This window comes from Streptomyces sp. NBC_00620 (assembly GCF_026341825.1).
GTDB lineage: Bacteria > Actinomycetota > Actinomycetes > Streptomycetales > Streptomycetaceae > Streptomyces.
On sequence record NZ_JAPENY010000002.1, the window covers coordinates 1 to 915,039 of the forward strand.

At 70.1% G+C, this 915,039-nt stretch carries 808 protein-coding genes, 1 tRNA gene, 3 rRNA genes, 14 pseudogenes and 3 riboswitches (1 of these 829 only partly in view); of the genes and pseudogenes, 469 read left to right on the forward strand and 357 right to left on the reverse strand.

Annotated features, from left to right (window positions below):
• Positions 1 to 63: 63 nt before the first annotated feature.
• Positions 64 to 831 (reverse strand): transposase, encoded by a 768-nt coding sequence (locus OG246_RS19175; RefSeq protein WP_266464490.1) that lies wholly within the window; start codon positions 829 to 831, stop codon positions 64 to 66.
• A gap of 51 nt (positions 832 to 882) precedes the next feature.
• Complete coding sequence (locus OG246_RS19180) at positions 883 to 1,236, reverse strand: hypothetical protein (protein WP_266464493.1); 354 nt, start codon at positions 1,234 to 1,236, stop codon at positions 883 to 885.
• Positions 1,237 to 1,357: 121 nt separating this feature from the next.
• On the opposite strand from OG246_RS19180, the gene OG246_RS19185 reads away from it, so the two are divergent.
• Positions 1,358 to 2,365: a transposase gene (locus tag OG246_RS19185; protein WP_266464496.1), complete on the forward strand. Its 1,008-nt coding sequence runs from the start codon at positions 1,358 to 1,360 to the stop codon at positions 2,363 to 2,365.
• Positions 2,366 to 2,419: 54 nt separating this feature from the next.
• Here the strand turns inward: OG246_RS19185 and OG246_RS19190 are convergent, their stop codons facing one another.
• The 6 genes from OG246_RS19190 to OG246_RS19215 form a co-directional block, all read right to left on the reverse strand.
• Positions 2,420 to 3,232: an aminoglycoside phosphotransferase gene (locus tag OG246_RS19190; RefSeq protein WP_266464499.1), complete on the reverse strand. Its 813-nt coding sequence runs from the start codon at positions 3,230 to 3,232 to the stop codon at positions 2,420 to 2,422.
• A gap of 78 nt (positions 3,233 to 3,310) precedes the next feature.
• Positions 3,311 to 3,511, reverse strand: coding sequence for a hypothetical protein (locus OG246_RS19195; RefSeq protein ID WP_266464502.1), 201 nt, complete (start codon positions 3,509 to 3,511; stop codon positions 3,311 to 3,313).
• Between the two features lie 3 nt (positions 3,512 to 3,514).
• Positions 3,515 to 4,660, reverse strand: coding sequence for a radical SAM protein (locus OG246_RS19200; protein ID WP_266464505.1), 1,146 nt, complete (start codon positions 4,658 to 4,660; stop codon positions 3,515 to 3,517).
• Between the two features lie 15 nt (positions 4,661 to 4,675).
• Positions 4,676 to 5,122 carry a hypothetical protein gene (locus OG246_RS19205; RefSeq protein WP_266464508.1) on the reverse strand — a complete coding sequence of 149 codons (447 nt, stop codon included), beginning with the start codon at positions 5,120 to 5,122 and terminating at the stop codon, positions 4,676 to 4,678.
• Between the two features lie 312 nt (positions 5,123 to 5,434).
• Positions 5,435 to 5,626 (reverse strand): DUF397 domain-containing protein, encoded by a 192-nt coding sequence (locus OG246_RS19210; RefSeq protein ID WP_266470739.1) that lies wholly within the window; start codon positions 5,624 to 5,626, stop codon positions 5,435 to 5,437.
• 13 nt (positions 5,627 to 5,639) lie between these two features.
• A complete protein-coding gene (locus OG246_RS19215; protein ID WP_266464511.1) occupies positions 5,640 to 6,491 on the reverse strand; it encodes a Scr1 family TA system antitoxin-like transcriptional regulator in 852 nt (283 codons plus the stop codon).
• Between the two features lie 247 nt (positions 6,492 to 6,738).
• Here OG246_RS19215 and OG246_RS19220 point away from each other — a divergent pair, with 247 nt between their 5' ends.
• The 3 genes and pseudogenes from OG246_RS19220 (at position 6,739) to OG246_RS19230 (ending at position 9,170) form a co-directional block, all read left to right on the forward strand.
• A complete protein-coding gene (locus OG246_RS19220) occupies positions 6,739 to 7,194 on the forward strand; it encodes an ATP-binding protein (protein ID WP_266470741.1) in 456 nt (151 codons plus the stop codon).
• Complete coding sequence (locus OG246_RS19225; RefSeq protein WP_266464514.1) at positions 7,181 to 7,375, forward strand: hypothetical protein; 195 nt, start codon at positions 7,181 to 7,183, stop codon at positions 7,373 to 7,375. Before OG246_RS19220 ends, OG246_RS19225 begins: the two co-directional genes overlap by 14 nt.
• A 677-nt stretch (positions 7,376 to 8,052) precedes the next feature.
• Positions 8,053 to 9,170 (forward strand): annotated as a pseudogene (locus OG246_RS19230) (IS630 family transposase).
• A gap of 60 nt (positions 9,171 to 9,230) precedes the next feature.
• Here OG246_RS19230 and OG246_RS19235 read toward each other — a convergent pair.
• From OG246_RS19235 to OG246_RS19260, 6 genes and pseudogenes are all read right to left on the reverse strand, one after another.
• Complete coding sequence (locus OG246_RS19235; RefSeq protein WP_266464517.1) at positions 9,231 to 9,863, reverse strand: DUF6368 family protein; 633 nt, start codon at positions 9,861 to 9,863, stop codon at positions 9,231 to 9,233.
• 353 nt (positions 9,864 to 10,216) lie between these two features.
• Positions 10,217 to 10,426, reverse strand: a complete 210-nt coding sequence (locus OG246_RS42805; RefSeq protein ID WP_323178322.1) for a hypothetical protein — start codon at positions 10,424 to 10,426, stop codon at positions 10,217 to 10,219.
• Entirely contained in the window at positions 10,423 to 10,629 is a 207-nt protein-coding gene (locus OG246_RS19245; RefSeq protein ID WP_266464520.1) for a hypothetical protein, read from the reverse strand. Before OG246_RS19245 ends, OG246_RS42805 begins: the two co-directional genes overlap by 4 nt.
• Before the next feature lie 149 nt (positions 10,630 to 10,778).
• Positions 10,779 to 10,994 (reverse strand): annotated as a pseudogene (locus OG246_RS19250) (phage minor capsid protein); the annotation flags it as partial.
• 120 nt (positions 10,995 to 11,114) lie between these two features.
• Positions 11,115 to 11,600, reverse strand: coding sequence for a phage minor capsid protein (locus tag OG246_RS19255; RefSeq protein WP_266464523.1), 486 nt, complete (start codon positions 11,598 to 11,600; stop codon positions 11,115 to 11,117).
• Positions 11,601 to 12,247: 647 nt separating this feature from the next.
• Positions 12,248 to 13,150 carry a replication-relaxation family protein gene (locus tag OG246_RS19260; protein WP_266464526.1) on the reverse strand — a complete coding sequence of 301 codons (903 nt, stop codon included), beginning with the start codon at positions 13,148 to 13,150 and terminating at the stop codon, positions 12,248 to 12,250.
• Between the two features lie 537 nt (positions 13,151 to 13,687).
• Between OG246_RS19260 and OG246_RS19265 the strand changes: the two genes are divergently transcribed.
• Complete coding sequence (locus tag OG246_RS19265) at positions 13,688 to 14,134, forward strand: DUF2397 family protein (RefSeq protein ID WP_266464529.1); 447 nt, start codon at positions 13,688 to 13,690, stop codon at positions 14,132 to 14,134.
• A 46-nt stretch (positions 14,135 to 14,180) separates the two neighbouring features.
• A complete protein-coding gene (locus OG246_RS19270) occupies positions 14,181 to 14,417 on the forward strand; it encodes a DUF2397 family protein (RefSeq protein ID WP_266470743.1) in 237 nt (78 codons plus the stop codon).
• 368 nt (positions 14,418 to 14,785) lie between these two features.
• Here OG246_RS19270 and OG246_RS19275 read toward each other — a convergent pair whose 3' ends face one another.
• From OG246_RS19275 to OG246_RS19285, 3 genes and pseudogenes are all read right to left on the reverse strand, one after another.
• Positions 14,786 to 16,678, reverse strand: a complete 1,893-nt coding sequence (locus tag OG246_RS19275) for a DUF2075 domain-containing protein (protein WP_266464532.1) — start codon at positions 16,676 to 16,678, stop codon at positions 14,786 to 14,788.
• Between the two features lie 290 nt (positions 16,679 to 16,968).
• A pseudogene (locus tag OG246_RS19280) lies at positions 16,969 to 17,553 on the reverse strand (HD family hydrolase).
• Positions 17,554 to 17,704: 151 nt separating this feature from the next.
• Positions 17,705 to 19,150, reverse strand: coding sequence for a DUF234 domain-containing protein (locus OG246_RS19285; RefSeq protein ID WP_266464535.1), 1,446 nt, complete (start codon positions 19,148 to 19,150; stop codon positions 17,705 to 17,707).
• Positions 19,151 to 19,757: 607 nt separating this feature from the next.
• Between OG246_RS19285 and OG246_RS19290 the strand changes: the two are divergent.
• The 9 genes and pseudogenes from OG246_RS19290 to OG246_RS19330 all read left to right on the forward strand — a co-directional run.
• Positions 19,758 to 21,683 (forward strand): annotated as a pseudogene (locus OG246_RS19290) (hypothetical protein); the annotation flags it as partial.
• Between the two features lie 344 nt (positions 21,684 to 22,027).
• Positions 22,028 to 23,602 carry a GT4 family glycosyltransferase PelF gene (pelF, locus tag OG246_RS19295; RefSeq protein WP_266464538.1) on the forward strand — a complete coding sequence of 525 codons (1,575 nt, stop codon included), beginning with the start codon at positions 22,028 to 22,030 and terminating at the stop codon, positions 23,600 to 23,602.
• Positions 23,599 to 24,156: a hypothetical protein gene (locus OG246_RS19300; protein ID WP_266464546.1), complete on the forward strand. Its 558-nt coding sequence runs from the start codon at positions 23,599 to 23,601 to the stop codon at positions 24,154 to 24,156. Before pelF (OG246_RS19295) ends, OG246_RS19300 begins: the two co-directional genes overlap by 4 nt.
• A complete protein-coding gene (locus OG246_RS19305) occupies positions 24,153 to 25,598 on the forward strand; it encodes a hypothetical protein (RefSeq protein WP_266464549.1) in 1,446 nt (481 codons plus the stop codon). The genes OG246_RS19300 and OG246_RS19305 overlap by 4 nt, the downstream gene beginning before the upstream one ends.
• A gap of 64 nt (positions 25,599 to 25,662) precedes the next feature.
• On the forward strand, positions 25,663 to 26,676 hold the full coding sequence (locus OG246_RS19310; RefSeq protein ID WP_266464551.1) for an SDR family NAD(P)-dependent oxidoreductase: 1,014 nt from the start codon (positions 25,663 to 25,665) through the stop codon (positions 26,674 to 26,676).
• A 108-nt stretch (positions 26,677 to 26,784) separates the two neighbouring features.
• Positions 26,785 to 27,498, forward strand: a complete 714-nt coding sequence (locus OG246_RS19315; RefSeq protein ID WP_266464555.1) for a sugar phosphate nucleotidyltransferase — start codon at positions 26,785 to 26,787, stop codon at positions 27,496 to 27,498.
• Between the two features lie 9 nt (positions 27,499 to 27,507).
• On the forward strand, positions 27,508 to 28,422 hold the full coding sequence (locus OG246_RS19320) for an NAD(P)-dependent oxidoreductase (protein ID WP_266464562.1): 915 nt from the start codon (positions 27,508 to 27,510) through the stop codon (positions 28,420 to 28,422).
• The gene (locus OG246_RS19325; protein WP_266464565.1) at positions 28,419 to 29,114 is read left to right on the forward strand and encodes a spherulation-specific family 4 protein; all 696 of its coding nucleotides are present in this window, start codon (positions 28,419 to 28,421) and stop codon (positions 29,112 to 29,114) included. Before OG246_RS19320 ends, OG246_RS19325 begins: the two co-directional genes overlap by 4 nt.
• Before the next feature lie 41 nt (positions 29,115 to 29,155).
• Positions 29,156 to 29,908 carry an endo alpha-1,4 polygalactosaminidase gene (locus OG246_RS19330; protein WP_266464568.1) on the forward strand — a complete coding sequence of 251 codons (753 nt, stop codon included), beginning with the start codon at positions 29,156 to 29,158 and terminating at the stop codon, positions 29,906 to 29,908.
• A 41-nt stretch (positions 29,909 to 29,949) separates the two neighbouring features.
• Here the strand turns inward: OG246_RS19330 and OG246_RS19335 are convergent, their stop codons facing one another.
• The 6 genes from OG246_RS19335 to OG246_RS19360 all read right to left on the reverse strand — a co-directional run bounded on the left by OG246_RS19335 (position 29,950) and on the right by OG246_RS19360 (position 36,968).
• Complete coding sequence (locus OG246_RS19335; protein ID WP_266464570.1) at positions 29,950 to 31,443, reverse strand: MFS transporter; 1,494 nt, start codon at positions 31,441 to 31,443, stop codon at positions 29,950 to 29,952.
• A gap of 174 nt (positions 31,444 to 31,617) precedes the next feature.
• Positions 31,618 to 32,049 (reverse strand): heme-binding protein, encoded by a 432-nt coding sequence (locus OG246_RS19340; protein WP_266464573.1) that lies wholly within the window; start codon positions 32,047 to 32,049, stop codon positions 31,618 to 31,620.
• The gene (locus OG246_RS19345) at positions 32,046 to 33,632 is read right to left on the reverse strand and encodes a DHA2 family efflux MFS transporter permease subunit (protein WP_266464578.1); all 1,587 of its coding nucleotides are present in this window, start codon (positions 33,630 to 33,632) and stop codon (positions 32,046 to 32,048) included. The genes OG246_RS19340 and OG246_RS19345 overlap by 4 nt, the downstream gene beginning before the upstream one ends.
• Positions 33,629 to 34,213, reverse strand: a complete 585-nt coding sequence (locus OG246_RS19350; RefSeq protein WP_266464581.1) for an NADPH-dependent FMN reductase — start codon at positions 34,211 to 34,213, stop codon at positions 33,629 to 33,631. Before OG246_RS19350 ends, OG246_RS19345 begins: the two co-directional genes overlap by 4 nt.
• A 129-nt stretch (positions 34,214 to 34,342) precedes the next feature.
• Entirely contained in the window at positions 34,343 to 35,290 is a 948-nt protein-coding gene (locus tag OG246_RS19355; RefSeq protein WP_266464584.1) for a fumarylacetoacetate hydrolase family protein, read from the reverse strand.
• Between the two features lie 826 nt (positions 35,291 to 36,116).
• Positions 36,117 to 36,968 (reverse strand): hypothetical protein, encoded by an 852-nt coding sequence (locus OG246_RS19360; protein WP_266464589.1) that lies wholly within the window; start codon positions 36,966 to 36,968, stop codon positions 36,117 to 36,119.
• A 264-nt stretch (positions 36,969 to 37,232) separates the two neighbouring features.
• Between OG246_RS19360 and OG246_RS19365 the strand changes: the two genes are divergently transcribed.
• The 3 genes from OG246_RS19365 (at position 37,233) to OG246_RS19375 (ending at position 40,672) form a co-directional block, all read left to right on the forward strand.
• Positions 37,233 to 37,991 (forward strand): SDR family NAD(P)-dependent oxidoreductase, encoded by a 759-nt coding sequence (locus OG246_RS19365; RefSeq protein WP_266464592.1) that lies wholly within the window; start codon positions 37,233 to 37,235, stop codon positions 37,989 to 37,991.
• A gap of 156 nt (positions 37,992 to 38,147) precedes the next feature.
• Entirely contained in the window at positions 38,148 to 38,978 is an 831-nt protein-coding gene (locus OG246_RS19370; RefSeq protein WP_266464597.1) for a FadR/GntR family transcriptional regulator, read from the forward strand.
• On the forward strand, positions 38,975 to 40,672 hold the full coding sequence (locus OG246_RS19375; protein WP_266464601.1) for a thiamine pyrophosphate-dependent enzyme: 1,698 nt from the start codon (positions 38,975 to 38,977) through the stop codon (positions 40,670 to 40,672). The genes OG246_RS19370 and OG246_RS19375 overlap by 4 nt, the downstream gene beginning before the upstream one ends.
• 13 nt (positions 40,673 to 40,685) lie before the next feature.
• Here the strand turns inward: OG246_RS19375 and OG246_RS19380 are convergent, their stop codons facing one another.
• Positions 40,686 to 41,033, reverse strand: a complete 348-nt coding sequence (locus OG246_RS19380; protein ID WP_266464605.1) for a MazG-like family protein — start codon at positions 41,031 to 41,033, stop codon at positions 40,686 to 40,688.
• A 74-nt stretch (positions 41,034 to 41,107) separates the two neighbouring features.
• The gene (locus OG246_RS19385; RefSeq protein WP_266464608.1) at positions 41,108 to 41,680 is read right to left on the reverse strand and encodes a DoxX family protein; all 573 of its coding nucleotides are present in this window, start codon (positions 41,678 to 41,680) and stop codon (positions 41,108 to 41,110) included.
• A gap of 151 nt (positions 41,681 to 41,831) precedes the next feature.
• On the opposite strand from OG246_RS19385, the gene OG246_RS19390 reads away from it, so the two are divergent.
• Both OG246_RS19390 and OG246_RS19395 read left to right on the forward strand, forming a co-directional pair.
• Positions 41,832 to 42,158 carry a nuclear transport factor 2 family protein gene (locus OG246_RS19390; protein WP_266464612.1) on the forward strand — a complete coding sequence of 109 codons (327 nt, stop codon included), beginning with the start codon at positions 41,832 to 41,834 and terminating at the stop codon, positions 42,156 to 42,158.
• A gap of 61 nt (positions 42,159 to 42,219) precedes the next feature.
• Positions 42,220 to 43,224: an aldo/keto reductase gene (locus tag OG246_RS19395; protein ID WP_266464615.1), complete on the forward strand. Its 1,005-nt coding sequence runs from the start codon at positions 42,220 to 42,222 to the stop codon at positions 43,222 to 43,224.
• Positions 43,225 to 43,248: 24 nt separating this feature from the next.
• Here the strand turns inward: OG246_RS19395 and OG246_RS19400 are convergent, their stop codons facing one another.
• Both OG246_RS19400 and OG246_RS19405 read right to left on the reverse strand, forming a co-directional pair.
• The gene (locus OG246_RS19400) at positions 43,249 to 43,971 is read right to left on the reverse strand and encodes an ABC transporter ATP-binding protein (protein ID WP_266464618.1); all 723 of its coding nucleotides are present in this window, start codon (positions 43,969 to 43,971) and stop codon (positions 43,249 to 43,251) included.
• A 108-nt stretch (positions 43,972 to 44,079) separates the two neighbouring features.
• Positions 44,080 to 45,534, reverse strand: coding sequence for an ABC transporter permease (locus OG246_RS19405; protein ID WP_266464622.1), 1,455 nt, complete (start codon positions 45,532 to 45,534; stop codon positions 44,080 to 44,082).
• Between the two features lie 420 nt (positions 45,535 to 45,954).
• Here OG246_RS19405 and OG246_RS19410 point away from each other — a divergent pair, with 420 nt between their 5' ends.
• On the forward strand, positions 45,955 to 47,103 hold the full coding sequence (locus OG246_RS19410) for a D-alanyl-D-alanine carboxypeptidase family protein (protein ID WP_266464626.1): 1,149 nt from the start codon (positions 45,955 to 45,957) through the stop codon (positions 47,101 to 47,103).
• Positions 47,104 to 47,394: 291 nt separating this feature from the next.
• On the opposite strand, the gene OG246_RS19415 is transcribed toward OG246_RS19410, so the two are convergent.
• Positions 47,395 to 48,153, reverse strand: a complete 759-nt coding sequence (locus OG246_RS19415) for an SDR family oxidoreductase (RefSeq protein WP_266464630.1) — start codon at positions 48,151 to 48,153, stop codon at positions 47,395 to 47,397.
• Positions 48,154 to 48,298: 145 nt separating this feature from the next.
• Here OG246_RS19415 and OG246_RS19420 point away from each other — a divergent pair, with 145 nt between their 5' ends.
• On the forward strand, positions 48,299 to 49,945 hold the full coding sequence (locus OG246_RS19420; RefSeq protein ID WP_266464633.1) for an alkaline phosphatase: 1,647 nt from the start codon (positions 48,299 to 48,301) through the stop codon (positions 49,943 to 49,945).
• A 19-nt stretch (positions 49,946 to 49,964) separates the two neighbouring features.
• On the opposite strand, the gene OG246_RS19425 is transcribed toward OG246_RS19420, so the two are convergent.
• On the reverse strand, positions 49,965 to 50,966 hold the full coding sequence (locus tag OG246_RS19425; protein WP_266464636.1) for a Gfo/Idh/MocA family protein: 1,002 nt from the start codon (positions 50,964 to 50,966) through the stop codon (positions 49,965 to 49,967).
• A 92-nt stretch (positions 50,967 to 51,058) separates the two neighbouring features.
• Here OG246_RS19425 and OG246_RS19430 point away from each other — a divergent pair, with 92 nt between their 5' ends.
• The 3 genes from OG246_RS19430 to OG246_RS19440 all read left to right on the forward strand — a co-directional run bounded on the left by OG246_RS19430 (position 51,059) and on the right by OG246_RS19440 (position 54,707).
• The gene (locus OG246_RS19430) at positions 51,059 to 52,387 is read left to right on the forward strand and encodes a multidrug effflux MFS transporter (RefSeq protein WP_266464638.1); all 1,329 of its coding nucleotides are present in this window, start codon (positions 51,059 to 51,061) and stop codon (positions 52,385 to 52,387) included.
• Positions 52,333 to 53,514 carry a serine hydrolase gene (locus OG246_RS19435; RefSeq protein ID WP_266464640.1) on the forward strand — a complete coding sequence of 394 codons (1,182 nt, stop codon included), beginning with the start codon at positions 52,333 to 52,335 and terminating at the stop codon, positions 53,512 to 53,514. Before OG246_RS19430 ends, OG246_RS19435 begins: the two co-directional genes overlap by 55 nt.
• 206 nt (positions 53,515 to 53,720) lie before the next feature.
• A complete protein-coding gene (locus tag OG246_RS19440; protein WP_266464644.1) occupies positions 53,721 to 54,707 on the forward strand; it encodes a small ribosomal subunit Rsm22 family protein in 987 nt (328 codons plus the stop codon).
• Here OG246_RS19440 and OG246_RS19445 read toward each other — a convergent pair.
• Positions 54,704 to 54,946: a DUF6243 family protein gene (locus OG246_RS19445; RefSeq protein ID WP_266464649.1), complete on the reverse strand. Its 243-nt coding sequence runs from the start codon at positions 54,944 to 54,946 to the stop codon at positions 54,704 to 54,706. The genes OG246_RS19440 and OG246_RS19445 overlap by 4 nt on opposite strands.
• A gap of 102 nt (positions 54,947 to 55,048) precedes the next feature.
• Here OG246_RS19445 and OG246_RS19450 point away from each other — a divergent pair, with 102 nt between their 5' ends.
• Together OG246_RS19450 and OG246_RS19455 are read left to right on the forward strand one after the other, a co-directional pair.
• Positions 55,049 to 55,720 carry a TetR/AcrR family transcriptional regulator gene (locus OG246_RS19450; protein ID WP_266464652.1) on the forward strand — a complete coding sequence of 224 codons (672 nt, stop codon included), beginning with the start codon at positions 55,049 to 55,051 and terminating at the stop codon, positions 55,718 to 55,720.
• A gap of 171 nt (positions 55,721 to 55,891) precedes the next feature.
• On the forward strand, positions 55,892 to 56,620 hold the full coding sequence (locus OG246_RS19455; protein WP_266464656.1) for a bifunctional DNA primase/polymerase: 729 nt from the start codon (positions 55,892 to 55,894) through the stop codon (positions 56,618 to 56,620).
• Positions 56,621 to 56,634: 14 nt separating this feature from the next.
• Here the strand turns inward: OG246_RS19455 and OG246_RS19460 are convergent, their stop codons facing one another.
• The 5 genes from OG246_RS19460 to OG246_RS19480 all read right to left on the reverse strand — a co-directional run bounded on the left by OG246_RS19460 (position 56,635) and on the right by OG246_RS19480 (position 62,175).
• Positions 56,635 to 57,573, reverse strand: coding sequence for a hypothetical protein (locus OG246_RS19460; protein ID WP_323178323.1), 939 nt, complete (start codon positions 57,571 to 57,573; stop codon positions 56,635 to 56,637).
• Between the two features lie 31 nt (positions 57,574 to 57,604).
• Positions 57,605 to 58,495 (reverse strand): iron uptake transporter permease EfeU, encoded by an 891-nt coding sequence (gene efeU, locus OG246_RS19465; protein WP_266464662.1) that lies wholly within the window; start codon positions 58,493 to 58,495, stop codon positions 57,605 to 57,607.
• A gap of 2 nt (positions 58,496 to 58,497) precedes the next feature.
• Positions 58,498 to 59,757, reverse strand: a complete 1,260-nt coding sequence (gene efeB, locus OG246_RS19470; RefSeq protein ID WP_266464665.1) for an iron uptake transporter deferrochelatase/peroxidase subunit — start codon at positions 59,755 to 59,757, stop codon at positions 58,498 to 58,500.
• A 13-nt stretch (positions 59,758 to 59,770) separates the two neighbouring features.
• Positions 59,771 to 60,925 carry an iron uptake system protein EfeO gene (efeO, locus tag OG246_RS19475; protein WP_266464670.1) on the reverse strand — a complete coding sequence of 385 codons (1,155 nt, stop codon included), beginning with the start codon at positions 60,923 to 60,925 and terminating at the stop codon, positions 59,771 to 59,773.
• Positions 60,926 to 61,143: 218 nt separating this feature from the next.
• Positions 61,144 to 62,175 (reverse strand): hemin ABC transporter substrate-binding protein, encoded by a 1,032-nt coding sequence (locus OG246_RS19480; RefSeq protein WP_266464674.1) that lies wholly within the window; start codon positions 62,173 to 62,175, stop codon positions 61,144 to 61,146.
• Positions 62,176 to 62,350: 175 nt separating this feature from the next.
• On the opposite strand from OG246_RS19480, the gene OG246_RS19485 reads away from it, so the two are divergent.
• The 3 genes from OG246_RS19485 (at position 62,351) to OG246_RS19495 (ending at position 66,092) form a co-directional block, all read left to right on the forward strand.
• Entirely contained in the window at positions 62,351 to 63,778 is a 1,428-nt protein-coding gene (locus OG246_RS19485) for an HtaA domain-containing protein (RefSeq protein ID WP_266464676.1), read from the forward strand.
• Positions 63,779 to 63,833: 55 nt separating this feature from the next.
• A complete protein-coding gene (locus OG246_RS19490) occupies positions 63,834 to 65,333 on the forward strand; it encodes an HtaA domain-containing protein (RefSeq protein WP_266464678.1) in 1,500 nt (499 codons plus the stop codon).
• A gap of 111 nt (positions 65,334 to 65,444) precedes the next feature.
• Entirely contained in the window at positions 65,445 to 66,092 is a 648-nt protein-coding gene (locus OG246_RS19495; RefSeq protein WP_266464687.1) for a PhzF family phenazine biosynthesis protein, read from the forward strand.
• Positions 66,093 to 66,206: 114 nt separating this feature from the next.
• Here OG246_RS19495 and OG246_RS19500 read toward each other — a convergent pair whose 3' ends face one another.
• Together OG246_RS19500 and map are read right to left on the reverse strand one after the other, a co-directional pair.
• Complete coding sequence (locus OG246_RS19500) at positions 66,207 to 66,866, reverse strand: heme oxygenase (biliverdin-producing) (RefSeq protein ID WP_266464690.1); 660 nt, start codon at positions 66,864 to 66,866, stop codon at positions 66,207 to 66,209.
• Positions 66,867 to 67,070: 204 nt separating this feature from the next.
• On the reverse strand, positions 67,071 to 67,928 hold the full coding sequence (gene map, locus OG246_RS19505; protein WP_266464693.1) for a type I methionyl aminopeptidase: 858 nt from the start codon (positions 67,926 to 67,928) through the stop codon (positions 67,071 to 67,073).
• 58 nt (positions 67,929 to 67,986) lie between these two features.
• On the opposite strand from map, the gene OG246_RS19510 reads away from it, so the two are divergent.
• Entirely contained in the window at positions 67,987 to 68,223 is a 237-nt protein-coding gene (locus OG246_RS19510; RefSeq protein WP_266464697.1) for a hypothetical protein, read from the forward strand.
• Between the two features lie 206 nt (positions 68,224 to 68,429).
• Here OG246_RS19510 and OG246_RS19515 read toward each other — a convergent pair whose 3' ends face one another.
• Positions 68,430 to 69,032 (reverse strand): hypothetical protein, encoded by a 603-nt coding sequence (locus OG246_RS19515; RefSeq protein WP_266464706.1) that lies wholly within the window; start codon positions 69,030 to 69,032, stop codon positions 68,430 to 68,432.
• 100 nt (positions 69,033 to 69,132) lie between these two features.
• Here OG246_RS19515 and OG246_RS19520 point away from each other — a divergent pair, with 100 nt between their 5' ends.
• From OG246_RS19520 to OG246_RS19530, 3 genes are read left to right on the forward strand one after another with little or no spacing between them, the layout of a single operon-like run.
• Positions 69,133 to 70,221, forward strand: coding sequence for an exo-alpha-sialidase (locus OG246_RS19520; RefSeq protein WP_266464711.1), 1,089 nt, complete (start codon positions 69,133 to 69,135; stop codon positions 70,219 to 70,221).
• A gap of 37 nt (positions 70,222 to 70,258) precedes the next feature.
• Complete coding sequence (gene npdG / locus OG246_RS19525) at positions 70,259 to 70,987, forward strand: NADPH-dependent F420 reductase (RefSeq protein WP_266464714.1); 729 nt, start codon at positions 70,259 to 70,261, stop codon at positions 70,985 to 70,987.
• Positions 70,988 to 71,042: 55 nt separating this feature from the next.
• On the forward strand, positions 71,043 to 71,231 hold the full coding sequence (locus tag OG246_RS19530) for a hypothetical protein (RefSeq protein WP_266464717.1): 189 nt from the start codon (positions 71,043 to 71,045) through the stop codon (positions 71,229 to 71,231).
• Between the two features lie 49 nt (positions 71,232 to 71,280).
• On the opposite strand, the gene OG246_RS19535 is transcribed toward OG246_RS19530, so the two are convergent.
• Positions 71,281 to 72,081, reverse strand: coding sequence for a site-2 protease family protein (locus tag OG246_RS19535; RefSeq protein WP_266464721.1), 801 nt, complete (start codon positions 72,079 to 72,081; stop codon positions 71,281 to 71,283).
• Positions 72,082 to 72,301: 220 nt separating this feature from the next.
• On the opposite strand from OG246_RS19535, the gene OG246_RS19540 reads away from it, so the two are divergent.
• The gene (locus tag OG246_RS19540) at positions 72,302 to 75,556 is read left to right on the forward strand and encodes a BTAD domain-containing putative transcriptional regulator (protein WP_266464724.1); all 3,255 of its coding nucleotides are present in this window, start codon (positions 72,302 to 72,304) and stop codon (positions 75,554 to 75,556) included.
• Between the two features lie 58 nt (positions 75,557 to 75,614).
• On the opposite strand, the gene OG246_RS19545 is transcribed toward OG246_RS19540, so the two are convergent.
• From OG246_RS19545 to OG246_RS19555, 3 genes are all read right to left on the reverse strand, one after another.
• Positions 75,615 to 76,439, reverse strand: coding sequence for an ABC transporter permease (locus OG246_RS19545; protein ID WP_266464727.1), 825 nt, complete (start codon positions 76,437 to 76,439; stop codon positions 75,615 to 75,617).
• Positions 76,436 to 77,461, reverse strand: a complete 1,026-nt coding sequence (locus tag OG246_RS19550; RefSeq protein ID WP_266464729.1) for an ATP-binding cassette domain-containing protein — start codon at positions 77,459 to 77,461, stop codon at positions 76,436 to 76,438. Before OG246_RS19550 ends, OG246_RS19545 begins: the two co-directional genes overlap by 4 nt.
• Before the next feature lie 90 nt (positions 77,462 to 77,551).
• Positions 77,552 to 78,478 (reverse strand): sulfurtransferase, encoded by a 927-nt coding sequence (locus OG246_RS19555; RefSeq protein ID WP_266464731.1) that lies wholly within the window; start codon positions 78,476 to 78,478, stop codon positions 77,552 to 77,554.
• A 457-nt stretch (positions 78,479 to 78,935) separates the two neighbouring features.
• On the opposite strand from OG246_RS19555, the gene OG246_RS19560 reads away from it, so the two are divergent.
• The 5 genes from OG246_RS19560 (at position 78,936) to OG246_RS19580 (ending at position 83,669) form a co-directional block, all read left to right on the forward strand.
• Positions 78,936 to 79,871 carry an ABC transporter substrate-binding protein gene (locus tag OG246_RS19560; protein ID WP_266464735.1) on the forward strand — a complete coding sequence of 312 codons (936 nt, stop codon included), beginning with the start codon at positions 78,936 to 78,938 and terminating at the stop codon, positions 79,869 to 79,871.
• Between the two features lie 129 nt (positions 79,872 to 80,000).
• The gene (locus OG246_RS19565; protein ID WP_266464739.1) at positions 80,001 to 81,038 is read left to right on the forward strand and encodes an ABC transporter substrate-binding protein; all 1,038 of its coding nucleotides are present in this window, start codon (positions 80,001 to 80,003) and stop codon (positions 81,036 to 81,038) included.
• Positions 81,035 to 81,808, forward strand: coding sequence for an ABC transporter permease (locus OG246_RS19570; RefSeq protein ID WP_266464742.1), 774 nt, complete (start codon positions 81,035 to 81,037; stop codon positions 81,806 to 81,808). The genes OG246_RS19565 and OG246_RS19570 overlap by 4 nt, the downstream gene beginning before the upstream one ends.
• A complete protein-coding gene (locus OG246_RS19575; RefSeq protein ID WP_266464747.1) occupies positions 81,805 to 82,599 on the forward strand; it encodes an ABC transporter ATP-binding protein in 795 nt (264 codons plus the stop codon). The genes OG246_RS19570 and OG246_RS19575 overlap by 4 nt, the downstream gene beginning before the upstream one ends.
• A complete protein-coding gene (locus OG246_RS19580) occupies positions 82,596 to 83,669 on the forward strand; it encodes a phosphotransferase enzyme family protein (protein ID WP_266464750.1) in 1,074 nt (357 codons plus the stop codon). Before OG246_RS19575 ends, OG246_RS19580 begins: the two co-directional genes overlap by 4 nt.
• A gap of 90 nt (positions 83,670 to 83,759) precedes the next feature.
• Here OG246_RS19580 and panB read toward each other — a convergent pair whose 3' ends face one another.
• Positions 83,760 to 84,647 (reverse strand): 3-methyl-2-oxobutanoate hydroxymethyltransferase, encoded by an 888-nt coding sequence (panB, locus tag OG246_RS19585; RefSeq protein WP_266464754.1) that lies wholly within the window; start codon positions 84,645 to 84,647, stop codon positions 83,760 to 83,762.
• Between the two features lie 207 nt (positions 84,648 to 84,854).
• Here panB and OG246_RS19590 point away from each other — a divergent pair, with 207 nt between their 5' ends.
• From OG246_RS19590 to OG246_RS19605, 4 genes are all read left to right on the forward strand, one after another.
• Positions 84,855 to 86,447, forward strand: coding sequence for an MFS transporter (locus OG246_RS19590; protein WP_266464758.1), 1,593 nt, complete (start codon positions 84,855 to 84,857; stop codon positions 86,445 to 86,447).
• Between the two features lie 57 nt (positions 86,448 to 86,504).
• The gene (locus OG246_RS19595; RefSeq protein ID WP_266464762.1) at positions 86,505 to 87,125 is read left to right on the forward strand and encodes a TetR/AcrR family transcriptional regulator; all 621 of its coding nucleotides are present in this window, start codon (positions 86,505 to 86,507) and stop codon (positions 87,123 to 87,125) included.
• A 250-nt stretch (positions 87,126 to 87,375) separates the two neighbouring features.
• Complete coding sequence (locus tag OG246_RS19600) at positions 87,376 to 88,413, forward strand: endonuclease/exonuclease/phosphatase family protein (RefSeq protein WP_266464764.1); 1,038 nt, start codon at positions 87,376 to 87,378, stop codon at positions 88,411 to 88,413.
• 145 nt (positions 88,414 to 88,558) lie between these two features.
• Positions 88,559 to 89,779 (forward strand): MFS transporter, encoded by a 1,221-nt coding sequence (locus OG246_RS19605; RefSeq protein ID WP_266464766.1) that lies wholly within the window; start codon positions 88,559 to 88,561, stop codon positions 89,777 to 89,779.
• Positions 89,780 to 90,033: 254 nt separating this feature from the next.
• Here the strand turns inward: OG246_RS19605 and OG246_RS19610 are convergent, their stop codons facing one another.
• The 4 genes from OG246_RS19610 to OG246_RS19625 all read right to left on the reverse strand — a co-directional run bounded on the left by OG246_RS19610 (position 90,034) and on the right by OG246_RS19625 (position 95,938).
• Positions 90,034 to 92,070, reverse strand: a complete 2,037-nt coding sequence (locus OG246_RS19610; RefSeq protein ID WP_266464768.1) for an NAD(+) synthase — start codon at positions 92,068 to 92,070, stop codon at positions 90,034 to 90,036.
• A gap of 134 nt (positions 92,071 to 92,204) precedes the next feature.
• Positions 92,205 to 94,145: a protease pro-enzyme activation domain-containing protein gene (locus tag OG246_RS19615; protein ID WP_266464770.1), complete on the reverse strand. Its 1,941-nt coding sequence runs from the start codon at positions 94,143 to 94,145 to the stop codon at positions 92,205 to 92,207.
• Positions 94,146 to 94,634: 489 nt separating this feature from the next.
• Positions 94,635 to 95,258, reverse strand: a complete 624-nt coding sequence (locus OG246_RS19620; RefSeq protein ID WP_266470745.1) for a DUF305 domain-containing protein — start codon at positions 95,256 to 95,258, stop codon at positions 94,635 to 94,637.
• A 14-nt stretch (positions 95,259 to 95,272) separates the two neighbouring features.
• Positions 95,273 to 95,938, reverse strand: a complete 666-nt coding sequence (locus tag OG246_RS19625; protein ID WP_266464773.1) for a DUF3105 domain-containing protein — start codon at positions 95,936 to 95,938, stop codon at positions 95,273 to 95,275.
• Between the two features lie 312 nt (positions 95,939 to 96,250).
• Here OG246_RS19625 and OG246_RS19630 point away from each other — a divergent pair, with 312 nt between their 5' ends.
• On the forward strand, positions 96,251 to 97,612 hold the full coding sequence (locus tag OG246_RS19630; RefSeq protein WP_266464777.1) for a glutamine synthetase family protein: 1,362 nt from the start codon (positions 96,251 to 96,253) through the stop codon (positions 97,610 to 97,612).
• A 75-nt stretch (positions 97,613 to 97,687) separates the two neighbouring features.
• On the opposite strand, the pseudogene OG246_RS19635 reads toward OG246_RS19630, so the two are convergent.
• Positions 97,688 to 98,105 (reverse strand): annotated as a pseudogene (locus OG246_RS19635) (tyrosine-type recombinase/integrase); the annotation flags it as partial.
• Between the two features lie 3 nt (positions 98,106 to 98,108).
• On the opposite strand from OG246_RS19635, the pseudogene OG246_RS19640 reads away from it, so the two are divergent.
• Positions 98,109 to 98,900: pseudogene (locus OG246_RS19640) on the forward strand (class I SAM-dependent methyltransferase).
• 128 nt (positions 98,901 to 99,028) lie between these two features.
• Here OG246_RS19640 and OG246_RS19645 read toward each other — a convergent pair.
• Positions 99,029 to 102,913 carry an NACHT domain-containing NTPase gene (locus OG246_RS19645; protein WP_266464781.1) on the reverse strand — a complete coding sequence of 1,295 codons (3,885 nt, stop codon included), beginning with the start codon at positions 102,911 to 102,913 and terminating at the stop codon, positions 99,029 to 99,031.
• 861 nt (positions 102,914 to 103,774) lie between these two features.
• Here OG246_RS19645 and OG246_RS19650 point away from each other — a divergent pair.
• Together OG246_RS19650 and OG246_RS19655 are read left to right on the forward strand one after the other, a co-directional pair.
• The gene (locus OG246_RS19650; protein ID WP_266464784.1) at positions 103,775 to 105,250 is read left to right on the forward strand and encodes a DUF4157 domain-containing protein; all 1,476 of its coding nucleotides are present in this window, start codon (positions 103,775 to 103,777) and stop codon (positions 105,248 to 105,250) included.
• A gap of 126 nt (positions 105,251 to 105,376) precedes the next feature.
• Positions 105,377 to 105,498 (forward strand): annotated as a pseudogene (locus OG246_RS19655) (IS5/IS1182 family transposase); the annotation flags it as partial.
• On the opposite strand, the gene OG246_RS19660 reads toward OG246_RS19655, so the two are convergent.
• The 5 genes from OG246_RS19660 to OG246_RS19680 all read right to left on the reverse strand — a co-directional run bounded on the left by OG246_RS19660 (position 105,489) and on the right by OG246_RS19680 (position 108,243).
• On the reverse strand, positions 105,489 to 105,923 hold the full coding sequence (locus OG246_RS19660) for a type II toxin-antitoxin system VapC family toxin (RefSeq protein ID WP_266464788.1): 435 nt from the start codon (positions 105,921 to 105,923) through the stop codon (positions 105,489 to 105,491). The pseudogene OG246_RS19655 and the gene OG246_RS19660 overlap by 10 nt on opposite strands.
• On the reverse strand, positions 105,924 to 106,175 hold the full coding sequence (locus OG246_RS19665) for a CopG family transcriptional regulator (protein WP_266464791.1): 252 nt from the start codon (positions 106,173 to 106,175) through the stop codon (positions 105,924 to 105,926). It lies immediately after the preceding gene.
• A 107-nt stretch (positions 106,176 to 106,282) separates the two neighbouring features.
• On the reverse strand, positions 106,283 to 107,113 hold the full coding sequence (locus OG246_RS19670) for an aminoglycoside N(3)-acetyltransferase (RefSeq protein ID WP_266464794.1): 831 nt from the start codon (positions 107,111 to 107,113) through the stop codon (positions 106,283 to 106,285).
• Positions 107,114 to 107,193: 80 nt separating this feature from the next.
• On the reverse strand, positions 107,194 to 107,634 hold the full coding sequence (locus OG246_RS19675; protein ID WP_266464797.1) for a VOC family protein: 441 nt from the start codon (positions 107,632 to 107,634) through the stop codon (positions 107,194 to 107,196).
• 81 nt (positions 107,635 to 107,715) lie between these two features.
• Positions 107,716 to 108,243 (reverse strand): pyridoxamine 5'-phosphate oxidase family protein, encoded by a 528-nt coding sequence (locus tag OG246_RS19680; protein ID WP_266464800.1) that lies wholly within the window; start codon positions 108,241 to 108,243, stop codon positions 107,716 to 107,718.
• A 158-nt stretch (positions 108,244 to 108,401) separates the two neighbouring features.
• On the opposite strand from OG246_RS19680, the gene OG246_RS19685 reads away from it, so the two are divergent.
• Positions 108,402 to 111,404, forward strand: a complete 3,003-nt coding sequence (locus OG246_RS19685) for a bifunctional [glutamine synthetase] adenylyltransferase/[glutamine synthetase]-adenylyl-L-tyrosine phosphorylase (RefSeq protein WP_266464803.1) — start codon at positions 108,402 to 108,404, stop codon at positions 111,402 to 111,404.
• 182 nt (positions 111,405 to 111,586) lie between these two features.
• On the opposite strand, the gene OG246_RS19690 is transcribed toward OG246_RS19685, so the two are convergent.
• The gene (locus tag OG246_RS19690) at positions 111,587 to 112,525 is read right to left on the reverse strand and encodes a DMT family transporter (RefSeq protein ID WP_266464805.1); all 939 of its coding nucleotides are present in this window, start codon (positions 112,523 to 112,525) and stop codon (positions 111,587 to 111,589) included.
• 71 nt (positions 112,526 to 112,596) lie between these two features.
• Between OG246_RS19690 and OG246_RS19695 the strand changes: the two genes are divergently transcribed.
• Complete coding sequence (locus OG246_RS19695) at positions 112,597 to 113,493, forward strand: LysR family transcriptional regulator (protein ID WP_266464808.1); 897 nt, start codon at positions 112,597 to 112,599, stop codon at positions 113,491 to 113,493.
• Positions 113,494 to 113,497: 4 nt separating this feature from the next.
• On the opposite strand, the gene OG246_RS19700 is transcribed toward OG246_RS19695, so the two are convergent.
• Both OG246_RS19700 and OG246_RS19705 read right to left on the reverse strand, forming a co-directional pair.
• Positions 113,498 to 114,358: a phosphatase PAP2 family protein gene (locus OG246_RS19700; RefSeq protein WP_266464811.1), complete on the reverse strand. Its 861-nt coding sequence runs from the start codon at positions 114,356 to 114,358 to the stop codon at positions 113,498 to 113,500.
• Between the two features lie 110 nt (positions 114,359 to 114,468).
• Complete coding sequence (locus tag OG246_RS19705) at positions 114,469 to 115,503, reverse strand: LacI family DNA-binding transcriptional regulator (RefSeq protein ID WP_266464813.1); 1,035 nt, start codon at positions 115,501 to 115,503, stop codon at positions 114,469 to 114,471.
• A gap of 467 nt (positions 115,504 to 115,970) precedes the next feature.
• Here OG246_RS19705 and OG246_RS19710 point away from each other — a divergent pair, with 467 nt between their 5' ends.
• The 4 genes from OG246_RS19710 (at position 115,971) to OG246_RS19725 (ending at position 121,131) form a co-directional block, all read left to right on the forward strand.
• A complete protein-coding gene (locus tag OG246_RS19710; RefSeq protein WP_266464816.1) occupies positions 115,971 to 117,242 on the forward strand; it encodes an extracellular solute-binding protein in 1,272 nt (423 codons plus the stop codon).
• 99 nt (positions 117,243 to 117,341) lie between these two features.
• A complete protein-coding gene (locus tag OG246_RS19715) occupies positions 117,342 to 118,346 on the forward strand; it encodes a carbohydrate ABC transporter permease (RefSeq protein WP_266464819.1) in 1,005 nt (334 codons plus the stop codon).
• A 13-nt stretch (positions 118,347 to 118,359) separates the two neighbouring features.
• The gene (locus tag OG246_RS19720) at positions 118,360 to 119,271 is read left to right on the forward strand and encodes a sugar ABC transporter permease (RefSeq protein ID WP_266464822.1); all 912 of its coding nucleotides are present in this window, start codon (positions 118,360 to 118,362) and stop codon (positions 119,269 to 119,271) included.
• A gap of 177 nt (positions 119,272 to 119,448) precedes the next feature.
• On the forward strand, positions 119,449 to 121,131 hold the full coding sequence (locus OG246_RS19725) for a glycoside hydrolase family 13 protein (RefSeq protein ID WP_266464825.1): 1,683 nt from the start codon (positions 119,449 to 119,451) through the stop codon (positions 121,129 to 121,131).
• A 57-nt stretch (positions 121,132 to 121,188) separates the two neighbouring features.
• On the opposite strand, the gene OG246_RS19730 is transcribed toward OG246_RS19725, so the two are convergent.
• Positions 121,189 to 123,234, reverse strand: coding sequence for a carbohydrate-binding module family 20 domain-containing protein (locus tag OG246_RS19730; protein WP_266464828.1), 2,046 nt, complete (start codon positions 123,232 to 123,234; stop codon positions 121,189 to 121,191).
• A 192-nt stretch (positions 123,235 to 123,426) separates the two neighbouring features.
• On the opposite strand from OG246_RS19730, the gene OG246_RS19735 reads away from it, so the two are divergent.
• The 4 genes from OG246_RS19735 to OG246_RS19750 all read left to right on the forward strand — a co-directional run bounded on the left by OG246_RS19735 (position 123,427) and on the right by OG246_RS19750 (position 132,546).
• Positions 123,427 to 124,809: an alpha-amylase family protein gene (locus OG246_RS19735; protein ID WP_266464831.1), complete on the forward strand. Its 1,383-nt coding sequence runs from the start codon at positions 123,427 to 123,429 to the stop codon at positions 124,807 to 124,809.
• Positions 124,810 to 125,046: 237 nt separating this feature from the next.
• Positions 125,047 to 130,458 (forward strand): pullulanase-type alpha-1,6-glucosidase, encoded by a 5,412-nt coding sequence (gene pulA, locus OG246_RS19740; RefSeq protein ID WP_266464833.1) that lies wholly within the window; start codon positions 125,047 to 125,049, stop codon positions 130,456 to 130,458.
• A 71-nt stretch (positions 130,459 to 130,529) separates the two neighbouring features.
• The gene (locus OG246_RS19745; protein ID WP_266464835.1) at positions 130,530 to 132,149 is read left to right on the forward strand and encodes a fused response regulator/phosphatase; all 1,620 of its coding nucleotides are present in this window, start codon (positions 130,530 to 130,532) and stop codon (positions 132,147 to 132,149) included.
• 28 nt (positions 132,150 to 132,177) lie between these two features.
• On the forward strand, positions 132,178 to 132,546 hold the full coding sequence (locus OG246_RS19750; protein WP_266464837.1) for a 5-carboxymethyl-2-hydroxymuconate Delta-isomerase: 369 nt from the start codon (positions 132,178 to 132,180) through the stop codon (positions 132,544 to 132,546).
• A gap of 6 nt (positions 132,547 to 132,552) precedes the next feature.
• Here the strand turns inward: OG246_RS19750 and OG246_RS19755 are convergent, their stop codons facing one another.
• The 5 genes and pseudogenes from OG246_RS19755 to OG246_RS19775 form a co-directional block, all read right to left on the reverse strand.
• Positions 132,553 to 133,254 carry a TetR/AcrR family transcriptional regulator gene (locus OG246_RS19755; RefSeq protein WP_266464840.1) on the reverse strand — a complete coding sequence of 234 codons (702 nt, stop codon included), beginning with the start codon at positions 133,252 to 133,254 and terminating at the stop codon, positions 132,553 to 132,555.
• Positions 133,255 to 133,356: 102 nt separating this feature from the next.
• A pseudogene (locus OG246_RS19760) lies at positions 133,357 to 134,013 on the reverse strand (ferredoxin reductase); the annotation flags it as partial.
• On the reverse strand, positions 134,013 to 134,918 hold the full coding sequence (locus OG246_RS19765) for a metal-dependent hydrolase (protein WP_266464843.1): 906 nt from the start codon (positions 134,916 to 134,918) through the stop codon (positions 134,013 to 134,015). The gene OG246_RS19765 and the pseudogene OG246_RS19760, both read right to left, overlap by 1 nt.
• 88 nt (positions 134,919 to 135,006) lie before the next feature.
• Positions 135,007 to 136,938: a hypothetical protein gene (locus tag OG246_RS19770; protein WP_266464846.1), complete on the reverse strand. Its 1,932-nt coding sequence runs from the start codon at positions 136,936 to 136,938 to the stop codon at positions 135,007 to 135,009.
• Positions 136,939 to 136,982: 44 nt separating this feature from the next.
• Complete coding sequence (locus OG246_RS19775; protein ID WP_266464849.1) at positions 136,983 to 137,480, reverse strand: tetratricopeptide repeat protein; 498 nt, start codon at positions 137,478 to 137,480, stop codon at positions 136,983 to 136,985.
• A 141-nt stretch (positions 137,481 to 137,621) separates the two neighbouring features.
• On the opposite strand from OG246_RS19775, the gene OG246_RS19780 reads away from it, so the two are divergent.
• Positions 137,622 to 138,059, forward strand: coding sequence for a hypothetical protein (locus OG246_RS19780; protein ID WP_266464852.1), 438 nt, complete (start codon positions 137,622 to 137,624; stop codon positions 138,057 to 138,059).
• 75 nt (positions 138,060 to 138,134) lie between these two features.
• Here OG246_RS19780 and OG246_RS19785 read toward each other — a convergent pair whose 3' ends face one another.
• The 8 genes from OG246_RS19785 to OG246_RS19820 all read right to left on the reverse strand — a co-directional run bounded on the left by OG246_RS19785 (position 138,135) and on the right by OG246_RS19820 (position 146,774).
• Positions 138,135 to 139,703 (reverse strand): DUF1996 domain-containing protein, encoded by a 1,569-nt coding sequence (locus OG246_RS19785; RefSeq protein ID WP_266464855.1) that lies wholly within the window; start codon positions 139,701 to 139,703, stop codon positions 138,135 to 138,137.
• A 257-nt stretch (positions 139,704 to 139,960) separates the two neighbouring features.
• Positions 139,961 to 140,617 (reverse strand): response regulator transcription factor, encoded by a 657-nt coding sequence (locus tag OG246_RS19790; protein ID WP_266464858.1) that lies wholly within the window; start codon positions 140,615 to 140,617, stop codon positions 139,961 to 139,963.
• Positions 140,602 to 141,873 (reverse strand): sensor domain-containing protein, encoded by a 1,272-nt coding sequence (locus OG246_RS19795; protein ID WP_266464861.1) that lies wholly within the window; start codon positions 141,871 to 141,873, stop codon positions 140,602 to 140,604. The genes OG246_RS19790 and OG246_RS19795 overlap by 16 nt, the downstream gene beginning before the upstream one ends.
• 283 nt (positions 141,874 to 142,156) lie before the next feature.
• Entirely contained in the window at positions 142,157 to 143,152 is a 996-nt protein-coding gene (locus OG246_RS19800) for an NAD-dependent epimerase/dehydratase family protein (protein WP_266464864.1), read from the reverse strand.
• A gap of 91 nt (positions 143,153 to 143,243) precedes the next feature.
• Positions 143,244 to 143,831, reverse strand: coding sequence for a winged helix-turn-helix domain-containing protein (locus OG246_RS19805; protein WP_266464867.1), 588 nt, complete (start codon positions 143,829 to 143,831; stop codon positions 143,244 to 143,246).
• Between the two features lie 398 nt (positions 143,832 to 144,229).
• Positions 144,230 to 145,258: a glutamine synthetase gene (glnII, locus tag OG246_RS19810; protein WP_266464870.1), complete on the reverse strand. Its 1,029-nt coding sequence runs from the start codon at positions 145,256 to 145,258 to the stop codon at positions 144,230 to 144,232.
• A 366-nt stretch (positions 145,259 to 145,624) separates the two neighbouring features.
• A complete protein-coding gene (locus OG246_RS19815; protein WP_266464872.1) occupies positions 145,625 to 146,290 on the reverse strand; it encodes a hypothetical protein in 666 nt (221 codons plus the stop codon).
• A 124-nt stretch (positions 146,291 to 146,414) separates the two neighbouring features.
• Complete coding sequence (locus OG246_RS19820; RefSeq protein ID WP_266464875.1) at positions 146,415 to 146,774, reverse strand: arsenate reductase family protein; 360 nt, start codon at positions 146,772 to 146,774, stop codon at positions 146,415 to 146,417.
• A gap of 163 nt (positions 146,775 to 146,937) precedes the next feature.
• On the opposite strand from OG246_RS19820, the gene OG246_RS19825 reads away from it, so the two are divergent.
• On the forward strand, positions 146,938 to 147,246 hold the full coding sequence (locus OG246_RS19825) for a hypothetical protein (protein WP_266464884.1): 309 nt from the start codon (positions 146,938 to 146,940) through the stop codon (positions 147,244 to 147,246).
• A gap of 206 nt (positions 147,247 to 147,452) precedes the next feature.
• On the opposite strand, the gene OG246_RS19830 is transcribed toward OG246_RS19825, so the two are convergent.
• Complete coding sequence (locus OG246_RS19830; RefSeq protein ID WP_266464886.1) at positions 147,453 to 148,649, reverse strand: winged helix DNA-binding domain-containing protein; 1,197 nt, start codon at positions 148,647 to 148,649, stop codon at positions 147,453 to 147,455.
• Between the two features lie 165 nt (positions 148,650 to 148,814).
• Here OG246_RS19830 and OG246_RS19835 point away from each other — a divergent pair, with 165 nt between their 5' ends.
• The 3 genes from OG246_RS19835 to OG246_RS19845 all read left to right on the forward strand — a co-directional run bounded on the left by OG246_RS19835 (position 148,815) and on the right by OG246_RS19845 (position 151,271).
• Positions 148,815 to 149,321, forward strand: coding sequence for a hypothetical protein (locus OG246_RS19835; RefSeq protein WP_266464888.1), 507 nt, complete (start codon positions 148,815 to 148,817; stop codon positions 149,319 to 149,321).
• A gap of 5 nt (positions 149,322 to 149,326) precedes the next feature.
• A complete protein-coding gene (locus OG246_RS19840; RefSeq protein ID WP_266464889.1) occupies positions 149,327 to 150,685 on the forward strand; it encodes a DUF2252 domain-containing protein in 1,359 nt (452 codons plus the stop codon).
• A gap of 274 nt (positions 150,686 to 150,959) precedes the next feature.
• A complete protein-coding gene (locus OG246_RS19845) occupies positions 150,960 to 151,271 on the forward strand; it encodes a hypothetical protein (protein WP_266464892.1) in 312 nt (103 codons plus the stop codon).
• 14 nt (positions 151,272 to 151,285) lie between these two features.
• Here the strand turns inward: OG246_RS19845 and OG246_RS19850 are convergent, their stop codons facing one another.
• The 4 genes from OG246_RS19850 to glnA form a co-directional block, all read right to left on the reverse strand.
• The gene (locus OG246_RS19850) at positions 151,286 to 151,870 is read right to left on the reverse strand and encodes a hypothetical protein (RefSeq protein WP_266464895.1); all 585 of its coding nucleotides are present in this window, start codon (positions 151,868 to 151,870) and stop codon (positions 151,286 to 151,288) included.
• 2 nt (positions 151,871 to 151,872) lie between these two features.
• Positions 151,873 to 152,793, reverse strand: a complete 921-nt coding sequence (htpX, locus tag OG246_RS19855; RefSeq protein ID WP_266470747.1) for a zinc metalloprotease HtpX — start codon at positions 152,791 to 152,793, stop codon at positions 151,873 to 151,875.
• Between the two features lie 149 nt (positions 152,794 to 152,942).
• Positions 152,943 to 153,431: a hypothetical protein gene (locus tag OG246_RS19860; RefSeq protein ID WP_266464898.1), complete on the reverse strand. Its 489-nt coding sequence runs from the start codon at positions 153,429 to 153,431 to the stop codon at positions 152,943 to 152,945.
• Between the two features lie 135 nt (positions 153,432 to 153,566).
• Positions 153,567 to 154,976 carry a type I glutamate--ammonia ligase gene (gene glnA / locus OG246_RS19865; RefSeq protein WP_266464901.1) on the reverse strand — a complete coding sequence of 470 codons (1,410 nt, stop codon included), beginning with the start codon at positions 154,974 to 154,976 and terminating at the stop codon, positions 153,567 to 153,569.
• A 199-nt stretch (positions 154,977 to 155,175) separates the two neighbouring features.
• On the opposite strand from glnA, the gene OG246_RS19870 reads away from it, so the two are divergent.
• The 3 genes from OG246_RS19870 to OG246_RS19880 all read left to right on the forward strand — a co-directional run bounded on the left by OG246_RS19870 (position 155,176) and on the right by OG246_RS19880 (position 157,787).
• Positions 155,176 to 155,643 carry an RDD family protein gene (locus OG246_RS19870; protein WP_266464904.1) on the forward strand — a complete coding sequence of 156 codons (468 nt, stop codon included), beginning with the start codon at positions 155,176 to 155,178 and terminating at the stop codon, positions 155,641 to 155,643.
• Between the two features lie 139 nt (positions 155,644 to 155,782).
• Positions 155,783 to 156,970, forward strand: coding sequence for an acyl-CoA dehydrogenase family protein (locus OG246_RS19875; protein ID WP_266464907.1), 1,188 nt, complete (start codon positions 155,783 to 155,785; stop codon positions 156,968 to 156,970).
• 283 nt (positions 156,971 to 157,253) lie between these two features.
• Positions 157,254 to 157,787 carry a flavin reductase family protein gene (locus OG246_RS19880; protein WP_266464910.1) on the forward strand — a complete coding sequence of 178 codons (534 nt, stop codon included), beginning with the start codon at positions 157,254 to 157,256 and terminating at the stop codon, positions 157,785 to 157,787.
• Positions 157,788 to 157,904: 117 nt separating this feature from the next.
• Here OG246_RS19880 and OG246_RS19885 read toward each other — a convergent pair whose 3' ends face one another.
• The 4 genes from OG246_RS19885 to lipB all read right to left on the reverse strand — a co-directional run bounded on the left by OG246_RS19885 (position 157,905) and on the right by lipB (position 161,099).
• On the reverse strand, positions 157,905 to 158,606 hold the full coding sequence (locus OG246_RS19885; RefSeq protein WP_266464914.1) for a DUF4191 domain-containing protein: 702 nt from the start codon (positions 158,604 to 158,606) through the stop codon (positions 157,905 to 157,907).
• An 87-nt stretch (positions 158,607 to 158,693) separates the two neighbouring features.
• The gene (locus OG246_RS19890; protein ID WP_266464918.1) at positions 158,694 to 158,891 is read right to left on the reverse strand and encodes a hypothetical protein; all 198 of its coding nucleotides are present in this window, start codon (positions 158,889 to 158,891) and stop codon (positions 158,694 to 158,696) included.
• 337 nt (positions 158,892 to 159,228) lie between these two features.
• Entirely contained in the window at positions 159,229 to 160,194 is a 966-nt protein-coding gene (gene lipA, locus OG246_RS19895) for a lipoyl synthase (RefSeq protein WP_266464921.1), read from the reverse strand.
• 107 nt (positions 160,195 to 160,301) lie between these two features.
• Positions 160,302 to 161,099 carry a lipoyl(octanoyl) transferase LipB gene (gene lipB, locus OG246_RS19900; protein WP_266464924.1) on the reverse strand — a complete coding sequence of 266 codons (798 nt, stop codon included), beginning with the start codon at positions 161,097 to 161,099 and terminating at the stop codon, positions 160,302 to 160,304.
• A 286-nt stretch (positions 161,100 to 161,385) separates the two neighbouring features.
• Between lipB and OG246_RS19905 the strand changes: the two genes are divergently transcribed.
• Positions 161,386 to 162,825 (forward strand): regulator, encoded by a 1,440-nt coding sequence (locus OG246_RS19905; RefSeq protein ID WP_266464927.1) that lies wholly within the window; start codon positions 161,386 to 161,388, stop codon positions 162,823 to 162,825.
• 3 nt (positions 162,826 to 162,828) lie between these two features.
• Here OG246_RS19905 and OG246_RS19910 read toward each other — a convergent pair whose 3' ends face one another.
• The gene (locus OG246_RS19910) at positions 162,829 to 164,199 is read right to left on the reverse strand and encodes an NAD(P)/FAD-dependent oxidoreductase (RefSeq protein WP_266464930.1); all 1,371 of its coding nucleotides are present in this window, start codon (positions 164,197 to 164,199) and stop codon (positions 162,829 to 162,831) included.
• Between the two features lie 264 nt (positions 164,200 to 164,463).
• Complete coding sequence (locus tag OG246_RS19915; RefSeq protein ID WP_266464933.1) at positions 164,464 to 165,186, reverse strand: peptidoglycan recognition protein; 723 nt, start codon at positions 165,184 to 165,186, stop codon at positions 164,464 to 164,466.
• A 379-nt stretch (positions 165,187 to 165,565) separates the two neighbouring features.
• Between OG246_RS19915 and OG246_RS19920 the strand changes: the two genes are divergently transcribed.
• Both OG246_RS19920 and OG246_RS19925 read left to right on the forward strand, forming a co-directional pair.
• Positions 165,566 to 166,750: a MarP family serine protease gene (locus OG246_RS19920; protein ID WP_266464936.1), complete on the forward strand. Its 1,185-nt coding sequence runs from the start codon at positions 165,566 to 165,568 to the stop codon at positions 166,748 to 166,750.
• A 97-nt stretch (positions 166,751 to 166,847) separates the two neighbouring features.
• Complete coding sequence (locus tag OG246_RS19925) at positions 166,848 to 167,522, forward strand: TetR/AcrR family transcriptional regulator (protein ID WP_266464939.1); 675 nt, start codon at positions 166,848 to 166,850, stop codon at positions 167,520 to 167,522.
• A gap of 20 nt (positions 167,523 to 167,542) precedes the next feature.
• On the opposite strand, the gene OG246_RS19930 is transcribed toward OG246_RS19925, so the two are convergent.
• A complete protein-coding gene (locus OG246_RS19930; RefSeq protein WP_266464942.1) occupies positions 167,543 to 168,031 on the reverse strand; it encodes a GNAT family N-acetyltransferase in 489 nt (162 codons plus the stop codon).
• Positions 168,032 to 168,097: 66 nt separating this feature from the next.
• On the opposite strand from OG246_RS19930, the gene OG246_RS19935 reads away from it, so the two are divergent.
• Positions 168,098 to 169,015: a TIGR01777 family oxidoreductase gene (locus OG246_RS19935; RefSeq protein WP_266464944.1), complete on the forward strand. Its 918-nt coding sequence runs from the start codon at positions 168,098 to 168,100 to the stop codon at positions 169,013 to 169,015.
• Between the two features lie 198 nt (positions 169,016 to 169,213).
• On the opposite strand, the gene OG246_RS19940 is transcribed toward OG246_RS19935, so the two are convergent.
• The gene (locus OG246_RS19940) at positions 169,214 to 169,354 is read right to left on the reverse strand and encodes a hypothetical protein (protein ID WP_266464947.1); all 141 of its coding nucleotides are present in this window, start codon (positions 169,352 to 169,354) and stop codon (positions 169,214 to 169,216) included.
• 124 nt (positions 169,355 to 169,478) lie between these two features.
• Here OG246_RS19940 and OG246_RS19945 point away from each other — a divergent pair, with 124 nt between their 5' ends.
• On the forward strand, positions 169,479 to 169,712 hold the full coding sequence (locus OG246_RS19945; RefSeq protein WP_266464949.1) for a hypothetical protein: 234 nt from the start codon (positions 169,479 to 169,481) through the stop codon (positions 169,710 to 169,712).
• 18 nt (positions 169,713 to 169,730) lie between these two features.
• Here the strand turns inward: OG246_RS19945 and OG246_RS19950 are convergent, their stop codons facing one another.
• From OG246_RS19950 to OG246_RS19965, 4 genes are all read right to left on the reverse strand, one after another.
• Positions 169,731 to 170,249, reverse strand: a complete 519-nt coding sequence (locus OG246_RS19950; RefSeq protein WP_266470749.1) for a DUF4240 domain-containing protein — start codon at positions 170,247 to 170,249, stop codon at positions 169,731 to 169,733.
• Between the two features lie 255 nt (positions 170,250 to 170,504).
• Positions 170,505 to 171,476: a YafY family protein gene (locus OG246_RS19955; RefSeq protein ID WP_266464952.1), complete on the reverse strand. Its 972-nt coding sequence runs from the start codon at positions 171,474 to 171,476 to the stop codon at positions 170,505 to 170,507.
• A gap of 78 nt (positions 171,477 to 171,554) precedes the next feature.
• Positions 171,555 to 174,257, reverse strand: coding sequence for a pyruvate dehydrogenase (acetyl-transferring), homodimeric type (gene aceE, locus OG246_RS19960; protein ID WP_266464957.1), 2,703 nt, complete (start codon positions 174,255 to 174,257; stop codon positions 171,555 to 171,557).
• 294 nt (positions 174,258 to 174,551) lie between these two features.
• Complete coding sequence (locus OG246_RS19965) at positions 174,552 to 175,175, reverse strand: GntR family transcriptional regulator (protein WP_266464960.1); 624 nt, start codon at positions 175,173 to 175,175, stop codon at positions 174,552 to 174,554.
• Between the two features lie 280 nt (positions 175,176 to 175,455).
• On the opposite strand from OG246_RS19965, the gene OG246_RS19970 reads away from it, so the two are divergent.
• Positions 175,456 to 176,121, forward strand: a complete 666-nt coding sequence (locus tag OG246_RS19970; protein ID WP_266464964.1) for a hypothetical protein — start codon at positions 175,456 to 175,458, stop codon at positions 176,119 to 176,121.
• A 56-nt stretch (positions 176,122 to 176,177) separates the two neighbouring features.
• Here the strand turns inward: OG246_RS19970 and sucB are convergent, their stop codons facing one another.
• The 3 genes from sucB to OG246_RS19985 all read right to left on the reverse strand — a co-directional run bounded on the left by sucB (position 176,178) and on the right by OG246_RS19985 (position 181,287).
• Positions 176,178 to 177,983, reverse strand: a complete 1,806-nt coding sequence (sucB, locus tag OG246_RS19975) for a 2-oxoglutarate dehydrogenase, E2 component, dihydrolipoamide succinyltransferase (RefSeq protein WP_266464967.1) — start codon at positions 177,981 to 177,983, stop codon at positions 176,178 to 176,180.
• Between the two features lie 108 nt (positions 177,984 to 178,091).
• A complete protein-coding gene (gene lpdA, locus OG246_RS19980; RefSeq protein ID WP_266464970.1) occupies positions 178,092 to 179,480 on the reverse strand; it encodes a dihydrolipoyl dehydrogenase in 1,389 nt (462 codons plus the stop codon).
• A gap of 286 nt (positions 179,481 to 179,766) precedes the next feature.
• Positions 179,767 to 181,287 carry a leucyl aminopeptidase gene (locus tag OG246_RS19985; protein WP_266464973.1) on the reverse strand — a complete coding sequence of 507 codons (1,521 nt, stop codon included), beginning with the start codon at positions 181,285 to 181,287 and terminating at the stop codon, positions 179,767 to 179,769.
• 380 nt (positions 181,288 to 181,667) lie between these two features.
• On the opposite strand from OG246_RS19985, the gene OG246_RS19990 reads away from it, so the two are divergent.
• From OG246_RS19990 to OG246_RS20005, 4 genes are all read left to right on the forward strand, one after another.
• On the forward strand, positions 181,668 to 183,689 hold the full coding sequence (locus OG246_RS19990; RefSeq protein ID WP_266464977.1) for a hypothetical protein: 2,022 nt from the start codon (positions 181,668 to 181,670) through the stop codon (positions 183,687 to 183,689).
• 119 nt (positions 183,690 to 183,808) lie between these two features.
• Entirely contained in the window at positions 183,809 to 185,329 is a 1,521-nt protein-coding gene (gene pelF / locus OG246_RS19995) for a GT4 family glycosyltransferase PelF (RefSeq protein WP_266464980.1), read from the forward strand.
• The gene (locus tag OG246_RS20000) at positions 185,326 to 187,302 is read left to right on the forward strand and encodes a hypothetical protein (protein ID WP_266464983.1); all 1,977 of its coding nucleotides are present in this window, start codon (positions 185,326 to 185,328) and stop codon (positions 187,300 to 187,302) included. The genes pelF (OG246_RS19995) and OG246_RS20000 overlap by 4 nt, the downstream gene beginning before the upstream one ends.
• Positions 187,299 to 187,967 carry a spherulation-specific family 4 protein gene (locus OG246_RS20005; RefSeq protein ID WP_266464986.1) on the forward strand — a complete coding sequence of 223 codons (669 nt, stop codon included), beginning with the start codon at positions 187,299 to 187,301 and terminating at the stop codon, positions 187,965 to 187,967. Before OG246_RS20000 ends, OG246_RS20005 begins: the two co-directional genes overlap by 4 nt.
• Before the next feature lie 38 nt (positions 187,968 to 188,005).
• On the opposite strand, the gene OG246_RS20010 is transcribed toward OG246_RS20005, so the two are convergent.
• A complete protein-coding gene (locus OG246_RS20010) occupies positions 188,006 to 188,788 on the reverse strand; it encodes an adenosylcobinamide-GDP ribazoletransferase (protein ID WP_266464989.1) in 783 nt (260 codons plus the stop codon).
• 71 nt (positions 188,789 to 188,859) lie between these two features.
• Here OG246_RS20010 and OG246_RS20015 point away from each other — a divergent pair, with 71 nt between their 5' ends.
• On the forward strand, positions 188,860 to 189,627 hold the full coding sequence (locus tag OG246_RS20015; protein WP_266464991.1) for a hypothetical protein: 768 nt from the start codon (positions 188,860 to 188,862) through the stop codon (positions 189,625 to 189,627).
• Here the strand turns inward: OG246_RS20015 and OG246_RS20020 are convergent.
• The 3 genes from OG246_RS20020 to cobT all read right to left on the reverse strand — a co-directional run bounded on the left by OG246_RS20020 (position 189,564) and on the right by cobT (position 193,347).
• Entirely contained in the window at positions 189,564 to 190,265 is a 702-nt protein-coding gene (locus OG246_RS20020; protein WP_266464993.1) for a hypothetical protein, read from the reverse strand. The two genes, OG246_RS20015 and OG246_RS20020, sit on opposite strands and share 64 nt — an antisense overlap.
• A 52-nt stretch (positions 190,266 to 190,317) precedes the next feature.
• Positions 190,318 to 192,075 (reverse strand): phosphatidylglycerol lysyltransferase domain-containing protein, encoded by a 1,758-nt coding sequence (locus OG246_RS20025; protein WP_266464995.1) that lies wholly within the window; start codon positions 192,073 to 192,075, stop codon positions 190,318 to 190,320.
• Between the two features lie 135 nt (positions 192,076 to 192,210).
• Positions 192,211 to 193,347: a nicotinate-nucleotide--dimethylbenzimidazole phosphoribosyltransferase gene (gene cobT, locus OG246_RS20030; protein WP_266464998.1), complete on the reverse strand. Its 1,137-nt coding sequence runs from the start codon at positions 193,345 to 193,347 to the stop codon at positions 192,211 to 192,213.
• 154 nt (positions 193,348 to 193,501) lie between these two features.
• Between cobT and OG246_RS20035 the strand changes: the two genes are divergently transcribed.
• A complete protein-coding gene (locus OG246_RS20035; protein ID WP_266465001.1) occupies positions 193,502 to 194,575 on the forward strand; it encodes a class I SAM-dependent methyltransferase in 1,074 nt (357 codons plus the stop codon).
• A gap of 136 nt (positions 194,576 to 194,711) precedes the next feature.
• On the opposite strand, the gene OG246_RS20040 is transcribed toward OG246_RS20035, so the two are convergent.
• Entirely contained in the window at positions 194,712 to 195,914 is a 1,203-nt protein-coding gene (locus tag OG246_RS20040) for a bifunctional adenosylcobinamide kinase/adenosylcobinamide-phosphate guanylyltransferase (RefSeq protein ID WP_266465004.1), read from the reverse strand.
• Positions 195,915 to 196,027: 113 nt separating this feature from the next.
• Here OG246_RS20040 and OG246_RS20045 point away from each other — a divergent pair, with 113 nt between their 5' ends.
• On the forward strand, positions 196,028 to 196,243 hold the full coding sequence (locus OG246_RS20045) for a hypothetical protein (RefSeq protein WP_266465007.1): 216 nt from the start codon (positions 196,028 to 196,030) through the stop codon (positions 196,241 to 196,243).
• Between the two features lie 152 nt (positions 196,244 to 196,395).
• Here OG246_RS20045 and OG246_RS20050 read toward each other — a convergent pair whose 3' ends face one another.
• The 3 genes from OG246_RS20050 to OG246_RS20060 form a co-directional block, all read right to left on the reverse strand.
• Positions 196,396 to 197,466: a S1C family serine protease gene (locus OG246_RS20050; protein WP_266465010.1), complete on the reverse strand. Its 1,071-nt coding sequence runs from the start codon at positions 197,464 to 197,466 to the stop codon at positions 196,396 to 196,398.
• 59 nt (positions 197,467 to 197,525) lie between these two features.
• Positions 197,526 to 198,227 carry a bifunctional 2-polyprenyl-6-hydroxyphenol methylase/3-demethylubiquinol 3-O-methyltransferase UbiG gene (locus tag OG246_RS20055; protein WP_266470751.1) on the reverse strand — a complete coding sequence of 234 codons (702 nt, stop codon included), beginning with the start codon at positions 198,225 to 198,227 and terminating at the stop codon, positions 197,526 to 197,528.
• A gap of 83 nt (positions 198,228 to 198,310) precedes the next feature.
• The gene (locus OG246_RS20060; protein WP_266465012.1) at positions 198,311 to 198,937 is read right to left on the reverse strand and encodes a DUF3043 domain-containing protein; all 627 of its coding nucleotides are present in this window, start codon (positions 198,935 to 198,937) and stop codon (positions 198,311 to 198,313) included.
• 309 nt (positions 198,938 to 199,246) lie between these two features.
• Between OG246_RS20060 and OG246_RS20065 the strand changes: the two genes are divergently transcribed.
• The 8 genes and pseudogenes from OG246_RS20065 (at position 199,247) to OG246_RS20100 (ending at position 207,923) form a co-directional block, all read left to right on the forward strand.
• Positions 199,247 to 200,041 carry a PspA/IM30 family protein gene (locus OG246_RS20065; protein ID WP_266465015.1) on the forward strand — a complete coding sequence of 265 codons (795 nt, stop codon included), beginning with the start codon at positions 199,247 to 199,249 and terminating at the stop codon, positions 200,039 to 200,041.
• 21 nt (positions 200,042 to 200,062) lie between these two features.
• Positions 200,063 to 200,341, forward strand: coding sequence for a hypothetical protein (locus tag OG246_RS20070; protein WP_266465018.1), 279 nt, complete (start codon positions 200,063 to 200,065; stop codon positions 200,339 to 200,341).
• Between the two features lie 178 nt (positions 200,342 to 200,519).
• Positions 200,520 to 201,749: a sensor histidine kinase gene (locus OG246_RS20075; RefSeq protein WP_266465021.1), complete on the forward strand. Its 1,230-nt coding sequence runs from the start codon at positions 200,520 to 200,522 to the stop codon at positions 201,747 to 201,749.
• Positions 201,746 to 202,429 carry a response regulator transcription factor gene (locus OG246_RS20080; RefSeq protein WP_266465025.1) on the forward strand — a complete coding sequence of 228 codons (684 nt, stop codon included), beginning with the start codon at positions 201,746 to 201,748 and terminating at the stop codon, positions 202,427 to 202,429. Before OG246_RS20075 ends, OG246_RS20080 begins: the two co-directional genes overlap by 4 nt.
• Before the next feature lie 514 nt (positions 202,430 to 202,943).
• A pseudogene (locus tag OG246_RS20085) lies at positions 202,944 to 203,540 on the forward strand (efflux RND transporter permease subunit); the annotation flags it as partial.
• Between the two features lie 192 nt (positions 203,541 to 203,732).
• Positions 203,733 to 205,637, forward strand: coding sequence for an efflux RND transporter permease subunit (locus OG246_RS20090; protein WP_266465028.1), 1,905 nt, complete (start codon positions 203,733 to 203,735; stop codon positions 205,635 to 205,637).
• 228 nt (positions 205,638 to 205,865) lie between these two features.
• Positions 205,866 to 206,981 carry a glycoside hydrolase family 19 protein gene (locus OG246_RS20095; protein WP_266465030.1) on the forward strand — a complete coding sequence of 372 codons (1,116 nt, stop codon included), beginning with the start codon at positions 205,866 to 205,868 and terminating at the stop codon, positions 206,979 to 206,981.
• Between the two features lie 120 nt (positions 206,982 to 207,101).
• On the forward strand, positions 207,102 to 207,923 hold the full coding sequence (locus OG246_RS20100; protein ID WP_266465033.1) for an NPP1 family protein: 822 nt from the start codon (positions 207,102 to 207,104) through the stop codon (positions 207,921 to 207,923).
• Between the two features lie 94 nt (positions 207,924 to 208,017).
• Here OG246_RS20100 and nadA read toward each other — a convergent pair whose 3' ends face one another.
• Positions 208,018 to 209,211 (reverse strand): quinolinate synthase NadA, encoded by a 1,194-nt coding sequence (gene nadA, locus OG246_RS20105; protein ID WP_266465036.1) that lies wholly within the window; start codon positions 209,209 to 209,211, stop codon positions 208,018 to 208,020.
• 331 nt (positions 209,212 to 209,542) lie between these two features.
• Between nadA and OG246_RS20110 the strand changes: the two genes are divergently transcribed.
• Positions 209,543 to 209,899, forward strand: a complete 357-nt coding sequence (locus OG246_RS20110) for an iron-sulfur cluster assembly accessory protein (protein WP_266465040.1) — start codon at positions 209,543 to 209,545, stop codon at positions 209,897 to 209,899.
• A gap of 211 nt (positions 209,900 to 210,110) precedes the next feature.
• Here the strand turns inward: OG246_RS20110 and OG246_RS20115 are convergent, their stop codons facing one another.
• Together OG246_RS20115 and OG246_RS20120 are read right to left on the reverse strand one after the other, a co-directional pair.
• Positions 210,111 to 211,661 carry a hypothetical protein gene (locus OG246_RS20115; protein ID WP_266465043.1) on the reverse strand — a complete coding sequence of 517 codons (1,551 nt, stop codon included), beginning with the start codon at positions 211,659 to 211,661 and terminating at the stop codon, positions 210,111 to 210,113.
• Between the two features lie 179 nt (positions 211,662 to 211,840).
• Positions 211,841 to 212,050, reverse strand: coding sequence for a hypothetical protein (locus OG246_RS20120; RefSeq protein WP_266465046.1), 210 nt, complete (start codon positions 212,048 to 212,050; stop codon positions 211,841 to 211,843).
• A 146-nt stretch (positions 212,051 to 212,196) separates the two neighbouring features.
• Here OG246_RS20120 and OG246_RS20125 point away from each other — a divergent pair, with 146 nt between their 5' ends.
• Entirely contained in the window at positions 212,197 to 213,171 is a 975-nt protein-coding gene (locus OG246_RS20125) for a carbohydrate kinase family protein (RefSeq protein WP_266465050.1), read from the forward strand.
• Here the strand turns inward: OG246_RS20125 and OG246_RS20130 are convergent, their stop codons facing one another.
• Complete coding sequence (locus OG246_RS20130; RefSeq protein WP_266465053.1) at positions 213,172 to 214,554, reverse strand: cysteine desulfurase/sulfurtransferase TusA family protein; 1,383 nt, start codon at positions 214,552 to 214,554, stop codon at positions 213,172 to 213,174.
• A 340-nt stretch (positions 214,555 to 214,894) separates the two neighbouring features.
• Between OG246_RS20130 and coxB the strand changes: the two genes are divergently transcribed.
• From coxB to OG246_RS20150, 4 genes are all read left to right on the forward strand, one after another.
• Positions 214,895 to 215,854 carry a cytochrome c oxidase subunit II gene (coxB, locus tag OG246_RS20135; RefSeq protein WP_266465056.1) on the forward strand — a complete coding sequence of 320 codons (960 nt, stop codon included), beginning with the start codon at positions 214,895 to 214,897 and terminating at the stop codon, positions 215,852 to 215,854.
• Positions 215,851 to 217,590 (forward strand): cytochrome c oxidase subunit I, encoded by a 1,740-nt coding sequence (gene ctaD / locus OG246_RS20140; protein ID WP_266465059.1) that lies wholly within the window; start codon positions 215,851 to 215,853, stop codon positions 217,588 to 217,590. Before coxB ends, ctaD (OG246_RS20140) begins: the two co-directional genes overlap by 4 nt.
• A complete protein-coding gene (locus tag OG246_RS20145) occupies positions 217,587 to 217,985 on the forward strand; it encodes a cytochrome c oxidase subunit 4 (RefSeq protein ID WP_266465063.1) in 399 nt (132 codons plus the stop codon). Before ctaD (OG246_RS20140) ends, OG246_RS20145 begins: the two co-directional genes overlap by 4 nt.
• Before the next feature lie 129 nt (positions 217,986 to 218,114).
• Complete coding sequence (locus OG246_RS20150; protein ID WP_266465066.1) at positions 218,115 to 219,377, forward strand: Ig-like domain-containing protein; 1,263 nt, start codon at positions 218,115 to 218,117, stop codon at positions 219,375 to 219,377.
• Between the two features lie 23 nt (positions 219,378 to 219,400).
• Here OG246_RS20150 and OG246_RS20155 read toward each other — a convergent pair whose 3' ends face one another.
• The gene (locus OG246_RS20155; protein ID WP_266465069.1) at positions 219,401 to 219,802 is read right to left on the reverse strand and encodes a hypothetical protein; all 402 of its coding nucleotides are present in this window, start codon (positions 219,800 to 219,802) and stop codon (positions 219,401 to 219,403) included.
• A 187-nt stretch (positions 219,803 to 219,989) separates the two neighbouring features.
• Between OG246_RS20155 and OG246_RS20160 the strand changes: the two genes are divergently transcribed.
• The 7 genes from OG246_RS20160 (at position 219,990) to OG246_RS20190 (ending at position 229,426) form a co-directional block, all read left to right on the forward strand.
• Complete coding sequence (locus OG246_RS20160) at positions 219,990 to 220,610, forward strand: heme-copper oxidase subunit III (protein ID WP_266465072.1); 621 nt, start codon at positions 219,990 to 219,992, stop codon at positions 220,608 to 220,610.
• Positions 220,611 to 220,675: 65 nt separating this feature from the next.
• On the forward strand, positions 220,676 to 221,482 hold the full coding sequence (locus OG246_RS20165; protein WP_266465075.1) for a c-type cytochrome: 807 nt from the start codon (positions 220,676 to 220,678) through the stop codon (positions 221,480 to 221,482).
• On the forward strand, positions 221,482 to 222,549 hold the full coding sequence (locus OG246_RS20170; protein ID WP_266465078.1) for a ubiquinol-cytochrome c reductase iron-sulfur subunit: 1,068 nt from the start codon (positions 221,482 to 221,484) through the stop codon (positions 222,547 to 222,549). Before OG246_RS20165 ends, OG246_RS20170 begins: the two co-directional genes overlap by 1 nt.
• Positions 222,546 to 224,192 carry a cytochrome bc complex cytochrome b subunit gene (locus OG246_RS20175; RefSeq protein WP_266465081.1) on the forward strand — a complete coding sequence of 549 codons (1,647 nt, stop codon included), beginning with the start codon at positions 222,546 to 222,548 and terminating at the stop codon, positions 224,190 to 224,192. Before OG246_RS20170 ends, OG246_RS20175 begins: the two co-directional genes overlap by 4 nt.
• A gap of 154 nt (positions 224,193 to 224,346) precedes the next feature.
• On the forward strand, positions 224,347 to 225,411 hold the full coding sequence (gene trpD, locus OG246_RS20180) for an anthranilate phosphoribosyltransferase (protein ID WP_266465082.1): 1,065 nt from the start codon (positions 224,347 to 224,349) through the stop codon (positions 225,409 to 225,411).
• A gap of 137 nt (positions 225,412 to 225,548) precedes the next feature.
• Positions 225,549 to 225,665: riboswitch (SAM riboswitch) on the forward strand.
• 187 nt (positions 225,666 to 225,852) lie between these two features.
• Complete coding sequence (locus OG246_RS20185; RefSeq protein ID WP_266465085.1) at positions 225,853 to 227,214, forward strand: aminotransferase class V-fold PLP-dependent enzyme; 1,362 nt, start codon at positions 225,853 to 225,855, stop codon at positions 227,212 to 227,214.
• A 70-nt stretch (positions 227,215 to 227,284) separates the two neighbouring features.
• Positions 227,285 to 229,426 carry a PQQ-binding-like beta-propeller repeat protein gene (locus tag OG246_RS20190; RefSeq protein ID WP_266465088.1) on the forward strand — a complete coding sequence of 714 codons (2,142 nt, stop codon included), beginning with the start codon at positions 227,285 to 227,287 and terminating at the stop codon, positions 229,424 to 229,426.
• Between the two features lie 13 nt (positions 229,427 to 229,439).
• Here OG246_RS20190 and OG246_RS20195 read toward each other — a convergent pair whose 3' ends face one another.
• Complete coding sequence (locus tag OG246_RS20195; RefSeq protein WP_266465093.1) at positions 229,440 to 229,721, reverse strand: Lrp/AsnC family transcriptional regulator; 282 nt, start codon at positions 229,719 to 229,721, stop codon at positions 229,440 to 229,442.
• Positions 229,718 to 230,449, reverse strand: a complete 732-nt coding sequence (locus OG246_RS20200; RefSeq protein WP_266470754.1) for a rhomboid family intramembrane serine protease — start codon at positions 230,447 to 230,449, stop codon at positions 229,718 to 229,720. Before OG246_RS20200 ends, OG246_RS20195 begins: the two co-directional genes overlap by 4 nt.
• 154 nt (positions 230,450 to 230,603) lie before the next feature.
• Here OG246_RS20200 and OG246_RS20205 point away from each other — a divergent pair, with 154 nt between their 5' ends.
• The 5 genes from OG246_RS20205 to OG246_RS20225 all read left to right on the forward strand — a co-directional run bounded on the left by OG246_RS20205 (position 230,604) and on the right by OG246_RS20225 (position 236,068).
• Positions 230,604 to 230,843, forward strand: coding sequence for a hypothetical protein (locus OG246_RS20205; RefSeq protein WP_266465096.1), 240 nt, complete (start codon positions 230,604 to 230,606; stop codon positions 230,841 to 230,843).
• 32 nt (positions 230,844 to 230,875) lie between these two features.
• Positions 230,876 to 232,225, forward strand: coding sequence for an NYN domain-containing protein (locus tag OG246_RS20210; RefSeq protein WP_266465098.1), 1,350 nt, complete (start codon positions 230,876 to 230,878; stop codon positions 232,223 to 232,225).
• A 344-nt stretch (positions 232,226 to 232,569) separates the two neighbouring features.
• Positions 232,570 to 233,601, forward strand: a complete 1,032-nt coding sequence (locus OG246_RS20215; protein WP_266465100.1) for a C40 family peptidase — start codon at positions 232,570 to 232,572, stop codon at positions 233,599 to 233,601.
• A gap of 216 nt (positions 233,602 to 233,817) precedes the next feature.
• A complete protein-coding gene (locus OG246_RS20220; protein WP_266465103.1) occupies positions 233,818 to 234,840 on the forward strand; it encodes an NlpC/P60 family protein in 1,023 nt (340 codons plus the stop codon).
• A gap of 31 nt (positions 234,841 to 234,871) precedes the next feature.
• Positions 234,872 to 236,068, forward strand: coding sequence for a hypothetical protein (locus OG246_RS20225; protein WP_266465106.1), 1,197 nt, complete (start codon positions 234,872 to 234,874; stop codon positions 236,066 to 236,068).
• A 21-nt stretch (positions 236,069 to 236,089) separates the two neighbouring features.
• On the opposite strand, the gene OG246_RS20230 is transcribed toward OG246_RS20225, so the two are convergent.
• Entirely contained in the window at positions 236,090 to 236,614 is a 525-nt protein-coding gene (locus OG246_RS20230; RefSeq protein WP_266465109.1) for a PadR family transcriptional regulator, read from the reverse strand.
• 126 nt (positions 236,615 to 236,740) lie between these two features.
• Between OG246_RS20230 and OG246_RS20235 the strand changes: the two genes are divergently transcribed.
• Positions 236,741 to 238,051 carry an MATE family efflux transporter gene (locus OG246_RS20235; RefSeq protein ID WP_266465111.1) on the forward strand — a complete coding sequence of 437 codons (1,311 nt, stop codon included), beginning with the start codon at positions 236,741 to 236,743 and terminating at the stop codon, positions 238,049 to 238,051.
• Here the strand turns inward: OG246_RS20235 and OG246_RS20240 are convergent.
• Positions 238,012 to 239,244, reverse strand: coding sequence for a glycosyltransferase 87 family protein (locus OG246_RS20240; protein WP_266465114.1), 1,233 nt, complete (start codon positions 239,242 to 239,244; stop codon positions 238,012 to 238,014). The two genes, OG246_RS20235 and OG246_RS20240, sit on opposite strands and share 40 nt — an antisense overlap.
• Before the next feature lie 154 nt (positions 239,245 to 239,398).
• Between OG246_RS20240 and OG246_RS20245 the strand changes: the two genes are divergently transcribed.
• The gene (locus OG246_RS20245; protein ID WP_266465117.1) at positions 239,399 to 240,541 is read left to right on the forward strand and encodes a glycosyltransferase family 4 protein; all 1,143 of its coding nucleotides are present in this window, start codon (positions 239,399 to 239,401) and stop codon (positions 240,539 to 240,541) included.
• A 198-nt stretch (positions 240,542 to 240,739) separates the two neighbouring features.
• Here OG246_RS20245 and OG246_RS20250 read toward each other — a convergent pair whose 3' ends face one another.
• Positions 240,740 to 242,536, reverse strand: a complete 1,797-nt coding sequence (locus OG246_RS20250) for a long-chain fatty acid--CoA ligase (protein ID WP_266465120.1) — start codon at positions 242,534 to 242,536, stop codon at positions 240,740 to 240,742.
• 339 nt (positions 242,537 to 242,875) lie between these two features.
• Here OG246_RS20250 and OG246_RS20255 point away from each other — a divergent pair, with 339 nt between their 5' ends.
• From OG246_RS20255 to OG246_RS20275, 5 genes are all read left to right on the forward strand, one after another.
• Positions 242,876 to 243,631, forward strand: coding sequence for a metallophosphoesterase (locus tag OG246_RS20255; protein ID WP_266470757.1), 756 nt, complete (start codon positions 242,876 to 242,878; stop codon positions 243,629 to 243,631).
• 123 nt (positions 243,632 to 243,754) lie between these two features.
• Entirely contained in the window at positions 243,755 to 244,198 is a 444-nt protein-coding gene (locus tag OG246_RS20260; RefSeq protein WP_266465125.1) for an SRPBCC family protein, read from the forward strand.
• Between the two features lie 225 nt (positions 244,199 to 244,423).
• Entirely contained in the window at positions 244,424 to 245,596 is a 1,173-nt protein-coding gene (locus tag OG246_RS20265) for an ArsA family ATPase (RefSeq protein ID WP_266465128.1), read from the forward strand.
• 58 nt (positions 245,597 to 245,654) lie between these two features.
• Entirely contained in the window at positions 245,655 to 246,128 is a 474-nt protein-coding gene (locus OG246_RS20270) for a DUF5304 domain-containing protein (protein WP_266465131.1), read from the forward strand.
• Positions 246,129 to 246,182: 54 nt separating this feature from the next.
• The gene (locus OG246_RS20275; RefSeq protein ID WP_266465135.1) at positions 246,183 to 247,136 is read left to right on the forward strand and encodes an ROK family glucokinase; all 954 of its coding nucleotides are present in this window, start codon (positions 246,183 to 246,185) and stop codon (positions 247,134 to 247,136) included.
• A 65-nt stretch (positions 247,137 to 247,201) separates the two neighbouring features.
• On the opposite strand, the gene OG246_RS20280 is transcribed toward OG246_RS20275, so the two are convergent.
• The 3 genes from OG246_RS20280 to OG246_RS20290 all read right to left on the reverse strand — a co-directional run bounded on the left by OG246_RS20280 (position 247,202) and on the right by OG246_RS20290 (position 249,469).
• Positions 247,202 to 247,972, reverse strand: coding sequence for an endonuclease/exonuclease/phosphatase family protein (locus tag OG246_RS20280; protein ID WP_266465138.1), 771 nt, complete (start codon positions 247,970 to 247,972; stop codon positions 247,202 to 247,204).
• A 74-nt stretch (positions 247,973 to 248,046) separates the two neighbouring features.
• Positions 248,047 to 248,667 carry a hypothetical protein gene (locus OG246_RS20285; RefSeq protein WP_266465141.1) on the reverse strand — a complete coding sequence of 207 codons (621 nt, stop codon included), beginning with the start codon at positions 248,665 to 248,667 and terminating at the stop codon, positions 248,047 to 248,049.
• Positions 248,660 to 249,469 carry a carboxylesterase gene (locus tag OG246_RS20290; protein ID WP_266465148.1) on the reverse strand — a complete coding sequence of 270 codons (810 nt, stop codon included), beginning with the start codon at positions 249,467 to 249,469 and terminating at the stop codon, positions 248,660 to 248,662. The genes OG246_RS20285 and OG246_RS20290 overlap by 8 nt, the downstream gene beginning before the upstream one ends.
• 175 nt (positions 249,470 to 249,644) lie before the next feature.
• On the opposite strand from OG246_RS20290, the gene OG246_RS20295 reads away from it, so the two are divergent.
• The 5 genes from OG246_RS20295 (at position 249,645) to OG246_RS20315 (ending at position 254,694) form a co-directional block, all read left to right on the forward strand.
• Positions 249,645 to 250,439 (forward strand): 1-acyl-sn-glycerol-3-phosphate acyltransferase, encoded by a 795-nt coding sequence (locus OG246_RS20295; protein WP_266465153.1) that lies wholly within the window; start codon positions 249,645 to 249,647, stop codon positions 250,437 to 250,439.
• Between the two features lie 31 nt (positions 250,440 to 250,470).
• Entirely contained in the window at positions 250,471 to 251,733 is a 1,263-nt protein-coding gene (locus OG246_RS20300) for a MacS family sensor histidine kinase (RefSeq protein WP_266465156.1), read from the forward strand.
• Complete coding sequence (locus OG246_RS20305; RefSeq protein WP_266465159.1) at positions 251,730 to 252,410, forward strand: response regulator transcription factor; 681 nt, start codon at positions 251,730 to 251,732, stop codon at positions 252,408 to 252,410. The genes OG246_RS20300 and OG246_RS20305 overlap by 4 nt, the downstream gene beginning before the upstream one ends.
• 143 nt (positions 252,411 to 252,553) lie before the next feature.
• Positions 252,554 to 253,582, forward strand: a complete 1,029-nt coding sequence (locus OG246_RS20310; RefSeq protein ID WP_266465162.1) for a 6-phosphofructokinase — start codon at positions 252,554 to 252,556, stop codon at positions 253,580 to 253,582.
• Positions 253,583 to 253,698: 116 nt separating this feature from the next.
• A complete protein-coding gene (locus OG246_RS20315; protein ID WP_266465166.1) occupies positions 253,699 to 254,694 on the forward strand; it encodes a 2-hydroxyacid dehydrogenase in 996 nt (331 codons plus the stop codon).
• On the opposite strand, the gene OG246_RS20320 is transcribed toward OG246_RS20315, so the two are convergent.
• The 3 genes from OG246_RS20320 to OG246_RS20325 all read right to left on the reverse strand — a co-directional run bounded on the left by OG246_RS20320 (position 254,646) and on the right by OG246_RS20325 (position 256,986).
• On the reverse strand, positions 254,646 to 256,526 hold the full coding sequence (locus OG246_RS20320) for an anthranilate synthase family protein (RefSeq protein WP_266465169.1): 1,881 nt from the start codon (positions 256,524 to 256,526) through the stop codon (positions 254,646 to 254,648). The genes OG246_RS20315 and OG246_RS20320 overlap by 49 nt on opposite strands.
• A 110-nt stretch (positions 256,527 to 256,636) precedes the next feature.
• Complete coding sequence (locus OG246_RS42905; RefSeq protein WP_073723848.1) at positions 256,637 to 256,693, reverse strand: trp operon leader peptide; 57 nt, start codon at positions 256,691 to 256,693, stop codon at positions 256,637 to 256,639.
• Between the two features lie 146 nt (positions 256,694 to 256,839).
• Positions 256,840 to 256,986 carry a hypothetical protein gene (locus OG246_RS20325; RefSeq protein WP_266465173.1) on the reverse strand — a complete coding sequence of 49 codons (147 nt, stop codon included), beginning with the start codon at positions 256,984 to 256,986 and terminating at the stop codon, positions 256,840 to 256,842.
• Positions 256,987 to 257,016: 30 nt separating this feature from the next.
• Between OG246_RS20325 and OG246_RS20330 the strand changes: the two genes are divergently transcribed.
• The 3 genes from OG246_RS20330 (at position 257,017) to OG246_RS20340 (ending at position 259,977) form a co-directional block, all read left to right on the forward strand.
• Positions 257,017 to 258,030, forward strand: a complete 1,014-nt coding sequence (locus OG246_RS20330) for a glycoside hydrolase domain-containing protein (RefSeq protein WP_266465177.1) — start codon at positions 257,017 to 257,019, stop codon at positions 258,028 to 258,030.
• Between the two features lie 135 nt (positions 258,031 to 258,165).
• Entirely contained in the window at positions 258,166 to 259,521 is a 1,356-nt protein-coding gene (locus tag OG246_RS20335) for a class II 3-deoxy-7-phosphoheptulonate synthase (protein ID WP_266465179.1), read from the forward strand.
• Between the two features lie 162 nt (positions 259,522 to 259,683).
• Positions 259,684 to 259,977 (forward strand): bacterioferritin-associated ferredoxin, encoded by a 294-nt coding sequence (locus OG246_RS20340; RefSeq protein ID WP_266465182.1) that lies wholly within the window; start codon positions 259,684 to 259,686, stop codon positions 259,975 to 259,977.
• A gap of 8 nt (positions 259,978 to 259,985) precedes the next feature.
• Here the strand turns inward: OG246_RS20340 and bfr are convergent, their stop codons facing one another.
• Positions 259,986 to 260,465 carry a bacterioferritin gene (gene bfr, locus OG246_RS20345; RefSeq protein ID WP_266465185.1) on the reverse strand — a complete coding sequence of 160 codons (480 nt, stop codon included), beginning with the start codon at positions 260,463 to 260,465 and terminating at the stop codon, positions 259,986 to 259,988.
• Between the two features lie 156 nt (positions 260,466 to 260,621).
• On the opposite strand from bfr, the gene OG246_RS20350 reads away from it, so the two are divergent.
• Entirely contained in the window at positions 260,622 to 261,254 is a 633-nt protein-coding gene (locus tag OG246_RS20350; protein WP_266465188.1) for a sulfite oxidase-like oxidoreductase, read from the forward strand.
• Positions 261,255 to 261,285: 31 nt separating this feature from the next.
• On the opposite strand, the gene OG246_RS20355 is transcribed toward OG246_RS20350, so the two are convergent.
• The 6 genes and pseudogenes from OG246_RS20355 to thiO all read right to left on the reverse strand — a co-directional run.
• A complete protein-coding gene (locus tag OG246_RS20355; protein WP_266465191.1) occupies positions 261,286 to 261,777 on the reverse strand; it encodes a DUF4396 domain-containing protein in 492 nt (163 codons plus the stop codon).
• A 69-nt stretch (positions 261,778 to 261,846) separates the two neighbouring features.
• On the reverse strand, positions 261,847 to 262,713 hold the full coding sequence (locus OG246_RS20360) for a deoxyribonuclease IV (RefSeq protein ID WP_266465194.1): 867 nt from the start codon (positions 262,711 to 262,713) through the stop codon (positions 261,847 to 261,849).
• Between the two features lie 78 nt (positions 262,714 to 262,791).
• On the reverse strand, positions 262,792 to 264,747 hold the full coding sequence (gene pknB, locus OG246_RS20365) for a Stk1 family PASTA domain-containing Ser/Thr kinase (RefSeq protein WP_266465197.1): 1,956 nt from the start codon (positions 264,745 to 264,747) through the stop codon (positions 262,792 to 262,794).
• 216 nt (positions 264,748 to 264,963) lie between these two features.
• Positions 264,964 to 265,758 (reverse strand): thiazole synthase, encoded by a 795-nt coding sequence (locus tag OG246_RS20370; RefSeq protein ID WP_266465198.1) that lies wholly within the window; start codon positions 265,756 to 265,758, stop codon positions 264,964 to 264,966.
• A gap of 3 nt (positions 265,759 to 265,761) precedes the next feature.
• Positions 265,762 to 265,974 (reverse strand): sulfur carrier protein ThiS, encoded by a 213-nt coding sequence (gene thiS / locus OG246_RS20375; protein WP_266465199.1) that lies wholly within the window; start codon positions 265,972 to 265,974, stop codon positions 265,762 to 265,764.
• Positions 265,971 to 267,119: pseudogene (thiO, locus tag OG246_RS20380) on the reverse strand (glycine oxidase ThiO); the annotation flags it as partial. The pseudogene thiO and the gene thiS, both read right to left, overlap by 4 nt.
• A gap of 72 nt (positions 267,120 to 267,191) precedes the next feature.
• A riboswitch (TPP riboswitch) is annotated at positions 267,192 to 267,305 on the reverse strand.
• Positions 267,306 to 267,357: 52 nt separating this feature from the next.
• On the opposite strand from thiO, the gene OG246_RS20385 reads away from it, so the two are divergent.
• The 6 genes from OG246_RS20385 (at position 267,358) to OG246_RS20410 (ending at position 272,388) form a co-directional block, all read left to right on the forward strand.
• Positions 267,358 to 267,762: a hypothetical protein gene (locus tag OG246_RS20385; protein ID WP_266465200.1), complete on the forward strand. Its 405-nt coding sequence runs from the start codon at positions 267,358 to 267,360 to the stop codon at positions 267,760 to 267,762.
• A 45-nt stretch (positions 267,763 to 267,807) separates the two neighbouring features.
• Complete coding sequence (locus OG246_RS20390; RefSeq protein WP_266465203.1) at positions 267,808 to 269,034, forward strand: NAD(P)/FAD-dependent oxidoreductase; 1,227 nt, start codon at positions 267,808 to 267,810, stop codon at positions 269,032 to 269,034.
• 122 nt (positions 269,035 to 269,156) lie between these two features.
• Positions 269,157 to 269,522, forward strand: coding sequence for an Rv2175c family DNA-binding protein (locus tag OG246_RS20395; protein ID WP_266465206.1), 366 nt, complete (start codon positions 269,157 to 269,159; stop codon positions 269,520 to 269,522).
• A gap of 91 nt (positions 269,523 to 269,613) precedes the next feature.
• Positions 269,614 to 270,285, forward strand: coding sequence for a thiamine phosphate synthase (gene thiE, locus OG246_RS20400; protein ID WP_266465208.1), 672 nt, complete (start codon positions 269,614 to 269,616; stop codon positions 270,283 to 270,285).
• Between the two features lie 142 nt (positions 270,286 to 270,427).
• Complete coding sequence (gene metF, locus OG246_RS20405) at positions 270,428 to 271,351, forward strand: methylenetetrahydrofolate reductase [NAD(P)H] (RefSeq protein WP_266465211.1); 924 nt, start codon at positions 270,428 to 270,430, stop codon at positions 271,349 to 271,351.
• A 56-nt stretch (positions 271,352 to 271,407) separates the two neighbouring features.
• A complete protein-coding gene (locus OG246_RS20410) occupies positions 271,408 to 272,388 on the forward strand; it encodes a hypothetical protein (RefSeq protein WP_266465214.1) in 981 nt (326 codons plus the stop codon).
• Positions 272,389 to 272,442: 54 nt separating this feature from the next.
• Here the strand turns inward: OG246_RS20410 and OG246_RS20415 are convergent, their stop codons facing one another.
• From OG246_RS20415 to OG246_RS20435, 5 genes are all read right to left on the reverse strand, one after another.
• Positions 272,443 to 273,951 carry an NAD(P)/FAD-dependent oxidoreductase gene (locus tag OG246_RS20415; RefSeq protein WP_266465217.1) on the reverse strand — a complete coding sequence of 503 codons (1,509 nt, stop codon included), beginning with the start codon at positions 273,949 to 273,951 and terminating at the stop codon, positions 272,443 to 272,445.
• 56 nt (positions 273,952 to 274,007) lie between these two features.
• Positions 274,008 to 274,622: a DUF4126 domain-containing protein gene (locus OG246_RS20420; protein WP_266465220.1), complete on the reverse strand. Its 615-nt coding sequence runs from the start codon at positions 274,620 to 274,622 to the stop codon at positions 274,008 to 274,010.
• 387 nt (positions 274,623 to 275,009) lie between these two features.
• Positions 275,010 to 275,639 (reverse strand): TetR/AcrR family transcriptional regulator, encoded by a 630-nt coding sequence (locus OG246_RS20425; protein ID WP_266465223.1) that lies wholly within the window; start codon positions 275,637 to 275,639, stop codon positions 275,010 to 275,012.
• 35 nt (positions 275,640 to 275,674) lie between these two features.
• Positions 275,675 to 277,759 carry a YhgE/Pip domain-containing protein gene (locus tag OG246_RS20430; RefSeq protein ID WP_266465225.1) on the reverse strand — a complete coding sequence of 695 codons (2,085 nt, stop codon included), beginning with the start codon at positions 277,757 to 277,759 and terminating at the stop codon, positions 275,675 to 275,677.
• Complete coding sequence (locus OG246_RS20435) at positions 277,731 to 278,537, reverse strand: ATP-binding cassette domain-containing protein (protein ID WP_266465227.1); 807 nt, start codon at positions 278,535 to 278,537, stop codon at positions 277,731 to 277,733. Before OG246_RS20435 ends, OG246_RS20430 begins: the two co-directional genes overlap by 29 nt.
• 192 nt (positions 278,538 to 278,729) lie before the next feature.
• Between OG246_RS20435 and OG246_RS20440 the strand changes: the two genes are divergently transcribed.
• From OG246_RS20440 to OG246_RS20450, 3 genes are all read left to right on the forward strand, one after another.
• Positions 278,730 to 279,269, forward strand: a complete 540-nt coding sequence (locus OG246_RS20440; RefSeq protein WP_266465229.1) for an SAV_6107 family HEPN domain-containing protein — start codon at positions 278,730 to 278,732, stop codon at positions 279,267 to 279,269.
• Between the two features lie 211 nt (positions 279,270 to 279,480).
• Positions 279,481 to 280,251, forward strand: coding sequence for a methyltransferase (locus OG246_RS20445; protein WP_266465231.1), 771 nt, complete (start codon positions 279,481 to 279,483; stop codon positions 280,249 to 280,251).
• 275 nt (positions 280,252 to 280,526) lie between these two features.
• Positions 280,527 to 280,925: a DUF3040 domain-containing protein gene (locus tag OG246_RS20450; protein ID WP_266465234.1), complete on the forward strand. Its 399-nt coding sequence runs from the start codon at positions 280,527 to 280,529 to the stop codon at positions 280,923 to 280,925.
• 328 nt (positions 280,926 to 281,253) lie between these two features.
• On the opposite strand, the gene OG246_RS20455 is transcribed toward OG246_RS20450, so the two are convergent.
• The 4 genes from OG246_RS20455 to OG246_RS20470 all read right to left on the reverse strand — a co-directional run bounded on the left by OG246_RS20455 (position 281,254) and on the right by OG246_RS20470 (position 286,858).
• The gene (locus OG246_RS20455; protein WP_266465237.1) at positions 281,254 to 283,650 is read right to left on the reverse strand and encodes a DUF3488 and transglutaminase-like domain-containing protein; all 2,397 of its coding nucleotides are present in this window, start codon (positions 283,648 to 283,650) and stop codon (positions 281,254 to 281,256) included.
• A complete protein-coding gene (locus OG246_RS20460) occupies positions 283,647 to 285,011 on the reverse strand; it encodes a DUF58 domain-containing protein (RefSeq protein WP_266465240.1) in 1,365 nt (454 codons plus the stop codon). Before OG246_RS20460 ends, OG246_RS20455 begins: the two co-directional genes overlap by 4 nt.
• Positions 285,008 to 286,048 (reverse strand): MoxR family ATPase, encoded by a 1,041-nt coding sequence (locus OG246_RS20465; RefSeq protein ID WP_266465243.1) that lies wholly within the window; start codon positions 286,046 to 286,048, stop codon positions 285,008 to 285,010. The genes OG246_RS20460 and OG246_RS20465 overlap by 4 nt, the downstream gene beginning before the upstream one ends.
• A gap of 261 nt (positions 286,049 to 286,309) precedes the next feature.
• On the reverse strand, positions 286,310 to 286,858 hold the full coding sequence (locus tag OG246_RS20470) for a carbonic anhydrase (RefSeq protein ID WP_266465246.1): 549 nt from the start codon (positions 286,856 to 286,858) through the stop codon (positions 286,310 to 286,312).
• Between the two features lie 449 nt (positions 286,859 to 287,307).
• Here OG246_RS20470 and rsmH point away from each other — a divergent pair, with 449 nt between their 5' ends.
• From rsmH to OG246_RS20550, 16 genes are all read left to right on the forward strand, one after another.
• Positions 287,308 to 288,264, forward strand: a complete 957-nt coding sequence (gene rsmH / locus OG246_RS20475; RefSeq protein ID WP_266465248.1) for a 16S rRNA (cytosine(1402)-N(4))-methyltransferase RsmH — start codon at positions 287,308 to 287,310, stop codon at positions 288,262 to 288,264.
• Positions 288,265 to 288,540: 276 nt separating this feature from the next.
• Positions 288,541 to 289,080, forward strand: coding sequence for a hypothetical protein (locus OG246_RS20480; RefSeq protein WP_266465250.1), 540 nt, complete (start codon positions 288,541 to 288,543; stop codon positions 289,078 to 289,080).
• Between the two features lie 5 nt (positions 289,081 to 289,085).
• Complete coding sequence (locus tag OG246_RS20485; RefSeq protein ID WP_323178324.1) at positions 289,086 to 291,038, forward strand: penicillin-binding protein 2; 1,953 nt, start codon at positions 289,086 to 289,088, stop codon at positions 291,036 to 291,038.
• A gap of 188 nt (positions 291,039 to 291,226) precedes the next feature.
• On the forward strand, positions 291,227 to 292,750 hold the full coding sequence (locus OG246_RS20490) for a UDP-N-acetylmuramoyl-L-alanyl-D-glutamate--2,6-diaminopimelate ligase (RefSeq protein WP_266470760.1): 1,524 nt from the start codon (positions 291,227 to 291,229) through the stop codon (positions 292,748 to 292,750).
• Between the two features lie 4 nt (positions 292,751 to 292,754).
• Entirely contained in the window at positions 292,755 to 294,161 is a 1,407-nt protein-coding gene (murF, locus tag OG246_RS20495; RefSeq protein WP_266465254.1) for a UDP-N-acetylmuramoyl-tripeptide--D-alanyl-D-alanine ligase, read from the forward strand.
• Positions 294,158 to 295,231 (forward strand): phospho-N-acetylmuramoyl-pentapeptide-transferase, encoded by a 1,074-nt coding sequence (gene mraY / locus OG246_RS20500; protein ID WP_266465257.1) that lies wholly within the window; start codon positions 294,158 to 294,160, stop codon positions 295,229 to 295,231. Before murF ends, mraY begins: the two co-directional genes overlap by 4 nt.
• Entirely contained in the window at positions 295,213 to 296,640 is a 1,428-nt protein-coding gene (gene murD, locus OG246_RS20505; protein ID WP_266465260.1) for a UDP-N-acetylmuramoyl-L-alanine--D-glutamate ligase, read from the forward strand. Before mraY ends, murD begins: the two co-directional genes overlap by 19 nt.
• A 146-nt stretch (positions 296,641 to 296,786) precedes the next feature.
• Positions 296,787 to 298,151: a putative lipid II flippase FtsW gene (gene ftsW, locus OG246_RS20510; protein ID WP_266465263.1), complete on the forward strand. Its 1,365-nt coding sequence runs from the start codon at positions 296,787 to 296,789 to the stop codon at positions 298,149 to 298,151.
• Between the two features lie 6 nt (positions 298,152 to 298,157).
• On the forward strand, positions 298,158 to 299,249 hold the full coding sequence (gene murG, locus OG246_RS20515) for an undecaprenyldiphospho-muramoylpentapeptide beta-N-acetylglucosaminyltransferase (protein ID WP_266465266.1): 1,092 nt from the start codon (positions 298,158 to 298,160) through the stop codon (positions 299,247 to 299,249).
• A gap of 25 nt (positions 299,250 to 299,274) precedes the next feature.
• Positions 299,275 to 300,060 (forward strand): cell division protein FtsQ/DivIB, encoded by a 786-nt coding sequence (locus tag OG246_RS20520; protein ID WP_266465268.1) that lies wholly within the window; start codon positions 299,275 to 299,277, stop codon positions 300,058 to 300,060.
• Positions 300,061 to 300,335: 275 nt separating this feature from the next.
• Positions 300,336 to 301,526, forward strand: a complete 1,191-nt coding sequence (gene ftsZ, locus OG246_RS20525) for a cell division protein FtsZ (protein WP_266465270.1) — start codon at positions 300,336 to 300,338, stop codon at positions 301,524 to 301,526.
• Positions 301,523 to 302,263: a peptidoglycan editing factor PgeF gene (pgeF, locus tag OG246_RS20530; RefSeq protein WP_266465272.1), complete on the forward strand. Its 741-nt coding sequence runs from the start codon at positions 301,523 to 301,525 to the stop codon at positions 302,261 to 302,263. Before ftsZ ends, pgeF begins: the two co-directional genes overlap by 4 nt.
• Entirely contained in the window at positions 302,263 to 302,988 is a 726-nt protein-coding gene (locus OG246_RS20535; RefSeq protein WP_266465275.1) for a YggS family pyridoxal phosphate-dependent enzyme, read from the forward strand. Before pgeF ends, OG246_RS20535 begins: the two co-directional genes overlap by 1 nt.
• Positions 302,989 to 303,117: 129 nt before the next feature.
• Positions 303,118 to 303,759: a cell division protein SepF gene (locus OG246_RS20540; protein ID WP_266465278.1), complete on the forward strand. Its 642-nt coding sequence runs from the start codon at positions 303,118 to 303,120 to the stop codon at positions 303,757 to 303,759.
• 62 nt (positions 303,760 to 303,821) lie between these two features.
• A complete protein-coding gene (locus tag OG246_RS20545) occupies positions 303,822 to 304,106 on the forward strand; it encodes a YggT family protein (RefSeq protein ID WP_028803186.1) in 285 nt (94 codons plus the stop codon).
• Between the two features lie 46 nt (positions 304,107 to 304,152).
• On the forward strand, positions 304,153 to 305,343 hold the full coding sequence (locus OG246_RS20550) for a DivIVA domain-containing protein (protein WP_266465281.1): 1,191 nt from the start codon (positions 304,153 to 304,155) through the stop codon (positions 305,341 to 305,343).
• Between the two features lie 519 nt (positions 305,344 to 305,862).
• On the opposite strand, the gene ileS is transcribed toward OG246_RS20550, so the two are convergent.
• On the reverse strand, positions 305,863 to 309,006 hold the full coding sequence (gene ileS, locus OG246_RS20555; protein WP_266465283.1) for an isoleucine--tRNA ligase: 3,144 nt from the start codon (positions 309,004 to 309,006) through the stop codon (positions 305,863 to 305,865).
• A gap of 606 nt (positions 309,007 to 309,612) precedes the next feature.
• On the opposite strand from ileS, the gene OG246_RS20560 reads away from it, so the two are divergent.
• The 5 genes from OG246_RS20560 to OG246_RS20580 all read left to right on the forward strand — a co-directional run bounded on the left by OG246_RS20560 (position 309,613) and on the right by OG246_RS20580 (position 314,572).
• Positions 309,613 to 310,617: a TraR/DksA family transcriptional regulator gene (locus OG246_RS20560; protein WP_266465285.1), complete on the forward strand. Its 1,005-nt coding sequence runs from the start codon at positions 309,613 to 309,615 to the stop codon at positions 310,615 to 310,617.
• Positions 310,618 to 310,705: 88 nt separating this feature from the next.
• Positions 310,706 to 311,365: a signal peptidase II gene (lspA, locus tag OG246_RS20565; RefSeq protein ID WP_266465288.1), complete on the forward strand. Its 660-nt coding sequence runs from the start codon at positions 310,706 to 310,708 to the stop codon at positions 311,363 to 311,365.
• Positions 311,366 to 311,477: 112 nt separating this feature from the next.
• On the forward strand, positions 311,478 to 312,422 hold the full coding sequence (locus OG246_RS20570) for an RluA family pseudouridine synthase (RefSeq protein WP_266465290.1): 945 nt from the start codon (positions 311,478 to 311,480) through the stop codon (positions 312,420 to 312,422).
• On the forward strand, positions 312,419 to 312,886 hold the full coding sequence (locus OG246_RS20575) for a GNAT family N-acetyltransferase (protein WP_266465291.1): 468 nt from the start codon (positions 312,419 to 312,421) through the stop codon (positions 312,884 to 312,886). Before OG246_RS20570 ends, OG246_RS20575 begins: the two co-directional genes overlap by 4 nt.
• Positions 312,887 to 312,985: 99 nt before the next feature.
• The gene (locus OG246_RS20580) at positions 312,986 to 314,572 is read left to right on the forward strand and encodes a Na+/H+ antiporter (RefSeq protein WP_266465295.1); all 1,587 of its coding nucleotides are present in this window, start codon (positions 312,986 to 312,988) and stop codon (positions 314,570 to 314,572) included.
• Between the two features lie 176 nt (positions 314,573 to 314,748).
• On the opposite strand, the gene OG246_RS20585 is transcribed toward OG246_RS20580, so the two are convergent.
• Positions 314,749 to 315,864 (reverse strand): mechanosensitive ion channel family protein, encoded by a 1,116-nt coding sequence (locus OG246_RS20585; protein ID WP_266465298.1) that lies wholly within the window; start codon positions 315,862 to 315,864, stop codon positions 314,749 to 314,751.
• A gap of 132 nt (positions 315,865 to 315,996) precedes the next feature.
• Here OG246_RS20585 and OG246_RS20590 point away from each other — a divergent pair, with 132 nt between their 5' ends.
• On the forward strand, positions 315,997 to 316,566 hold the full coding sequence (locus tag OG246_RS20590; protein WP_266465301.1) for a dienelactone hydrolase family protein: 570 nt from the start codon (positions 315,997 to 315,999) through the stop codon (positions 316,564 to 316,566).
• A gap of 16 nt (positions 316,567 to 316,582) precedes the next feature.
• Here the strand turns inward: OG246_RS20590 and OG246_RS20595 are convergent, their stop codons facing one another.
• From OG246_RS20595 to OG246_RS20610, 4 genes are all read right to left on the reverse strand, one after another.
• Positions 316,583 to 318,253, reverse strand: coding sequence for an alkaline phosphatase (locus OG246_RS20595; protein WP_266465305.1), 1,671 nt, complete (start codon positions 318,251 to 318,253; stop codon positions 316,583 to 316,585).
• 115 nt (positions 318,254 to 318,368) lie between these two features.
• Positions 318,369 to 319,181: a thioredoxin domain-containing protein gene (locus OG246_RS20600; RefSeq protein WP_266465308.1), complete on the reverse strand. Its 813-nt coding sequence runs from the start codon at positions 319,179 to 319,181 to the stop codon at positions 318,369 to 318,371.
• A 122-nt stretch (positions 319,182 to 319,303) separates the two neighbouring features.
• Entirely contained in the window at positions 319,304 to 319,993 is a 690-nt protein-coding gene (locus OG246_RS20605; protein ID WP_266465312.1) for a hypothetical protein, read from the reverse strand.
• Between the two features lie 67 nt (positions 319,994 to 320,060).
• Positions 320,061 to 321,389, reverse strand: coding sequence for a DUF2252 domain-containing protein (locus tag OG246_RS20610; RefSeq protein ID WP_266465314.1), 1,329 nt, complete (start codon positions 321,387 to 321,389; stop codon positions 320,061 to 320,063).
• 270 nt (positions 321,390 to 321,659) lie between these two features.
• Here OG246_RS20610 and dnaE point away from each other — a divergent pair, with 270 nt between their 5' ends.
• Positions 321,660 to 325,196 carry a DNA polymerase III subunit alpha gene (dnaE, locus tag OG246_RS20615; RefSeq protein ID WP_266465316.1) on the forward strand — a complete coding sequence of 1,179 codons (3,537 nt, stop codon included), beginning with the start codon at positions 321,660 to 321,662 and terminating at the stop codon, positions 325,194 to 325,196.
• A 112-nt stretch (positions 325,197 to 325,308) separates the two neighbouring features.
• Here dnaE and OG246_RS20620 read toward each other — a convergent pair whose 3' ends face one another.
• Positions 325,309 to 325,488 carry a hypothetical protein gene (locus OG246_RS20620; protein ID WP_266465318.1) on the reverse strand — a complete coding sequence of 60 codons (180 nt, stop codon included), beginning with the start codon at positions 325,486 to 325,488 and terminating at the stop codon, positions 325,309 to 325,311.
• Positions 325,489 to 325,712: 224 nt separating this feature from the next.
• Between OG246_RS20620 and OG246_RS20625 the strand changes: the two genes are divergently transcribed.
• The 4 genes from OG246_RS20625 to OG246_RS20640 all read left to right on the forward strand — a co-directional run bounded on the left by OG246_RS20625 (position 325,713) and on the right by OG246_RS20640 (position 329,645).
• A complete protein-coding gene (locus OG246_RS20625) occupies positions 325,713 to 326,930 on the forward strand; it encodes an NYN domain-containing protein (protein WP_266465321.1) in 1,218 nt (405 codons plus the stop codon).
• A gap of 52 nt (positions 326,931 to 326,982) precedes the next feature.
• Positions 326,983 to 328,008, forward strand: coding sequence for an ABC transporter ATP-binding protein (locus OG246_RS20630; RefSeq protein WP_266465323.1), 1,026 nt, complete (start codon positions 326,983 to 326,985; stop codon positions 328,006 to 328,008).
• Between the two features lie 124 nt (positions 328,009 to 328,132).
• Positions 328,133 to 328,954 (forward strand): ABC transporter permease, encoded by an 822-nt coding sequence (locus tag OG246_RS20635; protein ID WP_266465324.1) that lies wholly within the window; start codon positions 328,133 to 328,135, stop codon positions 328,952 to 328,954.
• A 34-nt stretch (positions 328,955 to 328,988) separates the two neighbouring features.
• Positions 328,989 to 329,645, forward strand: coding sequence for an AAA family ATPase (locus tag OG246_RS20640; RefSeq protein ID WP_266465326.1), 657 nt, complete (start codon positions 328,989 to 328,991; stop codon positions 329,643 to 329,645).
• 253 nt (positions 329,646 to 329,898) lie between these two features.
• On the opposite strand, the gene ybaK is transcribed toward OG246_RS20640, so the two are convergent.
• The 4 genes from ybaK to OG246_RS20660 form a co-directional block, all read right to left on the reverse strand.
• Positions 329,899 to 330,399, reverse strand: coding sequence for a Cys-tRNA(Pro) deacylase (gene ybaK / locus OG246_RS20645; RefSeq protein ID WP_266465328.1), 501 nt, complete (start codon positions 330,397 to 330,399; stop codon positions 329,899 to 329,901).
• Positions 330,400 to 330,416: 17 nt separating this feature from the next.
• Positions 330,417 to 331,157, reverse strand: coding sequence for an LON peptidase substrate-binding domain-containing protein (locus tag OG246_RS20650; protein WP_266465330.1), 741 nt, complete (start codon positions 331,155 to 331,157; stop codon positions 330,417 to 330,419).
• Positions 331,158 to 331,168: 11 nt separating this feature from the next.
• Entirely contained in the window at positions 331,169 to 332,188 is a 1,020-nt protein-coding gene (locus OG246_RS20655; protein ID WP_266465333.1) for a hypothetical protein, read from the reverse strand.
• A gap of 184 nt (positions 332,189 to 332,372) precedes the next feature.
• A complete protein-coding gene (locus tag OG246_RS20660) occupies positions 332,373 to 333,953 on the reverse strand; it encodes an oxidoreductase (protein ID WP_266465335.1) in 1,581 nt (526 codons plus the stop codon).
• A gap of 181 nt (positions 333,954 to 334,134) precedes the next feature.
• Here OG246_RS20660 and hisD point away from each other — a divergent pair, with 181 nt between their 5' ends.
• The 10 genes from hisD (at position 334,135) to OG246_RS20710 (ending at position 341,827) form a co-directional block, all read left to right on the forward strand.
• The gene (gene hisD / locus OG246_RS20665; RefSeq protein ID WP_266465338.1) at positions 334,135 to 335,457 is read left to right on the forward strand and encodes a histidinol dehydrogenase; all 1,323 of its coding nucleotides are present in this window, start codon (positions 334,135 to 334,137) and stop codon (positions 335,455 to 335,457) included.
• Positions 335,454 to 336,560, forward strand: a complete 1,107-nt coding sequence (locus tag OG246_RS20670; RefSeq protein ID WP_266465341.1) for a histidinol-phosphate transaminase — start codon at positions 335,454 to 335,456, stop codon at positions 336,558 to 336,560. Before hisD ends, OG246_RS20670 begins: the two co-directional genes overlap by 4 nt.
• Positions 336,557 to 337,150 (forward strand): imidazoleglycerol-phosphate dehydratase HisB, encoded by a 594-nt coding sequence (hisB, locus tag OG246_RS20675; protein WP_266465344.1) that lies wholly within the window; start codon positions 336,557 to 336,559, stop codon positions 337,148 to 337,150. The genes OG246_RS20670 and hisB overlap by 4 nt, the downstream gene beginning before the upstream one ends.
• 4 nt (positions 337,151 to 337,154) lie before the next feature.
• A complete protein-coding gene (locus OG246_RS20680; RefSeq protein ID WP_266465347.1) occupies positions 337,155 to 337,319 on the forward strand; it encodes a hypothetical protein in 165 nt (54 codons plus the stop codon).
• Positions 337,310 to 337,957: an imidazole glycerol phosphate synthase subunit HisH gene (gene hisH / locus OG246_RS20685; RefSeq protein ID WP_266465349.1), complete on the forward strand. Its 648-nt coding sequence runs from the start codon at positions 337,310 to 337,312 to the stop codon at positions 337,955 to 337,957. The genes OG246_RS20680 and hisH overlap by 10 nt, the downstream gene beginning before the upstream one ends.
• Complete coding sequence (gene priA, locus OG246_RS20690; RefSeq protein WP_266465352.1) at positions 337,957 to 338,688, forward strand: bifunctional 1-(5-phosphoribosyl)-5-((5-phosphoribosylamino)methylideneamino)imidazole-4-carboxamide isomerase/phosphoribosylanthranilate isomerase PriA; 732 nt, start codon at positions 337,957 to 337,959, stop codon at positions 338,686 to 338,688. The genes hisH and priA overlap by 1 nt, the downstream gene beginning before the upstream one ends.
• Positions 338,685 to 339,083 (forward strand): RidA family protein, encoded by a 399-nt coding sequence (locus tag OG246_RS20695; RefSeq protein WP_266465355.1) that lies wholly within the window; start codon positions 338,685 to 338,687, stop codon positions 339,081 to 339,083. Before priA ends, OG246_RS20695 begins: the two co-directional genes overlap by 4 nt.
• Positions 339,080 to 339,835, forward strand: a complete 756-nt coding sequence (hisF, locus tag OG246_RS20700) for an imidazole glycerol phosphate synthase subunit HisF (protein WP_266465358.1) — start codon at positions 339,080 to 339,082, stop codon at positions 339,833 to 339,835. Before OG246_RS20695 ends, hisF begins: the two co-directional genes overlap by 4 nt.
• A gap of 128 nt (positions 339,836 to 339,963) precedes the next feature.
• Positions 339,964 to 340,551: a transcriptional regulator gene (locus OG246_RS20705; RefSeq protein WP_266465361.1), complete on the forward strand. Its 588-nt coding sequence runs from the start codon at positions 339,964 to 339,966 to the stop codon at positions 340,549 to 340,551.
• Between the two features lie 13 nt (positions 340,552 to 340,564).
• Positions 340,565 to 341,827: an MFS transporter gene (locus tag OG246_RS20710; protein ID WP_266465364.1), complete on the forward strand. Its 1,263-nt coding sequence runs from the start codon at positions 340,565 to 340,567 to the stop codon at positions 341,825 to 341,827.
• A gap of 58 nt (positions 341,828 to 341,885) precedes the next feature.
• On the opposite strand, the gene OG246_RS20715 is transcribed toward OG246_RS20710, so the two are convergent.
• The gene (locus OG246_RS20715) at positions 341,886 to 342,521 is read right to left on the reverse strand and encodes a TIGR03085 family metal-binding protein (RefSeq protein ID WP_266465367.1); all 636 of its coding nucleotides are present in this window, start codon (positions 342,519 to 342,521) and stop codon (positions 341,886 to 341,888) included.
• A gap of 119 nt (positions 342,522 to 342,640) precedes the next feature.
• Here OG246_RS20715 and hisI point away from each other — a divergent pair, with 119 nt between their 5' ends.
• The 11 genes from hisI (at position 342,641) to lgt (ending at position 351,963) form a co-directional block, all read left to right on the forward strand.
• Positions 342,641 to 343,063, forward strand: coding sequence for a phosphoribosyl-AMP cyclohydrolase (hisI, locus tag OG246_RS20720; protein WP_266465370.1), 423 nt, complete (start codon positions 342,641 to 342,643; stop codon positions 343,061 to 343,063).
• Between the two features lie 11 nt (positions 343,064 to 343,074).
• Positions 343,075 to 344,553 (forward strand): anthranilate synthase component I, encoded by a 1,479-nt coding sequence (locus tag OG246_RS20725; protein WP_266465373.1) that lies wholly within the window; start codon positions 343,075 to 343,077, stop codon positions 344,551 to 344,553.
• Positions 344,554 to 344,605: 52 nt separating this feature from the next.
• Positions 344,606 to 345,259 carry a TIGR02234 family membrane protein gene (locus tag OG246_RS20730; protein ID WP_266465376.1) on the forward strand — a complete coding sequence of 218 codons (654 nt, stop codon included), beginning with the start codon at positions 344,606 to 344,608 and terminating at the stop codon, positions 345,257 to 345,259.
• A gap of 181 nt (positions 345,260 to 345,440) precedes the next feature.
• Positions 345,441 to 345,686 (forward strand): HGxxPAAW family protein, encoded by a 246-nt coding sequence (locus OG246_RS20735; protein ID WP_266465379.1) that lies wholly within the window; start codon positions 345,441 to 345,443, stop codon positions 345,684 to 345,686.
• Positions 345,687 to 345,777: 91 nt separating this feature from the next.
• Positions 345,778 to 346,233 (forward strand): DUF2752 domain-containing protein, encoded by a 456-nt coding sequence (locus OG246_RS20740; RefSeq protein ID WP_266465382.1) that lies wholly within the window; start codon positions 345,778 to 345,780, stop codon positions 346,231 to 346,233.
• Between the two features lie 175 nt (positions 346,234 to 346,408).
• Positions 346,409 to 347,218, forward strand: coding sequence for an indole-3-glycerol phosphate synthase TrpC (trpC, locus tag OG246_RS20745; protein ID WP_266465385.1), 810 nt, complete (start codon positions 346,409 to 346,411; stop codon positions 347,216 to 347,218).
• Between the two features lie 76 nt (positions 347,219 to 347,294).
• A complete protein-coding gene (gene trpM / locus OG246_RS20750) occupies positions 347,295 to 347,477 on the forward strand; it encodes a tryptophan biosynthesis modulator TrpM (RefSeq protein ID WP_266470761.1) in 183 nt (60 codons plus the stop codon).
• A 379-nt stretch (positions 347,478 to 347,856) separates the two neighbouring features.
• Entirely contained in the window at positions 347,857 to 349,143 is a 1,287-nt protein-coding gene (gene trpB / locus OG246_RS20755; RefSeq protein ID WP_266465388.1) for a tryptophan synthase subunit beta, read from the forward strand.
• Positions 349,140 to 349,955: a tryptophan synthase subunit alpha gene (gene trpA / locus OG246_RS20760; RefSeq protein WP_266465391.1), complete on the forward strand. Its 816-nt coding sequence runs from the start codon at positions 349,140 to 349,142 to the stop codon at positions 349,953 to 349,955. The genes trpB and trpA overlap by 4 nt, the downstream gene beginning before the upstream one ends.
• A gap of 102 nt (positions 349,956 to 350,057) precedes the next feature.
• Positions 350,058 to 350,834: a thioredoxin domain-containing protein gene (locus OG246_RS20765; protein WP_266465394.1), complete on the forward strand. Its 777-nt coding sequence runs from the start codon at positions 350,058 to 350,060 to the stop codon at positions 350,832 to 350,834.
• Positions 350,835 to 350,955: 121 nt separating this feature from the next.
• Entirely contained in the window at positions 350,956 to 351,963 is a 1,008-nt protein-coding gene (lgt, locus tag OG246_RS20770; RefSeq protein WP_266465397.1) for a prolipoprotein diacylglyceryl transferase, read from the forward strand.
• 65 nt (positions 351,964 to 352,028) lie between these two features.
• Here lgt and OG246_RS20775 read toward each other — a convergent pair whose 3' ends face one another.
• The 7 genes from OG246_RS20775 to OG246_RS20805 form a co-directional block, all read right to left on the reverse strand.
• Positions 352,029 to 352,868: a CoA ester lyase gene (locus OG246_RS20775; protein ID WP_266465400.1), complete on the reverse strand. Its 840-nt coding sequence runs from the start codon at positions 352,866 to 352,868 to the stop codon at positions 352,029 to 352,031.
• Positions 352,865 to 354,067 carry a CaiB/BaiF CoA-transferase family protein gene (locus tag OG246_RS20780; RefSeq protein WP_266465403.1) on the reverse strand — a complete coding sequence of 401 codons (1,203 nt, stop codon included), beginning with the start codon at positions 354,065 to 354,067 and terminating at the stop codon, positions 352,865 to 352,867. The genes OG246_RS20775 and OG246_RS20780 overlap by 4 nt, the downstream gene beginning before the upstream one ends.
• Entirely contained in the window at positions 354,064 to 355,002 is a 939-nt protein-coding gene (gene rbsK, locus OG246_RS20785) for a ribokinase (protein ID WP_266465406.1), read from the reverse strand. The genes OG246_RS20780 and rbsK overlap by 4 nt, the downstream gene beginning before the upstream one ends.
• Positions 354,999 to 356,489, reverse strand: coding sequence for an ADP-ribosylglycohydrolase family protein (locus OG246_RS20790; RefSeq protein ID WP_266465409.1), 1,491 nt, complete (start codon positions 356,487 to 356,489; stop codon positions 354,999 to 355,001). Before OG246_RS20790 ends, rbsK begins: the two co-directional genes overlap by 4 nt.
• Positions 356,486 to 357,640: an ADP-ribosylglycohydrolase family protein gene (locus OG246_RS20795; protein WP_266465411.1), complete on the reverse strand. Its 1,155-nt coding sequence runs from the start codon at positions 357,638 to 357,640 to the stop codon at positions 356,486 to 356,488. The genes OG246_RS20790 and OG246_RS20795 overlap by 4 nt, the downstream gene beginning before the upstream one ends.
• 7 nt (positions 357,641 to 357,647) lie before the next feature.
• Positions 357,648 to 358,916, reverse strand: a complete 1,269-nt coding sequence (locus OG246_RS20800) for an ADP-ribosylglycohydrolase family protein (RefSeq protein ID WP_266465414.1) — start codon at positions 358,914 to 358,916, stop codon at positions 357,648 to 357,650.
• Positions 358,917 to 359,362: 446 nt separating this feature from the next.
• Complete coding sequence (locus OG246_RS20805) at positions 359,363 to 360,685, reverse strand: ADP-ribosylglycohydrolase family protein (RefSeq protein WP_266465417.1); 1,323 nt, start codon at positions 360,683 to 360,685, stop codon at positions 359,363 to 359,365.
• Between the two features lie 336 nt (positions 360,686 to 361,021).
• Here OG246_RS20805 and OG246_RS20810 point away from each other — a divergent pair, with 336 nt between their 5' ends.
• From OG246_RS20810 to OG246_RS20820, 3 genes are all read left to right on the forward strand, one after another.
• A complete protein-coding gene (locus OG246_RS20810; protein ID WP_266465419.1) occupies positions 361,022 to 361,753 on the forward strand; it encodes a VIT1/CCC1 transporter family protein in 732 nt (243 codons plus the stop codon).
• A gap of 368 nt (positions 361,754 to 362,121) precedes the next feature.
• Complete coding sequence (gltB, locus tag OG246_RS20815; RefSeq protein WP_266465422.1) at positions 362,122 to 366,720, forward strand: glutamate synthase large subunit; 4,599 nt, start codon at positions 362,122 to 362,124, stop codon at positions 366,718 to 366,720.
• Positions 366,713 to 368,173 (forward strand): glutamate synthase subunit beta, encoded by a 1,461-nt coding sequence (locus tag OG246_RS20820; protein ID WP_266465425.1) that lies wholly within the window; start codon positions 366,713 to 366,715, stop codon positions 368,171 to 368,173. The genes gltB and OG246_RS20820 overlap by 8 nt, the downstream gene beginning before the upstream one ends.
• Positions 368,174 to 368,306: 133 nt before the next feature.
• Here the strand turns inward: OG246_RS20820 and OG246_RS20825 are convergent, their stop codons facing one another.
• Both OG246_RS20825 and OG246_RS20830 read right to left on the reverse strand, forming a co-directional pair.
• Positions 368,307 to 369,197 carry a chitosanase gene (locus OG246_RS20825; RefSeq protein WP_266465434.1) on the reverse strand — a complete coding sequence of 297 codons (891 nt, stop codon included), beginning with the start codon at positions 369,195 to 369,197 and terminating at the stop codon, positions 368,307 to 368,309.
• Between the two features lie 22 nt (positions 369,198 to 369,219).
• Positions 369,220 to 370,140, reverse strand: a complete 921-nt coding sequence (locus OG246_RS20830) for a rhomboid family intramembrane serine protease (RefSeq protein ID WP_266465437.1) — start codon at positions 370,138 to 370,140, stop codon at positions 369,220 to 369,222.
• Positions 370,141 to 370,318: 178 nt separating this feature from the next.
• Between OG246_RS20830 and OG246_RS20835 the strand changes: the two genes are divergently transcribed.
• The 3 genes from OG246_RS20835 to OG246_RS20845 are packed head-to-tail and all read left to right on the forward strand — an operon-like array spanning position 370,319 to position 373,315.
• A complete protein-coding gene (locus OG246_RS20835) occupies positions 370,319 to 371,038 on the forward strand; it encodes a VWA domain-containing protein (protein ID WP_266465440.1) in 720 nt (239 codons plus the stop codon).
• Entirely contained in the window at positions 371,035 to 371,625 is a 591-nt protein-coding gene (locus OG246_RS20840) for a HutD family protein (protein ID WP_266465448.1), read from the forward strand. The genes OG246_RS20835 and OG246_RS20840 overlap by 4 nt, the downstream gene beginning before the upstream one ends.
• Positions 371,626 to 371,671: 46 nt before the next feature.
• On the forward strand, positions 371,672 to 373,315 hold the full coding sequence (locus OG246_RS20845; RefSeq protein ID WP_266465451.1) for a cytochrome bc complex cytochrome b subunit: 1,644 nt from the start codon (positions 371,672 to 371,674) through the stop codon (positions 373,313 to 373,315).
• On the opposite strand, the gene OG246_RS20850 is transcribed toward OG246_RS20845, so the two are convergent.
• Entirely contained in the window at positions 373,290 to 374,336 is a 1,047-nt protein-coding gene (locus OG246_RS20850; RefSeq protein WP_266465453.1) for an acyl-CoA dehydrogenase family protein, read from the reverse strand. The genes OG246_RS20845 and OG246_RS20850 overlap by 26 nt on opposite strands.
• Complete coding sequence (locus OG246_RS20855) at positions 374,336 to 375,481, reverse strand: acyl-CoA dehydrogenase family protein (RefSeq protein WP_266465456.1); 1,146 nt, start codon at positions 375,479 to 375,481, stop codon at positions 374,336 to 374,338. Before OG246_RS20855 ends, OG246_RS20850 begins: the two co-directional genes overlap by 1 nt.
• 72 nt (positions 375,482 to 375,553) lie before the next feature.
• Here OG246_RS20855 and OG246_RS20860 point away from each other — a divergent pair, with 72 nt between their 5' ends.
• Genes OG246_RS20860 through OG246_RS20870 form a run of 3 tightly spaced genes read left to right on the forward strand, consistent with a single transcriptional unit; the run spans position 375,554 to position 378,216 of the window.
• Positions 375,554 to 376,345, forward strand: coding sequence for an SDR family oxidoreductase (locus OG246_RS20860; RefSeq protein ID WP_266465459.1), 792 nt, complete (start codon positions 375,554 to 375,556; stop codon positions 376,343 to 376,345).
• 54 nt (positions 376,346 to 376,399) lie between these two features.
• Positions 376,400 to 377,011 (forward strand): TetR/AcrR family transcriptional regulator, encoded by a 612-nt coding sequence (locus OG246_RS20865; protein ID WP_266465462.1) that lies wholly within the window; start codon positions 376,400 to 376,402, stop codon positions 377,009 to 377,011.
• A gap of 47 nt (positions 377,012 to 377,058) precedes the next feature.
• Positions 377,059 to 378,216 carry an acetyl-CoA C-acetyltransferase gene (locus OG246_RS20870; RefSeq protein WP_266465465.1) on the forward strand — a complete coding sequence of 386 codons (1,158 nt, stop codon included), beginning with the start codon at positions 377,059 to 377,061 and terminating at the stop codon, positions 378,214 to 378,216.
• On the opposite strand, the gene OG246_RS20875 is transcribed toward OG246_RS20870, so the two are convergent.
• The 4 genes from OG246_RS20875 to OG246_RS20890 are packed head-to-tail and all read right to left on the reverse strand — an operon-like array spanning position 378,200 to position 381,682.
• Entirely contained in the window at positions 378,200 to 379,258 is a 1,059-nt protein-coding gene (locus OG246_RS20875) for a nitronate monooxygenase family protein (RefSeq protein ID WP_266465468.1), read from the reverse strand. The two genes, OG246_RS20870 and OG246_RS20875, sit on opposite strands and share 17 nt — an antisense overlap.
• Positions 379,258 to 380,058, reverse strand: coding sequence for a CoA-transferase subunit beta (locus tag OG246_RS20880; protein WP_266465471.1), 801 nt, complete (start codon positions 380,056 to 380,058; stop codon positions 379,258 to 379,260). Before OG246_RS20880 ends, OG246_RS20875 begins: the two co-directional genes overlap by 1 nt.
• A complete protein-coding gene (locus OG246_RS20885; RefSeq protein WP_266465473.1) occupies positions 380,055 to 380,921 on the reverse strand; it encodes a CoA transferase subunit A in 867 nt (288 codons plus the stop codon). The genes OG246_RS20880 and OG246_RS20885 overlap by 4 nt, the downstream gene beginning before the upstream one ends.
• On the reverse strand, positions 380,918 to 381,682 hold the full coding sequence (locus tag OG246_RS20890; RefSeq protein ID WP_266465474.1) for an enoyl-CoA hydratase family protein: 765 nt from the start codon (positions 381,680 to 381,682) through the stop codon (positions 380,918 to 380,920). Before OG246_RS20890 ends, OG246_RS20885 begins: the two co-directional genes overlap by 4 nt.
• Positions 381,683 to 381,784: 102 nt before the next feature.
• Here OG246_RS20890 and OG246_RS20895 point away from each other — a divergent pair, with 102 nt between their 5' ends.
• Positions 381,785 to 382,525, forward strand: coding sequence for an SDR family oxidoreductase (locus OG246_RS20895; RefSeq protein ID WP_266470762.1), 741 nt, complete (start codon positions 381,785 to 381,787; stop codon positions 382,523 to 382,525).
• Between the two features lie 11 nt (positions 382,526 to 382,536).
• The gene (locus OG246_RS20900; protein ID WP_266465477.1) at positions 382,537 to 383,457 is read left to right on the forward strand and encodes an SDR family oxidoreductase; all 921 of its coding nucleotides are present in this window, start codon (positions 382,537 to 382,539) and stop codon (positions 383,455 to 383,457) included.
• Between the two features lie 232 nt (positions 383,458 to 383,689).
• Here OG246_RS20900 and OG246_RS20905 read toward each other — a convergent pair whose 3' ends face one another.
• Positions 383,690 to 384,415 (reverse strand): ankyrin repeat domain-containing protein, encoded by a 726-nt coding sequence (locus OG246_RS20905; protein WP_266465480.1) that lies wholly within the window; start codon positions 384,413 to 384,415, stop codon positions 383,690 to 383,692.
• Positions 384,416 to 384,493: 78 nt separating this feature from the next.
• On the reverse strand, positions 384,494 to 385,390 hold the full coding sequence (locus tag OG246_RS20910) for a hypothetical protein (protein WP_266465483.1): 897 nt from the start codon (positions 385,388 to 385,390) through the stop codon (positions 384,494 to 384,496).
• 275 nt (positions 385,391 to 385,665) lie between these two features.
• Here OG246_RS20910 and OG246_RS20915 point away from each other — a divergent pair, with 275 nt between their 5' ends.
• Entirely contained in the window at positions 385,666 to 386,448 is a 783-nt protein-coding gene (locus OG246_RS20915) for a trypsin-like serine protease (RefSeq protein WP_266470765.1), read from the forward strand.
• Between the two features lie 69 nt (positions 386,449 to 386,517).
• Here OG246_RS20915 and OG246_RS20920 read toward each other — a convergent pair whose 3' ends face one another.
• On the reverse strand, positions 386,518 to 388,278 hold the full coding sequence (locus OG246_RS20920; protein WP_266465486.1) for a beta-galactosidase family protein: 1,761 nt from the start codon (positions 388,276 to 388,278) through the stop codon (positions 386,518 to 386,520).
• Between the two features lie 96 nt (positions 388,279 to 388,374).
• On the opposite strand from OG246_RS20920, the gene OG246_RS20925 reads away from it, so the two are divergent.
• From OG246_RS20925 to OG246_RS20955, 7 genes are all read left to right on the forward strand, one after another.
• Positions 388,375 to 389,259, forward strand: coding sequence for an AraC family transcriptional regulator (locus tag OG246_RS20925; protein ID WP_266465488.1), 885 nt, complete (start codon positions 388,375 to 388,377; stop codon positions 389,257 to 389,259).
• A 54-nt stretch (positions 389,260 to 389,313) separates the two neighbouring features.
• Positions 389,314 to 389,682: a chorismate mutase gene (locus OG246_RS20930; protein ID WP_266465491.1), complete on the forward strand. Its 369-nt coding sequence runs from the start codon at positions 389,314 to 389,316 to the stop codon at positions 389,680 to 389,682.
• A 139-nt stretch (positions 389,683 to 389,821) separates the two neighbouring features.
• Positions 389,822 to 390,352, forward strand: coding sequence for a two-component system response regulator (locus tag OG246_RS20935; RefSeq protein WP_266465494.1), 531 nt, complete (start codon positions 389,822 to 389,824; stop codon positions 390,350 to 390,352).
• Positions 390,353 to 390,425: 73 nt separating this feature from the next.
• A complete protein-coding gene (pepN, locus tag OG246_RS20940) occupies positions 390,426 to 392,918 on the forward strand; it encodes an aminopeptidase N (protein WP_266470768.1) in 2,493 nt (830 codons plus the stop codon).
• A 103-nt stretch (positions 392,919 to 393,021) separates the two neighbouring features.
• Complete coding sequence (locus OG246_RS20945) at positions 393,022 to 393,855, forward strand: NAD(P)H-binding protein (protein WP_266465497.1); 834 nt, start codon at positions 393,022 to 393,024, stop codon at positions 393,853 to 393,855.
• Between the two features lie 196 nt (positions 393,856 to 394,051).
• On the forward strand, positions 394,052 to 395,419 hold the full coding sequence (locus tag OG246_RS20950; RefSeq protein ID WP_266465500.1) for an aminotransferase class V-fold PLP-dependent enzyme: 1,368 nt from the start codon (positions 394,052 to 394,054) through the stop codon (positions 395,417 to 395,419).
• Entirely contained in the window at positions 395,416 to 396,834 is a 1,419-nt protein-coding gene (locus tag OG246_RS20955) for a lysine N(6)-hydroxylase/L-ornithine N(5)-oxygenase family protein (protein WP_266465503.1), read from the forward strand. Before OG246_RS20950 ends, OG246_RS20955 begins: the two co-directional genes overlap by 4 nt.
• A gap of 690 nt (positions 396,835 to 397,524) precedes the next feature.
• Here the strand turns inward: OG246_RS20955 and OG246_RS20960 are convergent.
• Positions 397,525 to 399,330 carry a bifunctional UDP-sugar hydrolase/5'-nucleotidase gene (locus OG246_RS20960; protein WP_266465505.1) on the reverse strand — a complete coding sequence of 602 codons (1,806 nt, stop codon included), beginning with the start codon at positions 399,328 to 399,330 and terminating at the stop codon, positions 397,525 to 397,527.
• Positions 399,331 to 399,467: 137 nt separating this feature from the next.
• On the opposite strand from OG246_RS20960, the gene OG246_RS20965 reads away from it, so the two are divergent.
• Together OG246_RS20965 and pyk are read left to right on the forward strand one after the other, a co-directional pair.
• On the forward strand, positions 399,468 to 400,184 hold the full coding sequence (locus tag OG246_RS20965) for an SIMPL domain-containing protein (RefSeq protein WP_266465508.1): 717 nt from the start codon (positions 399,468 to 399,470) through the stop codon (positions 400,182 to 400,184).
• A gap of 208 nt (positions 400,185 to 400,392) precedes the next feature.
• Positions 400,393 to 401,829: a pyruvate kinase gene (gene pyk / locus OG246_RS20970; RefSeq protein ID WP_266465511.1), complete on the forward strand. Its 1,437-nt coding sequence runs from the start codon at positions 400,393 to 400,395 to the stop codon at positions 401,827 to 401,829.
• 86 nt (positions 401,830 to 401,915) lie between these two features.
• On the opposite strand, the gene OG246_RS20975 is transcribed toward pyk, so the two are convergent.
• Positions 401,916 to 401,998 (reverse strand) — tRNA-Leu (locus OG246_RS20975).
• A 99-nt stretch (positions 401,999 to 402,097) separates the two neighbouring features.
• On the opposite strand from OG246_RS20975, the gene OG246_RS20980 reads away from it, so the two are divergent.
• Entirely contained in the window at positions 402,098 to 402,754 is a 657-nt protein-coding gene (locus OG246_RS20980; RefSeq protein WP_266465514.1) for an ANTAR domain-containing response regulator, read from the forward strand.
• Between the two features lie 73 nt (positions 402,755 to 402,827).
• On the opposite strand, the gene OG246_RS20985 is transcribed toward OG246_RS20980, so the two are convergent.
• From OG246_RS20985 to OG246_RS21015, 7 genes are all read right to left on the reverse strand, one after another.
• Positions 402,828 to 403,544 carry an ABC transporter ATP-binding protein gene (locus tag OG246_RS20985; protein WP_266465516.1) on the reverse strand — a complete coding sequence of 239 codons (717 nt, stop codon included), beginning with the start codon at positions 403,542 to 403,544 and terminating at the stop codon, positions 402,828 to 402,830.
• Positions 403,541 to 404,452 carry an ABC transporter ATP-binding protein gene (locus tag OG246_RS20990; RefSeq protein ID WP_266465519.1) on the reverse strand — a complete coding sequence of 304 codons (912 nt, stop codon included), beginning with the start codon at positions 404,450 to 404,452 and terminating at the stop codon, positions 403,541 to 403,543. The genes OG246_RS20985 and OG246_RS20990 overlap by 4 nt, the downstream gene beginning before the upstream one ends.
• Before the next feature lie 5 nt (positions 404,453 to 404,457).
• Entirely contained in the window at positions 404,458 to 406,284 is a 1,827-nt protein-coding gene (locus OG246_RS20995; RefSeq protein ID WP_266465522.1) for a branched-chain amino acid ABC transporter permease, read from the reverse strand.
• A 5-nt stretch (positions 406,285 to 406,289) separates the two neighbouring features.
• Positions 406,290 to 407,222 carry a branched-chain amino acid ABC transporter permease gene (locus tag OG246_RS21000; RefSeq protein WP_266465525.1) on the reverse strand — a complete coding sequence of 311 codons (933 nt, stop codon included), beginning with the start codon at positions 407,220 to 407,222 and terminating at the stop codon, positions 406,290 to 406,292.
• Positions 407,223 to 407,341: 119 nt separating this feature from the next.
• On the reverse strand, positions 407,342 to 408,574 hold the full coding sequence (locus OG246_RS21005; protein ID WP_266465527.1) for a branched-chain amino acid ABC transporter substrate-binding protein: 1,233 nt from the start codon (positions 408,572 to 408,574) through the stop codon (positions 407,342 to 407,344).
• A 281-nt stretch (positions 408,575 to 408,855) separates the two neighbouring features.
• Positions 408,856 to 409,488 carry a Tat pathway signal sequence domain protein gene (locus tag OG246_RS21010; protein WP_266465530.1) on the reverse strand — a complete coding sequence of 211 codons (633 nt, stop codon included), beginning with the start codon at positions 409,486 to 409,488 and terminating at the stop codon, positions 408,856 to 408,858.
• Positions 409,485 to 409,919: a hypothetical protein gene (locus OG246_RS21015; RefSeq protein WP_266465532.1), complete on the reverse strand. Its 435-nt coding sequence runs from the start codon at positions 409,917 to 409,919 to the stop codon at positions 409,485 to 409,487. The genes OG246_RS21010 and OG246_RS21015 overlap by 4 nt, the downstream gene beginning before the upstream one ends.
• A 64-nt stretch (positions 409,920 to 409,983) precedes the next feature.
• On the opposite strand from OG246_RS21015, the gene OG246_RS21020 reads away from it, so the two are divergent.
• On the forward strand, positions 409,984 to 410,685 hold the full coding sequence (locus OG246_RS21020) for a ceramidase domain-containing protein (RefSeq protein ID WP_266465535.1): 702 nt from the start codon (positions 409,984 to 409,986) through the stop codon (positions 410,683 to 410,685).
• Between the two features lie 64 nt (positions 410,686 to 410,749).
• On the opposite strand, the gene OG246_RS21025 is transcribed toward OG246_RS21020, so the two are convergent.
• Positions 410,750 to 411,211 (reverse strand): PaaI family thioesterase, encoded by a 462-nt coding sequence (locus OG246_RS21025; protein WP_266465539.1) that lies wholly within the window; start codon positions 411,209 to 411,211, stop codon positions 410,750 to 410,752.
• A gap of 78 nt (positions 411,212 to 411,289) precedes the next feature.
• A complete protein-coding gene (locus tag OG246_RS21030) occupies positions 411,290 to 413,569 on the reverse strand; it encodes an FdhF/YdeP family oxidoreductase (protein ID WP_266465542.1) in 2,280 nt (759 codons plus the stop codon).
• Positions 413,570 to 413,714: 145 nt separating this feature from the next.
• Between OG246_RS21030 and polA the strand changes: the two genes are divergently transcribed.
• Entirely contained in the window at positions 413,715 to 416,441 is a 2,727-nt protein-coding gene (gene polA / locus OG246_RS21035) for a DNA polymerase I (protein ID WP_266465545.1), read from the forward strand.
• 322 nt (positions 416,442 to 416,763) lie between these two features.
• Positions 416,764 to 417,744 (forward strand): serine hydrolase, encoded by a 981-nt coding sequence (locus tag OG246_RS21040; protein WP_266465548.1) that lies wholly within the window; start codon positions 416,764 to 416,766, stop codon positions 417,742 to 417,744.
• Here the strand turns inward: OG246_RS21040 and OG246_RS21045 are convergent.
• Positions 417,665 to 418,519 (reverse strand): DUF4184 family protein, encoded by an 855-nt coding sequence (locus OG246_RS21045; protein ID WP_266465551.1) that lies wholly within the window; start codon positions 418,517 to 418,519, stop codon positions 417,665 to 417,667. The two genes, OG246_RS21040 and OG246_RS21045, sit on opposite strands and share 80 nt — an antisense overlap.
• Positions 418,520 to 418,858: 339 nt before the next feature.
• Here OG246_RS21045 and OG246_RS21050 point away from each other — a divergent pair, with 339 nt between their 5' ends.
• From OG246_RS21050 to OG246_RS21060, 3 genes are all read left to right on the forward strand, one after another.
• Positions 418,859 to 420,589: a lytic transglycosylase domain-containing protein gene (locus OG246_RS21050; protein WP_266465554.1), complete on the forward strand. Its 1,731-nt coding sequence runs from the start codon at positions 418,859 to 418,861 to the stop codon at positions 420,587 to 420,589.
• 163 nt (positions 420,590 to 420,752) lie between these two features.
• Positions 420,753 to 420,887 carry an SPW_0924 family protein gene (locus OG246_RS21055; protein WP_266465556.1) on the forward strand — a complete coding sequence of 45 codons (135 nt, stop codon included), beginning with the start codon at positions 420,753 to 420,755 and terminating at the stop codon, positions 420,885 to 420,887.
• Positions 420,888 to 420,907: 20 nt separating this feature from the next.
• Positions 420,908 to 421,900, forward strand: coding sequence for a DUF3068 domain-containing protein (locus OG246_RS21060; protein WP_266465558.1), 993 nt, complete (start codon positions 420,908 to 420,910; stop codon positions 421,898 to 421,900).
• On the opposite strand, the gene hrpB is transcribed toward OG246_RS21060, so the two are convergent.
• Both hrpB and OG246_RS21070 read right to left on the reverse strand, forming a co-directional pair.
• Positions 421,890 to 424,406, reverse strand: a complete 2,517-nt coding sequence (gene hrpB / locus OG246_RS21065; RefSeq protein ID WP_266465561.1) for an ATP-dependent helicase HrpB — start codon at positions 424,404 to 424,406, stop codon at positions 421,890 to 421,892. The two genes, OG246_RS21060 and hrpB, sit on opposite strands and share 11 nt — an antisense overlap.
• 4 nt (positions 424,407 to 424,410) lie before the next feature.
• Entirely contained in the window at positions 424,411 to 425,253 is an 843-nt protein-coding gene (locus tag OG246_RS21070; RefSeq protein WP_266465564.1) for a class I SAM-dependent methyltransferase, read from the reverse strand.
• Positions 425,254 to 425,620: 367 nt separating this feature from the next.
• Here OG246_RS21070 and rpsA point away from each other — a divergent pair, with 367 nt between their 5' ends.
• The 6 genes from rpsA to OG246_RS21100 all read left to right on the forward strand — a co-directional run bounded on the left by rpsA (position 425,621) and on the right by OG246_RS21100 (position 431,677).
• Positions 425,621 to 427,123, forward strand: coding sequence for a 30S ribosomal protein S1 (gene rpsA, locus OG246_RS21075; protein ID WP_266465567.1), 1,503 nt, complete (start codon positions 425,621 to 425,623; stop codon positions 427,121 to 427,123).
• A gap of 211 nt (positions 427,124 to 427,334) precedes the next feature.
• The gene (locus OG246_RS21080; protein WP_266465570.1) at positions 427,335 to 428,942 is read left to right on the forward strand and encodes an FAD-dependent oxidoreductase; all 1,608 of its coding nucleotides are present in this window, start codon (positions 427,335 to 427,337) and stop codon (positions 428,940 to 428,942) included.
• A gap of 165 nt (positions 428,943 to 429,107) precedes the next feature.
• The gene (locus tag OG246_RS21085; RefSeq protein ID WP_266465574.1) at positions 429,108 to 430,046 is read left to right on the forward strand and encodes a PAC2 family protein; all 939 of its coding nucleotides are present in this window, start codon (positions 429,108 to 429,110) and stop codon (positions 430,044 to 430,046) included.
• Positions 430,047 to 430,104: 58 nt separating this feature from the next.
• Positions 430,105 to 430,710 (forward strand): dephospho-CoA kinase, encoded by a 606-nt coding sequence (coaE, locus tag OG246_RS21090; RefSeq protein ID WP_266465576.1) that lies wholly within the window; start codon positions 430,105 to 430,107, stop codon positions 430,708 to 430,710.
• An 11-nt stretch (positions 430,711 to 430,721) separates the two neighbouring features.
• A complete protein-coding gene (locus tag OG246_RS21095) occupies positions 430,722 to 431,105 on the forward strand; it encodes a DUF3592 domain-containing protein (protein WP_266465578.1) in 384 nt (127 codons plus the stop codon).
• A gap of 191 nt (positions 431,106 to 431,296) precedes the next feature.
• Positions 431,297 to 431,677 (forward strand): tetratricopeptide repeat protein, encoded by a 381-nt coding sequence (locus tag OG246_RS21100; protein ID WP_266465581.1) that lies wholly within the window; start codon positions 431,297 to 431,299, stop codon positions 431,675 to 431,677.
• A gap of 33 nt (positions 431,678 to 431,710) precedes the next feature.
• Here OG246_RS21100 and OG246_RS21105 read toward each other — a convergent pair whose 3' ends face one another.
• Positions 431,711 to 431,977: a DUF6343 family protein gene (locus tag OG246_RS21105; RefSeq protein ID WP_266465583.1), complete on the reverse strand. Its 267-nt coding sequence runs from the start codon at positions 431,975 to 431,977 to the stop codon at positions 431,711 to 431,713.
• A gap of 86 nt (positions 431,978 to 432,063) precedes the next feature.
• On the opposite strand from OG246_RS21105, the gene OG246_RS21110 reads away from it, so the two are divergent.
• The 3 genes from OG246_RS21110 to OG246_RS21120 all read left to right on the forward strand — a co-directional run bounded on the left by OG246_RS21110 (position 432,064) and on the right by OG246_RS21120 (position 434,507).
• Positions 432,064 to 433,062 (forward strand): acyltransferase domain-containing protein, encoded by a 999-nt coding sequence (locus OG246_RS21110; RefSeq protein WP_266465584.1) that lies wholly within the window; start codon positions 432,064 to 432,066, stop codon positions 433,060 to 433,062.
• A gap of 74 nt (positions 433,063 to 433,136) precedes the next feature.
• Positions 433,137 to 433,814 (forward strand): bifunctional 2-polyprenyl-6-hydroxyphenol methylase/3-demethylubiquinol 3-O-methyltransferase UbiG, encoded by a 678-nt coding sequence (locus OG246_RS21115; RefSeq protein ID WP_266465586.1) that lies wholly within the window; start codon positions 433,137 to 433,139, stop codon positions 433,812 to 433,814.
• A 237-nt stretch (positions 433,815 to 434,051) separates the two neighbouring features.
• Entirely contained in the window at positions 434,052 to 434,507 is a 456-nt protein-coding gene (locus OG246_RS21120; protein WP_266465588.1) for a DoxX family protein, read from the forward strand.
• A gap of 142 nt (positions 434,508 to 434,649) precedes the next feature.
• On the opposite strand, the gene OG246_RS21125 is transcribed toward OG246_RS21120, so the two are convergent.
• A complete protein-coding gene (locus OG246_RS21125; protein ID WP_266465591.1) occupies positions 434,650 to 435,183 on the reverse strand; it encodes an RNA-binding S4 domain-containing protein in 534 nt (177 codons plus the stop codon).
• A 173-nt stretch (positions 435,184 to 435,356) separates the two neighbouring features.
• Here OG246_RS21125 and OG246_RS21130 point away from each other — a divergent pair, with 173 nt between their 5' ends.
• The 3 genes from OG246_RS21130 to OG246_RS21140 all read left to right on the forward strand — a co-directional run bounded on the left by OG246_RS21130 (position 435,357) and on the right by OG246_RS21140 (position 439,039).
• Positions 435,357 to 436,709 carry a M20/M25/M40 family metallo-hydrolase gene (locus tag OG246_RS21130; protein WP_266465594.1) on the forward strand — a complete coding sequence of 451 codons (1,353 nt, stop codon included), beginning with the start codon at positions 435,357 to 435,359 and terminating at the stop codon, positions 436,707 to 436,709.
• Complete coding sequence (locus OG246_RS21135) at positions 436,706 to 438,223, forward strand: YfcC family protein (protein WP_266465597.1); 1,518 nt, start codon at positions 436,706 to 436,708, stop codon at positions 438,221 to 438,223. Before OG246_RS21130 ends, OG246_RS21135 begins: the two co-directional genes overlap by 4 nt.
• 69 nt (positions 438,224 to 438,292) lie before the next feature.
• Positions 438,293 to 439,039 carry a uracil-DNA glycosylase gene (locus OG246_RS21140; protein WP_266465600.1) on the forward strand — a complete coding sequence of 249 codons (747 nt, stop codon included), beginning with the start codon at positions 438,293 to 438,295 and terminating at the stop codon, positions 439,037 to 439,039.
• 27 nt (positions 439,040 to 439,066) lie between these two features.
• On the opposite strand, the gene OG246_RS21145 is transcribed toward OG246_RS21140, so the two are convergent.
• Positions 439,067 to 439,714, reverse strand: a complete 648-nt coding sequence (locus OG246_RS21145) for a GntR family transcriptional regulator (protein WP_266465603.1) — start codon at positions 439,712 to 439,714, stop codon at positions 439,067 to 439,069.
• A gap of 173 nt (positions 439,715 to 439,887) precedes the next feature.
• Here OG246_RS21145 and OG246_RS21150 point away from each other — a divergent pair, with 173 nt between their 5' ends.
• The 3 genes from OG246_RS21150 (at position 439,888) to OG246_RS21160 (ending at position 443,160) form a co-directional block, all read left to right on the forward strand.
• Positions 439,888 to 441,351 (forward strand): NCS1 family nucleobase:cation symporter-1, encoded by a 1,464-nt coding sequence (locus OG246_RS21150; protein ID WP_266465606.1) that lies wholly within the window; start codon positions 439,888 to 439,890, stop codon positions 441,349 to 441,351.
• A 2-nt stretch (positions 441,352 to 441,353) separates the two neighbouring features.
• Positions 441,354 to 442,115 carry an aspartate/glutamate racemase family protein gene (locus OG246_RS21155; protein WP_266470770.1) on the forward strand — a complete coding sequence of 254 codons (762 nt, stop codon included), beginning with the start codon at positions 441,354 to 441,356 and terminating at the stop codon, positions 442,113 to 442,115.
• Positions 442,116 to 442,215: 100 nt separating this feature from the next.
• On the forward strand, positions 442,216 to 443,160 hold the full coding sequence (locus OG246_RS21160; protein WP_266465609.1) for a glycoside hydrolase family 6 protein: 945 nt from the start codon (positions 442,216 to 442,218) through the stop codon (positions 443,158 to 443,160).
• Here the strand turns inward: OG246_RS21160 and OG246_RS21165 are convergent.
• Together OG246_RS21165 and OG246_RS21170 are read right to left on the reverse strand one after the other, a co-directional pair.
• Positions 443,157 to 443,570 (reverse strand): RidA family protein, encoded by a 414-nt coding sequence (locus OG246_RS21165; RefSeq protein ID WP_266465612.1) that lies wholly within the window; start codon positions 443,568 to 443,570, stop codon positions 443,157 to 443,159. The genes OG246_RS21160 and OG246_RS21165 overlap by 4 nt on opposite strands.
• Positions 443,571 to 443,827: 257 nt before the next feature.
• Complete coding sequence (locus OG246_RS21170) at positions 443,828 to 444,970, reverse strand: asparaginase (RefSeq protein ID WP_266465615.1); 1,143 nt, start codon at positions 444,968 to 444,970, stop codon at positions 443,828 to 443,830.
• Between the two features lie 251 nt (positions 444,971 to 445,221).
• Between OG246_RS21170 and OG246_RS21175 the strand changes: the two genes are divergently transcribed.
• From OG246_RS21175 to OG246_RS21205, 7 genes are all read left to right on the forward strand, one after another.
• Positions 445,222 to 446,343, forward strand: a complete 1,122-nt coding sequence (locus OG246_RS21175; protein WP_266465617.1) for a peptidoglycan recognition family protein — start codon at positions 445,222 to 445,224, stop codon at positions 446,341 to 446,343.
• Positions 446,344 to 446,419: 76 nt separating this feature from the next.
• Complete coding sequence (locus OG246_RS21180; protein WP_266465619.1) at positions 446,420 to 447,151, forward strand: hypothetical protein; 732 nt, start codon at positions 446,420 to 446,422, stop codon at positions 447,149 to 447,151.
• Positions 447,152 to 447,715: 564 nt separating this feature from the next.
• Entirely contained in the window at positions 447,716 to 449,587 is a 1,872-nt protein-coding gene (locus OG246_RS21185) for an FUSC family protein (RefSeq protein ID WP_266465622.1), read from the forward strand.
• 86 nt (positions 449,588 to 449,673) lie between these two features.
• Positions 449,674 to 451,083, forward strand: a complete 1,410-nt coding sequence (locus OG246_RS21190; RefSeq protein WP_266465625.1) for an amidohydrolase — start codon at positions 449,674 to 449,676, stop codon at positions 451,081 to 451,083.
• Between the two features lie 43 nt (positions 451,084 to 451,126).
• Complete coding sequence (locus tag OG246_RS21195; RefSeq protein WP_266465628.1) at positions 451,127 to 452,311, forward strand: cytochrome P450; 1,185 nt, start codon at positions 451,127 to 451,129, stop codon at positions 452,309 to 452,311.
• Positions 452,312 to 452,444: 133 nt separating this feature from the next.
• Positions 452,445 to 453,131: a DUF899 domain-containing protein gene (locus OG246_RS21200; protein ID WP_266465631.1), complete on the forward strand. Its 687-nt coding sequence runs from the start codon at positions 452,445 to 452,447 to the stop codon at positions 453,129 to 453,131.
• Between the two features lie 168 nt (positions 453,132 to 453,299).
• On the forward strand, positions 453,300 to 453,473 hold the full coding sequence (locus OG246_RS21205) for a hypothetical protein (RefSeq protein ID WP_266465633.1): 174 nt from the start codon (positions 453,300 to 453,302) through the stop codon (positions 453,471 to 453,473).
• A 94-nt stretch (positions 453,474 to 453,567) separates the two neighbouring features.
• Here the strand turns inward: OG246_RS21205 and OG246_RS21210 are convergent, their stop codons facing one another.
• The 3 genes from OG246_RS21210 to OG246_RS21220 form a co-directional block, all read right to left on the reverse strand.
• On the reverse strand, positions 453,568 to 455,430 hold the full coding sequence (locus tag OG246_RS21210; protein ID WP_266470773.1) for an ABC transporter ATP-binding protein: 1,863 nt from the start codon (positions 455,428 to 455,430) through the stop codon (positions 453,568 to 453,570).
• A 252-nt stretch (positions 455,431 to 455,682) separates the two neighbouring features.
• A complete protein-coding gene (locus OG246_RS21215; protein ID WP_266470775.1) occupies positions 455,683 to 456,057 on the reverse strand; it encodes a hypothetical protein in 375 nt (124 codons plus the stop codon).
• A gap of 68 nt (positions 456,058 to 456,125) precedes the next feature.
• On the reverse strand, positions 456,126 to 456,797 hold the full coding sequence (locus tag OG246_RS21220) for an ATP-binding protein (protein ID WP_266465636.1): 672 nt from the start codon (positions 456,795 to 456,797) through the stop codon (positions 456,126 to 456,128).
• Between the two features lie 201 nt (positions 456,798 to 456,998).
• Between OG246_RS21220 and OG246_RS21225 the strand changes: the two genes are divergently transcribed.
• The 3 genes and pseudogenes from OG246_RS21225 to OG246_RS21235 form a co-directional block, all read left to right on the forward strand.
• Positions 456,999 to 457,859 carry a helix-turn-helix transcriptional regulator gene (locus tag OG246_RS21225; protein ID WP_266465640.1) on the forward strand — a complete coding sequence of 287 codons (861 nt, stop codon included), beginning with the start codon at positions 456,999 to 457,001 and terminating at the stop codon, positions 457,857 to 457,859.
• Complete coding sequence (locus OG246_RS21230; protein ID WP_266465642.1) at positions 457,860 to 458,123, forward strand: DUF397 domain-containing protein; 264 nt, start codon at positions 457,860 to 457,862, stop codon at positions 458,121 to 458,123.
• 93 nt (positions 458,124 to 458,216) lie between these two features.
• Positions 458,217 to 458,300: pseudogene (locus OG246_RS21235) on the forward strand (SAM-dependent methyltransferase); the annotation flags it as partial.
• A gap of 39 nt (positions 458,301 to 458,339) precedes the next feature.
• Here OG246_RS21235 and OG246_RS21240 read toward each other — a convergent pair.
• The 4 genes from OG246_RS21240 to OG246_RS21255 all read right to left on the reverse strand — a co-directional run bounded on the left by OG246_RS21240 (position 458,340) and on the right by OG246_RS21255 (position 464,190).
• Positions 458,340 to 459,044 (reverse strand): sulfur transferase domain-containing protein, encoded by a 705-nt coding sequence (locus OG246_RS21240; RefSeq protein ID WP_266465645.1) that lies wholly within the window; start codon positions 459,042 to 459,044, stop codon positions 458,340 to 458,342.
• A 106-nt stretch (positions 459,045 to 459,150) separates the two neighbouring features.
• Positions 459,151 to 460,110: a hypothetical protein gene (locus tag OG246_RS21245; protein WP_266465648.1), complete on the reverse strand. Its 960-nt coding sequence runs from the start codon at positions 460,108 to 460,110 to the stop codon at positions 459,151 to 459,153.
• Positions 460,107 to 462,536, reverse strand: coding sequence for a PEP/pyruvate-binding domain-containing protein (locus OG246_RS21250; protein ID WP_266465651.1), 2,430 nt, complete (start codon positions 462,534 to 462,536; stop codon positions 460,107 to 460,109). The genes OG246_RS21245 and OG246_RS21250 overlap by 4 nt, the downstream gene beginning before the upstream one ends.
• A gap of 244 nt (positions 462,537 to 462,780) precedes the next feature.
• Positions 462,781 to 464,190, reverse strand: coding sequence for a PLP-dependent aminotransferase family protein (locus tag OG246_RS21255; RefSeq protein WP_266465655.1), 1,410 nt, complete (start codon positions 464,188 to 464,190; stop codon positions 462,781 to 462,783).
• Positions 464,191 to 464,237: 47 nt separating this feature from the next.
• Between OG246_RS21255 and OG246_RS21260 the strand changes: the two genes are divergently transcribed.
• Positions 464,238 to 464,744, forward strand: coding sequence for a carboxymuconolactone decarboxylase family protein (locus tag OG246_RS21260; protein ID WP_266465658.1), 507 nt, complete (start codon positions 464,238 to 464,240; stop codon positions 464,742 to 464,744).
• A 9-nt stretch (positions 464,745 to 464,753) separates the two neighbouring features.
• On the opposite strand, the gene OG246_RS21265 is transcribed toward OG246_RS21260, so the two are convergent.
• From OG246_RS21265 to OG246_RS21275, 3 genes are all read right to left on the reverse strand, one after another.
• A complete protein-coding gene (locus tag OG246_RS21265; RefSeq protein ID WP_266465661.1) occupies positions 464,754 to 466,244 on the reverse strand; it encodes a glutamate synthase subunit beta in 1,491 nt (496 codons plus the stop codon).
• Between the two features lie 146 nt (positions 466,245 to 466,390).
• Positions 466,391 to 466,870: a DUF1772 domain-containing protein gene (locus tag OG246_RS21270; protein ID WP_266465664.1), complete on the reverse strand. Its 480-nt coding sequence runs from the start codon at positions 466,868 to 466,870 to the stop codon at positions 466,391 to 466,393.
• Between the two features lie 345 nt (positions 466,871 to 467,215).
• Entirely contained in the window at positions 467,216 to 467,908 is a 693-nt protein-coding gene (locus tag OG246_RS21275; RefSeq protein ID WP_266465666.1) for a DUF2293 domain-containing protein, read from the reverse strand.
• A gap of 180 nt (positions 467,909 to 468,088) precedes the next feature.
• Between OG246_RS21275 and OG246_RS21280 the strand changes: the two genes are divergently transcribed.
• The 3 genes from OG246_RS21280 to OG246_RS21290 all read left to right on the forward strand — a co-directional run bounded on the left by OG246_RS21280 (position 468,089) and on the right by OG246_RS21290 (position 469,748).
• A complete protein-coding gene (locus tag OG246_RS21280) occupies positions 468,089 to 468,730 on the forward strand; it encodes a uridine kinase (protein WP_266465669.1) in 642 nt (213 codons plus the stop codon).
• A gap of 59 nt (positions 468,731 to 468,789) precedes the next feature.
• Positions 468,790 to 469,185 (forward strand): PPOX class F420-dependent oxidoreductase, encoded by a 396-nt coding sequence (locus tag OG246_RS21285; protein WP_266465672.1) that lies wholly within the window; start codon positions 468,790 to 468,792, stop codon positions 469,183 to 469,185.
• A gap of 134 nt (positions 469,186 to 469,319) precedes the next feature.
• Complete coding sequence (locus OG246_RS21290) at positions 469,320 to 469,748, forward strand: CBS domain-containing protein (RefSeq protein ID WP_266465673.1); 429 nt, start codon at positions 469,320 to 469,322, stop codon at positions 469,746 to 469,748.
• 138 nt (positions 469,749 to 469,886) lie between these two features.
• Here OG246_RS21290 and corA read toward each other — a convergent pair whose 3' ends face one another.
• Positions 469,887 to 471,014, reverse strand: coding sequence for a magnesium/cobalt transporter CorA (gene corA / locus OG246_RS21295; protein ID WP_266465675.1), 1,128 nt, complete (start codon positions 471,012 to 471,014; stop codon positions 469,887 to 469,889).
• Positions 471,015 to 471,216: 202 nt separating this feature from the next.
• Here corA and OG246_RS21300 point away from each other — a divergent pair, with 202 nt between their 5' ends.
• Positions 471,217 to 472,011, forward strand: a complete 795-nt coding sequence (locus OG246_RS21300) for a methyltransferase domain-containing protein (RefSeq protein ID WP_266465677.1) — start codon at positions 471,217 to 471,219, stop codon at positions 472,009 to 472,011.
• A 28-nt stretch (positions 472,012 to 472,039) separates the two neighbouring features.
• Here the strand turns inward: OG246_RS21300 and OG246_RS21305 are convergent, their stop codons facing one another.
• Positions 472,040 to 472,978, reverse strand: coding sequence for a carbohydrate kinase family protein (locus tag OG246_RS21305; RefSeq protein ID WP_266465681.1), 939 nt, complete (start codon positions 472,976 to 472,978; stop codon positions 472,040 to 472,042).
• Positions 472,975 to 473,883, reverse strand: coding sequence for a pseudouridine-5'-phosphate glycosidase (locus tag OG246_RS21310; RefSeq protein ID WP_266465684.1), 909 nt, complete (start codon positions 473,881 to 473,883; stop codon positions 472,975 to 472,977). Before OG246_RS21310 ends, OG246_RS21305 begins: the two co-directional genes overlap by 4 nt.
• A 102-nt stretch (positions 473,884 to 473,985) precedes the next feature.
• Between OG246_RS21310 and OG246_RS21315 the strand changes: the two genes are divergently transcribed.
• Positions 473,986 to 474,414, forward strand: coding sequence for a VOC family protein (locus tag OG246_RS21315; protein WP_266465690.1), 429 nt, complete (start codon positions 473,986 to 473,988; stop codon positions 474,412 to 474,414).
• A gap of 45 nt (positions 474,415 to 474,459) precedes the next feature.
• Here the strand turns inward: OG246_RS21315 and fdhA are convergent, their stop codons facing one another.
• The gene (gene fdhA / locus OG246_RS21320; RefSeq protein WP_266465694.1) at positions 474,460 to 475,686 is read right to left on the reverse strand and encodes a formaldehyde dehydrogenase, glutathione-independent; all 1,227 of its coding nucleotides are present in this window, start codon (positions 475,684 to 475,686) and stop codon (positions 474,460 to 474,462) included.
• Between the two features lie 147 nt (positions 475,687 to 475,833).
• On the opposite strand from fdhA, the gene OG246_RS21325 reads away from it, so the two are divergent.
• Positions 475,834 to 476,196 carry a cupin domain-containing protein gene (locus OG246_RS21325; RefSeq protein ID WP_266465697.1) on the forward strand — a complete coding sequence of 121 codons (363 nt, stop codon included), beginning with the start codon at positions 475,834 to 475,836 and terminating at the stop codon, positions 476,194 to 476,196.
• A 54-nt stretch (positions 476,197 to 476,250) separates the two neighbouring features.
• On the opposite strand, the gene OG246_RS21330 is transcribed toward OG246_RS21325, so the two are convergent.
• Positions 476,251 to 476,805, reverse strand: a complete 555-nt coding sequence (locus OG246_RS21330) for a methylated-DNA--[protein]-cysteine S-methyltransferase (protein ID WP_266465701.1) — start codon at positions 476,803 to 476,805, stop codon at positions 476,251 to 476,253.
• Between the two features lie 339 nt (positions 476,806 to 477,144).
• Between OG246_RS21330 and OG246_RS21335 the strand changes: the two genes are divergently transcribed.
• The 7 genes from OG246_RS21335 to OG246_RS21365 all read left to right on the forward strand — a co-directional run bounded on the left by OG246_RS21335 (position 477,145) and on the right by OG246_RS21365 (position 485,907).
• Positions 477,145 to 478,011 (forward strand): MHYT domain-containing protein, encoded by an 867-nt coding sequence (locus OG246_RS21335; RefSeq protein ID WP_266465703.1) that lies wholly within the window; start codon positions 477,145 to 477,147, stop codon positions 478,009 to 478,011.
• A gap of 40 nt (positions 478,012 to 478,051) precedes the next feature.
• Positions 478,052 to 480,181 (forward strand): excinuclease ABC subunit UvrB, encoded by a 2,130-nt coding sequence (gene uvrB / locus OG246_RS21340; RefSeq protein ID WP_266465706.1) that lies wholly within the window; start codon positions 478,052 to 478,054, stop codon positions 480,179 to 480,181.
• Positions 480,182 to 480,340: 159 nt separating this feature from the next.
• Positions 480,341 to 480,955 carry a TerD family protein gene (locus OG246_RS21345; RefSeq protein ID WP_266465709.1) on the forward strand — a complete coding sequence of 205 codons (615 nt, stop codon included), beginning with the start codon at positions 480,341 to 480,343 and terminating at the stop codon, positions 480,953 to 480,955.
• Between the two features lie 45 nt (positions 480,956 to 481,000).
• Positions 481,001 to 483,028 carry a TerD family protein gene (locus OG246_RS21350; RefSeq protein WP_266465711.1) on the forward strand — a complete coding sequence of 676 codons (2,028 nt, stop codon included), beginning with the start codon at positions 481,001 to 481,003 and terminating at the stop codon, positions 483,026 to 483,028.
• A gap of 285 nt (positions 483,029 to 483,313) precedes the next feature.
• Positions 483,314 to 484,303: a TerC family protein gene (locus tag OG246_RS21355; protein WP_266465714.1), complete on the forward strand. Its 990-nt coding sequence runs from the start codon at positions 483,314 to 483,316 to the stop codon at positions 484,301 to 484,303.
• A gap of 128 nt (positions 484,304 to 484,431) precedes the next feature.
• Positions 484,432 to 484,734: a hypothetical protein gene (locus OG246_RS21360; protein ID WP_266465717.1), complete on the forward strand. Its 303-nt coding sequence runs from the start codon at positions 484,432 to 484,434 to the stop codon at positions 484,732 to 484,734.
• 72 nt (positions 484,735 to 484,806) lie between these two features.
• Positions 484,807 to 485,907: a calcium:proton antiporter gene (locus OG246_RS21365; RefSeq protein WP_266465719.1), complete on the forward strand. Its 1,101-nt coding sequence runs from the start codon at positions 484,807 to 484,809 to the stop codon at positions 485,905 to 485,907.
• Between the two features lie 37 nt (positions 485,908 to 485,944).
• Here OG246_RS21365 and OG246_RS21370 read toward each other — a convergent pair whose 3' ends face one another.
• Positions 485,945 to 487,213, reverse strand: a complete 1,269-nt coding sequence (locus tag OG246_RS21370) for an MFS transporter (protein ID WP_266465721.1) — start codon at positions 487,211 to 487,213, stop codon at positions 485,945 to 485,947.
• 93 nt (positions 487,214 to 487,306) lie between these two features.
• Positions 487,307 to 488,353 carry a S66 peptidase family protein gene (locus OG246_RS21375; RefSeq protein WP_266465729.1) on the reverse strand — a complete coding sequence of 349 codons (1,047 nt, stop codon included), beginning with the start codon at positions 488,351 to 488,353 and terminating at the stop codon, positions 487,307 to 487,309.
• 102 nt (positions 488,354 to 488,455) lie between these two features.
• On the opposite strand from OG246_RS21375, the gene aroQ reads away from it, so the two are divergent.
• Both aroQ and OG246_RS21385 read left to right on the forward strand, forming a co-directional pair.
• On the forward strand, positions 488,456 to 488,929 hold the full coding sequence (gene aroQ, locus OG246_RS21380) for a type II 3-dehydroquinate dehydratase (RefSeq protein ID WP_266465732.1): 474 nt from the start codon (positions 488,456 to 488,458) through the stop codon (positions 488,927 to 488,929).
• A gap of 191 nt (positions 488,930 to 489,120) precedes the next feature.
• The gene (locus OG246_RS21385; RefSeq protein WP_266465734.1) at positions 489,121 to 490,878 is read left to right on the forward strand and encodes an ankyrin repeat domain-containing protein; all 1,758 of its coding nucleotides are present in this window, start codon (positions 489,121 to 489,123) and stop codon (positions 490,876 to 490,878) included.
• A 67-nt stretch (positions 490,879 to 490,945) separates the two neighbouring features.
• Here the strand turns inward: OG246_RS21385 and OG246_RS21390 are convergent, their stop codons facing one another.
• From OG246_RS21390 to OG246_RS21410, 5 genes are all read right to left on the reverse strand, one after another.
• A complete protein-coding gene (locus OG246_RS21390; RefSeq protein ID WP_266465737.1) occupies positions 490,946 to 491,698 on the reverse strand; it encodes an amino acid ABC transporter ATP-binding protein in 753 nt (250 codons plus the stop codon).
• Entirely contained in the window at positions 491,695 to 492,597 is a 903-nt protein-coding gene (locus OG246_RS21395) for an amino acid ABC transporter permease (protein WP_266465739.1), read from the reverse strand. Before OG246_RS21395 ends, OG246_RS21390 begins: the two co-directional genes overlap by 4 nt.
• Positions 492,594 to 493,472 (reverse strand): ABC transporter substrate-binding protein, encoded by an 879-nt coding sequence (locus OG246_RS21400; RefSeq protein WP_266465742.1) that lies wholly within the window; start codon positions 493,470 to 493,472, stop codon positions 492,594 to 492,596. Before OG246_RS21400 ends, OG246_RS21395 begins: the two co-directional genes overlap by 4 nt.
• 416 nt (positions 493,473 to 493,888) lie before the next feature.
• A complete protein-coding gene (locus tag OG246_RS21405; protein WP_266465745.1) occupies positions 493,889 to 494,545 on the reverse strand; it encodes an MBL fold metallo-hydrolase in 657 nt (218 codons plus the stop codon).
• Between the two features lie 9 nt (positions 494,546 to 494,554).
• Positions 494,555 to 495,241 (reverse strand): maleylpyruvate isomerase family mycothiol-dependent enzyme, encoded by a 687-nt coding sequence (locus tag OG246_RS21410; RefSeq protein ID WP_266465748.1) that lies wholly within the window; start codon positions 495,239 to 495,241, stop codon positions 494,555 to 494,557.
• Between the two features lie 223 nt (positions 495,242 to 495,464).
• Here OG246_RS21410 and uvrA point away from each other — a divergent pair, with 223 nt between their 5' ends.
• A complete protein-coding gene (gene uvrA / locus OG246_RS21415) occupies positions 495,465 to 498,536 on the forward strand; it encodes an excinuclease ABC subunit UvrA (RefSeq protein ID WP_266465751.1) in 3,072 nt (1,023 codons plus the stop codon).
• Between the two features lie 60 nt (positions 498,537 to 498,596).
• Here uvrA and OG246_RS21420 read toward each other — a convergent pair whose 3' ends face one another.
• Positions 498,597 to 499,166: a YceI family protein gene (locus OG246_RS21420; protein WP_266465753.1), complete on the reverse strand. Its 570-nt coding sequence runs from the start codon at positions 499,164 to 499,166 to the stop codon at positions 498,597 to 498,599.
• Positions 499,167 to 499,266: 100 nt separating this feature from the next.
• Between OG246_RS21420 and OG246_RS21425 the strand changes: the two genes are divergently transcribed.
• Entirely contained in the window at positions 499,267 to 500,121 is an 855-nt protein-coding gene (locus OG246_RS21425) for a helix-turn-helix domain-containing protein (RefSeq protein ID WP_266465756.1), read from the forward strand.
• A 10-nt stretch (positions 500,122 to 500,131) separates the two neighbouring features.
• Here OG246_RS21425 and OG246_RS21430 read toward each other — a convergent pair whose 3' ends face one another.
• Together OG246_RS21430 and OG246_RS21435 are read right to left on the reverse strand one after the other, a co-directional pair.
• Positions 500,132 to 501,040 (reverse strand): carbohydrate kinase, encoded by a 909-nt coding sequence (locus tag OG246_RS21430; protein WP_266465759.1) that lies wholly within the window; start codon positions 501,038 to 501,040, stop codon positions 500,132 to 500,134.
• Positions 501,037 to 502,215 carry a LacI family DNA-binding transcriptional regulator gene (locus OG246_RS21435; protein ID WP_266465762.1) on the reverse strand — a complete coding sequence of 393 codons (1,179 nt, stop codon included), beginning with the start codon at positions 502,213 to 502,215 and terminating at the stop codon, positions 501,037 to 501,039. Before OG246_RS21435 ends, OG246_RS21430 begins: the two co-directional genes overlap by 4 nt.
• 289 nt (positions 502,216 to 502,504) lie before the next feature.
• Between OG246_RS21435 and OG246_RS21440 the strand changes: the two genes are divergently transcribed.
• A complete protein-coding gene (locus tag OG246_RS21440; protein ID WP_266465765.1) occupies positions 502,505 to 502,930 on the forward strand; it encodes a Rieske (2Fe-2S) protein in 426 nt (141 codons plus the stop codon).
• A gap of 112 nt (positions 502,931 to 503,042) precedes the next feature.
• Here OG246_RS21440 and OG246_RS21445 read toward each other — a convergent pair whose 3' ends face one another.
• Complete coding sequence (locus OG246_RS21445; protein WP_266465767.1) at positions 503,043 to 503,990, reverse strand: hypothetical protein; 948 nt, start codon at positions 503,988 to 503,990, stop codon at positions 503,043 to 503,045.
• Positions 503,991 to 504,228: 238 nt separating this feature from the next.
• Entirely contained in the window at positions 504,229 to 504,585 is a 357-nt protein-coding gene (locus OG246_RS21450) for a response regulator transcription factor (protein WP_266465770.1), read from the reverse strand.
• 214 nt (positions 504,586 to 504,799) lie between these two features.
• On the opposite strand from OG246_RS21450, the gene OG246_RS21455 reads away from it, so the two are divergent.
• Together OG246_RS21455 and OG246_RS21460 are read left to right on the forward strand one after the other, a co-directional pair.
• Entirely contained in the window at positions 504,800 to 506,131 is a 1,332-nt protein-coding gene (locus tag OG246_RS21455) for a sugar ABC transporter substrate-binding protein (RefSeq protein WP_266465772.1), read from the forward strand.
• Complete coding sequence (locus tag OG246_RS21460; protein ID WP_266465775.1) at positions 506,128 to 508,884, forward strand: nitrate- and nitrite sensing domain-containing protein; 2,757 nt, start codon at positions 506,128 to 506,130, stop codon at positions 508,882 to 508,884. Before OG246_RS21455 ends, OG246_RS21460 begins: the two co-directional genes overlap by 4 nt.
• A 74-nt stretch (positions 508,885 to 508,958) precedes the next feature.
• Here the strand turns inward: OG246_RS21460 and OG246_RS21465 are convergent, their stop codons facing one another.
• Positions 508,959 to 509,120 (reverse strand): hypothetical protein, encoded by a 162-nt coding sequence (locus OG246_RS21465; protein WP_266465777.1) that lies wholly within the window; start codon positions 509,118 to 509,120, stop codon positions 508,959 to 508,961.
• A 210-nt stretch (positions 509,121 to 509,330) separates the two neighbouring features.
• On the opposite strand from OG246_RS21465, the gene OG246_RS21470 reads away from it, so the two are divergent.
• The 13 genes from OG246_RS21470 (at position 509,331) to pgi (ending at position 525,765) form a co-directional block, all read left to right on the forward strand.
• On the forward strand, positions 509,331 to 510,002 hold the full coding sequence (locus OG246_RS21470; RefSeq protein ID WP_266465780.1) for a response regulator transcription factor: 672 nt from the start codon (positions 509,331 to 509,333) through the stop codon (positions 510,000 to 510,002).
• Between the two features lie 78 nt (positions 510,003 to 510,080).
• Positions 510,081 to 512,126 (forward strand): excinuclease ABC subunit UvrC, encoded by a 2,046-nt coding sequence (gene uvrC, locus OG246_RS21475; RefSeq protein WP_266465783.1) that lies wholly within the window; start codon positions 510,081 to 510,083, stop codon positions 512,124 to 512,126.
• Positions 512,123 to 513,154: an RNase adapter RapZ gene (gene rapZ, locus OG246_RS21480; protein ID WP_266465786.1), complete on the forward strand. Its 1,032-nt coding sequence runs from the start codon at positions 512,123 to 512,125 to the stop codon at positions 513,152 to 513,154. The genes uvrC and rapZ overlap by 4 nt, the downstream gene beginning before the upstream one ends.
• Positions 513,151 to 514,197 carry a uridine diphosphate-N-acetylglucosamine-binding protein YvcK gene (gene yvcK, locus OG246_RS21485; protein ID WP_266465788.1) on the forward strand — a complete coding sequence of 349 codons (1,047 nt, stop codon included), beginning with the start codon at positions 513,151 to 513,153 and terminating at the stop codon, positions 514,195 to 514,197. Before rapZ ends, yvcK begins: the two co-directional genes overlap by 4 nt.
• Positions 514,188 to 515,177: a DNA-binding protein WhiA gene (whiA, locus tag OG246_RS21490; protein WP_266465791.1), complete on the forward strand. Its 990-nt coding sequence runs from the start codon at positions 514,188 to 514,190 to the stop codon at positions 515,175 to 515,177. The genes yvcK and whiA overlap by 10 nt, the downstream gene beginning before the upstream one ends.
• A gap of 220 nt (positions 515,178 to 515,397) precedes the next feature.
• Complete coding sequence (locus OG246_RS21495; RefSeq protein WP_266465794.1) at positions 515,398 to 518,352, forward strand: M14 family metallopeptidase; 2,955 nt, start codon at positions 515,398 to 515,400, stop codon at positions 518,350 to 518,352.
• Positions 518,353 to 518,543: 191 nt separating this feature from the next.
• Positions 518,544 to 519,554, forward strand: coding sequence for a type I glyceraldehyde-3-phosphate dehydrogenase (gene gap / locus OG246_RS21500; RefSeq protein ID WP_266465797.1), 1,011 nt, complete (start codon positions 518,544 to 518,546; stop codon positions 519,552 to 519,554).
• A gap of 128 nt (positions 519,555 to 519,682) precedes the next feature.
• On the forward strand, positions 519,683 to 520,894 hold the full coding sequence (gene pgk, locus OG246_RS21505; protein WP_266465799.1) for a phosphoglycerate kinase: 1,212 nt from the start codon (positions 519,683 to 519,685) through the stop codon (positions 520,892 to 520,894).
• Positions 520,895 to 520,899: 5 nt separating this feature from the next.
• On the forward strand, positions 520,900 to 521,676 hold the full coding sequence (gene tpiA, locus OG246_RS21510) for a triose-phosphate isomerase (protein WP_266465802.1): 777 nt from the start codon (positions 520,900 to 520,902) through the stop codon (positions 521,674 to 521,676).
• A 125-nt stretch (positions 521,677 to 521,801) separates the two neighbouring features.
• Positions 521,802 to 522,032 (forward strand): preprotein translocase subunit SecG, encoded by a 231-nt coding sequence (gene secG, locus OG246_RS21515; RefSeq protein WP_266465805.1) that lies wholly within the window; start codon positions 521,802 to 521,804, stop codon positions 522,030 to 522,032.
• A gap of 243 nt (positions 522,033 to 522,275) precedes the next feature.
• Positions 522,276 to 522,611, forward strand: coding sequence for an RNA polymerase-binding protein RbpA (locus OG246_RS21520; protein WP_003957010.1), 336 nt, complete (start codon positions 522,276 to 522,278; stop codon positions 522,609 to 522,611).
• Positions 522,612 to 522,846: 235 nt separating this feature from the next.
• Complete coding sequence (locus OG246_RS21525) at positions 522,847 to 524,040, forward strand: MFS transporter (protein WP_266470777.1); 1,194 nt, start codon at positions 522,847 to 522,849, stop codon at positions 524,038 to 524,040.
• 72 nt (positions 524,041 to 524,112) lie between these two features.
• Positions 524,113 to 525,765, forward strand: coding sequence for a glucose-6-phosphate isomerase (pgi, locus tag OG246_RS21530; protein WP_266465809.1), 1,653 nt, complete (start codon positions 524,113 to 524,115; stop codon positions 525,763 to 525,765).
• A gap of 310 nt (positions 525,766 to 526,075) precedes the next feature.
• Here the strand turns inward: pgi and pgl are convergent, their stop codons facing one another.
• The 5 genes from pgl to tkt are packed head-to-tail and all read right to left on the reverse strand — an operon-like array spanning position 526,076 to position 532,699.
• Positions 526,076 to 526,858 (reverse strand): 6-phosphogluconolactonase, encoded by a 783-nt coding sequence (gene pgl / locus OG246_RS21535; RefSeq protein WP_266465811.1) that lies wholly within the window; start codon positions 526,856 to 526,858, stop codon positions 526,076 to 526,078.
• Positions 526,855 to 527,934: a glucose-6-phosphate dehydrogenase assembly protein OpcA gene (opcA, locus tag OG246_RS21540; RefSeq protein ID WP_266465813.1), complete on the reverse strand. Its 1,080-nt coding sequence runs from the start codon at positions 527,932 to 527,934 to the stop codon at positions 526,855 to 526,857. The genes pgl and opcA overlap by 4 nt, the downstream gene beginning before the upstream one ends.
• Positions 527,931 to 529,454, reverse strand: a complete 1,524-nt coding sequence (gene zwf / locus OG246_RS21545) for a glucose-6-phosphate dehydrogenase (RefSeq protein WP_266465816.1) — start codon at positions 529,452 to 529,454, stop codon at positions 527,931 to 527,933. The genes opcA and zwf overlap by 4 nt, the downstream gene beginning before the upstream one ends.
• 4 nt (positions 529,455 to 529,458) lie before the next feature.
• Positions 529,459 to 530,577 (reverse strand): transaldolase, encoded by a 1,119-nt coding sequence (gene tal, locus OG246_RS21550; RefSeq protein ID WP_266465819.1) that lies wholly within the window; start codon positions 530,575 to 530,577, stop codon positions 529,459 to 529,461.
• Positions 530,578 to 530,611: 34 nt separating this feature from the next.
• Positions 530,612 to 532,699: a transketolase gene (tkt, locus tag OG246_RS21555; RefSeq protein WP_266465822.1), complete on the reverse strand. Its 2,088-nt coding sequence runs from the start codon at positions 532,697 to 532,699 to the stop codon at positions 530,612 to 530,614.
• Positions 532,700 to 533,076: 377 nt separating this feature from the next.
• Between tkt and OG246_RS21560 the strand changes: the two genes are divergently transcribed.
• The 4 genes from OG246_RS21560 to OG246_RS21575 all read left to right on the forward strand — a co-directional run bounded on the left by OG246_RS21560 (position 533,077) and on the right by OG246_RS21575 (position 536,597).
• Complete coding sequence (locus OG246_RS21560; protein WP_266470780.1) at positions 533,077 to 534,030, forward strand: heme o synthase; 954 nt, start codon at positions 533,077 to 533,079, stop codon at positions 534,028 to 534,030.
• Between the two features lie 110 nt (positions 534,031 to 534,140).
• Positions 534,141 to 534,497 (forward strand): hypothetical protein, encoded by a 357-nt coding sequence (locus OG246_RS21565; RefSeq protein WP_266465825.1) that lies wholly within the window; start codon positions 534,141 to 534,143, stop codon positions 534,495 to 534,497.
• Positions 534,498 to 534,700: 203 nt separating this feature from the next.
• Entirely contained in the window at positions 534,701 to 535,807 is a 1,107-nt protein-coding gene (locus tag OG246_RS21570; protein ID WP_266465829.1) for an amidohydrolase family protein, read from the forward strand.
• Between the two features lie 19 nt (positions 535,808 to 535,826).
• On the forward strand, positions 535,827 to 536,597 hold the full coding sequence (locus OG246_RS21575; RefSeq protein ID WP_266465832.1) for a nucleotidyltransferase domain-containing protein: 771 nt from the start codon (positions 535,827 to 535,829) through the stop codon (positions 536,595 to 536,597).
• Here OG246_RS21575 and OG246_RS21580 read toward each other — a convergent pair.
• Together OG246_RS21580 and OG246_RS21585 are read right to left on the reverse strand one after the other, a co-directional pair.
• A complete protein-coding gene (locus tag OG246_RS21580; RefSeq protein WP_266465841.1) occupies positions 536,584 to 537,591 on the reverse strand; it encodes a heme A synthase in 1,008 nt (335 codons plus the stop codon). The genes OG246_RS21575 and OG246_RS21580 overlap by 14 nt on opposite strands.
• Positions 537,592 to 537,687: 96 nt before the next feature.
• A complete protein-coding gene (locus tag OG246_RS21585) occupies positions 537,688 to 540,135 on the reverse strand; it encodes a hypothetical protein (RefSeq protein WP_266465847.1) in 2,448 nt (815 codons plus the stop codon).
• 433 nt (positions 540,136 to 540,568) lie between these two features.
• Here OG246_RS21585 and OG246_RS21590 point away from each other — a divergent pair, with 433 nt between their 5' ends.
• On the forward strand, positions 540,569 to 541,924 hold the full coding sequence (locus tag OG246_RS21590) for a glycosyltransferase family 4 protein (RefSeq protein WP_266465885.1): 1,356 nt from the start codon (positions 540,569 to 540,571) through the stop codon (positions 541,922 to 541,924).
• On the opposite strand, the gene OG246_RS21595 is transcribed toward OG246_RS21590, so the two are convergent.
• From OG246_RS21595 to OG246_RS21610, 4 genes are all read right to left on the reverse strand, one after another.
• Positions 541,840 to 543,942, reverse strand: a complete 2,103-nt coding sequence (locus OG246_RS21595) for a glycogen debranching N-terminal domain-containing protein (protein WP_266465888.1) — start codon at positions 543,940 to 543,942, stop codon at positions 541,840 to 541,842. The two genes, OG246_RS21590 and OG246_RS21595, sit on opposite strands and share 85 nt — an antisense overlap.
• 109 nt (positions 543,943 to 544,051) lie before the next feature.
• Positions 544,052 to 544,768, reverse strand: coding sequence for an ABC transporter permease (locus OG246_RS21600; RefSeq protein ID WP_266470782.1), 717 nt, complete (start codon positions 544,766 to 544,768; stop codon positions 544,052 to 544,054).
• A gap of 56 nt (positions 544,769 to 544,824) precedes the next feature.
• Positions 544,825 to 545,748, reverse strand: a complete 924-nt coding sequence (locus OG246_RS21605; RefSeq protein WP_266465892.1) for an ABC transporter ATP-binding protein — start codon at positions 545,746 to 545,748, stop codon at positions 544,825 to 544,827.
• An 11-nt stretch (positions 545,749 to 545,759) separates the two neighbouring features.
• The gene (locus OG246_RS21610; protein WP_266465895.1) at positions 545,760 to 546,596 is read right to left on the reverse strand and encodes an aminoglycoside N(3)-acetyltransferase; all 837 of its coding nucleotides are present in this window, start codon (positions 546,594 to 546,596) and stop codon (positions 545,760 to 545,762) included.
• A gap of 160 nt (positions 546,597 to 546,756) precedes the next feature.
• On the opposite strand from OG246_RS21610, the gene OG246_RS21615 reads away from it, so the two are divergent.
• From OG246_RS21615 to OG246_RS21650, 8 genes are read left to right on the forward strand one after another with little or no spacing between them, the layout of a single operon-like run.
• A complete protein-coding gene (locus OG246_RS21615) occupies positions 546,757 to 547,479 on the forward strand; it encodes a metalloregulator ArsR/SmtB family transcription factor (protein WP_266465899.1) in 723 nt (240 codons plus the stop codon).
• Positions 547,476 to 548,900, forward strand: a complete 1,425-nt coding sequence (gene sufB, locus OG246_RS21620; RefSeq protein ID WP_266465900.1) for a Fe-S cluster assembly protein SufB — start codon at positions 547,476 to 547,478, stop codon at positions 548,898 to 548,900. Before OG246_RS21615 ends, sufB begins: the two co-directional genes overlap by 4 nt.
• A 58-nt stretch (positions 548,901 to 548,958) precedes the next feature.
• Positions 548,959 to 550,140, forward strand: coding sequence for a Fe-S cluster assembly protein SufD (sufD, locus tag OG246_RS21625; protein ID WP_266465901.1), 1,182 nt, complete (start codon positions 548,959 to 548,961; stop codon positions 550,138 to 550,140).
• Entirely contained in the window at positions 550,140 to 550,460 is a 321-nt protein-coding gene (locus OG246_RS21630) for a bifunctional 3-phenylpropionate/cinnamic acid dioxygenase ferredoxin subunit (protein ID WP_266465910.1), read from the forward strand. The genes sufD and OG246_RS21630 overlap by 1 nt, the downstream gene beginning before the upstream one ends.
• Positions 550,461 to 550,467: 7 nt before the next feature.
• Entirely contained in the window at positions 550,468 to 551,232 is a 765-nt protein-coding gene (gene sufC, locus OG246_RS21635) for a Fe-S cluster assembly ATPase SufC (RefSeq protein WP_266465913.1), read from the forward strand.
• The gene (locus tag OG246_RS21640; protein ID WP_266465916.1) at positions 551,229 to 552,485 is read left to right on the forward strand and encodes a cysteine desulfurase; all 1,257 of its coding nucleotides are present in this window, start codon (positions 551,229 to 551,231) and stop codon (positions 552,483 to 552,485) included. The genes sufC and OG246_RS21640 overlap by 4 nt, the downstream gene beginning before the upstream one ends.
• A 15-nt stretch (positions 552,486 to 552,500) precedes the next feature.
• On the forward strand, positions 552,501 to 552,968 hold the full coding sequence (gene sufU, locus OG246_RS21645) for a Fe-S cluster assembly sulfur transfer protein SufU (RefSeq protein WP_266465919.1): 468 nt from the start codon (positions 552,501 to 552,503) through the stop codon (positions 552,966 to 552,968).
• The gene (locus OG246_RS21650) at positions 552,965 to 553,297 is read left to right on the forward strand and encodes a metal-sulfur cluster assembly factor (protein ID WP_030039960.1); all 333 of its coding nucleotides are present in this window, start codon (positions 552,965 to 552,967) and stop codon (positions 553,295 to 553,297) included. The genes sufU and OG246_RS21650 overlap by 4 nt, the downstream gene beginning before the upstream one ends.
• 98 nt (positions 553,298 to 553,395) lie before the next feature.
• Here the strand turns inward: OG246_RS21650 and OG246_RS21655 are convergent, their stop codons facing one another.
• A complete protein-coding gene (locus OG246_RS21655; protein ID WP_266465928.1) occupies positions 553,396 to 554,370 on the reverse strand; it encodes an AbfB domain-containing protein in 975 nt (324 codons plus the stop codon).
• A gap of 291 nt (positions 554,371 to 554,661) precedes the next feature.
• Between OG246_RS21655 and OG246_RS21660 the strand changes: the two genes are divergently transcribed.
• Complete coding sequence (locus tag OG246_RS21660) at positions 554,662 to 555,693, forward strand: sulfotransferase (RefSeq protein WP_266465931.1); 1,032 nt, start codon at positions 554,662 to 554,664, stop codon at positions 555,691 to 555,693.
• 3 nt (positions 555,694 to 555,696) lie between these two features.
• Here OG246_RS21660 and OG246_RS21665 read toward each other — a convergent pair whose 3' ends face one another.
• The gene (locus tag OG246_RS21665) at positions 555,697 to 557,496 is read right to left on the reverse strand and encodes an endonuclease/exonuclease/phosphatase family protein (protein ID WP_266465934.1); all 1,800 of its coding nucleotides are present in this window, start codon (positions 557,494 to 557,496) and stop codon (positions 555,697 to 555,699) included.
• Positions 557,497 to 557,808: 312 nt separating this feature from the next.
• On the opposite strand from OG246_RS21665, the gene OG246_RS21670 reads away from it, so the two are divergent.
• The 5 genes from OG246_RS21670 (at position 557,809) to dapD (ending at position 561,315) form a co-directional block, all read left to right on the forward strand.
• Positions 557,809 to 558,129, forward strand: a complete 321-nt coding sequence (locus OG246_RS21670) for a multidrug efflux SMR transporter (RefSeq protein WP_266465937.1) — start codon at positions 557,809 to 557,811, stop codon at positions 558,127 to 558,129.
• Positions 558,129 to 558,674: a TetR/AcrR family transcriptional regulator gene (locus OG246_RS21675; RefSeq protein WP_266465940.1), complete on the forward strand. Its 546-nt coding sequence runs from the start codon at positions 558,129 to 558,131 to the stop codon at positions 558,672 to 558,674. Before OG246_RS21670 ends, OG246_RS21675 begins: the two co-directional genes overlap by 1 nt.
• A gap of 70 nt (positions 558,675 to 558,744) precedes the next feature.
• The gene (locus OG246_RS21680; RefSeq protein WP_266470784.1) at positions 558,745 to 559,341 is read left to right on the forward strand and encodes an RNA polymerase sigma factor; all 597 of its coding nucleotides are present in this window, start codon (positions 558,745 to 558,747) and stop codon (positions 559,339 to 559,341) included.
• Between the two features lie 2 nt (positions 559,342 to 559,343).
• Positions 559,344 to 560,246 carry a CU044_5270 family protein gene (locus tag OG246_RS21685; protein ID WP_266465943.1) on the forward strand — a complete coding sequence of 301 codons (903 nt, stop codon included), beginning with the start codon at positions 559,344 to 559,346 and terminating at the stop codon, positions 560,244 to 560,246.
• A gap of 79 nt (positions 560,247 to 560,325) precedes the next feature.
• Positions 560,326 to 561,315, forward strand: a complete 990-nt coding sequence (gene dapD / locus OG246_RS21690) for a 2,3,4,5-tetrahydropyridine-2,6-dicarboxylate N-succinyltransferase (protein WP_266465946.1) — start codon at positions 560,326 to 560,328, stop codon at positions 561,313 to 561,315.
• 5 nt (positions 561,316 to 561,320) lie between these two features.
• Here dapD and OG246_RS21695 read toward each other — a convergent pair whose 3' ends face one another.
• Positions 561,321 to 561,824 (reverse strand): hypothetical protein, encoded by a 504-nt coding sequence (locus OG246_RS21695; RefSeq protein ID WP_266465949.1) that lies wholly within the window; start codon positions 561,822 to 561,824, stop codon positions 561,321 to 561,323.
• 206 nt (positions 561,825 to 562,030) lie between these two features.
• Here OG246_RS21695 and OG246_RS21700 point away from each other — a divergent pair, with 206 nt between their 5' ends.
• From OG246_RS21700 to OG246_RS21710, 3 genes are all read left to right on the forward strand, one after another.
• Positions 562,031 to 562,255: a hypothetical protein gene (locus tag OG246_RS21700; protein WP_266465953.1), complete on the forward strand. Its 225-nt coding sequence runs from the start codon at positions 562,031 to 562,033 to the stop codon at positions 562,253 to 562,255.
• Positions 562,256 to 562,433: 178 nt separating this feature from the next.
• The gene (locus OG246_RS21705; protein WP_266465956.1) at positions 562,434 to 562,997 is read left to right on the forward strand and encodes a SigE family RNA polymerase sigma factor; all 564 of its coding nucleotides are present in this window, start codon (positions 562,434 to 562,436) and stop codon (positions 562,995 to 562,997) included.
• Positions 562,994 to 564,235 carry a WD40 repeat domain-containing protein gene (locus tag OG246_RS21710; protein WP_266465958.1) on the forward strand — a complete coding sequence of 414 codons (1,242 nt, stop codon included), beginning with the start codon at positions 562,994 to 562,996 and terminating at the stop codon, positions 564,233 to 564,235. Before OG246_RS21705 ends, OG246_RS21710 begins: the two co-directional genes overlap by 4 nt.
• Here the strand turns inward: OG246_RS21710 and dapA are convergent, their stop codons facing one another.
• A complete protein-coding gene (gene dapA / locus OG246_RS21715; RefSeq protein ID WP_266465960.1) occupies positions 564,236 to 565,138 on the reverse strand; it encodes a 4-hydroxy-tetrahydrodipicolinate synthase in 903 nt (300 codons plus the stop codon). It lies immediately after the preceding gene.
• A gap of 172 nt (positions 565,139 to 565,310) precedes the next feature.
• On the opposite strand from dapA, the gene OG246_RS21720 reads away from it, so the two are divergent.
• The 4 genes from OG246_RS21720 to OG246_RS21735 all read left to right on the forward strand — a co-directional run bounded on the left by OG246_RS21720 (position 565,311) and on the right by OG246_RS21735 (position 567,652).
• On the forward strand, positions 565,311 to 565,445 hold the full coding sequence (locus OG246_RS21720) for a hypothetical protein (RefSeq protein WP_266465963.1): 135 nt from the start codon (positions 565,311 to 565,313) through the stop codon (positions 565,443 to 565,445).
• Positions 565,442 to 566,122, forward strand: coding sequence for a hypothetical protein (locus OG246_RS21725; protein ID WP_266465965.1), 681 nt, complete (start codon positions 565,442 to 565,444; stop codon positions 566,120 to 566,122). Before OG246_RS21720 ends, OG246_RS21725 begins: the two co-directional genes overlap by 4 nt.
• 139 nt (positions 566,123 to 566,261) lie before the next feature.
• Complete coding sequence (locus OG246_RS21730; protein ID WP_266465967.1) at positions 566,262 to 566,909, forward strand: helix-turn-helix domain-containing protein; 648 nt, start codon at positions 566,262 to 566,264, stop codon at positions 566,907 to 566,909.
• 5 nt (positions 566,910 to 566,914) lie between these two features.
• On the forward strand, positions 566,915 to 567,652 hold the full coding sequence (locus tag OG246_RS21735; protein ID WP_266465971.1) for an SRPBCC domain-containing protein: 738 nt from the start codon (positions 566,915 to 566,917) through the stop codon (positions 567,650 to 567,652).
• 75 nt (positions 567,653 to 567,727) lie between these two features.
• Here the strand turns inward: OG246_RS21735 and OG246_RS21740 are convergent, their stop codons facing one another.
• Positions 567,728 to 569,554, reverse strand: coding sequence for an endonuclease/exonuclease/phosphatase family protein (locus OG246_RS21740; RefSeq protein ID WP_266465973.1), 1,827 nt, complete (start codon positions 569,552 to 569,554; stop codon positions 567,728 to 567,730).
• Positions 569,555 to 569,945: 391 nt separating this feature from the next.
• On the opposite strand from OG246_RS21740, the gene OG246_RS21745 reads away from it, so the two are divergent.
• Positions 569,946 to 571,379 (forward strand): hypothetical protein, encoded by a 1,434-nt coding sequence (locus OG246_RS21745; RefSeq protein ID WP_266465976.1) that lies wholly within the window; start codon positions 569,946 to 569,948, stop codon positions 571,377 to 571,379.
• A gap of 136 nt (positions 571,380 to 571,515) precedes the next feature.
• Here the strand turns inward: OG246_RS21745 and OG246_RS21750 are convergent, their stop codons facing one another.
• From OG246_RS21750 to OG246_RS21760, 3 genes are all read right to left on the reverse strand, one after another.
• Complete coding sequence (locus OG246_RS21750) at positions 571,516 to 571,962, reverse strand: hypothetical protein (protein ID WP_266465979.1); 447 nt, start codon at positions 571,960 to 571,962, stop codon at positions 571,516 to 571,518.
• Between the two features lie 37 nt (positions 571,963 to 571,999).
• Positions 572,000 to 573,091, reverse strand: coding sequence for a hypothetical protein (locus OG246_RS21755; RefSeq protein ID WP_266465982.1), 1,092 nt, complete (start codon positions 573,089 to 573,091; stop codon positions 572,000 to 572,002).
• Positions 573,092 to 573,231: 140 nt separating this feature from the next.
• On the reverse strand, positions 573,232 to 573,471 hold the full coding sequence (locus OG246_RS21760; RefSeq protein ID WP_266465985.1) for a hypothetical protein: 240 nt from the start codon (positions 573,469 to 573,471) through the stop codon (positions 573,232 to 573,234).
• 303 nt (positions 573,472 to 573,774) lie between these two features.
• Here OG246_RS21760 and OG246_RS21765 point away from each other — a divergent pair, with 303 nt between their 5' ends.
• The 5 genes from OG246_RS21765 to OG246_RS21785 all read left to right on the forward strand — a co-directional run bounded on the left by OG246_RS21765 (position 573,775) and on the right by OG246_RS21785 (position 579,723).
• Positions 573,775 to 575,238 (forward strand): alkaline phosphatase PhoX, encoded by a 1,464-nt coding sequence (locus OG246_RS21765; RefSeq protein ID WP_266465988.1) that lies wholly within the window; start codon positions 573,775 to 573,777, stop codon positions 575,236 to 575,238.
• Between the two features lie 493 nt (positions 575,239 to 575,731).
• Entirely contained in the window at positions 575,732 to 577,315 is a 1,584-nt protein-coding gene (locus OG246_RS21770; RefSeq protein ID WP_266465990.1) for a TROVE domain-containing protein, read from the forward strand.
• Between the two features lie 95 nt (positions 577,316 to 577,410).
• The gene (locus OG246_RS21775; RefSeq protein WP_266465993.1) at positions 577,411 to 578,052 is read left to right on the forward strand and encodes a GntR family transcriptional regulator; all 642 of its coding nucleotides are present in this window, start codon (positions 577,411 to 577,413) and stop codon (positions 578,050 to 578,052) included.
• Between the two features lie 14 nt (positions 578,053 to 578,066).
• Positions 578,067 to 579,083, forward strand: coding sequence for a 1-aminocyclopropane-1-carboxylate deaminase (locus OG246_RS21780; protein WP_266465996.1), 1,017 nt, complete (start codon positions 578,067 to 578,069; stop codon positions 579,081 to 579,083).
• 73 nt (positions 579,084 to 579,156) lie between these two features.
• On the forward strand, positions 579,157 to 579,723 hold the full coding sequence (locus tag OG246_RS21785) for a TetR/AcrR family transcriptional regulator (RefSeq protein WP_266465999.1): 567 nt from the start codon (positions 579,157 to 579,159) through the stop codon (positions 579,721 to 579,723).
• Between the two features lie 240 nt (positions 579,724 to 579,963).
• Here OG246_RS21785 and OG246_RS21790 read toward each other — a convergent pair whose 3' ends face one another.
• The 7 genes from OG246_RS21790 to OG246_RS21820 all read right to left on the reverse strand — a co-directional run bounded on the left by OG246_RS21790 (position 579,964) and on the right by OG246_RS21820 (position 587,404).
• The gene (locus OG246_RS21790; protein ID WP_266470786.1) at positions 579,964 to 581,139 is read right to left on the reverse strand and encodes a TerD family protein; all 1,176 of its coding nucleotides are present in this window, start codon (positions 581,137 to 581,139) and stop codon (positions 579,964 to 579,966) included.
• Between the two features lie 107 nt (positions 581,140 to 581,246).
• A complete protein-coding gene (locus OG246_RS21795) occupies positions 581,247 to 582,236 on the reverse strand; it encodes a zinc-dependent alcohol dehydrogenase family protein (protein ID WP_266466002.1) in 990 nt (329 codons plus the stop codon).
• Positions 582,233 to 583,111, reverse strand: coding sequence for a carbohydrate ABC transporter permease (locus OG246_RS21800; protein WP_266466004.1), 879 nt, complete (start codon positions 583,109 to 583,111; stop codon positions 582,233 to 582,235). Before OG246_RS21800 ends, OG246_RS21795 begins: the two co-directional genes overlap by 4 nt.
• Positions 583,111 to 584,049, reverse strand: a complete 939-nt coding sequence (locus OG246_RS21805; protein WP_266466007.1) for a carbohydrate ABC transporter permease — start codon at positions 584,047 to 584,049, stop codon at positions 583,111 to 583,113. The genes OG246_RS21800 and OG246_RS21805 overlap by 1 nt, the downstream gene beginning before the upstream one ends.
• Positions 584,046 to 585,416 (reverse strand): sugar ABC transporter substrate-binding protein, encoded by a 1,371-nt coding sequence (locus OG246_RS21810; RefSeq protein WP_266466010.1) that lies wholly within the window; start codon positions 585,414 to 585,416, stop codon positions 584,046 to 584,048. The genes OG246_RS21805 and OG246_RS21810 overlap by 4 nt, the downstream gene beginning before the upstream one ends.
• Before the next feature lie 115 nt (positions 585,417 to 585,531).
• Positions 585,532 to 586,302, reverse strand: a complete 771-nt coding sequence (locus OG246_RS21815) for a DeoR/GlpR family DNA-binding transcription regulator (RefSeq protein ID WP_266466012.1) — start codon at positions 586,300 to 586,302, stop codon at positions 585,532 to 585,534.
• A 292-nt stretch (positions 586,303 to 586,594) separates the two neighbouring features.
• Positions 586,595 to 587,404: an NAD(P)-dependent oxidoreductase gene (locus OG246_RS21820; protein WP_266466013.1), complete on the reverse strand. Its 810-nt coding sequence runs from the start codon at positions 587,402 to 587,404 to the stop codon at positions 586,595 to 586,597.
• A 303-nt stretch (positions 587,405 to 587,707) separates the two neighbouring features.
• On the opposite strand from OG246_RS21820, the gene OG246_RS21825 reads away from it, so the two are divergent.
• Positions 587,708 to 588,649, forward strand: a complete 942-nt coding sequence (locus OG246_RS21825; RefSeq protein ID WP_266466015.1) for a 5-dehydro-4-deoxyglucarate dehydratase — start codon at positions 587,708 to 587,710, stop codon at positions 588,647 to 588,649.
• Positions 588,646 to 589,812 carry a hypothetical protein gene (locus OG246_RS21830; RefSeq protein WP_266466018.1) on the forward strand — a complete coding sequence of 389 codons (1,167 nt, stop codon included), beginning with the start codon at positions 588,646 to 588,648 and terminating at the stop codon, positions 589,810 to 589,812. The genes OG246_RS21825 and OG246_RS21830 overlap by 4 nt, the downstream gene beginning before the upstream one ends.
• On the opposite strand, the gene OG246_RS21835 is transcribed toward OG246_RS21830, so the two are convergent.
• Both OG246_RS21835 and OG246_RS21840 read right to left on the reverse strand, forming a co-directional pair.
• The gene (locus tag OG246_RS21835) at positions 589,788 to 590,984 is read right to left on the reverse strand and encodes an MFS transporter (protein ID WP_266466021.1); all 1,197 of its coding nucleotides are present in this window, start codon (positions 590,982 to 590,984) and stop codon (positions 589,788 to 589,790) included. The two genes, OG246_RS21830 and OG246_RS21835, sit on opposite strands and share 25 nt — an antisense overlap.
• A 73-nt stretch (positions 590,985 to 591,057) precedes the next feature.
• A complete protein-coding gene (locus OG246_RS21840) occupies positions 591,058 to 592,026 on the reverse strand; it encodes an NAD(P)-dependent alcohol dehydrogenase (protein ID WP_266466024.1) in 969 nt (322 codons plus the stop codon).
• A gap of 182 nt (positions 592,027 to 592,208) precedes the next feature.
• Here OG246_RS21840 and OG246_RS21845 point away from each other — a divergent pair, with 182 nt between their 5' ends.
• The 18 genes and pseudogenes from OG246_RS21845 to OG246_RS21930 all read left to right on the forward strand — a co-directional run bounded on the left by OG246_RS21845 (position 592,209) and on the right by OG246_RS21930 (position 612,381).
• On the forward strand, positions 592,209 to 592,796 hold the full coding sequence (locus OG246_RS21845) for a TIGR03086 family metal-binding protein (RefSeq protein WP_266466027.1): 588 nt from the start codon (positions 592,209 to 592,211) through the stop codon (positions 592,794 to 592,796).
• 85 nt (positions 592,797 to 592,881) lie between these two features.
• The gene (locus OG246_RS21850; RefSeq protein ID WP_266466030.1) at positions 592,882 to 593,634 is read left to right on the forward strand and encodes an MBL fold metallo-hydrolase; all 753 of its coding nucleotides are present in this window, start codon (positions 592,882 to 592,884) and stop codon (positions 593,632 to 593,634) included.
• A 121-nt stretch (positions 593,635 to 593,755) separates the two neighbouring features.
• Positions 593,756 to 594,436, forward strand: coding sequence for a GntR family transcriptional regulator (locus OG246_RS21855; RefSeq protein WP_266466033.1), 681 nt, complete (start codon positions 593,756 to 593,758; stop codon positions 594,434 to 594,436).
• Positions 594,433 to 595,341, forward strand: coding sequence for a dihydrodipicolinate synthase family protein (locus OG246_RS21860; RefSeq protein ID WP_266466036.1), 909 nt, complete (start codon positions 594,433 to 594,435; stop codon positions 595,339 to 595,341). The genes OG246_RS21855 and OG246_RS21860 overlap by 4 nt, the downstream gene beginning before the upstream one ends.
• A complete protein-coding gene (gene araD, locus OG246_RS21865; RefSeq protein WP_266466039.1) occupies positions 595,329 to 597,059 on the forward strand; it encodes an L-arabinonate dehydratase in 1,731 nt (576 codons plus the stop codon). Before OG246_RS21860 ends, araD begins: the two co-directional genes overlap by 13 nt.
• 100 nt (positions 597,060 to 597,159) lie before the next feature.
• Positions 597,160 to 598,098, forward strand: coding sequence for a carbohydrate ABC transporter permease (locus OG246_RS21870; protein WP_266466042.1), 939 nt, complete (start codon positions 597,160 to 597,162; stop codon positions 598,096 to 598,098).
• Complete coding sequence (locus OG246_RS21875; RefSeq protein ID WP_266470789.1) at positions 598,098 to 598,991, forward strand: carbohydrate ABC transporter permease; 894 nt, start codon at positions 598,098 to 598,100, stop codon at positions 598,989 to 598,991. Before OG246_RS21870 ends, OG246_RS21875 begins: the two co-directional genes overlap by 1 nt.
• A complete protein-coding gene (locus OG246_RS21880; RefSeq protein ID WP_266466045.1) occupies positions 598,988 to 600,148 on the forward strand; it encodes a Gfo/Idh/MocA family protein in 1,161 nt (386 codons plus the stop codon). The genes OG246_RS21875 and OG246_RS21880 overlap by 4 nt, the downstream gene beginning before the upstream one ends.
• Positions 600,145 to 601,005 carry a PmoA family protein gene (locus OG246_RS21885; protein ID WP_266466048.1) on the forward strand — a complete coding sequence of 287 codons (861 nt, stop codon included), beginning with the start codon at positions 600,145 to 600,147 and terminating at the stop codon, positions 601,003 to 601,005. The genes OG246_RS21880 and OG246_RS21885 overlap by 4 nt, the downstream gene beginning before the upstream one ends.
• On the forward strand, positions 601,005 to 602,573 hold the full coding sequence (locus tag OG246_RS21890) for a glycoside hydrolase 43 family protein (RefSeq protein ID WP_266466051.1): 1,569 nt from the start codon (positions 601,005 to 601,007) through the stop codon (positions 602,571 to 602,573). Before OG246_RS21885 ends, OG246_RS21890 begins: the two co-directional genes overlap by 1 nt.
• Positions 602,574 to 602,613: 40 nt before the next feature.
• Entirely contained in the window at positions 602,614 to 604,617 is a 2,004-nt protein-coding gene (locus OG246_RS21895; protein ID WP_266466054.1) for a pectinesterase family protein, read from the forward strand.
• 44 nt (positions 604,618 to 604,661) lie between these two features.
• Positions 604,662 to 606,014, forward strand: coding sequence for a sugar ABC transporter substrate-binding protein (locus tag OG246_RS21900; RefSeq protein ID WP_266466056.1), 1,353 nt, complete (start codon positions 604,662 to 604,664; stop codon positions 606,012 to 606,014).
• A 122-nt stretch (positions 606,015 to 606,136) separates the two neighbouring features.
• On the forward strand, positions 606,137 to 606,922 hold the full coding sequence (locus OG246_RS21905; protein WP_266466059.1) for a rhamnogalacturonan acetylesterase: 786 nt from the start codon (positions 606,137 to 606,139) through the stop codon (positions 606,920 to 606,922).
• 31 nt (positions 606,923 to 606,953) lie between these two features.
• Entirely contained in the window at positions 606,954 to 608,264 is a 1,311-nt protein-coding gene (locus tag OG246_RS21910) for a polysaccharide lyase family 1 protein (RefSeq protein ID WP_266466062.1), read from the forward strand.
• A 2-nt stretch (positions 608,265 to 608,266) separates the two neighbouring features.
• Positions 608,267 to 609,382: pseudogene (locus OG246_RS21915) on the forward strand (pectinesterase family protein); the annotation flags it as partial.
• Positions 609,383 to 610,321 (forward strand): annotated as a pseudogene (locus OG246_RS21920) (pectinesterase family protein); the annotation flags it as partial.
• A gap of 51 nt (positions 610,322 to 610,372) precedes the next feature.
• A complete protein-coding gene (locus tag OG246_RS21925) occupies positions 610,373 to 611,485 on the forward strand; it encodes a chondroitinase-B domain-containing protein (RefSeq protein WP_266466065.1) in 1,113 nt (370 codons plus the stop codon).
• Positions 611,486 to 611,586: 101 nt separating this feature from the next.
• Complete coding sequence (locus OG246_RS21930) at positions 611,587 to 612,381, forward strand: HAD family acid phosphatase (RefSeq protein ID WP_266466069.1); 795 nt, start codon at positions 611,587 to 611,589, stop codon at positions 612,379 to 612,381.
• Here the strand turns inward: OG246_RS21930 and OG246_RS21935 are convergent.
• A complete protein-coding gene (locus OG246_RS21935; RefSeq protein WP_266466072.1) occupies positions 612,378 to 614,594 on the reverse strand; it encodes a family 43 glycosylhydrolase in 2,217 nt (738 codons plus the stop codon). The two genes, OG246_RS21930 and OG246_RS21935, sit on opposite strands and share 4 nt — an antisense overlap.
• Positions 614,595 to 614,830: 236 nt before the next feature.
• On the opposite strand from OG246_RS21935, the gene OG246_RS21940 reads away from it, so the two are divergent.
• Positions 614,831 to 615,988, forward strand: coding sequence for a right-handed parallel beta-helix repeat-containing protein (locus OG246_RS21940; RefSeq protein ID WP_266466075.1), 1,158 nt, complete (start codon positions 614,831 to 614,833; stop codon positions 615,986 to 615,988).
• Between the two features lie 150 nt (positions 615,989 to 616,138).
• Here the strand turns inward: OG246_RS21940 and OG246_RS21945 are convergent, their stop codons facing one another.
• From OG246_RS21945 to OG246_RS21955, 3 genes are all read right to left on the reverse strand, one after another.
• A complete protein-coding gene (locus OG246_RS21945) occupies positions 616,139 to 617,821 on the reverse strand; it encodes a rhamnogalacturonan lyase B N-terminal domain-containing protein (RefSeq protein ID WP_266466078.1) in 1,683 nt (560 codons plus the stop codon).
• A 156-nt stretch (positions 617,822 to 617,977) separates the two neighbouring features.
• Positions 617,978 to 618,847, reverse strand: a complete 870-nt coding sequence (locus tag OG246_RS21950) for a hypothetical protein (protein WP_266466080.1) — start codon at positions 618,845 to 618,847, stop codon at positions 617,978 to 617,980.
• On the reverse strand, positions 618,844 to 619,413 hold the full coding sequence (locus OG246_RS21955) for a SigE family RNA polymerase sigma factor (RefSeq protein ID WP_266466083.1): 570 nt from the start codon (positions 619,411 to 619,413) through the stop codon (positions 618,844 to 618,846). Before OG246_RS21955 ends, OG246_RS21950 begins: the two co-directional genes overlap by 4 nt.
• 256 nt (positions 619,414 to 619,669) lie before the next feature.
• Here OG246_RS21955 and OG246_RS21960 point away from each other — a divergent pair, with 256 nt between their 5' ends.
• Positions 619,670 to 621,121: an NCS2 family permease gene (locus tag OG246_RS21960; protein WP_266466086.1), complete on the forward strand. Its 1,452-nt coding sequence runs from the start codon at positions 619,670 to 619,672 to the stop codon at positions 621,119 to 621,121.
• 102 nt (positions 621,122 to 621,223) lie between these two features.
• Here OG246_RS21960 and OG246_RS21965 read toward each other — a convergent pair whose 3' ends face one another.
• Positions 621,224 to 622,672 (reverse strand): penicillin-binding protein 2, encoded by a 1,449-nt coding sequence (locus OG246_RS21965; protein WP_266466088.1) that lies wholly within the window; start codon positions 622,670 to 622,672, stop codon positions 621,224 to 621,226.
• Positions 622,673 to 622,793: 121 nt separating this feature from the next.
• Complete coding sequence (locus OG246_RS21970) at positions 622,794 to 623,567, reverse strand: IclR family transcriptional regulator (protein ID WP_266466091.1); 774 nt, start codon at positions 623,565 to 623,567, stop codon at positions 622,794 to 622,796.
• A gap of 132 nt (positions 623,568 to 623,699) precedes the next feature.
• Here OG246_RS21970 and OG246_RS21975 point away from each other — a divergent pair, with 132 nt between their 5' ends.
• Together OG246_RS21975 and OG246_RS21980 are read left to right on the forward strand one after the other, a co-directional pair.
• Complete coding sequence (locus OG246_RS21975; RefSeq protein ID WP_266466094.1) at positions 623,700 to 625,229, forward strand: aldehyde dehydrogenase (NADP(+)); 1,530 nt, start codon at positions 623,700 to 623,702, stop codon at positions 625,227 to 625,229.
• A 48-nt stretch (positions 625,230 to 625,277) separates the two neighbouring features.
• Complete coding sequence (locus OG246_RS21980) at positions 625,278 to 625,886, forward strand: DUF1349 domain-containing protein (RefSeq protein ID WP_266466097.1); 609 nt, start codon at positions 625,278 to 625,280, stop codon at positions 625,884 to 625,886.
• A 244-nt stretch (positions 625,887 to 626,130) separates the two neighbouring features.
• Here the strand turns inward: OG246_RS21980 and OG246_RS21985 are convergent, their stop codons facing one another.
• Complete coding sequence (locus OG246_RS21985) at positions 626,131 to 627,522, reverse strand: MFS transporter (RefSeq protein ID WP_266466100.1); 1,392 nt, start codon at positions 627,520 to 627,522, stop codon at positions 626,131 to 626,133.
• A gap of 70 nt (positions 627,523 to 627,592) precedes the next feature.
• On the opposite strand from OG246_RS21985, the gene OG246_RS21990 reads away from it, so the two are divergent.
• From OG246_RS21990 to OG246_RS22015, 6 genes are all read left to right on the forward strand, one after another.
• Positions 627,593 to 628,618, forward strand: coding sequence for a GlxA family transcriptional regulator (locus tag OG246_RS21990; RefSeq protein ID WP_266466109.1), 1,026 nt, complete (start codon positions 627,593 to 627,595; stop codon positions 628,616 to 628,618).
• Positions 628,615 to 629,118: a GNAT family N-acetyltransferase gene (locus tag OG246_RS21995; RefSeq protein ID WP_266466111.1), complete on the forward strand. Its 504-nt coding sequence runs from the start codon at positions 628,615 to 628,617 to the stop codon at positions 629,116 to 629,118. The genes OG246_RS21990 and OG246_RS21995 overlap by 4 nt, the downstream gene beginning before the upstream one ends.
• A gap of 75 nt (positions 629,119 to 629,193) precedes the next feature.
• Complete coding sequence (locus tag OG246_RS22000) at positions 629,194 to 629,913, forward strand: DsbA family oxidoreductase (RefSeq protein WP_266466113.1); 720 nt, start codon at positions 629,194 to 629,196, stop codon at positions 629,911 to 629,913.
• A gap of 96 nt (positions 629,914 to 630,009) precedes the next feature.
• Positions 630,010 to 631,059, forward strand: a complete 1,050-nt coding sequence (locus OG246_RS22005) for an aminotransferase class V-fold PLP-dependent enzyme (protein ID WP_266466115.1) — start codon at positions 630,010 to 630,012, stop codon at positions 631,057 to 631,059.
• Between the two features lie 54 nt (positions 631,060 to 631,113).
• The gene (locus OG246_RS22010) at positions 631,114 to 631,710 is read left to right on the forward strand and encodes an RNA polymerase sigma factor (protein WP_266466118.1); all 597 of its coding nucleotides are present in this window, start codon (positions 631,114 to 631,116) and stop codon (positions 631,708 to 631,710) included.
• A gap of 103 nt (positions 631,711 to 631,813) precedes the next feature.
• On the forward strand, positions 631,814 to 632,836 hold the full coding sequence (locus OG246_RS22015) for a maleylpyruvate isomerase family mycothiol-dependent enzyme (protein WP_266466121.1): 1,023 nt from the start codon (positions 631,814 to 631,816) through the stop codon (positions 632,834 to 632,836).
• Between the two features lie 33 nt (positions 632,837 to 632,869).
• On the opposite strand, the gene thpD is transcribed toward OG246_RS22015, so the two are convergent.
• From thpD to OG246_RS22040, 5 genes are all read right to left on the reverse strand, one after another.
• A complete protein-coding gene (gene thpD / locus OG246_RS22020; protein ID WP_266466124.1) occupies positions 632,870 to 633,757 on the reverse strand; it encodes an ectoine hydroxylase in 888 nt (295 codons plus the stop codon).
• A gap of 5 nt (positions 633,758 to 633,762) precedes the next feature.
• Positions 633,763 to 634,167, reverse strand: a complete 405-nt coding sequence (locus tag OG246_RS22025; RefSeq protein ID WP_266466127.1) for an ectoine synthase — start codon at positions 634,165 to 634,167, stop codon at positions 633,763 to 633,765.
• A gap of 52 nt (positions 634,168 to 634,219) precedes the next feature.
• Complete coding sequence (ectB, locus tag OG246_RS22030; protein WP_266466131.1) at positions 634,220 to 635,491, reverse strand: diaminobutyrate--2-oxoglutarate transaminase; 1,272 nt, start codon at positions 635,489 to 635,491, stop codon at positions 634,220 to 634,222.
• Between the two features lie 75 nt (positions 635,492 to 635,566).
• Entirely contained in the window at positions 635,567 to 636,106 is a 540-nt protein-coding gene (gene ectA / locus OG246_RS22035; RefSeq protein WP_266466134.1) for a diaminobutyrate acetyltransferase, read from the reverse strand.
• A 416-nt stretch (positions 636,107 to 636,522) separates the two neighbouring features.
• On the reverse strand, positions 636,523 to 637,623 hold the full coding sequence (locus OG246_RS22040; RefSeq protein WP_266470790.1) for an alanine--glyoxylate aminotransferase family protein: 1,101 nt from the start codon (positions 637,621 to 637,623) through the stop codon (positions 636,523 to 636,525).
• A gap of 193 nt (positions 637,624 to 637,816) precedes the next feature.
• Between OG246_RS22040 and OG246_RS22045 the strand changes: the two genes are divergently transcribed.
• The 5 genes from OG246_RS22045 (at position 637,817) to OG246_RS22065 (ending at position 642,171) form a co-directional block, all read left to right on the forward strand.
• The gene (locus OG246_RS22045) at positions 637,817 to 638,659 is read left to right on the forward strand and encodes an ABC transporter substrate-binding protein (protein ID WP_266466137.1); all 843 of its coding nucleotides are present in this window, start codon (positions 637,817 to 637,819) and stop codon (positions 638,657 to 638,659) included.
• Entirely contained in the window at positions 638,656 to 639,489 is an 834-nt protein-coding gene (locus OG246_RS22050; protein ID WP_266466140.1) for an amino acid ABC transporter permease, read from the forward strand. Before OG246_RS22045 ends, OG246_RS22050 begins: the two co-directional genes overlap by 4 nt.
• Positions 639,486 to 640,286 (forward strand): amino acid ABC transporter ATP-binding protein, encoded by an 801-nt coding sequence (locus OG246_RS22055; protein WP_323178325.1) that lies wholly within the window; start codon positions 639,486 to 639,488, stop codon positions 640,284 to 640,286. The genes OG246_RS22050 and OG246_RS22055 overlap by 4 nt, the downstream gene beginning before the upstream one ends.
• Before the next feature lie 64 nt (positions 640,287 to 640,350).
• Positions 640,351 to 641,442: an amidohydrolase family protein gene (locus OG246_RS22060; RefSeq protein ID WP_266466143.1), complete on the forward strand. Its 1,092-nt coding sequence runs from the start codon at positions 640,351 to 640,353 to the stop codon at positions 641,440 to 641,442.
• Between the two features lie 69 nt (positions 641,443 to 641,511).
• Positions 641,512 to 642,171, forward strand: coding sequence for a hypothetical protein (locus tag OG246_RS22065; protein ID WP_266466146.1), 660 nt, complete (start codon positions 641,512 to 641,514; stop codon positions 642,169 to 642,171).
• Positions 642,172 to 642,250: 79 nt separating this feature from the next.
• Here OG246_RS22065 and OG246_RS22070 read toward each other — a convergent pair whose 3' ends face one another.
• Positions 642,251 to 649,213: a polymorphic toxin-type HINT domain-containing protein gene (locus tag OG246_RS22070; protein ID WP_266466149.1), complete on the reverse strand. Its 6,963-nt coding sequence runs from the start codon at positions 649,211 to 649,213 to the stop codon at positions 642,251 to 642,253.
• Positions 649,214 to 649,595: 382 nt separating this feature from the next.
• Here OG246_RS22070 and OG246_RS22075 point away from each other — a divergent pair, with 382 nt between their 5' ends.
• Complete coding sequence (locus OG246_RS22075) at positions 649,596 to 650,498, forward strand: SCO1860 family LAETG-anchored protein (protein WP_266466152.1); 903 nt, start codon at positions 649,596 to 649,598, stop codon at positions 650,496 to 650,498.
• A 172-nt stretch (positions 650,499 to 650,670) separates the two neighbouring features.
• Here the strand turns inward: OG246_RS22075 and cobC are convergent, their stop codons facing one another.
• The 6 genes from cobC to cobM are packed head-to-tail and all read right to left on the reverse strand — an operon-like array spanning position 650,671 to position 657,162.
• The gene (gene cobC / locus OG246_RS22080) at positions 650,671 to 651,762 is read right to left on the reverse strand and encodes an Rv2231c family pyridoxal phosphate-dependent protein CobC (protein WP_266466155.1); all 1,092 of its coding nucleotides are present in this window, start codon (positions 651,760 to 651,762) and stop codon (positions 650,671 to 650,673) included.
• Positions 651,740 to 652,675 carry a sirohydrochlorin chelatase gene (locus tag OG246_RS22085; RefSeq protein WP_266466158.1) on the reverse strand — a complete coding sequence of 312 codons (936 nt, stop codon included), beginning with the start codon at positions 652,673 to 652,675 and terminating at the stop codon, positions 651,740 to 651,742. Before OG246_RS22085 ends, cobC begins: the two co-directional genes overlap by 23 nt.
• A complete protein-coding gene (locus OG246_RS22090) occupies positions 652,672 to 653,274 on the reverse strand; it encodes a precorrin-8X methylmutase (protein ID WP_266470795.1) in 603 nt (200 codons plus the stop codon). Before OG246_RS22090 ends, OG246_RS22085 begins: the two co-directional genes overlap by 4 nt.
• 14 nt (positions 653,275 to 653,288) lie before the next feature.
• Positions 653,289 to 655,025, reverse strand: coding sequence for a precorrin-3B C(17)-methyltransferase (gene cobJ / locus OG246_RS22095; RefSeq protein WP_266466162.1), 1,737 nt, complete (start codon positions 655,023 to 655,025; stop codon positions 653,289 to 653,291).
• The gene (gene cbiE / locus OG246_RS22100) at positions 655,022 to 656,329 is read right to left on the reverse strand and encodes a precorrin-6y C5,15-methyltransferase (decarboxylating) subunit CbiE (RefSeq protein ID WP_323178326.1); all 1,308 of its coding nucleotides are present in this window, start codon (positions 656,327 to 656,329) and stop codon (positions 655,022 to 655,024) included. Before cbiE ends, cobJ begins: the two co-directional genes overlap by 4 nt.
• Positions 656,326 to 657,162 carry a precorrin-4 C(11)-methyltransferase gene (cobM, locus tag OG246_RS22105; protein WP_266466165.1) on the reverse strand — a complete coding sequence of 279 codons (837 nt, stop codon included), beginning with the start codon at positions 657,160 to 657,162 and terminating at the stop codon, positions 656,326 to 656,328. The genes cbiE and cobM overlap by 4 nt, the downstream gene beginning before the upstream one ends.
• Positions 657,163 to 657,310: 148 nt before the next feature.
• Here cobM and OG246_RS22110 point away from each other — a divergent pair, with 148 nt between their 5' ends.
• The gene (locus tag OG246_RS22110) at positions 657,311 to 658,039 is read left to right on the forward strand and encodes a ZIP family metal transporter (protein WP_266466167.1); all 729 of its coding nucleotides are present in this window, start codon (positions 657,311 to 657,313) and stop codon (positions 658,037 to 658,039) included.
• A 17-nt stretch (positions 658,040 to 658,056) separates the two neighbouring features.
• On the opposite strand, the gene cobI is transcribed toward OG246_RS22110, so the two are convergent.
• The 10 genes from cobI to OG246_RS22160 form a co-directional block, all read right to left on the reverse strand.
• Positions 658,057 to 658,788 carry a precorrin-2 C(20)-methyltransferase gene (gene cobI, locus OG246_RS22115; RefSeq protein WP_266466169.1) on the reverse strand — a complete coding sequence of 244 codons (732 nt, stop codon included), beginning with the start codon at positions 658,786 to 658,788 and terminating at the stop codon, positions 658,057 to 658,059.
• Entirely contained in the window at positions 658,785 to 660,230 is a 1,446-nt protein-coding gene (locus tag OG246_RS22120) for a cobyrinate a,c-diamide synthase (RefSeq protein ID WP_266466173.1), read from the reverse strand. The genes cobI and OG246_RS22120 overlap by 4 nt, the downstream gene beginning before the upstream one ends.
• Positions 660,224 to 660,823, reverse strand: coding sequence for a cob(I)yrinic acid a,c-diamide adenosyltransferase (gene cobO / locus OG246_RS22125; protein ID WP_266466175.1), 600 nt, complete (start codon positions 660,821 to 660,823; stop codon positions 660,224 to 660,226). Before cobO ends, OG246_RS22120 begins: the two co-directional genes overlap by 7 nt.
• The gene (locus OG246_RS22130) at positions 660,823 to 662,823 is read right to left on the reverse strand and encodes a putative cobaltochelatase (protein ID WP_266466179.1); all 2,001 of its coding nucleotides are present in this window, start codon (positions 662,821 to 662,823) and stop codon (positions 660,823 to 660,825) included. The genes cobO and OG246_RS22130 overlap by 1 nt, the downstream gene beginning before the upstream one ends.
• Positions 662,820 to 666,473: a cobaltochelatase subunit CobN gene (gene cobN, locus OG246_RS22135; protein WP_266466184.1), complete on the reverse strand. Its 3,654-nt coding sequence runs from the start codon at positions 666,471 to 666,473 to the stop codon at positions 662,820 to 662,822. Before cobN ends, OG246_RS22130 begins: the two co-directional genes overlap by 4 nt.
• A complete protein-coding gene (locus OG246_RS22140) occupies positions 666,470 to 668,056 on the reverse strand; it encodes a cobyric acid synthase (RefSeq protein WP_266466188.1) in 1,587 nt (528 codons plus the stop codon). Before OG246_RS22140 ends, cobN begins: the two co-directional genes overlap by 4 nt.
• Positions 668,053 to 668,997: a cobalamin biosynthesis protein gene (locus OG246_RS22145; protein WP_266466192.1), complete on the reverse strand. Its 945-nt coding sequence runs from the start codon at positions 668,995 to 668,997 to the stop codon at positions 668,053 to 668,055. Before OG246_RS22145 ends, OG246_RS22140 begins: the two co-directional genes overlap by 4 nt.
• Before the next feature lie 99 nt (positions 668,998 to 669,096).
• Positions 669,097 to 669,239, reverse strand: a riboswitch (cobalamin riboswitch).
• A 128-nt stretch (positions 669,240 to 669,367) separates the two neighbouring features.
• Positions 669,368 to 669,589 (reverse strand): hypothetical protein, encoded by a 222-nt coding sequence (locus OG246_RS22150; RefSeq protein ID WP_266466195.1) that lies wholly within the window; start codon positions 669,587 to 669,589, stop codon positions 669,368 to 669,370.
• Between the two features lie 12 nt (positions 669,590 to 669,601).
• Entirely contained in the window at positions 669,602 to 670,834 is a 1,233-nt protein-coding gene (locus tag OG246_RS22155; RefSeq protein ID WP_266466198.1) for an inorganic phosphate transporter, read from the reverse strand.
• A 201-nt stretch (positions 670,835 to 671,035) separates the two neighbouring features.
• On the reverse strand, positions 671,036 to 671,779 hold the full coding sequence (locus OG246_RS22160; protein ID WP_266466201.1) for a lysozyme: 744 nt from the start codon (positions 671,777 to 671,779) through the stop codon (positions 671,036 to 671,038).
• A gap of 197 nt (positions 671,780 to 671,976) precedes the next feature.
• On the opposite strand from OG246_RS22160, the gene OG246_RS22165 reads away from it, so the two are divergent.
• The 3 genes from OG246_RS22165 (at position 671,977) to OG246_RS22175 (ending at position 675,773) form a co-directional block, all read left to right on the forward strand.
• Entirely contained in the window at positions 671,977 to 672,708 is a 732-nt protein-coding gene (locus OG246_RS22165) for a class II aldolase/adducin family protein (RefSeq protein ID WP_266466205.1), read from the forward strand.
• Positions 672,709 to 673,088: 380 nt separating this feature from the next.
• Positions 673,089 to 674,216, forward strand: coding sequence for a S9 family peptidase (locus OG246_RS22170; protein WP_266466209.1), 1,128 nt, complete (start codon positions 673,089 to 673,091; stop codon positions 674,214 to 674,216).
• 156 nt (positions 674,217 to 674,372) lie between these two features.
• The gene (locus tag OG246_RS22175) at positions 674,373 to 675,773 is read left to right on the forward strand and encodes a hypothetical protein (RefSeq protein ID WP_266466212.1); all 1,401 of its coding nucleotides are present in this window, start codon (positions 674,373 to 674,375) and stop codon (positions 675,771 to 675,773) included.
• 31 nt (positions 675,774 to 675,804) lie between these two features.
• Here the strand turns inward: OG246_RS22175 and OG246_RS22180 are convergent, their stop codons facing one another.
• Positions 675,805 to 676,218 carry a VOC family protein gene (locus tag OG246_RS22180; protein ID WP_266466218.1) on the reverse strand — a complete coding sequence of 138 codons (414 nt, stop codon included), beginning with the start codon at positions 676,216 to 676,218 and terminating at the stop codon, positions 675,805 to 675,807.
• Between the two features lie 94 nt (positions 676,219 to 676,312).
• A complete protein-coding gene (locus tag OG246_RS22185; RefSeq protein WP_266466223.1) occupies positions 676,313 to 677,203 on the reverse strand; it encodes a neutral zinc metallopeptidase in 891 nt (296 codons plus the stop codon).
• A gap of 189 nt (positions 677,204 to 677,392) precedes the next feature.
• Here OG246_RS22185 and OG246_RS22190 point away from each other — a divergent pair, with 189 nt between their 5' ends.
• The 4 genes from OG246_RS22190 to OG246_RS22205 all read left to right on the forward strand — a co-directional run bounded on the left by OG246_RS22190 (position 677,393) and on the right by OG246_RS22205 (position 681,481).
• Positions 677,393 to 678,259 carry a PQQ-binding-like beta-propeller repeat protein gene (locus OG246_RS22190; protein WP_266466233.1) on the forward strand — a complete coding sequence of 289 codons (867 nt, stop codon included), beginning with the start codon at positions 677,393 to 677,395 and terminating at the stop codon, positions 678,257 to 678,259.
• A gap of 92 nt (positions 678,260 to 678,351) precedes the next feature.
• The gene (locus OG246_RS22195) at positions 678,352 to 679,950 is read left to right on the forward strand and encodes an ABC-F family ATP-binding cassette domain-containing protein (RefSeq protein WP_266466235.1); all 1,599 of its coding nucleotides are present in this window, start codon (positions 678,352 to 678,354) and stop codon (positions 679,948 to 679,950) included.
• A 386-nt stretch (positions 679,951 to 680,336) separates the two neighbouring features.
• Positions 680,337 to 680,558 (forward strand): helix-turn-helix domain-containing protein, encoded by a 222-nt coding sequence (locus tag OG246_RS22200; RefSeq protein WP_006123601.1) that lies wholly within the window; start codon positions 680,337 to 680,339, stop codon positions 680,556 to 680,558.
• Positions 680,559 to 680,689: 131 nt separating this feature from the next.
• Positions 680,690 to 681,481 (forward strand): enoyl-CoA hydratase/isomerase family protein, encoded by a 792-nt coding sequence (locus OG246_RS22205; RefSeq protein ID WP_266466239.1) that lies wholly within the window; start codon positions 680,690 to 680,692, stop codon positions 681,479 to 681,481.
• Between the two features lie 68 nt (positions 681,482 to 681,549).
• Here the strand turns inward: OG246_RS22205 and OG246_RS22210 are convergent, their stop codons facing one another.
• Positions 681,550 to 682,278: a nucleopolyhedrovirus P10 family protein gene (locus OG246_RS22210; protein ID WP_266466242.1), complete on the reverse strand. Its 729-nt coding sequence runs from the start codon at positions 682,276 to 682,278 to the stop codon at positions 681,550 to 681,552.
• Positions 682,279 to 682,365: 87 nt separating this feature from the next.
• Here OG246_RS22210 and OG246_RS22215 point away from each other — a divergent pair, with 87 nt between their 5' ends.
• The 5 genes from OG246_RS22215 (at position 682,366) to amaP (ending at position 684,754) form a co-directional block, all read left to right on the forward strand.
• Positions 682,366 to 682,848, forward strand: a complete 483-nt coding sequence (locus OG246_RS22215) for an Asp23/Gls24 family envelope stress response protein (RefSeq protein ID WP_266466245.1) — start codon at positions 682,366 to 682,368, stop codon at positions 682,846 to 682,848.
• A gap of 75 nt (positions 682,849 to 682,923) precedes the next feature.
• On the forward strand, positions 682,924 to 683,109 hold the full coding sequence (locus tag OG246_RS22220; RefSeq protein ID WP_266466246.1) for a hypothetical protein: 186 nt from the start codon (positions 682,924 to 682,926) through the stop codon (positions 683,107 to 683,109).
• Between the two features lie 3 nt (positions 683,110 to 683,112).
• Positions 683,113 to 683,496, forward strand: a complete 384-nt coding sequence (locus OG246_RS22225; RefSeq protein WP_266466248.1) for an Asp23/Gls24 family envelope stress response protein — start codon at positions 683,113 to 683,115, stop codon at positions 683,494 to 683,496.
• Positions 683,493 to 684,170, forward strand: coding sequence for a DUF6286 domain-containing protein (locus OG246_RS22230; protein ID WP_266466251.1), 678 nt, complete (start codon positions 683,493 to 683,495; stop codon positions 684,168 to 684,170). Before OG246_RS22225 ends, OG246_RS22230 begins: the two co-directional genes overlap by 4 nt.
• Before the next feature lie 5 nt (positions 684,171 to 684,175).
• Complete coding sequence (amaP, locus tag OG246_RS22235) at positions 684,176 to 684,754, forward strand: alkaline shock response membrane anchor protein AmaP (RefSeq protein ID WP_266466256.1); 579 nt, start codon at positions 684,176 to 684,178, stop codon at positions 684,752 to 684,754.
• A gap of 165 nt (positions 684,755 to 684,919) precedes the next feature.
• Here the strand turns inward: amaP and OG246_RS22240 are convergent, their stop codons facing one another.
• The 5 genes from OG246_RS22240 to OG246_RS22260 all read right to left on the reverse strand — a co-directional run bounded on the left by OG246_RS22240 (position 684,920) and on the right by OG246_RS22260 (position 689,755).
• Positions 684,920 to 685,675, reverse strand: coding sequence for an SDR family oxidoreductase (locus OG246_RS22240; protein ID WP_266466259.1), 756 nt, complete (start codon positions 685,673 to 685,675; stop codon positions 684,920 to 684,922).
• Between the two features lie 5 nt (positions 685,676 to 685,680).
• A complete protein-coding gene (locus OG246_RS22245) occupies positions 685,681 to 687,465 on the reverse strand; it encodes a glycoside hydrolase family 15 protein (RefSeq protein ID WP_266466263.1) in 1,785 nt (594 codons plus the stop codon).
• 92 nt (positions 687,466 to 687,557) lie between these two features.
• Entirely contained in the window at positions 687,558 to 688,349 is a 792-nt protein-coding gene (locus OG246_RS22250; RefSeq protein ID WP_266466270.1) for an SURF1 family protein, read from the reverse strand.
• A gap of 84 nt (positions 688,350 to 688,433) precedes the next feature.
• Positions 688,434 to 688,667 carry a hypothetical protein gene (locus OG246_RS22255; RefSeq protein ID WP_266466275.1) on the reverse strand — a complete coding sequence of 78 codons (234 nt, stop codon included), beginning with the start codon at positions 688,665 to 688,667 and terminating at the stop codon, positions 688,434 to 688,436.
• A 119-nt stretch (positions 688,668 to 688,786) separates the two neighbouring features.
• Complete coding sequence (locus OG246_RS22260; protein WP_266466278.1) at positions 688,787 to 689,755, reverse strand: DEDDh family exonuclease; 969 nt, start codon at positions 689,753 to 689,755, stop codon at positions 688,787 to 688,789.
• Between the two features lie 260 nt (positions 689,756 to 690,015).
• On the opposite strand from OG246_RS22260, the gene OG246_RS22265 reads away from it, so the two are divergent.
• From OG246_RS22265 to OG246_RS22300, 8 genes are all read left to right on the forward strand, one after another.
• Positions 690,016 to 690,813 (forward strand): acetoacetate decarboxylase family protein, encoded by a 798-nt coding sequence (locus tag OG246_RS22265; protein WP_266466281.1) that lies wholly within the window; start codon positions 690,016 to 690,018, stop codon positions 690,811 to 690,813.
• The gene (locus OG246_RS22270; RefSeq protein ID WP_266466284.1) at positions 690,813 to 691,697 is read left to right on the forward strand and encodes an SDR family NAD(P)-dependent oxidoreductase; all 885 of its coding nucleotides are present in this window, start codon (positions 690,813 to 690,815) and stop codon (positions 691,695 to 691,697) included. The genes OG246_RS22265 and OG246_RS22270 overlap by 1 nt, the downstream gene beginning before the upstream one ends.
• Positions 691,698 to 691,707: 10 nt before the next feature.
• Entirely contained in the window at positions 691,708 to 692,994 is a 1,287-nt protein-coding gene (locus OG246_RS22275) for an amidohydrolase family protein (protein WP_266466288.1), read from the forward strand.
• Positions 692,991 to 694,217, forward strand: a complete 1,227-nt coding sequence (locus tag OG246_RS22280; protein ID WP_266466291.1) for an amidohydrolase family protein — start codon at positions 692,991 to 692,993, stop codon at positions 694,215 to 694,217. The genes OG246_RS22275 and OG246_RS22280 overlap by 4 nt, the downstream gene beginning before the upstream one ends.
• A 46-nt stretch (positions 694,218 to 694,263) precedes the next feature.
• Entirely contained in the window at positions 694,264 to 694,962 is a 699-nt protein-coding gene (locus tag OG246_RS22285; protein ID WP_266466295.1) for a VIT family protein, read from the forward strand.
• 130 nt (positions 694,963 to 695,092) lie between these two features.
• A complete protein-coding gene (locus OG246_RS22290) occupies positions 695,093 to 695,965 on the forward strand; it encodes a sterol desaturase family protein (RefSeq protein WP_266466298.1) in 873 nt (290 codons plus the stop codon).
• Positions 695,962 to 696,633, forward strand: a complete 672-nt coding sequence (locus tag OG246_RS22295; protein ID WP_266466301.1) for a lysoplasmalogenase — start codon at positions 695,962 to 695,964, stop codon at positions 696,631 to 696,633. Before OG246_RS22290 ends, OG246_RS22295 begins: the two co-directional genes overlap by 4 nt.
• Positions 696,634 to 696,673: 40 nt before the next feature.
• The gene (locus OG246_RS22300; protein ID WP_266466304.1) at positions 696,674 to 697,717 is read left to right on the forward strand and encodes a zinc-dependent alcohol dehydrogenase family protein; all 1,044 of its coding nucleotides are present in this window, start codon (positions 696,674 to 696,676) and stop codon (positions 697,715 to 697,717) included.
• Positions 697,718 to 697,768: 51 nt separating this feature from the next.
• Here OG246_RS22300 and OG246_RS22305 read toward each other — a convergent pair whose 3' ends face one another.
• Together OG246_RS22305 and OG246_RS22310 are read right to left on the reverse strand one after the other, a co-directional pair.
• Complete coding sequence (locus tag OG246_RS22305) at positions 697,769 to 698,779, reverse strand: CopD family protein (protein WP_266470798.1); 1,011 nt, start codon at positions 698,777 to 698,779, stop codon at positions 697,769 to 697,771.
• 148 nt (positions 698,780 to 698,927) lie between these two features.
• Positions 698,928 to 700,313: a CoA transferase gene (locus OG246_RS22310; protein ID WP_266466306.1), complete on the reverse strand. Its 1,386-nt coding sequence runs from the start codon at positions 700,311 to 700,313 to the stop codon at positions 698,928 to 698,930.
• A gap of 485 nt (positions 700,314 to 700,798) precedes the next feature.
• Between OG246_RS22310 and OG246_RS22315 the strand changes: the two genes are divergently transcribed.
• Both OG246_RS22315 and OG246_RS22320 read left to right on the forward strand, forming a co-directional pair.
• Positions 700,799 to 701,851, forward strand: coding sequence for a peptidase M10 (locus OG246_RS22315; RefSeq protein ID WP_266466308.1), 1,053 nt, complete (start codon positions 700,799 to 700,801; stop codon positions 701,849 to 701,851).
• Between the two features lie 54 nt (positions 701,852 to 701,905).
• Positions 701,906 to 702,268, forward strand: coding sequence for a DUF6281 family protein (locus OG246_RS22320; RefSeq protein WP_266466311.1), 363 nt, complete (start codon positions 701,906 to 701,908; stop codon positions 702,266 to 702,268).
• Positions 702,269 to 702,346: 78 nt separating this feature from the next.
• Here OG246_RS22320 and OG246_RS22325 read toward each other — a convergent pair whose 3' ends face one another.
• Positions 702,347 to 703,873, reverse strand: coding sequence for a S8 family serine peptidase (locus tag OG246_RS22325; protein ID WP_266466314.1), 1,527 nt, complete (start codon positions 703,871 to 703,873; stop codon positions 702,347 to 702,349).
• Positions 703,874 to 704,251: 378 nt separating this feature from the next.
• On the opposite strand from OG246_RS22325, the gene OG246_RS22330 reads away from it, so the two are divergent.
• From OG246_RS22330 to moaA, 3 genes are all read left to right on the forward strand, one after another.
• Positions 704,252 to 704,608, forward strand: coding sequence for a DUF485 domain-containing protein (locus OG246_RS22330; RefSeq protein WP_266466317.1), 357 nt, complete (start codon positions 704,252 to 704,254; stop codon positions 704,606 to 704,608).
• Positions 704,605 to 706,224, forward strand: a complete 1,620-nt coding sequence (locus tag OG246_RS22335; RefSeq protein ID WP_266466320.1) for a cation acetate symporter — start codon at positions 704,605 to 704,607, stop codon at positions 706,222 to 706,224. Before OG246_RS22330 ends, OG246_RS22335 begins: the two co-directional genes overlap by 4 nt.
• A 148-nt stretch (positions 706,225 to 706,372) precedes the next feature.
• Positions 706,373 to 707,362: a GTP 3',8-cyclase MoaA gene (moaA, locus tag OG246_RS22340; protein ID WP_266466322.1), complete on the forward strand. Its 990-nt coding sequence runs from the start codon at positions 706,373 to 706,375 to the stop codon at positions 707,360 to 707,362.
• Here the strand turns inward: moaA and OG246_RS22345 are convergent.
• Both OG246_RS22345 and OG246_RS22350 read right to left on the reverse strand, forming a co-directional pair.
• Complete coding sequence (locus OG246_RS22345; RefSeq protein WP_266466325.1) at positions 707,359 to 707,601, reverse strand: hypothetical protein; 243 nt, start codon at positions 707,599 to 707,601, stop codon at positions 707,359 to 707,361. The genes moaA and OG246_RS22345 overlap by 4 nt on opposite strands.
• 268 nt (positions 707,602 to 707,869) lie before the next feature.
• The gene (locus tag OG246_RS22350; RefSeq protein ID WP_266470800.1) at positions 707,870 to 708,256 is read right to left on the reverse strand and encodes a DUF3099 domain-containing protein; all 387 of its coding nucleotides are present in this window, start codon (positions 708,254 to 708,256) and stop codon (positions 707,870 to 707,872) included.
• 245 nt (positions 708,257 to 708,501) lie between these two features.
• Here OG246_RS22350 and OG246_RS22355 point away from each other — a divergent pair, with 245 nt between their 5' ends.
• Entirely contained in the window at positions 708,502 to 708,777 is a 276-nt protein-coding gene (locus OG246_RS22355; RefSeq protein WP_266466328.1) for a GlsB/YeaQ/YmgE family stress response membrane protein, read from the forward strand.
• Positions 708,778 to 708,846: 69 nt separating this feature from the next.
• Here the strand turns inward: OG246_RS22355 and tyrS are convergent, their stop codons facing one another.
• The 3 genes from tyrS to OG246_RS22370 are packed head-to-tail and all read right to left on the reverse strand — an operon-like array spanning position 708,847 to position 713,080.
• Positions 708,847 to 710,115 (reverse strand): tyrosine--tRNA ligase, encoded by a 1,269-nt coding sequence (gene tyrS, locus OG246_RS22360; protein ID WP_266466331.1) that lies wholly within the window; start codon positions 710,113 to 710,115, stop codon positions 708,847 to 708,849.
• A gap of 44 nt (positions 710,116 to 710,159) precedes the next feature.
• Positions 710,160 to 711,560 carry a metallopeptidase TldD-related protein gene (locus OG246_RS22365; RefSeq protein WP_266466334.1) on the reverse strand — a complete coding sequence of 467 codons (1,401 nt, stop codon included), beginning with the start codon at positions 711,558 to 711,560 and terminating at the stop codon, positions 710,160 to 710,162.
• Positions 711,557 to 713,080, reverse strand: coding sequence for a TldD/PmbA family protein (locus tag OG246_RS22370; RefSeq protein ID WP_266466339.1), 1,524 nt, complete (start codon positions 713,078 to 713,080; stop codon positions 711,557 to 711,559). The genes OG246_RS22365 and OG246_RS22370 overlap by 4 nt, the downstream gene beginning before the upstream one ends.
• Before the next feature lie 309 nt (positions 713,081 to 713,389).
• Between OG246_RS22370 and fabG the strand changes: the two genes are divergently transcribed.
• The 3 genes from fabG (at position 713,390) to OG246_RS22385 (ending at position 715,406) form a co-directional block, all read left to right on the forward strand.
• Positions 713,390 to 714,109: a 3-oxoacyl-[acyl-carrier-protein] reductase gene (gene fabG / locus OG246_RS22375; RefSeq protein WP_266466342.1), complete on the forward strand. Its 720-nt coding sequence runs from the start codon at positions 713,390 to 713,392 to the stop codon at positions 714,107 to 714,109.
• 5 nt (positions 714,110 to 714,114) lie between these two features.
• The gene (gene fabI / locus OG246_RS22380) at positions 714,115 to 714,882 is read left to right on the forward strand and encodes an enoyl-ACP reductase FabI (protein ID WP_266466345.1); all 768 of its coding nucleotides are present in this window, start codon (positions 714,115 to 714,117) and stop codon (positions 714,880 to 714,882) included.
• A 179-nt stretch (positions 714,883 to 715,061) separates the two neighbouring features.
• Positions 715,062 to 715,406: a hypothetical protein gene (locus OG246_RS22385; protein ID WP_266466350.1), complete on the forward strand. Its 345-nt coding sequence runs from the start codon at positions 715,062 to 715,064 to the stop codon at positions 715,404 to 715,406.
• Here the strand turns inward: OG246_RS22385 and OG246_RS22390 are convergent.
• Entirely contained in the window at positions 715,390 to 716,097 is a 708-nt protein-coding gene (locus tag OG246_RS22390) for a FadR/GntR family transcriptional regulator (protein ID WP_266466352.1), read from the reverse strand. The two genes, OG246_RS22385 and OG246_RS22390, sit on opposite strands and share 17 nt — an antisense overlap.
• Positions 716,098 to 716,173: 76 nt before the next feature.
• Between OG246_RS22390 and OG246_RS22395 the strand changes: the two genes are divergently transcribed.
• The 4 genes from OG246_RS22395 (at position 716,174) to OG246_RS22410 (ending at position 718,852) form a co-directional block, all read left to right on the forward strand.
• A complete protein-coding gene (locus OG246_RS22395) occupies positions 716,174 to 717,532 on the forward strand; it encodes a CynX/NimT family MFS transporter (protein WP_266466355.1) in 1,359 nt (452 codons plus the stop codon).
• A 71-nt stretch (positions 717,533 to 717,603) separates the two neighbouring features.
• Positions 717,604 to 717,720 carry an SGM_5486 family transporter-associated protein gene (locus tag OG246_RS22400; protein WP_266466357.1) on the forward strand — a complete coding sequence of 39 codons (117 nt, stop codon included), beginning with the start codon at positions 717,604 to 717,606 and terminating at the stop codon, positions 717,718 to 717,720.
• Positions 717,721 to 717,925: 205 nt separating this feature from the next.
• Positions 717,926 to 718,141: a hypothetical protein gene (locus OG246_RS22405; protein ID WP_266466360.1), complete on the forward strand. Its 216-nt coding sequence runs from the start codon at positions 717,926 to 717,928 to the stop codon at positions 718,139 to 718,141.
• A gap of 192 nt (positions 718,142 to 718,333) precedes the next feature.
• A complete protein-coding gene (locus OG246_RS22410; RefSeq protein WP_266466362.1) occupies positions 718,334 to 718,852 on the forward strand; it encodes a histidine phosphatase family protein in 519 nt (172 codons plus the stop codon).
• Positions 718,853 to 718,938: 86 nt separating this feature from the next.
• Here OG246_RS22410 and serB read toward each other — a convergent pair whose 3' ends face one another.
• A complete protein-coding gene (gene serB, locus OG246_RS22415) occupies positions 718,939 to 720,150 on the reverse strand; it encodes a phosphoserine phosphatase SerB (protein WP_266466365.1) in 1,212 nt (403 codons plus the stop codon).
• A 160-nt stretch (positions 720,151 to 720,310) separates the two neighbouring features.
• Complete coding sequence (locus OG246_RS22420; RefSeq protein WP_266470802.1) at positions 720,311 to 722,077, reverse strand: streptophobe family protein; 1,767 nt, start codon at positions 722,075 to 722,077, stop codon at positions 720,311 to 720,313.
• Between the two features lie 240 nt (positions 722,078 to 722,317).
• On the opposite strand from OG246_RS22420, the gene OG246_RS22425 reads away from it, so the two are divergent.
• Positions 722,318 to 724,807, forward strand: coding sequence for an FHA domain-containing protein (locus OG246_RS22425; protein WP_266466367.1), 2,490 nt, complete (start codon positions 722,318 to 722,320; stop codon positions 724,805 to 724,807).
• 80 nt (positions 724,808 to 724,887) lie between these two features.
• Here OG246_RS22425 and OG246_RS22430 read toward each other — a convergent pair whose 3' ends face one another.
• The 3 genes from OG246_RS22430 to OG246_RS22440 all read right to left on the reverse strand — a co-directional run bounded on the left by OG246_RS22430 (position 724,888) and on the right by OG246_RS22440 (position 727,750).
• On the reverse strand, positions 724,888 to 725,637 hold the full coding sequence (locus tag OG246_RS22430; protein WP_266466370.1) for a transglycosylase SLT domain-containing protein: 750 nt from the start codon (positions 725,635 to 725,637) through the stop codon (positions 724,888 to 724,890).
• Positions 725,638 to 725,936: 299 nt separating this feature from the next.
• Positions 725,937 to 727,058, reverse strand: coding sequence for an S-adenosylmethionine:tRNA ribosyltransferase-isomerase (locus tag OG246_RS22435; protein WP_266466373.1), 1,122 nt, complete (start codon positions 727,056 to 727,058; stop codon positions 725,937 to 725,939).
• Positions 727,055 to 727,750 carry an SDR family oxidoreductase gene (locus OG246_RS22440; RefSeq protein ID WP_266466375.1) on the reverse strand — a complete coding sequence of 232 codons (696 nt, stop codon included), beginning with the start codon at positions 727,748 to 727,750 and terminating at the stop codon, positions 727,055 to 727,057. Before OG246_RS22440 ends, OG246_RS22435 begins: the two co-directional genes overlap by 4 nt.
• 189 nt (positions 727,751 to 727,939) lie before the next feature.
• Between OG246_RS22440 and OG246_RS22445 the strand changes: the two genes are divergently transcribed.
• From OG246_RS22445 to OG246_RS22460, 4 genes are all read left to right on the forward strand, one after another.
• Positions 727,940 to 729,085 carry a GAF domain-containing sensor histidine kinase gene (locus OG246_RS22445; RefSeq protein WP_266466377.1) on the forward strand — a complete coding sequence of 382 codons (1,146 nt, stop codon included), beginning with the start codon at positions 727,940 to 727,942 and terminating at the stop codon, positions 729,083 to 729,085.
• Positions 729,078 to 729,719 (forward strand): response regulator transcription factor, encoded by a 642-nt coding sequence (locus OG246_RS22450; RefSeq protein WP_266466379.1) that lies wholly within the window; start codon positions 729,078 to 729,080, stop codon positions 729,717 to 729,719. The genes OG246_RS22445 and OG246_RS22450 overlap by 8 nt, the downstream gene beginning before the upstream one ends.
• A gap of 144 nt (positions 729,720 to 729,863) precedes the next feature.
• Positions 729,864 to 730,112, forward strand: coding sequence for a chaplin ChpE (gene chpE, locus OG246_RS22455; protein WP_266466382.1), 249 nt, complete (start codon positions 729,864 to 729,866; stop codon positions 730,110 to 730,112).
• 195 nt (positions 730,113 to 730,307) lie between these two features.
• Complete coding sequence (locus OG246_RS22460; protein ID WP_266466385.1) at positions 730,308 to 730,547, forward strand: chaplin; 240 nt, start codon at positions 730,308 to 730,310, stop codon at positions 730,545 to 730,547.
• Positions 730,548 to 730,757: 210 nt separating this feature from the next.
• Here OG246_RS22460 and OG246_RS22465 read toward each other — a convergent pair whose 3' ends face one another.
• Positions 730,758 to 731,546, reverse strand: coding sequence for a hypothetical protein (locus OG246_RS22465; RefSeq protein WP_266466388.1), 789 nt, complete (start codon positions 731,544 to 731,546; stop codon positions 730,758 to 730,760).
• A gap of 121 nt (positions 731,547 to 731,667) precedes the next feature.
• On the opposite strand from OG246_RS22465, the gene OG246_RS22470 reads away from it, so the two are divergent.
• The 3 genes from OG246_RS22470 to OG246_RS22480 all read left to right on the forward strand — a co-directional run bounded on the left by OG246_RS22470 (position 731,668) and on the right by OG246_RS22480 (position 734,056).
• Complete coding sequence (locus tag OG246_RS22470) at positions 731,668 to 732,459, forward strand: ABC transporter ATP-binding protein (protein WP_266466391.1); 792 nt, start codon at positions 731,668 to 731,670, stop codon at positions 732,457 to 732,459.
• A 93-nt stretch (positions 732,460 to 732,552) separates the two neighbouring features.
• On the forward strand, positions 732,553 to 732,987 hold the full coding sequence (locus tag OG246_RS22475; RefSeq protein WP_266466393.1) for an NfeD family protein: 435 nt from the start codon (positions 732,553 to 732,555) through the stop codon (positions 732,985 to 732,987).
• A 130-nt stretch (positions 732,988 to 733,117) separates the two neighbouring features.
• Positions 733,118 to 734,056, forward strand: coding sequence for an SPFH domain-containing protein (locus tag OG246_RS22480; protein ID WP_266466395.1), 939 nt, complete (start codon positions 733,118 to 733,120; stop codon positions 734,054 to 734,056).
• Between the two features lie 69 nt (positions 734,057 to 734,125).
• Here the strand turns inward: OG246_RS22480 and OG246_RS22485 are convergent, their stop codons facing one another.
• The 3 genes from OG246_RS22485 to OG246_RS22495 form a co-directional block, all read right to left on the reverse strand.
• On the reverse strand, positions 734,126 to 734,632 hold the full coding sequence (locus OG246_RS22485; RefSeq protein ID WP_266466397.1) for an HNH endonuclease: 507 nt from the start codon (positions 734,630 to 734,632) through the stop codon (positions 734,126 to 734,128).
• Between the two features lie 145 nt (positions 734,633 to 734,777).
• The gene (locus OG246_RS22490; RefSeq protein ID WP_266466400.1) at positions 734,778 to 735,317 is read right to left on the reverse strand and encodes a YbhB/YbcL family Raf kinase inhibitor-like protein; all 540 of its coding nucleotides are present in this window, start codon (positions 735,315 to 735,317) and stop codon (positions 734,778 to 734,780) included.
• A gap of 41 nt (positions 735,318 to 735,358) precedes the next feature.
• On the reverse strand, positions 735,359 to 736,144 hold the full coding sequence (locus tag OG246_RS22495; RefSeq protein WP_266466403.1) for a sporulation protein: 786 nt from the start codon (positions 736,142 to 736,144) through the stop codon (positions 735,359 to 735,361).
• A 167-nt stretch (positions 736,145 to 736,311) separates the two neighbouring features.
• Here OG246_RS22495 and OG246_RS22500 point away from each other — a divergent pair, with 167 nt between their 5' ends.
• From OG246_RS22500 to OG246_RS22525, 6 genes are all read left to right on the forward strand, one after another.
• On the forward strand, positions 736,312 to 736,953 hold the full coding sequence (locus tag OG246_RS22500; protein ID WP_266466406.1) for a DNA-3-methyladenine glycosylase: 642 nt from the start codon (positions 736,312 to 736,314) through the stop codon (positions 736,951 to 736,953).
• A 541-nt stretch (positions 736,954 to 737,494) separates the two neighbouring features.
• Positions 737,495 to 739,021 (forward strand): 16S ribosomal RNA (locus OG246_RS22505).
• Between the two features lie 320 nt (positions 739,022 to 739,341).
• A 23S ribosomal RNA gene (locus tag OG246_RS22510) occupies positions 739,342 to 742,465 on the forward strand.
• Between the two features lie 138 nt (positions 742,466 to 742,603).
• Positions 742,604 to 742,720, forward strand: a 5S ribosomal RNA gene (rrf, locus tag OG246_RS22515).
• Together the 16S, 23S and 5S rRNA genes form the textbook arrangement of a ribosomal RNA operon.
• A gap of 97 nt (positions 742,721 to 742,817) precedes the next feature.
• The gene (locus tag OG246_RS42810; RefSeq protein WP_323178347.1) at positions 742,818 to 744,359 is read left to right on the forward strand and encodes a hypothetical protein; all 1,542 of its coding nucleotides are present in this window, start codon (positions 742,818 to 742,820) and stop codon (positions 744,357 to 744,359) included.
• Complete coding sequence (locus OG246_RS22525) at positions 744,251 to 745,126, forward strand: tetratricopeptide repeat protein (RefSeq protein WP_266470804.1); 876 nt, start codon at positions 744,251 to 744,253, stop codon at positions 745,124 to 745,126. The genes OG246_RS42810 and OG246_RS22525 overlap by 109 nt, the downstream gene beginning before the upstream one ends.
• A gap of 65 nt (positions 745,127 to 745,191) precedes the next feature.
• Here OG246_RS22525 and OG246_RS22530 read toward each other — a convergent pair whose 3' ends face one another.
• The gene (locus tag OG246_RS22530) at positions 745,192 to 746,484 is read right to left on the reverse strand and encodes a DUF1015 domain-containing protein (protein ID WP_266466409.1); all 1,293 of its coding nucleotides are present in this window, start codon (positions 746,482 to 746,484) and stop codon (positions 745,192 to 745,194) included.
• 72 nt (positions 746,485 to 746,556) lie between these two features.
• On the opposite strand from OG246_RS22530, the gene OG246_RS22535 reads away from it, so the two are divergent.
• The 4 genes from OG246_RS22535 (at position 746,557) to OG246_RS22550 (ending at position 750,739) form a co-directional block, all read left to right on the forward strand.
• Positions 746,557 to 747,585 carry an HAD hydrolase-like protein gene (locus OG246_RS22535; protein ID WP_266466411.1) on the forward strand — a complete coding sequence of 343 codons (1,029 nt, stop codon included), beginning with the start codon at positions 746,557 to 746,559 and terminating at the stop codon, positions 747,583 to 747,585.
• Between the two features lie 138 nt (positions 747,586 to 747,723).
• Positions 747,724 to 748,767 carry an iron ABC transporter permease gene (locus OG246_RS22540; protein WP_266466414.1) on the forward strand — a complete coding sequence of 348 codons (1,044 nt, stop codon included), beginning with the start codon at positions 747,724 to 747,726 and terminating at the stop codon, positions 748,765 to 748,767.
• The gene (locus OG246_RS22545; RefSeq protein ID WP_266466417.1) at positions 748,764 to 749,846 is read left to right on the forward strand and encodes an iron chelate uptake ABC transporter family permease subunit; all 1,083 of its coding nucleotides are present in this window, start codon (positions 748,764 to 748,766) and stop codon (positions 749,844 to 749,846) included. The genes OG246_RS22540 and OG246_RS22545 overlap by 4 nt, the downstream gene beginning before the upstream one ends.
• The gene (locus tag OG246_RS22550; RefSeq protein ID WP_266466420.1) at positions 749,843 to 750,739 is read left to right on the forward strand and encodes an ABC transporter ATP-binding protein; all 897 of its coding nucleotides are present in this window, start codon (positions 749,843 to 749,845) and stop codon (positions 750,737 to 750,739) included. Before OG246_RS22545 ends, OG246_RS22550 begins: the two co-directional genes overlap by 4 nt.
• Before the next feature lie 12 nt (positions 750,740 to 750,751).
• Here the strand turns inward: OG246_RS22550 and OG246_RS22555 are convergent, their stop codons facing one another.
• Positions 750,752 to 751,099, reverse strand: coding sequence for an SCP2 sterol-binding domain-containing protein (locus OG246_RS22555; protein ID WP_266466423.1), 348 nt, complete (start codon positions 751,097 to 751,099; stop codon positions 750,752 to 750,754).
• Between the two features lie 42 nt (positions 751,100 to 751,141).
• Between OG246_RS22555 and OG246_RS22560 the strand changes: the two genes are divergently transcribed.
• The 6 genes from OG246_RS22560 (at position 751,142) to OG246_RS22585 (ending at position 757,522) form a co-directional block, all read left to right on the forward strand.
• Positions 751,142 to 751,447 (forward strand): hypothetical protein, encoded by a 306-nt coding sequence (locus OG246_RS22560; RefSeq protein ID WP_266466425.1) that lies wholly within the window; start codon positions 751,142 to 751,144, stop codon positions 751,445 to 751,447.
• Positions 751,448 to 751,454: 7 nt separating this feature from the next.
• The gene (locus OG246_RS22565) at positions 751,455 to 752,270 is read left to right on the forward strand and encodes a TlyA family RNA methyltransferase (protein WP_266466428.1); all 816 of its coding nucleotides are present in this window, start codon (positions 751,455 to 751,457) and stop codon (positions 752,268 to 752,270) included.
• Complete coding sequence (locus OG246_RS22570) at positions 752,267 to 753,172, forward strand: NAD kinase (RefSeq protein WP_266466431.1); 906 nt, start codon at positions 752,267 to 752,269, stop codon at positions 753,170 to 753,172. The genes OG246_RS22565 and OG246_RS22570 overlap by 4 nt, the downstream gene beginning before the upstream one ends.
• 167 nt (positions 753,173 to 753,339) lie before the next feature.
• On the forward strand, positions 753,340 to 755,070 hold the full coding sequence (recN, locus tag OG246_RS22575) for a DNA repair protein RecN (protein WP_266466434.1): 1,731 nt from the start codon (positions 753,340 to 753,342) through the stop codon (positions 755,068 to 755,070).
• Between the two features lie 191 nt (positions 755,071 to 755,261).
• Positions 755,262 to 756,020, forward strand: coding sequence for a hypothetical protein (locus tag OG246_RS22580; RefSeq protein ID WP_266466437.1), 759 nt, complete (start codon positions 755,262 to 755,264; stop codon positions 756,018 to 756,020).
• Positions 756,021 to 756,385: 365 nt separating this feature from the next.
• Complete coding sequence (locus OG246_RS22585) at positions 756,386 to 757,522, forward strand: glycosyltransferase family 4 protein (protein WP_266466441.1); 1,137 nt, start codon at positions 756,386 to 756,388, stop codon at positions 757,520 to 757,522.
• A gap of 15 nt (positions 757,523 to 757,537) precedes the next feature.
• Here OG246_RS22585 and OG246_RS22590 read toward each other — a convergent pair whose 3' ends face one another.
• From OG246_RS22590 to OG246_RS22600, 3 genes are all read right to left on the reverse strand, one after another.
• The gene (locus OG246_RS22590) at positions 757,538 to 759,166 is read right to left on the reverse strand and encodes a PucR family transcriptional regulator (protein ID WP_266466444.1); all 1,629 of its coding nucleotides are present in this window, start codon (positions 759,164 to 759,166) and stop codon (positions 757,538 to 757,540) included.
• Between the two features lie 73 nt (positions 759,167 to 759,239).
• Positions 759,240 to 760,625: an FAD-binding oxidoreductase gene (locus OG246_RS22595; RefSeq protein ID WP_266466447.1), complete on the reverse strand. Its 1,386-nt coding sequence runs from the start codon at positions 760,623 to 760,625 to the stop codon at positions 759,240 to 759,242.
• A gap of 120 nt (positions 760,626 to 760,745) precedes the next feature.
• Positions 760,746 to 762,548, reverse strand: a complete 1,803-nt coding sequence (locus tag OG246_RS22600) for a glycoside hydrolase family 15 protein (RefSeq protein WP_266470806.1) — start codon at positions 762,546 to 762,548, stop codon at positions 760,746 to 760,748.
• A 462-nt stretch (positions 762,549 to 763,010) separates the two neighbouring features.
• Here OG246_RS22600 and OG246_RS22605 point away from each other — a divergent pair, with 462 nt between their 5' ends.
• From OG246_RS22605 to OG246_RS22675, 15 genes are all read left to right on the forward strand, one after another.
• Positions 763,011 to 764,678: a CTP synthase gene (locus tag OG246_RS22605; RefSeq protein WP_266466449.1), complete on the forward strand. Its 1,668-nt coding sequence runs from the start codon at positions 763,011 to 763,013 to the stop codon at positions 764,676 to 764,678.
• Positions 764,679 to 764,805: 127 nt separating this feature from the next.
• Positions 764,806 to 765,432 carry an NUDIX hydrolase gene (locus tag OG246_RS22610; RefSeq protein ID WP_266466452.1) on the forward strand — a complete coding sequence of 209 codons (627 nt, stop codon included), beginning with the start codon at positions 764,806 to 764,808 and terminating at the stop codon, positions 765,430 to 765,432.
• 182 nt (positions 765,433 to 765,614) lie between these two features.
• On the forward strand, positions 765,615 to 767,696 hold the full coding sequence (locus OG246_RS22615; protein ID WP_266466454.1) for a tetratricopeptide repeat protein: 2,082 nt from the start codon (positions 765,615 to 765,617) through the stop codon (positions 767,694 to 767,696).
• A gap of 172 nt (positions 767,697 to 767,868) precedes the next feature.
• Positions 767,869 to 768,984, forward strand: coding sequence for an alanine dehydrogenase (gene ald / locus OG246_RS22620; RefSeq protein ID WP_266470808.1), 1,116 nt, complete (start codon positions 767,869 to 767,871; stop codon positions 768,982 to 768,984).
• A gap of 389 nt (positions 768,985 to 769,373) precedes the next feature.
• Complete coding sequence (locus OG246_RS22625) at positions 769,374 to 770,501, forward strand: ParA family protein (protein ID WP_266466456.1); 1,128 nt, start codon at positions 769,374 to 769,376, stop codon at positions 770,499 to 770,501.
• The gene (locus tag OG246_RS22630; RefSeq protein WP_266466459.1) at positions 770,486 to 771,055 is read left to right on the forward strand and encodes a hypothetical protein; all 570 of its coding nucleotides are present in this window, start codon (positions 770,486 to 770,488) and stop codon (positions 771,053 to 771,055) included. The genes OG246_RS22625 and OG246_RS22630 overlap by 16 nt, the downstream gene beginning before the upstream one ends.
• A 19-nt stretch (positions 771,056 to 771,074) precedes the next feature.
• Complete coding sequence (locus OG246_RS22635; protein ID WP_266466462.1) at positions 771,075 to 772,082, forward strand: ScpA family protein; 1,008 nt, start codon at positions 771,075 to 771,077, stop codon at positions 772,080 to 772,082.
• The gene (gene scpB / locus OG246_RS22640; RefSeq protein ID WP_266466465.1) at positions 772,079 to 772,735 is read left to right on the forward strand and encodes an SMC-Scp complex subunit ScpB; all 657 of its coding nucleotides are present in this window, start codon (positions 772,079 to 772,081) and stop codon (positions 772,733 to 772,735) included. Before OG246_RS22635 ends, scpB begins: the two co-directional genes overlap by 4 nt.
• Positions 772,735 to 773,997: a pseudouridine synthase gene (locus OG246_RS22645; protein WP_266466468.1), complete on the forward strand. Its 1,263-nt coding sequence runs from the start codon at positions 772,735 to 772,737 to the stop codon at positions 773,995 to 773,997. Before scpB ends, OG246_RS22645 begins: the two co-directional genes overlap by 1 nt.
• Before the next feature lie 100 nt (positions 773,998 to 774,097).
• Entirely contained in the window at positions 774,098 to 775,057 is a 960-nt protein-coding gene (locus OG246_RS22650) for a sigma-70 family RNA polymerase sigma factor (protein ID WP_266466471.1), read from the forward strand.
• Positions 775,054 to 775,662, forward strand: coding sequence for a TIGR03086 family metal-binding protein (locus tag OG246_RS22655; protein ID WP_266466473.1), 609 nt, complete (start codon positions 775,054 to 775,056; stop codon positions 775,660 to 775,662). Before OG246_RS22650 ends, OG246_RS22655 begins: the two co-directional genes overlap by 4 nt.
• 31 nt (positions 775,663 to 775,693) lie before the next feature.
• Complete coding sequence (locus OG246_RS22660) at positions 775,694 to 777,130, forward strand: MFS transporter (protein ID WP_266466476.1); 1,437 nt, start codon at positions 775,694 to 775,696, stop codon at positions 777,128 to 777,130.
• Between the two features lie 80 nt (positions 777,131 to 777,210).
• On the forward strand, positions 777,211 to 777,969 hold the full coding sequence (locus OG246_RS22665) for an NUDIX domain-containing protein (RefSeq protein ID WP_266466479.1): 759 nt from the start codon (positions 777,211 to 777,213) through the stop codon (positions 777,967 to 777,969).
• Positions 777,966 to 778,988, forward strand: a complete 1,023-nt coding sequence (locus OG246_RS22670; protein ID WP_266466482.1) for an ADP-ribosylglycohydrolase family protein — start codon at positions 777,966 to 777,968, stop codon at positions 778,986 to 778,988. Before OG246_RS22665 ends, OG246_RS22670 begins: the two co-directional genes overlap by 4 nt.
• 3 nt (positions 778,989 to 778,991) lie before the next feature.
• On the forward strand, positions 778,992 to 779,741 hold the full coding sequence (locus OG246_RS22675; RefSeq protein ID WP_266466484.1) for a nucleotidyltransferase domain-containing protein: 750 nt from the start codon (positions 778,992 to 778,994) through the stop codon (positions 779,739 to 779,741).
• Here the strand turns inward: OG246_RS22675 and OG246_RS22680 are convergent.
• The 4 genes from OG246_RS22680 to OG246_RS22695 are packed head-to-tail and all read right to left on the reverse strand — an operon-like array spanning position 779,667 to position 782,157.
• Positions 779,667 to 780,410 (reverse strand): nucleotidyltransferase domain-containing protein, encoded by a 744-nt coding sequence (locus OG246_RS22680; protein WP_266466487.1) that lies wholly within the window; start codon positions 780,408 to 780,410, stop codon positions 779,667 to 779,669. The two genes, OG246_RS22675 and OG246_RS22680, sit on opposite strands and share 75 nt — an antisense overlap.
• A 22-nt stretch (positions 780,411 to 780,432) precedes the next feature.
• On the reverse strand, positions 780,433 to 780,846 hold the full coding sequence (locus tag OG246_RS22685) for a Rieske (2Fe-2S) protein (RefSeq protein WP_266466490.1): 414 nt from the start codon (positions 780,844 to 780,846) through the stop codon (positions 780,433 to 780,435).
• Entirely contained in the window at positions 780,843 to 781,427 is a 585-nt protein-coding gene (locus OG246_RS22690; RefSeq protein ID WP_266466494.1) for a DUF6529 family protein, read from the reverse strand. The genes OG246_RS22685 and OG246_RS22690 overlap by 4 nt, the downstream gene beginning before the upstream one ends.
• A 46-nt stretch (positions 781,428 to 781,473) precedes the next feature.
• Entirely contained in the window at positions 781,474 to 782,157 is a 684-nt protein-coding gene (locus OG246_RS22695; protein ID WP_266470809.1) for a hypothetical protein, read from the reverse strand.
• 189 nt (positions 782,158 to 782,346) lie between these two features.
• On the opposite strand from OG246_RS22695, the gene OG246_RS22700 reads away from it, so the two are divergent.
• The 6 genes from OG246_RS22700 to der all read left to right on the forward strand — a co-directional run bounded on the left by OG246_RS22700 (position 782,347) and on the right by der (position 787,398).
• Positions 782,347 to 782,778: a YidB family protein gene (locus OG246_RS22700; protein ID WP_266466497.1), complete on the forward strand. Its 432-nt coding sequence runs from the start codon at positions 782,347 to 782,349 to the stop codon at positions 782,776 to 782,778.
• 118 nt (positions 782,779 to 782,896) lie between these two features.
• A complete protein-coding gene (aroH, locus tag OG246_RS22705) occupies positions 782,897 to 783,259 on the forward strand; it encodes a chorismate mutase (RefSeq protein ID WP_054234458.1) in 363 nt (120 codons plus the stop codon).
• On the forward strand, positions 783,256 to 784,341 hold the full coding sequence (locus OG246_RS22710) for a prephenate dehydrogenase (RefSeq protein WP_266466504.1): 1,086 nt from the start codon (positions 783,256 to 783,258) through the stop codon (positions 784,339 to 784,341). The genes aroH and OG246_RS22710 overlap by 4 nt, the downstream gene beginning before the upstream one ends.
• 135 nt (positions 784,342 to 784,476) lie before the next feature.
• Positions 784,477 to 785,172, forward strand: a complete 696-nt coding sequence (cmk, locus tag OG246_RS22715; protein ID WP_266466508.1) for a (d)CMP kinase — start codon at positions 784,477 to 784,479, stop codon at positions 785,170 to 785,172.
• Positions 785,169 to 785,846, forward strand: coding sequence for a 1-acyl-sn-glycerol-3-phosphate acyltransferase (locus OG246_RS22720; protein ID WP_266466518.1), 678 nt, complete (start codon positions 785,169 to 785,171; stop codon positions 785,844 to 785,846). Before cmk ends, OG246_RS22720 begins: the two co-directional genes overlap by 4 nt.
• A 76-nt stretch (positions 785,847 to 785,922) precedes the next feature.
• Positions 785,923 to 787,398 (forward strand): ribosome biogenesis GTPase Der, encoded by a 1,476-nt coding sequence (gene der, locus OG246_RS22725; RefSeq protein ID WP_266466523.1) that lies wholly within the window; start codon positions 785,923 to 785,925, stop codon positions 787,396 to 787,398.
• A gap of 58 nt (positions 787,399 to 787,456) precedes the next feature.
• Here der and OG246_RS22730 read toward each other — a convergent pair whose 3' ends face one another.
• Together OG246_RS22730 and OG246_RS22735 are read right to left on the reverse strand one after the other, a co-directional pair.
• Positions 787,457 to 787,831 carry a hypothetical protein gene (locus OG246_RS22730; protein WP_266466527.1) on the reverse strand — a complete coding sequence of 125 codons (375 nt, stop codon included), beginning with the start codon at positions 787,829 to 787,831 and terminating at the stop codon, positions 787,457 to 787,459.
• Between the two features lie 73 nt (positions 787,832 to 787,904).
• A complete protein-coding gene (locus tag OG246_RS22735) occupies positions 787,905 to 788,678 on the reverse strand; it encodes a hypothetical protein (protein WP_266466532.1) in 774 nt (257 codons plus the stop codon).
• 533 nt (positions 788,679 to 789,211) lie between these two features.
• On the opposite strand from OG246_RS22735, the gene OG246_RS22740 reads away from it, so the two are divergent.
• Together OG246_RS22740 and OG246_RS22745 are read left to right on the forward strand one after the other, a co-directional pair.
• A complete protein-coding gene (locus tag OG246_RS22740) occupies positions 789,212 to 789,886 on the forward strand; it encodes a transglycosylase family protein (protein WP_266466535.1) in 675 nt (224 codons plus the stop codon).
• 121 nt (positions 789,887 to 790,007) lie between these two features.
• Complete coding sequence (locus OG246_RS22745; RefSeq protein ID WP_323178327.1) at positions 790,008 to 790,670, forward strand: transglycosylase family protein; 663 nt, start codon at positions 790,008 to 790,010, stop codon at positions 790,668 to 790,670.
• Here OG246_RS22745 and OG246_RS22750 read toward each other — a convergent pair.
• Genes OG246_RS22750 through OG246_RS22760 form a run of 3 tightly spaced genes read right to left on the reverse strand, consistent with a single transcriptional unit; the run spans position 790,567 to position 794,989 of the window.
• Positions 790,567 to 791,292: an ABC transporter ATP-binding protein gene (locus tag OG246_RS22750; RefSeq protein ID WP_266466538.1), complete on the reverse strand. Its 726-nt coding sequence runs from the start codon at positions 791,290 to 791,292 to the stop codon at positions 790,567 to 790,569. The two genes, OG246_RS22745 and OG246_RS22750, sit on opposite strands and share 104 nt — an antisense overlap.
• Positions 791,289 to 794,507, reverse strand: a complete 3,219-nt coding sequence (locus OG246_RS22755) for an ATP-binding cassette domain-containing protein (protein WP_266466542.1) — start codon at positions 794,505 to 794,507, stop codon at positions 791,289 to 791,291. The genes OG246_RS22750 and OG246_RS22755 overlap by 4 nt, the downstream gene beginning before the upstream one ends.
• Positions 794,507 to 794,989: a hypothetical protein gene (locus tag OG246_RS22760; RefSeq protein ID WP_266466545.1), complete on the reverse strand. Its 483-nt coding sequence runs from the start codon at positions 794,987 to 794,989 to the stop codon at positions 794,507 to 794,509. Before OG246_RS22760 ends, OG246_RS22755 begins: the two co-directional genes overlap by 1 nt.
• A gap of 136 nt (positions 794,990 to 795,125) precedes the next feature.
• Here OG246_RS22760 and OG246_RS22765 point away from each other — a divergent pair, with 136 nt between their 5' ends.
• The 3 genes from OG246_RS22765 to OG246_RS22775 all read left to right on the forward strand — a co-directional run bounded on the left by OG246_RS22765 (position 795,126) and on the right by OG246_RS22775 (position 798,258).
• Positions 795,126 to 795,662 carry a hypothetical protein gene (locus tag OG246_RS22765; protein ID WP_266466549.1) on the forward strand — a complete coding sequence of 179 codons (537 nt, stop codon included), beginning with the start codon at positions 795,126 to 795,128 and terminating at the stop codon, positions 795,660 to 795,662.
• Positions 795,637 to 796,923, forward strand: coding sequence for an ABC transporter substrate-binding protein (locus tag OG246_RS22770; protein WP_266466552.1), 1,287 nt, complete (start codon positions 795,637 to 795,639; stop codon positions 796,921 to 796,923). The genes OG246_RS22765 and OG246_RS22770 overlap by 26 nt, the downstream gene beginning before the upstream one ends.
• 288 nt (positions 796,924 to 797,211) lie before the next feature.
• Positions 797,212 to 798,258 (forward strand): YafY family protein, encoded by a 1,047-nt coding sequence (locus OG246_RS22775; RefSeq protein ID WP_266466555.1) that lies wholly within the window; start codon positions 797,212 to 797,214, stop codon positions 798,256 to 798,258.
• On the opposite strand, the pseudogene ctaD (OG246_RS22780) reads toward OG246_RS22775, so the two are convergent.
• A pseudogene (ctaD, locus tag OG246_RS22780) lies at positions 798,182 to 799,828 on the reverse strand (cytochrome c oxidase subunit I); the annotation flags it as partial. The gene OG246_RS22775 and the pseudogene ctaD (OG246_RS22780) sit on opposite strands and share 77 nt — an antisense overlap.
• Before the next feature lie 401 nt (positions 799,829 to 800,229).
• Here ctaD (OG246_RS22780) and OG246_RS22785 point away from each other — a divergent pair.
• On the forward strand, positions 800,230 to 800,445 hold the full coding sequence (locus OG246_RS22785) for an I78 family peptidase inhibitor (RefSeq protein WP_266466558.1): 216 nt from the start codon (positions 800,230 to 800,232) through the stop codon (positions 800,443 to 800,445).
• A 108-nt stretch (positions 800,446 to 800,553) separates the two neighbouring features.
• Here the strand turns inward: OG246_RS22785 and OG246_RS22790 are convergent, their stop codons facing one another.
• Complete coding sequence (locus OG246_RS22790; protein WP_266466562.1) at positions 800,554 to 801,582, reverse strand: phosphatase PAP2 family protein; 1,029 nt, start codon at positions 801,580 to 801,582, stop codon at positions 800,554 to 800,556.
• 239 nt (positions 801,583 to 801,821) lie between these two features.
• Entirely contained in the window at positions 801,822 to 803,027 is a 1,206-nt protein-coding gene (locus OG246_RS22795; RefSeq protein WP_266466566.1) for a glycosyltransferase family 39 protein, read from the reverse strand.
• Between the two features lie 291 nt (positions 803,028 to 803,318).
• Here OG246_RS22795 and OG246_RS22800 point away from each other — a divergent pair, with 291 nt between their 5' ends.
• Both OG246_RS22800 and OG246_RS22805 read left to right on the forward strand, forming a co-directional pair.
• Positions 803,319 to 804,926, forward strand: coding sequence for an MFS transporter (locus OG246_RS22800; protein WP_266466570.1), 1,608 nt, complete (start codon positions 803,319 to 803,321; stop codon positions 804,924 to 804,926).
• Between the two features lie 179 nt (positions 804,927 to 805,105).
• Positions 805,106 to 806,296: an acyl-CoA dehydrogenase family protein gene (locus tag OG246_RS22805; protein ID WP_266466573.1), complete on the forward strand. Its 1,191-nt coding sequence runs from the start codon at positions 805,106 to 805,108 to the stop codon at positions 806,294 to 806,296.
• Between the two features lie 65 nt (positions 806,297 to 806,361).
• Here OG246_RS22805 and OG246_RS22810 read toward each other — a convergent pair whose 3' ends face one another.
• Positions 806,362 to 806,802, reverse strand: coding sequence for a cell division protein SepF (locus OG246_RS22810; RefSeq protein ID WP_266466576.1), 441 nt, complete (start codon positions 806,800 to 806,802; stop codon positions 806,362 to 806,364).
• A 290-nt stretch (positions 806,803 to 807,092) separates the two neighbouring features.
• Between OG246_RS22810 and OG246_RS22815 the strand changes: the two genes are divergently transcribed.
• Positions 807,093 to 808,286 carry a DUF5685 family protein gene (locus OG246_RS22815; protein WP_266466579.1) on the forward strand — a complete coding sequence of 398 codons (1,194 nt, stop codon included), beginning with the start codon at positions 807,093 to 807,095 and terminating at the stop codon, positions 808,284 to 808,286.
• A 62-nt stretch (positions 808,287 to 808,348) separates the two neighbouring features.
• Here the strand turns inward: OG246_RS22815 and OG246_RS22820 are convergent, their stop codons facing one another.
• Positions 808,349 to 809,311, reverse strand: coding sequence for an ABC transporter substrate-binding protein (locus OG246_RS22820; protein ID WP_266466582.1), 963 nt, complete (start codon positions 809,309 to 809,311; stop codon positions 808,349 to 808,351).
• 514 nt (positions 809,312 to 809,825) lie between these two features.
• Between OG246_RS22820 and OG246_RS22825 the strand changes: the two genes are divergently transcribed.
• The 11 genes from OG246_RS22825 to OG246_RS22875 all read left to right on the forward strand — a co-directional run bounded on the left by OG246_RS22825 (position 809,826) and on the right by OG246_RS22875 (position 822,234).
• Positions 809,826 to 810,671: an amino acid ABC transporter permease gene (locus OG246_RS22825; protein ID WP_266466586.1), complete on the forward strand. Its 846-nt coding sequence runs from the start codon at positions 809,826 to 809,828 to the stop codon at positions 810,669 to 810,671.
• Positions 810,668 to 812,485 (forward strand): FAD/NAD(P)-binding domain-containing protein, encoded by a 1,818-nt coding sequence (locus OG246_RS22830; protein ID WP_266466589.1) that lies wholly within the window; start codon positions 810,668 to 810,670, stop codon positions 812,483 to 812,485. Before OG246_RS22825 ends, OG246_RS22830 begins: the two co-directional genes overlap by 4 nt.
• 89 nt (positions 812,486 to 812,574) lie before the next feature.
• Positions 812,575 to 813,456: an amino acid ABC transporter permease gene (locus tag OG246_RS22835; RefSeq protein ID WP_266466592.1), complete on the forward strand. Its 882-nt coding sequence runs from the start codon at positions 812,575 to 812,577 to the stop codon at positions 813,454 to 813,456.
• The gene (locus OG246_RS22840) at positions 813,453 to 814,229 is read left to right on the forward strand and encodes an amino acid ABC transporter ATP-binding protein (protein ID WP_323178328.1); all 777 of its coding nucleotides are present in this window, start codon (positions 813,453 to 813,455) and stop codon (positions 814,227 to 814,229) included. Before OG246_RS22835 ends, OG246_RS22840 begins: the two co-directional genes overlap by 4 nt.
• A gap of 58 nt (positions 814,230 to 814,287) precedes the next feature.
• Positions 814,288 to 815,265 carry an ABC transporter substrate-binding protein gene (locus OG246_RS22845; RefSeq protein ID WP_266466595.1) on the forward strand — a complete coding sequence of 326 codons (978 nt, stop codon included), beginning with the start codon at positions 814,288 to 814,290 and terminating at the stop codon, positions 815,263 to 815,265.
• A gap of 71 nt (positions 815,266 to 815,336) precedes the next feature.
• The gene (locus OG246_RS22850) at positions 815,337 to 816,416 is read left to right on the forward strand and encodes an LLM class flavin-dependent oxidoreductase (protein ID WP_266466599.1); all 1,080 of its coding nucleotides are present in this window, start codon (positions 815,337 to 815,339) and stop codon (positions 816,414 to 816,416) included.
• On the forward strand, positions 816,413 to 817,711 hold the full coding sequence (locus OG246_RS22855; protein WP_266466602.1) for an NtaA/DmoA family FMN-dependent monooxygenase: 1,299 nt from the start codon (positions 816,413 to 816,415) through the stop codon (positions 817,709 to 817,711). Before OG246_RS22850 ends, OG246_RS22855 begins: the two co-directional genes overlap by 4 nt.
• Before the next feature lie 4 nt (positions 817,712 to 817,715).
• On the forward strand, positions 817,716 to 818,498 hold the full coding sequence (locus OG246_RS22860; RefSeq protein ID WP_266466605.1) for a DUF1684 domain-containing protein: 783 nt from the start codon (positions 817,716 to 817,718) through the stop codon (positions 818,496 to 818,498).
• A 440-nt stretch (positions 818,499 to 818,938) separates the two neighbouring features.
• A complete protein-coding gene (locus tag OG246_RS22865; RefSeq protein WP_266466607.1) occupies positions 818,939 to 819,841 on the forward strand; it encodes a S1 family peptidase in 903 nt (300 codons plus the stop codon).
• Between the two features lie 163 nt (positions 819,842 to 820,004).
• The gene (locus tag OG246_RS22870) at positions 820,005 to 820,874 is read left to right on the forward strand and encodes a slipin family protein (protein WP_266466610.1); all 870 of its coding nucleotides are present in this window, start codon (positions 820,005 to 820,007) and stop codon (positions 820,872 to 820,874) included.
• Positions 820,875 to 821,154: 280 nt separating this feature from the next.
• A complete protein-coding gene (locus tag OG246_RS22875; protein ID WP_266466613.1) occupies positions 821,155 to 822,234 on the forward strand; it encodes a S1 family peptidase in 1,080 nt (359 codons plus the stop codon).
• Between the two features lie 145 nt (positions 822,235 to 822,379).
• Here the strand turns inward: OG246_RS22875 and OG246_RS22880 are convergent, their stop codons facing one another.
• Positions 822,380 to 823,363: a hypothetical protein gene (locus OG246_RS22880; RefSeq protein ID WP_266466616.1), complete on the reverse strand. Its 984-nt coding sequence runs from the start codon at positions 823,361 to 823,363 to the stop codon at positions 822,380 to 822,382.
• A gap of 285 nt (positions 823,364 to 823,648) precedes the next feature.
• Here OG246_RS22880 and OG246_RS22885 point away from each other — a divergent pair, with 285 nt between their 5' ends.
• On the forward strand, positions 823,649 to 826,393 hold the full coding sequence (locus OG246_RS22885; RefSeq protein ID WP_266466618.1) for an AAA family ATPase: 2,745 nt from the start codon (positions 823,649 to 823,651) through the stop codon (positions 826,391 to 826,393).
• A 21-nt stretch (positions 826,394 to 826,414) separates the two neighbouring features.
• On the opposite strand, the gene OG246_RS22890 is transcribed toward OG246_RS22885, so the two are convergent.
• From OG246_RS22890 to OG246_RS22905, 4 genes are read right to left on the reverse strand one after another with little or no spacing between them, the layout of a single operon-like run.
• Entirely contained in the window at positions 826,415 to 827,401 is a 987-nt protein-coding gene (locus OG246_RS22890; RefSeq protein WP_266466620.1) for a zinc-dependent alcohol dehydrogenase family protein, read from the reverse strand.
• Between the two features lie 38 nt (positions 827,402 to 827,439).
• On the reverse strand, positions 827,440 to 827,646 hold the full coding sequence (locus OG246_RS22895) for a hypothetical protein (RefSeq protein ID WP_266466623.1): 207 nt from the start codon (positions 827,644 to 827,646) through the stop codon (positions 827,440 to 827,442).
• 11 nt (positions 827,647 to 827,657) lie between these two features.
• Positions 827,658 to 827,948, reverse strand: coding sequence for a YciI family protein (locus OG246_RS22900; RefSeq protein ID WP_266466627.1), 291 nt, complete (start codon positions 827,946 to 827,948; stop codon positions 827,658 to 827,660).
• Positions 827,949 to 828,003: 55 nt separating this feature from the next.
• Complete coding sequence (locus tag OG246_RS22905; protein WP_266466629.1) at positions 828,004 to 828,411, reverse strand: nuclear transport factor 2 family protein; 408 nt, start codon at positions 828,409 to 828,411, stop codon at positions 828,004 to 828,006.
• Positions 828,412 to 828,741: 330 nt separating this feature from the next.
• On the opposite strand from OG246_RS22905, the gene OG246_RS22910 reads away from it, so the two are divergent.
• Both OG246_RS22910 and OG246_RS22915 read left to right on the forward strand, forming a co-directional pair.
• Complete coding sequence (locus OG246_RS22910; protein WP_266466633.1) at positions 828,742 to 829,044, forward strand: tautomerase family protein; 303 nt, start codon at positions 828,742 to 828,744, stop codon at positions 829,042 to 829,044.
• 281 nt (positions 829,045 to 829,325) lie between these two features.
• A complete protein-coding gene (locus OG246_RS22915) occupies positions 829,326 to 830,159 on the forward strand; it encodes an alpha/beta fold hydrolase (protein WP_266466636.1) in 834 nt (277 codons plus the stop codon).
• Between the two features lie 62 nt (positions 830,160 to 830,221).
• Here OG246_RS22915 and OG246_RS22920 read toward each other — a convergent pair whose 3' ends face one another.
• Positions 830,222 to 833,686 carry a DNA polymerase III subunit alpha gene (locus OG246_RS22920; protein WP_266466639.1) on the reverse strand — a complete coding sequence of 1,155 codons (3,465 nt, stop codon included), beginning with the start codon at positions 833,684 to 833,686 and terminating at the stop codon, positions 830,222 to 830,224.
• A 165-nt stretch (positions 833,687 to 833,851) separates the two neighbouring features.
• Here OG246_RS22920 and OG246_RS22925 point away from each other — a divergent pair, with 165 nt between their 5' ends.
• Complete coding sequence (locus OG246_RS22925; protein ID WP_266466642.1) at positions 833,852 to 834,994, forward strand: NADAR family protein; 1,143 nt, start codon at positions 833,852 to 833,854, stop codon at positions 834,992 to 834,994.
• Here the strand turns inward: OG246_RS22925 and OG246_RS22930 are convergent.
• On the reverse strand, positions 834,972 to 835,346 hold the full coding sequence (locus OG246_RS22930) for a cupin domain-containing protein (RefSeq protein WP_266466644.1): 375 nt from the start codon (positions 835,344 to 835,346) through the stop codon (positions 834,972 to 834,974). The two genes, OG246_RS22925 and OG246_RS22930, sit on opposite strands and share 23 nt — an antisense overlap.
• A gap of 101 nt (positions 835,347 to 835,447) precedes the next feature.
• Here OG246_RS22930 and OG246_RS22935 point away from each other — a divergent pair, with 101 nt between their 5' ends.
• Together OG246_RS22935 and OG246_RS22940 are read left to right on the forward strand one after the other, a co-directional pair.
• Positions 835,448 to 835,894, forward strand: coding sequence for a MarR family winged helix-turn-helix transcriptional regulator (locus OG246_RS22935; RefSeq protein ID WP_266466647.1), 447 nt, complete (start codon positions 835,448 to 835,450; stop codon positions 835,892 to 835,894).
• 173 nt (positions 835,895 to 836,067) lie between these two features.
• The gene (locus OG246_RS22940; RefSeq protein ID WP_266466650.1) at positions 836,068 to 836,943 is read left to right on the forward strand and encodes a triacylglycerol lipase; all 876 of its coding nucleotides are present in this window, start codon (positions 836,068 to 836,070) and stop codon (positions 836,941 to 836,943) included.
• A gap of 66 nt (positions 836,944 to 837,009) precedes the next feature.
• Here the strand turns inward: OG246_RS22940 and OG246_RS22945 are convergent, their stop codons facing one another.
• The gene (locus tag OG246_RS22945) at positions 837,010 to 838,041 is read right to left on the reverse strand and encodes a lytic polysaccharide monooxygenase (protein ID WP_323178344.1); all 1,032 of its coding nucleotides are present in this window, start codon (positions 838,039 to 838,041) and stop codon (positions 837,010 to 837,012) included.
• Between the two features lie 223 nt (positions 838,042 to 838,264).
• On the opposite strand from OG246_RS22945, the gene OG246_RS22950 reads away from it, so the two are divergent.
• A complete protein-coding gene (locus tag OG246_RS22950; RefSeq protein WP_266470818.1) occupies positions 838,265 to 838,714 on the forward strand; it encodes a GNAT family N-acetyltransferase in 450 nt (149 codons plus the stop codon).
• 40 nt (positions 838,715 to 838,754) lie between these two features.
• Here OG246_RS22950 and OG246_RS22955 read toward each other — a convergent pair whose 3' ends face one another.
• The gene (locus tag OG246_RS22955) at positions 838,755 to 838,889 is read right to left on the reverse strand and encodes a hypothetical protein (protein ID WP_266466656.1); all 135 of its coding nucleotides are present in this window, start codon (positions 838,887 to 838,889) and stop codon (positions 838,755 to 838,757) included.
• A 137-nt stretch (positions 838,890 to 839,026) separates the two neighbouring features.
• Between OG246_RS22955 and OG246_RS22960 the strand changes: the two genes are divergently transcribed.
• Positions 839,027 to 839,650 carry a bifunctional 2-polyprenyl-6-hydroxyphenol methylase/3-demethylubiquinol 3-O-methyltransferase UbiG gene (locus tag OG246_RS22960; protein ID WP_266466658.1) on the forward strand — a complete coding sequence of 208 codons (624 nt, stop codon included), beginning with the start codon at positions 839,027 to 839,029 and terminating at the stop codon, positions 839,648 to 839,650.
• 17 nt (positions 839,651 to 839,667) lie between these two features.
• Here the strand turns inward: OG246_RS22960 and OG246_RS22965 are convergent, their stop codons facing one another.
• Together OG246_RS22965 and OG246_RS22970 are read right to left on the reverse strand one after the other, a co-directional pair.
• Positions 839,668 to 840,186 (reverse strand): DUF402 domain-containing protein, encoded by a 519-nt coding sequence (locus tag OG246_RS22965; RefSeq protein ID WP_266466660.1) that lies wholly within the window; start codon positions 840,184 to 840,186, stop codon positions 839,668 to 839,670.
• Positions 840,167 to 841,096: a GNAT family N-acetyltransferase gene (locus OG246_RS22970; protein ID WP_266466662.1), complete on the reverse strand. Its 930-nt coding sequence runs from the start codon at positions 841,094 to 841,096 to the stop codon at positions 840,167 to 840,169. Before OG246_RS22970 ends, OG246_RS22965 begins: the two co-directional genes overlap by 20 nt.
• A gap of 71 nt (positions 841,097 to 841,167) precedes the next feature.
• Here OG246_RS22970 and OG246_RS22975 point away from each other — a divergent pair, with 71 nt between their 5' ends.
• Positions 841,168 to 841,536: a GntR family transcriptional regulator gene (locus OG246_RS22975; RefSeq protein WP_266466664.1), complete on the forward strand. Its 369-nt coding sequence runs from the start codon at positions 841,168 to 841,170 to the stop codon at positions 841,534 to 841,536.
• Between the two features lie 199 nt (positions 841,537 to 841,735).
• Here OG246_RS22975 and OG246_RS22980 read toward each other — a convergent pair whose 3' ends face one another.
• Complete coding sequence (locus tag OG246_RS22980; RefSeq protein WP_266466666.1) at positions 841,736 to 842,830, reverse strand: DUF5925 domain-containing protein; 1,095 nt, start codon at positions 842,828 to 842,830, stop codon at positions 841,736 to 841,738.
• A gap of 216 nt (positions 842,831 to 843,046) precedes the next feature.
• Here OG246_RS22980 and OG246_RS22985 point away from each other — a divergent pair, with 216 nt between their 5' ends.
• Complete coding sequence (locus OG246_RS22985; protein WP_266466668.1) at positions 843,047 to 844,462, forward strand: xylan 1,4-beta-xylosidase; 1,416 nt, start codon at positions 843,047 to 843,049, stop codon at positions 844,460 to 844,462.
• 30 nt (positions 844,463 to 844,492) lie between these two features.
• Here the strand turns inward: OG246_RS22985 and OG246_RS22990 are convergent, their stop codons facing one another.
• The 7 genes from OG246_RS22990 to OG246_RS23020 all read right to left on the reverse strand — a co-directional run bounded on the left by OG246_RS22990 (position 844,493) and on the right by OG246_RS23020 (position 854,231).
• Complete coding sequence (locus OG246_RS22990; protein WP_266466670.1) at positions 844,493 to 848,335, reverse strand: lipopolysaccharide biosynthesis protein; 3,843 nt, start codon at positions 848,333 to 848,335, stop codon at positions 844,493 to 844,495.
• Complete coding sequence (locus OG246_RS22995; protein ID WP_266466672.1) at positions 848,328 to 849,125, reverse strand: polysaccharide deacetylase family protein; 798 nt, start codon at positions 849,123 to 849,125, stop codon at positions 848,328 to 848,330. Before OG246_RS22995 ends, OG246_RS22990 begins: the two co-directional genes overlap by 8 nt.
• The gene (locus tag OG246_RS23000) at positions 849,122 to 850,138 is read right to left on the reverse strand and encodes a glycosyltransferase family 2 protein (protein ID WP_266466674.1); all 1,017 of its coding nucleotides are present in this window, start codon (positions 850,136 to 850,138) and stop codon (positions 849,122 to 849,124) included. The genes OG246_RS22995 and OG246_RS23000 overlap by 4 nt, the downstream gene beginning before the upstream one ends.
• Positions 850,135 to 850,953: a glycosyltransferase family 2 protein gene (locus tag OG246_RS23005; protein WP_266466676.1), complete on the reverse strand. Its 819-nt coding sequence runs from the start codon at positions 850,951 to 850,953 to the stop codon at positions 850,135 to 850,137. Before OG246_RS23005 ends, OG246_RS23000 begins: the two co-directional genes overlap by 4 nt.
• Positions 850,954 to 851,325: 372 nt before the next feature.
• Positions 851,326 to 852,420 (reverse strand): GNAT family N-acetyltransferase, encoded by a 1,095-nt coding sequence (locus OG246_RS23010; protein ID WP_266466678.1) that lies wholly within the window; start codon positions 852,418 to 852,420, stop codon positions 851,326 to 851,328.
• A gap of 1 nt (position 852,421) precedes the next feature.
• Positions 852,422 to 852,832, reverse strand: a complete 411-nt coding sequence (locus OG246_RS23015) for a hypothetical protein (protein WP_266466680.1) — start codon at positions 852,830 to 852,832, stop codon at positions 852,422 to 852,424.
• 190 nt (positions 852,833 to 853,022) lie between these two features.
• Positions 853,023 to 854,231 carry a S8 family peptidase gene (locus OG246_RS23020; protein ID WP_266466682.1) on the reverse strand — a complete coding sequence of 403 codons (1,209 nt, stop codon included), beginning with the start codon at positions 854,229 to 854,231 and terminating at the stop codon, positions 853,023 to 853,025.
• Positions 854,232 to 854,541: 310 nt separating this feature from the next.
• Here OG246_RS23020 and OG246_RS23025 point away from each other — a divergent pair, with 310 nt between their 5' ends.
• On the forward strand, positions 854,542 to 855,351 hold the full coding sequence (locus tag OG246_RS23025; protein WP_266466685.1) for an SGNH/GDSL hydrolase family protein: 810 nt from the start codon (positions 854,542 to 854,544) through the stop codon (positions 855,349 to 855,351).
• A 31-nt stretch (positions 855,352 to 855,382) separates the two neighbouring features.
• Here the strand turns inward: OG246_RS23025 and OG246_RS23030 are convergent, their stop codons facing one another.
• The 4 genes from OG246_RS23030 to OG246_RS23045 form a co-directional block, all read right to left on the reverse strand.
• Positions 855,383 to 857,017 carry a serine/threonine-protein kinase gene (locus OG246_RS23030; protein WP_266466688.1) on the reverse strand — a complete coding sequence of 545 codons (1,635 nt, stop codon included), beginning with the start codon at positions 857,015 to 857,017 and terminating at the stop codon, positions 855,383 to 855,385.
• A 57-nt stretch (positions 857,018 to 857,074) separates the two neighbouring features.
• The gene (locus tag OG246_RS23035) at positions 857,075 to 858,826 is read right to left on the reverse strand and encodes a sulfite exporter TauE/SafE family protein (RefSeq protein WP_266466691.1); all 1,752 of its coding nucleotides are present in this window, start codon (positions 858,824 to 858,826) and stop codon (positions 857,075 to 857,077) included.
• Positions 858,823 to 860,532, reverse strand: a complete 1,710-nt coding sequence (locus OG246_RS23040) for a tetratricopeptide repeat protein (protein ID WP_266466694.1) — start codon at positions 860,530 to 860,532, stop codon at positions 858,823 to 858,825. The genes OG246_RS23035 and OG246_RS23040 overlap by 4 nt, the downstream gene beginning before the upstream one ends.
• 174 nt (positions 860,533 to 860,706) lie before the next feature.
• Positions 860,707 to 862,242, reverse strand: coding sequence for a DUF4331 domain-containing protein (locus tag OG246_RS23045; RefSeq protein ID WP_266466697.1), 1,536 nt, complete (start codon positions 862,240 to 862,242; stop codon positions 860,707 to 860,709).
• A 273-nt stretch (positions 862,243 to 862,515) separates the two neighbouring features.
• Here OG246_RS23045 and OG246_RS23050 point away from each other — a divergent pair, with 273 nt between their 5' ends.
• The 3 genes from OG246_RS23050 (at position 862,516) to OG246_RS23060 (ending at position 864,228) form a co-directional block, all read left to right on the forward strand.
• Positions 862,516 to 863,058 carry a sigma-70 family RNA polymerase sigma factor gene (locus tag OG246_RS23050; protein ID WP_266466700.1) on the forward strand — a complete coding sequence of 181 codons (543 nt, stop codon included), beginning with the start codon at positions 862,516 to 862,518 and terminating at the stop codon, positions 863,056 to 863,058.
• Complete coding sequence (locus OG246_RS23055) at positions 863,055 to 863,843, forward strand: anti-sigma factor (protein ID WP_266466702.1); 789 nt, start codon at positions 863,055 to 863,057, stop codon at positions 863,841 to 863,843. The genes OG246_RS23050 and OG246_RS23055 overlap by 4 nt, the downstream gene beginning before the upstream one ends.
• A gap of 115 nt (positions 863,844 to 863,958) precedes the next feature.
• On the forward strand, positions 863,959 to 864,228 hold the full coding sequence (locus OG246_RS23060; protein ID WP_266466705.1) for a hypothetical protein: 270 nt from the start codon (positions 863,959 to 863,961) through the stop codon (positions 864,226 to 864,228).
• Between the two features lie 386 nt (positions 864,229 to 864,614).
• Here the strand turns inward: OG246_RS23060 and OG246_RS23065 are convergent, their stop codons facing one another.
• From OG246_RS23065 to OG246_RS23075, 3 genes are all read right to left on the reverse strand, one after another.
• Positions 864,615 to 865,823 carry a CaiB/BaiF CoA-transferase family protein gene (locus tag OG246_RS23065; protein ID WP_266466708.1) on the reverse strand — a complete coding sequence of 403 codons (1,209 nt, stop codon included), beginning with the start codon at positions 865,821 to 865,823 and terminating at the stop codon, positions 864,615 to 864,617.
• Positions 865,824 to 865,917: 94 nt separating this feature from the next.
• Positions 865,918 to 866,700, reverse strand: coding sequence for an ABC transporter permease (locus tag OG246_RS23070; protein WP_266466710.1), 783 nt, complete (start codon positions 866,698 to 866,700; stop codon positions 865,918 to 865,920).
• A complete protein-coding gene (locus OG246_RS23075; RefSeq protein WP_266466712.1) occupies positions 866,697 to 867,701 on the reverse strand; it encodes an ATP-binding cassette domain-containing protein in 1,005 nt (334 codons plus the stop codon). The genes OG246_RS23070 and OG246_RS23075 overlap by 4 nt, the downstream gene beginning before the upstream one ends.
• Positions 867,702 to 867,765: 64 nt before the next feature.
• Here OG246_RS23075 and OG246_RS23080 point away from each other — a divergent pair, with 64 nt between their 5' ends.
• Complete coding sequence (locus tag OG246_RS23080) at positions 867,766 to 868,488, forward strand: TetR/AcrR family transcriptional regulator (protein ID WP_266466715.1); 723 nt, start codon at positions 867,766 to 867,768, stop codon at positions 868,486 to 868,488.
• 90 nt (positions 868,489 to 868,578) lie between these two features.
• Here OG246_RS23080 and OG246_RS23085 read toward each other — a convergent pair whose 3' ends face one another.
• The 3 genes from OG246_RS23085 to hmgA form a co-directional block, all read right to left on the reverse strand.
• Complete coding sequence (locus OG246_RS23085) at positions 868,579 to 869,766, reverse strand: type ISP restriction/modification enzyme (RefSeq protein ID WP_266466718.1); 1,188 nt, start codon at positions 869,764 to 869,766, stop codon at positions 868,579 to 868,581.
• 24 nt (positions 869,767 to 869,790) lie between these two features.
• Positions 869,791 to 870,540, reverse strand: a complete 750-nt coding sequence (locus OG246_RS23090) for a GntR family transcriptional regulator (protein WP_266466721.1) — start codon at positions 870,538 to 870,540, stop codon at positions 869,791 to 869,793.
• 105 nt (positions 870,541 to 870,645) lie between these two features.
• Positions 870,646 to 871,962 (reverse strand): homogentisate 1,2-dioxygenase, encoded by a 1,317-nt coding sequence (gene hmgA / locus OG246_RS23095; RefSeq protein ID WP_266466724.1) that lies wholly within the window; start codon positions 871,960 to 871,962, stop codon positions 870,646 to 870,648.
• 182 nt (positions 871,963 to 872,144) lie between these two features.
• Here hmgA and OG246_RS23100 point away from each other — a divergent pair, with 182 nt between their 5' ends.
• From OG246_RS23100 to OG246_RS23140, 9 genes are all read left to right on the forward strand, one after another.
• Positions 872,145 to 872,750, forward strand: a complete 606-nt coding sequence (locus OG246_RS23100) for a hypothetical protein (protein ID WP_266466726.1) — start codon at positions 872,145 to 872,147, stop codon at positions 872,748 to 872,750.
• On the forward strand, positions 872,747 to 873,376 hold the full coding sequence (locus tag OG246_RS23105) for a TetR/AcrR family transcriptional regulator (RefSeq protein ID WP_266466727.1): 630 nt from the start codon (positions 872,747 to 872,749) through the stop codon (positions 873,374 to 873,376). The genes OG246_RS23100 and OG246_RS23105 overlap by 4 nt, the downstream gene beginning before the upstream one ends.
• A gap of 166 nt (positions 873,377 to 873,542) precedes the next feature.
• Positions 873,543 to 875,801, forward strand: a complete 2,259-nt coding sequence (locus OG246_RS23110) for a molybdopterin oxidoreductase family protein (protein ID WP_266466729.1) — start codon at positions 873,543 to 873,545, stop codon at positions 875,799 to 875,801.
• A 135-nt stretch (positions 875,802 to 875,936) separates the two neighbouring features.
• Positions 875,937 to 877,373, forward strand: coding sequence for a CitMHS family transporter (locus OG246_RS23115; protein WP_266466731.1), 1,437 nt, complete (start codon positions 875,937 to 875,939; stop codon positions 877,371 to 877,373).
• Between the two features lie 39 nt (positions 877,374 to 877,412).
• Complete coding sequence (locus OG246_RS23120; protein WP_266466736.1) at positions 877,413 to 878,645, forward strand: MFS transporter; 1,233 nt, start codon at positions 877,413 to 877,415, stop codon at positions 878,643 to 878,645.
• Between the two features lie 102 nt (positions 878,646 to 878,747).
• Positions 878,748 to 879,377: a hypothetical protein gene (locus OG246_RS23125; protein WP_266466739.1), complete on the forward strand. Its 630-nt coding sequence runs from the start codon at positions 878,748 to 878,750 to the stop codon at positions 879,375 to 879,377.
• Entirely contained in the window at positions 879,364 to 880,188 is an 825-nt protein-coding gene (locus OG246_RS23130) for a class F sortase (protein ID WP_266466742.1), read from the forward strand. Before OG246_RS23125 ends, OG246_RS23130 begins: the two co-directional genes overlap by 14 nt.
• A gap of 121 nt (positions 880,189 to 880,309) precedes the next feature.
• Positions 880,310 to 881,698, forward strand: coding sequence for an aldehyde dehydrogenase family protein (locus OG246_RS23135; protein WP_266466745.1), 1,389 nt, complete (start codon positions 880,310 to 880,312; stop codon positions 881,696 to 881,698).
• 40 nt (positions 881,699 to 881,738) lie between these two features.
• Entirely contained in the window at positions 881,739 to 882,821 is a 1,083-nt protein-coding gene (locus OG246_RS23140) for a Zn-dependent alcohol dehydrogenase (protein ID WP_266466748.1), read from the forward strand.
• 238 nt (positions 882,822 to 883,059) lie between these two features.
• Here the strand turns inward: OG246_RS23140 and OG246_RS23145 are convergent, their stop codons facing one another.
• From OG246_RS23145 to OG246_RS23155, 3 genes are all read right to left on the reverse strand, one after another.
• Entirely contained in the window at positions 883,060 to 883,986 is a 927-nt protein-coding gene (locus OG246_RS23145; protein WP_266470821.1) for a DMT family transporter, read from the reverse strand.
• Positions 883,987 to 884,069: 83 nt separating this feature from the next.
• On the reverse strand, positions 884,070 to 884,795 hold the full coding sequence (locus OG246_RS23150) for a helix-turn-helix transcriptional regulator (protein ID WP_266466751.1): 726 nt from the start codon (positions 884,793 to 884,795) through the stop codon (positions 884,070 to 884,072).
• 424 nt (positions 884,796 to 885,219) lie between these two features.
• Complete coding sequence (locus OG246_RS23155; RefSeq protein ID WP_266466754.1) at positions 885,220 to 885,861, reverse strand: TetR/AcrR family transcriptional regulator; 642 nt, start codon at positions 885,859 to 885,861, stop codon at positions 885,220 to 885,222.
• A gap of 67 nt (positions 885,862 to 885,928) precedes the next feature.
• Between OG246_RS23155 and OG246_RS23160 the strand changes: the two genes are divergently transcribed.
• The 3 genes from OG246_RS23160 (at position 885,929) to OG246_RS23170 (ending at position 888,200) form a co-directional block, all read left to right on the forward strand.
• Entirely contained in the window at positions 885,929 to 887,080 is a 1,152-nt protein-coding gene (locus tag OG246_RS23160) for an acyl-CoA dehydrogenase family protein (RefSeq protein ID WP_266466757.1), read from the forward strand.
• Between the two features lie 121 nt (positions 887,081 to 887,201).
• Positions 887,202 to 887,489: a YiaA/YiaB family inner membrane protein gene (locus OG246_RS23165; RefSeq protein WP_266466760.1), complete on the forward strand. Its 288-nt coding sequence runs from the start codon at positions 887,202 to 887,204 to the stop codon at positions 887,487 to 887,489.
• Positions 887,490 to 887,573: 84 nt separating this feature from the next.
• Entirely contained in the window at positions 887,574 to 888,200 is a 627-nt protein-coding gene (locus OG246_RS23170) for a TetR/AcrR family transcriptional regulator (protein WP_266466763.1), read from the forward strand.
• 25 nt (positions 888,201 to 888,225) lie between these two features.
• Here the strand turns inward: OG246_RS23170 and OG246_RS23175 are convergent, their stop codons facing one another.
• Positions 888,226 to 888,687: a MaoC family dehydratase gene (locus OG246_RS23175; protein ID WP_266466766.1), complete on the reverse strand. Its 462-nt coding sequence runs from the start codon at positions 888,685 to 888,687 to the stop codon at positions 888,226 to 888,228.
• A gap of 107 nt (positions 888,688 to 888,794) precedes the next feature.
• Between OG246_RS23175 and soxR the strand changes: the two genes are divergently transcribed.
• Complete coding sequence (gene soxR / locus OG246_RS23180; RefSeq protein WP_266466769.1) at positions 888,795 to 889,331, forward strand: redox-sensitive transcriptional activator SoxR; 537 nt, start codon at positions 888,795 to 888,797, stop codon at positions 889,329 to 889,331.
• Positions 889,332 to 889,368: 37 nt separating this feature from the next.
• Here soxR and OG246_RS23185 read toward each other — a convergent pair whose 3' ends face one another.
• From OG246_RS23185 to OG246_RS23195, 3 genes are all read right to left on the reverse strand, one after another.
• Positions 889,369 to 890,436, reverse strand: coding sequence for an RNA ligase (ATP) (locus OG246_RS23185; protein ID WP_266466772.1), 1,068 nt, complete (start codon positions 890,434 to 890,436; stop codon positions 889,369 to 889,371).
• 137 nt (positions 890,437 to 890,573) lie between these two features.
• Entirely contained in the window at positions 890,574 to 891,308 is a 735-nt protein-coding gene (locus tag OG246_RS23190) for a 3-keto-5-aminohexanoate cleavage protein (protein WP_266466775.1), read from the reverse strand.
• A gap of 120 nt (positions 891,309 to 891,428) precedes the next feature.
• Positions 891,429 to 892,034, reverse strand: coding sequence for a hypothetical protein (locus OG246_RS23195; RefSeq protein WP_266466778.1), 606 nt, complete (start codon positions 892,032 to 892,034; stop codon positions 891,429 to 891,431).
• A 331-nt stretch (positions 892,035 to 892,365) separates the two neighbouring features.
• Here OG246_RS23195 and OG246_RS23200 point away from each other — a divergent pair, with 331 nt between their 5' ends.
• Entirely contained in the window at positions 892,366 to 895,161 is a 2,796-nt protein-coding gene (locus OG246_RS23200) for a penicillin acylase family protein (protein ID WP_266466781.1), read from the forward strand.
• A gap of 97 nt (positions 895,162 to 895,258) precedes the next feature.
• Here OG246_RS23200 and OG246_RS23205 read toward each other — a convergent pair whose 3' ends face one another.
• Positions 895,259 to 896,581 (reverse strand): serine-threonine protein kinase, encoded by a 1,323-nt coding sequence (locus OG246_RS23205; protein WP_266466783.1) that lies wholly within the window; start codon positions 896,579 to 896,581, stop codon positions 895,259 to 895,261.
• Positions 896,582 to 896,676: 95 nt separating this feature from the next.
• Entirely contained in the window at positions 896,677 to 897,915 is a 1,239-nt protein-coding gene (locus OG246_RS23210; protein ID WP_266466786.1) for a DUF1343 domain-containing protein, read from the reverse strand.
• Positions 897,916 to 898,120: 205 nt separating this feature from the next.
• On the opposite strand from OG246_RS23210, the gene OG246_RS23215 reads away from it, so the two are divergent.
• From OG246_RS23215 to OG246_RS23225, 3 genes are read left to right on the forward strand one after another with little or no spacing between them, the layout of a single operon-like run.
• Complete coding sequence (locus OG246_RS23215; RefSeq protein WP_266466789.1) at positions 898,121 to 898,885, forward strand: SDR family oxidoreductase; 765 nt, start codon at positions 898,121 to 898,123, stop codon at positions 898,883 to 898,885.
• On the forward strand, positions 898,882 to 900,549 hold the full coding sequence (locus OG246_RS23220) for a class I adenylate-forming enzyme family protein (protein ID WP_266466793.1): 1,668 nt from the start codon (positions 898,882 to 898,884) through the stop codon (positions 900,547 to 900,549). The genes OG246_RS23215 and OG246_RS23220 overlap by 4 nt, the downstream gene beginning before the upstream one ends.
• Before the next feature lie 34 nt (positions 900,550 to 900,583).
• Positions 900,584 to 901,177, forward strand: a complete 594-nt coding sequence (locus OG246_RS23225) for a TetR/AcrR family transcriptional regulator (RefSeq protein ID WP_266466797.1) — start codon at positions 900,584 to 900,586, stop codon at positions 901,175 to 901,177.
• A 12-nt stretch (positions 901,178 to 901,189) separates the two neighbouring features.
• Here the strand turns inward: OG246_RS23225 and OG246_RS23230 are convergent, their stop codons facing one another.
• Together OG246_RS23230 and OG246_RS23235 are read right to left on the reverse strand one after the other, a co-directional pair.
• Complete coding sequence (locus OG246_RS23230; protein WP_266466800.1) at positions 901,190 to 901,924, reverse strand: response regulator transcription factor; 735 nt, start codon at positions 901,922 to 901,924, stop codon at positions 901,190 to 901,192.
• Positions 901,925 to 901,977: 53 nt separating this feature from the next.
• Positions 901,978 to 903,972, reverse strand: coding sequence for a sensor histidine kinase (locus OG246_RS23235; RefSeq protein ID WP_266466803.1), 1,995 nt, complete (start codon positions 903,970 to 903,972; stop codon positions 901,978 to 901,980).
• A 177-nt stretch (positions 903,973 to 904,149) separates the two neighbouring features.
• Between OG246_RS23235 and OG246_RS23240 the strand changes: the two genes are divergently transcribed.
• Entirely contained in the window at positions 904,150 to 904,722 is a 573-nt protein-coding gene (locus OG246_RS23240; RefSeq protein WP_266466808.1) for a hypothetical protein, read from the forward strand.
• A gap of 93 nt (positions 904,723 to 904,815) precedes the next feature.
• Here OG246_RS23240 and OG246_RS23245 read toward each other — a convergent pair whose 3' ends face one another.
• The 5 genes from OG246_RS23245 to OG246_RS23265 form a co-directional block, all read right to left on the reverse strand.
• Entirely contained in the window at positions 904,816 to 906,030 is a 1,215-nt protein-coding gene (locus tag OG246_RS23245) for an acyl-CoA dehydrogenase family protein (RefSeq protein ID WP_266466811.1), read from the reverse strand.
• Between the two features lie 6 nt (positions 906,031 to 906,036).
• Positions 906,037 to 907,059: a phosphotransferase family protein gene (locus OG246_RS23250; protein ID WP_266466815.1), complete on the reverse strand. Its 1,023-nt coding sequence runs from the start codon at positions 907,057 to 907,059 to the stop codon at positions 906,037 to 906,039.
• Between the two features lie 166 nt (positions 907,060 to 907,225).
• Positions 907,226 to 907,522 (reverse strand): hypothetical protein, encoded by a 297-nt coding sequence (locus OG246_RS23255; protein WP_266466818.1) that lies wholly within the window; start codon positions 907,520 to 907,522, stop codon positions 907,226 to 907,228.
• Positions 907,523 to 907,632: 110 nt separating this feature from the next.
• Complete coding sequence (locus tag OG246_RS23260; RefSeq protein ID WP_266466821.1) at positions 907,633 to 907,965, reverse strand: DUF202 domain-containing protein; 333 nt, start codon at positions 907,963 to 907,965, stop codon at positions 907,633 to 907,635.
• Positions 907,962 to 908,354 carry a YidH family protein gene (locus OG246_RS23265; protein ID WP_266466824.1) on the reverse strand — a complete coding sequence of 131 codons (393 nt, stop codon included), beginning with the start codon at positions 908,352 to 908,354 and terminating at the stop codon, positions 907,962 to 907,964. Before OG246_RS23265 ends, OG246_RS23260 begins: the two co-directional genes overlap by 4 nt.
• Positions 908,355 to 908,406: 52 nt before the next feature.
• Here OG246_RS23265 and OG246_RS23270 point away from each other — a divergent pair, with 52 nt between their 5' ends.
• Positions 908,407 to 909,270 carry a hypothetical protein gene (locus OG246_RS23270; RefSeq protein ID WP_266466827.1) on the forward strand — a complete coding sequence of 288 codons (864 nt, stop codon included), beginning with the start codon at positions 908,407 to 908,409 and terminating at the stop codon, positions 909,268 to 909,270.
• Here OG246_RS23270 and OG246_RS23275 read toward each other — a convergent pair.
• Together OG246_RS23275 and OG246_RS23280 are read right to left on the reverse strand one after the other, a co-directional pair.
• Positions 909,252 to 909,767, reverse strand: a complete 516-nt coding sequence (locus OG246_RS23275; RefSeq protein WP_266466829.1) for an NUDIX hydrolase — start codon at positions 909,765 to 909,767, stop codon at positions 909,252 to 909,254. The genes OG246_RS23270 and OG246_RS23275 overlap by 19 nt on opposite strands.
• 42 nt (positions 909,768 to 909,809) lie before the next feature.
• Complete coding sequence (locus OG246_RS23280; RefSeq protein ID WP_266466832.1) at positions 909,810 to 910,703, reverse strand: DMT family transporter; 894 nt, start codon at positions 910,701 to 910,703, stop codon at positions 909,810 to 909,812.
• Between the two features lie 318 nt (positions 910,704 to 911,021).
• Here OG246_RS23280 and OG246_RS23285 point away from each other — a divergent pair, with 318 nt between their 5' ends.
• The 3 genes from OG246_RS23285 to OG246_RS23295 form a co-directional block, all read left to right on the forward strand.
• Entirely contained in the window at positions 911,022 to 912,677 is a 1,656-nt protein-coding gene (locus OG246_RS23285; RefSeq protein WP_266466835.1) for an FAD-binding dehydrogenase, read from the forward strand.
• A 173-nt stretch (positions 912,678 to 912,850) separates the two neighbouring features.
• Positions 912,851 to 913,801: a hypothetical protein gene (locus tag OG246_RS23290; RefSeq protein ID WP_266466838.1), complete on the forward strand. Its 951-nt coding sequence runs from the start codon at positions 912,851 to 912,853 to the stop codon at positions 913,799 to 913,801.
• A 52-nt stretch (positions 913,802 to 913,853) separates the two neighbouring features.
• A protein-coding gene (locus OG246_RS23295) for an APC family permease (RefSeq protein WP_266466841.1) crosses the window boundary here: on the forward strand, positions 913,854 to 915,039 show its 5' portion. The gene runs 389 nt beyond the window's last position; the window shows 1,186 of its 1,575 coding nt (coding positions 1-1,186); its start codon is at positions 913,854 to 913,856; its stop codon lies off the right edge, out of view.

Below are 915,039 nucleotides of genomic sequence, written 5' to 3' on the forward strand. Positions count from 1 at the left end.
CTTGTCCCGCAACTGAGCTTCATGTCGATGCGGACGCGCTCGGTTGGGGTGTTGCCTGCTCGTCTATCCGGCGAGGGCGATGTTGTGCAGGCGGGCGATGCCGAGCATGGCGTGGTGAACGCCGTCGCCCTTGAGCCGGCAGTCGCGGAGGATCTTCCAGGTCTTCATGCGGGCGAAGGCGTGTTCAACGCGGGCGCGTACCTGTTTGTGGGACTTGTTGTGCGCCTGCTTCCAGTCGGGCAGTTGCTCACCCTTGCGACGCCGGTGGGGCATGACCAGGCCGGTTCCCGGGTAGCCGCCGTCGGCGATTGTCATCGTGTTGCCGACGGCTGCTTTGGCACCGGATTCTTCCCATGCCTTGCAGTCGTTGCGGTTGCCGGGAAGCGGCCGGCCGACCACGACGACCAGACGGCTGTCGGCATCGATGACGACTTGGTTGTTGGTGGAGTAGCGGTAGTTCTTGGACTGTTCGGCCACCGTGTGGTCGCGGGTGGGCACCAGGGTGCCGTCCACGATGAGCACGGTGTCCTTGCGGAACCGCTTGCGGGGCTGGAGCGCGAGCAGAGGCCCGAGGTGGTTGATGACGCGGTCAGCCGCGGACTTCGAGACGCCGAACAGCGGGGCGAGCTGGCGCATCGTCAAGTTCGTGCGCCAGTACGCCGCGACCAGTAGTACCCGATTCTCCAGCGACAGACCCCACGGCCGACCTCGCCGTGCAGCGTCAGCACCGGCGCGCCGCAGTGCGGTCACCAACTTGCCCAACTGACGAGGGCTCAGCCCGGTAAACGGCTCTATCCAAGACGGCTCCGACACCGTGATCACAGCAACCACGCCGCGATCATCGCACTGGACTGGCATGCCCAGTCAGCAAGCCACCTTGCTTCAGTGAAACTCGTGGACCACCTGGATGCCGCCGACAATGTGGGCGTTGAAGTCCTCCAGCTCCTCAGCCGGAACCCAGAGCTCGAGGATCGTCTGCCCGCCGGCCTGCTGGACGGGATACCGACTCAAGAACACCGACTCAACCTCGAATCGGGTGACGAAGCCCGCACCGTCGTGCTTCACGTTCCAGTCCCGCGCAATCTTGATCGCGTAGTCCTCATTGAGGACCGGGTAGAAGATCGGCTGCTCGGGGAGCCGAGGGGGCCACGCACGCCAGTTCAGATCGCGGACCAAGTCCAGCTCCATGGGGCCGGTGGGGCGCCACAGGGTCGTCGTTGCTTGCTGGCTGGTCATGTGAATCGCTCTCTAAACCTGGGAAGCCGCTGGTACGGCTGGTTGAGAGACCGGACCCTACCGGCAACGTGAACTCAGCAGCTACCGAGTTTCCGCACCCGACCACCGCCGTGACCTGCAGTTGCGGGACAAGTCTTACGACCTCGTGCATGGTTGGCCGTGGCTCGGCCTCGGGTGGCTCGTTGAACTGGGCATGATGGGGGCTGGGGCGCGCGAATTGATCGTGGCGGAGTATCGGATTACTGGGTTGTCGCCGACGGTGATCGCTGAACTCGTCGCTGAGATAGGGCCGTTGTGGCACGCACAGCATCAGGTACGTCTGACGGCTCGGCCGCGGCGGCGGGCGGTAGGGGCCGGGGCGAAGCACAAGTTCGTCTTCATTGACCGACTGCTGGCCACTCTGGTGAGCCTGCGCCATGGCACCACGCATGACGTGTTGGCCTGCTGGTTCGGCGTGGACCGCTCCACCATCACCCGCGCCGTTAGCGAGGTGCGGCCTCTGCTCGCGCAGCGGGGCTGCACCGTCGCGCCGGACGTCCGGCTGAGTAGTCTCGCCGAGGTCATCGAGTTCCTCGGCGCCGGCGGTCGGACCGGGATCATCGACGGCACGGAGATCCGCGTGCGACGCCCGGCCGCTGGCCGCAAGGACCGGGACAAGTTCGTCTCCGGCAAGACCAAGCAGAACGCCGTGAAGTCCATGGTCCTCACGGACACCGAGGGGCGCGTGTTGTTCTGCAGCCCGGTACGGCCAGGCAGTTGCGCCGACATCACCCAGGCCCGGCAGCTGGGACTGGTTGCGGCCCTGGCCGACAGCCCGTTCATAGAGATCCTCGCGGATGCCGGCTACCAGGGCATGGGTGCGCAGACCGGTGGACGCGTGGTGACACCGCCACATCGCAAGTTCAAGAAGAACGCTCCCGCCTGGTACGAGGAGCGGCACGAACAGCAACGGAAGGCGCACTCTTCACGGCGCATCCACGTCGAGCACGGCATCGCACACCTCAAGAACTGGCGGGCTCTAGCCCGCCACCTTGGCCGCCGTGAACACATGAGTGACATCGTCCAAGCCGTCGCCGGTCTGCTCTCACACCAGCAGACCGCCACCCTCGACCACGGCCTTCGAGCGTGAACACCGACAACGCCACACACCTCGACGCGTCACGGCCAACCGTGCACGAGGTCGTTAGAGAGCTTGGGTGCGCCAGTACGTCACCCAGTCATGGGCGTTGCGGGCCATGTGCTTCTTCCAGTCTGCCGAGTCGTGGCGGGCGATCTCGTCCCATACGCGAGCGTTCGCCTCGGAGAACGCGGCGACCGATGCGTGTGGTGCTGCTGCCCATGACGGGACGTGCTCGCGTGCCCATGCGTCCGCGTCCTTGGCTGTGTGGCCGGCTTCCATGAGTCGCAGGATGAGCACTGCGGGGTCGATCCATGCGGCGCCGCGGGTGGGCCATGCCCAGTCGATGAGGTGCGCTCGGTCGTTGATGAGCAGGTTGTGCGGGGCGAGGTCGGTGTGCAGCAGGGTGTCGCCGGCGAGCTGCTCGATGCCGGCGGGGCCGGCGTACTTGCTCCATCGGTCCTCGGCGATCTTGAGGTCGTTGAGGTTGGGGCACGGGGTGTTCTGGAGTTCGGTCAGTGCCTGGGCGAGCAGCGGTAGGTCGCCTGAGTCGGGGGAGTAGTCGGCGTGTCGTCCGACGAGGTATTCGTATCCGAGCAGGTCCCATCCGGCGGTCTGGACGCGCCAGAGCAGCCGGGGGCAGGACGGCGGTAGATAGGGGTTGACTGCGGCTTCACGCTGCTGTGTGCGGGCCTGTGGGTGGTCGAGGGGGATGCCTTTGACGAACTGGGCGGGGCCGGCGGTGTGGGCCGTGACGGCGATGCCTGAATTTCTACCGCCGGCGACTGTCTCGGCGTGGTGGATGAGGCCGGTCTGTTCCTCCATGGCGCGGCGGGCGTCGAGGGGTAGGTCGTCCCAGTGGATGCGGTCTACGGGCATGTGGGGTTCCTGGGGGTGGACGGACGAGCCGCCCCCGACCCTATGACGGGTGGGGGCGGCTCGGTGGCGCGTGTCGATTTAGTACACCTGGTCGTCGCTTGCCGTGCAGGAGCAATCGGCACCTTCGGTGAACTCGCCGATGTTCGTGGTGATCCGGATCTCGTCGTCAGCGATTGGCCGGGACGTGATCGTGACGGGGAGCGGGCTGGCTGCGGTCGGGCGGGGCATGATCTCGAGTGACACGGGGCTGGTGGTGCGGGGCTCGATGGCGGTTGCCATGGGTCACCTCACTGGTTCGGGGTCGGGATGCTGGCAGTACATGTTTCGTGGTGCCTTCGCCTCCTGGTAGAGCTTGGCCATGGGGCGGCAGGTGGTGCAGCCGCCCGGGTTGCCGTCGGTGTCTTTCTGGCCGAACGTGCAGCCGGCGCAGCCTCCGGTGCGAAGTTGTAGGCCGTCGGCGATGCCGCCGAGGCGTTTGAGTCCCTGGATGCCTTCTTGCATCAAGGCGATGTGGGGGTCGCGGGCGATTTTGCAGATGGACGCGTGGCCGAACGGGTCGGCGTGGAAGAAGGTGTGTCCCGAGTTGCAGCCGGTGAAGATCTTGCGCGGGCGTAGGTACTTGGCGGCCTGCTCGGGGATGGGTGCTGCGTCGCCGGTGATGGTGGGCGACATGTTGGTGAAGACAGAGCACTCGCCGTAGCTCTCGGCGAGGGTCACCATTGCGTCGACCTGGTCGGCGTTGTCGGCTGCGACGATGACGTTCATTCGCATGCGCAGGCCGGCCTCGCGGGCGGCGTCGAGTCCGCGGGTGAAGCGGTCGAACGCTCCTCGGTTGCCGGTGAAGCCGTCGTACGTCTCTGCGGTCGCGCCGTAGATGCTCAGGGACAGGTGATGTGGTGGCCGACTGGTGAGCGTCTCCAGGATCTTCGGCTTGTGGAGCTGTGATCCGTTTGTGGAGATGGTCAGCATGATGCCGAGGTCGTGGGCGTACGCGTACGCCTCGAGGAACTCGCGGTCGATCAGCGGCTCGCCGCCCGTGATCTGAAGCCAGAGCACGCCGGCGTCACGCATGATGTTGAGCAGCCGCACCTTGTCGTCCCAGGGCATGCCCTCGAACCGTTTCAACCCGAGGTAGCAGTGCGGACAGTCGTAATCACAGCCTTTGTTGATCTCGTAGGACGCGCGGGCCATGCCGTATGGGGAGGGGGCGCGTACGAGGACGGTGTCGCGTAGGGGGCGGTGTGCGGGCAGGTCGAGGGCCCATGCCTGATGTGCGGCGTCGGCGAGCCACTGCGGCGCGTCATCGTCGGTACTCGCCGCCTTGCTGAGTTCGAGGTACCGAGTGAGCGGGATCTGCACGCCGGTGTCGTGTCCTGGGCGTAGGACGAGGTACTCGTCGAGGAACGGGCTTGCGATCAGTTGGTGCATACAACCTCCAGCGTCTCAATGCGCGGCGGTGCAGGAACGGGGCGCCGAGTGGACTGGTGCGAGGGGCAGCAGCAGCTCGTCGGGCACGAGGAATCGGTCGAACGGACGGACCGTCCACTCAACCCACGTTCCGTCACTGCTGATCGAGAATCCGCAGGGTTCGCCGCGGTGCAGTGCGCCCATGGCTTGCAGACAACCGCCGGCGTCGGTCCAGTCCAGCGCGCGGTGTTGTTCGAGAGGCGGGAGGGTCTGCGCCAACCGCCGTACCGTGACACGGATCTTGCGGACCGCCTCGGCGGGAGTGTCGACGACGTAGCGCTCGGGACACTTTTTGATGTTGAAGTCTGTTTCGTAGCTGGTGTGCTCACACCAGAATGCGCGTCTCAACTCGACTGCGAGGCGCGGCGCTTGCTGCGGCACTCCCGCCTCACGCTGCTCTACCGAGTTGGATGGGGCGCGCATGTAATGCCCTCCTGCCGCAGTGTCACAGTTGCCCCCTCCCCACCTGAAGGCGTGGTGCAGGGGGGAAGGGGGCAACCCTCGGGCCTCTCCCCAACAAGTGCAGAGACAGGGAGAGTTACCGCCGTTCCGGGCACGGCCTCGCCGAGGAATCAGCCCGGTGTGGCGACACAGTGGGAAGATAGCGCGAGCTACAGATCCGTATCAACTGTTTGACGTCTAATGGGTGAGACGGCATATGCCGATGATTGATACGGCAGAAATAGGCGACCCCCCGCCGAGAAGGGCAGGGGGTCGGTCGCGCGCGTGGGGGAGCTAGAGGAGGTGGTCGAACTCGCTCGCCTTGGCTCCGGCGAGGAACGCCGACAGCTTCGCTCGGGTGGTCCTGATCACTACGTCGGGGTTGTCGCTCTCGCGTACGAGGATCTCGTCGCCCTGCGTCGCGAGCTCCAGGCAGTTGCCCTCGGAGTCCGTCGAGAACGAGGACTTTTGCCACTGAATTTCCACTATTCCCACGCCTTCATACTTGTTGTGCTATTTCATAAATAAAGTCGCGTGACTTCACGGCGTCGAGGGCCCTCTCTTCGGTTCGGTCCAGGACCGCCCGATAGTTGGCGAGGCGCGTCTCTGCGTCGAGGAACGCGGGCCCGTGTGGGGTGTCCGTCTGTACGGTGTCGAGCTGCGGAACCGGTCCGTACGCATAGAGTGTCGAACTTCCGGCGTTCGGGAAACCGCCGACGGCGAACGGGACCACGCGCACGGTCACGTTGTTCCGATCGGACTCCTTCAAGAGGTAGTCGAGCTGCGCGCGGGCGATCTTCCGTCCGCCGAACTCCATCCGCAGTGCTGCCTCATGAATCAAGAACGTGCATGCCGGCGGGGACGGGCGGTCGAGTACGTCTCGGCGCCTCAGTCGGTGCGAGAGTCGTCGACGGAGGTCCGGGTCACTCAGGGGCGGCACTGCTTCCTCGAACACGGCGCGAGCGTAGTCCTCCGTCTGGAGCAGGCCGGGCATGTGCATGATCTGCACGGCGCGTAGTGCGGTGGCGTGGTGCTCAAGCTCGGCGAGGTCAAGTGCGCCGACGGAAAGGTCGCCGCGGTAGTCCTCCCACCAGCCTTTTCCGCGCTCCTCGGCTATGGCGGCGAGCGCCTCGACATATGGAGCGTCGGGGCAACCGTAGTGTCCGGCCCAAGCGCGGACCCGTTCACCACTCACGCCGAAGCGGCCCGACTCGGTGTTGCTGATGCTGGTTCGATCGGTCCCCAACTGGGCCGCGGCATCGACGAGCGTGAGGCCGGCGTGCTCCCGGATCTTTCGCAGTTCAACACCCAATCGGCGCTGACGTGCGGTCGGCGCCTTCCTTGGTGGCATCGGCTCCCCTCCTGTCGGGTCTCAGTGTGACTCGTGCCCTAACGAGGGTCCACCTCGTTCTATGGTTTATCCATTGGGGTACAACTTGTGAGACGCATCCGCTACCGTCTTCAGCAGCACAGCGCAGCACGCCGGTAAAACCGCAGTGCAGCCGTTGACGCGCGCCCGGCGGGGCTGCTGCGTCGTTCTTGAGGCCGAGCCATGGTGGCGGGCAGCGCGCGCTACAACCGCGTTGGGAGACGACGAAATGCCTACAGCTTTAGTACGTCCTGCACCACCGGGAACTATCTCCACAACCAGCTATCGCCTTTCTACGGCGAATGCGGACACCGCCCCCGCCGTACTCCGTGATCTGGTCGGCGCCCTGCTCCGCACGACCGGGCACGAGACGCTCGCAGAATCCGCTCGGCTCTGCACGAGCGAAGTGGTCACGAACGTCTATCGCCACACGTGCGCGCTACTCGTTCACGTCGAGGTGACCGTCGACGCGCAAGGCGTCACGGTGTATGTGCACGATGACCAACCGCGCGATCTACCGATGCCCCCCGAGATGAGCGACGGCGAGGGAGGGCTCGGGCTCTACCTCGTCAACGACTTCGCCGAGAGCTGGGGGACCACCTTCTACGGCGGGTTGATCCCGAAATCAAAGGCCGTATGGTTCCGCCTCGTTGAGGGAGGCAGGGCGACTCATGATCCGGCCTGACACCGTGCACGTGTCCAAGAGGGAGCGTGCCGACACCTCCGCGGATCTGTGGCTGCACTTCGACATGCGTCTGCTCGTTGAGCTTGCGCCCGAGCTGGCGCGCTCCCTCGTCTTCGAACTCGCCGATGAGTTGGGTCTGTTCGTTTCTCCCCGCTCAGTTGTTGCGGAGGTCTCGCCGTGACGTCAGCCGTGCTCGACCGCACTCTGTGGGGAGTCGTTGCCCTGTCTGTCGGCCTGGCGCTGCTCGCACTTCTTGCGATCTATACGTCGATGCCGAGTCCGCACCGCGCGCAGACGCCACCCCCGATCGACCGGGACGGATACACCTACACCTGCTACTGCTACAGCGATCCGGTACGGGTGAAGATCCTTGCGCCTTCCAAGTCGAGGCGTGCCGCCCGGCACGGACGTCACGCCCGCCCCGATCGACCGTCGCAAGACCGCCGCATCCGACCACACCATGTCTCCCTCGCGGGGGCGGATGGCGGAGGGAAAGGGGGGACCGTTCCCGTGACGGTGGCCGCATAGGTACGCCTGCACGGTGACCCCCAACCATGACCCCTGTCGGCCACGGCCGGCGGGGGTCAGTCATGCCCAAGCGAAAAAGCGCGCCCCCGTCCCCCGGCATTGAGGACAGAGTCAAGGGCTCTCTTTTCTCACGGAGTTGGGCGAGTGCGGCGAGGATGAGGCCGGCCAGTCCGGTAAGGGCACCGATGCTGGGGAGCGGCCACCCCCGGCGTTCAAGCTCGTCGAGGCGTGCCGCGAACTCGTCTAGTGCTGTGACCGCATAGGTTCGCCGGGTCGGTGGTTGTGACGGTTGGATGTGCGGTGACATCCGATCCGACCGCTGGAGGCGCGGTGGCCGATCCTGTCCGTGTGCGCAGACTTACCGACCAGGAGGGGCAGAAGCTGCAGCAGGTCGTGCGCCGGGGCAGCACCAGTTCGGTGCGTTACCGGCGGGCGATGATGCTGCTGGCCTCGGCCGGCGGGAACCGGGTGCCGGTGATCGCCCAGCTGGTGCAGGCCGACGAGGACACCGTCCGGGACGTGATCCACCGCTTCAACGAGATCGGCCTGGCCTGCCTGGACCCTCAATGGGCGGGAGGCCGTCCCCGCCAACTCAGCGATGACGACGAGGACTTCGTCGTCACGACGGCCACTACCCGACCGGTCAAACTCGGCCAGCCCTTCACCCGCTGGTCGTTGCGCAAGCTGGTCTCCTACCTGCGCAAAGTGCACGGCCGGTTGATCCGTATCGGCTGCGAGGCATTACGCGGCCTGCTCGCCCGCCGCGGGATCACCTTCCAGCGGACCAAGACGTGGAAGGAGTCCCCCGACCCGAGCGCGACGCCAAGCTCGACCGGATCGAGCACGTCCTGGAACTCTTCCCGGACCGGGTGTTCGCGTTCGACGAGTTCGGTCCGCTGGGCATCCGCCCCACTGGCGGCCACAGCTGGAGCCCCTCCAATCACCCCGAGCGGCACCCGGCCACCTACCACCGCACCCACGGCGTGCGGTACTTCCATGGCTGCTACTCGGTCGGCGACGACACCCTGTGGGGCGTCAACCACCGCAGGAAGGGCGCTGGGAACACACTGGCCGCGCTGAAGTCCAACCGCGCCGCACGGCCCGACGGCGCCCCGATCTACGTGATCCTGGACAACCTGTCCGCCCACAAGGGCACCGACATCCGACGCTGGGCGAAGAAGAACAAGGTCGAGTTGTGCTTCACCCCGACCTACGCCTCGTGGGCGAATCCGATCGAAGCGCACTTCGGACCGCTGCGGCAGTTCACCATCGCCAACTCCCACCACCCCAACCACACCGTTCAGACCCGGACCCTGCACGCCTACCTTCGCTGGCGCACTGCCAATGCCCGCCACCGTGACGTCCTGGTCGCCGAACGCAAGGAACGCGCCCGCATCCGCAGCGAGAAAGGCATCCGCTGGGGCGGCCGACCGGCTCTCGCCGCATGATCAGACAACATGGCGAGCGTTTCAGGTCACAGCACCACCTCCGCCGCGGATCTGTCTGGGCTACTTGACCAGCCGGAAGGCGGGGTGCCCAACCCAGGCCCGCAGGAACTCCGCCGATCCCAGCGCCATCCAGTCGTCGCCCGCGATCCCCAACACCCCCGGAAGGCCAGCGACGACCGACGCCTGTCCATCCAGCAGCTCGACATTGACCACGCCCCCGATGACGTCCATGACAGCGGCGGTCAGCAGGGCCGTGGCCACGTGGTCGATCTCGCGATTGCAGCAGGCGCTGACATTGACGGCATGGGTCGGTCTGAAGCCGAGGATGGCCTCCACCTCGGGCTCGTCCGCGTGCTCAGCCTCGAAGGTGCTCTCGTCGCCGACCCCCGGCCCCATCAAGTAGACCAGGAAGGGCCGACACCAGTCCTCGCGCTGCGGATTGAATCCCACCAGGGCTGCGAGCTCCTCGTCCGCGATGGTGTTGCCGAGGAGTGGAAGCGGGAACGGCTTTCGCCAGTCCTTCTCCCGCCTGTCCTCGACGCCCAGTCGCTCTGCGGGCACGTTGACGTCGAAGAATCCGGGCCGCCTTTCGGCGAAGTGGGAGGAGAGCCCCACCATCAACGCGCGGAACTCCCGCAGCGCAGCCGGGGAGAGCGGCTCCGCCAACTCGATCACCAACGTCGGACCAGACATGCTGGGAGCCTAGTTTGATCGGCTCCGCGACTGCTCAAATTCTTCCCACACCGAGCCCAGCCGGTCCGAGCACCGACGCCGCCACCCCGGCGAACCTATGCGGTCAGAGCACTAGCCGCTCGTCGGTCTGGTCGCTGCGCTGTACGAGCAGGGCGAGCGCACCATCGATGTGGGCGAACTCCACCTCGACCGTTCCGCTCCGTCGAGCAGGTCAGCCACGCAGCGCCCGCCGAACCCTGCGCAACGGTCAACTCGCTGATGACCGTGGCCTCGCGGTTTGCCGGGTTTTCAAGGAACTTCGCCTTCCGACCGGGAGAGTGTCGGGCGGTGAGGTCCTCGTGTACGCGCGCGGCTTATGGGGTGACGCCGGCGACGAGGTCGTGCTCGTCGACGGTGGCCACGCCGGAGCGGTCGAGGGTGCCCTCGGCGATCGAGACCTCTTTGCGGGACTCGGCGAGCAGGTGCTCGGCGCCGAGCAGCAGTCCGCGCACGGCGCCGGCCAGAGCTCGGCCGAGGGCCTGGTCGGCGTTCCATCGGATGCGTGCGCGGGGGCGGCGGCTCATTCGCAACTCACCTCCGTGCAGGCCGGAACCGGGAGGCCCGGGGCGGTGTGGTGGGCGACGGTGATCGCGGTTGTGGTGCGGCTGTCGGGCAGCGTGACGCGCGAGTCGGGCGGACAGACGAGGCCGGGGGCGGTGATGAAGGTCGCCGCGGCGGTGACCTTGCGTCCGTCCGGGGCGCGCACCATGTGCGGGGAGGATTCCACCTGGCAGGGTGTGCTCGTCGCCCGCGCGCGGCCTCGATCGCGTCCTGCGACGGGCGCGGCGCGGCGGAGGGGAGATTGCCGGCGCCGGGCTGCTCGCGCTCGCGCTCGCGCCGGCGGATGAGTTCGGGATGGTCGGACAGGTGGCCGCGCATCCGGCCCTGCCACGCGCGCACGCGTGCATCGGCCGCGTGTTTTGCCTCGGGGGTGGTCGCCGCGGCGGCGCGGTTCTTCCACTTGCGAATGCCGCGCTCGATGGCGCGCTGCTTCTGCGTCGCCTTGTACCCGTCGGGGTCCTCGGACGCGTCCTCGGGAACGCGGGTCAAACCAGGGAGGTAAGCGGCGACGGAGTGCCGGGCAGTTGGGATGCTGAAAGCCTGCTTGGCGTGCTGCGTCGAGTGAGCCGACCACGTGCACGCGCACGGTGCGGCCGTCGTCGAGGGCGTGCTCGACGTCTACCTCGTGCGGTCCGTCGGGGCCGTCGATGCTCAGCACTTTGCCCTCGTACGGTCGACAGATGGGGCACCCGTGCGGCGCGTTCGAGACGGGGCCGAGGCCAGCGGCGCGCAGTCGGTCGGTGTGCCCCCCACCGCGGCTCGACCGACCGAGGTACGGGTCGCCATCTCCGCGTATGAGGTCATCTGCCACACGCGCCCGCTCTTGTCGACGAACGTGCGAAATCCGAGGTCGGAGAACCGTTCCATGGCGCGTTGCCACTGGTCGTTGAAGTGGCGGCTGAGCTTTTCCGGCGAGGTGTAGTGCTCGGTGCCGGCATGGCGAGGCTCGGTGGGCATCATGGACTCGGCCCCGAACAGGCTTCCGGGGCGGACGAAGGACTGCATACGTGTGACGAAATCGGCGAGAGGGCGGTGGTGGTTGGCACTGCAATGCCAGGAGAGCTTGGTGTGCCCGCGGACCTGTCGCGTCAGCAGCATGGCTTCGGTTCGGGTCTCGCCGAGTGCATCTGTGGGCACGTCCGTGCCTGGAGGCCTGCCCGAGCCGCCGAGCCCCTGATCACCACATACCCGGAAGGGACGCCAGACAGTGAGCTCGTTGGTGGCGCCGTGATCGACCGGCCTTCCGTGCGGCTTGTCATCACCTACTGATGTGGGTGGGAACGGCCGAGGCGCGGCCCCACCTATCGAAGCGAGAGACGAGCTTTGGCGGACTGCTTTCCTGGACAGGTCCTCGTGCAATACAACTCGCAAGCCGTCCGTGCGCTGCCTCGGCTCCGCATCGAGGCCGCACGCGCTGCGCACTCAGCGCTCAGACACCTGTATGCGCAATCTGCTGGTGGTCGGGTGCGCACGCATAGCCTCCGGGGCCTACGCAGGCCCCCTTGGTCCGTTGGTCCGTGACCCCACCTGCGCAGCCGTCCACGAGCACTGCGCATCCACTGCGCACTCGATGTGCGCAGTGCTAGTGCGTATCACTGTGACCTGCGGTGGGCGGGTCTTGCGCAGGTGTGGTCGGGTCCATGGTCGGGGTGCTGCGCAGGTGTGGTCGGGCTCATGGTCGGGGTGCTGCGCAGGTGTGGTCGGGCTCATGGTCGGGGTGCTGCGCAGGTGTGGTCGGGCTTATGGTCGGGCCTTGCGCGGACGGCGCGCGCTGCGCAGGGTGTTTACAAGGGCGGCGAATGAGTCCATGGGACTGCGGTGGCGGGGTCTTGGACGGGGTGCCAGACCGGTGCGGAAGGGCCGTTGTTGCGCAGGTCTGTCAGCGATGCCGCGAGGACGGGAACGTAGCGCAGGAAGCTGACCGCCGCCGGGTCCCTTGCAGCTGCACGGAGGGCGCGGATGCGGGTGGTGATGCCGACGGGGCCAGTGCCGTCCAGGACGAACAAGACGCGGGGGAAGAGCGGATAGTGCCGCCGCCACTCTTCCTGCACGGGGTCCTGCGCGATGGCCGGTCGGCGGCGCGCGATGGGTGTCGAGATGTAGCCGTGGAGGCGAGTGTAGGCGCCGATTTTCGCGGCCAGGCGTTCCGGGCCCATGGTGGCCCGGTCGACCTCGACGAAGGCCCGCAGCATCGCCCCGTCGTCGCCATCGGCGGGACCGCGCCGGTAGTACATGAGGGCGTCGGGTATGACGGCCTCGCCGCCGCCAAGGGAGTGGTGGACCTCGAGGATCCAGTCCAGTGGTCGGCACAACTCGCCGCGCCGGCGCGCGTCCTCGAGGAAGGCGAGCGCGGTCTCGGTCACCGTCAACGTGTGTCCGACCTGCAGCCGTGCGGCTGTCGGATCGGACAGCGTCCTCGGTGGTCGTCGTCCGCGCAGCTCCGGCCACTCCGAGGCGATTTGCGCGCCGTACGAAGTCGGGAACCACACGCGCAGCCGTCCGGCCCGGGGCAGGGTGATGCGGTCGATCAGTCCCTCATCCCGTAGCTTGGCCATCCGTCGCCGCGTCTGCTCGACGCGCACCCCCGGCGCGATCACCCGGTGCATCTGCTCGGTGGTGGCCATCCGGTACTGCGTCAGCACCGCCAGCGCCAGGTGATCCCCACCGCCTGCATCCACGTCCGTCATCGTCGGCCTGCCTCTCGTGTTCAGGGAGCGCCGTCATGCTCGGCGCCACGCGTACGGCCACAGCAGCAGCTGACCCCGACCACACCTGCGACCACAAAGACCCGACCACGGTCACGATGCGACAACCCCCCTGATGACCAGGCTGACAACCCCGCCGACAACCCCCGCGACAGCCGTCAGTACCCTGCGCGCCATGGGCGGCATATCCGCAGGTCACCACAGTGATCACGGCGTGGTCGCCAGCCCGACATCCCCCTCTGCACACCCCCGCGCTCGCCCCGAATCAGAAGAAAAGCAGGTGACAGGGGACGGCGGGCGAATGGGCGGGCGCGTGCCGCCGGGGGATCGAGGCGCCGTTTCCCATGTTGCGCGCCGGCGACCGCCGACGCGCTCGCGCGCCGAACCCGGCGCACACCAGCACCACCACGCACCACCGGTGTCCGGGCATCAGGCACGTTCGCCCCGGCCAGCGACGTGTAAATATGCGCGAGCCCGAGCCCCACACGCCTCAGCCGGATTCCCCGAACCTTCTCCGGAGTGTCAGTGCCGGTCCGTGCGCTCGACAGCATGGTGGGGGACGAACTGCGCGAAGAACCACAGGGCGAGCGGTCCGACAAGGGGAGCGGCAGCGAGACCTGGCAACGGCTGAGCGCGTACGCCTACCTCAGCGCACCCGAGCGACTGGAGTACGTCGCGGCGATGCGGGTGTTCTGCGGCACCCTGCTCGCGGACCTCGCCGTACCCGACGTGCTCGCCAAACTGGCACAGCCCGGACACTCGGCGGCAGTGCTCGACGCGGAGACACTCACCGCCCGGCTCGAACAGCTCGTGCGCTGGGGCAATCTGCTGCGCAGCACGCACACGGTCACAGCGACCAGCATCGCCGAGTACCAACGCTCCCGGTCCCGCTACCAACTGTCAAAACTGGGCGAACGAGTGCAGCGCGACGCCGACGAGGTGCTGGCGGGAGCGGACGCCGCGTGAGGTCAGCAGCGAGCTACTCACCCTCGTCGACCGGGGACTCAAAGAGATCGCCGCCCTGGCCGCCGCGCAAGGCGGCGCAGACCCGCAGCAGGCACTGGAAAGGATCAGCACCCTCTTCGCACAGTTCGCCGAATTCGCAGAGTCGATACGGGACTTCTACGCCTACCTCGGCCAGGTGCTCGCCCGCTACGACCTCGACGGAGCCGAGTACCAGGGGTTCAAGGAACTGCTGCTCGACTACTCCGACCTGCATCGGCCGTTGATGCTCCTCGCACCTTCCTGACCAGCCCGGCAGACCTCAGCCGCTAGCCCGCCCGTAGTTCGCGTCGAGAGGTAGCGCCGCAGGGCCCCGGCTCAGGTCGGTGCCCATCACTGCGCCCGGGTGGTCGAGCACGTGACCGGGTCATTGAGACTCCGCCGACCGCGCCCGTCAGCTAGCCGAAGTCCTCCCCAGCACAACACCTCTGGGCACACTTCCATGCACGTGGCACATCGCGTTAGGGCGTAGCACCCTTGTACAGCAGAGGCTCCACGTCTAAGTCCGAGCACCACAGCGGTAGTAGGGGCGTGCCACCGACGACAACAGTGCTCGTCGAGGACGCTTCGGTGGTGCTCGCGAAGCCGCTAGGCCGGGATGAGGAATGCGCAGCCTTACACGAGCGCAGGCACCTCGACCCCGGACGTCGGGTGAATGAGCGACCGCAGCTTCTCGCGAGTCTCCGGATCCGTCGAGTAGACGATCGTGCCGACCATGCCCCGGGTCAGCAGCACTTTGTAGGTGTTCCGGATGAGCCGGTCGATGTCTGCGTCGGACGTCGCCTTCGTGAAGGACGGGTCCTTCGAGGCTGACCGGTCCACGACCCAGCGGTCCGTTCGCCACACCAGGTCGGGGCCGATGATTACGCCGGACCAGTCGTATTCGAAGCCCTGCGCGGTGTAGACGCAGCCGACTTGGCCGAAGCCGGCTGGATCGGTGGCCCATAGGGGCGCGGGCGGCGCCCCGAGCAGGGATCGGTCGCCGTACACGTTCCAGGGGCGGGCCCACTGGCCGATGACGACGTCGGTGGGCAGCGTCGTCATGTCGGGGGTGACCTTGGTGGTCCACTTCCAGCAGTAGCCGGCCGACATTCGGGCGCCGTAGTCCTCTTGGCGGCGCGCGATGAGGAAGTCCTCGAGTTCCTGGGGACTTTCGGCGGTCAGCAGCTCGAACTTGCCGTCCGGCTCCCACTGGCCCGGCGTACCGGCCTCCAGGCCGAGCAGGTCGACGACCCACTTCTCGTACGCGTCACTGCCGCCGCAGCGGAACTGGCTGTCCAACTCCACCACCGTGCATTCCAGGCCCTGTTCGGCGGCGGCCTGCTTGATCTCCTCCTTGGTTCCCATCTCGCCGGGACGTACCACCTGGTGCTGGTCGAGCAGGAACACCGGTACCCGGGCCGCCTCGATCAGCTCCGCCACCTGAGGGCGGCCAGTGCGCAGCGCCGCCTTGGTGTAGCGGTTGGCGGACGTCTTCCGGAGGCGGTGGGCCTCGTCGCAGATCAGTACGTCGAGGTCGTTCGGCTCCGCGTCCATGAAGCTGTTGAAGTACTTGAACAGCTGCTGGACCTCGGGCTTCTTGGCCCCCGCTACCCTGCGCATGGTCTTGGTGAACGACGCCGACCCGGTCGCGTGCAGAGCGGGCACCCCGCGCCGGTACAGCTCGCCCAGCAGCGACATCGCGATCACGCTCTTGCCGGAGCCGGGACCGCCGGTCACCACGACTACCTGCTTGTGGTTCGACCGCTTGGCCTTGCGAACGGCCGACATCACCTTCTCGTAGGCGACCCGTTGCTCCGCGATGAGTACGAACTGCTCGCGGTCGCGGATCTCGGCCGCCGCGACGGCCATCAGCTGCTTGGAGGGCCGGATTTTGCCGTCGATCAGCACGTCTGCCGCCCCCGCCCCGGGCTTCGCGGCGAGCCGCGAGCGCAGGAAGTCCAGGAAGGCGCCGCGCTGTTCGCCGGTGTACATCCGGCCGTGCTGGTCCTCGGTGACGGTGCGCAGCCCGGCGATCCCGAACTCGGTCGCGTTGTGCAGGAACGCCACCCCGGCCAGCGACTTGGGCATCCGCTCCAGCGCCCCGTTGAACGACAGCAGGTACTCGCAGTAGCCACGTACCTGCTCGATGGGGTTGAGGACCGGCTCCGCGTACGCGTCGATCCGGCACAGCAGCGGCTCGTCCTCCTCCGGGTACGCCGCGCTCCACTGCTTGAGTTCCACGACGACGTACGACGGCTCGCCCGTGGTGGGGTGCACACCGGCGAGTACGGCATCCGCGCGCTTGCTGGTGAGGGGCAGGCTGTACTCGACGAGGACTTCGACGTCGTCGAGCCCGGCATCGAGGAGGGCGTTGACGAGCGCGGGGAGGCTGCGTTCCCAGGACCGTATCTCCGCCTGTGCGGGACTCCGGCGGTGCTGGTGACGGAAGTTCTCGGTCAGGTGCAGCGCCAGCGACCCTTCGAGGATGCGGGCGGCCACGGATGCCGCGGACTCACGGAACAGCAAGAAAATGCCCCCAGGCAGCACGAAGAAGACTCGTGCGGGTGGGGGCATGTCCTCCGATGTCCGCGCGCAGGCGGATCAGGAAGCCCGTCGGGCCGCTGAGATGGTTCTCGCCATCCTAGGTGAGTATGTGGATCACGAGGAGGGGATGGGCGGGTTTGGGTTGGCGCGGCTGCGGGCGTCAGTAGCCACCATGGATGCCTCAAAGCCCAAGCTCTGTGCGACGAATCGGCCGTCTGTCTCCGCCACTTCCACTCCATGCCGCTCGACCTCAAATGACATGGCGTCCGACCTCAGCTCTTCGGTTCGCCGAGTGCCGCCCTGAGCCAGTCCAACGACCCCGTCTCCAGCACCGCGTCAGCCAGCGCTTGCCCTGTCTTGGTGACGATCCGAACCCGGCTGTTGTCGATCCACCGCTGAGCATTGGCGTAGCCCTGGGCGCGGTACTCGATGCCCTGGATCATGCACTCCAGCTTGTCGGCGTCCCGTGCGCAGATCGCTTCCGGGGACTCCTTGGCCTCGTACTCGGCGACCAGGTCGCGTACGGCTTCGGCCAGGAGGGCGGGCATGCCGGTGACTTGGTCGGCGGTGATGTCGCGGGGGTCGGGTTCTCCGACGGTGTACTTCTTGCCGAGGTGGTTGACGTCTCCTGTGCGGGATTCCTGGGAGTCGTGCCAGACGGCGAGGAATGCGGCTTGGGCCGGGTCGGCGCCCTTCAGCTTTGCGATGATCGTTGCGATGAGGGCGGTGCGTTAGGAGTGTTCGGCGACCGACTCGGGGTGCTGCACGCCGACCATCCACCATCCGGTGCGGGCGGTGTTCTTCAGCGTCCCCGCTTCGTACAGGAAGTTGGCAACCGCGGTCAGGTCCTCGGACACCGTGGGCTCCTCTCACGCCTCGGCGAGGCGGATCGCGTACCGGATTGCTTTCGCCCGCACAGGTCAGAGGCCATTGTCGCGAACCATGTAGCTGTCCCCGGCGTACAGCCCGACTCGTCTGCCGGCTGGGCACCGAACAGCCGCGGCCAATTCACGCACCGGAGCCCCAAGCCTCGATCAGCCGCTCAGGCTCATACGTAGCCGCCAGCCCATCCACCGTGAACCCAGAGCGGGACACCGCGACCAGTGGGGTGTCCTCGTCGGCGCCGGGTACGGCCAGGGCGTCTCGGGCCAGGGCGGACAGGGCGCGGTGGTCGAAGGGGCCGCGTTCGTGCCACTTGATCGAGCCGACGAAGCCGATTTCGCGCGCCGGTGAGCGGTCCGCCCCCACCAGGTCCACCTCGGGATTGTTCGTACGGGGCCACCAGCCGCCCACCTCCCGGACCTGCGGCCAGGTGTCGTCGGGGAGAAGTCGGGCCAGTGACTCCCTCACGACGGGTTCGATCGCTCGGCCGCGCCATGACGTCCATCCGCGTTCGATCGCCTCGGCGACGATTCGGCTGCGTCCGCGCTCGATCTCCGGGATTCCCTGTTCGAGGAAGGCTAGCCAGAAGCGGAGGTAGGGGTCGGCGACGCGGTAGCGGCGGTCGCGGTCTCCTGGGCGGGTGGAGAGAGGGGTGTCGACGGCGATTAGGCGTTTGTCCGCGAGGGTGCGTAGGGCCGGGTTGAGTGAGCCGGGCGGGAGTGGTCGGTCGGCTGCTCCGGCTTTCGCGGCGATCGTGCCGAAGGTTCGCTCGCCGCTGCCGATCACGGAGAGTACGTGTCTGGCCTGGAGGGCGGTGGGGAACTCGGCGGCCAGCATCCGTTCGCCGGAGACGAGGAGTGGGGAGGTGGGGTCGTCGAGGGCGCGGGAGAGGAAGTCGACGCGGGTCTCGCCTTCCTGCCACTCCTGGCAGACGAGTGGTAGTCCGCCGGTGATCAGATGGGCGTCGAAGGCGTCCGCGGCCGGGAGGCCAGTCATCGCCATGACCTCGGAGGGGGAGAGGGGCGCGAGTACCATCTCGACGCCTCGCTGATGGAACGGGCGGCCGTAGGCGGAGAGTTGCTCCATCATGGCCAGGTCGCTGCCGATGAGGATGAGTAGCACGGGTTTCCGGCTCAGTACCCGGTCCCAGACGGTCTGCAGGGTGCCTTCCAGTACCGGGTCGCCTTCGAGCATCCAGGGCAGCTCGTCGAGTACGACGATGCTGGGGGCGTCGTCCGGGAGCACCGCGGCGAGCTGGCGAAGGGCCGTGTCCCATTCGGCGACGGTTGTGACGCCGGCGAGGAGCTCGGTTTCGGGCAGCGAGGAGTGCCTGACCTCGGCGAGGAAGCGGGCCCGTTCCCGGTGGGCGTCCTCGCCCCGGGTGGCCTGGTGCACGACGTACGGCACCTGGGCGCGCTCGCAGAAGAGGTCTACGAGTCGGGACTTCCCGACCCGGCGTCGGCCGCGGAGCAGCAGGGCCCGGCCGCGCTGGTCGCCCCGGCCGTCGCGTACCCAGGCGAGGTGGCGTTCCAGGGCGGCCAGCTCGGACTTGCGGCCTACGAAGCCTGGCATGGGTCACCCTTCGAGTTTGCTCATATTGAACATACTCAAGTGAACCATAGTATGGATGGATCGAGTAGTTGATTGGTTGCTTCGCGTGACGGGCTCTCGCGGTCACGCCAACGGATCACCGGTCATCGTCCTCGTCGTCAAGCCTTCGAGACGTGGCGTGCATCCGGAGGGTGGACGCGCGCTTCGCGCCGCTCAAGCCCTGGACAGGGAGAGCGCCCCGGCCGGGCTCTCCGTGCGCGGTCGTCCTCCGCCCTCGTGCCCCCAACCTCCCTCCCATTGCTGGGAGTTCCCGGGGAGTCTCATGTGCGGGGTGTGAATGGCGTGCTACGTAAGGTAAACATGCGTGGGATGGCTGAGAAACTTTTTCGAATTGACCACGAAATCTCCTCAAGCCGTCGGAGGATGTGTGACGGCAAGGGTGCGGGCTGACGGGCACGCGCTGCTGGCGGCCATGTTTGGTGTTTGCTTATTCGCTTTGGTGTGGGTGCGCAAGAAGGTTTTTTGCTGTCCTGGTGCGGGGTTTTCGCCATGCGGCAATTTACGTAATAAGCCCAGGGGGGCTCTCGTGTACGGGTTTTCGCGGAAGGCTGCCGTCTGCGCGGCGGCGTTGTTAGTCACGTTTCTGGCGCCTGTGACCGGGGCCAGAGCTGATGAGTTGGAACCGAGAATCGACCTCAGGGTGTTGGTGGTCGATGACGGTGGCGCGGCTACCGAGGCTGTTGCGGCTGAGCTCGAGGGAGCTGGGACGCCGTACACCGAGGTTGATTTGAATGACGCCGGGAGGTCGCAGATCGACGCGGGCTTTCTGAGCGACACCGTCGACGGGCGGCCGAGGGCGAAGTTCCAGGCCGTGGTGCTGCCGAACGACAACCCCTTCGGGGCGGGGTCGGGGGAGATGGCGGCGCTTACGGCGTACGAGCAGACGTATGGGATTCGGCAAGTCGACGCGTACACGTATGCCCAGCCGGCCGTGGGGCTCAACTGGGCGCAGGATCCTGGGTACATGGGGTCGCTGGACGGTACGACGGCGCAGGTGACGGCCGCCGGGTTGGCCGGGCCCTTCGGGTATCTCGACGGTGCGGTTCCGTTCGAGGACAACTCGGCCGAGGTGTCGGAGAGTTACGGGTTCCTGGCGGTGCCGCTCGCCCAGCAGGCGGAGGGGGCGGAGTTCACGACCTTCGTGGAGGCGCCGATTCCCGGTACCGCGGTGAGCGGGTCGCTGATCGGGGAGTACGCGCACGACGGGCGCCGGGAACTCGTGGTGACGTTCGTCTACAACGAGGCTCAGCAGCAGTACCGGCTGCTCGCGCGCGGCATCGTGGAGTGGATGACGCAGGGCGTCCATCTGGGCGCCGACCGCAACTACTTCGCGGTGCACGTCGATGATGTCTTCGGTGCCGATGACCGTTGGGACACCGAGCTGAACTGCACACCCGGAGACGTGGACTGCACCGGGGGTGAGGGGACCGAGGATCCGATCCGGATGACGGTCGCGGACGCCCAGTACGCCAAGCAGTGGTCGCAGGAGCACGGTCTGACGCTCGACTTCTTGTTCAACGGCGCGGGCAGCGAGACCTACAAGGACGAGAACAGTGGCGTGGACGCGCTCACCGATCAACTCGTCGCGGACAAGGACGCTTTCCGGTGGGTGAACCACACCTACGACCACCCGTTCCTGGGCTGCGTGCAGAACGTGACCGTTGTGCCGTGGGTGTGCTCCACCGACTCGGCCGGGAACGTGCAGTGGGTCAGCCAGGCGGAGATCACCGCGCAGATCGCGGACAACGTGAACTGGGCCGCAGGGAAGGGCCTGACCCTCGACAACACCGAGCTCGTCACGGGTGAGCACTCGGGCATGAGGGTGCTTCCGCAGCAGCCCGACGACAACCCGAACCTGGCGCCCGCGCTCGCCGCGACCGGAGTGACCTCGCTGGGCAGCGACAACTCGCGTGACCCGCAGCAGCGGCAGGTCGGCCCGGCGCTGACGGTGCCGCGCTTCCCGATGAACATCTTCTACAACGCGGGCAAGGCTGCGGAGATGGTGGACGAGTACAACTGGATCTACACCAGCGCCGCCGACGGCGGCAGCGGGATCTGCGACGGCTCCACGACGACCACCTGCCTGGACGCCCCGCTGGACACCGCGACGGGATACGCCTCGTACATCGTTCCGACCGAGAGCCGGATCGCGCTCGGCCACGCGCTGTCGAACAACCCGCGCCCGCACTACATCCACCAGTCGAATCTCGCCGAGGAGCGCATCGCCTACCCGGCCCTCGAGAAGGTCCTGAGCGACTACGCGGGCCTCTTCGCCGACAGCACCCCGCTGGTCAACCAGGGGCTGAAGGACACAAGCGTCGAGCTGCAACGTCGGGCTGCGTGGGACGCCGCCGTCGACGGCGGTCAGGTCACCGCCTACCGGATCGGGAACACCGTCACAATCGACGCGCCCAGTGGGGTGCAGGCTCCGGCGACCATGCCCGCCGGGACGGCCGGCTTCGGCAGCCCGTACGCGGGCCTGAGATCCGGATGGGTCGACAGCGGCTCGCTGGAGCCGGCGGCCTTGGCGGCGCCGGCAGAGGTAGGGGCAGTGGCAGCGGCCGGGTAGACGCTCGCCCGGCAACACCGGCCGCCACCGGCAACACCGGCCGCCACCGGCAACACCGGCCGCCACCGGCAACACCGGCCGCCACCGGCAACACCGGCCGCCACCGGCAACACCGGCCGCCACCGGCAACACCGGCCGCCACCGGCAACACCGGCCGCCACCGGCAACACCGGCCGCCACCGGCAACACCGGCCGCCACGCGGCCGGAACCGCGGGCCTTGACCAGGCCCGCGGCATGAACTGACCGTTCCTTGGGGGGAATGAGACGCATGTCCACGCGAGAGCTCCTGCACGCCGTGCCGCCGCCAGGCACGGACGACCAGGCGGTGGTGACACTGCTGACGGAGGGAACGTATCCGCACCAGCACGGCGGGGTGAGTGTGTGGTGCGATCAGTTGGTACGGGGGATGCCCGACGTCGGCTTCAGGGTCGTCGCGATCACCGGGACCGGCCAGGAAGCGTTCGCGTGGGAGCTGCCCCCGAATGTGGGCGGGGTGGTCTCCGTACCCCTGTGGGGACCGGTTCCGGACGGACGCGCGCCGCGGGGGCGGCGGCTGCGCCGTTTCCTCGGCACGTACGAGCGGTTCCTGCTCTCGCTCCTCGAGCCCGGCTCGCCGACTGCCGGGGCGGACTTCGCCGACGGCCTGTACGCCCTCGCCGCGCGGGCCCGCAAGGGGGAACTGTCGGCGGCCATGCGCACCGAGGACGCGCTGCGCACCCTGACTGCCGTGTGGAACCGGCCGCACATAGCCGTGGCCGCGGCCCGGCCGACCCTGCATGACGCGCTCACCGCCACCGAACTCCTTGAGCACGCCCTGCGTCCGCTGTCCGTCGTACCGCCGGAGGGCGGAGTGGCGCACGCCGTCAGCGGGGGTCTTGCGGCACTGCCCGGGCTGATGGCCCATCAACTGCACGGCACACCACTGCTGCTCACCGAGCACGGCGTCTACCTCCGCGAGCGCTACCTCGGCTACCGCACGGGCGGTTACCGCTGGCCGGTGAAGTCACTGCTGCTCGGCTTCTTCCGGCTGCTGGCCCGGGAGACCTACGCCCGCGCCGCCCTCGTCACCCCGGGCAACCGCTACAACCGGCGCTGGGAGGAGCACGGCGGTACGGAGCCCGACCGGATACGCACCGTCTACAACGGGGTCGACCCCGGCGCCTTCCCGCCCGCCGGTCCCGAACCCGAACTGCCCACCCTCACCTGGGCGGGACGTGTCGACCCGATCAAGGACCTGGAGACGCTGATCCGCGCCTTCGCCCTTGTACGCGAGGAGTTGCCGCAGGCGCGGCTGCGGCTGTTCGGCGGTACCCCGCGGGGCGGGGAGGCCTACCGGGAGCGCTGCCAGGCCCTCGCCGAGGAGTTGGGGGCCAGGGACGCCGTGGTCTTCGAGGGCCGGGTGGAGGACATCCGCGACGCGTACGCGGCGGGCAACGTGGTGATGCTGTCCAGCATCAGCGAGGGCTTTCCCTTCACCCTCATCGAGGCCATGTCGTGCGGGCGGGCCACCGTCTCCACCGACGTGGGCGGCGTGCGCGAGGCGGTCGGCGACACCGGCCTCGTCGTACCGCCGCGCGAACCGCGGGAGATGGCGCGGGCGGCGCTTGAGCTGCTGCGTGATCCGTCGCGACGCGCGTCGATGGGCGAGGCTGCTCGGCTGAGGGTGATCGAACAGTTCACGCTCCGGCAGACCATCGACACCTTCCGCGGGATCTACGGCGAGCTCGCCGCGGGGTCTGCCACCGGGCGCGAGCGGTACGCCGAGTCCGGTGCCGCCGATGGACGTGAGCGGCAGCAGGAGCTTGCGGTGCACGGCGTACGGCGGGCGGGTGAGGCGGGGTGATCGCGCGGACGATCTGCTCTTTCCGCGGGATCCACGGCGAGCTCGCGGCCACCACCGCGGCCGGGTCCGACGCCGGATCCTCCACCAGGCCCGCCGCCGGATCACCCGCTGGGTACGCCGGCGACTTCGCCGCTGGGCGTGAGCGGTTCGCCGAGGGGTCGGCTGCCGGGCGCGGGCGGTTCGCCGAAGGGGCGGCCGACGGGCGCGGGCGGTACGTCGAGGGGTCGGTTGCCGGGCGGGAGTGGTCCGCCGAAGGGGCGGTTGACGGGCGCGGGCGGTTCGCCGAGGGATCGGCCGCCGGGCGTGAGCAGTACGTCGAGGGGTCGGTTGCCGGACGCGAGCGGTCCGCCGAAGGGGCGGTTGACGGGCTTGAGCGGTACGTCGAGGGGTCGGCCGACGGGGGCGAGCGGTTCGCCGACGAGTCCGCCGCCGGGCGCGAGCGGCACACCGAGGGATCGGTCGCCGTACGCGAGCACTCCGCCGAAGGACCCCCCGCCAGCCGCGAGCCGAACCACCACCCCCACGCCACACGGCAGGCAGGTGACCCGAAGTGAGCGGCCCCTTGCGCCTCCTGCCGGGCACCGGCGACACCGCACAGGAACACGCAGCCCGCCGCCGGTTCCCAGCGGGATGGCCGGACAACACAACTGACGGTCACGCCGGCCACGCCGGCCCCCACACCCCCGACTCCCTCCCCACCCTCACCCCCCGCCCCCTCCGCCGCCGTCGACCCTCCTGGGCCGAGGACCCTTTCGACGAGCTCGCCGAACGCCTGGCGGACGTGTGCGGTGCGGCCGTACACCCCGACGAGATCGCCGCCGTACTGGAGTCGGACGGGCTGACGCAGGAACAGATCACCGGCCGGTACGGACGGCGGGACCTCTTCGAGGTCGCCGAGGAGTTGTACGAACGGGTACCTCGCCGCTTCCCGGACCCGGAACCCCCGCCCGACCCCTGGCAGGCCAGCCCATGGCGGTGCGTATTGCGCGGGGCGGTCTTCGGACTACCCGGGCTGGCGTACGTACTTGGCGCCGGGCTTCTCGCGAGCGGTACCGGCGCGATCGCCGGGCTGGCCGCCTCCGCGCTGGTCGCCTGGGCGTGGAACCAGGGCCTGGCCCACCGCGCGTATGTGCGGCTCGCGAGTGGTGGCCGCCGTGCCGCCGCGCGCAGCCTGCGCGTCGGAGCACCGGTCGGCGCGCTGGGCGCGATGGCGGCAGGGTTGCTGCTGTCGGGGCCGGGCACGATGGCCGCGTTCGCCGCCGGGCAGGCGCTGTATCTCGCGGCGGGCACGGTGCTGTTGGTGCTGGGCCGTGAACGGGACCTGCTGCTCGCGCTCGCCCCGACGGTCGCCGGAGCGGCCTCACTGCTCCTGTGGGACCCCGGCCCGTTGGCCGTCACCGCCCTGCTCCTCGTCACCGTCGCGGCTGCGGTGCTGCTGGCGGCCCGCGAGATCGTACGGTCGGGGCGCACGGAGAGCACGGCGGGCCCCGGCAACGGGCCACCCGTCACCGCCTCCCTCCCGTACGCGCTGTTCGGCCTGGCGGCGGGGGCGCTGACGTTGATGGCCGCGTCCGCCGACGGGACGGCCGTGGTCGTACTCACCCTGAGCATGGGCGTGGCCGAATGGCTCCTCTACCGCTACCGGAGCCTCGGCCTCGCCGCCCTGCGGCACAGCACCACACCCAGGGGCTTCCAACTCCGCGCCGGGCGGGCGCTGTTGCTGTGCCTCGCCGGATATCTGGCGGTGCTGGCCGCGCCCACCCTGATCCGCGGGGTGTCGCCGGGGCCGCTGCTCGCGCTGGGAGCCGTCCTGTGGACCGCTCTGCTGCTCCAGGCCTTCGGAACGGCCTGGCCGCCCGCCGCGATCTGTCTGGCCGCGGCGCTGGGTGCGGCACTGGGCCCCGCCGCCGTCCGCCCGCTCGTCTGCGGCTGCGCCGCCGCCGCGCTGGTGCTCATCTCGTACGCCCTGCTGGGCCGGGCCACGGCCCACCGCTGAAGCCACTTCCGTTGAAGCCACTTTCGTCACCCGCATCACCCCTGACAACAGAGGAGACAGACCCGTGACCGATTCCCGACCGGGACCCGGACCCGTAGCCGTCACCGGCGCGGAGGGATTCATCGGCTCGCATCTGGTGGAGGCGCTCGTCGCCGCCGGGCACCGGGTGCGCGCGATGGCCCAGTACAACTCCTTCTCCTCCTACGGCTGGTTGGAGACCCTGCCGCGGGACGTGATGGACAGCGTCGAGGTCGTGCTCGGCGATGTACGCGACCCCGGCTCGGTGGACCGGCTGCTGGCCGGCACGGAGGCCGTCTACCACCTGGCGGCGCTGATCGCGATCCCGTACTCCTACCAGGCCCCGCACAGTTACGTGGACACCAACGTCACCGGCACCCTCAACGTCCTGGAAACGGTCCGCCGGCTCGACATCCCGCGCCTGGTGCACACCTCCACGAGTGAGACGTACGGCACGGCCCAGACTGTGCCGATCACCGAGGACCACCCCATCAACACGCAGTCCCCGTACGCCGCTTCGAAGGCGGGCGGCGATCGGCTGGCCGACAGTTACCACGCGAGTTTCGGCACCCAGGTGGTCACCCTGCGGCCGTTCAACACCTTCGGGCCGCGCCAGTCCATGCGGGCGGTCATCCCGACCGTCATCGGGCAGGTCGCGGCGGGGGAGCGGACCATCACCCTCGGCGACCTGCGGCCCACCCGCGACTTCACCTTCGCCAAGGACACCGCGCAGGCCTTCCTCGCGGTGGGCACCGCGCCCGCCGAAGCCGTCGTCGGGCGCACCTTCAACGCCGGTACCGGCGGCGAGATCTCGGTCGGCGACCTGGTCACCCTGATCGGCAAGCTGATGGCCGCCGACCTGGAGGTCCGTGAGGACGCGCAGCGCATCCGCCCGGCCGGATCGGAGGTGATGCGGCTGGTCTGCGACGCCTCGCGACTGCGCGCGGCCACCGCCTGGGAGCCCGCCCACAGTCTCGAAGAGGGGCTGGAGGCGACCATCGCCTTCTTCCGCGATCCGGCCAACCTCGCCCGCTACAAGACGAACGTCTACAACATCTGACGGCGACCTGGCCCCTCGATCCACCGAATCCCTGGCTCCCCGATCCACCGAATACCTGAACCCAGGAATCCTGCGACACCTGACCACAGTCGGAAGGAAACCCCCACGATGCATGCAGTCATCCTGGCCGGAGGCAAAGGCGTGCGGTTGCGGCCCTACACGACCGCCCTGCCCAAGCCGCTCGTCCCCATCGGCGACCAGCACGCGATCCTGGAGATCGTGATGCGGCAGCTCGCCGGAGCCGGCTTCACCACCTGCACCATCGCCATCGGGCACCTCGGCCACATCATCCGGGCCTATGTCGGCAACGGCTCCCAGTGGGGGCTGCGGGTCGGCTACTCCACCGAGGACAGCCCGCTGGGCACCATGGGCCCGCTGCTGACCATGCTCGACCGGCTGCCCGAGCACTTCCTCGTCATGAACGGCGACATCCTCACCGACCTCGACTTCGGCGCCGTACTGCGCAGTCACGAGAAGTCCGACTCGCCACTCACCATCGCCACCTACGCGCGTACGGTCGCCATCGACTTCGGGGTACTCACCACCGAAGCCGGCAAGGTCGTCGGCTTCGCCGAGAAGCCGAGCATGGACTACCGGGTCTCCATGGGCGTCTACGGACTCACCCGCGACACCCTCAACGGCTACACCCCCGGACTGCCGCTCGGCTTCGACGAACTGGTCCTGGACCTGCTCAAGGCCGAAACCCCGCCCGCCGCCTACGAGTTCGACGGGTACTGGCTCGACATAGGCCGCCCGGACGACTACGACCGGGCCAACGCGGAGTTCACCACCCGCCGCCCCGCCCTGCTCAAGGGAGTGTGACCCGGCATCATGCGCATCCTCGTCCTGGGCTCCACCGGGTTCCTGGGCGGCCATGTCGCCGGGCAGCTGCGCACCCTCGCGGGTATGCGGGTGCTCGGCGGCGGCCGCTCGGTGAACCCCGGTCTGCCCGTGAACCTCCCCGTGGATCTCGCCGCCATCTCCGTCGCCGGACTCGTACGGGCCCTGCGGGCCCTCGCCCCGGACGCGGTCGTCAACTGCGCGGGCGCCGTCGGCGGCGACCCCGTACGCATGGCCGAGACCAACGCCCGCGGCCCCGCCGTACTGTGCGAGGCGCTGCGCGAGGCGGCCCCCGGCGCCCGTCTGGTCCACCTGGGATCGGCCGCCGAGTACGGGCCGACGCCCGCCGGGCAGACGCTCACCGAGAGCTCGCCGGTCAGCCCGCAGGGCACGTACGGGGCGACCAAGCTGGCCGGGTCGTACGCGGTCACGGAAGCCGGAGCGACCGGCCTGGACACCGTCGTCCTGCGGGTGTTCAACCCCGTCGGCCCCGGCGCGCCAGCCGCGAGCCTGTCCGGACGGCTCGCCGGGGAACTGCGGAGTGCGGGCCCCGACGGCACGGTCCGCGTCGGCGACCTGTCGGCCTACCGCGACTTCGTCGACGTACGGGATGTGGCGCGGGCCGCCGTACTCGCGGCCACCGCCCCCGGCCCCCTGCCACCCGTCCTCAACATCGGCAGCGGCACGGCCACTTGTGCCCGGGACCTCGCGTCGGAACTGGCGCGGGCCGCCGGATTCCAGGGCCGGATCGAGGAACGCGGCGCCGGGTCGCAGCGCTCGTCGGCCGTGTCCTGGCAGCGGGCTGACGTGACCGCCGCCGCGGACGCCCTCGACTGGCGGCCCGAACTGACGCTGAACGACTCGCTCACCGGCCTGTGGGCCGAGCACACCCGGGTCCCGGCGTGACGGACCCGGCGACGGTCCCCGGCCGGGGCGGACTGCTCGTCCCGCTCTACGTCCACCCGGCCGTGGACCCCGCCGCCTGGCGCGCCCTCATCCGGGCCGGTCCACAGCTCTACGGCGTCGTCCTCAACGTCGCCGACGGCCCCGGCGCCACCCCCGACCCGGCCTTCGTCGAGGCGGTCGCGCAACTGCGGGAAGCAGACGTGCGGGTGCTCGGCTACGTCGACACGGAATACGGCGACCGGTCGGTCCGCGAGGTCGTCGGTGACCTGCGCCGGTACCGCCGCTGGTACGACACCGACGGCGCCTTCCTGGACCGCGCGGCCTCCGGCACCGAGTCGCTGCGCCACTACCGCCGGCTGGTGCGCGCCGCCCGGGTCTGTGGTTCCCGCACCGTTGTCCTCAACCCGGGCGTCCATCCGGCCCCGGGCTACGCCGAGTTCGCCGACCTCCTTGTCACCTTCGAGGGCACCTGGAAGACGTACCGCCACACCGATTTCACGGTGCCCGCCTGGACCGGCACTCATCCGCCCGACCGCTTCTGCCACTTGGTGTACGGCGTTCCGGACGGGCTCTGCGATGTCGCGGCGCGGACCGCCCGGATGCGCGGCGCCGCCGTGCACTGCGCCGTCCCGGGCAGCGGCGCGAACCCGTGGAGCGGGCTGCCGCCGACCTTGGAGAGGGAAGCGTCTTGAGGCACGCCGCACGGCCGGTATCCACAACTGCCCTTGCCCTCATGGCCCTTGTCCTGCTCCTCGCGGGCTGCACCACCAACACCTCTGCCGCTCCCGGCCGTTGGCAGCCGCGCCCCGGCACCGCCTGGCAGTGGCAGCTCAGCGGCCGGGTCGACACCTCCGTACAGGTCCCGGTGTACGACATCGACGGCTACGAGAACAGCGCGGCCGTGGTCGAGCGCCTGCACGCCGACGGACGCAAGGTGATCTGCTACATCAACGCCGGTGCCTGGGAGGACTTCCGCCCGGACCAGAAGGCCTTCCCCGCCGGCGTCCTCGGCAAGGGCAACGGCTGGGACGGGGAACGATGGCTCGACATCCGCCGCCTCGACGTACTGCGCCCCATCATGGCCAAGCGCATGGACATGTGCCGCGAGAAGGGCTTCGACGCCGTCGAGCCCGACCTCCTGGACGGCTACACCAACAAGACCGGCTTTCCCCTCACCGCCGCGGACCAGCTCGCGTACAACCGCATGATCGCGGACCTCGCGCACGACCGGGGCCTGGCCGTCGGGCTGAAGAACGACCTGGAGCAGATCCCGCAGCTGGTCGGGGACTTCGACTTCGCCGTCAACGAGCAGTGCGCGGAGTACCACGAGTGCGTGTCGCTCACACCGTTCGTCAAGGCACGCAAGGCGGTCTTCCACGTGGAGTACGAGGTGTCCACAGGGAAGTTCTGTCCCACCGCCGAACGGCTGGGCCTCGACTCGATGCTGAAGCGGCTCTCACTGGACGCGTGGCGGCGGGCCTGCTGAGCCCGAAGTGACCTCCTGTGACCGCCTCTTGAGGATCACCGTCACCTGGCCATCTCGGCCTCTTCCTCCTCCACCACGCCCGGCGTGCCGGCACGCCCGCCGAGCGTGAAGCCCGGCAGTGCCACGAGGAAGGCGACGGCGGCCAGGGCGGCAGCGCCGATGAGGCCGGTCTGCGCGGCGGCCGCCCAGTCGCCGTGTGTGGCGGCGATCCGGCTGAAGAGCAGGGAGGTCGCCAGCGCCGTCCCGAGCGAGGTGCCGATCTTCATGCCGGTCTGGTAGACCCCGGCCGCGGTGCTGCCCTCCTTGCGCGGTACGCGGTGCAGGGCGAGCGTCTGGTTGGCCGCGATGACACAGCCCGCGCCGCAGCCGGCGACCAGCAGCGGTCCGGCGAGCAACAGCCCCATGGGCGCGCCGGAGCCGGAGGAACCGCCGACCACCAAGGCCGTCGCGGCCAGCCCGACGGCGGTCACGGCGGTGCCGCCGATCACCAGCGGGGCGCCGACGCGGTGCACGATACGGCCGCTGATCACGCCGCAGACCGCCGAACCGACGGTGAAGGCCACGATGGACAGCGCCGCGTGCAGTGCCGTGTAGCCAAGACCCTGCTGGAGGAACTGGGTCAGCACGATGAAGATGCCCGTGAACCCGCCGTACAGCGAAGCCGCGACCAGTGTGCCCACCCAGTAGTGGCGTTCACGGAACAGGTTCAGGTCGACCAGCGGCTGCCGGCCCTGCCGTGCGACAGCGCGCTCGCGCAGGACGAAGACGACAAGGAGCGCGAGGCCCGTCCACGTCAGCCACCACCGGCGGTCGACCCAGTCCCCGCTCTGCAGCAGGGGCAGCATCACGGCCGTGACGGCGAGCCCGAGGACCAGGACACCGACCAGGTCGAGGGTGCGGCGCGCCTCGACACGGTTGCCCTGAGGCAGCAGACGCAGGGCGAGGAAGAGGACGACGACGTCCAGCGGGATGAACGCGAGGAAGACCCAGCGCCAGCCGTCGCCCGTACCGAAGACATGCAGGATGACGCCGCCGAGAAGCGGGCCGATCGCCGTCGACAGGCTCACCGTGGCGCCGTAGTAGCCGAAGGCCCGGCCCCGTTCGCGCGCCGGGTACATCTGGTGGAGCATGCCGACGACCTGGGGCGCGATCAGGCCGGCCGCGACACCCCTGGCCAGCCGTGACGCGTCCAGCCACACGGCGTCCGGTGCGACTCCGCACAGCACCCCGGTGACGATGAACAGCACCATCCCGATGACGAAGATCTTCCGGCGGCCGAACTCGTCCCCGAGCCTGCCCGCCGGGACCAGCATCAGGCCGAAGGTCAGCGTGTACCCGGCGAGCGACCAGGTGACGTCGGCGGGCGTCAGGTGCAGATGCTCCTCCATCGAGGGCAGCGCGACGGTCACGATGCTCACGTCGAGGAGGGTCAGGAAAGCGGCGGCAATGCAGATGAGCAGGGCCTGCGCGCGTCGCCCGGGGGTCGGGTCGGGCGGTGTGGGTATCGCGGTTGTCGCGAGGTCTTCAGGCGTCATTGCCATGGTGCACCTCAGTTTCCCATCGGCTGTCCGTGCGGGCATTTCGATGCCGTGCGGGGCGCGCCGGGCGCCCCACGGGGAATGCGGCTCCTCACTGGAGTACATCCGTGTCCGGTGGTGCTGACCGGGATCCGCCCCGTCCCGAGGGCGGATCCCGGCCGTCCGGCGCGGTCAGCCCGCGTCGGCCACCAGGCCGGCCTGTTCCACTCCGAAGACGGCGACGAGCTCGTCGTTCTCGGGGCGCTCGCCGCTGACGCCCACCGCGCCGAGCAGCTCGCCCTCCTTGTCCCGGACGAGCACACCGCCCCGGGAGGAGGCGATGCGGCCCTCGGAGATCGAGGCCAGGGCGGCGAAGAAGGCGGGGTCACGGGTCGCGTGCCGCGCCCCGGCCGCGCCGCCCGAGCCGGTGCCGAGGCAGCCCCATGCCTTGGCGTGCGCGATCTGCGGTCGCAGGATGCCCGCGCCGTCCTCCCGTTTGACGACCTGGGGGTGGCCCCCCGGGTCGAGCACGGTGATCGTCAGGGGTCGCAGTCCCAGGTCGCGCGCGTGGCTCAGCGCGGCGTCGACGATCTCGGACGCCTGGGTCAGACTCAGACCGGTCATGTCCGTGGCTCCTCTGCATTCTTGCTGTTCTGGGTGTTATGGGATTTCTGGAGTGCGGTCAATGGGTCGGGTGAGGTCAGGGGGTCTCCTCTGCGGCGGAGTTGATGCTTCCGCCGACCGGTGCGGGGGGCGGGGATCGTGCTCGCCGCGTCGGCGTCGCTGACCCGGGTGGCCGCGTACAGGCCCAGCAGGTTGAGCGCGGCGGCGGTGAGGAAGGCGGCGCGGTAACCGGACATGTCCGGGGCGCTTCCGGTGCCGGACCCGCCGCCCGTGGCCGACACGAGGACGGTGGTGGCCACCGCGACTCCGGTGGCGCCGCCGAGCCTGCGGCCGACGTTGAACAGGGTCGAGGCCCGGCCGGAGGATGAGGAGGTGACCGTGGCGAAGGACGCGGACTGGGTGCCCACGAACACCTGGCCGACGGAGAGGCCCATGGCGAAGAGCAGTAGCCGGACCCACCACAGACCGGTGTCCGTGTGCCACAGGCTCATCAGCGCGATGGTCGTACTCGTGCCGGCCGCGCCCAGCATCAGATGCCTGCGGGGGAGCAGCCTGCGGTAGAGCAGCCGGCTCGCGAGCTGCGAGCCGGTGACCACGCCCACGGCCTCGGCGAAGATGGTCAGTCCGGCGGCCAGCGGGGTCATTCCCCGCTCGTCCTGGAGGTAGAGCGTGACCGTGAACAAGGTGCCGAGGAAGGCCACCGACTGCACGGTCATCACCGCGGTACCGGACGCGAACAGACGGTCCGACAGCAGCCGTACGTCCATCATCGGGGACTCCTTGCGGAGTTCGACGACGATCATCGCGGCGACCAGGACGACGCCGAGGGCCACGCAGGCGGCGATCGGGGCCGTGGTCCAGCCCCGCTCGGGCCCCTCCGAGACGCCGTACATCAGCAGACCGAGCCCGGACGCCGCGAGCAGGAACCCGGCCAGGTCGAAGCGCTCCGTGGGCCGGGCGGGCTCGTTGCGCAGGTACAGCACGCCGAACACGACCGCGAAGACGCCGACCGGCACATTGACGTAGAAGATCGCCCGCCAGGAGACCTCGGTGACCAGCAGGCCGCCGACCACCGGGCCGAGGGTGGGCGCGAGGCCGTTGGCGATGCTCAGGATCGCCGAGGCCCGCACCCGTTCCCCGGGGGCGAAGGCGCGCAGCAGCATCGCCATGCCGACCGAGGCGAGCATGCCGCCGCCCGCGCCTTGCAGGACACGGAACGCGACCAGCTCACCGATGCTCGTCGCCATGCCGCACAGCGCCGAGCCGACGGTGAAGACGGCGACGGCGGTCAGCAGGGTGCGCTTGCCGCCGAAGCGGTCGCCGAGCCAGCCGGAGGCGGGGACGAAGACGGCCAGGCTCACCAGGTAGGAGATCGAGACCGTGTCGACGGCGGTGGACGGCACGGAGAAGGCACGGCCGATCGACGGGAGCGCGACGTTGACGATGGTCATGTCCAGCGTGCTCAGGAAGAGCCCGGCCACGTAGACGACGCCGACGGCCACCTTCTGACTGACGACGATCCGGGGGCCGCGCCGCCCGTCCGGACCGTCACCGGCGGGCACCGCGACCGGGTTCCCGCTCACCCGACCGGGTCGCCGAGCCGGGCCGCGGAGAGCGTGACGGTCAGCCGGCGCAGCTCGTCCAGCATGGCCGACGCGTCCGCGTCCAGCCCGGGGGAGGATTCGAAGGTCCCGCCGGCGGTCATGGCCGTCCGGATGGACGGGATGTGCACGGAGTGCGAGAGCGGCACCATCTTCAGCGCGGACACGACCGGGATCAGCGCGGTGACGGCTCTGGCGCCCCCGGAGACACCGCCGTAGGCGACGAACGCGACCGGCTTGCCCGCCCACTCCTTCGCCAGGAAGTCGAGGGCGTTCTTGGTCGCCGCGTTGTAGCTGTGGTTGTACTCGGGGACGACGAACACATAGGCGTCGGCGGCGCGTACGGTCTCGCTCCAGCGCCGGGTGTGGTCGTGGTCGTACTGGCCGCGCTGCGGGGGGCGCGGCTCGTCGAGCAGCGGCAGGCCTACCTCGGCGAGGTCGACGAACTCGATGCCGAAGCCCTCGTGCCGGACCGCCAGGTCGTGGAACCAGGTGCCGACGGCATGGCCGCGGCGGCCCGGGCGGGTGCTGCCGACGATGATCTGCAGGTGTGGTGCGGGCATGACCGACCTCCGGTGGCTCGGTGGGTGAGTGGCTCAGCCGCTTGGTGGTTCAGCCGCTTGGCGGCTCAGTGGTTGAGTGGCTGAGCGGCTCATTGGCTCATCGGCTCAGTGGTTGAGTGGTTGAGTGACTCAGTCGTCGAGGACGACTTTGTTCTCGATGACTCCGAGTCCTTCGACCTCGCCTCGGAGCACGTCGCCCGGCCGTACGAGGCCGTGGCGGAGCGGTGTTCCGGTCGAGAGCACGTCGCCGGGCACCAGGGTGAGTGCGGCGGTGAGCCAGGCCAGTTGCTCGGGAACGGAATGGAACATCTCGGCGGTGCTGCCGTCCTGGCGCAGCTCGCCGTTGATCCAGGAGCGGATGCGCAGGTCGTGCGGGTCGGGGATCTCGTCGGCCGTGACGAACCAGGGCCCGGTGATTCCGTAGCTGTCGAAACCCTGGGCGCGGTCCAGACGGTTGCTGTCCAGCTCGGAGACGTCCCGCGAGCCCGTGTCGCAGAAGCCGACGTAGCCGGCCACGGCCCGCATGGCGTTCTCGGGGGTGAGCCGACGCGAGCGGCGGCCGATGACGACGGCCAACTCCAGCTCCGGGTCGACCTTCTCGGCGATGACCGGACACCGGAGTTCGTCGTGCGGGCCCGCCAGCGAGCCGATGGCCTTCAGGAATCCCCGGAGCGCCGGCTTCGGCCGGTCCTGCGACCCGGGCGGCTCGTCCTCTGGCCGCCGACGCGGGTAGTTGACCTGCACGCACCAGACGGTCTGCGGCCGTCCGGTCGCTGGGCCGAGCCGTCCGGCCTCGTCGGACCAGAGGCAGTCCTCGTGCAGCTCGCCGGTGTCGGCGTGGTCGACGGCCCAGTCGAACACCGCCCGTACGGCGGTGAGTTCGGGGTCCGCCTGGAGGAGCGCGGGCAGGTCACCGGGTACGTCGAGGCGGGAGCGGGCCAGGGCGTCGTCCCGGTGGACGCCCAGGCTCTCCAGCCGTCGTACGAACGCGGCCTGGACGTCGATGAGTTGGTGGGGGATGACTTCGGCGAAGCAGAGGCGGTCGCCGAAGGGGGTCCGCCGGGTGGCGAGTTTCACGGGGGGCTCTCCGTGGGTGCGGGTGCGGTGGGTGGGTTTGGTCTACGGGGATGGGGCTCGCGGGGGTGATCCGTCCGGGGTCGGGGTCGGGGTCGGGGTGACCGGAGGGCCGGGCCGGAGACCGCGGGGACGGGGGTGATCCGGCGGCGGGACTCGGGAAGGGGGTCGGCCCGAGCCCCGCCTGCTCTGGGAGACGCTCGGGCCCGGGGGGCCGTACGCGAGTGGGGTCGGCGGAGTTGTCGGTGAGGAAGCCGCCAGCTCCGGTGGCCGCCCGTCCGGGGAGCTGCCGGTCGGCGAGCCGCCCGCCAAGGCAACTGCCGTTCGGCGAGCCGCTTGGCCCGGGGAACTGCTGGCTGACGAGCCGCTTGGCGCGGGGACCTTCCGGTCGCGAGTCGCTCGGCCTGGGGAGCTGCCGGTCGGCGAGCCCCTGGCCCCAGGGAACTGTCGGCTGACGAGCCGCACGGCGCGGGGAGTGGGGCCGGGGCGGCGTCGGCATCCGGGCGGCTGTGCCCCGCGGGCGGGATCGTGCGGCTCGCCGACCAGCTGGTTCAGGCGTACGGCTGTGATCAGCCCGTATCGGTGTAGGGCCACGGCCACCGGAGTCACCGCGTACGGCCGTCTCCTGACCGTGTCGGCCGGGGACCGAGTGGGGCCGGGACCGAGCGCGGCCGGTGTCGGCGTACGGCCGGTGCTCGGCCGGATCGGCGTGCCGATCCATTTCGGCCCGTGCAGCCCCTTGTTCGCTCGGTCGGCCCCGCGGTCACTGCCCCGACCGGTGCCCGCGCAGGCCCTTCGCGCTCGCCCCGCGTCGGCCCCACGACCCTGCTCAGCCGTCGGCTGCGTCCTTCGCGTTCTCGAACCGGATGCCGCCGTCGGTGAGGGAGGTGACGAACTTGTCGTCGTCGGGCTCGACGGGCTGCTGGATCGGGGGCAGGCCGACGGTGAAGAGGATCAGCTCCTCGGTCGCCGTGAAGCGGACCTTCTCCCCAGGGTCGGCGTCCACCGCACCCAGCTTGGCGACCGAGGTGTCCTCGATGGTGCCCGCGCCGGACAGCATGACTGTCAGGCGGCGGGCGTCCTCGCTCTGCGACACCCATTCGGCGCCGGCGTCGATCTTGAGGAACTCGATCCAGAACTCCCGCTCGGTGTAGGTGCCGACGGGCTTGCGCTTGACGCCCGGCCAGCCTGCCAGCGGCAGCCAGTTGAGGTGGTCCGGGTTGCTGATGACCACGCCGTTGTAGCGCGGCTTGGGGAACCGCTGCTCGCGCACCGCGCGCTGTTCGGCCTGGGCCTCCTTGTTGTCCGGGCCGCGTCCCCGGCCCGCGCCCATGCCCAGTGCGGAGGCGCCGGCGAACTGGAGCACGAGCTGCAGCTGCTTGGGGTCGGTCAGCGGGTCGTCCTGGGGGCCGTAGGTCTGGCCCTCGGGGAAGTAGCCGACCTCGCCCTCGCGCAGGATGCCCTGCTCGCCCAGGTTCATGTCGCCGACCAGCGGCAGCCGGATCTGCTCGAAGGTGTGGCAGTGCCGGGGCATCAGGAAGTCGGCCTCCTGACGGCCCAGGATGTAGCGGTAGTTGTCCATGGGCCTGCTCCGGTCGCCCATGAGCAGGTAGTTGAACGAGACCGTCCCCCTGGGGTGGTCCATCTTGAACGCGTTCTCGTCGAACGGAGCGATCTTCATCGCGGGTCCTCCGTAATCCGATGCGAGCCGTGCGCGGCCGGTGTGTCCGGGGCGGCTTCGCGCCGATGGGCTGATGACTGTGTTCGTGGCCGTGACCGTCCGGGTCCGTCGGCGCATCCGCGGGTCCCACTGCGGCGCGCTTTCCAGGTGACATCCGGTCGTCACTACAACCAAGAAACCTTCTTGGTAGGTTTGTGTCAAGGTAGGTGGTGAGCTTTTCCTCGAATCGCTCGAATCGAGGGAACGAACCCGAAGGAGTGAGCCGTGGCCGAGGTTGATCTCAAGGGGACCGTCACCGTGGTGACCGGGGCTTCGAGCGGGATAGGTGCCGCCGTGGCGCGCGTCCTGGCGGCGCGGGGCTCGGCCGTCGCGCTGGTGGCCCGGCGCGAGGACCGGCTCGCCGCGCTGGCCGCGGAGCTGACGGCGGCGGGAGGGCGGGCGCTGTCGGTGCCGGCCGATGTGACCGACGCGGAACAGGCCCGCGCGGCGGTGGAGTGCGCCGTGGAGGCGTGGGGGCGGCTCGACATCCTCGTCAACAACGCCGGCGTGCCCCAGCGGGGCCCGCTGATGGACTCCTCGCCCGCGGAGTTCGAGCGCGTGGTGGGGGTGAACCTGCTCGGCAGCCTGTACTGCGCGCATGCCGCCCTGCCGCACCTGGTCCACGCGGCCGCCGGTGAGCCCCGTCGGGTCGCCGACCTGGTCAATGTCAGCTCGGTGGCGGGGCGCGTCGTGCACAAGACCACGGGCGTGTACAACGCGAGCAAGTACGGGCTCAACGCGTACACCGAGGCGCTGCGCCAGGAGGTGGCGGGCCGCCGGGTCCGCGTCTCGGTCCTTGAGCCCTCCGCGGTGGAAACCGAGCTGTTCCCGCCGCGGATCCGGCAGGAATTCGCCGGCAGGACAGGCGCCTATGAACGCCTGAGTGTCATGGATGTCGCCGACGCCGTCGAGTACGTCGTGACGCGCCCCGCGCATGCCGCCGTGAGCGAACTGCTCATCCGTCCCAGCGAGTCGGAGCGCTGAAGGAGTCCTGAAGGAGCCTTGCAGACGCCTTGGAGGAATCCTGAAAGCCTTGATTCAACCTACCTAGTAGGTTAGCTTTCTTGTTGGATGGGCCATCGAGGTCCCCGGGCCATGGAGGTTCGGGGGGCGAGGTCCAGGAACCCCCTTGGGAGTGTCATGTCCGTGCCTCATACCCCCGCGAAGCTCTACCGCGGCCGGGTGGCCGACCAGATCGTCGAGGACCTCCGCGAGCAGATCCTCACCGGTGCCCTGCCGGACGGCGCGCGGCTGCCCTCCGAACGGGAGCTGGCCGCGTCGTACGACGTCAGCGCCCCCACCATCCGTGAGGCGATCCGCGTACTGACCGCGATGGGTCTGGTCACCACCCGCAACGGCAGCCGGGCGACGGTCAACGCGCAGGGCGACACCCTGCTCGCCATGTCCATCGCCTCCGTCGTCCAGTTCGAGAAGGTCGGCGCCCGTGAGGTGCTTGGCCTGCTCAGCGTGCTCAACGCGTACGCCGCCGAACTCGCCGCCGAGCACGCCTCCGACGAAGAGATCGCCCGACTGCGGGAGGCGGCCGAGGGCACTGCGGCGGCCGAGGACGTCGAACGCTCCGCCGCAGCGCTCCAGCACTTCTTCGCCACCCTCTCCGACATCTCCCACAACCCGCTCCTGGCGGCACTGTCCCGGTTCATCACCGAGGTCCAGGTCGGGCTGGCGGTCAAGCTGTCCGGCGGCAAGGGCGGGGACTGGGGACAGGTCGCGGGCGCCCTCCAGCCGGAGCGGCTGAGGATCGTGGACGCCGTCGCCGGCCGCGATCCCGCCGTCGCCGCCGCCACGGTCCGCGAATACCACCGGCACGTGGTCGAACGGATCATCTCCGTCCGCAAGGGAGGGGAGGCCGCCGCATCCGAGGCCGGTGTCACCGAGGCCCTGATCGCGTGGCTGCGGGCCAACGTCGGGCTGGGCGGCCAGGTCGCGAACCGAAGGAGCACCTTGTCGTGACACGAGCAGTGGAGACGAGCGCGGAGGCGACCGTGCTCGAGACCAGGGCTGTCGGGACAAGTGCCGTTGGAGTAGCGGCCGTTGGCGCGAGCGCACCCGCAACCCGCACCGTCCGCGACGCCGCCTTCGACGTGCTGCGTCTGCACGGGCTGACCACCCTCTTCGCCAATCCGGGCTCGACGGAGGTGTCCCTGCTCACCGACCTGCCCGCGGACCTGGAGTTCGTACTCGCCCTGCACGAGGGCTCGGTGGTGGGCGCGGCCACCGGCTGGGCGCTGGCGCGCGAGGAGCCGGCGCTGGTGCTGCTGCACACGACGGCGGGCCTCGGCAACGCGGTGGGCGCGCTGGCCACCGCCCGTGTCAACCGGGCACCTCTGGTGGTCCTCGTGGGCCAGCAGGATCGCAGGCACCTCGCCCAGGAGCCGTTCCTCGCCGGGCAGTTGCACGGCCTGGCCGGGGACTACCCGGTCCGGGTGGAGTCGCCGGTACGCGCCCAGGACGTGCCCGGCGCCATCGGCCGGGCCGTGCACGCCGCCCGCGAGGGGAGGGGGCCCGCGCTGGTCCTCGTACCCATGAACGACTGGGCGGAGCCGGCCGAGGATCTGCCGGTTCCCGCACCCGCCGTGCTGCGCCGGGCGGCGTCGGCGGACGCGTCGGTCGTCGCCGAGGTCGCCGCGCTGCTGGCCGGGGCCACCGCGCCGGCCCTCGTCGTCGGAGCGGGCGCGGACAACGACGGGACCTGGACCGCGCTCAGCTCGCTCGCCGAGCGGCTCGACTGCCCGGTGTGGCAGGAGCCCTTCGGGGCGCGGGCCGGATTCCCGCAGGACCACCGGCTGTTCGCCGGGCACCTGCCCGCCGACCGCCCGAGACTGCGCGCCGCGCTCGCCCCGTACGACCTGGTGCTCTGCGTGGGCGCGCCGTTCCTGCGCCAATACCCGTATACGCCGGGGGAGTTGACCGGCGCCCGAGTGGTCGTCGTCACCGAGGACCCGGCCGAGGCGCAGCGCGCTCCCGCCGAACTCGCGGTGGTCGCCGCGCTGCCGGACTTCTGCGACCGGCTCGCCCGCCGCACCCCGCCCCGGCCCCCGACGTCGGAGCCGGCCTCGCGTACTCCGCACCCCGAACCCCCCGCCCCCGGGGAGCAGTTGAGCCCAGCCCACGTACTGGCGGCGCTCGCGCGGCGCCTGCCCGCGGACACCGTGATCGTGGAGGAGACCCCCTCCTCCCGCCCCGACCTGCACGCGCTGCTGCCCGCCCGACGGCCGCTCGGCTTCCTCAGCGCCGCCATGGGCGGACTCGGCTTCGCGATGCCGGCCGCGATCGGGGTGCGCATGGGGCAGCCGCGCCGCCCGGTGGTCGCCGTCGTCGGTGACGGATCCTCGCTCTACCAGGTCCAGTCCCTGTGGACCGCCGCCCACTACGGCGTCGGCGCCGTCTTCGTCGTCCTCGCCAACGGCCGCTACGCGGTGATGGACCGGCTCGCGGACCAGCAGGGCGGCAAGCCGCCGTGGCCCGCCTTCGAGGAGGTCGACGTGGCAGGCCTCGCCGAGTCCCTCGGTTGCCCGGTCCGCCGGATCGACAACTACCCGGACCTGTGCGAGACGCTCGACGTGCTCTGCCCCACCCTGGCCGACCGCACGGAACCCCTCGTCCTCGAGGTCGCGGTCTCCGCGGACGGCGAGTTCAGGCCCTGACGTCCGCCGCCGCTCAGGGAGTTCGCGCCGGGCCGAGTGAGCGTTCCTCGACGCCGGACAGGTGGGTAGTGAACACCTCGCGGGCGTCCGGGGCCAGGGTGCGCAGGGCGACCAGGGCGGTGATCGCGACGTCGCAGAGTTCGGACCGGACGTCGTCCCAGGTGTGGCTCGTGCCCTTGCGGGGGTTCTGGCCGGTCGCGCCGATCACCGCCTGCGCGACCTCGCCGACCTCCTCGGAGAGTTTCAGCATGCGCAGGAGGAGCAACTCGCGTCCGGTGTGCGCCTGGTTGGCGTCCAGCCAGGCGTGCAGCCGGTCGATCGTGTCCCAGACGTCGTACTCGTCAGCGCGGTTGTCAGCCATGGGAGCAGCCTCCCATCCCCGGGACGGCGGCCGGACACCTGCTCGTCGACCACGAGTCCGCTGCCGCGGGGCACCTACTCGTCCAGTTGCTGGCTGAACGCCTCCTCGTCGAACAGCGACTCCTGCTCGCCCTCCGCGATCTTCCGCACCCGCTGGTTCCGCGCCCCCACGACCACCGCCGTGACCGCCGCCGTCACGCCCAGCGCCGTCGGCACCATCCAGCCGCGGTTCACCGCGTGCCCCAGCACATGGTCGAGGGAGAGCCGGCCGGGGCCGGTCACGGCGAGGCCCGCCGCCGTCAGGCCGAGGCTCGCCGCGTACTCGTAGCCGCCGCCGTGCGCGAAGAACCCGTTCGGCGCATGCACCGCCGCCGCGCCTGCCATCGCGCCGGCCGCCGCCGCCCCGGCGGCGGGTGTCGCGAGGCCCAGTGCCAGCAGCACGCCGCCGCCAGCCTCGGAGAGGCCCGCCGCCGTCGCACTCGCCTTTCCCGGCGCGTAGCCCATGGACTCCATGGCCGCCCCGGTGTCTTCGAGCCCGCCCCCGCCGAACCAGCCGAACAGCTTCTGCGCCCCGTGCGCGGCCAGCACCCCGCCCGTGCCCAGACGGAGCAGCAGCAGTCCCAGATCGCGTCGGTCGAAACAGGTCACGGTGACTCCCGGAACGGACGGAGTGAACAGACGGACGGAGGTGAACAGACGGAGTGAAGGGACTTCCACCGTCGCACCGATCACCCCACCCCACGCGCCCGCGCGGCCGTTCGGGTGGCGGGCCCGGGGGAGCGGTGTGACTCTGTCTGGCATGACGATTCAGGTAGCCAAACTCAGCGACCCGGCCGTCCGGGCGTTCGTCACCGCTGTGAACGCCCACGACCTTGACGCCTTCCAAGCCCTCCTCGCCCCCGGCGCCACCATGTCCGACGACGGCTCCGACCGTGACCTCGCCGACTGGACCGACCGGGAGATCTTCTCCTCCCACGGCCACATGGACGTCGACAACGAGTCCAACGGCGGCCGCTCCCTCATCGCCCACTACAGCAACGACACCTGGGGCGAGATGAAGACGAAGTGGAGCTTCACGGTCGACGACGGTGGCAAGATCTCCCGCTTCGAAACGGGCCAGGCCTGAAGCACCGCCCACCGTAAAGGCCTTGCCTTCGTGTGCACTCCAACTCCTAGCGTCCAGAGGCATGGAGAACACCGAGCACACCAACGGGACCAGGACACTGGGCCGCAGCGGCATCGAAGTGAGCGCCCTCGGCTTCGGCTGCTGGGCCATCGGCGGCGAGTGGGCGACCTCCGACGGGCAGCCCCTGGGCTGGGGCAAGGTCGACGACGAGGAGTCCGTACGGGCCGTACGCCGCGCCCTCGACCTCGGCGTGACGTTCTTCGACACCGCCGACGCGTACGGCACCGGGCACAGCGAGCGGGTCCTCGCACGCGCCCTCGGCAAGCGCCGCGGCGACGTGGTCGTCGCCACCAAGTGGGGCAACGTGATCGACGAGGAGCGCCGCATCGCGCTCGGCAGCGACGACTCGTCGGCGTACGCCCGCCGCGCGCTGACCGCGTCACTGCGCCGCCTGGACACGGATTACATCGACCTGTACCAGCTGCACATCTCCGACGCCGACCCGGACCGTGCGGCCCAACTCCGCGACACCTGCGAGGAGTTCGTACGGGAAGGGCTCATCCGCGCCTACGCCTGGAGCACCGACGACCCCGAGCGTGCGGCGGTCTTCGCGGCGGGCGAGCACTGTGCGGCCGTACAGCACCGCCTGAACATCCTCCAGGACGCGCCCGAACTCCTCGCGCTCTGCGAGGAATCGGAGCTCGCGAGCATCAACCGCAGTCCCCTCGCGATGGGTCTGCTGACCGGGAAGCACGCGGCGGGGCGCGCCCTCGAAGCGGGGGACATCCGCAACGCGCCGCCCGCCTGGCTGCCGGGCTTCACCGAGAGCAGTGGAGCCGACCCGGAGTGGCTCGGCAGGGTCGACGCCCTCAGGGACATCCTCACCAGCAACGGCCGTACCCTCGCGCAGGGCGCGCTGGCCTGGCTGTGGGCGCGCAGCCCGCGCACCGTCCCGATCCCCGGGTTCCGCTCGGTCGCCCAGGCCGAGGAGAACGCGGGCGCGATCGCCGAAGGGCCGCTCACCGCCGAGCAGTTGACCGAGGTCGACCGCGTTCTGGGACGGTGAGCGGCCCGAAGGTCCGCTGCGGGACTACTGGGCGAACTGCTGAGGAGCGGGGGCGCGGCGCACCGTGCCACCGTTCTGCTCCTTCAACGTGATCTGCCCCTTCTTGATGGTCGCGAGGCGGGGCGCGCGGCGGGCGATGGACGAGTCGTGGGTGACCATGATGAAGGTCAGCCCGTACTCGTGCCACAGGCCTTCGAGCAGGCCCATGATGTCGTCGCGGGTGCCCTCGTCGAGGTTGCCGGTCGGCTCGTCGGCGAGGAGCACCTTCGGCTTCTTGACCAGGGCGCGCGCGATGGCGACACGCTGCTGCTGGCCGCCGGACAGCTCGGCAGGTGCGTGCGTGAGGCGGTCGCCGAGGGCGACGGAGGCCAGTGCCTCGGCGGCCCGCTCGCGCCGCTCCTTGGGCTTCACACCGAGCGGTACGAGCGCCGTCTCGACGTTCTCCTGCGCGGTCAGCGTCGGGATGAGGTTGAACGACTGGAAGATGATGCCGATCTTCTCGGCGCGCAGCCGGGTCAGCTTGGCCTCGCTGATCTCGGCGAGGTTCACGCCGTCCAGCTCGACGCTGCCGGAGGAGGGGCGGTCGAGACCGCCGATCATCTGCAGCAGCGTCGACTTGCCGCCGCCCGTGGGGCCCTGGATGACGAGCTGGTCGCCGTCCTCGATGGTGAGGTCGATGCCACGCAGCGCCTCCACGGTCTCCTTGCCCCGCGTGTAGCGCTTGGTGACGCCAGTGAGCTTGTACATGAGTTCTCCGAAGATGAAGCAGGTGAAGAAGGAAAGGGGGGTGGGGCGCCGCGACCCGGGGGGAACGGACGCGGCGCCCCAGCTCGGGGGAGGTGGCCCGAGGGCGGGTTACTGGACGCTGCGCAGCGCGTCCGCCGGGCGCATCCGGGAGGCGCGCCAGCCGCCCATCGCACCGGCGATCAGACCGCCCGCGATGGCCAGGCCCGCCGCGAGCGCGATGGTGGTCAGCGAGACCGGAGCGGAGAGCGCGATGTCCATGGTGCTGGACGCCGCCTGCTGGCCGGGGCCACCGCCGCCCATGCGACCGCCGCCGCCACCCGCGCTCGCCGTGGAGCCGAGCTCCGCGGTCAGCGTCGGGCTGATCGCCGTCACCGTGTACGCCGCGGCGAGACCGATGCCGATGCCGAGCGCGCCGCCGATCAGACCGTTCACGATGGACTCGCCGACGACCTGCCGGGTGACCTTGCGGGACGGCCAGCCGAGCGCCTTGAGGGTGCCGAACTCACGCACCCGGCGGGAGACGGCGGAGGAGGTGAGCAGCGCCGCCACCAGGAACGCGGCGATGAGCACCGCGATGGACAGCCACTTGCCCACGCTGGTCGCGAGGTTGGAGGCCGTGGACAGCGAACCCGAGACGGTGTCCGCGAGGTCGGCGGAGGTGGTGACCGTCGTACCCGAGATGTTCTTCTGGATGGTCGCCTTGACCGTGTCGATCTGCTTCGAGTCGGTCGCCGTGACGTAGATCGTGGTGACCTGGTCGGCCGAGTCACCCAGCGTCTGCGCCTGCTTCAGCGGCAGGTAGACGTCGGTGGTCGACTCGCTGCTGTCGGGAGTCGCGATGCCGATGATGTCGTACTTGGTGTCGGAGATCGTGATCGTCTTGGCGATCGTGAGCTCGTTCTCCTTGGCGTACGAGGCGCTGACCACCGCGACCTTCGAGTTGGTCTGCGCGGTCGTGAAGGTCTTGCCCGTGGTGATCTTCGACGTGGCGAGCGGGCCGAGGCCCTGGTTGGTGACGTCGACGCCCGCGACGGTGTACGAGTTGACGTCGAAGTTGGCGCCGCCGCCCTGCACACGCGGCTGGCCGGTGGACTGGCCGCCGCCCGGGCCGCCCTGCTGCGAGGAGCCGGAGTCCGAGGACTCCGCCGTGCCCTGGGTGAAGGAACCGTCGACCTTGGTGACGTTCAGGCTCAGCGCGCCGACCGCGCTCGCCACGCCCGTCTGCTTGGCGACGTCGGTGACGAGCGAGGCCTTCAGCGCCTGCCCGCCCTGCGTCATCACGCGGTCCGAGCTCTGGGTGTCGTCGCTGTCGGAGCCCGCGTCGAACTCGAACCGGGGCCTGCCCGACTCGCTGTCCGTGGGTGCTGCCTGTGCCTTGGTGACGGTCATGTCGGTGCCGAGCCCGTACAGCGACTTCAGGACCTTGTCCTGGGCCTGTGTCATGCCGGCCGACACCGAGTTGACGGTGATGACCAGCGCAATACCGAGCGCCAGACCCAGGGCGATGACCAGGGCCGCCTTCTTGCGCCGGCTCAGCTCACGCTTGAGATAGATGCCAAACATCCCGTTCCTCAAAGGTTCTTGGCGCCCGCTGTGGGCGCGGCCACAAGCTATGGAGAAACCTTTGAGTCGGGCTGAGTAAGTGATGTGTAAGGGCTGAGAAAGTGAGGCCCGTTATAAATGTTCCATCAGACAGCTGATTCCTAAGTTCCCTAGGGCTTAATGCCAGGTAGTGACTGTTGAGTGGGTTCTTGGTGAAGAACAGCGGGCCCGCCCGGTGCGTATCTCCCGGTGGGACGGTGGATGGGCGTACGGGGCGGGTCCGTGCCATTTCCGCATGGGCCCGCGCTCTTTTCGCATGGTGCCGGGTGCCGCCGCTGCCGCGTTCCCACCCGCTGCCTTTGCGGTTTCTTTGGAAGCGCAGTGGATTTCCTTTGTCACCCCGCCGTCCGGTGTCACAGACTGCCTTTGTACGGTCCCGGGATGCGTGATTCCACCCGGCTCTCCCGTCGTGCCGCCCTCGGCCTTGCCGCGGCCGCCGTCCCGCTGACCGCCGCCGCCCCCGCCTCGGCGGCCACCACGATCGGCGGTGAGCGGCTCGCCCGCACCGGCGTCCAGGTGAGCGGCGCCTCGGGCCTGCCCAGGGGCCTCACCGCCCGCTCCTGGCTCGTCGCGGACCACGACAGCGGCGAGGTGCTCGCCTCGTACAACGCGCACCGGCGCCTCGCGCCCGCGTCCACCCTGAAGATGCTGTTCGCGGACACGGTCCTCGAGAAGTTCGAGCGGACCGAGAAGCGCACGGTGACCGCCGCCGACCTGGCGGGGATTCCCTCGGGCTCCAGCCTCGTCGGCATCCAGGCCGGAACCACGTACACCGTCGAGGAGTTGTGGCTCGGCGTCTTCCTGCGCTCCGGCAACGACGCGGTGCACGTGCTCAGTCACATGAACGGCGGTCTCGACGAGACGGTCGCGCAGATGCAGGCCAGGGCCGAGGATCTGCAGGCCCTGGACACCAAGGTGGTCAGCCCCGACGGCTTCGACCACGAGGGTCAGCTGTCCTCCGCGTACGACCTGACCCTCTTCGCCCGGCACGGCCTCGCCGACACCGACTTCCGCGCCTACTGCTCGACGAAGACCGCCGACTTCCCGGCCGGCGGCAAGAAGACCTTCCAGATCCAGAACACCGACCGCCTGCTGACGGGCGCGTACGGCGTGGCGGCGTACGACGGCCTGATCGGTGTCAAGAACGGTTACACGAGCAACGCGGGCAACACCTTCACCGGCGCGGCGACCCGCGACGGGCGGACCCTCCTCGTCACGGTGCTGCACCCGGAGAGCGGCGGCAGCGGCGTCTACGAGGAGACGGCCGCGCTGCTCGACTGGGGGTTCGGGAAAGGGGCCGGGGCGAAGTCCGTGGGCACGCTGGTCGAACCGCTCAGTGAGGGGGGCGGAGCGAGCGTGACGCCCACGCGGAAGGGGGCGGCCGGTGCTTCCGCTTCCAGCAAGGCGGAGCAGTCCTCGTGGGGGATGGCCGGAGGGGCCGGGGGAGCCGTCGTGCTGCTCGCGGGCGCGCTCGCCGTGCGCAGTCGCAGTCGTGGACGCGGTTCCGGGGGAGGCAGTCATCGCCGCTGACGGACGCGGAGGGGTCCTTTGTGGTGCAGCCGTCCGCGGACCGGTGCATACCCCGCGGTCCCGCGCGAGGTCCGCCCCCATCCCGGGCCGCGGACGGCTGCTCCTCCCCCCTCGGTATGGTCCGTGGTGTGCACCGTGGCCGTACCGAAGTCTCGTGCTCCAAGTGTGAAGCTCTGATGGAGGAGATGTTGAGCATAAGCCCGCTACCGGGCTTTATGGTCCGGAGGTTCAGCTTCCGTTTGTGCAAGTTGAGGAGTTGACGAGGCGGGTGCGGGACGAGGGGTGGACTTTTCAGCCGCGTCCCACGTACGGCATCGCCGTCGCGAGGACCGTCGCGAACTGCACGTTCGCCTCCAGGGGCAGCTCCGCCATGTGCCGCACCGTGCGCGCCACATCGGCCACGTCCATCACCGGTTCGACCGCTGTCTCCCCGTTCGCCTGGAGGGTTCCGGTTCGCATGCGCTCGGTCATGTCGGTCGCCGCGTTGCCGATGTCGATCTGACCGCAGGCGATCCGGTACGGACGCCCGTCCAGGGACAGCGACTTGGTCAGGCCGGTCAGCGCGTGCTTGGTCGCCGTGTACGCGATGGAGTGCGGGCGGGGCGTGTGCGCGGAGATCGAACCGTTGTTGATGATCCGGCCGCCCTGCGGGTCCTGCTCCTTCATCCGCCGGTACGCCGCCTGCGCGCACAGGAACGCGCCGTTGAGGTTGGTGTCCACGACGTGCCGCCAGGCCTCGTACGGCAGCTCTTCGAGCGGAACGCCGCCGGGGCCGAACCTGCCGGCGTTGTTGAAGAGCAGGTCGAGCCGCCCGAAGCGGTCGTGTACGGCCGCGAAGAGGGCGTCGACGTCATCGGGGCGCGAGACATCGGTCCGTACGGCGATCGAGGGTCCCTCGGGGGCGAGGGCGGCCGTCTCCTCCAGGGTCTGGGGCCGGCGTCCGGCGAGCGCCACCGACCAGCCGGTGCGCAGCAGTTCCACCGCCACCGCGCGGCCGATGCCGGAGCCCGCCCCGGTCACCACCGCGATCTTCGTTTGCATGGCATTCATGGCCCCGCAGCGTACGTGAGGCTTCCGGTGGGGTCCGCCTTGCGGAACTCATCAGTCCGCCATCTGGCTGTTGTGTACGCGCCAATCCCACGTTGACCCCGGCCACTCCAATGACAGGCACCACAACTGTCAGGGGAGGGCCAAGATGACACCCGCAGCCCACAAGCATCCGTCTCCGCACGCCCCCGAACTCCGCGCCGTCGCCCGTCACATCGGGCGCCGCCGCTTCCTCACCGCCACCGGCGCGGCCGCCGCGCTCGCCTTCGCCGTCAACCTGCCGACCGCGGGCGTGGCGAGCGCCGCCGAACTCGACGCGGCGAAGATCACCGAAGACCCCTTCACGCTCGGCGTCGCCTCGGGCGACCCGCAGCCCGGCTCCGTCCTCCTGTGGACGCGGCTCGCCCCGGTGCCGTACCAGGCCGACGGCGGGCTGCCCGCCGAACGCGTCACCGTGCACTGGGAGTTGGCCCACGACGACCGGTTCCGCCGGATCGTCAGGCGCGGCACGGCCACCGCACACCCCGAGTTCGACCACACCGTGCACGTCGAGGTCGGCCACCTCGCCGCCGACCGGGTCTTCTACTACCGCTTCAAGGCGGGCAGTTGGATCAGCGAGACCGGCCGCACCCGCACCGTGCCCGCCACCCACGCCCAGGTGTCCGGCCTCAAGTTCGCCGCCGTCTCCTGCCAGGCCTACACCGACGGCTACTTCACCGCGTACGGCCATCTCGCCGAGGACGACGTCGACGTGGTCTTTCACCTCGGCGACTACCTGTACGAGTACGCGGTCAACTCCGTCGGCGGCTACCGGAACTACACCGACCGGGTGCTCCCCGACCTCTTCAACCACGAGACCGTGAACCTGGAGGACTACCGCCTGCGGTACGCCCTCTACAAGTCCGACCCCGATCTGCGCGCCGCGCACGCCGCGCACCCCTTCGTCGTCACCTGGGACGACCACGAGACCGAGAACAACTACGCCGACGACATCCCCGAGAACGACCTGCCGCCGGAGGAGTTCCTGCTGCGCCGCGCCGCCGCGTACCGCGCGTACTGGGAGAACCAGCCGCTGCGCCGCCCGCAGCAGCCGGAAGGGCCCGACATGCAGCTGTACCGGCGGCTGCGCTGGGGCCGGCTCGCCCAGTTCGACATCCTGGACACCCGGCAGTACCGCTCCGACCAGGCGTACGGCGACGGCCTCGACCTGCCGGGCCCCGAGATCGACGACCCGGCGCGCACGATGACCGGCGAGACGCAGGAGCGGTGGCTGCTCGACGGCTGGCGCGGCTCACGGGCCCTGTGGAACGTCGTCCCGCAGCAGGTGAACTTCGCGCAGCGCAAGCTCGACCTCACGAACCCGGCACGGCTGTCGATGGACTCCTGGGACGGCTACCGGGCCTCGCGCCGCCGGATCCTCGACGGGGCCAAGTCCGCCGGGATCGAGAACCTGATGGTCCTCACCGGCGACGTGCATGTCGCGTACGCCTACGACATCAAGGACGACTTCGACGACCCCGCTTCCAGCACCCTCGGCACGGAGATCGTCGCCACGTCGATCTCGAGCGGCCGCGACGGCGCCGACAAGCCCTCGACCTGGGACACGTACACGGGAGCCAACCCGCACATGAAGCTCTACAACGGGCGGCGCGGCTATGTGACGGTCGAGCTGGGGCGGGAGCTTGCGCGGGCCGACTTCAAGACGGTGACGGCCGTGACCACGCCGGGAGCTCCGATCACGACGGCGGCTTCGTTCGTGACGGAGGTGGGCGACCAGGGGTTGAAGCCGGCCTGAGGCGCTGCTAGGACCTGTCCTAGTCGGTCTCGCTGGGATAGCGGACGCCGATGCGGTCCCGGATCGTGTCGAGCGTCCGCATCACGGCGAGGGTGCCGTCGAGGGGGACGAGCGGGGACTCGGTCTCGCCGGCGCGCAGGGCTCGCATGACCTCGGCGGCCTCGTGCCTGAGGCTGTTGCGGGGGCCGTGCGTCGGCTCGGCAGTGAACTCCTCGGGTTCGCGGCCGTCGCGGTGCAGGACGAAACGGTCCGCGAAGAAGAAACCGTCCGGGATGTCGATGCGGCCCGCGGAGCCGGTGACCGAGGCGGCGACGGGGGTGCCGCCGTGAATGGAGCAGTGCACCGAAGCGAGAGCACCGCTCTCCCAGGAGAGCAGTGCACCCGTCTGGAGATCAACGCCCTCGTCGGAGAGCACCGCTCTCGCGGAGACGTCCGTGGGCTCCCCGAGCAGCAGCTGCGCGAACGACACCGGGTAGACACCGAGATCGAGAAGCGCGCCGCCACCCTGCGCCGGGTCACGCAACCGGTGCGAGGGCGGGAACGGCCCCGCCAGCCCGAAGTCGGCCTGCACCGTGCGCACGTCACCGATCACACCGTCGTCGACGAGCGCCTTGAGCCGCCGGATGACGGGATTGCAGTACATCCACATGGCCTCCATCAAGAACCGGTCGTGCCGCCGCGCGAGCGCGACCAGCTCCTCCGCCTCGCCCGAGTTCAGCGTGAACGCCTTCTCGCACAGCACATGGCGCCCCGCCTCCAGACACATCCCGGCCGCGGCCCGGTGCGCCGAGTGCGGAGTGGCGACGTACACGATGTCGACGTCCGCGTCCTCGGCGAGCGACGCCCAGTCCCCGTACGCCTTCGGTATCCCGAACCGTTCCGCGAACGCCTTCGCCGAGGCGTCCGTCCGCGAGGCCACGGCCACCACCTCGGCGTCCGCCATGTCCACCAGGTCCGCCGTGAACGCCGCAGCGATCCCGCCCGTCGCCAGAATCCCCCACCGCACGCGATCCACTGCCATCCCCGGTCCCTCGCTCTGTGACCTCTGTGACCCCGAACACTCTGTTCGAACTGAGAGCATAGGTGGCGGATTACTCGGAGAGGGAGGGGCACATGCCCGAGCGTGGCCGTACCACGCGGGACCAGGAGAGCCCGGGGGGCGACATAGCGAAGACGGCGGTAGCCGTACCGCCGGGCGTACGGGACACCGCCGCCCTCCGCCGCACCGGACTCCTCGTCACCCTGATCCTCGGCGGGCTCGCCGCCACACCCCCGCTCGCGATGGACATGTACCTCCCGGCGCTGCCGGAGGTCACGAACTCCCTGCACGCCCCCGCCGCGACCGTGCAGCTCACCCTCACCGCCTGCCTCGCGGGCATGGCGTTCGGACAGCTGGTCGTCGGCCCGATGAGCGACAGGTGGGGGCGGCGCAGGCCACTGCTCGTGGGCCTGCTCGGCTACATCGTCGCCACCGCCCTCTGCGCCGTCGCCCCGAACATCGAAACCCTCGTCGCCTTCCGCCTGGCCCAGGGCCTCGCGGGCGCGGCCGGAATCGTCATCGCGCGGGCGGTCGTACGCGATCTGCACGACGGCATGGCGATGGCCCGCTTCTTCTCCACGCTCATGCTGGTCTCCGGCGTCGCCCCGATCATCGCGCCGCTCATCGGCGGGCAGGTCCTGCGCGTCACCGACTGGCGGGGCGTGTTCATGGTCCTCACGGTGGTCGGCATCGCGCTCACCGCGGTCGTCTGGTTCCGGCTGCCCGAGACCCTCCCGCCCGGTGAGCGGCACAGCGGCGGCGTGGGCGAGGCGCTGCGCGCGATGCGCGGACTGCTCGCCGACCGGATCTTCGCGGGCTACATGCTCACCGGCGGGTTCACCTTCGCCGCGCTGTTCGCGTACATATCCGCCTCGCCCTTCGTGATCCAGGAGATCTACGGCGCCTCCCCGCAGACCTTCAGCCTGCTCTTCGGCGTCAACTCCGTCGGCCTGGTGATCGTCGGCCAGATCAACGGCAAGATCCTGGTCGGCCGGGTCGGTCTCGACAAGGTTCTCGCCGTCGGCCTCGCGGTCATCACGCTCGCCGCGACCGCGCTGCTGCTGATGTCCACCGGCGTCCTCGGCGAGGCCGGGCTCGTTCCGGTCGCCGCCGCGCTGTTCGTGCTGATGTCCGCGATGGGCGTGGCCCTGCCCAACACCCAGGCACTCGCGCTGATGCGCGTCCGGCACGCCGCGGGTTCCGCTTCCGCGCTCCTGGGCACCTCCTCCTTCCTCGTCGGCGCGATCGCCTCACCCCTCGTCGGCATCGCCGGGGAGCGCACCGCCGTCCCGATGGCCGTCGTCCAACTGGCCGCAGTACTGGTGGCGGCCGCCTGCTTCGTGGGACTGTGCCGTCCCTGGCAGGGAAGACGCACATCGGACGGAAAGGCGGCGGACAGCTGAGCGCACCGAGACTGCGCATCGACACACCGGAACGGGCCGGGCTCGACCCCGGAGAACTGAAGCATCTCGTACGGGAGGTCCACGCCCTCACGGGCGGGGCGGACCCCTGGGCCGCGGGCGCCGTGCTGGTCGCCGGGCGCGGCCCGGTCATCGCCGTCGAGGAGGCCGCGGGGTGGGCGGTCCGCTACGCCTCCTACGACCAGGAGACGGACACGGGGGTCGAACTGCCGCCCGGGGCACGGGTTCCCATGACCGCCCACACCCCCTTCGACCTCGCCTCCCTCACCAAGCTGTTCACGGCGGTCGCCGCGGTGCAGCAGCTGGAGCGGGGCACGCTCGGCATCGACGCGCGGGTCGGCGCGTATCTGCCGGACTTCCGGGCGGCCGCCGAACACGGCATCACCGTACGGCAGTTGCTCACCCACACCTCCGGGCTGCGGCCCGAACTCCCGCTGTACGACTGCCCGGACGACCGGGCGCGGCTCACGATGCTCCGTGCGGAGGCGCCCGTGTCGGAGCCGGGGGAGTACGTCTACTCGGACGTGAATCTGCTCCTCCTCCAGTACGTCCTTGAGCGCACCACCGGGCGAGCCCTTGACGTCCTCGTGCGTGACGGGATCACCCGGCCGCTCGGGATGACGGCCACCCGCTTCGGGCCGTGTCCGGGGGCCGCGGCGACGGAGGATCAGCGGTGGCCGTGGGCCAAGGCCGACCGGGGCATGCTCCGTGGTGTCGTCCACGACGAGAACGCCTGGGCCCTCGGGGGTGTGGCCGGTCATGCCGGCCTCTTCTCCACGGGCCGCGACCTCGCCGTCTTCTGCCGCACCCTCCTCGCGGGCGGCTCCTACGGCCCCGCCCGCATCCTCGGCCCCGACTTCGTCGAACTCATGCTCACCCCGCCCGGTCTCGGCTTCGCCCTCGACCAGGCCTGGTTCATGGGCGGGCTCGCGGGGCGTGGTGCGGCGGGGCACACGGGGTTCACGGGGACGTCGTTGGTGCTGGATCCGGCGACGGACACGTTCGTGGTGCTGCTGGCGAATACGGTGCATCCGCGGCGCCGGGCCGCCGACAGCGCGCCAAGGGCGGCGGTGGGGACTCGGGTTGCGCGGGCGGTGCGGGGGACTTGAGGCGTTTCTTCGCCCCCTCCGCCCCTACCCGTCCCTTGCTTCCGGGCTACGCCCGGTTTCAGCCCGTCCGGCGTTTGAGGACGAGGCCGTCCAGGCCGACAGTGGGGGTCTGGGGGCGGCAGCCCCCAGAAACGGGACGGGTAGGGGCGGAGGGGGCGAAAACCCACCCCACCCCAGCCCCCACCCCCCGACCGTAGAATCACGACGTGAACGCCGCCCCCGCCGAAACCCTCCGCACCGCCCTCGCCGGCCTCCTCGACGGCCTCCCCCCGAAGGCAGCCACCCAGGCGGTCGAGCGGCTGATCGCGAACTACCGGGGCCGCACCCCCACCCACACCCCGATCCTCCGCGACCGCGAGGACGTGATCGCGTACGCCGCGTACCGGATGCCCGCGACCTTCGAGGCGGTACGCACGGCACTGGACGCGTTCGCGGACGCGGCCCCGGGCTGGGCGCCCGACAGCCACGTGGACATCGGCGGCGGCACCGGCGCCGCGACCTGGGCGGTGAACGCGACCTGGGAGGGCACGCGCCCGGTGACGGTCCTCGACTGGGCCGAACCGGCGCTCGCACTGGGCCGGGAAATCGCCGCGGCGAACCCGGAGTTGAAGGCCGCCGAGTGGCACCGCTCTCGTATCGGAGCGGCGCTCACCATCGAGAGCACTGATCTCGTCACCGTCTCCTACGTCCTCGGCGAGCTGGCCGACGCCGACCGCGCCTCCGTGGTCGACGCCGCCGCGTCCGCCGCCCAGGCCGTCGTGATCATCGAACCCGGCACCCCCGACGGCTACGCCCGCGTCATCGACGCCCGCGACCGCCTGATCGCCGCCGGGTTCCGGATCGCCGCGCCCTGTCCGCACAGCGCACGCTGCCCCATCGTCCCCGGCGAGGACTGGTGCCACTTCTCGGCCCGGGTCAGCCGTTCCTCCCTGCACCGCCAGGTCAAGGGCGGCTCCCTGCCGTACGAGGACGAGAAGTTCAGCTATGTCGCCGCGACCCGCTTCCCGCCGGCCCCGGCCCCCTCCCGCGTCGTCCGCAAGCCCCAGATCCGCAAGGGCCAGGTACTCCTGGAACTGTGCGAGCCCGACGAGTCCCTGCGCCGGGAGACGGTGACCAAGCGCCACGGCCTGCTGTACCGGGCGGCCCGAGACGCAGCCTGGGGCGACGCCTGGCCGCCGCCCCAGGGTGACTAACCCCGCTCCTCCTCCGCACGGTCCTCCGCGTGGCCATCCGCGCGTTCCTCCGCACGTCCGTCCACAGGTCCCTCCGCGCGGCCCTCCTGCAGCCTGCGCAGCAGCTCCCGCTTCTGGCTCTGCGGATCCTGGCCCCCGCCGACCTGCTTGCCCCGGCCCCCGCCGCGCAGCGCCTTGCGGCCCAGGTTGCTGCGGGTTCCGCCGACGCCCAGCATGTTTCCGTTTCCGCCCCGGCTCATCTCGGTCTCCCTCTCCGGTCAGCAGCGAGACGGTTCGTCTCGCCCGATGCTCACCACTGTCCGGCGAGACGCATCGTCTTGTCAACCTGATAAATTCGCCCCATGGTCCAGAAGCCGCCCGTCCAGAAGCCCTCCCCGTCCTCGGGCAAGCCCACCCCCGACTCCACCCGCCGCAGCGAGAAGTCCCGCCGCGCGATCTACGACGCCGCCCTCGCCCTCGTCGGCGAGGTCGGCTACCCGAAGACCACCATCGAGGGCATCGCCGCCCGCGCCGGCGTCGGCAAGCAGACGATCTACCGCTGGTGGTCCTCGAAGGCCGAGGTGCTCCTGGAGGCGTTCATCGACCTCAGCGCCCAGGCGGCGGAGGCCGCGGCCCGGCCCGAGATCCTGGGGGAGCAGGCGGCGTACGAGATCCCGGACACCGGTGATCTGGAGGCCGACCTCAAGCTGGTCCTGCGTGCCACCGTCGACGAGCTCCTCGACCCCAAGTTCGAGGTCCCCTCGCGTGCGCTGGCCGCCGAGGGCGTCGTCAACAAGGAGGTGGGCGTCGAGTTCGTGACCAAGCTCCTCGAACCCCAGCTCCAGCTGTACGTGAAGCGGCTGCGCTCCGCCCAGGACGCCGGCCAGGTGCGCCAGGACATCGACCTGCGCATCGCCCTGGAGCTCTGGGTCTCCCCGCTCGCCCAGCGCTGGCTCCAGCACACCGGCCCGATCACCTACGACTACACGGACGCCCTCGTCGACTACGCCCTCCACGGCCTCGCCCCACGCTGAGCGCTACCGAGACGGCGAGATAAATCACACCAAAGCATGCAAACAGGCCTGATTCCGGCCGAGAGCGCATCGCCCCCACCCACCCCGGATGTCAGCTCTGGCCACCCGGGGCGCAGGATGGTGGGACCATAGGGCAAGACGTGGGGTATCTAGGGCTAGGCGAGGGGATACATGAGCGCAGAGTTCGGCCGCCGCTCAGGCGCGCAGGGCAGGATCTCCCAGTGGCTGCGTGGACGCCGTCCGAAGGAGACCGCCGATGGTGACGGCGGGCGTGAAGCCCTGCTGCTCGCCGCTGCCGCCGCCGGGCTGCCGCTCGCGCAGGCCGCGTACCCCTCCGGGTACCGGTGCTCCTGTGACCGCGTCGGCTGCCCCACCCCCGCGCGCCACCCCATCTCCTTCGCCTGGCAGACCCAGTCCACGACCGACCGCGCCCAGATCGAGCGGTGGGCCCGGCATCAGCCGCAGGCCAACTTCATCACCGCGACCGGCATGGTGCACGACGTCCTCGACGTACCGCTCGACGCGGGGCGCGAGGCGCTGGAGCGCCTGCTCGCCTCCGGTATCGACGTCGGACCCGTCGCCCAGTCCGGCGCCGACCGCATGCTCTTCTTCACGGCCACCCGCGGTACGCCCGAGGACGAGGACGAGTGGTGGCCCTGCGAGCTGGACTGCCACCCCGAGACGATGGACGAGCACCCGGGCCTGCGCTGGCACTGTCGCGGCTCGTACGTCCTGGTGCCGCCGGCCCAGCTCCCCGGTGACCTCTCGGTCGACTGGGTACGAGGCCCCGAGCACCCCCTGCCGGACCCGCTCACCATCCTCGAAATCCTGACCGACGCCTGCGCCCGCTACGCCGGCGACGGCACGGAGCAGCTGGCGGCCTGGCCCCACCGGGGCTGAACCGCCCGCCTCCGCTACTCGCCCTTCGCCCCCGTCAGCCCCTGCACCCGGCTCAGGAACTTCACCTGCTGGTCCCCCGACCCCTTCGCCGGGTCGAGGACCGCCTCGTTGGCGACGAACTCCAGCGTGAGGGCCTGCTTCACCTCGCCCGTCATCAGGGCCTTGATGTTCGCGTCGGTGACGTTGATGTCGACGCCCTGCGCGGCGGTCTGCTTCTCGAAGTGGCGGGTGGTGAAGAAGACCAGCGCGCCGCCGTCCTTGGTGCGCAGTCCGACGGGGGCGTAGTCACCGGAGTTGAGCGGCTCGTCGACGTACTGCCGGGCCAGGCCCGGCTTGCTCTCGTTCTTCTCGCGCAGGGCCCGCAACTCCGAGGTGTAGGCGCCGGGCGCGAAGGTGTCGCCGCCGCTCGCCAGATAGGTCGCGTACGCCTGGCCCAGCTTGTCCGGCTCGACCGCGAGGGCCGCGTCGTCCGCGGTGACCGGCTGCGCCCAGCCGTCCGCGTCCTTCTCGAACTCCGGTATGCCGTCGGCGGCGAGGACGGTCAGATACGAGGCCTCCCACACGTCGCTCGCGCTGCCCCGGGTGAACACGACCAGCCAACGGGTGTCGTCCGAGCCCTTGTTGGAGTCGGTGTCGGCCAGGAACCAGCGCGGCCAGCCCGCCTTCTCGGGGATGGTGAACTTCGCGTCGGTCAGCTCCAGCGGAGAGTGCGCCGCGTTGCCTGCCGGGCTGTTCTTGTGCCCGGCCTCCAGCTTCGCGCCGTCGATGTCCGCGAGCGGGCCGGTGACCTGGCCGGCGTCCAGCGAGCGGTCGTACGCCTTGTCCGCCTCGTTGTACGCGGTGGTGAAGTCCTTGAGCGCGCGGGCGGCTTCCGCCCGGGTCGCCGCCGGCACGATCTCCCGCTCCCCGTGCACGACCACGCAGCCGCTCGCCGTCAAGGACAGAACGGTCACCGCGCCCGTCGCCAGGGCGAATTGGCCGCGACTACGAAGCCTTCGAATGGTGCGATCCCCGCGAACCCTGCGATCCCTGCTCATCAGGCGTCTTCACCCTCCCCTTCCCGGAGGCGAACCCTACCGGGGCGAGGAAAATCGCGAGAGTCGGGATCAGGTACAGCGCCCACACCGTGACCTGGAGGACGGTCGGATCGGGTTGGAAGTTGAAGACGCCCTTGAGAAGGGTGCCGTACCAACTGTCCGGCGGGATGGCGCCGCTGATGTCGAACGCCTTGTTCGTCAGGCCCGGCAGGAAGTCGGCCTCCTGGAGATCGTGGAAGCCGTACGCCAGCACGCCCGCGGCGACCACGACCAGCATGCCGCCGGTCCAGGTGAAGAACTTGGCCAGGTTGATGCGCAGCGCGCCGCGGTAGAACAGCCAGCCGAGCAGCACCGCCGTGGCGAGGCCGAGGAGCGCGCCGAGCAGCGGTTTGAACGTGCCGTCCTCGGAACCGGCCGCGTGCACCGAGGTCCACACGAACAGCGAGGTCTCCAGGCCCTCCCGGCCGACCGCCAGGAACGCGGTGGCCACCAGTGCCCCCGTGCCCATCAGCAGCGCCGAGTCCAGCTTGCCGTGCAGCTCCGCCTTCAGATGCCGGGCCGTGCGCCGCATCCAGAAGACCATCCAGGTCACCAGGCCCACGGCGACGATCGACAGCGAACCGCCGAGCAGCTCCTGCGCCTTGAACGTCATCTCCTGCGAGCCGTACTCCAGGGCGAAGCCGAAGCCGAGCGAGATCAGCACCGCGACGCCGATGCCGATCCAGATCGGCCGCAGCGCTTCACGGTGCTCGGTCTTCACCAGATAGGCGACGAGGATGCAGACGACCAGGCTGGCTTCCAGCCCCTCGCGCAGGCCGATCAGATAGTTCGCGAACACGGCTACGCCTCCTTGGAGAACAGCGTCCGGCCCCACCAGTCGTCCTTGTCCCGGACGCCCGGTGGGATCGCGAAGACCGCCGAACCCACGTGCTGGATGTACTCGTTGAGCGTGTCGATGGCCAGGTTGCGCTGCACCGGGATGAAGCCGGTGCGCACATCGCGCTGGTACGCGAGGAAGAACAGGCCCGCGTCGAGGCGGCCCAGGCCGTCCGTGCCGTCGGTGAAGGAGTAGCCGCGGCGCAGCAGCGTCGCCCCGTCGTTGGAGTCGGGGTGCGCGAGCCGTACGTGCGCGTCGGGCTTCATCGCCTTCAGGAACGGCTCGTCGCGCTCCTTCGCCTTGCCGACGGGGGCGCCCTCACGCTTGTCGCGGCCGAAGATGTCCTCCTGCTCCTGGAGCGGAGTACGGTCCCAGGTCTCGACGTTCATCCGGATGCGCCGGGCGACGAGGTACGAACCCCCGTTCATCCAGGCCGAGTTCTCGTCGACGTCCTTCTCGTCCACCCACACGAACTTCTTCAGCCGGTCGGTCTCCGTCCCCGCGATGTTGCGGGTGCCGTCCTTGAAGCCCATGAGGTTGCGCGGGGTCTGCGCGTCCGGCGTCGTCGAGGAGGTCTTGCCGAAGCCCAGCTGGGACCAGCGCATCACGACCTTGCCGAAGCCGATCCGGGCCAGGTTGCGGATCGCGTGCACCGCGACCTGCGGGTCGTCCGCGCAGGCCTGGATGCACAGATCGCCGCCGCTGCGGTTCCTGTCCAGGTTGTCGCCCGCGAACTTGGGCAGGTCGACGAGGGCCTCCGGCCGTCGGCCCGCCAGGTCGAACTTCTCGAACAGGGAAGGCCCGAAGCCGATGGTGAGGGTCAGCCGCGAGGGCTTGAGGCCCAGCGCCTCACCGGTGTCGTCCGGCGGCGCCTCGGCCAGACCGCCGTACGCCCCCTCGCCGACCGCCTGCCCGGCGGTGACCCGCCGCGCCGCCTCGGTCCAGTCCTTCAGCAGCTGGACGAACGCGGCGCGGTCGTCCGTCTTCACGTCGAACGCGGCGAAGTGCAGCCGGTCCTGCACCGGCGTCGCGATGCCCGCCTGGTTCGCTCCGTGGAAGGCGATCGCGGCGCCGGACTCGGCGGCCGCCGGATCCACATCATTGCCCGTACGGGTCATGGCCACCGCGCCACCGGCCGCGGCGGCACCGAGCGCGAGCCCGGCACCGCCCCAGCCGATCAGTGAACGCCGGGAGGGGGTGGAAGCGCTGGAGGTGTCCGTCATGGTGGTCCCTCGTCTACTTCACGACAGCGGCGGCGAGCTTGGACAGGGGCTCGGCGAGCGCGTTGACCGCGTCCGAGAGCTCCTTGCGGTCGGCGGCACCGACCTTGTCGTACGAGGTGAACTCGTAGGAGGTCTTGTCCTCGCGGTACTGGTCGAGCAGCGTGTTCAGCGCAGCGAACTGCTTGTCGAGTTCCTTCGTCAGCGCCGCGTCGTTCTCGGCGGCGACCGGCTTCAGGAGGGTGTACGACTCCTCCGCGCCCTCGACATTGGCCTTGAAGTCGACCAGGTCGGTGTGCGAGTAGAACTCTTCCTCGCCGGTGACCTTGCCGGTGGCGACCTCGTCGAGGAGCTCCTTGGCGCCGTTGGCCATGGAGGTCGGGGTGATCTCGGCGGTGCCGACGCGCTTCTGCCAGTCGGTCAGGTCGGTGACCAGCTGGTCGGCGAGCTCGGAGTCGCGGTCGGTGAGCTTCTTGTCCTTCCAGAGCGAGCGCTCCAGACGGTGCCAGCCGGTCCAGTCCGTCTCCGGGTCCTGGCCCTCCTCCAGACCGTCCTCGCGGACGTCGACCTTCGGGTCGATGTCACCGAAGGCCTCGGCGACCGGCTCGGTGCGCTCCCAGCCGATGCGCGAGGGCGCGTACGCCGCCTTCGCGGCCTCCAGGTCGCCGGCCTTGACGGCGTCGGTGAAGACCTTGACCTTGGGCAGCGTCTCGTCGGCCTGCGCCTGCGCGTACTTGCGGTAGGCGGCGACGGCCTTGTCGAGCCGCGGGTCGCGCTTGGCGACCGTGCCGCCGGTGGCCTTGACGTCCTGGCGTATGCCGTCGCCCTTCATGCCGGGCTTGCAGGCGATCGTGTAGTCGCCGGCCTTCACCTCGGCGGTGACCGTCTGCTTGGTGCCCGGGCCGATGTTCTCGCGCTCGGTGACGATCCGGTCGTCCGGGAAGAGGAGGTACATCTCGGTCACCTTGGAGCCCTTGTTCTCCACGGCGATCTCGACGTGCCCGGCGGGGAACTCCTTCTTGGACACCTCGCACTTGGAGTCGGTGGCGGTCACTTCGATGAGGTTGTCACCGCTGGACGAGGCGTTGCTCTTCTCGGTGCAGCCCGTGACGGCGGTCAGGGCCGCCGCGGCGGCGACGGCGGTGGCGACGGAGAGTCGGACGGGGCGCATACGGGCTCCAAGGCGAGGGCTCTGCGGGTTCACGGGGAGTGCATAGATCCAGGTGAGGCCGACCTAACTTATCTGAGGCTTACCTGAGTACTACCCGTCCGTCCAGTGATTCAGCTCTCATGGACGGTGTATGGGCTCGGCTTGATCACGGTGGCTCAATCCGCACCCCATGGAACGGCAAAGAGCGGGTCAAAAGCCGCGGAATGTCAACCGGATTGTCAACTACCGTCCCCGTAGAGCTGCTTCACGATCGACCTCAGCACCTGGTCCGTGCGCGGCCCGTAGTTGAGGAGCACCCCGTCCTCGACCGACACGACCCGGCGCTCCATCCCGGCCGGAGTCTGCGCGACGCCGGGGATCTTGACGAGACCGTCGATCCCGCCGACCGATTCGAGGCCCTTGGTCATCACGAGGATCGCGTCAGGGGCGGCCTGGGCCAGCGCCTCGGTGGTGATGGCCGTGAAGTCCTTCTCAAGACCCGACTCGGCGCCGGCGTCGACCGCTCCGGCCGCTTCGAGCAGCGAGGTGGCTCCCGACCCCTTGCCGCCGATGAGATACACCGAGGCCGAGCCGCGGAGGTAGAGGAAGGCGACGCGCGGATGCTCCTCGCGGGCCGGAATCTCCTTGCGTACCGCGGCGATCCGGTCCTCCGAGCGCTGGGTGAGCCGCTTCCCGTCGGCCGGTACGCCGAGGACGTCGGCCACCGTCTGGATGCGCGGGCCCACATCCTCCAGGCCCTGCGCCGGGTCGACGACGAGGACCGGGATGCCCGCGTCGCGGATCTGCTCCATGGCCTCGTCGGGCCCGGTCGTCGTCTCGGCGAGGACGAGGTCCGGCTTCAGCGAGAGCACGCTCTCCGCGGAGACGTCGTGGTTGCGGGTGACGACCGGCAGCTTCTCCGCCTGGTCGAAGGTGGCGGTGATGTCACGGGCGACGACCCGGTCGCCGAGCCCGAGCGTGAAGACGATCTCGCTGAGGCCGCCGGAGAGCGGGACGATCCGGTCGGCGGCCCGGACCGTCACCTTCTTCCCGTCGGACGAGCCCACGGTGACGGGGAGTTGGGGCTTCGCGGGGTCCGTGAGGGGTTCGAGGCGGTTGGCGGAGGTGGCGGTCTCCTTCGCGGTCTCCTTTGTGGACTCCGCGCTCTCGGCCGGGCCCCCGCAGCCGGTCGCGGCCGTCAGGAGGGCGAGCGTGGACAGTAGTGCGCCCGCCATTCGTGTGCGCCGACGGCGCACGGTCCCGTCCTTCATCCTCGTCCATCCATCCTCTCGGTCTGCTTCCGGCTGCTCCTGGCTGCGTCCGGTCGCCGCCAGTTGCTTCCAGCCGCTCCGGCCTCTTCCGGCACCTGCCGGGCATAGCTTAGGTTAGCCTTACCTTTCTAGCCATGAGTGGCCGGTTACCGACTGCCGAACCCGGAGGACATCCATGCCCGTGCGCCTGAGGGCCCCGATCACCGCGGTGTGCGTGGCCGCGCTCGGAGCTCTGCTGGGGGCACTGCTCCCCGCCACCGCCGCGCACGCCGCCGGCCGCAGCGTGCAGGGCGGGCGGCTCGACTGGGGCATCAAGTCCTCCTTCCAGAGCTATGTCACCGGGCCCATCGCCAAGGGGAGTTACTCCCTCACCGGCGGCGCGGCCACGGTCGGCAGCAGCCAGTTCCGCTTCCACTCCGCGACGGGCACGTACGACAGCGCCACGGGCGCCTTCTCCTCCTCCTTCTCCGGCGGGGTCCACTTCGTCGGGCACAAGGAGGACGACGGCACCTACCAGCTCGACCTCACGATCAGCCGCCCCACCGTCCGCATCTCCGGCGGCAGCGGCACCCTCTACGTCGACATCACCAGCAAGGCGAAGGGCACCGGGACGGTCACGACGTCCTCACAGGTGCCCTTCGCCTCCCTCTCCCTCGGCGGGATCGACATGAAGGGCGGCGGCAACTCCGTACAGCTCAACAGCCTTCCCGCCACGCTGACTTCACAGGGCGCGCAGTCCTTCGCCGGGTACTACACGGCCGGGACCGCGCTCGACCCGGTGAGCCTGTCCGCGGACGTGCGGGCGGCGGCCACGCCGAAGGCGTCGAGCACGCCGACGCCCACGAAGTCCTCCGTGAAGAAGGAGACTTCGGGCGCGATCGCGAACGGCGCCGTCGACTGGGGCGTGCGCCGCACCTTCCGCGAGTACGTCACCGGGGACATCGCCCAGGGCAAGTGGACCCTGTCCTCGGGAGCCCAGGACGGCGGCGCGCTCTTCCGCTTCGCCGGCGGTGAGGGGACGTACAAGAAGGACGACTCCTCGCTGGAGGCGGAGTTCGAGGGCGCGGTGCGCTTCACCGGCGAACAGGGTCTCGACCTGAAGCTGAGCAGCGTCCGGGTGGCCGTCGAGGACGCCAAGGGCACGCTGTACGCCGATGTGACCAGCGAGGGCTTCACCGGCAAGAAGGTCGCGATCGTCACCTTCACGGCGAAGGACCTCACCCCGAAGGACGACCTCGTCGAGCTGACCGAGGCGCCCACGAAGCTCACCGCCAAGGGCGCGAAGGCCTTCGGCGGGATGTATCAGGCGGGCACCGAGATGGACCCCCTCTCGCTCGCCGTCGCCCTCACCGACGACGCGGCCCTGCCCGCGCTGCCCGACCTGGGCAGCTCGGCCACCGCGAGCGCGACCCCCTCGGCACCGGAGACGGCCGCCGAAGCCAAGACCGACACGACCGAGGCCGCCGCGGACACCTCCGACGGCGCACCGGTTCTTCCCATCGGCCTCGTGGCCGGCGCCCTGCTGGTGGCGGGCGCGGCCTACGCGATCGCCGTCCGCAGGCGCCGTGGCCGCCAGGCCCCCGCAGTCCCTGATGAGGGCTGAACCCCATTACACCGTCCGCCACTTGGCGGACCACCCATCGAGGAGAACCACCTTCATGTCCGTCAGAGCCCGCCGCCCTCTCGCCCTCGCCGCAGCCGTCGCCACGGCCGCCGCGCTGGGTGCCACCGCGCTCGCCACCGCAGGCGCGACCACTGCCGCGGCCGCCGAAACCCCCCTCAGCGGCTACGAGTTGACGTGGGGCATCAAGCAGTCGTACCGCACGTACGTGACCACCTACGCGGGGGGCACCTTCACGGCGACGGACGGCGCCACGCAGGCCGTGGACAACGGTGCGTTCACCTTCGTGGACGGCACCGGCACCTACGACACCACGGCGCACACGCTCGGCCTCGGCTTCAAGGGCAGCCTGAACATCGTCTCCCAGGCGCACGGCTTCGACATCACCCTGTCCGACGTGAAGTTCGACAGCGCCACCACCGAGATCACCGCCGACGTGACGAAGACGACCACGCCGGCGACGGGCGGGACGCCGGTCACCACGAAGTCGGAGGACGCGCCGCTCGCCACGGTGACCGTCACCCGCGACATGAAGGACATGGCCACCAAGCTGACGGCGGAGGCGGCGGACATCCTCGGCAGCGCGTCCTACGCGGACGCGGCCGGCGACCCGTTGACGCTGGTGCAGAAGACGACCTCGCAGTCCCCGGACCCGGACACGTCCGACTCGACCTCCCCGTCCCCGTCGAACTCCGACTCGACCTCCCCGTCTCCGTCCGCGTCGGACTCCGAGTCCGCTTCCGCGAGCGCGTCCGCGTCCGCGTCGGCGTCCGCCTCGGCGGCCCCGACCGTGGGCGACATCACCGACGGCACGCTCGGCTGGGGCGTGAAGGAGTCCTTCCGTACGTACGTCGTGAGCGGCGTTGCCCAGGGCAAGATCACCGCGTCCGGCGGCGCGACCCAGGCCACCGGCAACGGCGTCTTCACCTTCGTGGACGGCACCGGCACCTACGACACCGACGCCGACACCCTCTCCGCCTCCTTCGAGGGCGCGGTCAACTTCAAGGGCCACGAGGAGAACGGCGAGTACGGCCTCGACCTCACCCTCAGCGACCTCAAGGCGGAACTCGACGGCGGCACCGGCGAACTGACCGCCGACGTCGACAGCCTCGGCGAGAAGTCCGAGGACGTCGTCCTCGCCAAGCTCAAGGCCACATCGGGCCAGTTGACGGTCGAGGACGACGTGATCGAGCTCGACGACGTCACTGCCACCCTCACGGACGCGGGCGCGGAGGCCTTCGGCGGCTTCTACACGACGGGCACCGAGCTCGACCCGGTGGACCTCGCCGTGGCCGTCGACGAGGACGCCCAACTCCCGGGCGGCAACGACGAGTCGACCACGCCCAGCTCCAGCGCCTCGGCCACCTCCGGCACCACGGGCGGCACGACCGGCTCCACCACCGGCGGCGACACCGGTTCCCTCGCCTCGACCGGCTCCGACGTACCGGCCGGCGCGCTCGGCGCCGTCGCCGCGGTCACCGTCGCGGCAGGCGCGGGCGTGGTCCTCGCGGTACGCAGGCGCCGTACGGAGGCCTAGTCGCCATCCACTGGCGCGACTGACACAACAGCCCGCCCCAGCCCTGGCCGCCCTCTGGCGGTCGCGTGGGCTGGGGCGGGCTCGTTGTGCGAGTGGTGTTTGAATGCTGGAGTGACTGATTACGACGTGCTGCGGGTCTTCTGTGGGCCCGGTGGGCGATACGGCAACGAGCTCGGGGTCGTTCGTGAGGGATCCTTCATGCCGGACGTCGAGGAGCGGCAGGCGTTCGCCGCGAAGCTCGGGTTCAGCGAGACGGTGTTCGTGGATGATCCCGAGCGTGGGGTCATCGACATCTACACGCCGACGCTGCGGCTGCCGTTCGCCGGGCATCCGTGCGTCGGGGTGGGCTGGCTGCTCGATGTGCCCGAACTCGTCACGCCCGCCGGGGTGGTGGGGGTCCGGCTGGACGGTGAGTTCAGCTGGATCGAGGCTCGGGCGGAGTGGGCACCGGCGCGTACGGTGCGGCGGTACGACTCCGCCGCCGAGGTCGACGCGCTGCCCGTGCCGCCGTCCGGGGAGTGGATCTATGCCTGGGCCTGGGAGGACGAGGCCGCGGGGCGGGTGCGGGCGCGGGCGTTTCCCGGCCGGGACGACGGGATCGTCGAGGACGAGGCGACGGGGGCGGCGGCACTGCTACTGACGGCTCGGCTGGGGCGGGCGCTCAACATCGTCCAGGGGGCCGGGTCCCAGATACTTACGGCGCCGCAGCCGGGGGGATGGGTTGAGGTGGGGGGTCGGGTGCGGTTGGTGCGGGGGTGAGGGTGGGGGTTTGTTCGCCCCCTCCGCCCCTTCCCGTCCCGTTTCTGGGGGCTGCGCCCCCAGACCCCCCTTTCGCGCTGCGCGCTCGTCCTCAAACGCCGGACGGGCTGAAAGTTACGCGGTCAGCGGGAACTCTTCCCCCAGTGCCTGAAAGACCGCCGTGTTCAGGGCGAACGCCCGCTTGCACTCCGTCACGATCCGCTGCTTCTCCAGGTCGTCGGCGTGGATGCTGTCCAGGAGTTCGCGGTAGGCGCGCTTGAAGGCGGCGGGGTTGGTGATGTCCTCGAAGACGTAGAACCGCACGCCGTCGCCCTTGCGGGTGAAGCCCCAGGTCTGTTCCGCCTTGCCGCGGATGATCTGGCCGCCGGAGAGGTCGCCGAGGTAACGGGTGTAGTGGTGGGCGATGTAGCCGCCGGGCCAGGTGCGGGCGCATTCGGCGACGCGGGCCGCGTACGCCTGGGTCGCGGGCAGAGCGGTGAGGGTGGTGTGCCAGTCGGGGCCCCGGAGGTGGGCGAGGTCGGCCTCCAGCGCGCTGCGGCGCATCAGTTCGCTCTGGATGAAGGGCCCGGCCAGCGGGTCGGACGCCAGCTTCCCGGCGTCCGCCTCCAACGCCTCGTACACGAACCACAGTTGCTCGGTGTAGCGCGCGTACGCCTCGACACCGAGCCTGCCGCCGAGCAGGTCGCTCATGAACGTCGAGGTCTCCGCCTCTGTGTGCTGCTCGTGCGAGGCGGTGCGGATGAGCGTCGAGAACGCCGTACCCGACGAGTTCATGTGGACCTCCGGTGGTGAGGACAAGACGACAGCAAGTCGGATTTTCTATGGTTAGCCTTACCTAAGTCAACTGGTTCCCGACGTCCTGTCGGTAAAAACGTACCCCGAATCCCGGTCGGGCCCACATGGAAGAGCCCGCCCTGTGGACAGGGCGGGCTCTGGGGGCGCGGAAACCACCGCACGCGAGGCGGCGGCGAGGCGGGACTACGGCAGGGTGAGGATCTCGGCGCCGCTGTCGGTGACGACCAGGGTGTGCTCGAACTGAGCCGTCCGCTTCCGGTCCTTCGTGACGACCGTCCACCCGTCGTCCCACATGTCGTACTCGTGCGTACCGAGCGTGAGCATCGGCTCGATCGTGAAGGTCATCCCGGGCTGGATGACGGTCGTCGCATGGGGGCTGTCGTAGTGCGGAATGATCAGACCGGAGTGGAAGGAGGAGTTGATCCCGTGCCCCGTGAAGTCCCGGACCACCCCGTACCCGAACCGCTTGGCGTACGACTCGATGACGCGCCCGATGATGTTGATCTGGCGGCCGGGCTTGACCGCCTTGATCGCACGGTCGAGCGACTCACGGGTCCGCTCGACGAGCAGCCGGCTCTCCTCGTCGACGTCACCGACGAGGTAGGTGGCGTTGTTGTCGCCGTGGACCCCGCCGATGTACGCCGTCACGTCGAGGTTGATGATGTCGCCGTCACGCAGGACCGTGGAGTCGGGGATGCCGTGGCAGATGACCTCGTTGACGGAGGTGCACAACGACTTGGGGAAGGCGCGGTAGCCGAGGGTCGAGGGATAGGCACCGTGGTCGCACATGTAGGCGTGCGCGACCCGGTCCAGCTCGTCCGTCGTCACACCGGGTGCGATGAGCTTCGCGGCCTCGGCCATCGCCCGCGCGGCGATCCGCCCGGCGAGCCGCATCGCCTCGATCGTCTCGGGCGTCTGCACCTCCGGACCGGTGTACGGCGTGGGCGTGGGCTTGCCCACGTACTCCGGGCGCCTGATGTTTCCCGGGACGGGACGGGTGGGAGAGAGCTCCCCTGGTACGAGCAGCGACTGGCCAGACATGCCAGCGAGTCTAACCAGCGGGCGTGGGGGACCATGTCCGTGGCGAAAGGAGCCGGTCATGGCCCTCTTCAAGAAGCGCACCGTCGGCAAGCCCGGCGAGTGGTACTACTGCCTGGAACACAAGACCGTCGAGGAAGGCCCCGACTGCCCGGGCAAGGACCGTTTCGGTCCCTACGCCTCACGGGCGGAGGCGCAGCGCGCGATGGAGATCGCCCGCGAACGCAACCTCGAGTGGGAAACGGACCCGAAGTGGCACGATGCGACGGGGGCGGCGCCGGGGCCTGACGAGGACTGAGGGCGCGGGTGGCCCGTGCGGGGCGGGCTCCCGGGGTACCGGGTCCACCGCCGGAGGGGCTGCGAGCTGCCCGCCGAAGGCGGCGCGGAGTGGCGAGTCGGGCGGGTGGGCGGGAAAGGCCTTTCGACGGTGTCCGCCGCAGGCGGGTAGGAATGCCGAGTCGGGTGGGCGGGCGGGAAAGATCCGCGAAGCGGCATACGACCCGTTCACCACCGCGCAGACGGCGGAGCCGTCAGCTGATCCGCTAGCCGGGACAACCGGTCCCGAACCCGCCGCCGCCCCCGAGGCGAGGGCAACGCGTTCTCCCCGGCCCCCGCACTCACAAGATGCTGAACGGTATCGAGGTCGAGCTCGGGCCCGCCCGGCACGGCCAGCACCTCATGAGCCAGCGCCGGCAACTCGGCGTCCCCCGCGGACAGCGCAAGCACCGTCGCCCCGGCCCGCCGAGCATCGTGAACCCGCTCGAGCAGCGGAGCCCCCACCGCCCCGGGCGACACGACAAGCAGCGTCTCCCCACGCCGCGCGGCCTCGATCCGCCCGAGCCCCACCGCAAGGTGAGCCGGATCCGAGCCCGCCGCCCCATGCCGCACCAGCGTCGGCGAAAGCTCCGGCGTCCCCGACCACGCGGCCTCGTCAACCAGATGCGCGGCGAGATGCCACGGCTCGTACTCCTCCGTGCCCACCAGCAGCAACCCGCCCCCGTACGACACCACGGACCCCCGCAGCACCCCGGCGAACCGCCGCGTGGCCCCCAACCACTCGGTCCCGGCAAGCACTTCACGCAGCAGCGCGACCCGTACGGCATCCATGCAGACGCATCCTGCCGCAACCGGCCACTCGTGACCCGGAGTTCATCCCAAATTCGCCCAAGCTGGGCAAGGGGCCGGATCAAGCGGTAAGGAGAGACACATGACAAGCACCGAGGCCACCGAGACGTCCGTGCCGTTCACAGCGGGCCAAGAAGGCTACGCAAGCTTCCGTATCCCGGCCGTGGTCGCCACCGCCACCGGGACCCTGCTCGCCTTCTGCGAGGGCAGGGTCGGCTCCCGGGACGACTTCGGGAACATCCACATCGTCCTGAAGCGGTCCACGGACGGCGGCCGCAGCTGGGGCCCGCTCCAGGTCGCGGCCAAGAATGCCGAGCACCTCTCGGGCAACCCCGCCCCCGTCGTCCTGGACACCGGCCGCGTCCTGCTCGTCCACGTCCGCAACACGGCCCTCGCCACCGAGGACGCCATCCGCCGCGGCAAGCTGTCGGCCGCCGACGGCCGCCGGGTCTGGGTCCAGCACAGCGACGACGAAGGCCTCACCTGGTCGAGGCCCGCGGACATCACCGCGCAGACGAAGAAGGAAGACTGGCGGTGGTACGCCACCACGCCGGGCCACGCCCTCCAGCTGACCTCCGGCCGGGTCGTCGTCCCCGCCAACCACTCCCTGCCGCCGAAGGGCACGGACAACGGCACCGAGGGCAAGTACAACGGCGGCCACTGCCTGCTGAGCGACGACGGCGGCCTGACCTGGCGCATCGGATACGTCGACGACAACCCGAACGGCTACATCAACGCGAACGAGACCACCGCCGCCGAACTCCCCGACGGACGCGTCTACTTCAACACCCGCAACCACGCCACCGCCCCCGGCACCCGCGCCGACGCCCACTCCCGCGACGGCGGCGAGACCCTGGCCAAGCCCTTCCGCCCGCAGGCCGGCCTCACCGCCCCCGTCGTCCAGGGCAGCGTGCTCCAGCTCCGCGACCCCGACCTGCTCCTCTACTCGAGCCCCGCCGCCCCGGGTTACCGCGCCCTGATGACCGTGCGCGCCTCCACCGACGGCGGCGTCACCTGGCGCCCCGCGCACACGGTCGACGGACTGCCCGCCGCGTACTCCGACCTTGTACGCGTCGACACCGCGACCGTCGGACTCCTCTACGAGACGGGCGACTTCGGCGCGTACGAGACGATCACCTTCCGCCGTATCCCGGTGCGGGCTCTCACCTGACCCCCACCCGTGGGACCGGCGCACGTAAAGTCGGCCCATGACCTCTACTGACAGCGCACCGAACGCCGTACCGAACGCCGCCCAGAAGGCCCCCGCCAAGGACCCCTGGGACCTCCCCGACGTGTCCGGGCTCGTCGTCGGTGTACTCGGCGGCACCGGCCCCCAGGGCAAGGGCCTCGCCTACCGGCTTGCCAAGGCCGGACAGAAGGTGATCATCGGCTCCCGTGCCGCGGACCGCGCGCAGAGCGCCGCCGACGAGCTCGGGTACGGCGTGGAGGGTGCCGACAACGCCGAGTGCGCGCGGCGCAGCGACATCGTGATCGTCGCGGTGCCGTGGGACGGACACGGCAAGACGCTGGAGTCCCTGCGCGAGGAACTGGCCGGCAAGCTCGTCGTCGACTGCGTCAACCCGCTCGGCTTCGACAAGAAGGGCGCGTACGCGCTGAAGCCGGAGGAGGGCAGCGCCGCCGAGCAGGCCGCCGCCCTGCTGCCGGACTCTCGGGTCACCGCGGCCTTCCACCACCTGTCCGCCGTCCTCCTCCAGGACCCGGAGATCGCGGAGATCGACACCGATGTGATGGTCCTCGGCGAGGAGCGGGCGGACGTGGAGATCGTGCAGGCGCTCGCCGGACGCATCCCCGGCATGCGCGGCGTCTTCTCCGGGCGGCTGCGCAACGCCCACCAGGTCGAGTCCCTGGTCGCCAACCTGATCTCGGTGAACCGGCGCTACAAGGCCCATGCCGGCCTGCGGGTGACGGACGTCTGAGCCGCGTGGGGGACACTGGTGGCAAGCAGTGTCCCCCGACAGGAGCCGATGTCCCATGCCCCGCCTTGCCGTCTACGCCCTCGCCGTCTGTCTGCTCTCCGTCGCCGCGGCCGTGGTCTCCTTCGTCCAGGGCAGCCTGCTGGGGATCGTATGGGTGCTGATGGCCGGTCTGTCGTCCAACATGACGTGGTACTACGCCCGGCGCGGCAGGACGCGTGGCGGCTCCGGATCCGTCACGGGCTGAAGGTTCACGAGCTGACGGCTCACCGGCTGACGGCTCACCGGTCGACGGCTCACCGGTCGACGGTGCAGTACTCGTTGACGTCGCCCCAGAAGCGGTACAGGTTCTGACCGCAGTAGCGATCGACGTCGTCGATGCCCAGGCCGCCCAGGATCCAGTAGATCGCGTCGAAGAACGCGGCGTTCACCTGCGGGATGAACAGCACCCCGAACACGGCGAGCAGGCCGAACGGCGCGAACGGCTCCACCTGGCGGCGGATGTTGTGCGACAGCCAGGGCTCGATCACGCCGTAGCCGTCGAGGCCCGGCACGGGCAGGAAGTTCAGGATCGCCGCCGTGATCTGGAGCAGTGCGAGGAACGCCAGCGCGTAGCGGAACGGTCCCGGCACCCCGTCCAGGGCGCCCAGCCAGAACGGGGCCGTGCAGACGATCGCGAACAGCACGTTGGTCAACGGGCCCGCCGCCGAGATCAGACTGTGCCTCCAGCGACCCTTGATCCGGCTCCGCTCGATGAAGACCGCACCGCCCGGCAGACCGATCCCGCCCATGATCACGAAGATGACGGGCAGCACGATGCTGAGCAGTGCGTGCGTATAGGCGAGCGGGTTCAGCGTCAGGTAGCCCTTCGCCCCGATCGAGATGTCCCCGCTGTGCAGGGCGGTGCGCGCGTGCGCGTACTCGTGCAGACAGAGCGACACGATCCAGGCGGCCGTCACGAACAGGAACGCGGCCAGTCCGGGCTGCTCGGCGAACCCGGTCCAGGTCGCCCAGCCGGTCACCGCCGTCACAGCCACGATCCCGATGAAGACGGGGCTGATCCTCCGGTCACTGCGGCGGGTCGCTGCGGTGGTCATGGGGCTCCCTGGACTGATACGCATGAGCTGGGCCTGCCCGACCGTACCGGGCGCATTCGGAAAACGTCTCGCGATCGGCCATTGGTTCCGGGGAGGGTGGGGGTATGGGGTCCTGGCAGGTGTGCGGTACGAAGGACCGGGCCGTCCGGTGCCATGACCAGGCCGGGCTCCTGGCCGAACCCCACATGCCCGGTCCCCGCCCCTGACGCCACCGGAGACAATGGACCCCGTGCGCTACCGCATCCTCGGCACCACCCAGGCACTCCGCCCCGACGGCACGCCCGTCCCGGTCGGCGGGGCGCGGCTGCGTGCTCTGCTGACCGTGCTCGCGCTGCGGCCCGGGCGGACCGTGCCGGTGTCCGTCCTGGTGGACGAGGTATGGGACGGGGAGCCGCCCGCGGACGCGTCCGGCGCGGTCCAGGCGCTGGTCGGGCGGTTGCGCAGGGCGCTCGGCGCGGGTGCGGTGGACTCGGTGGACGGCGGATACCGGCTCACCGCGGGCGCGGACGACATCGACCTGCACCGTTTCGAGCGGCTGGCCGGCGAGGGCACCCGCGCGCTGGCCGACGGCGACCCCGCGAAGGCGGCCGTCGTCCTCGACGACGCCCTCGGGCTGTGGCACGGCCCGGCCCTCGCCGACCTCCCCGACCGCACTGCCGTGGCGGCCCGCTGGGAGACCCGCCGCCTCGACGCGCGCCGCGCCCGCTTCACCGCGGCCCTCGCCCTCGGCGACGCCGAACGGTCCCTGCCCGAACTCACCGCCCTCTGCGACAGCCACCCCCTCGACGAGCCCCTCCAGGCCCTGCGCCTGCGCGCCCTGCGCGACGTGGGCCGCCCGGCGGAGGCCCTGGCCGCGTACGAGTCCGTACGACAGCTCCTGGCCGACCGCCTCGGCTCGGACCCGGGCCCCGAACTGCGCGCCCTGCACATGGAGTTGCTTTCCCCGGCGCACACCGAATCGCCGCGCCCGGCGTCCCCTGGCAACCTCCGCGCCCGACTCACCTCCTTCGTCGGCCGGGAGGCCGACATCGACGCCATCCGGGGCGACCTCGCGGCGGCACGGCTGGTGACACTGCTCGGGCCCGGCGGAGCAGGAAAGACACGGCTGTCGCAGGAGGCGGCGGAGGCCGTGGCGTACGCGTCGCGGGACGGGGTGTGGCTCGCCGAACTCGCTCCGGTGGACGACCCGAAGGCCGTCCCCGAGGCCGTGCTCACCGCCGTCGGCGCCCGCGAGACCGTGCTGCGCGGCGCCGGCGCCGAGGAGATGCGGGCCGTCTCCGAGCGCCACGACGACCCCCTCAACCGACTCGCCGAGCACTGCGCCAAGCGCCGCATGCTGCTCATCCTCGACAACTGCGAGCATGTCGTGGACGCCGCCGCGCACCTCGTCGAGGAGCTCCTCGAGCGGTGCCCCGAACTGACGGTGCTCGCCACCAGCCGTGAACCCCTCGGCGTACCGGGGGAGTTGCTGCGCCCCGTGGAGCCGCTGCCCGAACCCGTCGCGCTGCGGCTGCTGGCCGACCGCGGGGCGGCGGCCAGGCCGGGGTTCCGGATCGAGGACGATCCGGAGGCGGCCGCCGAGATCTGCCTGCGCCTGGACGGACTGCCGCTCGCCATCGAACTCGCCGCCGCCCGGCTGCGATTGCTCACCGCGCGGCAGATCGCCGACCGCCTGGACGACCGGTTCCGCCTGCTGACCTCGGGTGCCCGCACGGTTCTGCCCAGGCAGCAGACGCTGCGCGCCGTCGTCGACTGGTCCTGGGACCTGCTCGACGAGGACGAACGCGACGTACTGCGGCGGCTGTCCGTCTTCGCGGGCGGCTGCGATCTCGCCGCAGCCGAGGCCGTCTGCGGACCCGCCGCACTGGAGTCGCTGGGTTCCCTTGTCGACAAGTCCCTTGTCGTGGCCGCCCCTTCGGCGGACGGCGGGATGCGCTACCGGCTCCTGGAGACCGTCGCCGAGTACGCGGGCGAGCGGCTCGACGAGTCCGGCGACCGCCCGCCCGCCGAGCGCGCCCACCTCACGTACTACCGCGAACTCGCCCGCACCACCGACCCCGAACTGCGCGGTCACGGCCAGGCCGCGGCGATCGCGCTCCTTGAACTCGAGTACGAGAACCTGCGCACCGCCCTGCGGCACGCCGTCGCCGAACGCGACGAGCAGGAGGCCATCTGCCTCGTCCTGTCGCTGAACTGGTACTGGCAGATGCGCGACCAGCGCATCGAGGCCCGCACCTGGTCCGCCCAGGTCATGGTCCTCGGCCCCGACCCGTTCGCACCCCCCGCGCGCCCGGCCGCCCCGCTGTACGAGAGCGTCACGGCCACCCCGCCGCCGCTGCGCCCGGAGGTCCTCGAAGAGGCGCGGCGCGGTGTGCACCTCGTCCATCTCGCCGGTATGGACATGGACTTGGACGCCTGGCTGACCCCGGAGGCCCAGGCGAGGCTGCGCGTCATCGCCGAGACCTACCGGCCCGGCCTCCCGCAGACCTGCCGCAGCCCCGGCAGCCTCTGGTTCTACGCCGTCCTGCTCACCGGCGACATGGAGCGGATGCGCTCCGTCATCGACGTGACCGTCTCCACGTGCCGCGAGCTCGGCCTCGAATGGGAACTCGCCGTCGCCCTCCAGATGCGCGCCAACATCCTCGCCAACCGGGCCGACTGGGCGGGCGACGCGACCCGTGACGCCGACGAGGCGCTGGAGATCTTCGGCCGCGTCGGCGATGCCTGGGGCGGGGCCGAGGCGCTCTCGGCGCGCGGTGAGGCCCATGAGCGACGGGGTGAGTACGGGCCGGCCGCCACGGACTACGCGGAGGCGATGGCGTACGCCGAACGGCTCGGTGCCCGCGCCCAGGCGGCGGTGCTGAGTGTCCGCCTCGGCAGTATGTACATCGAGCTGGGCGAGCCCGAGCGGGGCGAGGCGATGCTGCGCGAGGTGCTCGCGCAGGGCTTCGGTGCCGTCAACGAAGCCATGCCCGCGGGCCGGCTCTTCCTCAGCATGCGGCTCGGCCGCACCGGCCGGATCGCCGAGGCGCGCGAGCAACTGCGGCTGCTGCGTGAGGAGTTCGGGGCCAGCACATTCGTGATCTTCGATGGGTACGTGATCGGGATGGACGCCTGGCTGGACACGCTCGACGGACGGTACGCGGAGGCCCGGGACAAGGCGCGGCGGGCCGTGGAGCGGTCCCTGGACCCGCTGTCGCGGATGATCACGCCGAACCTGATCTCCACGCATCTGACCACCGCCGTCATCGCCCTCACCGGCCTGTACGGTGCCGACCGCGCCCGCGACGGGGCCCGACTCCTGGGCGCCGCCGACCAGTTCCTGCCGCCGGGTCACTTCGCGCCCCCGGCCGAGGACGAGATGCGCACCAGGGCGGAGGCCGGCCTGCGGGCCGTACTCGACGACGCGGCGTACGAGGCCGCGTACGCCGAGGGCGGCGGGCTCTCCATGGAGGAGGCCGCCGCCCTCATCTGACGCGGACCGGACCGGGGCAGTCGCTCCGACTGCGAACGACTGCGAACAACTGCGAACGTCAGCTCTTGGTGCGGAACTTGTGGATCGCGATCGGCGCCATCACCAGCGTGAGCGCCGCCGTCCAGCCGAGGGTCACCCACAGGTCGTGCGTGACCGGGCCACCGACCATCAGACCGCGCGTGGTGTCCGCGAGCGAGGACAGCGGGTTGTAGTCGGTGAAGTTCTGCAGCCAGCCGGGCATGGTCTGGGTCGGGGAGAAGATGGACGACCCGAACTGCAGGGGCATCAGGACCAGGAAGCCCATGGCCTGCACGGACTGGGCGTTCTTCATCGTCACACCGAGGACCAGGAAGATCCACATCAGGGAGGAGCCGAAGAGGGCGGAGAGCCCCACGGAGGCGAACAGGCCCGGCCAGTTGGTGATGTCGAAGCCCACGAGCACGCCGACGACCATCAGGATCGCCGTCGCGACGAGCATCCGCATCAGCTCGACCACGATCTTGGCGAAGAGGACGGAGCCCTGGCCGATCGGCAGGGTGCGGAAGCGGTCCATCACCCCCTTCTGGAAGTCCTCGTTGAAGCCGGTGCCGACGGCCATCGCGATGTTCATGCACGTCATCGCCATCAGACCGGGCACGACGTACTGCACGTACTGGTCCTGGCCGCCGCCCAGCGACTGACCGATGGAGCCGCCGAAGACGTACACGAACAGCAGGGTGAAGACGACCGGCATCAGGATGGCGTCGAACATCGACTCCGGGTCCTGACGGATCCACAGCAGGTTGCGGCGGACCAGGGCGCCGATGTGCCGCGCGTGAGCGCGCGGACTGATGCGGGCCTCGTCCTTCGCGGCGAGGGGGGCATCGATGACGGCGGTACTCATGCGGAGACCTCCTCGTAGGCGCGGGCCGGGGTGTTGTCCTGCGGGGCGGTGGCCTTGTGGCCGGTGAGGGACAGGAACACCTCGTCCAGACTGGGCAGTTCGGTGCTGATCGAGCCGATGGTGATGCCGCGCGCGGTGACCGCGCCGACCACGGCGGTGAGCTGTTCGTCGCTGAGGATCGGGACCAGGATCGTGCCGCTCTCGATGTCCACGGAGGAGGCGGCGAGGCCGGTGATGCCCAGCTCGTCGAGCATCGAGGCCAGCGGGCGCAGCTCCAGCGGGTCCACCGGGCGGACCCGCAGCGTGCGGCCGCCGACCTTCGCCTTCAGCTCGTCGACCCGGCCGCTGGCGATGACCTTGCCGCGGTCGATGACCGTCAGCTCGGACGCCAGCTGCTCGGCCTCCTCCATGTACTGGGTGGTGAGCAGCACGGTGGCGCCGTCGGCGACCATGCGCTTGACCTCGCGCCACACCTCGTTGCGGGTGCGCGGGTCGAGGCCGGTCGTCGGCTCGTCCAGGTACAGCACGGCTGGGCTGCCGATCATGGAGGCGGCGAGGTCCAGACGGCGGCGCATACCACCGGAGTACGTGCCGGCCGGGCGCTTGGCGGCGTCGGTGAGCGAGAAACGCTCCAGCAGCTCGTCGGAACGCCTGCGGGCGTCCTTGCGGGGCAGATCGAGCAGCCGCCCGATCATGTACAGGTTCTCCCAGCCGGAGAGCTTCTCGTCGACCGCGGCGTACTGGCCGGTGAGCCCTATCACGCGGCGCAGTTGCCGGGGCTGCTTCAGCACGTCGTAACCGGCGACAGTCGCCAGGCCGGAGTCGGGGGTGACGAGGGTGGACAGGATACGGACGAGGGTGGTCTTGCCTGCGCCGTTGGGACCGAGCACACCGCGGACGGTGCCCTCGTGCACGTCCAGGTCCACACCGTCCAGCGCCTTGGTCTCGCCGTAGTGCTTGACCAGCCCCCGTACGGTGACGGCTGCCTTGCCGCCTGTGGGCTTGTTGTCGATTCGCGTCATGACCATCAAGGTGCCAGCCGCCACCGACAAACCGCCTACAGCTTGCCTACAGCCGCCTACAAGCCACCGACACCGCAGTGTCTTCGCAGGTCAGCCCTGTTGTATGAGGGGTCGCGCAGGGTCGGCCGACCACTCCTCCAGGGAGCCGTCGTACAGCGTGACGTCCTCGCGGCCCAGCAGTGTCAGTGCGAGGGCGGCCCCGGCCGCGGAGATTCCGCCGCCGCAGTACAGAACGACGGGGGAGGCGGTGTCGTCGAGCACCGCCCCGACGCGCGCGGCGAGTTCGGCGCGCGGCAGGAACCGGCCCGCCTCGTCGAGCAGCCCCCGGCCGGGCAGGTTCAGGCTGCCGGGGATGTGCCCGCGCCGCGAGTACCGGGTCGGCGCACTGCCGTCGAACCCGGACTCCGGAAGCGCGCAGACGAGGGTGCCGGGCCGCTCACCGCGCAGGACGGCGTCGACGTCGGGGAGGGTGGCCCAGGCGTGGGGGAGGGGGACGGGGGTGAGAGTTTCGGCTGCCGGAGCGGGTTCCTCCTGCCCGTTGAGGACCGGCCGTCCGGCCGCCTCCCAGGCCTGCAGGCCTCCGTCGAGTACCGCCGCCGGTACGGAGATCGCCCGCAGCATCCACCACAGCCGGGCCGCCCAGATGCCGCCCGCGCTGTCGTACGCGACGACCTCGCTGCCGTCCCGCACACCGAGCCGACGCAGGGCGGCGGCCAGCGCCTCAGGTGCGGGAACCGCGAAGTGGTACGGCGCCTCGTGGTCCGAGAGCTCGCCCGTGAGGTCCGCGTGGCGGGAGCCCGGGATGTGCCGCCCGGCCCACTGGGCGTGGCCGCTGCCGGAGCGGTAGTCGCCGTCGTGGCCCGGCGACGGAAGCAGCGCGGTGGCGTCGAGGACGACCAGCCGGGGGTCGTCGAGACGGGCCGCGAGCCAGGCGTCGTCGACCAGCGGTCCGGGAAGCAGCGGTCCGGGGAGCGGGAGCCCGGAGAGCGGGAGTCCGGGGAGCGGGGCGTCGGTCATGGCGGGGATGCTAACCCGAGGGCATGTGCGGAGCACGCCTGAGCTGGGACATCTCACTCACCGGGCACATTCGTCCCACATAGTGGATCACGCTTGCGCAGGCATGGTCGGCGGGGGTTATGGTTTCGGCCATCTACGCGGGAGCCCCTACCCGGTTGGGCTGAGAGGGCGTCTGGGATCCGAGTCGGCGTTGTGCCGGTGACGATCCCCATGGGAACGCCGACCGCACCACTTGAGCCTCGGAGACCGCTGCCCGATCCCGGTCGGATCGGACGACGGCCTCCGTGCCCCGCGTAGGAGTACCGCATGTCCTCAGCAGTCGAGCAGAAGTGTCCCCCGGCGCTCGCCGCGGCGGCCCGCTCCTGTTGTTGACCCACGCGGTCTCCCCTTCCCTCCTTCTTTCCCCACCAGGCCCGCACCCTGAGTGCCGCCCTGCCGTCCGCGGAGTTGTCTGCCGATGTCGCACGTCCGAGTCATGCTCGACTACTTCCACCCCTGGCCGAATTCCGCCGGTCTGTACGTCGCCCGGGACCGCGGCTGGTACCGCGAGGCCGGCCTCGACGTGGAACTCGCCGTCCAGGATCCGGGACGCGGTGACACCCTGGAGTACCTGACCCGCGGCGAGGTGGACTTCGGCATCTTCCCGCCGAACCGCCTCCTCGCCCGCCGCGCCGCCGACGGCTCCCCGCTGCTCGGCGTCGCCGCCGTCAACCACCGTGCCCTGGAAGCGATCCAGACCGCCCGCTCGACCGGGATCACCCGCCCCCGCGACCTTTCCGGCCGCCGCCTCGCCTACAACCCGACTCCCCGCGGTCGCGCCATGGTCCGCCACCTGGTCGCGGCCGACGGCGGCGACCCGGACGCGGTGATCACCGTCGACGCCGGCTACCGCGAACTCACCGTCGACGACATAGCGGCCGGCGAGGCCGACGCCACCTTCGGCAACTACTGGTCCTGGGACGCCCTCCGCGGCGACCTGCCCGAGACAGCGCGGCTGACCTGGCCGGTCGACGAGATCGGCGCCCCGCGCTACCACAGCTACCTCCTCGGCACGAGCGAGGCCTTCGCCGACGCCCGCCCGGACCTGGTGCGCGCCTTCCTGTCCGCCACCGCCCGCGGCTACGCGGCCGCCGCAGCCGAACAGGACTACACCCGCGCCCTGCTGGAGCGCGTGATCCCCTACTTCTCCCGCCCCCTGATCGCCCGCTCCCTCGCCCTGGTCGCCCCGACCTGGACCGGCGCCGACGGCCACTGGGGCGAGATCGACGAGACCCGCATGGGCCCGTACGCCGACTGGCTCGCCCGGTACGGCGCCATCGCGCACGCCCGCGACTGGGCCTCCTCGTACACGAACGACCTGCTCGGAGCCCATGCCCCGGCGGCCGCCAAGTGACCTGCCAGGCAAGGGATCTGACGAGGCGTATGGCTGTGGACCTGATGCGGGTCAGCAGCGCGCTGTGTCGGGCGTGAGCTGCACCGCCACGTCCCCGTCATCGCCGCGCCGCCCCCTTCGAGGATTCCCATGAGACGCCGTACGTCCGCCCTGCTCGCCATATCCACCGCCGCCGCTCTGGCCCTGACCGGCTGCGCCTCGGGCGACTCCACGTCCGCCGCCGCCGAGGACGGCACCACCACGGTCACCCTCGCCCTGGACTGGACCCCCAACACCAACCACACCGGGATCTACGTCGCTCAGCAGAAGGGCTGGTTCAAGGACGCCGGGATCGACCTGAAGATCGTGCCGTACGGCACGACCGCGCCCGAGACGCTGGTCGCCAACCACAAGGCGGACTTCGGCATCTCCTACCAGGAGGGCATCACCACCGCGCGCGCCGCGGGCCAGGACATCAAGTCGGTGTACGCCGTCACGCAGAAGACGAACGTCACGGTCTCCGTGCGCGCCGACCGAGACGACATCACGTCCCCCAAGGACCTGGACGGCAAGACGTACGCGGGGTTCGGCGCCCCCTACGAGAAGGCCCTGCTCCAGAAGGTCATCCAGGCGGACGGCGGCAAGGGCGACTTCAAGCAGATCACGCTCAACACCTCGGCGTACGCGGCCCTTTACGCGGGCAAGGCGGACTTCGCGATGCCGATGCCGACCTGGGAGGGCCTGGAGGCCAAGGAGACGGGCAAGCCGCTCAAGGACTTCGCGCTCGCCGACTACGGCGTCCCGGCGATCTACTCGACCCTCATCGCCTCCTCCGGCCAGTACCTGAAGGACAACCCGGAGATCGCCAAGAAGTTCATCGCCGCGCTCAACAAGGGCTACGAGTACGCCGCCGACAGCCCGGACCAGGCCGCCGACCTGCTCATCGCGGCCAACAAGAGCACACTCACCAACACCGAACTGGTCAAGGAGAGCGAGCAGTTGCTCGCCAAGGAGTACTACCGGGCCGCGGACGGCACCATCGGCACTCAGAGCGCCGAACGCTGGCAGGACTTCGCCGACTTCGACTTCAAGTCCGGCCTGCTGACCGACGAGAACGGCAAGAAGCTCACCAAGGCCCCCGACGCCTCGGAGTTCTTCACCAACGACTATCTCCCGGCCGCCCAGTGAGAGCGGCACTGCGTGCCGTCTGGCCACCCCTCCTCGTCCTCGCCGTCGTGGTCGGCGGCTGGCAGACGTACGTCACCGCCGCCGGCGTCGACCCGACGGTGCTGCCCAGCCCCGGCCGCGTACTGAACCAGGGCTGGGCCAACCGCACCGACCTGTGGGACCAGACCCTGCCCACCCTCCAGGAGACCCTGCTCGGCTTCGCGCTCTCCTTCGCCGCCGCCTGGCTGGTCGCCGTGATCCTGGACTTCTCGGCGGCGGCCCGCCGGGGCCTGTACCCACTCCTGGTCGCCTCGCAGACCATCCCGATCGTCGCAGTGGCGCCCCTGCTGATCATCTGGTTCGGCTTCGGACTGCTGCCGAAGATGCTGGTCGTGACCCTGACGACGTTCTTCCCGCTCGCCGCCAACCTGGCGGCGGGCTTCGCGTCCACCGACCGCGACGCGATGCGCCTGCTGCGCTCGCTCGGCACGGGCCGCTGGCGCGCCTTCCGGCTCGTCCGCGTCCCGAGCGCGCTGCCGCACTTCTTCACCGGGCTGCGCGTCAGCATCACGTACGCCGTCGTGGGCGCCGTCTTCGCCGAGTACGCGGGCGCCGAGAAGGGCCTCGGGATCTACATGCAGGCGCAGAAGAGCGCGTTCCGCACGGATCTCGTCTTCGCGGCGGTCGTGGTCACCGCGCTGCTGAGCATCGCCCTGTTCGGGGCGACGTATCTGCTGCAACGGCTCGTCCTGCCGTGGGAACGGGCGCTCCTGAAGGAAGGCCGGACATGAGTCTCCAAGTGCGGGGAGGTCTCCAAGTACAAGGTGCCGGAAAGGCGTTCGGGTCGCTCGAAGTGCTGCGCGATCTCGAACTCACCGTGGAACCGGGCGAGTTCGCGGCCGTCATCGGCCCGAGCGGCAGCGGCAAGAGCACCCTGTTCAACCTGATCTCCGGCCTGGACACGCCCACTTCGGGCGAGATCCTCATCGACGGCGCCCCCGCGTCCGTGGCCTCCGGCAAGGTCGCGTACATGCCCCAGAAGGACCTGCTGTTCCCCTGGCGCACGGTGCTCGACAACACCGCGCTCGGGCTCGAGGCCCAGGGCGTACGGAAGAAGGAGGCGCGGCGCCGGGCGGGCGAGCTCTTCGAGGCCTTCGGACTCGACGGCTTCCAGTCCTCCTACCCCTTCCAGCTCAGCGGCGGCATGCGGCAGCGCGCGGCCCTCCTGCGCACGGTCGTCCTGGAGCGCCCCGTACTGCTGCTCGACGAGCCCTTCGGTGCGCTCGACTCCCTCACCCGCACCGAGATGCAGCTGTGGCTGGCCGACATGTGGCAGCGCTACCGCTGGACCGTCGTCCTCGTCACCCACGACATCCGCGAGGCCGTCCTGCTCGCCGACACCGTGCACGTCCTCTCACCCCGCCCGGCCACCGTCGTCGAGCGGGTCGAGGTACCGCGCTCGGGCCCGCGCGGCCTGGAGGCCCTGACCGAACCGGAGTTCGCGGCAACCGAGCGGCGCCTGTTCGACGCGCTGAGCGGCCGGCCGAGCAAGGTGGAGCAGGAAAAGGTGGTGACCGGATGAGCCGCCTGCTGGCCCACGGCATGGGCACCGCCCCCGTCGCCCCCGACTGGCCGCCCCTCACCGACGCCGAGGTCGAGGCCGTCGTCGGCCCCGCGCGGGTGCTGTGGCGCAGCCCGCGCCCGCTGTCCGCAGCCGCCGTCGTCGACCGTCGCGGACGGCGGCTGTTCGTGAAACGCCACCACCGCGACGTACGCACCCTCGAAGGCCTGGCAGAGGAGCACGCCTTCCTGCGGTACCTGCGCGAGCGGGGCGCGCCGGTCGTCGAGGTCCTTGGCGCCGAGGCGCGCGGGGAGTGGGTGTACGAGGTCCACTCGGCCGGGACCGGGACGGATCTGTACCGGGATGCGCTGTCCTGGTCGCCCTTCGTCTCCGTACGTCATGCCCGTGCCGCCGGTGCCGCGCTGGCCCAACTGCACCTGGCCGCAGAGGGGTTCGAAGCCCCTCGCCGCCGCACGCAGCACCTGGTCTCCTCCTTCACCGTGTTCGCGGCGGTCGACCCCGAGGCGGCCCTTGAGGCGTACGCGACCCAACGCCCGGCGCTCGCAGCCGCGTTGGCGCACCGCCCCTGGCGGGACGACCTGCGGGAGGTCCATCTCCCCTTCTACGAGCGCCTGTTGCCCTACCTCAGCCGTCTCGCCCCCCTCTGGACCCACAACGACTGGCATGCCTCGAACCTCCTCTGGGACACGGCGTCCGGCGAGGTGTCCACCGTCCTCGACTTCGGCCTCAGCGACCGCACGACAGCCGTCCACGACCTGGCCACCGCCATCGAGCGCAACACGGTGCAGTGGCTGGACCCGTCCCGCCCGGTGCGCTTCGAGGACGTGGACGCGCTCCTCGACGGCTACACGTCGGTACGCCCGCTCAGCGCCGTCGAGTCGGCCGCCCTGCCCGAGCTACTGCCGCTCGTGCACGCCGAGTTCGCGCTCTCTGAGATGGGCTACTTCCACGGGGTGACCCGGTCCGCGGAGAACACGGCGCTGGCGTACGAGTACTTCGTGGGGCATGCGCGGTGGTTCGCGGGGGAGGACGGGGCGTTGCTGCTGAAGAGGGTGCGCGAGCGCGTGTAGAAACGGCGACGACCCGTCGACGGGGGAAGTTCGACGGGTCGCCTCGTTGCCGCAGTGGCTCAGTGGACCTCGTAAGGCCCTTAATTGATCTCAGTGCACGGAGTGCTCGTCCAGCGGGAACGTTCCGCCGATGACATCGTCGGCGAACGCCTTCGCCGCGTTGCCCATGACCTCACGCAGGTTGGCGTACTGCTTGACGAACTTCGGCATCCTGCCGCCGGTCAGGCCGAGCATGTCGGTCCAGACGAGGACCTGCGCGTCCGTCTCCGGGCCTGCGCCGATACCGACCGTCGGGATGTGCAGGGTGCGGGTGACCTCGCCGGCCAGCTCGGCCGGGACCAGCTCCAGGACGACGGCGAACGCGCCCGCGTCCTGGACCGCCTTGGCGTCGCGCAGCAGCTGGTGGGCCGCCTCCTCGCCGCGGCCCTGCACCCGGTAGCCCATGGAGTTCACGGACTGCGGGGTCAGCCCGATGTGGGCCATGACGGGGATGCCCGACTCCACGAGCAGCTCGATCTGGCGGTGCGAGCGCTCGCCGCCCTCCAGCTTCACCGCGCCGACCCCGGCCTCCTTGACGAGGCGGGTGGCCGAGCGCAGCGCCTGGACCGGGCCCTCCTGGTAGGACCCGAAGGGCAGGTCGCCGACGATCAGGGCGCGCGAGGTGCCCCGTACGACCGCGGCCGACAGCATGGTCATCTCGTCCATCGTGACGGGCACGGTGGTCTCGTACCCCAGGTGGCAGTTGCCCGCCGAGTCGCCGACGAGCATGACCGGGATGCCGGCCTCGTCGAAGACGGACGCGGTCATCGCGTCGTAGGCCGTGAGCATGGGCCACTTCTCGCCGCGTTCCTTGGCGGCGGTGATGTCGCGCACCGTGATTCGGCGGGTGCTCTTACCCCCGTACAGCGCCTTGCTGCTGTCGGTGGACGGGCGCACACCCTCCGTGGGCTGCTCAGCGGCAGCCGAAAGCTGCGTCATCGCAACGGCTCCTTCTGTCATCTCGAGGCGCCCTGACGGCGTCCCCGGATCACCTCCATGGTGGCACCTCGTGCCAATCGCGGCTAGACCGGCCCCCAGACCCACCCGGAGGGCCTCGTCCCTGCGACCTAGGTCTCTTCGTAAGGTCTCCGTAAAGCATTTTCGATACGAGACGGTGTCGTATCGAATATCGCTAGGCTGTGCCGCATGACAACTTCCGCTCCCGCTACCGAACGACATGTGTCCGAGGCGGTGCACAGGCGCCGCTGGGCCATCCTCGGCGTGCTCATGTTGAGCCTGCTGATCGTGGTGCTCGACAACTCGATCCTGAACGTCGCGATCAAGACGATCTCGACCCCCGAGCCCATCGGCCTCGGCGCCACCCAGGGCGAGCTGGAGTGGGCCATCAACGCCTACACGCTCGTCTTCGCCGGACTGCTCTTCACCGCGGGCCTCCTCGGCGACCGGCTCGGCCGCAAGAAGATGCTGCTCGCCGGTCTCGCCGTGTTCGGCATAGGTTCGGCGCTCGCCGCCGAGTCCGGCTCGCCGGTCCAGCTCATCGTGTTCCGGGCGGTGATGGGCCTCGGCGCCGCGTTCGTGATGCCCGCCACCCTCTCCGTCCTGATGAACGTGTTCGAGCGCGACGAGCAGCCCAAGGCCATCGGCATCTGGGCCGGCGGCGTCGGCCTCGCCATCGCGATCGGCCCGATCACCGGCGGCGTACTCCTGGACCACTTCTGGTGGGGCTCGGTCTTCCTGGTCAACGTGCCGATCGTGCTGCTCGCGCTGGTCCTGATGATCTGGCTGGTCCCCGACTCCCGTGACCCGAACCCCGGACGCGTCGACCCGATCGGTGTGGTCCTGTCCGTCGTCGGTCTCGTCCTGCTCGTCTACGGCATCATCAAGGGCGGCCAGCTGGCCGACTTCACCGATCCGACGGTCCTGCTGACCATCGGGGCCGGACTCGCGGTGCTCATCGGCTTCGTCGTCTTCGAGAAGCGCAGCGACCACCCGTCCATCGACGTCACCTACTTCAAGAACAAGGTCTTCTCGGCCGCGATGTCCGCCATCGCGCTCGTCTTCTTCGCGCTGATGGGCGTGACCTTCTTCTCCGTCTTCTACACGCAGAGCGTGCGGGGCTACTCGCCGCTCCAGACCGGCCTGTTGATGCTGCCGCTCGCCGCCGCCCAGCTCATCTTCGCGCCGCGGGCCCGCCTCGTCGTCGACCGCTTCGGCAACAAGGCCACCTGCACGGCGGGGCTGCTGATCATCGCCGCGATGCTGGCCGCGTTCGCCACCCTGGAGGCGGACACGCCGATCTGGATCCTCGAGGTCATCTTCTTCTTCATGGGCACCGGAATGGCGCACATCATGACCCCGACCAGTGTCGTGATCATGCAGGCCCTGCCGCGCGAGAAGGCGGGCTCCGCGTCCGCCCTCAGCAACACCTTCCGCCAGGTCGGCGGCGCACTCGGCATCGCCGTCCTCGGCTCCGTCCTCTCCGCGGCCTACCGCGGCGGCATCGAGGACAAGCTCACCCTCGTCCCGGCCGGCCTGCGCCACACCGCCGGCGAGTCCATCGAGGCCACCCTCGGCGTCGCCGCCAAGCTCGGCCCCGAGGGCAAAGCCCTCATCACCCCCGCCAACGACGCCTTCCTGCACGCCATGCACGTCACCGCCCTGTGCGGCGCGGGTGTCGCGATCATCGGCGCGCTGGTCGTGTTCCTGTTCCTGCCGGGCCGCACCCCCGCGCCGCAGGAGGGCGAGAAGGAGGCGGAGTTGGTGAAGGCGGAGCACTGACCAGCCGCGTTCACCGGGGAGAATAGCCCCAGGTCCGACCAAGGAACGGAGTTCGAAGTGAGCCTCGCCGGCAGCCAGGACAGGCAAGAGGGCCCCCCGAGGGGACGCCCCCGCAGCGAGGCCGTGGAACGCTCCATCCTCGAAGGCGTGATGAAACTCCTCGAGGAGGGCGTACCCCTCGGCGAGGTCTCCATCGAGCGCGTCGCCCGCACCGCGGGAGTCGGCAAGGCGACCATCTACCGCCGCTGGAGCGGCAAGGAGGAACTCTTCGTCGACGTCCTGCGCGCCGCCGAGCCCCCGGACCCGGAACTCCCCGGCACCTCGATGCGCGACGACCTCGTCGTCCTCCTGGAGTCGCTGCGCCGGCGTGCCCTGGCCAACCGCAGCTCGGCGATCCTGCACAACGTCCACGTCCAGATGAAGGCCAGTCCGAGGCTCTGGAGCGCGTACCACGCGACCGTCATCGCCCCGCGGCGCAGGATGGGCGAGGAAGTCCTGCGCCGCGGGCAGGAGAACGGCGAGCTCCGCGACGACATCGACATCGAACTGCTCAACGACATGTTCGTCGGCCCCATGCTCGTACGCACCGTCATGCACCCCGACTCCGCACTCCCCGAGGACCTCGCGGAACGGATCGTCGACACGGCCCTTGAGGGACTGCGCCCCACCAAGCCGTAGTTGGCACGACCGCTCACGCGACCGCCCACCCCACTGATACCCGCTGCTACCCGCGCGATTTCTGACGGGTCGAATATGCGCGTTTCGTCACAGGCGAGGCGTTCCACCTCCACATTCGGAACTCCGGACACGAAGTTGTACGTCCTCGTGCCCGTACGGCCGTCATGGGACGGCAGGAAGGACACGGATCATCCCCTAGGGTCGTAGCCGCGGGGCAGTCGGTGTGCACGGCAAGTTGTGAGGCGACGGTATGGCGCAGGCGTATATGACGGAGACGGGCAGCGGCGGCCAGGGGCCCGACCGCAGAGGGTCCCGGCTTCGGCGCCTGCTCGACGGCTGGCGCGGCGACCGCGGCATCTGGCGCCGCGGTCTGATCCTCGCCGCGCTCGCGGTGGTCCTCGCGCTGGTGATGGTCCTGCACGCGCGGATCCCGAACCGGATCGGCAACCTCGGCAGCCTGACGGAGACGTTCCTGCCCTGGTTCGCCCTAGCCATCCCGGTGCTGCTGGTCCTCGGCTTCGTACGGAAGTCGGCGACCGCCGTGATCGCCGTGCTGCTGCCCGCGATCGTCTGGCTGAACCTCTTCGGCGGGCTCCTCACCGACAAGAACGGCAGCGGCGGGAACCTGACCGTCGCCACGCACAACGTCAACGCGGACAACCCGGACCCGTCGGGCACCGCCGCCGACGTGGCCGCGTCCGGCGCCGACGTCGTGGCCCTCGAAGAGCTGACGGCCACAGCGGTCCCGACGTACGAGAAGGCACTCGCGTCGACGTACAAGTACCACTCGGTGCAGGGCACCGTCGGGCTGTGGAGCAAGTACCCGCTGACCGGCGTCGGGCCCGTGGACATCAAGCTGGGCTGGACCCGTGCGATGCGCGCGACGGTGACGACGCCGGAGGGCCCGATCGCCGTGTACGTCGCCCACCTGCCCTCGGTACGGGTGAAGCTGGAGGCCGGGTTCACGGCCCGCCAGCGCGACAAGAGCGCCGACGCGCTGGGCGAGGCGATCACCAACGATCCGCTCAAGCAGGTCGTCCTGCTCGGCGACCTCAACGGCACGATGAACGACCGCGCGCTGAACGCCGTCACCGCGCAGATGCGCTCCACGCAGGGCGCGGCGGGCAGCGGCTTCGGTTTCAGCTGGCCCGCGTCGTTCCCGATGGCCCGGATCGACCAGATCATGGTCAAGGGGATCGAGCCGGTGACCTCGTGGACCCTGCCCGAGACAGGCAGCGACCACCTCCCGATCGCCGCCCGCGTAAAGATCTCGGCAACCGAGTCTTAACCTCCTGGAATACTGGGCCTGAGAGGCTTTGTTCCACAGATGAACTTACGCGTCCCGTGCACATCGGTGTGCACGGGCGCAGCCCTGCGCGCACGTACGTCCCCACGCATCGCCGCGCGCCCGCGATTCCCTTGAAAGGCCCCTCATGCCTCTGGCCCTGCTCGCCCTCGCCGTGGGCGCCTTCGGCATCGGCACCACCGAGTTCGTGATGATGGGCCTGCTGCCCGACGTCGCGGACGACCTGCACATATCGATCCCCAGCGCCGGCCACCTGGTCTCCGCGTACGCGCTCGGTGTGGTCATCGGCGCCCCGCTCCTGGCCGCGGCCACCGCTCGCGTGTCCCGCCGCAAGGTCCTGATCGGCCTCATGCTCCTCTTCGTCGCGGGCAACGTGCTCTCCGCCTTCGCCCCCGACTACCACTGGCTGCTGGCCGCCCGCTTCCTCAGCGGCCTGCCGCACGGCGCCTTCTTCGGCGTGGGCGCCGTCGTCGCCACCAACCTGGTGGCCCCCGAACGCAAGGCGCGCTCCGTCTCGCTGATGTTCCTGGGCCTGACGGTCGCGAACGTCGTGGGTGTCCCGGTGGCCACGCTCATGGGCCAGCACATGGGCTGGCGCTCCACCTTCCTCGGCGTCAGTGTGATCGGCCTCCTGGCTGTGGTGTCACTGGCGCTCCTCGTCCCTCGCGACGGCACTCACGGGCTCGCCGCGGGCCTGCGCGGCGAACTTGCCGCCCTGCAGTCGCTCCCGGTCTGGCTGGCCCTCGGCACGACGGTCGCCGGCTTCGGCGCGCTGTTCGCCGCGTACAGCTACATCACACCGATGCTGACGGACGCCGCCGGGTACGCCGACTCAAGCGTGACCCTGCTTCTTGCGCTGTTCGGTGTCGGCGCCACGGCGGGCAACCTGCTGGGCGGGCGTCTGGCGGACCGGTCGATGCGGGGCACGCTCTTCGGCGGCCTGGTCTCGCTCGCGGCGGTCCTGGCGCTGTTCCCGGTACTGATGGCGACGGCGTGGAGCGCCGCGCTCGCAGTGGTCCTGCTCGGCACGGCGGCGTTCGTGACCAGTTCGCCGCTGCTGCTGATGGTGATGGAGAAGGCGTCGTCGGCCCCGTCCCTCGCCTCCTCGGCCAACCAGGCGGCGTTCAACCTGGCCAACGCCGGGGGCGCGTGGATCGGAGGCCTCGCGCTCGCAGCGGGCCTCGGCGTGACGTCCCCGGCGGTCGTGGGCGCGGGGCTGGCCGTGCTGGGGCTGGGAGTTGCCGGGGTGGCCTACGTGGTGGACAAGCGGGGCCCGGTGTCGGCGGGCGGCCGGGAGCGTGTGGTGGCCTCACATGTGCCGGAGCACGCGGAGTCGGTGCACCACTGAGAGTTTCGCCCCCGCCGCCCCTACCCGTCCCATTCCCAGGGGCTCCGCCCCTTCGACCCCGCCAAGGGGCTCCGCCCCCTGGACCCCGGCTCCTCAAACGCCGGAGGGGCTAACCCCTAGCCCGTCCGGCGATTGAGGACGAGGCCGTTCAGGCCGATGCGGGGGTCTGGGGGCGGAGCCCCCAGCAACACGGGACGGGTAGGGGCGGAGGGGGCGAGAACCTCTCCTGGCCGTCCCCACGCACCCGCACCGGACTAGTCGAAGCGAGCCAGGTCCCGCAGCCAGACCGTCGCCGAACTGTCCGACGGTGCTCGCCAGTCGCCTCGCGGTGACAGCGAACCGCCCGCCGAGACCTTCGGCCCGTTCGGCATGGCCGAGCGCTTGAACTGCGCGAACGCGAAGAAGCGACGGCAGAACACCTCCAGCCACTGCCGGATCTCCGGCAGGTCGTACGCCACTCGCTTGGCCTCGGGGAAGCCCGGCGGCCAGGCGCCGGCGTCCGCGTCGTGCCAGGCGTGCCAGGCCAGGAAAGCGATCTTCGACGGCCGGAAGCCGTAGCGCAGCACATGGAACAGGGTGAAGTCGTGCAGCGCGTACGGGCCGATCTTCGACTCGGTGGACTGCATCTCCTCACCCGGTACGAGTTCCGGGCTGATCTCGGTGTCGAGGATCGCGGCGAGGATCTTGCCCGCCTCCTCGCCGAACTGGTCGCTGCCGATGACCCAGCGGATCAGATGCTGGATCAGCGTCTTCGGCACTCCCGAGTTGACGTTGTAGTGGCTCATCTGGTCGCCCACGCCGTAGGTGGACCAGCCGAGCGCCAGCTCCGAGAGGTCACCGGTGCCGAGCACGATGCCGCCGCGCTGGTTGGCGAGCCGGAACAGGTAGTCGGTGCGCAGTCCGGCCTGGACGTTCTCGAAGGTGACGTCGTACACCGGCTCGCCGGAGGCGAAGGGGTGGCCCATCTCCTTCAGCATCAGCCGGGCGGTCGGCGTGATGTCCAGCTCGGCCGCGGTGACGCCGAGGGCGGCCATCAGCTTGTGCGCGTTGTCCTTGGTGTGGTCGCTGGTGGCGAAGCCGGGCAGCGTCCAGGCCAGGATGTCGCTGCGCGGACGCCCCGCGCGGTCCATCGCGCGGGCGGCGACGATCAGCGCGTGCGTGGAGTCGAGCCCGCCGGACACCCCGATGACCACCTTCGCGCCACCGATCGAAGCGAGCCGCTGCTGCAACCCCGCGACCTGGATGTTGTACGCCTCGTAGCAGTCCAGGGCCAGCCGGTCGGGGTCCGCGGGCACGAACGGGAAGCGCTCGATACGCCGCCGCAGGCCCAAGTCACCGGTGGGCGGGTCGAGTTCGAACGACACCGTCCGGAAGTCGGCCGTACGGGCGCCATGCGTGCGCCGGTTGTCGTCGAAGGTGCCCATCCGCTGCCGCTCCTGCCGCAGCAGGTCGAGGTCGATGTCGGCGACGGCGAACTGGTCGTCGAGCGGGAAGCGGTCGGACTCGGCCAGCAGCACCCCGTTCTCGTAGATCAGGGTCTGGCCGTCCCAGGACAGGTCGGTGGTCGACTCGCCAAGACCGGCCGCCGCGTAGACGTACGCGGCGAGGCAGCGCGCGGACGCCGAGCGGCACAACAGCTTGCGGTCCTCGGCGCGGCCGACGGTGATCGGGCTGCCGGAGAGGTTGGCGAGGACGGTCGCACCGGCCAGGGCCGCCTCGGCGCTCGGCGGCACAGGCACCCACATGTCCTCGCAGATCTCCGTGTGCAGCACCAGCCCTGCCACGTCGTCCGCCGCGAACAGCAGGTCCACGCCGAACGGCACCGACTCCCCGCCGACCCGGATCGTGCCGCCGCGCTCGCCGTCGCCCGAGGCGATCTGCCGCCGCTCGTAGAACTCCCGGTAGTTCGGCGGGTACGACTTGGGCACGACACCGAGGACCCGCCCGCGGTGCACGACCACCGCGCAGTTGTAGACCCGGTCGCGGTGGCGCAGCGGGGCACCGACGAGCAGGACAGGCAGCAGCTCGGCCGACCCCTCCACCACGTCCCGGAGCGCCTCCTCGACCTGGTCGAGCAGCGCGTCCTGGAGGATCAGGTCCTCGATCGAGTAGCCGCACAGCACCATCTCCGGGAAGACGGCGACGGCCACGCCCTCGTCGGCGCATCTGCGCGCGTGGCGCAGGACCGCCTCGGCGTTGGCGTGCGGGTCCGTGATGACGGTGTGGCCCGTACAGGCGGCGACGCGTGCGAAGCCGTGCTGATAGAGCGACCGGAAGTTCAGTGGAGGCACGAGGATCAGTGTAATCGTCAGAGCGACGCGATGGGGTGGCGGGCGCCTCGCGCCCCCGGGCTGGGGGGCGAACGTACGCCCGCCCCCGACGAGACCTCCGTCGGGGGCGGGCGCGGCGGACCACCGTGTGGACCTCAGTGGCGCCGGTACGACTGGACGTAGCCGCTCGCGGGCGTACCCACGCCGGTGACGTCGTCGTAGCCCTTCACGGCGGACAGCGAGCTGTCCTTACCGAGACTGCGCACCGACGTCGTGAGACCGTCCGTCGCGTCGTAACCGTTGACGAAGTCGACGCGCGCCACGGCGAGCCCGGACCCCGTGGGGTTGTCCGTGACGTCGTGGTACGCCTTCGAGCCGTACTTGGCATAGATCGCCGGGTTGGCGAAGCCGATCGGCTTGCCGCCCCGCGTCTGCTGGGCCAGCGCCTGGACACCCGCGATCACCGGCGCGGCGAGCGAGGTGCCGCCGATCCGGTACTCGCTGTACGCCTGCGTCCCGTCCGGCTGGGTCTGCGTCTGGCCGACCTTGAACCCGGTGTTGGGATCGGCGACCGCCGAGATGTCCGGCACGGTGCGCATGGCGGTCGTACCGTTCGCCTTGGCGAGCGAGGAGGGTACGACACCCTTCTGGTAGAAGGGCTGCGACACGGTCTTGCTGGTGCCGCCACCCGCGCCCGAGGTGAACGCGCCGGGGAAGTCCGTCCAGCCGGCGCCATCCGCCGACAGCACGGCCCGCTCGGTGCCCCAGCCGGTCTCGAACTTGTACTTGTCACCCTTGCCGACCGCCAGCGAGGTACCGCCGACAGCCGTCACCCACGCCGAGTTGGCCGGGGTGTCGACCTGCTTCGTACCGGTGTTGGCGACCTCGTCGCCGTTGTCGCCGGAGGAGAAGTAGAAGCCGATGCCCTCGACCGCGCCGAACTGGAAGACCTGGTCGTAGGCGGCCGCGATGTCGGGCGTCTCGTTGGCCTCGATGTCGCCCCACGAGTTGGAGACGATGTCGGCGAGGTGCCCGTCGACGATCTTGTTGAGCGAGTCGAGCAGATCGTCGTCGTAGCAGGAGGCGGCACCCACATAGGTGATGCTCGCGCCGGGCGCGACAGCGTGCACGGCTTCGACGTCGAGGGTCTCCTCGCCGTACCAGCCCGCGGCCCCGCACTCCTCGGTCTTCGTGTAGTCGCTCGGCAGCACCTGGCGCAACTGACCGCTGCTGTACTTCGCGTCACCGTGCTTCTTGGCGTAGGTGGCCGCGTCGTAGGCGATGGTCGGGGAGGCGTACGCGTCGGTGATGGCGACCCGCACCCCCTTGCCGGTGCTCGTGCCGGCCCCGTAGGCGGCGCGCAACTGCTTGCCGGTGTAGCCCTGGACGGCGTACGGGATCTTCGTGCCGTACGCGTCCGGCAGCGTGCTCGCGATGTTCGAGCCGTAGTACGAGGAGAACGGCCCGGCGTTGTTGAACACGGCGTCCGGCGGCGGCAGGGTGTCGCTGTGCGTCGCCTTGTGCGGAGCGGTGTCCAGACCGGTGACGGTCAGGACGGCGCCGTCCAGGGCGGCCGGCGCGGAGGCCGTCTTCGACGGCGCACGGTAAGTCTTCGTGCCCTTGGCGTAGTTGTGCAGCTGGGTGTCGAACGCCTTCTCGGCATCGGCGACATCACCCGTCACGGAGACGTAGTGCTGCGTGGAGCCGGTGACCTTCAGACCCGCCGACTTCAGCCACGAGGTCACCGCGGCGACCTGCGCCTCGGTGGCGCCGAAGCGATTCTGCGCCTGCGTGGCGCTGAGGTACTTCCCGTAAGAGGCCGACTCCGGATCGGACACGGCCTTGGCGTACGCGGCCAGACCGGAGGCGTCCCGGCCGGCGAGGTAGACCCGGGCGGAGACCTGGGAACTGTCGGCCGTGGCGCCCTTGTCCGCCTTGGCCGTCGCCCAGGTGGGCTTCGTACCCGCGAGGGTGTCCCGGCCAGGGCCGTCCGCCGCCTGGGCCACGGGTATGCCGAACGCCAGCGCCCCGGCAAGCAGAGGCAGTGTCGCTGCCATGCTCACCCCGGCGCGCAGCACTGCGCGGTTGGATCTCATAAAACCCCCTGCGATGCGGTTCGTCGCATGTAGTGGTCGGTCGGTGATCCGCACAGACCCCTGCGCCACATGGGTGCACAGGGAATGGATCACGCGATGGGGGCCACTCTGACGATGAACCGTCCATGCCAGGGAAATGAACAGGCCAAGGAAACCCCAAGTAGCCACTTCCGGAAGACATTTGGGACGACCCAGCACAAGCCCACAAAACTGACAACCTGTCAGCAAACGGCGAAAGGAGGCACCACCGGCACCCGCGAACGCACGGAAGGGGCAGGGAGGGCCGGACGCACCGGCACCCACATACGCACGGGAGGGGCCGGGGGCCGGTACATCAAATGCCCGTCGCGTACGTTCGCGTCACCGGACGCTTCCCTGCTCGGCCAAGGTCTGATCCGTCGGCGACGGGCGGATGTACCGGCCCCCGGCCCCGACCCACCACCGGCCCCCGGCCCCGCCCCCACCGAACCCCAGGCGCCCGAGACGGGCTCACGCCCCCCGAGCCTCCAACATCCCCGCCATGAGATCGATCTCAGACTCCTGCGCCTCCACCATCCCCGTGGCCAGCCTCCGCTCCACCCCGACCTCACACTTCTCCACACACCCCTCGGCCATGTGAATCCCGCCCTTGTGATGCGAGGTCATCAACTGCAGATAGAAGACCTCGGCCGGTTTGCCGCTAAGCGTGTTGAGCTTCTCCAGCTCGGTATTGGTCGCCATGCCGGGCATCAGCGCCCCGTCCTCGCCGGAGACCATCCCGTCCATGCCCATCCACGCCATGGGCCCGTCCGAAGACACCTTCGGCAGCTCCCACAGATCGAGCCACCCCAGCAGCATGCCCCGCTGGTTCGCCTGCGTCTGCGCGATGTCGTACGCGAGACGCCGTACCTCCACGTTCTCGGTGCGGTCCCGCACGATGTACGACATCTCGACGGCCTGCTGATGATGGACCGCCATGTCCCGGGCGAACCCCGCGTCGGCGGAATCGGCAGAGGGAGTGACGACCCCCGAGTCGTCACTGCCACCAACCCCGTCGGCGACCGCATACGTGATCGCCCCCGCAGCGACGAGCACCGCCGCCGCGGCCCCGGAGATCCAGCCGATCTGCTTCATCCGGTTCATCCGGCTCACTGGGACAGCCCGCCGGTGCACGCGGCACCCGGCTCCGGCGTCTGGTCGCCCTGCACGAAGGACTCGAAGAACTTGCCGACGTTGGCGTCGGTCGCGCTCGACACCGTGCGCTGCTTGCCCCACGCGCTGAGCATGATCGGGTCCTTCTGGTCCTCGACGGGGCTCATCAGCGTGTACGGGGTTGTCTTGACCTTCGCCGCGAGCGCCTTGACGTCGGCGTCAGAGGCCTTGCTGTTGTACGTCACCCAGACCGCGCCATGTTCCAGGGAGTGTACGGCGTTCATGTTGTTGACCGCCTTGGTGTAGACATCGCCGTTGCAGTTCATCCAGACCGCGTTGTGGTCACCGCCGACCGGAGGCTCCATCGGGTAGTCCACGGTCTTGGTGACGTGCGTCTGGGAAAGCTTCGCGCTCCAGGTCTTCACCCCGTCGGAGCCCGTGGTGAAGTGCCCCGAGCCCGCCTTGGAGTCACTCGCGGCGTCGTCCTTGTCGGACTGCGACTGGACGAGGACGACACCACCGACGACGAGCCCGGCGACGACGACCACACTGGCGCCGATCACGAGGATCCGATTGCGACGCTCGCGGGACTGCTCGGCGCGGCGCATCTCCTCTATGCGGGCCTTGCGCGAGGCGCTGCTCGTGTTCTTCGCGGAACCCATGGCGAGTCCTTATACGTGGGGGACGGTCGGGACAGCTGATCGTAGTGGGATAGGGGCCGCCCATTACAGATGAGCCCCCGAGCAGGCACTATGGGCATCAGAGCAGGACCACAACAGGATGCCGGGGCGGAACCGAACAGGATCCGAAGCCGGACATCTGCCGTACGCGAGGCGTTCACGCCGAGGTCGGCCGGCCGATCAAGGTCGGCAACGCGCATGAAATGCTGTTGTGGTGGGATGCTCAGGTGCCCCGACCGTCCCCGAGGCGTGGGAGCAGGCGGCCTGACCAGCAAGGATGGGTGGAAGCGGAAGATGGACAAGCAGCAGGAGTTCGTGCTCCGGACACTGGAGGAGCGTGACATCCGGTTCGTACGCCTGTGGTTCACGGACGTACTCGGCTTCCTCAAGTCGGTGGCCGTGGCCCCGGCAGAGCTGGAACAGGCCTTCGACGAGGGCATCGGCTTCGACGGCTCGGCGATCGAGGGCTTCGCCCGCGTATACGAATCGGACATGATCGCCAAGCCGGACCCCTCGACCTTCCAGGTCCTGCCGTGGCGCGCGGAGGCCCCGGGCACCGCCCGGATGTTCTGCGACATCCTGATGCCGGACGGCTCCCCGTCCTTCGCGGACCCGCGCTACGTCCTCAAGCGCACCCTCACCAAGACCTCCGACCTGGGATTCACCTTCTACACCCACCCGGAGATCGAGTTCTTCCTGCTGAAGGACCGCCCGCTGGACGGCACGCGGCCCACCCCCGCGGACAACTCCGGCTACTTCGACCACACCCCGCAGAACGTCGGCATGGACTTCCGCCGCCAGGCGATCACCATGCTGGAGTCGATGGGCATCTCCGTCGAGTTCTCGCACCACGAGGGCGCGCCCGGCCAGCAGGAGATCGACCTGCGCTACGCCGACGCGCTGTCCACGGCGGACAACATCATGACGTTCCGCCTGGTCATGAAGCAGGTCGCGCTGGAGCAGGGCATCCAGGCCACCTTCATGCCGAAGCCGTTCTCCGAGCACCCCGGCTCGGGCATGCACACGCACCTCTCGCTCTTCGAGGGCGACCGCAACGCCTTCTACGAGTCCGGCTCGGAGTACCAGCTCTCCAAGGTCGGCCGCTCCTTCATCGCGGGCCTGCTGAAGCACGCCGCGGAGATCTCCGCGGTCACCAACCAGTGGGTCAACTCCTACAAGCGCATCTGGGGCGGCTCGGAGCGCACCGCGGGCGCCGGCGGCGAGGCCCCCTCGTACATCTGCTGGGGCCACAACAACCGCTCCGCCCTCGTCCGCGTCCCGATGTACAAGCCGGGCAAGACGGGCTCGGCACGGGTCGAGGTCCGCTCCATCGACTCGGGCGCGAACCCCTACCTGGCGTACGCGATGCTCCTCGCCGCCGGCCTCAAGGGCATCGAAGAGGGCTACGAGCTCCCCCCGGGCGCCGACGACGACGTCTGGGCCCTCTCCGACGCCGAACGCCGCGCCATGGGCATCGAGCCCCTGCCCCAGAACCTCGGCGAGGCCCTGAGCCTCATGGAACGCAGCGAACTCGTCGCCGAAACCCTGGGCGAACACGTCTTCGACTTCTTCCTCCGCAACAAGCGCCAGGAGTGGGAGGAGTACCGCAGCGAGGTCACCGCGTTCGAACTGCGGAAGAACCTGCCGGTGCTGTAGGCGCAGGTCAACGCGACTATCGAGCTGGAACGAGACGTAGGGCCGACGGTCGTTGACCGTCGGCCCTACGGCGTCTTACTGGCCCTGGGCCGTCTCTGGGCCGTCAGGTGCTGAATCGGTGCCTGCGTACAGGCTGTCCACGGCCCTTCGGGTCCGCCCGTCGCTGCTCGGCATGAGGTGCGTGTACACCCGGAGTGTGAACCCTGGGTCTGTGTGACCGAGGTACGTACTCAGGGCTTTGACGTTCTCTCCTGCGTCCAACAGCACGGGAGGCGTAGAAGTGCCGCAGAGCGTGCATGCCATGTTCTCGCGCTGCCTGGTGCCGCTCGCCGGGCTTCGGCTCGGGGATGACGCCGGCCGTGACGAGGGCGGGCTTCCACGCGCGCAGGTTGAAGTCTGTACGGCGAACTGCGCCGACTCCGTTGGCCCTGGTGAGTAACAACCGCTTGGTGACGAGCGGACCGTCCGGCCGAAGCCAGGGCAGCGAGACTTCTGCATGTCGAATCTCGGATTGGCTCCCTCCGTTGTGCGCTTCTACGGCGAGACCGTGGACGAGAGCGGGCGCCTGCATCGCTCAGCGGATGGAACTCCTACGCCGCTTCCTGCCGCCGGCGCCCGCGAAAGTTCTGGACGTCGGCGGCGGGGCGGGGGTGCACGCGGAGTGGCTGATCAGGGACGGATACGCGGTCTCCTTGGCGGACCTGTTCCTCGCCACGTTGAGCAGACATCGGCTATCTGCCCGGCGTCGCTCGGAGATGCGCGAGCGCTGGAAGCGGGTGACAAGAGCTACGACGTGGTTCAGCTACTTGGCCCGCTTTACGACCTGCCCGACGCCGCTGACCGCCGTAGAGCGCTCGCTGAAGCGCGACGCGTAGTGAAACCGGGTGGGCTGGTGGCCGCAGCAGAGATCAACCGCTACGTCTCGCTGTTCGAGCACGTCACGTACGCACACCTGCACACCGAGCGCATGCAAGAACCGGTTTCCAAGATTCTTCGCACAGCTGTGCACGACGGTCCTCCCTTCACTCTGGCGTACTTCCATCATGCGGAGGAACTTGTGGACGAGCTAAGAGAGTCGGGACTTACTGGCGTGGAGGTTTTCGGGATCGAAGGCCCGGCGTGGCCTCTCGTCAAGGCTGTTGAACAGCAGCCTGGCGAGGGGCCTACCGATGACCTGATGGCCTCCGCCATGACCGCCGCGCGGATGGCTGAGCCGTATCCGGAGTTGCTCGCAGCTAGTTCGCACCTGCTCGCGGTAGGACGGGCGCCCGCTGATGACGTGGCCTGACCCGTGCTGAGGCATGGGCGGAGCTCTCGCGAGACCCTTGCAGCCCTTTGGCGGTGATCATCATCCTCACTCCGAGGCAGAGGAATCGAGCATCGAGTGGCCGAACGAGCAAGGCACGCTGGACCATGTCATGTAGGGCGCATTCCGGTAAACGAGATTCCTGATGGAGGAGATGACTGGAATCTAACGACCCTGTCATAGATACTCGGCAGGTCTTCAATGGTTTCGTCATCTGCGACCCAATTGAGGATCTCCGTCGCGAAATCAATACTCACCTCGTCAAGCTTTAGTGAAATGAACTGAATCACTTCAGCGATGTTTGCCCGCCCGGATGCTGCGGCTTTCTTAATGATGGTCATTCGCTGCTGTACATCGTCGTGATCCTTTGGCGGAATGATTTGCATCGCCGCCAATCCCACGGTCATCGCAACTTCAGGGTCCCTATCCAACTGTGTTCGCACCCTTTGCCACTCAGCGAGTACTTTGTTGCAGGTCGCCGGATCGACCCCACTCCGAGCGAATTGGGGAATTACTAGGCGTCCTAGACCCGCGAGCTCGAAGTGATTTGACCAATATTCTACGACGTCAAATTCTATGTACGGCATCCAGAAGTCGCCGATCTTCGTATATCGGCCAACGCGGTCGAGCACCTCCATCCATTCTGCATTGCATGGCACTGCGCCGAGCCATCCCAGCGGCGTGTGGCTTCCATGGCTCGCATAATTGGCGAGCTGCATGACTTGGTGAGGCGTTGCGGAAACTCCGATTTCTCCGTGAGCTCCTCGGTATGGATCGGTCACAGCCGTCATAACATGAGAGGCGAGTCTCGACCTATCACTCAAATCCGTCCTGTTGCCGATTATCGAAAGCATGCTGTCTAGCGATCTTTCGAATAGCGTCCCAGGTATGTGGCTTCGTGCAAGCAAAAATCGAGACGATCGAACTGGTATGAACGGAACTCGGTCCCTCAACCAGTCATCGAAGCTGTTGGACAGATGATTCAGAGAGAAGTCGAGCCAAGAATCCTCAACAGCATCCCAGTCCTGGAGCTCACCCAAGCGGCCATCTGAAATTTCGGCAATCGTAGATCGCCCCTTTTCCACGCTGGATAGAGCTTCAACGAAGATCCACGGGAGGAATTGTCTGAGAGGCTTGACAGACGGCGCGTTTGGCAGCGCTGCATTCACGGCATCAGCCAGGCTTATGGAATTTGGATTCCTGCAAAAGTCCACAACTCGCATGAGCCAATGATTTTCCGGAAAATTGGAATCTTGAGCTTCTTGGAGCGGTTCCCAGGAACGGGATCGAACTTTGGAAAGTCGAAGAGTTACTAGTCGGCCATTCGGGCCACGAAAGAGCGCTATCTCGCAATCGTTTCGCCCTCGACTATTAGTACCGGAGAATGCGGCAAAGAGAGGGGCTAACCATGCAGGCGCCGAAAAGCTGCCAGTGAACTCTCGAAGCTGGATTGCCTCGTGGGAAGATCGTAGTGCAATGTACGGTAGACGATTCGTTGTTTCCGGCGAAGCCAAGCATCCTGCCATCGATTGGAAAAGTGATGGGATTGCACACTCAAGGCCGATTTCCAGTACCCGAAGGCGTTCTTGGCTGCTGCCACTCTGTAGACTCTGGAGGGCTTCAACAGCCCAGGGATCACGGTGATCGGCTCTAATGCCAATGAATTGCAAGGTAGCTTTGCTGGGAATTGTTCCAGCCCGCAGTTTGGTTTCGATGGCGTCTCTAGCGATAGCCATGCCGCGTTCACTAATGCACGTGCCGAGCATGGCCACATGCTCGGCAGGCGGTAGCGAGAAGAGCTTCAATGCTTCCTCTACCAGTGTCACTTCGTAACGCGGCGCCTTGACCATCCCGTCGTGCAGGATCTCTACCGCCAACCTTGAGCCCGTAAAAGTGCGGCGTGGGAGATTACCAAAGACATCTGAGTGAGTGTTGAGTTCAGAAACCAGCATCATCACCGAGTCACGCAGCGTGCGCCGATTCACGAAGATGTTACCAAGTGCGAACAGGAGAACGTTACGCCAGTGGGAGTTAAGAGACATAGCCTGAAGGCGATTGGCTATCTCTTCCTCACCGCATTTGAGCAATGCGTCGGCAGCCCAGAATTCTTGCAATGACCGAATCTCGAAACTGACTTCACCTTCCCTGGAAGGAACTAGGAAGACGAGCCTGTCAGTCGCCAAACGACTAAGGGACGCGGCGAGTTGCAGTAGCGCTTCTCCCTCATGTCCCTCTTCCTGTAGACGTTCGAAAATTATCTCATTTAGCTCCAGTAGGGTGAGGCGGGATTCAGTTTCTCCCGATCTTTCACTTCGCTCCTGGAGGAGTAATCCGACATCGGCATGTATGGAATTGATGTCCGTCCAGTGATCGCGCAGCAGATTGCTTGCAGCGCCCTCCTTTTCGAGCTCACGTTCATAGATCACGCGGTAATACTCGGCGAATAGAGTAAATCGATCCTTCGGTGCTTTTCCTACTCTGTCCAGTAGAACAGCCATGATTGTCACCTGCAAGGGAGTCCCCATGAGGTGTGCAGTTGAAGCCTCTGCGGAAGCTTGTTGCAGGCGACTCATCAGCCTGCTCACCTTTTCGGATTCTGCGCCGTGCCGAGATATTGCAAGCTTCAATCCATAAGCGAGGGCGTGCTCACCTTCGAGTGGGAGAAGTACGTAGTGACGGAAGTTTTCGGGTGAAAATTCGTCCGTGTAGCCCTGAGGCCTGGTAGTGGCTACGATGACGAGATCGGCTCCTGTCTCGTCGGCCTCGATCTGAAATTCGTTGATTCGATTCATCACTTGGGCCCTGTTGCTTGTCCCTGGGACCTCGTCGAGTCCGTCCAAGATGAGAAGCCAAGGGAAATCGCGCAACCAATCTCGAATCTGCAAGGCCGAGACAGAGACAGCTGATCCCTCGCTAACTTGCTCGGCGATATAATCAAGGACACTGTGGCAACGTCCCCGAGCGAGCTCGTCTGCGAAGCGCGTCAACGGAATCTTAACGGGCCACCTGCGTGCTCCCGGTACGAGTGACTCTCTTTCTGCTTGTTCTGTGATTCTTGAAACAGCAGTCTTCACATCGGCATTACGCATTGATACGGTCTCACGTACCAGAAAAGCTCTGTAAAGCTGGCACATGAATTGACTTACTGTGCTTTTCCCCTGCCCGGGCCCGCCCACGAGCACGAACTTATTCGGAGTGGTCTCTCGGTCAGGGTCTTCCCATCGATTTGCCTGGTTAACGTCGCAGGCGGCTATAAGTGTCTCAAGGCAGCGCGCTTGGAATGATTGCGAGCGCTCCGCCGCGAGCCCAATGGGAAGATCCACAAAAACATCAGCCAGTGGGGTTGTTCGGTCGTCCGCGGCACCAGCTTGATCGAGATTTGCGTAACGGTCTTTAAGTAGCTCTCTGGCGAGGAAGGAGCGAATTGCCTGCGCAGTCTCTATTTTCTCTCTCTGTATGTTCCCGTAGAGAGATGAAAGTATGTCACCGGGAAGAATCCAGGCCGAGTAGGAAGTGCGTATACCATCATGCTTTTCGAGGAAGCGGCAGATATTCTCGGCGTGCCAAACGGCCCATCCTTTAATACCAAGCTTGGCGCATTGCGTTTCCATCTCTTTTGTCACTCGGTCGATTCCACCGGTTCCAGGGGTGGCCGAAAGGGAGACGTTGCTCGCAAAAATGATATAGTCAGGTTTGGGGGATCGCTTCTCGGATTCCTTCCACTCCTTGAACTCTTTACGGATTTCTCGAATCAGCCATGAAGCCTCCTCTCTTGGGGGCGCCGGTGTCTCCTTGTATTTCGCTTGCAGAACTCCGTAGCCGTCCCAAACGCGGCTCCCTTCGGGTGCTTTTATCGTTCCGTTGAATGTTGCCTCCCTTCCGCCGTCGGGGCCGGGGCCAAGCATGGTCACAAAGGGGCCAATTTCTGCTGAAGCTATGGCTTGGGTGAGGTTCTCAAACTCTCGGGGCCCTAGGCGGTAGAGATCGAAGCGCATGCTCCAAGTATGGCGAGGCGGGAAGGCCGTTGGCAGCAGAATGGGCGGATCGCACCTATGTACGTTAGCGGCGGCTCGTGCATCGTCGGGCCGGAGCGCTATGGCAGCCCAGGGCTCACGAATCCGTTGCAGCGGGTCCCACGCTCAGGGACCTAGGTCAGGGGTAGTAGGAAGGCGGGTCACCGTCTCTGTAGTTGTTGGTGTACGCTCAAAAGAGCGGGACGCACTGGCTGAGACTCCTGGAGATCACGTCACTAGCTCAGTGATTCTGTGGGTGGCCCCACACGGCACCAGCAACCTCACGGAGTATTTTCAAGATCAGGACGAGACGTGGATGGGGATCGAACACTCCGCTCACATATCTTCTAAAAGTCCTGGTCAGGCGAGTTCTTAGTGTGTGATCTTGAGGGGACTGTAAATCTACCGAGGTGCTCAAGCGGGGCCGTCTGTGGGTGGCCCACAGCGGCCAACAACGACCAATGACGGCCGTTCGATCACAGGTCAGCGCTGCACCGACGTCGATCGCGGGAGGTCTCTCCGTGCCGCCGCCACTTCCTCCGCAACAAGCGCCAGGAGTGGGAGGAATACCGCTCCGAGGTGACGGCGTTGGAACTGCGGAAGAACCTGCCGGTGCTGTAAGCACAGCTCAGCGCGGGCGCTCCACTTAAACAGCACGTAGGGCCGACGGTCTCGAACCGTCGGCCCTACGGCGTTTCAGGGCCCCGTGACGTTCCGTTGACGGTCGGTTCGGACACTGGCCGTGCCTGACGCGTTCGGGTGTCGCCCACCGACCCGCACGATGAGGACGCGACGATGAAAATGGCCCCCAGCCGACGAAAGCCGGTCAGCATCGCACCGCCGATGGTTCACGATGTGCTCCGCGATCCGGGTAGGCCTTTGCCGGGGGCGCTTCATCGGGACATGTCGGCCAGGTTCGGGTGGGACTTCAGCGAGGTGCGGGTGCACAGTGACCCGAGTGCCGACCGGTCGGCCGCCGGTGTCGGGGCAACGGCCTACACCGTCGGCACGCATATTGTGCTGGGGCAGTCGATGCCCGACCTCGACAGTGCGCCTGGCCGGCGCATCCTGACCCATGAACTCGTGCATGTCATGCAGCAGCCGGATGCGGCGCCGACCGGCCCCCTGCCCGTCAGTAAACCTGGCGACGCGGCCGAGCGTGAGGCTGCGGATCCCTCCGCGCGGACCGCTCATAGGAGCGTCCCGCTGAGCGTGCAGCGCGAACCCGAGCCACGCCCGAGCACTTTCTCGGCCGCGAGCCCAGGCCTTCTGCCCGCGGTTTCCGTCGCTCTCGAACCGCTTCCCATGTCACCGCCCCGCGCGAGGCTGCTCGGGTCCTATGAGGACACCGTAATCAGCGAAGAACTGTATGGGCGCCCTGGGGTCCCTATCAGATACACGGCCGTCGACGAGATCGAGGTCCTCTACAGCAGCCTGCTGCCGGAATGGAAGCAGGTATTCAGAGAGGCTGCCTCAGAATTCGAACGGGTTGGTGCGGAAAGAAGGGGGAGGATCGGTACCTACCGGGATGACAAAATTGAATGGGCGGACCGTCTCATCTGGAAGCCGGTCCGAGATGTCCGGCGCGGCGGGATGGTCATCGGGTATAGGAGGTCCTCCGGCGGATACACCGAGGTGCGGAACACGGCCGGAGAACTCATGGGAGTCCATGAGATTCCCATCGAGCCTGTCCGCATCCCGATTCTTGACGACGTCTTGGAGCAGGCCGGGTATGCGCTGGTGGGCGCGGTCGATACATGGCTGGAGGACAACTGGCGCGCGTTGGGGCTGCCTCCCCAGGACGAGCCTCTCGCGCGACTTTTCCAGATTCCGTCCGACATGGTCGCGTACCGGATCGGTCGCGGTGCCGGTCATGCGCTCAGTCTTCTGCAGGCGGGCGCCGAGCTCGTCGGGGGAGCGGCACTGATCGTCGGCGGCTCCGGCGAGTTTCTAGTCGGAGTGGCCACGACTCCCGCGGGGGTCGGCCTGGTGGTCATGCCGGTGGGGGCCGTTACGGTAGCCGCCGGAACCACCGTCCTGGTACACGGCGGTGTGCTCGCGGGCGCGGTCTTCATGAGCGCCGCGTCTGGCGGCGGCGGTTCCGGCGAAGGACGCGGGTGGGGGCGGGGGCGTAAACCCGACAACAAGCAGGTGGACGACGTGGCGAGGCAGTACGGGATCGATCGGGATAGATTCGGCAAATTCATCGAGAAAGAGAAGGAATTGGGCAACGGTGGAACGGCCAATGATAGAGGCGACTTCACCTATCAGGAGCTGCGTCAGAAAGCAGTCGAGTTCTTGGAATTGTCGGTGAAATGAATGCAGCGTTTGGCGGGCCTAGGGATTTAACGAGATGCTGTGGCGGCTGCGGACCAGTACGCCGTCTCGGTGGACTCCACGATCACCAGGGCCCATCAATATTCCGTGGGGGAACCTGACGGGACCCTGTTACGGCGCTGGGGAATCATCGCAACGATCCCCGAACGCCGCGACCAGATCGCCAACCGGCAGCGCCGTGGCTCCCACGGCGGCCGTGGCCCACCTTCGACGAGGCCGTCTACAGGTCGTCGGGCAGGATCCGGAATGCCGGGTGCGAGGTGAGTGGACGGATGGCCCGAAAATCCTTCCGGTCCAGAGTGAGCACGGTATCCGTGGCGTATTCGCGGGCCAGGACCGCGATGACCGAGTCGGTCAGGTCCAGTGCAAGGTCCCGGTACCGGCGCTGGACGAGCCTTGCGTCCGCGAGAGCGTCCGCACCGGCGTCGCCGAGGACGTAGCGACCGGTCCGCGCTTGCGCGATGAGTTGGTCCATGACCTGCCCGGCAGCGTCCTTGTTGAACCGGCCGCTGAGCAGGTGGTCCAGTTCGGCCAGTACGAGTTGAGGGATGACGAGCAGGCCTGCGGTGTCCATGACGTGGCGAGCCGCTTCGTGCTCGGGGCAGCTGCGGTCGACGGAGGCGATGATGCCCGAGGTGTCGGCGATGACGATCACCTATGAGGCCCGACTCCAGTCGCCGAAACCGGTGTCCCGCAGTATGTCGTCGGCACGCTCCGCGAAGGTGGGGTCCCCGCTGTCGAGGACGGGGAGGCCCACGGGTTCGTCCCACACGCGGTTCCGTGCGATCGCGAGGCGGACGCCCTCGCGGATCAGCTCGGCCTCGCTGACTCCTTTGCGGGAGGCGGTTGCCTTGAGGTCGCGGAGATCCTCGTCCTCAAGATAGACCGTCGTTCGTTTCAGGCTCATGTGCTATATGGTACACCTGCCATACATTCGGTTGCTTGTGCAGGGGCAGTCGCGGCAACCCCGGTCCTGTGTGTTGTCGGACCAACGGCGTTCGGTTCGGTCCGCGACTAGCGGCGGCCGGCACCGCGATACTTGGGAAACCACCGCTGCGCGTAATCAACAGCATCAGCGAACCCAATCACCCGACACCGTGCCACCCCCACCGTGCCGACCCGCACCGCCGCCTCCGCGCCCAAGCCCGCGCCCTCGAACTCCGCTCCCAACTCCCCGAAGTCACTGTCGTCCAGGGCGACATCGTCGTACTCCCACCACTGGCGTCGGCCGTCGCGGCGGATCACGCACCTGTAGGACCGATGGGGAGGGGAGTCGACTCGGTACTCGCCGAGATGGAAGGCGGTGCATCTGTTGAAGCCGACGCCGAGCAGCAGGATCTGTGCCCCCAGCTCGTACAGCCGGGCCAGAGGGGAACTCTCGCCCAGGAGGCAGTCGGGGTGATGGTCGTCGGTGATCTTCGCCGCTTGGGGGCCGAGGGCGGCGAAGGAGGTCTGGGGGTGGGCGCTGCGCAGGGACTGTGGGTGGAGCCGGGTCGTCTCGGCCAGGATTCCCACGTCGGTCGACGGGGTGGTCGCCGGGTCGAACGGCGGCATGTTGTCCCGGAAGGCGGCGCGGGCCTCGTCGCTCAGGCCGCGGACCCGTTCCATGTGGGCGTTCGACGTGGACGAGTTGTCCGAGGTGAACGCGGGAACGACCACGGTGCCATCAGGGCCGAGCACGCGGCGCAGCGTGCGGAGCACGGTGGCCGCTCCTCCCTCGACCTTTCCGAGGGAGCGCAGGGAAGAGTGCACCAGCAGGACGCCCCCCTCGTGGATTCCCAGCTCGGTGAGCTGGTGAGTCAGCTGTGACTCGGTGAGTCCGGTCCCGTCGGCAGCCGTGCTCAAGGTTCCTCGTCCCCCTCCGCCGCAAAGCCGCGGCACCAAGGCGCGCCGCGGCTTTCCCGTGTTGTGTCGAAGGTAGTGAACTACTGCTGCTGCGCGGCCAGTTCGCCGAGCAGCTTGTGCAGGGGCTTCGCCGCCCGCTGCCGGTACTCCTGGATCGCCCAGCCGTTCCCGTCCGGGTCCTTGAAGTACATGAACGTGGCGCCGTCCTCCGGCGAGAAGGCCTGCGGCTCGCTGACGTCGAGACCCCGCTCCCGCAGCTCCTCGTACGCCGCCTTGGCGTCCTCCACACACAGCTGCATACCGTGGTACGTCCCCGGCTGCGGCGTCCCCGTCGGGATCGGGAGGCCGTCGATGAGCGCGATGGAACACCCGGACCCGGGCGGCGTCAGCTGCACGATCCGCACGCCCTCCATCACCTCTCGGTCGAGGTCCACGTGGAAACCGACCTTGTCCCGGTAGAACTCCTTGGCCCGGTCCACGTCGGTGACCGGCATCATGATCACTTCGAGGGTCATGTCCATGGGACGGCTCCTTTGTCGTACGACGTCATGTACTGGATCAACTTGATCCACTGGATCCATTCGGTCCGCTGGATCCAAAGATCACTCGAATCGCCAGCGCGTCTGGCTGAACGGCTCCCCCTTACCGAACCCGAAAGCGGTCCGGGGCGCCACAGCGAAGACAAGAGCGGGTCCGCCCTCTCCCTGGAACGTGCCCTGGAACTCCGCGTCCTCCCCTACCTCGAAATGCCACTCGGCGCCGTACTTCTCCTCCCACGCCTTGGCCAGGCCGTGCAGTCGGGCCTGGTCCGTCACGCGGACCGCCTCGCCCTCGACGACGAGGTCGTAGCCCTCGGCCCAGGTGTTGGTGCCCGTGGTGAGGACGACCTGCGGATTCCCGGCGAGGTTGAGCGCCTTCCGCTCCTGCGCGCCGGTGGCGAAGTGCAGCGCCCCGTCCTGCCAGACACCGATCAGCGGCGTCACATGCGGCCGCCCGTCCGGCCGTACCGTCGACAGCCAGTACAGCTCGGCCGCGGCCAGCCGCGCCACGGCCTCCGGCCAGGGGGTCGCCCCCGCTCCGGGGCTGCCGTAGCGCGGGTCGAGCTCGGTCTTCGGTTGTGTGTCGGGCATGGCTCTCCTCCTGCATCGACATGGTCCCGCCGTAGGGGAGACCCCGCACACCGGCGGAAGTCATCGGTCCCCGGTGATGGCGGCCGCCCCGGCGCTTCCGACCAGGTCTGCGGTTACGCTCAAGGTCGTACGACCTTGATCCGACGGGAGGGCCGAGGATGACGGCGCCGGGGCGCAGGAGCAGTACCTTCACGCGGCTGCTGCGGCACGGTTTTACCGATCCGTCGGGGGCCGAGCGGCTTCTGGAGAGTGTCGAGCTGGCGCCGATAAAGGCCGATCCGGTGCTCCTCGAGGCGCTGGGGGCCACCGCCGACCCGGATCTGGCGCTGCTCGGGCTGGTACGGCTCGTCGAGGCGCAGGACGGGCGCCCGGAGCGGCGTGAACTGCTCGACACGCTCATCGCGGCGAAGCCGCTGCGGGACCGGCTGCTCGGCGTGCTCGGCGCCTCCGCGGCGCTCGGCGACCATCTCGCCCGGCATCCGCGCGATTGGCAGGTGCTCGTGACGTACGAGCCGCAGGACCTGCACCCCGGGGTGGAGGAATTCGAGCGCGGGCTCGCCGAGGCGGACGACCCAGTCACGCTGCGCGTCGCCTACCGGCGCTGCCTGCTGTCCATCGCCGCGCGTGACGTGTGCGGCACGACCGATCTCGCGCAGACGGCCGCCGAGCTCGCCGATCTCGCGACGGCGACCCTGCGTGCCGCGCTCGCCATAGCCCGGGCCGCCGCGCCCGACGACGCCGCGCTGTGCCGGCTCGCCGTCATCGCGATGGGCAAGTGCGGTGGCCACGAGCTCAATTACGTGTCCGACGTCGATGTGATCTTTGTGGGGGAGGCGGCGGACGGGGCCGATGAGGGGAAGGCGATCCAGGCCGCCACCCGGCTTGCCTCGCATCTGATGCGGATCTGCTCCGAGACCACCGTCGAGGGCAGCATCTGGCCCGTCGACGCGAATCTGCGGCCCGAGGGCAGGAACGGGCCGCTCGTACGGACGCTCAGCAGCCACCTCGCGTACTACCAGCGGTGGGCCAAGACCTGGGAGTTCCAGGCCCTCCTCAAGGCGCGGCCGGTGGCCGGCGACCTCGTGCTCGGCGAGAGTTACGTCGCCACGCTCGCGCCCCTCGTCTGGCACGCCGCCGAGCGCGCGAACTTCGTTCCCGACGTGCAGAAGATGCGGCGGAGGGTGGTGGAGAACATCCCCGTCGCCGAGGTCGAGCGTGAGCTGAAGCTCGGGCCGGGAGGGTTGCGGGATGTCGAATTCGCCGTACAGCTGCTGCAGTTGGTGCACGGGCGTGCCGATACTTCGCTGCGGAGCGGGACCACACTCGACGCGCTGAAGGCGCTGGCTGCGGGTGGCTATGTGGGGCGCGCCGACGCCGTGCAGCTCGATGAGGCTTATCGGTTTCTGCGGTCCATGGAGCACCGGATACAGCTCTACCGGCTGCGGCGGACCCACCTTGTGCCCGAGGAGGACGCCGATCTGCGGCGCATCGGGCGGTCGTTGGGTCTGCGCGCCGATCCTGTCGTAGAGCTGAACCGCGAGTGGAAGCGGCACGCTGCCGTCGTACGGCGGCTGCACGAGAAGCTCTTCTATCGGCCGCTGCTCGATGCCGTCGCCCAACTCGCCCCCGGCGAGACCAGGTTGAGCGCCGACGCGGCCCGGGAGCGGCTGGTCGCGCTCGGGTACGCCGATCCGGCGGCGGCGCTTCGGCATCTGGAGGCGCTGGCCTCCGGGGTTTCGCGCAAGGCTGCGATCCAACGGACGTTGTTGCCCGTGCTGTTGGGGTGGTTCGCGGATTCCGCCGATCCCGATGCGGGGTTGCTCAACTTCCGTAAGGTGTCGGACGCGTTGGGGAAGACGCCGTGGTATTTGCGGCTGTTGAGGGACGAGGGTGCTGCCGCTGAGAATCTGGCGCGGGTGCTGTCCGCCGGGCGGCTCGCGCCCGATCTGCTGATGCGTGCGCCTGAGGCGGTCGCGCTGCTCGGTGACGGGGATGGGGGTAGGGGTGGGCTCGAACCTCGGTCCCGTGGCCATCTGGAGCAGGAGATCCTTGCTGCGGTGGGGCGGGCTGCGGGGGGTGAGCAGGCGGTTACGGCGGCGCGGGGGGTGCGGCGGCGGGAGCTGTTTCGTATCTCCGCCGCCGACATCGTTGCCTCGTACGGGACCGAGGAGAATCCTGCCGTTGCGGACCAGGGTGCGCTTGTCGATCTGGTTGGTGGTGCGGTTTCTGACCTTACTGCGGCGACTCTTGCGGGGACGTTGCGGGCCGTCGTGCGGGACGGGTGGGGGGAGACTCTTCCTACTCGGTTCGCCGTCATCGGCATGGGGCGGTTCGGGGGGCATGAGCTGGGCTACGGGTCCGATGCCGATGTGCTGTTCGTGCATGAGCCCCGGGACGGTGTTGATGAGCAGGAGGCGTCTCGGGCCGCCAACTCTGTTGTCTCCGAGATGCGGCGGCTGCTTCAGATCTCGAGTGCGGATCCGCCCTTGTTGATCGATGCGGATCTGCGGCCTGAAGGGAAGTCCGGGCCGCTGGTGCGGACGCTTAATTCCTATGAGGCGTACTACCGGCGCTGGTCGCTGGTGTGGGAGTCGCAGGCCTTGTTGCGGGCCGAAGCCGTTGCCGGTGACGAGGACTTGGGGCGGCGGTTCATCGAGCTGATCGATCCTCTGCGGTATCCGGCGGAGGGGCTTGGGGACGATGCCGTACGGGAGATCCGGCGGCTCAAGGCGCGGATGGAGTCGGAGCGGATGCCGCGTGGTGCCGATCCCACGCTGCATACCAAGCTCGGGCGGGGTGGGTTGTCCGACGTCGAGTGGACCGTGCAGTTGCTGCAGCTTCGGCATGGGTGGGTGGAGCCGGGGTTGCGGACCACCCGGACGCGGGAGGCCTTGGCGGCCGGCTGTGCGGCGGGGCTCCTTGCCGGAGAGGACGCGGCGATTCTGGATGAGGCGTGGGTGTTGGCTACGCGGGTGCGGAACGCGGTGATGCTGGTGCGGGGGAGGGCCGGGGATACGTTTCCGTCGGATGGGCGGGAACTGGCTGCGGTGGGGCGGTACTTGGGGTACGGGCCGGGGCATGTGGGGGACATGCTCGACGACTATCGGCGGACTACTCGGCGGGCTCGGGCCGTGGTGGATGAGTTGTTCTACGGGGCGTGAGCGTCTGGCGGGGTGCGGTGTCGGCTGGGGTTTGGTGGGTGGGTGGGTCGGGGCCAGGGGCCGGTACATCCGCCCGTCGCCGACGGATCAGACCTTGGCCGAGCAGTGAAGCGTCCGGTGACGCGAACGTACGCGACGGGCTTTTGATGTACCGGCCCCCGGCCCCTTCCGTGAGTCGGCCCCTACCGTGCGGCTGCGTCCGCGGCTGCGGGTGCGTCGGGGATCGGGCCTTGGGCTGTCGGCTTTGGGGTTTTGCGGGACATTGCTACGCCTGTCAGGACTATTGCCATGCCTGTCAGGACTCGTAGGCCTATTTGTTCGTCCAGGATCAGGGCGCCTAGGGCTATGGAGACCACTGGGAGCAGGTAGCCGACTGTGGCTGCGCTGGTGGGGCCCTCTTCGGCGATCATGCGGTAGTTGAGGTAGAAGGTGATGCCTGTGCCGAAGATGCCGAGGATCGTCACGGCTGTGAGGGCTGTGGCGTCTGCGTTGGTCAGGGGGCCCGCTGTGGGGAGGGCCAGGGTGCTCCAGGCTGTGGCGGTGAGGAGTTGGGCTGCCGATACGGCCAAGGGGGCGCCGTGGGTGGTGAGGTGGCGGGCCATGTAGGCGAAGGCGATCGCGTAGCTTGCGGCGGCTGCCAGTAGGGACAGGGCTCCCCAGCTGGCCAGGCCCTCCTGGTTCCAGGGGGCGAAGATCAGGAGTACGCCGGCGAAGCCCAGGAAGAGGCCGGTCAGGCGTAGGGGGTGGAGGCCTCGGTCCGTGCCCAGGAAGACGCCTATGAGGAGAGACCAGAGGGGGGTTGTCGCGTTCAGTACGCCTGCGATGCCGGAGTCGACGGTCTGCTCGCCCACGGCGAAGAGGGCGAAGGGGATGGCGTTGCAGAGCAGGGCCGCGACGGCCAGGTGGGCCCAGAGCTTGCGGGTGCGGGGGAGGTGTTGCTTCGCCCTGTGGGCCAGGAAGAGGAGTACCGCTGTGCCGAGGGCGCAGCGCGTGATCGTGATGTGGACGGGGGACAGGCCGTGGTTCAGGGCCAGTTTGATCCAGAGGAAGCCTGAGCCCCAGAGGAGGGCCAGGGCCGCCATACGGAAGGAGGACGCGAAGGGGCTTGGCTGGCGTGGCATGCGTCCACGGTCCATTGATTGACTTGTGAGGACAAGTGAAGAGTTTTGTATGGACTGTTAAGCTGTGCTGCATGCTGGATGTGAGGCGTATGCAGGTTCTTTCGGCTGTGGTGGGGTGCGGGTCCGTTACCGCTGCTGCGGCTGATCTTGGGTACACGCCGTCTGCTATCAGTCAGGCGATCGCCGCTCTGGAGAAGCAGGCCGGGGTCGAGTTGTTGGAGCGGGTCGGGCGTGGGGTGCGGCCCACCGCGGCCGGGCTCTTGTTGTCCGAGTACGCCGATGTCATCGGGCGGCAGGTGGCCGAGGCGGAGACCGCTCTTGGGGATCTGCGTGCCGGGCGTACGGGGCGGCTCGCTGTGCGTTATTTCGCCACGGCGGGGGCCTCGCTGGTGGCTCCTGCCATTGCCCGGTTCCGGGGCGAACATCCTGGTGTGGAAGTTGAGTTGAAGCTCGTCGATCCCGAGGATCCGCTGCCCGATGTGAAGGAGGGGCGGGCCGACCTGGCGCTTGTCGTGCGGCCGCCTCATGACTCCGGCGGGCCCGAGGGCGTACGACTGGAGCGTCTGCTCGATGATCCGTACCGTGCCGTGCTGCCCAAGGGGCACCGGTTGGCCGGCAAGCGCGCTCTTGAGCTGGCCGAGCTCGCCGATGAGCCGTGGGTCGGGAGTGAGTGGCCGGGGTCTTGTCTTGACGCTCAGCTCGATGCTTGTGCTTTGGCCGGGTTCAGGCCCCGTTTTGTGGTCGAGAGTGAGGACTATGTGACCGCTCAGGGGTTTGTGGCGGCCGGGCTGGGGGTCTCGCTCATTCCCCGGCTCGGGCTGGGGGGTCTGCATCCGGATGTGGTCATTCGCAAGGTGCGTGATCCTGAGCCTCGGCGGGCTATTTATGTGGCGGTGCGGGAGACGGCTCCGGAGCAGCCTGCTTTGCGGGGGCTGATCGACTGCTTGCGGGATGCAGCCCGCATCTAGGGGGTCAGGTCTTGATCGGCAGCAGTTGAGCTCCGCGCGTTCCCGGTACCCACTGCGGGAGCGCGTACGGCAGTGCTCCGTACCAGACCCGTGCCACCGCGAAGCCGAAGGTCAGGCAGAGCATGCCGCCTGCCGCGTCGAGCCAGAAGTGGTTGGCCGTGGCGACGATGACCACCAGCGTCGCCGTCGGGTAGAGGAGGCCCAGGATGCGGGCCCAGGGGGCGGAGGCCAGGGCGAAGATCGTCAGGCCGCACCACAGGGACCAGCCGATGTGCATGGACGGCATCGCGGCGTACTGGTTGGACATGTGCTTCAGGTCGCCGGAGGCCATCGAGCCCCAGGTCTGGTGGACCAGGACCGTGTCGACGAAGCTGCCGCCGTTCATCAGGCGGGGCGGCGCGAGCGGGTAGAAGTAGTAGCCGACGAGGGCCACCGCCGTGGTGGCGAAGAGGGCGAGACGTGTCGCCGCGTAACGGCCGGGGTGCCAGCGGTACAGCCACACCAGAACACCCAGCGTCACCACGAAGTGCAGCGTCGCGTAGTAGTAGTTCATGCCGATGATCAACCATGTCACCGAGTTCACGGCGTGGTTGACGGACTCCTCGAAGGCGAGCCCGAGTTGGTGCTCCGTGTGCCAGATCCAGTCGGCGTTGCGCAGGGCTTGGCCCCGCTGCTCCGGAACCGCGTTCCGGATCAGCGAATACGTCCAGTAACTCACCGCGATGAGCAGGATCTCGAACCAGAGGCGGGGGCGACGCGGGGCCCGCAACCTGCGCAGGAAACGCTGCCCCGCTTTCTCCTCCGCGACGGGCTGTGGAGGGGCCTGCTCCCGGCCTTCCAGTGTCGTCACGGTTGTCTCACCCATAGACACAGAGTCTGCCAGAAAAGCCTTCCCCCACCGATCATCCCTTGGTCGGGTCCCGGTCGCATGTTCTACGCCGAGAGGAGGCCAACCCCGCTCCTACTCAGGGAGGATTACGGGCGATTTCGGTCCCCAGGTGCCGAAGCCGTGGAACCGCGCACCACCAGCTCCGGCATGAACACGAACTCGCTGTGCGGCGCGGGCGTCCCGCCGATCTCCTCCAGCAACGTCCGTACCGCCGCCTGTCCCATGGCGGGCACCGGCTTGCGGACCGTCGTGAGCGGCGGGTCGGTGAAGGCTATGAGCGGGGAGTCGTCGAAGCCGACGACCGAGATGTCCTTGGGGACGTCCAGACCGCGCTGACGTGCCGCCCTTATCGCGCCGAGGGCCATCATGTCGCTGGCGCACACCACGGCCGTACAACCGCGGTCCATGAGCGCGGAGGCCGCGGCCTGGCCGCCCTCCAGCGTGTACAGCGAGTGCTGGACCAGTCGCTCCTCGATGTCGGCGGAGGCCAGCCCCAACTGCTCCTGCATCGTGCGTATGAAGCCCTCGATCTTGCGCTGCACCGGCACGAACCGCTTGGGGCCGAGCGCGAGTCCGATGTTGGTGTGGCCGAGCGAGACGAGGTGGGTGACGGCCAGGGCCATCGCCGCGCGGTCGTCGGGCGAGATGAACGGTGCCTGGACCTTCGGCGAGAAACCGTCCACCAGGACGAAGGGGACGCCCTGGGCGCGCAACTGGTCGTAACGCTGCATGTCCGCGGAGGTGTCCGCGTGCAGGCCCGAGACGAAGATGATGCCGGCGACGCCCCGGTCCACCAGCATCTCCGTCAGCTCGTCCTCTGTGGAGCCGCCGGGGGTCTGGGTCGCGAGGACCGGTGTGTAGCCCTGCCGTGTCAGCGCCTGGCCGATGACCTGCGCCAGGGCGGGGAATATGGGGTTCTCCAGCTCCGGCGTGATCAGGCCCACCAGGCCCTCGCTGCGCTGCCGCAGACGTACGGGGCGCTCGTAGCCCAGTACGTCGAGCGCGGCCAGGACGGTCTGGCGGGTGGTCGCGGCGACGCCCGGCTTCCCGTTCAGGACGCGGCTGACAGTCGCCTCACTGACCCCCGCCTGGGCTGCGATGTCGGCAAGCCGTGTGGTCACAGGATTGGACTGTACCGGCCGGGTCTCACCTTGCCCACCAACCAGACGCCGTGTGCGGGCGGTTGTACGGCCCGCTCCGGGCTGCTGCGTCATCGCGCTCCCTCGTGTAGTGGTCGGCTCGGCGTCCCGGGCGTGCGCCGCGGGAAGGGGTGGCTCCTGCAAGGCGCTGACGGAGCGATGATCCCCGTACCCGGCAGGCGTGGCAAGAGCTTGCAGAGTCTTGCACAGGGGGTCGCATGTCTGCTGAGCGGCCTTGTACTGGGGTTTCGGGGCCTTCAGGTGGAGGTCACGGGCACGTAACTCTCGGCAGTCCTTGCACTTTTTTGCTGCAAGGTCTTTCGCGGCGCTTACAACGCTGTTACGTTCACGTCGCCCGGCGGACGCAACGGCGCAGTCGGCAAGTCGGCAAGGGGAGCGGGCGGGACCGCTGCCTCAACCACTCGGGCTTTCACCCTCAAGGAGATCTCATGCGGCGTGGCATAGCGGCCACCGCGCTGGTGGCGTCCATCGCCCTCGCGGCGACGGCCTGCGGCGGCAGTGACAGCGGCAGCGACAAGTCGGACGGCCCCACCACCATCACCTGGTGGGACACTTCCAACGCCACCAATGAGGCGCCGACGTACCAGGCCTTGGTCAAGTCTTTCGAGAAGGCCAACCCTGACGTCAAGGTCAAGTACGTCAACGTCCCCTTCGACCAGGCGCAGAACAAGTTCGACACGGCCGCCGGTGCCAGCGGCGCCCCGGACGTCCTGCGCTCCGAGGTCGGATGGACCCCGGCGTTCGCCAAGAAGGGCTACTTCCTGCCGCTGGACGGCACCGAGGCCCTCGCGGACGAGAGCAAGTTCCAGCCCAGCCTGATCGAGCAGGCCAAGTACGACGGCAAGACGTACGGTGTGCCGCTGGTCACCGACACGCTCGCCCTGGTCTACAACAAGGCGATCTTCGAGAAGGCCGGCATCGAGGCCCCCACCACCTGGGCCGAGCTCAAGACCGCCGCCGCCACGATCAAGAAGAAGACGGGCGTCGACGGCTACTGGGGCTCGACCCAGGCGTACTACGCGCAGTCCTTCCTCTACGGCGAGGGTACCGACACCGTCGACGCCGACGCCAAGAAGATCACCGTCAACTCGGCCGCCGCGGTCAAGGGCTACGAGACCTGGGAAGGGCTGTTCGACGGCAGCGGCCTGCACAAGGCCGACACCACCGTCGACGCGTACGCCCACATCCAGGAGGCGTTCGTCAGCGGCAAGGTCGCCTCGATCATCCAGGGTCCGTGGGAGATCACGAACTTCTACAAGGGCTCGGCCTTCAAGGACAAGGCCAACCTCGGCATCGTCAGCGTCCCGGCCGGCTCCACCGGCAAGGCGGGCGCCCCGACCGGCGGTCACAACCTCTCGGTGTACGCGGGCTCGGACAAGGCCCACCAGGAAGCGTCGCTGAAGTTCCTGAAGTTCATGACCTCGGCGACGTCCCAGGAGACGATCGCCCTCAAGAACTCCACGCTGCCGACCCGTGACGACGCCTACACCGCCGACGTCAAGGCCGACCCGGGCATCGCCGGCTACCAGACGGTGCTCGCCTCCGCCCAGCCGCGCCCGGCGCTGCCCGAGTACAGCTCGCTGTGGGGCCCGCTCGACATCGAGCTGAACAAGGTCGCCGCCGGCAACGAATCGCTGGACAAGGGCCTGAGCACCGCGGAGACCGCGATCGCCAAGCTGGTCCCCGACTTCAGTAAGTGACCCCGTGTGGCCGCCGGATCTGCCTGAATTGGGGGGACAGATCCGGCGGCCATCGGCCTGCGTGCGCCCAACCCCTGATCTTCCAGAAGGTGTCGAACCATGACAGTCGTCATCGACCGCGCGACCGGTAAGCGCCGTGGTGACCGAGGGCCGCGCCCCGGGCCGCTCCAGCGTCTCAAGCACGGGTACCAGAAGTTCTGGTACGCGTACGCGATGATCGCTCCGGTGGTCCTCGTGCTCGGCGCGCTGGTGCTCTACCCGCTGGTGCGGGGCATCTACCTGACGTTCACGGACGCCAACAGCCTCAACTCGGCCCGCCAGATCGGCGTCAACCACATCGACGCCACCTACAAGTTCATCGGCCTGGACAACTACGCCGACATCCTGTGGGGACCGACCTCGTACGACCGCTTCTGGTCGCACTTCATCTGGACGATCGTGTGGACGGCGCTGTGCGTCCTGCTCCACTACACCATCGGGCTCGGTCTCGCCCTGCTGCTCAACCAGAAGCTGCGCGGCCGCACCTTCTACCGGCTCATCCTGGTCCTGCCGTGGGCCGTACCCACCTTCGTGACCGTCTTCGGCTGGCGCTTCATGCTCGCCGACAACGGCATCATCAACTCCGCCCTCGACGCGATGCATCTGCCGTCGCCGCTGTGGCTGGAGGAGACCTTCTGGCAGCGCACCTCCGCCATCATGGTCAACACCTGGTGCGGTGTGCCCTTCATGATGGTCTCGCTGCTCGGCGGTCTGCAGTCCATCGACTCGACCCTGTACGAGGCCTCCGAGATGGACGGCGCCAACGCCTGGCAGCGCTTCAGGCATGTGACGCTGCCGGGACTGAGGCCCGTCAGCTCCACCGTCGTACTCCTCGGCGTCATCTGGACCTTCAACCAGTTCGCCGTCATCTTCCTGCTCTTCGGCGACACCGCCCCCGACGCGCAGATCCTCGTCACCTGGGCCTACTACCTGGGCTTCGGCCAACAGCCGCGCGACTACGCCCAGTCGGCCGCCTACGGTGTCCTGCTGCTGTCCATCCTGATCGTCTTCACCTCCGTCTACCGACGCTGGCTGGCCCGCAATGAGCAGCAGCTCGCGAACTGAGGCAGGAGCCCCCATGAGCACCACAATCAAGAGCTCCGCCCCGGCGGACAAGGTCCCCACGGACGACGCCCTGCCGCCCCGCAAGTCGCGCCGGCGCGGCGAGAACAGCCTCGCCGGGTCGATCACCTCGCACGGCATCCTGACCGTCGCCAGCCTCGTCGCGCTCTTCCCGATCGCCTGGCTGGTCTACCTGTCCCTCGGCCCGGACAAGGACGACTACCTGCACCCCGGGGGCATCCTCGGCAAGATGACGCTCGACAACTACGCGTTCGTGCTCCAGCACACGCCGTTCTTCAACTGGCTGTGGAGCACGCTCGTGGTGTCGCTCGGCACCACCTTCATCGGTGTGCTGGTCGCCGCCACCACCGGCTACGCGGTCTCCCGCATGCGCTTCCCCGGCTACAAGAAGTTCATGTGGGTACTGCTCGTCACCCAGATGTTCCCGGTCGCCGTACTGATGGTGCCGATGTACGAGATCCTTTCGGAACTCCAGCTCATCGACAACTACTTCGGCCTGATCCTCGTCTACTGCTCGACCGCCGTGCCGTACTGCGCGTGGCTGCTCAAGGGCTACTTCGACACGATCCCCTTCGAGATCGACGAGGCGGGACGCGTCGACGGACTCAGCCCCTTCGGTACCTTCGCGCGGCTGATCCTCCCACTCGCCAAGCCGGGCCTGGCGGTTGCCGCCTTCTACAGCTTCATCACCGCGTTCGGCGAAGTCGCCTTCGCCTCGACGTTCATGCTGTCCGACACGAAGTACACCTTCGCCGTCGGCCTGCAGAGCTTCGTCAGCGAGCACGACGCCCAGCGCAACCTGATGGCCGCCACCGCCGTGCTGGTCGCGATACCCGTCTCCGCGTTCTTCTACCTTGTGCAGAAGAACCTGGTGGCCGGCCTCACCGCGGGCGGCACGAAGGGCTGACGCCCACTCAGAAGCTCCCGCGCGACCCTGTCGCGCGGGTGGCGGCCGCGGTGACCATCCGACCCCGCTGTCACCGCGGCCGCCTCGTCCGTTGCCTCCACACACGCCCATGACCCGACCACATCCCCCACTCTCGGCTCCGCTCGACCGGGGGACCCCCATCGCCTCAAGGACGCCATGAGCCAGCACTCCACCGACCAGGCCCCGACCTCCGCCCTCGCCACTGTCGCCGCACACCGCGACTGGTGGCGCGACGCGGTGATCTACCAGGTCTATCCGCGCAGCTTCGCCGACAGCAACGGCGACGGCATGGGCGACCTGGAGGGCGTACGTTCCAGACTTCCGTACCTGCGCGACCTCGGCGTGGACGCCGTGTGGCTGAGCCCCTTCTACGCCTCGCCGCAGGCCGACGCCGGCTACGACGTGGCGGACTACCGGGCCGTCGACCCCATGTTCGGCAACCTGCTGGACGCCGACGCCCTGATCCGCGACGCCCACGAGCTGAGCCTGCGGATCATCGTCGACCTCGTCCCCAACCACTCCTCCGACCAGTACGACTGGTTCAAGCGAGCTCTCGCCGAGGGACCCGGTTCCCCTCTCCGCGAGCGCTACCACTTCCGGCCCGGCAAGGGCGAGAACGGTGAACTGCCGCCCAACGACTGGGAGTCCATCTTCGGCGGCCCCGCCTGGACCCGGGTCACCGAACCGGACGGCACCCCCGGCGAGTGGTACCTGCACCTCTTCGCGCCCGAGCAGCCCGACTTCAACTGGGAACACCCGGCCGTCGGCGACGAGTTCCGCTCCATCCTCAGGTTCTGGCTCGACATGGGCGTCGACGGCTTCCGCATCGACGTGGCGCACGGTCTTGTGAAGGCCGAGGGCCTGCCGGACCTGGGTTCCCACGAGCAGCTGAAGCTCCTGGGCAACGATGTCATGCCGTTCTTCGACCAGGACGGCGTGCACGACGTCTACCGCCAGTGGCGAACGATCCTCGACGAGTACTCGGGCGAGCGCATCTTCGTCGCCGAGGCGTGGACCCCGACCATCGAGCGCACCGCCAACTACGTGCGCCCCGACGAGCTGCACCAGGCCTTCAACTTCCAGTACCTGGGCACCCATTGGGACGCGCCCGAGCTGCGCGACTGCATCAACCGCACGCTGGACGCGATGCGCCCGGTCGGCGCCCCCGCCACCTGGGTCCTTTCCAACCACGACGTGACCCGGCACGCCACCCGCTTCGCCAACGAGGCCGGGCTCGGCACCCAGATCCGCACGGCGGGCGACCGCGCGCTTGGCCTGCGCCGGGCACGGGCGGCGACCCTGCTGATGCTGGCGCTGCCCGGCTCCGCGTACCTCTACCAGGGCGAGGAGCTCGGCCTGCCGGACGTCGTGGACCTGCCGGACGAGGTGCGCCAGGACCCCGCCTACTTCCGGGGCGCGGGCCAGGACGGCTTCCGTGACGGCTGCCGGGTGCCGATCCCGTGGACCCGCGAGGGCTCGTCGTACGGCTTCGGAAGCGGTGGCAGCTGGCTGCCGCAGCCCGCCGAGTGGGCCGAGCTGAGCATCGAGGCGCAGACCGGCACGGCGGGCTCCACCCTGGAGCTGTACCGCGAGGCGCTCGCCGTCCGGCGCGAGCGGCGCGACCTCGGTGCGGGCGACTCCGTCGAGTGGCTGAAGGCGCCGGAGGGTGTACTCGCCTTCCGCCGCGGCGAGTTCGTCTGCACCGCGAACACCGGCACCGAGGCGGTGACCGTCCCGGCGTACGGCCGTGTGCTGATCGCCAGCGGCGAGGTGACGCTCTCGGAGGACGGCGGCGAGGCGAAGCTGCCGGCGGACGTCACCGTGTGGTGGACGGTCTGACATGCGTATGAGCGGTGCCCCGGTTCACGGGGCACCGCTCAACTCCTTGTAGGGGGGCTACTTCCAGGTGTCAGTCACGCTGTAGCCCGCCCCCGAACCCGTGCTGTAGGTCCGGTTGGCGCCCGACTCCCACGTCACGTTCCCGGACGCGTCCTTCTTGATGTACTTGTACTCGAACGACGTCGACTTGGGCACGATCGCGAGCCTGCCCCAGTACGGGTACGAGGCGGAGGAGAGCGGGATCGCGTCGGCGGTGTTCCAGGAGCCGAGTGACGGGATCGAGCCGACGACGTACACGTTGGTGCCGCTGGTGGTGGTGGCGTTCACGCCGAAGGTCACATCCGTGGCGTTCGCGCTCGCCACGTTCCAGGAACTGTTGGTCTCCACGGCCGAAGTGCCCGTGGTGAGCGTCCTGTTGGCGTTGGACTCCCAGGTGACGTTGCCGGAGCCGTCCTTCTTGATGAACTTGTACTCGATGCTGCTGCTCTGCGGCACGGAGACGTCCGTCTTCCAGACGGGGTAGCCGGACGACGAGAGCTTCACCGCGCTGGAGGTGTTCCAGCTGCCAAGCGCCGAGACCGAGCCGACCACGTACACATCGGTGCCGGAGGTCGTCGACGCGTACTCGTTGAAGGTCGCCGTGACCGTGCCGGTGCCCGGATCGGTGCCGCCGCCGCAGTTGACGGTGCAGATGTAGTCCGGGTCGTAGAAGGCGACCGCGCCCTTGGCGGGCACCGTGAGTGTGGCCTTGCCGCCGGAGACGGTGACCGTCGTGGCGCCGCCGTCGATCACATTGGGGTAGCTGCCGTCGGCGAGACCGGTGGTGTACGCGTAAGTGTTCGCGCCGGAGCTGTTGTTGATGGCGACGAACCCGGCGCCGCCCCGGCCGAAGCCGATCACATTGGACGCGGGGGACTGCCAGTTGGCGACGGAGTAGCCGGTCGCCGCGTTGTGCCAGCCGACCATGCCCGAGACCGTGGTGTCGCGGTCCAGGCAGGACCAGCCGCTGGCGCAGTTGGTGTCGGTGACGAAGCCGCCCGAGTTCGGCGGGGCCTCGTCGCTCTGGCTGAAGGTCCAGCCGGCGTAGACGGACGGCGTGCCGTAGCCGCGTGCCAGCTGGAAGACGTTGGCGAGCACGGCCGTGGAGCCGTCCTTGTAGCTGAGCGAGTAGCCGTTGCGCTCGGTGTCGTGGTTGGTGACGAAGGTGTTGGAGTTCGCCTCGGTGGCCAGCCCCCAACTGCTCCCGAAACTCGACAGGTTGGCGATGTCGCCCTGGAACTGCGACTTCACCTGCGAGGCGAAGGTGAAGTCGAGGACGTCACCGGTGCCGTAGTACTCGTCGAGCGAGGGCGGTGTACCCGGGTAGATCTCCTGTGTGATGTACGGCGCCGAGCCCGCGGTCGTCGTATGCAGTCCGGCGACGATGGCGCTCATGTCCGCGGCCTCGATGTGCTTGGCCGCGTCGACGCGGAAGCCGTCGACACCCAGGTCGATCTGCTGGTTGAGGAAGCCGATGATCTTCGTGCGGACGCCGCTCTCGGCGGTGTCCAGGTCGGGCAGGCCCAGGAGTTCGCAGTGCTGGACCTGGTAGCGGTTGGTCCAGTCCGTGATCGTAGTGGTGCAGTCGTCGCTGTCGGCCGGGTCGTAGTCCGGGGTGTCGTACTTGGTGGTGAGGACGGTGCCGTTGTAGCCGGTGCCGGTCTGGGCGGCGGTGTGGTTGATCACCGCGTCCGTGTAGACCTTGATACCCGCGGCGTGGCAGGTGTCGACCATGGTCTTGAACTGAGTCGCCGTCCCGAAACGGCTGTTCAGGTTGTACGCGTACGGCTGGTACACGTCCCACCAGTAGAAGTTGGACTGCTTGAGCGATTCGGCGGGCGGCGCCACCTGCACCGCTCCGTATCCGGCCGGGTCGAGCACGTCGGTGCACTCGGCGGCGACCGACTTCCAGTTCCACTCCCACAGGTTGGCGATCACATCCCCGTTGGGTATACCGGTGTCGGCCGCGGCGGCCTGCTGGGCGGGCAGCGCGGCAAGACCGCCTACCGCCAGCGCGGCGGTCAGCAGCAGCCTGGTGATCCTTCTGCGTCTTAAGGCCATCATGGTGCGGCTCCTCTTCGGATCCGGCCGGCTCGACCGGGACGCGCGGGGCGTCGGCTCGTGTGGAGCGTGGGACTGCCGAAGGGTCCGCGTCAATACAGGAGTTGGAAGTTCTTTCGACATCTTGCTGAAACTTGCGTGCAAGAGATACGTTCCGATCCCCCCACCCGCACAAGGAAGTGCAGGAGCACTCACATGGCAAGGAAAACGCTTGCCGCCACGCTCGCCCTCGCGGCGGGCCTGGCGGTCACGGTGGCTGTACCCCCAGGCACGGCGGCGGCCTCCCCGCCCGGCACCAAGGACGTCACGGCCGTCCTCTTCGAGTGGGACTTCGACTCCGTCGCGACGGAGTGCGCCAGCCGGCTCGGCCCCGCCGGGTACGGCTTCGTCCAGGTCTCACCACCCGCCGAGCACATACAAGGCTCGCAGTGGTGGACCTCGTACCAGCCGGTCAGCTACCAGATAGCCGGGCGGCTCGGCAACGCCACCGACTTCCAGGAGATGGTCACGGCCTGCCACAACGCGGGCGTGAAGGTCGTCGTCGACACGGTCATCAACCACATGTCGGCGGGCAGCGGCACCGGCACCGGCGGCTCCTCGTACACGAAGTACAACTACCCGGGCCTGTACTCCTCGTACGACTTCGACGACTGCACCGCCACCATCAGCGACTACACGAACCGCACCAATGTGCAGAACTGTGAGCTGGTCGGTCTCGCGGACCTCGACACGGGCGAGTCGTACGTCCGCTCCGCCATCGCCGGCTACATGAACACCCTGCTCGGCTACGGCGTCGACGGCTTCCGCATCGACGCGGCCAAGCACATGCCGGCGGCCGACCTCGCCAACATCAAGTCCCGGCTGAGCAATTCGAGCGTGTACTGGAAGCAGGAGGTCATCTACGGCTCGGGCGAGGCCGTCCAGCCGACCGAGTACACCGGCAACGGCGACGTCCAGGAGTTCCGGTACGCGTACGACCTCAAGCGGGTCTTCAACAACGAGAACCTCGCCTACCTGAGCAACTACGGCGAGGGCTGGGGCTATATGAGCAGCGGTGTCTCGGGTGTCTTCGTCGACAACCACGACACCGAGCGCAACGGGTCGACCCTGACGTACAAGGACGGCGCGAACTACACGCTCGCGAACGTCTTCATGCTGGCCTGGCCGTACGGCGCGCCCGACATCAACTCGGGCTACGAGTTCTCCTCCACCGACGCCGGACCGCCCAACGACGGTACGGTCAACGCCTGTTGGCAGGACGGCTGGAAGTGCCAGCACGCCTGGCCGGAGATCCAGTCGATGGTCGCCTTCCGCAACACCACCCGCGGTGAGTCGGTCACCAACTGGTGGGACAACGGCGCCGACGCCATCGCGTTCGGCCGCGGCTCCAAGGGCTATGTGGCCATCAACCACGAGTCGTCCTCGCTGACCCGCACCTATCAGACCTCCCTCGCGGCGGGCACGTACTGCAACGTCCAGAGCAACACGACCGTCACGGTGAACAGTTCGGGCCAGTTCACGGCGACGCTCGGCACGAACACGGCGCTGGCGATCTACTCGGGCAAGTCCAGCTGCTGAGTAGTGGCAGAAGAGGGCCCGTTCACCGATCACCCGGTGAACGGGCCCTCGGTCTGTCGGGCCTCGGTCTGTCGAGCCCTCCCTCCGGGCAGGATGTGAAAGTTCTTGCCATCGGTTTCAAGACTCTTGCTGTAAACCTTTCGTAAGCGATACGGTCACGCCGGCGCCCGGCAACGAAGCTGAGCCGCGGCGTGGGGTCGGACCCGAATGAGCCGTAATCGCAAGGAGTTCAGGCCTGTGATACCGAGATGGTCGGCGCCCTGGGCGCACCGCACCCCCCATCACACCGCGCGGCGCGGACGGATCGCGGCCGTCGCCGTGGTCGCCCTCACCGCAGCGCTCGTGCAGCCCCTCGCGGCCCGCGCCGCCACCCCGCCCGCGCCCCCGTCCGATGCGGCCCTGGCCAAGACGGCCGCCCGCAATGACGCGACCCGCGAGCAGTTCTACTTCGTCCTCCCGGACCGCTTCGCCAACGGCGACACCTCCAACGACGAGGGCGGTCTGACCGGTTCACGTCTGTCGACCGGTTACGACCCCACCGACAAGGGCTTCTACCAGGGCGGCGACCTCAAGGGTCTGACGAAGAAGCTCGACTACATCAAGGATCTCGGCACCACTGCCATCTGGATGGCGCCGATCTTCAAGAACCAGCCCGTACAGGGCACCGGCGACAACGCCTCGGCCGGCTACCACGGCTACTGGATCACCGACTTCACCCAGGTCGACCCGCACTTCGGCACGAACAGGGATCTCGAGACGCTGATCTCCAAGGCCCACTCCAAGGGCATGAAGGTCTTCTTCGACGTCATCACCAACCACACCGCCGACGTCGTCGACTACGAGGAGAAGTCCTACGGCTACCTCTCCAAGGGCGCCTTTCCGTATCTGACGAAGGACGGTGAGCCCTTCGACGACGCCGACTACGCGGACGGTTCGCAGGACTTCCCCGAGGTCGACGCCGACTCCTTCCCGCGCACGCCGACCGTGACGGCCGCGAAGCAGGACGCCAAGGTCCCGTCGTGGCTCAACGACACGACGATGTACCACAACCGCGGCGACTCCACCTTCGCCGGGGAGAGCTCCGAGGGCGGCGACTTCTCCGGCCTCGACGACCTGTGGACCGAGCGTCCCGAGGTCGTCAGCGGCATGGAGAAGATCTACGAGAAGTGGGTCCGCGACTTCGACATCGACGGCTTCCGGATCGACACCGTGAAGCACGTCAACATGGAGTTCTGGACGCAGTGGGCCACCGCCCTCGACGCGTACGCGGCCAAGCAGGGCCGCGACGACTTCTTCATGTTCGGCGAGGTCTACTCCGCCGGCACGTCGATCACTTCGCCGTACGTCACCGAGGGCCGCCTCGACTCCACGCTCGACTTCCCCTTCCAGGAAGCGGCCCGGCAGTACGCCTCCCAGGGCGGCAGCGCGCAGAAGCTGGCCTCGGTCTTCGGCGACGACTACAAGTACACGACGGACAAGGCCAACGCGTACGAGCAGGTCACCTTCCTCGGCAACCACGACATGGGCCGCATCGGGTACTTCCTGAACCAGGACAACCCGAACGCGACCGACGCCGAGCTGTTGAAGAAGGACAAGCTCGCGAATGAGCTGATGTTCCTCAGCCGCGGCAACCCGGTCGTCTACTACGGCGACGAGCAGGGCTTCACCGGCGCGGGCGGCGACAAGGACGCCCGCCAGACGATGTTCGCCTCCAAGACCGCCGACTACCTCGACGACGACGAGCTCGGCACCGACCGCACCCACGCGAGCGACGCCTACGACACGAGTGCACCGCTCTACAAGCAGATCAGTGCTCTCGCGAAGCTCCGCAAGGACAACCCCGCGCTCGCGGACGGCGTCCAGACGGAGCGGTACGCCGCCGACGGCGCCGGTGTCTACGCCTTCTCCCGTACGGACGCGAAGACCGGCACCGAGTACGTCGTCGCCGTGAACAACGCCGGCGAGGCGAAGACGGCGACCTTCGCCACGGGCTCGGCGGACATGAGGTTCCGCGGGATCTACGGCACCCAGGACACCGTCACCAGCAACGCCGACAGCAAGGTCACCGTCACCGTCCCGGCCGGTTCCTCGATCGTCCTCAAGGCGGCGGGGAAGCTCGCCGCACCCGCCGCGAAGCCGGCGCTCACCCTGAAGGCCCCGGACACGGGCGCCACCGGCACCGTCGAGCTGAGCGCCGACGTCACCGGCGGTCAGCTCAACCGTGTCGTCTTCGCCGCCCAGGTCGGCAACGCCAAGTGGCAGACGCTCGGCTCCGCCGACCACGCCCCGTACAAGGTCACTCAGGCCATCGCCGAGGACGTACCGGCCGGAACCGCCTTGCGCTACAAGGCAGTTGTCATCGACTCGGCCGGACGCACATCGAGCGCCACGGCAACCTCGGTCACGGGCACACCGCCCGTTGCTGAAATCCCGACGGCGTCCTCGCGCGACTACGCGATCGTCCACTACAAGCGCACCGACGGCGACTACACCGACTGGCGGCTCTACGCCTGGGGCGACCTCGCCGACGGCGAGTCGACGACCTGGCCCGAGGGCCACGACTTCATCGGCCGCGACGCCTACGGGGCCTTCGCCTACGTCAAGTTGAAGCCGGGTGCTTCCAGCGTCGGCTATCTCGTGATCGACAAGGACGGCAACAAGGACGTCTCCGCCGACCGCACGATCGACGTCACGAAGACGGGCGAGATCTGGGTCGAGCAGGGCAAGGAAGCCGTCCTCACCGAGAAGCCCGACTACCCGGCGCAGGACAAGACGAAGGCGGTCCTGCACTACCACCGTGCCGACGGGAACTACGACGGCTGGGGACTGCACGTCTGGACGGGCGCCGCGACGGGCACGGACTGGTCGAAGCCCCTGCAGCCGGTGGACACTGACGCCTATGGCGCTGTGTACGAGGTGCCGCTCGCCGAGGGTGCCACCAGCCTCAGCTACATCCTCCACAAGGGCGACGAGAAGGACCTCCCCACCGACCAGTCGCTCGACCTCACGGCGAACGGCCACGAGGTGTGGCTGTTGAACGGCCAGGAGAAGTACCTGCTCCCGCAGCCGGCGGGCAGTGCGGCCGCGCTCGACCTGACCACGTCCAAGGCCGTCTGGATCGACCGGAACACGGTCGCCTGGAACGGCTCCGACGCGGCCGTGTCCACCCAGCTGCTCTACTCGCGCGACGGCTCGATCGCGGTGAAGGACGGCGCGCTGACCGGGGACGCCAAGTGGCTCCGCCTGTCCAAGTCCACCCTCACCGACGCCCAGAAGGCCGCCTTCCCGCACCTCAAGGACTACACCGCCTGGACCGTCGACCCGCGCGACCGCAACCGGGTCCGTGAAGCGCTGAACGGTCAGATCGTCGCCTCGCAACGCGCCGTGAACGGAGCGGTGTTGGCAGCGACGGGCGTCCAGATCGCCGGCGTACTCGACGATCTGTACGACGCGACGAAGGCGGACCTCGGCCCGACCTTCCGCAACGGCGTTCCCACGCTTGCCGTGTGGGCGCCCACCGCGCAGAGCGTCGCCCTGGATCTCGACGGCACCTCGGTCAGGATGAAGCGGAACGACACCACCGGCGTCTGGTCCGTCACCGGCAAGAAGTCCTGGGCGAACAAGCCCTACCGGTACGTCGTCAAGGTGTGGGCGCCGACCGTCCAGAAGGTCGTCACCAACACGGTCACCGACCCGTACTCGGTGGCCCTGACCGCAAACTCGGAGCAGAGCCTCGTCGTCGACCTGGACGCCAAGTCCCTTGCCCCGAGCGGCTGGTCGACCCTCAAGAAGCCCGCGGCGGTGGCGCTGAAGGACGCCCAGATCCAGGAGCTGCACATCCGGGACTTCTCGGTGGCGGACACCACGGCCGAGAACCCGGGCACCTACCTCGCGTTCGCCGACAAGGACAGCGACGGCTCCAAGCACCTACGGGAACTGGCCAAGTCCGGCACCTCCTATGTGCACTTGCTGCCCGCCTTCGACATCGCCACCATCCCCGAGAAGAAGTCCGACCAGGCGACCACCGACTGCGACCTCGCCTCCTACGCGGCCGACTCCGACAAGCAGCAGGAGTGCGTGGCGAAGATCGCCGCGAAGGACGCCTACAACTGGGGCTACGACCCGTACCACTACACCGTTCCGGAGGGCTCGTACGCGACCGACCCGGACGGCACGGACCGTACGGTCGAATTCCGCCAGATGGTCAAGTCCCTGAACGAGGACGGCCTCCGGGTCGTCATGGACGTGGTCTACAACCACACCGCCGCGAGCGGCCAGGCCGACACCTCCGTGCTCGACAAGGTCGTACCCGGCTACTACCAGCGGCTCCTCGCCGACGGCAGCGTCGCCAACTCCACCTGCTGCTCCAACACGGCGACCGAGAACGCCATGATGGGCAAGCTGGTGGTGGACTCGATCGTCACCTGGGCCAAGGAGTACAAGGTCGACGGCTTCCGCTTCGACCTCATGGGGCACCACCCCAAGGCCAACATCCTCGCGGTCAGGAAGGCCCTCGACGCGCTCACCCTGGCCAGGGACGGCGTCGACGGCAAGAAGATCATCCTGTACGGCGAGGGCTGGAACTTCGGCGAGGTCGCCGACGACGCCCGCTTCACGCAGGCCACGCAGAAGAACATGGCGGGGACGGGCATCGCGACCTTCTCCGACCGTGCGCGTGACGCCGTACGCGGCGGCGGCCCCTTCGACGAGGACCCCGGCGTCCAGGGCTTCGCCTCCGGTCTCTACACCGACCCCAACTCCTCGACCAGCAACGGCACTTCGGCCGAGCAGAAGGCCCGCCTGCTGCACTACCAGGACCTCATCAAGGTCGGGCTCAGCGGCAACCTCGCCAAGTACAGCTTCACCGACACCAGCGGCAAGGAGGTCAAGGGCTCCGAGGTCGACTACAACGGCCAGGCCGCCGGATACGCGGACGCGCCGGGAGACGCCCTCGCGTACGCCGACGCGCACGACAACGAGTCGCTGTACGACGCCCTCACCTACAAGCTGCCCGCGGCGACGAGCGCGAGCGACCGGGCCCGGATGCAGGTCCTGGCCATGGCGACGGCCACCCTCTCGCAGGGCCCGTCCCTCTCCCAGGCCGGCTCCGACCTGCTGCGCTCCAAGTCCCTGGACCGCAACTCCTACGACAGCGGCGACTGGTTCAACGGCATCCACTGGAACTGCCAGGACGGCAACGGCTTCGGAGGCGGGCTGCCGATGGCGGCCGACAACGCCTCCAAGTGGCCCTACGCCACACCGCTGTTGACGTCCGTCAAGGTGGGCTGCGACCAGATCGACGGAACCTCAGCCGCGTACCAGAACCTGCAGAGGATCCGTACGACGGAGAGCGTCTTCTCCCTCGCCACGGCCGACCAGGTGCAGTCGAAGCTCTCCTTCCCGCTGTCCGGGACGGATGAGACACCCGGTGTGATCACGATGGAGCTCGGCGACCTCGTCGTCGTCTTCAACGCGACTCCGGACAAGCAGGAGCAGACCGTCGATGCGCTGGCCGGGACGGCGTACGCGCTGCATCCGGTGCAGGCGGCGGGCGCGGACTCCACCGTCAAGTCCTCTTCATATACGGCGAAATCAGGCACGTTCGCCGTTCCGGGACGCACTGTGGCGGTATTTGCGCGGACTTCCTGAAAAGGGCATTACCTTGGTGGGGCAGACCCCGAACCCGGGTCTGCCCCATCGGTGTGTCCAAAGGCTGGCAGATGGATGTCAACGGCAAGCGGACAGAAACGACCGTGCTGGTCGTGGACGATGTGGCGGCCAGCCGGTACGCCATGAGCGCCGTGCTGCGGCGCGCCGGCTACCAGGTCGTCCCGGCCGCCAGCGGATCCGAGGCGCTCGTCGAACTCGATGTACGGCAGCGCAAGGGCGCCCTGCCCGATGTGGCGCTCATAGACGTGGGCCTGCCGGACATGAGCGGCTTCGAGCTGTGCCGTCGGCTCAAGGCCCGGCCGCACATGGCCGGTCTGCCCGTCGTGCACTTCTCGGCCGCCTCCGTCGCTCCCGCCGACCGCTGCCAGGGCCTTGACGCGGGCGGCGAGGCGTATCTGACGGTGCCCGCCGAGCCCGAGGAGATCGACGCGGTGGTCCGGGCCGCGGTGCGCGCCGCGCGGCTGCGGGCCGACGACCAGGCGCTGGCACGCCGGCTGACGCGGCTGGCGGAGACGATCGTCGCCATCCAGACGGCCCGCTCCCCGCAGGAACTCGCCGATGCCGCCGCCGAGGGCACCGCGCGGCTCACCGGCGGTCCCGCCGCCGTCTTCGTCCTCGGCCCGGACGACGAGCTGTACCGCGGCACCTCACGCGACCGCACCTCGCTCGCGATGCCGGACGAAGGCGCCCACCGGACCGTGGCCGGTCTGCTCCGGCGGCTCACCCGCGGGCAGGCCGGAGTACGGATCACCACGGTTCCCGCACCGCTGTGGCCCGCCGGGTTCTTCCGGCCGGAAGTGCAGCACGACGCCCGGATGGCGCTGATCCCCATCCAGGACGGCAGGGCCGCGGTGTGCCTCGCCACACCCACCCGCGGTGTGCGCCGGGTGAACCCCGAGGGTGAGGCACTGGTCGCCCGGCTCGCCGAGGCCACCGCGCTCGCCGCCGAGCCGCTGCTCATGTACCAGGTCGAGCGGCACGTCGCCCTCACCCTCCAGCACAGCTTCCTGCCCCAGCCGCACCGGCTGCCCGACCTGCCGGGCCTCGAGGTCGTCGTCCGGTACGTGCCCGCGTCCCAGGAGACCGAGATCGGCGGCGACTTCTACGCCGCCCTGCGCACCGACGAGGGCGTGCTCGCCGCGGTCGGCGACGTCGTCGGACACTCGCTGGAGGCGGCCACCGTCATGGTCGAGATCCGGCACGCGCTGCGCGCCTACTGCGTCGACGAGAGCGACCCGGCCGTGCTCGCCGAACGCCTCGACCGGATGCTCCAGCGCTACCACCCCGACGTGACCGCCACCGTCTGCCTGCTCCTGATCGACCCGGCCACCGGACGCACCCGGATCGCCAACGCGGGCCACATCCCGCCGCTGATCATCCGGGACTCCGGCAGCGCCGACTACGCCAAGGCCGCAGGGCCGCTGCTCGGCGTGGGCCTGCCCCACCCGCCGCCCACCGAGCTGTTCCTCGAACCCACCGACCGGCTCCTCATGATCACCGACGGTCTGATCGAGACCCGCGGCACCGACCTCGCGGCCTCGATGGAGCACCTCCGCGCGGCTGCCTCCGGTGCCCTGCCCGGCCTGGACGCCCTGTGCGACACGCTCCTCGCCTCCTTCGGCCGCGACCGGGAGGACGACATCGCGCTGCTTGCGCTGCGGCTAGGGTGATCGGGATATCCCTAGAACAGGAGTGCCCATGCCGCAGATCGCCGTCGAACGCTCCCCGGGGCTCGATCACGTCGACTGGAACGCCTTCGCGCTCGCGCTGCACCCGGTGGTCGTCGAGGTGGCGGCCGCGCGCATCGAGGCATGCAAGACGCGGGTCCTGAGGACCGAGGACGAAGTCGTGGGAGACGTGGCGGCAACGGGCACGGGCGGGCCGGCCATCGTGCATGTCACGCTCGCCCTGCTCCCCGGCCGCTCCGACGAGACCAAGGCCGAACTCACGGAAGCCGTACTGGAGCTGCTGCACAAGCACATCGAACCCACCGACGGGGTCTCGACGGTGCACGCCTCCGCCGAAGTACGCGACCTCGACCCGTCGTACCGGAAGTACGAGGAGTAGCAGCCCTTACGAGGCGGGCGGCGACGCCAGTGCGATCAGCCGGACGACGAGGTCACTGAACGGCCCGTCGCCCGGCTCGCTCTTGAGCGACTCGCGCAGCAGCTCGCTCAACTCCTCGTCGTAGGCGGCACTCACCGCCGCCAGTGCCCCGAAGTCGTGCACCAGCTGCCGTTCCAGCTCGGCGCGCGGGATGCGCCGTCCGTCCAGCCAGATCAGCGCCGTCGACTCGACGAGCGAGATCCAGGAGCGGATCACCAACTCCAGGCGGGCAGGCGGGTTTTCGACCTTCATGTGCGAGAGGATCTGGAGGTACGCGGCCTGCCGCACCCCGTCGACCAGCGCGTTGGTGGTCGACGAGCCCACCGCGGGACCGCCTCGCATCAGCGCCGCGAAACCGGGCCCGTGGTCGTCCACGAAGTCGAAGAACCGGCGCATCACCCGCAGCAGCCGCGAGCCCAGCGCCCCCTCCTCGGGGACCACGAACCGCCCCGCGAGATCGTCCGAGGCCCGCTGCAACGCCGCCTCGTACAGGCTGAGTTTGCCGGGAAAGTAGTGGTAGACCAGCGGCCGCGAGATGCCCGCGGCCGCCGCTATCTCGTCGATGGAGACCTCGTCGGGCGAGCGTCGGCTGAAGAGTTCGAGGGCGACGCCGATCAGCTGCTGCCGCCGCTCCTCGACACCCATCCTGCGGCGTACCCCGGTTGTCATACGAACACCTTACCGATCGGATCCGGCCCGGAACGGGCCGGTCCGCCCACGGCGGTTCACATGTCCAGCACGATCCTCTCACCACGCGCCCGCGATACACAGATCGGGAACGTCCGCGAGGAGCACGCCGAGATCGGGCCGCCCCGCAACGACGGTCACCCGGCCCGCGCCCAGCTTCTCGACCTCCTCCAGGAACGGCATCGAGGCCCGCGTCCGCCCGCAGTACAGCAACCGCCACTCCACACCGTCGGGAAGAGCCCGCAGCATCGGCAGAACCGGGGTGATCCCGATGCCGCCCACGACGAAGACGTACGACGGGGCCTCGACGAGCGGGAACCGATTGCGCGGCCCGCGGACCTCCAGCTCCACGCCCTCCCGCACCCGTTCGTGCAGCTCGCGCGAACCGCCCCGCCCGTCCTCGACCAGCCGGGTCGCGACGGTGTACGACGAGCTGTCCGCCGGGTCGCCGCACAGCGAGTACTGCCGCACAAGGCCCGAAGGCAGCACCAGATCGAGATGCGCCCCGGGCTCCCAGCGCGGCAAGTCCCGCCCCGCCAGGCGAAGTTGTACGACCCCCTCGGCGACCGGCTCGTACGAGCTCACCGTCAGCCGCAGCGCACGCGACCGCGGCCGCCCGGACACCGGCTCCTCCAGCGCGGGCAACGGCCACAGCGGCGAGGCCTGGATACGGCGGCGCATCGCCCGCTTGGCGAGCAGCGCGGCGCCCGCGACCACCGCGACGGTCCCGAGCCGGGGCATCACGCGCCCCGCTTCTCCGCGGCCAGCGCCGCGGGGGAGGAGGCGAGATAGGCGACTGCCTGCTCGGTCGACCCCTCCTGGGAGGGGTGGTAACTCCGGCTGAGATAGCGCGGGATGGACTTGAGCATGTCCCCGGTCGACGGCAGCACTCCCGCCTTCCCGCTGACGTACAAGTCCTTGAAGCTCGCCCTGCCCGCCGTCAGCGTCGGATCGTTCGCCATGAAGAACCGCGCCCCGCGCTGCCACAGGAAGACGAGAGCCGTGAACGCGGTCGCCCAGGTCCGCGCGCGCCGCCGGTAGTCCCCGTCGACGTGCATGAACAGCTCGAACGCCACGGCCCGGTGCTCGACCTCCTCGGCGCCGTGCCAGCGCAGCAGATCCAACATGGTCGGATCGGCGCCCCGCCGGTCCAACTCCTCCGCGTTCAGCACCCAGTTGCCGAGAAAGGCGGTGTAGTGCTCGATCGCCGCGATGATGGCGACCCGCTCCATCAGCCACCACTTGCGGGCCCTGCCCGGCGGCAGCGTCCGGTCGCCGAGCAGCTTCTCGAAGAGCCAGTCGACCTGGGCGGTGTACGGGGTCGGGTCGAGCCCGAGTTCCCTGAGGTGGGGGAGTACCTCGTCGTGCGCCTGCGCGTGCATGGCCTCCTGGCCGATGAACCCGATGACGTCCTCGCGCAGCCGCTCGTCCCGGATGTACGGCAGCACCTGCTTGTACACATGCACGAACCAGCGCTCACCGGCCGGCAGCAGCAGATGCAGCACATTGATGGTGTGCGTGGCGAACGGATCGCCCGGCACCCAGTGCAACGGCGTGTCCTCCCAGGAGAACGACACCTTGCGCGCCTTGAGGGGTATCCGCTCGGAGTCGACCGGCTGGGGCAGCCGGGCACGGGTGTTAGACATGCCGTCAATGTACTGACGGGTAGTTGCGGGGAGAACCCCCGTGCAGCGACTTGTTGACGCAAGTGTCAGCTAGGTGTCCCGGTCAGCCTCAGCGCAGCCCGGTGATGTCCCGCCCGTCCTCCAGGCTCCCCTTCAGCTCGGCCTGCGCCCCCTGCTTCGTCCGTACGGCGAGCAGGGCGCCCTGCGCCGACCCGGTCACCCCGCCGGTCGCGCTGACCGAGGCCGTGTCCTTGCTGCCGGCCGCGAGGAGATACCAGGTCCCCGCACCCGACTTCCACAGCACGCCCGCCAGCACATGGGGGTCGCGGGCGCCGCACGCGGGCGAGTTCTCGGCCTTCGCGGCGACCGCCCCGTACGCCCCGCCCGGCGTCCGGAACTGCGCGAGGACGCGCGTGCCGCCGCCCCGCCAGGTGTCGGCCCGCGTGCACACCCAGGTCGCGCTGCCGCCGGAGTCGGGCAGTTGCTGCCGGGCGTACTGCCAGGCGTTCACGGACCGCACGCCCTGTGAGCGCACGGAGGCCAGCGAGCAGGCGAACGGGGCCCAGTTGCGCAGCGCCTCGGCGCCGGACGCCTCGGCGGGTGCCGCGGGACGGCCCGAGGTGAGGTGTGCCGGGATCAGCTCGCCGAGGTCGGTCAGCAGGCGGGTGCCCGAGTTGTCCTTGAGCTGCAGCACATTCCACGAAGTGCACGCGCCGGACCGCTGGGCCGGGCTGGCCAGCGGCGTGGTGGTGCCGTCGGCCGAGAGGGTGAGATCCATCTCGCCGGAGGACGGTTTCATCAGGTCCCGCTCGGCGGCCTCGGTCACCCAAGGGGCCGTCAAATAGCGGACGTTGCCGTCGGTCCGGCCGAGGACCACCGCCTCCGCCTCCGCTCCCTTCGCGCTGTCGACCCGCGCGAAGTCGAGGGCCGCGCCGTTCGTGCCGTCCGTGGGCTCGGCGTAACGGGCGATGCGCAGACCGTCGTAGAGCAGCACGACGCGCGCCTGGTCCACCTCGCCCGCGTACAGGAGCTGTGGCGGTCCGGGCGGGGCGCCGGACGGGGTGCCGGGGGTCGCCGAGACCGCCACGGACTCGCCGGGCCGCGCCCACACGGCGAGGGCGCGCCGCAGCAGCGCGCTGTCCCCGGTGAGGTTCCCGCGCGCGGGCCACACGGAGAAGTCGGTGCGCGCCGACTGCTGCCAGGCCAGGGCCGGCACCTTCGTCAACTGCGCCGGATCCAGGGCGGCCTGGGCCGCCGGGTTCTGCGCGTACGGCGGCGCCGCTGCACCGTCGGGCCCCCACCCGTCGCCGGGCAGGCCGAGCAGCGCACCGCACACCACGACGGCCGCGGTCGCGGCGAGCGCGGCCTTCATGTGCTGCCTGCGCCGCATCAGGTCGGTGGGCCGCGCGTGCAGCGAACAGGGGTCGAACTCGGGGGAGTCGAGGAGGGCGTCCTGCGCCTCCAGACCGGAGGCCACCGCGAGCGCCGCGCCCGGGTCCTCGACACCCGCCGCCGTCAGCACCTTCCGTACGTCCGCCTCGGACAGCTTCTCCAGGCCGCGCAGGACGTACGCGGCACGGGCCGGGCCCGAGAGCGCGGACAGCCGCTGGTCCAGGGCGAGTTCGTCGGCGCCGCCCGAGCGGGGGAAGAGCCTGAGGCCCCACACCTGGGGCAGCAGCGGCGGCAGCTGGGACCGCTTCGGCCACGCCCGCCGTGTCAGCGGCAGGCCCGCCTCCAGCGCCGTACGCACCACTTGGAGGCGTACGAAGGCGTAGCCCGGGTCGCCGTCGCGGCCGCCGCCGGTCTGCTGGGCCGGGATGACCGTCGCGTCACCGGACGTACGGCCCCGGGGCAGCGCGCGCTGGGTGAGGGCATGTGCGGTCAGCACCCGGCGGTTGCGGCCGAGGCTCGGCGGCAGCACCAGATAGGCGAGCCGGACCAGCCGCGGATAGTGCTCGACGAGCGCGGCCTCGGCCTGCTCGACGTCGACGACCGGGCCTGAGGCGGGTGCGGGGCGCGGGGCTACATCCTGTGACTGCACACATCGCAAAACGAGTGACTCGGGGGATGGTCACCCGCCGTCCGCTACTCGGGCTCGACCAGGAGCCGCGCGTAGTTCGCCATCGACCGCTGATAGCGGGGCAGATGGGGTGCGAGGGCGCCGATCACCAGGGCGAGGCCCTCGCGTTCGCGGCCCAGGTCGGCGAGGCAGAGGGCGAGGAAGCCGCGTATGGCGTCGTCCAACTCGTCGGAAGGGGCGTCGAGTTCGGGGCCGAGGAGCTCGAAGCCCTCCTCCGGCTTGCCGAGGTTCCGCAGGGAGCTGGCGAGCTGGATCGTGGCGCGGCGCCGGCGGTTGCCGCCGAGGCCGCGGGCCAGCGCCTCCCGGTACAGCGGTACGGCCTTGTCCGAGTGGCCCGTCGAGTCCCAGGCGCCTGCCTGCTCGAACGGTCCGAGGGGGCTGGCGGCGGGCAGCTCGGCCACCAGCGCGTCGATCACCGCCCGGAAGTCCGCCGCGTGCCCTTCGTCATAGTCGTGGAGTGTGGCCCACGCCGCCGCCGTACGCTCTTCCCAGTCGTCGTTCATGGGCCCCACAGTCGCACGGGTGTGCCCACCGGGGCTCCTGATTTGAGCGCTGGGCGCCCGGTAGCCGTATCCAGGGCGAGGGCCCTCGTTCGACGGGGCTCCCGGCGGCATGGGCGCCGACACAGACGGAGGTACGTAGGTATGAGGTTGACGCGACCGAAGCTCGCGGTGGCCGGAGCCGTGGCGCTGCTGGCGCTCACGGGCTGCGCGGCCGACGACACGACCGACGACGCGTCCGACGCGGTGCCGGCCGCCGCGACCGGCAGTCTGGAGCACATCGCGAGCGAGGCGGGCTGCGACCCGAACCTCACGACGGACGCGGACGAGATCCGCCAGGCCACCTGCAAGAACACCGACGGCAAGTTCATCCTCGCGACCTTCGCCACCGACCGCGGCCAGCGCGAGTGGATCAACGGGGCCAAGGACTACGGCGGGTTCTACCTCGTCGGCCGCAAGTGGGTCGCCGTCGGCGAGCAGAAGGTGGTCAAGGCGCTGCGCGGCCAGCTCGGCGGGACCCTGGAGGTGGGCACCGATCACAGCGCGACACACGGCGCGACGCACTCCGCTCACGCGGGCTGACCGCGCAGGGTGCGGGGAATGCCGAAGGCCGGCGGTGGAAATCACCGCCGGCCTTCTTCAGTGGGTCCTAGCGGATCACTGGCACTTCTTGCCGGTGTTGATGCACTTGACCATCTTGTTCATCGTGTTCGTCGAGAAGAAGTTGATGAAGTCGTTGTGGTCGGTGATCGGCTTGTGCAGGTTCTCCGGGAAGGAGTCGACCGCGTACGGGTTCACGACCGTGCCGTTCTCGATGGTCGGGGCGGGAACGTCGTAGACCAGACGGACCTGGAGCTGGGGGATCGCCTTGAAGCCGTTGGCGCAGGTGCCGTCGGCCTGGACGAACGCCACGTGCGTGCGGTGGTTGGCGCTGTCGATGTTCTGGCCGTCCCAGCAGCTCTGGAAGTTGGTGGTCCGCACCACGTCACTGCCCTCGGGGCAGATCGGGTACTTGTCCTCCAGCTGCACCTTGTTCTCGAAGCCGGTGCAGCTCCAGTTCACGTTGGCGTTGGCGTTGCCGTTGATGAAGGCCTTGGCGTCACCGGTGATGATGCGAAGGGCCGACGGCATCGCGACGACGCTGCCCTTCTTGTTGCCGACGAACTTGAGCTGCGCCTGGGCGGGCTGCAGGATCTTGCCCACGTTGCCCTCGGTGCCGCCACCGGCGTTGTTCTGGTCGAAGTCCTGCGAACCGTCCTGCAGACGGAGCACCGGCCAGAAGTACGAGGACTTGTCGCCCTGGTTCTGGCAGGTGGTGTCGGCCGCGGCCAGGTCCTCGTCGCTCGCGAAAGCGTCGTTGTTCTGGTTGCCGACGTAGTCGTGCAGGTGGTGGGCGCCGTTGGTGACACCCGGGGCGACGATCACGTTGTCCGTGTTGTGGTTGTCGTTCCCGTTGGTGCCGCACTTCGTGGTGAAGGTGCCCTTCGAACCGGACCTCCCGTTCGCGGGGAGCCCGTTCGCGCCCACGCCGAGCTGGGCGTTGGCCTGGACGGTGGTGATGTCCACGAAGTCGTCGGCCGACGGGCCGTTGCCGCCCTGACCGCCGTTGACCGGGGGAGCGGTCTCGCCGGCGTCGTCCCCGCCGGTGTCCTCGCCGGGAGCGGGACTCTCGGCGTTCTGGTCGTCACCGCCCTGGTTCTGGTCGTCGCCGTTCTGGCCGTCCCCGGCCTGACCGTCGTTGGTCTGCGGCTGTTCCACGGCCTGGCCGGTACAGGTGGCGAGACCGTCCAGCGAGTCCGGGGCGGAACCGCCGACCCGGGTGATCTCCAGCTGGATGCGGTCGATGATGTTCGCACGCCGGTCCTTCAGCGGTTGGAGTACCGCGTTCTGGACGAAGCTCGCGTCCCGGGTCTGCGCGTCCCGGGTGGTGGCCAGACGCTGGTAGGCCTCGGTTATCTGCTGGTCCAGCGTGGCCAGTTCACCGTCGACCTCCCCACGCGCCTGGTTGGGTACATCGGTGAGCTGCTGACCGACATCGGGGCAGTCGATCGTGGCCACCTGAGCGGCGGCGGCCTTGGTGCTGTTCTGCGTGGTGTTGTTCTTCTCGTGAGCCGAGGCGTAGAAGTTCGCCCAGACCAGACCGCCTCCCCCGATCGCGAGGGCCGCGGATGCGGCCACAGCGCGAACGGCCAGTGGCGAACGTCGTTTTCGTGCATTGCGTCCCATGGAACTCCTCAGACTTCCTTGCGGGGCAGCGGAGGCGCCCGACAGGAGTGAAGCGGCTCCATTCCATACGCATGAGGCGTGTGGGGTGTTCAGAAACCCTGGAAAATCTTAGAAGTTCGTGAGGTCAATTCCGTCACAATGGGCGCAGAAGCCCCCGATTCTCCGGGAGTTGATCTCCGAAAACAGGTTTGTAACGGCGCTGAATGATATTCAGCGCCGCTGAATACCTGTCAACGGTGCCATCGCCGTCAACGGCGTCAATGAGGTCCGTGGTCGAGATAGGCGAGTACCGCGAGTACGCGCCGGTTGTCGTCATCCGAGACCTCTAGTCCCAGTTTGGCGAAGATATTGGAGGTGTGTTTCGCGATCGCCCGTTCCGTGACCACGAGTTGACCGGCGATCGCCGCGTTCGTGCGCCCCTGCGCCATCAGCTCAAGCACCTCCAGCTCGCGCGGGGTGAGCCGCCCGAGCGGCTGGTCGCCGGCCGAACGCCGCGACAGCAGCTGCTGGATCACCTGCGGATCCATGGCCGTACCCCCTCCCGCGACCCGCCGTACGGCGTCGATGAACTGCTCCGCGTCGAACACCCGGTCCTTGAGCAGATAGCCGATCCCGCCCGTGCCGTCGGCGAGCAACTCCCGCGCGTACAACTGCTCCACATGCTGGGACAGGACGAGCACCGGCAACCCGGGCCGGTTCCGGCGGGCCTCAAGCGCGCACTGCAGCCCCTCGTCCGTGTGCGAGGGCGGCAGCCGTACGTCGACCACCGCGACGTCCGGCTCCAACTCGGCCAGCGCCCGGCTGAGTTCGGGCCCGCTCTCGACAGCCGCGGCGATCTCGAAGTCGTACGTCTCGAGCATCCGGACCAGTCCGTCGCGCAGCAGGAACAGGTCTTCGGCTAGGACAACTCGCAAGGGATCTCCATGGTGACCATGGTGGGACCGCCCGCGGGGCTGCTGACGGCCAGGACGCCGTCGAATGTACCCAGTCGCCGGTCGACTCCGGTGAGTCCGGAGCCCGCGTCGAGCCGGGCGCCGCCCATGCCGTTGTCGGTGACCGCGATGCGCAGCATGCCGTCCCTGTGGTGGACGTCCACCCAGACGCGTTCGGCGCCGGAGTGCTTGACCGCGTTGGTCAGCACCTCGCTGACGGCGAAGTACGCCGCGGACTCCACCGGCGCGGCCGGCCTCCCGTCGAGCTCGACGTCCACCTCGCTCGTCAGGGGCAGCCGCAGCGCCAACGCCCGTACGGCGTCGCCGAGTCCGCGCTCCGCGAGTACGGGCGGATGGATGCCCCGTACCAGATCCCGCAGTTCGGTGAGCGCCTCGGCGGAGGACCTGCGGGCCTGCGCCAGCAACTCCTTGGCCTTCGCCGGGTCCTTCTCGACCAGCGCCTCGATGGTCCCCAGATCCATCCCCATGGCGACCAGGCGCGCCTGTGCCCCGTCGTGCAAGTCCCGCTCGATACGCCGGAGTTCGGATGCCGAGGTGTCGACGGCGTCGCGTCGTGTCTCGGTCAGTACGCGTACCCGCTCGGCGAGTTCGCCCTCGCCCGGGCCGAGCAGGGAGCGGGTGAGCAGGAAGTGGACGCGCAGGAGGGGCGGGGTGAGGTGGTAGGAGGCGACGAGGAGTGCCGCGCCGAGCGCGCCCGCGAGGAGGGCCGTGCCCTGGCCGGAGACCGGTACGAATCCGTACCACCAGTCGCCGTCCGTCGCGGTCGTCAGGACTCGCCACAGTCCGAGCGGGAGCGCGAAGCCCTCCAGGGGGTAGAGGAGCAGTACGGCCGGGAGCAGTGCGGTGACGAAGCCGGCGGTCATGTCGACCGGCAGCCATGCCAGGTCCCGCCACGTCGCCGGGTCCCGGAGCATCCGGAAGCAGCGTTCCCATGGGTTGGCGCCCTCGGGTATCGGCCGGTACGTGGCCGGAATCCGTACCCCGCTCCACTCCGCCGCGACCGCTCGCCGCCAGTTCGCGAAGGCGCGTACGCCAGTCAGCACCCACGGTGTCGTGACGATCCCCACGCCGATCGGCACCAGCGCGATCGACACGACCGCCAGCACGAACAGGATGACCGACCCGGCCAGCCCGACCACACAGACCAGGAGCCCCCGTCCCCCCGCCACGACGACTTCCCGCGCCCGCGCCCGCACCTGGCTGCTCTCCGTATCCATGCGCTCAGTCTTCACCGACGGGGTGGGGTGGGTCACTGGGCCGAGCACCCCGGCCGGGGGTGGTGGTGGGTGCACCCCTTGGTCTTTCGCCCCCTCCGCCCCTGCCCGTCCCGTACCTGGGGGCTGCCGCCCCCAGACCCCCGCTTTCGGCCTGGACGGCCTCGTCCTCAAACGCCGGACGGGCTGAAAACTCTTAGCCCCTCCGGCGTTTGAGGAGCGGGGGTTTGGGGGCGGAGCCCCCAAGTGACGGGAATGGGTAGGGGCGGAGGGGGCGAAAAACGTCTTACCTCAGGCCCAGTACCTTCGCCTCCGTCGCAGGATCGAGCCCCACCGCGGGCCGGTCGGCGCGTTGGGGTGCAACCCCGCCGAGACCCTGGAGCCAGCTCCAGGTGTCGGCGACGGTCTCCGACACGGACCGGCACCGAAGCCCGGCCTCGACCGCCCGCGACACATCGGCGCCATGAAGCGCATCGTGCAGTTCGCTGCCACCCGGCACCCACACAGGCAGATCACCCCACGGCTCGATCCCGGCCCCGAGAATCACGGACGCCTCGGTCCACCGCAGATCCCCCTCACCTCCGGTGACCTGGACGCACGCGTCGAGGAGCCCGCCCATCGTCGTATGCCCAGAAGGAGAGACCAGGTTGTACGCCCCGCCGAGCCCCCGCTCCACCGCCCCGAGGATCCACTCGGCGAGATCGCGGACGTCGATGTACTGGAGGGGGAGCTCACGAGGCCCGGGAGCAAGGACGGGCCCGCCGCGGACGACACGGTTCAGCCACCACGGCAGGCGCCCCACGTTCTCGTACGGCCCGAGGATCAGCCCGGCCCGTACGAGCAGCGTCGCCTCCGCCCCGAAGGAGCCGAGCACGGCCAGCTCCCCGCCCCGCTTGTCCCGCGCGTAGTCGGTCTGCTCGGCGTCCGCGGAGGCGCCGTCGACGAGGGCGGCGTCCTCGGCGGCCCCGCCGGTCCGGGGCCACGCGTACACGGAGCGGCTCGACACGTACACATACCGTCCGACCCGGCCGGCCAGCAGCCGCGCCGCGTCCCGCACGGCCCGCGGCGCCGCCGACCAGGTGTCGACGACGACATCCCACTCACCGTCGGCAAGCGCCAAGAGCCCGTCGGGCGCGGTGCGGTCGCCGTGCAACGACCGCACCCCGGCGGGGGGTTCGTGCCGCCCCCGGTGGAAGACGGTCACCTCCCAGCCGCGCCCGAGCGCCGCCTCCACGACGGCGCGCCCCGCGAACTCCGTACCACCCAGCATCAGAAGTCTCATACGGACGACTCTGCCCGGACGGCCCGCCGCACGGAACTCAAATCTGCTGACAGAAGAGCGGCCGTGAGCGGTGCTGAAGTCGGCCGTAGGGTCAACGTCCGGTCGGCGGCGTGTACTTGTAGCCCACGCGCCGCACGGTCTGGATCGTCTGCCGGTGCTGCGCGCCGAGCTTGCGCCGCAGCCGGGCGACGTGGACGTCGACGGTCCGCCCGTCGCCCACGTGCCCGTAGCCCCACACCGTAGTGACCAGCTGATCCCGGGTGTGCACCCGGTGCGGGTGTGCGACGAGGTGCGCGAGCAGCTCGAACTCCAGGTACGTGAGGTCGAGTTGCCGCCCGTCGACCTGGGCGGTGCGCTGCACGGTGTCGATGTGGACGAGCGGGTTGCCACCGCCCGCGGCGCCCGCGGTGCCGAGCGGCTCGGGCCGGTCGGGCACGGCGACCGGCAGCAGGGGCTGCTGGTCGGCCGGGACGAGGACCAGGTAGCCGATCATCGGCGGCTGCCCCGGCAGTACGGGCAGGGTGTGCGGGGGAGCGGGCAGCCAGGTGGCGCCCGGCGGCAGGAAGTCGGCGACGTCCACCACCTCGTCCCGGTCGACGGCACGCAGTCGGTGCCGTCCCGTGGTGGAGGTGGTCGCGGGAGCGGTCGCGAGGGAGGAGAAGGAACGGGTGTTCGCCATGAGAGGTCAGCTCTTTCGCGCGAGAAGTTCGTCGGGGAGATCGACGGCCGCGAGTTCGTGGTCGGGACCGTCAAGGACGTACGTCGTGCGCGCTGGCCGGAGGCCGGGTGTCGGCTTTAGAGGGCCCGCGCGTTCATCGCGCGACAACACACCCGGTCGAAGTCATGGTGCTGACGGGAGGGCCAGAACGGCTCGAGGTCATGGCGACCTGTCGCGGTGTACCTCTGGAAGCTGGCCATGCCCCCATTGAAGCAGAACCCGGCGCCCGGCAGGAGAGTCCTCTCACCGGTCGGACGCTTCCTTGGCGTGAACTTGATACTGCAACCTCGTGAAACCACGCGAAGAGGCGCCCACCACGACGGTGGGCGCCTCTTCGAGCAAGCTGGGAGCTGGGCGGATCAGATCTGGCCGGCCTTCTCCAGAGCGGTGCAGCAGGTGTCGACGATCAGACGCGTCACGACGTACGGGTCGACGTTGGCGTTCGGACGGCGGTCCTCGATGTAGCCCTTGCCGTCCTGCTCGACCTGCCACGGGATGCGGACCGAGGCGCCGCGGTTGGAGACGCCGTAGCTGTACTCGTTCCACGGGGCGGTCTCGTGCAGGCCCGTCAGACGGTCGTCGATGCCCGCGCCGTAGTTCTTGACGTGGTCCATCGGCTTCGAGCCCTCGCCCAGCGACTCGCACGCGGTGATGATCGCGTCGTAGCCCTCGCGCATCGCCTTCGTGGAGAAGTTGGTGTGCGCGCCCGCGCCGTTCCAGTCGCCCTTCACCGGCTTCGGGTCCAGCGTCGCGGAGACGTCGAAGTCCTCGGCGGTGCGGTAGAGCAGCCAGCGGGCCACCCACAGCTGGTCGGAGACCTCCAGCGGGGAGACCGGGCCGACCTGGAACTCCCACTGGCCGGGCATGACCTCGGCGTTGATGCCGGAGATGGCGAGACCCGCCTTGAGACAGTTCTCCAGGTGCGCCTCGACGATGTCACGGCCGAAGATCTCGTCCGAGCCGACGCCGCAGTAGTAGCCGCCCTGCGCGGCCGGGAAGCCGCCCTCGGGGAAGCCGAGCGGGCGGGTGCCCTTGAAGAAGGTGTACTCCTGCTCGATGCCGAAGATCGACTCCTGCGCGGCGAACTTGTCCGACACCTCGGTCAGCGCGGCACGGGTGTTGGACTCGTGCGGCGTCATGTCGATGTTCAGGACCTCGCACATGACGAGGACGTCGTCGCCGCCGCGGATCGGGTCCGGGTAGGTGGCGACCGGCTTGAGTACGCGGTCGGAGGCGTGACCCTCGGCCTGGTTCGTCGAGGAACCGTCGAAGCCCCAGATCGGGAGCTCGGCACCCTTGGCGTCGTCGGCCAGTATCTTCGTCTTCGAACGGAGCTTGGCCGTCGGCTCGGTGCCGTCGATCCAGATGTACTCAGCCTTGAACGTCACGGGCCACATCCTTCGGGGGTGGGTCTTCATCGCACTTGCGGGTGCTGCGGCGCTGCGGCACTGAGGCGCCGCGTAGATGCAGGGCAGCCTGTCAACAGGCGATTTCCCGATCATTGCTCGAATGTGAACCCCGTGTTACCTGAGCTGTGTGTGCCCGTTGTCACTCGGCATCGCCCGACGGGGGCGCTTGCGACCGCGACCGGCGGCCCTGCCGGTCGGTGGCACGCGGTGTTCCGCGCTGCTCCCGGCCCCACGGCTCGTATGCGATGGGTTTGCGGGCGCGTATGGGGAGGGGCCCTGCCGCTCCTGGCCGGATAGCGGCAGGACCCCGGTTCACACGGATCCCGTCAGTTCATACCGATCCCGTCAGCCCACCTTCTCGATCAGCGCGTTGCGGATCAGGAACTTGCCGGGTTCCCGGACCAGCTCGAAGGCCGCGTTGTTCAGCAGGGCGCAGCTTCCGGAGGTCGCGGTGACCTCCACGGTCGTGGACTTGTTGTTGTCCAGGTTCGTGACCTTGAGCAGCGTCCCGGCGGGGAACTGGTTGCTGGACGCGGCCGGGGCGCCGGCCTCTCCGGAGAGGGTGACGGTCGAGCCGTTGCAGACCTGCTCGCCGGTGGCGGCGCCGGCATCGGCCCCGGTGTCCTCGGCGGGGGCGCTCTGCGCGGGAGCGGAGGCCGCCGGGGGAGTGGAGGCCGCGGGCGGCGTGACGGGCTGGGAGTCCTGAGCCGACTCCCCGACCTCGCAGCCGGACGCTTCCTGCTGGACCTTGATCTGCGCGAGGACCGCTTCGCGGTTGGCGATCCGGGCCTCCGACTGCGCGTCGGGGTTGGCCCGCTGGTCGGCGATGAACGTCTCGTTGTTGCCGAACGCGGTGGCCAGTCCCTGGCAGACCGTCGAAGTCGCCGCGTTCTGCACCGACGAAGCGTTCGAGGTGGCGGCAAAGGCGAAGGCCCCTCCTCCTGCCACGGCCGCGGCGCTGACCAGCAGTACGAGCTTCTTCTTGGTGCTGAGGGTTCTCCTGCGCGACATGAGCGCCTCCTGTGTGCGGGGGTGCGGTACGTCGCTAGGTACGAGATGCCGAACAGAGTTACTCAACAGTTACAGGAGTCACCGAAGTAACGTGGATCACACGGGAGTTGGTGGCCGGTGGGAGCTATCGGGACAGGGCATCCCGTACCGCCTCTTCGCTGCGTGCCACGACGGCCGTCCCGTCCTCCGCGGTGATGATCGGCCGCTGGATGAGCTTGGGGTGCTCGGACAGTGCCTTGATCCACTGATCCCGTGAACCGGCGTCCCGGGCCCACTCCTTGAGCCCCAGCTCCTTGGCGACGGCTTCCTGGGTCCGTGTGATGTCCCACGGTTCGAGCCCCAGCCGCTCCAGTACGTCATGGATCTCGTCCTGCGTCGGTACGTCCTCCAGGTAGCGGCGCACGGTGTAGTCGGCGCCCTCGGCGTCCAGCAGGCTGAGGGCGCTTCGGCACTTCGAACAGGCCGGATTGATCCAGATCTCCATGCCGCACACGTTACGCGAGACACCCTTTTCCGCTGGTGTCCCGAGAGCCCCAGAACCCTTGTGGCCAGCGGCTTTTGTCAGTGCTCGGCGGTAGAATAGAAGCAGTGTTCGAGGGTGTCGCCGGGGGGTCCGGCGGCTCCCTGACCGCGACAGGAGGATGCCTGTGCCCGCTGCCGCACTGAAGCCGCTGCCCACCCAGTCCACATCCAAGAGGGCGGTCCTGCTGGACCTGCCGTACGAGCCCGTGGAGAAGCGCCCGCTGCCGCCGGGGCGCCCCCGCGATTGGTACGTCACGCACAACCGCCGGCTCAAGGCGATGCGCCTCGCGATCGCCCTGCTCGACTCCGGCGTCTACATGCCGAACCAGGCCCGCAACGAGAAGATACGCACCACCGCACAGCAAATCGGCGTCCACCCACCGTCGGACACCACGTGCCACATGGTGCGGGCGCTGATGAGGTACGCGCGCTGATTCCGGAACGCCGGACGGGCTGAAGTTCTTTGGCCTGTCCGGCGTTTGAGGACGAGCCTGTGCCATCCCGATCCCCCACCCACCCGCGGGGGAGATCTTTCAGCCCGTCCGGCGTTTGAGGACGAGCGCGTCAGCGCGATGCGGGGGTCTGGGGGCGGCAGCCCCCAGGAAGCAAGGGACGGGTAGGGGCGGAGGGGGCGAAAAACTCACCCCGCCCCCAACTCCCGCTCCAACGGCGTCCGAAACCGCGGAGTGATCCGCGTCGACCCCAGCCACGCCCCCACCCGCGCAGCCTCCGCCGAGATACCCGCCCGAGCCTCCCGCCCGACCCCGTCGGCGTCCAGCACCCGCCACACCACCTCCCCGGAGGCCCGCTGCGCCCACCCCCCGACCACCCGCCCGTCCCACCACACCGTCGGCCCCACATTCCCGCTGCGGTCGAAGAGGGCCGACCGCAGGGCAGGGTCGAGATACCAGTCCCGCTCCTGCCACCCCATGGCCGTCGGATCAAGCCCGGGCAGCAGCGCGGCCCACGGCTCCGCGGGCCCGGCGACAGGACCGTCGTCACCATCGGCCACGTACCCCGTGACCCCGCCGTCGAGCGTGACGGCCACCGCCCCGACCGCGGCGAGCGAACGCCGTACGTCGGTGACCCTCCACCCCGTCCACCACTTCAGGTCCGCCTCGGTAGCGGGCCCGCACACCCGCAGCCAACGCCGCAACAGCTCCGCCTGGGCCTCGGCCACCGGAAGCCCGGGATGCGGCGGAACGACCGCCCAGCGGAACTGGGACGACGTCCACGAACCCAGCGGACGCCCGCGCACGACCCGCCCCTCGACACCGAGCACCCGCATCAACCGCGAGGACACGGTCTGCGGAGCCTCGTAGCTCTTACCGGCCCCGTACGTGAACTGCTCCTTCAACCGCGGTTCGTCCCGGGTGAGTTCGTTCACGGTGGCCTGCCCGCGCCGGGCCAACGCGGCGAGCGCGGACGCCTCGACCTCCGCGAGCCACTCCTCGGTCAGCCGGCCGTCACTGCCGGTCGCCATGTCCTTGACCAGCCCGGCACGGGCCTTCGCGGCGATGGCGAGCCCGGTCGACGCGTGCACCACGGCGGCCAGCCCGGTCGGGAACACGAACACGGTGTGCCGCATGCCGTGCATCCGCACCAGCGTCCGGTCCTCGTACAGCGCCCGCTCGACCTCCGTCACCGTCTTCCCGGCATCCGCCAGCCGCGCGCCGACCGCCAGATACACCGTTGCCGGATCGGTCCCGTGCAGCGCGACCAGCGACTCGGCGACCTCCTCGGGGCTCTCCGCCCGCGCGGACACCGCGAGCCGATGCCCCAGCGCGAGCCGAGCCCGCCGCTCCGCAACCCCGATGTGCCGCCGCTGTCCGCCCATGCGTCTCCACCCACCCGTAGTACGCCGTCGTTCCCGTCCTCATCCTCGCGCGCACCTCACCCGATCGCCGTACCCGGCATGCGTACGCCCCGCTCCCCGCCTTGACTGAGGCAACCGCGAGGAGCGGAATCCGGAGGAGCACGAGGGACGACGTCGGGAGACGCGATGAAGAGGCACGACGTACGAGGACTGGCCCTCGCGGTGGCCGCGACGGCGGCCCTGGCCGCGCCCCTCACCGGCTGCTCCGACGACACCACCCCCTCCGACGCCGCCTCCAAGGCCGCGTCCGCCGCCTCCGAGGCAGGCGACGCGCTGTCCTCCGCCACGGCCCAGCTCGGCGACACCCTCGCCTCCGCCACCGCCGAGGCCGGCCAGAAGTTCGACGAGTTCAAGAACGGCGTGAACGCCAAGGGCGACGTGAAGGTCGGCGAGGCGAGCACCGGCTCCGACGGGCGTTCCACCGCCAAGGTGACCGTCACCAACTCCGCCTCCTCGTCGAAGTCGTACGTCGTCCAGGTCGACTTCCGTGACCCGAGCGGCAACCTCCTCGACACCGTCGTCGTCACGCTGAACGACATCGCGGCGGGCGCCTCCGAGGACGCGACCGCCCGCAGCCACCGCACCCTCTCCGGCGACGTCACCGCCGAAGTGGCCCGAGCCGTGCGGAACTGACGGCAGTGGCCCCGATCGGCGCCACGGCCACCCCCGCGGACCGCGCCGCACAGGGCAGAGCGGCCCGCAAACGCGTCTCCCGTTCCGCGCACGCCGCCTGGATCCCCGGCGCCGACCGCCCCGACCCCGTGGCCGTACTGGAGCGGCAGGGCAGGGACCGGCTGCCGGAGCTGCTGCCGATCCGGTACGGGAGGATGACGGCGTCGCCGTTCGCGTTCCTGCGCGGCGCCGCCGCCGTCATGGCCGCCGACCTGGCGGCCCAGCCGCACACCGGGCTCACGGTGCAACTGTGCGGGGACGCCCACCTCCTCAACTTCGGCCTGTACGCCTCCCCGGAACGCACCCTGCTCTTCGATCTGAACGACTTCGACGAGACGCATCCGGGCCCCTTCGAATGGGACGTCAAACGGCTCGCGGCCAGCGTCGCGGTGGCGGGCCGCGAGAACGGGCACACGGAGGCGCAGGCCCACAGCGCGGCCCAGGCGGCGGTGGGGGAGTACCGCCGAAGCATCCGGCGGCTGGCGGGGAAGGGCGAACTGGCGGTCTGGTACGAGCGCATCGACGCCGACCGCCTGCTTCCGCTGGTCCGCTCGGCCCGCCACCGCAGGCGGGTCGAGTCGAGCCTCACCCGCGCCCGCCGGCGCACCAGCCTGCACGCACTCGGCAAGCTCACCGAGACCGTCGACGGACGCCGCCGCATCGTCCAGGACCCGCCCCTGCTGGAGTCGGCCGGAGTCACCGACATGGCCTCGCTCCGCAAGATCTTCAGTGACTACCGCTCCACACTCTCCGAGGAACGCCGCTTCCTCCTCGACCGCTACCGCTTCGTCGACGCCGCCCGCAAGGTCGTCGGCGTCGGCAGCGTCGGCACCCGCTGCTTCATCGTGCTGCTGGCCGGGCGGGACGCGGACGACCCGCTGTTCCTCCAGATCAAGCAGGCCGGCAGATCCGTACTCGAAGAGCATCTGCCCAGCGGCCCGTACGTCCATCCAGGGCACCGGGTCGTCGCGGGGCAGCGCCTGCTGCAGGCGGCGAGCGACATCTTCCTCGGCTGGATGACCGGGCCGCAGGGACGCGCCTTCTACTGGCGGCAGTTGCGCGACATGAAGGGCTCCGCGGACGTCGCCGGCATGACCCCCGACGCGCTGCTCGCCTACGCCCGCCTGTGCGGCACCGCCCTGGCCCGCGCCCACGCCCGCTCGGGCGACCGCATCGCGATCGCCGCCTACCTCGGCGGCGCGGACACCTTCGACCACGCCGTCGCGGACTTCGCGCTGCGCTACGCGGACCAGAACACCGCCGACCACGCCGCCCTGGGCGCCGCCGTGACGGCGGGCGTGATCAGGGCGACACAGGACGTGTGAGCGCACGCATCCCCTCTGGCCGAGGGTGTACCGCTCTCCGTGAGGGATATGTCGAGAGAAATGCAGATGCGCGCCGACGGCTTGTTTCCCTACGCTGGACAGGCGTTCCGGAGGCGCTGAGTATCGCTTCTCTCCCGACAGGTATCAGCGGGCGGACTCAGAGCTACTCTCTACGCACCGACGGACGGCAGCCTCCCCCAGCGCCCCGTCGGTCTTCAGGCAAGACCTTCACGCCATCAAGATCCAGTCACCCACGCACGCAAGGAGTCCCGTCATGGGCACCTTGATCATTTCAGCGGTCGCGATCCTGGTCGTCATGGGCTTCTCCAACCATGTCCTCTGGCTCGCGGCGGTCGCTCTGCTCTTCCTGTACGTCCGCTACGGCCGCACCGGGGGCGGCAGCACGGGCGGCACGTCGGCGGCATCGGCACCGGGCGCCTCCTCGGGAGGCGCGTCCGGATCCGGCGGCCGCGCGGACTCCACCTACCGTGCCTACCGCGCCCGCCGTGACCGGCAGGCCCAGTGGGAGCGCCGCTACCGCCGCGAACGTCCGATGGAGGCGCGGCGCCAGGAGCGCCAGAAGTAATCCGGTGCCCCGGGTCACAGACCCGGGGCGCCCCAGATCGGGAACCAGCGGCTCAGGTCCTGCTCGATCCGCAGATCGTCGGCCAGCGCGGCCTTGATCTGCAACTCCAGCGCGTTGTTGCGCTGTTGGCCGCCGCCGGCCAGTGGCGCGAAGGGGTAGAACGTCCCGCGCTTGTAGAGATAGACGAGCCCGAGCCGCTGTTGGTCGGTGCCCTGGAAGCTCGCCACTGAGCAGAGCAGCTGCGGCCCGAAGCCACTGCCCTCCAGCGCGCTGTTGACCGCGTGCAGATCACTCACCAGCGCGGGCAGATCATCGGGCTCCCGCTGCGAGACCAGCCACGAGTACCCGTACTCGTCACGGCTGACCTCCACCGGCGGGCCCTCGCGCTCGGCGTCCGCGTCCAGCAGCTCCTGGACCTCCTTGTGCGCCTCGGCGAAGGCCGCCCCCTCGACGGTCGCGAAGCACACCGCGCCCGTCCCCGTCGGCGTGAACCCGGCGGCCGCCTGCAAGGTGATGGCGGCCGACGGCAGGGCGAAGAGCTGGTCGAGGTCGGGCGCGACGGGTCTGCTGCGCCCCAGCAGGATGTCCAGTAGCCCCATGTTCAGTCGGCCTTCCCGGGGGTCGCAGCCTCACCCAACTCGGCGGAGATGCGCGCCAGTTGTTCGAGCCGCTGCTCCAGGCTCGGGTGGGTCGAGAACAACCGCGCGACACCCGGCTCGGCGCCGAGGGCGGGCGTGAAGTAGAAGGCGTTGAAGGCCTGGGCCGTCCGCAGGTCCTTGGACGGGATCTTGGCGATGTCCCCGGTGACCTTGGTCAGCGCGGACGCCAGTGCCGAGGGCCGTCCGGTGAGCTGGGCCGCGGCCCGGTCGGCGGCCAGCTCGCGGTACCGGGACAGCGCCCGGATGAGCATGAAGCTGATCGCGTACACGGCCGCGGAGACCGTCATGACGGCCATGAACACGAGAGCCGTGTTCTGGTCCCGGCGCCCGCCACCCAGGAGCTGCGAGTAGAAGGCGAACCGGACGATCAGCCCGGCGATCACGCCGAGGAAGGAGGCGATGGTGATCACCGCGACGTCCTTGTGCGCCACATGCGACAGCTCGTGCGCAAGAACCCCTTCGAGCTCATCGGGCTCCAGCCGCCGCAGCAGTCCGGTGGTCACACAGAGCACTGCGTGATCGGGGTTCCGCCCGGTCGCGAAGGCGTTGGGCATGTCCATATCGGAGACGGCGACGAGCGGCTTCGGCATGTCGGCGACGGCACACAGCCGGTCGACCACCCCGTGCAGCTGCGGATACTCCTCCCGCTCCACGATCCGCCCGCGCATCGCGAACAGCGCGATCCGGTCCGAGAACCAGTACTGCGCCCCGAGGAACGCCGCCGCGATCACCACGACCAGCACCCAGGACTTCATCAGCACGATCAACGCGGCGATGAAGGCCACGTACAGCAATCCGAGCAGAAACAACGTGACCGTCATGCGCACGGTCAACCGCCGATCGCTCTGGAACCGGCTCTGCATCATGCATCACCCCACACTCGGGCACTCGTCCCGCTTTCCATTGTGCGCCCGGGTACCCCCATGGACAGGCCCCGATCGGTTCGCAGCGGGCAAAGATCTGGCCTGTCAAGAGCCACTTATTTATGGGGAGCACACGCGGGGGAGGTGCGTCAGAAAGGGGGCGGCGCCGCCTCGAAGTGCTCGCCGCCGTAGAGGGACTCGTAGTGGATCTCGATCACCAGCCGTTGGGTGATGAGCTCCCAGAACCAGCCGTGCTCGTCCTCGCTGAACTCGTCGAGGTGCAGCAGGAAGGCGGACTGCCCCGCGAGGACGACGGCACCGGGTCGCAGGGAGTACACCTTGGGCCGCACCGGCAGATTCTCCGAGACACGATCATGGGCGTGCGGGTTCCAGTGCCCGATGTCCTCGCCGTCGAGTCGTACCACGGAGTTCGTCACTATGGCCGGACCGAGCCCCGCGTTGATGATCCGCAGGCCCGCCTTGTGGTCTTCGTATCCCTTGACGCGGCGCATCACCAGCAGAGGCCTGACGGACTGACGGTTGTGCAGCCGGGTGGCCCTGATCTGCGAATAGCCGAGCCAGAGCGAGCAGAGCGCTATCGCCGTCGCCGATATGGCCGTGACCGTGTCCGAGTTCACTGGCTGCCCCCCACGACGCCGAGACCGTAGTCCTGCCCAGCCGCCCCGGTCATAACGCGCCACCGGACAGCACATCGGCCGTGCCCCTCCCGAAGGGAAGGACACGGCCGATGCCGTACGGCTGGTGCGGCGTTCTTACACGTCGTAGTACAGCTCGAACTCGTGCGGGTGCGGACGCAGCTGCAGCGGAGCGATCTCGTTGGTGCGCTTGAAGTCGATCCACGTCTCGATCAGGTCCGGCGTGAAGACGTTGCCCGCGAGCAGGAACTCGTGGTCGGCCTCAAGGCGGTCGAGGACGGCCGGGAGCGAGGTCGGGACCTGCGCGACGCCCGCGTGCTCCTCGGGAGCCAGCTCGTAGAGGTCCTTGTCGATCGGCTCGGCCGGCTCGATCTTGTTCTTGATGCCGTCGAGGCCCGCGAGGAGCAGCGCCGAGAAGGCGAGGTACGGGTTGCCGGAGGAGTCGGGCGCACGGAACTCGACGCGCTTGGCCTTCGGGTTCGAGCCGGTGATCGGGATACGCATGGCCGCGGAGCGGTTGCGCTGCGAGTACACCAGGTTGACCGGGGCCTCGAAGCCGGGGACCAGGCGGTGGTAGGAGTTCACCGTCGGGTTGGTGAAGGCCAGCAGCGACGGGGCGTGCTTGAGGATGCCGCCGATGTAGAAGCGGGCGGTGTCCGAGAGGCCCGCGTAACCGGCCTCGTCGTAGAAGAGCGGCTGGCCGCCGGCCCACAGCGAGGAGTGGATGTGCATGCCCGAGCCGTTGTCACCGAAGATCGGCTTCGGCATGAAGGTCGCGGTCTTGTTGTTGCGCCAGGCGACGTTCTTCACGATGTACTTGAAGAGCTGGAGGTCGTCGGCCGCGGCGAGCAGCGTGTTGAACTTGTAGTTGATCTCGGCCTGGCCCGCGGTGCCCACCTCGTGGTGCTGGCGCTCGACCTGGAGGCCGGACTTGGCCAGCTCCAGGGAGATCTCGGCACGGAGGTCGGCGAAGTGGTCGACCGGCGGGGTCGGGAAGTACCCGCCCTTGTAGCGGACCTTGTAACCGCGGTTGTCCTCGACCGCACCGGTGTTCCAGGCGCCCGCCTCGGAGTCGATGTGGTAGAAGGCCTCGTTCGACTTGGTGTCGAAGCGCACGCTGTCGAAGACGTAGAACTCGGCCTCGGGGCCGAAGTACGCGGTGTCGGCGATGCCGGTCGACGCGAGGTACGCCTCCGCCTTCTTCGCCACGTTGCGCGGGTCACGGGAGTACTGCTCGCCCGTGATCGGGTCGTGGATGAAGAAGTTGATGTTGACCGTCTTGTCGCGGCGGAAGGGGTCGACGCGCGAGGTGGACAGGTCGGCGCGGAGCGCCATGTCGGACTCGTGGATGGCCTGGAAGCCGCGGATGGAGGAGCCGTCGAAGGCCAGTTCCTCGCTCGGGTCGAAGGCCTCTGCCGGAATGGTGAAGTGCTGCATCACACCCGGCAGGTCGCAGAAGCGGACGTCGACGAACTTGACGTCTTCGTCCTTGATGAACTTCTTGACCTCGTCGGCGTTCTGGAACATCCAGCTCCTCCTACTCCCGCTCACTTCGGACCGGGGTGGTAGTTCGTTCGTGCGGCCAGTGCGGTGGCACACGCTGAGCCCGACCTTAGGGACGGGTGATTTCTCAAGCGTGACCCATTTGTTTCGCCCAAGTTAACCGGATCAGGTCCGGCATACCCCACCTGTCCACATGCCAAAACGACCGCAGTACCGTGGACGGGTGGACAACAGGGATGCAATCGGATCATGGCTCTCCGGACCGCGCGAGGCCTTGGAGAAAGCCGGTGTGGAGCTCGGTTACCGCGGTGAGCAGCTCGGTCTGCCCGAGCACGGCCCCGGCTCGATCGCCCGCCCCGGACGCCGCCTCGGTGCCCTCGCCGTCGACTGGGCCCTCTGCCTCTTGATCGCATACGGCCTGCTCACTGACGGCTACAACCAGGCCACCGGCAACTGGGCCCTGCTCCTCTTCTTCACCCTCGGCGTCCTCACCGTCGGCACGGTCGGCTTCACCCCCGGCAAGCGCCTGTTCGGCCTGCGGATCGTCCCCGAGAGCGGCGGCCGTCTTAATCCCCTGCGCGCCGTCCTGCGCACCGCGCTCCTGTGCGTGGCCATCCCGGCCCTGATCTGGGACCGCGACGGCCGGGGCCTGCACGACCGCCTGGCCCGCACGATCGAGGTCCGCAGCTAGCGACTGCCCTGGCCGGCCGATGTCCTTGCCGGCCGTGACGCCGGTCGGGTGACGGATCGCCCCGACCGGCTCGGGGTCCGGTCGGTGATGAGCCCTGCCGGAGACACTGCGTCCATTCCCGGTGGAGGTGGTGGACAGCATGTCGCACGACAGCAAGTCGACGATCGTGGCCCGAGCGCCGCAGGTAGCCGAAATCGCGGCCCAGTACAGCGACGAGGCGGAAACCGCCCGTCAGCTCTCGCCGCAGGTGGTCCGCGCGGTGCGGGACGCCGGGTTCGCGCGGCACTTCGTACCGGCCGCCCACGGCGGCGAGACCGGCGGTTTCGCCGAGCTGACCTCGGCTGTGGCGCTGGTCGGAGAAGGGTGTACGTCAGCGGCCTGGGCGGCCTCGCTGGCCGCCTATGCCGGGCGGTACGCGGCGTTCCTGCCCGAGGCGGGGCAGGCGGAGATCTGGGCGGAGGGGCCGGACGTGGTGCTGGCCGGGGCGCTCATGCCGTCCGGCAAGGCGGAGCCCGTCGCCGGCGGCTGGCGGCTGAGCGGTGAGTGGAAGTACATCAGCGGGGTGCACTTCGCCGACTGGGCGCTCGCCTGCGCGGCCGTACCGGCCAAGGACGCCGAGAACCCCCCGGAGCGGCCCGAGGTGCTGTTCTTCGCGGTGCCGCGCGCCGATTTCTCCATCGAGGACACCTGGTCCACCGTCGGCATGCGCGGCACCGGCAGCCACACCCTGCTCCTCTCCGACGTCTTCGTGCCCGATCACCTGACCCTGCCGCGGTCGGCCGTCCACGCAGGGCGCGCGCCCGCGTCCGACGCCCGCTGCCACATCGTCCCGATGTACGCCGTGAACGCCCTGCCCTTCGCCGCTCCGCTGATCGGGGCCGCCCGAGGCGCACTGCGCGCCTGGATCGCGCGGACCGGACAGCGCGTCGACCGCCGGGGACGGGCCGTCCGGGAGATGCCGTCGGCGCAGGTCTCGCTGGCCCGCTCGGCCGCCGAGGTGGACGCCGCGGAACTCCTCATCCTGCGGACGGCGGCGGTGGCCGACGGAACGGAGTGTCCGCCGGAGGGCGAGGCGGCGGTCCGGGGCGCCCGGGACCTCGCACTGGCGGTGGAGCTGCTCGTCTCGGCGGTCGACCGGGTCTTCCGCGCGAGCGGGACGTCGGGACAGTCCTCGTCCGACCCCGTACAGCGGTTCTGGAGGGATGTGAACAGCGCCGCCTCGCACGTGGCGCTGTCCTTCGAGACCACCGGTGCGGCCTACGGCGCCTGGGCACTGTCCGACGACAAGGGGGACAAGGGGGACAGGAGGGCGGAACCGGTGCGATGACCACGTCCCCGCACGACGCTTCCGGCACCCGTTCGGCGGTATCTCCCGAACAGGTGCCCGCCCGGGCGCGAGGTCAGGAGTGCCGCGTCGCCGCAGGTGGTGGGCGCCGTCGGGAGACCGCTCGCCCGGTTGCCCGTCCGGGACGGCGACGGCATAGTCGTCCTGGATGCGCGTGACATCCCGAACACGGTCGGTGGCCGCCACATTGCCGTAACCGACGTCCACGATCGCCACGAATGCGGCCAGGCAGAGCGCTCACCTGTCAGTCCTCCGGGAGTTGACGATGGTTCAGCAGATCGATGGCGGTTCGGCCGCCATCACGGATCGCCAGGACGCGGTGGACGCCGAGGTGGCCCCCGAGCAGTTCCGCGCCGCGATGGCGCGCTTCCCCTCGGGCGTGGTCGTGGTGACCACCCGTTGCGCGGACGGCACCCCCCGGGGATTCACGGCCAGCTCCTTCTGCTCGGTGTCGCTTGAGCCGCCGATGATCCTCGTGTGCCTGGCGAACTCGGCCGACTCGGCAGCGTCGTTCGAGTGCTGCGACCGTTTCGCGGTGAGTGTGCTGGCCCCGGACCACCGCCCGCTCGCACTGCGCTTCGCCACCAAGGGCAGCGACAAGTTCGCGTCGGGCGGGCTGTGCCTCAGCCCCGACGGGCTGCCGACGGTCGAGCGGGCGCTGTCCGAGCTGGACTGCGCGGCACACGCCCGTCACCCGGCCGGGGACCACACGGTCCTGATAGGCCGGGTGAAAGGCGTCCGCCTCGGTGAGGGATCCCCGATGGTGTACTACGACCGGTCGTTCAGAACCCTGGCCTGAGACGGAAACCTGACACGGAAGCCCGAGACGGAAGCCCGGCACAGAAGCCCGACTCGGAGCCCGAAACAGAGATGCTCCCCGTCATCCACATGACGGGGAGCATCGGAACAAGTCTTGTCAGCGCATCTTGCCGCCGCGCGGCATGCGCATCCCCTTGGGCATAGGACCCTTCGGCAGCGGCATGTTGCTCATCAGGTCGCCCATCGCGCGCAGCCGGTCGTTGGTCGTGGTGACCTGCGGGCCGGAAAGGACCCGCGGCAGCTTCAGCATCGTCGTGCGGAGCTTCTTGAGCTCCACCTGACCCTCGCCGGTGCCCACGAGAATGTCGTGCACCGGGACGTCCGAGACGATCCGCGCCATCTTCTTCTTCTCGGCGGCCAGCAGGCTCTTCACCCGGTTCGGGTTGCCCTCGGCCACCAGCACGATGCCGGCCTTGCCAACCGCGCGGTGCACCACGTCCTGGCTGCGGTTCATCGCCACCGCGGGGGTCGTGGTCCAGCCCCGGCCGATGTTGTCCAGCACGGCAGCGGCTGCGCCCGGCTGGCCCTCCATCTGCCCGAACGCGGCCCGCTCGGCCCTGCGCCCGAAGACGATCGCCGTCGCGAGGAAGGCGAGCAGGAGGCCGAAAATGCCGACATAGATCGGGTGGCCGATCAAGAAGCCGATCGCGAGGAAGACACCAAGGGTGGCAATTCCGACAGCCGCGAGTACAAGACCGATCTTGGAGTCGGCCTTGCGGGTCATCTTGTAAGTCAGAGCGATCTGCTTGAGTCGCCCGGGTTCGGCAGCGGCGTCCGCTGCGCTTTCCTTCCTCGCCATGCCTGGAAGTCTACGTGGCCCGGGAAGCGCCGACGACGGCAGTACCGGGGGAGCGGCGGGCGAGGCGCCGGAGGAAGCGGGACGGCACTACGAACGCGTTGCGACGGCTTCCAGTACGCGCTGTGCCTCGACCCTGTCCTTGGCGTGGCGGCGGTCCTCCAGGACGGAGGTCCAGGCGTTGCGACGGGCGGTGCGCTGGCCGCCGCTCATCAGGATCGACTCGACGGCACGGAGTGCATCGGTGAACGACGGGATGGCGGTGGCGCGTACGGGCGCAGCCTGCATGATGGTGTTCCCTCCTCGGGGTGGCGGCTCTGGCGGGTGCTTCACGTGGCGTAAGACCAGGGTCACTGATTGGTGTTACCAGGGCGTGACCGACCGGTCAAACGCCAATGAAACCTTGATGCACCGGGCACGATCGCTGACGCGCCCCTGACAGCGTCCCCATCTGCGGGTAAGACCTCCGCCGTGCCGAACGGGCCATTGTGAAGGGGGAGTTGCTTGTGCGCCGATTCACACAAAAGCGGTGGCACTCAGTGCCACCGCTCTCGTTGGACCGCTGTCTGCGGCGAGTCCTACCGCCTAGGCCGTACGGGGTCGTCGTACGTGCCGGTGCGTCGGCTCAGACCGCCTGTGAGGCGACGTACGCGCCACGCTTCTCGACGGCCATCTGGTACAGCCGCCCGGCGCGGTACGAGGAACGCACCAGCGGGCCGGACATGACACCGGAGAAGCCGATCTGCTCGGCCTCGTCCTTCAGCTCCACGAACTCGTGCGGCTTGACCCAGCGCTCGACGGGGTGGTGACGCACCGAGGGACGCAGGTACTGCGTGATGGTGATCAGCTCGCAGCCCGCCTCGTGCAGCTGGCGGAGCGCCTCGCTGACCTCTTCGCGGGTCTCGCCCATGCCGAGGATCAGGTTCGACTTCGTGACCAGACCGTAGTCGCGGGCCTCGGTGATGACCTTCAGCGAGCGCTCGTAGCGGAAGCCGGGGCGGATGCGCTTGAAGATCCGGGGGACCGTCTCGACGTTGTGCGCGAAGACCTCCGGGCGCGAGGAGAAGACCTCGGCCAGCTGGTCGGGCTCGGCGTTGAAGTCGGGGGCGAGCAGCTCGACCTTGGTGCGGCCGGCCTCCCGGCCCGAGGTCTGGGCGTGGATCTGGCGGACCGTCTCCGCGTACAGCCAGGCGCCGCCGTCATCCAGGTCGTCGCGGGCGACGCCGGTGATCGTGGCGTAGTTCAGGTCCATCGTGACGACGGACTCGCCGACCCGGCGGGGCTCGTCGCGGTCCAGCGCCTCGGGCTTGCCGGTGTCGATCTGGCAGAAGTCGCAGCGACGGGTGCACTGGTCTCCGCCGATGAGGAACGTGGCCTCGCGGTCTTCCCAGCACTCGTAGATGTTGGGGCAGCCCGCCTCCTGGCAGACCGTGTGCAGGCCCTCGCTCTTCACGAGGGCTTGCATCTTCGTGTACTCGGGACCCATTTTCGCCCGGGTCTTGATCCACTCGGGCTTGCGCTCGATGGGGGTCTGGGCGTTCCGGACCTCCAGGCGCAGCATCTTGCGTCCGTCGGGTGCGACTGCGGACACATCGGCTCCCTGTAGCTTCGATTCTTCGGCGTACACCAGGGTACGCCCGTTCGTTTTCGGTCTACGAGACGGGCAACCCTGCGGAACAGGGGCCCATTCCCGCTGGGCTACGCAGACGCCCGCTCGATCTCCCGGGGCAGCAGTTCCGCATTCTCCAGCACGTCCTTCAGGTGCCGCTCGACCACCGGCAGGACGTCGGCGATCGTCACGTCGCGGCCCAGTTCGTTCGCCAGGGACGTGACGCCGGCGTCGCGGATACCGCACGGGATGATGCGGTCGAACCACACGTTGTCCGGGTTCACGTTCAGCGCGAAGCCGTGCATCGTCACGCCCTTGGCCACCCGGATGCCGATCGCCGCGATCTTGCGGTCCTCGCGGCGCTGGCCGGCGTTGGAGGGGGCGTACTCGGGGCCGTTGAGCCGGGCGTCGAACTCCTCGTCGTGCAGCCGAGGGTCGAAGTCCAGGGAGAGGCCGCCCAGCGTGGGGCGCTGATCCACCGGGTCGCCCAGCACCCAGACTCCGCTGCGGCCCTCGACGCGGCTGGTCTCCAGGCCGAACTCCGCACACGTACGGATAAGAGCCTCTTCCAGGCGGCGTACATGTGCTACGACGTCCACCGGGCGCGGCAGCTTCTGGATCGGGTAGCCCACCAGCTGGCCCGGTCCGTGCCAGGTGATCTTGCCGCCGCGGTCCACGTCGATGACCGGGGTGCCGTCGAGGGGCCGCTCGTTGTCCGCCGTGCGCCTGCCCGCCGTGTAGACCGGCGGGTGCTCCAGGAGGAGGCAGGTGTCGGGGGCCTCGTCCAGGAAACGGGCGGCATGTACGCGCCGCTGCTCGTCCCACGCCTCCTGGTACTCGACGGCCTCCGCACCGAATCCCATACGGACGAACCGCAACTCACTCACGGCAAGCGCCTCCCTAGAAGCTTCGTCAGGCACGCGGAACAAGCGAAGTACCTGTGTCAGGCATGTAACGCGACCACGCCACTGTACGTCCGGCCGATGCCCGTCAGCCCGGCGGTCAATCCTCACACGATCGGATGAATGCCCGTCGAATTGTGCGACCACGTGCTCACGCTCCGCTACATTCGCGCCGTTCAAGAGGCCAAAAGGGCTGCTCACAGGCAATCCGGGCCACCTCGGCGGCCCCAAGGCCGCTCAGAGGCCCGAAAGGCAGGAGACCGCACCGCAGATGACGGAACGACCCGCGCAGCGCACCCCCAACCGCCAGCTCGCCGCGCTCATCGCAGAAGCGGGGTTCTCCAACGCAGGTCTCGCCCGTCGCGTGGACCAGCTCGGCCTCGAACACGGCCTGGACCTGAGATACGACAAGACCTCGGTCACCCGGTGGCTGCGCGGCCAGCAGCCGAGAGGGACCACGCCCGCACTCATCGCCGAGGTGTTCACCCGCCGCCTCGGACGCCGGCTCAGCGCACAGGACCTAGGACTCGACGCGTGCGCCCCGGTGTACGCCGGGCTCGAGTTCGCCGCGACCCCCGAGGAAGCCGTCGACATCGTCAGCGGCCTCTGGCGCAAGGACTCCGGCAGCCACGCCGAGCTGCGCAAGATCGCCTTCACCCCGGCGGGACTCGTCGTCCCCAGCCGGGACTGGCTCATCGGGAAGGCCGACGACCGGGTGAGCCGCGGCGACCCCGGCCCCGGACGCGTCCCCGTGCAGGGCCGCCCCGCCGTGCCCCGGCAGCGCAACCAGACCGAGCGCGGCCCCGGCCAGAAGGTCACCGGCGGCGACATCGCCGCGCTGCGCTCGGTGGGCGAACTCTTCCGCACCCTCGACCACGCCTACGGCGGCGGACATGCACGCCAGGCCCTGGTCCGCTACCTGGAGCACGAGGCCGAGCCGATGCTGCGCGGCGCGTACGGCGAGCAGACCGGGCGGCGCCTGTTCGCCGCCACCGCCGACCTCACCAGGCTCGCCGGCTGGACCTCGTACGACATCGCCGCGCACGGGCTCGCCCAGCGGTACTTCGTCCAGGCGCTGCGCCTCGCGCAGGCGGCAGGGGACCGGGCGTACGGCTCCTACGTCCTTGTGACGATGAGCAGGCAGGCCGTCTATCTGGGACACGGGCGGGAGGCCGTGCAGCTCGCGCGGGTCGCCCAGCAGGGCGTCGGGTCGGCGGCGCCGCCCGTGATCCAGGCGATGCTGCACGCCGTCGAGGCACGCGGGCACGGGGTGCTGGGGGAGGTGCGGGCCTGCACGGCGTCCCTGGTGCGCGCCGAACGAGCCCTGGAGGCGGCCCGCTCCGGCGACGAAGTCCCCTACTGGGCGCGGCACTTCGACGAGGCACAGCTCGCCGACGAGTTCGGGCACTGCCATCGGGACCTCCAGCAGTACCGGGCCGCCGCGCAGCACGCCGAGCGCTCGCTGCAGTTGCGGGCGCCCGGCTATGCGCGCAGCCGGCTGTTCTGCCGGGTGGTGCTCGCCTCGGCGCGGCTCGGGCTCGGGGAGCTCGACCAGGCCTGCCAGTTGGGCGCCGAGGCCGCCGGTCAGGCGGTGGAGATGCGGTCGGTACGGGCTGTCGAGTACGTACGGGACTTCGAGCGGCGGCTCGAGCCGTACCGGGACGCGGCGCCCGTACGCGGCTACCGCGAGCGGGTGGCGGCTCTGGGCTGAGGCTCAGGCCGCCGACTCCAGGGGCTCCTCCAGTAAGGCCGGGCGGGAGGAGCCCAGGTCCATGAGCACGGCGTGGGCCGCCCGGCGGGCCGAATGGAGCGCGCCCTGGACCGTGCTCGTGTCACGGTGGTCGCCGCAGACGTACAGCCCCGCCAGGAGCCGTACCGGGCGGCGCAGATCGTGCGGCGGGGGCATCGCGGGGACAGCCTCGGGGTCGTGATGGACCGCGAGGAGCTCCCAGCGCGAGGTCGACGTCCCGTAGAGGCGGGCCAGTTGGGCGCGGACCGCCGCGTCCAGATGGGCGGCGGCCGGCGGAGTGCCGAGCACGGTCGAGGAGATGAGGGCCCGTCCGGCCGGCGCGCGGGTCGCGTCCACCTGGCTGATGACCGCCGTGTGCGCCACCGGGCCGCTCCTGTCCGCGTCCAGGAGCAGGGCCCCCTCCGAGAGCGGGGGCTCGTCCGTGGTGTGGTGCAGGACCGTCACCGGATGGAAGGCGGGCAGGTGCAGCCCGGGCAGCAACTCGGCGGCGGCCCGCGCCCCGGTCGCCAACAGGACGGCCCGGCAGGTGAGTTCGCCGTGGTCCCGCGTCGTCACGCTCGTCGTGGAGACCGTACGGACCTGGACGCCCGTGTGGACCGTGCCCGGCGGGAGCGAGGCCGCGAGAAGTTCCGGGAGTGTGTCGGCGCCGCCCTCCGGCAGACACAGCCGGCCCGTCGCGAAGGAATGCAGCGCCAGATCCGCACAGCGGCTGGAGGTCTGCAGCGCCGGATCGCAGAGCAGTGCGGCGAGGAGAGGACGCAGGAAGCCGTCGACCGTGCGGGGCGGGAGGCCCCGGGCGGCCAGCGCCTGCGCGGCGGGGAGGTCCGGTCGGGCCAGGAGGCGGGCCGGTGGGACGGCGGCGAGACGGGCGAGCGCGGTGGAGAGACGGGTCTGGTCCATGGGGCCACCGAGGGGGCCGGGGCGGGGGGCTCCGCCCGGGGGGCGTGGCCGGGGGAGGCGGGGGGCGCTCGCGAGGGCGCGTGCGGCGGTGAGTGCGCCCCTCGCGCTCCGGGGGGCGCCGGGGGCGGCCGCGCGGTGGTGCAGGCCGTCGCTGTGCAGCAGGACGCCCGGCGAGAACGGGCGCAGGGTCAGGGTGTTCAGGCCCGGGGTGATGCGTAGTTCGGGGTACGCCGTGGAGAGGAGCCGGCCCGTGCGGTCGAGCCGGAAGCCGTCGACTTTCTCCGTGGACATGCGGCCGCCCACGTTCTGGGCGGCCTCCAGGACCGTGGCCGTGAGGCCTGCCCTGGTCAGATGCTGGGCGGCTGCGAGGCCGGCGACCCCGGCTCCCACGATGACGACGTCCACGTCTTGCGCCAGGCGAGCGGGCTCTAGCACGTGCTCCTCCTCGAGGTTGCGCGGCGGCCTTGCCGGGTGGGGACGTCATGCCCCCAACGGGCTCCAGGGATACCCGAGTTCGGATCGAGGGTAGGGGCGTGGCCGCCGGGGGGAAGTCGCGCGGGGGCCGTGCACGGTCGCATGGGGGTGCGTGCGGGCGGGCTCGGGGTGGGTTTTTCGCCCCCTCCGCCCCTACCCGTCCCTTGTTCCTGGGGCTCCGCCCCAGACCCCGCTCCTCAAACGCCGGAGGGGCTGAAAATCTGCTCACCGCCCCTGAAGGCGCGCCGCCAGCTCCCGGATCGCCGGCAGGCGGGCCGTCAGGGCGGCGCCCGGGCAGCTGGTCATGAAGCCGTCGTTGTGGCCGGCCAGGGTGGGCAGCACGGCGGACGTCCCGGCGGCGAACCGGGCGAGGTTGTTGCTGGAGGTCAGCCGGACCGTGGCACGCGGATCGACGTCCGAGAGACCGAGCTTCCACGCGGTGAGCGCAGCGATCGCATCGGTCATCGCCCGCGGCACCGGCGTACCCGCCGTGAACGTACCGATCGCCGCGACCCCGGCGGTGCGATGGTTGAAGCCCTGCGCGTGCGCCCCGGTGACGGGCCGGTCGACACCCCCCGCGCGGCCCTCGTAGATCGTTCCGCAGCGATCGACGAGGAAGTTGTACCCGATGTCGTCCCACTGCCGGGCACCGGTCTGCCCGGCGTACAGATAGCGGATGATGCGAGGCGCGTCGGCGCAGTCGTACCCGTTGGGCGAATCGGTGTGGTGGACGAAGACGGCGACGACCCGGTCGTCGTAACGGGCGGGCGGCTGGTCGTGGGTGCTCTCGGCGTCCAGCCACCGCGACCGCGGCACGATGGGCGGCTTGGCCGCGGGGTGGACCACGGCGGGCCGGGCGGCGACCGGCGGCCGCGCGGGACGGTCCCCCGTACGACCCACCCGTACGGCGCACACGACGAGCAGCAGAACGGCGACAAGCCCGGGCACGCACGCCAGCCCTACGAGAGCCGCCCGCGGCAGCCGCACCCTCCGTGACCGAGCACGCGGCGACCACCCGCCGCGAGACCGCGCACTCCGCGGCCGATCCCCCCGCGACAGGGACAGGGACGACAGAGGCAGCCGGCGCACCGCACGCCTCGCCCGCCCCCCGCCCCGTATTCGTGCCCCCCGCGTCTTCCGGAAGACACGCATGCACTCACCCTGACCCGGAACCGCGCCCCCCGCGATGTGTGTTGTGCCACCCGGTGGAACCTTCGTGGAACCATCGGCCCGGTCCGGGACGTTTTTAGAGGTCCAGGCACGTGCGCGTGCCTGATCACTGGGCCCGCGTCACGCGTACTAGGGGGCCCGAGAGAAAGGCGGCCCCGTGGACCTGCTCGACCTCCTGCTGTTGCTGGTGATCCTGGCCTACGCGGCGTCCGGCTACCGTCGCGGCCTGGTCGCAGGCTGTGTCTCGCTGGCCGGTTTCGTGGGCGGCGCCGTCATCGGCGTATGGGTGCTGCCGTGGATGATGGACCTGGTGGAGCCGGGGACACCCGGGGCCACGGTGACGGCCGTCCTTACGGTGCTCGTGCCCGCCGTGGTGGGCCACGAGCTGATGGGACGGCTGGCGCTGAAGCTGCGCCGCGAGCTGGACCGCGGGCCGCTGCGGGTGGCCGACGGAATCGGCGGAGCCGCGGCGAACACGGTGGCCGTGCTCCTTGTGGCCTGGGTGGCCGCGAGCGTCCTTGGCGCCTCCTCGTCCGCCGTCGTCACCCAGTCGATCCGCAACTCGGCGCTCCTTGGCGCCGTACAGGACGCGATGCCGGAGACCACACCGACCTGGTTCTCGCGCGCGACCTCGGCGCTCACGGAGGCGGGCTTCCCGCAGGTCTTCAACCCCTTCGAGAACGAGCCGGCGGCCGGTGTGGCGAAGCCCTCCGGGGACAGCGTCACGGCGACCGCGACGAACGCCGCCAAGCTGAGCACGGTGAAGGTCGAGGGCGTCTCGGGCAACCAGGGCCGCGAGGGCAGCGGCTTCGTCTACGCGTCGGAGCACGTGATGACCAACGCCCATGTGGTGGCGGGCATCGACGAGCCGACCGTCCGGGTGGGCGGCGTGGGCCGTGCGTACGAGGCGACGGTGGTGCTCTTCGACCCGCAGAAGGACGTCGCCGTCCTGTACGTCCCGGGCCTCAAGGCGCCCGTGCTCCCCTTCGACGACACCGCCACGCGCGGCGACTCGGCGGTCGTGGCGGGCTACCCGCAGGACGGCGGGCTCGACCTCCAGGCGGCCACGGTCGCGAGCCGGATCGACGCGACGGGCCAGAACATCTACAGCACGGGCACCGTCACCCGCGAGATCTACTCGATCCGCTCCACCGTCCGCCCCGGCAACTCCGGCGGCCCGCTCCTCACCACCGACGGCAAGGTGTACGGCGTCGTCTTCGCCCGCTCGACCTCCGACGACGAGACGGGTTACGTTCTGACGGCGGACGAGGTCGCGGGCGACGCCCGGCAGGCGGCGAACGCCACGGCGGCGGTGGACACGGGCGACCTCATCGCCTCCTGACACTCAGGAGCCGGGGTCGGCGTTACGCCCCTGTGGCACGTTTTGCCATGTCGGCGTAAAGCGCCCCCGCACCGATTCCGGGCGTACCCTTTCTCCGGTGAGCAGCCAGCCGTCCCCCGCACCGCCCGCCCGCTCCCTGACCGAGCGACGCAAAGCGGCGACCCAGCTCGACATCGCACGCGCGGCGGCGGAACTCTTCATGGAGTACGGCCCCGACGGCACCACGGCGGAGGACATCGCCCGCCGCGCCGGAGTCGCGCTGCGCACCTTCTACCGGTACTTCCGCAACAAGCAGGACGCCGTCGGCCCGCTGCTCTCCGCAGGCGGAGACCACTGGCGCGACCTGCTCGCGGTGACAGAACCGGGCACAGCGCTTCCCGAAGCACTGGAGAAGGCGATCAAGGAGGCGTTGTCCAGCCCCGACAAGCACGCGGCCGAGGGCCTGAACCTCACCCGTGCGCTGCTCCGGGCGGCCGTGGACGACCCGGCCCTGCGCGCCGTCTGGTACCGCGTCAACCAGGACTCCGAGGAGAAGCTGATCCCGGTGGTGACCCGCCTCGCCGGTATCGGGGCGGACCCCCTGGAGGCCCGCCTCGCCGCCGCGGTGGCCACGGACGCGATCAGGGTCGCCCTGGAGGCCTGGGCGGAGACGGACGCGGACGTACGGGGGCCGGGCTCCCCGGCCGAACTGGCGGTGCGCTGCCTGCGTCAACTCATGGGCGGCATGCGCCCGTTGCTGGCCGGAAGTCCGGCAGGGGGAGGGGAGGGCTGATCGCAGCCGGCACCTCACGGTCAGAGATGGCGCCCCATCAGTACGTCGTCCACGTACGCGCCGTCGAGCAGGAACTCCTCCGGCAGGATCCCCTCCACCACGAACCCCTCGGACTCGTAGAGCTTCCTCGCCGGGGTGTTGTGCCCCAGCACGCGCAGCGTGATGCGCCGGGCCCCCTGCCGCCGCGCCTCCTCCTGCGCGGCCCGTAGCAGCGCCCGCCCGACTCCGGCACCGCGCGCCTCGTCGGCCACCGCGAGGCCCTGGATCTGCCGCACGTGGGAGTTGCAGGGGAGGGGGGTCGGGAACCCCAGCCGGATGTAGCCGACGACATCGTCGCCGAGCTCGGCGACGAGGTGATCACGCGGCCCGAACCGCTCGTTGTAGAAGGGTTCGTACGGCGGACGGGGGCGCGGCGTGACGGCGTGCAGCGGGGACCAGGTGACGCGGTCGAGTCGGCCGAGCGTGTCCTCGTCGTCGAAGGTGGCGAAACGTATATGCGGAACCGGCATGAGGATCACTGTACGGCGGCCCCACCCGGCCCTCTGATTCCCCGGCGGGCGCGGCACTATGGACCCATGAGCGACTCACGCCTTGCCCCCGGTTCCCGCGTCGCGATCGCCGGTGCGTCCGGTCTGATCGGGTCGGCGCTGGCGCGTTCCCTGACCTCGGACGGATACGAGGTGATCCGCCTTGTCCGCCGGGCGCCCGTCGGGAAGGACGAGGTCCAGTGGGATCCGGAGGGCCACCGGCTCGACGCGGCGCGTCTTGAGGGGTGCGCGGCGGTGGTCAACCTCGCCGGGGCGGGGGTCGCTTCGCGGTACTGGACCAAGGCGTACAAGGAGAAGATCCGCCGCAGCCGGGTGCTCGGCACGAAGACGCTGGCCGACGTGGTCGCCTCGCTCGACTCGCCGCCGGGGGTGTTCGTCAACGGCAGTGCGATCGGGTTCTACGGGGACACCGACGGGCGGGCGGTGGACGAGTCGGCGCCGGCCGGGGACGGGTTCCTCTCCTCCCTCTGCGTGGAGTGGGAAGGGGCGACGGCTGCCGTCCAGGAGGCGGGCGTCCGCACGGTCCTCGTCCGTACGGGGCTGGTGGTGGCCCGCAAGGGTGGGGCCTGGGGGAAGCTCTTCCCGCTCTTCAAGGCGGGGCTCGGGGGGCGGATGGGGTCCGGCGGTCAGTACTGGAGCTTTGTCTCGCTGCACGACGAGGTGGCCGCGATCCGGCACCTCATCGACACCGAGTCGCTGTCGGGTCCGTTCAACCTGACGGCCCCGGAGCCGCTCACCAACCGTGAGATCACCGAGGCGATGGGGCGCGTCCTGCACCGGCCCACCGTCCTCGCGACGCCGGCGCCCCTTCTCCGCCTCGCCCTCGGCGGCATGTCCGACGACATCCTCGGCAGCCAGCGGGTGCTTCCCGCGCGGCTTCTTGAATCGGGCTTCACGTTCGCGTTTCCGACGATCGAGGGGGCGTTGCGGGCGGCGCTGCGGTGAAGAGGTTTTTTCGCCCCCTCCGCCCCTACCCGTCCCTTGCTCCTGGGGGCTGCCGCCCCCAGACCCCCGCTTCGGCCTGGACGGCCTCGTCCTCAATCGCCGGACGGGCTAGGGGGTAGCCCCTCCGGCGTTTGAGGAGCGGGGTCTGGGGCGGAGCCCCAGGAACGGGACGGGTAGGGGCGGAGGGGGCGAAAAAAACTATGCCCGCACCCGCCCCAACGCCATCTCCGCCAGCACCGCCGCCCCCGCCGGTATCGCCGCGTCGTCGAACACCGCGTACGCGGAGTGGTTGAGGTGCTCGGCGGCGTACCAACTGGCCTCGCTATACAGGTCGGTCACGACCTCACGGCACATCCGGAACCACCGCGACAACCACAACCACAGCCATGCCGCAGGTGGTTCACAGAATTCCCAGAGCCGGGCGTCCTACCGTCGTCGTACGCACTGACTGGAGGTGGGGATCATGAGCGGCAGTCGTAGGCAAACCCCGGAGAAGGGTGCCGGCTGGGCCAGGGCGGCGCGCGGTCCGTGGACTGTGGTCTGCGCGATGGTGACGGTCGTCCTGGGGCCGGCCGCGGTCACGGCGTCGGCCCTGGACCAGGCCAACGCGGCGCCGATGTACCACGCGGTGAAGCTCGACCAGACGCAGGCGTACATCCCCTCGGACACCGGCCGCCGGAAGACTCTGGCGACCTGAGGCCGGCGGCCTGAGGGTTCAGCCCCTGAACCGCTCCCACAGCTTCGGATAGCGATCCGCGAGCGCCGACTCGTTCTCGAAGTCGACCGGTGTGCCCTCCGGCTCGGGCGGTGCGGGCGGAATACCCAGGTCGGGGGCGACGACGCCGGTGAGCTGTTCGTACGCCTCGTCCGCCGAGTAGCCCAGTTCCTCGCCGTCGCCGTCGATCTCCTCGTCGAAGTCGTCCACGAGATCGGCGAGCGAGTCCGGGTCGTGCAGCGCGCCCTCGAAGACCTCCCGGCCCTGGCCGATCAGCCAGCACCGGAAGAAGTCGAAGGCGTCGTCGCTGGCACCGTCGAGCAGAACCCAGGCCGCGCCCCACAGATCCCAGCGGTAGGCGCGGTTGTAGCGGGACTCGAAGTGCCGGGCGAAGTCCAGGACCGAGTCCGGGTCCATCTGGAGGAGCCGCTCGACGAGCAGGTCGGCCTGCTCCTCGGGGTCGCCCTCGGCGCCCTCACGGGTCGCGTCCACCAGCTCCCAGAACTCCGTCTCGTCCATCACGGGTCAAGCATCGGGCCTGGACGGGAGGGACGCACGTGGAGTGCCGCAGATTGTTATGCGTGCACATGCCGAAGGTAAAACCGCCGGGTTCGGGCGGATTTTCGAGGGAGCCGTGTCAGCGGGCCGAGACGGGCGGGTGGGTGGGAGACCCGTCGCGGAGCGGCGGAGAAGGGTGCTGGGGAGCGGGGCGAGTCGGGTGGGTGGGTGGGAGAGCCGCCGCGGAGCGGCGGGGATCGGTGCCTAAAGGCGCGTTCACCGGTAAAGGGAGGCCAGCCGAGCCGCGTCACCAGCGAAGCGCTCACGTAGCGCCGCCGGCGACAGCACCTCCACCTCCGCCCCGAGCCCCGTCAGCTGCGAATGGGCGACCTCCTCGGACTCGACGGGGAGGGTGACGGTCACCCGGCCTCCGCTGTCCGGCGGCCCGGAGACGGAGAGTGCCTCCCGAGCGGACGCGGGATCGACGACGTACGGAAGTCTCCGTACGCCCTCGGGAGACAGCCGTACGACGACCTCCGCCCGCAGGATGGACCGGGCGAACTCCTCGGCCCGCTCCGCCCAGAACCCCGGCAGGTCGAACCCCTCCTCCCGGCTGAAGCGGTCCGCGGCACCGTCCACCGCCGTGAACCGGTCGATCCGGTACACCCGGAAGGACCCCGCCTCCGGCACCCGCGCGCACAGGTACCAGACGCCCGCCTTCAGCACGAGCCCGTACGGCTCAATGGCCCGCTCCACCTCGGCCTTCCCACGCCGGTAGCGCGCGGTGATCCGCCGGTCGTCCCACACCGCGTCCGCGACCATGGGCAGCAGCTCGGGCGCCTTGGGCTCGCTGAACCAGGCCGGCGCGTCCAGATGGAACCGCTGCGCCACCGTCCGCGAAGCGTCCCGCAGCGAGGGAAGCAGCGCCGCGGACACCTTCAGCCGGGCCGCCGAGGCCGCATCCTCGAGCCCCATCTCCCGCAGCGCCCCCGGCACCCCGCTCAGGAACAGCGCCTCCGCCTCACTCCGGGCCAGCCCGGTCAGCCGCGTCCGATACCCGCCGACCAGCCGGTACCCGCCGGCCCGCCCCCGGTCCGCATACACCGGGACCCCCGCCTCCGACAGCGCCTGCGCGTCCCGGGTGATCGTCCGCTCGGACACCTCCAGCTCCCGCGCCAGCTCGGCGGCGGTCATCGACGGCCGCGACTGGAGCAGCAGCACCATCTTGATCAGGCGGGCAGCACGCATACGTTCATGATGCCGCGCCCCACCGACAGCCAAGGGGCACGGCAACCGCCGTACCCCTTCGCCTCGGAACTGCGGAACCTACAGGCCGTACCGCTCCCGCGCTTCCTTCACCGCGGTGGCCTTGACCTCACCACGGCGCGCGAGCTGCGCGAGCGCCGCGACGACGATCGACTCCGCGTCGACACCGAAGTGGCGGCGGGCGGCGTCACGGGTGTCGGACAGACCGAAGCCGTCGGCACCGAGCGAGGAGTAGTCCTGCTCGACCCACTGCGCGATCTGGTCCGGGACCTGGCGCATGTAGTCGGAGACCGCGAGGACCGGGCCCTCCGCGCCGTGCAGCGCCTGGCGTACGAACGGCACCCGCTCCTCGCCGCGCAGCAGCGCCGCGTCGGCGTCCAGGGCGTCGCGCCGCAGCTCGGTCCAGGAGGTCGCGGACCACACGTCGGCGGCCACACCCCACTCCTCGGCGAGCAGCTTCTGCGCCGCGAGGGTCCAGTGGATCGCCGTACCGGAGCCGACGAGCTGGATGCGCGCGGCGTTGGCGGCCGGGGAAAGACCCGCCGACTCGGCCGTGTTGAAGCGGTACAGGCCCTTGACGATGCCCTCGTCGATACCGAGTCCGGCCGGCTTGGCGGGCTGCGGGATCGGCTCGTTGTAGACCGTCAGGTAGTAGAAGACGTTCGGGTCCTCGCCGGGCGCCGCCTCGCCGTACATGCGGCGCAGACCGTCCTTGACGATCGTCGCGACCTCGTACGCGAACGCCGGGTCGTACGACATGGCCGCCGGGTTGGTCGCCGCGATGACGGGGGAGTGGCCGTCGGCGTGCTGCAGGCCCTCGCCCGTCAGCGTCGTACGGCCGGCCGTGGCGCCGACCAGGAACCCGCGGCCGAGCTGGTCGCCGAGCTGCCACATCTGGTCGGCCGTGCGCTGCCAGCCGAACATCGAGTAGAAGATGTAGAACGGGATCATCGCTTCGCCGTGCGTGGAGTACGCGGTGGACGCGGCGATGAAGTCCGCCATGGAACCGGCCTCGGTGATCCCCTCGTTGAGGATCTGGCCGTCCTTGGCCTCCTTGTAGTACATCAGCTGGTCGCGGTCGACCGGCTCGTACGTCTGGCCCTTGGGCGAGTAGATGCCGAGGGACGGGAAGAGCGACTCCATACCGAAGGTGCGCGCCTCGTCGGGGACGATCGGCACCCAGCGCCTACCGGTCTGCTTGTCGCGGACCAGGTCCTTGACCAGGCGTACGAACGCCATGGTCGTGGCCACGTTCTGCGAGCCGGAACCCTTGTCGAAGGACGTGAACGTCTTGTCGGCGGGGGCGGGCAGCGGCGCGAGCGCGTGCGTACGGCGGGCCGGGGCCGGGCCGCCGAGGGCCGCGCGGCGCTCCTGGAGGTAGCGGACCTCGGGGGAGTCGGCGCCGGGGTGGCCGTAAGGCACCACACCGTCGATGAACTGGCTGTCGGAGATGGGCAGTTCGAGCAGGTCACGCATCTGCTTGAACTCGTCCGTGGACAGCTTCTTCATCTGGTGGTTGGCGTTCTTCGACGCGAAGCCCTCGCCGAGCGTGAAGCCCTTGACCGTCTGGGCCAGGATGACCGTCGGCGCGCCCTTGTGCTCGACGGCCGCCTTGTAGGCCGCGTACACCTTGCTCGCCTCGTGACCGCCGCGCGAGAGGTGGAAACACTCAAGGATCTTGTCGTCGCTGAGCAGCTGCGCCATCGCGACGAGCGCCGGGTCCTTGCCGAAGAAGTCCTGGCGGATGTAGGCGGCGTCGCGGGTCTGGTACGTCTGCACCTGGGCGTCCGGTACCTCGCGCAGCCGGCGTACGAGCGCGCCCGTGGTGTCGAGCCGGAACAGCTCGTCCCAGGCGTTGCCCCACAGCGACTTGATGACGTTCCAGCCGGCGCCGCGGAACTGGGCCTCCAGTTCCTGCACGATCTTGAAGTTCGCGCGGACCGGGCCGTCGAGACGCTGCAGGTTGCAGTTGATGACGAAGGTCAGGTTGTCCAGACCCTCGCGGGAGGCCAGCGCGAGTGCCGCCGTCGACTCCGGCTCGTCCATCTCGCCGTCACCGAGGAACGCCCACACGTGGGACGCGGACACGTCCTTGATGTTGCGGCTGGTGAGGTAGCGGTTGAAGCGCGCCTGGTAGATCGCGGAGAGCGGGCCGAGGCCCATCGACACCGTCGGGAACTCCCACAGCCAGGGGAGGCGGCGCGGGTGCGGGTACGAGGGCAGACCGTCGCCGCCGGACTCGCGGCGGAAGTGGTCGAGGTGGTGCTCGGTCAGCCGGCCGTCGAGGAAGGCGCGGGCGTAGATGCCGGGGGAGGCGTGGCCCTGGATGTAGAGCTGGTCGCCGGACCCGTCACCCTCCTTGCCCTTGAAGAAGTGGTTGAAGCCGGTCTCGTAGAGCCACGCGGCGGAGGCGAAGGTGGCGATGTGGCCGCCGACGCCGTATTTGCTGCCCCGGGTCACCATCGCGGCCGCGTTCCAGCGGTTCCACGCGGTGATCCGGTTCTCCATCGCCTGGTCGCCGTCCGCTACGGGCTCGGCGGCGGTGGGGATGGTGTTGACGTAGTCGGTCTCAAGCAGCTTGGGCAGCGCGAGGCCGTTGCCCTCGGCGCGCTCCAGTGTGCGGCGCATCAGATACGCGGCACGGTGCGGCCCGGCCGCCTTGGTGACGGCGTCCAGGGAGGCCTGCCATTCGGCGGTCTCCTCGGGGTCGCGGTCCGGGAGCTGGTCGAGCTCGCTCGGCTGGATAGCGGTGGGGTCGGTCATTGCGCCGCCTTCCGGATGCGGAGGGGGGTTCCCTCGTCGGTAAGGGGTTTTCGGGTGCCCTTGATGTCTTTGGCAGGACAGGGCTGAGGGCTCTGGTGGAAGCCCGGGGTGACTCTAACTCCCTGATCGATGATCGATCAAAGGGTTCCAGGGGAAAACCTCTCCAGATCGAGAAAGTCGGCACGGGGTGCCTTCAAGGCAGGCACGGGGTGCCTTGGATTCAAAGGGTTTTCCCAGGTGAGCGGGGGTGCGCTCCGCTGTGTCGCGTGCTCTGCGGTGCGTGTGTCGCGTGCTTCAGGCGCGTGGCGCGCAGCCCAGTACGTGCGCCTTCACGAGGTCGGCGATCAGCGGGTCCCGGCGGCGGAACGCGTCCACGAGGGCCTCGTGCTCCTCCGCGTACGACTGCTGTACGGTCCCCAGCCAGCGGATCGACAGGGCCGTGAACACCTCGATGCCCAGGCCCTCCCAGGTGTGCAGGAGGACCGAGTTCCCGGCCGCCCGGACCAGCTCCCGGTGGAAGCCGACGGTGTGCCGGACCTGGCCGGTCCCGTCGGACAGCCGGTCGGCCTCGTAGAGCGCCGTGACGTGCGGCTCCAGGGCCGAGCAGTCCTGGGCGAGCCGCTCGGCCGCCAGCTCCGCCGCGATGGCCTCCAGACCGGCCCGTACGGGATAGCTCTCCTCCAGGTCGGCCGCGGTCAGATTCCGCACGCGGACGCCCTTGTTGGGCGCCGACTCGATCAGCCGCAGCGACTCCAGCTCGCGCAGCGCTTCCCGCACCGGCGTCTGGCTGACCTCCAGCTCGGTCGCGATCCGCCGCTCCACGATCCGCTCGCCCGGCTTCCAGCGCCCGCTGACGATCCCCTCCACGATGTGCTCGCGGATCTGTTCGCGCAGCGAGTGGACGACGGGCGCGGTCATGAAGTGCTCCTTGTGCTGGGGGCGTGCCGGCCCCAAGGGCGTTTGACGTTTAGACAATAAGGCCGCGCCCCCGCCGAGGAGAGGCGCACAGGGGCGCTTTCGCGCAGGTGAGACGAGACTTACACGCTCGCAGAGCGAGCGTTCTTGTAAAGACCCGTACCGGGTGCGGTGCGGAGGTGTCACGGCCGTGTCACCCCGTGAACTCGCGGGGCCCGCACAGCGTGGGGGTCGGCACAGGGGTCGCCGTCAGGAGCGCCCCTGGGCACAGCAGGGGGATGACATGAACGAGCGCGGGCTTCGCCGGGCGACGGCGGCAGTGGTGGCAGGGCTGGTTGTGGGCTTGACGGGATGCCAGCAGATGGCCACGGGGGCGGCGGCGGAGCCGGGCGGCGGTACGAAAACCGTCGTCGGGATGGCGGGGCCCCAGCAGCCCACCGGCTCCGGCGGCGCCTGCGTCTTCGTCAAGCCGGACGGTGCCCAGAAGCTCGGGCACGTCGGCTGGGGCTTCCGGATCACGGGAACGAACCGCTGGGTCTACGGCGCGGTGGAGAACCCCTCCGGCAAGCTCCACACCCCGCCCGGCGGCGACATCGGCGCCTGGCACGCGGAGGGCACCTACGCCCGCATGCTCGGCGACATGTCCCGGGACGCGTACTACCCCGGCAGGTCGGAACACCCGTACAGCCGCTACCGCTGCACCGGATCCACGAGCAGTGATGTGCCGGCCGCCCGGGCGATGATCCGCAAGGTCGAAGGGCGCGGCTTCCTTGTCGGCAGGGACCCGAAGACCGGAAACCTCACCTCATGGGACTGCCTCGACGCGACGTACGACGTCCTCAGGGCGTACCGGACGCAGCGGCTGACGCCCGCCGCCAAGCTGTCCATTCCGAACGTGTGGGTGGAGACGCTGTGGGGCTGGTCGGACAAGACGCTGAAGCCGCGCTAGAAATGCGATGCCCCCGCCCGGAAGTTCCGGACGGGGGCATCGCACAAGCGGTTCGGTTACAGGCCGAGCTCGACCTCGAACTCGCCCGCTTCCAGGATCGCCTTGACCGCGGTCAGGTAACGGGCCGCGTCGGCGCCGTCCACCAGACGGTGGTCGTAGGAGAGCGTCAGGTACGTCATGTCGCGGACGCCGATGACGGTGCCCTCTTCCGTCTCGATGACGGCCGGACGCTTGACCGTGGCGCCGATGCCCAGGATCGCGACCTGGTTCGGCGGCACGATGATCGTGTCGAAGAGCGCGCCGCGCGAGCCGGTGTTGGAGATGGTGAAGGTCGCGCCGGACAGCTCGTCCGGGGTGATCTTGTTGGCCCGGACCTTGCCCGCCAGTTCGGCGGTGGCCTTGGAGATACCGGCGATGTTCAGGTCGCCCGCGTGCTTGATGACCGGGGTCATCAGGCCCTTCTCGGAGTCCACCGCGATACCGATGCTCTCGGTGTCGAAGTAGGTGATCGTGCCCTCTTCGACGTTGATCCGGGCGTTGACGGCCGGGTGGGCCTTCAGCGCCTGGGCCGCCGCCTTCACGAAGAACGGCATCGGGGAGAGCTTGACGCCCTCGCGGGCCGCGAAGGAGTCCTTCGCCTGCGCGCGCAGCCTCATCAGCCGCGTGACGTCGACCTCGACGACCGAGGACAGCTGGGCCTGCTCGTGCAGGGCCTTCACCATGTTGTCGCCGATGACCTTGCGGATGCGGGGCATCTTGACGGTCTGGCCGCGCAGCGGAGAGGCCTCCAGAGCAGGCGCCTTCTTGGCGGCAGCCGGGGCAGCGGCGGCCGGGGCAGCGGCGGCCGGAGCCGGAGCGGCTGCGGCGGCCTTCGCGGCCTCGGCGGCGGCGATGACGTCCTGCTTGCGGATACGGCCGCCGACGCCGGTGCCCTTGACGGTGGCCAGGTCGACGCCGTTCTCGGCGGCGAGCTTGCGCACCAGCGGGGTCACGTACGCGCCTTCGTCACCGGAGGTCACGGCGGGAGCCGGGGCCGGGATGACGGGAGCGGGCGCCGCGACCGGCGCGGGAGCCGGGGCCGCGGGCTGGACCGGAGCCGGAGCGGCGGCCACCGGAGCGGCAGGCGCCGGAGCCGGAGCAGCGGGTGCCACGGGGGCAGGCGGAGCGACCGGAGCCGCGGGGGCGACCGGAGCCGGGGCAGCGGCGGCGGGAGCGGCCGGAGCCGCCGGGGCAGCCGCGGCCGGAGCAGCGCCGGGAGCGCCGATGACGGCCAGCCTGGCACCGACCTCGGCGGTCTCGTCCTCGCCGACCACGATCTCCAGCAGTACGCCGGCGACCGGCGACGGGATCTCGGTGTCGACCTTGTCCGTGGAGACCTCGAGCAGCGGCTCGTCCTCCGCGACCTCCTCGCCGACCTCCTTCAGCCAGCGGGTGACGGTGCCCTCGGTGACCGACTCGCCCAGTGCGGGCAGTACGACGTCGGTACCGGAGGCGCCACCGGCCGGAGCGGCAGGGGCGGCGACGGGGGCGGCCGGAGCCGCGGGGGCCTCGGCCACTGGGGCCGGGGCAGCGGGGGCGGCCACGGGCTCGGCGACGGGGGCCGGGGCGGCAGCGGGCGCACCCGTGCCGTCGTCGATGACGGCCAGCTCGGCGCCGACCTCCACCGTCTCGTCCTCGGCGACCTTGATGGAGGCGAGCACACCGGCTACGGGCGAGGGGATCTCGGTGTCGACCTTGTCGGTCGACACCTCCAGCAGCGGCTCGTCGGCCTCGACGCGCTCGCCCTCTGCCTTCAGCCAGCGGGTGACAGTGCCCTCGGTGACGCTCTCGCCGAGCGCCGGAAGGGTTACGGAAACCGCCATGGTTTCTGTTGCTCCTTACGAATGGTGCGGAAGTCTGTGGTCGTCGTCGCGCCCTACTCGACGCGGTGACTGGGGACAGCCGGTGGCTGAAGGTCAGCCGCCCGCCGGTCAGTCGTGCGAGTGCAGCGGCTTGCCCGCGAGGGCCAGGTGGGCCTCGCCGAGCGCCTCGCTCTGCGTCGGGTGCGCGTGGATGAGCTGCGCGACCTCGGCCGGCAGCGCCTCCCAGTTGTAGATCAGCTGGGCTTCGCCGACCTGCTCGCCCATACGGTCACCGACCATGTGGACGCCGACCACGGCACCGTCCTTCACCTGGACGAGCTTGATCTCGCCCGAGGTGTTGAGGATCTTGCTCTTGCCGTTGCCCGCGAGGTTGTACTTCAGAGCGACGACCTTGTCCGCGCCGTAGATCTCCTTGGCCTTGGCCTCGGTGATACCCACGGAGGCGACCTCGGGGTGGCAGTACGTCACCCGGGGGACACCGTCGTAGTCGATCGGAACGGTCTTGAGACCGGCCAGACGCTCCGCCACCAGGATGCCCTCGGCGAAGCCGACGTGCGCGAGCTGGAGCGTCGGGACCAGGTCACCGACGGCGGAGATGGTCGGGACGTTCGTGCGCATGTACTCGTCGACCAGGACGTAGCCGCGGTCGATCGCGACGCCCTGCTCCTCGTAGCCCAGGCCCTGCGAGACCGGACCGCGGCCGACCGCGACGAGCAGCACCTCGGCCTCGAACTCCTTGCCGTCGGCGAGGGTGACCTTGACGCCGTCGGCGGTGTACTCGGCCTTCGAGAAGAAGGTGCCCAGGTTGAACTTGATGCCGCGCTTGCGGAACGCGCGCTCAAGCAGCTTGGAGGAGTTCTCGTCCTCGAGCGGGGCGAGGTGCTTCAGACCCTCGATGATCGTGACGTCCGTACCGAAGGACTTCCACGCGGAGGCGAACTCGACGCCGATGACGCCGCCGCCGAGCACGATCGCGGACTGCGGAACGCGGTCCAGGACCAGCGCGTGGTCCGAGGAGATGATGCGGTTGCCGTCGATCTCCAGGCCCGGCAGCGACTTCGGCACGGAGCCGGTCGCGAGGAGCACGTGGCGGCCCTGGATGCGCTGGCCGTTCACGTCGACCGACGTCGGGGAGGAGAGGCGGCCCTCACCCTCGATGTACGTCACCTTGCGGGAGGCGATGAGCCCCTGCAGGCCCTTGTACAGGCCCGAGATGACCCCGTCCTTGTACTTGTGGACGGCTGCCACGTCGATGCCCTCGAAGGTGGCCTTGACACCGAACTGCTCGCTCTCGCGGGCCTGGTCGGCGATCTCACCCGCGTGCAGCAGAGCCTTGGTCGGAATGCACCCACGGTGCAGGCAGGTACCGCCGACCTTGTCCTTTTCGATCAGGGCGACGTCCAGACCCAGCTGCGCTCCGCGCAGCGCCGCGGCGTAACCGCCGCTACCGCCGCCGAGAATCACTAGGTCGAAAACGGTGCTGGCGTCGTTCGCCACGTCACGTCCTCCATGCATGTGCGCCTCACGCCGGTCAACTGTGACCGGGCGGCGGCTGGTGTCCGGCCGCTCTTTCTCCGGCCCTGTGGTGGGGGCCCTGTCCTGCCGAGAACCCATCTTCGCACTTGTCGGCGACGAGCGAGACGCCGGGCCGGTGTGTGACACGTCCCACCTGGATTGCAGAGGGGACAAAACGGCCCCGGGTGAACTTGTCACCCGGGGCCGTACAGCAGCGCCCCTTCAGAGGCGCGAGCGACCACGACGGACTCGCGGTCGCCCCACGCTGCTAGCCGAGATCCCCCGCGGCAGTCAGCTCGGCAAGCCGCACCAGCGTCCGAACCGCCGACCCCGTACCCCCCTTGGGCGTGTAACCGAACGGCCCGGCCTCATTGAACGCGGGCCCGGCGATGTCCAGGTGCGCCCAGGTGATCCCCTCACCCACGAACTCCCGCAGGAACAGACCGGCGACCAGCCCGCCGCCCATCCGCTCACCCATGTTGGCGATGTCGGCGGTGGGGGAGTCCATCCCCTTGCGGAGATGCTCCGGCAGCGGCATCGGCCAGGACTCCTCGCCGACCTCCTCCGCGGCCTCGACGATCGAGGCGCGGAACGCGTCGTCGTTCGCCATGACGCCGAAGGTGCGGTTGCCGAGCGCCAGCACCATGGCTCCGGTCAGCGTCGCCACGTCGATGATCGCGTCCGGCTTCTCCTCGGAGGCCTTCCACAGCGCGTCGGCGAGGACGAGACGGCCCTCGGCGTCCGTGTTGAGGACCTCGACGGTCTTGCCGCTGTACATGCGCAGCACGTCGCCGGGGCGGGTCGCGGAACCGGAGGGCATGTTCTCGGCCAGCGCGAGCCAGCCGGTGACGTTGACCTCGAGACCCAGGCGCGCGGCGGCGACCACGGCGGCGAAGACCGCCGCCGCACCGCTCATGTCGCACTTCATCGTCTCGTTGTGCCCGGCGGGCTTGAGGGAGATGCCGCCCGAGTCGTAGGTGATGCCCTTGCCGACGAAGGCGAGGTGCTTCGTCGCCTTGGCGGAGGTGTACGACAGCTTCACCAGGCGCGGACCGGCGGCCGAGCCCTTGCCGACGCCGAGGATGCCGCCGTAGCCGCCCTTCTCGAGGGCCTTCTCGTCGAGCACCTGCACCTTGATGCCGTGCTCCTTGCCGGCCGCGGACACGACGGCGGCGAAGGACTCGGGGTTCAGGTCGTTCGGCGGCGTGTTGATGAGGTCGCGGGCGCGGTTGAGCTCCTCGGTCACGGCGGTGGCGCGCGCGATCGCGGCCTTGTACGCCGCGTCACGGGGCTTGCCGCCGATCAGGGCGACCTCGCCGAGCGGGGCCTTGCCGTTCTTGGCGCCGTTGCCGTTCTCCTTGTACGCGTCGAAGGCGTACGCGCCGAGGCGGGCGCCCTCCGCGACGGCACCGGCGTCGGCGGGGTCCGAGATCGGCAGGGCGAACGCGGCCTTCTTCGCACCGGCGAGGGCGCGGGCGGCGGCACCGGCCGCGCGGCGCAGCGCCTCGGCGCCGTAGGTGTCGTCCTTCTCCGGGACCGCTCCCAGGCCGACGGCCACGACGACCGGGGCCTTGAAACCGGAGGGCGCGGGCAGCTTCGTCACCTCGCCCTCGCCGCCCGTGGCGCCGAGGGTCTCCAGGATGCCGGCGAGCCCGCCGTCGTACGCCTTGTCCACGGCCTCGGCGCCCGGTGCGACGACCGGACCCTTGGGGCCCTTCGCGACACCGACGACGATCGCGTCGGCCCGCAGACCGGACGCCGCGGCGGTGCTGAGAGTGAGAGCAGTCACGGTGGTGAAATCTCGCTTCCGTTGAAATTGCTTCGGCCGAGTGGGGATGGGTCGACCGGGCCCGACGATCGACCCTAGATCCGGCCCTGAGGGCGGGCTCTACCGGGGCGGGCGAGTACCCGTGACGAGCCTACGCTCGGGGCCGGGTTTCGCTCATTCTTGCGACCATTCACCGTCTGGTGGCGTCATGGCCTCTTCTCGCCTCTCACTCCCGGTGACCTGAGTAACACTCATCGTGTTCCGGTGGGCGCGACGCTCACTGCTTCGCGACATTTCCACAGATCCTCCTCGGTTCGGCCGAGTTCGGCCGAGGTCATTTGGGTTCGGCCAGGTTCATCCGGGTTCGGCCAAAAGGGGATCTTCAAGGGGGAGGGCTACACATGACGCAACATGCGTGCAGATGGAGACGGGCATCCGCGGTCCTGACGACCGCCGGTCTGCTGGCGCTGGGTCTGGGGGCACCCGGCGCGTCCGCGGCGACCACACCGCGCATCGATCTCAAGGTCCTGGTCGTCGACAACGGCGTCGGCCAGGTCGGCGCCATCACCGCCGAGCTGAAGAACACCGGCATCCCGTACACCCTCGTCGACCTGGGGGCCCCGGGCCGCCCGACCATCGACGCGGCGTTCCTGAGCGACACGGTGAACGGCACCCCGCGGGCCAAGTACCAGGGCGTCGTCCTGCCGAACGAGGCACCGTTCGGCCTGGGTCCGGCCGAGCAGACCGCCCTGGAGACGTACGAGAGGACGTACGGCATCCCGCAGGTCGACGCCTACACCTGGGCGCACCCCGGGGTCGGGCTCGACTACACCGACCAGAACGGCGGCTGGTCCGGCACGCTGGACGGCGCGCTGACCCAGGTCACCGCGGCCGGCACGGCGGGCCCGTTCGGCTACCTCGACGGGCCGCTGACCTTCGAGGACAACGACCCGTCGGTGCAGGAGAGTTACGGGTACGCGGCCCACCCGAGGGACGGGTTCACCAGCTACCTGGACGCACCCACGGGCGGCACCCTGCTCGGCCAGTACGCGCACGACGGGCGCCGTGAACTCGTGGTGACCTTCGCGTACAACCAGAATCAGCAGCAGTTCAAGCTGCTGGCCCGCGGCATCGTCGAATGGCTGACCCAGGGCATTCACCTCGGACAGAGCAGGAACTACTTCTCCGTCCACGTCGACGACGTCTTCGCACCCGACGCCCGCTGGGACGCCGAGCGCAACTGCACGCCCGGCGACATCGACTGCGTGGGCACCGGCGGCGAGGAGGCCGCGCCGATCCGGATGACCGCGGCCGACGCGGTGTACGCCGCCCAGTGGCAGCAGGCCAACGGCTTCACCCTCGACATGGTCTTCAACGCGGGCTCCGGCGAGGAGTGGAAGACCGAGAACGGCGGCACCGACGCCCTCACCACCCAACTGCTCGCCGACAAGGCCAAGTTCCGCTGGATGAACCACACCTACACGCACAAGTTCCTCGGCTGCGTGCAGAACACCGCGACGGTGCCGTGGAGCTGCGCGAAGAACGCGGACGGCTCGACCCAGTACATGAGCCGGGCCGACATCTCCGCGGAGATCGCCAACAACAACAACTGGGCGCAGTCGCACGGTCTGTCGACCGACCGCACCGAGCTGGTGACCGGCGAGCACTCGGGTCTCAAGACGCTGCCACAGCAGCCCGCCGACAACCCGAACCTCGCGGGCGCCCTGTCCGCCAACGGCGTCAAGTGGACGGGCTCCGACAACTCCCGCGAGCCCGCCCAGCGTGCCGTCGGCAGTGCGCTGACCGTGCCCCGCTACCCGATGAACGTGTACTACAACACGGGTACGCCGCAGGAGATGGCCGACGAGTACAACTGGATCTACACGTCCAGGGCCGACGGCGGCAGCGGCATCTGCGAGAACAACGCCACGTCCACGTGTCTGCCGGCACCGCTGGACACCGACTCCGGCTACGCGTCGTACATCGTCCCGCGGGAGGCCCGCACCGCACTCGGGCACGCCATCGGCAACGACCCGCGCCCGCACTACGTGCACCAGTCCAACCTGGCCGAGGGCCGCATCCTGTACCCGGTCCTGGACCAGGTGCTCGCCGGCTACAAGGCGCTGCACGCCGACAACACCCCGCTGGTGAACCCCCGGCAGAGTGCGATCGGCACCGAACTCCAGCGCCGTACCGCCTGGGCGACCGCCGTCGCGAACGGCAAGGTCACGGCGTACCGCGTCGGTACGAAGGTCACCGTCACCGCTCCGTCCGGCACACAGATCCCGGTGACCGCACCCGAAGGGACCAAGCAGCAACTCCTGCTCGGTACGGCCACGTTCGGCACGCCGTACGCGGGCAAGCGCTCGGCCTGGACCACGCCGGCGGCGCTGCAGTCGGCGCTCACGCTGAACCTGCCGTAGGGGGCAGCGCCCCAAAGGGGCGCGGGGAACTGCGCGACCAGCCACGACGGACAAGCAGTCGGCGGCCGGTCCGCAGTTCCCCCTGGAACATCCGCATAAACAGGGGGAGCCGCGCAGCGATGCGTACAGGCCGTCATGTCACCATGCTCACCGAAGGTACCTATCCGCATGTCCACGGCGGGGTCAGCACCTGGTGCGACCAGCTCGTGAAGGGCATGCCCGAGGTCGACTTCCACATCGTCTCGCTCACCGGCAGCGGCCGCGAACCCGTGACCTGGGAGCTGCCGCCCAACATCCGCCGACACACCTCCGTGCCGACCTGGGGCCCGCGGCCGGGGCACACCCGGGCGCCGCAGGGCCGGGGCCGGCGCCGGTTCATCGACACCTACGAGCGTTTCCTGCTGTCCTTCCTCGACCCGGACGCGCACTGCGACTTCGGCGAGGCGCTGTACCAGCTGGCCGAACTCGCCCGCGACGGAGGCCTGTCGGCGGCCCTGCGCACCGAGGCCGCGCTGCGCTCGCTGATGTGGATCTGGACGATGCCGCACCTGCCGACGGCCGCCGCCCGCCCCACCGTCCACGACGCGCTGACGGCAACGGACCTGCTGGAGCACGCACTTCGCCCACTCGGCATCCGCATCCCCGAGGACACAGTGGCCCACGCGGTCAGCAGCGGCCTGGCCACGCTGCCCGCCCTCGCCGCGCACCAGCTGGACGGGGTCCCGTTCCTCCTCACCGAGCACGGCATCTATCTGCGCGAGCGCTACCTCAACTACCGCGGTGCCGAACAGCGCTGGCCCGTCAAGGCGTTCATGCTCGGCTTCTACCGCGAGCTGAACTCCCTCGGCTACCGGGCGGCCGACCTGATCACCCCGTGCAACCAGTACAACCGCCGCTGGGAGGAGCGCGGCGGCGCCGAGGCCGACAGGATCCGCACGGTCTACAACGGCGTCGACCCGGCCGCCTTCCCGCACGCGGGCCCCGAGCCCGAAGTCCCCACTCTCACCTGGTGCGGTCGCGTCGACCCCATCAAGGACCTGGAGACACTGCTCCGCGCGTATGGCATGGTGCGCGCCGAAATGCCCGAGACCCGGCTGCGGCTGTTCGGTCCTGTGCCGCCCGGTGGGGAGGAGTACCGCACCCGGCTGGAGAAGCTCGCCGCCGAACTGGGCGTGACCGACGGGCTGACCTTCGAGGGCCGGATCAGCGAGGTCTGGCGCGCCTACGCGGCAGGCCACCTCGTGATGCTCTCGTCGATCTCCGAAGGCTTCCCCTTCTCGATCATCGAGGCGATGTCCTGCGGCCGTACGACGGTCTCGACCGACGTCGGCGGTGTCCGCGAGGCCGTCGGCGACACCGGTCTCGTCGTCCCTCCGCGCGAGCCTGAGAAGATGGCCGCCGCCGCGCTGACCCTGCTGAAGGACGACCGACGCCGCCTGGAACTGGGCGAGTTGTCACGCCAGCGCGTCATCGATCGGTTCACACTGCGCCGTTCCGTGGACGCCTTCCGCACCATCTACCAGGAACTGGCGGGCCTGCCCGAGGTGTACGAGCCCACCGTCGAGACCGTCGCCGACTGGACCGTCGAACTGCGCGACCCCTGGTACCAGGCGGTCGCCACGGACGGGACCGGCTGGTGAGCGGTTCGCTTCGCACGCCGTCGCCCGGTGCACACGGGGAAACACTCCCGCATGTGCCGCTCCAGCGCCGCACACCGAGCTGGGCGCAGCCGGACCCTGTCGACGAACTCGCCACACGCATACGGGACTTCATAGCCGCGGCCGTCCACCCCGACGAGATAGCCGCGCTCCTGGAGTCCGACGGCATGTCGGACGACCAGATACGCGAGCGCTACGGCATGGAGAACTCCTTCGCCCTCGCCGAGGAACTGTACGAACGGGTCGAGCGCCACTACCCCGAGCCGGAAGGCCCATCTCACGACCCGTGGCAACTCAGCCTCCTCGGCTGCCTGTTGCGGGGTGTCGTCTTCGCCCTGCCGGGCCTCGGATACGTGCTCGGGGCGCCGCTCCTCGCAGGCCCCAAGGGCGAGTTCGGGCTCCCCGCCGGCACGGTCCCGCTGCTCGCCGGGGCGCTGTGCGGCTGGACCTGGAACCAGGGGCTGGCACACCGGGCGTACTCCTTGCTGGGGCTGGGCGACCGCTCGGCCGCCCGCCGCTCACTGCTCGTCGGCGCCCCGGTGGGCATACTGCTCGGCTCCCTGGTCGCGCTCGCCGCGGCGGGCACGGCCGCACCGACGGCGGTGGCCTTCGCCGCCGGGCAGTCCTGCTATCTCGGCGCCGCCACCGTACTGCTGGTGATGGGCCGCGAACGGGCCCTGCTCGCCGCCCTGCTGCCGATGACCGCGGGCGCGCTCCTCGCCATGCTCCATCCGGTCCCCGACCTGCCGAGACTGCTCCTGCTGACAGGCTCACTGGCGGCGGTCACCCTGCTCGCACTGCTCGAAGTGGCGCCTTCTGTACGGGAGTCGGGGAAGGGCAGCTGGTCCGCGGGGCTCGCGGCGCTGCTGCCGTTCGGGACACTGATCGGCGTGACCGGGCGGCGCCCGGCCACGACCGGGTCGACGGCCACGACCGGCTCGACGGCCACGAGTGGCGAGCGTGGGCGGGCGGATGGCCCCAGCGGAGACCGCGGGCGGCCGAACCGTGGCCCCGGCGACCGTCCGACGGCCCGTGACGCTCCGCGCAAGGCCCGCGTCACGCCCGGCGCTCGGGGCGCGCGCCTGCGGTCGTTCGCCGAGGCGGCGCGCTCTCGCGGTGCCGCCACGAACCGTGGCGGCCGGTCGGGGGCTCCCGCTGCTCCGCGCAAGGCGCGCGTCGCGCCCGGTGCCCGGGGTGCCCGTCTGCGGTCGTTCGCCGAGGCGGCGCGTCCTCGCGGTACCGCCGCGAACCGTGGCCGTGGGTCGGCGGCCCCCGCTGCTCCGCGCAAGGCCCGCGTCGCGCCCGGCGCCCGGGGCACCCGCCTGCGGTCGCTCGCCGAGGCGGCGCGTCCACGCCGTACCGCCGTCCCGTGGCTCGCCACCTCCTTGCCCTATGCCCTCTTCGGACTCGGCAGTGGAGTCCTCGTGCTCTACGTGGCGCTCGGCGACGTACTGGCAGGTGACGCGCACACCGCGGTGGCCGCGCCTGCCGCGGTCGCGCTGACGCTCAGCATGGGTCCGGCCGAGTGGCTGCTGTTCCGCTTCCGCAGCGGGAGCCTTGCCGGGCTGCGGTCCAGCGGCACGTCGAAGGACTTCTGGCGCACCACGTCCGGCACCCTCGTCCGGTGCCTCACCGGCTACCTCGCCGCGCTGTTCGCGCTCAGCCTCGCCACGTCCGCACTGTGGCCGCACGCACCCGCGGTGACCGGCGGCGTACGGCTCGCCGGGCTGCTCCTGCTCGGCGTGGTCCTGTGGACCGGGCTGTTGCTCCAGTCCTTCGGCGCCGTCCTGGGCACCGCCTCGGTCTGCTGCGTCGCCGCGCTCGCCCAGACCGCGGCACTGGCGGCGCACGCGGGCAGCCCCCACTGGGTGGGCCTGATCGTCAACGGCGCGGCGGCCGGCGCCCAGACCGGGCTCGTCTGCGGCCTGTTGGGAAGGGCGACCGCCCACCGATGAACCAGCCCGGCAAGTCCCTCCTCGTGCCCTACTACGAACACCCGTCCGTCCGCCCCGCCGAGTGGGAGGCGCTGATCGCCGCAGCGCCCCGCCTCCACTCCGTCGTGCTGAATCCGGCGAGCGGCCCCGGCGAACGCCCCGACCCGGCGTTCGCCGCGGTCGCCGAACGGCTGCGCGCCGCGGACGTGCGGGTGCTCGGGTACACCGACACGGACTACGGCCGCAGACCGTGCGCCGCCGTCGTGCGCGACCTGTCACGGCACCGCTCCTGGTACGGAACCGACGGGGCCTTCCTCGACCAGGTCGCCTCGGGAATCGCCGAGTTCGCGTACTACCGGCGGCTCGCGACAGCCGCCCGGGGGCTGGGCTGCGGCACCCTCGCCCTCAACCACGGCACGGCGCCGCACCCCTCGTACGCCAGGATCGCCGACGTACTCGTCACCTTCGAGGGCACCTGGGACACGTACGACATGTACAGGGAGGACCGCCCGCCACCGTGGACGGACGCAGCGACGCGGCTGTGCCACCTCGTCCACGGTGTGCCGGCGGGCGCCGACGTGGCGGCGCCCGCCCGCGCGCGGGGCGCCGGCCTGCACTGCGCGGTGCCGGGAACGGGCGAACACCCCTGGGGAACCCTGCCGCACGGCCTTGCGCCCGCTGAGTGAGAGGCCACCCGAGAGGCCACGCATGGGCTGAGCCGATGTCAGCCGAGTGACAGCACCACGAGCGCCGTCGTCGCGGCCGTCTCCGCCAGGCCGCCGAAGACGTCGCCCGTGATGCCGCCGAAACGGCGTGTGCAGTGGCGCAGCAGCAGTTCGGCGGCGACGCAGGCGGCGAGGACCGCGAGCGCGGCGCGCACGAGGTCGTACGTCCCGAGGAGCGCACCAGCGCCGGCCGCCGCCCCGACGACCACGGCCGCCACCAGCAGGGCTCCGCGCACCGGCACCGTGCCCGCCACCGCCGCGCCGAGGCCCTCGGGGCGGGCCGGCGGGACGCCGGTGCGGGCGGCCAGCGTGAGGGCGAGCCGGGCCGCGGTCGCCGAGACGACGGCCGCGAGCACACCCCGGGCCCAGGAGGTGTCGTACGCCTGGAAGAGTGCAGCCACCTGGGCGAGCAGCACGAAGAGCAGGGTGATCACCCCGAACGGGCCGATGTCCGACTGCTTCATGATCCGCAGCGCGTCCTCGGCGGGCTTGCCGCTGCCGAGCCCGTCCGCGGTGTCGGCGAGCCCGTCCAGGTGCAGACCGCGCGTGAGCGCGGCCGGTACGGCGGCGGTGGCCACGGCGGCCAGCAGCGGGCCCGCGCCCATCGCGAGCAGCGCCACCCCCACCAGAGCCGCGCCCGCTCCGACGACCAGCCCGGCCACGGGCGCGCACAGCATCCCGCCGCGCGCGGCCGCACGGTCCCAGCGGGTCACCGTCACGGGGAGCACGGTGAGGGTGCCGAAGGCGAAGCGGAGGGCGTCGGGGAGGGGGGTCTTGGACACCGGCGCAGGTTACCCGGGGGTCTCGGGGGCCCGTACGGCGGCCATGGACAGTCGTGGATAAAGTGCGCGATATGGGTCATTGGTTGCAGCGGAACATCATCGAGCCGGGGAAACTGCCGCTGCTGCTGGCGCTCGCCTCGTTCGTGCTGACCTTTGTGATCACCCGAATCATCGTCCGGATGATCCGGGCCGGCAAAGGGCCGTTCGGCAACGTGAAGGCAGGCGGTCTGCACATCCACCACGTCGTCCCCGGTGTCGTGCTGACGGTGATCGGCGGTTTCGGGGCGGTGGCCAGCAGCCGGTACGGATTCGGTGCGGCCGTGTTCGCCGTGGTGTTCGGGGCCGGTACGGGCCTGGTGCTCGACGAGTTCGCGCTGATCCTGCATCTCGACGACGTCTACTGGACCGAGGAGGGGCGCAAGAGCGTCGAGGTCGTAGTGGTCACGGCGGCCCTCGTCGGCCTGGTACTCAGCGGATTCCTGCCGTTCGGCGTCAACGACCTCAGCGACGAGGAACTGCAGGACCGGGGCGGCGTGATCGTGAGCATCCTCGTGAACTTCGGTATCGCGCTGCTCGCCCTGGGCAAGGGCAAGGCCCGCATGGCGATCTTCGGCGTCATCATTCCGTTCGTCGCGATCGTCGGCGCGGTCCGGCTGGCCCGCCCCGGCTCGCCCTGGGCCAAGCGCTTCTACCGGCGCAGGCCGCGCGCCCGGGCCAAGTCCACCCTGCGGGCCTACCACCACGACCGCCGCTGGGCGGGCCCCAGCCGAAAGCTTCAGGACTGGATCGGCGGCAAACCGGACCCCGAGCCCGTCCGCGCGCTGCCCGGCGGCCGGTGACGCCACGCGGAGACCCCGCACAGCAGCAGCACCACGGCGATGGCTGCGAGATGTTCCTTGCCCGCTAGGTTCTCCTTGACAGTGACCTCGACGAGCATCGCCGCGATCACCAGACCGCCCGTGACGTACGCGCGATAGCGCCAGCACACGAAGACGGCCAGGCCGACCACGGCCGCCGAAGGGCCGGTGTCGACGACAAGCCGGTCCGCCGAGGGCAGCCCCAGCGGACTCCCGGGGCCCAACGCGATGCCCACGCGCGCGTAGAGCGTGCCGGCCAGCGTGGCGACGTACGCGATGACGAGGGTCCGCCACCGGCCGAGACAGATCTCGGCGATCCCGAACACCAGGAGGATCTGCGCGAGCGCGCCCCACACCGGGAGGTCGAGCGCCGGTACGAAGAGGGAGAGCGGGGTGCGTGCGAGGGCGAGCGGGAGCGGGTCCTCGGCGCGGACGGAGCCGATGTCCTGGACGAATTGATAGCCCCAGGACTGGTTCTGGACGAACTGGAGGGCGGCCGTCAGGCAGACCGTCCCGATGGTCATGGGGATCGCCCGCCACCGTTTCCTGAGGAGCGCCTCGCGCACGGTGACGTACAGCAGCCCCCATTCGGCGCGGGCCCAGCGGGCGGGCCACCTCACCTCTGCGACTTCATCCGTGCGACTTCATCTCTGCGTCCTCATCCGTACGACTTCATCCGTGCGACTCCAGGTGCTTTCGGTGCAGCCATTTCGGCAGGCCCGGTGCCTCCAGGAACCCTTCGGCGCGCGCGGACGCGACGCCGATGCGCAGCAGGTCCGCGCTCTTCTCGAAGAGCAGGAACCGCGGCTCCCAGATGGGCCGGTACTTGGCGTTGGCGCGGTACAGCGACTCGATCTGCCACCAGCGGGAGAAGAAGCTGAGCAGGGAGCGCCACAGCCGCAGCACCGGCCCCGCGCCGAGGCGCGCGCCACGTTCGAAGACCGAGCGGAACATGGCGAAGTTGAGTGAGACCTGGGTGATCTGGATCTCCTGGGCACGGTTGAGGAGTTCGATCACCATGAACTCCATCAGCCCGTTCTCGGAGTCGCGGTCGCGCCTCATGAGGTCGAGGGAGAGTCCGTGCGGTCCCCACGGCACGAAGGACAGCACCGCCCTCAACTCACCGTCCCCGTCAGTGCATTCGAGCATCATGCACTGCCCGTCGTCGGGATGGCCGAGCCGCCCGAGCGCCATGCTGAACCCGCGTTCGGTGGCGCCGTCGCGCCAGTCGTCGGCGCGCTTGAGGAGGTACGCCATCTCGTCGGCCGGGATGTCCTGGTGGCGCCGGATGCGCACCTCGTACCCGGCGCGCTTGACCCGGTTGTAGGCCTGCCGGACGGTGCGCATGGCCCGTCCGTCGAGCGTGAACTCGGCGGTTTCCACGATGGCTTCGTCGCCGAGCTCCAGGGCGTCCAGGCCGTGCCGGGCGTAGACGGTGCCCGCCTCCTCGCTCGCGCCCATCACCGCGGGGATCCAGCCGTGCTCGCGCGCCTCGGCCAGCCAGGGTTCGATGGCGCCGGGCCAGGCCTCCAGATCGCCGATGGGATCACCGGAGGCCAGCGAGACCCCGCCGAGGACGCGGTAGACGACGGCCGCCTTGCCGGTCGGCGACCAGACGGCGCTCTTCTCGCGGCGCAGGGCGAAGTAGCCGAGCGAGTCCCGGTCGCCGTATCTGTCGAGGAGCGCCCGCAGCCGTCGCTCGTCGTCCTCGGTGAGCGGGTCGACGGCACGCCGGGAGCGGAAGGCGGCGTAGAAGACCGCGAGGATCAGCAGGGTGCTGAGCACGTTGATGGTGACGTTGACCCAGTTGGGCGTGGTGATCCCGGGGAAGCGGGAGTCGTCGGCGGCGACGGAGACGAGCCGCAGGACGCCGTAGCGCCAGCGGTCGAGGAAGGTCGAACGGTGCGCGTCGTGGGCGTCGTTGGTGACCGTCACCAGGAACGCGGCGAACAGCGAGGTGACCAACAGCCCGCCGACCGCGACGGCCGCGGCCAGCTTGGGATTCGACCGGTCGCCCTTGGCGTAGAACTCCCGGCGGCCGACGACGAGCGACGCCACGAAGGCCGCGGTCAGGATGCACGAGATCCAGTTCTGCGGGTACCGGCGGATCTCCGGGAAAGCCAGCGCGAACGCGAACAGCAGCAGGAACAGCCCGCTGAGCACGAGGTTCAGGATCCACGCGGCCCGCTTCCGGCGGCGCATCGTGATCGCCAGGAACATCGTGAAGACGCCGGACGCGAATCCCGCCGTCAGCAGATACGGGGTGAAGTAGTTCTCGGTGTTGTGCCGCCGCAGGTCCTGCCCGAAGGAGACCCACACAGCACTCAGAAAGTTCAAGAACGTGACAACGCGCAAGTACCAGACCGCGAAGGAGGCGGCCCGCTGGGCGGCGCCCCGCTCCCGATCGGCGACAATTCGGGCATCTCCCATGGGAGGGGATGATATGGGGCGCCGGGCGGCGACAGTTTCAGCCCCTCCGGCGTTTGAGGAGCGGGGTCTGGGGCGGAGCCCCAGGAACAAGGGACGGGTAGGGGCGGAGGGGGCGAAAATCCCCTGCCCCGGCCACTACTCCGCTTCCTTGTCCTGACTGGAAAGCCCTCCCTGGCCGGAGGTCTCGTCCTGGCCGGAGACGTGGTCCTGGCCGGAGGCCTCGGGCGACGGCTTCTCCGGAAGCTCCGCCGCCAGCGCGGCTGCGGCCTGGACAAGGGGGAGCGCGAGAAGCGCCCCCGCCCCCTCGCCCACCGTGACCCCATGGTCGAGCAGCGGCTCCAGAGCCATCCGGTCAAGCGCCTTCGCCTGCGCCGGCTCCCCACTGTTCTGACCGGCCAGCCACCAGTCCGGCGCCCGGAAGGCGACCCGCTGCGCGACCAGCGCGCAGGCGGCCGAGACAACCCCGTCGAGAACCACCGGCATCTTCCGCACCGCGCTCTGCAGCAGGAACCCGGTCATCGCCGCGAGATCGGCCCCGCCGACCACCGCAAGCAGCTGCAGCTGATCCCCGAGCACCGGCCGGGCCCGCCGCAGCGCATCCCGCACGGCGGCACACTTGCGCATCCACGCGAGGTCGTCGATGGCAAGCCCGCCCCGCCCGGTGACCACGGACGCGTCGGTCCCGCACAGCGCGGCGACCAGCACGGCCGCCGCCGTGGTCCCGCCGACGCTGATGTCGCCGAGCACCACCAGATCCGTACCGGAGTCGGCCTCTTCGTCCGCGACGGCGACGCCCGCGCGGAACGCCGCCTCCGCCTCCTCCGCAGTCAGCGCGTCCTCGACGTCGATACGACCCGAACCGCGCCGCACCCGATGCCGTACGACCTCGTCGGGCAGCCCCTCCGGATCGCAGTCCAGCGCCATGTCGACGACGCGCACCGGAACGCCCAGCCGGCGGGCGAGGATCGACGCCGGGCTCGCGCCCTCCAGGACCGCCCGCACCAACTGGTCGGCGCTGCCCGCGGGCCGAGCCGACACGCCGAGTCCGGCGATCCCGTGATCGCCCGCGAACAGCACCGCGCGCGGGTGCTCGATCGGCCGCACCGGCACCGCGCCCTGTGCCGCCGCCAGCCATTCACCCAGGTCGTCGAGGCGGCCCAGTGCGCCGGGCGGCACGATCTGGCGCTCCCGGTGCGCCTCGGCGTCGCGGCGGACGCCTCCGTCGGGACGCTCGATCAGATCGGTGAAGTCGTCGAGATTAAGCGAGCTCATTCGCTGAACAGTACCGGCACCGATCGAACACGGCTGCGCCACGTCGGTGCACCTGAGATCGCCATCCGCTACGTACCTTTTGTGTCGGATTGTCGTACGGCTTTCGTGCGGCTCTTCGTCCCCACAGGAGCACGCAGGAACAACAGGAGCACCCATGCCCCCCACCCCGCAGTCGGCCGCCGAACGCCGCGCCGCCTGGCTGAGCGAACTCGCCCAGGGCACCGACCGGTTCCATGAACCGCGCCGGGACGACTGCCCCTGGTGCGGCTCGAAGCGGCTGCGCACCCGGCTCCGCACACCGGACCTGCGGCAGCGCAAACCCGGCACCTTCGTCGTCGACGAGTGCGGGGACTGCGCCCACGCCTTCCAGAACCCCCGGCTGACGGCCGAGGGAGTGGCCTTCTACCACCGGGACTACCACCCCGACCGCCAGGCGGACGCACACGACGGCCTCGCCGAGCGGATCCTCGCCGCCCGCGCCGGACACGGCCGTCATCTGGCCGCCGCCCGCGCGATGCTGCCCCACCCCGAACCGGAGAGCTGGCTCGACGTCGGCACCGGGCACGGCTACTTCCCCGCGGTGGCCAAGGAGATCCACCCGTACACCGCCTTCGACGGGCTCGACCCCACCCGGCGCGTCGACAAGGCACGGGCCGCCGGACGGGTGGAGGAAGCCCACCGCGGCAGGCTCACCGACCCGGAGATCGCCGAACGGCTGCGCGCCCGCTACGACGTCGTCAGCATGTTCCACCACCTGGAGCACACCCCCGACCCGCGCGAGGAACTGCGCGCCGCGCTGACCGTGCTGCGCCCCGGCGGACACCTCCTCGTCGAAGTCCCGGACCCCGACTGCGCGTTCGGCCCGCTCCTCGGCAAGTGGTGGATGTCCTACGGCCAGCCGCGCCACCTCCACCTGATGCCGCTGCCCAACCTGCTCGCCGAACTCGAATCGCTCGGCTGCGAGATCGTCTCGACGGACCGTCGAGAACCACACATCCCGTACGACCTCTCAGGCGCCCTCGCGCTGGTCCTCAGCCGCGTCCTGCCGGGCCTCGATGCCCCGTGGCGGCCGGCCCCGCCCACCGTCCTCCAGCGCCACCTGCGTACGGCCCTGACGCGCACGTCCGTCCCCCTGCTCGCCTCAGCCGTCGCCCTGGACCATGTGTTGGCCCCCCTCTTCCGCCGCACCCGCTTCTCGAACGCGTACCGCATCATCGCCCGCCGTTGAGGCTTTACACCGCTCCGCGGCCCCTGCCTTGGCCCGCTCCGCGGTCCTTTCCCCGCCGCTCCGCGGCGTTTCCCCCGCCCACCCGCCCTTCCGGCCCGCTCCGCGACCCCCACCACCGCGCCGCTCCGCGGCCCCCTCACCCCCGCAACGACACCGCCTGCCCCGCCACCACCAACAACAGATGCTCACACTCCGCCCCGAACCCCGCGTTCAACCGCCCCAGTTCATCCCGGTACCGCCGCCCCGAAGCCGTGGCTGGCACGATCCCCGACCCGACCTCGTTGGAGACGGCGACGACCGTGCGGCGGGTCTGCCGGACGGCGGTCGTCAACTCCTCCACGCGGGCGCGCAGTGCGCGTTCCCCGCCGCCGGACCACTCCGCGTCGTCCCAAGCGTTCACGGAGTCCATCGCGTCGGTCAGCCAGAGGGAGAGGCAGTCGATGAGGAGGGGGGCGCCGTCCTGTGCCAGGAGGGGCACGAGGTCGCAGGTCTCGGTGGTGCGCCAGGAGCCCGGGCGCCGCTCGCGGTGGGCGTGCACGCGTGCCGCCCACTCGTTGTCGCCGTTGCGGGCGCCGCCCGTCGCGACGTACAGGACGTCGGGGAAGGCCTCGAGGCGCCGTTCCGCCTCCACCGACTTGCCCGACCGCGCGCCGCCGAGCACGAGCGTGCGGCGCGGCACGTCGGGGACGTCCTCGTAGACGCCCACGTCCAGCGTCGACCCGTCCGGCACCGCCCGTGCGCCGGCCGCCGCGAGCCGCCGCCGCAGTTCGGCCCCCGGCGGCACGTCGTGGTCGAGATGCACCGCGATCACGTCCGTCGCCGGACCGGCGGCGCCCACCGCACGCAGTTTCGCCAGGGCGTCGGGGCGCCCCACGACATCGGCGACGACCATGTCGTACGGCGGGTCGCCGTTCACGTCGAGCCCGGCGGGCGCCGCGCCCGGCGGCAGATACAGCAGCCGCTGCCCGTCGGGCCCCGTCACCGCGTACCCCGTGCCGGGCGCGTCCATCGGCACGGCCCGCACCCGGTGACCGGTCAGCAGCGCCAACTCCCGCCCGTCGGGGACCCGCCCGGGCTGCGGCAGCCCGGCCGGCACCTCGACCGCGGGGCCGTCGTGCGGGTGCGAGAGCAGTACCTGCCGTACGCCGCCCAGCGAGTGCCCGGAACGGGCGGCCGCGAACGCCACGCCGGGGGTGAGGTCGAGCAGCAGCGTGCCGTCGACGAGCAGCGCGGTCGCCGCCCGCGCGTGCTCGCCGAGCGCGGTCGCGCAGGCCGCGCAGGGGCAGTCGGGGCGGGGCAGGCCGTCTGGGGCGCCGGTGCCGAGCAGAGTCAGTTCCACGGGGATGATTTTCGCGTGTCCCCGCAGGTCTTGCAGGTCCGACTAGGCTTCGGGCAGGAGCCGGATCTTGTCCGGCTTCCGCTGTGCAGTGTGCTCATACCTGGGAGGCGTACATGGCGGCATGGACGTGGCGGTTCGAGAAGGCCGACGGGACAGAGGTCCAACCCGTGGTGCAGCCCGAGGAGTTCACCACGCAGGGGGACGCGGAGTCCTGGATCGGCGAGGTGTGGAAGGAGCTCCTGGAGGGCGGCGCGGAGCAGGTGTTCCTCTTCGAGGACAGCACACAGATCTACGGACCGATGAGCCTGCACGCCGCTGCGGAGGCGTAGGCCGGTCGGGGCTGCCGGGCCTGCGCGCAGCTTCGGAGGCGTAGGCGGGCCGATGCGGTAGCGGCGGGTGCCGGGGTTCGCCCCCGGCACCCACGTTCACGGCACCGTTTCTACTGCTCGCTCCCGGCACCCATGTGTCCACCGCACCGTTTCTACTGCTCGCCCAAGGTCACATCCACCGTCTTCTCGCTCCCGCCCCTCGTGTACGTCACCGCCACCTTGTCGCCCGGCTTCTCGGCGGCGAGCGCCTCGGAGAGCGAGGTGATCGTGGTGATGTCGGTGTCCCCGATCTTGGTGATGATGTCGCCGGGCTCGATGCCCGCCTTGTCGGCCGCGCCGCCGCTCTTCACCTCGACCACGGCGACCCCCGCGGCTGCCTGGTAGTCGTCGTCCACGACCGTACGGGCCGTGATGCCGAGCGCGGCCCGCCCCGAGTCGGTGACCCTGCCGTCCTTGATGATCTGGTCGGCGACCTTCGTGACCATCGACGCGGGGATCGCGAAGCCGATACCGGGCGCCGTGCCCCCCAGGGTGGGATCGGTCGCGGCGAGCGTGGGGATGCCGATGACCCGACCGTCGAGATCGACCAGCGCGCCGCCGCTGTTGCCCGGGTTGATCGCCGCCGACGTCTGCACCATGTTCGCGATGGTGGCGCCGGTCCCGCCCCCGGTGCTGCCCTCGCTGACGGTGCGTCCGGTCGCCGACACGATGCCCTGGGTCACGCTGGACGACAGCCCGAGCGGCGACCCCATCGCCAGCACGATCTGGCCGACCTGCACCTTCGAGGAGTCCCCGAAGGACGCCGCCTTCAGCCCGTCCGGCACCTTGTCCAGCTTGATGACGGCGAGGTCCTGCTGCGGGTAGGCGTAGACGAGCGTCGCGGTCAGCTCGTCCTCGCTGTTGGCGGTCGTGACCTTGAACGTCTTCTCGTCCCCGACCACGTGCGCGTTGGTGACGATGTGCCCGTTGTCGTCGTACACCACCCCGGACCCCAGATCACCGCTCGCCCGGATCTGCACCACCGACGGCAGTACGTCCTTGATCACCTTCAGGTAGTCGTCCTGGAGGTCGTTGGCCGCGGCCGGGGCCGCCGCCTGCGTCGTCGTGCCGTCCTGGGCGGGTGACGACCCGGAGCCGGAGGAGCAGCCGGCGATCAGAGCGACGGAGCAGACGAGCGCGGCCAGCGGGAGGTGCAGCCGGGCACGGGTACGGGAAGCATCCATGCCCGAAGTGTCCCTTTCGGGGACTTGCCCCGACCTGCCATGCGCACCCGAACGGGTCGTCAGCCCCGCACCCCGCACAGGTGCAGCAACGCCGCCACCTGGCGATAGGGATCGGTCCGCCCGGCCCGTTCCTCCGCGGCGAGGAGACCGTCCAGATCCGCGGGGAGGGAGGCACCGTCGGCCGCCGTGTCCGTGAAGACCCGCACGCCGAACCAGGTGTGCAACGGCGCCCCGATCCCGGCGAGCGTCGACGTCAGCGTGGAGAGCCGGTCGGCGCGGACGTCGAGGCCGAGGCGGTTCGTGTACGCGGTGGTGTCGAAGGCCGTCAGCGCCGCCGCCCAGTCCCCGGCCAGCCCGGACCGCATGGCCAGCGCGTCGGCGTTCCGTACGAGCAGTGAGAGCAGCCCGCCGGGGGCCAGCATCCGCGCGAGGCCCGCCAGCAGCGGGTCGGGCTCCTGCACGTACATCAGTACGCCATGGCACAGCACCACGTCGAAGCTGCCCGGCAGGAAGTGGACACCCGTCTCGCGCCCGTCACCCTCGATGAGGCGCACGCGCCCCCGGATGCCTTCGGGCTCGGCGGCCAGCGCCTGACGTGCCACGGCGAGCATCTTCGCGTCCTGCTCGAGGCCGGTCACCTGATGCCCGGCCCGGGCCAGCCGCAGCGCCTGCGTCCCCTGGCCCATCCCGACGTCCAGTACCCGCAGCCGCTGCCCGACGGGATACCGCCCGGCTATCTGCTCGTCGAGCTGCCGAGCCACCAGCTCCTGCCGTACGACATCACGCAGTCCGCCCAGCTTGCTCAGCCAGGCATCCACCGCGCCCCCGGAGAAAGATGTCGCGCTCAGGGCCGCTCTCCGCGCTTGACCTGCGGCTTCGGCAGCCGGAGTCGACGCATCTGGAGAGTGCGCATCAGCGCGTAGGCGACCGCGCCCTTCCTGGGCAGATCCGGGAAGCGCGTGCTCAGCTGCTTCTTCAGCCGGATCGCGATGCCGATCGAGTCGACCACGATCAGCAGGATGACCACGAGCCACAGCAGCAGCGCGATGTTCTGCAGCGAGCCCACCCGCACCATGCTCAGCACGAGGATGATCACGGCCAGCGGCAGGAAGAACTCGGCGATGCAGAACCGCGAGTCCACGAAGTCGCGGGCGAACTTCCGCACCGGGCCCTTGTCGCGGGCGGGCAGATAACGCTCGTCACCGTTGGCCAGCGCCTGACGCTGCCGCTCCATCGCGGCGCGACGCTCGTCGCGATTCCGCTTGGAAGCCTCCTTGCGCGTCGTCGGCGTGTTCGCCACGCTGCGACGCTGGGTCTGGGCCTCACTGCGCTTGGGCGTGGGGCGGCCCTTGGGGGCCTGCGGATCACGGGTCTGCTTGGAGTCGGTCACGGCCGCCTTGTCGGCGGGTGCCTTCTCTTCCTTGGCGCGGCTACGAAACACAAAACCCAAGGGTACGCGGTGTGCGCGCATGGACGTCATTCGAGTGGGGAACGATCCGGCAACACCGTACGTCTGTACTGGGAAAGTACTGGGACAGACGGGACGTTGCGCATGGTTTCGCCGGGCGGGCTCGCAGGAATTCCCCAGGTGTTCCACGGGAACCCCTGGTGGACCCCGAGATCCACCTACTCCCTACGCCGGAGCGGCGTCGTACGCAGTCGTCCTTGGGGATGAGCGCATCCGTCCCCGAACAGTGCGGTAATGGATGCAGGGCCCGTACTGTGGGTTCTGTTGCAGTACCTGGAGCTGGAGTCCGTCAGAAGGGGGCGCGCGAAGCCCATGAGCGGTGTCATGAAGCGTATGGGGATGATCTTCCGCGCGAAGGCGAACAAGGCCCTTGACCGGGCCGAGGACCCGCGCGAAACCCTCGATTACTCGTACCAGAAGCAGCTGGAGCTGCTCCAGAAGGTGCGCCGCGGTGTCGCCGATGTGGCGACCAGCCGCAAGCGCCTGGAACTGCAGCTGAACCAGCTCCAGAACCAGTCCTCCAAGCTGGAGGACCAGGGCCGCAAGGCGCTCGCCCTTGGCCGTGAGGACCTGGCCCGTGAGGCGCTGTCGCGCCGGGCCGCGCTCCAGCAGCAGGTGACCGACCTGGAGACGCAGCACCAGACCCTCCAGGGCGAGGAGGAGAAGCTCACCCTTGCGGCGCAGCGCCTCCAGGCCAAGGTGGACGCCTTCCGTACGAAGAAGGAGACCATCAAGGCCACCTACACCGCCGCCCAGGCGCAGACCCGGATCGGGGAGGCCTTCTCCGGCATCTCCGAGGAGATGGGCGACGTCGGCATGGCGATCCAGCGTGCCGAGGACAAGACCGCGCAGCTCCAGGCGCGGGCCGGTGCGATCGATGAGCTGCTCGCCTCGGGTGCCCTCGACGACCAGTCGGGTCTTGCCAAGGACGACATCCAGACCGAGCTGGACCGGCTCTCCGGTGGTACGGATGTAGAGCTGGAACTGCAGCGCATGAAGGCCGAGCTGGCCGGAGGCTCCGCGGCGAAGCCGGCGATCGAGGGCGGCTCGGGTCAGGGCCAGTCGCAGTCCCAGCCGCAGGACACCCCCCGCTTCGACAAGCAGTAGCCCACGCCTTAGGAGGGCGACATGATCGTACGGATCATGGGGGAGGGGCAGGTGAGGCTGGACGACGTCCACCTCACCGAACTGAACAAGCTGGACGACGAGCTGCTCGCCGAGATCGAGAGCGGCGACGAGTCCGGCTTCCGCCGCACCCTGGGTGCCCTCCTGGAGGAGGTCCGCCGCCTGGGCACTCCGCTCCCCGACGACGCCCTGGAACCCTCGGAACTGATCCTCCCGTCCCCGGACGCGACCCTCGCGGAGGTCCGCGAGATGCTGAGCGACGACGGCTTGATCCCTGGCTGAGGATCTTTTAGCCCGTCCGGCGTTTGAGGACGAGCGCGTCAGCGCGATGCGGGGGTCTGGGGGCGGCAGCCCCCAGGTACGGGACGGGTAGGGGCGGAGGGGGCGAAAAACCCTCACGCCCGGCAGCGCCGGCCGGCACCCGTTCCAACCCCCGCACCCGCCCCGTACCGTAAACGACGTGAGCACCCCCCTACAGCGCACGAGGTGCAGAGCCCGCGCCCACCCCTTGGCGGTGGACGCCACGCTCGCCGCAGGCGTCCTCGCCTGCATGCTGGCCGGCTCCTTCGTGGACCCCCACGCGGAGAACGGCGCGACCTGGATCACCCGCACCCCGAACGCCCTCAGCCTGACCCTGATGGTGCTCGGCGCCGCAGCCCTGGTCTTCCGCCGCCGCACCCCCATGACGGTCCTCGCCGCGACGGGCACCGTCTCCCTCGTGGAGCTGGTGGTCGGCGACCCCAGAGCCCCGGTCGCGATGTCCGCCGTCGTGGCCCTCTTCACGGTCGCCTCGGCCACGGACCGCCACACGGCCTGGCGCGTGGGCCTGCTCATGATGACCGTACTGACGGCGGCCGCGATGCTCGCGGGCCCGCTGCCCTGGTACGCCCAGGAGAACCTGGGCATCTTCGCGTGGACCGGCATGGCCGCCGCCGCGGGCGACGCCGTACGCAGCCGCCGCGCCTTCGTGGACGCCATAAGGGAACGCGCCGAACGCGCGGAGCGGACCCGGGAGGAAGAGGCCCGCCGGCGCGTGGCCGAGGAGCGGCTTCGCATCGCCCGCGATCTGCACGACGTCGTGGCCCACCACATCGCCCTGGTCAATGTGCAGGCCGGAGTGGCCGCGCACGTGATGGACAAGCGGCCCGACCAGGCCAAGGAGGCGCTCGCCCACGTACGCGAGGCCAGCCGCTCCGCCCTCAACGAACTCCGTGCCACCGTCGGCCTGTTGAGGCAGACCGGGGATCCCGAGGCGCCCACCGAGCCGGCCCCGGGGCTCGGACGCCTCGACGAGCTCGCCGACACCTTCCGCAACGCGGGGCTCCCGGTGGAGGTGGCCCGCGCCGAGCAGGACGCAGGCCTGCCCGCCGCCGTGGACCTCGCCGCGTACCGCGTCATCCAGGAAGCCCTCACCAATGTGCAGAAGCACGCGGGCCCGGAGGCGAAGGCCGAGGTCAGCGTCGTACGCGTGGGACCGAACGTGGAAGTGACCGTCCTGGACAACGGGCCCGGGCAGTCCGCCGAGCACGCTCCACAGGAGGGCGGCGGGCACGGGCTGCTCGGTATGCGTGAGCGGGTCACCGCACTCGGCGGGAGCTGCACGGCCGGTCCCCGCTACGGAGGCGGCTTCCGGGTCCATGCGATCCTTCCGGTCAAGAACCTCACGCCTGCCAGAGGGGCCGCCGTATGACCATCCGTGTCCTGCTCGCCGACGACCAGGCGTTGCTGCGCAGCGCCTTCCGGGTGCTCGTCGACTCTGAGCCCGACATGGAGGTGGTCGGCGAGGCGTCCGACGGCGCCGAGGCCGTGCGCCTTGTACGGCAGGAGCGGGCCGACGTCGTGCTCATGGACATCCGGATGCCGGGCACCGACGGGCTGGCCGCCACCCGGCTGATCACCGCCGATCCGGGGCTCGCGCACGTACGGGTCGTGATGCTGACGACCTTCGAGGTCGACGAGTACGTGGTGCAGTCGCTGCGGGCGGGCGCGTCCGGGTTCCTCGGGAAGGGGGCCGAGCCCGAGGAGCTGCTGAACGCGATCCGGATCGCGGCGGGCGGCGAGGCGCTGCTGTCCCCGGCGGCCACCAAGGGACTGATCGCGAAGTTCCTCGCGCAGGGCGACGGTCTGGACGACGAACGGGATCCCGCCCGCGCCGAGCGGCTCGACGCGCTGACCGGCCGCGAGCGCGAGGTGCTGGTGCAGGTGGCGGGCGGGCACTCCAACGACGAGATCGCCGAGCGGCTGGAAGTGAGCCCGCTGACGGTGAAGACGCATGTCAACCGGGCCATGGCCAAGCTGGGTGCGCGGGACCGGGCCCAGCTGGTCGTGATCGCGTACGAGTCGGGGCTGGTCCGTCCAAGGGTGGAGTGAGATCCACCGGGGTGTACTGCGCCTGTAGTGGGCGCCGTACAAGGAAATGGACCGAGGGCGACGGATCGCACGCCGAGGGCGTAGGGCGGGCCCCGCGTACATGTACGAGGTGGCCCGCTCCTGTCGCGTATGCCACAGTCTGTGGCTGTCCCGATTCAGCGTCGCTGATGAGCTGAGGTGTTCCTGGGCCGACTTGGGATTTCGGGCCTGCCCGTGGCGTGGGCTGGACTCCTGCCCCGAGTCGGTGCCCGCGCGGTTGGCTGCCGCGTGGGTGCTCATCGTGTGCGGTACCTGCCGCCTCGCTCACCGCTGGCCGCGGCGGTTCGGTGACTCGGGTATCCGCCCCGCCGGACGCTTTCCGCCCGGTGTGGACCCGGGCGGGGCGGGGACCCCGCGTCGCTTTCCTGGGCGCGGGGCGCTTTCTCGGTCGATCAGCTTCGGAGAGCTGACTGCTGCTCCGTACAACGACTCCATCCTGCTCAGGACACGGCTGAAAGTCAGACAACCGGATCGCCTGCTCGCCGTCACCTCCGACAGGGACCAGCAGGCGCTCTCCGACCAGCTCGACCGGACGGTCGTGCCCGACCTGAAGGGCATCGACGGGGTCGGACAGGTCACCGTCGACGGCGTACGCGACCTCCAGGTCACCGTCACGCCCGACGACACGAAGACGGCGAAGGCCGGGCTCACCTCGGCCGCGATCGGCCAGGCCCTTCAGGCGGGCGGTGTGACCGTCCCGGCGGGCTCCTTCGACGAGGACGGCAGCAACCGCACCGTCCAGGTCGGCGGCGGCTTCACCTCGCTGAAGCAGATCCAGGACCTGATGGTCACGGGCACCCCGGGCAAGAAGCCGGTACGCCTCGCCGACGTCGCCACCGTGAAGGAGGAGCAGGCCACCGCCGACTCCATCACGCGTACGGACGGCGAGCCGAGTCTCGCCTTGAACGTCACCATGGACCACGACGGCAGCGCGGTCGCCATCTCCGACGCCGTCCAGGACAAGCTGGCGGACATGCGCAAGGACCTGGGCGCGGGGGCGACGATCACCGTCGTCAGCGACCAGGGTCCGGCCGTGAAGAAGTCCATCGACGGTCTGACGACCGAGGGCGCGCTGGCGTCGGTCCGCCTGCCGCCGGTGAACAAGAACGTCGAGTGAACCGACGCTCTTGTTCACCGGCGGCAGGGTGGGCGAGCTGTTCGGCTCCTTCAGCGTCTCTGATTGGCTTGGCGATCCCGTGGGCAGCACAGGATCAGAACGTGGGAACCCACGCCCTGAGCCAATCGTCTTCGTGCCCTGGTGCCGATGGTCAAAGCCGACGGCCCTCGTGGCACGTCCCTCCGGACGCTGGCCAACCAGGCACGTACATGCCCGATCGGGGAGGGTGCTCGACGTCGCCTGGGCGCCGAGCGTGCGCGTCACACTCTGCCACAACGCGACTACGGTTGGCTAATCCGACTGGTGGGCCTGACGGTCACGGCGGCGCTGCTCGCGTCCCTGCTCGTCTCGCTCACGGTCGTACCGGTGCTGTCGTACTGGTTCCTGCGCGCCCCCAAGGGCACCCCGGCGGACGCCGAGGAAGCGCGACGCCAGGCGGAGGAGAAGGAGGCGCGCAGCCGTCTCCAGCGCTTCTACGTTCCCGTGCTGCGCTTCGCGACCCGGCGCAGGCTGACGAGCGTGGCGATCGCGATCGTCGTCCTCGTCGGCACGTTCGGCATGGCGCCCCTGCTGAAGACGAACTTCTTCGACCAGGGCGAGCAGGAAGTCCTCACCGTCAAGCAGGAGTTGAAGCCGGGCATCAGCCTGGCGGCGACCGACGCCTCGGCCCAGCAGGTCGAGAAGATGCTCGCCGGTGTCGACGGCATCAAGGACTACCAGGTCACCATCGGTTCGTCCGGGTTCATGGCCGCGTTCGGCGGTGGCACGGACACCAACCAGGCCTCGTACCAGGTCATGCTGGAGGACTCGGCTTCGGCCGACGAGGTCCAGGACCGGATCGAGGAGGGGCTCGGCAAGCTCTCCGGTGTCGGTACGACCACGGTCGCGGCCGGGGACGGGTTCGGCAGCCAGGATCTGAGCGTCGTCGTGAAGGCGGCCGACGCGGGCGTCCTGCGCGAGGCGGCCGAGGAGGTCCGTGACGAGGTCGCGAAGCTGGACGACGTGACCGACGTGACGAGCGACCTGGCGCAGAGCGTGCCGCGTATCTCGGTCAAGGCCAACTCCAAGGCGGCGGCGGCCGGTTTCAACGACGCGACGCTCGGCGTTGCCGTCGGTGAGGCGGTGCGCGGCACGACGAGCGGCAAGGCGATCCTGGACGACACCGAGCGGGACGTCGTCATCAAGTCGGCGAAGCCGGCTCAGACGCTCGCCGAGCTGAAGAACCTGTCGCTGGGTGCGGTGAAGCTCGGTGACATCGCGACGGTGCAGCTGGTCGACGGTCCGGTCTCCATGACCCGGATCGACGGGCAGCGGGCCGCCACCATCACGGCGAAGCCGACGGGCGACAACACGGGCGCGGTCAGCGCGGACCTCACCTCGAAGCTGGACGCGCTGAAGCTGCCGGACGGTGCGACCGCGGAGATCGGCGGTGTCTCGCAGGACCAGGACGACTCGTTCGCGGCGCTGGGCCTGGCGATGCTGGCGGCGATCGCGATCGTCTTCATGCTCCTTGTGGCGACGTTCCGTTCGCTGATCCAGCCGCTGATCCTGCTTGTCTCCATCCCGTTCGCGGCGACCGGCGCGATCGGTCTGCTGATCGCCACCGGCACCCCGATGGGTGTCCCGGCGATGATCGGCATGCTGATGCTCATCGGCATCGTGGTCACCAACGCGATCGTGCTGATCGACCTGATCAACCAGTACCGCAAGCAGGGTTACGGCACGGTCGAGGCGGTCATCGAGGGCGGCCGGCACCGGCTCCGGCCCATCCTGATGACGGCGCTCGCGACCATCTTCGCCCTGCTCCCGATGGCCCTCGGCGTCACCGGCGAGGGCGGATTCATCGCCCAGCCGCTGGCCGTGGTCGTCATCGGCGGTCTGATCACGTCGACGCTGCTGACGCTCCTCCTGGTGCCGACGCTGTACACGGTGGTCGAACTTCGCAAGGAGCGGCGGGCGAAGAAGAAGGCGGCCAAGCGGGCGGCGAAGTCCGGTGGGGCGGCTGCCCTCGCGGGCGAGGAGGACAAGTCTCCGGAGCCTGCCGGAGTCTGATCTTTCCTGCCTGTTGAAGGGCCCTCCTCCCGGCGCAACTCGCGCCGGGAGGAGGGCCTTTGGCCATTCCATGGCCTGTTCGGACATCGTTCTTGAATTGGTCCATACCAAAACCTTGACGCGCTTTCGTTCACGCCTTAAAACAAGCGGTGAAGGACTTGCGAAGGTTCAACCCCCCTCTTTCGACTCCCCACTTGAGCGCAAAACGGCGAAAGGTATGACATGGGCATGAGAAAAGGCTGGAGGCGTGCGGCCTACGCCGCCGCCTGCTCCCTCGTCGTGGGTCTGCTGAGCGTGCTGCCCGCGTCTCCCGCCGCGGCCGCCACCGGCCAGATCAGCGGCCTCGCGGGCAAGTGTGTCGACGTGGCGGGCGCTTCGACCGCCAACGGCACGGCGGTGCAGCTCTACGACTGCAACGGCACCGCGGCCCAGCAGTGGAACGTCGGCTCCGACGGCACCATCCGGGCGCTCGGCAAGTGTCTGGACGTGTCGAACAACTCGACCGCCGACGGCGCGCTGATCCACCTCTGGGACTGCGTCGGCGGCGCCAACCAGCAGTGGGTCGTGACGGCCGCGCGTGACATCGTCAACCCCGCGGCGAATAAGTGTCTCGACGTCGCCGGCAACAACTCGGCCAACGGCACCCGGCTGCAGATCTGGACCTGCACCGGCGCCGCGAACCAGAAGTGGACGGCTCCGGCCACCGGCGGCGGCACCACCCCGAGCGGATTCGTCGTCACCGAGGCGCAGTTCAACCAGATGTTCCCGAGCCGGAACTCCTTCTACACCTACAGCGGTCTGACCGCCGCCCTGAGCGCCTACCCGGCGTTCGCCAACACGGGCAGTGACACGGTGAAGAAGCAGGAGGCGGCGGCCTTCCTGGCCAACGTCAACCACGAGACCGGCGGTCTGGTCTACATCGTCGAGCAGAACACCGCCAACTACCCCACGTACTGCGACTGGGGTCAGTCCTACGGCTGCCCGGCCGGTCAGGCGGCGTACTACGGCCGTGGCCCGATCCAGCTCAGCTGGAACTTCAACTACAAGGCCGCGGGCGACGCGCTCGGCATCGACCTGCTGAACAACCCCTGGCTGGTGCAGAACGACGCCGCGGTGGCCTGGAAGACCGGCCTCTGGTACTGGAACACCCAGAACGGTCCCGGCACCATGACCCCGCACAACGCCATGGTCAACGGCGCCGGCTTCGGCCAGACCATCCGCAGCATCAACGGCTCCCTGGAATGCGACGGGCGCAACCCCGCGCAGGTCCAGAGCCGCGTCGACGCCTACAACCGTTTCACCGGGATCCTCGGCGTCACGCCCGGAGCCAATCTCTACTGCTGACGGCTCCCTTCCCCGCGTGACCTCACTCGCCACCGCCGCACCTCACGGCGGTGGCGAGCTGGTGCGACCCCCTGTTTCACCTCTTGTGCAATCCGGTTCCCCCCCGATCTAAGGACCGTCATGAACGCCCCCCGCGGCTCCCTCCGTACCGCCATGCGCCCGCACCGCACGATCCTCGGCGCCCTGGCGCTGGCCGTGCTCGGCACCTTCGCCTCCGCCCCCACCGCCAGCGCGAACGAGCCGCTGGAATGGAAGGGCAACCTCAATGACTTCATCGCCGCGGGAGCCCCCGACTGGCAGTTCGCCCGCGCCCTCGGCAACGACACCTGCTGGCCGTCGAGCGCCTTCGTCAACGGTGACCAGCAGGCGCCGCCCGCCGAGCTGAGGCCGTGGCCGGACACCGACTACGGCTGCGCCGCCCCGGGCACCTACTTCCCGACGTACACGACGGTCAAGACCTGCTTCGGCACCGAGGTGCGGGTCATCTACACGCTGTTCTTCCCCAAGGACGGCTTCAGCGGTGTCATCGGCCACGCGTACGACTTCGAGCACGTGGTCACCACCTGGAAGTACGCGGGCGACAACAAGTGGACCCGCTCCTCGCTCCTGCTCAGCTCCCACGGCGGCCACAAGGTCCTGACCGACTGGACCAAGGTCGAGTCGGCCGACATCAACGCCGACAACTGGGGATACGGCAAGGAGCGGCCCAGCGTCTACGTCGGCTGGGGCAAGCACGCGATGTTCAACAACCAGGGCGGTCTGACGGACTGGCTGTCGCAGACCACGGACAACGAGTTCCGCAACGACGACTACGCGGGGGACAACACCTCGTACGTGATCGTCGAAGAGGGCAGCGCGATGGCCAACAAGTTCGACGAGTACAACTGGGGCAGCGCGAGCAGCGACCCGACGCAGGTCTCGCGGGACCTCTGCTCCTACTAGGGCGATGAGTGCAGGACCTCTGCTCCTGCTAGGGCGATGAGTAAGGGGCGCCGGCAACGGCCGGCGCCCCTTACCTGCCCAACAGCCGTACGGACTACGGCAGCGCCAGCATCCGCTCCAGCGCCAGCTTGGCGAACTGCTCGGTCTCCCGGTCCACCTCGATGCGGTTGACGAGGTTGCCCTCCGCCAGGGACTCCAGGGTCCACACCAGGTGGGGGAGGTCGATGCGGTTCATGGTCGAGCAGAAGCAGACCGTCTTGTCGAGGAAGACGACCTCCTTGTCCTCGCTCGCGAAACGGTTCGCGAGCCGCCGTACGAGGTTCAGCTCCGTGCCGATCGCCCACTTGGAACCGGCCGGAGCCGCCTCCAGGGCCTTGATGATGTACTCCGTGGAACCCACGTAGTCCGCCGCCTCGACGACCTCGTGCTTGCACTCGGGGTGCACCAGGACGTTGACACCGGGTATCCGGGCGCGCACGTCGTTCACCGAGTCGACGGAGAAGCGGCCGTGCACGGAGCAGTGGCCCCGCCACAGGATCATCTTCGCGTCCCGCAGCTGTTCGACGGTCAGGCCGCCGTTCGGCTTGTGCGGGTTGTAGAGGACGCAGTCCTCCAGCGTCATCCCGATGTCGCGGACGGCGGTGTTGCGGCCCAGGTGCTGGTCGGGCAGGAAGAGCACCTTCTCGCCCTGCTCGAAGGCCCACTCCAGGGCCCGCTGGGCGTTGGAGGAGGTGCAGATCGTGCCGCCGTGCTTGCCGGTGAACGCCTTGATGTCCGCGGAGGAGTTCATGTACGAGACGGGCACGACCTGCTCGGCCACCCCGGCCTCGGTCAGCACGTCCCAGCACTCGGCGACCTGCTCGGCGGTGGCCATGTCGGCCATCGAGCAGCCCGCGGCGAGGTCCGGCAGGACGACCTTCTGGTCGTCGCCGGTCAGGATGTCCGCGGACTCCGCCATGAAGTGCACGCCGCAGAACACGATGTACTCGGCCTCGGGGCGCGCGGCCGCGTCCCGGGCCAGCTTGAAGGAGTCACCGGTGACGTCCGCGAACTGGATGACCTCGTCGCGCTGGTAGTGGTGGCCGAGCACGAAGACCTTGTCCCCGAGCTTCTCCTTGGCCGCGCGGGCGCGCTCCACCAGGTCCGGGTCGGACGGCGAGGGCAGGTCTCCGGGGCACTCGACACCGCGCTCGCTCCTCGGGTCGGCCTCGCGGCCGAGCAGCAGCAGGGCGAGGGGCGTCGGCTGTACGTCGAGCTCCTGGGTCTGGGCGGTGGTCACGACACGCACCCTTTCTGTTCTGCGGCTCGCCGGCTCGTGGGAGCGATCCGGCGGGACATGCGGGACAAGCCTTTTCGTCGAAATGACGTTATCTATCATAACTGCTTCACGTCACTTTGACGACGGCCATAACGTCGATGTGACGTGAATCCCGGACGCCGCTACGGCAGGTGGCGTGCGGGTGTCCACGGGGTTGTCCACAGGCCGCTGTCCGCGCTTGTGGGCATGTGCGAGCATGAAGAGAGAAGGCAAAGACACACGCTCGGCCCGGAATGAATCCGCGGCCCCGCAGGTTGCCATTGTCGGCAAGCAGTCTCCGTACAACCCGGGAGAGAAGCAGATGTCCGTATCGGACGAGACCACCACCGTGAACGACGGCATCATGCTGTCCGAGTCGGCCGCGGCCAAGGTCAAGGCCCTGCTCGACCAGGAAGGCCGCGAGGACCTGGCGCTGCGCGTCGCCGTTCAGCCCGGCGGCTGCTCCGGCCTGCGTTACCAGCTCTTCTTCGACGAGCGCTCCCTCGACGGCGATGTCGTCAAGGACTTCGGCGGCGTCAAGGTCGTCACCGACCGTATGAGCGCCCCCTACCTGGGCGGCGCGTCCATCGACTTCGTGGACACCATCGAGAAGCAGGGCTTCACGATCGACAACCCGAACGCGACGGGCTCCTGCGCCTGCGGCGACTCCTTCAGCTAAGTCGCGCCCACGGCTGAGCGCCCGGCTCACCGCTGCCCGCGTACGAAGGCGGCGTCCCCCTCCGACAGGGACGCCGCCTTCGCGTGCTCACGGCCGCTTCCGGGGCCGCGGTGACGTTGCCGCCGTTCTGCGGCGGCGCCGACCTGGCCGCCGTGACTACGGCTGTGTCGACCCGCTCACCGTGACTGCGGCTGCGCCGGCCCGCTCGCCGCTACTGCGGCTGCGCCGACTTCTCCACGGCGCCGAGGTCCTTCCCCTCCGGGATCTCCTTGCCGTTCGTCCCCACGACCGTTCGGTCACCGATCGGCTCGTCCAGGTGCACCGTGAGATCGATCGCCTTCGCGAGCATGATGCAGACCTGGTCCGGCTTCGACGTGCCGGTCACGGTGACCGTCACCTTGCCGGAACTCTCGCTCGCCGAGGCCGTGTACTTGCTGCACACCCCGCCCCAGAAGCTCACGGTCAGGTCCTTGCCGTCGGCGGTGTAGCCCTCCACCTTGACGTCACTGGACGTGGTCGTCCCGGTCAGCGAAGGCGTGGGGGCCGGGGTCGGCTCCTGGGCGGCCTTCGGCGAGACCAGGTACTGCGGATCGACCGCCGGATGCGTCACCGTGAGGACGTCCTCCGCGCCAACGGCCCGGACCTCGAACAGCCAGGACGGCACCAGCGCCTGCCGCCCGTCCACCGAGTGCACCGCCAGCCCGAACGTGGCCTTCTCGACGGTCACCGACGCGGGTGACGGCGCCACGGTCGATGCCTCGCACGGCACCTCGTTCCGGTCCTTCAGCGGTACGGGACTGGCGCAGCCGCCGATGCCATTGGCCCCGCCGCCCGAGGCCGACGCCGCCCCGTTCATCAGGTCAAGGGTCTCCTGCGCGGTGATGACGGGGTACGTGTCCCCCTTCACCGGCGCCTTCAACTGGCCGCTGCCGCCGATGATCTTGCCCTCGGAGCTGACCTGGATGCCGGTCGTCCAGCCGTAGGTGGGCAGCCCGCCGAACTCCGGGTCCGCGTTCACCACCCGTACCTGGTCGTCGTTCATGAGCTGAGTGGCGTCCAGCTTCGCGTCGTCCTGGCCGACGGCCTTCAGCACGGGGGCGGCCGCCTTCTTCGCCTCCTCCTCGCTCACCGCCCCCGGTCGCAGACCGGCAAGGCCGCTGGACCCGACCGGGATGCAGCGCTTGTCCTTGGGGCAGTTGTCGGTCCCCGGCAGATACGAGCTGTACGTCCAGGTCCCCGGCGCGGCCCTGCTCACCCGAAGGTTCGGTTCCGAGGCGTCGTTCGTGGAACCGACCGTCCAGTCCTCCCCGTCCGTCCGCGGGGTGCCCGCCACTCCGAGCGCCTCGGCAAGCCGCGCCACCTCGGCCTTCGTCACCTCGCCCTTCGCCGTGTACACGGGCGCCGAGTCCGGGCCGTCGGGGAGCTCGCCGTCCACGCGATAGGTCGCTCCGTAGGGGTTGGGCTCACCCGGCGCGATGCCGTTCGGGTCGCCCGTACCGCCCGAGTCGCTCGTCCCGCTCTCGGAGTACCCGTCGAGGGCGAGCGCCGGGGGAGTGCCGTCGCCGCCGGGTGTCCCGGAGCCGCTGCTGCCGTTCCCGCCACCGGACGCGGTCGTGGCGAAGAACGCCCCGCCGCCCCCGACGAGCAGGACCGCGGCCGCGACCGAGGCGACGGCCACCGGGGAATGCCGCCGGCGCGGCTTCGCCGTCTCGCCACCCTCGGCGGAATCGGTCGCCTCGTTGTCCGGTCGCTCGGTGCTCACCGCATCGCTCCTTCGACTCCACTGCTGTCCAGACGACCCGGCCCGGTCAAAACGGGGCGCCGAAAAAGGGCGCTGAGGGTCGTATACCGCATCCCCTTTACGGGGGACAGCGATGGGACGCAGCGGGGGAGCGCACGGTTCCCTGCGGGCGCTGTTTCAGCCCGCCTTTTCCAGGTTCGTCAGTCGCCGTAGTCCGACATCGCGTCCAGCAGCCGGGCCGAAGTGGGCGGCACCGTCACACCGTGGATGAGGGAGGGCGGGACGGGGAGGGCGGTGACAGGAGCGGGCGCCGTCCAGTGCTCGGCCATCCGCGCGCAGTCCCCGCGCAATGAAGCCAGATCGCCTTCGAGGTCTTGCGGAGCGGTGCCGTGGACCTTCAGGTTTGTCATAGCGGCACCGTAGGCACGGTTCAGCCCGCGAAGAAAGATCTACTATCGGGTAGTTTTTGCCGCTTCAAAGCCCGCGTGCCGACCGGGTAGCGTGAACTGTCAACGCCAGCCCCTTCACATCCCTCTCGCAGGAGCGTGTCCTCGCCGTGCGTATCGCAGTCACCGGCTCCATCGCCACCGACCACCTCATGACCTTCCCCGGCCGTTTCGCCGACCAGCTGGTCGCGGACCAGCTGCACACGGTCTCCCTCTCCTTCCTGGTCGACAACCTCGACGTACGCCGGGGAGGGGTCGGCGCGAACATCGCCTTCGGCATGGGCCAGCTCGGCACCAAGCCGATCCTGGTCGGGGCGGCCGGCTCCGACTTCGACGAGTACCGCGCCTGGCTGGACAGGCACGGCGTCGACACCGGCTCCGTACGCATCTCCGAGGTGCTGCACACCGCGCGCTTCGTGTGCACCACGGACGCCGACCACAACCAGATCGGCTCCTTCTACACGGGCGCCATGAGCGAGGCCCGCCAGATCGAGCTCAAGGCCGTCGCGGACCGCGTCGGCGGTCTCGACCTCGTCCTGATCGGCGCGGACGACCCCGAGGCGATGCTGCGCCACACCGAGGAGTGCCGCACCCGCGCGATCCCCTTCGCGGCCGACTTCTCCCAGCAGATCGCCCGGATGAGCGGCGACGACATCCGGATACTGCTGGACGGCGCGACGTACCTCTTCTCGAACGAGTACGAGAAGGGGCTCATCGAGTCCAAGACCGGCTGGACCGAGGAGGAGATCCTCGGCAAGGTCGGCCACCGCGTCACGACCCTGGGCTCGCAGGGCGTACGCATCGAGCGCGTCGGCGAGGACCCGATCGAGGTCGGCTGCGCCGAGGAGGAGCGCAAGGCCGACCCCACGGGCGTCGGCGACGCCTTCCGCGCGGGCTTCCTCTCCGGCCTGGCCTGGGGCGTCTCCCACGAGCGCGCCGCCCAGGTCGGCTGCATGCTCGCCACCCTGGTCATCGAGACGGTCGGCACGCAGGAGTACCAGCTGAGCCGCTCCAACTTCATGGACCGCTTCACCAAGGCGTACGGCCATGAGGCCGCCGCCGAGGTCCAGGCCCACCTGGTGTAGCTAGGACATCCGGCGGACCACGTACACAGAACCGTGGTCCGCCGGCTCCTCCCCGACGTACTCCTGCCCCCGCATCTCGCACCACGCCGGAATGTCCAGGCGCGCCGCCTCGTCGTCCGACAGCACACGGACCGTGCCGCCGACCGGGACGTCGCCGATGACCTTGGCCAGCTCGATGACCGGGATCGGACACCGCCTGCCCAGGGCGTTCACGACGAGCGAGTCGACGGCGGCGGCAGTCTTCGTCGGCGCGGCCGGGGCGCCCAGCTTCTCCCGTACGGCGGAGACCGCGGCCGGCAGAACCGACAGGAACCGGTCGACGTCCGCCTCCGGGACACCCGGCGGCAGCGACACCCGGACGTTGCCCTCGGTCAGGACACCCATCGCCTTCAGGACATGGCTGGGCGTCAGCGTGCTGCTCGTGCACGAGGAACCCGAGGAGACCGAGAAACCCTCCCGGTCCAGTTCGTGCAGCAGAGTCTCTCCGTCGACATAGAGACAGGAGAAGGTGACGACGCCGGGCAGCCTGCGTTCGGGGTCACCGACCACCTCGACGTCCGGGACCAGTTCGGGCACCCGCAGCCGGATCCGGTCCGTCAGTTCCCGCAGCCGCGCGCCCTCCGCGGCCGCCTCGGCCCGCACGGCCCGCAGCGCCGCCGCCGCGGCCACGATCCCGGGAATGTTCTCGAACCCGGCCGCCCGCCCCGACTCCCGCTCGTCCACGGGCCCTTGAGGAGCGAACCGCACACCTTTGCGTACGACGAGCAGCCCGACCCCCGAAGGGCCGCCCCATTTGTGGGCACTTGCCGTGAGCAGGGACCACTCGCCCTCCACCCGGCCCCATCCCAGCGACTGCGCCGCGTCCACCAGCAGCGGTGCGCCCGCCGCCCGGCACGCCTCGGCCACCGCGGCCACCGGCTGCTCCGTGCCCACCTCGTGGTTGGCGGACTGCAGACAGGCGAGTGCCGTGTCGGGGCGCAGGGCCGCCGCGTACGCCGAAGGGGACACCGCGCCCGTTCGGCCGACCGGTACCTGGGTCACCGACCCGCCCGCCGACTCGTGGACCTCGGCCGAATGGAGCACCGAAGAATGTTCGACCGCTGACACGATCAGGTGGCTTCCCACGCGCCGCCGCCCGGCCAGCGCGCCCGCGATCCCGGAGTGCACCGCCCGCGTACCCGACGAGGTGAAGACCAGTTCGTCCGGCCGGCAGCCCACCGCCTCGGCCGCCGCCTCCCGCGACGCGTCGAGCAGCAACCGGGCCCGCCTTCCCTCCCTGTACAGACGTGCGGGATCCGCCCACCCCTCGTCCAACGAGGCCTGCAGGGCCTGCCGGGCAACGGGATGAAGGGGAGCGGCGGAAGCAGCATCGAAGTAGGACACACAGCAACGCTAAAGCGTCCTGTCACGGGAGCGCCCCGCAAGGGGCGCGGGGAACGGCGCGATCAGCCACAACGAACCCGCAGCCGCGCTGCAAGAGTCACCCGTCGAGCTGCTGGGCGCCCCGAACCCCCCGTCAGAAGCAGCCAAGAGCAGGGCAACTCACCCCCTCCGCCAAACCCAGCGGCGCGTTGCGCCCCCCTCCCCGCGCGACCCCAAATAGCGTCCAGTAGGGTTTGCTCCGCATAAACATCCAAACCCCTGCCCGTGTGCCAGGGCGGCGAGCGACCAGCGAGAAGGCCGTAGCCAACCAGCGCGGGCGAGACTCTCGGGAAGGCGCTACGTGAGTCCCAACGGCTCCGACCGCTCGCCGCGGCGCCCGATGCGGCGGAAGCTGCTGCAGGCAATGACTGCGGGCCTGGTCCTGGCTACCGCTACCGGTTGCACATACAAGGACTTTCCCCGCCTTGGTTTTCCCACCCCGGTCACGGACGAGGGTCCGCGGATCCTCTCCCTCTGGCAGGGCTCGTGGGCGGCCGCGCTCGCCACGGGCGTGCTGGTCTGGGGCCTGATCCTGTGGAGCGTGTTCTTCCACCGGCGCAGCCGTACCAAGGTCGAAGTTCCCCCGCAGACCCGGTACAACATGCCCATCGAGGCGCTGTACACCGTGGTCCCGCTCATCATCGTCTCGGTGCTGTTCTACTTCACCGCCCGCGACGAGACGAAGCTCCTCAGCCTCGACAAGAAGCCCGACGTCACCATCAACGTCGTCGGCTACCAGTGGAGCTGGGGCTTCAACTACATCGAGAACGTCGACGGTTCCACCGGTGACGCCACGACCGACAAGAACCTGGACGCCATTCCGGACCGGTTCAAGGAAGACTTCCCGGCCAACGCCGGTGGCGTCTACGAGGTCGGCACGCCGGGCGAGCGGAACCCGCAGACGGACAACCCCGGGCCGACCCTCTGGCTCCCCGAGGGCAAGACGGTCCGCTTCATCCTCACTTCGCGTGACGTCATCCACTCCTTCTGGGTGGTGCCGTTCCTGATGAAGCAGGACGTCATCCCGGGCCACACCAACTCCTTCCAGGTGACCCCCAACGCGGAGGGCACCTACCTGGGCAAGTGCGCCGAACTCTGCGGCGTCGACCACTCCCGGATGCTCTTCAACGTGAAGGTCGTCTCTCCCGAGCGCTACGAGGCCCACCTCAAGGAGCTCGCGGAGAAGGGCCAGACGGGCTACGTCCCGGCCGGCATTGAGCAGACGGACCCCGAGAAGAACCGGGAGACGAACAACCTGTGAGCATCCTCAACGAACCTCAGGGTGCCGCCGACGCAGCGGAGGACTCGTACGAGAACGAGCTGCCGGTACGGCGCAAGCAGCCCGGCAACGTTGTGATCAAGTGGCTCACCACCACTGACCACAAGACGATCGGCACGCTGTATCTGATCACCTCGTTCGCGTTCTTCTGCATCGGCGGCGTCATGGCGCTGCTGATGCGCGCCGAACTGGCCCGTCCCGGCACGCAGATCATGTCGAACGAGCAGTTCAACCAGGCGTTCACGATGCACGGCACGATCATGCTGCTGATGTTCGCGACGCCGCTGTTCGCCGGCTTCACGAACTGGATCATGCCGCTGCAGATCGGCGCGCCCGACGTGGCGTTCCCGCGGCTGAACATGTTCGCCTACTGGCTCTACCTGTTCGGCTCGCTCATCGCGGTCGGCGGCTTCCTCACCCCGCAGGGCGCGGCCGACTTCGGCTGGTTCGCCTACAGCCCGCTCTCCGACGCGGTCCGCTCGCCGGGCATCGGCGCCGACATGTGGATCATGGGCCTGGCCTTCTCCGGCTTCGGCACGATCCTCGGCGCGGTCAACTTCATCACCACCATCATCTGCATGCGCGCCCCCGGCATGACGATGTTCCGCATGCCGATCTTCGTGTGGAACGTGCTGCTGACCGCGGTCCTGGTCCTGCTGGCCTTCCCCGTCCTCGCCGCCGCGCTGTTCGCGCTGGAGGCGGATCGGAAATTCGGGGCACATGTCTTCGACGCCGCCAACGGCGGGGCATTGCTGTGGCAACACCTCTTCTGGTTCTTCGGCCATCCAGAGGTGTACATCATCGCCCTGCCATTCTTCGGAATCATCTCCGAAGTGATCCCGGTGTTCTCCCGCAAGCCGATGTTCGGCTACATGGGCCTGATCGGCGCGACCATCGCGATCGCGGGCCTCTCCGTGACCGTGTGGGCGCACCACATGTACGTCACCGGCGGCGTACTCCTCCCGTTCTTCTCCTTCATGACGTTCCTCATCGCCGTGCCGACAGGCGTGAAGTTCTTCAACTGGATCGGAACGATGTGGAAGGGGTCCTTGAGTTTCGAGACCCCGATGCTCTGGGCGACAGGCTTCCTGATCACCTTCACCTTCGGTGGTCTGACCGGTGTCATCCTGGCCTCGCCGCCGATGGACTTCCACGTCTCGGACTCGTACTTCGTGGTGGCGCACTTCCACTACGTGGTCTTCGGCACCGTCGTCTTCGCGATGTTCTCCGGCTTCCACTTCTGGTGGCCGAAGATGACCGGCAAGATGCTCGACGAGCGCCTCGGCAAGATCACCTTCTGGACGCTGTTCGTCGGCTTCCACGGCACGTTCCTGGTGCAGCACTGGCTGGGTGCCGAGGGCATGCCGCGTCGTTACGCGGACTATCTCGCGGCCGACGGCTTCACCGCGCTGAACACGATCTCGACGATCAGCTCGTTCGTGCTCGGTCTGTCGATCCTGCCGTTCTTCTACAACGTGTGGAAGACCGCCAAGTACGGCAAGAAGGTCGAAATCGACGACCCGTGGGGCTACGGCCGTTCGCTCGAATGGGCCACGTCCTGCCCGCCGCCGCGGCACAACTTCCTCACCCTGCCGCGGATCCGTTCGGAATCCCCGGCGTTCGACCTGCACCACCCCGAGATCGCCGCTCTCGACCAGCTCGAGAACGCCGGTCACGGTGAGAAGGCTCTCGCCGGCGGCAAGGAGGCGGGCAAGTGAAGGTCCAAGGCAAGCTGTTCCTCTGGCTGGCGGTCTTCGTCCTCGCCATGGCGATCGTCTATGGCGTGTGGTCGAAGGAGCCCGCCGGCACCACGGCGCTCTTCCTGGGCTTCGGCCTGTGCGTCATGATCGGCTACTACCTGGCCTTCACGGCCCGGCGGGTCGACGCGCTGGCGCAGGACGACAAGGAGGCCGACGTCGCGGACGAGGCCGGCGAGGTGGGCTTCTTCAGCCCGCACAGCTGGCAGCCGCTCACGCTCGGCATCGGCGGAGCGCTCGCCTTCCTGGGCGTCGTCTTCGGCTGGTGGCTGCTGTACTTCTCGGCCCCGATCATCGTGATCGGCCTGTGGGGCTGGGTCTTCGAGTACTACCACGGTGAGAACCGCACGCAGTAGCACGCGATGATCACCGGGAGCCCGGACACTCCGTCAGGAGAGTCCGGGCTCCCTCGTTTGCCACGCCATATGTCCCTCGCACGGCTCACTCGGCGCGCCGTGACCGACGACGGTTCATAGCGTGAACGCATGAACCACTCACCGCGATTCCGCACGGTAGCCAGCTGCACCACGCTGCTGGTCGCCCTCGGCGCGGGCGTCACCGCCTGCGGCTCCGACGGCCACCCGCTCTCGGCCAAGCCGTACGACGCGGCGGGTCAGATCTCCTTCAACGGCCCGGCCGGCGACAGCCGCAAGGCCGACCCCGACAAGCCCCTGGAAATCACCGCCGACGGTGACGAGGGGCGCATCACCGACGTGACGGCCACCGACGCGTCAGGCCGCTACGTGGCGGGCGAACTCTCCGCCGACGGCGGCCGCTGGCACAGCACCTCGCCGCTGGCCGCGGGCGCCCGCTACACCGTGCACGTGAGCACGGAGGACGAGGACGGCGCCCCCGGCCGCAAGGTCATCAGCTTCGACACCAGCACCCCCAAGACGAAGAAGCGCCTGAACGTCACCTTCGGGCCCGAGGCGGGCAAGTACGGCGTCGGCCAGCCCGTCACGGCCGAACTGAGTGTCCCCGTCAAGGACAAGGCCGCCCGCGCCATCGTCGAGCGCGCCCTCAAGGTCGACTCGAAGCCCGCCGTGGAAGGCGCCTGGCACTGGGTGGACGACAAGACGCTGCACTACCGCCCCAAGGAGTACTGGCCCACCCACGCCACCATCCAGGCGCACAGCAACATCGGCGGCATCAAGGTCGCCGAACGCCTCTGGGGCGGCCAGGCCAAGCCCCTGAAGCTCACCACCGGCGACCGCCTGATCGCCGTCACGGACGCCTCCGCGCACTCCATGACGGTCTACCGGAACGACGAGGCGATCAACGAGATCCCCGTCACCACCGGCAAGCCCGGCTTCGAGACCCGCAACGGCGTCAAGGTCGTACTGGGCAAGGAGTACTTCGTACGGATGCGCGGAACCAGCATCGGCATCGCCGAGGGCACCTCCGACTCGTACGACCTGCCCGTGTACTACGCGACGAGAGTCACATGGAGCGGCGAGTACGTGCACGCCGCGCCCTGGTCCACCGGCTCCCAGGGGTACGCCAACGTCAGCCACGGCTGCACCGGAATGAGCACGGACAACGCCGCGTGGTTCTACGAGACCGTCCGAGAGGGCGACATCGTGAAGGTCATCAACTCGTACGGCGAGGACATGGACCCGTTCGGCAACGGCTTCGGAGACTGGAACGTCACCTGGAAGAAGTGGCGCAAGGGCAGCGCCCTGGTGGGCGGAGCCCCCGAGGGCCCGCCCCCGCAGGACCGCGCCAGGCTGCGCCCCGAGTCAGTGTGAGACCGGGGCGCGGAGAACCTCTCTCAGGCGCCCGCAAGGGCCTTCCTGCGGAGCAGAGAGGCCAACGTGGCGGCGAACTCCACAGGATCCACCGGCAAGGTCACCGCGGCGTCCGCACGGCTCCACGTGGCCAGCCAGGCGTCCTGGGGCCGCCCGATCAGCACGAGGACGGGCGGGCAGTTGAAGATCTCGTCCTTGATCTGGCGGCAGACACCCATCCCGCCCATCGGCACGGCCTCGCCGTCCAGCACACAGACGTCGATCCCGCCCTTGTCCAGTTCCGTCAGGACGGCGGCGGGCGTCGCGCACTCGATGAACTCGACCAGGGGAACGTCGGTGGCCGGCCTGCGGCCGGTCGCAAGCCGCACCTGCTCCCGGGTGTTGGAGTCGTCGCTGTAGACCAGCACCGTGGCGGTCGGCTGCATTCTTCCTCCGAGACGTCGGCGTCCTCAAGGCGAGACGGACAGGGTCCGCTGGGCGGATGCTACTCCTCCGAACACCTCGTCAACACCGGTTCGGACAGGGCTTCGATGGGCCATACGGGCTGGACACACCCCATCAACACTCCGAACGGCACCCCCCGGGGTGAGGGCGGGATAAGCGACCGACATAATGTCGGTCGTGGCGACAGCAACGACAGTAGAAACCGGGCACGCGCACCCGTCGGTCAATCGGCCGAACCTCACCAGCGTCGGAACCATCATCTGGCTGAGTTCCGAGCTGATGTTCTTCGCGGCCCTCTTCGCGATGTACTTCACCCTGCGATCGGTGACCGGGCCGGATCACTGGAAGGAAATGGCGTCAAGCCTGAACTTCCCGTTCTCCGCGACGAACACCACGATCCTGGTGCTCTCCTCCCTGACCTGCCAGCTCGGCGTGTTCGCCGCCGAGCGCGGGGACGTGAAGAAGCTCCGGATGTGGTTCATCGTCACCTTCATCATGGGTGCGATCTTCATCGGCGGTCAGGTCTTCGAGTACACCGAACTGGTCAAGAAGGACGGGCTCTCGCTCTCCTCCGACCCGTACGGCTCGGTGTTCTACCTGACCACCGGCTTCCATGGCCTGCATGTCACGGGTGGCCTGATCGCCTTCCTGTTCGTCCTCGGCAGGACGTACGCGGCCAGGAAGTTCACCCATGAGCAGGCGACCGCCGCCATCGTCGTGTCCTACTACTGGCACTTCGTCGATGTCGTCTGGATCGGCCTCTTCGCCACGATCTACATGATCAAGTAATCGGGCCCGGCGCCCGAAAACATCCAGAAGCATCGACGCAGAAGATCCTGACACCGGGGTAATCCGTGAAAAAGCTCTCCGCACGACGACGCCATCCGCTGGCGGCGGTCGTCGTCCTACTCCTCGCGCTGGCGGCCACCGGGGGGCTGTACGCCGCGTTCGCACCCGCGAGCCAGGCGCAGGCCGACGAAACCGCCCAGTCCCTTGCCATCGACGAGGGCAAGAAGCTCTACGCCGTGGGCTGCGCAAGCTGCCATGGCACCGGCGGTCAGGGCAGTTCCGACGGTCCGAGCCTGGTGGGCGTCGGCGCAGCCGCCGTCGACTTCCAGGTCGGCACCGGCCGTATGCCGGCCCAGCAGCCGGGCGCGCAGGTCCCGAAGAAGAAGGTCATCTACTCGCAGGCCGAGATCGACCAGCTCGCGGCGTACATCGCCTCGCTGGGCGCCGGTCCCACGGTGCCGACCGAGAACCAGGTCAGCCCCGAGGGCGCGGACATCGCCAAGGGTGGCGAACTCTTCCGCACCAACTGCGCGCAGTGCCACAACTTCACCGGCAAGGGCGGTGCACTGTCCGAGGGCAAGTTCGCGCCCGACCTGGAAGGTGTTTCCCCGAAGCACATCTACGAGGCCATGCAGACCGGCCCGCAGAACATGCCTTCCTTCCCTGAAACGATCATGTCGGAGCAGAACAAGAAGGACATCATCGCGTACCTCGACGCGGTCAACGGTGGCGACACTGTGGACCCGGGCGGTCTCAGCCTGGGTGGCCTGGGGCCGGTCAGCGAGGGCCTGTTCGCCTGGATCTTCGGACTCGGTGCCCTGATCGCTGTCGCCGTCTGGGTCGCCGCTCGGACCGCAAAGGCCAAGAAGTGATGAGTAGCCAAGACATTCCAGAAGAGAACCTGCCCGCCGAGCGGGCCACCGACGACCATGGACACGGTGCCGTGTCGGTCGCGAACGAGAAGGACCCGTTCGCCGACCCGGGGCTGCCGCCCCACGAGCACCGCGTCCAGGACATCGACGAGCAGGCAGCGAGGCGCTCCGAGCGTGTGGTCGCCTTCCTGTTCACGCTGTCGATGGTGGCCACGGTCGGTTTCATCGCCTCGTACGTGGCGATCCCGGCCGACAGGGCCGTCTACATCTTCCCGATCGGGCACGTCAGCGCGCTGAACTTCGCGCTGGGCATGACGCTCGGCGTAGCGCTGTTCTCGATCGGCGCGGGCGCGGTCCACTGGGCCCGCACCCTGATGTCCGACGTGGAGATCGCCGACGAGCGTCACCCGATCGAGGCGTCGCCCGAGGTCAAGGCCAAGGTCATGGCCGACTTCAAGGACGGCGCCAAGGAGTCCGCGATCGGTCGGCGCAAGCTGATCCGCAACACGATGTTCGGTGCGCTGGCCCTGTTCCCGCTCTCCGGCGTCATGCTGCTGCGCGACCTCGGCCCGCTGCCGGGGACCAGCCTCCGTCACACGATGTGGCGCAAGGGTCTGCAGCTCGTCAACATGAACACGAACGAGCCGCTGCGTCCCTCGGACGTCGTCGTCGGCTCGCTCACCTTCGCCAAGCCCGAGGGCCTGGAGGAGCACGACGAGGAGTTCCAGACCGAGATCGCCAAGGCGGCCCTGATGATCGTCCGGCTCCAGCCGGACAACATCAAGGACAAGCAGGAACTCGAGTGGTCGCACGAGGGCATCGTGGCGTACTCGAAGATCTGCACCCACGTCGGTTGCCCGATCTCCCTGTACGAGCAGCAGACGCACCACGTCCTCTGCCCGTGCCACCAGTCCACCTTCGACCTCTCCGACGGTGCCCGAGTGATCTTCGGCCCGGCCGGTCACGCCCTGCCGCAGCTGCGCATCGGTGTGAACGCTGAGGGCTACCTCGAGGCGCTCGGCGACTTCGAAGAGCCCGTCGGTCCTGCTTTCTGGGAGCGCGGATGAGCACTACGAAAACCCCCGACTCGGGCGAGTCGACCTCGCGGGAGAAGGCACCGGCGGGCGAGCGCGTCGCCGACTGGGCGGATGGCCGGCTGGGGATCTACTCCCTGGCCAAGACCAACATGCGCAAGATCTTCCCCGACCACTGGTCGTTCATGCTGGGTGAGATCTGCCTCTACAGCTTCATCATCATCATCCTCACGGGTGTGTATCTGACGCTGTTCTTCCACCCGTCGATGAACGAGGTGACGTACGACGGCAGCTATGTCCCGCTCCAGGGACAGCTGATGTCGGAGGCGTTCAACTCGACCATGCACATCTCCTTCGATGTGCGCGGTGGTCTGCTGATCCGCCAGATCCACCACTGGGCGGCGCTGATCTTCCTCGCCGGCATGTTCGTGCACATGATGCGTGTGTTCTTCACGGGTGCGTTCCGCAAGCCGCGTGAGGTCAACTGGCTGTTCGGCTTCCTGCTGTTCGTCCTGGGCATGTTCACCGGCTTCACCGGCTACTCGCTCCCGGACGACCTGCTCTCCGGCACCGGTGTGCGCTTCATGGAGGGCGCGGTCCTGTCCGTGCCGATCGTGGGCACGTACCTCTCGTTCTTCCTCTTCGGCGGCGAGTTCCCGGGCGGCGACTTCGTGGCCCGCTTCTACTCGATCCACGTACTGCTGCTGCCGGGCATCATGCTCGGCCTGGTGGTCGGCCACCTGATCCTGGTCTTCTACCACAAGCACACGCAGTTCGCGGGCCCCGGAAAGACGAACAACAACGTCGTCGGCATGCCGCTGCTGCCGGTCTACATGGCCAAGGCCGGAGGCTTCTTCTTCCTGGTCTTCGGTGTCATCGCGGCCGTCTCGGCGATCGCCTCGATCAACCCGATCTGGACCATGGGCCCCTACCGTCCGGACCAGGTGTCCACCGGCGCCCAGCCCGACTGGTACATGGGCTTCTCCGAAGGCCTGATCCGGTTCATGCCGGGCTGGGAGATCAACCTCTGGGGCCACACGCTCGTGCTGGGCGTGTTCATCCCGCTGGTGATCTTCCCGCTGGTCCTGGTCGCGATCGCGGTCTACCCGTTCATCGAGTCCTGGGTCACCGGCGACAAGCGCGAGCACCACATCCTGGACCGCCCGCGCAACGTCCCGACGCGTACGGCCTTCGGTGTCGCGTGGATCACCTGGTACATGGTTCTGCTGATCGGTGGTGGAAACGACCTCTGGGCCACGCACTTCCACCTGTCGATCAACTCGATCACCTGGTTCGTACGGATCGCGTTCTTCGTCGCTCCGGTGCTGGCGTTCGTCATCACCAAGCGGATCTGCCTCGGCCTTCAGCGCCGGGACCGGGACAAGGTGCTGCACGGCCGCGAGTCGGGCATCATCAAGCGCCTGCCGCACGGTGAGTTCATCGAGATCCACGAGCCGCTCAGCCAGGCGGCTCTGCACACGCTCACGGCGCACGAGCAGTACGAGCCGGCCCAGATCGGCCCGTCGGTCGACAAGAACGGTGTCGAGCGCAAGGTGAAGGGCTCGCAGAAGCTGCGCGCCAAGCTCAGCAAGGGCTACTACGGGGAGGACCAGCAGATCCCCAAGCCCACCGTCGAGGAGTACAAGGAGATCACGAGCGGCCACGGCCACCACTGATCTCCTCGACGATCCTCGCTGATCGCCACGGCTGGAGCCCCGTCCATTGCATGGACGGGGCTCTTTGCCGTCTCCCGGGCTGGATAGGGTGGACTCACCCCTACGTACGGGGGTGAGTCCACCCTCGTACCTCTCTGAGAACCCAGGAGCGACCATGAGCGCTGTGAACCCCGCTGGAGGCGACACCGCGGCGGGCCGTTCCTGGCCGGCGTTGCTGAACGGCCTGCTCGACGGCCGTGACCTGAGCGCGGACGACACCGCCTGGGCGATGAACCTGATGATGCGCGGTGAGGCGACCGACGCGCAGATCGCCGGGTTCGCGGTGGCTCTGCGGGCCAAGGGAGAGACCGTCGCGGAGATCACCGGGCTCGTACGGATGATGTACGAGCACGCCAATGTGATCGAGGTGCCGGGGGACACCGTCGACATCGTCGGCACGGGCGGTGACGGGGCGAAGACCGTCAACATCTCCACCATGTCGGCGATCGTCATCGCCGGTACGGGCGCGAAGGTCGTCAAGCACGGCAACCGGGCGGCCTCCTCGGCCTCCGGCGCGTCCGACGTGCTCGAGAAGCTCGGGGTCAACCTGGAGCTGACGACGAAGCGGGTGGCCGAGGTGGCCGAGGAGGCCGGGATCACCTTCTGCTTCGCGGTGAAGTTCCACCCGGCGCTGCGTCATGTGGGCGCCGCGCGCGGGCAGTTGGGCATCCGTACGGTCTTCAACGCACTCGGTCCGCTGACGAACCCGGCACGGGTGAAGGCGCAGGCGGTCGGGGTCGCGGACCCCCGCATGGCGCCGATCGTGGCGGGCGTCTTCGCGGAGCGCGGCAACTCCTCGCTGGTTTTCCGCGGCGACGACGGGCTCGACGAGCTGACCATCACGTCCACGTCCCGGGTGTGGGTCGTACGGGACGGAAAGGTCACCGAGGAGACCTTCGACCCGAGGGACGTCGGCATCGACCTGGTCCCGATCGAGGCGCTGCGGGGCGCGGACTCCACGTACAACGCGGACGTGGCGCGCCGGCTGCTCGACGGCGAGACGGGCCCGGTGCGGGACGCCGTACTGCTGAACTCGGCGGCGGCGCTGGTCGCCCTGTCGCCGGGCGCCGGACCGCTCGCGGACCAGATCCGCGCCGGGATGGCGAAGGCGGCGGAGGCCATCGACTCGGGGGCGGCCAAGCGGACGCTGGAGCGGTGGGTGGCGGCCACCAACGCGTAGGCAGCGGCCGGGACGGGCCCAGCGGGTCCGTCGTGGCGTTTCGAGTGGGGCCGGGGTAGGACGCCCGGCCCCTTTCGCGTTCCGGGATCCGGACACGGGTTGCGGTGCCCCGATTGGGTCGCGTAGGTTTTTCGGCAGGTCATGAGTGACAGTCATGAGGCCCCGGCCGACTGTCCAGCAACCCTCCGTCCGTGGCGGGGTGCTCCGGGTGAAGACCAGGCCGTAGGCAGCGAGGTCTACGGCAAGCGCGGACCCCTCGCCCTCGATTGAGGGATGGAGCCCAGGGGTCCTGGTCATTCGAGGGAGCCTTCTGTGAGCAAGCGAATGCGATAGGGCGCAGAGCCCCTCTCCGCATACCCCTTTCACCTTTTCCCGCGCTGAGCCGTACGTCCCCGTACCCGCTCGCGCGGTGATTCCCCCTGCCTCTCACAGGAGCTCGCCATGTCTGTCTCCACCGCTGCCGCCGACCAGACCATTTGTGCCCAGCTGCCCGTTCTGGGCCGGGATGTCACCGTCCTGCTCGTCACCGGTGGCGAGGTCACGTACGCCGCTCTCGACTACGCCGCCAGCGCCCCGGCCCTCCAGCGCGTGTGGGACGACGTGGCCGCGTACGCCCCGTACTACGGCAGCGTGCACCGCGGGGCCGGGTACCTCTCCCAGCTCTCCACCGACCTCTTCGAGAACTCCCGCACCACCGTCGCCGAGTTCCTGGACTGCCGTGCGGACGACCAGGTCGTCTTCACCCGGTCGACCACCGACTCGCTGAACCTGCTCGCCGGGGCCCTTCCGGCCGGTTGCCAGGTCTTCGTCTTCGAGACCGAGCACCACGCCTCGCTGCTGCCCTGGCGGGACGCGCGGGTGACGTACCTGAACGCCCCGCGTACGCCTCAGGAGGCCGTCGCGACCCTGGAGGGCGCCCTCGCCGCCCGCGACCCCCAGGGCCCCGCCCTCGTCTGCGTCACGGGCGCCTCGAACGTCACCGGTGAGCTGTGGCCGGTGCGTGAACTGGCCGCCGCCGCCCACGCGCACGGCGCGCGCATCGTCCTCGACGCCGCGCAGCTCGCCCCGCACCACCCGGTGTCGGTGCGCGACCTCGACGTCGACTGGGTCGCCTTCTCCGGGCACAAGCTGTACGCCCCCTTCGGCTCCGGTGTCCTCGCGGGCCGCTCCGACTGGCTGCGCGAGGCCGAGCCGTACCTCGCGGGCGGCGGCGCCAGCCGCAAGGTGTCCCGGCGTACGGACGGCGGCGTGGACGTGGAGTGGCACGAGAGCGCCGCCCGGCACGAGGCGGGCTCGCCGAACGTGATCGGCGTGTACTCGATCGCGTCCGCCTGCAAGGCGCTCACCGAGGCCGGTTTCGACACGCTCGTCGCCCGTGAGCAGCAGCTCATCGAGACCGTCCGCGCGGGTCTCGCCGAAGTGCCCGAGGTGCGGGTCCTCTCGCTCTTCGGCGACGACGCCCCGCGCGTCGGCGTCATCTCCTTCGTCGTCGAGGGCTGGAACAGCTCGCACTTCGCGGCCGCGCTGTCCGCCGAGTACGGCATCGGGGTGCGCGACGGCCTGTTCTGCGCCCACCCGCTGGTGCGCACCCTCCTCGGCAGCGACCCTCAGACCCAGGGCGAGTGCGGCGCCCCCGAGGCCGCGCCCGGCGAGAAGTCCCTCAACGCCATCCGCGTCAGCTTCGGCGCGGGCACCCCGGACGAGCACGTCGAGCGTTTCGTCCGCGCGGTCAAGGAGCTCGTCCTCGATGGCGCCAAGTGGAACTACCGTACGGAGGACGGGCGTTGCGTCCCGGCCGTGTAATCGCCTGACAGGAGCACGGCGTATACGCTCCCCCTCGGCGGCCGTACGGCAAACAGGGGAGTTGCGGGGAGTGCAGGCGCTGCGGGAGACGGATCCACGGCGGATCGGTCCGTACGAGGTGCTCGGGAGGCTTGGCTCGGGCGGCATGGGCGAGGTCTATCTCGCCGAGTCGCGGGCCGGGCTCCGGCTGGCCGTGAAGGTGGTGCGGGCCGAGCACGCGGAGGACCGCACCTTCCGCGCCCGGTTCCGCCAGGAGGTGCGGGCCGCGCAGACCGTCGGCGGGACCGGGACGTACACCGCGCGGGTGGTCGACGCGGACCCCGAGGGTGAACGGCCTTGGATGGCAACGGAGTTCGTCGACGGGCCGAACCTGCGCGACGCGGTCCTCGACGGCGGGCCGCTGCCCGAGGACGCGGTACTCACCTTCGCGGCGGCACTGGGCGAGGCCCTCGCCGCGATCCACGCCAAGGGCATGGTGCACCGCGACCTCAAGCCGTCCAACATCCTCCTCGCACCGGACGGTCCGCGGGTCATCGACTTCGGGATCGTACGGGCGCTTGAGGCGACGGCGATGACCCGCACCGGCACCATGGTCGGCTCGGTCGGATACGTCTCGCCCGAACAGATCCGCAACGGCTCCGAGGTGGGACCGCCGAGTGACGTCTTCGCGCTGGGCGCCGTACTGGCGTACGCGTCGAGCGGCCGCGAGCCCTTCGGGGAGGGCCAGGACTCGGTGATCCTGCTGCGCATCATGACGCGGGACTTCGATCTCTCAGGGGTCCCGGCGCGCTTGCTTCCGCTGGTCGAGGCCTGTCTGCGGGAGGAGCCCGGGGAGCGGCCCACCCCGGAGGAAGTGGTCACGGCCGCCGGACACACGGCGGCCTCCCTGCGGGCAGGGCTGCGGCCGGGGTGGCTCGCCCCCGCACCGGCGACGGCCGCGGGGGACGAACGGTGGCTTCCGGAGCGCGAGTCGGGCGAGGGAGAGAGCCGCGTCGAGTACGTCGCCCCGATGACGGTCACGGGAGCTTCGGCGCCGACCGTCGCATCGGCACCCGAACGGCCTTCGAGGAGGCGGCTGTTGACGGCTTTCGGGAGCGGGGCGGTGGTCGCAGCTACCGGGGGAGCCGGCTGGTGGCTGTGGCTGCGCAGGCCCGGGCAGGAGAGCGGAACGCAAGGAGCGGGTTCCCCGGAGTCCCCCGAGACCGCGTCCGCGGCGGGCGTGCAGAATCCCGCCGCCCTCGCCTGGCAGTACGACGCCGCAGGGCTCGGCGGCATGTACGGACCCTGCGTCGCCGTGTCGCCGGACGGCGAGGTCGTCTACTTCGGGGACGCGAACGGGAAGCTGCAGGCGCTGTCCCGTGCGGGCGGGCGGCGCTGGGCACTCAAGCTCGGCGAGGAGGTGTCGACGCCCGTCGTCACCCCGGACGGGATCTTCTGTGTCGTCTGGGACCAGGAGCGGGTGCGGCGCCGGCTGTGCGCGGTGGACGCGACGGGGAAGCTCATGTGGACCAGCACCCTCGGCGAGAACGGCTACGCCTCGCCCGTTCTCGCGGGTGCGGATGTGGTGGTGGCCACCGGCGACACCGACGTGGGAGGCCTGCGCTGCTACGCCGCCGACGGCGCCGTGCTGTGGAGCGCCACCACGCCCGCCGGTCCGACCGGCATCCCTCTGGTGGCGGGCGAAGTGATCTACACAGGAACCTTCGGCGACCGCCTGGTGGCCCTGAACGCCACCGACGGCACCCGGATCTGGTCGGTCGCCGCGGGCACCGACATCGGCCGGCCCGCGCTGGTCGGCGAGATCCTCCTGGCCGAGTCCGGCGGCGAGACGAACCGGCACGCCTTCAGCCTGGACGGCAAGAAGCTGTGGGAGCGGTCGACGGACGGCAACGGGCTGCTGGTCACCGGGAACAAGTCGCTTGCGATCACCACCGGGCAGGGCACCGTCGACGCGATCAGGGCGGCCGACGGCTCCACCGCGTGGACGTACGAGATCGGCGGCGACTGGCTGCCGGGACCGGCGGTGGCCGCAGACCGAATCTATGTGCGAAGCGGGCTCGTCCTGTGCGCCCTGGGCCTGGACGGCAAGCCGCTGTGGAGCGAGGCGCTCGGCAAGTCGACCGGGGAGGACCAGCACAGCCCCGTACTGAGCGACAGGCGCCTCTACGTTCCCTCCGGGGGCGGAATCGCCGCCGTGGACGTCAGCGCCTGACCGGGACCGGCTCTCAGCCGTCCAGACCGATCGCGAACGCCGCCTCCAGGTCGTGCTGGGAGTACGTACGGAACGCGACGTGGGTGTCCGTGCCCTCGACGCCCGGGATCTTGCTGATCTTGCCGGGGATGACGTCCGCCAGGTCGTCGTGGGCCTTCACGCGGACCATGGCGATCAGGTCGTACGTACCGGTGACCGAGAAGACCTCGCTGACGCTGTCCAGGGCGGCGATCGATTCCGCGATCTCGGGGATCCGGTCCACGCTGGTCTTGATGAGCACGATCGCGGTGATCACGGCTGGTTTTCTCCCTCGGGGGCCGCGGCTGGGGTTTTCACTCTAGCCGTACGGCCGAAGCGCACCCACGCGTAGACGAAGCCCAGCGAGAAGCCCACCAGGTGGGCCAGATAGGCGACCCCGGGACCGGCGGAGACGCGGCCCGCCGCCAGCCATTGCAGGGTCACCCAGAAGGGCAGCACCACCCAGGCCGGGAAGCGCAGCGGCAGGAAGAAGAGGAACGGGAAGAGACTGGTCACCCGGGCCTTGGGGAACAGGTACAGGAACGCGCCGAGCACCGCGGAGATCGCCCCGGAGGCGCCGACCAGGGTCTGCTGGGACTCGGCGTTGGCGGCCGCGTAGCCCAGCAGGGCGAGATAACCGCAGCCCAGATAGAAGAGGGCGAACTCGACGTGCCCCATGCGTTCCTCGGTCATCGCCCCGAAGACGTAGAAGAAGAGCATGTTGCCGAGGAGGTGGAGCCAGCCGCCGTGGACGAACAAGGCCGTGGCCGGAGTGAGCGCCGCACGCGCGTCCCCGGTGAACAGTTCGGAGGGCACCACCCCCCAGCGGCGGAAGTAGGCCCGCTGGGCGGCCAGCAGCTCGTCCCCGGTGCCGTACACCGGATTGAGTCCCGAGGCCGGGCCGATCACGAAGACCAGGCAGCACAGGACGATCAGCCCGTACGTCACCGGCGCCGACCGACCCCGCACCGTCCTGCCGACCGTCGTACTCCAGTTGCCGATCATGGTGCAGAGCATGGCGTAACCGGACGGATGAGCACAGACCGCCTCGCCGCAGTGGACGGCCGAGCGTCGAGTACCCGCCAGGCCTTAGGGTTACGAGCCATACGCACCAGGGAGACTGGCGCGGTACGGATACCAGAAGGAAAGCGACACCTACATGACGGTTCCCCTCCCGACTGCCGAGACCCGGTGGCGCTGCACGCTCTGCGGCAACCTCACGCGGTTCGACGTGACCCGTTCGTCGAAGGTCGTCGAATATGTGCACCTCGACCTCGCCGGGGAGCCCAAGGTCGAGGAGCGCGAGGTGGTCAGTGAGACCATCGAGTCGGTGCGCTGTCGCTGGTGCAACGCGTTGGATCAGGTGGAACTCGTGGACAGGCCGGGTGCCGGCTCCTGAGGGAGCGGGCCCCACTGATATTGGGGTGACGGATGGTGGAGACCACAGGCGGGGAGCCGGACGACGGCGCCGCCGAGGTGCTCGACCGTCCGCTGCCCGACGGCGTGCGCCGGCGGGTCGTGCAGATCGTCTCCGACGGCTTCGGCGGGCTGACCATCGGTGAACTGCCCACGCAGTTGCGGCAGTTCGCGCGGTTCGCGCCGAATCGGCGGGCCAAGTTCGCCGGTAACGCGATGGCCTCCGCGCTGGAGACCGACCCGCTCTTCAGGCAGCGTATCGCCGAGAAGCTGAGAGAGGCGCAGCCGGAGCTGACCGGCGCCCTCGACTCCGGCGCGCCGCCCCCGGCCGCGGATCCGCTGGACGTGGCGGCCGCGGCCTATGTGCTGCGACCCGCGGGCTGGGTGAAGCTGGTGGCCGCCGCGGGCGAGGAGGCCCTGCGGGCGGACGCCGAGCGCGCCGACGAGGAGAGCCGGGCGGAGCTGGAGCGGCTGCGCCAGGAGCTCGCGGAGGCCCGCGGCCATACGAAGGCGGAGACCGAACGGCTGCGTACGGAGCTGGAGTCGGCGAAGAAGGAAGCCGAATCGCTTCACCGCAAGCTGCGCGGCGCCCTCAGCGACGTCAAGCGCGGCGAGGCGGCCGTGCGCAAGCTCCAGGCCGAGACGGACACCGCGCGGGCCGAGGGGCAGGCCCAGCTGTCCGCCGCCGAGAGCGAGGCCCGGCGGCTCAAGGCGCGGCTCGGGGAGGCCGAGGCGGCCCTGGAGGCGACGCGGAGAGCGGCGCGCGAGGGCCGCAGCGTCGAGGACATGCGCGTACGACTGCTGCTCGACACGGTCCTCGAGGCCACCCAGGGGCTGCGGCGGGAGCTCGCGCTGCCGCCCGTCTCCGTGCGGCCCGCCGAGACCGTCGACGCGGTCGAACCGGGACGGATGACGCCGAAGGACATCGCCGCCCGCGCGCTGTCCGAAAACGATCCCGCGATCCTCGACCAGCTGCTCGCGCTGCCGCAGGCGCATCTGGTCGTCGACGGCTACAACGTCACCAAGACCGGCTATCCGCAGATGCCGTTGGAGAAGCAGCGGCTCAGGCTGCTCGGGCAGCTCTCGCAGCTCGCCGCGCAGACCGGCGCCGAGGTGACGTGTGTCTTCGACGGGGCCGAGCTGGCCGCGCCCGTGCTGCTCGCGCCGCCGCGCGGGGTGCGGGTGCTGTTCTCCAAGGCCGGTGTCACGGCGGACGAGTTGATCCGCCAGCTGGTGCGCGCCGAGCCGCCGGGGCGGCCGGTCATCGTGGTCTCCACCGACCGTGAGGTGGCCGACGGGATCGCCAAGGCGGGTGCGCGCCCGGTGGCCTCGGTGGTGCTCCTCAAGCGCTTCTCGCACGGTTAGCCCGAAGCGCTTCTCGCACGGTTGGCCCGCGCGTTCGGCCGGATGCCGCGTACGCCCCAAAGGCAACCTACGCACCATGCGTAACGTCTGGGCGTGATGCCCGGATTGGTGAGACCTTCACGCAACGTACTGTCAAATGTGCATTACTGCATGTGAGTTGTGTGCAAAGAATGCGCTCGGTGACCGAGATTTTTCCCATCAGGATTTGAACTGATCACAAGAAGGTCACTAGGGTCAGGCCTCGAACCTTCGCTCGGGTGATCACTCATTGGGAGTGACGGTGAAGGGGGCCCCGCCCGTCGGAGCAATCGGCAGGCGGCTGGAGGAAGAAGGAGCTCGCCTTCGTGGCGTCCCACCGTCGTCCCAAGCAGCCGAGCCGCACCCGTGTGACCGTGCTCACCACCGCCGCGGCAGCCGCCGTGGTCCTCAGCGCGAATGCCGCGAACGCCGCGCCGAGCGAGAAGCCGAGCGTCGACGAGGTCAAGACCAAGGTCGACAAGCTTCAGGAGGAGGCCGAGCAGGCCTCCGAGAAGCTCAACGGCGCCACGGAGAAGCAGGACAAGCTCCAGAAGCAGATCGACACGCTCCAGGACAACGTGGCCCGCGGCCAGGAGGAGCTCAACGACCTGCGCGACGGCCTCGGTTCGATGGCCACCGCCCAGTACCGCACCGGCGCCATCGACCCCTCCGTGCAGCTGTTCCTCTCCGCGGACCCGGACGACTACCTCGACAAGGCGTCCACGATGGACCAGCTGAGCAATCAGCAGGTCGAGACCTTGAAGAAGGTCCAGGAGAAGCAGCGTTCGCTCGCCCAGCAGCGCGAGGAAGCCTCCGAGAAGCTCAAGGACCTCGCCAGCACCCGGACCGAGCTGGCCAAGAACAAGAAGGAAGTCCAGGCCAAGCTCGCCGAGGCGAACCGGCTCCTCAACACCCTGACGGCCGCGGAGCAGGCAGCCCTCGACGCGAAAGAGGCGCAGGCCAGCAGCGCCGCTCAGGCCGCCGCCGGCGGGTCGACCGCTCCCGCCTCGGGCCGCGCCTCCTCCGCGTACGCCGCCGCGCAGTCCAAGCTCGGCTCGCCGTACGTCTACGGCGCCTCAGGACCCTCCTCGTTCGACTGCTCGGGTCTGACCTCCTGGGCCTACGCCCAGGCCGGTGTCTCCATACCGCGCACCTCGCAGGCGCAGGCCAGTGCCGGCACCCGGATCTATTCGCAGAGCGATCTCCAGGTCGGCGACCTGGTCATCTTCTACAGCGACCAGCACCACGTCGGTTTCTACGCGGGCAACGGCCAGGTGCTGCACGCCCCGCGCTCCGGCACGGTCGTGCGCTACGAGTCGATCGGCAACATGCCCTTCCAGTTCGGCGTCCGCATCTGACGCACCCGCTCCCGGGAGCCTGTCGCCACGCCGCCCAAACGGGCGAATCGCGGTGACTCGAGCTGACCCCACACCCCGTCGGTGACCTGCGTCTCCGGCGGGGTGTCACGTTGTGTGCCCGCCGGGGTCTTTGGTCGGTGCGTAGTCGCACGGCTACTGTCTGCCGCGTTTCCCCCAACTCCGGGGGAGCGTCAGCGGAAGGGAGTGCGGCCACTCGTGGGGTCCCATCGCCGCCTTGCACCGTCCGGCTCCGACCGGGCCTTCGGCGCCGCCGGTTTCGCCGTCTGCGTGATGTCCGCCGCCGCCGCGGCCCTCGGCGCCGTACCGGCCGCCGGAGCGCCCCAGGACGACACCCGGGCCGAGGTGGACCGCCTGTACGAGCAGGCCGAGAAGGCCACCGAGGAGTACAACCAGGCCGACGAGCGCGCCGACTCGCTGCGCGAGCAGGTGAGTGACGCCCAGGACGAGATCGCCCGGCAGCAGGAACGCATCAACACCATGCGGGACGCGCTCGGTTCGCTCGCCGGGGCCCAGTACCGCTCGGGCGGCATCGACCCCTCCCTCGCGCTGCTGTTCTCCGACGACCCCGACGACTACCTCGACAAGGCCGCCGTGCTCGACCGGATCAACGCCCACCAGGCCGGCGAACTCAAGGACCTCCAGTCCGCCATGCGCGACCTCGCCCAGCGGCGCGAGGAGGCCACCGGCAAGCTCGTCGAGCTGGAGAAGAGCCGCAAGGCCGTCGCCCAGCACAAACGCACCGTCGAGCAGAAGCTGACCCGGGCGCGGCAGCTGCTCAACGCGCTGCCGGACTCCCTGCGCGCCGCCTATGACCGGGCCTCCCGCTCCGGGCGCTCCGACATGCCCGACTTCGGGGGCGCGGTCCCCGCCTCGGGGCGTGCGGCCGCCGCCGTCGCCGCGGCCCGCTCCGCGCTCGGCCGTCCGTACGTGTGGGGCTCCAACGGGCCCGGCGGCTTCGACTGTTCGGGCCTCATGCAGTGGTCGTACGGGCAGGCCGGGGTCGGTCTGCCGCGCACCTCGCAGGCCCAGCGGTACGCCGGACGGCAGGTGCCGCTCGGCCAGGCGCAGCCCGGCGACCTGGTCGCCTACCGCGACGACGCCAGCCACATCGCGATGTACATGGGCAACGGGCAGGTGATCCACGCGCCCTACCCGGGCGCGCCCGTCCGCTACGACCCGGTGGGCATGATGCCGGTCTCGTCGGTCACCAGGGTCTGACCCCGCGCGAACTCACCGTACGATCGGGAACGTGGCTGGTCGAAGGCGCGCGTCGCGAGCGGGGCTCTCCCTGGTGCTGTTGCTCGCCGTGCTGGTGGGCTGCGGCGGCCGCACCGCCTCGGACAGCGCGCAGGCCGAGGTGCAGCGGGTACTGGACCGGCGGGCGGCGGCCGTCCTCGACCGGGACGAGCCGGCGTACCGGGCCACCGGTCAATCGGCCGCGTCCGTTGCCGAGTTCGGGAATCTCCGCGAGGTCCCGCTGGCGGCCTGGTCGTACCGCGTGACCGGCTTCCACCGCTCCGGCGACCGGGCCACCGCCGACGCCGAGCTGAGCTACCGCGTCGAGGGCTACGACAAGGCGCCCGTGACGGCCGCCCGCGACCTGAGCCTGACCCGTAGCGGCGGGAAGTGGTACGTCGTCTCGGACGAGCCCGCCAAGGACGCCAGCGAGCAGTTGTGGGAGCAGGGGGCGGTGACGGTCCTGCGGGGTGAGCACAGCCTCGTGATGGGCGTCGGGCAGTCGGGCGAGCGGCTGCGCGCCTACGCGGGCATCGCGGACCGTGCCGTGCCCGCCGTGTCCCAGGCATGGGGCACCGACTGGTCGGCCCATGTCGTCGTGCTCGTACCGAGGTCGCTGGAGGGCATGGCGGGACTGCTGGGCGCCGAGGCGTCCGGGTACCAGGGCATCGCGGCGGTCACCACCGGCGAGGCGGGCGCCTCGGCGAAGGCACCCGCGGACCGGATCATCGTCAACCCCGACGCGTACGGCGTCCTCGGCGACTTCGGCAAACAGGTCGTCCTCACCCACGAGACCACGCATGTCGCGACCCGCACCCACACCACCGCCGCCACCCCGCTGTGGCTCTCCGAGGGCTACGCGGACTGGGTCGGCTACCTCGGCAGCGGGCGCACCGCCGTACAGGTCGCGCCGGAGCTGGAGCGTGCCGTCGTGGACGGGCATGTCCCGGCCGCGCTGCCGGTCGACGCGGACTTCGGGTTCACCGGGGACGCGGGGAAGCTGGCGCAGGCGTACGAGGGCGGCTGGATGGCCTGCCGGCTGATCGCGGACCGCTGGGGCGAGGTCCGCCTCAACGACTTCTACCGGGCCGTGGGTGAGCACGAGAAGCGGTCGGGGGCGGTCGAGGACGCGCTGCGGGATGTGCTGGGTACGACGCCGCAGGAGTTCACGGAACTGTGGCGGGACTATCTGCAGGCGCAGCTGGGCTGAGCCTCGGCAGGCTCGGCCGGTTCAGCTCTCCAGCTGTGTGATGGCCTCCGCCAGCCACTTCCGCTCCGCCTCGCCCGTCGCCCGCGCCACCCGGAGCATGCCTTGCCGGAAGAGGTCGTCGGTCTCCTCCGCCCGTACGGGGCTGCCGTCCCGGTAGAAGAAGCTCGCGGGCGTGTCCAGGAACTCCTGACGGCGGCGCAGCACCGCAGCCTGCTCGCGGGGGTCGGGCAGGTGGCGCAGGAACGCCAGCAGCGTGTTGAAGCGGACCTGGTCGGTGATCTCCGTCTGCTTGGGGTGGCGCAGCCGCTCCAAGAGGTCCTCGCGCCCCTTGTCGGTGAGCGACAGGATGCGGCGGGGGGCCGCGCTGCTGCCGGACTCGGCGTGCTGGTCCAGCTTGCCCGCGGTGATCAGGCGCGTGATCGCCGGGTAGAGGGCGCCGTCACTGACCGGGCGGACATGGCCGCTCAGCGCCTTGATCCGCTCCTTCAACTCGTAGCCGTGCAGGGGCTCTTCGGACAGGAAGCCCAGGATCGACAGCTCCAGCATGCGGCGACTCCTCGTGGACGATGCGGCCGATGTTGACGATTGCGCGTCTCGCACGAACATGCTACCTCTTATCGAGCTACCTCTAAACGAGGTAGCTCGCATCGAGATCGCATCGAGGGAGTCCATGTGAACGCCCATCGCAAGCAGCTCATAGCGCTCGCCCACCCCGTCTACCTCTCCCTGCTCGCCTCCGTCGCCGCCGGGATCATCAACACCGTCTGGGTCTCCCGGCTCGGCGGCGCCGCGGTGGCCGCCGTCGCCGTCGCGACCAACGCCGAGAACGTGCTGCTCGGCGTCGCCCTGGTCTTCGCCTCCGGTACGACCGTCCTGGTCGCGCACGCCAGAGGGGCCCGGGACCCGGGCGCGGTCCGGGCAGCCGTCCGCGGGGGATGGGCGCTGTTCGCGGTGGTGACGCCCGTGGTCGCCGTGGGCGGATACCTGCTGCGGGAGCCGCTGGCCCGGCTCGTCCTCGGCGGCGACGGACGCGCCCTGTCCCTGGCCGTCGGATACTTCGCGATCTCCCTGCCGGGCATCGCCGTCTTCTTCGCCCAGAACCTCGTCGACGGCATCCTGAAGGGCACCGGCGACACCCGCACCCCGATGCGCCTGGCCCTCCTCGCCAACGGCCTCATCCTCGGCCTCGACCCGCTGCTCATCCACGCGTACGGCGTCCAGGGCGCCGCCGTCTCGACGGTGCTGTGCCGCTGCCTGGCCCTGGCGGTCGGGCTGCGCGCCCTGCGCCGCAACGCGCTGCTGCGGGAGTCGGCGCCCTTCCCGCCCGCGGAGGCCACCGGAGCCGCACTCCGGCGCACCCTGACGACCGGGCTGCCGATGTCCGCCGACTTCACCGTGCGGCAGGGCGGGGCGCTGGTCCTGGTCGCGATCGTGGCCCGGCTCGGGGTGACGGCGGTGGCCGCGTACTCCATCGCGTACAAGGTCATGTACGTCGCGACCATGGCGTTCTACTCGGTCCGGCAGGCCGCCTCGATCCACACGGCACACCTGAGGGGCGCGGGCCACGACGAGCGGGATGCCGTCGGACGGCAGGCCGTACTCGTCTCGGGGGCGGCCGGGCTGCTCGCGGCGACCCTGCTCGGCGTTCTCGCCCCCTGGATCATGGCGGCCTTCGGTGCCGGACCCGAGGTCGCGCACGAGGGGGTGCTCTTCCTGCGCTGCGTCGGGCCCTACCTGCTGCTGATGGCCTGCTTCATCGCACTCGGCGGGGTCTTCGAGGGGAGCGGGGGAGCGCCGCTGCTGCTACGGGTGACGCTGCTCGGGACGGTGTTCCAACTCCCGCTCGCCTACGCCTTGTCGGGGCTCGGGCTGCCCGGGATCTGTCTCGCCCTGGCGCTGTCCATGACCGTGCAGTGCGCCGTTCTCCGGGTGTGGGCCGGGCGTCAGGAGGACGCCGAGGTCTCCTTGGTGCGGGCCGCCTGAGCGGGGAGCGCCAGGGAGGGCTCGGAGACCGTGTCGCGCCAGAGCAGCACGGCGGCGGACACGGTGGCGATCACCAGGAGGCCGTTGCGGACGAAGAGGAGGGTGACGCCGAGACCGTCGCTGACCACGACGTGCGAGAACCAGACCGGGAACTCCAGGACCGTCACGAACGACGCGATCAGCACCAGGCCGACCGGCAGGCCCATCCGACTGCCGCGGAAGCACAGGCAGACGGCCGCGAGTCCGACCAGCCACACCATGTACTGCGGGCTGATCACCCGGCTCGTGGTCGTGAACATCAGCACCGCCACGAACGCTGCGTCGGCGAGCGTGTGCGCCAGGAACCGCTTCGCGCACAGCCGCCACAGCAGCAGCCAGCCGAAGGAGACCGCGGTGAGCACCAGCGCCACCGTGCTCACCAGGTCGACGCCCTCGCCGAGGAACTCCACGGAACCGTAGTTGAGCAGCACCTGCCCGTCCCAGCCGTACTGCCGGGCCACATGGAAGACCAGGGAGCCGAGCGACTCCACCTCGGTGCCGCGGTCGCGCTGGAAGGTCAGGAAGGCGAAGGCGCCCGGCATCGACACCGAGAACAGCACCGCGATCCCCGCTGCGGAGACCGCCGCCGCGGCCCACGCACGGCGCTTGACGGCCCCGACGAGCAGCAGCACCGGCCACACCTTCAGCATCGCCCCGAAGCCCACGAGCGCCCCCATCACCCGCGGATGGCGCGCCCCGGCGAGCAACGCCGCCACCACGACGGCCGTCACCATCACGTCGTACCGCGCGTACACGGTCGGCCCGAGCAGCGGTACGCCGATCACCCACACCCAGGCGCCGCGCAGCGACTTGCCGGAGCGCAGGCCCGCGTACTGGAGGAGCCCGAACACCACGAGGTCGGCGAGGAAGGCCAGCACGAAGAAGGCCGACGCGTAGTCGAGGAAGGGCAGCAGCCCGGGGGAGAGGATCGGCAGGGCGGCGGCCGGCGGGTACTGCCAGGTGACGTCGTCCAGCGGGAAGGTGCCGGTGCGCAGGACCTCGTACCAGCCCTGGTAGATCACCGAGACGTCGCTCGTGACGTCCGGGCCCGGGAAGACGAGGACCTTGAAGACGAAGAGCAGCAGTACCAGCCTGGTCAGACCCCAGGTCCCCACCATCGCGTACGGGAACCTCGCCCCCCTTGCGCCCGTCATTCGCACCTGGCCCTTGTTCGTCCGGATCTCGCGCGTCCCGCGAGTGCTCCGAGGATGTGGTCTGGCGGGGTCATGATGGCGCGCGGTGCTGTGCGGAAGCCATCAAGCGCGGCCGTGCGGACCTGTGAGTATAGGTTCGCTAGTGTCGAACACGATGCACAAGACCCTGATCGTGACGAACGACTTCCCGCCCAGGCCGGGCGGCATCCAGGCCTTCCTGCACAACATGGCGCTGCGTCTGGACCCCGAGCGGATCGTCGTCTACGCCTCCACCTGGAAGCGCGGCCGCGAGGGCGCCGAGGCCACGGCCGCCTTCGACGCCGAGCAACCCTTCACCGTCGTACGCGACCGCACGACGATGCTGCTGCCCACGCCCGCGGCCACCCGGCGCGCCGTCGGACTGCTGCGGGAACACGGCTGTACGTCGGTGTGGTTCGGGGCGGCGGCCCCGCTCGGCCTGATGGCGCCCGCGTTGCGCCGGGCAGGCGCGCGACGCCTTGTGGCCACCACCCACGGGCACGAGGCCGGGTGGGCCCAACTGCCTGCGGCGCGTGGGCTGTTGCGCCGGATCGGCGAGTCCACGGACACCATCACCTACCTCGGGGAGTACACGCGCTCCCGGATCGCCGCCGCGCTCACCCCGGACGCCGCCTCGCGCATGGTCCAGCTGCCGCCCGGCGTCGACGAGAAGACCTTCCACCCCGGCTCGGGCGGCGACGAGGTCCGCGCCCGGCTCGGGCTCACCGACCGCCCGGTCGTCGTCTGCGTCTCGCGGCTCGTCCCGCGCAAGGGGCAGGACACCCTCGTCCTCGCGATGCCGCGGATCCTGGCCAAGGAGCCGGAGGCGGTGCTGCTGATCGTCGGCGGCGGACCGTACGAGAAGCAGCTGCGGGGGCTCGCACACGAGACGGGGGTCGCCGGCTCGGTCCGCTTCACCGGCGCGGTGCCCTGGTCGGAGCTGCCCGCGCACTACGGCGCGGGCGACGTCTTCGCGATGCCCTGCCGTACGCGGCGCGGCGGGCTCGACGTGGAAGGGCTCGGCATCGTCTACCTGGAGGCGTCCGCGACGGGGCTGCCGGTTGTCGCCGGCGATTCCGGGGGCGCGCCGGACGCGGTGCTTGACGGTGAGACGGGGTGGGTCGTCCGGGGCGGCTCCCCTGAGGAGGCCGCCGACCGTGTCACCGCCCTGCTCGGCGACTCCGAGCTGCGCCGCCGGATGGGGGAGCGGGGGCGGGAGTGGGTCGAGGAGAGGTGGCGGTGGGATCTGTTGGCGGGGCGGTTGAGGGAGTTGCTGTAGTGCCCAACGGGGTGCCGCTTGCTGACCTACGGCGACTGCGGGTGGTTGTGGGCTGGCCGCGCAGTTCCCCGCGCCCCTAAAGGGCGCCTCCACAGGAGCGCCCCTTTAGGGGCGCGGGGAACTGCGCGAGCAACCAGCCACGGCCGGTAAGCCGCGAGAACACCCCCGCCCCTACGGCGGGATTTCGTCGCTGGGGCGTCAGCCCCGATAAATCGCCTCGATCTCGTCGGCGTAATCCTTCGCCACCACGTTCCGCTTGAGCTTCAGGGACGGAGTCAGATGCCCCGACTCCTCGCTGAACTGCTGAGCGAGGATCCGGAACTTCCGTACAGACTCCGCCTTGGACACCGCCGCGTTGCCGTCGTCGATGGCGTCCTGGATCGCCGCCAGCAGATCCGCATCCTCGCGGAGCGACACCGCGGTCGAGTCGGCAGGCTTCCCGTGCTCGGTGGCCCAGCGGCCCAGGAACTCTTCGTCGATGGTGACCAGCGCGCCGACGAACGGGCGCCCGTCGCCGACCACCATGCATTCGGCGACCAGCGCGTGCGCGCGGATGCGGTCCTCGATCACGGCCGGGGCGACGTTCTTGCCGCCCGCGGTGACGATGATCTCCTTCTTGCGGCCGGTGATCCGGAGATAGCCGTCCTCGTCGAGGGTGCCGATGTCACCGGTGTGGAACCAGCCGTCGGCGAGGGCCTCGGCGGTCGCGGCCTCGTTGTTCCAGTACCCCTTGAACAGGTGCTCGCCGTGCAGCAGCACCTCGCCGTCGTCCGCGATCCGCACGACCGAGCCGGGCAGCGGCTGGCCGACCGTACCGATCTTCTGGCGGTCCCACGGGTTGAAGGCGGTCGCCGCACAGGACTCGGTCAGACCGTAGCCCTCCAGGACCGTGAAGCCGATGCCGCGGAAGAAGTGCCCGAGGCGCTCGCCGAGCGGGGCGCCGCCGGAGATCGCGTACTCGCCCTTGCCGCCGAGTACGGCCCGCAGCTTGCTGTAGACGAGCTTGTCGAAGGTCTTGTACTTGATCTTCAGACCGAGGGACGGGCCCGAGGGGGTGTCCAGCGCGCGGCTGTACGCGATCGCCGTGTCCGCCGCCTTGTCGAAGATCTTGCCCTTGCCGTCGGCCTGCGCCTTGGCGCGCGCCGAGTTGTAGACCTTCTCGAAGACGCGCGGCACACCGAGGATCAGCGTCGGCCGGAACGAGGCCAGTTCGTCGGTGAGGTTCTTGATGTCCGGGACCATGCCCAGCTTGATCGGCGCCATCATCGGCGCGACCTGCACGAGCCGCCCGAAGACGTGCGCGAGCGGCAGGAAGAGGAGCACCGAGCACTCGCCCGTACGGAACAGGGGGCGCAGCCGCTCCACGATGTTGCCGCACTCGGCGAAGAAGCTGCGGTGGGTGAGGACGCAGCCCTTGGGGCGGCCGGTCGTGCCGCTCGTGTAGACGATGGTCGCCGCGTCGTCGGCCTTGGCGAGCGAGCTGCGCTCCTCGACCGTCTCGTCGGTGACGTCCTTGCCGGCGCGGCCCAGCTCCTCGACGCCGCCGCCCTCGATCTGCCACACCTGCTTCAGCGCGGGCAGCCGGTCACGCACCGACTCCACGGCGGCCGCGTGCGCGTCCAGCTCGACGACGCAGGCGGTCGCGCCCGAGTCGCTGAGGATCCACTGCACCTGCTCCGCCGAGCTGGTCTCGTACACCGGCACGGTGACCGCGCCCGCGCTCCAGATCGCGAAGTCGAGCAGCGTCCACTCGTAGCGGGTACGGGACATCAGGCCGACCCGGTCGCCGGGCAGCACGCCCGACGCGATCAGACCCTTGGCCGCGGCCCGTACCTCGGCAAGGAAGACGGTGGCCGTGACATCCGTCCACGCGCCGCCGACCTTGCGGGCGATGACAGCAACGTCGGGATGCTGCGCGGCGTTTCTGCGGACGATGTCGGTCAGATTTCCGTCCGCAGGGACCTCGTACAAAGCCGGAAGGCTGAACTCGCGCAAGACTGCTGCTCCTCATAGGGCGCCGACGCCACGACTCTGTGTGCTGCGACGGTGCGGTCCAAGGCTCGGGCAGGCACTCAGAGAGATCATTGTTGAAATCCTGAGTACGACTGGACTGCCCGGACGTTACCCGTCGGTATGGCTTCTTCGACAGGGGGGTCCGACGAGATGTTCGCTGCGTCACACAGGTTGGTGTTCCTTCGCGCACAGTAGTCCACGGCTTTCTTCACTGGCCAGTAACCGCAGGTCCGGCCCTCTTCTATTCACGTATGCCGCACAGGCCTACGCTTGATCGTCATGGCACCCACACCAGGCGGTAACCGCAGGACGCGCATTCATGTGGTCAGTGACGTGCACGGCAACGCGCGTGACCTGGCCAGAGCCGGCGACGGCGCGGACGCGCTGATCTGCCTCGGTGACCTCGTACTCTTCCTCGATTACGCCGACCACTCGCGCGGCATCTTCCCCGACCTCTTCGGTGTGGAGAACGCGGACCGCATCGTCGAGCTGCGCACCGCCCGCCGCTTCGAGGAGGCGCGGGAGTTCGGGGCCCTGCTGTGGTCCGGCATCGGCTCGGACCGGGCCGCCGCCATCGAGAAGGCGGTGCGCAAGCAGTACGCCGAGATGTTCGGCGCGTTCCCGACGCCGACGTACGCGACCTACGGCAATGTCGACATGCCGATGTTGTGGCCCGAGTACGCCGGACCCGGCACGAGGGTCCTCGACGGCGAGCGGGTGGAGATCGGCGGCCGGGTCTTCGGCTTCGTCGGCGGGGGACTCATGACCCCCATGCGTACGCCGTACGAGATCAGCGACGAGGAGTACGCCGCGAAGATCGAGGCGGTCGGCGAGGTCGACGTGCTGTGCACGCACATCCCGCCGGAGGTGCCGGAACTGGTCTACGACACCGTGGCCCGCCGCTTCGAACGCGGCAGCCGGGCCCTCCTGGACGCGATCCGTCGCACCCGGCCCCGCTACTCGCTCTTCGGCCACGTCCACCAGCCGCTGGCGCGGAGGATGCGGATCGGGGCGACCGAGTGCGTGAACGTGGGTCACTTCGCGGGCTCCGGGCGGCCGTGGGCCCTGGAGTGGTGAGCCCGCCGCCCTCCCGTACCCGGTGCGGGTGACTGCGCCCCGTCCGGTGCGCGGTAGCCTTCACGCTGCACACACGTGCGCACCACCCTCCCTCACCGGACCGTATCTGGAGGAGCCACGGCGATGGCTGAACACACCAGTTCGAGCATCACGATCGAGGCGGCACCGGCTGATGTCATGGCGGTCATCGCCGACTTCGCCCGCTACCCGGACTGGACCGGCGAGGTGAAGGAGGCGGAGGTACTCGCCACGGACGGCCAGGGCCGCGCCGAGCAGGTGCGACTCGTCATGGACGCCGGCGCCATCAAGGACGACCAGACCCTCGGCTACACCTGGACCGGCGACCACGAGGTCTCCTGGACCCTGGTCAAGTCCCAGATGCTCCGCTCCCTCGACGGCTCGTACATCCTCAAGCCCGCAGGCACCGGCGCCACAGAGGTCACCTACCTCCTGACGGTCGACGTCAAGATCCCCATGCTCGGCATGATCAAGCGCAAGGCAGAAAAGGTCATCATCGACCGCGCGCTGGCGGGCCTGAAGAAGAGGGTGGAGTCGGGGGAGGTGTAACTCTCCAGCCCGGCCGGGGGGAGATCTTTCAGCCCGTCCGGCGTTTGAGGACGAGCCCTTCGGGCGAAACGGGGGTCTGGGGGCGGAGCCCCCAGGTACGGGACGGGTAGGGGCGGAGGGGGCGAAAAAAAGCCTCCACGCCAGCCCGGGCGCCGGGTGCCATACAAACGGGGTGCCCCCAAGCCCCGCCAAGGCGCCCCGCCAGCCCAGGTACCGTTCACCCTCATGCGCACCCTCCTGATCACAGGCCCCGGCGGCACAGGCCGTACCACCGTCGCCGCCGCCACCGCGCTGAAAGCCGCCCGCGAGGGCACCCGCACCCTGGTCCTGAGCGCCGACCGCACAGACACCCTGGGCGCCGCCCTCGGCGTACGGACAGGCCCCGCCCCGGTGGAGGCGGGCACCAACCTCACCGCCTGGCGCCCCGACGCCGCAGAGCGCTTCCGCGCCGACCTCACCGCCTTCCAGGCCCGCGCCGGCACCGCCCTGGACCTGCTCGGCGCCGCCCGCCTGGACGCCGAGGAAGTCACCCCCCTCCCCGGTGCCGAGGAGCTGGCCCTGCTCCGCGCCCTGCGCGACGCGGCGACCTCGGACACGTACGACCTCCTGGTCGTCGACCTCCCCCCGACCCCCCAGGCCCTCGCCCTCCTCGCCCTCCCCGAGGAACTCCGCCGCTACCTGCGCCGCCTCCTCCCGGCAGAGCGCCAGGCGGCCCGCGCCCTGCGCCCCGTCCTCGGCCGGCTCGCGGGCGTCCCGATGCCCGCGGAGTGGCTGTACGAGACGGCGGCCCGCTGGGACCTCGAACTGGCCGCCGTGGAAGCGGTCGTCGAGGACCGCGCCACGACCGTACGGCTGGTCGCGGAGCCGGGACCCGCCGGCACCGACGCCGTACGCAGCGCCGGCACCGGCCTCGCCCTGCGCGGCCTCTCCGTCGACGCCCTGGTGGCCAATCGCGTGCTGCCGGGTGCCACGAACGACACCTGGCTCGCCGCCCTCGCCGCCCAGCAGCGCAAGGCACTCGACGAGTGGCAGGAGACGTACGACGTCCACGAGGTCCCGCACCGCGGGCACGACCCGCGCGGCACCGACGACCTCGGCGCGCTCCCCGTACCCGGTGTCGTCAACGAAACGCCGTCCCCCGTCGAGTGGCCCCTCACCGACCACCTCGCCGACGAAGGCGTCCTCGTCTGGCACATCCCGCTCCCCGGCGCCATACGCGACGAGCTGGACCTCATCCGGCGCGGCGACGAACTCGTCGTCACCGCCGGGCAGTTCCGCCGGATCGTGCCGCTGCCCTCCGCCCTGCGCCGCTGCACCGTCGACGGCGCCGCCCTGCGCGAGGGCGAGCTGAGGATCCGATTCGCGCCGGACCCCGATCTGTGGCCACGGACACGGTGAACCGCGTACCTCCGTTCGGGTACCGTCGGAGGGACGAAACGTAGTCAGGAGAACCGCCATGAGCGAAGAGCGCCCGCCGTCCGACGCCGCTCAGGAAGCGACTGACGAAGTCCGTGCGTCCGCCGTCGATGCCGACGCCTGGGCGACCGCGGCCGCCGAGGATCTCGCGGCGGAGAAGGCCCGCCGCCGCGCCCAGTACGGCACACCGCCGGGCTCGGCGGCCGAGGAACTGCGCAAGCTCGTCGACGCCGTCGCCGACAAACTGACCGGAATGCAGTCTCCGCTGCTCGGAGCGGTCGCGGGCGGTGCCGCCCAGCAGGTGGTCAACCAGGTCGTCCAGCAGGCCAAGGCAGCCGTCGAACCCGTCATAGAGCGCAACCCCGACGTCTTCGACCACCTGGCGGCCGCGGGCTCCGAGCTGCTCGCCGCCTACCGCTCGGCCGTCGAGGCACAGGAACGGCGCTGGACGTCCAGGGACACGGATCCTCGCGACGAGGGCACCGGTCCAGGGGAACACATCGACTTGGACTAATGGCAGCTCGGGTACGGTTGGCCGTAGCGGGGCTCGACCGAAACTGAGGGATTCATGGGACTCACCATCGGCGTCGATATCGGCGGCACGAAGATCGCGGCCGGTGTGGTCGACGAGGAAGGCAATATCCTCTCGACCCACAAGGTGCCGACCCCCACCACACCGCAGGCCATCGTGGACGCCATCGCCTCCGCAGTGGACGGTGCCCGCGCCGGGCACGAGATCGTGGGCGTGGGCATCGGCGCCGCCGGCTACGTGAACCGCCAGCGCTCGACGGTCTACTTCGCGCCGAACATCGACTGGCGGCAGGAACCGCTCAAAGCCGAGGTCGAGGCGCGGGTGGGGCTGCCGGTAGTCGTCGAGAACGACGCCAACGCGGCCGCGTGGGGCGAGTACAAGTTCGGCGCCGGCAAGGGCCACCGGAACGTCATCTGCATCACGCTGGGCACGGGCCTCGGCGGCGGCATCATCATCGGCAACAAGCTGCGCCGCGGGCACTTCGGGGTGGCCGCCGAGTTCGGTCACATCCGGATGGTGCCGGACGGGCTGCTGTGCGGGTGCGGGTCGCAGGGGTGCTGGGAGCAGTACGCCTCCGGGCGCGCGCTCGTCCGGTACGCGAAGCAGCGGGCCAACGCGACCCCCGAGAACGCGGAGATCCTGCTCGCGCTGGGTGACGGCAGCCCCGACGGCATCGAGGGCAAGCACATCTCGGTCGCCGCGCGCCAGGGGGACCCGGTCGCGGTGGACTCCTACCGTGAGCTGGCCCGCTGGGCCGGTGCCGGTCTCGCCGACCTGGCCTCGCTCTTCGACCCGTCCGCCTTCATCGTCGGCGGTGGACTGTCGGACGAGGGCGAGCTGGTACTCGACCCCATTCGTAAGTCGTACAAGCGTTGGCTGGTGGGGGGCAACTGGCGGCCCGTCGCCGATGTCATCGCGGCGCAGCTGGGGAACAAGGCGGGGCTCGTGGGGGCCGCCGACCTGGCCCGGGAGCCGGACCCGATCATGTGACGTTCGCTGTGTGATGTGCGCCCGCCGTGCCCCTCGGGGTCGGCGGGCGTCGTCGTGCGCGGTCCCTACCCGGCGGGCACCTTGAGGGCTGCCAGCACCGGCAGATGATCGGTCGCCCTCCTGAGGTCACCCTCGGCCACACCGTCAAGACCCAGCGGAACCCCGCACCCCAGGACCTCCACGCCCTCCGTGGCGAAGATCGCGTCGATACGCTGGTGCGGGTCCTGGGGAGTGGAGGTCTGCTCAGCGCCCCAGGGCCGGGTGGCCCAGCCGTCCTGGAGGGCCCCGGCAAGCCGCTTGAAGGTGCGCCCGTCCGGCCGCTCATTGAGGTCACCCCCGACGACAGCATGCGGAGCGCCAAGACGGGCCAGCCGCTCGAGGAGCATGCCCCCCTGCTCGTACCGCTCGTCCTTCTGCAGCGAGAGATGACAGCTCAGAACACCGAGGCGGGCCCCACCGAACCGGACCACCGCGGTGGCGAACCCACGCCGGTGCAGTCCGGGCGTGAGCGGAAGCAGAACATCCTCGGTCCGCTCGACCGTCGCCCGCAGGGAGCACAACAACGCAGGCCCGGACGCGGTGGCCCCACCGGACAGAATCATCTGCCCGGAAGCCGCCGCGAGCCGAGCCAGCTTCTTCCGCCACCGAAAGAACCGCGGGGCCTCCTGCACCAGCACCAGGTCCGGCGCACAGGCCCCGATCACCCGCGCAAGCGCATCAGTGTCATCGCGCATCGAACGGATGTTGTAGCTGAGCACCCGGACAACAGCCGAACCATCGGATTCAGTACGGGAGTTGGGCAGCGCCCTGACCCCACCGGACGAGTTCGTAGGCATGGCGATCAAGATACGACAACACAGCCCTGCCCCCCAGGCACCCCGCAGCGACCCACGCGCGGAGGGGGGCGCGGTCAGACCACTGCGCCCCGGCCGGGGTCGTCGCCGTCCTCGTCGTCGCTCTTCATGCGTGTCACCAGGGTGGCGAAACCGCCCAGGAAGCCGCCGATGCCGAGGGTGGCGAGCCACCAGGTCATGTCCCAGCCGAGCAGGATGGCCAGCAGGAGCAGTACGGGGCCGCCCAGGACTGCCAGCCAGGCGAACTTGGCCGTGGTGTCGGCCGAGGGGAGCGGGGGCGGCTCGGGCGGTACGAAGTGGCCCTCGTCGGTGTCGTCGAAGTCGTCGTCCGTGGACTCGGGGGCCTGGAAGTCACGCGGGCCGGCGACGCCGGGGGCGAAGGCCACGGAGCTGCCGAGGGGCTTCGCGGGCGCGGTCTTGTCCCCGGTCTTGTCCTCGGGCTTGTCGTCCTGGCTTCGCTTCTCGCTGTCCGCGTCGTCGTTCGTCTCGGGCTCGAGAAGGGCCAGGTCTTCCACCGACTTGAACGGTTTCGCGCCGGGCGGGTCCTTGGGCTCCTCGCCGTAACCGGACACGATCGCCTGCCAGGCGGCCTCCTCGTCGAAGGGCACGCTCTGCTCATCGCCGAGGGGCACGCCCTTCTCCTCGGAATCGTCGCGGTCCGCCTCGTGCTCAGCCACCGGTGGCCGTCCCTTCCTGCTGAACCCCTCGACCAGTGTCGGACTCCTTGCCGACACCGGGTGCGAGCCGGCCGATGAACGCGTAGCTCTCCTCGAAGATCCGGTCCGCATCGTGGTCCAACGTCGCGACGTGGTAGCTCTGTTCCAGCAGGATCTCCGTCACGTCCGTGGACGACACCCGGCTGAGGATCCGCTCCGAGTCGACCGGCGGCACCACGTGGTCCTGCGGGCTGTGCAGGAGCAGCAGCGGCTGGGTGACCTGCGGCAGCTCGCCGTCCAGCAGGCGGTAGAAGTTGCGCATCGAGTGCGCCGCGTGCAGCGGCACCTTGTCGTAGCCGATCTCGGCGCTGCCTTCTTTGGCGATGTCGCTCGTGATGCCGGGCACCGTGCGCACGAAGTGCCGGAGCACCGGAAGGGCGTGCGCCGCCAGGCCGTGCACCTTGTTCGCGGGGTTGACGACGACGATGCCGCTCACCTCGTCCCCGTGCTTCGCAGCCAGCCGCAGGGCCAGCGCGCCGCCCATGGAGAGGCCGAAGACGAACACGTGGGCGCACCGCTCGCGGAGCGCGCGCAGCTCGCGGTCCACCTCGGCGTACCAGTCCTGCCAGCCGGTGAGCTGCATGTCCTCCCAGCGCGTGCCGTGCCCGGGCAGCAGCGGCAGCGCGACGGTGAGACCGCGCTCGGCGAGATACTCCGCCCAGGGGCGCAGCGACTGCGGGGAACCGGTGAAACCGTGGCACAGAAGGACGCCGACCTCTCCGCCTTCATGGCGGAACGGCTCGGCTCCAGGAAGGACCGGCACCTTCGGTCTCCTGTTCGTGAGACGGGCGGAAGCAAGAAATCGCCCCGGGACTTCGAGGCGTACTTCACCGTACGCGACCGCACTGACACCGACCAGGGTCGTCGGGGCCTTTGACAGTGCTCCGGGTTAAGGTCTGACCTACGACACAGGAGGCACTCGGTTGATCTACGGCGCAATGAAGTTTTCCATCGGAGGGCCGCTGAAGCTCGCCTTCAGACCCTGGGTGGAAGGCCTCGAGAACATCCCCGCCGAGGGCCCCGCCATTCTGGCGAGCAATCATCTGTCGTTCTCGGACTCGTTCTTCCTGCCCGCGGTCCTCGACCGCAAGGTCACCTTCATCGCGAAGGCCGAGTACTTCACGACGCCCGGCATCAAGGGCCGGATGACCGCCGCCTTCTTCAAGGGCGTCGGCCAGCTCCCCGTGGACCGCTCCGGTGCGCGCGGCGCGGGCGAGGCGGCCGTCAAGAGCGGTATCGGCGTCGTCGAGCGCGGTGAGTTGTTCGGCATCTACCCGGAGGGCACACGCTCGCCCGACGGCCGTCTCTACCGCGGCAAACCCGGCGGCCTCGCGCGCGTGGCGCTCGCCACCGGAGCGCCCGTCATCCCGGTCGCGATGATCGACACCGAGAAGATCCAGCCGCCGGGCAAGGTGATGCCCAAGCTGATGCGCCCGGGCATCCGCATCGGCAAGCCGCTCGACTTCAGCCGCTACAACGGCATGGAGCACGACCGTTTCGTGCTGCGCGCCGTGACCGACGAGGTCATGTACGAAATCATGAAGCTCTCCGGCCAGGAGTACGTCGACGTGTACGCGACGGCCGCCAAGCGGCAGCTCGCGGAGGCGGCGAAGGCCGAGAAGCAGGCGCACAAGGAAGCCGAACAGGCACAGAAGCAGGCGGAGAAGGACGCGACGGCCGCCGAGGCCGAAGCGGCTGCCTCGGCAGCCGACACGGAACGGGCCGGCTCCTAGGCGAGTCCGTCAGGGGTATGGGGTGGGGGACATGGCCAAGCGCGAGCGAGTCATGAGGATGTCGGTCGAGCAGCCGCTGTGGCGTGCGCTCAGCGGCTACCGCGTGCTGACGATGCTGTACGCGACCGGGCTCTTCGCCACCGCGTACGACGAGTTCGCCCGGCCCTGGGTTGCCATCGTCTACTACGTCGTCCTGTTCGTGTGGACCATCGCGACCCTTCCCAGGGTCGCCAACGCGGCCAGCTGCACCAAGCGGTTCCTCGCCGCCGACCTGACCATCGCGCTCACCGGCATCCTGCTCACCCGGGTCGCCGACAGCGCGGCCCGGATAGACGCGGGCGGTCCGACCCTGCCGTCGATATGGACCGCCGGCTCCGTCCTGGCGTTCGCGATCAAGGGCGGCTGGCGCTGGGCGGCGTTCGCCTCCACGCTCGTCGCGGCCGCCAACCTCGTCCACCGCGGCGCCCCGACCCGCGACACCATCCACAATGTGCTCCTCGTCTGGGTCGCCTCCATCGCCATCGGATACGTCGTCGAGGTCGCCCGGGCCTCCGAGCTCACCCTCGCCCGCGCCCTGGAGATCGAGGCCGCGACCCGCGAACGGGAACGCCTGGCCCGCGACATCCACGACGGCGTACTCCAGGTCCTCGCCATGGTGCAGCGGCGTGCTTCCGCCCTCGGCGGCGAGACCGCCGAGCTGGGCCGGATGGCCGGTGAGCAGGAGGTGGCGCTGCGCACGCTGGTCTCGGGCGGCCTGGTGCCCGTCTCCCGGGTGTCCGAGGACGCCGCGCTCGGTGCCGTCGTACGAGCCGTCGAAGAACCGGGCGACGACGAGGACCCCACGGGCCCCGTGGACCTGCGCGGGCTCCTCGCCCCGTACGCCACCGCGCGCGTGACGCTCTCCGAGCCCGGCGCACCCGTGCCGCTCGCCCCGGCCGCCGCCAAGGAGCTGGCCGCCGCTGTCGGTGCCGCCCTGGACAATGTCCGCAAGCACGCGGGTGCGGACGCCAGGGCCTGGATCCTGGTCGAGGACGAGCCGGACGCGGTGATCGTGACCGTGCGCGACGACGGCCCCGGCATCCCGGAGGGGCGGCTCGCCCAGGCCGAGGGGGAGGGGCGGCTCGGCGTGGCCCTGTCGATCCGCGGCCGGCTGCGTGAGATCGGCGGCGCGGCCGAGCTGATCTCGGTCCCGGGGCAGGGCACGGAGGTCGAGCTGAAAGTGCCGAAGGCGCCGAAGGATTCGAAGGCGCCCAAGGGTTCGAAGGTTTCACGGGGGAAGGCGGAGCGAGCATGAGTGAGCAGCACGAGGGTTCGATCAAGGTCATGGTGGTGGACGACCACCCCATGTGGCGCGATGCCGTCGCCCGCGACCTCGCCGAGGCCGGCTTCGACGTCGTCGCCACCGCGGGCGACGGCGAGCAGGCCGTGCGCCGCGCCCAGGCCGCTGCGCCCGACGTCCTCGTCCTCGACCTGAACCTGCCCGCCAAGCCCGGCGTCCAGGTCTGCAAGGAACTGGTCGGCGCCAACCCGGCGCTGCGCGTCCTCGTCCTGTCGGCCAGTGGTGAGCACGCCGACGTCCTGGAGGCGGTCAAGTCCGGCGCGACGGGCTATCTGCTCAAGTCGGCGTCCACGGCGGAGCTGACCGACGCGGTGCGCCGCACGGCCGTCGGCGACCCGGTGTTCACACCGGGCCTCGCCGGACTGGTCCTCGGCGAGTACCGCCGGCTCGCCTCCGACCCCGGACCCGCCACGGGCGGCGACGAGCCCAGGGCACCGCAGCTCACCGACCGCGAGACCGAGGTGCTCCGCCTGGTCGCCAAGGGCCTCAGCTACAAGCAGATCGCCGAGCGCCTGGTCATCTCCCACCGCACGGTCCAGAACCACGTGCAGAACACCCTGGGCAAGCTCCAACTCCACAACCGTGTGGAGCTCGTTCGCTACGCCATAGAGCGCGGACTGGACGACGCGTAAACCACGGGTTACCCACCTTCGAGTGAAGGTGGGTGATCAACTCCCGCACAATTCACCGGAATTGACCTTCCGCACCATACTGAAGTGACCTGGATCACTATTAGCGTGAGTCCCGTCAGCCAACCATGGCGAAGGGACTTTCCATGCGGGTCGGAGTACTGACCGGAGGCGGCGACTGCCCCGGGCTCAACGCCGTCATCCGGGGCATCGTCCGCAAGGGCGTGCAGGAGTACGGCTATGACTTCGTCGGCTTCCGGGACGGCTGGCGGGGTCCGCTCGAGGGCGACACCGTCCAGCTCGACATCCCGGCCGTGCGCGGCATCCTGCCCCGCGGCGGCACCATCCTCGGCTCCTCGCGCACCAATCCGCTCAAGGTCGAGAACGGCATCCGCCGGATCAAGGAGACCCTCGCCAAGCAGGATGTCGAGGCGCTCATCGCGATCGGCGGCGAGGACACGCTCGGTGTGGCCGCGCGCCTCACCGACGAGTACGGCGTCCCCGTCGTCGGCGTACCGAAGACCATCGACAACGACCTGTCCGCCACCGACTACACCTTCGGCTTCGACACCGCCGTCAACATCGCCACCGAGGCGATCGACCGGCTGCACACCACCGCCGAGTCGCACATGCGCGTGCTCGTCTGCGAGGTGATGGGGAGGCACGCGGGCTGGATCGCCCTCCACTCGGGCCTCGCGGGCGGCGCGAACGTCATCCTCATCCCCGAGCAGCGCTTCGACGTGGAACAGGTCTGCTCCTGGGTGACCTCTCGCTTCAAGGCCTCGTACGCCCCGATCGTGGTCGTCGCCGAGGGTGCCATGCCCAAGGACGGCGACGTGGTCCTCAAGGACGGCACGCTCGACTCCTTCGGACACGTCCGGCTCTCCGGTGTCGGCGAGTGGCTGGCCAAGGAGATCGAGAGGCGCACCGGCAAGGAGGCCAGGACCACGGTCCTCGGGCACGTCCAGCGCGGCGGCACCCCCAGTGCCTTCGACCGCTGGCTCGCCACCCGCTTCGGCCTGCACGCCATCGAGGCCGTCCGGGACGGCGACTTCGGCAAGATGGTCGCCCTGCGCGGCACGGACATCGTCCGCGTCCCGATCGCGGAGGCCACGGCCAAGCTGAAGACGGTGGACCCGAAGCTGTACGAGGAGGTCGGGGTCTTCTTCGGCTGAGGAGGCTGAGGCGGCTGGGGCGGCCGAGTCCGCGGGTCCTGCCGCTCCGTTGACCCGGCGACCTGGGGTTATGGGCCGTATATTCGGCCCATAACCCTCCAGGACGGGAGTAGCCGGTGGAGATTCTGGCGTTCGGTGTGCAGGCCGACGAGAAGCCCCTGATCCAGAAGGCCTTCGCGGGACACCACGACGTCCGCTGCCTCGACGTCTTCCTGACCGAGGACACCGCTCCCATCGCGGCCGGCCACGAGATCATCTCCACCAGCGTCAACTGCGGCCTCGGCCACCACGTCCTGCAGACCCTCGCGGCCGGCGGCACGCAGATGATCGCCCAGCGCTCCACCGGCTTCAACAACATCGACCTCGACGTAGCCGAGCGCCTCGGCATGACCGCCGCACGGGTCTCGTACTACTCGCCGTACTCGGTCGCCGAGTTCGCCTGGACCCTCGGTATGGCCGTCAACCGCCGTATCGTCCGCGCCGCCATCCGCACCCGCGACTTCGACTTCCGCCTCGACGGCTTGATGGGCCGCGACATGCACGGCCGCACCGCGGGCGTCCTCGGCACCGGCAAGATCGGCGAGGCGTTCACCCGGATCGCCCACGGCTTCGGCATGAACCTGCTCGGCTGGGACGTCGCCGAGAACCCGGCCTGCGTGGACCTCGGCATGAAGTACGTCCCCAAGGAGCAGCTCTTCGCCGAGTCCGACCTGATCACCCTGCACGTCCCGCTCATGCCCGAGACGCAGCGGCTCATCGACGCCGCCGCGCTGCGCACGATGAAGGACGACGCGATCCTCGTGAACTCCAGCCGCGGCGGCCTGATCGACACCGCGGCCCTCGTCGACCAACTGCGCGAGGGCCGCTTCACGGGCGTCGGCCTCGACGTGTACGAGGCGGAAGCCGGGCTCTTCTTCCTCGACAAGTCCCTGGAGGCCGTCGAGGACGACACCCTGGCCCGCCTCGTCACCTTCCCGAACGTCCTGGTCACCTCCCACCAGGCGTACTACACCGTGGACGCCGTCGGCCAGATCATCGACACCACCCTGAGCAACGTCCTGGACTACACCGCGGGCCGCCGCTCGGAGAACGTGCTGGTCCCGCGCAGCTGACCCAGCAACTCCCGTACGATCCCGGTGCCGCGCAGCGTCAGCACCGACTCCGGGTGGAACTGGACGCCGGCGAACCCCGGCCCTCTCAGCGCGTGGACCTCGCCCGTGCCGCTGCGGCTGACCTCGACGCCATGGGCCGCCAGCTCGGCAGCCGTCTCGTCGTCGCACCGCGCCACGAAGCTGTTGTAGAAGCCGACGGTCTCCGGCCGCCCGAAGAGGTCGACCTCGGTCTGCGCGCCCTGGTAGGGCACCTCCTTGCGCACGATCTCCAGCCCCAGTTCGGCCGCGATCAGCTCATGGCCGAGGCAGACGCCGAGCACGCCGTGGCGGTGGGTGCGCAGGACCTCGGCGGTGAGCCCGCGCAGGAAACGCATCTTGGGGTCGTCGACATCGCCCGGATCACCGGGCCCCGGACCCAGGATCAGCGGCCCCTCATGGGCGAGCACGACCTCCCGCAGCCCGGGCTCGTCGTACCGCCGCACGGTCACGTCAAGGCCCGACGACCGCAGCACATGCGCGAGCATCGCCGTGAACGTGTCCTCGCCGTCCACGACCAGGGCGTGCCCCTCCAGCGCGTCGGTCCGCTCCTGCATCCGCAGCCAGAACGGCGCCAGTGAGCCCCGTCGCCCGTCGAGCGCCGCCTGCACCCGCGGATCGTCGGCCATCTTCGGCCGTACGCCCTCCTCGCGCGGCCTGCCTTCGAGGACCCCCAGAGCCGCCAGGACTCCCGCCGCCTTCGCATGCGTCTCGGCGACCTCGCTCGCCGGATCCGACCCCCGGACGAGGGTGGCGCCGACCGGCACCCGCAGCCGCCCGTCTGCGTCGATGTCGGCGGTCCGGATGAGGATGGGGGAGTCGAGGGTCTGGGCCCCGCCCGCGTCCCGTCCGACGAGGGCAAGGGCGCCCGCGTAGTAGCCGCGTCCGCCGACCTCGTGGCGCTCGATGACCCGGCACGCGTTCTGCACCGGCGACCCGGTCACGGTGGCGGCGAACATGGTCTCGCGCAGAACCTCCCGTACGTCCAGCGACGACCGGCCCCGCAACTCGTACTCGGTGTGCGCGAGATGGGCCATCTCCTTGAGCCGCGGCCCGATCACCACCCCGCCCATGTCACCGACCGTGCACATCATCTTGAGCTCCTCGTCGACGACCATCGAGAGCTCCTCGATCTCCTTGCCGTCGGCGAGGAAGGCGAGCAGATCCTCGGGCGTCGGACCCCCGGCCGGGTAGCGGTACGTCCCGCTGATCGGGTTCATGACGACCGTGCCGCCCGCCATCCGCACGTGCACCTCGGGACTCGCCCCGACCAGCGTCCGCTCCCCGGTGTGCACGACATACGTCCAGTACGCGCCCCGCTCACCGACGAGCAGCCGTCGGAAGAGGGCCAGCGCGTCGGCCTTCCCGAACCCCGGGATCTGCCCCTCGTACGTACGACGGATGACGAAGTTCGCGCCCTCGCCGCTTCCGATCTCCTCGTGGAGCACGCGCCCGACGATCCTCGCGTACTCCTCGTCGGCGACGTCGAAGCCGCCGCCCTCGACCCGCACGTCGTGCGACGGCAGCTCCGCCAGGGCGCGCTCCAGCGGCAGTTCGTACGTCTCCTGCGGGGTCAGTACCGCGAGCGGTGTGCCGTCGTCGCGGACGTCGAAGCCGCGCTCCCTGATCTGGCGGAAGGGGATCAGCGCGAGGCCCTCGTCGGGGAGGTCGGCGAGGCGGTCGTACGTGCTGACCGGGCCGAGCAGGACCTCGACCACGTCATGGTCGTGACCGGGTGTGCGGCGGCGCAGCAGGGCGAACGGACGGGGATCGTCCAGCAGATCGAGCAGGTTCATCGGTCCTGTTCCTTCTCGGTGAGGTCTGACCGACTCAGAGAGGAACGGGCTCCGGGAAACGCCGAAGGCCGCCCCTCGGGCGGCCTTCGCGAAGTCTTGAGTACGCGCGATCAGTGGGCCGCCGGATGAGCGGTCCACCACCAGGTCTGGGTCGAATGCGCGAACATGCGCCGCACCCTACCCGACGCCGGGGGCCGGGCAACAGCGTGAACCGCGCGGGCACCGGGTTCGGATCGCCCGGTCGGCGGCCATTGATGGGTTCACAGCCCGACCGAGGAGCCCGACCGAGGAGAGAGTCATTCACGCAGCTCGTTCACCCCTGTCCCGCCGGAGCGGCGCACGCGCGCTCACGGCCCTCGCCGCAGCCGCGGTCCTTGCCGCCGGCTGGCCCGGCGCCGCCCAGTCGGCCCCGCGCCCCGCCGAATCCGACGACACCACCCAGGTCAGCTACCGCAGCCACGAGTTCACCGTCCCCGCCTCCTGGCAGGTCGTGGACCTGACGGAGAACCCGGAAGCCTGCGTCCGCTTCGACCGGCACGCCGTGTACCTCGGCACGCCCGGCGGCCGGCAGGACTGCCCGGCGCGTCTGAGGGGACGTACCGAAGCACTCCTGATCCAGCCCGCCACCGCCGCGCGGAGCGCCGTCACCGAGAACCGCACGGCCCGCACCTACCGGGCCACCGCGGACCGCATCACCGTGACCGCCGCGTACGGAGACGACCGGGGCAGCATCCAGCGGATCCTGCGCAGCGCCGGTCTGCCCGTCGCCGCCCCGGAGACGGAGCAGACAGCCGTGGCGCCCGTCCCCGCGGACGCCACCTCGTTCCGGGGCGAGGGCTTCGACGCCTGCACCGCACCGAGCCAGTCGGCGATGGACGCCTGGCGGGACGCGTCCGACTACGGCGCCATCGGCATCTACATCGGCGGCCTCAACCGCGCCTGCGCCCAGCCGAAACTCACGGCCGCGTGGGTGCGCACGCAGTACGCCAACGGCTGGCGGTTCTTCCCGCTGTACGTCGGCCGGCAGCCCTCCTCCGACGGCGGCAGCTGCGGCGGTGGCTGTGCGTCGATCACCGACCCGGTACCGCAGGGCACCGCGGCCGCCGACGACGCCGCCAAGCAGGCCGCGGCGCTGGGCCTCGGCAAGGGGTCGGTGATCTACAACGACCTCGAGCACTACACCCGCGGCACCACCGTGACCGCCCGGGTGCTCGCCTACATCGAGGCCTACACCGAGCGCCTGCACCAGCTGGGCTACCGCTCGGGCGCGTACGGCAGCGTCTCGTCCCTGATCACCGACCTGGTGGCCAACGTGAAGACGATCACCCCGCCCGACGTGATCCACTTCGCCCGCTGGAACGGTGAGTCGACGCTCACGGACCCGTCGATCCCCGCGAAACTCTGGGCCGACCACCAGCGCATCCACCAGTACGTGGGCGACACGACCGAGACCCACGGCGGTGTGAAGATCAGCATCGACCGCAACCGGCTCGACGTGGACTAGCCGACTCTCGCCTGCTCCGGGCGGCCGTACGCACCCGTCGTACGGCCGCCCGGAGCTCGCCCCGATCGAGCGCGCCCCGTCTCAATTGATGAGCAGGTGGATGGACGCCCGACACGACCCCGTAATGTTTACGGGGTGACCGTGAACGCTGATTCCCAAGCCATCGCCGCCAAGGCGACCTGGCGAGACCTGCCCGCGGCGCAGCAGCCCGAGTACCCCGATGCCGAGGCTCTGCGCGATGTGATCGCGGACCTCGAGTCGTATCCGCCGCTCGTCTTCGCCGGCGAGTGCGACCAGCTGCGCGCCCGTCTGGCGGCCGTCGCGAAGGGCGACGCGTTCCTGCTGCAGGGCGGCGACTGCGCCGAGTCCTTCGACGCCGTGAGCGCCGAGCACATCCGGGCCAAGCTCAAGACCCTGCTCCAGATGGGCGCTGTCCTCACCTACGCCGCCTCCGTGCCGGTCGTGAAGGTCGGCCGTATCGCGGGCCAGTACTCCAAGCCGCGCTCCAAGGGCACCGAGACCCGTGACGGCGTGACCCTGCCGACGTACCGCGGTGACTCGGTCAACGGCTTCGACTTCGACGAGAAGTCCCGCATCCCGGACCCCGAGCGCCTGAAGCGGATGTACAACGCCTCCGCCTCCACGCTCAACCTGGTGCGCGCCTTCACCACCGGCGGCTACGCCGATCTGCGCCAGGTGCACGCCTGGAACCAGGACTTCGTCAAGTCCTCCCCGTCCGGGCAGCGCTACGAGCAGCTGGCGCGCGAGATCGACAACGCGCTGAACTTCATGCGGGCCTGCGGCACCGACCCGGAGGAGTTCAAGACCGTCGAGTTCTACGCCTCCCACGAGGCGCTGCTCCTCGACTACGAGTCGGCGCTGACCAGGGTCGACTCGCGTACGGGCCACCTGTACGACGTCTCGGGCCACATGGTGTGGATCGGTGAGCGCACCCGTCAGCTGGACGGCGCGCACATCGAGTTCGCCTCGAAGATCCGCAACCCGATCGGGATCAAGCTGGGCCCGACGACGACGGCCGAGGACGCGCTGCAGTACATCGAGCGCCTCGACCCGGACCGCGAGCCGGGCCGTCTCACCTTCATCGTGCGGATGGGCGCGGACAAGGTCCGCGACAAGCTGCCCGAGCTGGTCGAGAAGGTCACCGCCTCCGGCGCGACCGTGGCCTGGATCACCGACCCGATGCACGGCAACACCTACGAGGCGGCTTCCGGCCACAAGACCCGCCGCTTCGACGACGTGCTGGACGAGGTCAAGGGCTTCTTCGAGGTCCACAAGGGTCTGGGCACCCACCCGGGCGGCATCCATGTCGAGCTCACCGGTGACGACGTCACCGAGTGCGTGGGCGGCGGCGACGAGATCTTCGTCGACGATCTGCACCAGCGCTACGAGACGGCCTGCGACCCCCGTCTGAACCGCAGCCAGTCCCTTGACCTGGCCTTCCTGGTCGCAGAGATGTACCGCGACCAGTAGCGGGCGGACAGCTGTTTCGGCTGTTACAGGAGCGTGAAGTGGGGCGCGGATCACATACGATCCGCGCCCCACGGCACTTTTACGGTTCCTGACAGGCGGGTAAGGTTAGGTTAGCCTCACCGATCATCGGGATGGCACGACCTACGAAATCCCTGTCGGGAGGTGGACCGCGTGTACGTCTGCAACTGCTTCGGTGTCACCGAGGCGCAGGTGAAGAAGCACGCGGAGGGCGGTGCCTGCACCCCCCGCCAGATAGCGTCGGAGTGCAAGGCGGGCACGGACTGTGGTTCGTGCGTCCGCCGAATTCAGGCCCTGCTGGGCCGGGGCGCGTGCCCGCGCCGCGAGCTGGTGGGCGAGGGCAGGCCGGTCCTCTCCGAGGTCTCGGTGTCCGCAGCCGAGGTTCCGGTGTCCGCGACCGAGGTTCCGGTGTCCGCGTCGCTGGACGAGGCCGCCTAGAGGGCGGACTAGCTGTCCGGCTGCTCGATCTGCTGCGCGATGTAGAGCGCCTCGCCGAGCTTCTCGACCAGGTCGAGCTGTGTGTCGAGATAGTCGATGTGGTGCTCCTCGTCCTCGAGGATCGACTCGAAGATGTTCGCCGACGTGATGTCGCCCTTCGCGCGCATCACCTCGATGCCCCGCTTGAGGCGGTCGATCGCCTCGACCTCCACCTGCCGGTCGGCCTGGAACATCTCGGTGAGGGTCTGCCCCACTCGCACATGGAACAGCCGCTGGTAGTTCGGCAGGCCGTCCAGCATGAGGATGCGCTCGGTGATCTTGTCCGCGTGCTTCATCTCATCGATGGATTCAGAACGCGTGTACTTGGCGAGCTTGGTCCAACCGTTGTTGTCCTGGATGCGGTAGTGCAGCCAGTACTGGTTGATCGCCGTCAGCTCGCCGGTGAGCTGTTCGTTCAGGAACTCGAGGACCTCGGGGTCGCCCTGCATCGCAGAGGCTCCTTCCAGGAAGGGGAGTTGGCAGGTTGCGCCGCATCCTTGCACCGGCTTCCTGAGGGCGTCCAGTAAGTGCATGCTTAGTAGGAGTTGCCCGAATCCGACTTTGGCTGGTCATGTGCACTGCCCCAGGTCTGTCAGGATGGAGTCATGGGTCAGCCGGTGGAGCGTGAATCTGGAGAAGCGGCACAGTCGGAGCTTCCGCCGGGGCAGCGACTGCAGCGCGGCTGGCCGGTCACGCACTACGGGCCCGTACCCAAGTTCCGCCCCGAACGCTGGGAGTTCAGGGTCTTCGGCGCCACCGCCGACGGTGAGAAGCACTGCTGGACCCACGAGGAGTTCACGGCCCTGCCGTACGCCTCGGTCGTGGCCGATCTGCACTGCGTCACGAAGTTCAGCATGATCGGGGCCGAATGGGGTGGCATTCCGGCCCGTACGATCCTGGAGATCGCCCCGCCGGCGCCCACTGTCACTCATGTCATGGTCTGGGCCGAGTACGGGTTCAGCTCCAACCTCCGCCTCGACGACTTCGCCTCCGACCGCACGATCTTCGCCACCCACAAGGACGGCGAACTGCTGACGGCGGAACACGGCTTCCCGCTCCGCCTCGTCGTGCCGCAGCTTTATGCCTGGAAGGGCCCCAAGTGGGTGCGCGGCGTCGAGTACATGACGGCGGACCGCCGCGGCTTCTGGGAGGAGCGCGGGTACCACAACGTCGGCGACCCGTGGCGCGAGCAGCGCTACTCGTACCAGGAGGAGCCCGGGGACGGCCCCGAGCTCTGAGTCCTGCCCTTACTCCTGCTTTCTGTGCCGGTCAGTGGTACTGGTGCACCACCGCATGGCCCTTGCCGCGGCCGATCATCCACTTGTTCACGGGCAGGGTGATCGCGAAGGCGGCGGCCAGCGCGAGGGCCAGGACCCACCAGAAGGACGCGTCCGAGAGTCCGGCGTCCATCGCGCCCGGCCAGAAGGCGATCACGCCGTTGTCGATCAGCTCCATCACGGCGATCGACAGGGTGTCCGCGGCGAGCGCGACCCGGAACGCCGTCCGGAAGTCGACGCCGGCCTTGAGCACGCTCCGCAGCGTGAACGAGTAGCCGAAGACGAACGCCAGGACGATCGCCAGGATCAGCGTCGGCACATTGCCCCAGCCGAACGCGGTCCCGATCACCATGCCGAGCACCTCACCGATGGCGCAGCCGGTGAGGCAGTGCAGGGTCGCCTGGGCGGCCGTGGACCAGGTGACCTTGCCGATGCCATGGGCGTGGCCTTCGTGCGTGTGCCCGGTGTGCGCGTCGTGCTGCATGAGAAGCCCCCGGAGTCAGGTAGCGGTTCCTGTCGCGAGCAACAACTACATACCCCCAGGGGGTATTCCTTACTCCCGGAGCTTCTTCAGGCGCTCGATGTCCCCGGCGTGCCCCTCCTTGCCGCCCGGCGTCTCGATGATCAGGGGTACGCCCTCGGTGGCCGGGTGGGTCATCAGCGCGCGGAACGGGTCCTCGCCGATGTGGCCGGAGCCAATGTTCTCGTGGCGGTCCTTGTGGGCGCCGACCACATCCTTGGAGTCGTTGGCGTGGATCAGCTTGAGCCGGCCCTCGCCGACCGTGTCCACCAGCAGGTCCAGGGTCTGGTGCATCCCGCTCGGACCAGTCAGATCGTGGCCCGCCGCGTAGATGTGGCAGGTGTCGAGGCAGACACCCAGCTTCGGATGGGCGTCCAGCGCCTCGAAGTACGGCCCGAAGTCCCAGGTGCGGGAACAGAGCGAAGCGCCCTGACCTGCGGTCGACTCCAGGAGCAGGAACGGGTCCTCTTCGTGGGTCAGCTCGTCGAGCAGCGGCAGCAGGTGCTCGCGCACCTGCGCGAGGGCCACGGAACGCTCCCTGCCCCCGGTGGCGCTCCCCGTGTGCACGACCACGCCCAGCGCGCCGATCTCCCGGCCCCTGCGCAGCGAGTGCCGCAGTGACTCCACGGACTTCTCGACCGTGGCCTCGGTGTGCGAGCCGAAGTTGATCAGATACGGGGCATGGACGTACGCCGCGATCGATTCGGCGGCGCAGGCCGCGCGGAACTCCTCGTCTTGGCGGGGGTTTCCGACGGGCGTCGCCCAGCCGCGCGGGTTGGCGACGAAGACCTGGACGGTCTCGGCCTTGAGCTCACGGGCGTAGCTCAGGCCGACGGAGTTGAGGCCGCCGGCCACGGGGACATGGCCGCCGACGGGGTTGCGGAGTTGCTTGCTGGTCACACCCGTCAGGGTGTCACGCGCGCACTCCCGCCCTGTCGGCGGACCTCGTGGTCATCGGCCGGCTTGGTGCGGCGCGGCTCAGTCGATCTCGATCGTGATCGTCGAGCCCTTGGGTGCCGTGTCGCCGCCGTCCACCGACTGGCTCTTGACGGTGTTCCCGAAGAGGTTGAGCAGGCCGCGGTCCTCGTCGACCTGGAACCCGGCGTCCTCCAGCGTCTGCTTCGCGTCGTCCACGCTGTCGCCCACGACATCCGGGACCTCGACCATCTCGGGACCCTTGGAGATCGTCAGCGTCACGGTGTCGCCCTCGGCGGCCTCATTGCCCGCGCCGGGGGACTGTTCGGCGACCAGACCCTTGTCGAACTCCGAATTGACCTGCGCGGAGGCGATCTTCACCTTCAGACCCGCCTCCTCCAGCTCCGCGGTGGCGTCCTCGACGGACGCTCCCGTGACGTCGGCCACCTCCACCGGGCTGCCCTTGCTGACGGTGATCGCGATGGCCGAGCCCGCGTGGCGCTCGGTGCCCGCCTCCGGGTCCGTACCGATCACAGAGCCGTTGGGTACGTCGTCGCTGAACTCCCGGGTGACCAGGCCCGCCGCCAGGCCGCCGTCCTCCAGCGCGGCCTTCGCCTTCGCCAGAGTGGAGCCCTGGAGGTCGGGCACCTTCACCGTCTCCGGGCCGTCGGAGATGGTCAGGTTCACCGAGTCGTTGTCACGGATCTTGGCGCCGACGTCCGGGTCGCTGCTGATGACGGTGCCGCGCTCCACGGTGTCGCTGTACGCGTGCTCGACCTGCCCGGTGTCGAGCCCGGCGTCCGCCAGCCGGTCCTTGGCCTCCGCCTCGGTGACCGCCAGGACCGCCGGGACCTTGGTGAACTGGCCGGAGTTGATGTACCAGACGCCCGCGCCGACACCGAGCACCAGCAGGAGCGCCGTGACGATCGCGAGCATTCCGCGCCGGGAGCCGCCCGGGGCGCGTCGCGAGGGCGGGCCCGGCTCGGACGCGAACTGGCTGGTCCGCTCGAACCGGCTGGTCGGGTTGAGCACGGCGGCATCGGCGTACTCGGCGGGCTCGTTCACCGGCAGCGGGCGCGGCACGGACAGCGAGCGCGGGATCACACTCGTACGGTCCTCGGCGTTGTGGTGCCCCGTGGCGAGTGCCTGCGGTGGTACGGCGTCGAGCTGCTCGGCGCTGAGCCCTGCCCGCGCCTCGAGGACCTGTCCCAGCAGCGCCACCGCGTCGTGCGGGCGCACTGCGGGGTTGCGCGCGGTCGCGGAGGTGACCAGCTCGTCGAGCTGGTACGCCAGCCCCGGCACGGCGGCCGACGGCGGCGGTACGTCCGCGTGGAGGTGCTGGTAGAACACCTGGGCGGGGGAGTCCCCGGAGTGCGGCTTGTCGCCGGTGAGCATCTCGTAGAGGACGATTCCGCAGGCGTAGACGTCGACGCGGGCGTCGGCCGTGCCGTGCTCGATCTGCTCGGGGGCGAGATACGAAACGGTGCCGAGGACGGCGCCTGTCGTGTTCGTCACGGTGTCCACGGCCCGTACGAGCCCGAAGTCCGCCACCTTGACCCGGCCGTCATCCCCTATGAGGACGTTCTCCGGCTTCATGTCGCGGTGCACGAACCCGGCGCGGTGCGCGGCTCCGAGCGCGGCGAGCACCGGCTCCAGGATGTCCAGCGCGGCCCTCGGCTGGAGGGCTCCGCGCTCGCGCAGCACGTCACGCAGGGTGCACCCGGCGACGTACTCCATGGCCAGATAGACGTACGACCCGTCCGTCCCCTGGTCGAAGACCTGCACCACATTGGGGTGCGCGAGCCGGGCCACCGACTTGGCCTCGCGGATGAACCGCTCCACGAACGAGCCGTCGGCGGCCAGCGCCGGGTGCATCACCTTGAGGGCGAGCACGCGGTCGAGGCGGGTGTCCAGGGCCCGGTAGACCGTGGCCATCCCGCCGACCGCGATGCGCGCGTCCACGCGATAGCGGCCGTCGAGCAGCTGCCCGACAAGCGGGTCCTGAAGGGTCGTATCCACGCAGGTGAGTGTACGAGCCGCCACTGTCAGCCCCCACCCGTTCAGCCGATACCGGGGCTGTACTGAAGCCGTCCTGTGACGCACGTCGCAGGACGGAGAACCACGCGGCAGCCGCCGACGGCGCGGGACCCCCACGGGAGACCCGCACCTTTCAACGGAGTGGAAACGGGCGGTGCGCGGTCGGGGAAGTCCTGAAGCAGCAACCACGGACGGCAGTCAGAAGGCAGGCCGCTCCGGATCCAGCCGGGCAATCCCCTCCGCAGGAGACGACGCCTCGGCGAGGTACCGCCGGGGAATCCGCCCCGCGCGATAGGCGAGCCGCCCCGCCTCCACCGCGTGCCGCATGCCCTCGGCCATGAGCACGGGCTCCTGGGCCCGGGTCACGGCCGAGGCGAGCATCACACCCGCACACCCCAGCTCCATCGCGAGCGCGGCATCGGACGCCGTACCGGCCCCCGCGTCCAGAATGACCGGCACGCGCGCGTGCTCCACGATCAGCTGGAAGTTGTGCGGATTGCGGATCCCGAGCCCGGACCCGATGGGCGAGCCCAACGGCATGATCGCGGCGCAGCCGACGTCTTCCAGCTTCCGCGCGAGGACGGGGTCGTCGTTCGTGTAGGGCAGCACGGTGAACCCGTCGTCCACCAGCGTCTCCGCCGCGTCGAGCAGCTCGATCGGATCGGGCAGCAGGGTGCGCTCGTCGGCGATGACCTCCAGCTTGATCACGTCGGTGCCGAGAGCCTCCCGCGCGAGACGGGCGGTCAGCACGGCCTCGCCGGCGGTGAAGCACCCCGCCGTGTTCGGCAGCACCCGGATGCCGAGCCGGTCGAGCACGGACAGCACCGAACCGTGCACGTAAGCGTTTACGCGCCGCATCGCGACCGTTGTCAGTTCCGTGCCGGAGGCGACGAGCGAGCGCTCCAGGACATCGAGGCTGGGCGCACCCCCCGTACCCATGATCAGACGGGACGAGAAGGACGTACCACCGAGGACAAAGGGATCGTCGGCCATGGGTCAGCCTCCTTGGACGGCGGTGAGGACTTCGACGCGGTCTCCCTCGGAGAGGGAGGTGGACGACCACTGCCCGCGCGGGACGACGGTTTCGTTGAGCGCGGCGGCGACGCCGGACGGGGCCGGGGTGAGCGCCGCGACGAGCGTGTCGAGAGCGGTGCCCGCGGCGATCCGCTGCCGCTCTCCGTTGACGAAGACGCTGACGAGGATGTTCATGCGGGCTGCTCCGTGAGGGCCGGGCTGAAGCGCTTGGGGGTGAAGGGGCGTGCCACTTCCGGGAGTTCACCGGTGGCCAGGGCATGCGCCAGCGCGTCACCGGTGACGGGGGTCAGCAGGACGCCGTTGCGGTAGTGCCCGGTCGCCAGCAGGAGCCCGTCGAGTTCGGTGGGGCCGAGCAGTGGCGCGTTGTCCGGCGAGCCGGGGCGCAGTCCGGCGCGCGTCTCGGTGAGCGGCAGCTCGGTGATCCCGGGCACCAGCTCATGGGCATCGCGCAGCAGCTCGTACACGCCGCCCGCGGTCACCGTCGTGTCCCAGCCGAGCTCCTCGTTGGTCGCGCCCACGACGAGCTCGCCGTTCTCGCGCGGCACCAGGTAGACATGGCTGCCGCGGACGACGGCACGCACGGTCCTGCTCAGGAAGGGCGCGTACGGCTTCGGCACGGTCAGCCGCAGAACCTGCCCCTTCACCGGGCGCACGGGTGGCAGTACGGCGTCGGGAACGCCCGCGAGGCGCCCGCTGAGGCTGCCCGCGGCGAGGACCACCTGCTCCGCCGACAGCTCGGTGCCGTCCGCGGTGACGACTCCGGCGGCCCGGTCCCGTACGACGGTCAGGCGCTCGGCCCACGTCCGGTGGAACACCACTCCGGCCCGCTCGCACGCCGTGACCAGGGCCTTGGCGAGCCGGCGCGGATCGACCTGGTGGTCGCCGTCGACCCGCAGCCCGCCGCGTACGCCGGGCGCGAGCATCGGTTCGAGGCGGCGGCACTCACGCCCGCTGAGCCACTCCGAGTCGAGCCCCGACTGACGTTGCAGGGCGTGCAGTTCACGCAGGTGGGCGCGGTCGTCGGCGTCGAGTGCGACGGCCAGGGTGCCGCACCGGCGGTAGCCGAGGTCCTGGCCCGTCGCCTCGGTGAGCTCGGCGACGAAGTCCGGGTAGCGGTCCGCGGAGGCGAGGTTGAGGCCCAGCAGGGTCTGCTCGCCGTAGTGCAGTTCCGTGACGGCGGCGAGCATTCCGGCCGCGACCTGCGCGGCGCCACCGCCGGGCTCGGGGTCCAGGAGCGCGGTCGTGAACCCGCGCTGCGCGGCCCGCCAGGCCGTCACAAGACCGATGATTCCGCCCCCGACGACAAGGACGTCCGAGGTGCCCGATGACTGGAATGCAAGAGATGCGAGAGATGCGTCTGATGTCTGGGATGTGTCTGACGGTGTACGCGACATGGGCGTCCAGCCCCTCCCTTCGCCGGCATGACCCGGATCAGGTTCGTACGGTCGGAGGCCGTCCCAGCCTCCCTCTCAGCCCGGTGCGTCCGGACTCCCGCGAGTGCTTTACGTTGGCCAGCCTAGCCCGCTGCGGTATGTCTCAGTAAGGGAGCCCGCGTCCATGGCCCGTTCGCTCGACGGCCTCGTCCTGTCCCCGGTCGCCGACCAGGCACCAGGTCAGGTGGGTACCCGCACCCGGTTCACCTACCACGAGCGGAACGGCGAGATCTGGGCCGACTACGCGGGCGGCGATGTCGTACGCGGGCATCTCCTGGGTACCCGCGAGGGTGACCGTCTCGACTTCCGGTACGTGCAGTTGAAGCGCGACGGCAGCACCTCCTCGGGGCATTGCGTGTCCCGCGTGGCGGAGCTGCCCGACGGGCGCGTGCGGCTTGAGGAGACCTGGGAGTGGGAGTCGCAGCGGGGCAGTGGGACGAGCGTCGTGGAAGAGGTCGGGGCGAGCGGCGTGGACGAGGCCGGGACGAGCGACGCAGGTCAGGACGGGCGATGTGGAACAGGTCACTGAGCACGTCCGCTGACTGACAAATCGTCAGCTGTCTATGGTGATCAGGTGACCGAGAAGACGCGGGTTCAGGAGCGGACGGTACGGCAGGTCGTCGTCGTGGGCGCCGGCATGGCGGGTGTGCAGACCGCGGTCGCCCTGCGAGAACAGGGCTTCGACGGCGGTGTGACGCTGATCGGGGCGGAACCGCACCAGCCGTACGACCGGCCACCGCTGTCCAAGGCCGTGCTGCTCGGCAAGGCCGAGGGCTCCGCCTTCGACATCGACTTCGAGGCACTGGGCATCGAACTGCAGCTCGGACGCGAGGCGCTCGGCGTCCGCCCCGAGGATCATGAGCTGGACACCGCCACGGGCCCGGTGCCTTACGACGTCCTGGTCGTCGCGACCGGCGCCGAACCGATCCGGCTGCCGGGCGCGGAGGGCGTCCCCGGGGTCCATCTGCTGCGCACCCTGGACGACGCCGAGCGGCTGCGTCCGGTGCTCGCCCAGCAGCACGACATCGTGGTGGTCGGGGCGGGCTGGATCGGCGCCGAGTTCGCCACGGCGGCGCGTGACGCGGGGTGCGTGGTGACCGTCGTCGAGGCCGCCGACCGGCCGCTCGCCGGGGCGTTGCCCGCCGAGGTCGCCGAGCCGATGGCCGCCTGGTACGCGGACAGCGGAGCCGAATTGCGCACCCACGCGCGCGTGGAGCGCATCGAGCCCGGCGCGGTGGTCCTGGACGACGGCTCCAGGGTGCCCGCGGACGCCGTGGTCGTCGGCATCGGCGCGCGCCCCGCCACCGCCTGGCTCAGCGGCTCGGGCATCGAGCTCGGCGCCCACCGCGAGGTCGTGGCCGACGACCATCTGCGCACCTCCGCTCCGGACGTCTACGCGGTCGGCGACTGCGCTTCCTTCCCTTCGGGCCGGTACGAGGACCGCCTTCTGGTCCACCACTGGGACAACGCCCTCCAGGGCCCGCGCACGGTGGCGGCGAACATCATCGGCGAGTCCCCCGTCGCGTACGACCCCGTCCCGTACTTCTGGTCCGAGCAGTTCGGCCGCTTCGTCCAGTACGTCGGCCACCACGCCCCCGCCGACACCACCGTCTGGCGCGGCGACCCGTCCGGCGCCGCCTGGACGGTCTGCTGGCTCCACGACGGCCGCCTGGTCGCCCTCCTGGCGGTCGGCCGCCCCAGGGATCTGGCGCAGGGCCGCAAACTCATCGAGGCGGGCACCCTGATGAACCCGGAGCTGCTGTCGGACCCGGCGCGACCGCTGAAGACGGCGACGGCGTAGGCGGTACGGATTCGCCGCCGAGGGGGCGGCCATCAGCGGTTCTGATTGGTTTTGGGTGGTTTGTGCCCTGTCGGGGCGGGACTCGGGTACCGAGTGTCAGTCCGGGATGGCAGGCTTGTCCCGTGACCGAGATTGACGCAAAGATCGATGCTCTCGTACCCGCCTGGCTCACCCTCCCCGACATCGCCGAGCAGTTCGGCGTCGAGGTGACCCGAGTCCGGCAGCTGGTCAAGGAGGGCCAGGTGATCGCCGTACGCCGTGGTGAGAACCGCGCGCTGCACGTCCCTGCCGCCTTCATCGACGGGGACAAGGTGGTCAAGGGCCTGACAGGCACCCTGACGCTCCTGAGGGACGACGGTTTCTCCGATGAAGAGATGCTCGAGTGGCTCTTCACCCCCGACCCGAGCCTGCCCGGTACCCCCGCGCAGGCTCTCAGCGAGAATCGCGGCACGGAGGTGAAGCGTCGCGCCCAGGCGCTCGCCGTCTGACCTGAACAGACCGTCCGACGTCCGGACCACGGCGGCCACGGACCACCCCGGCCGCCGTGGTCCCCACGCACCGACAACGGGGGACACACCCATGCCCGACAACGCCGCCGCAGCCGCACGCGCCCAGCTCGCCGACGCCCGCGTGTACCTGTGCACGGACGCCCGCAAGCGTCAGGGCGACCTCGCCGATTTCCTGGATGTGGTCCTGGAGGGCGGTGTCGACATCGTGCAGCTGCGCGACAAGGGCATGGAGGCGGCCGAGGAACTGGAACACCTCCAGGTCTTCGCGGACGCCTGCGCACGCCACGGCAAGCTCCTCGCGGTCAACGACCGGGCGGATGTCGCCCACGCGATCGGTGCCGACGTGCTCCATCTGGGCCAGGGCGACCTCCCGGTTCCCGCGGCCCGCGCCATCCTCGGCGACGAGGTCCTCCTGGGCCGCTCCACGCACGCCGAGTCCGAGGCCGCAGCGGCCGCCGTCCAGGAGGGCGTGGACTACTTCTGCACCGGCCCCTGCTGGCCGACCCCCACCAAGCCGGGCCGCCACGCACCCGGCCTCGACCTGGTCCGGTACACGGCCTCGCTGGGCACCGACCGCCCCTGGTTCGCCATCGGCGGCATCGACCTCGGCAACCTCGACGAGGCGCTGGAGGCGGGCGCCCGCCGCGTCGTCGTCGTACGGGCGATCACGGAGGCGGACGACCCGGGAGCGGTGGCGGGAGAGTTCGCGAAGCGGCTGCGCGGCGTAGAGCTGTCCGAGTAGCGGCGCAAAGCTGCCCGAGTAGCGGTCCGATGGCCTGAAAAGCTGTCCAGAAGCTGTCCGAGGGGTGGACAAGAAGTCGACAAATCGGACAATTCTCGGTCGTTCGGTTGGGGGACCCGATCCCCCTGGCTAACCTGCGGGTATGGCCCTCGGATCTGCTTCCACCAGGACTGACCGCGCACGAACCGTGCGCGACATGCTCGCGACCGGCAACAAGACGTACTCGTTCGAGTTCTCCGCGCCGAAGACCCCCAAGGGCGAGCGGAACCTGTGGAACGCGTTGCGCCGGGTCGAGGCGGTCGCGCCGGACTTCGTCTCCGTGACGTACGGAGCAGGCGGATCCACTCGTGCGGGCACGGTCAAGGAGACCCAGCAGATCGTCGTCGACACGACGCTCACCCCGGTCGCCCACCTCACCGCGGTCAATCACTCCATCGCGGAACTGCGCAACATCATCGGCCAGTACGCGGACGCCGGGATCCGCAACATCCTCGCCGTCCGCGGCGACCCGCCCGGCGACCCGATGGGCGACTGGGTGCCGCACCCCAAGGGCCTGACCTACGCGGCCGAACTCGTCCGGCTCATCAAGGAGTCCGGCGACTTCTGCGTCGGTGTCGCGGCCTTCCCCGAGATGCACCCGCGCTCCGAGGCCTGGGACCTCGACGTCGAACACTTCGTCGACAAGTGCCGCGCCGGCGCCGACTACGCGATCACACAGATGTTCTTCCACCCCGAGTCGTATCTCCGCCTGCGCGACCGCGTCGCCGCGGCCGGCTGTGAGACTCCGGTGATTCCCGAGGTCATGCCGGTCACGAGTGTGAAGATGCTGGAGAGGCTTCCGAAGCTCAGCAACGCCTCGTTCCCGGACGTCCTGAAAGAGCGAATCCTCACAGCCAAAGCCGATGCAGCGGCTGTACGCTCCATTGGCATCGAGTTCGCCACGGAGTTCTGCGCGAGGCTGCTGGCCGAGGGAGTCCCCGGACTGCACTTCATTACGCTCAACAACTCCACGGCGACGCTGGAAATCTACGACAATCTGGGTCTGCACCACCCACAGCAGGCCTAGACCGGTCGCACCCACGTACGACACACTGCGTAGCGGCCACTGGGAGAGGGGCGTACATGGGCTGGACGGTCCTCTATATCGCGTTCGGCGTCGTCGCACTGTGGCTGCTGGGCGAGGTCCTGCTGCAGTACAAGGCGCGGTTGCGCTACCGGCTGCTCGCCTTCGCCGGCTTCCTCGGCGTGGTCCTCGGCGTGCTGATTCCCTCCGTGGTGGTCATCGGCCTGGGCGCGGCGGCCTTCGCGGTCGGCCAGACGTACGTCACGCTGTCGTTCCGCCGCGGGTTCGCGGCCGGCTGGGCCGTCGGCAACCGCCAGGGCGCCGACAAGATCAAGAGCAAGCGCCGCCGCGGCGAGCCGGAGCACCAGGATCCGTCGCTGGAGGTCTCCGGCCTCGAAGCGACCGACGGCATGGTGAATCCCCAGGGCGACGAGTACGCCGGCGAGGACAACGTCTTCTCGCCCGCACAGTCCGACCGCTTCATGCCGCCCGGCTCGGGCCGGCCCGCCGCCGCCGAGACCACCGCCGTGTACGAACCGCAGCCCCTGCCCGACGACACCGGCTCGTACGGCATCTACGACGCCAACGCGTACGCGGCAGCGGCCGACCAGTCCTACGAGGCCACCACCGACCAGTCCTACGCGACCGCCGCCCAGGCCCAGGACCAGCAGGCCTACGCGTACGACGGCTACTCCGGCTACGACCAGCAGCAGTACGGCTACGACAACGGCCAGCAGCAGTACGCCGCCTACTCCGACCCGTACATCGGCACGCAGACGTACAGCGGTGCCTCGTACGACAACACCACCTACGGTGGCGGCGAGCAGCAGCAGTACACGCAGCAGGCCTACGGACAGGACCAGTACGCCGCCGGCAACTACGGCGGCGACACCACCCCGCCCGGCGGCGTCTGGGTGCCGCAGCAGCGCACCGACGAGTACGGCGGCGAACTCCCGCCGGAGCAGCCGTACCCGTACCAGGAGAACGGCAACGGTAACGGCAACGCCACCGGGTACGACGAGCAGCAGTACCGGTACTGAGTGACGGCCCGCACCTGACCTCGCGCGGGCCTCCTCTCGTTCAGCGCACCGGGGTCACTGCGAGCCGCGGAACTCCGGTCCTTCCACGATCAGTCCGGCCACCAGCGCGCCCGACATTCCCGCGTGCGGCAGGCCGCCGCCGGGGTGGGCCCAACCGCCGGCCGCGAACAGGCCAGGCAGACGGGTGCCGTTCGCGGGATGCAGCAGGGTCCCTGTCGCGCCCGCCAGTGAGGGTGCCGGTATGCCGCCGCCCTGCGCGCCCGTTTCTTCCTCCGTGTGCACGGGAGTGCGCACCTCGCGCCACAGCACCCGTTCACCCAGCCCGGGAACGGCCCGCTCGGCGGCGGCGACCATGCGGTCCGCGAAGGCGTCCGCCGCTCCTGCCGCCGTCCAGTCGTGATGGGCCTGGGACGGCACCGTCGCCGTGAGCACCACGGACTCGTGCGCGTCGTCGGGGCGCAGCCGCGGGTCGTCCGGCCGCTCGACCCACACGGTCGGCCGCTCGGGCGGTGTACCGAGTCCGAAGAGGTCGAGTTCCGCCTCCCGGTCGGTGGTGTGGACGACCGTGCGGTGCGCGGCGCCCGCCTCACGCGCGCCGCGCAGCGCGAGGCAGACCACGACCTTGCCGGAGAAGAGGGCCTCCGGGTTCGGCTCCACGTCGTCCCCCACGTACAGCTCGGGACGGCTCATGCCGCTCAGCCGCCAGGGCCCCGTGCCGACGACCATGTCCGCCTCGGCGACGGTCCCGTCCCGCAGCTCGATCCCCGCGGCCCGGCCGTCCTTCTCGACGATCCCCGTGACCTCGGCACCGAAGACGAACTCGACCTTCCGAGCGACACACCGCTCGTACACCGCGCGCGCCAACTCCCGTATGCCGCCGCGGACATACCAGGTGCCGAAGGCGTGCTCCATGTACGGCAGTACCGCGGCGCTCGCCGGGGCGACGCGCGGGTCGAGCCCGTAGGCGAGGGCGTGGCTCTCCAGGAGGGCCGTCAGGCGCGGGTCACGCAGCTCCCAGTCGCCGACCTCGGCGAGGGTGCTCGCCCGCCGGGTGCGCAGCAGCCGCTTGTGAGGCACCGCGGGGTAGGGCTCGCGCTCGGCGAGCACCGACCAGTTGGGCCACAGTGGCTCCTCCAGGAGCGGCCTGCGCGTGCGGTCCCAGGCCTCGCGCGCCCGCACCAGGAAGTCGCCCCACCGCTCGCCCGCGCCCGCGCCGAGTGCCTCGGTCAGCGCGGTGACGACGCCCGCGCGGGACGCGTTCGGCAAGGAGACGTCCGTGCCGTCCGCGAAGACGTGCCGCGACGACGGGTCCACCTGGACCAGCTCGACGCACGCCTCCAGCGGCTCCTTGCCCGTCTTGAGGAACAGATCGCGGTAGACCGCGGGCAGCGCCAGCAGCCCCGGACCCGTGTCGAACGCGAAGCCGTCGCGCTCGAAGCGGCGCACCGCTCCGCCGTACGTCGCCGTGCGCTCGTACACCACCACCCGGTGGCCCGCGACGGCCAGCCGGGCGGCGGCCGCCATCGCGCCCATCCCGGCGCCCATCACCGCAATTCGTGCCATGCCAGGGACTTTATCGGCCACCACTGACAGTCCGGCCCGGGCCCTTCGCGAAGGGATCAGCCGGGTGGCTCTGCCACCCGCGCCGCCAGCCGTCTCTCCTCCCGGCGCTGGGCCCTGCGGCGCAGGAACCGTCTGATCCGCGAGACCAGGAAGAAGAGCACCACAAGTCCGGCGAGCAGCAGGACGGCCGCGATGATCGCCGCGGCCTCCGGATGGAACATCGCGAAGGTGAGGATGCCGGCCACCCCGAGGTCCTCGGCGGTGCTCATGAGGAAGTTGCTGAACGGCTCCGGCGAGGTGTTGATCGCCATGCGCGTGCCGGCCTTGACGGTGTGGCTCGCCAGCGCCGTCGAACCGCCGATGGCCCCGGCCGCCAGGTCGGAGAGCGAACCGCTCTGCCCGGCGAGCAGCGCCGCGACCACCGCGCCCGACACGGGCCGGATCACGGTGTGCACCGAGTCCCACACCGAATCCACGTACGGGATCTTGTCGGCGACCGCCTCACAGAGGAAAAGCACGCCGGCTGTGACGAGGATCTCAGGGCGCTGAAGCGACTCCGGGACATCGTCGCTCAGGCCGGTCGCGCCGAAAATGCCGAGGAGCAGCACCACCGCGTACGCGTTGATGCCGCTGGCCCAGCCGCTGGTGAAGACCAGGGGGAGTACGGACACGGGGGCGATCGTAACCAGTCGGCAACGGTGCGTCCTGGGCATGAGTGCGTACGGCTGAGTACTCGTACCTAGCCAGTGAGATGAGTACGCGCGCGGATGGGCCCGACCTGCGCGAACGGGAGAGTGGAGACACGGAAAGGGGCGCGGCTCCGGTACCGCCGACACGGGGCGGCGGAACGGTTCTCGCGCCCTTGGCCGCTCCTTCCGCCGATTCGTCGGCGGGAGCGAGGCACGGGGGACCCGGGGATGACCGGACGGGGCCCAACGGGGGATCGGGGGGAGCACGGGGGAGCACGGCGAAGCGCCGGTTCGACTGGCCCGCGGGGGACGCGGCCACATCGGACCGGCGCTTTCGTGCGTGCAGGGGGCGCCCGGTCCCGGGGTGCGCTAGCGGTTGCCGCTCACACGCCCCTGGAGCAGCCGTGAGAGGGCCGCGTGGACGTCGTCCAGGGAGTGCTCGGGCTGGAAGGCCTGCCAGTCCAGGGCAGCCACAAGGACCATGCCGACCAGTGCGGAAGCTGTCAGCGGGATGTCGATCTCGTCGCTGAGCTCGCCGTTCGCCACGCCGTCGCGCAGGACGCCCTCCACGACCGCGACCGCTTGCTGCCGGACCACCATGAGCGTGGACTGCCAGGCCCGGTTGGTGCGCCACAGCTCCGCCACGTAGAGCTGCGTGAAGGCCGGATAGCGGTCGATGAAGACGAGGCCGGCCCGGATCATCGCGTCCAGCGCGTCGACCTTGCTGCCGCCGTCCCGGTCGGTCTTCTCGGCCGCCTCCCGGAGGGAGGCGGTGAGGAGCTCGACGCCGTGCCGCAGCAGCTCTTCGAAGAGGACGGATTTGCTCGCGAAGTTGTAGTAGACCGTGCCCTTCGCGACCCCGGCGCGCTCGGCGATCTCGTCCACCGTGGTGGCGGAGAAGCCCTGTTCGGCGATCAGGGTGACGGCCGCCTCGTAGAGCTTCTGCCGGGTCGCCTCGCGGCGGCTGCCGCCGCCTGCCGTGGTGTTGCTGCTTTCCATGACCCTGATTGTCACAGGAGTGGTCGTGTGCGCGGTCACAGGCTCAGCTCCGGGTGCAGCCGGTCGAGCGTCCACACCTGCTTGCGGCGCGCGGACAGGGCGGTGAGAGCCAGGGCGCCGGCGGTGAACGCGGCCAGGACGGCGCACGCCTGCCAGACCGGCCCGAGGCCGCCGCCCGTAATGAGCCTCCTGAGGGCATCGACGACGTAACTCATCGGCAAGAAGGGGTGGATCGCGTTGAAGAAGTCCGGACTGGTCTGGACGGGGTAGGTGCCTCCGGCCGAGGTCAGCTGGAGCATCAGGAAGGCGAGGACGAGGATCCGGCCCGCCGCTCCGAAGCGTGCGTTCAGCCACTGCACGATCGCCGCGAAGCACGCAGTCACCAGGAACAGGAAGCCCACCGTCCCGGCCGCGTGCACCATCTCCAGGCCGACCGCCCAGTGCAGCACGGACATCAGGGCCGCCGTCTGCAGCACGCCTATGGCGGCCACCGGCAGCCAGCCCGCCAGCGCGATGCGCCAGGCCGAGGCGCCCGCCGCGAGTGCGCGCCGGTTGAGGGGCTGGATCAGCATGTACGCCACCATCGCGCCCACCCACAGGGACAGCGGGATGAAGTACGGGGCGAAACCGGTGCCGTAGTTGGGCGCCTTGTGCAGGTCCTGCGAGGCGAGCTGAACCGGGTCCGACATGACGTCGGTGCGCTGGTCGCGGTCCTCCTTGTCGTAGTCGGGGATCTGGTCGGCGCCGTCGTGCAGTCCGTCGGCGAGCGTCCCGGAGCCGTCCGCGAGCTTGTACAGGCCTGCGTCGAGGTCGTTCGCGCCCGTCTTCAGCTTCCCCACGCCCGTGTCGAGGTCCGCCGCGCCGGTCTTGGCCGTACCGAGCCCCGAGTGCAGCGTCTTCGCCCCCTCGGCGACCTTCCCGGCGCCGTCGTTCAGTTCGTTGATCCTGGAGACGGCGTCGGCGAGGTCCTCGGAGAGGTTCGGCGAGCGGTCGGCGAGCGCCTGAGCCTGCTTCTGGAGCACGGCCAGGTTCTTGTCGAGCTTGTCGAGATCGCCGTCCTGGTCCTCGATCAGGGTGTTCACGTCGTCGGCGACCGTGGCCACGTCCGCGGCCGCCTGCTTGGCCTTCTTCAGGTCGGGGCACGCGGCGTCGGGAACCGGCAGGGTCTCGCAGCGTGCCTTGTAGACCGTGTTGAGCGCGGCGGAGGCCGTGTGGGCGCCCTTGGCGGCGGCCGGGGCCGTCTCGACCAGGGTGCCGAGGTTGGCGCGGATCCCCGAGGCGGCGTCCGCGACCAGCTGGGCAGTGTCGCCGATCGACTTCTCGTTGTCCTTCAGGAAGGGGCCCACCTGGTCCGCGACCCCGTTGACCTTGTCGGCCAGGGTCTGCGTGCCGTCCGCGACCTGCTGCGAACCGTCCTCCAGGTCACCTGCGCCCGTGTTGAGCTTCTTCAGGCCCGTGGAGAGCTTCCCGCTGCCCTTCTTGGCGTCCTTCAGACCGTCCGCGAGGTCCTCGGCCCCCTTCTCCGCCGTGCCGATCCCGCTCTCCAGCTTGTCGGCGCCCTTAGCGGCCTTCTCGGTCTCCCCGTGGATGCCCGAGAAGGAGACGTAGATCTTGTCGAGGAACGACCGGGAGGCCTTCGTGGACGCGGCCGTGCGCACCTCGCTGAACACCGTCCGGGAGATCTGCCCGACGATGTAGTTGTTCGCGTCGTTCGTACGCACCTGGAGCGCGCCCGTCTCCGGTGACTCCCCGGAGCTGGAGGCGATCCGCTCGCTGAAGTCGCCCGGCATGGTCAGCGACAGGTAGTACGTGCCGTCCTCGACGCCCGCCCGGGCCTCCGCCGCGCTCACCTCGTGCCACTCGAAGGTGTCGCTGCCGCGCAGCCCCTTGGTGATGTCGTCGCCCGCCATGACCTTCTTGCCCGCGGCGGTCGCCCCCTTGTCGGCGTTCACGAGCGCCACGGGGATGCGGTCGAGACGGCCGTACGGGTCCCAGAACGACCACAGGTAGAGGGCGCCGTAGAGCAGGGGCAGCAGCAGGAGCGCGGCCAGCGCGGCGCGCGGGAGCTTGCCCCTGCCGAAGCGCCTGAGCTCAAGCGAGGCCAGTTTCGGCGAGCGCATCGGCCGTCTCCTTGTTGTCGTTCTCGGTGTTCTCGGTGTTCTCGTCGTTGTGCTGCTGCTCCGCCGCGGTTTCCGGCGCAGGCTTGGGGCTGGTGGACACGACGACGGCGTCCTCGGGAGCCTCGCTGCACACCGCGACGACCGTGGTCCCGGACTCGGTGAGAGACCTCAACAAGGCCCATGCCTCGGCCCGTTCGGCGTCGGACAGCTTGAGGTCGAGGTCGTCGACGGCGAGCAGGTGCGGACGGCCGATGAGAGCCAGCGCGACGGACAGCCGCAGCGCCTCCAGGCGTTCCAGGTCGCGTACGGACGTCCGGGAACCCTTGGGCAGCGTCTCCCGGTCGAGCCCGGCGGCCGTCAGCGCCGTGTCGATCCGCAGTCTCGCCTCCGTCACCCGGTCCCCGCGGGGCCGCAGCAGCCCCCGCAGTGAACCGCCGAAGCGCCGTTGCAGCAGCGCCCGTTCCAGCAGGTGCTCCCCGACGGTCAGGGCCGGGTCCAGGTCGGTGACGCCCGGGACATGGGCCGGCGCACTGATCCGGCGCACCGCGGACATCTGCTTGGGCAGCCGGAAGGAACCGACAGCCGCGTGCCCCTCGCTCGGCTTCATCCGCCCACTGAGCGCGAGCAGCAGACAGGTCCTCCCGGAACCGGACGGTCCCTCGACAGCGATCAGCGAGCCGGGCTCCGCGGTGATGTCGATGCCGCGGAAGGCCCAGCCGCGCGGTCCCTTGAGCCCGAACCCCTCGGCGCTGACGGCGACTCCATGGTGCTCGCCCACAGCTCCCCCTCTTCGAGCCGACCGACACCGGCGGCTCTTGAACCGATTCTTTTGAACTGACTGGTCAGTGCAAAAACTATCTCGAACCTTCGATCGAAGCAAAAGCCCAGGTCAGAACGGATTGTCAGTGGCATACCTCACGATGGACACATACGGCCACAGAGCCGTCACACAGACGACAGGAGGTTCGTCATGGCCAACTCATCCGCAGCCGCCTCCCACCGGCGCCGCGCCACCGGCCCTGCCCCCTCACTGACCGGTCCGGCGAGCGACGTGCACCCCGTGCTCCGCCGGACCACGGCCCCGCCCGCCGCCCTCGAACTGCTCGCACAGGCCCACGCCGGACTCGACGAGGCGACCGCCCTCGACACACCCAACGAGCGCTATGCGACGGCCCACTTGGCCGCCCTGCGCACCGCCGCGGCCGTCCTCGCCGCGCGGGGACGCCCGGAACCCACGCCCCGACGCAGGGCACGCATCCGGAGCGCCTGGGAAGTGCTCCCCGAAATCGCGCCTGAACTCGCCGAGTGGAGCGCGCTGTTCGCCGCCGGAGCGACCCGCCGTGCTCGCGCCGAGGCGGGCATACAGGGCGCGGCCGGCAGCCGCGACGCCGACGACCTCATACGCGACGTGGCGATGTTCCTGCGCCTCGTCGAGCGGATGCTGGTGCTGCAACCCGTGCTGCCCCAGCCCCGGCAGGACGGAGACCGGCAAGTCCCGGACGCGGGCTGACCGGCACGGGAGCCGCGAACCGCCGTTTCCTCCGAGGAGCCTCACGCTTCACGGCACAGAGCCTGAGACTCCGGAGCCGGTCGGTATTGACTCGCTGCGCTGCCCATTAGGGTGGAAGCGCATGAAGCCTTCCGCCCCGGAAATGGGCCCGGGAGGCCCCCCGATCGCTCCGCCGTGCAAGAGGCGGTGCCGCGCCGAGGAGTCAACTGCCGTGTCGGACCCGATGCGCCCCCGCGCTTCTCTCCGTACCGCCGTGGTCTGGGAGGTCCTCAAGGACGCCCTGGACCGCCGGGTCAAGGCCACGGGGCGGGATGCCCTGGACGTCCTCGACACCGGGGGCGGCAGCGGCAACTTCGCGGTGCCCGTGGCCCGCCTCGGCCACCGCGTCACCGTCGTCGACCCCAGCCCGAACGCGCTGTTCGCGCTGGAGCGCCGGGCCGCCGAGGCCGGAGTCGCCGACCGCGTGCACGGCGTCCAGGGCGACGCACACGGCCTCTTCGACGTCGTCGAGCGCGGTGGCTACGACGCGGTGCTCTGTCACGGAGTCCTGGAGTACGTGGACGACCCGGCCAACGGCGTCCGCAACGTGGTGGACGCGCTGCGCCCCGAAGGCGTCCTCAGCCTCCTCGCCGCGGGCCTGGGCGGAGCCGTGCTGGCCCGCGCCCTCGCCGGGCACTTCAAGGAGGCCAGGCAGGCGCTCGACGACCCGGACGGACGCTGGGGCGAGGGTGACCCTGTACCCCACCGTTTCACCGCCGAACAGCTCACCGCGCTGGTCGAGGGCGCGGGCCTGAAGGTCGCCTCCGTACACGGGGTGCGGGTCTTCGCGGACCTGGTCCCCGGCGTCCTCGTGGACACCGAGCCCGGGGCCCTGGAAGCACTGCTGAAGCTGGAGGCGGCAGCGGCCGAACTCGCCGCGTTCCACTCCGTGGCGACGCAGCTTCATGTGCTCGGTGAGACGCAAGGGGCCGGTGAGCGCTGAGCCGCCTCCCGTGGTGCGCCGCTGATCAGGGGCTTGGCTGCAGATGGAGTACGCCACAGGCCCCCCGATCGGGCGCTCGGCGCCGTATGATCGAGGGAGACCGTTCGGCATGACGGGCCGTTCGCTGGGGAATGCACGCCTCAGTGGATCCGGGCGTCATGGCGGGTTCCGGTTGGCTAATTGGCGTAGAGGGGCGGGTTTCACGGGGGCGATTCCCTGCCTATCCTGAAGGGGACCCCCGGTCGCCCCGGCGACTGCACGATGAGGAGGACTCCGTGCCGCTCTCGGAGCACGAGCAGCGAATGCTCGAGCAGATGGAGCGAGCGCTGTACGCCGAAGATCCCAAGTTCGCGACAGCGCTTGAGGGAAGCGGGCTGCGTACGTATACCCGGCGACGGGTCTACCAGGCGGTCGCGGGCTTCCTGGTGGGTATCGCGCTCCTCATGGCCGGAATGGTCGCCGTGCAGATCTGGCTAAGCGTGGTGGGTTTCCTCGTCATGCTGGGCTGCGCGGTGCTTGCCGTAACCGGTTGGCGCAAGGCCCCCAAGCCGGGTGAACAGCCGACCGCGCCAGGCGCGCCGGCCGCCCGCAGCCAAGGCCGACAGCGCCGCTCCATGATGGACCGCATCGAACAACGCTGGCAGCGCCGCCGCGACGACCAGGGTGGCCAGTAGCCCCCGAGCGCCGCGGTCAATGACATCGCCTGAGGGGGTGTCCACCAGTCCGGTGGACACCCCCTCACGCACGCCCTGAACCGGGCGCAGCGGCACTCACGCCGCAGCCGTGGGCACGCGCGCCGCGGCAACCTTCCTCGCTGTGGGCATGCGTGCCGCTAGGGGCGGCACGGGTGGGCATAGCGGCACCCCGTACAGCGCCGGGCCGCGCGACCCACCCGACCCCAGCCCCCACGCCGGGCTCCTCGGCAACAGAGCGCCCCGGTGCCTGACAGCGGTGCGGCCCCCGCCCCAGTCAGGGCAAGGGCCGCACACAGCGCAGGGACGGTCAGCCGTTCTGCCCCGAAGGCCGCCGCAGCAAGGTCTCCCGCCGGGCCGCCAGGCGGGCAGCCAGAGCGGTCCAGTAGTCCGACGCCGCCCACACCACCCGGATGGCTGAGCGGGGAGCGAGGAGTGCACGGAGACGGGCCGGACGGCTTGCCAAGGTGCGGAAGCCGTCCGCGACCTGACGGGCGTCCTCGGAGAGACCCGCCGTCGGACGGGGATGCGGAGCGTAGAGCACCTGCTCCACAGCCGCCGCCACCCGGTGCACCGCATCCGCCGCCGTCGGTTCGAGAAGCCCGAGACGGACAATCCGCGCGGCAGCCTTGCGAGGCGTCTGCGAGTCGTCCGGCTCGATCCCGTAGTCCCACGCCGTATCGGTCACTTCCAGCCAGGCACTCAGCGTGTACACCGCCGCATCCGCGTCGGTGCGCCCGTGCGCGCCGAGCCGCACGGCCCGTATCCGCATGCGCCACAGCATCGGCAGCAACGGCACCCCAAGGACCAGGAGTCCGGCCAAGGCCAGCCCCAGGATCTGGAGCCACGGCATACCGTCGTCGTCGGAGCCCACCGTGGCCAGCGCGGATTCGCTCGCGCACGCCTCGAGCTTCCGCTCCTGCGCCGTGCAGCTCTCGCTCGCCGACGCCGAGGCGGCAGGCGCATCGGAGGCCGACTGCGTCGGCTGCGGTGCGGCCGGCACATCGGTGCCGGACGTCTCCGGCTGGGTGTAGTCCGGAACCGAGCCCCGGTTGGGAGTGGGCTCGAAGCGCGTCCAGCCCACCCCCTCGAAGTACAGCTCGGGCCAGGCGTGCGCGTCCCGCAGCCCCACCGTCATCGAACCGTCGGGCTGCGTGGAACCGGGCGTGAAGCCCACCGCCACGCGGGCCGGTATCCCCAGCGTGCGGGCCATCGCGGCCATCGCGAAGGAGAAGTGGACGCAGAAGCCCTCCTTGTCCTTCAGGAAGCGCGCGATCGCGGCAGAACCGCTGCCGACCTGCACCTCCGTGTCGTACGTGAATCCGCCGCTCACGGCGAAGTAGTCCTGGAGCTTGACCGCCTGCTCGTAGTGGTTGGCCGAGCCCGCGGTCACCTCGCGCGCGGTGTCGGCCACCACCGAGGGCAGCGAATCCGGCACCTGAGTGAACTCGCGCTTCAGAGCCGGATCCGGCTCCGGCGCCGTCGCGAGCTGCTCCGCGGTCGGCTGCACGAGCAGGCTCGTGACCTCGTACTGCACGCCTCGCGTGTTCTGGCCGTGGTCCCCGACGAGCGTGCGCCCCACCGGCTCGTACCGCCAGCTGCCGTTGATGTCCACCCGGGTGGCCGGATAGGGCATGGGGAGCCAGTCCTGCGCGTACCAGTCGGCCGCCGAGACACGGGTCTGGATCGCGGTCCGCTGGACGTCGCTCCCGAGGCCGATCGGCGTCGGGAACGTGTCCGGCACATCGACGATGTGCCGCTGGGCCGGCTTCCAGGCCGTGCCGTCGAAGTCGTCCAGGGAGACGATCCGCAGATACATGTCTTGGGTGTCGTCGGTGTTGGTGCGGTACGACATGACCTCGCGGTCCTCGTCCACGTTCAGACTGTCGCGGAGTGAGACCAGCGGGTTGACCGCAGAGATCGTGCCACCGCCTCCGGAGCCCGAGCCCACACCCGTCCCAGTACCGTCCAGCAGACCGCCGTCGAGCGAGGGCAGGGCGAGCGGCACCACCAGGGCGATGCCCAGCGCGACCGCGCCGATGCGCCGCCCGGTGCGCACGGGCGCGACGGCGCCGCCCGAGGGTTCGGGGCCCGGCGTTCGGGACGCCGCCGCTCCGCCGAAGACGCGGCCCCACTGCGAGAGCCGGTCGCGGCCCTCGGCGAGCAGCAGCATGAGATAGCCGGCGGCCGCGAGCAGGAACCACAGCCATGCGGCACCGCCGCCGGAAAGCCCCGCGGCGACCGAGTACAGCGCGAGCAGCGGGAGTCCCGCGGGAGCCGCGCTGCGGAACGTCACCGCGAGCGCGTCCACCAAGAGCCCGATCACCAGGACACCGCCGACCAGCATCAGCCGGATGCCGTCGGACAGCGGCGCCGGAATCGCGAACCGCCCGACGTCGTCCGTGCCCGCCTGCAGCAGCACCCCGAACTGGTTGAAGGCCTCGGGCCCCGGGATGATCCCGAGGAAGGCCTGCTGCCGGGCGAAGACCAGCGTCAGCAGCATCAGCGTCACCAGCGCCTGCACCGCCACGGTCAGCGGCCGGGCCAGCGGAACCCGCCGGGTCAGCGCGCCCGCACCGGACTGCATCGCCAGCAGAAACGCCGCCTGGAAGAACCAGGTCGCCGGATCGACCAGCGGCAGCAGAGCAGTCGCGGCCATGAGAGTGGCCGCCGCCGCGAATAGCGCCAGTCGCGCCCGCCCGCTCATGAGCCACCACCCCCCGCCGTACTTCCCGTCGACGCGACGCCCGTGCGCTGCCGGTCCGCCTCACGCCACAGGTCGGCGATCCCCGCCCCCCGTGGCACCCTCACAGCCGTCCAGCCCGCCTCGCGCAGCATGCGCAGTTGATCCTCGCTCTTGTCCAACGGCCCGGGGACGTCCGCCGGTTCCCGCATCCATGCCTCGCTGTCCAGCAGGAAGGCGACGGCCCCGCCGCTGCGCTGGCGCATCTTGGCGAGCACTGTCGCCTGTTCCTCGTCCAGATCGCCGAGGAAGGCGATCAGCAGCCCTTCGTTCCCGCCGCGCAGCACGTCGTAGGCGCGGGACAGACCCGTGCCGTCCGAGTGGTCGACGACGGCGAGTGTGTCCATCATCAGTCCGGCCGCGTCCGCCGACTCCGGGCTCGCGCCCGCGAAGCCGTCCGCGCCCTCGCCGGGCACCGAACTGCCGGTGTCGGTCAACAGCCGTACCGAAAAGCCCCGTTCGAGCATGTGCACCAGCGTCGACGCCGCGCCCGAAACCGCCCACTCGAAGGCCGAATCCGGGCCCGCGCCCTCGAAGGCGACCCCCCGGGTGTCCAGCAGCACCGTGCAGCGGGAGCGCTGCGGCTGCTCCTCGCGGCGGACCATCAACTCGCCGTAGCGCGCGGTCAGGCGCCAGTGCACCCGGCGCAGATCGTCGCCGTAGCGGTAGCCGCGCGGGATTATGTCGTCCTCGCCGGCCAGCGCCAGCGAGCGCTGCCGCCCGTCGCCGTACCCCTTCGCCTCACCGGTCAGCCGCACCGGCGGCAGCGCCTCCACGCGCGGGATGACCGTCAGGGTGTCGTACGTCGAGAAGGAGCGCGTCAGTTCGCACATTCCGAAGGGGTCCGTGAGCCGTAGTTGCAGCGGGCCCAGCGGATAGCGGCCGCGCAGGTCCGAGCGCACCCGGTAGGACACCTCGCGGCGGCCGCCCGCCTCCACCCGGTCCAGGACGAACCGGGGCCGCGGGCCGAGCACGTACGGCACCCGGTCCTGGAGCATCAGCAGTCCGGTGGGCAGCCGCGAGACGTTGTCCATGCGCAGATGGACCCGCGCCTCGGAACCGGCGGGCACGCGCGCGGGGGCGAGCCTGCGGCTGCCCGCGACCCGGTAACGGGTGCGGTACAGCACGGTCGCGCACACCAGTGGCAGCACCGCCAGGAGCAGGCCGACCCGGAGCAGATCGCTCTGCCCCAGGACGTACGCGCAGATCGCGGCCGCGACTCCGGCGGCCAGGAAGGAGCGGCCCCGCGTGGTGAGCCCGGCGAGCGCTGTGCGCAGCCCGCCCTTGTCCTCCTCGGCGGTGTACCCCGTCCCTCCTTGCGTCATCCAAGCCTCCGCGGCGGCTGCTGGCCGTAGGCGGTGGCACCGCGGCCCACCGTGAAGCCGGACTGCTGCTGGGGCGCGGCGGGAACGGGGATGCGCTGCAGGATCTCCTGCACGACCTGTTCGGCCGTGCGCCGGTTCAGCTGTGCCTGTGCCGTGGGCAGCAGACGGTGGGCCAGGACCGCCACGGCGAGTGCCTGGACGTCGTCCGGAAGTGCGTACTCCCGGCCGCTGAGGGCGGCGGACGCCTTCGCCGCGCGCAGCAGGTGCAACGTGGCACGCGGTGAGGCGCCGAGTCTGAGATCGGGGTGCGTGCGCGTGGCCCCGACCAGCTCCACCGCGTACCGCCGCACCGGGTCGGCGACGTGGACCGAGCGGACCGCGTCGATCAGCTTCACGATCTCGTGTGCGTGCGCCACCGGCTGGAGGTCGTCCAGCGGGTTCACCCCGCCATGGATGTCCAGCATCTGCAGTTCGGCCTCCGCGCTGGGATAGCCGATGGAGACACGGGCCATGAAACGGTCGCGCTGGGCCTCCGGAAGCGGGTAGGTGCCCTCCATCTCGACCGGGTTCTGCGTGGCCACCACCATGAAGGGGCTGGGCAGTTCGTACGTTGTCCCGTCGATGGTGACCTGGCGCTCCTCCATGGACTCCAGGAGCGCGGACTGTGTCTTGGGCGAGGCTCGGTTGATCTCGTCGCCGATCACGATCTGAGCGAAGATCGCGCCCGGCTTGAACTCGAAGTCCCGGCGCTGCTGGTCCCAGATGGACACACCTGTGATGTCCGAGGGCAGCAGGTCGGGCGTGAACTGGATACGCCGCACCGAACAGTCGATGGACCGTGCCAGCGCCTTGGCCAGCATGGTCTTGCCGACGCCGGGAACATCCTCGATCAGAAGATGACCCTCGGCGAGCAGCACGGTCAGCGAAAGCCGTACGACCTCAGGCTTGCCTTCGATCACTCCTTCCACCGAACTGCGGACACGCTCCACAGTGGCGGTCAGATCTGTAAGGCTCGCTCGATCGTCATAGGTCGTCACCCGGCCCTCCTCGGCCCTTTCTCGGGCCGACGCCCTGTGCGGACCGGCCCACCCCAAAACACGGACACCAAGCGGGAAAAGTTCCGCGTGACGCCACACTCGCATTCTTGTTGCCGTTACCGGTTCGTGTCATCCGCCTGTGGATAACTGGCCGCGATATGTCTGCCTTGCGGTCTTTTGGTCGGCCCTGGTTCATGATTTTTAGTGAACAGAGGCTCCCACGAGGCCCAGAAAGCCACCGTGAAGGCCCGATGAAGATTGTCAGACCGGGTCGATCTCGCGCAGCAGACCCGTCGTGACGTCGAAGACGAAGCCGCGTACGTCGTCGGTGTGCAGAAGGAACGGCGAGGTGCGCACGCGCTGCATCGACTGCCGTACGTCCTGCTCGACGTCCCGGAAGGCCTCGACGGCCCAGGCCGGCCGCTGGCCGACCTCCATCTCCAGATCGTGCCGGAAGTCCTCGGTGAGGGACTCCAGGCCGCAGCCGGTGTGGTGGATGAGGACCACACTGCGGGTGCCGAGCGCCCGCTGGCTGATCGTGAGGGAGCGGATCACGTCGTCGGTGACGACTCCGCCGGCGTTGCGGATGGTGTGACAGTCGCCCAGCTCCAGGCCGAGCGCGGCGTGCAGGTCGAGCCGGGCGTCCATGCACGCGACCACCGCGACGTGCAGGACGGGACGGGCGTCCATCCCCGGATCGGCGAAGGCGGCGGCGTACTGCTGGTTCGCGTCGACGAGACGGTCGGTCACGGTGCCGTCGCTGGATATGGCGCCTTCGGGCCCGGTGGGAACAGATGCGGAGGTCGTCATGCCTATGACGGTACTGGTCACATATGAAGCGGTCCTGCCGTGAGAGGGGACAAAGAACGTCATCGTGGCTTGTTGTGAGGTAACCCACACGGGCGGTGTCGGCTCGCCCGTATGGGTTGTTCTTTCCGATTCACGGCTTCATCGGGAGCAGGACTCACGACGCGCATGCCGGTTGATTGACCGCGAGACACCGTGGACTAAAGTGACGCGAAGCGGGAGGCGAGGCTCTCCCTGCTGGACTGCTTTCCCCCGGAAACCCGGCGATTTTCCGGCGTTTCCCCACGTGCGCGGCGCGTACGTACGGCTCGGCCTCCTCCCGCTCCCGGTCGGCTGACGCCACTCTCCCGGCGCCAGCGGGCCTCCCCTTCTCCGGGGGTCCCCCCAGCGTCAGCTGGGGGAGGGCGGGGACCCGGCGGTGCGTACTGCCTTGCCGGATCTGAGAGGGCCCCTTGAGCCAGAGTCGACACGTCCCGGTGATGCTCCAGCGGTGCCTGGACATGTTGGCCCCGGCCCTCACCGGGCCCGGAGCCGTCGTCGTCGACTGCACCCTGGGACTCGGCGGCCACAGCGAGGCGCTCCTCACCCAGTTCCCCGAGGCCCGTCTCGTGGCCCTGGACCGCGACAAGGAGGCGCTGCGCCTCTCCGGGGAGCGGCTCGCCCCCTTCGGTGACCGGGCGACCCTCGTGCACGCCGTCTACGACGAACTCCCCGACGTACTCGACCGCCTGGGCATCCCGCGCGTCCAGGGCATCCTGTTCGACCTGGGTGTCTCCTCCATGCAACTCGACGAGGCGGACCGCGGGTTCGCGTACGCGCAGGACGCTCCGCTCGACATGCGCATGGACCAGACGACCGGCATGAGCGCCGCCGAGGTGCTCAACACCTACCCGCCGGGCGAACTGGTACGGATCCTGCGGGCGTACGGCGAGGAGAAGCAGGCCAAGCGGATCGTGTCGGCGGTCGTGCGTGAACGCGCGAAGGAACCCTTCAGCAACAGCGCGCGCCTCGTCGAGCTGATCCGCGACTCGCTTCCCCAGGCCGCCAAGCGGACCGGCGGCAACCCCGCCAAGCGCACCTTCCAGGCGCTGCGCATCGAGGTCAACGGCGAACTCAGCGTCCTGGAGCAGGCGATCCCCGCGGCCGTGAAGGTGCTCGCCGTCGGCGGCCGGATCGCCGTTCTGTCGTACCACTCGCTGGAAGACCGGCTGGTCAAGCAGGTGTTCGCGGCCGGCGCCGCCAACACGGCGCCGCCCGGCCTGCCGGTCGTGCCCGAGCGCTACCAGCCCCGGCTCAAGCTGCTCACGCGCGGTGCCGAACTTCCCACCGAGGAAGAGGTCGCGGAGAACCGGCGAGCGGCTCCCGCCCGGCTGCGGGGGGCGCAGCGCATCCGCGAGGAAGCCGAGTGAGGCGCGGGGAGAGGGAGGACGAGTGAGTCGGAAACCCGAACTCGCGAGGTCGGGAGAGTGGGACATCCCAACTCGCGGGCCGCGACTCGGTGCGGCATCCAAACTCACGGGACCGAGTGGGTTGGGGATCCAGACGCGTTGTCGGCGTCCGGGTAGGACATCCGAACTCACGGAGCGGAGCGAGTCGATGATCCCGGCCCGCGAGGCGACATGGGTGGGAGATTCGAACTCGCGGCGCGGCCGCGAGTCGGGAAACCGAACCCGCAGGGAGGGCGCGTGAGCAGGAAACCCGAACTGAGAGGGCGGGCCGCCAAGCTCGCCCGGCTTCTCCCGGCAGGTGCCGGGACGGCCGCCCGTACCCCCTTCGTCCTGCTGGTCGTGCTCCTGCTCGGCGGCGGCCTCATCGGGCTCCTCGTGCTGAACTCCGCGCTCAGCGCAGGGTCGTTCCAGCTCGACGACCTGCAGAGGGACACCAAGAGCCTCACCGACGAGGAGCAGGCGCTCCAGCGGGACGTGGACGCCTACGCCGCCCCCGACGCCCTCCAGCGCCGAGCCCGCGAACTGGGCATGGTCCCCGGCGGCGACCCGGCCTTCCTCAACCCGGACGGCACCGTCAAGGGCGTCCCGGGAGCAGCCGCCCAGCAGTCCTCCGCACGTACCCCGGTGGTGCGCCCGCCCGAAGTCCTCGCCCCCGCGCCGAGCCCGACGCCGACCGCGGTCCCAACGCCCACCCCCACGCCGTCCACGGCCGCCGCCTCCGCGCAGCCGCCGGCGGCCACCCCGTCCGCACAGCCCTCCACAATCCCCGGCAGGTGACGGAAGTGTCCGACAGGGAACCGCCGCGCCGCCGAGTGCCCGGCCCCGCCAGGCCCGTACGACCCTCAGGCCAGCGGCGTCCGGACCCCGGCGCCCGCCCCGCGCGCCGCCCGGGCGCGCCGAGGCCCGCCGGCCCCCGTGTCATCCGGCTCGGCAGCCCGCGCCCCCGGCTCCGTATGGTCAGTCTCGCGCTGACCCTGGTGATGATCGCCTTCGTCGTGCGGCTGCTCCAGGTGCAGGCCGTGGACGCGAGCACGTATGTCGCCAAGGCCGAGCAGAACCGGTACGTCGGGCGCACTCTGGCTGCCGAACGCGGCGGGATCACGGACCGCAACGGCGTCGAGCTGGCGACCAGCGTGGACGCGTACGACATCACGGCCGACCCCACGATGTTCACGCAGAAGGCCACGAAGACGGCGGACGCGCCCGAGCAGGCCGCGGCGCTGCTCGCCCCGATCCTCGGCCAGGACGCGGAGAAGGTCACCAAGAAGCTGAAGACGAAGAACACGCGCTACACCCTGCTCGCGAACCGTCAGACCCCTCAGGTCTGGAAGCAGATCAAGGACATCAGGAGCACGCTCGCGGCCAAGGCGGAGACCGACCCGAGCACGGTAAACGTCCTCGCGGGCATCGTCGCGGTCCCCGCCAGCAAGCGCGTGTACCCGAACGGAGATCTCGCCGCCGGGATACTGGGTTGGGTCAACGCCGACGGCAAGGGCGGCGGCGGGCTCGAACAGGAGTTGAACAAGGAACTGGCCGGCAAGGACGGCGAGATCCGGTACGCGCAGTCCGGCGGCCTCCAGGTGCCCACCGCGGGTTCCACCGAGACCCCCGCCGTGGCCGGCTCCGACATCGAGCTGACCATCGACCGTGACATCCAGTGGGCCGCGCAGAACGCCATCACCGAGCAGGTGAAGGAGTCGAAGGCGGACAGCGGGTACGTGATAGTGCAGGACACGCAGACCGGCGAGATCCTCGCGATGGCCAACTCGCCCGGCTTCGACCCGAACGACCTCTCCCAGGCCGACCCGGCGGCGCTCGGCAACGCGGCCGTCCAGGACGCGTACGAGCCCGGCTCCACCGCCAAGGTCATGTCGATGGCCGCCGTGCTGGAGGAGAACGTCGCCACGCCCGCGACGCATGTGGTCGTGCCCAACCGGCTGCAGCGCGGCGACCGGCTCTTCCAGGACGACATCGACCACCCGACCTGGAGCCTGACGCTCAACGGCGTGCTCGCCAAGTCCAGCAACATCGGCACCATCCTGGCGGTCGGCCAGCTCGGCAAGACGCAGACGGAGGCCAACAAGGTCCTCTACTCGTACCTGCGCAAGTTCGGCATCGGCGGCAACACCGGGCTGGACTTCCCCGGCGAGACGAAGGGCATCCTCGCGGCCCCCGAGGACTGGTCGACCTCGCAGCAGTACACGATTCCTTTCGGCCAGGGAGTGTCGCTCAGCGCGCTGCAGGCGGCCTCCGTCTACTCGACGATCGCCAACGGCGGCGTACGGATCGAGCCGACTCTGGTGCGCGGTACGGAAGGTGCCGACGGCCGCTTCACGCCCGCCTCCGAGCCCAAGAAGACAAGGGTCGTCAGCGAGAAGACGGCGAAGACCCTCGCCCAGATGCTGGAGTCCGTCGTGGACGACGAGCAGGGCACCGGCACCAAGGCGCGCATTCCCGGCTACCGGGTCGCGGGCAAGACGGGTACGGCCAACCGCGTGGATCCGGCCACCGGCAAGTACAACGGCTACACCTCGTCGTTCGCCGGATTCGCACCCGCCGACAACCCGCGGATCACCGTGTACTGCGCGATCCAGAACGCCACCAAGGGCAGCTACTTCGGAGGCCAGATCTGTGGACCCATCTACAAGGAGGTCATGGAGTTCGCCCTGAAGACACTTCAGGTACCGCCCACCGGGGCCAAGGCCGCGAATCTCCCCGTGACCTTCACGCCCTGATCAGCACGGAAACCAGCCAGGAACACCTCGTGACAACGATCACCCCCGATCCCGGGAACCACGCCGTGCCGCACACCCCGGCGCACGGCCCGTCCACGCCCTCACTTCGCTCCGGCGGGGGTGCGCCCGGTACGCTCACCGCCGTGCCAGACGCTGATCAGTCCCAAACCACCCAGAAGGGCGTTCCTGTGACATATCCGGGGCCGCCGCGACCGGTTCAGAACGCCGCCACACCCCTGGCGGAACTCGCCGATCAGCTGGGTGCCCAGAAGCCACAGGACACCGCTGTGGAGGTCACGGGTATCACCCATGACTCCCGCGCCGTGCGCCCCGGCGACCTGTACGCCGCGCTGCCCGGCGCCCGCCTGCACGGCGCCGACTTCGTGACGCAGGCGGCCGGACTCGGCGCCGTCGCCGTGCTGACCGACCCGACGGGCGCCGAACGCGCCGCGGCCACCGGGCTGCCGGTCCTCGTTGTGGACGACCCGCGAGGGCAGATGGGAGAGCTGGCGGCCACGATCTACGGCCACCCGGGGCGCGACCTGCTTCAGTTCGGCATCACCGGCACCTCCGGCAAGACCACCACGGCGTACCTCGTCGAGGGCGGTCTGAAGACGGTCCGGAGCACCGGACTGATCGGCACCGTCGAGACGCGCATCGGCGACGAGAGCATCAAGTCGGAGCGCACGACGCCGGAAGCCACCGACCTCCAGGCGCTGTTCGCGGTCATGCGTGAACGCGGGGTCGAGGCGGTCGCCATGGAGGTTTCCAGCCATGCGCTGGTCCTCGGCCGGGTCGACGCCTGCATCTTCGACATCGCCGTCTTCAACAACCTCAGCCCGGAGCACATGGAGTTCCACTCCGGCATGGAGGACTACTTCCAGGCCAAGGCACAGCTGTTCACGCCGGAACGCAGCAAGCTGGGCGTGGTCAACCTCGACGACGAGTACGGGCGCCGGCTGGCCAAGGAGGCCACCGTCCCCGTCGTCACCTTCTCCGCCGAGGGGCACCCCGACGCCGACTGGCGGGCCGAGAACGTCGAAGTCGGCCCGATGGACTCGACGTTCACCGCTGTCGGCCCCAAGGGCGAGCGGGTCACCGCCAGGTCGCCGCTCGCGGGCCCCTTCAACGTGGCGAACACGCTCGCCGCGCTCGTCTCCCTCGCCGTGGCCGGAATCGACCCGCAGACCGCCGCCGACGGCATCGCCGCCGTACAGGGCGTACCGGGCCGCCTGGAGCGGGTGGACGCGGGCCAGCCCTATCTGGCCGTCGTCGACTACGCGCACAAGACGGACGCCGTCGAATCGGTCCTGCGCGCGCTGCGCAAGGTGACGACAGGTCAGCTGCACGTGGTGCTCGGCTGCGGCGGTGACCGCGACAGGACGAAGCGGATGCCGATGGGTGCCGCCGTCGCACGGCTCGCCGACACCGCCGTACTGACCTCCGACAACCCCCGTTCCGAGGACCCCCTCGCGATCCTCGCCACGATGCTCGCGGGAGCCGCCGAGGTGCCGCAGCACGAGCGAGGCGAGGTCCAGGTCTTCGAGGACCGGGCCGCAGCCATCGCCGCCGCCGTCGCCCGCGCGCGGCCCGGCGACACCGTACTGATCGCGGGCAAGGGCCACGAGCAGGGCCAGGACATCGCCGGGGTGGTGCGTCCCTTCGACGACCGCCAGGTGCTTCGCGAAGCTATCCAGAAGACCCAGGGATGAACTTGTGATCGCCCTCTCTCTCGCCGAGATCGCAGCAGTCGTCGGCGGGCAGACGTACGACATACCGGATCCGGCGGTACAGGTGACCGGACCCGTCGTCAGGGACTCCCGTGAGGTGGAGTCCGGCAGCCTCTTCGTCGCCTTCGTGGGCGAACGCGTGGACGGCCACGACTTCGCCCAGGCGGTCGTCGACGCGGGCGCGGTAGCCGTACTGGCCTCCCGGCCCGTCGGCGTCCCCGCGATCGTCGTGGCGGACGTACAGACGGCCCTTGGCGCCCTCGCACGCCATGTCGTCGAACGGCTCGGCGCGACCCTCGTGGCGCTCACCGGCTCCGCCGGCAAGACCAGCACCAAGGACCTCATCGCGCAGGTCCTGCGCAGCAAGGCGCCGACGGTCTTCACACCGGGCTCGCTCAACAACGAGATCGGGCTGCCGCTCACCGCGCTCAGCGCCACCGAGGAGACCAGGTTCCTGGTGCTGGAGATGGGCGCCCGGGGCATCGGCCACATCCGGTACCTGACGGAGCTCACCCCGCCGCGGATCGGCCTCGTCCTCAACGTCGGCACCGCCCACATCGGGGAGTTCGGCGGCCGCGAGCAGATCGCGCAGGCGAAGGGCGAGTTGGTCGAGGGCCTTCCCGAGGACGGCGCCGCGATCCTCAACGCCGACGATCCCCTCGTACGCGCCATGTCTTCCCGTACGAAGGCGCGCGTGATCCTCTTCGGAGAGTCCGACGAAGCGGACGTACGCGCCGAGAACGTCCGTCTCACCGAGAGTGGACAGCCTTCCTTCAGCCTTCGCACACCCTCCGGGTGCAGTGACGTGACCATGCGCCTGTACGGTGAGCACCACGTGTCGAACGCGCTCGCCGCGGCCGCCGTCGCCCATGAGCTGGGCATGTCCGCAGACGAGATCGCCGGTGCGCTCTCCGAGGCGGGCACCCTCTCCCGCTGGCGGATGGAGGTCACCGAGCGCCCGGACGGCGTGACGGTCGTCAACGACGCCTACAACGCGAACCCCGAGTCCATGCGAGCCGCTCTGCGCGCGCTCGCGGCCATGGGCAGAGGGCGTCGTACGTGGGCGGTGCTCGGTCAGATGGCCGAGCTCGGGGACGAGGCGCTCGCCGAGCACGACGCGGTCGGGCGGCTCGCCGTCCGGCTCAACGTCAGCAAGCTCGTCGCGGTCGGGGGCAGGGAAGCGTCCTGGCTCCAACTGGGCGCATATAACGAGGGTTCGTGGGGTGAGGAGTCGGTGCACGTGTCCGACGCACAGGCGGCTGTCGACCTGTTGCGCAGTGAACTGCGCCCAGGGGACGTCGTGCTCGTGAAGGCGTCCCGGTCGGTCGGGCTCGAACGGGTGGCGCTCGCGCTGCTCGACAGCGGCGTTGAGGGTGAGGTTGCCGCCCGATGATGAAGCAGATCCTGTTCGCAGGAGTCATTGGCCTGTTCCTGACCCTGATCGGCACCCCGCTGCTGATCAAGCTCCTGGCCCGCAAGGGTTACGGCCAGTACATCAGGGACGACGGCCCGCGCGAGCACCACGCAAAGCGCGGTACGCCGACGATGGGTGGTATCGCCTTCATCCTGGCGACGATCATCGCGTACTTCATGTCCAAGGTGATCACGGGCTACGCGCCGACCTTCTCGGGTCTGCTGGTGCTCGGCCTGATGGCGGGCATGGGCCTGGTCGGCTTCCTGGACGACTACATCAAGATCGTCAAGCGGCGCTCGCTCGGTCTGCGGGCCAAGGCGAAGATGGCCGGACAGCTGACCGTCGGTATCGCCTTCGCGGTACTGGCCCTGCAGTTCGCCGACAACCGCGGCAACACTCCGGCCTCCACGAAGCTCTCCTTCGTCCAGGACTTCGGCTGGTCCATCGGCCCGGTGCTGTTCGTGGTCTGGGCGCTGTTCATGATCCTGGCCATGTCGAACGGCGTGAACCTGACGGACGGTCTGGACGGCCTCGCCACCGGCGCCGCGACGATGGTGTTCGGCGCCTACACCTTCATCGGTGTCTGGCAGTTCCAGGAGTCCTGCGCCAACGCGCAGACCCTCACCAACCCGGCCGCCTGTTACGAGGTACGAGATCCACTGGACCTCGCGGTCGTCGCCTCGGCCCTGATGGGCGCCTGCTTCGGCTTCCTGTGGTGGAACACCTCGCCGGCCAAGATCTTCATGGGTGACACCGGTTCGCTGGCCCTCGGCGGCGCGCTCGCCGGTCTCGCGATCTGCTCCCGCACGGAGATTCTGGTTGCCCTGCTCGGCGGCCTCTTCGTCCTCATCACCATGTCGGTGGTCATCCAGGTCGGCTCCTTCAAGATGACCGGCAAACGAGTCTTCCGAATGGCGCCACTCCAGCACCACTTCGAACTAAAGGGGTGGTCCGAGGTCCTTGTCGTGGTCCGCTTCTGGATCATCCAGGGCATGTGCGTGATTGTGGGTCTCGGCCTCTTCTACGCAGGATGGGCAGCCAAGAAGTGACCAACTGGCAGGGCAAGTACGTCACCGTCGCCGGCCTCGGCGTCTCCGGTATCCCGGCGGCCCGTGTGCTGCACGGCCTCGGCGCGGTCGTCACGGTCGTCAACGACGGCGACGACGAGCGCTCCCGGGCGCAGGCCGCGGACCTGGAGGCGCTCGGCATCACCGTGCGCCTCGGTGACGGCGCCACCCTGCCGGAGGGCACCGAGCTCATCGTCACCACGCCCGGCTGGAAGCCGGACAAGCCGCTGTTCGCCGCGGCCGCCGAGGCCGGCGTCCCGGTCTGGGGCGACGTGGAGTTGGCCTGGCGGCTCAGGGGCCCTGACGCGGCTCCCTGGCTCGCCGTCACCGGCACCAACGGCAAGACCACCACGGTCCAGATGCTCGCCTCGATCCTGAAGGCGGCAGGGCTGCGTACGGCTGCCGTCGGCAACATCGGGGTCTCGCTCCTGGACGCGGTCCTCGGCGAGGAGACGTACGACGTCCTCGCCGTGGAGCTGTCGAGCTACCAGCTGCACTGGGCGCCCTCACTGCGCGCCCACTCCGCCGCCGTACTGAACCTCGCGCCCGACCACCTCGACTGGCACGGCTCCATGGAGGCGTACGTCGCCGACAAGGGCCGTATCTACGAAGGAAATCGGGTCGCCTGCGTCTACAACGCGGCCGACAAGGCCACCGAGGACCTGGTGCGCGAGGCGGACGTCGAGGAGGGCTGCCGGGCGATCGGCTTCACCCTCGCCGCGCCGGGGCCCTCCCAACTCGGTGTCGTGGACGGCATCCTGGTCGACCGTGCCTTTGTCGACAACCGGCAGAAGAACGCCCAAGAGCTGGCGGAGGTGTCGGACGTCAATCCGCCCGCCCCGCACAACATCGCCAACGCCCTTGCGGCGGCGGCCCTGGCGCGTGCCTTCGGGGTGCCCGCCGCGGCCGTACGGGACGGTCTGCGGGCCTTCCGGCCGGACGCCCACCGCATCTCGCACGTCGCCGATGTGGACGGGGTCGCGTACATCGACGACTCCAAGGCCACCAACACCCATGCGGCGGAAGCCTCTTTGGCCGCGTACGAGTCGATCGTGTGGATCGCGGGCGGGCTCGCCAAGGGCGCGACCTTCGACGAGCTGGTCGCCAAGTCGGCAAAGCGGCTTCGGGGTGCCGTGCTGATCGGTGCCGACCGGGCTCTCATCCGGGAAGCGCTCGCGCGACACGCGCCGGAAGTACCGGTCGTCGACCTCGACCGGACCGACACTGGGGCGATGCTCGCGGCGGTTCAGGAGGCGCGGGGGCTCGCTCACGCGGGCGACACGGTGCTGCTGGCGCCGGCTTGCGCCTCCATGGATATGTTCGCCAACTACAACAAGCGCGGTGACGCTTTCGCGGAAGCGGTTCGCGAACTCGGCGCCGCGAGCGCCTGACGGCGGGTCTGAGCCGCTGTCCCGGGCGCCCGGGATCCTTGGGAGCGACGCGTGACGCCATTGTGGTCGGTGCTTCGCCGGCGGCTTTCCGCCGGTGGCACGGCGCTGTGCCAGCCTGTCCCGCCCCGCGGCGACAGGAGCCGCTGATGCCCGGCAGTCGTACCGGCCGCCCCCCTGTCCAGCGGGCCTCGAAGCGGCCCGCCGCCGCCCGGCCCCCGCGCGACAACCCCCTGCGCACCCTCTACGTGCGCGCCCGCAAAGCCTGGGACCGGCCGCTGACCGCGTACTACCTGATCCTCGGTGGCAGTCTGCTGATCACCGTGCTCGGCCTTGTGATGGTCTACTCGGCTTCGCAGATCACGGCGTTGCAGCTGTCGCTGCCGGGGTCCTACTTCTTCCGGAAGCAGTTCCTGGCGGCCTGTATCGGTGGCGTGCTGCTCTTCGTCGCCTCGCGGATGCCGGTGCGGCTGCACAGGGCGCTGGCGTATCCGATGCTGGCGGGCTCCGTCTTCCTGATGATCCTGGTGCAGGTGCCGGGGATAGGAGTGGCGGTCAACGGCAACCAGAACTGGATCTCCGTCGGCGGCCCCTTCCAGCTGCAGCCCAGTGAGTTCGGCAAGCTCGCGCTCGTGCTGTGGGGCGCCGATCTGCTCGCCCGCAAGCAGGACAAGCGGCTGCTGACGCAGTGGAAGCACATGCTGGTGCCGCTGGTTCCGGTGGCCTTCATGCTGCTCGGGCTGATCATGCTCGGCGGTGACATGGGTACGGCGATCATCCTCACGGCGATCCTCTTCGGGCTGCTGTGGCTGTCCGGAGCGCCCACCCGGCTGTTCGGGGGTGTGCTGTCCATCGCCGTGACGCTCGGTTTCATCCTCATCAAGACCAGCCCGAACCGGATGGGCCGCCTCGCCTGCATCGGTGCCACCGACCCCGGCCCCAACGACCAGTGCTGGCAGGCCGTGCACGGTATCTACGCCCTCGCCTCCGGCGGGCTCTTCGGGTCAGGACTCGGTGCCAGTGTGGAAAAATGGGGCCAACTGCCCGAAGCGCACACGGACTTCATCTTCGCCGTCACCGGGGAGGAACTGGGCCTGGCGGGGACGCTGTCGGTGCTCGCCCTCTTCGCGGCTCTAGGCTATGCGGGTATCCGCGTGGCCGGACGCACGGAGGACCCCTTCGTGAGGTATGCCGCGGGAGGCGTGACCACCTGGATCACGGCCCAGGCCGTGATCAACGTCGGTGCGGTGCTCGGTCTGCTGCCGATCGCCGGTGTCCCGCTCCCGCTGTTCTCCTACGGGGGTTCCGCCCTGCTGCCGACCATGTTCGCGATCGGGCTGCTGATCGCCTTCGCGCGCGACGACCCCGCCGCGCGGGCGGCGCTCGCGATGCGGCAGCCTCGCTTTGGCAGAAAGCGGGCTGCGGTGAGAGGCTCCGCGGGGGCCGCGGGGCCTCGGAGATGGAACACAATGCGACGGTGTGCCTCGGCGGCGCGTTCGTCCGGAGAGCGGTGAATTTCGGTGCATGTCGTACTCGCCGGCGGGGGGACCGCCGGCCACATCGAGCCCGCGCTGGCCCTCGCGGATGCCCTGCGCAGGCAGGACCCGACCGTGGGGATCACGGCTCTGGGCACGGAGCGCGGCCTTGAGACCCGACTCGTACCCGAGCGGGGCTACGATCTCGCGCTGATTCCCGCCGTCCCACTGCCGCGCAAGCCCACCCCCGAGCTGATCACCGTCCCCGGGCGGCTGCGCGGCACCATCAAGGCGGCCGAGCAGATCCTGGAGCGCACCAAGGCGGACGCGGTCGTCGGCTTCGGCGGCTATGTCGCGCTGCCCGGCTACCTCGCGGCCAAGCGCCTCGGCGTGCCCATCGTCATCCACGAGGCCAACGCCCGGCCCGGCCTGGCCAACAAGATCGGTTCGCGGTACGCGGCCCAGGTCGCCGTCTCGACGCCCGACAGCAAGCTCCGCGGCGCCCGCTACATCGGCATCCCGCTGCGCCGCTCCATCGCCACCCTCGACCGCGCCGCCGTACGCCCGGAAGCCCGCGCCGCGTTCGGCCTCGACCCCGCGCTGCCGACCCTGCTCGTCTCGGGCGGCTCCCAGGGCGCCCGCCACCTCAACGAGGTCATCGAGCGGGTCGCCCCGTACCTCCAGCAGGCCGGAATCCAGATCCTGCACGCGGTCGGCCCGAAGAACGAACTGCCGCAGGTCCACCAGATGCCGGGAATGCCCCCGTACATCCCGGTACCGTATGTGGACCGGATGGACCTCGCGTACGCCGCGGCCGACATGATGCTCTGCCGCGCGGGCGCGATGACCGTCGCCGAACTCTCCGCCGTCGGGCTCCCCGCCGCCTACGTCCCGCTGCCCATCGGCAACGGCGAACAGCGGCTGAACGCCCAGCCGGTGGTCAAGGCCGGCGGCGGCCTCCTTGTCGACGACGCGGAACTGACGCCCGAGTGGATCCAGGGCAACGTCCTGCCCGTGCTCGGCGACCCGCACCGGCTGTACGAGATGTCCCGCGCCGCCAGCGAGTTCGGCCGCCGGGACGCCGACGACCTGCTCGTCGGCATGGTGTACGAGGCGATCGCCTCGCGCCACCGCTAGCAGCGTATGAGGGAAGGCAGGGAGCGTGGCCGGACCGACGACCGCCGAGCGCGGTGAACGGCAGAAGCTGGAGTCCGGCCCGCCCCGGCCGCCCCGTCTCGGGCGGCTGTCCAGGCCCCGTACGCTCATCATCCTTATGATCGCCGCGGTGTTGCTCGGCGCCGCCTCCGTGTGGGTCCTCTACGGCTCGAGTTGGCTGCGCGTGGAGCGTGTATCGGCCTCCGGGATGCGGGTGCTGACGGATCAGCAAGTGCGCGAAGCCGCCGGAGTTCCGGTCGGATCCCCGCTGATTTCCGTCGACACCGATGCCATTGAGGAACGGCTGCGCCGGAAATTGCCCCGAATTGACTCGGTTGATGTCGTCCGATCCTGGCCGCATGGAATCGGACTGAAAGTGACCGAGCGCACTCCGGTCCTGATTGAAGAAAAGGGCGGAAAGTTCGTCGAAGTGGACGCCAAGGGCGTGCGTTTCGCGACGGTTTCGGATGCTCCGAAGAGCGTGCCGCTGCTGGAATTGACGGTGCCTCAGTCGGCAGGGCTACGCCGCTTCGGGACCGACCGGCTGGTGCGCGAGGCCGTGACGGTCGCCGGTGACATTCCGGCCGCCGTCGCCCGCGACACCCAGGTCGTCAAGGTCCGTTCGTACGACTCCATCTCGCTGGAGTTGAAGGACGGCCGCACCGTCGAGTGGGGGAGTGGCGAGAAGGGCGCCGCGAAGGCGCGTACGCTCACCGCTCTCATGAAAGCCGCTCCCGGGGCGCGGCACTTCGACGTAAGTGTTCCCACCGCCCCTGCGTCATCAGGGAGTTGACGCACATCTGCGCAGGCCAGCACCCTGGTTGGGCACTGCTACGGCTGATCACATAGGGTGAAAAGAAAAACGGGAGGTTCGGCGTGTTCGTTGAACGTGCGCCACTTGTCGACTTAGTGTCCTGTTCGGAAGAGTCCAAGGAACAGACACACTGGTAACCCTAAACTTCAACGTTAGGGTTCGGGTCGGCGTTCGGACCGTCCCATTCGGCATCAGTCGTCGGATCGCGAGCGTGCGAGGCGACGACACGTAACTCGAGGCGAGAGGCCTTCGACGTGGCAGCACCGCAGAACTACCTCGCAGTCATCAAAGTCATCGGTGTCGGCGGCGGTGGTGTCAATGCCATCAACCGGATGATCGAGGTCGGTCTCAAGGGCGTCGAGTTCATCGCCATCAACACCGACGCGCAAGCTCTGTTGATGAGCGACGCCGACGTCAAACTCGACGTCGGCCGCGAACTCACCCGCGGACTCGGCGCCGGAGCCAACCCGGCCGTCGGCCGCAAGGCGGCGGAGGACCACCGCGAGGAGATCGAGGAGGTCCTCAAGGGGGCCGACATGGTCTTCGTGACGGCCGGCGAGGGCGGCGGCACCGGCACCGGCGGCGCGCCCGTCGTGGCCAACATCGCCCGCTCGCTGGGCGCCCTCACCATCGGCGTGGTCACGCGCCCGTTCACCTTCGAGGGACGGCGCCGGGCCAACCAGGCGGAGGACGGCATCGCCGAACTCCGCGAAGAGGTCGACACCCTCATCGTCATCCCGAACGACCGGCTGCTGTCCATCTCGGACCGCCAGGTCTCCGTCCTCGACGCCTTCAAGTCGGCGGACCAGGTCCTGTTGTCGGGTGTTCAGGGCATCACCGATCTCATCACCACGCCCGGTCTGATCAACCTCGACTTCGCCGACGTCAAGTCCGTGATGTCCGAGGCGGGTTCGGCCCTCATGGGCATCGGCTCGGCCCGCGGCGACGACCGCGCGGTGGCGGCGGCCGAGATGGCGATCTCCTCGCCGCTCCTCGAAGCCTCCATCGACGGCGCCCGCGGCGTGCTGCTCTCCATCTCCGGCGGCTCCGACCTCGGTCTGTTCGAGATCAACGAGGCCGCTCAGCTGGTGAGCGAGGCCGCGCACCCCGAGGCCAACATCATCTTCGGTGCGGTCATCGACGATGCCCTCGGCGACGAGGTGCGGGTCACCGTCATCGCCGCCGGTTTCGACGGCGGCCAGCCGCCCTCGAAGCGGGACACCGTCCTCGGCTCGTCCTCGGCCAAGCGCGAGGAGCCCACCCCGGTGCGGTCCTCCGACAGCCGTCCGTCCTTCGGCTCCCTGGGCAGCGTCACGCCGAAGGAGACGTCGGCGCCCGCCCCGGAGCCGGTGAACGAGATCCCGGTCTCCCCGCCGGTCCCGCCGTCCCGCTCGTACTCGGACAGCGCGGCCGAGGAGCTGGACGTGCCGGACTTCCTGAAGTGATAGGACAGCGCTCCGGAACGAGCACAGTGAGCGGCGCGCACTTCGCCTTCACCGACAGGTGGGGCGGGGTGAGCGCCGTTCCGTACGAGGAGCTCAACCTCGGCGGAGCGGTCGGCGACGACCCCGCCGCCGTAGGGACCAATCGGCTGTGGGCCGCCAAGTCCCTGGGACTCGACGCGAATCGCGTGGTCTGGATGAACCAGGTGCACGGCAAGGACGTCGCCGAGGTCGACGGGCCGTGGACCGACCCCCGGTTCACCCCGCCGGTCGACGGTCTGGTGACCGCGACCCGGGGCCTCGCCCTCGCCGTGCTCACCGCCGATTGCGTCCCGGTCCTGCTGGCCGACCCCGTCGCCGGGGTGGTCGCCGCGGCCCACGCGGGGCGGCCCGGCATGGTCGCCGGGATCGTGCCCGAGGCCATCGACGCCATGGAGTCGCTGGGCGCGGAGGCCGCGCGCATCGTCGCCCGCACCGGGCCCGCCGTCTGTGGCCGTTGCTACGAAGTGCCGGAAGCGATGCGCGCCGAAGTCGCCGCCGTCGAACCCGCGGCGTACGGCGAGACGAGTTGGGGGACTCCGGCGGTCGACGTGGTCGCCGGGGTGCACGCGCAGCTCGAACGGCTCGGGGTCCGCGACCGGGAGCGGTCGCCGGTGTGCACGCTCGAATCGCGGGATCACTTCTCGTACCGTCGCGACCGCACCACGGGGCGGCTCGCGGGATATGTCTGGCTGGACTGATGGACATGACGGACCGTAGGGCTCAACTCGCCGGAAATCTGGCGAAAGTGGAAGAGCGCATCGCGGCGGCGTGCACGGCCGCCGGGCGCAAGCGTGAAGAGGTGACCCTGATCGTGGTCACCAAGACCTACCCCGCCAGTGATGTGCGGATCCTGTCGGAACTCGGTGTGCGGCAGGTCGCCGAGAACCGTGATCAGGACGCGGCGCCCAAGGCGGCGGAATGTTCCGATCTGCCCCTCTCCTGGCATTTCGTCGGTCAGTTGCAGACCAACAAGGTGCGTTCCGTGGTCGGTTACGCGGATCTCGTGCAGTCCGTCGATCGTTCCAAGCTCGTCACGGCTCTGTCGAAGGAGGCGGTGCGGGTGGAGCGTGAGGTGGGGTGCCTGATTCAGGTCGCGCTGGACGCGGAGGAGGACGGCCGGGGGGAGCGGGGAGGCGTGGGGGTCGGCGGAATCGAAGAGTTGGGCGACCTCGTCGCGAACGCTCCGGGGCTCCGTCTCGACGGGCTGATGACCGTCGCGCCGCTCACCGGGAGCTACGCGGGACGCCAACAAGCGGCGTTCGAGCGGCTGATGGATTTGTCGACTGCTATGCGCCGCACGCATCCGGCTGCGAACATGGTGTCCGCAGGGATGAGTACGGACCTCGAACAAGCCGTGGCGGCCGGAGCGACACATGTACGCGTCGGTACTGCGGTACTCGGAGTCCGACCCAGGCTCGGGTAACGTCGCCAAGAAGTCGGACCACAGCAGAAAATATGGTCATTACCGCCGAAGGCGGGCATAACGACCTCGTGGATCGCGGGCACTTGGCAACTCGTCAGCCGATCCACCACAGAGCGGAGGACTCAGAGCATGGCCGGCGCGATGCGCAAGATGGCGGTCTACCTCGGCCTCGTGGAGGACGATGGGTACGACGGCAGGGGATTCGACCCCGATGACGACTTCGAGCCCGAGCTCGACCCTGAGCCCGAGCGGGACCGTCGGCGGCACGAGCCGCCGCACCAGTCACACCAGGCGCATCAGTCCCAACGGGACGAATCGGTACGAGTGGTGCAGCCTCCGGCGCAGCGCGATCCGGTGCCGCATTCCGCTTCGCTGGCCGCGGAATCCGGGCGTCCGGCGCGAATCGCCCCCGTGGCGTCCATCACACAAGAACGTCAAAGCATGGAGAAGAACGCCCCGGTGATCATGCCCAAGGTCGTGTCCGAGCGAGAGCCTTACCGGATCACCACATTGCACCCCCGGACCTACAACGAGGCCCGTACCATCGGGGAACACTTCCGTGAGGGCACCCCGGTGATCATGAATCTGACTGAGATGGATGACACAGATGCGAAGCGACTTGTCGACTTTGCGGCCGGTTTGGTGTTTGGTCTCCACGGCAGCATCGAGCGGGTGACGCAGAAGGTGTTCCTGTTGTCGCCTGCTAACGTCGATGTCACGGCGGAGGACAAGGCTCGTATCGCAGAGGGCGGGTTCTTCAACCAGAGCTGAGACGCTGGACCGGAGTCAAGGTACGGAAACGTACGGAAACAGGGGAGAGGGAAGCACGGATCATGAGCGTGGTCGGGCAGGTTCTCTACATCGCGCTGATGTGTTTCCTCATCGTGCTGATCTTCCGGTTGGTCATGGACTACGTCTTCCAGTTCGCCCGCTCATGGCAGCCCGGCAAGGCGATGGTGGTCGTTCTTGAGGCCACCTACACTGTCACCGATCCACCGCTCAAGCTTCTGCGGCGGTTCATTCCGCCGCTGCGTCTCGGGGGCGTGGCGCTCGACCTGTCCTTCTTCGTACTGATGATCATCGTCTACATCCTGATCTCCGTCGTGAGCCGGCTGTGAACGATACGGTCTTGCCGAATGCCGACGACTACGTTGAGGTGAAGAGATGCCGTTGACCCCCGAGGACGTGCGGAACAAGCAGTTCACGACCGTCCGCCTCCGAGAAGGCTATGACGAGGACGAGGTCGATGCCTTCCTCGATGAGGTCGAAGCCGAACTGACTCGCTTGCTCCGCGAGAACGAGGACCTGCGCGCCAAGCTGGCGGCGGCCACGCGCGCGGCTGCGCAGAACCAGCAGCAGGGCATGCGCAAGCCGCCCGAGCAGCAGGACCAGCAGCAGGGCCCGCCGCAGGGCATGCGCGGTCCGGGTGCCCCCGTGCCCGCCGGCATATCGGGCCCGCCGCAGCAGCAGATGGGCGGCCCCATGGGCGGCCCGCCCCAGCTGCCGAGCGGTGCGCCGCAGCTGCCCGCCGGTCCCAGTGGCCAGGGTGGTCCGCAGGGTGGCCCCATGGGCCAGGGCCCGATGGGTGGGCCGATGGGCCAGGGCCCGATGGGTCAGCAGGGTCCCGGCCAGCAGATGCAGCAGCACCCCGGCCAGATGCAGCCGCAGATGCAGCAGCAGATGGGTGGCCCGATGGGCGGACCCATGGGTGGCCCGATGGGCGGTCACGGCCCGCAGATGGGTCAGCCCGGTCAGGGTCCCGGTGGCGACAGCGCCGCCCGTGTCCTCTCGCTGGCCCAGCAGACCGCCGACCAGGCGATCGCCGAGGCCCGCTCCGAGGCCAACAAGATCGTCGGCGAGGCCCGCAGCCGTGCCGAGGGCCTGGAGCGCGACGCGCGCGCCAAGGCCGACGCGCTGGAGCGGGACGCCCAGGAGAAGCACCGCGTCGCGATGGGCTCCCTGGAGTCCGCCCGCGCCACGCTGGAGCGCAAGGTCGAGGATCTGCGCGGCTTCGAGCGCGAGTACCGCACCCGGCTGAAGTCCTACCTCGAGTCCCAGCTGCGTCAGCTGGAGACCCAGGCCGATGACTCGCTGGCTCCGCCGCGGACTCCGGCGGCCGCTTCGCTGCCGTCGCCTTCCGCGCCCTCCATGGCTCCGGCCGGTGCGAGTGCGCCGTCCTACGGTGGGCCGATGGGTGGCGGTCCGGCTCCGGCCGGGCCCTCCTACGGTGGGCAGCAGCAGATGTCTCCGGCGATGACTCAGCCGATGGCGCCGGTGCGGCCGCAGGGGCCGTCGCCGATGCAGCAGGCTCCCTCGCCGATGCGTGGGTTCCTCATCGACGAGGACGACAACTGACGGCCTGCGGTACGCCTTAGGCGTCGGCAGCGTTCAGGGCGGGGCCCCCGGTTTCGGGGGCCTCGCCCTTTTGTGCGTCGCCCTTGCGGGCAGCTGTGCGGGGTACGCAACGCCGAAGGCCCGGGGCCACCAAGAATCTTGGTGGCCCCGGGCCTTCTTGTGCGGGGTGTGGGGGTGCGCGTGGGAGGTGTTCGCCCCCTCCGCCCCTTCCCGTCCCGTTCCTGGGGGCTGCGCCCCCAGACCCCCCTGTCGCGCTGCGCGCTCGTCCTCAAACGCCGGACGGGCTGAAGCCACAGCCTCCGTGGGTGGGTGGGGGATCGGGATGGCGCTGTCTTGTCCTCGAACGCCGGACGGGCTGAAACCGCGGCTCCCATGGGTGGGTGGGGGATCGGGATGGTGCCGTCTTGTCCTCGAACGCCGGACGGGCTGAAACCACGGCCCCCGTGGGTGGGTGGGGGATCGGGATGGCGCCGTCTCGTCCTCGAACGCCGGGCGGGTTGGCCCGCCCGGCGTTCGGTGTTACGCCTTGCGGAGGCGGAACGTCAGGGACAGGGGCTCGTCCGTGAACGGGGGGCCGTAGGTGTCGTCCGCCTCGGACTGGGCGAAGTCTGTGGCGAGGACCTCGTCGGCGATGAGGGGGGTGTGTTCGGTGAGGGCCGCGATGACTGCCGGGTCCGTGGAGGTCCAGCGGAGTGCGATGCGGTCGGCCACGTCGAGGCCGCTGTTCTTGCGGGCCTCCTGGATCAGGCGGATCGCGTCACGGGCGAGGCCCGCCTGGCGCAGCTCCTCGGTGATCTCCAGGTCGAGGGCGACGGTCGCGCCGGAGTCGGATGCCACCGACCAGCCCTCGCGCGGGGTCTCTGTGATGATCACCTCATCCGGGGCCAGCGTCACCGTCTCGCCGTCGACCTCGACCGAGGCCGTGCCCGCGCGCAGGGCGAGGGAGAGGGCGGCGGCATCGGCTTCCGCGACGGCCTTCGCCACCGCCTGGACGCCCTTGCCGAAACGCTTGCCCAGGGCGCGGAAGTTCGCCTTCGCGGTCGTGTCGACCAGGGAGCCGCCCACTTCACTCAGAGAAGCCAGCGAGCTCACGTTCAGCTCTTCGGTGATCTGTGCGTGCAGCTCGCGGTCCAGAGTCTCGAAGCCCGTCGAGGCGATCAGCGCGCGGGACAGCGGCTGGCGGGTCTTGACGCCCGACTCCGCTCGGGTGGCGCGGCCCAGCTCCACGAGACGGCGTACGAGCACCATCTGCTTGGACAGCTCCGGGTCGATGACGGACAGGTCCGCCTCCGGCCAGGAGGAGAGGTGTACGGACTCGGGGGCGCCCGGCGTGACCGGCACCACCAGGTCCTGCCAGACCCGCTCGGTGATGAACGGGGTGAGCGGGGCCATCAGGCGCGTGACCGTCTCGACGACCTCGTGCAGGGTGCGCAGCGCCGCCTTGTCGCCCTGCCAGAAGCGGCGCCGGGAGCGGCGTACGTACCAGTTGGACAGGTCGTCGACGAAGGCCGACAGGAGCTTTCCGGCGCGCTGGGTGTCGTACGCCTCCAGAGCCTGCGTCACCTGGTCGGTGAGCGCGTGGAGTTCGGACAGGAGCCAGCGGTCGAGGACCGGGCGGTCGGCGGGGGCCGGATCGGCCTCGCTGGGCGCCCAGTTGGACGTGCGCGCGTAAAGGGCCTGGAAGGCGACCGTGTTCCAGTACGTGAGGAGCGTCTTGCGGACGACCTCCTGGATGGTGCCGTGGCCCACTCGGCGCGCGGACCACGGGGAGCCGCCGGCCGCCATGAACCAGCGGACCGCGTCGGCGCCGTGCTGGTCCATCAGCGGGATCGGCTGCAGGGTGTTGCCCAGGTGCTTGGACATCTTGCGGCCGTCCTCGGCGAGGATGTGGCCCAGGCAGACCACGTTCTCGTACGAGGACTTGTCGAAGACGAGCGTGCCGACCGCCATGAGGGTGTAGAACCAGCCGCGGGTCTGGTCGATGGCCTCGCTGATGAACTGCGCCGGGTAGCGGCTCTCGAAGAGCTCCTTGTTCTTGTACGGGTATCCCCACTGCGCGAACGGCATCGAACCCGAGTCGTACCAGGCGTCGATGACCTCCGGGACGCGGGTCGCGGTCTGCGCGCACTGCGGGCAGGGGAACGTGACCGCGTCGATGTACGGGCGGTGCGGGTCCAGGTTCGACTGGTCGGTGCCCGTCAGCTCGGAGAGCTCCGCGCGGGAGCCGACGCACGTGAGGTGGCCCTCCTCGCAGGTCCACAGCGGGAGCGGGGTGCCCCAGTAGCGGCTGCGGGACAGCGCCCAGTCGATGTTGTTGTTCAGCCAGTCGCCGAAGCGGCCGTGCTTGACCGACTCCGGGAACCAGTTGGTCTTCTCGTTCTCCTCGAGGAGGCGGTCCTTGATGGCCGTGGTGCGGATGTACCAGGACGGCTGCGCGTAGTAGAGGAGCGCGGTGTGGCAGCGCCAGCAGTGCGGGTAGCTGTGCTCGTACGGGATGTGCTTGAAGAGCAGCCCGCGCTCCTGGAGGTCCTCGGTGAGCTTTTCGTCCGCCTTCTTGAAGAAGACACCGCCCACGAGGGGGACGTCCTCCTCGAAGGTGCCGTTCGGACGGACGGGGTTCACCACGGGCAGGCCGTACGCGCGGCAGACCTTGAGGTCGTCCTCACCGAAGGCGGGGGACTGGTGGACGAGACCCGTACCGTCCTCGGTCGTGACGTAGTCGGCGTTGACCACGTAGTGGGTTTCCACGTCCGCCGGGAACTCCACCAGCTCGAACGGACGTTGATAGGTCCAGCGCTCCATCTCGGCGCCGGTGAAGGTCTCGCCGGTGGTCTCCCAGCCCTCGCCGAGGGACTTCTCGACGAGCGGCTCGGCGACGACGAGCTTCTCCTCGCCGTTGGTCGCGACGACATAGGTGACGTCGGGGTGCGCGGCGACGGCGGTGTTGGAGACCAGCGTCCACGGGGTCGTCGTCCACACCAGGAGCGCTGCCTGGCCGGCGAGCGGACCGGAGGTGAGCGGGAAACGGACGTACACGGACGGGTCGACGATCGTCTCGTAGCCCTGCGCCAGCTCGTGGTCCGACAGACCGGTCTCGTCGCGCGGGCACCACGGAGCGACGCGGTAGTCCTGGACCAGCAGACCCTTGTTGAAGATCTCCTTCAGCGACCACCAGACGGACTCGACGTACTCGGGGTCCATCGTGCGGTAGGCGTCGTCGAGGTCGACCCAGTAGCCCATGCGGTCGGTGAGCTCGGCGAAGGCGTCGGTGTGGCGGGTCACGGACTCGCGGCACTTGGCGTTGAACTCGGCGATGCCGTACGCCTCGATGTCCTGCTTGCCGGTGAAGCCGAGCTCCTTCTCCACGGTCAGCTCGACCGGGAGGCCGTGGCAGTCCCAGCCGGCCTTGCGGGCCACGTGGTAGCCGCGCATGGTGCGGAAGCGCGGGAAGACGTCCTTGAAGACGCGCGCCTCGATGTGGTGGGCGCCCGGCATGCCGTTCGCGGTGGGCGGGCCCTCGTAGAACACCCATTCGGGGTGGCCCTCGGACTGCTCAAGGCTCTTGGCGAAGATCTTCTGCTCGGCCCAGAAGTCGAGCACGGCGTGCTCGAGGGCGGGCAGGTCGATCTGGGCGGGCACCTGGCGGTACGTCGGCGCTGTCATCAGCGAACTTCCTCCAACGGACTTTCTGCCTTCCGTCGGAGGGACGAGAGCCTGTGCGGCTGCCTAGCAGCCGCTGCGGACGCCGTGTGCGGCGCGCTCCCGCGGTACCACCCTCCTTGGCTCTCCGGTGCTCTGTGTGCTCCGGCGAGCCCCCTCATTGGGGTCGCGATACCGGGTCTACCGGCCTTGGCCGCTGGGCCCAGGCTTTCTTCCGGCGGCTCCGGGGTGATCTTCGCGTCGCGCTCGCCCCCGGGCTTCCACCGTCCCCGGGTCGCTCTTGGCCGCTTACGCCGTTACTCGTCCCCATCCACGCTTCTCGCTGCGCCCAGTGTACGGCGCCGCGAGGACAGCGGCCGACCGGTTTTCCGGGGTGGCCCGGTGGCCTGCGAAGTGACCCGAATGGCGAGGTGCGGATGTCCGGATCCTGGGACGCCGGACTCGGCGGATTACCCGGCGGGGAGCTGGGCACAACGCTTGCAGGCTTGTCGTGCGGGACCCGCGGGGCGGGCGAATCGCTGGTGTGCCCCGTTGCCGCGGGCCAGAAGTCGATTTATCGTCCCAGCACGATTCGCGAGCAAGATCACAATATGTGAAGGGGCCGCGGCCATGGTGGCGAAGAAGACCGCCGTACAGCAGTCGGCGTCCGGCAGATCCACGGGTCCGGCGGCCAAGGATGTGGGTGGGAAGAAGAGCGCGCAGGGGGCACCGGCGGAGGGCGGTGCCGCCGCCAAGCCGGTGAAGAACGCCTCCAAGACGGCTGCCAAGGCCTCCAAAGCGGCCGCCAGGAAACCGGCCACTTCCAAGGCGGCGGCTTCGAAGACGGCCACCTCTGAGGCGGCTGACGCGAAAACGGTCGCTCCGAAGGCGGCTGTTTCGAAAACGGCGGCCAAGAAGGCCACCGCGAAGAAGGCCCCTGCCAAGAAGGCGGTGGCCAGGAAGACCGTCGGGAAGAAGGCCGCGGTGGCGGAGGCCGTTCCGGAGGAGACCGGGGTGGCGAAGGGCGGTACTAGGAAGAAGGCCGGTGCGAAGCGCGCCGCCAAGAAGAGCAGCAGTACGGCGAAGACGGCGGTCGCTTCCGCGGCCCAGGGCGCGGCCCAGGCCGCGATGACGACGGGAGCCACGACGGTGGTTGCGAAGAAGACTCCTGGTACGGCCACGGCGGCGAAGAAGCCCACCGCTGTTCCCAAGGCGCGGGTCTCCGCGCTGGTGGAGCCCGGCGAGCTCGCGGTGCGCCCCGGCGAGGACCCCTGGACCCCGGAAGAGGTAGCGGATGCGCGCGCGGAGCTCCAGTCCGAGGCGCTGCGGCTGAGCTCCGAGATCTCCGCGTCCGAGGAGGCGCTCGCGGGCCTGATGCGCGACTCCGGCGACGGCGCGGGCGACGACCAGGCGGACACCGGCACCAAGAACATCACGCGCGAGTCCGAGATGGCGCTCAACGCCAACGCGCGCGAGATGCTGGAGCAGACCGAGCGGGCGCTGCAACGCCTCGACGCGGGCACGTACGGACTCTGCGAGAACTGCGGCAACCCCATCGGCAAGGCGCGGATGCAGGCCTTCCCGCGGGCCACCCTGTGCGTCGAGTGCAAGCAGAAGCAGGAACGCCGCTACTGAACGGCGCGGGAGGGCTCCTGAGCACGTGGGCGCCAGGGGGCGTGTCGTACCCTCGTCCTCAGTCAGGAACCTAGGTTGAGGGACTCACGTGGCAGAGGCGGAGCGCATCATCGGTACGCCGGACATCCCAGGGGCGGCGGGATCCGGGCCGGAGCAGTCCGACGAGAACGCGGCGTCGGGCGACGGCTCCGGCTCGGACGGGTCGGCCCCGGCCGAGCGGTCCGGCGCGGACGGGACCGCGACCCCGGACGAGCGGCCGAAGGGCAAGCGCAGGATCGCCGTCCTGTTCACGGTCGCCGCCCTGGCGTACGTCCTCGACCTCGTCAGCAAGATGATCGTGGTCGCGAAGCTGGAGCACCACGACTCGATCGAGATCATCGGGGACTGGCTGAAGTTCGAGGCGATCCGCAACGCGGGCGCGGCCTTCGGTCTCGGTGAGGCCTTCACCATCATCTTCACGGTGATCGCGGCGGCCGTGATCGTGGTGATCGCCAGGTTGGCGCGCAAGCTGTACAGCCTGCCCTGGGCGATCGCGCTCGGCCTGCTCCTCGGCGGCGCGCTCGGGAACCTGACCGACCGGATCTTCCGCTCGCCGGGCGTCTTCGAGGGTGCGGTCGTCGACTTCATCGCGCCCAAGCACTTCGCGGTCTTCAACCTGGCCGACTCGGCGATCGTCTGCGGCGGCATCCTGATCGTGCTGCTGTCCTTCCGCGGGCTCGACCCGGACGGAACCGTCCACAAGGACTGAGCCTCACCCTCCACAAGGACTGATCCGCCGGGACGGCGTACGGAGCCCTCCGCGCGTACTGATGTTCGGGCTGTGGTCGGGCGGTGTCGGACCCGTCCGGCATACTCGACGGGTGAGCACCATTCCCGAGATCCGTAACCTGCCCGTGCCCGACGGTCTGGAGGGCGAGCGTGTCGACGCCGCCATCTCCCGTATGTTCGGCTTCTCCCGCACGAAGGCCGCCGAGCTCGCCGCGGCGGGGAAGGTCACGGTCGACGGCTCGGTGGTCGGCAAGTCCGAGCGGGTGCACGGCGGCGCCTGGCTCGAGGTGGAGATGCCGCAGGCCCCCGCCCCGGTGCAGATCGTGGCCGAGCCCGTCGAGGGCATGGAGATCATCCATGACGACGACGACATCGTCGTGATCGTGAAGCCGGTCGGCGTCGCCGCGCACCCGAGCCCCGGCTGGACCGGGACCACCGTCATCGGCGGCCTCGCCGCCGCGGGCTACCGGATCTCGACCTCCGGTGCCGCCGAGCGCCAGGGCATCGTGCACCGGCTCGACGTCGGCACCTCCGGCCTGATGGTGGTGGCCAAGTCGGAGCGCGCGTACACGTCGCTGAAGCGCCAGTTCAAGGAGCGCGTCGTCGACAAGCGCTACCACTCGCTGGTCCAGGGCCACCCGGACCCGATGAGCGGCACGATCGACGCTCCGATCGGGCGCCACCCGAACCACGACTACAAGTGGGCCGTGACGGCGGAGGGCAAGCCGTCGGTCACGCACTACGACCTCATCGAGGCGTTCCGTGCCGCCAGCCTCCTCGACATCAAGCTGGAGACGGGGCGCACGCACCAGATCCGTGTGCACATGTCGGCCCACCGGCACCCGTGCGTGGGCGACCTGACGTACGGGGCGGACCCGACGCTCTCCAAGCGGCTCGGGCTCACCCGGCAGTGGCTGCACGCGGTGCGGCTCGGCTTCGAGCACCCCGGTGACGGGCAGTGGGTGGAGTTCGAGAGCGGCTACCCCGAGGACCTCCAGAAGGCGCTCGACAAGGTCCGCGAGGAGAGCTACGCGTGAGTGTGCCGTACGAGGTGCGGGTCGCCGAGGAGGCAGCCGACCGCGAGGCGTGCTTCGCGGTGCGCAAGGAGGTCTTCGTCGGCGAGCAGGGCGTACCCGAGGACATCGAGTACGACTCCTACGACGAGGGTGCCCTGCATGTGCTGGCCGTCCGCGAGGACGGGGTGCCGCTGGGCACCGGGCGTCTTCTGTACGGCGAGGAGGCCGCCGCCAAGACCGACGGTGACCTGACGGTCGGCTCGCTCGGGCGGCTCGCCGTGAAGCGGGAGACGCGTGGGCTCGGTGTCGGCGCCGCGATCGTCGTCGGCATCGAGGACGCGGCACGCGCGCGTGGACTCGCCGCGGTGGATCTGCACGCGCAGACGCATGCCCTGGGGTTCTACGAGCGGCTCGGATACGTGGCGTACGGCGCGGAGTTCCAGGACGCCGGAATCGCACACCGGGCGATGCGCAAAGCGCTCTGAGCGGTGCCGCGAGCTGTCGCCGCCGCTTTGTCGTAGGCGCGTGGCACGCTTGAGGTCTGGATCTTCCTAGATCGCCCAGACCCCGCCGGAGCGTTGACCGTGGATCAGCTGGCCCTGTTGTTCGCGCTGTTGCTCGGGGCCGTGCTGAGCGTCCCGCTGGGAGACCGGCTGGGGCTGCCCGCGCCGGTGCTGATGACGCTTCTCGGGATCGTCCTCGCCGTGCTGGACTTCGTGCCCAACGTGGACATCCCGCCCGACCTGATCCTGCCCGCGCTGCTGCCGCCACTGCTCTACGCCGCGGTACGGCGCACGTCATGGAGACAGTTCGCGGCCAACAAACGACCGATCTTCCTGCTGGCCGTGGCGCTGGTGTTCGTCACCACCGTGGCGGTGGCCATGGTCGCGAGCGCGATCGTGCCCGGGCTGCCGATCGCCGCTGCCGTGGCGCTCGGCGCCCTCGTCGCGCCACCCGACCCGGTCGCGGCGACCGCCGTCGCGGGACAACTCGGGCTGCCGCGCCGACTGGTGTCGACCCTGGAGGGGGAGGGGCTCTTCAACGACGTGACGGCCATCGTGCTGTACCACGTCGCGATCGCCGCGGTGGTCAGCGGAAGCTTCTCGCCGTGGCAGGCCGGCCTCGACTTCGTACTGTCCGCCGTCATCGCGCTCGCCGTCGGGCTGGTGCTCGGCTGGGGCACGAACAAGCTGATGGGCCTGCTCGACGACGCCACGCTGCACATCGGTCTGACGCTGCTCGTGCCGTTCGCCGCCTACGTGCTCGCCGAGGAACTGCACGGGTCCGGGGTGCTCGCGGTGCTCACCACGGCGCTGTTCCTCGCGGAGTACGCCACCGATGCCGACGACGTCCTGATCCGGCTCGCCGGGCAGTCGTTCTGGGATGTGGTGGACACACTGGTCACCGGGGTCGCGTTCGGGCTGATCGGACTCGAACTGCACAACGCGATCAGGACCGCCTCGGGGCGGTGGGGCGAGATGCTGGGGTGGGCCGGGGCGATCGTCGCCGTCGTCGTGCTCGTACGGCTGGCGTGGCTGCTGCCGGCGACCTGGCTGACCAAACGGCTGCACGCCAAACGGGACTACGACGAGGACATTCCGCTGTCCTGGCGCGAGACCGTCGTGATGTGGTGGGCGGGGATGCGAGGGGTCGCCTCCGTGGCCCTCGCGCTGGCGATTCCGCTGAAGACGGACGACGGGTCGGCGTTCCCCGACCGGGACGAGATCGTGTTCATCGCGTTCGGGGTGATCATGGCGACGCTGGTGCTGCAGGGGCTGACGCTGCCCTGGATCGTCAAGAAGCTCGGAGTGCAGGCCGACACCAAGGCCGAGAAGGCCTTCGAGAGAGAGCTCGCGGTGCGCGCGGCGAAGGCCGCGCGGGGGAGGCTGAAGGAGATCGAGGCGGTGGAGGAGCTGCCGGACGAGGTGTCCGAGCAGTTGCGGCGGCGGGCGCTCGACATCGGGCTGCGGATCAGCCCGGATGTGGGGGAGGGAGAGCGCCGGGAGGGGCATGAGCACCGGGTCCGGCGGATCAAGAGGCTCCGGCGGATTCAGGGGGAGATGATGAGCGCGGCTCGGCACGAGGTGCTGTCCGCGCGGAGTGAGCCGGGGGCGGATCCGGAGATCGTGGACCGGGTGTTGCGGCATCTGGATGTGCGTAGCCTGCGGTGACGCGGCGCTGGGCTTGGGCGGGTTCTCTCCCGCCCGCGCACCGCCCGCTTCTGCCTCGATGACAAGTGCACGTCTCCCGTGGGGGATTCTCGCCGTTGGCGGCTGCGGGTTCGTACGATCGGCTGTCGCCGTGTGCGTGCGGCCGCGGTCAGCCCCTGATCGGGCCCGTCCGCGAGTCAGCCTCTGCCCGGGCCTGTCCGTGGTGGCTCGTGGGCGCGGTCGCGGTTCGGGCGTGGTGGCTGGCCGTTGGTGTTGCCCGGTGGCAGCGCCGCGTCCGCCGTGTTGACGCGGGGGAGCGCGTAGGGATGTTCCTCGGTCAGCCAGCGGATCATCTGTTCGCGGACCGTGACCCGTACCGTCCAGATGTCGTCCGCGTCCTTGGCGGTGACCAGGGCGCGTACCTCCATGGTGTTGGGTGTCGAGTCCGTGACGGCCAGTCCGTAGTCCCGGCCGTCCCATGCCGGGCACTCGCGCAGGATGTCCCGCAGCTGCTCGCGCATCGCGTCCACGGGTGCGGAGTGGTCGACCTGGAAGAAGACGATGCCGGTCATCTGGGCGCTGCCGCGCGACCAGTTCTCGAAGGGCTTCGAGACGAAGTACGAGACCGGCATGGTGATCCGGCGCTCGTCCCACGTCCGTACCGTCAGGAACGTCAGCGTGATCTCGTCGACCGTGCCCCACTCGCCGTCCACCACGACCGTGTCACCGAGGCGCACCATGTCGCCGAAGGCGATCTGCAGCCCGGCGAACAGGTTGGCCAGCGTCGACTGGGCGGCGACACCGGCGACGATGCCGATGATGCCGGCCGAGGCCAGCAGGGAGGCACCGGCCGCGCGCATCGCCGGGAACGTGAGCAGCATCGCGGCGACCGCCACCACGCCCACGATCGCGGAGACCACGCGCTGGATCAGCGTCACCTGCGTCCGCACCCGGCGGACCCGCGCCGGGTCGCGGTGGGCGTTCGCGTAGCGCGAGTACGAGGTCTCGACGATCGCCGTCGCGATCCCCACGATCAGCCAGGCGGTGGACCCGATGAGGACCAGTGTCAGGATCCGGCCGACGTCGGCGGAGTACTCGCGGGCGATCTGGGCCTGGTCGTACGAGCCTCTCAGCAGGGCCACGCACAGGACGAACTGGAAGGGGACGCGGGCGCGGCGGAGCCGGCCCCACAGCCCGGTCTCGCTGTGCCGGGCGTCGGCCCGTCGCAGCAGGAGGTCGACGGCCCACCCGATGAGCAGTGTGAGCACGACCGAGCCACCAAGGACGATCAGAGGGCGCAGCACGTTCTCCATGCCTGAGACCGTAACCGGCCCGGGGGGTTCATGAACATGAGTTCCCGGTCAGGTCCGGGTCCAGGGCCGGGTCCGGTCCGACGTACGGCCTTGAGCAGGGCGTTGTCAGTGCCGGCTGGCACCATGGGGCTCATGAACATCATGCTCTTTCACTCGACCTACGGGCTCCGGCCCGCGGTGCGCGCCGCGGCGGACCGGCTGCGTGCGGCGGGCCACGAGGTGTGGACGCCCGACCTCTTCGAGGGGCGCACCTTCGAGACCGTGGAGGAGGGCATGGCCTTCAACGACGGGATCGGCAAGGACGAGCTGCTCAGACGCGCGGTGCTGGCCGTCGCGCCCTACTCCGACCGCGGCCTGGTGTACGCGGGATTCTCGCTCGGCGCCTCCGTCGCGCAGACCTTGGCGCTCGGCGACGAGAAGGCCCGCGGACTGGTGCTCCTGCACGGCACCTCGGACATCGCGGCGAGTGCGTCGGTGGACGAGCTGCCCGTCCAGCTGCATGTCGCCGAGCCCGACGCGTTCGAGACGGACGACTGGCTGAGCTCCTGGTACCTGCAGATGCGCAGAGCCGGGGCCGACGTGGAGATCTATCGGTACGCCGGTGCGGGGCACTTGTACACCGACCCCGACCTTCCCGACTACGACGCGGAGGCCGCCGAGGCCACCTGGAAGGTGGCGCTCGGCTTCCTCGACAGCCTGTGACCGGCTACTGGCGCCGTCACACCGGGTCGTACGTCCGCTCCACCTTCTGCGTGCCGCTGCGGGTGCGGTACGAACGGGCCCAGGACGAGGTCGCGTTCGCCTTCGTGCGGTCGGAGAGGACGTAGAAGTCCATCTGCGCGCGGTCGGCGGTGATGTCCAGGACGCCGTAGCCGTGGCGGTCGGTGTCGACCCAGTGGACGTGCCGGTTGGCGGCGCGGATGATCGGCGCGGCGATGGCCGAGACGGTGCCCTCGGGGACCTTGACGATGTCGTCGAGGTTGTCTGAGGTGACCGAGGTGACGACGAACTCCGTGGCGGCGGAGGCGGACAGCGGGTACGTTCCGGCGTTCACCGGCACGTCGTTGGCCCAGGCCATGTGGATGTCGCCGGTCAGGAACACCGTGTTGCGGATCGCGTTGGACCGCAGGTGGGCCAGGATCTCGCGGCGGTCGTCCGTGTAGCCGTCCCACTGGTCGGTGTTGAGGGCCAGGCCCTCCTTGGGGAGGCCGAGCAGCTCGGCGAGCGGCTTGAGGAGGTCGGCGGCGAGCGAGCCGATGGCGAACGGCGAGATCATCACCGAGTTGCCGACCAGCCGCCAGGTGGTGTCGGAGGCCTTGAGCCCCGACTTCAGCCAGTCGAGCTGGGCCCGGCCGGTGAGCGTACGGTCCGGGTCGTCGACCGAGCCGCTGCCCGTGGACGCCTGCTGGGAGCGGAAGGACCGCAGGTCGAGCAGCGAGAGGTCGGCGAGCTTGCCGAAGCGGAGACGGCGGTAGGTGGTGCCCGCGATCGCGGGGCGCACCGGCATCCACTCGAAGTAGGCCTGTTTCGCGGCGGCCTGGCGCGCGGACCAGGTGCCCTCCGTGCCCTCGGTGTGGTTCTCGGCGCCGCCCGACCAGGCGTCGTTGGCGAACTCGTGGTCGTCCCAGATGGCGACGACCGGGGCTGCGACGTGCAGGGCCTGGAGGTCGGGGTCGGTTTTGTAACGCCCGTGCCGGGTGCGGTAGTCGGCGAGGGTGGTGATCTCGTTGGCCGGTGCGTGCGGGCGTACGACGGTGTCGCGGGTGCCGTACTCGCCGGTCGCGTACTCGTAGATGTAGTCGCCGAGATGCAGCCAGGCGTCCAGGTCGCCGCGTGCCGCGAGATGGCGGTACGAAGAGAAGTAGCCCGCCTCCCAGTTGGCGCAGGAGACCACGCCGAAGCGCAGGCCGGTCACGGCGGCGTCGGCCGCCGGGGCGGTGCGGGTGCGGGCGGCGGGTGAGTCGGTGCCGCCGGCGGAGAAGCGGAACCAGTAGTCGGTGGCCGGCTGCAGGCCCCGGATGTCCGCCTTCACGGTGTGGTCGGAGGCGGCGGACGCGGTGGTGGATCCCTTGGCGACGACCGAGCCGAACGCCTTGTCGGCGGCGACGGTCCAGCTCACCTCGGTGTCCGGGCCGAGCCCGGAGCCGGGTATCGCCTCGGCGGTCGGCGTCACCCGGGTCCACAGCAGAATGCCGTCGGGCAGCGGATCCCCGGAGGCGACACCGTGCAGGAAGGCGGGGGCCTCGGTGGCGGCGCGGGCCGGGAGGGCGGCGGCCAGGGGGCCGGCGAGGACGGCGGTGGCGGCCGCGGCCTTGACGACCGTACGGCGGCGCGGGGCGCGGGAGTTGACGGCGCCCGAGGGGTCGGATGATCTGAAGCGACTGGTCACGAGCGAGCAGGTTACCGGCCAGTACAAGACAAGAGCGGGCGAACTCCGAAAAGTTCGCCCGCTCTTCGACTGCTGGACCCGTGAGGCGCGTGCGGACATTGAGCCCGCTGGGCCGTCAGGCCTTGAGCGCCGCGTCGATCGCCGTCGTGAAGTCGGCCACCGTCATCGGGGCGTTCTGGCCGTCGGAGCCGGTGAGCGTCTTGCCGTCCATCTTCAGGGTCGGCGTGCCCGTCACTCCGCTGTCGTCGAACTTCGCGGACATCGTCAGCGCCCACTTGTCGTAGGTGCCGTCCTTGACGGCCGTCTGGAACTTGGTGTTGTTCTTCAGCGCGGAGACGGTGTCCGCCACCTTGATCAGGTACGAGTCGTCCTTGAACTTGTCGTCGGTCTCCTCGGGGTGGTACTTCGTCGAGTACAGCGCGGTCTTGTACTCGAGGAAGGCCTCGGGGCTGACGTTCAGCGCGGCGCCCAGGGCGCTGAGCGCGTTCTTGGAGCCCTCACCGGACAGGCTGTTGTCGAGGAACGTGGCGCCGATGTACTGGACCTTGTAGTCGCCGGCCTCGATGCCCTTGTCGACGGTCGCGCCGACGGTCTGCTCGAACTGGGCGCAGATCGGGCAGCGCGGGTCCTCGTACATCTCGAGGGTCTTCTTGGCGGTGCTCTTGCCGATGACGACCGTCGTGCCGTTCGTGCCCGTGGTGTTGGCCGGCTTGACGAGCTTGTCGTCCTTCGCGGCCTCCCAATAGCCGGGCTTGTTGCCCTGCACGACCGCGTAGCTGATGCCGCCGGCTATCGCGAGGACGCCGACGATGGAGCAGGCGACGATGACCTGGCGCTTGACCTTGTTGCGCTTGGCCTGGCGCTCGCGCTCGACGCGCAGTCGCTCACGGGCCGCCGTCTTCGCGGCCTTGCTGTTCCGCTGGCTCATGTTGGTGATCTCCATGTGGGACGCGCACACGTCGTACGCGGGATACGTATGGGGGACTGCTGGTGCTCAGGTGCTGTCGCTCAGGCGGGGTTGCTTGCGCCGGCTTGCTTACGCGGGCTTGCTCACGCGAAAGCGACGGAGCTCGGCGGTCCGCGCCGTCCCAGGGAGTGCACGAACAGGCGCGTGCGGGCGGTGGCCGCCCGGCGCGTGGGGCGGGCCGGCAGGCGTACCGGGGCGAGCAGCCGTACCGTCACCGCGGCGACCGCGATCAGCAGCGGCCGGAAGGTGGACGCGGCCGCCGCGCGCAGCAGCTGCTCGAGCGCCCGCTCTCCGCGGCGCAGCCAGGCGGCGGCGAGGAGTCCGACGCCGATGTGCGCGCCGAGCAGCAGCCAGGCGGCGGTCGGGTCGGCGTGGATGAGCAGGGCGGCGGCGCGGTCGCCGCCGGTGCCGGTCACCCGGGCCAGCGGGGTGCCCACGGCGCCCCCGCCGCACAGCACGTCGAAACCGACCGAGCGAAGCGGACCCGCGACCGGGCCGCCCGCCCTGCCGTAACAGACGTGCTGGCCCGTGGTGAAGACGGTGTCGGCGGCCAGCTCAAGCGGTATCAGCAGGGCGGCGATCCGCCCGAAGCCGCGCTTGCGGCCCCCCAGGGCGTAGGCGAGGACGAAGACGGCGGCGGCGATCGCGGCCACCGTCCCCATCGGCAGCGGAACCCGGGACAGCAGCACGTGCGACGCGGTGCTGAGCGTCACGACCATGGCCGTGAACAGCGCCGCGCGTACGGCTCTGAGCTGGGTCCCGGATATGTCCATAGCGGGGAGAGTGTGTCACGAGCTCCTGTAAGGGACCCCTAAAGGGACCCTGTCAGTTAGCCGCCCGCTACAGACCCGGAATCCGTCCGTTACGGAACAGGTCCACGAAGATCTGGTGGTCCGCACGCGCGCGTGCGCCGTAGCTGTGCGCGAAGTCCTCCAGGAGGCCCGTGAAACCGTCCTCGTCGGCCGCGATCGCCGCGTCGATGGCCCGCTCGGTGGAGAACGGCACCAGCTCCGAGTGGCCGCTCTCGTCGTCCGCCGCGGCGTGCATCGTGGCCGTGGCCCGGCCGAGGTCCGCGACGACCGCGGCGATCTCCTCCGGGTCGTCGATGTCGCCCCAGTCCAGGTCCACCGCGTACGGCGACACCTCGGCGACCAGCTGGCCCGCGCCGTCCAGCTCGGTCCAGCCCAGCCACGGGTCGGCGTGCGCCTGGAGGGCGCGCTGGGAGATCACCGTGCGGTGGCCCTCGTGCTGGAAGTAGTCGCTGATCGAGGAGTCCGTGATGTGCCGGGAGACGGCCGGGGTCTGGGCCTGCTTGATGTAGATCACCACATCGTTCTCCAGGGCGTCGGTGGCGCCCTCCAGAAGGATGTTGTACGACGGCAGCCCCGCCGAGCCGATACCGATGCCGCGCCGGCCGACCACGTCCTTCACCCGGTAGGAGTCCGGGCGGCTCAGAGAGGACTCCGGCAGCGTCTCCAGATAGCCGTCGAAGGCCGCGAGCACCTTGTAGCGGGTCGCCGCGTCCAGCTCGATGGAGCCGCCGCCGGGCGCGAAGCGGCGCTCGAAGTCACGGATCTCGGTCATCGAGTCCAGCAGTCCGAAGCGGGTCAGCGAGCGGGCGTCGCGCAGCGCGTCCAGGAGCGGGCCCTCGGCGGTGTCCAGCGTGAAGGGCGGCACCTCGTCGCTCTTGGCGCCGGTGGCGAGGGCGTGGATGCGCTCCCGGTAGGCGGCCGCATAGGTGCGCACCAGCCCGCTGATCTGCTCGTCGCTGAGCGCCTTGGCGTAGCCGAGCAGCGCGACGGAGGCGGCGAAGCGCTTGAGGTCCCAGGTGAACGGCCCCACATAGGCCTCGTCGAAATCGTTCACGTTGAAGATCAGGCGGCCCTGGGCGTCCATGTACGTGCCGAAGTTCTCGGCGTGCAGGTCGCCGTGGATCCACACGCGGGAGGTGCGCTCGTCCAGGTACGGGCCGCCCCGCCTCTCCTGCTCCAGGTCGTAGTAGAACAGGCCCGCGGTGCCCCGGTAGAAGGCGAAGGCGGAGGCCGCCATCTTGCGGAACTTCACGCGGAACGCGGCCGGGTCGGCGGCCAGGAGCTCGCCGAAGGCGGTGTCGAAGACGGCGAGGATCTGCTCGCCGCGTTGCTCGTCGCTGAGCTGCGGGACCGACATCGCTGGGTGCCTCCTGGTGCAGGTGGTGCATGACGTGTGGGACATGTGTGGCGTCCGCCGGGAAGGGCTGCTTCCGTCCAGTTCCAACGGACGAAGGTACGCGGGAGTGCCCGGATTACCCGGACGAAGGTACGCGCTCGGTTCCCGAGTACCCGCATGAAGGTACGTGTGATCCGCCGCCGAGTGTCAGTGCCCCGGCATAGACTTCGACGCTGTCCCCCCAGACTGTCCGCAGCCTGTCGCCCAGCGTTTCCTCAGGAGGCCGAAGCCGTGTCAAAGCCGCCGTTCACGCACCTGCACGTCCACACCCAGTACTCGCTGCTGGACGGTGCCGCGCGGCTCAAGGACATGTTCAATGCCTGCAATGAGATGGGCATGACGCACATCGCCATGAGCGACCACGGCAACCTGCACGGGGCGTACGACTTCTTCCACACGGCGAAGAAAATGGGCGTCACACCGATCATCGGCATCGAGGCGTACGTCGCCCCGGAGTCCCGACGCAACAAGCGCAAGATCCAGTGGGGCCAGCCGCACCAGAAGCGCGACGACGTGTCCGGTTCGGGTGGTTACACCCACAAGACGATCTGGGCGGCGAACAGTACGGGCCTGCACAACCTCTTCAAGCTCTCCTCGGACGCGTACGCCGAGGGCTGGCTGCAGAAGTGGCCGCGCATGGACAAGGAGACGATCTCCAAGTGGTCGGAGGGGCTCATCGCCTCCACCGGCTGTCCTTCCGGTGAGCTCCAGACGCGCCTTCGCCTCGGCCAGGCCGACGAGGCGCTGAAGGCGGCCGCCGAGTACCAGGACATCTTCGGCAAGGACCGGTACTTCCTGGAGCTGATGGACCACGGCATCGAGATCGAGCGCCGGGTCCGCGACGGCCTCCTGGAGATCGGCAAGAAGCTCGGCATCCCGCCGCTGGTGACGAACGACTCGCACTACACGTACGCGCACGAGGCGACCGCCCACGACGCGCTGCTGTGCATCCAGACCGGCAAGAACCTCTCCGACCCGGACCGCTTCCGCTTCGACGGCACCGGCTACTACCTGAAGTCCACGGACGAGATGTACGCCGTGGACTCCTCGGACGCCTGGCAGGAGGGCTGCGCCAACACCCTCCTGGTGGCCGAGCAGATCGACACGGCCGGCATGTTCGAGGCGAAGAACCTCATGCCGAAGTTCGAGATCCCGGAGGGGTTCACCGAGGTCACCTGGTTCAAGGAGGAGGTCCGCCTCGGGATGAACCGCCGCTTCCCCGGCGGCGTCCCGGACGACCGGCAGAAGCAGGTCGAGTACGAGATGGACGTCATCATCCAGATGGGGTTCCCGGGGTACTTCCTCGTCGTCGCCGACTTCATCATGTGGGCCAAGAAGCAGGGCATCGCGGTCGGTCCCGGCCGTGGTTCGGCGGCCGGTTCGATCGTCGCGTACGCCATGGGCATCACCGACCTCGACCCGATCCCGCACGGTCTGATCTTCGAGCGGTTCCTCAACCCCGAGCGCGTCTCCATGCCCGACGTCGACATCGACTTCGACGAGCGCAGGCGCGTCGAAGTGATCAGGTATGTGACGGAGAAGTACGGCGCCGACAAGGTCGCCATGATCGGCACGTACGGAAAGATCAAGGCGAAGAACGCCATCAAGGACTCCGCGCGCGTCCTTGGCTACCCGTACGCGATGGGCGACCGCCTCACCAAGGCGATGCCCGCGGACGTCCTCGGCAAGGGCATCGACCTCAGCGGCATCACCGATCCCGCCCACCCGCGCTACGGCGAGGCCGGCGAGATCCGCGCGATGTACGAGAACGAGCCGGACGTGAAGAAGGTCATCGACACCGCCAAGGGCGTCGAGGGCCTGGTCCGGCAGATGGGCGTGCACGCCGCCGGCGTCATCATGTCCAGCGAGCCCATTGTCGACCACGCCCCGGTGTGGGTGCGGCACACGGACGGCGTGACCATCACGCAGTGGGACTACCCGCAGTGCGAGTCGCTCGGCCTGCTGAAGATGGACTTCCTCGGCCTGCGCAACCTCACGATCATGGACGACGCCGTCAAGATGGTGAAGTCCAACAAGGGCGTCGACCTCGACCTGCTGGCCCTGCCGCTCGACGACCCCAAGACCTTCGAACTCCTCCAGCGTGGCGAGACGCTGGGCGTCTTCCAGTTCGACGGCGGCCCCATGCGCTCGCTGCTGCGCCTGATGAAGCCCGACAACTTCGAAGACATCTCCGCCGTCTCGGCGCTCTACCGTCCCGGCCCGATGGGCATGGACTCGCACACGAACTACGCGCTCCGCAAGAACAAGCTGCAGGAGATCACGCCGATCCACAAGGAGCTGGAGGAGCCCCTCCAGGAGGTTCTGGCGGTCACCTACGGCCTGATCGTCTACCAGGAGCAGGTGCAGAAGGCCGCCCAGATCATCGCCGGGTACTCGCTCGGCGAGGCCGACATCCTGCGCCGCGTGATGGGCAAGAAGAAGCCCGACGAGCTGGCGAAGAACTTCACCATCTTCCAGGCGGGCGCCAAGAAGAACGGCTACAGCGACGAGGCCATCCAGGGCCTGTGGGACGTCCTGGTCCCCTTCGCCGGATACGCGTTCAACAAGGCGCACTCCGCCGCGTACGGCCTGGTCTCGTACTGGACCGCGTACCTGAAGGCGAACTATCCCGCCGAGTACATGGCGGGTCTGCTCACCTCGGTCAAGGACGACAAGGACAAGTCCGCGGTCTATCTGAACGAGTGCCGGCGCATGGGTATCAAGGTGCTCCCGCCGAACGTCAACGAGTCCGAGCAGAACTTCGCCGCGCAGGGCGACGACGTGATCCTCTTCGGCCTCTCCGCCGTCCGCAACGTCGGTACGAACGTGGTCGAGTCGATCATCAGGAGCCGCAAGGCCAAGGGGAAGTACGGCTCGTTCCCCGACTACCTCGACAAGGTCGAAGCGGTCGCCTGCAACAAGCGGACCACCGAATCGCTGATCAAGGCGGGCGCGTTCGACACGATGGGGCACACCCGCAAGGGCCTCACCGCGCAGTTCGAGCCGATGATCGACAACGTGGTGGCGGTCAAGCGCAAGGAGGCCGAGGGACAGTTCGACCTCTTCGGGGGTGGCGACGAGGACACCAGCGAGCCCGGCTTCGGACTCGACGTCGAGTTCACCACCGACGAGTGGGACAAGGTCTATCTGCTCGCCCAGGAGCGGGAGATGCTCGGTCTGTACGTCTCCGACCACCCGCTCTTCGGTCTGGAGCACGTGCTGTCCGACAAGGCGGACGCGGGCATCTCGCAGCTCACCGGAGGTGAGCACGCGGACGGCGCGGTGGTGACCATCGGCGGCATCATCTCGGGCCTCCAGCGCAAGATGACCAAGCAGGGCAACGCCTGGGCGATCGCCACGGTGGAGGACCTCGCCGGTTCCATCGAGTGCATGTTCTTCCCGGCGACCTACCAGCTGGTGTCGACCCAACTCGTCGAGGACGCCGTGGTGTTCGTCAAGGGACGCCTCGACAAGCGCGAGGACGTGCCGCGCCTGGTCGCGATGGAACTCCAGGTCCCGGACCTGTCGAACGCGGGCACCAACGCGCCGGTGATCCTCACCATCCCGGCCACCCGGATCACCCCGCCGATGGTGAGCCGGCTCGGTGAGATCCTCAGCCACCACAAGGGCGAGAGCGAGGTCCGCATCAGGCTCCAAGGCCCGACCAAGACCACGGTTCTGCGGCTCGACCGGCACCGGGTGAAGCCGGATCCGGCGCTCTTCGGCGACCTGAAGGTGCTGCTCGGCCCGTCCTGCCTGGCCGGCTGACACATCCGGTTGCTCGGCGTACGCGAGGGGCGCATCCGAATCCGGATGCGCCCTTCGGTGTGTGCCTGGGCCTCAGCAGCCCCGTGGGGCTTCAACAGCCCTGTGCAGGGCCTCAGTTGTGGCCGAAGCGCTTCTGGTGCTTACGGGCAACATCCGCGGGGCTGCCCTGGGCCTGCGGCATCGGCGACTGCTGCGCCTCTGTCGAGGACCGTTCGGCCTGCTCCTGCGCACGCTCGGCCTGCGAGGAGCGGTCCTGCTGGCCGCCCTGCTTGCGGTTCTTGTTCTTGGCCATGGTGATTGCCTCCTACGGGGGTTTCTAGGGGCCAGGGCCGGGACCAGACTCACATAGGCTGAGAAGTGGCGCATTTCGGAGAATTACCGTGCGTAATAAGCCCTGTCGGAGGGTGATACTCCGATCCGCCACGCCGAAGATCGAGTTCCGGCCGTTAACCTCCGCGAGGTCGGGCAGACTCGAAGGAAGCCCAAAGCAAACCTCCCGGAAAGAGGGTGGACCGCGTGGACCGCTGCATCGTCCTGGTGGACGCCGGGTATCTGCTCGGGGCTGCTGCCAGCCTTCTCGCCGGGGACTCCTCCCGTTCCCGGATCACCGTCGACCACGCCGCTCTCATCCAGGGCCTGCGCGAACGCGCCGAATCCGATACGGAACGGCCGCTGTTGCGCATCTACTGGTTCGACGGCGCCCCCGACCGCGTGCCGCAGCCGGAGCACCGCAGACTGCGCGTGATGCCACGTGTCACGGTGCGGCTGGGTGCCCTGACCCGTAGCGACGGGCGGTGGGCGCAGAAGGGCGTCGACGCCGCCATGCACGCCGAGCTGACCGAGCTGGCCCGCAACCGGGCCTGCTCCGACATCGTCCTGGTGACCGGCGACGGCGATCTGCTGCCGGGCATGATGGCCGCCAAGGAGCACGGGGTCGCCGTACACCTGTGGGCCGTGCAGGCGGCCGACGGGGACTACAACCAGTCCGAGGACCTGGTGGCCGAGGCCGACGAGCGCCGCGTGCTCGACCGGACCTGGATCACCAAGGCCGTACGCGCCAAGGAGCTCGGCGGGATCTGCGCGCCGCAGCCCGCGCCGCGCCCCGAGATCGCCGCTATCCTCTCCGCGCCGCTGCCCGAGTCGGCGCATGCCGCCGCGGCCGAGCGGTCGGCGGCGGAATCGGAGCACGGCCCGGCGGCCGAGTCGCCGAACGGCACCGAGGAGCGGGTGCCCGCGCCCAAGGGCGTACCCACCCCGAAGGACCTGGCCGCGCTGCGCGGGCCCGGCACGCAGCCCGCCCAGCATCCCGCGAGCGCGACCCTGCGCTGGTCCTCCGACAAGGGCTGGGTCGAACGCCCCGGGGGCGCCGCGGAGTCTGCGGAGGCCGCCTCGCTGCCCACGCTCGCCCAGCTCACCTCCGCCGAGCAGCGCTGGGCCGACCGCGAGGAGGACATCACCACGGTCGGCGGTGATCCCTACGAGGTGGGGCAGGTCTTCGCGCGCCGCTGGATGGAGCGGCTCACCGACCAGAGCCATCTGCAGAAGCTGTCCGCGATGTATCCCCGCGTTCCGCACCGGGTGGACGGCGAACTGCTGCGCTACGCGGCCCGCTTCGGGCTGCTCACGCACAAGGACGACCAGATCGACGAGCACGACCGGTACGCGATCCGGGCGGGGTTCTGGCGCGAGATCGACGTGCGTACGGCGGCGGAACACGCGCCCGTGGGGGAGTGAGCCGAGGCCCCGAGCGCATAACGGGGCATCGGACCCCGTAGTCTCGTTCATCGTGAGTACGCGCACGGCAGGGGCAGTCCGCAACGGGCACAGGGGTGATGTCGTGTGCTCGGTGCGCGGTCTCACCAAGACCTACCCGGCCGCGCGCGGACGACGCGGCACTCCCGGTACGCCGGAGGTGCGGGCCAACGACGAGGTACGCCTCGACGTCCGGCGCGGTGAGATCTTCGGGCTGCTCGGGCCGAACGGCGCCGGCAAGACGACCCTCGTACGGCAGCTGACCGGGCTGCTGCGTCCCGACAGCGGCAGCGTGGAGATCCTCGGGCACGACATCGTGCGCCACCCCGAGCGGGCGGCGCGGCTCCTCGCGTACCTCGGACAGGAGTCCACCGCCCTCGACGAGCTGACCGTGTCGCTCGCCGCGGAGACGACCGCGCGCCTTCGCGGGCTCGAGCTGCGTGCGGCGCGGGCCGAGCGGGACGCCGTACTCGACGAGCTCGGCCTCACCTCGATCGCCTCCCGACCCCTGAAGAAGCTCTCCGGCGGGCAGCGGCGCCTCGCCTGCCTCGCCACCGCGCTCGTGGGGGAGCGGCCGCTGCTCGTCCTCGACGAGCCGACCACCGGCATGGATCCCGTCGCCCGCCGAGCCGTCTGGGCCGCCGTAGACCGGCGGCGGGCCGAGCACGACACGACCGTCCTGCTGGTCACCCACAACGTCATCGAGGCCGAGACCGTCCTCGACCGGGTCGCCGTCCTCGACCGGGGCCGGGTCATCGCCTGCGACACCCCGGCCGGGCTGAAGGAGCAGGTCGCGGGCGCGGTACGGGTCGAACTGGTCTGGCGTGAGCGTGCCCCGCTCGATGTTCCCGAGGTCGCCGCGCTGCGCGAGCACGCCGTCGAGTCCGGGCGGCGCTGGACCCTGCGGCTCGCCCCCGAGGAGGCCCGCGCAGTCGTCGCCACGGTCACCGGAGGCGCCGCCTTCGCCGCCCTGGACGACTTCACGCTGGCCACGCCGAGCCTGGAGGACGTGTATCTGGCGCTCGGCGGCGACACCACGCAAGGGTTGGTGAAGGCTTGAGGGTCTTGAGTGTGCGGGGCGCGGGATCCGTACGGGAGTCTGTACGGGAGCTCGCATGGACGGGGTGGAGCTTCGTGGGCCTCGAGAACAGGACTGCTGCCGGAGTGAAGAGGAGCAGCTCGACGTGAGTGTCGTACCCGCTGAGGTGCTGCCGGGCAGTGCGCTGCCCGTGGCCGAGGACGTCTGCGATGCCGCGGAACTGGGGCCTCGTGCGCGGCTGTGGCCGTCGCTGGCCGCCGTGTACCGGGCGCAGCTGTCCCGGGCGCGCGTCGCGCGGATTCCGCTGCTGTTCGTGGCCACCTTCCAGTCCATCGGGATCATGATCCTGATGCGGGGCGTGGTGGACGGCGGCGGTGAGGCGCAGGCCGTAGTGGCGGGGTCTTCGGTGCTCGTCGTGGCCTTCGTCGCCCTCAATCTTCTGGCCCAGTACTTCGGACAGCTGCGCGCGAGCGGCGGGCTCGACCACTACGCGACGCTGCCCGTGCCACCGGCCGCCGTCGTGCTCGGCGCCGCGGGCGCGTACGCCTCCTTCACCGTGCCCGGGACCATCGCCACCGCCGTCTGCGGCTGCCTGCTCTTCGGGCTGCCGATGGCCAACCTGTGGGTGCTCGTCCTGGTGATCCCGCTCTCGGGCGCCGCGCTCGCCGGGCTCGGGGCGGCCTTCGGGCTGCTCGCGCCGCGACCCGAACTCGCCACGCTCCTTGGACAGTTGGGGATGTCGGCGGCGCTGCTGCTTGGTGTGCTGCCGGCGGACCGGTTGCCGACGGTCGTGCAGTACGGGCGGGATCTGCTGCCCTCGACGTACGGGGTCGACGCTCTCGCGCGGAGCTTCGACGCGCATCCCGACTGGGCCCTCGTCCTCGGTGACCTCGGCGTCTGCGCGGGTGTCGGGGTGGCCTCGCTGGCCCTCGCGACCTGGGCGTACCGCCGGGCGGCCGTCCGGTGACGCGGCTGACAGGCGGGCCTGGCACGATGTCAGGGTGACCGCTCCGCTGACTCCGCCTCCGCCGCCGCATCATCAGCCCTCGCACGACCCCTGGCAGGTTCCGCCTGCCAATGGTGTGGTGGAGGCCGCCGGATATGAACAGGACGGCCCCGGGATGAAGACCGAAGTGCGCGAGGCCGCCGTGATCGCGGTGGCCGTGGCGCTCGGCGGGGTGCTGCTCGGGGTGCTGTGGTGGTGGCTGGCACCGTCGGTGCCGCTGATCGCGGACGACACCGCGGTGTACCTCAAGGACACCGAGGGGGAGCAGGCCATCGGGGTCGACGGAACGTTCACTCTGCTGGCGCTGGCGTTCGGCGCGGTGAGTGCGCTGGCCGTGTTCCTGTGGCGGCGGCGCGGGGGTGTTCCGCTGGTCGTCGCTCTCGCGGTCGGCGGGGTGCTCGGGTCGCTGCTCGCGTGGCGGATCGGGATCTGGCTCGGGCCCACCCAGGACGTGGTCGCGCATGCCAAGGAAGTGGGCAAGGACGTCATCTTCTCCGCGCCGTTGAAGCTGGGTGCGAAGGGGGCGATGCTGGCGTGGTCCCTGTCGGCGCTTGTGGTGCACCTCGGGCTGACCGCGCTGTTCGGGCCGCGGGATCCTGATCCGTATCTGAGCCCGTACGAGGCTGCGCCGCCGGTGCCTCCGGCGGGGTGACCGGCAGGTGGGGGGTGGGGGTGGTTTTTTCGCCCCCTCCGCCCCTACCCGTCCCTTGTTCCTGGGGCTCCGCCCCAGACCCCGCTCCTCAAACGCCGGAGGGGCTGAAAATCAAACGCCGGAGGGGCTGAAAATCTTCACGCCGGCCGGTGGCCGTGGTTGGAGCGGCCCTTCTTGATGCGCCATTTGCGTTTTCGTGTTTTCTTCGACATGCCCTTCGTGCTTAGCCGAGGACGGGGTGTTCGTCGAGGGGTCACGCACGGCCGATGGGGGCGGCGACCGCTTCCGTGAGATCGGTGAGGTCGGAGGGGGAGAGCTCCACCTCCAGGCCGCGGCGGCCCGCCGAGACGCAGATCGTGGTGTGGGCGGCGGCCGAGGCGTCGAGGACCGTGGGGAGCTTCTTGCGCTGGCCGAGGGGGGAGATGCCGCCGCGGACGTACCCCGTGGTGCGCTCGGCCGCCGCCGGGTCCGCCATCGCGGCACGCTTGCCGCCGACCGCCGTGGCCAGCGCCTTCAGGTCGAGGGAGCCGGCCACCGGGACGACCGCGACGACGAGGGCGCCGTCGACGTCCGCCACCAGCGTCTTGAAGACACGGTCGGGGGAGACGCCCATCGCCTCGGCGGCCTCCTCGCCGTACGAGGGGTGCGCGGGGTCGTGTTCGTAGGCGTGGACCGTGTACGGGACACCCGCCGCCGTCAGAGCCACGGTCGCCGGGGTGCCCCCGGCCTGCTGCTTCTTCGACTTCTTCGCCAAGGTGCCGATGCCTTACGTCAGTTGAGACTCGTCGGGCCGCGCGTCAGGTCCGACGCCGGCAACGACGGCAGATTACGGATGATCGCGGTCTCCGCGCGCAGGAGTTTCAGCTCCTCGCGCAGGCGGGCGGCGGTGTCCGGGGTCCCCAGCAGCCGCTGCTTCGCCGGGATGTCCAGCATGACGGCGGCGGCCACCAGGTAGGAGACCACGGCGGGCTCGTCCGGAAGGTCGGCGCCGGTGGTCAGGGAGCGCTCGCGGGCACCCGCCAGACGCTTCTGGTACTGGCGGAAGGCCCGCAGGACGCCCTCGGCGAGCGCGCCGGCCTCCTCGCCCGGGTCCTCGGGCAGCTCCTCCAGCTCGGCCGTGAGGAACGCGCCGGAGGTGTCGACCGAGACCAGCCGCACGCGTGTCGTCCCCGTCGCCAGCACCTCGAAGCTGCCGTCGGGGCGCTCCCGGATGGTCGCCGCGTCCGCGATGCAGCCCACCTCGTGGAAGGCCTTGGCCGGGTCGTCGCCGAAGCCGGCGGCGGGCCCGCGCTCGGGCACCGCCGTCTGGTCCGGCATGCCGGGGGCGGTGGGCGCGACCTCGTGGCCGTCGCGGATGGCGACGACGGCGAACCGGCGCGGTTCGTCCTCGGGGGTCTTCAGCAGATCGCGCATCATGGCGCGGTAGCGCTCCTCGAAAATGTTCAGAGGAAGCACGAGCCCCGGGAACAGAACCGAGTTCAGGGGGAAGAGCGGGAGCCGGACGGTGGTCACGACGGGAAAGCCTAATGGTCTCCGGAGCGGGCGCGTCCGCTGTGCTCACTCCGTGGATGCAGGGGCATGCCCGCGGCGACCTCCAGACGGACGCCGTCGCGCAGTTCCAGGAACTGGCCGAGGGGATCGTCGGAGACCCGGTCCCAGGGGAACGACGTCGCGTACGGGCCGATCAGGCGCAGCTGCTCCAGGGCGTCCTCCCAGCGTTCCAGCCTGACCAGGACGTACGCCAGGAGGTTGCGGACCTCCGCGGGCCACGAGTCCCCTGCGGCGTACGTCGCCGAGACCGCGATCGCGAGGTCGGCCGCAGCGTCGAGGCGCTCGCGCAGCACCAGCGCCCCGCCGCCCTCGGTCAGGTAGGCGAAGGCGGCGCGCACCGGCAGCGCCTGCACCAGGGAGCCGGGCAGCGCGTCCTGCGCGGCCCGCTCGGCGAAGTCGAAGCACTCGCGGTGCGAGCCGTACCAGGCGGCCGACAGATACCGCAGGGCGGCCACATGGCAGCCGTAGTGGTGCGGGGAACGGCGTACGGCCTCGCCCCACAGCTGCTCGAACTCGGTGTGCCCGGCGTTCGTGCCGCGGGCCTGGTCGAGCGCGATCCGCCAGGGCACCGGGTCACGCGGATCGCCCTCCGCCGCGGCGGAGATCAGCGGGCCGACCTCGCGCAGCAGCTCCACGCGGGCCGGGGACTCCCAGCCCCGGGACACCGCCAGCTCGGCCTTGACCAGCAGGGCGTCCGGGTCGTGCGGGGAGGCGTCCTGCCATGCCCGGAGCCAGTCGTCGCGGGAGCGCGCGAAGGTGGCGAGTCGCATCGCGTACCGGTCGCGGTCCTCCCACTCGGCGGCTTCACGCGTGGTGGTGAGCAGCTTGGCCGCGGGGGTGTACTCGCCTCGGCCGGCCGCGACGAGGACGGGACCGAGCCGTTCGTCCGGGGCGTCGAGCAACACCTCGTCGTCGGCGGGCAGCCCGGCGGCGAGGCCTGAAGCGTTCCGGGCCATCCGGGCGGTGCGGATGAACGCGCGCAGCAGTGCCATGGTGGAGACCATTGAAAACCGCAGGTCGGAGCTGTACCAGGGGGGCGCTGTGAAGCTTTCGTAACCGTCAATAGGTTGTATGGAAGATAGTCAAGGGCGAGTAAAAGGTGACTGATGTTCTACTGGTGATTTCCTGTCATGAGCCTGTCGGCCGGTGAGCCCGCAGCCGCAGGTCGGCCGCGTGTCAGCCGCGCCGCAGCAGCCGTGTCGCCCCGGCCGCCACCGTCGTCGCCAGGATCCAGCCAAGGAGGATCACCACCGCGGACAGCCACTGCCAGCCGCCGCGCAGCTGCCAGAAACCCACCTGGCCGAGGTCGATCACCGGCAGCAGCAGGTCCAGGGCGAACAGGGAGGAGTTCCACGGCGGATGCTCGCCGCTCTTCATCGGCGGGTGGCTGGCGTGCGAGAACGCGATCGAGGTCGCCGCCCACAGCACCGCCATCCACAGGGCGGCCCGCCCGGGCCGGTACCCGTAGGCGACCGTCCAGTCCTGCGCGTACCCCCAGAGCTTGGCGGCGAGCGGCAGCGTCTCGCGGCGGCGGCGCTGCTTGGCGAGCAGCACCTCGCGCGCGTCCTCGTCCTCGCCGGAGTTGCGCAGCACGGCGGCCAGGCGCTCGTACGGCTCCGGGTTGTACTCGGCGGTCGCCGCCGCCACCCACTCCAGGCGCCGGGTCAGCGGGAACGCGCCCTGCGGCACGAGGTTCTCGTAACCGAAGCCGCCCATGTGGAGGCCGCCGGGCCCCGGCCAGCTGGCCGCCCGGTCGACCAGGTTGACCACCTTCGCGCCCGACAGCACCACCTTGCCGCGCTCGGGTCTCTCCCCGAGGAAACGCAGCTCGGGCGTCTGGACCCGGCGCAGCGACAGCTCCTGGTCGTCGTCGAAGAGGAAGCGGGCCCGCTCCAGGTCGAGTGCGTCCCCGAACCGCCCGTCGTCAAGACGGATCCCGCCCTGGCACTCGAACCGCTGCACCACCGTGCCGCGCGCCGGGGTGGTCCCGCTGGTCAGGATGGGATTGCCGACGCCCGCAGGGGTCATGTACAGCGTGCGGTTGACGGTCAGCTGGGGGGCGTTCAGCGCGAGACGCGTGTACGGGTTGCTCAGCTTGCTGCCGCGCAGGCTGAGCGACACGCCGACGGTGGCGCCGCGCAGACTCAGTTCTCCGTGCGACTCCAGCATCTCGGCCTGCAGGTCCTGCCCGACGGTCATGCCGTCGCCGGTGATCGAACGCCCGCGCCGGTCGCGGTAGACCACGGCCTGGTTGAGCAGCAGATCGGTGCCGATGTGCGCGTCGGTGAGGCGTACCCCGTTGTGGAAGCGGCAGCGCGGCAGATGCAGGTCGCCCTCGGTGTGCAGGCGGGCCGCCTCCAGGCGGGGCACCGAGCAGTCCACCAGCCGTACGGTCTGGAACCGGGCCTCCGGTAACAGGATCTCCTTCTCGAACCGGCACCCCTTCAGCTCGACGTACGGCACCACGGTCCCGCCCGCGAGATCGAGCACGTCGGTGATCTGCACGCCGGTCAGCTTCAGGGAGGCCACGCGGCCCTGGAGCGCGGGGGGCCCGTCGAGCAGCAGCCACGCCACGATCCGGGCCCGCACACTGCGCTCGGGACCCCAGGGATGGCCGCCGTGCGGATCGTCGGCGGTCGTGTCCCCGCTGCGCAGGTCGTACACGCTGCCGTTGCGGAAGGACTGCCACATTCCGGCCTCGGCGGCGGTCAGCTCGTCCGGCAGGTCCCCATTGCGGATGCCGGCACCCTCACTCACGGTTTTTCCCTTCCTCCCCAGCTACAGGCGTCCTCCCCAGCTACTCGCGGGTTTCGGACAACCGTTCAATGCCCGCTGGGTGACGCCCCGAACGCTAACGGTGAAGCTGATCTTCCGGGGCTTGTATCAGCCATTGATACAGGCGTCCGGCGCCTTATCGCCGTCTGAGAGAATTGGGCACGTGATCTCCCGAATCGATCTGCGCGGCGACGCCCTCCCCGAGGGCCCCGCTCTGCGCGACCTGCTGCCCCGAGCCGACTTCGACGTCTCGGCCGCCCTGGAGAAGGTGCGTCCGATCTGCGAGGCCGTGCATCATCGGGGAGACGCGGCGCTGATCGACTACGCGGAGAAGTTCGACGGCGTACGGCTCGAGTCCGTACGGGTCCCGGCCCAGACGCTCACGGACGCCCTGGAGCAGCTCGACCCCGCCGTGCGCGCGGCCCTGGAGGAGTCCATCCGCCGCGCCCGCATCGTCCACCGCGAGCAGCGCCGCACCACGCACACCACCCAGGTCGTGCCCGGCGGCTCGGTCACCGAGAAGTGGCTGCCGGTCGACCGGGTCGGGCTGTACGCGCCCGGCGGCCGGTCCGTCTACCCGTCGTCCGTGATCATGAACGTGGTCCCGGCGCAGGAGGCCGGCGTCGAGTCGATCGCCCTCGCCTCGCCCGCCCAGGCCGAGTTCGGCGGCCTGCCGCACCCGACGATCCTCGCCGCCTGCGAGCTGCTCGGCGTCGACGAGGTGTACGCGGCCGGCGGCGCCACCGCCGTCGCGATGTTCGCGTACGGCACCGAGTCCTGCCCGCCCGCCAACATGGTCACCGGCCCCGGCAACATCTGGGTCGCCGCCGCCAAGCGCTACTTCGCGGGCAGGATCGGCATCGACGCCGAGGCCGGTCCCACCGAGATCGCGATCCTTGCCGACGAGAGCGCCGACCCGGTGCACGTCGCCTCCGACCTGATCAGTCAGGCCGAGCACGACCCGCTGGCCGCCGCAGTCCTCGTCACGGACTCCGTGGAACTGGCCGACGCGGTCCAGAAGGAGCTCGAGCCGCAGGTCGCGGCGACCAAGCACATCGAGGACCGGATCGTTCCGGCGCTGGCCGGCAGGCAGTCTGCGATCGTCCTTGTCGACGGCATCGACGAGGGCCTGCGGGTCGTCAACGCGTACGGCGCCGAGCACCTGGAGATCCAGACGGCCGACGCGAGCGCGGTCGCGGACCGCGTACGGAACGCCGGTGCGATCTTCGTCGGCCCCTGGGCGCCCGTCTCGCTGGGCGACTACGCGGCCGGCTCCAACCACGTGCTCCCCACCGGCGGCTGCGCCTGCCACTCCTCGGGTCTGTCGGTCCAGTCCTTCCTGCGCGGGATCCACATCGTGGACTACACACGCGATGCCCTCGCGGAGGTCGCCCACCACGTGGTGACACTCGCGGAGGCGGAGGACCTGCCCGCGCACGGCGCGGCGATCAAGGCCCGGTTCGAGTGGAAGGTGCCCAGCAAGTGACCGGCATCGACGATCTCCCCGTACGCGACGAGCTGCGCGGCAAGACCCCCTACGGCGCGCCCCAACTCGACGTCCCCGTACGCCTCAACACCAACGAGAACCCGTACCCGCTGCCCGAACCGCTCGTCGAGCGGATCGCCGAGCGGGTGCGCGAGGCCGCCCGGAACCTCAACCGCTATCCCGACCGGGACGCGGTGGAGTTGCGCACCGAACTGGCCAAGTACCTGACGAGGACCGGCAAGCACCCGGTCGGCGTCGACAACGTCTGGGCTGCGAACGGCTCCAACGAGGTCATCCAGCAGCTGCTGCAGACCTTCGGTGGACCCGGCCGAACCGCGATCGGTTTCGAGCCCTCGTACTCGATGCACGCGCTCATCTCGCGCGGCACCGGGACGGGCTGGATCTCCGGTCCGCGCAACGAGGACTTCACGATCGACCTCGCCGCCGCCGAGCAGGCCATCGCCGAGAACCGGCCGGACGTCGTCTTCATCACCACCCCCAACAACCCCACGGGCAACGCGGTCCCGCCCGAGACGGTCCTCGCGCTGTACGAGGCCGCGCAGGCGGCGAAGCCGTCGATGGTGGTGGTCGACGAGGCGTACATCGAGTTCAGCCACGGCGACTCGCTGCTGCCGCTGATCGAAGGTCGGCCGAATCTCGTCGTCTCGCGGACGATGTCCAAGGCGTTCGGCGCGGCCGGGCTGCGGCTCGGCTATCTCGCCGCGCACCCGGCGGTCGTCGACGCGGTCCAGCTCGTCCGGCTGCCGTACCACCTGTCGGCCGTCACGCAGGCGACCGCGCTGGCCGCCCTGGAGCACACCGACACCCTGCTGGGTTACGTGGAGCAGCTGAAGGCCGAGCGGGACCGGCTGGTCGTCGAACTGCGCGCGATCGGCTACGACGTGACCGAGTCGGACGCCAACTTCGTGCAGTTCGGGCGGTTCGCCGACTCCCACGAGGCATGGCAGAAGATCCTCGACCGGGGCGTCCTGGTCCGGGACAACGGCATCCCGGGGTGGCTGCGGGTCACCGCCGGAACCCCCGCCGAAAACGACGCGTTCCTGGACGCGGTCCGTGAACTGAAGAAGGAGCAGAGCGCATGAGCCGCGTCGGAAGAGTTGAGCGGGTGACCAAGGAGACGTCGGTCCTCGTCGAGATCGATCTCGACGGAACCGGCAAGGTCGATGTGTCGACAGGTGTCGGCTTCTACGACCACATGCTCGACCAGCTCGGCCGGCACGGTCTGTTCGACCTGACCGTGAAGACCGAGGGCGACCTGCACATCGACTCGCACCACACCATCGAGGACAGCGCCCTCGCGCTCGGCGCCGCCTTCAAGCAGGCGCTCGGCGACAAGGTGGGGATCTACCGCTTCGGTAACTGCACGGTCCCGCTGGACGAGTCGCTCGCCCAGGTGACCGTCGACCTCTCAGGCCGCCCCTACCTCGTGCACACCGAGCCCGAGAAGATGGCGCCGATGATCGGCGAGTACGACACGACGATGACCCGGCACATCCTGGAGTCCTTCGTCGCGCAGGCCCAGGTCGCGCTGCACGTGCACGTGCCCTACGGGCGCAACGCGCACCACATCGTGGAGTGCCAGTTCAAGGCGCTGGCCCGCGCGCTGCGTTACGCCTGTGAGCGTGACCCGCGCGCCGCCGGCATCCTCCCCTCCACGAAGGGTGCGCTGTAAAGCCATGACAGGCCTCAACACCGTCCTCATCGTCGTCGGGCTCTTCCTGCTCGGCGGTGTCTACTCCTTCGTCAAGCAGAAGATGCCGATGAGCCTCATCGTGCTGCTCTCGATCGGTGCCGCGATGTGTCTCGTGGCGGGGGTCCTGCGGTTGGAGGTGTGGAATTGACCGCCCCCAAGAAGGTCGTCGTCTTCGACTACGGCTTCGGCAATGTGCGCAGCGCCGAGCGTGCTCTCGCCCGCACCGGTGCCGAGGTCGAGATAACGCGTGACTACGACAAGGCCATGAACGCCGACGGGCTGCTGGTGCCGGGTGTCGGCGCCTTCGCCGCCTGCATGAAGGGCCTCCGTGAGGCCCGCGGCGACTGGATCATCGGCCGCCGGCTGGCCGGCGGGCGCCCGGTCATGGGCATCTGCGTGGGCATGCAGATCCTCTTCGCGCGCGGCATCGAGCACGGCGTGGAGACCGAGGGCCTCGACGAGTGGCCCGGCTCGGTCGAGCCGCTCCAGGCCGAGATCGTGCCGCACATGGGCTGGAACACCGTCGAAGCCCCGGCCGCCTCGCAGCTCTTCGCGGGTCTCGAAGCAGACGCGCGCTTCTACTTCGTGCACTCCTACGCCGTCCACGACTGGTCTCTCGAGGTCGGGAACCCGCTGATACGGCCGCCCCTGGTGACCTGGTCCACGCACGGCAAGCCCTTCGTGGCGGCCGTCGAGAACGGCGCCCTGTGGGCCACCCAGTTCCACCCCGAGAAGTCCGGCGACGCCGGAGCGCAGCTGCTGAACAACTGGATCGGAACCCTCTGATGCCTTCGAAGCTCGAACTCCTCCCCGCCGTCGACGTCCGCGACGGCCAGGCCGTCCGGCTCGTCCACGGCGAATCCGGTACGGAGACCTCGTACGGCTCCCCGCTGGAAGCCGCGCTCGCCTGGCAGCGGTCGGGCGCCGAGTGGCTGCACCTCGTCGACCTGGACGCCGCGTTCGGCACCGGCGACAACCGCAAGCTGATCGCCGAGGTCGCCGGCGCCATGGACATCAAAGTGGAGCTGTCCGGCGGTATCCGCGACGACGACACCCTGGCCGCCGCGCTCGCCACCGGCTGCACCCGCGTCAACCTCGGCACCGCCGCCCTGGAGACCCCCGAGTGGGTCGCCAAGGTCATCGCCCAGCACGGCGACAAGATCGCGGTCGGTCTCGACGTACGCGGCACGACGCTGCGCGGCCGCGGCTGGACCCGCGACGGCGGCGACCTCTACGAGACCCTGGAGCGCCTCAACTCCGAGGGCTGCGCGCGGTACGTGGTGACGGACATCGCCAAGGACGGCACGCTGCAGGGCCCCAACCTGGAGCTGCTGCGCAATGTGTGCGCGGCGACGGACCGCCCGGTCGTCGCCTCGGGAGGCGTGTCCTCCCTGGACGACCTGCGCGCCATCGCCGAGCTCGTGCCCCTCGGCGTCGAGGGCTCGATCGTCGGGAAGGCCCTGTACGCGAAGGCGTTCACCCTGGAAGAGGCACTGGAAGCGGTGGCTGCCCTGTGAGCGGCGTACGACGGATCTCGACCGGCGCGCCCTGGGAGGAGGCCTTCGGGTACTCCCGCGCGGTGGAGCTGCCGAACGGTCTGGTGCTGGTCGCCGGGTGCACGTCCGTGGTCAACGGGGAGATCGCCGCCGGCGCCCCGTACGAGCAGACGGTCAACTCCTTCAACGTCGCGTTCGCGGCGCTCGAGCAGCTGGGCCTCGGCCGCGACGATGTTGTCCGCACACGTATGTACATCACCCATGCCCGTGACGTGGAGGATGTCGGCCGCGCCCACAAGGAGCTGTTCGACTCCGTCCGCCCCGCCGCATCGATGATCATCGTCTCCGGTTTCGTGGACCCGAGTCTGGTCGTCGAGGTCGAGGTGGAGGCGTACCGGGGGGCCTCCGAGTCATGACGCTCGCCGTACGAGTCATCCCCTGCCTGGACGTCGACAACGGCCGGGTCGTCAAGGGTGTCAACTTCCAGAACCTGCGCGACGCGGGCGACCCCGTCGAGATGGCCAAGGTGTACGACGCCGAGGGCGCCGACGAGCTGACCTTCCTGGACATCACGGCGTCCTCCGGCAACCGCGAGACCACGTACGACGTGGTGCGCCGCACGGCCGAGCAGGTCTTCATCCCGCTGACCGTGGGGGGCGGTGTCCGCACCGCCGAGGACGTGGACAAGCTGCTGCGGGCGGGCGCCGACAAGGTCGGGGTCAACACGGCCGCGATCGCCCGGCCCGAGCTCATCCGCGAGATCGCCGAGCGGTTCGGGCGGCAGGTGCTCGTGCTGTCGGTGGACGCCCGTCGCACGGAGAGCGGCTCCTTCGAGGTCACCACCCACGGCGGACGCAAGGGCACCGGCATCGACGCCGTGGAGTGGGCGCACCGGGCCGCCGAGCTGGGCGCGGGGGAGATCCTGCTCAACTCGATGGACGCGGACGGCACGAAGGACGGCTACGACATCGAGATGATCGAGGCCGTACGCAAGCACGTGACCGTTCCGCTGATCGCCAGCGGCGGCGCGGGGCGGCTCGCCCACTTCCCGCCGGCCATCGCCGCGGGCGCCGACGCGGTGCTCGCGGCGTCCGTCTTCCACTTCGGGGATCTGCGGATCGGCGAGGTGAAGGAGACGCTGAAGGGGGCGGGGTATCCCGTTCGCTGAGGTCATCCGCCTTTGAGCCCCGGCACGTTGGTGGCCGGGGCTCAGGTGTGTCCGGACATCCCGAGACGTGAAAGGAAAGTTGCGCAATTTTAGTTGCGCAATTTTTCTTTCACATCTACGGTGGGGGCATGGCAAGCAAGGAGAACCGCCGCATCACGGATGTGGGCACGCTCAAGGCCCTGGGACATCCGCTGCGGATGAAGCTATACCGGGCGTTGAACGTGACCGGTGCCGCGACCGCGTCCCAGCTGGGCGAACAGGTCGACGAGGCGCCCTCGCTGGTCAGTTACCACCTGCGCAAGCTCGCCGAGCACGGGCTGATCCAGGAGGCCGAGCCGCGCAGCGGGGACGGCCGGGAGCGCTGGTGGGAGCCCGCCTCGGACGGCGTGACCGTCCGGGGCGTGGACTTCCGGGACGCGCCCGAGAGGGAGGCCGCGCACCTGGCCTTCACCCGGCTCTTCCACGAGGAGCGCGGCGACCACTACCGGCGCTACCTCGACGAGCGCGCCACCTGGCCCACCGAGTGGAACGACGCCGCCGCCGACGCGGAGGCCACGCTCCGGCTGACCGCCGCCGAACTCGGCGCGCTACAGGAGGAGTTGCTCACGGTCATCAGGAAGTACGACGACCAGGGCCGCGCCGACGAAGCGGCCGGCGCCACCGAAGGGCGCGAGAACGTCGCGCTGCACCTGTACGGCTTCCCGTTCCGCCCCTGAGAGGACGCGTTCCGTGACCACGACCACCCTGCGCCAGGCCTCGGCCCCGGCCGCCCCCGCCGCCCCCGAAAGGCCCGCCCACCGCGACGGAAACGTGCTGCGCTGGCTCGGCGCCTACACCGCCTCGATGCTCGGCGACAACGTCTACTACATCGCGTTGTCCTGGGCGGCAGTCCAGGCCGGTACGCCCTCGCAGGCCGGCCTCGTGATGGCCGTGAGCGCCGTGCCGCGGGCGCTGCTGATGCTGGGCGGGGGAGTGGTCGCCGACCGCTTCGGGCCGCGGAAGGTCGTCATCGGCAGTGACGCCGTGCGCTGCGCGGCCGTCCTCGCGGTGGCCGCGCTGCTGTTCGCGACCGGCCCCGGGTTGTGGCTGCTCGCCCTGCTCGCCATAGTCTTCGGCACCGTCGACGCCGTCTTCATGCCCGCCGTGGGCGCCCTCCCGGCGCGCGTCACGAGCCGCGGCCAGCTCGCCCGCGTCCAGGGCATGCGGGGTCTCGCGATCCGCTTCGCCAACGTGGTGGGCGCTCCGCTCGGCGGCCTGTGCGTGGCTCTCGGCGGCGCGGCGGCGGCCTTCGGGCTCGCGGGGATGCTGATCGCCCTGTCGGTGCCGCTGCTGGTCTCCGTACGCATGAAGGAGCTGCCCGCCGACGGCGAGGTCGCGGAGCGCACACCGTGGCGCGACCTCCGTGACGGGCTGCGGTACATCCGGCGGCACCCCGTCCTCGCGCCGCTCATCGCCGCCATCGCGCTCGGCGACCTCGGCTTCGTCGGACCGCTCAACGTGGGGCTGACCCTGCTGGCCGACCAGCGCGGCTGGGGCGCCTCCGGGATGGGCTGGGTGCTCGCCGGGTTCGGGACCGGTGCGGGGGCCGCCGCCATGCTGCTGACCGTGCGAGGCCGACTGCCGCGCGCGGGGCGGCTGGCCGGGGTGGCGATCCTGGCGGGTTCGGTGGCGATCGGTTCGCTCGCGTACGTGCCCTCGCTGGCCGTCGCCGTCGGTGTCGCGCTCCTCATCGGGCTGCTCGCCGGGCTCAGCGGCGCACTGTGCGGGGCGCTGCTGCAGACCCAGGCGGACCCCGCCTACCTGGGCCGGGTCGGCTCCGTCTCCGGCATCGTCAGCCTCGGCCTCGCACCGCTCAGCATGCCGGTGACCGCCGCCGCGATCGGCTGGTGGGGCACCGGGCCCGTCTTCGTCACCAGCGCGGCGGTCTGCGGGCTCGGCGGGGTGCTCGCCCTGTGCGTGGCACCGCTGCGGCGCGCCGAGCTCCCGAAGTAGCGGGCCGGACCCGGAGCAGCGGTCCGACCCGGAGTAGCGGGCAGAGCCCGGGCAGCGGTCAGAGACCGAGTTGCTTCGCCTCGTGCAGTTTCGCGATCGCGTCCTTGTCGCCCTCCAGCTCGACATCGGCCACCTGCTGCCGGCCGAAGGCGAACATCAGCAGCTCCGAGGGCTCGCCGGTCACCGTCACGACCGGCGTGCCCTTGTGTGCGACCGCCGTCTGGCCGTCCGGCCGGCGCAGCACAAGGCCCGTCGGGGCACTGCGTCCCGTCAGCCGGGCCGCGCGCTCCAGACGGGACCACAGGGCGTCCTGGAAGACCGGGTCGAGGGCGCGCGGCGTCCAGTCGGGCTGCGCACGGCGTACGTCCTCGGTGTGGACGTAGAACTCGATGACGTTCGCCGCCTCGTCGATCTGCTTCAGCGAGAACGGGGAGAAACGCGGCGGACCCGTACGGATCAGCTGGATCAGCTCCTCGTACGGCTTCTCGGCGAACTCCGTCATCACCCGCTCCAGACGCGGCGCGAGCTGTTTGATCCAGGTCCCTCCCGCGGCGTCGGCACGGCGCTCACGCACCACCACGTGCGCGGCGAGATCACGGGTGTTCCAGCCCTCGCACAGAGTGGGGGCGTCCGGGCCCTCGGCCTCCAACAGGTCGGCGAGGAGAAGTCGTTCACGCTTCGCATGGGTCGACATACAGCCAGCGTACGGCTACCCCCACACTCCGCCCAGTGGACAGCGGCGGACGGGGGCCTTGCGGTCCGGCCTGTGGACAACGGCCGGGCCTGTCCCACCGGCGCGGCACAATGGACCGCATGACCAGCACGCCCCCGCCCAGCAGGCCCAGCAGCCTCGACCCCGAGATCGCCGCGCGCCTCAAGCGCGCCGCCGACGGGCTCGTCCCCGCCATCGCCCAGCAGTACGACACCGGTGAGGTGCTGATGCTCGGCTGGATGGACGACGAGGCGCTGCATCGCACGCTCACCACGGGCCGCTGCACGTACTGGTCGCGCAGCCGCCGGGAGTACTGGGTCAAGGGCGACACCTCGGGCCACTTCCAGCACGTGAAGTCCGTCGCCCTGGACTGCGACGCCGACACCGTGCTCGTCAAGGTCGACCAGGTGGGCGCGGCGTGTCACACCGGCGCCCGCACCTGCTTCGACGCCGACGTGCTGCTCAAGGACGCCGACGGACCGATCGAGGGCGCCGATTCCGGCGTACCGGCACGGGATCAGTAAGGTCTGCCGCCATGGACCTCGAGACCTTCCGCAAGCTGGCCACCGACCGGCGCGTGATCCCTGTCAGCCGCAAGCTCCTCGCGGACGGTGACACGCCGGTCGCGCTCTACCGCAAGCTGGCCGCCGAGCGCCCCGGCACCTTCCTCCTGGAATCCGCCGAGAACGGCCGCTCCTGGTCCCGCTACTCCTTCGTGGGCGTCCGCTCCGCCGCGACCCTGACCGAGCGCGACGGGCAGGCCCACTGGCTCGGCACCCCGCCCGTCGGCGTCCCGGCCGACGGCGACCCGCTCGTCGCCCTGCGCGCCACCATCGAGGCCCTGCACACCCCGCACGGCGAGGGCCTGCCCCCGTTCACCGGCGGCATGGTCGGCTACCTCGGCTACGACATCGTGCGCCGCCTGGAGAAGATCGGCCCCGGCGAGCGCGACGACCTGAAGCTCCCCGAGCTGACCATGCTGCTCACCAGCGACCTCGCCGTCATGGACCACTGGGACGGCTCGGTCCAGCTGATCGCCAACGCGATCAACCACAACGACCTCGACACGGGCGTCGACGAGGCGTACGCGGACGCCGTCGCGCGCCTGGACGCCATGGAGGCGGACCTCTCGCGCGCGGTCTCCCAGCCGCCCGCCGCGCTGCCGCCCTCCGAGCTCCCCGAGTACACCGCGCTCTGGGGCGGCCCCGACTACCAGGACGCCGTCGAGGACATCAAGGAGCGCATCCGGGCGGGCGAGGCCTTCCAGGTCGTCCCCTCCCAGCGCTTCGAAACGCCGTGCACGGCAAGCGCGTTGGACGTGTACCGGGTGCTGCGGGCGACCAATCCCTCCCCGTACATGTACCTGTTCCGCTTCGACGGATTCGATGTCGTCGGCTCGTCCCCGGAGGCCCTCGTCAAGGTCGAGGACGGGCAGGCGATGGTGCACCCCATCGCGGGCACCCGGCCGCGCGGCGCCACCGTCCAGGAGGATCAGGCCCTCGCCGACGAGCTGATCGCCGACCCCAAGGAGCGCGCCGAGCACCTCATGCTCGTCGACCTGGGGCGCAACGACCTCGGACGGGTCTGCGAACCCGGCTCCGTCGAGGTCGTCGACTTCATGTCCATCGAGCGGTACTCGCACGTCATGCACATCGTCTCGACGGTCACCGGCCGGGTCGCGCCGGGCCGCACCGCCTTCGACGTCCTCACCGCCTGCTTCCCCGCGGGCACCCTCTCCGGCGCGCCCAAGCCGCGCGCGATGCAGATCATCGACGAGCTGGAGCCGTCCCGAAGGGGGCTGTACGGCGGCTGCGTCGGCTATCTCGACTTCGCGGGCGACTCCGACACCGCCATCGCCATCCGTACGGCGCTGCTGCGGGACGGCACGGCCTATGTGCAGGCCGGGGCGGGCGTGGTCGCCGACTCCGACCCGGTCGCGGAGGACAACGAGTGCCGGAACAAGGCCGCCGCGGTGCTGCGCGCGGTGCACACGGCGAACCGGCTCGGGCAATAGGACGAGTGTCACGTGAACCCCGGGTGACGGTTCGCCCGGGGTTCAGGCGATAGTGGAGTACGTGACTGCTGTTCCGCATCCCCGATCCGAAGCCGCCGGACCCGCCAGGTCCGGCCGCCGCAGCCTTGCCGTCGCCCTGCTCAGCGGCGCCCTCGGCGCGGCCGTGGCACTGCTGGCGACCCGCCAGAACTGGTCGGCGGGCACCGCGACGGTGGCCGGCGGCGACTTTCCGCTGACCGCCGCGGGCAGCGACGTCACGGGCGTGCCCGCGGCGCTCGCCATAGTGGGCCTCGCCGCGCTCGTCGCCGTCTTCGCCGTACGCCGCTCCGGGCGCTTCCTGGTCTCCGCGCTGCTCGCGCTCTCCGGCGCGGGCATCGTCGTCGCGGCCGTGCTCGGCGCCGGCGACAGCTCCGCGCTCGACGAGAAGGCCGCGGCGGCCTCCGGCGACACCGCCGCCACCGCGGCCGCGCTCAGCCACACCGCCTGGCCGTACGTCGCCGCCGCGGGCGGCGCACTCATCCTCATCGCGGGTCTCCTCGCGCTGCGCTACGGGCGGCTCTGGCCCGCGATGTCGGGCCGGTACGAGCGCGACGGGGCGCCCCGGCCGCGCAAGGCCAAGCCGGTCGACCCGGACCGCCCCGAGGACATCTGGAAGGCGCTCGACCGGGGCGAGGACCCGACGGGTCCTGACCCGGCAGGGACCTGAGTCACCTGAGTCCCGGTCTTGGGAAGGACCTCCGGCCCGGGACTTTCGTCACGACCCTGCGGAACCGACGCGCGAGGAGAGACCCCCCGCTCACCTCATGCCCGCGAGTACGGGACAATGGTCGTCGAGCGTCCGACCCACCACACGTACGCAGCACATACACAGCAACGAGGAGCAAGTCATGGCGGGCAGCAGCCACGGTCACACCCCGGCCGCCTGGACCGGTGTCACCATCGCCTTCATCGGGTTCTGCGTCTCCGGCGCCTTCACGGTGCTGGCCGACCCGCTGGGCTTCTGGGCCGGTCTGGTCATCGTCGGTCTCGGTGGTGTCGTCGGCATGGTGATGCAGGCGGCGGGCCTGGGCAAGACGAAGGCCAAGCCCGCGGCCCCGGTCCGTGAGCGTGAGGCCGTCGGCGTCGAGGGCTGAGCGTCCCGTAGACCTGGTGAGAGGCGGTTCCGGCGTATGTGCCGGGGCCGCCTCTCACGCGTACGGGCGTTCCGGGCGGGGGAGGGGCAGAATGCGTGGGGTGAACGCCGAATCCCAGAGGGTGGCACAGGGCGCGGAGTCCGGAGCCGGCGCCGTACTGCGGCGGCTCGCCGTTCCCGGTGGGGTGCTCGCGGCCGTCGTCGGTGCCTTCGCGTACGTCGGGGCCGTCGACCCCAACCAGCCCGGGCACTACCCCGTCTGCCCGCTGCTGCGGCTCACCGGCGTGTACTGCCCCGGCTGCGGAGGTCTGCGCAGTGCGCACGCCTTCGTCCACGGGGACTTCGCGGCGGCGCTCACGGACAACGCGCTCGCCGTCGTGGGGTATCTGGGCTTCGCGGTGGTGTGGACCGTCTGGGTGGTCCGGTCGGTGCGCGGGCGCCCGGCGCGGATCGAACTGGGGCGGGTTCAGCTGTGGACCGTCGGCGCGTTGGTGCTGGTCTTCACGGTTGTCCGGAACCTGCCCTTCGGTGGCTGGCTGCACCCTTGATCAAATGACAAAGGTCCAGGTAGTGGGACCGGCGTCAACCGGATGCGAGGTCTACGCCTTCCTCCGGATACCATCGCAGTGACGCGTCTGACACGTCCGAACCGTCCCAGGCGGTGAACCCGGGTCAGCCGCTCAACCGCTTCAACTCTCCACCGCAGGGAAGGGGGCCGCTCGCGTGAGTGTGCTCGACGAGATCATCGACGGAGTCCGTGCCGACCTCGCGGAGCGGCAGGCGCGCGTCAGCCTCGACGAGCTCAAGGAGCGCGCGGCGAAGGCTCCGGCGGCCAAGGACGGCGTGGCGGCCCTGCGCGGCGACGGCGTCAAGGTCATCTGCGAGGTCAAGCGCTCCAGCCCGTCCAAGGGCGCGCTCGCCGCGATCGCCGACCCGGCCGCCCTCGCCGCGGACTACGAGGCGGGCGGCGCGGCCGTCATCTCGGTCCTCACCGAGCAGCGCCGCTTCGGCGGCTCGCTGGCCGACCTGGAGGCCGTCCGGGCCAAGGTCGACATCCCCGTACTGCGCAAGGACTTCATCGTCACGTCGTACCAGCTGTGGGAGGCCCGTGCGTACGGCGCCGACCTCGCGCTGCTGATCGTGGCCGCCCTCGACCAGGCCGCCCTGGAGTCCCTCATCGAGCGCGCCGAGTCCATCGGGCTCACGCCGATCGTCGAGGTGCACGACGAGGACGAGGCCGAGCGGGCGGTGGACGCCGGCGCGAAGGTCATCGGCGTCAACGCGCGCAATCTCAAGGACCTCAAGGTGGACCGCTCCACCTTCGAGCGCGTCGCCCCCGAGATCCCGGCCGGCATCGTCAAGATCGCCGAGTCCGGCGTCCGCGGCCCGCACGACCTCATCGCGTACGCCAACGCCGGCGCCGACGCGGTCCTGGTCGGCGAGTCCCTCGTCACCGGCCGCGACCCCAAGACGGCGGTCTCCGACCTGGTAGCGGCGGGGGCCCACCCCGCCCTGCGCCACGGACGGGGCTGACACCCCGGTGCCCACCTCGCCCCACGCCACCGCCACCTCCCGTCCGGGCCCGCGCCCCGACGGGGGTTCGGCCTGCGTGGGGTCGGCCGTGCCGCTCCCGGCCGCCCAGGACGCCTACGCCCGCCTCGCCCGGGGCTGCCGCCCGCGCGGCTGCCGGGCGCCCGCGCGCCGTGTCCACGGACGCCGTGTTCGCTATGTCATCGGCGATGAGCCGGGCCAGGTCAACGGCATGCGATGGCGCCTCGCGCGCGCACGCTGACACCGTCCCGGGCCGTTTCACCCTGCGGGTGAGCCGACCTGGAAAGAACTCCGGCTCCGCCGTCCGGCTCGGGCTCCGCCCGCTGCCGACTGTGGTTCCGGCCGGTTCGGCACCGCCGATCACCGTCATCGGGCTTCTCGCCGTCGCGGCGGAGAGAACCGCCTTGCGGTGCTTCCTTCGCCTCCCTGCCGTTCGGGTAGGGCACCCATCCCAGGTAAAGGCCGGTGGGTGGGAAAGCAGGCGAGGAACCGGCGGGCTTGGCCGGTCCGGCAAAGGTGCCCCCAGCGGGGCCCGTCGCCCGAGGCATGCGTGCGTACGTCGATAACGTGAACCCCTGTCCGACCCGTAACCGGGGCCGACGCCCCTGCGAGGTAGCCGCATGCCCAGCGAGTTCTTCATTCCCGACCCCGAGGGTCAAGTTCCCAGCGCCGAGGGGTACTTCGGCGCGTACGGCGGCAAGTTCATCCCGGAGGCGCTGGTCGCCGCCGTGGACGAGGTCGCCGTCGAGTACGACAAGGCGAAGTCCGACCCCGAGTTCGCCCGTGAGCTCGACGACCTGCTCGCCCACTACACCGGGCGGCCCAGCGCGCTGACCGAGGTGCCGCGCTTCGCCGAACACGCCGGTGGCGCACGGGTGTTCCTCAAGCGGGAAGACCTGAACCACACCGGATCCCACAAGATCAACAACGTCCTCGGGCAGGCCCTGCTCACCCGGAGGATGGGCAAGACGCGCGTCATCGCGGAGACCGGAGCGGGCCAGCACGGCGTCGCCACCGCCACCGCCTGTGCCCTGTTCGGCCTCGAATGCACCATCTACATGGGCGAGATCGACACCCAGAGGCAGGCTCTCAACGTCGCGCGCATGCGCATGCTGGGCGCCGAGGTCATCGCCGTGAAGTCCGGCAGCCGGACGTTGAAGGACGCCATCAACGAGGCGTTCCGCGACTGGGTCGCCAACGTCGACCACACCCACTACCTGTTCGGGACCGTCGCCGGGCCCCACCCCTTCCCCGCCATGGTGCGCGACTTCCACCGGGTCATCGGGGTCGAGGCACGGCGGCAGATCCTGGAGCGCGCCGGACGGCTCCCCGACGCCGCCGTCGCCTGTGTCGGCGGCGGGTCGAACGCCATCGGGCTCTTCCACGCGTTCATCCCCGACGCCGGCGTACGCCTCATCGGCTGCGAGCCGGCGGGGCACGGCGTCGAGACCGGTGAGCACGCCGCGACCCTGACGGCGGGCGAGCCGGGCATCCTGCACGGCTCGCGGTCCTACGTCCTCCAGGACGAGGAGGGGCAGATCACCGAGCCCTACTCCATCTCGGCCGGACTCGACTACCCGGGCATCGGACCCGAGCACTCCTACCTCAAGGACAGCGGCCGCGGCGAGTACCGCGCGGTCACCGACGACGCGGCCATGCAGGCCCTGCGCCTGCTCTCCCGCAGCGAGGGCATCATCCCGGCGATCGAGAGCGCGCACGCGCTGGCCGGAGCCCTGGAGGTCGGCAAGGAGCTGGGCCCGGACGGGCTGATCCTCATCAACCTGTCAGGCCGCGGCGACAAGGACATGGACACGGCCGCCCGCTACTTCGGCCTGTACGACACCGACGCGTCCGTCGCCGCGGACGCCGAGGGCGAGAACGCCGAGATCGAGGGGGACGCCAAGTGAGCGGCAACATCCAGCTGTTGAGTGACGCCCTCGCCGGTACCAAGGCGGAAGGGCGGTCCGCTCTCATCGCGTACCTGCCGGCCGGGTTCCCGACCGTCGACGGCGGCATCGAGGCCATCAAGGCCGTCTTCGACGGGGGCGCCGACATCGTCGAGGTGGGCCTGCCGCACAGCGACCCCGTCCTCGACGGCCCCGTCATCCAGACCGCCGACGACATCGCCCTGCGCGGCGGAGTCAAGATCGCCGATGTGATGCGGACGGTCCGGGAGGCGTACGAGGCGACCGGCAAGCCGGTGCTCGTGATGACGTACTGGAATCCGATCGACCGCTACGGAGTCGAGCGCTTCACCGCCGAACTGGCGGAAGCGGGCGGCGCCGGATGCATCCTGCCCGACCTTCCGGTGCAGGAGTCGGCGCTGTGGAGGGAGCACGCCGAGAAGCACGGGCTCGCGACCGTCTTCGTCGTCGCGCCCAGCAGCAAAGACGCCAGGCTCACCGAGATCACCGCGGCGGGCTCCGGCTTCGTGTACGCGGCCTCGCTGATGGGTGTCACCGGCACCCGTGCGTCGGTGGGCGCCCAGGCGCAGGACCTGGTGCGGCGCACCAAGGCCACCACCGAACTGCCCGTCTGCGTCGGCCTCGGCGTCTCCAGCGCCGAGCAGGCCGCCGAGGTGGCCGGCTTCGCCGACGGTGTGATCGTCGGGTCCGCCTTCGTGAAGCGGATCCTGGACGCGCCGGACGAGGCGGCCGGCCTGGAGGCCGTACGCGCGCTCGCCGCCGACCTTGCGAAGGGTGTGCGAGGGGCGCTGTAACAGACAGTGCCTACGTGTACGTAACGGACAATCCGCTCACTCGAACGGGTGGACCTGGGACCGGGGAGGCGCGCTGCGCCTTCCCGGTTCGTTCTGCCGGATGTGAGCGAGAAGAACCGTGACGGAAAGCGCAATGCCCGCGAGCGGCTGGCGGTCGAGCGAGAGAAGCAGAAGACCGCGGAGAAGCGCCGTCGGGCGCTGATCGTGGGGGCTTCGGTGGTCTGTGTCCTTGGCCTGGCCGCGGTGATCGGCGTGGTGGCCGCCAACTCCGGCAAGGACAAGAAGAGTGACGCCTCCGGCCCGGTCGTGACGCCCTCGGGCGCGACCGGCAAGGACAGCCTCGCGATCCCCGTCGGCAAGGACACCGCCAAGTCGACCCTCACGGTGTGGGAGGACTTCCGCTGCCCTGCGTGCAAGTCCTTCGAGACCGCCTACCGCTCGACGATCCACGAGCTGGTGAACGCCGGCCAGCTGAAGGTCGAGTACCACCTCGTCACGATCATCGACGGGAACATGGGGGGCAGCGGCTCCCGCAAGGCCGCCAACGCCGCGGCCTGCGCCCAGGACGCCGGAAAGTTCACCGCGTACCACGACGTGCTGTACGAGAACCAGCCCGAGGAGACCGACGACGCCTTCGCCGACAACAGCAAGCTCATCGAGCTGGCGGGCAAGGTCGACGGCCTGGACACGGCCGCGTTCCAGAAGTGTGTCAACGACGGCACGCACGACAGCTGGGTCGTGAAGTCCAACGCCGCCTTCCAGAGCAGCGGTTTCAGCGGCACGCCGACCGTGCTGCTCGGCGGCACGAACATCTACGCGGACCAGTCGATGACCCCGGCGAAGCTGAAGCAGATGGTGGAGGCGGCGAACAAGGGCTGAGCCCTTCGTCTCCCGGCCCAGTGCCCCCGGCTTCTCGCAGGCCGGGGGCACCTCCCGTTATGGAGCCGTTGCCGGGCCGCTTGCCGTGGGCCGCGTCCGGCACGGTAGCGTCGACCCTGCCATGGAATTTGCCTATATCCCCAGTCCGTCGCAGGGTGTGCTGCATCTCGGCCCCATTCCGCTGCGCGGCTACGCGTTCTGCATCATCATCGGCGTCTTCGTAGCCGTCTGGCTCGGCAATAAGCGCTGGATCGCCCGCGGTGGGCTGCCCGGCACGACGGCCGACATCGCTGTCTGGGCCGTGCCGTTCGGCCTGGTCGGCGGCCGGCTCTACCACGTGATCACGGACTACGAGCTGTACTTCAGCGAGGGCCGCGACTGGGTGGACGCCTTCAAGATCTGGGAGGGCGGGCTCGGTATCTGGGGCGCGATCGCGCTCGGTGCGGTGGGTGCGTGGATCGGCTGCCGCCGACGCGGTATCCCGTTGCCCGCCTGGGCCGACGCCCTCGCTCCCGGCATCGTCTTCGCACAGGCCATCGGGCGCTGGGGCAACTGGTTCAACCAGGAGCTCTACGGCAAGTCGACGGACCTCCCCTGGGCGCTGAAGATCACGTCCTCGACGGACGGCCGGGTGCCCGGGCTGTACCACCCGACGTTCCTGTACGAGTCCCTGTGGTGCGTCGGTGTCGGCTTCCTCGTGATCTGGGCGGACCGCCGCTTCAAGCTTGGGCACGGGCGGGCGTTCGCGCTGTACGTCGCCGCGTACTGCGTCGGCCGTTTCTGGATCGAGTACCTGCGCGTCGACGAGGCCCACCACGTCCTGGGCATGCGTCTCAACAACTGGACCGCGATCGTGGTCTTCCTCCTCGCGGTGGTCTACCTCGTGCTCTCGGCGCGGATGCGGCCGGGGCGCGAGGAGGTCGTGGAGCCGGCCGCGGTGGCCTCCGGCGAGGGTGACAGTGAGGGCGACGGTGACGCCGTCGACCTGGACAAGGCCGAGCCGGCCGATACGGAGTCCGCTGACGCGGAGCCGGCTGACGCCGAGGCCCCGGAGTCCGACGAGGACGCTGAGCCCTCGGAGTCCAAGGAGTCCGCGGCGGACGAGGCCGAGTCGGCCAAGAAGAGCTGACGGTTTTCTGTACGTCGAAGGGGGCGCCGCATCTCAGGATGCGGCGCCCCCTTCGCGTGCCCGCGTCAGCCCCTTCGGTGTGCCAGGGCCAGTGTCCGGTGGGCGCCTGCTACCACTGCCGCGTCCACGAAGGTGCCGTCGGGGAGGGCCTGGGCGCCGGGGTCGGTGGTGGCTGCTTTGAGGATTGCTTCGGCGGTTTCGATTTCTTCGGGGGTCGGGAGGTAGGACTGCTCGATGACCGGGAGCTGGCGGGGGTGGATGGCGGTGCGGCCGAGGAAGCCGAGGGTGCGGCCGTGGGTGCAGGAGGCGGCGAGGCCGTCGAGGTCGCGGATGTCGGGGTAGATGGACTGGGCGGGCGGCGCCAGGCCTGCGGCGCGGGCGGCCACCACCACGCGGGCGCGGGACCAGTCCAGGCCCGCGTCACCCCGTACGCCCAGGTCCGCCCGTAGGTCGGCCTCGCCGAGCGCGATGCCGCGCAGGGCCCGGTGCGAGGACGCGATGGTGAAGGCCTGCTCCACGCCGAGGGCCGTTTCCAGGAGGGCGTACAGCGGGATCGCGCCGCCGCCGGAGGGGGTCGCGTTCTCCGCGACCCGTACGACGTCGGCGGGCGAGGTCACTTTGGGGAGGCGGAGCCCCGACAGACCTGGAAGCGGGGAGAGGGTCTTGAGGTCGGCTTCCGCCTGTGGGCTGTCCAGGGCGTTCACGCGGACGTGGACCGGGACGGGCGGGGGCTCGGAGAGGAGTTCCGCGGTGGCCGCGCGGGCGTACTCCTTGCGGTCCGGGGCGACCGCGTCCTCCAGGTCGATGAGAACGACGTCCGAGCCCGACACCAGCGCCTTGGCGACGATCTCCGGGCGGTCTCCGGGGACGTACAGCCAGGTGAGGGGGAGGTGCCCCGCGGTCACAGGGCTCCCTCCGCTCGCAGGGCGTCGATCTCCCGCTCCGTCAGGCCGAGTTCGGCGAGGACCGTGTCGGTGTCCGCGCCGTGCGGGCGGCCCGCCCAGTGGATCGCGCCGGGGGTGGAGGAGAGCCGGAAGAGGACGTTCTGCATACGGAGGGGGCCGAGTTCGGGGTCCTGGACGGTGGTGATGGTGTCCAGCGCCTCGTACTGCGGGTCCGTCATCACGTCCCGGACGTCCTGGATGGGGGCCACCGCGGCCTCCGCCTTCTCGAAGGCCTCCAGGACTTCGGTGCGGGTGCGGTCGGCGATCCACGCGCCGACCGCCTCGTCCAGGACGTCCGCGTGGCGCGCGCGGTCCGCACTCGTCGCGAACCACGGTTCGTCGATCAGCTCCGGGCGGCCGACCAGCCGCATCAGGCGTTCCGCGATCGACTGGGCGGAGGTGGAGACCGCGACCCAGGAACCGTCGGCCGTGCGGTAGGTGTTGCGGGGCGCGTTGTTCGCGGAGCGGTTGCCGGTGCGGGGCTGGACGTGGCCCAACTGGTCGTACCAGAGCGGCTGCGGGCCGAGGACGGTCAGGATCGGTTCGATGATCGCCATGTCGACCACCTGCCCCTCGCCGGTCCGCTCGCGGGCCGTAAGCGCGGTCATCACGGCGTACGCCGTCGCCAGGCCCGCGATCGAGTCGGCCAGGCCGAAGGGCGGCAGGGTCGGCGGGGCGTCCGGCTCGCCGGTGATCGCCGCGAAGCCGCTCATCGCCTCCGCGAGCGTGCCGAAGCCCGGGCGATGCGCGTACGGCCCGAACTGGCCGAAGCCGGTGACCCGGGCGAGCACGAGGCGGGGGTTCGCGGCCGAGAGTTCCGCCCAGCCGAGGTCCCACTTCTCCAGCGTGCCGGGGCGGAAGTTCTCGATGACGACGTCGGCGGTGGCGGCGAGGCGGAGGAGGGTCTCGCGGCCGCCCGGTTTCGACAGGTCGAGGGTGATCGTGCGCTTGTTGCGGCCGAGGAGCTTCCACCAGAGACCGATGCCGTCCTTGGACGGGCCGTGCCCCCGGGACGGGTCGGGCTTGGTGGGATGCTCGACCTTGACGACCTCCGCGCCGAAGTCGCCGAGCATGGTCGCGGCGAGCGGCCCGGCGAAGAGGGTGGCGAGGTCGAGGACGCGCAGGCCGGTGAGGGGTGCTTGCCCCGGGTGCGCGTTCATGAGGTGGGCCGCGGGTGCTGCGAGACCTGGGACGCCTGGGTCGTCTGGGACGCCTGGGCGTCGATCTCGGCGCGGTACGGCATCGAGGACGACGCTCCTGCCTTCTGCACCGAGAGTGCGGCAGCGGCCGATGCCCACGCGAGGGCCTCCGGCATCTCCCGGCCTTCGGCGAGGGCCACAGCGAGGGTGCCGACGAAGGTGTCGCCCGCGCCGGTCGAGTCCACGGCGGTCACCCGGGGCGCGGGCACGGTCATGGGTGTGGCGCCGCGGGCCGCGTACAGGCTGCCCGCCGATCCCAGCGTGATGACGACCTCCGGGACCTGGTCGAGCAGGGCGGCGGCCGCCGCGTGTGGATCGGTGATGCCGGTGAGCGCGGCGGCCTCGTGTTCGTTGGGCACCAACAGGTCGATGGTGGCGAGGAGTTGGGGTGGCAGCGGCTGGGCGGGGGACGGGGTCAGGATGGTGCGTACGCCGTGGCTGCGGGCCGCCTCGGCGCCCGCGAGGACCGCGGACTGCGGGATTTCGAGCTGCAGCAGGAGGGCGTCGGCGGTGGCGATGAGGCCCTCGTCGCCGGGGGCGAGGGCGGAGACTGTGGCGTTCGCGCCGGGGATGACGACGATCGCGTTGCCGCCCTCGTCGTCGACGACGATGTGCGCGGTGCCCGACGGGCCCTCGGTGGTGCGCAGATGGTCGGTGTTCACGCCCGAGTGCTCCAGCGTGGACCGGAGTTGGCTGCCGAAGGCGTCGTAGCCCACCGCGCCGATCAACGAGACGTCGGCACCCGCGTGCACCGCGGCCACCGCCTGGTTGGCGCCCTTGCCGCCGGGGATCGTACGGAACTCCCGGCCCGTCACGGTCTCGCCGCGCTGCGGGGCCTTGGCGACGTACGCGACGAGGTCCATGTTCGTGGAGCCGAGAACGGCGATGTGGGTCATGGGCGGGGTGCCTCCCGGCGGGTGAGCAGGTGGGTCAGCTGGGCGAGGTTGTCGAAGCCGGTGCCGTTGAAGTCGGCGATGGAGGTGGCCAGTCGGTTCTTGAGGGGAGTGGTCCAGCGGTCGGGGAGTGCGGTGGGGGAACCCGCGAGCAGGCCCGCGATGCTGCCGGCCGTCGCGCCGTTGGAGTCGGTGTCCCAACCGCCGGACACCGCACGGCAGATGGAGCCGGAGAAGTCGCCGTTCGCGTGGGTGAGGGCGGCGGCGATCAGGGCGGTGTTGGGGATGGCGTGGACCCAGTGGTAGGCGCGGTGGGTGGTGTGCAGTTCGTCCACGAGGTCGTCGAAGTTCTCTGTCGTACGGGCGAGTTGGACTGCGTGCCGGACCGCCTCGGCCAGCCGGGAGCCGGGCGGGACCACGGTGAGTCCGGTGCGCAGGCAGGTGTGGACGTCGCTGCGTCCGGTGGCTGCCTCGGCGATCGTGGCCGCCGTGAACATCGCCGCGTACACGCCGTTCGCCGTGTGGGTGAGGGTGGCATCGCGGTGGGCCTGTTCTGCCGCGGCTGCCGGGTCGCCCGGGTTCGTCCAGCCGTGCACGTCGGCGCGGATCAGGGCGCCGATCCATTCGCGGAACGGGTTGCGGTGGCGGGCGGTTCGTGGGGGTTCGATGCCGGTGAGGAGGTTGCGGTAGGCGATGCGTTCCGCGGTGAACGTGCGGCCTGCGGGGAGTTCGTCCAGCCAGAGGCGGGCCACGTCCGTGGTGGTGAAGTCTCTGCCGTGGCGTTGGATCAACAGGGTGTTCAGGAGCGGGTAGTTGAGGTCGTCGTCCTCCGGCATGCCGTCGATGTTCTCGGCGAGGGAGGTTTGCGCGGAGCGTTTGTTCCACGGGTGGGCGTGGGTGAGTTCCTCGGGGACGCCTTTTGCTGTGAACCAGGTGTGCAGGGGCCAGTTGCCTGTGGCTCGGGCCAGGTCTCGGATCCCTTGTAGGGGGAGCTTTTCTACTGGTTTGCCCAGTAGGCAGCCTGCGGCTCGGCCCAGCCAGGCGGCTTCCAGGTGGGCCTGGGTGGGGGCTGGGGGTGGGGTGGGTGCGCTTGCCTGCGCTTGCAGGGTGCCGCTGTGCCCACCCGTGCCGCCCCTAGCGGCACGCATGCCCACAGCGGGGTTGGCTGGGGCGGCACCCGGCGTCGGCGGCGCAGTTGGTGACGGCCAGTCCGGGCAGTGGGCCTTGATCTGGGTCAGGTCCGTCGGCTCTTGGTCTGCCAACCTGCTTGGCAGGTCTGCCAGTTCGTCCAAGAGGTCCTCTGCGAGGGCCCGGAGGTATCGGGACGTCGGAGTTGGGGACGCGCCGGCGCGGGATGGTGCCGCCGGGCCGCCCGCCGCTCGCCAGCGTGCGGCGATGGCCGATGGCTCGCGGCCGTCCTGGGTTGCCTGGGCGAGTTCGTGGCCGAGGAGGTCCTCGGGCTGGACCCAGGTGAGGCGCAGCGGTGTCACCGTCGGTCCGCCAGCACGGTGTACGCCGTCTCGTGTGTTCGTCGGCGGTGTACGTCCCGTTCGAAGATCTCCCGGGCCACCGCCGTGAGCGACTTCGCCGGGGTCTCGAGGTCGAGGCGGCTCGCCTCCGCGACCGTCTTGGCCCAGTCGCGGGGGATCTCCGAGCCGAGGGCTCCCGCGAGGGCGCCGGACATGGTGGCGATGGAGTCGCAGTCGCGGCCGTAGTTCACGGAGCCGAGGACCGCGTGGCCGTAGTCGCCGCCGGAGAGCACCAACATGCCCAGGGCGATGGGGAGTTCCTCGATCGTGTGCAGCCGGGACGGGCGGCGGGCGCCGAGGGAGGGGGACCGGTAGTCGGGGCCCACTGTGTCGTAGGGGGCGACCGCCTCGCGCAGCGGGACCAGCGCCGACTCGAAGTTCGTGTGGCGGGCGGCGACTTCGCAGACCGCCTCGATGGCGGCGCGGGTGCCGTCCTTGGCCAGGGCCAGACACGCGGCGACGACCGAGTCGGGCGTCGCTCCCGGTGCGCAGGCCGCCGCCACCGCAGCCGCGAAGACTCCGGCGGCCTCGCGGCCGTACGAGGACTGGTGGGCGCCCGCGATGTCGAGGGCCTCGGCGTACGCGCCCGCCGGGTTGGCCGCGTTGACCAGGCCGACCGGGGCCATGTACATCGCGGCACCGCAGTTGACGATGTTGCCGGTGCCGGCCTCCCGGGGGTCGACGTGGCCGTAGTGCAGTCGCGCCACGAGCCACTTCTCGGCGAGGAAGATCCGCTGGAGCGGGAGGGCCTCGGCCTCCAACTCGGGGATCCAGCGCGGGTTGGACATGAGGTCGGGGACCAGGTGCTCGGCGACCGCGTACGCGTCGAGGTGGTCGCGGACGGTGGCGTACACGCGTACCAGCGCGTGGGTCATCAAGGTGTCGTCGGTGACGTGCCCGTCGCCCTTGTGGTACGGGGCGATGGGGCGGGCGGTGCGCCAGGCGTCGCCGTTCCAGGGACCGACGATGCCGTGGACGCGGCCGCCGTGGCGTTCCGTGATCTGCTCGGGCGTGTAGCCCTCGACGGGGCCACCGAGGGCGTCGCCGACGGCGGCCCCGACGAGGCTTCCGGTGATCCGCTCTTCCAGACTTGCTGCTCCTTTGGGCGTCATGCCCGAATCATCCCTCTGGGGTACTCAGTTCCGTCGCTTCCAGAAGGTCGGCGAGTCCGATCAAGTCCGTGCCGGTCAGGCGGGGCAGGGCGCAGCCGGAGAGGGTGCGGCAGGCGTCGCGCCAGGAGGCCGGGATGGCGTCGCCGCCGCCGAGTGCGCCGGTGAGCGCGCCCGCGAGGGCCGGGGCCGAGTCGGCGACGCGGGACAGGCACGCGGCGGCGGGCACCGCCTCGGCGATCCGGCCGCGCGCGGCGGTGGCGAGAGCGAGGGCCACGGGGACGGTTTCCGCCGCCGCGATGCCGTAGCTGTACACGTGATCGACGATCTGGTGTTCCAGCAGGGGGACCAGGGCGAAGGTGCCCTCGCTGTCGCGGGCGAGCTTCAGCGCGTGGCGGGCGTTGCGGCCGATCTCCGTCGACTCGGGGAGTTCGGCGAGGGCGGCGTCCGCGCAGGCGTCGACGTCGGCCCCGGCGAGGGCGAGCGAGATCGCGGCGGCCATCGCGCGAGCTCCGTGCACGCCGTCGCCGTCCTGGGTGTAGCGGGCGTCGAACTCGGCGAGTTCGGCGGCGAGCCGGGGGTCGCCCGGGTGGGCCACGGCGAGCACGCAGGCCCGTACGCAGGCCGCGTCGTCGAAGTAGTGGGGGTTGTCGTGGCCGGTGGCGGGCGGGCGCAGGCCGGTGGCGAGGTTGCCGAGTCCGGCCCGTACGGAGATCCGGGCGCGGAGCGGGAGCAGGGCCGATTCGACCTCGGGGGCGCGTTCGGCCGCCGCGGCGACCTCGCTGGCGATCGCGTTCCACGACAGGTCGATGGACGCGCGCATACGCCGCTCCCGGCTCAGGTCCCCGAGCGCGGTCGCGTCCCCGGCCCGCAGCACCGCCTCCGCCGCGAACGCCGCCCACTCCGCGTCGTCCGACGGACCGAGCCGCAGCGGCTCCGGCGGCTGGTTCAGCGCGATCGGCACGGGCAGCGTCGTCGTCGCGTTCTGCTCCGCGAACGTGTCCAGCTCCCGCGTCAGCCGCCGCGTCCACTCGGGCATCCGAGCGGCCCGATGCCGCGCGGCGGGCCAGCCGGCGGCATCGCCTGCGGCGAGACCGAGAAGCAGCCCCTCGATACGGCGGGGCCGCCCTGGGAGGGCGGCGGCTCTCTTTTCGCCGGGGGCGGGGAGGGGGTCCGCCCCGGGGGCGGAGTCCGCCGAGGGGGCAGGCTCTGCCGAGCGGGCAGTGCCTGCGGCGAAGGCGGAGCGCGTGAAGAGGGCAGTGGCTGGGGCGAGGGTCAAGTCTGTGGCCAGGGCAGTGCCTGCTGGCAGGGCGGAGTCCGTAGAGAAGGCCGTGCTTGCTGAGGGGGCGGAGTCCGTGGGGAGGCTGGAGTCCGTGGACGGGGCAGCGTCGGCTGGCAGGGCGGCACCCGTTGCGAGCGCAGTGTCCGTGGAGCCGCGGGAGTCCGCGGAGGAGACATTGCCTGCCGAGCGGGCGGAAGCATCCGGGGAAAGGGCAGCGTCTGCCGACGGGGCAGTCTTTGTGGAGAGGGCGGAGTCCGCCGCGGGGTCGGAGTCCGCGGGGGCGGTGGCTGTGGCGAGGGCCGTGTCTGTTGAGGGGTCGGAATCCGGCACAGGGTCGGAGTCCGTGAGGGCGGTGGCTGGGGACAGGGCTGAGTCCATCGTCGGGGCGGAGTCCGCTGAGGGGGCCGGGCCCTCGTCCGGTTCGTCTCGCATCAGGCCGGGGGTCATCGCTGTACCTCGTCCTCGTCGGCGGCGAGGACGAACGCGTCCGGGTCGGGGCCGGGCCACGTGTCGTACGGAGCCGCGTTCCGGGCGGGCTCGCGCCGGTCTCGTACGGGCCCGGCCCACTCCCGTACCGGCTGAGCCGCTCCCTCTCCTGCGGGCCCAGCCCACTCTCGTACGGTCTCAGCCCCGTCGCGTAGGGACTGACCTCCCCCTGCGGGCCCCGCCCCCTCCCGTGCGGGCCGGCCGGCCTCTCGTGCAGGGCCGGCCCAGCCTCGTACGAGCTCGTTCTCATCTCGTACGAGTCCTCCCGCACCCCACTTCCCGTCGTCCCCCGGTGTCAGCAACTCCGCCACGTCCAGTACGTGGTGGCCTTCCATGGAGGGGAGGCAGCTGCCCAGCGCGGGTCCGATCGCTGCCGCCCACGCGGCCGGGATCGAGGAGGCGCCGCGGGTTGCTCCGGCGAGGGCGCCGGCGACCGCCGCTGTCGTGTCGGCGTCGCGGCCCATGTTGACCGCGGTGAGGACGGACTCGGTGAAGTCGCCGTCGGCGGCGGCGTACGCGCCGAAGGCGAGGGCGACGGCCTCGGGGGCGAGGTCGGTCCACGGGTAGCCGCCGATGACGACCGCCGAGCGGACCGCGCGTTCGCCGCGGTGGGCGACGGCGACTGCGCGGCGCAGTGAGCGGGCGGTCCAGGAGTCGTCCGGGATGACGGCGAGGGCGGAGGCGACGACGGCGATGGTCGGGGCCCCCGCCATGGCCGCCGCGACCCCCGCGGCGACCGCCTGGCCGCCGTAGATGCCCTCACCTTCGTGGCTCACCGAGCCGTCGATCGCCACCAGGCGGGCCGCTTCGGCGGGGCGGCCCGCGGCGAAGACGCCGAAGGGCGCCGCGCGCATCGCGAGACCGTCGCTCCAGGCATGCCGGTGCTGGGCGGAGATCGGTGCGGCGAGCCCGCGGCGGAGGTTCTCCAGGGTGCCCCGTTCGCTGAACCCTGCGCCCCGGAACGGGCCCTCGTCCCGGTCCGCGATCCACTGGTGCCAGGCCGCCTCGACATGGGTCACGGTGAGCGCCGAACCGTGCCGGGCCAGCAACAGGCCCGAGAAGATCGCGTACTCGGTGTCGTCGGTCCCGGCCGGGTGCTCGGCGACGTACCCCGTGATCCGGCCCCACTTCGCACGGATCTCGGAGGGCTTCATGTTCTCGGCGGGCGCGCCGAGCGCGTCCCCCACGGCGAGGCCGAGCAGCGCGCCGCGCGCTCGTTCGCGGAGTCCGGCGGCGTCTCCGGGCGCCGGGGCCGAGGGAATGCAGGCGATGGAAGCCATGGGTGCTTCTCCTCTCAGGGCTCCATCGCCGCCGTTCGCGACGAGTCGACGCGCGGAAACCTGGGAAACCCGCGCGGAACCCTTTGCGGATCTGTCCCACCTACGCGGTTCACCAGAGCCTCGCGCACCTCAGCATCACCCGGTCGACATCTGCGCTTCACCTGGCACAGATGAGCGAAAAACCGTAAACGTGCAGGTAAGCCCAGCCTTTCCTTGCTGGCGAGCGCGAAATTATCGGCGTAGTTTTGGGGTTGTCGAAAAGTAGAACCTGTCCAAGAAGTAGTCCGAGAAGCAACCCAAGAGGCAATCCGAGAAGCGCATCCCAGGGGGACCCGCATGGCCATCATCGAGACCGAGGCGACGCTGCACGAGGCGCATCGCGACAACCACACCCACCGCGACGTCAACGGTGGCTGGCTGCGGCCCGCGGTGTTCGGCGCGATGGACGGCCTCGTCTCCAACCTCGCGCTCATGACCGGTGTCGCCGGCGGATCCGTGTCCCATCAGACGATCGTCATCACCGGGCTCGCTGGTCTCGCGGCGGGTGCCTTCTCCATGGCCGCCGGTGAGTACACCTCCGTGGCCTCGCAGCGCGAACTCGTCGAGGCCGAACTCGAAGTCGAGCGACGGGAGTTGAGGAAGCACCCGAAGGACGAGGAGCGGGAGCTCGCCGAGCTTTACCAGGCGCGCGGTGTCGACGCCCCGCTGGCGCGGGAGGTCGCCCGGCAGCTGTCCCGCGACCCCGAGCAGGCCCTGGAGATACACGCCCGTGAGGAACTCGGCATCGACCCGGGCGACCTGCCCTCGCCGACCGTCGCCGCGGTGTCGAGCTTCGGCTCCTTCGCGCTCGGCGCCCTGCTCCCCGTACTGCCGTTCCTGCTCGGCGCGACCTCTCTGTGGCCGGCGCTGCTGCTCGCGCTGATCGGGCTCTTCGCCTGTGGCGCGGTCGTGGCCAAGGTGACCGCGCGATCCTGGTGGTACAGCGGGCTGCGACAGCTCGCTCTCGGTGGTGCCGCGGCGGGTGTGACGTACGCCCTGGGCAGTTTGTTCGGTACGGCCGTAGGATGACTCGTCGGGCACCTATGCAAGGGACTGCATAAGTAGCCGTTACTCGGCGGTTTCGAACGCTTAACCACTGGGCATGAGCCGTAAGCGCTGTGGGCAATGAGGCCTGCTCCGCACAACCGCGGCGGGTGACGTTGCCTGCCGCGCTCCGGGCCGACGGGCACTGATCTGTCCGCTTAGGCCCCCTTAAACTCCACCGCTGCGCGCGGTACCCCCGCCGCGACCCTCCGGTGTCCGCATGTTGGAACGCAGTATCCGGTTCCCGAGATCCGCCCCATCATGTAACCTGCACGAAATTTTGCGCACATAAAGCAGAGGGCCAACGTCGTCCCTCGGCACTCGCATATGCCACGACGACGACGGGAGAGCCGATGCGTACGCCGCGCCAGCCGTCCCAGCACTCCACGAATGGCCAGAAGTGGTCCTTCATGGATGCTCGCCCTGCAGCGCAGGGTATGTACGACCCCCGCAACGAGCACGACGCCTGTGGCGTCGGCTTCGTGGCCACCCTCACCGGTGAGGCGAGCCACGCGCTGGTCGAGCAGGCGCTCACGGTTCTGCGCAACCTGGAGCACCGAGGAGCCACCGGCGCCGAACCCGACTCGGGTGACGGCGCGGGCATCCTCTCCCAGGTGCCGGACGCCTTCCTCCGCGAGGTGGCCGGATTCGAGCTTCCCGCGGCCGGCGCGTACGCGGTGGGCATCGCCTTCCTGCCCGAGGACGGCATCACCGACGCCGTCTCACGGATCGAGACGATCGCCGCCGACGAGGGCCTCACCGTCCTCGGCTGGCGCGAGGTCCCGATCGCCCCCGAGCTGCTCGGCGCCACCGCGCGTTCGACCATGCCCGTCTTCCGCCAGGTCTTCGTGTCCGACGGCGGCTCCTCGGAGGGCATCGACCTCGACCGCAAGGCCTTCGTCCTGCGCAAGCGCGCCGAGCGCGAGGCCGACGTGTACTTCCCGTCGCTCTCCGCCCGCACCATCGTCTACAAGGGCATGCTGACCACCGGCCAGCTGGAGCCCTTCTTCCCGGACCTGTCCGACCGCCGCTTCGCCTCCGCGATCGCGCTCGTGCACTCCCGGTTCTCCACGAACACCTTCCCGAGCTGGCCGCTCGCCCACCCGTACCGCTTCGTCGCGCACAACGGCGAGATCAACACGGTCAAGGGCAACCGCAACTGGATGGCGGCCCGCGAGTCCCAGCTCGTCTCCGACCTCTTCGGAGCCGAGGACAAGCTCGACCGGATCTTCCCGATCTGTACGCCCGAGGCGTCCGACTCCGCCTCCTTCGACGAGGTGCTCGAGCTTCTGCACCTCGGCGGCAGGTCCCTCCCGCACTCCGTGCTGATGATGATCCCGGAGGCGTGGGAGAACCACACCTCCATGGACCAGGCCCGCCGCGCCTTCTACCAGTTCCACGCCACGATGATGGAGCCCTGGGACGGCCCGGCCTGCGTCACCTTCACCGACGGCACCCAGGTCGGCGCGGTCCTCGACCGCAACGGTCTGCGTCCCGGCCGCTACTGGGTCACCGACGAGGGCCTCGTCGTCCTCGGCTCCGAGGTCGGCGTCCTCGACATCGACCCCGCGAAGGTCGTCCGCAAGGGCCGCCTCCAGCCCGGCAAGATGTTCCTCGTCGACACCGCCGAGCACCGCATCATCGAGGACGAGGAGATCAAGGCCGGCCTCATCGCCGAGAAGCCGTACGCGGAGTGGCTGGAAGCCGGCGAGATCGAGCTCTCCGACCTCCCCGAGCGCGAGCACATCGTGCACACCCACGCCTCGGTCACCCGCCGCCAGCAGACCTTCGGCTACACCGAGGAAGAACTGCGCATCATCCTCGCGCCGATGGCCAACACCGGCGGCGAGCCGCTCGGCTCCATGGGCACGGACTCGCCGATCGCGGCCCTGTCCGAGCGCCCCCGGCTGCTGTTCGACTACTTCACCCAGCTGTTCGCGCAGGTCACCAACCCGCCGCTGGACGCGATCCGCGAGGAGCTCGTCACCTCCCTGCGCTCGTCCCTCGGCCCCGCGAGCAACCTTCTCGAGCCGACCGCCGCGTCCTGTCGCAGCGTCACCCTGCCCTTCCCGGTGATCGACAACGACGAGCTGGCCAAGCTCATCCACATCAACGCCGACGGCGACATGCCGGGTATGAAGGCCGCGACGCTGTCCGGCCTCTACCGGGTCTCCGGTGGCGGCGACTCGCTGGCCGCCCGCATCGACGAGATCTGCACCGAGGCCGACGCCGCCATCGAGAACGGCGCCCGGCTGATCGTCCTCTCGGACCGGCACTCCGACGCCGAGCACGCGCCGATCCCGTCGCTGCTGCTCACCGCGGCCGTCCACCACCACCTCATCCGCACCAAGCAGCGCACCCAGGTGGGTCTGCTCGTCGAGGCGGGCGACGTCCGCGAGGTCCACCATGTGGCCCTCCTCATCGGCTTCGGTGCCGCGGCGGTCAACCCCTACCTGGCGATGGAGTCCGTCGAGGACCTCGTCCGCGCGGGCACCTTCCTCCAGGGCATCGAGCCCGAGCAGGCCATCCGCAACCTGATCTACGCGCTCGGCAAGGGCGTCCTCAAGGTCATGTCCAAGATGGGCATCTCGACCGTCGCCTCCTACCGCGGCGCCCAGGTCTTCGAGGCCGTCGGCCTGGACCAGGCCTTCGTCCAGAAGTACTTCAGCGGTACGGCGACGAAGATCGGCGGCGCAGGACTCGACGTCGTCGCCAAGGAGGTCGCGGCGCGTCACGCGAAGGCGTACCCGGCCTCCGGCATCGCGCCCGCGCACCGCGCCCTCGACATAGGCGGCGAGTACCAGTGGCGCCGCGAGGGCGAGCCGCACCTGTTCGACCCGGAGACGGTCTTCCGCCTCCAGCACTCCACGCGCACCGCCCGCTACGACATCTTCAAGAAGTACACGGGCCGTGTGAACGAGCAGTCCGAGCGCCTCATGACGCTCCGCGGACTCTTCGGCTTCAAGTCGGACCGCGAGTCGATCTCCATCGACGAGGTCGAGTCGGTCGAGGAGATCGTCAAGCGCTTCTCCACCGGCGCCATGTCGTACGGCTCCATCTCCAAGGAGGCGCACGAGACCCTCGCCATCGCCATGAACCAGCTGGGCGGCAAGTCCAACACGGGTGAGGGCGGCGAGGACGCGGACCGCCTCTACGACCCCGCGCGCCGTTCGTCGATCAAGCAGGTCGCCTCCGGCCGCTTCGGTGTCACGTCCGAGTACCTGGTCAACGCCGACGACATCCAGATCAAGATGGCGCAGGGTGCCAAGCCCGGCGAGGGCGGCCAGCTGCCCGGCCACAAGGTGTACCCCTGGGTCGCCAAGACCCGGCACAGCACCCCCGGCGTGGGCCTCATCTCCCCGCCGCCGCACCACGACATCTACTCCATCGAGGACCTGGCCCAGCTGATCCACGACCTGAAGAACGCGAACCCGCAGGCGCGGATTCACGTGAAGCTGGTCTCGGAGGTCGGCGTCGGCACGGTCGCCGCCGGTGTGTCCAAGGCGCACGCGGACGTCGTGCTCATCTCCGGCCACGACGGCGGTACGGGCGCCTCCCCGCTCACCTCGCTGAAGCACGCCGGTGGTCCCTGGGAGCTCGGTCTCGCCGAGACCCAGCAGACCCTGCTGCTCAACGGCCTGCGCGACCGCATCGTCGTGCAGACCGACGGCCAGCTGAAGACCGGCCGTGACGTGGTCATCGCCGCGCTGCTCGGCGCCGAGGAGTTCGGTTTCGCGACCGCGCCGCTCGTCGTCTCCGGCTGCGTCATGATGCGCGTCTGCCACCTGGACACCTGCCCGGTCGGCATCGCCACCCAGAACCCGGTGCTCCGCGAGCGCTTCGCCGGCAAGGCCGAGTACATCGTGAACTTCTTCCGGTTCATCGCCGAGGAGGTCCGCGAGATCCTCGCCGAGCTGGGCTTCCGCACCATCCAGGAGGCCGTCGGCCACGCCGAGAACCTCGACGTGGAGCGGGCGATCACCCACTGGAAGGCGCAGGGCCTGGACCTGAGCCCCCTCTTCTACGTGCCCGAGCTGCCCGAGGGCACCCCGCTGCACCAGGTCATCCAGCAGGACCACGGTCTGGAGAAGGCGCTCGACAACGAGCTGATCAAGCTCGCCGCCGACGCGCTGGCCGCGGACTCCGCGACCGACGCCCAGCCGGTCCGCGCCCAGGTCGCCATCCGCAACATCAACCGCACGGTCGGCACCATGCTCGGCCACGAGGTGACCAAGAAGTTCGGTGGCGCGGGCCTGCCCGACGACACCATCGACATCACCTTCACCGGCTCGGCGGGCCAGTCCTTCGGCGCCTTCCTGCCGCGCGGTGTCACGCTCCGCCTGGAGGGCGACGCCAACGACTACGTCGGCAAGGGCCTCTCCGGCGGCCGTGTGATCGTCCGTCCCGACCGGGGCGCCGACCACCTCGCCGAGTACTCGACGATCGCGGGCAACACCATCGCGTACGGCGCGACGGGCGGCGAGATCTTCCTGCGCGGCCGCACCGGCGAGCGCTTCTGCGTCCGCAACTCCGGCGCGACGGTCGTCTCCGAGGGCGTGGGCGACCACGGCTGCGAGTACATGACCGGTGGTCACGCGGTGGTGCTCGGTGAGACGGGACGGAACTTCGCGGCCGGTATGTCCGGCGGTGTCGCGTACGTCCTCGACCTGAACCCCGAGAACGTGAACGTCAGCAGCGTCGGGGCCGTCGAGGCCCTCGGTGACGCCGACGCGCAGTGGCTGCACGACGTGGTGCGCCGGCACGCGGAGGAGACCGCTTCGACGGTCGCCGAGAAGCTCCTCGCCGAGTGGCCCGCCTCGGTGGACCGCTTCAGCAAGATCATCCCCAGCACGTACAAGGCAGTGCTCGCCGCCAAGGACGCCGCCGAGCGAGCCGGACTCCCCGAGTCCGAGATCACCGAGAAGATGATGGAGGCGGCGACCAATGGCTGATCCCAAGGGCTTTTTGAACCATGGCCGCGAGGTCGCCAGGACCCGTCCGGTGGACGTGCGTCTCAAGGACTGGAACGAGGTCTACGTTCCGGGCTCGCTGCTCCCCATCATCAGCAAGCAGGCCAGCCGCTGCATGGACTGCGGTATCCCGTTCTGCCACAACGGCTGTCCGCTGGGGAACCTGATCCCCGAGTGGAACGACTACGCGTACCGCGAGGACTGGTCCGCCGCCTCCGAGCGCCTGCACGCCACGAACAACTTCCCGGAGTTCACCGGCCGCCTGTGCCCGGCTCCGTGCGAGTCGGCGTGTGTGCTCGGCATCAACCAGCCCGCCGTGACCATCAAGAACGTCGAGGTCTCCATCATCGACAAGGCGTGGGACAGCGGCGACGTCGCGCCCCAGGCCCCGGAGCGCCTCTCCGGCAAGACGGTCGCGGTCATCGGCTCGGGTCCGGCCGGTCTCGCCGCCGCCCAGCAGCTCACCCGGGCCGGCCACACGGTCGCCGTGTACGAGCGCGCCGACCGCGTCGGCGGTCTGCTCCGCTACGGCATCCCCGAGTTCAAGATGGAGAAGCGGCACATCAACCGGCGCATCGAGCAGATGCGCGCGGAGGGCACCAAGTTCCGCACCGGCGTGGAGATCGGCCGCGACATCGACGCGGCGAAGCTGCGCAAGCGGTACGACGCCGTGGTCATCGCGGCGGGCGCGACGACCGCCCGTGATCTTCCCGTCCCCGGGCGGGAGTTGAAGGGCATCCACCAGGCGATGGAGTACCTGCCCCTCGCCAACAAGGTCCAGGAGGGCGACTTCGTGGCGCCCCCCATCACGGCCGAGGGCAAGCACGTCGTGGTCATCGGCGGCGGCGACACGGGCGCGGACTGCGTGGGCACCGCCCACCGCCAGGGCGCGGCCTCGGTCACGCAGCTGGAGATCATGCCGCGGCCCGGCGAGGAGCGGAACCCGGGTCAGCCCTGGCCGACCTTCCCGATGCTCTACAAGGTCACCTCCGCGCACGAGGAGGGCGGCGAGCGCGTCTACGCCGTCTCCACCACCCACTTCGAGGGCGACGAGGACGGCAACGTCCAGTGGCTGCACCTCGTCGAGGTCGAGTTCATCGAAGGCAAGCTGACCCAGAAGCCGGGCACGGAGCGCAAGATCCCCGCCCAGCTGGTGACGCTCGCGATGGGCTTCACCGGTACGGACGTCGAGAACGGCCTGGTCTCCCAGTTCGGCCTGGAGCTGGACGCGCGCGGCAACATCGCGCGTGACGCCGACTTCGCGACGAACGTCCCCGGCGTGTACGTCGCCGGTGACGCCGGGCGCGGCCAGTCCCTCATCGTCTGGGCGATCGCGGAGGGCCGCTCGGCCGCCCGCGGGGTCGACCGCTTCCTGACGGGGGTCAGCGAACTCCCGGCTCCGATCCGCCCGACGGACCGCTCTCTGATGGTCTGACGCTCCACCCCAACAGACGTCCCGTACAAAGGCGTACGGAACTGAACGCGGCGCTCGCCTTGTCCCCGACCGGACGGTGGTGAGCGCCGTGGTGCGTCCCGGCCCTGCCCGGCCAAGGCGACCGGGTGGCAGGTCAGGACACCCGGAACGTTTCTCCGTACACCTTCCACTCCAGCGGTGTGCGCAGGTCGAGGTTCCCGTCGTACAGGAAGGTCCGCTGGGCCGTGTCGATACGGGTCGTGTCGAGGTGGACGTCGTCGCCCTTCATCGTCTTGCGGCGGATGTCGAGGAAGATATCGAGGTAGGACTTCTCGGAACCGCCCTGGGAGGGTGTGTCGGCCTCGGCCATGGCTCGGTCGCGCAGGCCGTAGAAGCCGTCGGCGCCGGTACCGGGGCCGTGCAGGACCATCGCGTCGTAGTAGATGAACTGGCCCAGCGTGCCGAGGCCGTCGAGTTTGGCGAGGCGGACCGCGGGATCGAAGTACACGCTGTCGCGTTCGGAGTCCTGGGCGGTGCGGAAGGCGGCCACCGAGGCTTCCTGGCGCCAGGCCGCCGGGAAACCGTCGAGGCCCTCGTGGGAGTCCGTGCCGTCGACCTTGCGCAGGGCGGGCAGATAGCGGGCGAGGCCGTTGTCCGGGTGGGACTTCGTGTAGTCCTGGACCAGCGTGAGCAGGTCGTGGGTGCCGGTGCAGAAGCCGACGATTCCCGCCGTGTAGCCCTGGCCGTCGCCGATGTCCTCGACGTAGGCGTAGGTGGTGCGCCAGTTCAGTGTGGAGTTCTCGGCGCTGGCCACGATCTTCTGGGCCAGCTCCTTCTTGTCCGGCGCGGTCAGACCGGGCGGCAGGTCGGCGATCAGTTCGTCGTCGGCCGCCTGCTCGGCCAGGGACTTGGCGTCGGGCCCGGGCTGCTGCGACGCGGTCGCCTGGGCCTGCGCCGTGCCCGCGTTCTCGGACGTGGCGAGGTAGACCGCCGCCGTGGCGAGGAGCGGGACGGCGGCGAGCAGGAGGCAACCGGCTCTTCTCATGGCGCCCACAGTAAACGCAGACCTACGCCGTCCCGTTCTTCAGTTCGATAACTTTCCCTGCCGCCGACACCACCAGCAGCACCAGCAGCCCCACGCACGCCGCCACCTGTATCGGCGTACGGCGCCGGTCACGGGGTGCGTACGCGTACGCGAGGGTGACGGCGGTGCCGGTCAGGAGGCCGCCGAGGTGGCCCTGCCAGGAGGTGAGCCCCGCGGAGATCAGCAGCCACAGCAGCAGGCCCGCCATGAAGCGGTTGACGCTCTGCATGTCCGCGCCCAGCCGGCGGGCCATGACGTAGTACGCGGCCCCCAGGCCGAAGATCGCGCCCGAGGCGCCGAGCGTGGGCGTTTCCGGCGCGATCAGCAGCACGAGGACCGAGCCGCCGAGCGCGGACAGCAGATACAGCGTGACATAGCGGATCCGGCCGAGCTGGGACTCCACGACGCGGCCGATGTTCCACAGCGACACCATGTTCATCACGATGTGCAGAACCCCGAACGTGCCCTCCGTGGGCGGCAGATGGAGGAAGGCGCCGGTCAGCAGCCGGTACCACTCCCCGTCCACCACACCCTCCGCGTGGAAGTCCGAGGGGTAGACGGCCTGCCAGACGTAGTACAGACCGTCCGGACCCACCAGACCCGCGCCCAGCATCTCGAACCGGTCCACGATCGCCGGACGCACCAGCTCACCCACGTACGCCAGCACATTGAGCGCGATCAGTACGTACGTCACCACGGGCGCCGTCGAGATCCGGCCGCCGAAGGCCGTGCGGGCCTCTCTCACGGACCGCACGCCCTCTTTCACGCACTCCGGGCACTGGTGACCGACGGCCGCCTCGCGCATGCAGTCCGGGCATATGTAGCGGTCGCACCGGGTGCAGCGCACATGCGACTCCACCTTGGGATGGCGGTAGCAGGTGGTGACGGTGGACTCGGGCTCCACGTCGGCTCCTCGGGAGATGTGTGCGGGTGACAGCGGGACGGTGAGCCGGTGGGGCTGCGGCGAACAAAATAGCGAATGCCGGTGTATGCGTGGGACGGCAGGGGCCTGCGATGCCTGCCCGTGCCTGCGGTGACGTAATCTCGGCACTTCCGCGACCCTCGCGCGATGGGAGCCCCGCATGGCCGGAATCAGCCTCACCAAGGTGGAGGAGACCGCGCCCGCGCTGGTCAGTCTGTACAAGAGCGCAGGGGTCTCCCTCACCAAGCACGGGCTGAGCGGGCAGCGGGCCGCCGTGTACCTGGTCGTGGACTACTCGGGGTCGATGAAGCCGTACTACAAGGACGGCAGTGTGCAGGCGCTCGCCGACCGGGTGCTGGGGCTCTCGGCGCACCTCGACGACGACGGGACGGTGCCGGTCGTCTTCTTCTCCACCGACATCGACGCCGTCACCGACATCGCCCTCGTCAACCACCAGGGACGCATCGACCAGATCGTGTCCGGGCTCGGGCACATGGGCAAGACCAGCTACCACCTCGCCATGGACGCGGTCATCGACCACTACCTCGACAGCGGCTCCAAGGACCCCGCCCTCGTCGTCTTCCAGACCGACGGCGGACCGATCAACAAGCTCGCCGCCGAACGGTACTTGTGCAAGGCGGCGAAGCTTCCGCTGTTCTGGCAGTTCATAGGGTTCGGGGATCCGGGGAGCAGGCAGTTCGAATTCCTGCGCAAGCTGGACGAGTTGCCGGTGCCGCAGAAGCGGATCGTCGACAACGCCGGGTTCTTCCACGCCGGTTCGGAGCCACGGCGGGTGTCCGACAGTGAGCTGTACGACCGGCTCGTGGGGGAGTTCCCGCTGTGGCTGGCGGCGGCGCGGGCGCGGGGGATCGTGCAGTGACCGTACGTCTCCTGCCCGCCGCCGACCGACTCGCCGTGCCCTGGAAGAACGGGGGCGGGGTGACCCGCGAGATCGTCGCTTCGCCCGAAGGCGCGGGCATGGACGACTTCGACTGGCGGGTGAGCCTCGCCGAGGTCGCCGCGGACGGGCCGTTCTCGGCCTTCCCCTACATCGACCGCACCCTCACCGTCGTCGAGGGCGCGGGCATGGACCTGACCGTGGGCGGGGAGCGGCGGCTCGTCGACTCCCGTTACGTACCCCAGGACTTCAGGGGCGACGTCCCCACCGACTGCCGGCTGCTCGACGGCCGGGTCGTGAACCTCAACGTGATGTGGCGCCGGGGCGCCGGTCGCACGGCCCCGACGGTCGCCGTCGTACGCGGCCGCCTGACCCTCCCCGCCGCGCCCGCTCTCGTGGTCGCCCTCGACGGGAGCGCCGAGGTGGCCGGGCTGGCCCTTCGCCGGTACGACGCCGCGCTGCTCACCGGCGAGGAAGCAGCCGTGCTGCACGCGGTGGGCCCTGCCGCCGTGGTCGGTATTGCCCAACAGGCCCAGTTGGCGGGGATCCTGACGCTCCCGTTGGCTTAGCCGGGACGCCGTGCCACCCTGAGGGAAGCCGAGGGGAAGGCTACGTATGGGCGCGCGATCGGTGGAGGCCGGGCGGAACGGGCGACCGGTGCAGCCGGCCAAGGGTGAGCGGCTCGCGGACTGGGCCGACGGGCGTCTCGGGCTGTACCCGATGGCCAAGACCAACCTGCGCAAGGTCTTTCCGGACCACTGGTCGTTCATGCTGGGCGAGGTCTGCCTCTACAGCTTCATCGTCCTGATCCTCACCGGCGTCTACCTCACGCTGTTCTTCGAGCCGAGCGGGATCGAGGTCGTCTACAACGGCTCCTACGAACCCCTCAACGGCGTCATCATGACGCGGGCGTACGAGTCCACGCTCGACATCAGCTTCGACGTGCGCGGCGGACTGCTGATCCGGCAGATCCACCACTGGGCGGCGCTCGTGTTCGTCGCCGGGATGCTCGTGCACATGATGCGGGTGTTCTTCACCGGCGCGTTCCGCAAGCCGCGCGAGGTCAACTGGGTGTTCGGCTGGACCCTGTTGTTCCTCGGGATCATCACCGGCCTGACCGGCTACTCGCTCCCCGACGACCTGCTCTCGGGCACCGGTGTCCGCTTCGCGCAGGGTGCGATCCTGTCCGTCCCGGTGGTGGGGACGTACCTCTCTTTCTTCCTCTTCGGAGGGGAGTTCCCGGGCCACGACATCATTCCGCGGTTCTTCCCGATCCATGTGCTCCTGCTGCCCGGGATCATGCTGGGCCTGGTGGTCGCCCATCTGATCCTGGTCTTCTACCACAAGCACACGCAGTACCCCGGGGCCGGACGGGACCAGAAGTCCGTGGTCGGCATGCCGTTCATGCCGGTCTACATGGCCAAGGCGGGCGGCTTCTTCTTCCTCGTGTTCGGGGTGCTGTCGATGATGGGGGCGATCGCGACGGTCAACCCCGTGTGGGCCTTCGGGCCCTACCGCCCCGACCTGGTCACCACCGGCGCCCAACCCGACTGGTACCTCGGCTTCTCCGAGGGGCTGATCCGGGTGATGCCGGGATGGGAGATCAACGCATTCGGCCACACACTGGCGTTGGGCGTCTTCATCCCCTTCTCCCTCTTCCCGCTGATCATGCTGGCGATCGGCGTGTACCCGTTCATCGAGTCATGGATCACCGGGGACACCCGCGAACACCACATCCTGGACCGGCCGCGCAACGCGCCCACCCGCACGGGTCTCGGCGTGGCCTGGCTGAGTCTGTACGGGGTGCTGCTGATCGGCGGCGGCAACGACATCGTGGCCACGCATCTGCACCTGTCGATCAACTCGATCACATGGTTCGTGCGGATCTCCTTCTTCGCCGTGCCGGTGCTCGCCTTCGTCGTCACGCGGCGGATCTGTATGGGGTTGCAGCGCAGGGACCGCGACAAGGTGCTGCACGGACGGGAGTCGGGCACCATCAAGCGGCTCCCCGACGGCGAGTTCGTCGAGGTCCACGAACCGCTCACACAGGCACAGCGGTTCGCCCTCACCCAGCACGACCAGGCGACGCCGTACGAGGTGGGTCCGCTCGTCGACGCGAACGGTGTCACCCGCCGCGTCGGTCCCTCGCGCAAGTTGCGGGCGCGTCTGGCCCGGGCCATGTACGGGCCCGACACACAGATCCCGAAGCCGACGGCGGAGGAGTACCGGGAGCTTACGAGCGAGGATCACCACCACTGACCGCGGTGAGGACTTCGGCCCTGCATTCGGCCGGGCTGCCCCACGCGGTGCGCAGGGCACGGGCCTTGGTGAGCCAGAGGGACAGGTCGTACTCGGCCGTGTAGCCGATCGCGCCGTGCAGTTGCAGCGCAGTACGGGCTGTCGCGTACGCCGCCTCGCCCGCCGCGACCTTGGCCGCCGCGACGTCGGCCGGTGCCATGGACAGCGCCGCGCCGAACAGCAGGGGCCGCGCGAACTCCAGGGCGATCTTCGCGTCCGCGAGCTGGTGCTTGACGGCCTGGAACGAGCCGATGGGGACACCGAACTGGGTGCGCTGCTTGACGTACTCCACCGTCCGGTCGAGGAGGGCGAGTCCGACACCGAGCGCCTGGGCGGCGGTGGCGAGCCGGGCCCAGGCGAGCGTCTGGGCGGCGGCGCGGGTCACGTGGGGGCCGGTGGCGAGGAGCTCGCCGTTGGGGTGGGGGAGGGTGAGACTTCTGGCGGGGTCGAGGGAGGGGCGTGCTGATCCTGTGGGACCGCTGCCGCTGCCGCTGCCGCTGAGGTGCAGGCGGGCGGGCGGGGTGGTGTCCCGTGTGGGGGCTTCGGGGGAGTCCACCGTCAGGTGGATGTCCGCCGCTTCCGCGTCCAGGACGAACGGGCCTCCGCCGGGCAACGCGACCGTCGCCAGCGCCTCGCCCGAGGCCAGCGCGGGCAGCAGGCGCTTGGCGGGGCCCGACTCGCCCAGCTCGGAGAGCAGCGTGGCCGCGGCCACCGTCTCCACCAGTGGGCCCGGCACCCCGTGGCGGCCCAACTCGACGAAGGCGACGGCCAGTTCCACGGGAAGGGGGCCCACGCCCTCGTACGCCTCCGGTACCGCCAGTGCGAAGACGCCCGAGTCGGCGAGGCGGGACCACAGGGCGCGGCCGGGGGTACGGTCGCCGGTGGCCCAGGCACGTATGACCGGCGGTGTGTCCGCCGCCGTCAGCAGCGCGTTCAACGAGTCGGCGAAGGCGCGCTGCTCGGGGTCGAGGAGGAAGCGCATCAGCGGCGGCCCTTCGGGAGGCCGAGGAGGCGCTCGGCGATGATGTCGCGCTGGATCTCGTTGGTGCCGGCGTAGAGGGGGCCGGCGAGGGAGAAGACATAGCCCTCGGACCAGTCGGTGTCCGCCAACTCGCCCTCCGGGCCCAGCAGATCGAGCGCCGTCTCGTGCAGCGCGATGTCGTACTCGGACCAGAAGACCTTGTTCAGGCTGGACTCCGGCCCGATCGGCTCCCCGGCGGCGAAACGGGAGGCGCCGGCGTAGGTGAAGAGCTGGTAGGCGCGGGCGCCGATCACCGCGTCGGCCACCCGGTCGCGCAGGGCCGTGTCCGCGGGGTCGGCGCGGGTGCGCCACAGGTCGGCCAGCCGGTCGGCGGCGGCCAGGAAGCGGCCCGGGGAGCGGAGCGTCAGACCGCGTTCGTTGCCCGCTGTCGACATGGCGACCCGCCAGCCCTGGCCCACCTCTCCGATCACGTCCTCGTCGGGGACGAAGACGGAGTCGAGGAAGAGTTCGGCGAAGGCCGGTCTGCCGTCCAGGCGGCCGATCGGGCGGACCGTCACACCCGGTGCGCGCAGGTCGAACATCAGGTAGGTGAGGCCCTGGTGGGGCTTCGGGGTGTCCGGCTCGCTGCGGAACAGGCCGAACGCGCGGTCCGCGAACGCGGCTCGCGAGGACCACGTCTTCTGCCCGCTCAGCAGCCAGCCCCCGTCCGTGCGCACCGCGCGGGAGGTGAGCGAGGCCAGGTCGGAACCGGCCTCGGGCTCGGACCACGCCTGAGCCCAGATGGTCTCGCCCGTCGCCATCGACGGCAGCACGCGTGCGCGTTGCTCCTGCGTCCCGTGGTCGAAGAGGGTGGGGGCCAGCAGGTTGATGCCGTTCTGGCTGACCCGGCCCGGCGCGCCCGCCGCGTAGTACTCCTCCTCGAAGACCAGCCACCGGACGATGTCCACGCCCCGGCCGCCGTACGCCGTCGGCCACGACACCACCGACCAGCGGTCCGCGGCGAGTTCGGACTCCCATGCCCGGTGGGCGGCGAAGCCCTCCCCGGTCTCCAAGGAGGGGAGGGGGACGGGCGGCACATGGGCCGTGAGCCAGGCCCGGGCCTCGGCGCGGAACGCCTCGTCGGCGGGGGAGTGGTCGAGATCCATCGGCAGCACCCTTCGGGGAACCCTTCGGCGGCAACCTTCCCTAACAAGTGTTTGGTAGGTTAGCGTGGAGCCATGAGCGACGTCGAGAGTCCGGCGTACGTATCCGGGCACGGGCTGCTGAAGGGGCGTACGGCCGTCATCACCGCGGCGGCCGGCGCCGGTATCGGCGGAGCCACGGCGCACAGGTTCCTCGAAGAGGGCGCCCGCGTGCTGATCGGCGACGCGCACGCGCGACGGCTCAAGGAGAGCGCCGAGGCCCTGGCAGCCGAGTTCGGTGCCGCGAGTGTCGCCTCGCTGCCCTGCGACGTCACCGACGAGGACCAGGTCCAAGCCCTCTTCGGCACGGCTCGAGAACTGCACGGAGGCCTGGACATAGTCGTCAACAACGCCGGTCTCGGCGGTACTTCGGCCCTCGTCGACATGACCGACGAGCAGTGGTCGAAGGTGCTCGACGTGACGTTGAACGGCACGTTCCGGTGTACGAGGGCGGCCCTGCGGATGCTCAAGGAGCAGGCGGGCGGCGGAGTCGTCGTCAACAACGCCTCCGTCGTCGGCTGGCGGGCCCAGGCCGGGCAGGCGCACTACGCCGCCGCGAAGGCCGGGGTCATGGCGCTCACCCGCTGCGCCGCGATCGAGGCCGCCGCTTACGGAGTGCGGGTCAACGCCGTGTCACCGAGCCTCGCCATGCACCCGCACCTGGTGAAGGTGACCACTCCGGAGCTCCTTGAGGAGCTGACGGCGCGCGAGGCGTACGGGCGGTACGCCGAGCCCTGGGAGGTGGCCAACGTGATCGTGTTCCTGGCGTCCGGCTACTCCTCGTACATGACGGGGGAAGTCGTCTCCGTCAGCAGCCAGCACGCGTAGGGGCGAGGCGGCCGGCATGCGTGGATACGAGGAGCACAGGACCACAATGGGCCCGTGCCTACCAAGAAGAAGCCCCAGGTGACCGCCTCGCCGGAGCGGCGCCGCGAACTGCTCGACACGGCCGCCGAGGTCTTCGCCGAGCAGGGCTACAACGCCACCACCGTACGCAAGATCGCGGACCAGGCCGGAATGCTCGCGGGCAGTCTCTACTACCACTTCGACTCCAAGGAATCGATGCTGGAGGAGATCCTGCGGACCTTCCTCGACGAGCTCTGGGACGGGTACGACACCGTCCTGGACGCCGAACTCGGCCCCCGGGAAACCCTGGAGGCCCTGGTCACCGAGTCCTTCCGGGAGATCGACCGGCACCGCGCCGCCGTCGCGATCTACCAGAAGGAGTCCAGACACCTTGCCGCGCAGCAGCGCTTCGCGTTCCTCACCGAGTCGCAGCGCAACTTCGAGAAGGCGTGGCTGAGCACGCTGGAGCGCGGTGTCGCCGCCGAGGTCTTCCGGGCCGACCTCGACATCCGGCTCACCTACCGGTTCGTGCGCGACACCGTGTGGGTCGCCGCGTCCTGGTACCGGCCCGGCGGGCACCACAGCCCGGAGGAGATCGCCCGGCAGTACCTGTCGATGGTGCTCGACGGGATCTCCGTACGCGAATAAATCCATGTCCGCGAGCCCCATGTCCGCATTTCCCTGAGGGAGTTGTCATGGCCGAGGCCTACATCGTCGAAGCGGTCCGTACGCCCGTCGGGCGGCGCAGGGGAGGCCTGAGCGGCGTCCACTCGGCCGACCTCGGCGCGCATGTCCTCAAAGCCCTGGTCGAGAGGTCGGGCGTGGACCCGGCCGCCGTCGAGGACGTCGTCTTCGGGTGCCTCGACACGGTCGGGCCGCAGGCCGGGGACATCGCCCGCACCGCCTGGCTGGCCGCCGGGCTGCCCGAGGAGGTGCCCGGAGTCACCGTCGACCGGCAGTGCGGGTCCTCCCAGCAGGCCGTGCACTTCGCCGCCCAGGGCGTGCTGTCCGGCACCCAGGACCTGGTGGTCGCGGGCGGCGTCCAGAACATGAGCCAGATACCCATCGCCTTCGCCTCCCGCCAGGCCACCGAACCGCTCGGCCTCACTCAGGGCCCCTTCGCGGGCAGCGAGGGCTGGCGGGCGCGCTACGGAGACCGGCCCGTCAACCAGTTCCACGGCGCCGAACTGATCGCCGCCAAGTGGGGGATCAGCCGTCTGGACCAGGAGGAGTTCGCCCTCCGCTCCCACGAACGCGCGATCCGTGCCATCGACGAGGGCCGCTTCGCGCGCGAGACCGTGTCGCGCGGGGAGGTCACGGTCGACGAGGGCCCGCGCCGGGACACCTCGCTGGAGAAGATGGCCGCCCTGAAACCGGTCATCGACGGTGGCACCGTCACCGCCGCCTGCTCCTCCCAGGTCTCCGACGGCGCAGCCGCCATGCTCCTCGCCTCCGAACGGGCCGTCCGGGAACACGGGTTGACCCCTCGCGCCCGCGTGCACCACCTCTCCGTACGCGGCGAGGACCCCATCCGTATGCTGTCGGCCCCCATCCCGGCCACCGCGCACGCCCTCAAGAAGACCGGCATGTCCATCGGCGACATCGACCTCGTCGAGATCAACGAGGCCTTCGCCCCGGTCGTCCTCGCCTGGCTGAAGGAAACCGGCGCCGACCCGGAGAAGGTCAACGTCAACGGCGGCGCGATCGCCCTTGGCCATCCGCTGGGCGCCACCGGCGTGAAGCTGATGACGACCCTGCTGCACGAACTGGAGCGCACCGGGGGCCGGTTCGGGCTCCAGACCATGTGCGAGGGCGGCGGTCAGGCGAACGTCACCATCATCGAGCGGCTCTGAGCAGCTCCAAGGACTTCAACGCCTCCTCCGCCTCGGTCATGATCCGGTCCACCAACTCGGTGCACGAGGGCAGGTCGTCGATCACCCCGGCGACCTGCCCCGACGCCATCACCCCGAGGTCCGTACGCCCGTCCACCATCGCGGACTTGAGCAGCATGGGCGTGTTGGCGGCGAGGAGGACCTGGCTCCAGGACAGGTTCTTGCCGTGCTTCATCGCGAGGCCGTCGCGGATCATGGCAGGCCAGGAGAGTCCGGATATCTTCCTGAAGCCGGCCGCCCGGCGGACGGCCTGAGCGAGAGCCCTCGTACGGCCCGACTTCTCGAGGGAGTCGACGAAGTCCGTACGCAGCATGCGGTGCGGGAGTCCGTCGACGGCCGTCGTGACCGTGACGTCCTTGACCGTCGCCGCCAGGTACCGCGCCTTCACCGCGTCCGGGACCGTCGAGTCGGAGGTCAGCAGGAAACGCGTGCCCATGGCGACGCCCGCCGCGCCGTACGCCAGCGCGGCCACCAGCCCCCGCCCGTCGTGGAAACCGCCCGCCGCCACGACCGGGATGTCCACCGCGTCCACCACCTGCGGCAGCAGCACGGTCGTCGCCACCTCGCCGGTGTGCCCGCCGCCCTCACCGCCCTGCACGATCACCGCGTCCGCACCCCAGGCGGCCACCTTCTCGGCGTGCCGGCGCGCCCCGACGGAGGGGATGACGACCACGCCCGCCTCCTTCAGCTCCGCGATCAGCTCGCGTGAGGGGGCCAGTGCGAAGGAGGCGACGCGTACGCCTTCGTCGATGATGATCCGCACCCGGTCGCCCGCGTCCCCGGCGTCGGCCCGCAGATTCACGCCGAACGGCGCGTCCGTGCGGGACCTGACCTCCCGTACGGCGTCCCGCAGTTGGCCGAGGGGCATCGTCGCGGAGGCCAAGACACCCAGTGCGCCCGCCTCCGCCGTGGCGGAGACCAGGCGGGGGCCCGCCACCCAGCCCATGCCGGTCTGCACGATCGGGTGGCGGATCCCGACGAGCCGGGTGAACGCGGTGTCCATCAGCGGCCCCCGGCCTTGGCGGTCCCGGTCTTTGTGGGCCCGGTCCTGGCGGCCCCGGGAATCATTCCCGCCCCGGGAACCTCGCGGTCCCGTGCGCCCTTCGGGTCGATGACCTCGCGGATCAACTCCAGCTCCACCGGGGTCGGTTCGCGGGTGTACGGCACCTCGTCGGGGACGTACAGCTCGAAGCCCGTCGCCTCCCTGACCCGCTCGACGGTGACGCCCGGATGCAGGGAGGCGAGGCGCATCGAGTGGTCGGGGGTGGCGAAGTCGAAGACGCCGAGGTCGGTCACCACGCGGGGGATGCGGTGGAAGCGGGTGGCGCTCGGACCCGCCGCGGCGGCGCGGTCGTACCCCACCCCGCACACCATGTCGACCTTCGGGACGAAGACGCGCGTGGAGTGTTTCGGGATCCAGTAACTAGTCGGATTGTTGAGGGTGTTGACCGGCCCGCCGCGCACGCCGAGCAGTTGGCGCTTGGGCCTGGCCCAGTCGCCGACGCACGAGATGTTCTGGTTGCCGAAGCGGTCGATCTGGCTCGCGCCCATCATCACGTGCCGGCGCCCGCCGGTCACCATCGTCAGGTGCTGCCGGTACGGCAGCCAGCCCTCCGGCGTCCCGTCGAGGCCGACGAGCATCGCCTCGCCGTCGGTCAGCAGCAGATCGGGGGAGAAGGTGCGCTTGGCGAGGCGGGCGCCGATGGACGGGATCAGGCCCATGGGGCTGGCGAGCACCTCGCCGTTGTCCCGCCAGGCCTCGGCGCAGGCGATCACGCAGTACTCGGCCGGTGTCGGGTTCACTGGTGCTGCTCCTTCTGCCAGGCCTGGACGGCGCTCTGGTAGGCGTGTTCGTCGCCGCCGAGGAACCGCTCGGCGAACTCCGCGTACGGCGTGGTCGCGTACAGCTTCTGGAAGGCCTCGTCGCGTCCGTGCTCCGGCGCGCAGGATGTGAAGTGCGCGCCGTTCGGAGCCTCGACGACACCCGTCACGCTCGACCGCTTGAGCAGCAGGGTCTGCGGCGCGGCCTCCTTGGTCAGCTCCGCCGTGTCGACGATCCGCTCGCAGGAGACGTACGCCGCGTCCGCCGCCTCGCAGAACAGGTCGTCGAAGTACGGGTCCGGGCCCAGGTACTGGCCGTTGCCGAGCCGGTCCGCGCGGTTCATGTGGACCAGGGCCGCGTCCAGCCGCAGGGCGGGCATGGCGACGAACTCCTCCCTGACGCCGGAGAGTTCATCGGCGTACGGCGAAGTGACCGTCCGCAGCCCGGGGTTGACCCGCATCACGTCCGAGCCGAGCCCGGCGCGCACCGGCAGGAAGGGCAGCCGGTTCGCGGCGGCGTGCAGCCCCCACATGAACATCGCCTCGTCGACCTCCATCAGCTCGAAGGCCCCGCTCTCGCGCGCCGCGCGGTAGTGCGGTTCGAGCGGGATCGAGTCGAGGGTGACGAAGGCGGTCACCAGCTTCCGAATCCGCCCGGCGGCGGCGAGCAGGCCCACGTCCGGGCCGCCGTACGAGACGACGGTGAGATCGGTGATCCCGGACCGGAGCAGTGCTCTCACCAGGGCCATCGGCTTGCGGCGCGAACCCCAGCCGCCGATGCCGAGGGTCATCCCGCTCTCCAGGCGGCCCACGGCCTCCTGGGCCGACATGGTCTTGTCGCTCACTGAGTGGCCTCCTTGCCGAAGCTGTCGCGAACGCGGTCGGCCACCCCGCTGAGAGTGGCCTCGTAGGTGAAGCCCTGCTCGAAGCGGTAGCTGCGGCGTACGTCGACGGGGTCGATGCCGTTGATGGCGGCCTTGGCGAGCCGGACGAGACGGCCGTCCTTCGCGGCGATCTCGCGGGCCAGCTCCAGGGCGGCCGCGCGCAGTTCGCCGCGCGGCACGACCTGCCACACCGAGCCGTGCGCGTGCAGCTCGGCCGCGGTCGCGGTGCGCGAGGTGTAGTAGAGGACGCGCATCAGGTGCCGCGGGACCAGACGGGCCAGATGGGTGGCCGCGCCCAGTGCCCCGCGGTCCAGCTCGGGCAGCCCGAAGGTGGCGTCGTCGCTCGCCACGATCGCGTCCGCGTTGCCGACGAGGCCTATCCCGCCGCCCAGACAGAAGCCCTGCACCGCCGCGACCACCGGCACCTCGCACTCGTACACCGCCGCGAACGCCTCGAAGCAGCCGCGGTTCGCGCCTATGAGCACGTCATGACCTTGTGTACCGCCGGTGGTGTCCCGCTGTATCTCCTTGATGTCCACGCCCGCGTTGAAACCGCGGCCCTCGGCGGTCAGTACGACACAGCGGATCCCCGGGTCGCGGCCCGCCGCGCGGACGGCGTCGGCCAGGTCGAACCAGCCCCGCACCGGCAGTGCGTTCACCGGCGGGAAGTCGACCGTGACGACGGAGATCCCCTTTTCCGGGGTCGAGGTGGAGACACCCATGGGCACATCAGCTACCTTCAGCTATCTTTCCACCAAACGTTTGTTAGGTGCGATTTCGAAGCTAGCAGCGAATGCATCCCAGCGGGAGGCCCTGTGGACAACGTGGATCTCGGCGGCAGGACCGTCGTCGTCACGGGCGGCACCCGCGGGGTCGGGGCCGGGATCGCGCGGGCCTTCGCACGGGCGGGCGCCGACGTCGTGGTCTGCGCGCGCAGGCCGCCCGAAGTGCCGGTCGAGGGTGTCGGGTTCGCGTCCGTGGATCTGCGTGACCCGCCCGCCGTCCGCGACTTCTTCGACGCCCTGCCCCGGCTCGACGTCCTGGTCAACAACGCGGGCGGTTCCCCCTACCTGCCGCTCGCGGAGTCGGACGCCGAACGCCATGCGCGGGTGATCGAGCTCAACCTCATCGCGCCGCTGACCGCCTCCCTCGCCGCGCACCGCCATCTCCGGCGGGCCAAGGGGGCGGTCGTGATGATCGGCAGCGTGAGCGGGACGCGGCCCTCGCCCGGCACGGCGGCGTACGGGGCGGCCAAGGCGGGACTGGAGAACCTGGCCCGTTCGATGGCCGTCGAGTGGGCCCCCGACGTCCGGGTCAACACCCTCGTCGTCGGCATGGTCCGCACCGAACGGTCGCATCTGCACTACGGGGACGAGGATGCGGTCGCCGCCGTCGCGCGGACCGTGCCACTGGGCCGCCTCGCCGAGCCGTACGACGTCGGAGAGGCCGCCGTCTTCCTCGCCTCCGACGCCGCCGCCTACATCAGCGGGGCCTCGCTGCTCGTCCACGGGGGCGGGGAGCGGCCCGCCTTCCTCGATGCCGCGACCGCCAACAAGGAGAGCTGAGGAGAGCTGGGATGAGTGCACCGTTGCTGTGTGAGGGCCGGGTCGTCGTCGTCACGGGTGCGGGCCGCGGGCTCGGCCGGGCGCACGCGCTCGCGTACGCCGCCGAGGGCGCGCGGGTCGTTGTCAACGACCTCGGGGTCGGTCTCGACGGCGCACCCGGTTCCGGGTCTCCCGCCGTGCAGGTCGTCGACGAGATCCGCTCGGCGGGCGGGGTGGCGGTGGCCCACGGGGGCGACGTCGCGACGACCGAGGGTGCCGCGTCCCTCGTGCGCGCCGCGCTGGAGACGTACGGGCGCCTCGACACCCTCGTCAACAACGCGGGGTTCCTGCGCGACCGGATGCTGGTCAATCTCGACGAGGACGACTGGGACGCCGTGATGCGGGTCCATCTCAAGGGGCACTTCCTGCCGTTGAAGCATGCGGCGTCGTACTGGCGGGCGGAGGCCAAGGCCGGGCATCCGCCTGTCGCCCGGGTGGTCAACACCAGTAGCGGGGCGGGGTTGTTGGGGTCTGTCGGGCAGGGGAACTACAGCGCTGCGAAGGCCGGGATCGTGGGGCTGACGCTGGTCGCCGCCGCCGAGTTGGGGCGGTACGGGGTTCAGGTCAACGCGATCGCGCCTGCCGCGCGGACGCGGATGACGGAGGGGGCGTTCGCGTCGATGATGGCCGCGCCTGAGGGTGGCGGGGGCTTCGACGCGATGGCGCCGGAGAACGTGTCTCCGTTGGTGGTGTGGCTTGGGTCCGCGGCGAGTGCCGGGGTCACCGGGCGGGTCTTCGAGGCCGAGGGTGGGCGGATCACTGTGATGGAGGGGTGGCGGGCGGGGCCCGGTGTGGACAAGGGGGCGCGGTGGACTCCGGTGGAGGTGGGGGATGCGGTGGTGAAGTTGTTGGCGGGGGCGGAGGTGCCGGGGGCGGTGTACGGGGCGGGGTGAGGGTTGGGTTTTTTCGCCCCCTCCGCCCCTACCCGTCCCGTACCTGGGGGCTGCCGCCCCCAGACCCCCGCTTCGGCCTGGACGGCCTCGTCCTCAAACGCCGGACGGGCTGAAAGATCTCAGCGCCGGCCGGGGAAATCTTCAGCCCCTCCGGCGTTTGAGGAGCGGGGGTTTGGGGGCGGAGCCCCCAAGTGAACGGGAATGGGTAGGGGCGGAGGGGGCGAAAAACCCCTCACCCACCGAGCATGGTCGCTATCTCCGCATGCCCCGTCTGCTGGTCGTTGCCCGCCGTCGGGTTGCCTTCCGCGTCGAGGAGTTGGACCTCGATGATGACGCCGCCGTCCGCCGGGTGGCGGTGGGTGACGGAGCGGCGGCCGGGGCCGTAGGCCTGCTCGAGGCCCGCGCGGGGTTCGGCCTCGACGTCGAGGGCCAGCCAGCGGCGCGCCTCCGCGAGGGCCTCGGAGCGGGACCGCGCGCCGTGCGCGAGGAGGGCGCGCACGCAGCCGGGCGACCCCCGCCGCGCGGCCGCGACCAGCGGGAGCTCGCCGCTCGGCCCGGGCCGGTCCGGATCCGCGCCGCCCGCGAGAAGGGCCTCCGCCACGGCGACATGGCCGCACCGCAACGCCCACGCCAGCGCCGTGAACCCGAACTCCTCCACGGTGTCGGGACCGGCTCCGGCCGCGAGCAGGGCCCGTACGACCTCGGTGTGCCCACCGCACGCCGCCCCGCACAGCGGAGCGTCGGAGCCCGCGCTGAGCCGGTCGGGCGCGGCGCCGGCCGCAAGCAGCAGTCGTACGATGTCGGGCTGGTCGCTCACCGCCGCCAGGTACAGCACCGTCTGGCCGTCCTCGTCCACGGACTCCGGATCCGCGCCGGAGCGCAGCAGCCGTACGACCGCGTCCTCGTCACCCTCGTACACAGCGGTGAAGAGAAGCGCCGTGGGGTCGTTCGTGCTCATCCTTCGACCCTCGCTCCCGAAGGCCGGGTGAGGCAAAGGCTTTTGGGGTGTTCTGCCTCACCTCTTACGTCTCGTCACCTACGTGTCGCACTCCAGCACCGTCCGGCACAGCGCGCACCGTGCCCGTACCCGGCCGCGTACCGGCACCCTGATCCGCTGGTGGCAGGTGGGGCAGGGGAACGACACGCGCAGCGGGCCGCGGCCGTCGGGGGTGAAGGTGTAGGGGACGCCGGGCCCTGGGCCGGGGGTGTGGTGGTCCTGGGCGTAGCGGCGGTCCTTGGCGTAGCGGTGGCGGCCCGCCCAGCCGGCGGCGGTCAGCGGGGGCTGCCGCTCGTCGTGGTGGGCCTGGGCCATGCCCTTGGTGTACGCGGTGTACGCCTGCGGGCTGGTGAACCAGATCGAGGGGTCCTCGCCGAAGACCAGCGCCCGCTTGGCGAGGACGTAGCCGAACTCCTCCGGCGTCAGATAGCCGAGCTTCTGCGAGGAGTCCGCGTCCTCGCGGAAGGCGTCGAGGAGGAGCCAGCCCGCGCCGAGGTAGGTCGCCGCGGTGTCCGTGAGGATCTCGGTGTCGCGGGTGCCGGGGAAGTCGAGGCCGAGGCGGTGCAGGTAGACGTGCATGACCTCGTGGGCGAGGGCCGCGCCGATGTCCCGGCGGTGGGTGCGGAACCGGTCGTTGAGTTCGATGAAGTACTCGGGGCCCGCGGCGAGTTCGACGTTCGCCGCGTGCGTCATCTCGCGGAAGCCGACGATCATCCGGGCGTCCGGGAGGTGGTAGTGGCGCACCATCTCCTGGGCCACGCGCTGCGCGCCCAGATGCAGGTCGTCGGTGTCGCTGAAGGCCACGTCGGCGGGGGCCACGCTGGTCGCGAAGGTGTGGACGGTGTCGTACGAGAGCCGTTTGTAGAGCGCGGTGATCGAGGCCCGCACCGTGTCGAGGTGCGGGTAGCCGTGCTCGACGGGTCCGCCGTTCGCCACGTCCGCACCCCCTGAAGACGCCGGAACTGACTTCCACTGTAGGCCGGGGGTCCGCCGGGCGGCGGGTGGTGGACGCGGGTGGCGGACTTGGTGTGGCTGGAATGAGGTCCTTGCCGGGGGTGCGGAGGGCTCTTCATAATCCGCAACAGCTTGGCAGGCACATGCCACGCGTTCGGGTCGGTCGGCTCCATCGGTGCCGCGGCCCAGTGCTGTGCGTGACGTGCGGCTCCCCGCCGCGCGTTCAACCCCCCACGAAGGGAAGCACGTTGAAGTTTCTGAAGAGATTCACCGGCGTCAAGAGAGCGCTCGCCATCGGCGCCGTCCTTCTCGCGGCCGTCTCGCTCCAGCCCCTCTCCAGCGCGCAGGCCGCGCCCGCGCCCGTCGTCGGCGGAACCCGCGCCGCGCAGGGTGAGTTCCCGTTCATGGTCCGGCTCTCCATGGGCTGCGGCGGCGCGCTCTACACGCAGCAGATCGTGCTCACCGCCGCGCACTGTGTGAGCGGCACCGGCGCCAACACCAGCATCACCGCCACCGCCGGTGTTGTCGACCTCCAGTCCACCACCGGCCGGGTCCAGGTCAAGTCCACCTACGTCTACCGGGCCCCCGGCTACAACGGCAACGGCAAGGACTGGGCGCTCATCAAGCTCGCCTCGCCCATCACCACCCAGTCGACGCTGAAGATCGCCACCACCACGCAGTACAACACCGGCACCTTCACCATCGCCGGCTGGGGCTCGGCCTCCGAGGGCGGCGCCCAGCAGCGCTACATGCTGAAGGCCACCGTGCCGTTCGTCAGTGACGCCACGTGTCGTTCCTACAGCGGCTACAGCGGCCTCGTCGCGAGCGACGAGATCTGCGCCGGCTACGCGGCGGGCGGCGTCGACACCTGCCAGGGCGACTCCGGCGGCCCGATGTTCCGCCGGGACAGCGCCAACGCCTGGATCCAGGTCGGCATCGTCAGCTGGGGCATCGGCTGCGCCCGCGCCAACGCCCCCGGCGTCTACTCCGAGGTCTCGACGTTCGCATCGGCCATAGCCGCCGCGGCGGCAACGCTCTGACCCTCTGACGCCACACGCGCTCGTGGGCGCCCGCGACCTGCCCCGGTCGCGGGCGCCCTGCTCCCACGGTCAGCCCCGGGCCGGGCCGCGCAACACCGGCGAAGACGAAGGCTCAGGAAGCCGCGGAGCCTCCTGAAGTTCCAGCACCCACACCTCGTTGACACCCTCGCGCAGGACAGGACCGGGGACGTACAGCGAGCGCTGCGGGCCCACGGACCAGTAGCGGCCCAGATTGAACCCGTTGATCCACACGAACCCCCTGGTCCAGCCCGGGAGTTCGAGAAAGGCGTCCCCCGCGCCGCGCACCGTGAAGGTGCCCCGGTACAGGCCGCGGGAGCCGTCCGCGGGGAGTTCGCCGAAGGGGACCGGGCCGACGTCGTCCACCGCGTCCAGCCGCAGACCCTGCGCCCGCACCCCGTGCAGATACTGCCGCTCGTGCAGGATGCCTCCGGTGATGCCCTTCGGCTCGCCGCTGCGCGGACCGTAGTTGACCCTCCCCAGGGACTCCACCCACAGCTCCACGCGCGCGTGCCCCGCGACGGGCTCCTTGAGCCGTGCGTCGTCCTCGGTCAGCACCCCGGCCGCCGCCCCGTCGACGTACACCACCGCCAGGTCCCGCAGCCCGCGCAGGGTGAGCGGGTACGGCTGCCGGGGGCCGGGCACGGTCACCTCGTACTTGACGAGCCCCTGGTCGACGTCCAGTTCCTCGAAGGTCGGCGGCACGGGGTACTCGTCCCCGGGGCCGCCAAGGGTCCGCAGTACGTCGTCCAGGGAGGCCCATGCGTCGAGGTCCAGCGCGACGGGCTCGGCGAGCACAGGGGGCGCGGGCGGGACATCGGGCAGCGGACCGTCCGCGTACTCGGCGAGGATCTCCCTGAAGCGCCAGAACTTCTCGGTGGGCCGCCCGAGTTCGTCGATGGGCGCGTCGTAGTCGTAGGAAGTGACGTCGGGCTCCAGCGGTCCGTCGTGCAGCGCGCCGCCGCCCCGGTTGGCGCCCGCCCAGCCCGCGAAGTTCGTCCCCCCGTGCGCCATGTAGAGGTTGACCGACGCACCGCACTCCAGGATCTCCCGCAGCGCCTGGGCCGCGTCGTCCGGATCCCGTACGACATGACCGGCGCCCCAGTGGTCGAACCAGCCGCACCAGAACTCCATGCACATCAGCGGCCCCTGGGGCTGGTGACGGCGCAGCGTCTCGAAGGCCACGCGCGCGTGGGAGCCGAAATTGGCGGTCGCGAGGACTCCCGGAATCGAGCCGCCGGTGAGCATGTGGTCCTCGGGGCCGTCCGAGGTGAACAGCGGGACGGTCACGCCCCTGTCACGCAGCAGGTCGGCCAGCCGGCGCAGATACACCCGGTCCGAGCCGTAGCTGCCGTACTCGTTCTCGACCTGCACCATGAGCACCGGGCCGCCCCGGTCGATCTGCCGGGGCACGATCTCGGGCAGCAGCCGGCCGAACCAGCGCTCCACCTGCCGCAGATACTCCGCGTCCCGGGTCCGCGGCCGGCCCGTCAGCCAGTGCGGCAGCCCGCCGTTGTCCCACTCCGCGCAGATGTACGGGCCCGGACGCACGATGGCCCACAGACCCGCCTCACGGGCCGCGTCCAGGAAACGCCCCAGCTGCTCCACTTCGCGGAATTCGCCGGGCCGCGGCTCGTGCAGATTCCACGGAACGTACGTCTCAACACAGTTGAGCCCCATCGCCCGCAGCATCCCGAGCCGGTGCTCCCACAGCTCCTCGCGCACCCGGAAGTAGTGCAGCGCGCCGGACAGCAGCCGCACCGGCCGCCCGTCCAGCAGAAAATCCGTGTCCCCCACCGTGAACTCGCTCATGGGCCCACCCTCACCGCTGGCGACGGCCCGGTCCATGGACAAAGATCAAGGCTGGTTGGACAGATCTGAGGAGCCAAAGGGGAGGGGCTAAAGCGGATGTACCACACCTGGATGCGCTATTTCACCCCCGGTCCCGTGCATCACCGGCTCGGTCTCGTCTGCCTCGGCGTCGGCCTCCAGTACGGCGAGCTGCCCACCGTCGGGCCCCGCACCCTCGACCACCACGTGGCCGTCGTGATCGGCGAGGGCGGCGGCTGGTACCGGACACCCGACGGGCACCGCCTCACCGTCACCGCGCCCGCCCTGATCTGGCTGGTCCCCGGGGTACCGCACCACTACGGGCCCGACTCCGGCTGGGACGAGTGCTTCGTCGACTTCACCGGGCCCGCGACGGCGACGTACACCGAACTCGGCTACATCGAACCGGACCGGCCCGTCGTGCCCCTCTCCGACGCCGCCGGCGCCCGCGCCGTCATCGGCCGCATCGCCCGCGCCGCCCGCCGCGACAACCCCCTCCTGGAGGTCGAGACGGGTGCCGCCGTCCACGAACTCCTCGTCGCGCTGCGCCGCGCCCGCGCCGATCTCGCCCCCGACGGCTCCCCGGTCCTGCAAGCCCTCGCCCGCGACGCGTTCCAGCCACTGTCCGTCGCCGAGCACGCGGCCCGGCACGGCATGACCCCCGCCGAACTGCGCACCGCCGTCCGCCGCGCCGCCGGACGCAGCCCCAAGGACTACCTCCTCGGCATCCGCCTGGGCCGCGCCAAGGAGCTGCTAGCCGCCACCGATCTCCCCGTCGCCGCGGTCGCCCGACAGGTGGGCTACGACGATCCCGCCTACTTCTCCCGCCTGTTCACCCGACGCGTCGGCATGGCACCCGTCCGCTTCCGGGAACAGCAGGGCCGTACGGTGCCCGGCGGCTGGAGCGACCGGATACCTGACCCCGACGATCCACCCATGATCGAGCGTTCGCCCGCCACATAGGGAGCGCCCATACGCCTGCAGGGAGTGTGTGCACGCCACGTAGGGTTGGTCCCCATGACCAACAGCAACACCAACGAGGCGACCGCCGGCGCGGGCCCCCGGGTCGACCCGGCCGTCCGCGCCGAACTCGACCGGCTGCGCGACAGCATCGACAACATCGACGCCGCCGTCGTCCACATGCTCGCCGAGCGCTTCAAGTGCACGCAGCAGGTCGGCCACCTCAAGGCCGCCCATCAACTGCCGCCCGCCGACCCGTCCCGCGAGGCCCACCAGATCGCCCGGCTGCGCAGACTCGCCGAGAACGCCAAGCTGGATCCGGCCTTCGCCGAAAAATTGCTCAATTTCATCATCGCCGAGGTCATCCGGCACCACGAGCGCATCGCGGACGGCACTGTCGACACCATCGCCGACACGGGGGAGTGACAGCGGCCCGCCCCACCGTGCATCCTGCGCTGAGCGCTCTGCGCTGCCTTTGCACCGAGCACTCCTTCTCCACCGCGGGCGCACGTCGTGAGTCCGTGCGGGCATAAGCTGGTATGTCCAAACGAGGGGACGTCGGGCCATGCCTTCGGACGCCAAGATCCTCATCGTCGACGACCATGAGGACACGCTGTACGCCCTGGAGAGCGCCCTGGCCCCGCTGGGTTACCTCCTGTCACGGGCGACCAGCGGCGACGAGGCGCTCAAGGAAGTCCTGCGCGGCCAGGTCGGACTGCTCGTCCTCGACGTGCGCATGCCCGGCGTCAGCGGCCTCGACGTCGTGCGCTACATGCGGCGCGTGGGACAGACCCAGCACATCCCCATCATCCTGGTCACCGGCTTCGGCCCCGACGCCGAACTGACCGCCACCGCCTTCGGCCTCGGCGTCGCCGACCTCGTCATGAAACCCATCGACCCCTGGGCCCTGCGCACCAAGGTCCGCTACCTGTACGACACCCACCAGCGCTACCAGAGCCTGGAACGCGAAGTGCGCGAACTGCGCGCCCTGGTCAAGGAACACACCCCGGACCCCGCCCTCGCGCACCCCGACACCCGCGTGCCCCTCCAGCGCGAGGCCCGCCACGGGAAGCTGAGGCAGGACCGGACCTCCTAGCCAGGTTGGGGGGCAAAGGCCGTAAAGCGGGCCACCTCTGTGCGCTGTCGGACCCATCAGGCAGCATGTCCCCATATCCGTACTGACGCGCGACGAAGCGCAGACCCGTGCCAAGCTCCTCGACGTCCACCACTACGGGATCGCACTCGACCTGACCGGTGGCGACGACACCTTCGACTCCCGGACCGTCATCCGGTTCACGGCCCGCACAGACGCGGACACCTTCGTCGAGCTGAAGCCCGCCGAGCTGCGCTCCGTCACCCTCGACGGGCAGCCCCTCGACCCCGAGACCCTCGACGAGAACCGGCTGCCGCTCAAGGGCCTGACCGCAGGCGAGCACGAGCTGCGCGTCGACGCCGCGATGCGCTACTCCCGCACCGGCGAGGGCATGCACCGCTTCACCGACCCCACCGACGGCGAGACCTACCTCTACACCCAGCTGTTCATGGAGGACGTCCAGCGCGTCTTCGCCGCCTTCGACCAGCCCGACCTGAAGGCCGTCTTCGAGCTGTCAGTCACCGCCCCCGAGGGCTGGACCGTCCTCGCCAACGGCGTCACCGAACACCTCGGGGAGGGCCGCTGGGAAGCCGCCGCGACCCCGCTGATCTCCACCTACCTCGTCGCCGTCGCCGCGGGACCCTGGCACTCCGTACGCACCGAGCACCGCGGCCTCCCCTTCGGCATCCACTGCCGCCGCTCGCTGGCCCCCTACCTGGACGCCGACGCCGACGAGATCCTCGACGTCACCCGCGCCTGCTACGACCGCTACCACGAGAAGTTCGACGAGCCCTACCCCTTCGACTCCTACGACCAGGCGTTCGTCCCCGAGTTCAACGCCGGCGCCATGGAGAACCCCGGACTCGTCACCTTCCGCGACGACTTCGTCTACCGCTCCGCCGTCACCGACACCGAGCGGCAGACCCGCGCCATGGTCATCGCACACGAGATGGCCCACATGTGGTTCGGCGACCTCGTCACGCTGCGCTGGTGGGACGACATCTGGCTGAACGAGTCCTTCGCCGAGTACATGGGCTACCAGACCCTCACCGAAGCGACCCGGTTCACCGAGACCTGGACCGAGTTCGGCGTCAGCCGCAAGCCCTGGGGCTACGACGCCGACCAGCGCCCCTCCACGCACCCCGTCGCGCCCGACCCGGACGCGGTCCCCGACACCGCGTCCGCGATGCTCAACTTCGACGGCATCTCCTACGCCAAGGGCGCCTCCGCGCTGCGCCAACTCGTCGCCTGGCTCAGCGAGAAGGACTTCCTCGACGGCATCAACACCCACTTCGCCCGCCACAAGTTCGGCAACGCCACCCTCGCCGACTTCATCGACTCCCTCGCCGGGGCCACCGAGCGGGACGTGCACGCCTGGGCCGACGCCTGGCTGCGCACCACCGGCGTCGACACCCTCACCACCACCGTCACCGACGACAGGCCCGGCTGGTCGCTCACCGTCGACCGCGACGGCAGCCGCCCGCACCGTGTCGAGGTCGGCCTCTACGACCGCGAACCCGCCGACGGCCGCACCCTCGTCGCGCGCGAGCGCATCAGCCTCGACCTGCCCATGGACGACACGGCCCAGAGCTTCCCCGGACGCCGCCCCGCCCTGGTCGTCCCCAACGAGGCGGATCTGACGTACGCCAAGATCCGCCTCGACGAGACCTCCCTGGAAACCGTCCTGCGCGGCCTCTCCGCGATCCCCGACGGCCTCACCCGCGCGGTCCTGTGGAACACCCTGCGCGACATGGCCCGCGACGGTGAACTCGCCCCGGCCGCCTACCTGGAGACCGCCGCCGCCCACCTGCCCGAGGAGACCGACCTCGCGCTCGTCCAGGGCGTCCTGTCCTTCGCCGCCGCACAGGTCGCCGACCGTTTCGTACGCCCCGAGGAGCGCCCTGCCGCCCTCGGCATCCTCACCTCCCTGTGCCGCGACCTCATCCGCCGCACCGAGGACGGCTCCCACCCCGGCCTGCGCCTCACCGCCGTACGCCACTTCATCGACGTCGCCGCCCACCCGGACACCATCAGCGCCTGGTTCTCCGAGGGCACCGTCCCCGGCGGCCCCGAGCTCGACCCCGAGCTGCGCTGGCGCATCCTGGGCCGGCTCGCCGTCCTCGGCGCGATCGACGACGCCGTCATCGACGCCGAACTCGTCCAGGACCCCAGCGCCACCGGTCAGGAAGGCGCCGCACGCTGCCGCGCCGCACTGCCCGACCCGCAGGCCAAGCAGGCGGCCTGGGAGGCGATGTTCACCAACGACGACCTCTCCAACTACCTCTTCACCGCCACCGCCCAGGGATTCTGGCAGCCCGAACAGGCCGACCTCGTCAGGGAGTACGTCGAGCGCTTCTGGCCCGACGCGGTGGCCCTCGCCGCCCGCCGCGGCCCCGCCATCGCCGAAGCCGCGGGACGCTGGGCCTTCCCCGTCCACGCCGTCGCCCCGGAGACCCTCGCCCTCGGCGAGGCCTGCCTCCGCGACGCCGACCCCATCCCGGCCCTGCGCCGCAAGCTCGCCGACCAACTGGACGACCTGGCGCGGGCGTTGCGGGTCAGGGAGGCGTAGGACCGGCGACCTGAGAGCCGGTTCCCGCAAGACGATGCGGCGGGCTGATCATCCCTCCTAGGCTCGGGGAGGCCAGGGATGATCAGCCCAAGGAGGAGAACGCATGATCGTTGTGACCGGTGCCACCGGGAACGTGGGCCGTGCGCTCGTCGGCCGTCTGGTCGCCGAGAACCGGCCCGTGCGGGCCCTGACCCGGGACCCGGAACAGGCGACGCTCCCCGCGGCGGCCGAGGTCGCGCGCCTCGACCTCACCGACCCGGCCGCCCTCTTCAAGGGCGCGTCCAAACTGTTCCTCCAGGTGCAGGCCACCGGTGACCGGACCGGAGCGGTGCTCGACGCGGCCCGTGCGGCGGGCGTCCGGCACATCGTGATGCTCTCCTCCGGGATCATCCGGGAGGGCGCCGACGAGACCCACCCCGTCTACGCCTGGCACGCCGCCATCGAGAGACAAGTCCGCGACAGCGGCGTGGAGTGGACCTTCCTGCGCCCCAACGCGTTCGCCGCCAACGCCCGCCAGTGGGCCCCGCAGATCCGCTCCGGCGACACCGTCCGCGGCCCCTACGCGGGCGCCCTCACCGCGCCCATCCACGAGGGCGACATAGCCGCCGTCGCCGCCCGCGCCCTCCTCGACGACGGACACACCGGCGCCGTCCACCGCCTCACGGGCCCCGCCGCGGTCACCACCGGCGAGCAGATCGCCGCGATCGGCCGTGCCCTCGGCCGCGAACTGCGCTTCGTCGAGGTCCCGCCCGACGAGGTGGGCCGCGACCTCTTCCCGCACGTCCCGCCTCAGATGCTCCCCGGCGTCCTGAAGTCCCTCGCGGCCACCGTGGGCATACGCCCGGAGATCACCAAGACGGTCGAGGCGGTCACAGGGTCCCCGGCCCGCACCTTCGCCGAATGGGCCGTCGACCACCGGGCCGACTTCACCGCCTGAGGAGAGGGCCCCACGTCAACGCGCGGCGTCAACCCGGCCCGCGCGCACGACTCCTAGCACCTCGGCCGCTCCAACACGTTTCCTCCGTACGGCAGTACCCCCTTTTGGGTCGGATCGTTGTCCTTCGCGGGCGCGCCGACCCGATCTGCGTACAGGCTTGGACTCCACCCTGCCGCGCGCCCACCGGAGGACACCCATGAGCAGGCCGCCTCTCGCCTCAGGTCCCGAAGGCCCCGGCGCGCTGCGGCCGTTGCTCGACACCGTGCTCGACGCCCTGCGCGAGGGCGGCGAGGCGAGGGGAGGGCCGCTGCCCGCCGGAGGGCCGGAGGCGGTGGCACGACGGGTGCGGGATGCGGTCGGCGACGTACTGCCCCGGCAAGGCAGCGACGACGCCCTGCACACCCTCGTACGGGCCCTCGCCGAGGGCGCCGCAGACCCCGCCCACCCGCTGTGCGCCGCCCACCTGCACTGCCCGCCCCTCGCCGTCGCCACCGCCGCGGACCTCGCCGTCTCCGTCCTCAACCCCTCCCTGGACTCCTGGGACCAGGCCCCCGCCGCCTCCGAACTGGAGGCACTCGTGACACGGGCGCTGGCGCGCGAAGCCGGCGCGGCGGACGCGCTCGTCACCACCGGCGGCACCGAGTCCAACCAACTCGCCCTCCTCCTAGCCCGGGAAGCACACGGAAGCGCACACGGCGGCGTGCGGCTCGTGCACGGCGCCAACGCCCACCACTCCCTGCCCCGCGCCGCCTGGCTCCTCGGCCTGCCCGACCCCGTCGTCGTCCCCGCCCCCGCCGGCACGATGGACCCCGCCGCCCTCTGCGAAGCCCTCACCGAGCTGCCGGGCCCCCTGCTCGTCGCCGCCACCGCCGGCACCACCGACGCCGGCCTCATCGACCCGCTGCCCGAGATCGCCGACCTGTGCGCGGCCCACGGCGCCCGCCTCCACATCGACGCCGCCTACGGCGGAGGCCTCCTCTTCAGCGACCGGCACCGCGGCCTGCTCGACGGACTCGACCGCGCCCGCACCGTCACCCTCGACCTGCACAAACTCGGCTGGCAGCCCGTCGCCGCGGGCCTCCTCACCGTCCGCGACGAACGCGACCTCGCCGCACTGGAACACCGCGCCGACTACCTCAACGCCGACGACGACACCGAAGCGGGCCTCCCCGACCTCCTCGGCCGCTCCCTGCGCACCACCCGGCGCCCCGACATCCTCAAAATCGCCGTCACCCTCAAAACCCTCGGACGAGAAGGAATCGGCGCCCTCGTCGACCAAGTCTGCGCCCGCGCCCACGAGTTCGCCGACCTCATAGCCGCCCACCCCGGCTTCGAGCTCTACGACCGGCCGACCATCAGCACTGTCCTCTTCCGGCCCACCGAAGCCACCGACGACGCCGTCGCCGCCGTACGCCGCACCCTCCTGCACGAAGGCCGCGCCGTCCTCGGCCGCGCCACCCTCGACGGCCGCCGCTGGCTCAAAGCCACCCTCCTCAACCCCCACACCCGGCCAGGCGACCTGGCCACGCTCCTGAAACTGGTGGAAGGACACACCCCCCGATGAGCCCGACGCCCAACCCCCCACACCCCGCAGCCGTTGCACCCCGCGACCTGGTGGGCATCGGCATCGGCCCCTTCAACCTCTCCCTCGCCGCCCTCGCCCAGCCCCTCGCCGAACTCGACACCGTCTTCTACGAACAGCGCCCCGGCTTCGACTGGCACCCCGGCCTCCTCATCGACGGCGCCACCCTCCAAGTCCCCTTCCTCGCCGACCTGGTGACCCTCGCCGACCCTGCCAGCCCCTGGTCGTTCCTCAACTACCTCAAGGATCGCGACCGGCTCTTCCCGTTCTACTTCGCCGAGCGCTTCCACATCCAGCGCGCCGAGTACGACGCCTACTGCCGCTGGGTCGCCGACAGCCTCCCCGGACTCCACTTCGGCCACCAGGTCGACGCCGTCCGCTGGAACCCGGAACGCGCCCTGTTCGAAGTCGACTTCAGCCAACTCGACGCCGACGGGGAAGCCGAATGCCTCGGCCGCTCCTACACCCGCAACATCGTCCTCGGCGTCGGCACCGCCCCCAACATCCCCGAACCGCTCAAGCCCCTCGTGGCGGCCCCCGGCGTGCCCGTCATCCACGCCGCGGACTACCTCAAACACCGCGAGCAGTTCCTCACCGCCGAACACATCACCGTCATCGGCGCCGGACAGTCAGGCGCCGAAGTCTTCCTCGACCTCCTGCGCAACCGACCCGCAGGCCGCGAGAAGATCCACTGGCTCGCCCGCACCGAAGCCTTCGCACCCATGGAGTACTCCAAGCTCGGCCTGGAGCACTTCACCCCCGACTACACCCGCTACTTCCACCACCTCACCGAACCCGTACGCGACCGGCTCGTCGCCGCCCAATGGCAACTCCACAAAGGCATCGACGCCGACACCATCGCCGCCATCCACGACGAGCTCTACCGCCGCACCCTGCACGGCGGCTGGCCCGACGCCGTCCTCACCCCCGCCGTCACCGTCCGCACCGCAGGACGCGTCGCCACCACCAAAGTCGAACTCCACCTCGAACACACCCAACAAGGGGCCCGCTCCCGCCTCACCACCGACGCCGTCGTCCTCGCCACCGGCTACCGCGAACGCCCCCTCGGCCGCATCCTCGCCGGACTCGACCCCTACCTGCGCCGCGACAGCTCCGAACGCCCCCGCATCGACGACCAGTTCCGCCTGGTCCTCGACCCCTCCGTCACAGGGCACGTCTACGTCCAGAACGCCGAACTCCACACCCACGGTGTCGGCGCCCCCGACCTCGGTCTCGCCGCCTGGCGCAGCGCCACCATCCTCAACTCCCTCACCGGCAAAGACCCCTACCCGCTCCCACGCCGAACGGCCTTCACCAGCTTCGGACTCGATCAACAACCACAGATCCCGTCCGCCCGCCAGGAACGCACCCTGATCCCCTTGGTGGAGGGCAGGTAAGAAGCGAAGCCTTCCAAACACGGCTCAGCACCCGCGACGGCAAGAAGCCGCTGGAGATCACCCGGGCCATCGGCGTTTCCTGCGGGCCGCCACCCGGGCTGCCGTGGGGGATGGTTTTTCGCCCCCTCCGCCCCTACCCAACCCGTACCTGGGGGCTCCGCCCCCAGACCCCCGCTCGCCCGAAGGGCTCGTCCTCAAACGCCGGACGGGCTGGAGAGCGGAGCCCCTGTGGGTGGGTGGGGGATTGGGATGGTGCTGCCTTCCTCAAACGCCGGACGGGCTGGAGAGTGGAGCCCTCGTGGGTGGGTGGGGGATTGGGATGGTGCTGCCTTCCTCAAACGCCGGACGGGCTGGAGAGTGGAGCCCTCGTGGGTGGGTGGGGGATTGGGATGGTGCTGCCCTCCTCAAACGCCGGACGGGCTGAAAGATCTTCCCCGGCCGCGCTGAAAGGTGCGGCCCCCGCAGGTGGGCGGGGGATCGGGCACCGGACCCCCCGCCCGCAGCCGCCCACCGGCGGGAGGGGGCGTGCCGGTACGTCCAAAGCCCGTCGCGTACGTTCGCGTCACCGGACGTTTTCCTGCTCGGCCGACGTCTGATCCGGCGGCGACGGGCGGACGTACCGGCACGCCCCCGACCCACCCACCCGGCATCAGCCCCCGCCCCACCCGCAGCTGCATCGTCAACCACGGCCTAGAACACGGCCGTGCCGTCCCGAGTCAGCTTCCAGTCCACCGAAGCGAACTCCGCCGGGTTCAGCGACCCCTTCGCGGTCACCCACTCCGCGATCCGCGTGCGGATCTCCGTCGACTCGGCCCACACCTCGGTAGCCGACGCCACATGCGGGAAGGCACCGCCGCCATTGGCGCGGTAGTTGTTCACCGCCAGCACGAACTGCTGCGCGTCGTCCAACGCCGCACCGTTGTACGTCAGGTTCTTGATCCGCGACCCCTCGGCCTGCGCGATGTCGATGTCGTACCGCAGCCCCGACACGTAGTCGTAGTTGTAGTCCGGCCGGTTGTTCGCGTTCGTCAGCTTCGCCGTGTCGATCACCGCGTCCGCCGCCGTCCGCACGAAGTAGTTCGCCGAGTACTCCAGGTACGCCCGCACCTGCGCGCCCGTCATCACCTTCGCGACCAGCGTGTTGTCGTACACGTACAGGCTCGACAGATCCCGGATCGTCACATTGCCGGCCGGGATCTCCGAGGTGCGCGAGAACGGCGAGGCCTGCGCGATCACCGGCAGCGAGGCGTACTCCGTACCCACGAGCGCCGCCTTGACGACGTCCTCCTGCACCTTGGTGATCAGGTCGATGATCGGGGCGTCCTTGTACCGCGCCTCGACCGTAGTCAGCGTCTCCGTGGCCGTGCCGACCACCTGGTTGACGTACGCCACGACCACGTCGTGCTCGTCCTTGAGCAGCTTGGTGATCTTCGGGTCGTCGACGACCGAGTTCGAGTTGCGGACCGACGCCGCCACCGACTCGACCGTCCAGCGGCCCTTCTCGAAGACCAGCTCGAAGTCGAAGAGGGACAGGCGCTCCGCGTAGGCCAGCGGTTCCGAGAGAACCACCGTCTTGCCGGTCGCGGTGTTGGTGACCTTCAGCTCGGGAATCTCCACATGCGCGTGCCCGACCAGAATCGCGTCGATCCCCGGCACCTGCTGCGCCACCAACCCCGCCGAGTTCTCGACGTACGGCAGCTGATCACCGTACGAGGACGTGCCCGACGAACCGGAGTGCGCCGACACGACCACCACGTCCGCCCCCATCGACCGCAGCTTCGGCACCCACTTCGCCGCCTGCTCCTCCAGCCCCGGGAACGTCAACTTGCCCTGGACATAAGCCTTGTCCCAGATCGCGATACCCGGGTTGGTGAGACCGAGAACGGCGACCTTGACCGGCGGCGCACCCTTCACGTGGAACGTCTTCATGAAGTACGGCGGGAAAGCCGGCTTCAGCGTCTTCGCGTCCAGCGCGTTGGCGCCGAGCAGCGGGAAACGGCACTGCTCCTCGAACTTCCGCAGCGTCTCGATGCCGTAATTGAACTCGTGGTTGCCAAGGGCCACCGCGTCATAGCCGATGGCGTTCATCGCCTGCGCCATCGGGTGGACAGGACCGCCCTTGGCGGTGATCGGGTCGACCTTCGCGTAGTAGTACGTCAGCGGAGTGCCCTGAATCGTGTCGCCCGCGTCCAGAAGCAGCGTGTTGCCACGGCCCTTCTCCTTGCGGACCGCGTTCACCAGCGTCGAAATCCGCGCCAGCCCCTGCGCGTTGCCCGCCGTGTCCTTGTACTCCGCGTCCTTGAAGTAGTCCCAGTTGAAGACATGACCGTGCAGATCGGTCGTGCCCATCACCGTCAGGGAGTACCGCTTCACGGGCTTCCCGCCCTTCTTCGCCTCAGCAGCCGTGGCAGCCGGAGCCGCCACCGCCCCGGCGAGCGCGACCCCCGCCCCCGTCACGGCGGACTTCTTCAGGAACTTACGGCGGTTCAACGACATCTCAGCGACTCCTCAGGAAACGGTCAACGACGCGCGTAGATTCTGGCCCACGAGCCACCACCGCAACAGGTCCGGGAGGTTTCGATCTGGTGACCTGTGGGCACCCCAACCGGCCTCCCAGTGACAGAGTGGGACGTATGGCACCCACCGCAGAGGAACCCCAACCCGCCCTCCCCTACGGCACTCCCGACTCACCCCGCATCGCCGTCCGCGGCGAAGCCCGCCTGGAGGTCGATCCCGAGATCGCCCGCATCGGCATCACCGTCACCGCACGCGGCACCGACCGCCGCGACGCCCTCGCCGACCTCACCCGCCGCAACACCACCGCACTGGACCTCGTGAAGTCGTACGGCGACGCGGTCGAACACGTGGAGACCGGTGCCTTCTCCATCAGCCCCGAACTCACCAAGCACGGCCGCGGCGAACGCATCCGCGCCTATCACGGCCGCGTCCACATCACCGCCGAACTCACCGACTTCACTGCCCTCGGGGAGCTGACGACCCGGCTCGCGGACCTCGACCTCACCCGCGTCGACGGACCCTGGTGGGCCCTGCGGTCCGACTCGCCGTCCTACCGCCAGGCCCGCCGGCAAGCCGTCCACGAAGCCGTCCAGCGCGCCCGCGAATACGCCGAGGCCCTCGGCACCACCCTCTCCGCCCTCGTCGAACTCGCCGACATCGGCGCCGAGAACGCCGCACCGCCCTACCCCGCGGCGCCTGGCCGCGCCATGCGCTCCATGGCCTACGCCGCGGACACCGCCGAAGAGGCCGCCCCCCTGGACCTGGAACCCCAACGCCAGCGCGTCTACGCGCAAGTCAACGCCCGATTCACCATGGCGCCACCCCAGCTCTAGTCCTGCTCCAGTCCTGCTCCAGTCCTGCTCCAGTCCTGCGAAGAAGTATTCGGAATTGTGGCCGAGGGCGTACTGAAAGCGACCACCGGCGCTCATCAGAGCACCCCGGCGCACAATTCAACGCTTGTCAATAACCCTTCACGCAAAGGTTGTTGAGTAGTCATGCGGCACCAATTCCCTACCCGCCGGTAAGGCCTACGCTCGAAACATGCGCCGAGCAAAGATCGTCTGTACTTTGGGCCCCGCCACCGACTCGTACGACCAGATCAAGGCACTGGTCGAAGCCGGAATGGACGTAGCCCGCTTCAACCTCAGCCACGGCAGCTACGCCGACCACGAGGAGCGCTACCAGCGCGTACGCAAGGCCTCCGACGAGTCCGGCCGCAGCGTCGGCGTCCTCGCCGACCTTCAAGGCCCGAAGATCCGACTCGGCCGCTTCACCGAAGGCCCCGTACTGCTTGAACGCGGAGACACCTTCACCATCACCGTCGAAGAAGGCTTCGAGGGCGACCGCCAGACCTGCGGCACCACCTACGCGGGACTGGCGGGAGACGTCACCACCGGAGAGCGCATCCTCGTCGACGACGGCAAGGTCTGCCTCGAAGTCACCGCCGTCGACGGCCCCCGCGTCCACACCACCGTCATCGAAGGCGGCATGGTCTCGGACAACAAGGGCCTCAACCTCCCCGGCGTCGCCGTCTCCGTCCCCGCCCTCTCCGACAAGGACGAAGCGGACCTCCGCTGGGCCCTGCGTATCGGATGCGACGTCATCGCCCTGTCGTTCGTCCGCAGCGGCCGCGACATCGAGGACGTCCACCGCATCATGGACGAGGAAGGCCGCCGCCTTCCCGTGATCGCCAAGGTGGAGAAGCCGCAGGCCGTAGAGAACATCGACGACATCGTGGCCGCCTTCGACGGCATCATGGTCGCCCGCGGCGACCTCGGCGTCGAAATGCCTCTGGAACAGGTCCCGATCGTCCAGAAGCGCGCGATCAAGCTGGCCAAGCGCAACGCCAAGCCCGTCATCGTCGCCACCCAGATGCTCGACTCGATGATCGAGAACTCCCGCCCCACCCGCGCGGAGGCCTCCGACGTCGCGAACGCCGTCATCGACGGCACCGACGCCGTGATGCTCTCCGGCGAGACCAGCGTCGGGAAGTACCCCATCGAGACCGTCCGCACGATGGGCCGCATCGTCGAAGCAGCCGAAGAGGACATCCTCGAAAAGGGCCTCCCGCCCCTGACGGAACGCAACAAGCCTCGCACCCAGGGCGGCGCCGTGGCCCGTGCCGCCGCCGAGATGGGCGACTTCCTCGGCGCCAAGTTCCTGGTCGCCTTCACGCAGTCCGGGGACACCGTCCGCCGTCTCTCCCGCTACCGCTCCCCGATCCCGCTGCTCGCCTTCACGCCGGCCCCGGAGACCCGCTCCCAGCTCAACCTCACCTGGGGCGTCGAAACCTTCCTGGGCCCGCACGTCGACTCCACCGACGCCATGGTCGACCAGGTCGACGAGCTGCTCCTGAAGTACGGCCGCTGCGAGAAGGGCGACATCGTCGTCATCACGGCCGGCTCCCCGCCCGGGGTCTCGGGCTCGACGAACCTCGTGCGGGTGCACCACATCGGCGAGGACGACAGCCCCAAGTAGGCGGGCACGCTGTGTCACCGACCGTGGCAGCGTGCAGCAAAAAGCGGAGGCTCACGAGATGTGAGCCTCCGCTTACGCGCAAAATGTGCCGGGTGCGGGATTCGAACCCGCAAGCCCTCTCAGGCAGAGGTGTTTGAGACCTCCGTGTATGCCGTTCCACCAACCCGGCTCAAGTGGCTGCCCGGAAGCATACCGGGTCACCGCAGCTTGCTGCAGCTAGGTAGGCTCTTGGGCAGCAGCACTGCCCGGCCCGTAATGAGGAGCCCCCGTGACCGCCCCCGAGTCGCCCCAGCCCGTAGACGCGCCCGACGACGACAAGTCGCACGTGCCTCCGCTGACGACCCGCGTCGTCATCGCTGAGGACGAGGCGCTGATTCGTCTCGACCTCAAAGAGATGCTGGAGGAAGAGGGCTACAGCGTCGTAGGAGAGGCGGGCGACGGTGAGCAGGCCGTCGAGCTGGCCCGGGAGCACAAGCCCGACCTGGTGATCCTCGACGTGAAGATGCCCAAGCTCGACGGCATCTCGGCGGCGGAGAAGATCGCCGAGGAGGGCATCGCCCCGGTGCTCATGCTGACCGCCTTCTCGCAGCGCGACCTGGTCGAGCGGGCGCGCGACGCCGGCGCGATGGCGTACCTCGTGAAGCCGTTCAGCAAGAGCGACGTGGTGCCCGCGATCGAGATGGCGGTCTCGCGGTTCACGGAGCTGAAGCAGCTCGAGCAGGAGGTCGCGGACCTCAGCCAGCGGCTGGAGACCCGGAAGCTGGTCGACCGTGCGAAGTCGGTCCTGCAGACCCAGTACGGACTGACCGAGCCGGCCGCGTTCCGGTGGATCCAGAAGACCTCGATGGACCGGCGTATGTCCATGCAGCAGGTCGCCGAGGCGGTCATCCAGGACGCCGAGGAGAAGAAGTCCGCGAAGGGCTAGCCGGACCCCGTAGAACGGGAGAGGCCCGCACCCCCGGCAAGGGGTGCGGGCCTTCTCGTACGCGCGGAAGGAGCTAGTCCTCGCCCAGGTACGCCTTCCGGACCGACTCGTCGTGCAGGAGGTCCTGCCCGGCGCCGGAGAGGACGATGCTGCCCACCTCCATGACGTGTCCGTGGTCGGCGAGGGAGAGCGCCGCCTGGGCGTTCTGCTCGACGAGGAGGATCGTCGTGCCCTGGGACTTGAGCTCGGCGATGGTCGACATGATCTTCTGCATCATGATCGGCGAGAGGCCCATGGAGGGTTCGTCGAGCATGAGCAGCTTGGGCTGGGACATCAGCGCCCGGCCCATGGCCAGCATCTGCTGCTCACCGCCGGAGAGGGTTCCCGCGGCCTGCTTCCTGCGCTCCCCGAGGATGGGGAAGAGGTCGTAGGCGCGCTGGATGTCCTTCGCGATGGCCGGCTTGTCGTCGCGGAGGAAGGCACCGAGCCGCAGATTGTCCTCGATGGTCATGCGGGGAAAGATGTGCCGACCCTCGGGGGAGTGGGCGAGTCCCAGCGAGACGATCTGGTGGGCGGGGGTCTTCTTCAGCGACTTGCCCTGGAACTTGATCTGGCCGCCGACGGGCTTGAGGAGGCCGGACAGGGTGCGCAGGGTGGTGGTCTTGCCGGCGCCGTTGGTGCCGATGAGGGTGACCACCTCGCCGGCCTCGACCTTGAACGAGATGCCCTTGACGGCTTCGATCTTGCCGTAGGCGACTCGGAGGTCCTCGACTTCGAGCAGTGCGGTCATCGGTCGTTCTCCTTGCCGGGCGCGGCGTCCGTCGTGGTGTCGGCGTTCGCCTCGGCGGCTTCGACCTCGGCGAGCTCTTCGTGACCGGGGGCGTCCTCGAAGGGCTCGCCGAGGTAGGCGGCGATGACGCGCTCGTCGCCCTGGACGGTTTCGCTGTCGCCCTCGACGAGCTTCTCGCCCTGGACGAGGACGGCGACGCGGTCGCAGAGGTTGAAGATGAACCGCATGTCGTGCTCGATGACGAGGATGGCGATGCCCATGTCCCGGATCGCGAAGACGAGTTCCTCGGTGGCCCGGGTCTCCTGCGGGTTCATGCCGGCGGTGGGCTCGTCGAGAAGGAGCAGGCCCGGCTCGCTGGCCAGGGCTCGTGCGATCTCGAGCTTGCGCTGCTCGCCGTAGGGGAGGTTCCTGGCGAGGTGGTCGCGCTTGGCGGCCAGGCCGATGAACTCCAGGAGCTCCATCGCGCGCTCTTCGGAGGCCTTCTCGGCCTTCTTGAAGCCGGGTCCGCGCAGGAGGGCCGACCAGAGGCCTTCCTTGGTGCGGGTGTGGCGGCCCACGAGCACGTTCTCCAGGACCGTCATGTTGGCGAAGAGACGGATGTTCTGGAAGGTACGGGCGACGCCGGCCGCGGTGACCTTGAAGGACTTCGGCGGCAGGACGGTGCCCTTGTAGCGGACCTCTCCCTCGGTGGGGATGTAGAGCCCGGTGAGGCAGTTGAAGAAGGTCGTCTTGCCGGCGCCGTTGGGGCCGATCAGTCCGACGATCTCGCCGCTGTTGACGGTGAGGTCGACATTGCGTACGGCGGTGAGGCCGCCGAAGCGCATGGTGACGCCGCGGGCGTCGAGTACGACTTCGCCGGGGGAGTTGGCGCCGGAGGAGGCTGCCGGGGTGGTGGTCTCGGTAGTCATGGTGGTCAGACCCCTGCCTTGCTGAGGACTGTGGGTGCTTCCGCGTCTTCGTGGAATTCGAGCTGGCGGCGCCGGTTCGGGATGAGGCCCTCAGGGCGGAAGCGCATCAGCAGGACGAGCGCGAGGCCGAAGGCGAGGAGCTGGTAGTCGTCCAGGAACTGGAGCTTGGCCGGGATGAGGTAGAGCAGTGCGGCGCCGACGAGCGGTCCGCTGATGGTGCCCATGCCGCCGAGGACGACCGCCGCGAGCAGGAACGCCGAGTTGGGGGGGACGACGTTGGCGAAGGTGTACTGCTCGGGGGTCACGGTGTAGGTGACGTGTGCCTGCACCGTACCCGCGAGGCCGGCGAGAGCGGCGCCGAGGGCGAAGGCGATGAGCTTGACCCGGAAGCCGTTGATGCCCATGGCCAGAGCGGCGGTCTCATCCTCACGGATGGCGATCCAGGCGCGGCCGATGCGGGAGTCGCTGCTGCGCCGGAAGACGATCACGACGACGAACGTGATGAGGAGCATCAGCAGGAAGTAGTTGGCGAATCGGGCGATGGTGAACCCGGCAAAGCTGTGTTCCGCGCCGAAGTCGAAGCCCAGGATGTTGAGGTTCGGGATCGACGCGATGCCGTTGGAGCCGTTGGTGATGTCCGGGCCCGAGGTGCCGTCCATGTTGAGGACGGCGATGCGGAAGATCTCACCGAAGCCGAGGGTCACGATGGCGAGGTAGTCGCCGCGGAGCCGCAGGGTGGGCGCGCCGATGAGGACGCCGAAGACCATGGCGACGGCGGCGCCGAGCAGGGCCGAGGCCCAGAACGGGAAGTGGACGTCGAACGGCGAGGACGGGGAACCGGAGACCATGGCCGCGGTGTAGGCGCCGACACCGAGGAAGGCGACGTATCCGAGGTCGAGGAGGCCGGCGAGGCCGACGACGATGTTCAGGCCGAGGGCGACGGTGGCGAAGATCAGGATGTAGACGCCGATCGTCGCGTACTGGTCGTCGGACTGGGTGAAGGGGAAGGCGGCGGCGGCGAGGAACGCGCCGAGCATCGTCACGTTGCGGTGCTTCGCGGTGAGCGCGGAGATTCGGCTGACGAGGCCCGCCTTGGCGGCGGCGGCGAAGGCGAAGCCCGTGGTGATGAGGAAGCCGACGAAGAGCTCGTCGTACTCGGTGCCGATGCCGTACGTGAAGACGATCAGACCCAGGGCGAGCGCCGCGACGATGATCAGGATCTCGGCGTACGAGGGCAGCTTGCGGGCCGGGGCGGGGGTGCCGGAGGCGAAGGCCGCCTTGATGACACTGACCTGGTTGCGTACGTCGAGGAGAAGCCGCTCGCGGGGGGTGTCCTCGGGGTCGGCGATGTCGGGTTCCGGCCGCTGGAACGGCAGGGAGAGAGCGCCGAGGAGGGAGCCGAGGGTGGCGATCGCGACGATGTAGCCGCCGGGTTCGAGGTTGACGATCCCGCCGAGCTGGACGGTGATCGCGATGACTGTGAACCAGGCGGTGGCGAAGGTGCCGAGCGCGGCGAGCTTCAGGGCGCTGGAGGCGCCCGCGGGTACCAGCCAGCCCAGGCCCTTGACGCCGTACGAGGCGAGGCCGAACAGGGTGGTGAGGGCGCCGCCGATGAGGACGAGGACCTGGAGGCCGCCCGGGTAGCCGTAGACGGTGAGGTCACCGGGGAACTCGTCGGTCCAGGTCCAGGCGAGGAAGGCGGAGACGACGGCGAGTGCGCCGCCACCGGTGGCGAGGGCGCGGCCGATGGTGGGGGGGATGGCAACGAGGCCCTTGAGCTCTCCCGGGTCCGGGGTGCTGGGCGTCTCGGGAGCGGTGGTCTGTGTGGTCATCGGTGTCACGCCCTGTCCGCCACGCGCTCACCGAGCAGGCCCTGTGGCCTGAACAGGAGTACGAGGATGAGAAGTACGAAGGCCCAGACGTTGGCCCAGGACTGGCCGCCGAGCTGCGACATTCCGGGGACGTCGGCGATGTAGGCGGTGGCCATGGTTTCGGCGAGGCCCAGGACGAGGCCGCCGATCATGGCTCCGTAGATGTTGCCGATGCCACCGAGGACCGCGGCGGTGAAGGCCTTGAGGCCCAGGATGAAGCCCATCCGGAAGTTGATCTCGCCGTACTTGAACCCGTAGGCCACGCCCCCGATGGCGGCGAAGGCGGCGCCGAGGGCGAACGCGACCACGATGATGCGGTCGGTGTTGATGCCCATGAGCTTGGCGGTGTCCGGGTCCTGGGCGGTGGCCTGCATGCCGCGTCCGGTGCGGGTCTTCATCACGAAGTAGGCGAGGATCGCCATGCTGATGGGGGCGGCGACGAAGAGGAAGATGTCGCCGGTCTGGATGGTGACGCTGCCGATCTCGAAGGGCCCGCCGGGGATGCTCGGGAAGATGATGGCGGACTTGGCGTCCGGGTACCAGGCCCACACCGCCTGCTGGAGGGCGAGGGAGAGGCCGATGGCGGTGATGAGGGGGGCGAGGCGTGGTGCGCTGCGCAGCGGTCGGTAGGCGAACCGTTCGGCTCCCACAGCGACCGTGGTGGAGACGACGATGGCGCCGATGAGCATCAGGGGCAGCGCGAGCCACATGGTGGTGCCGTCGGGCAGGATGTACAGGTAGACCGTGAGAGCGCCGAAGGCCCCGGTCATGAAGATCTCGCCGTGGGCGAAGTTGATGAGCTGGACGATGCCGTAGACCATTGTGTAGCCGATGGCGACGAGCCCGTACATGGATCCCAGTAGCAGGCCATTGACCAGCTGCTGCGGCAGTTCGTTCACCGCATGTCCTCCGAGACGTTCGGACGTCGGATGTTCGACGAGTGGGGGCTGGATGCGAGTCCGCGCGGGGCGCCTGTGGTGCAGCGCCCCGCGCGGCTCGTCTGTGGTGCGGGTGGGGGTCAGCCTGTGTAGGTGCCGGACTTCACGGCCTTCCAGGCGCCGTTCTCGACCGCGTAGACGGTGAGCTGCTTGTTGGTCGCGTCACCGAACTCGTCGAAGGAGACCTTGCCGGTCACACCGTCGAAGGAGACGTTCTGCATGGCAGCGGTGACCTTGGCGCGGGCGTCGGACGGAAGCTTGCCGTCGTTGTCGTCGACGACCTTCTTCACGGCCTCGATGATCGCCCAGGCCGAGTCGTAGGAGTAGCCGCCGTACGCCTCGTAGGCGTCCTTGTAGCCCGCGGCCTTGTAGTTGGCGACGAACTCCTTGGCGGAGGCGAGCTCCTCGACCGGCGCGCCGACCGAGGTGGCGAGGTCGCCGGTGGCCGTGGAGCCGGCCAGCTTGATGAAGTCGGCGCTGTAGATGCCGTCACCGCCGACCACCGGGATCTTGGCGCCCGCGGCCTTGATCTGCTTGCTGAGCGGGCCGGCCTGCGGGTACTCGCCGCCGTAGTAGACGACGTCCGCGCCGGAGCTCTTCACCTGGGTGGCGACCGCGGAGAAGTCCTTGGTCTCGGGGTCGATGTGCTGCGTGCCGACCACAGTGCCGCCGAGCTTCTTGAACTCCTCGGTGAAGGTGGCGGCCAGACCGGCGCCGTAGGTCTTCTTGTCGTCGATGACGAAGACCTTCTTCTTCTTGGAGTCGTTGTAGACGTACTGCGCGGCGAACGGGCCCTGGATGGCGTCCGTGGTCGCGGTGCGGAAGTACGACGCGTACGGGCGCTTCTTCGTGCCGGTGTTCCACTCCGTGCCCTGGGTCAGGGCCGGGTTGGTGTTGGCGGGAGAGACCTCGACGAGCTTGTTGTCGTCGAAGATCTTCTGCATGGACTCGGCGACGGAGGAGTTCAGCGGTCCGACTACGCCGAGGACCTCCTTGTCGGCGACGAGCTTGGAGGCGTTCTGCTGGCCCGAGGAGGGCAGCGCCTGGTCGTCGAGGGCCTCGATCTTGAAGGTGACGCCGTCGACGTACTTCTGCTCGTTGGCCTGCTTGGTCGCGAGGTCCACGGAGTTCTTGATGCCGAGGCCCAGAGCGGACAGGTCGCCGGTCAGCGGGGCGTCGATGCCTATGGTGACGGTGGTGCCACTGTCACCGGAGCCCGAGCCGCCGTCGTCGTCGCGCGAGCCGCAGGCGGTAAGGGTGAGTGCTCCCGCCGCCAGCGCGGCGGTGATGGCGATGAACGAACGTTGACGCACGGTCAGTCCTTTCCCTGGCGCGGCCCTCCCCCATGGAAGCGGCCGAGTCGAGCGCTGAGCTGAGCCGAAATGATTTCGAATCCCTGGCGCGGTGACTGGGCGTGACTCTAAGCGGGTCCGGGGAACATCGAGGAGGGTCTGGCGAAGGCTGTGACGCTCTTGTTATGACACGAGGTAATGCAGAGCGGTACTGAGTGGGTGGAACAGCGGAATTCCGGCTGATTCGCCCTGTCCGCATGTTGAGAACGCGCAGGACCCGGAGGGGTGTGTTCAGGAGTGTTCTAGGACTTTGGTGATGACATGGAATTGTTGCCGCAGGCTACCTGGAGTGCTTCCGAGAGGTCTTGTGCGTATAGCTCACCCAGGATGAAGCTGTGCACTTGTATTGCGTGCGTATTACGCAGAGTTACGTCCAGGAAAGGGAACCCGGCGTTCCGGGGCACTTTCGCGCATTCGTTGACGTGCACGGTGATCGTGATCCTGTGAGGAAAACCGGCCCTTGTCCGGAACGGAGGGTGCGGATCCGAGGTGAGGGAGAAGCCGGCGGAGGGCTGATCGATCCGCAACACGGTGACCGGAGGGCCGGAACTCACGGTGAGCTCCACCGCGAAGGTGAAGGCCCCGCGCGGGTGGTTCGGGGGCGGGCCCTCCTTGCCCGCGTAAACGACCTCGGTCACCTGGGACGGGTAGGGCGGGGCGGGGGCCGGAGGCTGCCGGGGCCGGGTGGCGTAGAGATAGCCGCCGACGACGAGGACGGCGGCGGACATCCCGGCGGCGAGCGCGGCGCGGCGGTGCCGGGCGTACAGCTGCATGAGCGGCCCGCGCGGGGCCTCGGGGGGCCGTGGGGTCTCCGGATCCGGGGTGTCCCGTGCGTGGGTGCCTTCGCCCGGTTCGACGGGACCGATGCCGCTCACTGCCAGGGACCTCCGCTCGGGGCGCCGTCGCGGTAGCGCTCCGCGCACAGTTCGCGCGCCCGGCGGTCGATCAACAGCTCGGCCGCCTCCTCGCCCTTGCGCTTCTCCTCGGCCCGGGCGGCGTCCACGACCTTCACCAGGATCTCGTACTGCCCGTTGGACAGGCCCATCGACTGGTAGTCCCCGTAGGAGTCCTGGTCCAGCGCCTCCCGCGACCAGTACGAGACGAGTTGGGCGCACAGGTCCTCGGGAGGCGTGACCTCGGGGGAGGGGGAACCGGACGGAGACGGGGTGCCGGAGCCGGTCCGCGAGGCCGTCGTCGTCCCGTCCTTCGCGCCGGATTCCCCGCATCCGGTGAGCAGGACGCCGGTGAGAAGAGTCAGTCCTGTCCCGAGCGCTGCCCGCGTCCAGCCGGCTCCTGCCGTTCCCATACCTTGACGCTAAGGGGCCGGGTGCCCGGGATCAACGGATGCGGACCGGACAGGATGGAGGACCGTGAACTGGAACGAGCACCTCGACGAGTACTGCGAGCGAGGGTCGGCGGCCTTCTGGGCCGAACCCGTCAACGCGTTGACCAACCTGGCCTTCCTCGTCGCGGCGTTGGCGATCTGGCGCATCCTCAGGCCCTGTCGGTCCGTGCCCGCGAGCATCGGGCTGCTGGCTCCGCTCATGGCGCTCATCGGCATCGGCAGCTTCGCCTTCCACACACTGGCGACGCGGTGGTCCCAGGCGCTGGACGTCGTGCCCATCACGCTGTTCGTGCTCTTCTGCCTCGGGTGCGTCCTGCGCTGGTTCTACGGCCTCGCCTGGCGGCGGTGCGTGCTGGGAGTGGCCGGTTTCGGGGCCTTCACCGCCGTGTTCGGCGTGCCGGCCGGCGAGTTGATCCCCAACCGCTCCGGCATGTACGTCCCCGTGCTGCTGCTGATGACCGGCCTGGCGGTGACGCTGCGAGGATCCGCGGACGCGGGCCGGGCCGCCCACTGGCGGCAATTCGCCCTGGCGGCCGTGGTGTTCGCCCTCGCGCTGTCCGCCCGCACCGTGGACCAGGAGATCTGCGGGGCGTTCCCGCTCGGCACGCACTTCCTGTGGCACACCCTCGACGGCGTACTGGTCTTCCTGGTGTCCCGCGCCCTTGTCAGCCGCTGGCGCCAACTTGCGGACGCCGACCGGGACCCGCTCGCCGCCCCCGCTCCGTAGCGGCCGCGGAGGAGCCGCCCGGCACCGGCGGGTGCCACCGCCGGCCGGTGCCGAGGCGTCCGCGTCAGCCGGTGGGCGCGTCCTTGAGCATGCAGGTCAGCCGGGCGGAGCAGACGCGCTTGCCGGCCTCGTCCGTGATGACGATCTCGTACGTCGCCGAGGACCTCCCGCGGTGCACGGGCGTGGCCACACCCGTGACAAGGCCGGAGCGCACCCCGCGGTGGTGCGTGCAGTTCAGGTCGACCCCCACGGCGAGCTTGGAGCTGCCGCCGTGCAGCATCGCGCCGACGGAGCCGATGGTCTCCGCGAGGACGGCGGAGGCGCCGCCGTGCAGGAGGCCGTAGGGCTGGGTGTTGCCCTCGACCGGCATCGTGCCCACGACGCGCTCGGCGGAGGCTTCGAGGATCTGCACGCCCATGCGCTGGCCGAGGTGGCCCGCCGAGAAGAGTGCGGGCAGGTCGACGCCGAGCGCCGCGTACTCGTCGATGACCTCTTGCGGGAACTTCACGGTGTGCTGCTCGCCCATCGGGCCCGACTCCGTCCGTCGTGGATCACTGTGTGCGGATCGTTGTGGATCGATCCCACCGGCTCACTGAGCAAACGCTCAGTCGGTTGCCGATTGTTCCAGACGCACGACGACGGATTTGCTGGCAGGGGTGTTGCTGGTGTCGGCGGTCGCGTCCAGCGGGACCAGGACATTGGTCTCCGGGTAGTAGGCGGCCGCGCAGCCCCGGGCGGTGGGGTAGTGCACGACGCGGAAGCCGGGCGCGCGGCGTTCGACGCCGTCCCTCCACTCGCTGACCAGGTCGACGTACGAGCCGTCGGCGAGGCGGAGTCCGGCGGCGTCCTCCGGGTTGACGAGGACGACCCGGCGGCCGTTCTTGATGCCCCGGTAGCGGTCGTCCAGGCCGTAGATCGTGGTGTTGTACTGGTCGTGCGAGCGCAGGGTCTGCAGGAGCAGCCGGCCCTCGGGGAGCTTCGGGTACTCCACGGGCGCGGCCGTGAAGTTGGCCTTGCCGGTGGCCGTGGGGAAGCGGCGCTCGTCGCGTGGCGCGTGCGGGAGCGCGAAGCCGGAAGGGTTCGCCACGCGTGCGTTGAAGTCCTCGAAGCCGGGGATCACGCGCGCGATGCGGTCGCGGACGGTCGCGTAGTCCTTCTCGAACTCTTCCCAGGGCGTACGGGATTCATGGCCGAGCACGCGACGCGCGAGCCGGGCGACGATGGCCGGCTCGGACAGCAGGTGCTCGCTCGCGGGCTCCAGGCGGCCGCGTGAGGCGTGCACCATGCCCATGGAGTCCTCCACGGTCACGAACTGCTCGCCGCTGCCCTGGAGATCACGCTCGGTGCGCCCGAGGGTCGGCAGGATCAGGGCACGCGCGCCGGTGACCGCGTGCGAGCGGTTCAGCTTCGTCGACACGTGCACGGTGAGGCGGGCGCGGCGCATGGCCGCCTCGGTCACCTCGGTGTCGGGGGAGGCCGACACGAAGTTGCCGCCCATCGCGAAGAAGACCTTCGCGTCGCCGTCGCGCAGTGCGCGGATGGCCCGTACGACGTCGTAGCCGTGCTCGCGCGGCGGCGCGAACCCGAACTCCCTTTCCAGGGCGTCCAGGAAGGCTGTGGAGGGCCGCTCGAAGATGCCCATCGTGCGGTCGCCCTGCACGTTCGAGTGGCCGCGGACCGGGCACACGCCCGCGCCGGGGCGGCCGATGTTGCCGCGCAGCAGAAGGAAGTTGACGACCTCGCGGATCGTCGGCACGGCGTGCTTGTGCTGGGTGAGGCCCATGGCCCAGCACACGATGGTGCGCTTCGAGGCGAGGATCAGGCGCAGGGCTTCGTCGATCTTCTCCCGGGTGAGGCCGGTTGCGGTGAGGGTTTCGTCCCAGTCGGCTTCCCGGGCGGCCTCGGCGAACTCCTCGTAGCCGTGGGTGTGTTCGCCGATGAAGTCCTCGTCGAGGGCGCCTTCCGTCTCCAGGATCAGCTTGTTGAGGAGGCGGAAGAGTGCCTGGTCGCCGCCGAGGCGGATCTGCAGGAACAGGTCGGTGAGGGTGGCGCCCTTGAGCATGCCCTGGGGGGTCTGCGGGTTCTTGAAGCGCTCCATGCCCGCCTCGGGCAACGGATTGACCGTGATGATCTTCGCGCCGTTGGCCTTGGCCTTCTCCAGGGCGGAGAGCATGCGGGGGTGGTTCGTGCCCGGGTTCTGCCCGGCGACGATGATCAGGTCCGCCTTGTAGAGATCGTCCAGCAGGACGCTGCCCTTGCCGATGCCGATGGTCTCGGAGAGGGCGGAACCCGACGACTCGTGGCACATGTTGGAGCAGTCCGGCAGGTTGTTCGTGCCGAGCTCGCGGGCGAACAGCTGGTAGAGGAAGGCCGCTTCGTTGCTCGTGCGCCCGGAGGTGTAGAAGAGGGCCTCGTCGGGGGAGCCGAGCGCGGCGAGTTCCTCGGCGACGATGTCGAAGGCCCGCTCCCAGGGCACCGCTTCGTAGTGCTCGGCGCCCTCCGCCAGATACATGGGGTGGGTGAGGCGGCCCTGCTGGCCCAGCCAGTAGCCGCTGCGGGTGGCGAGGTCGGCCACACTGTGGGCGGCGAAGAAGTCCGGGGTGACCCGGCGCAGGGTGGCCTCCTCGGCGACCGCCTTCGCGCCGTTCTCACAGAACTCCGCCGCGTGCCGGTGCTCCGGCTCCGGCCAGGCGCAGCCCGGGCAGTCGAAGCCGTCCTTCTGGTTGACCCGCAGGAGGGTGAGCGCGGTACGGCGCACGCCCATCTGCTGCTGGGCCATGCGCAGGGTGTGCCCGATGGCGGGCAGTCCCGCTGCCGCGTGCTTCGGCTCGGCGACCTGCGGCGCGTCCTGAACCGGATCGCTCTTGGGCGGCTTGCTGGCCATCGCGGGGACCCCTTCACCTGCACGTGTGATGCACATCCACCTGCGTGTGTGATGCACGTCTCCGATCCTCGCACGAGGCGCCGACAACGACCGTGCCGGACCGCGACGGCTCTCAGTGTCAGTGCCACGTGGCAGGATCGGGGTCGTGGCAGAAACAGCATCGAAGAAGAGCGACAAGACCTCCGGCGAGACGCGTCCCCGGCTGATGCTCATGGACGGGCACTCGCTGGCGTACCGCGCGTTCTTCGCGCTGCCCGCGGAGAACTTCACGACCGCGACGGGCCAGCCGACGAACGCGATCTACGGCTTCGCGTCGATGCTGGCGAACACGCTGCGCGACGAGGCGCCCACGCACTTCGCGGTGGCCTTCGACGTCTCCCGCAAGACGTGGCGCTCCGAGGAGTTCACCGAGTACAAGGCGAACAGGTCCAAGACCCCCGACGAGTTCAAGGGCCAGGTCGAGCTGATCGGCGAGCTGCTCGACGCGATGCACGCCGAGCGGTTCGCGGTCGACGGCTTCGAGGCGGACGACATCATCGCGACGCTCGCCACGCAGGCCGAGGCCGCGGGGTTCGAGGTGCTGATCGTCACCGGCGACCGCGACTCCTTCCAGCTGGTCTCCGAGCACACGACGGTGCTGTACCCGACGAAGGGCGTCTCGGAGCTGACCCGCTTCACTCCGGAGAAGGTCTTCGAGAAGTACGGGCTGACGCCGGCCCAGTACCCCGACTTCGCGGCGCTGCGCGGCGACCCGTCCGACAACCTGCCGGGCATCCCCGGCGTCGGCGAGAAGACCGCCGCGAAGTGGATCAACCAGTTCGGTTCCTTCGCGGAGCTGGTCGAGCGCGTCGACGAGGTCAAGGGCAAGGCCGGGCAGAACCTCCGCGACCACCTGGACGCGGTGAAGCTCAACCGCCGTCTCACGGAGATGGTGAAGGACGTCGAGCTGCCCAAGACGGTCACCGACCTGGGGCGCGCCGCGTACGACCGCAAGGCCGTGGCGATGGTCCTGGACACCCTGGAGATCCGGAACCCGTCACTGCGTGAGCGGCTCCTCGCCGTCGACCCGGGGGCCGAGGAGTCCGAGGAGACGAAGCCGGTCGCCGAGGGCGTCGAACTCGACGGCACGGTGCTGGGCGCGGGCGAGCTGAAGCCGTGGCTCGCCGAGCACGGCACGGAGATCCTGGGGCTGGCCACGGTCGACACCTGGGCGCTCGGCGCGGGCTCCGTGACCGAGGTCGCGCTCGCCGCCGCCGATGGCGCGGCCGCGTGGTTCGACCCGACGCAGCTGGACGAGGCCGACGACAACTCGTTCGAGAAGTGGCTCGCCGACCCCGGCAGCCCCAAGGTCATGCACAACGCCAAGGGCGCGATGCGGGTCTTCGCCGAGCACGGCTGGACCATCGAGGGCGTGTCCATGGACACCGCGCTCGCCGCGTACCTGGTCAAGCCGGGGCGCCGCTCCTTCGCCCTCGACGCACTGTCCCTGGAGTACCTCGGCAGGGAGCTGGGGCCCACCGCCGCGGCCGACGGGCAGCTCGCCTTCGGTACCGACGACCAGGCCGAGGCCGACGCGCTGATGGTGCAGGCCCGCACGATCCTCGACCTGGGCGAGGCGTTCGGCGAGCGGCTGGAGGAGGCCGGCGCGGCCGATCTGCTGCGCGACATGGAGCTGCCGACGTCCGCCCTGCTGGCCCGTATGGAGCGGCACGGCATCGCGGCCGACCGGACCCATCTCGAAGCCATGGAGCAGATGTTCGCGGCCGCCGTGCAGCAGGCCGTGAAGGAGGCGCACGCTTCCGTGGGACACGAGTTCAACCTCGGCTCGCCCAAGCAGCTCCAGGAAGTCTTCTTCGGCGAACTCGACCTGCCCAAGACGAAGAAGACCAAGACGGGCTTCACCACGGACGCGGACGCGCTGGCCTGGCTGGCCGGGCAGACCGACCACGAACTGCCGGTGATCATGCTCCGCCACCGTGAGCAGGCGAGGCTCCGGTCGACGGTCGAGGGCCTGATCAAGACGATCGCGGTGGACGGCCGCATCCACACCACCTTCAACCAGACGGTGGCCGCGACGGGCCGCCTGTCGTCCACGGACCCGAACCTGCAGAACATCCCGGTCCGCACCGACGAGGGCCGCGCGATCCGCCGCGGCTTTGTGGTCGGCGAGGGCTTCGAGTCGCTCATGACCGCGGACTACAGCCAGATCGAACTGCGCGTGATGGCCCACCTGTCCGAGGACGAGGGCCTGTTGGAGGCGTTCACCTCCGGGGAGGACCTGCACACCACGGTCGCCTCGCAGGTGTTCTCCGTGGAGCGGTCCGCGGTCGACGCGGAGATGCGGCGCAAGATCAAGGCGATGTCGTACGGACTGGCGTACGGCCTGTCGGCCTTCGGCCTCTCCCAGCAGCTGAACATCGACGCGGGCGAGGCACGCGGGCTGATGGACACGTACTTCGAGCGGTTCGGCGGCGTACGCGACTATCTGCGCCGCGTCGTCGACGAAGCCCGCGCCACGGGCTACACGGAGACCCTGTTCGGCCGCCGCCGCCACCTGCCCGACCTCAACAGCGACAACCGGCAGCGGCGCGAGACGGCCGAGCGGATGGCTCTCAACGCGCCCATCCAGGGCACGGCCGCCGACATCGTCAAGATCGCCATGCTCAAGGTGGACAGCGCCCTGCGCGAAGCCGATCTCAAGTCCCGGATGCTCCTCCAGGTCCACGACGAAATCGTCCTGGAGATCGCGCCCGGTGAGCGCGCGAAGACCGAGGAACTGGTCCGGCGCGAAATGGCGTCCGCGGTGCAGCTCCGGGCGCCCCTGGACGTGTCCGTCGGCTCCGGGGGCGACTGGGAGTCGGCGGCGCACTAGCGCTCCGCTGCGTTTGCGGTTCGTTCACCGCGGGCCCGGTGGGGGCTCGTCGCGCAGTTCCCCGCGCCCCTTCGGGGCGCTGCCGAACCGCACCGGGCTTCGCCGGCCGCGTTCAGCCTGACCGGGCGGACCCCCTGGGTCCGCCCGGAGGCGGTGGCCCGGAGGCGGTGGCCCGGAGGCGGTGGCCCGGAGGCGGTGGCCCGGAGGCGGTGGCCCGGAGCCCGGTGCGGAACCTTGACGTACGCCCCCCACCCCGGCCGGTGTCACTCGCGTGGCCCCCGCAAAGGCGCCCCGCGGCCGAGGCGCCCGTAAGGATGCGGGCATGGGTATACGCATGCTCAACCGCCACACGGCCATAGCCACGGCCGTCGTCTCGGCGCTCCTCGCGCCGATACCCGCGGTCGCCGCGCACGCGAGCACCGCGCAGGTGCCCGCGGCCTGCCGCTCCACCCGTGACCCCGACCTCGCCGCCCGGATGTCCCGCGACCTCCGGGCGGCGCTTTCGTCCCGCCAGGGCACCGTCTCCGTGGCGGTGCACGACGACGACACCGGCCTGACCTGCACCCTCGCGAGCGCGCGCCAGTACGACTCGGCGAGCGTCGCCAAGGTCGTGATCATGGAGGGCGCCCTGCGCCGGGCCGAGGAACTCGGGCGCAAACTCACCGGCTGGGAGCTGGCCAACGTCCGCCCGATGATCACCAGGTCCGACAACCCGGCCGCCCTGCGACTGTGGACCGACCTCGGCCACGCCTACCTGGGCCGCATCCTGGCCCGCGCCGGGACGAAAGGCACCGCCCTCGGCCCGAAGGGCTACTGGGGCCTGACCCGCACCACAGCGGCCGATCAGATGCGGCTGCTCGCCGTGCTCACCAACACCCGCTCGTTCCTGAAGACCCGCGCCTACGGTCTGAAGCTGCTCAGCCAGGTCCGCCGCGACCAGCGCTGGGGCGTGCCCGCCGGTATGCCGAAAGGCCTGAAGGCCCACGTCAAGAACGGCTGGCTGCCGCGCGCGACGCACGGCTGGCGCGTACACAGCGTCGGCGCGTTCACCGGCCGCGGCCGCACGTACCGCATCGTCGTCCTCTCGCACGACAACCCGACGATGGCGTACGGAGTGCGCACCATCGAGCGCATCGCGCAGGCCGTCCACCGCGGACTCAACCAGAAGCGCGGCCTGAGCGACGGGCGCGGTCTGGTGCAGGGCCCCACCCCCGAGAACGCGATCAGCGAGGAGTCGGACGGCTCGGCTCCGTACGAGCCGCTGCCGGGCTGGGACGAGCCGGAGCGGGACGCCACGTCCTGACCCCCAGCGCGTACAGGGCGAGGCCGAGCACAAGCCCGGCGCCCGCGCCGAAACACAGCGTCGGGATCCACTCCCAGGGCTTCGCGTCGGCACCCCGCCCGGCGAGCCAGAGCGAAGCCCGCTGCACCGCGCCCACCAGCGCGCAACCCCCGATCACGGCACCGGCCGCCCACCGGTCGGAACCGGACAGCACGGGCACCCCCACGGGCTCGCCCGACGGCGTACGCCGCACCGCGACGAGCACGAAGAGCGCGATGACGACGGCCGCCACCGCCGAACTGCCGTACTGCACATACCAGTACAGGGGCGAGCCTCCCGCCTGCCGGCCCAGGACGGGCACCAGCTCCACACCCCACCGGTCGTGATGTGTGAACGCGTCCCACACGACATGCGTCAGCGCGCCGAGCGCCGCCGAGACATACCATCGCAACACCGCCGACGGACACAGACGTTCACGTGCCGCCCCGCAGCGCAGCAGACCCGCGACCCGCCGCTGCCGCGCCCGCGGCAGCAGCGCCACCAGCGGCTCGCGCAGCACCAGCCACGCGCCCACGAGAGCCCAGGCGACGAGCACGTCGAAGGTGAACACGCCGGTGAAGGAGTGGGTGAAGGCGCCGAACTCCATCGCTCCGGACAGCACACTTGCCGCGTAATAGGTCATGTCGGGAGCGAACGAACCGGCCACGAGGACCGCCGGCACCAGCCGGCCGCGGCCGCTTCCGTCGCCGCGCACAGCGGGCAGCACGGCCGCGGCATGGCTGAGTGTGAAGGGCAAGTCGTCCCCCTGGGGCTCACGTTGGCCGGGTATATCGGTCGCCGCGGTCACCGGCACCCGGTGGACGCCCAGTATGAGGGACGCATGAGAACTGTCCGGGGGGACACCCGGGGCGGCGTCCTACCGCACAATCGGACATGGCCAACTGGTGAAAATCGGGCACGAACGGGTGCCCCGGCGACTGGAGTTGTCGTAGGGTCACCTGGGTCGCCGTGCAGGGGAACGCGGCCGAACGACCAGAGGAAAACGCAGAAGAAAACGCACCAGAAGCAAGTGCACAGGTGCAAAGCGCACGGCAAGAAGGTGCGTAAGCGGATGTCCATGGGAGGGACTCACTCAATGGTGGCGCATTTCGGTACGAGGCTGCGCAAGGGAGCGATGACCACGGCTGTGGCCGCGGCCGCGGTCGCGGCTCTGTCCGCTTCCCAGGCCCCGGGAGTGACCACCGACGGCCAGGGCAGACAGACCACCGGCGCCGACGCCGAGTCCACGCCCGACGGGAACGGCGACGGCAGCGCCACCGGCAACTCGCCGTACTACACGGACCTTCCGCCCCTGAACACGCCCGTCCCCGCGCCGACCATCGGCACCCCCGCCGCCACCGGCGAAGCCGAGGCAGGCATACCCGCGACCGTCCTCGACGCCTACAAGAAGGCCGCGGACTCGCTCAGCGCGTCCAAGCCGGGCTGCAACCTCCCCTGGGAGCTCCTCGCCGCGATCGGCAAGGTCGAGTCCGGCCAGGCCCGCGGAGGCAACGTCGACGCCGCCGGCACCACCATCACCCCGATCCTCGGCCCGGTCCTCAACGGCAACGGCTTCGCGAACATCGGCGACACCGACGGCGGCGCGTACGACGGCGACAGCACCTACGACCGCGCGGTCGGCCCGATGCAGTTCATCCCGTCCACCTGGGAGTGGGCGGGCGAGGACGGCAACGGCGACGGCAAGAAGGACCCCAACAACATCTACGACGCGGCGCTCGCGGCGGGCAACTACCTGTGCCGGTTCAGCTGGGACCTGTCCGACCAGGCCGACCTCAACAGCGCGATCCTCAGCTACAACAACTCGACGGAGTACCTCAACACCGTCCTGTCGTGGCTGGAGTACTACCGCAAGGGCACCCACGAGGTGCCGGACGGCACGGGCACGCTGCCCTCGAACCGCAGCGACGGCTCGGACGGGGCCACCACCTCGCCGAGTCCGAGCCCGAGCCCGAGCCCGAGCACGCCGAGTACCCCGAGTACCCCTGCACCGACTCCGCCGAAGCCGAGCCCCCCGGCGGGCGGCGGCACCACAACCCCCACCCCGACCCCGCCCGGTCCGACCCTCCCCACCACGCCCACCCCCACCGAAACCGTGGACCACCTGGAGGACGCGGGCACCGGGGCGCTCACCGCGACGGCGGGCGACGCCTTCGGTGAGCAGGTCGCGGTGCGGACCGAGACCAAGGCCGGCAAGGCGGTCGCCAAGGTCCGGGTGCGGTTCACGATCGTCGGCGACACCACGGACGCCACCTTCACCGGCGGCGAGACCGTCGCCACGGTCGTCACCGACAGCGCCGGCACGGCCACCGCGCCCGCGCTCGTGGCAGGCGAGAAGACCGGCGACTTCATCGTCCGCACCACCGTCGTGGGCCGCACGCTGACCGGCCTCGACTACACGGCGAGCGTCACCGCGCGCCAGGCCGACACCCTCGTACGCACCAGCGACACCGCGCTGACCTGCGTGCCGGGCGGCGAGTTCGCGGACCAGGTCGAGGTGAAGGCCACCTACAACGGCGCGGTCGCGGACAAGGTCGCGGCCACCGCCACCCTCATCAAGTCGGCGGACGACGCCACGGAGAACGACAAGGGCCCGTACTTCAAGGACGTGGACGGCAACACCGTACGCACCCTCGCGGACCTCACCACGGACGCCGACGGGCTGCTGAAGCTCCCGAAGCTGTACGCGGACGACACCACCGGCACGTTCCTGCTCCGCATCACCACCACGGGCGGCGCGACGCTGACGGTCGAACTGACGGTGGCCGCGGCGGCCACCCCGGAGCCGGAGCCGACGACCACGTCATAGTCCGTACGTCCGTACGCGCACGGTCAGGGCGCCCCTCCGCTTCCGGCGGAGGGGCGCCCTCGTCGTTGTGTGTGCAACGTGTTCTCATCTCGCCCCGCCGTTGCTACGGTGCCGGACCTGACGATGTATCAGTTCCATTTTCCGGCCCCCGGGGAGGCCCCGCATGCGTGCCCTCATAGCCGCCGCGATCGGTCTCGCCGTGGCGCTCGCCCTGGTGTTCACGGTCACGGCTATGGGCTCACCGGCAGGCAAGACCTCGCCGAAGCCGATGCTCACCACTGTCCCCACACACCCATAGCGCTCAGGGAGGACGCCGACATGCGCCGCAAGGTCAGCCTGATCCTGCTCGCCTTCGCCGTGTTCTTCGCGGCACTGTCCCCCCTGTTGCACTGGTACGCCTTCCCGCGCCTGGCCAAGGTCCCCGCCAGCCAGTACCAGGACATGGTCCTGGAGGCGAAGGACGCGACCCTCCTCGACTACGGCACCATGACGGCCAAGAAGGTCCCCAAGGTCACCATCGTGCAGACCCTCAAGGGCAACGTCGAAGAATCCGAGAAGATCGAGAAGACCGCGGGCCGCGACGTCGTCGTCTGGGACTCCCTCTCCTACGTCCAGGGCCCCGACGGGGAGATGGTCTCCAAGCTCCCCGAGCGCTACATCTTCGACGCGCACAGCCAGGACCCCGTCCACGCCACCGGCGAGTCGGTCGACGGCGACCCCGTCACCCGCGAGGGCATCGAGTTCAAGTGGCCCTTCAACACGGAGAAAAGGGACTACGAGTACTTCGACGCGCAGACCCGTACCTCGGCCCCCATCCACTACAAGGGCACCCAGAAATTCCGGGGCGTAGAGGTCTACTACTTCGAGCAGACCATCCCCTGGACCAAGGTCAAGTTCCCGAAGATCATGCCCGTGGAGGGCGTCACCCCGGAGTCGGTCGCCAAGACGGGCACCACCCGCTGGTACACCACGGTCCGCAAGTTCTGGGTGGAGCCGGTCACCGGAGCGCCCGTATACGGCGAGGAGATCCACCAGGAGGAGCTGCGCGGCGGCACCCTCCTGGGGGACCGCGACAAGGTGACGGCCTTCTCCGGGCACGTGAAAATGCGCGAGGACTACATCGAGTACACGGTCGACCTGGTCAAGTCCAACCGCACCCTGGTCCTGATGATGACCACGTACCTCCCCTGGGGCTTCCTGATCCTCGGCGCGGGGCTCCTGTCGCTCTCCCTCTACCTGGAGGCACGCAGCCGCCGCGGCGGCGACCCCGCGCCCACGGGCGCGGCGGAACCCGAGCCGGTCAGCGCCTGAGCCGCGCGTTCGTGTACCGCGTCGGCTCGGCGGTCGCCGGGTCCTCGGGCCAGGGATGCCTGGGGTAGCGCCCGCGCAGTTCGGCCCGTACGGCCTTGTAGCCCTCCCTCCAGAAGGAGGCCAGGTCGGCGGTGACGGCTGCGGGCCGCCCCGCGGGCGAGAGCAGATGCACGAGTACGGGCACACCGGCGACGCGCGGCGTCCGTGCCAGCCCGAACATCTCCTGCAACTTCACCGCGAGTACGGGTTGTTCGGGGTCCGCGTAGTCGATCCGGATTCTGGACCCGCTGGGTACCCCGATCCGCTCGGGCGCGAGCTCGTCGAGGCGGGCGGCGTCCCCGGTGGCCCAGGGCAGCAGACGGTTCAAGGCCTGCCCCGCCTCGATCCGCGCGAGATCGGCCCGCCGCCGGGCGCGGCTCAGCTCCGGCTCCAGCCACTCGTCCACGCGCGCGTGGAGCGCGTCGTCGGACACGTCGGGCCAAGGGGCGCCCAGATGCAGCCGCAGAAACGCGAGCCGCCGCCGCAGCACCTCGGCGTCCGCCGACCACCGCAACAGGCCGAACCCCTCCTCCCGCAGCCCTTCAAGAAGCGCATCCCGTACGAGCCCGGCGTCGGCGTTCCTGATCGGCCGCACCGTCAGCTCCACGGCCCCGAGCCGCTCGACCCGCCGCGCGACGACGTCACCGTCGGCCCAGTGGACCTCGTCGCCCCGGGAGAGCAGGCTCGCCGCGGCCCGCATCGCCGTCTCCTCGTCGATGACGGCCGCGAGCCGCACGCGCGCGTGCCCGGCGCCGACCGGCCGGTCCGCGACGGCCACGGCGAGCCAGGGCGCCCCGCGCAAGCCCGAACCTTCCGACACCTCGGCCCGGGTCCCCGACACCATGAGGTGGGACCCGCCCCGGGCCCGCGCGACGCGTTCGGGGAACGCCAGGGCGGCCACGAGCCCGGCGACCCAGTCGTCCCCGGCACCCGGCTGAGAGGCACGGGCCGACGATCCGGTGAGGGCCGTGGATGACGTGCGCAGACGGCGGGACTCCGTGCGCCAGCGGGCCGCGTAGGCGTCGCCGCCGCGCCGGGCCGCCCGCCAGGCCGCCGCCAGATCGTCGCCGTACTCCCGTGGCGGCTCCTCGCTCAGAAGGGCGACCACCTCGGCGGCCCGGTCCGCGCCGACCACGGGTGCCGCGTCCAGCAGGGCCCGGGCGAGTCGCGGATGCAACCCGAGCCGGGACATGCGCACACCCCGCTCGGTCGCCCGCCCCGCGGCGTCGACGGCACCCACGGCCGACAGCACCGTGCGCGCCGCGGCCATCGCGCCGCCCGGCGGCGGGTCGAGGAGCGCGAGCCCCGTGGCGTCCGGATCGCCCCAGCAGGCCGCCTGCAGGGCGAACGCCGTCAGGTCGGCCACCTTGATCTCCGGCGCGGGGAAGCGGGCGAGACGCCCATCCTCCGCCTCGGACCAGCAGCGGTACACCCGCCCCGGTGCCTCACGACCGGCCCGCCCAGCCCGCTGCCGCCCTGCCGCCTGCGAAGCCCGTACGGTCGCCAGCGCGCTCAGCCCGCGCGCGTGGTCCACCCGCGGCTCCCGCGCGAGCCCGGAGTCGACGACCACCCGGACCCCCGGAACCGTCAGCGAGGACTCGGCCACGGAGGTGGCGAGGACCACCCGGCGCCCCGCCCCGCCCGACAGCACCGCGTCCTGCACGGCAGCCGGCGCCCGGCCGTGCACCTGGAGCACCTCGACACCGCCGAGATCCCCCAACTGCCCGGCGACCCGCGCGATCTCACCGACCCCCGGAAGGAAGCACAGGACGTCCCCCTCGTACTCGGCCAGCGCCCGGCGCACCAGCGACGCCACATGTGTGAGGAGTACAGGGTCCACGCGCATCCCATGGGGCGGTCGCACAGGGCGCACGGGCGGTGCCCACACCACCTCGACCGGATACGAGATCCCCTGTGCCTCGACCACCGGCGCGTCGCCCAGCAAATGGGCCCACCCCTCGGCGTCGGTCGTCGCGGACGCGGCCACGAGCCGCAGCTCGGGGCGGAGAGCGGCCCGCACGTCCAACAGGAAGGCGGCCACCGTGTCGGCGTCCAGATGCCGCTCATGGCACTCGTCGAGCACGACCACGTCGATGCCCGCCAACTCCTGGTCCCGCTGGAGCCGTTGCAGCAGCACACCGGTCGTGACGACCTCCACGCGCGCGCGTGGCCCCACCACACGCTCCCCGCGCACGGTGTACCCGACGCTCTCGCCGACCTTCTCCCCGAGCAGCCACGCCATCCGCCGCGCGGCCGCCCGGGCGGCGATACGGCGCGGCTCCGCGACGACGACGCGGCGTGCCGGGCCCTCGTCCAGCAGCCCGGCGAGCGCCAGGGGCACGAGGGTCGTCTTGCCCGTACCGGGCGGTGCGACGAGGACCGCCGCACCGTGCGCCTCCAGGGAGTCGCTCAGGCCGGGCAGCGCGCCGCGTACGGGCAGCAGGTCCAGGGCGTCGTAACGGATCACCCGCTCAGTCTCGTACGCAGACGAAGATCGCCGTGCCCGGGATCAGATTCCCGCGCAGCGGGGACCAGCCGCCCCACTCCTGGGTGTTCCACGCGGGCCACTCCGGCTCGACGACGTCGAGGAGGGTGAAGCCGCCGGCCACGATGTCGCGGACACGGTCGCCGATCGTCCTGTGGTGCTCGACGTACACCGCGCGGCCCTCCTCGTCCTGCTCCACGTACGGAGTGCGGTCGAAGTAGGAGGAGGCGACCGACAGGCCCTCGGGGCCCGGCTCGTCCGGGAAGGCCCAGCGGACCGGGTGCGTCACCGAGAAGACGAAACGGCCGCCGGGACGCAGCACCCTGCGCACATCGCGCAGCACGCGCACCGGGTCGGCGACGAACGGCAGCGCACCGTACGCCGAGCACGCCAGGTCGAAGGAGCCGTCCGCGAACGGCAGGGCGCCCGCGTCGGCCTCCACCAAAGGCACGGTTCCGCCGATCCGCAGCGCGTGCTGGAGCTGGCGGTGGGAGAGGTCGAGGGCCACCGGACGCGCCCCCTGCCCGGCCAGCCAGCGCGAGCACTGGGCCGCGCCGGCGCCGATCTCCAGGATGTCCTTCCCCTTGAGGTCCTCCGGCGGGCCGAGCAGCTCGGCCTCCACCTCGTCGAGCCCCTCGGGGCACCACACGAATCGGTCGTCTCCGAGGAAGGTGCCGTGCTCGGTCTGGTACTCGTCCGCGTTCCGGTCCCACCAGCCGCGATTGGCGCGGGAACTCTCCGTGACATCCGCGTCGCGTCGGGTGGCTTCGGGCTCGAACGGTTCGGGCTCTTGGATGATCGGCTCCCTCGTATTAGTCTGCGGACCCATCCTCCTCAACCCGTCCGGGGACGGGTCACGGCAGGGGCCAACTACGGCCCGCGTGGCCTCGTGTGACAGGTCTTGTGCCGGGTATGCGGCGTTCCGCCCCGGGTGTGCGCCTTCGCGCATTGACCCTGTCCGGCTGCCCCCGTATGCTACAAGTTGCGCTGCGGGCCTGCGCACCTCAGACGTAGCAGGTTGCGCTCGCATCTGTATGTATGACCCCTCGGTTTTCGGGGCGCCACCGGCGGTGTTTGTTCACAAACACCCTCCGGATCCGGCGCTTCCTTGGCTGTCCGGCCTTCTGCAGAGCGAAACGGGCTCCCGGCGTAAGCAGTACCTACGACTCACTGTCCGTACCGGAGCCCTTACCCACATGACGAGCAGCACCGAGACCACCGCCACCACTCCGCAGGTTGCGGTCAACGACATCGGTGACGAGGAAGCATTCCTCGCCGCGATCGACGAGACGATCAAGTACTTCAACGATGGCGACATCGTCGACGGCGTCATCGTCAAGGTTGACCGGGACGAGGTTCTCCTCGATATCGGTTACAAGACCGAAGGTGTCATCCCGAGCCGCGAGCTCTCGATCAAGCACGACGTCGACCCGAACGAGGTCGTCAAGGTCGGCGACGAGATCGAAGCCCTTGTTCTCCAGAAGGAGGACAAGGAAGGCCGCCTGATCCTCTCGAAGAAGCGCGCCCAGTACGAGCGCGCCTGGGGCACCATCGAGAAGATCAAGGAAGAGGACGGCATCGTCACCGGCACCGTCATCGAGGTGGTCAAGGGTGGTCTCATCCTCGACATCGGCCTCCGTGGCTTCCTGCCGGCTTCCCTCGTCGAGATGCGCCGCGTCCGCGACCTCCAGCCGTACGTGGGCAAGGAGCTCGAGGCCAAGATCATCGAGCTGGACAAGAACCGCAACAACGTGGTCCTGTCCCGCCGTGCCTGGCTCGAGCAGACCCAGTCCGAGGTTCGCCAGACGTTCCTCACGACCCTGCAGAAGGGTCAGGTCCGCTCCGGCGTCGTCTCCTCGATCGTCAACTTCGGTGCGTTCGTGGACCTGGGTGGCGTCGACGGTCTGGTTCACGTCTCCGAGCTCTCCTGGAAGCACATCGACCACCCCTCCGAGGTTGTCGAGGTCGGCCAGGAAGTCACCGTCGAGGTCCTCGACGTCGACATGGACCGTGAGCGTGTCTCCCTGTCGCTCAAGGCGACGCAGGAAGACCCGTGGCAGCAGTTCGCCCGGACGCACCAGATCGGTCAGGTCGTCCCGGGTAAGGTCACGAAGCTCGTTCCGTTCGGTGCGTTCGTCCGCGTGGACGAGGGCATCGAGGGCCTGGTCCACATCTCCGAGCTGGCCGAGCGCCACGTGGAGATCCCGGAGCAGGTTGTCCAGGTCAACGACGAGATCTTCGTCAAGGTCATCGACATCGACCTCGAGCGCCGTCGCATCAGCCTCTCGCTGAAGCAGGCCAACGAGGCCTTCGGTGCCGACCCGGCCTCGGTCGACTTCGACCCGACGCTGTACGGCATGGCCGCGTCGTACGACGACCAGGGCAACTACATCTACCCCGAGGGCTTCGACCCCGAGACCAACGACTGGCTCGAGGGCTTCGAGGCTCAGCGCGAGGTGTGGGAGACCCAGTACGCCGAGGCGCAGACGCGCTTCGAGCAGCACCAGGCGCAGGTCATCAAGTCCCGCGAGGCGGACGCGCAGGCCGAGGCCGAGGGTGCTGCCGCCCCCGCCGCCGGTGCTGCCGCGGGCGTCACGGGTGGTTCGTACTCCTCGGAGTCGGACGACACCTCCGGCGCCCTGGCGTCGGACGAGGCTCTGGCCGCCCTCCGCGAGAAGCTGGCCGGAGGCCAGAGCTGATCGCTTGAGCCGGCTCCAGCTGGTCGGTAAGTAACTGCGGGCCCGCACCCTTCTGGGTGCGGGCCCGCAGTGCGTTTCCTGTGCCCTGTGCGGGTGTCCGCTGTGTCGCCGGGATTGCAGAAACGTGGGGGATACACGATGAACGGACGTGCCGTAACGGGGCGTTGGGAGGCTTCCTCGATCGATCAAGATCGACAGAGGAGCCGAAGCCATGGCAGAACTTCAGAGTGGGCCGGGTGCGAGCCGGCGTTCGTTCCTGCGCAATGTGGGTCTCACCGGTGGTGCGGGCGCGATGTTCGCCACCATGGGAGCCCTCGGTCTCGCGCCCACCGCGCAGGCCGCAGGCCGTGAACAGCCCTTCCGTGCCCTGAAATCGAGCGACTTCACCCTCACCGGACGCGGCGCCGCCAAGGTCGTCATCGTCGGTGGCGGCATCGCCGGACTGGCGGCCGCGTACGAACTGGGCAAGGCCGGCTACGACTGTACGGTCCTGGAGGCCAGGGACCGCACCGGTGGCCGCAACTTCACGGTCCGCGGCGGTGATTCGACCACCGACCTCTACGGCAACACCCAGAAGGCCCGCTTCAGCGAGGGCCAGTACATGAACGCGGGCCCCGCCCGCCTCCCGCAGTGGATGGTCACCCTCGACTACTGCCGCGAACTCGGCGTCCCCATCGAGGTGTTCACCAACACGAACGCGGACGCGTACATCTACAACGAGTCGACCGGCATGACCAAGCCGATGCGGTACCGGACCGCGAAGGCCGATGTCTACGGCTATGTCTCCGAGTTGCTCGCCAAGGCCACCGACAAGGGTGCCCTCGACAAGGAGCTGACCGCCACCGACCAGGAGAAGCTCGTCGAGTTCCTCAAGGACTTCGGGGAGTTGGGCGACAAGCTGGCCTACGAGGGCGGTGAGCGCCGCGGATACACCACGGTCCCGGCCGCCGCCGGAACCCCCGGCGTGCTCCTCGGCGACGTCCCCACCGCCTCCGAGATCTTCGCCACCGGGGTGGGCCGCTACTTCTCCTTCGAGTTCGGGTTCGACCAGGCGATGCTGATGTTCCAGCCGGTGGGCGGCATGGACCAGATACCGCGCGCGCTCACGAAGGCGATCGGGGCCGGGCGCATACGTACAGGGGCGGCCGTTTCGAAAATCACCGACAAGGGGAGTGGCGTTACCGTCACTTACACCCAGGGCGGCCGCACCAGGTCCATCGACGCCGACTACTGCATCGGCGCCCTGCCGCCCAACATCCTCGCCAAGATCCCGCACAACCTCGGCTCCGGAGTGCAGAGCGCCCTGGAGGCGATCACTCCCTCGTCGGCGGGCAAGATCGGGCTCGAGTACCGCTCGCGCTGGTGGGAGCTGGACCACAACATCTACGGCGGTATCACCGAGACCGACCAGGACGTCACCCACATCTGGCACCCCTCGTACGGGTTCCACGGCGAGCGGGGCGTGATGATCGGCTACTACAACTACGGCGACGACGCGGACTCGTACGCCAAGCTCACCCCCAAGGCCCGCGAGACGCGTGCGGTGGCCGCGGGCGTGAAGATCTACGGCGAGAAGTACCGCACCGAACTCGCGTCCTCCTTCTCGCACCACTGGCGCCAGACGCCCCACCTGGAGGCCGCCTGGCACGACACCCCGGGCGGCCCCGACGACGCCCGCTACAAGCCCTTGAACGAGCCCACCGGCCGCGTCTACTTCGCGGGCGACTGGCTCAGCTACACCGACGCCTGGCAGCATGGCGCGTTCACGTCCGCCCGCAAGGCGGTCACCGCGCTCCACGCGCGCGTGCTGTCCGCGTGACACTCCTGTAGTAGTCCGTAGTCGTCTGTGACCGTTCGCAGTCGTTTTCTCAGCCGCTCGTGGGGGCTGAAAAGTCGGTAAGAGGTGACCGTGTGGAGCGCTGGAGGGGAATGCCCGCGCTCCACACCACGTTGTGCAGTACGAACACGAGGAGGAGCGGTCACAGTGCTTGATCCGCAGGGTTTGTACGCATGGGAGCCGAAGGGCTTGGCTGTTGTCGACATGGCGCTCGCCCAGGAGTCGGCAGGACTGGTCATGCTCTACCACTTCGACGGATACATCGACGCGGGCGAGACCGGCGACCAGATCGTCGACCGGCTGCTCGACTCGCTGCCGCACCAGGTCGTGGCCCGTTTCGACCACGACCGGCTCGTTGACTACCGGGCCCGGCGTCCGCTGCTGACGTTCAAGCGCGACCGCTGGACCGACTACGAAGAGCCGACCCTTGATGTACGGCTCGTACAGGACGCCACCGGCGCGCCCTTCCTGCTGCTCTCCGGCCCCGAGCCGGACGTCGAGTGGGAGCGCTTCGCCGCCGCCGTCCAGCAGATCGTGGAGCGGCTCGGCGTCCGCCTCTCCGTGAACTTCCACGGCATTCCCATGGGCGTCCCGCACACGCGTCCCGTGGGCCTCACCCCGCACGGCAACCGCACCGACCTGGTGCCGGGCCACCGCAGCCCCTTCGACGAGGCGCAGGTCCCCGGCAGCGCCGAGGCGCTCGTCGAGTACCGCCTCATGGAGGCCGGGCACGACATCCTGGGCGTCGCCGCGCACGTGCCGCACTACATCGCCCGCTCCGCGTACCCCGACGCCGCGCTGACCGTTCTGGAGTCGATCACCGCCGCGACCGGCCTGGTGCTCCCCGCGATCGCGCACTCCCTGCGCACCGAGGCGCACCGCACCCAGACCGAGATCGACCGGCAGATCCAGGAGGGCGACGAGGAGCTTGTCGCCCTCGTCCAGGGCCTCGAGCACCAGTACGACGCCGCCGCGGGCGCCGAGACGCGCGGCAACATGCTCGCCGAACCCGTGGAAATCCCTTCGGCCGACGAGATCGGGCTGGAGTTCGAGCGGTTCCTGGCAGAGCGGGAAGGCGAGGGCTGACCCCCTCGCCCCGGGGGCTCAGGGGCCGTTGTCAGAGGCGGGCTCTAAGCTTCTGGGCATGCTGAAAGTGGGCCTGACCGGTGGTATCGGCGCCGGCAAGAGCGAGGTTTCGCGGCTGCTCGTCGAGCACGGCGCGGTGCTGATCGACGCGGACAGGATCGCGCGTGAGGTCGTCGCGCCCGGAACTCCCGGGCTCGCGGCGGTCGTCGACGCCTTCGGCGAGGACGTGCTCGCACCGGACGGCAGCCTCGACCGGCCGAAGCTGGGCTCGATCGTCTTCGCCGACCCGGAGAAGCTCGCCACCCTCAACTCGATCGTGCACCCCCTGGTGGGCGCCCGCTCCCGCGACCTGGAGAACGCCGCCTCCCAAGACGCCGTAGTCGTGCACGACGTGCCCCTGCTCGCCGAGAACGGCCTTGCCGCGCTGTACGACCTCGTGATCGTCGTCGACGCCAGTCCCAGCACTCAGCTCGACCGTCTCGTACGGCTGCGCGGCATGACCGAGGAGGACGCCCGCGCGCGCATGGCCGCCCAGGCCACCCGCGACAAGCGCCTGGAGATCGCCGACGTCGTCATCGACAACGACGTACCTCTCGAGGAGCTGGAGCGGCGCGTACGGGAGGTATGGGCAGACCTCGTCGAGCGAGCGTCCAGGGCGACCTGAGGGGGCGGGAAGTGGTCGTACTCGCGGCTTTGACGGCTCTCAGCGGCCTGCTGGCGCTGCTGGCGGGGGCGTACGGCCTGCGGCAGACACGGCGCATCAGCGCGGCGGGGCAAGTCGCCGAGGCATTGGTGAAACCTCCGCAGCCGGGCCTGGACCGGCCGTTGCTGCAGTTCGAGACGGCGGACGGACGCGTCGTGGAGGTCGTCTCGCCGGTGCCGCGCAGCCGGCGCCGGCCGCTGCCCGAGGGCGGTCACATACGTCTCGCGTACGACGCCGACGACCCGCGCGAGACGGTGCTGCTCGGCAGCGAGCGCGCCGGAGCGGACTGGGCCTTCGTCGTGGCGGGCGGGGCGCTGATGGTGCTGGGCCTGGTGCTCGGGCTGCTCGCTCTGTGACGATGTCCGAAGGCGGGTGGCGGGCAGCCGCGGGAGTGCTGCGACTGTGCGCCGGCGGGGGCAGGGGACGCGTGTGACGAGCGACTACGGGCGCCTTGTGACGACGACCATGAGAGCTGCGTGACGACAACCATGGAATAGGGGCCCCCGATCGGGGCGTTGAACCCGTGCAGTGAGGGAAGGACTCAGCCGTGCCCGAGACCAGCGGTTCCACCGGACGTACTCCGGAGACGCATGTCATCGACTTCCGCGCCGCCGAGCAGCTGCTCGCCGCCCGCGATCCGCGGGGCGCGGTGAAGTTGCTCGACTCAGTCATCGACGCGCATCCGGAGAACACGGCCGCGCGGCTGCTGCGCGCGCGTGCCTTCTTCGCCGCCGCGCAACTGCGTCCCGCCGAGCTGGAGTTCACGATCGTTCTGGAGCGCGAGCCGGACAACGCGTTCGCGCACTTCGCGCTCGCCCGCACCTATGAACGTCAGCTCCGCCCCGAGCAGGCGAAACGCCACTTCAGGCTGGCGGCGGCGCTCGACCCGAAGCCGCAGTATCTCGAAGCGGCGCGCTTCGACTCGTAGGTCCTCACAGGCCTCTCGCGGGCTCTGATCCGGTTACGGGTGGTGCTGTTCCGGCGGGCGGTACGGCGGGATGTCGCGGCCCGGCTGGTAGTGCGGGCCCTGGTGGATGTGGCGCAGGATCATGGCCATGTCCACGGTGACGATCACCCACAGCACGCCGCAGGCGGCCGCCCATCCCGGCCGCCCGGCCAGGGCGAACCCGGCCGTCCCGGCGGTCGCCCAGATCAGGCCCCAGGCGCTCAGCCAGAAACGCATCCGCAGAGCACTGCGCGCTGTCGTCGGTTCACTGCCTGTACGCATCCGGATCACTACTCCTACCCGGAAAACGTACTCTTCGTGGTGCACGTTCACCATGGGACGGCGGTTGGGCGACGGGGGAGGCGAAGGTGCTGCTGGAGGCGCTGCGGGCGGACGCGAGGCTCGCCGACTGGCTGAGGGACCTGGAGAGTGAGGGCGCGCCCGGCGTGGAGGCGCTGCTTCCGGACGCGGACGAGCTGCCGGACATCCTGCTCGACCTGACCGTGGCCCATGAGCACATCAACGAACTCGTCGCGCTGCGCGCCCGGTTGGTGGCGGACCCGGAGGCGATGACGCTCCTGGCGCGGTGCGTCCGCCGCTTCGTGCGGGACATGGGGGAGATCGACAAGGGGTGGGAGCCGCCTCCGTTCCCTGCGTCGACGGGTGCGCTGGGACGCTGCTTCCACCTGTACGTCTTTGTCGCGGCGCTCCCGTTCGTGCGCGCGTACCACCGCTCGCGCGGTATCCCGGACGACGTGTCCCGGCGCACCCTCGCCGACCTCGGCCGGCATGTGGCCGTGCACCATCGACGGCTCGGTACCTCCGGGCTGCTGTTCCCGTGGTGGATCGCCCTGCATTTCCACGGTGAGCTGTTCCAGCTGGGCCGGCTGCAGTTCCAGCGGGCGCGGCTGGGGCAGCGGATGGGGCGGGCGGTCGCGGCGACGGGGCCGGGCGGAGGGCCCGCTCCAGGGCCGGGCGACTACTGCCTGAGCCTGCACATCACCGACTTCCATGGCCCCTTGAGCCCGGCCGCCTGCGACCGTTCGCTCGCCCTGGCACGGGAGTTCTTCGCCCTGCACTACCCCGACGAGCGCTACGACGTCGCCATCTGCCACTCCTGGCTGCTCGATCCGCAGCTCAAGCGGTACCTGCCGGCGGACTCCAACATCGTCCGCTTCCAGGACCGCTTCGAGATCGCCTACGAGGAGACGACCCCGGACGACCAGGTGCCCGTCGGCTTCGTCTTCGGCGATCCGGAGCTGCCGGTCGAGCAACTGCCGCGGCGCAACAGTGTCGAGCGGGCGGTGGGGGATCATCTGCGGGCGGGTGGGCATTGGTACGGAGGGCATGGCTGGTTCGCGTTGTGATCCACCCGAAAGAGTGACGGCGGGGTGGGAACGGGCGTGCGGAGGCCGCCCGTTGGACGGGTATGAAGATTGAGATGCGTGAGGGGTACGAGGGAACCGGACCCGGTGCGATCACTCCGGACGGCTGTGCGGTCGAGCTGTATACGCGACTGTCCGTCGGTGAGGAGCCGGACATCGTCAGCGCGGCCGTGCCGGCGGGCGCGCGCATCCTGGAACTGGGCAGTGGGGTGGGGCGGGTGACCCACCCGCTCCTGGAGCGCGGGTTCACGATCACGGCCGTGGACGAGTCGGCCGAGATGCTGGAGCGGGTCCGCGGGGCGCGCACGATATGCGGCCCGATCGAGGACCTCGACCTGGGCGAGACGTTCGACGTGGTCATGCTCGCGTCCTTCCTCGTGCACGCCGGTGACGTCGAGGTGCGGCGCGGGTTGCTGAAGACATGCGCCCGCCATGTCGCCGAGGACGGCTGTGTGTTGATCCAGCGCGAGGGGCCGGACTACCACACGAACGTGCCCCGCGAGAGGCTTGACCCCACCGGCTTCACCATACGGATCGTGTCGGCGGAGCCGGTCGGCGACGGGGTCGACTCGATACACGCGGAGTACGTGTTCCCGGACGCCACGTGGACCCAGACATTCCTGGCCCGACCGCTGACGAAGGAGCAGTTCGAGGAGGCGCTGGGGGACGCGGGGCTGAGGGTGGATCGGTATCTGACGGAGGACGGGATGTGGGTGAGGGCGGTGAAGGGCTGAGCTGTTCAATCTGGGGAGGGATCTTCAGCCCGTCCGGCGTTTGAGGACGAGCCCTTCGGGCGATCGGGGGTCTGGGGGCGCTGCATCCATCAGCGGCTCCGCCGCGGGCCCCAGGAGACGGGAATGGGCAGGGGCGGAGGGGGCGAATCAAATCCCTTCCCGCGCCGATGAGTTCCGGACGCGCACCCGGTCTACCTCTGTGAAAGCAACAGCGACCGCTTCACACAGGAGACCCCGATGTCCGAGACCACCATCCCCGTCACCTCTGTCACCTGCGCCCCCTCCGCCACCACCGCCGGAACCCCCCACAGCCGCGGCGCCCGGATCTCCCTCGGCGCCCTGCAGATCACACTCGGCCTCTTCTTCGCCCTCGCGAGCGCGCTGCCCAAGCTGATCGCGCACCCGTCGGCGGCCGAGGGCTTCGACAAGCTCGGGTGGGGCAGCACGGGGATGTACATCATCGGCGTGCTCGAACTCGCCGGCGGTATCGCGCTGTTGATCCCGCTGCTGTCCTCGGTGGCGGCGGTGTCGCTCAGTGCGCTGATGGTCGGTGCGTTCATCGTGAACGTCACGGTCCTGCACGGGCCGTACGTGGCGACGCCGCTCATCCTGATCCTGCCGCTGGCGTTGATCGCATGGGCCCGCAGGAGTCACACCACGGAGCTGCTCCGCCTGGTGCGACGACGGGCCTGAGCGACCGGTCGCCGACCACCGTGCACCGTCGAGGGCACCCCAGAACGACAGGGGCGCCCTCTACGGTGCATCGGCGTACCGGTTCTCGGAAGTTCCCCTGACGGCTGACGGCTGACGGCCGGTGGCCGGTGGCCCTGGGTGTTCAGGAGCCGTCGGGGCCGGCCGGCGGGCCGGAGAGCCCGCGGAGGCGTTCCATCTCGCGGCGGTCGCGCTTGGTCGGGCGGCCGGCGCCGCGGTCGCGGATGCCCGCGGGGGCGATGGCCTCGCGCGGCGGGGGCGGCGGGCTGTTGTCGACGAAGCACTCGGCGGCGACGGGCGGGCCGACCCGCTTGCGGATCACGCGCTTCACGACGACGACCCGCTCCCGGCCCGCATGCCGCAGCCGTACCTCGTCGCCGACGCGCACGGCGTACGCGGGCTTGACGCGCTCGCCGTTCACTCGGACATGCCCGCCCCGGCATGCGGTGGCACCCATCGAGCGGGTCTTGACCAGACGCACGGACCAGATCCAGCTGTCGACCCGCACGCTCTCGCCGCCGGCCGGGCCGGCGGCCTTGGCCGCGGCTACGGCATCGGCCGAACCGCCCGCGTCCTTCTTCTCGACCTTCTCGACGCCTTTGTCGACATCTGCGTCGACACCCGCATCGACGTCGACGTCCGCACCCTCTGAAGCCATGCCTCGACTTTAGTCCCCCGGCCCGGGCGGCCCGGGGGAAATTTCCGTCGCACGGCCCACCCCGGATGCGACCGCCCGAGGGAGCCCGGAGGCTGTTGCCTGAGGTCGTCCAGGCGACAGTAGGCGGCGAGGGGCGGCAGCAGGCAACGGCAGGCAACAGCGAGGGGCCCCACGTGGAGACAGCAGCGAAGGTCGACGCGTTGATGGACGGCCTTCGCGCCGACCTGGAACGGCTCGCCGCCATTCCCTCCGTCGCCTTCCCCGGATTCCCGGCCGAGCCGGTCCAGGAGGCCCACGATCTCCTCGTACGGCTGCTGCGGGAGGCCGGAGTCGAGCGGATCGACCGTATCGACCTCCCCGACACCGCGCCCGTGATCTTCGCCGAGATCCCGCCGCCGAGCCCGGACGCGCCCACCGTCCTCCTCTACTCGCACTACGACGTGCAGCCGCCCGGTGACGAGAAGCTGTGGCTGTCGCCGCCCTTCGAGCCGACGCCAGTCGAGGGCGGACTCAGGGCGCGCGGGATCGCCGACGACAAGTCGAATGTGATCGCGCATCTGGGGATGCTGCGGGCGTACGAGGGGCGGCCGCCGGTCGGGGTGAAGATCGTGTTCGAGGGGCAGGAGGAGTACGGCAGCCCCTTCGACGACTATCCGCCGAGCGATCCCGAGCGGTTCGCCTGCGATGCCATGGTCATCGCCGACCTGGGGAACCTGCGGCCGGGCACGCCCACGCTGACCACCGGGCTGCGCGGTGCCTCCGAGGTGATCGTCGAGGTCCGCACGCTCGAAGAGCCGCGCCACAGCGGGGAGTTCGGCGGCGCGGCACCGGATGCGCTGCTGGTCCTGCTGACGGCTCTGTCCACGCTGCACGACGTGCACGGTGACGTGGCCGTGGAGGGGCTCAGGCGGGACGAGTGGACGGGGACGACGTACACCGAGGACGAGTTCCGGAGCCTGGCCGGTGTACGGGAAGGGCTGCCGCTGATCGGCAGCGGGAGCCTCGGTGAGCGGCTGTGGAGCGGGCCCGCGATCACCGTGATCGGCCTGGACGCGCCGAGCGTCGAGCACGCGGCGTCGGCCGTCGTCCCGTACGCGCGCGCCAAGCTCAACCTCCGCTTTCACCCGAAGCAGGACGCGAAGGAGGCGCGGGCGAGGCTCGTCGAGCATCTGCGCTCGCTGCGGCCCTTCGGTGTCCCGCTCACCGTCACGCCGGGCGACACGGGCCCCGGCTACGAGGCCTCGACCGGCGGTCCCGCCTACCGTGCCGCCCTCACCGCGCTGCGCGAGGCCTGGGGCGAGGACGCGTCGTACGTCGCGACGGGCGGTTCGATCCCGCTGGTCAACGGGCTGGCCCGGGCCGCCCCGAACGCCGAGGTGCTGCTCTTCGGCGCGCAGGACAGCATGTGCAATCTGCACGCCCCCAACGAGCGGGTGCTCTTCTCGGAGCTGCGCAACACGGTGGTGGCGATGTGCGCCTTCGTACGGGAGTACGCGGCCGACTTCCGGGCCGAGGGGGCGCCTTGACCAGCACGATCGACACCGAAGAGCCTCCGCGTAAACACAAGTTCACCTTTCCCAGCGCGCTGACCGTCCTCGCCATCGTCACGATCGCGGTCTGGGCGCTGGCGTTTCTGATCCCATCCGGGCAGTACGACCGCGACGACGCGGGCGCGCCCGTCCAGGGCACCTACCACCGGGTCGACTCCGGCCAGAGCTTCGTCGACCGGCTCAACGACCTCTTCCTCTCTCCCGTCAACGGCCTCTACGGCGTCCAGGACGAGAAGAGCGGGCAGGTCGGGCCCGACATGGCCGGTGAACTGTACGGCAGCGCGGGCGTGTTCCTCTTCGTGCTCGCCATCGGGGCCTTCATCACCGTCGTCTTCGCCACGGGCGCCCTCGACCGGGGCATCGGGCGGCTCGCCCACCGGCTGCGTGAGCGCGGGGCGTTGCTCATCGCGGGCGTGATGGTGGTGTTCTCGGTGCTCGGCACGGTGGAGGGCTTCGCCGAGGAGACGCTCGGCTTCTACGGGCTGATCGTGCCGTTGATGCTGGCCCTGGGGTACGACCGGATGGTGGCCGTCGGCGCGATCATTCTCGGTGCCGGGATCGGTGTGCTGTGCTCGACGGTGAACCCCTTCGCGACGGGTGTGGCCTCGTCCGCCGCGGACATCTCGCTCGGTGACGGCATCGTGCTGAGGTTCGTGATGTGGGTGGTGCTGACGGCGGTGACGGTCGCGTACGTCATCCGGTACGCGCGGCGCGTGCAGAAGACCCCGGACCGGTCGCTCACCGGGTTCCTGCCCGGCGACCGCGAGCAGGCCAGCGAGGCCGCGGGCGAGGTGCCCGAGCTGACCGGCCTGCACAAGGCGGTCCTTGTCGCGACGGCGCTGGTCTTCGCCTTCATGATCTTCTCGGTGGTGCCCTGGGCGAGCGCGCTCACGGGCGAGGCGGACGCGACACCGTACGGCTTCGAACTCGGTTGGTCCTTCCCGCAGTTGGCGGCACTGTTCCTGTGCGCGGCGGTGCTGATCGGGCTGGTGGCGCGGATGGGCGAGCAGAAGCTGAGCGCGACGATCATCCAGGGTGCGGCGGACTTCATCTCCCCGGCGCTGGTGATCGTGCTGGCGCGCGGAGTCACCGTGATCATGAACAACTCGAAGATCACCGACACCGTGCTGCATTCCATCGAGGGCGTCGTGAAGGGCACCTCCTCGGGCGTCTTCGCGATCATCGTCTTCGTCGTGAACCTGCCGCTGGCCTTCCTCATCCCGTCCACCTCGGGCCACGCGACCCTGGCCATGCCGATCCTCGCCCCGCTCGCCGACTTCGCGGGCGTCTCCCGCGCGGTGGTCGTCACCGCCTGGCAGTCCGCCAGCGGCTGGATGAACCTCTGGGTCCCCACCACCGCCGTCACCATCGGCGGCGTCGCCCTCGCCAAGGTCGGCTACGACAAGTACCTCCGCTTCGTCTGGCCGCTCCTCGCCATCCTGTTCCTGCTGATCTGCGGGTTCGTGGCGGCCGGCGCGGCGATGACCTGACCGACCTGACCGACCTGACCGACCTGACCGACCTGACCGACGTGATCGCCCCGGTCGTACGGTGGTGGCATGGATGTCGGCGGTCTTGCGGAGCTGGACGGGCGGATCACGGGGTGCCGGGCCTGTCCCCGCCTTGTCGAGTGGCGTGAGGACGTGGCCCGTACCAAGCGCGCGGCCTTCGCCGACGAGACGTACTGGGGACGGCCGGTCCCGGGGTTCGGACCCGCCGACGCGTCCCTGCTGATCGTCGGCCTCGCGCCCGCCGCGCACGGTGCGAACCGGACCGGGCGGATGTTCACAGGGGACCGCTCCGGGGATGTGCTCTACGCGGCGCTGCACGAGGTGGGACTCGCGTCGAAGGGGACCGCGGTGAGTGCGGACGACGGGCTGGAGCTGTACGGCGTACGCATCACCTCGCCCGTGCACTGCGCTCCGCCGGCCAACAAGCCGACGCCGGACGAGCGGGACGCCTGCCGGCCGTGGCTCGTGCGGGAACTGGAGCTGCTGCGGCCCTCACTGCGGGCGGTTGTCGTACTCGGAGCCTTCGGGTGGCAGGCCGCGCTGCCTGCCTTCGCCGCGGCGGGGTGGGCGGTGCCCCGTCCCCGCCCCGCGTTCGCACACGGAGCGCGGCTCACGCTCGGAGCGCCGCTCGAGTCCGGACCGCCGCTCGCGTCCGGCTCGATCGAGCTCTTCGGATGCTTCCACGTCAGCCAGCGCAACACCTTCACCGGGCGGCTGACCCCCGAGATGCTGCGGGAGGTGCTGCGCGCCGCGGCGGATGCGGCGGGGCTGCCGACGAAGCCGTACCCGGGCTAGTGGCCGCTCCCCGCGTGCGGGGGTTCGCTAGCCGTCCCCGAAGAGATGGCGCACCGTCGACCGGTAGTTGGCCTGGACGTGTGCGAGGGCGTGCGCGCGGGCGCGGTCCGGGTCGCCGGATGCGATGGAGTCGTACAACTCATGGTGTTCGGTGAGGAGTTGGGGCCACTCCTCGTTCTGCCGGGTGAGCCAGCGCAGGCGGCCGTCGACCGGTTCCATGACGGAGATCAGCAAGCTGTTGCCCGCCATGGCGAGGATGCGGTCGTGGAAACGGGTGTTGATGTCGGTGATCGTCTCGGCGTCCCCGGCGCGGGTCGCGGTCGCCGCGCGGTCGAGCAACTCCCGTAGTTCCGCGAGGTCTTGCGGCGTGGAACGGGAGGCGGCGAGCCCGGCCGCGTAGACCTCGAGGGCCTCGCGCAGTTCGAAGAGTTCCTTCACGTCGGTCGGGGTCAGCCGGCGCACCACCGTGCGGCGCGGCGTCTCGAAGTGCACGAACCCCTCGCCGACCAGTGAACGGATCGCCTCGCGGACCGGGACCCGGGAGACCCCGAAGCGCTCGGCGAGCTCGCGTTCGACCAGCCGGTCGCCGGGGCGCAGCCGTCCGGCGATGATCTCCTGCCGTAGCGCGGCGAGAACGCGCTCCCGCACCGCACCCAGGGGTTCGATCTTCGTCATGGGTCCATGTTCGCCGACCTCGGGGGTGTTTTACGGAGTCGTAACTGCAAGGACATGGGCGGACGTCATCGGCGGCGGGACTATGACGACAGTTTGGTATACCAAAGTGATCTCAAAGCTGTACCGAACAAGACCGAAAGGCCGCCCTCCGTCCCCTCGCCCATGGAGGCCCCGTGTCCCTCGCCGACCGTGCCGAAGCCACCGGCACCGCCGCGTTCGTCCCCGATCCCCGCCTCACCAACGAAGACCTCGCGCCCGCGCAGAAGCGGAACTGGAAGGTCTTCGACCTCTTCGCCATGTGGATGTCCGACGTCCACAACCTCGGCAACTACACGTTCGCGGCAGGCCTGTTGGTCCTCGGCATGAACGTCTGGCAGATCTTCACCTCGCTGCTCGTCGGCTTCGTGATCATCTACGCCGGGATGAACCTGATGGGCCGGGTCGGGCAGCGCACCGGTGTGCCCTTCCCCGTCGTCAGCCGCATCAGCTTCGGCGTCTGGGGTGCCAACATCCCCGCGCTGATCAGGGCGGTCATCGCCATCATGTGGTACGGCATCCAGACCTATCTGGCGTCGGTGGCGGTCAACGTGATGCTGCTCGCGGCCTGGCCCGGCCTGGAGTCCTGGACCCACCACTCCTTCCTCGGCCTGGACGCGCTCGGCTGGGTGTCGTTCGTCGCGCTCTGGCTTGTCCAGGCGATGATCATCAGCCAGGGCATGGAGTCGGTCCGCAAGTTCCAGGACTTCTGCGGCCCCGCCATCTGGCTGGTCATGATCGCCCTCGCCATCTGGGTTCTGTCCAAGGCGGGTTGGACCATCTCCCTCACCTCGACCCCGCACCCGGTGTCGGTCGGCGAGCAGTGGCGGCAGTGGTTCGGCGCGATCGGGCTGATCCTGGCCACCTACGGCACCCTGATGCTCAACTTCTGCGACTTCTCGCGCTTCGCGCCCGGCTACAAGACCGTCAGGCGCGGCAACTTCTGGGGCCTGCCCGTCAATTCGACGGCCTTCGTGATCGTCTCGGTCATCGTCACGGCCGGTTCCATCGAGGTGTTCGGCGAGGCCATCACCGACCCGGCGCTGCTCGTCGCCAAGGTCGGCAACACCTGGGTCCTCGTCCTCGGCGCCCTGACCTTCGCCATCGCCACCATGGGCGTCAACATCGTCGCCAACTTCGTCTCACCGGCGTACGACCTCGCCAACGTCTGGCCGCAGAAGATCACCTTCAGGATCGGCGGCATGATCAGCACGGTGGCCGCGCTCCTTGTGACCCCCTGGAACCTCTTCTCCAACCCCACGGTCGTCAACTATTTCCTCGGCGGCCTCGGCGCCTTCCTGGGACCGCTGTTCGGCGTGATCATGCTCGACTACTACTGGGTCAAGCGCGGCCGCGTCGACGTCGACCAGCTCTTCAACGCCCAGCCGGGATCGCCCTATTACTACAAAAAAGGCGTCAACCCCAAGGCGCTGTGGGCGTTCCTTCCCTCCGCGGCGGTCGCGGCGGTACTCGCGCTGGTTAAGGACTTCAGCGACGTGGCCCCGTACTCCTGGTTCATCGGTACGGCGCTGGCGGCCGGACTGTACGCGCTGTTGTGCCGCTCGGAGCGCGCCGCCGTCCCCGCTTCTGCGGCGGGCTGAGCGTGCGGATCGTCGTCACCAACTGCAACACGACGCAGGAGATGACCGAGGAGATCGTACGAGGTGCCCGGGCCGCCGCAGGCCCGGGCACCACCGTGACCGGACTGACCCCCGCCTGGGGACCGGAGTCCGCGGAGGGCTGGCTCGACAGCCATCTCTCCGCGGCGGCCGTCCTCGACACCCTGCGGACGTACGAGGGTCCCTACGACGCCGTCGTCATGGCCGGGTTCGGGGAACACGGACGCGAGGGTGCCCGGGAGCTCGTCGACGTACCCGTCGTCGACATCACCGAGGCCGCCGCCCATCTCGCCTGCCTGCTCGGGCGGCGGTACGGCGTCGTCACCACCCTGGAGCGCTCGCGCGGCCAGATCGAGGACAGCCTGCACACGGCCGGGGTCGCCGCCCACTGCGCCGCCGTCGTCGGCACCGGGCTCGGCGTCCTCGACCTCGGCGACGCCCAGCGCACCGAGGATGCCTTCGTGGCAGCCGCCGAGCGGGCCCGGGCGGCCGGCGCCGAGGTACTCGTCCTCGGGTGCGCCGGGATGACGGGGCTGCAGCGGGCGGTGGGGGAGAAGCTCGGCCTGCCTGTCGTCGACGGGGTGGCCGCGGCGGTCAAGCTCGCCGAGTCGCTCGTCTCGCTGGGGCTCACGACCAGCCGGGCGGGGAGCTACGCGAAGCCGTTGCCGAAGCGGCGGACGTGGGGGTCCCCCGGAGGCACGGGCACCGGTACTGGCAGGGGCACGGCCTCGCCTCCGTCGGAGTGATCCTGCGGCGACCCGGCCGTGGACGGTGGGGCGGCGGCGGGCCCTGACCGCACCCTCTGGGGAGGACGGACAGTCGCCCACCCCGTGAACGGAGCCGCCCGTGCCGTCGCTGAGAGCACTCCTGGCCGCCGCACTCGTTGGTCTCTGCTGCACCGGCGCCTTCGGTGCAGCCGACGACCCCTTCTGGGTGGACCCCGACTCCCGCGCCGCCCGGCAGGCCGCCGAGTGGCGGGCCACGGGACGCACCGCGGACGCCCTGCTCATGGACCGCATCGCCACCCGCGCCCAGGCCGAGTGGCTCAACGGGCCCGGCCCGGAAGCGGTCGTGCGGGACCGTACGACCGCGGCCGCAGGCCAGGGACGTACGGCCGTGCTCGTCGCGTACTACATCCCGAACCGCGACTGCGGCGCCTACTCCGGCGGAGGAGCACCGACCGCGGCGGCCTACCGCACCTGGGTCGACGAGTTCGCGGCGGGCCTCGGGGACCGGGGCGCGTACGTGATCGTCGAACCGGACGCCGTGGCCCAACTGGTGGCGGGCTGCACCCGGGTCGTGGCGAAGGAGCGGTACGCGCTGCTCGCGTACGCCGTCGACCGCTTCAAGCGGCAACCGGGCACCCGCGTCTACCTCGACGCGGGCAACTCCGCCTGGATTCCCGAGGCATGGCGCATGGTCGACGCCCTGACGGAGTCGGGGGTCACCCGCGCGGACGGCGTCGCGCTCAACGTCTCCAACTTCCAGACCGACGCGGCCAGTTCGGCGTACGGGAAGTCGCTGTCGGAGGACCTCGGCGGCACGCACTTCGTCGTCGACACGAGCAGGAACGGCAACGGGCCCTACACCGGTACGGATTCCTGGTGCAATCCGCCGGGCAGGGCCCTGGGTACGCCGCCGACCGTCCTGACGGGGGATCCGCTGATCGACGCGTATCTGTGGATCAAACGGCCGGGGGAGTCGGACGGGACGTGCCGGGGCGGGCCGGCGGCCGGGCAGTGGTGGGAGTCGTACGCGCTGGAGCTGGCGCGGAACGCGGGTACGCCTTAGGTGCGGTCCGGCTCGGGCACGACTGCGGTTGCCGTGATCTCCACCAGCTGGCCGGTGTACCCGAGGCAGGCCACCCCGATCAGCGTCGACGAGTGCGGGCCGACGCTGAGCCCGGACGCCTCGACGACCTCCCAGACCGCGGACAGCACCGCCGGCTCACTGCCGACGACGTACACGTCGGTCGACACGACATGCGTCATGTCGCTGCCGACCGCGCGCAGTTGCTCGTCGAGATTGGCCAGCACCTGCTGGGCCTGCCGTACGGGATCGGCCTCGCCGACGATGTTCCCCTTGGCGTCGAGGGGTACGGACCCGGCGAGGAAGGCGAGCTTCGTGCCTGCCTCGACCACGGACGCGTGGGAGTAGAGGGGCGGGGTGAAGAGGCTGGGGACGGTGACGCGCTGAACCATGCGGGCTCCCGGGGATCTTCGGCTTCGGCCCGGCTCGGGCCTTCTTCGCCGGCGGTGGGCAACCTGCCGATGATGCGGGGCATGGGGGCGGGGCCGCATCCGAATATCGGGTCCACGTCGAGGGGCGAGTCGCGTCCAAGGTTCGAATCGTGCCGGGTGTCCGGGGCACGATTCGGTATCTGCGCCCCGATCCGCTGCCGGCCCGCCCCTGCTCGCGAACCGGCAGTCGCTCCTGCCCGCGAACCGGCAGTCGCCCCTTACTTCGTGGTGAACTGCGCCGTCCCCAGCGTCGCGAACCACGTCCGTATCTGCTTCTCGTCGTCCGTCGCCGCGAGGGAGAGGAGCAGGAGCAGCCGGGCCTTCTGTGCGGTCAGATCCTCCGCGCCGATGACGCCGGTGGTGCCGGCCGAGTCGTACACCGCCCCCGACCCGGTACGGGTGGTCGAGGCGAACGTCACCCCCTTCTTCACCGCCTCGGTCCGCGCGGTCGACATCGCGGGCGAGATACCGCCTGCGCCCGTGCCCGCGGTGACGATGCCCTTCGCCCCGGCGTCCGCGAACGCCGTGATCGCCTCACCGCCGGCGTCCTGGTAGGAGTACGCGATCTCCACCCTCGGCAGAGGCGTGCTCGACTTGTCACTCACCTTGCCGACGATCCGGTCCAGGTCGAAGGGTGTACGCCAGCTCGCCTTGCCGCACTTCTGGACGCGGGCCGGCGCCCGGTTGAGCCGGATGTTGTCCTGGTCGATGACGCCGAGTTCCCCGGAGGGACCGCTCTCGAAGGTGTCCATGCGCAGGGCGTTGGTCTTGCGGACCTCCCGCGCGGCCTGGATCTGGTCGTTGAGCATGACGACGGTGCCGTAGCACTTCGTCTTGTTGCTCGCGGCCAGCTTGATCGCGTTGTAGAGATTGGCGGGCGCGTCGGTGCCGATGACCGTCCACGGCCGCATCGAACCGGTGAGGATCACCGGCTTGTCGCTGCGCACGGTCAGGTCGAGCCAGTACGCGAACTCCTCCATCGTGTCCGTACCGGTGGTCACCACCACCGCGTCGTTCTTCTTGAGCGCGGCGTCGACGGACGCGGTGAGCTTGCGGTAGTCCGCGATGGAGTACCCGCTCGACCCCTTGTTCCCGAACTGCTCGGTCGTCACATCGGCGACCCCGTCCACCTCGGGCCGCAACTCGTCCACCATCTTGGAGATCGCGAGCTGCCCCGACTTGTAGTCCTGGAAGGAGACGCGGCTGGTACTGACTCCGGAGATGGTGCCGCCGGTCCCGATCACGGCGACCTCGGGCGCATCCTCCTTCTCCTTGGGCTGGGCACTCGCGCTGGACAGCGAGACCCCCGCGGCGACGGCGAACGTACAGAGCAGGGCGGCAGTACGGTGGGCGATCTTCACGTAACACGGCTCCTAGCAGGTCGGCGACAGACGCTCGCCGCCGACCGTAGGAAGCGGTGTTTTCCCAGGCGTTGCGTGTACGTGTCAATTACCGTGCCGTGGCGTCGAGTTCGAATGCCAGGTGGAATTCGCGGACAAGGTGCGCGGGAGAGGAGTGCATCCGGTGACTGTGTCGGGGTGTGTGCGCCGAGGCGGTAATCCGGAGCCGTAGGCTCCGTCGAGTCTCCAAGGAACCTCGAAGGACGCCTCCCATGACTGTTCCCCCCACCTCCCACCGCGCCCGGTCCCGTGTCACACGGCGCGGGTTGATCGGCGCCGCGGGCGCGGTCGCGGCAGGCGCCGCGCTCACGCCCGTCGTGATGGCGAACACCACGCCCGACGCCACGGACTCGGGTGCCGCCGAGGCCGGTACGAACTCCGAGACCTTCCCCAGGACCCGCGCCAAGGCGGCCACCGGCGAAGGGCCCGTAGAGGCGGCTTTCCCCATCGGTTACGTGGGTGTGAGCTGGGCCGATACGAGTGAAACCGCGGGCGGCGGCATCCGGCTGACCAACGCCGACGGAGGCAAGGGCACCTGGAAGTCCCTGAGCGGCAGCGGCTGTTCGGGCAGCAACGGCGGCGCGCTGCTCATCCCCGCCGACCAGGCTTCCGGATATGAGCTGAAGGCACCGGACGGCGCGAGCGGTCTGCGCTCGCTGGCCCTCGACACCACGCAGGGCCCGCGGCGCGAGGTCGCCGTACCGAAGGACACGACCCGCGTGCGGGGCGTCGCCTATCTGTCGCGCGCGGCCTGGGGCGCGGACGAGTCGCTGCGCTTCAAGGCGGACGGTACGGAGAACTCGCCGACGGTGTACTACCCGTTCCAGACGCTCACGGTCCACCACACCGACACCCCCAACGGCGACCCGGACCCGGCCGCCACGGTGCGCGCGATCTACCAGTTCCACGCGGTCACCAACGACTGGGGCGACATCGGCTACCACTTCCTCATCGACGAGAAGGGCCGTATCTACGAGGGCCGTTACTCGGGCGACGACGGCATCCCCGCGCACGACGCCGACGGCAAGCTCGTCACCGCCTTCCACGTGGGCGGCTTCAACTCGGGCAACCTCGGCATCGCCCTCCTCGGCACCCTGGTCGACCAGGGCCCCACCGAAGCCGCCCGCACGGCCCTCACCCGCCTGACCCGAGTCCTGACCCGCCTCCACGGCGTCGACCCCAAGGCCCAGGTCACGTACACCAACCCGGTCAACGCCACCAAGAAGGACGTCCCCGAAATCAGCGGCCACCGCGACTGGATGGAGACGGACTGCCCGGGCGGGACGATGTACGGGGAGCTCGCGGCGCTGCGGGAGGCGGTGGCCGGGAGCTGACACCGGGACATGCCCCCGGGCCCGACGCCGAATAATCGTTCGAGAAGGTCCTGTTGGCGCTGATACCGTCACCGACGTGGCGAAACTCAATCAGATCATCGCAGTGGAGAAGGGCATCAAGTCCAAGTCCCATCAGGACCTGACGTCCGCTCATCATGGGCTGCAGAAGCCCGCGTTGCTGGCCGGCATCTCGCGGACGTACCAGCCGAAGGACGAGGAGGGCGAGCAGTTGCCGCCCGAGTCGACTCGGGTGCAGGTGCAGGCCGAGGACGTGCTGCGGGAGACCGCGGGGACGCTGACGCGGCTGTTCGATGTGACCGCCACCAAGGACTGGGCGAACTGCACGGCGCGCGCGGATGTGAAGGTCGACGGGCGGGTGCTCGTCGCCGAGGTGCCCGTGTCGTATCTGCTGTTCCTCGAGAAGCAGCTCACCGACCTCAACACGTTTGTGCGGAAGCTGCCCGTCCTCGACGCCTCCGAGTCGTGGGTGCAGGATCCCTCCACCGATGCGTGGAAGACCGAGCCCGTGCGGACGCTTCGTACGAAGAAGGTGCCCCGAAACCACGTCAAGGCCGAGGCTACCGAGAAGCATCCCGCTCAGGTCGAGGTGTACTACGAGGACATACCCGTCGGGTACTGGACGACCGTGAAGTTCTCCGGCGCCCTGCCCGCCCGGCGCGTCAACGAACTCCTCGGCCGCGTCGAGAAGTTGCAGCAGGCCGTCAAGTTCGCCCGCGAGGAGGCGAACGGCGTGGACGTCGTCGACCAGCACGTCGGCGACTCCGTGTTCGGCTACCTGTTCGGGTAGCCTCCAGAACTCCCGGCCAATGCACCACGGCCGGGGTGCGCGAGGAGCGCAAAGCTGAAGCTGAAGCTTGTCGTGATGAGCGGTCGTACCCACCAAAGCAGTAAAGGGCGGACCGCGGTCAATCTCAGACTCTTGCTCCAGACTCAGTATTCGCCGCCCATCGCCGGATCGACCGGGCCCAGGCCCCGGACGTCGAAATGCCGGTTCAAGTCCGGCCCGCACAGCTCGATGTGCGGTGGTCCAAAGGCAGGACGCGGCGACATGACGACTGACCTGGGTCCTCAAGCGTGCCGGCGTGTGAATTGGGTGGCATCACAGGGTCCGGGGGCCGGCTACGCCCTCGGGCCCGCTCCCGTTTTTGCGTACATCGGCCATGGACGCCGGTCGCGTGCATCGGCTTCGTACAGGGGTTGCGTTCATAAAGAACGCGCCCTCCACGCGAAGCGTCACCTCGCCGAAACACTTGCGTTCCATTCCCTCCAGTAACTCGATCTACCGTAGGCACCACAACAGCCCGGCCGATGTCGCCCGAAGGCGCCCCCGCCCTCGCCCGACAGGAGCCCCGTGCCACTCCCCAGCGTCGCCCTGCCGCCCTGGCTCGCCCATGCCCTGCGCGCCCAGCGGGGACCCGTTCCCTGGAGCGCGGTCGTCCGGGGTGCGCTGGCGGCCGGGCCGCTGCTGCTCGTGGCGGTGGTCGCCGGGCAGCCGTCCGTCGGAGTGGTCGCGGCGCTCGGGGCCATGCTCGCCGGGATCAACGACCGGCCCGGGAGCCGGCGGGCCGCCGTCAGGAGGATTGGGGTGCCCGGCCTCGCGGGGGCCGGAGGGCTGCTCGTCGGGTCGTACGCCGGAGAGCATGTCGGGGCGGTGACCCTCACCCTGTTCCTCACTGTTCTCGGGCTCGTCGCGGGCGGCATGAGCGCCGTCGGGCCCGTCGCCTCCGGGGCCGGCACGCAGTTGCTCGTGGCCTGCGCCATCGGGGCCGGGATGCCGCTGCCCGAACCCGGGTGGCAGCGCGCGCTGTTCTACCTCGCCGGCGCCGGGTGGCTCATCGCGCTGCGGCTCGCGCTGCCGACGACCGCGGTCACTGCCGGTGACTACCGGTTCGACGGGGAGCGGGACGCCGTCGGCGCCGTGTACGACGCGATCGCCGAGCTGCTGATCGCCGCAGGGGGGACGGACGCGACCGCTCGCAGGGTCGCGCTGACCGCCGCGCTCGACCACGCGCAGGACGCGCTCGCCGGGCCCCGGCTGCGGCGGTACGCCAGCTCCGGGGCCGAGCGGCGGCTGCATGCGCAGTACGCCGCCGCGCTGCCGCTCGCCGAGGCCGCGACCGCGCTCGCCTGGGTGGGAGAGGCGGTGCCCGCGCGGGCCGCGGAAGGACCCCGGCGGCTCGCCACCGCCGTACGGACCGGCGCGCACACCGGACCACTGCCCGCGCCCTCCCGCTCCGCGCCCGCCCTGCGCGCCCTCGACGACGCGCTGCTGCACGCCGCCGACGCCTTCGACGGGGGCGGCACCGGAAGGAACCTGCACACCCGGCGTCGTACCGCCCTGTCCCTCGCGCGCACCGCCTTCGGCGCGGGAGGGCGTGAGTACGGGCTCCGGGTCGCCCTCTGCTTCGGCGCGAGCGCGGGCGTGGCGCAGGCCCTGCACCACGCCCAGTGGTACGGGAACCACTCCCACTGGTACTGGCTCCCCGCGACCGCCGTCTTCCTCGTCAAGCCCGACCTCGGGCCGCTCGCCTCGCGGGTGCTGTGCCGGGCGGCGGGGACCGTCCTTGGCGCCATCGTCTTCGCGGGGCTCGCCGCACTGCTGCCCAGGCCCGCCGGGCTGGTCGCCGTCGTGGCCGTATGCGGCGCCCTGATCCCCGTCGCCACACGGCACTTCGCGGCGCAGACCGCCGTCGTCACCGTTCTCGTGCTCGCCCTCGTCATGGTGGCGGGGGAGCCGCCGGCCGCCTGGAGCCGCATCGGCGAGACGCTGCTGGCCTGCGCGATCGTGCTGCTCGTCGGGCATCTGCCGGCGCTCGGGCAGCGCGGAGGGACGGTACGGGCCCGGCTCGCCCGCGCCGTGGAGGCGGCGGACGCCTACCTCGCGCATGTGCTGAACGAAGGCACGACGGACGACAAGGCCGGCCGCTGGGCCCTGCGCCGCGAGGCCTATCGCGCGCTCGCCGAGGCCCGTGCCGCGATCGACCTCGCCGCCGCCGAACTCCCCGCCCTCGCACGGCACGCGGAGGGCACGGACGAGGTGGCGGCCACCCTCGAACGACTCGTCGACACGACGACGGCGTGCGCGGTCCAGCTCGACGACAACGGGCGGCTCACGCCCCGCCACACCGAGCGGATCGTCGAACTCCTCCACGAACTGGCCGAGGGGCGGGCGCGGGCGGGGCTTCGTGTGAAGCAGGGGTCCGAGGTGCCCGTCGCTGTGTGACGGTCGTGGCTGGTGCGGCCACCGGCTCGGTACCGGATCCGCCCTTCATGTCCCCCGGCGCCACGACACCGTCGTACGGTGACGCAATGACGCCGTCTCCCGCGACTCCGTCCCCGGCCTCTTCCGGGCAAGGCCCCTCCTCCGCGCAGGGCCCCGCGGATCTCCTCATCACCGGATGCACCGCCCTCGTGCACGACGACCACGAGGGGATCGCCTTCGTCGAGGACGCCTCGATCGTCGTACGAGGAGGGGTCATCGAGGCCGTCACCGGCGGCGCGTCCGCCGTGGACGCCGTCGAGCGCATCGACGCCCGTGGCCAGGTGGCGATGCCCGGCCTCATCAACTGTCATACGCACTCGCCGATGGTCGCGTTGCGCGGCATCGCCGAGGATCTGCCCGCCGAGGAGTGGTTCAACGACTTCATCTGGCCGATCGAGTCCAACCTCACCGCCCGGGACGTTGAGTTGGGGGCACGGCTCGCCTGCGCCGAGATGATCCGCGGCGGGGTCACCTGCTTCGCCGACCACTACTTCTCGATGGACACCGTCGCCGCCGTGGTGGCGGAGAGCGGGCTGCGCGCGCATCTGGGGGAAGCGTTCTTCTCCTCGGGAGGTCCCGAAGGCCGGGAAAAGTCACTGGAGTTCGCGCTGCGGCACCGCGGATCGGCCGACGGCCGCATCACCACCGCCCTCGCCCCGCACGCCCCGTACACCGTGGACGACGCCGACCTCGCCGCGACCGCCGAACTCGCCCGCGCGCATGGCCTTCCCGTACACCTCCACGCCTCCGAGAGCCGCGACCAGACCGACAACAGCCTTGCCCGGCACGGCCGTACACCCATCGAGATCCTGGAGCGGACCGGGATCCTCGGCACCGGCACCAGTGTGCTCATCGCGCACGGCACCGGCATCATCGAGCGCGACCTGCCGGTGCTGGAGCGCGCGGCGGCAGCGGGATCCGTTGCCGTCGCGACCGCGCCCCGCGGGTACTTGAAGTTCGCGTGGGGGCCGACGCCGGTGCGCGCCCTGCGTGAGATCGGTGTTCCCGTCGGGCTCGCCACGGACGGCGCCGCCTCCAACAACTCCCTGGACGTGTGGGAGTCCATGGCGCTCACCTCACTCGTCCAGAAGTCGACCGAGGGCGACCCGCGATGGCTGACATCACGTCAAGCCCTGCACCACGCGACGCTCCAGAGCGCGCGGGCCGTCGGTCTCGGCGAGCGGGTCGGAAGCCTCGCGCCGGGGCGGCGGGCCGACATCATCCTGGTGGATCTCACCGGGCCGCACACCCAGCCGGTGCACGACCTCGCGGCCACGCTCGTGCACAGCGCCCGCGCCGGCGACGTACGGACGACGATCGTCGACGGCCGGGTGCTGATGCGGGATCGCGAACTGCTCACACTCGATCTGCCGTCCACCGTCAGGGAGTTGGGGGAGCGGCTGCCCGCCTTGATCGACCGCAGTCACGGGAAGCGGATCCAGGAGTACGACACCTGATCCGGGGCCACGACACCTGATCGACATTGCCTAGGGTGGAGCCATGTCCACCCCACAGGACCCCGCAGCGGGCCTCATCGACAACCCGTACGCCGTCTACGACCGCCTCCGTGACACCGCGCCCGTGCACCGCATCGCCGGTACCGACGGCAACCCCGCCTGGCTCGTCACGCGGTACGACGACGTACGCGAGGCCCTCGCGAACCCGCTGCTCTCACTCGACAAGCGGCATGCGCTGCCCGGGAGTTACCAGGGGCTGGCACTGCCGCCCGCCCTCGACGCCAACCTCCTGAACATGGACCCGCCCGATCACACCCGCATCCGGCGCATGGTCGTACGGGCCTTCACACCGCGCCGGATCGAGCAACTGCGCACGCCCGTCAGAGAAACCGCCGACCGGCTCCTCAACGAGCTCGGAACACACGGCGCGACGGACCTCGTCGCCGCGTACGCCGCGCCTCTTCCCATCACCGTCATCTGCGATCTGCTCGGGATTCCGGACGAGCACCGCCGGGACTTCCGGGTCTGGACGGACGTGCTCGTCGCACCCGACCCGGCTCGTCCGTCGGCGGCGAAGGAAGCGGTCGTGGCCATGCTCGGGTTCTTCACCCAACTCCTCGCGGCCAAGCGGAAAGAGCCCGCGGACGACCTGCTCTCGGATCTGATCGCGGTACGGGACGAGGGCGACCGGCTCACCGAGGACGAGCTGATGTCGCTCGTCTTCCTCATCCTGTTCGCCGGGTACGAGAACACGGTGCAGCTCATCGGCAACGCCGTCCTCGGGCTGCTCACCCACCCCGACCAGCTGGCCGCGCTGCGAGCGAACCCGGACCGACTCCCGGCCGCCGTCGAGGAGTTCGCCCGCCACGAAGGGCCCGGGCTGCTCGCCATCCGGCGCTTCCCCGTCGAGGACGTGACGATCGGGGGCGTCACCGTTGCCGCGGGCGAGACCGTCCTGCTGTCCCTGTCCGCCGCCAACCGGGACCCGAGCCGCTTTCCCGACCCCGGCCGGCTCGACCTCGGCCGCGACGCCTCCGGCCATCTCGCGCTCGGTCACGGCATCCACTACTGCCTGGGCGCGCCGCTGGCCCGCCTGGAGACGGAGATCGCCCTGTCCGCGCTCCTGGAACGCCTCCCGGATCTCGCCCTCGACGCCGACCCGGCCGAGCTGCGGTGGCGGCCCTCCCTGCGCGCCCGCGGCCTGCTCGTGCTTCCGGTGACGTACTGACGCCGTGACGTACTGATGCTGAGTGACGTACTGATGCCGGGAAACCGGTCCAGAAAATTCTGCGTTCCGCCGATGAGTTCCGCTCCTCCCTCCGGTCCACCCACAGAAGGCACAGGTTTCATAGGAGGGGCACATGACGCTTCCGCAGATCGTTTCGCGCGACGAGTGGCGCGCCGCGCGCGAAGAACTGCTGGCCAAGGAGAAGGCCGCCACGCGTGCGCGGGACGCGCTCAACGCGGAGCGGCGCGGGCTGCCGATGGTCGAGGTCGACAAGGAGTACGTGTTCGAGGGCGGCGACGGGAAGGCGACACTGCTCGACCTCTTCGACGGACGCCACCAACTCGTCGTCTACCACTTCATGTTCGCGCCGGAGTGGGCCGCCGGCTGCCGCAGCTGCTCGGCGTTCCTCGACCAGATCGGGCACCTCGCGCATCTGCGGGCCAGGGATACGGAATTCGCCGCCGTCTCCCGTGCACCGCACACGAAAATCCTGCCCTTCAAGGCGCGCATGGGCTGGACGGTGCCGTGGTACTCGTCGTACGACAACGAGTTCAACTACGACTACCAGGCATCCTTCGGCGGTGAAGAGCCCTACGAGCGGCCGGGGATGAGCTGTTTCCTGCGGGAGCGTGACCGTGTCTTCCACACGTACTCGACGTACGAACGCGGACTCGACGGGCTCGGCTCCACGACCAGCCTGCTGGACCTCACCGCGCTGGGACGGCAGGAGGAGTGGGAGGAGCCCAGGGGGCGCTCATCGGCGCTGGGAGCACCCGCGGGCAGTGAACGGATCCGGTACCACGACGAGTACGCGGACTGATGCGCGTACCCCTCGCCGCATTCGCAAAAGGTGTGAACGGGCCGATAACGCCCTCACATCGAACCTGCGACGAAGTGTCGACTACGTCTCAGTACCGTCACTTTGCGAGCCGTTCACCCCATGGAGGGCGTTTAACTCTACGAGAGCAGCGCTACGTGGAGGTACAAGGTGAACGGGCGAACGGTGCTGGAGCGCTTCCCCGCAGGTGGGCCGCGTGGGTCCTGGCCCGCGGAGGAGTTCGCGCAGGCGCGTCGCAAGGAGGGCCAGGCCGTGGAAGTGGTCATGGATCTCTCGACGGACGCGTTCTTGGTGGTCTTGCGTGTCGGCGACCTCGTCGAGTGAGGTCGGGGGCTGGCCGGGGCTTCCTCCCCGTCACTGACCTGCGGCTGCCCGGGGCTTTCTCCCCGGCGGATCGACCTGCGGCCTCGCCGGTGGGTCAACCGGCCTCCCTGGTGGTCACCTTCGCGGTGAACTGCCCCGCCTGGAGCGAGTACAGCTCCGCATAGACGCCGCCCGTGGCCAGGAGTTCGTCCGGGCTGCCGGACTCCACGAGACGGCCCTGGTCGAGGACGTGCACGAGATCGGCGTGGCGCACGGACGCCAGCCGGTGCGTGATCAGGATGACGGTCTGGCCGGTGCCCGCCAGCGCCCTGATCTTCTCGAAGACCTCCAGCTCGGCCCGGGCGTCGAGCGCCGCCGTCGGTTCGTCCACGATCAGGATGGCGCCGCGCCGGTACGCGGCCCGCGCGATGCCGAGCCGCTGCCACTGCCCGCCCGACAGCTCGTGACCGCCGCTGAAGCCGCGGGCGAGAAGCGTGTCGAGGCCGCGGGGCAGATCCGCGACGACGTCCTCCGCCCCCGCCTCGGCCACCGATGAGGCGAGCCGCTCGTCCGTCAGTGGCGCCGAGGTGCGGCCGACCGCGACGTTGACGCGGGCCGTGAACGGCCACCGTTTGAAGTCCTGCGCCACCATCGCGATGCGCTCGGCGAGTTGATGCCGATCGGCGGTCGCCGCGTCGACGTCGTCCCACAGGATCCGGCCGCGCTGGGGCGCGTACAGGCCCGCGAGCAGTTTCACCAGCGTGGTCTTGCCCGAGCCGTTCTCCCCGACCAGCGCCACGATCTTGCCGAGCGGCACGTTCAGGGTCACATCCGCGAGCGCGGGCCGGGTCGAGGTGCCCGGATAGGTGAACGTGACGTTCTCGAAGCGTATTTCGCGCGGATCGTCGGGCAGCGGCTCGCCGCCCACGGGGATCGCGCGCTCGGCCGCCTCGACGTACAGGCGCTGCAGGTCGCCCACGAACAGGCCGTCCTCGTGGAGGGAGTTGATCTCCAGGACGAGTGTGCCGAGGCTCGCGGAGCCGGTGCGGATCGCGATCACCGCCGTACCGGCGACGGAGAGTGCCATCGCGCCGGCGAGCAGCAGTCCGCCGAGGGTCGCGTACGTTGCCACGGTGGCGAGGCCGGTCCAGGCCGCCGCGATCAGGCCGGTGCGCGCGGAAAGCCGGGCCAGGCGCGCCTGTTCGGCCTCGGCGGACTCCGACATCGAGCGGTAGTGGCGCAACAGGAACGGACCGACGCCGTGTACGCGGATCTCCGGAGCCGCAGCGGGCTCGGTGAGCAGGTTGCTGATCAGACGCCCGGCGCGGATGTGCTGCACCCAGGTGTGGAACGACTCGTAGTGGCGCCGGGCGTTCGTCAGCGCGCTCCACGCGCTCGGCAGCGTCATCGTCACGAGCAGCGGAAGCAGCGCGGGATGCAGCACGGTCAGGACACCCGCCGCCGCGCACAGCGAGATGATCGCGTTCACGACCCGGGCGGCGATCGTGATCATGCGGCGGGCGGAGTGGGCGCCGTACTGCGCGGTGTCCAGCAGCTTGTGGAAGGCGTCGTCCTCGATCGCGGCCAGCTCCACGGCCGCCGCCCGTTCCAGATACAGCTCGGTCGCGACCCGCTCGACCTTCGGCTCCAGCCGCCCGGTCGCATACGTCGACGCGGCCCGCAGCAGCGCCGCGAGCAGCATCACGACGGCGACGGTGATCAGCGCCGGGAGCGCCCCGCGCAACCGGTCCTCGACCGGGCCGCTCGCCATCAGCCGCCCCAGCACACTGTTGACGGCCAGCAGACTCACCGCCTGCGCCGCGCCGCGGGCCAGTTCGGCGCCCAGCACGATACGGGCGGCGCGGCGGTCCGCCTTCCAGGCGAGCCGGAAACTGGACGCGAGCAGGGACGGCAGCCGCGTCATCATGGCGCGGAAGTTCAACTCCAGGAACGCGTCGGCGTGTTGGGACCAGCCCATGTCGTAGCGGAGCGGGCCGCCGAAGAGCAGGTGCTCCGATTCGGACGGTGCCGGTTTGTCGTCGTCCCGCTTGCCGCGCCGTGCTGTTTTCCTCGCGGACTTTCTCACCGTTGGCCTCCCCCGGAGTGGACGAACGGTGCATTCCCCCGGAACGGGGCGCTCCACCCAGGGCGGCCGCAGAGGTTCGAGGCAACCGGCGCACTTCGGATGCCGGCGCATTCGGATACGCCGGTGAGACTCGGCCGGGGGGACCTACGCGCTGATCGGACGCGACCAGACGGGTGTAGTTCCCGTCACCTGGCACACGGCCAGATAGAGGGGGATCGGCGGGGTGTAAGGAACGGTGCCGGCGGGCTTGTGGATGAGCCCGGGGGTGTGGGGCGCGTCGGGTACGACCGCGCCCGTGGCGTAGTGCGCGGGCGCCGGCCACTCCAGGGCGACGTCGGAGTCGGAGGGCACGATCCACCACCAGCTCGCCCGGTCGGCGTAGACACAGCCCACGCGGGGCAGTCGCGGCAGCAGCAGCGGTCCGAAGCGGGCGGGCACCGACACCGCGTCGCACCCCAGCGGCACTGTCATGCCCTCGGGCACGGGGAGACGTCTGAGCGGCCCGGACGCCTGCTGCATGCGCTTGAGGCGGACGAGTGTGTCCAGGCTCAGGACCTCAGCCCGGGGCCCCGCGACCGACGTACCCCTCACAACACCATCCCCCAGCATGCTTCCGTCCCGGCGCCCCGGCCGTCGGCCGGAGGCTTCTTCGCGCTCCACCCGAGGTCGGAGCGGGGCTCGGTGGCCGCGTCACGCCGACTGGTCGAACGTCCGTTCGGTGAGTGCTCCAGCTCCGCCCAGACCAGCAGCCCGGGGCCCGTTTCCTGAGCCCCCCAGGCTCTGCACATGGCCTCGACGAGGAGCAATCCCCTCCCGTGCTCCTCCTCGGGCCGCTGGGACGAGGGGCGCGGCTCACCCGGGGCGCAGCCCTCGTCACGTACGGCTATCCGCACCAGGTCGTCTTCGTGGTGCAGCTCGCAGACGACCCGCTCACCGGCGGTGTGCACGATCGCGTTGGTGACCAGCTCGGAGATGACGAGGGTCGCCGTGTCGCAGGTGTCCTCGCACACCGCCCAGCCGGACAGCCAGGCGTCGGTCAGACGTCTGGCCCGGGCCACGGAGCCCGGGTGCGCGGCCAGCTCAAAGCGGAACCGGCGCTCGGCGGCCAGGCCGGAGCGGGGCCCGGCGGCGGCACGGAGACCGGATCGGTCCTCGATGGCGGCACCGGGACCAAGCTGGTCCTGGGCGGCGGCGCCGGGACCGCAGCGGTCCTCGGCGGCGTCTGTTCCTAACGGCACGGACGGAGTCACGCTTGCCACTATCGCCCCGCCGTGAACACTTGGCAAGAGCCACTATGAAAAATGCAGAGTGCTGTGTGACTCCGTGAAGGCGCGTGGCACACTGCTCGCAACAGCACGCCGAGCGGCGCCAGTTGGGATCGTGGAACGGACCCCGAACGGCGCCGTCCGGACTGTCAGGACCCTGTGAACCGACTGTGAGGCACCCTGTGGAGGTGGGACGTGAGTGAACCGCGGTCCGCGCCGACGGTCGGCCAGGTCGTTCTCGGCCGACGCCTGCTTGACCTGCGGGAACGCGCGGGTCTCAAGCGTGAGGAAGCCGCGCGTGTGCTGCGCGTCGCGCCCGCCACGGTCCGCCGCATGGAGATGGCCGAGGTCTCCCTCAAAATTCCCTACCTCCAGCTCCTCCTGAAGTCGTACGGCGTCTCGGACGAAGAGGCCGAGGGCTTCGTGCTTCTGGCCGAGGAGGCCAACAAACCGGGCTGGTGGCAGCGGTTCCACGACATCCTGCCGGGCTGGTTCTCGATGTACGTCAGCCTGGAGGGCGCCGCGGCCCTGATCAGGCAGTACGAACCCCATTTCGTGCCCGGCATCCTGCAGACCGAGGAGTACGCGCGTGGCGTCCTGAAGGCGGGCGCCATCGGCCAGACGAGACCCGAGGACATCGAGCGGCATGTGGCGCTGCGCATGCAACGCCAGGATCTGCTCACCCGCGCGGACGCCCCGCGGATCTGGGCCGTGATGGACGAGACGGCCCTGCGCCGCCCCATCGGCGGCCCCGAGGTGATGCGCGCCCAGGTCGACAAGCTGCTCCAGGCCACGAAGCTGCCCAACCTGACGCTGCAGGTGATCCCGTTCTCCTCGGGACCGCACCCCGGCACGTACGGGCCCTTCGTGCTCTTCCGTTTTGCCGTGCCGGAACTCCCGGACATGGTCTACAGCGAGTACCTGACCGGCGCCGTCTATCTGGACGCGCGCTCAGAGGTGGCGACCCACCTCGAGGTCATGGACCGCATGGCGGCTCAGGCCGCTACTGCACATCGCACGAAGGAGATCCTCCGGGATCTCCGCAAGGAGCTGTGAATGGAACGCATCAGGCCGCGGATACGCAACGCGCGCATCTACAACGGAATGCCCGCCCGCGAACTGGGCAGCGAGGGCTGGCACAAGCCGTGGAGCGGTGGCAACGGAGGCAACTGCCTGGAGGCGATGAAGCTCGCGGACGGGCGCATCGCGGTACGCCAGTCGGCGGATCCGGACGGACCCGCCCTGATCTACACGCCCGGCGAGATGACCGCGTTCATCCAGGGGGCGAAAGCGGGGGAGGCGGACTTCCTACTGTCCTGATCCGATTGCGCTCCTCTGCTTACTGCTGTCTCAACTCCCTAATCTTGGTGCCGACTTGAACACCCACTACAGCTTGGACTTACGGAGACCGTCATGACCGGGCAGGGCCCCGTCGAGATCGACACGAGCAAGCCGCATCCCGCGCGGATGTACGACTGGTTCCTCGGCGGCAAGGACTGGTCGGGAGCCGGCTCCGCATGCGGCGCGTGACTGGAGCTAGAGCCAACTCCACATGCGGCGTGGTGCGTCCACCAGGCGGCTGATCGCGATCACCGGGAACGGCGGCTGGTCCGCGCGGCCCGGGCCGAGACTCAGCCCGTAGTAGATCTGCTCGATCGACGGCGGTCCGACCGCGAGATTGCGCCGGACCGCCGCCGGAGGCGACTGCTGTCCGGTCCGTACGAGATACGCCGCGGCCATCGCCCCCGTACGGCCGACCCCCGCACCGCAGTGCACGAACACCGGCCCCGATGCCTCGCCGACCACATGGAGGAAGAGCTCCACCTGGCCGGGTGTCGGGGTCTGTCCGTCACGGACGGGCAGCCGTACGACATCGAGTCCGGCCCTGTGGGGACCGGCCAGCTGGGCCGCTGTGAGGTCCTCGGCGCGCAGGTCGACGACCGTGGTGACGCCGAGGCGCGCGAGCGCCCGATATCCCTCGGGGGAGGGTGCGGCCCCCCGCCACAACTTCCCCTGCTTGCCGACGGGTTGGAAGTGGTGGATGCCCTGCACCGAGTGCGTCCCTTCGGGTGCCGGGGTCTCCTCGCGGGCCCAGTACGACAGCGCCAGGACCCCGAGCGCGCCGGTGGCCCACAGGGCGAGATAGCCGAGGGTGACTCCGGCGAGGTACCGCAGGATCGTCCTGCGCAACCGGCGTGTGGGCAGGGTGGGATGGGGCGGGGGTGCGGCGACGACAGCCATGGGCGACCCGGTGATCGGGGACGATGGGCGCGTTCGCATCGTAACCCGGGCCGGTGATATGGGCGTTGTGCGCGCGGGCACTGTGCTCGCCGGTAGTGGCCCGGGCTCAGTCGTCGTCCGCGTCCGTGTCTCCGATGCCGACGACCGTGAGGTGGGTCCGGTCGAGGCTCGCGTCCTCCAGACAGCCGGTCAGCCTCATACGGTCGTGGTCGGTGAGCGCGGGCCGCACGACACCGGCGTACAGGCCGTCGCCCAGGCTGCCGAGGGTGGCCCGGCTCAGTGGCACGGACGTCGAGTCCCGGCAGCGTTCCCAGAGTTGGTGTGCCGCGAGGGTGCCCCGCTCCGCGGTCATGTCCTTGCCGCGCATGTCGATCCGGACGAGTACGGAGGTCGCCTCGGAGTCGTTCCCGTGCTCCTCGCGGGTCTGGGTGAGCTCGGCGAGGGCGCCCACGAGCGCGGTGAGCAGGACGGCACCTACGACACCTGCGACGACCAGGCGGACGGTCCGGCCCCGGTCGCGCCGGGCGCCGATCGGCGGCAGGTCGTCCAGATCGGTGTTCCCGGCCGCATCCGGCGCGGCCAGGATCGCCAACCGCCCGGCGAGCCGCCGCTCGGCCGACGGCCGTGCCGTGACCGACGCGATCCGCTGCACCAGCCACGCGAGCCCGGACAGCAGCACGCCGGTGACCATGAGCACGGGCACGAAGACGTACGAGTGGCTGCTGGGGTCGTCCAGCCATCGGAACCGGTCGTTCGACGGTTCTCTCTGGCGTAGCCGGGCCAGTACGTCCTCCTGCCGCGACCCGCCCGACGCGCCCTGTCGGTGGAGTCGGGCGAACGCGTCCTCCTGGCGCCGGTCGGTCTCGCGCATCCGCTCCTCGATCCGCTCCTCGATCCGCGAAAGCCGTCCGAGCAGCACGATCCCGAGCAGCATCACCTCGACGACGAGCAGCAACACCCCGCAGAGAATGGCCCGTTGCCACTGCCACCGGTACAGGTAGACGACGACATACACGCCCGCGCCCGCGGCGGCCGAGCCTCCGAAGAGGTAGGCGACGCGCCTCATCGCGCGGCTCCCGACACCTGGCCGGTCATCAGATGTACGTCACCGGTGGTGCCGTCGACCGTGAGGCGGGAGCCCGGCCGGAACCGGTGCACCGCATCGTCCGCGCCGACGACCGTGGGCAGGCCGAACTCCCTTGCCAGCACGGCAAGATGGGACAGCGGACTGCCCGTCTGGGCGACCAGTCCCGCGAGACCCGGCAGGAGCGGCGCGAGCGCCGGGTCGAGGGTGCGTACGACGAGGACGGCGTCCGGCGGGCGGGGCCCGATGCCGTCCCAGGCGGTACCGGCGGCGCGTCCGCCGGCCACCCCGCGCGCCCCGCCGCCGGTCCGCCGTCGTTCGGCGACGACCACCCCGCCGTCGGCCAGCCGGAACGCGTCGGGGAGTGGGGCGGACACGGACCGGGGGAGCCGCTCCTCCACGTCCCCCGGCAGCCGTGCGCCCTCCAGCGCCGCGACGAACTCCTCCCACCGCAGCAGCCCGACGCGCCCCGCATCGCTCAGCCCACCGCGCACCGTCAGCCTCAGCGCCCCCTCACACACCAGCCGCACCTGCAACTCCTGCACCCAGCGGATCCGGAGACGGAGGGCCTCACGCGGGGGGAGCGGGCCGGGGGAGGTGCGGCGGAGGGCGGTCACGAGGGTGGGACTGGCGCTGTACGGCGTGGAGGCGGGGGCGCGATGGCTTGGTCCGGCTTCCTCGGCCGTGCGATGGCTTGGTCCGGCTACCTCGGCCGCGCGCCGCAGGACCTCGTCACCAGGGCCCGGCCGGGTCTCGTCCCGCAGGACTTGCCGGGTCCCAGTCTCGTCACCCGTGCCCGTCCGAGCCCCGATCGCGTGCCCCGCGCCCTGCTGGGGCCTGATCAGGTCTCCCGCGCCCTGCCGGGGCCCGATCGCGTCTCCCGTACCCTGCCGGGTCCCGGCCTCGCCCCCCAGCCCCCCGGGCAGGCGCAACTCACCCCGCAGGCTGGGCGCCACGAGCGCCAGGACAACCGGCTCCGCGGCCACGATCCGGTTGTCCGGGACGCCCCGGGCGCGGGATTCCGCGAGGGCGACGAGGGCGGTGCCTGCCGCCGTGGTCGTGCGGTTCTCCGGGAGCAGGGCCCCGGCCAGGGCTTCCTGGGCGTGCAGGGAGACCAGGGTGGTGCGGGTCCAGCGGAGGGCGGCGACGAGGGCCGGCCCGGGGAGTTCGGCAGGCCGCGGGGTCTCGGTGAGCCGCCGGTCGACATCCGCGACGAGGTCCGTCGCCAGGCCCGGGAGCGCCACAGTCAGACGGCCCACCCGCCAGGCCGCACCGAGACGGCGGGCGCCGGGCGCCGGGTTGAGGAACGCCAGCCGGCGGTGCATCGCGGGTACGACCCCGAGCAGCCGCAGATCCGCGGCGGCGCGTCCCCCGACCGCCGTGACGACCGGCACCGCCCGCAGCTGCCGCCGTGGCGCGCTGCCCCCGATGTCGAGCGCGGCGGCGAGCCCGCGCGCCATGGGCGCCAGCCACAGATCCTCCTCCAGCGGCTCCAACTGCCCCGGCAGCGTCTCCGCCACCGGCCCGGGCCCGAGCAGCCGCGCCCGGCGCGCGGGCCGGGCCGCCATCGCCGTGATCGGGCGGCTCTGGAACAGCCACAGGCGCCCGTCACCGTCGAAGCCGAACTCGATGTCCTGAGGGCCGCCGAAGACGCGCCGGGCGCGCCGTGCGAGCCGGGCCAGACGGCGCAACTGGGCGGAGCTGAGCGGAGGTTCGTCCTCAGGAGAGGTACCGCTCGGCGGTTCCGTCCGAAGGGCCCGGCCCCATCGGTTCAACGAGTAGTTCGTGCCGGGCTGTTCACCGCTGACCAGCGTGTCGGGGCCGCCCCGCACCGCGCTCACCAGCATCCGGTCGGCCCGCCCCTCGACCGGATCCGCCCCGAAGAGAACACCTCCGACACGGGCCCTCAGCATCGGCTGCACGAGCACCGCCATCGGCGCGGTGCTCCCGTCGGACCGGTGAGCCGAGTCGAGAACGGTCCGTATCGCCGTACGGAAGTCCCGCCAGCCGCGTACGTCGAGCACAGAGGCGAACTGGCCCGCCAGGGACGACTCCTGCGTGTCCTCCTGCGGAGAGGAGGACCGTACGACGAGGGGCCGGGCACCACCACCGGAGAGCTCGTGCCAGGCGCGGCGGAGGGCGGCGGGATCACCCGAGGTCTCGGAGATGCCGGAGATGTCGGAGACACCGGAGGCTTCGTACGGAACCACGAACCCGGGAAGCACCGGCAGTCCGGCGCGCGCCGCCCGCGCGAGATGCGCGGCCTTGGAACCTGCGAACTGGGGGAGTGCTGCGGTGGGTTGATCCAAGGGGACGGCGTCGAGGCCGCGCGCCGCGCGCGCACTCCCGCCCCTGAGCTCTTCCCCGTCGCGCGCCCCGTCTTCATGCCGTTCATCGAGCGTTGTCATCGCTCACCCTCCAGGACCGACCGTCAACAGGGGGGACGCGCGGGGGTGGCCCTGCGCCTGACGACGGAACGAAGGATGGGGGCGGGCCACCGTCATGACCGGTTCACGGCCGCGACAGCAACACGCCTCCTACGTTCAATGATCCCACCGTGGTTGGTTTGTATGTCAGTTGGAGGTCACTTTCTGGCCAGCGACGACCGGCGGCGGGCAGTGGTGGTGGGCGGCGGCCGGTGAGCCCGGGTCGTCATCCCGGTGGCAGCACCCCGCACAACGCGTCAAGTGCCGCCCCATAGGCATGCTCGGCCGGCGTCGCGTACCCGACGACAAGGCCGTCCGGCGCCGACATCACCGCCCGCGGATGCCGGAACTCGCTCAGCCCGTCGAGCGCGACGCCCTGCCAGACCGCGGCCTTGACCGCCGACTGCTCGGTCCCCGGCGGCAGTCGCAGCACCGCGTGCAGCCCGGCCGCGATGCCGGTGATCTCGATGTGCGGGGCCCGTGCGGCGAGCGCGGCGACGAGACGGTCACGGCGCCCCCGGTACCGCTGCCGCATGCGCCGCACATGACGGTCGTACGACCCGGACGTGATGAAGTCGGCGAGCGCGAGCTGCTCGGGTACGCCCGCCCATGCCTCCCGCTCGCCCTTGACCGCGAGCACGGCGTCGACGTACCGCTCCGGAAGGACCATCCAGCCGAGCCGCAGCGCGGGCGACAGGCTCTTGCTGACCGAGCCGATGTGGATGACCCGCTCCGGGTCAAGGCCCTGCACGGCGCCGACCGGCTTGCGGTCGTAGCGGAACTCCCCGTCGTAGTCGTCCTCCAGGATCACGCCGCCACGCGCGCGTGCCCAGTCGATCACGGCGGCACGCCGTTCGGGGTGCAGCGGTCCGCCGGTCGGGAACTGGTGCGCGGGCGTGAGCAGTACGGCCCTCTCCCGGCCCAACTCGCCGACCTGGGCGCCGTCTTCGTCCAGAGGCAGCGGCACGGTCCGTACGGACGCGGCGGTCAGCAGCTCGCGGTGGAAGCCGAGGCCGTACGACTCGACGGCCAGCGGGCCCCGTAGCACCGCGGGAAAGAGCAGCCGCAGGGCATGCGCGAAACCGGAGCAGATCACGATCCGCCCGGGTTCCGTGCGCACGCCACGCGCGCGTGCCAGGTACTCGGCGAGCGCGTGACGCAGTTCGACGCGGCCCGCCGGATCGCCGGGCCCGAAGGCCTCGTTGGGCGCCTGCTGGAGGGCCCGCCGGTAGGACGCGAGCCAGGCGGTGCGCGGGAACGACGACGCGTCCGGCGTGCCCTGCCGCAGGTCGTGCAGAGGTCCACGCGCGCGTGGAGGTGCCTTTTTCGGTACGCGCGCGGGGGCGCCCAGTGCTTCGGCGCGCTCCGCGACCCGCGTGCCCGAGCCCTGCCGGGCGGTCAGCCAGCCCTCGGCGACGAGCTCGGCGTACGCGTCCGCGACCGTGTTGCGCGCGACGCCCAGGTCGGCCGCGAGCGAGCGGTACGGCGGCAGCCGGGTGCCCGGCGTGAGCCTGCCGCTGCGTACGGCCTCACGCAGGGCGCGGATCAGCGCGGCCCGGCGCCCGCCGGACCCGGCCATCTCCAGGTGCAGGTCAGCACCGATCCGCTCGGCCGAATTGACCCATGTTTCTGCCACAGAAATGCACCCTACAGCGGGTCTTTCGGGCCCGTAGATTCATGGTCATGACGACGAACACGAACACGAACATCGCTGAGGCTGCCGGAACCGCCGTGGCCGAAAACGGCCGCCTCGACTTCGCGAAGTCCGCGCCGAAGGTCTTCCGGGCCCTCATCGGTTTCGACGCGGCGGCCCGCGAGGGGCTCGACCCCGCCCTCGTCGAGCTCATCCAGATCCGTGCCTCGCACCTCAACCACTGCGCGTACTGCCTCCACATGCACACCAATGACGCCCGCAAGGCCGGCGAGAGCGAGGACCGGCTGCACCTGGTCGCGGTGTGGCGCGAGGCCCGCCACTTCTTCACGGAGAAGGAACGCGCCGCCCTCGCCCTCACGGAGGCGGTCACCCTGGTCGCCGACGGAGGCGTCCCGGACGACGTCTACGCACAGGCCGCCGCGGTCTTCGACGACCAGGAACTGGCCCACGTCCTGGCCCTGATCCTCACGATCAACACCTGGAACCGGGTGGCGCTGTCGACGGCGAAGGTGGCGGGCACGGACGGGCGTGCCTGACAGATGTGCCTACACCGCCATGGGCCGGTCGTACGGCCCGATGGGCGCCGGCAGTCGCGAGTCGCCGCCCGTCAGCCTGCGGTCCACCGCGGCCGCCACCGCGCGGCCCTCGGCGATGGCCCACACGATGAGGGACTGGCCGCGGGCCGCGTCCCCGGCTGCGTACACCCCGGGGACGTTGGTCGCGAACTCCGCGTCACGGGTGATCGTGCCGCGCGGATCGAGGGCGATCCCCAACTGGTCGATCAGGCCGTCGTGGCGGTCGGGCCCGGAGAAGCCGAGCGCGAGCAGCACCAGGTCGGCGGGGAGCGTCCGCGCGGAACCGGGGACCGGGCGGCGCCCGGCGTCCACCTCGACGAGATGCAGCGAGCGCACATGCCCGGCAGCGTCCCCGGTGAAGCGGAGCGTGGACGCCGCGAAGAGCCGCGCGTCCGCGTCCGCCGCGGGCGCCGTCTCCAGCGCACCGGCCTCCTCGTGCGCGGCCGAGAGCCGGTAGATCTTCGGATACGTCGGCCAGGGCTCGGCGTCCTCGTCGCGCTCCGCCTCCGGCTGCGCGTAGATGTCGAGCTGGGTCACGGACGCCGCGCCCTCACGCACGGCGGTCCCCAGACAGTCGGCGCCGGTGTCCCCGCCGCCGACGATGACGACATGCTTGCCGGCGGCGGACAGCGGAGACGTCTCCAGGTCGCCTTCGCACACCCGGTCGGCGAGCGGCAGGTACTCCATCGCCTGGTGAATACCCTGCAACTCCCGCCCTGGTACGGGTAGTTCGCGCCAGGCAGTCGCACCCACGGCGAGGATCACGGCGTCGTAGCGTGCCCGCAGCTCCGCCGCCCCGATGTCCCGCCCGACCATCGTCGACGTACGGAACTTGGTTCCCTCCGCCCGCATTTGACCGAGTCGCCGGTCCAGATGCCGCTTCTCCATCTTGAACGCCGGGATCCCGTACCGCATGAGCCCGCCGATCCGGTCGGCCCGCTCGTACACGGCGACGGTGTGCCCGGCCCGCGTCAACTGCTGCGCCGCGGCAAGCCCGGTGGGCCCCGACCCGATGACCGCGACGGTCCGCCCGGAGAGCCGGTCCGGCGGGCGGGGTGGCGTGAGACCGTCAGCCCAGGCGCGGTCGGCGATGGCGACCTCGACGTTCTTGATGGTGACCGCGGGCTGGTTGATCGCGAGCACGCAGCCCGCCTCGCACGGCGCGGGGCACAACCGCCCGGTGAACTCGGGGAAGTTGTTCGTCGCGTGCAGCCGGTCGCTCGCCGCCCGCCAGTCGTCCCGGGAGACGAGATCGTTCCACTCGGGGATCAGATTGCCCAGCGGACAGGCGTCGTGGCAGAACGGGATCCCGCAGTCCATGCAGCGGTCCGCCTGCCTGCTGATGATCGGCAGCAGCGCCCCGGGGACGTACACCTCGTTCCAGTCCCGCACCCGTTCCCCGACGGGCCGACGCGGGTACTCCTCGCGCGGTGTCGTCATGAATCCCTTGGGATCGGCCATGGCCGTCTCCCTTGCGTACGCGACGGGCACGGGGCCGCGCGGCCGTCGGACGTCTTCGGCCCACGGCCTTCGGGCGGCACTCCTTTCCCGCCACGATACGTCGCCTCCGTGGGCCCCGCCGCTCAGCTGAGGGCTCGGACGAAGACTCAGGCGAGGGCAAGGACGTACGAGATCGACGCGGCGGCCGCCGCGAACGTGCGCACGTGGTTCCACACCGTCCACTCGCGCACGTACGTGGGCCAGTACGCGGCGGCCTCCTGGCTCCCGGGGTCCATCTTGGCGAGCGCGTCGTTGCGCGGGACGTTCGCGGCGATGGTCACCCCGAAGCACCCGACCAGATACAGCGCACTCCCCAGCAGCAGTTCCACCGTCCCCTCGTCCGGCCACAGCACGAACGTGACCACCGCGATCACGGCGCACAGCAACGCCGACCCGATGAACGCCAGCATGAACGCCGGCCGCAGTACGACCACATTGATCGACTTCATCGCGGCGACCCCCTGCGCGGGCGGCAACTCGGCGAGCGCCCGCATCACGAACGTCGAGAACCCGTAGAACACCCCGGCCACCAGCCCACACCCGAGCACACCCAGCAACGTCAGCACGAAGTACGGCCCATCGATCATGTCCACTCCCACATCGACCCCGAAGTCCATCACCACAAGTGAAAACCCGTACGACGACGGTGACCATGCCTGAGCGGCGCGCGAACATACGCGAGCGTCCAGCCGACGGCACTCTCCGACGCCGGAGATCCTTCAGCCCGTCCGGCGTTTGAGGACGAGCGCGTCAGCGCGATACGGGGGTCTGGGGGCGGAGCCCCCAGGTACGGGACGGGTAGGGGCGGAGGGGGCGAAAACCTGCCTCTACCTCGGCGTGGGTGAGACATCCGGCTGGGATGGGCACCTGGTCGGGGATGAAGTGCCCGGGGACGAGACGGCCCGCGCAAGCGAGGCGACCCCACGCCCTCGTCACGACGACACCTCCCCAGCCCGCCACCCCCGCAACACGCCCTCCACCACCCCCGAGACCCGCCGCCGCGCCTCAAACCGACCCACACCACTCATCAGCAACTGGTCATACCCCGTGTCCACGTGCCGCACGGCCGCCCCCACCGCCGAGACCACCGCGCCCTCGGACAACGCCCGGCCCGCGGCACTGCGCCCGACCCGCCCACTACCACGCACCGACGCGTGCGCGGCGATGTCCCGAGCCCGGTCGCCCGGACAGCCGGGAAACATCCGGAGGATCTCCCGCGCGAACGCCTCCGTGAACCGCAGATCCTCCGCCTCCCGCCGCCGAGTGTCCCGCGCCCGGCGCCGCCGCCGGGCCTCCGCGTCCGCCAGGCACCGTTCCTCGGCCCGGACGAGCGCCGCCTCCTCGACAAGCACGCCCTGCCGCTCGTACCGGCTCCTGCGCCGGTTGAACCGCACCACCACCGCCGACAGCGCACTCCCCTCCCGCGACCTCCGCGTCAGCGCGGTGTCGCCCCGCGGCAGGAACACCAGATGCCCGAGATCCGCGCAGTCCAGGCACCACGGCGCCCCCTCCTCCAGCACCAGCAGCGTGAGCGGCCCGGTCCGGCACGCGGCACACTGCCGCTTCTTGAGCGGCTGGACCACGAGAAGTCCAGTGCGGTGTACGGAAGTTGCGATCGGTGCCATAAGCGTTTCATTCCCCCGTCCGCCCCGGGATCTACGTCGTGGGCGAGCCGTCCCCAGGTAGCCACCGGATCCGCGCAACCCGGATGCCCCCTCCTCGACGCCACCCGCGCTTGAACTGCGACGCATCTCCCTCACCTCCCGCCCCACACACCTACGAGAACGCGTCCTGATCGCGGCATCATGGGCCCTGTGCGACTCGAAGCGATCACCTGGGAACGGCTCGGCGACCTTCTCGCCGAGCGGCTGCTCGACCTGAAACCGGACGACGGCAGCCCCTGGCCACGTATCGCCTTCGACGGTGCCCCGGCCTCCCGCCCCGGCGACCTCGCGCACCGAGTCTCCGAGGCGCTCCGCATACGCGGCCGGTCCTCGCTGGTCGTCGGCACGGAGGGCTTCCTGCGTCCCTCGTCGCTGCGGCTCGAATACGGGCGCGAGGACGTGGATTCGTACTACGACGGCTGGTTCGACACCGGCGCGCTGTGGCGCGAGGTCTTCGGCCCCCTCGAACCCGGTGGTGACGGCCGTGTCCTGCCCGACCTCTGGGACCCGGCCACCGACCGCGCCACCCGCAGCCCGTACGTCCAACTCGCGCCCGGCAGCCCCCTGTTGCTGCACGGCCCCCTCCTCCTTCGCCACTGGTTCCCCTTCGACCTCAGCGTCCATGTGCTCCTTTCCCCGGGCGCGCTCCGCCGCCGTACCCCCGAGGCCGAGCACTGGACCCTCCCCGCCTTCGCGCGCTACGAGACCGAGACGGACCCGGGCGCCACGGCCGATGTCCTGGTGCGCGCCGACGACCCGCGCCATCCGGCGTGGAACGGCTGATCGCGATCAGTTGTCCAAAACCCTTCTACATGCACGTGCATGTAGTTATGCTGCTGGTCATGACGATCTCCTTCGGTGAATCGGCCCGCGCTCTCCTCGATGCCAAGAACTTCGCCAGCGTCGCCACCCTCGGCCCCGGCGGCGCTCCCCAGAACTCCGTGGTCTGGATAAAACGTGAGGGCGACACCGTGCTGTTCTCCTCCACCGCCGGACGCCAGAAGGTGCGCAACCTCCAGCGGGACCCCCGCATCAGCCTCTCGGTCTTCGACCTCGCCAACCCCTACACCTCCGTGGAGATCCGCGGCACCGCCGAGATCCTCCCCGACGACGCCAAGCGCCTCCCGTACGAGCTCTCGCACAAGTACCTCGGCATCGACCCGCCGGCGGAGAAGGATGACGAGGTCCGCGTGATCATCCGTGTCGTCCCGGAGAAGATCGTCGGCTTCTCCGCCTGATCCGGAACCGGGAAATCCGACCCGGAACCGGGAACTTCCGGGTGCGTTTCTCCGGGCGCGCGGCGAGAATGTAGGGCGCCGGGACTAGCGGTGCGTTCGCGCCGCGCCGGCCGTCCGGCACCGGGAGGTACTTCATGACCACCGCCGGAGACATCATGCATCGTGGTGCCCAGTGGATCCCCGCCCACGAGACCCTGGACCGCGCCGCCCAGCTGATGCGTGACCTCAACGTGGGCGCCCTGCCCATCAGTGACGAGAACGAACGGCTCTGCGGCATCCTCACGGACCGCGACATCGTGGTCGGGTGTGTGGCCATGGGTCACGACCCGGCACGGGTCACCGCGGGCGAGATGGCCCAGGGCACTCCGCGCTGGATCGACTCGGGCGCTGATGTCGGCGAGGTGCTCCAGGAGATGAAGGGGCACCAGATCCGCCGGCTTCCCGTGATCGAGAACAAGCGCCTGGTCGGCATGATCAGCGAGGCTGACCTGGCCCAGCACCTGACGGACGAGCAGCTCGCCGCCTGGGTCGAGAGCGTCTACGCGAGGAGCGCGACGAGCTGACCTCGTCGATCTTCCCGATCCCGCCGACCGCACCGATGCGGCCGCTCCCACTCCCAGTCCCGCTCCCGCGTCCCGTTCGTTCCCGAGTACGCCCCCTCGTCCGGTCGGCCGTGCCGGGCGAGAGGCGTCCCCGGGGTGTCACAGCCAGCCGTTGCGCCTGAATCCCCGGTACAGGACGAGGCAGGCGACGGTGATCACGCCGATGACCAGCGGGTAGCCGAACCGCCAGTGCAGCTCCGGCATGTTGTCGAAGTTCATGCCGTACACCCCACAGACCATCGTCGGCACGGCGATGACCGCCGCCCACGCCGTGATCTTCCGCATGTCCTCGTTCTGCGCGACTGTGACCTGTGCCAGATGCGCCTGCAGGATGGAATTGAGCAACTCGTCGAAGGCGGCGATCTGCTCGGTGACCCGCATCAGATGGTCGGAGACGTCGCGGAAGTAGGCCTGTATCTCCGGGGGGACCACCCGTATCGGCCGGGTGGTGAGCTCCTGGACCGGGCGGGCGAGCGGCACCACGGCCCGCTTCAGTTCAAGGAGTTCACGCTTGAGCTGGTAGATACGGCCCGCGTCGGCCCGTGCGCCGTTCTCGGCGAAGACGTCGGCCTCGACCTGGTCGATGTCCGCCTGGACCGAGTCCGTGACATTCACGTAGTCGTCGACCACATGGTCCGCGATCGCGTGCAGCACCGCGGCCGGCCCCTTGGAGAGCTGTTGGGGATCGGACTCCAGCTCCTCGCGCAGCGGGCCCAGTGACCCGTGCCGTCCGTGCCGCACCGTGATGACGAAGTCGGGTCCGACGAAGACCATGATCTCGCCGGTGTTCACGACCTCGCTGGTCGCCGTCAGTTCCTTGTGCTCGACGTAGCAGACGGTCTTGAACACCGCGAACAGCGTCTCGCCGTACCGCTCGAGCTTCGGGCGCTGGTGGGCTTCCACCGCGTCCTCGACGGCCAGGGGGTGAAGGTCGAAGAGGTCGGCGATGCCCGCGAACTCCCGGTCCGTCGGCTCGTGCAGCCCGAGCCAGACGAACCCATCGCTCTTCTTGCGGACCCGCTCCACGGTGTCGACCAGATCGCGGCCGCCGGGGACTCTGGCACCGTCCTGGTAAGCCACGCAGTTCACCACTGCCGTACCCAGCGGGGACCTGGCGTGGTGGCTCAGGTCGACACGGGTGTGTCGCCGTGCCAGCCGCGCCACCTTGCGGAGGCCGCTGACCTTGTCGAGGCCCGCGACCTTCCGCAGATTCCCTGCCATGGACATCTGGATCTCCTTGCGTGGATCCCCTCGCGCCGCACTTTGCGCCTTGGCGTGCCAGTTTGCCAGGCCGGTTCGCTCGCCGGGGAAGCCTGTGGGAACGGAGCATTCCGTTCCGGTATGCAGGTGGGTGCCGGGTTGTGGGTGAGTGTCGCCAACGGGAGCGTCGGCGATTCCGGACAAGCGGTCCAACTGGGATGATCTCGCCATGACGCGAACCGACGGGTATCTCCTCGACAACCGACAGACCGAGGCGGGACAGCGCTTCGACGCCTTCGCCACTCTCTTCGACCCCACGACGTTCCGGCACCTCGAGCGCTTCGGCATCGGGTCCGGCTGGCGCTGCTGGGAGGTCGGCGCGGGCGGCACGTCCGTGGTGTCCTGGCTCGCCAAGAAGGTCGGCCCCACCGGACGGGTCATCGCGACCGACATCGACACGTCGTTGGTGGCGCCCGCCGCCCGTCCGCCGGTCGAGGTACGCGTCCACGACGTGGGTGCCGAGGAGCCGCCGGGTGAGGGCTTCGACCTCGTGCACGCCCGGCTCGTGCTGGTTCATGTGCCGGACCGGGAGCGGGCGTTGCGGTCGATGATCAAGGCTCTGCGGCCCGGCGGCCGGCTCCTCGTCGAGGACGCCGACCCCGCCCTGCAGCCACTGCTCTGCCTCGACGAGTACGGCCCCGAGCAACAGCTCGCGAACCGGCTGCGCCAGGGACTGCGCAGTCTGCTCGCGGAGCGCGGCGCCGATCTCGCGTACGGCCGAAAGCTCCCGCGGCTGCTCCGCGAGGCAGGGCTGCGCGGCGTGGAGGCCGACGCGTACTTCCCCGTCACCTCGCCCGCCTGCGCCGAGCTCGAATCCGCGACGATCCGTCAGATCCGGGACCAGCTCGTCACCGCGGGCCTCGCCACCCACGAGGAGATCGACCGCCACCTGGCCAATGTGGCCTCCGGTTCCCTGGACCTGGCGACGGCACCGATGATCTCGGCCTGGGGGCGCAAGGGTTAGGAACGAGAGGGGAGTCGGCGAAGCGCGGTCACGCACTTGCCGGCGGTCTCCCTCCGACCCGCTCCACCGCCATCGCCCCCGCCCCGCACCCCTCCACCGCTGCCTCCTCGGGCTCCGCGCCCGAGAGCAGGGCGGCGAGGAACGCTCCGGTGAAGGCGTCGCCCGCGCCCGTGGTGTCGTGAGGTGTGGCGGGCGACGCCGGAACACGGGCGTGGACGGCGCCCGCACGGGCCACCAGGGCTCCGTCGCCGCCCTGCTTGGCGACGACCAGGGGGACGTGGTGGCTCAACTTGGCCGCCGCGTCCGCCGGATCGGGCAGCCCCGTCAGCAGGAAAGCCTCGTCACGGCTGGGCAGCAGGACATCGACACCCTCGGCGAGTGCGAGGAAGCGGTCCACGCCCAGTTGCGTGAGGAACCCCGCCGATGCCGGGTCCAGGCTCACCGGTACGCCACGCGCGCGTGCCGACTCAAGCGCCACCGACACCAGCGCCCGCCCCGACCCGGAGAAGAGCAGGTAACCCGACAGATGCAGCCGCGCGACCCCGTCGAGCAACGCGGCCGACCAGTCGCCGGGTTCGAGCCGCAGCGCGGCTCCGCTGTCCGTGAGGAACGTGCGCTCCGCCGAGGCGCCCGCGTCCACCAGGCAGATGACCGTCCCCGTCGGCGCCTCCGGATCGACGACGAGAAGAGGACGTACTCCGCAAGCCGCCAGCTCACGCTCGTGCCATACGGCCGCGTCCGCACCCACCCGTCCCAGCAACCGCACATCCGCGCAGCCCCAGTACGCCGCCCAGCATGCGACGTTGGCGCCTGCCCCGCCCGGCAGGGTACGTATCGTGGCGGCGGTGTCGGTGCCCGTCGCGAGCGGGCCGCGGTGCCGGGCGACGACGTCGGTGACCACGTCACCGACGACGAGCAGCGCCCCCGTAGGCGCGCTCCCGGCAGCCGCGTGATGTCTCGCGCTCACGCCGCTCCGGCCCAGGCGGCCGCGATCCGTCCCGCGAGGCGTACGTTGCCGCGTACCGCCGCGAGGTTGGCGCTCAGCGAGGCGCCGTCCGTGTGCCGGACCAGATAGTCGAGCAGGAACGGCGTCACGGCCTGCCCTGTCACGCCCTCCGCCTCGCACGCGTGCAGTGCGTCGGCGAGCACGCGCGCGTGGAGCGCGGGATCGAGCTGCTCCTCTTCAGGGACGGGGTTCGCGACAATGAGCGCCGACTCCGGACCGTCCAGCGTGTCCTGCGCGCGCATGACATCCGCCACCTGCCCGGGCGACCGAAGCGTCCACTCCACCGGATGCCCCGAGTCGGACAGATAGAAGCCGGGGAACCGTTCCGTGCCGTATCCGGCCACCGCCACGCCCAGCGTCTCCAGGCGCTGCAGCGTCGCGGGTACGTCCAGGATCGACTTGACGCCCGCACACACCACCGTGATCCGGGTACGCGCAAGAAGGCCCAGGTCGGCCGACTCGTCCTGCGTCACCGTCCACTCCCGGTGCACCCCGCCGAGCCCGCCCGTCGCGAACACCCGTACGCCCGCGCGGGCAGCCAGCAGTGCCGTCGCCGACACGGTCGTGGCCCCGCTCGCTCCCGACGCCACGGCGAGCGGCAGATCGCGGTGGCCCAGCTTGCGGATCCCGTCCTCGTTGGCGACGCGCTCCAACTGCTCCTTGTCCAGTCCGACAAGGGGCCGCCCGTTGAGCACGGCGATCGTCGCGGGGACGGCGCCCTCCTGCCGTACGACATCCTCCAGCTCCAGAGCGACCTGCAGATTGCGCGGGCGCGGCAACCCGTGCGCGATGATCGTCGACTCCAGGGCCACCACCGGCCGGCGCGCGTCGAGCGCCTCTCGCACCTCTTGGGACACCACGATCACGCGTCTGCCTCCTGTTTGGTCGGTCGTCTTTCCTCATCTCTGGCGAGCGGCACGCCAGGTCAAACCCTTGCGGCCACCGCCGCGCGCCCTCAGCCTGGGGGCATGACGGACAACTCGACACGTCTCGACCATGTCGTCCTCTGGGTGCGCGATCCGGTCGCCTCGGCCGGCTTCTACGAGGAGGCGGTCGGCCTGGAGCCCCTGAGGGTCACCGAATTCGCCGCGGGAAAGGCACCGTTCCCCTCCGTACGCCTCAATGAAGAGACCATTTTCGATCTGATGCCGCTCCCCATGGCGGCGTACATGAACATGGTCCCCGGAGGTGCCGACAGCGCCGGCCACCCGGTCAACCACGTATGCCTGTCCCTCCAGGGGGACGATTTCCAGGCGCTGCGGACCCGTCTGGAGGAGCGGACCGTCCCCGTCTCGGAATTCTCCTACGACTCCTTCGGCGCCCGCGGAATGGCCAAGCGCAGCTTCTATTTCCGTGACCCGGACGGAAACGTCTTCGAGGCGCGGCACTACGAGTAGCGCGCGAAGGGGTGCCCACGCGCGCGTGGGCACCCCTTCAGGACCTCAGACCGGCCGTACGCCGGCCAGTGCCCCATGCGGATCGAGTACGTACTTGCGGCTGGCGCCCTGGTCGAACTCGGCGTAGCCGCGCGGTGCGTCGTCCAGGCTGATCACCGTGGCGTTGACCGCCTTGGCGATGTGCACGCGCTCGTGCAGGATCGCCTTCATCAGCCCCCGGTGGTAACGCATCACCGGGCACTGCCCCGTGGTGAACTGATGACTCTTCGCCCACCCCAGGCCGAGCCGCACCTTCAGCGTCCCGGTCCGGGCGTCCTGGTCGACCCCGCCGGGGTCGTCCGTGACGTACAGCCCGGGTATGCCCAGGGCGCCGCCCGCGCGCGTGACGCCCATCAGCGAGTTGAGGACGGTCGCGGGCGCCTCCTGGGCGTTCGGGCCGTGGGCCCGGGCCTCGAAGCCGACCGCGTCGACGGCCGCGTCGACCTCGGGCTCTCCGAGGATCTGCGCGATCTGGTCCTCCACGCTGCCGCGTGACACGTCGACGGTCTCGCAGCCGAAACTCCGTGCCTGGGCGAGGCGTTCGGCGTTGAGGTCCCCGACGATGACGACCGCGGCACCAAGGAGCTGCGCCGAAGCCGCGGCTGCGAGACCGACCGGGCCCGCTCCTGCGACGTACACCGTCGAACCGACCCCGGCGCCCGCGGTGACCGCGCCGTGGAAGCCGGTCGGGAAGATGTCCGACAGCATGGTGAGGTCGAGGAGCTTCTCCCGTGCCTGGTCCCGGTCGGGGAACCGCAGCAGGTTGAAGTCCGCGTACGGGACCATGGCGTACTCGGCCTGCCCGCCGACCCAGCCGCCCATGTCGACATAGCCGTAGGCGGCGCCCGGCCGGGCCGGGTTGACGTTCAGGCAGATGCCCGTTTTCTGTTCCTTGCAGTTGCGGCACCGCCCGCAGGCGATGTTGAACGGCACCGAGACGATGTCCCCGACCTCGACGAACTCGACGTCCGGGCCGCGTTCCAGTACCTCTCCGGTGATTTCGTGTCCGAGGACCAGCCCCTCGGGCGCGGTCGTACGGCCCCGCACCATGTGCTGGTCGCTTCCGCAGATGTTGCTGGCGAGCACCTTGAGGATGACCCCGTGCCGGCACTTGCGGCCGACGTTGTCGGGTGCCACTCCCGGCCCGTCCTGCAGTTCAAGCGTCGGGTGGTCGATGGTCCTGACCTCCACCGCACCCGGCTTGAGATACGCGACTGCCCTGTTTCCGGTCATGCCTGTTCGCCGTCCTTTCAGCCCCGTTGCTTCGGACGTCAGCGGCTGTGCGCATGGCGGAGTCTGCTACCAGGTGTGCGGTCCGGCCACCCTTCGCGCCAGGGGTTTCTGGTCCCTGATGGCGGCTTGCCCTTAAGGTGACCGCTCATGACCACGAACACCCAGGCCACGCCGTCCTTCGCCGTGCACATCCCCGATGCCGAGCTCGAGCCGGAGCCGCTCGACCCGGCCCAGATCGTCTCCGGCGACCCGGTCGTGACGGGCAAGGTGCTGTGGGAGTCGGCCGACGGCAAGCAGCTGCGCGGCATCTGGCAGATCACGCCCGGCGTGGTGACCGACACCGAGGCGAACGAGCTCTTCGTCGTCGTCAGCGGCCGTGCCACGATCGAGGTCGAGGACGGCGACGTCATCGAGGTGGGCCCCGGCGACGCGGCGATCCTGCGCGAGGGCGACCGCACGACCTGGACCGTCCACGAGACGCTCCGCAAGGCGTACCACATCAGCCTCTGAGGGCCTGTTCGGCGCAGGGCACGCTTCCGCCTGGAAGAGCAGGGCCCGCTCCGCCTAGAACAGCGGCTCCGGAAGCACCCCTTCCAGCGCGAGTAGCTTCCGCTTGGTCTCCAGCCCGCCCCCGAAGCCCCCGATACCGCCGTCGCGCTCGACGACCCGGTGGCACGGCACGACGACCGGCAGCGGGTTCGAGCCCATGGCCACGCCCACGGCCTGCGCCGCGCCCGGCTGGCCGACCCGGCCCGCCAGGTCGCCGTAGCCCACGACCGCGCCGTACGGGACGCCGGACGCCAGCTCGCGCAGCACCTGGCGGTTGAACCCGGAGATCAGCGACCAGTCCAGCGGCAGCTCGAAGTCACGCCGCTCGCCCGCGAAGTACGCCGTGACCTGACGTATCGGCTCGGCCAGGAGCGGGGAGCCGGGTGCCTCGACGGGCTCGCTGCCCAGACGTGAGGCGAGCCGGTCGAGCGCCTTGTCGCGCACCGCGTCCGTGGCGTGGAACACGACGTTCACCAGGCCGTCGCGCGTCGCCGCCAGCAGCAGCGGACCGATGTCCGTGCCGACGACCGCCCATACGACCTGCTGCTCGTTCTGCCCGTGGCTGTTCATGCGATCCACCGTACGGCGCACCACTGACAACGCCCCGCGACCGGACACGGACAGCATGAGCGTGACGGCGGAGAGTCAGCAGGTGCGGCCGGTGCCGGCGTGACACAGGAAGGCCAACGGAAAAGGGGTACGGGATGGCCACATATTGAATGGAGTTGGCCGAGTCCACACACTGGCGCCGCACAAGTGGGGCGAGGCCGTGTTTCTTTGCCGGAAAATCGTTCGACCGTTCCAGTGGGGGTCATACTCTCTGCCTCAACCCTGACCGTTCTTACGGTCCCGCGGGTGGGGGCAATTCAGAAAATTCCGGGCGAAACCGGGCGGGAAGGATAGCCGCGCATGCAGGGCACGGTCGACGGCTTCAGCTACGGACTCGTCACACCGGTAGTGGCATATCTCATGGCCTGCCTGGGAGGAGCGCTGGGGCTGCGCTGCACCACCAGATCGCTTCTCGTCGCCCGTTCCTGGCGGGCCGGCTGGCTCGCACTCGGCTCGGCCGCGATCGCCTCGGGCATATGGACCATGCACTTCATCGCGATGATGGGGTTCACGGTCGAGGAGACCCCGATCCGCTACGACAAACCGCTGACCTTCGCGAGCCTGGGCGTGGCCATCGTGATGGTCGGCGTCGGGATCTTCATCGTCGGCTACCGGGGAGCCACCGGTACGGCGCTCTTCACCGGGGGCACCATCACCGGCCTGGGAGTCGCCTCGATGCACTACCTGGGCATGGCGAGCATCAGCCTCAACGGGAGGCTCGAGTACAACACCCTCACCGTCTCCGCCTCGGTCGTCATCGCCGTCGTCGCCGCCACCGCCGCCCTGTGGGCCGCCGGGCAGGTCAGGGGATTCCTCTGGAGCGTGGGCGCCAGCCTCGTCATGGGGCTCGCCGTCACCGGCATGCACTACACCGGCATGGCCGCCCTCAGCGTCCATCTGCACAGCACGTCCAGCACTCCCGTCGGGGACTCGACCGCCGCCCTGATCGCGCCCATGATGATCGGCCCGCTGGTCTTCCTCTGTCTGGCGGGCGTCGTCGTGATGTTCGACCCCCTGATGGTCATGGGGAAGCCCGACTGGACGCCCAAGGACAACAGGCCGGGCATCCCCGCCCACCCGGCCGTCCCGCACCCCGGCAGCCGTCCGCCGCTCCGCCCCGGCCGGGACCGTGGACGCCGGAGCTCCCGCACCCCGCAGAACTGGTGATCCGGCACCGTTGTCAGTGCGGGGTCGTACGGTTGATTCCATGCGGCCCGTATCCAAGATCGAACGTTCGGTGGCGCCCTTCGAGGTCGTCAGCCCCTACCAGCCGAGCGGTGACCAGCCGGCGGCCATCGCCGAGCTGGAAAAGCGCATCCGCGCAGGTGAGAAGGATGTCGTCCTGCTGGGTGCGACCGGCACCGGCAAGTCCGCCACCACCGCGTGGATGATCGAGAAGCTCCAGCGCCCCACGCTCGTCATGGCACCGAACAAGACCTTGGCCGCCCAGCTGGCCAACGAGTTCCGCGAGCTGCTGCCGAACAATGCCGTCGAGTACTTCGTGTCGTACTACGACTACTACCAGCCCGAGGCGTACGTCCCGCAGTCGGACACCTACATCGAGAAGGACTCCTCGGTCAACGAGGAGGTGGAGCGCCTGCGCCACTCCGCGACCAACTCGCTGCTCACCCGCCGCGACGTCATCGTGGTCGCCTCGGTCTCCTGCATCTACGGCCTCGGTACGCCGCAGGAGTACGTGGACCGGATGGTCCAGCTCAAGGTCGGCGACGAGATCGACCGCGACGACCTGCTGCGCCGCTTCGTGGACATCCAGTACACGCGCAACGACGTGGCCTTCGCGCGAGGCACCTTCCGGGTCCGCGGCGACACCATCGAGATCTTCCCGGTCTACGAGGAGCTGGCCGTCCGCATCGAGATGTTCGGCGACGAGATCGAGGCCCTCTCCACGCTCCATCCGCTCACCGGCGAGGTCATCAGTGACGACACCTCGCTGCACGTCTTCCCGGCGTCCCACTACATCGCGGGCCCCGAGCGACTGGAGCGCGCCGCCAACGACATCGAGAAGGAGCTGGGGGAGCGCCTCGCCGAGTTGGAGAAGCAGAGCAAGCTCCTGGAGGCCCAGCGCCTGCGCATGCGTACGACCTACGACCTCGAGATGCTCCGCCAGATCGGCTCCTGCTCCGGCGTGGAGAACTACTCGATGCATTTCGACGGCCGTGAGCCGGGCTCCCCGCCGAACACACTGATCGACTACTTCCCCGACGACTTCCTGCTCGTCCTCGACGAGTCGCACGTCACGGTCCCGCAGATCGGCGCCATGTACGAGGGCGACGCCTCCCGCAAGCGCACCCTCGTGGACCACGGTTTCAGGCTGCCCTCCGCGCTGGACAACCGTCCCCTGAAGTGGGAGGAGTTCCAGAAGCGCATCGGGCAGACGGTCTATCTGTCCGCTACCCCGGGGAAGTACGAACTCTCGCGGGGGGACGGTTTCGTCGAGCAGATCATCCGGCCCACCGGTCTCGTCGACCCCGAGGTCGTCGTCAAGCCCACCGAGGGCCAGATCGACGACCTGGTGCACGAGATCCGCAAGCGCACCGAGAAGGACGAGCGCGTCCTGGTCACCACGCTCACCAAGAAGATGGCCGAGGACCTCACCGACTACTTCCTGGAGCTCGGCATCCAGGTGCGCTATCTGCACAGCGACGTCGACACCCTGCGCCGCGTCGAGCTGCTGCGGGAACTGCGCGCGGGCGAGTTCGACGTCCTGGTCGGCATCAACCTCCTCCGTGAGGGCCTGGACCTGCCCGAGGTCTCCCTGGTGGCGATCCTCGACGCCGACAAGGAGGGGTTCCTGCGGTCGGGCACCTCCCTCATCCAGACCATCGGCCGTGCGGCGCGCAACGTCTCCGGTCAGGTCCATATGTACGCCGACAAGATCACCCCGGCGATGGAGAAGGCCATCGACGAGACCAACCGCCGCCGGGAGAAGCAGGTCGCCTACAACAAGGAGAGGGGCATCGATCCGCAGCCTCTCCGCAAGAAGATCAACGACATCGTGGCGCAGATCGCCCGCGAGGGCGTCGACACGGAGCAGCTGCTCGGCTCGGGTTACCGCAAGGGGAGCGAGGGCAAGGGTGCCAAGGCCCCGGTGCCCGCGCTCGGCGGCAAGGCGGCCAGGTCCGCCAAGGGCAAGGGCAAGGAGACGGTTCCGACCGACCGCCCCGCGGCCGAACTTGCCGGGCAGATCGAGGAGATGACGGCGCGGATGCGTGCCGCGGCGGCCGATCTCCAGTTCGAGATCGCGGCCCGGCTGCGTGACGAGGTCTCCGAGATGAAGAAGGAGCTGCGGCAGATGAAGGAAGGCGGGCTCGCCTGACGCCCTTATACCGGTGCCGGACCCCGGCCTGTACGCACTGTGTTGCAAGACCGACACAAAGTGCGCCCCAGGGTTCGGCACTGTCAGTGCCGCTGCGTAGGGTTCTGGTCATCCGTGGACTCCGCGGAAACAGGGGACAGTTCGAGAGGGGATCTGCGCGTGGTCGACGTATCCAAGGGCGGTACGCCCGGTGGGCCTGGCGTCAATCTGACCAAGGGTCAGGCCATCAGTCTGGAGAAGAAGGGCGGGGGCACCCTCACCGCTGTGCGGATGGGGCTCGGCTGGCAGGCGGCACCCCGGCGCGGCCTGTTCGGCTCGCGCACCCGGGAGATCGACCTCGACGCCTCGGCCGTGCTGTTCGCCGACAAGCAGCCCGTCGACGTCGTGTTCTTCCGTCACCTCGTCAGCGACGACGGCTCCGTGCGGCACACCGGTGACAACCTCGTCGGCGGTGCGGGTCAGGGGGGCGACGACGAGTCGATCCTCGTCGACCTGCAGCGCATCCCGGTCCACATCGACCAGATCGTCTTCACCGTGAACTCCTTCACGGGCCAGACGTTCCAGGAGGTGCAGAACGCGTTCTGCCGTCTGGTCGACGAGACCAACGGCCAGGAGCTCGCCCGCTACACGCTCGCAGGCGGTGGGCAGTACACGGCCCAGATCATGGCGAAGGTGCACCGAGCGGGGGCGGGCTGGCAGATGACGGCCATCGGCACGCCGGCCAACGGCCGCACGTTCCAGGACCTGATGCCCGCGATCCTGCCGCAGCTGTAGGCAGCCCGGCGCGCAGCACACGAAGCGACATAGGGGGACAAGGCGATGACGGCCGAGCTGGTCCGGGGGCAGAACCATCCGCTCTCCCAGGTCCGTCTTGAGGTCCGCGTTTCGGCCGGCAAGCCGATCGTGGCCGGGGCCACGCTCAGCGATGAGCAGGGCAGGGTCCGCGGCGTCGAGTGGGTGGCCCACCCGGGCGCGCCCACTCTGCCCGGACTCGAGGTCTCCAGGCAGGCGGCGGCCGACCACCGCCTCGCCTTCGACCTGGACGCCCTGTCGGAGGCGGTGCACCGGGTGAGTGTGCTGCTCGCGCTGCCCTCCGGGGTCGGCGGCCCGGTCCGGTTCGGAGCCGTCGCCGCCCCCTTCGTCGCCGTCACCGGGCTCGACGGCTCCGAGGTCGCCAGCTACACCGTCACCGGCCTGGACGCCGAGTCGGCCGTCGTCGCCCTGGAGCTCTACCGCAGACAGGACGCGTGGAAGGTCCGTGCGGTCGGCCAGGGATACGCGGGCGGTCTCGCGGAACTCCTCGCCGACCAGGGCCTGCCCGAGGCGCAGCAGCTCGCGGGCAGCATCAACGATGCGGTGGCCCAGGGACTGGCCCGCTCGGTGGCGGCACCCCCGCCCCGTACGCCGGACGCGGACCGCTCACGACAGGCGGCCACCTCGGCGACGGGAGGGGACCAGCCGTACGCGGGACCGCCCCAGGGCGCCTCCGGGAACGTATCGCCGCCGCAGTCCCCGTACGACCTGCCCGGTGCGCAGGGCACCACAGCCCCGCAGACGAACTACCCCACGGGCGCCTCGCAGGCCGACCCGTCCGCCGTCACCCAGCCGTCCGCACCCGGCGCCGGCGATCCGATCAACTACACCCACCCCGGCAGGCAGAACGCCGCGGCGCCTCCGCCCCCGCCGACCGCACCTCCCGCACAGCCAGGGCAGCCCGCCCAGCCCGTCGCGGGCCACGCCACCGGCTGGTCCATGGAGGAGCGGCTCTACAACCAGGTGTGGGGCATGTTCGAGGACCTGGCCCGCACCACCGCCGCGTATCGCAGCGCCGTCGACTTCGCCGACTCGCGGATGGAGCAGGAGCTCGACAAGGTCCTGTCCGACCCGCGCAGCCGCATCGGCGGGCAGGGCGATGCCGCGCGCGAGGCGGCTCAGGCCAAGCACGCCCAGCTGGTGGACCAGGCCCGGGCCGCCCTCGACCGGGACCTCGCGCAACTCCGTGCCGAGGCCGATGTCGTCGAGCCCGCGCTGCCCGCCGCGTACGCGCGCTGGGACAACCCGGTCTGGCACGGCTACCGGGTGCCCATGGAGGTTCCGATGGCCTTGCGCCTGGGTGATCTCCGTCTGCCGGAGAGTGAGAGTCTGAGCATTCCGATGCTGGTCCGGCTGCCGTTGGAGCGCGGGCTGTGGATCGACAGCGGCCGCGCCGCCCTCGGCGACTCGCTCGCGGACTCCGACGAACTGCGTCGCCTCGCCATGGACACGGCGGTGGCGCATGCCGGGCGGCTGCTCGCGGTGCATCCCCCGGGCGAGTTCACGGTGCACGTCATAGATCCGGCCGGGTCGGGCGCCTCCTCCCTCACGCCGCTGGTGCGGTCGGGAGTGCTCGACGGCCCGCCCACCGTCGGAGCCGCGGGGGTGGCCGACGTCCTGGCCCGGCTCACCCAGCGCGTCGACCTGGTGCAGATGGCGGTGCGTGGGGGAGCGGCCGACTCGCTGCCCCCGGACCTCGACACCGCTGAACAGCTGCTGATCGTCAACGACTTCCCGCACGGTTTCGACGACCGCGCCGTGACCCAGCTGCGCTATCTCGCCGACGAGGGGCCGGCCGTCGGAGTCCACCTGATGATGGTGGCCGACCGGGAGGACGCCGAGGCCTACGGGCCGCTGCTCGACCCGCTCTGGCGCTCACTGCTGCGACTCACCCCGGTGCCCGACGACCACCTCGCCGACCCCTGGGTCGGACACGCCTGGACGTACGAGCCCACGCTCGTCCCAGCGGGCAGTCAGGTGCTCCAGCAGGTCCTCACGCAGGTTGCGGCGGCCCGCCGTTCCTGGAACCGCTGAGGCCTTCAGAGGGTGTACCAAGTATCAGTAAAGTCTCCTGACCAGCAGTTTTGGTCTTTCTTTTACTAATCTCTTTACCTTTCCTTGGTGGTTCGGGTACTGTTTTCCTCACGGAGGGGAGTACTCCCTATCTACTGCGGCGCACCCGTCAATACGGATCAGGCCAGATCCCGGGGCGTCGGTCCGCAGGCACCGGGCGCATCACGCGCGCCGGCCGCCACGGGCGGAAGAGACCTCCAGCAGCGACGACGCTGAAATCTGCCGTTACGAACTGCCGGAGGCGCAGTGGATGTTTCCGTGGCCCTATGGGTCCTGACGATCGCGGGCCTTGCCGCCCTCATTGCCGTCGACTTCTTCATCGGCCGCAAGCCGCATGACGTATCCATCAAGGAAGCCGGAATCTGGACGATCGTCTGGATCGTCCTGGCCGGACTGTTCGGGCTCGGACTGCTCGTCTTCTCCGGCGGCCAGCCCGCCGGAGAGTTCTTCGCCGGCTTCATCACCGAGAAATCGCTGAGCGTCGACAACCTCTTCGTCTTCGTCCTGATCATGGCGAAGTTCGCGGTGCCCACGCAGTACCAGCAGCGGGTGCTCCTCGTCGGTGTGCTCATAGCCCTGGTCCTGCGCGCGATATTCATCGCCGCCGGTGCCGCGGTCCTCGCGAACTTCGCCTGGGTCTTCTACATCTTCGGCGCGTTCCTCATCTACACCGCCTGGAAGCTGATCCAGGAGGCCCGCGCCGACGACGAGGAAGAGGACTTCGAGGAGAACCGGCTGCTCAAGGCCGCTGAGCGACGCTTCGGCGTGGCCGACCGCTACCACGGCACCAAGCTGTGGATCCAGCAGAACGGCAAGCGCGTCATGACGCCGATGCTGGTCGTGATGCTCGCGATCGGCACCACCGACGTGCTCTTCGCGCTGGACTCGATCCCCGCGATCTTCGGCCTGACCCAGGACCCGTACATCGTCTTCACGGCCAACGCGTTCGCGCTGATGGGTCTGCGACAGCTGTACTTCCTCATCGGCGGCCTGCTCAGGAAGCTGGTCCACCTCAGCTACGGCCTGTCGGTCATCCTCGGCTTCATCGGCGTCAAGCTGGTGCTGCACGCGCTGCACGAGTCGGGCGTCCATGTTCCCGAGATCTCCATCCCGGTCTCCCTCGGCGTGATCTGCGCTGTCCTGGTCGTCACGACGATCACCAGCCTGATCGCCTCCAAGAGGCAGGCGGCGCGGGAAGAGACCGAGAGCGCTCCGAAGGACAGCATCGACGTCTGACGACGCCGGACGTAGGAACAACCACCCCCGGGAGCGGTACGCGGCGAATTGCCGAGCACCGCTCCCGGTGCTTGCTTGGGACCTGAGCGCTCCCCGGCCGGGGGAGGCCCGGCCGGGTGGAGGCACCCATGAAGTTCGTGCAGATCATCGACTTCGAGACCGAGCGCATGGACGAGATGCGGGAACTGGTGGACCAGGCGGCCCAGCGCGCCGCGGGCCGCACCGGCGGCCCCACACACCGTCTCGTTCTTCAGGACCGCAACACGCCCAACCGCTATCTCGTGCTGATCGAGTTCGAGTCGCACGAGGATGCCATGCGCAACAGCAACGACCCGGAGACGACCAGGATGGCGGAGCAACTGGCCGCGCTGTGTACCAGGCCGCCTTCCTTCACCGACTGCGACGTACGGGAAATGACCGAGCTGAAGTAACGGCCCGGTCCCGGGACAGGAGCCCCGCATCACCGGAATGCGGGGCCCCTGTCCGCCTGAAAGGATCACTGCATGATCGTTCGGTTCCGGTCACTCATGACGCGATGGACGTCCGTCGTGCCCGTGATCGCACTGGTCCTGCTGGCCTTCACCTGGGGACGCGACCTGCCCGGAGCGGTCGTCGCGGTGGTGACGGTGGTCCTCGCCGGAGCCGTGCTGGCCGCCGTGCACCACGCCGAAGTGGTCGCTCACCGGGTCGGGGAACCCTTCGGCTCACTCGTCCTCGCCGTCGCCGTCACGATCATCGAGGTCGCCCTGATCGTCACCTTGATGGCGGACGGCGGCGACAAGAGCTCGACCCTGGCCCGCGACACGGTGTTCGCGGCCGTGATGATCACCTGCAACGGAATCGTCGGCGTGTGCCTGCTCGTCGCCTCACTGCGCCACGGACTGGCGGTCTTCAACGCGGAGGGCACCGGGGCCGCCCTCGCGACCGTGGCGACGCTGGCCACCCTCAGCCTGGTGTTCCCGACCTTCACCACCAGCAAGCCGGGCCCGGAGTTCTCCACGGCCCAGCTCACCTTCGCCGCGCTCGCCTCGCTGGTCCTGTACGGCCTGTTCGTCACGACCCAGACCGTGCGGCACCGCGACTACTTCCTGCCGATCACCCGACAGGGCAAGGTCATCGACGTGGACGACCACGCCGACGCCCCGTCCGCCCGTACGACCCGCATCAGCCTGGGGCTGCTCGCCGTGGCCCTCGTCGGTGTGGTCGGTCTGGCCAAGGGCGTGTCGCCGACCATCGAGTCCGGGGTCGAAGCGGCGGGCATGCCGGCCGCCGTGGTCGGTGTGATCATCGCGCTGCTCGTGCTGCTCCCCGAGACCATCGCCGCACTGCGGTCGGCCCGCCGCGACCGCGTGCAGACCAGCCTGAACCTCGCTCTCGGCTCGGCGATGGCCAGCATCGGCCTCACGATCCCTGCCGTCGCGCTGGCCTCCGTCTGGCTCTCCGGACCGCTCGTGCTCGGTCTCGGCGCCACTCACATGGTGCTGCTTGCGCTGACCGTGGTGGTCAGCTCCCTGACGGTGGTTCCCGGGCGAGCCACGCCACTGCAGGGCGGCGTCCATCTGGTGCTGTTCGCGGCGTACCTGGAGCTGGCGATCAACCCCTAGGGCGCGTCACTCGGTGGTTCGTGCCGCAAGCGGTACGTCACTCCGTCGCCGGTACGACCGTCAGCCGCGGCACCGGCCGGGTCTCCGGCAGCAGTGCGAAGCACCCCAGGCTGAGCAGCGCGATCCCCGTCAGATAGGCGGCCACACCCCAGGGGACCCCTTCCCCCTGCGCCACCGCCGTCGCCACGATCGGGGTGAGCGCGCCCCCGAGGACGCCGCCCAGGTTGTAGCCCACCGCCGCGCCGGTGCAGCGCACCCGGGGTTCGTACAACTCCGGCAGATACGCGGCGATGACGGCGAACATCGTGATGAACGAGATCAGCGCCACCAGGAAGCCGAGGAACATCAGCAGGGGTTCACCGGTCGAAAGCAGCGCGATCATCGGGAACATCCACAACGCGGCGCCCGCGCAGCCCACCAGACACAGCGGTCGCCGTCCGTAGCGGTCGCCGAGCAGCGCCATCAAGGGCGTCAGGGAGCCCTTCACCACCACGGCGGCCATGATGCAGGACAGCATGACGGTACGGCTCACACCGAGCCGTTCGACTCCGTACGCGAGTGCCCAGGTCGTCACCGCGTAGAACACCGCGTATCCGACCGCGAGGCCGCCGGCCGTCAGCAGCACCAGCCGCCAGTGATCGCGCACCACTTCGGCGAGCGGCACGCGCGCGTGGTCCCGCATTTCCAGGAACTGTGGACTCTCGACCAGCGAACTGCGCAGCCACAGCCCGGCCGCCGCGAGCACGCCCGCCGCCCAGAACGGCACCCGCCACCCCCAAGCCGCGAACTGTGCGTCGGACAGCGTCGCCGACAGCACCAGCATCACGCCGTTGGCCAGCACGAACCCCAGCGAAGGGCCGATCTGCGGGAAGCTCGACCACAGCCCGCGCCGCTCGGCGGGAGCGTGCTCGGCAGTCAGCAGCACCGCCCCGCCCCACTCCCCGCCAAGTCCGAGCCCTTGCAGAAAGCGCAGCACCAGAAGGAGTACGGGAGCGGCCACACCGATCGTGTTGTACGTCGGTACGCAGCCGACGGCGACGGTCGCCGCGCCGGTCAGCAGCAGCGAGGCGACGAGGACCGGCCGCCGCCCGTGCCGGTCCCCGATGTGCCCGAAGAGCACCGAGCCGAGCGGGCGTGCGACGAAGCCGACGCCGAACGTCGCGAAGGCCGCCAGTGTCCCCGCCAGCGGAGAGAACGTCGGGAAGAACAGCGGCCCGAGGACCAGCGCGGCCGCGGTGCCGTAGACGAAGAAGTCGTAGAACTCGATGGCCGTCCCGGCGAGCGAGGCGGCCGCGAGCCGGAGCATGGAGGGCTTCTTAACTGTGTGTACGTCTTGCATGCCGCGTCAACTACCCACGGTGATCGGCGGTTACGGGGGCGCGCGGAGGCTCGTTCCGTGTCAGTAGGTGACCGTGATGCGCCGGGCCGGGCCGTCGACGCGGATGGTGCCTCCATAGGGGATGACGATCTGCGGATCGGTGTGACCGAAGTCCACATCGAGGACGACCAGCATGTTGGGCGCATATATGTCGACGGCCCGGAGCACCGCCTCGTGCTGCTCCCGTACGTAACGGGCTCTGGCATCGGCGTCGTTGGGCTGCTCGAACGACCACGCCTTGGGGCGGGCCATCAGGAGCGCCGGGAAGCGCTGCAGCAGGCCGCGTTCGCCCATGCTGCGCAGGATCCAGAAGACGTCGCTCGCTCTCGGCATCTCCTCCGAGGTCTCCAGGAACAGCACGTGTCCGTCGTACACGGAAGGATCACGGGCGATCTCGCGGTCCGCCATCAACAGCCAGGAGAGGATCTCGAGGTTGCCGCCCCAGGAGCGACCCTCGACTACGCGGTCCGGGCGGTGCCAGGTCCAGCCGTCGCCCGGTTCCGTCGGCGGCTCGGACTTGAAGGTCGCCGGGTCCTCCCAGGGGCGGTTGACCTCACCGAATCGGTCGGCCGCGCGCAGCTCGTACGGCCCGGAGGTGAACAGCGCGGCCCGCAGCGACTCGGCGGTCAGCGGGTCCATGGCACCGGGGCGACCGAGCTCGCACATCACCGATCCGCCGTGGTAGCCGACGATTCCGGCGTTCCACAGGTATGCGAGGAGGTTGGTGTTGTCGCTGTACCCGAAGAACGGCTTCGGGTTCGCGCGGATCAACTCCCGGTCCAGCAAGGGCAGCACGGTGATCTGGTCGTCGCCGCCGATCGAGGAGATGACGGCCTTGATCGTCGGATCGGCGAACGCCGCGTGGATGTCGTCGGCACGCTCCTGAGGCGTCGAGCCCATCTTCCGGGTCGCCGGATACTCGGCCGGTTCGAGGCCGTACTCCTTGCGCAGCCTCTCCAGCCCCAGCTCGTACGGAAGCGGCAGGAGCCCGGGGAGTCCGGAGGACGGCGAGATCACCGCTGTCCGGTCGCCCGGCGAGGGCTTGGGAGGGTACGAGGGCGTCGTCATGACGGGAGGGTATGGGGCGCTACCGGCTCGGCGCACCGTGATAAACCGGGTCTGAGCAGCGGTCCTCAATGGGCCGGCAGACCTGGAAGGACCGGAGGAACTGTGCCCCGCACACTCGCCAACGCCCCGATCATGATCCTCAACGGGCCCAACCTGAACCTTCTCGGGCAGCGCCAGCCGGAGATCTACGGCTCGGACACGCTCGCCGACGTCGAGGCCCTGTGTGCCAAGGCGGCGGCCGCGCACGGCGGCACGGTGGACTTCCGCCAGTCCAACCACGAGGGCGAGTTGGTGGACTGGATCCACGAGGCACGCCTGAACCACGCCGGGATCGTGATCAACCCGGCCGCCTACTCGCACACCTCCGTCGCGATCCTGGATGCGCTCAACACCTGCGACGGCCTTCCGGTGGTGGAGGTCCACATCTCCAACATCCACCAGCGCGAGGAGTTCCGGCACCACTCGTACGTCTCCCTCCGCGCCGACGGGGTGATCGCGGGGTGCGGTGTGCAGGGGTACGCGTTCGGGGTGGAGCGGGTCGCGGCGCTCGCGCGGACGGGTCAGACGGAGGCCTGACGGTGCTGGTCACCCGGAGGCCTGATGGTGCCGGGCAGGCGGAGGCGCGACGGCGTGGGGCAGGCGGAGGCGCGACGGCGTGGGGCAGGCACAGGCGCAGACCTGACGGAGCGGGGGCGTGCGACCGCCTGGCGAAATGGCAAGCGGATGCATGGAGTCCGATTGTCGGTGGCGGATGCCACGATCAATTCATGGATTTCTTCGAGGGATTGATCGCCCCGGACGAGCCGGACGAGCCGCAACCGGAGACGCATCACCGGCTGGGCGCCTATCGGCCGGGCGGGGACGAGCCGTTACCGCCCGCCGACTGGTTCCTGCCCGCGCAACTGCCGCAGGTCACCGAGCTGGGCGTCGGCCCGGATGTCCGGATCATGCTCACCGGCTGGCAGGTGTGGCCCGGTTCGGTGACGCTCCGGCTGGGCGTGTTTCTGCGGACGATACGACAGGGCGGCCAGACGCACCCCGTGCGCTTCGGGGCAGGACGCGCGGGGGCCGGAGCTCTGCGCTTCGGCGTGCTGCTCGCCGACGGAAGGCGGGTCACGACCCTCGACGGGCACCCGTGGCCCGCGCCCACGGAGGGGCCGCCGCGGCCGACGCTCCAGTTGCGGGGCGGGGGCGGCGGCGGATTCCACTACCAAGTGGAGCTGCATCTCTCGCAGTTGCCGCCGGAAGGGCCCATGCAACTGGTGGCCGAGTGGCCCGACCAGGGTGTGCCCGAAACCCGTACGGAGATCGATGCGACGGTGCTGCGAGCCGCGGCCGCCGAGGCGGTCGAGATCTGGCCGGAGAGCGAGCCCCCACCCCCTGCGGAGCAGGGCGGGAAAGCGGGGAGTTTCGCGATCATCAGTATGGGGCCGTCGGAAATCATGGCGCAGGCGATCGTAGGCCCCGCGGGGCGGCGCGGCAGCCGGCCGGCAGGTCCGCCGCCGCCGACCCCGGAGCGCGGTGACTGGGAGGGCATGGGACTCGCGGGATGGCAGGACATCGACCTGGTCAGAGCACGCCTCGCGCACGGCGCTGACCCTGTGGCGCGACTGGATTCCTGGTCCGACGAGACGCCACTGCACCGCGCCGCGGAGTATGGCGTACCCGAGGTCGTCGCCGAACTCCTGAGGCACGTGCAGGACGTGGACGTGCCGGCGCGCGAGGAACGCACCCCGCTGTGGGAGGCGGTCTGCCACGGCAAGAGGGAGGCAGTGGAGTTGCTGCTCGCAGCGGGCGCCGACGCCTGGAGCCCGCAGATGGGCGGACGGTCTCCTGGCCGCCTCGCACTCGCCACCGAGCTGGCCCCGCTTTTCCAGGCCCTGCCAAATGCCGTGCTCCTCACGCCGGATGAGCACGCGGCCCAGGAAGACGCCGACCGCAGGGCCGCCGTCTTTCACGACATGCACCTCGAGGGATTGTCGGTCGCCTTTGTGGCGTCGATCGACGAGGAGACGGCGATACGCCGCCTGGGCGCCGACCCGGCCGCCGCTCCGGTACTGGACCTCGACAGGGAGCCGGGTCCGTACGGCACAGGGCCCAACGGGTTCGACCCCGATGACTACGACCTCGCCGAGCGCTTTGTGGGCGTGACCGGAGTCCCCGGCGGGTGCGTCCTGATACAGCCCGCCTGGTACTACCTCAGCAGGCCGGACGTTCTCAACGCCCTCTCGCCCGGAACCACCGCGTACGGGCTCTACTTCAATCCCAAGGGAGGCACCTTCGGAGAATTCTCGCGAGATGGCCGCAGCGAGCGGCACGAGGAGATCGGCTCCGTGTCCGGGGACGAACCCGACCTCCACTGGCTGTACCGCTTCTGGCAGTGGGACAAGCCCGGGATGTGGGGCGCCCACTCCCTCGCGTACGCCTCACACATGGGCGGAATACGCGTGACCAACCGTGCTGCGGTCGTGGGGCCGCCGCGGCGCTGGGCGGAGATACCCGAGGACAGCGAGCTGCTGAGCTGACGCACGCCTTCCCGAGCGCCGTGTCACCGGCTCCAAGGCCGATGTCATACCGGCTCCAAGCCGTGGGTCAGAGCCGCCCCGCCTCCACGATGCGCCGCAGGAAGCGCTGCGTCCGCTCTTCTTGCGGGTTCCCGAAGAGCTCCTCGGCCGTGCCGCGTTCGAGGACCACGCCGCCGTCGAGGAAGCAGACCTGATCCGCGACCTCGCGGGCGAAGCCCATCTCGTGCGTGGCCAGGACCATGGTCATGCCGTCGTCCTTCAAGTCCCGGACGACGGTGAGCACTTCGCCCACGAGTTCCGGGTCGAGGGCGGCGGTGATCTCGTCCAGGAGCAGCAGCCGCGGGCGTACGGCCAGCGCGCGGACGATCGCCGCTCGTTGCTGCTGGCCACCGCTCAGCCGGTCCGGATACTCGGCCGCCTTGGCGCCGAGCCCGAGCCGGTCGAGCAGCTCACGGGCGTGCGCCTCCGCCTCCGCGCGGCTCACGCCGTGCACACGGCGCGGAGCGAGGGTGATGTTCTCCAGGACGGTCATGTGCGGAAAGAGGTTGTACGCCTGGAAGACCACGCCGATACGGCGGCGTACCGCGTCCGGGTCGGTCCGCGGGTCGGTGATCTCCTCGTCGTCCAGCCAGATCGCGCCGTCGTCGATGTCCTCAAGGAGGTTGGCGCAGCGGAGCAGGGTGGACTTGCCGGAACCGGAGGCGCCGATCAGCGCGGTCACCGTGTGCGGGGCGACATCGAGGTCGACGTCCCGCAGCACGACCGACTCGCCGAAGGTCTTGCGGACGGACTCCATGCGCAGAACCGGAGCGGCGGTCATATGGTCCCTCCCTGTGCCCGCTGACGGTCCATCCGGGCCGTGACCCAGTCCGTGAAGCGGGTCATCGGGATGGTCAGTGCGACGAAGACCAGTCCCGCGACGATGTACGGCGTGTAGTTGAGGCTGCGGCCCACGATGATGTCCGCGGCACGCACCGCGTCGACGGCGCCGCCGATCGAGACGAGTCCGGTGTCCTTCTGGAGGGACACCAGGTCGTTGAGGAGGGGCGGCACCTGGCGGCGTACGGCCTGGGGGAGTACGACGAACCGCAGGGACTGCCGGTTGGTGAGGCCCAGCGAGCGGGCCGCGGCGCGTTGCGAGGGGTGGATGGACTCGATGCCGGCGCGGAACACCTCGGCGACGTAGGCCGAGTACGTGAGCGTGAGCGCCGTGCCGCCCAGCAGGATCGGGTCCACCGTGACGCCCTGGAGCCGCAGCGCGGGGACACCCAGGACCACGATCATCAGGTTGATGATCAACGGGAGACCGCGGAAGAAGTCGGTGTACGCGGCGGCCAGCGCCCGCAGCGGGAAGAAGACCGGGCCGCGCAGGGTACGCGCGACGGCGATGAGCATGCCGAGGACGAGCACCGCGACACCGCAGATCAGGAGCAGCCGGACGTTGAGCCACAGCCCTTCGAGGACCTTGGGGAACGCCTCGCGCGCGTACTGCGCGTTGAAGAACGTCTCCTTGGTGCGCGGCCAGCCGGGAGCGTTGACGACGACGAGGTACAGGACGACGCCGGTGATCAGGGTGGAGAGCGCCGCGATCGCGGTCGCGCGGCGGGAGCGGGTGCGCTTGTAGCGCTCCCGCTCGATCCGCCGCTGCGACGGGACGTACGCCTCGCGCATGTCCTCTTCGGCGGAGCCGCCGCCGGGCTCGTCCTTCACGACCGTCACTTGAGTACCGGAGCGTCAACGGCGTCGGACAGCCACTGCTTCTCGATCGAGGCCAGCGTGCCGTCCTCGCGCAGGGTGTCCACCGCGTCGGTCACGCACGAGGTCAGCGCGCTGCCCTTGTCGAGTACGAGCCCGAACTGCTCGGGCGTGCCACCGCTGTTCTCGAACTGTCCGACGATCTTCGCGTCCGTCACCTCGGCCGCTGTGATGTAGAAGGCGGTCGGCAGGTCGACCACGATGGCGTCGACCTGGCCGTTCTTCAGCGCGGACTTGGCCTGGTCGTTCTTCGCGTACGCAGCCGGGGCCTCGGTGGGCTTCACGACATCGTTGATGTAGTTGAGGCTGGTGGTGCCGACCTGGGCGCCCAGCTTCACGTCCTTGAGGTCCGCGATGCTCGTCGCCTTCGCCGCCTTGGAGTCCTTCAGCGCGATGACGGCCTGCCGGACGTCGTAGTAGCCGGACGAGAAGTCCACGGCCTTCTTGCGCTCGGCGCTGATCGACACCTGGTTGATGTCGAAGTCGAAGGTCTTCTCGCCGGGCGCGAAGGCCTTGTTGAAGGGGACGCTCTGCCAGACCACATCGCTCTCGGCATAGCCCAGCTGCTTCGCCACGGCGTACGCGACCGCCGACTCGTAGCCCTCACCATTGGCGGGCTTGTCGTCCTTGAACCACGGTTCGTACGCGGGTTCGTCGGTCGCGATCGTCAGCTTGCCCGACGTCTCGGTGGCCAACTTGCCCTTGTCGCAGGCGTTCGCGGAGGGCGTGGCGTCAGCCTCGTCCTCGGGCTGCGGGGCGCAGCCCACGGCGACGACGGCGAGCAGGGCGACGGTGGCGGCGGACGCGGTGCGGCGCAGGGCGCGTTGGGCGAGAGGCATGGCGGGAGAGTGACAGTGCGGCGTCCTGTTTGTCCAGGTCACAAGGGCAACTGTCCGCATAGTGGGAACGGGTGTTGCATTCTTGTGAACGCACGCTGAGAGGGCCCGTCGAGCGTCCCGTCGAGACACTTCGCCGGGGCCGCCGGCCGAGGGCGGGGATCGATAGGCCGGCGGCCCATCCGCGCAGGAGCCGTCATCCTGCACGGGGCTGCACTCATTGGACTGCGCCGGGGCGCGCACCGGGAGCGCGCGCGTGGCACCGGCGCGTGCGCTCGGTTCACACGGGGCGCGTGTTTTACGAAGCGCGCAGGGCGTGTGTGCATGGCTCACGCGGGGGCGTACGCCTCATGACGTGCGCGGGGCGCGTGCGCCCGAACTCGCGCCCCGAACCGGGGTTCACCACCCCGCCGCGGCGTTCACCACCCGCGTGCGCGCCACTCCGGCAGATGCGGTCGTTCCGCGCCCAGCGTCGTGTCGTTGCCGTGGCCCGGGTAGACCCAGGTCTCGTCGGACAGCGCACCGAAGATCTTTGTCTCGACATCGTGGATGAGGCTGGCGAACGCCGCCGGGTCCTTGCGTGTGTTGCCCACACCGCCCGGGAAGAGACAGTCCCCCGTGAACACATGCGGATGCCCGTGCGGGTCGTCGTAGACGAGCGCGATCGAGCCCGGCGTGTGCCCCACCAGGTGGCGTGCGGTGAGTTCCACGCGCCCCACCCGGATCGTGTCGCCGTCCTGGAGCGGCACATCGGTCGGCACCGGGATGCCGTCGACGTCGTCGCGGCCCGCGTAGGTGCGGGCGCCCGTCGACGCCACGACCTCGGCGAGTGCCTGCCAGTGGTCGCCGTGCTGGTGGGTGGTGACCACGGACGCGATGCCGTCGTCGCCGATCAGCGTGAGCAGGGTCGAGGCGTCGTTGGCCGCGTCGATCAGGAGCTGCTCGTCGGTCGCCCGGCAGCGCAGCAGATAGGCGTTGTTGTCCATCGGGCCCACCGCGACCTTGGAGATCATCAGGTCCTGCAACTCGTGCACATCGGCAGGGCCGCCGACCTTCACCGCTCCGCTGTACGTCATGTCGGCAGCCTATAGCGGCGGGAGGGCGGGGAGCGGGCCGCCGTCGGTGGTCAGCGCCGAACCGTCGCGGCGCCCGGCGAGCCAGCCGAGCAGATCGGCCTGGCGACCGGTGACGGTGATCGGTTCTCCCTCGCGGCGGCCGGAGGAAACCAGGCGGCCGTCGTCCCCCTCGATCACGAACGCGGGTACGTCGGGATGGCCCCGGAATCGGTCCGCAAGGAAGTCGATCTCGCGCTGAGTGAACTCCTCGGGGAGGTCCTCCAGCTCGTACCCGGTCCCCAGATCCACATGGTGCAGTTCGACCTCGACCCACCGCCGGAACGGCACCCTGGACGCGGAGTCCGTGACCCCGTTGCGCAGCTCCACTGTGCGGGACCAGTCCGCGGGAGCGGCGCCGGCCTCCTGGAAGCGCACGGCGCTCTCACGCACGTCTGTGAGCTGCACGTTCAAGGGGCGCGGGGCGTCCCGTTCGATTTCGGCGTCCCGCGCCTCTCCGGAGACGTACATGGGACGTCCGGCGAGGACGTTCACCAGAGCGTCCGCGTTGCGGGCGAGGTGGGCGAGGACATGGCCGCGGCTCCAGCCGGGAAGCCGTGACTGCTCGGCCACAGAAACGTTGTCCAGTTTGGCTGCTGCGGTGAGCAGCCGTTCGGTTGCGTCACGTACAGACGCCAGGTCACGCACATGATCGTTCATGGGCTCGACGATAGCCCCGCCACACGTTCGGGTGAAGGCCGTTGGCCAGCCCCGCAAATCGAATGCACGTGCTATAGGCTCGGGCGCGGCGTCGGGCATGCTGGATGGCCCGGGATTGTTGTGAACCAGGGAAACCGACCCGGCGCTGTCAGTGGCTCCCCCTAGTCTGAAAACGACGGGGGCCTCGCCCCTGTCACTTCTCTCAAGAAAGGTGCGGACCGGCGTGGCCGACCGTCTCATCGTCCGTGGAGCGCGCGAGCACAATCTGAAGAATGTCTCGCTCGACCTTCCGCGCGACTCGCTCATCGTCTTCACGGGCTTGTCGGGGTCGGGCAAGTCCTCCCTCGCCTTCGACACGATCTTCGCCGAGGGGCAGCGCCGCTATGTCGAGTCGCTGTCCTCGTACGCCCGGCAGTTCCTCGGGCAGATGGACAAGCCGGACGTGGACTTCATCGAAGGCCTCTCCCCGGCGGTCTCCATCGACCAGAAGTCGACCTCGCGCAACCCGCGCTCGACGGTCGGCACCATCACCGAGGTCTACGACTACCTGCGCCTTCTCTTCGCGCGCATCGGCAAGCCGCACTGTCCCGAGTGCGGCCGCCCGATCACGCGCCAGTCGCCGCAGGCCATCGTCGACAAGGTCCTGGAGCTGCCGGAGGGGAGCCGCTTCCAGGTCCTGTCGCCGCTCGTGCGCGAGCGCAAGGGAGAGTTCGTCGACCTCTTCGCCGATCTCCAGACCAAGGGGTACAGCAGGGCCCGGGTCGACGGCGAGACGATCCAGCTCACCGAGCCGCCCACGCTGAAGAAGCAGGAGAAGCACACCATCGAGGTGGTCATCGACCGCCTCACGGTGAAGGACGGTGCCAAGCGCCGCCTGACCGACTCCGTGGAGACCGCCCTCGGCCTGTCCGGCGGCATGGTCGTGCTCGACTTCGTCGACCTCCCCGCCGACGACCCCGAGCGCGAGCGCATGTACTCGGAGCACCTGTACTGCCCGTACGACGACCTGTCCTTCGAGGAGCTGGAGCCCCGCTCCTTCTCCTTCAACTCGCCCTTCGGCGCCTGCCCCGAGTGCACCGGTATCGGTACGCGCATGGAGGTCGACGCCGAGCTGATCGTCCCGGACGAGGACAAGTCCCTCGACGAAGGCGCCATCCACCCGTGGTCGCACGGGCACACCAAGGACTACTTCGGCCGTCTCGTCGGCGCGCTCGCCGATGCGCTGGGATTCCGGACCGACATCCCCTTCGCCGGTCTTCCGCAGCGCGCCAAGAAGGCCCTGCTCTACGGGCACAAGACGCAGATCGAGGTCCGCTACCGCAACCGGTACGGGCGCGAGCGTGTGTACACCACCGCTTTCGAAGGGGCCGTCCCCTTCGTGAAGCGGCGGCACAGCGAGGCCGAGAGCGACGCCAGCCGCGAGCGCTTCGAGGGCTATATGCGCGAGGTGCCCTGCCCCACCTGCGAGGGCACGCGCCTGAAGCCGCTCGTTCTTGCGGTCACCGTCATGGAGAGGTCGATCGCCGAGGTCTCCGCGATGTCCATCAGTGACTGCGCCGACTTCCTGGGCAAGCTGAAGCTCAACGCGCGCGACAAGAAGATCGCCGAGCGCGTGCTGAAGGAGGTCAACGAACGGCTGCGCTTCCTGGTCGACGTCGGCCTCGACTACCTGTCGCTGAACCGGGCGGCCGGCACGCTTTCCGGCGGCGAGGCCCAGCGCATCCGTCTGGCCACTCAGATCGGCTCCGGACTCGTAGGCGTCCTGTACGTCCTCGACGAGCCCTCCATCGGCCTGCACCAGCGCGACAACCACCGCCTGATCGAGACCCTGGTCCGACTGCGCGACATGGGCAACACGCTCATCGTCGTCGAGCACGACGAGGACACCATCAAGGTCGCCGACTGGGTCGTCGACATCGGCCCCGGAGCGGGCGAGCACGGCGGCAAGGTCGTGCACAGCGGTTCTCTGAAGGACCTGCTGGCCAACCCCGACTCGGTCACCGGGCAGTACCTGTCGGGCAAGAAGCAGATTCCCCTCCCGGACATCCGCCGCCCCGCCGACCCGAGCCGCAGGCTCACGGTGCACGGCGCCCGGGAGAACAACCTCCAGGACATCGACGTGTCCTTCCCCCTCGGTGTCCTCACAGCCGTCACCGGTGTGTCGGGCTCGGGTAAGTCGACCCTGGTCAACGACATCCTGTACACGCACCTGGCCCGCGAGCTCAACGGTGCGCGGAGCGTTCCCGGGCGGCACACGCGCGTGGACGGCGACGACCTTGTGGACAAGGTCGTGCACGTCGACCAGTCGCCCATCGGCCGTACGCCCCGGTCCAACCCGGCGACGTACACCGGAGTCTTCGACCACGTCCGCAGGCTGTTCGCCGAGACGACCGAGGCGAAGGTGCGGGGCTATCTGCCCGGCCGCTTCTCCTTCAACGTCAAGGGCGGCCGCTGCGAGAACTGCTCCGGCGACGGCACCATCAAGATCGAGATGAACTTCCTGCCGGACGTGTACGTCCCCTGCGAGGTCTGCCACGGGGCGCGCTACAACCGGGAGACCCTGGAGGTCCACTACAAGGGCAAGTCCATCTCCGAGGTCCTCGACATGCCGATCGAAGAGGCGCTCGGCTTCTTCGAGGCCGTGCCCGCGATCTCCCGCCACCTCAGGACGCTCAACGACGTCGGTCTGGGTTACGTCCGGCTCGGCCAGTCCGCGCCGACGCTGTCAGGTGGTGAGGCGCAGCGAGTGAAGCTGGCCTCCGAGCTCCAGAAGCGGTCGACGGGACGCACGGTCTACGTGCTCGACGAGCCGACCACCGGTCTGCACTTCGAGGACATCAGCAAGCTCATCACGGTGCTGTCCGGCCTGGTCGACAAGGGCAACACGGTCATCGTCATCGAGCACAACCTCGACGTCATCAAGACCGCGGACTGGGTCGTCGACATGGGTCCCGAGGGCGGCAACGGCGGTGGTCTCGTGATCGCCGAGGGCACGCCCGAGGAGGTCGCCGGGGTTCCGGCCAGCCACACCGGCAAGTTCCTGCGCGAGGTCCTCGGCGCCGACCGGATCAGCGACGGGACTTCGGTGAAGGCCCCGCGCAGGGCGGCGGCCAAGAAGACGGTGGCGGCCAGGTCGACCCCGACGAAGACGGCCACCAAGGCCGTCAACAACACGGCGACCAAGAAGGCAGCCGCGGTCACGAGGAAGACGGCCGCAAAGGCGACGACCACAGCGACGACGGCCACGGAGAAGGCGACCCCGGCGAAGAAGACCACGCGGGCTCGCAAGGCCTGACAAGTCATCAAAAAAGCGGCGCCCCACGGGAACTCCCGTGGGGCGCCGTCCGTTGCACAGTCAGCCGCCCTGTTCCTGCGGTTCCACGAACTGCATGTCCAGTTGAACCTTGACAACATCACCAAGGAATCCAGTCCCGAAATCGAGTCCGAAGTCGCTGCGCCGGATCTCGCCCGTCGCCTCGAACCCGGCGTGCTTGCGACTGTCGACGGGGGAGTCCACCACCCCGCCGAACTCGACGGCGAACGTCACAGGACGGGTCACGTCCCCGATGGTCAAGTCCCCTTCCATCGACCACTCCTCACCGTCGCCGGACACCCGGGTCGAGCGGAACGCCATCGTCGGACGCTTCTCGACGTCGAGCAGTTCGGCCGAGCGGGTGTGCGCGTCGCGGTCCGGGTTCCCGGTGTCGATGGAGGCAAGAGCGATCTCGGCACTCACCCTCACATCGTCGGCCGTCCCGCCGACGTAGAGTCCGGCCTGCACCTCACCGAAGCGTCCGCGCACCTTGGCGATCCCGAGGTGGCGAATGGTGAAGTTGACGGCCGAGTGGAGAGGGTCGAGCTCCCAGTCGCCGGATGCTAGCGGCAGTGAAGCGGCATGCGTGGTCGTGGAGTTGTCGTAGGTCATGGACCCACCCTGCGCCGACCGGCGAGCGGGAGGGAGACCGGGCGGATGGTGGTAGTGACAGGGCCACGATCCGGTGACGCACACGTTGTACGTTCTACCGGTGAGCGACAACGAGTTGGGCACCTTCCTCCGCGCACGCCGGGAAGCGATCACACCCGCCGAGGCCGGGCTGCCGACCGGGCCGCGCCGTCGCACGCCGGGGCTGCGCCGCTCGGAGCTGGCCACGCTCGCCGGGATCAGCGTCGAGTACCTCACCCGGCTGGAACAGGGCCGCGACCGCAACCCGTCGGCCCAGGTGCTGGGCGTGCTCGCCGACGCGCTGAATCTGCCGGTGGCGGAGCGGATCCTGCTGCGCCGGATCGTCAAGGAGGCAGGCCACGACGCCGTGTTGTGCTCCGCGGCGACGGAACCCACTCGCACCGTCCGCCCGACCGTGCGGGCGATGCTGGACGGGCTGGAGCCCGCACCTGCCGTGCTCATCAACTGGATCGGCGACATCCTCGCGTACACCACCGGCTATCGAAGCCTCGCCGGACCGCTCGGAGTGCTCGACGGGCAGCAGCCCAACATCCTCCGGTACGTGTTCACCGACGAGCGGGCGCGCGCGGCCTACTCCGACTGGGACCGGCTGGCCGACGAACAGGTCGCGTACCTCAGGCATGAAGCGCCGCTGCACGACCCTCATGTCACCGCCATGGCAGATGAGTTGACGGTGACGGCTGGAGCCCTCTTCGCCGACCGGCTCGCCGCCGTACCCGCCCTGCCCCGGCGCGCGGGGACCGACCTCGTCGTCCACCCGGAGGCCGGCCCGCTGCGCCTGGCGTACGAGACGCTCGCCCTGCCCGACGACGGTCACCGCATGGTCGTACACCTTCCCGCCGACGACGCCACGGCCACCGCACTGGACCGTCTCAACGGGCGTCGGCCGGGGGCGCTGCGGGCTGTCAGTGGCTGAGGGCGGACCTTCAGGCGCTGAGTTCGGAGGCGTACGGCGGTTCCGCTCCCGCTCGTGAGCAGGTGATCGCCGCCGCACGGGCCGCGAAGCGCAGCAGGTCGGTCCAGCCCTCGGGGCCCAGGTCCGCCAAGGCCGCCGGGGACAGGGCGTCGCGTGCGGCCAGGCCGTGCAGCAGTGCCGCGTTCACCGTGTCGCCGGCGCCGATGGTGTCCACGACCTCGACCTCTTCGCCGGGTACGGAGTGCGCCGAGCCGTCGCGGGTGAACGCCGTCAGACCATCGCCGCCCTGAGTGATCACCACGGCGGCGGGCCCGGACGCCAGCCACTCGCGCGGGGTGCCGCCGAGCCACAGGGCGTCCTCCTCGGAGAGCTTGAGGAGTGCCACCGACGGGAGCCAGCTCTTGAACCGTGCCCGGTAGGCGTCCGCGTCGGGGATCAGCCCGGCCCGGATGTTCGGGTCGAGGGTGGTGAACACGCCCTGTGCGGCGGCGGTCCGCATCAGCTCCTCGTACGCGCTCGCGCCCGGCTCCAGGACGAGCGAGCAGGTGCCGAAGGACACCGCCCTTGTCTCGTCCGGGAGTTGGGCGGGGGCCGTGAAGAGGCGGTCCGCCGTGCCCTCGACGTAGAAGGAGTACGAGGCCGAGCCGTCCGCGCCGATCGAGGCGACGGCGAGGGTCGTCGGCTCCGCTCCGCGCTGCACGGAGGACACATCGACGCCCGCCTCGCGCAGCCCGTTCAGGAGTGCCTCGCCGAACGCGTCGGACGAGACCCGGGAGCAGAAGGCAGTGGGGGAGCCGAGGCGGCCCAGTGCCACGGCGGTGTTGTAGGGCCCGCCGCCGAGCGCCGGTTGCAGGCCCACGAGCGCGCCCGCGCCCTGCGGTACCAGATCGATCAGGGCCTCACCGGCGACGACGATCACGACACGGGTCCTTTCTCGGTGCTCTGGGGGTGCCCGGGGCTCGCGAAAGCCTCGGTCTTCTCAGGATCCTCGGGGCAGCCGCACGAGGTGCGGTGGACGAGGGTGGAGGGCAGCCGGACGGTACGGCCCGGACGGCTGGGTGACGCGAGCCGTTCCAGGAGGAGTTGGACGGCCTGGGCGCCGATTTCCTTGCTGGGCTGGGAGATCGCGGTCAGCCGGGGCGTGAACAGGTCAGCCCAGGCGAAGTCGTCGAAGCAGCACAGGGCCAGGTCGTCCGGTACGGACAGGCCTCGCTCGCGCAGGGCGCGCAGTGCGCCGATCGTCATGGCGTTGTTGCCGGTGACGAGTGCGGAGGGCGGTGCCGCGAGAGAAAGCAGGGCGTGGGTGGTGCGCTCGGCGGCGGAGGACTGGGAGTCGCCGTGCGCCACGAGCCGTTCGTCGTAGGGGAGTCCGGCGTTCGCGAGGCCGTGCCGGTAGCCGGAGATCCGCTCGGTCGTGGTGCTGAGCCCGGGCAGGCCCGCGACCAGTCCGATGCGTTTGTGGCCCAGTTCCGCCAGATGCGTGACCAACTGCGCCATGGGTTCGGCGTTCTCGGTGCAGACCTGGTCGAAGCGGAAGGAGTGGAAGGAGGTGTCCTGAGGTGCGCCCGAAGAGTCGTCGGAGGGCGTCTCGGCGGCTGTGCCGACGCCTGTGCCGACGCGTGTGCCGACGCGTGTGTCGGCGGCTGTGTCGACCAGTCGGTCCAGGAACACGGTCGGCACGTCGTGTTTTCCGAGGTAGTCCAGCAGTTCGTCCGGATCCGCCGAGGGCGCGACGATCATGCCGTCGACGCGGCGCTCGTGCAGTAGTTGGACGACCTTCCGCTCGTGTACGGGGTCGTCGTGCGGATCGGCGATGAGCAGGCCGTAGCCGTGCTCCAGTGCTCCGGCCTCGACCCCTTGCAGGATTTCCGTGAAGTACGGGTTGCTGATCGCCGACACTGCGAGGCCGATGGAGCGTGTTCGTGAGGTGACCAGTGAACGGGCCAGGGTGTTGGGCGTGTAGCCGAGCGCGTCCATCGCTTCGAGCACCGCCTGGCGCGTGGCCGGCCGCACGGGGCGCGTGTCGTTGAGTACATGCGAGACGGTCGCGGTGGACACACCCGCGCGCTGGGCCACATCGACCATCGTCGCCATTGAGTTCCCTCCCCTGGGACCCGGTTCCTCGCGAGGGAACCTATCCCATCAGGCGGCACACGTAAACGCTTACGTAAGCGTTTACGTGCGCCTCGGCGCCGACCTCCACCCCGCGCCAGGCGGAATGATCTGTGCCGGTATCGTCGCCATGCGAGGACCCCGGATGTACGGGTCATGTATGCGTCATGCATGCGTCGTGCACCTGTAGTGCCCTCATCGCGCTCGACCGATTGACGCACCACCGATTGGCATATCGCCGATTGACACAACTTCGACCAGTGGAGATGCCATGCCCGGCCGTCCGTCCGCGAGCCGCCGCACCATCCTGCGGGGAGCGGCGCTCACCCCGGTCGCCGGGGCGGCTCTCGCCGCCTGCTCCGGCGTTGGAGACGGCGGGACGCCCGCGAGGCCGACCGCGCCGGTCGAGCTGGGCGTGGACAGCGAGGTCGCCAAGGGGAGCGCCAAGCTGTACCGGGATCAGAACGTCGTGGTCAGCCGCGCCGAGAGCGGTGCGCTGAAGGCGTTCAGCTCGATCTGCACGCACGCCGGGTGCCCCATCGACAAGCTGGAGGGCACGACGCTCACCTGCTCGTGCCATGGCAGTCAGTTCGACGCCACGACGGGCAAGGTCCTCCAGGTGCCGGCCGCCGTGCCGCTCAAAGAGCTGTCCGTCGAGGACAAGGACGGGAAGATCGTCGCGGGGCCCGGCGCCTGAGCCGCCGCGGGGCCGGCACGCCGGACCAGGTCAGTGCCGGGCGTGCCTGTCCGAGCCGGTGCCGGACCAGCCGGTGCCGGAAGTGCCCGCCCGAAGCGGCGCCTGGGAGCGGTTACTCCCAGTCCCACCCGATCCCCACGATCCCCGACCGCACCCGCGGCTCGACCAGGTGCACCGAGCGATGGTGACCGCTCAGTGTCAGTTCCTGGCGGCCACTGCGCGGGGCCGCCGCCGAGTGCTGGGTGAACCGGTGGCAGCGCACGGGCAACGTCTCCTCGGCGAACCGCACTTGGAGGGCGTACTGCCCGCCCGCGAAGCTGAATCCGCGCACGTACTCGCTGGACACCCCGGCCGTGCCGTCGTCGAAGCCGTAGCGGAAGAGGTATGTGTCGCCCGGGCGCAGCCGCGTGTCGAAGAGCAGCTCGGCCACGAATACTCCGGTGTCCCGGTGCCAACGCACGCGCCCCGTACGGCAGTTCTCCAGGGCGCGGACCGCCATCCGCTCCGGAGCGCAACCCGGGTCGCCATGGTGGATGGCCATATAGCGGTCCACGCCCTCCTTGTGGGCGCGAACTATGTGGTGCGACTCGCGGCCCATCAGCTCGCGGTGCGCGCCTATGCGTACGCATTCGTGGTGGCCGAGAGTGTGCAGCCCGCTGTCGAGGGGCGACTCCAGTTCGGCGAGAAGCCGCTCCAGGACGCCGGAGGCCTCCACGAGAGCGCGGTACGAACGGCCCGCGGGGCGTTCCGGGACGGGGTGCTCGTCGGCCTTGGCGAGCAGTCGGATCAGTGACTCGTCCGGGAGCTGGAGGATCTCCTCCAAGGCGCGGACGGCGCGCAGCGATTCGGGGCGTTGCGGGCGCCGGGCGCCCTGCTGCCAGTAACTCAGGCTGGTCACCCCGACTTTGACCCCGTACCGCGACAAGTGGTGCTGTACCCGCTGCAGGGGCAGCCCGCGGGCGGCGATCGCGGCGCGCAGCGCGATATGGAAGGGGCCGCCCCGCAGGGCCGTCTCCAGTTCCGCCGTGGCGAGGTCCGCGTGCTGTGTGCCGTGCCGCATGCAGGGGCCTTTCTGTGAATGCTCACAACGGCTGGTCAGGCCGCTCGTGCGGGTGGTCGGGGCCACCGGGTCGGCGCGCGGGGTCTGTTCACGCGCGCGTGTCGCCGTTCGCGGCCTCAAGTTCCACCGCATTGAAGCGTGTTGACCAAGCCGCGACAACACCTGATGCGCAACAGGCGCCCCAGCAGGCGCCCGACCCTCGCGTCCGGGTGACCGTACGCCCGCGCCCAGCGGTCGCCTAGCCCTCGCATCCGAGCAACTCCCGTATCGCCGGCGCCGAAAGCGCCGACTTGTGGAGGAAGCCGTGGGCCGGGCTGGCCGCGACGAGTTCCTGGAAGTCCTCCAGGGAATGGGTGGAGAGGAGGATGACGGCGGGTACATCGCCCGCAAGCCGTCGCGCCACGTCGAAGCCGTTCTCGCCGTCCAGGTCGATGTCGACCAGGGCGACGTCCGGGGACAGTTCAGCCACTCGTGCGAAGGCTTCCGCGCCCGTCGAGGCGATACCGACGACCTGCACCCCGCCATGTTCGAGCAGGGCGCGCGCGGCCTCCAGGAACCGGGCGCTGTCGTCGACGAGGAGACAGCGCATGGACATGCTGGCAGCTTCCCAACGGGTGGACCGGTGCGCCTTGCAGCTAGCCGGAAAGTGCTGGAGTCCTTTGCCGGAAACGGAGTTTCGCGCTCACGGAGAGCAGCGGTGAGTCACGGGCGGTAGCATGACGATGCCCTGGGGTGGCCGTGTCCCGTCGGTTGGATGGGAGTGCACGTTGAAGTTGCTCCAACGGAAACCAAGCCGAACTTGGCGGCGGGTGTTCCTCCCAGGAGCGCTCTGTGCGGCCCTCCTGCTGGCCGGATGCGGTGGGGGAGGGGACGACGGAGAGCGTTCCAGGGCGCGCGGGGACACCACGTGCGACGGAGAGCTCAAGGGCACCACCGACATCACCATGTGGTTCCACGCGGGCCCGAGCGGGGAGTTCGAAACGCTGCGCCGTCAGGTCAAGGACTTCAACGCCGGGCAGAAGGCCGTACGGGTCGAACTGATCTCGCTGCCCGAGGAGCGCCAGTACACGGATCTGGTCGAATCCGCGGCCGCCAGCGGCGAACTGCCCGACCTGCTCGACTTCGACGGCCCGAACCTCTACAACTACGCCTGGTCCGGCAAGCTCAAGCCGATCGACTCCTGTGTGCCCGACAGCGTGAAGAGCGATCTGCTGCCCTCGATCCGCGAACAAGGCACCTATGCGGGCCGTTTGTGGGGAGTCGGCACCTTCGATTCCGGCCTCGGCCTGTACGTACGCCCCTCGGTCCTGAAGAAGGCCGGCATCCGCATCCCGAGCGGCCCGGACGACGCCTGGACGGCCACCGAGCTGACCGGCATCCTCCACACGCTCCGCGAACAGGGGTACGAGAGCCCGCTCGACCTCCGGCTCAACTACGCGGCCGCGGGCAGCGAATGGAACACCTACGGCTTCGCGCCCGCCGTCTGGTCGGCCGGCGGCGATCTCATCGACCCCAGGACCCACCGCACGGCCGACGGGTTCCTGAACAGCCCTGAGACGGTCGAAGCCCTCACCACCCTGCAGAACTGGTCCAAGGAGGGGCTGATCGATCCCGACAAGGACGACAAGGCCTTCACGAAGGAGCGCAGTCCGATCTCCTGGGTGGGGCACTGGATGTACGGCGAGTACACGAAGGCGTTCCCGGGCGACGTGAAGATCGTCCCGCTGCCCGACTTCGGCGAGGGCACGGTCACCGGCATGGGGTCCTGGCAGTGGGGTGTCACCACCGGAGCCACCGACGGCGACGCGGTCTGGCGCTTTCTCGCCTATCTGCTCAAGCCCGAGCAGATCCGCCGTATGACGCAGGCGAACGGGGCGATCCCGGCGACGAACAGTGCCGTGAAGATCTCGCCGGCCTTCGCGGAGGGCGGCCCGGAACGCCTGTTCATCGACCAGTTGAGGACGGTGGCGAGGCCACGCTCGCAGACGCCTGCCTACCCCGCTGTGACCTTGGCCTTCTCCAAGGCCTTCGCGAAGATCGTCGTCGAACACGCTCCGGTGAAAGCCGCACTGGACCAGGCGGTCAGCGAGATCGACAAGGACCTCGCCGATCACCAGGGTTACCCGGCCGACGGGCCATGAGACTCACTCCCGGCATGCGGGGCGCCCGCCTCCTCGTACGCCGCCGGCGCCCCGCGCGCGTGGCAGGTGCCCGCCCACCGCTGCTCGCGCGGCTGAGGGTGCGCACCAAGCTGATGCTGCTCGTCCTGCCGCCGGTCGCCGGGCTGCTCGCCTTCACGGTCCTCTCCGCGATGGCCCAGTGGAACGAGGCGCACACCCTCAAGGACTTCAAGGCCTCGACCGAGGTGTCCTTCGCGACAGCCGGGTTCTACGACGCCGTCGCCCGCGAACGCCTCGCCGAGGTCCTCGCCCAGGCCGCTCCGGACCGGCCGGGCACGGTGGCCGACCGGAACGCGGCCCGGCGGGCCACCGACCGCGCCCTCACGGCCGCCGAGGGCACCGCCTCCGGCCACGAGGGACAGCCCGACGTCGCCGGCGTCCTCGGGTCCGTGGACAACCAACTCCACGCGGTCCGGCTGGAGTCGGGCAGCGGTGCGCTCACCGCGGCGCAGATCGAACAGAGGTACGCGACGGTCGCGACGTATCTGCTCGACACCGTCCGCCGCCTCGACTCCGGCCGGCCCACGCGGGCCTCGGGCCGCGCCGGTGACGCCTACCTGGCGGTCCTGGGCGCCATCGAGGCCGCCGCGCGCGAACGCGTCGCGCTCGCCGCCCTGCTCGCGACACCGCACCCGGACGGCCAGGACGCCGCTGCCGGCCGCTGGTCCGCCCTGGAGGCCGCCCAGCTCGACACCTTCCGCCAGACCGCCTCGGGGCCGCTCCGCGCCCGCCTCGCGGGCGTGCTGCTGCAGCCCGCCGGCCGCACCGTGCGCGCGACCCGGGAAACCCTCCTGGCAGCCGGAGGCGCACAGCCGCAACTCCCCTCCCTGGAGCACTGGCTCACGGCCTCCGGCGACCGGCTCACCGCTCTGCGCGGCATCGCGCACGACGCGGCAGACGAACTCGCCGCCGACGCCGACCAGGGCCTGAAGGCCGCCCAGGCCCGCGGCGAGCGCGAACTCGCCCTCTCCGTAGGGGTCCTTTTCGCCGTGACCGTCCTCGCTCTGGTCCTGGGCGGCTCCATCTCACGGCCGCTCAGCGAGGTGTCCGAGGGCGCCAAGGCCCTCGCCGAGGGCGATCTGTCGTACGACGTCCACTACACGGGGCGCGACGAGATAGGCGTCGTCGCCGACACCTTCCGCGAACTCCATGTGACCAGCGAGCGCCTCGCCGCCGAGATCCGCACCATGAGCACGGCGATCGACGACAACCGGCTCGGCCATCGCGCGGACGTCGCCGCGTTCGACGGCGCCTGGGCACAACTGCTGGGCGGCATGAACGCCACCATGGCGTCCTTCGCCGCCGCGCACGGCCGGCGCCGCAAGGCCGAGCGGGAACTGGCGAGCATCTTCCACCTCTCCCTCGACCTGCTGTGCATCTGCGGGACCGACGGCTACTTCAAGCGACTGAACCCGGCCTTCGAACGCACCCTGGGCCACCCCGCCGGCACGTTGCTCGCCAGGCCCTGGCTGGAGTTCGTCCACCCGGCGGACCGGGCACGCACGCGGGCCGTCCTCGACCGCCTGGCGAACGGCGCCGAGTCCGCCGAGTTCGAGAACCGCTGCCTGCGCGCCGACGGCACCGAGCGCTGGCTGCAGTGGAGCGCTCGCCCCGTGACCGGAGAGGGCCTCATCTACGCCGCCGCGCGCGACGTCACCGAGAGCCGCCGCGCCGACCGCGAGCAGGCCGCGCTGCGCCGCGTCGCCACCCTCGTGGCCCGCGGCGACCCGCCGCACGAGGTGTTCGCGGCGGTCGCGCGAGAAGTCGGAATGGTGCTGAGCACGGGCCCCGCGGCCGTCCTGCGGTACGAGGCCGACGGCGCCGTCACGGTTCTCGGCTCGGCCCACGCCGACACGAGCGCGGGGGAGGAGGCGGCCGCAGAGGTGGCCCACACCCGCGGTCCGGCCCGCGCCGGACGCTCGGTCGGCGCCCCGATAGTCGTCGACGACCGCCTGTGGGGTGCCGTCGTCGCGGCCTCCACGGGCCCGGAGCCGCTGCCTCCGGGCACCGAGTCCCGGCTCGCGGACTTCACCGAACTCGTCGCCACCGCCATCGCCAACGCCGACAGCCAGGCCCAGTTGAGAGCCTCACGCGCGCGCGTGGTGGCCGCTTCGGACGCGTCCCGGCGCCGTATCGAGCGCGATCTGCACGACGGTGTCCAGCAGCGTCTCGTCTCGCTCCAACTGGACCTTCGGACGGCCGAGTCCATGATGGAGGACCGATCGGCCGATGTCTCCCAGCAGTTGGCGCACATCGGCAAAGGCCTCGACGACGCCTTCGAGGACCTGCTGCAGATCTCCCGCGGCATCCACCCCGCGATCCTCTCCAGAGGCGGTCTGGGACCCGCCCTGCGAGCCCTCGCCCGCCGCTCCGCGGTCCCCGTGGAGCTGGATCTCCGGCTGCCCCCCGACCGCCTTCCCGAACCGACCGAGGTCGCCGTCTACTACGTGACCTCCGAATGCCTCACCAACGCCGCCAAGCACGCGCGCGCCACGGTCGTACAGGTGGAGGCCCGGACGTACGACGACGTCCTGGAGGTGACCATCAGCGACGACGGGAGCGGTGGTGCCGACCCGGGTGGCGGCTCCGGTCTCATCGGGCTCGTCGACCGCGTCGAGGCGATCGGCGGCAGGCTCGGCATCACCAGCCCACCAGGAAGCGGCACGACCCTGACCGTACGGCTGCCGCTGCGGGAACGGCCGACGGACGTGTGACCGCCCCCGGGTCCGGAGAGGCAGGAAAACGCCTCGGGGCAGGCATCAGGCGTCAGACGGACACCAGGCAGCCGCTACGGGCAAGCGGTGCCGTCACGCCGCACGAGCCGCAGACCCTTGGCGCGCACGATGTCGGGATCCCGCGGGTCGAGGGCGTCGCGGAAGGACCGCACCTCGTCCTCGTACCGGCGGACACGGACCGACCGCCGTCGTTGCTCGATCCGTGTCCGCCGCATCTCCCGCTGTCCTTCCGTCAAGTGGCCCGCCGTCCCTCGCCCGGGACGGCCGGCCCCTTGCATCTGCACTGGTTCGAGCATGGACCCGCGATGTCCGCGTGTCGTCACCGCCAGCCCCCAATTCCGCTTCCGGCTAGCAGTAACCCCCGCGTTCCGGCAGGCTGTTGGGGGCGCATCGCGCCACACACGCGGGCAACGGGAGCCGGGACCATGGACGCCAATAAGCAGCCCGCGCGGGGACGGGTCGTCCTCGCCGACGACGACATCCTGCTCAGGGAAGGCCTCGCGAGTCTCTGCGAGCGCGTCGGCTACGAAGTGGCCGGGCAGGCCGGTGACGCCGTACGGCTCCTGGAGCTGGTCGCCGACGAACGCCCGGACCTGGCGATCATCGACATAAGAATGCCGCCCCACCACTCGACCGAGGGCCTCAAGGCGGGCCGCACGATCAGAGAGCTCCACCCGGCCACCGGCATCCTGGTCCTGTCGGCCTACGTCGAGGTCGAGGACGCCCTGGAGCTGCTGGCCGGGGGCCACAAGGTCGGGTACCTCCTGAAGAGCCGGGTCACGGCCGTGGACGAGTTCATCGAGTCGCTCGACCGGATCCACCGGGGCGGCTCGGTCGTCGACCCCTCCCTGGTGCGGGAGCTGTTCTCCGCCCAGCGGCGCGACGACCCGCTGTCCTTCCTCAGCGGCCGCGAGCGGGAGGTTCTCGCGCTCATGGCGGAGGGCCGCTCCAACGCCGGCATCGGCCGCCGGCTGTGGGTCACCGAGGGCACCGTCGAGAAACACGTCCGCAGCATCCTGGGCAAACTCCACCTCCCGGAGGCCTCCGACGACCACCGCCGGGTCCTGGCCGTCCTGACATTCCTGGAATCGCGCTGAGACCTTGCCCTACGTTCTGTCCACAGGCGGAGCCGGGAGGCCGCCGTGGTGTCAGCCCTCGCCAGTAGGGTGTGAGACATGGCCGACCCCTCCAGCTACCGCCCCAAGCCGGGACAGATCCCGGACTCTCCCGGGGTGTACAAATTCCGCGACGAGCACCGCCGGGTGATCTACGTCGGGAAGGCGAAAAGCCTGCGCCAGCGCCTGGCCAACTACTTCCAGGACTTGGCCGGCCTCCACCCCCGCACCCGCACCATGGTCACCACGGCCGCGTCCGTGGAGTGGACGGTCGTGTCCACGGAGGTCGAGGCGCTACAGCTGGAGTACTCCTGGATCAAGGAGTTCGACCCCCGTTTCAACGTCAAGTACCGCGACGACAAGAGCTATCCGTACCTCGCGGTGACGATGAACGAGGAGTTCCCGCGCGTCCAGGTGATGCGCGGCCACAAGCGCAAGGGCGTGCGCTACTTCGGTCCCTACGGACACGCGTGGGCGATCCGCGACACCGTGGACCTGCTGCTGCGCGTCTTCCCCGTACGCACCTGCTCCGCCGGTGTTTTCAAGAACGCCGTCCGCACCGGCCGCCCCTGCCTCCTCGGCTACATCGGCAAGTGCTCCGCCCCCTGCGTCGAGCGCGTCTCCGCCGACGAACACCGTGACCTGGCCGAGGAGTTCTGCGACTTCATGGCAGGGCGTACGGGGACGTACATCCGCCGCCTCGAAAAGCAGATGACGGACGCGGCCGAGGAGATGGAGTACGAGCGGGCGGGCCGCCTGCGCGACGACATCGAGGCCCTGAAGAAGGCCATGGAGAAGAGCGCGGTCGTGCTCGCCGACGCGACCGACGCCGACCTGATCGCCGTCGCCGAGGACGAGCTGGAAGCGGCCGTGCAGATCTTCCACGTACGCGGCGGCCGTGTGCGCGGCCAGCGCGGCTGGGTCACGGACAAGGTGGAGGCCGTCACCACCGGTGATCTCGTCGAACACGCGCTCCAGCAGCTCTACGGGGAGGAGACGGGCGACTCCGTCCCCAAGGAGGTGCTCGTCCCGGCGCTGCCCGAGCTGGCGGAGACCGTCCAGGAGTGGCTGACCGAGCGCCGCGGGTCGAACGTCTCCCTCCGGATCCCGCAGCGTGGCGACAAGAAGGCGCTCATGGAGACGGTGCGGCGCAACGCACAGCAGTCCCTCGTCCTGCACAAGACCAAGCGCGCCTCCGACCTGACCACCCGCTCGCGCGCGCTGGAGGAGATCGCCGAGGCCCTCGAACTGGACAGCGCGCCCCTGCGCATCGAGTGCTACGACATCTCGCACCTCCAGGGCGACGACGTCGTGGCGTCGATGGTCGTCTTCGAGGACGGGCTCCAGCGCAAGAGCGAGTACCGGCGCTTCCAGATCAAGGGCTTCGAGGGCCAGGACGACGTCCGGTCCATGCACGAGGTGATCACCCGCCGCTTCAGGCGCTACATCGCCGAGAAGGAGAAGACGGGGGAGTGGGCGGACGGCGAGAACGCGCTCACCGAGGACGACGGGCGCCCCAAACGCTTCGCCTACCCCCCGCAGCTCGTCGTCGTCGACGGCGGGCAGCCGCAGGTCGCGGCCGCCAAGAAGGCCCTGGACGAGCTGGGCATCGACGACATCGCCGTCTGCGGCCTCGCCAAGCGCCTGGAGGAGGTGTGGCTGCCCGACGACGACAACCCGGTGGTCCTGCCCCGCACCAGCGAGGGCCTGTACCTGCTGCAGCGGGTCCGTGACGAGGCCCACCGCTTCGCGATCACCTACCAGCGCGTCAAGCGGGCCAAGCGCTTCAGGTCGGGCCCGCTGGACGACGTGCCGGGCCTGGGCGAGACGCGTAAACAGGCACTGATCAAGCACTTCGGTTCGGTGAAAAAGCTGCGATCCGCGACAATCGACCAGATCTGCGAGGTTCCCGGTATAGGCCGCAAAACGGCCGAGATGATCGCCGTGGCCCTCGCCCAGGCGGCCCCGGCCGCCCCCGCCGTCAACACGGCGACTGGAGAGATCATGGAAGACGAGGAAGACGGGGCGCCCGAAACGACGGCGGGCTCCCCGGAGGAGCCCGTGACCGCGGGCACCTCGGACAAGCGACGGGGGCAGGAGACATGAGCGAGAACGAACGACAGGAACACGAACCACGGACCGGCGACGGTCAAGTGAGCGACGCACAGACCGACGACGGTCAGGCAAACGAACCACAGTCCGACAAGGGTGCGGACGGTACCGACAGCGCACAGGAGAGTACGACGATGGACACGCCCGCGGTGCCGGACGCCGCCATCCCCGAGCTGGTGATCATCTCCGGGATGTCCGGCGCCGGCCGGTCGACGGCAGCCAAGTGTCTGGAGGACCTCGGCTGGTTCGTCGTCGACAATCTGCCGCCCGCGCTGATCCCCACCATGGTGGAGCTCGGCGCCCGCTCCCAGGGCAACGTGGCGAGGATCGCGGTCGTCGTCGACGTACGCGGCCGTCGCTTCTTCGACAACCTCCGCGAGTCCCTCGCCGACCTGGCGTCCAAGAGCGTCACCCGGCGGATCGTCTTCCTGGAGTCCTCCGACGAGGCACTGGTGCGCCGCTTCGAGTCGGTGCGCCGCCCGCACCCCCTCCAGGGCGACGGCCGCATCGTCGACGGCATCGCCGCCGAGCGTGAACTGCTGCGCGAGCTGCGCGGCGACGCCGACCTGGTGATCGACACCTCCAGCCTGAACGTGCACGAGCTGCGCGCCAAGATGGACGCCCAGTTCGCGGGCGAGGAGGAGCCCGAGCTGCGGGCCACCGTGATGTCCTTCGGCTTCAAGTACGGCCTTCCGGTCGACGCCGACCTGGTGGCGGACATGCGCTTCCTGCCCAACCCGCACTGGGTCCCGGAGCTGCGTCCCTTCACCGGCCTCAACGAAGAGGTCTCGGCGTACATCTTCAACCAGCCCGGCGCCAAGGAGTTCCTCGACCGCTACGCCGAGCTGCTCCAGCTCATCGCGGCCGGATACCGCCGCGAGGGCAAGCGCTATGTGACCATCGCGGTCGGCTGCACCGGCGGCAAGCACCGCTCGGTCGCCATGTCCGAGAAGCTCGCCGCCCGGCTGGCCTCCGAGGGAGTGGAGACGGTCGTCGTCCACCGGGACATGGGCCGCGAATGACCGGACGTGCATCACTGCGGCTGAGCAGGCTGCGCCGGGTGACCCCCGACGGCCGCGGCGGCAAGCCGCGCCGCCGCGGCACCCAGCCCAAGGTCGTCGCCCTCGGCGGCGGCATGGGCCTGTCCGCCTCGCTCGCCGCACTGCGCCGGATCACCGGCGACCTCACCGCCGTGGTCACCGTGGCCGACGACGGCGGCTCCAGCGGACGCCTGCGCGACGAGCTGGGCGTGCTCCCGCCCGGCGACCTGCGCAAGGCCCTGGCCGCGCTGTGCGGCGACGACGACTGGGGCCAGACCTGGGCCCGGGTCATCCAGCACCGCTTCCAGTCCAAGGGCGACCTGCACGAGCACGCGGTCGGCAATCTGCTGATCGTCGCCCTGTGGGAGCAGCTCGGCGACCATGTCCAGGCCCTTGACCTGGTCGGCAGGCTCCTCGGCGCGCACGGCCGCGTGCTGCCGATGTCCGCAGTCCCCCTGGAGCTCCAGGCGCTGGTCAAGGGGCACGATCCGGACAGGCCCGACGACATCGACACCGTGCGCGGTCAGGCCACCGTGGCGCTCACGCCCGGTGAGGTGCAGTCCGTGCACGTCGTGCCGCACGACCCGCCCGCCGTCCCCGAAGCCGTCGCGGCGGTCCTCGACGCGGACTGGGTGGTGCTCGGACCGGGCTCCTGGTTCTCCTCGGTGATCCCGCATCTACTCGTGCCCGAACTGCTCGACGCGCTCATCCAGACGAAGGCGCGCCGGGTACTCTCCCTGAACCTCGCCCCGCAGCCCGGAGAAACCGATGGCTTCTCTCCGCAGCGTCATTTGGAGGTTTTGGGACGACACGCCCCTAAACTCGCCCTGGACGTGGTGCTGGCCGACGAGGCCGCCGTGCCCGACCGCGACTTGCTCACCGATGCCGCCAAGCGGCTCGGCGCCGCGGTCGAGCTGGCGCCGGTGGCCCGGACCGATGGATCTCCGCGGCACGACCCGGAGCTGTTGGCCGCCGCGTACGACCGTATTTTTCGGATGCATGGAAGGATCGGCCCATGGCGATGACGGCAGCGGTGAAGGACGAGATTTCCCGGCTCCCCGTCACCCGGACCTGCTGCAGAAAGGCGGAGGTCTCCGCCATTCTGCGGTTCGCCGGCGGCCTCCACCTGGTGAGCGGCCGGATTGTGATCGAGGCGGAGCTGGACACCGCGATGGCGGCGCGCCGGTTGAAGCGGGACATTCTGGAGATCTTCGGCCACAGCTCCGAACTGATCGTGATGGCGCCCGGCGGTCTGCGCCGCGGCTCCCGCTATGTCGTACGCGTTGTCGCGGGCGGCGACCAGCTGGCCCGTCAGACGGGGCTCGTGGACGGCCGCGGACGCCCGATCCGAGGCCTGCCCCCGCAGGTGGTCTCGGGGGCCACCTGCGACGCCGAGGCGGCCTGGCGCGGGGCGTTCCTGGCGCACGGCTCGCTCACCGAGCCGGGCCGCTCGTCCTCCCTGGAGGTCACCTGCCCCGGCCCCGAGGCGGCGCTCGCCCTGGTCGGCGCGGCGCGCAGGCTCCAGATCGCGGGCAAGGCCCGCGAGGTCCGCGGCGTGGACCGCGTGGTCGTACGGGACGGAGACGCGATCGGGGCGCTGCTCACCCGGCTCGGCGCCCATGAGTCGGTGCTGGCCTGGGAGGAGCGGCGGATGCGCCGCGAGGTCCGCGCCACGGCGAACCGGCTGGCCAACTTCGACGACGCCAACCTGCGCCGCTCGGCCCGTGCCGCCGTCGCCGCGGGCGCCCGTGTGCAGCGCGCCCTGGAGATCCTCGCCGACGAGGTGCCGGAGCACCTCGCGGCCGCCGGACGGCTGCGCATGGAGCACAAGCAGGCCTCGCTCGAGGAGCTGGGCGCGCTCGCCGACCCGCCGCTGACCAAGGACGCCGTCGCAGGCCGTATCCGCCGGCTGCTCGCGATGGCCGACAAGAAGGCCCAGGACCTGGGCATCCCCGGGACGGAGTCGAGCCTCACCGAGGAGATGGCGGACAACATGGCCGTCTGAGGCCGTGCGGACAGCCTGATGGCCTGGTCCTGAGCGGAGGGCACAGCGCCCTCGTGGACAACTGGCCGGGACGGGCGTGCAGTTCACGCCGGAAGCCGCTGGTGCCGATTCGGGCACCAGCGGCTTTTTGCCTCTCTTTGATGCCGTCTTGACATGATCATGGAGCGTGACCAGCCTGGCGTCTGCGCACAGATGTGCCGGACAACTGCAAGGGGGGCTCATGAGACGAAGAGCGAGATCGATCCTCGCCGTCGCAGCACTCATGCTGGGCGGGGCGAGCTTGGCGCCCATCGCTCAAGCGGACAACGGCAGTTCGGCCGACCCGGCCGCGGACGCCGTGAAGGTGTTCCGCGCCGATGTCACAAAGGAGCAGGTACCCCTGCTGCTGGCGGCCGGTCAGGACGCACACGAACTCGGCGAGCAGGTACCGCAGAAGGGCACCGCCGAGGTCGAGGTCTACCTCACCGACAAGCAGGCGGAGCAACTGGAGGACAAGGGCGTCGACCTCGCCGAGCACAAGGTCTCGGCGAAGGCGCTGGCGAGGGTGGCGGCCGCGGGGGACGGCGTGTACCGCCCGTACAGCGGAGCGGGCAATCTCCAGGAGGAGATCGTCAAGACCGGCCAGGCCCATCCCGACCTCACCAAGGTCGTCTCCATCGGAAAGACCCTCCAGGGGCAGGACATTCTGGCGCTCAAGCTCACCAAGGGCGCCAAGAAGACCAAGGACGGCGCCAAGCCCTCCGTGCTGTACATGTCCAACCAGCACGCCCGTGAGTGGATCACGCCCGAGATGACACGGCGTCTGATGCACTACTACCTGGACAACTACTCGACGAACAAGCGCATCAAGAAGATCGTCGACTCGACCGAGCTGTGGTTCGTCATCTCCGCCAACCCCGACGGCTACGACTTCACGTTCGACGCCGCCGGTGACCGCCAGTGGCGCAAGAATATGCGCGACGTGAACGGCGACGGCGTCATCACCACCGGCGACGGCGTCGACCTCAACCGCAACTTCGCCTACAAGTGGGGCTACGACGACGAGGGTTCGTCCCCCACCCCCACCAGCCAGACGTACCGCGGCGCGAGCGCAGGCTCCGAGCCCGAGACCAAGGCACTCGACGCCTTCGAGAAGCGCATCGGCTTCACGTACGGCATCAACTACCACTCCGCGGCCGAACTGATCCTCTACGGAGTCGGCTGGCAGGTGGCGACCCCGAGCCCGGACGACGTGCTGTACGAGGCACTTGCCGGTACACCTGAGAACCCCGCGATCCCGGGCTACCACCCGCAGGTCTCCTCCGAGCTGTACACGACCAACGGTGAGGCCGACGGCCACGCGTCCAACGTCAACGGCCTGGCGATGTTCACTCCCGAGATGTCGACCTGCCAGACCGCGTCGAACATCGACCCGAACGACGCCTGGAACGCGGCCGACTGCGAGTCGATCTTCACCTTCCCGGACGACGAGAAGCTGATCCAGCAGGAGTTCGCGAAGAACGTCCCGTTCGCCCTCTCCGTCGCCGAGACCGCGGTCCACCCCGACCAGTCGACCTCCTCGGTGGTCGGCCTCGACGCAGCCGACTTCACGCCGGCCGCCTTCTCGACCTCGTACTCGCGCGGCGCCGACCAGGAGGTCTCCGTCGTCGTCCGGAAGTCCGTACGCGACAAGGAGCTCAAGTACCGCGTCAACGGCGGCCGTACGTGGGACCAGGCGCTCAAGCCGTGGAAGGGCGGCGAGACCTTCGGAGGCGAGGACAACCTCTACTTCGACGAGTACCGCGCCCTCGTCCAGGACGGCGTCCCGGGCGACAAGGTCGAGGTCTGGTTCACCGGAGAGACGAAGAGCGGAAAGCCCACCTCCAGTGAGCACTTCACGTACACCATCGCCGAACGGCCCCGCGCCGACACCCTTGTGATCGCCGAGGAGACCGTCACCGCCACCCAGACCCAGGCGTACGTCGACGCGCTCAAGGCCAACGGCCGCAAGCCCCTCGTCTGGGACGTCGCGGCGCTGGGAGCACCCGACGCGCTCGGCGTGCTCGGCCACTTCAAGACGGTCGTCCACTACACGGGCGCCGACCGGCCGGGTTACACCACCCAGCTTCAGCTGCGCGCCTATCTCAACGAGGGCGGCAAGCTGATCGAGGCCGGCGAGCAGGCGGGCGGCACCGTCGCACTTCCGGGCGCTCTGACGAACGACTTCAGCCAGTACTACCTGGGCGCCTACTCCCGTACGACCACTCCCGGGGCCACGGCCTTCACCGGGTCCGGCAAGCTCGCGGGCGCCGCCGGAGCGCTCGGTGACGCACCCGGCAACCCGCTCAACGCGGCGGGGGCCTACAGCGTCACCTCGGACACCCTGCCCGCGGCGACGTTCCCCCAGTTCACGAGCGCGGGAGCGGGACAGTACCCGGGGACCGTCAATCCGTACGGCCCCTACGAAGGCGCGTCCATGGCGGCCGTCACCCATTCCGACTACGCCTGGAACCGCCTCACCCGCACCATCGACCTCACCGGGGTGAGCGCGGCCGACGCGCCCACGCTGCGCACGCAGCTCCTGTGGGACACCGAGGAGGCGTACGACCACGCCGTGCTGGAAGCGCACACGGCCGGGGCCGACGACTGGACCACGCTCCCGGAGAAGGGCGGCGCCACCAGCACCGCCGTTCCCGCGGAGTGCGAAGCCGGTTTCTTCATGCAGGGGCATCCCGCCCTCGCCCGCTATCTGACCCTGGGCGCGGGCGCCTGCACGCCCACCGGCACCAGCGGCTCCTGGAACAGCTTCACCGGAGCCTCCGACGGATGGCAGGAGGTCAACTTCGACCTCTCCGCGTACGCCGGAAAGACGGTTGAGGTGTCGCTGAGCTACATCACCGACCCGGGCTCGGGCGGTCACGGAGTTCTCGCCGACAACGCCACCGTCGTCATCGGCGGCGCGGCCGGCGCGGTCGAGGGCTTCGAGACCTCGCTCGGCGCCTGGAGCGTCCCCGGACCGCCCGCGGGCAGCCCGGCGGTCGTCCAGGACTGGGGGCTCTCCGGTGAGCTCTTCAAGACGTACGGAGCGGTCACCACGGACGACACCGTGCTGCTGGGCTTCGGCCTGGAGCACGTCACCGCGGCGGCCGACCGCACGGCCCTCATCGGGAAGGCGCTTGCCGCGCTGAGCAGCTGACTCTGCGTGACAATCGCATGAACATGGCGGGCGGTCCGTACCCCTACTGGTGGGTACGGACCGCCCTGCCGTGTATGGGCCGACTCGATGTCACCCCGGGGGCCTCAGGGAGGTAGGGTCGTAGCCGGTCGGGGACATCCCATACAACTCGCCGACATCTGAGTCGGCGTACCTAACGAGGAGATCGGTTCGTGACGATCCGCGTAGGCATCAACGGCTTTGGCCGCATCGGGCGCAACTACTTCCGCGCGCTGCTGGAGCAGGGTGCTGACATCGAGATCGTGGCTGTCAACGACCTGGGTGACACCGCGACCACTGCTCATCTTCTGAAGTACGACACCATCCTGGGCCGCCTCAAGGCCGAGGTGACGCACACCGCCGACACGATCACCGTCGACGGCCGCACCATCAAGGTGCTGTCCGAGCGCAACCCCGCCGACATCCCGTGGGGCGACCTGGGCGTCGACATCGTCATCGAGTCGACCGGCATCTTCACCAAGAAGGCCGACGCCGAGAAGCACATCGCCGGCGGCGCCAAGAAGGTCCTCATCTCGGCTCCGGCCAAGGACGAGGACATCACCATCGTGATGGGCGTCAACCAGGACAAGTACGACGCGGCCAGCCACCACGTCATCTCCAACGCCTCCTGCACCACCAACTGTGTGGCGCCGATGGCCAAGGTTCTCGACGAGAACTTCGGCATCGTCAAGGGCCTGATGACGACGGTCCACGCGTACACGAACGACCAGCGCATCCTCGACTTCCCGCACTCGGACCTGCGCCGCGCCCGCGCCGCCGCCGAGAACATCATCCCGACCACGACGGGTGCCGCCAAGGCCACCGCGCTGGTCCTCCCGCAGCTCAAGGGCAAGCTCGACGGCATCGCGATGCGTGTCCCGGTCCCGACCGGTTCCGCCACCGACCTGGTCGTGACGCTGCAGCGCGAGGTCACCAAGGACGAGGTCAACGCCGCGTTCAAGAAGGCCGCCGACGACGGCGACCTGAAGGGCTACCTGACCTACACCGAGGACCCGATCGTCTCCTCGGACATCGTCGGCGACCCGGCCTCCTGCACCTTCGACTCCCTCCTGACCATGGTCCAGGAGGGCAACACGGTGAAGATCCTCGGCTGGTACGACAACGAGTGGGGCTACTCCAACCGCCTCGTCGACCTCACGGTCTTCGTCGGCGGCCAGCTCTAGGTCCCAGAGCCAGGCACCTCGATGTGACCACGGGGCCCGGGCAGCGCGAGCCGCGCTGCCCGGGCCCTGCGGCACGTACTGATCGATCAGCCCTCTCGGATCGAAAGAGCCTCCCTAGGAGTCCACTTATGAAGACGATCGACGAACTTCTCGCCGAAGGCGTGGACGGCAAGCGGGTCTTCGTCCGCGCCGATCTGAACGTGCCGCTCGCCGACGGCCTCATCACCGACGACGGCCGCATCCGCGCCGTCCTGCCGACCGTCAAGGCCCTCGTGGACGCGGGCGCCAAGGTGGTCGTCGCCTCGCACCTGGGCCGCCCCAAGGGCGCCCCGGACCCGGCGTTCTCCCTGCTGCAGCCCGCCGAGCGGCTCGCCGAACTCCTCGGCGCCCCCGTCGCGTTCGCCCAGGACACCATCGGCCCCGCCGCCCACGACGCGGTGAACGGCCTCCAGCCCGGCCAGGTCGCGGTCATCGAGAACCTGCGCTTCAACGCCGGCGAGACGTCCAAGGACGACACCGAGCGCGGCGAGTTCGCCGACCAGCTCGCGGCCCTGGCCGATGTCTACGTAGGCGACGGTTTCGGTGCCGTGCACCGCAAGCACGCCTCCGTGTACGACCTCCCGGCGCGCCTTCCGCACTACGCGGGCTACCTCATCGCCACCGAGGTCGGCGTCCTGAAGAAGCTCACCGAGGACGTCCGGCGCCCCTATGTGGTCGCGCTCGGCGGCTCCAAGGTCTCCGACAAGCTCGCCGTCATCGACCAGCTGCTCGGCAAGGCCGACAAGCTGCTCATCGGCGGCGGCATGGCCTTCACCTTCCTCAAGGCGAAGGGGTACGAGATCGGCGCCTCCCTGGTCCAGGAGGACCAGCTGCCCGCCGTCACCGAGTACGTCGAGCGCGCGGCGAAGAACGGCGTCGAGCTGCTCGTCCCGGTCGACGTCGTGGTCGCGGCCCAGTTCCCCGACCTGAAGACCAAGGCTCCGTCCAACCCGACCACCGTCGCCGCGGACGCCATCCCGGCCGACCAGATGGGCCTGGACATCGGTCCCGAGTCCCGCAAGCTGTACGCCTCGAAGCTCACCGACGCGGCCACCGTCTTCTGGAACGGCCCGATGGGCGTCTTCGAGCACCCCGACTATGCCGAGGGCACCAAGGCGGTCGCCCAGGCCCTTCTCGACTCCCCGGCCTTCACAGTCGTCGGCGGTGGCGACTCCGCCGCGGCCGTCCGCATCCTGGGCTTCGACGAGACGGCATTCGGCCACATTTCGACCGGCGGCGGCGCCTCCCTCGAATACCTCGAGGGCAAGACGCTCCCCGGCCTCGCCGCACTGGAGGACTGACCTTAATGAGCACGCGCACGCCGCTGATGGCGGGCAACTGGAAGATGAACCTCAACCACCTCGAGGCCATCGCGCACGTCCAGAAGCTCGCTTTCGCCCTGGCCGACAAGGACTACGAGGCCTGTGAGGTCGCCGTCCTGCCGCCCTTCACCGACCTGCGCTCCGTGCAGACCCTGGTCGACGGTGACAAGCTCAAGATCAAGTACGGCGCCCAGGACGTCTCGGCGCACGACTCCGGTGCCTACACCGGCGAGATCTCCGGCCCGATGCTGGCCAAGCTCAAGTGCACGTACGTGGCGATCGGCCACTCCGAGCGCCGGCAGTACCACGCCGAGACCGACGAGATCGTCAACGCCAAGGTGAAGGCCGCCTACAAGCACGGCCTCACCCCGATCCTGTGCGTCGGCGAGGAGCTGGACATCCGCGAGGCGGGTAACCACGTCGCGCACACGCTCAGCCAGGTCGAGGGCGGCCTCAAGGGCCTCCCGGCCGAGCAGGCCGAGTCGATCGTGATCGCGTACGAGCCCGTCTGGGCCATCGGCACCGGCAAGGTCTGCGGCTCGGACGACGCCCAGGAGGTCTGCGCGGCGATCCGTGGCAAGCTCGCCGAGCTGTACTCGCAGGAAGTGGCCGACGCCGTCCGTATCCAGTACGGCGGCTCGGTGAAGTCCGGGAACGTCGCGGAGATCATGGCGAAGCCCGACATCGACGGTGCACTGATCGGCGGTGCCTCCCTGGACGCCGACGAGTTCGTCAAGATCGTCCGTTTCCGGGACCAGTGAGCCGGAGGCTCGCGGCCGCGAGTATGCGGTAGCGGCGATCCGTCGTACCCTAGCGGGGGCCAGGTGGGCAGCCACCCGGCCCCCGTCGTCCGTCCAGATCCGAGGAAGTTGGTCCAGCCGTGGTTATGGGGTTCTCGATCGCCCTGATCGTCTTCAGCGGGCTGTTGATGCTGCTGGTGCTGATGCACAAGGGCAAGGGCGGCGGCCTCTCCGACATGTTCGGTGGCGGCATGCAGTCGTCCGTCGGTGGCTCCTCGGTCGCCGAGCGCAACCTCGACCGCATCACCGTGGTGATCGGTCTGCTCTGGTTCGCGTGCATTGTCACGCTCGGCATCCTGATGAAGGTCAACAACTGACCAACGGCCGACATTGGCCGTCCCACATCGGTACAACTGCACATTACGCACGCACTTTGCGCACGTAAGGCCCCATGTTCGGTACGCGACGTAAATCGCGACCTATCATGGGGCTTGCGTCTAGGGGCGGGGGTGTAACTCCAATCACTGGACGCGCGTTGGGCCTTACGTAGACTGAGGCGCTCGCAACGAAGCGAAAACGCCGACTCGCTTCGCGGCACCATCACGCAGGGAGTTACGACCGTGGCAAGTGGCAACGCGATCCGAGGAAGCCGGGTCGGGGCGGGGCCGATGGGCGAGGCCGAGCGTGGCGAGTCCGCGCCGCGGCTGCGCATCTCCTTCTGGTGCTCCAACGGGCACGAGACGCAGCCCAGCTTCGCCAGCGACGCGCAGGTTCCCGACACCTGGGACTGCCCGCGCTGCGGCTTTCCCGCCGGACAGGACCGGGACAACCCGCCGGACCCGCCGCGCACCGAGCCGTACAAGACGCACCTCGCGTACGTACGGGAGCGGCGCAGCGACGCGGACGGCGAGGCGATCCTCGCCGAGGCGCTCGCCAAACTGCGGGGCGAAATCTAGTAGTTGAAAACCGGCCGGGTGCCCACGGGTGCCTGGCCGGAGCTGTTTCGCTCGTCTCCGGGCCGATACGGCCCGGGTACGCCCGGCCCGTTCGGGGTCCGAGGCGATTGTCAGTGGTGCCCTCTACGGTTCTTGAAGTGGTGGAACCGAGGGGGGCGTTGTGACGGCGACGGACGTGGCGGGGGTACGGGCGCCCGCGTGGCGCGGGGGGTTCGGGCGGCTGTGGACCGCGGCTGTGGTGTCGCGGTTCGGGGACGCGCTGCGGACTGCCGCGCTGCCGCTGCTCGCCGTGCACCTCACCGACGATCCGCTCGTCATCGCCTCCGTCACGGCCTGCGGCTATCTGCCCTGGCTCCTCTTCGGCCTGCTGGGCGGGGCGATCGCCGACCGGGTGGACCAGCGGCGCGCGATGTGGGCCGTGGACGCCGTACGCGGCACGCTGATGGCCTGCTTCGCCCTCGCCGTCGGGCTCGGTCACGCGTCGATCGTCCTGCTGATCGCGCTCGCCTTCACACTGACCACCCTCCAGACCCTCTTCGACAACGCGTCCACGGCCCTGCTGCCGTCCCTGGTGGACCGTGCCGCCCTCGGCAGTGCCAACGCCCGGCTGATGACCGGCCAGCAGCTCGCCGGCGGCCTGCTGGCGAGCCCCTTCGTGCCGCTCCTCCTGGTAGTCGGGGCCGCCATGCCGTTCGCGGCCGACGCGGTCACCTATCTGCTGGCCGCAGCTCTCGTGGCCTCCCTGCGGATGCGGATGCCCGAGCGGCAGCCGCGTCCGGCCGGGAGCACCCTGCGAGCCGAGATAGGCGCAGGGCTGCGCGCCCTGTGGGGCGACCGGGTGCTGCGGGCCATGTGCATGGCCACCCTGCTGTGCAACATCGGCATGGGCGGGCTCATCGCCACCCTCGTGCTCCATGTGACGGGCTGGCTGCACGCGGGGAACGCGGAGTACGCGGCCGTGATGACCGCCTTCTCGGTCGGCAGCCTGGCCGGGGGAGTGCTGGCCCCGCGGCTGGCGCACAGGGTCGGGCGGGCGCGGAGCCTGTTCCTGGGCGGCTGCGTCCAGACGTCGGCGCTGGTGCTCGTCGGCACCGTCCGTCACCTGGGCGCCGTCGTCGTGGGCATGGCGCTGCTCGGAGCGATGAACATGGTGTGGAACGTCAACCAGGTCACGCTGATGCAGGAGCGCAGCCCGGACGCCATGGTGGGCCGCATCAGCTCCGCGTTCCGCACGGCCTCGACGTCCGGGGCGCCGGTCGGTGCCCTGTTGGGAGGCGTCGTGGCGGGGGCGTACGGGCTGAACGGGCCCGCGCTGTTCGCGGCCGTGCTGTTCGCACTCGCCGTCGCCTCGCTGATACCTGCGTGTCTGCCGGACGTATCTGTTGTTGAGCCGGACGACGGTGCTACGACAGCTCACGTCAAGCCCTGATCAATTAGGTTGGGACCGGCAGCGGGGCAAGGTACGCAGCAGCACAGGCAGGAAAGAAGGCGGAAGTCCGAGATGAACGCAGAAGGCCGTACCAGGCTCAACCAGACCCCCGAGTGGACCGCGCTGGCCAAGCACCGCGAGGAACTCGGGGAGACCCACCTGCGCGACCTGTTCGCGGCTGATCCCGGGCGCGGGACCGGATACACACTTGAGGTCGGCAATCTGCATGTCGACTACTCCAAGCACCTGGTCAACGACGAGACGCTGAGGCTGCTGCGCGAGCTGGCCGCGTCGGCCGACGTCTTCGGGCTGCGGGACGCCATGTTCCGCGGCGAGAAGATCAACACGACCGAGGACCGCGCGGTGCTGCACACCGCGCTGCGCGCCCCGAGCGGCACGGTCGTCGAGGTCGACGGCGAGAACGTCGTCCCGGCCGTGCACGCGGTGCTCGACAAGATGGCCCGCTTCTCCGAGCGCGTCCGCTCCGGTGAGTGGACCGGCCACACCGGCAAGCGCATCAAGAACATCGTCAACGTCGGTATCGGCGGCTCCGACCTCGGTCCGGCGATGGCGTACGAGGTGCTGCGCTCCTTCACCGACCGCGACCTTACGGTCCGCTTCGTGTCGAACGTGGACGGCGCCGACCTGCACGAGGCCGTGCGGGACCTCGACCCGGCCGAGACGCTGTTCATCATCGCCTCGAAGACGTTCACCACGATCGAGACGATCACGAACGCGACCTCGGCCAGGAACTGGCTGCAGACCGAGCTGAAGGCCGGTCAGGAAGCCGTCGCCAAGCACTTCGTGGCGCTGTCGACCAACGCGGAGAAGGTGTCGGACTTCGGCATCGACACGGCGAACATGTTCGGGTTCTGGGACTGGGTCGGCGGGCGGTACTCGTTCGACTCGGCGATCGGTCTCTCGCTGATGATCGCCATCGGGCCCGACCAGTTCCGGTCGATGCTCGACGGCTTCAGGATCGTGGACGAGCACTTCCGCACCGCGCCCGCCGAGTCCAACGTGCCTTTGCTGCTCGGCCTGTTGGGCATCTGGTACGGCAACTTCCACGACGCCCAGGCGCACGCGGTGCTGCCGTACTCGCACTACCTGTCCAAGTTCACCGCGTACCTGCAGCAGCTGGACATGGAGTCCAATGGCAAGTCCGTGGACCGGGACGGGGTTCCCGTGGAGTGGGAGACGGGTCCTGTCGTGTGGGGGACGCCCGGCACCAACGGGCAGCACGCGTACTACCAGCTCATCCACCAGGGCACGAAGCTGATCCCGGCCGACTTCATCGGCTTCGCCGAGCCCGTCGCCGATCTGCTGCCCGGTCTGGTCGCCCAGCACGACCTGCTGATGGCGAACTTCTTCGCGCAGACGCAGGCGCTGGCCTTCGGCAAGACGCCGGACGAGGTGCGGGCGGAGGGGGTGCCCGAGGAGCTGGTGCCGCACAAGACGTTCAAGGGGAACCACCCGACGACGACGATCCTCGCGCGGGATCTGACGCCGTCGGTCCTGGGGCAGCTGATCGCCCTCTACGAACACAAGGTGTTCGTCCAGGGGGCCGTCTGGAACATCGACTCCTTCGACCAGTGGGGGGTCGAGCTCGGCAAGGTGCTGGCCAAGCGGATTGAGCCGGCGTTGGCGGAGGGGGCCGATGTGCCCGGGCTCGACGCGTCGACGACGGCGCTGGTGGCCAAGTACCGGGAGTTGCGGGGGCGTTAGCCGGGTGGGCGGTGGGTTTCTCGCCCCCTCCGCCCCTACCCGTCCCGTTCCTGGGGGCTGCCGTCCCCAGACCCCCGCTGTCGGCCTGAACGGCCTCGTCCTCAAACGCCGGACGGGCTGAAAGATCTCCCCCGGCCGGGATGAAGAGCGCAGCCCCCACGGGTGGGTGGGGGATCGGGATGGCGTCGCTTTGTCCTCAAACGCCGGACGGGCTGAACCCCGCGGAGCGGGGGTTCGGGGGCGGAGCCCCCAAGGGACGGGAATGGGTAGGGGCGGCGGGGGCGAAACAAATCCCCTGCCGCCCCTACCCTCACGCCGAAGCCGGCGGATACAGCGAGCGCGGCAGCTGGGAAGCCGCTGCCGCGTCCAGGAGCCACAGGGTGCGGGAGCGGCCCTGGGCGCCGGCGGCCGGAGCCTGTACCTCGCCCGCGCCCGACAGGGCGATCGCCGCGGCCTGGGCCTTGTCCTCGCCCGCCGCGAGCAGCCACACCTCGCGCGCGGAGCGGATCGCGGGGAGGGTGAGGGAGATCCGGGTCGGCGGAGGCTTGGGGGCGCCATGAACGCCGACCACCGTGCGTTCGGTCTCCCGTACCGCGGGCAGCTCGGGGAAGAGCGAGGCCACGTGGGTGTCCGGGCCGACGCCCAGCATCAGGACGTCGAAGGTGGGGACGGAGCCGTGGTTCTCGGGGCCCGCCGCCTTCGCGAGCTCGGCCTCGTACGCCTCCGCCGCAGCGTCCACATCGGAGCCGTACGGGCCGTCCGACGCGGGCATCGCGTGCACCCGGGCGGGATCCAGCGGCACGGAGTCCAGGAGCGCCGCACGGGCCTGCGTGTCATTGCGATCCGGGTCGCCTCCCGGCAGGAACCGCTCGTCGCCCCACCACAGGTCGAGGCGGCCCCAGTCGACGGCGTCCCGGGCGGGGGCCGAACTCAGCGCCGCCAGGAGCCCATTGCCGTTGCGGCCGCCCGTGAGCACGATCGAGGCGTAGCCGCGCGAGGCCTGCGCGTCCACGATCTTCGTGATCAGCCGGGCCGCGGCGGCCTGGGCCATCAGCTCCTTGTCGCGGTGGACGACCAGTTGCGGAGTGCTCACTTGGCCGTCCCCTTGGCCGGGGGCATGTGCGCCGGAGTGGGCCGGCTGCCGTCGCCGCCGGCGGACGCCGACTTCGACTTCGAGGCCGAGTCGGACACGGCGGACGCCGGAGTCCGGGTGGGAAGCGGAGACCTGTCCGCCGACGACGGAGTGCCTCCCAGCCGGTCCACCCCGAACCGCAACGCCGACGCGTAGGTGTCGTCCGGGTCGAGCCGGCGCAGCTCCTCCGCCATCAGCTCGGAGGTCTCGCGGCGCTTGAGCGCCACCGCGCGGTCCGGCTGGCCCTGGAGCGTCAGCGTGGCCATCGCTCCGTCCGGACGGTGCAGCGTGACGGGACCACCGGTGGTCTCCAACCGCACCTGGGTCAGCCCAGGGCCGCCGGAGACCCCGCGCCGGACGTGCACATGCAGCCGGTCGGCGAGCCACATGGCCAGCAGTTCGACGCTCGGGTTGAACTCCTCGCCCGACACCTCCGCCGAGATGACCTCGCAGTCCACCTGGTCGAGGGCGGCGGCCAGCATGGAGCGCCAGGGGGTGATCCGGGCCCACGCCAGGTCGGTGTCGCCCGGCTCGTAGTTCTCGGCGCGGGTGCGCAGTTCGTCGACGGGCTTCTCCGACGAGTAGCTGTCGGTGACCCTGCGCTGGCCCAGGGCCCCCAGGGGGTCCTTGGCCGGGTCGCTGGGGGAGCCCACCGGCCACCAGACCACGACCGGCGCGTCCGGCAGGAGCAGCGGGAGTGCGACGGACTGGGCGTGGTCCGCGACCTCGCCGTAGAGCCGCAGGACGACCGTCTCGCCGGTGCCCGCGTCCGCACCGACCCGTACCTCGGCGTCGAGGCGGGACTGCGTGCGGTCGCGCGGCGAGCGGGAGACGCGCTTGACCACCACGATGGTGCGCGAGGGGTGCTCACGGGAGGCGTCGTTGGCGGACTTGAGGGCGTCGTACGCGTTCTCCTCGTCGGTGACGATGACGAGGGTGAGCACCATGCCGACGGCGGGGGTGCCGATGGCCCGGCGGCCCTTCACGAGCGCCTTGTTGATCTTGCTGGCTGTGGTGTCCGTGAGATCTATCTTCATGGGCGACGCCAGCTCCGTCCGTCTCGCTCGAGCATTTCGTCCGCCTCGACGGGTCCCCAGGTGCCCGAGGGGTACTGGGCGGGCTTGCCGTGCTTGTCCCAGTACTGCTCGATCGGGTCGAGGATCTTCCAGGACAGCTCGACCTCTTCGGTGCGCGGGAAGAGGTTCGAGTCGCCCAGGAGGACGTCGAGGATCAGGCGCTCGTACGCCTCCGGGCTCGACTCCGTGAAGGACTCGCCGTACGCGAAGTCCATCGAGACGTCCCGGATCTCCATGGAGGTGCCGGGGACCTTGGAGCCGAAGCGGACCGTGATGCCCTCGTCGGGCTGGACGCGGATGACGATCGCGTTCTGGCCCAGCTCCTCCGTGGCCGTGTGGTCGAAGGGGGAGTGCGGGGCGCGCTGGAAGACGACCGCGATCTCGGTGACGCGGCGGCCCAGGCGCTTGCCGGTGCGGAGGTAGAAGGGGACCCCGGCCCAGCGGCGGTTGTCCACCTCCACCTTGATCGCGGCGTAGGTGTCGGTCTTCGACTTGGGGTCGATGCCGTCTTCCTGGAGGTAGCCGACGGCCTTCTCGCCGCCCTGCCAGCCGGCCGCGTACTGCCCGCGCACGGTGTCGCGGCCCAGATCCTGGGAGATCTTGACCGCGCCGAGGACCTTGGTCTTCTCGGCCGCGAGCGCGTCCGCGTCGAAGGAGGCGGGTTCCTCCATGGCCGTGAGGGCCATCAGCTGGAGCAGGTGGTTCTGGATGACGTCACGGGCCGCGCCGATGCCGTCGTAGTAGCCGGCCCGGCCGCCGATGCCGATGTCCTCGGCCATCGTGATCTGCACGTGGTCGACGAACGACCGGTTCCAGACCGGTTCGAACATCGTGTTGGCGAAGCGGAGCGCCAGGATGTTCTGGACGGTTTCCTTGCCCAGGTAGTGGTCGATACGGAAGACCTGGTCCGAGGCGAACACCTCGTGCACGACCGCGTTGAGCTCCTCGGCCGACTTGAGGTCGTGTCCGAAGGGCTTCTCGATGACCGCACGGCGCCAGGAACCGCTCGCCTGTTCGGCAAGGCGGTGCTTCTTCAGCTGCTTGATGACCACCGGGAAGGCGGACGGCGGCACGGAGAGGTAGAAGGCGAAGTTGCCGCCCGTGCCCTGTGCCTTGTCCAGCTCGTCGATCGTGGTGCGCAGCCGCTCGAAGGAGTCGTCGTCGTCGAAGGTGCCCTGCACGAAGCGCATGCCCTGGACGAGCTGCTGCCAGACCTCCTCGCGGAAGGGTGTGCGGGAGTGTTCCTTGACCGCGTCGTGGACCTCCTGCGCGAAGTCCTCGTTGGCCCACTCGCGCCGGGCGAAGCCGACGAGTGAGAAGCCCGGCGGCAGCAGACCCCGGTTGGCGAGGTCGTATACGGCGGGCATCAGCTTTTTACGTGACAAATCGCCCGTGACGCCGAAGATGACCAGGCCCGACGGCCCCGCGATACGCGGGAGCCGTCGGTCTGCGGGGTCACGCAGCGGGTTGCTGCTTGACAAGATTTCAGCCCTCCGAGGGGGCGAGGCGCTGGAGCTCTGCCTCTGTCGACTTGAGCAGGTCGTTCCAGGACGTCGCGAACTTCTCGACGCCCTCGTCCTCCAGGAGCTGGACCACGTCGTCGTACGAGATCCCGAGCTTCTCGACCGCGTCGAGCTCGGCACGGGACTGGTCGTACGTACCGGCGATGGTGTTGCCGGTGATCTTGCCGTGGTCCTCGGTGGCCTCGAGCGTGGCCTCCGGCATGGTGTTCACCGTGTTCGGCGCGACCAGGTCGTCGACGTACAGGGTGTCCTTGTACGCCTTGTCCTTGACGCCGGTCGAGGCCCACAGCGGGCGCTGCTTGTTGGCCTGCGCCTTGTCGAGGGCGGCCCAGCGGTCGGAGGAGAAGACCTCCTCGTACGCCTCGTAGGCCAGCCGCGCGTTGGCGAGGCCCGCCTTGCCGCGGGCGGCCTTCGCCTCGTCCGTGCCCAGGGCGTCGATCCGCTTGTCGATCTCGGTGTCCACGCGGGACACGAAGAACGACGCCACCGAGTGGATCTTGGAGAGGTCGAGGCCGGCGGCCTTGGCCTTCTCCAGGCCCGCGAGGTAGGCGTCCATGACCTCGCGGTAGCGGGCGAGCGAGAAGATCAGCGTGACGTTGACGCTGATGCCCTTGCCGATGACCTCGGTGATCGCGGGCAGGCCCGCCTTGGTCGCCGGGATCTTGATGAGGGTGTTGGGGCGGTCCACCAGCCAGGCCAGCTGCTTGGCCTCGGCGACGGTGGCCGTCGTGTTGTGGGCAAGGCGCGGGTCGACCTCGATCGAGACCCGGCCGTCCTGGCCCTGCGTGGCGTCGAAGACCGGGCGCAGGATGTCGGCGGCGTCACGGACGTCCGCCGTCGTGATCATGCGGATGGCCTCGTCGACGGTGACCTTGCGGGCAGCGAGCTCGGTGAGCTGCTGCTCGTAGCCGTCGCCGCCGGCGATCGCCTTCTGGAAGATCGACGGGTTGGTGGTGACGCCCACGACGTGCTGCTGGTCGATCAGTTCGGCGAGATTGCCGGACGTGATCCGCTTGCGCGACAGGTCGTCCAGCCAGATCGCGACGCCTTCCTCGGAGAGGCGCTTGAGTGCGTCTGTCATGGAAATTGCATCTCCTACGTGTCGTGTACCAGCGTCAGCGCTGGGCTGCGGCGATCGATTCCCGGGCGGCGGATGCGACGTTCTCGGCAGTGAAACCGAACTCGCGGAAGAGCACCTTGCCATCGGCAGAAGCACCGAAGTGCTCCAGCGAAACAATGCGTCCCGCGTCCCCGACGAACCGGTGCCAGGTGAGACCGATACCGGCCTCGACCGAAACCCGCGCCTTCACCGAAGGCGGCAGCACGCTGTCCCGGTACCCCTGGTCCTGCTCGTCGAACCACTCCACGCACGGCATGGACACGACCCGAGTCGGGATGCCCTCGGCCTGGAGCTGCTCACGCGCCTCGACGGCGACGTGCACCTCGGAGCCGGTGCCGATGAGGATGACCTCGGGCGAGCCGCCCTCGGCCTCGAACAGCACGTAACCGCCCTTGGCGGCATCCTCGTTGGCCTCGTACGTCGGTACACCCTGGCGGGTCAGCGCGAGGCCGTGCGGGGCACCCTTGCCGAACACCTTGGTGTAGCGCTTGAGGACCTCGCGCCAGGCGATCGTGGTCTCGTTGGCGTCCGCGGGACGGACGACGTTCAGACCGGGGATCGCGCGCAGCGAGGCCAGGTGCTCGACCGGCTGGTGTGTCGGGCCGTCCTCGCCGAGGCCGATCGAGTCGTGCGTCCACACGTACGTCACCGGAGCGTGCATGAGGGCCGACAGCCGCACCGCGTTGCGCATGTAGTCGGAGAACACCAGGAAGGTGCCGCCGTAGATGCGGGTGTTGCCGTGCAGCGCGATGCCGTTCATCTCGGCGGCCATCGAGTGCTCGCGGATACCGAAGTGGATCGTGCGGCCGTACGGGTTCGCCTCCGGCAGCGGGTTGTCCGCCGGCAGGAAGGAGCTCGTCTTGTCGATGGTCGTGTTGTTCGATCCTGCGAGGTCGGCGGAGCCGCCCCAGAGCTCGGGGATGACCGCACCGAGGGCCTGGAGGACCTTGCCGGACGCGGCACGGGTGGCGACACCCTTGCCCGCCTCGAACACCGGAAGCTGCGACTCCCAGCCCGCGGGCAGCTCACCCGCGGCGATGCGGTCGAACTCGGCGGCACGCTCAGGATTGGCCGTACGCCAGGCCGCGAAGCCCTTCTCCCACTCACCCTTGGCCTCACGGCCGCGGTCCAGGGCCCCGCGGGTGTGCGCGAGGACCTCCTCGGCGACCTCGAAGCTCTGCTCCGGGTCGAAGCCGAGCACGCGCTTGGTGGCCGCGACCTCGTCGTCGCCGAGCGCCGAGCCGTGCGCGGCCTCGGTGTTCTGCGCGTTCGGGGCGGGCCAGGCGATGATCGAGCGCATCGCGATGAAGGAGGGCTTGTCCGTCACCAGCTTCGCGGCCTCGATGGCGTTGTAGATGGCGTGCGGGTCGAGGTCGCCGTCCGGCTTCGGGGCGATCCGCTGCACATGCCAGCCGTACGCCTCGTACCGCTTGACGGTGTCCTCGGAGACGGCCGTCTCGGTGTCGCCCTCGATCGAGATGTGGTTGTCGTCCCACAGCAGGATCAGGTTGCCGAGCTCCTGGTGACCGGCCATCGAGGACGCCTCGGCGGAGATGCCCTCCTGGAGGCAGCCGTCACCGGCGATCGCGAAGATGAAGTGGTCGAACGGGGACTCACCCTGGGGGGCGTCCGGATCGAACAAGCCGCGCTCGTAACGGCTGGCCATCGCCATGCCCACCGCGTTGGCGACACCCTGGCCGAGCGGCCCCGTCGTCGTCTCCACGCCGGGGGTGTGCCCGTACTCGGGGTGGCCGGGCGTCCTGCTGCCCCACGTCCTGAAGGCCTTGAGATCGTCCAGCTCCAGGCCGAATCCGGCCAGGTACAGCTGGGTGTAGAGGGTCAGGGACGAGTGCCCCGCGGACAGCACGAAACGGTCGCGTCCGGTCCAGTCGGGGTCCGCCGGGTCGTGCCGCATCACCTTCTGGAAGAGGGTGTACGCGGCGGGCGCCAGGCTCATCGCCGTACCGGGATGGCCGTTACCGACCTTCTGTACGGCATCGGCGGCCAGGACGCGGGCGGTGTCCACAGCCCGCTGGTCCAACTCGGTCCACTCGAGGTCTGTGGTGGTCGGCTTGGTGCTCACCCTGGGTCAGGGCTCCTCTCCACATGTTCCACATGTCGAATGCCGGCGCGCGTGCGCCCACCGGCCGTTGTCGAGCCTACCCCCGTAAGTACGTGCGTTTTTTCGAGTCATTCCAGACTGCCGGGAGTCTCCGGGATCCGCCTCCCGACCGGTCCATTCCGCATTCGGCAAGTGAATACGGAGCCGCTCGTCCGAGTGCTCAATCGAGCTTTGACACGCCCGTTGCGCGTGCGTCACCAGGCACCTGGTGCGACGTCCGCCAACACGACCCACCCCCGCGAATGTCGGGGTATGGGCAACGTCTACAGTGGCGTGGTACGCGCGAGCCTTTACGGGGAGTTCACACCCGGGGGCTTGCTGGGATGTCTCTGTCAGGGGTGTGCGTGACGGCCGTCGAATCCCGTCCACCGGGGGTGCTCGGGACGAGCAGCAGCCCAAAACATCGGCCGTTCGGGGCCCGTGTCATGGCTTTCGTGGCGTTGACCAAGCCACGAATCATCGAGCTACTGCTGATCACCACCGTCCCGGTGATGTTCCTGGCCCAGCAGGGGGTGCCCGACCTGAAGCTGGTGCTCCTCACCTGCCTCGGCGGCTACCTCTCGGCGGGCGGCGCCAACGCGCTCAACATGTACATCGACCGGGACATCGACGCGCTGATGGACCGGACCTCACAGCGCCCGCTGGTCACCGGCATGGTCAGCCCGCGTGAGTGCCTGGCCTTCGGCCTCTCGCTCGCCGTGGTCTCCACGCTCCTGTTCGGCCTGACGGTCAACTGGCTCTCGGCCTGGCTCTCCCTCGGCGCGCTCCTCTTCTACGTGGTCGTCTACACGATGATCCTCAAGCGTCGTACATCGCAGAACATCGTCTGGGGCGGCATCGCCGGCTGCATGCCCGTTCTCATCGGCTGGTCGGCGGTGACCAACTCGATGTCGTGGGCCCCGGTCATCCTCTTCCTCGTCATGTTCTTCTGGACGCCGCCGCACTACTGGCCGCTGTCGATGAAGGTGAAGGACGACTACGCGCGCGTGGGCGTGCCGATGCTTCCGGTCGTCGCCTCCAACAAGGTGGTCGCCCGGCAGATCGTCCTCTACAGCTGGGTGATGGTCGCCGTCTCGCTGCTGCTCACCCCGCTCGGCTACACCGGCTGGTTCTACACGGCGGTCGCCCTGGTGGCCGGCGGCTGGTGGCTGTGGGAGGCGCACGCGCTGCAGAACCGCGCCAAGGGCGAGGCGACGGGCGGCAAGCTCAAGGAGATGCGGCTGTTCCACTGGTCCATCACCTATGTGTCGCTGCTGTTCGTGGCGGTCGCGGTGGATCCCTTCCTCCGTTAGGCCCATCTCTTCCGTTAGGCCCATCCGGGATTTCGACGGGCGGGGTGCGTGGTCAAGGCCACGCACCCCGCCCGTCGCCGTTTGATCTACCCGTCGGTAGCATCCTGGCCATGGCAGACACGCAGCAGGTTGACGAGGGCACCGACGCCAAGCAGGCCGCCAAGGCCGAGCGCAGGGCCGCCAAGCTCGCCAAGGAGATCGCCGCCTTCGCCGAGAAGCACGGCGGGGCCGAAGGCCATGTGGAGTACATCGGGCAGCGCGGCGCCCGGATCGTGCTCGTCGGTGCGGACGGTGGCTGGGGCGACCTCGTGGCTCCCGCGTACGCGATCGCCGAGCAGGCCGTGAAGAAGGCCGGAATCACTGTTCATGAAGAGTTCGACGGCGAGTTCGCGGCGAAGGTGAAGACGGGGCCGTACGAGTGGAAGCGGATGGCGGGAATCCAGCTCGGGGCTCCCAGCAACGGTTGAACCAGGCCTCAGGTGCAGCGCCCCGCCAGGGGCGCGGGGAACTGCGCGGCCAGCCACCGACAGCCCGCGGTTTCCGAACCACCGCCACTCCCGAACGGCAGAAACAGCGGAGCGTCTTCGCACGGGGTGTGTGCAAGCAACACCTGATACCCGGTTCACCCGTTAGGACCTGAGAAGGCACGGTCCAGTCGCGGGGAGTCCGGATGATCGAAACGCCGTCCCTGGTGGACCAGTACTGCCACGGCGTACTGAGGACGGAGCTGGGCCTCGGTACCTTCGAGGCCCACCTCGCCAGGACCGAGGGCCCGCCCGCTCCGGGCACCACCTTCTTCGACACCCAGACCGGTTTCGCCGTACGCCGCTGGTGTCCGCCGCTGCTCGGCCTGGAGCCGCACTGTCCGCCCGCCCGCTATCTCGCCCGGCGTCGCGAACTCGGCGTACTGGAGTCGGGCCGCAGGCTGCTGCGCGGCAGTGGCATCACGACGTATCTCGTCGACACCGGGCTGCCCGGCGATCTGACAGGACCCGGCGAAATGGCCACCGCGGGCGCGGCCGACGCGCATGAGATCGTCCGGCTCGAGCTGCTGGCCGAACAGGTCGCCGACACCTCCGGCACGGTCGAGTCCTTTCTCGCCAATCTCGCGGAGTCCGTCCACGGTGCCGCCGCGAACGCCGTGGCCTTCACCTCGGTGGCGGGAGTACGGCACGGCCTGGCGCTCGCGCCCGAGCCGCCGGGGCCGGGAGAGGTACGGGGCGCGGCGGGGCGCTGGCTCGCCCGGCGCCGGGTGGGCGGGGCGCTCAGCGACCCGGTGCTGCTCAGACACCTGCTGTGGATCGCGATCGCCTCAGGCCTGCCGCTCCAGCTCCATGCCGGACTCGGCGAACCGGGCCTGCGCATCGACCGCACCGACCCCGTCCTGCTCACCGACTTCGCCCGCGCCACGGCCGGGCTCGGCACCGATCTGGTCCTCCTGCACGGCTACCCGTACCACCGGCACGCGGCGCACCTCGCCGGGGTCTTCCCGCATGTGTACGCCGACCTGGGCGCCGCGCTGGTGCGCACCGGAGCGCGGGCAGCGGCCGTGTTCTCCGAGATCCTGGAACTGGCGCCCTTCGGCAAGCTCCTCTTCTCCAGCGGCGCACATGGGCTGCCCGAACTCCATGTGGTCGGGGCACGTCTCTTCCGCGAGGCGCTCGCCCGGGTGCTCGGCACGTGGGTCGCCGAGGGCGCCTGGTCGCTGGTGGACGCGCAACGGGTGGCGGGGCTCATCGCGGCCGGGAACGCCCGGCGGGTGTACGGGGTGGAGTGAGCCCTCCAGACTCGCTCTCATGACCGACGCCGCCGACGCCACGGCCCGCCTGCTGGACCGCTTCCTGACCGAGCTGCGCGCCCTAACTCCCGTCGCTCTGTGGGTGCACGGCTCGCTCGCCGGGGGTGACTACCAGGAGGGCCGCAGCGACCTGGACCTGATCGCCGTCCTGGAGGATCCCGTCTCGCTCGCCACGATACGGAGGCTGGTGCGGCTGCACCGACGACTGCGCGTCGACGAGCCGCTCGCCGTGAAGCTGCACTGCAGCTACATGACCCCCGACACCATGGCCGGTGACGAGCGCTCGTACATCACCTGGGCGCACAACGTGCTGATGAAACGGCCGGTCACCCCCGTCACCCGACGCGAACTGCACGCCTTCGGACTCGTCATGCACGGCAAACCGCCCGAGGACCTGCTGCCGCCTGTCCAGGACCGGGAACTCAAGGCCTTCGTCGTACGGGACCAGAAGGAGTTCTGGCGGCCCGCGGTGGACAAGGCCCGGCTCTGGGAGCAGGACGTGTGGGTCGACCTCGGGATGGTCACCTTCGCGCGGGCGACCGTCACCCTGCGGGAGGGGCGGCTGATCTCCAAAGGGGAAGCCCTGGACCTGCTGCCGGGACTGGGCGCGCCCCTCGAGCTGGTCGAGGACATACGACGACGGCGGTACGGGGATCCGGGCCCGCACCCCGACGCGTGGCCGTCCCGCCGGGCCCAGCTGACCAGGGGCTACCTGGGCCCCGCGATCGACGGCCTGGTCACCGCGTACGACGGGTTCACGCGCGCGTGAGCGTCGTTTCGGTGGAAGGGCCCGGCACATCCGCCAGGATCTCCGGCCGTTCGCGCAGCGACAGCAGGACCCGCAGGACCCCGATCCACACCAGGCAGGAGCCGAACATGTGGAGGCCGACCAGGACTTCGGGGAGGTCCGTGAAGTACTGGACGTAACCGATGACGCCCTGCCCGAGGAGGATGAGGAACAGGTCCCGGGTGCGGTCGAGGGGGCCCTTGGGGGCGTCGACGGCCTTGAGGACGAACCACAGGGCGAAGGCCAGTGTCACGACGATCCAGGCCAGCACCGAATGGAGCTTGGTGACGTTCTCCCAGTCCAGCGGGATGCGCTCGACCTCGCTCGAGTCGCCGGCGTGCGGGCCCGCGCCGGTGACGACCGTGCCGAGCGCGATCAGCAGGACGGTCGCGGCGACCAGCACCCACACCATCTGCTGCACCGGCTTGCCGACGAGGGGGCGCGGCTCGGCGTCGCCCTCGCGGGTGCGCTGCCACATCAGGGTGGCGACGGCGATGAGCGCGGTGGAGAGGAGGAAGTGGGCCGCGACCGTATACGGGTTGAGGCCCACCAGCACGACGATGCCGCCGAGCACCGCGTTGCTCATGACGACCCAGAACTGCGTCCAGCCCAGCCGGGTCAGGCCACGCCGGTACGGCTTCCGCGAGCGCGCCGCGATGATCGCCCAGCCGACCGCCGCGCACAGCACGTACGTCAGCATGCGGTTGCCGAACTCGATGACGCCATGGACGCCCATCGCGCTGGTCGTGGTGAGCGAGTCGTCGGTGCACTTGGGCCAGGTCGGGCAGCCGAGGCCCGAACCCGTCAGCCGTACGGCACCGCCGGTGACCACGATCACCACCGCCATGACGAGCGCGGCCAGAGCCGCCCGCCGCACCGTCCCCTTCGTCGGGGTCCAGCGTTCGGCGATGAAGGCGAGCGGGTTGCGCACGGCGGCTACGGCGTCGGCTCGGGTCACGTTTGGCACGGGCTCCATGCTAGGCGGGGGCTTGTGCATGAATTCACGCGGGGTGGGCATGTCCGGACAGATCGCGTGCTCGGCTCTTGGGCCGGCTCTTGGACCGGATGACGGCTACGTGTGCGTGGGTGTCCCGCCCCCGATCGCGTCCTTGATGTCCTGCGCACGGGTGCGGAAGTCCGCCGCCCGCTGCGCGTCCGTGGTGCACAGGGCCAGCCGCTCGTACACGGCGCTCAGTGAGGGATGGACGTCGCCCAGCCGTCCGCGGATGATGCGCTCCGCTTCGTGCAGGGTGTCCTGCGCGCCCGGTCGGTCACCGGCGGTGAGCAGCACGGGGCCCAGTCGGGAGAGCGTCTTGGCCCGGTAGTGGTGCCCGCGTCCGTATCGCGCGACGTAGATGCCTTCGGCCTCGCGCAGCGTCCGCAGGGCCTGTGCCGTCCGGCCCTGCGCATGTTGCAGGGAGCCCAGCTTGTTGAGGCAGGCGGCGTATTTGTGGTCCTCGGCCTCGCGACGCTTGCGGTGCAGCTCGACGACAGGGGCCAGCAACTCGGCGGCTTCCCGCAGGCGTGCACGTGAGTCCTGGCGCAGGCGCCGCCACAGCAACGGGTTGTAGGTGTCGCGGGCGCGGGCACGGAGTTCCTCGCCCTGGCGGCGGCGTACGTCCGCGAGGAACTTGGCGACCTGGGAGGTCTCGAAGTCGTCGGCGCCGCGGTTCGCCCGGAAGGCCGAGAGTGCTTCGGACAGCTCCCGCTCGGCGGTCTCCAGATCGCCGCGGTCCTGCGCCACGATGCCGGTGTCACGCCGGAGCATGGCCCTGAAGACCAGATGCTCCCGGGGTTCCTCACTGCCCCGGCGCGGGATCCTGCCGGTGGCTCGCTCGTAGCAGCCGAGCGCCTTGGTGAGCTGGCCGGCGTTCCTGTGGATCATGCCGGCCTCCTGCTCGGCGATGGCCCAGTCGAGCCCGTCCCACTCGGCGCCGTGGCGCTCGTAGATGTCGATCGCCTGTTCCACGGCTTCCAGTGCCTCGGTGAACTGGGTGTCCTCGCGCAGAATGCCGCCGAGCTGCCTGAGGCACTGCGCCCGCAACGGGAGGAAGGCGGGATCGTCCAGCCGCTGCAGACACTGGTCCAGTGCCAGTCGGCACTGCGCCTCGGCGTCGTCGAGGTGCGCCAGCAGATAGTGCTGGCGGGCCACGGCGAGCTGCGCGGTGGCGAGCCCCAGGGCGTCGTCCTGGAGGGTTTCGCGGAGTGCCGCCTCCTTCTCGAAGTACTCCAGGGCGTGCACCCAGTCGCAGCGGTGCTCCTGGTAGACACCGACGCGGTGCAGCAGCCTGGCCAGGGCCTTGGGGTCGCGGGCCGCCCCGTACTCCTGGTCGTCCGTGTCGGCTCCCCACACCAGCTCGGCCGACACCGCCTCGACATGCGGCATCAACGTCTCACAGGCGGCACGCTCGTCCAGCAGCTCGGGCGCCCTGGGGAACGCGGCTTCCAGCAGTTGGACCGCGGACTGTGACCAGAGCAGCCTGGCCTGGGTGTCCATGCCCTCACGGACGAAGAACTGGACCTGCGGATGCATGGCGTAGATGACGCTGGCCACCCGGCTGTCCCCGCTGCGGCTGAGCAGCGAGTGGTTGGACAGGCGCCGGACCACCCGGTTGAAAGCGGCCTGGTCCTCCATCACTTCCCTCAAGGGCGAGGGGATCACCAGGGGATGGCGCAGCAGCATGTCCTGCCGTACGTCCTCCGACGCGAGGAAGGAGCACAGCCGCATGAGGTCCTCGGCGACCGGCTCGGCGGAGACGATCCGTTCGATCGAGAGCCGGAAGGTGGCTGCGGCGCTGCTGACGGGATGGCCGGGGAGCCGGCGCAGATACTCCTTCACGGAGATCTCGGCATCCGCGATGTACGCCCCCGCCTGGTCCAGGGCGAGGGGCAGCCAGTGCAGTTGGGTGCCCAGCTCGACCAGCGCCCTCTCGTCGTCCTCGGCGCCGATCCGCTTGCTGAGGAGGGCGAGTCCGTCGTCCGCGTTCAGGTCGGGCAGCGCGATCCGCTCGACCGAGTGGGCGGGGAGGTTCTCCCAGCCCTCGCGCCGCTGCGTGGTGATGAGTACTTCCCCGTGTCCCGTCCTGGGCAGGAGTGAGGGCCGCGCGTCGTTCGTCTGCTCGTTCAGCGGGCCCAGGCTGTCGTCCTGCGCGTCGTCGTAGACGAGGACCCAGCCGGGGGTGTCGCGCAGCCGTCCCCAGAGCCGGTTGAGCATCACGCTCTTGGAGTTGTGCTCCGGTATACCCAGACACGCGGCGAGTTCCAGCAACTCGCCCATGAGCCGTTCGTAACTGGAGGCGTGGAGCCACCAGACGAGCGAGCGGTGCTGCCGCAGGCGGCCGTCGGCATACGCGGCGGCCAGCTGGGTCTTGCCCAGCCCGGCCCGTCCGTGCACCACGCAGACCCGCATTCCACTGTTGCGCTCCCTCGGCCTCAACGCCTCTGAGACCGCCTTGAGTTCGTCGCTACGACCGGTGAAGTAGCGCGACAGGGTGGGGAGATTGGGCGGAGGTACGTACATCGGGTCATGGTCCGCGCTGCCAATGGCGGAGGGGCCGGGGCGGGAGCGATGCACGAAGTAACCGGAAATCGCCGAAACGCCGCCCAGGGCACCGGCACTTGAGGCCAGGAATATCAGGGGGGTGCCATGAGTGTCCTGCGCGAGAACGGACAAAAAAACCGCCCCTGCCCCGGTCAGGGAGCTGAGAGCGGTGTTGAAGCGACGCCGGGCTACGAGTGAGCCGTTGCGGTCGCCTAATGCCCAAGGCATCACCCGTATCGTCCGTATCGCCATAGTGCCCCCCGGTCGCCGTGCGTGTACTACAGTCCATTGTCCTCGCCGGTGGCGCACGCAACCAGGCAACCGCACGGAACCAAGCCGCGTCTATCAGTGTCCTCATCCTGTACTAGTCGTTGATTCTGCGTTTCGGGCATCTACGACTCGCGGAGGCGCGGTGGGCCAGCAGCAGGCAGGATCCGATGAGGAAGCCGATGCCCAGCAGGGGCAGAAGCTGCACATCGGGCTGGTCCACTGGTCGTTCCCACCCGTCGTCGGTGGGGTGGAAACCCATCTCTGGGACTACTCCAAGGCGTTGGCGCGCCGGGGCCATCGGGTCACCGTGTTCACCGGATCGGTCGGCGCCCATCGGCCGTGTGACGGCGTAAAAGTGATCCGGCACAAGATGCTCGATCTGTCGGCCGGACATGAGGACAACGAAGCGACTCTGAAGGAGCTGCGCGAATGGTTCCGCAGCCGGCTCACTTCGCCCGGGGACCCCATCCGGCTGATCCACGGCCACAACCTGCACCACTTCTCCAGCGCCCCCGCACGTGCCCTGAAGGCTCTTCAGAGCGAACTGAACCTCGTACTGCTGCACACCTACCACAGCATCTGGCGCACCGACGAGGGTGAGCGGATCGCAAGGGAGTGCGCCGTTTGGGACGTCCATCATGCGGTGTCGGATTTTCTCGTCAAGGAGTGCCGCGAGGTGCTGCGGCAGGGTGCCAAGCGCACCGATCTGGAAGTGGAACGCACCTATCTGGGGGTGGACACGCGCCAGTACGAGAGCATTCCGGAGGTCGAGGAAGAGCCCGGTCGTCATCCGGTCGTTCTGCTGCCGGCCCGGCTCATCCCCAACAAGGGCGCCGATGTGGCGATCTTGATGCTGAAGCTCCTCGTCGAGCGTGCGAAGGGGTGCAGGGGGAAACTGGCGTTGCTGCGTCCTCGGCTGGTCCTCACGGACCCGTTCGAGACGGTCGACTTCCACGGTGAGCGCGGTCAGTTCCGCGGCAAGCTGTCCAAGCTCGTCGAGGTGTGCGAGCTTTCGGAAGGGCCAGGGCAGGACGTCGAGTTCAGGCCGGCCGGTATTGAGGACATGCGGAAGCTGTACCAGGAGGCCACCGTCGTGGTGTACCCCTCGCGTTTCGACGAGCCCATGGGCCTCGCCCCCCTGGAGGCGATGTGCGCGGCCCGCCCCGTGGTGGCCACCGGTGTGGGAGGCCTGGGTGAAGGCGGCAGCGCACTGGTCACCCCCGACCAGGACGCGGAGAAGCTGGCGTCCCGCCTCGCCGACGAGTTGTGGCCCCTGCTCACTGAGCCCTCGCTGGCCAGGAAGGCCGGATACATGGCCCGCGAGCACGTCCGCGACCGCTTCGACCTGGAGGAGGTCTACGTCGACCCGATGCTCGACGAGTACTGGACGCTCCTGGCGACAGGCCCTGGCCCCTACAAAGGGGACACCCGCCAGCCCTCCGGCAGCCCCGAGACCCTCGCCTCGCCCTCCCTGTCCACTTCCACGGTCAGTCGCTGACCCGCAAGGACCAGCCCACGTACCGTCATCGGCCACTGCGGTACCGGGCGTACGCGCAGTGTTCGGCTGCTGACGTCGGGCTTCAGGCCGAGCAGGGCGGACAGTACCGCCACCCCCGAGGCCGCCGACCAGCCCTGCGGGCGGCAGGCGGCCGGGTAGGCGAGCGGGGCGGGGGAGTCATCGGTGCGGGCGTCGCCCGCGTACAGCTCGGGCATGCGGTACGAGAAGTAGGTGGCGGCGTCCAGGAGGCCGTCCACGAGTTGGCTGGCCTCCTCGTGGCGGCCGGTCGCGCACAGGCCCTGTATGGCGATCGCGGTGTCGTGGGTCCACACCGAACCCCCGTGGTAGCTCAGCGGGTTGAAGCCGGGCACGGCGGCCGAGCGGCTGCGCAGTCCCCAGCCGGAGTTGAGCTTGTCGTCCGCCAGCCAGGCGGCGATATCGCCGGGGCCGTCGGGATCGAGGATGCCTGTTGACAGCAGCTGGCCCATGTTCGACGCCGGACCGCTCACCGGCGTGAGTCCCTGGCCCACGGCGATGGCCACGTAGCGTGACGCGGGGCCGTTCCGGGTGGGTATCCAGAAGGAGTCGGCGAAGCGTTTCCGAAGGGAATCCGCCCAGGCGAGCAGGCTTTGGGCGGCCTCGCGTTGGCCACGGCTGTTCAGCAGTGAGGCGAGGCCCACGGCAGCCTCGTACGCGTATCCCTGTACTTCGCAGAGAGCCAGTGGGGGTTCGATGTGCCTGCCCTCGGCGTCGCGTACCGCGTCGTCGCTGTCCTTCCATGACTGGTGGCGCAGGCCTCCGGCGCGCGGGTAGTAGCGCAGCAGGCCGTCCTCGTCGCGGCTGCTGGACTTCAGGACCCAGTCCATGGCGCGTTGCGCGTGGGGCAGCAGGGCGGTCACGTCCTCGTCGGACAGTCCCCAGTGCCAGGCCTCGACGAGCAGCGTCACGAAGAGCGGTGTGGCGTCCACCGATCCGTAGTAGTACGCGGGTAGGAACAGGCCGTGGCCGTGCTGGGCCTCCGCCGGACGCAGTTCGTGCAGGATCCGCCCCGGCGCTTCCTCGCGGTAGTGGTCGTGCACTCGCCCCTGTCGGCGGGCCAGTGCCCAGAGGGTGCCGCGGGCCAGGTCCGTGCCCAGCGGCAGCATCATCCGTGCCGACCAGATCGAGTCCCGGCCGAAGAGCGTGAGGTACCAGGGGCAGCCCGCGGCGATGAACTGGTCCTCGGGTCCGGTGTCGGCGGTGCGCTGAGGGTCGGCGAGGCGCAGCGCACGGAGATCGCCGAGCCCCCGTCTGACCAGCCCCATGAGCCGCCGGTCGCCGGCGACCACCGGGTCGTTCCAGGGAGCGGGGGTGGTGGGGGCCACGGGGTGTCCCGGAGGTGTCGGCACCGCGCGGCCGGTGACGGCGAGTTCGACCTGCCAGCTCTCTCCCGGTCGCAGTACCACCAGGGGCCAGGTCATGGTTCCCCCTTCCGGGCCCCCGGAGGTCTCGGGCCTCGGGCCGGTCACGACGGTGATCCGGGCACGGCCGCTGGGGGAGCGCCAGGCGAGAGAGGCCCGGGCCGCCGCGCAGCGCAGTACCGGGCGGCTGTGCCCGCGCTTGACGTCGGCGATGTCCGCGAGGTCCGACGCGGCGGCCAGCTGTACGTGTAATCGGCGTTCGGCGGTGCCGATGTTGCGCAGGGATATGGTCTCGCCGCTGCCTGCGGTGCGGATGCGCTCGACGATCAGCGTCGGGTCGTCGGTCCGGTCCCGTGGGTAGCGGTGGACGGCGGTGAACCTGACCTGGTGCGGGCCCAGGGGCTGGACACCTATGGGTTCGGGTTCGCGCTCGTCCAGGAGCAGGCAGAGCGTGTGCAGCAGACGGCGGTCGTGGTCGTAGAAGCCCTCTGCCCGTATGCCTCTCAGCTGCCCGTCACGGGACGAAGCGGCGAAGGCCGGGGCGGCGACACAGAAGACGACGTCGTGCAGCAGCGGTTGTAGAGCACGCTGACTCGAAGCTTCCACGGACTCGAACACGGAGCGTCTCTTCCCACTCCGTACGAACGTCACTCCCGCGAGACGGCAGGACGGCCGGACGCCGTTCTCCCCCGGGGGGCGTCACTCCCACGCGGTTCCCTCAGGGGCGTCACTCCCAGCGGAAGAACTTCCCCGCCGCCCCCAGCCCCACGACCGCCCACACCGCCAGGATCCCCAGGTCCCCCCACGGCATCCCCGCCCCGTGCTGCAGCACATCCCGCAACCCGTCCGACAGGGCCGAGATCGGCAGCAGGCCGAGGGCGTCCTGGGCGCCGGAGGGGAACTTGTCGAGGGGGACGATCACGCCGCCGCCGACGAGGAGGAGCAGGAAGACCAGGTTCGCGGCGGCCAGGGTGGCCTCCGCCTTCAGGGTGCCGGCCATCAGCAGGCCGAGGCCCGAGAAGGCGGCGGTGCCGAGGATCAGGAGGAGCAGGACGGCGAGGGGGTTGCCGTGCGGGGACCAGCCGAGGGCGAGGGCGATCACCGTCAGCAGGAGCACCTGGAGGATCTCCGTGACCAGGACCGACGCCGTCTTCGCGGTCATCAGGCCCCAGCGGGGGAGCGGCGAGGCGGCGAGCCGCTTCAGGACGCCGTAGCGGCGCTCGAAGCCCGTCGCGATCGCCTGGCCCGTGAACGCCGTCGACATCACGGCGAGCGCGAGGATGCCGGGGGCCAGGAAGTCGACCGCCTTGCCGGAACCCGTGTCGACGATGTCCACCGCGCTGAACAGGACCAGCAGGAGTGTGGGGATGACGACCGTGAGAAGGAGCTGCTCGCCGTTGCGGAGCAGCATCTTCGTCTCGAGGACGGCCTGTGTGGCGATCATCCGGGGGAGCGGGGCCGCCCCGGGCTTCGGGGTGTACGTACCGGCGGTGGCGGTGGTCACGAACGCAGCTCCTTGCCGGTCAGTTCCAAGAACACGTCTTCGAGTGTGTGGCGTTCGACGGAGATCTTCTCCGGCATCACCCCGTGCTGTGCGCACCAGGAGGTGACCGTCGCGAGCAGCTGCGGGTCGACCTTGCCGCCGACCCGGTACGAGCCCGGCGTCAGCTCCGCCGCCGTACTGTCCGCGGGGAGCGCCTTGAGCAGGGAGGCCACGTCGAGCCCTGGACGGCCGCTGAAGCGCAGGGTGTTCTCGGCGCCGCCGCGGCACAGTTCGTCGGGGGTGCCCTGGGCGATGACCTTGCCCGCGTCGATGATCGCGACGTCGTCCGCGAGCTGTTCCGCCTCGTCCATGTGGTGCGTGGTGAGGATGACCGAGACACCGTCGGTGCGCAGGTCGCGGACCAGGTCCCAGGTGGCCCGGCGGGCCTGCGGGTCGAGCCCCGCCGTCGGCTCGTCGAGGAAGACCAGCTCGGGGCGGCCGACCACGGCCATCGCCAGCGCGAGGCGCTGCTGCTGGCCGCCTGACAGCCGCCGGTACGTCGTACGGCCGCAGCTTTCGAGACCGAGCCGTTCGATGAGCGCGTCCACGTCGAGCGGGTGCGCGTGCAGTTTCGCCACGTGGCGCAGCATCTCGTCGGCCCGTGCGCCCGAGTAGACGCCGCCGGACTGGAGCATGACGCCGATCCGCGGGCGCAGCTGCCCGGCCTGCCGGACCGGGTCGAGGCCCAGGACGCGCACGGTGCCGGAGTCCGGCTTCCGGTACCCCTCGCAGGTCTCGACCGTGGTCGTCTTGCCTGCGCCGTTGGGGCCGAGCACGGCGGTGATGCCCGCCTTGGCGACCAGGTCGAGGCCGTCCACCGCGGTCTTCCTGCCGTACCTCTTCACCAAGGCCTGGACCTGGACCACGGGCTCGCTTCGCATGAGGAGCAAGTCTAGGGACGCGTCCGGGGCTCCCGGGCGCGGGGTGCCGCATCCACGTACGGCTCCCGCGGCCGGTGCAGCGCGAGCCACCGCTCCGCGTACGCCACGGCGTCGGCCACCGGGAACAGCCGTGTATCGGCCGCGCCCACCCGGCCCCGTACGACGGGACGGTCGCGTTCGAAGTCGGAGCCCAGCTCGTCGAAGCGCTCGGAGCTGATCGACACCTCCGTCACCTCCTCCCAGCCGCCCGCGGCCGGCCGGCCCACCTCGACCAGCGGCGACGGAATCCGGTATTCGGCCAGGTGGAAGGCGGTGCACGCGTCGTACCCCGCGCCCAGCAGCAGCACCCGGGCGCCCATCTCCTCAAGGCGGGCCAGCGGGCTGCGCTCCCCGAGGCGGCAGTCCGGCGCGTGGCCCTCGACGACCGCCGCCGCGCCCGGGCCGATCGCCGCGAACGAGGTCTGCGGGTGCGCGCTGCGCAGGGCGCCGGGCCAGTTGCGTACGGTCTCCGGGATCACGCCGACCCCGCGTGCGGGAGTGACGAGGGGGTCGTACGCGGGCATCGCCGCCCGGATGGCCGGCCACCATTCCTCGGGTACCGGCGGATTGCTCCACAGCGCCGGGTCGGAGAGGTCGCCGGACTGGGTGGGGACCACCAGGGTTCCGTCGGGGCCGAGGGTGTCGAGCAGTCCCTGGACGACGGCGACGGCTCCGCCGCAGACCCAGCCGGGGGAGCTGAGCGAGGAGTGCAGAAGGAGCGTTTCACCCGGCCGTACACCTAACGACTGCAGCTGTGCCGAGACTGTGTCGCGGGTGACGAGTGGGCCGGTGGGAGGGGGTGTCGGCATGGTTCGGCAGTGTCCCCGAGTGTCTGTCCTGACGCCAGTGAATTGATCGATCAAAGATCGTTTCTGCAGGTCAGCTTAGGTATACCTAAGTGATGCACGGCACCGTCCACGCCTCGGGCGCGGCTTGTCAGGCTCTGAGGAATTACGCAACAATGGCGTTGTGAAAAACGTTGGCGAGGCTCCACAGGAGGAACTCGCGACCGGGGAGCGCTCCACGCGCAACCGGCTCGTGCGCTCCGTCCTGGACCACGGCCCGTCGACGGTGGCCGACCTCGCCGGACGGCTGGGACTGACCCACGCCGCCGTACGCCGGCATCTCGACGCACTCGTCGCCGACGACATCGTGGAAGCACGTGAGCAGCGGGTCTACGGAGCGCGCACGCGCGGCCGCCCCGCCAAGGTCTTCGCCCTGACCGACTGCGGCCGGGACGCCTTCGACCAGTCCTACGACAAGCTCGCCGCGGACGCCCTGCGCTGGATCGCAGAGCGCGAGGGCGGGGACGAGGCGGTCGTTGCCTTCGCCCGCGCCAGGATCGCCGCACAGGCGGGCGCCTACCGCACGGCCATAGAGGCCGCCGCCCCCGAGAAGCGCACCGAAGCCCTGGCCAAGGCCCTGAGCGAGGACGGGTACGCTGCTACGGCGCGAAGCGCACCGGTCGGCGAGCAGCTCTGCCAGCACCACTGCCCGGTCGCCCATGTCGCCGAGCAGTTCCCGCAGCTGTGCGAGGCGGAGACCGAGATCTTCTCGCAGTTGCTCGGCACCCATGTGCAGCGGCTGGCGACCATCGCCCACGGCGACGGCGTATGCACCACGTTCATCCCCAAGATTTCCAAGACAGCACCTAACGCATCTGCAAGTACCGCCGGGAGGAACCCCGCATGACGCTCCCCATCGAGGAGACTGCCCACCCCGAGCTCGACGGGCTGGGCAACTACGAATACGGCTGGGCCGACTCCGACGTGGCCGGTTCCTCTGCCAAGCGAGGGATCAACGAGGACGTCGTCCGCGACATCTCCCAGAAGAAGTCCGAGCCGGAGTGGATGACCAAGCTCCGTCTCAAGGGCCTGCGCCTGTTCGAGAAGAAGCCCATGCCGAACTGGGGCTCGGACCTGTCGGGCATCGACTTCGACAACATCAAGTACTTCGTGCGCTCCACGGAGAAGCAGGCGGAGTCCTGGGAGGACCTGCCCGAGGACATCAAGAACACGTACGACAAGCTCGGCATCCCGGAGGCGGAGAAGCAGCGCCTCGTCGCCGGTGTCGCGGCCCAGTACGAGTCCGAGGTCGTCTACCACCAGATCAACGAAGAGCTCGAGGCGCAGGGTGTCATCTTCATGGACACCGACACCGCGCTGAAGGAGCACCCGGAGCTCTTCAAGGAGTACTTCGGGACCGTCATCCCGGTCGGTGACAACAAGTTCGCGTCGCTGAACAGCGCCGTGTGGTCCGGCGGCTCCTTCATCTACGTGCCGAAGGGCGTGCACGTCGAGATCCCGCTCCAGGCCTACTTCCGTATCAACACGGAGAACATGGGCCAGTTCGAGCGGACGCTGATCATCGTCGACGAGGGCGCCTATGTGCACTACGTCGAGGGTTGTACGGCGCCGATCTACTCCTCGGACTCCCTGCACTCCGCGGTGGTCGAGATCATCGTGAAGAAGGGCGGCCGCTGCCGCTACACGACCATCCAGAACTGGTCGAACAACGTCTACAACCTGGTCACCAAGCGCGCCGTGGCGTACGAGGGCGCGACCATGGAGTGGATCGACGGCAACATCGGCTCCAAGGTCACCATGAAGTACCCGGCCGTCTACCTGATGGGCGAGCACGCCAAGGGCGAGACCCTGTCCATCGCCTTCGCGGGCGAGGGGCAGCACCAGGACGCCGGCTCCAAGATGGTCCACATGGCGCCGAACACCTCCTCCAACATCGTGTCGAAGTCCGTGGCACGCGGTGGCGGTCGTACGTCCTACCGCGGTCTCGTCGAGATCGGCGAGGGCGCCCACGGCTCCAAGTCGAACGTGCTGTGCGACGCGCTGCTCGTCGACACCATCTCCCGCTCCGACACGTACCCGTACGTCGACGTCCGTGAGGACGACGTGTCCATGGGCCACGAGGCGACCGTCTCCAAGGTCAGCGACGACCAGCTCTTCTACCTGATGAGCCGGGGCATGACCGAGTTCGAGGCGATGGCGATGATCGTGCGCGGCTTCGTCGAGCCGATCGCCAAGGAGCTGCCCATGGAGTACGCACTTGAGCTCAACCGGCTGATCGAGCTCCAGATGGAGGGCGCTGTCGGCTAAACGCCGATCGCCGTCCCCGTCAAGCCACTCACGCAAGAAAGCGAGCAGACCGACAGCCATGGCTGAGGCTCAGAACATTCCGGTGGGGTCCACCACCGCCGGCCAGATCGCGGTGGCCGCCGAGTCGACCGTCGCCACGCGCATGAGCGCGCCCCCGTCCTTCGACGTGGCGGACTTCCCCGTCCCCCACGGCCGTGAGGAGGAGTGGCGGTTCACGCCGCTGGAGCGGCTGCGCGGGCTGCACGACGGCACCGCGGTCGCCACCGGCGACGGCCTGAAGGTCGACATCGAGGCGCCCGAGGGCGTCCTCGTGGAGACCGTCGGCCGTGACGACGTCCGGCTCGGCAAGGCCGGCACCCCGGTGGACCGGATCGCCGCCCAGGCGTACTCGGCGTTCGAGAAGGCCGGTGTCGTCACCGTCCCCAAGGAGACGGTGCTCACCGAGCCGATCCGCATCGCCGTGCACGGCGAGGGCGGGGTCGCCTACGGCCACCAGGTCATCGAGCTGGGAGCCTTCGCCGAGGCCGTCGTCGTCATCGACCACACCGGTGACGCGGTCCTCGCCGCCAACGTCGACTACATCCTGGGCGACGGCGCCAAGCTCACCGTCGTCTCCGTCCAGGACTGGGACGACAAGGCCGTGCACGTGGCCCAGCACAACGCGCTGATCGGCCGGGACGCCACGTTCAAGTCGTTCGTGGTCACCTTCGGCGGCGATCTCGTACGCCTGCACCCGCGCGTCGCGTACGCCGGCCCCGGCGGCGAGGCCGAGCTCTTCGGCCTGTACTTCACGGACGCCGGCCAGCACCAGGAGCACCGCCTCCTGGTCGACCACAACGCCCCGCACTGCAAGTCGAACGTCGCCTACAAGGGCGCGCTCCAGGGCGAGGGCGCCCACTCGGTGTGGATCGGTGACGTCCTCATCGAGGCCACGGCCGAGGGCACGGACACCTACGAGATGAACCGGAACCTGGTTCTGACCGACGGCGCCCGGGTGGACTCCGTGCCGAACCTGGAGATCGAGACCGGCGAGATCGTCGGCGCGGGTCACGCGTCCGCGACCGGCCGCTTCGACGACGAGCAGCTCTTCTACCTGATGGCCCGCGGCATCCCGGCCGACGAGGCCCGCCGACTGGTCGTCCGCGGCTTCTTCGCCGAGCTGGTCCAGCAGATCCGGGTCGACGACATCCAGGAGCGCCTTCTCGCCAGGATCGACGAGGAGCTGGAGGCGTCGGTCTGATGGTCACGTTCGTACGCGCCTGTGGGCTGAGCGAGCTGGAGGAGGACACCCCGAAACGGGTGGAACTCGACGGCACGCCGGTCTCGGTCGTGAAGACAGAGGGCGAGGTGTTCGCGATCAACGACATCTGCTCGCACGCGAACGTCTCGCTCTCCGAGGGCGAGGTGGAGGACTGTCAGATCGAGTGCTGGCTGCACGGCTCCAGCTTCGACCTCCGCACCGGCAAGCCGTCCGGCCTTCCCGCGACGCGCCCCGTCCCCGTATACCCCGTAAAGATCGAAGGGGACGACGTGCTCGTCTCCCTCACCCAGGAGTCCTGAGGAACCCATGGCAACGCTTGAAATCCACGACCTGCACGTCACCGTCGAGGCCGACAACGCCACGAAGGAGATCCTCAAGGGCGTCGACCTGACCGTGAAGCAGGGCGAGACCCACGCCATCATGGGCCCGAACGGCTCCGGCAAGTCGACCCTCGCCTACTCGCTCGCGGGCCACCCGAAGTACACGATCACCGGCGGCACCGTCACCCTCGACGGCGAGGACGTCCTGGAGATGTCCGTCGACGAGCGCGCCCGCGCGGGCCTGTTCCTGGCGATGCAGTACCCGGTCGAGATCCCCGGCGTCTCCGTCTCCAACTTCCTGCGTACGTCCGCCACGGCCGTCCGCGGCGAGGCCCCCAAGCTGCGTACCTGGGTGAAGGAGGTCCGGGAGGCCATGGAGCGCCTCAACATGGACCCGGCCTTCGCCGAGCGCAACGTGAACGAGGGCTTCTCCGGCGGTGAGAAGAAGCGCCACGAGATCCTTCAGCTCGAACTGCTCAAGCCGAAGATCGCGATCCTCGACGAGACCGACTCCGGCCTGGACGTCGACGCCCTGCGCGTCGTCTCCGAGGGCGTCAACCGCGTCCGTGAGAGCGGCGAGGTGGGCACCCTGCTCATCACCCACTACACGCGCATCCTGCGCTACATCAAGCCCGACTTCGTCCACGTCTTCTCCGCGGGCCGGATCGTCGAGTCCGGCGGCGCCGAACTCGCCGACAAGCTGGAGAACGAGGGCTACGAGGCTTACACGAAGGGTGGCGTATCCGCGTGACGCAGCTGCCGGGCCTCCTCGACACCGAGGCGATCCGCAAGGACTTCCCCATCCTGGACCGCCAGGTCCACGACGGTAAGAAGCTCGTGTACCTGGACAACGCGGCGACTTCGCAGAAGCCGCGCCAGGTGCTGGACGCCCTGAACGAGTACTACGAGCGGTACAACGCCAACGTCCACCGCGGTGTGCATGTGCTCGCGGAGGAGGCCACGGCGCTGTACGAGGGTGCGCGCGACAAGGTCGCCGCGTTCATCAACGCGCCGAGCCGCGACGAGGTGATCTTCACCAAGAACGCCTCCGAGTCGCTCAACCTCGTGGCCAACATGCTCGGCTGGGCCGATGAGCCCTACCGGGTCGACCACGAGACCGAGATCGTCATCACGGAGATGGAGCACCACTCCAACATCGTGCCGTGGCAGCTGCTCTCGCAGCGCACGGGCGCGAAGCTGAAGTGGTTCGGCCTCACCGACGACGGCCGCCTCGACCTCTCGAACATCAACGAGATCATCACCGAGAAGACGAAGATCGTCTCCTTCGTGCTCGTGTCGAACATCCTGGGCACCGTGAACCCGGTCGAGGCGATAGTGCGCCGGGCGCAGGAGGTCGGGGCCCTGGTCCTGATCGACGCCTCGCAGGCCGCACCGCACATGCCGCTGGACGTACAGGCCCTCCAGGCCGACTTCGTGGCCTTCACCGGCCACAAGATGTGCGGCCCGACGGGCATCGGCGTCCTCTGGGGCCGTCAGGAGCTGCTCGAGGACCTGCCGCCGTTCCTGGGCGGCGGCGAGATGATCGAGACCGTGTCGATGCACTCGTCGACGTACGCTCCGGCCCCGCACAAGTTCGAGGCGGGCACGCCCCCGATCGCCCAGGCGGTCGGTCTCGGTGCGGCGATCGACTACCTGTCCGCGATCGGCATGGACAAGATCCTCGCCCATGAGCACGCGCTCACCGAGTACGCGGTGAAGCGGCTCCTGGAGGTCCCCGACCTGCGGATCATCGGCCCGACGACGGCCGAGGACCGCGGCGCCGCGATCTCGTTCACGCTCGGTGACATCCACCCGCACGACGTGGGCCAGGTCCTCGACGAGCAGGGCATCGCCGTCCGGGTCGGACACCACTGCGCACGGCCGGTCTGCCTGCGGTACGGAATTCCTGCGACCACACGAGCGTCGTTCTATCTGTACTCCACGCCGACCGAGGTCGACGCACTGGTCGACGGGCTGGAGCACGTACGGAACTTCTTCGGCTGAGGAGCTGGCTGAGTCGTGAAGCTTGATTCGATGTACCAGGAAGTCATCCTGGACCACTACAAGCACCCGCACGGGCGCGGTCTGAGGGATGGCGACGCCGAGGTGCACCACGTCAATCCCACGTGCGGGGACGAGATCACGTTGCGCGTGAAGTACGACGGCGAACGGATCGCGGACATCTCGTACGAGGGGCAGGGCTGCTCCATCAGCCAGGCCTCGGCCTCCGTGCTGAACGAGCTGCTGGTCGGCAAGGACCTGGCCGACGCGCAGAAGACCCAGGAGACCTTCCTGGAGCTGATGCAGTCCAAGGGCCGGATCGAGCCGGACGAGGCGATGGAGGAGGTGCTGGAGGACGCGGTCGCGTTCGCCGGTGTCTCCAAGTACCCGGCCCGGGTGAAGTGCGCGCTGCTCAGCTGGATGGCGTGGAAGGATGCGACGGCCCAGGCACTGGGATCGGACGCCGCCGAAAGGAAGACGGCATGAGCGAGACCATCGAGATGAAGCCGGCCTCTGAGGAAGAGGTCCGTGAGGCGCTGTACGACGTCGTCGACCCCGAGCTGGGTATCGACGTCGTCAACCTCGGCCTCATCTACGGCATCCACATCGACGACGCGAACATCGCGACGATCGACATGACCCTGACGTCCGCGGCCTGCCCGCTGACCGATGTCATCGAGGACCAGGCCAAGTCCGCCACGGACGGCATCGTCAACGAGCTGCGCATCAACTGGGTCTGGATGCCGCCGTGGGGTCCGGACAAGATCACGGACGACGGGCGCGAGCAGCTTCGGGCGCTCGGGTTCAACGTCTGAGTTCCGCGTACCTCTGAGCTCCGCGTGTACGTGTGTGGCCCCCGGCAGTGCGCCGGGGGCCACAGCTGTTTCCGGGGCTCAGCTCCGGTCTTCCGGGCTCAGCTCCAGTTCCCCAAGCCCTTCACCAGCCGGAACGTCCAGTCCTCGCGGTCGTCACGGTCGTGCCGGTGGTTGTCGCGTCCGTCCAGAGCGTCCAGGCGCAGCTGGAAGTCGTCGTGGTGCAGGTAGCGGCCCGGATAGTTGACCGACTCCAGCATGATCGCGCCGGAGGACGACGTCGGCCGGGGACAGAAGGTCGCATCCTTCTTGAAAAGGTCGGAGCCGTTGTTGTGCTCGGCGCGCAGGACGAATTCGCGGTGGCGGAGGTAGTTGCCGGCGACGGTGACGAAGGAGTAGCAGGAGGGGTCCGCGAGTCCCTTGACCCGCTTGAAGCTCGAGTTCTGCTTGGCCGCGGCCGAACTCTGGGAACTCACCTGGTCGAGCTGCACGACGCTGTTGCTCACGCGCCAGTACCGGTCGGGGTAGTTGACCGACTGGACCGACGTCAGCGCGGAGGCGGTCGCGGAAGCGGAGGGCTTGCTCGACGCGGTGGGCTTCGGCGCCGGGGTGACGGGCTTGTTGTCGGACCCCTGTCCCGAGGGCTTCGGCGAGGCGGCGGGCGCAGGGGAGGACAAGCCGGTCTTGCCGCTCGGTGCCACGGCGGCCTCGGTGGCCGCGGCGGAGACACCGGGTATGAACGGGACGTCCGTGTCGGAGGCGGGCCGGTTCGCCCGTTCTTGTGACGGCGCGTCAGTACCACTGTCCAGTACGGCGATCGCGGTGGCGGTGGCGATGAGAACCGCTATGGCGAGCCCGCCGGCCAGCCACAGTCGCCGGGTGCCCGGCAGCCGGGCCTCCTCCGGGGCCTCATCGGGCTCCCAGGGCATCGGGATCCTTGCGAAGGGCGGCATCTCCGCCGGGTAGGGGGCGCCTTGCGGGGTGGGACTCCAAGCGGCGATCTCCGTTGAGGGGATGGGTCTCTCCTCGGAGCCGGCGGGCTGGTCGGGCCCGGGCTCCGGGTTCTTTTCTGGCATGCGCGTTCCTCCAGCGTCGCCCATGGCGAACGCGGATTCGTCTTCTGGTCTGAGCCAGGAGCTTCTGGTCTTGGCACAAGAGAGGGGCGCAGGCACGTGAACGGCGGTAACCGTGGGGAACACGTGCGCGACTGGTGAAACAGTAGTGGACCGGATGGGCTCCGAGCAGCCGTTTCCCCCAGTGATCCAGCGGAATTCCCGGCCCCGCCGCGCGCGGGGACGGTGTGCGGCGACGGCCCCCGGCGCCCCGGAGTTCACACGGCATTCTCAGCGCCGTCCCAGGCAGGGCTCATGGCGGCGCGACAGCGTGGAGTCGTGCCTGCTTCTGTACGACCCGTCTTCGTCCTCGGCTGTCCTCGCTCGGGGACCACACTTCTGCAGCTCATGCTGCACGAGCACCCGCGGATCGCGCTGCCGCCCGAGACGCGTTTCGTGCTGCCCGCGTACGAAGGGCGGCTGGGTTTCGGGGATCTGCGGGAGCGGGGCAACCGGGCCGGGCTCGCACAGTGGATCACGGGGCGCAAGGAGACGCGGTTCCACGAGCTGGGGGTGGACGCCGGACGCGTGGCCGAGCGGATCACCGAGGGGCCGCCGACGCTCGGGTCGGCGCTGGGCATCGTGCTCAGGGCGTACGCCGAGGAGCACGGCAAGGTGCGCTGGGGCGACAAGCGGCCCGCGTACGCCCTCCATGTGCCGGAGATACTGCGGCTGTTTCCCGACGCGCAGTTCATCCACCTCGTCCGGGACGGACGGGACTGTGTCGCCTCGCTGCTCGGCATGCCCTGGTGGCATCGAGGCTTCCACGAGGCCGTGGCCACCTGGGCCCAGGTCATGGACACCACGCGGACGTACGCACGGAAACTGGGCCCCGGCAGCTGGCACGAGCTGCGCTTCGAGGACCTCGTGGCCGACCCCGAGGGACAACTCCGCGGAGTGTGCGGGTACTTGGGGGAGGAGTACGCCCCCGAGATGCGTGAGCCGTACCGGGTCGCCGAGGTGGCGGTGCCCGCCCGCAAGACCTGGCACCGCCGTACGCACGGCGCCCTGGACAGCTCGCGGGCGGGAAGCTGGACCACCCGGCTGACACCGGCTCAGATCCGGTTGTGCGACGACGTGTTGGGCGACCGGCTCACCTCGTACGGCTACGAGCTCGCCGGAGCCGTCCGCCCCGACCCGGCCGAACTGCTGCGCTACCGGCGGGTGGAGATGCTGCGACGGGCCGCCCACGCCAAGCGGCGGATGTCCGACCGCCTGGCGCGGGTGCGTGAACCGGGGCCCGTGGCCTGTCGGTTGACGGCCACCACCTCGGAGTTCAGGGCCTGATCGTTAGGGAGTGATCCGGACGACCTGCGGGTCGTGGTCGCTGGTCTGGTCCGGGAACTCGCTGTTGATGTGGACGATGTCGTAGTCGTACGACGTGATGGCGGAGCTGACCAGAGTGTGGTCGAGGACCTGAGAGTTGCCGTCGTAGACGTAGGTGTACTGCTGCGAAGCGGGCAGGGTGTCCACCAGGTCGGTCAGTACCCCGCCCTCGAGGGTCGAGACGGTGGTGGAGAACTGGTAGTCGTTCAGGTCGCCGAGCACGATCACGTTCGCCGTGGACTGGGCGGCGAGGATCGAGTCGGTGAAGGAGTTGACCTGCGCGGCCTGACTGGTGCGCTGGGTCTCCGAGGCGCGGGCCGGATCCTGGTGCTGGCTGTGCAGTGAGTAGTCCTCGCCCTTCGACACGAAGTGGTTGGCGATCAGGAAGAACTTCTCGCCGCCGAAGGTGAATTCGGCGGCCAGCGGCTTGCGGCTGGCCGACCAGGCCGAGTTGGAGGGCGCGATCCGGCCCGGGTTGTAGGTCAGCTGGGCCACACCGCCGCTGGTGGTCACCGAGTTCGCGGTGGTGGCCGTCGCGCTGCCGCGGGCGGTGAAGCCCACGCGTGCCGGGTTGTAGAGGAAGACCTGCCGGATGTTGCCGCCGGTCTCACCGCCGTCGGCGTCGTTCGTCGGGTTGATCTGCGTGTACGAGTACGTGGGGCCGCCGGCGGCCGTGATCGCGGAGATCAGCGTGGACAGGGTGGTGGTGGCCGAGACCGTACCGTCGTCGGTCGCGCCGTTGTTGTCCTGGACCTCCTCCAGGGCCACGATGTCGGGCGACTTGAGGTTGCCCACGATGCCCGAGGCGAGCGCCGTGAACTTCGAGGCGGCGTCGGTCGGGTCGAGGTTCTCCACGTTGTACGTCGCCACGGAGAGCTGGCTCGTCGACTGCGTGGCCGTCGTCTCCTTGGCGAGACCGCCCGAGGTCACCGTGCCGAGTGTGGTGGCCTGGAGGGTGTAACCGCCGTACGCGATGTAGTCGAGCGGCCCGGTCGCCCCGGAGAGCGTGTCGCCCACCGTCGCCGTCGGGAAGGTCGACGACAGCAGCGTGCCGATCTGGACGCGCCCCGAGTTCTGGCTGCTGTACGAGGAGTAGAGCGAGCCGCCGCGCGCCGAAGTCACCTGCGTGGGCTTCACGTTCACCCACAGCTCGGCGTACTCGTTGCTCGCGCCGACGACCGGCGCGCTGCCCACCGCGACGCGCATGCCCTCCAGGGACTCGTAGTAGTCCAGGGCGTACGTCGTCGGGGCGAGCGTGAAGGAGTTGATGGAGCCGCCGCTGTTGGTGCGCGTGTAGGTGGCGGGAACCGTCGCGTTACTGATGGTCGTGGCCGAAGGCAGTGTGTTCCCGGTGGAGTTGGTGGTCCAGGTGGCGCCGGAGATCTCGGTGAGCGACTGGCTGCCGTTGGCCGAGCCGGGGTAGTACTCGGCGGCCGTGCCGGTGACCGTGACGCTGTTGCCCACCGTGGTGCTCGGCGTCGTCGAACCCCGGTAGACGAAGACCGCGTCGCTGGTCGCCGCGTTCCCGTCACCGCTCGCGCTCTGGATCCAGAAGCCGCGCGAGGAGCCGGTGGAGCGGATCGCGGTGACGATGCCGGTGGTGGTGACCGAGGTGCCGTTGTACGGGGAGATCCGGGTCGAGCCCTGGAGGGCGGAGATCGTGACGGTGGCCGCGTGCGCCGGGTGGGGGAGGGCGACGAGCGCCCCCGACGCGATGAGAGCGGCTGCCATGGCGCGAGCGCCGAGCCCGAGTGTTCTGTCCATGTGCGTCCCTTCAACGAGCGGAAGAGCGGGGCGAGTTGGTGCATGGACGTGCGTGACTGCTTGCTTGACCGGTCGCGCAGATTTCTAAGGGCTGCGTGTTACCAACCGATGTACGGACGGTGTTCTACCCGTGTCGTCTACGCGCGTCAATCGTGGTGAGTGGAAATCCGTCCGGAATGTCGAGCGGGGCTGTGAGCTGGCTGTTCGTCCGCTGTGGGTGCGGCGCGGCGGGCCCTGAGAGGTCCTGGCCGGCCGAGACCCGTTGACGGCCTTTGTGTACGGTCGTACGCATCGATGTGTACACTCGTACGCATGGGATACATACTGCTCGCCGGAGCCATTGCCGCGGAGGTGGCCGCGACCACGGCCATGAAGTACAGCGACGGCTTCAGCAAGCTGTGGCCGTCGCTGGTGACCGTCCTCGGATACGTCATCGCCTTCGCCCTGCTCGCACAGACTTTGAAGACCGTCTCGGTCGGCACGGCCTACGCGATCTGGGCCGGGGCCGGGACCGCCGTCATCGCCGCGATCGGCATGATGTTCCTCGGCGAGGGGCTCAGCGCCGCGAAGCTCGGCGGGATCGCGCTGATCATCGGCGGGGTCGTGCTGCTGAACCTCGGCGGGGCGCACTGATGGCGCGCCGGTACGACCCCGAGCGGCGCCAGCGGATCATCGACGCGGCGATCCGGGTCGTGGGCGCCAAGGGCATCGCCGGGCTGAGCCACCGCTCCGTCGCCGCCGAGGCCGATGTGCCGCTCGGCTCCACCACGTACCACTTCAAGACCCTCGACGAGCTCATGGTCGCCGCGCTCCGCCAGGCGAACGAGGGCTTCGCCAAGGTGGTCGCCGCGCGCGGCGCCTTCGAGGACACCCGGGCCGACGTGGCCGGTGAACTCGCGGCGCTGATCGGCGAGTGGCTCGCGGGCGAGCGTACGGGTGTGGAGCTGGAGTACGAGCTCTATCTGGCGGCACTGCGCCGCCCCGCCCTGCGTCCCGTCGCCGCCGAATGGGCCCAGGGCCTCGCCGAGCCTCTCGCCCGGCGCACCGACCCCCTCACCGCTCGGGCGCTCGTCGCCCTGGTGGACGGGATCTGTCTGCAGGTGCTGCTGACGGGGACGGCGTACGACGAGGGGTACGCGCGGACGGTGCTGGCGCGGATCGTCGACGCGGGGGCGTGAACCCTTTTCGCGTCCGCGGGGAACAGCGGGTGACATGCTCACCCCGACCACGCCCACGGAGGCCACCGACTTGACCGGACCACCAGATCCAGACGCCTCCCAGGACGCCGAGGTCGTTGCCCAGTCGCTGGAAGAACCCGAACTCTTCGCGCGCCTCTACGACCGGTACGCCCCCGACATCCACCGTTACGCGACGCGCCGCCTCGGTGCGGGCGCCGCCGACGACATCACCGCGGAGACGTTCCTCATCGCCTTCCGCACCCGCGTCCGTTACGACACCGACCGTCCCAACGCCCGGCCCTGGCTCTACGGCATCGCGGGCAACCTCATCGGCAAGCAGCGCCGAGCCGAGGTGCGGGCCCTGCGGGCGCTGGCCCGCACCGGGCACGACCCGGTCGCCGAGTCCTGGGCCGAGCGTGCCGACGCCCGGGTCACCGCACAGTCGGCGCACGCCCCACTCGCCGGGGCGCTGGTCGGTCTGTCCGCCGGTGACCGGCACGTGCTGCTGCTCGTGGCCTGGGCGGATCTGACGTACACCGAGGTCGCCGAGGCGCTCGGCATCCCCGTCGGCACCGTCCGCTCCCGGCTCAACCGGGCCCGCCGCAAGGTCCGTTCGGCGCTCGGCGCCGACCCCGCATTCACGCTGGACACCACGGAGGTGGTCTGACCATGGACGAGATGACGACGGTCCGTGAACTGCGGGCCGGGGCCCCCGAAGCGACGCGCGCACAGCTGGCGGTCGGACGGCAGCGGCTGCTGCGGGAGCAGGCCCGCCGCACCCGCCCGTACAGGGTGCGGGTCAGCCGGCGGTACGCCGTGGCCGGGGCGGTGGCCGCGATCACGGTGGTCGCGGTGATCGGCACGCAGGTGCTCGGCGGCACCGAGGGCGTCCAGCCGGGCGCCGGACCGGGCTACACCCTCGAGTTGGGCAGCGCGAAGGCCCTGCTGAACGACGCCGCGGACGTGATCGCGGCCGGCCCCGCGGTCACCGCCCACGACGGGCAGTGGATCTACACGAAGACCGTCGAGACGAACGTCACGGACGACGAGAAGCCCGGACCGCAGACCAGCGAGAACTGGACGAAGTACGCCGATCCGAAGATGGAGGACGGCCGGGCCGGCGACGACCACTCGCCGAGGGAGGAGTACGAGTTCCTCAAGAGCCTCCCGGACGACCCGGCGAAGGTACGGGCGAAGGCACGCGCCTTCTTCTACGCCACCGACGCCTCCGAGACCCGTACGGAACACGAGTACCGGGCGCTCACCGCGGTCCTCAGCCGCGCTTACGTCTACGACCCCGAAGGGCTCGCCGAGATCTACCGGGCGCTGGCCACCATCCCCGGAATCCGGGCCAAGCAGGTCCAGGACGCGGCCGGGCGTGACGCCGTCGCGCTGTACCTGGGGAGCAGCGGGAACGAGACGCTGATCGACCCGAGCACCTGCCTCTACTCCGGAATCCGCTTCGTGGCAGGGAGTGCCGGCTACGAGCCGGATCTGAAGAAGGGTGACGTGATCATCAACGGCGCCCGTCTCTCCCTGGCGGTGGTGGACAAGGAGGGCGATCGGCCCTGAACCGTCCGGTGCGCCCGGCACGTGAGATGCCGGGCGCACCGGTTCGCCCGCGCGGGCCCCGCCAAGTTAGGTTTCCCCTATGACCGACACGACTGCACCCCGCACCACCGGCGCCGTTGCCGCCGGGCTTGCCACCGTCGCCGCCGACGGTACTGTCCTCGACACCTGGTTCCCCGCCCCTGAGCTCTCCGTCGAGCCCGGCCCGGCCGGTACCGAGCGGCTGTCCGCCGAGCGTGCCGTGGAGCTGCTCGGTGAGGGCGCTGCGAAGGCCATCGGGCCCGACGCCCGCCGTGGCGTCGAGGTGGTAGCGGTCCGTACGGTCATCGCCTCGCTGGACGAGAAGCCGCTCGACGCGCATGACACCTACCTGCGCCTGCACCTGCTCTCGCACCGCCTCGTACAGCCGCACGGCCAGAGCCTGGACGGCATCTTCGGCCACCTCGCCAACGTCGCCTGGACCTCGCTCGGCCCGGTCGCGGTGGACGACGTGGAGAAGGTGCGCCTGAACGCCCGGGCGGAGGGCCTCCACCTGGCCGTCACGTCCATCGACAAGTTCCCGCGCATGACGGACTACGTCGCGCCGAAGGGCGTCCGCATCGCCGACGCCGACCGTGTCCGCCTCGGCGCGCACCTCGCCGCGGGCACCACTGTCATGCACGAGGGCTTCGTCAACTTCAACGCCGGCACGCTCGGCACCTCGATGGTCGAGGGCCGCATCTCGGCCGGCGTAGTGGTCGGCGACGGCTCCGACATCGGCGGCGGCGCGTCGACCATGGGCACGCTGTCCGGCGGCGGCAACGTCCGCATCACCATCGGCGAGCGCTGCCTGATCGGTGCGGAGGCGGGCGTCGGGATCGCACTCGGCGACGAGTGCGTCGTCGAGGCCGGCCTGTACGTCACGGCCGGCACCCGGGTGACCATGCCCGACGGGCAGATCGTCAAGGCCCGTGAGCTCTCCGGGGCCTCGAACATCCTCTTCCGCCGCAACTCGGTCTCCGGAACGGTTGAGGCGCGGCCGAACAACGCGGTGTGGGGCGGGCTGAACGAGGTTCTGCACAGCCACAACTGAGCGGCTTATGTGCGTTGCGCCGCCGCGAACTCCTCAAGTGTCGTGAAGTCGGTCTCGCGCAGGCCCAGTCGGGGGCTGACGTGGTGGAGCAGCGCGGGTCCGGCATGGTGGGCGGTGACGTACGTGTCGTCGGCCGGGCCCTGTTCGTCGTCCACCCAGGCGAACGGGCGGCCGTCGGCGTACGCCACGATCCGCTCGGTCTTCCAGTGCACTCCGTCGGGCCGGTCGGCGAACAGGGCGCCGGTGAAGTCGACGTACGGGAGTTCGGGGAGGCCGATGACCGGGGCGATCCAGCGGTTGGCGGAGTCCATCCAGGTGGTCGCCCAGCACAGTTCGTAGCCGAGGCCGAGGAGTTGGCGGCCGTGCTCGGGGTGCAGCCAGACGCGCAGGGGCCTGCCGGGAGTCAGGGCCACCCGGATCGTCGTATAGCCCTCGGGACGCCGCTCCGGCTGGGCCGCGTACGGATTGAGAGGGCCGTCGACGTCGAGGAACAGCAGGGGTCGGCTCACCAGGACACCGTAGGGGAGGCGGGCGCGGTCCCGGCCGTGGACCGCCTCCTGAACGTGCGCGACGCTCACCCCTCCGTGGAGTGCTGCCGCTCCACCACATGATCACGTATGGGTTGCTCAGCGTGACCTCGGGGCGGTTTCGGCAGATGAACGGGTGCACGCGGAATCCGATCAGAAGCCGAACCGATGAGACGAGGGGTCGAACGATGACGAACGAGTGGGCGAGGGCCGCAGCCCGTCCGCTGACCGGAATGCTGGCCGTGGCGGCACTGTGCTCCCTGTCGGCCGGAACCGCGCACGCCGACGAGACCAACACCGGCTCGCACAACGGCCCGCGGATCGGATTGGTCAACACCGGCCAGATCGACGACCCGATGGAGGACGTGCTGGAGCACTTCCTGCTGTTCGGCGACGGGTATGTGTGGGACTGACGCGGCTTGATGCACCGGGCCGGGGCCCGTACCGCGCACGGACGCGGTACGGGCCCCGGCCCATTTACGGTGTGGCGACGATTTTTTTCACCACAGGTGGCATAGCGGGACGCCGCCGCCCGCGTCACAAGGGGCACAGGGACGGTGCACAGGTGCCGTCGGGGAAGAGACGGCGACGATGGATGGTGCAGGGCAGAAGAGTTTTCGGGAGTTCGTGGAGAACCGGTCGTCGGCGTTGCTGAAGACGGCTGTGCTGCTCAGCGGCGGGGACCGGCACGCCGGTGAGGACCTGTTGCAGAGCGCGCTGGCCAAGGCGGCCGGGCGGTGGCAGCGGATCGACGAGCCCGAGGCGTATGTACGGCGGATTCTCTACCGTCAGCAGGTCAGCCGCTGGCGACTGAAGTGGCGCGGACGTGAGGTCACCGTCGCCGAGCCGCCCGAGGCGGGACTGCCCGGCTCCGACGCCGCGGCCGCCGCCGAGCTGCGCGTCGTGATGCGCCATGCGCTGTCCCGGCTCACCGCCCGCCAGCGCACCGTGCTCGTGCTGCGCTACTTCGAGGACCTGCCCGAGGCCGACGTGGCGCGTCTGCTGGGCTGCTCGGTGGGCACCGTACGGTCCACCACCCACCGCTCCCTCGCCCGCCTGCGCACCCTCGCGCCCGAACTCGCCGCCCTCGGGCCGGCCGCCGCCGAACAGCCGCAGCCGTCCCGTGACTATGCGCCCGTGGAGGTGCGTCCGTGAACGTCGAGGAACTCGTGCGCGACTCGTTCCAGGAGCAGGCCGCCGAACAGGCCCCGGCGGGGCCGGGGTTCGCCGACCGGGTGCTCACCGCCCGGCGGCGCCGCCGTACCCGCACGATCGCGTCCGTCGCCGCGGCCACCGCCGCCGTGGTGGCGATCGCCGTCGGCGTGCCGCTGCTGGACTCCGGGAAGAAGGACGTGCGGCCCGCGAATGTCCTGAACCAGGACGGCATCCACGCTCACCCCGACCAGTCGCCGCCGCGCGACCTGATCGGGGCCGGGGACGCGGTGCTGGCGGCGTACTACACGGTGAAGCTTCAGCCGCAGACCGACCAGCAGGCCGTCTCCGCGCGCACCTACTGGCTGCTCGATGCGAAGACCGGGAGGTATGAGAAGGACACCCGATGGTCCTTCGTCGCGGTCGCTCCCGGCATGAAGACCGCCGCCGTGCTGGAGCGGAACCTGCCCGCGCACCGGGTCGGCCTGCTCGACCTCGCGACGGGGGAGGTCGAGCGGTGGATCCCGTTCGAGCAGGGCGTCGGCGGGCTCGCGTTCTCGTACGACGGCAGCAAACTCGTCGCGACGACCTACGACGAGAACCCCGATCTGCGGGTCAAGGAGAAGGTGCTCGGCAAGGACGGCCAGGAAGAGTGGGTGTGGGGAGCCACGTTCGGCGACTCCAGCCGGTCCGGCTTCCTCGTCCTCGATCTGGCCGGGGGCGGGGGTGGCTTCTGGAGGAAGGTCGAGCCCGACCGCAACCTCAACCCCCGCCAGGACTTCGCTTTCAGCCGCGACGGCGACCTGGTGTACTCGCAGGTCATCGGCGAACGGGACGGGATGCAGCAGTTCTACGACCTGGGCGGCAAGGTTGCCGCACCCGCGAACGAGAAGTACCTGCGCTCCGACGTCCCCGCTCGGCTGTCCCCGAACGGCAAGCTCGCCGCCCTCGGACTGGCGAAGGAGGTCGCCGGCAACCCCGGCAAGGGCTACTCGTCGATCCGTGATCCCCGTACGGGAAAGGAGATCACCAAGGTCCGCAGCGGTCACCTGCTCGCCTGGGTCGACGACACGCACCTCATCGGCTGGGAACGGGTCACGAGCCTGGAGGAGGAGTACCGGCCCCAGCTCGTGCTGGTCACGATCGGCAGCGACAAGGTCGTACCGCTGAGTGGCATCCGTGAGCCGACCAGCAAGAGCGCCGATCAAGAGGAGTGGGAGCCCATCTTCGCTCGCCGCTGATCAGCTCGCGATGAACTCCTCGTACGCCGCCCGCAGCCCGTCGACCGCCTCGCGGCCGGCGGGCCGCAGCGGCGACCGGACCGGGCCCGCGGGCAGCCCCAGCACGCCGAGGAGCGCCTTCGCGGTGACCGTGCCGGGGAGGCCGGAGGACATCATCAACTCGATCAGAGGGACGGCTCGTTGCTGCAGGCGGGCCGCCCCGGCCGTGTCGCCCGCCTCGAACGCGTCGAGGATCGCCCGGAACTGACGGGGCGCCGCATTCGCGACCGTACTGATGTATCCGCAGCCGCCGATCGCGCGCATCGCGAGGACGTACTCGTCGCAGCCCGTGTAGTACGCCAACTCCGTGCGGGCCAGGACCTTCTGGGTGCCCAGGAGGTCGTAGGCGCAGTCCTTGACCGCCACGATCCTCGGGTGCTCGGCGAGCCGGATCATGGTGTCCGGCTCGATGCGGGTGCCGGTGCGGCCCGGGATGTCGTACATCGCGAGGGGCAGGCCGGACGCGTCCGCGATCTCCCGGAAGTGTGCCTCGACCGCGTCCTGCGGAGGCCTGCTGTAGTACGGAGTGACCACCAACAGCCCGTCCGCGCCCGCCTTTTCGGCCTCCAGAGCCAGTTCGACGGTGTGCCGGGTGTCGGCGGTGCCGACGCCCGCCACGATGGAGGCCCGGTCGCCGACCGCCTCGCGGACCGCCCGCACCAGCGCGGACTTCTCCGCGTCCGTCGTGGTCGGCGACTCACCCGTGGTCCCGGACAGGACCAGCCCGTCGCAGCCCTCGGAGACCAGCCGCTCCGCGAGCAGCCGTGCCCCGTCGAGGTCCAGCGCACCCTCCTCGGTGAAGGGCGTGATCATGGCGCAGAGGGCGCGGCCGAAGGGGGGAGTGTCGTGAGGTGAGGCGGTCATGGGAGTAGTGTCGGCCTCCCAATCGTGAAGCTCCACTTAATTCTTCTACGAGGTATTGGCAACGGATGCTACGCGATTGGCGGGCGGACCTCGCGAGGCACTAGTGCCAACCCGGGCCCCTATGGGTCACCATGGCGAGGACGGAAGTCGACGGCAGATCGCGGGAGGCGTCATGAGGCTGGGCAAGGCACTCGCCACCGGAGTCGCGGAAGAGAAGGCTCACGCGCAGGACGAGGAACTCCAACTTCCTGAGGAGATCCAGGAGTTGGAGGCGTCCGCGCCTGAAGAGGTTCCGGCCGCCCGATGAGGCTGCGGCTCCCCGAGGAACGCCCGACGGAGCCGCCGACCGGATACAAGATCGCCCACCCGGTGCTGTCCCAGGACGGCACCCGGGCCGGGTTCACCGGCGTCTCGCTGGGCGGCGCACTGCCGTACGGAGTGCTGGACGAGGCGGGCTGCGTCTACGGGCGGCGGCACCGGGCGCCGCACCGACGCTGCGACTGCGGTTTCCACTGCGTGCATGAACGGGCCACGGCCGAGGCGCTGTTGTGCACCGCCGAACACCGGGCGGCCGTCCTCCTCGAAGTCTCCGTGCTGGGTTCCTACATCCGTTTCGAACGCGGCTTCCGCTACGCCCGCCAGTGGGTGCGGACCGCGACCGTCGGCCCGTGCGCATGCGGCGCGGTGGCCGGTGCGCTGGCCGACGCGGGCTGGGGCAGGCCCGGTTGGCGCGCCCTGGCGGCGGCGTGCGCGGGATGCGTACGCGGTCGTACGTCGCTGTCGCTCGCCTCCTTCGCGCGGCTGGCCGGGGAGGGGCTGCGGGTCCGGGCCTCCGGCGGAGGCGGCGTGGGAGAGGCGGCCGTGACCGTCGCCGGCCTCGGCGTGTCCGAGCTGGTTGCCGAGGCGGCGCTGCTTCAGGCCCGACTCGACTGGTTCCAGAGCCAGTTGGCCCGTCTGGATGAGCGCGGGACGCAGGCGGGCTGATCGCTCACCCCGGCGAGGGGCCGACGGCTGAGCGCTCCTATCTTATCGAACTGGCGTTCGGTGCATGCCTCCCATCGACTCCGTGACCGACAACTCCAACCGTCTGGACAAAAAAAGTTTTCGGTGAGACGGTGGAGTCATGTTGGACGTGACCGTGATCGAGGACGCAGAGGCCGCCGCCGTCTCGCTGGACCCGATAAGGGCCAGACTGCTGTCGGAGCTGGCCGCAGGGCCCGCTTCGGCCGCCATGCTGGCCGGCAAGGTCGGGCTGCCCCGGCAGAAGGTGAACTACCACCTCAAGACGCTGGAGCGGCACGGTCTTGTCGAGCTGGCGGGCGAGCGCCGCAAGGGCAATGTCACCGAGCGGCTGATGCGCGCGACCGCCGCGTCGTACGTCATCTCGCCGCTCGCGCTGGCCGCCGTACGGCCCGATCCGGACCGCTTCCGGGACCAGCTGTCCGCCCGCTGGCTGCTCGCGCTCGGCGCCCGGCTGGTGGGGGACGTCGGTTCGCTGATCACCGGCGCGGCGAAGGCCCGCAAGGGGCTCGCCACGTACGCGCTCGACGGCGAGGTGACGTTCGGCTCGGCAGCCGACCGCGCCGCGTTCATCGAGGAGCTGACAGCGGGTGTCAGCGGGCTGATCCGCAAGTACGACGCCCCCGACGCCGAGGGCGGCCGGAGCCACCGGATCGTCGTCGCGGTTCATCCCACGGTTCGCCCCAAGGCCGAACAGGGGACCCCAGCAGCCGAATTGCCCATCAGCACCGACGTCAGTACCGAGGAGTGACCACCATGTCCAAGGAATTCGAGAGCGCCCACGAGATCGAGGTCGACGCCACGCCGGAGCAGGTGTGGGACGCGATCACCGAAGGCGTCGGCGGCTGGCTGTGGCCGATGGAGGCGCCCGAGCCGCGCGAGGGCGGCAGCGGCCCCTTCGGGTCCACGATCACGGTCTGGGACCCGCCGCACCGCTACACGAACCGCGTCCAGGACGTCGAAGGCATCTCCGAGCAGACCCTCAACCAGCTCGACTACACCATCGAGCCGCGCGAGGGCGGCCGCCGGGCCTGGGTGCGCTATGTGCACAGCGGCATCTTCGTCGACGACTGGGACAGCCAGTACGACGGTGCGAACAAGCACAACGCCTTCTATCTGCACACCATGGGCGAGTACGTGACGCACTTCCGTGGCCGCCCGCTCACGTTCGCCATGTTCGATGGACCCGAGGCGTCCAAGGCGTCCGACGCCTTCACCGCCGTAGGCCGTGCGCTCGGCCTCGCGGACGACACCGCCGAGGGTGCGCGTGTGCAGGCCCGTGGGCCCGAGGGCGAGCTCCTCGACGCCGTACTCGACTACCGCAACCCGTACTTCATCGGACTGCGCACCGACGACGCCCTCATCCGCTTCTTCGGACGCAACCACTGGGGCGCGCCGGTGGGCATCAGCGTCCACGACTTCGCGCCCGACGCCGACGGCAAGCGCAACGAAGCCGCCTGGCAGGGCTGGCTGAACGGTGTCTTCGCCGCGTGAACCCGGGCCCTGATCCCGGGCATGGGACGAGCCCGGCCCCCCGGACGACGGGGCCGGGCTCATCCGTACACAGGGTTACGGCTTGAACCGCAGCACCTGCGGGTCGTGGTCGCTGATCTGGTCGTTGAACTCCGAGTTGATGTGCACGCTGTCGTACTCGAAGTCGCAGCCCTTGTAGATCGAGGGGCTGACCAGGATCTGGTCCAGGACCTGGCTGTTGCCCTGGTAGTCGTACGTGTAACGCTCGCTCTTGGGCAGCGACTTGATCGCCGACCAGAGCGCGCCGTCGTCCTCCAGGAGCTTCGTCGTGCCGGAGAACTCGAAGTCGTTGATGTCGCCGAGAGTGACGACGTCCGCGTTCTTCTGAGTCGCGAGGATCTCCTTGACGAAGGTGTTCACCGCGGTTGCCTGGAGGTGACGCTGGGTCTCCGAGCTGCGCGCCGGCGGCTGGTACTGCGAGGTCAGACCCTGGTCGCCGCCCTTCGACGCGAAGTGGTTGGCGATCACGAAGACCGTCTTGCCGCGGAAGACGAACTCGCCCGCGAGCGGCTTGCGGCTGGTCGTCCAGGCCGTGTTGGCCGGGTCGATGCGGCCGGGGGAGGCCGTGAGGGCCGCCTTGCCGTTCACCTTCGTGACGCCCACGGCGGTGGTCGTGTCGCCGCCCGCGCGGTCCGTGAAGGAGACCCGCTCGGGGTTGAACAGGAACACCTGGCGGATGTTGCCGCCGGGCTCGCCGCCGTCCTTGTTGTTCTCCGGGTCGATGGAGCGCCAGTCGTACGCCGGGCCGCCCGCCGCGACGATCGCGTCGATCAGCTTCTGTACGGTCTGGTCGGCGGCGACCGTGCCGTCGTTGGTGGCGCCGTTGTTGTCCTGGATCTCCTCCAGGGACAGGATGTCGGGCGACCTCAGGTTGTTCACGATCGCGGACGCGTGGGCCGCGAAGGACGCGTCGCCCGGGTCCAGGTTCTCGACGTTGTACGTCGCCACGGCCAGCTCGCTCCGCGACTGCTTCTGCGTCGTCTCGCGCTCCAGGCCGCCTGCCTCCAGGGCGCCGATCTGGTTGGCGACGAGGGTGTAACCGCCGAACTGGTTGTAGTCGAGCGGGCCCGCGGTGGTGCCCGTGAGCTCGTCGCCCACGTTCGCGGTCGGGAAGTCGGCGGTCGCGCCGAGCGACTGGATCTGCAGGCGTCCGGTGTTCTGCGAGGTGTACGAGCCGTACACCGTGCCGCCGCGGCGGTTGGCGTTCTCGTGCGGCTTCACCGTGACCCACAGCTCGGTGTACGGGTCGGTCGCGGTGACCACGCGGGCGTCGGAGACCTGGACGTTCATGCCCTCCAGGGACTCGTAGTAGTCCAGGGCGTACTTCTTCGGCTCCAGGGTGAGGCCGTTGACCGAGCCGCCCGCCGCCGTGTCACCGGCGGCGGTGTAGACGCCCGGGACCGACTTGGCGTTCACGACCGTGGCGGCCGGGACGGCGTTCCCGCTGGAGAGCACGGTCACCACCGGCTTGGTGATCTCCGTGATCGTCTGGTTGCCGGACGAGGAGCCGCCCGGGACGTACTCCGAGATCGTGCCCGACACCGTGACCGAGTCGCCGAGGGCGACCTTCGGGACGGAGCTGGTGAAGACGAAGACGCCCTCGCTGGTGGCCGGGTTGTCGTCCGCGTTCGGGTCCTGGATCCAGAAACCGCGCGACGAGCCGTAGGTGCGCACGCCGGTGACGATGCCCGCCACGTCCGTGACCGCCTGGCCCGCGTACGGGGAGATCCGGGTGGTGCCCTGGATGTCGCGAATATGAATGGTGTCCGCGTGGGCCGGTGTGGTGAGCACCACGGCGGAGACGGTGGAACAGACCGCGGCGACGGTCAGCGCGCCTATGCGCGCGGTTCTCTTGCTCGGCAAGGGAATCCCTCCGGGGACGTACTTGGGCGCCGGGACGAGGGTGGAGCGGTGGGGGAGCGCGGGCCTGCGTGGGGCTGGTGACGCGCGTAGAAGCAGGTGTGGCTGGCGACCGTCGTACTTCTACGCGCGTCAATCTCGTGCGTGGGCGGGGGAGTTGTCAAGGTTTCAGCGGTGTACGGCGCCTGTCAGGGACATGAACCGGGCGGCATGGGTGGAAATCCGTCTAGGCTGAGCCGTTGGTGCGGCGCTTGTGCTGCCGGTGTTGCTTGGATGGCTTGCGCCGGTTCCGTTGCGCGGTGGCATCGCCTGCTCGCGCAGCCGGGTCGGCATTACTTGCCCGCGCCGCCTGCCCGCACCGTATGTCCTGCTTGTCCGGAGGAGAACCCAGCTGATGTCAGACAGCTCCCCCTTGCCGCCGGTGCGGCTGCACTCCGAAGCGGAGCTGGCGCGGGAAGCGCTCGCCGCGCCGCTGCTCTCCCGCGCCGCACGCCTGGCCCGCTGGGCCGGTCCGGACACCCGGGTCGGCGCGGGCGGCGAACTCGCCGAGGAACAGCTTCCGGAGGCCGCGGCCGAACTCGGTCTCGACGGCGACGAAGCGGCCGCGTACGCCAGTGAGGCCTGGCGGGTGGCCGTGGACATCGGGCTCATCGAGATCGTGGACGAGGAGGAGGGCACGGTCACCGCGGGCGAGGACCTCGCGCTGCTCACCTCCGGGGCCCCGCAGGACGTCCTCGGAGTGTGGCTGGGCGCGCTGGACACGGTGCTGGCCGACGCCAGCGTGCCCGACCTCGACGATCTCGTCGGCGCGATGGCGGACGGCGGGGAGGTCGACCTCTCCTCCCTGGACTGGGATCCGGAGGCGGAGGCCGAGTTCCTCGACGGGGTGCTCGGCAACCTGTACCTGCTCACCGTGGGCGAGGAGGCGCCCGACGAGGGTCCGGTGCCGCTGCCCGCCCTCGCCGCGTCGATGATCGTGCCCGACGACATGGGGGAGCCGACCAACGACGTCCTGGAGCAGGTGTCGGACGCGATGATGCGGCTCGACGACCAGTTCCGGCTCCTGGAGCCCATCGGGATCGTCGACTTCCAGCCGGTCGACGAGGCGCTGATGGCGGAACCCGACGAGGAGTCCGCGGAGCCGGCGGCCTTCGACGACACGGACGTCACGCGGTACGGGATGGTACGGCTGACTCCGCTCGGCCTGTACGGGATCCGGGCGCGGCTCCTCGAGGCGGGGATCTCCGCCCCCGCGGTCGGGGACCTGGCCGACAAGGGGGCCGACGCGCTCCTCGACGGCACCTCCGCCTTCCCGCCGGCCGCGGCACAGGCCGAGACCGAGCAGTGGCTCGCCAGGCGTGAACCCCTGCCCGCCGCACGGGAGTTGCTCGCCGCGGCCCGTGGAGCGGACGCCGGGGCGCCGCTGCGCCGCCTCCGCTGTCAGCAGGCGCTCTCCCTCGTCGGCACGGAGGCGGAGCCGGCCCTCCGCGAAGTCCTCGACGACGCCGAGCTGGGCGGGCTCGCGCGGGTCTGGCTGAGCGAGCACGGGGCGGCCGACGTGCCCGTTCCGTCCGAGGCGATGGTCTTCTGGCTCACCATCGACACCCTGGCCGCGCAGCTCGCGGCCGAGGGCAACTCGGCCGAACTGCAAGCCCTCGTGGAGGGTCTCGCCCAGCAGCACAGCGGCTTCTTCGCCGCGGCCTGGCGGGTCGAGCACCCGGCCACGCCGGACGTGCTGGAGGCGATGGGACGGCTGCACCCGGACAAGAAGGTGGCCAAGGAGGCTCGCAAGGCGGCGTTCAAGGCGCGGTCGCAGCAAGGGGGTTGAGGGCGCGGCGCGGGTTGCGGGCGCGACGCCGCGGCGGGGGCAAGGTTTGCCCCCGCCGCTCTATGCGTCAGGTCAATCCGTAGTGAGTGATGCGTCAGCCGTCAGCCGTCAGCCGTCGTACGGCAGCCGTCATCCGTCAGCACTGGTAGCGCGTCGTGTGCTTGAACGACGATGACGCGCCGTCGAAGCCGTATGTGCCGCGGTAGGCCGACGGGTTCTGGAACTCGCCGACGATGGTGATGGTCGTGGCACAGGAACCCTGGCCCGTGCGCTTCGCGTCGAGGCGAATCGTTTCGCCTATGAAGCCGCCGGTCAGGTCCCAAGGAGCGCCGCAGATGCCGGAGGAGATCTTGCCGCCGGTCACCACGTGCGGGTATGTGTTGGGGTTGTACTGCACCTCGATGGCGAAGGTGACCGCCCCGTTGTGCAGCTCCAGCTTGGCGTCCGTGGAGACCGCCTCGGCGGACAGATCGCGCTGCGCGGCGAACGCCTCGTCGCGCGTCTTGACCTCCGCGCCCTGCGCGTTGTGGAAGCGGCGCTCGGAGCCGGCCTGGCTCTTCGACCGCTTTGCCTGCGTGGTCATGTGAATTCCCTCTTCCCGAACGGGTACTGAGTGACCGTCAGGCCAGCTGCTCGGCGATTTCCACCCGAAGCAGCGCACGGACGTTCTCGATGTGGTTGGTCACGGTCACGACCGAGGAGCCCGCGAACAGCAGCCCGAGCGCGACGTTGTCGAGGGAGGTCACCAGCGAACCGGAGTCGCCGCCCGCCGAGATGTTCGTCGTGAGGATCTGGTCCCTGAAGCGGGCCGTCCCCGCCGTGCCGTAGTTGACGTCGATCGTCGCGTCGACCGCCATGATCCGGCCGAAGCTGAGGTTCGTCGTACGGCCGGTCTTCTTCACCAGGTCGCCGACCGCCACATTGGACTTGCGGCGCCAGGCGCGCGGCGCACCGCTGAAGTACTGCTCACGGGTGGCGTCCTGGAACTCCACCGAGGCGAGCGCGCAGTCCACCACGTTGCTGTGGCGCTCCAGCGGGATCTGCGGTGCGAACTGGATCGGGATGAACCGGTCCAGAGTCCCGATGCCGTCCGCCGGGTCCGTGCCGCCGTCGAACACTCCGGGCTGCAGGATCGCGCTGCCCAGCTGTGCCCGGTTGGAGTCGGCCAGCACGTGGTTGTTGGACAGGATGTAGAACTTCGCCGGTGTGCCGAGCCCGGGACCCGGCGGGTCCACGGAGGCGCCCGGCAGGAAGTCGTACACCACGCTGCCCAGCGTGCCCGCCGTCACCCGTACGTTCCCGACCGAGAAACCGGAAGGGGCCGGGCGCATACGGCGCTTGAGGAGCTGCGGCTCGAACGTGCCGAGTCCGCCGAGCTCTTCCATCAACGGCTGCGAGAGGCCCGCGAGTTGCTCGGCCCTGCTGCCGTCGGGCTGGTAGGAGGCACCGCGGTCCTCGGAGCGGCCCGAGCCCCTGCGCTGCTGCTGACGCTGCGCGGCGACATGGCCGACCGCGACGACGTCGGTGGGGGTACCGTCGTCCATCTGGGCGGGGACGACGTCCCGCTCCGGGAGCTGGGACTCCGGAACCTTCTGGGTCACGAACACCAGCACGGCTGCCTCGCCCGTGGGCTGTCCGTCGATCCACTTCACGCCGTGGCCGAAGCCGACGACGTTGGCCAGCGGCGACTGCGGCCGCAGGAAGTCAGACATTGCTTGCTGGCGGGAGCTGTCACTCAGCTGACCACCAGTCGGTCCTCGCATCATTTCGGGCTGGCTCACGCCAGACCACCTCTTCGATTTCGGCTCTGGGTTCCTTACGAGTCGCGGCGCGGTTGCTCAGCGCCCAGGGCTCACAAGTTCTCTTCCTGAGCGTTCACTTCACCGATCGCGAGCACGCGCACCGGAACGCCGTCGAGCTCGTCCGGAACCACGTCTTCTTGAAGGAGCCGGTCACGGGGCACTTTCCGGGTGACGAAGACGATGATCACGTCCTGTCCCGAGTGCTCGTCCCTCCCGGTGCCGACTCCGCTCACATTGGCCAGCTTCATGAGCCGGCCTTCGTGGAGGCGTCTTACCCGCTTCGCGTCCATCGGGCTTCGCCTCCCCTTCGGGTGGTGTGCTCTTCCTGTCTATGGCCGGGTGCATCCCGAGTCAAGGCATTCTGAAATGAATCACGAGTTTCATTATGATCCGTGCGTGTTGACCTTGTTTACGAAGATTATCCCGCCCCATGGTTTCGAATACAGGGGGTCGGACGGGTTCACAGAAGCGGGCCCTCTGAAGTACACCCCTGTTCAACTTCCGTTCAGGCGTGGGCGGGAGCGTGTGGCCGAAACCGAGGTCCGCCACCCCGCCCCCCACGACAGACCCACTCCACCGTCACAGGAGAAAACATGTCGCTCACCCGCAGGGACTTCGCCAGTAAATCCGCGGTCACCGGTGCCGGTGTCGTGCTGGCCGGCAGTGTCGGCGCCCTCGCCACCGCGCCGAACGCCCTCGCGTCCACGGAGACCGAGACCGACAGCGAGAGTGCGGACGCGGAATCGGCGGACCGGAAGCACGGCGTCGGCTACGGACCGCTGATCCCCGACCCGAAGGGCCTGCTCGCGCTGCCCGCCGGGTTCTCGTACCGCGTCATCACCTACAGCGGCAAGACCAAGCTGGAGTCGGGCGAGTCCACGCCGTCCAACCACGACGGCACGTCGACCTTCGACGGCCCGCGCGGCACCACTCTCCTCGTCAACAACCACGAGCTGGCCGGCCCCCGCGCCAACTGGCCCCACCCGGTGCCGCTCACCGAGGGCCTGGTCTACGACCCGGCCGCGGCCGGCGGCTGCACGGTCGTCGAGATCCGCCCCGGCGGCCAGGTCGCCGAATGGGTCGGCATCGCTGGCACCGCCACCAACTGCGCGGGCGGCAACACCCCTTGGGGCACCTGGCTCACCTGCGAGGAGACCGAGGACAAGACCGGCACCAACGGCTTCACCAAGGACCACGGCTACGTCTTCGAGGTCGACCCCGAGGACCGCCGCCGCAACAAGAACCCCAAGCCCATCAAGGCACTCGGCCGCTACGCCCACGAGGCCGTCGTCGTCGACCCCAAGCGCGGCCGCCTCTACCTCACCGAGGACGCCTCGGGCCCCAACGGTCTCCTGTACCGCTGGACGCCGCCGCAGGGCTTCGAGCACGGACACGGCCAGCTGGCCACCCTCGCCGACGACGCGGGCGCGTACCAGGCCTTCAAGTGCTTCGACTCCGGCGGCAAGTTCGTCGACGACCTCTCCCGCGCCACCAAGATCGGCACGGTGTACGGCGTGGACTGGGTCGACGTTCCCGACCGCGACGCCAAGACGGTCTCCGTCCGCAAGCAGTTCACCACCGGTCAGGTCACCCGCGCCCGCAAGCTCGAAGGCATGTGGTGGGGCGACGGCGGCGTGTACATCGTCTCCTCGTACGCCCGCACCGAGAGCCCCGGTCAGGCGCACGACGGCGCCGTCTGGTTCTACGACCCCAAGCGCCGCACCCTGACGCTGAAGGTCCTGATCGGCGTGAACCCCGACCCGTCCGTCGACGGCGCCTTCGACGGCCCCGACAACATCACCGTCTCCCCGTACGGCGGCCTCGTCATCGCCGAGGACGGCGAGGGCATCCAGCACCTGTTCGGCGCAACCGACAGCGGCCGTACGTACCCGATCGCACGCAACGAACTGAACATCGGCACCGAAGCGGAGCCGGAGTACAGCGAGTTCACCGGCGTCACGTTCTCGCCCGACGGCAAGACGCTGTTCGCCAACATTCAGGTGCCGGGAATCATGCTGGCCATCAAGGGTCCCTGGAAGCGCCAGAAGCGCGGCTAGTTAATTCGCTCGCCCGTCCCGCGGTACGCCTCTTACAGTGATGCATGTCCAGGTGCGAAGGCAGGACCTACTTCCACTGATAATGGGGCGGCCGCGGGTTCGAGTCCCGTCACCGGTACAACGCGCCGGTGTAGCTCAGGGGTTAGAGCACCTACGTCGGTTCCGCCGGCTTTGAACTCTGGACACCACAACTTCATGCACCTCCCGGTGCGAAGGCTGCGGCTACTTCTCTCTCAAAGAATCCAGGCCGCCGCCGATTTGATCTCGGGAGGCGCAGCTCATGGTGTGTGCCCGGTGCGCAGGCAGCGGATACTTCGGGAACTGGTGGGGAAGATTCCTCATGCGGGTTCGAATCCCGTCATCGACCTCGGGTCGGTGTGGCGGAATGGAAGACGCGCCAGTTTATAAGCAACCGTCGCCGATTCCGACCTCGGGCACGCTCCATTTGCTGCGCCTCCCTCCGTTACACCAATGAATTCGGGGGGAATTCACCATGGCACGATTCAACATCAAGTCCGCGAAGGCTCAGCCCACTTCGCGTGTGACGTCGACGGGGCGAGTGCTCCGTACCTATCAGGGCGGCCGTGGTCAGGAGCGTGACCCGCGCTCCGAGCTCTTTCTGCTCGCCGTGGCCAACTTCGTTTCGCAGCAGACCTTTTACGAGACCGGCGCGGACCGCGACGACCGGTTCGCCGTGCTGGTGCGCGAGCTCGCCGTCGCCGACCCGTCGTGGACGGCCGCGCTGCTCGGCTGGCTGCGCGGCGAGGGCAACCTGCGTACGGCCTCGATCGTGGGCGCCGCCGAGTACGTGAAGGCGCGCCTCGATGTGGGCGCCACCGACGGCCCGACGAACCGCCAGGTCATCGCCTCCGTGCTGCGACGCCCCGACGAGCCCGGCGAGCTGCTCGCCTACTGGACCTCCCAGTACGGCCGCAACGTGCCCAAGCCCGTCAAGCGGGGCATCGCCGACGCCGTACGACGTCTCTACAACGGCAAGTCGCTGCTGAAGTACGACACCGCGTCCAAGGGGTACCGCTTCGGCGACATCCTCAACCTGGTGCACGCGGCGCCGGACCCCGGCAAGCCGTGGCAGGGCGAGCTGTTCCAGTACGCGCTGGACCGGCGGCACAACCCGGACACGGCCGTCGTGCCCAAGTCGCTGCCCGTACTCGTGGCCCACCGTGACCTGATGGCGCTGCGGCCCGCCAAGCGGCGCAAGGTCGTGACCGGAGCGCACGGTGCGGAGCGCCTGGCCGATGCGGGCATGACCTGGGAGGCGCTGGCCGGCTGGCTGCAGGGCCCGATGGACAAGGCGGCCTGGGAGGCCGTCATCCCGTCCATGGGCGCGATGGCGCTCGTCCGGAACCTGCGGAACTTCGACGAGGCGGGTGTCAGTGACGAGGTGGCGGCTCAGGTCGCCGCGAAGATCAGTGACCCGGCGGAGGTGGCGCGTTCGCGGCAGTTCCCGTTCCGCTACCTCGCCGCGTACCAGCACGCGCCCTCGCTGCGCTGGTCGTACCCGCTGGAGCAGGCGCTCGGCCACTCGCTGGCCAATGTGCCCGCGCTGCCGGGGCGGACGCTCGTCCTCGTCGACCGGTCGGGCTCGATGTTCTTCTCGCGGCTGTCGGACCGGTCCGAGCTCAACCGGGCCGACGCGGCGGCGATCTTCGGTACGGCGCTTGCGCTGCGGGCGGCGGACGCGGATCTTGTCGAGTTCGGTACGAGCAGCAAGCGTGTGAAGTTCCGCCGGGGTGAGTCCGTGCTGAAGGTGCTCGAGCGCTTCGGCGACCTCGGCGGCACCAACACCACCGAGGCGGTCCGGCAGCACTTCAAGAAGCACGACCGGGTGCTGATCGTCACCGACGAGCAGGCTGCGGCGAGCTACTACGGCGACCCGACCGAGCAGGTTCCGGCGCAGGTACCGGTCTATACGTGGAACCTGGCCGGGTATCGGGCGGGGCACGGTCCGTCGGGCGCCGGGAACAGGCACACGTTCGGGGGGCTCTCGGATGCGGCTTTCCGGATGGTGCCGCTGCTGGAGGGGGCTCGGGATGCCGATTGGCCTTGGGGTGCCTGACTGAGTCCGGGTTCGGTTTGGTTTGGGTGCGACCCGTGCTTCGGTGCGGGTCGCACTCTTGTGCGGGAGCTGCCTGACATCTAACATTTCAGTGCATGGAAGCGATACCTCGGACCCTGCTCAGGGACCGCGCGTACGAGGCGATACGGGACGCCATCGTGGCCGGCGACATTGCGCCGGGCGCCGTCGTGAAGGACGCCGAGCTGGCCGAGCGGCTCGGGCTTTCGCGGGCGCCCGTACGGGATGCCTTCTCCCGGCTCGTCGACGAAGGCCTGCTGGAGTCCAAGCCGCAGAGCTACACGCGGGTGACCGCTGTGGTGGCCGCCGATGTCCGCGACGCCGCGGCCGTCGTCGGCGCCATGCACGAGCTGGTCACTCGGGCGGCGCTGCCCCGGCTTGGCGCCGACCACATCGGTGCCATGCGGGAGTCCAACGCGCGCTTCGCCGCGGCCGTGCGCGACGGTGACGTGTCCGCCGCGCTGCGTGCCGACGACGAACTGCACGACGTACTCGTCCGGGTGAGCGGGAATCGTGCCGCCGCCGCCACCGTCGCCCGCTACACCCCGCTCATCCGGCGCCTGGAGCGGCGCCGGTTCGGCGAGGGCGGCAACTGCCGTTCGGCCGGGCTGCACGACGAGTTGATCGACGCCTGTGCCGTCGGCGATGTGGACGAGGCCATCCGCGTCACGGCGGAGATCTGGCGTGGCCTCGAAGACCTGGCCGATCTCGATACCTGATCCGTGGAGGACCCATGTCACTTGACTCGTATGCCCGTTACCCCCTGCTCTTCGGTCCCTCGCCCGTGCACCCGCTGGAGAGGCTCACCAAGCACCTCGGTGGCGCCTCGCTCTGGGCCAAGCGGGAGGACTGCAACTCCGGGGTTGCTTACGGGGGGAACAAGACCCGCAAGCTGGAGTACCTCGTCGCCGACGCGCTTGCGAAGGGGTGCGACACGCTTGTTTCCATTGGTGGGGTGCAGTCCAACCACACCCGTCAGGTCGCGGCCTGCGCGGCGCGGGCCGGGCTGAAGTGTGTTCTGGTTCAGGAGAGTTGGGTGGAGTGGCCCGACTCCGTCTACGACAAGGTCGGGAACATCCTCATCAGCCGGCTCGCCGGAGCCGACGTACGGCTCGTGCGGGCCGGGTTCGGGATCGGGTTCAAGGAGAGCTGGGAGCGGGCGCTGGCTGAGGTGGTGGAGGCGGGCGGTATGCCGTACGCCATTCCGGCGGGGGCTTCCGATCATCCGTTGGGTGGGCTGGGGTTTGCCGGCTGGGCCTACGAAGTCGCCGAGCAGGAGCGGGAGTTGGGGGTTTTCTTCGACACCGTTGTGGTGTGTTCGGTGACCGGGTCTACCCAGGCCGGGATGGTCGCCGGGTTCGCCGCACTGGAGGAGACGGGTGGGCGGTCGCGGCGTGTTGTCGGGATCGACGCGTCGGCTGCGCCTGCGCGTACCCGTGAGCAGGTTGCCCGGATTGCCCACGGGACGGGGCAACTCATCCGTGTGCAGAAGGAGTTGACCGAGGCGGACGTCGAGCTGGACGAGCGGTATCACGCGGGCACTTATGGGATACCCGATGAGGCCACGCTGGACGCGATGCGGCTTGCTGCGCGGACGGAGGGGATGGTCACCGACCCCGTGTACGAGGGGAAGTCGATGGCCGGGATGGTGGATCTGGTGGCGCGGGGGGAGATCGCGGGGGACTCGACCGTGCTGTACGCGCATCTGGGCGGGCAGCCTGCGTTGAACGCCTACAGTGCGTTGTTCTGAGACGGGGGCTCGGGGCCGGCGACCCGTCTGAGTAAGGTACGGAGAGGGTCCCCGGTTGGCGAGGAGTGTCTGGATGGCGCAGGTCAAGCCGATGCGGGCGGATGCGCGGCGGAACTATGAGCGGCTGCTCAAAGAGGCGGCGGTCGCCTTCGCCGAGCACGGGGAGGGCGCGTCGCTCGACGACATCGCGAAGAAGGCCGGGGTCGGGTCCGGGACGCTGTACCGGCACTTTCCTACGCGGCGGGCGCTGTTGGAGGCCGTGTACGTCGACACCATCGAGGCGATTGCCGCTCGCGCGGACGCGATCGCGGCGGTGTTGCCGCCTGGCGAGGCGCTGGTGGAGTGGCTGAACGAGCTGAGCCTGTCCATGATCCAGGTCCGCGGGCTGAAGGCGCTGCTGGGGAGTGCTGTCGCGGAGTCGAGCACCGCCGTGCGCACTGCGTGCGGGACCTCGCTGAACAGGGCGGTCGCTCGGCTGGTCGAGGCGGCTCAGCTTGAGGGGACGCTGCGGGGGGATGTGCTGCCTGTCGAGGTGTTGCGGCTGGCTCTTGGGGTGGCCAGTGCGTCGGAGCTGACTGACGGCGAGGGGAAGCAGATCCGGCGGTATCTGGCGCTGCTCACGGAGGGGCTTCGGCCTTAGCGCCGGGTGCGCCCTGAGTGCCTGCTGTCCGGTGGGTGGGTCGGGGGCGTGCCGGTACGTCCCCGCCCGCCGCCGCCGGATCAGACCTTGGGCGAGTGGAGACGGGTTCGGTGACGCGAACGTACGCGACGGGCATGGGACGTACCGGCACGCCCCCTTCCGTCGTTTGCGGGTGCGGGAGGGGGCGGTGCGTGGTGCGTGGTGGTGCCGTGCGTGGTGGCGCCTTGCCGTTCGGTGTGGTCAGAGGGACTGGGCTGCTGGCTTCACCATGCCGCGGACTGTGCGGGACTTGACGAAGTCGCCCAGGGCTGTCATTTCCCATTCGCCGGAGAACTGCTTGATCAGCTTTGCCATGATTACGCCCGTCTGGGCTTCGGCGCTGGTGAGGTCGAAGCGGACCAGTTCCTCGCCTGAGGCGGCGTCCAGGAGGCGGCAGTAGGCCTTGGCGACCTCGGTGAACTTCTGGCCGGAGAAAGAGTTGACCGTGAAGACCAGGCCCGTGACCTCCTGGGGGAGGCGGCCCAGGTCTACGACGATCACCTCGTCGTCGCCGCCGCCCTCGCCCGTGAGGTTGTCGCCGGAGTGCTTGATCGCGCCGTTGACGATGGAAAGCTTGCCGAAGTAGCAGCTGTCGATGTGGTTGCGCTGCGGGCCGTACGCGATGACCGAGGCGTCCAGGTCGATGTCCTTGCCGCGGAACGCGGGCTCCCAGCCGAGGCCCATCTTGACCTGGGAGAGCAGCGGGCGGCCGCCCTTGACCAGGGAGACGGTCTGGTTCTTCTGGAGGCTTACCCGGCCCTTGTCCAGGTTGATCTTGCCGGAGGGGGGAGGGGTGGGGGCCGCGGTCGTGGTGGGGGGAGCGGACGGGGGCGGCGGGGTCGTCACCTGGGGCTGGGGGGTGGGCGGGGTCGGCTGCTGTGCCGGTTCCTCCACCGAGACGCCGAAGTCCGTGGCGATGCCTGCCAGGCCGTTTGCGTAGCCCTGGCCTACGGCTCGGGCCTTCCAGGCGCCGTTGCGGAGGTAGACCTCCACGATCACCAGGGCCGTCTCCGAGCCCAGCTGGGGCGGGGTGAACGACGCCAGTACGGAGTTGTCGTCCGCGTTGCGGATCGTGGCCGTGGGTTCGATGCCCTGGAAGGTCTGGCCCGCGGCGTCCGGGCTTGCCGTGACGACGATCTTCTCGATGCCAGGGGGGACCGCGGACGTGTCGACCGTGATCGCGTCGGGGGCCGAGCCGCCGCCCGAGCGGTAGGTCACTCCCGGGCCCGCGGGCTGGTTGTAGAAGATGAAGTCGTCGTCGGAGCGCACCTTGCCGTCGGCGGTGAGCAGCAGGCTCGAAACGTCGAGCCGCACCGGGGCGGCGACGTCCACCGTCACGCGGGCGACGGGGAGAGGGATGTTCGAGCCGGGGGTCATAGCTGTCATGACTGGGGTAACGAGCGGGGGCGCTTTACCGTTCCCTTACCAAGCGAGGAGTTGCTCCGGGTGGGGGGTGGGGCCCGCCCGAAGCAACTCCGGATGCCTTATGGCACTACTACGATCTTCCTTCCCACTCCCGACGCGAACTGCTCCAGCGCCTGTGGGTAGCTGGTCAGCGGCATGCGGTCGCTGATGAAGATGTCGGGGTCCAGGACACCGGTCGCGAACAGTTCCGCCGCTCGTTCGAAGCTGTGGAGCACCGCCATGGAGCCGGTGATCGTGATTTCTTGGTTGTAGATGCGGTACGGGTCGATCGTCACGCGGGTTGCGTAGTCGGCCACTCCGAACTGGAGGAAGGTGCCGGCCTTCGCCACGCGGTCCAGGCCGTCCTGGATCGCGGCCGCGTTGCCGGTCGCGTCGATGACCAGGTCCCAGCCCTGCGGGCGGTCCAGTTCGTCGGCGCTCGTGGCCGAGGAGGAGACCCCCAGCAGTTGGGCCGTCGACAGGCGCTGCTGGTTGAGGTCCACCATGTCCACGCTCGCCGCGCCTGTGCGCTTCGCCAGCTCCAGCATCATCAGGCCCATCGTTCCGGAGCCGTAGATCAGGACATGGGCGCCGAGGCGGGACTGCAGGACGTCGTAGCCGCGTACCGCGCAGGACAGGGGTTCGACCAGGGCCGCGTCCTGGGTGCGGACGTGCTCCGGGAGCTTTACGCAGTTGGCCACTGGGGCTACGGCGAACTGGGCGGCTCCGCCGGCTGTGGTGACACCGATCGCTGCCCAGCGTTCGCAGAGGTTGTTGTGGCCCGAACGGCAGTAGCGGCACTCGTAGCAGTAGAGGGAGGGGTCCACGGCTACGCGGTCGCCGGTCGAGAGTTCCGTTACCTGGGTGCCGACGGCGACCACCTCGCCCGCGAACTCGTGGCCCGGCACGATCGGCAGCTTGGGAGCGAACTCGCCCTGGAGGATGTGCAGGTCGGTGCCGCAGAGGCCGCATGCGGCGACCTCGACGACGACCTCGCGGGGGCCCGGCGTCGGGTCCGGGACCTCGGCCACCACGGCGCGGCCGACGGACTCGATGACTGCGGCCTTCATTTCACGGCTCCCAACGACAGGCCCTGGACCAGCTTGTCCTGGGCGGCGAACCCCGCGGCGAGCACCGGCAGGGAGATGACGAGCGAGGCTGCGCACACCTTCGCCAGGAACAGGCCCTGGCTGGTGATGAAGCCGGTCAGGAAGACGGGGGCGGTTTCCGCGACCACGCCGGTGAGGACCCTGGCGAAGAGGAGTTCGTTCCAGCTGAAGATGAAGCAGATCAGGGCCGTCGCGGCGATTCCGGGTGCGGAGATCGGGGCCACGATGCGAGCGAGGATCGTGGGCAGCTTCGCGCCGTCTATCTGCGCCGCTTCGATGACAGCCACTGGGACTTCGGCCAGGAAGGACTGCATCATCCACACCGCGATCGGCAGGTTCATGGAGGTGTAGAGGATGACCAGGAGCCAGATGTTGTCCAGCATTCCGGTGTTCTTCGCGAAGAGGTAGATCGGGAGGAGGCCCGCCACGACCGGGAGCATCTTCGTCGAGAGGAAGAAGAACAGGACGTTCGTCCACTTCTTCACCGGGCGGATGGAGAGCGCGTACGCCGCCGGGAAGGCGAGGAGCAGGACGAGGAGGGTGGAGGCCAGTGACGCCGTGACCGAGTTGAGGAGCGCGGGCCAGGGGCTCGCGCCGCCGCCGGTGCCGAAGAACTCGCGGTAGCCGTCGAGGGTGAGGGCCGCGCCGAAGGACGGGGGGTTGGTCGCCGCGTCCGACTCGGAGTGGAAGGAGGTCAGGGCCATCCAGGCGATGGGGAGGAAGAAGATGATTCCCAGGAGCCAGGCGGCCAGGCCCAGGCCTGCTCCCCGCCTGCGGCGAGTGGGGTGCGTGGGGGGAGCGGGGGTCGTACGTGCGGGTGTTGCTGTCGCGGTCATCAGCGGGACACCTCCTCGCGGAACAGGGACGAGACCACGCGGAGCGCGAAGGTCGCGATGATGATCGAGCCGATGACGACCAGGACGCCGGCGGCGGAGGCGAGGCCGTTCTCGTGGGCCTGGTAGAAGCTCTGGTAGACGGTGTAGGGGAGGTTCGCCGTCCCCAGGCCGCCCGAGGTGATGGTGAAGACCGCGTCGAAGTTCTGGACGATGTAGATCGAGCCCAGGAGGGCGCCCAGTTCGAGGTAGCGGCGCAGGTGGGGGAGGGTGAGGTAGCGGAAGACCTGCCAGTCGCTCGCGCCGTCCACCTTCGCGGCCTCGATCTGCTGGTGATCGCGGCTCTGCAGGCCCGCGAGCAGGATCAGCATCATGAACGGGGTCCACTGCCAGACGAGGGATGCCTCGACCGCCAGGAGCGGGGTGTTGGAGATCCAGTCCGGTTCCGGGCCGCCCACATAGTGCAGCAAGCCGTTGAAGAGGCCGTACTCCGGGTTGTAGAGCACATGCTTCCAGAGCAGGGCCGCCGCCACCGGGACCACCAGGAACGGTGCGATGAGGAGGGTTCGGACGATGCCCCGGCCGCGGAACTTGCGGTCCAGGAGCAGGGCCAGGAGCAGGCCGAGGACCAGGCTGGCCAGGACCACTGTCACGGTCAGGAGGACCGTCGTCCAGACCGAGTGGCGCAGGTCGGCGTCGGTCAGGACGTCCGTGTAGTTGCTGAAGCCCGTGAAGTGGCGGGCGTCCGGGTAGAGGGCGTTCCAGTCGAAGAAGGAGATCACCAGCGTGGCCACGAACGGGAGCTGGGTCACGGCGATCATGAAGATGAGGGCGGGGAGGAGTGGGGCGCGGGTGGCCCAGGCGCGTATCCGGTCCGAGGGCGGCTTGCGGGTGGCGCTTACCGAAGCGGTGGCAAGGGGGGCTGTTGTCGTGGCGGTCATCGTCCCTCGTACTCCTTCGAGATCTCTTCGGCGAGACTCTGGGACTTCTTCAGGGCCGACTCGACGGACTGGCGTCCGGCGATGGCCGCGCTGATCTCCTGCGAGACCTTGGTGCCGAGATCGGTGAACTCGGGGATGCCGACGAACTGGATGCCGGGCGCGGGGCGCGGCTGCACGCCGGGGTCGGTGGGCTTGGCGCCCTCGATGGCCTCCTTCGTCATCTCCTGGAAGGCGCCGGCCTCCTTGAGGTAGTCGGCGTTCGTGTACGTCGAGGCGCGCTTGCCGGCCGGGACGTTGGACCAGCCGATCTCGTCGCCGACCAGCTGCTCGTACTCCTTGCTCGACGCCCAGGAGACGAACTTCCAGGCCTTGTCCGGGTTCCGGGACGCGTCCTGGATGCCCCAGGCCCAGGTGTAGAGCCAGCCGGAGGAGTCGGTCTTCTCCACCGGAGCGGGTACGTAGCCGATCTTGCCCTTGACCGGGGAGTCGGCCGCCTCCAGTGAACCGGCGGCGGAGGTGGCGTCGTACCACATGGCCGTCTTGCTCTGGGTCATGTTGTTGAGGCACTCGGCGAAGCCGGACTGGGGAGCGCCCGATTCACCGTGCTCGCGGACGAGGTCCACGTAGAACTTCGTGGCCGCCTCCCACTCGGGGGAGTCGAGCTGGGCGTTCCAGTCCTTGTCGAACCAGGTGCCGCCGAAGGTGTTCACGATGGTGGTGAGCGGGGCCATGACCTCGCCCCAGCCGGGCAGGCCGCGCAGACAGATGCCCTTCATGCCCGACTCGGCGCCGTCGGCCTGCGCGGCGAGGTCCGCGACCTGCTCCCAGGTGGGATGCGCCGGCATCGTGAGGCCCTTCTCCGCGAACACGTCCTTGCGGTACATCAGGAAGGACGACTCGCCGTAGAACGGCTGCCCGTAGAGCTTGCCGTCCTCGGCCGTGAGGGACTCCCGCATCGGGGTGAGGATGTCCTGCTCGTCGAAGGCGCTGTCCTTCTGCACGTAGGAGTCCATCTCGTGCAGCCAGCCGTTCTTGGCGTAGATCGGTATCTCGTAGTTGCTGAGCGTGGCGACGTCGTACTGGCCCGCCTGGTTGGCGAAGTCCTGGCTGATCTTGTCGCGGACGTCGTTCTCCGGCAGCACGGTGAAGTTCACCTTGATGCCGGTCTCCTTGGTGAAGTGGGCGGCGGTGAGCTTCTGCAACTCGACCATCTGCGGGTTGTTGACCATCAGTACGTTGATGGAGTTCCCGCCGGAGCCCGCCCCGCCCGCTCCGGTCCAGCAGCCGGAGAGCAGCGGGGTGAGCAGCGTCCCTGCGGCTGCCGCGGCGAGCAGTGCGCGCGGCCTCCGTCGGCTCGGGGTTCGCATGGATCACTCCTGGACGTAGACGTAGACGTATGGGGAGATAAGGGGCGTGGATGGGTGGGGATGTGCCTGGGTGGGTTGGGTTTTCAGACTTGGCGGGGAGGGGTCGGTTTGTTTCTCAGACTCGGATGACCTGGGGGCCCTGCAGTGAGTACCGGTGTGCCTCGGCCGTTGGAAGCAGCGTGCTCGTGACGATCGCCTCCAGGGAGCTGATGTCGGCGAACCGGCAGAAGCTGACCGCGCCGAACTTGGTGTGCACGCCTGCGAAGACCGTGCGCCGGGAGGCCCGGATCGCCTGGGCCTTGACCTCGCTGACCGCCGGGTCGGGGGTGGTGAGGCCGTGTTCGCGGGAGATGCCGTTGGCGCCGATGAACGCCAGATCGATGACGAAGCCGGCGAGCATCTTCGTCGTCCAGTGGTCCACGGTCGCGAGCGTGCCGGGGCGGACCCGGCCGCCGAGCAGCAGGACGCTCGTGTTGTCGGCCTCGGCGAGCGCGCCCGCGGTGGCCAGGGAGGCGGTGACCACCGTGAGGTGCCGGTCCCTGGGCAGTGCCTCGGCGATGAGCTGCGGGGTGAACCCCTCGTCGACGAAGACCGTCTCGGCGTCCCCGAGCAGTTCGGCCGCGGCGGCCGCGATCCGGCGCTTCTCGGGCACGTGGCTGGTGGTGCGGAAGGCGAGCGTCGTCTCGAAGCCGGCGCTCTCCACGGGATAGGCGCCGCCGTGGGTGCGGCGTACCAGGCCGTGGTCCTCCAGGGTGCGCAGATCGCGCCGTACGGTCTCCTTCGCGACGCCCAGTTCGGTGGCGAGCGCGGTGACGTCGACCGAGCCGGTGCGACGGGCGGCCAGGACGATCTCGCGCTGACGTTCCTCCGCCGTCATGGGCGTCATGGCCGTCACCTGCTCCCTCGCTCCGGAGTACGCCGCTCCGCGTACTGCCCGTTCGGGCCGGGTGGGCCCTTGTAGGGAAGTTGTACAGCGGCTATCAGCCACTGACCAGGCCTGTTGCATGCCCGATGGTGCCCGGCTGTGCCCGTTTCGCGCCACGGGTGCCCGCGGCGGACCTGGGGCGGAGCGGACGGGGAGGTGGGATCGGGCAGGGTCGGTGCCCGAACACGGGGGCGGGCGGGCCCGTTCGGTGCCCGCCCGCCCCCGTGCGCAGTGGCCTGCCGCCGCCGCGGCCTCAGTACGGCCAGATCGGCGGGTGCGTGGTGAAGTGGCCGCCCAGGTGGGCGTGGTCCGGGTTGTCCGGGTCGAGTTCGCCCTGTTCGGCGACGATCTTCTCGGCGTACGGCTCGGAGTCGTCCCGCGGCTCGTAGCCCAGCGCGCGGGCGGTCGAGAGGTCCCACCACAGGCGGGTGTTGGCGGAGGAGCCGTAGACGACCGTGTGCCGTACGTCCTCGGCGGTGAGGGCGGCGTGGAAGAGGCGGGCGCCGTCCTCGGGGCTCATCCAGACGGAGAGCATGCGCACGCTGGTGGGTTCCGCGAAGCAGGAGCCGATGCGGACCGAGACCGTCTCCTGGCCGTGCTTGTCCCAGTAGAACTGGGCCAGGTCCTCGCCGAAGGCCTTCGACAGGCCGTAGAAGGTGTCCGGGCGGTGCGGTGTGTCGATGGGGATGAGGGGGTCGTCGCCCTGTGGACGCGGGGCGTAGCCCACCGCGTGGTTGGAGGAGGCGAAGACGATGCGAGGTACGCCTTCCTCGCGTGCCGCCTCGTACAGGTTGTACGTTCCCTCGATGTTCGCCTTGAGGATCTTGTCGAACGAGGCTTCCAGAGAGATGCCCGCGAGGTGGATGATCGCGTCGACGCCCCGGACCGCCTCGCGCAAGGCCGCTTTGTCGGAGAGGTCCGCGGTGATCGCGTCCGGCTCGCCCTCGGTGGGGAGCAGGTCGAGGAGGCGCAGTTCGTAGCCGTACTTCGGCAGCAGCCCCCGCATCAGGGTGCCGACGCCGCCGGCGGCGCCGGTGAGCAGAACGGTGCGGGGAGCGGGCATCCTCGGGTCTCCTTGAATCGGCAGCGTTAGTCGTCGGCCTGGATCGACAGCCGTAGAACATGCGCATGTGTGTACTGAATTCACATCCATGGACACGCTAAGGATTGCCGACGGGCTGCGTCAAGTCTCGCGCGGAGGCGGGAAATCCGCCTCCGTGTTGCGAGTTCGTGCGCTTGACCGGCCCCAAGGTCGCGGCTTAGCGTGGTCGCGTTCAGAAATATGGACGTGGATCAGAAACATGCACCGAGAGAACATGCACCGAGAGACGTGCACCGCGAAGCGTGCACCGCTTAGGGAGAGTCCGTGACGTCAGCCCCCCTTGCCGCTCGGCTCAGCATCCCCAGTGGGCCGCTGTTCTTCCCTGTCACCGCGTACGGCCCCGACGGCGGCGTCGATCTCGACGTCTACCGGGAGCATGTGCGGCGCGGTGTCGAGGCCGGAGCCGCCGCTGTCTTCGCCTGCTGCGGCACCGGGGAGTTCCACGCGCTCGCGCCCGAGGAGTTCGAGGCGTGCGTACGGGCGGCCGTCGAGGCGGCGGACGGGCGCGTGCCGGTCGTCGCGGGCGCCGGGTACGGGCCCGCGCTCGCCGTGCGGTTCGCGCGGCTCGCGGAGGCGGCCGGGGCCGACGGGCTGCTCGCCATGCCGCCGTATCTCGTGGTGGCCTCGCAGGAGGGCCTGCTGCGGCACTATCGGGAGCTCGCGGCGGCGACCTCACTGCCGGTCGTCGTCTATCAGCGCGACAACGCCGTGTTCACGCCGGAGACCGTGGTCGAGCTGGCCCGTACCGAGGGGATCATCGGGTTCAAGGACGGGCTCGGGGACCTGGACCTGATGCAGCGGATCGTGAGCGCGGTGCGCAGCGAAGTCCCGGGGGAGTTCCTGTACTTCAACGGGCTGCCCACGGCCGAACTGACCGGGCTCGCCTATCGGGGGGTGGGCATCACGCTGTACTCGTCCGCCGTGTTCTGCTTCGCTCCCGAGATCGCTCTCGCCTTCCACCAGGCGCTCAACGCCGGGGACGACGAGGTCGTGAACCGGCTGCTCGACGGTTTCTACCGGCCGTTCGTCGATCTGCGCGCCCAGGGCCGCGGATACGCCGTCTCGCTCGTCAAGGCGGGGGTGCGGCTGCGGGGGCTGGACGTGGGTGAGGTGCGGCCGCCGCTGCACGAACCGACCGAGGACCATGTGAAGCAGCTCGCGCAGCTGATCGAGCGCGGGTACTCGCTGATCGAGGAGGGCGTGTGAAGGCGTCGGCGTTCGTCTACCCCTGGGACGTCAACGGAGACCCGGAGGCCGCCGGTCGGATCGCCGGGCTCGGCGTCCGGCAGGCGACGCTCGCCTCCGCGTACCACTCCACGCGCGCCCTGACGCCACGGCATCCCCGGCACCGGATCGTCACCGCCTCGCACGCCGCCGTGCTCTACCCCGCGGACGAGCGGTGGGAGGGGCGAAGGCTCCGGCCGTACGCCGCCGGGGACTGGGCGCCGGGCGACGCGTACGGGGAGGCCGCCGACGCGCTCGCCGGGGCCGGTCTCGACGTACACACCTGGGTGGTGCTCGCGCACAACTCCCGTATGGGGGAGGAGTTTCCGGACACCTCCGTGGTCAACGCCTACGGGGACCGCTACCCGTGGGCACCCTGCATCGCCCAGCCCGACACGCGCGCCTACCTGGTCGAGCTGGCCGTCGAGGCGGCGGTGCGGCCCGGGGCCGGGGGTACGGAGCTGGAGTCCCTCGGGTGGTACGGGCTCGCGCATCTCCACGCCCACGACAAGACGGCGGGGGTGGGCCTCGGGGACGCCGGGCAGTACCTGATGTCGCTGTGCTTCTGCCCCTCGTGCCGCGAGGGCTACGCACAACAGGGGCTGGATCCCGAAGAGTTGGCGATCGCCGTCCGGCGCGCTCTGGAGCCCGTGTGGCGGGGCGATACTCCGGCCGGGGGCTGGGAGGCCGTGGAGAAGCTGCTCGGGAGTGAGCTCGCCGGGGCCACGCGTACCTGGCGGGAATCCGTGGCGCGTTCGCTCCAGTCGGACGCGGTCGCTGCGGTGCGCGCGGCCGCTCCGGACGGGTTCCAGATTCTGCTGCACGCGGACCCGGTCTCGTACCACTGCGGCGCGAACGCGGGAGTGGACCCCGAGCACATTCTGTCGGTGGCCGATGGTGTCGTCGTGCCCTGTACCGGCGGTTCGGGGCTGCTGACTCCCTTTGCCGACCGGGGTGTTGGCGGGAGTGTGCTGGCGGCCAACTTCACCGTGGTGGGCGGCATGGGAGGCCGCCCGGAGGCTCTCGGCGAGGACGTGGCACGGGCGGTGGGGTATGGGGCCACCGAAGTGCGGCTGTATCACGCGGGGTTGGCGTCCGACGAGGATCTGTCGCTCGTGACTCAGGCGCTCGCGCGGCTCGGCTGAGACCCGAGCAGGGGCACCGCCGTCACCAGTCGCACCGTCCCGAGCGCCGCCAACAGCACCTGGTGGTCGACGAGTTCGACCAGGCCCGCGCCCAGCGCGAGACCTATCGCGTTCGGAGCGAACATCAGGGTGTTGGCGGTCGCCGCCGTACGGCCCAGGAGTGCGGCCGGGGTCTCGCGCTGGACCGCGGTGAGCGCCGCGATCAGCACGCACGGGAGGCCGATGCCGACCGCCGCGGCCGAGGCGAGGGCCACCGTGTCGTACGGGAGCGCGCGAGCCGTCACCGCCAGCGCGGTGAGCGCGATGCCGTACCCCGCGAACCGCCGCTCGCCCAGCCGGCGCAGAAGGGGACCCGCGGCCAGGCCGATCGCCACCGAGCCGGCGCCCTGGACGGCGTAGAGGAGCCCCACGTACGCGGGTGAGTGGCCGAGGCCCTCGACGACGGCGTAGACCGTCGCGCCGTTGACGCCCGCGAAGAGCATGGTGGTGCCGCCGGCCAGGACGAGGGGGCGCAGCCGGGGGTGGGCCCAGAGGTGGCGGGCGCCTTCGGCGGTCTGCGTGCGCCAGGTGGAGGTGGCCTTGGGCGGCGGGGTCTCGCGCAACCGCAGGAGGGCGTACACACCCGCGGCCAGCGCGAACGTCACGGCGTCAAGGAGCGCGACCCGTGCCCCGCCGTACACCGCGTACAGGCCCGCCCCGGCGAGCGGGGCGACCAGCTTCATCCCCTCGTTGGCCGTCATGCGCAAGCCGTTGAAGTCGCCGAGGAGGGACTTGTCGACGGCCGAGGCGATCAGCGCCGACTCCGCCGCGTCATGGACGACGCCCGTGGCGCCGTAGACCAGGAGCACCGCGAAGAGGATCCACAGGCGGCCCGGCGCGTCCACGGCGAAGAGGGCCGGCAGCAGCGCGGCCAACAGCAAGTTCGCCGCGATGAGGAGCGGCCTGCGGCGGACGCGGTCGGCGAGTGTGCCCAGGGCGGGGCCGATGAGCGTGGGGGCCCAGAGGGCGAAGACGCAGAGGGCGGCCAGGCCGTCCGAGCCGGTCAGGTCCTTGACCCAGATGCCGGACACCAGCCACAGCGCCGACGAGCCGAAGCCGGAGACCACGACCGCGCTCAGATACAAACCCGCGTTGCGGTCCCGCAGGACGCGCGTGACTGTCCATGTCGCCATGGCTGGTGATCGTGGTGCTAAGGACCTGCCTCAAGGATCAGGCAGATGCCCTATAAGACGCAGGCAGACGTCTTCAGATGGTGATCACGAGCTTGCCCCGGGGATGGCCCTTCTCCAGGTGTCGGACGGCGTCGGCGGCCTCGTCGAGGGGGTAGGTGCGGTCGATGGCCGGGGTGATCTTTCCGTTCTCGGCGAGGTCCTTGAGGGTCAGGAGGTCCTCGTGGCGGGGGAGGGAGACGAGGTTGCGGAAGTTCTGGCCGACGAAGGGCGAGAGCAGGGAGGCCCGGATCTCGCGGCTCATCCCGCCGAAGAAGGCGCTGCCGCCCTCGCCGCCGACCATGACGAGGGTGCCGTGCGGGGCGAGGACGCGGCGCAGGTGGGGCAGCGGGCGCAGGCCCGCGCAGTCGACGATGACGTCGTAGCGGCCGGAGCCGGCGGTGACGTCCTCGTGGGTGTAGTCGAGGACGTGGGCGGAGCCCAGGGAACGTACGAGATCCGTGTTGGTGGGACCGCAGACGCCGGTGACCACGGCGCCGTACATCGCGGCCAGCTGGACGGCGAAGGTTCCGACGCCACCGGAGGCACCGATGACGAGAACCTGGTCGCCCGGCTTGGGGCGGCCCTTCCCGCTCAGCGCCTGGAGGGCGGTCATGCCGGAGACGGGGAGGGCGGCGGCCTGCTCGAAGGTGACGTTGGGCGGCTTGAGCACGAGCCGGCGGGCCTTGGCGCGCGCGAACTCGGCGAACGAGCCGTCGCAGTTGCCGAAGACCTCGTCGCCGGGCTTGAACTCGGTCACCTTCGCGCCCACGGCCTCCACGCGCCCGGCGCCGTCCCAGCCCCGCACGGGGTTCTTGGGCCTGCGGACTCCGAGGACGACACGGGCCACCAGGGGCCTGCCCGTCATGAGATGCCAGACGCTCGGGTCGACGCCGGCGGCGCGCACCTCGACGAGCACCTCGTCGTCACGGGGTACCGGTCGGCCGATCTCCCGCAGTTCCAGCAGGTCGGCGGTTCCGTAGGAATCCTGGACGATCGCTTTCACGGTGGTTCTCCTTCTCGCGGGCCTCTGACGTCGAGCAGTCGCCTCTGACATCGAGCATTCCGGCGATTCGAACGCCTGACCAGCGTCCTGAGGGCCGTCCTGGGAGCCCGAGCGATGAGTTTTCGTACGTTCGCCGGTCTACCCGATGACTGGAGACGAGTACGAGCTCTGAGGAGAAGCGGATGACCGACCGGATTCTTGACCTGGGGCCGCAGGCCCGGATCGTCGCGAGCCTCGCGGCGGGTGCGACCGACGAGCAGCTGGCGGGCGCGACCCCCTGTCCGGAACTCGCGGTGCACAACATGCTGGGGCACCTGATCGGGCTCGCCGCCGCGTTCCGGGACGCCGGGCGCAAGGATCTGGGGCCCACCACGGACACCAGCCCGACCTCCGCCGTGCCGGACATCGAGCCCGGTTGGCGCGAGGCGCTGCCCAAGGTGATGGACGAGCTCGCCGAGGCCTGGCGCGACCCGGCCGCCTGGACCGGGGAGACCCGGGCGGGTGGCGTGGACCTGCCGGGTGCGGTCGCGGGCGCCGTGGCCGTCGACGAGCTGGTCGTGCACGGCTGGGACCTCGCGCGGGCCACCGGCCAGGAGTACGAGCCCGACGCCGCCGCCCTGCAGATGTCCTACCAATTCCTGCTGGCCTCGGCCGAGGACCCGACCCGGGGCGGCGGCATCTTCGGGCCCGTGGTGCCGGTACCCGACGAGGCGCCGCTCCTCGACCGGGCGATCGGACTCAGCGGGCGGGACCCCGGCTGGAAGCCGTAGAGCTCCAATGGCGGGACCCCGGCTGGAAGCCGTAGAGCTCCAATAAGGAGGCGCCCGCGGGACGGCGGTTTCGTACGCTCCCCGCATGTCCCTCACCCTCACCGTCCTCGGCACCGCCTCCCCGCACCCCGGCCCCGGCCGCCCCTGTTCCGGCTATCTGCTGCGGGGCGGGGACGCCGAGGTGTGGGTCGACGCCGGACCCGGAACCTTCGCCGAGTTGCAGAGGCACACGGACCCGGCGCGGCTGTCCGCGATCTGGATCTCGCATCTGCACGCCGACCACTGTGCCGATCTGCTGTCCGCCGTGTACGGGCTCGCGTACGGCGGACTCACCCCCGCCGCGCCCATTCCCGTGTACGCGCCGCGCGATCTGGGGCAGCGGCTCGCGGGGTTCTTCGGGCAGAGTGATTCCGGGTTCCTGAGCGGGATCTTCGACCTCCGGCCCCTGTACGACGGCCATGAGGCGCGGGTGGGTGAACTGCGGCTCCGCAGCCGTGCCGTCGTGCACGACACCGAGGCGTACGGGCTGCGGGCCGAGTGCGCGGGGAGCGTGCTGGCGTACTCCGGGGACAGCGGGCCCTGTGCTCAGCTCGCCGAACTCGCCCAGGGGGCCGACCTGTTCCTCTGCGAGGCCGACATCGACCGGCATCGCGAAGGCGAACGAGTCCATCTCACTCCGGAGGACGCCGCTGCGGTCGCACGTGCGGCGGGGGTGCGGGAACTGCTCGTCACCCACGTCGGACCCACGCTCACCCCGCAGGACGCGACGGCCCGTGCGGCCAGGGCCTTCGGCGGGCGTACCGGCCAGGCCCGCGAAGGTGACGTGAAGGTCGTCTGAGCGTCGACGCCGGCTTCTTTTGTCAGAAGCGTTGACGAAACATGAGCGCGCTCCTACCTTCAACGCGTCGTACTTCGTACGTCATATATGAGACGCGATATGTGAGATCCGAGAGGCGCGCATGACCTCTGTGCCCACGCCGATTCCGTCCCGCACGCAGTTCGTGCTGGAGGGGATCAAACACCGCATCCTCACCGGGCAGTTGACCCCGGGACAGGCTCTGGTCGAGACCGAGCTCGCCGCACAGTTCGGGGTGTCGAAGACACCCGTGCGGGAGGCGCTCAAGACCCTGGCCGGTACCGGGCTCGTCGTGATGAACCAGTACAAGGGCGTCACGGTGCGCATGGTGGACGCGGACATGGCGCGCGAGGTGTACGACGTACGGCTGCTGTTGGAGCCGGAGGCGCTGCGGCGTGCCGTCCGTCGTGAGGCCTCGCTCGACGCGGCGCGCGACGCCCTGACCCGCGCCGACGAAGCCGCCGACACCGCCGAACGCTCCCTGGCCAACCGGGAGTTCCACCGCGCCCTGTACGTGCCCTGCGGCAATCCGCTGCTCGGCCGGATGCTCGACGAGGTGCGGGACCAGGCCGCGCTGGTCTCCGCCGTCGCCTGGGCCGCCAACCCCTCCTGGGAGCGCGAGGCCGCCGAGCACCGCGAGATCCTGCGGCTCGCCCTCGACGGCGACGCCGACGGCGCGGCCGCCGCACTGCACGCGCACATCGCGTCGTTCGTGCAACGGGCCTTCCCCCAGGGCCAGGACGAGGCCTTCCCCCAGGGCCGGAAAGAGGACGGACAGGAATGACAGCGACGTACGAGACCCAGCGGGCGGCGCTCGCCGAGGTCGTGGCGATCCCCGTGACTCCCTTCGCGCAGGACGGGACGATCGACCGCGACACCCACCGGGCCCTGCTGCGTCGACTGCTCGAAGGAGGCGTCAAGACCCTTACGCCGAACGGCAATACGGGTGAGTTCTATGCCCTGACACCCGAAGAGCGGCAGCTCGTCACGGAGTTGACCATCGAGGAGACGGGCGACCGGGCCGTCATCCTGGTCGGCGTCGGGCACGACGTGCCGACCGCCGTGGCCACCGCGCGGCACGCACGCGAGCTCGGCGCCGAGATGGTGATGGTCCATCAGCCCGTGCACCCGTACGTGTCGGAGGGCGGCTGGGTCGACTACCACCGGGCGATCGCCGAGTCCGTGCCCGAGCTGGGAGTCGTTCCCTACATCCGCAATCCGCTGCTCCCCGGCGAACGGCTGGCCGAACTCGCCGACGACTGCCCCAACGTCGTCGGTGTGAAGTACGCCGTGCCGGACGCCGCCCGCTTCGCCGCCTTCGCACGCGACGCGGGGCTCGAACGCTTCGTGTGGGTCGCGGGCCTCGCCGAGCCGTACGCGCCCTCGTACTTCTCGGCGGGCGCCACCGGCTTCACCTCGGGTCTGGTGAACGTCGCCCCGGCCGTTTCGCTGAACATGATCGAAGCGCTTCGATCCGGCGACTACCCGGCCGCCATGAAGGTCTGGGAGCAGATCCGCCGCTTCGAGGAACTGCGCGCGGCCAACGCCTCCGCCAACAACGTGACCATCGTCAAGGAGGCCCTCGCCTCGCTCGGCCTGTGCCGCCGAGACGTCCGCGCACCGAGCAAGCCGCTGCCCGAGGACGAGCGCGCGGAAGTCGCCGCCATAGCCGCGGGATGGTCCATATGAAGCGCCCCGAGGACCTCAGAAGCCACCAGTGGTACGGCACGGAAGGGCTCCGCTCCTTCAGCCACCGGGCCCGGACCCGCCAGCTCGGCTATCTGCCCGAGGAGCACCTGGGCAAGCCGGTCATCGCGATCCTCAACACCTGGTCCGACATCAATCCCTGCCATGTGCACCTGCGGGACCGGGCGCAGGCAGTGAAGCGGGGGGTGTGGCAGGCCGGGGGCTTCCCGCTCGAGTTCCCGGTCTCCACGCTCAGCGAGACCTTCCAGAAGCCGACCCCGATGCTCTACCGCAACCTGCTCGCCATGGAGACCGAGGAACTGCTGCGGTCCTACCCGGTGGACGGGGCCGTGCTGATGGGCGGCTGCGACAAGTCCACGCCCGCGCTCCTGATGGGCGCCGCCTCCGTCGACCTGCCGGCCGTCTTCGTGCCCGCCGGGCCCATGCTGCCGGGGCACTGGCGGAACGAAGTCCTCGGCTCCGGCACCGACATGTGGAAGTACTGGGACGACAAGCGCGCCGGGCTCATCGGGGACTGCGAGATGACCGAGCTGGAGAGCGGGCTCGCCCGGTCGCCCGGGCACTGCATGACCATGGGTACGGCGTCCACGCTGACGGCAGCGGCCGAGGCACTGGGGGTGACGGTGCCGGGCGCGTCCAGCATCCCCGCCGTCGACTCCGGGCACGACCGGATGGCCGCCGCCTCGGGGCTCAGGATCGTCGAACTCGTCCACAAGGACCGGAAGTTGTCCGAGCTCCTCACCGCGGAGGCCTTCGAGGACGCCGTGACGACCGTCCTCGGGCTCGGCGGTTCCACCAACGCGGTGATCCATCTGATCGCCATGGCCGGACGCGCGGGCGTCACGCTCACACTCGACGACTTCGACCGGATCGCGCGGACCGTGCCGGTGCTCGCCAACGTCCGCCCCGGCGGGGGCCCTTACCTGATGGAGGACTTCCACTTCGCGGGCGGCCTGCCCGGGTTCCTGTCCCGGATCACCGATCTGCTGCACCTGGACCGGCCGACGGTGTCGTACGACAGCATGCGCGAGCAGCTCTCAACCGCCTCGGTCCACAACGACGATGTGATCCGGACCAGGGAGAACCCCGTCGCCGACGAGGGCGGAGTCGCCGTCCTGCGCGGCAACCTCTGCCCCGACGGCGCGGTCATCAAGCACATCGCCGCCGAGCCGCACCTGCTCAAGCACACCGGCCCCGCCGTCGTCTTCGACGACTACAGGTCCATGCAACGGACCATCAACGAGCCCGACTTGGGCATCACGGCGGACACCGTGCTGGTGCTCCGCAACTCCGGCCCCAAGGGCGGTCCGGGCATGCCCGAGTACGGGATGCTGCCCATCCCCGATCATCTGCTGAAGCAGGGGATCAGGGACATGGTGCGGATCTCCGACGCCCGGATGAGCGGCACGAGTTACGGCACCTGTGTGCTGCACGTGGCACCCGAGTCGTACGTCGGCGGGCCGCTTGCGCTGGTGCGCACCGGAGACACGATCACCCTCGACGTCGAGGGGAGGTCGCTCCGACTCAACGTGGACGACGAGGAGTTGGCGCGGCGCCGGGCGGAGTGGACACCGCCGCCCGAGCGGTACGAGCGCGGCTACGGAGCGCTCTACAGCGAACAGATCACCCAGGCGGACACCGGCTGCGACTTCGCGTTTCTGGCCCGGCCGGGCAAGGTGCAGGACCCGTACGCGGGCTGAGGGGACGCCCAACCCCATCCCTCTTGTCCGAGATGTCGAACGACGTACGCGAAGCGCTTCACCGCGATGACGCTTCCATGCACAGGAACGGAGAACAGTCATGGCCCAAGCCGCAGCCGTGGCGAAACAGCCCGCGGCGCCACCCCGGCGGCGCCGTGGCTCAGCGACGCCCCGCAAGCTCCCGTATCTGCTGATCGCCCCGGCGGGCCTGCTGATGCTGGGCTTCATCGCCTACCCGGTCATCAGCGTCTTCTACTACAGCCTGCAGAACTACAACCCCACCAAGCCTTGGCGCAACGGCTACGCGGGCTTCGACAACTTCGTGCACGCCTTCACCGACGACCCGCAGTTCTGGGACACGCTGACCTTCAGCGCCAAGTGGGTCTTCGTCGAGGTCGGACTGCAACTGCTCTTCGGTCTCGCTCTCGCGCTGATCGTCAACCAGACCTTCGTCGGGCGGGCGATCGGCCGCGCGCTGGTCTTCTCGCCCTGGGCCGTCTCCGGTGTGCTGACCTCCGCGATCTGGGTGCTGCTCTACAACTCCCAGACGGGCATCACCCGTTACCTCGCGGACGCGGGCATCGGTACGTACGGCACCAGCCTGCTGTCGGACACCTCGACCGTCTTCCCGGCCGCGGTCGTCGCCGACCTGTGGCGCGGAGTCCCCTTCTTCGCGATCCTGATCCTCGCCGATCTCCAGTCCGTCTCCAAGGACCTGTACGAGGCCGCGGAGGTCGACGGCGCGAGCCGCTTCCGGCAGTTCCTGCACATCACACTGCCGCACCTGAAGGACGCCATCGTCCTGTCCACGCTGCTGCGCGCGGTGTGGGAGTTCAACAACGTCGACCTGCTCTACACCCTGACGGGCGGTGGACCAGCAGGCGAGACGACCACGCTTCCGCTCTACATCGCCAACACCAGCGTCGACGCCCACAACTTCGGCTACGCGTCCGCCCTGACCACCGTCGCGTTCGTGATCCTGCTGTTCTGCTCGATCGTCTACCTGCGGCTGAGCAAGTTCGGAGGCGGAGACAAGTGATCACCAAGGAGGCCGTCGAGGTCACGCCCACTCCCGCACTCGCGCCCGCCGAGCCGCAGCGCCCACGGAAGAGGCGCCGGGCCTGGGACGAGGTCCCGCGCTGGCAGATCTACGTTCCGCTCGGCATCTACCTGCTCTTCACCCTCATCCCCTTCTACTGGATCCTCCTCTTCGCGCTCCGCCCGGCGGGCTCCACCTCGCTCGTGCCGTGGCCCATGACCTTCGAGCACTTCGACAAGGTGTGGACCGAGCGCAGCTTCGGGACCTACTTCCAGAACAGCATCCTCGTCGGCGTCGCCACGCTCGTGATGACCACGGTCGTCGCGCTCGCCGGCGGATACGCCCTGGCCCGCTTCGACTTCAGGATCAAGCGCGCCTTCATGCTCGCCCTGCTCTGCTCCCAGTTCGTGCCGGGCGCGCTGCTCCTCGTCCCCCTCTTCCAGATCTTCGCCAAGCTCCAGATGCTCAACTCGCTCGGCAGCGTCATCATCGCCGAGACGGTCTTCCAGCTGCCGCTGTCGATGATCCTGATCAGCGGGTTCATCAGGAACGTGCCGTACTCCCTGGAGGAGGCCGCCTGGGTCGACGGCTGCAACCGCTTCACGGCCTTCCGGGTCGTCGTACTGCCGTTGCTGCGGCCCGGGTTGATCGCGGTCGGCTCCTTCGCCTTCGTGCACTCCTGGAACCACTTCCTGTTCGCCCTGATGTTCCTCAGCAACCAGGACAAGCAGACCCTCCCTGTCGGCCTCAACACGCTGATGAGCTCCGACAGCGTCGACCTGGGCGCGCTCGCGGCGGGCGGCATCATCGCCGCCGTGCCGGTCGTCATCGTCTTCGCGTTCATCCAGAAGTGGCTGATCACCGGCTTCAGTGCGGGGGCGGTGAAGGGATGAGCACGCTCGGGAACACGCTTCCGCTGCCGGTCGTCCTCGCCGGTGCCCGCGGGCACGGCCGCTGGCACCTGGAGAACATCCGCCGGCTTCAGGACAAGGGTCTTGTACGACTGGCGGGCATCTGCGAGCTGACACCGCTGACCGAGGAGGAGCTCGACTGGGACCAACTCCCTGAGCAGTCCGCCGACTTCGGGGCACTCCTCAACTCCACCGGCGCCGCGATCGCCGTGATCTGCACGCCCATCCCCACCCATACCGGCCTGGCGCTGACCGCCGCCGCGAAGGGCGTACACCTGCTCCTGGAGAAGCCGCCCGCGCCCTCGTACTCCGAGTTCCGCAGGATGGCCGACGGGGTCGCCGCCGCCGGAGTCGTCTGCCAGATCGGCTTCCAGTCGCTCGGCTCGCACGCCGTGCCCGCGATCCGGAAGCTGATCGCCGAGGGCGCGCTCGGCCCGGTCGTCGGGATCGGCGCGGCCGGGGCCTGGGCGCGCGACGAGGCGTACTACCGGCGGGCGCCATGGGCGGGCAGGCGGCGCATGAACGGCGCCGACGTGATCGACGGAGTGCTGACGAACCCGCTCGCACACGCCGTCGCCACCGCGCTGGCCCTTGACGGTTCCACCCGCGCCGAGGACGTCGAGCGGATCGAGACCGAGCTGCTGCGGGCCAACGACATCGAGTCCGACGACACCTCGTGCGTGCGCATCACCACCGCGAAGGGCCGTATCACCGTCGCCGCCACACTCTGCGCCGAACAGCCCGACGAACCGTACGTCCTGGTGCACGGCGGCAGCGGGCGGATCACCTTCTGGTACAAGCAGGACCGCGTGCTGGTGCAGCGGTCCGGGCGCGGCCCCGAGGAGCTCGAGTACGACAGGACGGACCTCCTCGAGAACCTCGTCGAGCACCTGACGGACGGGGCCGAGCTGCTGGTCACCCCCGAATCCACGGGTGCGTTCATGAAGGTCGTCGAAGCGATCCGGCAGGCACCCGACCCGGTCGAACTGCCCGCGGACGCCTGGGAGCTGCTCCCCGGGGAGAACCGCCGGGTCGTCCACGGCATCGACAGACTCGTGGCCGCCGCTGCCGACACCCTCGCCCTCTACTCCGAGATGGGCGCCTCCTGGGCGCTCCCGAACGAGGTGAGCACGCGATGAACTCCATGAGCTCCATGAACAACGACTCGCTGGTCCTGCGGATCGGGGACCGCCCGGTAGGCCGGTACATCACCCGGCCCGAGCTGTCGCCCCGCCTCTCGCCGCGCCCGTATCTGCACCCCGTCACCACCCTGGCCGGCACGGCTGTCACCGAACTCAGCCCCGCCGACCACGCACACCACCTCGGCGTCGGTGTCGCCGTTCCCGACGTCGAGGGGCACAACTTCTGGGGCGGGCGCACCTATGTACGCGACCAGGGGCCGACCGAACTGGACAACCACGGCGCCCAGCGGCACCTGAGCTTCCAGCTGCGCGACCCCGACGGCTTCGTGGAGGAGCTGCGCTGGGTGGCCGCGGGCGGCGAGCTGCTGCGCGAACGGCGTACCGTCTCCGCCACCGAACTCACCGACACCGCCTGGGCGTTGGATTTCACCTTCTCGCTGACCAATACGACCCCGGACGCGCTGTCCCTCGGCAGTCCCGCCACCAACGGGCGGCCCGGCGCGGCCTACGGCGGCTTCTTCTGGCGGGCCCGCAAGGAGGCCGAGGCACCGGTCGTCTTCACCGCCGGTACCGAGGGCGAGGACGCCGTGCACGGCAGCCGCGCCGACTGGGTCGGTCTCGCGGGTGCCGGCTGGACCCTCGTCTTCGCCGGGGCCACCGAAACGACCCGGCGCGACCCCTGGTTCGTGCGCACGACCGAGTACCCGGGCGTCGGCTCCTCCCTCGCCCACGACGAACGGCTGCCGGTCGCGGCCGGGGAGACGGTCGTACGGCGGATCGTCACCGTCGTCGCCGACGGCCGCCTCGAACGCGGCGAGGCCGCGGCACTCGTACGGAAGGCGGTGAGCCCCTGATGGCCCTGCCCTCCTCCGACCTCGGTGACGGCACCTACCGCAACCCCGTCCTCGACGCCGACTGGTCCGACCCCGACCTCCTCCGCGTCGGCGACGACTACTACCTCACCGCCTCCAGCTTCGGCCGCGTCCCGGGCCTGCCGCTGCTGCACTCGCGCGACCTGGTCAACTGGACGCTCGTCGGACACGCTCTCCAACTCCTCGAACCCGCCAAGGAGTTCAGGAGGCCGAGGCACGACTGCGGAGTGTGGGCGCCGTCCCTGCGACACCACGACGACCGCTTCTGGATCTTCTGGGGCGACCCGGACCAGGGCATCTTCCAGGTCAACGCCCCCGAGATCAGAGGACCTTGGACCCGCCCGCACCTCGTCAAGCAGGGCAAGGGACTCATCGACGCCTGTCCGCTGTGGGACGACGAGAGCGGCGAGGCGTATCTCGTGCACGCCTGGGCCAAGTCCCGCTCCGGGGTCAAGAACCGGCTCACCGGTCACCGGATGCGGCCCGACGGCACCGGACTGCTCGACGAAGGCAAGGTCATCGTCGACGCCGACCGGCTGCCCGGCTGGTTCACCCTCGAAGGGCCCAAGCTCTACCGCCACGACGGCTGGTTCTGGATCTTCGCCCCCGCCGGGGGAGTGGAGACCGGCTGGCAGGGCGTCTTCCGCTCGCGCGACTTCTTCGGCCCGTACGAGGAGCGGGTCGTCCTCGAACAGGGCGGCACCGAGGTCAACGGCCCGCACCAGGGCGCCTGGGTGCGCACGCAGCACGGCGAGGACTGGTTCGCGCACTTCCAGCAGCGCGGCCCGTACGGGAGGGTCGTCCACCTCCAGCCGATGCGCTGGGGCCATGGGGGCGCCTCCGGGTCGAGCGAAGCCGAGACCGGGGGAGGCTGGCCGGTACTCGGCGACGAGGGCGCCCCCGTCGCCGTACACAAGAAGCCCGATCTGCCGCCCCAGCCGCCTTCCGCGCCCGCCACCGACGACGACTTCCCCGGCGGCCGGTTCGGACGCCAGTGGCAGTGGACCGCCAATCCGCAGGACGGCTGGGCCACCCAGCACTCCGCCGACGGACTGCGGCTGACCTGCGTACGGACCGTCGACGCGCACGATCTGCGCAAGTTACCGAACGTCCTCACCCAGCGGCTGCCCGGGATCGCCGCCACCGTCGAGGTCGAACTGTCGCTCAACAGCGAGGACTTGGGAGCCAGGGCCGGGCTCGCCGTCCTCGGAGACGCCTTCAGCTGGATCGGGCTACAGCGGGGCGAAGGCGGGTCGGTGCAGCTCGTACACCGGTTCGCCGAGTCGGTCGCCGAGCGGGAGCGCGAGGGCGCGCATCCGGTGGAGGCGCCCGGGGGACGGGCACGGCTCTGGATCGAGATCGGCGCCGGAGCGCGCTGCCGCTTCTTCTACGACGTCGGCGCCGGCCGGCAGCCCTCGGGCCAGGTCTTCGCCGCCACCCCCTGGCGCTGGGTCGGCGCCCTGCTCGGACTCTTCGCGCTCGCGCCCGTCGGCGGGGGACACGCCGGCGCGGCCTCGTTCACGCAGTTCCGCATCACCGCGACCCCCTGAGGGTCACTTCCTGCCATCCGTACGCCTGTTGGGAGCCGCAATGACGCACCTCCATAGCAAGCGCTTGCCGGGGCCGCCGCCCCGAGGGAGGACCCTGGCCGCCGTGGTGGGCCTGGTGGCCGCCCTGACCCTCGGGGCGATCGGCCAGGCGAAGGCCGCCGCACCGGCGCCGGACCGCGCGTCCGGGAACACGTCCTCGGCCGACCGCTGGACCGACCGGGCCCATGGATTCGCCTCCCTCGACGGCGGCACCACCGGCGGTGCGGGCGGCAAGGTCGTCACGGTCACCGATCAGGCCTCACTCGCCCGGTACGCGGCCGCCGAGGAGCCGTACATCATCCGGGTGTCCGGGGCGATCGCCGTCGAGCCCTTCGGCTCGGACATCGTGGTGGCCTCGGACAAGACGGTCATCGGCGTCGGCGACAGCGGCGAGATCGTCCACGGGGAGCTCCATCTCAACCCCGGCACGCACAACGTGATCATCCGCAATCTGACGATCCGGGACTCGTACGTCGAGGGCGACTGGGACGGCAAGACGCAGGACTTCGACGCGATCCAGATGGACACCGTCGACCACGTGTGGATCGACCACAACAGGTTCACGCACATGGGCGACGGGCTGCTCGACATCCGCAAGGACAGCCAGTACATCACCGTGTCCTACAACCGGTTCGCCGACCACAACAAGGCGTTGGGGATCGGCTGGACGTCCAATGTGCTCACCCAGATCACCATCGACCACAACTGGTTCACCGGCACGAAGCAGCGCAACCCCTCCGCCGACAACTGCGCCTACGCACACCTCTACAACAACTACCTCTCGGCACAGGTCGATGACGGCGATCCGGTGTGGACGTACGGCAACTGGTCGCGCGGCCACACGAAGATGGTCATCGAGAACAGCTACTACGACGGCGTCCAGCACCCCTACCAGGCCGACGCCACCGCCGAGTTGGTGCAGCGCGGGTCGATCCTGCGGAACACCGCCGGGCGGCACGACGAGTGGGGTGCCGCCTTCGAACCGCGGGACCTCTACGACTACCGGCTGGACCCTGCTTCCGCCGTCCCGGCCCTCGTCACCCGCTTCTCCGGACCGCAGGAGCGGATCGGCGCCGTCGAACTGAACGTCCCCTCCGACTATCCGACGGTCCAGGCCGCCGTGGACGCGGTTCCGGACGGCAACAACAGTGCGGTGACCGTGTCGATCGCGCCGGGAACGTACCGGGCGAAGGTGTTCATCCCCGCGGCCAAGCCCCGGATTCTGCTGCGGGGGACCGGACAGGACCGCTCCGACACCGTCATCGTCCACGACACGCCGGCCGCGTACGGCGGCTCCACCGGGAGTGCCACCGTACGGATCGCCGCGAACGACGTCACGGCGCGCAACCTCACCTTCAGCAACGACTTCGACGAGGCCGCGCACGAACTGAACGGCGAGCAGGCCCTCGCGATGAAGACGACGGGCGACCGGATCGTCTTCGAGGACACGGCCTTCCTGGGCAACCAGGACACGCTGATGACCGACAGCCCCAGCCTGACCGCCATCAGCCGGGTCTACATCCGCGACTCGTACATCGAGGGCGATGTCGACTTCATCTACGGACGCGCGACCACCGTCGTCGAGCGCTCCGTCATCAAGGCGCTCAGCCGCGGCTCGGCCACCAACAACGGCTACATCACGGCCGCTTCGACCTGGAAGGGCAATCCGTACGGGTTCCTGATCACCCGGTCGAGGATCGTGAGCGACGCTCCTGCCGAGTCCTTCCACCTCGGCCGGCCCTGGCACCCCGGCGGCGAAGTCGACGCCGTCGCACAGGTGTTGATCCGCGACACCGAACTGCCGGCCGCGGTGAAGTCCTCGCCGTGGACCGACATGAGCGGCTTCTCGTGGAAGGACGCGCGGTTCGCGGAGTACCGGACGTACGGGCCCGGTTCCGCCGTCACCGCCGACCGGCCGCAGCTGCCGGATGCCGACGCGGCCACGTACACGGTCGCCAACTACCTGTCCGGGGCCGATGGCTGGGCGCCCCACGCCCACCACTGACCTCTGCACACCAGTGTTTCCATCCAGAAGAAGAGAGCCGATCAATGAAGATCAGTACGCGTAGAAGCAGCCGAGGCGGGCGACGTGCGGCCGCGGCCGTCGCGGTGGGCGCCGTGCTCGCGCTGACCGCCACCGCCTGTGGCGACGACGGCAGTGGTGCCGGCGGCGACAAGGGCGACGAGGGCTCGGGCAAGGGCGAGATCACCTTCTGGGACAACAACACGGCCGTCCGTCGTGACATCTGGATGGAGATCATCAAGGACTTCGAGAAGAAGTACCCCGACATCAAGGTCAACTATGTCGGAGTGCCCGCCGAGAACGTCCAGTCCAAGTACGACACCTCCATCCAGGGCGGCGGTCTGCCGGACGTCGGCGGGGTCGGCGCGGCGATGCTCGCCGGGATCGCCGCACAGAACGCCCTCGAACCTCTCGACTCGCGTCTGGAGAAGAGCTCGCTCAACGGCAAGCTGAACGAGGGCATGGTCGAGTCGGTGACCGCCGCGGGCGGCCAGGAGAAGCTGTTCACCATCCCCACCTCGGCCAGCAACGGTGTGCTGTACTACCGCACCGATCTGTTCGAGGCGGCGGGCCTGGACGCGCCCACCACCTGGACGAAGTTCTACGAGGCCGCGGACAAGCTGACCGACCGGGACAAGAACGAGTTCGGCTACACCATCCGCGGCGGCGCGGGCTCCATCGCGCAGGCCCTGGACGCGATGTACGGCCAGACCGGGATCACCGAGTTCTGGAACGGTGACAAGACCACGGTCAACGACCCGAAGAACGTGGCCGCGTTGGAGAAGTACGTCGCGCTCTACAAGAAGGACACCCCCGAGGCGGACGTCAACAACGACTTCACCAAGATGGTCGCCCAGTGGGACAGCGGCAAGATCGGCATGCTGAACCACAACCTGGGCTCCTACCAGGATCACGTGAAGGCCCTGGGCGTCGACAAGTTCCGTGGGCTCGCGAACCCGACCTCGGACGACGGCACGCGCGTTCAGGTCTCCAACCCCGTCGACGGACTCGCCCTGTTCAAGTCCAGCAAGAACAAGACGGCGGCCTGGAAGTTCATCGAGTTCGCCGCGTCGCACGAGTCGAACAGCAAGTGGAACGAGTCCGCTGGGGCGATTCCCTCCAACACGGAGGCCGCGCAGGACGCTTGGATCGACGAGGCCGAGCCTACGAAGCTCGCCGCTGAGGCGTTGAGTAGTGGCAGCACCAAGATTGTGCAGCTGCCGTATTACCTGCCGGACTGGAACACGATCTCCAAGGCTGACAACGAGCCGAATTTCCAGAAGGTGTTGCTCGGGAAGATGTCGGCGGAGGAGTTCCTCGACACGGTTGCCGAGCAGCTCAATGAGGCGCAGGCCGAGTGGACGGCACAGCAGGGCTGACGTTGATGCCGCGGGTCGGTCCGTGGTCTGAACCGTTGTGTTCCGGCCGCGGACCGGCTGTGGCTGGTCGCGCAGTTCCCCGCGCCCCTTGAATCGCACTCCCTCTTGGAAGGCACAGCGTCGTGTCCCTTAGCCGTAGACAGATCACCACCGCGGCCCTTGCCGCCGTTCCCCTTGCCGCCGCCTCTGCATCCCCCGCGTCGGCCCGCACCGGACGCACCCTCTACATCGCCGGTGACTCCACCGCTGCCCAGAAGTACGCCGATGCCGCTCCCGAGACCGGCTGGGGGATGGCTCTCCCGTTCTTCCTCCGTGAGGACTTGGCGGTCGCCAACCATGCGGTGAACGGGCGGAGTTCGAAGAGCTTCGTCGACGAGGGGCGTCTCGACGTCGTCCTCGAAGCGATCAGGCCCGGTGACCTCCTCCTCGTCCAGTTCGGGCACAACGACGAGAAGAGTGCCGATCCCGTCCGGTACACCGAGCCCTGGACGACGTATCAGGACTACCTCCGGCTGTACGTCGACGGAGCTCGGGCCCGTGGTGCCCGTCCCGTTCTCGCCACCTCCGTGGAGCGCAGGAAGTTCGACGCGGACGGCAACGCCGTGCCGACCCACGGCGACTACCCGGCGTCGGTGCGCGCCCTCGCGGCGGACGAGGGAGTCGCGCTGCTCGACATCCAGGCCCAGTCGCTGGCCCTGTGGCAGCGGCTCGGAGTGGAGGAGACGAAGAAGTACTTCAACTGGACCGCGACCGAGCAGGACAACACGCACTTCAACCCGCCCGGGGCGATCGCCGTGGCCCGGATGGTCGCGGCCGGGCTGCTGCACCGGAGGGTGCTCGCGCCCAGGGACGTACGCCGTCTCGGCGAAGAGATCCCCGAGTCGTGGATCACCTGGCCCACCGCCTGACCCCCTGATCCGACGGAAAGAGAGCCGCACAATGAGCACACGGATGTGTCATGCACGCGTCATAGCTTCGCTGGTCGGGTGCACTGCCCTGGTCCTCGCCCTCACGGGCACCACGGCACAAGCGCAGGCCGGCGATCCCGGCCGCCAGACCCTCGCCGCAGGTGACGGCTGGGGCTCCGAGGGCACCGGCACCACCGGCGGTTCGGCCGCCGACGCCGACCACGTCTACACGGTCACCACCTGGGCCGAGTTCAAGGCCGCGCTCGCCGCGGGCGGCACGGCGCCGAAGATCATCAAGGTCAAGGGCACGATCGACCCGGTCGCCGAGGGCTGCGCGGCCTTCGAAGCGACGGGCTACGACTTCGCCGCCTACCTGGAGAAGTACTCACCGGAGAACTGGGGTCTGGACACCGACCTCACCGGGGAGCCCGCCGACAGCCCCGAAGGACTGCGCGCGGTCTCCGCCGCCAACCAGGACAAGGTCATCAAGGCGAACGTCCCCGCCAACACCACCATCCTCGGCGTCGGCAAGAACGCCGGCATCCGGGGCGGCAGCCTCCAGATCAAGGGCGTGGACAACGTCATCCTCCGCAACCTCACCTTCGAGGCCCCGCTCGACTGCTTCCCGCAGTGGGACCCGACCGACGGTGCGACCGGCGCGTGGAACTCCGAGTACGACGCGGTCGTCGTCTACGGCTCCACCCATGTGTGGATCGACCACAACACCCTGAGCGACGGCCGCTATCCCGACAGCACACTGCCGACCTACTTCGGTGAGGTCTACCAGCAGCACGACGGCCTCCTCGACATCGTGCGCGGCGCCAACTACGTGACGGCGTCCTGGAATTCCTTCCAGGACCACGACAAGACCCTGATGATCGGCAACAGCGACAGCGCCGCCTCGACCGACACCGGCAAGCTCAAGGTCACGCTGCACCACAACCTCTTCGAGGGCATCGTGGAGCGCGCGCCGCGTGTCCGCTTCGGGCAGGTCGACGCGTACAACAACCACTTCGTGGTCGCCGAGGGCCAGTCGTACTCGTACTCCTTCGGCGTCGGTATCGCCTCGCAGCTGTACGCCGAGAAGAACGCCTTCTCGCTGCCGGCCGGCATCAGCGCCGCCAAGACCCTGAAGAAGTGGAGCGAGGCGCCGCTCACCGCCGAGAACAACTACGTCAACGGCGTGCTCGTCGACCTGATCGCCGTGCACAACGCGGAGATCCCGGCCGAGACGCTCCAGTCCGGCGCCGGGTGGACGCCGACGCTGCGCACGAAGGTGGATTCGCCGAGGGCCGTTCCCGGCATCGTCGACCACCGCGCGGGCGCCGGAGAGATCTGCTGACCATGGCCGAACTCCCGCTCAGCAGAAGGGCGTTCGTCGTCGCGAGCACCGGAGCCGCACTGGCTCTCGGGCTCGCGGCCCCCGCCGCCCGCGCCGCCCGCGTCATGGAACGCGCCCCCTTCGGGCGTTACGGTTCGCCGTCCGCACGCCTCACCGGACAGACCCTGTACGTCCACCCGGGCGGCCTCGGCGACCACACCACCGTCCAGGCCGCCGTCAACGCCGCGACCGGGAGCGGCCGTACGCTCGTCATCGCGCCCGGCACCTACCGCGAGACCGTCGCCGTCGGCACCGACCGCACGGAGATGACCTGGATCGGCGCCTCCGAGAACCCGCGCGATGTCATGATCGTCTACGACAACGCCAACGGCACGCCCAAGCCCGGCGGCGGCACCTACGGCACGACCGGGTCCGCGACCACGACCGTGCAGGCCGACGGGTTCACCGCCCGCCGGATCACCTTCGCCAACGACTGGCTGCGCGCCGAACACCCCGAGATCACCGGCACCCAGGCCGTCGCCATCAAGGTGCAGGGCGACCGCTCGGCCTTCGAGCACTGCCGGTTCCTCGGGCACCAGGACACGCTGTACGCCGACTCGATGGCGCTCGGCACCGTCGCCCGCCAGTACTTCGCGCACTGCTTCATCGAGGGCGACGTCGACTTCGTCTTCGGGCGGGCGACGGCCGTGTACGAGCACTGCCACTTCCACACCCTGAACCGCACCGACCTGGCCACCGCCCCGTACGGCTTCGTCTTCGCGCCGTCCACCGCCGTCGCCAACCCGCGCGGCTACCTGGTCACCCGGAGCCGTGTCACCAGCGAAGCCCCCGACACCTACTACAAGTTGGCCCGACCCTGGGTGCCCGGCTCGGACACCACGGCCCGGCCCATGCTGACCGTCCGCGACACCCGTCTCGACGCCGGCATCGACGCGGTGGCGCCCTACACCAACATGTCGGACACCTATCCGTGGCAGAGCCAGCGGTTCGCCGAGTACCGCAACACGGGTCCAGGGGCCGAGATCAGCGCCCCGGCCAACCGGCCTCAACTAACCGACGAACAGGCCGAGTTCGCGACGCGTGAGGAGTATCTCGGCGACTGGGCGCCCTGGCGTGGGCGCACTCTCCAGGTCCGTCCCGGTGGCTCCGTCCAGGCCGCCGTGGACGCCGTGACCGGCCCCGGCTGGACGATCGTCGTGCACCCGGGTATTTATCGCGAAGTCGTCAACATCCCTGCGAGCAAAGGGGACTTGACGATCCGAGGCGCCAGCCGTGACCCGCGCGCGGCCGTCATCGTCTACGACAACGCCAACGGGACGCAGAAGCCGGACGGTTCAGGGACGTACGGCACCGCGGGCTCCGCCACCTTCACCTCGGTGGCGCCCGGGCTGACCGTACGAGGGCTGACGATCGCCAACGACTGGCTGCGCGCGGACCACCCGGAGATCACCGGAACGCAGGCCGTCGCCGCATACGTCACCGGCGACCGCTCGTCCTTCTCACAGGTACGCCTGCTGGCCCACCAGGACACCCTGTTCGCGGACACCACGGCGCTCACCTCCTTCGACCGGCAGTACTACCGCGACTGCTACATCGAGGGCGACGTCGACTTCGTCTTCGGGCGGGCCACCGCCGTCTTCGAGCGCTGTCACTTCCACACCCTCGACCGGGACGTCACCTTCAGACCCGAGGGGATGGTCTTCGCGCCCTCCACGGCCCGCGCGAACCCGTACGGCTTCCTGGCCGTGGGCGGCCGGATCACATCCGGCGCCGAGGACGGGGCGTACAAGATCGCGCGGCCCTGGGTGCCCTCGTACGAGACGACGGCCTGGCCCTCACTCGTCGTACGGGAGACCCGACTCGGCGCCGGCATCGACGCGACCACGCCCTACATCAACATGCGCGAGGCCTACCCGTGGCAGACCATGCGCTTTCGCGAGTACCGCAACACAGGCCCCGGCGCGGAGATCACCGTGCCGGAGAACCGCCCCCAACTCACGGACGCCGAGGCCGAGGCGCACACCCGTGCGGCGTATCTCGGCGACTGGCGCCCGTGAACTCCCCGTACAGATCGCTGAATCGCTGAATCGACGAAAGGACCGCACTCCATGTCTCGTCGTACCGCTCTCTCCCTCGGCGCCGCCCTGGCGCTGGGCGCAGGCCTCGCCGCACTCCCCACCCAGGCCCAGGCCGCGACCGTCGTCGTGGACACCACCGCCGAGCTGACCAGCGCGATCTCCGGCGCGAGCGCCGGCACGGTCATCCAGGTGCGCGCCGGCACGTACTACCCGACGGCCACGCTCCAGTCGACGGCCAACGGCACCTCGTCGAGCCCGGTCACCCTCCAGGCGTACGGCTCGGAGACGGTGAAGATCGACGGCTCCTCGCTGCCCGCCGGCGCCTGGATCTTCAAGCTGACCGCCGACTACTGGAACGTCTCGGGCATCACCTTCCAGAACTCGCCGGACAGCGCCGTCGTCTGCCAGTCCTGCACCGGCACGGTGTGGAGCAACATCAAGACCATCAACGGCGGCGACTCCGGCTTCACGCTCACCGGCGACGGCACCGTCAACAACACGGTCAGGAACATCGACTCCTACGGCCACTACGACGCCGCCACCCACGGCGAGAACGCGGACGGCGTGGCCGTGAAGTTCGGCTCCGGCACCGGGAACCTGATCACCGGCGCCCGCCTCTACAACAACTCGGACGACGGCCTCGACTTCTGGTCCTTCTCCTCGCCCGTCACCGTCGAGCACACCTGGGCCTTCGGCAACGGCAGGAACCGCTGGTCCGACTCGGCCTTCGCGGGCGACGGCAACGGCTACAAGCTGGGCGGCGACGGCGAGGTCGTCGCGCACGTCGTCAACAACTCCGCCGCCTGGGACAACGCGGGCAGCGGCTTCACCGAGAACTCCAACACCGGCGCGATCGTCATCAACCGCACCACCGCGTACGCCAACGGCAAGTACGGCTACTACTTCGCCACCAGCTCCGCGAAGCTCGGCAAGAACCTCGCCGTGAGCAACGGCTCGGCGGCCGTCTCCAAGGGCTCCTCGGTGACCTCCGCCGGCAACAACTGGGACTCCGGCATCTCCACCCCGTCCTTCATCTCCACGGACGCGTCCACCACGTACAACTCCCGCCAGTCCGGCGGCGCGCTGCCCGCGACGACGTTCCTGACGACGGGGTCCACGACGATCGGCGCCACGATGAACTGAAACCGGCCAGAGAGCGCGAGGCCTAAAGGTTGTCTATGAACTCGGTAACCATCAGGCAACGAGTCTCGCGCTCGGGCGGGTTACGCGCGTAGAAACCTGTCATGCATAAGCCACTGCGTATAGCGGCCATCGCCGCCACCTGTGCCGTCGCCGGTGCCGCCCTGTACGGCACCGGTGTCGCCACCGCCGACCAGTCGACGGCGAACAGCACCACCGAGCCCCACAACATCGGGCTCCTGGTCCAGGAGATCGACACCTACTACGGCACCACGCTCGACAGCAATGGCGTGTATCAGGCGTCCAAGGACAGCCCGTACGCCAAGGACCTCGCGCGCATCGAGGCCGACGCGAAGAAGTACATCAAGAAGGTCGCGGACAAGGCGAAGCACAAGGGCGAGAAGCCCGCGGTCGTCTTCGACATCGACGACACGCTGCTGCTCTCCCTCGACTACGAGAAGAAGTCCAATTACACGTACAGCTCGGCCACTTGGGCCGAGTACGTGGCCAAGGCCGACCGTCCGGCCGTCTTCGGCACCCCCGAACTCGTCGCGTACGCCGAGTCCAAGGGTGTCGAGGTCTTCTACAACTCGGGCCTGAAGGAGTCGCAGCGCGCCTCCGCGGTCGCGAACCTGAAGAAGGTCGGCGCCGACATCAATCTCGACGCCGACCACATGTTCCTCAAGGACGCGGCCAACCCGCCGTCGTACCTGAGCGCCTGCGCCACCGCCGCCGCCTGGAACTGCACCACCGTGCAGTACAAGTCCGGCACCCGCAAGCACATCGAGTCCCTCGGGTACGACGTCGTCGCCAACTTCGGCGACCAGTACTCCGACCTCGAGGGCGGCTACGCCGACAAGACGTACAAGCTCCCGAACCCGACGTACTACGTCAGCTAATTCGTAGATGTAGATACGGGCTTGATCGACTCCAGGGTCGGCACCACCGGCTCAATCGTTCCGTCGGCCGCGAACGTCATGCGGTCGATGGTCGTCTCCCGGTGTGTGCCGTCCCCGCCCGGCTTTCCGGGACCGTTCAGGGCGAACCGGTGGTAGACGATGTACCAGTCGTCCGTGCCGGGGGTGTTCACCACGGAGTGGTGGCCGGTCCCCTTGATGCCGTACTCGGGGCGCTTGGACAGGATCGTGCCCCGCTTGGTCCACGGGCCGAGCGGGGACGGTCCCGTCGCGTAGGCGACGTGGTAGTTCTCGCTGCGGGTGTCGTCCTCGGACCACATGAAGTAGTAAGTGCCCTGGCGCTTCACGACGAAGGACCCCTCGCGGAAGTCCGCCTGGGTGATGTCCTGCACCTTCGCGGCGTCGAACGACACCATGTCGTCGTTGAGCGGCACGACATATCCGCGCCCGTTGCCCCAGTAGAGATACGACTGTCCGTCGTCGTCCGTGAACACCGCCGGGTCGATCATCTGGCCCGTCAACTGGCCTTTCGCGACCAGAGGTTTGCCCAGCGCGTCCTTGAAGGGGCCCGCCGGGGAGTCGGCCACCGCGACGCCGATCTGCTGCTCCGCGCAGAAGTAGAAGTAGTACTTGCCGTCGCGCTCGGCGATCGCCGGGGCCCAGGCGTTCTTGTCGGCCCACGACACGTCGGGACCCAGGTCCAGGATCACACCGTGGTCCTTCCAGTGGACGAGGTCCTTCGACGAGTACGCCTTGAAGCTCGTCCCGCTCCAGCCCGCGTAGCCGTCCGTCGTCGGATAGATCCAGTAACGGCCGTCCAGGTACTGGACGTCAGGGTCGGCGTTCAGCCCGGGAAGCACGGGACTTCGCGTGGGCACCGCCTCCACCGTCCACGTCCGGCTCGTTCCGTCCGCCGCCGTCACGGTGTACTTCTGGGGCTTGCGGAAGTCCCGGCGGGTACCGGAGGCGGGCGTGACCGTTGCACCCGCACCGACCCACAGACGCGGGGCGAGCCCCGACGGATCGGCGTCCGCCTTCATCGGCAGCACCACCTTCGAGGAGGCTTCGGTGACGATCGCGTACCCCTTCTGCCCGCGTGCCGTCGCGTCCACGACCGACGTCGGGCTCACCGGATACGCGGCCATCAACCGGTCGTACTCCGCCTGCGTCACCGGCATCACCGTGCCGTGCCGGGGGCTGGCCGGCAGCTGGTAGTCCGTCGACATCGTCCAGTCACCTGAGTCGAGATCGGTCGTCTCGAAGGGCACGTAGCCCCGGCCGCCGTACTCGTCGATGAACAGGTACCACTTTTCCTCGGTGTTGGACTTGAAGACCGTCGGGCCCTCGCCGCGGTCGATCGAGCCGCTGCCGATGCAGTCGGCCACGAAGTCGTACGAGGTGTCGGTGAGGCTGGTCGACTTCTCCCCGGTGATGAACTTCGAGCAGGGGCTGGAGGAGGTGGGGTCGCGCTCGTCCTTGGTGTAGCGGTAGTAACTGCCCTTGTTCTTGATGACCGTTGAGTCGATCACCGAGTAGCCGGGGTCGTCCCAGACCTTCGGCTCGCTGAAGGTGCGGAAGTCCTTCGTGGTGGCGTACAGCATCTTGTTGTACGTCGATCCGGTGTGGTCCGGGTCGTCCTCGGCGTAGAGCTTCGAGGCCCAGAAGACGACGTACTCGCCGAGCGACTCGTCCCAATAGGCCTCCGGGGCCCAGGTGTTGCCCGCGGTGTCAGGGGAGACCTTCACCAGGCGCTGGTCGGTCCAGTGGACCAGGTCGGTGGACTCCCAGATCATGATGGACTTGCTGCCGTGGCGCTGGACGTAGTCCCAACTGCCGCTGGAGTTGCGGTACATCTTCAGGTCGGTGGCGATCAGATAGAACTTGTCGCCCTCGGGGGAGCGGATCACGAACGGGTCGCGCAGCCCCTTCTCGCCGAGCTCGGAGGTGAGGACGGGCTTTCCGGCGTTGAGCTCGCGCCAGTGCAGCGGGTCGTTGCCGCGGCTGAGGGCGTAGCGGATCTGCTCGCCGTCGGCGGTGCCCTCACCGGTGAAGTAGGCGAAGAGGTAGCCGGCGTACTTCTGCTTGGTCACGTGGGGTGCTCCGGGTTGAGCGGCGGGGCTTGGCGGGGCGGCGAGCAGGCTCAGCAAGAGGGCGAACAGAGGGACCAGGAGCGTGCGGGCAGTGCGGCTTCGCATGACACATCCTGTGGGGGTCTGATGGATTCTGTTGGATGAACCGTCTTCGGAGTGTCAACAGTTGGGGACGGTGCGTCAATCGATGCGGGCGGGACGGGAGCGAGCGAAAATTTCGATCGTTTTCGCGGGGGCTCGGCAACCCTTTCCGGCGCGGCGGCGACCAGAGAACAGAAGCGGGCCGGGGCGGCCCCTCCGGCCCGCTTCGCACCCCCATTCCCCAGGAAAGGAACCGCCCCGTGCGTCAGAGCATCGGACGCCATCGCAAGACCCGCACACTCTCGATCGCCGCCGCGGTGGCCGTCGCCGCGGGGGCGGGTGGCGTCTACCTCGGCCTCTCGGACAGCGGCGAGGCGCAGGCCGCGGGCACCACGGTCACCGTCTCCAGCACCGCTCAGCTGGAATCGGCCGTCGCGAACGCCGCCGCCGGTACGACCATCCAGGTGCGCGCCGGTACGTACACCCCGGCGAACGCCCTCAAGTCCACCGCGAACGGCACCAGTTCGGCCCGGATCACGCTCACCGCGTACGGCAGCGAGAAGGTGAAGATCGACGGCTCCAAGCTGGCCGCCGGCTCCTGGCTCGCCGGCATCTACGGCGACTACTGGACCGTCCAGAACATCACCTGGCAGAACTCGCCCGCCCAGGGCTTCGTCGTCACCTCGTCCGTCGGCGGCATCTTCAAGAACCTCGTCACCGCGAACAACGGCGACTCCGGCTTCACCCTGCGCGGCGACGGCACGACGAACAACCTCGTGCAGAACCTGGACAGTTACGGCAACTACGACGCCGCGGGGCACGGGCAGAACGCCGACGGAATCGCCGTCAAGTTCGGGTCCGGCACCGGCAACAAGATCACTGGCGCCCGGCTCTACAACAACTCGGACGACGGCCTCGACCTGTGGCAGTTCTCCTCGCCGGTCACCATCGACCACTCCTGGGCCTTCGGCAACGGCAAGAACCGCTGGAGCGACGCGGCCTTCGAGGGCAACGGCAACGGCTTCAAGCTGGGCGGCGGGGGCGTCACCGTCGCGCACGTCGTGAACAACAACGCGGCCTGGGACAACACGCTGAACGGCTTCACGGAGAACTCCAACACCGGGGCGATCGTGTTGAACCGCAACACCGCGTACGCCAACACGGAGGCGGGGTTCTACTTCGCCACGGGGAAGGCGCGGCTCGCGCGGAACCTTGCGGTGAGCAACAAGGGGGGCCTGGACAAGCTCGGTTCGTCGACCGTGTCCGCGGCCAACAACTGGGACAGCGGTGTCTCGACGCCTGTGTTCAAGTCGACGGACGCCGCGACCGCTTATGCCTCCCGGCAGTCGAGCGGTTCTCTCCCCTCGACCACGTTTCTCACTACTGGCTCGACCACTATTGGCTCGACCATGAACTAGGCCGGTTCTGAGGCTGCGGGCTGCATGTGGCTGGTCGCGCAGTTCCCCGCGCCCCTAAAGGGCCGCGCCCCTAAGGGGCCGCGCTCCTAAAGGGCGAACGCCCCGCCGGTCGTCACCGGCGGGGCGTTCCTCTGCTTGGCCGAGGGGGGCTCAGGCCAGCAGATCAATGCAGTCGAACGACGTGCCGGGGCTCAGGAACGCCGAGCCCGTCGAGCCGCTGACCACGTTCAGTTTCAGCACGTTGTACTGGCTGACATCTGTTTTCCACGCACTGGTAGGGACGTTGAAAACGAACGTCTGGTTGTTTCCCCGGTAGGAACCGGTGGTGAGCGAGCGCGTCGAAGGCTGTGTGGGGGCCGAAGGGATGGCCGACACCCAGTCGTTGACGCTCACGCGCGGACGGCCGTTGATGTACGCGTCCGTCACCCCGACGCGCAGGGTGTGCGCGGCGGCGGCCTGCGCCGCGGTCAGCTTGAAGTAGAGAAGGATGCCGTCGTTGACGTCCTTCCAGATGTACGCCGGGAAGGACGCGGCCTCGCCGCCGCCGCCGATGGTGACGTTGCCCGTCCACTTGGCCGCTCGGGCGTCGGAGGGATGCGCGTACGTCATCAGCTCGGCGTTCTTGAACTCGCCGGGCGTGCCGTCCCAGTCGCCGAGCCGCCAGATGGTGCCCGCGCTGCTCGGATCGCTGCCGATGGTGAGGCTGTTCAGGGCCGTCGAGCCGCCCGCGGTCACCGTCACCTGGCGGGTGTGGACGGCGAGTTCACCCTTGAAGACCGTGAGGGTGTACGTCCCCGGCAGCATCCCCTTGCAGGAGAAGGCGCCCGTGCCGGCCGCGGCCTTCGCCCAGTACTGCGCGTCGGAGTTGGCGAAGCCCACCGTGTACGCGTACTTCGCGTCCATGCCCTTCAGGCCGACGCCCGCCACCTTGCCGCGGCCCGCCCTGCCCACCCAGCCGGTGATGCCGAGGCCGTCCACCCACGAGGTGTCGAGGTTCGCGTGGAACAGCGACGAGGAGGGCGCGCCGCCGTCCGTGAAGTTGAGGACGTACGGGCCCTGCAGCCCGTAGCGCTCGGGCTCCGTCTGGGCCTGGTTGTAATGCAGGATCTCGTACAGCGCCGCTCCGCCGTCGTTCGAGTGGCGCAGCAGCGAGCGGTAGAAGGGGCCGCCGGAGGCCTTCTCGTGATTGGAGCGGACCAGCCACAGGGCGGCCGAACCGGTGGTGAAACCGATGTGGTCGTAGTCGATGACGCGCTTGCCCGAGTAGTGCTTGGAGTGAGTCGTGCCGTCCGCGCGCCTGAAGACGTCACCGGCCTCGATGACCGAGTCCGAGGCCTCGATCCAGGAGTCCGGGCCCTCGTTGGGGAAGACCCCGGCCTTGAGGCGGACGATGAAGCGGGTCGCCGTGAAGGACGCGTCGGCCTTGTCCGTCCACAGGTAGACGCTGTTCTGGCCGCTGCGGGCCGCGATCCACTGGGTGATCGAACCGTGCGCCACCTTCACAAGGATCGTCGACCCGGACAGCTTGATGGTCACGGTGGAGGCGCCGAGCCCGGACTCCACGTGCGAGTGCCTGCCGCCGTAGCCCTCGTACTCCTTGCCCTTGTAGGCCAGCGACGTGATGTCGCCGGTGGACTTGGAGACCTTGAGGACCAGCGAGGCTCCCGTGGTGATCACGTAGTTGGAGCCGTCGTCCGTGTAGCCGAAGGTCGCGGCGGACGCGGAGGAGAGGAGGCCGGCGCCCGCCGCGACCGCGGCGCCCGTTCCGGCCACGCCCACGGCTGACGCGGCGAGCAGGCGGCGCCGGGTGAGATGTCTCTTGTGCGCGCTCATGGGCGGTGCTCCGCCGTGCAGCGGCGGGGTACGCGCGGTTCAACTCGTGCAGTCATGAACCAGTGTTCCTTGAGTGGGAGGAGGGCCTTGCGTCTCCTGGTCGCCACTGCCGGGGAATGGGTTGCCGAGTCTTCCGGACTTCTTTACAGAAGTTCCCTACGAGTCGCCCTCCGCCGCGGAGTCCTCGGCCTGTGCAGCGAAGTCGCCCGCCACGTCCAGCTGTTGGTCCGCGGTCCCGGCGGTCGCCGCGTAGCTGTCGTCCTTGGCGTCGCGGCCGCCGCGGTCGTGGTCGTACTGGCCCGCGAACACCCACTCGCCGGGCCAGACCTTGTGGCCCGGCTTGAGCACCCAGGTGTAGACGAGGAAGCCGTCCTTCTCCACGACCGTCGTCGCGAAGTCGTCCTCGGGCGCCGAACGCCAGGCGCCCGCGTTGGTGACCCCGCCGGTCTGCGCGACCTTCAACTCGATGGTGAGCGCGGTGAGTTGCTTCGAGGTCTTGAGGGTCACATTGCTCTGCGCCCAGAAATCGTTGCTGTGCGGGTCGACCGAGCCGTCGGACCACAGCGGCCCGTCCTCGCTGCCCGCGTCGGCCGAAAGGTCCGCGGCGGGCGCGGAGGTCTTCGGCGACGGGGTGGCCGACGGGGACGAACTCGGCGTCCGAGGCGGCTTCGACGCACCGGAACCGGTCGTGGGAGCGGGCGGGACCGGCGCGCGGCTCGTCGCGTCCGGCGACACCTCGGGCGTCGGTGAGACCGCGACGGTCTGCTGCGGGGGCTCGTCCTTCACGGCCGAGGCGACCGCGTAGCCGCCCACCGCGAGGACGCCGGCGACCGCGGCCGTGGCGCTCACGACCCTGGCCCAGCCGAACACCGGCGGACGCGTCGCGCGCCGCACGGGCCGGGCGTCCTCGCCCGCCATCCCGCGCTCGACCCGGGCCAGGATGCGCGCGCGGTCGGGCTCGTGCGCCTCGGCCGCCTCACGCAGCCCGGCGCGCAGCTCGTCGTGCACGTCCTGCGCCTTCCTCATCGGTCCCTTCCTCCGGCTCCACCCGTCGTGGGCAGCACTCCCACGTGCACCCGCATCGGCGCCTCGTCGGTGCCGAGGAGCCGCTTCAGTTCGGCGATGCCCTTCGACGTCTGGCTCTTCACCGTACCGACCGAGATGCCGAGGGCCAGCGCGGTGTCCTTCTCCGAGAGGTCGAAAGCATGCCTCAGGACGACACACGCGCGCTTGCGGAACGGCAGTCTGCGCAGGGCGTCCTGGACATCCACCACGCCGGGTATGTCGGGGTTCTCGGTCTTGTCGTCGCGCTGCGACCAGAACAGGGTGATCCGCCGGCGCTCGCGCACCGCGCTGCGGATCCGGGTGCGGGCCAGGTTGGCGACGACGCCGCGCGCGTACGCCGCCGGATGGTCCGCCGCGCGCACCCGGTCCCAGCGGTGCCACAGCGCGAGCAGCGCGTCGGCCGCCAGATCGTCGGCGGCGTCCGGCTCGCCCGTCAACAGGTAAGCCAGGCGGGCCAGTTCGGCGTAGTGCCGCTCGAAGAAGGCGTGGAACTCCACGGAGGCGGCGTCGTCGACGACAGTGCCCACGGGACCTCTCCTCGCTGCGACTCCCGGCGCCGGTGAAGGCGCGTACGTATACGGCTCCCCTGTGTCACCCGTGAAGAAGTGGTGTGCCTGTGGGGCGAGATGCGAGAGCGTACCAGCCACTCGTACAGGACTTCGAACAACGTATGGCGGGCCGAACCCGATTCCGTAACACGGAGAAAACCTGAAACAGGTTCAACACGGGAACAATCCAGCCAGCATCCGCACACCCAGCACGCAGGCAACGAGGAGTATCGCCATGTCCGATTCCCAGAAGGTGGCCGACCGGCCAAGTGCCGCGCCACCCCCGGCGAACAGCATCGACCAGTTCTTCAAGATCTCCGCCAGGGGCTCCACCTTCGGCCGTGAGATACGCGGCGGCTTCGCCACGTTCTTCACGATGGCCTACATCCTTGTCCTGAATCCCATCATCCTGGGAAGCGCCAAGGACAAGTTCGGCCACCAGCTCGACACCGTCCAACTGACCACCGCCACCGCCCTGGTGGCCGCGGTCATGACGATCATCATGGGCGTCGGCGGCAACCTCCCGCTCGCGCTCGCCGCGGGCCTCGGCCTCAATGCGGTCGTCGCCTTCCAGATCGCCCCGCTGATGAGCTGGGACGACGCGATGGGCCTGATCGTCCTCGAAGGCCTGCTGATCTGCGTGCTGGTGGTGACGGGGCTGCGCGAAGCCGTCATGCACGCGATACCCCAGCCGATGAAGCAGGCGATCAGCGTCGGCATCGGCCTCTTCATCGCCTTCATCGGCTTCGTCGACGCCGGGTTCGTGACCCGTATCCCGGACATCGCCCAGACCACCGTGCCGGTCCAGTTGGGTGGCACGGGCCTGCTCTCCGGGTGGCCGGTCCTCGTCTTCTGCCTCGGCGTGCTGCTGACCATCGGTCTGCTCGCGCGCAAGGTCAAGGGCGCGATCCTGATCAGCATCGTGAGCATGACGATCCTGGCGATCATCATCGACTCCATCGCCGACATCAAGAGTTGGGGCCTGACCACACCGAAGGTCCCCGACGACATCGTGGCCTCACCGGACTTCGGCCTGCTCGGTCACTTCAGTCTGTTCGGCGCCTTCGGCGAGACCAGCGCGATCACCGTCGTGCTCCTTGTCTTCACCCTGGTCCTGTCCGACTTCTTCGACACCATGGGCACGGTCGTCGGCATCAGCGCCGAGGCGGGCCTCCTCGACGAGGAGGGCAAGGTGCCCAACCTCGGCCGCGTGCTGCTCATCGACGGCGCCGCCGCGGTCGCCGGCGGTGCGGCTTCGGCGTCCTCCTCGACCTCGTACATCGAGTCGGCGGCGGGTGTCGGCGAGGGCTCCCGCACCGGCTTCTCGAACCTGGTCACCGGCGGGCTCTTCGCGTTCGCGCTCTTCCTGACCCCGCTGCTCACGATCGTGCCGCTGCAGGCCGCGGCGCCCGCGCTCGTCGCGGTCGGCTTCCTGATGATGACCCAGGTCAAGCACATCGACTGGGACAAGTACGAGGTCGCCATCCCCGCGTTCCTGACCATCGCGGTGATGCCGTTCACGTACTCGATCACCAACGGCATCGGCGCCGGGTTCCTGGCGTACGTCCTGATCAAGACCGTCCTCGGCAAGGCCAAGGAGGTGCACTGGCTGCTGTGGGGAGCCTCGGCGCTGTTCCTGGTGTACTTCGCGATCGACCCGCTCGAGCAGCTGTTCGGCGTGAAGTGACGCGCGTGCGGCGTGAAGTGACGCGCAAGTTCGGCGTGAAGTGACGCGAAGGGCCGCCCTCCAGGGGTGCGAGGGCGGCCCTTCCGTACACGTGGTGGCTGCTCAGTCCTTGAGCGCCGCCTGCATCATCGCCTTGGCCACCGGCGCCGCGAGGCCGTTGCCGCTGACCTCCGAGCGGGCCGCGTCCGACTGCTCGACCAGGACCGCCACGGCGACCTCCTTGTCGTTGGAGTCGGACTTCGCGTACGAGGTGAACCAGGCGTACGGCGTCTGGCTGTTGTTCTCGCCGTGCTGGGCAGTGCCGGTCTTGCCGCCCACGGTCGCGCCGGAGATCTGAGCGTTCGTGCCCGTGCCGTCCTCGACGACCGTCTGCATCGCGGACTGGAGCTGCTCGGCCGTGGAGGAGCTGACGATCTCCTTGCTCTCCGTGCTGTCGTCGTAGTTCGTCAGCACATTGCCGTCGGAGTCACTGGTCTGCGACACCATGTGCGGCGTAACCAGCTTGCCGTCGTTCGCTATGGCGGCCGACACCATGGCCATCTGGAGCGGGGTCGCGGTCACATCGAACTGGCCGATGCCCGTGAGCGCGGTGGACGACTTGTCCATGTCGGAGGGATACACGCTGGTGTACGCCCGCACCGGCACGTCCTGCGACTCGTCGTTGAAGCCGAACTTCTCCGCCTGCGCCTTCAGCTTGTCCTGGCCCAGATCGACGGCCATCTTCGCGAAGACGTTGTTGCACGAGTACTGCAGCGCCACCCGGATCGAGGCGTTCTCGCAGGGCGCCGACGCGTTCTCGTTCGCCAGCTCCGTGGTCGTGTCCGGCAGCGTGTACGGGTTCGGGCTGTCCGTCTTGGCGTCCACGTCCGAGTACAGACCGTCCTCCAGCGCGGCCGCCGCGACGACCAGCTTGAACGTCGACCCCGGCGGCAGCGGCTGGCGCAGCGCCCGGTTCGTCATCGGCTTGTCGGCGTCCTTGGTCAGCTTCGTCCAGGCGTCCGAATCGCCCGCGCTGAGCTGCGAGGGGTCGTACGACGGGGTGGAGACCACCGCGAGGATCTTGCCGGTCGTCGGGTCGATCGCGACGGCCGCGCCCTTCTTGTCGCCGAGGGCCTCGTACGCCGCCTTCTGCACATCCGGGTCGATCGTCGTGACCACGTCACCCGGGTCGGCGCGCTTGTTCGTGATCGTGTCCAGCGGGGTCTTCAGCTGGAGGTCCGTGCCGTCGAGCAGGTTCTGGTAGATGCCCTCCAGCTGCGTGGCGCCGTACACCTGCGAGCTGTAGCCGGTGACCGCCGCGAACAGACTGCCGTCCGTGTATGTGCGCTTGTACTTGAGGTCTCCCGTCGTCTCGGCGGAACCGGTGATCGCATCTCCGGCCACGATGATGTTCCCGAGCGGGTTCGCGTACTGCTCGATCGCGTTCCGCCGGTTGTCCTTGTCGTCCGCGAGTGCCTGGCCTTCGTAGAACTGCACCCATGTCGCCCTGACCAGCAGGGCGAGCACGAGCAGCAGAGTGAAGACGGCGGACCGCCTGATCGTCTTGTTCATCCCGCTCAGAAGGACGAGCGGGCGGGAGGGAATCGTTCCCTTCCGCCCGCATTTCTCATAGACCGTTCATGAAGTCATAGGCCCTTCATGAAGCCCGCCGTCCGTGAGCGGGCTCCCTCGGTCACAGCCTCCGCGTCGCCAGCGTCAGGCGGTCGCGGGCGTCGAACAGTGCGTCCTTGACCATCTGCTCGTGCGCGGGGGTCAGACGCGCAACAGGCACCGAGCAGCTGATCGCGTCACGGGCGGGCGTCCGGTACGGGATGGCGACGCCGAAGCAGCGCAGGCCAAGGGTGTTCTCCTCGCGGTCCACGGCGAAGCCCTGCTCCCGGACCTGGTGCAGCTCCTGGATGAGCTTCTCCCGGTCGGTGATCGTGTGCTCGGTGAGCGCCGGCAGGGTCTCGGGAAGCAGCTTGCGGACCTGCTCGTCGGTGTGGGTGGCGAGCAGCGCCTTGCCGAGCGAGGTCGAGTGCGCGGGGAGGCGGCGGCCGACCCGGGTGAAGGGGCGCAGGTAGTGCTGCGACTGCCGGGTGGCCAGGTAGACGACGTTCGTGCCGTCCAGGCGGGCCAGGTGGATGGTCTCCGTCGTGTCGTCGGAGAGGCGGTCAAGCGTCGGGCGGGCCGCGGCGACCACCTCGTCGCCGTCGATGTACGAGGTGCCGACGAGCAGGGCCCGTACGCCGATGCCGTACCGCGTGCCCGTCGCGTCCGTCTCGACCCAGCCGAGCTCCACGAGCGTGCGCAGCAGCATGTACAGGCTGGACTTCGGATAGCCGACGGCTTCCTGCACGGAGGCGAGGGAGTGCATACCGGGCCGGCCGGCGAAGTACTCGAGCAATTCCACGGTCCGCACCGCGGACTTGACCTGCGCCCCGCCGCCTGTCTCGACTGCCGACATCGCCCTTGACCCCTTCGTTGGACGGGAAATAGTCTCCAACAGCATATTCACCATCAGAGACGGCGTTCAGCATATCGAACGCCCCTGGTGAGTGACACAGAACTGCGGCATCACATCTTGGAGGGACCCGCGGTGGCAGCAGCACCAGTCTGGAGTGTCGACCCCCGAACCGGGAAGCAGCGGGAACAGGTTGCGGTGGAGGCCACAGCCCAGGAGGTCGACGAGGCCGTCCGCGCCGCGCACGCCGCGCGCCCGGCCCTCGCCGACCGCACGGTACGCGCCGCCTTCCTGCGCACCGCCGCCGACCTGCTCGAAGGCTCGAAGGACCACCTCGTCGAGGCCGCGGACGCGGAGAGCGCGCTCGGCCCGGTCCGGCTCACCGGCGAACTCGCCCGTACCTGCTACCAGTTGCGGGCCTTCGCCACGATCGTCGACGAGGGCGCCTTCCTCGACGTCGTGATCAACCACCCCGACGACACCGCGACCCCGCCGATCCCGGACCTGCGCCGCTACAAGGTGCCGCTGGGCGTCGTCGCCGTCTACTCCGCCTCGAACTTCCCCTTCGCCTTCTCGGTCGCCGGCGGCGACACCGCGAGCGCGCTGGCGGCGGGCTGCCCGGTCGTCGTCAAGGCCCACCCGGACCACCCGGGGCTCTCCGAGCTGGTCGCGGCCGTACTGCGCAGGGCCGCCGCCCAGCACGACATCCCCGCGGGTGTCCTGGGCCTGGTCCACGGCTTCGAAGCGGGCGTCGAGCTGGTCAGGCACCCGCTGGTCTCGGCGGCCGGCTTCACCGGTTCCGTACGCGGTGGCCGTGCCCTCTTCGACGCGGCGGCCGCGCGCCCCGTGCCGATCCCCTTCCACGGCGAGCTGGGATCCCTGAACCCCGTCGTCGTCACCGAGGCCGCGGCGGCCGAGCGCGCCGAGGCCATCGGTACCGGGCTCGCGGGCTCGATGACCCTTGGCGTCGGCCAGTTCTGCGTGAAGCCGGGGCTCGTCCTCGCCCCCGCGGGCGCGGCGGGCGACCGTCTCGTCAAGTCCCTCACGGACGCGGTCAGCGACACCGACGCGGGCGTCCTGCTCGACCACCGCATGCGCGACAACTTCATCGCCGGGGTCGCCGAGCGCGCCCAGCTCCCCGACGTGGAGGCCCCGGTGACCCCGGGCGCGGGCAGCGAGCACACGGTGAGCCCCGGCTTCCTGACCGTGCCCGCGCAGAAGCTCACCGCCGAGGGCGAGCACGACCTGCTGCTCGAGGAGTGCTTCGGCCCGCTCACCGTGGTCGCGCGCTACGAGGACGAGGCCGAGGCCAGCGCGGTCCTCTCCCGTCTCCCCGGCAACCTCACCGCGACCGTGCAGCTCTCCACCGAGGAAGCGGCGGGCAAGGGGCGCGGCGCGGAGATCCTCGCCGAGCTGACCCCGCTCGCCGGCCGTGTCCTGGTCAACGGCTGGCCGACCGGCGTCGCGGTCGCCCCCGCCCAGCACCACGGCGGCCCGTACCCGGCGACGACGTCCACCTCGACCTCCGTCGGCGGTACGGCCATTGAGCGCTGGCTGCGTCCGGTGGCGTACCAGAACGCGCCCGAGGCGCTGCTGCCGCCGGAGCTGCGGGACGACAATCCGCTGGGGCTGCCGCGCCGTTACGACGGCCGGCTGGAACGCTGAGTGGGAGCCGCCCGGGACATGGCAGGGACGACCTGGAAGACTCGGCGGATGGACGTCGAAATTCCCGAACTCCCGTTCCGGCTTCGCACCTACGGGCCTGACGGGCACTGGTCCTACGAGGACGGGGTGCTCACCGGCTGGGCGGGCGCGCGGCAGGACCGCTTCGTGCCGCCCACCGGTGAGGCCCTGGACGCCGCCTCCGACGCGCCTCGCCTGCTCGGCGCGCCGGAGGGCGACTTTCAGCTGATCGCGCGGGTCACGGTGGGGTTCTCGGGGTCCTTCGACGCGGGCGTGCTCTACGTCCACGTGGGGGAGCGGGCCTGGGCGAAGCTCTGCCTGGAGTACTCGCCCGATGTCCCCACTGTCTGCACGGTGGTCACCCGGGGCCACTCCGACGACGCCAACTCCTTCACCGTCGACGGCAGTTCCGTCTGGCTCCGCATCAGCCGCACCGGCCGAGCCTTCGCCTTCCACGCTTCCCGTGACGGCGCCCACTGGACCTTCGTCCGCCTCTTCACCCTGGGCGACGAGAAGGAGACCGGGGCGGCTCTCGTCGGCTTCATGACTCAGTCCCCCATGGGGGAGGGCTGCGTGGTGACGTACGACGGGATCGAGTTCCGGAGGAACTGGCCGCGGGACCTGAGGGACGGAAGCTGATTTCGCCCCCTCCGCCCCTTCCCATTCCCGTCCCTTGGGGGCTCCGCCCCCAAACCCCCGCTCCTCAAACGCCGGAGGGGCTGAATATTTCCCCGGCCGGCGCTGAAATCTTCCGCCTCGGCCGGGGGAGATCTTTCAGCCCGTCCGGCGTTTGAGGACGAGCGCGTCAGCGCGATGCGGGGGTCTGGGGGCGGAGCCCCCAGGAAGCAAGGGACGGGTAGGGGCGGAGGGGGCGAAAAACTCCCTAGCGCGTCACCCGCAAGCCCACCGAAGCCACCGCCGTCGCCGCCAGCAAACCGGCACTGAGTGCAAGACTCACCCGCAACCCCGCCTCGAATCCCCCCGACACAAGCGACCCGAACGCAGCGATGGCAAGCCCCCCGGAAACCTGCCGGGCCGAGTTGAGGACCCCCGCCGCCAGCCCCGCCCGGTCGGAGGGCACCGCATCCATCATCAACGCCGTCAACGGCGGAATAGTCAACGCGCACCCCAGTGCCATCGGCACGAGAAGCACAGCCACCACCACAGGCGGGGTGGACGCGTCGACGCACAGCAGGACCAGCACCCCCACCACCGCCAGCGACTGCCCGAGCAGCATCGGCAGGCGCGGCCCGAACCGCCCCGCCAGCTTGCCCGCCGCGATGTTCGTGACGGCGATGAGCCCGGTCATCGGGAGGAACATCAGCCCCGCATACAGCGCCGAACGCCCTTGGACCTGCTGGAAGAAGAGGGAGAAGAGGAACACCACGCCGTAGAAGGCCACGCTGCACGCCGCCCCCGCCGCGACGGCCACACTCACGTTCCGGCTGCGGAACAGCCCCAGCGGAACGACCGGATGCGCCTGCCGCGCCTCGACCCGGACGAAGACCGGACCCGCGACCACGGCGACCACCAGCGAGACCACCCCCGCCGTACCGCCCTCGATGACCGCGAAGGTCACCGCCGTGAGCGCCACGACGGCCGCCAGCTGTCCGGGCAGATCCAGCGGCGCGGGCCGGCGTTCCGAACGCGGCGCCCGGACAAGGAGCGTCAGCGCCACCGCCCCCAACGGCACGTTGATGAAGAAGATCCCCCGCCAGTCCCACACCGTGGTCAGCGCACCGCCCGCCACCGGCCCGAGCGCCACCGCGACCGACCCGCCCGCAGCCCACAGGGCAACGGCCCGCGCCCGCTTCGCGGCATCCGCGTACGCCTGCCGCACCAGCGCGAGCGAGGCCGGCAGCACCACGGCCGCAGCGGCGCCCTGCACGACGCGCGCACCGACCAGCACCGGCAGACTCGGCGCGAGCCCGCAGGCCACGGACGCCAGAGTGAACACCGTGATCCCGATCCCGTACGCGCGGCTCGCCCCGGCCCGGTCCGAGAACGCCCCGGTGGACAGCATCAGAGCCGCGAAGGACAGCGTGTACGCGTCCACGACCCACTGCAGGCCCGACATCCCGGCCCCGAGCGTCGACCCGATCGACGGCAGCGCCACGTTGACGACCGAGGCGTCAAGTGTGATCAACGCGAAGCCGAGGAGGGCGGCGGTGAGCGTGAGGGCGGGGGAGGGAGCGGGTGAGCGCCCCAACTCGGCCTTTGTGTCATGGACTTGATGAGCGGGAGACCCGGTTTCGGTGGTCTGGTTGGTCGACATGCCTCCATGCTGCGGATCTTCGGAGCGGTACAGTAGTGGCCCGAATGCCATATGTCCGGAGGTTCTGGCCATGGCCCGATCGACCACCTCGACCTCCTCGACGACCCTGTCGAGCGGCCCCCGCCGCGTCGCCGTCATCGCGGCGACCCCTGTGTCGATGTTCAACCTCGCCATCCCGGAACTCCTCCTTGACAAGGTCGAGATCGACGGCGGTCCGGGCTACGAAGTGGTCATCTGCGCCCCGGATCCGGGTCCGGTCCCCACCACCGGGGGCCTCGACCTGTATGTCCGGCACGGTCTCGACGTCGTGCGGGACGCGGACATGGTCGTCGTCGTGGGCACCGGGCAGCGGTACACGCCCGACCCTCGTACGGTCGGGGCGGTGAGGGAAGCCGCCGCCGCGGGCAAGCGGATCGCGTCCATCTGCAGCGGCGCGTTCGTGCTCGCCGAGGCGGGCCTGCTGGACGGCCGCCGGGCCACGACCTACTGGAACCAGGCCGAGGAACTGCGCAGGCGGTACCCGCGGATCGACCTCACGGACGACGTCCTCTATGTGCAGGACGGCCAGATCATGACGTCGTCCGGGTACGCCGCCGGAATCGACCTCTGCCTTCACATCGTCCGCACCGACTACGGCGCCGCCGTCGCCAACGAGGTGGCCCGCACCGCGCTGGTCGCCCCCGTACGGCCCGGTGGCCAGACCCAGTTCGCCCAGACCCCGCTGCCGCCCGAGCGCGGCATCGCGTGCGCCGACACCCGGGGCTGGGCGATGCGCAACCTCGACAAGCCGCTCACCCTCACCGACCTGGCCCGCCACGCCGGCGTCAGCGTGCGCACCCTCACCCGCCGCTTCCACGCCGAGAGTGGCGTCAGCCCTCTCCAGTGGCTCCTCCACCAGCGCATCGAACGCGCCAAGGAACTCCTGGAAACGACCACTCTCCCCATGGACCAGGTGGCCCACGCCAGCGGCCTGGGCACCGCCGACTCGCTCCGCGCCCATCTGGTCCGTCGTGCCGGTCTGACACCGAGTGCGTACCGCACCCAGTTCAGCCGCCTCGGAACCACACCGGAGCCCGTCACGTCCTCCGCTGCGTGATCAGAACGCACCGAACCATCGGCCACCCGCTGATCAGAACCGCCCTGCCCAGCGAGGCCACCGCCATCGCCGAGCTGCATACGCGGGCCCGCGCCACCTACTACCCGGACGGCCTGCCGCAGGACGGCTTCGACTGGTCCGCGCGCTGGCGGAGCGCCATCGAGCGCCCGGACGCCCACGTCCTGTGCGCGATCCGCGACGGACGCCTCGTGGGCATCGCCTCCTTCCGCACCGAGGAGGACGCCCCCGCCGACACCGTGACCCTCTTCCAGTTCCACGTCGACCCGGACCACTGGAGGGCCGGAATCGGCGCGGACCTCCACGCGGCCTGCGTGGAACAGTGGCGGGCCGACGGGAAGCGGACCGCCACCCTCGACGTGCACGTCGACAACGAGCGCGCTCAGGTCTTCTACGCCCGCCAGGGCTGGACCCGTGACCGGGAGCCCGTGGCGGACGAGCACCATGTGACGCTCGGTTTCACGGTGATCACCGGGGAATGAGCCGCGCCGCTTGAACGTTCACACAGTGAGCGGAGGGCGCCTCCGTGCCCGTACGACATGGAGAGAGCCGAAGACATGCGCGTCGAGATCTGGAGCGACATCGCCTGCCCCTGGTGCTACGTGGGCAAGGCCCGCTTCGAGAAGGCGCTCGACGCCTTCCCGCACCGCGACGAGGTCGAGGTGGTGCACCGTTCCTTCGAGCTCGACCCGAACCGGGCCAAGGGCGACATCCAGCCCGTCCTGAAGATGCTGACCAAGAAGTACGGCATGAGCGAGGCGCAGGCGCAGGCCGGCGAGGAGAACCTGGGCACGCAGGCCGCCGCCGAGGGGCTCGAGTACCGCACCCGGGACCGCGACCACGGCAACACCTTCGACATGCACCGCCTGCTCCACTTCGCCAAGGCGCAGGGCAGGCAGGACGAGCTGATCGGCGCCCTCTACCGGGCGAACTTCGCCGAGGAGCGGTCCGTCTTCGGTGACGACGAGCGGCTCGTGGAGCTGGCCGTCGCCGCCGGGCTCGACAAGGACGCGGCCCGCGAGGTGCTCGCCGACCCCGCCGCGTACGCCGACGACGTGCGCGCCGACGAGCGCGAGGCCGCCGAGCTGGGCGCGAACGGCGTGCCCTTCTTCGTCCTCGACCGCAAGTACGGCGTGTCCGGCGCCCAGCCCGCCGAGGTCTTCGCCCAGGCGCTGACGCAGGCGTGGGGCGAGCGGCCGCCGCTGAAGCTGATCCAGGAATCCTCCGACGGCTCGGAGGTCTGCGGACCGGACGGGTGCGCCGTACCGCAGGGCTGAAAAGCGCAGGTCGGAGGGCATCTATAAGCGGTCCTTGGCGGATCCACGTAGAAATCGGCAATGGACGTGGTCTTCATGGGGCCGCAGAGTGGTCCCATGGAGACCTTCGAGACTCTCGTACGTGCCGAGTTCGCCCCGAAGAACACCTACCTGAACACCGCGAGCACCGGGCTGCTCCCGGTCCGCGCGGTCGACGCCATGCGGGCCGGCGTCGAGTCCGTGGCGGCGGGGCAGCCGCAGGACATGTTCGCGGACGTGGAGGCGGCCAGGTCCGCCTTCGCGCGACTGGTCGGCGTCCCGGACCGCAGGGTCGCGGCCGGGGCCTCGGTCGCCGTCTACACCGGCCTGATCGCCGCCTCGCTCCCCGAGGGCGCCGAAGTCCTCACCGCAGAGGCCGACTTCACGTCCGTCGTGAACCCGTTCCACATGCGCCGCGACCTCAAGGTACGCACGGTGCCGATGGAGCGGATGGCCGAGTCGGTGCGCCCGGACACGGCACTCGTCGCGGTCAGCGCCGCACAGTCCGCCGACGGACGGATCGCCGACCTGCCGGCGATCCGCGAGTCCGCGCGCGAGCACGGCGCCCGTACCTACGTCGACGTGTCCCAGGCCGCCGGATGGCTGCCGATCGAGGCGGACGCGTACGACTACGTCTCCTCCGTCGCCTTCAAGTGGCTCGTGTGCCCGCGTGGAGTGGCCTTCCTGGTCGTTCCGGAGGACCTCGGCGGGCTCATCCCGGTCTTCGCCGGCTGGGTCGCGGGCGAGCATCCCTGGGACAGCTGCTACGGCCCCGTCGAGGAACTCGCCCACTCCGCACGGCGGTTCGACGAGAGCCCCAGCCTCTTCTCGTACGCGGGCGCCCGGCACTCCCTCGAACTGATCGAGCAACTGGGCGTCGACACCGTACGCGCCCATGACCTCGGCCTCGCCGACCGCTTCCGCACGGGCCTGCACGGACTGGGCCACGAACCCGTCGCCGCCCCCGGCTCGGCCATCGTCTCCGTGCCCGGACTCGGCCGCCTCCAGCCCCAGTTGAGCGCCGCCGGAATCGAAGTCTCGGACCGGGCGGGCAACTTGAGGGCAGCCTTCCACCTTTACAACACCACCGCCGACGTCGACCGACTGCTCGACGTCCTGTCCGGCTGAGCGCCCTGCCCACTGGCGCGGGGTGCGCGGGGGCGCTAGGAAGGGCACCACGAGGTGGTGGTGCCGGTGGAACCTACGCTCGCGGACGCCGAGTTGCATCGGCGGCTGGTGTACGGGGACGAGTCCGCGCTCGGCGAGGTGTACGCCGCGTACGGCGCGCTCGTGCGAGGGGTGGCCGTCCGGGTCACCCGCAGCCCGGCCGCAGCCGACGATGTCGCGCAGGAGGTCTTCGCGCAGCTGTGGAGCAGGCCGTACGCCTTCGACGCGCGCCGCGGCTCGCTGCGCACCTGGCTGTCCATGCTCGCCCACCGGCGGGCCGTGGACTGGGTGCGCAGCGAGGCCAGGCACCGCAAGGACGTCCGCGCGGACGACTCGGCGCTGCACGCCATCCCCGACGCCGCACCCGGCCCCGACGAGACGGTCGTCGACCGCGAACGCTCGCTGCTCCTGCACACGGCCCTCGCCGAACTCCCGGGACCCCAGCGCGAAGTGGTCCACCTCGCCTATTTCGCGGGCCGCACCTACCGCCAGGCCGCGGTCGAGCTCGGCATACCGGAGGGCACTGCCAAGACCCGGCTGCGCTCGGCGCTGCGCAAGCTCGCGGAGTCCCTTGCCGATCCACCGGATCCGGCACTGGAAAGGGGTGCGTGATGGCGGCGGGGGTGGCTCCGGGCGGGCCGGGCGTGCGTATGGTGGGCTCAGCGGGGCGAGGTGCGGCCGCCATGCCGGCCATGTCCCGGAAGGGCGGCATGTGATGAGCACCGAGCACGAAGACGTACGGGACCTGCTGGCGGCCTGGGCCTTCGGCGCGCTGCCGGCCGCGGAGCGGCAGACGGTTCCCGCGCACCTCGCCGACTGCGAGTCCTGCGCGGCGGAGGCGGAACGGCTGCGGGAGACGGTCCGGATACTGGACGGGCCTCCGGGAGCCGCCAACGGCTCGCAGGAGTCGGGGGGCGCGCTCGCCCTCGCCCTGCGCACCCGGCCCGCGGCGCCCCGGGTGGCCCCGCACGCCGCCCCCTACGCCGCCGCGGTCGCCGGACTGCAGTCGCTGCTGAGGGAGTTGGACGGGCTCGGAGCGTGGAGTACGCCGGTCGTGCACGACTGGGACGTGCACAGCACCGTCGCCCATCTGATCGCCGCCGACGAGCCGTTGGCCACCAGGCTCGGCCTCGACGCACATGTGCCGACATCGGAGCCCGTGCCGGAGGGGACGCGCTGGGAGGACGTCTGGGCCGCGCGGACCGCCGACGTGATCGCGTACGAGCAGGGGCGCACACCCGAGGAGACGGTCGCCGCGTGGAGTGCCCGGGCCGGGGCACTGCTCGCCACGCCCGAGGCGCGCGACTCCGAACTGGCCTCCCTCGCCACGACGTTGATGGGCGTACGGCTGCCGGTCGCGGACCACTTCGTCGTGCGGGCCTTCGAGGCGTGGATCCACACCGACGACATCGGGCGCGCCCTCGGGTTCCCTGTGCCCCCGCCGCCGGATCCGCACCTGTGGCAGCTAGTCCGCCTGGCCGTCCGCATCCTTGGCATGGCGCTGGGGTCCGAGGCGCCCCCGGTGCTGTTCGCGGTGACCGGGGCAGGTGCCGACGCCCAGTGGGTGCTGGGCTCCGAGGACGAGCCCGTGCGGGCCGAACTCGTCCTGGATGCCGTCGACTTCTGCCTGCTGGTGGGCGGCCGGTACACACCCGAGGACGTGCCGAGGGGCGCGGTGGGGGACGACGCCGCCGTCGCCAACGTACTGACGAGGGCGGCGTCACTGGCCTGGCTCTAGCTCAACTCACCGGCGACTCACCTCACCAGTGGTTCACTTCACCGGCGTGAAGTCCCGCGCCCCGATGAACTCGGGCCGCCGCACCGGCGCCGCGAACGGCTCCACCGCCGCGTTCTCCACGCTGTTGAACACGATGAAGACGTTGCTGCGCGGGAACGGCGTGATGTTGTCCCCCGAGCCGTGCATGCAGTTGCAGTCGAACCAGGTCGCCGAACCGGCCCTGCCCGTGAAGAGTTTGATGCCGTGCCGGGTGGCGAAGCGGGTGAGGGCCTCGTCGGAGGGCGTGCCCGCGTCCTGCATCTGGAGCGACTGCTTGTAGTTGTCCTTCGGCGTGGCCCCCGCACACCCGAGGAAGGTCTTGTGCGACCCCGGCATGATCATGAGGCCGCCGTTGGTGTCGTAGTTCTCGGTCAGCGCGATCGACACGGACACGGTCCGCATGTTCGGCAGACCGTCCTCGGCGTGCCAGGTCTCGAAGTCCGAGTGCCAGTAGAAGCCGCTCGCCCCGAAGCCGGGCTTGACGTTGATCCGCGACTGGTGGACGTACACGTCGGAGCCGAGGATCTGCCGGGCCCGGCCGACGACCCGCTCGTCGCGCACCAGGCGGGCGAAGACCTCGCTGATCCGGTGCACCTCGAAGACGGACCGGATCTCCTGCGACTTCGGCTCGACGATGGACCGCTCGTCGGCGCGGATCGCGGGATCGGTGACGATCCGCTCCAACTCCTGCCGGTAGACGGCGACTTCGTCCTCGCCGATGAGCTCCTCGACGGGGAGGAAGCCATCGCGCTCGTACGCCTGGAGCTCGGACACCGCGATCGGGCCCGGCGTGCCGGGGGCGCCCCAGACGACCGGGTCCCGGCGGGGCGCGGACACCTCGACGGCGGCGCGGCTCGGGTAGAGATCGGTGAGCGTGGTCATGGGATTCAGACCTCCTCGGATTCGGTCAGCAGGGGGTAGACGCCGTTCTCGTCGTGGTCCTCCCGTCCGGTGACGGGCGGGTTGAAGACGCAGACACACCGGAAGTCGGTCTTGGGACGCATCGTGTGGCGCTCGTGGCCGTTCAGGAGGTACATCGTCCCCGGCGCGATCCAGTGCGTCTCGCCGGTCTCGTCGTTGGTGAGTTCGGCCTCGCCCTCGACGCAGAGCACGGCCTCGATGTGGTTCGCGTACCACATCGACGTCTCGGTACCCGCGTACAGCGTCGTCTCGTGGAGGGAGAAGCCGACCTTCTCCTTGGCGAGGACGATGCGCTTGCTCTCCCAGGTGCCGGATGCCGCCTTCACATGCCGGTCGGTGCCTTCGATGTCCTTGAACGAACGGACTATCACGGTGGTGCGCTCCCTCTCTCTTGCGTGCTCTCGCGTGTTCTCTCGTGCCTTCTCAGACGGTTTCGCGTACGGCGCGGGCGAGGGTGCGCAGCCCCTCGTCCAGCTCCTCCGGCGTGATCGTCAGCGCCGGAAGCAGCTTGACGACCTCGCCCTCGGGGCCCGAGGTCTCGATGAGCAGCCCGAGTTCGAAGGCGCGCTGCGCGATGCGGCCCGCGCGCTCCTTGTCCTTGAACTCGATGCCCCAGACGAGGCCCCGTCCCCGGTACTCCTTGACGTCGGCGAGGTTCTCCTCGGTGATGGAGATCAGCCCCTGCTCGACCTGCTCGCCGCGGGCGCGGGTCTGCTTCTCCATGGCGGAGCCGTCGGCCCAGTACGCCTCCAGGGCGGCGGCTGCCGTGACGAACGCCGGGTTGTTGCCGCGGAAGGTGCCGTTGTGCTCGCCCGGCTCCCAGATGTCCAGCTCGGGCTTGAACAGGCACAGGGACATGGGCAGTCCGTACCCGGAGATGGACTTGGACACGGTGACGATGTCGGGCACGATCCCCGCCTCCTCGAAGGAGAAGAACGCGCCCGTACGCCCGCAGCCCATCTGGATGTCGTCGACGATCAGCAGCATGTCCTGGCGCTCGCACAGCGCGGCGAGGGCCCGCAGCCACTCGGGCCGCGCGACGTTGATGCCGCCCTCGCCCTGCACGGTCTCCACGATCACGGCGGCGGGTTTGTTGAGCCCGGAGCCCTGGTCCTCCAGAAGCCGCTCGAACCAGAGGAAGTCCGGGACCTGGCCGTCGAAGTAGTTGTCGAACGGCATCGGGGTGCCGTGCACGAGCGGGACGCCGGCGCCGGCCCGCTTGAAGGCGTTGCCGGTCACGGCGAGCGAGCCCAGCGACATCCCGTGGAAGGCGTTGGTGAAGGACACGATCGCTTCGCGCCCCTTCACCTTGCGCGCCAGCTTCAGCGCGGACTCGACGGCGTTGGTGCCCGTCGGCCCCGGGAACATGACCTTGTACGGCAGATCGCGCGGCTGCAGCACGACCTTCTGGAAGGACTCCAGGAACGCGCGCTTGGCGGTCGTCGACATGTCGAGACCGTGGGTGACACCGTCCCGTTCCAGATAGTCGATCAACGCCCGTTTGAGTACGGGGTTGTTGTGCCCGTAGTTGAGTGATCCGGCGCCCGCGAAGAAGTCCAGGTACTCATGGCCGTCCTCGTCGTACATCCGGCTGCCCTGCGCCCGGTCGAAGACGGTGGGCCAGCTGCGGCAGTAGCTCCGCACCTCCGACTCCAGGGTCTCGAAGACGCTCAGGTCGGGCTGGGTGATGGTCACAGCGGATCTCCTCCTGGGAGACGAAGTCGTGGGGGGTCGAAGCCGTGTGGGGCCGGGGTTCGAGCCGGGTGGGGTTCAGAGCGACAAGGGCCCGATGCGGTACAGCACCTCGGGGTCGTGCGAACCGTCCGGGAACTGCCCTGCCTGGAACAGCACTTCACGCTCGACGCCCGCACCGTGACGTGCGGCGTACGAGGTGAACAGCCGCTCGGAGGCGGTGTTGCCCGGCGTGATGGTGGTCTCGACGACGGTCGTCCGCCGCTCCTTGGCGACCCGCGCGGTCAGCCCGTCGAGCAGCGCCCCGGCGAGACCGCGCCCGCGGTGGGCGCCGTCGACGGCCACCTGCCACACGAGCAGCGTGCCCGGGTGCTCGGGCCGCACGTACCCGGTGACGAAACCGACGGGCGCGCCGTCCGCGTCCCGCGCCACCGCCGACGTACCGGCGAAGTCACGGCACCACAGCAGATAGCTGTACGAGGAGTTCAGGTCGAGGGTTCGGGAGTCCTTGGCGATACGCCAGAGTGCGGCCCCGTCGGCCACCTCCGGACGGTCGATCCGAAGGCCCTCCGGCATTTCCAGGAATTCCGCTTGCGGGTCTGCGTGTGCGGCGGTCATGCGGATTGAACTTAGCGAGGGAAATTCGAAATTGCATTGACCCACGGGGTTACGCACGAGGCGCCCGAGTGTTATCACGCGGGCGCGTGCAGCCGCATGAGTCGGCTCCGTTTGATCCCGCTTTACCCGGAAAATTCAACAGGAACCGGACGTCCTGTGGAGTGCGTCACAGCCACGTAATCACCACGAGATGTGCCCGAATTACGAGGTTGGCGTTCGCGAAATCTTAGCGTTTACACACGAGAAAACCGGGCAGGAGAATATGGGAAGCTGTGCAGAATTAATAGCAGGATAAGCGAGACGAATTTAGCCCGTCCGGCGTTTGAGGACGAGCGCGAAGCGCGATAAGGGGGTCTGGGGGCGCAGCCCCCAGGCACGGGACGGGTAGGGGCGGAGGGGGCGAAAAACCCCACCGCTCACCCCCACGCCCCCGCCACAGCCCGCCGAGCCCCCTCAAGGTCAACACCCAGCCCCGCCTCAGCCAGCGCAGCGCCCAGCGCCGCAAGGCTGGAGTGCACAACCCCCCGAGTCGCATCGGGCCCGTAGTGGTTCACCCGGATCATCGACTTCGCGAGCGCACCCCCACCCGCGACCAACGGCAGCACCGGATCCGCGGCCAGCGCCTTGGCGACAAGCCCGGCCGCGTCGACCCCCGACGGCGCCCGCAGGGTCGTGGCGACGGGCGCCGCGTCCACCGCCTCGTACACATACGGCTCAAGCCCCCCGCCCAGCGCAAGCGCCCCGGCGCGCGTGGCCGCCGCGGCCGAAGCGTGCCGCGCCATCACCGCATCGAGCCCCTCGCCCTCGATCCGCTCGACACACGCCTCAAGGGCCAGCATCTCCAACTGCGCGGGCGCGTGCAGCAGCGCCTTCCGGCCCCCGTCGACCCACCGCTGCTTCCAGTCGAGCAGCGAGAGATACGACCGGCGCGGAGCCGCGGGATTGGCGGCCATCCGCGCCCACGCCCGCTCGCTCACCGACACGGCCGACACCCCGGCCGGCCCGCCCATCGCCTTCTGCGCCCCGATCACGCACAGGTCGACACCCCACGCGTCCGGCAGCACCGGCTCGGCCCCGATCGACGCGACGGCGTCGAGGTAGAAGAGCGCCCCGTGCTCCCGTACGACCTCACCGATCTCCGCGACCGGGTTGGTGTTCCCCGTCGCCGCCTCCGCGTGCACCAGCGACACGAAGTCGATCGAGGGATGCTCGGCGAACGCCTCCCGCACCTGCGCGGCGGTGACAGCCGTGTGGAAGGGCACCGCCAGGTCGATCACCGTCGCGCCGCAGTCCCGCAGCCAGTCCCCGAAGGTCTGCCCGTAGGGACCGGTGATCACATTGAGCGCGGTCGTGCCCGGCCCGGCCGTGCCACGGATGGCCCCCTCCAGCGGCAGCAGCGCCTCGCCCTGCATGATCACGACGTCCTGCTCGGTGGAGAGCAGCCGCGCCACCCGGTCCTCGATCGACGCGAAGTGCGCCGCGCTGAGCGGGGCCAGGTCCAGGAAGGGGTGGGTCACGACGGTGCTCTCTTCGCTCACGGGGTCTAACGAGGCCCATGGGGGGCAATGGATCAGAGCGTAACCGGCGATACCGCACCGGTTTGGACCGGCGACTTCTGAGGCCGGACGGCGCGGTGACCATCGGATTGATTTGAGTGAGTCAAACCTTTCCTTATAATCAGAACCCTCAGTCCCCCCACAGGAGGTCTCCGTGAACTCGGTCCTCGGACGCCGAACCCGCTTTCTGGCCGCCACCACCGCGACGGCCGGGCTGCTGCTCGTGGCCGGCTGCTCCTCGGACGACGGCGGAGGCTCGACCACCGTCAAGGGCGTCAAGCTCGTCAAGGCGGATCAGATCACCACCTGCACCCACCTCCCGTACCCGCCCTTCCAGTCGGAGATCGACGGCAAGGTGCAGGGCTTCGACGTCTCGCTGATCGACCTGGTCGCCAAGGACCTGGGCGTGAAGCAGGAGTTCATCGACACGCCCTTCGAGAACTTCAAGACCGGCGCGTTCCTCAACTCCGGCGAGTGCGACCTCGCCGCGGCCGGCATGACCATCACCGACGAGCGCAAGAAGAACGTCGACTTCTCGGACCCGTACTTCGAGGCGACGCAGGCCGTCCTGGCCGACAAGAAGAGCGGCATCACCTCCTTCGCCGACCTCAAGGGCAAGAAGGTCGGCACCCAGGCCCAGACGACCGGCGAGGACTACGCCACGAGCCACGGCCTGGACCCCGTCTCCTTCGAGTCCTCCGACGCCCTCCTCAACGGGCTGCGCACCGGCCAGGTCCAGGCCGTCATCATCGACTACCCGGTCGTCCAGGGCTGGCTGAAGGACAAGGCCAACGCGGACGCCTTCGAGGTCGCCGACAACATCAACACCGGTGAGCAGTACGGCTTTTCGGTGAAGAAGGGCAACACCGCGCTCGTCGACGCCATCAACAAGGCGATCGCGGACGCGAAGGCCGACGGCACGTACAAGACGCTGTACGAGAAGTGGATCGGCCCGTACGACGCCGCTGCGGCCTCCGCCTCCCCGTCCGCCTCATGAGTGGAGCCGACGCACAACTCCAGCCACGCAAAAGCGGTCTGACCCGGCGTCAGAAGCGTGCGCTGTCACGCGGCGTCCAGTACGTCGTGTTCGTCGCGGCCGTGGTCGCCTTCGCGGCCACGGCCGACTGGGGGCGGCTGAAGAACCAGTTCGCGCAGTGGGACCTGGTCACGCAGATGTTCCCGGACGTCATCACGATGGCGCTGAAGAACACCGTGCTCTACACCATGTCCGGCTTCGTCTTCGGCCTCGTGCTCGGCATGGTCGTCGCCCTGATGCGGCTGTCCCCGGTGGGCCCCTACCGCTGGGTCGCCGGCATCTACATCGAGATCTTCCGCGGCCTGCCCGCCCTGCTCATCTTCGTGTTCGTGGGTGTCGCCGTGCCGCTGGCGTTCCCGGGCACGGAGATCCCCGGCGGCACCTACGGCAAGGTGGCCCTGGCCCTCGGCCTCGTCTCGGCCGCCTACATGGCCGAGACGATCCGCGCGGGCATCCAGGCCGTGCCCAAGGGGCAGATGGAGGCGGCCCGTTCGCTGGGCTTCTCGCACACCCGGGCCATGGTCTCGATCATCATCCCGCAGGCCTTCCGCATCGTGATCCCGCCGCTCACCAACGAACTCGTCCTCCTCTTCAAGGACTCCTCGCTGGTGCTGTTCCTCGGCGTCACGCTGGAGGAACGCGAACTCACCAAGTTCGGGCGCGACCTGGCGAGCCAGACCGCCAACTCCACGCCGATCCTGGTCGCGGGCCTGTGCTACCTGCTGGTCACGATCCCGCTCGGCTTCGTCGTGCGCCGCCTCGAGACGAAGGCCGGGGAGGCCACCAAGTGAGCACGTCTCAGCCACCAGAGATCCGTAGGACACCAGAGATTCAGGTCAAGGGCCTGCACAAGTCCTTCGGCGACAACGAGGTGCTGCGCGGCATCGACCTGGAGATCGGCTCGGGTGAAGTCGTCTGCGTCATCGGCCCGTCCGGCTCCGGCAAGTCCACACTGCTGCGCTGCGTGAACCTCCTCGAGGAGCCCACCAAGGGCGAGGTCTTCGTCGGCGGTACGGAGGTCACGCACCCCGACGTCGACATCGACGCCGTACGCCGCCGTATCGGCATGGTCTTCCAGCAGTTCAACCTCTTCCCCCACCTGTCGGTGACCGACAACCTCACGCTGCCGCAGCGCCGGGTGCTGAAGCGGGACAAGGCCGAGGCCTCCCGGATCGCCGCGGAGAACCTGCGGCGCGTGGGCCTCTCCGAGAAGGCCGACGCGTACCCCTCCTCCCTCTCCGGCGGCCAGCAGCAGCGCGTCGCGATCGCCCGCGCCCTGGCCATGGGCCCCGAGGTGATGCTCTTCGACGAGCCCACCTCGGCCCTCGACCCCGAACTCGTCGGCGACGTACTCGCGGTCATGCGGATGCTCGCCAACGAGGGCATGACGATGATGGTCGTCACCCACGAGATGACCTTCGCGCGCGAGGTCGCCGACCGCGTCGTCTTCATGGACGGCGGCGTGATCGTCGAGGAGGGCGCCCCCGCACAGGTCATCGGCAACCCGAGCCACGAGCGGACGCGGCACTTCCTGTCGCGCCTGCTTGACCCCGCGATGGCGGATGTCGAGGAGGACCGCGCCCCGTAAGGGGCGCGGGGAACTGCGCGACCAGCCACGAACCACCTGCAGTCGGCGAACTAAGGTTCAGCCCATGAGCGATCAGGCGGTGCTCCGTGTGAAGGGCCGGGTCCTCGTCGGACCCGACGACGTCCGCGACGAGTTGTGGGTCGTCGGCGGGAGGATCTCGTACGAGCGCCCCGCCGGCGCCCGTGACATCCGTACCGTCGAGGGCTGGGCCCTGCCCGGTCTCGTCGACGCGCACTGCCACGTAGGGCTCGGCCTGCACGGCCCCGTCGACGCCGACGTCGCCGAGAAGCAGGCGCTGACCGATCGCGAGGCCGGCACCCTGCTGCTGAGGGACGCGGGTTCGCCCTCCGACACCCGCTGGATCGACGACCGCGCAGACCTCCCGAAGATCATCCGCGCGGGCCGCCACATCGCCCGAACCCGCCGCTACATCAGGAACTTCGCGCACGAGATCGAGCCGGAGGACCTCGTCGCGTACGTCGCCCAGGAGGCCCGGCGCGGCGACGGCTGGGTCAAACTCGTGGGCGACTGGATCGACCGCGGCACCGGCGACCTGAGCGCCTGCTGGCCCCGGGACGCCGTCGAGGCCGCGATCGCCGAGGCACACCGCCTCGGCGCCCGCGTGACCGCGCACTGCTTCGCCGAGGACTCCCTGCGTGATTTGGTCGAGGCGGGCATCGACTGCGTGGAGCACGCGACGGGCCTGACCGAGGACACCATCCCGCTCTTCGCCGAGCACGGCGTCGCGATCGTCCCCACGCTGGTGAACATCGCGACCTTCCCGCAGCTCGCGGCCGGCGGCGACGGGAAGTTCCCCCAATGGTCCGCGCACATGCGCCAGTTGCACGAACGGCGCTACGACACCGTGCGCGCGGCCTACGACGCCGGGATCCCCGTGTACGTCGGCACCGACGCGGGCGGCTCGCTCGCCCACGGTCTTGTCGCGGGCGAGGTCGCCGAACTCGTCACCGCCGGCATCCCGCCCGTCGAGGCGCTGTCGGCCACGACGTGGGGCGCGCGGCGCTGGCTGGGACGGCCGGGCCTCGACGAGGGGGCACCGGCGGACCTCGTGGTGTACGAAGGGGATCCGCGGGCGGACATACGCGTGCTGGCCGCCCCGCGGCGGATCGTGCTGAACGGGCGGGTCGTGGGTTAGGCGCCACGGATCCCCGGGATCCCGGTACAGAGAGAGTCACTTGCCTTCAACGAGGGAGCGCTGGCGGAGATGATCGATCCGGCAACCATCGACGTGCCCGAATTCCTGGAGCGCTGGTACGGCCCTCCCGACGGCCCGTCCGGGACGCTCCCGACCACCTGCGACTGGCTCCCGGCCCCCCTCAAGGAGTGGCACAGGCTCGCGTCCCGGTGGTCGACCCCGCTCATGACGGTGAACCGGATGATCGCGCCGGAACAGGTGAAGGCGGGCGAGGACAGCACGGCCGTCTTCATGGAGGACGCGACCGGCGACTGGCGTTGGGCGTTCGGCACCGCGGAGCCGGACGTGGTCCACGAAGCCGAGCTCTACGAGCCGTGGCAGCGGTGCGCGGAGAGCCTCCCGGAACTCCTGACGCACAGCGTCCTGTACGAGGCCACGTACACGGGCAGTTCGTGGCGGGAGTGCGCCCAGGTGGAGGAGCACCGGCTCGACTCCGTCCTCGCGCCGATGACACGGATCGCGTTCGGCGGCTGGGGTTCGCCCCGCCCCGGTGGCCGGATCTTCATGAGCGACACCCTGGTCGCCGCGACGGGGCCCGCGATGGCCCCCGGAAGCCCCTGGGAGAACAGGCCGGGATACGCGGAGGTGCGCGTGGCCACCACGGAGCCCGAGCGTCTGGCCTACCTGGACGACATGACTGACATCCCTTGGATCAAGCCGTTCCCCTGACCGCCGTCAGACAGGCCATCGGCCCCGGCAGCACGAGGTTGCCGGGGCCGATGAGCGCGGAGCGGGATCGGTCAGATGGTCAACGCCCCAGGAAGGGCAGTTGCCGGATCGCACCCCCCGCGTCCCGGAAGATCACCGTCAGCGTCGCGCCCGACGGCAACATGGTGGGCAGGGCGGCCGTGCATCCTCCGCAGACGTAGTTGCCGCTGATGAACAGCCGGGCCTCGGTGGCACCTTGGGCCCGCATCGCGCCCGCCGCCTGCGCTTCCAGGTGGTGGAAGTTCTGGCCGGTCGCCCCGGGCGGAAGGTTGCCCGCGTAGGACGGGCTGAGGTTGCGGCTGCCCGAGGACACGGGGATCGGACCGTTCCAGCCCGGCAGGTGCAGGGCGCCGGTCATGCCCCCGGGGTTCGCGAACTGGTTCGCCGCGTCGGCCGCCTGCTGCAGTCCCTCTTCGAGATCGTCCGGACCGCAGCCGTTGTGTACGAGGACCGGACTGCCCCCGGCCACCACGTAGTACGTGTGGACCCCGGCGACCGTGAGGTTGTGGACGGTCGCCTTCGCCGACCAGGGGTCGACGGCCGTGATCTGGATCCAGCTCCCGCTGCCCGTGCTCAGCCACTGCCCGGGTTTCAGGTCGCCGGCATCCACCCAACGGCCCACGTCGGGCAGCCAGAACGGGTGGCCGTCCGTGGCCGTGATCGTCGACGTGGCGTCCCCGGCACGGCCGTCGGTGTCGACGGTGAGCGTGACGAGCTGCTTGGCGCCCTTGCCGGTGATGGTGGCGGTCACCGCACGGGACCGGGTGTCGTCGGTCTCGACGTCGGAGGCCGCGACCCGGTCTCCGACCAGGATGTCCTCGATCGCCTTGGTGGTGCCGTCGGCCATCAGGACCTGGGTGCCCGGGGTGAAGCTGTTGCGGACCTTGCAGCTCGCACCGCTGCTGGGCGGCTGCTCCGGAACCTTCGGCGGGGCCGGGGCCGGGGCGGGCACCGGATTCGCCGGAGCCGGAGCCGGAGCGGCATTGGCCGGCGGAGCCGCGTTCGCGGGCGGGGCGGCGCCCGCCGGAGGAGCGGCGCCGGCCGGCGGCAGGGCGTTGTCGGCCGTGCGGCGGACGTCGTTGGCGGCATCGACGGCGTCGATCACCTCGTCGCCGTACTTGACCGCCTTGGCCGCCGAGGCGCCGTACCCCGCGAACGGGATCGCCGACGCGCAGGACAGGCCCGCGTCCACATAGTTGCCCTCGGCCGCGTACCAGCCGCAGTTGGCGAGGTCGGCGATCTCACCGACGGCCGGGATCAGGCCGACGACGTCCAGGGCCAGGTGACCGATGTCCGACCACGACATTCCGAACAGGTGCCCGTCGATCTCGACGAACGAGACCGGGTTGCCGCCCGCGAAGGCGTACCGGTTGCCGGTGAACGGGTCGGTCGTCAGGCCCATGTCGGCGAGCGCGCCGCCGTACATGTCGCGGGTCAGGAACCGGTTCAGGCCGGGGTCGTAGGTCCGGAAGCCCATGTCGTAGGTGCCGGACGTGGAGTCGAAGCGCTTGCCGTTGAACCGGTAGGAGTTGTACGGCTCCTCGCCGCCCGACCCGGGCTTGTCGGCGCCGGTGAACTGGGCGTTGTCGTTCTTGCCGTACGCGGTGTAGCCGTACGTCGCCTTGGTGTTGCCGTCCTTGTCGGTGAGCGCCTCGACGTCACCGTGGGGGTGGTAGGCGTACTGGGTGGTCTCGGGGTCCTTGTCCTCCTCGTCCTTGATCTGGGTGAGTTTCTGGCCCCAGGAGGCGTACTGGAAGGACGTCACGGACTCGTCCGACACTTCCTCCCGCAGGGACAGGGAGGTGATCCCGAGATACGTGAAGAGGGTGGTCTTCGCGTCGTCGCCGCTGCCCTGGGACTCCTTGACGGTGCGGTCGAAGGCGTCGTACGTCATCCGGGTCGTCTTCGCCGCGTCGCCGCTGCCCGCGGTGATCGAGGCGGGCCGGTCGAAGCCGTCGTAGCGGTACTTCTGGATGCTCTCGCCGCCGAAGGAGACGGTGTCGAGACGGCCGAGCGGGTCGTAGTTGTACGTCGAGGAGGCGCCGTCCTCGGTGGAGGTGAGGAGCCGGTTGCGGTCGTAGCGGTGGGTGGTCGTGGTGTCGTCGACGGTCTGCCGGATCACATTGCCGGCGGCGTCGTGCCGGTACTCCTCCGTCGCCTCGTCGTCGCCGGTCTTCGTCACCTTGGCGATGCGGTCCTGCGGGTCGTAGCCGTACGCGTAGGTGTTGTCGACGGTGTCGCCGTGGTCGTCGGCGTCCATCACCTTGAGGACGTCCTCGAGCTTGTGACCGTTGGCGTTGTAGGTCAGCGCGTGTTCGGCGACGACCGTGCCGTCGGACTTCTTCTCGCTCGTCCGCTTCGTCGCCCCGTCGAGGTAGTAGTCGACGGTGAGGACATTGCCGTTGGGCTTGGTCTCCTCGGCGAGTTCACCGCGGGAGGTGTACTCCAGGCCGGTCACCTGCTGGTCCCCGGCCGTCGGAGAGGCGGCGTTGGTGATCCGCTCCACCCGGTCCAGGGCGTCGTACTCCAGCTTGCTCCAGGTCAGGTCGTGCGTGGTGGTGAGCGTGTTGCCGTTGGCGTCGTAGGTCAGCTCGGCGGTGTTGCGGACGGAGTCCCCGTCGTGCTCGACGACCTTGGTGAGCTGGTTGATCCCGTCGTAGCCGAGGGTGTACCGGTCGACCTCGACGCCCGGGCTGCGGTCGGTGATCTCGGTCTGGTTCCCGTTGGCGTCGTAGCGGTAGGAGAAGTCCTTGTTCTCGTTGTCGGTGTCGCCGGAGTTGTCGCGGACCAGCCGCACCGCGTCCGCGACGACGACACCGGTCGCCTTGTCCGTCAGGGTGACGGCCTGGCCGGCGTTCTCCTCGAAGGTGTACTTGCCCAGTGACCGCCATTCACCCGGGAGTTCGGTCTGGTCGAGGGTCTTCTCCTCGGTTCCGTCCTTGTGCTTGATCTCGTACGTGGCGTCCTTCGCAGCGCCCTCGACCTTCGGGTTGCGGACGTAGACCGTGTAGTCGCCGTTCTGCGGGATGTTCAGCTGCCACACGAACCGGGACTCGCCGGACCCCGCCGCATGGGTCTGCGCGTTGAAGCCGTACGAGCCCTCTGCGGTGACCTCGTCCCAAGTCCCCTGTGTCGCCGTGTTGTTGACGTCGGAGTTGTCGACGAGCGCGACCTGGAGACCGACCGGGACGCCGTTGTCCGACCGGGACTTCAGCGCGCCGCTCGGATAGAAGGCGGAGTTGAGGGTCCGGGAGACCGAACCGCCCGCGCTGGTCAGGGTGTTCTGGATCTGCTGACCGAGTTCGTTGTACTCGTAGGTGCTCTTGATGTCGAAGGCGTCGGTGGACGTCCGGATCCAGCCGGTGTCGAAGTAGCTGTACCGCGACTCGTTGCGGACGGACTGGCCCTCCGACGGCGGGGCGCTGACCTTCACCGGCCGGCCGACCTCGTCGTACTGGTAGATCGTCCGGTCGGGCTTGTTGTAGCGCTCGTCGTCCGGGTCGTAGGGGGTGAGGGTCTCCTTGACCCGGTTCAGTTCGTCGTAGACGGTCTCGGCGGCGAAGTCCTCGGGGTCCGCGCCCGTCTCGACGCCGCGCGGGGTGATGACCCGGGTCTGGTTGCCCGCCTCGTCGTACTCGAAGCGGGTGGTGCGCAAGACGGTGTCGGCACCGTTCTTCTCGTGCGGGGTGCGCGCCTCGACCAGGGCGGCGCGGGCGTCGAGGACCAGCTCGGCGCGGTTCCCGTCGGCGTCCGTGGTGGCGGTGGTCAGCCCGTCCCAGTCGTAGGTGCTCGTCGTCGAGTTGCCGGTCGCGTCCGTCGTCTCAAGGAGCCGGTGGTCGAGGTCGTAGCGGAACCGGCTGGTGTAGTCGTCCGGATCCTGGCTCTCGGCCTTGCGCGCGTCAACGACCTCGACCAGATCGCCGACACCGTCGTACGCGGCGGTGGCGCGGTGACCGGCCGCGTCCTCGGTCGCGATCCGCTGGTAGATCTCGTTGTAGGTGATCTTCGTGGTGTAGTCGTCGGGGTCCTCGGTCAGGGTGCCCTTCGGCTGCGTCGACGTCAGCTGGTTGCCGACCTTGTCGAACGTGTACGTCGTCCGCCGCAGCGGGTCGCCGGCTTCGTCGCCGGGCTGCACCAGCTCGACCTGCTGGTCGGCGGCGTCGAAACGGCTGGTGCTCGACGCGCCGTTGGGGGAGGTGAACTCGACGGTGTTGTCGTTCCTGTCGTACACCGGCGCAGGTGTGACGAGGAAGTCGCCCGCCTCCTGGTCCTTGGGGATCCGGTTCTCCAGCGGACGCCCGAACAGGTCGTACGTCTGCGTCGTCGTCGCCCCGTTGGCCTCCTCCAGCTCGGTCACGTTGCCGCGCACGTCGTACGTCGTCCGCGTCCGGTTGCCGAGCGCGTCGACGATGGTGCGCGGATAGCCGGACGGGTCGTAGTCCTCGAACCGGGTGGTGTGCTCGTTGGCGTCGGTGGCCGCGGTGAGCCGGCCCCGCGCGTCATAGGTGCTCGTCGAGGTGTAGTCGCCCTCGGGCTCGGTCGTGACGCCCTTGGGGTCGGTGACCGAGGTCGGATTGCCCACGGCGTCATGGCCGAAGCGCCAGATCCGGCCCTCGGGGGAGACCCGCTGGGTCAGATCGGCGATGTAGCCGTTCTCGCCGGTGGCGTACGTGAGGGTGGCGGCGGGCCGGTCGTTCTTGACCGCCTCGGCGTCCCTGACCTCAAGCGGATAGCCGGTCTTGGGGTCGTACTTCCAGGTGCGGGCGGCGCCGTTGTTCTCCTCCAGGCGCGTGACGTTGTTGTCCGCGTCCCAGGCGAGCCTGGTGGTCTGCCGTTCGGCGTTGGTGAGCTTCACCGGCCGCCCGTAGCTGTCGAGAAGCTGCGTGCTCGGATTGCCCTCGGCGTCGGTGACGACGGTCTGCGCCGCCTTGCCGTCATGGCCGTCCGGGTCCGCGTAGCGGTAGCCGGTCAGACCGCCAAGGCGGTCCTTGATCGACTTGGTGTACCCCAGGTAGGGCAGCTGGTCCTTGTCGTCGTGCGGGCCGACGTAGTCGAGCTCGGTGGCGTGACCGAGCGGGTCGGTGACCTGGACCAGCTTGATGCCCGGGTGGTCGAGCTCCTTGCCGTAGGTGAACCCGAACTCCTTGCGCAGCTTGTCGTTCGCGCCGGCACCGTCCGTCAGCCGCCCGAGCAGCCCCTTCTCGGTGAACGTGAAGTCGACCCGCCGCCCCGAGATGTCGGTGACGGAACGGACCTTGTCGATGATGAACGGGTTGAGGAGATGGTCACCGGTGCGCAGCTCGCCGTCCTCGTCGAGGTACGAGTACGGCTCGCCCTTCTCCCAGTAGTCGACGGTGAGAGTGCGCCGTCCCTCGGCGTCGGTGACGTACTTCAGCAGCTTCTGGCCGAGCAGCCGCTGCTCGTAGGTGAACTCCATCCGGTTGCCGTTCTTGTCCACCATGGCGCTCGGATAGCCCTGGCAGTCGAAGAGGAACCGGGTGCGGTCCGGGCGCAGGAACTCCCAGGCCTCCCGCTCGTGCGGGTGCAGCAGACAGCTCTTCTCCAGCTGCCTGACCTTGAAGTGGACCCCGGAGGGGGAGTCCCACTCACCCTTCTTGTTCTTGCTGAAGACATGGCTGGTGCCGTCGCCGTCGGTCATCGTGATGCGGGCCGGCAGCAGCGCGGAGGGATGGAAGTCCAGCGGGGTGCCGAGCCGGACGGGCGAGGACGCCTGGAGGGACCAGCCGGGTCCGGCCGGAGTGGAGGAGGCGTCCTGCGAGTTGTAGGAGAGCCGCAGGAAGGTCGAGAAGCCCAGGGACGGGTTCGAGAAGGCGTTGTACGACCAGACCGCGTTCCCCGCGTAGAGGTTGCTCATCAGGGCGGAGCCCGCGCCGGTGTTCTTGCCCGCGTAGGAGTAGAAGTCCTCGAGACCGAGCTGGTCGGAGGTCGGGTACTCGGCGGTCACCTGGTGCTTGGACGGCGGTACCCCGTCGGTCTCGGAGAGCCACTTGCCGGTGGCCTTCTCCCGCAGGTCCCACTCCAGGCCGAAGGTCAGCCGCTTGTCGAGCGGGTCGATGAGGACCGGCGCCTTGAGCTGCGCGTCGAAGGTGACGGAGCCGCCCGGCGGGACGTCCTGGGGGAGCGGGGTGGCGTCCTTGTTGAGGAGGCTGGTGACGTCCTTGCCGTCCAGCGTCCAGCGGTACGACAGGACGCGCTCGCCCTTCTTCCACACCGTGCCGGTGGTGTTGGTGAGCGTCGCCTCGACGGTGGAGGTCTCGCCCGGGACGACCCGCGTCGGCGTGTACGGCAGGAAGTAGGTCTCGGCCTCGGGCGCGGCGAGCAGTTTCCCGCCCTGGGCGACCTGCCCGACGGCAGGCAGCTCAACCGCGCGGACCGGGCTGGTCAGCAGCTCTCCGCCCTTGGTGTGCACGGCGACGAGGTAGTGGTACGTCCTGCCCTCGTCGCCGACCGGCGCGGGGGAGGCGGAACGGTCGGCGAAGGTCCGGGTGTCGCGGTCGACCGGGGCGAGAAGCGTCTCGGCGGTCGGCTTGAAGTCCTTCGTGGTGGAGCGGTGGACCTCGTACTCCAGAAGGTCGTTGCCCTGGTAGGGAGTCCAGACGAGGTCGGCACCGGTGGCGTGCGCCGTGCGGGGTTCCTCGATCCTCACGCCCTCGGCCTCGCCCGCGACCGCCGGGCGGGCGGAGTCGGCGCCCCGGGTGCGGTCGAGGGCGATACCGGCGGGCTGTTCGCCCTTGAGCGGGTCCTCGTTCCTGTCGTCGCCGCGTTCACTGTTGGGACGCCAGCCGTCACGTGGATCGCTGGTGTCGGGGCCGGAAACGGCGGTGGGTCTCGCCTTGTCCTGGACCGAGGGGGCCGCCGGGGCGGCGGCCACGATCATCGCCGACGCCACGACACCGATCACGGCGGTGCGGAGGCCGGAGCGGCGTAAGGGTCGGTGGAGGAAGGGGGCGAAGCGGATGCGGGTGCGGTCTGAGGTTGCCATGTGGTGGGCTCCTTGTCCCCGTGGGCACAGCGGACGCACAGGAATCGCCAAGCGCACCTGTCCTATCAGGCTTCTCCAAAAGCTTGTCAAGGGCATGCAAAATGGAAAGGTGAGTTCCGGACTGTGAACGATGTTGACGGGGCGTGACGTGTCAGCTCGCCGTCTCGTTGAGCACTTTCACCCCGCGCGCTGGGTGGTGAACGGCGCGCCGCTCGATATGGGGGTGTGGGGGTGGCGTCGTGGAACATCCGTGCCTGGGGATTCGAATGCATGCACCAAAAAGCCACGTTGGAGTGAAGTCACGCAGGATCGCTCACGGTTCACTCGCTGTGCGTAATCCTGACCGGGTCCCAAGCATGTCTCTTACGAGGGGTCCCCCACCTTGAACGGCAACAACTTCCGCATGCCCGCACGCCGGTTCGTCACCGTCGCCGCCGCAACGGCTCTGGCCGCAGGCCCCGCCGCGCTCGCCGGCGCGGGGTCCGCGCACGCGACCGACGACACCGGCGAGCAGGGCAGCGCGAGCGCCGTCGTGCTGCGCACCGGGCTCGACGTGTCCCTGCTCAACAAGACGGTGAACGTTCCGCTCACCGTCTCCCTCAACGAGGTGCGGGCGCCGCAGAGCTCCGAAAAGACCGCGCTCACCGCCCGGTTGGAGGGCGTCGACGGCGGGCAGCCGTTCAGTGTGCTGGGTGCGGAGGTCGCTGCCGCGAAGGCGACGGTGTCCGCTCGGAAGGCCGAGGGGTACACGAACCTCGCCCATGCGAAGGTCCATGTTCCCGGGCTTCCGCTGCTCTCCCTCATCGAGGTCGAGTCGGTCACGTCCCGGGCGACCTGTGAGGCGGGCGAGAAGCCCGTGGCCACGTCGAATCTGCTGGGCGGGGTCACTGTCCTCGGCAAGAAGGTGACGCTGTCCGCCGGTGGGCCGACCGTGGTGGAGGTGCCCGGGGTCGGCTCTGTTCGCCTCGACCTCTCCAAGACGTCGACCACGTCCCGTACGGCGGCCGCGTCCGCGCTCGAACTCAAGGTGTCCATCAACCCGTTGAAGCTGAATGTGGCCGAGGTGGAGGGGACGGTGACTCTGGCGGGGGCGACGTGTGAGGCGCCGGTCGTGTCGTCCGACGACGCCCCGGTGGCGGACGTGAAGCCGCAGGGGGCGCCTGCGGAGGCGGGGCTTGCGGAGACGGGAGGTGGGGCGATGACGCCGTATGTGGTGGGTGGGGCGGTTGTGTTGCTTGCGGTGGGTGGGGGAGCGGTGGCTTTGGGGCGGCGTAGTCGGGGGTGAGGGAGGGTTTTTTCGCCCCCTCCGCCCCTACCCGTCCCATGCTTCCGGGCTACGCCCGGTGTCAGCCCGTCCGGCGTTTGAGGACGAGCGCGTCAGCGCGATACGGGGGTCTGGGGGCGGAGCCCCCAGGGGACGGGACGGGTAGGGGCGGAGGGGGCGAGCAAACACCACCTCAACCCCCAACCACCGTCACCGCCCGATCCAGCGCCAGCAGAAACCCATTCACAGTCACCCGGTCCCGAACCGCCAGCCGGATCCACTCCTCACCCAGCCCGGGAAACGTGTCCCCCCGCCGCACGGCGAACCCGAGCCCCCGCAGCTGACGCCGCACAAGGGCAGCCCCACGAATCCGCACCAGCACGAACGGCCCCTCCGCAGGCTCCACCACCCACAACCCGTCCACCTCGAACTCCTTGAGCCCAGCCACCAGATGGGCCCGATCCGCCGCAACCCGGTGGGCAGCGTGGGCGGCCTCCGCGAGCGCCCGGGAGGACACACACGCCGAGGCCGCCGCAAGCGCGGGCGTGGACACCGGCCACAACGGCTGGGCGCGCTCCAGCTCGACGATCGTCTCGGGGGCGGCGAGGACGTAGCCGATCCGCAGCCCGGCCAGCCCCCACGTCTTGGTGAGGCTGCGCAACACCACGAGCCCGGGCACATCCGTCCGCCCGGCAAGCGCCTCCCGCTCATCCGGCACGGCGTCCATGAACGCCTCGTCGACGACCAACGTCCGCCAGGGCCGGGCGAGTTCGGCGATCAGGCGAGCCGGATGCAGTACGGACGTCGGATTGGTCGGGTTCCCGATCACGACGAGATCCGCGTCCTCGGGAACGGCCGCAGGGTCGAGCCGGAACCCGTCCTCCGCGCGGAGCAGGACACGGTCGACGGAGTGCCCGGCGTCCCGAAGCGCCGCCTCCGGCTCGGTGAACTGAGGATGCACGACCACGGGCCGGCGCACCTTCAGAGCGCGCGCGAGCAGCACGAAGGCCTCGGCGGCACCCGCGGTGAGCAGCACCCGCTCGACGGGCAGCCCGTGCCGCGCAGCCACCGCGGCCCGCGCCTCCCGCCCGTCGGGGTAGGCCGCGAGCCCGGTCAGCGAGGCGGCGATCCGCTCGCGCAGCCACTCGGGGGGCGTGTCGGCGCGGACGTTCACGGCGAGATCGACGAGCGCCGAACCGTCGTCGCGCACCTCGGCGTCCCCGTGGTGCCGCAGATCGTGTGCGTCGCCGTCGGACGCGCCCTCAGTGTGCGTGGGAGTGTGCATGGCCGCCATGGTGGTGTCCGTGGTGTCCTTGGTGGTCACCGTCGTCGTCGGGGTGGAAGTGCGGTTGCTGGGGCAGACCGACCTTGTCCTCGAAGCCGGGCAGGGCGATGCGGTAGACGCAGGAGTCGCAGTTCATCCGCAGGTCGCCCCGCACGGCCTCGCGGTAACGCTCCATGACCAGGTCGAGCAACTCCGGCTCGGGACCGATGACATCGGCGGAGCGCACCTCGACCTCCGGATGCGCGGCCGCCCAGCCCTCGGTCTGCTGGCGCACCCGCTCGGGCAGGATGCCGGTGAAGAGGAAGTAGGGGAGTACGACGATCCGGCGCGCGCCCAGCTTCACACAGCGGTCGAGACCGGACGGCACATCGGGCGCGGCCAGCGACACGAACGCCGTCTCGACGCCCGCGTAACCCCGGCCCTCCCACAGCAGCCGCGCCGCCTTGAGCACCTCGGCGTTGGCGTCCGGGTCGGTGGAACCGCGCCCCACCAGCAGGACGGTCACATCAGAGCGGTCCTGGGGCGTACGGGAAGTGGAGCCGAGGGCCTCGTCGAGGCGCCGCTCGAGGACGGCGAGGAGCGCCGGGTGCGGGCCCAGCGGACGCCCGTAGGTGTACGAGATCCCGGGGTGCCGCTCCTTCTCACGGGCCAGCGCCGCCGGGATGTCCCCCTTGGCGTGCCCGGCGGACACCAGCATCAGCGGAACGGCGGCGAAACGCCGTACCCCCTGCTCGACCAGTTCGGCCACGGCGTCACCCAGCGGCGGCGGGGACAGCTCGATGAACCCGCCCGCGACGGGCAGTTCGGGGTGCCGGCGCCCCAACTCCCGTACGAAGTCACGGAAGGCCTCGGCTCCGGCCTCATCCCGGGTGCCGTGTCCGGCGATCAGCAGGGCGGGGGACGGGGTGGTCACGATTTCTCCTTAGAGGGCTCGAAAGCCTTGGATACGGGGTGGTACAGGAGGGCGTTGAGCGCCGCCGCGGCGACTGCGGAGCCGCCCTTCTCGGACACGTTGCTGACCGCGGGCAGTCCGCTCTCGCGCAACGCGGCCTTGGACTCGGCCGCGCCGACGAAACCGACGGGCAGTCCGATGACGAGCGCCGGGTCGGCGTTCAGGGTCAGCAGCTCCTCCAGGGCGGTCGGCGCACAGCCGATCACCCAGAGGGCGCCGGGCCCGACGTCCTCGTACGCGAGCCGGATCGCGTGCGCCGAACGGGTCAGCCCCGGACCGGACTTGGCGTCCTTGAGCCGGCAGACGGTGTCGCGGCGGGTGATGCCCGCCGCGACCATCTCGACGTCGACGACGACGGGCGCACCGGCGTGCAGCGCGGCATGCGCCCGCTCCAGGGCGTGTTCGTCGGTGACGAGGTCCGCCGCGTAGTCGAGGTCGGCCGCGGAGTGGATGACCCGTTCCACGACCGCCCGCGTCAGCGGCGGGAAGTGCGAGGTGTCCAGGCGCGTGCGCAGCCGCCGGAAGGACTCCTGCTCGATGGGGTGCACCACACGTGTCACCCCGGTCGTAGCGCTCACTTGGCCTCCTCCTGCCAGCGGTAGCCGCGCGGCGTCACCATGCGGCCGGCGATCTCACGGGTTGCCGTGTTGCCCACGGTCACCACGGTCATCATGTCCACCGTCGCCGGGTCGAGTCCCGAGAGGGAGGTGAGACGACTGGATTCGTCCGGCCGTGAAGCGTTCCGTACGACACCGACCGGCGTTGTCGGCTCCCGGTGCTCGCCGAGGATCGCCAGCGCCTTGGGAAGCTGCCAGTCCCGGCCCCGGCTGCGCGGGTTGTAGAACGTCACCACGATGTCGGCCTCGGCCGCCGCCCGTACCCGCCGCTCTATGACCTCCCACGGCGTGTGCAGATCGGAGAGGCTGATCGACACATGGTCGTGCCCGAGCGGCGCTCCCAGGATCGCCGCGGCCGCCAGTGCGGCCGTCACCCCGGGCACCCCGACCACGTCGATGTCGTCGGAGGCCTCGGCCAGCGCGGGCGACGCCATCGCGTACACCCCTGCGTCCCCGCTGCCGATCAGCGCGACGGCCTGCCCGCGCCGGGCCTCCGCGACCGCCGTACGCGCCCGCTCCTCCTCGGCGCCGAGCCCCGACTCCAGGACCCGGGTACCCGGCCGCAGCAGATCGCGGATCTGGTCGACGTACTGGTCCAGCCCGACGAGCACGGACGCCCGCCGCAGCTCCGCCTTCGCACGCGGCGTCAGCAGATCACGCGCACCGGGCCCGAGCCCGACCACCGCGAGCCGGCCGCGCGCGACCCGGCGTACGACCGCACAGGTCGCCATCGCCGGCTGCCCGTCCGCCCGTACCGACTTCCGCTTGGGCACCAGGAGTTCACCCCCGCCCGCGAGCGCCGCAGCCTCCGCGACAGAGGGAGTACCGACGGCGGCGAGCGGCGCCTCGGACGGGTTCGGCACCTCGACGCCCGCCAACTCCTCGGCGCCGTACGTCACCACGGGCACCCCGAACCGCTCGGCCGCCCCCACGATGCCCGGCTCCCCGGCCTTGGCATCGACGGTCGCGAACTCGGCAACGGACTTCGCCGACAACCCGGCGTCCCGCAGGGCATCTTGGACGAGCCCGAGGACTTCGTCGACGGGGGCACCCTTAGAAGCTCCGACCCCGACGACGAGGGACGGCGGACGGAGGACCACTTCATGGTCGGCGGGTTCAAGGACACGGTCGGTGAGGAAGATCCGGTACCGCTCGTCCCGCTGGGCGGGACGGGAAGGCACAGCTTCCAGCGCCGGGCTCCCAATGTTCGACGGCAGCGCGGGGAGCGGCCACTGGAAGTCAGCCTCCAGAGCAATGGGCTCCCCGTCCAACATGGCCCGAGAAACCCCGGCGACATCCCCCTCCACCGGGAACCCGAGCGTATCCAGCCCAGGAATCCCCACCGCATCCGTCGCGGTAGTCACCACAGGCTCGGCCCCGAGCAACTCACCCACCTCGCGGGCGAGTTCATTCGCACCACCCCCGTGGCCCCCCACGAGGGACACGGCAAACCGCCCGCCCTCATCGACGCACACGACCCCCGGGTCGGACGCCTTGTCGCTCAACAGCGGCGCGACAAGCCGCACAACCGCCCCCGTCGCAAGAAAACACACCACCTGGTCGCACTCGGCGAACGCCCGCCGAACGGCGTCCCCGACGGACCCGTCGTACACCCGCGCACGCGTGGGCCAGGCCGCGGCCAGCCGGTCACGGGCAGCCGCGCCCGCCGCTGTCGCGGAAATCAGGCCGATCACTGGGGGACTCCTTCGGTACGGGCCGGAGGCCGGACGCCCCACAGCAGAAAGACGGGATTGGTGGCCGCGAGCCGGTCGACGCCACCCGGCAGCGGCGCGAGCCGGGACGACTGCAGCAGTACGCCGTCGCAGTCGAACCCGGCACCGGTGAGCGCGTCCCGGGCCGCCGGAACCCGGTCGAGGGCGGCCATGGCGATCACGACGGCCCGCCGGGCCCGCCGCGCGCAGGCCGTGACGATGGCGGGCAGTTCGCGCCCGCCGCCGCCGATGAAGACCGCGTCCGGGTCGTCCAGATCGGACAGCACCGTCGGCGCGGCCCCGTGCACGACCTGTACATCGACGCCGTGCGCCTCGGCGTTGGCGCGGATGCGGTCGCAGCCGTCCCGCGTCTTCTCGATCGCGGTGACGGCGGCGCCGAACCGCGCGCACTCGACGGCGACGGACCCGGAGCCCGCGCCGACGTCCCAGACCAGTTCGCCGAGCCGCGGCCCGATCCGGGCCAGCGCGAGCGCCCGTACCTCGAACTTGCTGATCATCGAGTCGCGGTGCGCGAACTCGCTCTCGTCCAGGGCCCATCGGACGGGTCCGGCGGACGGTCCGGCCATGGTTCGCACGGGGGCCAGGGCACGCGACTCGTCCAGGCACAGGACGACGCTCACCGCCGTACCCCAGTCACGGGCCGCGGCCTCGGCGGGCGTGACCCGCTCCACTTGCTCGTGCGCGGGGTCGCCCAGGGCGCTCGCGACGACGAGCACGCGGTCCCCGCACCGGTAGGCGAGCGCGGCGCCCAGCTCGGCGGGTCCCGAGCCGGGACCGGTCAGCACGGCCACCTTCGGCTGTGACCGGCAGACGTTGACGGCCGTACGCAGATCGCGGCCGTGCGCGCTGACCACCACGGCGTCGTCCCAGGGCAGCCCGAGCCGGGCGAAGGCGGTGGCGACGGACGAGACACCGGGCCGGACGTCCAGCCGCTCCGCCCCGAAGCGTTCGGCCAGCGCCCGCACGATCCCGAAGAACCCGGGATCACCGGAGGCGAGCACGACGACCCGCCCCTGCTTGTCCCCCTTGTCCACGTGCCGCTCGATCACATCGAGCGCCGGTGCGAGCGGACCGAGCACGACACGCTCCGCCCCCTCCGGCAGCAGTGCCGCGGCCAGATGCCGCGCGGCGCCGACGACGAGCCCGGCCCCGGCTACGGCGGACATGGCATCCGGAGGCAACGGCGCCCCCGTACCCGTACCGACGACGGTGATCGCAGCCGTCCCCGCGACGGTGACCGCATCCGTACCGACGACGGTCGTCACGACGGACTGCCCTTGCGCGCCGCACGCCGCTCCGCGCGCAGTTCCGCACGCGCCCGCGGGTCGGCCTTGCGGAACTCGTGGAAGTGACCGGGGTGGTAGAGGTGCGAGCGCGTGCCGCTCGCGTCGAGTGCAGGGCCGACCAGGAAGAGGGTGTGCTTCCAGAGCTTGTGCTCCTTGACCGTCTCCTCCAGCGTCTCGATCGTGCACTTCACGAGCAGCTCCTCCGGCCAGGTCACCTGGTACGCCACCACGACCGGCGTGGACGTGGGGTAGCCGCCCTCCAGCAGCTCGCGCACCAGCTGACCGCTGCGCGCCGCCGACAGGAACAGCGCCATCGTCGTCCCGTGGCGGGCGAACTCCCGTACTTCCTCTCCGGGCGGCATCGGCGTCTTGCCGCCGCCGAGCCGGGTGAGGATCACGGACTGCGCGACCTCGGGAATCGTCAGCTCGCGCTGTGCGAGCGCGGCCACGGCGGAGAAGGACGAGACACCCGGGATGATCTCGGTCTCGACCCCGATGTCCGCACACCGGTCGAGCTGCTCCTGCGTGCCGCCCCACAGCGCCGGGTCGCCGGAGTGGATGCGGGCCACCTTCAGCCCCTCCTCGGCGGCACGCTCGTACACGGCCACCACGTCCTCGAGGGACATCGTCGCCGAGTCCAGGATCTCCGCGCCCTCGCGCGCGTGGTCGAGGACCTCCGCCTGCACCAGGCTGGCCGCCCAGATCACGACGTCGGCCTCGGCGATGGCGCGCGCGGCGCGGAACGTCAGCAGGTCGGCGGCGCCGGGCCCTGCCCCGACGATGGTCACCTTGCCGGTGGGGGCGTCGGCCATGGGATGGGGTCCTCTCCTACGGAACATGTGGAACTTGCGGAACATCAGTGCGCTCGAACGGTGCGTGTGTGACGAAACTTCAGGGCGTACACGCGGACACGGGGCCACGGGCGTGCGTGAACGGCGGTCGATCGGATAGCAAGGGCCTATGGCGGTCCTCGTCGCGCTCGGCGCGTTCCTGATGACGCTGGCCGGCGGCTGGACGGCACAGCGGGTGACCGACCGACGTCATCTGGTACTCGGCCTGGCCGGCGGCCTGATGCTCGGCGTGGTCGGCCTGGACCTGCTGCCGGAGGCGCTGAGCGCGGCGGGCGACGAGGTCTTCGGCGTACCGGCCGCGCTGCTGCTGTTCGTGGCCGGATTCCTGCTGGCCCACCTGGTGGAACGCCTGCTGGCCGCCCGGCAGGCGGCACACGGCGCTGACGAGAACGGCGGCCGGGCGCCGGAGGTCGGCCTCACGGCGGCCGCCGCGATGGTCGGCCACAGCGCGATGGACGGCGTGGCGATCGGCGCGGCCTTCCAGGTCGGCGGCGGAATGGGCCTGGCGGTGGCCCTCGCCGTCATCGCCCACGACTTCGCGGACGGCTTCAACACGTACACGCTCACGAGCCTGTACGGGAACGACCGGCGCAAGGCGATCATGATGCTCGTCGCCGACGCGGTGGCCCCCGTGGCCGGCGCCGCCTCGACGCTCTTCGTCACCATCCCGGAGCAACTGCTCGGCTGCTATCTCGGCCTCTTCGGCGGCGTACTCCTCTACCTCGCCGCCGCCGAGATCCTCCCCGAGGCACACCACGAGCACCCCGCCCGCTCGACCCTGCTGTGCACGGTCGCGGGCGCGGGTTTCATCTGGCTGGTGGTGGGCCTCGCGGGCTGAGCCCTCGCCGGGTCGGCTCACAACTTCCCGCCGCGCCCGCCCTCGCGCCGCGCGGGCGCGATGAGCGTGGAGAGGTAGGGCAGCGGCCCGCCGTCGAGCTCGGCCGCCGGCCGGATGGACTCGCTCTCAAGACCGAGCGCCGACCCCCACACGGCGTCGTCGAGCCGCCCCGTCTCGCGCAGCGCCTCGGCCACTTCCGCGGCCTGCCGCCCGAACTTGTACGCGACGACGGTGCCGGGCCCGTTGAGAGCGTCCTTGAGCACGGCCGCCCCCGCGGTCACCGGAACGAGGGTCAGCGGCTCGGTCCCCTCCGTGAGCACCGCCCCCGACCGCGCGGCGAGATCCTGCATGGCGGTGATACCGGGCACGGTCTCGATGACGGTCCCCGGCACCAGCTCCGCGATGGTCTGCGCGAGATAGGTGAACGTCGAGTACACGTTGGGGTCGCCGATGGTGGCGAAGGCGACGGTCGCGTGCGCGCGCAGCAGCCCGGCCACCCGCTCACCGGCCGCGTCCCAGGCGGCCTCACGCCGCCCCCGGTCGGTCCGCTCGTTCAGCGCGAACACGACCCGGACGACCTTCTCCTGGGGCACGTAGTGCAGGACGGTGGCCTCCGCCCGCCCCCGCTCTCCTGTGTCCATCACCGGTACGACGACGACCTCGGCGGCGCGCAGAGCGTTGACGCCCTTGACGGTCACCAGCTCCGGGTCACCGGGCCCGACCCCGACTCCGGTCAGCTTGCTGCTCATGACGTCAGGCACCTCTCCACGAACCGACGGGCGACACCGGGCTCGGACGCCCAGTGCGTGTGCAGATAACTCGCGTGCACACCTTGTTGTACGAAACCTTCGACCCGCTTCCGCGGGGTACGCACCCCCCAGGCGGGAGCCGCCCCGGCACCGGGCTCGACAACGGTCCGGTGGAACTCGTGCCCCCGCATCCGCGTCCCCGCCACGGCGAGCACACTGTCGGACACGGCAACGGCATCCCGGTACCCGAGGGTCAGCTGCTCGTCCATACGGGCCTTGGCATCGATGACCCCACACATGGGCTGCCCGTCGAGCTCGCGAGACAGATACAGCAGCCCGGCACACTCGGCGGCGACCGGCGCACCGCGCTCAGCGAGCGCCGCAACAGCCTTCCGCAACGGCTCATTGGCAGACAGCTCAGGCGCGTACACCTCGGGGAACCCACCTCCGATGACCAACCCGCCGACACCTTCGGGCAGTTGCTCATCGCGGAGAGGGTCAAAGGTGACAACTTCGGCCCCGGCGGCGGAGAGCAGCTCGGCGTGTTCGGCGTAGGAGAAGGTGAAGGCGGCCCCACCGGCGACAGCGACGACTTTTGTTTTTAGCCCGTCCGGCGTTTGAGGACGAGCCCTTCGGGCGACCGGGGGTTCGGGGGCGGAGCCCCCGAGTTCGGGAACGGGAAGGGGCGGAGGGGGCGAAGAACCAACCACCTCAGCCACATCCCAAGCCGCACCCGACAACGCGGGAGCACTACGCGCCAACGCAAGCAGCCCCCCGAGATCACACCCCTCCCGCACCTGCGAGGCCATGGCAGCAACCGCCGAAACGGCTTCCGACGCCCGCTCGGCAACAGGCACCAACCCCAGATGCCGAGAAGGCGTGTCCACCTGCGGAGCCCGCCGCAGAACCCCGAGCACGGGAACCCCCGACTCGTCGAGAGCCTCCCGCAGCATCCCCTCATGCCGCACGGACCCCACCTTGTTGAGAATCACCCCGGCCACCCGCACCTCGGGATCCCAGGAAGCAAACCCATGCACAAGCGCAGCCACGGACCGAGCCTGAGACGAAGCATCGACAACCAGCACCACAGGCGCCCGCAGCAACTTCGCCACATGAGCGGTGGAAGCCAACTCCCCTTCCCCCGCAGCCCCGTCGTACAGCCCCATCACACCCTCGACAACAGCGAGATCGCACCCCCGGGCCCCATGCCCGAACAACGGCGCGACAAGCTCCGCCCCACACAGATACGCATCGAGATTCCGCCCCACACGCCCGGTGGCGAGCGCGTGATACCCGGGATCGATGTAGTCGGGCCCCACCTTGTGCGGAGACACGGCAAGCCCCCGCGAGGCGAACGCCGCCATCAGCCCCGTGGCAACGGTGGTCTTGCCGCTGCCCGAAGAAGGCGCGGCAATGACCAGCCGAGGAACGGAAATCACCACTCGATGCCCCTCTGGCCCTTCTGACCGGCGTCCATCGGATGCTTGACCTTGGACATGTCGGTCACCAGATCGGCGAACTCCACCAGCTTCTCGGGAGCGTTGCGCCCGGTGATCACCACATGCTGGGTCCCGGGCCGATCCCGCAGCACGGCCACGACCTCGTCGACGTCGATCCACCCCCAGTGCATGGGATAGGCGAACTCGTCGAGCACATACAGCTGGTACGTCTCCGCCGCCAGGTCCCTCTTGACCTGCTCCCACCCCTCGCGGGCCTTCTCCTCGTTGTCCATCTGGGAGTCGCGCTGCACCCAGGACCAGCCCTCGCCCATCTTGTGCCAGTCGACGGACCCGCCCTCGTCGCTGGCGCCAAGCACCCGCAGCGCGTTCTCCTCGCCGACCTTCCACTTCGCCGACTTGACGAACTGGAACACCCCGATGGGCCACCCCTGATTCCAGGCACGCAGGGCAAGCCCGAACGCGGCGGTGGACTTCCCCTTCCCCACCCCCGTGTGCACCACGACAAGCGGCCGGTTACGCCGCTGACGTGTCGTCAGCCCGTCGTCCGGCACGACACTCGGCTGCCCCTGCGGCATTACGCGGCCCTCCTGCTGTTGCCCTGCACGTCCCTGACAAGACCGGCGATGGAATCGGCCCGCAACTCGTTCAAAGTCACCGCGGTGCCGCCCAGTTCCACCGCGAGCTGCCCGGCAAGACCCAGCCGTACGGCCCCCGCCTCGCAGTCCACGACCACGGACGCGACCGAGTCGGCCGCGAACAGCCGCGCCGCACGCCCCGCGAGCGCCACCGGCTCCGGGCCACCCGTGGCACGCCCGTCCGTCACCACGACGACCAGCGGCCGCCGCGCGGCATCCCGCAGCCGCTCGACCCGCAGCACGTCGTGCGCCCGCAGCAACCCGGCCGCGAGCGGCGTCCGCCCACCGGTGGGCAGCGACTCCAGCCGCGCGGCGGCGGCATCCACCGAAGAGGTGGGCGGCAGCGCGACCTCGGCCGCGGACCCGCGGAAGGTCACGAGCCCCACCTTGTCCCGCCGCTGATACGCGTCGAGCAGCAGCGAAAGCACCGCACCCTTCACGGCACTCATCCGCTGCCGCGCCGCCATCGACCCGGAGGCGTCCACGACGAAGAGCACGAGGTTCCCCTCACGCCCCTCCCGGGTGGCCTGCCGCAGATCGTCCCGCCGTACGACGAGCCCGCGCCCCGACCGCCCGCGCGCCAGCTGATGCGGCGCCGCCGCCTGCACGGTCGCCGCCAAGTGCAGCTTGGTGAGCGCCCCTTGGGGCCGCCGCGACCCGGTGGTCCGCCCGTGCTCGGTCCGCGCCCGCGAACGCCGCCCGGCGGCACCCTCCCCGAGCCCGGGCACGCTCAGCACCTTCGTACGGAAGGGTTCGGCGGCCCGTACGGGGGACTGCTCGCCGCCACCCTGAGGCTGCCCACCCTCGCCGGACTCGGCCTGCGCAGGGGCATCGCCCGGCCCGGAACCGTCGTCGGGGTCCTCCTGCGGAGGCTGCCCGCCACCACCGGGCCCGTCCGGATCCGGATCGTCGTCCTCGCCGCCGCCCTGCTCGCCGAACTCCTCCAGCGTCTCGTCGAGCTTGTCCTCGTCAAGTCCCGGCGCGTCAAAGGGATTCCGCCGACGCCGGTGCGGCAGCGCGAGCAGCGCCGCCTGCCGTACGTCCTCCGCGAGCACCTCGGTCCGCCCGGCCCACGCGGCCAGCGCGGTCGCCGTGCGCGCCATCACGATGTCGGCGCGCATACCGTCCACCTCGAAGGCCGCACAGGTCGCCGCGATCTGCCGCAGCGCCCCGTCCCCGAGCAGCACGGACGGCAACAGCGCACGCGCCGCCACGATCCGCGCCCGTACGGCGGACTCCTCGTCGTCCCAACGGGCGGCGAACCCCTCGGGATCGTCGTCGTACGCGAGCCTCCTGCGCACCACCTCGACCCGCTGATCGGGCTCCCGCGAGGCGGCCACCTCGACGGTCAGCCCGAACCGGTCGAGCAACTGCGGCCGCAGTTCCCCCTCTTCGGGGTTCATGGTCCCGACGAGCAGGAAACGGGCGGCATGTCGTACGGAGACGCCCTCGCGCTCGACGTAGGAGGCGCCCATCGCGGCCGCGTCAAGGAGCAGGTCGACCAGGTGGTCGTGGAGAAGATTGACCTCGTCGACGTACAGGATCCCGCGGTGCGCGTCGGCAAGGAGCCCCGGCTCGAAGGCCTTCACGCCCTCCGCGAGCGCCCGCTCGATGTCGAGGGCGCCGACGAGCCGGTCCTCGGAGGCACCGACGGGCAGCTCGACCATCCGCGCGGGACGCTTCGTTCCGGGTCCGACCTCGTGCGGCCCGTCGGGGCAGGCGGGGTCGGGGGAGGCCGGAGCGCACGAGAAGCGGCACCCGGCGACGACGTCGACCTCCGGGATGAGCACCGAAAGGGCGCGTACGGCGGTGGACTTGGCCGTGCCCTTCTCGCCACGCACCAGCACCCCGCCCACCGCGGGCGACACGGCATTCAGCAGCAGCGCGAGCCGCAGGTCGTCCTGGCCGACAACGGCCGTGAACGGAAAGGGAGTACTCACTTGTCGTCGCCCTCCAAGTCGCCTTCGAGCTCCAGATAGGTGGCGCGCAGCCGCTCCAGGGTGTCAGCGTCGGGCTCGGCCCACAGCCCGCGGTCGGCCGCTTCCAGCAGCCGTTCCGTGATCCCGCGCAGCGCCCAGGGGTTGGACTTCTTCATGAAGTCCCGGTTCTCGGGGTCGAAGACGTACTCGGCCGACAGCTTCTCGTACATCCAGTCGTCCACGACCCCGGCCGTCGCGTCGTACCCGAAGAGGTAGTCGACGGTCGCCGCCATCTCGAAGGCGCCCTTGTAGCCGTGGCGCCGCATCGCCGCCATCCAGCGCGGGTTGACCACGCGGGCGCGGAACACGCGGTGCGTCTCCTCGCCCAGCGTCCGGGTCTTCACCTGGTCGGGCGTGGCGGAGTCACCGACGTACGCCTCGGGGCTGGTGCCCGTCAGATGGCGGACCATGGCGACCATGCCGCCGTGGTACTGGAAGTAGTCGTCGGCGTCGACGAGGTCGTGCTCGCGGGTGTCGACGTTCTTGGCGGCGACGGCGATGCGCTTGAACGCGGTCTCCATGTCCCCGCGCGCCGCCCGCCCGTCGAGCCCGCGCCCGTACGCGTAGCCGCCCCACACCGCGTACACCTCGGCGAGGTCGGCGTCCGAGCGCCAGTTCCGCGCGTCGATGAGCGGCAGCAGCCCGGCCCCGTAGGCGCCCGGCTTCGACCCGAAGATACGAGCCGTCGCGCGCCGCCGGTCCCCGTGCTCGGCGGTGTCCTCGTCGGCGTGCTTGCGCACGTAGTTCTGGTCCGCGGGTTCCTCCAGCTCGGCCACCGCGCGCACCGCGTCGTCGATGAGACCGACGACGTGCGGGAAGGCGTCCCGGAAGAACCCGGAGATACGGACCGTGACGTCGATACGCGGCCGGCCCAGCTCCTCAAGGCTCACGACCTCGAAGCCCGTCACGCGCCGCGAGGCGTCGTCCCACACCGGGCGGCAGCCGAGCAGCGCGAGGATCTCCGCGATGTCGTCGCCCTGGGTGCGCATGGCGGAGGTGCCCCAGACGGTGAGGCCGACGGACGTCGGGTACGCGCCGGTGTCGCTCAGGTACCGCTGGATCAGCGAGTCCGCGAGGGCCTGTCCGACCTCCCAACTCAGCCTGGACGGGATCGCCTTGGGGTCGACGGAGTAGAAGTTGCGGCCGGTCGGCAGGACGTTGACGAGTCCGCGCGTCGGCGATCCGGACGGTCCCGCCGGGACGTAACCGCCGTCGAGTGCCTTGAGGATGTGGTCGATCTCGTCGGTCGTCTTCGCGAGCCGGGGCACGACCTCGTCGCAGGCGAACTTCAACACCGCGACGGCGTCCGGGAGTTCGACGCCCACGACCTCGCGCACGAGGGCGGGGACGGCCGCCGCGTCCCAGGCGCGTTCCTCCATGCCCTCCGCGAACCGGCGGCACAGTTGCTCAAGGAGGTCGATCGCATCGGCGCCGGACCGCGCGGGCCCCTCGACCAGCGAGGTCAGTTCGACCGGCACCTTCACCGGCGCACCGGGCTCGCCGAGCAACTCCTTCTCGACCAGGCCGAAATGCTCGGCGAGGCAGGCCCGCAGACCGGGCAGTGCGTTCGCCGTGCCGCCCCACACCTGCGAGGCCCGCAGTACGGCCAGTACGAGATTCACGCGCGGTTCGGCCTCAGGGCCGCCGCCGAGAATGTGCAGGCCGTCCCTGATCTGCACGTCCTTGATCTCGCACAGATAGCCGTCGATGTGCATGACGAACGAGTCGAAGTCGCCGTCGTCCGGCTGGTCGTCGACATGCAGGTCGTGGTGGAGCTCGGCCGCCTTGACCAGCGTCCAGATCTGCGCGCGCACGGCCGGGGCCTTCGTCGGGTCCAGGTCGGACACGAGGGCGTACTCGTCGAGGAGTTGCTCCAGCTTCGCCAGATCGCCGTAGGTGTCGGCGCGCGCCATCGGCGGTACGAGGTGGTCGACGACCGTGGCGTGCCCGCGCCGCTTGGCCTGGGTGCCCTCGCCGGGGTCGTTGACGATGAAGGGGTAGATGAGGGGGAGTTCACCGAGTACGGCGTCGGGCGCGCAGCCGCCGCTGAGCCCGAGTCCCTTGCCCGGCAGCCATTCCATCGTGCCGTGCTTGCCCATGTGCACGACGGCGTCGGCGCCGAAGGAGTTCTCCAGCCATCGGTAGGCCGCCATGTAGTGGTGCGACGGCGGCATGTCCGGGTCGTGGTAGATCGCGATCGGGTTCTCGCCGAAGCCGCGCGGCGGCTGGATCATCACGACGACGTTCCCGAACTGGAGGGAGGCCAGCACGATGTCGTCGCCGTCGATGTACAGGTTGCCCGGCGGCTCGCCCCACGCCTCCAGCATCCCGTTCCGCAGCTCGGGATCGAGCTTGTCGAACCAGGCCTGGTAGTCGGCGAGCGGCACGCGTGCGGGGGCCGAGGCGAGCTGTTCCTCGGTCAGCCACTCGACGTCGTGGCCGCCCGCCGCGATGAGGCGGTGAATCAACTCGTCGCCGTTGTCCGGGTATTCGGTCAGGGAGTACCCGGCGCCCCGCAGCGCGTCCAGCACCCGCACAGCCGAGGCGGGCGTGTCGAGACCGACCGCGTTGCCGACCCTGGAGTGCTTCGTCGGGTAGGCGGTGAAGACGAGCGCGAGCTTCTTGTCCTGGTTCGGCTTGTGCTTCAACAGGGCGTGGCGCACCGCGATCCCGGCGACGCGCGCGGCCCGTTCAGGGTTGGCGACGTACACCGGGACGTCGTCGGGACCCTGCTCCTTGAAGGAGAACGGCACGGTGATGAGCCGCCCGTCGAACTCCGGGATCGCGACCTGCATCGCCGCGTCCATGGGGGAGAGGGCGGCGTCGGAGGCCTCCCACGCGGCGTGCGAGGAGGTGAGGCAGAGCCCTTGCAGCACAGGGATGTTGAGGTCGCCGAGCTCCCCGATGTCCCAGGCCTCCTCGTCACCGCCGGCGGACGCCTCTGAGGCGTGCGTGCCGCCGGCCGCGAGCACGGTCGCGACCAGCGTGTCGGCCTTGGCGAGGATCTCGTACAGTCCCGCGTCGGCGCCGCGCAGCGAACCGCAGTACACGGGAAGGGCGTTGGCCTCCCGCGCCTCGATCGCGTCGCACAGCGTGTCGACGAAGGCGGTGTTGCCGGACAGCTCGTGCGCCCGGTAGAAGAGGACGCCGATCGTCGGGCGGCCCTCGACGAACGCACGCTCGCCGTGGACGCCGTACTCGGCCGTCTTGCGCGGCTCTTCGAAGCCCTCGCCGGTGAGCAGCACGGTGTCGGAGAGGAAGCGGGCCAGCTCGGTCAGGTTCTCCGGGCCGCCCTCGACGAGATAGCGCAGCGCCTCGGCGACCACACCGGCGGGCACCGACGACTCGGCCATCAACTCCGCGTCGGGCACGGACTCCCCGCCGAGCAGAACGGTCGGAACGCCGGACGCCTTCAGGAAGGCGAGCCCGTCCTCCCAGGCGCGCTTGCCGCCAAGGAGTCGTACGACGACGACGTCCGCGCCCCCGACGAGCGCGGGGAGTTCGGCGGCGACATCCACCCGGGTCGGATTGCCGATCCGGTACGCGGCGCCGGAGGCCCGGGCCGCCAGCAGATCCGTGTCGGCGGTCGACAACAACAACACTGTGCTCATGCGGGCGCTCCCGGTGGAATGAAAGGCAGTCCTGTCGGCGCGCCGGACTCGATGAGCCGCCACAGCGCGTCCGTATCCGCGTGTTCCTCGATCAGATCGCCGAGCCGGTCCAACTGCTCCTCGCGCAGCGCCGCGAACGACGTGTCGGCGGCCGGTACGAAACGACGGCCCGCGGCGGCCGCCACCTCGCGCAGGAAGGCGCGCCGGAACCCGTCCGACTCCAGCGAGCCGTGCCAGTGCGTGCCCCAGACCTCACCGACCCGGCACCCGTCCAAGAAGGGCTCCCCGCCGGTGACTTGGGCGACGCCATGGTGGATCTCGTACCCCTCGACGGGCTCGCCCAGCGCTTCGCCCACGGGCCGCGTGAGCGTCTTCTCCCGCGCGAACCGCACGCGTACGGGAAGCAGTCCGAGCCCGTCGACATGACCTGCCCGTGACTCGACCTCGTCCTCGATGTGCTCGCCGAGGAGCTGGAAGCCGCCGCAGATGCCGAGCACGGGCCGCCCCTCGGCGGCCCGTCGCGCGATCGCGTCCGCGAGCCCGCGCTCCCGAAGCCACTCCAGCGCCTTCACCGTCCCCCGGGTCCCCGGTACGACGACGAGGTCCGCGTCGGCCAGCTCCTCGGCCCGGTCCACGAAACGCACGACGACACCCGGCTCGGCGGCCAGCGCGTCCACGTCCGTGAAGTTGGACATCAGGGGGATCGCGCAGACGGCGACCCGCAGTACGTCTTCGCCGACGGGCGCGGTGACCGTGGATTCCCGGACCGCGCCCCTCATGGAGACCCTCCCCCACTCTCGGCTGCGCTCGAGCGGGGGGACCCCCATCCCGTCCTCCTCGTCGATCCCGAGGCCGTGCTGGAAGGGCAACACCCCGTAGGAGGGCCGCCCGGTGAGCCCGTGGAGCATGTCGAGCCCCGGCTCCAGCAGGGAGACATCCCCGCGGAACTTGTTCACGAGGAACCCGGCGACCAGCTCCTGGTCCTCGCGGGACAGCAGTGCGACGGTCCCGAAGAAGGACGCGAAGACGCCGCCGCGGTCGATGTCGCCGACGACGAGCACGGGCAGCCGCGCGTTGCGCGCGATCCCCATGTTCACGATGTCGGTCCGCCGCAGATTGATCTCGGCGGGACTCCCCGCTCCCTCGCAGATCACCGCGTCATACGTGCCCCGCAACTCGGCTAGGCACTCCAGCACGGTCCCGAGCAGAGCTTCCTGCCGCCCTCCGTGCAGCCTTTCCCCGGGGGACGACCCCCCAGACCCCCCGAAGAACCCGCGAGCACTCATCTCACCCACGGGCTTCCCCATGAGCACGACCTGACTGCTGCGGTCGCTCCCCGGCTTGAGCAGCACGGGATTCATCAGCGCGGTCGGCTCCACGCGAGCGGCCTGCGCCTGCATGGCCTGCGCCCGGCCGATCTCGGCGCCCTCACGTGTCACGAACGAGTTCAGCGACATGTTCTGCGCCTTGAAGGGCGCGACCTTGACGCCCTGCCGCACCAGCCACCGGCAGATCCCGGCGGTCACGACGCTCTTGCCCGCGTCGGAAGTGGTTCCGGCGATCAGCAGCCCGCCGCCGCTCATGAGTTCCCTCCCCGTTGCCCCAACAGCCGCCCGGCGGCACACACACCCAGCGCGAGCCAGCTCACGCGCCGCGACAGCCGTACGGCCCGCTCGATGTCGCCGACCGCGACGGCGCGACCCTTGCCGTTCAGTACGGGCCGGTGCTCGACCCTTCCCCCGTACGCGAGGGTCCCGCCGAGCCGCACCCCGAGCGCCCCCGCGAACGAGGCCTCCACGGGCCCGGCGTTGGGGCTCGGATGCTTGCAGGCGTCCACCCGCCAGGCGCGCAGGGCGCCTTGCCGGTCGCCTCCGGCCGCGGCCGCGAGAACGGCGGTGAGCCTCGCCCCCGGCCAGCCCGCGACATCGTCGAGCCGCGCGGAAGCCCAGCCGTAGCGCCGGTACTTGGGGGACCTGTGCCCGACCATCGCGTCGAGCGTGTTGACGGCGCGGAACCCGACGAGCCCGGGCACGCCGGCCACCGCGCCCCACACAAGAGCCCCCACCACGGCGTCGGAGGTGTTCTCGGCGACGGACTCGACGACGGCCCGGGCGATCCCGTCCGCGTCGAGCGCCTGCGGATCCCGCCCGCACAGATGCGGCAGCCGCTCCCGGGCCCCCTCGACATCACCGGCTTCGAGCGCGCTGCCGATCGCACGGGCTTCCCGGCCCAGCGAGGTCCCGCCGACGACGGCCCAAGTGGCGGCGGCGGTCAGCGCGATGGAGGCGGTACGGGATCCACGTACGGAACGACTCGCGAGCGCCGCGAGCCCGGTGGCGCCGCCCACGCACACGGCCGTGTGCAGCGCGCCCCACCCCCGGTGGTCCCGCCACAGCACCCGCTCGACGGCTCCCGCTCCACGTCCGAACGCGGCGACCGGATGGCCCCGGCGGGGATCGCCGAGCAGCAGGTCACCGAGAAGGCCGGCGGCGGCGCCGTACGCGAAGACGCGATCGGCACGCACCGGTTCAGCCGACCGTCAGGTCAGGCACAACCGTGGTTCGCATGGCACTTGGGCAGCCGCGCATGGCGATATGTCCTCACTCAGGGTGTCCACGCCCTGGTTCGAAGAGACCGGCGGTGAGAGTTCCTGGCTTCCGGGGATTTCTTCCCCGGTGACAGTGGCGGGACCGCGCCGGATTCGCACCGGCTTCCTCTCTTGCCGCCGTACTTGGCTCCGGCAGTCCACCATGGGGTTGGAAGACCCGTCAACTTGCTGTTGACCTGCGGGGGGAGAGTGTGCGAAGGCCCACATACGGGTGGGGCGCGGGACGTTGATACGTCCCGCGCCCCACCCGAGGTGATGCCTTACTTGTGCTGTTTTGGTGCGACCGTCAGGCCACGATGAGATAGATCCCGTACGCCACCGCCGCCGCGCACGCCGCGAAGCAGGCGTACGCGCCGGTGACCGCGAGAGCGGCGGAGCCGCCCTGCGCCGAGGCCGACTCGCGCTTGGAGAGGCCGACGATGCCCAGGGTGAAGAGGCCGACGAGGGCCACGGTGGACACGAGGCTGACTCCGAAGACGGAGCCGAGGGCTGCCCAGTCGATGTGCATGCTGTTCGTTCCTTAGACCGTGGCCGGAGCGGTGGGCTCCGCGTCCGGGGACGGGATGGTGGCCTTCAGGTCGCCGGTGAGCGGGCCCGCGGGGGGCGGGGTGACCGCGGCGATCGCCGCGGTGACGACGCCCGAGGGCTCGGCGCCGACCTCGTTGACGTTGTCGATGGTCACCGGCTGGCGGCGCGACAGGTTCCAGATGGTGCCCGCGCCGGCCACCAGGAGTGCACCCGTCAGGACGATGCCCCACGTGCCCTGCTTGGTGAGGAACTCGGCGCCCGCGCCGACCAGACCGGCGGCCGGGAGCGTGAGGCCCCAGGCGATGAACATGCGGGTCGCGGTCGACCAGCGGACGACTCCGCCCTTGCGGCCGAGGCCCGAGCCCATCACGGCGCCGGAGCAGGACTGCGTGGTGGAGAGCGAGAAGCCGAGGTGTGAGGAGGCCAGGATGACCGTGGCCGCACTGGTCTGGGCGGCGAAGCCCTGCGGCGGCGCGAGGTCGGTGAGGCCCTTGCCCATGGTGCGGATGATGCGCCAGCCGCCCAGGTAGGTGCCGAGCGCGATGGCCATACCGGCCGAGACGATGACCCAGGTGGGAGGGTTCGAGTCCGGCGCGATCACACCGCCGGTGACCAGCGCGAGGGTGATGATGCCCATCGTCTTCTGGGCGTCGTTCGTGCCGTGGGCCAGCGAGACAAGACCGGCCGAGGCGATCTGACCGGCGCGGTAGCCCTTGGCGGTCGCCTTCTCGTCGGCACGGCTGCCGATCTTGTACGTCAGGCGGGTGGCCAGCATCGCGGCGAGTCCGGCCACGAGGGGCGCGGCGATCGCGGGGAGCAGCACCTTGGTGATGACGGTCGAGCCGTTCACCGACGACCAGCCGGCCGACATGACCGCGGCGCCTATGAGGCCGCCGAAGAGCGCGTGGGAGGAGCTGGACGGGAGACCCAGAAGCCAGGTCAGCAGATTCCAGAGGATGGCGCCGACGAGCGCCGCGAAGATCACTTCGGTGCGTATGCCCTCTTCGTTGATGATGCCGCCGGAGATCGTCTTGGCGACCTCCACGGAGAGGAAAGCACCGACGAGATTCAGCACGGCGGACATGGCCACCGCCGTCTTCGGTCTGAGAGCACCAGTCGAAATGGTCGTCGCCATCGCATTGGCGGTGTCGTGGAAACCGTTCGTGAAATCGAACACGAGAGCGGTAACGATCACGATTCCGAGGAGGAGCGTGATGTGTTCCATTAACCCAGGCTTCTGTTGGACGTCAGTGGCAGGTGGACCGTAGGCAACCTGAATGAACGGAAAGTGAACTGGCGGGGCATTGAAAGTGTCTCATGTGTCGAGCCACCCCTTCGATGGTGCTGAAGGGGTGGCTCGATGACTGTTTCGGTGCCCGGCTCGACGTCTCGAACACAGGCGGAACAACGGGTTCCGGTACTTCCGCTACCCCCTGGCGAGCTTCTTGAGCTGGGCGGTGGAGCCGTTGAAGAGATTCTGGTCACCCGGCAGGCTGCCGCTGTTGTCGTACTGCCAGAAGGTCCAGAAGGTCCAGCCGGCCGGCAGCGCTCCCGCGGTCGCCGAGTCGTAGCGCGCGAGCCACAGGGAGTGGTTCGCGCCGAAGGCGCGGCTGCTGCCGGTGCAGGTGTTCCACCAGTGCGTGGTCGTGTAGATCACCGGACGGCGTCCGGTCTGCCGTTTGACCTCGTCGCTGAACGCCTTGATCCAGCTCACCATTTTGGCCTTGGTCAGGCCGTAGCACTTGTTCCTGCCGTACGGGTTGTACTCGATGTCGAGCGCGGGCGGCAGCGTCCACCCGTCCCCGCGCCAGGCGCCGCCGTAGCGCACGAAGTGTGCCGCCTGGGCGGTGCCTGACGACTTGTTCGGCAGGGCGAAGTGGTAGGCGCCGCGGATGATGCCGGCGCTGCGCGCCCCGTTGTACTGCTGGCTGAAGTAGGGATTGCGGTAGGTGTGGGACTCGGTCGCCTTGACGTAGACGAACTGCGCGCCCTTCGCCTTGGCGCTCTGCCAGTCGACGTTCTTCTGGTGCGAGGAGACGTCGTGCCCCTTGGGCTTGCCAGCTGCGGATGCGGGAGCCTCGGCGAGAGCGGTCCCCCCGACGGTGAGCGCCGTGAGGGTGGCCGCGACGACGCGGGCACGGTGGCGGGACGGTCTGTGATCACGGGCCATATTTCCCCCCGGAATGGCGACGTGCGTGACAAATCCCCCAGAGGCTACTGGAAGATCATCGAAAGCTCGTCGATCTCCGGCCAATCCCCCGCAGAGGGTCGATCTATGCCCATATGCGATCTTACGGACGCCCGGATTCCGCCCTAAAGTGCCCTCGCCGACGCCGCGTTGGCGACAGCGCCTGGCAGGATCGCGGCATGGCTGAACAGCGGCGGGACGCGCGGGGCGATCGGGGCGGGCGGGAGGGCGCACAGGTGGCGCGTGAGCGGCACGCGCCGGATGTGCGGGGCGCGGAGGAGCGGGCATGGGACGAGCTCGTCGCGACGGCCCGCCGCACCGTGACCGACGGACTGGTCGTCGGTACGTCGGGCAACGTCTCGGTACGCGTCGGGGACACCGTCCTGGTCACGCCGACAGGAGTGCCGTACGACCGGCTGACGCCGGGCGACATCGTCGGCGTGGACCTCGACGGCCGGCAGGTGCGCGGTTCGCTCCTTCCGACGAGCGAACTGCCCATGCACCTCACCGTCTACCGCGCCACCGACGCACGCGCCGTCGTCCACACCCACGCCCCGCATGCGACGGCCGTCTCGACACTCGTCCCCGAGCTCCCGCTGATCCACTACATGGCGGGCGATCTGGGCGGCCCGGTCCGTGTTGCCCCCTATGCGACCTACGGCACCCCAGAGTTGGCCGAGAACATGCGCCAGGCCCTCACCGACCGCGCCGCCTGCCTTCTCCAGAACCACGGCACGATCGCCCACGGCTCGTCCCTCGGCCAGGCCTACGACCGCACCGCCCAGCTGGAGTGGATGTGCCGCGTCTGGCTGACAGCCTCGTCGGTACCGGGACTGTCGCCCACGCTGCTGACACGCGAGCAGGTGGAGGAGGCGGGGGAGCGGCTGAGGGGGTACGGGCAACGGGGGTAAGGGGGACTACTCGTACCCCCTTGGCCGCTCCGCCGGGCGGGGCTCGGCCTCGCCGCGCCGGGTGGGAGCTCCTTCCCGCCGCAGCGGTGCTCGCCTCCTTCCGGCCGTAGCGCTGCTCGGCCCGGACGCACCGATTCGGCGGTGCCGAACCATCCGGCAGCCCTGGAGGTCTGTCCGCGCGACAGCGCGGGTGTCTCTCCCCGCGGCGGTGCGCCGGAAGTCCCTGCTCGCCGTGGCGCGCAGCCGGCTCCCCCCGACACGCCCCGGGGCCGCCGAATCACACGCACCCCCGGAAACAAGAGCCCCACCCGCGCCGGGGTACGTCATCCCGAGCCCCGCTCCCGCTGGCCGATAACGGGCTCCCCCGGGAGACTGAACGCGTGCGCACTGTCAAAGCGACGGCCGCAGCCGTCACCGTAGCCATCGCCGCGGGCGCGGCCTCCGTCGCGGCGGGCCGGTTCGCCAGCGACGCCGCGCTCAAGGCGTCGCCCGGCAGGCCGCTGCCCACCGAGCCCCGGCTCACCGTGCACGCCACGGCGGCGGGCGGGATCACGCTCACCCGTGACCTGGCCTCGCTGCGCCCTGGCAGGTACGGCCTCTCCGGCGACGGCTCCCACGCCGTCGTGGGCCCGGTCATGGAGGCCACGCCCCACCCCGCCGACACGGTCGTACGCCGCCTGGAACGCGTCACCCACGGCACCCTGGAGCCCGGCGACAAGGTGTGGCTCACCCCGAACGTCCACATCGGCAACCCGAGCGCCGCCCTCGGCCTCGACCACGCCGACATCGACGTCCCCGGCGAACTCGGCTCCCTGCCCGCCTGGTTCGTGCCCGGCGTCCGCGACACCTGGGTGATCACCGTGCACGGCCTGGGCGCCACCCGCGAACACCCCATGAACGTGCTGGAGTTCCTGAACCGCCACCAGTTCCCCGTACTTGACCTCGCCTACCGCGGCGACCTCGGCGCCCCCCGCTCCCCGGACGGTCTCAACCACCTCGGCGAGACCGAGTGGCGCGACCTCGACGCGGCGATCCGCTACGCCGTGCGCTACGGCGCCGACCAGGTCGTCCTGTTCGGCTGGTCCACCGGCGCCACGATGGCCCTGCGCGCCGCCGCGCACTCCGCGCTGCGCGAGCGGATCTCCGGCCTCGTCCTTGACTCGCCCGTCCTCAGCTGGGAGACCACGCTGCGCGCCCTCGCCACCGCCCGCCACACCCCCAAGCCCCTGCTGCCGCTCGCGGTACGCGCCGCCCAGGGCCGCACGGGCGTACGCGGTGACCGCATCGAGAACGCCGCGCACCCCGACCACCTCAAGGTGCCGACCCTGCTGGTGCACGGCCCGGACGACACCATCGCCCCCTGGGGCCCCTCACGCCGCCTCGCCGAGCGCCGTCCGGAGCTGGTCACCCTGCGCACGGTCCCGCACGCCCCGCACGGCGCCATGTGGAACGCCGACCCGGCAGGCTACGAAGAGGCCCTGCGCCGATTCCTCACACCGCTGATGTAGAAGCCGATGGGAAGCGCCGGAGGGGCTGTTTTCGGCCTGTCCGCCGTGCGAGGACGGGCCCGTTCCGGCTGAACGGGGGCTTGAGGGCAGGGCCCTCGGAAGGGCCAAGCCTCATTCCGTTTGGGTTTTCGGACTGTCAACCGGAAGACTGCACCCGTGACGTCCCGTAATCCGCGCGACTCCAGGCTCCGACTCGTCCGCCCGCGGCCCCTGGCTGCCGCCCCCCGAGCGGTGACCCAGCGCCGCTCGCCCCGCCCCGCACCGCGTCCGCCCGAAGGCACACCGCCGCCCGGGGAACTGGCCCGTATGGCACGCACCGGCCTGTCCGACGCCGCCCGCGTGGCCCGCTGGGCAGATGCCGCACTCGGCCCCGGGCGCGACGGCGCGACGCCCGACGGCAAGGGCACCCTCTCCGACGCCTCCGCCGAACGGGCCGCCGCCGAACTGGGGCTGACCCCGGTTCAGGTCCGCGCGGACTGGGACACCGCACGCCTGGCGGGCCTCATCGAGGTACACGGCGGCAACGCCCGCCCGGGCTGGCGACTGCGCGCCTGGAACCGCGACGACAGCGCCGTACTGCGCGGCTGGGTCGCCCTCTTCGACGCCTGGTCGCTGGCCTATCCGGAGCCCGCGGACCACGAACCGTCCGCCGTCGCCGAAGTCGTCTCCGCGATGCCCCAGGTGCTCTCCTTCCTCCAGCTCTCCGCGGGACCCGTCCCCATGGAGCAACTCCTCGACCTGCTCGAACAGCGCGTCACGGAACTGCGCACCGAGCGCTGCGAAATCCCCTACGGCCCCCAGCCCGAACCGGCCTCCCAGGCCGCCGCCGAGAACACCCCGCTCGCCCCCCTCCTCGACTGGGCCCTGCACGCCCTGGCCTCCGTGGGCGCGCTCACCTGCGCCGACGGACAGGCCACCCTCACCCCGCTCGGCAGCTGGGCGGTCTGGGTCAAGCTGGAGCAGATCTGCGTCGCCGCGCAGAGCCCCGCCGGGAACATCGAGGCCTCCGCCGAGGACATGCTCCGCGGCTGCGCCCAGCTGCGCCCGAACGCGGCCCGCGCCGAATACCGCGCCTGGCTCGCCGCCCGCCCCGTCGGCAGCGCCATCACCGAACTCCTCGACGCCGCCCGCGGCGAGGACGCCCTCAGCCGCGGCCTCGCCTTCGAGGCGCTGCGTGTGGTCGGCGCCCCCGCCGAACCCGATGTGCGGGCCGTGGCCGAGGAGACCTCGCTGCGCCCCTACGCCCTGCTGTGGCTCGCCGTGCACGACGGCCACGACCCCGAGGACGCCCACGAGGTGCTCACCCGCACGGAGGCCACCTGGCTCTGGGTCGACACCGCTGCCGCCGTCGCCGACCACGGGGAGGCACCGCTCCTCGTACGCCACCTGGAGTCGGCCGTGCAGCCCACCGTGCCCATGCTCCTCGACGAGGTGCGCGCGGTCGGGCATCCCCGCACCGTGCAGGTCCTGGTCGCGCTGGCCGCCGCCCACCCGGACCCGGCGCTGGCCAAGGCCGTACGCCGGGCCGCCTTCCAGGTGCACACCGGAGGGAACTGACCGGACGGCCCGACGCCTGCCCGGGAGGTGCCTACGCCGCTATCTCGGGGGCGTAGGTGCCGAAGCTCCAGATGTTGCCCTCGATGTCCCGGGCCATGTAGTCCCGCGAGCCGTACTCCTGGTCCGTCGGGGGCATCAGGATCTCCGCGCCGTGGTCCACGGCCTGCTGGTGGTGTGTGTCGACGTCGTCCACGACGACATACACCCCCGTCGGGCCCGCGCCCTTCATCGCACCGTCGAAGACGCTGCCGGTGCCCTTGGAGCCGAGCATCACCGCGCCGTTCCCCTGCACGAGTTCGGCGTGCATCACCGCGCCGTCCTCGCCCTCGTACACCGACAGCTCGGTGAAGCCGAAGGCCTCCGTGAGCTGCCTGATCGCCGCCTTCGCGTCCGCGTACAACAGTGTCGGGTAGATGCTCGGGCGCCCGCCGTCGATGCCTGCCATGCCGATCACTCCCTCTTGTCCCGCCGCCGGAATCCGATCCGCTGCCCAGTCTGGCACCGGGCACTGACAACGCCCCGGCCCAAGAGGGGAGGGCTCAGCGGAAGGTGTTGCACTGGGCCATGTCGCCGGTGCTGTAGCCCTGGTGGAACCACTGCTGCCGCTGCTCGGCCGAGCCGTGCGTCCAGGTCTCCGGGGTCACCTGGCCCTGGAACCTCTCCTGGATCCGGTCGTCGCCGACGGCCGCCGCCGCGTCCATGCCGTCGCGGATGTCGGCGTCCGTGAGGCTCGTCATCAGCGGCTTGCCCGTCGACGGGTTCTTCGTGGTCGTCGCGTGGTGCGCCCACACCCCGGCGTAGCAGTCGGCCTGCAGCTCGACCTTCACCGAGTTGCTGTTCGCGCCGGTCACACCGTCCTGCGACCTGCTCAGCGTCCCCATCAGGTCCTGCACATGGTGCCCGTACTCGTGCGCCACCACGTACGCCTGCGCGAACGGGCCGCCGCTCGAGCCGAACTTGGTGCGCAGCTCGTCGAAGAAACCCAGGTCCAGATAGACCTTGCGGTCGCCCGGGCAGTAGAAGGGCCCCACGGCGGAGGTCGCGGTGCCGCACGCCGTGCCGACGCGGCTGCCGAAGAGGACCGTGGGGGAGCGCGTGTAGGTGCCGCTGCGGCGCGTGAACTCCTGCGTCCAGTAGGTCTGCACGCTGTTGACGACCGCCACGATGCGGCAGTCGTCCTTGGTGTTCGCGTCCTGCCCCGTCCTGCACGTCTGCTGTACCTGCGCGAGGGACGAGGCGGTCGCCGCGGGCTCGTCGCTGCCGGAGGAGAGTCCGAGCTGGTCGGGCCCCACCCCGAGGAACAGCCCGAGGAGGAGGGCGATCAGCCCGGCGATGCCGCCGCCCACGGTCGCCTTGCCACCGGGGATCCGGCTCCCGCGCACGTCCTGAACCTCGGAGGTGTCCAGGTCGGCGTCGTCGTCGAACTGCATGGGCACACCACCCTCTGCCGTACGTCGCTCTGTGGCGCCATCCTCGTACGCCCCCAGGACCCCGGCCCCGAGCGGAGGTCCGAACGGGGGACGCCCCCGCCCACCCGCCGTGTCCCGGCAGCCACTGCGCCGGCCCACGCCTACGCTCTGCGCCTGATCCGTGGACCGAGTGGGCGAAGAGGGGGAAAGGTGGTTGTTCTACCGGTCGAGGTGACGGCCCCGCACCCGGACGCGGCACCACCCCGGCCCCCGGCCGCGGAGCCCGCCCCGCAGCGGTCCGCGGCCCTGCCACGCCCCGCGCACCCCGCGACCGTGCCGCTCGCAGAATCCGCGCCTCAGCACCGCCCGTGTCACCCCCTCCGCCGCTTCCTGCCCCCGGCCCTCGCCCTCCTCCTCGCCGCCCCCGTCCTCGCGGCGGCCCACCAAGCCCGGTCCACCCCCTTCGGGGACCACATCACCGTCCACGCGCGCGTGGCGCACGAGGCACGGCCGTCACTGCGTACGACGAGCGACGCCGTCGAGGCGTACGACGCGGAGACGGGCCGCCCGCGCTGGAGCTACGCGCGGGAGGGCCGTCGCCCGCTGGCCGTGGTCCCCGCGCGCGGGGAGGCGATCGCGCTCTGGGACGACGGGCTGGTCACCGACACCGCGCGCGACGACGGCGGCGCGGTGCGCTGGCACCGGGCCCTTCCGGGCGCCTCCCCGTGGCTCGCGGACCACGGGGGGAGTGGCGTGCTGCGGCCTCTCGGCGCCCGCATGCTCGCCGTCGTCACCCCGCAGCGCATCGCCGCCTACCGCATCGCGGACGGCGATCTGCGCTGGGTACTGCCCGCCCGACGGGGATGTGAGTTCGCGCCCGCGCGCGCGGTGCGCCTCGGCACGGCGCTCCTGATCGCACAGCCCTGCCCCGCCGGTGACGCCGCCGGCTCCTGGACCGGCGAGATCATCGCGGTGGACGACCTCGGCAGGATCACCCCGGACCGTACGCCGCTGGGCAATGAGCGTCACAGTGCCGGACACCCGAAGGCAGAAAAAGTGGTTGCACGGCCCCGTTAGACTTGGCCCATGGCCATTCTCCTCGCGCATTAGACGGCGGGAACGTCCTCAGCCGTCCACCCCGCCAAACAACCCTGCCCTGGAGTCTGTCCGTGATCTCCGCCTCCGGTATCGAGCTGCGCGCCGGCGCCCGTCTCCTCATCGAGTCCGCCACCTTCCGTATCGCCAAGGGCGACCGCATCGGCCTGGTCGGCCGCAATGGCGCGGGCAAGACGACGCTCACCAAGGTCCTCGCAGGTGAGGGCACCCCCGCCGGTGGCAACGTCACCCGCTCCGGCGAGGTCGGCTACCTGCCCCAGGACCCGCGCACCGGCGACCTCGACATACTCGCCGGCGACCGCATCCTCTCCGCCCGCGGCCTCGACACCCTGATCCGCAAGATGCGCGAGAACGAGCAGCGCATCGCCAACGGCTCGGGCGCCACCCGCGAGAAGGCGATGCGGCAGTACGAGCGCCAGGAGACGGAGTTCCTCACCAAGGGCGGGTACTCCGCCGAGGCCGAGGCCGCCACCATCGCCGCCGCGCTCAACCTGCCCGACCGCGTGCTCCACCAGCCCCTGCACACGCTCTCCGGTGGTCAGCGCCGCCGTATCGAGCTGGCCCGCATCCTGTTCTCGGACGCCGACACGCTCCTCCTCGACGAGCCGACGAACCACCTCGACGCCGACTCGATCGTCTGGCTGCGCGACTACCTGAAGACGTATCGCGGCGGCTTCATCGTGATCTCCCACGACGTCGACCTTGTGGAGACCGTCGTCAACAAGGTCTTCTACCTGGACGCCAACCGCGCCCAGATCGACGTCTACAACATGGGCTGGAAGCTCTACCAGCAGCAGCGCGAGGCCGACGAGAAGCGCCGCAAGCGCGAGCGGCAGAACGCCGAGAAGAAGGCGGCCGTACTGCACTCGCAGGCCGACAAGATGCGCGCCAAGGCCACCAAGACGGTCGCCGCGCAGAACATGGCCAAGCGGGCCGACCGGCTGCTCGCCGGACTCGACGCGGTGCGTGTCTCCGACAAGGTCGCCAAGCTGCGCTTCCCGGAGCCCGCGCCCTGCGGCAAGACCCCGCTCATGGCCGAGGGACTGTCGAAGTCGTACGGCTCCCTGGAGATCTTCACCGACGTCGACCTGGCCATCGACAAGGGCTCCCGCGTCGTCATCCTCGGCCTGAACGGTGCGGGCAAGACGACCCTGCTCCGGCTGCTCGGCGGCGTCGAGACGCCCGACACCGGCTCGGTCGTCGAGGGCCACGGCCTCAAGCTCGGCTACTACGCGCAGGAGCACGAGACCCTCGACCCGGAGCGCACGGTCCTGGAGAACATGCGCACCGCCGCCCCCGACCTGGACCTCGTCGAGGTGCGCAAGACGCTCGGCTCGTTCCTGTTCTCCGGGGACGACGTCGACAAGCCGGCCGGCGTCCTCTCCGGCGGCGAGAAGACCCGTCTCGCGCTCGCGACCCTCGTGGTCTCCTCCGCGAACGTCCTCCTCCTCGACGAGCCCACCAACAACCTCGACCCGGCCAGCCGCGAGGAGATCCTCGGCGCGCTGCAGACCTACAAGGGCGCCGTCGTCCTCGTCACCCACGACGAGGGTGCGGTCGAGGCGCTCCAGCCGGAGCGCATCATCCTGCTGCCCGACGGCGTCGAGGACTTGTGGGGCGCGGACTACCAAGACCTGGTTGCTCTCGCCTGAGCCCCGGGACGCCGTCGTCCGAGCCCCGTGCGACCGGTCAGCGCCGCTTGATCGAATGACTGATCCACTGCGTATGGATCATTCGGCCGATCCGTGATCCATCAATGGTGTGAGATCTCCTCGTACCGAGGTGTGTCCTACATCGATTTTCCGGCCGAGCCCTTCGATCCCAAGGGCTCGGCCGTCCTGCGTCTCTGACCTGGCACTTCGCGGATGAACCCGTTCGGCCGTATGGACACCGCACGGCGGAATCACAGATTCCAGTCGTGGGGACGGGCTCCTGTCGTCAAAACCTTGTCTTACGGACCTTGCCGAATGGGTGGCCATGAGGCCCGGGAGGGGTGATCATGAGAAGTCCAGAGCGCACTTCCCATGAGGAGGCACGGGTGGCCGAGACTCTGAAGAAGGGCAGCCGGGTAACCGGCGCCGCGCGCGACAAGCTCGCGGCAGACCTGAAGAAGAAGTACGACTCCGGTGCGAGCATTCGAGCGCTGGCCGAAGAAACCGGCCGTTCGTATGGCTTCGTGCACCGGATGCTCAGCGAATCGGGCGTCACGCTTCGTGGGCGTGGCGGAGCGACGCGGGGCAAGAAGGCCGCCTCGGCCTGAGGCCGGGCGTCCCCATCGGCTTCGGTGGTGACCACCCGGTCGGTCCGTTGATCGACCGGGTGGTTACTGTGCAGTCACTTAAGGATGTCGTCATTCGGCATCCACTCTGACCGCACGCATCGGAGGCGTCCATGGCTTCGCTCGACCCCGTTCTCGACAAGGACGGCGTACGGCTCACCGTCGACGAATCGGTCGCCACGGTGACCCTGACCAACGCGGCCAAGCGCAACGCCCAGAGTCCCGCGCTGTGGCGGGCGTTGACGCAGGCCGGTCGGTCACTGCCGGGCACCGTCCGTGTGGTCGTGCTGCGCGCCGAGGGCAAGTCCTTCTCCGCGGGGCTCGACCGGCAGGCGTTCACGCCCGAGGGCTTCGATGGCGAGCCGTCGTTCATCGACCTCGCGCGCGGCTCCGACGCGGAGCTGGACGCGACCATCGCCGAGTACCAGGAGGCGTTCACCTGGTGGCGGCGCAGCGACGTCGTGTCCATCGCCGCCGTGCAGGGGCACGCCATCGGTGCGGGGTTCCAGCTTGCCCTCGCCTGTGACCTGCGCGTCGTCGCGGACGACGTGCAGTTCGCCATGCGCGAGACCAGCCTGGGCCTGGTGCCCGACCTCACCGGGACGCATCCGCTGGTGAGCCTCGTGGGGTACGCCCGTGCGCTGGAAATCTGCGCGACGGGGCGGTTCGTGTTGGCCGAGGAGGCCGAGCGCACGGGGCTCGCCAACCTTGCGGTGCCCGGCGGGCAGCTTGATGACGCGGTACGTGATCTCGTCGGCGCCCTGTTGTCCGCGCCGCGGGATGCCGTCGTCGAGACGAAGGCGTTGCTGCGCGGGGCGCAGGACCGCACCTACGAGGAGCAGCGTGTTGCCGAGCGGGCCGCTCAAGGGCGCCGGCTGCGGGATCTTGCCGGGGTGGGGGACTGAGGCCGTCCGCTGGCTGCGGGCCGGTGGGGGCTGGTCGCGCAGTTCCCCGCGCCCCTGAAGGGGCTTCTCTAGTGGGCCCTGGTTACCAGTACCGCCACTGATGGGGTGTCCTTCAGGGCGTTCGTGACGGCTGTTCTGACTGCCCTTGCCACGTCGAGGGCTCGCTCGTCTCCCGAGACCGCCACTTCCACGCGTACATGGCGGCGTGGCACCGTCGCGTCGCCGCCCCGGGTGTCCTCGATGTGCACCGGGCGCCCCAAGGTGTCCGTCAGGTGGGTCACGCCCGGGACGGACAGGGCGGCGGTGGCGACCCGGGACTCGTCGGCGTGCGTCGGCTCGGCAGCCGGGTGCTCGTCGGGTCGGGGCGCGGACGCAGGGGTTTCGTCGGCGTCCAGCCCTGTCACCCGCAGGTCCACTTCCGTGACCGTCAGGCCCAGTCGTTCCGTTGCCGCCGTGGCCAGGGACTGGCGCAGGCGGGCCGCCGTTGTCGGGAGGGGTTCGACGCCGGGGGCCGTGGGGTCCGCCGAGGCCGTGAACTCCGCGCTGATGCGGAGGGGGCCCGGCGGCAGCGCGCTGGGCGGCGGGGGCACCGCGGGGTCGTACGACTGGTCGGGGTCGGCGAGGGCGATCCGGAGCGTGCCGAGGCGGATTCCGCGCACAGGAGCCGCCGCGCGCCGCAGTACGGAGTCGGCGGCGCCCTCCGTGATCCACGCGCCGTCGCGCGGGCCGCCGAGGGGCAGCAGCCTGCCGAGCCCGAGCTGATGCCGTACGACCTGAGCCCATCCGTCCGCCGTCATTGCTCCAGCCTGCCGCATCCCCGGCGCGGGAGGGCGCAACCCCACTTACTGTGGGCGAAGGACGACGACCGAAAGGGATGTACGGCGATGACCGACATGACGGAGCGGAAGCGGCCGGAGACCCCCGAGGGCGAGAAAGAGCCGCTGGGGACGCGTAAGCCCACCAAACGTGGCGGTGGTGACCCCGCGACCAGGGGCCGGACCACCATCGCGGACGGAGTGGTGGAGAAGATCGCCGGGCTCGCGGCCCGCGATGTACTGGGCGTGCATGCGATGGGGAGCGGGCTCAGCCGGACCTTCGGGGCCGTGCGGGACCGGGTGCCCGGCGGTACGAAGTCCGTGTCACGGGGTGTCAAGGCCGAGGTCGGGGAGCTGCAGACCGCGCTCGATCTGGAGATCGTCGTCGATTACGGCGTGTCGATCGCGGACGTGGCCCGCGCAGTGCGGGAGAACGTCATCGCGGCCGTCGAGCGCATGACCGGACTCGAGGTCGTCGAGGTCAACATCGCCGTCAGCGACGTAAAGCTGCCGGACGAAGAGGACGAGGAGCCGGAGTCGCGGCTCCAGTGACACCTCGGACGCTGAATCGACCAACCCCGCCACCACACCGCTCGAACCAGCCAACGAACCGCTGAGGAGCGCACCATGAGCTTGGCCGTGATCGGCATGATCGCCGGAATGGCGCTGGGCTTCGCCGGGTACTTCGGGGGTTTCGGGGCCTTCCTCCTGGTGGCCGCCCTCGGTGCCATCGGCTTCGTCGTCGGTCGGTTCCTCGAAGGGGACCTGGACGTCGGGGACTTCTTCCGTTCCCGCGACGACCGGCGGCGGTGACGCGTGCCCCCTCAGCCCGACCGGCTCGGTGAGACGCGGCGGCGAGCGGCGGACATCGCGCCGGCCGAGCGGGGCGCGACCCGGATCGCCGACCGGGTCGTGGCGAAGATCGCCGGGCAGGCGGCACGCGAGGTGCTGGAGGCGCTGCCCCCGGACGCCGCGCCCCCGCACGCCACGGTCGTCGTCCACCACGACACCGCCCGCATCCGCGTCAGCCTAGAACTCGACTATCCCTCCGACATCGGTGGCCGGTGCAATGCGGTGCGTCGTCATGTCGCCGAGCGGGTAGATGCGTTGGCGGGGATGGAAGTACCGGAGGTGGCCGTCCAGGTGGAGCGGCTGCATCTGGTGCAGGCACCCGGCGCGGCACACGGGAGGACGCAATGAGCGAGTCCCAGGGATCCGAGGGCAGCACCCAACGGCTGCCCGTCTTGGAGAAGGCCGCCGAGACCGAACTCGGCCAGTCCGCCTCCGCGGCGGCCTACGAACCGCTGCCCACCCTCGACGACGAGGACGGGGGAGAAGGCCGCTTCTGGTCGGCCCGCCGCATCCCCGCGGGGATTCTCGCGGTCCTTGTCCTCGTCGGCGCGGGCGCCCTCCTGTACGACGTCGCGGCCGTACGCGCCGACCGGCCCGCCATGCACTGGCGCAGGTCGCTGGCCCAGCAGCTCGCCGAACGCCCCCTCGACGACACCTGGGTCCTCGTCGGCGCCGGAGTGGCCACCGCCCTCGGGCTCTGGCTGATCGTCCTCGCGGCGACGCCGGGACTGCGCGACGTACTGCCGATGCGGCGCACCCACGCCGACGTACGGGCCGGTCTGCACCGGGACGCCGCCGCGACCGCGCTGCGCGACCGGGCCATGGAGGTCGCCGGAGTCCAGTCGGTCCGCGTCCGTATGGGACGGACGAAGGTCGACGTCCGGGCGGTCTCCCACTTCCGTGAACTCGACGACGTACGCGGCGACTTGGACTCCACCCTCGCCGACGGCATCAAGGGGCTCGGCCTCTCCCGGCCGCCCGCCCTGTCGGTGCACGTCGCCCGCCCCGGCCGGAAGGGATGAGACGGATGCTCCGGATCGTCAACCGGGTACTGCTGGGCGTCATCGGCCTGGCGCTGGTCGTCCTCGGCGGCTCCGTGCTCGCGGTGGGGCTGGGTGCGAGCCCGCCTTCGTGGTGGATCCACGACGGGCGGCACGACGTGCTGCTCAGCGACGCGGACCGTGCGCGATGGCGGGACGAGGGCTGGTGGTGGCCGGTCGTCATCGCCGTCCTCGCGCTGCTCGTCCTGCTCGCCCTGTGGTGGCTGTCCGCCGTGCTGCGGCGGCGCCGGCTCGCCGAGGTGCTCGTCGACACCGGCGACGGCGAGGGCGCGCTGCTGCGCGGGCGGGCCCTGGAGGGCGTACTGGCCGACGAGGCCGGGCAGTTGGACGGCGTCCAGCGGGCGCAGGTCCATCTGACCGGGCGGCGCAGCGGCCCCGAGGCACACGTCCAACTGCTCCTTGAACCGCACGTGGACCCGGGGCAGGCACTGCACTCGCTGACCACGGAGGCGCTCGCGCACGCACGCGACTCGGCGGGCCTTGCCGCCCTCCCTGCCGAGGTACGCCTCCGCGGGGTCAAGCACCGCGCCGAGCGCGTCAGTTGAACCCGGCCAGGCGTACTGGGCTGGGCCGGCGAAGTCCGGTGCGGTTCGGCAGCGCCCCGAAGGGGCGCGGGGCTGTGACATATGCGGCTCCGCCGCGTGGGCGCGACCAGCCACGACGGACCCGCAGGCGACAACCGGCCTTCCAGAGGAGCACTCAGCGCCCGCTCAGAACCCGCTCCGCATGCCGCCGTCCACCGGCAGCATGATGCCCGTCAGGTACGAGGCCGCCGGGGAGAGCAGGAACGCGGCCGCGCGGCCGAACTCGTCCGGAGTGCCGTAGCGCCGCAGCGGAATGCGGGACTCGTTGGCGGCGCGGGTCGCGTCCGGGTCGGGCGAGAGGCCGTCCAGCTCACGGACGCGGTCCGTGTCGATGCGGGACGGGAGCAGGCCGAGGACGCGGATGCCGCGCGGGCCCAGCTCGTCCGCGAGGGACTTGGCGAACCCTGCGAGGCCGGGGCGCAGCCCGTTGGAGATCGTCAGACCCGGGATCGGCTCGTGCACGGAGGCGGAGAGCACGAAGCCGATGACGCCGCCCTCGCCGAGCTCCGCCGCGGCCGTACGGGCCAACCGGACCGCGCCCAGGAAGACGGACTCGAACGCGGCCGTCCACTGCTCGTCCGTGTTGTCCGCGACGAACCCGGGAGCCGGGCCGCCGACGCTGATCAGGATGCCGTCGAAGCGGCCGAAGTGCTGCCGCGCGGCCTTGACGAGCTGAGCGGCGGCCGCGGGGTCGGCATTGTCGGCGGCCACCCCGACCGCGTTGGGGCCGAGCGCGGTCGCCGCGTCGGTGACGGTCTTCTCGTCGCGCCCGCTGATGATCACCTTCGCGCCGTCGGCGACGAGCTCACGCGCGGCGGCGTTGCCCAGACCACGGGTGGCTCCCGTGACGACGTACACACGGTCCTTCAGTCCAAGATCCATGGCCCCTATTCTGTCCCCTCGCTCCCGAACAGGGCGAGGGCGGTGCTCACCAGGCCGATATGGCTGAACGCCTGCGGGAAGTTGCCGAGCTGGCGGCCGGCGAGCGGGTCGTACTCCTCGGCGAGCAGGCCCACGTCGTTGGCCAGCGCCACCAGGCGCTCGAACAGCTCGTACGCCTCCTGCGTACGGCCCGTCAGATGCAGCGCCTCCGCGAGCCAGAACGAGCAGGCCACGAACGTGCCCTCATCGCCCGGGAGTCCGTCGACCTCGTTCTCCTCGAGGCTGTAGCGGCGCAGGAAACCGCTGTGGCCGAGCTCGTCGCGGACCGCGTCGACCGTGCCGATCACCCGGGGGTCGTCGGGCGGCAGGAAGCCGACGCGGGGGATGAGCAGCAGTGAGGCGTCCAGCTCGCTTGAACCGTAGGACTGCGTGAAGGTGTTCCGCCCGGGGTCGTAGCCGCGCTCGCACACCTCCTGGTGCACCTCGTCCCGCATGGCGCGCCAGCCGTTCAGGTCGCCGCCGAGTTTCGGGTCGGCCTCCAGGGCGCGTACGGCGCGGTCGGCGGCTACCCAGGCCATCACCTTCGAGTACACGAAGTGCCGGCGCGGGCCGCGCACCTCCCAGATCCCCTCGTCCGGCTGCCGCCACGCCGTGCGCAGGAACTCCATCAGCGCGACCTGGACCCGCCACATGTGCGGCTTCATGGGCATGCCCGAACTCCGGGCCAGCGAGAGCGAGTCGATGACCTCGCCGTACACGTCCAGCTGCAACTGGTTGACGGCGTCGTTGCCGACCCGGACCGGGCTCGAGCGGGCGAAGCCGGGCAGCCACGGGATCTCGTACTCGGTCAGCCTGCGCTCGCCGGAGAGGCCGTACATGATCTGCAGGTCCGCCGGATCGCCCGCGACCGCGCGCAGCAGCCAGTCGCGCCAGGCCTCGGCCTCCTCGTGGTAGCCGGCCGACAGGAGCGCGCCGAGCGTGAGGGTGGAGTCGCGCAGCCAGCAGTAGCGGTAGTCCCAGTTGCGGACGCCGCCCAGCTCCTCGGGCAGCGAAGTGGTGGGGGCGGCCACGATGCCGCCGGTCGGTTCGTAGGTGAGGGCCTTGAGGGTGATCAGGGAGCGCATGACGATGTCCCGGTGCGGGCCGTCGTAACGGCAGCGCGCCGACCATGCCTGCCAGTCCTCGACGCTGGTGCGCAGCGCCTCGAAGGGATCGCAGAGCGCCGGGCGCGGCCGGTGCGAGGGGTGCCAGGTCAGGACGAAGGCGACCTTCTCGCCCTCGGCGACCGTGAACTCCGAGTGCGTGCGGAAGTCCTTGCCCCAGGTGTGCACGGGCGGCTCGCTGCGCAGCCACACCGCGTCCGGCCCCGCGACCGCCACCCGATGGCCGTCCGCCCGGCGCATCCACGGCACGACAAGGCCGTAGTCGAAGCGCAGCCGGAGCAGGCCGCGCATCTCCACCCGGCCGCTCAGCCCTTCGACGATGCGTACGAGATCGGGGGCGCCCTCGCGCTGCGGCATCAGGTCGGTCACCCGGACCGAGCCCTCGGCCGTGTCCCACTCGGTGTCGAGCACCAGAGTGTCGGGCCGGTAGGCGCGCCGGGTGCAGTCGCCCGCCCCCTTGGGCGCGATCCGCCAGTGGCCGTGCTCGTCGCCGCCGAGGAGCGCGGCGAAGCAGGCCGCGGAGTCGAACCGCGGCAGACACAGCCAGTCGACGGAGCCGTTCCGTCCTACCAGGGCGGCGGTCTGTTCGTCCCCGATGAGCGCGTAGTCCTCGATGCGTCGTTGCACGGTGGACGGGTTCCCGAGCGGGAGGCCGGTCAATCGGGCCGCCAGAGTGGCGTGAACGCCGACCCCCGGGCTTCGCGGACCGGGCTCTGCTGCTAGACGGGTGCCGGAGCCGTCTCCGGCGTCTCCCGCGCCGCCGCTGCCTCCGCCCGGTCACGGCGTTCGCGGCGGACCAGGATCACCCAGCCCACGGGGACGCCCGAGGAGAAGAGCCACCACTGGACCGCGTACGCCATGTGCGGACCGATGTCGTTGTGTTCGGGGGCGGGGATCAGCTCGGGGATGTCGCCCTTGGGCTCCGGGGCGGTCTGCTCGATGTAGCCGCCGAGGACCTGCTTGCCGAGCCGCTTCGACTCCTGCTCGCTGTTGATCAGCATGACCATGCGGTCGGGCAGGCCCTGGACGTTCTTGATGCCGCTGTCGGCGGTCGTCTCGTCGGGCATCAGCCGTCCGGTGACGGTGATCTCACCCGTCGCGGGCGCCGGGATCTTCGGGAACTCGCTCTGCGCGCCGTCCGCCGCGATCCAGCCCCGGTTGACCACGAGGACCCGGCCGTCGTCCAGGACGAACGGGGTCAGGACGTGGTAGCCGACCTCACCGTCGGAGTTGGTGCGACGGCGTACGACCTCCTCGTGCGCGGTGTCGAAGTGGCCCTTCGCGGTCACCCGCCGGTAGAGGTCGTCGTGCGTGACGGTCTGCCCCGGCGCGGTGAGCGACTCGGCGGGCACCGGCGTGGCGCCGAGGGAGTTGGCGATCACCGTGTTGAGCGCCACCTTGTGCTCATGGCGGTGCAGCTGCCAGAAGCCCAGCTTGATCATCGTGGGGATGAGCGCGAGGGCCAGGAGGGTGAGAATCACCCACTGCCGGGACAACAGGAAGCGGTACACCCCACGACCGTACAACTCGGTCGTGGGGCGTATTGAGGGGGGTACGCGTCGAAGCGGGCGCGGGGCCCGGCTCCCGGGGGAGGCTCAGACCTTGTCGATGATCCCCACCTTCCCCTCCGCGCGGGCGCAGTGCCCGCCGCAGAACCAGTGGCCCTCGACCTCGACCCCCTGGCCGATGATCTGGACGCGACAGTGCTCGCAGATGGGGGCCATCCGGTGGATCGCGCAGGAGAAACAGTCGAAGACGTGCACCGCGCCCTGCGCGTGCACCTCGAACGTCATGCCGTAGTCATTGCCACATACTTCACATCTCGCCATGCGCCACAGGGTGGGGCGCCGACGCGGCGCGGGCGAGCGGACGCCGGGCGAGTCGCCCCGCAATCACCCGTCTGACGCCCAGGCCGGTCAGGCCCCGACGCCCGCGTCGGTGAGGATCGTCATGCCGGCTCCACATCCCGCAGCAGCTGCCCGAACGCCGCCTCGTCGATCACCGGCGTCCCGAACTGCCTGGCCTTGACCACCTTCGACGTACTGGAGTCCGGGTCGTTCGTGACGAGCAGGCTGGTGAGCCGGGACAGGCTCGTCGCGACATGCAGTCCGGCCTCGACGGCTCGGTCCTCCAGCAGCTCGCGGTCGACGGAGGTGTCCCCGGAGAACGCGATCCGCATGCCCTGCTTGAGTGGTTTGTCCTCTTCGTAACGGCCTGGGTTGGGGTAGGGGCAGGCGGGGCGCTTGCGTGAGGGCCGCCAACTCCCGGACGGGTAACCGCCGGACTGCTGCCGCCCGATCGACGGGGCGGAGGACCACTCCGTGAGCGGCCGGCATTCGAGGAGGGGCAGCCGGACGCCGCGGTCCGCGGCGGCCCGCAGGCTCGGCCGGAACGCCTCGGCCAGCACGCGTGCGTCGTCCAGCGCGTGGTGCGCCCGCTGCTGTACGACGCCGAAGTGCGCGGCGAGCGACGCCAGCTTGTGGTTGGGCAGCGGCAGTCCCAGCTCCTTGGAGAGCGCGATGGTGCACAACCGCTGCCGTACCGGCGCCTCACGCTCCGCGCGCGCGTACTCCCGCGCGATCATCGACCAGTCGAAGACCGCGTTGTGCGCGACCAGTACGCGGTCCGCGAGCCGGGCGGCGAACTCCTCGGCGATCTCCTGGAAGAGCGGGGCGCCTTCGAGTACGTCGCTCGTCAGGCCGTGGATCCACACCGGGCCCGGATCCCGCTCCGGGTTGACCATCGTGTACCAGTGGTCCTCGACCTCACCGCGCGCGTCCAGCCGGTAGACGGCCGCCGAGATTATCCGGTCGTCCCGGGCCAGGCCTGTGGTCTCCACGTCGACGACCGCGTATCCCTGTGGATACGCGGCCGGCCAGGAGGCTGGGGACGCTGCGGTCGTCAGGTCTTCGAGCATGGTCACTGAGAATACGGGGCGCGACTGACAGTCCCGTCCCCGACTCCGCACTCTTCGGAGTACCCGTCAGAAGCCCACGGCGCCGACGGCCCGGTGCCCGCCGCGTGGCGAGCCCCGGCGGGAGTTGCACAGGTTTCTGCCGGGTCCCCTCGTGCGGGTTGGGGCGAAGCCCGAAGCGCATGGCTATGGACCTTTGGCCCGCCTGGTGCGAACGTGCTGCGCGCCCAGTGGACGACGGCCTGCGAAGGGCGGTACGAGACATGGCACGAGTGAGGTACGGCGCACGGACCGAGGCGGAGATCGCCGCCGCGCGCACAGCGAGCTCCAAGCTCCCCGACATCTGGTCGACCGGTGTGGTCGCCGTCTGGGAGAGCGACCCGGACGCGGTCGCGGCGGTCCTGCCGCCCCCGCTCAAACCCACCGGGCGGCCCCTGGTGCGGGTCAACATCAGCAAGGTCGACCTGCCCGGATACCCGCTGGGCGCCGGCTCGTTCGCCGTCGCCGCCGCGCACGACGGCGTCGAGGGCTGGTACCCGCTCGTCATGCCGATGACCCATGAACGGGCCCTCATCGGCGGGCGCGAGGTCTTCGGGGAGCCCAAGAAGCTCGGCGAGGTGACCGTCGAGCGTGAGGGTCTCGTCGTACGTGCCTCACTGGCCCGGCACGGCATCGCGTTCGTAGAGGTACGCGGCGCCGTCAGCGGTGACCTGCCGCTGCCCGAGCCCGCCCAGAAGACCGACTTCTACTTCAAGTTCCTTCCCGCGGTGGACGGTTCGGGCTTCGACGCCGAGCCGGTCCTCGTGCACTGCGTGCGCAACGAGAAGGTGCGCAAGCTGGAGCGCGTGACCGGGGACGTCGTGCTGCGCGAGTCGATGTACGACCCGGTCGCCGACCTCCCCGTACGGCGGCTCGTCGAGATCACCCTCGGCGAGAAGACCACCGACCAGCGGGGCAAGGTCGTCGAACGTGTCAGCGCCCAGGCCCTGTTGCCGTACATCCACCAGCGCTACGACGATCCCCAGCAGATCCTCGACGGGCCGCCCGAGGGGAGCGCCTGATGGAACTGCGGGAAGGGCAGGTCGCCGTCGTCACCGGCGCGGCGAGCGGGATCGGGCTCGCGATGGCGCGGCGGTTCGCCGCCGACGGGCTGAAGGTGGTCCTCGCGGACGTCGAGGAGGGGGCTCTGGAGAAGGCCGCTTCCGGGCTGCGGGAGGACGGGGCCGAGGTGCACGCGCGCGTGGTGGACGTCGGGGAGCGCTCGGAGGTCCTGGCGCTCGCCGAGGACGCGTACGAGACGTACGGCGCGGTTCATGTGCTGTGCAACAACGCGGGGGTCGGCTCCGGGGCCGAGGGCCGGATGTGGGAGCACGACCCGAACGACTGGAAGTGGGCGTTCGCCGTCAACGTCTGGGGCGTCTTCCACGGCATCCAGGCGTTCGTGCCGCGGATGATCGCCTCGGGCGAGCCGGGTCACGTCGTCAACACCTCGTCGGGCGACGGCGGGATCGCCCCGCTGCCCACCGCGTCCGTGTACGCCGTCACCAAGGCGGCCGTCGTGACGATGACCGAGTCGCTGTACGCGCACCTCAGGGCGGAGCACGCGCGCGTGGGTGCCTCCGTGCTCTTCCCCGGGCCCCACATGCTGCGTACGGGCCTGTGGGAGTCGCACCGCAACAGGCCCTCGCGCTACGCGAAGGAGCGGCCCAGGAAGACCCCGTACCGCAGCCTCGGCCAGTGGGAGGCCGCGATGAAGGAGGCGGGTCAGGAGGTGCGGTTCACGCCGGTCGAGCAGGTCGCCGACCTGGTGGCGGACGGCATCCGTGCCGACCGCTTCTGGCTGCTGCCCGAGAGCGAGCACAGCGACGCGCAGATCCGGGCGAGGTCGCAATCGATGCTGGACCGGGCCGATCCGGCGTACCTGGAGAACTTCATTCTGGATTGAGGGAGTCGTGATGACGGAACCGCAGGACCCGTACCTGATCATCTCCTCCGACTGCCACGCGGGCCTCCCCACCGAGGAGTACCGGCCCTATCTGGACGCCCGCTTCCACCGGGCCTTCGACGAGTTCCTCGCGGGGCGTGACGCGCGCCGCGAGGAGATGACACGGCTCGGCATCCGGAACGAGGCGTTCGCGAACAAGTGGTTCCAGGACAACGAGGAAGGCCTGAAGGGCGGTTGGGACAGCGCGCAGCGGCTCAAGGAGCTCGACGGCGACGGGGTGGCCGCCGAGGTGGTCTTCCCCGACGCGGACGCAGTGGACAGCCAGACGGCCGCACCCTTCGGCGTGGGCCTCGGTCTCTCCGGCGACCAGGACCCGGAGCTGGGCATGGCGGGCGCGCAGGCGCACAACCGCTGGCTCGCGGAGTTCGTGGCGCAGAACCCCGAACGGCACTGCGGGGTGGCCCTGTTGCCCATCACCGGTGACGTCGAGCGGGTCGTGGGCGAGGTGTACCGCGCCAAGGAGTCGGGGCTCGGCGCCCTGATGATCCCCTCCATGTGGGTCGACAAGGCGCCGTACCACGACCGCCGTTACGACCCGGTGTGGGCGGCGGCGGCCGAGTGCGGGATGCCGGTGGTGACCCACTCCGGGGCGGCGCCGCGCCATGAGTACGGCGACCATCTGGGCATCTATGTGAGCGAGGTGACCTGGTGGCCCGCCCGGCCGCTGTGGTTCCTGCTCTGGGCGGGGGTCTTCGAGCGCCATCCCGGCCTCAAGTTCGGCGTGGCGGAGTCGGGTTGCTGGTGGCTGCCGAACCTCCTGTGGTTCATGGACCGCCTCTACCTGGGCGCGCACGGCGGCAAGAAGCTGTCGCCCTTCGCGGAGATGAAGCGGCCCCCGCACGAGTATCTGGACCGTCAGGTCTTCATCTGCGCGACGAACACCAAGCGCCGTGAACTGGCCCAGCGGTACGAGATCGGTGTCGACAACATCCTCTGGGGCAGCGATTTCCCGCACCCCGAAGGGACCTGGCCCGACACGCGCGCGTGGCTGTCGAAAACCTTCCACGACATCCCGGTCGAGGAGACCCGCCGCATGCTCGGTCTCGCGGCGGCGGAGGTCTTCGGCTTCGACGTCGGACAACTGACCCCGCTCGCCAGGCGCATCGGCCCGACCCCCGCCGAACTCGGCCAGTCCGAGGACCAGTCGGCCGTCGAGGCGTCCTGGGCGCGTTCGCGCGAGGTGGGCCGCCACTGGCTCACCGACCACGACTTCCCGACTCTGGGGGTGACCCCGTGAACGATCGCTACACCGTCGTCTCGGCCGACTGCCATGCGGGCGCCGATCTCCTCGACTACCGGCCCTACCTGGCCAAGGAGCACCACGAGGACTTCGACTCGTGGGCGGCCACCTACGTCAATCCGTACGAGGACCTGCTCGCCGATACCGCCGACAGGAACTGGAACTCCCAGCGGCGCCTGGCGGAGCTGGAGGCGGACGGGATCGTCGCGGAGGTCGTCTTCCCGAACACGATCCCGCCGTTCTTCCCGTCGGCCTCCTTGATGGCGCCCGCGCCGACGGCGGAGGAGTTCGAGCGGCGGTGGGCAGGGCTGCGGGCCCACAACCGCTGGCTCGCGGACTTCTGCGCCGCCGCGCCGGGCCGCCGCGCGGGTGTCTTCCAGATCCTCCTGAACGACGTGGACGAGGCGGTGAAGGAGATCCGGTGGGCCGCCGGCGCGGGGCTCAAGGGCGGGCTGCTGCTGCCCGGCACACCCCCGGGCTCGGGTCTGCCCGAGCTCTACTCAGCGACGTACGACCCGATCTGGGCGGTGTGCGCGGAGCTGGGTGTGCCGGTGAACCACCACGCGGGCTCGGCCTCGCCGCCACTGGGGGACGAGCCTGCCGCGCGGGCGGTCTTCATGGTGGAGACGACCTGGTTCTCGCACCGGGCGCTGTGGCACCTGGTGTTCGGGGGCGCGTTCCGCCGTCACCCGGAGCTGCGGCTCGTCCTGACCGAGCAGGGCTCCGGCTGGATTCCGGGCGTGCTCGACATGCTCGACTACTACCACGGCCGACTGGTGGCAGCGGCGACGAGGTCGTCCACCGCGGAGTCCAAGTTCGGCGCGGGCCTGGCCGCTTCGATGGGCAAGGGGCCCTCGCAGGTCTGGCGCGACAACTGCTGGGTCGGCGCGAGCTTCATGCGCCCCCACGAGGTGCCGCTGCGCGACCGCATCGGCCTCGACAAGATCATGTGGGGGAGCGACTACCCGCACGACGAGGGCACCTACCCCTACTCCCGGGAGGGCCTGCGGATCGCGTACGCGGGTCTGCCGCAGGAGGAGATCGCGGCGATGGTGGGCGGGAACGCGGCCCGCGTGTACGGCTTCGACCTCGGCCTCCTCGACCCGATCGCGGCGAAGGTGGGACCGACCGTGGAGGAACTGGCGGAGCCGCTGGGGGAGCCGCCGGCGGACGCGACGAGCCCGGTGTTCGCGAAGGGAGGGTCGGTACGGGTGTGGTGACGGGTCGATACGTCACCGGTGGCGCCCGGGGTGCGATCCTCCCCGTGTGACGCAACCTACGCACGACGAGGCCCACGGCGGCAGCCTCGGTTCACGCCTCAACTGGCTGCGGGCCGCCGTCCTGGGCGCCAACGACGGCATCATCTCCACCGCGGGCATCGTCGTCGGCGTGGCCGGCGCCACCAGCGACCGCCAGACGCTGCTCACGGCGGGGCTCGCGGGCCTGCTGGCCGGGTCCATGTCGATGGCGGCGGGCGAGTACGTGTCGGTGTCCACACAGCGGGACTCCGAGAAGGCCGCGCTGGAGCTGGAGAAACGGGAGCTTCGGGAACAGCCGGAGGCCGAACTCGAGGAACTGACCGAACTCCTGGAGGAGCGGGGCCTGACCCGGGACGTGGCCCGCGAGGCGGCCGAGCAACTCACCGAGCGGGACGCGTTCAGGGCCCACGCGCGCGTGGAACTCGGCATCGACCCCGACGACCTCACCAACCCGTGGAACGCGGCCTGGGCGAGCTTCCTGTCGTTCACGGTCGGCGCGCTCCTGCCGTTGCTCGCGATCCTCCTCCCGCCGAGCGACTGGCGCGTGCCCGTCACCGTGGCGTCGGTCCTCGCCGCCCTGGTCCTCACCGGGTGGGCGAGCGCGGGCCTTGGGGCGGCGGACCCGCGGCGGGCGGTGCTGCGGAACGTGGTCGGGGGCGGGCTGGCGATGGCGGTGACGTACGCGGCGGGGGTCTTGCTGGGGTGAATCCGGCCGGGGCCCTCGCGCAGAGCCCCGGCCATTGGCGGAGATCACCAAGAAGTAAGCGCGTACCGCCGGTAATACTTGTCGGTAACAACCCCTAGCCGGGGCTCACCAGCGGTCCTACGGTTCACCCATGCCGAACCTGCCCGATGTCGTGCTGTGGTCGATACCCGCCTTCCTGCTGCTCACCGTGATCGAGATGGTGAGCGTCAGGATCCATCCCGACGAGGATGCCGCGGGTTACGCGGCGAAGGACGCCGCTACGAGCGTCGGCATGGGACTCGGCTCTCTCGCCTTCGACTTCCTGTGGAAGATCCCGATCGTCGCCCTGTACACGGCGATCTACGAACTGACGCCCCTGAGCGTGCCCGTCCTGTGGTGGACCGTCCCGCTGATGCTGCTCGGGCAGGACTTCTTCTACTACTGGTCGCACCGCGGGCATCACGTCATCCGTATCCTCTGGGCCTGCCACGTCGTGCACCACTCCAGCCGGAAGTTCAACCTCACCACCGCCCTGCGCCAGCCCTGGACGACCTGGACCGTCTGGCCCTTCTACGTCCCGCTCATCGCCCTCGGCGTGCATCCGGCGGCGCTCGCGTTCTGCTCGTCCGCGAACCTCGTGTACCAGTTCTGGATCCACACCGAGCGCATCGACAAGCTGCCCCGGGCCTTCGAGTTCGTCTTCAACACGCCCTCCCACCACCGCGTCCACCACGCTTCCCAAGGCGGCTATCTGGACCGCAACTTCGGGGGCATCCTCATCGTCTGGGACCGCCTCTTCGGGTCGTTCACCGAGGAGACCGAGCGGCCCGTCTACGGGCTCACCAAGAACATCTCCACGTACAACCCGCTGCGCGTCGCCACCCACGAGTACGCCGCCATCGCCAGGGACCTGAAGGCGGCGGGCAGTTGGCGCGAGCGGGCGGGGCGGGTCTTCCGCGGGCCCGGCTGGCAGCCCGCGCAGACGCCCGCTCCGAAGACGCCGGTCACGGAGACCGTCGCGTGAACCCACGCCTCGCGCGCGTGCTCCTCGTCTCGTTCGGCGCGGCGGCTGCCGCGGACCTCGTCTCTCTGGCCGCGGACTTCGACCCCGGGCACACGCTTGCCAAGCCTCTCCTGATGCCCCTCCTCGCCGCCCATGCGGCCGCACGCGGCGGACCCCGGCTGCTCATCGCCGCACTGCTCTTCGGCTGGGGCGGCGACACCCTGCTCCTCCTCGACGCCGAACCCGCCTTCCTCGCGGGGATGGCGTCCTTCGCGGCGGGTCACGTGTGCTACCTCGCGCTCTTCAAGAGCACTCCACGCGCGCGTGGAGCATGGCTCGCCGGCGCGTACGGCATCGCCCTCGTCGCCACCGTCACCCTGCTGTGGCCCGGCCTGCCCGCCGAACTGCGCCTCCCCGTCGCCGGATACAGCCTGCTGCTGACCGCGATGGCGTACGGCGCGACCCGGCTGGGGCCCGTGGCGGGCGTCGGCGGCGCCCTCTTCATGCTCTCCGACACGCTCATCGCGACCGGGGTCGCCGACTGGCCGCAGCTCCCCAGGCCGGACTTCTGGATCATGCTCACGTACGTCGCCGCCCAGTTCCTGCTGGTCAATGGCGTGCTGGGCACCCTCGGCGCGCGTTCGGCGCCGAGGGCGGCGTACGGTGGGATGCGCTCAACCACCCCCTGAGCGCATCCCACCGCCGCCCCGCACGAGAAGGACCCTCGCCATGCGCGCCACCACCATCCACGCCCCGTACGACATGCGCGTGGAGGACGTTCCCGAGCCCGTGGTGCAGCTGCCCACCGACGCGGTCGTGCGGGTGCTGCGGTCCTGCATCTGCGGCAGCGACCTGTGGGCGTACCGCGGCGAGGCGGCCCGGCAGCCGGGGCAGCGGATCGGGCACGAGTTCCTCGGCATCGTCGAGGAGACCGGCTCCGAGGTAACCGGCGTCAGGCGTGGCGACCTGGTCGTGGCCCCCTTCATGTGGTCCGACGGAGTGTGCGACTACTGCCGCGAAGGGCTCACCACCTCCTGCGAGCACGGCGGCTTCTGGGGTGCCGTCGGGCACGACGGCGGGCAGGGCGAGGCCGTCCGCGTTCCCTACGCCGACGGCACCCTCGTGCAACTGCCCAAGGACGCGGCCTCGGACGACCACCTGCTGTCGGCCCTGCTCACGCTGTCCGACGTGATGGGCACGGGGCACCACGCGGCGCTCGGCGCAGGGGTCCGCAAGGGCTCCACCGTCGCCGTCGTCGGGGACGGCGCCGTCGGGCTGTGCGCCGTGCTGGCCGCCAAGCGGCTCGGCGCCGAGCGGATCATCGCGCTCGGCCGCCACCAGGCGCGCACCGACATCGCGCGCCTCTTCGGAGCCACTGACATCGTCGCCGAGCGCGGCGACGCGGCCGTCGAGGCCGTCCGGGAGCTGACCCGGGGCCAGGGCGCGCACTGTGTCGTCGAGGCGGTCGGAACCGAGCAGTCCATGAAGACGGCCTTGAACATCGCCCGCGACGGCGGCGCCATCGGCTTCGTCGGGGTTCCGCACGGCAGTGGTACGGGGCTGGATCTGGGCGTGATGTTCGACCGGAACGTCGCCCTGCGCGGCGGGGTCGCGCCGGTGCGCGCGTACATCCCGGAGCTGCTGCCCGACATCCTCGACGGGACCATCGACCCCTCGCCCGTCTTCGACCGGACGGTCGGCATCGAGGACGTGCCCGAGGGCTACAAGGCGATGGACGAGCGCACGGCTCTCAAGGTGCTCGTCACCAACTGACGCCGTTCGTCGGGCAAGGTGCTGGTCACTGGCTGACGCCGTCCTTCAGGCTCACCACCGGATCGGCACCGGCAGTGCCGTCAGCACGCCCGAGACCACGACGACCACGCCCAGTGCCAGCACCTCCGCGCGCGCGGGGGAGCAGGCGCTGAGCGGGTCCGTGGCCCGGCGCAGCCGCAGGCGCGCCCACAGGGCCAGGACGGCCACGGCGACCACCAGGAGCAACTTGGCGAGCAGCGTGCGCCCGTACGCCGTCGTCGTCAGCTGGTCCAGGACCGTCCCCGGCGGCATCCGGCGCAGCGCGCTCCAGGTGCCCGTCGCGGTGAGCGCCGCGAACAGGACGGCCGCCACGCGCGCGTAGAGGCCGAGCAGCGCGACCCCCGTCTCCGTAGGACCCGATTTTCGCAACTCCCGCAGCATCCGCAGGACGTACAGCAGACCGCCCACCCACAGCGACGCGCAGATCAGGTGTACGAGCGTCAGGCCGGAGCCGACCAGCGGGCTGTCCTCCGTCGGGGGATGGGCGCGCAGCGCCTCCGCGACGGCCACCGCGGCCAGCGGCCACACCTGGAGGGCGGGGCGGCGATAGAAGGCGCAGAGGCCGGCCACTCCGAAGGCGTTCACCTCCAGGAGCGCGAGCTTGCCCTCCCGGGTCTGGTAGAGCCCGCCGACGTCCATGTCGGAGAGGTGATGGGGCAGCAGATTCCCGGTGGCCACGACCGAGGCCAGCCCGAGCGCGGCCACGAAACCGGCGGCCGCGGCGAACGGCGCCCAGCTGCGCGGCGCATCACCCAGGGGCGCACCCACGCGGCGGGCCAGCCGGGCCGCGAACAGCTCGCCCACGGGGACGCACAGCGCCGCGAACAGCACCGCGCGCAGCAGGGCGATGCCGCCGGCGCCGGGGGGTGCGGCCTCTCCGGTGCCGTCCAGCGCGGCGCGCGGCCCGAGCAGCGGGATCAGGGCCGCCACCGCCACCAGGGCGAGCACGGCGACGGCCCGGCCGGTGGCATGGCGCCGGGCCGGCTCGGGTCCGTCGGCCACCTCGGCGGTCGGTCTTGTCAACGTCACCTCAAGATCTTCACCAGTCGTCACAGATCGGGGCAAGTGCAGTGAAACAACTGGCGGAACGGCATTCCGCCCATGGGTACGTCTCCGTCGGCCGGGCGACTCAGGCCCAGATCCGGGATCAGGCCCAGGCCCGGGCCCGGGATCAGGCCCAGCGGGCCGAGTCCGCCCCCAGAGGAACCGGCGGCTGTGCCCAGTCGTCCGGTCCGCCCGCGAAGGACACCGGCGGCCGGGCGTACCGCAGCCTCCCCAGCCCGCTGTCCCTCTCGGTGAGCCAGGCGTCCGCCTCGTACGGGGCATCCGCGGCCCCCTCACCCGAGACGTCGAGCCCGCCCACCAGCCACGCCGCCGTCTGCGCAAGGGCCAGCCGTACGAGCCGGGTCCCGCCCTCCTCCGACTGCTCGGTGAGCGAACGCAGCACCGCGGCGGCCAGCAGATACCCCGTGCCGTGGTCGAGGGCCTGCGCGGGCAGTGCACCGGGCCGCTCCGCCGAACCCTCCGTCGCCGCGATCCCGGTCGCGACCTGCACCAGACTGTCGAAGCCGCGCCGCTCCGCCCACGGCCCGTACCCGCCCCACGCCGACAGCTGCGCCACCACCAGGCCGGGACGCCGCTCGGCCAGCGCCTCCGGCGTGAGCCCGAACCGGTCCAGGGCGCCGGGCCGGTAGCCGGTGACGACGACGTCGGCCCCGGCGAGCAGCGCCTCGAAGGACTCCCGGTCGTCGGCGTGGCCGAGGTCGAGGGAGGCGGACCGCTTGCCGAAGCCCGTGTCGGCGTGCTGGTCGGGGAGTTCGGGCAGCCGCGGCGAGTCCACGCGCAGGACGTCGGCGCCGAGCAGCGCGAGCGTACGGGTCGCGACCGGGCCCGCGATGACCCGTGTGAGGTCCAGGACGCGTACGCCCGCCGCGGGCAGCAGCGGGTCACCGGCGAGCGGCGCGAGCGCACGTACCGGCGCGTCGCCGACCCGCTCCCGGCTCAGCAGCGGCCTGCGAGCCACCGCCGCGCCCTGCTCGTGCGCCGCCCACTCCTTCGCCGTACGCAGGGCGACGGCGAGGCCCCCGGCCGCGCACACCGTGTCCTCCACCTCCACGGCGGACCGCTCCGCGAGGCGACCGGCGACGGTGTCCACCGACGCGTCCCCGGGCAGCCCGAGCGCGCTCAGCAACCGCGCCCGGTGATGCGGATAGTTCGCGTGCGTCCGCACCCAGCCGTCCGCGGCGCGCCAGAACCGGGACAGCGGCGCGAAGTTCACCGGCGCCCGCCCGTCGACCAGCAGATGGCGTTCACTCACGAACGCCGTGGCGACGGCACCGTCGTCGACCCGCACCTCGGGCACGTCCGGCAGCCCGGCCCGCCGCGCGCCCAGCTCGGCGCCCGCCAGCGCGCAGGCCCCGACACAGGCCCGCGCCAACTCCCGTACGGGCAGCCGCGCTTCCAGCACCCCACCCCGTACGACGTTCGATATCCGCGAGACCAGGGCGGCATCGCCACCCAGCGCCGACCAGACGAACTCGGTGTCCTCAGCAGTCATAGAGGCACTATGCCGGGTGTACTGAATCAACATGTCGACCCGGGGTGAGAGGGGAAGCATGCCGGGGCGGAATTCCGTGAGTGGGGAACAGGCCGTTCCGGCCCGCTGTCCAGCCTCCTCCCTGTTCCGGATGTTCCGGAACCCGACCGGTACGTCGGCAGGGGCGACCCGCGGGCGGATCGGGAAGCAGGGGAACACCAACCGGAACCGGCAGCAGACAGCAGGGCATCTCGGGCTTGTGGACGACGACCGGGCGCCGGCCATGGCTCCGGATGTCGGCGCACCGCCGTGAACAGCCGTCCGGCGCAGAAGTCGCGCCGGAGAGCCCATCCTTCGCCGCACGATCATTTGTCTTGAACTGTGAAAGTTTTGCGATCAATTGGTGACTACTCTCCACTGATATTGATCAAGTCCCGTACAGCGGGGCCGATTTCAGGGGGTGGAGAGTGGCTGGGAGAAACCCAGGACTCGTAGGAAGATCGGTCATGGCGTTCGCGCTCGTGGCCGGATTGTCGGCCTTCGCCGGCAGCGCACAGGCGGGTACGACCGAGTGCAAGCTTCCCGAGACGGGGGAACTGGGCGTCGAGCAACTGCCCACCGGATCGTCCGTGATTACGTGCGGCGCGGTCGGACGGGTCGTCGTCCACGACGGTGCCGGTGTGACCGTGCCCGAGCCGGGCATGGCCGTGAGCGTCGACATGCTCACCGTGGACGGCGAGTCACACGGATTCACGCTGGAGGTCGCGGCGGACGGCAAGATCTCCTACCTCCTCGAAGGAGCCACCGCGGACTCCTCCACCGCCGGCTACGACGTGTCCGAGTCGACGACACCCGACCCGCAGTCCGACGTCCCGGCGGAGGCGGACACGGTCACCGACTCCGCGGACTCCTCCACCGAGGCCGAGGTGGCCGACGTGGACGCCGCCGCCTCGCCGTCGGCGTGCAGCGACGGTGCGTACAAGACGGACGACCGCAAGGAGTACGGCACCTACAACTGGTACATCGGCGACGGCGGTCTGCCCGCCGGGCTGTCCAAGAACGACGCCATATACGTGTTCATGGACGCCCTCGACAACATCACCGACAGCTACAACAACTGCGGCTACAGCGACTCGGTCGGCGCCAAGGAGAACTACCTGGCCACCACCAGCCGGGAGGCGAGCGTCAACAAGAGCAGCCAGTGCACCGGCCAGGACGGCCTGAGCGTGTGGGACGCCGGCGACATCAAGGACACCGCCGTCGCCACGACCTGTTCGTACACTTGGTCGATGCCGGGGGTGAAGAACGATCTGCGTGAGGCCGACGTCCGGTTCAACACGTACGACAAGGACTTCACGAACAAGCCCACCAGCACTTGCGCGAACAGGTACTTCGACGTCCGCTCCGTCGGTACGCACGAGGCCGGCCACATCTTCGGACTCGGTCATGTCGGGGCGGGGCACGAGAACCTCACCATGTACACGGATTCGTTCAGGTGCAAGACGATCGCCAGGACCCTCGGCAAGGGCGAGATCCTGGCGCTGCGCAGTATCTACTAGGCAGCCCCCATGGAGGCGTCGATGAGATGGTCCGGGCGATCCGCGGTTCTGCCAATGATGTTGACGGCGTTGGCCGTGGCGGCTGCGGCGTGCACGACGAGCAGCAGCAGTGACGGCGACGGGGCGGCGTCCTGCGCCTACCGGATCCTGTACCAGGACCGGACGTACGAGGACGTCGCGGACGTGACGTTCAAGGCCGGCGGAGAGCTGGGCACCGCCACCCACCCGGCCTGCGACGACACCGGCGGTCAGGACGAGACCCTGCCGGCGGACACGATGACGGCCTACGAAGTGGACGGCATCCCACCCGAGATGGCCATCGCGGTCGGCGACACGCCCGCGGACGCGCGGCTCGTCGCCGTCTACTCGAACAAGGAACTGCCGCCCGAGGTGCAGAAACTGGTCGACGGATCCTGACACCGGTGCGGGGCGTCACCGCCCCGCACCGGCCCGGCCTGCTGTTTCCAGTCGTTCGCCCGGGGATCGTCCCCGGGGTTACTTGACCGCCTTCAGCGCGTTGATGATCCCGGCCCCGTAGAAGCCGTTCAGGCGCTTGCCGCCCACGCAGGTGGCGTCGACGACACCGTCACCGTTCCCGTCGTACGGGTCGGTCGGGCAACCCGGGTTGTCCGCCTGGGCCTTGAGAAGCGCCTGGAGCTGGGCCGGGGTCGCCTTGGGGTACTTGGACTTCAGCAGCGCGGCCACGGCCGCGGCGTGCGGCGACGCCATCGACGTGCCCTGCAGGAAGCCGTACTGGTTGTTCGGCATCGTGGAGAGGATGCGGCCGTTCTGCGACGGCGTGTCCGGGATCTGGTAGCGGTCGCCGCCCGGCGCCGCGACGTCGATGACACCGTAGCCGTAGGTGGAGAAGTACGACTTGGTGCTGTTGACGCCGGTCGAACTCACCGTGACGACACCTGGCAGCTGCGTCGGGATGTCGAAGCACTCGTGCGGGTCTATCGTGCGGGGCACCGGAGTCGAGTCGTCGGGGCTGGACTCGTCGAGGATGGCGTCCGAGTCGAGGTCGTGGTTGGAGTTGCCCGCCGCGGCGACACTGAGGGTGCCCTTCTTCTGGGCGTACAGCTGGGCCCGGTTCACCGCGTCGACGATCGCCCGCTGGTCGGGGTCGTCCAGGCAGTTGTAGAGCCACGGGTCCACGTAGTAGCTGTTGTTGGTGATCTCGACGCCGTGGTCGGCGGCGAACACGAAGGCGCAGACGACGCTCTCCGGGAAGAAGAGCTGACCGGCGTCCGGCTCGGCCACCGTGATGCCCGCGACCTTCACACCCGGCGCGACGCCCGCCACACCGATGTCGTTGCGGGCCGCGGCGATCTCACCCGCGACATGCGTGCCGTGGTAGTGGTCGGCGTCCACGGGGCGCCAGGCGCCGTACGTCGTGTCCGGCTTGCCGCCCACGCAGTTCGCGGACTGCGAGGCGGAGAAGTTCGGGGCGAGATCCGGGTGGGTGTCGTCGACGCCGGTGTCGATCACGGCGACCGTCACGTTCCTGCTGCCCGGGTTGATCTTCGCGGCCTTGTCGGCGCCGATCGCACGCAGGTCCCACTGGTCGGCCTCGAGGGGCTCCGCGCCCGCCACGGCGCTCTGCGACAGCTCGGCGGCGTCCGCGGCCGACAGCATCTGCGCCGCGCCTTCCTCCGTGGTCCCCGCGGCGGTCAGCGGCGCCGTCCGCGTCGCACCCGCCGTCTGCACTCCGCGGGCCGCGCGGATCTGCTCGCCGAAGACCGGGTTGGCCGAATGGACGACGATCACACCGATCTTCTCGTACGCGATGACGACGGTGCCGCCGGCCTTGGCGATGGCCTTCTTCACCGACTCGACCGTGCGGTGGTCGGCCTTGGTGTTGACCACGTACGACAGGACCGGGCCGTCCGCGCTCGTCGCGGCGGTCGCCGTGAGCGGGGCGGCCGTGGCGGCACCCGGCAGGAAACCGAGCGAGGCGGTGAGCGACAGGACGACCGGCACCGCGAGGGCGAGGCGGCGTCTGGAACGCAGATGAGCCATGGGATCTCCACATCATCCGGAAAGCGAGCGGCCCGAACACGGGTGGTGCCCGGGCAGGTACATGACGGAGTGGTGCAGGCCGAAGCTATCTCCCGCCCGACCTGGCCAGCAATGACTTCCGAGGACGACTTCCGAAAGAAGTGATCCGAGTTGAACCGGTCCATGCGTGGCGCCGTGACGTTGAGCAGGGAGCACGAGCACGATCGTGCCCCCTGTTGGATCACGCCCGTGGACACCTGACATCGCCGTCCGGCCCACGTGGTCCGCGTAAACGTGAGGTCAGAAACAGCCATGTCCGTGCCCAGCCCGTCCCCGTCCGCGAGCTCCGACTCGCCCCCGTCCACCGTCGTCACCGCACCCGCAACGCGAGGAGACTCCGTGGCTACCGACGCACCGCCCCCCTCGAAGACAGAACCCCACGCCCCCTCCACCCAGGAGTTCATCGAGGTGCAGGAGAGCGCCGAGTTCGGTGAACTGCGCCGCTCCCACCGCTCCTTCGCCTTCCCGCTGACCATCGGCTTCATCGCCTGGTACCTGCTGTACGTCCTGCTCTCGAACTACGCGGGCGACTTCATGGGCACCAAGCTCTTCGGCAACATCAATGTCGCCCTGGTGCTCGGTCTCGCCCAGTTCCTCACCACGTTCCTCATCGCCTGGTGGTACTCGCGGCACGCCGCCGCGAACCTCGACCCCAAGGGCGAAGCCATCAAGTCCCGGATGGAGGGCGGCGAATGAGCCCCCAGTTCGTTCTCGCCGCCGGTGAAGCCAGCGAGCACCGGCCGCTGATCATCTCCCTGTTCGCGGTGTTCGTCGTGGCGACCCTCGTCATCACCGTCTGGGCGGGCCGCCAGACCAAGGACGCGGCCGACTTCTACGCCGGCGGGCGCCAGTTCAGCGCCTTCCAGAACGGGCTCGCCGTCTCCGGCGACTACATGTCCGCCGCGTCCTTCCTCGGCATCGCCGGCGCGATCGCCCTCTTCGGGTACGACGGCTTCCTCTACTCCATCGGCTTCCTCGTCGCCTGGCTGGTGGCGCTGCTCCTGGTCGCCGAACCGCTGCGGAACTCCGGCAAGTACACGATGGGCGACGTGCTCGCGTACCGGATGCGCCAGCGCCCGGTCCGTACGGCGGCAGGCACCTCCACGATCGTCGTCTCGATCTTCTATCTGCTGGCCCAGATGGCGGGCGCCGGCGTCCTGGTCTCGCTGCTGCTCGGCATCACCAGCGACGCGGGCAAGGTCGGCATCGTCGCGCTCGTCGGCCTGCTGATGATCGTGTACGTGACGATCGGCGGCATGAAGGGCACCACCTGGGTCCAGATGGTCAAGGCCGTCCTGCTCATCAGCGGCACCCTGCTCATCACCTTCCTTGTGCTGCTCAAGTTCAACTTCAACATCTCCGACCTGCTCGGCTCGGCGGCCACCAACAGCGGCAAGGGTTCGGCCTTCCTGGAGCCCGGCCTGAAGTACGGCCTCACGACCACCTCGAAGATCGACTTCATCTCGCTTGGCATCGCACTGGTCCTCGGCACCGCCGGCCTGCCGCACATCCTGATCCGCTTCTACACGGTGCCGAACGCCAAGGCCGCGCGGAAGTCCGTGAACTGGGCGATCGGCATCATCGGCGGCTTCTACCTGATGACCATCGCGCTCGGCTTCGGCGCGGCGGCCCTCATCTCGCAGGACGAGATCATCGCCTCCAACAAGGCGGGCAACACGGCGGCCCCGCTGCTCGCGCTGCACCTCGGCGGAGTCGACTCGGCCTGGGGCGCGATCCTGCTCGCCACCATCTCGGCGGTCGCCTTCGCCACCATCCTCGCGGTCGTCGCCGGCCTGACGCTGGCCTCGTCCTCCTCGTTCGCGCACGACATCTACGCGAACGTCATCAAGAAGGGCACGGCCACCGAGAAGGAAGAGGTCAGGGCCGCCCGCTACGCCACGGTCGCCATCGGTGTCGTCTCCATCGGCCTCGGCGCCCTCGCCCGCGACCTGAACGTCGCCGGTCTGGTCGCGCTCGCGTTCGCGGTCGCCGCCTCCGCCAACCTGCCGACGATCCTCTACAGCCTCTTCTGGAAGAAGTTCACGACGCAGGGCGCCCTCTGGTCGATCTACGGCGGTCTCACCACGGCCGTCGGCCTGGTGCTGTTCTCGCCGGTGGTCTCGGGCAAGGCCACGTCGATGTTCCCGGACGTCGACTTCCACTGGTTCCCGCTGGAGAACCCGGGCATCATCTCGATCCCGGTCGGCTTCCTGCTGGGCTGGCTCGGCACCATCCTCTCGAAGGAGGAGCCGGACACCGGCAAGTACGCCGAGCTGGAGGTTCGCTCCCTCACCGGTACCGGAGCGCACTGAGTATTTCTCCGGTGACGGCCGCGTCGTAGATCTCTACGACGCGGCCGCGCCGTGTCTCGTGGGATCGGGCCCCTCTCGATGTCAGTCCTGTCACGTAGGCTCGCTGGTGTCTGACAAAAATGAACCGCATCGAGGGGAGGGGGCCCACGTGCTCATCGACACCTACGGCCGAGTGGCCACCGACCTGCGCGTCTCGCTGACCGACAAGTGCAACCTGCGTTGCACGTACTGCATGCCCGAGGAGGGCCTGCAGTGGCTGACCAAGTCCGAGGTGCTCACGGACGACGAGATCGTCCGCCTCATCGGCATAGCGGTCACCGGCCTCGGCATCACGGAGGTCCGCTTCACCGGCGGCGAGCCCCTGCTGCGCCCCGGCCTCGTCGGCATCGTCGAGCGGGTCGCCGCCCTGGAACCCCGCCCCCAGATGTCCCTGACGACCAACGGCATCGGCCTCAAGCGCACGGCCGCGGCCCTGAAGGCGGCGGGCCTGGACCGGGTGAACGTCTCGCTGGACACCCTGCGCCCCGACGTCTTCAAGACCCTCACCCGCCGTGACCGCCACAAGGACGTCATCGACGGCCTCGAAGCCGCCCGCGACGCCGGCCTGACCCCGGTCAAGGTCAACACGGTCCTGATGCCGGGCCTCAATGAGAACGAGGCCCCGGACCTGCTGGCCTGGGCCGTCGAGCACGACTACGAACTGCGGTTCATCGAGCAGATGCCCCTGGACGCCCAGCACGGCTGGAAGCGCGAGGGCATGGTCACCGCCGGTGACATCCTCACCTCGCTGCGCACCCGCTTCGAGCTCACCGAGGAGGGCAGCGCCGAACGTGGCTCCGCCCCCGCCGAGCGCTGGCTCGTCGACGGCGGCCCGCACCGCGTCGGCGTGATCGCCTCGGTCACCCGCCCGTTCTGCTCGGCCTGCGACCGTACGCGCCTCACGGCCGACGGCCAGGTCCGCACCTGCCTGTTCGCCAGGGAGGAGACCGACCTGCGTGCCGCCCTGCGCTCGGACGCCCCCGACGAGGAGATCGCCCGCATATGGCGGCTCGCGATGTGGGGCAAGAAGGCGGGCTCCGGCCTGGACGATCCGTCGTTCCTCCAGCCGGAGCGGCCGATGTCGGCGATCGGCGGCTAGCGGACTTCGTCCGACTCCCACTCCGCCAAGGGCACCACGTCCTTCAGGAAGCCGCGTACACCAAGGAACTTGGAGAGGTGCTCGCGGTGGTCCTCGCACGCGAGCCACGTCTTGCGGCGCTCCGGAGTGTGCAGCTTCGGGTTGTTCCACGCGAGCACCCACTCCGCGTCGGCGCGGCAGGCCTTGGCCGAGCACTGGGGAGTGGAGGGGGAGTCATCGGGGAAGAACGGGAAGGTCACGCCTCCACCCTAGACGGCGCCGGAACGGCACCGGAAACAGCTCCCGAAAAGGCGACGCCGAGCAGCCACGGGGGGAGCTGCCCGGCGTCGGTCCGTCGCTCCGACGGGGGATGCGGAGCGCGTACGAAGTATGTCATGGGGGACCCGGTGCCTGGCACCGGAACAACATGATTGATCTGAGCTTTTCTTGAGCTTGGCGCCCGCTTGGATTCCGTTTTCGGCGGATCCTCCATGGTCGGCCCGGGGGTGGTGAAGGGCCGGGACGGGGTCAGCTCGGGTCGTGCGGTTCGGCCCGCAGCCGCGCCCCGGGGTCGGCCGCGACGTCCTCCGGCACGGGGTCCGCGAAACCCTCCTGCCTCGGCGGCGCGATCATCGGACGGGTGGGGGCGGCGACGAAAGTAGAGGGAAGCGACGGCACGTTCTCGCGGCCCGCGTTGGCGATCACCACGGAGATGTACGGCAGGAGTACGCCCAGTACGAGGGCGACAAAAGCGACATGGCGCTCGACGTTCCAGAGAGTGGCGGCGAGGATCACGGCGACCGTGCGGACGGACATCGAGATGACATAGCGGCGCTGCCTGCCCCGTACGTCGTCGTCGAGCCCCTGCCTGGCCCCGGTGATCCGGAAGACCTGGCCGTTGCTCCGCTTCCGCAGCACTTTCCACCACCCGCCTGTGTCGGACTCTCCCCGGCCCGTGCCCGGTCCGAACGCGGTCAGGGAAGCAGGCCCGAACACGCTCCACGTTACGCCGTGGCTGCGTCGTCTTCGAGACCGGGGCCGGTTCCCACGGGCCGGACTTCCTGCGTCGTACCGCGTATGGCTCCGCCCGACATGCGCCGTATGGAGGACAGACCGAGACTGAGCGTACTGCTCACGTAGAGCCGTACTAGGAGGCAGACATGGGCTGGTTGTGGGCGATCATCGTCGGGTTTGTGCTGGGCCTGCTGGCCAAGGCCATTCTTCCGGGCAAGCAGCACAGCCCTCTCTGGCTGACCACTGTCTTCGGCATCATCGGCGCCATCGTCGGCAACGCGATCGCCCGGGGCATCGGGATCGACGAGACGCGCGGCATCGACTGGGGCCGGCACGGGCTGCAGCTGGCGGCCGCGGTCGTCATCGTCTTCCTGGGAGACATGGCCTACATGGCAGTACGGGGCAACAAGCAGAAAGCCTGAGCCTGCGTACGTACGGCGAAGGGGCGAACCCGTCACGGGCCCGCCCCTTCGCCGTACGTACGCAGGACCTCAGCCCCCCGTGACCTCCACCGCCGCCAGGTTCTTCTTGCCGCGGCGCAGCACCAGCCAGCGCCCGTGCAGCAGGTCCTCCTTGGCGGGGACCGCGTCCTCGGCGGGGACCTTCGCGTTGTTCACGTACGCGCCGCCCTCCTTGACCGTGCGGCGCGCGGCCGACTTGCTGGCCACCAGGCCGACCTCCGCGAAGAGGTCCACCACGGGAGCGAGCTCGGCGACCTGGACGTGCGGCACCTCGGAGAGGGCCGCGGCCAGTGTCCGCTCGTCGAGCTCGGCCAGCTCGCCCTGACCGAAGAGGGCCTTGGACGCGGCGGTCACGGCGGCCGTCTGGTCGGCGCCGTGCACCAGAGTCGTCAGCTCCTCGGCGAGCGCGCGCTGTGCGGCGCGGGCCTGGGGGCGCTCCTCGGTCTGCTTCTCCAGCTCCTCGATCTCCTCGTGGGACCTGAAGCTGAAGATGCGCAGGAACTTGGAGACGTCCCGGTCGTCCGCGTTCAGCCAGAACTGGTAGAACGCGTACGGCGTGGTCATCTCGGCGTCCAGCCAGATCGTGCCGGACTCCGTCTTGCCGAACTTGGTGCCGTCCGCCTTGGTGATCAGCGGGGTGCCCAGCGCGTGCACCACGGCCTCCGGATCGACCCGGTGGATCAGGTCGGTGCCCGAGGTGAGGTTGCCCCACTGGTCGCTGCCGCCGGTCTGCAGCGTGCAGCCGTGCCTGCGGTACAGCTCCAGGAAGTCCATGCCTTGCAGGATCTGGTAGCTGAACTCCGTGTAGCTGATGCCCGCGTCCGAGTTGAGCCGCCGGGAGACGGCCTCCTTCGCGATCATCTTGTTGACCCGGAAGTGCTTGCCGATGTCCCGGAGGAACTCGATGGCCGACAGGCCCTGGGTCCAGTCCAGGTTGTTGACCATCACCGCGGCGTTCGGACCCTCGAAGTCCAGCAGCGGTGCGATCTGCGCGCGCAGCCGCCCCACCCACTCGGCGACGACCTCGGGGGAGTTCAGCGTGCGCTCCGAGTTCGGCTTCGGGTCGCCGATCAGGCCGGTGGCGCCGCCGACCAGGCCCAGCGGGCGATTGCCCGCCTGCTGGATCCGGCGCATCGTGAGGATCTGCACGAGGTTGCCGAGATGCAGGCTGGGCGCGGTCGGGTCGAAGCCGCAATAGAACGTGACGGGACCGTCCGCGAACGCCTTGCGCAATGCGTCCTCGTCAGTGGAGAGGGCGATCAGCCCCCGCCACTGCAGTTCGTCGACGATGTCCGTCACGGTTCTCTTATCTCCTTGGAAGGTCCGGTCGAGCTCGTACGAGGTTATACGCCCTGACTGACAGAGCTCATATTGAAGTCCGGGATGCGGAGCGCGGGCATCGCAGCTCGAGTGAACCAATCGCTCCACTCGCGCGGCAAAGTCTTTTCGGTCCGCCCCGCCTCCGTCGCCCGCCCCAGCAGATCCACCGGCGACTCGTTGAACCGGAAGTTGTTGACCTCACCGACGACCTGGCCGTTCTCGACCAGGTAGACGCCGTCCCGGGTCAGCCCGGTCAGCAGCAGGGTCGCCGGGTCGACCTCGCGGATGTACCAGAGGCAGGTCAGCAGCAGACCGCGCTCGGTGGCGGCGACCATCTCCTCCAGGGAGCGGTCCGCGCCGCCGTCCAGGATCAGGTTGCCGATCGACGGCGCCACCGGGAGCTTGGTCAGCCCCGCGCTGTGCCGGGTGGTCGACAGATGGGCCAGCGTGCCCTCACGGATCCAGTCCGTCGCGGAGAGCGGCAGTCCGTTGTCGAACACGGACGCGTCGTCGCCGGAGGAGTGCGCGAGGACGAAGGGGGCGCATTCCAGGCCGGGTTCGTTCGGGTCGCTGCGCAGCGTGAGCGGCAGCTCGGTGAGCTTCTCGCCGACGCGGGTGCCGCCGCCGGGCTTGCTGAACACCGTCCGGCCCTCGGCGGCGTCCCGGGCCGCCGCCGACCACAGCTGGTAGATCAGCAGGTCCGCGACGGCGGTCGGCGGCAGCAGCGTCTCGTAGCGCCCCGCCGGCAGGTCGATGCGTCGCTCCGCCCAGCCGAGCCGTACGGCCAGCTCGGCGTCCAGCGCCGCCGGATCGACGTCCTTGAAGTCCCTGGTCGAGCGCCCCGCCCAGGCCGAACGCGTACGGTCCGGCGACTTGGCGTTGAGCTCCAGCGTCCCCTTGGGCTGGTCGTGCCGCAGGCGCAGTCCCGTCGACGTACCCAGGTAGCTGGTCACGAGCTCGTGGTTGGCGAACCCGTACAGCTCGCGGCCACCCGCCCGCGCGCGGGCGAACGATTCACCCAGCGCCGGCGCGAAGTCCGCGAACACGGCGGACGAGGTCTCACCGGGCGCGTCCGTGAAGTCGGGGGACTCCGCCACGCCCGAGACGAGCGGCTGGGCGTCCTCGGCCGGACCGGCGCCGCGCGCCGCCGCCTCCGCGGCCCGCACCAGGGGCTCCAGCTCATCGGCGGTCACGGCCGAGCGCGAGACGACGCCGGACGCCGTGCCCTCGCGGCCGTCGACGGTGGCGATGACGGTGAGCGTGCGCCCGCGCGTGACCCCGTTCGTGGTCAGCGCGTTGCCCGCCCAGCGCAGGTTCGCGGTCGACTCCTCGTCGGCGATCACCACGCAGCCGTCGGCGCGGGAGAGTTCGAGGGCGCGCTCGACAACCTCGTGCGGCTTGTTCGTACGAGACGTCGTGCTCATCGACCGGCCTCCTGCGTGGTGTTGAGAATGTTGACGCCCTTGAAGAGGGCCGACGGGCAGCCGTGCGAGACCGCCGCGACCTGACCCGGCTGGGCCTTGCCGCAGTTGAAGGCGCCGCCCAGGACGTACGTCTGCGGGCCGCCCACCGCGGCCATCGAGCCCCAGAAGTCGGTGGTCGTCGCCTGGTACGCGACATCGCGCAGCTGGCCGGTGATCCGGCCGTTCTCGATCCTGAAGAACCGCTGCCCGGTGAACTGGAAGTTGTAGCGCTGCATGTCGATGCTCCAGGACCGGTCACCGACGACGTACACGCCCCGGTCCACACTCCCGATCAGATCCTCGGTCGAGAGCCCCGCGGGATCCGGCTGGAGCGACACGTTCGCCATGCGCTGCACGGGCACATGGCCGGGGGAGTCGGCGTACGCGCACCCGTTGGAGCGGTCGAACCCGGTGAGCTTCGCGATGCGCCGGTCGAGCTGGTAGCCGACGAGGGTCCCGTCCTTCACCAGATCCCAGGACTGGCCCGCCACGCCCTCGTCGTCGTACCCGATGGTCGCGAGCCCGTGCTCGGCGGTCCGGTCACCGGTGACGTTCATCAGCTCGGAGCCGTACCTCAGCTTGCCCAGTTGGTCGAAGGTGGCGAAGGAGGTCCCGGCGTACGCCGCTTCGTAGCCGAGCGCCCGGTCCAGCTCGGTGGCGTGCCCGATGGACTCGTGGATGGTCAGCCACAGGTTGGACGGGTCGACGACGAGGTCGTACAGCCCCGCCTCCACGCTCGGCGCGCGCATCTTCTCGGCGAGCAGCTCCGGGATCTGTTCCAGCTCGGACTCCCAGTCCCAGCCGGTGCCCGTCAGGTACTCCCAGCCACGCCCGACCGGCGGCGCGATGGTCCGCATCGAGTCGAACTCGCCGCTGGACTCGTCGACGGCGACGGCGTTCAGCTGCGGGTGCAGCCGTACGCGCTGCTGTGTGGTCACGGTCCCGGCGGTGTCGGCGTAGAACTTGTTCTCGTGCACGGTCAGCAGCGAGGCGTCGACATGGCTCACGCCGTCGGCCGCGAGCAGCCGCGCGCTCCACTCCGCGAGCAGTCCGGCCTTCTCCTCGGCCGGTACGGAGAAGGGGTCGATCTCGTACGAGGAGATCCACGTCTTCTCGGCGTGCACCGGCTCGCCCGCCAGCTCGACACGCTCGTCGGACCCGGCCGCCTTGATCACCTGGGCCGACAGCTTCGCCATCGCCACGGCCTGCGACGCGACCTTCGCGGCCGCGTCCATCGTCAGATCGACCCCCGAAGCGAACCCCCAGGTCCCGCCGTGCACCACCCGCACCGCATACCCGAGGTCCGTAGTGTCGGAGGACCCGGCGGGCTTGGCGTCCCGTAGCCGCCACGCCGCGCTGCGCACCCGCTCGAACCGGAAGTCGGCGTGATCGGCGCCCAGGGCACGGGCCCGCGCGAGCGCGGCATCGGCCAGGGCGCGCAGCGGTAGTGCCGTGAAGGCTTCGTCGATGGAATGAGGCACGGAGGTCTCCCTGCTGTCGTGGCCTGTCGGACCGATCATGTCGCGCGGGCGGGCCCGGAGGCCACGCCTTTCCGCTGCCGGCCGCGCCTTTCGGTCGGCCGGCGCCTCTTTCGGTCCGCGGACCGTGCCTCTCGCCCTGCGGACTATGGATTTCGGTCTGCGAACCACGGCTTTCTGTAGGGATCCGACAGTGAGTCCCCTACGCCACTGTCGGTGCCCGATTCTTCGCGAGCCGGACAGGACCGATAGGTTTTCGAGTAAGGCGCCTGTCCTGCAGGGGTTCCAGACCGTTATCGAAAGGGTGATCCGTTGAGCCGCTCGGTTCTCGTCACCGGAGGCAACCGGGGCATCGGCCTCGCCATCGCCCGCGCGTTCGCCGAGGGCGGCGACAAGGTCGCGATCACATACCGCTCCGGTGAGCCGCCGACCGCGCTCACCGAACTGGGCTGCCTCGCCGTCAAGTGCGACATCACCGACACCGAGCAGGTGGAGCAGGCCTACAAGGAGATCGAGGCCGAGCACGGTCCGGTCGAGGTCCTGATCGCCAACGCGGGCGTCACCAAGGACCAGCTCCTGATGCGCATGTCCGAGGAGGACTTCACGTCCGTCCTCGACACCAACCTCACGGGCACCTTCCGCGTCGTGAAGCGCGCAAACCGCGGCATGCTGCGCGCCAAGAAGGGCCGTGTCGTCCTGATCTCGTCGGTCGTCGGTCTGATGGGCGGTCCCGGCCAGTCGAACTACGCCGCCTCCAAGGCCGCCCTGGTCGGGTTCGCGCGCTCGCTCGCCCGTGAACTGGGCTCGCGCAACATCACCTTCAACGTCGTCGCGCCCGGCTTCGTCGACACCGACATGACCAAGGCGCTCACCGACGACCAGCGTGAGGCCATCATGAAGCAGGTGCCGCTGGGCCGTTACGCGCAGCCCGAGGAAGTGGCCGCGACGGTGCGGTTCCTGGCCTCGGACGACGCCTCGTACATCACTGGAGCCGTCATTCCCGTAGACGGCGGATTGGGCATGGGTCACTGATCACCATGAGCGGAATTCTCGAGGGCAAGCGCGTCCTGATCTCCGGTGTGCTGATGGAGTCCTCCATCGCCTTCCACACCGCCAAGCTGGCCCAGGAGCAGGGCGCCGAGATCATCCTGACCGCGTTCCCGCGGCCCACGCTGACCGAGCGCATCGCCAAGAAGCTTCCCAAGCCCACCAAGGTCATCGAGCTCGACGTCAGCAACGACGAGCACCTCGCCCGCCTGGCCGACCTGGTCGGCGAGGAGTTGGGCAGCCTCGACGGCGTCGTGCACTCCATCGGCTTCGCCCCGCAGGACGCCCTCGGCGGCAACTTCCTCAACACCCCGTTCGAGTCGGTCGCCACCGCCATGCACGTCTCCGCCTTCTCCCTGAAGTCGCTGACCATGGCCTGCCTGCCGCTGATGCAGAACGGCGGCTCCGTCGTCGGCCTCACCTTCGACGCGCAGTACGCCTGGCCGCAGTACGACTGGATGGGCCCGGCCAAGGCCGCCCTGGAGGCCACCAGCCGCTACATGGCGCGTGACCTGGGCAAGCAGAACATCCGCTGCAACCTGATCTCCGCGGGCCCCATCGGCTCCATGGCCGCCAAGTCCATCCCGGGCTTCGGCGAGCTGGCCGCCGTGTGGGACTCCCGTGCCCCCCTGGAGTGGGACCTCAAGGACCCGGAGCCGGCCGGCAAGGGCGTCGTCGCGCTGCTGAGCGACTGGTTCCCGAAGACCACCGGCGAGATCATCCACGTGGACGGCGGTCTGCACGCCATCGGTGCGTGATCTCTCGTAGTTCTCCTACGAGGCCGAATTTCTCGTACGAGGCCGACGCCCCGTTTCCCGCAGCGCGCGGGGAGCGGGGCGTCACCCATTAGGCCTATTTGACGGGCATCCGGGACGGCGCACCGCGCACGCTGGGAAGACGCACCGCCCCGCAGCCGTACGGCCGAGGAGGTCCCCTTGTGCGCCTTTCCCGCCATGTCGCCCCGCTGCTCGCCGCTGCCGCTCTCGTGACGGCTCTGCCGTCCGACGCCGTGCCGCACGCGCGCGTGGGATCCGAGAATCCGGCCGTGCCACAGCCGTTCGGCGCCGAGTGCCGCACCACGGTCACCGGCTCGCACGCCGTCGCGTACTGCCACAACCCCTACGTAGACACCGATCGCGTACGCCTGCACATCGAGTGCGACCGCTGGTGGGACATCGACAGCGACGGCGCCCCGGTCGGCGCGGGGCCCGCTGAGACCGTACGGCTGACCGGCCGGTGCTGGAAGGAGATCCGGTCGGCCTGGGTCAGCCACCAGAAGTGATGTCCGGGTCCTTCGGGTCGAGCCGTCCCGGGCGGCACAGGAACGGATAGCCCCCGGCCTCCGTGGCGGCCGTTTCCGCGTCGCCCGCGCGGATCGCGTCCACGAGCCTGGCGTGGTCCATGTACGTCTCCGGCGTCAGCTCCTCGCCGACGTCCTCGCGCAGCCAGTCGCGCAGCACCTCGCCCAGGTCCGCGTACATCGCCGACATGACGTCGTTGTGGGACGCGGCCACCACCGCCAGATGGAAGGTCGCGTCGGCGGTCACGAAAGCCTCGGCGTCGCCCGACTCCCAGGCCTCTTCACGGCGTACGAGCAGGCTGTCCAGCTGCTTGAGATCGCGCTCGGTGCGCCGCTCGGCGGCCAGCTTCGCGGCGCTCGACTCCAGCGTGGAGCGCAGCTCGGCGATGTGCCGCGGATCGGCGTCCGCGAAGCGGCGGTGCATCACGCCCGCCAGCTCGCTGGTCGCCACGACGTAGGTGCCGGACCCCTGACGGATGTCGAGCAGCCCGTTGTGCGCGAGCGCGCGGACGGCCTCGCGGACCGTGTTGCGGGCGACGCCCAGCTGTTCGACCAGCTCCGGCTCGGTGGGGATGCGGGAGCCCACCGGCCACTCGCCCGAGGTGATCTGGTTCCGCAGCTCGGCGATGACCTGCTCGGACAGCGCCGAACGGCGGGGGTGGCTCAGCGGCATGACGGTCCTTCGTGCGGGGCCGGAGGCTCCGGAGACTAGCGCAAGGGGATTGGACAACCAATCATCCCATGATTCTATGATGGGGAACATGGCAAGCGAGGAGACCCGGACGATGACGTCCACACCCATACGCAGCTCCGCAGGCACGGAGACGGAGAGCGAGAGTGAAACACCCGCCACGCGCGCGTGGATGACGCGGCTGGTGGTCGTCGGCATCGTCCTCACGGCCGTCAACCTCCGCCCCGCGATCACGAGCCTCGGCGCCCTGCTGGAAGAGGTGCGCGACGGGCTCGGCATGAGCGGCAGCGTCGCCGGACTGCTCACCTCCGTACCGCCGCTCTGCTTCGCGGTCTTCGGGGTCATGGCCCCGCGGCTCGCCCGCCGCTTCGGGCCCGGCGCCGTCGTCTGCGCGGGCATGGCCGCCATCGCGGCGGGCCTGGCGATCCGGCCGTACGCCGGGAACACGGCAGGCTTCCTGGCCGCCACCGCGCTCGCGCTCATGGGCATCGCCGTCAGCAACGTCCTGATGCCGGTGATCGTCAAGAGCTGGTTCCCGGAGCGGGTCGGCTCCATGACGGGCCTGTACTCGATGGCCCTCGCGCTCGGCACCTCGGCCGCGGCGGCGGTGACCGTGCCCATGACCGACGCCCTGGGCGGCAGTTGGCGGTCCGGGCTCGTGGTGTGGGCGGGGCTGGCGGCGGTAGCCGTACTGCCGTGGACGGTGCTCGCGCGCGTGCGGGGGGCGGGAGCCGAGAGCGGTGGCGTCGGTTCCGCCCCGCAGAGGCATTCCGCGGGGTCCTCCGTGGGCACCGGCTCCGTCCCGCACGAGCCCGACACTCTGCGGATCACCCGGAGCCGTACCGCCTGGGCGCTCGCCGTGTTCTTCGGACTTCAGGCCACCGCGGCGTACATCACGATGGGCTGGATGGCGCAGATCTTCCGCGACGCGGGAGTCCCGGCGGGCACCGCGGGCCTGCTCCTCGCCGTCACGATGGTGATGGGCGTGCCGCTGGCCTTCGTCATCCCGCGCCTCGCCACACGCCTGCCTCACCAGGGGCCGATCGTCGTCGCGCTCGGTGTCTGCGGTCTCGCCGGATACGCGGGCCTCTACCTCGCGCCGGCGGGCGGCGCCTGGGCCTGGGCCCTGCTGCTCGGCGTCTCCAACTGCGCCTTCCCGCTGGCCCTCACGATGGTCGGCATGCGGGCCAGGACCGGCGCGGGCGTGGCCAAGCTCTCGGCCTTCGCACAGAGCGCCGGCTATCTGCTCTCCATCCCGGGACCGCTCCTCGTGGGCGTGCTCTACCAGCACAGCGGCGGCTGGGGGCTGCCCCTCGCGCTCATGGCCGGGCTGATGATCCCGCAGATCGCGGTGGGCATCCTCGCGGGCCGCAACCGCACGGTGGAGGACGAGGCCGCGCGCCGATCCCGTGCGTGAGGGTCCGATTCCGTCCGAGAGGTTGCGACCCCACCCATGAGGGTGCGGGCGAAGGGTGCGAGACTGGGCGTATGCCAGTGCTCGATCCGAACCCCCCGAACGGCCAGAAGAAGATGCTGCTCGTCTTCGGCGCGTTCCTTGCCATCACCGTGATCATCGGCATCATCGCGACGATCGCCTCACCCTGACCGCCGCGCCGTCACTGCGTCCGGTGAGGTCTTCGAGAGGCCCGCTCGGCGGCCATGGTGGTGCTAGCCCCACCATCCCCTAGGGGGTGAGTGTCAGGGTCAAGTGGGTGGATCACCGGATGGGTTGAGGGCTCCGGAGTCCGTAACTTCGAGTTGTGGCCGCGAGGACGCGGCCCACGGAGACTCGAAGACCCACGGAGGCGGCATGTCGGCCCCTACGCACATCCCGCCCCACCCGGCGACCAAGGGCCGCGTCGACATCCGGCTGCCCTGGTGGGCCCTCGCGCTGCCGACCCTGGCCTTCGTCACCCTGCTGCTCCTGATCCTCAATCCGGTGGACGCCCACGCGGCGGGCGGCGCCCCCGCGATCACCGACGTCTTCGAGCACGTCCAGCGGACGGTGCTGCACACGGCACCGTGATCCGCCAGGCGCCAGGCACCGTGAGCCCTCCGCGCGACACACCGTGCTCCGCCGCCCCGCAGGCGCCGTAAGCGCCCGCCCCGGCGTCCCCAACCGCCCCGCACCCCCGCCCCAGGAGCCCCCATGGCCCCTCCCGGGTGAGCGAGTCAACTCCCTGCGCCCCATGGCGTGTTTCATGCGAAGCTGGGACGTATGAGCGTCGCAGAACCCCGCAGGATTGTCCTCTTCCGGCATGCGAAAGCCGACTGGCCACAGGTGTCCGACCACGAGCGGCCGCTCGCCGACCGGGGCCGCACGGACGCAGCCATCGCCGGACGCAGGCTGGCCGACACCGGCATCCCCTTCGATCTGGCCCTCTGCTCCACCGCGGCCCGGACCCGCGAGACCTGGAAGCTCGCCGTCCATGAGCTCCCGCACCGGCCGAAAACGGTCTATGAGGAGCGGCTCTACGAGGCCTCACCCGGCGAGCTGATCGCCGTGCTCAACGAAACCCCCGACGACGCGCAGGACGTGGTCCTGATCGGCCACAACCCAGGCGTGCAGGGCCTCGCCGACATCCTGGCCGGACAGGCCGAGGGCGAAGCCCGCACCCGGATGAACGGCCGCGGTTTCCCCGCCGCCGCCTTCGCGGTGCTCTCCTTCGACGGCTCCTGGAAATCCCTGGAGCCCGGAGTGGCCACGCTGATCGACTACTGGGCGCCGAGCGAGTAACCCGACCGAGCCAAGAGACGGGGGCCCGGCACCACCACGGTGCCGGGCCCCCGTCGCGAGCAGCCTGAGCTCAGCAGCTCACCGGCTCAGTGGTCGTCCAGATGCATGTCCGCCGCCTCGACCTCTTCGCGCGTGACGCCCAGCAGATACAGCACGGTGTCCAGGAAGGGGAAATTCACGGCGGTGTGCGCGGCCTCGCGTACGACCGGCTTGGCGTTGAAGGCGACACCGAGACCGGCTGCGTTGAGCATGTCGAGGTCATTGGCGCCGTCGCCGATCGCCACCGTCTGGGCGAGGGGCACACCCGCCTCGGCGGCGAACCGGCGCAGGAGTCGCGCCTTGCCCGCGCGGTCCACGATCTCGCCGGTGACCCTGCCGGTCAGCTTCCCGTCGGCGATCTCCAGGGTGTTGGCCTGAGCGAAGTCCAGCCCGAGCCGCTCCTTGAGGTCATCGGTGACCTGAGTGAACCCGCCGGATACGACGCCGACTTGGAAGCCGAGCCGCTTCAGCGTACGGATCAGCGTGCGCGCGCCCGGCGTCAGCCGTACCTCCTCGCGCACCTTCTTCACCACCGAGGCGTCCAGGCCCTTCAGGAGCGCCACGCGCGCGTGCAGCGACTGCTCGAAGTCCAGCTCACCGCGCATGGCGGCCGCCGTCACCTCGGCGACCTCCTTCTCGCACCCGGCGTGCGCGGCGAAGAGCTCGATCACCTCGTCCTGGATGAGCGTCGAGTCCACATCCATGACGACCAGGCGCTGCGCCCTGCGGTGCAGCCCGGCCGCGACCACCGCGACATCGACGCCGAGCCCCGCGGCCTCGGGGGCCAGCGCGGTGCGCAGTGTCGCGGTCTCCGTACCGGACACGGCGAACTCGACGGCCGTCACGGGGTACTTGGCGAGCCGGAAGATCCGGTCGATGTTGCCGCCGGTCTTCGTGATCCGCGCGGCGATCGCGGCCGTCGACTCCGCCGTGAGCGGATGCCCGAGCACGGTGACGAGCGAGCGCCCGAGCCCGCGCGGCCGGTTGTCGCCGTGGCCGGAGATGATCTCCGCCTGCATCTTTATCGACTCGGCCCAGCTGTGGACGGTCGCCCGCAGATCACCTTCGAGCCCGCCGGGCGGCTCGGTCACGAGCGCGCACAGCACCATCCGGCCACGGGTGACGACCTGCTCGATGTCGACCACGTCGACGGAGTAGGCGGCGAGGGTGTCGAAGAGGCCGGCGGTGATTCCCGGCCGGTCCTTGCCGAAGATCTTGACGAGAAGTGTGGGGACATCAGAGGTCTGCGATGCGCTCATGGTGGTATCCACCGTATCGGGCACCCTGTGCCTTCCGCCCCTGAGGTCCGCCCTGCGGACAGGAAACACTGGGTGTCCGATTCGTAGCGTGGGCATGTCCCGGCAGCGACGGCCACTCCGGACGGCAGCCGCTGCACTGACCGGTCGCGCCGGGTGACGCTCAGTCCCGGCGCCGAGAGCTCCCCGGTGGCGGCGGCCCCTCCTCGGGCGGGGGCGGCGGCGGAGGAGGCGCGCTCCGCGACCTCGGCCGCCGCTTCGACGGCGCGGGTGGCGGCGTATACGGCCCGATCACCGTCGGCGCACCGTAGACATCGGGCGGCCGCGCCCGCTCGGCCCGCCGGCCGTCCCCGGGTTCCCGCAACTCGTCCGGGATCCGCAGATACGGATTGGTGTCGGGGTTCGGTGCCCGGTGCGGCGTACTCGGGCTGTACGGTCCCGGCTGCCGGGGGAGTTCCGCGGCCCCCTGAGCGACCGGAGCCGTGACGTCACCCCGTGCCAGCGGTGCCGCCCGGTTCCCGGCGGCCCCGCTCGCGTACGCCAGCAGCGCCCCCGCCGCCCCCGCGCCCGCACCCCACAGGGCGCCGAGCAGCAGCGCCATGCCCAGCTGCCCGTGCAGCTCGATCCCCGCGCCGAAGGCGTCGAAGCCGAGCACCGACAGCGAGGCGTCCACGGACACCTCCGTCAGCCACGCCAGCAGCGGCAGTGCCAGTGCCGTCACCACCCCGAGCCGAAGAGCGCAGCGCCCTGCGAAGCCGAGGGCACTCTGCCCCCGTACATCTGTGGCACCCGGTGCTCCGGCAGCAGCGGCATCCCGCGCCCGTACAAATGGCGTACGCGCGGCGGCCAGTACGCCCGCGAACAACATCATCATCGCGGCCGCGACCCCCAACAGCCAGACGCGTCCGTCCAGTTCGGCGAGACGGCCCAGGGTGACGGGCTGGTCGGAGCTGATGCTGAGCAGTTCGTCGATGGGATCCGGCAGCAGCTTGGCGAGTTCGCCCGTGGCCTGGCCGTCCACCGGTACGAGGAGGCCGATCGGGATGCCGAGCCACACCCCGTTGGGTGCGCCGAGCAGGGCCGCGCCCGCGATCCGTTTGGGGTTGTCGTCGCTGATCGCCGCGTACCCCGCCGCCGCGAACCCGGCCAGGACCGCCACCAGCAACACCGTGACCAGCGCGGACGCGGCCGGCCTGACCACCCGGTGCACGGCCTCCCAGCCGCGCGGCAGAGGCGTACGCCGAGAGGCCAGCAGCGCGATCACCAGGATGCCGGCCGCCCAGGCCGCGCCGCCCAGCAGCGTCGGCACGGTGTCGACGGTGAAGCCCACGGCCGCCTTCGCGTCCACGAGGTCGCCGATCTGGTCGGGCAGCAGCCCTCCGATGTCCCCGATGTCCCCGAGCCCGCCGGGAAGCTGGTCCGTGATGTCGCCGAGGCCCCCGCCGCCCGTCACCTCGTCGAGCCCAAGCTGGCTCCCGTCGATGGTGATGATGTCGTGCCCCGCCCAGGCGAGCCCGCCCAGCATCGCCACGAAGAGGACGACCACCGAGCCCGCGCGCGCGAGGAGTTCGGACGGCGCGATCACAACTCCCGCTCCGCGCAGGGAACGTAAGAAGAACCACGACAGCAGGAGCGCGCCCACGAGGCCCACACCCAGTGGCGTGATCTGTATGGCCGTGGTCGCCTCCGCCCCTTTCAGGCCGAAGGCCGACACATCGCCGGACGGCGTGACCGAACCACCCGCCCCAAGCGCCACAACCGCAGCGGTCATCGGCCCCAGCGAGCCCGCCGCGTCCGCGCCGAGCAGATGCAGGCCGAGCGCGGCCGTGCCCGCCATCCCGATCAACGCCCAGCTCACGGCGGCCACCGCGGACAGCAGTACGTCTCCCCACGGCACCCGCCCACCGTGCTCACTGGTCTCGATGCTCATCATCAGCCCCCCGATCCGCGCTGCGGCGAACCACCGCGCATGTCCCCCTCGCGTGGGATTACCACTCTCCGGGCCGGTTTCAACCCCGTCAACGGAAACGGGCAACCCGCCCGTACGCACCCTTCACAAGGCCCGACTTTCGGTCAGGGGGCTCCAACTGAAATAGTTCCCCACGATGTTCGACATCCCTAGACTCCCTGTGATGGGGCAACTTCGGGGGACAACTCAGTGGGGCATGGAGTGCCGGAACTCGTACTGGAATTGAATGGAAGGACCTGGACGCTCGACGCGTCCAGGCCATACACCCTCGGACGTGATCCGCAGGGGGACATCGTGCTCGACGACGCCAGGGTTTCCTGGCGGCACGGGACGATCAGTTGGGACGGCCGCAGTTGGGTCATCGAGGACCACGGCAGCACCAACGGCACATTCGTGCAGGGGCAGCGGATCCACCAGATGGAGATCGGCCCCGGCTCGGCCGTGCACCTCGGCAACGCGACCGACGGACCGCGCCTGAAACTGTCCGGCACCGCGGCCGCCGTCGCGCAGCCGCAGCAGCCGTTCGCGGCGCAGGGCGCGAGCCCCGGCTGGGCTCAGCAGCCGCCGCAGCAGCAGGCTCCGGAGCAGGGCTGGCAGCGGCCGCAGCAGGGCGCGAACATCCCGCAGCAGCAGGGACCCGGTGGAGGCGCGGGGGCGCCGCCGGTCTACGGCGACCGCAGCCCGACCACGTTCCACCAGTTCTCGCTCGGCCGTGTGATGCGCATCGGCCGTGCCCTGGAGAACGAGCTGGTCGTCTCGGACCTGCAGGTCTCGCGCCACCACGCCGAGTTCCACGCGACGCCCGACGGGCGCTGCGAGATCCGCGACCTCGGCTCGCACAACGGCACGTACGTCAACGGTATGCCGATCGCCAAGGGCGGCTCGGCGCTGCTCGGCCCGAACGACATCGTGGGCGTCGGCCACTCGACGTTCCGCCTCGTCGGCGACAGCCTCGAGGAGTTCGTCGACACCGGTGAGGTCTCCTTCTCGGCCCGCCACCTGACGGTCACCGTCGACGGCGGCAAGCAGATCCTCAAGGACGTCTCCTTCGGCGTACCCGAGAAGTCGCTCGTCGCGGTCATCGGCCCCTCGGGCTCCGGCAAGTCGACGCTCCTGAAGGCGCTCACGGGCTACCGCCCGGCCAACGAAGGTGACGTCCTCTACGACAACCGGAACCTGTACAAGCAGTTCGCCGAGCTGCGCCAGCGCATCGGTCTGGTCCCGCAGGACGACATCCTGCACAAGGAACTGACCGTCAAGAAGGCCCTCAAGTACGCGGCCAAGCTCCGCTTCCCCGCCGACACCACGGCGCAGGAGCGCGACGCCCGCATAGACGAGGTGCTGCGCGAGCTGAAGCTGGACATCCACAAGGAGAAGAAGGTCACCTCCCTCTCCGGTGGCCAGCGCAAGCGTGTCTCCGTGGCCCTGGAGCTGCTCACCAAGCCGTCGCTGATCTTCCTGGACGAGCCGACCTCCGGCCTCGACCCGGGCATGGACCGCGACGTCATGCAGCTGCTGCGCGGCCTCGCCGACGACGGCCGTACGGTCCTCGTCGTCACGCACTCCGTGGCAGAGCTGGCGATCTGCGACAAGCTCCTGGTGATGGCGCCTGGCGGTGCGGTGGCGTACTTCGGTCCGCCCGAGGAGGCCCTCAACTTCTTCGGCTACGAGACCTGGGCCGACGTCTTCTCCTCCTTCGAGAACTACCGCGAGTACGACTGGGCGGGCCGCTGGAAGGGCTCGCAGCACTTCCAGATGTACGCCGCGGACATCGACGCCGTCGCCGCGCAGTCGGTGCACATGCCGCCGCCGCAGGCGATGCGCCCGCCGAAGCCGCAGGGCTGGCTGTCCCAGCTGTCCACGCTGATCAGGCGCTATGTGTCGGTGATCGTGTCGGACAAGGGTTTCCTCGGCCTGATGGTGATCCTGCCCGCCGTCCTCGGCGTCGTGAGCGTGCTCATCCCGGCTGATTTCGGTCTCGCCCTCGGCCCGAAGAACGGAAATCCGCCGTTCTCGAACCGGGACGGCAGCACGATCCTGCTGATCCTCGCGGTGGGCGCCTGCTTCTCCGGCGCGGCCAACTCGGTGCGCGAGCTGATCAAGGAACGGGTGATCTACGAACGGGAGCGGGCGACCGGCCTGTCCCGCTCGGCGTATTTGATGTCCAAGGTCATCGTGCTCGGCGTGATCACCGCCCTGCAGGGCGCCATCATGGGTGCCATCGGCCTGTTCTCGCTCGGCGACAAGCTGCCGAAGGAGGGCCTGCTGCTGAAGAACTCGCCCGCCCTCGAACTCACCCTTCCGATCATGGCGCTCGGCTTCACCGCGATGATGTTCGGCCTGATCATCTCGGCGCTCGTGAAGACGGCCGAGAAGACCATGCCGCTGCTGGTGATGTTCGCGATCGTCCAGGTCGTCTTCACCGGCTGCCTCTTCCAGCTGTACGACAAGGTCGGCGTCGAGCAGCTCGCCTGGTTGATGCCCGCGCGCTGGGCGGTCGCCGCGGCGGGTACGACGGCGGATCTGAACGTCCTGCTGCCCTGGGAGCCCGGCAAGGGCGACCCGCTGTGGGAACACGAGTTGAGTCAGTGGTTCATCGACATGGGTGTGCTGATCGGAATCGGCGTGATCTGCGGTTTCGTGGTCGCACGCCTGCTGCGCCGCCACGAGCCCGAGGTCATGCGCAAGTAAGCGCGCGGACACGACTGAAGGGCGGCACCCCGGCTGGGGTGCCGCCCTTCGGCGTACGTGTCAGACCTCCGCGCCCGGCCTCAGTACGCGCTGTTGACGTTGTCGATCGAGCCGTACTTGTCGGCCGCGTAGTTGGCGGCGGCGGTGATGTTGGCGACCGGGTCGTACTGGCTCCAGGCCGTGCCGGCGACGTGGTACGCGTCGAAGGTCGGCTTGATGACCTGCAGCAGACCGATCGACGGGGTGCCGTTCTGGGCGTTGACGTCCCAGCCGTTGATGGCGTTGGGGTTGCCCGTCGACTCCCGCATGATGTTGCGGTACAGACCGTCGTACGTACCCGGGATGCCGTTCTTCGCCATGATGGCGAGGGACTCGCGGATCCAGCCGTCGAGGTTGTTGGCGTACGTCTTCACAGCGACGGTCTCGACCTCGAGGCGCGCGGTGGAGCGGCTCGCGGCCTGCTCCTTCGCGCGCGCTTCGGCGGCCTTCTTCTTGGCGGCGGCCTCGGCGGCAGCCTTCTTCTTGGCCGCTGCCTCAGCGGCCTTCTTCTTGGCGGCGTCGGCGGCGGCCTTCTTCGCCGCGATGTCCTGGGCCTTCAGGTCCGCGCCGGCCAGCTGGTCGGTGACGCTGGCCTTCACGTCCTGGATCTGCTGCTCGCTGTAGGCGACCTTCGCCGAGGAGACGGCGTCGGTCGTGGTGGTCCCCGCGTTGCCCGGCACCAGGGAGAAGGCGAGGGCGGCGGCACCGAGGGTCGCGACACCGGCGATCGAAAGCTTGTAGGTCTTGGTCAGCTTGGGACTATGACCAGGAGTGGTGGTGTTCTTGGGCATGACTGATGGACCTCTTCGAATAGCGCGGAGGTCGCTCCCGGTCCGGTGGGGACAGAGTGTTTCCGGAACAAGCGCCGCGGGGTGGAAACCCGCGGCGCTGAGCGACGGTGGCCATTCTTAGCGGTCGCAAAATCCTGTGGCAAAGGTGTGACGTACGAAGCCGGATAGTGGACCCTGTAAGGGCAAATCGGGACAGACTGTCATGCCTTTCCCGCTCACGTACGTCCCCTTTATCTCCTATGCCCCCTAGTACGTGATGTGCGTCCCGTGCGCGGGGTCACACCGGCCGCGCTCCGGTCTCACCAGCAGTTGCTGGAGCAATGCTCTGAGTGAGGGGTCTCGTCCGGGAGGATGAGGTGCACGTCCCCGAACTCGTGCCAGAGGTAGAGCCCGCTCAGCGCCTCCTCGTAACTGCGGTCGATCGCGGCCCCTCCCGCGATCGCCTCCAGCATCAGCAGATGCGAGGCCTCCGGCTCGTGCAGCCCCGTCAGCAGCCCGTCGACCACCCGCACACCGCGCTCAGGGGTCACCACGAGGTCCGTCCAGCCCTCCTGCGCCCGGACCACCCCGTCGGCGTCCGCCGCGGACTCGACGGCGCGTACGGCCGTCGTACCGACCGCGACGATCCGGCCGTCCCCCGCCTTCACCGCGTTGATCAGCCGCGCCGAGGCCGGAGGCACCTCGTACCTCTCCGGGTACGGCGGCTCGTGCGACTCCGCCGACGCGACCCCGGTGTGCAGCGTGATCGGCGCGAACTGCACACCCCGGCTCACCAGCTCCGCCACCAGACGCGGTGTGAAGGGCCGCGCGGCGCTCGGCATCTCCGCACTGCCCGAGCCGTCGGCGGACGGCAGCGCGAACACCGTCTGATAGACGGACAGCGGCTGGTCCCTCTCCGTATAGGAGTAGCGAACGGGACGCCCGTGCCGCCGCAGCAGCCGAGGCACGTCCGGGTCCGACATCCGCCCCCACCACAGCCGCGGACTGTGCGCGGCCAGCGGCTCCTCCAGTACGAGGCGTGCGTCCCCGGGGAGGTGCACCTCCGTCCCCGCGGGCCCGCCCGCACGCGCACGCGTGGTGCCCCTTCCGTCCGGATCCCGCAGCTCGACGGCCCACCGCCCGTCATCACCGCGCGTGGAGAAATGCACCACCACGCGCGCGTGCCCGATCTTCCCGTCGACGGCCGCCGCCAGAGTGGGGGAGACGTTGACGACGAGCAGGTCCCCGGCTCTCAGCTGCCGCGGCAGCTCCACGAACCCGTGGTGCGAGACATCGGTGCCGCGCGAGACGAGCAGCCGTACGGAGTCCCGGTCGAGCCCCGGCCCCCGCTGCTCGACCGGCACCCGGGCCGACAGCTCCTCCGGAACGCTGCCCCACTCCCGGCTGCGCTCGAACGGGGGGACCCCCATCGCGGTCGTCATCGCGCCTCCAGCAGAGCGGGAGCACCATAACGACCACTCACCGGGCGCTGGTCGAGCAGCCGCAGAAAGGCCGGAACCACACTGTCCGGCGCCGGCCGCGGATCGTCGTCGTCCGGTACGGCCGCCGCGTACAGGTCCGTCCCCATGTCCCCGGGGTCGACCGCCCAGACCCGCAGCCCCGGCTCCTCCTCGGCGAGCACCGCCGACAGATGGTCGAGCGCGGCCTTCGACGCCCCGTACCCGCCCCACGTCTCGTACGCCTCGGCGGCCGCGTCCGAGCTGATGTCGATGACCGAGCCCGCCCGCGCGGCCCGCAGCAGGGGCAACGCCTCCTGGATCAGGCCCAGCGCGGCGACCACGTTGACCTCAAGGGCCTGCCGCAGCCCGTCCAGCGGCAGGCCCTCCAGCCGTACGAGCGGCTCGGCACCCAGCGCGCTCGCGTTGTTCACCAGCAGGTCCACGCCTCCGAGCTTCCGGGCCGCCGCCACCAGCTCGCCGCGGTGCCCGGCGTCCGTGACATCCCCGGGCAGCGCCTCCACCCGCGTCCCGTACGCGGACAGCGCCACCGCCGTCTCCTCCAGCACCCCCGCGGTCCTGGCGTCGAGCACCAGATCCCAGCCGCGCTCCGCCAGGGCCGCACCGAGCGCCCGCCCCAGCCCCTTCGAAGCCCCCGTGATGATCGCTACCGGCATGACCCACACGTCCCCTCGTCCTCGACCGCCTCCGATCGGCGATGACCTCAACCTAGGAACCGGACCACCCCCACCGCCTCGTACGCGGGTCGCGAAGATCCGGGGCCCTTTGCCCTAGGCCCAGCGGCCTAGGCGACGGCAGCCACAGGTCGGATACGGGTTGTCACACCCCGCCGGTACGTTGGGGTCATGAGTCAAGGCCCCAGGTCCGGCCTGTACGCGGTGAGTGCCGCGCTGCTGGCCATGAGCAGGCACCTCGAGGTGCGCGACGTCCTCAAGACGATCGTCGCCTCGGCCCGCGAGCTGCTCGACGCCCAGTACGCGGCGCTCGGGGTCCCCGACGACCACGGAGGCTTCGCCCAGTTCGTCGTCGACGGCATCAGCGACGCCCAGTGGAAGGCCATCGGCCCGCTCCCGCGCCAGCACGGCATCCTCGCCGCGATGCTCCACGAGGCCCGCCCCGAGCGCCTCGCCGACGTACGCAAGGACCCCCGCTTCGAGGGCTGGCCCGGCGCCCACCCCGACATGTCCGACTTCCTGGGGCTGCCGATCCGGGACGGCGACGAGGTCATCGGCGCGCTCTTCCTCGCGAACAAGAACTGTCCCAAGCCGGACGGCGGTTGCGGCTTCACCGAGGACGACGAGGAACTCCTGACGATCCTCGCCCAGCACGCGGCGATCGCCCTGACGAACGCCCGCCTCTACGAGCGCAGCCGTGAGCTCACCATCGCCGAGGAGCGCTCCCGGCTCGCCCATGAACTCCACGACGCCGTCAGCCAGAAGCTCTTCTCCCTGCGCCTCACCGCACAGGCCGCCGCGGCCCTCGTCGACCGCGACCCGGCACGCGCCAAGGGCGAACTCCAGCAGGTCGCCGCGCTCGCCGCGGAAGCGGCCGACGAACTGCGCGCAGCGGTCGTCGAGTTGCGCCCCACCGCCCTCGACGAGGACGGTCTTGTCGCCACTCTGCGCACCCACATCCAGGTCCTCGACCGCGCCCATTCCGCGCGTGTGACCTTCAGCAGCTGCGGCGTACGAGCGCTGCCCGCCTCCCAGGAGGAGGCCATGCTGCGCGTCGCCCAGGAGGCCCTGCACAACGCCCTGCGGCACTCCGGAGCGACCCAGGTCGACGTCACCCTGGAGCGGTACGGACAGGGCGCCGTCCTGCGCGTCACCGACAACGGCAGCGGCTTCGAGCCGACGGTGATACGCAGTGCGGGACGTCACCTGGGCCTGGTGTCCATGCGCGACAGGTCGAGCGGGGTGGGCGGCACGCTCACCGTGAAATCGGCGCCCGGAAAGGGCACCACGATCGAGATGGAGGTCCCTGGTGGCTGACGCAATCAAGGTGCTGCTTGTCGACGACCACCAAGTGGTCCGCCGGGGCCTGCGCACCTTCCTCGAGATACAGGACGACATCGAAGTCGTGGGGGAGGCGTCCGACGGCGCCGAAGGAGTCGCCCGCGCCGAGGAGTTGAAGCCCGACGTCGTCCTCATGGACGTCAGGATGCCGGGCATGGACGGCATCGACGCGCTGCGCAAGCTCCGCGAACTCACCAACCCCGCACGGGTGTTGATCGTCACCAGCTTCACCGAGAAGCGCACGGTCGTCCCGGCCCTGCGCGCGGGCGCCGCCGGGTACGTGTACAAGGACGTGGACCCCGAGGCGCTCGCCGGCGCCATCCGTTCCGTGCACGCCGGGCACATCCTGCTCCAGCCCGAGGTGGCGGGTGTCCTGCTGTCCCAGGAGGAGGTCAACTCGGGTCAGGGGAGAGGAGGTTCACTCACCGAGCGGGAGCGCGAGGTGCTCGGCCTGATCGCCGACGGCCGCTCCAACCGCGAAATCGCCCGCGCGCTCGTCCTCTCCGAAAAGACCGTCAAGACGCATGTCTCGAACATCCTGATGAAGCTCGACCTCGCCGACCGTACGCAGGCCGCGCTGTGGGCCGTACGGCACGGTGCGGCCGGGTGACCGGCAATTCGGAGGGTCTCGCTCCGGGCTGAGATTCATACCGTCGTGTGTATGTCCCCCGAATGGCGCAACCTCTGTGGATCTCGGCCGTTCTCCAGTGCGTGCTGCGGCGCTTGCCGCAGTGATCGCTAGGAGGGCTCAGAAGTGAAGAACCTGAAGAAGGCCGCAGCTGTCACGATGGTGGCGGGTGGCCTCGTCGCCGCCGGTGCCGGTTTCGCCTCCGCCACGGACGGTGGCTCGCACGCGGACGGCAAGGCCGTGGGCTCGCCGGGCGTCGTCTCGGGCAACCTCATCCAGGCCCCGGTCCACATCCCCGTGAACGCGGTCGGCAACAGCGTGAACGTCATCGGCGTTCTCAACCCGGCCTTCGGCAACCTCGGCGTCAACCACTGAGGTCCGTACCGGACCGATCATGACCACCGGCCTCCCGGGTGCCCCGGGGGGCCGGTCAGGTTGTCCGCTCGTCGGCCCAATGGACCGAATGGGCAGTTCGGTGAGGCCTCCCGTGCCATACCGGACGTTTCAGGCGTTGCTCAGCGTACGACCCGCGGCCGGGTCGGATCCGCAAACGCAGGAGGAACGCTTCTCATGAACATCGCCAAGAAGGCCGCCGTGGCCCTCACCGTCGCCGGTATCGCCGCGGGCGCCTCTGCCGGTGCGGCTGTCGCCGACGCGGAAGCCGGAGCCGCGGCCGTGAAGTCGCCGGGCGTCGCCTCGGGCAACGTCGCCCAGCTCCCGATCCACATCCCCGTCAACGTCGTGGGCAACACCGCCAACCTGATCGGCGCCCTGAACCCGGCGTTCGGCAACACGGGCGTGAACGACTGAACTCCGCCCCACCAAAAAAGAGCCCCGCGACCGAACCAGGTCGGCGGGGCTCTTTTCACCCCCCGGCCCGCCCCCGCTGTGGGCATGCGTGCCGCTAGGGGCGGCACGGGTGGGCACAGCGGCACCCCGTACAGCGCCGGGCCGCGCGACCCACCCCGACCCCAGCCCCAACGCCGGGCAACGGGAAACCGGCGCCAAGAAACAACCGCCTCAGCGAACCCCCCGCTCCCGCTCCTCCACAAACGCGTTGTACGCAGCAACCTGCGCCCGCCGCCCCGTCCGCTCCACCGGCCGCAACGCCTCCGCCCGAGCCGCAATCTCCGACGCACTCACAGCCCCGCCATGCCCGTTCTCGTAAGCGACAGAGATCAGCAGCCCCACCCGCTGGGCAAGCTCCAACACCCGTACCGCACGCGGCGGATACCCCGGAGCAAGCACCTCCCGCCCCCGCTCCGCCCGAGCCCGATACGCCTCGACCGCCGCCTCGGCAACCGGCCCCGACCCGGCCACATCCAGCCGCGACAACACCTCCGTGGCGTCACGCAACGCCTCCGCGAGCTCCCGCTCGGCCTCCCCGAGGGACGGCACATCGGCCGGCGGCGCCTCCCGCACGGCGAGGCAGTGCCAGACGACCTCGACATGGACATCGCCGGCGGGCCCGGCCTCGTACACCTCGGGGACGAGCCCGAGCGCCACCCCGTGACAGACAACGGCCTCCTCGGCGTCGAGGGCGCGCGCGTTGAATTCCGGCGGTCCGCTGAGCCCGAGCGGATGCCCCGGCGCGGGCAGCGCGACCCGCAGCCCGGTCGCCCCGAGCGCGCGCAGTCTGCCCAGAGCGAGCGTGAGACCGACCGGCCCCGTCTCGCCCGGCAGCCCCTCGACCCGGTGCACCGCGTCCTCCCCGACGATGGCGAGGACCGCGTCATCCGGTGAAATAAGTCCGGCCAAAAGGGCATTTCCCCATGCGGCCAGTCGTCCTGAGCGTGGTTCCGAGAGCATGCCTCCACCCTAAGGACCGACCGATGGAATGGAGCGGCCGACCGGTGGCGTAGGTTTTCCCTGGGGGCTGCGTCCACAGACGTAAGCGACGGCCGAGACTGCAATGGGAGACAACGCGCTCATGAGCGATGTACTGGAGCTGGAGGACGTATCCGTGGTCCGCGAGGGCCGGGCTCTGGTGGACCAGGTCTCCTGGTCGGTCAAGGAAGGAGAGCGCTGGGTCATCCTCGGCCCGAACGGCGCCGGAAAAACGACCCTTCTGAACCTCGCCTCCAGCTACCTCTTCCCCAGCCAGGGCACCGCCACCATCCTCGGTGAGACCCTCGGCAAGGTCGACGTCTTCGAGCTGCGCCCCCGCGTCGGCATGGCCGGTATCGCCATGGCCGAGAAGCTCCCCAAGCGCCAGACCGTCCTGCAGACCGTGCTCACGGCCGCGTACGGCATGACCGCCGGCTGGCACGAGGACTACGAGGACGTCGACGAGCAGCGTGCCCGCGCCTTCCTCGACCGCCTCGGCATGAGCGACTACCTGGACCGCAAGTTCGGCACGCTCTCCGAGGGCGAACGCAAGCGCACCCTCATTGCCCGCGCCCTGATGACGGACCCCGAGCTGCTGCTCCTCGACGAGCCCGCCGCGGGCCTCGACCTCGGTGGCCGCGAGGACCTCGTACGCCGCCTCGGCCGCCTCGCCCGCGACCCGATCGCCCCCTCCATGATCATGGTCACGCACCACGTCGAGGAGATCGCCCCCGGCTTCACCCACGTCCTGATGATCCGTCAGGGCAAGGTGCTCGCCGCAGGCCCCCTGGAGCTCGAACTCACCTCGCGCAACCTCTCCCTCTGCTTCGGCCTCCCGCTCGTCGTGGAGCAGGTCGGCGAGCGCTGGACCGCGCAGGGCCTGCCCATGTCCTGACCGCGCAAACCTCGGGAAGCCCCCGGTAAGAAGCGTGTTCCAACCTGATCGGCGCCCTGTCCGCGGCGGGACCCGCGGTCCTACCATGACCATGTGGACGACATCAATGCATGGGTGTGGTGGCTGATCGCCGCGGCCGGGCTCGGCATCCCGCTCGTCGTGACCGCGATGCCGGAGTTCGGGATGCTCGCGGTGGGCGCCGTCGCCGGCTCGGTCACAGCGGGCCTCGGAGGCGGTGTCGTACTCCAAGTCGTCGTCTTCGCCGCCGTGTCGGTCGCGCTCCTCGCGGTGGTACGCCCCATCGCGGCCCGGCACCGCGCCCAGCAGCCCCAACTCGCCACAGGCATTGAGGCGTTGAAGGGCAGGCAGGCGGTGGTCCTCGAGCGGGTCGACGGCTCGGGCGACGGCCGCATCAAGCTCGCCGGAGAGATCTGGTCGGCGCGCTCCCTCGATTCCGGACAGGCCTACGAGGTAGGCCAGGAGGTGGACGTCGTGGACATCGACGGAGCCACGGCGATCGTCATGTGACCTCGCACTACGCAAGTGAACCGAACGCCCCACAGCACAGACGACTGTCTGTCACACTCGTCCAGCAAGATCTTCAACAACCATAAGATCTTCAGGAATTACCGAGCGGAGAAGGGTACGGGGAGCAACGATGGAACCGATCATCATCGTCCTGATCATTCTGGTGGTGTTGGTCTTCATCGCCCTGATCAAGACCATCCAGGTGATCCCACAGGCCAGCGCGGCGATCGTCGAGCGCTTCGGCCGCTACACCCGGACGCTGAACGCCGGACTGAACATCGTCGTCCCGTTCATCGACTCGATCCGCAACCGCATCGACCTGCGTGAACAGGTCGTCCCGTTCCCGCCGCAGCCGGTGATCACCCAGGACAACCTGGTGGTCAACATCGACACCGTCATCTACTACCAGGTGACCGACGCCCGCGCCGCGACGTACGAAGTGGCCAGCTACATCCAGGCGATCGAGCAGCTCACCGTCACCACGCTCCGCAACATCATCGGTGGCATGGACCTCGAGCGGACCCTCACCTCCCGCGAGGAGATCAACGCGGCCCTGCGCGGCGTCCTCGACGAGGCCACCGGCAAGTGGGGCATCCGCGTCAACCGCGTCGAGCTCAAGGCGATCGAGCCGCCCACCTCCATCCAGGACTCGATGGAGAAGCAGATGCGCGCCGACCGCGACAAGCGCGCCGCGATCCTCACCGCCGAAGGTATCCGCCAGTCCGCGATCCTCACCGCCGAAGGTGAGAAGCAGTCCGCGATCCTGCGCGCCGAAGGTGAGGCCAAGGCCGCCGCCCTGCGCGCCGAGGGCGAGGCCCAGGCCATCCGTACGGTCTTCGAGTCCATCCACGCCGGAGACGCCGACCAGAAGCTCCTCGCCTACCAGTACCTCCAGATGCTCCCGAAGATCGCCGAGGGCGACGCCAACAAGCTCTGGATCGTGCCGAGCGAGATCGGCGACGCGCTCAAGGGACTCAGCGGCGCCATGGGTAACTTCGGCCCGATGGGCGGCAATTCGGGCGGCGGCGGAGGCAACGAGCGCCGCGAGAAGCCGTCCGTCACCGACTGACGAACGCGCCTGTACGTGACTGGGGCCCACCTTCCGACAAGAAGGTGGGCCCCAGTCACGTACGACGGTTTAGGCCGCCGGCTGCACCAGCCACTGCGGCAGCGCGTCGAAGTCGTCCCGGCCAAGCGCCAGCAGCATCGCGTCCGCCGGCGTCGGCTCGAACGGCTGCCGCAGCAGCGGCATACCCGCCTGCTCCGGCGTACGGGCCGCCTTGCGGTGATTGTCCTCCGCGCACGAGGCGACCGTGTTCAGCCAGGAGTCCTGACCGCCCTGCGCCCTCGGCACCACGTGGTCCACGGTCGTCGCCCGCCTCCCGCAGTACGCGCACCTGTGCCTGTCGCGGATCAGCACACCGCGCCTCGACCACGGAGCTTGTCTTCGGAACGGCACCCGGACATAGCGGCACAACCTGATCACCCGGGGCACGGGTATGTCGAGTGCGGCTCCGCGCATACGGAGTTCGGGGTGGGCCTGCTCGACGACAGCCTTGTCCTGCAGCACGAGAACGACGGCTCGGTTCAACGTCACCGTCGACAGCGGCTCAAAGCTCGCATTCAGCACCAGCGTGTCCCGCATCCAGCCCACCTCCTATGCGCACAAGCCCACTCCCCGGCGGGCTTGGATCAACTCTGGCCGGGCACGCCGAGATGGACAACGCAATAAAAAATGCCCGCCTCTGATCACTTCCAAGACCAGAGACGGGCAAACGTTCAGTGAACCCTCAGCTGTCCGCGAGTGCCGCGTACTCAGCGATCAGCTGGGCTCGTGCCAGGGTGTGGAACCGCAGATTGAAGCCCACGACCGCGGGCGACGCATCCGAATCAGGACCGAGCTTCTCCTGATCCACGGCATACACCGTGAAGACATACCGGTGCGCCGGATCCCCGGGCGGTGGCGCGGCGCCGCCGAAGTCCTTGGACCCGTAGTCGTTGCGCACCTGGACCGCGCCGTCGGGCAGCCCCTCGAACTTGCCGGTACCCGCGCCCGCAGGCAGCTCGGTGACCGACGTCGGGATGTCGAACACGGTCCAGTGCCAGAACCCGCTCCCCGTAGGGGCGTCCGGGTCGTAGCAGGTCACGGCGAAGCTCTTGGTCTCCGGCGGGAAGCCCTCCCAGCGCAACTGCGGCGAGGTGTTCCCCGCCGCGTAGACCTGAGCGTCCTTGAGCGTCGCACCCTGCTCGACATCATCGCTCGCGACCGTGAAGGACGGCACGGGCGGATGGAAGTCGTGGGGGAGCGGCGGCCGCTTGAGCTCGGTCACCTCGGTACCTCCTGATCGGTGGTGACGGTTCCCGGCCGAGCCTAGAACCAGCTGCGCTTGCTGCCGACCTCCGACAGCCACTGGTTGAGGTACGCGGCCCAGTCCGTGCCCTGGTAGTCGTGCAGCCCCACCTGGAAGGAACGGAACGAGTCGCTGCCCTCACTGAAGAGGCCCGGCTTCTTGTCCATCTCCAGGATGACGTCCATCTCACGGTCGTCCGCGACGAAGCTCAGCTCCACCTGGTTCAGCCCGCGGTACTGCGACGGCGGGAAGAACTCGATCTCCTGGTAGAAGGGCAGCTTCTGCCGCGTACCCCGAATGTGACCGCGCTCCAGGTCCGCGTTCTTGAAGCGGAAGCCCAGCTGGATGAACGCGTTCAGGAGCGCCTGCTGCGCGGGCAGCGGGTGCACGTTGATCGGGTCCAGGTCACTGGAGTCGATGGCGCGCGCGATCTCCAGCTCCGTGGTCACACCGATGTGCATCCCACGCAGCGGCTGGCCGTCGATCGTTGTGATCGGCGTCTCCCACGGGATCTCGAGCCCGAAGGGAACGGCGTGCACGCCACCCGCCTGCAGCTCGAAGGCCCCGCCGAGCCGCAGCTTGGTGAACTCGATGTCCTGCTTGTACTCCTGGTTGTCCTGGCCCTCGACCTCGACCTTGGCCTGCAGACCGACCGACAGACCCTCGATCGCCTGGTTCACGGACCCACCCTGGATCCGCACCTCGCCCTGGACGACGCCGCCCGGAACGGTGTTGATCTCGGTCAGCACCGTCTCGACCGAAGCCCCACCGGCCCCCAGGCTCGCAAGCAGCCGCTTGAACCCCATGTCACTTCCTCCCCAGGCAACGCCTGTTCTGTCCTGTGTCTGTCCGGATCCCTTGATCCCTACAAACGCGATCCGACCGCGGCCGGTTCCGCGCCCTCACCCTTGCAAGGGGGACGCCCCCTGACCACCCCGCCGACACGCACCCATCTGGACTACGCTCGGACGTCATGATCGCGGCCACTGACCGTACGCCCCTCACACGCGAGTTCTTCGACCGCCCTGTACTGGATGTAGCCCCCGACCTCCTGGGGCGCACCCTTGTACGCACCACCCCGGACGGTCCGATCGAGCTCCGCCTCACGGAGGTCGAGGCGTACGACGGCCCGAACGACCCCGGCTCCCACGCCTGTCGCGGACGCACACCCCGCAACGACGTGATGTTCGGTCCGCCCGGACACGTGTACGTCTACTTCACTTACGGCATGTGGTTCTGCATGAACCTGGTGTGCGGTCCGGAGGGCATGCCCTGCGGGGTCCTGCTCCGCGCCGGCGAGGTCACCGAGGGTGCAGAACTCGCCCGCAAACGTCGACTCTCAGCCCGAAATGACAAGGAACTGGCCAAAGGGCCCGCCCGCCTGGCCACGGCCCTGGACGTGGACCGCACCCTCGACGGCACCGACGCCTGCGCTCCCGAGGGCGCTCCGCTGACCCTCCTCACGGGCACTCCCGTCCACTCCGACCAGGTACGCAACGGTCCCCGCACGGGCGTGGCCGGCGACGGTGGCGTGCACCCGTGGCGCTTTTGGATCGACAACGACCCGACGGTGAGCCCTTATCGGGCCCATACGCCCCGGCGTCCCCGAACTTGACTCGCCCCTGGGGGGTCCGTAATGTAGCCCGAGCCGCTTGAACCGGTTACGGCGTTCAGCCAGCAGCCGAGAGCGGCCAACCCACTACCTACGACTCCCCTCGGCGGGGGCGAATTCGGCGTGCCTGCATGCCGTAATTCGAACTCGCGGAACTCGATTATGAGTTGCGGAGGGAATCGGCTAACGTAGTGAATGTCGAAAGGCCGGAACGCGAAAGCGCTCAAAGGCCCGAGATAAACCCGCCGACAGGGAATCGGACACGAAAGAGTCTGATAGAGTCGGAAACGCAAGACCGAAGGGAAACTGCCCGGAGGAAAGCCTGAGAGAGTCTCTCGGGTGAGTACAAAGGAAGCGTCCGTTCCTTGAGAACTCAACAGCGTGCCAAAAATCAACGCCAAGTTTGTTGATACCCCGTCTCCAGTCATCATGGCTGGGACGAGGTTCCTTTGAAGTAAAACATCAGCGAGGACGCTGTGGACCGTGGGGATTATTCCTCTCCTCGGTTCCGCTCTCGTGGTGTCGTCCCGATTACGGGAAAACATTCACGGAGAGTTTGATCCTGGCTCAGGACGAACGCTGGCGGCGTGCTTAACACATGCAAGTCGAACGATGAAGCCTTTCGGGGTGGATTAGTGGCGAACGGGTGAGTAACACGTGGGCAATCTGCCCTTCACTCTGGGACAAGCCCTGGAAACGGGGTCTAATACCGGATAACACTCCTGCCCGCATGGGTGGGGGTAAAAGCTCCGGCGGTGAAGGATGAGCCCGCGGCCTATCAGCTTGTTGGTGAGGTAGTGGCTCACCAAGGCGACGACGGGTAGCCGGCCTGAGAGGGCGACCGGCCACACTGGGACTGAGACACGGCCCAGACTCCTACGGGAGGCAGCAGTGGGGAATATTGCACAATGGGCGAAAGCCTGATGCAGCGACGCCGCGTGAGGGATGACGGCCTTCGGGTTGTAAACCTCTTTCAGCAGGGAAGAAGCGAAAGTGACGGTACCTGCAGAAGAAGCGCCGGCTAACTACGTGCCAGCAGCCGCGGTAATACGTAGGGCGCAAGCGTTGTCCGGAATTATTGGGCGTAAAGAGCTCGTAGGCGGCTTGTCGCGTCGGTTGTGAAAGCCCGGGGCTTAACCCCGGGTCTGCAGTCGATACGGGCAGGCTAGAGTGTGGTAGGGGAGATCGGAATTCCTGGTGTAGCGGTGAAATGCGCAGATATCAGGAGGAACACCGGTGGCGAAGGCGGATCTCTGGGCCATTACTGACGCTGAGGAGCGAAAGCGTGGGGAGCGAACAGGATTAGATACCCTGGTAGTCCACGCCGTAAACGGTGGGAACTAGGTGTTGGCGACATTCCACGTCGTCGGTGCCGCAGCTAACGCATTAAGTTCCCCGCCTGGGGAGTACGGCCGCAAGGCTAAAACTCAAAGGAATTGACGGGGGCCCGCACAAGCAGCGGAGCATGTGGCTTAATTCGACGCAACGCGAAGAACCTTACCAAGGCTTGACATACGCCGGAAAGCATCAGAGATGGTGCCCCCCTTGTGGTCGGTGTACAGGTGGTGCATGGCTGTCGTCAGCTCGTGTCGTGAGATGTTGGGTTAAGTCCCGCAACGAGCGCAACCCTTGTTCTGTGTTGCCAGCATGCCCTTCGGGGTGATGGGGACTCACAGGAGACTGCCGGGGTCAACTCGGAGGAAGGTGGGGACGACGTCAAGTCATCATGCCCCTTATGTCTTGGGCTGCACACGTGCTACAATGGCAGGTACAATGAGCTGCGATGCCGCGAGGCGGAGCGAATCTCAAAAAGCCTGTCTCAGTTCGGATTGGGGTCTGCAACTCGACCCCATGAAGTCGGAGTTGCTAGTAATCGCAGATCAGCATTGCTGCGGTGAATACGTTCCCGGGCCTTGTACACACCGCCCGTCACGTCACGAAAGTCGGTAACACCCGAAGCCGGTGGCCCAACCCCCTTGTGGGGAGGGAGCTGTCGAAGGTGGGACTGGCGATTGGGACGAAGTCGTAACAAGGTAGCCGTACCGGAAGGTGCGGCTGGATCACCTCCTTTCTAAGGAGCATCTAGGCCGCCAGGCATTGTCTGGTGGTCCAGGGCCAGTACATCGGCGTACGTCCGGTGCTGGTTGCTCATGGGTGGAACGTTGATTATTCGGCACTCTCAGTCATCTCGGGCTGCAAGTACTGCTCTCGCAAGGGAGCGTGGAAAGCTGATCATGAGTGGCGAGGGTGCCGGGCACGCTGTTGGGTGTCTGAGGGTACGGACTTTGAGTCTGGATCTTCAGTGCCGGCCCCGGTGAAAATCTGCTTCGGCGGGTTGTGACGGGTGGTTGGTCGTTGTTTGAGAACTGCACAGTGGACGCGAGCATCTGTGGCCAAGTTTTTAAGGGCGCACGGTGGATGCCTTGGCACCAGGAACCGATGAAGGACGTGGGAGGCCACGATAGTCCCCGGGGAGCCGTCAACCAGGCTTTGATCCGGGGGTTTCCGAATGGGGAAACCCGGCAGTCGTCATGGGCTGTCACCCATACCTGAACACATAGGGTATGTGGAGGGAACGCGGGGAAGTGAAACATCTCAGTACCCGCAGGAAGAGAAAACAACCGTGATTCCGGGAGTAGTGGCGAGCGAAACTGGATGAGGCTAAACCATATGCGTGTGAGACCCGGCAGGGGTTGCGTATATGGGGTTGTGGGATTTCTCTTTCACGGTCTGCCGATCGTGAGACGAGTCAGAAACCGTTGATGTAGGCGAAGGACATGCGAAAGGTCCGGCGTAGAGGGTAAGACCCCCGTAGTCGAAACGTCAACGGCTCGTTTGAGAAACACCCAAGTAGCACGGGGCCCGAGAAATCCCGTGTGAATCTGGCGGGACCACCCGCTAAGCCTAAATATTCCCTGGTGACCGATAGCGGATAGTACCGTGAGGGAATGGTGAAAAGTACCGCGGGAGCGGAGTGAAATAGTACCTGAAACCGTGTGCCTACAAGCCGTGGGAGCGTCGGAGTGCATGCTTGCATGCACTCTCGTGACTGCGTGCCTTTTGAAGAATGAGCCTGCGAGTTTGCGGTGTGTTGCGAGGTTAACCCGTGTGGGGAAGCCGTAGCGAAAGCGAGTCCGAATAGGGCGATTTAGTAGCGCGCTCAAGACCCGAAGCGGAGTGATCTAGCCATGGGCAGGTTGAAGCGGCTGTAAGAGGTCGTGGAGGACCGAACCCACCAGGGTTGAAAACCTGGGGGATGACCTGTGGTTAGGGGTGAAAGGCCAATCAAACTCCGTGATAGCTGGTTCTCCCCGAAATGCATTTAGGTGCAGCGTCGTGTGTTTCTTGCCGGAGGTAGAGCACTGGATAGGCGATGGGCCCTACCGGGTTACTGACCTTAGCCAAACTCCGAATGCCGGTAAGTGAGAGCACGGCAGTGAGACTGTGGGGGATAAGCTCCATGGTCGAGAGGGAAACAGCCCAGAGCATCGACTAAGGCCCCTAAGCGTACGCTAAGTGGGAAAGGATGTGGAGTCGCACAGACAACCAGGAGGTTGGCTTAGAAGCAGCCACCCTTGAAAGAGTGCGTAATAGCTCACTGGTCTAGTGATTCCGCGCCGACAATGTAGCGGGGCTCAAGCGTACCGCCGAAGTCGTGTCATTCCAGCACATACCCCCAACGGGGGCTGGGATGGGTAGGGGAGCGTCGTGTGCCGGGTGAAGCCGCAGCGGAAGCTAGTGGTGGACGGTTCACGAGTGAGAATGCAGGCATGAGTAGCGATACACACGTGAGAAACGTGTGCGCCGATTGACTAAGGGTTCCTGGGTCAAGCTGATCTGCCCAGGGTAAGTCGGGACCTAAGGCGAGGCCGACAGGCGTAGTCGATGGATAACCGGTTGATATTCCGGTACCCGCTGTGAAGCGTCAAACATTGAACCAGGCGATGCTAAGTCCGTGAAGCCGCCCCGGAGCCTTCGGGCAAAGGGGAGTGGTGGAGCCGACGGACCAGACCTGCAGTAGGTGAGTGATGGGGTGACGCAGGAAGGTAGTCCATCCCGGGCGGTGGTTGTCCCGGGGTAAGGGTGTAGGCCGTGTGATAGGTAAATCCGTCGCACATTAAGGCTGAGACCTGATGCCGAGCCGATTGTGGTGAAGTGGATGATCCTATGCTGTCGAGAAAAGCCTCTAGCGAGTTTCATGGCGGCCCGTACCCTAAACCGACTCAGGTGGTCAGGTAGAGAATACCGAGGCGTTCGGGTGAACTATGGTTAAGGAACTCGGCAAAATGCCCCCGTAACTTCGGGAGAAGGGGGGCCATCACCGGTGATAGCACTTGCTGCTTGAGCTGGGGGTGGCCGCAGAGACCAGCGAGAAGCGACTGTTTACTAAAAACACAGGTCCGTGCGAAGCCGTAAGGCGATGTATACGGACTGACGCCTGCCCGGTGCTGGAACGTTAAGGGGACCGGTTAGTCACTCTTCGGGGTGGCGAAGCTGAGAACTTAAGCGCCAGTAAACGGCGGTGGTAACTATAACCATCCTAAGGTAGCGAAATTCCTTGTCGGGTAAGTTCCGACCTGCACGAATGGCGTAACGACTTCTCGACTGTCTCAACCATAGGCCCGGTGAAATTGCACTACGAGTAAAGATGCTCGTTTCGCGCAGCAGGACGGAAAGACCCCGGGACCTTTACTATAGTTTGATATTGGTGTTCGGTTCGGCTTGTGTAGGATAGCTGGGAGACTGTGAAGCTTGAGCGCCAGCTCAGGTGGAGTCGTCGTTGAAATACCAGTCTGGTCGTGCTGGATGTCTAACCTGGGTCCGTGATCCGGATCAGGGACAGTGTCTGATGGGTAGTTTAACTGGGGCGGTTGCCTCCTAAAGAGTAACGGAGGCGCCCAAAGGTTCCCTCAGCCTGGTTGGTAATCAGGTGTTGAGTGTAAGTGCACAAGGGAGCTTGACTGTGAGACCGACGGGTCGAGCAGGGACGAAAGTCGGGACTAGTGATCCGGCGGTGGCTTGTGGAAGCGCCGTCGCTCAACGGATAAAAGGTACCCCGGGGATAACAGGCTGATCTTCCCCAAGAGTCCATATCGACGGGATGGTTTGGCACCTCGATGTCGGCTCGTCGCATCCTGGGGCTGGAGTCGGTCCCAAGGGTTGGGCTGTTCGCCCATTAAAGCGGTACGCGAGCTGGGTTTAGAACGTCGTGAGACAGTTCGGTCCCTATCCGCTGCGCGCGCAGGAATATTGAGAAGGGCTGTCCCTAGTACGAGAGGACCGGGACGGACGAACCTCTGGTGTGCCAGTTGTCCTGCCAAGGGCATGGCTGGTTGGCTACGTTCGGGAGGGATAACCGCTGAAAGCATCTAAGCGGGAAGCCTGCTTCGAGATGAGTATTCCCACCCCCTTGAGGGGTTAAGGCTCCCAGTAGACGACTGGGTTGATAGGCCAGATGTGGAAGCCCAGTAATGGGCGAAGCTGACTGGTACTAATAGGCCGAGGGCTTGTCCTCAGTTGCTCGCGTCCACTGTGTAGTTCCCAGACAACGAACGGTTGTGCTGGCTGAACAGTTTCACTAATTCAATTGAAAAGTGTGCTTGTTCGCTGCCCGTTCGAGGCCTCGCTTTTGCGGCGGGGTGTCTGAAAGGGTTTCGGTGGTCATAGCGTGAGGGAAACGCCCGGTTACATTCCGAACCCGGAAGCTAAGCCTCACAGCGCCGATGGTACTGCAGGGGGGACCCTGTGGGAGAGTAGGACGCCGCCGAACAAATCTTGAGGACCTCTGGTCCCAGCGACTCGCTGGGGCTAGAGGTCCTTTTTTGTTTTTCCGAAGCGCGCCGGGTACCCGGCTGCGCGAGAATGACTTGCGGTACCGAAGACAGGAGTCACCATGTCCACCAACTCTCCCGATGAGCGACCGGAGCGCGACCAGCGACGCCGGGACAGTGGTGACCGCGGAGGCTACCGCGCGGGCCCGCCCCGCGACAGTGATCGCCGTGAAGGCGACCGCGGGGGTCAGGGCCGGCGCGACGACAGGAGTGGCGGCGACCGTGGCGGTTTCCGTCGGGATGACCGTCCCGCGGCCCCGCGCCGTGATGACAACCGCCGTGATGACAACCGTGGCGGCGACAACCGTGGTGGCGGCGGATTCCGCGGCCGCGACGACCGGCGGGAGGGCGACCGCGGTGGGCGTCCGCCGTTCCGGCGTGACGATCGTTCCAGCGCCCCGCGTCGTGATGACCGTGGAAGCGGTCGTGAGGGGGATCGTCCGGCTTTCCGTCGTGACGATCGTCCCAGCGGTGGCCCGCGCCGGGATGACCGTCCCAGCACCCCGCGCCGTGATGACAACCGTGGCGGCGGGTTCCGTCGTGACGATCGTCCCAGCAGTGGGCCCCGTCGTGATGACGACCGTGGCGGCAGCAGCTTCCGTCGTGACGATCGTCCGAGCAGCGGTCCGCGTCGTGATGACGACCGCGGAGGCAGTGGGTTCCGGCGTGACAGCGGCGACCGTGGTGGCTTCCGTCGGGACGACAACCGTGGCGATGCCCGTCGTGACGACCGCAGGGACGACCGTCCGGCGTTCCGCCGCGACGACAGCCGAGGCGACAGCCGAAGCGGCGGATTCCGTCGCGACGGGGATCGCCCGCCGTTCCGGGGCGGTGATCGCCCGAGTGGCCCGCGTCGTGATGACCGTGGAAGCGGTCGTGAGGGAGACCGTCCGGCTTTCCGTCGTGACGATCGTCCCAGCAGTGCTCCGCGTCGTGATGACGACCGCGGAGGGAGCGGCTTCCGTCGTGACGACCGGCGTGACAGCGGGGACCGTGGTGGCTTCCGGCGTGATGACAACCGTGGCGGCGGGTTCCGTCGTGACGACCGTCCCAGCGGTGGGCCCCGTCGTGATGACGACCGTGGCGGCAGCAGCTTCCGTCGCGATGAGCGTCCGAGCAGTGCTCCGCGTCGTGATGACGACCGCGGAGGCAGTGGGTTCCGGCGTGACGACCGGCGTGACAGCGGGGACCGTGGTGGCTTCCGTCGGGACGACAACCGTGGCGATGCCCGTCGTGACGACCGCAGGGACGACCGTCCGGCGTTCCGCCGCGACGACAGCCGAAGCGACAGCCGAAGCGGCGGATTCCGTGGTCGTGACGACCGCGGTGCTGCCCCGCGTCGTGACGACAGAGGCGGTCGCCCCGCTGGCGGTGGCTTCCGAGGCCGGGACGACCGGCGTGGTGACGACCGGCGCGGTGGTGGCGGTTTCCGTGACGACCGTGACCGGGACCGTGAGCCGATCAAGCGACTGCCGATCCCCGAGGACGTCACCGGCGACGAGATCGACAAGGACGTACGGCAGGAACTGCAGAGCCTCCCGAAGGGGCTTGCCGAGGATGTCGCCAAGAACCTGGTGATGGTCGCCCGGCTCATCGACGAGGACCCCGAGGGAGCGTACGGCTACTCGAAGGTTGCCCTGCGTCTGGCGTCGCGTGTCGCCGCCGTACGTGAGGCGGCCGGTTTCGCCGCGTACGCGAGCCAGAAGTACAGCGAGGCGCTTGCCGAGTTCCGGGCCGCGCGCCGTATGACCGGTGGCGTGGACCTCTGGCCGGTCATGGCGGACTGCGAGCGCGGTCTTGGCCGGCCCGAGAAGGCGCTGGAGATGGCCGGTGCGCCCGAGGTGCACAAGCTGGACAAGGCCGGACAGGTCGAGATGCGTCTCGTGGCCGCCGGTGCGCGGCGTGACATGGGGCAGATCGACGCCGCCATCGTGACCCTCCAGAGCCCCGAGCTCGCCTCGAACTCGACGCAGCCCTGGACCGCGCGCCTGCGTTACGCGTACGCCGACGCGCTGCTCGCCGCCGGTCGCGAGGGCGAGGCGCGCGAGTGGTTCGCGAAGGCCATCGAGTCCGACAAGGACGGCAGCACGGACGCCTCCGACCGGCTCGCTGAGCTGGACGGCGTCGAGTTCGTCGACGCGCTCGTCGAGGATGAGGACGAGTCGGAGACGGTGACGGTGACTGTGACCGAGGTGGAGGCGCCGGCCGAGGTCGAGATCGACACAGTGATCGAGCCCGAGGACGACATCGAGCCCGAGGACGAGTTTTCGCAGGACGAGCAGACGTCGGCCGAGGTCGACGCCGGCGATGACGAGGATGGCTCCAAGAGCGCGGCTCAGGACTGACGCCACGCAAAAGACGTAGACGCGGACGGGCGGGACTCCGGAAGGGGTTCCGCCCGTCCGCGTTTTCAGCGCGCGAGTGCCCGCAGTACCAGGCCCGAGGCCGGTTTCGGGCCGAACGACGTCGACTTGCGGGGCATGGTGACGCCCTGGCGGGCCAGGTCGCGTACGACGTCCTCGCGGACCGGGTGCATCAGGACTGCCGTGCCGCCGTCGCGCTCCGCCTTGTCCACCGTGGCCGCCGTGTCGTGGATGTAGGCGATGTGCTCGGGCGAGTCCTCGGGGATGCCCCAGACGTGTTCGAGGAGCGTGGCGTGCAGGACCGTCGCGTCCAGGGTGCGCCAGGCCTCGGGGTGGTCACCCGGGATCGTACGGGCGAGGAGGTCGGGGGACGGGCGGTCGACCAGGTGGAAGGCGCCGTCGCCGGCAAGGAGGAAGGCGTTTCCGTCCGCGGCTGCCGCGGCCAGGGCGTCCAGGGCCTCGGAGAGGGGGACGTCGAGGTGGCGTATGCGGAAGGAGCCGGTGAGGGTGGCCAGCGCGTCGGCGACCGGCAGGCGGTGCAGGAGGCGGTGGATCGCGCGGACTCGGAGCGGGTAGCGCGTGGTGTCGACCAGGAGGACCAGGCCGTAGTCCCACGGGCTGGGGGAGGGGTGCTCCGCGCGTAGACGCAGATACGTCGCCCAGCGGTGGTGGCCGTCGGCGATGAGGGCCTGGTGGTGACCGAGATCTGTCTGGATCTCGGCCAGGTCTGCGGGGTCGGTGACCGCCCACAGGCGGTGGCTGAAACCGTCCTCCGTGGTGGTCGACAGGAGCGGCGGGTGCTGGGCGGTGCGCTCGATGACGGCAGCGGTGCCGACCCGGGAACCGTTGCCGCGGTAGGTCAGCAGCAGGGGTTCGAGGTTGGCGGAGGTGGCGCGCATCAGGGCCGCGCGGTCCGCGATGACGTGCGGCATCACGTCCTCGTGGGGGAGGACGACGCCGTCCGCCGGCTCCGACAGGCGCAGGGCGCCGATGATGCCGCGTTGCAGCATGCCGTCGCCGTCGCGCTGTTCGTAGACGTACAGACCCGGCTCGGTGTCGGTGGTGAGGACGCCCTCGGACAGCCAGCGGTGCAGGGTTTCGGCCGCCTGCTGGTTGCGCGCGGTGGGGGTGGAGTCCTGCGGGAGGATCAGCCGGACGATGTTGTGCGGGTCCGCGGATTCGAGGTGCAGCAGACCGTCCGGCCGCACGACGACGTCGTACGGCGGTGAGGTCACGGCGGCCAGGCTGCCGACCCGGTCGGGGTCGTAGCGCAGGCCCCGGAAGGGGTTCAGATCAAGGCCCATGCGTGCGGGTACGTGCGCGGGACCTGCATAGTTCATTCAGGCATCGTAAGTGTGTCAGTGGCATGCGCGATGATCGGGGCAAAGGGATCGAACGAGGAGCGATGCGGAATGAGTCAGACCGTCAGGACGCGGCCCGAGGGCAGTGCACAGGCCCTGAGTGAGGCGTACGACACGGCTCTGCTCGATCTGGACGGGGTGGTGTACGCGGGCGGGAACGCGATCGCGTACGCGGTTGAGTCCCTCGGCACGGCCCGTTCGGGCGGGATGCGTCTCGCCTATGTCACGAACAACGCGCTGCGGACGCCGGACGTGGTGGCCGAGCACCTCACGGAGCTGGGGATACCGACCGGGGCCTCCGACGTCATCACCTCGGCGCAGGCCGCGGCACGGCTCATCAGCGAGCAGGTGCCCGCCGGCGCGCGTGTGCTGGTCATCGGCGGGGAGGGGCTGCGGGTCGCGCTGCGTGAGCGCGGGCTCGAACCGGTCGAGTCGGCCGATGACGATCCTGCTGCTGTCGTCCAGGGGTTCGGTGGCCCGGATCTGCCCTGGGGGCGCTTCGCGGAGGCGTGCTACGCCATCGCGCGCGGGGTTCCGTGGTTCGCGTCCAACACCGATCTGACGATCCCGAGCGCACGCGGGATCGCTCCGGGCAACGGCGCGGCGGTGGAGGTCGTGCGCATCGCCACGGGCGCCGAGCCGCAGGTGGCGGGGAAGCCGCTGCCCCCGATGCACCGGGAGACGATTCTGCGGACCGGGGCCGAGCGACCGCTGGTGGTCGGCGACCGGCTGGACACGGACATCGAGGGTGCGTTCAACGGCGAGGTGGACTCGCTGCTCGTGCTGACCGGCGTCACGGACGGCGCCCAGCTGCTCGCCGCTCCGCCGCAGCACCGGCCGACGTACGTCGACGCCGATCTGCGCGGTCTGCTCACCGGGCAGCCGGAGGTCGTCGAGGCGGCCGGGGGCTTCCGCTGCGGCGGCTGGACCGCGACGGCCGGCAGCGAGCGGCTGGAGCTGGAGGGCGACGGGGAGGCCCTAGACGGTCTGCGGGCGCTGTGCGCGGCGGCGTGGACGGCGGCCGGCGACGGGGCGTGCGAGCTGGACGGGGGGAAGGCGCTGGCGCGGTTGGGGCTCTGAGCGCGCAGAGGGCTCAGCAGGCGCGACAAGGAGAGCGGCCAGGAGAGCGGCAGGGGGAGCAACAAGCGGAGCAACAGGCGGCTCATCAGGGGCGACTCGGGATCGAGGCGCAATGGGAGGGTAGGCTAACCTAACTGCGTGTTGGTTGACAGTCCTCCTGAAGAGCGCGCGGAGACCGCCCCCGCGCCCCCAACCCGCCGGGCGATACGTGCTTTTGGGCTCCTCGCGTCCGTGGGGCTCCTGGCGCTCGTCGCGTTGGCGAGCATCGCGATCGGTGCGAAAGCGCTGCCGCTGGACGAGGTCTGGCACGGCCTGTTCCACGACTCGGGGACGTACGCCGATGTCGTGGTCGGTGACCGGCTCTCCCGTACCGTCCTCGGCCTGCTGGCCGGCGCCGCGCTGGGGCTTTCGGGAGCCGTCCTCCAGGCCCTCACCCGTAATCCGCTGGCCGACCCCGGACTGCTCGGGATCAACGCGGGCGCGTCCGCCGCGGTCGTCACCGCCATCACGTTCTTCGGCGTCACGAGCCTGAGCGGCTACGTCTGGTTCGCCTTCTTCGGGGCAGCGGCGGTCGGCGCGCTGGTCTGGTTCCTCGGTGGCAGCCGGGGGGCGACGCCGGTGCGGCTCGCGCTCGCGGGTACGGCGATCAGTGCCGCGCTCTACGGCTATCTGCAGGCCGTGATGATCATGGACAACGCCGCGCTCGGCAAGATGCGTTTCTGGACGGTCGGTTCACTGGCCTCGGCCACCGACACCACTATCAAGCAAGTGCTGCCGTTCCTGGCGGTCGGCACGATCCTCGCGCTGGGCCTCGCCCGACCGCTGAACGCCGTGACCATGGGCGACGACACCGCCCGCGCGCTCGGCGCCAACCTGAACCGCACTCGCGCGCTCTCCATGGCCGCCGCGACCGTGCTGTGCGGGGCCGCGACCGCCGCCTGCGGGCCGATCGTGTTCGTCGGCCTGATGGTCCCGCACGTCGTCCGGTCCTTCACCGGGCCCGACCTGCGCTGGATCCTGCCGTACGCCACCGTGCTGTCGCCCGTACTGCTCCTCGGCGCCGACGTCGTCGGACGGATGGTGGCGCGGCCCGCGGAGTTGCAGGTCGGCATCGTCACCGCGGTCCTCGGCGGCCCGGTCTTCATCTATCTCGTACGACGGCGGAGGACGGCGCAGCTGTGACCACCACACACGATCCGGCCACCCGCCCCCCGGCCCTCCGTGTCCGGGGTACCCGAGCCGTCCGGACACGCGGCGGGCTCTCGGTCCGGTTCGACCTCCGGGCGTTCACCGTCGTCGTCCTGCTGATCGTGGCCGCGCTCACCGCGAGCGTCGTGCTGATCGGCACCGGCGACTTCCCGATCTCGGCCGCGGACGTCCTCAAGACGCTGTTCGGCGAGGGGACCGCGATCCAGGAGTACATCGTCGGCGACCTGCGGCTGCCGCGGGTCCTCGTCGGTCTGCTGGTGGGGGCCTCACTGGGGCTCGGCGGGGCGATCTTCCAGTCCATCTCCCGCAATCCGCTGGGCAGTCCGGACGTGCTCGGCCTCGGCCAGGGCTCCACGGCCGGCGCGCTCATCATGATCGTGCTGTTCTCGGGGAGCGCGAACCAGGTTGCTCTCGGGGCGCTCGTCGGCGGACTCGTGACCGGGATCGCCATCTATCTGCTCGCCTGGAAGCGAGGAGTGCACGGTTATCGACTGGTTCTGGTCGGTATCGGTGTCTCCGCGATCGTCACGGCGGTCAACGGCTATCTGATCACCAAGGCCGACATCGTCGACGCGGCCCGCGCGATCGTCTGGATGACCGGCTCGCTCAACGGCCGTGACTGGAAGCAGGTCTGGCCGCTGCTCGTCATGTGCGCCGTCCTCGTACCCCTGGTCCTCGCCAACACGCGAGCGCTGCGCATGATGGAGATGGGCGACGACGTCTCGTACGCGCTCGGAGTGCGGGTCGAGCGGACACGGCTGCTGCTGATGGTGGCCGCCGTACTGCTCACCGCGGGTGCCACCGCCGCCGCGGGGCCGGTCGGCTTCGTGGCGCTGACTTCGCCGCAGCTCGCCCGGCGGCTGACCCGCTCACCCGGACCGAACATCGTGCCCTCCATGTGCATGGGCGCGACCCTGCTGATCGTCGCGGACTGGGCCTCGCAGCGGGCCTTCGGCGCCGACCAGCTGCCCGTCGGCGTCGTGACCGGAGTCCTCGGCGGCGTCTATCTGCTGTGGCTCCTGGTCACCGAGCGGAAGGCGGGCCGGATATGAGCGCCGCAGCGAACGAGAACACCAAGAGGAGCACCAGCACCGTGAACCGCCTGTCCGCCGACAACGTCACCCTCGCCTACGACCAGCGCGTCATCGCGGAGAAGCTGTCGGTGGAGATCCCCGACAACTCCTTCACCGTGATCGTCGGCCCGAACGCCTGCGGCAAGTCGACGCTGCTGCGCGCCCTTTCGCGGATGCTCAAGCCCTCCGAGGGGCGGGTGCTGCTCGACGGGCAGGTCATCCAGTCGATGCCCGCGAAGAAGGTCGCCAGGACGCTCGGGCTGCTGCCGCAGTCGTCGATCGCGCCGGACGGGATCACGGTCGGCGACCTGGTCGGCCGGGGCCGCTATCCGCACCAGGGGCTGCTGCGCCAGTGGTCCACGGAGGACGAGCGGGTCGTCCAGGAGTCGATGGCCTCGACCGGGGTCGCCGAGCTCGCCGATCGCTATGTCGATGAGCTGTCCGGCGGACAGCGGCAGCGCGTGTGGATCGCCATGGCCCTCGCACAGCAGACACCGCTGCTGCTCCTCGACGAGCCCACGACCTACCTCGACATCCAGCACCAGATCGACGTCCTCGACCTCTGCGCCGAACTCCACGAGGAACAGGGCCGGACCCTGGTCGCCGTACTGCACGACCTCAACCACGCGGCCCGGTACGCCACCCACCTCATCGCCCTGCGCGAAGGCGAGGTCATCGCCGAGGGCGCGCCGAGCGAGATCGTCACGGCCGGCCTGGTCGAGGAGGTCTTCGGACTGCGCTGCCAGGTCATCGACGACCCGGAGACGGGGACGCCACTGGTGGTGCCGGCGGCGCGCAAGGCCCGTACGGCCGTCTCGGACTCGGCGAAGGCGCCGGTGTCGGCGTCGGCGTCGGCTACGGAAGGGTCCTGAGGCGGAAGTCGGTTACAGAAGGGTCCTGAGCCGGAACAGGTCGCGCAGGCCCGCCTCCAGCTTCACCCGGCCCGAGCCCCAGGCCTTCGCGAAGTTCAGCTCGCCGTTCACCATCGCGACCAGGTCGTCACCGCTCATCGTGAGCCGGATCTGGGCCTTCTCGGCCGGCGAGCCCTGGAGTGTGTCCAGCACTTTGATCCGGCCGTCCTGGAGACGGCCGACGAAGGTGATGTCCAGGTCGGTGATACGGCAGCTCAGCGAGCGGTCCAGGGCCGCAGCGGTGCGTACGTCCCCTTCGGCGCTCGCCATGTTGTCCGAGAGCTTCTCGAGCGCCGTGCGGCACTCCTCAATCGTCGCCATCGTGATCGACGGTACCGCAGGGCTTCGCGGTAGCGTCGGGGCATGAGCGACTCAGTGCCGGAGATCCCGTCTCCGCAGGACGAGGTCCCGGAGCCGGAGGTTCCGGTCGATGCCGGCCCCGCCTACGACCTTGCCGCCCCCGCCCCGCTGAACGTGCCCCGCACCCCCACCGGCAACGCGGACATCGACGCCCAGCTCGACCGGCTGGCCGACGCCGACCACCTCGCCACGGACGGACATGTCGAGGTGTACGAGGATGTACACCGGGGGCTGCGCGACGCGCTCACCGCGCTCGACGCTCGCCCGGGACCTCCGGTGCCCCCAACGCCGTACGACCGCAGGAGCTGAACCGAACGTGGCAGGAGTGGCACGCCGCCGCCTGGATGCCGAGCTGGTCCGCCGCAAGCTCGCCCGCTCGCGAGAGCACGCCGGACAGCTGATCGCCGCCGGGAGGGTCACTGTCGGCAAGACCCTCGCGGTGAAGCCCGCCACACAGGTGGAGACCGCGGCCGCGATCGTGGTCACCCAGGACGACAGCGACCCGGACTACGTCTCGCGCGGCGGACACAAGCTCGCCGGCGCGCTGGAGGTCTTCGTTCCGCAGGGGCTGAAGGTCGAGGGACGGCGGGCGCTGGACGCCGGTGCGTCCACCGGCGGCTTCACCGACGTACTGCTGCGCGCGGGAGCCGCCCATGTGCTCGCCGTCGACGTCGGCTACGGTCAACTTGCTTGGTCTCTGCAGAGCGATGAACGCGTCACCGTCAAGGACCGTACGAACGTACGCGAGTTGACGTTGGAGGCGATCGATGGGGAGCCCGTGGATCTTGTTGTCGGGGATCTGTCCTTCATCCCGCTCGGCCTGGTGCTGCCCGCCCTCGCGCGGTGCGCGGCGCCCGACGCCGATCTGGTGATGATGGTCAAACCACAGTTCGAAGTGGGGAAGGAACGGCTGGGCAGCGGCGGTGTCGTGCGCAGCCCGGAGCTGAGGGCCGAGGCCGTGCGCGGTGTGGCCGCGCGTGCCTGGGGGCTCGGGCTCGGTGTACGGGGGGTCACGGCCAGCCCGTTGCCCGGCCCGTCGGGCAATGTCGAGTACTTTCTGTGGCTGCGTGCCGGGGCACCCGAACTCGATCCAGCAGACGTTGACCGTGCAGTGGCGGAGGGGCCGCGTTGACACAGACCCGAGCTCGTACTGTTTTCCTGCTCGCCCACACCGGGCGGCCCGCTGCGATCCGCAGCGCCGAACTCGTCGTCCAGGGGCTGTTGCGCTCCGGGATCGGCGTACGTGTGCTGGAGGCGGAGGCCGCCGACCTGCCGCTGCCACCGACCGTGGAGCTGGTGAAAGAGGCCACACCGCAGTGCCTCGACGGGTGCGAACTGCTGATCGTGCTCGGCGGTGACGGGACGCTGCTGCGTGGCGCCGAGTTCGCCCGGGCCTCCGGGGTGCCGATGCTCGGCGTCAACCTCGGGCGCGTCGGCTTCCTCGCGGAGGCCGAGCGGGACGACCTCGACAAGGTCGTCGACCGGGTGGTGACCAAGGCGTACGAGGTCGAGGAGCGGATGACCGTCGACGTCGTCGTGCACAAGAACGGCGACATCGTGCACACCGACTGGGCGCTGAACGAAGCCGCCGTGCAGAAGGTGTCCGCCGAGAAGCTCCTTGAGGTCGTGCTGGAGATCGACGGGCGGCCCGTGACCGGCTTCGGCTGCGACGGGATCGTCTGCGCCACGCCGACCGGCTCCACGGCGTACGCCTTCTCCGCGGGCGGGCCCGTGGTGTGGCCGGAGGTCGAGGCGCTGCTGATGGTGCCGATCAGTGCGCACGCGCTGTTCGCGAAGCCGCTGGTGACCTCGCCGGATTCGGTGCTCGCGATCGAGGTGCTGCCACACATTCCGCCGGGGGTGTTGTGGTGCGACGGGCGCCGGTCGGTGGAGTTGCCGCCGGGAGCGCGGGTGGAGGTCCGGCGGGGGGCTGTGCCGGTGCGACTGGCCCGGCTGCATCACGCGTCGTTCACGGATCGGCTGGTGGCGAAGTTCGCGCTGCCGGTTTCCGGGTGGCGCGGGGCGCCGCACTAGTCGTACGACGGCTTGGCCGGTGTGCACGTCCTGTGTGCGGAGTTTGTACGGTGGCCCACTCCCGCGGGTGACAACGGACCCTTTGTGGGTCCTTGTCACCTGCGCCTTCGTACCAGGGGGGTGGGGGCCGTCGCACATCCGGTCCCTGACCTCGTAAGGTCGGGGGCGTGTTGGAGGAGATGCGGATACGGTCGCTCGGAGTCATCGACGACGCGGTGGTCGAGCTGTCGCCAGGCTTCACCGCCGTGACCGGTGAGACCGGTGCGGGCAAGACGATGGTGGTCACCAGCCTCGGGCTGCTGCTGGGCGGGCGTGCCGACCCGGCGCTCGTGCGGATCGGCGCCAAGAACGCGGTCGTGGAGGGACGGATCACCGTACCCGCGGGCGGGACGGCGGTCGTACGGGCCGAGGAGGCCGGAGCCGAACTCGACGACGGGGCGCTGCTGATCAGCCGTACCGTTTCCGCCGAGGGGCGCTCACGGGCGCACCTGGGCGGGCGCTCCGTGCCGGTGGGGGTGCTCGCCGAACTCGCCGACGAGCTCGTGGCCGTGCACGGCCAGACCGACCAGCAGGGGCTGCTCAAGCTGTCCCGGCAGCGGCAGGCGCTCGACCGGTACGCGGGGGACGCGGTCGCCGTGCCGCTCGCCAAGTACGCGGGCGCCTACCGTCGGCTGCGCGCGATCTCGGGCGAGCTGGACGAGATCACGACGCGCGCGCGTGAGCGGGCCCAGGAAGCCGACCTGCTGCGCTTCGGGCTCGACGAGATCGCGGGGGTCGAACCGCGCGCGGGCGAGGACGTGGAGCTGGCCGCCGAGGCCGAGCGGCTCGGCCACGCGGAGGCGCTGGCGTCGGCCGCCACGGTCGCGCACGCGGCGCTCGCGGGCAATCCCGAGGACCCGGAAGGCATCGACGCGGCGACGCTCGTCGCGGGCGCCCATCGGGCGCTCGAGGCCGTACGGTCGCACGACTCCTCGCTCGGCGCGCTGTCCGCGCGGATCGGCGAGGTCAACATCCTGCTGCGCGATGTGGCGGGGGAGCTGGCCGGGTACGCCGACGACCTCGACGCCGACCCGCTGCGGCTCGCGGCGGTCGAGGAGCGCCGCGCCGCGCTCACCCAGCTCACCCGCAAGTACGGCGAGGACATCGACGCCGTGCTCTCCTGGGCCGAGCAGGGCGCCGCACGGCTCCTCGAACTCGAAGGCGACGACGAGCGGATCGACGAACTGACCGCCGAGCGGGACGCGCTCCGGTCCGAACTGGGCGGACTCGCCCAGGGGTTGACGGAGGCCCGTACGGAGGCCGCCGAACGGTTCGCCGCCGCCGTGACCGCCGAGCTGGCCTCGCTCGCCATGCCGCACGCGCGCGTGTCGTTCGAGATCCGGCAGACCGACGACCCGGAAGGCGTGGAACTCGGCGGGCGTACGGTCGCGTACGGTCCGGCGGGGGTCGACGAGGTCGAGCTGCTGCTCGCTCCGCACCCCGGCGCGCCGCCCCGGCCCATCGCCAAGGGTGCCTCCGGCGGTGAGCTCTCGCGCGTGATGCTCGCGGTGGAGGTCGTCTTCGCCGGTACGGATCCGGTGCCGACGTATCTGTTCGACGAGGTCGACGCCGGTGTCGGTGGCAAGGCCGCGGTCGAGATCGGGCGGCGGCTCGCCCGGCTCGCGAAGACCGCGCAGGTCGTGGTCGTCACGCATCTGCCGCAGGTGGCCGCGTTCGCCGACCGGCAGTTGCTGGTCGAGAAGACCAACGACGGGTCGGTGACCCGGTCCGGGGTCAAGGTCCTGGAGGGCGAGGACCGGATCCGCGAGCTGTCCCGGATGCTCGCGGGGCAGGAGGACTCGGAGACGGCCCGGGCACATGCGGAGGAGTTGCTGGCGACGGCCAGGGCGGACGGGTAGCCGCCGGCGGGCGGGGGGAATCTCCGCCGCTCCGCGACGGTGTGTGGCCTTGTCCGCTGCGCGGGGTGGCTTTGACCGCTCCGCGGTCCGATCTCCGCCGCTCCGCGGCGTTTTCCCGCCCGCCCGCCCCTTTTGTCCGCTCCGCGGTCCCCGGATCCCGGCCGCTCCGCGGCCCTCCTAAAGTTGCCCGCATGATCACACGCAACGGCAGGACCGCCGCATTCGGAACCGCCCTGACCCTCACCCGCGCCGGAATCACCGCGCTGCGCGCCAAGGCGCCGGGTGGCCCCGCCCGTTGGGAGCGCGAGAACTACGCCGGGCGGACCGTCGAGCTGTACGCCGGCCCCGCCGCTGCCGTGGGAGCGGCGCTCGGGGCCGCGCGGACCCATCGTGGGGCCGGGTTCGCCGTGCTGGTCGCCGGTGCGTGTGGTGCGTACGACGATGTTGCTGGGGCGGGTGATCCCCGGCGGGGGTTCCGGGCGCATCTGGGGGCGCTGCGGGACGGTGAAGTGACCAGCGGGGCGGTCAAGTTGTTCGGGATATCGGCGGCGGGGCTGGTGGCGGGAGCGATGCTCAAGGAGCGGGCCTTCGACAAGCTGTTCGCGGGAGTGGTGATCGCCGGGACCGCGCACTTCGTCAACCTTGTGGATGTGCGTCCCGGGAGGGCCGCCGGTGCCGTGCTCGCCCTGGGGGCGCCCGGGTTGCTGCGGGACGGGACCGCGGGGCGGCTGTCCGCCGTGGCGATGGGGGCCGCGGCGGCCGTACTCCCCGACGACCTCGGCGAACGCGCGATGATCGGCGACACCGGCGCCCACGCGCTCGGCGCGGCCCTGGGCACCGCCATCGCCGCGGGCAACGGCCGGGCGGGGCTCGTCGCACACGCCGCGGCACTGGTGGCGGCGACGGTGTACGGGGACAAGGTCAGCGAGGCGGCGCGGTCACTGGGGTGAGCGACGACGCGCGGGCTCGTACGGTTCCTGAGGCGTGAGGCGTGAGGCGTGAGGCGTGAGGTGTGAGGCGCGACGGCGTGAAACGCGACGGTGTGCGTGCCGTTGCGCCCCGCGCGATCACCAGGTGCACAAACCCGCACGAAAACACGGCACTTCTCACTCATGTGAGTGACTGAAGCCCCCGAGTTGCCCATGCCGTCGCGATCGCGTTCGGGCGGCGGTGTCGGAACGCCCGTGCGGCCTGGCATCCTTGGCGTTGTACGCGGAGCGCGACGTGCGGTACACCCCCTCTGTACGGTTCTCCGCAGGATTCTTCTGTACGTTTCTTCGTGACCGTCCGACGCCGAACCAGGAGCCCCGGCCACGTGAGCCACGTGAGCAGCCACTCACCGCACGGCCAGTCGCCGCTGCGCACCGTGCAGGTGCTCGGCGGCGGAAGCGCGGGCAGCAGCGCGCATGTGCGGTCGCTGGCCTCGGGTCTCGTCGCCCGGGGCGTGCGGGTCACCGTGTGCGCCCCCAGCGATGCCGATCACGCGTACGGGTTCAGCGGTGTGGGCGCGCGGCATGTTCCGGTGCCGCGCAGCAGCGATCCCGCCTCCGTGGCCGCGCTGCGGACGGCCTGCGCGGACGCCGACCTGGTGCACGCGCATGGGCTGCACGCGGCGCTGAGGGCCGCGTTGGCGCTGAGTGGGCGGCGTATCCCGCTCGTCGTCACCTGGCACACGCGCTCGCACGCCGAGGGTGCGCGGGCACATCTGCTGCGCCTCCTGGAGCGGCGGGTCGCCAAGGCCGCCGCCGTGGTTCTCGGCACGTCCTCCGACCTGGTGGACCGGGCCCGCAGCAGGGGGGCTCGCGACGCGCGGCTCGCCGCCGTCGCCTTCCCGGTGCCGCGCGGCTCCGCCGAGAGCGGGGACCCCGACCGGCTGCGGCTCAAGGCACGAGCCGAACTGGGCGCCACCGACCGCCCGTTGCTGATGGCCGTCGGCTCCCTCGACCGGGGCCGCGGTTACGACACCCTGCTGGACGCCGCGCGTGCGTGGCGGGACCTCGACCCCCTGCCGCTGCTCGTGATCGCGGGGGAGGGGCCGCTCAGGACGGTGCTGCAGCGCCGTATCGAGGACGAAGGGCTGCCCGTCCGCCTGGTCGGGCGGCGCGACGACATCACGGAGCTTCTCGCGGCGGCCGATCTCGCGCTGCTGCCCAGCAGTTGGGAGTCCCGCTCCGTCCTCGCGCAGGAGGCCCTCCACATGGGCGTGCCGCTCGTCGCGACCGCCGTCGGCGGCATCCCCGAACTGGTCGGCGACGCGGCGGAACTCGTCCCGCACGGAGACGCGAAGGCGCTCGCCGAAGCCGTCGTACGCCTTCTCGGCGACCCCGCGCGCCGGGAACTCCTCAGGGAGCAGGGCGCCCGACAGGCCGCCACCTGGCCGACCGAGGACGACACGGTGGCCCAAGTGCTGAGTGTCTACGACGAGTTGACCCAGGCGCGACCGCTTCCCTGAGCGAGCCCTGCGCCCCTACGGCACAAGCCTGCGCGCGCGCAGCGCCAGGCTCAACGCCAGTACCGTCTGCGGGTCGTCCAGGTCAGTGCCCAGCAACTCCCCGATGCGGGCCAGGCGGTTGTAGAGCGTCTGGCGGTTGAGGTGCAGCTCCCGGGCCGTCTCCGCCTTGCGGCCCGCGTGGGCCAGATACGTCTCCAGGGTGGGCAGCAGCGGCGGCTTGGAGCGGTTGTCGTGGTCGCGCAGGGGGCCGATGGCGCGGTCCACGAAGGCCGCCAGGTCCGGGTGGTCGCGCAGGCGCCACAGGAGCAGGTCGATGTCGAGGCGGCGGGCGTCGTACCAGGGGCGGTCGGTCAGTCCCTGCGCGGCCGTCGCCGTCTCCGCCGCGTGCCGCAGGCCCGCGGAGGCCGCCGCCCAGCCGCCCGCGACGCCGACGACGACCACCGGCGGCTGCGCGCCGGGCCGCTGCATCCCCGCGCGCTCCACGCCCGCCCGCAGCGCCGCCGCGACCCGGTCCGCGACGGCCGAGCGTTCGGACTCCGAGCGCAGGCCCAGCAGGAGCGGGACACGGCCCTCGACGGGACGTACGCCCAGCAGGACGGGCACACCGACCGAGGCGAGTTCCTCGGCGACCGCGCGGGCCAGGACCGCCCAGCCGCCGCCGGGGGAGAGGCCGTCGGCGAGCCGCATCACCACCGGCAGGAGCGGGCTGCTGCCGGGCTTGAAGCCGAGTACGCGGGCTTGCGCCGGTGCGTCCTCGGCCTCGATACGGCCCTCGGCGAGGTCGGTGAGGAAGTCGCCGCGTCCGCGCGCCGCGAGCTCCTCCTCCTGGCGGGCCTGCATCAGGACGACGGCCAGGATGCCGGCGGCCCGCTCGGTCGCGAGCCGGTGCACCGGGGCGACCGGGGCGTTGACGGGCAGCAGGACGAGCCGGGCGCGGACCGAGCCGGTGCCGGGGCCGCCCCCGGGCACGTCGACGAGTGTCGTCCCGGCGGGCGGTTCCTCCTTGTGCTGGCCGCGCAGCCCCTCCCACACCTGGAGCGGATCGGCGCCCGCGCCCCCGGACCCGGCGGCGTACAGGAGCTGTCCCTCCGCCGTCTCCAGGAACACCGGGTTGCCGCTGAAGTCCGCGAGAATGCCGAGCACCTGGGGTACGCCGCCCCCGCCGAGCAAGGCCTCGGTGCATCGCCGGTGCACCTCCTCGGCCTGTTGGAGCAGGGCGTAGTGGCCGTTGACGATCTCGGTGTGGATCTCCTCCGTGACGGCCACGAAGGGCACCTCGCGGTGTAGCTGGACGAGGGGGAGACCGGCGGATCTGGCGGTGTCCACGAGGGCGGCGGGCAGCCGGGTGAAGCGCGGGCCGAGTTCCACCACGAGGGCCGCGATGCCGCGCTCGGCCAGCGTGCGGACGAACGCGCGCTGTTCGGCGGGTCGGGTGCCGAGGCCGTATCCCGTGGTCAGGAGGAGTTCGCCGCCCTTGAGGAGCGAGGCGATGTTCGGGACCTCGCCCGCGTGCACCCAGCGCACGGTGCGCTGCAGCCGGTCGGCCCCCGCGAGGATCTCCGGGAGCCCACTGCGCAGCCCGGGCAGCTCCAGCGCCCGCTGCACGGTGATTCCGGCGCCCTGGGTGTCGTAACGGCTGTCCATGCTCCCGGACGCTACCCGCGGACGCGGCGCGGAACATCTCCGGCCCCTGACGTGCGCCGTCCTTGAGGAGTGCTCAGCCGGGCACGGGGGCGATGTTGTGGTTGAAGCGGAAGACGTTGTCGGGGTCGTACTCCGCCTTCACCGCTGCCAGGCGCCGGGTGTTCTCTGCCCCGAGGCCGGCCACCACCCGGTCGGCGCCCTCGTCGCCGATGAAGTTGAGGTAGACCGCGCCGGTGCTCCACGGCTGGACGGCGGAGCGGACGCTCTTGACCCATTGGACGCAGCGTTCGTCGTCCGCCGGGTCCTCCCAGACGCCGAAGGGGTGCACGGCCCATGGCGCGTCCCGGTAGGGCACCGGGAATTCGGTGGGGCCCGTGGCGATCGCGCCGCCCTGCGGGAACAGGACGTGCTGGGTGGTGGGTACGGGAACGGTGTCGCCGAGGGCGCAGAAGACGTCCACGAGTTCGTCGGGCAGACCGGTCAGGTACTCGGCGGACCAGTAGTTCCGCATGCCGGGCGGGTCGTCGAGCATGCACTGGAAGTCCACGTAGGGGAGGGCGGTGACGATCTCGGCCTCGTGCGGCAGTGCAAGGAGCGGCTGGGCGAGTTTGCGCATGTCCTCCTCGCCGCCCGCGTACGTCAGTAGGGCGCAGCACAGCGGCTTGCCGACGAGGTGCTCGGGGATGAACTCCTCGGGCGGACCGGTCAGGTAGATGACGCCGCCGCTCGCCTCCTGCGGTCCCGTCGAGATGATCTCGCGGTAGAGGCCGACCACCTCAGGGCCGCGCTCCGGCAGGTACATCAACATGGCGATGGAGAACTCGGGCAACTCGTGCAGCTTCAGGGTCAGCGCGGTGGCGACACCGAAGTTCCCGCCGCCGCCGTGCAGGGCCCAGAACAGTTCCGGGTTCTCCGCCTCGGTGGCGCGGACCGTCCTGCCGTCGGCCGTCACCAGCTCGACGCCGAGCAGATTGTCGACGGCGAGACCGACGGTCCGGTCGAGCCAGCCGCTGCCGCCACCGAGTACGAAGCCGCCGACCCCGGTGGTCGAGACGCGGCCGCCGGTGGTCGCGAGGCCGTGCGGCTGGGTCGCGTGGTCGAGATGGCTCATGAGGGCGCCGCCCTGGACGCGTACCGACCGGGATCCGGGGTGGACCGTCACCTCGTGCATCCTGCGCAGGTCGACGACAAGGCCGCCGTCGTTGAGGGCCATGCCGGCCACGCTGTGACCGCCGCCGCGCACCGCGATGGGGAGGTCCAGCTCCCGCCCGAAGCGCACGGCACGGACGACATCGGCCTCGTTCGCGCACTGGGCGATCACCGCCGGGCGCCGGTCGATCATCCCGTTGTAGACCGACCGGGCCTCGTCGTAGCCAGGGTCGTCGGGGGCGAGCACCTCGCCGGACAGATCCGCGCGGAGCGCGGCGAGAGCCGCGCCCGCCTTGGAGAGGGGAGCCATGGCAGCCGACCCCTTTCAGCAGGGGACAGGACTGCTCTCAGCCTAGGCGGGCACGGTGGATCGGGCGCGTTCAGACGGATTCAGGCGCGTTTATCTGCATTCAGGCGGATTCGTGCGCGTTCAGCCGCCGTACGCCCCGCTCGCCGTCAGACGCAGCGCCGTGTCGATCAGCGGAACGTGACTGAAGGCCTGCGGGAAGTTGCCGACCTGGCGCTTGAGCCGGGGGTCCCACTCCTCGGCGAGCAGACCCAGGTCGTTGCGGAGCGCGAGCAGCTTCTCGAAGAGCTTGCGGGCCTCGTCGACCCGCCCGATCATCGCGAGGTCGTCCGCCATCCAGAACGAGCAGGCGAGGAAGGCGCCTTCGTCGCCCTCCAGGCCGTCCACGCCCGCGTGCTCGCCGCTGGTCGGGTAGCGCAGGATGAAGCCGTCCGAGGTCGACAGCTCGCGCTGGATGGCCTCGATGGTGCCGATCACGCGCTTGTCGTCCGGCGGCAGGAAGCCCATCTGCGGGATGAGGAGCAGCGAGGCGTCCAGCTCCTTGGAGCCGTACGACTGCGTGAACGTGTTGCGCTCCTTGTCGTAGCCCTTCTCACAGACGTCCCGGTGGATGTCGTCGCGCAGTTCGCGCCACTTCTCCAGCGGGCCGTCCGCGTCACCGGACTCGATGAGCTTGATGGTGCGGTCGACGGCGACCCAGGCCATCACCTTGGAGTGCACGAAGTGGCGGCGCGGGCCGCGGACTTCCCAGATGCCCTCGTCCGGCTGGTCCCAGTGGTCCTCCAGGTAGCGGATCAGCTTGAGCTGGAGGAGCGAGGCGTAGTCGTTGCGGGACAGGCCCGTCATGTGGGCGAGATGCAGGGCCTCGGTGACCTCGCCGTACACATCGAGCTGAAGCTGACCAGCGGCGCCGTTGCCGACCCGTACCGGCCCCGAATTCTCGTACCCGGGAAGCCAGTGGAGCTCCGCCTCGCCCAACTCCCGTTCGCCCGCGATGCCGTACATGATCTGCAGGTTCTCCGGGTCGCCGGCGACCGCGCGCAGCAGCCATTCGCGCCAGGCGCGGGCCTCCTCGCGGTAGCCGGTGCGCAGCAGCGAGGAGAGCGTGATGGCCGCGTCGCGCAGCCAGGTGTAGCGGTAGTCCCAGTTGCGTACGCCGCCGATCTCCTCCGGGAGCGAGGTCGTGGGCGCGGCGACGATGCCGCCCGTGGGCCCGTACGTCAGGGCCTTGAGCGTGATCAGAGAGCGTACGACAGCCTCGCGGTAGGGGCCGTGGTACGTGCACTGGTCGACCCAGTCGCGCCAGAACTCCTCGGTGGCCTCCAGCGACTCCTCCGGCTCGGGCAGAGCCGGGGGCGCCTTGTGCGAGGGCTCCCACGAGATGGTGAACGCGATCCGGTCACCGGGCGCCACCGTGAAGTCGGCGTACGTGGTCAGCGCCTTGCCGTAGGTCTCGCAGGCGGTGTCGAACCACACCGAGTCGGGTCCGGCGACGGCCACCGTCCGGCCCTCGTGCTTGTGCACCCAGGGCACCACACGGCCGTAGCTGAAACGCATCCGCAGCGCGGAGCGCATCGGGACCCGGCCCGTGATGCCCTCCACGATCCGGATCAGCTGCGGCGCGCCGTCACGCGGTGGCATGAAATCGGTCACGCGGACCGTGCCGCGCGGGGTGTCCCACTCGGATTCCAGGATCAGCGAGTCGCCGCGGTAGGTGCGGCGCGCCGCCGTCGGCGGTTTGGCGTCGGCGGCGTGCGCCGGGCCGAGCCGCCAGAATCCGTGCTCCTCCGTGCCGAGCAGTCCGGCGAAGACGGCGTGGGAGTCGAAGCGGGGCAGGCACAGCCAGTCGACCGTGCCGTCCCGGCAGACCAGCGCGGCTGTCTGCATGTCTCCGATGAGTGCGTAGTCCTCGATGCGCCCGGCCACGTGCATCTCCAGTCGAACGGCCACGTCGCCCCCGGAGGGGCGGTCGCTCTTGCGGTCAAGGGAACGTTGGTATTGCGTCGCTACGAAACGTCAATTAGTCGGTGCGATTGTCGTTGCGAAACGAACTGACGAGCTCTCGTGTTCCGGGATACGGACGGGGATGGTGCCGTGTGTCGGCCGGGCTCGGCAGCGAGTGTCCGAGCAGGATACGACGCACGTGGAAGATCCGCGTGCCGCTCCCGGTAACCCGGCTGGGCTGATCGAGTGAGTGGCGTGTGGGGCGCGTGGCGACTTGTGTGCGGAGCGTGGCCGGAAGCAGCCTCCTCGCGGCGCTGATACCCTGGTAGCCCGTGGACCGGTGGGAGAAAAACCCCCGAACCGCAGCGACGGCGCCTCCGGAAATCTTCGGACACCATGCCGGCACGCACCCCAGACCGCGACCACGGGAGCCCCCTCTTGGCCATGACGCCCGCTGCTTTTCGAAACAATGCAGCCACGACGACAAAGCACATCTTCGTCACCGGGGGTGTCGCCTCCTCCCTCGGCAAGGGCCTCACGGCCTCGAGTCTGGGTGCGCTGCTCAAAGCGCGGGGCCTGCGAGTCACCATGCAGAAGCTCGACCCGTACCTGAACGTCGACCCTGGCACCATGAACCCCTTCCAGCACGGCGAGGTGTTCGTCACCAATGACGGCGCCGAGACCGACCTGGACATCGGACACTACGAGCGCTTCCTCGACGTTGACTTGGACGGCTCCGCCAATGTCACTACAGGCCAGGTGTACTCGACCGTCATCGCCAAGGAGCGGCGCGGCGAGTACCTGGGCGACACCGTGCAGGTCATCCCGCACATCACCAACGAGATCAAGCACCGCATTCGCCGTATGGCCACCGATGACGTCGACGTAGTCATCACGGAGGTCGGCGGCACGGTCGGCGACATCGAGTCCCTGCCGTTCCTGGAGACGGTCCGTCAGGTCCGTCACGAGGTCGGCCGCGACAATGTGTTCGTCGTCCACATCTCGCTCCTCCCGTACATCGGCCCCTCCGGGGAGCTGAAGACGAAGCCGACCCAGCACTCGGTTGCGGCGCTGCGCAACATCGGTATCCAGCCGGACGCGATCGTGCTGCGCGCGGACCGCGAGGTCCCCACCGCGATCAAGCGCAAGATCTCGCTGATGTGCGACGTCGACGAGGCGGCCGTGGTCGCGTGCATCGACGCCAAGTCGATCTACGACATCCCGAAGGTCCTGCACACCGAGGGCCTGGACGCGTACGTCGTCCGCAAGCTGGACCTGCCCTTCCGTGACGTGGACTGGACGGCCTGGGACGACCTGCTCGACCGCGTCCACAACCCGCTCCACGAGATCAACATGGCGCTCGTCGGCAAGTACATCGACCTGCCCGACGCCTACCTCTCGGTGACCGAGGCCCTGCGCGCAGGCGGCTTCGCCAACAAGGCCCGCGTGAAGATCAAGTGGGTCACCTCGGACGACTGCAAGACCCCGGCGGGCGCTGCCAAGCAACTCGGTGACGTCGACGCGATCTGCATCCCCGGCGGCTTCGGCGACCGCGGCGTGTCCGGCAAGGTCGGCGCCATCCAGTACGCCCGCGAGAACAAGATCCCGCTGCTCGGCCTCTGTCTCGGCCTGCAGTGCATCGTGATCGAGGCCGCGCGCAACCTGGCCGACATCGCGGACGCCAACTCCACCGAGTTCGACTCCGCCACCGCCCACCCGGTCATCTCCACCATGGCCGAGCAGCTCGACATCGTCGCCGGCGAGGGCGACATGGGCGGCACCATGCGCCTGGGCATGTACCCGGCGAAGCTCGCCGAGGGCTCCATCGCGCGTGAGGTGTACGACGGCAAGGAGTACGTCGAGGAGCGTCACCGTCACCGCTACGAGGTGAACAACGCCTACCGCGCCGAGCTGGAGAAGAAGGCCGGTCTGCAGTTCTCCGGAACCTCGCCGGACGGCAAGCTCGTCGAGTACGTCGAGTACCCGCGCGACATCCACCCGTACCTGGTCGCGACCCAGGCGCACCCCGAGCTGCGCTCGCGTCCGACTCGCCCGCACCCGCTCTTCGCGGGCCTGGTCAAGGCCGCGGTGGCACGCAAGACGGGCAAGTGACGCAAGGGTTGTACGGTGGCCGGGGTGTGTGCCTTTCGAGGTGCGCACCCCGTTTTCCGTTGCGGGTACAGGTAACGGATTCTTGTGCGGGGCCGACAGCTTTTTTGCACGTGTGGGAGGACAGGGCATGACCATCAAGGACACCGCCGAGGAGTGGGAGATCAGGGCGAGCGAGACCCCCTTCGTCGGCAACAAGACCTCGGTCCGCACCGACGACGTGGTCATGCCCGACGGATCGGTCGCCCGCCGCGACTACCAGGTCCACCCCGGCTCCGTGGCCATCGTCGCCCTCGACGACCAGAACCGCGTCCTGGTGCTGCGCCAGTACCGCCACCCCGTCCGCCACAAGCTCTGGGAGATCCCGGCCGGACTCCTCGACATCCCCGGCGAGAACCCTCTGCACGCCGCCCAGCGCGAGCTCTACGAAGAGGCCCACATCAAGGCCGAGAACTGGCGTGTCCTGACCGACGCCTACACCACGCCCGGCGGCTGCGACGAGGCCGTCCGCATCTTCCTGGCCCGCGACCTCTCCGAAGCCGAGGGACAGCGCTTCGAGGTCGAGGACGAAGAGGCCGACATGGAACTGGCCCGGGTCTCCGTCGACGAGCTCGTACGGGGCGTACTCGCCGGAGAACTGCACAACAACTGCCTCGTCGTCGGCGTGCTTTCGCTGGTCGCCGCACGGCACGGCGAGGGCCTCGACGCGCTGCGCCCGGCGGAGGCGCCGTGGCCGGCGCGGCCCTTCGAGGTCTGACGGGCTGCCGGCGCCCACCTGACACCCGTCTGACGCAGACAGTCCTACGATCGCCTGATCCGATCGGGGGACGTGCCCGCCGCGCTCCGCACGGATCGTCGCAGAGCGTGAACTAGGCTCTGAAAACGCCCCGTCCGGAGTCCCGGCGGGCTTGCGCGTGCAGTGGGACGGGAGTGTGGCCCGTGACGGATCAGGCGGTGGACAACGGCGGCACGAAGGTGTCGGCAGAGGGGCAGCGCCCGGCTGCCGGGTCCGCTCCTACGGAGAGTCAGTTCCTGGGTCGTACAAGAGAGTTGAAGGAACTCCGGGCCGACATCGAGCGCGCGGGCCTGGACACCATCTCTGGGCGCAAGGCGCCACGCGCGCGCGTGCTGCTCATCGCGGGCAAGCCCGGCTCGGGCCGCACCGCGCTCGCCGAGGAGCTCGCGGAGCAGGTCGCCGAGAGTTACCCCGACGGAGTGCTGCGTGCCCGGCTCACCGAACCCGACGGCACCCCGGTCCCCACCGAGCGCACCGCCCGCGAGCTGCTCACCGCCCTGGAGCGTCCCACGCCGCCCGGGGCGGGCGCCGAGGACCTCGGCGAGTCGCTGCGCGAGGCGCTCGCCGTCCGCCGCGTCCTGCTCGTCCTCGACGACGCGGCCGACGCCGAGCAGGTCGACGCCCTGCTCCCGGACACGCCGGAGTGTCTGGTCGTGGCCGTCTCCGGCGGGCCGCTGACCGGCATCGCGGACGTCCGCCCCTGCACCCTGGGGGGCCTGGACACCAAGTCCGCCCTCGAACTGCTCGGCCGCTTCACCGGTTCGGTGCGCATCACCGTGGACCCGTTCGCCGCCGAGGGCCTGGTCGAGCTGTGCGCGGGCCAGCCCGCCGCCCTGGTGCTCGCCGGCGGCTGGCTCGCGACCCGCCCCCAGTCGGCCGTCTCCGACCTCGCCAAGCAGCTGCGCTCCGACGGCGAGGAGGGCTCGCCGCTGGCCCGCGTCTTCCGGCTCACGTACGCCTCGCTGCCCAGCGCCGCCGCGCGGATACTGCGACTGCTCTCGCTCGCCCCGGCCGGGCTCGTCGACCCGCACACCGCATCCGCGCTCGCGGGCTGCTCGGTGAACGCCGCCCGCACCACACTGGACGACTTCGCCGCGCTCGGCCTGCTGCGGCCCGTGGAGTCGCCGCTGCCGCAGTACGAGGTGCCCGGCTGCCTGCTGCCGCTGCTGCACGCCCTCACCGAGACCCACGACCGCCCCGCCGAGCTCCAGCTGGCCCGCGCCCGGATGCTGGAACGGACCGTACGGCTGCTGGTGTCCTGCCGCGCCATCACCGAGACCGACAGCTCGCCGGCCCGCGAGAAGCTCGCCGGAATGCCCCGCGCCCTGCGCTTCCCGAACCCCCGGGCCGCCGCCGACTGGCTGCGCATCCGGCAGCCCGCGCTGCTCGCCTCCGCCCGGCTTGCGGTCGCCGACGGCGAGCTGGACACCCTGGCCCGCCGCATCATGGCCGCGTTGGTGCGGGCGATGGTCGCGCACGTCGGTACGCAGGCCGCTGCGCCCGAGCTGTACGGCATCCACCGGCTCGTCCTGGACGTCGCCGAGCGCCGGAAACTGCCCCGCGAGAAGGCCGCGGCCCTGCTGAACCTCGCGGATCTGGACGCCCAGACGGGTCGTACGGCGGACGCCCTGGCCCGCTACCGGGCCGCACTCGACGCCGGACGCGAGGCGAACGATCCGTATGCGACCGGCCGCGCGATGGAATCCGTAGGCGGCGCCCACCAGGAGCTCGGGGACTACGACCGGGCGGCCGACTGGTACGGGCGGGCGCTCGCCGATCGGCTCGCCCGCGACGAGCGCGTGGACGCCGCCCGGCTGTACGGCCGGATCGCCGCCGCGCACACCTACGCGGGCCGCTACGGCGAGGCGCTGCGCAACTGGCGGGCCGCCGTAGCCGGGCACCGCAAGAACGGCGATGTGGCCGCCCAGGCACGGGCGTTGAGCGAGATGGCACGTGTCCAGGAGTACGCCGGACGGCCCGAGGAGTCACTGCGCACCTGCCAGGAGGCGGCCGAGTGGGCGCGCCGCGCCGACGACGTACGACTGCAGGCCGCGCTGCAGCTCAGGCTGGCCGACACGCTGGACCGGCTCGGCGACCCGGCGGCGGCGCGACTGCACCGGGGTGCGGCCGAGCGAATGCTGGGTGACGAGCTCCCGGAGAGCGCATCGGCCAGGGAACAAGACGCTAACGCCTGCGAAATCCGTAGTACATCCGAAGAAGATTGATGCATTGAAAGGCTAGACAGAGGGAATCCCTTCATTAGACTGGCTCCGCCGCGCTCTTTCGTGGTGTCTCCCGTTGTGCTCCCGTACGTCGGGTATGACATGCAATGCCCCGGCTCGCATCGCCTCGGCATGCACAGCCCCAGAACCCTCTGAGCCAAGGACCGTGATCGACGTGAAGGTCGGCATCCCCCGCGAGGTCAAGAACAACGAGTTCCGGGTGGCCATCACCCCCGCCGGCGTGCACGAGCTGGTGCGCCACGGCCACCAGGTGCTCATCGAGAAGAACGCCGGCGTCGGCTCCTCGATCACGGACGACGAGTTCGTCGCCGCCGGTGCGCGGATCCTCGCCACCGCCGACGAGGTCTGGGCCACCGCCGACCTGCTGCTCAAGGTCAAGGAGCCCATCGCGGAGGAGTACCACCGCCTCCGCAAGGACCAGACGCTCTTCACGTACCTGCACCTGGCCGCCTCCAAGGAGTGCACGGACGCGCTCGTCGAGTCCGGCACCACGGCGATCGCATACGAGACGGTCGAGCTGCCCAGCCGTGCGCTGCCGCTCCTCGCCCCGATGTCCGAGGTCGCGGGCCGCCTCGCCCCGCAGGTCGGCGCCTACCACCTGATGCGCTCGGTCGGCGGCCGTGGCGTGCTCCCCGGTGGTGTCCCCGGCACGCAGCCCGCGCGGGCCGTCGTCATCGGCGGCGGGGTCTCCGGCTGGAACGCCACGCAGATCGCCGTCGGCATGGGCTTCCACGTCACGCTGCTCGACCGCGACATCAACAAGCTCCGCGAGGCCGACAAGGTCTTCGGCACCAAGGTCCGGGCGATCATGTCCAACTCCTTCGAGCTGGAGAAGGCCGTCCTGGACGCCGACCTCGTCATCGGCGCGGTTCTCATCCCGGGTGCCAAGGCGCCGAAGCTCGTCACCAACGAACTTGTCTCGCGAATGAAGCCGGGAAGTGTTCTTGTCGACATCGCGATCGACCAGGGTGGCTGCTTCGAGGACTCGCGTCCGACCACCCACGCCGAGCCGACCTTCCCGGTCCACAACTCGGTCTTCTACTGCGTCGCCAACATGCCCGGTGCCGTGCCCAACACGTCGACGTACGCGCTCACCAATGCGACGCTTCCGTACATCGTGGAGCTCGCGAACCGCGGCTGGGTCGAGGCGCTGCGCCGTGACGCGGCGCTCGCCAAGGGTCTCAACACCCATGACGGCAAGGTGGTTTACCGCGAGGTCGCCGAGGCGCACGGCCTGGAGCACGTCGAGCTGGAGTCCTTGCTCGGTTAAGTCATCAACGGGTAAAAAGGCGATACGTCAACACGGGTCGTCAACACCGCACACCCGGCCGGACCTTGCCCGACAAGGCCCGGCCGGGTGTGTGTCGGGTCACTTTGTGACACTCGTTCAACTCGCCACGAACGTAACTCTTTAACCGATTCGTACACCGGTGAAACCTACCGTGCGACGGCCTTACGCCCTTGACAGAGGGGTGTTCGGTTGCCGACACATCGGGTCGGGTCCGGCGGATTGTGTTGCTGCGGACCGGTGACACGCCATAGAGTCGCCAACCGTCGGCATGGTGCCACGCTGACCTATCGAGAAGTTTCCTGGTCACCAAGGAGGTAAGACGACTTGTGAATGAGTCGACATTTACTCCCGGGGGTGGTCAACCAGGAATGCCGACGCGGGGCCAGGGCCCCACGGGGCTGGAGGCTGTCGGCTCCGTCGCTGTCCGCACCTTCGCAGCCCAGAAGAGTCCCCGGATGACTCAGACAGCACACCCGAGCATGGATGGCCATCACGTGAACGCCATGGCCGGCAACGGAAGTGGCGAGAACCGCACCCACTTCGCCGACTACGACGAACTGCCCGAGGGGCACTTCTACGACCCCGACGCCGAGTACGAGCCAGATCCCGAATACGCGGCCACGCTCGCGCCCGACGCGGCGCGTCAGCGCCGTGAGCGCGTCGGCCCGACCGGGCGCCCGCTGCCGTACTTCCCGATCCCGGGCCCGCTGACCGACCACGGCCCCGCGACGATCATCGCGATGTGCAACCAGAAGGGCGGCGTCGGCAAGACCACGTCGACCATCAACCTGGGTGCCGCGCTCGCGGAGTACGGACGCCGGGTCCTGCTCGTCGACTTCGACCCGCAGGGCGCGCTCTCGGTCGGCCTCGGCGTCAACCCGATGGAGCTCGACCTCACGGTCTACAACCTGCTCATGGAGCGGGGCATGGTGGCCGACGACGTGCTCCTGAAGACGGCGGTCCCGAACATGGACCTGCTGCCCAGCAACATCGACCTGTCCGCCGCCGAAGTGCAGTTGGTGAGCGAGGTCGCGCGCGAGTCCACACTCCAGCGCGCCCTGAAGCCGCTGATGGCCGACTACGACTACATCGTGATCGACTGCCAGCCCTCGCTCGGCCTGCTCACCGTCAACGCGTTGACGGCAGCCCACAAGGTGATCGTGCCCCTGGAGTGCGAGTTCTTCGCACTGCGCGGTGTCGCGCTGCTCACCGAGACCATCGAGAAGGTCCAGGAGCGGCTCAACCCCGAGCTGGAGCTCGACGGCATCCTCGCCACGATGTACGACTCCCGCACGGTGCACAGCCGTGAGGTGCTCGCGCGCGTGGTCGAGGCCTTCGACGATCACGTCTACCACACGGTCATCGGGCGCACGGTGCGCTTCCCGGAGACCACCGTCGCCGGTGAGCCGATCACCACGTACGCCTCCAACTCCGTCGGTGCCGCCGCCTATCGCCAGCTCGCCAGGGAGGTGCTCGCCCGGTGTCACGCCGAGTGAGTCTGCCGGGGGCCGACGAACTGTTCCGTACCACCGGGGGAATGGCGCTCCAGTCGTCCTCGCCCTCGCGCCGGACCAACGGCGAGCCCCGGGTGCCGGCTCCCGCGGGCGAGAGCGACGCGGCGGCCGCCGGGGAGGACGCACCGCAGTCGGTGCCCGTCCAGGGCGGTGACGGCGAGGGCGACGAACACGTCGCTGCCGACTCCGGCTCGGAGGGCTCCCGCAGCCGGGGTGCGGCTCCGGAGCGCTCGGGGCCAGGTCAGGCGGCGCAGGAAGGTTCTGCCGCCGGGCAGTCCTCGCGCAAGCGCGGACGGGGCCAGGGGCAGGGGCGCCGGCAGCCCAGTGGCCGGGAGCGGCACGACGAGAAGATCACCGTGTACGTCTCCGCCGAGGAGCTCATCGATCTCGAGCACGCACGTCTGGTGCTCCGGGGCGAACACGGGCTGGCGGTCGACCGTGGGCGGATCGTGCGTGAGGCGGTCGCCGTCGTCCTCGCCGATCTTGAATCCCGTGGGGACGCGAGCATTCTCGTACGACGGCTTCGTGGGCGGTAGGAGGTAGCCTGCGAGCGCTATGCCCTCGTACGACGCTTCCGTCCCGTCCGCCGGCCCTGGTGCCGGTCGTCGGCGTGTTCTGGGGCGGGGTCCTGGGCCGGACCCGGCTCCCGCTCCCGCAGAGGATCTGGTCGTACCTCCTCCCGAAGAGGAGCCTGAACCGCCTGCGGCGGTGAGCGAGTCGCCGGTAACCGAGGAACCGCCCGAGCCCGACGACGGTGTCTTCAAGGTGCGGCTCGCGAACTTCGAGGGGCCCTTCGACCTGCTGCTTCAGCTGATCTCGAAGCACAAGATGGACGTCACGGAAGTGGCGCTGTCACGCGTCACCGACGAGTTCATGGCACACATCAGGGCGATGGGGCCGGACTGGGATCTGGACCAGACGACCGAGTTCCTCGTCGTCGCCGCCACCCTGCTCGATCTCAAGGCGGCACGGCTGCTGCCGTCGGCCGAGGTCGAGGACGAGGCGGACCTGGCGCTCCTGGAGGCGCGGGACCTGCTCTTCGCGCGGCTGCTGCAGTACCGCGCGTACAAGCAGATCGCGGACATCTTCAACGCCCGCCTCGAGGAAGAGGCCCGCCGCTACCCCCGTACCGTCGGCCTGGAGGCCCACCACGCCGAGCTCCTTCCCGAGGTGGTCATCAGCATCGGGGCGGAGGGGTTCGCGAAGCTCGCCGTGAAGGCGATGCAGCCCAGGCCCAAGCCTCAGGTGTACGTCGATCACATCCACGCGCCGCTGGTCAGCGTGCAGGAGCAGGCGGGGATCGTGGTGGCGCGGCTGAAGGAACTGGGGGCTGCCAGTTTCCGCGACCTCGTCGACGACACCGACGACACCCTGACCGTCGTGGCCCGCTTCCTCGCCCTGCTCGAGCTGTACCGCGAGAAGGCCGTGTCGCTGGACCAGGAGGAGGCGCTCGGGGAACTCGTCGTGCGCTGGACCGGCGGGGACAGCGACGAGGAGCCGAGGGTCACGGACGAGTTCGACCGGCCGCCCGAGGTGCCGCCCAAAGAGGAGAAGAAGGCGTGAGCGAGGACACCACCGAGACCGAGGGCGGGCCGCGCACCGTCGCCGACCTCGATCTCAAGCCCGCCCTGGAGGCCGTCCTCATGGTCGTGGACGAACCCGCGACCGTGGAGCACCTCTCGAAGATCCTCGAGCGGCCGAAGCGGCGGATCGCGGCCGCTCTGCGCGAGCTGGCCGACGAGTACACCATTCAGGGGCGCGGCTTTGAGCTGCGGCTCATCGCGGGCGGATGGCGGTTCTACTCCCGGCCCGAGTACGCGATGGCCGTCGAACGCTTCGTCCTGGACGGGCAGCAGGCCCGCCTCACCCAGGCGGCCCTGGAGACCCTCGCGGTCGTCGCGTACCGTCAGCCGGTCAGCCGATCCAGGGTCTCCGCGGTCCGCGGAGTCAACTGTGACGGCGTGATGCGCACCCTCCTGCAGCGCGGTCTGGTCGAGGAGGCGGGCACGGAACCCGAAACAGGTGCGATCCTGTACAGGACGACGAACTACTTCCTGGAGCGAATGGGCCTGCGCGGCCTGGATGAGCTCCCGGAGCTCGCGCCCTTCCTCCCAGAGGCGGACGCGATCGAAGCCGAGACGCTGGAAGGGGTCCCGTCGTTCGATCCGGATGCACCGGATGCAGATGCAGACGACACGACGACGACGGAACTTTGATGCGAAGCAGTGGCAGCGGTAGTGGCAGGAACAGCGGCGGGCGCGGCAACCCCCGCGGGACCGGTGGGGGCGGCAACGCCCGCGGGTCCGGCGGCGGTGGCGGCGGTGCGCGCGGGAGCGGTGGGGGCGGCGGTCCCCGCGGTTCCGGTGGGGGCGGTGGCCCTCGCGGTTCCAGCGGTGGCGGTGGCCCCCGTGGTTCCGGCGGTGGCGGCAACCCCAGGGCCGCCGGTGGCGGCGGTGGCTCCCAGCCGAGGAGCGCGGGAGGGCGCGACGACCAGCCGAAGCGCCCCGGCAAGCCCCGTCCCGAGGAGCGCCGCTACGACGTAGGCCCCTCGGCGACCCACGAGGGCCCGAAGTCCGGTCGCGGCAACGCGGCCCGCGGCGGCGCCAAGGGTGGCCCCAGGCAGAGCCAGCAGCGCGGCGGCCGTACGGAGCCCGCTCGCTCCCGCGAGTACGAGACACGGACCGAGGAGCGCAACCGGGACCGGTACGCCGGCAAGCCGGAGATCAAGACGCCCAAGACCCACCCCGGGGCCGAGGAGGAGGGCGAGCGCCTGCAGAAGGTGCTCGCGCGCGCCGGCTACGGCTCGCGGCGTGCCTGCGAGGAGCTGGTCGAGCAGTCCCGGGTCGAGGTCAACGGCGAGATCGTCGTGGAGCAGGGCATGCGCGTCGACCCGGAGAAGGACGAGATCAAGGTCGACGGGCTGACCGTGGCCACGCAGTCGTACCAGTTCTTCTCGCTGAACAAGCCCGCCGGTGTCGTCTCGACCATGGAGGACACCGAGGGCCGTCAGTGCCTCGGCGACTACGTGACGAACCGCGAGACGCGGCTCTTCCACGTCGGGCGGCTCGACACCGAGACCGAGGGCGTCATCCTGCTCACCAACCACGGTGAACTGGCGCACCGCCTGACCCACCCCAAGTACGGCGTGAAGAAGGTCTACCTCGCGCACATCGTGGGTCCGATCCCCCGCGACCTGGGCAAGCAGCTCAAGAACGGCATCCAGCTGGAGGACGGGTACGCCAAGGCGGACCACTTCCGTGTCGTCGAGCAGACCGGCAAGAACTACCTGGTCGAGGTGACCCTGCACGAGGGTCGCAAGCACATCGTGCGCCGCATGCTCGCGGAGGCCGGCTTCCCGGTCGACAAGCTGGTGCGCGTCTCCTTCGGCCCGATCACCCTCGGCGACCAGAAGTCGGGCTGGCTGCGCCGCCTGTCGAACACCGAGGTCGGAATGCTCATGCAGGAGGTCGACCTCTAGGGGTGCCCGCCGTTTCGGCCGGTTCCGGGATTGCCCCGGGACCGGCCGATGCGTTTTCGGCTCCCCGCCGGTCTGTACCGGTGAGCGAAGGGAGCGCGAGATGGGCGCCACGACGGAGCGCGAGGAGTTCGTACGGCTGACCGACCCGTACCGGCGGGAGCTGCTCGCGCACTGCTACCGGATGCTCGGGTCGGTCGACGACGCCGAGGACCTGGTGCAGGAGACGTATCTGCGGGCCTGGCGGTCGTACGAGGGGTACGAGGGCCGGGCGTCCCTGCGGACCTGGCTGCACCGGATCGCCACGAATACGTGTCTGACGGCTCTGGAGGGCCGTGTGCGCCGTCCGCTGCCCTCCGGGCTCGGCGGGCCGGGAGACGCGCCTGAGGGGCCTCTGAGGGCCCCTGTGGCGGATGTCCCGTGGCTGCAGCCACTGCCGGACGCGCTCGTCGACCCGGCGAACGTCGTGGCGGCCCGTGGGAGTCTGCGGCTCGCACTCGTCGCCGCGCTGCAGAACCTGCCGGCGCGGCAGCGTGCCGTGCTGATCCTGCGGGACGTGCTGGCCTGGCGGGCGCCCGAGGTCGCCGCACTGCTCGGGACCTCCACGGCAGCCGTCAAAAGCAGCCTCCAGCGCGCGCGTGCCCGGCTCGACGAGCTGGCACCCGAGGAGGAACTCGTCACCGAGCCCGACGGCCCCGAGGACCGAGAACTGCTCGACCGCTACATGGCCGCCTTCGAACACGCCGACATGGACGCGCTCCTGGGGCTCCTCCAGGACGGCGTCGAGCTCGAAATGCCTCCCTACTTGGACTGGTTCAGCGGCAAGAAGGACGTGATGCGCTTCCTGGGGACGCGGGTCGGCTACGCGGGGCGCCTGCGGATGGTGCCCACGCGGGCCAACGGGCAGCCGGCGGTGGTGGCGTACGCGCGCGATGGAGACGGGGTGTACAGGGCGCACTCCGTGCAGGTTCTCGAGGTGAGCGGTGCGGGCATCGCCAGGATCACCGCCTTCTTCGATGTGGGGCTGTTCGGGCACTTCGGACTGTCCCAGGTGCTCTCGTGAACCCCGGGGAGCTGCTGGAGCGGTCGCTCGCGTATGCGCTGGGGAGCGTCGCCGTAGTGGTGCCGGGGAGCCTCGGGCGGGCCACGCCGTGTTCCGGGTGGGACCTGGGGGAGCTGCTCCGGCATCTGGACGACTCGGTGGAGGCGCTCTACGAAGGGGTCGCCGCGGGGCGTGTCGGGCTGTGTTCCTCGCCGGCCGCCGCCGATCCCGTGTGTGCCTTCCGGGAGCGGGCGTGCGCCCTGCTCGGCGCCTGGGCGGTGGTGTCGGGCGACGTGCCGTCGGCCGAGCCTTCCGTGGGTGTGGGGGACGGGTCGCTGGATCTCGGGCTCCTGGCGGCCGTCGGCGCCGTCGAGATCGCCGTACACGGATGGGACGTGGCGCAGGCGTGCGGGCGGGCGCGGCCGATCCCGCCCGCCCTCGCCGCCGAACTGCTCCCCGTGGCGCGGTGGTCCGTGGCGGACGCCGACCGGGGTGTGCGCTTCGCCGAACCGGTCGGCGCGCCGTCGTCCTGGTCCCGGCCCGGGGACCGGTTGCTGGCCTTCCTGGGGCGGCGTCCTAGCCCGCCGCGATTCCTTTCCGGACCGGGCCCGGTCTGCCTTCCGTGAGTGATCCCTCGACCTCACGAAAGGAACCGTCATGGCTGACACCCTGCGTGTCCCGGTCCGCGAACCAGCCGCCGGTGCCGCTCCGCCACGGCGGGTGTGGACCGTCGTACTGGCCGCACTCGGAGCGCTGCTCTGCTCCCTCGACGTGGTGGTCGTCGTCACCGCGCTGCCCACCCTGCGGGCCGAATTCGGGGCGAGCCTGTCCGAACTGGAGTGGACGCTCAACGCGTACAACCTGGTCTTCGCCTGCCTCACTCTGACCGGCGCCGCGCTCGGCGACCGGTTCGGGCGGCGGCGCATGTTCGTCGTCGGTCTTGCCGTCTTCACACTGGCCTCGGCCCTGGCCGCGCTCGCCGGCGGTCCCGGTCAGCTGATCGCCGCCCGCGTGGTCCAGGGCGCCGGAGCGGCCGTCCTGCTGCCGCTCACGCTGACCCTGATCAGTGAGGCGTTCCCGGCCGAGAAACGGGGCGTGGCGATCGGCGTGTGGGGCGGGGTGACCGGGCTCGGGGTCGCCTCGGGGCCCGTGCTCGGCGGTGCCGTCACCGAGGGCCTCTCCTGGCAGTGGATCTTCTGGCTGAACGTGCTGCTGGGGCTCGCGATGCTTCCCCTGGCCGCCGTCAAACTCCGCGAGAGCTACGGTCCCCGTCCCCAACTCGACGCCGTGGGACTGGTGTTGGCGGCCGTGGGTCTGACCGGGCTGGCCTGGGCGCCGGTACGGGCGCCGGAGGCGGGCTGGGGGAGTGCCGAGGTGCTGGGCGGGCTGGCGGTCGGAATCGTGTTCCTGACGGCCTTCCTCGGCTGGGAGCGGTCGCGGGCGCGCTACCCGATGCTGCCGGTCACGTACTTCGGGCGGCGCGGCTTCTCGACCGCCAACGGCACGATCTTCCTGATGTTCATGTCGCTGCTCGGCTCGATTTTCATGATCACGCAGCTCTTTCAGCTCGGCCTGGGCAATTCTCCGCTGGAGGCGGGCGTCCGGATCCTTGTGTGGACCGGCATGCCGCTGGCCGTCTCGCCGCTCGCGGGCGCGCTCGCCGACCGGTTCGGGAACAGGCCCTTCATGCTGACCGGCCTGGTCCTCCAGGCGGTCGGGCTCGGGCTGCTGGCCCGGCAGATCGAGCCCGGCGTGGACTACGGAAGCCTGGTCGTGCCGCTGATCCTCGCCGGGGTCGGCATCTCTCTGGCCTTCCCCACCATCGCCAACGCCGTGACCTCATCGGTGCCGCCCGGCGGCGCGGGCGTGGCGGCCGGCGTCAACAGTGCACTGCGCGCACTGGGCGGCGTCTTCGGAGTCGCCGTCGCCGCGGCCGTGTTCAGCCGGTACGGGGGCTACGGCTCGGCGGAGGCCTTCGTCGACGGGTGCGGGCCCGCGCTGTGGGTGTCGGCAGGGGCCGCTGCGGCGGGAGCGGCGGTGGCGGCGTTCGCACCCTCCCGACCCGCCAACAAGGCCTCGAACCAGCCCAGTTAAAGGGTTGTGTGAGCCCACTCACCTCCTTATAGTCGTAATGACTATTAGTCGTTCTGACTATTAATAGGGGGTGGGTGGGCGTGCTCGCACGGGAAGGTCGCGCGCCTGGCGGGAGCGCACCCGAGGGCTACGACAAGTACGCGTTCGAGCCCTTCGCCGTCACCGTCGACCTGGCCGTCCTGACCGTCCGCGCGGGCGTGCTCCAGGTGCTTCTCGTCGAGCGCGGGCAGGAGCCGTACATGGGCCGCTGGGCGCTCCCCGGCGGCTTCGTGCTGCCGCACGAGTCCGCGGAGGCGGCGGCCCGGCGCGAACTCGCCGAGGAGACCGGCCTGTCGGACATCTCCGGGCTCCACCTCGAACAGCTGAGGACGTACAGCGAACCCCGCCGCGACCCCAGGATGCGCGTCGTCTCCGTCGCCTTCGCCGCGCTGCTCGCGGACCCTCCCGAGCCGCACGGCGGCGGTGACGCGGCGCAGGCCCAGTGGCTGCGGTACAACGCGCTCGATCCGCTCGCCTTCGATCACGACCGGATCCTCGCCGACGCCCACGACCGCATCGGCTCCAAGCTCGAGTACAGCTGTCTCGCCACGTCCTTCTGCCCGCCCGAGTTCACCCTCGGAGAGCTGCAGCAGGTGTACGAGACCGTGTGGGGCACCGCGCTCGACCGGCCCAACTTCCGGCGCAAGGTCCTCGCCACGCCGGGCTTCGTCGACCCGGTGCCGGGTGCCGCACGCCTCACCGGAGGCCGCGGCAAACCCGCCGCGCTGTACCGCGCGGGCGGCGCCAAAACCCTGCACCCACCCCTGCTGCGTCCCACTCAGGAAGGACGACCCACATGACCACCACGACGCTCGCGAAACGTGCCGCCACCGGATCCCTGCTCGGCCTCGCCCTCGGCGACGCGATGGGGTTCCCGACCGAGTTCAACTCGGTGCCGGCGATCCTCGCGAAGTGCGGCCCGTGGCGCGAGATGGACCTGCCCAGGCCCGCGATCGTCACCGACGACACCCAGATGACGCTGGCGCTGGCACGTGGACTGCGGACGGCCATGGACCGCGGCCTGCTCGGCCCGCTGCGGATGGAGCGGCCGGTGCGCGAGGAGTTCGTGGACTGGTACCAGTCGCCCGACAACAACCGTGCGCCCGGCCGCACCTGTCTCGTCGCCTGCGACCTCCTGAAGAACGAGAAGCGGCCCTGGCAGGAGGCAAGCCAGATCGGCTCCAAGGGCTGCGGCGCCAACATGCGCGTGGCGCCCGTCGGACTCGTCCGCGGACTGAGCGAAGAACAGCGCGCGGGCGCCGCGCAGTTGCAGGCCGCCCTCACCCACGGGCACCCCACGGCGCTCGCCGCCGCCGACCTCACCGCACACGCGATCTGGCTCCTCGCAAACGGGACCGAGCCGATGGGACTGGTCGGCCGGCTGCGGTCGTACGCGTACGAGAACCGTCACCGCTACCACTCCCGCTGGCTCGGCGACCTGTGGACCCGCGGCCAGGACCCCACGCCGGAGCACTTCATCGGGCGCGGCTGGGACGAGTGCCTGGAGATCCTCGACCACCTCCGGCATGCCGTGCGAACGGTCTCGCCCGAGTCCGACCCCTGCCTGGCCACCGGCGGGGGCTGGGTCGCCGAAGAGGCGCTCGCCACCGGCCTGTTGTGCTTCCTGCTGTTCGTCGACGAGCCCCTCACCGCAGTACGCCGGGCCGCCTGCACCTCCGGCGACTCCGACTCCATCGCCTGTCTGACGGGCGCCTTCGCGGGCGCCTACCACGGCTCGGACGCGTGGCCGACGTCCTGGGCCGACCGCATCGAGTACCAAGGCGACCTCATGTCCCTTGGAGCGCTCTGGGACGCTTGAGGGATGACCGACCTCCTGGACCTCGATCTCAAGGCGGTGGTGTCCGAGCAGCCCGATCCCGTGCTGTTCGCCACCGTCTCCGGAGCACACCTCTACGGCTTCCCGTCACGCGACTCGGACGTCGATCTGCGCGGCGTGCATCTGCTGCCGGCGGCCGAACTGGTCGGACTGCGGGAGCCGGAGGAGACCCGGTCCCGGATGTGGGAGCAGGACGGGGTCGAGATGGACCTGGTCACCCACGACCTGCGCAAGTTCGTACGGCTGATGCTGCGCCGCAACGGCTATGTGCTGGAGCAGTTGCTCTCACCGCTCGTCGTGCACACCACCGACGCCCACCGGGAGCTGGCGGGTCTCGCCCCCGGCGTCCTCACCAGCCATCACGCCCACCACTACCAAGGGTTCGCGAACACGCAGTGGCGGCTCTTCGAGAAGACCGGCGAACTGAAGCCGCTGCTCTACACGTTCCGTGTGCTGCTCACCGGCATCCACCTGATGCGCAGCGGTGAGGTGCAGGCCGATCTGCGCGCGCTGATGGGGGAGACCGGGGCTCCTGTCTATCTGCCGGACCTGATCGCCGCGAAGGCGGAGCGGGAGCACGGGGCCGCGGATGTGCGCCACGCGCGCGTGGAGGGCGATGTCGAGCGGCTGCGCATCCTGCTGGACGAGGCGCAGGGCCTGTCAGCGCTGCCCGAGGCTCCGTCCGCGTACGACGCCCTGCACGCGTTCGTCGTCCGGGTCCGACTGGAGAGCTGACGCCCGGCGGACGCGTACGAGGAAGGCCTCGACGCGTGCCTGGTCCGGCTCGGCGGGGAGGGGACTGCGGCCGGCCGACTCGTCCGCCTCCGTCCCCAGTTGGCTCATCCACGTCTCCACCCGCGGCCACGGAACCTCGCCCCGCTTCACCGCGAGCAGCGGTTGGCGCTGATCGCCCACGTCGATCGTCAGCTCGCCCGTGCGCAGCAGATCACGGGCGCTCATCAGGAGCCGAAGCAGGTGCATGGCGTGCTTCCAGCGCGGGGCACCGTGCTGACGTACGTCGGCCTCCAGCTTCTTGCGCTGGCCGAGCGCGTAGCGCGTGAACGTCCCGTGGGCCCGCCGGGAGAGGAACGCCTCGCGCAGGGCGAGGAGTTCGCGGCCCGTGTCGTCGACGTACTCCACGACGGGGGAGTGCAGGCACTCCAGGATGTTCGGGTTCGCGCGCAGGGCCAGCTCGCAGAAGCGCTCCAGCTCCCAGCTGAACTGCTCCTCGGCCGGGCCCTCGACATGGGTCGGCGGCTTCTCGAAGCGCCAGAAGAGCGGGGTCGGGGCGAGGAACACGCCCCGGCGGTCGGTGTCGCTCGTGTCCGTGGCCAGGCCGAAGGCGCGCGAACCCATCACACAGGAGTAGATCGTGTGGTCGCGCACCAGGGCCTGGGGATCCATGTCCGGAGCGTACGTGCCGACTTCACGCCAGGGTGATCGAATTTCCCTTGACCGTGATCTGCTTCTCGGCCAGCGGCTGCGTCGCAGGGGGGTTGGCCACCGAGCCGTCCTTGATGCTGAACTTGCTGCCGTGGCAGTTGCAGTTGATGGTGCCGCCGGAGACGCTGGCCACCGGGCACTGCTGGTGGGTGCAGATGTTGGTGAAGGCCTTGAACTGGTCCTTCTCCGGCTGGGTCACCACCACCTGCTCGTCCTTGAAGATCTTGCCGCCGCCGACGGGGATGTCGGTCGTCTTGGCCAGTTCCTGTCCGGCGGAGGCGCCGGCGGACGACGAGTCGCTGCTGTCGTTGCTGCCGCCGTACTCACTGCAGCCCGCGACGAGAGCCGCCGCGCCGCTCGCGAGAAGAATCGTGCGCCTCGTCGGGCGATGGGTCATGTCGTCACTCCGAAGGTGCGGAAGAACCAGAGGGCGGACGTCAGCCAGATGACGGTGAGGACGGCGAACACGAGTCCGCCGACGATCGGCAGCAGCCAGCCGGGCAGTCGCTCCGAGCGGAGCAGCAGCATCTTGGCACTGAAGGCACCGAAGAAGAAGCAACCCAGGAGGGAGTGCCACAAAACGCGTGATTCGTACGTCTGATAGCCCAGCGCGTACAGACAGTGCACCGCGACCGGCACTGACACCAGGAACGCGATCCGCCCCGACCAGCGGTGCAGCACCGCCGACCAGCTCGGCCCCGGCAGCTTCCCGTACACCATCAACGCCGAGACCACCTGGATGAGCGCGAAGGCGAACGCCACCGTCGCCAGCCATGACTTCACGGCACCCGTGCTGCTGAAGCCGGCGATGTTGAAGGCCGTCCCCGCCGGGTCGTGGACCTTGCCGTACGCCCCGAAGCCGACCGCCACCGCCGCGGCGACCAGGGCCGGGACCAGATAGCGGGCCGGGTTCGGACGGCCGTGCGCGGGCTGCGGAGGCGGGAAGGCCTGGGTGGCGGCGTTCGGATCCACGGTCATGAACGGCTCCCTGCGCGAGAGGGGGTCGGATGAGGGGAACTGGAGGTCAGGGGGTGACGGGCTCGGCAGTGAGCTGCTCCCCGTCGATCGTCACGGCGCCGGTCTCCGGGTCGATGTCGGGCGCCGCCGAGGGCTCGCCGTCGCGGTTGACGATGCCGACCTGATCGCGGCCGTCGCCGGGCAGCACGACCCAGCCGCCGTCGACCTGGGCGCCGCGCACGGTGGCCGTCGCCCGGTAGAGCCCGGACGGCTTGACGGCCTTGTCGGCGGTGAAGCCGTAGCGCTGCCCTTCGAGGTCGACGGTGCCGCGGATCCGCTTGCCCTGGAGCGTGCCGTTCAGCTCGGAGCCGTTCTTGCCGGTGAGCTTCATGGTGCCGTCGTCCTTGACGTCGCCCTTGAGCCAGGACTCCTTGTCGTGGCCGTCGCAGAAGTACGCGATCGCTTTTCCGTTGCGCAGGGAGACCGCGATCGCCGAGGAGTCGTCGTCGGTGCGGCCCGCGTAGTCGGCGTTGGGCGGCGCGCTCTTCGACGGAGTCGGCGAAGCGGTGGTCTTCGTGGGTGACGGGCTCGACGTCGCGCTTGCCTTCGGGCTCGGCGAGGTGGACGCGGCAGGCACCTTTACTTGGGACGACGAGGCGCTCTTCGTCCCCGTCGTCGCGTTGAGCGACAGCAGGAACAGGCCGAGCACCAGTCCCGCGAGAAGGGTGAGAACGGGTCCTGGACGCTTCATACGGGCCATGCGGGCCTCCCCCGAGGCGAGTCTCCCGCTATGAGAGCGGATCCACGCCCCCGCGTCCAGAGGCGCACGGGTGTGTTCTCACTACAAGTGGCGGAATAGGGCGATTCAAGTGACATTGGCAGGGTCTCAGGCCGGGCGGTGACCTGCTCCTGGCCGCACTCTCGAAAGGCGTGACCAACCATGGCGGGTAACGATCTCGGCAGCCTGCTCGGCGGTCTCCTCGGCGGCGGCCAGGGCGGTGCGTCAGGCGGTTCCGGCGCAGGCATCCTGGGGGCGCTGCTCCAGTCCCTGGCCGGCGGCTCGGGCAGTGGTTCGGGAGGTAGCAGCAACCCGCTGGGCGGACTCCTGGAGATGCTCACCAAATCCGGGCTCACCGAGCAGAAGGACTCCTGGGTCGGCACCGGCGAGAACCAGTCCGTGACCGGCGCGCAGATCCAGCAGGCGCTGCCCGACGAGACCCTCAAGCAGGTCGCCGAACAGGCCGGTGTCACCCCCGACCAGGCCGCGATGCAGATCGCCGAGACCCTGCCCCAGGCGGTCGACAAGCTGTCCCCGAACGGTGAGTTGCCTTCCGCCTCCCTGGAGGACCTCATCAAGGCGCAGCAGGTCTGACGCCCTGTGTCGCGTGCGCGGTGGCCGTCTCGTCAGGCGGGCGCCGCGCACCCGCGCGTTGCGGGCTGACTACGCTGGTGTGACAAGACGTCTACGTACATCAGCAAGGAGCATCACCGTGGCGGTACGAGCGGTCCGGGGCGCCGTCCAACTGGAACGGGACGAGGCCGGCCACATGGACGAGCAGGTCAGCGAGCTGCTCACCGCCGTCCTGGAGCGGAACGGCCTCACCACGGACGACCTGATCAGCATCTGGTTCACCGCGACGCCCGATCTGCACAGCGACTTCCCGGCGGCCGCCGCACGCAAGCTCGGCATCGTCGACGTGCCGCTGATCTGCGCACAGGAACTGGACATCGAGGGCGCGATGCCCAGAGTCGTACGAGTCCTCGCGCACATCGAGTCCGACAAGCCCCGCGCCGACATCGCGCACGTCTACCTGGGCGCCGCGGGCGCACTCCGCAAGGACATCGCCCAGTGAGGACCGCCCTCGTCATCGGAACCGGACTGATCGGCACGTCCGCCGCCCTGGCCCTCGCGGCCCGCGGTGTCGTGGTCCACCTCACCGACCACGACCCGGAGCAGGCCCGTACGGCCGCCGCGCTCGGCGCAGGCACGGACGAGGCGCCCGAAGGGCCCGTCGACCTCGCGATCGTGGCCGCGCCGCCCGCGCACGTGGCCGCGACGCTCGCGGACGCCATGCGGCGCGGGGTCGCGCGCGGCTACCTCGACGTGGCGAGCGTCAAGGGCGGCCCGCGCCGGGAGCTGGAGGCGCTCGGCCTCGACCTGTCCTCGTACATCGGCTCGCATCCCATGTCGGGCCGCGAGAAGTCGGGACCGCTGGCCGCCACCGGAGACCTCTTCGAGGGGCGCCCCTGGGTCCTGACGCCCACTCGGGACACCGACACCGAGGTGCTCAACCTTGCCCTCGAACTCGTCTCGCACTGCCGTGCCGTACCGGTCGTCATGGACGCGGACGCCCACGACCGGGCCGTCGCGCTCGTCTCCCACATGCCGCACCTGTTGTCCAGCATGGTCGCCGCGCGCCTGGAGCACGCCGAGGAGGCCGCCGTACGCCTCTGCGGCCAGGGCATCCGTGATGTGACCCGCATCGCCGCCTCCGACCCCGGGATGTGGATCGACATCCTGTCCGCGAACCCCGGCCCGGTCGCCGACCTCCTCTCGGACGTCTCCGCCGACCTCGACGAGACGGTCCAGGCCCTGCGCGCCCTCCAGTCCTCCGACGAGGCCAAGCGGCGCGAGGGTGCCACCGGCATCGAGGACGTCCTGCGCCGAGGCAACGCCGGCCAGGTCCGCGTCCCCGGCAAGCACGGCTCGGCGCCGCGCGACTACGAGGTCGTGGCCGTCCTCATCGACGACCAGCCCGGCCAGCTCGCCCGCATCTTCGCGGACGCCGGGATGGCGGGGGTCAACATCGAGGACGTACGCATCGAGCACGCGACCGGGCAGCAAGCCGGTCTGGTGCAGCTGATGGTGGAGCCGAAGGCGGCGCCGGTGCTGAGCGCCGCGCTGCGGGAGCGGGGCTGGGCGCTGCGGCAGTAGCCCCCGCGCGACAGCTCGCTCGGGATGGCCCCTGGAAGGGCCAGTAAGCCGGGGTCCGTGGAGCCAGTAACCTTGTGCGGGGCGCGCTCGTGTCCCGTACAAGCCTCCGCCCCGCACCAGGAAGGTGTTCCCACCGTGGAAAACGGCGCCGCCCGGACCGTACCGGCTGTGATTGTCGCGATTGACGGCCCCTCCGGCACGGGCAAGTCGAGCACCTCGAAGGCCGTGGCCTCACAGCTCGGGCTGAGCTACCTGGACACCGGCGCCCAGTACCGGGCGATCACCTGGTGGATGGTGAGCAACGGGATCGACGTCACGGACCCGAGCGCGATCGCCGCCGCGGCGGGCAAGCCGGAGATCGTCTCCGGCACCGACCCGGCCGCGCCGGCCATCACCGTCGACGGGACCGATGTCGCGGGCCCGATCCGCACGGACGAGGTCACCTCCAAGGTGAGCGCGGTCAGCGCGGTGCCCGACGTGCGCGCCCGGATCACCGAGCTGCAGCGTTCGATCGCCGCCGGCGCGGAGACCGGGATCGTCGTCGAGGGGCGTGACATCGGGACGACCGTGCTGCCCGACGCCGATCTGAAGATCTTCCTCACCGCGTCCCCGGAGGCGCGTGCCGCCCGGCGCAGCGGTGAGCTGAAGGGCGCCGACATCAACGCCACCCGCGAGGCCCTGGTCAAGCGGGACGCGGCCGACTCCAGCCGCAAGACGTCCCCGCTCGCCAAGGCGGACGACGCGGTCGAGGTGGACACCTCCGACCTCACACTCCAGCAGGTCATCGAGTGCGTCGTCACCCTCGTCGAGGAGAAGCGGGCCGCGAAGTGACCGAAGCACCATCGGTACGGGGTGCCGAGGTCGGGCGCCGTATCGGCGTGGGACTGATGTACGGCCTGTGGAAGCCGCGCGTCCTGGGCGCCTGGAAGGTTCCCGCGAGCGGCCCGGTGATCCTGGCCGTGAACCACGCGCACAACATCGACGGACCGATGGTCATGGGCGTTGCGCCCAGGCCCACGCACTTCCTGATCAAGAAGGAAGCGTTCATCGGCCCGCTCGACCCCTTCCTGCTCTCCATCGGCCAGCTGAAGGTGGACCGCTCGGTCGCCGACCGCACGGCGATCACCAGGGCGCTCGGCGTCCTGGACAACGGCGGCGTACTCGGGATCTTCCCGGAGGGCAGCCGGGGCGAAGGAGACTTCGCCTCGCTGCGGGCCGGGCTCGCGTACTTCGCCGTACGCAGCGGGGCGCCCATCGTCCCGGTGGCGGTACTGGGAAGTTCCGAGAAGAGCAGCCGGTTGATAAAGGGGCTGCCCCCGCTGCGCAGCCGGGTCGACGTCGTCTTCGGCGACCCCTTCGAAGCGGGCGACGGCAGCGGACGGCGTACGCGCAAGGCGCTCGACGAGGCGACCGTACGCATCCAGAAGCAGCTGACCGCGCACCTGGAAGACGCCAGGCGTCTCACCGGACGCCGGGAAAACGCCGGGCGCCCCACCGGGCACTAGGCGACACTTGAGTAGTGGATCTCCCGACACGCGGGCGCTCCACCGATCACCACGAAAACGACGAGGTACGGACTTCATGAACGACCACATCCAGCCCGACGGCTCGGCAGAGCACGAGCACGGGGCGCTTGGCGATGCCGAGTACGCGGAGTTCATGGAGCTCGCCGCGGAAGAGGGCTTCGACGTCGAGGACGTCGAGGGCGCGATCGGGGAGGCGGGCCACGGTCCACTGCCCGTGCTCGCCGTCGTCGGCCGTCCCAATGTCGGCAAGTCGACCCTGGTGAACCGGATCATCGGCCGCCGCGAGGCCGTCGTCGAGGACAAGCCCGGCGTCACCCGCGACCGCGTCACCTACGAGGCCGAGTGGGCGGGCCGCCGCTTCAAGCTCGTCGACACCGGCGGCTGGGAGCAGGACGTCCTCGGCATCGACGCCTCCGTGGCCGCCCAGGCCGAGTACGCGATCGACGCGGCCGACGCGGTCGTCTTCGTCGTCGACGCCAAGGTCGGCGCCACCGACACCGACGAGGCGGTCGTACGACTGCTGCGCAAGGCCGGCAAGCCCGTGGTCCTGTGCGCCAACAAGGTCGACGGTCTGAGCGGCGAGGCCGACGCCTCGTACCTCTGGGCCCTGGGCCTCGGCGAGCCGCACCCCGTCTCCGCGCTGCACGGCCGCGGCACCGGCGACATGCTGGACGCCGTCCTGGAGGCGCTGCCCGAGGCTCCGGCGCAGACCTTCGGCACCGCGGTCGGCGGCCCCCGCCGTATCGCCCTCATCGGCCGCCCGAACGTCGGCAAGTCCTCACTGCTGAACAAGGTGGCCAACGAGGACCGCGTGGTCGTCAACGAGGTCGCGGGCACCACCCGTGACCCGGTCGACGAGCTCATCGAACTCGGCGGTATCACCTGGAAGTTCATCGACACGGCGGGCATCCGCAAGCGCGTCCACCTCCAGCAGGGCGCGGACTACTACGCCTCGCTGCGTACCGCCGCCGCGGTGGAGAAGGCCGAAGTCGCCGTCATTCTCATCGACGCGTCCGAGACCATCTCGGTCCAGGACCAGCGCATCGTGACGATGGCCGTCGAGGCCGGGCGCGCGATCGTCCTCGCCTTCAACAAGTGGGACACCCTCGACGAGGAGCGCCGCTACTACCTGGAGCGCGAGATCGAGACCGAGCTCCTCCAGGTCGCCTGGGCGCCGCGCGTGAACGTGTCGGCGCGCACCGGGCGGCACATGGAGAAGCTCGTCCCGGCGATCGAGACGGCCCTGGCGGGCTGGGAGACCCGCGTCCCGACCGGTCGGCTGAACGCCTTCCTCGGCGAACTGGTCGCCGCCCACCCGCACCCGATCCGCGGCGGCAAGCAGCCCCGCATCCTCTTCGGTACGCAGGCGGGCACCAGGCCTCCGCGGTTCGTGCTCTTCGCCTCCGGCTTCATCGAGCACGGCTACCGGCGCTTCATCGAGCGCCGCCTGCGCGAGGAGTTCAGCTTCGAGGGGACGCCGATCCACATCTCGGTGCGGGTGCGCGAGAAGCGCGGCGCCAAGAAGAAGTAGCGGTGACGGGAAAGGGGCGGCTCCTCGAAGGAGCCGCCCCTTTCCCGTTGTTCCGCCCTCAGAGACCCCTGCGCGGCGCGGGTGGCAGCGCGGCCGGGACGTGGTGCATTCCGGTGCTGTGCTGCTGCCGCCCGCTCGTGTGCTGCCGCGCGGAGTACGCACCCGCGCTGTACGAGCTGTAGGAGTTGTGGGGGCTGTACGAGCCGTACGAGCTGAACGAGTTCGTGCCCTGCGGGAGGCGCCCGAAGGCCGCGAAGTCCAGCTCCTCCTCGCCGTGGCGGTCGCCGGGCAGGGCCCTGAAGGACTTGACCCACTCGGCGTACAGCGCGTCGTAGATCGGCGTGGCCGATGGGCCGCCGGGAGGATCCTGGGCCGGTCGCACGGACTGGACCGGCTGGAAGGGCTGGCGGCGGGGGACGTCGTAGGTGTGCACGTACGTGCCAACGACCCCGCCGCCGGACGGATACTGTCCTGTGCGCCCGAACTGGCGCAGGCCGGGGGAGCGCTCAGGTTCCGGCGAGCGGCAGGGCGCTCCCGACGAGCTTGCCGTTGGCGGCGGCCTTGTCCAGGGCGTCGCGCAGCAGGTCCTCGCGGGGCTGGCGGCCGATCGAGCCGACCGGGGCCGCGAACAGGAGCACCTGCTGGTGCTTGTTGGCGGCGGCGCGCCAGCTGTCGGCGACCTGGAGCGCCTGGTGCGCCTGCCACCAGGCGACGGGCGAGCCGCCGCCGGTGCCCGGCTGGAGCACGGCGTGCAACTGGCCGGCGGCGAGCAGCACGGACCAGCCGTGCAGCACGGGCGGCACCGAGTTGAGCTCGGTCACCGGCATGAAGCCCTGCTCGATGAGGAGGGGCAGGAAGTCGTCGCCGATGTCGGTCGAGCCGGGGCGCACGATGGGCCCGGTCGGTTCGACGACCAGCGCCGGGTGCAACTCGCCGTTGATCAGGATCAGTCCGCTGGTGACCCCGAGCACGGCCTGCTCGGGCCCGGCGCCGGCCGGCCCGCCCTCGGCGGTGATCGAGCGGACGGCGCCCTGGAGTTGCTCCTCGGTGACCTGGACGACCTGAGAGGGCAGGCAGGACGCGTGGGCGAAGGCTAGGACTGCGGTCTCGTCGCCGATGAACAGGACGGTGCTGGTGCGCTCCTGTTCCGAGTCGCCCTGGGTGCGGCAGGACGTGCAGTCGTAACTGCCCGGGGCGTTCTCTCCGGCGAGCAGCCGGTCGGCTTCTTCGTCGCCGATCTCGGCGCGTACGTCGTCGCTGACGTCGAGCATGCGCGGCACGGTGGCTCCTCGGGATGCGGTGCGTGGCGTCGCCGGGTGGCCCCCGGCTCATGAGCTGGGGGGTCCCCGGCTCATGAAGATGACAACGGGCGATCTGTGGCGGGAGTCACGCCCGGGAGCGAACGGAATCGAACCATCCGGCGCGCAGGGTGAGGTCACCTGCGGAATTCGTCACTCCAAGCCAACTTCTGGGTGTACCAGGGAAGTTGGTTCGGTGAAGTGGGTCACAGATCGTCAGGGTGGCAGGTCGACAAATCAGGAAATCACCCAATGAAGTGGGTGGCCGAAAATCGACGATACCCTCGGTAACGGCTAACTGGCCTCGAATGACAAGGAGTTGGTTGATATAGGGCGACAAGCTCCATAGATTCCTCGACCGTGTGCAACGAGCACCGCTCGGGTACGTCCGCCGGCCGAACCAGCCAGCTCGCAGCACAGCCTCCGGCGGACGGGGCGGAGCGCGACAACCGCGTCAAACGCGCAGGGCGTCGCGCCCCGTCTTGGGGGACCCCGGGTCCGTGGAGAGGAATTACATGTCCGCGTGTGCCGAGAACAACACTCATAAAGGTCGTACGACACGTACGGCTGCGGTCCTCGCCGGGGCGGCCCTGCTCGCCCCGCTCGGACTGCTCGCCGCGAGCGGCAACGCCGTCGCGGCCGACAGCGGAGTGTGGGACCGCATCGCCAAGTGCGAGAGCGGCGGAAACTGGCACATCAACACCGGCAACGGCTACTACGGAGGGCTCCAGTTCTCCGCAAGCACCTGGCGCGCGTACGGCGGTGGCGCCTATGCGGCAACCGCCGACAAGGCTTCCAAGGGCGCCCAGATAGCCGTCGCCACCAAGGTCCAGCGCGCACAGGGGTGGGGCGCGTGGCCCACCTGTTCGGCGCGGGCCGGAGCGTACGGAAGCGCGCCCGGATCCTCGGGCGCCGGGTCGGCCGGAGGCTCGGCCACCAAGAAGTCGACGCCCAAGTCGGCGCCGAAGTCGACACCCAAGTCGGCCCCGTCGAAGGCGCCCGAGCGCCCGGCGGACGACCACACGAACCGGAGTTCGTCCCGGGGCGACTACACCGTCCGCAGCGGTGACACGCTGAGCACCATCGCGGTGTCGCACGGGACCACCTGGCGGAAGATCTACGCCGCCAACAAGGCAGTCATCGGCGGTGATCCCGACCTGATCCTGCCCGGGCAGCGGCTCGACCTCTGAGCCCCGCCCGTCGCCCTTGAGAGAGGGGGTCCTGCCCGGTCGGTCCGCCGACCGGGTGGGGCCCCGGCCGAGCCGGGCGCGGCTGGCCGGGCGCGCGTGGCGGGCTGCCTAGCGTGGGCCGATGCATCCCACGCGGTTCCCATCGACCATGTCGGACAAGTGCGTTCGGTACGCGGCCGTGATCGCCGCCGCGCTGGCCGTGCTCGCCCCTTCCCGGGCGATGGCCGCGCCACCGCCACCGCTTCCCGGCCCTCAGGCGGCGCAGGTGCCGTACGACTGCGTCAAGGATCAGTGGCCCTGGGGCTGTCTCGCCGACTGCGAGAGCAGCGGCCGCTGGGACGCGAACACCGGGAACGGCTTCTACGGCGGGCTGCAGTTCTGGCCGCCGACCTGGGAGGAGTACGGCGGCCTGAAGTACGCCGCGCGTGCCGATCTGGCCACGCGCGCGGAGCAGATCACCGTCGCCGAGGGGGTGTTGGCCGCCCAGGGGTGGGAGGCCTGGCCCGTCTGTGCCAAGAGGTACGGACTCCAGGGCCGCATGCATGTGGTGAAGCGTGGCGACACGCTCTCGTCGATTGCCCGCAAGTACCAGGTCAAGGGCGGCTGGCAGGCTCTCTACAAGGCCAACAAGCAGATGATCGGGGCCTATCCGGACCGGCTGAACGTGGGCACTCTGCTCGTCATCCCGAAGGGTTCGGGCGGCGCCCGGATCTCGGCCCCTGCCCTGTTCGGCCCGCCCCTGTCCCCCCTGGCCCCCGTGTCGCTTCGGCCGCCTCTCCGCTGAACACGACCGCGCCGCGGCGCAGTTCATGGACGTACACCGTCCGCCCGGCCCTCTCCAGCAGGCCGGGCGGCAGCCGCTGTTCCGCGACCACCACGCACGCGTCGAGGCCGCCGAGCAGCTCGTACGTCCGTGCCGCGACCCTCGGTGACATGCCCTGCGCCGGCTCGTCGACGAGCACCACGCGCGCGCGTGCCAGCAGGGCGCGGGAGAGGGCGAGCATGCGCTGCTCCCCGCCGGAGAGAGTGCCGGCGCGGCGGGGGAGGAGGGGAAGGAGCTGGGGGTAGGCGTCGAGGGCGCCGGCGAAGTCGTTCTTGGGGGCGGCCAGTTCGAGGTTCTCGCGGACCGTGAGCGAGCCGAAGACGGCCCGGCGCTCCGGGACGAGGCACAGTCCGCGCCGGGCGCGTTCGTAGGCGGGCAGTCGGGTGACGTCCGCGCCGTCCCAGACGACGGCGCCGCCGGACAGGGGTACGTCCCCAGCGAGGGCGCGCAGCGCGGTCGTACGGCCGGAGCCGTTGCGGCCGAGCAGCACGGTGAGGCCGGGGCCGGGGGCGACGAGGGTCACGCCGTGCAGGGCCTCCAAGGGGCCGTAGCGCACGCGCGCGTGGCGCAGGGCGATGCTCATCCGCCGGTCCCCGTCTCGAGTACGCGGTCGGCGGGCCCGGAGGTGACGATCCGCCCCGCGGCCATGACATGGACGGTATGGGCCAGGTCGGCGACCAGATCGAGATCGTGCTCCACGACGAGCAGGGCCATGCCGTCCGCGGCGAGGGCCCGCAACACGCGCGCGAGGGCGGCCACTTCACCGTTGTCGAGCCCCGCGGCAGGCTCGTCGAGCAGCAGCACCCGCGGACTTCCGGCGAGCGCCCGCGCCAGCTCGACGCGCCTGAGCGTCCCGGTCGGCAGCCCCGCCGCGGGCAGCGCCCGCACCGGCCCGTCGAGCCCGAACAGGCGCAACGCCCGCTCCACGGCCCCCGGATCGGGGATGCGTCCCTGCTCGGCGCCCACCCGCACGTTCTCGGCCACGGTCAACGAGGGGAAAACCGCCAGCTGTTGAAAGGTCCGCGCGATCCCGAGGCGAGTACGGGCGTGCGCCGCCTGCCGGGTGATGTCACGCTCCCCGAGCAGTACCTGCCCGCGCGCCGGGCGCAGAGTCCCGGCGAGACAGTGGAAGAGGGTGCTCTTCCCCGCGCCGTTGGGACCCACGACGGCGGTGACCCGCCCGGGCCGGACTTCGAGGTCGACTCCGTCGAGGGCGGTGAAACCCCCGTAGGTGACGTGCAGTCGGCGGGCGCGCAGGGTGGTGGGCTCCAGCGGGGGGTGCGAGCGGCGGGGTGCGGCCGGTGCCGCGCTCGCCGGGCCGGGCGGTGCCGTGGCGTCTCCGCGCGCTTGCGCGGGGCCTCCCGCCCGCACGGGATCGTCCTGTCGGCTCGGGGGCCGACCCGGATCCTGAGCGGACGTGCGGCTACGCGGTGGTGCGGAGTCGTCCCGTCGACTCCGGGGTTCACCCGCTTCCGAGCCGGGAGCCTCGCCCCGCGGCTGTGCCGCACTTCCCGGCTGTTCGGTGCCTCGCGTCGTCCCGTCGGTTCCGGGTTGTCCGGGGGTGTCGGGCGGCGTGGCGATGTGGCCGGGCCTTGCGGTGCTGGGGTGGTCGTGCCGGAGTTCACCGGGACTGCCGGCGGGGGTGTTGCCCTGCGGTTGTCCGGAGCCTGGCGCCTGCCCGCCGATGCCGGGTCGCCCGGCACTGCTGAGCGGCGCGGTATCGGGGGGCGGCTTGGCACCATGCCTCGAAGCTGTGTGGCTCGGCTCGGACAGGCCACCTTGCCTGCCCTGTTGCCCGGAGTGTCCCGCCCCCGAGGGGTCCCAACCGGCTGGACGGCGTCCGCGCTCGGGTAGCCCCGGCCCTCCCGGTGCGTGCCGCCTCGCGGATGTCATCGCGGTGGCCTCCGCCGGTACCAGCTCCCTGGCCGTCCTCGGTCGCACCGGCCGCAGTTGGCGTCGTACGCGGGCCCCCAAGGGGGTGAGTGTCGCCCGGCGGCGCAGGCGCAGCCGGGAAGCGGCGGTGCGCAGGGCCTCGTACGGGCCCCCGGGGAAGCGGCCGACGAGGACGGCCAGTACGCCGATGAGGGCGGCCGCCACCCCGCCGCGCGCCCCCGCGTCGAGCCCGACGAGCAGGGCCGCGGCGGCGAGGGCGCCGAGCACGCTGTCGGCGCCGAGGACGACGACCGCCGCGAACCAGAGCAGGCCGCGGACGGGGTCGTAAGCCGTCGCGTCGAAAGCGCGCAGGCCCATGCCGAGCATGCCGCCGCCCAGCGCGGCCAGGGCGGCGCCCGCCACGAAGGCGGTCAGTTTCAGGGCCGGGACGCGGACTCCCGCCGCCGACGCGCCCGACTCGTGGTCGCGCATCGCGGCCAGGGCCCGGCCCGTGCGGCCGCGGCGCAGCACGCCGGCCGCCAGCAACGCGCAGGCCAGCAGGGCCAGTTCGAGCAGGTAGTACGCGCGGTCGCCGTCGAAGCCCGCCGGGCGGTCCAGGGACAGACCCGAGGTGGCGTACGGCTGGCTGAAGACGAAGCGGCTGACGCCGACGCCCACCGCGAAGGTGGCCAGGGCGAGGGCCAGACCGTGGCGGCTGATGGCGGGCCAGCCGGTCAGGAGGCCGAGCGGGGCGACCAGGATCACCGCCACCGCGAGCGCGGCCAGTTCCGGGAGCCGCGGCAGGCCCGGGAAGCGGCCCGCCGCCAGCAGGGCCGTGAAGAGGGCGCCCAGACCCGCGTACGCCGCCTGCCCGAGCGAGATCTGGCCGCCGCGGCCGGTGACGACGACCAACGACAGCAGCACCACGCCCAGCGCCGGCACCTGCACCTGCACCGACGTATGCAGGTCCGAGCCCGCGAAGCCCAGCGGCAGGAGGAAGAGGACGACCGCCACGATCCACGCCCCCGGTGGTGTCGCCACCCGGGCCGTCGCCGTGCGCGGGAGCGCGTCGCGGGTGCCGATGCCGGGGAGGACGAGGGCCGCGATCAGGAGCGCGACGACGAACAGGTTCGCGCCGACCGCCTGGAGCAGCGGTTCACCCCAGCCGGACGGGTGCAGCCGCGTCAGCTGGCTCTGGGCGACCCCGATGCCCAGCGCCACCACGACGGCCACCGGGAGGTTGCGCATCCGGGCGACCACGGCGACCGCGAGCACCTCCATGACGAGCAGGGGCATGCCGTACGGGTCGAGGCGCACGTAAGGGGCGAGGAGCACGCCCGTCAGACCGGCCGTGAACGAGCCGAACGCCCAGCCCGCCGCGGCCACCCGGTCGGCATCGATGCCGCCGAGCACGGCGAGCGAGCGGTCGTCGACGACGGCGCGCAGCTCCGTGCCGATGCGGGTCCAGCGCGTGACGGCACCGACCCCTACGGCCAGCGCGACGGCCACCGCCAGCTGCCCCCACGGATCCGCCGACACCAGCGTCGGCGCGTCCGCCCGTGCCCCGGTGCCCCACACCAGGGCGGCCCCGCCGACCAGCAGGACGAAGACGCCGATGGACGCGACGAGCGTCTGCGCGGGGTCACTGCCGAGGACGGACAGCGGACGGAAGACGAAACGCTCCAGGGCCACGCCGATCGCCGGGGCCACAAGGAGCAGCGTCACCGCGGCGCCGAGCCACAGCGGCCAGCCCCATTCGACCGTGAACTGGCGCAGCAGATACGCGCACACCATCGCGATCGCGCCGTGCGCGAAGTTGAGTACGCCGGTCGCCCGGTGGGTGACGATCAGCCCGATCCCGGTCAGGGCGGCGGCGCTGCCGACCGAGAGACCGGCGAGGGTGAGGTCGTACGTCAGTGACGCCATCAGTCGTCCGGATCGGCGGCGGACGGCTCGCAGATCGGGCAGGGCCCCAGTTCCCCGCTCGCCAGCAGCAGCGAGTCCACCGGCACGGCCTCCGCCTTCCCGGCGACCAGCGGGCAGTCCGCGCGATGCCACAACGTGCCGCCCGGCACCGTCAGCAGCTCGCCGCTGACGGCGACGGGCACGGCCGCGGCCTGCCCGGACTCGTCCACGTCGGCGGGCTCCGCCGCGACGAGGAGCCCGTACAGCTCCTCCACGCGCGCCGCCGCCAGTGCGTTCCTGCCATGGGTGAGCAGTACCGCGCCCGCGATGATCAGCGCGGCGCCGGGAACCGTGCACGACGCGAGAAACGGCAGCTGCCGCTCCGCGTAGCGCTCGCCCGAGATGCCGTACCAGCCGATCACGCACAACACCGCTCCCGCGGCGAGCGCGGCCCACCCCGCCCACAGGACGGGGTGCACAGTCCGCAGTCGAGCTGTCCGCATCCGGGGCTCCAGCACGTCGTGTGTTTGGTCCGTTGACTGTCCATGTCAGCCAATGGCTTGCACTATGCCTTCTGCAAGCTGACCCTGAAAGCACCGGGCGCACCTGGGCCCGGTCCGACACCCGGTGGTGAGCCAGATGGTTCTCGGGACAGACCTCAGGCGGGGGAACGGCCGGGGGGTGGCGGCAGCGGTGGTCCTGTTCCTCGCCGCGGCCCTCACGGCGTGCAGCGACGAGAGCGGCGGCGGTGACACAAACCCGCCCACCCCCTCCGTGGAGCAGTCCACCAGCGCGGAGCCCAGCCCCACGGCTCCGGCCGATCCCGCGGCGGCCGAGCAGGAGATCAAGGAGAACTGGGAGAAGTTCTTCGACCCTGCCGTCGCACAGAAGGACAAGACGGCCGTCCTGGAGAACGGCGACCAGATGACCGAGGTCCTGGAAGGATTCAGCGGCGATCAGCGCGGCCAGCAGGTGAAGGCCGTCGTCGAGAAGGTCGAGTTCACCTCGCCGACCGACGCGAACGTGACGTACTCGCTGCTCCTGCAGGGCGCGACCGCGCTGCCGGGCGCCTCTGGAACGGCGGTCGAGCAGGACGGCACCTGGAAGGTGTCCGTGAAGACGCTCTGCGCACTGGTGACACTGAGCGGCAATGCGTCGCCGGGCCCGGGCTGCTGAGGCCCTCGCCGCGGGCCTGCTGCTCCTGCTGAGCGCGGCCTGCGGCAGCCGCCTCCCGGAGAGCGACTTCGAGAACCGGTCCACGCCCACCCGGCAGGGCGACACCGCCCCGATCCGAGTCGGCATCATCACCAGCGCCACCAGCCCCGTCGGCGGCTCAGCCTTCACCGGACCGCGCGACGGGGCGAAGGCCTACTTCGACCGGCTCAACGCGCGCGGCGGCATCGGCGGGCGGCCGGTCGAGGTGCGGCTGTGCGACGACGGGGGCAGCGGGGTCGGCAACAACGAGTGCGTGCACCGGCTCGTCGACGAGGACAAGGTCGTCGCCCTCGTCGCCACCACCGCCCTCGACTACGCGGGCGCCCCCCGCGTGTCCCACGCGCGCGTGCCCGACATCGGCGGTCAGCCCATCGGGCCGGCCTACGACACCTATCCGTACCTCTACGGGATCTACGGCAGCCTCGCGCCCCGCGCGGGCACGCCCGGCTGGGGCGGTGAGCTGTACGGCGGCACCGAGGTCTACCGCTACTTCAAGCGCGAGCAGGGCGCCCGCACCGCCGCCGTCGTCTCGTACAACCAGTCCGCCTCGGCCGCCTACGCCCGGCTCGTCGCCCAGGGACTGAAGGCCGAGGGCTACAAAGTCGTCGCCGAACAGGTCGACTTCGCGCTCCCCAACTTCCGTGCCGTCGCGGCCGACCTCAAGGAACAGGGCGCCGACCTCGTCTTCGACGCCCTCGACACGCATGGCAACGCCCAGCTCTGCGAGGCGATGGACGCCGTCGGGGCCTCGGTCATCGCCAAGGTCACCAACGTGCAGAACTGGACGTCCGCCGTTGCCTCGGACTACAAGGACTCTCCGCGCTGCCGCAACGCTCTGTGGGCCACCGGGGCCAGTCGCAACTACTCGGACACCGGGGATGCCGCCGTGCGGGAGTTCCGGGACGCGACGAAGGGGCTGAAGACCCACTCCCAGTGGCAGTTGGAGGGGTGGGCCGCCGCCATGTGGTTCTCGGACGCGGCCGAGTCCTGTGCGTCTACGGGGGTCACGCGCGAGTGTGTCGACCGGTTCATGAACCGGGGGGAGCCGTACAGCGCCGGCGGGTTGCTGATTCCGGTCGTGTACGACCGGCTGTCCGAGCCGCCTGCGACGCGCCGGACGTGTGTGTCGGTGGCGCGCTGGGAGGACGACCGGGGCTGGGTCTCCCAGGGGGACATGAACAGCAACTGTTTTGAGGTGCCGCAGCTGGGTTATCGGCCTTGAGGGGGGTGGCGGGGTGCGGGGGGTGGGTTTTTCGCCCCCTCCGCCCCTACCCGTCCCGTTCCTGGGGGCTCCGCCCCCAGACCCCCGTATCGGCCTGAACGGCCTCGTCCTCAAACGCCGGACGGGCTAAAGATTTTTAGCCCCTCCGGCGTTTGAGGAGCGGGGGTTTGGGGGCGGAGCCCCCAAGTGACGGGAATGGGTAGGGGCGGAGGGGGCGAAAAACCCACCCCCAGCCCAGCTCCCCCTTGCGGACAGCCGCTGTCCGCAAGGGCTGCCAGACTCGCATCCATGTTGGAGACATCGGCACGACTGCTGCGCCTGCTCTCGCTGCTGCAGGCCCATCGCGAATGGTCCGGGGCCGATCTGGCGGACCGGCTCGGGGTCACGCGCAGGACCGTGCGCCGCGACGTGGACCGGCTGCGCGAGCTGGGCTATCCCGTCAACGCCAGCCCCGGCACGGGCGGCGGCTATCAGCTGGGCGCGGGGGCCGAGCTGCCGCCGCTGCTCCTGGACGACGACGAGGCGGTGGCCGTGGCGGTCGGTCTGCGGACGGCCGCGGGGCAGGGCATCGAGGGCATCGGCGAGACCTCCGTACGGGCGCTCGCCAAGCTGGAGCAGGTGCTCCCGCACAGGCTGCGCCGCCGGGTGGGCGCCCTGAACGCGTTCACCGTACCGATGCTGCGCGGCCCGCAGCCGTCAGCCATCGACCCGGCCGTGCTCACCGAGCTGGCCAACCTCTGCAGGGACGCCGAACGGCTGCGCTTCGACTACCGCAGCCATGACGGAGTGTCGACCCGCCGTACCGTCGAACCGCACCGCCTGGTGTGCACCGAGTGGCGCTGGTACCTGGTCGCCTGGGACGTCGACCGCGAGGACTGGCGTACGTTCCGGGTGGACCGCATCACGCCCAGGCCGCCGCACGGACCCCGCTTCACGCCCCGTACGCCACCCGCCGAGGACCTGTCGGCGTACGTATCCAAAGGCGTCTCCACGCGCGCGTACGCCTCGCATGCCGTCATCAGGCTGCTGGTGCCCATGGAGGAGGCCGCCGCGCGGATCTCGCCCTCCGCCGGGACGCTGGAGACGGCAGGGAAGGACAGCTGCATCCTGCGCACCGGGGCCGCGAGCCTCGATGTGATGGTGCTTCATGTGATGATGACGGGCCTGGAGTTCGAGGTGATCGAACCCGCGGAGCTCAACGAGGCGATCAGGACGGCGCGGGACCGGCTGTCCCGGGCTCTGGAGCGGGCGCCGGAGCCGGGGACACCGCCGCGTACTCGGGATGGTGAAGGTCGAACGCCGGGGACTCGGAGCGGATCCGGGGCAGCGTGTTGAAGTTGTGCCTCGGTGGCGGACACGAGGTCGCCCACTCCAGGGAGCGGCCGAAGCCCCAGGGGTCGTCGACGTCGACCTTGGTGCCGTACTTGGCGGTCTTCCAGACGTTGTAGAGGAACGGCAGCGTGGAGATGCCCAGCAGGAACGCGCCGATCGTCGAGATGGTGTTGAGCGCCGTGAAGCCGTCGGCCGCGAGGTAGTCGGCGTACCGGCGCGGCATGCCCTCGGCGCCCAGCCAGTGCTGCACCAGGAACGTCGTGTGGAAGCCGACGAAGAGCGTCCAGAACTGGATCTTGCCGAGCCGTTCGTCGAGCATCTTGCCGGTGAACTTGGGCCACCAGAAGTAGAAGCCGCCGAAGGTCGCGAAGACGACGGTGCCGAAGACGACGTAATGGAAGTGGGCGACCACGAAGTACGAGTCGGTCACATGGAAGTCGAGGGGCGGCGAGGCCAGGATCACCCCGGTCAGGCCGCCGAACAGGAACGACACCAGGAAGCCGACGGCCCACAGCATGGGGGTCTCGAAGGACAGGGACCCCTTGAGCATCGTGCCGGTCCAGTTGAAGAACTTCACGCCCGTGGGCACCGCGATCAGGAACGACATGAACGAGAAGTACGGCAGGAGCACGGCGCCGGTCGCGAACATGTGGTGCGCCCACACGACCACCGACAGGCCGGTGATGGCCATCGTCGCGGCGACGAGCGTCAGATAGCCGAAGATCGGCTTCCGGCTGAAGACCGGCAGGATCTCCGTGATGATCCCGAAGAACGGCAGCGCGATGATGTAGACCTCGGGATGCCCGAAGAACCAGAACAGGTGCTGCCACAGCAGCGCCCCGCCGTTCGCCGCGTCGAACACCTGTGAGCCGAACCGCCGGTCCGCCTCGAGCACCAGCAGCGCCGCCGCCAGCACCGGGAACGCGAAGAGGATGAGGATCGAGGTGAAGAGCGTGTTCCAGGTGAAGATCGGCAGCCGGAACATGGTCATGCCGGGCGCGCGCATCCCGATGATGGTCGTGATGAAGTTGACCGCGCCGAGGATCGTGCCGAAGCCGGCCAGTGCGAGCCCCATGATCCACATGTCGGCGCCGATGCCCGGCGAGCGCTCCAGGCTGTTGAGCGGCGCGTAGGCGAACCAGCCGAAGGCGGCGGGACCGCTGGGTACCAGGAGCGAGCCGAGGACGATCAGGCCGCCGAAGAGGAACAGCCAGTACGAGAGCATGTTCAGCCGCGGGAAGGCGACGTCGGGGGAGCCGATCTGCAGCGGCATGATCTCGTTGGCGAAGCCGGCGAAGGTCGGGGTCGCGAACAGCAGCAGCATGATCGTGCCGTGCATGGTGAACATCTGGTTGAACTGGTTGTTGTCGATGAGCTGCAGACCGGGCCGGGCGAGTTCGGCGCGCATCAGCAGCGCCATCAGGCCGCCGGTCAGGAAGAACGCGAACGACGTGATCAGGTAGAGGTGCCCGATCTTCTTGTGATCGGTGGTGGTCAGCCAGTCGACGATCACGCGCCCCGGCTGCTTGATCCGTACGGGTCGCGCCGCCGCCTGCGCGGTGTCCGTCCCCATCGCTCGCCCCTTCGCGATCGCCTTCCGGGCCTGCTGAGCTCACGCCATGATGCTCGCGTCGCCCCGCGCTCCGACAGAGGGCGTGCGGGGGTTGTGTGCTGGAACCGTGTATTTCCTATGCGGCGTCAGCTTCCGGGACACGCCCCGGAATCGGAATGGAAAGGCCGCGCAGCACGACCGGCTCCGCACATTCCAATGGGCTATTCGGGACGGCGTCACCGTAGTCCCGAATTACGTTCGAAGGCGTGCGAAACACCTACCGAACCCCCCGTACGTGTGACGGAGTTCGGCTGAAACGCTTGTCGTGGTCCTGTGACAGAAATGTGACCGGTGAGGGATAAGAGGCGCATGGTGCGGGGTTGGGCTTCCCCACCGGCGAAGGGCCGCCTAACGTGGCGTTCATGGCACCCATTCCCACTCCTCCCGCAGAGCCCCAGGACAGTACGGAGACCTATGTCGGGCTGGAGGCGAGAAGCGCCGAGCGCCGTGCCCGGGAGCGCGGCTGGTCCACGGTGCGCTCGCTGCCGCCCGGCGCGATCATCACCATGGAGTACCGCGCGGGGCGGCTGAACTTCGAGGTCAGTGACGGCAGGGTGACCCGCTGCTGGAAGGGCTGACGGCGCCGCCGACGGACATACGCGAAGGCCCCCGGTTCGTCAGGAGCCGGGGGCCTTCGCGGTGCGGGGAGAGGCTGTGTGCGTACCGGCCCCGCGGGTTCTGTGTGCTCAGCCGCCTGCCGCGGGGCGGACCGGGGTGCTGCTGGTCGTGCGCGGTACGCGGTCCGCGTGCGGCGGCCGGCGGCTGCCGATCGGTGTGACCGGGGTGCGCTCGGAGCGGGTCGTGTGCGGGCCCGGGGCCAGGTAGACGGGCGCCCGGGGCGGGAGGGAACCGCTGACCGTCTCGCGCGCCGGAGCCTCCCCGTCCACGTCGGCGGGCTGCGTGACCATGACGGGCACGCCGACCGGAGCGGGCGCCTGGGCAGGCGCGGGACGGGCACGACGGGCACGCCAGGAGTCGCGCAGGGAGAAGATCCAGACCTCGGCGCGGGCGATCAGCGGCTCGACCCAGGGCAGCGCCAGCAGGATCAGCAGCCCCGCCGCCCAGCCCAGGACCACGTCGCTCAGCCAGTGCGTGCCGAGGTAGACGGTGGTCAGACCGACACCAAGGGAGACCACGGCGGAGACCGCGGACAGCCAGCGCCTGGCCCGCGGGGTCGAGGCCAGATAGGCCAGGATTCCCCAGGTCACGACGGCGTTCGCGGTGTGTCCCGAAGGAAATATATCGCCGCCGAGACCCATCTCGCTCGAGCCGATCGTGGTCGCGTAGTGCGGGCCGAGGCGGCCCATGCCGATCTTGGCGGCGCCGACCGTGATGTTCAGCAGCAGCAGCGAGGCGCCCAGCGTGAGCAGCGGGCGCAGGGTGTGCTGCCGCCAGGAGCGCCAGCCCAGCCAGGCGCAGACCATCACGGCGGTGGGGCCGCGCTGGCCGAGCACCACGTAGTAGTCGAGGAACGCGTGGATCTCCGGCCACTGCTGATAGGGCCGGAAGAACATGACCTGCCAGTCGAACCGGACCAGCCACGACGTGATCGCCACGGCCCACACAATGGCCAAGTAGAAGGCCAGGGTGGCTACGAAGAGCACAACCCTGTGCCGACTCATCTTCGGCACATCGATGTGGGCCGGTCGTTCCGGCTCACGGTCCAGCCGGGCGAAGACCCGGTCCAGACGCTTGAGGGTTCGTTCGGTACGCACTCAATCGACGTTACAGCGAGTGAGCTGCGTTCAAGGTCGAATCACTCGCTTTGTGATGACGATGTGATGTGGGATTCCTCTCAGGATGATGTCAATTTCCAATGAATCACTAATCCTCCCTGGCCAGACCCTTCAATTCCATCGATCAAGTGTGAGTTCGGTTTTATGTCTCTTATATTTCCGTTCACCTGGAACTGGTGTGGAATTCTCTGGCCGCTCACCGGGCGCCATGGAGTCGATCATGGCGGCCCGGTGCCGTTCAGCCAGAAGGCCCCGTAGGCCGCCGAGGCCGCCGCCACACCGCCGAGCACCAGCGCTGACCTGGGCGTACGCAGCCGGGACAGGGCCACCGCGAGGGGCAGCAGCAGGGGGAACGCGGGGAGCAGGAGGCGCGGTTTCGAGCCGAAGTAGCCCGACGCACAGAGGGCGAGCGCGGTGACGATCCCCGCGTACACCAGGAGCGGCAGCGGCTGGCCCTGCCGCAGGCATGTCACGTACAGCCACACCACCAGCGCGACCCCGACGACCAGTCCCAGGCCGGCCAGGGCGGAGGGGAAGGACGTGAACTTGTCGCCGACGAAGCGGGCGAAAGCGTACCCGCCGTCGAAACCGTTGCCCCACTGCGCCTGGACATCGAGGTAGCCCAGCGGCCCCCCGCCCGTGCGGTGGCCCACCCACAGGACGTACCCGGCGGCGCCGAGGGGCGCTAGGAGCATGCCGAGGGCGCGCCGCCACGCGGGGGCGCCGTCCGGATGCGGCGCGCTTCGATTCGGTACGTACGAGGTATCCCGCTGGGTCGGCGTGTCCCGTACGAACGAGGTGATCGCCGCCACCCACAGGGCCGCGACGACCGCGGCGCCCACCGGGCGGGTCAGGCCCGCGAGCGCGGCGAGCGTGCCCGCCGTCAGCCAGCGGCCGGTCAGTACCGCGTAGAGCGACCAGGCGGCGAGCGCCGTGAACAGGGATTCGCTGTACGCCATCGACTGCACGATGCCGATGGGCAGCACCGCCCACACGAGCACGGCGCAGACGCCGGCCCGGCGCCCGTACACATGGTCCGCGACCGCGAAGATCCCCCAGGCCGTGGCGAGCGAGGCCAGGGTGCTGACGAGCAGACCCGCGTCCGCGTACGACAGCGGGGTGAGCGCCGAGACGAGCCGTTCCAGCCAGGGCAGCAGCGGGAAGAACGCGAGGTTCGAGTGCACGTCGCCGTTCGGGAGGCGGACCTCGTAGCCGTAGCCGAGTTCGGCGACCCGGGTGTACCAGAGCGAGTCCCAGCGGGCGGTCAGCAGCGTGTGGGCGCTCTTGCCGTTCGCCGCGCTCCACACGGCCAGCGTGATGAGGCCCAGGGCGCGCACGGCCGCGTAACCCAGGAGGGCGGGCGCGGCCCGGCGCAGGGCGCCCGTGCGGGGCGGCGTCGCTACGGGCGTCTCAAGATCGGTCACGGGCTCGATTATCGGGGGCCCGCGGAACCGGGGGACCCGCCGGGGCGTGGTGCAGCAAGGGGGAGCCCGGCCCTTCGAGGCCCGGCGTGCCAGGTGGAGCGTGGCGTACGCCACACCCCGCTGAGTGGAACGTGAGAGGTCCGCCACGCGTCATCGGCTGGAACTCGCGTACGCTGACGGCTCACTCGCCTTTGTTGCGTGGGCCGGGATTCCGCTCTCCCAGGCCGCAACCGCAGGGAGTCCCCACCCCGCGGTCCCGCCGAACGCGGGGGAACATCTGGGAGGTAGTGCATGTCCGGGACGACTACGGCCGCTGCGCGATGCCGTCGGGAGACCGGGGCCGTTGCCAACCGCTGGGTCGTCCTCGTCGTCCTCTGCGTCAGCCTGCTCCTTGTCGCCCTCGACGCCACCGTGCTGCATGTCGCGGTACCGGCCGTCACCGAGGACCTCAAGCCCGGCGGGATAGAGCTGCTCTGGATCGTCGACGTCTACCCGCTCGTCTGCGCCTCGCTCCTCATCCTCTTCGGCACGTTGGGCGACCGCGTCGGCCGCCGCCGGATCCTCCTCCTCGGGTACGCGCTCTTCGGCGTCGCCTCCGGACTCGCGGCCCTCGCCGACAGCGCACAGGTCCTCATCGGCGCGCGCGCCCTGCTCGGCGTCGGCGGCGCGATGATCATGCCCGCGACGCTTTCCATCCTGCGCCAGGTCTTCCCCGACCGGCGGGAGCGGGCGCTCGCGATCGGTATCTGGAGCGCCGTGGCCGCCGTGGGCGCCGCGGTCGGGCCGCTCCTCGGCGGGTTTCTGCTGGAGCACTTCTGGTGGGGGTCCGTCTTCCTCATCAACATCCCGCTGATGCTGGTCAGCCTCCCCATCGGGCGACTGCTGCTGCCCGAGTCCAAGGGCGACGGGAAAGGGCCCTGGGACGTCGTCGGCGCGCTCATGGGCGCGGCCGCGCTGTTCGGAATCGTCCTCGGCGTGAAGCGGCTCGGCGGGGGTGAGGCGCCGTTCAGCCCGTTCACGTTGGTGCCACTGCTGGCGGGTGCGGCGCTGATGGTCGCCTTCGTACGTCGGCAGCGGCGGCGCGAACATCCGCTGGTCGATCTGCGGATGTTCTCCAGGCCCGCGTTCAGTACGTCCGTCTGCTGCATCGTGCTCGCCATGCTCGCCCTGGTCGGGCTCGAGCTGATCGCCGCCCAGTATCTGCAGCTCGTGCTCGGCCTTTCGCCGCTGGAGACCGGGCTGCGACTGCTGCCGCTCACCGTCGCGGCGATGGCGGCGGGGCTCGCCGGCGCGAAGATGCTGCGGCGGTTCGGGCCGCGCGCGATGGTCTGCTCCGGGTTCTGCATCACCGCGGCCGCGGTGATCACGCTCGTCCCGATGGGCGGGCGTGACAACACGGGGCTGCTGCTCTTCGGGTTCGTGCTTCTCGGGTTCGGGCTTGAGATGACGCTCTTCGGCGCGTACGAGTCGATGCTCAGCGAGGCTCCTCCGGCGCAGGCCGGCGGGGCCGCGGCGATCGGCGAGACCTCGTACCAGCTGGGCGCCGGGATCGGGATCGCGCTCCTGGGGAGTGTGATGAACGCTGCGTACACACCCCGGCTGTCGTCGGTGCCGGGCGTTCCGGCCTCGGATTCCAAGGCGGCGGGGCACTCTCTGGGGGAGGCGTACGAGGTTGCTGCGCGGCTTGGCGGGCATCCTGGTGCTGCCCTGCGGCATGCGGCTCGGGACTCCTTTGTGCACGGGCTGCATGTGACCCTGCTGGTCAGCGCGGGGCTGTTGCTGCTCGGGGCCGTTATGGCGCTGCGGTTGCCGCGGGTCATGGAGTGCGGGGCGCCTGCGGCGGGCTCGGCGGAGATTCCGGCGCCCCGGGAAGTCGCGTCGGCCCGCGTGCCTGTTTAGTTCTCCCGCCCGCGCACCGCCCGTGCGGCCTGGACAAGAAGTGCGGGTCTCCCGTGGGGGGTGCCCGCCGTCGGCGGCTGCCGGGTCGTGGACCTCTGGACGTACGGGACACTGCGTCGTAACGTCGGCGCCGTATTCGTAACTAGCGGCGCTAGTTTTAGAGTTCCGGAGGCTCTGCCATGTCCGCGTCCTCGAAGTTGCCCCCCTTCGACCCCGCCGACCCCCTCGGTATCGACGACCTTCTGGACGCGGAGGACCTGGCGATCCGCGACACCGTGCGGGCGTGGGCCGCGGACCGGGTGCTCCCTTACGTCGCCGAGTGGTACGAGAAGGGGGAGCTGCCCGGGATCCGGGAACTGGCACGGGAGTTGGGCGGGATCGGGGCGCTCGGGATGTCGCTCCAGGGGTACGGGTGTGCGGGAGCCAGCGCCGTGCAGTACGGGCTCGCCTGCCTCGAACTCGAGGCCGCCGATTCCGGGATTCGGTCCCTCGTTTCCGTGCAGGGATCGCTCGCAATGTACGCCATCCACCGGTTCGGGTCGGAGGAGCAGAAGCAGCGGTGGCTGCCCTCCATGGCCTCCGGTGACGTCATCGGGTGCTTCGGGCTCACCGAGCCCGACCACGGGTCCGACCCGGGGTCCATGCGGACGTATGCCAAGCGCGACGGCGGGGACTGGGTTCTCAACGGGCGGAAGATGTGGATCACCAACGGGTCCGTCGCCGGGGTCGCCGTGGTGTGGGCGCAGACCGACGACGGGATCCGCGGGTTCGTCGTGCCCACCGACGCGGCCGGGTTCTCCGCTCCGGAGATCAAGCACAAGTGGTCGCTGCGGGCCTCCGTCACCAGCGAGCTGATCCTGGACGACGTACGGCTGCCCGCCGATGCCGTGCTGCCGGAGGTCACCGGGCTGAAGGGGCCGCTGGCCTGTCTGTCGCACGCGCGGTACGGGATCGTGTGGGGTGCGATGGGCGCCGCGCGGGCCAGTTTTGAGGCCGCCGTCGAATACTCCAAGACGCGCGAGCAGTTCGGGCGGGCCATCGGCGGCTTCCAGCTCACCCAGGCCAAGCTCGCCGACATGGCCGTCGAACTGCACAAGGGGATCCTGCTCGCCCATCACCTGGGGCGGCGGATGGACGCGGGGCGGCTGCGCCCGGAGCAGGTCAGCTTCGGGAAGCTCAACAACGTGCGGGAGGCGATCGAGATCTGCCGGACCGCCCGCACCATTCTCGGCGCCAACGGCATCTCGCTCGAATACCCAGTGATGCGGCACGCCACGAACCTGGAGTCGGTGCTCACCTATGAGGGCACCGTCGAAATGCATCAACTCGTGCTGGGCAAGGCGCTCACCGGACTCGATGCCTTCCGGTAGGAACTCGCAACCCCGGAAGAACCCGCAAGGACCCCGGCAAGGCAGGGCCGGTGAGCGGCCCTGCCTCAGCTCTGGTTGAAGAAACCGTCCTGCGGACGGCTCGCGGCCTCGCCGCTGACGATCTCCGTGTTGGCAGGGGTCAGCAGGAAGACGCGGGTGGCGACCCGTTCGATCGTGCCGCGCAGGCCGAAGGTCAGACCGGCCGCGAAGTCCACCACGCGCTTGGCGTCGGCGGGTTCCATGGCCGTGAGGTTGATGATGACCGGGACGCCGTCCCGGAAGAGTTCGCCGATTCCACGTGCGTCCCGGAAGCTGTCCGGGGTGACCGTGCCGATCCGGCGGCCCTTTTCCTCCGCCGTCTCGGACGCGACCTTCACACGAGGGTCGGTGACCCAGGCATCGCCGGCCGCCTGGCCCTCGGCGTAGTTGTCGTCGTCGTAGTAACGCTCGTCATCGTTGTCGTCGACGAGGCCAAGCCAGGCACTCGCCTTGCGCACCGATCCCATGGACGCCTCCTCTCACAGCGGTCTTTCTTGCTTTCCGCATCCCCATGGTCGTCCATGATGCGGATGTCGCGCCAAGTGGATAGACGCCGCGCGGGGGTTTCGTGACGGTACTGGTGCACAGCGAATACGTCGAGAGCCCGCGTTTCCCAAGGGTCTTGCTGTGTACGGCTGCTGACTAGGAGTGAAATATGATTCTTCACGGCGTATGGGTGACGGGCGGTGCGTACGGGTGAACGGGGTGATCGATACGATGCCGCAGCTCAACGTCGTACAGGTCACGGGGGAGTGTCGTGTTCGGAATAGTCAGGCCCTGCCGGCACCGTCTCGGTGAGGGGCTGAAGACCCAGTGGATGGCGCATTTGTGCGGGCTGTGCCTCGCGCTGCGCGGGGACCACGGTCAGTTCGCCAGGGTCGTCACGAACTATGACGGCCTGCTGGTCTCGGTTTTGACGGAGGCTCAGGCCGCGCGCGCCACCGGGGGGCGGCGTACGGCGGGGCCCTGTCCCTTGCGCGGTATGCGCACCGCGTCCGTCGCGCAGGGCGAGGGCGCACGGCTCGCCGCCGCCGTCTCGCTGGTGCTGGCGTCGGCCAAGGTGCGCGATCACGTGGCGGACGGGGACGGGCTGTTGGCGCGCAAGCCGGTGGCGCTCGCCGCGCGCCGGGTCGCCAGGAGCTGGGGGCGCGCCGGTGCGCGTACCGGTTCGGCAGTCGGGTTCGACACCGCGGTGCTGGTCGACGCCGTGGACCGGCAGATCGGTGTCGAGGCGCTGGCCGGGCTCGGGACGCCGCTTCTGACGGTCACCGAGCCGACCGAGACCGCGACCGCCGCGGCCTTCGCGCACACCGCAGTCCTCGCCGGGCGACCGGGCAACGCCATGCCGCTCGCCGAGGCCGGGCGGCTCTTCGGACGGCTCGCGCATCTCCTGGATGCCGTGGAGGACAGGGAAACTGACGCCGCGTCGGGCGCCTGGAATCCGCTGACGGCCACCGGGACCTCGCTCGTGGAGGCGCGGCGGCTCGCGGACGACGCGCTGCACGGGATACGGCTGGCGCTGCGTGAGGTCGAATTCAGCGACGGCAGGCTCGCGCACACGCTGCTCGCGCACGAGCTGCGGAACTCCGTGGACCGCGCCTTCGGTACGAGCTCGTGCTCACACCGGTCGCATCAGGCCGATGTATACGGTCCGCCGACCGGACCGTACGCGCCGCCCGGCGGCCCGGGCGGACCGCCGCTTCCCCCGGAGCCGCCGCACCGCGACCGGCGCGGGCTCATCGTGGGCTGCCTGGTGTGGGCGGGGCTGGCCTGTACGTGCCAGATGTGCTGCGGCGAGTACGAGGACCCGTGGAGCCGGGAGCGCAGGGAAGGGCTCTGCAGTCAGTGCGACTGCGACTGCAGTGGGTGCGGTGACTGTTGCGAGTGCGGTGACTGCTGCGGCAATTGCTGCGACGGGTGCGACTGCGGGTGTGACTGCGGCGGCTGCTGAGGGTGGGTTCCGTCCCGTCACGTGTACGGGACGGAACCTGGGTTCGTCGGGAAGCGGCCGCCTCAGTCCTTGATCTCCTGCGGTGAGATCTCCGACTTCTCGATCTCCGAGCCGGTCGTGCCCCACTTCTTGAGGATCTTGTCGTACGTCCCGTCCGCGATGAGTTCGTTCACCGCGGCCTGGAAGGCGGGCGCCAGCTTCGTGCCCTTCTTGAAGGCGAAGCCGACGTCGAGGCGGTGGTACTCGCTGAGGAACTTCACGCCCTCCTGGTGGGCGACCGCGTAGCGCAGGCCGTTGATCGTGCTCATCACGATGTCGCTGCGGCCCTGTTGCAGCGAGGACCAGATCGCGCCCTGCTCGCTGTAGGTCTGCACCTTGTACGCGTCCTTGCCGGCGTCCGTGCAGACCTTCTTGTTGTCCTCCAGGGTCGCCTCGAAGGTCGTGCCCGCGGCGGTCGCGACGTTCAGGCCGCACAGCTGCTTCAGGTCGGTGATCTTCGTGAGTTTGCTGTCGTCGCGGGTGGCGAAGCCCTGGCCGTCGTTGATGTAGGTGACGAAGTCGATGGTCTTGCGGCGCTCGTCGGTCACGCCGAAGTTGCCGATGCCGAGGTCGTACTTGCCGCTGTCGAGGGCCGGCAGGATCGCCTCGAAGCTCGCGGCCTCGTAGTCCAGCTTGATGCCGAGGGTCTTCGCGACCGCGTTGGCGAAGTCGACGTCCTGGCCGGCGAGGGTCTTGCCGTCCTCCAGGTACGAGGTGCCCGGCGGCTGACCGGAGACGCTGACCGCGATGCTGAGACCGGTGGTCCCGGAGGGCAGCAACTTGGCCGCCGCCGCGTCCTTCTTGACGGACGAGAGCACGTCCGCCGTGGGGATTCCGTCGTTGTTGACCGCGGCCTGGGCGTCGGTTCCGCCGGAGCCCGTGCTTCCCGAGTCACCGGAACCGCACGCCGTGAGCAGCAGCGCCGCGGAGGTGACCAGGGCAAAGGGGATGAAATGGCGACTACGGGGTCGCGAGGGCGTACTCATGGCGTACGGATCTCCTGAGCAGGCGTAAGGCAGACGGAAGACAGGGAGAAGGCAGGCAGGGGGCAGCCGGGAAAAGCGGCGGGAAAAGTGAGTTCTGTGCGCGAGGGGAGCGCGGGAAACGCGTGTGAAGGCGTGGGCATCGGCGCTCAGACGGCGCCGGAGAAAAGCAGAAAGCGCCCGTCAGAGGGGGCGCCAGAGGTCAGCTCAACAGGAAGAGGACCACACTCGACCGAAGTCGATGTGGGAGCGCGTGACCAGCCACTGCTGCGAATGCATGGGGCAAGTGGAACAGGCATCCGTTTCCGCGTCAACTGACATGAGACGTAGCGCTCACAGTGTGGACACCCTTGACAGGGACGGGAAACGCCCCCGTACTCTCGACGGACGGCCATGCTGAGGGGCTCGGCCGTGGTGCGTCCTCGTGGCGCGCCGTGTGGTCCGTACGGTCCCTGTGGCCGTGCGGCCCGTGTGAAGGCACCACCGTGTTCGACTCGACGCATCACGGAGCCTTCGCATGTCCTCCGACACCCTTACCAAGGTGGCCGCACCGGAAGATGCGGTGCCTTTGCGCATCGTCCCGCAGCGCCGCCTGGGCCAGTGGACCGCCGCCGTCGTCGTCCTGGTCCTGCTCGGGCTCGCCCTCAACTCCGTAGTGCGCAATGACGCGTTCCAGTGGGACGTCGTGGGCGACTACTTCACGACCGCCGCGGTCCTGCGCGGACTCTGGCTCACCCTCTGGCTGACCGCGCTCGTGATGGCGCTCGGCTTCGCCCTCGGCACCCTGCTCGCCGCGTTCCGGCTCTCCACCAACCCCGTGCTGCGGGCGGTGAGTTGGGGATACGTCTGGCTGTTCCGGTCGATGCCGATCCTGGTGCAGTTGCTGTTCTGGTTCAACATCGGAGTGCTGTACCCGGAGATCCTCGGGATCAAGACGGTGAACCTGCTCGGCCCGGTCACCGTCGCCATCGTCGGCCTCACCCTGCACGAGGCCGCGTACGCCGCCGAGGTGGTGCGCGGCGGCATCCTCTCCGTCGACCGCGGCCAGATCGAGGCCGCGCAGGCGCTCGGGCTGAGCCGCTGGCGCCGCTGGTGGAAGATCGTGCTGCCGCAGGCGATGCGCTCCATCGTGCCGCCGGCCGGGAACATGCTGATCGGCACCCTCAAGGGCACCTCCATCGTCAGCGTCATCGCCGTACAGGACCTGCTCTACTCGGTCCAGCTCGTCTACCACCGCACCTACCAGGTCATGCCCCTGCTGATGGTGGCCACCCTCTGGTACGTCATCGTCACCTCGGTGCTCAGCGTCGGCCAGTACTACGTGGAGCGGCACTATGCGCGCGGTTCGGAGCGCACCCGATGAGCGCCGGGCGGCCCTCGCTGGTGATCGTGGGCGCCGGGCCGCGGGGGACCGGTGTCCTGGAGCGGATCGCCGCCAACCTGCCTGAGCTGTACGGCGATTCGGGGTCGCAAGGCGCGCAGGGCTCGGTGGGCTCCGGGAGTTTCGGGGGCTCCGAGGGTTTCGACATCCATCTCGTCGACCCCTATCCGCCGGGCGGCGGGCGCATCTGGCGCGAGGAGCAGTCGTCGCTGCTGTGGATGAACTCGCAGGCCCAGGACGTCACGATGTTCACCGACGAGACCGTGGCCATGGACGGGCCGGTGCTCGAAGGTCCCACGCTGCACGAGTGGGCGGGCCTCGACGGGCGGGTCTTCGCGGACCGGCAGCGCCAGGGCACGTACCTGCGCTGGGTGTACGAACGGGCCGTGGACGCCCTGCCTCCGGGCGTCCGGGTCCAGCACCACCCGCGCCGGGCCCTGCGTGTCGACGGGCCCCGTGGCGGCCGCCAGCAGGTGTGGCTGGAGGGTCGGCCGGAGCCGCTTCTCGCCGACCTCGTGGTCCTGGCGCTCGGTCATCTCGACGCCGAACTCGACGACGAGCAGCGGGACTTGGCGGCGTACGCCGAGCGTCACGGGCTGGTGCATCTGCCGCCGGACTTCACCGCCGACAGTGACCTGTCCGCGCTGGAGGCGGGCGAACCCGTCCTCGTGCGCGGCTTCGGGCTCGCCTTCGTCGACCTGATGGTGCTGCTGACGGAGGGGCGCGGCGGACGCCATGAGGGGGAGACGTACGTCCCGTCCGGGCGTGAGCCGATCCTGTACGTCGGCTCCCGGCGCGGGGTGCCCTACCACTCCAAGATCGGTTACGGCTGGGAGGGTGAACGGCCGCCGCTGCCAAGGTTCTTGGGGCCCGCGGAGATCGACGAACTGCTGGCGCGCCCGGAGGGGTTCGACTTCCGGCGGGATGTCCAGCCGCTGATCGAGAAGGAGCTGGGGTTCGCGCACTACCACCGGCTGTTCGCGGCACACCCCGAGCGGACGCGGATGGCCTGGACGGACTTCGAGGAGAAGTACGCGGCCACGGACACCGCCGAGATCCAGGCACTGGTGGCGTCCGCCGTTCCCGACCCCGCCGACCGGCTCGACCTCGCCGCCCTCGACCACCCGCTGGACGGGGTGCGGTACACCTCGCAGGAGGAACTCCAGAGGGGCCTGCGCGCGTACATCGAAGGCGATCTGACGCAGCGTCATGACCCGTCGAACAGCCCGGACCTGGCCGTCTTCCTCGGGCTGCTCTCCGTATACGGTCAGTTGGTCCGGCTCGGTGACATCGGCCCGTGGTGGCACGGCTTCTTCAGCTATCTCGCGTCGGGGCCGCCCGGGCCTCGGCTGCGGCAGATGCTGGCCCTGTCGCGGGCCGGGATCCTGAGGTTCGTGGGCGCGGACATGACGGTCACCGCCGAGGACGGGGTCTTCCGGGCGGGCAGCGCCACGGTGCCGGACGCGACGGTCGAGGCCCGCGCGCTCGTCGAGGCACGGCTGCCGCACCCCACGGTCGAGCGCACCAGCGACTCGCTGCTGCGTGAGCTGTACGCCGACGGGGCCGCCGCGACCCCCGAAGGGCTGCTCGCCGTGGACCCCTCCGACGGGCGGGTCCTGGACCGCTCCGGCACCCCGCACCCCCGGCGTTTCGCGCTCGGCCCGCACACCGACGCCCGCGGCTCGGGGGCGTTCACCCGGCCGCGTACCGGAGGTCCGGCCTTCCGGCAGAACGACGCGGCGGCGCGTGCCGTGCTGGCGTTCCTGCGCGCGCTGTCCTGTCGGGCCGCGGCCTGAAGTTCCGGCCCTTACGCCGTAGTTCGGACCATTCCACCGCACCCGCCCGGCGTTCCGCTCATGTCCCATCACGCCCCCGAGGAACCCCCATGTCTCTGACCAGTGATCCACCCCGCACCAAAACGGCCCCCGAACCGGAGGATCTCGGCGCGCTCACGGTGGTGCCTGTCCGGCACCCCTGGCGCTGGGCCGCCGTCGTCGCGACCGCCGTACTGCTCGCGCAGTTCGCGCACGGGCTTGTCACCAACGCCGGCTGGGAATGGGAGGTGTTCGCCGACTACTTCGCGGCGGACGTGGTTCTCAAGGCCGTCTGGGTCACGCTCCAACTCACCTTCTACGGCACGGCGTTGGGCTTCGCGCTCGGCATCGTGCTGGCCTTCATGCGGCTGTCGCAGAGCCGGTTCCTCAAGGCCGTCGCCTTCGGCTATGTCTGGGCGTTCCGGTCGATCCCGCTCATCGTCCAGCTCTTGTTCTGGTTCAACCTGGCCTACCTGTACCCGGAGTTGCAGTTCGGGATCCCCTTCGGGCCGGGGTTCTTCTCCTTCGACACGATGGGCCTGGTCGGGGCGATGAGCGCGGCCGTGCTGGGACTGGCCCTGCACCAGGCCGCGTATGCCGCGGAGATCGTGCGCGGGGGCGTACTGGCCGTGGACGGTGGGCAACTGGATGCGGCGGCCGCGCTGGGCATCCCGAAGCTGCGGCAGATCCGGCGGATCGTGCTGCCGCAGGCGATGCGCTCGATCCTGCCGAACGCCGCCAACGAGGTGATCTCCCTCTTCAAGGGAACCTCCATCGTCTCCGTCATGGCGATCGGCGAACTCTTCTACCAAGTCCAGGTCATCTACGGGCGCAACGGCAGGGTCGTACCCCTCCTGATGGTCGCCACCGCCTGGTACATCCTCCTGACCAGCGCACTCTCCGTCCTCCAGTACTACGTCGAACGTCACTACGCCAAGGGAGCCGTCCGATGAGCGCGCCCACGAACTCCGCCATGGTCGACATCAAGTCCGTCCACAAGAGCTTCGGTTCGCTGGAAGTGCTCAAGGGGGTCGACCTCGAAGTGCGGACCGGAGAGGTCACCGTCGTCCTCGGCCCGTCCGGGTCCGGCAAGTCGACCCTGCTGCGCACCATCAACCACCTGGAGAAGGTCGACCAGGGCTGGATCAGCGTCGACGGCACCCTCGTCGGCTACCGGCGCTCCGGCGACAAGCTGTACGAGCTGCGCGAGCGCGAGATCCTCAAGCAGCGCACGCAGATCGGCTTCGTCTTCCAGAACTTCAACCTCTTCCCGCACCTCACCGTGCTGGACAACATCGTCGAGGCGCCGGTCTCCGCGCTGAAGCGGCCCCGCAAGGACGCCGTCGAGACCGCGCGGAAACTGCTCGAGCGGGTCGGGCTCTCCGACAAGGCCGACGCCTACCCCAAGCAGCTCTCCGGCGGTCAGCAGCAGCGGGTCGCCATCGCCCGCGCGCTCGCCCTGGAACCGAAGCTGCTGCTCTTCGACGAGCCGACCTCCGCGCTCGACCCCGAGCTGGTCGGCGAAGTCCTCGACGTCATCAAGGACTTGGCCCACCAGGGCACCACGATGATCGTGGTCACGCACGAGATCGGCTTCGCCCGAGAGGTCGCCGACACCGTTGTCTTCATGGACGACGGCCGCGTCGTCGAGCAGGGCGCCCCCGGCGACGTACTCGACAAGCCGCAGCACGAACGGACCCGGGCGTTTCTGTCCAAGGTCCTCTGAAGCCCCGTTTCTTCTGGAACGGCTCTTGAAATCCCTTAACACTCATAGGAGTTCGCCCATGCTGTCCCGACGCACCTTCGCAGCCTCCATCGCCGCCCTTGTCACCGCTCCGCTGCTCAGCGCCTGCGGCGGTGACAGTGACGCGGCGACCGGGACGGGCGGCTCGGACACCAAGAAGGTCGGCAACATCAACATCGGTCCCGACCAGAACCGCGTCCGCGGCAAGAAGGTCGACGAGATCGCCGCGCTCGTGCCGGCGGCCGTCCGTGAGCGCGGCACGCTGAAGCTCGGCCAGAGCGCCGACGCCTCGCCGCCACTCGGGTTCTACGCGACCGACGACAAAACCCGGATCGGCTCGGAGATCGACCTCGCGACGCTCGTCGCGGACACTCTCGGCCTCAAGCTCGACAACGAGGAGGTCTCCTGGGAGAACCTCTTCGTCGGGCTCGACAGCGGCAAGTTCGACGCCGTGTTCTCCAACGTCACCGTCACCGAGGAACGCAAGGAGAAGTACGACTTCGCGACCTACCGCCTCGACAACATCGCGTTCGAGGCGAAGAAGGGCGTCGACTGGACGGTCAAGGAGCCCAAGGACGTCGCGGGCAAGACCATCGCCGTCTCCTCCGGCACCAACCAGGAGAAGATCCTCGTCGACTGGAGCAAGCAGAACGAGGACGCCGGTCTGAAGCCCGTGGACATCAAGTACTTCCAGAAGGACACGGACTACTACTTGGCGCTGCAGTCGGGACGTATCGACGCGTATCTCGGCCCGAGCCCGTCCGCGGCGTACCACGTCTCGTCCGCCGGGCAGACCGAGGTCGTCGGCACTCTCTCCGGAGCCGGCGACAAGCTCCAGGGCAAGATCGCGGCCACCACGAAGAAGGACAGCGGCCTCGTGGACGCCTACGCGGCAGCCATCGACCACGTGATCGAGAACGGCCAGTACGCCGAGGTGCTCAAGCGCTGGGGGCTGACGACCGAGGCCGTCGAGAAGTCCGAGATCAACCCTCCGGGCCTGCCGAAGACCGAGTCGTAGTCCATGTGGGTGGCGGCGGGATCCGCACAGATCCCGCCGCCTCCTCGCTCCCCGCTGAAAGGTTCTCCTCAATGACCGCACCGAACGGCCGGGCGCTTCTGCATCTGGCCGCGGCCCTCGACCAGCAGGCGGCCTACGATGCCGCCTCCCATGTGGAGTTGGCGCAGCTCGCGGAGCGTGGGGCGTTCGACTTCGTGACGCTCGGTGACACCTTCGCGCGTCCGGGGCCCGACGCGCTCGCCGTGCTTGCGCGGGTCGCGCCCGTCACCCGCCGGGTCGGTCTGGTGCCGACCGTGACCACCACGCACACCGAGCCCTTCCATGTGCAGGCGGCCGTGGCGACCCTCGACTGGGTCAGTCATGGGCGGGCCGGCTGGCAGATCGACGTGTCGACGTCCGAGGGCGAGGCGCGGCTGTTCGGCCGGCGGCACGCCGCGCCCGCCGACGCACTGTGGCGGGAGGCCGGTGAAGTCGCCGACGTGGCCGCCCGGTTGTGGGACAGCTGGCAGGACGACGCCGAGATACGCGACGAGTCGACAGGCCGCTTCATCGACCGGGACAAGCTGCACTACGTCGACTTCGAGGGGCCGACCTTCTCGGTGAAGGGCCCCTCGATCGTGCCGCGCCCGCCGCAGGGTCACCCCGTCCGGGTCGTCGACGCGACCGAGGGTCACGCCCGGCAGACCGCGGCCCGGTACGCCGATGTGGCGCTCGTACGGGTCGCGCGCCCGGCGCAGGCCCGCGCCGTACGGGCCGAACTGCGGGAAGGGGCCGCCCGGTTCGGGCGCGACCCCGACGACCTGCGCGTCCTCGCCGGACTCACCGTCGACCTCGGTGACGGCGAGCACGCGGCCGAGCCGGGCCACGGCGGCGGCGGACCCCGGCAGACCGCCCAGGGCCCGCTGTACCGGGGCGGCCCCGTCGACCTCGCCGACCTGATCGCCTCCTGGCACGCCGCCGACGCCGCCGACGGCTTCCACCTCACGCCCGTCGAACCACTCCGTGACCTGGAACGGCTCGTCAACGGAACGGTGGCGCTGCTCCAGCACCGCGGCCTGTTCCGCACCTTCTATCCGGGCAGCACGCTCCGGGAGCATCTGGGGCTCGCCCGGCCCGCCAACCAGTACGCCGTGGCAGGGGGAACGTCATGACCGTACGCAAGCAGCTGCACCTCGCCGCCCACTTCCCGGGCGTCAACAGCACCACCGTGTGGGCCGATCCCCGGTCGAAGTCCCAGATCGACTTCGCGTCCTTCGAGCACCTCGCGCGCACCGCCGAGCGCGGTCTCTTCGACTTCTTCTTCCTCGCCGAGGGGCTGCGGCTGCGCGAGCACCGGGGACGTATCCATGACCTGGACGTCGTGGGACGGCCCGAGTCGATCACCGTGCTCAACGCGCTCGCGGCCGTCACTGAGCGGCTCGGGCTCGCCGCCACGGTCAACGCGACCTTCAACGAGCCCTACGAACTCGCCCGCAGGTTCGCCACGTTGGACCATCTGAGCGGGGGCCGGGCCGCCTGGAACGTGGTGACCTCCTCCGACGCCTTCACCGGCGAGAACTTCCGCCGCGGCGGCTTCCTCGACCGCGCGGACCGCTACACCCGCGCCGCCGAATTCCTCGCCACGGCAAGGGAGTTGTGGGACTCCTGGACGCCGGAGGGGCTCCCTCGCCCCTTCGCGCACCGGGGCGAACACTTCGACATCGCGGGCGAGTTCGGCCTGCCGCGCTCCCCGCAGGGGCACCCCGTCGTCATCCAGGCCGGGGACTCCCCGGATGGCCGTGAGTTCGCCGCGTCCGCCGCCGACGTGATCTTCACGCGGCACGGGAGCCTGGAGGCGGGCCGGGAGTTCTACGCCGATGTGAAGGGGCGGCTCGCGAGGTACGGGCGGGCGCCCGAGGACCTGAAGATCATGCCCGGGGTCACCGTCGTGCTCGGGGACACGGCCGCCGAGGCGCAGGAGCGGGCGGCCGACATCCGCCGCCTGCAGGTCTCGCCGCAGAACGCGATCCTCGCCCTGGAGCAGATCTGGGGCGTCGACCTCTCCTCGTACGACCCCGACGGGCCCCTTCCGGACATCGACCCGGATTCGGAGTCGGCCCTGGTGCAGGGGCGCGTGAAAATCGCCGACCCCTTCGCGATCGCCGAGAAGTGGCGGGCCCTGTCGCGGGAGAAGGGCCTGTCCATCCGGCAGACCGTGATCGAGGCGAGCGGCCGGCAGTCCTTCATCGGCACTCCGGAGTCCGTCGCCGCCGAGCTGGACGAGTTCGTGACCAACGACGCCGCCGACGGCTTCATCCTCGTACCGCATCTGACACCCGGCGGCCTCGACGAGTTCGTGGACCGGGTGGTGCCGCTGCTCCAGGAGCGCGGCGCGTTCCGTACGGAATACACGGGCACGACGCTGCGCTCACACCTCGGGTTGCCGGATCCGGTGTGGAAGGGTTGATCACATGACGACGGACGCATCCGAGGACTGGAAGCACTGGCACGAGCACCGCGACGAATCGGTGTCCGCGCCCTACGGACCGCTCACGCTCACGGGCACGTACTGGATCGAGGACCATCCGGAAGGGCAACTTCCGGGCATCCCGGGACGGTGGACCGCCGGGGACGACGCGGTCGTACTGACGGCGACGGCCGAGGACGGTCTCACCGTCGACGGGGAGCCCTTCACCGGCGAGGTGACGCTCGGCGCCGATCTCGGTCCGGCGGACGGGGCCCGCGTCGGGCGCGGCGAGCGCCGGTTCGTCGTCCTCGTGCGGGAAGGGGTCTGGGGCGTACGCGACTTCGACCCCGGCTCACCCGCACGGCAGGCGTTCAAGGGCATCGACGCGACCGGGTACGACCCGCGCTGGTCGGTGCCGGGGCACTTCACGCCGTACGGCGAGGGCCGCACCGTACGCGTCGAGAACGCGGACGGACAGGCGCGCGGTCTTGGGCTGGGCGGGGTGCTCGCCTTCACCCTCGACGGACAGGACCTCACGCTTCAGGTCTCGGTCGAGGGCGACGGCTCGCTCTGGGCCGTGTTCGCCGACTCCACGAGCGGGGAGAGCAGTTACCGCTTCCGGTTCCTGCGGCCCGCGGCGCCCGACGCCGAGGGGCGTACGACGGTGGACTTCAACCGGGCCGTGCTCCCGCCGTGCGCCTTCGCGGACCACTTCATCTGCCCGTTCCCGCCGCCCGGGAACACCCTGGGCACGGCGGTCGAGGCGGGGGAGCGGAACCTGCTCTGAGACGCCCGGTTTCCGGCATGCGCGCGCCGACGGTGGTCTTCGTCGGCGCGCGTTCGTGTGCTCGTATTCCGCCGCCCCGTGCATCCGCCGTGTGCATGACAGGAATACGCCATTCTGGGCCGGCGCGCCGTCTGTTGAGCTTCGGCATCTGTCGCGGGCGGCACTCGCCGACGGCCACTGCGGTGACGTGGTCAATGCCTGTCAACACGCGTAGTTCGTGGGCGTGGTCCGCGCAAGATCTACCTCCCCGCGCTGTCCAACAGTTGAACCCTGTACGGCCGAAAGGCGCCCTTGCGCCCATCAGCCGCGCGGCCGAATACTCCCCCACAGCGCTTCCCAGGAGCACGGCTTGTCCGGAATCCGGGCAGGGGTGTCTCTGGCTGCGCCTCACGGGCCCCGACCCCACGCGGGCCCCTTACTTCCCCTCGGAGGAATGACACGTGAGGATCAAGCGCACTACCCCCCGCAACGGCATAGCGAGACGGACCCGGCTGATCGCCGTCAGCGCCGGACTCGTAGCCGCGGCAGCGATCACCGTCCCCAACGCGAGCGCGGCCGACGTCCACACCTTCAGCACCACCCAACTGAGTTCCGTGAACAAGTCGGTACTCAAGTCCGACATCGCGGGTACCGCCTGGGTGGTCGACGCCAAGACGAACCGCGTCGTCGTCACCGTCGACAGCACGGTCTCGGCGGCCGAGATCGCGGAGATCAAGAAGGACGCGGGCGGCAACGCCGGCGCCCTCACGATCAAGCACACCCCGGGCAAGTTCAACAAGCTGATCAACGGCGGCGACGCCATCTACGGTGGCGGCTACCGCTGCTCGCTCGGCTTCAACGTCGTCAGCGGGAGCACCTACTACTTCCTGACCGCCGGGCACTGCGGAGAGGTCGCCTCGACCTGGTACTCCAACTCCGGTCAGACCACCACGCTGGGCACGAACTACGGCTACAGCTTCCCGACCAACGACTACGCGCTGGTCCGCTACACCAACACGTCGGTCACCAAGTCCGGCACCGCGGGCAACACCGACATCACCAGCTCCGGCAATGCCTCCGTGGGCCAGGCGGTCATCCGTGACGGCTCCACGACCGGCATCCACACCGGGACCGTGACCGGCCTCAACGCCACCGTCAACTACGGCAGCGGCGACGTGGTCTACCAGATGATCCAGACCAACGTCTGTGCCGAGGGCGGCGACTCCGGTGGCGCCCTCTACACCTCCGGTGGCGTCGCGCTCGGTCTGACCTCCGGTGGCAGCGGCAACTGCAGCTCGGGCGGCACGACCTTCTTCCAGCCCGTGGCCGAGGCCCTCAGCCGCTACGGTGTCTCCGTCTACTGACCCGACCGGCGCACCACAAGCACGCGCACGACCTGACCGTGCAGCCAGCAGCAGGCGAGCCCCCGCACTCAACTGACGTGCGGGGGCTCGCCCTTGCTCGGGTGACGGAGTTACCGTCGACGTACATGCCTGATGCGCCCACTTCGGACCCTGGGGGGCCGTAATGGTGGAGGAGCTGGTGGCGGCGGGAGTTACCGTCGCGTCGGTGGGGCTGGTCTATGTGATGGCCGGGGCCCGTGTCGTCAAACAGTACGAACGGGGCGTGGTGCTGCGGCTCGGCCGGCTGCGCACGCAGGTACGCGGTCCCGGGTTCACGATGATCGTGCCCTTCGTCGACAAGCTGCGTAAGGTCAATATGCAGATCGTGACGATGCCGGTGCCGGCGCAGGACGGCATCACCAGGGACAACGTCACGGTCCGGGTGGACGCCGTCATCTACTTCAAGGTGATCGACGCCGCCGACGCCGTCATCCAGGTCGAGGACTACCAGTTCGCGGTCTCGCAGATGGCGCAGACGTCACTGCGCTCGATCATCGGCAAGAGCGATCTCGACGATCTGCTCTCCAACCGGGAAAAGCTCAACCAGGGCCTGGAGTTGATGATCGACAGCCCGGCGGTCGGCTGGGGTGTGCAGATCGACCGCGTCGAGATCAAGGACGTGTCCCTGCCGGAGACCATGAAACGGTCGATGGCCCGGCAGGCCGAGGCCGACCGAGAGCGCCGCGCCCGGGTCATCAACGCCGACGCGGAGTTGCAGGCGTCGAAGAAGCTGGCGGAGGCCGCCGGGGTGATGTCCGAGCAGCCCGCGGCGCTCCAACTGCGGCTGCTGCAGACGGTGGTGGCGGTCGCCGCTGAGAAGAACTCCACGCTGGTGCTGCCCTTCCCGGTGGAGCTGCTGCGGTTCCTGGAGCGGGCGCAGCAGCCCCCGGCATCTCCGGCGGCAGTGCCTCAGCAACCGGTGCAGGAGCAACTCCCCTCTGCCGAGCCCCCGATGGAATCGGACTCCGAGGGGTCGAAAACAGGACAGGACTAGACCTCACAGGCTGCACAACGGGTACTCGCACCCAGTGTTTGCACTGGGAACCGACGTGGCCTGACCACGCAGGGTCAAGTCCGGGGGAGCGTGCGCCCGTTGTCTACGCGCGTCCTGAAGTCGACCTTGTGTGCCCCCTGTCAGGCTGGGAATAGTGGGTGACGAACAAATTGGCATGGACGCGGCGTTTTCTGTTGTGAGCCGGGTACATGTCCGTACGCCTTCCGGTCGGAGAGGTCCCCACAACCTCCCGGCCGCTCCCCCCACAGGAGGACGTAACTTGAAGCACCGACGCATACCCAAGCGGCGTGCCGCCGTGACAGGTGCGGGCATCGCCGCACTGGTCGCCGCGGGAGTCACCTTCCAGACTGCGAACGCGAGTGAGGTGACGAAGACCCCCGCGCCCGAGACCCTCTCGATCGCGGCGGCCGGAAAGCTTGCCTCGACCCTCGGCAAGGACCTCGGCGCCGACGCGGCGGGAACGTATTACGACGCGAAGACCAAGCTTCTCGTCGTCAACGTGCTCGACGAGACCGCCGCGAAGACCGCCCAGGCGGCGGGCGCCCAGGCCAGAATCGTCGAGAACTCCCTCGCCGAGCTGACGAGCGCCCGTACGACGCTCAAGAACGACGCGACCATCCCCGGCACCTCGTGGGCGACCGACCCGCAGACCAACAAGGTCGTCGTCACCGCGGACAGCACGGTCTCCAAGGCCGAACTGGCCAAGCTGACCGAGGTCGTCGAGGGGCTCGGCTCCAAGGCCGAACTCCAGCGTACGAAGGGGGAGTTCAAGCCCTTCGTCGCGGGCGGCGACGCGATCACCGGCTCCGGCGGGCGCTGCTCGCTCGGCTTCAACGTGGTCAAGGGCGGCGAGCCGTACTTCATCACCGCCGGGCACTGCACCGAGGCGATCTCCACCTGGTCCGCGGGCGGAACCGTGATCGGCGAGAACGAGCAGTCCAGCTTCCCCGGCAACGACTACGGCCTCGTCAAGTACACCGCCGACGTCGACCACCCGAGCGAGGTCGACCTCTACAACGGCTCGGCGCAGGCCATCACCCAGGCCGGCGACCCGACCGTCGGCCAGTCGGTGACCCGCAGCGGTTCGACGACCCAGGTGCACAGCGGCACGGTCACCGGCCTGGACGCCACTGTGAACTACGGCAACGGCGACATCGTCAACGGGCTCATCCAGACGAACGTCTGCGCCGAGCCCGGTGACAGCGGCGGCTCGCTCTTCTCGGGCTCCACCGCGATCGGCCTCACCTCGGGCGGCAGCGGCGACTGCACCTCCGGTGGCGAGACCTTCTTCCAGCCGGTCACGGAGGCGCTTTCCGCGACCGGTTCCGCGATCGGCTGACGGTCATCGACTGACGGCTTCACCGCTTCACTGAAGAGACGGAGTCCCGTCCCCGCGCACGTTGCGGGGGCGGGGCTTTCTCGTGTGCGGCGTACTACGGGCGTACTGCCGACCGGGGGAGGGCGTACCACCGCGGAAGCCGGTTTCAGGCGACGTGGGGTGTCACCGCTCCTGCCGGATGCACCGTCCCGGGGCCGAACCGGTTCCGGGCGCGGTCGGCGGCGGCCTCGATGCGGCGGGCTTTCTCGTCGATCGGATCGAAGGCCAGCTGATGAGAGGTCAGTTCGGCGGCGATCAGGTCCTCCGCCCGCAGGGAGAGGGTGCGGACGCGGGCGCGCTGAAGGGCGAGCCGGTCGTGGAGCTCGTAGGCGAGTGCTGTCAGGGAGCGTGTGTGGGCGGTGGGTTCGCTCAGTTTCCGGGTGCGGGTTGTCGTCGAACGGTCCGCGTAGCGGACGCTGAGGGTGAGGGTGCGCGCGGCCTGGGACTCGGCGCGCAGCTGCAGACCGAGGCGGTCGGTGAGCGAGAGCAGGGCGGCGCGCTGCCGTTCCCGGTCCAGTTCGTCCTGGGCGAAGCGGTGTTCGACGCTCATCGAGCGGGACGCTGCTGAGGGGATCACCGGTGTCGGGTCGAGGCCGCGCGCCGCGTCATGGAGGCGGCGGCCGGCGGTGGCGCCCAGGATGCGCTGCAGCGTGCCGAGCGGTGCGGCGGCGATCCTGCCGACGCTGTCCAGGCCGTACGAGGACAGGGTGCGGGCGGTCGCAGGTCCCACGCCTTGCAGAGCGGCGGCGGGCTTCTTCGCGAGGAAGGCGGTGACCGTGTCGATGTCGTCGGGCAGGGTGCGCACTGCCGAGGGCGGGCCGTCGGCCGCGACCATGCGGGCGAGCAGCGGGTTCGCGGCGACCCCGACCGTCGAGCGGAGCCCGTACAGCCCTCCGGTGCGTGCCCGGATGCGCTCGGCCAGTGCCGTGGCGTCCGTGCCGAAGTAGCGGAGGCTGCCGGAGACATCGGCCAGTGCGGCGTCCGGCGGCAGCGCCTGCACCAGGGGGGTGTACTCGGCCAGCAGGGCGAGAAGACGGCAGTGGATCCGCTCGTCCGACAGGTCGTGGAAGTGGATGTAGAGGATGCTCATCCCGCTCCGCCCACTTCCAGCTGCAGGGGTGGTTCGTCCGCCCCCGAACAATATATCGAACGTAATTCGAACACGCGACTTTTGGCAGGTGCGGTGTCGTCGTGACTCGTCGGCACCGGCTTGCGAGTGGGTGCCGTTGTTCGGGAGCGGCAGTGAGGCACCACCCGCCACACCAGGGCCCCTCCTTGTCGAGGTGACCGACAATGGGTTGTGCACCCGCGAAGAGGAGCCACCCCGATGACCGCGGAACATGGAAGACCTGAGCACGGTCAGGCCGTTTCCGACTTGACGGGACGTTCCGCCGAACTGGACCTCATCAGGGCCGTCATCGAGGACACCGCACGGCTGGGCGGATCGCTCACGCTCTTCGGCGAGCCCGGCGTGGGGAAGTCGGTCCTGCTCGATGCCGCCGCCGACCTGGCCGTGGCGAATGGCATGCGGACGCTGCGGGCCGCCGGTGCCGAGTTCGAGGCCAATATCGCGTTCGCGGGACTCAATCAGCTGCTCGTGCCGCTGGCCACGATGTTCCCCCAGCTCGATTCGCCGCACGAGAGCGCCCTGCGGGTGGCACTGGGCTTCGGTGAGGGTGCGACCCCTTCGCGCATCATGATCTCGACCGCAGTCCTGTCACTGCTCCTGCTCGCCGCACAGGACCGGCCGCTGGTCGTCCTGGTCGACGACACCCAGTGGCTCGACGAGGCGAGCGCCGACGTCCTGGCCTTCGTGGCCCGTCGGGTCGACGGCACCGCGGTGCGCGTGCTGTCGACGGTCCGCACAACCGAGAAGCCCCTCCCGGTACGCGGGGAGGTCAACAGCCTCACGATCCGCTCCCTCGACGACTCGGCGGCCGAGACCCTGCTGATCGACCGCTACCCGGATCTGGCCGAGCACGTGCGGCTGCGCATCGTCACCGAGGCCCAGGGGAACCCGCTCGCCCTGATCGAACTGCCGGCCACCCTGACCTCGGACCGGTACCCGACCGCCGAGGCTTTGCCCGCCGTCCTGCCGTTGACCGAGCGGCTCAGCCGGATGTTCACCGACCGTATCGCCGCGCTGGCCTCCGAGACCCAGGATCTACTGCTGCTGCTCGCACTCGACGGCTCGGGCCACGCGCTGTCCGACGAGGGCGTGGCCGGCCCCGGTGCCGCAGCCCAGCTGGACATCGCCGAACGCGAGCGCATTGTCGTGATCGACCGCCACTCGGTGGTCTTCCGGCACCCGCTGGTGCGCTCCGCAGTGGTCGGACTGGCCGGACCCGAGTCGCGGCGCAGGGCCCACCGGGCACTGGCGAAGTGCCCTACCGCGGACCCCGGCCGCCGCGCCTGGCACCTCGCCGACGCGTCCATCGGCCCCGACGAGGAGGTGGCCACCCTCCTTCAGCGCGAGTCGATCCAGGCACTCAAACGGGGAGACCCGTCAGCGGCGGTGGCAGCGATGACCCGGTCGGCCGATCTGAGCCCGGATGCCGAGCACCGAGCACAGCGCCTGGCGGGGGCCGCGCACTTCGCGGCCGAGGTGATGGGAGACCTCCAGTCGGTCTCGCAGCTGCTCACCGACGCACGCCGCCTCCACGCCAACGCCGGCTCGCTCGCGACCGCCTCGGCCGCGGCCTCCCTCATGCTGTACTCCGACGCGGACGTCGTCTCGGCGTTCCGGGTGCTCACCACCGCTCTGCGGGCCCCCGCCGCGGAACCGACCGCGGACGAGGTCAAGGCCGCGATCTGGGTCCTTTCGGTGATCGCCTCGCTCAACGGGCGCAAGGAGATGTGGGACCCCTACCTCGAAATGGTGGACAGGTACCGCGACAAGCTGCCGGGCGGCCTGCTCATCCGCTCCGAGGTCGTGTCCAATCCGGCCACTGTCTCCACGGAGGCCCTGGACATCCTGGACCGGCAGATCGCGGCGCTGGCGACGGAGCGGGACCCCGGGCAGATCATCCGCGTCGGCTATGTCGCCAACGATGTCGACCGCCTCGCCGACCTGCGGGAACCGCTGCTACGCGTCTGGCAGGACGCCGCCCGCACGGGTGCCGTCGCCTCCGTCACCAATGCGCTCATGCTGCTGTGCGCGGAGAGCTATCTTGCCGGGCGGTGGGACGACACCCAGCGTTTCGCCGAGGAGGGGCTCGAACGCGCCCAGGCCTACGGGTACGTCAATTTCATCTGGTTCCTGCACTACAGCAGGGCCCTCGCCGCAGCCGCGCTCGGGCAGCAGGAAGAGGCCGAGGAACCGTTGAAGGAGATGCTGGCCTGGTCGATCCCCCGCCATGCCTTCATCGTGCCGCAGCACGTGCACCGCGTACGGACCCTCGCTGCCATAGGACGCAGCGATTTCGAGACGGCGTACACAGAGGCGACCAGGATCAGTCCACGCGGACTGGAGCCCGGCACCGCCCATCAACTACAGCTGTTCGTGGCCTACGACCTGGTCGAGGCGGCCGTGCGGACCGGTCGCACGGTCCAGGCCCAGGGATTCGTCGACGCGATGCTGCGCATGGGCATCACGAAGATCTCCTCCCGCTGGTCGCTGCTCGTGGCGGCGGCACAGGGGCTGGTGTCCGGCGGCGAGGTGGCCAGTGCCCACTTCGAGCGAGCACTGGCGGCGGCGCCCGAGGAGCTGTGGCCCTTCGAACGCGCGCGCGTGCTGCTGGCGTACGGCGAGCACCTGCGCCGTGAGCGCGCCACGGTCGAGTCACGTGTGCAACTGGCCGCCGCCCTGGCGCTGTTCGACCGCCTGCGGGCCGCACCCTGGGCCGAGCGGGCCAGGAACGAAATGAGCGCCACCGGCCTGTCGCGCCGGCAGGCCGACGTGAGCCAGGTGCAGCTCACTCCGCAGGAGCTCCAGATCGCCACGCTCGCGGCCTCGGGTCTGACGAACAAGGCAATAGGGGAGCGGCTGCACCTGTCCGCGCGCACCGTCAGCGGGCACCTGTACCACGTGTTCCCCAAGCTCGGCGTCACCGCGCGCGCCGGCCTGCGGGACGCACTCACCTCCCTGAGTGAGCAGCACGATGACCCAGAGTCTCCGTAGCCCGGGGCCCTTCGCGACGGGTCAGGCCTCGATGTCGACGACGATCTTGGCGTGGGCCGATCCGTCCTCGACGGCCGCGTGGGCCTGGGCAACCGCGTCCAGGGTGTAGCGGCGGGGGTCCAGCAGCGGCTTGAGCAGGCCTGCGTCGGCCAGGGTGGCGGCTTTGCGCAGGATTTCGCCGTGGTGCTCGCGGCCCTTACCGGTGAGCATGGGCAGCAGGGTGAAGACCCCGGAGTAGGTGGCGCCGCGGAAGGAGAGCGGGGCCAGGCTGTGGCTGCCCCAGCCCAGGGCACTCAGGACGTGGCCGGTGTAAGGGCGTACCGCGGCGAAGGAGTTGTCCAGGACCGTGCCCCCGACGGTGTCGAAGACGATGTCGAAGCCTTCGCCGCCGGTGTGGGCGGCGACGTACTCCTCCACCTCGGTGGTGGCGTAGTCGATCGCGGTGGCGCCGAGCCGGCGGACGGTCTCGGCGTCGGCGGCCGAGGCGGTGGCGAAGACCTCGGCGCCACGGGCGCGGGCGATCTGTACCGCGACGTGGCCGATGCCGCCCGCTCCGCCGTGCACCAGGACCTTGTGCCCGGCACCGACCTGAGCCCGGTCCACCAGCCCCTCCCATGCGGTGACGACCGACAGCGGCAGCGCCGCGGCCTGGCGCATGGTCAGAGTGGCGGGTTTGTGGGCGAGCAGGCGGGCATCGGCGGCGACGTACTGAGCCAGTGATCCCTGCAGGTCGCCGACGCCGCCGCTCAGCCCGTACACCTCGTCGCCGACGGCGAAGCCGGTTACCTGCGGACCGACCTCCTCGACAGTGCCGGCCAGGTCCAGGCCCAGCACCGCGGGCAGGACAGTACGGGCGTGTGAGGCCAGACCGGCGCGGATCTTGGTGTCCAGGGGGTTCACGCCGCTGGCGGCGATCTTGACCAGGATCTGGCCGGCGCCGGTCATTGGTGTGGCGATGTCGGCCAGTTCCAGCGGGGTGGCGAATTGTCTGAGCACGGCTGCGCGCATGGTCACTGTCTTTCGGTGGGTCCGGGTGGTGGCCGCCGTCATGAGGGGCGGTGGAACTGGTGTCGGGCCGGTCGCGCGGGGGTCGCCAGGTCGAGGACCGCTGCCGTGAAGGCGGCGGGGTTCTCCTGGGGGAGGATGTGCCCGGCGTGCGGCACCCGGCGCTGCTGCCCCGACTGTGGGGTGGCGGGGTCCCGGGAGCGAGTGGGGCCGTGGCCCCGGAGGTAGGGCACGATCACTCGCATCACCGGTGTGAGGATCACGGCTGCAGCAGCCACTGGGCCTCGGCACTCGCGCGCGAGGGGCGCCAGTCGATGACCGTGTGCGTGGCCACCTTGGCGATGCCGAACGGGTCCAGGGCCAGGATTCGGTCCAGTGCCTCGCGGTCGGCGGCCCGGGCCAGGACGAGGCCGCCGGTCCTGGGGTCCTGGCGGCCGGAGGCGATGAAGTGGCCGGCCGCGTAGTTCTCCTCCAGCCAGGCGTTGTGGGCTTCCAGGTGGCGGTCGATCTCTTCGAGCGGCGCGGTGTAGTCGAGGATCACAACAAACATGGTGTGCACTTCCGATCTTCGGACGGGGCGGTCAAGGGGGTTGAGGCGGTAGGGGTCAGGCAGGCTCGACCCGGGCCCAGAAGTCGTTGAACTCGACGCTGTCGAAGAACGCGACAGCGCTGACGATCCGCTGGTCACGCATGGTCAGGAACCAGGCGTAGGTGTTGTCGTAGCGAGAGCCGTCCCGCACCGTGGCGCTCGCGTCGAACAGGGCGACCACGGTGTCCCCGTCGGCGTACAGCGCGCGGACGGTCGGCACGAGCGGGCTGCTCATCCGCGCGTTGAACGGGGCGATGACCGTGGAGAGGAACGCCTCGCGGGTGGGGTAGGTGCCGGAGGCGACGCTGTTGCCGACGATGGTCCAGTCGGCGTCCTCGGCGAGGAGGTCGAACACCCCACCGGTGCCGGCGGCCCAGGCGTCGAACGCCTCCGCGACCAGCTGCTTGTTTGATTTCTCGGACATGGGGTTTCTCGTTTCATCGGTGGGGGATTCGGCGGCTGCGCCGTCCTTTCCATGGTCGTCGCCCCTGCCGCGCCGAGCACGAGTCATCCGACCCGGTTCGGGCCGCGCGGGGCCACCACCGGCGCGTGCGGGCACAGGCCCGATGCATGCCTATGTGGGGCCATGGCACGTGGTGCGATGGGCGGCACGGCCTCGGCGCGGCGACGCCGCTGCTCAGGAAGTCCTTGCAGTCAGGTCGGATGACTGGTGCGGGCCGGATGCCCCCGGGATGACGATTCAGTTGTCCCCGCCACTCGGCGGGACAACGCATCCCGACCCAAGGAGCACCCCATGCCGTTCGTCAACGTCAAGCTGGTCGACGGAGTGTTCACCACCCAGGAGAAGCACGACATGGCCGCCGCACTGACCGAGGTCATGGTCAAGTTCGAGGGATCCGAGGCCTTCCGCGAGATCGTCTGGGTCCTCATCGAGGAACTCCACACCGACGGCTGGCACATCGGCGGCAAGCCCTTCGCCGGCCCCGCCACCCTCCTGGACACCCTCGGCCGCTCCGCCGCCACCTACCAGACCATCGACGGCCACCCCGTCACCCGCCCCGACCTCGCCAAGGCCGCCCCCTACGTGGAGAAGTGACACTTCCCGGGCCAAGGCCCGTACGTCCGTGTACCTCGGCGCCGCGACCGCCGATCCGCCGCCCCCCGCGGTGCACCACGCTCCCGCCGGCCTTCGCTGCCGACGGCGTCCCGATCAGTGACGCCGTCGGGGCGCTGGGAGCGGGCGAAGTATCACCTGCCCAGGACCACGAGATCGCCGCCTTCGCGGTCCAGGCCCTGCGCCGCCTCTGACCCGGCGCCCCTCTCGCACCACCGCTCCGTCACATCCAATCCCTCCCCTCCCGCACAGAAAGCAGCGCCATGCCCTACATCACCGTTGCCAAGGAAAACACCACCGACGTCGACCTGTACTACGAGGACCACGGCCAGGGCTCGCCCGTCGTGCTGATCCACGGCTACCCGCTGGACGGCAAGTCCTGGGAGCTGCAGATCCCGGCGCTCCTCGAGGCCGGGCACCGGGTCATCACCTACGACCGCCGCGGCTTCGGCCAGTCGAGCCAGCCCACCACCGGCTACGACTTCGACACCTTCGCCAACGACCTCGACGTACTGCTCGACGTGCTGCGGCTCAAGGACGTCTCCCTGGTCGGCTTCTCCATGGGCACTGGGGAAATCGGCCGTTACATCGGCACCCGCGGCACCGCCAACCTGCGCAAGGTCGCGTTCCTGGCACCCATCGAACCGTTCCTGCTGCAGACCCCCGACAACCCCACCGGCCTGCCTGCCGGCGTGTTCGACGGAATCATCGCGGCCGCGCAGCAGGACCGGTACGCCTGGTTCACCAGCTTCTTCAACGACTTCTACAACCTCGACGTGAACCTGGGCACCCGCATCAGCGAGGAGGCGGTCCGGGGCAGCTGGATCACCGCCACGAAGATGTCGCCGTTCGCGTCGTCCGCCGTCGTGCCCAGCTGGCACACCGACATGCGCGCCGACATCGCCAAGATCGACGTACCGACGCTCATCCTCCAGGGAACCGCCGACCGGATCCTGCCGATCGACGCCACCGGGCGACAGTTCACCAAGGCAGTGCCCGCCGCGCAGTACGTCGAGATCGACGACGCCCCCCACGGGCTGCTGTGGACCCACGCGAACCAGGTCAACACCGCGCTCGTCGACTTCCTCGCTTCCTAGTCATCACGCGGGCGGACGGGAGCCCGGCCACTGCCACCTCCTGCCCGCCCGCGAGACACATGTCAGCCTGCAGAACCCGGGCTCTGGTGCCACAGCTTGCGGCTCTGCTTGACGGACTCGCCGGGCGGCTGCAGATCTGCCCACGGATGCAGCGCGTAACCGGTCTCCAGCTGGAGGCTGCGGTTGCTCGTACCTCTGCTCGGCGGCGGGCCGGTCCTGGTGAGCTGTTCCGTCACCGCCGACAGGCCGCCCTCGCGGCGCAGTTCGGCCAGTTCGGTGAGGTCCCAGGCGGCGGAGCCGGTCACCGACAGCGCCTTGCCGCTGCCTCCGCCGCGGCGCTGCACCACGCCGCGCACGAGCAGTAGCCAGGAGTGGAAGACGGTGTGCGCGCAGGCGTCATGGCTGTCCTCGAAGAACGCGCAGTCCACCAGGCCTGTCGTGTCGTCCAGCGTCGTGAAGATGACCCGCTTGCCGGAACGGACCGGCGGGGTCTGAACGGCCCCTTTCGCGCCGGCGACGAGCACCACCTGTCCGTGCGGCAGGTCTTTCAGCTGCTTCGCGGAGACGGCGCCGAGTTCGTCGAGCAACTCCCGGTAATCGCCCATGAGATGGCGGGAGGTGTCCATGCCGAGCACCCCGAGCTCGGCACCGAGCCGCTCGGCGTCGTCCAGGTCGGGCAGATGGGCAGGGGCGACCGTGCTCTGGGACCCGTCGGCCGCACCCAGAGTCAACTGTCCCTGTGAAGAACGCAGTTGGCCGCGGTGCAGCTCGGCAAGGTGCAGAAGGAGGTCGCGGCGGTTGCGGCCGAAGGCGTCCAACGCGCCTACCTGGGCGAGGCGTTCGGCGACAGGTCGGGACGGCCGGGCCCGGGAGACGAAGTCCTGGAGTGAGCTGTACGGGCGCCCCGCGACGATCCGCTCCGCCTCTCTCTCGCTCATCCCGCGCACGTCGCACAGGGCGAGCCGGATCCCGTGGACGGGCCGATCACCCCATTCGTCAGACACCAGTTCGATTCGATAGGCGGCATCCGACGCATTCACATCCAGCGGCAGGATCGGCACGCTCCGCCGCCGGGCATCCGCGAGCAGTAGCCGTTTCGGATACATCCCCGGGTCGTGTGTGAGAAGCCCGGTGTAGAAGGCGGCCGGATGATGGGCCTTCAGCCACGCCGACTGGTACGAGGGCACGGCGAAGGCGACCGCGTGCGCCTTGCAGAAGCCGTACGCCCCGAACGCCTCGACGATCTCCCAGGTCCGCTTGACGACCTCCTCCTCGTATCCGCGCTTGCGCGCCTCCTGCGCGAACCACGCCTGTACCCGTCCGACCTGGTCGGCGTTCGACAGTGCCCGCCGCGTGTAGTCGCCGAAGGCCAGGGTGCAGCCGGTCATGACCGACAGGATCTTGATGATCTGTTCGTGGAAGACCACCACGCCGTGCGTCTCGCGCAGTGCGGGCTCCAGGTCCGGGTGCGGACAGCGGGGCGCCTGCCGCCCGTGCCGGGCCTTGATGAACGGATCGACCATGTTGGCCGCGACCGGCCCCGGCCGGAACAGCGAGATGTCGACGACGAGATCGTGGAAGGTCTCGGGCTGCAACCGGGCGATGAGGTCGCGCTGGCCGGGTGACTCGGTCTGGAAGCAGCCCAGGGTCTGGGAGGACTTGATCAGCTGGAACGTCTTCGCGTCGTCCGGCGGTACCTGGGCGGCGTCGTCCAGGTCGATGCGGTGCCCGGTGGTCCGCTCGATCTCGGCGACGGCGTGCGCCATGGCGGACTGCATGCGTACGCCGAGCACGTCGAGCTTGAGCAGTCCGAGGTCCTCCACGTCCTCCTTGTCGAACTGGGACATCGGGAAGCCCTCGCCGCTGGTCGGCATGACCGGCGTACGGGCGAGGAGTGTGGCGTCGGAGAGCAGCACGCCGCACGGGTGCATGGCGATGCCGCGTGGGAGTGCGTCCAGAGCCTCGACCAGGTCCCACATGTGCGGGCCGTACGCCTCCGGGTCGATGCCGCGCAGTTCCGGCAGTTCCTGCAGGGCGGCTCGGGCGTCGCGGGCCCGGATATGCGGAAACGATTTTGCAAGCCGGTCCACCTCGGCCGGATCCAGGCCGAGGGCAAGGCCGACGTCGCGCACGGCGTGCCGCACCCGGTAGGTCTCCGGCATGGACACGGTGGCCACCCGCTCCGGGCCGAAGCGGTCGATGATCGCCCGGTAGACCTCCAGGCGGCGGGCGGACTCCACATCGATGTCGATGTCGGGCAGTTCCGCGCGCTTGTCGGACAGGAAGCGCTCCATGAGCAGACCGTGTTCGACAGGGTCGGCGGTGGCGATCCCGAGGAGGTGGTTGACCAGGGAACCCGCGCCGGAGCCGCGGGCGGCGACCCGGATACCGAGTTCGCGGGTGTCGGCGACGACCTGGGCGACGGTGAGGAAGTACGAGGCGTATCCCAGCCGTTCGATCAGGCGCAGCTCGTCCTCGAGGCGCTCCCAGCGGTGGCGGTCGCGGTCGTAGTGGTGCAGCAGCATCGCGGCGGCGCACTTCGAACGCAGCACCCGCTCGGGAGTGCGCCGATGGGCACCGACGAGCCCCGGTTCGGGGAAGTGGACGCGGCCGAGTCCCAGATCGTCCTCGGGGTCGACACGGCAGGCCGCGGCGGTCTCCTCGGTGACCTCGAGCAGTCGACGGGCGGTGCTCGCGCGGTATCCGGCGGCCTCGGCCACCTGCTCGGCGATACGAGCCATGTCCGCGGTGGGCTTGAGCCACCGCTCGCCGGAGTCGCGCTCGCCGCGCGGATCGATCGGCACCAGGCGGCGCGCGGAGTCCAGGACGTCCGCGACCGGGCCCTGGCCGGGGTCGGCATAACGCACGGCATTGCTCAGGACGGGCGTGATCCGCTGGTCGACGGCGAAGCCGAGAGCGCGGGCCGCGAGCCGCAGTGAACCGGTGCCGGTGCCGCTGCGGCCATGGCAGACGACCTCGATGCGCAGTGCCGCGTCCTCGTACCGCTCCCGCCAGGGCGCGAGCAGCTGGGCGGCGCGGTCCGGGCGTCCCGCCGCCAGGGCACGGCCGACGTCCGAGGTGGGGCCGAGCAGCACGGTGAGGTGCTCCCCGCCGAGGGCGTTCCAGGGCAGCAAGGGGCGCTTGCCGCCCGCCGTGTCCACGTGCGCGGCACTCACCAGCCGGCACAGTTCGGCCCAGCCGCGGGCCCCGTCCCGGGCCAGGAAGACCACGCGCTGCGCCGACTCGTCGACGAAGGCACCGCCGCGGGCCGGTGTGCGTCGCCGCTCCGTGCGTCCGGCCGCTTCGGGAGGCGCCTCCACTGCGAGATCCACTCCGAACAGAGGCCGGACACCGGCCTGGCCTGCGGCCTTGGCGAAGCGGACGGCGCCGCCGAGGGTGTCCCGGTCGGTCAGGGCGACCGCGTCCATTCCCCGCTCGGCGGTCCGCTCCGCAAGCTGCTCGGGGTGCGAGGCGCCGTACCGCAGGGAGAACCCGGAGACGGCATGCAGATGCGTAAAACCGCGCATCCGTACCACCTCGCCACTGACTGCCCCCTGTCTCCGTATCGCCACTCCGGTCCCTCCGGGGTGGTGACACCACAATAGACCAGCATCGAACATGCATGCGATTCGAAGCGGCGCTCGCGCAGCAGGCAGCACCGACCGCCGGGCAGTGGGTACTAGCGTTCTCCCATGAGCTGGCGGAGACCGACGTATCGGACAGTGGACGGGGAGCGAATCGACGGGGCCTGGTGCCACGTCTGGCGGCGGAGCGAGTGGAGTGAGGAGTACTTCGTCGAGGATCTGGTCGTCTTCGCGGACGGAGCGGTCCGCTGCGGGGAAAGGACCGACCTGGCCGGTCTGGAGAAGCTGCTGGCCTCGGGCCGGATCTCGGCGCCCCGGCCCGACGCCCCGGCCCGTCCCGCCGAACCGCCCAAGTCCAAGTGGGCCTCCCGCGACAGCGAACTGCTGACCCCGGACGGCTTCCTCCTCGAAGTCGCCGACCTGATCGAGGAGTTGAGCGGACGGCCGACCGTTGTGCAGCGGTGCCACGACGCCATCCAGCGCTACCAGCAGGAGCCGACCGAGCCCCACCGGCTCGCGCTGCGCGACGCCTATCTCGCGGTCCCGCCCCACCTCCGTATCTACGTCCTGGGCGACATGGACCGCCAGGACCGTCCCCTGCGCATCCTGACCACCGCCATCGGCGAGGCCGTCGACGGGGACGGGCCCGTGGTGACGCCGGAACTGCGGCAGGAGGCCCTCGACTACTTCCGTCGCGGAGACGAGGGCGTCCGGCGCGAGGAGGAGCAACGAGCCGTCCGGTACGCCGACGACCCGGCCGGGGCGGGCCGGCCGGCCGTCGTCTCCCACCAGGTCATCTACCCGCGCGGCTGGCCGGAGGAGCCGGACCTGTTCGTGCTGCGCAACGACTACCCCGTGGAGATCGCCTTCGCGGGGCAGACGTACGCCTCCGTACTGCACGGGTACTGGTCGCTGTCGGCGGCCGACGCCACCGACAGCAGGCGCATCCGGGAGGCGCCCTCGGGCCGGGAGGCGCACGACCTGGGCGGCCGGGCCACGCGGCGGGCCGACTGGGCCGAGGTGCGGCTCGCCGTCATGGCCGGGCTGCTGCGCGCGAAGTTCACCCAGCACCCCGGACTCGCGGAAGTGCTCCTCTCCACGGGGGACGCGAGGCTCAGTTACACGGGCTACTCGGAATCCCCCTACTGGAGAGACGTCCCCGACAACCGCGGACGGAACTGGATGGGCCGGCTGCTGGAGCTGACGCGCTCCGAGCTTGCCTGGCAGGTCAGTTGGCCCACGGCGGAGTGAGGACCGTGCCGTCGGCCAGCTCCGCCTGGAGGTCGATGGACGTGGTGACCCAGGAGGTCGCGGTCTCCTGGGTGGGGTTCTCGACGCCGAACGTCGCGCCGGGGTTGATGATCACCGTGTCGCCCGCGGTGATCCGCTCGGCGCGGCCGTCGAGGGTGATCAGCAGTTCGCCGGAGAGGAGATGGAAGATCTCCTCGCGGTTGACGGTGTGCACGGGGGCCTTGGTCCCGGCGGGGATCTCGCCCCGCCAGGCGCACAGCTCCTTGCTGCCGGTGCGGGGAGTGGCGTACGAGACGAAGCGGGCGCCGTGTATCTCGTGGACGAGGCCTTCGGAGGAGCGGACTACGGGCATGGCGGATCTCCCTCTGCAATGGCTATTTGGTCAAGCTGCTTGACTACTTGGTACATAGTCAAGCAGCTTGACCAAGTCGTCAAGAGTGTTTCAATGCTTCCGTGCAGAACTCCGAGGCCATCGCCCTGTCCGCCGTGCTGCTCGCCGCCGCGGGCGAGCTGACGCAGCGTATCCACGAGGGTGTCGTCGCCCGGGGGTTCGAGGGGGTGCGGCCCGCGCACGGCTTCGCGTTCGCGCGGCTCGCGCCGGACGGGGCGACGGTCACCGACCTCGCGGCGCATCTCGGGGTCACCAAGCAGGCCGCGAGTCAGCTCGTCGACGAGGTGGTGCGCAAGGGGTACGTCGAGCGGCGGCCGCATCCCAGTGACGCGCGCGCCCGGCTGCTCGTGCTGACCGAGCTCGGCTGGGCCTGCACACGTGCGGCGGAGGAAGCGGCGGCGGAGGCCGTCCGGCCCTGGGTCGAACTGCTCGGCGAGGGTGAAGTTCGGGCGTTGCGCGACCGTTTGGCGCGTATTGCGCCCTATGGTCCCATCAAGCCCGCCTGGTGACGGTACGTCAGTGGCTTTATCACAGCCATCGACTACCGCTGGAAGTTTTTACTGACGCGTAACTTCACACTTGGACTACTCACTCGTAACTTGACGAGTGAACAGCATCCTCGTGATCCGGATCACAGGGCGTACGCCGTCGCAACTCCCTTGAGCCGCAAGGAGATCACACGATGCTGCCCTGGAAGCGAATGCTCAGACCGCTGGCCGCGCTCCTCCTGACCGCCACGGTCGTCATCGTCCCCACCGCCTCCGCCACCGCCACCGCAGCCACCGAGGCCGCCGCGCCCACCAGCGGTTGGAACAACTACTCCTGCAAACCGTCCACCGCACACCCCCGCCCCGTCGTCCTCGTCCACGGCACCTTCGCGAACTCCGTCGACAACTGGCTGGGCCTCGCGCCCTACCTGGTGAACCGGGGCTACTGCGTCTACTCCCTCGACTACGGGCAACTGCCCGGAGTCCCGCTCTTCAACGGCCTCGGCCCGATCGACAAGTCGGCCGAGCAGCTCCAGGTCTTCGTCGACAAGGTGCTCGCCGCGACCGGCTCCACAAAGGCCGACCTCGTGGGCCATTCGCAGGGCGGCATGATGCCCCGCTACTACCTCAAGTTCCTCGGCGGAGCCGCCAAGGTGAACGCCCTCGTCGGCATCGCGCCCGACAACCACGGCACCACCCTCAACGGCCTCACCAACCTGCTGGCGTACTTCCCCGGCGCCGAGGACCTGCTCTCCACGGCGACTCCGGCACTCGCCGACCAGATCGCCGGATCCGCGTTCCTGACCAAGCTCAACGCGGGCGGGGACACCGTCGCGGGCGTCCACTACACGGTCATCGCCACCAAGTACGACGAGGTGGTCACGCCGTACCGCTCACAGTTCCTCACCGGATCCGACGTCCACAACGTCCTGTTGCAGGACCTGTGCGCCGTCGACCTCTCCGAGCACGCGGCGATCGGCCTCCTCGACCGCATCGCCTTCCACGAGGTGGTCAACGCGCTCGATCCCTCGCACGCCACCGCCACCACCTGCGCGTCCGTGCTCGGCTGAGCACGCCGCCGGGGTCTGTCCTGCCTGAGCCGCCGGACAGACCCCGGATTGCCGTGCCGGGCGGGCCTAACGGCCGTGGCGTCCGCCGCTCACCGCGCGGCGGCGGACCGAAGCGAAGAGCGTGGCCGCGCCGAGTGCCAGGGCGGCGGCGCCGCCGACCGCGAGGTACGGGGTGGTGCCGTCTCCGCCGGTCTCGGCGAGGTTCTCCGAGGCGCCGGCCGCCTGGGCCTCGACCTGGCCGGCCGGGGTGGCGGTCTCCGCGACCGGGGAGGCCGTGGTGGGTCCCGCGGACGTACTGGCGTCGTTGTCGCCGTGGCCGTTGTGCTCGACGGTCGACTTGTCGGTACCGGCCTCGATCTGCTCCTCGGAGGGTGCCGAGGCGGTCGGGGCGGGGGCCGGGGAAGCAGTGGTCGTCGTGCCGCTGCCGCTGTCACCACTGTCATCGCCGGTGCCGCTGTCGCTCCCGCCGTACGTGATGTCCGAGCAGGAGTAGAAGGCTTCCGGGCTGTCCGAGCGCTGCCAGATCGCGTAGAGCAGTTGCTTGCCGGAGCGCTGCGGGAGGGTGCCGGAGAACGTGTAGAAGCCGCCGGAGGCGGTCGGGTCGGTGGCCGAGGCGACCGGATTCTGGAGGTCCAGATCGTCCCAGGCCAAGGGCTGCGACGGGTCGTAGCCGGCCTTGGTGACATAGACCTTGAAGGTGCCCTTGTGCGGCGCGGTCACCCGGTACTTGAAGGTGTACGAGCCACTGCTCACGCTCGTGGCCGGCCAGTCCTCGCGGGCCAGGTCCAGGCCCTTGAACTCGTCGCTGTTCGCGCTGCACAGCTTGCCGTCCGGGATCAGCGCCTGGTGCTGCCCGTTGGCGTCGCCGATGCGAATGCCGTTCCAGTCGTAGAGCGCCTGCGTGCCGCCTGCCGCGACGACCGCCTTGCAGGCGGCCGACTTGGGGCTCTCCGGACCCTCCGCGTAGCACTGGGAGACCCGGCTGACCGGGTCTCCCATCGTGCCGTGCGCGGCGGCCGGCGCGGCGGCGAGCGCGGTCAGGGCGAGCGGGGCGACACCGGCGACGGCGATCGCGGCGGCCTTACGGCGAGTGGGCAGGGCGGCGGTCATGGGGGAACTCCTCGAAACGTCCCGGATGCATGGGCTGAACCTGTGGGCCGAACCCGTGGGGGCGATCAGCAAGCTAGCCCGAAGAAACCGCGAAATCGCCTGCTGGAGGCGGGAGATGGAGATCCTTATGGCGGCGTTAAGGGAGCGCTGAGACTGCGATCAGGTAGGTAGCGTTCGCGCTATGACAGATGCACCGAGAGAGACAGCCGCCTTGAGTGACCTCGATGTCCGTCGGGCCGTCGCTTCCGACGTACCCGCGGTGAAGGCCGTGACCGACGCGGCCTACCACCACTACATCGAACGCATCGGAGTGGTGCCGCAGCCCATGGAGGCGGACCACGCGGCGAACGTGGCGGCGGGGCGGGTGTTCGTCACGGGGGAACCCGTGACGGGCCTCGTGGTGATCGAGGCGTACGAGGACCATCTGTACCTCGACAGCATCGCCGTCCGTCCCGACGCCCATGGAAAGGGCGTGGGACGACGGCTGCTGGCGTTCGTGGACGCACGCGCGCGCGCCCTCGGACTGCCCGAGGTCAGGCTCTACACGAACGCGATGATGTGGGAGAACCAGAAGATCTACCCGAAGTACGGGTACGAGGTCACGGAGCGGCGCGTGGACGGCCCCTACGACCGCATCCACTACCGCAAGCGGCTCGCCTGACTGTTCCCGGGGTTCTCATGGCCGGGCGGGCAGGCGCCGCTCACCCGTCCGGCCACCACGTGCGGTGGATGTCCTTTCGGACCTCCGGACGCTCTACCGGGCGCTCGTCGGCCTCGTCCCGCACGCGGCGGGAGTCCGACTTCCTCAGGGGCTTCTGCAGGGTTACGCGGCGCATGGCTGCCTCCTTGCGTCTACCTATGTCCGCGGTGACACGGAGGTAGACCCTTTCGGGGAGAGTTCCTCATCGGTCGCGATCTGTCTGTGGTGCCAGTCACGATTCGACTGTCAGTGGTGACTGTCACCCTGGTGCACATGGCGAGTAACAACGAGATGAATCCAGTGATTCCAGGGGCTGACGTCGACTGGGACGTAGAGTCCGTCACCTTCGACGAGGAGCCGGACCACGGGCTGCGCGATCCCGTCGTACGGGAGGCCTGGGCCGCCCGGTTGAGCACGTGGCTGCCGGAGCGGGCCTCCGACGTCCTCGACCTGGGTTGCGGCACCGGCAGCCTGTCACTCCTCGCGTCCGGGTGGGGGCATCACGTCACCGGGGTCGACCTCTCGCCGGGCATGGTCGACCTGGCCCGCGCCAAGCTCGCCGGGCGTGACGCGGTGTTCCTGGTCGGTGACGCTGCGGCACCGCCCGTCGGTGAGCAGCTGTTCGACGTCCTGCTCTGCCGCCATGTGCTGTGGACGCTGCCCGACCCCGGGCGCGTTCTGCGGCACTGGTGCGGGCTGCTGCGCCCCGGCGGGCGGCTCGTCCTCGTCGAGGGCGTGTGGGGGACGGTGAGCCCGGTCGGCATATCCGCGGACCGGCTCACCGCGCTCCTGGAGCCCCTCGCGGCGGACGTCCGGGTGGAGCGGCTCTCGGACGACTCGCGGTTGTGGGGGAGGGAGGTCGAGGACGAGCGGTACGCGGTGGTGGCCGGCCTCTGAGTGAACAGGGCCTCCTCCTAAGCGAGCAGGTCCTCGAAGTCACCCTTCCGGGCGAGGAGTTCGAGTTCGTCCAAGGCGTTCTCGGCGGCGGCCGCGGCCGCCGGATCCGTCGTCGCCAGGCCGCTCGCGGCGAACTCGTCCTCGTCCAGGCGGAGTACGGCCGTGCCGTCGGCGGAGCGCCACAGGTCCAGGTCGAGATCCTCGACGACCAGCTCGGCGGCGGCACCGCCGGGGGCGCCGGAGACGACGGCCGGGCGGGTGATGTCGCAGTACCAGCCCTTCAGCACGCCCTCGGCGTCGCGGACCTCCTTCACCGCGTACCAGCGGTCCCGCCAGTAGTACTCGGTGAAGACATCGCCCGCCTCGAAGCGTACGAAGCCGAAGTCGCGGACGCCCTCGCCCGCCCACGGCGCCCGTACGGTGACGCGGGTGCCGTCGTCGGCGAGCAGCTCGGCGGGGTAACGGATCTTCGTACGGCCCGCCTTGACGAGGACGATCTCCAACTGGGGGAGGGATTCAGTCGAGTTCGCGGACATAACGCACCTCCGTGGCGCAGATCTCGTAGCCGAACCACTTGTTGATCGCGATCATCGGACCGTTGCCGCTGTCGTTGCCCGTGAACGCCTCCGTGAAGCCGGCGGCGCGGGCGCGGTGCAGGGAGTCGTTCTTGGCGAGCTTGGCGAGGCCGCGGCCGCGGTGGGCGCGGGCGGTGCCCGTCATCACCGTGCCGTAGCGGGTGCCGCCGTCCGTGCGGGCCGCGCTGAACGCCGCGGGGCGGCCGTCGACGACCGAGACCGAGGTCAGCTCGGGGCTGAAGAGGGGGTGGTTCCAGGTCTCCTGGAGCCAGGCCTCGTAGTCCGTGAACTCCTGGGGGACGTCGCTGGGTTCGTCCGCCATCGTCTCCGCGTCCAGGTCGAACAGGGGGCGCGGATCGGCGGCGTAGTCGGAGCCCTTGCGGAGTTCGACGCCTGGGGGGAGGGCCTGACGGGGTGGCAGGGCACCGTTCGCCAGGTCCAGGCGGAGGAAGTACGCGGAGCGGCTCGCGCGGTAGCCGTGCTTCTCGGCGAAGGCGCGGTTGGCGGGGGAGTCCAGGACCCAGGCGAAGAGCTTCGTGGCACCCATGGCCGTCAGGTGCTCCTCGGCGGCGCGGACCAGGAGCGAGCCCGCGCCCCGGCGTGTGCTGTCCGGAGCGACGTACACGTTGAGATAGCCCTGGTCCGCCTCCGGGCTGTCGTGCACGATGCCGACGTTGGCCGTGCCGATCGCTTCGCCGTCCTGCTCGGCGAGCAAGGGCCGGTAGTGGGCGTCGGGGTGAGCATGCGTGGCGTCGTAAGCGACGGACTCGGGGGTGTGCAGCATGAAGGGGAGGGCGAGGTGGCGGACTCGGGCGAAGCCCTCGGCGTCCCGCCGGTCGTCGGGTCGGACGTCACGGACGATCACTGTCATGAAGACGCACGCTACGCGTGGGCTGTGCAGGGGTGCCTCTCATTTTCCGCCGGGTGCGGGACAATCGGCCCGTGACGCTGAAGATCCACATTGATGAGGGGGCCGCGCCCTACGAGCAGGTGCGCGCCCAGATCTCCGAGCAGGCCCGGTCCGGGGCGCTTCCGGTCGGCTACCGGCTGCCCACCGTGCGGGGGTTGGCCGAGTCGCTCGGCCTCGCCGCGAACACGGTCGCCAAGGCGTACCGGGCGCTGGAGGCGGACGGGGTGATCGAGACGCGGGGCCGCAACGGGACGGTCGTGGCCGCCGCGGGCTCGGCCGCCGAGCGCGAGGCGGCGACGGCGGCGCAGGCCTACGCCGAGCGCGTACGCCGCCTGGGCCTCACGGAGTCCGCCGCGCTGGACGCGGCGCGCGATGCCCTGCGGGCGGCGTACGGGGAGTAGGGGGCGCCTGTGCGCCGGGCGCGCTTGGGAGTAGGGGCGCCTGTGCGCCGGGCGCGCTTGGGAGTCGTATACGCGGATGGGGCGCCCAAGGCCCCAATCCGGCCCCCGGCGGTGCCGGATTGGCTGCGCAGGGTCCGGCACCGCCGAAGACCGCCGTCGTGGCCGATCGCCGTCCCGGCGGGGTTCGACTGGCCGCCCCCTACAGATACAGCCCCGCGTCCGCCCCCTCCCGCGGATCCGGTACCTGCGTCGGAGTCGTGCCCCGGCGCAGCGCGTACAGCTCCGCCAGGGTCGCGCCCTCGCGGGAGACGCCCTCTTCCGTGCCGAGCCAGTTCACGGCCTCGCGGCGGGTCAGCGGGCCGACCTCGATACGGGCGAGGCAGCGGCCGGGGCGGACGACGGCCGGGTGGAGGCGCTCCAGGTCCTCGTTGGTGGTGACGCCGACGAGGACGTTGCGGCCCTGGCCGAGGAGGCCGTCCGTGAGGTTGAGCAGGCGCGAGAGGGCCTGGCCCGCCGTGTGCTTGGCCTCGCCGCGGATCAGCTCGTCGCAGTCCTCGAGGAGGAGCAGCCGCCAGCGGCTCTTCCCCGTGCCGTCCTCCTCGCCGATCGCGATGTCCATCAGATATCCGACGTCGGAGAAGAGCCGCTCGGGGTCCAGGACGCAGTCCACCTGGCACCAGTCGCGCCAGGAGCGGGCGAGGGTGCGCAGGGCCGAGGTCTTGCCCGTCCCGGGCGGGCCGTGCAGCAGGAGCAGCCGGCCCGCGATGTCCTCCGGGGTCGTCTTCATCAGGGTGTCCATCGCGTCCGCCACCGGCGTGGTGTAGTTCGGCCGCACCTCGTCCCAGGTGCCGGCCGAGATCTGGCGGGTGGTGCGGTGCGGGCCGCGGCGCGGGGACACGTACCAGAACCCCATCGTCACGTTCTCCGGCTGGGGTTCGGGCTCGTCGGCCGCGCCGTCCGTGGCCTGGTCGAGGACCTTCTCGGCCAGCTCGGTACTGGTCGCGGTGACGGTGACGTCGGCGCCGCGGTTCCAGCGGGAGACGAGCAGGGTCCAGCCCTCGCCCTCGGCGAGCGTCGCGCTGCGGTCGTCGTCGCGGGCGGAGCGCAGCACGCGGGCGCCGGGCGGGAGCAGTGTCGCCCCGGACCGTACGCGGTCGATGTTGACGGCGTGCGAGTGAGGCTGCTCGCCCGTCGCGAAGCGGCCGAGGAACAGCGCGTCGATGACGTCCGACGGTGAGTCGCTGTCATCGACGTTGAGCCGGATCGGCAGAGCGTCGTGTGGGTTGGCAGACATGCCGCCATGATCCGTCACCAAGGGAACCTATGCACTGGATTTCCGCGGCCCGGTCCAGGTGTCCCCCGTGAGTGGCCCCAGCTCAACCGGCTTTCGGCCGGGTGTCCGAGAGGATCCCGCGCCGCCGCCGGTGTCACGGCCGCCGGAGAACGAGGCGGTTTCGTGGCCATACGGAACCTGTTCCACCGCCGATGCCCGACGTTACTGTTGCCCTTGATGGGACGTCATGGGTGGAATTCGGGGGCACGGCGGTGGCGGCTCACCGCGGTGCTCGGCGTGGGAGCGGCCGCGCTCGCCCTGCTGGTGACCCTGCTCAACACCCTGCCCGGGGACGGCGCGGGCACCGAGGGCACGACCCGCGACGGGGACAAGGTGCACGGCACGCCCGCCGCCCCGGCGAAGGCGGCGGAGCCGGAGGTCGGCTGGGGCTTCACGCACACCCAGTTCAGCGCCGACGAGGGCAGCGCCGCGGCCACCGGGCGCGTGGAGGGGCTGCTCTCGAAGCAGCCGATGCCGCAGATCCAGCACATCATGGGCTGGGGGGCCGGCAACCCCGAGCCGTCCAAGGGGCGTTACGACTTCGTCGAGATGGACCGCCGTGTCGACTTCATGCGTGCGTCCGGCGGCACCCCGGTCGTCACCCTGTGCTGCTCCCCGGACTGGATGAAGGGCGGCGGGTCCGGCGACACCGACTGGAGCGAGGCCGCTCTGGAGACCGCTCCGGACCCCGCGCACTACGACGACTTCGCCGCGCTCGCCGCGACCGTCGCCAAGCGCTATCCGGACGTACGCCACTTCATCGTCTGGAACGAGTTCAAGGGCTTCTGGAACGACTCGAAGGCCCGCTGGGACTACGAGGGCTACACCGAGCTCTACAACCTGGTCTACAAGGCGCTGAAGAAGGTCGACGAGGACATCATGGTCGGCGGGCCCTACCTCGTCATGGACAGTCTCGACCCGCGCCAGACACACGACGCCTCGCCGACCGTGAAGGGCGCCTGGGGCACCATGGACCAGCGTGTCCTGGACGCCTTCGACTACTGGAACAAGCACAAGGCGGGCGCGGACTTCGTCGTCGTCGACGGGTCCAGCTACACCAACGACGACGAGCTGCTGCCCGACGAGTTCGCGGCCACCGACAAGTTCACGGCCGTCGGCGAGTGGGTGCGGGAGCGGACGGGCGACCTGCCGCTGTGGTGGGCCGAGTACTACGTCGAACCGGCCGACGGCGACGACGAGCGCGAGGGCTGGTCCGAGACCCGCCGTGTCGCCGTCCAGGCCGCCGGTCTGATCGCGATGGCCCGCGGCGGCGCCACCTCCGGCTTCTACTGGAACCCGGAGAACGAGAAGGGCCCCGACTGCGCGGGCTGTCTGTGGACGCCGACGGACAGCGCGGACGGCGGTGAGACCCTGCCGATGTTCGACCTCGTCTCGCGGTTCGGCGAGGAGTTCCCGCCGGGGACGGCGTACGAGACGGTGTCCGTCGCCGCCGACGACGTGCCCCGCGTCCGCGTCCTCGCCACCGAAAAGACGGTCCTCGTCGTCAACGCGCTGGACCGGTCGACCAGCACGAAGGTCGATGGGAAGCAGCTCGAGTTGGGCGCGTACGAGGTGAAGTGGCTGGACCGCTGAGCCACTTCACCCTCGTACGCCTACCAAGAACTACTTCATCGTCAGGAACCGCTGCACCAGCGAAGCCAGCAGCACCGCGAGCAGCGGCAGCGCGAACCAGAAGCTGCTCTGCAGCCACCGCAGTTGCCGCACACTGGGCCGGACCGCGACCCGCACGGCCTCCCGCGCCGTCAGCAGCACGATCAGCGCGACGGCCGCGAGACCACCCACGACCGACCACGGCGTCCAGGTCACCTGGGGCCCGATCGGCCCCGGATCGGCCTTCGGGATCTCGCCCTCGGGCTGCTTGCGCAGGGAGTACATCGTGACGTCGTCGTTGACGAAGACCTTTTTCAGCTCCTGTCGTTCGTCGAGGTTCTTGAGGAGCCGCGTCTGCCAGGTCGGTGAATAGCCCACGTCCAGCTGGAGATAGACCACCTGACTGCGGTTGATCATCAGGTACGAGTTCGGGCCCGCGTCCTTGAGCGCCTTGACCAGGCCCGACACCAGGACCGGATCGACGGGCGCCAGCGTGGGCACGTACTCCACCTTCTCCATGTCCCGCGAGCCCCATGGAATCGAGGGCGTGACGTTCTCGACGGTGTCGTTGCTCATCCACAGCAGCCGTACGGTCGGATCGTCGTGCGCGTACACGTAGTTCATGGCGGCGACCTCGCCCGGCCTGACCCGCTCGAAGGGCTCGTTGCCCCAGCGGGCCACCAGGAAGCCGCCCATGAGGACCAGACCCGCCATCAGGGCGGCGAGCGGTGCGAGGCTCACGCGGTCCCTGTCCCGTTCCTTCGCGGTGACTCCGGTGCGCGGGAAGAGGGCGAGTGCGGCGAGCATGGCCGCGCCCGGGAGGGCGAACATGAAGACGCGCAGCGCCATTTCGCCGCCGTACGACTGCATGCCGAAGCCCAGGAACGGCACGAAGGTGAGGACGAGCAGCGAGCGCTCGCGGTACTTGTTCTCGCGGCGGCGCCACCAGCCGTAGCAGGCGAAGGTCATCACGCCGGCGGCCAGCAGCACACGCGTGTAGAGGACGAGTTTGTGGGTCGAACTGCCGCCCTCGATGCGCCCGGAGACCGACGAGGACACGTTGCCGCCCACGCCGCCGACCCCGCCGAACAGCTCGTTGAAGTGGCCCGACCAGTACGGCTCGGCCATGAAGCCGACCCAGACGGCGACCAGTACCGCGAACAGGATGGGCAGGCCGCGCAGTTCGGAGCGGCCGACGAGGACGAGGACCGCGAGGACGCCCAGCATCACGAACGGGGTGAGCTGGTGCGCCGGTACGGTCGCCGCGAACAGGCCGATCAACACCATGAGCAGCACGGCCTGTTGGCGGCGGTTCGCCGGCTCGACCTCGGCCTCGCCGGGCCGCCTCTTCGTCCAGAGCACGCGCGGTGCCCGGAACCAGACGAGGAGGATCGCCACGAAGGCGAGGTACAGCAGATAGGTGAAGCCCTGCGGGGAGAAGTAGTCCTGGCCGACCCAGCCGCTGAGTACGAAGATCCAGATGCCGGTCCACTTGGCCCGCCAGCCCGCCCGCATCGAGCGTACGAGCAGGAACATCGGTGCCAGGTAGAGGAGTTGCATGGCCAGCGGCCACCAGCGGATCACCTCGGTGAGGTCGGTGACTCCGCAGGCCTTCGCGACGAACGCGGCCGCCGCGAAGAAGCCCGGCCAGCTCCAACGGGCGTCCAGGTCGGGTACGGCGGATCCGGTGCGGTCGATGTAGTCCAGGAACCCCAGGTGCTGCCATGCCGTCGCGAACCGTGGCTCCGTCTCGATCACCGCCGGGAGCGCGTGCAGCGAGACCACGGTGGCGAGCAGGGTGACGAGGAGGAGCCCCTTGTGTTCGCGGGCCATCCAGAGCAGTGAGGCGAAGACCGTGATCAGGAGGGCGGCGCCGACGAGGGTCGGCAGGGGCAGCACGGAGATCAGTCCGAGCCCGCCCATGCGGTCGAGGGCGCCGTCGTTGAGGGTGAGTGCGGGGACCCAGTAGAGGAGCAGGGCCGAGATCAGCAGGCAGCCGAGGATCACCCCCGGTTTGGTCGGGGGTGTCAACCCCTTGTGCGGGGACGGGGGTGGGGGGTCTTCCTTGTCTGCCGGGTGCGGGTTCTCTGTGGCTGGTCGCGCCCACGCGGCGGAGCCGCTGGATGTCACGCCCCGCGCCCCTATCGGGGCGCTTTCCGACTCCTGTGCTTCGAAGGGGGCGTCTATCTCCGGAGCCTCCGACGGGCCCACCGACGCCTCCGAACCCGGCTCCCGCGCCTCCACGGGCAGCCCGACCACCGACGGCTTCGTTCCCAGCGCCCAGGTCGGCCGGTGAATGGGCCGCACCGCCGGTGTTCCGGTGGGCGGTGTCCCCGGGCCCGGCCGCACGTCCGGCCGGCGCTCCAGGTGGTCGAAGTCGACATGGACGCCCAGGGCGAGGGTGTCCGCGTCCAGCGCCCACGCGGGCCCGCGCTTCGGCTTGGGCACCTCGCCCGCCCCGAGGTCTGCGAGGTCCCCGTCCGGTGCCGCGCCCGCGGGCACCTCGGCGGGCGCGGTCCGCAGGATCCGGTACAGCCGGGGCGCGGAGATCGTCACGATCACGGCGAGGCTGGCGACCTCCGCGACGCCCGCGCCGGTCAGGCCCATCCGGGGCAGGAGGATCACCGTCAGACCGAGCACCAGCGCGCACAACAGGCCCTGGAGCCAGGCGAGTCCAGCGGTGCGGCTCTGGGCGCGAAGGACCGCGAAGTACGTCTCCATGACGACCCGCAGCAGCCCGCCGATGGCGAACCAGCGCAGCAGCGGTGTCGCCGCGTCCGCGTACCCCTGGCCGAAGACGCGCAGGATGAACGGCGCGCCGAGGAACAGGAGCGCGCCCACCGGCAGCATGATCCGCGCCATCCGCTTGAGGGCGGCCCGGGTGTTGGCGGCCAGCCGCGCCGGGTCGTGCGAGCCCTCGACGGTGAGCGAGGCGCCCATGTTGATGGCCAGCAGGTTGACAGTGCCGCCGATGGTCGCGGTGATGTAGAAGTACGCGTTGTCGGCGGAACTGACCTGCGAGGCCACGATCACCGGGACGAGGTAGACCACGGCGAGCGAGAACAGCGAGCCGGTGTAGTCGCCCGCGAGGAAGCGCCCGATCTCCTTGACCGAGGGTGCTTCCGTGTCCTCCTTGGTCGCCTTCACATGGCGGGGCACCAGGCGCCGGAAGACCAGCCAGCCGAGCGGCACGGCGGACATGGCGATCGCCGCGACCCACGACACGAAGACGCCCGTCGCGGGGATCGCGGAGGCCAGGGCGACGAGCAGCACCAGCTTCACCACGGAGAACACGGTGTTGCCGACCGGCACCCACAGCGCGCTGCGCAGGCCGGTCAGCACCCCGTCCTGGAGCGTCAGCAGCGACCAGGCGACGACCGCGAGGACGAAGCCGAGGCCGGGCAGCGGTCCCTGCAGGAACCGGTACGAGGGTCCCCAGATGTTCAGCGTGAGCAGAAAGGCGACGGCGGCCAGCGCCACGACCACCGAACTGCCCGCGTACGTACGGAAGATGAGGCGCCCGGTGGCGCGGCCCGCGACCGGGATGAAGCGCGCCAGGGCGCCCGTCAGGGTCACCGCGGTGAGGCCCGCGAGGAGCTTCATCGCGGCGATCGCCGCGGAACCCTGGCCGACCGCGGTCTCGGAGTAGTAGCGGGCGGCGACCAGCCAGTAGCCGAGCCCGAGCACCGCGGAGATACCGGTGTTGAGCATCAGGGCGTAGGCGTTGCGGAACAGCTGGTTTCCTCCGCTCCCGCCCTTGCCGCGGCCGGGCAGGCGGAGGCGGCGGCCCGTGCGCTGTGCGGGCGCCTCGGCGGTCGGCGATGAAGCCTGGGTGGTGGTCGTCGTGTCAGACACGGGAACTGATGGCCTTTCGGCGGACCTGTCGTGCTCTTCGGACCATGGCGTACCCCTTGGTGAGGGCGCGGTCCCTGGCGAAGTTGAGGGCGATCGCGCGGCCTTCGACGAGCCGCTCGAACTCCTCTATCCCGGTGCTGCGGCGCACGGTGACACGCTGCAGGGCGTACGGTCCCTGGCGGCGGCGCGCCAGGGCGTTGCCGACGGCGAGCGACTGGGCGAAGCCCGCCGTACGCACCGCTTGGCGCACCCGGCGGCTGGAGTAGCCGTACGGGTACGCGAACGAGGCGGGGCCGGTGCCCAGTTCGTCGGCGATGATCTCCCTGCAGCGCAGCACCTCGAACCGGAGCGCGTCCTCGGCGAGCTGGTCCATCTGCGGGTGCGTATGACTGTGCCCGCCGATCTCGACCTGCTCGGCGGCGAGTTTGCGCACCTGGTCCCAGTCCAGCATGGTGTCGAGGCCGCCCCCGGTGTCGTACGCGCCCCTGATCCACCCCGTCGAGACGAACAGCGTGGCCGCGAAGCCGTGCTTGGCGAGCACGGGCAGCCCGTGCCGGTGCACGCCCTCGTATCCGTCGTCGAAGGTGACGAGGACGGGCCGCTCCGGCAGCGGTCCGCCCTCGCGCCAACTCGCCGCCAGCCGAGCCGTGCTGACCGGGGTGAACCCCTGCTCGTAGAGCAGCGCCATCTGCTCGGCGAAGGCGTCGGGCGTGACGGACAGTTCGCGCGTCGCGTCGCTCGGCTGCCGTGCGATCGAGTGGTACATGAGGATCGGCACAGGTCCGTTCATGCCGCGGCCTCCTCGTCGTCCGCTGCCGGGGGCGGGGCCACCTCGATCTCCACGACGGAGAACGTGGCGCCGCCCCTGCGGGCCCGGATGCTCCCGAGTGCGTACCCGCCCGCGGCCGTCAGCACTCCGGCGACGATGGCTCCCGCGCGGCCCGCGCCGCCCGGGCGTGCCAGTACCGCGTCCCGCAGCCCGCGGGCGACCCCGGCGGGCAGCACACGGGTGGTGTAGCGGCGCTCGGACTCAAGCCCCTTGTCGGCGCCGACACTTCGGGCGACGAGGGCTTTGGAGAGGCCCTCGGCGTACGCCCGCGTGCGGAAGTACGCGAAGTGCTCGCGTGCTTCCGGCACCCGGTGGTGGATAACCGCCCTGTCGTCGATCAGGAGGATCGCGTCCGGTCTGGCGCGGGTGAGGCGGATGCACAGCTCCGTCTCCTCGCAGCCCAGCGGGCGTTTGTCGCCGTCGCGGCCGATGCCGGTCGCGAAGCCCCCGGCCGCGTCGAACGCCGTACGGCGGAACGAGGCGTTGCCGCCGAGGACATTGCGGACCTGGACCCGGCCCGGGGGCAGGCCCCGGTATGTGCAGCCCACCACCCAGTCGAACTCCTCGGGGAACCAGGCCGGCCGGCGGCCCGACGCCCAGATCGGCACCGTACGGCCGCCGACGGCCATCACCAGCGGATCGTCGTACCCTGACGCGAAGTACCGCAGCCAGTCCCGCTCGGCGACGGCGTCGTCGTCGAGGAAGGCGATGATCCCGCCGCGCGCGGCGCCGATACCGGTGTTGCGGCCGGCGGACAGGCCGCGGGGGCCCGCGTTGGCGAGCACCCGCACCCCGTCGGTCTCCTTGTACTCCCTGGTCAGCCGCTCCAGGAGAGCGGCGTTGTGGTCCACGACCAGGAGCGTTTCCAGCGCGGGCAGGGACTGCGCCGCTACCGAGGAGACCGCCGCGAGGATGTCCTCCCAGCGGTCCTCGGTGTAGACGCAGACCACAACGGAGATGTCATGCTCGCTCAAGACACCTCTCCCAGGCCCGAGTTGATCTGAGCGGCGTGCGGCCTGCGGCGCAGCGCACGCCGGTTGGAGCGCTCCTTGAGGATCACCTTGAGCACCCGGATTCCGTCCCGGACGGCCCGCAGATTGCTGGAGCCGTGGATGCGGAGGTACTCGTGGCTCGGGATCTCCTGGACCTTGAGACCCGCCTTGACGACCCGGATGTTCATCAGGGTCTCGACCTCGAAGCCGGTGCAGTCGAGGTCGATCTTGTCCAGGCAGTGCCGCCAGAACGCGTTGTATCCGTAGCAGAGGTCGGTGTAACGCGCGCCGAACTTGGCGTTGACGGCCGCGCACAGCACATGGTTGCCGAGCTTGCGGATCGGTGTCATGTCGGACGTGCCGCCGCCGTTGGCGAACCGCGAGCCCTTGGCGAAGTCCGCCCCGGACACCAGCGCCGAGACGTACGACACGATCTCGTTGCCGTCGGCCGAGCCGTCCGCGTCGACCATCACGATGATGTCGCCGGTCGACGCCTCGAACCCGGTGATCAGGGCATCCCCCTTGCCCTTTCCGCGCTGCTTGACGACCTTGACGTCGGGCCACAGTCCACGGGCCACTTCGACGGTGTCGTCGGTGGAATTGCCGTCCACAAGAACCACTTCATGTATCCAGTCGGGAAGTGTCTTGAAGACGTACGGAAGATTCTCGGCCTCATTCATGGCCGGAATCACCACACTCACCGGTGGCGCAATGGCCAGGTGAGAGGAGATCGGTCGGTATTTGGCGGCCATGGTCGGATCTTGGCCCGAAACTGCTGGGCGCAGAACTGAGCTCATGAGTCTGGTCCCTCTCGTCCGGTGGACCGCCCGCCCCTGGGCGGTCCGGCTCTTTGTCCGGTTCGAAAGGGGGGTTCTCACTTACGGCATAACGAAATAGATCTCCGTGCGTGCCGGGTGAGCTGGCAAAGCTGCCGGCTTTCAGAAAACGCAAAAGCCGGTCGCGCGGACGACTCGGCACAAGTGGTCACCGAGCACGGCACCCCCCTACCGCGCCCCGCTCCGGGCCGTCGTCGCGATCTTGAGCCCTCCCCTAGATCGCATATGCGTTGATGACCCGATGCGGGTGAGATGTACGACGGTATTGATGAATGAGACCGTATGGCAAGACCTGGAACGAAGGCCTCACGTTTTTGATGGTTTGACCGTTACCTAATGCCTCGAACGGATTTTGCCCATCCGCTTGAGGATCCTGTCGGCCGGCTCGAACAGCTCCGGCCGGGCCAGCACCGCATTGCGCAGTGCCCGGACCGGGGCGCGGCGCGCCCGGTGCCCGATGGCGATCGGATGACGCCGGGTCACCCACCCTTCCGATACGGCGAGTTCCCGTGTCTTCAGGGAGTCCTTGTATTCCTTCTGGCCCCGCCCAAGATCCAGATATGCAATTCCGTCGGCGGCGGCCGCCTCGGCCATGCGCAAATGCAGGATCAGCCCGGGGGAGTACTTCGAGAACGCCGGGTCGTACGCCGGGAACCAGCAGGCCAGAACCCGTCCGGAGCGCAGCCCGAAGTGCCCGGCCACCGGCTTGCCGTCCGCGTACAGCACCGACAGGATCCCCGCGAACTGCTCGGAGCGGGTGTGGAAGAGCTGCTGCACCAGATGCGTGATCCAGGGGTGCGCGAAGCGGTCGCTGCGCCCGGTCCTGCGGTACTGCGCGGACTTCCAGTCCATCAGGGTGCGCAGCGCCTCGGGGTCGCGCTCGTCGTGGACGTAGCGCACCTCGCCGGCGTCCCGGCCGAGCTTGCGCTCCTTGGCGAGCGTCGTCCTGGTGAACTTCGGTGACCGCTCGCGCAGTTGGCTCAGATATGTCTCGTACCCCTGGTCGACGTCCATGACCGGGGAGGGGAAGGTGCCGGAGGCGCCCGACTCGAACGGCGCCTGCCCTTCCACCAGATGGTCGAACTCCCATACGGCGAGTCCGCAGGCCCGCAGCAGCTCGTGGGCGTCCCAGGTGAAGCCGGGCCGGTGCACGACACCCTGGCAGTCCGAGACGCCGATGCCGACGGCCCGGCCGATGCCGGCTCCGGTGCGCTGGAAGGGGAAGTACGCCACCCCCTCGCCGTTCTCCCGTACGACGGCGATCCGCACGCCGCGCCGGCAGCGGCCCACCGCGAGCGCGAACTCGGGGGACAGGAACGGGTTCGCCAGCTCGGGCGAGCCGTTCAGATGGGCCTTCGACTGCAGGGCGGTCCACGCCGCCCGGTCGGTGGCTGTCAGCTCGCCGGGACGGTACACGCTGATGTCCACGTCAGGAGGCCCGCCTACTCGAGGTACGGCCACGCAGGCGTCGTACCAGTACCAGCAGGAGCATGAGGGTGCTGAGCGCGGTGACGGCCGCGATCCCACCGGGCATCGACCACTGGTGCAGGGCCAGCATGCCCTGGGCCACCAGCATGTTGACGGCGACCCCTCCGGCGACCGACGCCAGGACGCGGCCGAACGGTTCAAGGCCGCGCAGCGCGGCCGCGATGGCGGCCGACGGCGCGGCGAGCAGGAAGAACAGCGTGAAAGGGCCGCGCAGCGGTGAGTCCGCGTCGGCGAACGCAAGAATCGCGCCGACGGCTCCCACGACCGTCGCGGCACCGGCGAGCAGCGGCAGCAGGTCCCTCCCCGGACCCTGCCCCGTCTCCTCCGTGGTGCCTGATGAAGGTGTCTTCATACGTATGGTCTGCATTGGCGACTTTGCCCCCCGAAGCGCCGGATGCCGGGCTTCAATGTCGCGCAGCGTACGCGTGGCCGTCAAGATGCGGAAGCCGTTGGCGAGACTCACTCCGGTCCTCAGACAACGGTTCCCCGGAGGCGCCGGCTGCCTCCGGGGAACTGCCGCTCAGGTCAAGCGAGTTGGGGCGTTACGGGACGAGCTTCAGGAGCTTGTTCGGCGAGCCGGTGCCCGGGCTGGTGACCACGTTGGACGTGGCACCGGCGACCAGGGCCGCGGAGACCTGCGCCGGGGTGGCCGAGGTGTGGCTCGCGAGGTAGATCGCCGCCGCGCCCGCGACGTGCGGCGTGGCCATCGACGTACCCGAGAGCGTGGCGGTGGCGGTGTCGCTGGTGTTGTAGCCGGCGACGATCGAGGAACCGGGGGCGAAGATGTCCAGGACCGAGCCGTAGTTGGAGTAGCTGGCCCTGGCGTCCGTGCTGGTGGTGGCGCCGACCGTGATCGCTGTGGCGACCCGGGCGGGGGAGTACGAGGAGGCGTTGGCGTTGCTGTTGCCCGCCGCGATCGCGTAGGTCACACCGCTCGCGATGGAGTTCGAGACGGCCGTGTCCAGTGTGGTGGAGGCGGATCCGCCGAGCGACATGTTGGCGACCGACGGGGTGGTGTGGTTCGCGGTCACCCAGTTGATGCCCGCGATGACGCCCGCGGTGGTGCCGGAGCCGGCGTTGTCGAGCACGCGGACCGCCACGATGTTCGCCTTCTTGGCGACACCGTAGGTGGAGCCCGCGATGGTGGTGGCCACATGGGTGCCGTGGCCGTTGCCGTCCTGCGCGACGCTGTCGCCCTCGACGGCGTCGTAGCCGTAGGTGGCGCGCCCGGAGATCTGGGTGTGCGTGATGCGGACGCCGGTGTCGATGACGTACGCGGTCACGCCGGTGCCCGCGGTGTCCGGGTAGGTGTAGGTGGTGGAGAGCGGCAGCGCCGCCTGGTCGATGCGGTCCAGGCCCCAGGGGGCGCTGGTCTGCGTGGTGTCGGTGAGGTGGACCGTCTGGTTCTGCTCGACCGTGGCGACCGACGGGTCGGCGGCGAGTCTCGCGGCCTCGTCCGCCGAGAGGGTGGCCGTGTAGCCGTTCAGCGCGGCGCCGAACGTCTTCTTCACCGTGCCGCCGTACTCGTTGATCAGCTCTTTGCCTTCGCTCGAAGAGGCCTTGAAACCGGCCGCCTTCTTGAGCGTGATGATGTAGCTGTCCTTGACGGCCGTGGGGGAGCCGGCGGCGAGCACCGTGCCCTTGGCCGGTGCGGCCTGGGCGGGGAGCGCGGTGAGTCCGCCTACAAGGGCTGCGGTCGCCACGGAGGTTATCGCGGCGATCCGGATCTTCTTGCTACGCAGTTGTGCCATTACGAGGGAGTCCTCCTCGGGCAGCGGCGCCTGGGTGGGGCGCGCGCGTGTGGGGGTGCGCGGAGATCGGGCGCACAGCCCGGAGTGTCGCGTTCCACCCCGGGTCGAGGTAAAGACTCGGTGATCTCCCCTTGCGACTCAAGGGCGTTGACCTCTTGTCACGACTCTGTCATGAGCACGTAATCAAACTCATGGTGAACACACAGGGTAGGGACCGGAAAGGCCCCGAAAGTCTTGGCATGGACACTTCCTGTCAACACGCGTAGCTGGTACGAAAGTTGTGGCAGAGATCCTGCTAAAGGGAGGTTCCATGAGACGTTCCCGAATTACGGCATACGTGACCTCACTCCTCCTCGCCGTCGGCTTCGCCCTTACCGGGGCAGCGGCGGCGCAGGCGTCCTCAACCCTTGCGGCCACCGGCTATGTGGCCCTCGGTGACTCCTACTCCTCCGGCGTCGGCGCAGGCAGCTACATCAGCTCCAGCGGCGACTGCAAGCGCAGCACGAAGGCCTACCCCTACCTCTGGGCGGCCGCGCATTCACCCTCGTCGTTCAACTTCACCGCTTGCTCGGGCGCTCGTACGGGTGATGTCGTCGCCAACCAGCTGACCCCCCTCAACTCCTCCACCGGCCTTGTCTCCCTCAGCATCGGCGGCAACGACGCGGGCTTCGCCGACGTCATGACGACGTGCGTGCTCCAGTCCGAGAGCAACTGCCTCGCACGCATCGCGACCGCGAAGGCCTACGTCGACTCGACACTCCCCGGCAAACTCGACACCGTCTACTCGGCGATCAGCGCGAAGGCCCCGTCCGCCCATGTGGTCGTCCTGGGCTACCCCCGCTTCTACAAGCTCAACGGCAGCTGCCTGACCGGCCTTTCGGAGGCCGAGCGAGCCGCGATCAACGGCGCCGCCGACTACCTGGACAGCGCGATCGCCAAGCGTGCCGCCAACCATGGCTTCACCTTCGGCGACGTCAGGGGCACCTTCACCGGCCACGAGATCTGCTCGGGCAGCGCCTGGCTGCACAGCGTGAACTGGCTGAACATCGGTGAGTCGTACCACCCGACCGCAGCGGGCCAGTCCGGCGGCTATCTGCCGGTCTTCACCGCCGTGGCCTGACCCTCCCAGTAGAGAGAGACGGAAGTCCTCTCTAGTAAGGAGAGACGGAAGCGGAGGCCCCGTCCGACGGGGTCTCCGTCACGCAAGTGACCGAGAACGGCACCGAGTTGGACGTCGCCTGCACAGGGCTGCGGATCTCCACGCCGATCTTGTTCTCGTACGTCCCCGACTCGTCGTACGTCGTCACCACGACCGCCTTCTGCTGGGTCCTGCCGCCGCTCGCGGGGAACGACACGGTCTTCCAGCCCGGGTCCGACACCTCGCCGGTCTCCGTCACCCAGCGGTACTGGACCTCCGCCGGCACCCGGCCGACCGTGAACGTCGCCGTGAAGGTGGGTGCTTGTGCGTCGGGAGGCGGGCAGGCACCGGAGTAGTCGGTGTGCGCACCGGCGACCGTCACCTGTACGGACTGGGCGGGCGGCGGCGTGGTCGTCCGGCTCTCGCCGGCCGGCGGGCTGGTGGAAGGGCTTCCGCCGCTCGCACCCTGATCGCTCCCGCTGTTGTTGTTCCCCGTCTCCGAACTCGCGCCGCCCGCACCGTTGTTGGTGCCGCCGCTGCTGATGGCGTCCCCTCCGCCGTCGTCCCCGTTGTCGCGGTTGATTAGGGCGTACGTCAGTCCGGCCAGCGCGAGCGCGAGCGCCACCATCCCCGCGATCAACACGACGGCGGCGCGGCGATTGCGGTCGGGCCCCGGCGTGGCGGTGGTCGCGGGAACGGTCGCGCCGGCCGCCGGATAAGGCGTCGGCGGTGTTGATCCGCGGGGATCCTGGGGGAACGCCGCGATCGTGGGCGCCTCCTGGCTCGGGGGCGGCGGGCCGAAGCCCGGGGTGGTCAGGGTGCCCCCCGCCGCGATGATCCGCAGCTCGTGCTCGGCCTGCTCGGCACCCAGCCGCTCGGCCGGGTCCTTGGCCAGCAGCCCTTCGATGACCGGGGCGAGCGGGCCCGCGCGGTGCGGCGTCGGCAAGGGCTCGTCGACGATGGCCCGCAGGGTGCTCAGCGGAGTGTTCTGCCGGAAGGGCGAGTTGCCCTCCACTGCCGCGTACAGCAGCACCCCCAGCGACCACAGGTCCGACTCGGGGCCGGGGGTGCGGCCCAACGCCCGCTCAGGGGCCAGGAATTCGGGCGAACCGATGACCTCGCCGGTCATGGTCAGCGCGGAGCTGCCCTCGACCATCGCGATACCGAAGTCGGTCAGCACGATCCGTCCGTCGTTCGAGATCAGGACGTTGCCCGGCTTCACATCGCGGTGCAGCACCCCGGCCTCGTGCGCGGCACGCAGTGCGGCGAGCACCTCGGCGCCGATGTGCGCGGCACGCTGCGGGGGGACCGGGCCCTCCGCGTCGAGCAGATCGGAGAGGGCGAGGCCCCGGATCAGCTCCATCACGATCCAGGGGCGGCCGTCGTCGGTGGCCACGTCGTACACCGTCACCACATTGCGGTTCGAGATACGGGCGGCCGCCCATGCCTCCCGCTCCAGGCGCGCGTACATCCGATCGACGTCGTGCGCCGGGATCCCGGCGGGCGCCCGGACCTCCTTCACGGCGACCTCGCGCTGCAGCACCTCGTCACGGGCGCGCCACACCGTGCCCATGCCGCCTTCGCCCAGGGGCGACAGCAGTCGGTAGCGCCCCGCGATCACACGTTCACTGCCCGGATCTTCGGACACGGGTGTCCCCCATTTCGTATCCGTTGCGCATCCGCGTGATTTCTCCCCAAAAGTAGCTCAGCCGAGGACGGATGCCGCCCCCCTGAACACCAATCCAGCCCCAAGGGCTACGACCACCAACGCCGATCCCAGAGGTGCGGCCCTTCGCAGCAGGGCCACGGCGGGACCGCCGGACAGCCGTGGCCGCCGGGCCAGTGCCCGGGTCACCCCGTCGCCCAGCTTCACCACGGCGAACCCGGCCGCCGTGAGCGTCAGGGCCAGCCCGACGCCGTACGCGAGGACGAGGAGCAACCCGAACCACGCCTGCCCCAGCGCCGCGGCGCCCACCAGGACGACCACGGCGGAGGGACTGGGCACGAGCCCGCCGGCGAAGCCGAGCAGGATCGTGCCGCGGACGGTGGGGGCGGTGGGGTGGGTGTGGGTGAAGCCGCCGTGGGTGTGTTCGAGGAGGCGGGGGGTCCGCTTGTCCCGTGGGGCGGGGGCGGGGGTGTGCTGGTGGGTGGGGGACTTGGTGCGGGGTGCGGCTTCGGCGGACGCGTGGGCGTGCGCGAGGACCAAGTGGCGTTCGGGCTGCTCGGCGTGCTCGTGCTCGTGGCCATGCTCGTGCGGGTGGCCATGGTCGTGCGCGTCGCCGTCGTCGTGCGCGTGACTGTGCGCGCCGCCGTGTTCGTGGTCGTGCGCGTGGCCGTCTCCGTGGCTGTGCGCGTGCCCGTGCTCATGGTCGTGCGGGTGCCCGCTCCCGTGGGGGTGTCCGTGCCCGTGCCCAGGTGCCCGGTTGCGCCAGGCCCGGCGTACGAGCGTGGCGCCGGCCAGCGTCACCAGGAGCCCGCTCGTCACGCCCAGCCAGGCGATCACGGAGGGCGCCGCGGCCGAACCGGCGGTGATCAGCAGGCCGAGGGCGACCACGCCCAGGGTGTGGGTGACCGTCACCGAGGCGGCCAGCGGCAGGACGTCACGCAGGCCCGCCCGGCCGCCGCGGGCCGCAGCCGTCGCGGCCATCAGGGTCTTGCCGTGGCCCGGTGCGAGCGCGTGCAGTGCTCCGAGGCCCACCGCGATGAGCAGGGCGAGGGCCGCGAAACCGATCGTCAGGTCGTGGCGGGCCACCAGGGCGTCGAGCGCCTGTGTCCAGCGGTCGGCGCCGCGCGGGAGGACCGAGTCGGCCGGCGCGTTCCGGCCGTCCTCGACCAGCGCGGGGCCACCGGCCCGCACCCGCAGGGACGCGGACGCGGTGTCGGCCGGTGACGAGAGCAGTTCCTGCGGGTACTGGGTGAGCTGCCGCGACACCGATTCCTTCGGTACGTCCGAGGCGGTGAGCGTCATCCGGTCACCGCGCGCGGTGATCTCCCGCCAGCCCGGCCCCTTGTCGGCTCCCGCGCCCCGGAAACCGACGTCCACGGTGTCCTGTTCGGGGAGCGCGGCCGTCAACCGGCATTCCACGCGAAGGGTGTTGAGCCCCGCCTGCCCGGGCCGCTCGCGCGCGACGCTCGTGCCGACGGTGAGCGGGACCTCGTTCCCGCCGACGGTGACCTCGCTGTCGCGCGCGGCCGTCTCGCACCGCTCGCGGGCCCAGTCCGTCATCCCCAGCTTCTTGATCTGCGGCTCGGCCTGCGTGGCCGGGATCTCCGCGAGGTCCTCGACGTGGTCGACCCGCAGCTGTCCGGGGGCGAGGACCAGACCGTCGTACCGATTGACCGTGAAGTTGCCGAGCGGATGCGCGCTCGCGTGTCCGGAGGGGACCAGGACGAGCGCGCAGGCGGCCGTGAGGACGGCCGCGCAGGAGCCGAGCGCGCGGCGGAGTGTACGGGTCACTTGTCGGCCTCCAGCGCCTTGCGGGCCGTGGTGGCGCCCAGCGGTGAGAATCCCGGGTTGAGGTCGAGGGCCGATTTCAGGGAGGCGTCGCCCGCGTTCTGGTGGCCGGTGGCGCGCTCGATCATGCCGCGGTGGTAGAGGAAGGACGCGTTGCGGTAGCCCGTGGCCGTCGCCTCGCGGGCGTACGGCAGGGCTTCCTCGTCACGGCCGTTGACGTGCAGCGCCCACGCCAGGGCATCCGCGGTGTGCACGGTGTGGCGGCGGGCCCACTCGGCGCGGGCCGCCTTCAGCGCGGCCTCCTTGTCACCGTGGTCGGCGGCGGCCAGCGCCGTGTCGAGGTCGGCGTTGACGCCGTTGGCACGGGCCAGCGAGACCCACGCGTCCACCAGGGTGTACTGGTCGCGCGCCTTCTGCGCGTCGCCCTCCTTGCCGCGTGCCTCGTACAACTCGCCGAGTTCGACGAGGGGTTGGGGCAGCGGATAACGCTCCACGACCTGCTCCATGCCGCTGATCGCCGCCGCACGGTCGCCCTGCGCCGCCTGGGTGCGGGCGCGGCCTTCGAGCGCGGGGAGATAGGTGTCGTCGGCGGCGAGTGCGCGGGCGTAGTACGTGAGGGCCGAGTCGTACTCGCCCTGGTTCCAGGCGAGTTGGCCGAGCGCGGTCGCCACGTACGTGACGTCGCCGCGGGTCGTCGACGTGTCCAGCGCCTGCTCCAGGACGCGGCGGGCGGTCTTCACGTCGCCGCGCAGCTCCTTGACGTACGCGTACCGCGTGAAGACCGGGACGCCCGGGCGGCGCGAGTCGGCCGTGTCGGCCGCCTTCGACGCGTCCTCGTAGCGGCCGAGTTCGACGAGCGCGTCGATACGGGAGGCGAGGGCCCGCTCGCTGTACGGGTTCTGCTTCAGCGCCTGGTCGGCGTACTTCAGGGCGTCGGTGAAGTCGTGCCGCGCGGCGGCCAGGGCGGCTCGGCCCGCGAGCGCGGGGTCGTTGTCGGGGCGCAGCTTCAAGGACCGGCCGAGCGCCTGCTCCGCCTGCGGGTACCGGGAGGGATCGCCCTTCGTGCGGGCCTGCTCGATGTATGCGAGCCCGAGCGTCGACCAGCTGCCGAAGTCCTTGGGCTGGGACCGGAGATGGTCCTGCAGAGAGGTGATGCTCGCGTCGAGATCCCCGCCGGCGAGCAACTGCGGCGACACCCCGACGGGGGCGGACGCGACGGTCGCCGCTCCGCCGTCGTCCCGTACGGCGCCGATCACTATGGCACCGGCGGTGAGAGCGATAGCCAACGCGGATGCGCAGAAGGCGAGTTGGGCCAGGTGCCGGCGGCGCCCTGATGCGGACAGCCGACGGACGGCGGCGACGCGCTCGTCGGCTACGTCGTCGGTCACCTCGGCGGCGGTGTCGGTCATCTCGTCGCCTGTCTCGGCGGCGGCCTTGTCGGTTGCCTCGTCGCCTGCCCCCGTGGCGGTCCTGTCGGCAGCCGGGGCAGTCGACTTGGCCGTGGCCTCGGCTTCGCCGGCGGCCTTGTCGGTCGCCTCGGTCGTGGCCTCCGCCTCGCTCGCGGCTGAGCCCGATGCCTCGGCCTCGGAACCGGTCCCGCCCTCCGTGGCAAGCGCGGGGCTCTCCTCGGGCATGGCCTCCGCGGCGCGGTCCGCGGGCTCGCTGCCGCGTTCGCTCTCCGGCGCGCTGTCGTTCGTACGCGGGGACATGCCCTCTCCTCAAAGTCCTTGGTGGAAACGGTCGTTGTGGGGGCGGAGCGGCGCGGCCCGCGCCGTGGGGGATGGATACGTGCGGGCCGCGCCAGTCGGTGGGCCGGGTCGGCGGACCCGGCGGGGGATCGGCGCAGCCGGGTCAGTGGCCCGGCTGCGGATCCGTGGGCCGGATCAGTAGGCCCGGTTGTGCATCCGTCGGCGCCACCACAGGAGGCCGGTGCCGATGAGGAGGAACCCGGCCGCACCGGCCGCCGCGGAGCCCGCGATCAGCATGGTGTCGGTCTCGCCGGAGGCCCCCGCGGGCTTCAGCGCGTCGCCGAGCTGGCTGCGCACGTCGGTCCCGCTGGTCGTGCCCTTGGCGAGTGGCCCGCGCGAACCCGAGGTCGGGTTGGCCAGGTACGGGAAGGTGTGGCCGAACTTCTTGTCGTTCTTGTCGACCGCGTCGCCCAAGTCGTTCTTGGAACCGACCAGTTCACCCTCGACGACCTGCAGCGCGATGTCGAGCACGTCGTCGGTGAGCCGGCGGCCGTTCGGGAAGCCCGCGGTGTCGCCGTCCAGCACACCGAGCCGCTTGGGCTTGGCCACCGGCTTGATCGAGGTGTTGAGGCGCAGCTCCTCCGCCGGTGTGACGTGGGGCGGCTGGTTGAGGCCTTCCACACCCTTCAGGAACACGTCGACGAGGTCGTTGCGCGGCTCCGCCGGAGCCGGGATCTTGTAGATCGCCTCGATGAGCTTGGGCAGCTCCGGGTTGGTCACGTTCTTCAGGAAGTCGCCGTCGTTCCAGGGCGAGGACGCGTTGAACTTGTCCTTGTCCTTGATGGGGTTGACGACCTCGTTGACCAGCGGCATGCCCAGCCGGGAGACCTGCGTGAAGTGACCACTCGCGTCCTTGCGCTGAGTGGTGGACCAGATGCCGACGATCGGCTGTTCGGCCGACTCCTGGATCATGTGGCTCGGCACCTGCAGGGCTATGGAGTTGACGTTGTAGCCCTTGAGGGTGTCCCGCCCGACCTCGGACAGGTTGCCGCCGTACAGCAGGTCGAAGACCCGCAGATCCAGGAAGAACGGGTCGTCCGCCTGGCCGGCGAACGTCGTCGAACCGCCCGCGAGCTCGTGGACGGCCTGGTCGCGCAGCTTGCCGTAGTCCGGCATCGACGCCTTGCCGACGTTCGACGGGGCCACCGGCACATCGTCCGCGACCTTCGTCTTCGAGATCAGCTTCTGGTTCTTCAGCCGCAGCAGATCGATGTCGTACGTCTGCGTGATGTTGAGGTCCGGGTCGTCGAGGCTGTCGACCGCACCCGTGTTGTAGAGGAAGGTGTCGCCGTTCTTGACGTGCGTCTTGAAGGTGTAGCGGTAGAGCAACTCGCCCTGCGCGTCACCGTTGTTGTCGATGTGGATGTCGTACTGGGCGTCCTCGGCGAACGTGAAGAAGTTCGGTCCGCCGGCGGGTTCCTCGAAGGGGATCCAGTTCGCCACGATGGTCGTCGTATCCGGTTTGTCCGGGCTCACGAACGCGTACACGTCCGTGTTGTCGTACTGCGGAGCCCCCGAGATCAACGGGGCCTCCCGGTGGCTGGAGGCGGAGGCCGCCCCCGGTACCAACACGGTCACGCCGGCGGCTGCGAGCCCCCCGGCGGCCAGCGCACCACAGACGAGGGTCGCGAGACTCCTGCGCCCCGTGCCACTCCTGAAGATAGGTGTCATGCCGTCCGTCCTCACGTCCCAATTGCCTGACGCACGCCATTCGGAGCGGTCGCCGGGGTGGATTGGTCGAATCCCAAACGTTCTTACGGCGGGTTTCACAGGTTGTTTCAGCGGAGAGCACTGTTTCTCCAGCGGCTGTCGTGGCGGCAAGTCCGTTTCCCTGGCGCCGGACCCGCGTTTTCGGTTCGCTGATCCGTAACCCATCCGTGGGCGCGTTCGCTGCGAACACGTAAGTGAACGGACGGGCCGTACGCGGCCGGAGAGGGGGAACGGGTGGAGGCGGACGAACTCCTGGTGCTCGTGGCCGGAGGCAACCAGAAGGCATTCGAGGAGCTGTACGGACTGGTGTCCGGGCCGGTGTTCGGACTGGTGCGCCGCGTGGTGCGGGACCCCGCCCAGTCGGAGGAGGTGGCCCAGGAAGTGCTGCTCGAACTCTGGCGCTCCGCCGCGCGGTTCGACCCGGGGCGTGGCAGCGCCCTGTCCTGGATACTCACCCTCGCCCACCGGCGAGCCGTCGACCGGGTCCGCAGCGCCCGCGCCGCCACCGAGCGCGAGCAGCGCGAGGGACAGCGCGCCCACCACCCCGCCTTCGACCAGGTCGCCGAGGAGGTCGAGGCCGGACTCGAACGCGAGTGGGTCCGCCGCTGCCTCGACCGGCTCACCGCCCTGCAACGCCAGTCCGTCACCCTCGCCTACTACGACGGCTACACCTACCGTGAAGTCGCCGAACGGCTCTCCCTGCCGCTCGGCACGGTCAAGACCCGCATGCGCGACGGACTGACGCGACTGCGCGACTGCCTGGGAGGTGTCGCATGAGTGTTCTCGACCGCCTGCTGCGGCGTGACCTGCACTCACTGGCCGCGCCCTACGCGCTGGACGCCCTCGAACCCGAGGAGCGCCGCCGCTTCGAACGCCACCTGCGCGACTGCCCGCGCTGCTCCGCGGAGGTCCGGGCGCTCGCCGAGGACGCGATGCGCCTCGCCTGGTCCACCGCCGCCCCTGCGCCGGCCGCGCTGCGGGACCGGGTGCTGACCGCCGTACGGACCACGCCGCAGGAGCCGTCGCCCCATCAGGCGCCCCGCGCGCGCGGCGCCCATCAGCCCGTACGCACGCGCAGCCCCCGCTTCCGCCCGCTCCTCGCGCCGCTCGCCACGGCCACGGCCGCCGCCGCGCTCGTCGTCGCCTCGCTCTTCGCCGTGCAGGCGACGCGGACCCAGGACCAACTGGATCAGGAGCGCGCCCAGGCACGTGAGATCGCCCACGTTCTCGCGGCGCCCGACGCCCGCGCGGCCGGCGACCGGGACGCCCAGGGACGCGGGATCGGCGTGGTCGCCTCCGCGTCGGAGCGGCGCGCCGTCGTGACACTCAGCGGGTACGGCACTCCCTCCGAGGGGCGCGTGCACCAGCTGTGGCTCATGCGCCCCAACGAAAATCCGCGCTCCCTGGGGCTCTTCGACGGAGACACGCCCCTGGTCGCCGACGGACTGAATACGACCGCTACGTCACTCGCTGTCACAGTCGAACCCCCGGGCGGTTCCGTGCAGCCCACTACCGCACCAGTTGTCCAACTCGCCCTGGAATCGGTTGGATTCGGAGAGTAATCGTCAACACCCTTACAGAGAAGGTGAATCATGTGCCCGCGATACACGAGTGCCACGAGGGAGCGATAGGGTTAGCCTGCCCGGGCCGGGTGGACTCGTACGGGTGGGGAGTGACATGGAACAGATAACAGTGCGCAGCAGGGCACGTGTCCCTGCGATCACGTGCGGGAGCAGTGCGACCAGTTCGCGCCTCGACCGCCATCTCGCGGTGCTGGGCGGCCCTGCCATCCCGCAGCGCGAAACGCTCGAGGCGACCTCGCTGATGCGCGAGCTCACCTCGCGTGACACCGCGCACGACAGCAGCAGCAGGGTCGCGCGAGTGAGGCGGGTCTCGCTCTTCGCACCGCTGAAGCGGCTGCGCCGTTCGCTGTTCGGCGGCCGCTGAGCAGCGGTCGGCACCGGCGTTCCCGACCCGCGCCCGGCGGACCACCGCCCCGGCGCAGCGCTGCGCTTCCGCGTCCGTCATCCCCACGGCAGGCAGCAACGCCCGGTGAACCACCGGGCGCGGGTCCGGCCACCCAACCCCGCTCACGCCCTCCGCATGCCCGCCTCCCTACCCCCCCGGCGGCAGCGAGCCTCCCCACCCTCACCCCAACGCGCGCTCCGAGCCAAGCTCGCCGTGTCGTCGGCACGCGTGCCTCCGTCGTCCCCCAGAGTCGCGAGTCCCCACCCGGAGCGCGGCTCGAGCCCTGCTCTCCCACTCGGCATCCGCGTCTCCGCCGCCCTGCCACGGAGTGCTTTCCGTGCGCGGGCCGTCGGTCCCGCGCCCCCTCACCTAGCCACGTCGTCCCGCAGCAGCTCCCTGACCTCCGCGTCCGTCATCCCCAACTCCCGCAGCACCGCTCCCGTGTGCTCCCCGAGCCGGGGTACCGCCCCCATGCGCGCCTCCTCCCCACCCGGCAGCGTGATCGGCGGCAGCAGCGCCCGCAACGGCCCCACCGGTGAGCCCACTTCCCGCCACCGGTCCCTGGCCGCCAGTTGCGGATGGTCCGCGACCTCGTGCACGTCCCTCAGGCGTGCGCACGCGATGCCCGCGCTCTCCAGTGCGGTCACCGCTTCGTCGGCGCCGAGTGCGCCCAGGGCCTTCGCCACCAGGGCATCGGTGCGCGCCCGGTTGGCGACCCGCGCCGGGTTCGTCGCGTACGCCGGATCGTCGGCCAACTCCGGCTGACCAAGGACCTGTTGGGCCAATCGCCGCCACTCCCGGTCGTTCTGCACGGACAGCAGCACCCGCCCGCCGTCCGCCGTGGGATAGGCGTCGTACGGCGCGATGACGGCGTGCGCGAGACCCGTGCGCGCCGGGGGAGTTCCTCCGTGCATCACATGGTGCAGCGGATGCCCCATCCACTCCGCGAGCGCCTCCAGCATCGACACCTCGACCGGGCCCCCGCGCCCTGTCGTACCGCGCCGCACGAGCGCCGCGAGCACCCCGGAGAGTGCGTACATGGCCGCCGCGATGTCGGCCGCCGGAATCCCCGCCTTCACCGGCTGCTCCGGCGTCCCCGTCACCGACACGAGCCCCGCCTCGCACTGCACGAGCATGTCGTACGCGCGTTTGCCGGCGTACGGCCCCGACGCCCCGTACCCCGAGATGTCCACGGCGACCAGCCGCGGATGCGCGGCGCACAGCGCGGCCGCGTCCAGGCCGAGCCGCGCCGCCGCACCCTGCGCGAGGTTCTGCACGAAGACATCCGCGTCCGCGACGAGACGGTGTACGACATCGAGGCCGCGCGGGTCCTTGAGGTCGAGGGCGATGGACTCCTTGCCCCTGTTGCACCACACGAAGTGCGAGGCGAGACCGGCCGCCGCGGTGTCGTAGCCCCGGGCGAAGTCCCCGCCGTCGAGCCGCTCGACCTTGATCACGCGGGCGCCGAGGTCGGCGAGCTGACGGGTCGCGAAGGGCGCCGAGACGGCCTGTTCGACGGCGACGACGGTGATGCCCTCAAGGGGGAGGGGGAGTGGCTGCATGCGGGGGATCATGTCTCCCGCGTCACACCTTTGTCATCCGCGGATGTTGACGGGCCAAGGTGCCGGGTCCGGTTCGCCGACAGGGCGCGGGTGTTCCTCCCGCGGCTCACCGACCGTCGTGTGCGTACCGGCGGACGGCGAGCGGCAGGAACACCGCGATGAGCAGCGCGCACCAGGCGAGCGACCCGGCGAGGGGATGTGTCACCGGCCAGGCGCCGTCCACCGGTACCGGCGCGTTCCCGAACAGGTCCCGCATCGCGGTGGTCACCGCGCTGATCGGGTTCCACTCGGCGATCGTCCGCAGCCAGGCCGGCAGGTTGTCCGTGGGGATGTACGCGTTCGACAGCAGCGGCAGCATGAAGGTCGCGGCACCGAGCTGTCCGGCAGCCTCCTCGCTCCGCGAGGCGAGCCCCAGCAGGATGCCGACCCAGGTCATCGCGAACCGGAACAGCAGCAACAGCCCTACGGCGCCCACCGCTTCGAGTGCCGACCCGTCGATCCGCCAGCCCACCGCGAGCCCGACCAGCATCAGCGGCACCATGCCGACGGTCGTGACGACGAGGTCGGCGGCGGCCTGCCCGAGCGGTACGGCGGCCCGGCTCATCGGCAGTGTGCGGAAGCGGTCCATGACGCCCCGGTGCGAGTCCTGGGCGGCCTGGAACATCCCGGTCATGATCCCGTTGGCGGCGGTCGCCACCAGCAGCCCCGGCACCAGGAAGGCGCGGTACTCCTGCCCGGGGTGCGCGAGCGCGCTGCCGAAGACATAGCCGAAGAACAGCAGCATGTTGATCGGCATGGCCTGGGTGAGGATGAGCAGCCCCGGGCTGTGCCGCATCCGCCGCAGGTTCCGGCCCAGCATCGCGGTGCCGTCGTACGCCAACGCACTCATGTCACAAGCTCCTTGTGGTCGGTCGGGCCGGCGGGCAGACCGGCTGGCGGGCCCGGGGTCGAGCCCGGGGTCAGGCTTCCGGTGAGGCGCAGGAACACGTCGTCGAGCGTCGGCGGACGAAGGCTCGCGTCGAGCAACGGCACACCTGCGGCGTCGAGTTCGCGTACGAGACGCGGAAGCGTCAGGGTCGTGTCGGTGGTGACGGCGCCGACCGCGCGCCGCTCCTGGTCGAACGAGGGTGTGTTGCCGGTCAGTTGGTCCAGGACGGCCGCCGCTCCGGACATCGCCTCCGCGTGGGCGACGACCACCTCCGCGTAACTGCCGATGAGCGCCTTGAGTTCGGCGGGCGAGCCCGTGTGGGCGACCCTGCCCCGGTCCACGAGCGCGATGTCGTCGGCCAGTTGATCGGCCTCCTCCAGATACTGCGTGGTCAGCAGTACGGTCGTGCCCTCGCTCTTGAGCGCGTGCACGGCCTCCCAGATCTGGTTGCGGCTCGCGGGATCGAGCCCGGCGGTGGGCTCGTCGAGGAAGAGCACCTCGGGGCGCCGGATCAGGCTCGCCGCCAGGTCCAGGCGGCGCCGCATACCGCCGGAGTAGGTGGACGCGGGCCGGTCGGCGGCCTCGGCAAGCCCGAAGCGGTCGAGGAGTTCGGCCGCCCGCGCCGCCGTACCCCGCACCCGGTGCAGCCGCGCGAACAGCCGCAGGTTCTCGCGCCCGGTGAGGTCGCCGTCCACCGAGGCGTACTGCCCGGTGACCCCGATCGAGCGACGTACGGCCCCCGGCTCCCGTACGAGATCGTGCCCGGCGACACGCGCGGACCCCGCGTCCGGTCGCAGCAGTGTGGTGAGCAGCCGTACGGCAGTGGTCTTGCCCGCGCCGTTCGGCCCGAGAACCCCGCAGACCGTGCCCTCGGTGACCGCGAGATCCAGCCCCCGGACGGCATGGACCTCCCCGAAACGCTTCTCCAGACCTTCACTAAGTACAGCGTACGTAGTTGTCATGGGTGGACCATAGCGCACTACGTACGGTGTACGTAACTAGGATGGGTTCCGAGGTGATCGACCGATGCCAGGGCGCAGTGCCGTACCCGAAGTGATCTGGGCTCGTCCCGAGCGTGCGGGCCGTGGTCCGCGGCCCGCCTTCAGCCGTGCGGACATCGCGGCCGCCGCGGTGCGGATCGCGGACGCGGAGGGGCTAGACGGGGTCTCGATGCGGCACGTCGCGGCCGAACTCGGCTGCGGCACGATGTCGCTCTACAACTATGTCCCGCGCAAGGAGGACCTGCACGAGCTGATGGTCGACGCCATCAGCGGCGAGCACGACATCTGGGAGCCCTCGGGCGACTGGCGCGCCGATATGCTCCGCGTCGCCCACCAGACCCGCGCCCTCATGCACCGCCACCCCTGGCTGCCGCGCCTGATGTCCCCGGTCTACGGCTTCAGCCCCAACGCGCTGCGCTATCTCGAGCACTGTCTGACCTGCCTCGACCCTCTCGACGCGCCCTACGGCACCAAGTTCGAGCTGATCGCGATGCTCAACGGGGTCGTGACGACGTACGTCGGGAACGAGCTGGCCACCGCCGAGCGGACCCGCTCCCTGCCCTGGTCCGAGGAGCAGGAGAACGCGGTCCGGATCGGCTATCTGGGCGGGCGGATCGCCACCGGTGAGTATCCGCGGATGGCCGCGGCGTTCATGGAGGACGCGGGGCCGATCGACCTGGAGGCGGTGTTCGAGCGGGCGCTGGGGCGGGTCCTCGATGCGTTTGCGCTCCGCTTGGAGGACGGTTAGAAGCCGGTCGTCTGTCGACTGCGGGTCGTCCGTGGCTGGGCGCGCAGTTCCCCGCGCCCCTGACGGGGCACTGCACCTCAGGCGCGATCATCAGATCAGGGCGAACTGGCCTTCCGGGCCTTCCTCGTGGTGGTCCAGTACCGACGCGGGTCGGCGTGCCCCGTCCGGCACCGGGAGTACGCCCGCCTTGCGCAGCTCGGTTCCGGTGATCGGCTCGGACACGCTCAACTCGGCCCGCTGCGGCCGCAGTTCCGCGAGCAGTGCCAGTACCGTGACGATTTCGAGCAGTTCGGACGTCCAGGTCTGTGGCCAGGTGGCGGGGCGGATCGCCTCCAGGGTGCCCGGCTCGGGCGGCTCCGTCCGGGCCGCGAACCACTGCTCCAGTACGCGCACCCCGCCCACCTCGAAGTCCCAGGCCTCCGGCGGAACGGGGGAGATCCGGCCCTCGTCGAGATGGAGGGCCTCCTCGTCGCGGTCGTAGTGCACGTCGACCGGGACGGCCGGAAGTGGGGAGCGGACGTACGGGCGACGGCCCCCGGGGAGCTTCGGACGCTCCCCGTCACGGCGCATCAGCCACAGCATCCGGCGCCCCAACTCGACGCCGTGCGCCCAGAGTTCGAGGTCGGCGGTGAGGGGGACGGCGGGTCCGGCGCGGCCCGCCCGCGCGGTCGCCACCGTCCAGGCGAGGACATCGACGGGCTCGGGGGAGTGGCCGAGGCGGGTGCGGAGGTGGTCCAACAGGCCCGGCGCCAGGTTCGGTTCGAGTCCGCCCGGGCGACGGTAGAGGGGCCGGACGCGGCCTCCGCGACCGGCGCTCAGCGGCAGCACGGAGGAGATCAGCAACACCGGACCCGCCGACTCCGGCACCACCGTCTGCTCGACCACGAACAACTGCCGCTCATCGGCAACCCGCCACAACTCCGGACGCGCCGCGTCGATCAGCCGGTGGTCCGGAATCAGCCACTGCTCGTCGAAAGGAGAGTGCAGCACACGCACCGGCTCCGCACAGGGCCCCGACTCACGCGCCAGCCGGCCCGTCCCGCTCGCCTGCCCCGGCAACTGCGCCACCGCCGAATGCGGCGTACGCGAGCGGGTGACGCCGAACAGCGCCTCGCGCTCCGGCCCTTCGGCCTTCATGAGCGCGTCCCACCGCGCCCTCAGGGACGCGGCGTCGGGAGCCGTCGGCCACCCCCGGCCCAGCCTCGGCGGAGCGGCCGACCACGGCATGAGGTCCGCGAGGAGCGGAGCGTCGTCGTCGTCGTGCGTCACGCTCGGCATCGTACGACGTGGTCGATGACGTGGTCAGTGGGCGTCGAGGGTGACCGTGAACGAGAAGCGGTCGCCGCGGTAGAGGATGCGGGCCACGTCCAGGGCGCGGCCGTCCTCGCCGTGGGTGACACCCGTGTAGTGCAGGATCGGGCTGAGCAGCGGGACTTGGAGCAGCCGTGCCGTCTCCGGGTCCGCGAGCCGGGCCTCCACCGTGTCGGTGATCCGGCTGATGCGGACGCCCACCACATCGCGCAGCACCTTGGTCATGGGCCAGCGCACCAGGTCCTCCGGGTCGATCAGGGCCGCCAGTTCGGGACGTACGAAGTTGCGCGCGTGGTTCGTCGGCTCGCCCGTCTTCTCGTCGCCGCGCAGCCGGTGGTACGAGCCCACCTCGGCCAGATCGGGGAAGTACTCGGCGAGTTCCGCGGACACCGGCACCGTGCCGTGGTCGAGGAGCTCCGTCGTCATCCCCGACTGCTGCGCCACGATCGCGTCGACCGAGCCAAGGAGCCGCACCGGCGCCCCCCGCTGCGCGGTGGGCTCGATGAACGTGCCACGCCGGCGATGGCGCGTGATCAGCCCCTCGTTCTCCAGCTCCTTGAGCGCCTGCCGCATGGTCAGCACGCTCACCCCGTAATGCTCCGCCAACTGCTCCTCGGTGGGCAGCCGCAGCGGGTCCTGGGCGGAGCGGCCGAGTATCGAGGCACGCAGGGACTGCGACACCTGATACCAGAGCGGCAGCTTGCGGTTCAGGACGATCGAATCCGGGGCGAAGGAGGTCACGAGGGTATCCGTACCGGTCGTGGGCGTTCAGTGCAACGGGAGATGACGATCAGTGCGACGGACCGAGCGCCGGGGCGACGGGAACCGGGCCCCGGGCGACGGCGATCAGTCGGCGGCGCGGAAGTGCCGCTGGAGGCCCTGCCACACGTCGTCGTACGCCTGCTGGAGGTGCTCCGCGTGCGCCGCCTGCGCCGTGGCGGTCACCGGCCAGCGGGTCTCGAACATGAAGGCGAGCCCGTCGTCGACCTTCTGCGGCCTGAGCTCGGCGGCGCTCGCCCGGTCGAAGGTCTCCCGGTCCGGACCGTGCGCCGACATCATGTTGTGCAGCGAACCGCCCCCGGGCACGAAACCTTCCGCCTTCGCGTCGTACGCCCCCTCGATGAGCCCCATGTACTCGCTCATCACATTCCGGTGAAAGTACGGCGGCCGGAACGTGTCCTCGCCCACCAGCCAACGCGGCGCGAAGACCACGAAGTCGACACCGGCCAGCCCCGGGGTGTCACTCGGCGAGGTCAGCACCGTGAAGATCGACGGGTCCGGGTGGTCGTAGCTGATGGTGCCGATCACATTGAAACGGCGCAGGTCATAGATGTACGGCACATGGTTGCCGTGCCAGGCGACCACATCCAGCGGCGAGTGGTCGTACGTCGCCGTCCAGAGGTTGCCGCAGAACTTGTTGACCACCTCGACCGGGCCCTCGACGTCCTCGTACGCGGCCACCGGCGCGAGGAAGTCCCGTACGTTCGCCAGCCCGTTGGCGCCGATCGGCCCCAGGTCGGGCAGCTGGAAAGGCGCCCCATAGTTCTCGCACACATAACCGCGGGCACTCTCGTCCAGCAGCTCCACACGGAAGCGGACACCACGGGGGATGAGCGCCACCTGTTCGGGCTCCACATGGAGCAGCCCGAACTCGGTGCGGAGCAGCAGCCCGCCGCGCTCCGGCACGATCAGCAGCTCGCCGTCGGCGTCGCTGAACACCCGCTCCATCGAGGAGTTGACGTGGTACAGGTGCACCGCCATGCCCGTGCGCTGGGCGGCGTCGCCGTTGCCGCCGAGGGTCCAGAGGCCGCCGACGAAGTCCGTGCCGGCCTCAGGCTCGGGCAGCGGGTTCCAGCGCAGCCGGTTGGGGTCGGGCACGGTCTCCGCGAACGGAGCCGTACGGAGCGCGCCGTTGTCCGTACGCGTGAACGCGGGGTGCGCGGCCGACGGACGGATCCGGTACAGCCACGAGCGCCGGTTGTGCGCCCTCGGCTCGGTGAACGCCGAACCGCTCAACTGCTCCGCGTACAGCCCGAGCGGTCCTCGCTGCGGCGCGTTGCGGCCGAGCGGCAAGGCCCCCGGTACCGCCTCCGAGCTGTGTTCGTTGCCGAATCCGGTCAGATAGACCAGCCCCTCGGCGGTCTTCCTCGCGTCCCCGCTCATGATCACTCCCTTGCGCCCGATTCCTATGCTCAACCATAGGAATCGGCTCCGGCGCACGCAAGAGGTCGTACCGCTCGGAGGCCGGACTACTCAGGGGTCGTACTACTCAGGGGTCGGCGTACCGCCAGGAACCCGACTCCAGGGGGATCCGAGTGTCAGTGCGATGTTCTACGCTCCCCGGCATGTCGTGGACGCGTGGACTGCTCGCCGCGCTCGCGGTCTGCGCCCTGCTCGGCGGACCGGCGGGCTGCGACTCCGGTGATGCGCACGAGCGGAAGGACGGAGTATCGGCCTCGCCCGTGGGCGAACTGCTCGACGAGACCGACGAGGCAGGACGGCGCTACCGCGAGATCGACGAGAAGGGCGCACCCGAGGTCGCCATCGAGGTCCAGCCGGACACCGACGGCGGTTGGGACGTGCGACTGACCGTCCAGCACTTCCGCTTCTCACCCGCCGGCACGCGCTCGAAGGCCGTCGCGGGACGCGGCATCGCCCTCCTCTACCTCGACGGCCGGAGCATTTCCACCCTCCGCACCGTCGAATACCACCTCCCCGGCGACCTCGTCCCGCGCGGCACACACCAGGTCACCGCCCGCCTCTACGCGGACGACCACACCGTGTGGGCCGTCGACGACGAGCCGGTCGAGAGCACCGCGGACATCACGTCGTCGCAGGCCAGGCAGTCGTCGCACACGACCGAGCCGTCGGAGCCGTCGATGAGTGCGAGCGGCAGCGAGGCACGTACTGATACCGGAGGTTCACCGGACCCCGGCGGAAAGGCATCATGAAGCCCGTGCCCCATGCGACCTCGCTGCGCCGAGCGCCCGTGCAACGCCGCAGCGCAGAACGACTGACCAGAATCCTCGACGCCTGCGCCGACCTCCTCGACGAGGTCGGCTACGACGCCCTGAGCACCAGGGCCGTGGCCCAGCGTGCCGGCGTACCCATCGGCTCCGTCTACCGCTTCTTCGGCAACAAGCGCGCGATGGCCGACGCGCTCGCCCAGCGCAACCTGGAGCGCTATGCCGAGCGCGTCACCCACCGCCTCCGGGAGACGGACGGCGAGCGGGAGACCGGGGGAGGCTGGCGCGCGGCCGTGGACGCCGTACTCGACGAGTACATAGCCATGAAGCGGACCGCGCCGGGCTTCTCCCTCGTCGACTTCGGCAACCAGATCCCGGTCGGCTCCCGCGCCGAACCCAACACCCGCGTCGCCGACCGCCTCACCGAACTCCTCTCCGGCTACCTCGAACGCACCCCGGACGAAGATCTCCGCCGCGTCTTCCTGATCTCGGTGGAGACCGCCGACACCCTCGTCCACCTGGCCTTCCGGCTCGCCCCGGACGGAGACGAGCGGATCATCGAGGAGACCCGGGTACTGCTCCGGGCCTATCTGGAACGGATTCTCGACTGAGCGGTCGGCGCAGGCGAACGGGTACCCGGGCCTCGGGTACCCGCCCAGGGACCCGCTCGCGGATTTCCGACCTGACCCCCGATGAGCCCTCCCCAGCATGCCTACCGGTCGGTATGCTCGGCCCCAGTCCGTGTGCCAACGCTGCCACCGCCTCCGGGAGGACCCCGTGTCCCGCACCACCGGCACCACCCCCGACACCCGCACCGCCCTGCGTATCTGCCCCCTGTGCGAAGCCACCTGCGGGCTGACGCTCACCATCGAGGGCACCCGGGTGACCGGCGCCCGGGGCGACCGCGACGACGTGCTCAGCAAGGGGTTCATCTGCCCGAAGGGCGCCTCCTTCGGAGCCGCCGACGGCGACCCGGACCGACTGCGCACCCCGCTCGTACGCAAGGACGGCGAACTGCGCGAAGCCACCTGGGAGGAAGCCTTCGATGCGGTGGCCGCAGGGCTGCGACCGGTCGCCGAACGGTACGGGCCGCACGCCGTCGGAGTTGTCCTCGGGAACCCGAACGTGCACACGATGGCCGGCGCCCTCTACCCGCCCGTCCTGCTCACCGGCCTCGGCACCCGCAGCATCTTCACCGCCTCCACGGTCGACCAGATGCCCAAGCACGTGTCCAGCGGACTGCTCTACGGCGACGCCAACGCGATCCCCGTGCCGGACCTGGACCACACCGACCACCTCCTGCTCATCGGCGCCAACCCCCTGGAATCCAACGGCAGCCTCTGCACCGCCCCCGACTTCCCCGGCAAGCTCAAGGCCCTGCGAGCCCGCGGCGGCACCCTGACCGTCATCGACCCGCGACGCACCCGCACCGCCAAACTCGCCGACCGGCATGTGGCGATCAGGCCCGGCACCGACGCGCTGCTCCTCGCCGCCATGACGCACGTCCTCTTCGAAGAGAAACTCGCCGAACCCGGCGACCTCACCCCGCACGTCCAGGACATCGACGAACTCGCCGAAGCCGTACGGGACTTCACCCCCGAAGCCGCGAGTGAGGCCTGCGACGTCCCCGCCGACACCATCCGCGCCCTCGCCCGCGAACTCGCCGCCGCACCCACCGCCGCCGTCTACGGCCGCATCGGCAGCTGCACCGTCCCGCACGGCACCCTGGCCAGCTGGCTCGTCGACGTCCTCAACATCCTCACCGGCAACCTCGACCGGCCCGGCGGCGCACTCTTCCCCCAGGCCGCCACCGACAAGACCCCCCGACCCGCCGGCGCCGGACGCGGCTTCGCCCTCGGACGCTGGCACTCGCGAGTGAGCCGACACCCCGAAGCCAAGGGCGAACTGCCGATCGCCGCCCTCGCCGAAGAGATCGACACCGCCACCGAACAGGGCGAGCCGATCCGCGCGGTCATCGCCGTCGCCGCCAACCCCGTCCTCTCCGCACCCGACGGGGACCGCCTCGACAAGGCCCTCGGCTCACTGGACTTCATGGTCAGCGTCGACCCGTACCTGAACGAGACCTCGCGCCACGCGCACGTCGTACTCCCCCCGCCCCCGCCCTCGCAGAGCGCCCACCACGACTTCGCCTTCAACACCCTCGCCGTGCACAACCAGGTCCGCTACACCCGCGCCGCCGTCCCCCTCGAACCGGGCCGCATGGCCGAGACCGAGATCCTCGCGCGCCTCACCCTGGCCGCCACCGGCATGCACGGCACCGACCCGTCCGCCGTCGACGACATGGTCATCGCCGGCACACTCGGCAAGTCCGTCACCGAGCCCCACTCGCCGGTGCACGGCCGCGACCCAATGGAACTCGCCGGCCAACTCACCGGCGACAACGGCCCCGAGCGACGCCTCGACATGATGCTGCGCCTGGGCCCGTACGGCGACGGCTTCGGCGTACGACCGGACGGGCTGAGCCTTGCGAAACTGCTCGCACACCCGCACGGCATCGACCTCGGACCCCTGCGGTCGCGACTGCCGCAGCCGCTCAAGACCCGCAGCGGGAAGATCGAGCTGCTTCCGGCACCGATCGTCGACGATCTTCCCCGACTGCGGGCCGCCCTGCGCGAGCGCCCGACGGCCCTCGTCCTCATCGGCCGCCGCCACCTGCGCTCCAACAACAGCTGGATGCACAACGTGCCCGCCCTCACCGGCGGCTCCAACCGCTGCACCCTGCACATCCATCCCGAGGACGCCGAACACCTCGGACTCGCCGACGGGGCGGCCGTCCGCGTGAAGGGCGCCGGGGGAGAGGTGACCGCCCCCGCCGAGGTCACGGACGCCGTACGGCGCGGAGTGGTGAGCCTCCCGCACGGGTGGGGGCACAACCGCCCCGGCACCCGGATGAGCCACGCCGCACTCGACCCCGGAGTCAACGTCAACCAGCTCCTCGACGGCAGCCTCCTGGACCCCCTGTCGGGGACCGCCGTCCTCAACGGCGTACCCGTCGAGCTGACACCTCTGAGCTGAGCAAAGCTGTGACCTGGAGTTTTGCGCTTATTGCTCGCGTGTCAACGTCTTGTTAAGACTTGCGCACCCGACCTAACGTCACTCGCACCGCCGTCCCAGGTGGGAGTTCAAGGGCGAACGTTAGGTATCCAACTCATGCTGACCATCCTCGGCTTCACCATGATCGCGACCTTCTTGGTCCTGATCATGCTGAAAAAGATGTCGCCGATCGCGGCGCTCGTGCTGATTCCGGCACTCTTCTGTGTGTTCGTCGGAAAGGGCGCCAAGCTCGGTGACTACGTCATCGACGGCGTCACCAGCCTCGCCCCCACCGCGGCGATGCTCATGTTCGCGATCGTCTACTTCGGAGTGATGATCGACGTCGGGCTCTTCGACCCGATCGTGCGCGGCATCCTGAAGTTCTGCAAGGCCGACCCCCTGCGCATCGTGGTCGGCACCGCCGTCCTCGCCGCCATCGTCTCCCTCGACGGCGACGGCTCGACCACCTTCATGATCACCGTCTCGGCGATGTACCCGCTGTACAAGCGCCTCAAGATGAGCCTCGTCGTGATGACCGGCGTCGCCGCCATGGCCAACGGCGTGATGAACACCCTCCCCTGGGGCGGCCCCACCGCCCGAGCCGCGACCGCCCTCAAGCTCGACGCCAGCGACATCTTCGTACCGATGATCCCGGCCCTCGCCGTCGGCCTCCTCGGCGTCTTCGTGCTCTCGTACGTCCTCGGCCGACGCGAGCGCACACGGCTCGGCGTGCTGACGCTGGACGAGGTGCTGGAGCCGCAGGAGACCGAAACGGTTCTGGTCGGCGCGGGTTCCGGCGCCGGCAGCGGTGGCCCGGTCGACCTCGGCAAGAAGGCCGTGAGCACCGGCGGTTCGGGCTCCGGCACGGACGCCGACGCTTCTGAGGCCGAGGCTCCTGAGGAGGACGACAGCTTCGCCGTCCTCGACCCCAACCGTGCCACCCTGCGCCCCAAGCTCTACTGGTTCAACGCGCTGCTCACGCTCACCCTGCTCACCGCCATGATCATGGAGTGGCTGCCGATCCCGGTGCTGTTCCTGCTCGGTGCCGCCCTCGCGCTCACCGTCAACTTCCCCCACATGCCCGACCAGAAGGCCCGCCTCGGCGCCCACGCCGAAAACGTCCTCAACGTCTCCGGCATGGTCTTCGCCGCCGCCGTCTTCACCGGCGTCCTCCAGGGCACCGGCATGGTCGACCACATGGCCACGTGGCTCGTCGACATCATCCCGGCCAGCATGGGCCCGCACATGGCCCTCGTCACCGGCGTGCTGAGCCTCCCGCTCACCTACTTCATGTCGAACGACGGCTTCTACTTCGGCGTCCTCCCGGTCCTCGCCGAGGCCGGCGCCGCCCACGGCGTCACCCCGCTGGAAATGGCCCGCGCCTCGCTCGTCGGCCAGCCGCTGCACATGTCGAGCCCGCTGGTCCCGGCCGTGTACGTCCTGGTCGGCATGGCCAAGGTCGAGTTCGGCGACCACACAAGGTTCGTGGTGAAGTGGGCCGCGCTCACATGTCTGATCATCCTCGGGGCAGGGCTGTTGTTCGGGATCATCTGACGCTCGTACCCGTACGACTCCTCCAGGAGGTAAAGAACCATGGGGCCCGGTGGAAACCGCGGCTGGCTGCTGCGCCTCGTCATCGCCTTCAGCTTCGCTCAGGGGGCGGTGTCGATGGCGCGGCCCGCCGTCTCCTACCGGGCCCTCGCCCTTGGCGCCGACGAGCGCGCGATCGGCGTGATCGCGGGTGTCTACGCTCTCCTGCCGCTCTTCGCCGCGGTACCGCTGGGCCGCCGCACCGACCACGGCCGCTGCGCACCGCTGCTGCCCATCGGCGTCGTGCTCATCGCGGGCGGCTGCGCCCTCAGCGGCAGGGCGAACTCGCTCACGGCGATGGCGGCTTGGAGCGGAGTGATGGGCCTGGGCCACCTGTGCTTCGTGATCGGCGCCCAGTCGATTGTCGCCCGCCAGTCCGCGCCGCACGAACAGGACCGCAACTTCGGCCATTTCACCATCGGCGCCTCCCTCGGCCAGCTGATCGGTCCGATCGCCGCGGGCACTCTCATCGGCGGTTCCGACATGGCGGGCACCAGCGCGCTGGCCCTGCTCGTCGCGGGCGGAGTCGCCGCCGTCTCGTTCACCTCTCTGTGGCGCATCGAACGCCGTACGCCCGCCAAGTCCCGTACCGCACAAGGCGACCGCGTTCCCGTGCGCCGCATACTGCGCACCCGGGGCGTCCCCGCGGGCATCTTCATCAGTCTCGCCGTGCTGTCCGCGACGGACATCCTCACGGCGTATCTGCCGGTCGTCGGTGAGCACCGGGGCATCGCGCCGTCAGTGATCGGCCTGCTGCTGAGCCTGCGAGCGGCGGCGACGATCGCCTGCCGGCTGGTGATGACGCCGATGCTGCGGCTCCTTGGCCGGACCGCGCTGCTCACCGTGACGTGTCTGGCGGCGGGCCTGGTGTGTGCGGGCATCGCGCTGCCGGTGCCGGTCTGGGCGCTGGCCGCGATGCTCCTGGTTCTCGGGTTCTGCCTGGGCGTCGGTCAGCCGCTGTCCATGACGACGGTCGTCCAGGCCGCCCCCGAAGGCGCCCGTTCCACCGCCCTCGCCCTTCGGTTGACCGGCAATCGGCTCGGCCAGGTCGCCGCGCCCGCCGCCGCGGGCCTGGTCGCCGGAGTCGCGGGGGTGGCCGCGCCGTTCGTGATGCTGGGTGCGCTGTTGCTGGTGTCATCGGGCATCGCGCTGCGTTCGCCCGCGAAGCCGGAGGTCGCGGGCCTTGGTGAGCCGGTGCGGAGCCGGGTGCCTCTGCGCCGTAAGAGCGATATCTGACGGAGTGTCGGGCGCTGCTGCCGCCTTTTCCTGGGCAGATGTGAAAGGGAATCAGGTGCATGTCCAATTTGTATGACAATCACCTGATTCGGAGGAACTCGCATGCCCACCTCGTCCCTTCCAGGCCGCCGCCGGAGTGCCGTCACCCTCGCGGCTCTCGCAGTCGTGGGATCCACCCTCGCCGCAGCCCCGGCCGCGTTCGCCGCTCCCGGTGACAACGGCACCGTCAAGGTCCACGTGGTGGGCACGGCCGTCGAGGCCCGCCTGAACCAGCCCAAGGTGTGCCTGTTCTACCTCGACGCCTTCAACTTCGACGTGGCGGAGGGCATCACCTGGACCCTCGTGACGCAGCCCGCGGTCACCGGCGGTGCCACCCTCGGCGGGAAGATCACCCTCGACACGGGTGCTGGCCGGACGGCGAACCTGACGCTGCCCGACGGGCAGTACAAGCTCACCTGGAAGATCGACGGCGGCAACGGCGCGGGCAAGCACAAGGTCTTCAAGGTCAACTGCCCGGACCGCCCGGGTGGCGGCCCCGGCGGACCCGGCGGTGGTCCAGGCGGACCCGGCGGTGGTCCGGGCGGACCGCACGGCGGGCCCCCCGCGGGCGGCGGCGGCCTCGCCCACACCCAGGACTTCGCGCCGGTCGCCGGGGCGGCGGCCGTAGGCCTTGTCGTGGCCGGGGGAGCCGTGTACCTCCGGCTGCGCCGTCGCCCCGATGGCGCGGCGTAGACGCGCCCGCAGGCCCTGGTACCGGACGCGCGCCTACCGCCTGACACGGACCCTCGTGATGTCCGTCTGTCTGGTGGTGGGCGGCGTCTGGTGGGCGGGGGAGGACGAACCCACGGACGCGACCGCGAACCTGGCCCAGGTTCCGGTCGCCGCCGACGGTAACGGCAGCGGCAGTGGCGATGCGCGCGGTGCGAAGTCCCATCGCGCCGAGGGTGAAGGACGCGGGACGAAGTCCCACCGTTCCGGCGCCGATGGGCGCGGCGGCGCGAACCCCCTCCGCCCCGCGCCCACCCGGCCGGTCCGGCCCGCCCGGCCGAAGCCCCCGCCCAGGCCGCTGCCGCGCTCCCCGGCGGCCTCGCTCGCCATCCCGTACCTCGGTCTGGAGGCGCCGGTCATGGGCCTCGGGCTCGACCGGGAACGGCGGCTCACCGCTCCTCCGGTGGACGACCCGAAACTCGTCGGCTGGTACGCGGGCGGACCGACGCCGGGCGAGCGGGGCACCGCTGTCGCCGTCGGCCACCTCGACACCAGGACGGGGCCCGCCGTATTCGCCGCGATCGGGCAACTCCGGCCCGGCAGACTCGTCGAGGCCCGGCGCGCCGACGGGCGGACCGCCGTCTACACCGTGGACGCGGTGAAGACGTACGAGAAGGCGCACTTCCCCAACAAGGAGGTGTACGGGGACAGGGGGCGCCCCGAGCTGCGTCTGATCACCTGCGGCGGCACGTACGACCGGAAGAAGGGGTACGCCAGCAATGTCGTCGTCTTCGCGCATCTCACGGAGACCCGGGGCCGCGCCCGCGGCACATGAGCCCACGGCAGCGTGAAGCTTCCCGGGCACCTGGGCACCCGGCACCCGGGCACTCTGGCGTCAGAAAACTAACATCGCTAGTTTGGGGGCGGGCGACGCTGCCCTGCCCGGGAGGAACACGATGAAGGCTCATCACGGCATGTACATAGGCGGCGAGTGGCGCCTCGCCGCCGGCGCGGACACGATCGAGGTCGTGAACCCGGTCGACGAGCAGGTGATCGGCCGGGTCCCCGCGGGCACCTCCGCGGACGTCGGCCACGCCGTACGGGCCGCCCGTGCCGCCCTCCCCGGCTGGGCCGCGACCCCGCCCACCGAGCGGGCCGCGAAGCTGGCCGCCCTCCGCGACGTACTCGTCGCGCGCAAGGACGAGATAGCGGAGACCGTCACGGCCGAGCTCGGGTCGCCGCTGCCGTTCTCGCAGGCGGTGCACGCGGGGGTGCCGATCCTGGTGGCGGGTTCGTACGCCGAGCTGGCGGCGACGTACGCCTTCGAGGAGAAGGTGGGCAACTCGACCGTCTATCACGAGCCTGTCGGCGTGGTCGGCGCGATCACGCCCTGGAACTACCCGCTGCACCAGATAGTCGCCAAGGTCGCCCCAGCCCTGGCGGCCGGCTGCACGGTGGTCCTGAAGCCCGCCGAGGACACCCCGCTGACCGCCCAGCTCTTCGCCGAAGCAGTGGCCGAGGCGGACCTTCCGGCGGGGGTCTTCAACCTCGTCACCGGCCTCGGCCCGGTCGCGGGCCAGGCCCTCGCCGAACACCCGGATGTGGACCTGGTCTCCTTCACTGGCTCCACGGCGGTCGGCAGGCGGATCGGCGCGACGGCCGGTGCGGCGGTCAAGCGGGTCGCCCTCGAACTCGGCGGCAAGTCGGCCAATGTCATCCTGCCGAGCGCCGACCTCGCCAAGGCCGTCAACGTCGGCGTCGCCAACGTGATGTCCAACTCCGGTCAGACGTGCAGTGCCTGGACCCGGATGCTGGTGCACACCTCGCAGTACGAGGAGGCTGTCGGGCTCGCCGCCGCGGCCGCGACCAAGTACGGCGACCGCATCGGCCCGGTCGTGAGCGCCAAACAGCGGTCCCGGGTGCGGAGTTACATCGAGAAGGGGATCGCGGAAGGCGCGCGACTGGTGGTGGGCGGCCCCGAATCCCCGCGCGAGCAGGGGTACTTCATCAGCCCGACCGTCTTCGCCGACGTCACACCGGACATGACGATCGCTCAGGAGGAGATCTTCGGGCCGGTGTTGTCGATCATCCGGTACGAGGACGAGGAGGAAGCCGTCCGGATCGCCAACGGCACGGTGTACGGGCTCGCGGGCGCCGTCTGGGCGGCCGAGGAGGCGGAGGCCGTCGCCTTCGCGCGGCGACTCGACACCGGGCAGGTCGACATCAACGGAGGACGGTTCAACCCCCTTGCCCCGTTCGGCGGTTACAAGCAGTCGGGCGTGGGACGTGAACTGGGCTCGCACGGACTGACCGAGTACCTCCAGACCAAGTCCTTCCAGTTCTAGCCCTCAAGTCCCTCTAGTTCTAGTCCTCAGGAGCACGCACGTGGTTCGCGCAGCCGTACTTCCCGCCGTGGGCGCTCCTTTGGAGATCGCCGATATAGACCTGCCGGAACCCGGTCCCGGACAGGTCCGCATACGGCTCGCCGCCGCCGGGGTCTGCCACTCCGACCTCTCCCTGTCCGACGGCACCATGCGGGTGCCCGTCCCTGCGGTGCTTGGCCATGAGGGCGCCGGGACCGTCATCTCCGTCGGGGACGGCGTCACGCACGTCGTGCCGGGCGACGAGGTCGTCCTCAACTGGGCGCCATCCTGCGGAAGTTGCCACACCTGCTCGCTGGGAGAGGTGTGGCTGTGCGCCAACGCGCTGCGCGGCGCGGGCGACGTCTACGCACGGCGCGCCTCCGACGGGAGCGATCTCCACCCAGGCCTGAACGTCGCCGCGTTCGCCGAGGAGACCGTCGTGGCCGCCGGATGCGTACTCCCCCTGCCGGACGGCGTGCCCCTCACCGACGCCGCCCTCCTCGGCTGCGCCGTCCTCACCGGATACGGCGCCGTCCACCACTCCGCCAAGGTCCAACAGGGGGAGACCGTCGCCGTGTTCGGGGCCGGCGGGGTCGGGCTCGCGGCGCTGCAGGCGGCCCGGATCGCGGGCGCCTCGAAGATCGTCGCGGTCGACGTCTCACCCGCCAAGGAGTCACTCGCGCGCGACGCGGGCGCCACCGACTACGTCGTGGCCTCCGACGCCACCGCCCGCGAGATCCGCGCCCTCACCGGCAAGCAGGGCGTCGACGTGGCCGTCGAGTGCGTCGGCCGCGCCGTCACCATCCGCACCGCCTGGGACTCCACCCGACGCGGCGGCCGCACCACAGTCGTCGGCATCGGCGGCAAGGACCAGCAGGTTACCTTCAACGCTCTGGAGATCTTCCACTGGGGACGGACCCTTTCCGGCTGCGTGTACGGCAACTCCGACCCGGCGCGGGATCTGCCGGTACTGGCCGAGCATGTACGGGCAGGGCGGCTGGACTTGGGGGCGCTGGTCACGGAGCGCATCGGGCTGGAGGGGATTCCGGGGGCGTTCGAGAACATGGTGGCGGGGAAGGGGGGACGGGCGGTGGTGGTGTTTTAGAGCGTGCCTCGGGTTTCAGCCCCGGCCGGAGATCTTTCAGCCTCGTCGGCGCTTGAGGGCGAGGTGCGCCGTCCCGATCCCCCACCCACCCGTGGGGGCTGCACCCTTCAGCCCCGGGGAAGATCTTTTAGCCCGTCCGGCGTTTGAGGACGAGCGCGTCAGCGCGATACGGGGGTCTGGGGGCGGAGCCCCCAGAGACGGGACGGGTAGGGGCGGAGGGGGCGAAAACCCCCCGAGCTCAGGCCCGTTCCGGCTCCCGCTCCGGCGCGGCCGCCCTCGGCCGTGACCGGGACACCGCCACCCCGGCCAGGCACAGCACCCCGCCCGCGAGCGTCATCAGCCCGGGGACCTCGCCCAGGAACAGCCAGGACATCAACACCACGAGCGCAGGCACCGCGTACGTCGTCGCCCCCATCCGGCTAGCCGTCGTACGGGCCAGCGCGTACGCCCACGTCGTGAACGCCAGCGCGGTCGGAAACATGCCCAGGTAAAGCATGTTGAGCGTCGCCGACACGGGCGCGTCCGCCGCTTCGTGGACGAGTTGCCCGGCGAACGGCAGGCACGCGACCGCCCCGACGAGGCAGCCGAACGTCGTGGCCTGGAGCGGACTCGCCCGGCCGAGGACGGGCTTCTGGGCGACGACCCCGGCCGCGTAGGTGACGGCCGCGAGCAGACACAGGACGACCCCGAGGACCGAGGAGCCGCCCTCGCCGGACATCGAGAGCCCCACGGCGACCGCCCCCGCGAACGACACCGCCATCCCCGCGAGCAGGCGCGGCGGCATGGCGTCGCCGAGCAGCCGGGAGCTGAGCAGGGCGAGGATGATCGGGCCGATGTTCACGACCAGTGCCGCTGTACCGGCGTCCACATGTTGCTCGCCCCAGTTGAGGGCGACCATGTAGACGCCGAACCAGAGCACTCCGGATATGGCGATGCCCCGCCAGGTCGAACGCGGTGGCCAACCCTCCCTGCGTACAAGGCAGATGGCGCCCAGAATGAGGGCTCCCGCCAGCAGCCTTCCGAGGGCGAGCGCACCCGGCGAGTACGCCGCCCCCGCGCTCCTGATCGAGACGAAGGCCGAGGCCCACAGCACGACGGTGACGGTCGCGGCGCCCGCGGCGAGTTTGTCGGTCCGCCGGGCGGTGGCGTGGGCCGGGGTGGTCATCATGCTCCTGAGGCTAGGTGGGTGTGGAGGCAGGGTCTGGCGGATTTCGGACGGTGTGCCTGGAGGTTCGGTGCTGCCCTCGTTCAGTGCAGTGCCGTGGCCTCGATACCGAGGAGGCCGGCGAAGGCCCGTTCGCCTTCGGGCGTGACCTTGACCGCTCGCTCCGAGCCGATCCGTACGCACCAGCGCGCGTCGAGTGCGTGGCGGCACAGGGCCGCGCCGGCGGTGCCCGCGAGGTGGGGGCGGCGTTCGGTCCAGTCGAGGCAGGAGCGGGTCAGGGGGCGTCGGCCGGTGCGGTCCAGGCCGATGCCGGCGGTGTCGAACCAGCGGAGGCCGGCGTCGGTGAGCGCGAAGCCGGTGTCCTGGCGGAGGAGGCCGCGGTCCGTCAGGGCGTCGGTGAGGGTGATGCCGAGGCGGCCGGCGAGGTGGTCGTAGCAGGTGCGGGCGCGGGCCATCGCGGATCCGGCGCCGGACTCCCGCAGGGTGCGGGGTTGCCTGGTGGCGGTCGGTGCGACCTGGGCGGCGAGGTCCTCGACGAGCTGTGCGACGCCGGTGTCGGCCAGTCGTACGTATCGGTGCCGGCCCTGGCGTTCCTCGGTGAGCAGGCCGCCCGCGACCAGCTTGCCGAGGTGTTCGCTGGCGGTGGACGCGGCGACCCCGGCGTGACGCGCCAGCTCGCCGGCGGTCCATGCCCGGCCGTCGAGCAACGCCAGCAGAATGCAGGCCCGCGTCTCATCGGCGATCAGCCCTGCCAGCGCCGCCAGCCCCGGCCCTGCCGGGTTCCTCGCCCTTGTCATGCCGTCCAGCATGCGCCGGGAACACTTCGGCGGGCACCGAAGGGTGGTGGGGGTGGGATTTTTTTCGCCCCCTCCGCCCCTACCCGTCCCTTGTTCCTGGGGCTCCGCCCCAGACCCCGCTCCTCAAACGCCGGAGGGGCTGAAGATTTCCCCGGCCGGAGCTGAATCTTTCGCCCCGGCGGCAGATCTTTCAGCCCCGGCCAGAGAAGCTTTCAGGCCCGGCCAGAGAACCGAACCCTTCAGTTCCGGCCAGGGAACCTTTCGGCCCCGGCCGGCAGATCTTTGGCCCCCGCGGTAGATCTTTCAGCCCCGGCCGGGGAAGGTCTTTCAGCCCGTCCGGCGTTTGAGGACGAGCGCGTCAGCGCGATTGCGGGGGTCTGGGGGCGGAGCCCCCAGGAACAAGGGACGGGTAGGGGCGGAGGGGGCGAAAAACCCCTCACTCCCCCCGCCCCAGCCCCTCGAACCGCACCGCCAACCCATCCAGCAACGCCCTCAGCCCCACCTCGAAGGCCCGCTCATCGATCTTCTCCTGGTGCTCCGCGAGCAGATGGGCCTGCCCGAGGTGGGGATAGTCCGCGGGATCGTACGCCGCCGCGTCGTCGACGAAGCCGCCGGCGAAGGAGCCGAGGGCGGAGCCCATGATGAAGTAGCGCATCAGCGCGCCGATGGACGTGGCCTGCGACGGCGGCCACCCCGCCTCGACCATCGCCCCGAAGACGGCGTCCGCCAGCCGCAGCCCCGCAGGCCGCCGCCCGGGCCCCCGCGCAAGCACCGGCACGATGTTCGGATGGTCGCGCAGCGCCGCCCGGTAGGACACGGCCCAGTCGTGCAGCGCCGTACGCCAGTCACGCCCGTCCTCGAACATCGACAGGTCGACCTGCGCGCTGACCGAGTCGGCGACCGCCTCCAGGATCAGGTCCTTGGTCGCGAAGTGGTTGTAGAGGGACGGCCCGCTGACCCCCAGTTCGGCCGCGAGCCGCCGCGTGGAGACGGCGGCCAGGCCCTCGGCGTCCACCAGCGCACGTGCCGCGCCGACGATGCGGTCCGTGCTGAGGAGGGGCTTGCGCGGTCGGGCCATGGCGCACATAGTAGGGCTGCGCCTAGAAACTAGCAGTGCTAATTAAAATGTAGTGGGGTGACTCGTCATGAACCTGGAGCTCAGCGAGGAGCAGACCGCCGTCCGGCGGCTCGCCAGGGACTTCGTGGACCGCGAGATCGCCCCGCATGTCATCGAGTGGGACCGTGCGGAGGACGTCGACCGGTCCATCGTGAAGAAGCTCGGTGAGGTCGGCTTTCTCGGGCTCACGATCGACGAGGAGTACGGCGGCAGCGGCGGCGACCACCTCGCGTACTGCCTGGTGACGGAGGAGCTGGGCCGCGGTGACTCCTCCGTGCGCGGGATCGTGTCCGTCTCGCTGGGCCTCGTCGCCAAGACGATCGCGTACTGGGGGAGCGAGGAGCAGAAGCGGCAGTGGCTGCCGGGGCTGACCTCCGGCGAGTACGTCGGATGCTTCGGGCTCACCGAGCCCGGCACCGGCTCGGACGCGGGCAACCTGTCGACGAAGGCCGACCGCGATGGCGACGAGTACGTCATCAACGGCACCAAGATGTTCATCACGAACGGGACTTGGGCCGATGTCGTACTCCTCTTCGCCCGGTCGACCGACGCCCCGGGACACAAGGGCGTCTCCGCCTTCCTCGTACCGACCGACACGCCGGGACTGTCCCGCCGCACCATCCACGGCAAGCTCGGACTACGCGGGCAGGCCACGGCGGAGCTGGTCCTCCAGGACGTGCGCGTCCCCGCTTCGGCGATGATCGCGCCGGAGGGCAAGGGCTTCGCCGTCGCGATGTCCGCGCTGGCCAAGGGGCGGATGTCGGTGGCCGCGGGCTGTGTCGGCATTGCCCAGGCGGCGCTGGACGCGGCGGTGACGTACGCGACCGAGCGGGAGCAGTTCGGCAAGACGATCGCCCATCACCAGCTGGTGCAGGAGCTGCTCAGCGACATCGCCGTGGACGTGGACGCGGCGCGCCTGCTGACCTGGCGGGTCGCCGATCTCGTAGACCGCGGGCTGCCGTTCGCCACCGAGTCCTCGAAGGCCAAGCTCTTCGCATCCGAGGCCGCCGTGCGTGCCGCGAACAACGCCCTCCAGGTCTTCGGCGGTTACGGCTACATCGACGAGTACCCGGTGGGCAAGCTGCTGCGCGACGCCCGCGTGATGACCCTCTATGAGGGCACCAGCCAGATCCAGAAGCTGGTGATCGGGCGGGCGCTGACCGGCGTTTCGGCGTTCTGAGGTGTTCTGCGGCGTTCTTCTGAGGCATCGAGGTCCCGGGGTGGTCCCGGGGTGCGGCTGAGTACGCAAGTGAGTACCCGAGCGGATGTGGTCCGGAGCGCCGTGGCCGACTCTGATTCCCATGAGTGAGACATCGGTCAAGCAGCAGTCCACCGCGGCCTTCTACGGGCAGGCCGTCGCCTCCTTCGGTGTCGCGATGGGGGCCACCGCGCTCGGCATCTTCAACCTCCAGACCGACGCCTGGGTGCGCGCGTTCCTGGGTATCGCCGTCCTCTACCTCGTGACCTCGGCCTTCACGCTGGCCAAGGTGATCCGGGACCGTCAGGAGGCCGGGCAGATCGTCAGCCGGGTCGACCAGGCGAGACTCGAGAAGCTGCTCGCCGAACACGACCCCTTCGAGAAGCTCTGATCCGCTCCCTGAGCGGGCATGCTAAGCGCTCGCTCAGGTTCGGGGGTATGGTGTCACCCTGCCAGTGGAAGGGGCGAACCAGCGATGAGTACGGCGGAGGAAACGGCCGGCGCCGAGGCGCAGGCGTGGGCCGAGGTCACCCCCGACGCGGCCCGGCGGCTGCTGGTCGCCGCCGTGGAGGCCTTCGCCGAGCGCGGGTACCACGCGACGACCACCCGGGACATCGCGGGCCGCGCGGGCATGAGCCCGGCCGCGCTGTACATCCACTACAAGACCAAGGAAGAGCTGCTCCACCGGATCAGCCGGATCGGGCACGACAAGGCGATCGACATTCTGCGGACCGCGGCGGACGGTGACGGCAGCGCCGCCGAGCGGCTCTCGGACGCCGTGCGGTCCTTCGTACGGTGGCATGCCGCGCAGCACACCACCGCGCGCGTCGTGCAGTACGAGCTCGACGCTCTCGGTCCCGACGCGCGTGCGGAGATCGTGGCTCTGCGGCGGCAGACCGACGCCGCTGTGCGCGGCATCATCCAGGACGGTGTCGCGGCGGGCGAGTTCGACGTGCCCGACGTGCCGGGCACCACGCTCGCGGTGCTCTCGCTCTGCATCGACGTGGCGCGCTGGTTCAACGTCAACGGGCCCCGGACCCCCGACGAGGTCGGCGCGCTCTACGCCGACCTCGTACTGCGGATGGTGGGGGCCAAGCCGTAGCCCCGCGGGGACCGGCTCGGAAGCCTCAGAAGTAGTAGCGGGACACCGACTCCGCCACGCACACCGGCTTGTCGCCGCCCTCGCGTTCGACCGTCACCGTCGCCGTGACCTGCACGCCGCCACCCGCTTCGGCGACATCCGTGAGGACGGCGGTGGCGCGCAGCCGGGAGCCGACCGGGACGGGCGCGGGGAAACGGACCTTGTTGGTGCCGTAGTTGACGCCCATCTTCATGCCTTCGACGCGCATCACCTGCGGCACCAGCGCGGGGAGCAGTGAGAGCGTCAGGTAGCCGTGTGCGATGGTCGTGCCGAAGGGGCCCGTGGCGGCCTTCTCCGGGTCCACGTGGATCCACTGGTGGTCACCCGTGGCGTCCGCGAACAGATCGATCCGCTTCTGGTCGATCTCCAGCCAGTCGCTGTGGCCCAACTGCTCGCCCACGCCCGACTTCAGCTCGTCGGCGGACTTGAAGATCCTCGGCTCTGCCATGTCCCTGGCCTCCCGCATGTCAATGTCTAAGCGACTGCTTAGCATGGTCGGGTGCGGGCCGGATGTCAACGGACCGGACGGGTGGCGAGGTGGGTAGGGTTGGAGGGGTGCCCCAGATCCCTGAGAAGATCCACGAGCTGACCGTCGGCCAGCTGTCGGCGCGCAGTGGCGCCGCCGTCTCCGCCCTGCACTTCTACGAGTCCAAGGGCCTCATCAACAGCCGCCGCACGACCGGAAACCAGCGCCGCTACCACCGGGACGCGCTGCGCCGCGTCGCCTTCGTGCGTGCCGCGCAACGCGTCGGCATCCCGCTCGCCACCATCCGCGAGGCGCTCGCCGAACTCCCCGAGGAGCGCACCCCGACCAAAGAGGACTGGGCCCGCCTCTCGGAGGCCTGGCGCTCCGAACTCGACGACCGCATCAAGCAGTTGGGCCGCCTGCGGGACCATCTCACCGACTGCATCGGCTGCGGCTGCCTGTCCCTGGAGAACTGTGTGCTCTCCAACCCCGACGATGTCTTCGGCGAGCGCCTGACGGGCTCCCGCCTCATGGCGGAACGCGCCCGCCCGGCCGTCGGACCGGACAGGCGCGCCGCCGCTCCCGCCGTACCGCAGAAGGAGCCGGAGCCCGAGGACTGCCGCTGAACGGCGCCCCGGGCTCCGTACACCCGACCCCGTCCGCCTACTCGTACTCCGTGCCGCCCTTCCGTGTCAGATACGCCGGGCTGACCGCCTTCGCGATGGCCCGGCCACCCGTCACCGGGCTGTACCGCTCGGCGGCAGGCCGTACGACGACACCCTCGCGCAGGTGCAGCCCGCGCCCGGAGACGGTCTCCCGGCCCGAGGCGATCTCCAGGACGCGGTCGATGTCGTACGGACCCTCGTACAGCCGTGGAACCAGGGGCAGTTCGCCGTCGAGGAGCGCCGCCGCGTCCAGCCAGCGGATCTCGCCGTCGATCTCCGCGGACACGTCGAACACGGAGTAGCCGAGCGTCTCGCGGCGGCCGTCGGCGCCGTACGTCAGGTCCTGTACGCCGGCTCCGTACACCTCGCCGAAGATGCCGACCCGGCGCGCGCCCAGCCGCTCGGCGAGCCGGGCCGCGGCCTCCGGGACGCCGTGGCCGTGCACGGCTCGCCAGTACAGATTGCGTGGATCCTCCTTGAGGGCGAGGGACTTGGCGCCGAAGCCCTTGGAGGAGACATGGACGCGGCCCTCGTCGGCGAGGTACGTCAGCAGGCAGGCCGAACCGTGCAGCTTCTCGGTCAGGACGACGGGCTCGCCCGGCGCGAAGATGTCCGGGTACCGCTGGATGTTCTCGATGTCGAGCCAGGGAAGCAGACCGGCCGCGGACTCGACGTCGCCGTTCATCGTGGGCGGGATCGGCGGCACCCACTTGACGATGCCGAGCGCCTCCGCGAAGTCGGTCCCGTCCTCGGCCGCCTTCGCCAGGTCGACCTCCGCCAGCGCCGCCGGGCGGCAGACGATGCCCTGCGACAGCTCGCCGCGCAGCCGTACGGCTTTGACCCGGTCCGAACTGCTCCCCGCGAGCCGCCCGGTCAGGCCCAGCTCTTCGATGAGCTCGGCCGGAAGCACGGACTGCTCCGGGATGTAGACGGCCCGTTCGCCGGTGCGGTAGGCGCCCTTGGCGACGACGGCTCGGTACAGGCCGACCTGGGCCAGTTCGAGGGCGTCGGCGTTGGGATGCTCATGGATGGTCAGCACTTCGGCGGTGACGCGCAGCGTCGACATCGGGACTCCTCGGGTTTCTCAGCTGTGTTTCATCGCCCCCAACTGTCCGGACGGGAAAGGGTTGGAGCCAGCGGATTTGCGGCTGGTAGCGTCGGGATGGCCGTGGGCGTCGTCGGCGAGGTGTTCGTCTCGCTGCCCTACGAGGAGCGCTGATCCCACCCGTGTTGGTACTGGACGAGGCCCTGTGCCACCAACTGGCCGTTGGATACAGCCAGTTCACCGTCCGGCAGCAGCAAAGTGTCCTCCAGGCCGATCCGGGTGGCGAGCCCCAGTCGCCCCGCGAGTCGCAGCACCGGCCAGGTGCCGCCGTCCATGCCGTGCAGCAGGACGGGGCGTGCGTGGGCGGTGCCGAGGTCTGAGAGCAGGGCGTGGGCCGACCTCTCCGCGGTGTCGGGCGAGGTGTCCATCACCTCGGCGAGGACGCGCAGCACCCGTGGCCCGAGCGGTGACGTCGCGAACCGCGCGGCGCCCTCCGTGCCGGACCAGATGCCCGCCTCCACGCCGATTCCGCGGTCGAGGAGCGCCGCCGCGAGTTCCTCGGCGCCCGGCTCATGCCAGTTGACCGAGGCGTGGTCGGGCAGGACGGTCCAGGAGCGGACGCGCTCCAGGCGGGCCGCGGGGTCCGGCTCGGCCCAGGCGCCGGTGGTCACGCCGACCGGGACGCGCACCCGTGCCCGTATTGCTTCCAGCGTCGGAGTGAGCGCCTTCGGCGACAAGGTGTCGTCCCCGCAGGGAGACTTGGGATGGACATGGATGTCCGACGCTCCGGCCGCGACGGCCCCGGCCGCGGACTCGGCCATGTCCCCGGGCGACAACGGCACGGCGGCACCGTCACCGGCTCCCCGGGCTCCGTTCACACAGACCTGCACCATGCCCTCGATAGTGGCACCCGCCACTGACAACCCCGACGCGGGGAACTGCGCGCCCAGCCACGAACAACCCGCGGCGGACGGCTCACCCGCAGTTCCCGGCCGGCCGATCCGGCCGAACACTCACGCCGACGCGAGCAGCAACTGTCCGCGCCTGGCCTCCGCCAGCGCCTCAGGGGTCAGAACAGGCCGCGGCACCACGATTCCGCAGCGCGTGCAGACAGGACCCGACGACGGCTCGTGCGCCAGGTCGTACTTCCAGTCGAGGCGCCCGCCCGCGCACACCGGGCACACCGCACCCGGCTCGCGTTCCAACGCGGCGATCAGCCGGCGCAGTACCTCGGCCAGTGGTTCATGGGGGTGGATCCGGGGGTCGTCGCACCACGCGACTCCGAAGCCGCCCCAGGTCAGCCGGTGCCAGTCGTCCACGCTGCCCGGCCTGCGCAGCCCGTCGTGCTTCTCTTTCTTGCGCCGCTCCGCGAACCCGGCCTCATAGGCGAGCCAGACGGAGCGGGCTTCCTCCAGCTCGTCCAGTGCGGCCACGAGCCGCGCCGGATCGGGGGAGCGGTCCTCGGGGCCGAAGCCGGCCCGCGAGCTCAGATGGTCCCAGGTCGCCCGATGCCCGTAAGGGGCGAACCTCTCAAGGCACTTGCGCAGTGAGTAGCGCCGCAGTGCCAGATCACTCCTCGGATCTCGCACCTGTCTCGCCAGACTCCGGAAACCGGCCATCGCCCTGCACCTCCGTCACACCTGCACCTGTACTTCGGTCACTTCGGCGTCGTCGTCGTACGGACTTCGCCGAATAGACGTATCGACAAGCGATTCGGCTCCATCCGATTTCCGATGACCACCCATAAGCCATCTGCCGAACCCCTCCTGGCCTACCCCTGAACGCTGTGAGCTGCCTGTTGTCCGTCTGTCGAATGCGGCGACGGGCGGCGCGCCGTGAGGCGGGGAGCTCCCAACGGACACCCCGATCCCAAAAAGTGACGCATGTTCACCTTCAAACACGGGGATACCGGCGGTAACGTCCGGCCCACCCCCGTCGCGAGGAGCTGCCATGACACGGCGCATCCCACGCACCATCCTGGACAGACTGAGAACTCCCCGCAGATTCCCCAAGTTCCTGAAGGCAGCATCCGTATGCCTTCTCATTACCGGCCTTTTGTCTCCGCTTACCCAAGCGTCAGCCGCGGGGACGGCGGTCACGGCGGCCGCCGCCAACGACTACTGCGGCGCTCAGTGCTCCGACATCCTGCCGCCCGGTGAGAACGGCAACGCGACCCTCGCGCAGATCCTGCTCAACCAGGTCTTCGGCTCGCAGCCCGCGCACGCCGAGGACCAGCTGGGCCCCTACGCGAACCTGGCCTCGGGCTACTCCGGACTCACCGACGCCAAGATCAACACCTTCTTCAACGACGCCTCGTTCGGGGTCGCCGCCGATCAGGTCGAGTCGACCACGAACCCCGCAGGACGCACCGACGTCACGATCGTCCGCGACAAGAAGACCGGCGTCCCGCACATCACCGGCACCACCCGCTACGGCACCGAGTTCGGCGCCGGGTACGCCGCCGCCCAGGACCGGCTGTGGCTGATGGACGTCTTCCGGCACGTCGGACGCGGCCAGCTGACCCCCTTCGCGGGCGGTGACCCTTCCAACCAGGGTCTTGAGCAGCAGTTCTGGCGCAGCGCGCCCTATACCGAGGCCGATCTGCAGGCCCAGATCGACAGCGCCACCGCCAACAGCGGCGCCCGTGGCCAGCAGGCCCTCGCGGACGTCACCGCCTACGTCGCCGGCATCAACGCCTACATCGACGCCTCCGACAGCGGCCGCTACTTCCCCGGCGAGTACGTCCTGACCGGCCACAAGGACTCCATCACCAACGCCGGAACCATCGAGCACTTCAAGCTCACCGACCTGGTCGCGCTGGCCTCCGTCATCGGTGCGCTCTTCGGCTCCGGAGGCGGCGGCGAGGTCAGCAACGCGATCTCACTCCTCTCCGCCCAGTCCAAGTACGGAGTGACCGAGGGCACCAAGGTCTGGGAGTCCTTCCGCGAGCGCAACGACCCCGAGGCCGCCCTCACCCTCCACGACGGCCAGAGCTTCCCGTACGCGACGAAGCCCGCGGTCGCGCAGGGCCAGGCCCTGCCCACCGCCGGTACGGTCGCCGAGGAGCAGCTCGTCTACGACCGTACGGGCAGCGCGGCCACCACGACCGCCACCACCACCTCGACGACGGCGGCCGCCACCGCCCTCACCTCGGCCAAGCGCGGCATGTCCAACGCCCTCGTGGTGAGCGGTAGTAAGACGGCGAGCGGCCATCCGATCGCCGTCTTCGGTCCCCAGACCGGCTACTTCGCGCCCCAGCTCCTGATGCTCCAGGAGATCCAGGGCCCCGGACTCAGCGCCCGCGGCGCCTCCTTCGCGGGGCTGAGCATGTACGTCGAACTCGGGCGCGGCCAGGACTACTCCTGGAGCGCGACCACCTCCGGCCAGGACATCATCGACACGTACGCCGTCGAGCTGTGCCAGGACGACTACCACTACCTCTACCACGGCACCTGCACGGCCATGGAGAAGATCGAGCAGACCAACTCCTGGGTGCCGACCACCGCCGACGGCACCGCCGCGGGCTCGTACCGCATGCAGGTCTACCGGACCAAGTACGGCCCCGTGACCCATCGCGCGACGGTCGACGGCAAGAAGGTCGCCTACACCAGTCTGCGCTCCTCCTACATGCACGAGGCCGACTCGATCATCGGCTTCCAGATGCTCAACGACCCCGACTACGTCAAGAGCCCGGAGACCTTCCAGGCCGCGACGCAGCACATCAACTACACCTTCAACTGGTTCTACGCGGACTCGACCCACACCGCGTACTACAACAGCGGCAACAACCCGGTGCGCGCCACCGGCGTCGACGCCGAGTTCCCGGTCTGGGCGCAGGCCGCCTACGAGTGGCAGGGCTGGAATCCGGCCACGAACACCGCCACCTACACCCCGGCGTCCGCGCACCCGAACGACATCGACCAGGACTACTACATCTCCTGGAACAACAAGGTGGCCCAGGACTACGCGACGGCTCCGTGGGGCAACGGTTCCGTCCATCGTGGCAACCTCATCGACGACCGCGTGAAGAAACTCGTGACCGCGGGAGGAGTGACCAGAGCCTCGCTCACGAAGGCGATGGCCGACGCCTCGGTCGCCGATCTGCGGGCCGAGGACGTGCTCCCGGACCTGCTGAAGGTCGTCAACAGTCAGACGGTCACCGACACCGCGGCCGCGGCGGCGGTGAGCAAGCTGTCCGCCTGGGTGACGGCCGGGTCCAAACGCACGGAGACCTCCTTCGGCTCGAAGACCTACGCCAACGCCGACGCCATCCGTATCCTGGACGCCTGGTGGCCGCTGCTGGTGAAGGCCGAGTTCGAACCGGGCCTCGGCACCGACCTGTACACCGCCATTACCACCAGCCTCCCCATCGACGAGGCTCCGTCGGCCGGACACGGGCCGACCGGCTCGCACGCCGGAAGCTCCTTCCAGTACGGATGGTGGAGCTATGTCGACAAGGACATCCGGGCGGTGCTCGGTGAGTCCGTACAGGGTGGTCTGGCGCAGAAGTACTGCGGCGGCGGCACCCTCACCGGCTGCCGGGACATCCTGATCAGCACCCTCAAGACCGCGGCCGGCATGACCGCGGCCCAGGTCTACCCCGGCGACGCCCAGTGCTCGGCGGGCGACCAGTGGTGCGCCGACTCGATCGTCCAGCGGACGCTCGGCGGCATCAAGCACTACAGCATCAGCTGGCAGAACCGTCCGACCTACCAGCAGGTGGTGGAGTTCACTTCGCACCGGTGACGGTGCCTACAGCTGTTGGCCAACGGGCGTTTGTCCTCGCTCGTTGGCCAACGGGTGTTAGGTGTACGAGTGTTGGCCACGCTCGTTGACCGCAAGGTCACCGTACGCGCCCCGCGGCCAGCACCACCTGGGCCAGTTCCCGGTGGCAGATGTCGCTGTGGGCCCCGGACGGGGACCCGCCGCGTTTCACCACCGAGGCGGCGTCGATGTTCACGCATCCGGTGGCGGGCAGCTTCGCCTTCAGGGCTTCGGCCAGTGTGAAGGCGCGGGTGCCCGCCACCGCCTGCACTCCGTCGTGACCCATCGCGCCCCACTCGGGGCCCAGCTTGCGGCCGATGCCGAAGTCCGCCGTGACCGTCCGTGAGTCGTTCGCCATCCGGGAGGCCAGCGGATAGATCGTCCCGAGTGCCGAGTCGAAGCGGGAGTAACAGCACACCAGAGGGCCGTCGATGCGGTTCTGCCGGCCGTTCAGCGCACCGCTCGCCCGTGGGTCGTGCGGCAGCCGCGCCGCGAACGCGTAGTGCGAGAACGCCCCTTGGAGCAGTGTCACGGACTTCACCGCGCGCACGCCCTCGGGCAGTCCGCGCAGGGCGAAGGAGACCAGTCGCCCACCGAAACTGTGCCCGACGAGATGGACGCGCACCTCCGGTGAGGCCTTGGCGAGTTGACCGATCACGGGCCCGAGGCCGCGCTCACCGACCGTGCCGGCCCGTCGCTTCATCGCGTAGTAGGTGGCCTGGCGCAGCAGTTCGTGCGCGCCGTCCCACAGGCGCGGCATGGCGAACGAAGCGCCGCCCGGACTTTCGAGCCCGGCCAGTGCCTGCGCGAACTCGCCGCAGACCGTCGCCGTGTCCCCGAAGAGCATCAGGGGGTCGCCCGCCGGCTCCCCCTCCGCCAGCGTGTCAGCGGCGAAGGAGGCCTGCGGACCCCCTGGCCGGACCTCGACGAGCAGCCGTACCAGACGGCCGAACTCCTCCAACGAGGCTCCCTCGTCCGGCTGTTGGTCCAGTAGCCGGGCGATCTGCTCGACCACCGTCGCGCGGCCCGGGAACACCTCGATGAGGGCGTGCCGGGTGCCCTTGTCGAGCACCGGCCGGGCGGCCGCGGGGACTTCGGCGGCCACCGACGGGGGCAGGTCGGGGATCGGCTCGTCCGAGAACCGCATCGAGGGCCACAGCACACCCACGTATCCCAGGCGGGCCTGCGGCGCGAGCGCCGGCACGGGTTCGAAGAATCGGCTGTAGAGGCGGGTCGCGCCTGAGCGGTCGGTGTTCCAGCCGTGCGAGAAGACGATCAGGTCGCGGACCTTGCGCTGCGCCATCTCCTTGACCAGCCGGTCCCGTTGCCGGCCGTCCACATCTCCGTCCGCGTCGAAGGTCAGTTCCCAGTACGGAGTCACGCTCATTTCCGGATCGGCCATGACGAAGCCCCCTTCGGCCCCCGTAGGCGGTGCGATGTGGGCGCATCGTCCTGCGGGCGCCGGAGGTTGGCCAGACTCCAGGCACTGGGCACACTTCATCGATACACGAGGTACTCCTCGCGCACGCTCCGGAACGCCGCCAACTCGTCCTGCCAGGCGGCCACGACCTCGTCGGGCGTCGCCCCCGCGTCGATCATCGTGCGGACGCTCGTGGACCCGGTCAGCTTGTCGATCCAGTTGTCGGCGCGCCAAGTGAAGCCGCTCCAGACCTTCTTGGCGGTCACCAGGAGGGCGATTCCGGTGCGCACGGGGTCGTACGCGGCCCGGTCGTGCACATGGATCTGCACCCCGCCGATGGTCTTGCCCTGGAACTTGGAGAAGGTGGGAGCGAAGTACGCCTCCCTGAAGTGCACGCCGGGCAGCCCGAGTTGCCCGACCGCCTCGGCCCAGCTCCGGTCGATGCCCTCCGCGCCGAGCAGCTCGAACGGGCGGGTCGTGCCCCGCCCTTCGGACAGGTTCGTCCCCTCGAAGAGACAAGTCCCGGAGTACACCAGGGCGGTGTCGGCCGTCGGCATGTTCGGGCTCGGCGGCACCCAGGGGAGACCGGAGGCATCGTAGAACTCCGACCGCCGCCAGCCCGACATCAGTACGGTCTCCAGTGCCACCGGCGTCGTCAGGAACTCCCCGTTGAACAGCCGTGCCAGCTCCGCCACCGTCATCCCGTGCGACTGCGCGATCGGCTGCCGTCCTACGAAGGTCGCGAACTCCTTGTGCAGGACGGGACCTTGGGCCGCCCGCCCGGTCACCGGGTTCGGCCGGTCCAGCACCACGAAGCGCTTCCCCGCCAGCTGGGCCGCTTCCATGCAGTCGTACAGCGTCCAGATGTATGTGTAGAAGCGCGCGCCCACGTCCTGGATGTCGAAGACGACGGTGTCCACGCCGGAGGCGGTGAAGATGTCGGCGAGGGGCTGACCGCTCTTCAAATACGTGTCGTAGACCGGCAGTCCGGTCGCCGGGTCGTCGTAGCGGCCCTCGGAGCCGCCCGCCTGCGCGGTGCCGCGGAAGCCGTGCTCGGGGCCGAAGACGGCGGTCAGGTTCACGCGGTCGTCGGCGTGCATGACGTCGACGATGTGGCGTACGTCGCGGGTTACGCCGGTGGGGTTGGTGACGATGCCGACGCGCTGTCCGTCGAGGGGGGCGTAGCCGCCTGCGGCGAGGCGTTCGAAGCCGGTGCGGAGCCTGCGGCCGCCGGTTTCCTTCGCTGCGGCCGGAGCCGGTGTCAGAGCCGCCGCCGCTGTGCCGGCGGCGAGCAGTGTCCGTCTGGACAGGCGCATGGTGTGACCTCCGTGATCGCGGAAGGTTGGCATAGGCACGCTAGGCGCTCCCGCCGGAAGTTCGTAGGCTGCGGGCCGCGTGTGGCTGGTCGCGCCGTTCCCCGCGCCCCTTCGGGGCGCTGCCTGGCCCCCTTCCCTCCGTACATACCGACCGGTTAGTCTGGCGACGCAGCAGAGCCGATTCTCGTCGCGTCGAAGGAGACCGATGGTGGAAGCCGTGCAGGATGCCGGAGTGATCGTCACCGGAGCGGGGGGCGGTATCGGGGCAGCGCTGGCCCGCCGCTTCGCCGCCGCGGGGGCCAGAGTCGTCGTGAACGACCTGGATGCCGTCAGGGCGAAGACCGTGGCCGACGAGATCGGCGGCATCGCGGTCCCGGGCGACGCGTCCGCGATCGTGGCCGAGGCCCGGGACGCCCTCGGCGGCACGGTCGACGTGTACTGCGCCAACGCGGGCCTCGCCTCGGGTGGGACGGAGGCGGCCGACGAGAAGGTCTGGGCGCTCGCCTGGGACGTCAACGTCATGGCGCACGTCCGCGCGGCCCATGAGCTGCTCCCGGCCTGGCTGGAGCGCGGCAGCGGCCGTTTCGTCTCCACGGTGTCGGCGGCCGGGCTGCTCACCATGATCGGCGCCGCGCCGTACGCCGTCACCAAGCACGGTGCGTACGCCTTCGCCGAGTGGCTGTCGCTGACGTACCGCCATCGCGGCCTGAAGGTCCACGCGATCTGTCCGCAGGGCGTGCGCACGGACATGCTCGCCGCCACCGGCAGCGCGGGCGACCTGGTGCTCCAGCCCACCGCCATCGAGCCCGAGGACGTCGCGGACGCCCTGTTCTCGGGCATCGCGGAGGACCGCTTCCTGATCCTGCCGCACCCCGAGGTCGCCGGGTACTACGAGGCGCGGGCCACCGACCCCGACCGCTGGCTGACGAACATGAACCACATCCAGCAGAAGTGGGAGTCGAGCCAGTGACCGTCTCCGCGTATGCCGCCCAGCCCTGGCTGGCCCTGCTCAACGATGTCCAGCGCGCACCGGTGAGCCCCGCCGACTCCCTGGTGCACGCCCTGCGCGCGGCCGTGGAGACGGTGCCGGACCGCCCCGCCCTCGCCTATTTCGACGGGCGGCTGAGCTACCGCGAGGTGGACGAGCTGAGCGACTCCGTCGCCGGGCACCTCGCCGCCCGCGGCCTGGAGCGCGGCGACCGGGTCGCGATCCTGCTGCAGAACTCCCCGCACTTCGTGCTCGCCCTGCTCGGCGCCTGGAAGGCGGGCGCGACCGTCGTGCCGGTCAATCCCATGTACAAGTCGGGGGAGGTCGCCCACGTCCTGCGGGACGGCGAGGTCGCGGCGCTGATCTGTTCCGACCGCGCCTGGGACACGTATCTGCGCGAGACGGCCGCCGACTCGCCCGTACGCATCGCGCTCACCGCCTGTGAGTTGGAGTTCCAAACCCGCAACGACGCGCGCGTGCTGGCCTTCGAACGGCTCCCGCAGGCTGCGGACGCCGACGACCTCGTGACCGTCGCCCGGCAGGGCCACAAGGCGCCGGAGGGCCGCGACCCCGGCCCGTCCGACATCGCGCTGATCAGCTACACCTCGGGTACCAGCGGTGCCCCCAAGGGGGCCACCAACACGCACGGCAACATCATGTACAACGCCGAGCGGCAGCGGACCGGCCTCGACCTGCCCGAGGCGCCCGTCTACTTCGCGATGGCGCCCCTGTTCCACATCACCGGGATGGTCTGCCAGCTCGTGGCGTGTCTCAACAGCGCCGGGACGCTGGTCCTCGCCTACCGCTTCGAGGCGGGTGCCGTGCTCGACGCGTTCGCCGAGCACAAGCCCCTGTACACGGTCGGCCCGTCCACCGCCTTCATGGCGCTGGCCGCGCACCCCGCCGTCACGCGCGAGCACTTCGCCTCCTTCCGGAACATCTCCTCCGGCGGCGCGCCGCTGCCGCCCGCCCTGGTGGAGAAGTTCCGCGCCGACTTCGGGCCGTACATCCGCAACGGCTACGGCCTCACCGAGTGCACCGCCCCCTGCGCCTCCGTACCGCCCGCCCTGGAGGCTCCCGTCGACCCGGTCTCCGGGACGCTGGCCGTGGGCGTGCCGGGCCCCGACACCGTCGTACGCATCGTCGACGACCAGGGCCAGGAGGTGCCGTTCGGCGAACAGGGCGAGATCGTCGTACGGGGACCACAGGTCGTGCCCGGCTACTGGCGCCGCCCCGAAGCCACCGCCGAGACCTTCCCGGACGGCGAACTGCGCACCGGCGACATCGGTTTCATGGACGCCGAGGGCTGGCTCTACGTGGTCGACCGCAAGAAGGACATGATCAACGCGTCCGGCTTCAAGGTGTGGCCGCGTGAGGTGGAGGACGTCCTCTACACGCACCCCGCGGTGCGCGAGGCGGCCGTCGTCGGGATACCCGACGGCTACCGCGGCGAGACCGTCAAGGCGTACGTCAGCCTGCGCCCGGGCGCCGATGAGGTCCCCGAAGCGTTCGCCGCGTACTGCAAGGAGAGACTGGCCGCCTACAAATATCCGCGGCAGGTGGAGATCCTGCCCGACTTGCCGAAGACGGCGAGTGGGAAGATCCTCCGTCGGGAGTTGCGTTCCCGCTCACAGGACAGCCAGTAGACAGCCAGGACATCAAGGAAGGCAGGTGGCGGCAGTGCCCAGGACGACGGACGGTGACGGTACGCCCGTCCCGCAGCGGCTCTTGGCCGCCGCCACCCGGCTCTTCGCCGAGCAGGGCTACGACCGCACCTCCGTGCAGGAGATCGTCGAGGCGGCGGGCGTCACCAAGGGGGCGCTCTACCACTACTTCGGCTCCAAGGACGACCTCCTGCACGAGGTCTACGCGCGCGTGCTGCGCATCCAGCAGGAGCGGCTCGACGCCTTCGCCGACTCCGACGCGCCCGTCGAGGAGCGGCTGCGGGGCGCCGCCGCCGACGTGGTGGTCACGACGATCGACAACCTCGACGACGCGTCGATCTTCTTCCGCTCCATGCACCACCTCAGCCCCGAGAAGCACAAGCAGGTACGCGCCGAGCGCCGCCGCTACCACGAGCGCTTCCGCGCGCTCGTCGAGGAGGGCCAGAAGAAGGGCGTCTTCTCCACGGCCACCCCCGCCGACCTGGTCGTCGACTACCACTTCGGCTCCGTGCACCACCTGTCCACCTGGTACCGCCCCGACGGCCCACTCACCCCGCAACAGGTCGCCGACCAGCTGGCGGACCTGCTGCTGCGCGCGCTGCGGCCCTGAAGCTCTGAAGGGCTACGGATCCACGGCCGGCCCGAGTCCCGCCTCGCGGGCCCACGCCGCCGCCTCCGCACGGTCCGCAACACCCAGCTTCGCCAGCACCGCCGACATGTGGTTGCTGACCGTCTTCGGGGACAGACCGAGCCGGGCCGCCACCGTCGCGTTGGGCGTCCCCGCGGCGATCAGGGTGAGCACGTCCCGTTCGCGCGGGGTGAGCGCCGGACACGGGTCGGGCTGCGGCAGCGGGCGGCTGAGCTGCCCCAGCACGCGCCGTGCCACGCCCGGACCGAAGATCGCCTCCCCGGCGGCCACCGCCCTGATCGCCCGGACGATCTCGTCCTGACCGGCGCCCTTGAGCACATAGCCGCGGGCCCCGGCGCGCATCGCCGCGAACACCGAGTCGTCCTCCTCGACCATCGTGAGCATCAGCACCGCCACCGCGGGCGCCACCCGGCCGATCTCCCGGGTCGCCTCGATGCCGTTCATGTCCGGCATCCGAATGTCCATCACGACCACATGCGGGCGCAGCGTCACGGCGGCCCGCACCGCCTCCCGCCCGCCGGAGGCCACCCCCACGACGGACACCCCGGGCGTCCCGTCCCGCACCGACTCCAACAGCGCGGCCAGCCCCGTACGCACGACAGGGTGATCGTCGGCGAGCACGACCCTGAGCGCACCCTCGCCACCGCCCGGTGGCACCGGCTGGAGGCCCCGCTCGCGTGGGGGCTCCGCGTGCTCCTCCGACTCCATGCCCGCCTCCCCAGCTGTTTCAATACCCGGCCTCCCGTGCGGCTCATGCCCCGCTACGGCGGCTCCCCGAGCGGCAGTGTCGCCTCCACCCGCCCCCGCCCCACCACACAGCTGCCGCCGAGCTCCGCGGCGCGCTCCTGCATCGAGGTGATGCCCACTCCGGGGCGCCATGCCGTCTCCCCGTCCACCGGGGAGCCGTCGTCGCAGACCTCCAGGCGCAGTCCTTCGCCGATCTCGATGCGGAGGTCGACGCGGGTCGCACGGGCGTGCCGGGCCGCGTTGGTGAGGGCCTCGGTCGCGATGCGGTAGGCGGCGACCTCCACGGCGGCGGGCAGCGGCGGCAGCAGTTCTGGGGCCCGCACCCGTATGGCGATGGGGGTGCCGTCCGCGCGCCAGGACAGCCGGGCCGAGCGTTCGCGCAGGGCGCCCAACAGCCCCAGCTGGTCGAGGTCCGGCGGCCGCAGCCCGTCCACCAGCCGGCGGATCTCCCCGACCGCCCCGCCGATCTCGGCGCGCAGCTCGGCGAGCAGCCCCGCCGCCCGCTCCGGATCGAACGCGAGCAGATTGCGTACGGCATCGGCCTGGAAGGCGGCCCCGGCGAGCGTCGGTCCGAGCCCGTCGTGCAGATCCCGGCGGATCCGGCGACGCTCCTCCTCCCGCGCGGCGACGATCCGCTCCCGGGAGAGCTGGAGCTGCCGGGACAGATCGGTGGCGTGCAGGGCGGCCGCCAAAGGCACCGCGAGCAGTTCGAGCACCGCGAGATCGGCCGGTGTGACCTGCTGCTCGCCGGGCCGCAGTCCGATCACCAGCTCACCGACACGACGGCCGTCGTAGTCCAGCGTCACGACGTGCGTGAGCTTCCCCGGAGTTCCCCAACTGCCGCTCGGCGCCCCGGACTCGGCGGCCAGATGGGCGTACGGCAGCCGCAGTCCCTCGCCCACCGCCTCGGACACCGCGCCGACACCGCCCCCGGCCAGCCGCTCGCCGATCCGGGAGACCGCGCGGACCGGGTCGTGGCGGTCTCCGTACAGGGCTCGGTCGACCGTGCGCTGCAGCAGACGGCGGGCGGGCTCGAAGGAGACGGCGAGGACAACGGAGATGAGGGCGGGCCCCAGCAGTTCGGGATGGGGGTCGAGGAGCGACTGGAGGAACGTGACGAGGCCTACGTAGGCGGCGACCACTCCGACGGTGAGCGCTCCGTACAGCAGGCCCCGCGAGACCACCAGCCGGATGTCGAGCAACTCGTGCCGGATCACGGCGATCATGATGGCGACCGGCAGCAGCAGGGTGCCGTACGACGTGTAGACCGGCGGGAAGCCGAAGACCTGCAGCATGATGCTCAGCAGCAAGGGCAGTACCCCCGCGAGCAGCCAGAGAAGCCGGCGGCGGTCCTGTTCCCCGCCGCGGCGGTAGCGCAGCCACATGACGGCCATGACGGCGACCAGGACGAGACAGGCCTTGACGGTCACCACTCGCTGAAGGACGGGCAACCAGCCTGGTGACACCGGGAAGTACGACGGCTGGGCTCCGGTGCCGTCGTAGAGCCCCCAGTCGTAACGCGCCCAGTAGGCGATGTCCAGGGGCGACGCCACCAGTTGGGCGATCAGCGCCCAGCGCCAGCGCCGGCCGGGCAGCCTTCCGTCGGGAAACAGGAAGAACACGAACACGAACGCCGTCGAGCTTGCGACGATCCAGGTGTGGCGCCCGATCGTGGTGAGCACGTGCAGCGCCTCGGGGGACCAGCCCGCCCGCAGCCCTTCGACCGCAAGGCCGGTCGACAGCCCCGTGAACGCGTGCCCCAGCCCGTAGACGATCAGCAGCCATCCGATGGGATTACGCGGACGGTGCAGCGCGATCACCGTGCCGCAGACGGGATAGGCGAGACCGACAGCCAGGTCGATGACCATGTCGTACTGGACCAGATCCGCCCCGGACACCCCGGCGACGGCCAACGCCCCTGCTCCCACGGCCACTTGCGTCAGCGCCAGGAGCAGCAGGACGTACGCCGTGACAGTGCGCCGCCGGGTCCGCCCGTACTCGTCCTCCATGTGAGCCATCGTCCTGGCCGGACGCCCGGGTGTCATGGGAACGGTTCCCGGTCCACCCGGGAGAACTTCCGGCGACCGCCCGGCGGTACCCCCTCAACTCCCGGGCCCCCGCAGCCCGATGCTCATAGCAGCGGGCCGGCGGAAGAGCCACCGGACCGGCAACGGGGGAGAACAGTGATGGTTTCAGTGAACCGGCGTCTGGTGGGCCTCGCCTTGGGCTCGGCACTCGCTCTCGGCGGCACGGTGGCCGTGCCCGCCGCAACGGCCGCTCCGGCAGGGGCACCGTCGGCGTGCGGCCACTTGCTCAGCAACAGCTACATCTACGAACGCTGGAGCGATCTGGGCGGCGTGAACGGCATGCTCGGCTGCCCGCGGACCAACGTGCTCAACGTCAAGTCGGCGAACGGGACGAAGCTCGGCAAGCGGCAGTACTTCGACAGCGGGAACGTGACCTTCTCGCCCCGCCAGGGCCAGGAGATGGTGGTCGCCGCCTGGGAGCGCAACGGCTACGCGTACTTCAACTGGGGCCCCACCGACCCGTTCCACTACGACGTCTTCCTGGTCCGCTACACCAGCGCCGCCGACGCGGGCGGCACGCAGGTCACCCTGCGGGGCGGCACCTCCGGCGGGATGTGGGTCCAGAAGCACACCTCTGGGACCTACAGCTTCAAGGTCGAGGGCTGCGACAAGGGCACGTTCGGTCTGAAGTGCCGCCAGGGGTGGACGCTCTCGGCGACCACCCGCAACTGACCAACACCGCTCGGGGGAGAGGGCCGGTGAGGGCGCGTCAGCCCTCACCGGCCCTCGTGTCACACGCCTACCTCGGCGGCGCCCAGCATGGCGTCACACGTACTTCTTGATCTCCCGGTGGGCCAGCGACCGCTGATGCACCTCGTCCGGTCCGTCCGCCAGCTTCAACGTCCTTGCGCTCGCCCACAGTTCGGCCAGTGGGAAGTCCTGGCTGACGCCGCCCGCGCCGTGCAGCTGGACCGCCTTGTCGAGGATGTCGACGACCGTGCGCGGAGTGGCGATCTTGATGGCCTGGATCTCGGTGTGGGCGCCCTTGTTGCCGACGGTGTCCATCATCCAGGCGGTCTTGAGGACCAGCAGGCGCAGCTGCTCGACGGCGACGCGGGCATCCGCGATCCAGTTCTGGACCACGCCCTGCTGGGCCAGGGGCTTGCCGAAGGCCGTACGGGACACGGCCCGCCGGCACATCAGCTCGATCGCCCGCTCGGCCATCCCGATCAGCCGCATGCAGTGGTGGATACGGCCGGGGCCGAGCCGGGCCTGGGCGATGGCGAAGCCGCCGCCCTCCTCGCCGACCAAGTTGGCCACGGGGACCCGGGCTTGATGGAAGACGACCTCGGCGTGCCCGCCGTGGGAGTGGTCCTCGTAGCCGTACACCTGCATGGCGCGCCGGATCTCGACGCCGGGGGTGTCGCGCGGCACGAGCACCATGGACTGCTGACGGCGGATGTCGGACCCCTCCGGGTCCGTCTTGCCCATCACGATGAAGATCTTGCAGTCGGGGTTCATCGCACCGGAGATGTACCACTTGCGGCCCGTGATGACGTACTCATCGCCGTCCCGTTCGATGCGCGTGGTGATGTTCGTGGCGTCGGACGAGGCCACCTCGGGCTCGGTCATCGCGAACGCGGAGCGGATCTCACCGGCGAGCAGCGGCTCCAGCCACTGCTTGCGCTGCTGCTCGTCGCCGAACTGGGTGAGCACCTCCATGTTGCCGGTGTCGGGCGCGGCGCAGTTCAGCGCGGTGGGCGCCAAGTGCGGGCTGCGGCCGGTGATTTCGGCGAGCGGCGCGTACTGGAGGTTGGTGAGCCCGGCGCCGTACTCGGAGTCGGGGAGGAAGAGGTTCCACAGTCCCTGCCTGCGGGCCTCGGCCTTCAACTCCCCGACCACGGCCGGGGTGTCCCACGGCGAGGCCAACTGAGCGCGCTGCTCCTCCGCGACTGCCTCCGCCGGATAGACGTACTCGTCCATGAACGCGAGCAGCTTCCCGCGCAGTTCCTCGGTGCGGGCGTCGAATGCGAAGTCCATGGCGGATCAGCCTTCCTGAAGAGTGGTCAGGCCGTGCTCGATGAAGACGGGGGTCAGTTCGCCGATGCGGTCGAAGCCCGCACCGACCGTCTGGCCCTGCGTGTAGCGGTAGTGGATGCCCTCCAGGATCACGGCGAGCTTGAACCACGCGAACGCCGTGTACCAGGGGACGGCGGACACGTCGCGCCCCGAGCGCGCGGCGTACCGCTCGACGATCTCGGCGGGGTCTGGGTGCCCCGCGGCCGAAGCGGTCGTGCTGATGGGGGAGTTGGGCATTTCGAGCGGGATGCTGTACATGACCAGCAACCCCAGATCCGTGAGCGGATCGCCGAGCGTGGACATCTCCCAGTCCAGGATCGCGTTGATCCGGTCGTCGGCGCCGATCAGCACGTTGTCGAGCCGGTAGTCGCCGTGCACGACCGTGGGTGCGGGGGAGTCGGGGAGCGCCCGGCCCAGTGCCGCGTGCAGTTCGTCGATCCCGGCCAGCTCGCGGTTCCTGGACGCGTCCAACTGCTTGCCCCAGCGACGCAGTTGGCGGTCGAGGAAGCCCTCCGGGCGCCCGAAGTCCGCGAGGCCCACCTCGGCGGGATCCACCGAGTGCAGCTCGACCAGGGTGTCCACGAGCCCGAGCACCGCGCCGCGGGTGCGCTCCGGGCCGAGCGGGACGAGTTCCTCGGCGGTGCGGTACGGCGTGCCCTCCACGAACTCCATGACGTAGAACGGCGCTCCGAGCACCGACTCGTCCTCGCAAAGGATCACGGGGTTCGGCACCGGCACCGCCGTCGGGTGCAGTGCGCTGATCACCCGGTGTTCGCGCTTCATGTCGTGCGCGGTGGCGAGCACATGCCCGAGCGGGGGCCGCCGGACGACCCACTTCGTCGTGCCGTCCGTGACCGCGTACGTGAGGTTGGACCGTCCGCCTTCGATCAACCGGCCGGTCAGCGGGCCGGTCACCAGCCCGGGCCGCTCACGGTCGAGCAGGCCGCGCAACTGGTCGAGATCGAGACCTGGCGGGTGGTCTGGGCTCATCTTCGCTCCTCGGCACACGGAAATCAGGATGTGACCATGATGCCGACCAGTCGGTATGTCGTCCAGCGGGTGAACGAAACGTGATCGGCGTCTCCCCCTCCCGGGAGCCAAGGCAACCAGGGCAACCGGGGAGCTGAGGGGGAGACGCCGAGGATCCGGACAGGTCCTAGTGGTCGTCCCAGTGCCCCTCGTGCTCGGCGTGCCGGTGTCCGTCGTGCACATAGTCGACGTGGTCGCCGTGTTCGACCGCGGGGTGCCCGCAGCCGTCGCCGTGCTGGTGGCCGTGCCCGTCGTGCGCGGTGTGACCGCTCGACTCGCACTCGTCCCAGTGCCCGGAGTGCTCCCGGTGGAGGTGCCCGTCGTGCGCGTAGTCGACGTGATCGCCGTGTGGCACGGCGGTGTGACCGCAGGTGGGGCCGTGGGCGTGCTCGTGCGCTGAGTGCTCCGCGTGGAGGGTGGTCATGGTGCTCACCTTCGGAGGTGGTGGGGAGTCGGAAACGACGTCAGGCTAGCGCCAGAAAGCATCCTAAATCGTGCCATTCCGACTCGCGTGCCGACGTCGTCCCGGTCCCCTCAGAACACCAGCGCCGCCGCGCACACCGCCAGCGCCACCGTGCACAGCGCCGCGAGCGTCGCGTACCGGGGTGTGAGCGCGGGCGGTCCGCCCGGGCCGGGCGCGGTGAGCACGCGGATGCGGCGGTGGGCGATGGCCAGGAAACCCAGCCAGAGCGCGCAGCACAGGACGCAGACCACCACTCCGGTCACCGACAGTCCGCCGTGCAGCGTCGTTTTCGCGGCGAGTACGGCGGCCACGGTGCTCGACAGGGTCGTACGCCGCCACGCGAGCCTCGTACGCTCCGGTTGCAGGCCCGGGTCCCGCTCCTGTTCCCGGGCGGGAGCGGTCATCCTTCCCAGCCGAAGAGGACGACGACGACCATCGCCACGGCGACGACCGCGACCGCGATGCTCAGCACGGCCGGGAAGCGCGACACCGGCAGGTCCTCGCCCTTCCGCATCGCGATCTCGCACCGCACCCAGTGGTTGACGGCCCGCAGGGAGCAGAGCACGCCCGCCGCCAGCAGGGCCAGGGCGAGGCCGACGCGCCATCCCCACCGCAGGTCGGGCAGGAACTGATCCACCGCGAAGCCGCCGCCGATCAGCGCCAGCGCGGTGCGCAGCCACGCCAGAAAGGTCCGCTCGTTCGCCAGTGAGAAGCGGTAGTCGGGCGTGCTGCCCTCCGCCTCGACGTCCCGGGGCGCGAACCACAGCTGGACGTTCCGTACGAATTCGATCACGACCTGGACCCTACCGGGAGCGTTGTCAGTGCGGCTCGCTACCGTTCGAAGCATGGACGTTCCCCTGTCATTGGCCCGGTACGCCGAGCCGGGCCACGGCATCGCGCCGGCCGAGGAGTTGCTCGGGCTGGCCGGATTCTGGCCCGCCTACTTCCTCCCGGGCTGGGACGAGTTCATCGAGGAGCCCGGACTCTTCGGCGCCGACGAGGCGGACGTCGACGCCGCGACCGAGGCGCTGTACAGCGCGCAGGAAGTCTGGCCGGCGTACCGAATACCGCTGGCCGGCGGGCACTTGCTGTGGATCGTCCACCGCAACTTCCCGGACGACCCCGGCACGGACTACCTGATCACCCACCCCGACTGGGACCGGGACGTGCCCCTGGCCTCGCTGGAGGGCCACTTCAGCGGCCCGGGGCTGTCCTGGCCCGAGCTGGTCGCCGTCGCCGACTCGGCCCCGGCGCGGGCCGCGGGCGTACGGGACCCCGCGCTGCGGCTGCTCCTCCTGCTGCCCGCCTTCGGGGACGCGGACGTGCCGGTGGCCGAGGCGGTGTCCAGGATCTCCGGTGCGCTCACCGCCGTGGGGGTCCCGGAGAGCGCGGCGCCCGAAGTGGCCGAGCGGCTCCTCGACCACCCGTTCTGGGACGGGCCGACGTGGGCGACGCAGGGCGAGAGTCCGCTGAGCGGTGGCACGACCGGGGCGAGCCCACTCGCGGTGTGCGACGGGCGCTACAGCCCGCGCATCCTGCCACCCGCCCTGGGCGGCATACCCGCCCACGCGCGGGCGCTGGCCGACGCACTCGCGGGGATCGGGTCGGGTGCGGACGGGTCGCGAGCGGATGGGTCAGGAACGGCTGCGTCGGGAGCGGACGGGTCAGGAACGGCTTCGTCGGGAGCGGGTCAGCTCAGCGAGCGGTAGGCCTTGAGCCGCTCGTACGCCGCCAGGCCGTCCGGGACCCAGGTCCAGTCGGTGAGGTGGCGCTCCACCTCGTCCTCGGGGAGGAACCGGTGCCAGGCGACCTCTTCGACCTGCGGGTCGACCGGGAGCTCGCAGCGGACCTCGTGGACGGAGGACCACCAGCTCTGGCCGGCCCCGTTGTCGTACAGGAACTTGAAGAGGGGAACGGGCTGGGGGAGCCCGGAGACGCCGAGTTCCTCCTCGGCCTCCCGCAGGGCCGCGTCGTCGTACGTCTCGCCCGCGCCGACGACTCCGCCGACGAACATGTCGTACAGGGAGGGGAACACCAGCTTGGTGGGCGTCCGGCGGTGGACGAAGATCCGGCCCTCGGCGTCTCGGGCCTGGATGAACACGCACCGGTGGCGCAGGCCGAGCGCGTATGCCCGACCGCGCGGGGACTGCCCGATGACCTGGTCGTTCTCGTCCACGATGTCGAGGATCTCGTCGGCGGCACTCATGACCCCATCCAAGCAGGGCCGAGCCGGACGAGCGGACCGTCCTCAGTGCGGCTGAAGGTCCAGCGTCGGCTTCGTCGCAGACGTCCCGCGGGGCATCGCCGGATGCAGCCCGAGCAGCACGATGCCCACCACGACGGCCGCGAGCCCCGCCGCCTCCCAGGCGAGCGCCCCGGCGTCCGTACGCAACTGGTCCCCGAGGAACCCGACCCCGCAGACGATCCCGGCCAGCGGCTGCGCCGCGGTGAGCGCGGGCAGCGACATCCTCAGCGGCGCGGTCTCGAAGGCGCTCTGCACAAGCACCAGGCCCGTCACGCCGAGGACGAGAACCGCGTACGGCTGCCAGCCGGTGAGCAGCTCCGCCCAGCCGCCCTCGCCGAACCGCTGCCCGCTGACCCGGGTGAGCGCGTCCTGGACGCCGTACAGCAGACCCGCTGCCAGGGAGAGCAGCACGGGCATGGAGCTGAGCCGGGTCCGCTTCGCGTACGCGGTGAGCAGCAGCGCGAGCCCCACCATGACCCCGATGATCAGCCAGTGCCGCAGGGGATCGCTGATGGCGTCCCCGCCCTCCGGCTGTCCGGCGACGATGAACGCGCTGACCCCGCCCGCGAGCAGCAGGAGCCCGGCCCAGCCCTGCCGGCCCAGCGGCTGCTTGGTCTGATGGCGGGAGAGCGCGAGCGCGAAGAGCAGGTTCGTCGCGAGCAGGGGTTCCACCAGGGAGATCTCGCCCTTGCCCAGGGCGATCGCGCCGAGGACCATGCCGCACACCATGAGGCCGATGCCGCCCAGCCACCGGGGCACCCGGACGAGGTCGAGCAGCAGGCGGGGGGAGAGGAAGTCGCTCAGGGGGGCGTGCGAGGCGGCGTTCTGCTGGAGCACGAAGCCGAAGCCCAGACAACAGGCCGCGCTCACAGAGAGGACCAGAACGAGAACCGACACGCTGTGTACCTCGATACATCGGGAGTCAGTGCGGGCCACGGGTGCGTATCGCGCCGACTGTAGTGCCACGGGCCGGGGCCTGCCCCGACAGTACCCGGATCCGGGCAGTTGACTCGGTCACTCTTCTTGCCGAAGGATCTGACCGATCAGTAACAACGAGTGGTCGAGCACCATCGGCGACCACCGCCTTCCACACCACAAATGTCTCATCAACCAGCGACGAAGCCGATCGGTTCGTGACGAACCTCATGACCATTCTCATGGGGAACTCCATGCCCGAACCCATCCGGCCAGTCGGATTGCCGAGAGGACGGGCCCATGGCCTACGACGCAGATGTGATCGTGATCGGAGCGGGCCTCGCGGGGCTCGCAGCGACCGCGGAGCTCGTGGACGCCGGGCGCAAGGTGATCCTCCTCGACCAGGAGCCCGAGCAGTCGATCGGTGGCCAGGCGCACTGGTCCTTCGGCGGGCTCTTCTTCGTGAACTCGCCCGAGCAGCGCCGCCTGCGGATCAAGGACAGCCATGCGCTGGCCCTCCAGGACTGGATGGGAACGGCCGGTTTCGACCGTGCCGAGGACCACTGGCCGCGTCAGTGGGCCGAGGCCTACGTCGACTTCGCGGCCGGCGAGAAGCGCTCCTGGCTGCACCAGCAGGGCGTCCGCTTCTTCCCCGTGGTGGGCTGGGCCGAGCGCGGCGGGTACGACGCCAACGGGCACGGGAACTCGGTGCCCCGCTTCCACATCACCTGGGGGACGGGCCCCGGCCTGGTCGCGCCCTTCGAGCGGCGCGTGCGGGCCGGCGTCGCCCGCGGCCTCGTCCAGCTGAAGTTCCGCCACCGCGTCACCGGTCTGTCCCGCAGCGCGGGCTCCGTCGACACCGTCACCGGCGAGATCCTGGAGCCGTCCGGCATCGAGCGCGGCCAGGCGAGCAGCCGCACGGTCAGCGGCGCCTTCGAGCTCAAGGCCCAGGCGGTGATCGTCACCTCCGGAGGTATCGGCGGCAACCACGACCTCGTGCGCGCCAACTGGCCCGAGCGGCTCGGCAACCCGCCGGAGCGGATGATCGCCGGTGTGCCCGCGCACGTCGACGGCAAGATGCTCGCGATCGCCGAGGAGACGGGCGCCCGCCTCATCAACCGCGACCGCATGTGGCACTACACCGAGGGCATCCGGAACTGGAACCCGATCTGGGAGAACCACGGCATCCGCATCCTGCCCGGCCCGTCCTCGCTCTGGCTCGACGCCCGCGGCAAGCGGCTGCCGGTGCCGCTCTTCCCCGGCTTCGACACGCTCGGCACCCTCGAACACATCATGAAGACCGGGTACGACTACACCTGGTTCGTGCTCGACCAGAAGATCATCGGCAAGGAGTTCGCGCTCTCGGGCTCGGAGCAGAACCCCGACCTCACCGGCAAGTCCATCAAGGACGTCATCGGGCGGGCGCGCGCCGATGTGCCCGGTCCGGTCAAGGCGTTCATGGACAACGGCGTGGACTTCGTCGTCGAGAAGGACCTGGGCGCGCTCGTGCGCGGCATGAACGCGATCACCAAGGAGTCGCTCATCGACGAGGCCGCGCTGCGCCACGAGATCGTCTCGCGCGACCGGGAGGTCGCGAACCCCTTCACCAAGGATCTCCAGGTGATGTCGATCCGCGGCGCCCGCAACTACCTCGGCGACAAGCTGATCCGTACGGCGACCCCGCACCGCATCCTCGACCCCAAGGCCGGTCCGCTGATCGCGGTCCGCCTCAACATCCTCACCCGCAAGACCCTCGGCGGCCTGGAGACGGACCTCTCCTCGCGGGTGCTGACCGAGGGCGGGGACCCGCTGGAGGGCGTGTACGCGGCGGGGGAGGCCGCAGGGTTCGGCGGCGGCGGAGTCCATGGCTACCGCTCCCTCGAAGGCACGTTCCTCGGCGGCTGCCTGTTCTCCGGGCGCGCGGCGGGCAGGGCGGCGGCCAAGGCGGTGAACTGACCTGACCCCGGCCCGTGCGGTGGACGGGAGCGGGCCGTGGGATCAACACCCCGGCCCGCAAGGGCGGTTGAAACGTGTACTGAGTCCAGCGGCACTTGACGGGAACCTGTGGCTCCGGCTTTGCTGTGCGTGATCAGTCCCTGACAAACCGCGCCCAGTGAGGAAACGCCGCGGTGTCGCCACCCCCGCCACCCCTCGGCCGCGGTCGCAAGCGCGCGGCTCAGGCCTTCGACGCCGCGCTCGACGACGCCGAACTCGTTGCCGCGCGCGCCTCGTTGAACCAGGGGCGGTGGACAGCGGTCCGCGCGCTGCTCGCCGGGACCGGCGACGACTGGGACCGCCGGGGCCATCGCGTCACCGTTCTCGCGCAGGAGCCCGCCGCCCTCGCCTGGGCCCGCGACTGGCAGCTCGCCGAACCCGAGTCCGGCGACGCGGCCGTGCTTTTCGGCTGTGCCACCGTGCAGCAGGCACTGAAGGGGAAGGAGCGCCCGGAGCGCGCCCGCGAGGCCTGCCACACGGCCGCGGCGCTGGTGCCCGCCGATCCCACGCCCTGGCTCGGCCTGCTCCTGCTTGAGCGCTCCCTCGGCGGCGAGGAGGACGTGGTCCGGCTCTTCGACGAGGTGCGCCACCGCTACGCCGATCACCACCACGCCCACCACCTGATGGTCGCGCGGCTCGCCGAACGCGGCGCCAAGTCGGGCCAGGACCCGCTGCACGAGGTGTACGACTTCGCCAACTGGGCGGCCGAACAGGCCCCCGCCGACTCGCCGTTGGCCATCCTCCCGGTCGTCGCGCACGCCGAGCGCTACCGCGTGCTGGCCAACGCCGGCATCGAGTCCCCCGACCCCGTCGCCTCGGAGCACTGGCTCGGGCGCCGGGCCCGCCAGGTCATGAAGGCCGCCTTCGACTGGTGGCTGGAGTGGGAGCGCGACGACCACCCGCGCCGCCATGTCGACCTCAACTTCCTTGCCCACGCCAAGTTCTGCGAGGGCCGGGCCGCCGAGGCCGCCGCCCTGTTCCACCGCATCGGTGAGCACGCCACTCCGGCGCCCTGGTCGTACCCGGACCGAGATCCCTACCTTGCCTTCCGCGCCGCACGCGACAGCGCGCTCGGCGCGGTCTGAACGCCACCCCCCGAAAACCGGACATCCGAACATCCGAAAGGACAACCCCGCGATGACGACGGGCAGTTCGAGTACGTCGAGCACATCGAGTACGGCCGGCACGGGCGGAACGGCCACCGCCGAGGCCGGCATCAGCACCTTCAAGGGCCAGGACCGCGCACTGCGCGCCGACCGGCTCGGCACGGGAGGACTGCTGCTGTCCGTCCTCGCGGCGACCGCACCGCTCATGGTGGTCGCGGGTGTCATGCCCACCACATTCGCGGTGATGGGCATCGTCGGGCAGCCGCTGCTCTTCGTCATCCTCGGCGTGGTCCTGGTGCTCTTCAGCGTCGGGTACGCCGAGATGAGCCGCCACGTCCACAACGCGGGCGCCTTCTACGCGTACATCTCGCGCGGCCTCGGCGGTACCGCGGGGGCGGCCGCGGCGCTGGTCGCGCTGGTCGCCTACAACGCCCTGCAGGTCGGTATCTACGGCATCTTCGGCTTCGAGGTCTCCGGGCTGTTCGCCACCTACCTCGAACTCGAAATCGCCTGGTGGATACCGGCGTTGGTGGCGGTGCTCCTGGTCGGCGCGCTCGGCTGGCTGAAGATCGACGTCAACGCGCGCCTGCTGGGCGTACTGCTGATCGTGGAGGTGGCTCTCGTCGTCGTCTTCGACCTCGCCGCCGTCGCCGACCCGGCGAAGGAGGGCCTGTCGCTGCACGCCTTCAACCCGGACACCCTCACCGGCGCCGGGGTCGGCACCGCGCTGTGCTTCTGCATCGCGGCCTTCCTCGGCTTCGAACAGGCCCCCGTGTACGCCGAGGAGACCAGCAAGCCGCACATCCTGGTGCCGCGCGTGATGTTCTTCGCGGTCGGCGGAGTGGCCGTCTTCTTCGCGCTCAGCAGCTGGGCGTTCACCATCGCGGCGGGCCCCTCCGGGATCGTCGGCGCGTCCCAGGAACAGGGGCCGGGCCTGCTGTTCTCCCTCACCGAGTCGCGGCTCGGCGGCACCTTCACGGACGTACTGCACGTCCTGTTCGTGACCGGCATGTTCGCGGCCATGCTCAGCTTCCACAACGTCGTCGCGCGGTACACCTTCGCCATGGGCCGGGAGGGACTGCTGCCGTCCGCCTTCGGCCGGACCACGGGCACCAGCGGCGCCCCCGGCACCGGCTCGCTGCTCCAGACCGCCGTGTCCCTGGTCGTCGTGATCGGCTTCGCCATCGCCGACGACAAGCCGATTGGTGACCCGACCG

What these genes read in the sequence shown, in the direction of transcription:
- OG246_RS19180 (WP_266464493.1), bottom strand. Translation starts at nt 1,236, where the DNA reads ATGACCAGCCAGCAAGCAACGACGACCCTGTGGCGCCCCACCGGCCCC.
- OG246_RS19190 (WP_266464499.1), bottom strand. Translation starts at nt 3,232, where the DNA reads ATGCCCGTAGACCGCATCCACTGGGACGACCTACCCCTCGACGCCCGC.
- OG246_RS19195 (WP_266464502.1), bottom strand. Translation starts at nt 3,511, where the DNA reads ATGGCAACCGCCATCGAGCCCCGCACCACCAGCCCCGTGTCACTCGAG.
- OG246_RS19200 (WP_266464505.1), bottom strand. Translation starts at nt 4,660, where the DNA reads ATGCACCAACTGATCGCAAGCCCGTTCCTCGACGAGTACCTCGTCCTA.
- OG246_RS19205 (WP_266464508.1), bottom strand. Translation starts at nt 5,122, where the DNA reads ATGCGCGCCCCATCCAACTCGGTAGAGCAGCGTGAGGCGGGAGTGCCG.
- OG246_RS19215 (WP_266464511.1), bottom strand. Translation starts at nt 6,491, where the DNA reads ATGCCACCAAGGAAGGCGCCGACCGCACGTCAGCGCCGATTGGGTGTT.
- OG246_RS19220 (WP_266470741.1), top strand. Translation starts at nt 6,739, where the DNA reads ATGCCTACAGCTTTAGTACGTCCTGCACCACCGGGAACTATCTCCACA.
- OG246_RS19225 (WP_266464514.1), top strand. Translation starts at nt 7,181, where the DNA reads ATGATCCGGCCTGACACCGTGCACGTGTCCAAGAGGGAGCGTGCCGAC.
- OG246_RS19235 (WP_266464517.1), bottom strand. Translation starts at nt 9,863, where the DNA reads ATGTCTGGTCCGACGTTGGTGATCGAGTTGGCGGAGCCGCTCTCCCCG.
- OG246_RS42805 (WP_323178322.1), bottom strand. Translation starts at nt 10,426, where the DNA reads ATGAGCCGCCGCCCCCGCGCACGCATCCGATGGAACGCCGACCAGGCC.
- OG246_RS19260 (WP_266464526.1), bottom strand. Translation starts at nt 13,150, where the DNA reads ATGACGGACGTGGATGCAGGCGGTGGGGATCACCTGGCGCTGGCGGTG.
- OG246_RS19285 (WP_266464535.1), bottom strand. Translation starts at nt 19,150, where the DNA reads ATGCCAGGCTTCGTAGGCCGCAAGTCCGAGCTGGCCGCCCTGGAACGC.
- pelF (WP_266464538.1), top strand. Translation starts at nt 22,028, where the DNA reads ATGTCCACGCGAGAGCTCCTGCACGCCGTGCCGCCGCCAGGCACGGAC.
- OG246_RS19315 (WP_266464555.1), top strand. Translation starts at nt 26,785, where the DNA reads ATGCATGCAGTCATCCTGGCCGGAGGCAAAGGCGTGCGGTTGCGGCCC.
- OG246_RS19320 (WP_266464562.1), top strand. Translation starts at nt 27,508, where the DNA reads ATGCGCATCCTCGTCCTGGGCTCCACCGGGTTCCTGGGCGGCCATGTC.
- OG246_RS19330 (WP_266464568.1), top strand. Translation starts at nt 29,156, where the DNA reads ATGGCCCTTGTCCTGCTCCTCGCGGGCTGCACCACCAACACCTCTGCC.
- OG246_RS19335 (WP_266464570.1), bottom strand. Translation starts at nt 31,443, where the DNA reads ATGACGCCTGAAGACCTCGCGACAACCGCGATACCCACACCGCCCGAC.
- OG246_RS19340 (WP_266464573.1), bottom strand. Translation starts at nt 32,049, where the DNA reads ATGACCGGTCTGAGTCTGACCCAGGCGTCCGAGATCGTCGACGCCGCG.
- OG246_RS19350 (WP_266464581.1), bottom strand. Translation starts at nt 34,213, where the DNA reads ATGCCCGCACCACACCTGCAGATCATCGTCGGCAGCACCCGCCCGGGC.
- OG246_RS19360 (WP_266464589.1), bottom strand. Translation starts at nt 36,968, where the DNA reads ATGAAGATCGCTCCGTTCGACGAGAACGCGTTCAAGATGGACCACCCC.
- OG246_RS19370 (WP_266464597.1), top strand. Translation starts at nt 38,148, where the DNA reads ATGTCCGTGCCTCATACCCCCGCGAAGCTCTACCGCGGCCGGGTGGCC.
- OG246_RS19380 (WP_266464605.1), bottom strand. Translation starts at nt 41,033, where the DNA reads ATGGCTGACAACCGCGCTGACGAGTACGACGTCTGGGACACGATCGAC.
- OG246_RS19390 (WP_266464612.1), top strand. Translation starts at nt 41,832, where the DNA reads ATGACGATTCAGGTAGCCAAACTCAGCGACCCGGCCGTCCGGGCGTTC.
- OG246_RS19395 (WP_266464615.1), top strand. Translation starts at nt 42,220, where the DNA reads ATGGAGAACACCGAGCACACCAACGGGACCAGGACACTGGGCCGCAGC.
- OG246_RS19400 (WP_266464618.1), bottom strand. Translation starts at nt 43,971, where the DNA reads ATGTACAAGCTCACTGGCGTCACCAAGCGCTACACGCGGGGCAAGGAG.
- OG246_RS19405 (WP_266464622.1), bottom strand. Translation starts at nt 45,534, where the DNA reads ATGTTTGGCATCTATCTCAAGCGTGAGCTGAGCCGGCGCAAGAAGGCG.
- OG246_RS19410 (WP_266464626.1), top strand. Translation starts at nt 45,955, where the DNA reads ATGCGTGATTCCACCCGGCTCTCCCGTCGTGCCGCCCTCGGCCTTGCC.
- OG246_RS19415 (WP_266464630.1), bottom strand. Translation starts at nt 48,153, where the DNA reads ATGAATGCCATGCAAACGAAGATCGCGGTGGTGACCGGGGCGGGCTCC.
- OG246_RS19420 (WP_266464633.1), top strand. Translation starts at nt 48,299, where the DNA reads ATGACACCCGCAGCCCACAAGCATCCGTCTCCGCACGCCCCCGAACTC.
- OG246_RS19425 (WP_266464636.1), bottom strand. Translation starts at nt 50,966, where the DNA reads ATGGCAGTGGATCGCGTGCGGTGGGGGATTCTGGCGACGGGCGGGATC.
- OG246_RS19430 (WP_266464638.1), top strand. Translation starts at nt 51,059, where the DNA reads ATGCCCGAGCGTGGCCGTACCACGCGGGACCAGGAGAGCCCGGGGGGC.
- OG246_RS19445 (WP_266464649.1), bottom strand. Translation starts at nt 54,946, where the DNA reads ATGAGCCGGGGCGGAAACGGAAACATGCTGGGCGTCGGCGGAACCCGC.
- OG246_RS19450 (WP_266464652.1), top strand. Translation starts at nt 55,049, where the DNA reads ATGGTCCAGAAGCCGCCCGTCCAGAAGCCCTCCCCGTCCTCGGGCAAG.
- OG246_RS19455 (WP_266464656.1), top strand. Translation starts at nt 55,892, where the DNA reads ATGAGCGCAGAGTTCGGCCGCCGCTCAGGCGCGCAGGGCAGGATCTCC.
- efeB (WP_266464665.1), bottom strand. Translation starts at nt 59,757, where the DNA reads ATGACGGACACCTCCAGCGCTTCCACCCCCTCCCGGCGTTCACTGATC.
- efeO (WP_266464670.1), bottom strand. Translation starts at nt 60,925, where the DNA reads ATGCGCCCCGTCCGACTCTCCGTCGCCACCGCCGTCGCCGCCGCGGCG.
- OG246_RS19480 (WP_266464674.1), bottom strand. Translation starts at nt 62,175, where the DNA reads ATGAAGGACGGGACCGTGCGCCGTCGGCGCACACGAATGGCGGGCGCA.
- OG246_RS19485 (WP_266464676.1), top strand. Translation starts at nt 62,351, where the DNA reads ATGCCCGTGCGCCTGAGGGCCCCGATCACCGCGGTGTGCGTGGCCGCG.
- OG246_RS19490 (WP_266464678.1), top strand. Translation starts at nt 63,834, where the DNA reads ATGTCCGTCAGAGCCCGCCGCCCTCTCGCCCTCGCCGCAGCCGTCGCC.
- OG246_RS19500 (WP_266464690.1), bottom strand. Translation starts at nt 66,866, where the DNA reads ATGAACTCGTCGGGTACGGCGTTCTCGACGCTCATCCGCACCGCCTCG.
- map (WP_266464693.1), bottom strand. Translation starts at nt 67,928, where the DNA reads ATGTCTGGCCAGTCGCTGCTCGTACCAGGGGAGCTCTCTCCCACCCGT.
- OG246_RS19510 (WP_266464697.1), top strand. Translation starts at nt 67,987, where the DNA reads ATGGCCCTCTTCAAGAAGCGCACCGTCGGCAAGCCCGGCGAGTGGTAC.
- OG246_RS19515 (WP_266464706.1), bottom strand. Translation starts at nt 69,032, where the DNA reads ATGGATGCCGTACGGGTCGCGCTGCTGCGTGAAGTGCTTGCCGGGACC.
- OG246_RS19520 (WP_266464711.1), top strand. Translation starts at nt 69,133, where the DNA reads ATGACAAGCACCGAGGCCACCGAGACGTCCGTGCCGTTCACAGCGGGC.
- npdG (WP_266464714.1), top strand. Translation starts at nt 70,259, where the DNA reads ATGACCTCTACTGACAGCGCACCGAACGCCGTACCGAACGCCGCCCAG.
- OG246_RS19530 (WP_266464717.1), top strand. Translation starts at nt 71,043, where the DNA reads ATGCCCCGCCTTGCCGTCTACGCCCTCGCCGTCTGTCTGCTCTCCGTC.
- OG246_RS19535 (WP_266464721.1), bottom strand. Translation starts at nt 72,081, where the DNA reads ATGACCACCGCAGCGACCCGCCGCAGTGACCGGAGGATCAGCCCCGTC.
- OG246_RS19540 (WP_266464724.1), top strand. Translation starts at nt 72,302, where the DNA reads ATGGACCCCGTGCGCTACCGCATCCTCGGCACCACCCAGGCACTCCGC.
- OG246_RS19545 (WP_266464727.1), bottom strand. Translation starts at nt 76,439, where the DNA reads ATGAGTACCGCCGTCATCGATGCCCCCCTCGCCGCGAAGGACGAGGCC.
- OG246_RS19550 (WP_266464729.1), bottom strand. Translation starts at nt 77,461, where the DNA reads ATGACGCGAATCGACAACAAGCCCACAGGCGGCAAGGCAGCCGTCACC.
- OG246_RS19555 (WP_266464731.1), bottom strand. Translation starts at nt 78,478, where the DNA reads ATGACCGACGCCCCGCTCCCCGGACTCCCGCTCTCCGGGCTCCCGCTC.
- OG246_RS19560 (WP_266464735.1), top strand. Translation starts at nt 78,936, where the DNA reads ATGTCGCACGTCCGAGTCATGCTCGACTACTTCCACCCCTGGCCGAAT.
- OG246_RS19565 (WP_266464739.1), top strand. Translation starts at nt 80,001, where the DNA reads ATGAGACGCCGTACGTCCGCCCTGCTCGCCATATCCACCGCCGCCGCT.
- OG246_RS19575 (WP_266464747.1), top strand. Translation starts at nt 81,805, where the DNA reads ATGAGTCTCCAAGTGCGGGGAGGTCTCCAAGTACAAGGTGCCGGAAAG.
- OG246_RS19580 (WP_266464750.1), top strand. Translation starts at nt 82,596, where the DNA reads ATGAGCCGCCTGCTGGCCCACGGCATGGGCACCGCCCCCGTCGCCCCC.
- panB (WP_266464754.1), bottom strand. Translation starts at nt 84,647, where the DNA reads ATGACGCAGCTTTCGGCTGCCGCTGAGCAGCCCACGGAGGGTGTGCGC.
- OG246_RS19590 (WP_266464758.1), top strand. Translation starts at nt 84,855, where the DNA reads ATGACAACTTCCGCTCCCGCTACCGAACGACATGTGTCCGAGGCGGTG.
- OG246_RS19600 (WP_266464764.1), top strand. Translation starts at nt 87,376, where the DNA reads ATGGCGCAGGCGTATATGACGGAGACGGGCAGCGGCGGCCAGGGGCCC.
- OG246_RS19605 (WP_266464766.1), top strand. Translation starts at nt 88,559, where the DNA reads ATGCCTCTGGCCCTGCTCGCCCTCGCCGTGGGCGCCTTCGGCATCGGC.
- OG246_RS19615 (WP_266464770.1), bottom strand. Translation starts at nt 94,145, where the DNA reads ATGAGATCCAACCGCGCAGTGCTGCGCGCCGGGGTGAGCATGGCAGCG.
- OG246_RS19620 (WP_266470745.1), bottom strand. Translation starts at nt 95,258, where the DNA reads ATGAAGCAGATCGGCTGGATCTCCGGGGCCGCGGCGGCGGTGCTCGTC.
- OG246_RS19625 (WP_266464773.1), bottom strand. Translation starts at nt 95,938, where the DNA reads ATGGGTTCCGCGAAGAACACGAGCAGCGCCTCGCGCAAGGCCCGCATA.
- OG246_RS19630 (WP_266464777.1), top strand. Translation starts at nt 96,251, where the DNA reads ATGGACAAGCAGCAGGAGTTCGTGCTCCGGACACTGGAGGAGCGTGAC.
- OG246_RS19645 (WP_266464781.1), bottom strand. Translation starts at nt 102,913, where the DNA reads ATGCGCTTCGATCTCTACCGCCTAGGGCCCCGAGAGTTTGAGAACCTC.
- OG246_RS19650 (WP_266464784.1), top strand. Translation starts at nt 103,775, where the DNA reads ATGGTTCACGATGTGCTCCGCGATCCGGGTAGGCCTTTGCCGGGGGCG.
- OG246_RS19665 (WP_266464791.1), bottom strand. Translation starts at nt 106,175, where the DNA reads ATGAGCCTGAAACGAACGACGGTCTATCTTGAGGACGAGGATCTCCGC.
- OG246_RS19675 (WP_266464797.1), bottom strand. Translation starts at nt 107,634, where the DNA reads ATGGACATGACCCTCGAAGTGATCATGATGCCGGTCACCGACGTGGAC.
- OG246_RS19680 (WP_266464800.1), bottom strand. Translation starts at nt 108,243, where the DNA reads ATGCCCGACACACAACCGAAGACCGAGCTCGACCCGCGCTACGGCAGC.
- OG246_RS19685 (WP_266464803.1), top strand. Translation starts at nt 108,402, where the DNA reads ATGACGGCGCCGGGGCGCAGGAGCAGTACCTTCACGCGGCTGCTGCGG.
- OG246_RS19690 (WP_266464805.1), bottom strand. Translation starts at nt 112,525, where the DNA reads ATGCCACGCCAGCCAAGCCCCTTCGCGTCCTCCTTCCGTATGGCGGCC.
- OG246_RS19695 (WP_266464808.1), top strand. Translation starts at nt 112,597, where the DNA reads ATGCTGGATGTGAGGCGTATGCAGGTTCTTTCGGCTGTGGTGGGGTGC.
- OG246_RS19700 (WP_266464811.1), bottom strand. Translation starts at nt 114,358, where the DNA reads ATGGGTGAGACAACCGTGACGACACTGGAAGGCCGGGAGCAGGCCCCT.
- OG246_RS19710 (WP_266464816.1), top strand. Translation starts at nt 115,971, where the DNA reads ATGCGGCGTGGCATAGCGGCCACCGCGCTGGTGGCGTCCATCGCCCTC.
- OG246_RS19715 (WP_266464819.1), top strand. Translation starts at nt 117,342, where the DNA reads ATGACAGTCGTCATCGACCGCGCGACCGGTAAGCGCCGTGGTGACCGA.
- OG246_RS19720 (WP_266464822.1), top strand. Translation starts at nt 118,360, where the DNA reads ATGAGCACCACAATCAAGAGCTCCGCCCCGGCGGACAAGGTCCCCACG.
- OG246_RS19725 (WP_266464825.1), top strand. Translation starts at nt 119,449, where the DNA reads ATGAGCCAGCACTCCACCGACCAGGCCCCGACCTCCGCCCTCGCCACT.
- OG246_RS19730 (WP_266464828.1), bottom strand. Translation starts at nt 123,234, where the DNA reads ATGATGGCCTTAAGACGCAGAAGGATCACCAGGCTGCTGCTGACCGCC.
- OG246_RS19735 (WP_266464831.1), top strand. Translation starts at nt 123,427, where the DNA reads ATGGCAAGGAAAACGCTTGCCGCCACGCTCGCCCTCGCGGCGGGCCTG.
- OG246_RS19745 (WP_266464835.1), top strand. Translation starts at nt 130,530, where the DNA reads ATGGATGTCAACGGCAAGCGGACAGAAACGACCGTGCTGGTCGTGGAC.
- OG246_RS19750 (WP_266464837.1), top strand. Translation starts at nt 132,178, where the DNA reads ATGCCGCAGATCGCCGTCGAACGCTCCCCGGGGCTCGATCACGTCGAC.
- OG246_RS19755 (WP_266464840.1), bottom strand. Translation starts at nt 133,254, where the DNA reads ATGACAACCGGGGTACGCCGCAGGATGGGTGTCGAGGAGCGGCGGCAG.
- OG246_RS19765 (WP_266464843.1), bottom strand. Translation starts at nt 134,918, where the DNA reads ATGTCTAACACCCGTGCCCGGCTGCCCCAGCCGGTCGACTCCGAGCGG.
- OG246_RS19775 (WP_266464849.1), bottom strand. Translation starts at nt 137,480, where the DNA reads ATGAACGACGACTGGGAAGAGCGTACGGCGGCGGCGTGGGCCACACTC.
- OG246_RS19780 (WP_266464852.1), top strand. Translation starts at nt 137,622, where the DNA reads ATGAGGTTGACGCGACCGAAGCTCGCGGTGGCCGGAGCCGTGGCGCTG.
- OG246_RS19785 (WP_266464855.1), bottom strand. Translation starts at nt 139,703, where the DNA reads ATGGGACGCAATGCACGAAAACGACGTTCGCCACTGGCCGTTCGCGCT.
- OG246_RS19795 (WP_266464861.1), bottom strand. Translation starts at nt 141,873, where the DNA reads ATGGATACGGAGAGCAGCCAGGTGCGGGCGCGGGCGCGGGAAGTCGTC.
- OG246_RS19800 (WP_266464864.1), bottom strand. Translation starts at nt 143,152, where the DNA reads ATGAGACTTCTGATGCTGGGTGGTACGGAGTTCGCGGGGCGCGCCGTC.
- OG246_RS19805 (WP_266464867.1), bottom strand. Translation starts at nt 143,831, where the DNA reads ATGGCGAACACCCGTTCCTTCTCCTCCCTCGCGACCGCTCCCGCGACC.
- OG246_RS19815 (WP_266464872.1), bottom strand. Translation starts at nt 146,290, where the DNA reads ATGTCGCGCAGGAGAACCCTCAGCACCAAGAAGAAGCTCGTACTGCTG.
- OG246_RS19820 (WP_266464875.1), bottom strand. Translation starts at nt 146,774, where the DNA reads ATGGAGATCTGGATCAATCCGGCCTGTTCGAAGTGCCGAAGCGCCCTC.
- OG246_RS19830 (WP_266464886.1), bottom strand. Translation starts at nt 148,649, where the DNA reads ATGGGCGGACAGCGGCGGCACATCGGGGTTGCGGAGCGGCGGGCTCGG.
- OG246_RS19835 (WP_266464888.1), top strand. Translation starts at nt 148,815, where the DNA reads ATGAAGAGGCACGACGTACGAGGACTGGCCCTCGCGGTGGCCGCGACG.
- OG246_RS19845 (WP_266464892.1), top strand. Translation starts at nt 150,960, where the DNA reads ATGGGCACCTTGATCATTTCAGCGGTCGCGATCCTGGTCGTCATGGGC.
- OG246_RS19850 (WP_266464895.1), bottom strand. Translation starts at nt 151,870, where the DNA reads ATGGGGCTACTGGACATCCTGCTGGGGCGCAGCAGACCCGTCGCGCCC.
- htpX (WP_266470747.1), bottom strand. Translation starts at nt 152,793, where the DNA reads ATGCAGAGCCGGTTCCAGAGCGATCGGCGGTTGACCGTGCGCATGACG.
- glnA (WP_266464901.1), bottom strand. Translation starts at nt 154,976, where the DNA reads ATGTTCCAGAACGCCGACGAGGTCAAGAAGTTCATCAAGGACGAAGAC.
- OG246_RS19875 (WP_266464907.1), top strand. Translation starts at nt 155,783, where the DNA reads ATGTCGCACGACAGCAAGTCGACGATCGTGGCCCGAGCGCCGCAGGTA.
- OG246_RS19880 (WP_266464910.1), top strand. Translation starts at nt 157,254, where the DNA reads ATGGTTCAGCAGATCGATGGCGGTTCGGCCGCCATCACGGATCGCCAG.
- OG246_RS19885 (WP_266464914.1), bottom strand. Translation starts at nt 158,606, where the DNA reads ATGGCGAGGAAGGAAAGCGCAGCGGACGCCGCTGCCGAACCCGGGCGA.
- OG246_RS19890 (WP_266464918.1), bottom strand. Translation starts at nt 158,891, where the DNA reads ATGCAGGCTGCGCCCGTACGCGCCACCGCCATCCCGTCGTTCACCGAT.
- OG246_RS19905 (WP_266464927.1), top strand. Translation starts at nt 161,386, where the DNA reads ATGACGGAACGACCCGCGCAGCGCACCCCCAACCGCCAGCTCGCCGCG.
- OG246_RS19930 (WP_266464942.1), bottom strand. Translation starts at nt 168,031, where the DNA reads ATGCCGGTTCCGCATATACGTTTCGCCACCTTCGACGACGAGGACACG.
- OG246_RS19935 (WP_266464944.1), top strand. Translation starts at nt 168,098, where the DNA reads ATGAGCGACTCACGCCTTGCCCCCGGTTCCCGCGTCGCGATCGCCGGT.
- OG246_RS19945 (WP_266464949.1), top strand. Translation starts at nt 169,479, where the DNA reads ATGAGCGGCAGTCGTAGGCAAACCCCGGAGAAGGGTGCCGGCTGGGCC.
- OG246_RS19950 (WP_266470749.1), bottom strand. Translation starts at nt 170,249, where the DNA reads ATGGACGAGACGGAGTTCTGGGAGCTGGTGGACGCGACCCGTGAGGGC.
- OG246_RS19955 (WP_266464952.1), bottom strand. Translation starts at nt 171,476, where the DNA reads ATGCGTGCTGCCCGCCTGATCAAGATGGTGCTGCTGCTCCAGTCGCGG.
- aceE (WP_266464957.1), bottom strand. Translation starts at nt 174,257, where the DNA reads ATGACCGACCCCACCGCTATCCAGCCGAGCGAGCTCGACCAGCTCCCG.
- OG246_RS19965 (WP_266464960.1), bottom strand. Translation starts at nt 175,175, where the DNA reads ATGACCGCGCCCGTCGTCCACTCGCTGCGCGAACAGATCCGCGAGCAC.
- OG246_RS19970 (WP_266464964.1), top strand. Translation starts at nt 175,456, where the DNA reads ATGAACGAGCGCGGGCTTCGCCGGGCGACGGCGGCAGTGGTGGCAGGG.
- sucB (WP_266464967.1), bottom strand. Translation starts at nt 177,983, where the DNA reads ATGGCGGTTTCCGTAACCCTTCCGGCGCTCGGCGAGAGCGTCACCGAG.
- OG246_RS19990 (WP_266464977.1), top strand. Translation starts at nt 181,668, where the DNA reads ATGACGCAACATGCGTGCAGATGGAGACGGGCATCCGCGGTCCTGACG.
- pelF (WP_266464980.1), top strand. Translation starts at nt 183,809, where the DNA reads ATGCGTACAGGCCGTCATGTCACCATGCTCACCGAAGGTACCTATCCG.
- OG246_RS20005 (WP_266464986.1), top strand. Translation starts at nt 187,299, where the DNA reads ATGAACCAGCCCGGCAAGTCCCTCCTCGTGCCCTACTACGAACACCCG.
- OG246_RS20015 (WP_266464991.1), top strand. Translation starts at nt 188,860, where the DNA reads ATGGGTCATTGGTTGCAGCGGAACATCATCGAGCCGGGGAAACTGCCG.
- OG246_RS20025 (WP_266464995.1), bottom strand. Translation starts at nt 192,075, where the DNA reads ATGGGAGATGCCCGAATTGTCGCCGATCGGGAGCGGGGCGCCGCCCAG.
- cobT (WP_266464998.1), bottom strand. Translation starts at nt 193,347, where the DNA reads ATGAGCTCGCTTAATCTCGACGACTTCACCGATCTGATCGAGCGTCCC.
- OG246_RS20035 (WP_266465001.1), top strand. Translation starts at nt 193,502, where the DNA reads ATGCCCCCCACCCCGCAGTCGGCCGCCGAACGCCGCGCCGCCTGGCTG.
- OG246_RS20045 (WP_266465007.1), top strand. Translation starts at nt 196,028, where the DNA reads ATGGCGGCATGGACGTGGCGGTTCGAGAAGGCCGACGGGACAGAGGTC.
- OG246_RS20050 (WP_266465010.1), bottom strand. Translation starts at nt 197,466, where the DNA reads ATGGATGCTTCCCGTACCCGTGCCCGGCTGCACCTCCCGCTGGCCGCG.
- OG246_RS20060 (WP_266465012.1), bottom strand. Translation starts at nt 198,937, where the DNA reads ATGCGCGCACACCGCGTACCCTTGGGTTTTGTGTTTCGTAGCCGCGCC.
- OG246_RS20065 (WP_266465015.1), top strand. Translation starts at nt 199,247, where the DNA reads ATGAGCGGTGTCATGAAGCGTATGGGGATGATCTTCCGCGCGAAGGCG.
- OG246_RS20070 (WP_266465018.1), top strand. Translation starts at nt 200,063, where the DNA reads ATGATCGTACGGATCATGGGGGAGGGGCAGGTGAGGCTGGACGACGTC.
- OG246_RS20080 (WP_266465025.1), top strand. Translation starts at nt 201,746, where the DNA reads ATGACCATCCGTGTCCTGCTCGCCGACGACCAGGCGTTGCTGCGCAGC.
- OG246_RS20090 (WP_266465028.1), top strand. Translation starts at nt 203,733, where the DNA reads ATGGTCAAAGCCGACGGCCCTCGTGGCACGTCCCTCCGGACGCTGGCC.
- OG246_RS20095 (WP_266465030.1), top strand. Translation starts at nt 205,866, where the DNA reads ATGAGAAAAGGCTGGAGGCGTGCGGCCTACGCCGCCGCCTGCTCCCTC.
- OG246_RS20100 (WP_266465033.1), top strand. Translation starts at nt 207,102, where the DNA reads ATGAACGCCCCCCGCGGCTCCCTCCGTACCGCCATGCGCCCGCACCGC.
- OG246_RS20110 (WP_266465040.1), top strand. Translation starts at nt 209,543, where the DNA reads ATGTCCGTATCGGACGAGACCACCACCGTGAACGACGGCATCATGCTG.
- OG246_RS20120 (WP_266465046.1), bottom strand. Translation starts at nt 212,050, where the DNA reads ATGACAAACCTGAAGGTCCACGGCACCGCTCCGCAAGACCTCGAAGGC.
- OG246_RS20150 (WP_266465066.1), top strand. Translation starts at nt 218,115, where the DNA reads ATGAACCACTCACCGCGATTCCGCACGGTAGCCAGCTGCACCACGCTG.
- OG246_RS20155 (WP_266465069.1), bottom strand. Translation starts at nt 219,802, where the DNA reads ATGCAGCCGACCGCCACGGTGCTGGTCTACAGCGACGACTCCAACACC.
- OG246_RS20160 (WP_266465072.1), top strand. Translation starts at nt 219,990, where the DNA reads ATGTCGGTCGTGGCGACAGCAACGACAGTAGAAACCGGGCACGCGCAC.
- OG246_RS20170 (WP_266465078.1), top strand. Translation starts at nt 221,482, where the DNA reads ATGAGTAGCCAAGACATTCCAGAAGAGAACCTGCCCGCCGAGCGGGCC.
- OG246_RS20175 (WP_266465081.1), top strand. Translation starts at nt 222,546, where the DNA reads ATGAGCACTACGAAAACCCCCGACTCGGGCGAGTCGACCTCGCGGGAG.
- trpD (WP_266465082.1), top strand. Translation starts at nt 224,347, where the DNA reads ATGAGCGCTGTGAACCCCGCTGGAGGCGACACCGCGGCGGGCCGTTCC.
- OG246_RS20185 (WP_266465085.1), top strand. Translation starts at nt 225,853, where the DNA reads ATGTCTGTCTCCACCGCTGCCGCCGACCAGACCATTTGTGCCCAGCTG.
- OG246_RS20200 (WP_266470754.1), bottom strand. Translation starts at nt 230,449, where the DNA reads ATGATCGGCAACTGGAGTACGACGGTCGGCAGGACGGTGCGGGGTCGG.
- OG246_RS20205 (WP_266465096.1), top strand. Translation starts at nt 230,604, where the DNA reads ATGACGGTTCCCCTCCCGACTGCCGAGACCCGGTGGCGCTGCACGCTC.
- OG246_RS20210 (WP_266465098.1), top strand. Translation starts at nt 230,876, where the DNA reads ATGGTGGAGACCACAGGCGGGGAGCCGGACGACGGCGCCGCCGAGGTG.
- OG246_RS20230 (WP_266465109.1), bottom strand. Translation starts at nt 236,614, where the DNA reads ATGCTGGAGCTGTCGATCCTGGGCTTCCTGTCCGAAGAGCCCCTGCAC.
- OG246_RS20240 (WP_266465114.1), bottom strand. Translation starts at nt 239,244, where the DNA reads ATGACGGGCGCAAGGGGGGCGAGGTTCCCGTACGCGATGGTGGGGACC.
- OG246_RS20245 (WP_266465117.1), top strand. Translation starts at nt 239,399, where the DNA reads ATGCACAAGACCCTGATCGTGACGAACGACTTCCCGCCCAGGCCGGGC.
- OG246_RS20260 (WP_266465125.1), top strand. Translation starts at nt 243,755, where the DNA reads ATGGCTGAACACACCAGTTCGAGCATCACGATCGAGGCGGCACCGGCT.
- OG246_RS20265 (WP_266465128.1), top strand. Translation starts at nt 244,424, where the DNA reads ATGCGCACCCTCCTGATCACAGGCCCCGGCGGCACAGGCCGTACCACC.
- OG246_RS20270 (WP_266465131.1), top strand. Translation starts at nt 245,655, where the DNA reads ATGAGCGAAGAGCGCCCGCCGTCCGACGCCGCTCAGGAAGCGACTGAC.
- OG246_RS20275 (WP_266465135.1), top strand. Translation starts at nt 246,183, where the DNA reads ATGGGACTCACCATCGGCGTCGATATCGGCGGCACGAAGATCGCGGCC.
- OG246_RS20280 (WP_266465138.1), bottom strand. Translation starts at nt 247,972, where the DNA reads ATGCCTACGAACTCGTCCGGTGGGGTCAGGGCGCTGCCCAACTCCCGT.
- OG246_RS20295 (WP_266465153.1), top strand. Translation starts at nt 249,645, where the DNA reads ATGAAGTTTTCCATCGGAGGGCCGCTGAAGCTCGCCTTCAGACCCTGG.
- OG246_RS20300 (WP_266465156.1), top strand. Translation starts at nt 250,471, where the DNA reads ATGGCCAAGCGCGAGCGAGTCATGAGGATGTCGGTCGAGCAGCCGCTG.
- OG246_RS20305 (WP_266465159.1), top strand. Translation starts at nt 251,730, where the DNA reads ATGAGTGAGCAGCACGAGGGTTCGATCAAGGTCATGGTGGTGGACGAC.
- OG246_RS20310 (WP_266465162.1), top strand. Translation starts at nt 252,554, where the DNA reads ATGCGGGTCGGAGTACTGACCGGAGGCGGCGACTGCCCCGGGCTCAAC.
- OG246_RS20320 (WP_266465169.1), bottom strand. Translation starts at nt 256,526, where the DNA reads ATGAACCTGCTCGATCTGCTGGACGATCCCCGTCCGTTCGCCCTGCTG.
- bfr (WP_266465185.1), bottom strand. Translation starts at nt 260,465, where the DNA reads ATGCAGGGCGACCCCGAGGTCCTCGAGTTCCTGAACGAACAGCTCACC.
- OG246_RS20350 (WP_266465188.1), top strand. Translation starts at nt 260,622, where the DNA reads ATGGGTCAGCCGGTGGAGCGTGAATCTGGAGAAGCGGCACAGTCGGAG.
- OG246_RS20355 (WP_266465191.1), bottom strand. Translation starts at nt 261,777, where the DNA reads ATGCAGCACGACGCGCACACCGGGCACACGCACGAAGGCCACGCCCAT.
- OG246_RS20370 (WP_266465198.1), bottom strand. Translation starts at nt 265,758, where the DNA reads ATGGCCGACGATCCCTTTGTCCTCGGTGGTACGTCCTTCTCGTCCCGT.
- thiS (WP_266465199.1), bottom strand. Translation starts at nt 265,974, where the DNA reads ATGAACATCCTCGTCAGCGTCTTCGTCAACGGAGAGCGGCAGCGGATC.
- OG246_RS20385 (WP_266465200.1), top strand. Translation starts at nt 267,358, where the DNA reads ATGGCCCGTTCGCTCGACGGCCTCGTCCTGTCCCCGGTCGCCGACCAG.
- thiE (WP_266465208.1), top strand. Translation starts at nt 269,614, where the DNA reads ATGCCCGACAACGCCGCCGCAGCCGCACGCGCCCAGCTCGCCGACGCC.
- metF (WP_266465211.1), top strand. Translation starts at nt 270,428, where the DNA reads ATGGCCCTCGGATCTGCTTCCACCAGGACTGACCGCGCACGAACCGTG.
- OG246_RS20410 (WP_266465214.1), top strand. Translation starts at nt 271,408, where the DNA reads ATGGGCTGGACGGTCCTCTATATCGCGTTCGGCGTCGTCGCACTGTGG.
- OG246_RS20415 (WP_266465217.1), bottom strand. Translation starts at nt 273,951, where the DNA reads ATGGCACGAATTGCGGTGATGGGCGCCGGGATGGGCGCGATGGCGGCC.
- OG246_RS20425 (WP_266465223.1), bottom strand. Translation starts at nt 275,639, where the DNA reads ATGGAAAGCAGCAACACCACGGCAGGCGGCGGCAGCCGCCGCGAGGCG.
- OG246_RS20430 (WP_266465225.1), bottom strand. Translation starts at nt 277,759, where the DNA reads ATGCGCTCGCCGAAACTGGCCTCGCTTGAGCTCAGGCGCTTCGGCAGG.
- OG246_RS20440 (WP_266465229.1), top strand. Translation starts at nt 278,730, where the DNA reads ATGGCCAACTCATCCGCAGCCGCCTCCCACCGGCGCCGCGCCACCGGC.
- OG246_RS20455 (WP_266465237.1), bottom strand. Translation starts at nt 283,650, where the DNA reads ATGAGCGGGCGGGCGCGACTGGCGCTATTCGCGGCGGCGGCCACTCTC.
- OG246_RS20460 (WP_266465240.1), bottom strand. Translation starts at nt 285,011, where the DNA reads ATGACGCAAGGAGGGACGGGGTACACCGCCGAGGAGGACAAGGGCGGG.
- OG246_RS20470 (WP_266465246.1), bottom strand. Translation starts at nt 286,858, where the DNA reads ATGACGACCTCCGCATCTGTTCCCACCGGGCCCGAAGGCGCCATATCC.
- mraY (WP_266465257.1), top strand. Translation starts at nt 294,158, where the DNA reads ATGATGAAGCAGATCCTGTTCGCAGGAGTCATTGGCCTGTTCCTGACC.
- murD (WP_266465260.1), top strand. Translation starts at nt 295,213, where the DNA reads ATGGGCAGCCAAGAAGTGACCAACTGGCAGGGCAAGTACGTCACCGTC.
- ftsW (WP_266465263.1), top strand. Translation starts at nt 296,787, where the DNA reads ATGCCCGGCAGTCGTACCGGCCGCCCCCCTGTCCAGCGGGCCTCGAAG.
- OG246_RS20535 (WP_266465275.1), top strand. Translation starts at nt 302,263, where the DNA reads ATGGACATGACGGACCGTAGGGCTCAACTCGCCGGAAATCTGGCGAAA.
- OG246_RS20540 (WP_266465278.1), top strand. Translation starts at nt 303,118, where the DNA reads ATGGCCGGCGCGATGCGCAAGATGGCGGTCTACCTCGGCCTCGTGGAG.
- OG246_RS20545 (WP_028803186.1), top strand. Translation starts at nt 303,822, where the DNA reads ATGAGCGTGGTCGGGCAGGTTCTCTACATCGCGCTGATGTGTTTCCTC.
- OG246_RS20550 (WP_266465281.1), top strand. Translation starts at nt 304,153, where the DNA reads ATGCCGTTGACCCCCGAGGACGTGCGGAACAAGCAGTTCACGACCGTC.
- ileS (WP_266465283.1), bottom strand. Translation starts at nt 309,006, where the DNA reads ATGACAGCGCCGACGTACCGCCAGGTGCCCGCCCAGATCGACCTGCCC.
- OG246_RS20560 (WP_266465285.1), top strand. Translation starts at nt 309,613, where the DNA reads ATGGTGGCGAAGAAGACCGCCGTACAGCAGTCGGCGTCCGGCAGATCC.
- OG246_RS20585 (WP_266465298.1), bottom strand. Translation starts at nt 315,864, where the DNA reads ATGGAGAACGTGCTGCGCCCTCTGATCGTCCTTGGTGGCTCGGTCGTG.
- OG246_RS20590 (WP_266465301.1), top strand. Translation starts at nt 315,997, where the DNA reads ATGAACATCATGCTCTTTCACTCGACCTACGGGCTCCGGCCCGCGGTG.
- OG246_RS20600 (WP_266465308.1), bottom strand. Translation starts at nt 319,181, where the DNA reads ATGAGCCAGCGGAACAGCAAGGCCGCGAAGACGGCGGCCCGTGAGCGA.
- OG246_RS20605 (WP_266465312.1), bottom strand. Translation starts at nt 319,993, where the DNA reads ATGGACATATCCGGGACCCAGCTCAGAGCCGTACGCGCGGCGCTGTTC.
- OG246_RS20610 (WP_266465314.1), bottom strand. Translation starts at nt 321,389, where the DNA reads ATGTCGGTCCCGCAGCTCAGCGACGAGCAACGCGGCGAGCAGATCCTC.
- OG246_RS20620 (WP_266465318.1), bottom strand. Translation starts at nt 325,488, where the DNA reads ATGGCCAAGAACAAGAACCGCAAGCAGGGCGGCCAGCAGGACCGCTCC.
- OG246_RS20655 (WP_266465333.1), bottom strand. Translation starts at nt 332,188, where the DNA reads ATGGCACTGCTGCGCGCGTTCATCCGCACCGCCCGGATGGCCCGGAAC.
- hisB (WP_266465344.1), top strand. Translation starts at nt 336,557, where the DNA reads ATGAGCCGCGTCGGAAGAGTTGAGCGGGTGACCAAGGAGACGTCGGTC.
- OG246_RS20680 (WP_266465347.1), top strand. Translation starts at nt 337,155, where the DNA reads ATGACAGGCCTCAACACCGTCCTCATCGTCGTCGGGCTCTTCCTGCTC.
- priA (WP_266465352.1), top strand. Translation starts at nt 337,957, where the DNA reads ATGCCTTCGAAGCTCGAACTCCTCCCCGCCGTCGACGTCCGCGACGGC.
- hisF (WP_266465358.1), top strand. Translation starts at nt 339,080, where the DNA reads ATGACGCTCGCCGTACGAGTCATCCCCTGCCTGGACGTCGACAACGGC.
- OG246_RS20705 (WP_266465361.1), top strand. Translation starts at nt 339,964, where the DNA reads ATGGCAAGCAAGGAGAACCGCCGCATCACGGATGTGGGCACGCTCAAG.
- OG246_RS20715 (WP_266465367.1), bottom strand. Translation starts at nt 342,521, where the DNA reads ATGTCGACCCATGCGAAGCGTGAACGACTTCTCCTCGCCGACCTGTTG.
- hisI (WP_266465370.1), top strand. Translation starts at nt 342,641, where the DNA reads ATGACCAGCACGCCCCCGCCCAGCAGGCCCAGCAGCCTCGACCCCGAG.
- OG246_RS20725 (WP_266465373.1), top strand. Translation starts at nt 343,075, where the DNA reads ATGGACCTCGAGACCTTCCGCAAGCTGGCCACCGACCGGCGCGTGATC.
- OG246_RS20735 (WP_266465379.1), top strand. Translation starts at nt 345,441, where the DNA reads ATGGCGGGCAGCAGCCACGGTCACACCCCGGCCGCCTGGACCGGTGTC.
- OG246_RS20740 (WP_266465382.1), top strand. Translation starts at nt 345,778, where the DNA reads ATGCGTGGGGTGAACGCCGAATCCCAGAGGGTGGCACAGGGCGCGGAG.
- trpB (WP_266465388.1), top strand. Translation starts at nt 347,857, where the DNA reads ATGCCCAGCGAGTTCTTCATTCCCGACCCCGAGGGTCAAGTTCCCAGC.
- lgt (WP_266465397.1), top strand. Translation starts at nt 350,956, where the DNA reads ATGGAATTTGCCTATATCCCCAGTCCGTCGCAGGGTGTGCTGCATCTC.
- OG246_RS20780 (WP_266465403.1), bottom strand. Translation starts at nt 354,067, where the DNA reads ATGAACGCGCACCCGGGGCAAGCACCCCTCACCGGCCTGCGCGTCCTC.
- rbsK (WP_266465406.1), bottom strand. Translation starts at nt 355,002, where the DNA reads ATGACCCACATCGCCGTTCTCGGCTCCACGAACATGGACCTCGTCGCG.
- OG246_RS20795 (WP_266465411.1), bottom strand. Translation starts at nt 357,640, where the DNA reads ATGACGCCCAAAGGAGCAGCAAGTCTGGAAGAGCGGATCACCGGAAGC.
- OG246_RS20805 (WP_266465417.1), bottom strand. Translation starts at nt 360,685, where the DNA reads ATGGCTTCCATCGCCTGCATTCCCTCGGCCCCGGCGCCCGGAGACGCC.
- OG246_RS20810 (WP_266465419.1), top strand. Translation starts at nt 361,022, where the DNA reads ATGGCCATCATCGAGACCGAGGCGACGCTGCACGAGGCGCATCGCGAC.
- gltB (WP_266465422.1), top strand. Translation starts at nt 362,122, where the DNA reads ATGCGTACGCCGCGCCAGCCGTCCCAGCACTCCACGAATGGCCAGAAG.
- OG246_RS20820 (WP_266465425.1), top strand. Translation starts at nt 366,713, where the DNA reads ATGGCTGATCCCAAGGGCTTTTTGAACCATGGCCGCGAGGTCGCCAGG.
- OG246_RS20825 (WP_266465434.1), bottom strand. Translation starts at nt 369,197, where the DNA reads ATGAGAAGAGCCGGTTGCCTCCTGCTCGCCGCCGTCCCGCTCCTCGCC.
- OG246_RS20835 (WP_266465440.1), top strand. Translation starts at nt 370,319, where the DNA reads ATGGCCGGAATCAGCCTCACCAAGGTGGAGGAGACCGCGCCCGCGCTG.
- OG246_RS20845 (WP_266465451.1), top strand. Translation starts at nt 371,672, where the DNA reads ATGGGCGCGCGATCGGTGGAGGCCGGGCGGAACGGGCGACCGGTGCAG.
- OG246_RS20850 (WP_266465453.1), bottom strand. Translation starts at nt 374,336, where the DNA reads ATGCGCTTCCTCCTCGACCCCGAGCAGCGCGCCTTCGCCGACTCGTTG.
- OG246_RS20855 (WP_266465456.1), bottom strand. Translation starts at nt 375,481, where the DNA reads ATGGATCTCGACCACTCCCCCGCCGACGAGGCGTTCCGCGCCGAGGCC.
- OG246_RS20860 (WP_266465459.1), top strand. Translation starts at nt 375,554, where the DNA reads ATGAGCGACGTCGAGAGTCCGGCGTACGTATCCGGGCACGGGCTGCTG.
- OG246_RS20870 (WP_266465465.1), top strand. Translation starts at nt 377,059, where the DNA reads ATGGCCGAGGCCTACATCGTCGAAGCGGTCCGTACGCCCGTCGGGCGG.
- OG246_RS20875 (WP_266465468.1), bottom strand. Translation starts at nt 379,258, where the DNA reads ATGGACACCGCGTTCACCCGGCTCGTCGGGATCCGCCACCCGATCGTG.
- OG246_RS20890 (WP_266465474.1), bottom strand. Translation starts at nt 381,682, where the DNA reads ATGGGTGTCTCCACCTCGACCCCGGAAAAGGGGATCTCCGTCGTCACG.
- OG246_RS20900 (WP_266465477.1), top strand. Translation starts at nt 382,537, where the DNA reads ATGAGTGCACCGTTGCTGTGTGAGGGCCGGGTCGTCGTCGTCACGGGT.
- OG246_RS20905 (WP_266465480.1), bottom strand. Translation starts at nt 384,415, where the DNA reads ATGAGCACGAACGACCCCACGGCGCTTCTCTTCACCGCTGTGTACGAG.
- OG246_RS20920 (WP_266465486.1), bottom strand. Translation starts at nt 388,278, where the DNA reads ATGAGCGAGTTCACGGTGGGGGACACGGATTTTCTGCTGGACGGGCGG.
- OG246_RS20925 (WP_266465488.1), top strand. Translation starts at nt 388,375, where the DNA reads ATGTACCACACCTGGATGCGCTATTTCACCCCCGGTCCCGTGCATCAC.
- OG246_RS20930 (WP_266465491.1), top strand. Translation starts at nt 389,314, where the DNA reads ATGACCAACAGCAACACCAACGAGGCGACCGCCGGCGCGGGCCCCCGG.
- OG246_RS20935 (WP_266465494.1), top strand. Translation starts at nt 389,822, where the DNA reads ATGCCTTCGGACGCCAAGATCCTCATCGTCGACGACCATGAGGACACG.
- OG246_RS20945 (WP_266465497.1), top strand. Translation starts at nt 393,022, where the DNA reads ATGATCGTTGTGACCGGTGCCACCGGGAACGTGGGCCGTGCGCTCGTC.
- OG246_RS20950 (WP_266465500.1), top strand. Translation starts at nt 394,052, where the DNA reads ATGAGCAGGCCGCCTCTCGCCTCAGGTCCCGAAGGCCCCGGCGCGCTG.
- OG246_RS20955 (WP_266465503.1), top strand. Translation starts at nt 395,416, where the DNA reads ATGAGCCCGACGCCCAACCCCCCACACCCCGCAGCCGTTGCACCCCGC.
- OG246_RS20960 (WP_266465505.1), bottom strand. Translation starts at nt 399,330, where the DNA reads ATGTCGTTGAACCGCCGTAAGTTCCTGAAGAAGTCCGCCGTGACGGGG.
- OG246_RS20965 (WP_266465508.1), top strand. Translation starts at nt 399,468, where the DNA reads ATGGCACCCACCGCAGAGGAACCCCAACCCGCCCTCCCCTACGGCACT.
- pyk (WP_266465511.1), top strand. Translation starts at nt 400,393, where the DNA reads ATGCGCCGAGCAAAGATCGTCTGTACTTTGGGCCCCGCCACCGACTCG.
- OG246_RS20985 (WP_266465516.1), bottom strand. Translation starts at nt 403,544, where the DNA reads ATGACCGCACTGCTCGAAGTCGAGGACCTCCGAGTCGCCTACGGCAAG.
- OG246_RS20990 (WP_266465519.1), bottom strand. Translation starts at nt 404,452, where the DNA reads ATGACTACCGAGACCACCACCCCGGCAGCCTCCTCCGGCGCCAACTCC.
- OG246_RS20995 (WP_266465522.1), bottom strand. Translation starts at nt 406,284, where the DNA reads ATGACCACACAGACCACCGCTCCCGAGACGCCCAGCACCCCGGACCCG.
- OG246_RS21015 (WP_266465532.1), bottom strand. Translation starts at nt 409,919, where the DNA reads ATGGGAACGGCAGGAGCCGGCTGGACGCGGGCAGCGCTCGGGACAGGA.
- OG246_RS21025 (WP_266465539.1), bottom strand. Translation starts at nt 411,211, where the DNA reads ATGGGCGAGCAGCACACCGTGAAGTTCCCGCAAGAGGTCATCGACGAG.
- OG246_RS21030 (WP_266465542.1), bottom strand. Translation starts at nt 413,569, where the DNA reads ATGGCCAGCAAGCCGCCCAAGAGCGATCCGGTTCAGGACGCGCCGCAG.
- OG246_RS21040 (WP_266465548.1), top strand. Translation starts at nt 416,764, where the DNA reads ATGGGTATACGCATGCTCAACCGCCACACGGCCATAGCCACGGCCGTC.
- OG246_RS21050 (WP_266465554.1), top strand. Translation starts at nt 418,859, where the DNA reads ATGGTGGCGCATTTCGGTACGAGGCTGCGCAAGGGAGCGATGACCACG.
- OG246_RS21055 (WP_266465556.1), top strand. Translation starts at nt 420,753, where the DNA reads ATGCGTGCCCTCATAGCCGCCGCGATCGGTCTCGCCGTGGCGCTCGCC.
- OG246_RS21060 (WP_266465558.1), top strand. Translation starts at nt 420,908, where the DNA reads ATGCGCCGCAAGGTCAGCCTGATCCTGCTCGCCTTCGCCGTGTTCTTC.
- OG246_RS21070 (WP_266465564.1), bottom strand. Translation starts at nt 425,253, where the DNA reads ATGGGTCCGCAGACTAATACGAGGGAGCCGATCATCCAAGAGCCCGAA.
- rpsA (WP_266465567.1), top strand. Translation starts at nt 425,621, where the DNA reads ATGACGAGCAGCACCGAGACCACCGCCACCACTCCGCAGGTTGCGGTC.
- OG246_RS21080 (WP_266465570.1), top strand. Translation starts at nt 427,335, where the DNA reads ATGGCAGAACTTCAGAGTGGGCCGGGTGCGAGCCGGCGTTCGTTCCTG.
- coaE (WP_266465576.1), top strand. Translation starts at nt 430,105, where the DNA reads ATGCTGAAAGTGGGCCTGACCGGTGGTATCGGCGCCGGCAAGAGCGAG.
- OG246_RS21105 (WP_266465583.1), bottom strand. Translation starts at nt 431,977, where the DNA reads ATGCGTACAGGCAGTGAACCGACGACAGCGCGCAGTGCTCTGCGGATG.
- OG246_RS21115 (WP_266465586.1), top strand. Translation starts at nt 433,137, where the DNA reads ATGCGTGAGGGGTACGAGGGAACCGGACCCGGTGCGATCACTCCGGAC.
- OG246_RS21120 (WP_266465588.1), top strand. Translation starts at nt 434,052, where the DNA reads ATGTCCGAGACCACCATCCCCGTCACCTCTGTCACCTGCGCCCCCTCC.
- OG246_RS21125 (WP_266465591.1), bottom strand. Translation starts at nt 435,183, where the DNA reads ATGGCTTCAGAGGGTGCGGACGTCGACGTCGATGCGGGTGTCGACGCA.
- OG246_RS21140 (WP_266465600.1), top strand. Translation starts at nt 438,293, where the DNA reads ATGGATGTCGGCGGTCTTGCGGAGCTGGACGGGCGGATCACGGGGTGC.
- OG246_RS21145 (WP_266465603.1), bottom strand. Translation starts at nt 439,714, where the DNA reads ATGACGAAGATCGAACCCCTGGGTGCGGTGCGGGAGCGCGTTCTCGCC.
- OG246_RS21165 (WP_266465612.1), bottom strand. Translation starts at nt 443,570, where the DNA reads ATGGTTCAGCGCGTCACCGTCCCCAGCCTCTTCACCCCGCCCCTCTAC.
- OG246_RS21175 (WP_266465617.1), top strand. Translation starts at nt 445,222, where the DNA reads ATGACTGTTCCCCCCACCTCCCACCGCGCCCGGTCCCGTGTCACACGG.
- OG246_RS21190 (WP_266465625.1), top strand. Translation starts at nt 449,674, where the DNA reads ATGACGCCGTCTCCCGCGACTCCGTCCCCGGCCTCTTCCGGGCAAGGC.
- OG246_RS21195 (WP_266465628.1), top strand. Translation starts at nt 451,127, where the DNA reads ATGTCCACCCCACAGGACCCCGCAGCGGGCCTCATCGACAACCCGTAC.
- OG246_RS21200 (WP_266465631.1), top strand. Translation starts at nt 452,445, where the DNA reads ATGACGCTTCCGCAGATCGTTTCGCGCGACGAGTGGCGCGCCGCGCGC.
- OG246_RS21210 (WP_266470773.1), bottom strand. Translation starts at nt 455,430, where the DNA reads ATGGGCTGGTCCCAACACGCCGACGCGTTCCTGGAGTTGAACTTCCGC.
- OG246_RS21215 (WP_266470775.1), bottom strand. Translation starts at nt 456,057, where the DNA reads ATGCAGCAGGCGTCCGGGCCGCTCAGACGTCTCCCCGTGCCCGAGGGC.
- OG246_RS21230 (WP_266465642.1), top strand. Translation starts at nt 457,860, where the DNA reads ATGGAACGCATCAGGCCGCGGATACGCAACGCGCGCATCTACAACGGA.
- OG246_RS21240 (WP_266465645.1), bottom strand. Translation starts at nt 459,044, where the DNA reads ATGGCTGTCGTCGCCGCACCCCCGCCCCATCCCACCCTGCCCACACGC.
- OG246_RS21245 (WP_266465648.1), bottom strand. Translation starts at nt 460,110, where the DNA reads ATGAGGCGCGTCGCCTACCTCTTCGGAGGCTCGGCCGCCGCGGGCGCG.
- OG246_RS21250 (WP_266465651.1), bottom strand. Translation starts at nt 462,536, where the DNA reads ATGACAACGCTCGATGAACGGCATGAAGACGGGGCGCGCGACGGGGAA.
- OG246_RS21260 (WP_266465658.1), top strand. Translation starts at nt 464,238, where the DNA reads ATGACGACGAACACGAACACGAACATCGCTGAGGCTGCCGGAACCGCC.
- OG246_RS21265 (WP_266465661.1), bottom strand. Translation starts at nt 466,244, where the DNA reads ATGGCCGATCCCAAGGGATTCATGACGACACCGCGCGAGGAGTACCCG.
- OG246_RS21270 (WP_266465664.1), bottom strand. Translation starts at nt 466,870, where the DNA reads ATGATCGATGGGCCGTACTTCGTGCTGACGTTGCTGGGTGTGCTCGGG.
- OG246_RS21275 (WP_266465666.1), bottom strand. Translation starts at nt 467,908, where the DNA reads ATGGCACCGATCGCAACTTCCGTACACCGCACTGGACTTCTCGTGGTC.
- OG246_RS21280 (WP_266465669.1), top strand. Translation starts at nt 468,089, where the DNA reads ATGGGCCCTGTGCGACTCGAAGCGATCACCTGGGAACGGCTCGGCGAC.
- OG246_RS21285 (WP_266465672.1), top strand. Translation starts at nt 468,790, where the DNA reads ATGACGATCTCCTTCGGTGAATCGGCCCGCGCTCTCCTCGATGCCAAG.
- OG246_RS21290 (WP_266465673.1), top strand. Translation starts at nt 469,320, where the DNA reads ATGACCACCGCCGGAGACATCATGCATCGTGGTGCCCAGTGGATCCCC.
- corA (WP_266465675.1), bottom strand. Translation starts at nt 471,014, where the DNA reads ATGTCCATGGCAGGGAATCTGCGGAAGGTCGCGGGCCTCGACAAGGTC.
- OG246_RS21300 (WP_266465677.1), top strand. Translation starts at nt 471,217, where the DNA reads ATGACGCGAACCGACGGGTATCTCCTCGACAACCGACAGACCGAGGCG.
- OG246_RS21315 (WP_266465690.1), top strand. Translation starts at nt 473,986, where the DNA reads ATGACGGACAACTCGACACGTCTCGACCATGTCGTCCTCTGGGTGCGC.
- fdhA (WP_266465694.1), bottom strand. Translation starts at nt 475,686, where the DNA reads ATGACCGGAAACAGGGCAGTCGCGTATCTCAAGCCGGGTGCGGTGGAG.
- OG246_RS21325 (WP_266465697.1), top strand. Translation starts at nt 475,834, where the DNA reads ATGACCACGAACACCCAGGCCACGCCGTCCTTCGCCGTGCACATCCCC.
- OG246_RS21330 (WP_266465701.1), bottom strand. Translation starts at nt 476,805, where the DNA reads ATGAACAGCCACGGGCAGAACGAGCAGCAGGTCGTATGGGCGGTCGTC.
- OG246_RS21335 (WP_266465703.1), top strand. Translation starts at nt 477,145, where the DNA reads ATGCAGGGCACGGTCGACGGCTTCAGCTACGGACTCGTCACACCGGTA.
- uvrB (WP_266465706.1), top strand. Translation starts at nt 478,052, where the DNA reads ATGCGGCCCGTATCCAAGATCGAACGTTCGGTGGCGCCCTTCGAGGTC.
- OG246_RS21350 (WP_266465711.1), top strand. Translation starts at nt 481,001, where the DNA reads ATGACGGCCGAGCTGGTCCGGGGGCAGAACCATCCGCTCTCCCAGGTC.
- OG246_RS21360 (WP_266465717.1), top strand. Translation starts at nt 484,432, where the DNA reads ATGAAGTTCGTGCAGATCATCGACTTCGAGACCGAGCGCATGGACGAG.
- OG246_RS21365 (WP_266465719.1), top strand. Translation starts at nt 484,807, where the DNA reads ATGATCGTTCGGTTCCGGTCACTCATGACGCGATGGACGTCCGTCGTG.
- OG246_RS21370 (WP_266465721.1), bottom strand. Translation starts at nt 487,213, where the DNA reads ATGCTCCGGCTCGCGGCCGCCTCGCTCGCCGGGACGGCCATCGAGTTC.
- OG246_RS21375 (WP_266465729.1), bottom strand. Translation starts at nt 488,353, where the DNA reads ATGACGACGCCCTCGTACCCTCCCAAGCCCTCGCCGGGCGACCGGACA.
- OG246_RS21385 (WP_266465734.1), top strand. Translation starts at nt 489,121, where the DNA reads ATGGATTTCTTCGAGGGATTGATCGCCCCGGACGAGCCGGACGAGCCG.
- OG246_RS21390 (WP_266465737.1), bottom strand. Translation starts at nt 491,698, where the DNA reads ATGACCGCCGCTCCGGTTCTGCGCATGGAGTCCGTCCGCAAGACCTTC.
- OG246_RS21400 (WP_266465742.1), bottom strand. Translation starts at nt 493,472, where the DNA reads ATGCCTCTCGCCCAACGCGCCCTGCGCCGCACCGCGTCCGCCGCCACC.
- OG246_RS21405 (WP_266465745.1), bottom strand. Translation starts at nt 494,545, where the DNA reads ATGACGTACAGCGGAGCGGTGAAGGTCGGCGGCCCTGCCGATGTGCAC.
- OG246_RS21410 (WP_266465748.1), bottom strand. Translation starts at nt 495,241, where the DNA reads ATGAACGATCATGTGCGTGACCTGGCGTCTGTACGTGACGCAACCGAA.
- OG246_RS21420 (WP_266465753.1), bottom strand. Translation starts at nt 499,166, where the DNA reads ATGACCTACGACAACTCCACGACCACGCATGCCGCTTCACTGCCGCTA.
- OG246_RS21435 (WP_266465762.1), bottom strand. Translation starts at nt 502,215, where the DNA reads ATGGCGACGATGGTCGATGTGGCCCAGCGCGCGGGTGTGTCCACCGCG.
- OG246_RS21440 (WP_266465765.1), top strand. Translation starts at nt 502,505, where the DNA reads ATGCCCGGCCGTCCGTCCGCGAGCCGCCGCACCATCCTGCGGGGAGCG.
- OG246_RS21445 (WP_266465767.1), bottom strand. Translation starts at nt 503,990, where the DNA reads ATGCGGCACGGCACACAGCACGCGGACCTCGCCACGGCGGAACTGGAG.
- OG246_RS21450 (WP_266465770.1), bottom strand. Translation starts at nt 504,585, where the DNA reads ATGTCCATGCGCTGTCTCCTCGTCGACGACAGCGCCCGGTTCCTGGAG.
- OG246_RS21460 (WP_266465775.1), top strand. Translation starts at nt 506,128, where the DNA reads ATGAGACTCACTCCCGGCATGCGGGGCGCCCGCCTCCTCGTACGCCGC.
- OG246_RS21465 (WP_266465777.1), bottom strand. Translation starts at nt 509,120, where the DNA reads ATGCGGCGGACACGGATCGAGCAACGACGGCGGTCGGTCCGTGTCCGC.
- OG246_RS21470 (WP_266465780.1), top strand. Translation starts at nt 509,331, where the DNA reads ATGGACGCCAATAAGCAGCCCGCGCGGGGACGGGTCGTCCTCGCCGAC.
- uvrC (WP_266465783.1), top strand. Translation starts at nt 510,081, where the DNA reads ATGGCCGACCCCTCCAGCTACCGCCCCAAGCCGGGACAGATCCCGGAC.
- rapZ (WP_266465786.1), top strand. Translation starts at nt 512,123, where the DNA reads ATGAGCGAGAACGAACGACAGGAACACGAACCACGGACCGGCGACGGT.
- yvcK (WP_266465788.1), top strand. Translation starts at nt 513,151, where the DNA reads ATGACCGGACGTGCATCACTGCGGCTGAGCAGGCTGCGCCGGGTGACC.
- whiA (WP_266465791.1), top strand. Translation starts at nt 514,188, where the DNA reads ATGGCGATGACGGCAGCGGTGAAGGACGAGATTTCCCGGCTCCCCGTC.
- OG246_RS21495 (WP_266465794.1), top strand. Translation starts at nt 515,398, where the DNA reads ATGAGACGAAGAGCGAGATCGATCCTCGCCGTCGCAGCACTCATGCTG.
- pgk (WP_266465799.1), top strand. Translation starts at nt 519,683, where the DNA reads ATGAAGACGATCGACGAACTTCTCGCCGAAGGCGTGGACGGCAAGCGG.
- tpiA (WP_266465802.1), top strand. Translation starts at nt 520,900, where the DNA reads ATGAGCACGCGCACGCCGCTGATGGCGGGCAACTGGAAGATGAACCTC.
- secG (WP_266465805.1), top strand. Translation starts at nt 521,802, where the DNA reads ATGGGGTTCTCGATCGCCCTGATCGTCTTCAGCGGGCTGTTGATGCTG.
- pgi (WP_266465809.1), top strand. Translation starts at nt 524,113, where the DNA reads ATGAACGCAGAAGGCCGTACCAGGCTCAACCAGACCCCCGAGTGGACC.
- opcA (WP_266465813.1), bottom strand. Translation starts at nt 527,934, where the DNA reads ATGAAGATAGATCTCACGGACACCACAGCCAGCAAGATCAACAAGGCG.
- tal (WP_266465819.1), bottom strand. Translation starts at nt 530,577, where the DNA reads ATGACAGACGCACTCAAGCGCCTCTCCGAGGAAGGCGTCGCGATCTGG.
- OG246_RS21565 (WP_266465825.1), top strand. Translation starts at nt 534,141, where the DNA reads ATGGCAGACACGCAGCAGGTTGACGAGGGCACCGACGCCAAGCAGGCC.
- OG246_RS21570 (WP_266465829.1), top strand. Translation starts at nt 534,701, where the DNA reads ATGATCGAAACGCCGTCCCTGGTGGACCAGTACTGCCACGGCGTACTG.
- OG246_RS21575 (WP_266465832.1), top strand. Translation starts at nt 535,827, where the DNA reads ATGACCGACGCCGCCGACGCCACGGCCCGCCTGCTGGACCGCTTCCTG.
- OG246_RS21580 (WP_266465841.1), bottom strand. Translation starts at nt 537,591, where the DNA reads ATGGAGCCCGTGCCAAACGTGACCCGAGCCGACGCCGTAGCCGCCGTG.
- OG246_RS21585 (WP_266465847.1), bottom strand. Translation starts at nt 540,135, where the DNA reads ATGTACGTACCTCCGCCCAATCTCCCCACCCTGTCGCGCTACTTCACC.
- OG246_RS21600 (WP_266470782.1), bottom strand. Translation starts at nt 544,768, where the DNA reads ATGATCGCCACACAGGCCGTCCTCGAGACGAAGATGCTGCTCCGCAAC.
- OG246_RS21605 (WP_266465892.1), bottom strand. Translation starts at nt 545,748, where the DNA reads ATGCGAAGCGAGCCCGTGGTCCAGGTCCAGGCCTTGGTGAAGAGGTAC.
- OG246_RS21610 (WP_266465895.1), bottom strand. Translation starts at nt 546,596, where the DNA reads ATGCCGACACCCCCTCCCACCGGCCCACTCGTCACCCGCGACACAGTC.
- sufB (WP_266465900.1), top strand. Translation starts at nt 547,476, where the DNA reads ATGACGCTCCCCATCGAGGAGACTGCCCACCCCGAGCTCGACGGGCTG.
- sufD (WP_266465901.1), top strand. Translation starts at nt 548,959, where the DNA reads ATGGCTGAGGCTCAGAACATTCCGGTGGGGTCCACCACCGCCGGCCAG.
- OG246_RS21630 (WP_266465910.1), top strand. Translation starts at nt 550,140, where the DNA reads ATGGTCACGTTCGTACGCGCCTGTGGGCTGAGCGAGCTGGAGGAGGAC.
- sufC (WP_266465913.1), top strand. Translation starts at nt 550,468, where the DNA reads ATGGCAACGCTTGAAATCCACGACCTGCACGTCACCGTCGAGGCCGAC.
- OG246_RS21650 (WP_030039960.1), top strand. Translation starts at nt 552,965, where the DNA reads ATGAGCGAGACCATCGAGATGAAGCCGGCCTCTGAGGAAGAGGTCCGT.
- OG246_RS21655 (WP_266465928.1), bottom strand. Translation starts at nt 554,370, where the DNA reads ATGCCAGAAAAGAACCCGGAGCCCGGGCCCGACCAGCCCGCCGGCTCC.
- OG246_RS21660 (WP_266465931.1), top strand. Translation starts at nt 554,662, where the DNA reads ATGGCGGCGCGACAGCGTGGAGTCGTGCCTGCTTCTGTACGACCCGTC.
- OG246_RS21665 (WP_266465934.1), bottom strand. Translation starts at nt 557,496, where the DNA reads ATGGACAGAACACTCGGGCTCGGCGCTCGCGCCATGGCAGCCGCTCTC.
- OG246_RS21670 (WP_266465937.1), top strand. Translation starts at nt 557,809, where the DNA reads ATGGGATACATACTGCTCGCCGGAGCCATTGCCGCGGAGGTGGCCGCG.
- OG246_RS21675 (WP_266465940.1), top strand. Translation starts at nt 558,129, where the DNA reads ATGGCGCGCCGGTACGACCCCGAGCGGCGCCAGCGGATCATCGACGCG.
- OG246_RS21685 (WP_266465943.1), top strand. Translation starts at nt 559,344, where the DNA reads ATGGACGAGATGACGACGGTCCGTGAACTGCGGGCCGGGGCCCCCGAA.
- dapD (WP_266465946.1), top strand. Translation starts at nt 560,326, where the DNA reads ATGACCGACACGACTGCACCCCGCACCACCGGCGCCGTTGCCGCCGGG.
- OG246_RS21700 (WP_266465953.1), top strand. Translation starts at nt 562,031, where the DNA reads ATGACGAACGAGTGGGCGAGGGCCGCAGCCCGTCCGCTGACCGGAATG.
- OG246_RS21705 (WP_266465956.1), top strand. Translation starts at nt 562,434, where the DNA reads ATGGATGGTGCAGGGCAGAAGAGTTTTCGGGAGTTCGTGGAGAACCGG.
- dapA (WP_266465960.1), bottom strand. Translation starts at nt 565,138, where the DNA reads ATGACCGCCTCACCTCACGACACTCCCCCCTTCGGCCGCGCCCTCTGC.
- OG246_RS21720 (WP_266465963.1), top strand. Translation starts at nt 565,311, where the DNA reads ATGAGGCTGGGCAAGGCACTCGCCACCGGAGTCGCGGAAGAGAAGGCT.
- OG246_RS21725 (WP_266465965.1), top strand. Translation starts at nt 565,442, where the DNA reads ATGAGGCTGCGGCTCCCCGAGGAACGCCCGACGGAGCCGCCGACCGGA.
- OG246_RS21730 (WP_266465967.1), top strand. Translation starts at nt 566,262, where the DNA reads ATGTTGGACGTGACCGTGATCGAGGACGCAGAGGCCGCCGCCGTCTCG.
- OG246_RS21735 (WP_266465971.1), top strand. Translation starts at nt 566,915, where the DNA reads ATGTCCAAGGAATTCGAGAGCGCCCACGAGATCGAGGTCGACGCCACG.
- OG246_RS21745 (WP_266465976.1), top strand. Translation starts at nt 569,946, where the DNA reads ATGTCAGACAGCTCCCCCTTGCCGCCGGTGCGGCTGCACTCCGAAGCG.
- OG246_RS21750 (WP_266465979.1), bottom strand. Translation starts at nt 571,962, where the DNA reads ATGACCACGCAGGCAAAGCGGTCGAAGAGCCAGGCCGGCTCCGAGCGC.
- OG246_RS21755 (WP_266465982.1), bottom strand. Translation starts at nt 573,091, where the DNA reads ATGTCTGACTTCCTGCGGCCGCAGTCGCCGCTGGCCAACGTCGTCGGC.
- OG246_RS21760 (WP_266465985.1), bottom strand. Translation starts at nt 573,471, where the DNA reads ATGGACGCGAAGCGGGTAAGACGCCTCCACGAAGGCCGGCTCATGAAG.
- OG246_RS21765 (WP_266465988.1), top strand. Translation starts at nt 573,775, where the DNA reads ATGTCGCTCACCCGCAGGGACTTCGCCAGTAAATCCGCGGTCACCGGT.
- OG246_RS21770 (WP_266465990.1), top strand. Translation starts at nt 575,732, where the DNA reads ATGGCACGATTCAACATCAAGTCCGCGAAGGCTCAGCCCACTTCGCGT.
- OG246_RS21775 (WP_266465993.1), top strand. Translation starts at nt 577,411, where the DNA reads ATGGAAGCGATACCTCGGACCCTGCTCAGGGACCGCGCGTACGAGGCG.
- OG246_RS21780 (WP_266465996.1), top strand. Translation starts at nt 578,067, where the DNA reads ATGTCACTTGACTCGTATGCCCGTTACCCCCTGCTCTTCGGTCCCTCG.
- OG246_RS21785 (WP_266465999.1), top strand. Translation starts at nt 579,157, where the DNA reads ATGGCGCAGGTCAAGCCGATGCGGGCGGATGCGCGGCGGAACTATGAG.
- OG246_RS21790 (WP_266470786.1), bottom strand. Translation starts at nt 581,139, where the DNA reads ATGACCCCCGGCTCGAACATCCCTCTCCCCGTCGCCCGCGTGACGGTG.
- OG246_RS21795 (WP_266466002.1), bottom strand. Translation starts at nt 582,236, where the DNA reads ATGAAGGCCGCAGTCATCGAGTCCGTCGGCCGCGCCGTGGTGGCCGAG.
- OG246_RS21800 (WP_266466004.1), bottom strand. Translation starts at nt 583,111, where the DNA reads ATGACCGCGACAGCAACACCCGCACGTACGACCCCCGCTCCCCCCACG.
- OG246_RS21805 (WP_266466007.1), bottom strand. Translation starts at nt 584,049, where the DNA reads ATGACCGCCACGACAACAGCCCCCCTTGCCACCGCTTCGGTAAGCGCC.
- OG246_RS21810 (WP_266466010.1), bottom strand. Translation starts at nt 585,416, where the DNA reads ATGCGAACCCCGAGCCGACGGAGGCCGCGCGCACTGCTCGCCGCGGCA.
- OG246_RS21815 (WP_266466012.1), bottom strand. Translation starts at nt 586,302, where the DNA reads ATGACGCCCATGACGGCGGAGGAACGTCAGCGCGAGATCGTCCTGGCC.
- OG246_RS21820 (WP_266466013.1), bottom strand. Translation starts at nt 587,404, where the DNA reads ATGCCCGCTCCCCGCACCGTTCTGCTCACCGGCGCCGCCGGCGGCGTC.
- OG246_RS21835 (WP_266466021.1), bottom strand. Translation starts at nt 590,984, where the DNA reads ATGGCGACATGGACAGTCACGCGCGTCCTGCGGGACCGCAACGCGGGT.
- OG246_RS21845 (WP_266466027.1), top strand. Translation starts at nt 592,209, where the DNA reads ATGACCGACCGGATTCTTGACCTGGGGCCGCAGGCCCGGATCGTCGCG.
- OG246_RS21850 (WP_266466030.1), top strand. Translation starts at nt 592,882, where the DNA reads ATGTCCCTCACCCTCACCGTCCTCGGCACCGCCTCCCCGCACCCCGGC.
- OG246_RS21855 (WP_266466033.1), top strand. Translation starts at nt 593,756, where the DNA reads ATGACCTCTGTGCCCACGCCGATTCCGTCCCGCACGCAGTTCGTGCTG.
- OG246_RS21860 (WP_266466036.1), top strand. Translation starts at nt 594,433, where the DNA reads ATGACAGCGACGTACGAGACCCAGCGGGCGGCGCTCGCCGAGGTCGTG.
- araD (WP_266466039.1), top strand. Translation starts at nt 595,329, where the DNA reads ATGGTCCATATGAAGCGCCCCGAGGACCTCAGAAGCCACCAGTGGTAC.
- OG246_RS21870 (WP_266466042.1), top strand. Translation starts at nt 597,160, where the DNA reads ATGGCCCAAGCCGCAGCCGTGGCGAAACAGCCCGCGGCGCCACCCCGG.
- OG246_RS21880 (WP_266466045.1), top strand. Translation starts at nt 598,988, where the DNA reads ATGAGCACGCTCGGGAACACGCTTCCGCTGCCGGTCGTCCTCGCCGGT.
- OG246_RS21885 (WP_266466048.1), top strand. Translation starts at nt 600,145, where the DNA reads ATGAACTCCATGAGCTCCATGAACAACGACTCGCTGGTCCTGCGGATC.
- OG246_RS21890 (WP_266466051.1), top strand. Translation starts at nt 601,005, where the DNA reads ATGGCCCTGCCCTCCTCCGACCTCGGTGACGGCACCTACCGCAACCCC.
- OG246_RS21895 (WP_266466054.1), top strand. Translation starts at nt 602,614, where the DNA reads ATGACGCACCTCCATAGCAAGCGCTTGCCGGGGCCGCCGCCCCGAGGG.
- OG246_RS21900 (WP_266466056.1), top strand. Translation starts at nt 604,662, where the DNA reads ATGAAGATCAGTACGCGTAGAAGCAGCCGAGGCGGGCGACGTGCGGCC.
- OG246_RS21910 (WP_266466062.1), top strand. Translation starts at nt 606,954, where the DNA reads ATGAGCACACGGATGTGTCATGCACGCGTCATAGCTTCGCTGGTCGGG.
- OG246_RS21925 (WP_266466065.1), top strand. Translation starts at nt 610,373, where the DNA reads ATGTCTCGTCGTACCGCTCTCTCCCTCGGCGCCGCCCTGGCGCTGGGC.
- OG246_RS21930 (WP_266466069.1), top strand. Translation starts at nt 611,587, where the DNA reads ATGCATAAGCCACTGCGTATAGCGGCCATCGCCGCCACCTGTGCCGTC.
- OG246_RS21935 (WP_266466072.1), bottom strand. Translation starts at nt 614,594, where the DNA reads ATGCGAAGCCGCACTGCCCGCACGCTCCTGGTCCCTCTGTTCGCCCTC.
- OG246_RS21945 (WP_266466078.1), bottom strand. Translation starts at nt 617,821, where the DNA reads ATGAGCGCGCACAAGAGACATCTCACCCGGCGCCGCCTGCTCGCCGCG.
- OG246_RS21950 (WP_266466080.1), bottom strand. Translation starts at nt 618,847, where the DNA reads ATGAGGAAGGCGCAGGACGTGCACGACGAGCTGCGCGCCGGGCTGCGT.
- OG246_RS21960 (WP_266466086.1), top strand. Translation starts at nt 619,670, where the DNA reads ATGTCCGATTCCCAGAAGGTGGCCGACCGGCCAAGTGCCGCGCCACCC.
- OG246_RS21965 (WP_266466088.1), bottom strand. Translation starts at nt 622,672, where the DNA reads ATGAACAAGACGATCAGGCGGTCCGCCGTCTTCACTCTGCTGCTCGTG.
- OG246_RS21970 (WP_266466091.1), bottom strand. Translation starts at nt 623,567, where the DNA reads ATGTCGGCAGTCGAGACAGGCGGCGGGGCGCAGGTCAAGTCCGCGGTG.
- OG246_RS21980 (WP_266466097.1), top strand. Translation starts at nt 625,278, where the DNA reads ATGGACGTCGAAATTCCCGAACTCCCGTTCCGGCTTCGCACCTACGGG.
- OG246_RS21985 (WP_266466100.1), bottom strand. Translation starts at nt 627,522, where the DNA reads ATGTCGACCAACCAGACCACCGAAACCGGGTCTCCCGCTCATCAAGTC.
- OG246_RS21990 (WP_266466109.1), top strand. Translation starts at nt 627,593, where the DNA reads ATGGCCCGATCGACCACCTCGACCTCCTCGACGACCCTGTCGAGCGGC.
- OG246_RS22000 (WP_266466113.1), top strand. Translation starts at nt 629,194, where the DNA reads ATGCGCGTCGAGATCTGGAGCGACATCGCCTGCCCCTGGTGCTACGTG.
- OG246_RS22005 (WP_266466115.1), top strand. Translation starts at nt 630,010, where the DNA reads ATGGAGACCTTCGAGACTCTCGTACGTGCCGAGTTCGCCCCGAAGAAC.
- OG246_RS22015 (WP_266466121.1), top strand. Translation starts at nt 631,814, where the DNA reads ATGAGCACCGAGCACGAAGACGTACGGGACCTGCTGGCGGCCTGGGCC.
- thpD (WP_266466124.1), bottom strand. Translation starts at nt 633,757, where the DNA reads ATGACCACGCTCACCGATCTCTACCCGAGCCGCGCCGCCGTCGAGGTG.
- ectA (WP_266466134.1), bottom strand. Translation starts at nt 636,106, where the DNA reads ATGACCGCCGCACACGCAGACCCGCAAGCGGAATTCCTGGAAATGCCG.
- OG246_RS22050 (WP_266466140.1), top strand. Translation starts at nt 638,656, where the DNA reads ATGAGTGGAGCCGACGCACAACTCCAGCCACGCAAAAGCGGTCTGACC.
- OG246_RS22060 (WP_266466143.1), top strand. Translation starts at nt 640,351, where the DNA reads ATGAGCGATCAGGCGGTGCTCCGTGTGAAGGGCCGGGTCCTCGTCGGA.
- OG246_RS22065 (WP_266466146.1), top strand. Translation starts at nt 641,512, where the DNA reads ATGATCGATCCGGCAACCATCGACGTGCCCGAATTCCTGGAGCGCTGG.
- OG246_RS22070 (WP_266466149.1), bottom strand. Translation starts at nt 649,213, where the DNA reads ATGGCAACCTCAGACCGCACCCGCATCCGCTTCGCCCCCTTCCTCCAC.
- cobC (WP_266466155.1), bottom strand. Translation starts at nt 651,762, where the DNA reads ATGCACACTCCCACGCACACTGAGGGCGCGTCCGACGGCGACGCACAC.
- cobM (WP_266466165.1), bottom strand. Translation starts at nt 657,162, where the DNA reads ATGGCCGACGCCCCCACCGGCAAGGTGACCATCGTCGGGGCAGGGCCC.
- OG246_RS22110 (WP_266466167.1), top strand. Translation starts at nt 657,311, where the DNA reads ATGGCGGTCCTCGTCGCGCTCGGCGCGTTCCTGATGACGCTGGCCGGC.
- cobI (WP_266466169.1), bottom strand. Translation starts at nt 658,788, where the DNA reads ATGAGCAGCAAGCTGACCGGAGTCGGGGTCGGGCCCGGTGACCCGGAG.
- cobO (WP_266466175.1), bottom strand. Translation starts at nt 660,823, where the DNA reads ATGCCGCAGGGGCAGCCGAGTGTCGTGCCGGACGACGGGCTGACGACA.
- cobN (WP_266466184.1), bottom strand. Translation starts at nt 666,473, where the DNA reads ATGAGCACAGTGTTGTTGTTGTCGACCGCCGACACGGATCTGCTGGCG.
- OG246_RS22140 (WP_266466188.1), bottom strand. Translation starts at nt 668,056, where the DNA reads ATGAGCGGCGGCGGGCTGCTGATCGCCGGAACCACTTCCGACGCGGGC.
- OG246_RS22150 (WP_266466195.1), bottom strand. Translation starts at nt 669,589, where the DNA reads ATGCACATCGACTGGGCAGCCCTCGGCTCCGTCTTCGGAGTCAGCCTC.
- OG246_RS22155 (WP_266466198.1), bottom strand. Translation starts at nt 670,834, where the DNA reads ATGGAACACATCACGCTCCTCCTCGGAATCGTGATCGTTACCGCTCTC.
- OG246_RS22160 (WP_266466201.1), bottom strand. Translation starts at nt 671,779, where the DNA reads ATGGCCCGTGATCACAGACCGTCCCGCCACCGTGCCCGCGTCGTCGCG.
- OG246_RS22165 (WP_266466205.1), top strand. Translation starts at nt 671,977, where the DNA reads ATGGCTGAACAGCGGCGGGACGCGCGGGGCGATCGGGGCGGGCGGGAG.
- OG246_RS22180 (WP_266466218.1), bottom strand. Translation starts at nt 676,218, where the DNA reads ATGGCAGGCATCGACGGCGGGCGCCCGAGCATCTACCCGACACTGTTG.
- OG246_RS22185 (WP_266466223.1), bottom strand. Translation starts at nt 677,203, where the DNA reads ATGCAGTTCGACGACGACGCCGACCTGGACACCTCCGAGGTTCAGGAC.
- OG246_RS22205 (WP_266466239.1), top strand. Translation starts at nt 680,690, where the DNA reads ATGGCTTCGCTCGACCCCGTTCTCGACAAGGACGGCGTACGGCTCACC.
- OG246_RS22210 (WP_266466242.1), bottom strand. Translation starts at nt 682,278, where the DNA reads ATGACGGCGGACGGATGGGCTCAGGTCGTACGGCATCAGCTCGGGCTC.
- OG246_RS22215 (WP_266466245.1), top strand. Translation starts at nt 682,366, where the DNA reads ATGACCGACATGACGGAGCGGAAGCGGCCGGAGACCCCCGAGGGCGAG.
- OG246_RS22220 (WP_266466246.1), top strand. Translation starts at nt 682,924, where the DNA reads ATGAGCTTGGCCGTGATCGGCATGATCGCCGGAATGGCGCTGGGCTTC.
- OG246_RS22230 (WP_266466251.1), top strand. Translation starts at nt 683,493, where the DNA reads ATGAGCGAGTCCCAGGGATCCGAGGGCAGCACCCAACGGCTGCCCGTC.
- amaP (WP_266466256.1), top strand. Translation starts at nt 684,176, where the DNA reads ATGCTCCGGATCGTCAACCGGGTACTGCTGGGCGTCATCGGCCTGGCG.
- OG246_RS22240 (WP_266466259.1), bottom strand. Translation starts at nt 685,675, where the DNA reads ATGGATCTTGGACTGAAGGACCGTGTGTACGTCGTCACGGGAGCCACC.
- OG246_RS22255 (WP_266466275.1), bottom strand. Translation starts at nt 688,667, where the DNA reads ATGGCGAGATGTGAAGTATGTGGCAATGACTACGGCATGACGTTCGAG.
- OG246_RS22260 (WP_266466278.1), bottom strand. Translation starts at nt 689,755, where the DNA reads ATGCTCGAAGACCTGACGACCGCAGCGTCCCCAGCCTCCTGGCCGGCC.
- OG246_RS22265 (WP_266466281.1), top strand. Translation starts at nt 690,016, where the DNA reads ATGGCACGAGTGAGGTACGGCGCACGGACCGAGGCGGAGATCGCCGCC.
- OG246_RS22270 (WP_266466284.1), top strand. Translation starts at nt 690,813, where the DNA reads ATGGAACTGCGGGAAGGGCAGGTCGCCGTCGTCACCGGCGCGGCGAGC.
- OG246_RS22275 (WP_266466288.1), top strand. Translation starts at nt 691,708, where the DNA reads ATGACGGAACCGCAGGACCCGTACCTGATCATCTCCTCCGACTGCCAC.
- OG246_RS22290 (WP_266466298.1), top strand. Translation starts at nt 695,093, where the DNA reads ATGCCGAACCTGCCCGATGTCGTGCTGTGGTCGATACCCGCCTTCCTG.
- OG246_RS22300 (WP_266466304.1), top strand. Translation starts at nt 696,674, where the DNA reads ATGCGCGCCACCACCATCCACGCCCCGTACGACATGCGCGTGGAGGAC.
- OG246_RS22310 (WP_266466306.1), bottom strand. Translation starts at nt 700,313, where the DNA reads ATGACTGCTGAGGACACCGAGTTCGTCTGGTCGGCGCTGGGTGGCGAT.
- OG246_RS22315 (WP_266466308.1), top strand. Translation starts at nt 700,799, where the DNA reads ATGGCGTTCGCGCTCGTGGCCGGATTGTCGGCCTTCGCCGGCAGCGCA.
- OG246_RS22320 (WP_266466311.1), top strand. Translation starts at nt 701,906, where the DNA reads ATGATGTTGACGGCGTTGGCCGTGGCGGCTGCGGCGTGCACGACGAGC.
- OG246_RS22325 (WP_266466314.1), bottom strand. Translation starts at nt 703,873, where the DNA reads ATGGCTCATCTGCGTTCCAGACGCCGCCTCGCCCTCGCGGTGCCGGTC.
- OG246_RS22335 (WP_266466320.1), top strand. Translation starts at nt 704,605, where the DNA reads ATGAGCCCCCAGTTCGTTCTCGCCGCCGGTGAAGCCAGCGAGCACCGG.
- OG246_RS22355 (WP_266466328.1), top strand. Translation starts at nt 708,502, where the DNA reads ATGGGCTGGTTGTGGGCGATCATCGTCGGGTTTGTGCTGGGCCTGCTG.
- OG246_RS22365 (WP_266466334.1), bottom strand. Translation starts at nt 711,560, where the DNA reads ATGAGCACGACGTCTCGTACGAACAAGCCGCACGAGGTTGTCGAGCGC.
- fabI (WP_266466345.1), top strand. Translation starts at nt 714,115, where the DNA reads ATGAGCGGAATTCTCGAGGGCAAGCGCGTCCTGATCTCCGGTGTGCTG.
- OG246_RS22390 (WP_266466352.1), bottom strand. Translation starts at nt 716,097, where the DNA reads ATGCCGCTGAGCCACCCCCGCCGTTCGGCGCTGTCCGAGCAGGTCATC.
- OG246_RS22395 (WP_266466355.1), top strand. Translation starts at nt 716,174, where the DNA reads ATGATGGGGAACATGGCAAGCGAGGAGACCCGGACGATGACGTCCACA.
- OG246_RS22400 (WP_266466357.1), top strand. Translation starts at nt 717,604, where the DNA reads ATGCCAGTGCTCGATCCGAACCCCCCGAACGGCCAGAAGAAGATGCTG.
- OG246_RS22405 (WP_266466360.1), top strand. Translation starts at nt 717,926, where the DNA reads ATGTCGGCCCCTACGCACATCCCGCCCCACCCGGCGACCAAGGGCCGC.
- OG246_RS22410 (WP_266466362.1), top strand. Translation starts at nt 718,334, where the DNA reads ATGAGCGTCGCAGAACCCCGCAGGATTGTCCTCTTCCGGCATGCGAAA.
- serB (WP_266466365.1), bottom strand. Translation starts at nt 720,150, where the DNA reads ATGAGCGCATCGCAGACCTCTGATGTCCCCACACTTCTCGTCAAGATC.
- OG246_RS22420 (WP_266470802.1), bottom strand. Translation starts at nt 722,077, where the DNA reads ATGAGCATCGAGACCAGTGAGCACGGTGGGCGGGTGCCGTGGGGAGAC.
- OG246_RS22430 (WP_266466370.1), bottom strand. Translation starts at nt 725,637, where the DNA reads ATGCCCAAGAACACCACCACTCCTGGTCATAGTCCCAAGCTGACCAAG.
- OG246_RS22435 (WP_266466373.1), bottom strand. Translation starts at nt 727,058, where the DNA reads ATGACGACCGCGATGGGGGTCCCCCCGTTCGAGCGCAGCCGGGAGTGG.
- OG246_RS22440 (WP_266466375.1), bottom strand. Translation starts at nt 727,750, where the DNA reads ATGCCGGTAGCGATCATCACGGGGGCTTCGAAGGGGCTGGGGCGGGCG.
- OG246_RS22445 (WP_266466377.1), top strand. Translation starts at nt 727,940, where the DNA reads ATGAGTCAAGGCCCCAGGTCCGGCCTGTACGCGGTGAGTGCCGCGCTG.
- OG246_RS22460 (WP_266466385.1), top strand. Translation starts at nt 730,308, where the DNA reads ATGAACATCGCCAAGAAGGCCGCCGTGGCCCTCACCGTCGCCGGTATC.
- OG246_RS22465 (WP_266466388.1), bottom strand. Translation starts at nt 731,546, where the DNA reads ATGCTCTCGGAACCACGCTCAGGACGACTGGCCGCATGGGGAAATGCC.
- OG246_RS22470 (WP_266466391.1), top strand. Translation starts at nt 731,668, where the DNA reads ATGAGCGATGTACTGGAGCTGGAGGACGTATCCGTGGTCCGCGAGGGC.
- OG246_RS22480 (WP_266466395.1), top strand. Translation starts at nt 733,118, where the DNA reads ATGGAACCGATCATCATCGTCCTGATCATTCTGGTGGTGTTGGTCTTC.
- OG246_RS22485 (WP_266466397.1), bottom strand. Translation starts at nt 734,632, where the DNA reads ATGCGGGACACGCTGGTGCTGAATGCGAGCTTTGAGCCGCTGTCGACG.
- OG246_RS22495 (WP_266466403.1), bottom strand. Translation starts at nt 736,144, where the DNA reads ATGGGGTTCAAGCGGCTGCTTGCGAGCCTGGGGGCCGGTGGGGCTTCG.
- OG246_RS22500 (WP_266466406.1), top strand. Translation starts at nt 736,312, where the DNA reads ATGATCGCGGCCACTGACCGTACGCCCCTCACACGCGAGTTCTTCGAC.
- OG246_RS22530 (WP_266466409.1), bottom strand. Translation starts at nt 746,484, where the DNA reads ATGAACTATGCAGGTCCCGCGCACGTACCCGCACGCATGGGCCTTGAT.
- OG246_RS22535 (WP_266466411.1), top strand. Translation starts at nt 746,557, where the DNA reads ATGAGTCAGACCGTCAGGACGCGGCCCGAGGGCAGTGCACAGGCCCTG.
- OG246_RS22550 (WP_266466420.1), top strand. Translation starts at nt 749,843, where the DNA reads ATGAGCGCCGCAGCGAACGAGAACACCAAGAGGAGCACCAGCACCGTG.
- OG246_RS22555 (WP_266466423.1), bottom strand. Translation starts at nt 751,099, where the DNA reads ATGGCGACGATTGAGGAGTGCCGCACGGCGCTCGAGAAGCTCTCGGAC.
- OG246_RS22560 (WP_266466425.1), top strand. Translation starts at nt 751,142, where the DNA reads ATGAGCGACTCAGTGCCGGAGATCCCGTCTCCGCAGGACGAGGTCCCG.
- OG246_RS22580 (WP_266466437.1), top strand. Translation starts at nt 755,262, where the DNA reads ATGATCACACGCAACGGCAGGACCGCCGCATTCGGAACCGCCCTGACC.
- OG246_RS22590 (WP_266466444.1), bottom strand. Translation starts at nt 759,166, where the DNA reads ATGGACAGCCGTTACGACACCCAGGGCGCCGGAATCACCGTGCAGCGG.
- OG246_RS22595 (WP_266466447.1), bottom strand. Translation starts at nt 760,625, where the DNA reads ATGGCTCCCCTCTCCAAGGCGGGCGCGGCTCTCGCCGCGCTCCGCGCG.
- OG246_RS22605 (WP_266466449.1), top strand. Translation starts at nt 763,011, where the DNA reads ATGACGCCCGCTGCTTTTCGAAACAATGCAGCCACGACGACAAAGCAC.
- OG246_RS22610 (WP_266466452.1), top strand. Translation starts at nt 764,806, where the DNA reads ATGACCATCAAGGACACCGCCGAGGAGTGGGAGATCAGGGCGAGCGAG.
- OG246_RS22625 (WP_266466456.1), top strand. Translation starts at nt 769,374, where the DNA reads ATGCCGACGCGGGGCCAGGGCCCCACGGGGCTGGAGGCTGTCGGCTCC.
- OG246_RS22635 (WP_266466462.1), top strand. Translation starts at nt 771,075, where the DNA reads ATGCCCTCGTACGACGCTTCCGTCCCGTCCGCCGGCCCTGGTGCCGGT.
- OG246_RS22645 (WP_266466468.1), top strand. Translation starts at nt 772,735, where the DNA reads ATGCGAAGCAGTGGCAGCGGTAGTGGCAGGAACAGCGGCGGGCGCGGC.
- OG246_RS22650 (WP_266466471.1), top strand. Translation starts at nt 774,098, where the DNA reads ATGGGCGCCACGACGGAGCGCGAGGAGTTCGTACGGCTGACCGACCCG.
- OG246_RS22660 (WP_266466476.1), top strand. Translation starts at nt 775,694, where the DNA reads ATGGCTGACACCCTGCGTGTCCCGGTCCGCGAACCAGCCGCCGGTGCC.
- OG246_RS22670 (WP_266466482.1), top strand. Translation starts at nt 777,966, where the DNA reads ATGACCACCACGACGCTCGCGAAACGTGCCGCCACCGGATCCCTGCTC.
- OG246_RS22675 (WP_266466484.1), top strand. Translation starts at nt 778,992, where the DNA reads ATGACCGACCTCCTGGACCTCGATCTCAAGGCGGTGGTGTCCGAGCAG.
- OG246_RS22680 (WP_266466487.1), bottom strand. Translation starts at nt 780,410, where the DNA reads ATGGATCCCCAGGCCCTGGTGCGCGACCACACGATCTACTCCTGTGTG.
- OG246_RS22685 (WP_266466490.1), bottom strand. Translation starts at nt 780,846, where the DNA reads ATGACCCATCGCCCGACGAGGCGCACGATTCTTCTCGCGAGCGGCGCG.
- OG246_RS22690 (WP_266466494.1), bottom strand. Translation starts at nt 781,427, where the DNA reads ATGACCGTGGATCCGAACGCCGCCACCCAGGCCTTCCCGCCTCCGCAG.
- OG246_RS22695 (WP_266470809.1), bottom strand. Translation starts at nt 782,157, where the DNA reads ATGAAGCGTCCAGGACCCGTTCTCACCCTTCTCGCGGGACTGGTGCTC.
- OG246_RS22700 (WP_266466497.1), top strand. Translation starts at nt 782,347, where the DNA reads ATGGCGGGTAACGATCTCGGCAGCCTGCTCGGCGGTCTCCTCGGCGGC.
- der (WP_266466523.1), top strand. Translation starts at nt 785,923, where the DNA reads ATGAACGACCACATCCAGCCCGACGGCTCGGCAGAGCACGAGCACGGG.
- OG246_RS22740 (WP_266466535.1), top strand. Translation starts at nt 789,212, where the DNA reads ATGTCCGCGTGTGCCGAGAACAACACTCATAAAGGTCGTACGACACGT.
- OG246_RS22745 (WP_323178327.1), top strand. Translation starts at nt 790,008, where the DNA reads ATGCATCCCACGCGGTTCCCATCGACCATGTCGGACAAGTGCGTTCGG.
- OG246_RS22750 (WP_266466538.1), bottom strand. Translation starts at nt 791,292, where the DNA reads ATGAGCATCGCCCTGCGCCACGCGCGCGTGCGCTACGGCCCCTTGGAG.
- OG246_RS22755 (WP_266466542.1), bottom strand. Translation starts at nt 794,507, where the DNA reads ATGGCGTCACTGACGTACGACCTCACCCTCGCCGGTCTCTCGGTCGGC.
- OG246_RS22760 (WP_266466545.1), bottom strand. Translation starts at nt 794,989, where the DNA reads ATGCGGACAGCTCGACTGCGGACTGTGCACCCCGTCCTGTGGGCGGGG.
- OG246_RS22765 (WP_266466549.1), top strand. Translation starts at nt 795,126, where the DNA reads ATGGTTCTCGGGACAGACCTCAGGCGGGGGAACGGCCGGGGGGTGGCG.
- OG246_RS22770 (WP_266466552.1), top strand. Translation starts at nt 795,637, where the DNA reads ATGCGTCGCCGGGCCCGGGCTGCTGAGGCCCTCGCCGCGGGCCTGCTG.
- OG246_RS22775 (WP_266466555.1), top strand. Translation starts at nt 797,212, where the DNA reads ATGTTGGAGACATCGGCACGACTGCTGCGCCTGCTCTCGCTGCTGCAG.
- OG246_RS22785 (WP_266466558.1), top strand. Translation starts at nt 800,230, where the DNA reads ATGGCACCCATTCCCACTCCTCCCGCAGAGCCCCAGGACAGTACGGAG.
- OG246_RS22800 (WP_266466570.1), top strand. Translation starts at nt 803,319, where the DNA reads ATGTCCGGGACGACTACGGCCGCTGCGCGATGCCGTCGGGAGACCGGG.
- OG246_RS22805 (WP_266466573.1), top strand. Translation starts at nt 805,106, where the DNA reads ATGTCCGCGTCCTCGAAGTTGCCCCCCTTCGACCCCGCCGACCCCCTC.
- OG246_RS22810 (WP_266466576.1), bottom strand. Translation starts at nt 806,802, where the DNA reads ATGGGATCGGTGCGCAAGGCGAGTGCCTGGCTTGGCCTCGTCGACGAC.
- OG246_RS22820 (WP_266466582.1), bottom strand. Translation starts at nt 809,311, where the DNA reads ATGAGTACGCCCTCGCGACCCCGTAGTCGCCATTTCATCCCCTTTGCC.
- OG246_RS22825 (WP_266466586.1), top strand. Translation starts at nt 809,826, where the DNA reads ATGTCCTCCGACACCCTTACCAAGGTGGCCGCACCGGAAGATGCGGTG.
- OG246_RS22830 (WP_266466589.1), top strand. Translation starts at nt 810,668, where the DNA reads ATGAGCGCCGGGCGGCCCTCGCTGGTGATCGTGGGCGCCGGGCCGCGG.
- OG246_RS22835 (WP_266466592.1), top strand. Translation starts at nt 812,575, where the DNA reads ATGTCTCTGACCAGTGATCCACCCCGCACCAAAACGGCCCCCGAACCG.
- OG246_RS22840 (WP_323178328.1), top strand. Translation starts at nt 813,453, where the DNA reads ATGAGCGCGCCCACGAACTCCGCCATGGTCGACATCAAGTCCGTCCAC.
- OG246_RS22845 (WP_266466595.1), top strand. Translation starts at nt 814,288, where the DNA reads ATGCTGTCCCGACGCACCTTCGCAGCCTCCATCGCCGCCCTTGTCACC.
- OG246_RS22850 (WP_266466599.1), top strand. Translation starts at nt 815,337, where the DNA reads ATGACCGCACCGAACGGCCGGGCGCTTCTGCATCTGGCCGCGGCCCTC.
- OG246_RS22855 (WP_266466602.1), top strand. Translation starts at nt 816,413, where the DNA reads ATGACCGTACGCAAGCAGCTGCACCTCGCCGCCCACTTCCCGGGCGTC.
- OG246_RS22860 (WP_266466605.1), top strand. Translation starts at nt 817,716, where the DNA reads ATGACGACGGACGCATCCGAGGACTGGAAGCACTGGCACGAGCACCGC.
- OG246_RS22870 (WP_266466610.1), top strand. Translation starts at nt 820,005, where the DNA reads ATGGTGGAGGAGCTGGTGGCGGCGGGAGTTACCGTCGCGTCGGTGGGG.
- OG246_RS22880 (WP_266466616.1), bottom strand. Translation starts at nt 823,363, where the DNA reads ATGAGCATCCTCTACATCCACTTCCACGACCTGTCGGACGAGCGGATC.
- OG246_RS22890 (WP_266466620.1), bottom strand. Translation starts at nt 827,401, where the DNA reads ATGCGCGCAGCCGTGCTCAGACAATTCGCCACCCCGCTGGAACTGGCC.
- OG246_RS22900 (WP_266466627.1), bottom strand. Translation starts at nt 827,948, where the DNA reads ATGTTTGTTGTGATCCTCGACTACACCGCGCCGCTCGAAGAGATCGAC.
- OG246_RS22905 (WP_266466629.1), bottom strand. Translation starts at nt 828,411, where the DNA reads ATGTCCGAGAAATCAAACAAGCAGCTGGTCGCGGAGGCGTTCGACGCC.
- OG246_RS22910 (WP_266466633.1), top strand. Translation starts at nt 828,742, where the DNA reads ATGCCGTTCGTCAACGTCAAGCTGGTCGACGGAGTGTTCACCACCCAG.
- OG246_RS22915 (WP_266466636.1), top strand. Translation starts at nt 829,326, where the DNA reads ATGCCCTACATCACCGTTGCCAAGGAAAACACCACCGACGTCGACCTG.
- OG246_RS22920 (WP_266466639.1), bottom strand. Translation starts at nt 833,686, where the DNA reads ATGCGCGGTTTTACGCATCTGCATGCCGTCTCCGGGTTCTCCCTGCGG.
- OG246_RS22925 (WP_266466642.1), top strand. Translation starts at nt 833,852, where the DNA reads ATGAGCTGGCGGAGACCGACGTATCGGACAGTGGACGGGGAGCGAATC.
- OG246_RS22930 (WP_266466644.1), bottom strand. Translation starts at nt 835,346, where the DNA reads ATGCCCGTAGTCCGCTCCTCCGAAGGCCTCGTCCACGAGATACACGGC.
- OG246_RS22940 (WP_266466650.1), top strand. Translation starts at nt 836,068, where the DNA reads ATGCTGCCCTGGAAGCGAATGCTCAGACCGCTGGCCGCGCTCCTCCTG.
- OG246_RS22955 (WP_266466656.1), bottom strand. Translation starts at nt 838,889, where the DNA reads ATGCGCCGCGTAACCCTGCAGAAGCCCCTGAGGAAGTCGGACTCCCGC.
- OG246_RS22960 (WP_266466658.1), top strand. Translation starts at nt 839,027, where the DNA reads ATGGCGAGTAACAACGAGATGAATCCAGTGATTCCAGGGGCTGACGTC.
- OG246_RS22965 (WP_266466660.1), bottom strand. Translation starts at nt 840,186, where the DNA reads ATGTCCGCGAACTCGACTGAATCCCTCCCCCAGTTGGAGATCGTCCTC.
- OG246_RS22970 (WP_266466662.1), bottom strand. Translation starts at nt 841,096, where the DNA reads ATGACAGTGATCGTCCGTGACGTCCGACCCGACGACCGGCGGGACGCC.
- OG246_RS22980 (WP_266466666.1), bottom strand. Translation starts at nt 842,830, where the DNA reads ATGTCTGCCAACCCACACGACGCTCTGCCGATCCGGCTCAACGTCGAT.
- OG246_RS22985 (WP_266466668.1), top strand. Translation starts at nt 843,047, where the DNA reads ATGGGACGTCATGGGTGGAATTCGGGGGCACGGCGGTGGCGGCTCACC.
- OG246_RS22995 (WP_266466672.1), bottom strand. Translation starts at nt 849,125, where the DNA reads ATGAACGGACCTGTGCCGATCCTCATGTACCACTCGATCGCACGGCAG.
- OG246_RS23005 (WP_266466676.1), bottom strand. Translation starts at nt 850,953, where the DNA reads ATGAGCTCAGTTCTGCGCCCAGCAGTTTCGGGCCAAGATCCGACCATG.
- OG246_RS23015 (WP_266466680.1), bottom strand. Translation starts at nt 852,832, where the DNA reads ATGAAGACACCTTCATCAGGCACCACGGAGGAGACGGGGCAGGGTCCG.
- OG246_RS23020 (WP_266466682.1), bottom strand. Translation starts at nt 854,231, where the DNA reads ATGGCACAACTGCGTAGCAAGAAGATCCGGATCGCCGCGATAACCTCC.
- OG246_RS23025 (WP_266466685.1), top strand. Translation starts at nt 854,542, where the DNA reads ATGAGACGTTCCCGAATTACGGCATACGTGACCTCACTCCTCCTCGCC.
- OG246_RS23040 (WP_266466694.1), bottom strand. Translation starts at nt 860,532, where the DNA reads ATGTCCCCGCGTACGAACGACAGCGCGCCGGAGAGCGAACGCGGCAGC.
- OG246_RS23045 (WP_266466697.1), bottom strand. Translation starts at nt 862,242, where the DNA reads ATGACACCTATCTTCAGGAGTGGCACGGGGCGCAGGAGTCTCGCGACC.
- OG246_RS23055 (WP_266466702.1), top strand. Translation starts at nt 863,055, where the DNA reads ATGAGTGTTCTCGACCGCCTGCTGCGGCGTGACCTGCACTCACTGGCC.
- OG246_RS23060 (WP_266466705.1), top strand. Translation starts at nt 863,959, where the DNA reads ATGGAACAGATAACAGTGCGCAGCAGGGCACGTGTCCCTGCGATCACG.
- OG246_RS23065 (WP_266466708.1), bottom strand. Translation starts at nt 865,823, where the DNA reads ATGATCCCCCGCATGCAGCCACTCCCCCTCCCCCTTGAGGGCATCACC.
- OG246_RS23070 (WP_266466710.1), bottom strand. Translation starts at nt 866,700, where the DNA reads ATGAGTGCGTTGGCGTACGACGGCACCGCGATGCTGGGCCGGAACCTG.
- OG246_RS23075 (WP_266466712.1), bottom strand. Translation starts at nt 867,701, where the DNA reads ATGACAACTACGTACGCTGTACTTAGTGAAGGTCTGGAGAAGCGTTTC.
- OG246_RS23080 (WP_266466715.1), top strand. Translation starts at nt 867,766, where the DNA reads ATGCCAGGGCGCAGTGCCGTACCCGAAGTGATCTGGGCTCGTCCCGAG.
- OG246_RS23085 (WP_266466718.1), bottom strand. Translation starts at nt 869,766, where the DNA reads ATGCCGAGCGTGACGCACGACGACGACGACGCTCCGCTCCTCGCGGAC.
- hmgA (WP_266466724.1), bottom strand. Translation starts at nt 871,962, where the DNA reads ATGAGCGGGGACGCGAGGAAGACCGCCGAGGGGCTGGTCTATCTGACC.
- OG246_RS23100 (WP_266466726.1), top strand. Translation starts at nt 872,145, where the DNA reads ATGTCGTGGACGCGTGGACTGCTCGCCGCGCTCGCGGTCTGCGCCCTG.
- OG246_RS23105 (WP_266466727.1), top strand. Translation starts at nt 872,747, where the DNA reads ATGAAGCCCGTGCCCCATGCGACCTCGCTGCGCCGAGCGCCCGTGCAA.
- OG246_RS23115 (WP_266466731.1), top strand. Translation starts at nt 875,937, where the DNA reads ATGCTGACCATCCTCGGCTTCACCATGATCGCGACCTTCTTGGTCCTG.
- OG246_RS23120 (WP_266466736.1), top strand. Translation starts at nt 877,413, where the DNA reads ATGGGGCCCGGTGGAAACCGCGGCTGGCTGCTGCGCCTCGTCATCGCC.
- OG246_RS23125 (WP_266466739.1), top strand. Translation starts at nt 878,748, where the DNA reads ATGCCCACCTCGTCCCTTCCAGGCCGCCGCCGGAGTGCCGTCACCCTC.
- OG246_RS23130 (WP_266466742.1), top strand. Translation starts at nt 879,364, where the DNA reads ATGGCGCGGCGTAGACGCGCCCGCAGGCCCTGGTACCGGACGCGCGCC.
- OG246_RS23135 (WP_266466745.1), top strand. Translation starts at nt 880,310, where the DNA reads ATGAAGGCTCATCACGGCATGTACATAGGCGGCGAGTGGCGCCTCGCC.
- OG246_RS23145 (WP_266470821.1), bottom strand. Translation starts at nt 883,986, where the DNA reads ATGACCACCCCGGCCCACGCCACCGCCCGGCGGACCGACAAACTCGCC.
- OG246_RS23150 (WP_266466751.1), bottom strand. Translation starts at nt 884,795, where the DNA reads ATGCTGGACGGCATGACAAGGGCGAGGAACCCGGCAGGGCCGGGGCTG.
- OG246_RS23155 (WP_266466754.1), bottom strand. Translation starts at nt 885,861, where the DNA reads ATGGCCCGACCGCGCAAGCCCCTCCTCAGCACGGACCGCATCGTCGGC.
- OG246_RS23160 (WP_266466757.1), top strand. Translation starts at nt 885,929, where the DNA reads ATGAACCTGGAGCTCAGCGAGGAGCAGACCGCCGTCCGGCGGCTCGCC.
- OG246_RS23165 (WP_266466760.1), top strand. Translation starts at nt 887,202, where the DNA reads ATGAGTGAGACATCGGTCAAGCAGCAGTCCACCGCGGCCTTCTACGGG.
- OG246_RS23170 (WP_266466763.1), top strand. Translation starts at nt 887,574, where the DNA reads ATGAGTACGGCGGAGGAAACGGCCGGCGCCGAGGCGCAGGCGTGGGCC.
- OG246_RS23175 (WP_266466766.1), bottom strand. Translation starts at nt 888,687, where the DNA reads ATGGCAGAGCCGAGGATCTTCAAGTCCGCCGACGAGCTGAAGTCGGGC.
- OG246_RS23185 (WP_266466772.1), bottom strand. Translation starts at nt 890,436, where the DNA reads ATGTCGACGCTGCGCGTCACCGCCGAAGTGCTGACCATCCATGAGCAT.
- OG246_RS23190 (WP_266466775.1), bottom strand. Translation starts at nt 891,308, where the DNA reads ATGGTGCAGGTCTGTGTGAACGGAGCCCGGGGAGCCGGTGACGGTGCC.
- OG246_RS23195 (WP_266466778.1), bottom strand. Translation starts at nt 892,034, where the DNA reads ATGGCCGGTTTCCGGAGTCTGGCGAGACAGGTGCGAGATCCGAGGAGT.
- OG246_RS23200 (WP_266466781.1), top strand. Translation starts at nt 892,366, where the DNA reads ATGACACGGCGCATCCCACGCACCATCCTGGACAGACTGAGAACTCCC.
- OG246_RS23205 (WP_266466783.1), bottom strand. Translation starts at nt 896,581, where the DNA reads ATGGCCGATCCGGAAATGAGCGTGACTCCGTACTGGGAACTGACCTTC.
- OG246_RS23210 (WP_266466786.1), bottom strand. Translation starts at nt 897,915, where the DNA reads ATGCGCCTGTCCAGACGGACACTGCTCGCCGCCGGCACAGCGGCGGCG.
- OG246_RS23215 (WP_266466789.1), top strand. Translation starts at nt 898,121, where the DNA reads ATGGTGGAAGCCGTGCAGGATGCCGGAGTGATCGTCACCGGAGCGGGG.
- OG246_RS23230 (WP_266466800.1), bottom strand. Translation starts at nt 901,924, where the DNA reads ATGGAGTCGGAGGAGCACGCGGAGCCCCCACGCGAGCGGGGCCTCCAG.
- OG246_RS23235 (WP_266466803.1), bottom strand. Translation starts at nt 903,972, where the DNA reads ATGGAGGACGAGTACGGGCGGACCCGGCGGCGCACTGTCACGGCGTAC.
- OG246_RS23240 (WP_266466808.1), top strand. Translation starts at nt 904,150, where the DNA reads ATGGTTTCAGTGAACCGGCGTCTGGTGGGCCTCGCCTTGGGCTCGGCA.
- OG246_RS23245 (WP_266466811.1), bottom strand. Translation starts at nt 906,030, where the DNA reads ATGGACTTCGCATTCGACGCCCGCACCGAGGAACTGCGCGGGAAGCTG.
- OG246_RS23250 (WP_266466815.1), bottom strand. Translation starts at nt 907,059, where the DNA reads ATGAGCCCAGACCACCCGCCAGGTCTCGATCTCGACCAGTTGCGCGGC.
- OG246_RS23255 (WP_266466818.1), bottom strand. Translation starts at nt 907,522, where the DNA reads ATGACCACCCTCCACGCGGAGCACTCAGCGCACGAGCACGCCCACGGC.
- OG246_RS23260 (WP_266466821.1), bottom strand. Translation starts at nt 907,965, where the DNA reads ATGACCGCTCCCGCCCGGGAACAGGAGCGGGACCCGGGCCTGCAACCG.
- OG246_RS23270 (WP_266466827.1), top strand. Translation starts at nt 908,407, where the DNA reads ATGGACGTTCCCCTGTCATTGGCCCGGTACGCCGAGCCGGGCCACGGC.
- OG246_RS23275 (WP_266466829.1), bottom strand. Translation starts at nt 909,767, where the DNA reads ATGAGTGCCGCCGACGAGATCCTCGACATCGTGGACGAGAACGACCAG.
- OG246_RS23285 (WP_266466835.1), top strand. Translation starts at nt 911,022, where the DNA reads ATGGCCTACGACGCAGATGTGATCGTGATCGGAGCGGGCCTCGCGGGG.